We start from the raw sequence: 691,048 nt of genomic DNA, 5'->3' as shown, positions 1-691,048 counted from the left end.
ATCTATTTTATCTATTCTTCTGTATATCAAAGTATAGTAGTAATAATAGTCCTATCAACAACTTGTTACTAACTTAAAATTCGGTAAAAATTGGTGTTGTTCAATTTGTGGATAAATATGTTAACAACTTCTGTATGCTATTGATTTTCTGTTATGATTTATGTGTATAAGTAAGATGTTCAGAGTGTTAGTAATTTTCTTTTATGGAAAATATTTTACCATCATGCATTGTTACATAACTATGTATATGTTGTTGAAAAAGTTGTTGATCAATTGTTGGTATTTTATATCAACAAATAATTCACAAATTAATTTGACATTATTCACATGCTTATTAAACATTTAATAACAGTTTTCTTGATAAATCTAATCTGAAAACGTTTTTGCCATTACAGAGAATAAATTGAGTAAAAAAAGAACCTTAGTAGAAAAAATAGCATATAGAATTTTTCTCTTCCTTTTCAAAAAAGCTTCTGTGTTGAAAAAGTGTGCGACTGAGGCATTAATGAAAGATCTGCCAGACCTTAATATATTTAATGGTCTATTAAAATTCCGCGATTGTGGTATAATGGATATAATGACTCCACGTACAGAGATATGCGCAGTAGACATTGAATCAAGCGAGCGTGAAATAATAAAGAAGATAAAAAACACTTGCCACACTAAAATACCAATTTATAGAAATAACTTTGATAACGTAATAGGCTTTTTTTATGTAAAAGATGTTATTTTTAATAGGGATAAAAATTTTAATCTGAGAAATATTATACAAAGCGTAATATTTGTTCCGCCCTCGATGAAGACAACTAATCTTTTTGTTAGGATGAACTCTTCTAAATCATGCTTAGCTATCGTATTGGATGAATATGGTGGAACTGATGGTTTAATTTCAATGACCGATCTTATAAAGGAGCTAATACCAAACATTGATAGTGAAAACGAAGTAAATTCAGAATATACCATTACTGAATTGTCTCAAAATAAGTTTGAAGTGTCAGCAAGGGCTCTTATAAAAGATATAGAAGAGGATCTAAAAATAGAATTACGTGACCCTGAAGAAGACTATGTTACACTTGGTGGTTTGATTCTTTCGATTGCTGGTAAAGTGCCTTCTGTAGATGAAGTCATTAAATATAAAAATGGTATGAAGTTTATCATCAAAGATGCAAATGAGCGCTACATTAATAAAATAGTACTAGACTTAAGTAATTACGAAAATTAGATTTGGTACCCCTTGTCGGAGAATGTCTTGCCTTGAAACGAAGAAAAAGTTGTAATAACCAAATATGCAACTCAAGTTATAGTTAAACCTATCTCCAGCAAATTATTTTCGCAAGTACAATGCATTTCAGTGTTATAGTACTCTAATAATAAAGAGGTCATATAGATATTAATATCTTTTGTATTTAAATTAGTGTCATTTTTTTTGATTAATTTGTCTATTAATGATTTGCTTATTGGTTTGTGTTCATTTAGTATTTTTATAGTTAATAGCATTTTATCTTCTGTTTGACTCAGTAAAACAGACACTAGTTCAACTTCCGCCACTGCACTGGCTATAGTTAGCACCATATTAGAAATTATCTTATTTATCTTTTCAATTAAATCTTCCTTATTTTCTGCAGAGTATGCGTCTATTTTCCACGTAAGCTTTACTTTTTTTTTAATAAATAATTTTCGATATTAGATTTGGTCTGATCAAAGCTGTAATTATCTGCTGAAGAAGAATATGCCTGCTTCATAACTTTATGTTTATATATTAAATCATCGGAGCTTTCTTTAAGCAACGACAACGCTTCCTTCTGCGCATCAGCATCGTTCTTATCTATTACTTCAAGCTCTTCCAAGCCAAACATTATTCCATTCATAGAGTTAGCAAAGTCATGAAGCAGCTGTCCTGATAGCAGTTCCGTTATTAACAGTATGTTTTTGGTATTTTTGTTCATTGGATAATTATAAATGATTTAAGTTACCCTATATTGGTAAGCATATAATAGTCAATTAAGAGAAAGTTTCGTTGCACTTTTTATATCAAGGCATTAATATAGTATTAACAATTTTAAAATTTATAGAAGGATTATGAATACTTATGTCAGATCAGGAATAGATCTTGAACTATATAATAAGTTAATAAAAGAAGTCAAGCCTATTGCTCAAGAAACTACTAGAGAAGAAGTAATCAGCGAAATAGGTTCATTTTCTGCGTTGTTTGATTTTGCTGCACTAAGTAAGAAATATGACCATCCAGTACTCGTTTCCTCAACTGATGGAGTAGGTACGAAACTGTTGATAGCTCAAGAAGTGAATAGGCATGATACTATAGGTATAGATTTAGTTGCAATGTGTGTAAATGACTTACTTGCACAAGGAGCAACGCCTTTATTTTTCCTTGATTACTTTGCAACAGGCGTTTTGAGCAAAGACGTTTTATTATCTGTGGTCCAGGGCATTGCAAAGGGGTGCAAGCAAGCTAAAATAGCATTGGTTGGTGGAGAAACTGCAGAAATGCCTGGAATGTATGGTAATAATCACTATGACCTTGCAGGGTTTGTGGTTGGTGTAGTTGATCGAAAGCAAATTCTTCCAAACTGTAGCATGATGAAAGCAGGTGATTATATAGTTGGCTTAGAGTCAAGTGGAATTCACTCAAATGGGTTTTCTTTGGTGCGCCATATTTTCAAAAGCTTAGGTATAAATTATAACGATACATCTCTATGGAATAATAAATCTTGGAGTGAAATACTACTTGAACCAACAAAAATATATGTTGATTCTTTGTTGCCTATTATGCCAAAGGTAAAAGGCATTGCACATATAACAGGTGGTGGCTTGATAGATAATATTCCGCGGATTCTTCCAAAAAACTTATTTGCAAACATAGACATTAATTCCTGGAAATGGCCAGATATATTTTTATGGCTAACAAAGGAGGGTAAAATAGAGAAGAAAGAAATGCTAAAAACATTTAATTGTGGTATTGGCATGGTATTGATCGTAGGTCCTGAGAATATGCAAAACGTGAAAAATCATTTCCAAAAACGTGGAGAAAAAATTGAAATTATTGGAAAACTTGATGAGGCATGTAACCCTCCACTTGATAGAGTAGTATTTAGTTAATCTAACTTTACTGACAGTCTTTTTGCAACTTCTAGGTACGCTTCCTTTAAATCTTCTAAATTCAAACGAAAGACGTCTTTATCTAGCTTTTTATAAGTATTTTTATCCCATAACCTGCAGTTATCAGGGCTGATTTCATCGGCTAAAATGATTTTAGTACTGTCATTTATTAATCTGCCAAATTCTAACTTGAGATCAACTAAATATATACTTGCATTTGAAAATAGGTGGACTAAGATTTCGTTGATTTTTAAAGTTGTAGTTTTAACTTCATCCATTTCTTTGCTAGATAGCCAATCAAAATACAGTATGTGATTTTCATTCACCATTGGGTCGGCTAGGTCATCATTTTTGTAAAAAAACTCGATTATAGGAGATGTAAGTGCCTCACCTTCTTTGATATTAAAACGTTTGCAAAAGCTGCCAGCTGCAACATTTCTAACTACCACCTCAAGAGGTATTATCTTGAGCTTTTTGACTAGCTGTTCTCTTTCGTTTAGAGTTTTTATAAAGTGCGTGCTAGTTCCTGCTTTCTCAAGTTTTTCCATGATAAAAGCACTAACATGATTATTAATTATTCCTTTGCCCTCAATAATTTCATATTTTTCCTTATTGAATGCTGTAACATCATCTTTAAAGTGCTGTATAACAGTTAATGGGTCTTCAGTTTCAATAATGGCTTTCGCTTTACCTTCGTATATCGTTTTATTCAGTGACATGCTTAATTTAACTATATATTATATCAATTTACTGTTTTTAGAGTATAGCCTCAAATAACTTAAAATAAACCTTAATGGCATTCAATGTTACAATATTAACCATATTTCCAGAAATGTTCCCTGGGTTTTTGAACTATTCTCTTGCCGGAAAAGCGTTAGAAAAAAAAATATGGAACCTTGAAGTAGTAAATATTCGTTCTTTTGCTAAAGATAAACATTCAACGATAGACGATGTTCCATATGGAGGTGGAGCAGGAATGGTTATGCGCCCTGATGTAATTGGTAGTGCAGTAGATAGTATGCTCTCTGTTCATAAAAACACTAAGTTTATTTACATGACTCCATCTGGCGCAAAGTTTAATCAGAATATTGCTAGAGAATTATTAGAGTTTCCTCATATAACAATATTGTGTGGTCGATTTGAAGGTATTGACCAAAGGATAATTGATGCGTATACTCCTTATGAGTTAAGTATCGGAGATTATATACTTTCAGGAGGTGAGCCAGCTGCGATGGTGGTTCTTGATGCATGCATTAGGCTTCTTCCAGGTGTAGTAAATAATTCCGATAGTATTACTGAAGAAAGTTTTAATTATGGTGGTGGTATGCTTGAATATCCTCAATATACTAGACCTGAGCAGTGGAAAGGATATAAAGTACCTGAGGTTCTGTTATCTGGCAATCACAAAAAAATAAGTGATTGGAGGCAGAAACAGTCTCAAGTTGTAACAAAAAAGCGTCGGCCTGAATTATTAGATGGAGAGATAAATGACAAATTTACTTGAAAAGTTCAATAAGCAACAAATGCAAATGTTAGCTAAAGAAGTACCAGAATTTCGTCCTGGCGATGATCTGAAGATTACTTTCAAGGTAGTTGATGGTGCAAGTGAGCGTATACAGATATTTGAAGGTGTATGTATATCAAAAAGGAACCGCGGGTTACATTCTTCTTTTGCGGTCAGAAAAGTAAGTCATGGAGAAAGTATAGTGTCTCAATTTTTTGTTTATTCTCCTGCACTGGTTTCAGTGCAAGTGACAAGAAAGGGAAAGGTTCGTAGAGCAAAACTGTATTATCTGTGCAAACTATTTGGAAAAGCTGCAAGGATCAAAGAGCGTACTACTTATATTAAAAAGAAATCTAAGTAGATAAACAGAGAGTGATGTCAATTGTGTCATCTCAGAACTCTCTCTTGTCATCCCAGTGCGTGATACACAACTGTACGAACATTGTGTTTGCCTCCCGCTGTGGTGTCATCCCAGTGCTCCGACACTGGGATCCAGCATTCATTATTCTCCTTTTGGTTTGTGCTTTCATGGAAAATGTAAAAATTATTTGCAGGCAAAGCCTGCTGGATCCCAGTGTCAAGCACTGGGATGACAAAAAAGGGGAAAGTTTTTTCAAATCCTCGTGTAAAGAAAAGTAAATGAGTATAAAGAAAAAATTCCTTAAATTACTTCAGTCAAGGCGTGTGCACGCTCGTATAAAAAGGAAAAATAAAAAGAACAGAGCATTACGCTTTTGCTCTTTCACGGCACTAGTTATCTCACTTGGCTGCCCTATATGTATATTGTTAAGTATATTAGTTAACTCTTACAGTGCCTTAACAGTAACGAAAATTTTATTGCCAATTGAAATAAGTGCTGATCTTACTTTAACAAATAATCCTGGTGATTTGCGGTATAAATCCATTGGCTTACTCAACGATTCTTTACGTAAGGTGTTTAAAGGAACTGATTTTAAAGACAGTGACGAAATTTTAAGTCGTAATTCTTACAAAGAACTAGAGAAATTTTTTCGTAAGAAAGTAAAAGATAGTGGTGAATATGAGATCTGGTTTACCGCGTCAAGTATAATTAATTCAATAAATAAAGATAAACATTTGAATGATCGTTATGCTAAATTACTTGATTGGCTAAAAGAAAAGAGGAGAGTGAAAAAATTTTTTAATAAGTCTTTATTCCTTAAATCTGACTCTCGTGAACCTGAAAATGCAGGGATTTTAGGAGCGTTTATCGGCTCATTGATGACAATTATAGTGTGCCTAGCATTAGCATTACCAATAGGAATTATGTCGGGCATCTGTCTTTACGAATTTATGCCTAAAAATAGGCTAATGACTAATATTGTAGAAATTAGCATAAATAATCTTGCTGCAGTGCCTTCAATAATATTTGGTGTAGTAGGCTTAACTCTCTATCTTGGCATATTTGGGCTACCACGCTCTTCACCACTTGTTGGTGGAATGACTCTTTCATTTATGATGTTACCTAATATTATAATTGCAACAAAAAATGCCTTTGCGAATGTTCCTATTACGATAAAAGATGCAGCGTTTGCGCTCGGTGCACCTCACATCAAGGTGATATTAGATCACTCTCTGCCGATTGCATTACCAAGAATAATACATGGTACTGTGCTTGCAATTGCAAGGATTTTAGGTGAATCTTCCCCTTTACTTATGATAGGTATGGTAGCATTTATTGCTGATACACCTACGTCCTTCTTCGATCCGGCAACTGTTCTACCTGTGCAAATATACATATGGTCAAGCAGTCCTGAAATTGCATTTGTTGAACTTGCTGCTATCGCAATTATAGCTTTATTATTGGTGTTATTTGCGTTAAATTTAGTAGCAAATTTTGTAAAAAAGAAATTCGAATTTTTTAATTTTTAGCAATTCATGAAAATCACAGTCCTATCTGGTTATGGCTTAAATTGCGAAAAAGAAACTGCATTTGCATTTATGGAATGCAGCAGAAAACTTGGTATTGGTAATATTGAAGTAAAAATCGTTCACATTAACGATATCATAGATAATCCAGGTGAACTGAAATTAAGCAATATACTTGCAATTCCAGGGGGTTTTTCCTATGGTGATGACACTGGTGCTGGTAATGCGTTTGCTTTACGTATTAAAAACAACTTGTTGGATGAGTTTCAAGAGTTTTTATCTAAGGACAAGCTGATTATAGGAATATGTAATGGTTGTCAGATATTAGTAAAGTTAATTCCAGAATTCTCTAGTCTAGCTTTAATCCATAATGATATAGGCAATTATCAATGCCGTTGGATTAGAGTGAGAGTTAATCCGCAGAGTAATTCTGTTTGGCTACGGGGCCTGAGTGAACTATATCTCCCTATTGCTCATGGGGAAGGCAAATTTTTTATGGATCAAGATATTTTGAACCAATTGATTGAGAGCAATTCCACCGCATTACGTTACATTGATGAAAATGGCAACTATGCTAATCTGCAATTTCCTCACAATCCGAACGGATCTACATATGACCTAGCAGCTTTATCAGATAAAAGTGGGAGAGTATTGGCTTTAATGCCCCATCCAGAAAGGGGAATATTTTTTACCCAGCAAGATAATTGGCCTCTTGAAAAAGAAAAATGTAAACGTTTAGGAAGTGCTATACCAAAATATGGCGATGGAATGCTTATATTTGAAAATGCACTAAAGTATTTTTGTTAAAATTTATTGATAGGGATTTATGGTCGAAATTATCCCCTGATATTGCAAAAAACTTGCTTGACAAGCCTTGCCAGCCCCCTTATCATGAAACTGAAGCTATTGTATTTGCTTTCGCCAATCTGCAGATTAAAAGGTAAGGATTACTTAATGTATCGGCGTCTTATGTTCAATTTTTTGCAGTATATAGATACTGTATGTCTTTACAAAACTTCATCTACATCTAGATTTTTATCTAAATAAGCTGAACGCGCTTATAAAGCGTTACAAGACATCAAAAAATGCCAATACTCGACAGAGATAGTAAAAGACTAGCTAACTCGGGGATTCTTTGTCTTTTTTTCTGCTTAGTAAATTTCTTAAACATTTGCAGCGTAAGTTAGTTGCAATTAAAAGCAGCTGAATTTCGCTTGTCAAGCGTTTAAAACATAAAAAACGCCAATATTTTAAAGCGGATAATAACCCCAGGGCTTCTTTTGCCTTTTTTTTCATTTGGTAAATTTCTTAACGTTTGTAGCTAACATGAAGCTAAGTACGAACTTTGTTAAACACAACAAATGGTGTCATCCCAGTGCTTGACACTGGGATCCAGTTGAGCTATTTCAACAAAAATACTGCATTTTGAGATGAACGTTCCAGACTTATTTACAAGTATAACAATTAAAGTCTGGATTCCAGTGTCAAGCACTGGAATGACACCGAAGGAGCTACTGGGATGACAGGGGAAGCTGACAACCGTCATCCCGCTGCTTGTTAGCGGGATCTAGAGATACCGCGGCGGTATGACGTAGATTGCTGTCATTCCAGTGCTTGGCACTGGGATCCAGCCTTTATTATGCAGCCACTTGGTTGAAATTAAGTCTTCTGGATCCCAGTGGGCTTTGTTGCATAGCAACCGAAAAAATCTGGTGGCTACTGACAAAATTCATTATAAATAACCATTTAACTGTTGAAGAAAAAATATGCCACAGAAAATGAAAGTCAGTAACCAAAACGAATATAACAAATTCCTTGAAAAAAGGGGAAATATTTTTCGTTACATCGATGAAGCTATCGAAAATTGGTATGAAAATAGTCCAAAAATGCAGGGCGGCAACTATATTTACAGTGATAAAGTCGTAATTTTGGTGCATATAATTGTCAATCTTTTTAGAATTGGTTTAAGACAAACGGTGGGGTTTATAAAAGGATATCTGCAACAAATAGGAAAAAAATTGGCAGTTATCAGCTATTCACAAGCATCAAGAAGGTTTAAAAAACTTAATATTAAGATAAATGATTGCAGGGTTGATAAAAGCAACATGGAAAATATTGAAATTATCATAGATAGCACAAGTATCAGCATTTACAGTAACACTCCTGGCCACAGTAAGGAAAACAGTGCAGATAGAAAGTACCGAAGCTACGAGCAAGTAAGAAAGTTACATGTTATGTTAAGTGTGAATAGTAAAAAAGCTATAGCTGCAAGATACAGTAATGGCGTCTACTCTGACCACTATGGAGCTTGCGATTTGCTTGAAGAAGTTAATTTTCAGCACAAAATTATATGCAGATAGGGCATACGATAGGCACAAACTTTATAAATTGTGTAAGAAATACGATATAAAGACAAAAGTTCTACCAAAAAAGGATGCAGCAGAACATTCAAAAATAGATTATATGTCTGACAGAAATGCTGCTATTAGGTTAATAAAATTATATGGACAAGATGGTGTAAAAGAGTGGAAAAAGGAAGCAATTTATGGAAAGAGATCTTACATAGAAGGATTTTTCTCAAGGTTGAAGCAAGTATTTGGATTTAGCTTTAGGAATAAATCTGAAGTAAATCGTGAAAAAGAATTACTAATTAAGTGCTATTTGCTCAACAAATTCACTGATATTGGTATGGCTAAATTTGAAATCATTACATAAATTTGTCGTAAACCATCACTGCTTAAGGTGCTATGCAACAAAGCCCACTGGAATCCAGCCTTTATTATGCAGCCACTTGGTTGAAATTAAGTCTTCTGGATCCCAGTGTCAAGCACTGGGATGACACCGAAGGAGCTACTGGGATGACAAGAAGAGGGCACTGGGATGACATCTTTCAACATTATATCATGAACAAAATCAACTTTCTAAAATTCATTGAGTTATGCTTTCAAACGGTGGTGCCGGGGTGTGAGTATAATGATTATCAGTACATAAAAGTCATAGCAGACAGGCTAGAAGCAGTGAGCGTTGGTGAAGTGAGGCGAATAATATTCAATATGCCTCCGCGTTCAATGAAGTCCCTGTGCGCTAGTGTTGCATGGCCCGCATGGATACTGGGAAATCAGCCAACCGCGAGGATAATAGTTGCAAGTTACTCTCGGCTGCTCAGCGAAAAGCACTCGCTTGATACAAGGTGCGTAATGCAATCTGGTTGGTATAAAAAGCTATTTCCAGAGGTAGAACTATCCAAAGATCAGAATACCAAATACAAATTCCAAACAGTGCAAAGAGGATACAGAATCGCAACATCAGTTGGAGGAACATTAACCGGTGAAGGTGGTGATTTCATCATCGTGGACGATCCGCTCAGTTCTGCTCAAGCTTTGAGTGAAATGTTTAGAAAGCGCGCTATAAACTGGTTTGATCAGACTCTAGTAACCAGGCTTAACGACAGAAAAAAAGGAGTAATCGTTCTTGTGATGCACAGGCTACATCAGGAAGATTTGACCGGACACCTTCTCTCCAAGCCAAAAAACATATGGCATCATATTTGTTTGCCAATGATTTCTGAAAATAAGCAGGTTATTTATTCAATCAAAAAGCCAATGCCTCCTGTTCCTGTCATCCGAGTAGCTCAGCACTGTGCGACCAGGCGGTTGTATAATAAACCAGCGTCACCTGTAAGGATATTATATTCAAGAGAAGAAGGTCAGTTGCTATATCCCCTCGATGGAGGAAAAGAAGAAGTTGAGATGATAAAGGCTGAACTTGGGAGTTATGCTTTTGCTGCACAATATCAACAAAATCCTCTGCCACTTTCAAGTGGTATAATTAAACGAAAGTGGCTGAAGCGCTATAGAAATTTTCCTGATAGTCTCTCGCATGTAACTCAAAGCTGGGACACTGCAGTTTCAACAAGCAGCATGAGCAACTTTAGCGTCTGCACCACCTGGACAAAAGTGGGCAATAAATTCTATTTACTCGATGTATATCGCGCAAAGCTTGAGTATCCAAAGCTTAAAGAGCAAGTTCTATCACTAGCTGCAAGATGGACGCCACACGCAATTTTAATCGAAGCAAAAACAAGTGGTCAGCAATTGGTGCAAGAGCTAAAAGCAAACAGTGATTTACCCATTATCGAAATAATGCCACATGATGACAAACTCACTCGATTTTATCAAATTGTTCCGATTATAGAGTCTGGCAAGGTTTTTCTGCCGCACCAAGCAGTATGGCTCAGCGATTTTGAGTATGAGATTTTAATGTTTCCTGAAACTCGACACGATGATCAAGTGGATAGTACCGTGCAATATTTGCAGTGGGTGAGAGATAGTAGCTCTAGGGTCGCAGCTTTACGGGCATTGTGATTTGAGTCTACCAGATCCAAGTAGTCAGCTACTTGCATGACACCCTGACAACCGTCATCCCGCTACGTGTTAGCGGGATCTATGCTAAAAGATACCACGGCGGTATGACGTAGGACTGCTGCTTGTTAGCTGATGAGATACCGCGAATGAATCGCGGTATGACGGTTCGCGGCGGCATGACGATAACCTTGTCATTCCAGCGCGTGACGCTGGAATCCAGCCTTTATTATGCAGCCTGCTTGGTTAAAATTAAGTCTTCTGGATCCAAGTAGTCAGGGCACTGGGATGACAATTACCTTAACAATTTCAAAAGAAGCCTAGTGAGCTATCAGCTATGTGTAGCTAACATTCTGCACGTCCATAAAAAACAAACCTTCTTTTTCGTCTTGAACGCTAATAATAGTGTGAGTGTTAAGAGGTAAAGGGTCATTTGTATGCCCATGGCCTACCCCTTTCATTGTAAATACAGGAAAGTTAACACTTTTTGCAAACCTTTCTTTTACAACTTCAACAAGATTATCATTATAACAGTTAACGAAATCCCCAAAGATTACTGCATGTACTCCATCAAAGATGTGGGCTTGCTTTAAGTGATCTAAACTGCGCTCTATTGCGTATGGGTAGACTCTTATGTCCTCTAAAAATAGAATTTTACCTTTCGCATTTATTTGCCAAGCAGTTCCTATACTGTTTTCAACTAAAGTCATATTACCACCGATGATTTTAGACTCTAATCTGCCATCTTTTAGTCTAATGCCATTATTTATCATTTTTAGGTTATCAAATCTGATAGAATCCCGCTTGTTAAGAATTAACTCTTTCAATTTTTCAACAGAGCTTTCAGAAACGGAGTTATTTACTATCATTTCCATCATGGTGCCATGAAGAGTTTGCCAATCATATTTGACTTGTAGATAGATGTGCAAGGCAGTTATATCGCTATAGCCTATGAGGATTTTTTTGTTTTGAGCAATCCTTTCTTTTTTATCATTGGGTAACTTTTCTAGATAGGGAATTAACCGAGAAGCCCCTTCTCCTCCTCTGATACACCAAATTATTTTACTATCATTAGTTAGTGCATTAATCAAATCATTTGCTCTGAATTCATCAGAGTTGGAATAAAATGGATTATCATTACTATATATTTTCTCCGAAATATGGGGATTAAAATCCAAAGCTTCTACATACCCTTTTATGGTAGTCAGATCTGATTCTTTTCCTTTCGAAGAAGGAGCAATAATATCAACTTGGTCGATTGCATGAATACCTGTGTTAGCACCATAGCTGTACGAACATTCATTTTTGAAGGTAAATTGCACAGCAAATGGTGTCATTCTAGTGCTTGACACTGGAATCCAGAAATTTTGCTTATAACTGAGCTGATGAGCTAAAGGTAGTTGTCTTACGCTAAAACAAACGTTTTTAATTAAGTTGCATAGAAGCTGGATCCCAGTGTCTGGGCACTGGGATGACACCCCACTGGTGGGAATTGCTCCCAAACTACAACGTTCGTACAGTTGTGTGTTAGCACATAAGGTAAGAATGAGATATAAAAGGTAAATGATCATTAAAATATCTTATAAAACTCTTTTTTTAGTATATCATCCAATTCAGAGAGTGGAACTTTCACTCCTAGTTCTTCCATTGACGTGACGCCATAATCTTGCAGTCCACAAGGAATAATACCCTTATAATGAGAGAGGTCTGGAAAGACGTTAAGCGCTATGCCATGATAAGTTACCCATTTTCTTAAACGGATACCAAAAGCTGCAATTTTTTTTTCTACTCCGTTATGGTTTACCCAAATACCTATTCTATCCTCTTTAAATTCTCCAAGTATATTAAATTGCTTTAAAACATTTATTATCCACTTACTTAGGTCTCTAATATATAGCTTTATGTCGCATTTATTTCTTTTTTTAAGGTTTAACATTAAATATATGATGCGCTGTCCTGGACCATGATATGTGTGTTTACCACCCCTTCCTGTTTTATATATAGGAAATAGTTTTTCAACAATATCATCATCTGTTGCACTGATTCCTGCAGTATAAAGTGGAGGGTGCTGGAGTAGCCATACTAATTCGTCTGCTGAATTATTGTAAATTTGTTGAATTTTTTCTTCCATGGATTTTATAGCACAGTTATAATCAATAAGCTGATTAGATATTAGCCATTCTGTCATATTCTATTTCTTTTTTTTTAGTATAGCAGTTCGTTTTTTCCTGTTATTCCAGTGTGTGACACTGAGCGCAGCCTTTCTTATTCCTAATATACTTAATACTAACTTCTGTGCTATTTCTCCTTAACAAACATAGTACATGACAAATGTTTAATTGTTTGTCAACACAGGTCCTCTTTACGTATAGGCAACTTTTTTTATTGAAAAATTCAGAAAAATGTTGTATAATTATTAGTAGATTTTAGGTAAAATATATGGCAAACTCAAAATTTAGCATAACTTTCAACAACGAAATTTCAGAGTGTCTTGCTGGACTGGCTAAAATAAGAAATAAGTCCATTAAAGAACTAACAGAGAAGCTAATACAAGAAGCAATTGAAAATGAGGAAGATAAAATACTAATTGAGCGTGCTGCTAAACGTAATGTTTCAGGTGTAAAGAAAATTAGAAGTGAGGATGTAGACTGGAATACAATATTATCTTCATAGAAAGCGTTCTTGAGAAAAACCTTCCAGCTCTTCCAAAAACAATAAGATTAAGGATCATAAATGCGATAAATAAGCGCCTTACAATTGATCCCATTAACCTTGGTGAGCCATTATATTACAGATTTAAAGGACAAAGAAGATTAAGGGTAGGTGATTATCGCGTTATCTATTCCGTAAATATTATAAAATATGAAGTGGTTATCACAGAGATAGGACACAGAAAAGATATTTATAAGTAAGTACATCATATAAACATTAAATATATTTTTACTCCTTCCTGATTCATTTTCTACCTTAGGTGGCTTCGCTCAGCTCAAAAAAAAAGCTCATTCTTTTTGCTACCCCTTATTGTGCCTGCCATTTAACTACTGTGTAGAGATTGCTCTCAAACATAATGTTCGTACGTTAGTATATCCTTCCTGTGACACCAATTGATATAATTCTACCACAAATTCAATTTTTTAGGAGGCACATATGAATTTCAACATCTTTCAAAGAAAAAAAAGCGCAGTATTTACTAAATATTCTGCTTTGCAACTAATGATGGAGCCAAGTTGGAGTAAGCGTGATTATGTAAGTTTTGCTGAGGAAGGTTACATAAAAAATGTTATTGCCTTTCGAGCAATCAATATGATTGCAAGTGCTGCATCTTCGGTACCTCTTACTCTCTGCCAGCTTACTGACCAGGGAAAATCGCAACTAAAAGCCCATCCATTACTGAAATTACTTTATTCTCCTAACCCAATGACATCAAAATCGGAATTTATTGAGGGGATTGTAACTTATCGGTTAGTTAACGGCAATTCTTATATATTGATGGTTGAGTCGCAGAACAATAGAAAACCACCAACAGAGCTTTATCTTCTGCGCCCCGATAGGGTTGAAATTGTTCCAGGGAGAAATAACGTTCCTTATATCTATCGTTATGCCATAAATAACAATAGTTATGACTTTAAAGTTGATAAACTAACTGGATGTTCAGCAGTGTTGCACCTAAAGACCTTTAACCCTTTGAATGATTGGTATGGGTTATCACCAATTGAAGCAGCCGCGTACAGTATAGATCAACATAATCAGGCGGGTGCTTGGAATCAAGCGATGTTGCAAAATGGGGCAAGACCAAGTGGTGCAATAGTTGTGAAATCAGCGAAAGATGGAAGTGGTGGAAGTTTAAGTCAAGAGCAGTACCAACGCTTAAAAGAGCAAATAAATGATCATTATTCAGGTCCTGTCAATGCTGGAAGACCGATATTGCTTGAAGGAGGCTTGGAGTGGAAAGAAATGAGCTTATCGCCAAGGGATATGGATTTTATTGAGTCCAAACACAGTTCAGCCCGCGATATTGCCCTGGCTTTTGGTGTCCCGCCGCAGTTGCTTGGCATACCAGGTGATAACACTTATAGCAATTTAGTCGAAGCACGCTTATCCCTCTGGGAACAGACGGTTTTACCAACGCTAGAAAATATTATCTGTCACCTGAATTCTTGGCTGACACCAAGATTTGGTGAAGATCTGTGCTTGTCGTATGACAAAGATGCAATAGAAATTCTCATGGAAAAGAGACAAAAGTTGTGGAAATACGTAGAAAATGCAAGCTTCATGACGCTCAACGAAAAAAGAGAAGCATTTGGCTTGCCACCATTGCCAGGTGGTGATGAGTTAGGTTAAGTTTGTATCCGTTCAGATGAGTTCATTGTCCCCTAAACCGTACGCCTAAGTAAATCAACCATTTCTCTTGCTAACTAAAGCGGTGAAGATTTGGTCTACATCAAAACTCATCTTAGGACGCCAAATAGGGCCATCCAAATGCATATCGATATAGATTGGATTACTATAACCTGGTGGTATGAAAAAGAACCTGAATATAGAATTTAAAGTGAAGTTAGATAAGGTTAAATTAGAAGAGATTGACCCTGATGCTTGATCAATCCCGAATTGTAAACCAGTTGAACATATACCACTCTTAATACTTGCTTTTCCGCTAATATTTTCAAAAAATGTCTTGCCATTATATATATCAACATAAGCAAATGTGGAAATTTCAGATTTATTCTTACTGCTTAACAAATTAGTGATAAATGAATTAAAATCCACATTAGTAAATTCTATTCCCTGCGCTTGTAAATTTACATCTCCTGATAAGTTACTAGCCCAATCATGAAAACTTTTTCCTTGAGTTTTGATTTCACCATTTAAGCTTACCTGACCATTTACATTGTCAATTCCTATAACCTTACCAATCTTTTTAGTGTCCAAATTTACAATAGAAAATCTTGTATTCATTGAATCTGATCTTAAATAACCCTGAAAAAACACTTGCCCGTGTTCTAATACGTAACTTGCCTGCCTGATAGTGATAGTGTTGTTTCTCATTACCGCATCCAAATTAAAATCTTTCAAAACATTCTGCTCGGTTTTAAATTCTGTAGTATTGATTTGCACATTTGCATCAAAGCCTTTTTTGTCATCCAAAAAATCAAGCTGCTTTGTTGACCATTGAATTTGATCTATCTCATTTCTTGAATTTCTTTTTACCTCTACTAAATTCGGTAATTTAAAGATATTTCCATTAAATTTACTGCCCGTGAGGTTCACATCTAATAAAGGTTTGGCGTATTTTTGATCTACTAATATTTTTACATTACCGGTAATATCGAAATCTTCTCCAGATAGTTTTATTTTATCTGCAACTAGCTTACCTTTTTCCATTTTTAGCAAAAAATCTAAATTTTTAATTTTCGTATCATTCAATGTAAGGTTATTAACACTGGCCTTTATATTTGCATCATACTGAAAATTTTTCAGCCATTGCATTTTAGATAAACTGCTAAATAATGAATGATCATATTTATCTGCATCAAGATTATGCATGCTAAATTCACCATTGATCACATTGTGTTTTTTTGTGTGGCTTACTCTAATTGACCCTTGCAAGGATTCCTTATTATTTAGCAGTCTAATGTCTGAGATAGATAATATTCTTGGTGCAAGGTGCAGTTTAGAACTTAGTGTAAATTGATTTTTCTGGTTTTCTTTCATCTTTATAGAAGGGAAAAAACATGAAATGAACGACTCAAAATCATTTCCTTCTACTAACAAATCACCGTTGAATTCAGATAGGGCATTATTGTTTGAGATCTCTCCTGATAAATAAGATATATTATTGATTCCAGGAAATTTGAGAAGCGTATTAACTTTTACTTTGCCATCAGTGGATTTTAGTACAGCACGGAAATTGTCCAATATTTTGTTTTGATATTGAATGTTAGAAGCTTCTATATTAAAATTTAAGCTCAAGTTCTTTGGCACAACTGCTCTAAAGCATTCCAGAAGGTCTTTTATATTTGTTGTTTTTTGTGAATTGTCTTGTATGGAATCTAAGTCAACTTTACTGAAGCTAATATTGAGATTAGTGTGATCGCCTTTTCTATCATTTTGTATTGTACCACTGGCTTGCATGCTTTTGGAATCAATTTTTAAGTCAGTTGCCGTAAACTCACTTTCATTAAGACTTATATTGGATGATATCTTGATATTTTCGCTAGGAATAACACAAGAGAGAAAGCTAAGATTAATGATTTTTGCTAAATCACTCACAGAACCGGAACTGTTATTAATTGTTAATGTTAAATTACCCTGGAGTTCTTCTTGATTTCTATTACCTGTAAATAGCAAATTTACAAAATTTGATTCAACACTAATGTGTACATTCTTTTTTGTGATATCAACCTTTCCTGAAAAATCGTAATTATTATCACCTACCTTTACTTTACCGGAGAATTGCCTATTTTTTTTTACAGCAACCTCCTTTATGTTAACAATATCAGCGAAATCACTCTTAAAACTTACTTGGCTGTCTTTTATTACTATATCGACTGTGTTACCACTGGCTTTTGTATTTATAATATTAAGTAAATTTTCTTTGTTGCTTTTCATACCAAACAATGTGATTGACTTTGGTTGCAACGAAAATAAAAACAACGATAGGAGTGACGGTTTTACCTCAATTTTTCTTACACTAATTAAATCTGACAACTTTTGCTCTTTATTTTCGTTGTATTGTATATATACATTATAGATAGTGAGCTTTGGGGTAATCAATGAAACTTTAACTTTCCCTCCAATATGCACTTTAGCATCATACGTCCTCTCCAACTCTTTTATGATATATTTCCTGTAGCCACTCCAATCCTTAAAAGTTGCAGCAACGTGCATGAGAATTAATAGCAACGAGATTGATAATATGGCGTATAAAGAAAGTTTCATAGTAGACCTCTCATTCCAGCATCCTTTCGTCTTGTCATCCCAGTTCACCTTTTTCCTGTCATCCCAGTGCTTGACACTGGGATCCATCTTATTTTCATCATGGACATTATTTCAGCGTATGCTCCTAGAATCTGTTGTCTATTGCATAATTTGCAAATATTTTTATATCTGGATCCCAGTGTCAAGCACTGGGATGACACCATTTGTTGTACCTTCAGATTACATTTATACATGTTTTCAAACTTCCTCTAAAAGTTAAGTAAAGAGTACCAAAATAAACAATAACACTCAAAGCTATTAAAGTCGTTAAATAAACAATACGAGCCAACATTTTATCAAAAAATAATCCTGCCGATAAGGAATTAGCAACATAAAGAACTATTGACATAACTACCGTTGCTACAAAAATTTTCATGACATTTAACAATAACGCTTGGCTAACCTTATACATTTTATTTATTGTTAAATAACTAATTAATAGAATGGAGTTTATCCAAGTGGAAACGGAAGTAGCAATAGCAATCCCCGTATGCTGATACTCGTTCATTAACAAAAGGTTTAGCACTACATTAATTCCAAGGCACATTAGCGAAAATATGGTTGGTATTTTCAGATTGCCTTTAGCAAAAAATGTAGGTAGCAATACTTTATTTATAATAAATGCAGGTAAAGAAAAAGAAAATGCTATTAACGTGGGAGCAGTTTGTTGCACTGCATAATGATCAAACCGGCCGTAAGAAAAAAGCGTAAGTAAAATTATGTCGGGAATAATGATAAAGGCAGCAGTTGTTGGCATAATTAACATTAATCCTATGTTGAGAGCCTTGTTCTGTATTTTGACTATATTTTCAGTATTATTCACCTGTTTTGAAATTAAAGGAAGAAGCACTGTACCAATTGCAGTACCGATTATTCCCTGCGGTAGTTGATTTAGTCTATCGGCATAATACATATAGGACACCGCATTTGGTATAAAACTCGCCATGATTGTATCGATCCATAAGCTTATTTGAGTCACACAATTGTTGATAATTGCAGGTATCACACGCTTAAAAAACAACCTTACTTCATTGCTTAATTCAAGGCTAAAAGAAAAAGCTGCCTTTAACTTGTATGCACTAAACAGTATCAGAAGTAACTGTAAAATCCCTCCGATCAGCACAGCTATAGAAAGGTTGTGCGCTGGAGTTTTTACGTAAGGCACAAACAAACTGATGATTAAACAGAGATTCAAAACAATTGGTGCAATAGCTGTTGAAGCAAAATGCTGCTTTACTTGCAGCATTCCACCAATAAGTGATGCAATTGACACAAAAATTATGTAGGGCATCATAATTCTTGATAAAGTAACAGTAAGGGTAAACTTACTTTGGTCAAATCCAGGAGCAAAAATTTGAATCATATAAGGGGAGAAAGTTTGCATGATAAGGCAAAAAATTACTAAGATAATAAACGTAATGGATATTACACTACTTGCAAAATTAAATGCCTTCTTATTATCATGTGATTCTGCTGAGTATAACGGTATGAATGAGGTAGTGAACGCTCCTTCTGCAAAAAATGCTCGAAATAGATTGGCAAAACGAAACGAAGAAAAAAATATGTCTGCAAGAGAGTTCGCACCAATAACCGTAGCAATCAATACATCTCTTATTAACCCTGAGATCCTTGAAATAGCCGTAAAAAAACTAAATGTGAAAATACTTTTAAACATACCACTACTTCATTAGTGTCAATACGATCAACTATAATGGTAAAAGTATCAATGAAAATATTTATTGGCTAAACTTAAAACCCTCTGCAAAAGGAGAGTTAAATAATCAATTGACTATTTGCGCTCGTATGTTAGATATTTTATATCTTGGCGGGCGTAGCTCAGTTGGTAGAGCGTCAGTTTGTGGTACTGAATGTCGCCAGTTCGATCCTGGTCGCTCGCCCCACTAAAATTTTCTGCTTGACGGAGATATGAACAAATGGTAATATATCAAATTAATTAGGGAGGTTATATGGATGACGGCACTAAAAGTCTTTTAATGCTTTGTGGCGCAGCATCGGTAATAGGTGCATTTACAGGTCTGGGATTGAGTTTTACAGCTTTATCACCTTTGGTTATAGGTGGAATTGTTGGCTCCATAACTCCAGCATTGATTGCAGCTTTCTGTGCAGTAGTTTTGCTATGTAAATTTTGCACAAAGGATCCTATTGAAAAAGACAATAAAGAAAATATACTCCTTTTTGTTATTGGGACACTTGCAAGCGCTGCAATTGGAGTTGGCCTTGCTGCAGCCGCAACTGCTATTTTTCCTGGCGCAATGCTTGGGATGGAATCTGCAGCTTTAGCAGGTGCAATAATAGGAGTAATAGCGCCAATTGTAGGGATATTAGCAACACAATGTGTAATATTTCCAATAGCTGAAAAAGTAAATGAATATATCATCTCTCCTATAGTTGAGTGTTTTTCTTCAAAAGAGAAGGGGTATGGGCCAGTTTAAACTAACCAAGTAAGCTTTTCTGTTATTCCAGTGTGCAGCACATAGCTGCGCGAACATTTGTTTACAAAGTCAGTATGTTAAGTGTTATAGCCGGTTTTGCCTCAAACACAAAGGGGTGTCATCCCAGTGCCCAGACACTGGGATCCAGAAATTTTATTAAGTTGGTAAGCATAAAAGTAGCCTTTTTATGTTAAAATACAACGTTTTGATGATTATGAAAAGGCTGGATTCCAGTGTCAAGCACTGGAATGACAAGAAGAGGACACTGGGATGACATTATAGGGGCACTGACTACCTGCCACACAAATTACCTGCAAACTGCAATGTTTGTACAGCTGTACGTTACGTGCTGGCATGACATCATTTGTCGTGCGAATTACCTTAGCAAAAACGAATGTGCGTATAGTTGTATGTGCAGTACGGAGTAACAGGAGAGGTATCACTATAAAATTTGACATTAACCGCTGATAATCGGAATATTAGAGAGTAAGAGTTACTCAAGAAGGCATGCATAAATATGACGTAGTGGTAGTAGGTGGTGGTCATGCAGGGTGCGAAGCGGCTGCTGCGGCAGCTCGCCTTGGTGCAAATACGCTACTTATAACCCACAAAATTTCAACTATAGGAGAGATGTCTTGCAATCCAGCAATCGGAGGAGTTGCAAAGGGTGTTGTAGTTAGGGAAGTTGACGCTCTTGATGGAATAATGGGAAGAGCAATCGATCAAGCAAGCATACACTCAGTCATTTTAAATAGCAGCAGAGGTGCAGCAGTATGGGGACCACGTGCACAGGCAGACCGAAAATTATACAAGCAAGCAATACAGGAAATCATTCTAAATTATAACAATTTGACGGTAAAAGAAGAGTCAGTTGACGATTTTCTTATAGAGAGTAATAACAATGGAGAATTGTACATTAAAGCTGTAATAACAAGTTCTGGTGAAAGTATACTAACAGGTAAAGTTGTTTTAACTACGGGAACTTTCCTGCAAGGTGTAATTCATATAGGAGAGCAAACAACTCCTTCAGGGAGAATGGGAGATAAGTCTGCCGTAGAACTTGCAAATACGTTGAAGAAATATAATTTCAAATTAGGTAGATTGCGTACCGGAACTCCGCCAAGACTTGATCGTGGCACTATAAACTGGTCAATATTGCAAGAACAAGTGGGTGATAATCCACCTGTGCCGTTTTCTTACTTAACAGAAAAAATTAACCAACCCCAGGTACCATGCTTTATTACCCATACTAATGAAAATACGCATAAAATAATTCGAGAGAATCTTCACAGGTCAGCTTCCTCATATTTAGATGACATTGTTGCACCAAGATACTGCCCATCCATTGAAATTAAAGTTAATAAATTTGCAGAAAAAAATAGTCACCAAATATTTCTAGAGCCAGAAGGGCTTGACGATAACACTATATATCCAAATGGAATTTCAAATTCATTGCCTATTGAAGTGCAGCGTGAAATGATAAATAGTATCAAGGGACTTGAAAATGCAGAAATATTAAGATCTGGATATGCGGTTGAATACGATTATATTGATCCACGAGAACTAAGCCATACTCTTGAAACTAAGAAAGTCAAAGGTCTATATTTTGCTGGCCAAATTAATGGCACTACTGGATATGAAGAAGCAGCAGGGCAAGGAATTATCGCTGGAATTAACGCAGCACTTTCTGCATCTGAAAAAAAAGAAAGCTTTGTTCTCCATCGTACAGATTCGTATATCGGCGTAATGATAGACGATTTGGTCACCAAAGGGGTGATCGAGCCTTATAGATTATTTACCTCACGTGCAGAATATAGGCTAGCTATCAGGTCAGACAATGCAGATAGAAGATTAACACAAAAAGGTTATGATATTTCCCTTGTTTCGCATGAGAGATACTCTGTTTTACAGAATAAACTTGAATCCATTAAGCAGCTTGAAGAGAAGTTAGGGAGTCTGATGATTACTCCTGAGCAGCTTAGGTCTTATGGTATCAAAATATCTTATGATGGGATAAGAAAAACGGCACTAGATTTACTTAGCTACCCAAACATCGACTGGAATAAATTACAAGAAATATGGCCGGAGTTAAGCAGCGTCACGCGCTGGAATGGCAAAATGGGACACACCAAAGCGGATAATGCAACTAAGAATGAAATATGCGAAGCGGTTGAAATTGAAGCAAAATACAAACCTTATCTAATAAGGCAAGAAGCGGATATGAAGTTTTTACGAGAGGAAATCAATACTCAAATTCCAATCAACTTCAACTATTCACAAGTTAAAGGCTTGTCAAGTGAAGTAATAGAAAAGTTGCAGATGATAAAACCAGCAACAATTGGCATTGCAAAGCAAATACAAGGCATCACTCCCGCAGCAATAGTTAGCATATTAGTGTACCTTAGGAATAAGAAAACGAAAGTAGCTGCTAGTTTTGCGTGAGGTATTCCATGTCAAAAATCGAAGAATTTCGTTCTTTTATGCACGAAATAAACGTTGACGCATTTATGTTGCATACTAAAGATGAATATTTAAATGAGTATTCAGAGGAGCTAACTAAGTTATGTGGCTTCACAGGAACAAATGGGCTGCTTATTGTCACAAAAAACAACAAGTGCCAATTTTTTACAGATGGACGCTATATCACACAAGCTCACAATCAGCTCGATCGGGGCAATTTTCAAGTATATAATATACAAGAAGAGGATCCACGCGAATGGATAAAAGCAAACTTAACATCGACTGCCTCACTAGGTTATTATTTGCAATATTTTACCATAGAAGATATAAGAAAGTATGAGAATATCTGTAAATTAATACCCTGTTTAGCTGGAAAAAAAAGTGACTATCGAAAACAAGCAGTGGTTTTACATTCTATTAAATATGCTGGTGAAAGTAGCAAGAATAAATGTGAAAAAGTCGCTAAAAGCATAGATAAAGAAGCTGAAGCAGTGCTTTTAACCGATCCAAATTCAATTTCATGGTTATTAAATTTAAGAAATGAAAATGCTAAATATACTCCATGTATATTGGGCCGTGCTATATTGTATAAAAGCGGTAATGTTGATTTGTTTATTCAAGATAAAAAACATTCGACTATAGAAGCAAATTTAGATAACCATGTAAATATTTTTGATATTAGTGAGCTAGAAAGTTCGCTGTGTAAGCTAAATTCAATAGTTATAGATCCAAGCACAACTCCAATGAGTATCATGGCTGTAATAAAAGATAAGCAGGTAATTGAAAGAGAGGATCCTTGTCTAATTTATAAAGCAGTAAAAAACCAAACTGAAATAGCTGGGGCTATAAATGCACACATCAGAGATGGAGTGGCAGTTACAAATTTTCTATATTGGCTTGAAAGTAATGTTGGTACAGAGCTTGAAGCTGAAGAGAAACTCTTAGAATACAGAAAAGAGCAGAATTTGTTTAAGCAACTAAGTTTTCCAACAATTTCAGCATTTAATGAGAATGGAGCAATAATTCACTATCGTGCAAGCAGTAAGACGAATAAGGTAATTCAGAAAAATGGACTATATTTGATTGACTCTGGTGGCCAATACCTTAATGGCACAACCGATGTGACAAGAACTATAGTAGTTGGTAATCCGACCAATGAGCAAATAACCCACTATACAATAGTGTTGAAAGCTCACATTGCTGTAGCAAGTGTCATCTTTCCTTCTGGCGCTACTGGTGGAGAATTGGATATATTGGCACGTACGCATTTATGGAAATTTGGAATGGACTATATGCATGGTACAGGGCATGGAGTAGGAAGCTATTTATCAGTGCACGAAGGACCACAAGCAATATCAAAAAGTAATAAAGTAAAATTAGTACCAGGCATGATACTATCCAACGAACCTGGCTATTACATTCCGGGAGAGTATGGAATAAGAATTGAAAATCTGATGTATGTTGATAAACATGAAAAAGGTTTCTTAAACTTTAAACAACTGACCTCTATTCCATATGATAGAAGGCTAATAGATGTGCAAATGCTTACTAAAGATGAAATTGAATGGATAAATGGCTACCATCAATTTGTCTATGAAAACTTAGAAAATAGCGTTAAAGATAAGGAGTGGTTAAAGAAAGTATGTGACCCTTTATAAGCAAAGGAGCATTTTTTATTGTTTAAAAAGTATTAATGCAATTGTGATAGGTATTTTGTATTGTTTTTAATTTAAAAACGATATATAATAAAGAATACGTATTTTAAGGTAGGCATATTATGATAGACAAAGGACAAGAAGATGAATTTATGAAGCAGTATATGGATACTTGCAAAGAGCAAATGGAAAAATTAGCCAAGGATCCTGAATTGCTTAATCAGACTTTAAAACCATTTATGCAAATGTCTCAGCAGCTTATGGCTGGCGGTATGTTAGAAGGGGCTATGCCTGGCATGATACCTGATTTGGGCAGTATGGATGTTAACAAGATGATTGCTCAGATGAAGGAAATGATTGACTACATAAGAGGTAACTATAAGGAACTAATGAAAGAGCGCAGCTTGCAGATTCAAGAGCTCGATGAGTTCAGTAAAAAGCTAAGAGGCTTAGTTAAAAAATTGATAGAAAAGATCGAAAGTAAATAAATAACATCTGGATTTCTGTCATTCTATGTACAACTTTCTAGTTGGGCGATAAGTCGAGATCAATTATTGATGTCATGCAAGTAGTGTGACTACTTGCATGGCATTATTATACCAATTTCCGTAAATAAATAAGGTACATTGCTTAAGGCTGTAGCTATAGATAATAAGGCATTCCTTCTAGTTTGTTTTCTTATTTCTGAGATTTGGTATCAGCACGATTGCACATGGGTTTTTACAAATTTGAAAATTAGTGTTAGATAAAAATATAAATGCAAAAGGAAAAGAGATGATTAAACTTAAAGGCCCAGAAATTTGTGCAGGCGGAAATAAGAAAAATTTGATTGTTTTTTTACATGGTTGGGGCTCAAGTGGCGATAATTTCATTCACCTTGCTAAAGTTATGAGCAAGTTTTTACTGGGTTCATATTTTGCAGTACCCAATGCTCCGTTTGAAAGAGAAATAGGTGATGGTTATCAGTGGTTCAGCTTGGAAGATCGTAGTGAGGAAGCGCTATATAATGGAGTAAAAAATGCTACATCAATTGTAAATCATTTCATTGATACAAAATTAAAGGAGCTTAATTTAAAAGATACGCAACTTTCTTTAGTTGGATTTTCTCAAGGAGCAATGCTTGCAATACATACAGCTCTCACCCGCTCTCAATCCTGTGCATCAGTTGTTGCATACTCTGGTAGGTTTCTTTCACCTTCAAAAACTGTACCAGAGATCAAATCAAAACCTAACATATGTGTTATCCATGGTGATGCTGACGACGTGGTACCTTTTTCGTCCCTCGACTTAGCGGTTAAAGCTCTGAAAGAAAATGGAGTAAATGTTGAAGGACACCCAATTCATGCATTAGGGCATATTATTAATGAAGAGGGAATAAAATTAGGTATAGAGTTTATCAAGAAAAATTTCAGCAACTAACTTCTATGCACTTGTTTTGCTTTGGTTATGGATATGTAGCTAAATTTTTATCGAAAAAACTACTGAACTTAGGTTGGAAAGTCAGTGGCACATCAAGAAGTAAAAATATACAAAATGTAATCCTCTTTAATTATGAGAAAGTTAGTCAAGATCTGCTTAAAAGCGCAACGCACGTTTTAATTTCTATTCCTCCAGATGGTGATGATGTTGTGGAGAGATACGGTGATTGTCTGCAAAATATCAAATGGTTTGGTTATTTGTCTGCAACTAGCGTCTATGGTGATCACTCTGGTAATTGGGTGAATGAGGAATCTGAAACACAACCTATAGAAATCAGAGGAGAAAAACGCCTTAAATCTGAAAAGAAGTGGCTGAATAGCAAACTGCCTGTACATATTTTTCGTTTAGCTGGAATATACGGTCCTGGTAGGAACGTGTTAATTGACTTGCAGCTTGGCAAAGCAAGAAATGTGAAAAAGGAAGGGCATTTTTTTTCTCGTATTCACGTTGAAGATATATCGAATATTCTATTTTCTTCCATGCAAAACATAAAACCTGGTGAAATATACAATTGTGCAGACGATTTACCCACTACACAATCTGAAGTGGTAATGTATGCGACCAAACTTCTCAATGTTAGCCCTCCAGAGCCAATTGAGGTTTCTTCCTTACCAGATTATGCACAGAGTTTTTATTTAGGATCAAAAAAAGTAAGTAATGTTAAAATTAAAAAAGATCTTAATGTCTCTCTAATTTATCCTAACTACAAGGTGGGATTAAAGAGTTTGCACGTAAAAAAAACTGAAATCACATTAGAATGATAGATAGGCCTATTGCTTAGTTCTGTGATTGTGTCCGTTCAGACGAATGTTCTCTAGGGAAGATTGTGGAGTATTCGTTGCAGCATTTGGCTGTTCAATTACGCTAGTTGATTCTTTAGGTATACTATTTCTTTCAAAATTTCCATCTCGTATAGCTTCCCAAACACTTTTTCTTCCTAAAAGACAGCTTTCTCCTAAATTTTCCCCCTTATCTTCTAACTCGTTAAGCCTTGCTTCGCTCTCCTTATCAATCTTTACTTCTATTTCATTACTATTTTTCTTAGGATTTAGATGAATACTGATTTTTCCTGCTTCACTATCAAAAGATAATGTTACACCTTGCTTACAAACATCCAGATAATTTCTTTTTCCGTTGTAGCTTTCAACTCTTACTATACTTTTCCCAATTTGCAGTATACCAACTCTTAAGTTTAAACCTTCATTCTTTTCATTGCTTAGGATTTTTGCAACTTCAACAATACTATCTTGTGGATATTCTATATAAAAACATCCATTATCTATCTCTACTTCTAATTCATCCTTTTGGGTTTGCTTATTTTTGTTTACAATACTTTCATATGCTACATTTTTTAGATCGTTTTCAATTTCCTTACATTCCGCAAAGAGATCATTGACATAATCAAAATCAGAAGTTACATGTCCTAGCTCACCACCATCGAAAAGACCTCTTTCTACTTTCCCACCTTTTAACAATAAATCCCTAATGGTGTTTCTTATGATGTCTAAATTACCATCTTCCAGTGCTTCATTCGTGTTGTCATCATCTTGATCTTCATTGTTACAGGAAACATCCTGACCTCCAAATGCATGCGCTTTACTGCTAGGGCATAGGCCTTCATTCTTAATAACATCTATTATTTCTTCAAATATCAAATTTGTTACAGTTCTATAACGATCACCATAACATGAATTTAGTCTTATCCCTTTCCCTAAATATTTATTTGTTATGTCTCGAACAAGCCTTAAAGCTCTTCCTTTGTTTTTTTCTTTTTCCACCTTTTTCATCTCCTTACAAAATTCACCAATCAGCTTACTTTCACTTGTAGTTAATGGTATTTCTAGATCCATTAAAAGTGAGCCATCTTCCAAAAAATAAGAATAATTTACTTTCAACATTTTGTTGATTATCATCATCGGCAAAGTTATACTCTTGATTAAGAGAGAACTTCGTCGGATCTTTTATATTACTTTCAAAAATTTGTTGATCTATTATTTGTTGCTTTTTTATCTCATAAGTCATGTTATATAACCATTACCCATACAAATACTATAATACATAGGCAAGTCAGTAAAGAAATTTAATTTACATTACTCTACCACGATTTTGAGATAGAGCAATGAATTATTTTAGTTTTGATATTTAAATGTTTTGTATCTGCTGTAATGATTTCACTTCCAATTTGCTATTCTTTACATATTGAATTGCAAGCACTAACGCTTTACTTCCAGAAGCTGTGGTGCTGTAAGCTATATTTTGCAAAATAGCAGTTCTGCGAATATTTTTGCTGTCTGAGACTGACTTTACACCTTTTGAGGTATTGATCACTAGATTTATTTTTCCATCTTTGAGCATATCAACGATGTGGGGTCTGCCTTCTCTCACTTTATTTACAGCTTTTGCAGCAATGCCGTTATTGTTCAGATACGAAGCTGTGCCTTTGGTGGCATATATTTCAAAACTCAGTTCTTTCAACATTCGTGCAACTGGCAATATATACTCTTTATCATCATCTTTTACTGAAACCAGAGCTGTTCCTTCTGTTGGTAACTTGTATCCTGCAGCCATATGCACTTTTGCAAGTGCAGCTTCGAAAGATGAGTCAATTCCCATCACTTCTCCTGTTGATTTCATTTCAGGACCAAGTAAAGTATCAACTCCTGCAAAGCGGGTAAATGGAAAAACAGCAGCTTTAACTGCAAAATGATTGAAAGGCTTGTTTTCCTGATTCAATTTTTTACCCAAAATAACCTGAGTGGCAAGCTTTGCAACAGGAATGTTGATTACCTTGGAAATAAAAGGAACTGTGCGACTAGCCCTTAGATTCACTTCAAGTATGTATACATCACTAGACCTCTTGCATAACTCGATTTCTGAAGGCAATTTTGTCGTCAAAGCTTGTCTGCGCTCCTCAAATACATTCGAGTATTCTGTGGTGCTCATCTGCACTTTTCCTAAAAATTTCTCATCACAAACAGGTTCTGCAAGAGGTCTATTCTCTTGAACAGCAAACTGAATGTTTATCAGACCTTTCACTTTTAATGCTAATGCTATTCTCTCAGTTTGTAGCTCGATCTCTTTTATTACTTCGTCACTCAATGTATTTGTCGGTATTGAGCATGTTGAATCGCCAGAGTGGATACCAGCTTCTTCAATGTGCTCCATGACCGCTGCAATGAAAACTTTTTCCCCATCACATACAGCATCAACGTCAACCTCAACTGCATTGACTAAAAATTTATCAAGAAGCAGCGATCCGTGTTCAAAAATTTTGGTTTGATTCAAGACATACTCTTTAAAGCTCTGAGTATCGTGTCTAATCGACATAGACTGACCGCCGAGGACATATGATGGCCTGACTACTAGTGGAAACCCCACCTTTTCTGCATTGGTTAACGCTTCTTCTACTGAATGGCAGATAGAACTTTCAGGTTGTTTTAAATTAAGTTGCAAAGCAAGATTTTTAAACCTCATGCGATCTTCTGCAAGGTCAATAGAATCAAACGAAGTTCCCAAAATTTTGAAACCTCTCTCGTTAAGCACTTTGGCTAACTTTAAAGGTGTTTGACCACCTATTTGAACTATCACACCAACCAGTGTGCCATTTTCTTGCTCTTTACTTAGTATTTCAAGCACATCCTCTGCAATGAGTGGTGCAAAATATAAACGATCAGCGGTATCGTAGTCAGTTGAGACAGTTTCTGGATTACAGTTGATCATTATTGTTTCATACCCCATTTCTTTGGCGGCAGAAGCTGCATGTACACATGCATAATCAAACTCAATACCTTGACCAATGCGATTTGGACCACTTCCTAAAATGACAACCTTTTCTCGGTCAGAAATATTCGCCTCACATTCCGTTTTATTTTCAACATCACCCTCATAGCAGCCATACATATAAGCAGTGCTCGATTCAAATTCAGCTGCGCAAGTATCTACGCGTTTATAAACTTGTTTGATGCCGAATTTTTTTCTTATTTCCTCAATTTGTTTTACTCGATCTCCAGCGTGTAACGCTGGCTGGATCCCAGTGTCACGCACTGGGATGACATTAGAGGGTACTGGGATGACAGAGGTAGGTCTATTACTTAACTTTGCCAACCTTGCATCCGAGAATCCCATCTTTTTTAGTTCTAATATTTCATATGCAGTTCCAGGAAGGCCATTTTCCTTGATTTTTTGTTCAGCTAATATAATTTGCTGTATATTCTGCAAAAACCATAAGTCATATCCTGTAATCGAATTTATTTCTTCTATGCTAATTCCGTGACGCATTGCGTCAGCAGCAATCAGTAATCTGTTTGGCAGCAATTTTGCTAATTGAGATTTAATATCAATGTTCTCAGGAAATACTTCATCAAGTCCTGTAAGATCAGTTTCAAGTGAACGGAAAGCTTTCTGTAGTGACTCATTAAAAGTGCGGCCGATTGACATTACTTCTCCCACTGATTTCATGGAAGTTGATAATTCACAATTCGTCCCCTTAAATTTTTCAAACTCAAATCGAGGAATTTTAGTGACGATATAATCAATCACTGGTTCGAATGCTGCTGGTATTATTGGAGCGCAGTCGTTACGTATTTCATCGAGCGAATAGCCAATAGCAAGTTTAGTTACAACTTTTGCAATAGGATAGCCTGTTGCTTTTGAGGCAAGTGCAGAAGAGCGAGAAACCCTTGGATTCATTTCAATTACAACGAGGCTTCCATCTTCTTTAGGATTCACTGCAAACTGCACATTTGCACCACCGGCACTAACATCAATTTCTCTCAGCACTGCTATAGATGCATTTCTCATCTGTTGGTATTCTGCGTCACGTAGAGTCAAAGCAGGAGCAACCGTGATACTATCCCCAGTGTGCACCCCCATTGGATCAACATTTTCTATTGAACACACTATTATACAGTTATCCTTGCAGTCACGGATAACTTCCATTTCATATTCTTTCCAGCCGATAATTGATTCATCTATCTGAACTTCATTTATTGGCGAAATTTTGAGAGCACTTTCTACGATATTGAAAAACTCCTCTTTATTATATGCTATGCCGCTACCTGCACCGCCAAGAGTGAATGATGAACGGATGATTGCTGGTAATCCAATGTAATCCAAAGCCTTTTTTATTTGTTCTTGATTTTTTATAATGACACTTTTGGGGTATTTTAGCCCTATTTTATCCATGGATTGGCGAAATAATTCCCTATCTTCTGCTTTTTTTATTGCTTCTCTATTTACTCCTATTAATTCTACGTTGTATTTGTCTAACACTCCATCATCTGCAAGTTTTATTGCGCAATTGAGTGCTGTTTGCCCGCCCATTGTTGGCAATATTGCATCTGGCCTCTCCTTAATTATGATTTTCTCTATGATTTCAGGCAGTACCGGCTCAATATACGTCGCATCAGAAAACTCAGGATCCGTCATTATAGTTGCAGGATTGGAGTTAACCAAAATGACTTTATAACCTTCACTTTTTAATACTTTACAGCTTTGCGTTCCAGAATAATCAAACTCGCATGCCTGACCTATAACTATTGGGCCTGCTCCTATTACTAATATAGATTCTATATCCGTGCGTTTTGGCATAATTACAATAACGATTTTTATTCAAATAATGTTACCAATCTTTCCTATAAATGTGAATTTTTATTAAACCTATTAGCTAACTACTTTTAGGCTTGACGCATAACTGTACGAACATTGTGATTTGCGTGGCAGATTCCAGTGCTTGACACACAGCTGTACAAACATTCATTTTTGAAGGTAAATTGCACAGCAAATGATGTCATTCAAGTAGCTGACACTGGTTCCTTTATGACGGCAGTGCCCAGAGGTGTCATCCCAGTGCCCAGACACTGGGATCCAGAAAACTTAACTTTAAATAAGTGGCTGCATAATAAAGACTAGATTCCAGTGTCAAGCACTGGAATGACACCATAGAGGCACTGGGATGACATCCTTCCTAGTGGAGATTACTCTCAAATCACAATGTTCATACAGTTGTGGGCTTAACGGTATCTTTGCAGATACTATGGTAATTTATTCGAGAGATTTGCTAAGCGGTAAGATTTTTCCTGATGTGCTGCAGTCTTCAGAAGCTAATTCCACAAATTTATCTGTTAGTTTATCAGGTGACACCAATTCAGATCCAGGAAATGCCTGCTCACTACCCACAGGTCCTTCCGTGTATACAGCATTTACACATAATTTTGTATGTTTTGTCTCAGATGCATATATCTGCACCATTATTTCTAGTGCAACTTTACTCGCAGCATACGGCATCCAATATGGATAAGAAGAAGGAGAAAGTGTCACCTCTGAGGTCATGAATATCACTCTTCCAGCATTAGACTTTTTTAGCATTGGATCTAAGTTTTTTAGTAAGTACCAATTGGCAGTAAAATTTGTATTCATTACGTTCTGTAGCTCTTCAATCTCACAGTCGTGAATAGGGTTCAGTTTGCCTGAAATTCCAGTACACGCAACTAATATATCAAGCGCTCCAGATTCTGATAATTTCAGGCTTTCTATCATGTTTGTCAGTATCTTTACATTCTCAAAGTCTAAAAGATCAAGCTGAATTAGTTTCACAGAGCCTTCTTTAAATTCTTCAAGCTCTTCAATTTCATTATATAGTGGCTTGAGATTATCAAGAGATCTTGAAATCAGAATCACACATGCACCTTCTCTTACAAACCTTTTTGCAACAGCAGAGCCTATTTCACCTGAAGCCCCGGTAATTAAAGCTACTTTACCTTCTAACTTACCCATTTCTTTTTCCTTAGCGAGATTCATTGAAGTATTTTAGCTGAAAATTAAATTTTGCTCCATATATAAAAATCAAACTTAGCATATAAAAAAATAGTAATGACACTACCATACCACCTAAACTTCCATATATCAAATTCAGTTGATCAAAGGAAGCTTTTAAGTATTGCTTGAAAGCTGAAGCGGAAATCGTCCAAAGAATAACAGCCACACAAGATCCAGGAAAGACATCTGATAAATTTTGTTTTATGTTTGGCAACATAAAATATAGCCAAGAGACTACTGTGAAAAGTACAAATTCAATGAGCAGGTATTTAGTATAACTTAGCCCCTGATAGGAAAAATCAATTAGCATTGGCACTAATGTAGAGAACGCTATAGTTAGAGTTATAATAAGCGTGATCACTAAAAATTGTAATATACTGAGTACCCTTCTCCATATATAAGGCGGCGAAACCGGAATTTTATAAGCTTTGTTCAATACTGTTCTTAGCCCTTCAATTGTTGACGAGGCGGTCCAAACAGCACCTACAATTGCTAAAGTTAGTAAGCTTTGCGGCGGGCCTGATATTATCTCTCTGATACGCGGCATCAAAGATGCCAAAATATCCTGTGGCATGTTATCAATGATAAATACCCAGCCAATGTTATACTGGTCTAAGAAATTTGCGAATGTTGACGCCACAGCCATTAAAACGATGAGAAAAGGGAATATTGATAACAGAATTAAAAATGATAAATACCCTGCATGCTCCACTCCATCATTATGAATTGTGTCAATCAAAGCACGATAAAGGCAATAAACGATGCTGTAAAATTTCTGTAGCACTGTAATATAAACGAACCAAGAAAAGTATTCTAAATGAAATAAAGGATACTTTTAAGCAAAAAATCCTCACCGTTTACTTAAATTTAATCAAAGTGATAGATAATCAAATATGAAACAGAAATTATCGGAGGCATAATGAAAAATTTTCTTCTACTAGTGGCTTTAATTCTCTCCTTTGCATTTGATGCAAATGCTGGCAGCAGCGGTACTACTACTACTTTTGTTGATACAGATGATACAACATCATCAGTGATATGCAAGATAATAGGCTATACTCATGGCATAGGTGGACCAATGATCACAATAGTGATAATTGGTGCAGCGTTGCTTGCAATATTCGGCAGGATGCCGTGGCCAGCGCTTTTTGCACTCGGTGCATTTACTGCTGTGTTTTTTGGCGCTCCTGTAGTCGTTTCAAAAATAACACCAGGAGGTGTGATTTGTCAAGATGGTTTAGTAATGGATCATCCATAGAAATTATTGGAGGCGTAAACGTAGTTTTCTTTACTTGAAAGTGGTAAGTTTTACCACTTTCAGTGTCTATAACTACCTAATAAATTCTCTTTCTGTAATCATATTAGTTAAAGTCTGAATTCCAACGTCACGCGCTGGAATGACAAGGTTATCGTCATGCCGCCGCGAACCGTCATACCGTCACGGTATCTCTTAGCATAGATCCCGCTAACACGTAGCGGGATGACGGTTGTCAGGGTGTCATCCAAGTAGCTAACACTGATTTCTATCCAAAAGGGCAGTGCTCAGACACTGGAATCCAGAAAAAAGAATGGTGTCATCCCAGTGCCCAGACACTGGGATCCAGAAAACTTAATTTCAACTAAGTGGCTGCATAATAAAGGCTGGATTCCAGTGCCAAGCACTGGAATGACATCATAGGGGCACTGGGATGACAAAAAAAGGAGCACTGGAATGACATTTCTATAGGACTCTTAAAATTACAACCAATCTAAATATTAAGAAATTTACCAAATGAAAAAAAAGGCAAAAGAAACCCCGTAGTGCGAGTTTTGACCCTCTAATACTTTAAATTGGCGCTGTAATAATTTGCTGACGCTTAGTTTAAGCGCGATTTGGCTGAATGTAGAAAAAATAAAAAAGACATGCAGCCGCTATAATTTTATGTAATCCGCCAAAAAATACCCTAAGTTTTTTACTGAATTTTGTCATTGAACCTGCGCAGATCAAAAACAAGTTTTGAGTCAAAAATACTCTTAATACTATAATAAGGGCGCTGGCGGAATTTGTCAAGTAGGTTTTGCATTTAATTTAAAGTAAAAAAAAACAGAAATGTTCTGGTTTGAGGTTTAATTGCCGGAATTTACAATTGGGAGTTGCCTGTATGAGCTTTGAAAGAGGTACTATTCATTTGATAATTTAAAAAACTTGAAAGAATAAAGATAGCTATTGAAATTGTCTTGATTTACATCAGTTATCCAAGTTTGACATTGAATACTTAACACTTCCTCTATTAACGCCTTTCTGTAATGTTTATCCAGATGAGACATTATATCATCAAGTAGAAGAAGTGGTGCCTTATTGTAATGAATACACCTTGCTTTTACACTGGATAAAATAATAGAAAGCAGTAATAACTTTTGTTCTCCAGTGGAGCACAGATTTATTGGTACGTTTCTTTTTTGACAAAAAACCCGAAAATTATCGTTATGCACACCAAAGGTTACTCTACCAGTCAATGAGTCTTTTTCTCTGTTTTCCTTTAGACGATTCTGAAAATATTCTGCAGTATCGTTCAAAGTTAGTTGGCTGCTGAATTTCAAACTTGCCTTCGGAAAAAGCTCACTGGAATGGTTATCAATTGTGTCTTGTAATATTTTTAAAACAGACGATCGCATACGTAAAATACTAACTGCATTAACAGCCATTATGTTTTCAAGACTAGAGAGCCAATTTTCGTCCAAGGTGTTCTCTCTCAACAGTTTACTTCGCTCATGTTTAGCTTTTCTATATTTCATGTAGCAGCAAGTGTAATTTTCTTCAAACAGTGAAACTATACGGTCTAAAAATTTTAATCTGTCACTTGGAGAATTAAGAAGAACATAGTCCATTTGTGGAATCAGCCATATTACATTGGATATCTTATACAGAGATGAATAACTTGATTGCGTTTTTCCATCAATTTGTATTAGTTTCTTATCAAAACTCTTTGCGATACCAATTGAATTAAAATCCGTTCCATTAAAAAAATCATAGTGCACTGCCCAATCTTCATTACTGAATCTATTTTGTATCTCACTGGCTTTTGCTTTTTTCATTCCATTGCTTTTAGCAAGCAACGAGATTGCTTCAAGTATATTAGTTTTACCAATACCATTTTTGCCAGTTATTACAACTGAGCTATCATCTGAATCCAGTTCAAAGTTTGAGTGGCTACGAAAATTATGTAATTTCAGCTTTTTTATGTAGCAATGGGTAGCCATTAACCTATTCTTTAGTTTATATTCTCTTTACTTCTTCCAGAACCTCATCAACATGTCCACTAACTTTTACATTTTTCCAGATCTTCACTACTTTACCTTTTTTATCTATTAAAAAAGTAGTGCGTTCTATTCCCATATACTTTTTGCCAAACATACTTTTCTCTACCCAAACACCATATTTTCCCAACATTTCAGCATTCTCATCAGAAACTAAAGAAAACGGCAGAGAATATTTTGCTTTGAAGTTAGCGTGGCACTTAACGCTATCTTTTGATACACCAATTATCACTGTATCAAGGGAAGAAAAATCATCTATTTTATCTCTAAAGCCTTTTGCTTCCATCGTACAACCCGGAGTATCATCTTTAGGATAAAAATAGAGAACTACATTTTTTTTATCAAAAAATTCACTCAGTGATAAATTTTCACCAGAATCTGTTGGTAAGCTAAAATCAGGTGCATTATTTCCTACTACTAACTCCATACCTTGCTCCATTAATAACACTTCTATCTATAGTAGTATATTGTAGTCAGAGTATCAAATTTTATATATAGCTAACACAGATAAGATTCTTGATAGGGGGCTTATTGATAACTGCCTTCTCGGCTTGCCGCTTTTGATAAAGTGTGATTCTCAAGACCATATCAATAGATCCTATTAAAAATCAATCGAATCTTCACATGTTTGCTCTTCATAAAAGAAGTTCAATGTTATCGTAGTACCAAGTTTTGCTTCACTTTTAATGTCGAAAGTTCCACCCATTAACTCTACTAATTTCTTGCTTAGCGGCAATCCGATGCCCGTACCTTCATTTCTATATCCCGAATTTGCTTGGCCAAAAACAGACATAACTTTATATATATCCTGCTGCATTATTCCTATTCCATTGTCATGAAACTCAATAGTTAATAAGTTTTTTTCTATATTTTCTTTTACCACCATTCTTATTAAACCACCCTTTGGGGTAAATTTGATTGAGTTTGATAATAAATTTATTATAACTTGTTTCATTCTCTTAGGATCTGCAATAACTAATAATTGCTTATTAGGTATCTCTTTTTTTAAATTAATCTCAGTTTCTCTTAATTTAGGTAATAGCATATTTATGCATGAATCCATTATTTTGTTCAGGTTAAACTTCACTTTTTCTACTGTTAAACTACTTGATTCAGCTTTTGAAAAATCTAACACATCATTAATTAAGGTAAGTAAGTGTGTTCCTGCATTATATATATCGTCTGCATACTCCTTGTATTGAGAATTATCCATTGAACCTAAAGTTTTATTTTTGATCAACTCCGCAAATCCAATAATAGCATTAAGAGGTGTGCGTAATTCATGTGTAACGCTTGCAAAAAACTTTAGCTTGTTTGCATTTTCTTGCTCTAATGTCTCTTTTATCTTCTGTAATTCAATGTTAGTTTTATGTTGCTTGGCTAGCATTTGGGTATTAGAAAAGTGCAAATAGAACATTATTAATATTAAAATTATTAATAATAAGCCTAAAAATGTTAAAAATAGGCCATATGCTATAATATAAGAATTATTGTAGTTTCGAAGAATCTTCAAAAAAAACGACGGTTTAACGCTATTTTCATGGAATATAGGGAAAATAGAAGTTAATGTATTTCCTGTAGTATAAAATATTTCTTGGTTACTTAATAGTTTATCAATTTCATCGTTTGTAAGTAACTGTTCATAATCATAATCTTGAGTGTTAAAATTACTGAATATTATTCTGCCGTTTTGATCATACAGTATTAAGCTGAAATCCTTTACTTTGCTCACTGATTGTAATAATTCAGCACGCAGCTTTACCAGTTGGTTTATGTAATCAAAACTTTTGTATTTAATGTGATGCTTTTCTATTAGTAAATAATGGTATTTTTTTATGATACCATTTTCCAGTACACTTTTTAAGTTTACACTTGAATCACGGTAAGAAGAAAGGAAATTACTCCTTAGTAAATAATTACAATATATCACACTGAATAAAATCATAAAGATCGATGAGAGTAATACAATAACTTTTGTGTATTTGTTTTTCTCCAGTGCAGAAAACATTAATTTACCTAGCTTATACATATCCTTCTTATTGTGAAACAACGGTTTTTATGTTATTAATAATAAAATTTAGCATATAATATTTTATGACAATTTCTCCTATCTTGCCAGTTTATTCTCCTGTTAATATAAATTTTTCTCATGGCAAAGGTATCTACCTATATGATGTTGATGGTGAGCGCTACGTAGATTTTCACTCCGGAATAGCCGTTAGTAGCTTAGGTCACACTAATTCGCGATTAATTAGTGCTCTTAAATTGCAAGGAGAAAAATTATGGCATATATCAAATACCTATAATATACCTGCCGCCAATAATTTTGCAGAAAAATTAATAAACAACAGTTTCGCTGACACTGTATTTTTCTCAAATTCTGGATCAGAGGCAGTAGAATGTGGGCTTAAGATTGCTAGGGTCTATCAAAACGGAAAAGGCAATAAAAACCGTCACAGAATTTTAACATTCCATGGTGCATTTCATGGAAGAACCTTCCTAACTTGTGCTGCAAACGATAAACAGAAATTTTCTGAATTACTGAGTCCCTGTATTGATTGGTGTGATAATATCGAGCCCAATATTGAGAGTGTAAAGAAAGCAATTTCAAGTGATATAGGCGTTATATTAATAGAACCAATACAAGGGCAAGGTGGTATCAAAGTAATGAATGAAGTCTTTATGAAAGAACTAAGAAAGCTGTGTGATGAAAATGACATATTGTTATTTTTTGATTGCGTGCAATGCGGTGCCGGTAGGACAGGAAAATTATTCGCATACGAACATATAGGAGTGGAACCTGATATATGTGCTCTTGCAAAGGGAATAGGCGGGGGGTTTCCGCTAGGGGCTTGTCTTGCAACTGAAAATGCTGCTAAATACATGGCAGTTGGTATGCACGGTTCCACTTTTGGTGGCAATCCGCTTGCAACCTCAGTAGGTAATGCTGTGCTCGAAGAATTGCTCAGCCCCGGCTTTTTGAAAAATGTTGAAATTAGAGGTAAATACCTAAAAAATAAACTAGAAAACTTAGCAAGTAAATTTCCAATAATAGAAGAAGTGAGAGGGGAGGGGCTAATGCTTGGAATAAAAGTGAAAGCAGACAATCAAAAGTTTGCAGAAGAGTTAAGTCATCGTGGTTTACTCACTGTTGGGGTAACATCAGATAACGTTGTGAGAATTTTGCCTCCATTAATCATCGCTGAAAAAGGGATTGATGAAGGAATTGAGATTCTTAGACAATATTTATCTGAGAAATCTTCTGGTTAGATAATCCATATTAATATGAACGACAATCTGGTATGCTTAGGAATTATTACCTCTCCTCACGGAATTAAAGGAGCTGTTAAAGTAAAAACCTTTACTGAAAAGCCCGAAAATATCTCCTTATATGGTGAGCTAATAAGTGGTGATGAGAATTATGAAATAGACTCAGTATCCGTCATAGGTGATAATTTAGTAATAGCTACAATAAGCGGAGTAAATTCCCGTAATGAAGCAGAGCTTTTAAGGAATAAGAAGCTATATATAGAAAGAAGCAAGTTACCAGAGCTAAATGATGAGGATGAATTTTACCAAAGTGACCTTGTAGATATGGAAGTAAGGCTGAAAAGTAATGAATTATATGGCCATGTAAAATCTGTGTATAATTTTGGCTCAGGGGATATATTAGAAATTTTAGTTATCAGCACAAAAAAACGCATTATGCTATCTTTCACTAAAGAGATATTTCCACATATAAATATAAAGGGGAGGTATATAGTATTAAATATGCCAGAATTTATTGACTAATAAAGACTTTGATATTTATATAAAGCTACTTATAATTGTAAGATCAAACTGAAAATGTAATTATGGCAGAAAGAGCTAACGATATCAGACCAGGTCAGGTGTTGGAACATAACGGCGGATTATTTTTGGTTGTAGGTATTATGCATACTCAACCTGGTAAAGGTGGTGCATACATACAAGCCGAAATGAAAAACATCAAAACCGGAGCAAAACACTATGAAAGATTTCGCTCTGATGCAACAATCAGAAGGGCAATTTTAGATGAAGAGGAGTATGTTTACCTTTTCACTGAAGGAAACATTGTAAATCTTATGCATCCAAGTAATTACGAACAAATCACTATAAATTTAGAATTATTGGGAGAAAAAAAGATTTATTTGCAAGATAATATGAAAATTAAAGTAGTAACTTATCAAGACAAAATAATTTCTGCGCATGTGCCTGATTATGTTACACTTGCTGTGAAAGAAACAGAGTCTGTTATTAAAGGACAAACTGCTACTGCTTCTTATAAGCCTGCAATTTTAGAAAACGGAATGCGTGTTAACGTGCCTCAGTTTATAAAAGAAGAGGATAAAATTATAGTACACACTACTGATGACAGCTATTACGAAAGAGTAAAAGAGTAAATGTCCATTTCCTCACCACGAATCAATGTGATGCTTGATTCTGTACGCAGTGCTTCCAAGCAGCTTATGCGCGATTTTAATGAATTGCAAATCTCCAGTGTTAAGTCAGCGGACTTTATCAATAAAACTTATTCAAAATCCAAGCAAACCATATACGATTGCTTGCACGACTACAAACGAGACTATGGGTTTATTTCCGAAGATGATACTGATCAAGAAGTAAAAGATGACACTTATACCTGGTTTATTATGCCTATAGAGGGCAGGGAGAATTTTTCTAGTTGTATGGTTTATTTTGCAGTATCAGTCTGCCTCATTCATAAAAACAAAGTTGTAGCAGCTGTAATTGATGCTCCGGCTCTTAGAGAAACTTTTTGGGCAGAAGAAAAGAAAGGTGCTTTTCTTGAGGATTTTAGATCTCGTCATATAAAAATGCGAGTGAAAAGCCGTGAAGGGGGTCTAATAGATGTAAGTGGTAATTTGTTAAATAAATTGCTGCCTGGCAATAGTAATGTACGCTCCATCGGTTCAACAGTTCTGGGTTTTGCATATCTTGCTGCAGGAAGATACAGTGGAATAGTTTACTCTGGAATTAACAAATACAAAACTTCGCTCGGTAGGCTTTTTCTGCAAGAAAGCGGTGGAAGGCTAACGGAAGACAACGGATTAATTATTGCTGGCGATATTAAATTAGGATAAACAGGCTACAGAGATAGACAACTTTTCGAAAACTTTTACAAGAGATTCTGTTAAATGTTCTATCATTTCATCAGTATGATAAGGTGTAGGGGTAATACGGAAACGCTCAGTTCCTCTTGGAACTGTCGGGTAATTTATATGTTGAACGTATATTCCATACTCATCAAATAATAATTTTGATGCTCCTTTGGATAACTCTGGGTCGCCAATTATTATTGGAATTATATGAGTTTCTGTTGGAATGAAGTTAATTCCTGCATTTCTCAGTGAGTTTTTTACTTTTTCAACGACTTGCTTTTGCTTTTCCCTTTCAATGTTGCTCGATTTTAGGTGCTCAACGCTTGCCTTTGCTGCCGCTGCTAAAACAGGCGACATAGCAGTGGTGAAAATAAATCCTGGAGCGGAACTTCTTATTACATCTACCAAGCTCTTTGAAGACGCTATATACCCACCCATCACTCCAAAAGCCTTCGATAGTGTACCTTGAATAACGGTTATTCTATCCACCAGGCCTTCTCTTTCTGCAATTCCGCCACCATGTGAACCATACATGCCAACTGCGTGCACCTCATCCAAATAGGTGATTGCATTATGTTGATCTGCAAGATCACATATCGCTTCAAGCGGCGCTATATCGCCATCCATTGAATATACGGATTCAAGTGCTATTATCTTTGGTGTTTTTGTGTCTACGGACTTTAACAACTGCTCTAAGTGATCAACATCATTATGTCTAAATATATGTTTTGGTCTTTTTCCTGATTTTATGCCTTCTATCATCGAAGAATGGTTTTTCTCATCTGAGAAAATTACTACGTCAGGAATAACAGACGATAAAGTGCTAAGTGTTGTCTGGTTAGCGAGGTAGCCACAAGCAAAAGTTAAAGCAGCCTCTTTTTTATGTAAACAAGCTAGGGATTTTTCCAGTTCGACAACCTCTTTTGTTGTGCCAGATATATTTCTTGTTCCTCCAGCGCCAACAGATGAATTTTGAATAGCGGCAATAACTTTCTCGTTCTGTGACATTCCCAAATAGTTATTACTGCACCAGACTATTACTTCCCTATTTCTTTCATAGTCCATAATGTGGGGGAGCCTACCTGGCAATGACGCAAAGTTCGTAAATTCACGGTAGCGCCCCTCATCTTTTATATCTTTGATTTTGTTCAAGAATATTTCTTCGTAGTTTACCAAGTTTTCATTCGCTAATAATTAATATAATTATAATAAATTATTAAATGGTAAACTACAATATTTATTCCTTATTGTGCTGTTAGTTCAGCTGTTTTAACAGTTTCAACATTGCTGTTTTCAACTGAGCTTTTAGGTGTGCAGCAGTATATAACTGCAGCAGCAACCAGACAACAAGCTCCAACTGCTATTCCTGCAGCTAGCATTTCCAAGTAAACTGCAATAGCTATTCCTGAAACAACTCCAGCTACTGCTAATGCAGAAGCAGCTATAACAGGCAGCTTACTACTTTTTATATTTTGTGAACCATTGGTTGGATTAGTAGACTGTTTGCTGTTGGTTGGAATACCATTTTGTTCAAGTTTTTTGTTACCTACTAAAGGTACTTCTGCTGAACTTGATTTCGATTGTGTATCTTGTCTATCATTACCTTCATGTGCAGAACTATCCTCACCATTTGCTGCACCTAACACAGGTCCTTTTTCTACAATTACTGATGTATCACTGTTATCAGGTTGAACTGAAGTATTACCAAGACCATATTGTGGTACATGTTCAGCAGGTTGAACAGGAGTTTGCTCTTTCTTACCAATATCAACTAATGGTGCGGTAGCATCGTTCTTATCATCCTCTTCAGTAGTTACCTGTGAACTATTATTGTTACCAATATATGTTTCCCTAAATTGCTCTTCTTTTTTTTGTTCATTTTTCTTTTTTTCTTTTTTAGATTGTTTTATTCTCTCTTGGCGTTGCTTGTTACTATTTTTACCCATTTCACCCTCCTCAAAATTATTACTTATAGGCCCCGTTATTGAAACCCTCATGCTATTTAGTACATCGCTTTCTCCTTTTTGTGCAAGAGCATTTTCTTCCACCTTTTGACTGTCAGTACTTTTGGATTTTTGACTACTTAATTGACTATTATTTTTTCCATCCACTGCTTGGCTTGAGGTTGCAGTTTCGCCTATCATAGCTGAGGTATCCTCTACATTCACAATAGGTGATACTGCATTATCACTGCTTCTTTTATTAACTTGTGTATTCGCTTGTGTCTGTATATTTGCTTTACTGGAAGTATTGATTAATTTACTACTTTCTAACAAACTTCTAATTAGATATAGATTATTCAAAGTATCCCTATTTTTTTGATACTCATTACGAGTCATACTTGGAGAAAGCTCCATACTTATTTTTTCAAGCTGTTCTGCAACTACTGGTAAAGCTTTCTCAAATTCTTCCTTGCATATTGCCTGAAGAGCTGCGAATTTTAGGTCAACATGCTGACATAAGGGTACAACAACTCCATAACTAGCTTCTTTTATCGCATTGCTCAGTATATTTTGTATGGTTTGCCTGACTACTTGCTGTTTATTATTGAGTATGCTTTGATAAATTTGAACATGAGCTAGAACACTGATTATAATGTCTTGACTTCCAGTATTAGACAATGCAACTAGAATTGATTCATATATTTCATCAAATTCGTTATTTTTAGATTTATGATCAAGATAATTAATAACATCATTGCTGCACTCAGCACATTCTTTGCATAGGTGCTCAATAAATGCAATATTGCCAGCATCCAATGCAGTTTTCAGAATTAAATCATAAATTTCTTTTCTGCCACGAGCTCCTATGTTTTTCAGGATTTGTTGCCTTAGTATTGTAATAACTTTATCATCTGCAAATGCTTGTTCATATACATCGTAAATGGCATGACCTGTACTATTAGTGTATCGTTTGCACAAGTATTCAATGACAGATATGTGTTCTTGACTTATCGCAGTTTCTAACAAGGTAGCAAAGCTCTTTTTTAATAACTCTTCTGTTGAGGCTTTTTTAGTTGGCTCATTAATATATCTTTCAAATGCATCCAGCACTATCGTGATGAATTCTTCATTTTTGACCAGAGACGCTGTTTCAAGCACACCATACAAAGGATCAGGATTACTTGTTTTTAATACTTGTTCAAGATCTCTTAAGACGCATTCAACAAAAACTGTGTCTAATAAATTTTGTTCCTTTCTTAATGCTGTAGCTGAGAAGAAGTCAATCTTATCAGGTTCGACAAGTTGTATAGCTTGACCTTTTAATCTTCCATAAACTCCATCGGTACCATGGAATTTTTCTATAAAAGCTTCAATATATTTTTGACCACCAACAAGGAGAGGTAAAAGACTTAAATTTTCTTCAGCAAAAAGAAAATCCTGATATTGCTCTACTAGCTTGTCATTAGCTGCAATTGCCAATAGTACCAATTCTTTTACTGAATAATCATACTTGAACTCTACTTGGTCAAATTTATACTGTGATAGTACATTTGAATATATATGTTGATGGTTGCTTCTGTTTTGTAACTCCAAATTAAGTTGATTTGAACAGAAATCTTTGAGATTTTCATTATCCAGCGTAATAGACCTGCCTTCATAATTTTCAATATTTTGTACAACCTTGTCTAATTCTTCACAATTATCTTCTTGTATAGCTTGATTTAAGATATTTATAATCTCAGCAAAAGTTAAATTTTCAGAGATGATATCATATAAATCTTCATCTTTTGATTCTACGGTAAGCGACCTATCACAACCATCAGGAAAGTTTGCAAGTATTTCATTCTCTAGACTCAGATCTTCAGGGAGTGTATCACATGGATTAGCTGGTATCTCTTGACTTTCGCTATCTAGAACTTCAAACTCTTCTTCAATACCTGAATCTTCAGAATCTGGTTTTTCAAAACCATGCCAACTTTTGATTAATCTTTCAGAATTTGATTGGCCCTGTGAAGTTGTATCTTGTGATACAAAGTCTCTAAAATTGGAACCAAACATGTTTTACCTCCTAACTAGCAGCTAAGCTAAGTATAGCATTAAACAGAAATCTTGCCAAGCAAATTATTCAGTCTCTTAGCAAAGCTGCTCGCGTCATCCATCTCTTCGCCTTCCACGATGCAAGCTTGGTAAAACAATAAGTGAACCATGTCCTCCAATGTTGGGGTTTCACCACTTTCAGCGTGAGATTTCATTATGCTTTTTATTACAGGATGTTTAGTGTTAATTTCCAGCACCTTTGGCGTGCGGTAATTTAGCTGCTTTTGTTCGCGTAAAAAACGCTCCATGCGAAGATCCATAGCACCTTCGTCAACCGCCAGGCATACGGGACTACCGGTTAGCTTTTTGGAAATTTTTACGCTTTTCACTGAATTGCCAAGAACCTTGGTGAAATATTGCAGTATAGAATCTGCATTTTCCTCAGTTTTTTCTTCATTCGATTTATTTTCTTGATCTTTCTTATCTTCTTCTGAAGAGAATTTTTCCAAATCAACATCAGCGCGGGTCACAGACTTGATTTTCTGATCTTTGTATTCATGAATTACACTAGTCCAAAAGTCATCAACTGGATCAACAAATAGGAGCACTTCTAGTCCTTTGCTGACAAACCCCTCAAGTTGTGGACTGTTTTTCACTGAATCCAAGCTGTTTCCGGTGAGATAATAGATATGCTCCTGCTCAGGCTTCATTCTGCTTATATAGTCATCAATGCTGACTAATTTCTCATCACCAGTGCTATGAAATCTGCAAATCGAGAGCAGTGCCTCTCTCTCATCAGTTGGCATAGCTTCGCAAAGACCTTCCTTTAAAACTGCACCAAAATTGGTCCAGAATTTTGTGTATTCTTCTAAATTCTCTTTTGCCTTTTTACCAAGCTCTGATATCGCGCGTTTAGTGAGGGATTTCCTGATTTGCTCAACAACACGATTGTTCTGCAGTGTTTCTCTGCTGATATTAAGAGGCAAGTCCGGTGAATCAACAATACCTTTCAAGAAACGTAAATACTGCGGTATGATCTGTACATTATCTTCAGTGATAAATACTTTATTTACATATAACTTAACAGAGCAACGTCTATCTGGATGGAATAAATCAAAAGGTTTAATGGAAGGAACATAAAGCAAATTCGTATATTCTATTGCACCTTCATTTTTATTATGCAATATCATCCAAGGCTCCCCGCCAACGTGAGCAACACTGCGGAAAAAATCGTTGTGCTCCTCTTGAGTAACATCATTTTTTAGCTTAGTCCAAATTGCAGCCTTACTGTTTAACTTTTCACTTTTTCCTTCTTCATTTATGAATTCAACAGGAAAGTTTATGTGATCAGAGTAAGTAGTGACAATATTTTCAATACGAAATTTATCTAAAAACTCGTTTTCTTCAGGATGCATAATGAGTGTAATTTTAGTTCCACGAGAAATTTGATTATCTAGTTTACTTATCAAATACTCTCCATCTCCTTTGGATTGCCAGATCCAAGACTCCTCTTCTCCAGCTTTTCTCGATTCTACTATTACTTCTGATGCAACCATAAAGCTTGAGTAAAAACCAACACCAAACTTCCCAATCAGCTCCACAGTTTGGCTTGAATCCTTGCTATTCTTAATCGCATCCAAGAACTTTTGCGTACCAGAGCTTGCAATTGTACCAAGATTATCTATTAAATCCTGTCTGTTCATTCCGATGCCATTATCAGTGATATATAGCTCGTTCTTATCTTTATTGGAGCTGATAGTGATTTTTAATTCATCACTAGAATCCAGCAAATTAGGATTTAGTTGAGATTCATAACGCAACTTATCACATGCATCCGATGCATTTGATATTAACTCACGCAGAAAAATGTCCTTATTAGTATAAAGTGAATGAATCACTATATTCAGTACTTTTCCTACTTCAGCATCAAATTTTAAATTTTCAGTTTCTTGTACGTTATGCATTTTGAGCTCCATGATTAGCCTACTATCCTAATAATTTAAGTATTGAATTACGATCTTTCAAGGTCACGTACATCAAAATTAATGTGGGTGTAGTTATTATGACACCCAATTTATGGGATCTCTTGCATAACAAACTTTTGGCAGTGTGTCAAGCAGCTTTTTCGCTTCTGTGAGCTACTTGGGTGACACCAACAGTTGATATTGGTTTGTTGCTTTGCTGGCAGCTACTAGCTATGCCTCAAGTTTCCTATTCAAAACTTTCAATATTAAATCTAATTCATTTGGATTATTATACCGTATCATAACTTTACCCTTAGAATTGTTGTCATTAATTTTGATCTTTAAACCAAGTTGAGAAGATATAGCGCCTTCTATTACCGTCATATCTTGATTTCTAGTATATCTCTGCTCTTTTTGATTATTATTTTGGTGTAAGTCTTTTATCAATTTTTCAGTTTGTCTAACACTTAAGGCCTGAGAAACTATTCTTTCTGCAATATCTTCTGCATTTTCAACATTAATCAGTGTTCTTGCATGACCCATAGACAATTTTTTTTCATTGATCATCATTTTCACACTATAGGGAAGTGATAACATCCGAGTCATATTAGTTATGTGGCTGCGGCTTTTGCCTATAGCTGAAGCTAATTCTTCATGTGTATAGAAAAACTCATCTATCAGTTTTCTGTAAGCTTCACCTTCTTCTATTGGATTAATATCTTGTCTTTGTATGTTTTCAATTATGGATACTTCCAAGCATTCCTTGTCGTTCAAATCTTTTATGATAACCGGTGCACTATTAAGATTTGCAATCTTGCTTGCTCGCCAACGACGTTCCCCAGCTATTATTTCGTAACCATCATCATTTGAATCTTTGCGTACCACGATAGGCTGTATAATGCCGTTTTTCTCTATTGAACTTGCAAGTTCTCTTAATGATTCCTCGTCAAAATGTTTCCTCGGTTGAAATTTGCTTGGGTGCAGTAATGAAATAGGCAAATACTCTTGTCGATCTTCTTTATTATCATAATTATCGCCTATGAGGCCGGCAAGACCTCTGCCGAGGCGTCTATCATCCTTCATACCACGCCCTCACTCACTAGCTTCTTTTCCTTACAACTGCTCGCGTGCTTTTTTAAAATTTCCCTTGCCAAACTTATATATGCTTGTGCACCAGGACACTTAAGATCATACACAATAGCGGGTTTTCCATGAGAAGGCGCTTCTGATAACCGTACGTTACGTGGAATAACAGTCTCATACAATGGGATGATAGTTTTGTATACTTTATCATTTAAATACTGGCAAATATCGTTTTTAATCTGTTCACTGAGTTTGTTACGCCTGTCATACATTGTTAACACTATCCCTTCTATTGCCAAAAAAGGGTTTAGGTTATTCCTTTTTATCAGTTCTACAGTTTTAACTAAATGGCTTAATCCTTCCAGAGCAAAAAATTCACACTGAAGAGGAACAATAATAGAATTAGCAGCAGTCAAAGCATTTATGGTTAGAAGCCCAAGTGATGGAGGGCAATCAATGATTATATACTCATAATTATCGCATATCTTCTCTAATGCGCTTTTTAGCACAAATTTTCCTCGCTCAAGTTGCGATAATTCAATTTCTGCAGCTGATAAATCAACTACTGACGAAATTAGTGATAAATTTGGAATTTCCTTTATATTGAAAATTGCCGATTCTATCAATTTATTTTCGCTGCTCAGTAGTATTTTGTATATATTTTTTTCTTCCCTACTACGATAAGAAATCCCGAGCCCTGTACTAGCATTTCCTTGAGGATCAAGATCTACCAATAAAGTGCTTTTTCCCACAGCAGCAAAGGCTGTCGATAAATTTATACTAGTTGTGGTTTTGCCAACTCCACCCTTTTGATTTACTATTGCAATAATCTTGCTCACGCCTTTTATCTTATGTATAAAATAATTCTATTGTATATATGCAAGAAACTTTTGCATTAGAAAATTTTTTTGTTGCTAATCGTACTAAAATTAGACTATTTTTTTTGCTTCGTGTAATACACTTTGAACTTTGTCTCCTAATTCATTCAGAGTGAATGGTTTTGGCAAAAAGTGAAAATCTTCTATATTGATGTCATCACTCTTTAAAAAAGCATCTTCTGCATACCCAGAAATAAAAATAACGTTGATATTTGGCCTATGGATCAATGCTTCTTTAACTATTTCTGGGCCGCTCACCTCTGGCATGATTACATCAGTGATTATAAGATCTATGTGTTGACTTTTTTTACTGATTATTTCTAGCGCCTCGCTGCCTATGCTCGCTTCTATTACATCAAATCCTTTTCTTTTGAGTGCTTTAGAGATGAATTCCCTTACTGAATCTTCATCTTCGATCAATAAAATTATACCATTACCTTTAATTTCACTTACTACCGGTCTTTCTATTTCTTCACTATCTTCCTCTCTCAAATTTTCATCTGATATGTAAACCATGGGCAAAAATATGCTAAATTTAGTTCCATGATTTACTTTGCTAGCAACATAGATGTATCCTTCAGTTTGTTTAATAATGCCATATACAGTAGAGAGGCCAAGACCTGTACCGGAAGCAATATCTTTAGTAGAAAAAAATGGATCAAAGATCTTTTCAGTTGTATCACTCGTCATTCCACATCCTGTATCAATTACTTCAATCACAACATAATTTCCATGTTCAATCGCTTCCTTGTCTGGAGAAAACATATCCTGAGGTGTAGAATTTAATGAGTCAATCTTTTGATTAAAGGTTCGTATAGTTAATTCTCCACCCTTTTCCATAGCAGCACTAGCATTGACTGCTAAGTTAAGTATAACTTGCTCTAATTGCCCTTGATCAGCCCTAACAGCACCCAAGTCTCTACCATAATAAATATTAAATTTTATATTTTCACCTATTAATCTTTTTATCATTTCATAAAGATTAGCTATAGTACTATTTACATCAATAATTTTTGGCTGCAAGGTCTGTCTTCTTGAAAAAGCAAGCAATTGTCTTACTAAATTTGATCCACGCTTTGCATTTTGCTGTATCTGTATTATATCTCCAAAAGATGGATCACCAGCTGAATGTTGGAGTAAAAGCAAATCGCAAAATCCTATTATCCCAGTCAATATATTGTTGAAATCGTGCGCAATACCACCTGCTAACTGCCCTATAGCTTGCATCTTTTGATAATGCTCAAGCTTTATCTCTAGGTTTTTGTGTTCAGTATTGTCAATAAAATAACAAAGTATGAAGATCATTTTGTTATGAAGAAACTTATTGAAATATATTTTTATGTTATTACCGCCGTTGAGCTGTACATCAAAGGATGCATTATTTATTCTATTACTCGAAAAATATTCACGTATTTTCACATGATAACTATCCAATATCAATGTAAAGATTGAATTATTATCTGACCCTGCAAGCTTTATTAGTGCCGTATTTTTCTTTACAAAGTTGCCATTTATGTCACATTGTGCAATAGCAATTGATGAATTTGCAAAACAAGGGTGTAATTGATAATCAACAATATTTGATTCGGTTGGTGTTATAAAGCCATATATATAGCTATGGTTGTATTTATCACAAAATATAGCAGTGCTCATATAAGCCTTGAATGGAATACCACTTATAGTAAAAAACAAAATTTCATTATCGGTTGTTGTATTGTTATATTTAGATTGAGATATAAAATCACTGATTGAGCTACCTTTTTCCAGTTTTTTCAGTTCAAATATGTCTAAAAATCTTTTATTTACAGATAAAATCACCCCTTTGGCATTTGCAATGTAAGTTCCTATACTGTGTTTTTCTATTAACTCTTCATATATCTGCTCCTTGTTTGTCTGTGTTGCTTTTAACACAAAATACCCATCTGGCCTTGCTATTGGCACTAATGATAAATTTAAAATCTTATTACTATTTATAGCAATTTGGGGATTATCTGGTATCGGCTCAAAGAGCAAAAGAAAGTTAGATACTCTATTCTTCTTGTTTAAGGAAATGCATACCTGTACAGAAGAGTTATTTTTTAGTGCATGATAGAGTACTTTTTTGTCTTCTTCTGAAACATCTCCTATTTCAAGAATCTTGCCCAACGTAATGTCATCATCTATATGATCTTTAAACCTTTCGTAGAACCTTGCATCAGCATAAATAATACCCTCATCTTTGTGTAAAATAAGGCAAAATTCTGTATTATGATTTAGTGCATTTGCAAATATTGCATTTTGAAATTCTATAGTATTAAGTAGGTATCTGTAGCGTTTTACATTATATATCATAAAGAGAGTTGTTAGAATGCTAACTAATAAATTAATCTCTATATTAATATGCTGACTATATATATCAAAAAAGTAGAGTATCGATATTGCTACTGGAGGTAAGAGCATAATAACTGCCATCACAACAATTGACATTCCATAATTTCTTAGTATGAAGTCAACCCTGTTCTCTTTTTTGTTATCTATGTATCTTTTACTCATTATTGTTACTTGGCATCGTTGTACATACGAAAATGTTTTATTATATTGATTTAATTATTATAGATTTATTAACGTCTTTGATAGATAATTATCATCCAAATCTAATTAAGTTCCTTAAATATCAGATATAACAATGTTAATAAGCTAGCGAGAGGATATTATGGAAAAACAAAGAACACAAGCATTTAAGTGGTTCTGTGCACTAAGAGATAAGATTATAGAATCTTTCTTATTAATTGAAAAACAATCATCCGCAGAGCCAAAGATCGAAAAGAGAAAGTGGGATCGCCCAGGTGGTGGAGGTGGTGAATCTACAATTATTTTTGGTAATGTTTTTGAAAAAGTTGGAGTAAACGTTTCAAAAGTACACGGAAAATTTGCAGATTCAGCCATTAATGAGATTCCTGGTGCAAGTGAAAGTAACGGAGAGTTTTGGGCAAGCGGTATATCTTTAGTGTCTCATATGCAATCGCCCCTTATCCCTGCAGCGCATATGAACACAAGGCTGATATATACTTCAAAACAATGGTTTGGTGGAGGAATGGATTTTACGCCGATATATAAAAATGAAGAAGATTGCAAGTATATTCATGAATCAATCAAAATGACATGTGATAGATTTGACACCGGATATTATCCAAAATTTAAAGAGCAATGTGACAACTATTTTTTCTTACAACACAGAAAAGAGCCGCGTGGCATTGGTGGTATTTTCTATGATAATCTGAGTTCTGGCAATTGGGAGAATGATTTTGAGTTCACAAAAGCAGTAGGTGAAGCCTTTTTGGAAATTTATTTGCACATCATACGTAAACATATACAAAAATCTTGGACAAAAGAACAACGAGAAAATCAATTAATAAAACGTGGCAGATATGTAGAATTCAATCTGTTATACGATCGTGGCACAAGGTTTGGTTTGATGACTGACGGCAATCCAGATGCAATTATGATGTCAATGCCACCACTTGTTAAGTGGGTGTAAATCACTCTTATTGCAAATTGGGATTTCACAAAAACTGCTTGTGTCGTAAAACAATTGAATTGACTTTATGTGCATAATCAATATAACTTGAGTTATTAACATTGACTCTTTCGTCTAGTGGTTAGGACACCACCCTTTCACGGTGGTAACACGGGTTCAAATCCCGTAAGAGTCACTCAAATAGAATATAATTAAAGTTTTAAATGGGAAAAATTAGGCTTTATGTTGAAGAAGCTTTATCACAAGGCGTGAGTTTAGCACTTAATCCACAACAAAGTCACTATATTTGCAATGTAATGCGGCTTAAGAAGTATGGTAATCTCTCTCTTTTTAATGGAAAAGATGGAGAATGGTTAGGAGAAGTAGTTAATATATCGCGTAAATTGACAAAAGTTACACTCAAAGAATGTACTAAACAACAGCAGTATGAGGAAAATTTATACTTATATTGTGCCATGGTAAAAAGTGCTGCTTTGAACAACATAGTAAGACAGGCAACTGAAATGGGAGTAACCTGCATTCAATTTATTTCAACGGAACGTACAGTAGTAAAAAACATTAACCTAAGTAGAGCAAAATTACAGGCAATCGAAGCTGCGGAACAATCCGGTAGGATGAGTATACCAGAGATTTTGCCTCCTATTAACTTTTGTGAGTTACCTGATTCCCAGAGTAAAAATTTTGTTTTATGTGATGAAACAGGTAAAGCTGATAAAGTGCTGAAAGGCAAAAAAAATGTTGCTATTATTGTTGGCCCTGAAGGTGGTTTTTCATCTTATGAACTTGATCTTGCCGATAAGTTTTGTCAAAAATTGAGTCTAGGAAAAAGAATTTTAAGAGTCGATACTGCTGTAGTTGCTGCACTAACTTTCACCAATTGGTGTAGCTAGATTTTTAAATATGGCTAAGATAAAGAAATCTGGTTCAGTGTTGCGCGCACAAAAACTCTGTAGACTCTCTACGAAGCAGTCTGTTGTTAAAGAGGAGCTAATAAAAAACATATTCTAAGATAATATTAAATCTCGTATTATATTTTTTCTAAAGTAAACAAATGAATCTTGCATTTTGCCTGAGTTATTGATACTCTGAGTAAAGAAGTCGGGGCGTAGCGCAGCCTGGTAGCGCATTTGGTTTGGGACCAAAGGGTCGGGAGTTCAAATCTCTCCGCCCCGATGTTAGTATAATTGTAAAAACGCTGTAACATAAGAGCAATCTCCATCAGTAAGCAAGTAGCTGACACTGGAATGACATCATTTACCATGTAAATTGTGGCATATTACATTTTAACGCTCAAGTTTATAAAATAATTGACAATGTTAATTTTCTAATTTATAAATAGATTTTGAAATGATTACCGAAGGAGGTATAGAGTTTGATAGAAGTATCAGTCCATTATGGTGATGTAGACAGAGCTCTTCCAGTATTGAAAAAAACAATTCAAAAGGAAGGAAGAGGGTTGAAAATGAAAAAACAATATCATGAAAAAAAATCAGAAAAAAGAGCCAAAAAGAAAGCTGAAGCTAAAAAAAAGAGGTACCAACAAGAGTGCAGAAGGCAGCGTTATGGTTGGTAGTTTGTACTCAAGTTAATAGTTTATCATTGGTTGTTTTATGAATATTCACGAATATCAAGCGAAAGAAGTTTTGCATAAATTTAATGTCCCAGTGCCAAAAGGTTTTGTTGCTACATCTGCGGAAGAAGTAAAGACTCAAGTAAGTCAATTAAAATCTGACGTGTTTGTAGTTAAAGCTCAAATTCATGCAGGTGGTAGGGGTAAAGCCGGTGGCGTAAAGCTAGCAAAGTCAGCTGAAGAAGCTCAACAGTTTGTAAAGGACATGATTGGTATGACTTTAGTTACTCATCAAACAGGGCCAAGCGGGCAGCAAGTAAGAAAAGTGTACGTTGAAGAAGGCTCAAGCATTAAGAAAGAGTATTATTTAAGCCTGGTAATCGACCCGAAGCTCAGTAGGCCAATATTCATATTTTCCTCAGAAGGTGGAATGGACATTGAAGAAGTGGCGAAAAATTCTCCCGCAAAAATTGTGAAATTTGATATTGATTCTGCTACAAGTTTTGATAGCAGCAAGTTAAGCAGCAGTTTTCATTTGAGTCCAGAACAAATAGAAAAAATAACAAATGTTGCAAAAAATATATATGATGCGTTTATTGCAACTGATGCGAGCCAAATTGAAATTAATCCACTGGTTGAAACAAGTTCTGGAGATTTTATTGCGCTCGATGCGAAAATTAATTTCGATGACAATGCTTTATATCGTCACCCAGAAATTATGGAACTTCGTGATTATGATGAAGAAGTGAAAGAAGAGATAGAGGCTTCAAAGTATGGGCTCAGTTACATCAAAATGGATGGCAGTATTGGTTGCATGGTAAATGGTGCAGGTCTTGCTATGGCAACAATGGATATAATAAAATACTACGGAGCAGAGCCTGCTAACTTTTTGGATGTTGGTGGTGGAGCGAGTAAAGAAACTGTAACTGAAGCATTTAAAATCATATTGTCTGATAGCAACGTAAGAGGAATTTTGGTTAATATATTTGGTGGTATAATGCGTTGCGATATTATCGCAAGTGGAATTGTTGCGGCTGCAAAAGAAATGAGCATTAAAGTTCCTCTAGTGGTTAGATTATCAGGTACTAATTTTGAAGAAGGAAAAAAAATCTTAGAAGAGTCAGGATTAAATATTATTGCTGCAGATGAACTGGGTGATGCTGCGCAAAAGATAGTAAAAGAGGTAAAATAAAGCATGTCCGTTTTAGTAAATAAAGATACAAGATTAATATGCCAGGGTTTTACTGGTGCACAAGGTACGTTTCATTCAGAGCAAGCTATTGACTACGGGACGAAAATGGTTGGCGGTGTAACTCCTGGAAAGGGTGGTAGCACTCACCTTAATTTACCGGTTTTTAATACTGTAGCAGAAGCTAGAGAAAAAACTGATGCGAATGCCACGGTAATATATGTACCTGCTAAATTTGCTGCTGCTGCAATACTTGAAGCAATAGATGCAAAAATAGAATTGATAGTTTGTATTACAGAGGGCATTCCTATACTTGATATGGTGAAAGTTAAGCGCGCGCTTGTTGATTCAAAAAGTCGATTGGTTGGTCCCAACTGTCCGGGAATTATTACGCCTGAAGAGTGCAAAATAGGAATTATGCCTGGCCATATCCATAAGCGTGGATACATAGGAATTATGTCTCGCTCTGGAACTTTAACTTACGAAGCAGTAGCACAAACAACCGCTGTTGGTCTTGGTCAATCCACATGTATCGGAATTGGGGGAGATCCAGTTCATGGTATGACATTTGTCGACTGTATGGAGCTCTTTTTAAAAGATGACGATACTCATGGTATTGTAGTTATTGGTGAAATAGGTGGAAACGAAGAAGAAGATGTATCACATTTTGTGAAAACAGAAAAGACTAAAAAGCCAATCGTTGGTTTTGTAGCAGGTCAAACAGCACCTCCAGGAAGACGTATGGGACACGCTGGAGCAATCATCTCTTCCAGCGGTGGAAGTGCTGGTGCAAAACTAGAAGTTATGCGGAGTGCCGGGATTGCAATTGCTGAAACCCCTGCGGTGATTGGTAAAAAAGTTTTGGAAGTAATGCATCAGTGCCTAACCTAAAACGCAACTGTACGAACGTTGTGATATAAGGGACCAAGAATGATGTCATCCCAGTGCCTTGACTACTTGGATCCAGGAAAGTTTGCTTGCTTACAAGCAAACTGATTTGGTGAGTATAAAAGTGTTGTGTTATAGCTAACGCTGACTCTACGTCATACCGCCGCGGTATCTCATCCTCTAACACGTGGCGGGATGACGAATCACTATACCGCCGCGAACCGTCACACCGCGATTCATTCGCGGTATCTCATCCTCTAACAAGCAGCGGGATGACGAGGTTATCGTCATGCCACCGCGAACCGTCATACCGCCGCAGACCGTCATACCGCCGCGGTATCTCTAGATCCCGCTAACACGTAGCGGGATGACGAATTACTATACCGCCGCGAACCGTCATACCGTCACGGTATCTCTTAGCATAGATCCCGCTAACACGTAGCGGGATGACGAGGTTATCGTCATACCACCGCGAACCGTCATACCGCGATTCATTCGCGGTATCTCTAGATCCCGCTAACAAGCAGCGGGATGACGATTGTCAGGCTAGCTGTCATTCAAGTAGCTGACACTGGTTCCTTTATGACGGCAGTGCCCAGAGGTGTCATCCCAGTGCCCAGACACTGGGATCCAGAAAACTTAATTCTAACCAAGTGGCTGCATAATAAAGACTGGATGCCAGTGTCAAGCACTGGCATGACAGCAGTCCTACGTCATACCGTCACGGTATCTCTAGATCCCGCTAACAAGCAGCGGGATGACGAGTTACTTAGCTGTCATGCCGCCGCGAACCGTCATACCGTCACGGTATCTCTAGATCCCGCTAACACGTAGCGGGATGACGAGCTTATCGTCATTCCACCACAAACCGTCATACCGCCGCGGTATCTCTAGATCCCGCTAACACGTAGCGGGATGACGAATCACTATACCGCCGCGAACCGTCACACCGCGATTCATTCGCGGTATCTCTAGATCCCGCTAACAAGCAGCGGGATGACGATTGTCAGGCTAGCTGTCATTCAAGTAGCTGACACTGGTTCCTTTATGACGGCAGTGCCCAGAGGTGTCATCCCAGTGCCCAGACACTGGGATCCAGAAAACTTAATTCTAACCAAGTGGCTGCATAATAAAGACTGGATGCCAGTGTCAAGCACTGGCATGACAGCAGTCCTACGTCATACCGCCGCGGTATCTCTAGATCCCGCTAACACGTAGCGGGATGACGAATTACTTAGCTGTCATGCCGCCGCGAACCGTCATACCGTCACGGTATCTCTAGATCCCGCTAACACGTAGCGGGATGACGAATTACTATACCGCCGCGAACCGTCATACCGTCACGGTATCTCTTAGCATAGATCCCGCTAACACGTAGCGGGATGACGAGGTTATCGTCATACCACCGCGAACCGTCATACCGCGATTCATTCGCGGTATCTCTAGATCCCGCTAACAAGCAGCGGGATGACGATTGTCAGGCTAGCTGTCATTCAAGTAGCTGACACTGGTTCCTTTATGACGGCAGTGCCCAGAGGTGTCATCCCAGTGCCCAGACACTGGGATCCAGAAAACTTAATTCTAACCAAGTGGCTGCATAATAAAGACTGGATGCCAGTGTCAAGCACTGGCATGACAGCAGTCCTACGTCATACCGTCACGGTATCTCTAGATCCCGCTAACACGTAGCGGGATGACGAGTTACTTAGCTGTCATGCCGCCGCGAACCGTCATACCGTCACGGTATCTCTTAGCATAGATCCCGCTAACAAGCAGCGGGATGACGATTGTCAGGCCAGCGCCCCTATAATGTCATCCCAGTGCTTGACACTGGGATGGCTTTGTTGCATAGCAACCGAAAAAATCTGGTGGCTACTGACAAAATTCATTATAAATAACCATTTAACTGTTGAAGAAAAAATATGCCACAGAAAATGAAAGTCAGTAACCAAAACGAATATAACAAATTCCTTGAAAAAAGGGGAAATATTTTTCGTTACATCGATGAAGCTATCGAAAATTGGTATGAAAATAGTCCAAAAATGCAGGGCGGCAACTATATTTACAGTGATAAAGTCGTAATTTTGGTGCATATAATTGTCAATCTTTTTAGAATTGGTTTAAGACAAACGGTGGGGTTTATAAAAGGATATCTGCAACAAATAGGAAAAAAATTGGCAGTTATCAGCTATTCACAAGCATCAAGAAGGTTTAAAAAACTTAATATTAAGATAAATGATTGCAGGGTTGATAAAAGCAACATGGAAAATATTGAAATTATCATAGATAGCACAAGTATCAGCATTTACAGTAACACTCCTGGCCACAGTAAGGAAAACAGTGCAGATAGAAAGTACCGAAGCTACGAGCAAGTAAGAAAGTTACATGTTATGTTAAGTGTGAATAGTAAAAAAGCTATAGCTGCAAGATACAGTAATGGCGTCTACTCTGACCACTATGGAGCTTGCGATTTGCTTGAAGAAGTTAATTTTCAGCACAAAATTATATGCAGATAGGGCATACGATAGGCACAAACTTTATAAATTGTGTAAGAAATACGATATAAAGACAAAAGTTCTACCAAAAAAGGATGCAGCAGAACATTCAAAAATAGATTATATGTCTGACAGAAATGCTGCTATTAGGTTAATAAAATTATATGGACAAGATGGTGTAAAAGAGTGGAAAAAGGAAGCAATTTATGGAAAGAGATCTTACATAGAAGGATTTTTCTCAAGGTTGAAGCAAGTATTTGGATTTAGCTTTAGGAATAAATCTGAAGTAAATCGTGAAAAAGAATTACTAATTAAGTGCTATTTGCTCAACAAATTCACTGATATTGGTATGGCTAAATTTGAAATCATTACATAAATTTGTCGTAAACCATCACTGCTTAAGGTGCTATGCAACAAAGCCCACTGGGATCCAGCTAAGTTGATAAGCATAAAAATAGATGTTTTACGTTGAAATACAACGTTTTCGATGAGATTGCAGGAAGGCTGGATGCCAGTGTCAAGCACTGGCATGACACCATTTGTTGTGTTTAACAAAGTTCGTACTTAGCTTCATGTTAGCTATAAACGTTAAGAAATTTACCAAACGAAAAAAAAGGCAAAAGAAACCCTGGTCACTGTCTATTTTCAGTATTGGCGTTTTTTAAGTCTTAAACACTGCAATTTAGCTGCTTTTAAGTGCAACTAACCTTAGCTAAAATGTTTAAGAAATTTACTAAGCAGAAAAAAAGGCAAAAGAAACCCCGTGGTAATTAGTGTTCACTCCCTAATCCTGCAAATTGGCGTACTATACTGTCTTAAACGACTTATAAGCGCGTTTCAGCTTATATAGGTAAAAACCTAGAAATATTGTGAAGACATAAGGTGCACATAGTGCAAAAAATTAAAAATAAGACGCCAACTACGTTGTTTTCTTGCTGTTTAATCTGCACAGATGAAGATAACTGAATACCTTCAGCATCATGATAAGGGGGCTGGCGGAGTTTGTCAAGTGGTTTTTGCATTATGAAAACAATTATCACAAAAATCCTATATCACCGGTCATGAATACGTTATTTGCCCATTCGATTAATAACTTACCTCCTGGTAAATCTACTGAAGTCTGTTGGGCAGTCAGATATCCACGTAGTGTGGATGCAACAAGTGCTGCACAGGCTGCACTACCGCACGATGCAGTAATGCCTGTACCTCTTTCCCAAACTCTTAAAGCTATTTCTCCAGATTTTTCAACTTGTGCAATACTAACATTAATTTTCTGAGGAAATAATGCGTGATTTTCTAGCTTTGGTCCTAAATTTCGCAATGGTATTTCACTTATGTTATCAACAAAAAAAACTATGTGAGGATTGCCAATATTTACTGCAACAGGATCTTTTAGCATTTCAAGCTCTATAGGTAAGTGAAGAGTGTCACACTCAGTAGACAAGGGAATTTCATGCCATTTTAGCAAAGGTTTACCCATGTTAACCTTTATGGATTTATCACCCACTTTAAAACACTCTAAGATGCGTTTGCTTGTTAGCTCAATAATGGAGTATTCAGCACCTTTTTCTGACATTAGCAAATATCCAACGCAACGTGCTGCATTTCCGCACATTTCAGCTTTGCTACCATCAGCATTATAGATATGCATAAAGCAATCGGCTAAACTGGAGTTTGTTATCACTATGACTTGATCGCAACCGTTTTGGTTAGCAATTTTTTTATAGTTCCAATTTAAATCATTTGCTGAACGTGAGTCTATGATAACAAAATTATTGCCAGTACCGTGCATTTTGATAAAATTTTCAGAATTTTGGCCACTCATCGTAGAAAAATATTTCTTCTACTGACCTTCTTTTTTTCTCTTTGATTTCAGCACCCTCTTCTTCGTAACCAACCGCTATCACTGACATTACGTTAAAGTCATTGGGTATATTGAACTCTTTCACTATTTTATCTCTATCAAATCCACCCATTTGATGGGCCATTAAGTTCATAGCTGCAGCTTGTAACATAAGTCCATAATTCGCTGCACCAGTGTCGTGATTAGCCCAAAGATTTTCTCCTTTACCAGATTTGCGGAAATTTTTAGCACTGAAAGATATGATTAACACTTGTGCATCTTTTGCCCATTTTTGATTAGATTCATCAAGACAACTTAGCAGCTTTTCCCATGCATTTTGATTGTTCTGTTTGTTGCATATCACATATCTCCAAGGTTCATCACCAAAACATGAGGGAGTCAGCCTTACAGCTTCCATTAAAATATCCATGTCTTCCTGAGATATTGCTCTTGTAGGATCGTATGAACGTCCGCTGTGTCTTGCTTTCATCAACGATAATAGATCTTGTTTACTTATCATTTTTAATTTAATAGTGCATAAATAATTCATTGTAGCACAATATAAACAAAATTTAAATTGCAAAACCTCTTATATATATTACATTTTATAAGTTATTTTTATTGGGAAGGTATGTTTATAACACAATCTAGCAGTAGATCAACACTGGCTGAAATATTGTCTTGCGTTTTACTTTTATTCTTGATGGCTCAAATAAGCATACCATTGCAGCCTGTGCCTATCACATTGCAAACTTTAGGAGTAATGCTTATTGGGCTTAAATTTAACCGCAGAACAGCATTCTATTCTGTGCTTACATATCTATCACTTGGTGCAATAGGATTTCCTGTTCTTGCGAATTTTTCTGGTGGTTATCACATTTTTCTCAGACCAACAGGTGGATATTTAATTGGCTGTTTAGCTGCTGTCATAGTGATGGGCGAAGTAAATGAATTACTGAACTCTAAGTATAAATCATTTGTGTGTAATTCTTTAAGTTGTCTGGCTGGTACAGTTATAATCTTTATTTGTGGTGTTAGTTGGCTTGCTGTTTACTTGGGTCTGGAACAAGCAATAATGGTGGGTGTTTTACCATTTATCCTTCCTGGTTTGGTAAAAATTTTTCTACTTGTAGCAGCTTTGCAATATTTGAAAAAATGATAAAATTTCGCCCTCATCATTTTATGTGCACCCTCGCGTTTCGGGGATATGGGTATTCTCAGGGTTTTGTAGAAAATTATAAAAAGATAGCAAGCAAAGTAATTAGTGATCCTAACACTCAAATCGAAGTAGTTGGTAACCTTGATAGTATCTGTAGTGCTTGTCCAAATCAGACTAAACAAGGTGAATGTACCACACAAGCTAAAGTTTTACAGCTAGATAGAAGGCATATGGAAATTTTAGGAATAAAAATTGGCGAGGCTTTAACTTGGAATGAGGCAATAAAAAAGATTAGAGAGAAAATGTCTTTAAAGAAATTTGATTACGCATGTGAAGGGTGCAACTGGCAGCCATATGGAATATGTAAAGATGCCCTTTTAAATTGTCATTCCTACAAAGGTAGTTGACAAAATGTTAAGATAAATTGAAGCATTTTTGTGGAAATAGACTTCTTGCATCACCTCCCAAACCACAATTGTCATTCAGTAGAAACGAAAAAACTTCCTTGACAAGCTTCGCCAGCCCCCTTATCATAAAACTGAAGCTATTGTATTTGCTTTCGCCAATCTGCAGATTAAAAGGTAAGGATTACTTAATGTATCGGCGTCTTATGTTCAATTTTTTGCAGTATATAGATACTGTATGTCTTTACAAAACTTCATCTACATCTAGATTTTTATCTAAATAAGCTGAACGCGCTTATAAAGCGTTACAAGACATCAAAAAATGCCAATACTCGACAGAGATAGTAAAAGACTAGCTAACTCGGGGATTCTTTGTCTTTTTTTCTGCTTAGTAAATTTCTTAAACATTTGCAGCGTAGGTTAGTTGCAATTAAAAGCAGCTGAATCTCGCTTGTCAAGCGTTTAAAACATAAAAAACGCCAATATTTTAAAGCGGATAATAACCCCAGGGCTTCTTTTGCCTTTTTTTTTATTTGGTAAATTTCTTAATGTTTGTAGCTAAAAGAGCCCAAGAGAGGTGTCATTCCAGTGCCCCTGTGATGTCATTCCAGTGCTTGACACTGGAATCCAGTTTTCCATATAATCTCATCGAAAACGTTGTAACCACTTTCTATGCTAGTTTGCTTGTAAACAAGCAAACTTTCCTGGATCCCAGTGTCTGGGCACTGGGATGACACCATTCTTTTTCCTGGATTCCAAACTGGGATGACAGCTAGCCTGACAATCGTCATTCCGCTACGTGTTAGCGGGATCTAGAGATACCGCGGCGGTATGACGGTTCGTGGCGGTATGACGTCTCGCTTGGGCTAACCCAGTGTTGACACTTATAGCCTTGTCATTTCAGTCTGGAATCTAGATGCAGCCACTTATTTAAAGTTAAGTTTTCTGGATCCAAGTAGTCAGCTACTTAGATAACAGGAAGAAGGTGCTGGGATGACAGGAGAAGAAGGCTACTTAGATGGCAGGGAGGGGCTACTTGAATGACGGTTCTTATCATCGGTAAACTTAGAGCTATATTAACTATTTGCCTTTTTTCTACTTAAGTTTGGGTTATGCAAGAAGTCTAATAAAGCAAAATGTAGAAGACAAAAGATAAGTGCGTTCTAAAAGGCAACACAGCATGTTCGTCCCGCTAATTAATAATATCTTTATTATTGTATGAGATAGGTAATTTAGCATTTATAAATTTGTAATGTGTTGCGCATAGCTCAAAAAAATAAGGTTTACTGGTTACACGCTGCAGCCAATGCCACAACACTAAGATCTATGTTTGTCTGCATGTTAATTTGCATTGTGATTTTATGTAGGTCTTCTGTTACCTATGCTAGTGAAAATTTGGAGATACAGAAGGCCTTTGATAGTGTTGTCAAGCATATAAAAGCTGATAAAAAATATAAAGATCTTGATGTTATTGAGAGAAAAAGTGATAAATTTAATATCAAAATTGCGCAGAATTCTGGCAAGAGTTTTGACATATACTCTACTTTAAAAAAAGCAAAAGATTCTTTTGAGTTAGGAGATAATGAGACAGCTATTTCTCTCCTTAATCAGATTATCGCAAAGTTTCCTTATCATAAAAATGCTTTAATTGGATTGGGGAACATTTATTACGTTAATAAAGAATACAAAAAAGCTGTAGAGATTTACACAAGACTGTTAAAAGAACACCCTAGTAACCCTTACATATTAAAAAATTTTCTGACGATAATCTCACAATATGATCCTGATCTGGCGTTGAGTGAAATGTTAAAATTGTATGATATACATAAAAATTATGCTCCTTTATTAGCAAATTTAGGTCTGATTTATATGAAAAAGGAGGATTATGTAAAAGGTAAGGAGTATATGACAACTGCTATTTCCCTTGATGAAAACAATATTTTTTATACCTATAATTTAGCTGTTATTCTAGATAAACTTTCAGATTTTAAAAATGCTACAATATTCTACTTAAAGTTGTTGAACATGGCTACAACTTCGAAAGATGTGAGTGAAAAAATACCTTTATACAAAGTGACAGCAAGACTAAAATTTATAAAACTCCACAGTATGCACCCAAAGATTTCATAAAAGCTTATAGCTTACCTAAATCTAATTTATCGTATCTGTTCAGGGGAGTGGCTAATGTGCAAATATTGAAGCAAAGTGCGTGACGCACAGCTGTACGAACATTTGTTTGCAAAGGTAATTTGCACAACAAATGCATAACTGTACGAACATTGTGATTTTGGCCCATCAGGAGGGTGTCATCCCAGTGCTTGACACTGGGATCCAGGAATTTTATTAAGTTGGCGAGCATAAAAATAGCTGTTTTATGTTAAAATACAACGTTTTAATGATTATGAAAAAGCTGGATTCCAGTGTCAAGCACTGGAATGACACCATTCTTTTTTCTGAATCCCAGTGTCTGGGCACTGGGATGACACCATTTATTGTAAGCTCACATTTACCCTATGATTATCTTTTTAGATCACCTTGTCTACCTATTTTGCCACTCTGCTGAACGGATACAATTTATCGCTATTTTTGTTTACAATAATAATATTGAGCTATAGAATTAGATCTAAAGGGGCAATTAGCTCAGCTGGTAGAGCATCTCGTTTACACCGAGGAGGTCGGCAGTTCAAGTCTGTCATTGCCCATTTGCTTAACTAAATGTTAGTATTATTAATTACTTCGATCAAAGTATAGAAAATGCAGGATAATATAGTACCAATCTCAATAGTAAAAGAGCTGGAAGATTCTTATCTCTCCTACGCAATGAGCGTTATCATAAGCAGGGCTATACCTGACGTGCGGGATGGATTTAAACCTGTTCATAGGCGTATATTATATGCAATGTCAAGAGCTGGATTCGATGCCGGTAAGCCATATAAAAAAGCGGCTCGTATAGTAGGGGATGTAATGGGGAAATATCACCCACATGGTGATGCAGCTATTTACGATTCCTTGGTCAGGATGGCTCAAGATTTTTCTCTTCTTTTACCACTTATTGATGGGCAAGGTAACTTTGGTTCGATAGATGGAGATCCACCAGCTTCAATGCGATACACAGAAGCAAGACTTCAAAAAGTGTCGCACTTTTTACTGAATGATATTGATGAAGATACAGTTGATTTTAGGCCAAACTACGATGGAAATGAAACAGAGCCTATTGTGCTGCCTGCAGAGTTTCCGAATCTATTGGTAAACGGTGCAAGTGGTGTTGCAGTTGGTATGGCAACCAATATTCCTTCTCATAATCTTGGAGAAATAATAGATGCTTGTATATTATATGTAGATAATCCTGAAGTTACTTTTGATGAGTTACTTGAAGTGATGCCAGGGCCGGATTTCCCAACTGGGGGAACGATTCTTGGAAGGTCTGGAATAAGATCAGCATTTGCAACGGGTCGTGGATCAATTGTTGTGCAAGGCAAGACTCACATGGAAGACCTGCCACAAGATAGGCAAGCAATAGTGATTGATGAAATACCTTACCAGGTAAATAAAGTAAAATTAATTGAGAAGATAGGTGAACTTGTAAAAGAAAAAAGAATTGATGGCATAACAGAAATTAGGGATGAGTCCGATAAGTCTGGTATTAGAGTAGTAATTGACCTCAGAAGAAATGCTGCAGCAGATTTTATACTTAATCAAATACTGGGACTCACTCCACTAAAAAGTAGTTTTAGTGTTAACACTTTAGTCCTTAACAACAACAAGCCTGCTTTGATGTCATTAAAAGAAATCATAGCTGCTTTTGTTGACTTTAGAAAAGAAGTATTAATCAGGAGAACAGAATTTCGTCTAAGAAAAACGAGGGAAAAAGCTCATATATATATAGGGCTCTACATTGCGGTCTTGAGCATAGATGAAGTGATAAAAATCATCCGTGGTGCAAAAGATCCTGCGGAAGCAAGTAGAGAACTTTTAAATAAAGAATGGAAAACTTCGAATGAAATCAACACTATTATTGAGTTGATTTCAGATAGCGCAAGCTTTTTGAAAGATGGAGTGTATAGATTAACTGAGCTACAAATTAAGGCTATCCTTGATATGAAACTGCAGCGTTTAACAGGCCTTGAAAAAGACAAATTAGAAGCTGAGCTAAGTTCAATGATCAACCTGATAAAAGAATATATCGCTTTTCTTGGCTCAGAAGAGAAGTTGATGAAGGAAATAAAAAACAATTTACAAGAAATAAAGAACAGATTTGCCGTACCACGAAAAACTGCAATAGAGGAATCAGATACGGACATTGAAGCTGAAGATCTAATTCCACAAGAGGATATGGTGATAACCGTAACTATGAATGGTTATATCAAGCGTGTGAAGCTTTCTCACTACAAAACTCAGCATCGTGGTGGAAAAGGAAAGCTAGGACAGGGGTTAAAAGAAGAGGATGTAATCACAAAATTATTTGTTGAAAATACCCACACTAGCCTTTTATTCTTTTCTAATATTGGCCGAGTTTATAGATTAAAGGTTTATAAGTTGCCTCTTGCAGAACCAACTGCACGTGGAAGAGCGCTTGTTAACATATTTCCGCTTAGCGATGGTGAAACTATAACTAATATAATGCCGTTGCCAAGTGAAAATGACGAAAATCAAAACATAGTTTTTGCTACTGCCTATGGAAACATAAGGCGTAACTCTTTAGCGGACTTTCACTATATTCCAAGCAATGGAAAAATAGCAATAAAGCTCGATGAAGGAGACAAATTAATATCGGTTAAAGTATGCAATGAAATTGATCATGTTTTACTTTCAACAACGCTTGGAAAAAGTATCAGATTTGTTGTAAGTGATGTGCGTCAATTTAAGAGTCGCAATTCAGATGGCGTAAGAGGTATCAAACTTGTAAAGAATGACAGCGTGATATCCATGACCATATTAAATGGGATAGGTGTAGCAACAGAAACAAAAGAACTTTACTTAAAAGTTCCACTTGCAAAAAGACTGGGGACTGCAATTAATAACTCCATTGATTCTAAATTGGAAAAGACTTTGAATGATTTAGGAATAGATAACGAATTATTCTTAAAACTTGCAGTGAATGAGGAGTTTATATTAACTATTACCGAAAATGGCTTTGGTAAAAGAACTTCTGCGTATGAGTATAGAATAACTAACAGGGGTGGTGTTGGTATCACCAATATTCTTACTACCAGCAGAAACGGCAATGTTGTTGCTAGTTTTCCAGTTGAGCAGGGTGATAATATCATGCTTATTACAGATAAAGGAAAGTTAATTCGTATTTCAGTAAATGATATCAGAATTGCAGGACGTAGCACTCAAGGAGTCACTCTGTTTAAAACAGAGAGTAGAGAAAAGGTGGTGTCAGTAGCGAAAATTGAAGATCCTGATTCCACTGAAGATAGTATTTCTGAAGTTGAAAACTCTATCTCTTCTCAACTGTAGTACAGGTTAAACAAAAAGCGCAAGTTTTTGTTGATTAATACGCAGTATTTAAATTAAAATATATACTTATGGCTAAGTAGAGATCGATGGACAAAAATTTAACTAAAAATAAAAAACCACTGGCAAACAAAGAGGATAAAAAAACACCTCCTGTTAAAGATCTTACTAAAAATAAGGGTAGGAGAGATTTTATAACATTAACTACGTGCGCTATGGCGGGTATAGGAGCTGCAAGTGGACTTTGGCCACTGGTTAAGTCTATGAATCCTTCTGCTGAAGTTCTAGCAACTTCCACAGTGGAGGTGAATTTGTCTGGAATTCAGGAAGGACACGGAGTAAAAGTAAAGTGGCAAGGTAAACCAGTATTCATTCGTAGACGCACAAAGCAAGAAATTGAGGTTGCAAGAGCTGTGAATGTAAAGAACTTGAGGGATCCTCAGTCAGACGAGCAAAGAGTATGCGAAGGAAAAGATGAATGGTTAATCATGATCGGAATATGTACACATCTTGGGTGTGTACCGGTTGACCATGCTACAAGAGATGGTAATGGTTGGTTCTGTCCTTGCCACGGTTCATATTATGACACATCAGGCCGAGTAATTGGGGGGCCCGCACCAAAAAATATGACTGTACCTGATTATTTTTTTCCCAGTGAGAATGTTGTGGTAATTGGCAAGAAAGCTTAACGGAACTCGTTAAAAAAAACTCACAGGATCAACATCTATTATCACTGCAATACTCGAATTCAAGTTACAATTTTTAATCCAATATTTCAGCTTTTTTTGTATGGATAGACTGTGCTTATTGTGTATTTTTAATAATACCCTATACCGATACTTATTATTTAAAAAATTTATCGCTGCTGGTGATGGGCCAAGAATTTCAAATTCCTTTTTGTCTGCACCTACATTTTCTTCCTGGATACAAGTAGTTGAGCTACTTGGATGACGGAGAAGAGATTTTACTATTTCATTCGCTGCTTTTTGTGTCGCAATCTGATTCTTACCACAAATTATAAGCGCTATTAATCTGCTAAATGGTGGCATTTTGGCTTCACGTCTTGACTTAAGTTCAATTTCATAAAATGAGTCCCTTTTTTGATGCAGCAATGCTTTTATTATTGAACTTTCAGGGTTATTGGTTTGCACTATTACCATTCCTTTTTCATTAAACCTTCCTGATCTGCCTGCAACTTGGTGCAACAATTGATACGTCTTTTCCGCTGCTCTTAAATCAGAATTTTCGAGACTCAAATCTGCATTTATTACTCCAACCAAAGTTAATTTGGGAAAATTGTGCCCTTTAGCAATTATTTGTGTGCCGATTATAATGTTCACCTCTTCTTTCAGTACCAAGTCAATTACGTTACTAACCGACTTCTGATCGCTGCTTATCATCGCAGTTTTTGCGTTTGGTATTAATTTCACCATTTCTTCAAGTAACCTTTCAATTCCTACGCCATAAAGGGACAATGACTGTTCACCTTGGCAATTAGAACATTTTTCTGGAAGTTTCAATTGATAAGAGCAATGATGGCACAAAAGAGCATTTTTTTTCTTGTGATATGTAAGCCAAACAGCACAATTTAAGCAGGAAATTTTATATCCACACTTTTTACAAACTGCCAGTTGTGCATACCCTCTGCGGTTTAGAAAAAGCATAACCTGCTGTTTTTTCTCTATGGTTTGTTTGATGCTTTCAAAAAGCTCATCGGAGATCCATTGCTTGTTGCTTCTCATATCCACTACTTTAATGAGTGGCAATTCTGCACCACCGAATCGCTTAGTTAGCTTTACATGATTGTAATTCCCGCTTTTAACATGATGAATCGTTTCAAGCAGTGGAGTAGCTGATGATAAAATAATCGGAATATTTTCAAATTTGGCTAAGATTATCGCCATATCTCGAGCATTATATATAATTCCCTGTTCTTGTTTAAAAGATGAGTCGTGCTCTTCATCAACGATAATCAATTTTAGGTTTTTATAAGGCAAAAAAAGTGCTGATCGTGCACCAATAATTATCTGCGCATTTCCACTTGCTATATTGAGCCAATTATTCCGGCGAGTTTTTGGAGTGAGCCCTGAGTGCCATTCAACTAAGTTTTTTGATATCTGACCGCGAACACGATTTACCAATTGTGAAGTTAAAACAATTTCAGGTAGGAGGATTAAAACTTGTGCATTACCTTCTCCTGATGTCATTTCAACACGTTCTGGTGTCATACTAGTACGTGGCAAAGACGGTATGCTAAATGTTACAGTGGGTTTTGCCTTGAGTACAAAGGTGTCATTCCAGTGCTTGACACTGGAATCCAGGAATTTTGATTGTAAATTAGGTATTGGTCTTAAGTTAAAATAAACATTTGTAATGAGGTTATATGGAAAACTGGATCCCAGTGTCAGGCTACTCGGATGACACCCTCTTGGTAGACCCAAATCACAATGTTTGTACAGTTGTGTTTCTGGGCACTGAGATGGTAAAGTCTGAGCAGCATTTGGAACGGCAGTGTAATTCTTAATCAATTGTGCAATCACAGACAAATAAACTTCTGTTTTTCCAGATCCTGTCTCACCGTCAAGCAAAGTCACTGAATATTCGTTCAAATTGCTTATTATTTCATCACTAGCTACCTGCTGTTCAGGGCTTAATTGGCAACTTATTTCACTTATTTCCTGCTTCTGCTTAGCACAAATCAATTTGTCTATTTGGTTTACTTTTAACACTCCTCCCATTATCACTTTGACAAGCATACCAATAGGTATTAAGTTGTATTGCGCAACCCACTCTGCAAACGCAATCAATTTTGGTCTAATATTTGGTAAATCGATTTTTTGCTCAATAAATTTTAATTCTCGGTTACTTTTATCACTGTATTTCCAAACTATTCCGATTAAGCGTTTTTTGCCGAATGGCACCACTACGTAATCTCCAAGTAAAATCTCAGTATTTTCCTCAATTGCATATGAAAATAACTGATCAATTGGAAGTGGTAGTAATACGTCAACTGTTCTTGCCATAGTGATTGAGTTTAGCATTGTTTTAAGGATTTGTTTGCTTGATTTTTGTGGGTTAAACTGGTATTATGTAAGTTTATTTGGCTAGGATGGTAAATATGCAAGAGGCTCATATACAGAAACTAATAGAATTTTCTGAACTTCATAAGAACTTTATGCAGAACAGAAGACCAAGCGAGTCGGGAAAACAATTATTTGAGATAAGTGAGGAATTTAAAAGGGAACACCCTGAAGTTAGATTGAATGTACGCAGTAATGTGATTGATAAGAGAACTTTTGCTTCACACGGTACCAATGCTTGGGCATTTTTTTCAGCATTTGCTTTTACAAATGGCCAATTACTACCAAAAAATGAAATGAAAGTAAGGGGAATACCTGTTGTTGTAGGCGAATTGATATATGAGAAAAATAGATATAGTCCAGGTTCCCATTATCCAAACACAGTGAGCCAAAATAGTGTGTCAACAGTTGGGCTTAATAATGAAAGCTCGCATTTGTTTAACACATTTCGCTACGCAGAAATGGCAATGCAGAAACACAGTTATAACTATAATAGTTTTTGTGAAACATACCTTAAAAAATATCATAAACAAAGTGTAGATAAAAGTGTTATGGAAAAAGCTAATAAGCTTTTGAAAGATGATGGATCTATGGAAGAAGCATATGATAGATTATCTACTATTCCAATAGTAGTTTTAGGAGATGGAATTGGAGGAGTATTTATAGGTGGAGGTAGGTATGGAATTCCTAACGAATACTTATGTGAAAGATTTAACATTAGAGTTATTATAGTGGCTGAAGAAGATAAAGAGTATATCAGAAATTTGATTAATAAAATCAATCCAAAAATAGCTGAAGGTATAATGTACCTAGCTATCAAAGAGGTTATGGAGCTTGAAGTTGAGCGTATTAAAACAGCCCCTAATAAGTTCTGCATGCGAGAGATCTTTCTAGGTGGAAAGCACATCTCTGTTCCATTTGATTTTAAAGATAGCTTTGTGAGTGATTTCGAAAGGGAACTTAAAGGTAAATTAACTTTCAGTTTTTCTGATCGGTTTAATGTGTGCAAAATAGAAAAGAAAAAGCTAGTAAAAAGAACGATAAAAGGTAGACCCGAAATATCTAATGCCACTATAACTTACTATCAAAATCCAGATCTAACTTCAGAAACAATAATTGATGATGTAGATTACAGTGTAGTGTTTACCGAATCATTTCAATCAAAAGTGGGTAGCAATGTGGCTATTAACTGTGATAATGAGCAAATTTTAGAACAACCGACTGCAAGCAATGTCACTACACAACCATTTACCCCAACTTCTGCACAACAGAAGCAACCAGTAAATGGTGGCCTACAAACGGTTACAGGCAGTGCAGTTCCATTGCAGCAAACACCTGTCAGTAATGGAACTAATAATAATCTACAGCCAAAAAAGCAAGATAATCAGCCACCTGTAGTAGACAATAAAATACATGATTCCTTACAAAAACAAGCTTCAGGAATTTCCCCAAGAGTTATAGGCTTAGCATTATTATTTGGTGCTGTAGGAGCCACACTAGCTGCAATAGGAATTATACCTGAGATTGTTGCTATTGGAGTAGTTGCAACTGCTGTATTATTAGGAATTGCAGGTGCAGCATTAGGTGGTATAGTAGGGTATCTTACAGACATAACAGTAAACAAATGTTGTAATAGTGAAGCTGTTATGAAAGCTGCGTAACTAATGTCGTTCGAATAGCTCGTCTAGACATGTTTTTTCTGGGTTCTAGTATTGTGTGCACAACTGCATGAACATTGCGATTTGAGAGCAACTTTCACTAGGAAGGGTGTCATAGGCACTGGCATCCAGGTTGTGAGCAAGCAAACTGATTTGGTGAGCGTAAAAAGTAGCTAATCTGTACTAAATAAATGTTTTTGATGAGGTTGCATAGAAAGCTGGATTCCAGCGTCACGCACTGGAATGACACCATTTGCTGTGTGAATTACCTTAACAAAAGCAAATGTTCATACAGTTGTACATTATGCACTGAAATGACAGATTGCAATTACCTTACCTAGGTGCACAAAAAAATCTTAACATTTAACACATTTTTCATAGTACAGACCGTATGATTGATAAATATTAAAATAATTAATACAATATTTGGAGCTACCAATGGTCAACGATAAGATTACTTTGAACTTTGAGATAGAAAAAGGCGAACCTATAGATCGATACTACTTTTCTGCACGTATAAAGCTTACAGATGAAAGCAAAAATCTTTTGCGTGAGAAACTTGGCAGTACAATTCAATTCGATAATCTAGATGATCACTTCAATCTTAACCATGAGAATTTTTATATCTACTACAATAAATATAGTGAGCACAATGGTAGAAGCGAGCTATACGTTAGGGATGATAACGGTAGATATTTAACTTCCAATCTTCCACTTAATCACTATGGATTCTCAATGGAACTATCATCTGATGGGGCGTCAATAGCAGATTATGGTTTTTATCCTCTGTATGCAATCTATAACCCAAATCACTATGATAAAGCAAAGGAAAAAGTATTTGATGATCACGGTGAATTGTCACCAATTGCATCAAATGTGTTAGATAATTTTTTAAGCAACACAAATAGCTTAACCACACAAGAGATGTTTTTACAGTTGCAAAATAAAGCTACTGAAAAAGAGGAGAAATTGATAAGAGAGAAAAGACAAGCAGAGGAAGAATTAGATCAAAAGAATGAGGAATTAAAGGAGTTCATAGAAAAAGGTGAAATTACCTTGTTTAAAGTGGTAAAAGGTAATGACGTAGGTAACGGGCGTTCAGCAGTAGTTTTACAGTTTACTGCAGAAGGTAAGGGGACAAATGAAATTACCCTTGATTCCGAAAAATTCTATATAGCAGATTATGAAGATAGTGAATTCTTGCATTGTGTTAGTTCTGATTATGACATGCTACTTGATTATGAAAATTTATTCTTTGTGCTCAATAAAAGCTTCTACTCAGACTTTGAAAGTGGGTTTTATTCAGCAGACAGCACTGATCCCTATAATTACGCTAAATATTCAAAAGAACCATATTTGAGTGGTGATCAGCTATCTGAAAAATTATCTAATGAGTTGGAGGAAGATAGTAATCAGATAGGTACTGAATTTACAATTGATGATGAACAAATAGACGAAGAAGTTGTGGTAGGAAATGAAATTAAATCTAGGAAGAAAAGGGTAGTTGATGAGGATAGTAAGAAAAACGTTATAGAAGATGTAAATAAGGCAGATGAAAACGGTGCAACACTTTTGCACTCTGCTGCTTCATTGGGAGATTTAAGTAAGATAGTAACGCTTATAGAACACAATGCGTATATTGATGCAAGAGACCATAACGGACAAACGCCACTACATTATGCTATTCAGTCAGGAAATACGGAAGTAGCAAAATACCTTATTGATAATGGTGCGAACCTTAATATTCAGGACAATTATTATCAGAAAACTAATACTCAATATGTTTATTACAAAACACCTTTACACTATGCTGTTGAATCTGGAGATACAGAGATAGCTAAATACTTAGTAGATCATGGTGCAAATCCTAATATTCAGGATGCTTATTCCAGAACGCCACTACAAAGTGCTATTTATTCAGATAATACAGAAATAGTGGAATATCTGTTAGATCATAATGCAGATCCTAATAGTAAAGGTTATACTCCTCTATTGTTTACTGCTGTTAAGCTAGGACATACAGAAATAGTTAAGAATTTAGTTGAACATGGTGCAGATCTTAATGTCAAAAACACCTCTGCTCAAACACTACTACATTATGCTATTGAACTAAAACATACAGAGATAGCTAAATACTTAATAGATCACAATGTAGACATTAATACTCGTGATATTAGCTCTGGCAAACCTCCACTACATTTTGCCATGAGCATAAAAAATACAGAGGTAGCAAATTACCTAATAGAGCATGGTGCAGATGTTAATGTTAAAGATAGTTACGGTTTAGCACCTTTACACTTTGCTGTTAATTTAGGAAATCAAGAGATATTAGAATATTTAATAAAGAATAATGCAAATATTGATGTTCGAGATAGTGAAGGCTGGACACCACTTATTCATGCAGTAAGGCATGGGCAATTGGACAAAGTAAAGTACCTGATAAAGAATGGAGCTGATGTTGATATTCATGGTAATGAAGGATGGACGCTATTTGAGCATGCTGAACAATGGATAGATGATAGAAGAATATTAAAGGATGTAATCAATAGTGATAGAAAATATGCAGATGCTGCAAGTTGGGAAAAGACTGGAAAAGATATGCTTGATTACCTTAAGGGAGTCACAAAAAATACTATACAGGAAGAAGAATCTAACTATATAGATCAAATGCAAGCGGATGATAGCAGCAGTTATGTTGAAGATCAACCAGCTTCGCAAAGCAATCGTGACGGTTATGCTGACATGGAAAAAGCCCTGCAGGAGAAATTGCATGGAGATGAAATACGCAAGCAAAGTAATGAGAAAGCTCAAAAAGATATGGAAACAAGAAAAGTCACTGTGGAAACTGAAAGTAGCAATAATAAAATTGAAAAACAAGCAAAACCAATAGAAGACGAACAAGAAACTGTTATGGCAAGTGTGATAGAAAATATGGATAAAAATTCTGATATTGAAGCAGAAATTTCTAACAGTGTTGCAAATTCACAATATCCCTTAAAAATAAGGACAGGAAGTCCTCTTGAAGTGGGAAAGTATAAGGTGGAGCTGCAAGTGACATATGATGATATAAAGAATTTTTATGATACCGTACGTGGCAAGTACCATGACGGCAGTGGATATAACCGTGAGCAAGTAATGGTTTTATATAATGAAATTGTTAGGCCCGCTCACAATCATCGTTACGAGCAATTTACTCTTGATGAAGCACATGTTGCTAATGATCACCTATTTATCAAGGGTCAGGATTTTGGAACTCTACATGATTTCAATGAGATGTTCTATAAAAGTGATGAATTGATTTGATCAATATTAGCGCAATAAATTAATTTTAGTGAGATTTTTATTAAAATATTAATTGTCCAATGGTATAAATTATTGTAATATTAGCTAATACAGTTAATATTTTAAAATAATTAATATGCCAAGATACGTTAAGAAATATATTAATAGTATTACTGAGTCTAATATATTAAAAGTTTATACTTCCGAAGATAACTCTCAAATTAAAGTATTTTTCAAAATTGCAAATGAAGAAATTGATAGAATTTTTTCAGGGCAAGAAGTAGTGAAATTTTTAAATCAAACTACCAATATAAGAGATCATGAAAACAAATCTGCCATTAGTAAAAATGTGGAACAAGGCATCATTAGAGATGTAGAAGGTATACATAGAGAGAATGGTAGATATGTATATAAATCGGATTTATTAGCTGAAGAACAGTACAGAGAGCTATTTGATAGCAGGCAAGCTATAAAATTTAATTTGAATGACTTTATGTCAGATAGCATATCAAAAATTGTACACTTAAGAAGTAGATTTGAAGGAATTTTGGGTTTTGATCCCGAAGAAGGCCTATGTCAGCCATTAATTTATTTTATTACTCTTTTAGGATTAAAGAGTAGGGAAGACTTTGCTAAACTTCTCAAGTCTGGTGATGTTGTGTCTGAACAAGATTTTATAGCTTATGTTGATGGAAGAAAAGAACAAACGACCGGATTATTAGCAACGCAGATCTTGCTACAATTCTTACCTATTCTTCATATTCAGAGCATTGAGAGACGTGAGGGAGATCAATTTTATGACAAGACAATATATGAACAAGAGTGTAATGATTTATCGTCAACAGAAGTATGGATCCATATTAATCAAGAAAAAGTTAAGTGTGCTTTGGATAATGTAGAGATAGAATGCTGCTTAGAATTTAATTTCTCCTGTTATACTTGTAATGAAGGAGATAGTGATGATGATGACGAGAATATTGCACATTCTATGTTGGTATATAAAGCAGAGAATGGTAAATACATATTTTTTGACCCTAATAGAGGAGCAGTTGGCTTTTGTCCTAATACAGGAGTTGCTAATTTTACATCAGAGGAGGTTTGTAGGGCAGTGGAACTGGCTGTAAATTTTTATTCATATAATATGTATATTGAAAATTCTCCAGATTATTGTGAAATTTACGTTACGCTTAGAAACGCAACATTAATGTTAAGGAAAGCTGAGGAACTTTATGAAACAAGAGAGAGAACAAATTCAAAAATAGTTGATATATCAGTTGATAACAATACTGGTAAATTGTTGCTTACACCTATAAATCTATAGAGATATACAATTGCCATAAAGATTTATGTATATGCCTTTATCTTTAAGATCGTTTATCAAGTATAGACATCAGCTCGTCCCATTCTCTTTTACCAATATTACTTTCTTCTCTAGTAACGGTTTCCCCTTTAATTAATTTACGAATTATGTCTAAACCAGTTCTTGAAATACAGGCTGATTCTAGGCAATATTCAACAAAGGCATTGTAGGCCAATGGGACCCATTTTTTTATTATATCCAACATAACTTCTGCATAAACTCTGATTTCATATTGGGCGTGCTTATCAGCTCTAAGCTTCAAAAAATGAAAAAGGTTATGTAGATCTATTTTCCAATAAAATTGCGTGTAGTAATTAAGCGTTAGGTTAGTTCGGGCAATTTCTCTTGCAAGCCCCTGCTCAATAAATTTTTCATAATGAAAATATACTAAATTAGAGTCATTTGTTAGAGAATCTATTATTTCCTTTGAGGTATCTGGATCAAAAGCTTCCCCACTACCTTGTTTATTATTGTCAGATTGTTTTGCAACTTGTTCTGGTTTAGGTGTATAAAATTCATTATCAAGTATTGAATACCTTGCTGAATATTCATTCACATTTGCAGTTCTATGCCTTATCCATTGCCTTGCAACAAAAATTGGAAGTTTCACGTGAAACTTAATTTCACACATTTCAAATGGAGTTGTATGATGATGTCTCATTAAATACTTTATAAGTGCTTCATCCTGACTTATCTGTTTTGTTCCCTTGCCATAAGAAACACGAGCAGCTTGAACTATGCTACTGTCAGAGCCCATATAATCCACTACTCGAATAAATCCATGGTCTAATACCTTATGTTCTTCATATAAGATTCCATCTATTTCTTTTACTGTAGTTCGTTTGGTTGCTTCATTCATAAAATATCCTCAAGATGAAATGGAGATATCAGCTCCACATGAATTGAGTTTTTCATGCATTGCTTCATATCCTCTCCATAAATGATGTGAATTGTTTATTATAGTTTCTCCACCGGCTACCAAAGAAGCAAGCACCAAAGCTGCTGTTGATCTTAAGTCAGTAGCATATAGATTAGCTCCAGATAAGCTTTTTATTCCACTTATAGTAGCTTTGCTTTTCTCGATGCTGATATTAGCACCTAACTTTCTCAATTCATCTGCATGTGCAAATCTGTTTTCAAAAACGTTCTCTTCAATTACTGATATCCCATCAGCGATGCACATTGCAGACATCAGTTGTGGTTGCATATCACTGGGAAAGTTGGGGTATGGATCTGTTGCAATGTTAGCAGACCTAATAGAGCAATTTTTTCTGGAAATCATAACCCCCTCATTATATAGTTCAACATTAGCCCCTATAGCTTTCAATTCATTCACAATACATCTTATATCAGATAGACTTATTCCTTCTAACTCCAACTTACCACCGGTTATTATAGCAGCTAGTGCATAGGTGCCTGCTTCTATGCGATCTGGTATTATTTTATGAATACATCCATTTAATGCTTCAACTCCTGTTATTGTGATCCTTGTATCACTAATCTCAATATTAGCACCCATTTTCTTTAGGAACTCTATTAAATCAAGAACTTCCGGCTCCGTTGCAGCATTGTTTATTATTGTCACTCCTTCTGCAAGTGTTGCTGCCATTATTATGTTTTCTGTTGCGCCAACACTTATTTTCTCAAATGTGATTTCTTTTCCTTGTAGCTTTCCTTTCACTGTTGCAATTATATTACAGCCTTCAACTTTAATTTTAGCTCCCATTTCTTCTAATGCTTTGATATGCATATCAACGGGACGCTTTCCGATATTGCATCCACCAGGAAAGACTGTTGTGATTTTACCAAATCTACTGAGAATTGGAACTAGCATTAAAAAAGATGCTCGCAGCTTACTTGCAGTTTCATGTGACATTACGTGATGGTTGATATTACCGCAGTCAATTTCCAAAGTATGATTTGCTTTATAATCTTTATTACATGTAAAGTTCACTTTCGCTCCAAGACTCTCAAGCAGCTTAGACATTAGATGCACATCAATTAAATCAGGTACATTATGCAAAATCACCGGGAAGCTACTCAATAGACTTGCTGCCATTATCGGTAAAATAGCATTCTTTGAACCATTAATCTTGATTTTTCCGACCAGGGATTTGTAGTTATTTCTTATTAATATCTTGTGCATTTAATTAGATATAAAGTATATATTCATTAATTTATTGAAGTCTTACTAAGTATAATAGATTGACCGTAAAAGGCAAAAATTTGCTTTTTCTCCCTCCGTCATCCAAGTAGCGTGACACCATTGTTTTCTTTCTTAGCCAATTATTGATACCTTACGTTTATTTTATCCTTAAGAGGTTTAATTATAATTTTTTCCAAAGATGAGTGATGCATTAGTGCCACCAAAACCAAACGAATTAGAAAGTGCATATTGAATTTTATGCTCTTGAGCTTTAAGTGGTACAAAATTTAAATCACATCCTTCTGAAGGTTTATGTAAATTTAAGGTTGGCGGAATAATTCCATTATTTAACGCAAGAATACTAAATATTGCTTCAACGCTCCCTGCAGCACCAAGTAAATGTCCTATAGAAGATTTAGTTGAAGAAACAGGTATTTTATAAACGTAGTCACCGAATAACTGTTTCATTGCTATTACTTCAATTTTATCTCCAAGTGGTGTTGAAGTTCCATGTGCATTAATATACCCTACTTGATTGGGATTAATTTGTGCGCTCTTTAAAGCAAGCTGCATTGCCTTAAATGCGCCTCTTCCTTCTGGATGTGGTGCTGTAATGTGGTGTGCATCCCCTGTCAGTCCGTACCCAACCAGTTCAGCATGTATTTTTGCCCCCCTTTTTTTTGCATGTTCGTATTCCTCCAGCACCAATATACCTGCTCCTTCACCCATAACAAAACCATCGCGTTCTGCATCCCATGGTCTTGAAGCTTCTTTGGGTTTATCATTGAATTTAGTTGATAACGCCTTCATAGATGCAAAACCTGCAATTCCAACTCTACACAGTGCACTTTCTGCTCCACCTGCAATCATAACATCCGCTTCACCAAGTTTTATAGTTCTTGCTGAGTTTATGATTGCATGCGCACCTGTTGCACATGCGGTTACTGCTGAATCGTTTGGACCTGTAAATTCGTATTTAATAGAAATATGGCCAGATATCAAATTTATTAGACTTGCAGGGACAAAAAATGGACTGACACGTCTGGGCCCTTTTTCCTGCATGGTAATAACATTTTCCTGAATTGACGGAAGACCACCTATACCAGAGCCAATAGTTACGCCAACACGTTCTCTATCTACTTTTGAATCTTCTAAAGATGAATCTTCCACAGCTTGAATCGCTGCTGCAATGCCGTAATGAATAAAACGATCCGTTCTTTTTAGATCTTTTTCAAAAATATAACCTACAGGATTAAAGTAATTCTCAATGTTATCGGATTGCACAGGCACCTGCCCTGCAACCTTGCAAGCAAGATCAGAAGAGTCAAATCTATCTGTATTGATTGCTTTTATGCCAGACTCGCCTTTTATCAGCCTTGACCAAGTGTTGTCAACATCTGCCGCTAGTGGAGTGATTAAACCAACACCAGTGACTACTACTCTTCTGCTCATTTAACACTAACTATTAGCCTTTTTTACTATTAATGTACTCAACTATTTGCTCCATAGTTTCCATTTTTTGTGCGTCTTCATCTGGGATTTCTATCCCGAACTCTTCTTCTGCCGCCATGATGATTTCAACTGCATCTAAACTGTCTGCACCATGCTCCGAAAGCTTTGAAGAGCTGTTGAATTTCTCTACATCCTTACTAATGTGCTCTAGTATAATCTTTTTCACTTTCTCTTCTATGTCTTCTCTAGTGCTCTTTGCTAGTTCGCTATTCACATTTCTTACCAAAAAAATAACCTATTCTTTGATGTTATAAAAAATTTTTATGTTTGCAATATCTTTTATAACTGATAAACTACAGTAAAGTTTTCTACTGCCCTAGCTGGCTAGCGTTACGTGCTAAACAATTAACAATTCAAAAATGCTAGACGAAACAACAAAAAATTTGCTTATTGTAGAAGTAAATAAACTCTTACCCGAAAATAGCGAGAATAAGCTTATATCAGCTATGCGTTATATACTCCTTGCTCCTGCAAAACATATACGCTCCTTTTTAGTTGTAGCTTCATCGCGAGTGTTTAACGCGGAAGCTAAAAAAGTAATATCAGTTGCTGCAGCAATTGAATTTGTTCATGCTTATTCTCTAATTCACGATGATTTACCGTGCATGGACAACAGTGATACTCGCAGAAGCCAGCTAAGCTGCCATAAAAAATTTGATGAAGCAACAGCAGTGCTTGCCGGAGATGCACTACTTACTCTGGCTTTTGAGGTATTATCTTCGTTAAATGAGAAACGCTGTGAGATCATAAAAGTGCTCTCTCAAGCAATAGGAATTAGGGGAATGGTGGGAGGACAGGCTTTAGATATTAACAGTGAGCATATAGATTTTAGACCCCAACCCTCTGTCATTCAAGTAGCGGACACTGGGATCCAGAAGGCTTTGCCTACAAGCATTTCGTGCAAAAAGCCATGCGATGGTGGAGCTGAACATGAAATGGATTCCAGTGTCAGCTACTTGCATGACACCCTTTCTACCTTAAAACCACAACATTCGTACAGCTGTATGTATAACGCTGGAATGACGTCGGGCCAAGCTGATAAAATAAAAGAAATTCATTTGATGAAAACCGCAAAATTATTTGCAGCTTCATGCGAAATAGGCGCTATAATAGGGAATGCTACAGACAAGCAACGTAAAGCGTTATATAACTACGGGATAAACCTAGGGCTTATCTTTCAAGCTAAGGATGATATTGAAGACTACGAACAAGATAAAACAAATAATCTAATGTCTGTGCTTGGTAAAAGTGAAGTAGAGGACTATATAGACGGCCTCTTTAAACAAGGCTCGGATAATTTGAGTGCGCTTTCAGGGGATACTAATTATTTATATGATTTATTGAATCAAGTAAAGAAAGATGGTTAGAAAAATTATATTACAAATGCTTATTTCCGTAGTAATGATTCTCACTTTAACTTCTGCTTTTGTGTTTACTATTGTCTATATAAACAAAGGTAAACCGGAAAAAAAGGACAAGCTTTATGAGATAAATGCCACGCATGGTGGCTTGATACAGACGATAGCACATTACCTAGTGAAGCCAATACTTGAATCAGCACTTGACCGCTATATTGAAAAGCATGGGCTAACAGAATATTTAGAAGAAATAACGCAGCAAAAGGAAGAAGATTCAATAAATTTTTATGAAATTACTGAAGGTAATGGCAGTAAGGCTTTCTGTGGCCTGGAAGTCCTACTGCAAATATATAAAATTTCTAATAATAACTTAGCAACACTCCCTAGCAAAGTTTCTGATGTTACTTTGAAAATAGGTCAAGATGACCTAAAAGAAGTGGGTTTAGGGGTGATAGGTATGAAAGAAGGCGGAGAGCGTGTAGTTACTATTGCTAATGATAATAAAATGAATTTTAATTCTTATTACGTCAAACTGATCGAAGTAAAGGATAAATATCCCGACTCAGTAAATAATCTGATGGTTTTTAATGACTTAATTAACAAGACTGGAAAACAAGTAAGGTGCGGTGATGAGATATCGGTTAAATATAGTGTAAAGGAGCATAATGGAGAATATATAGTCAAAGATCAAACAGTGCAATTCAAAGTTGGTAACAAAGAAATACCACTTGCTATAGAGTTTGGTGTTGTGGGAATGAGAGCTGGTAATAAAAGAACTATTCTTTCTCCGCCTGACCTTTTGACTATTACTGACGATATGTTAATAAAAGACATAGATTATGATGAAGAAAATATCTCAATAATTGACTTAAGATTAGATGTTAAGCAAGAGGTCGCAACACACCATTCTACTGTTGAAAAACAGCCTAAAGAATATAGCTGAAATTTTAGGTCTACTGGCTGATCTTCTGAACACTCTCTAACTGCTTAAAATAGGCTTCTCGTTTTTCCTAAAGTATAAACTTAGATAAATCAAGCTGCTTCGAAATCGACTCAAGTTTATCTTTTACATACTTGCTGTCTATAATGAATTTTTCGCTATTTTTCTCAGAAGCAATGAAACTTATTTCGTCTAAAAGCTTCTCCATGACAGTGTGAAGCCTTCTTGCGCCTATATTTTCCACTTGCCTATTAACTGTAAACGCTATTTCAGCTATGGTTTTTATACCATCATCAGTGAACTCAAGCGTCACATTTTCTGTTTTCATTAAAGCTATGTACTGCTTTAACAAACTAGATTCTGGTTCCTTTAATATTCTTATTAAATCCTCTTGAGTAAGTGCCTTAAGTTCTACCCTGATCGGTAATCTGCCCTGCAATTCCGGTAAGAGGTCAGATGGTTTAGACTGATGAAAAGCACCAGATGCAATAAATAATATATAGTCTGTTTTTACATGGCCATACTTAGTTGTAACAGTTGTTCCTTCAAGTAGTGGTAACAGATCGCGTTGCACTCCTTCTCTGTTTACTTCACCTTTTATTTCTGTACGCGCTGCAATTTTGTCTATTTCATCCAAAAATACTATACCATCGTTACTAACAAGATCAATGGCTTCTTTGATTATCTTATCTTCATCCATTAGCTTTTCACTTTCTTCATTAATTAATATTTCACGCGCTTCTTTTACCTTCACCGTAATAGTTTTTGTTTTTTTGCTCCCGTTAAACATCTTGCCCATTATTTCTGTTACATTCATCACACCAACTTGCCCACCTGGCATGCCTGGTATATCGAAAGTAGGCAACATACTCTTGCTCTCTCTGACGTTAATGGAAACTTCTCCGTTCTCAAACTCTTTATTTCTTAATCTTTCTCTAAAGATTCTTTTACTCTCTCCGGTTGCATCTTCGCCTACCATAGAGTTTACTATTATTTTCTCAGCTAAATCTAAAGCCTTTTCAGCTAAGGCTTTACAGGCTTTCTCTTTAACTAAAACTATTGCTGCATCAACTAAATCGCGTATTATCGAATCAACGTCACGTCCAACGTACCCTATTTCAGTAAACTTCGTTGCCTCAATTTTTATGAATGGTGCACCGGCAAGTTTTGCTAAGCGACGAGCTATTTCAGTTTTACCAACCCCTGTATGACCGATCATCAATATATTCTTAGGTATGATTTCATCACGCAATGGAAATGGAACCTGATTGCGACGCCAACGATTTCTGAGCGCAATAGCAACAGCACGCTTTGCATCATCCTGTCCGATTATGAATCTGTCCAATTCTTTAACTATCTTCTGTGGTGGCAGGTCATCTAACAAAACTTGAGTACTGTCATTAACTTGAACATCGCTGTCATTTGAATCAAAACCACTCTTAGTATCTTTATAGAGGCCATCTTTTTCATCGTAGGTGTCACTACTACAAGACCGCCCTTCTGAAAGGGTTATAGGCTGATTGGAAAAATTAGTGCACAAAGTTTCTTGTTCAGAAGACATATCACTCCTCTATTTTTTCAATAATTACATTATGATTTGTATAAACACATATATCAGCAGCTATCTTCATAGCCTTTTTCGCAATTTCCTCTATTGATATTCCTTTAATGTCAATTAAAGCTCTTGCTGCAGATAGAGCAAAATTTCCCCCAGAGCCAATAGCTGCGATTCCATCTTCAGGTTCAAGAACATCACCTGTTCCCGTAATTACTAATGAAATAGATTTATCTGCAACGATCATCATAGCTTCTAATTTTCTCAGATATTTATCCATTCTCCAGTCTTTTGCAAGTTCAACACATGCTCTCATTAATTGCCCTGGGTGCTTGTCAAGTTTAGATTCTAGTCTTTCAAAGAGAGTAAATGCATCAGCTGTTGCTCCAGCAAACCCAGCAATTACAGAATCACCAGAGAGACGCCTAACTTTTTTTGCTCCGGATTTTATAACAGTGTGGCACATTGAAACCTGTCCATCACCTATTACTACTACGCTTTTATCTTTTCTAATTGACAGTATAGTAGTTCCATACATTTTATTGTTATCGTGTTGAATCATTTTTCTATCACTTTAAATAAGAATCTCATTATACTTTAATCTTTAGTCAAATTTGCTAAATATGTTTAATTATAGCTTATAATATAATACCTTCCTTATAACATTTAAAGTGCAGATGCAAAACATAATTCACCCAGATTTGGAAAAAAGTATAAATAATTGGTTCGAAGCAAAACTTAACGGCCTTACATTACCATTTTATAGCTCTATAGATCTTAGAAACTCTGGTTACAAAATTGCCCCAGTGGACGCTAATTTATTTCCTGCGGGGTTCAATAACTTAAGTGAAGAATCAAGAACGATGGCAGCAAGATTGATAGAAAGCTACTTTAAAAGACATCAATACAAGAAGGTTCTTATAATACCGGAAAATTATACACGCAATAAAATGTATATAGAAAACGTATTTGTTATAGAGAAAGTACTGCAACTCGCAGGTTTTGAGACTAGAATTGGCCTTTTACATAGTGAAGTATACAATTTAATAGAACAGTATGAAACTGTTGTGAAAGAAAACTCTCTGCTGAAGACAACTTCAGGATTTGTGCCTGATGTTATTATACTGAACCGTGATATGACGAGCCACATTCCAGACACGCTAAAAGACGTAAAGCAAGATATAGTACCAAGCCCACTATACGGTTGGCATAGCAGGCAGAAATTTAAGTATTTTGAAATCTATCAAGAATTAGCGTCCGAGTTTTGTAGCGAATTTAAAATGGACCCATGGCTAATTTCTGTGCTTACAGAGAGCTGTGATGGAGTTGATTTTGATGATGATTCATCACTAAAAACAGTAGCGGCTAAAGTTGACCAAATATTGTCTCTAGTGCAAAAGAAATATGAGGAATATGAAATAAAAACACAACCTTACGTTTTTATCAAAGCAAGCAATGGCACATATGGGATGGGTATTATAACAGCAACAAGTGGTGAAGAAATATTAAACCTCAATAAAAAAAAGCGTCATAAAATGAAAAAGATAAAAGAAGGAATAGCAATCAATAGCGTTATTATACAAGAAGGTGTACCAACCATTGACATATTTAAAAGCAGTTCTGCAGAACCGCTAATATACTATATAGGAGATACTCCAACATGTTACTTATACCGATGTAATAGCAGGAAAGATGTATATTCCAGCTTAAACTCCATTGATTGCGAATTTCATGACGTTAGCAAAATAGTGGAAGAAAAACCTCTAGCACTTTGGAACATAGTTAGTAAATTAGCAGTGCTAGCATTGGCAGTAGAAATAAAATCTTTTCACCTCTAACCCTTACATTCCCACAGCGTTGCCATCGGGCAGATCATTACCATCATTACCGGGCTGAATATGGTTATGGCCAGCATTATTAAGTTCAGTAGAAGGGTCATCGTTGATAGGTTGGCTAAATAGTTTGTCAAGCTGAAGTACTAGGAATACTGCGCTATATATTATGCTAACTGTTACGCTTAAGTTGAAATTATAGATTATACCATTACCTAAGTTTATTGGTATGGTTGCAGTCTCCATTCTTTTTAATATGAAGTTTAACAAACCTAATGACAAAGTTAATGTGCTGATAATAAGGTCCTTCTTACACTCAGCAGATTTTTCAGGATCCTTATTATCTAGGTATTTTCTCCATGAATAATAGTAACTTATAGGTTCCGAAATAAACAGAAATAGGATCGTTGATGTTAAGTGAATGTGACTTATTACGTCTGCATTACCCCTAGTAAAAAAATGGATGACTTTCAACATCATCAATGCTTCTATGATGCTGCTTGCAAGACTAGCCGATTTACCCACAACTTTTGCCAGCTCTTTTTTACTCTCAGGGTTTCTGTAATCCTTAATTAGATCCTGTAGAGTAAATGCAGAATGGGCAATATATAGAATAGATGTCGGAAACTTTATTAGTCGAGCAACATCCCGTATAAGAAAGATATTGGATCTATTATTGTCAATGAACTCGCAGCAAAATTGCAGTGAAATCTTACACAATAGGGCTGTTAAACCTGTTGTGATGCAGATTACCTTCCTGAAATCATGATTATAAGCATCATGTACCCTTTGTGTGAACGTGCTCGATTTCTTTTTTAGCTTGCTTGGCATAAAATAGTTAATAAAACAATAACTTTCTTTTATTCTATCACATAAAAGCCTTAAAGAAAAGTCCTATAAATCAGGACTTTAAGGGTGATTTATGCACAAATCAGCCAAGCATTTAATAAACAAGGGATCGATACTGAGAGTTGGCACGCGAAAGTAATATCCATCCTTGATAATTGCTTTATATTCTACATCAAGTTCCACAAGTGTTTCTGAATGCTCAGAAACAAAAGATATAGGTGATAAAACTACAGGTACACCATCAGCTTTTGCACGTGATAGCTCACTTTCAGTGCTTGGCTCTAGCCATTTTACAGGACCAATCTTACTCTGATAACATATTGACCAATCTAAGTTATTGATAGCTAACTTTTCTACTATTAACTCTACGCTTCTTTCTACCTGTGAAGCGTAAGGGTCGCCTTTTTTAATAATACTAAGAGGTAAGCTATGGGCTGAAAATAGGACTCTTGGCTTATCGATTCTGCTGGCTAATTTGTAATGCTTAGCTATTAAATTAGCGTGAGCTTCAATAAAGTCTTCGTTATTATAATAATGGTGAATTATTTTTATATTGCACTTTAGACCATGGTTTTTAGCATTTTTTTGCCAATTTTCGATGGATGACAGAGTTGTGGTAGTTGAATATTGTGGATACAGTGGCAGTAGAATTACTTCGTCAGGATCAAACTGTTTTACACTTTTAATAACTTCGTCAGCAAATGGATGCCAATAGCGCATGCAAATGAATACCTTGTATACATGGTTTCTATCTTCATTTAATTTTAGTTCTAAAGCATTAACTTGTGCTTTCGTATTATTCAAAATCGGCGATTTACCTCCAATTTCTTCGTATATTTTTCGTGCAGTATTTTCTCGTTTCGCAGATATAAACTTTGCTAAAAGAAACCGAAAAGGGTTTGGTAGACTGATTATTCTCCTGTCATAAAAAAGATTGAATAAAAAAGGACGGACCGCATTCAGTGAATCAGGTCCACCAAGATTAAATAAGATAACTGCCTTTTTCATTTGGTCTTTTGCAAATAATTGTTAAAACTGCAAGATTACTTTTTGCCGTCGTTCCAGCGCATGATGCACAACAACATTGTGATTTGAGGGCTATTTCTACTAAGATGGTGTCATCCCAGTGCTCCGACACTGGGATCCAGGATTTTACTAAATTGGTAAGTATAAAAGTGTTATGTGAAAACAACGTCCTCGATGAAATTGTGTGAAAGTGCTGTATTCCAGACTGGAATGACAAAATAGAATACACTTAAATAACAGAAAAGAGGCACATTCAGGCTCCGCAACAAGTTGCTTTTGGGGTGCCTATAAACTCAGCTATAGGCTCATCAAATTTAGTTATAGGCACTAAATTTCTCACACTTGCATACAATAAATGACCAGATCTTCGCACATTACTCTTGGTAGATGCAAAGCTTTTATCAAAAACCGCGTCAACACAAAAACTTGGCACGGCTTCAAGAAGTTCAACAGCAGCTAAAGATAGCATTATACAACTTTGCAGGACCTTCAGAAGAATCTTGAGGGAAACTTTAACGAAAAGAGAGGTGCTACTTGTTTCATCCAGTGGTTGCCCTGAGTTAGGCGAATTATACTCGATGTGTTTTCTATTTTGATCAAAAATAGGAAATTTTATAGTATCCTTCTTAAATTCCGCGTCTATTTCTTTTCTACTATGGTTGATGATTTTTTCCATTAACTCCTCACGCAGATGAAAAGTTCTCACAACAAAACATGTAGCAACCATCAACGTAGCGCATATAAGTGCACATTGTATAAGACTCATACTGCCTAGCATAGCTGGCAGTGCAAAACAAACAAGCGGTGCTATGATTGTCATTTCAAGAAATGGAATAGTGTTTCTTTTTATCGCAAAGGCAGCGCCTTTTTTTAATTCTGTATTATGATGTGAGCTATATTCCAAATAACTTAAAAAGGCCAAATTAAAAGTTAAAAATCCTTTTATTCCACAAAAAATTGATGACTTAAGATTATTTGCTAGTTTTTTACGACAGTAGCCCATGCAATACCTCCTTGATGATTTATTCTTGACTATAAATAAAAAACCTCTTTGATGAAACAAAAATTTGCAATAAAATGAATCTATAAATATACAATCTTATATAAGGAAATAATATGACAATTGAGAAGACACTTTCGATATTAAAACCTGATGCAGTAAAAAATAATATTACAGGCAAGATAAATTCATATATTGAAAGCTCTGGGCTAAAAATTATAGCACAAAGAATGATGTTATTGACGAAAAAACAAGCAGAGCTATTTTATGAAATTCATAAAGACAGGCCTTTTTTTGGGAAATTAGTAGAATTTATGACTTCTAGTCCTGTGATAATTCAAGTTTTAGTTGGTGAAAATGCAGTAAGTAAATACAGACAAATCATGGGAGCTACCGATCCAAAGCAGGCAGATAAAGGTACAATCAGAGGTGATTTTGCTGATGATATTAGTGAAAATAGAGTACACGGTTCGGATAGTCTAGAAAATGCTCGTAAGGAAATAGCTTTCTTTTTTGCTGAATGTGAGTTGGTGTAGTTAATTCAACTCAGATTTTTCTATATATAACTAAATTTTCTGGATCCTATGTCGTGACCGTTCAGACAATGGCGTCAACTTAAGGGAAAATATCAGTGATTGTGTGTAAAATTTCTCTCTAAATTTTTTATCATTAAATTATCCAAAGAGTGCAAGAAACAGCACTTTTGTTTCTATTTTATTTCAACAAAAAAGTTTAAAATGTGTCCTTTTTAGACGAGACGTGCAGAAAGGAAAAAATCTTATTTTACAAATTAAAAATACAATATACTCAAAAACTTTTCAGAAAATCCATAGGAGGGTTTGCTAATGAAGGCTCTTAAGTTGACGCCATTGGCTGAACGGTTATGCTCAATTTAGAAAATCTTAAATCGCCAAAATTTCTCTTGGCCTTTACTAATTCCGATTCTCGGAGTGCACACATAATCCGGGTTGAGGTGAGATTCATAAACACAAAATTTGTGGCTTATAGTAAGGTCTAGTTTGTTGTGTTCTTTTGTAATATTTAATCTTTTACACAATATCCCTGGCCCACCTAAATTCGCCTCAAGCGGTTCAATGAGCTTTAATCCCCGTATTAACACTGCTGCTGGGAACCCTTCTGCTTCTGTTACAATATTTAGACAATAGTACATCCCATATATAAAATATACGTACGAAAACCCCGGCATACCAAACATTACTGAGGTTCGATTAGTATAGCCTCTTGCTGCATGACAAGCTGGGTCACTCATTCCTATATAGGCTTCAACTTCGGTTATTATTCCACTAAAGTTAGAAAATTTGAGGACTTTTCCCAATAACTCTCCAGCTACAGTTAAGGTCGGCCGCTCGTAGAAATTTCTTGGCAGTATTACATTGCTCATTATAAGAGTATAAGTTACTTGCAGATGCAAGCAACTTATACTGAATTTTCACTACTTTACCTATTGTGAGCAGCAGAAGCTTGATGTTTTCGCGTTATGCTCACATCTGTTGCACTTGTGAAGATTGTGGCAAAACTTTTACTACTTCAGAGCCTTGTTGTAATTGTGTTTGTGGCAATTGTGATACTAACGCTTCATGTAAAGGCTTTGCTTCATATTGCCTTCCTATTTTTAGATTATTTGCAGCCAATTGCTCTTTAGTAACACCGTTACTCTCAATAAGTTCTACGGAGCCATTATCATAAATGTTAATTTTAATATTACATTCCTTTCCTTCAACATGCCACTTCAGAGTCATCTCATATGACCCATTTGCCACTTCGTAAATTTTTGTTCCATGTTCGTCAATTCGGAGACGTATCCCTCTTTTTTCGCTTGGAGGTAGTAACAATGTAAATGCTTTTACGTTATATTGTTTGCACACATCACTATTTAAAAATTTAGCTATATTTATCCCTTCTTGTATATTGTCTAGCATAACTCTTGCAGTAAGTTCAGGCTTACCTGGCTTTCTACCTGTTCTAAGATTTACTGCTTTATAGTGAGGAAAATGTTTCTTTACTTCACTAATAACTTCGTCAAGAACTTTGCCTACAACATACTTACCCCTATGCTCATTTTGTCCTTCTTTGTCAGTTTTAGCAGCAGAAAAGAATTTACGTCTTGTTTCTTCATCATCAAGATCTATAACTTTACTACAGTCACGTGTATCTTTGGTACCTGTAAACGGCCTCTCGCCTGGTGCAAGTTTGGGCGCATTATCAGGAAGTCCTTTTTCCACTGCATAAGAATCATCACTTACACTTTGATCAGGAGAAGTTTCAATTGTTGATCTAGGTACATTTTTAGTATCCGAAATTGGATTATTATCAGAAGGACTGATATTTAAATTAGAAGAAGTTCCAATCAAAGATACAGTTTCAGTGCTATTAGTTAACATATATGTCTCCATTATTCTTAATATATAAATGTTAGCATATAGATATCATGCCGATTAATCAATATAAATTATGATGTTTAATGTTGAAAGCTCAAATACTCCTTTGCTTGGTCGGTTAGAACGCGTCCTCTTGGTGTACGCTTTACAAAACTAATTTTGATTAAATAAGGTTCTACTGTTTCTTCAATATTGCCAACATCCTCAGATAGTGCAATAGATATAGTGTCAATTCCAACAGGTCCTGAGGTGTTGAATAAAAATCTTAGATAATGCATATCAAGTTTATTAAGTCCCATTTTATCTACACCCAATTTTAGCAATACAGAATCGGCGACTTCATAAGTGATTTTTTTATCATCTTTCACTTCAACAAAATCCCTTATTCTTCTGAGTAACCTCAAAGCAATTCTTGGAGTGCCGCGCGCACGGCAGGCAATTTCCCGCGCGGCACCCTCTTCAATTTCAGCAGAAAGAACTCTTGCGCCTCTTTTTATAATATCGACTAGCTCCTCAAAAGAATAAAACTCAAGATGCAAAGGAATGCCAAAACGATCTCTGAGTGGCGCAGAAAGTAATCCAAGCCGTGTAGTTGCTCCGATTAGCGTAAATGGTGGTAGATCTATCCTTAAAGTGCGAGTAGATGGACCTTCACCTACTAATATGTCCAAGCAAAAATCTTCCATAGCAGTATATAAAACTTCTTCGATGCTGCGATTTAATCTATGGATTTCGTCGATAAATAGAACATCTTTTGCATTTAAAGTGGTAAGCACTGCAGCCAAGTCCCCAGCTTTACTAAGTAAAGGACCAGAAGTTGCGCGAAAGCTGACCCTTAACTCTTTAGAGACAATTTGCGCTAAAGTTGTTTTGCCAAGTCCTGGAGGACCATATAATAAAACGTGATCTAAAGCTTCAGTTCTCGTCTTTGCAGCATTTATAAACACTTTTAAATTTTGTATTAAGTCTTTTTGTCCGACAAAATCATCAAGTTGTTCAGGTCTGATGTTGATATTGCGTGCATCTTCAGTATATTCTTTATCGCACGATATTGATTTCATAATGTTGAGAGCTCCTTAAGCGCTATGCGAATAATATCCTTAGTATCCAGATTTGGCGATTCGTCTTGTATTTTTTTTATCGTATCATAAGCTTTCATTTTTTCATACCCAAGATTGATCAATGCTGAAAGGGCATCTTCATTGATTGGATGAAAATTGTTGTTATTTATTTCTAATTTACTCACTTTGCCACTTAATTCAGTGATGATTCGATTTATGAGTTTCAGGCCAAGGCCACTCATCTTGAGTGCTACTTTATCTTCATTCATAATTGCCAAAAATAGCTGTTCTGGAGTTAATTTACTCAAAATTGACATTGCAGTTTTATAGCTAACGCCGCTTACTTTAACTAGCAATCTCAAGCACTGTTGTTCTTCTTTGCTTATAAAACCATATAGCTGAGTAGTGTTTTCTCTGTTATTTGCATGGGTTTCGATAAGTAATTTGATTCTACTTCCAATTGCACAAGCACTTAAAGTTTTGGCTGAAAGATACACCATATAGCCAACATCATTCACATTCAGGATTATGTGATCGCTGCGCACTTCATCAACTATTCCGCTTAGATTTCCTATCATTTTTAACACTATATAGAGTTCAGTTTAAATACTCCTGGATCTTAGGTCAAGCAAACGAACATTATAACAGAGAGCCAAGTAGCTCATAGAAACGAAAAACTTCCTTGACACATTTTGCCAACATTTGCCGCTTCAAGTCTGTCTGCTATGACTTTCATATACTGATAATCATTATACTCACACCCCGGCACCACCGTTTGAAAGCACAGTTCAATGAATTTTAGAAAGTTTATTTTGTCCATGATATAATGTTGAAAGATGTCATCCCAGTGCCCTCTTCTTGTCATCCCAGTGCTTGGCACTGGGATCCAGAAGACTTAATTTCAACCAAGTGGCTGCATAATAAAGGCTGGATTCCAGTGCCAAGCACTGGAATGACAGCAATCTACGTCATACCGTCACGGTATTTCTTAGCCGCTAACAAGTAGCGGGATACTTAACCATCATCTACACCGTCATACCGCCGCGGTATCTCTTAGCCGCTAACAAGTAGCGGTATGATGATTGTCAGCTTCCCCTGTCATCCCAGTAGCTCCTTCGGTGTCATCCCAGTGCCCTCTTCTTGTCATCCCAGTGCTTGACACTGGGATCCAGAAGACTTAATTTCAACCAAGTGGCTGCATAATAAAGGCTGGATTCCAGTGCCAAGCACTGGAATGACAGCAATCTACGTCATACCGTCACGGTATCTCTTAGCCGCTAACAAGTAGCGGTATGATGATTGTCAGCTTCCCCTGTCATCCCAGTAGCTCCTTCGGTGTCATTCCAGTAGCTCCTTCGGTGTCATCCCAGTGCCCTCTTCTTGTCATCCCAGTGCTTGACACTGGGATCCAGAAGACTTAATTTCAACCAAGTGGCTGCATAATAAAGGCTGGATCCCAGTGTCAGCTACTTGGATGACACCATTTGTTGTGTTTAACAAAGTTCGTACTTAGCTTCATGTTAGCTATAAATATTTAAGAAATTTACCAAACGAAAAAAAAGGCAAGAGAAGCCCCGTGGTTATTATCCGCTTTAAAATATTGGCGTTTTTTATGTTTTAAACGCTTGACAAGCGAAATTCAGCTGCTTTTAATTGCAACTAACTTACGCTGCAAATGTTTAAGAAATTTACTAAGCAGAAAAAAAGACAAAGAATCCCCGAGTTAGCTAGTCTTTTACTATCTCTGTCGAGTATTGGCATTTTTTGATGTCTTGTAACGCTTTATAAGCGCGTTCAGCTTATTTAGATAAAAATCTAGATGTAGATGAAGTTTTGTAAAGACATACAGTATCTATATACTGCAAAAAATTGAACATAAGACGCCGATACATTAAGTAATCCTTACCTTTTAATCTGCAGATTGGCGAAAGCAAATACAATAGCTTCACTATCATGATAAGAGGGCTGGCGAAGTTTGTCAAGGAATTTTTATGGCCTAGCGTTACGCGCTGGAATGACACCGGATCGGCTTTGTTGCATAGCAACCGAAAAAATCTGGTGGCTACTGACAAAATTCATTATAAATAACCATTTAACTGTTGAAGAAAAAATATGCCACAGAAAATGAAAGTCAGTAACCAAAACGAATATAACAAATTCCTTGAAAAAAGGGGAAATATTTTTCGTTACATCGATGAAGCTATCGAAAATTGGTATGAAAATAGTCCAAAAATGCAGGGCGGCAACTATATTTACAGTGATAAAGTCGTAATTTTGGTGCATATAATTGTCAATCTTTTTAGAATTGGTTTAAGACAAACGGTGGGGTTTATAAAAGGATATCTGCAACAAATAGGAAAAAAATTGGCAGTTATCAGCTATTCACAAGCATCAAGAAGGTTTAAAAAACTTAATATTAAGATAAATGATTGCAGGGTTGATAAAAGCAACATGGAAAATATTGAAATTATCATAGATAGCACAAGTATCAGCATTTACAGTAACACTCCTGGCCACAGTAAGGAAAACAGTGCAGATAGAAAGTACCGAAGCTACGAGCAAGTAAGAAAGTTACATGTTATGTTAAGTGTGAATAGTAAAAAAGCTATAGCTGCAAGATACAGTAATGGCGTCTACTCTGACCACTATGGAGCTTGCGATTTGCTTGAAGAAGTTAATTTTCAGCACAAAATTATATGCAGATAGGGCATACGATAGGCACAAACTTTATAAATTGTGTAAGAAATACGATATAAAGACAAAAGTTCTACCAAAAAAGGATGCAGCAGAACATTCAAAAATAGATTATATGTCTGACAGAAATGCTGCTATTAGGTTAATAAAATTATATGGACAAGATGGTGTAAAAGAGTGGAAAAAGGAAGCAATTTATGGAAAGAGATCTTACATAGAAGGATTTTTCTCAAGGTTGAAGCAAGTATTTGGATTTAGCTTTAGGAATAAATCTGAAGTAAATCGTGAAAAAGAATTACTAATTAAGTGCTATTTGCTCAACAAATTCACTGATATTGGTATGGCTAAATTTGAAATCATTACATAAATTTGTCGTAAACCATCACTGCTTAAGGTGCTATGCAACAAAGCCCACTGGGATCCAGGAAAAAGAATGGTGTCATGAAAGTAGCTGACACTGATTTCCATCCAAAAGGGTGTCATCCCAGTGTCTGGGCACTGGGATGACAAAAAAAGGAGCACTGGGATGACATCATCCTTTTTTTGGGATTACAGTGTCAGCTACTTGCATCTGCAAACTGCAATGTTCGTACAGATGTAGGTGCTAAGTTTTACAAACACCATGTTGTGCTAAACCTTGAATATCCACTTCTTTCAATTCAGTGGTAGGCTTTGTTGATATTGCGTATGTAACGCCACTAGCTATCAAAGCAGATACTACAAAAGTTGCAATTGTTAATAGAACTGGTAATTGGAAAGCTATACTAAAGATAGCACCTACTGCTAACATAGTTACAAGATTCACGGAAGCAACTTTTAAGAAACACATTTGTCTTTTTCCCGTTTTTTCTAGTGACACTTCATCTGTTTTAGTTTTTGTTGTACCCTTAAGTGTTGTGTTTTCATTCTCTAGACTTTTTATTTCTTGTCTTAGTGATTCATTCTCTTTATTGAATTGTTTCAACTTAGTCTCATGTCCAGCTATACAACTTTTTGATTCTTCTAGTTCCTTTTGCGTTTTTTCTAACAACGCTTCTGCTTTAGAATACTGACTTTCTGTTTTGTCTAATTTATCCTTAAGCTTTGTGTTTTCATTTCCTAGCTTTTGTATTTTTTGTTTTAGTGATTCATTCTCTTCGTCGAGTTTATTAAGTGCTTCCAGCCTAGCCTCATGTCCAGCTACGTCATTCTTTAGTTCTGCTAGTACTTTGTGCGCTTTTCCTAGTGACACTTCATTTGTTTTAGTTTTTGTTTTTTCTAATTCACTATTAAGCGTTGCATTTTTACTTTCTAGATCTTGTATTTTTTGTTTTAGTGATTGATTCTCTTCGTTGAGTTTATTAAGTGCTTCCAGCCTAGCCTCATGTCCAGCTACGTCATCCTTTAGTTCTGCTAGTACTTTGTGCGCTTTTCCTAGTGACACTTCACTTGTTTTAGTTTTTGTTTTTTCTAATTCACTATTAAGCGTTGCTTTTTCACTTTCTAGATCTTGTATTTTTCGTTTTAGTGATTGATTCTCTTCCTTTAGTTGAGCACGTAATTCTTTTGACTTAACTTTACTTTTTTTAACCTTTTCTGCTTCTTCTGGAGTTTCCGTTGCGTTGTGTGTTTTGGAATGGGAAGAAGTACTAGATACAACCTCAGATGGCTGATCACACATACTGTTTAGTCTATCTATTACTAGGCCTTCATCCTTTATCAATGAGCGATCTGCTCCATATTTTATCAAAAGTTTTGCTAATTCTTTATTGTCATTTGCAACAGCAAAATATAAAGGGGTATGTCCATCTTTATCTTGTGCATTAACATTTGCTCCACTTTCTACTAGATATTCTGTAATTTCTACATAACCATATGCAGTAGCATAATGTAAAGGGGTCAGTCCATCTTTATCCTGTACATCAACTTTTGCTCCACGTTCTACCAAACATTTCACTGATTCTTCATTGTTGTTTGCAGCAGCACGATGTAAAAGAGTCAATCCATTTTCATCTTGTGCATAAATGTTTTCTCCATCTTCTAATATAGATTGGCTTAAAGCTTCAGATTCATCTGCATCAAAATATATTCCACTCTCGTCACTACTACTTTTATTTAAAAAGGTCTGTTCACCATTATATGTAGCACCGTATTGTTCCGAATGTTGATTATGACCGGGTTGTTCTATGCGCTTCCAATTATTGGCAAATCGTTGTTCTGCCTCTTGCAACTTTTGCTTCACAGCATCTCTTTCTCTTATAGCCTGTTCTCTTTCTAATGTATCATCTACTTTGTCTGTATTGTTTTCATTAATGATTGAGTTTGAAGAAGTCTGTTCATCCTCATCTTGTACGTAGATTTTTCTGTTGTTTGGTGTAATTCTACTATTCTCTTCCTGATGTTTTGCACCCCATGCTTGCACTGCAGCAGTTACGTTATTTCCGTTCACAGCTAAATTTCCTGGAGTTTTATTATTAGGCTGCAGTAAAGTGCCTTGTCTATAAGTTTGTCTTCTCGTACCAGCACAACGTTGTTCTTCTTTCTCTAACGTTTTTATTATAGCCTTTTTACCTTCTACATCGCCGACAATATCCCTTGGAGTTCGGCCTTGACTATCTTCTAGTGAAGGATTTGCGCCATTGTTCAATAAAAGCTGAACTATCTCTTGATGACCATGCAAAGCAGCAATGTGCAAAGCAGTTAATTGAGACTTAGCTCCATCAAGTTCATATATTGGTTCATTAACTTTTACTTCCTTTGCTAGTAGGAGTTTTACTATTGGTACACTGTTACATTCCACAGCAAGATGTACCAACATATAATTTACAATTTTGTCTGACTCTAACACACTGAATATCTTATCTATCTTCAAATTGTTACAAGTGCTATATACTTTTGAGTCTGCATCTTTTAGCTTACTCCCTATTCTTTCAAGTAAATTATTCTCATTTAAACCTTCACTCTTGCTTACCTCATTTATTATTTCAAAAAACTTTTCCTTTTCTATTGCCATAACCTTTCCTCTCAATTTATTTATTATTGCTGAACAGTCTCACAAAAAAGTTAAGTTTGTCGAAATTCCATGTTTGATCTAAAAATTAGTCATAAACATTTTCTATGCAAGTAGCTGACACTGGTTCACTCTATAATGGTGTCACAGCAGTCCTACGTCATACCGCCGCGGTATCTCTTAGCCGCTAACACGTAGCGGAATGACGATTGTCAGGCTAGCTGTCATCCCAGTTTGGAATCCAGGAAAAAGAATGGTGTCATCCCAGTGCCCAGACACTGGGATCCAGGAAAGTTTGCTTGTTTACAAGCAAACTAGCATAGAAAGTGGTTACAACGTTTTCGATGAGATTATATGGAAAACTGGATTCCAGTGTCAAGCACTGGAATGACATCACAGGGGCACTGGAATGACACCTCTCTTGGGCTCTTTTAGCTATAAACATTAAGAAATTTACCAAATGAAAAAAAAGGCAAAAGAAGCCCCGTGGTTATTATCCGCTTTAAAATATTGGCGTTTTTTATGTTTTAAACGCTTGACAAGCGAAATTCAGCTGCTTTTAATTGCAACTAACCTACGCTGCAAATGTTTAAGAAATTTACCAAGCAGAAAAAAAGACAAAGAATCCCCGAGTTAGCTAGTCTTTTACTATCTCTGTCGAGTATTGGCATTTTTTGATGTCTTGTAACGCTTTATAAGCGCGTTCAGCTTATTTAGATAAAAATCTAGATGTAGATGAAGTTTTGTAAAGACATACAGTATCTATATACTGCAAAAAATTGAACATAAGACGCCGATACATTAAGTAATCCTTACCTTTTAATCTGCAGATTGGCAAAAGCAAATACAATAGCTTCAGTTTCATGATAAGGGGGCTGGCGAAGGGTGTCAAGTAAGTTTTTGTTTCTATGACCAGTTGGACTCAAAGTCTACACAAAAAACGTTTACAACCAACGTTCAACGTGATAAATTAAAGACGGTTTATTCCTCGGTAGCTCAGTGGTAGAGCAGTTGGCTGTTAACCAATTGGTCGCTGGTTCGAATCCGGCCCGGGGAGCTCTTCTCTGTTAAATTCTAGTGTTAATCTTATATGGGCATTAAATCAGTCGTTTTATGTATACTAGATGGCTGGGGAAATGGAGTAGAAAGCAGTAAATACAATGCTATCAGCAACGCAAATCCACCCTGCTGGCAATATATTAGCTCTAATTATCCAAAATGCAGTTTATCCGCCTGTGGAGCTGATGTTGGGTTACCTGGTGGTCAAATAGGTAATTCAGAAGTTGGCCATATGAATATTGGCAGTGGTAGAGTAGTAATGCAAAGCCTTCAGCGCATTAATCAAGAAATCGGAACAATAGAAAATAATACAAATCTACAAAATTTTATTAGTAATCTAAAAAGTAAGAATGGCATATGCCATATAATGGGGTTGATATCAGATGGTGGTGTTCATTCGCATCAAAAGCATATTGGAGCTTTAGCAAAAAAAATATCACAGCATGGAATCAAAGTGGTGATACATGCATTTTTAGATGGCAGAGACACATTGCCGAATTCAGGAAAAAAATGCATTCAAGAATTTGAAGAGAGTATAAAGGGAAATGACACAAGAATTGCTACTGTTTCTGGACGTTATTATGCTATGGACCGTGATAACAGGTGGGAGAGAACAATTGAAGCTTATGAGGCTATCGCATTTGCAAAGGCACCTCGTCATGATAATGCAGTATCGTTGATTGATGAAAATTATCAAAATAACATAACTGATGAGTTTATAAAACCCGCAGTAATAGGTGATTATCAAGGTATAAAACCAGAAGATGGAGTGTTACTGGCTAACTTTCGTGCTGATCGAATAATACAATTAGCAAGTATTTTGCTAGGCAAAACAGACTATATTGAGGTAGCAAAATTCTCTTCAATTCTAAGTATGATGAAGTATAAAGAAGATCTCAAAATTCCTTATATTTTTCCTCCTACTTCTTTCGTTGATACTCTAGGACAAACAATAGAAGACAACAAATTACGACAATTACGCATTGCCGAAACCGAGAAATACGCTCATGTGACTTTCTTTTTCAATTGTGGAAAAGAAGAACCTTTTTCTGGTGAAGAAAGAATTCTTATTCCTTCACCAAAAGTTAAAACTTATGATTTGCAGCCCGAAATGTCAGCCTTCGAGCTCACAGAAAAGCTTGTAGAAAAAATTCACTCCCAAGAATTCGCACTGATAGTTGTAAATTACGCTAATCCTGATATGGTAGGGCATACAGGTAATATAAAAGCAGCCGAGAAAGCTGTGCTAGCTGTAGATGATTGTCTTGTAAAAGTGCTGAGTGCTGTTAAAAAGTCAAGCAACACCGCATTAATTGTTACTGCAGACCATGGTAATGTGGAATGTATGTTCGATGAAGAAAATAATACACCTCATACAGCACACACTCTAAATAAAGTGCCATTTATTGTGTCTTGCGATAATCTAAAACTAAGAGACGGAAGGTTATCTGATATTGCCCCTACTATTTTACAGCTACTTGGAATTAAGAAACCGGATGAAATGACAGGCAGTTCGTTGATTGTGTAATGTATCCGTTCAGCAGAGTGGCAAAATAGGTAGACAAGATAAACCAAAAAATCAAGAAGAAGTGAGTTTACAAGTTTACAACAAATGGTGTCATGCAAGTAGCTGACACACAACCGTACGAACATTACAATTTGAGCCTACCAGAAGGATGTCATCCCAGTGCCCAGACACTGGGATCCAGGAATTTTGATTGGGCACTAAGTTGGTAAGCATAAAAGTGGCTGATCTTATGTTAAAACACAACGTTCTTGATGAGATTACGGCAAGGCTGGATTCCAGTGTCAAGCACTGGAATGACACCATTTGCTGTGCAGTTTACCTTCAAGAATGAATGTTCGTACAGTTGTGCGTCACGCACCGGAATGACATCAAATAGATGTGTTTTAACTTAACCCAACTTTTAAATTTTTCGCTGTTAGTACTAATGATTCATTAAAGAAGCTGTCAATATCACCAATACTATCTATACTTTTTGTACTGATAGATTGGTCAATCCTTTTGACTAAATTAGATAAAACTTTATTAGGGCCAATTTCAACGAACTTGTTAATACCACAACGCGCCATATGTAAAACCATTTCTCTCCATCTCACTCTGCTTATAATTTGCTTAGCAAGCAAAGTTTTTATAACTTTGGGATCACTCTCCTCTTTAGCTGTAACATTTGATATCAAAGGAACTATAGGGCGAGTCATTTTAATACCCTTCAAAAATTCCAAAACTTTTTCATCAGCAGGTTTCATAAGAGATGAATGAAAAGGTCCACTAACCTGTAATTTAATCAATTTCTTCACACTCGAGTTTTTGAATAAATCAGGTAATATCTCAAGGACTTCTGCAGTACCACTTACCACTACCTGCCCACCGCCATTATCGTTTGCAATTTCACAAATTCCGTCAATTTTGGCTGATCTTAATATGTCTTCCACTTCATTTATCTCTGCTCCAAGCAACGCAACCATTCCGCCTTTACATTTCAGTGAAGCTTCATGCATTGCTTCGCTGCGAACTTTTAGCAGCTTGACTGCAGACTCAAGAGTCAATGCCCCTGCAGCACATAGCGCTGTATATTCGCCAACTGAATGCCCACAAACATATTTAACATTGTGATCAGTGAAAAGAGATTTGCCAAACACATGCTCGATAACGCGTAGCATTGCAATTGACACTGCCATTATAGCTGGCTGAGCGTTTTCTGTAATGGTTAATTCTTCAATAGGACCGTTGAAGATTAAATGAGACAGCTTTCTACCCAATATGCTATCTACTTCATTAAATACTTGTCTTGCAACGGAAAACTCACTATATAAGCTCTTTCCCATTCCTACAAACTGAGAGCCCTGACCAGGGAAAGCGAAAATCATGATAACTATTATTTATTCCCTATTAAGTATAACATTTTATCTATTTTTTGTCAATATTTTAGAATAATGATTGACTTAGTGAATTAAGTTCACTAGAATATTAACTGACTAAAAGTTTATAAGCAACAATGAATTATCATAAAATTATTATAGTTATGACAGACGGTCAAGAGTTTGAAACTCGTTCCACTTATGGAAAGGAAGGCGACAGGGTAAAGCTTGATAGAGATCCTCTTACTCACCCTGCATGGACTGGAAGTTTGACAAGCGGGTCAGCAAGTAAAACTAGCAAATTAGCTAAGTTTAACGATAAATATGGAAGCATTTTCTAATTTTCCTCCTCTTTAAGTTTTAGAGAGTTTACTGAAGTATGCATAAATACAAAAATATAGGCTATGTTGCTTCTCAATCACCAAAATCGCAGGAAGTATCTAAACTATTAAAGAAACTTAATTTTATCAATATAACAGAAGAAAATAAGTCCGAAATTGATCTACTGATAGTTGTTGGCGGTGATGGCTTTATGCTACGCACCTTGCATAATTACGTTATAGAAAACAAAAACACACACGTATACGGAGTAAACACTGGCAATGTTGGGTTTTTGATGAATAAATGCTTTAGCCGCAGTGAAGATTTAATTGATCATATAGAGCATGCAACTTCAACTCAGTTAACTTTGCTAAAAATGGAAGCAACAGACACAAGTGGCAAGAGATATCATTACATAGCAGTAAATGAAGTATATGTTTTTAGAAAAGCAAATCAAATAGTAGAGATGAATATTACTATTAATGATAAGCTAAAAGTAGAAAAATTTAGAGGGGACGGAGTAATATTATCTACTCCCACAGGCAGCACTGCATATAACTTCTCTGCCGGTGGCCCAATTTTACCACTAAATTCAAACTTACTTGCACTGACCTCTATTAATAGCTATTACCCAAGGCATTGGAATGGAGCACTAATCTCAAATGATACGATCGTACAAATTGACATTAACGACACAAAAAACCGTCCAGCACTTGTAGTATCAGATTATAAGGAGTTTCATAATATATCACAGATAAAAATACAAAAAGACCATGAAAACACAATAACTTTGCTCTTCGACAAAGATTACCCTCTGAATGAAAGGATCTTTGATAGACAATTTCTATACTAATAATGTATCTGTTCAGATGCATGGCTAATGTACAAATATTGAAACAAAAATTCCAGTGCCCCTGTGATGTCATTCCAGTGCTCCCTTTCTTGTCATCCCAGTGCTCCCTTTCTTGTCATCCCAGTGCTCCCTTTCTTGTCATCCCAGTGCTTGACACTGGGATGGCTTTGTTGCATCGCTACTTATGAAAGGCTAACTATAGTTAGGATTATAAGCAACTTATTGAAAATCTTGTTTTTTTGCAATCAATCTGATCAAATTTAAGAATAGTAATTTATTATTTATATTAATAAACTTAATTCTATTGAAAATAGCTAAAGCATTGAAATTCTTGAATTTTAGCCGGATTAGTGAGTGGTAGTGAAATTTCTTTTACTCAAATTTAGGTATTCACTGACCGTTCTTGTTATAAATACCAGAATAATAAGCTACTGATATTCTCCATCTTTTTTATCTTTAATCCATCATAGCTAGCGATGCAACAAAGCCCACTGGGATCCAGATTGGGCACTAAGTTGGTAAACACGAAAGCGCTTTACAACGTTTTTTGTGCGAAAGGACTGGATGCCAGTGTCAGCTACTTGCATGACACCCATTTGTTCCTATAGTTGTCTTTTCTCGTCTACCTTATTTTGCCACTCTGCTAAACAGATACATTATCTGTAAATTGGTATTTACTAGATCTTAATAACTATAGCGTAATCAATGCAGCATAGTAATTAATTTTGGAGCAGATATGCCAGGAACACAAGATCAAGATACAGTAAAAACACTTTCTTATACACCAATAGGTAAAGATGGCAAGACAAGTCCAGGAACCTCACCAATACCAGCACTTAGGACAAGCGTTCCCCAAAAAAAAGATGATGAAAGTGAAACTTCACAATCTACAAATTCGTTTGATAATCCGAATTCTGATAAAGAAGATAATAGCCCAGAGAATCATGATTATGCAACTGTAGATTTCAGCAAAAAAACTCCAAAAGAGAGTTTAGATAGTGGAATAGGTAATCAAAGCACTGGAATAAGAAGACCACCTTCTCAAGAAACATTATATAGCGAACCTTGGGATAGCAGCAAAACATTAGAAAATTTGAAAGAATCATTCAGTAACAAATTTGGTGATCCAGGTACACCTCCAACTCCTTTTACACCAGAAGATGATGCGGACATTGAAAGTAGTGAAGTGGGTTCAGAAACTCCTCTAATCAGCTCAAGCAAAAAAACAAACAGATTCTTGCCAAGAGCAAAGTATGCCATGCAGCAGAAGGGTTTTATAATTTTTAGTGCAACTGCTATTATACTCAGCACATCTGCAGCTTTATTATATTTACAAGATAAAGCAAAATTTATTGCATTTTTTACAAACAGCCCAAAATATATCACTATACCAGTTATCGCACTTGCTGCGGTGCTTGCAATTAGTCCAATACTTTTTGCAATAAAGCAATTTAGAAATACTGCAGAGCATAAAACTCAAGGAAAAGATGCAGATGAAATTTTAGATAATGTGTTGGGGTGTCAGCCAGAAAATAAAGCTATAAAATCTGTAAGACTGGAATATAGCAATAACACTCATTCAAATTTTGTATTTAATGCTTTGGAATCTGAAAACGACTTCATGAACATTGACAAAAAAGTAATTAGTAAAACTAGTAAAATAGAATCAGTAATTAACAATAGGCCACTATTTACTGCATTACTGACCGGTGTAGTTGCTGCAAATATAGCACTTCCTTTATTGCTGTACGCGGAAGGCGGTGTTAATAACGTACAAAAATTTTACCAAAACCCTTTGACTAATAACATAGGATTATCATTACTTATAGGTTCAGGTGTATTTGCATTATTAATTATATGTTCTGGCGTGCATTATTATAGAAAAACAAATTGCACTAACCTTATATATTCTCAGGAAAAGATTGATCCTGAAAGCGTTAACAAGAAATTCATTGAAGAAATAAAACACGAAAGAACAAATGTTCTTGGGGAAAATCACAGTAAAGACGCTAAACGCAGCAGCTTAACGCTTGAGCAAGTTGTAGTCCAATCTCATAATTGTAAGGATGTTGTTTATAGTGTCGGTTAATAAAATGCACAACGTAAAACACAATGCCTTATGCTCTTTCTTCGTCATCCCGGCGCGCGACGCTGGTTCACTTTATAATGACAGTGCCATTCCATCTGTCATCCGAGTAGCAGGCACTGGTTCCTTTATGACGGCAGTGCCCAAAGGTGTCATCCCAGTAGCTGACGCTGATTTCCATCCAAGAGGGTGTCATTCCAGTGCTTGACACTGGAATCCAGCTTTTTCATAATCATCAAAACGTTGTACTTTAGCATAAAACGGCTACTTTTATGCTTACCAACTTAATAAAATTCCTGGATCCCAGTGTCTGGGCACTGGGATGACAAGAGAAGGTACTGGGATGACGGTTGTCGTTTAGCTACAAACGTTAAGAAATTTACTAAACAAAAAAAAAGGCAAAAGAAGCCCTGGTCATTGTCTATTTTCAGTATTTGGCGTTTTTTAAGCCTTAAACGCTGCAATTTAGCTGCTTTTAAGTGCAACTAACTTTAGCTAAAATGTTTAAGAAATTTACTAAGCAGAAAAAAAGGCAAAAGAAACCCCGTGGTAATTAGTGTTCACTCCCTAATCCTGCAAATTGGCGTACTATACTGTCTTAAACGACTTATAAGCGCGTTTCAGCTTATATAGGTAAAAACCTAGAAATGTTGTGAAGACATAAGGTGCACATAGTGCAAAAAATTAAAAATAAGACGCCAACTACGTTGTTTTTTTGCTGTTTAATCTGCACAGATGAAGATCACTGAATACCTTCAGTTTTATGATAAGGGGGCTGGCGGAGGGTGTCAAGTAGTTTTTAGTTCTGCCTTCTAAGGCTTTTACTCGTGACAACCACTGTGCTTGCGATCTTGTCGTGCCAAGTTTGACAGCGTTTGTTGAAATTTGACCATATGAAGCCTAGAAATAATGGTGCAACTGACAATATAAAGGAAAAAAATCTCTTTGTTGCTTGTCTTAAAGTTATCTTTTCGAAAGTTTGTGCATCCACAACTCTAAGCCCAAGTAATAGTTTTCCAGGTGTAGCAGCAAACCTTACCCACATATATGTTACATAGCAAAAGAGCATAATGCATTGGACTATTTGATTTAGGATTAGTAATTTTATAAGTCTACTCTGCATTGTCTTTTCTTCCGCAGACAGTGGTGCTTGCATTTGGGATTTTGCAGCAATTTGACTTAATATTTTGCTATCCTCTGAGTTCATAAAGAGCTGATTTAAGGCTTGGCTGCAAAACTGCAAGAACAAGACAATAATAATCAAATCAAGCAATACTGATATATAGCGCCTGAGGCCCGTTACATAACATATTCCATTTTCATCTTTCTTTACCTTTTGAATAACATTTATAGAAGAAAAAATAGAGAATAAACGATCAAAAAATTTATGTAACATATATATGCTTTCCAATATTTAACGTGCCCCTGGCCGGACTTGAACCAGCATGCTTTTGCAAGCAACAGATTTTGAGTCTGCCGTGTCTACCATTCCACCACAGGGGCATTAAGTTTTAATGCTATAGGTAGCACAAAATTAGTCAAATTTTATATGTCTTTCAAATCAAAACTAAATATTCTACAATAATCAACAGTTACTCTCAAAACTTAAAATGAATGAATTAGCTAGTCTCCTCAGTTCAAGAGGTGTAGACAAGGAAATATGCAAATTACCGCATAATTTAGAAGCCGAGCAAATGCTTATTGGTGCAATGATCCGTGATAATAGAATCTGTGATGCAGTTGAAGACACAATAACAGCAGAAAATTTCTATGATCCATTACATCAAAGTATTTTTACGCAAATATCCAAAACCAGAAAACACGGCATAATTGCCAATGAACTCAGCCTAAAAATGTTTTTTGAGAACGACCAAGCATTTACCGAATGTGGTGGGGTAGAGTACTTAGCAAAGCTTGCAGCTAAAGCAAGTATTGCACTTGATATCTATAGTTTGACTAGAATAATCCGTGACACTTACTTAAGGAGATGTTTAATTAAGCTCGGGCAAGAAATAGTTGGTGATAGCTACAACTACGATATTGAAAATCCTGCACAGGCGCAAATTGAACAAGCAATGACAAAATTGTTCAACTTAGCAATAAAAAAACAAGGTGAGAAAACATATATAAAACTTGCAAGTTCAATTAAAGACGTAGTTGAGAAGATCAGCACGCTGAAAAATAATCCAGAAGCGCTGGGCGTTACAACCGGACTTCAAGATCTAAATCAGCTTCTTGGTGGTTTGCAGAAATCTGACCTATTAATTCTAGCTGCAAGGCCTTCTATGGGTAAAACAGCATTGGCGCTAAACATCGCACTTAATGCTTGTAAGATGTTGCAAAAAAGAGCAGATAAACAACACTATGTAGCGTTTTTCTCGCTTGAAATGTCAGCAGAGCAATTAACTGCAAGGCTGATCACTATAGATTCAGGGATTAGTTATTATAAGGCATTAACCGGGAGAATTAGTGATTTTGAATTGCATGAATTTATCAATACTAGTACAGAATTATCTGAACTGCCTTTTATCATAGATGACACCCCTGCGCTATCAATCAGTGCCCTTCGCACCAGAATACGCTTGCTGTATCAATTATATAATGTAGAAGTGGTATTCATTGATTATTTGCAGCTAATCAGAGGAACAACAAAAAGGAGTAATGAAAATAGAGTGCAAGAAATCTCGGAAGTGACGCAGGGTTTGAAAGCAATTGCAAAGGAGCTAAATATTCCCATTGTTGCACTATCTCAGCTCTCTCGTTCTGTTGAGCAGAGGGATGACAAAAAACCACAACTTTCTGATTTACGTGATTCAGGAAGCATAGAGCAAGACGCAGATATAGTAATGTTTCTCTATAGAGAAGAGTATTATGAACTAAGAAAACAGCCGAATGAAGGGAACAATAAACATCGGGAATGGCAAGAGAAAATGGAAAAAATTAGAAACATTGCAGAGCTCATTATTGCAAAGCAGAGAAATGGACCAATTGGCAGTGTGAAACTATATTTTGACTCTAACAGAGGTTCATTTAAAGATTACACGGAGAGGCATAGTTTGTAGCTTGGCAGCAATCTTCTTGTTCCCAAGTTCATTGATTATTTTTTTTATGTAAAAAATTAACTTGACAATTTCTTAAAAATCCTTTTATAATGATACTATATTTTATAATACGTGAGGAATAATCGTGATAAATAAAAACAATGTACCCTATTATATAACTGGAACTTTGGCTACTTTCACTTTATTGGCATCAGGAGTGTTTGCTGCAGCTCCTTATATTGGGTTCTTAGCTCCAGTTGCAGCCTTAAATGTTGGCCTTCCATTTATTATTGGTGGTGCTGTATTTTCTGCTGTAGCTATTGCACTTTCATATGCTGCAATTAGTAAAAACAAAACTATTTCTGAGAAGGAAGCTCAGCTTGCTGATGAAAAAAGTAAAGTAGAAGCTAAAGAGGAAGAAATTTCTAAGCAGAAAATTGAAATTAATAAAAAAAATGAGGAGATTAATAATCCAAAAGAAGAAATAGAAAAATTTAAACACAAGAAAACTTTTGTTCCGCAAGTAATAAAGGATATCAAAACAGCATGTGAAGAAGCAGTTACAACTGTAAAAGAAGCGTGCAGTAGTGGGCGTATTTTTGATATTGCTAAGCGTCGCTTGAAAGATGTCTATGATATTATACCATCAACTGAGTCAGTACGTAATCTGGTTCCTAGCTTAAAAACAGTAGGCTGGATAGCAGTAGGAACAGGAGCAACATATATCGCTGCCAATAGAGGATTTACTGGTGCCAACAACTCATCTAATGCAGTAAGCAATTCTGTTAATAGTGTCAGAAATCATACCTTAAGCTCAAACTCATCTTTTACTTGTCCTAATCCCACTATGCAACGTCCTTATGAGTTACAATGTGAGCTTGATGAGTATAGAAAAACACTAGCTGATTCTAAAAAGTTTGCCAAAAATAATTTCGGTATATCTGAAGAAGATGAGCCTCAATGGAGTAAGAATTTGACTAATCACACTTATAGTAACAACACAGCAAGCAAAACTGAAGCAAATCCTACAATAAATTTGTTTGACACTACTTTAAGCTTTCCACCAGTGACTTCTATTGTAGTTGCTGCAAGTTAATTTTATCCAGGAGAAATAGTGTAAAAACTATTTCTCCACTTTAACATCAAACTTCGAAAAGAACGGCGTAGGTTTAGGCAATGTTATGCCTGAACTTACGCACGCGTCGCACAAAGATTTTAAATCACGTTGCTCTTTTGGAATTTGCAGTTGATCGAGTATCGTTTCTGCTGATTTGGGAACAATTGGCTGCAATAAAATGCCAATTATCCTGATATATTCCAGTAGTTTGTAGATTACTAAGTTCATACGCACTCTATCGGTTTTGCTTAATATCCAGGGTGCACTTTTGTCTATATAAGCATTGGCTTCAGAAGAGATGTTGATAATTAGAAGTATAATCTGGTTAAACTCATACTTTGATAGGTGATTCATCACCTGATCGAGTATAGCTTTGCAACCTGGAAGACTTTCTTCACCTTTAAGTAGGCTTTGATCGATTGTCGGTACAATTCCAGAACATTGCTTGTGTAAAAATGAAATTGTTCTTTGTACTAAATTGCCTATGTTGTTTGCCAGTTCTGAGTTTATTCGGCTGATCATGTTTTTCTTACTAAAGTTGCCATCCTGGCCAAAACTTGCTTCCCTGAGGAGAAAATAGCGTAGTTGATCAACACCAAACTCTTCAGCCAAGCCGATTGGATCTATGACATTACCAAGGGACTTGGATATTTTTTCTCCCTCGTTCAACCACCAACCATGAACTGCAATTTGTTTTGGCAGTGGCAGGCCTGCTGCAAGGAGAATTGCTGGCCAATATACAGCGTGAAAGCGTAATATGTCTTTGCCGATTACATGAACGTTGGAAGAGCTGTCACTTGCCCAAAACTTCTTATATCCTTCATCTTCTGTGCTAGGGAAACCTATTGATGTAAGATAATTGGTTAATGCATCTATCCAGACATAGATTACGTGTTTGTCATTACCTGGTACTTTTATTCCCCAGTTAAAACTAGTACGAGAGATTGAAAGATCAGTGAGTCCTGATCTTACAAACGATACCACTTCATTTTTTCTGCTCTCAGGAAAGATAAAATTTGGCTGATTTTTATAGAGTTCCAGTAATTTGTTTTGCCAGTTTGACAAGCGAAAAAAGTAGCTCTCTTCTTTTACCCACTCAACCTCAGCACCTGTTGGTGCTTTGCCATCTATCAGTTCTGATTCCTGATAAAATGCTTCATCACGAACTGAATACCAACCCGAATAGGAATCCAAATATATTTGTCCTCTCTCTTCAAGTCTATTCCATAAAGCTATAACTGCTTTTTTGTGACGCTCCTCCGTAGTGCGAATAAAATCGTCATACTCAAAATTCATAAACATAGCCAATTCTTTAAATGAAACGCTCACTTCATCTGTAAATTCTTTTGGCTGCATTTCCTTTGCTTTAGCTGCTTTTTCTATTTTTTGTCCATGTTCATCTGTACCGGTGGTAAATTTGACATTTTTTCCAGCTAGTTTCATGAACCTTGCCACAACATCACACAAAAGAGAAGTGTATGCATGACCGATATGCGGCTTATCGTTTACGTAATATATTGGCGTGGTGATGTAAAAGTTCTCGAATTGCTTCATTATCCAGTGCTTAAAGCTTTATCGTATCTGTGCTAATAATAAAAATCAATATGTAGTACACTATGTATAACTATACAAACGTTTGTTTTAGAAAGCAATCCGCACAGCAGATGGTGTCATGAAAGTAGCTGACACTGATTTCCATCCAAAAGGGTGTCAAGGAATTTTTGCATTTCTATGAGCTACTTAGATGACAAAAGAAGAAATACTAGACCTTATACCTTTTGCACTCAAATTCACATAAATCATGAATTATACACGTTTCACACGAAGGTTTCTGTGCTTTGCAAACATATCTACCATGCAAAACTAGCCAGTGATGAGCATAAAGCAAGTATTCTCTTGGAACTACATTTAAAAGAGATTGCTCTGTTTTAAACACATCTTTTTCTTTCACAAGTCCAACTCTATTGCTCACCCTAAAAACATGAGTATCAACCGCCAATGTTGGAATGCCAAGTCCCGAATTTAAGAACACATTAGCGCTCTTTCTCCCAACCCCTGGTAAAGACACCAAATCATCGAAATCAGTAGGCACTTTGCTATTGTACCGCCCAATCAATATTTTGCTGAGCCCGATTATGTTTTTTGCTTTGGAATTATATAAACCAATACTGCTTATGCATTTTTTCAGCTCATTTTGTCCCAAGCTCAGCATTTTTTCTGGCGTATTAGCGATATTAAATAGTTCTCTTGTAATTTTATTAACACTTACATCGGTTGTCCGTGCTGATAAAACTATCGCAATCAGTAACGTAAAATGATTGGTATAATTTAGCTCTATTTTTGGCGTAGGATTTGATTGCTGAAATTTTTCAAATATCAATTCTACTTTTTTTGAGTCCATTTCATTTACCACACCTCTTTTAAATATTTAAACGAAGAACCCCTCTTTCCCATCATACAAATACAATTTGTCCATTCTCACCACATCAAAGCTATTTTCTTCGAGTTTGATTAGCAAGTTATTTACATCACTATTTGTAATAGCTTGCTTTTCATTATTTGCGATAAACCTACAGGTTATTTGGTCACTTGAAGGTTTTGAGTTTCCTGGCCAAATCGCAAGTCCTTTTGAGTATATTGCTATAATTTGCGGATTACTCGATTCAAATAATCCTACTATTTGATCAACATTACTGGATTTGTCCCAAGCGAGAGTTATATCACTACCCACTAGCTTTTTAACTTTGTAATCTTGTTCGTAATTGTCTTGTACTTTATTTATTTTACTATCCGAACCACTGCCAATTATAAGCTCAGGTAATATTCCAGGTTTCTTTCCTAGATTATCTATAACAGCTTCTGCAAATTCTTTTGTACCAACTTTCTGTTTACTCCTTCTCTCCTTATATAAATCGGCAGTGTGTATTCCATCCTCCAAAGTCTTGAGCCATGCATCGTAAACCAGTTTTGCAGTACTCACTTGACCTATGTAAATTAGCATATGCACTGCAGCATTTAAAAGACCAGAAGGATTGGCTATGTTTTTTCCTGCAATATCAGGAGCAGAACCATGCACTGCTTCGAACATCGCATATTCGTTGCCAATGTTACTACTTCCGGCAAGCCCTACAGACCCTGAAGTTTGTGCCACAATGTCCGATAATATATCGCCATATAGATTTTCAGTTACTATAACATCGAAATTCTCCGGTTCTGTGGCAACACGTGCCATTCCAATATCAACTATATAATGTTCTGCCTTTATGTCCTGGTATTCCTTTGCAATGCGATCAAACGCTGCATGGAAAGTTCCGTCAGTCATTTTCATTATGTTATCTTTAGTCAGGCAAGTTACTTTTTTTCTGTTGTGTTTTTTCGCGTATTCAAAAGCGTACCTGCATATCTTCTCTGAGCCAGATCTAGTAATAATTTTAGTGCATTGGTAAAAGTCACCAGTGAGCCTATGCTCTATTCCAGTGTAAACATCCTCTTCATTTTCACGTATTACTACGATATCAAACTTATCGAATTTATTTTCTATAACAGGATGATATGAAACGCATGGTCTGATATTTGCATATAACCCTAGGTTCTTTCTGAGTGCTACATTTAAGCTTTTGTGGCCTTTACCTTGAGGAGTTGTTGTCGGAGATTTTAATAATATTTTTGTCCTTTCAATTGATTCCCAACCACTTGGAGAAATTCCGTGAGACCATTCTTTATTATAAACACGCTCCCCTATTTCAATAATATCCATTGAGATTTTTGCTTCCGCTTTGCGCAATATCGACAGCACCGCTTCCATGATTTCTGGTCCGATACCATCACCATATGCAACTGTGATTGGTGTTGACATAACTTCCCTAGTTATAAATGATTTAATGTTAATTCAAATAATAGAGTGGCACAAGCAGCTAGTATTATCCAAATTAGTATATTTACGGTTATTTAATAACATATTTTCATACTAGTTATGTCACAGTAGAACATGGGCAGAGTATGGATACTAAAGTAAGTTATGCAGGGATTACAAGACGTATTTTTGCATTTGCAATCGATTATGTTTTAGCACAGGGAATGGGGTTTGTTATCGGATTTATCATTGGATTTACTTTAGCATATTCTCTATCACTCAATGTAACTGAAATGATTTTAGATAAAGCAGTAACTATACAAGTAATAGGGTTGATATTGGAATTAATATTTTATGTATTTACGATAATAGAATTTGGTGGTACTCCAGGACAATTGTTACTTCGCATGCGTGTAAAAGACGAAAATACACTTGAAAAAATCACTCTAATACAAGCAATAAGCAGAACAGCAGTTTTTGGAGTATTATATTTTATAATCTGCTACACACTATTCAATATTTCTAGTCTATTCATAGTTGTATCAATCTTAATCATATTATTTGCAATCCTTGACCAGCGTAAACAATTTCTTCACGACAAAATTGCAAAAACAGTAGTAATAGACTATAAACCTAGTTGATATTTTTCTTTAGCTGTCTGCCACCAATGGTGTTATTCCAGCGCATGACGTTAGTTAGAATCCAAAAACCATGAGAGCTACAAAAACTTACTTGACAAACTCCGCCAGCCCCCTTATTGTAGTATTAAGGGTATTTATGACTCATTGTTTTTGACCTGCAGGCTCAATGACAAAATTCAGTAAAAAACTCAGGGTATTTATTGGCGGATTACATAAAATTATAGCGGCTGCATGTCTTTTTTATTTTTTCTACATTCAGCCAAATCGCGCTTAAACTAAGCGTCAGCAAATTATTACAGCGCCAATTTAAAGGTATCCGTTCAGCCAATGGCGTCAACTTAAGGGAAAATATCAGTGATTGTGTATAAAACTTCTCTCTAAATTTTTTACCATTAAATTACCCAAAAGCTGCAATAAACAGCACTTTTGTTTCTGTTTTATTTCAACAAAGAAGTCTAAAATATGTCCTTTTTAGGTGAAACATGCAAAAAGGAAAAAAACTTATTCTACAAATTAAAAATATAATATACTCGAAAGCTTTTCAGAGAATCCATTGTGTTGAGTTTTACACGAACAAGAAAACTTCCTTTTACGACAGTATTTTCTATGATTTTAAAGTTAATTAAGAAAAGTTTAGGAAATAGAATGTGAGCTCATTAAGTTCCACCCTCAAAGCAAGCTTTTTCTAAAGCAAGATATAAATACAGGTCTTAAAGAATTTAAGCATCCAAACAGCCTATTGAGCAAACGTTAGCAGAAACCTGAAGTCGTTACTCAAATGCGTTCATTAAATCAAATTATTTATCTACGACCGTCTTCATTAAAATTTATTCAGCAGCATTATGAATTGAAAGTAGACTTTATTTTTCGCTTGCAAAAAAGAAATTATAGCAAGCTATGGTTCATCTGGTGAATTAGATTTTGTGCTAGAAAATAAAACGAAAAGCCAAAAAGTAAGAGTAATAGTGCTTACATTAGCCAATGGGGAAACAGAGTTTTTGACCGAGACTTTGGAGCAAAGCTTATGTGTTAAGGTGGCATATAGAAGAGTGCTATAAACGACTCAAAATAGGTGCAGAGTTAGAGAATTTTTCTGGCGTAAATTTAGAGGCTGTATTACAAGAATTTTGGGCAAACTTAGTCATGTGTAATATATTGTCGCTTCATATCACAAGGGCCTTGGAATCCAGATAAAATTGCTGATAAATTTTTCAGTTTTATTTGGTGTAATGAGGCAGAAACTCTATCAGGTACTTATTGCGCCAAAAAACTTTCAAGCCCTTTTTGATAGAGCAAGTATACGCGCTAAAGTTAAAATCCGACCAGGACAGCTGCAATAAGGTAGATAAGCCCAAACGCCATCATGTCTTTAGGAGAGTTTGCTAATGAAAGTTCTTAAGTTGACGCCATTGTCTGTTCAGGGGCATCGCAAATATTGAAGCAAAAGTGGTGTCATCCAAGTAGCCTCCTTCTCCTGTCATCCCAGTGCTTGATACTGGGATCCAGATTGGACACTGAGTTGGTGAGTATAAAAGTATAGCTAACGCGAGCTCTACGTCATACCGTGATTTATTCACGGTATCTCTAACGCTAACTATGGATTAGCCGGTAAAGAAAGTGCTGGAAATAGAAGGTTTTTTCCGTTTTAGGGAATATGAAATAAGCGTGGAAAAAATGTGAACTAACAGGAGATCTATGGCGAGTATGTTCAATTTCCAATCTATTTTTTAGGTAACCAAAGACCGTTTCGATAATCGATCTCTTCCGTAACAAAATCTTCTCTTTCAGAGGAATTAATGCATTTTTCATACCTTTTTTCACCTTGGTAACAAGCTTTAGATTTCTATCAAAAAAATAGATCTTTTTTAATATAACCTTTATCTCCAAATAATAAACCTGCTAACTTTTTAGTCAGGTCTGGAACTGGTTTCCTATCGTCAACGTTACCCTTTGTCAAAATAACCCCTTACCTATTTCATTGATTACCATATGTAATTTAAAGCCATAAAACCAGCCAGTAGTGTTTTTCCCTATTTTTGCAATTCTAGCAAAGACTTTGTGTTTTTAGATTCTTTTTTTATGACATACTGCAATTGAAGTTGAATCAATATAGGAAATGCCTGTGGTTTTTGCTTAACCACTGTAGCAACATTGCTAAATACCACAAAACTCGTGGTTTTAACGCAATAAACCTATCATATGAAGGTAGTGTTGGAAAGTCCGACTTATGTAACAACTTTAAGTAATATAGATAAAATGATTTAAAATTTTCGTATCTAGATTGCTGGTATAGTAGAATTATTGTGATAATTTCAGAATACGTTATTTCTGGCACTCTGGTAGGTTTTTTACCATTAGACAACAGTCTGTTGGCAAAATTTTCATCTATTATTTTACAATAATCATCTACAAAACAGAACAATTCTGTTATATTCTTATTCATTGGGTAACCTCCTATTTCTTGCTAAAATACTGGAGTTTACCCTCTTTTTCCCTCCTCTCTTACTATTTTTCTAATCCATAGTTAGCGTGCATGGTAGACGATGTTCGTATAGTTGTAGCAGTGTAGTTTGGATAAGACACAAAGCCTAATGGAAAAAACTGCGAACGCCAGTGAAAAACATAGCAATTTTATTTTCATTTGCAGCTTTTATCACATCTTGATCTTTTAGCGAGCCACCTGGCTGAATTATAGCTGTAATCCCATGTTTTGTACTTTCTACTATGCTATCTGGGAATGGGAAAAATGCATCTGAAGCAAGCACCGCACCTTTACATTTTTCACCTGCTTTTTTCACTGCAATGTTAACACTATCTATTCTGCTTGTTTGTCCTGCACCGATGCCAATAGCACAACCGTCTTTTGCTATAACTATTGCGTTGGATTTTACATGTTTACATATTTTCCAGGCAAAAATAAGATCTTTTTTTTCTTTGTCTGTTGCAGTGTGCTCTGTTACTTGGCTCATTTCTTCTGCTTTTATTGTGTGGTTATTATTTTCTTGCACCAAAAACCCACCAACAACATTTTTAATTTGGTATTTCACATTTTGTTGGAAAGATTTATGAATAATCACTCTTAAATTTTTCTTTTTTTGTAAAATTTTTAGTGCCTCATTGCTGACTGACGGTGTTATCACTACTTCCAAAAATATCTCGTTTAATTTTTCTGCTAGCTTTAAATCTATCTCCCGATTTAAGGCGACTATTCCGCCAAAACTGCTTACTTCATCACACGATAGAGCTTTTTCATATGCCTCCAAAGCATTATCACCAACAGCAACGCCACATGGGTTATTGTGCTTGATTATCACTGCTGCAGGCTCTTTAAACTCAGAAATTATGTTAAGTGCGGATTCTATATCTACTATGTTATTATAACTCAGCTCTTTTCCATGTATTTTTTCCAACGGATATTTTGTAAATTGATTACTATAAAATGCAGCTTTTTGATGGGGATTTTCACCATACCTTAATACTTGTGCTTTATGCCCGTATAGAGCACAAAACTCTGGTAACTCATTATTTTTACTCTGGGATAAAAACCAACTGTGAATATTAGAATCGTAGTGTGCAGTGAGAGCAAATGCTTTGGTTGCTAAATGTTTTCTATATTCCAATGTTGTTTTATTGTTATTTTCTATCATCTCAGCTTTCAGTGCTTCATAGTCTTGAATGCTGGAAATGACTGAAGTAAAATGAAAATTTTTTGCTGCAGCTCTGATTAACGCCACTCCACCAATATCAATTTGTTCTATGATTTGCTCTTCATTTGAGCCGCTACTTACTGTCTCCCAAAATGGGTATAGGTTAGTTATAAGCAGGTCTATTGGCTCAACACCTAGATTTTGCATTTCCATTTTGTGCTTTTCTCGATCACAAAGTATTCCTCCATGAATTTTAGGGTGTAAAGTTTTCACTCTACCACCCAGTATCTCTGGAAATTGTGTGTAATCTGAGACCTCTTGTGTTTTTATTCCTGCACTAGATAGCACTTTATAAGTATTTCCCGTTGAAAGAATTTCTATTTGTTGCTGCGTTAAAAACGATGCAAGATCAATTATATTCGTTTTATCGTATACTGATATTAAAGCTCTTTGTATTTTCATTTTTGTACAGAAAGTTTTATAGGATTATATCTAAGAAAAGGAAATTTAGCTATTACATTTCTACACTAAGCTCTTCTTTAAAGTAGTCTATTCTATAAATTTTTTTACCATGCTTGATTTCAAGCCACGAATAAAATCTTCAATACTGCAAGGATTTCTCCCTTCCATTTGTACAACTTTAGGAATTAAAGTGCCACCTTTTAAACTTATGTGCATATTATCATTAACGATCTTACCTTGTTCTGAAGCGAGAGCTTCAAAGTCAGCATCAAGTATCCTGATACGTTTATTCTCTATCTTGATGAACGCTTTTGGGTAAAATGCTTTAACCTTTCTATAAGCAACTTCACAAGCATCACTTGCATAAATTTTATAGTCTTCCACTTTGTCAGCGTAACATGCATCATTATCGTTCTGTTTTAAGGGAACCTGTTTTTCAATTTCGTTTAGCACTTTCAGCAGTAAATCACTGCCTAGCTTAGATAATTTATCATGCAATGTCTTGTAATTATCGTTCTTTTCGATAAGAAATTTTTCCTGTTTTAAAATAGGGCCGGAATCTAATCCTTCATCCAATTGCATAATGCTAACCCCGGTTTCTTGATCTCCTGCTAAAATTGTGTGCTGTATCGGAGCTGCACCACGCCACCTTGGTAATAATGAAGGATGAATATTAATACAACCATATTTTGGAATATTCAAAATTTCTCTTGGGAGTATCAATCCATACGCAGCTACAACTGCAACGTCTGGTTTGAAATTTCTAAATTTTTCCTGCTCTGCCAAAAACTTTAGAGAGATAGGAGTACATACCTCTATGTTACTTTCTTCAGCGATAACATGTACTGGAGATTTCGTTGGCTTCTGTCCACGCCCTGAAGGTTTTGGAGCCTTGGTGTATACTGCTACTATTTCATTCTGTGATTTCAATAGTAAGTTTAGCGTACTAACAGCGAATTCCGGTGACCCCATGAAAATAATTCTCACGCTTTCAAGTGTTTTTGCTTTAAGAATTCTCCGCTAATTTACCACTTACAGCTTCTACTAATTTGGCAAAATCATCCTTATAATTAACGGCCATCTCAGCAAGAATTTTTCTATTTAAATCAATTCCAGCAAGTGTAAGACCATGCATAAACCTACCATAAGTAAGCCCATGCTCTCTTGCTGCTGCATTAATACGTATTATCCATAAGCTACGGAAATCACGTTTACGGGTTCTTCTGTCTCTGTAAGCATATTGCAGTGCTTTTTCAACTCTTTGTAATGCAATTCTATAACAACTTTTTGCGCGTCCTCTATAACCCTTTGCCAGTTTCAATATTTTTTTATGACGAGCGTGAGTAGTGACTCCACGTTTTACCCGAGCCATTTTATTTTACCTCCATTTTGTTAAATACCATAAGGCATATAAAGCTTAACTATACGCGAGTCAGATTTACCAAGAATCGTTGTACCGCGCTGATTACGAATATTAGATTTACTTCTCTTTATCATGCCATGCCTTTTGCCTGATTGAGTAGAAATGACTTTACCCTTAGCTGTAAGGTGAAAGCGCTTTTTAACAGAAGATTTGGTTTTTAATTTTATTTTCTTCATATTCCAAATAAATTTACAAATACTACTATTGAGTTCTTTAATAGTAATTAAGTAGTAGTATAAATAATTTTATTAAAGAATCAAATTAAAATTGTATATTAAAGGAGCTTAAATGTAATTACGCCCAATATATGTGTTATACCTTCTTTATTCCCAAGTGGCAACAATACTTGCCTCATTTTAACACTTTCACTTTCTTCCTCTTCGTTGATTGGACATTTACTCTCTATTACAGTATCAAGTTTATCAATAACTGCATCTATTTTATATAGTCGCAAAAATGGTGCATCAATTGCATACTTATTATCAATGCGCGTCTTGTTTTCAAAACCATAGAATTCAACGGCCTTTTCTCCTGCATTTTCACAAATATAACCTTGATCTTTGACTTCAATGATAAAACAATGCTGCCATGACTCCATTATTTCTGCAGTGTCTATTTCATGCCTTTCTGGCCAATCTCTGTCTGATCCTTTTATGTCACTCCAGTGCTCAGTTACCACATTTGCTATTCTTTTTTCTTTGCCTACATAAATTTCCATTCTAATTTCCACATATAAAACACAGATATGAGGTAAATTTATCGTGAATGTATTGATTTTTTCTTACCACAAGGTGCATATCACTAGAAGTTCTTGTACCGATTCCTGTTTATAGAATAAACAATACGGGAAACAAGATTATACAAGGTAAATATAGCTAGTTGGTTTAGGGTAGCATTAACACCAAAATTATTAAATGAAAAAGTTGTGGATTTAGTAAAGGAAATATTAAAACAGGATATACAATTCTATTGATTTATTAAAGAATCCTGTATGTGAATTTAGGGGATGTTTAAAAAACATCCCCTAGTTTGGACAAGTGCTAATATTCGGTGCTAATTTGAGAAGATAGATGCGCTACTGATGTGGCATTGCTTACTCTGCTGGACAAAGATCCTCTTTCCTCTGTTTTCGGTGTAGCTCTGGAATGCTCAAGTTGAGTTTGATCACTGTTCTCAGAACCTGTTTAAAATCTCAAAGAGATGAGCTAAAGTAGGAACAGGTAAATAATGAGGTATATAAATGAGTCAAAGGTATCCAAGCGACATAAGTCGTGAGCAATTTGAAAAAATCAAACCAATTTTAGAAAGTAGGAAAAAGAAAACAAGACCAAGATTAATTGATATATACAAAGTATTTTGTGGAGTGTTATACGTGCTAAAAAGTGGTTGTCAGTGGAGAATGTTGCCAAAAGAGTTTCCAAGGTGGGAAAACATATATTACTATTTTCAAATGTGGAGTAAAAAGAAAGGAAAGGAGCCAAGCTTGTTGGTTAAAAAAAATTGGTTGCGACAAAACAGTGGTCGGAAAGAGAAAACCAGTTTCTGCATAATTGATGCTCGAAGCGTCAAAAACGCAGATACTGCTGAAAGAAAGGGCTATGATGCAGGTGAAAAGATTTCAGGGTCATATCGCAGTTGATACACAACACATGCAATTCATATAACAACGGCAGAAGCAACTGATCGTAGCAGTGCTGTGAAAATGGTGGAAAATGCTAAAGAAAACCTCTCTGAAGTCAAAAATATACTCGTTGATGCTGGCTATACAGGAGAAAATTTTGCAACACAAATAAAAGCAACTATTGGTGCAACTGTTGAGGTAGTAAAACGAAGCGAATTACATACCTTTGCTGTATTGCCAAAAAGATGGGTTGTCGAGCGGTCTTTTGCTTGGTTGGAAAAATGTAGACGGTTATGGAAAAATTGCGAGCGTAAACTCAACACAAGTTTACAAATGGTTGTTCTTTCCTTTATTTCTCTTCTATTGAGGAGATTTTAAACAGGTTCTAAGGGAGGGGATAGTAGTAATACTGTCTCCTTACCTAACCAAGTTGCTAAAACTAAAGAATTTGAAAAACGTGCTCAATACTATGCTGCTAAAGCTTACTCAAGGCAAGCTGATAAAGGTGACCAGTATCATAACCTTAAGGAAATTATCTTCATTGCTATAGCAGATTGTGTACTGTTTCCTAATAAATCTGAGTACAAATCAAAGCATACTATTCGAGATGAAGACACTAATGAGCATGATCTAAAAGATTTCTATTTTATATTTATTGAGTTGCCAAAATTTCCAAAGAATAAGGAAGATCAGTTGGAAAATATAGTTAAAAAATGGGTTTATTTTTTTCGATATGCAGATGAGACTAGTGAAGAAGAGCTGGAAAAAATAATAGGTAGTGATGTAATAATTAAAAAGGCCTATGAAGAGCTAAATAGATTTAACTGGTCAGAAAAAGAATTTATTGCCTATGAACAGAAAATAAAACGTATTCTTGATGAACAGGCTGTCCTTGCTCAAAAGCTTGATGATGCTACTGAAAAAGGCATCAAAATTGGTAAAGAGAAAGGTAGGAAAGAAGGGAGAGAGGAAGGCAAAATTGAAGTCGCAAAAGCAATGCTGGCTAATAATGTTGATGTCAACACTATTGTTAAGTTTACTGGACTTTCCATTAAAGAAATTGCAGAATTAAGGTCAAGTTAAGAAGAAGTAGCATTAGAAAGGACTATTTTAAAATTAAACAATAAAGTTAGTGGGTTTTCTAAAAAAATTGTTTTGCTCTACTTTCCTAAAAAATAAATGTAACAAATAAGATGTCTATTTTAAGCATTGCTTATTTGCCAATATTCCCTTAACTTGACGCTTATGCACAGTCCACGGTATCACTCCAGTGCGTGACACTTGTATCTAGTTCTTATTATACAACCACCTAGTGTACTCGTTTCTAATTGAGTTTTCTGGATCCAAGTAGTCACGCTACTTGGATGACACCAATGAGTGATAGAAAGTTTTGCAAGAAGTCACTAATTGCAAAAATTTAATGTAAGTGGTAAAGTAGAACCACTGAATAAAAAACATATGTTAATTAATACAACGTCGGAGCTGGAGGACATATGTGAGGGGTTGATAGCAAAAAAGCCGAAATTTATAGCAGTTGACACGGAGTTCATTAGAAATAATTTAATCTACTACCCAAAATTATCGTTAATTCAAATTTCTTGCGGAGAGAAGAGTTTTATTGTAGACGCATTAGTGCCAGAAATTGATTTATCATTCATTAAGAAAATAATGCTAAATCAGGGGATAACCAAAGTGTTTCATAGCTGCCGGCAGGATATAGAATCTTTACTCACTGTGTTTAAATGTATTCCCACTCCCATTTTTGATACCCAAGTTGCCGCTATGTTTTGTCATTATTATCATGACTTTATTGGTTACTCAAAAGTAGTGGAGCAATATCAAGGAATAGCACTGGATAAAATTAAAGCCAAAAATTCAGACTGGTTAAGAAGGCCGTTATCCGAGGATCAGTTAGATTATGCAGTAAACGACGTGATACACCTATATGGCCTATACCAAATATTGTGCGATAAACTTGAAGAAAATAATAGGATGGGTTGGTTTCAAGAAGAGATGGAATCAATAGTTGATATAAATAAGTATTTACATAATCCAAAAGATGCATGGAAGAGGATTAAATTTAATTATGAAGTAAATCCAAGATTGATACTAACTGTTAAAGCAGTTAGTGAGTGGCAAGAGACCTTAGCACAGCGCTATAATATGAATCGTAATAAAGTAATTAATAATGCTGTAATAGCTGGTTTTATTGAAAAAAATGTAGAGCATGTTGATGAGATTTTAGATGATCTCAAGAGGAATGCAAAAAATATAAGAGATGCAGATTTACTAGAGTTTGTGAATATTTTTAATGAAAATGAGAGAAATTGGATGCAGCAAAACAACACCTTCCCGAATAATTATGACAAATCTGTATTCGATATACTCTCAATTATTTTAGATAGTAAATGTAAAGAAAGTAACATATCAAGGAAATTAGTTTCTTCAAAAGATGAGTTAACTGGGTCAATATCTAGGCAGACAGATAAACTATTCAAGGGGTGGAGATATGATTTTTTTGGCAGGTCAGTTGAATCATTTTTGAACACAAGCTCAAAATTTGAGATTTTAGCAGTGAAATCCGCAAATAATACAACTAAAATTCGGAGTAATTTGGTGGAAGCAGATTGTGAATTGAAATCAACTGCTGAGATTTAACGAGTCCACTATATCTTTTACTTGAGAAAAAACATACTCTTTGCTTACACTGGTATCGATAATAAAGTCACTCATCTTCCTTTTCTCCTCAATAGATAACTGAACATTGGAGATTAAATTTAGCTTTTCTTTATCTATGTTGCGTTCGTTAAGTCTTTGAGCTTGCACAACGCTATCTGCATGGACGAAAACAATAAGGTTGCAATATAAATAAAATTTTGTTTCTAATAGAAGTGGCACATCTAAAACTAAAAGTTTTCTATCGATCTTTATTTCCTTAGCAATAAAAAGTTCTAGTTCATTTCGCACAACGGCATGAACCAAAGATTGAAATTGTTTCCAATTTTCATCGTAGGCTAAGAAATATTTAGACAGTACTGTTCTATCTATTTCACCATTTACTACCACTCCAGGAAAATTTTTTTCTGCATAGCTTATTATGCTTTTATCCACTTTATAAAGTTGGTGTACAACAGAATCAGCATCAAATACAGCAGCACCAAACTCTTGAAAGCAATTAGCTACAAAGCTCTTTCCTACACCAATTCCGCCTGTTAGACCTATGATCATATAGCAAAATACATCAGACTCTTTTCGAAACTATAGCTAAGGTTTCTCTATATATATTAACTAGATTTTCTAGATCCCAGTGGGCTTTGTTGCATAGCAACTGAAAAAATCTGGTGGCTACTGACAAAATTCATTATAAAATAGCCATTTAACCTTTGAAGAAAAAATATGCCACAGAAAATGAAAGTCAGTAACCAAAACGAATATAACAAATTCCTTGAAAAAAGGGAAAATTTTTTCCTATTCGTTCAATGTATCCCTCTAAAAATCCCACTCAAACCTATTCTGAATAGATGGGTTGTTATATGTATCAAAATCACCACTTTATCACTATAAATATAGTTGCCGCTGCATTTTTGGCCCAATTTCATACCAATTTTCGATAGCTTCATCAATGTAACGAAAAATATTTTCCCTTTTTTCAAGGAATTTGTTATATTCGTTTTGGTTACTGACTTTCATTTTCTGTGGCATATTTTTTCTTCAAAGGTTAAATGGCTATTTTATAATGAATTTTGTCAGTAGCCACCAGATTTTTTCAGTTGCTATGCAACAAAGCCCACTGGGATCCAGGTGTAAAAGTATTTGCAAATTATGCAATGGACAGCTGACTCTAGGGGTATATGTCAAAACAATGTTCGTAAGCTGGATTCCAGTGTCACGCACTGGAATGACATCAATCGTTAACGTCTTACATTTATTCTATTGCCTTATGGAACATTTGAATAATCACGCTTGGATTTGGATGACAAAAGGTCTGATGAATGATTAAAGTTACTTTTTCAACCGAACAAAAAGTAAAAGAATACAGTGGTAAAGTCACTGGCTTTGATATATTACAACCGGATGCTTTGAAAGAAGTAGTTGTATTGAAAGTAAATGGTGAGTTATATGATCTCTCACGTGAAATTGAATCTGATACAGAGATAGAGGTGATACAACTGAGTGACGAAGCGGGTTTAGATATAATAAGGCATGATGCTGCTCATATAATGGCGCAGGCAGTGAAAGAGCTATTTCCTAATACTCAGATTACTATCGGTCCAACAATTCAGGATGGTTTTTACTATGATTTTGCTACAGATCGTACCTTCACTACGGATGATCTTGCTGCAATAGAAAAGAAAATGAAAGAGATTGTAAAAAGTAATCACAGATTTGTTCGAGAGGTTTGGACTCGCAAGCAGGCAGTTGATTTCTTTAGTGGTATAGGCGAAAAATATAAGGTTGAAATTATATCCTCTATATCAGAGAGTGAAAACCTAACTGTTTATAGACAAGGCGATTTTGTAGACCTATGCCGTGGTCCGCACTCACCATCAACCGGCAGAGTTAAAGCGTTTAAACTTATGAAAGTAGCGGGTGCATACTGGCGAGGTGATGCAAAGGGCCCAATGTTGCAGCGAATATATGGCACAGCATGGAGAAATAAGGATGAATTAAACGCTTATCTCGAGTGTCTCAAAGAAGCAGAGAAACGTGATCACCGCAAAATTGCCAAGGATATGGATTTATTTCACATCCAAGAGGAAGCTGTCGGGCAGGTTTTTTGGCATGAACAAGGATATATTTTATATAATGTTCTTGAGTCTTACATCAGAAAGAAGTTAATAAATAATGGCTATTTTGAGGTAAAAACCCCTATTTTAGTAGGCAAAGAGCTGTGGGAAAAATCTGGACATTGGGATAAGTTTCGTGAAAATATGTTTACTGTTGACGAGTCTGAAAGTAAAAAGCTAGCAATAAAACCCATGAATTGCCCCTGTCATGTGCAGATTTTTAATTCTCACACCAGAAGCTATCGTGATTTACCGATACGTATGGCAGAGTTTGGCATATGCCATAGAAATGAAAGCTCAGGCTCATTGCATGGACTGATGCGAGTGCGTGGTTTTACGCAAGACGATGCACACATTTTTTGTATGGAAAAACAAGTGAATTCTGAGACTATAAAGTTTTGTGACCTTTTAAAAGAAGTATATTCAGAGCTTGGATTTAATGAAATTTCTGTGAAATTTTCAGACCGTCCAGATATTAGAGCAGGTAATGATGAAGTGTGGGATAGAGCTGAAAAAGCGCTGCTTGAAGCCGTTCAAGAAGCGGGCTTGAGTTATAAACTTAACCCTGGTGAAGGTGCATTTTATGGTCCAAAGTTAGAGTTCGTTTTGAAAGACGCAATAGGCAGAAATTGGCAATGTGGAACATTACAAGTTGATTTCATTTTACCAGAACGTCTGGGAGCTTTTTATATAGGGGCAGATGGACACAAGCATCACCCTGTCATGTTACATAGGGCAATTCTTGGGACTTTTGAGCGTTTTATTGGAATTTTGATAGAAAATTATGCAGGAAAATTTCCAGTTTGGCTTGCTCCAACGCAACTTGCTATTCTGACCATTACAAATGAGGCTGACAGTTACGCCACAGAAATCAGCAATGTCTTAAAAAAACAAGGTATGAGAGTCAAGACTGATTTGACCAATGAGAAAATTAGTTATAAGATACGTTTGCATAGTTCAAACAAGGTTCCTATATTATGGATTATAGGCAAAAATGAAGTTACAAGTAAAACTGTGTCAGTGAGAAATTTAGGATCAGAAAGACAGGAGTCTTTTTCTTTGGAAAAGGCTACTGAATCGCTGTTAAAAAGTATTAATTTGAATTAAGGGAGTTAAAGTTTGCAAGTTAAAAAGAACAATAAAAACAGAATTAATGGATTCATCACAGCTAAGGAGGTACGCTTAGTTGATCATAGTGGTGAAATGGTTGGAATCGTGCCAATAGAACGAGCTTTGGAATTTGCACAGGGTGTTGGTTTAGACTTGGTAGAAATTGCACCTGATTCAACTCCTCCAGTATGTAAAGTTCTGGATTATAGCAAACAAAAGTATGATATAAAAAAGAAGGCAAGTGAAGCAAAAAAGAAACAAAAAACATTAACTATAAAAGAAATTAAACTGGGCCCCAATATTGGTGATCACGATTACGAAACAAAATTGCGTCAAGCAAGAGACTTACTTGCCCACGGACATAAAATCAAAGTTACAATGAGATTTAAGGGCAGAGAGCTTATAAACACTGAAGTCGGACTGGAAAAATTAGAACGGCTAATTAGAGACACTGAAGATATTGCAAAGGTAGAATTGGCACCTAAAAGGGAAGGGAATCAATATTTTTTAGCTCTGGTTGCTAAGTAGCAAAACGGCTTAAGAAGTATAAGTAGAGTTAAACTATCGCTCTCTCTTTGATAACATGGCGAAAATGTCTTATTAATCCTTGAATCGGCCAAGCTGCAGCATCACCAAGCGCGCAAATTGTATGTCCTTCTATTTGAGTTGTAAGGTCAAGCAGCTTATCTATTTCATCAGGCTTAATATCTCCTGCCACCATCCTCTTCATAATCCTCCACATCCATCCAGTACCTTCACGGCATGGTGTGCATTGTCCACAGGACTCATGCATGTAAAAGTGTGATAACCTCTCTATTGCAGCTATTATATCAGTTGATTTATCCATCACTATTACAGCAGCAGTACCAAGCCCTGATTGTGCGGTTCTTAATGAATCAAAATCCATTTCAATAATATCGCATATAGATTTTGGAATTAATGGCACTGAAGACCCACCAGGTATTACAGCAAGTAAATTATCCCAACCCCCTCGCACTCCACCTGCGTATTTTTCAATCAATTCACGTAGTGGAATTCCGAGCTCTTCTTCAACATTACACGGGTTGTTTACGTGTCCTGAAATACAAAAGACCTTGGTACCAGTATTATTTGGTTTACCAAGAGATGCAAACCATTCTCCTCCGCGATTCAGAATATCTGGAACCATGGCTATAGTTTCAACGTTGTTTATTGTGGTTGGGCAGCCAAAAAGTCCAACACCTGCGGGAAATGGAGGTTTCATGCGAGGAAAGCCCTTTTTTCCTTCAATTGATTCGAGTTGAGCTGTTTCTTCCCCACATATGTAAGCTCCTGCACCCCTATGGATAAACACATCAAGATCATAACCTGATTTGCAGGCATTTTTTCCAATTAAGTTTTCTTTATAGGCTTCCTCAAGTGCTTTTTTTAGAACTAAATATTCATTATAAAATTCACCCCTGATATAAATATACGCAACTGATGCGCTGATCGCTTTGCCGGCTAGGAGAATTCCCTCAAGTAACTTATGTGGCTCATATCGCAATATATCTCTATCTTTACATGTACCAGGTTCTGACTCATCTGCATTGACTACTAAATATGCTTTTGGGAGATTTTTGGGCATAAAGCTCCACTTAAGGCCGGTGGAAAATCCTGCACCCCCTCGACCTCTCAAACCAGATTTCTTTACTTCATCAATGATCTTTTCTGATCCTAAATCTAGTAACTCCTTTGTTTTTTGCCAGCTACCACGTTTTTTTGCACCCTCAAGTAGTGGAGTTTCTTTACCATTTAAGTTTGTAAATATTTTGTCCTGTTCCTTCAGCATGCTTTTTAAGATTCTAAGTGATCCCGACGCGATTCGAACGCGTGACCCACTGATTAAAAGTCAGTTGCTCTACCGGCTGAGCTACGGGATCATTTCATTTTTTAGCTATACTAAACAGTAATATAGTTTTTATCCGTTTTAATCAAACTAAAATTTTCATGTGTGGTTAAATAAATTATATAATATACTGCGTTAGTGATAATTTAGTTCAAAAATCTATGGATAATTTAAAAAAATTTCCAAAGGAAAACTTCTTGTTAATTTTCGGTTCACAGATTCATTTGGCAAAGCTTATAGTGTGATGTACAAATCTGAAAAGACAAAAAGATAGAGAATTGTACATAACTGCAGAATTTGTGCACTATTTAGCAATAGCCTAACAGATAAATATTTCTTGCATTTCAGCCTGAGTGATTTATGCTTTAAGCAAGAATTACCTGGGGGTATAGCTCAGCTGGTAGAGCATCTGTTTTGCACGCAGAAGGTCAGCGGTTCGATCCCGCTTGCCTCCACCAATATAGGTTCTAGCATATCATAAAGTCAGCTTATTTTAGCTCATGAGTATTTTACACTAGTTCCCTAAAAAATCCCTATTTCTTTTCGTAACTTTTCTCTACACAAGTAATGTTTGTTATTATAATTCTGATATATACTAACTTAACAATAAATTAATCAATAAATGTTAGAATACTAACAATTAATTTATTAGTAATGCCCATGAGTGGAAAAAAGCATGTTTTTAAGATGGTGCCTGGACAAGGGGTATTTAACGAGACTAGAATGCGGATATTTCAAGGTTCCGTAGATGGTGAAGAGTTAACTTGGAATAATTTTAATAAAATTTGGTTTATTCCACTGGATGATGAAGACGATAGAGTACTAGACTTACCTATAAAATTTTGCAACGCTGCAAGTGATGGTCCTTTTATACCTGTTGTATGCATAAAGGAGAATGGGAAAGATTTGAAAAAAACATCTTACCGTTGTGATAAAGAAGAAGGTCTAATCACAAATTGTAAATTTCCAGTCGTGCCATTTAGAAACGCTAAACTCGGTTATGAACATAACTCGCATTCTTTTGTATATCTCAATGAAAAATTAATGAAGATATCAATTGACTACGAAGTATCCCATCCTTATGCTAATTATGATAATATAACAAGATATACGCACCTTCTTAAGGCGCAACCAGCGGAATATAAATATTTAACATGGGAAGAGTCAGGTGATACCTACAAATATTATTTCTCGGATGATCAAGGAAATATTATTGACTCACCTGACAATGAGGCACTCCAATATATTGAACGGCACGTCAAGGAAGAAGTAATACAAGATATAGTATCATCTAAAATACCAGAGGATATAATACTATCAAAGGCGTTTGCCAAAATTTTTGTTGAGAACCTAACAGAAAATCAGTTAGAGACTCTTGCCAATACTCTTAATAATGAGCAACTACAGGCCTTGGCAGAGAACTTAACAGACAACCAATTCCGAGCTTTAGTGGATCATCTAACCGACCACCAATTACACACTCTCGCTCAAGAATTAAATCCAGAAAAATTACAAATAATTGTTCCTATTTTAAATTATGCTCAGCTTGAAGCTCTAGTGAGAGAGTTAAATCCAGAGCAAGTAAAAGAAATTTTACCTCACTTAAAAATGGATCAGTTCGCAGTACTTATTCCAACTTTAAGTAACAAGCAACTTACAGCGCTTGCAGAAGGCTTGGCTGAGCACCACTTGACAATACTCTCCAAAGCATTAGAAGGTGATCAGTTGAAAGCTTTAGTAAATAATCTGCGAAAAGAACAACTGGAAGACTTAGTTAATAAGCTTGATCATGATAAACTTGGCATAATTGCTCAGGATTTAACTGATTCTAATAAGATTAAGATTATCATTAAGTCTTTAGTTGATAATCCAGAGAAACTTCAAGCTTTTGCTCACAATATGTCTAATGAGCAGTTTAAAGAACTTTTGGATAACGTAGGCGCAGAAGAGCTTAAAGACATCATTCACAAACTGCCTTATGAGAAAGTAACAGCTGTGATTGGTGATCTCAGCAATCAAGATCAGTCTAAAGCTATTATTGATGCATTAAAAGGGGAACTTGAAGAGCAGAGTAAACAGAACAAGGAAATGATTGAGATGCTCAAACAAATCAAGGACGATATGCCAGACATTGGACAGGCTCCAGACTTTACAATAGTAGACATTAATAATGACTCACTGTTATTTGTATAGTAGTGATTTATAAAGATAAGTAGTTTTTTTATAGGAGGTAACTATTATGAATAAAAATATAAAATTATATTCTAGTGAAGAAGTTGAATCAAATAATACATTACAACTTTCGAAGCCGAAGTTTGATAAACCAAGCTTTGAAAAGCCAGTAATAAAGAAGATTGTCAGTGGTAAAACAAAGGAAGAATTTGATATAACTAAAGATATGACACAAGAAGAGATTGATAAGATGCCACAAATTACATTGACCATAAAGCACCTTAAAAATTTTTATGATGGCTTGATAAACAGCATTAATAAGTATGACGAAAATATGGATAGTGCAATTCAAAGTGGTATAATAACACAATTATCATCAACCATAGATAGTATAGGCAGCAAGACAAGTAGTATAGACAGTGAACTTGCAGATCTTAGGAATTCGATTCCAGATATTGGAGAAGCTCCTCCATTACTCCATATTACTGGTGAAGAGAACGGATTGCTTTAATAAAAAAGGTAATAGCCTGATATCAGGCTGTTGCTTTCTTTCACATACCATTTCAAGGTAACTAGTTAGTTTTAAAATTATAATTTTTTATAGGAGTTAATATGAGTAATTACAGTATGAAAGAAAGCGAAGACGACTTTGAAGTGAAAAGCGGAATGAGCGGTACTAACCATAGAATAATAAATGACATAGAGGTCAAAATTAAACCTAAATCTTTTGAAAGCGATAAAGAAAAGAATGCACAGGTCAAGTATGTCCACACAATTCTAGATAAACTAATCGCAGATTTAAACGACACATTTGTTCCTAAATTGAATGACGTGTTGAAAGGTCATCAAGATTATATGGATGAATTGTATGATAAAATTGACGAATTAAAAACAGGAACTATTGGTGGTGATAATATAGATGAATGGGAAGCACCAACTCACTCTGATATATTGTAAGTAGTTAGGAAAGTAACAGCTTGCTAGCAGGCTGTTACTCTCTCTACATACTATTTCAATACAGCTGGGTTAAGGAATCTGTTTGAAAACTTTCGGCATATAGTTCTCATCATGTTTTGCAAACACCGTATCTGCAAGAAAGGTACTGTTATCAGACATTTTACCTTGCACAACAACACCACTTTTTTCTGAAAACATTGGTGGAAGTATCCCTTGGTATTTTACCACAACGCTTTTGTTAAAATCTGTCATTTGAAAAACTACTTCACTTTCGCTCCGTATCACACTATCTTCAACAACCATTCCACCAACACGGATTGGCTTTTGACTATTTGGTAAAACTATTGCCTCACTTACTGTATAGAAAAATGAGATATTTTCTTTGAGTGTCGTTAAAATAAAAAAGACTATGCAGCTTAAAAAGCAGAAAATTCCTGAAGTTATAAGTAATCGCTTATGTTTCTTCTTCATTATTATCTTTCAGGCTTTCTAGAATTTTTTTACTTTTAGTATAGCAAGAAATGGTGAAAATTAGCTCTCCAGCAATCAGCGTGAAACTAATAAGGTAAGCAAAAATTACATACGTATTCATAATGCACTGCCAATAAATAACTCACCTGCATCAAAATAAATTAAGCTTCCATCCTTTTGCTGCAACACCAATTTACCACTTTTATCTATATCAGCAAAAATTCCTTCATACAATTTGTCAGCTAACTTTACACTGATTTGCTCGTTCATCTTGAATGCTCTTGTGAGCCACATTTTTCTTATAGCATAAAACCCATCAAATAGCCATTGCTTTCTTAGCTTGTTAAAATTTATTATTAATTTTTTTAGTAGACCTATGTTAGACACAGAATCACCGTAATTGCTAATGCATGTTGTTCCTGGAAGTGGTGCATAATTGACATTAATTCCGATTCCTATAATGAGCCAATTCGAATTGGATCTTTTTTCAAGCAATATTCCACTTATTTTCTTGCCATCAATAAGGACATCATTTGGCCACTTATACTGGAGATTTAGACCATTTATAAATGACAGTATAGCATTTCCAACAGCAAGAGCAGTAACAAAAGTCAATTCTGTTAATTTGCTAACTTGATTCATTAAACCTCTTTCTATCATCCCAGTATTTTCCCCAGTGCTTGACACATAACTATGCGAACATTGCAATTTGCAGGTGGTATGTGGTGTCATTCCAGTGCGTGACACTGGAATCCAGTTCTTATTACACAGTTGCCTGATGTGCCCATTTGTAATTAAGTTTTCTGGATCCCAGTGTCTGGGCACTGGGATGACATCATCCTTGGTGGGAATACCACAACGTTTGTACAGTTGTGTGCTTGACCATTCTTCTTTTTTTCTAGATTCCAGCGTCACGCGCTGGAATGACACCGAAAACTGATTTTCACTTAGATAATCGTTAAAGAGGTTTACTATCAAACTTGCATAGAAATTACCTTCTGGAGAAACCCAACTTTTTCCAGTACGCCCTCTACCTTCTGTTTGTTTATCGGCAATAATAATAGTTTCATTTGATATTCCTCTCCCAATTAAATCCAACGCTTCTTTATTAGTGCTTGAAACTTCTTTGTAATGATGAATATGAAAACCCTCAGGGATCACTTTGTCAGCCCTTTAGTTCAATGAGTGAGTAAAACGTACAAGAAAAGAACGAGGTTGATCAGTGAAGCCACTGAAGTGATAATGAATAGACCCCTAGAATAAGCAACCTTATTACCACTAGCTTTATCAAAATACATAACTTTCATGATATTTAAATAATAGTAGCATGATATCACACTCGCTATTACAAGGATCAAAGACAGGCTGATAAAGCCAGAATTTATTAAGCTTTTGAATATAAAAAACTTAGCGATAAAACCTGCAAGTGGAGGTATTCCCGACATCGAGAGTAACAGCACAGAAAGATGAAATGCTACAATTGGGCGTTTCTTCCCTATACCAGATAAATTTGCAATATCACAATCGTCATCGTCAATTTGTACGAGATATGAGAATAGCCCTATGCTTGTGATGATATATATCACCAGATACATTAAGGCACTATCTGTTCCTGCTTGTGTAAAAATAGAAAGTGAAGCAAATATAAAACCAATGTGACCAATTGAACTGTAAGCAAGCAGCCTTTTTAAGTTTTGCTGACGCAAGGCCCCAAAAGCTGAGATAAGCACAGACAATGCTGAAACGTATAAGAAAATAGGCTGAACATAACTTTTTACATTTACTAACTCTTCATTCATCAATCGAATTAAAAATGTTACAAGTGCAGCTTTTGGAGCTGTAGAAAAAAACGCAGTTACTATGGTAGGTGCACCTTGATAGACATCTGGAGCCCACATATGAAAAGGAGCAATAGCAAGCTTGAAACACAAACCAATTAGGACAAAGACTAACCCAAAAACTATTCCATAAGTTATCTGATGGTTTTGCAAGAATGAACTTAACTCAGAAAAATTGACTTGTCCTGTATATCCATAAAGCAATGACATACCATACAGCATAATGCAGGAAGATAATGCACTAAGTGTAAAATATTTCACTCCTGCTTCACATGAATAAGCTGAATCTTTATTAAAGCTCGCAAGAACATATAAAGATATACTCATCAATTCAAAAGCTAAGTAAAAAGAAATCAGACTATTTGCTGAAACTAAAGTTATCATGCCAAATAGCGCAAAAAGAATCAGTATTGAAAATTCATATTTATAGTCATATTTTGATAAATTCAGCATCAAAAGTATTAAAATTCCTGTGCTGAGAATTAACCCTTGGACTGACCTGATGTATAAATTGAGTTTTAACAACGAATTAAAGAGAAAAATTTCATTGTTTTCTGCCGAAATAATTAAAATAATCAAAGTTATCACTGTGCAGCCAAGTGCTAATAAGTTGATAGTTCGGCGGTTAAATATAATTCCAAGCAGTAGCAACACTAACGAGGAGATAATAGAGAACGTTTCCGGCAATATCTGTATATAATTCATAGCGCATTATATTTGACTAACAAATTTGCCATACATGGCTTCAAATAATTCAGTGCAAGGGTTGGGTAGAATCCAAGCAAAATAACAAACACTGCAAGCAGAATTAAGACAGAAAATTCTATGCTATCCAAGCGGTTATTTAATAATTTAGAATAGCTAACCCCCCATATTATTTGCTTACATAAATTCAGCATATAAACTGCGCTTAAAATAGTGCCAAGTGCGATAAATCCTGTAAAAAACCCTATGCTCTTAAACATTCCAACCATAGCCAAAAACTCACCTATGAATCCAGATGTTCCAGGTAGCCCTATTGAAGCCATTGAAAATAAAATGAACATAAAACCAAATTTTGGCATTGTGTTTACTATGCCAAAATATTTTGCAATCTCCAAAGTTCCAGTTCGAGTATATAGCATTCCAACACATAAAAATAAAGCAGCAGAAATAAGGCCATGACTAATCATTTGAAATATAGCGCCGAGTACTCCTTCCTCACAAAATGAAAAGAGTCCAGCAGTAACGATCCCCATATGTGCTATTGAAGAATAAGCTATTAACTTCTTTATATCATCTTGAGCAAACGCAACTAGCGAAGCGTATATTACTGCAATAATGCTCAGCACAACAACGAAATTTGAAAAATACAAACTTGCCTGAGGAAGCATTGGAATAGAAAACCTTAAAAATCCATATCCCCCCATTTTAATAAGCAAGCCAGCTAAAATCACAGATCCAGAAGTTGGTGATTGCACATGCGCATCAGGAAGCCAAGTGTGAAACGGAAACATTGGAACTTTTATTGCAAAAGAAATAAAAAATGCAATCCACAGCAATGACTGCACTTTAAGATCAAGGCTTGGCACTAATGTAGCTAATTTTTGTATATTAAACGTTCCAAAAATGTTATAGATGTACACCAATCCAAGTAGGAATAATAATGAGCCAGTTAATGTATAAAGAAACAACTTAAACGTCGCATATACCCTTTGCTTCCCTCCCCAAACGCCAATAATAAAGAACATTGGTATTAAAACAGCTTCAAAAAATACATAAAAGCTTATAGCATTCAGTGAAATAAAGAAACCGACTACAAAACTCTCAAGCAGCAGAAACAATGCCATATATGGCTTGAGGGTCGTATAACTCATTTTGCAATTGTAGAGCATACAAATAACAAACAAGAAAGTTGTCAGCAGAAGGAAAAGCAACGATATGCCATCTACCCCTATTCCAACATTTCTAATTGGATAGCTGACAAACTGAAAGTCTGTATTGTTATAATCAAACTCTACAAGAGTTACAACACTAAGCAAAAATGGAAGTACAGCAAAAAATAGGGCAAGGAATCTTAGGTGTATAGATTGATGATTAATCCTGATTAAAGATAAAATCAACGCTCCTATCAGTGGAAGCAAGAATATACTAAGTAACAACACCTTCTATTTAATTCCAAATAATATACAAAGCACCGATTATTAGAGTAACAAACATAATAAGCGCATAATCAAATATATAACCAGTTTGTAACTTTATAGAACTTTTTGAACATTCATTAACCAACCTTACAACACCACCTGGTCCAAATGAATCAATAGCCCTAACATCAAACTTCCATAGAAGCCTAGATATAAGCCTTATCGGTACAATTACAACAAAATCATATACCTCATCAAAGTACCATTTATCCTGCAAAAATTTAAGTAAAAATTTACTCTTAATTTGCTTAAATTTTTGATAGTGGTAAATCAGATATGCAAGTGCTATTCCACTTAGGCTCGCTAAGGTCGGTAGTAATTTTATAAAGAAATTATGAACTCCATGCTCATCAACAACTACTAAACTTGATTTCCAAAACGCATTACTAGTTATGTTCAAAATATTTGCTCCCCACACTCCAGAAAATACCGAACCAAAAGCAAGTATCAGTAATGGTATAAGCATAATCTTTGGTGCCTCATGTATATTAATTTTACTTTGTTTTTGGCTATGGAACACAAGAAGCAATAACCTCCAAGAGTAAAACGCTGTGAAGAATGCAACAACTAAGCTTATTACAAAAGCAAAGCTATCCGTGCTATAAGCATGTTCAATTATCAAGTCTTTTGAGTAAAAACCTGCAAATGGAAATATTCCAGAAAGTGCAAGAGACCCAATCCACATGAGAGTGTAAGTGCAAGGGATTTTCTTCCAGCAATTTCCCATTTTCTGAATATTTTGCTCATGATGCATTGCATGAATCACATTGCCAGCACCAAGGAATAGTAAAGCTTTAAAAAAAGCGTGTGTCATTAAATGAAAAATAGCAACATTGTAAGCAGAAAGCCCACATGCCATGAACATATAACCAAGTTGACTGCAGGTTGAATAAGCAATTATTTTCTTTATATCGTTCTGAGTAATCGCAACGGTGGCTGCAAAAAAAGCAGTAAGTGCACCAACAATAACTATTAATTCTCGTGCCACATTTGATAACTCAAACAATGGAGAACATTTTGCTATTAAAAATATACCGGCTGTTACCATCGTTGCTGCGTGAATGAGTGCAGAAACAGGGGTTGGCCCTTCCATTGCATCTGGCAACCAAACATGTAAACCAAGCTGTGCAGATTTACCCATACAGCCAATAAAAAGTAATATGCATATTATATGAATTACTTTGAATTCACAGCAGAATGCCCTAATGTTCTGCGCGCCAAGAAGATCAGCTGTGTCAAAAACTTCAGTAAATTTCAAAGAGTGAAATGTATAATAAATAAGAAAGATTCCAATTAATAGTGCAAAGTCTCCTACCCTATTTACAACAAATGCTTTAATTGCTGCATTATTTGCAGAATATTTTTGGAACCAAAATCCTATGAGTAAATAAGAACACAGGCCAACTCCTTCCCAGCCAAAGAAAAGCTGCACGAAATTATCGCTTACAACCAGCACAATCATGCAAAATGTGAACAGCGATAGGTAAGAAAAAAACCTCGACTTCCCTTTATCATGCTCCATATAACCGATAGAATAGAGGTGGACTACTAGTGAAACGGTGGTAATAACAATAAGCATTAAGGATGAGAGAGCATCCACACTAATTGCCCAATTTACTTTTAATACACTTAATGAAAATAAAGGAAATAAACTCAAGTGATAATTTTCAGAGAAGGTGAGAAAAATATACCAAGATAAAACTGCAGATATTCCAATCCCTGCCGTTGTAACTAACTGACTAAAAACATCTCTTCTAAAAAGTGCTGCAAATAGCGAACCAAATAGTGGCAAAAATACTATTAATTTCAGTATATCCATCATACTTTCATTCTTTCATTAAGTTCGCTTGTTCAACATCTATATTGCCACGGCTTCTATAATATACAACCAATATTGCAAGCCCAACTCCTGACTCTGCTGCCGCAACAGTCAACACAAACATCACAAAAATTTGCCCAACTATATCATTCATAAAGGCAGAAAAAGCAACTAGATTGATGTTAATCGCCAGCAATAATATTTCTATTGACAACAGTATGTTGATTATGCTCTTACGGTTGATGAAAATACCGCATACTCCAATAGTGAACAAAATAGCAGCAACTATCAGAAAATGATTTAATCCTATTTCCATTCCACTCCTTTTCCAAATTTAGCCTTAACCAATTTTACAGATGAAGATTGTGTCAATTGCTTTAATACATTCTGTTTTTTAACTCCTTTTTTCTTGTCCTGCAAAGTAAGAGCAATTGCACCGACAATTGCAACAAGCAGCAGAATACCAGAAAGATGAAAAGCGTACATGTAGTCGGTATACAGCAAATTACCAATAGCTTTCACATTATTGGTATTATAGTTTATAACATTGCTTATATTCGGTGCTGAGCTGCGGATTACAAAGCTGATGACTAGAAAAAACACAACACACAACATAGCACCAAGAGTGCAATGCTTTGCAAAACCCTGGCGCAACCTTATGTAGTCAATATCGAGCATCATAACTACAAAGAGGAACAACACCGCAACCGCACCGATGTATACTATCAGCACCATCATAGCAATGAATTCAGCTCCAAGGAGAATGAAAAGAACTGCAGAGTTAACGAAGGTGAAAATTAAAAATAATACTGCATGCACAGGATTTCTTACGCTAATTACGCATACAGCAGATAAAATGCTGAGAATTGCAAAAAAATAAAAGAAAAAAGGCATTGATACTTTAACTGCAACAATAGTTACTAATTTAAAGCAACTATCGTTGTAAAGTCAATATTAAATGCCTACCTTATGGATGAACTTGCGATTGTGATGTTAAACACTCAGGGGTAAGGACATTCTTAATTGCAGTACACATACTCATATCAGGATCATTTTGCTTCTCTTCACTGACTTTTTCACAAAATTTTCCAATACCATAACCCACCAGTGCACCAACAACAGTGGCTGCAATAAATACTGCAACAGCAACAACAGGAGTTAAAGCAGCAGCTCCTGCAAGATATGCTATAGCTGCTCCAATAATTGCACCACCACTTAAAGCACAATAAGTTTTATAGATACTTGCCTTGATCTTCACTTCTGTTTGTGGATTTGGCACTCCCTTCTGCTGTTTTACATCAGGTGCAGACTGTACTCCCTGTTCCTTTTTATTAGTGTCACCTTGGTTTTGATTGTTGGCTTTATTAATTAATCTGCCACCACTTAAATCGGTACTCGCTGATAAATCCCTTTGATTCCGCACGTCAAGTTTTGAAGCTTCTTCTATCCGTTCAAGTTTTCTTGCAAGTACAAGTCTAACCATCTCCGCACCATATGAACTATCACATTTCTCCAAAATCTTCGAAATATATTCTACATAGCTCCCAATAGATTTTATATACCCTCTTAATATGTCTATCTTACCTTCATTGACATATTTTTCAATAGTATCAGGGATAAGTTCATCAAGTATTAGCAAATAGCGGATTTCTATTCCCTTAATTGCTTTAATAAATCGCTCAGAAGGTTTCCCTACACATTCAATATACTTATCTATGATATCGGTATTTTCTTTAGATAACTCTGCAACACCTCGTCCTGATTCATATCCTTTTAATTTGTATTTGTCTCCACAACACAACATGTTCACAACAGCACTTTCCAATTCTTTAAGCGATATTTTTCCTTGGTCATCAGAGTTAGTAGGCATATTTTCTCCTATTTACTATACTTAACATACAATAATTTTAACTAATATTTTCACAATTGTCAAATTTAGGCGTCTATTTTTCTTAAAGTTCAAAGTACACAACAAAAACTTTACAGAGTGCAAGTAGTAAAATTCTTGACAACTTTAATTTATTAACGCATAATATATGTATGTTAGTAATTAATGGCGGCTTAAAATGTACAACATATTTGGTTATTTTCAAAGTAATAACACTTGTAATACACAAAGTGGTAAATTAAATAGAGAAAGTTATCAGTACACTACAAGAGATTATGTGACAATTTACTTTAATAACACACCAGCCAGTTTAGGTAGATCATTGAGAGAATTTAAAGAAAAAGCGTATGGATTTATGTATGATATCGGAACTTGGTTGAAAGAAACATATGAAAATCTCACTGAACGACCTGCAACGCATAATCGCTATACCCCAAAAGAAAAACCCCTTGTTGAAGTTGAAGAAATAGAAATGAAGGAACTAAATTGTACATATAAGCCATTCCAAACTTCACCTATCCACCCAACAACTGGTGCCAATGACTTAAATCAAGTTGTTGTTACTCAGCATACACTTGAAACTACCCCAACAAGATAGATCTACGTTTAAATATGTAGTACTTGAGTGAAGCATTCTTTAACTGTTCTATTCAATAAAACCTTTACAATATTTCAATCATAGGTTTAACTTTACGAAGTTATAATCTATAGGGCTACGATGAACGATTATCTCTCACTGCTAAATCCAGAACAACAATCAGCTGTAACTAACATAGATGGACCAGTTTTGATACTGGCAGGAGCCGGAACCGGAAAAACAAGAACGATTACTTCAAGAATAGCGCACATCATTAGGAACGGTCACGCTTATTCTGATGAAATATTAGCTGTTACATTCACAAACAAAGCAGCAAATGAGATGGTATCAAGGGTACTTGAGCTAACGGGCACAAACATACCATGGCTTGGCACTTTCCATGCAATTGCAGCAAAAATTTTGCGCCTGCATGCAGAAATTGTGGGCTTAAACCCCAATTTTACAATCATTGGTGTGGATGACCAATTACAGGTAATAAAAAACATCATGAATGAAATAAGCCCTGATTACCTATCAGAAAAATGTAAGACCATTATGAATATTATTCAGCAATGGAAAGAGAAGTGCTTATTGCCATCTGAAGTGGAAGATATTCAATCATTTAGGCCAGTATATGTAACTGCACTCAAGGTCTATCACCAGTATCAGGAAAGGTTGAAATTCCTTAATTCTGTCGATTTTGGTGACTTATTGCTATATAACATACAGCTCTTTAATCAAAAGACCGAAGTTCTGTCCTACTACCAAAACAAGTTTAAATATGTCATGGTAGATGAATATCAAGATACAAATGCGATACAATATCTTTGGCTAAAATACCTTGCAAAAGAGCACTCAAATATTTGCTGTGTAGGAGATGATGACCAGTCGATATATAGTTGGCGTGGTGCAGAAGTTGAAAATATTTTGAAGTTTTCTGATGATTTTAAAAATGCAAAAACCGTTAAACTAGAGTGTAACTACAGGTCAACATCCCACATACTTGCAACTGCGTCATATGTTATCAATCACAATAAGACTCGCTTAGAAAAAAAATTGTGGACAACAAACATTGAAGGGGAAAAGGTAAATCTAATAAAATTATGGGATGGGAAAGCTGAAGCAAGGTTCATAAGCGAACAGATATTAAAGCTCAATAAATACAGATTTAGTGACATTGCAGTGCTGGTAAGGGCCACTTTTCAAACTAGAGTTCTGGAAGAGTATTTTATAAAATATTCAATTCCCTACAAGATTATAAGTGGCGTAAAATTCTACGAACGTCAGGAAGTCAGGGATATAATTGCATATTTAAGACTTGTTACAAACAATAACGATGACTTAGCTTTCGAAAGGATAGTAAATCGGCCAAAAAGAAGCATAGGAGCTACAACTCTAAAGAAAATATACACGACTGCTCAGGATAACAAAATTTCTTTTTTTGAGGCAGCAAAAATATTAGTTAATAGTAATCAAGTAACCGAAAGAATTAAACTCTCACTCAACGATTTTTTAAATAAAATTAAAGCTTGGGAAGAAATAGTAAGCGTAAAACCACTGCATGAATTCATTAAAATCGTAGCAAACCAATCAGGGTATATTGAAATGCTTGAAAATGAGGAGGTAACAGGCTTAGCACGAATAGAAAATGTCAAGGAGCTCATCTCATCTTTAAAGAATTTCGATAATGCCACAACTTTCTTGGAGCACATAAGTTTGGTGATGGAAGTGGATAATATGAATAACGATGACACTGTATATGTTATGACTCTTCATGCAGCCAAAGGACTTGAATTCCCGTGCGTGTTTCTACCTGGTTGGGAAGAGGGATTATTTCCTCATCAAAGATCTTTTGATGATAAAAGTGGTAAAGCTTTAGAAGAAGAAAGGAGACTTGCATATGTTGGCATAACCAGGGCAAAGGAAAAGTTAATCATTTCATGTGCAGATAGGAGAGAAATTAATAATCAGTGGCAACCAATGCGCACTTCTCGATTCATTAAAGAATTGCCAAGAGAAAATGTTGAGGTAATTAAAAGCAACATTGCTTACTGTTGAAGCTATAATTGCAGCCCTTACTACAAACACATCTTGCAAACCTGAATTACTTCAATTATATGTTTCTCCTGGCAAAAAGGGAGTGTTAAATAAACCATACGCGTCAAGTTAAGGAAATATCGCCCAATATAGCACCATTTAAACTTGTTTGTTACATTTATTTTTTTGGAAATTTTGATCTAAAATAAGATAATTCTTTTAGAAGAGTCTATAAATTACTATCTTTATTGCTTAATATCTAAAATAATTTTTACCACTTTTCTTTTTCCTTATGCTACTTTCCCTTAACTTGACGCGTATGGTTTATTTAACACTCCCAAACGTTGAAAGAACGTTTGCTTGGCTCTCCAATTTTAGGCGCATGAGCAAAGATTATGAGCATTCTCCTCTTACTTCAAAAAACAATATCTTCTTTAATATGATCACTATTATGCTTCACAAATTAGCTCATTTTTGAGTTTGAAGACAGGCTCTTAGAAAGTGGGATTACGCTATTCCTTTCTATCCGCTTTCTTGGACAATCCACCTCTACATCTAACACACATCTCAGTGATTATAATATCCAATTTTTGATCATGTTTTTCTACAGGTAAATTTTTACAATATTGTTTCTCATAGGCTACACCTATAAATATTTTTCCAAGCGGCCGCAGTTTTTCTATCATTGTATCATACCAACCACCGCCAAAACCTAATCTATTAAAATGATCATCAAAAGCAACAACAGGAGTAATGATTGTATCGGGAATTACATCTTCATTTGTTTCGTTCCATCCCTCAAATCTTAGTAACTGATTTTTATCAGGAATTGCTACTTTATAACCTAAATAGAGCAAACGACACATCAAAGGGACAACATTTATTTCCCCATCCATTGGAATGTAAGCCGCAATTGTTTTGCCTTTAACGTAACTTAAGTTCTGATTAAAGAGATTAATAAGGGAATTTGCCGCATAACTGGAATAACTTTCATCAATATCTTTTCTTATAGTTCTATATTGCTCTCTTATTTCCTTTTTGTGCTGTTTAATATCTTTGAACATGATCTATCCATTTTGCAGTGAGTTTTTCTTGTAAACTATTTTGCTTCAAGCGCTCACTTAAAAAGTCAAAGTCAATAAATTCCATATCCTGGTCTTGATTACTGCAGCTATAAACAAAACTCCTTTCTCCTGTTTCCGTATTTATATGTTGCTGCACACACTGAGCACAGATTTCTTTCATCATACACTGCATAGGAGAATTAACTGATGATATTGCTATGTGGCCTGATTTCAGATATGGCTTTAAAATTGTTTTTCTAGCTTCATTCACAGCTTTCATCATTTTATCAGAACCAATAGTGATAATTTTATCTATAGCGTTCAAATTAATACCTAATCTTCCTTGTTGATAAGAGACTATTGCATCAACTATATTACCATGAAAGGATTTATCTTGATCTCTGCTTGTTTCTATCAATCCTTCTTCACATGCCCAAACTACTGCATTTGATGCACGTTCTATCAGTGCTCGTTTAAATACATCACTTAACTTCTTATAGCCAGCAAAGTACAAAACCTTGTTATTATTTTCAAGACATGCCTTCCCTATCGAAAATAACACTGCATTTCCAACTCCACCACCAATTAGCATTATATTCTTCATGTGCTATTTTAACTATATTTGTTCAAATTTTTTGAAATTTTATAGAACAAAGTAATTTTCGCACACAAAGACAGAGACAAGGACACTCTCTGACTTCAACTATACCGATAACTGACAGCTGCATTTTTACGCATATCATCTAATAACAAGTTGCTTTGTATCATAATCTTTTGTTGGTACATCTGCTGTTTAATTGCTTCTATACCCGCTACATTACTCTTGATATCACACAACATCATTAACTTTGCAGTGCCATTTTCTCTCAATTCTACTATTTCATTCACACTTGTTTTACTAAATAAAATCTGTAAATCAGGATTTAAATCTCGCATTTTTATTTCAAATTCTTTTGCGTTTGGCAGCTTAAAATTATCTGCCAATTTATCAAAATTTAAACAATTAACTTTTTGCTCCTTTAAACTATCTAATAAACTTTCTGAACCTTCAACCACAATCTGTTTTAATTTTAAAGTGCTTTCCAGCAGTGCATGATTAAGTTGTACTTTATCTATTACTTTTATAACAGAGTAACCTTCACTAAAACTAACTGGACCTGCTATATCGCTGATTTCTAATCCTTCTAAAACGCCCTTGAGTTTGCCTTTCAGCTGACTTAAATTAACTGTTGCTTTACGTATCTTTATTGGAGATTCTGGAATAAAGTCATCATTACTATTACGTAATTTTTTTACTAAATCTTCAGCTATACCATAAACGTCCTTGTCTTTTTGATCAGGAATTATAAACTCTTGGAACGTGATAAGATAATCCGGCTTTTCTGTTTGCCTTTTTACATCATCTACTTCTTTATCGCTTATATTAATAAATGGCACAATTCTTACTTCAATAATTTTGCTCCATAGTAACTGACATTTTATTTGTTTTCTTAAAATACTAAGATCTATATTATGCTTCTCTATGTATTGATCAACTTCATTAGCCTTAAGTTTAAAACTTTGGGTTAAAAATAACATGACAGCATTATCTAACTCCTCGTTGCTCAATTTTATATTCAGCCTCTGCGCTTCATTGATAATGATAATTTCGTCTATTAGTTCCCTAAGAATTTGAGGCTTTGCTTCTTTTTGATTAACACTTTGAGTGCCAAACAATGAATTTATAAAGTTGATGCGTTTTTCGATATCTAAATTTGAAATTGGCTCGCCATTTACATCTGCAATAATTTCAATCTCGGTTGCAAGCAACCTAAGTGGCAACACTATCAACAGTAAAATTAGTATTTTATGCATATAAGTAAGGTTAATAACCAATTCTATAATAAATACTGAGTCAATGCTAGCCAACTTTTTAATAGTGATCTCAGTGACAATGGAAATAAAAACCATTGCAACAAAATCAGGTACGCTGGTAAATAGGCTAAAAACATGCTAATATAGCGAATTTAGACCGTGCTCAAAACAGTATACGGAAGGAGAGGGATTCGAACCCTCGATACGACTTTTCAATCGTATAACGGTTTAGCAAACCGCCGCCTTCAGCCGCTCGGCCACCCTTCCAAATTTAGAACCTAAAGATTATATAATACCAAGACCTCTACCACCTGTCTAATGCTTTTAACAGCAACATTTTTCCGAACAACTGTAATTTTTAGATCTGTGGTACAAAAATCTATAGCTAACCCAAGAAAGGTTTCCCTACGTCATACCGCAATTCATTCCACAACTGTACAAACATTACAATTTGAGCCTACCAGAAGAATGTCATCCCAGTGCCCAGACACTGGGATCCAGGAATTTTGATTGGGCACTAAGTTGGTAAGCATAAAAGTGGCTGATCTTGTGTTAAAACACAACGTTCTTGATGAGATTACGGCAAGGCTGGATTCCAGTGTCAAGCACTGGAATGACACCATTTGCTGTGCAGTTTACCTTCAAGAATGAATGTTCGTACAGTTGTGCGCGGTATCTCAGCATAGATTCCGCTAACAAGTAGCGGAATGACGAATTTGTTGTTTTTCAAATTGTAAGCAAACCTAAGCCACTTTAGCTATAAATCAATAAAAACTAATTTCTGCTTTTTTCAATAATTTTCTTTACTTCTTCTACACCAACCCATTCTCCAACTGCTACTGTTTTTCCCTTTTCTAGATCTTTATAATGAGAAAAGAAATGAGCAATTTTATCTAGTAGGTTTTTAGATAAGTCAGAATAGTCCTTTATATTGTCATAATAGCTATCAACACTGGAAACAGGCACTGCTAATATTTTCTCATCTTCTCCTTTTTCATCTTTAGTGAGTAATGCGCCTATTGGACGCACCGATATTAAAACACTAGATGCTAAGGGAAATTGAGTTAGCACCAAAACATCCACAGGATCACCATCACCTGCGCAGGTATTTGGTATAAACCCATAATTGCAAGGATAAGTCATTGAGGTAGATAAAAATCTGTCAACTTGTAACAACCCAAGCTCTTTATTAAATTCATACTTTACAGGCTCAGCATTTGCACTTATTTCAATTACCACATTCACCGCATTTGGTCCCGCTGTTATTTTACTTAAATCCATAAATCACCTCTTAACTTAAGAATAAGCATTATACAATATGTGCTTTTAAGTTGCTACATTTATAGCTTGTTTTGCATGGAGCGGTTCTAATTTTTTATTCTGCACATCATCGACTGTTGAAAGCGGTGGTTCCTGTGATAATTGAAATAAAGCATATACTATTACAACAGTAAGCACTGCAGCAATTACTAGATTAACAAAATTATCCTGTGGTAGAACACTTTTTATTGGATTAAATAATTTTTGCTCCATAAGGAAATAATCAGCAACATATAACCCAACAGATAATACAAACACACCTAAAATAAGTTTACAGACTGTGTTTTTATGGTCTTTTTCTTTTTTCTTGCTGACAATGAAATTTGGCCTACATTTATTCTCTTCTTGTGGCACTGAGTAGTATATATTTTTAGGGCTCGTTACTAATTGTTCAAATTCATCACTATTTTGGTTTTTTAACAGTTGCTCTAGGGTGTTTTTTGTATTTACAGGATATATTAATCCATCCATTTTTAATTCTTTCTCTTGTCGATCCACATTCTCATGGTTGATTGTATATTTGATGGTTCCATCTCTACTTGATAATCCGATCATGTGTAGTTTGCCAGCCAAGAACATTATATAGCTCTCTATTAACTGATTCTCACATATCTCTAATACTTCTCTTTTTACTGTTTTGTTAGATGACGAAAGTTCTTTATAGTGACCACCCAAAGAAAAGAACAATGCTATATCTTTATCTGCTTTTATGTCATGAATGGAATAATAGCTGCTGATAACGCACTTATTTAATGCAAATTCTCTGTCATATTTGTTTAATGTATTTCCTTCACTTAGTAACTTTCTAAGACCAATGAGTACTTTATTTTCAAAATCTTCTTCTGTTTTAAATATTGGTTCTCTCTTTGGACTTGCTAAGATGTTAAGTAAATCTAATTTACTTCCATCTACTACTTCATTTATATCTCTATTTAACTCAGACCCTTTAATAACTTCATATATTTTATCTATGACATCTTTAGTATTCAGGTTATTGTTTTCACTAAGTATCTTATAAGCTTGAGCATAAATTAAAAACAGCCCTTGTAGACTAAACTTTAAGTTAAAATATTCATCTAATGGCTCCCCCTCTTTTTTAATGAATGCAGACAAACCAAAATGATTTCTGTGGTCCATACTACGATCTAAGTCAGCATGTTGAAAGCCACCTAAAAAAATAAACAAAGTCTCTAATAAATTACCCTTGCCAACAATTTTTATTAATTCTTCAACTTCTTTAACCATTGCTAAAACCTATAATGTTCTACTTTATAGTATAAGGGATATATGGCAAAATAGCAATAAATGTTATTAGACTTCTTGCATAACCCAAACTAAGTAGAAAAAGGTATAGCTATACCGCCGCGGTATCTCTAGATCCCGCTAACACGTAGCGGGATGACGGTTATCAGGCTAGCTGTCATCCCAGTGCGTGAAGGTGGAATCTAGTTTCACTTTATGATGGTGTCATTCCAGTCTGGAATCCAGGAAAAAGAATAGCGATGCAACAAAGCCCACTGGGATCCAGGAAAAAGAATGGTGTCATGAAAGTAGCCTCCTTCTCCTGTCATCCGAGTAGCTTGACACTGGGATGGCTTTGTTGCATCGCTAGCTATGATGGATTAAAGATAAAAAAGATGGAGAATATCAGTAGCTTATTATTCTGGTATTTATAACAAGAACGGTCAGTGAATACCTAAATTTGAGTAAAAGAAATTTCACTACCACTCACTAATCCGGCTAAAATTCAAGAATTTCAATGCTTTAGCTATTTTCAATAGAATTAAGTTTATTAATATAAATAATAAATTACTATTCTTAAATTTGATCAGATTGATTGCAAAAAAACAAGATTTTCAATAGGTTGCTTATAATCCTAACTATAGTTAGCCTTTCATAAGTAGCGATGCAACAAAGCCCACTGGGATCCAGCCTTTTCATCCAAGACGGCAGCGCCTCCTTCTTCTGTCATCCCAGTGTCCAGAGGTGTCATCCCAGTGCGTGACACTGGGATCTAGCCTTTATTATTTGGTTGAAATTAAGTCTTCTGGATCCCAGTGTCAGCTACTTTCATGACATCATCATAAAGTAAAATGAGATCCCAGTGTCAGCTACTCGGATGACACCTTCCGTATAAATATTAAAAAATTTACCAAATGAAAAAAAAGGCAAAAGAAGCCCTGGGGTTATTATCCGCTTTAAAATATTGGCGTTTTTTATGTTTTAAACGCTTGACAAGCAAGATTTAGCTGCTTTTAATTGCAACTAACTTACGCTGCAAATGTTTAAGAAATTTACCAAGCAGAAAAAAAGACAAAGAATCCCCGAGTTAGCTAGTCTTTTACTATCTCTGTCGAGTATTGGCATTTTTTGATGTCTTGTAACGCTTTATAAGCGCGTTCAGCTTATTTAGATAAAAATCTAGATGTAGATGAAGTTTTGTAAAGACATACAGTATCTATATACTGCAAAAAATTGAACATAAGACGCCGATACATTAAGTAATCCTTACCTTTTAATCTGCAGATTGGCGAAAGCAAATACAATAGCTTCAGTTTCATGATAAGGGGGCTGGCAAAGCTTGTCAAGGAAGTTTTTTCGTTTCTATTCCCAATGTTATATGGTTATGCAAGAAGTCTATTGTATGTTTACACTCTGCATTAAAGCTTTTAGTTAAGAGCATATCCATCCGCCGCCAATTACTTGCTCATCTTTATACGCTACACAGGCTTGACCTGGACTGACGCCAAAGTAATCGTCGTTTAAAATGACACAGGCTTTATTTTTTTCGTCAGTTGAATGTATTGTTGCTAAACTTCCAGCATGTGATGATCTCAGCTTCACAGTTACTTCCATACCTTCCTTTGGTTGTTCTAACCAATTTAACTCTTTGATCAATATTTTTTTTTGCATTAATGCGTTGATCGGACCTACTATAACCTCATTATTTTCTGTATTAATTTTTATCACGTAAAGAGGTTCACTGTACCCAACACCTAAGCCTTTTCTTTGCCCTACTGTAAAATTCACTATGCCACTATGCTCACCTAGCACTTTTCCATTCACATCCACAATTTTTCCTTTCTGTACAGATTGTGGAGCTAATTTAGCTATTGTTTTACTATAGCTTTCGGAAACAAAGCATATATCTTGACTGTCCGGCTTTTCAGAAATTTGTAAACTGAAATATTTTGCTAATTTTCTTATATCACTTTTATAGAACCCACCTAGTGGAAATCGCAAAAGCTTTAACTGCTCCTCAGTAGTTGCAAACAAAAAATAACTTTGATCTTTACTTTTATCAATGCTTCTGCACAACTTTACCTCACCATTTTTTTCTAACCTTCTCACGTAATGTCCTGTTACGAGTACATCCGCACCAAGATTTTTTGTAACTTGCAATAGATCACGAAATTTTACCGTTTGGTTACATCTCACGCATGGTATGGGAGTTTCCCCACGCATATAGGTACTTGCAAAATCCTCTATTACTTCCTTTTTGAATATTTCCTCATAGTTTAAAATATAGTGAGGAAAGCCAACACTTTCAGCCACGCGCTTAGCGTCATAAATATCCTGTCCAGCACAACATGCACCTTTTCTTGCACCATCGGTGCCATAGAGTTGAAGAGTCACACCTATCACCTGGTACCCAAAGTTATATAGCAGTGCTGCAGCAACGGAGCTATCAACTCCCCCGGACATTGCAACAATAGCCTTGGTTTGGTGTGGAGCTTTATCTTTTAACAAAGGTTCAATTTCAAATTCTTTTAGCATGGTTATCCGAGTTTATTAAATATAGCTAGCACAGCCCTACGTCATACCGCCGCGGCGCTAACAAGTAGCGGAATGACGAGTTTTACGCTTATCAAATTGCAGGTAAATCTAATTACTCTAGCTATAGATATTGTACAGGACAATATGAAAATTGAAAGAGTTAGTGCAATTTATGCACAATTCCACAATAAGAAATATTTCTTGAGAACCTTAAAATTGAAAAATTTCAACAACCAAAATCGTGATTAATCTTGCTTAAATAAAACATGACTGAAGTAGTCCATGTTTTCAAGCACTTTTCCACTACCCAAGGCAACACAACAAAGTGGGTCATCTGCAACACGAACCGGTAATTTTGTTGTTTCACTGATAACTTTACCTAGATTACGTAATAATCCACCACCACCGGATAAAACTATTCCTCTATCGACTATATCAGAAGAAAGTTCGGGGGGAGTGCTCTCCAATGCTGTTTTAATAGCAGAAATTATCTGATGCACAGGCTCTATTAAACTTTCTGCAACTTGATATTCTGATAAAAGCATTTCTTTTGGCATGCCACTCACTAAATCCCTGCCTTTAATTATCATTCCCTCTTTGTTATTTTCACCTGGCAGACTGGCTGAACCTATGCTTTTCTTAATTTTTTCAGCAGTTGTTTCACCGATTAATAACTTATGATTTTCACGAATATACGATTTTATTGCTTCATCCATAATATCGCCACCTACTCTGGCAGAACGTGAATAAACAATTCCGCCTAAAGAAATAATTGCAACTTCAGTTGTACCGCCTCCTATATCAACAATCATAGAACCTTCAGGTTCAGTAACCGGGAGCCCAGCTCCGATCGCTGCAGCCATTGGTTCTTCAATTAAAAACACTTCATTTGCACCAGCACTTTCTGCTGCATCTTGTATAGCACGCCTTTCAACTGGCGTGGATCCAGATGGAACGCATATGATAATATTAGGTTTATTAACAGTGAATTTTGTGTTTGCACTGCGTATGAAATATTTTAGCATTTCTTCCGCACTTTTAAAATCAGCAATGACTCCATCTTTTAAGGGCCTTATCGCCTCTATCTCTCCAGGCGTTTTTCCAAGCATCATTTTAGCTTTTTTACCAAAAGCATAAGGAACGTAGCTTCCTTTTTCTTTTATTCTTGCTACAACTGAAGGCTCATCAAGCACTATTCCCTGATTTTTCTGATAAACTAAAGTGTTTGCAGTACCAAGGTCTATGGCAATATCGCTAGCAAACAAACCTTTGAAAGTAAAAAGGCTATAAAACTTTCCGGTCAATTTTCGAACAAAATTCATACATAACTCAAGAAAACCATTTTATTGAGATAAATTATACTTTTCAGATAAGTAGTAAGTAACACACTCAACGTCTAAACCCTCACCTGTTACTTTTTTTAGCAGTTCCAAAAGGCTATACTTTGCACTGTATACATTTTGAGATAACCAACTGATAAGTAAACTAAAATCTCCTTTTATTATAGCACTTAATGATTCGTAATGATTCTTTTTAACGCAAGAGAAAATCTGCACAGCAGCAATTAAAGCAATAATTTTTATAGGAAAGTAGCCCATAACACCGCTTGCCCAATATTCATCTTGAAAATAAGTGTCCAGCTCATTTTTAGCTTTTACTGGAATTTTATAATGCTTCATACCTTCAAGCCATGCATCATGCAGATCTTTGATTTCTAACGTACCATTTATTAGATCTTGTTCTAACTTGGTTCTTAGCATAATGTGAGCCAATAAACTAAATTCATCTGCGTTCTTTAAAGAAGAGGAAAGGTTTATTTCATTGAAAACCAAGTGCAAATTTTCAACACTGCTATTAGTTTTGCCTTTTATAGCAAATTTCTCTTTTATGTGTGGTTGAATGAACTCAATAAATTCTCTGGATGTTCCAATCATCCTTTCCATAAATAACCCTTGAGTTTCATACATAACATGTCTCGTAATTGGGCTACTTATAGAATTTTGCGCTAAACATTTTTGATAAATTGCATAACCACTATGCCGTAAAAGTGAAAATAAACCATAACAAAAATCAGATTCATCATAATCTATAGGGTAGTAATAAGAAGTACGAATCTCATTTAGTGCAATACCCATTTGCTGTAAACATAACGAGCCAAGTTCAATCTGCTTCTGAGTAGCAACTTTTTGTATATTAGTAACCTTATCCTTTTTCTGCTTTTCAATTATTTTATCCACATTTTCGCTAAAAAATTTGCCTACCTTGGGGAATACTTCCCTTATATTCTTTTCTGTGATATCAGAGTCATAGTCAGCAAGCAGTGAGTCGTATTTTGAGCATTTTAATTGCTGCGATTTTATAGAAGCTACTTCGCGAATGAGTGTGATTAAATCAGTAAAACGTTCTTTTAGTTTTCCTAAGTTACTGGTTTCAGAATGAGATAGCTTCCATAAATTTTGGCATTCAACCTTAGCTTTGGATAAAGACTTTGCTAAATCAATAGGAACAGCACTGTTGCTTTTATGTATTCTCTCTATTAACTTTAGCTGCTGAGTATTTGCACTTTTTTTGTTACCAAGAGCATCTGCTAATGATTCCTTTATTGCGTCATGAGAGATAATTTCATGTCTGATTTCTTCTAGAAGACTCATTTGTTCAACTTTGTCCTCTATATTTAATTGGCTTTGGTTTAGTACTTTTAGCGTATTTTCGATATTCTTTACCCTATATAATACTTCCTCTAAAAACTTATAAGATTTCATAATTTGTTCATTATTTTAGAAAACATCTATTTAATATCGTAATAGATTAATAATAAAGTTAAAAGTATATTTGCTTAAAGTACAATAAAAAATTGTACTTCTTATTCCTTTATTGGATTTTTCTACTCAGAGTCCAGCATATTATAAGAAAATTAATTGTAAGGTTGTAGAAAAAGTATTTAGTACTTTATTTCTCTTGACTATATTACAATATGGAGAGATTATTAGCTACTGAAATTAAAGTTACGCACTATTTAAAATTTATGGAGGTTTAGTAATGTGGAGTAGACTGGTTATAATGTGCTGTTTTTGTTTACTACTTACTGGTGTAAGTTCTTGCCCAAAAAAAGGAGCAAATACAACAAATAAAATGAATTCTGTTGTTAAGCAGATAGGTGATAAAAGAGTTTTCTTTGGTTATGATGAATCTAGTGTTACTGAAGTAAGTGCAGATGCATTACTTGACGTAATGGAGGTGTTACAAGATAACCCTGACGCGAAGGTTATTTTAACTGGTCATACTGACAACCGTGGTTCTCATGAATATAATCTTGCGCTAGGCGCTAAAAGGGCAGATGCAGCTAAAAAATTTATGGTTAGTTGTACACCATACATAGAAAACAGAATAAAAACTGCTTCTAAGGGTGAAACTGAGCCTTTGGTTAATGTAAAAGATGATTCTAGAAATTCTAAATATGAAAAAGAGCATGCTAAAAATCGTAGAGTGGAATTTTCATTTTCTGGAATAAAGAAATAGATTAAAACCTGGATCCCAGTGTCAAGCACTGGGATGACATAAAGAAAGGGCACTGGGGTGGACAAAAAAGGACAAACTTGTCATATTTTGTTGCTTGTTAGCGGGATCTATATATACCACAAATAAGTCGCTGTATGACGTAGAGACTATCTGGCCATCAAGAGACATAATGGAATTAGAGTTATTATTTCAAAATATAGCTAATAGCTTTGCTTTCCATAATCAAATTGCAGTTGCAGTATCAGGTGGTGTAGATAGTATAGTCTTACTGCACTTAATGAATAACTGGGCAAAAAAAAACAAGCTTTCACTTCCTATAGCATTAACAGTAAATCATGGGTTACGTTCAGAGTCTCAAAAAGAAGCTGATTTTGTTGTAAGTTATGCAAAAGAACTTGGAGCAAAGGAATCGTTCATATTAAATTGGGAGAAGCAAAATATTAAAGGCAATATTCAGTTACAGGCACGAAAAGCACGGTATAAATTACTAGTAGAGTGGTGTAAAAACAATAATGTTAAATGTTTGCTCGTCGCTCATCACAAAGATGATCAAGCAGAAACGTTCTTATTAAGATTAGAGCGAGGTAGCGGCGTAGATGGATTATCATCAATGGACTACAAGTCTTTCCTAAATGGTATTTATATATTTAGGCCATTGTTAAATTTTAGTCGTAGTGAAATAGAAAAGTACGCTAAGCTTCACCAGTTAAAATGGATCGAAGATAGAAGCAACTATAACCTAAAATACAGGCGAACTTTATACCGTAACTTACTTAAAGCAAGTAACAATCAAGAGATTTTAACAGAGAGAATATGCCTCACAGCCCTTCATATGAAAAGAGCTGCAAAAGCGTTGATGCACTACACATGCCTTACATTTAATGACTGTGTTAATGTTCATGATCTTGGTTATATTGAAATTAAACTAAGTGAATTTTATCAATTACCAGAGGAAATAGCCTTGAGGCTTCTTCTTTACTCTATAATGGCAATTGCCAGTAAACATTATAAACCAAGGTACAACAGTCTTATCGTAATATTTAATAAAATATTGCAAAAGGATAGTAATGTTAACTGTACACTTTCTGGGTGCAAAATAAGAAAATATGGAGAAAATATCTTAATAATTAGAGAATCGTCAAGGATACAAGAAATTACCGTAAACCTACCTTTAAATGAACCTATTGAATGGGATAACAGATTTAGCTGCACAATACTCGGAAATCAAGAGTGTTCAGTTATTATCGCTCCATTAAAAAAAACACAAAAAGTTCCTGAATTTCTGAAGGATTACAACTGCTGCCCTGAAGTTTTCTATTCTTTGCCTGTAGTGCTAAAAGATGGAAAGGTGCTTGCTTATCCTGATGTAAATTATAACGGAAAAAATACCAATGACGATAAGGTTCAATGCATTATTGATAGCACGATAAAACAAAATTTGGTAAGCTTGATGGGTATTTAGTTAAAAATAGAAATGAAAAAATTTTTAGAAGGCTTATTGATCTGGTTAGTAATTATTGTTCTTATTTCAGTTGCTTATATTCAGTTCAGCGGAAATGTAGGTAAAAGTAAAACAATTATACCTTTTTCGGAATTTTTAACTAGACTAGAAGACAATGATGTAGAAAATATTGTCATAAAAAATCAGAGCATTGAAGGCAAGTTCAGGGATGGTTCAAGTTTCAACTCAAGCGGTGTTATATATAGCGACCTAATAAAAAATTTACATGATAGAAAAGTGAGATTCTCCTTTTCAACTGGAGATTCTGCCATGAACGTAATTGGTGGATTACTTATCTCATGGGTCCCAACATTTATCTTTATTGGCTTTTTGCTATTCTTTCTTAAACAAACACAAGCGGGAGGCAACAGAACTATAAGCTTTGGCAAGTCAAGGGCTAGACTCATGACTAGTGGAAAAAAAGTAACATTTGATGATGTTGCCGGAATTGATGAAGCAAAAGAAGAGCTGGTAGAGATCGTTGATTTCCTTAAACAAAGGCAAAAATTTCAAATATTAGGTGGAAAAATACCAAAAGGGTGCCTTTTAATTGGCTCTCCTGGAACTGGTAAAACTTTACTTGCTCGTGCAATTGCAGGTGAAGCTAATGTGCCATTCTTTAGCATTTCCGGATCTGATTTTGTTGAAATGTTTGTGGGTGTTGGTGCAAGTCGTGTTCGTGATATGTTTGATCAAGGCAAGAAAAATGCTCCTTGCATAATTTTCATAGATGAAATAGATGCGGTGGGTAGACATCGTGGCATTGGTCTTGGTGGCGGCAACGACGAAAGAGAGCAAACATTAAATCAGTTATTAGTTGAGATGGATGGCTTTGAGTCTAATGAAGGTGTGATAATAATCGCTGCAACTAACCGCCCAGACGTTTTAGATCCAGCACTGCTTAGACCTGGTCGTTTTGACCGACAGGTTACTATTTCTTTACCCGATATAAATGGGCGTGAAAAGATATTAAATACGCATATAAAGAAAATATCAATGGCTCCCGATGTAAATGTGAGAACAGTTGCAAGAGGAACACCAGGCTTTTCTGGAGCTGATTTAGCAAATTTAGTGAACGAATCTGCACTTATCGCTGCAAGAAGAAACAAGAAGATTGTTACCATGGATGATTTTGAATATGCACGTGATAAAGTGATGATGGGCGTAGAAAGGCGATCTCTCATTATGACAGAAGAGGAAAAGAGACTGACTGCATACCATGAAGCTGGTCATGCGATGATTGCTGTTAATATGTCTGCTTCTGATCCTATACACAAGGCAACAATTATTCCACGCGGTAGGGCACTCGGTTTAGTTATGAGACTACCAGAGACAGATAGAGTGTCCCTCACAAGAGAAAAGATGCTAGCAGATATAACTGTTGCAATGGGTGGACGTGTGGCAGAAGAGCTAATTTTTGGCTACGATAAAGTTACAAGCGGTGCATCTTCAGATATAAAATTAGCATCAGATTTATCACGTTCTATGGTAACAAAATGGGGAATGAGCGACAAAATAGGCCCGATCTATCACAATCGCGAACAAACCATACATGGTTCTGACATAATTTCTGAAGATACGTTAAAACTTATAGATGAAGAAGTGAAGGAAGTTGTGTCTTCTTGCTATGAAAAAGCAAAAGAGATTTTGACCAAGCATAAGAAAGGCTTAGATCTCATTGCTGAAAATCTACTGGAGTTTGAAACTTTAACAGGAGATGAAATAAAAGACATATTAAATGGAAAAAAAATTGTTAGAGAGGAAAATGAGAAGAATGAGAAAATAAAAAAATCCTCTCTCTATTAAATTTGGCCTTGTTTAACTGTTAAAATGAAAGTTTTTAGTTGCAGTAATTGACCAATGGTGTCATCAGGTAGCTATCTGACCCACAGAAACGGAGCTAAAATTACTTGACACCCTTCGCCAGCCCCCTTATCATGAAACTGAAGCTATTGTATTTGCTTTCGCCAATCTGCAGATTAAAAGGTAAGGATTACTTAATGTATCGGCGTCTTATGTTCAATTTTTTGCAGTATATAGATACTGTATGTCTTTACAAAACTTCATCTACATCTAGATTTTTATCTAAATAAGCTGAACGCGCTTATAAAGCGTTACAAGACATCAAAAAATGCCAATACTCGACAGAGATAGTAAAAGACTAGCTAACTCGGGGATTCTTTGTCTTTTTTTCTGCTTGGTAAATTTCTTAAACATTTGCAGCGTAAGTTAGTTGCAATTAAAAGCAGCTGAATTTCGCTTGTCAAGCGTTTAAAACATAAAAAACGCCAATATTTTAAAGCGGATAATAACCACGGGGCTTCTTTTGCCTTTTTTTTATTTGGTAAATTTCTTAACGTTTGTAGCTAACATGAAGCTAAGTACGAACTTTGTTAAACACAACAAATGATGTCATCCCAGTGCTCCTTTTTTTGTCATCCCAGTGCCCAGACACTGGGATCCAGGAAAGTTTGCTTGTGAGCAAGCAAACTATCATAGAAAGTGGTTACAACGTTTTCGATGAGATTGCAGAAAGGCTGGATCCCAGTGTCTGGGCACTGGGATGACACCGTCTTGGATGGAAATCAGTGTCGGAGCACTGGGATGACACCCTGACAATCGTCATCCCGCTACGTGTTAGCGGGATCTATGCTTTGAGATACCGCGAATGAATCGCGGTATGACGGTGTAGATGATGGTTAAGTATCCCGCTACGTGTTAGCGGGATCTAGAGATACCGTGACGGTATGACAAGGGAGAACAGTTGCTACGTGTTAGCGGCCGAGATACCGCGGCGGTATGACGTAGGACTGCTGTCATGCAAGTAGCTGACACTGAAATGACAAGAGAAAGAGGCTACTGGGATGACAGGAGAGGATGCTGGGATGATAGGAGAAGGGGCTACTTAGATGACAGAAGAATGGGACGACAGGAACGGAGACCCTTTCCTGACGGACTTAAATCACAATTATCAGCTGTTACAAAAAACGCCAAAAATAATTGCCTTTTAATTTAGGTTATGCAAGAAGTCTAATAATTTCACTATATACTTGATTGTTGTCTTTAGCTTCAATTTCAGTGATAACACTGCACCTAACGGGCTCTTCTATGGCTATTTCCTGAAACCCTTTTCTGACCTTATTGTAAAAATTAACATCCATTTCTTCATATTTATTCTTGTCTTTTGCTCTATTTAACCCAACTTTAACATCAATATCTAGAATGAATGTAATATCTGGATATTTAATTTTCACTAGCTTATGTAAGTCCCTTATTAGCCCTAAGTCAACTCCAAACCCATATCCTTGGTATGCAATAGTTGAATCAATAAACCGATCACAAATCACTATTTTTCCTTCTGCAAGAGCTGGTAATATTAATTTTTTCATATGTTCGCGCCTCATCGAGATAAGTAGCAAGAGTTCAGAAATAGGATCAATATTATTTGTTAACAACACTCCTCTTATCTTTTCTGCAAAATCAGTGCCACCTGGTTCTCGAGTCAATACTACGTTATTTTCGCCTTGAATTTGCTTAAAATGATTTGCAAGTAGCTTAGATTGTGTTGTTTTACCAGAGCCGTCTATTCCTTCGAAAGTTATGAACATAAGTTTTATAATTATAATACTAAAAAAGAATATGCAAACAGTATACATAGAAACCGTTTGACATTTAAATAATAAGACCGTAAATTACATATGGTATAATAATAGTCTATGGTTGCTCTGAATACTCCTAAAGTCGATTTTAGTTTTACTGCAAAAGATTTTAATCTTTTGGGAGTAGACAATAAATACTATACATTAAGTGACTGTTGTGGAAAAAATGGTCTTATTGTAATGTTTATATGCAATCACTGTCCTTACGTTCAGTCAATTATTAGCAATTTGGTAAGCGATGTTGATCAATTGAAAAAAGATTATCAGGTAAACACCATTGCAATAATGCCAAATGATGTAAATGAATATCCAGAAGATTCCTTTGAAAATATGATTAATTTTGCCAAGGAAAATAAGTTTACATTTCCATATTTAATTGATAGTACACAGAAAATAGCTAAAGAATACGGGGCTGTTTGCACTCCTGACTTTTTTGGCTTTAATTCCAATTTAAACCTTTGCTATCGTGGACGTTTTAACGACACAAAAAAAGAAAAGGTTCAAAGCTATGAAGTAGGAAGTAGTGACTTATCTCAAGCTATGAAATTTATTGCAGAAACTGGTAATTCTCCAATTGACCAAAAATCAAGTATTGGCTGCTCAATTAAATGGTCTAATTCTACAGGTTAAATATCATGCACAGTGGCTCTCAGCATTTGTTTGATATTATAATTTTACTTTCTGCTGCTGTGTTTATAGTCATAGCGTTTTGGAAAATGAATATTAGTCCAGTGCTTGGTTACTTCGTTGCAGGTGCAGTTATTGGTTCTCATGGATTTAATCTGATACACTCAGCTGAAGCAATGGATAATCTTGCAGAATTTGGTGTAGTTTTTCTATTATTCATTATAGGCCTTGAATTGACATTTGAACGCCTGATCGCTATGCGTATTCATGTATTTGGGTTCGGTTCTCTTCAAGTTATAGTTACCATGGTAGCAATATGGTGCATCGCTCTTGCTTTCGGAGTGAATACGAATATAGCGACAGTTATTGGTGGTGGGCTTGCGCTATCCTCAACAGCAATAGTGTTGCAGGTTCTGCAAGAAAAAGGTTCTCAAGCAAGTCAGGTTGGTAGGTTGTCGATAGCAGTGCTATTAATGCAAGATTTTGCAGTGGTACCATTAATAGTATTGGTACCTTTACTTGCTGGCAATTCTGAGCACAGCCTGATAAGCTCATTGGCAGGCTCATTAGTGCAAGCAGCTATTGCATTAGTGCTGATATTTATAACTGGTAGATTATTGCTTAGACCTTTATTTTCGGTTATTGCTAAAATGGAAAGTAATGAGATCTTTATATCAACAACGCTTTTAATAGTATTAGGAGCAGCATTTATTACTGAGCAATTTCATTTATCGTTGGCATTAGGTGCATTTGTCGCTGGATTGTTAGTTGCAGAAACAGAATATAGACACTCAGTGGAGCACGCAGTATTACCATTTAAAGATTTGTTTCTTGGCTTATTTTTCATGACTGTTGGTATGTCCATCAATACCGAACTTTTACTCAATAAGTTACCACTAATTACTTTATTATCGATTATCCTTATCGTTTTAAAAACATCTATCATATATATATTGTGTAGATTTTTTGGGTTTAAGAGTGCACCTGCTATACAAGCTGGGTTACTACTTTCACAAGGCGGTGAATTTGCGTTTATTTTATTTCGCTTAGCAAATGAACTAAATGTGCTACCAAGTGAAATCGCTCAAGTACTTATGATGGTAACTACAGTAACCATGGCTTTCACTCCTCTTTTATCGGGGCTTGGAGATTGGATAGCAAACTCATTTAGCACTGAGAAAACAATATTAGATGATGAAGCTGTTGAAACAGATACACAAGATCTTTATAACCATGTGATAGTTGCTGGATTTGGTAGAGTGGGATATATGGTAACAAAAATGCTTACGGCAGAGCATTTAAGTTACGTTGTTGTAGATATTCAATCGAAAATAGTCAAAGAAGGAAAAAGTGATAGTTTTCCTATATATCTTGGAGATGTTACAAGATGTGAAATTTTAAAATCGGTAGGAATAGAAAGAGCTCAAGCTCTCGTGGTTTCAATAAAGAATGAAGTTACTATAAAAAAAGTTGTTTCTTTAGTTGCTGCAAATTTTCCGCATGTAAATATTGTAATACGCTTACCAGATCTGAGTAATGTGGAGGTTTATAGAGATCTAGGAGCTAGTAAAATTATTCCTGAAACATCTGAGATAGGATTGCAGCTAGGTGGAGCTGCACTGAGCCTCAGTGGTATTAGCGAAAGTGGAGTTACGTCTTTAAAAAGTAGATTTAGAAAAGGCAATTATAGTATGTTAAAAGACCTTGGTAGTGATAAAGATGAATAACTACTTTTCTAATTTTATGTACAGAAAGCTTCAAGCTTTGTTGAGGTCAGATGCATGGCTAATGCATAAATACTGAAACAAAAATTCCAGTGCTCCCTTTCTTGTCATCCCAGTGCTTGACACTGGGATGACATCATAGAGGCACTGGGATGACACCCATTTGTTCCTATAGTTGTCTTTTTTCGTCTACCTTATTTTGCCACCCTGCTGAACAGATACATTGAGGTTTTGCCTATAGTAAATTACGCACATAATCAACCAAGTTAAGGAAAGTGCAAACCAAGTGATTGCATATTCCAAATGCTTCATTGGCTGTATAGCTACTTTGCTGCCAAAATTGTTCGGCCACAATACACACTTCTCTAGCTTAATACCTAACTCATTGGAAATTTCCTCTGTACTCAGGGTAAACCATGTATTCGAAGCAGTATCGTTTTTGATGAACCAATTTTTGCTTTTATTGCTATCGCAATATAAAGTTCCATCTGCAACTACTTTTTCAATTTTTACTTTTTTCTCCTTTTTTTCTCTGACTATTCCTTTATTCACCAACATGTAACGTCCAGTGGTGAGCAACATAGGAGACAGCACGTGATAGCCGTGTTGCCCTGCAAAAACATATAGTTCTATGTCACTTAGAATCCCATCGATCTTGACATGCCTATAGTTAAATTTTTCAAGGTCGTTATTGGGCAATAGATGAACAACTGGAAGACTCATACTTTTAATAATATTATTCTTCCAGTTCAATCTGAATACTTGCCATAATCCTAATAAAAAAAGAAGCAAGCAAGGTATAATTAAAATAAATACTGTTTTTTTTAACACTCTATATTTGTGTTCTTAAATAGTTTTCAACACCCATTAGTTCAATAAGGTCAATCTGTTTCTCAATCCAATGGAAGTGCTCTTCTTCATTTTTTAACATCTCTTCTAATAACATTACACTAACAAAATCTTTTTCTTTCTCAGCGATAGAAATCGTTTCTTTGATATCCTTAATACCTTTTCCCTCTAATTTCAAATTAGCTTCTAAGATTTTCCGTATTGTGTCTTTTGTAAACTTTCCATCATGCTTTGATATTTCGTTTGTATCCTGAAAATTTGGAACTCCTTTGAATAACAAAATTCTTTCTGCCAACTTGTTTGCATGTTCAAGTTCTTCGTTAAGCTCATTTTTTACCTTTTCTGCAAGTCTATTAATTCCATTGTTTTTGAGAACCGCAAAATGCAAAAGATACTGACGTACAGAAGTCAGCTCATTGGTCAATAATTTGTTCAAATGTTTTACTATCTCTTCATTCATAATCTTCCCTTAGTTCAATTTATCAGCATAATTTATATGATAACGATGATTATAGCAACTCATTTAATAGTTCCTTTGATAACAACCGTATTAAATAGCATGTCGTGGTATGTCTGTTTCTTTTTAGAAAAACAAGCAACTAGATACCAGCAGAGAGTGAGCAGCACTATCATTACTTTCAATGCACTCAAGACATTCACTAATACCTCCTGATCTTGCAAAAATTCAGTAAGGACAACTACTACACTGTTTAACAAAGGAAGAAAAAACTGGGAAGTGCTTCTGTCAAACGCTAAATTCAAGTCTATTTTAGAATTATCTAAATTGATAGTACATATATTCATTAACCGTTGACCTGGAGTTGCTTGGGCCTTTGAAGATATAAAATATGTGAAGTAACTACAATTTACACACATGTATGATAGATGTAAGATCAACGAAGAATCCTCTAATAGCAGTATAATTAATAAAGTTGGAATTAATAAAATTGCTACATCTATTAAATATGCGCAAAAGCGCCTTTTTATGCTGGCAATCTCTGTCATTACCTATCTTCCAAATATTTTATTATGAAATCTCTAAGTTTATCAAAATGTTGAAAACATAACAAATCTTTGTAACCGCTTATTGATTGACCGTATATAATAGGCAAACAATTGGCATTTTGTGCACACAGAACATCTGTGATGCTATCACCAACGAAAAACACATTTTCTCTATTTATAGGCAACGTACTCTCTTCTAGTGCAAATAGCAGTGGGGTTGCAGATGGTTTATCTTCTGCAGTATCGCATGACCCAACTACTCTTTCAAAGTAAGAATCTAGTTTAAAATAGGTAACTTCTTCACGTAAATTAGTATTTTTCTTATTACTTACTATTGCTAGATAAATATTGTAGCTTTTCAGTGTCTGCAACATTTCCTCTACTCCTTGATTCAGAGCAATGTTTTGCAATAGTGCATCATCTAAATATTGTTGATATATCTGATTTGCTTTTTTCCACTGATCGCCAAATAAATTGACCATATAGCTCTTTCTCGACTCATGGGAATTTCTATCAGCAGCTTTATTACTATACCCCATTGAGTTTATGGTATGTTTAATAGCATTAAAAATGTTATCTTGAGTGTCAACTAAGGTATTATCCCAATCGAATACTACTGCTAACGGGCTGTTTTTCATTTCTATATTGTTATATATTTTAAGTTAATAAGTAAATAGCATTTTAATAAAAAAAATATAAAGAGGACGCTCTTGATAAACACTCTTTACCACAAGTTATGTTAACTGTTTTTTATATAATTAGCTAATATACTGGTTATATGATATATTTTAATAGGTAATAGGTATGGCTCAGACATCTAAAGAAAGTGTTGAAAAAAAGTTTAAAGATGTTTTTGAACGTTCTCCAGGTGCTTTTCCAGAAGGTACCTCATTAGAAGAGAAGGTTAATTATATCGCAAAAGGAACAGAGGCTCTAAAAGCTGTGAACAGTAAGGAGCTTGAGAACAAAATGAAAAACGTTGCAGAATTGAATCAGAAATTTGAAAGTCAAAAAGGACGTGCAGATGAAAAAGTACGTCAAGATTTTGAAAGAATTGCTGAGCTTGACCAACAATATAAAGGGAAGGGCATCTTCACAAGTGAAAAAGTTGCAGAATTAAAAAATGACAAAAAATTTCAAGAAGCAGCTAACACTCTTAGAGAAACTACAACAGAAGGTAAAAGTGTTGAACAGAGTGGACAAAAAAAGACTTCTGAGGCTTCTGTACAAACAGATACACAGCCATCAAGAGTTGGAGGGTTACGTAATCCAGAATTTCAAGAAGCAGCTAACACTCTTAGAGAAACTACAGCAAAAGATAAAAGCATTGAACAGAGTGGACAAAAAAAGACTACTGAAGCTTCTGTGCAAACAGATACACAGCCATCAAAGCACGATTCACAAACCGTTAGTCCTTCAGTGAGCAAGAGTTCTGTAAAAGAGAAGCTCAACAATAAAAAGCCTGAACAGAACAAAAAAGATAACATGCCTCAACCACAAGAAAATCAAAAAGAAGAAGGGTTTTTGAGTCTTCTGAAGCGCTTTGTTAAGAAAATGTTAGAAAAACTTTTGGGTGAGGATGAAAAGAGTGTGGAGAATACTCATGACATGAGAGAAGCGGCTCAAAAAAATACATCAAATAATGAAATGCAACAAAAAAGTATGGATCAGAGCTCTTTCATAAATATAAATGGAAAAGAGTTCAATTTAGAACCGGAAAAGGCTTTTAATTATCAGGATAAAGCTCTCAACATTAATATTACATACAATAGTCCTGAGACAAAGCAAAATCTGCAGCAAGATACAACTTCTCCCAATATTGCTAATGCGGTTAACTTAAATATTAATGGTAAGGAATATAGTGTCCAACCTGGTGAGTCTTTCAATCATAAAAGTCCCGGCTTAGAAATTAGCGTGGTGAATGGTCATCAACAAAGTAAAAACTTTGACAAGATTTTAGATCAAGATCGGAGCATAAGTGAAGGTTTAAAGCAAGCAACACAACTTGAAAACCCAATGATAACGCCTATTCATACTCCTAAAGTGAATGAAGTAAACACAGGTCGTGAAAGGTGATCCGCTTTCAAGCTTCATTAGTTTAAAAAAGTATTTAATTATACAATAATCCCAGTCGTCTAAGTGAGGAAAGTCACCTCTCCCCACTAGACTTCAAAACCGGACTTGTGGTAGAGTGGGCAGCCAGCGAGTTACTTGTTAAGTACTTTTCCAACAGCCCCTCTCCGAACCTTACTATTACCCATAAATCTATAAATGGTGAAAAAGCTGCTATTTTACTAATTCAACTTTCTACTATAAATAGATCTGACCTTACCCAGAAAAAGTAGAGAGAAAGTTAAGACGTTTTTGGAGTAAAATAAAACGTTTTTTCAAAGAGGTGTAATATGACAAATAGAAGAGAATATACAGCAGAATTTAAATTGGAAGCTGTTAAGCTGGTTAAAGAAACAGGTCAAACAAGTACAAAAATAGCAAAAGATCTAGGTATAGATGGCAGTATGTTAAGTAAATGGGTAAGAAAATATGATGGAAAAATGTCTGGAGCATACGCATTTCCAGGCAAAGGAAAACTAGCTCCTTATGACAAAGAAAGATTTGATCTAAAAAAAGAGTTAGCAAGAGTAAGAAGAGAAAGAGACATTTTAAAAAAAGCCCTGGGATATTTTGCCAAAGAAAAAGAGTAAAATATTCTTTTATAAAAGAGCATAGAAATTGCTATAAAATACAGGAACTATGCAGGGTTTTGTGCTGGTGGTTATTATAAATGGATTGCTAAAGAAAAAAGCAATAAAGAATTAGCAAGGGAAGGACTTCTAGCAGAGATTCAAAAAAAGCATCTAAATGCAGATATGGAGCCCCTAAAATCCATAAAAGCTTTAGGCAAAAATTATAACATCAAAACAGTGCAAAATGTTATGCAGGAAAATGACATTATAGCCAAACTTAGACGAAGATTTAAAACTAAAAAACAACCAAATAATATGGTTATTGCTCCTAATATATTAGATCAAAATTTTATCACTGAGCAACCAAATAAAGTATGGGATTACTTATATAAAAACCAAGGAAGGTTGTTGGCAGCAATAATTCTCACGCATGGTAGTTAATGAGTCATACAATGACAAAACAATTAATTGTGGATTCTTTGCTTATGGCTGTTAACAAACGCAAACCCCCTGAAAATCTACTGTTACATAGCGATCAAGGGTCACAGTATACCTCTCAAAATTACCAATTTCTATTGAATACAAAAAACATCATTTCCAGCATGAGCCATAAGGGCTGTTGTTACGATAATTCTGTTGCAGAAAGCTTCTTCAGTTCACTCAAAAGGGAGCTGCTTATTGATATTTCTCAACATTCTGCTCAACAAACTAGAACTGCCATATTTGAATACATAGAAATCTTTTATAACAAACAACGTAGACATTCTACTATTAACTATTGCATTCCTGCACAATTTGATGCATCATTCTCATGACAAAATCGTCTTAACTTTCTCTCTACTTTTTCTGGGTAAGGTCAGTTAGAAATAGCTGTATGGGAAAAGGTGAAAGATGTACTAAAAAACCCAGAGATGATAAAAAAGGAATACCAACGTAGAGTATTAGAAAATAAAAATGATGAATCATCAGAGAAAAAGTTTGCAAGAAGAGAAAATCAAATAAAAGAAGGTATCGAAAAATTAATGGAAGATTATTATAGTCAAGAAAATGCAGGAGAGAAAGGATATATAAGCGAGGAAGAATTTAAACAGACAATGAAAAAAATGAAGGAAGGCTTACAAGGGATAGAAGAAGAGAAAAAAAAGGTAGTTGATCAGAAGGCAGTAGAAAAAGGAAGAAGTCTTATTATAAATAGTATAAAGAATTTTTATTCTAGTGTAAAATCGAACCTGGAACAGCTAGATTGGCAAACTAAGCGCGGCATTATTAAAGCATTAATAGGACAAATTAACATTGGTCGTGATCAGGTAGAAGTAGGATTTCAGATCGAAGAACCAGAGCAGGATGGGGGAATTCTTAATTTGTATCATTGTACTACATATCATGATAAGGGGGCTGGTGAAGGGTGTCAAGTAAGTTTTTTGTTTCTGTGGGCTACCTGGATGACAGGATTGCTCTTGAATTTGTATAGCTACATTGTCGGTAAATCTAAATTGCTTTAGTTATAGAAATAAATTTCGAGTCAGATGTGTATAAATTCTATATAATTTTTATCCTACTACTAATTTAATAAGATGGATCACATAGATATTATAAAATCAAAATTATTATTATCTGAAATAGTAGGTAAAAAAGTCAGGCTAATAAAAAGAGGAGATAGTTTTGTTGGGCTCTGTCCATTTCATAACGAAAAAACCCCATCTTTTTCGGTAAGTAATACTAAAGGATTGTATTACTGTTTTGGTTGCTTAGCTAGTGGTGACGCATTTGAATTTATTTCACAAACTGAAGGATTAAGCTTTAAAGAAGCATTGGAAAGATTAGCACAAGTTACAGGTGTTGAGTTACCTAAAAACCTTAATGTTACCAAAGAAGACAATAAACTATTTTCAACACTAAGCTTAGCTGCAAATTGGTTTGCACAAAAAAATCAGGGCGTTGTAGATTATTTAAAGCAGCGCAAGATTTTACCTGAAATCATAGATAAATTTAAGATAGGTTATGCACCAAGCTCTGGTTTGAAAGAGTATTTAAACTCTTCAGGTATTGAAGACAAAATTTTAATTGATATTGGATTAGTAAACAAAAATTTTCATGATTATTTTTATGACCGGCTGATATTTCCTATATACAACATTGCAGGAAGAGTTATTGGTTTTGGCGGACGTGCGCTGAGTTCTGAGCAACAGCCGAAATATTTAAATAGCCCAGAGAGTCAGCTCTTCAAGAAGAGGGAGAATTTATACGGATTAAACTTTGCTTTAAGCGAAATACGTAAAAAACAGCACATATTTGTTGTTGAAGGATATATGGACACTATAGCGCTACATCAAGCGGGAATTAGTAATGCAGTTGCTCCACTTGGTACCGCAATTTCTGCAGAACAGATAAAAAATCTATGGAGATTTGCTAAAGAAATCTCCATCTGTATGGATGGCGATAGTGCTGGACGTCATGCTGCTACCCGAGTTGCAGAACTTGCTCTGCCAATATTAGAGCCTGGATACACGTTAAAGTTTGTGACTTTGCCGAGTAATAAAGATCCATACGATATATGTAACGAACTGGAATACAAGAAAGAAGACGTATTGACTGCTCTTGACCATTCAACAAAACTGCATTCTGAATATTTATGGCATCACATAATCGATAGCAATTTGCAAAATTATGAAAAACTTGCTCCGGAAAAATATTCAATTCTTGAGCACAAGTTCATGGAATATGTAAATACTATTAGCAACAGCAGTATTAGAAGGTATTACAGAGATTATTTTTACAATAAGGCTAGTGAACTAAGAAGTAGCTTCAAAAAACAGATTTTTAATAGTAAAGCTAGAGCAACAAAAGGTGAGTATCTTCATAGCAAATCTCCAGAGCTAATTGAAGCAGAGCAAAATCAGGCCGTAATTTTACGTATAGCCGTAGAATTTCCTGAAATCTTGAACCGTCCTATATTTTTTGAGCAATTTTCTCATTTTGAATTTACTAATGAGATGAAAAGATTACAACAGCGTATAATTGATGTAATAAGTAACAAAAGCAAACTTGGTAAAGAGGCTTTGTTACAAGAATTGAAACAGTTTAACGTTATAAAGTATGTATTTGAAAAAACTAGCATACTAAGTAGCCAACTGAACGAGAGAAAATCTGCAGAAATTGTGTGGAATAATATAGTGTTACTAAAAGAATTAAATGCATTACGAAAAGAAAGAACCGAAGCGAGGCTGAGCGGTAATCTTGACTTAGAAGAAAGGTTGATAGAACAAATAAAGCAAATAGAAAGTAGTATACAAGAAATGCAAATGAAGTTTATTGAAAAGTAGACTGCTACAGTTAATTATTTTTAGATTGTTTGTCATTCTGCTGCTTTTTAACGGAATTTATACTGCCTCTTAGCAATAAAAAACTTACTTATAGTAGGAAAATGACATATTCTTGTGTTTGTTCTCACATAAAACTATTTATGGAGTGACAATGGTGCATGTATTATACTTACGTTTCTGATTCGAAAATTTATGCAGTTGTTTCTAACAAGATTGGTCAACAAATTCTATTATTTAAAGGTGAGAAACAAAGCAATCATCCTTTCTAGTATTGCTTTTATTCTACTGTTTTTTATCAGCAGTGCATTTTTAAAAAAAGATCAGGCGGTTCATAGTGATAATGCAACTAGTAGCTTTTCAGTAAAAACTCAAGAATGTGCGCCGCAAAACCGCACTATATATTTAAATTTTTCTGGTACAGTAAATCCCTTACATAGAGCTAGCCTTGTCTCAAAAATAAGTGGTAAGATTATTGCTATTTATTTACCTGATGGTGAAAAGGTAAAAAGAGATGATGTAGTGTTAAAGATAGAAAATTATGACAGGATTGAGCAAGCTCAGAAAGCTAAAGCTTTATTAAAGCAGCGTGAAATTGAGTATGATTCCTCTCACAAACTGAATAAAAAAGGCTATGGAGCACAAATAAAAGTAGAAGCAGCTTTTACTGCGTTACAAAGTGCAAAAGCTGACCTAAAAAGGCTAGAATTGGATTTAGAAAACACTGCAGTCAAATCTCCTATAGATGGTTATATTGATAAAATCAATGCAAATGAAGGGGATTTTGTTAATGTTGGGCAAAAAATAGCTGACGTGGTTGATTTCGATCAAATTCTTGTAGTGTTATATGTTTCGGAAAATGAAGTAAGTAAAATAGAGCTAGGCAGCACAGCTCAAATTAATTTACTGGACGGAAAAGAATTGGCAGGTGAAGTAAGTTTTATTAGTAAAATTGCTGAGCCTAAAACTGGGTCTTATAGGGTAGAGGTAAAGGTAACTAATAATAAAATGATATCCTTGCAGGGACTAACTGCCAACGTAAGACTACCTTCAGGCGAAAGATTTGCATATAAAGTTCCTTCTTCAGCCCTGAGCTTAAGTGACGAGGGTGCTCTTGGAATAAAGATTATTGATGACAATAATTATGTAATATTTGCACCAATAGAAATTGTTGATCATGAGAGCGATGGGGTTTGGATAGTAGCAAATAACGAAGATAAACCCATAAAGTTAATAGTATTGGGCCACCTATTTGTTAAGTCTGGTGATAAGGTTTAAGACATAAGATACCGTCTTTATTGTCAACAAATTATTTAGCTACAAAGAATAAAAAATAATAAAAAGTTTTAATTTAGACTGATATCTTCTATAAATTAGTAACTCTGGATAAGTACTTTCAGTTTGTGTGGGCGTACTTATCCAGAGTTACACTAACTATAGTATTTCCCAAAACAAATGATAAAGGTATAATATGGAATTAATGAAATATGAGGTAAGTAATGGCATACAGTGTGGACTTAAGGGAGAAAGCTATCTCTTTGGTGGAAAGAGGGAAGTCAAAATCTGAAGTAGCAGATCTTCTAGAAATAGGAATTGCAACCTTGTACAGATGGCTGAAAAAGAAAGGAAACGGTGAGAGCCTGGAGGCAGGAAAGAATGGAAGTTTTATTCGAAAAATAGATCCAGAAGTACTCAAAGAATATGTCAAAAAACACCCAGCTAGCAGAAATGAAACAAAATCTAGGATTTGGAATAAATTCAATTTGGTATAGGTTAAAACAGCTAAAAATAACCTTAAAAAAAAGTCACAGAACGTAGTCAAGAAGATAGGCAGCGCTTTACCGATAAAATCTCAAAAATAGACCACTCTAGCATTTTATATATAGATGAAGCAGGAGTTGATAATAGATTATACCGAGAATATGGACGAGCTCCAAAAGGAGAAAAAATATATGCTCTGGAAAAAAGCGAGAGAGAGTAAGTATAATAGGCGGATGAGAAGTTCATTGCACCAATAACTTTCACGGGAGAAAGAAGTATTTAATGCGTGAGATATTACTGCCACAGTTAAAGCGTGATAGTTATGGATAATGCTATATTTCATAAGACTCCTAAAACAAAGTCATTAATAGAGTCTTTTGGCTGTCATTTGTTGTACCTTCCAGCATATTCACCAGATTTGAATCCTTACTTTTACCCACAAATATAAAAAGTGAGTAAGCTAAATAATTTAGGATCAAAATGATAGAAACAAGTACAAGCGTGCAATATACAGATGGCTTAGGGGATAAATGGCATAAGTGTTGAAAGTAACACAAAAAAGACATAAAGAACTATTATTGCAAGAAAAAGGAGGCAATAATGGATCAAATAGAAAGAGTACTAAATTTAATAAAAGATGAGGATTTAGAAAGGCTAGGAAAATTAAGTGAAGTAGATAAATGTAATACTAAATTGTTGGGCAAGATTATATTTAAAGGTCTAATGAAGTTAATATTAATGGGGCAAAAAACAAGCCTAAGAGCGCTAGAAATGGTAATAAACAGGTGTATAATGGATAAGAATAGCGATAAAAGTACAGTAACATACAGTGGTTTGTCAAAAAGGTTAAAAGTTATAAATCCAGAATATTTTAAGGGAGTATATATTGATTTGATGAGCAAGATTAAAAAGCTATTACCCCAAAAAACATCAAATAACTTACATAAGTTTGATTCGACGATCATAAATTTATCGGGATATCTCATAAAAGATGGGCTAAAAATAGGCGGTAAAAGTAACGACAGTCAAGTTAAAGTGAGTGTAGGATTAAAGGATCAATTGCCGACAAGTATAAGATTTTGTAAAGGACAAGAAGAAAGTAGTGAAGATATAGCATTAGTGAGAGCAATTAATGAAGCTAAAGTTGAAAAAGAGGATATTTTATTATTTGATAGAGGAATCAGAAAAGTTGGAACTTTTGCCGAATTTGATGAAAAGGAGTACAAATTTATCACAAGAGTTAAAGTAGGAAGAAAACATGATGTTATAAGCAGGAACAAAGTTATAAGAGAACAAAAATCGGATGGATCAGAGATTTTAGAAGATATAATAGTTAATCTTTATCGTGCACGAGGTAAAGTGGCAATGATCTACGGCTAATAAAAATCAGAAATAAAATTGGAGATGAAATATGGTTTTTGACAAACTTGTTTGAAATGCCAGCTTATGAAGTAACAGAGCTATATAGGCGCAGATGGGATATAGAAGTGTTCTTTAAATTTATAAAGCAAAATCTTGGATATAAGCACTTTTTAAGCCATACTATGAATGGCATGAAGGTGTATATTTACATGATCTGCTTTGTTATTTCTTGTTTATAAAATCAAAAATAATCTACATGGGTTCAAAATAGCATTACTGCAATTCACATTGGATCTAAATGACTCTTTTATACGTTCGATTGTTTTACTGTCGGGAGGTAATTTACATGCCGTTGATCATCTCATATCACGTTATTTTTGATACTTTCAACACTTATGGGGCACTGGGATGACACCTTCCTGCCCAGTTCATGTTAGCTATAAATACTAAGAAATTTACCAAATGAAAAAAAAGGCAAAAGAAGCCCCGTGGTTATTATCCGCTTTAAAATATTGGCGTTTTTTATGTTTTAAACGCTTGACAAGCGAGATTAAGCTGCTTTTAATTGCAACTAACCTACGCTGCAAATGTTTAAGAAATTTACCAAGCAGAAAAAAAGGCAAAGAAACCCCGAGTTAGCTAGTCCTTTACTATCTTTGTCGAGTATTGGCATTTTTTGATGTCTTGTAACGCTTTATAAGCGCGTTCAGCTTATTTAGATAAAAATCTAGATGTAGATGAAGTTTTGTAAAGACATACAGTATCTATATACTGCAAAAAATTGAACATAAGACGCCGATACATTAAGTAATCCTTACCTTTTAATCTGCAGATTGGCGAAAGCAAATACAATAGCTTCAGTTTCATGATAAGGGGGCTGGCGGAGTTTGTCAAGGAAGTTTTTCGTTTCTGCGGGCTACTGAATAACGGCTACAATGTTTGTACAGCTATGTACATAGCGCTGAAACCCAAAAAAAGAACCAAGTAGCCTTGGCTACTTGGATAACAAAAGGTAATGCAAGAAATCTATTGGCTCTCGTATACCTTAGTGAAACTTAACAAGTTTATCTATAGTTTTAGTGATGATTCTTGGAGTATCCGGAGAAACTGCTGAGCTCAGCCTATTTAACCGCTCTATAGCAAATTCGCTGTTCTCATTTGTTATGAAATCACATAAAATATTTTCTATATCCTTAGTAACACTTTCATGCTTCCTCAGAGGATGATTATGTGGATACCTATTGATGGTTCTGATGCTAGAATACTCAACAAAAGCTTGATCCTTAAAAGCAAGTTGTCTCAATTTCTCTTTGAATTTTCCTTCTTCCTCTTTTGCTAAAAGGCGGGACTTTATCAGTGATTTTATAATCAAATTTATAGCTTGATGTATTTCAGAATGCACTATAACTTTAATAGTATTTTCCTCTACTATACAATCATAAATACTTTTTTCGCTCTTTAATGACTCTATAAGCGTTCTGCTATTTTGTGAATTCAATTCCAAATTCTCTTCACTCATAGGAGTTATTATAAAGGTATTCTTATTTACTCTGATGTTAAATTGTGAAAATCCTTCAGAAAAGGAAAATGCTACATCCTTAGATTCAAGTGCGTGATTGCATGCAGAAAAAAGGGTATGTGCTATAACATTGCTGGGCACCTTCATTCCATGTTTACTCAGGTGGTTCAATACATTTTCAACCTCATGATATGTAAAGTCTGTATCTTTTAGCAATTCAACAACTTCTATGCCGTTGTGCTGCTTATACTCTATTCTCACTTCTTCTGTAAAAAGTGTTTTAGCTGCTATATGTTTATCAAGCACTGTGAAAATCTTGATGAAATTCTCTAAATCTTGTTTGTTAACTAATTCGATACTAATTAAGTTTCTGCTAATAATTGAAATATTTTTTGTCATTTTTTCCCACTAAAAAAACTCACTAAATGAATTGTATTTTTAATTCATTAAGAATTGTTTAAAGTGAGCATACTAGCTTTTCACTCGTGCATTACATGACAATGAAAGCGAGATAAAAATTATATAAAATCATCGCGTAGTACAACGCCTTCTTCATATTCGTCATTGCTACTTGTGTAGGTTGTGACATCAATGTGATTGTCATTATTATTTAGCATATCATCCAACTTTCCTTCTTTTTCAAGATCCATCAATTTGTCACACCCCCCAATGTGCTTATCGTTGATAAAAATCTGTGGAACTGTTCTAACGTTATACTTTGATTTTATGTCGTTAAATAGATCTGAGTTTTTGAGCACATCGATTTCTTCATATTTCACACCTTTTTTATCCAGCAACTCTTTTGCTTTTTTGCAGAATGGGCAGTGCTGCTTTACATATATTATAACTTTTCCTTTAGTATTTTTCACAATTTATCTCCGTAGCTTACTAAAATATAGTTATTATATATAAGAAACATGTAAAAACATCAAATTGTATGAAAATTATTTATAATTGTGAGCAAGGGATAGAAAATAATATAGCACTGACCTTCGGAAATTTCGATGGCATTCATTTAGGACATGAATTTGCAATTTCCACTCTAAAGAAGGTAGCACAAGAAAGAGGATTACCCTCCGCAGTTTTAACTTTTGAGCCTCACCCATCAACTGTTTTATTTGGTAGAAACAATTTTAGGTTAATAGACCAAGAACAAAAAAAGGAACTGATCAGCAGCTATGGTATAGATTACTTGTATATTATTAATTTTAATAGAGGTTTTTCTGAGGTTAGCTGCGATGACTTTATCAGTAAGATTTTAATAGATAAATATGGCGCTAAACACATAATTGTCGGAGAAAATTGCACTTTTGGTCATAAACGATTGGGTGATATATTAACTCTAGAGAAATATTCTGAAACATATGGATACTCTTTGACTAAATTAGAGCCATTAATAATTGACGGCAAAATTTGCTCTTCTTCTTCAATAAGGGAGTATGTACAGAGGGGCGAAACAGAAATTGCTAATAAATTGCTCGGCAGACCTTATCAAGTTTCTGGTGTTGTGACAAAAGGTGCATGTAGAGGTAGAGAAATAGGATTTCCAACCATAAATATTCCTATAGAAGATTGCATGATAAAACCAAAATTTGGTACATATTACGCTAAAGTGATGTTTTCTGATAATAACCCAAATTGGTTATATGGAGTAGTCAATATTGGTATGAGACCTACATTTAAGGATCTGAAAAAGCCCATAATAGAAATGCACATATTCGATTTTGATGAAGACGTATATAATCATAAAGTCAACATACAACTTTTAAAATTCATAAGGTCAGAAAAAAAATTCCATAGTATTGAGGAGTTAACAAAACAGATAAATTATGATATACTTAAAGTTTGTAGGTTAAAGGCAAATTTATGAAAAAGTTATGCTTAATTGTTATATTAATTATAGTATTGATTGACCAAACGAGCAAATCGTACATAAACTCATTGATTGATGAAGGAGAATCAATTGAGATCACTAGCTTTATAAAGCTAGTTGAAGTTTGGAATTCAGGTATTAGTTTTGGAATGTGTAGCGCTTTACCACATGGCGGTTTCTTTTTTTCAGCAGTTTCAATACTAATAATTGGTATACTTGCATACTTGATATACAAGTCTGATGATCAGTCAACTTACCTTGGTTTTTCTCTGATGATTGGTGGAGCAATCGGAAACGTAGTTGACAGGATCTACTGGGGAGCTGTATATGATTTCATATATTTTCATATTGATGATTGGTATTGGCCAGCCTTTAATTTAGCAGATTTATCTATAGTTTGTGGAATGTTTACATTGCTATATAAGTGGTATATATACGATATGCTTATTTCTAAACAAAATGAGGAATAAAATAATTATGTTTACATAATGTTGACATCGCTATATAAGTGGTATACATATGATATGTTTATTTTCAAACAACAATGAGGAATAAAATAATTGTTTTTATATTAGGTCGAAATAATGCTTCATAAGCTTTTTAGTTTTCTTATACTACCTGCACTTTTTTTTACTTATCCAATTTCTTTGAAGGCTTTAAGCATAGAGCACGACATAAAACATGCTAAACTCAGTAACGGACTAGATGTCTATGTTGTTCCTAATCATCGGATTCCAGCGGTTTTACATGCAGTGATATATAAAGTTGGGGGAATGGATGATCCAATCGGCAAAGCAGGATTGGCTCACTACTTTGAACATTTAATGTTTGAAACTACAGGGAAGTTCACAGATATAGAAGCCACTATGAGTAGCATTGGGGCTCAATTTAACGCATTTACCACTAAAGAATATACTTGTTATTTTGAGTTGGTCCCAAAAAAAGATTTACCACTTACAATGGAAGTTGAAGCAGATAGAATGGGCAGCTTTAATGTTACTCAAGACAAAATAGATAGAGAAAAAAACATTGTACTGGAAGAAAGAAAAATGATATTTGATAATCATCCTAACAACTTGTTATGGGAAGAAATGAATAGTGCATTTTACCGTACTGGCTATGGTAGATCTGTTATCGGCTGGGAGAGCGATATCAAAACTTACAATCAAGATGACATAACGAGGTTTCATGATAACTATTATCACCCCGGCAATGCAATATTACTGATTGTTGGTGATGTGGAATTTGATGAAGTAGTGAAGCTAGCAGAAGAAAAATATGGTGACATTAAGTCTAAGGCAGTAATTAGGCATTACCCAAATCAAGATCCAGTGCATAATGCAGGTTTATCGGTGATTTTAGAGAGCACTGAAGTAAAAGAACCAGTTTTATATTTTCGTTATCGTGTTCCCTTATTTGAGCACATAAATGAAGCCTCTGCTGCTCATTTAGCGATTGACATTTTAGGTGGCGGCAAATCCAGCAAACTGTATAAAGATTTGGTTTTAGATAAAGATGTGGCAGTATCAGTATCTGCTTATTACAATAGTTTAACTTTTAGTGATGGCTACATTGATATTGAAATAATTCCAAAAAGCGGAGTTAATTTAGATATTGTTGAAAGAGAGTTAGATAATGCTATTAATAACTTCATGTCTAAAGGAATAACGGATGAGGAGTTGCAAAGCTCGAAATATAGATACAAAGTAGCACAATTTGATAATCTATCTGACTTAACTCATATAGCAATGTTTTATGTGCCACGCCTCGCACTTGGTATTCCACTTGATGAAATAGATATTTCATATAGCAAAATCAATGATGTTAATTTAGAGGATGTAAATAACAAAATTCGTACTATCTTTTCTGCTAATAAGTTAATTGGCCGTTTATTACCAAAAGGAGATGATAATGAGAATAAGTAAATTTGTACTTCTATTTTTTTTCTGCCTAAGCTTTAATTTACAAGCAAGTGGTAACTTAAATATAGAAGAGGTTACTACCCGTAAAGGGTTTAAGTTTCTATTCGTTGAAAGCCACGATTTACCAAAAGTTTCACTTAATATATCGTTTAAAGATGCAGGTTATGCACATGAAAATGCAGAAAAACAGGGACTTACTTGGTTTACTTCTCTTGTAATTCAAGAAGGGGCAGGAAAAAATGATGCCAAAGGTTTTGTGAAAAAGCTTGAAGATAAAGGGATTAGTCTACGTTTTAGTGCTGGTTTAGAAATGTTTGGAGTTTCGTTGAACACTCTGTCTGAGAATTTAGAAGAAGGTGTTTCACTACTTAGCGACGCTATAACGCGTCCTAAAGTTGACTCTGAAGGGTTGAATAGAGTTTTCGAGAAAGCCAAAGTTGATTTTAATAATCTTGAAAAAAATCCTTTTTTTGTTGCTAAAAAAGAATTGGGAACGTTGTTATTTAAAAAGCACCCTTACTCAAAAAGTGAATATGGAACTCTTGATACTATAACAAATATTACTAGAGACGATGTTTTAACATACATAAAGCGCAATTTTGCTAAAGATAACATAGTTATCAGTGTTGTTGGTTGCATAAAAAAAGAAGAAACTATTACATTATTAGATAAATATTTATCTAAATTACCATCAAAAAGATCGAAAGTTAGAAAAATACCTGTAAAAAATAATTTTGGTTCTGCAGAAAGTAAAAATATTTTTATGGATATACCACAGAGTGTGATACTTTTTGCTCAAAAAGGTATAGCTTATGAAGATCCTAATTATTATAACGCTAGTGTCTTGATTAATGCACTTGGTGGCATGGGATTGAATTCAATATTAATGAAAGAACTGAGGCAGAACTTAGGTATTACTTATGGTGTTAATGCACGTATTCTTACCAATAAACATGGGAACGTTATAGCTGGAAGTATTAATACTGATAGTTCTACTGCCAGTCAATCAATATCAGCAATAAAAGATACGCTGAGCAAGGTTCGAAAAGAAGGAATTGACGAACAATTGTTCAAGGATGCAAAAATTGGCTTGGTAAATAATCTTGTCCTTCTCCTGTCCAATAACACAAATACAGCAATGCTGCTCGATAATATGCAGATAAATGATCGTGATGTTAACCTTATAAATAATTATGCGAATATCATTAATGATGTTAAATTAGAGGAAGTAAACGAACTGGCAAGTTCTTTACTGGAACCCGAAAATTTATTTTTTGTTGAAGTTGGAAAAAACACTCAAAGTCAATAATGAATACTTTCTGCTATTGATCTTACTGCTTCTACATAACACTTATGCTCCTCAGCTAGAATGCGTTCTGAAAGGCTTTGAATATCATCAGCTGGTAACACTGGCACAGCAGCTTGAGCAATTATGGCTCCAGCATCAACTTCAGGAGTGACATAATGTACAGTACAACCTGTAATTTTTACACCTGCTTTTAGAGCTTGCTCTTGAGCGTTTAGACCTTTAAAAGACGGAAGTAAAGAGGGATGAATATTTATAACCTTGTTATGCCATTTACTCAGAAAATCAGCTTTGAGAATTCTCATAAACCCTGCAAGGCAAATTAAATCAACCTTATGTTGAACAAGTATTTTGTGAATTTTATCAGCATCAAGTGGTTTATTATTAACAACAAACGCTGGGATTCCTGCTTGCTCTGCTGTTTTCAGACCAGCAGCTTCGCTATTATTTGTGATAACACATGCAACTTCTGCGGGAAAATTCTGATCTTGACATGCTTCTATCAAGGCCTGCATATTTGATCCCCTGCCTGAAATTAGTATTCCGAGTTTTATCTTTTTCATTGTAGCACAGTTAATTTAAAATTTAGTTAATACTAACAAAACAGCTCAAAAGGAAAACTTATTTTATAGCAAAGAAGGCAGACTAAACTCTTTATATAAGTGGACCTCTAATTTTGGACCTCACTGGACAACACAAAAATAACGAATAGCCCCATGTACCCAGCTAAAACTAGCTTTAATGCTTAGATATTGTGCTATTTTTGTATAATATACCACTATAAGTATATATTTTTGTAATCGCGTTATTATTTATTTAACAAAGTATTAGTATAATTTATTACACTGGATTAAATGGAGAAAGTTCAATGAGTAAATTACCGAACAATGCAAAAATAGGTAAATCTCAGGTTACTCAGTGGGAGGTAATAAAAAATTGTGAATATGCTGATAATTGCTTGTCAAAAATAGTAACTTTGTACGTTATTAGAATAACTCAGCTATCAGATTTTTATACGAGTGACGAACCTGAAATTAACACTGTTTTAGCAAGAATAAGCGTGACAAGTGAAAATGTATTTTTAAACAAGGCTACTACTATTGAAGTTATGGAAGGTATTTTTCCGTATAAATTTAACAGCAAGAAGAGAAATAACATATTAAGGTTAGAAGATTTATATAATTATTTATGTTCTATTGTTAATAATAGCCTCCCAAAAGAAATGCTTGAAAGTCTTGTAAGGGAATATAAGGATGCTGTTAACTTATTTAAAGCAATTACTTAACTGAACGTAGTATTTTTAAGATTCTACTTTCTATTTCAGAAATGCCACTTTCAAGATCTTTATCTATCAAACACATGGTAGACAAATACGTTTTTTGCTTGCTTTCAACATTGATAGTTAAAGTTCCGGGAGTGATTGTAACTGAACTAGCAAATAATGCAATGCTTTCATCATTATGCCCTTTGCATTTTCTTAGGATAATGATCGGTTCAAGCTTAGATTTGAGTTGTAGCACCTTTTTTGTTACATAAACACTTGATAAAATGATTTGGTAAATTAACCATGGTATATAACTCACGAGCTTATAAAACGACAGTCTACTCGTACCATTTAAAATCTGACTCAGAGCGCTTTCAGCGTTTATCAACCGTCTAAAGATAAACAATGTGAATATAGAGGAAAACACTCCACAAAAAATAAAGAACGGCTCAAAATAACCAGACAGTATAATCCATAGAACAAATAAAGTTATAAACGACAGAGAAAAAAATTTGATTTCCTTCCTAAAGTTGAGGTTTTTCATAGTCTGTAATATAACTTAAATGACTCTTTAAGGAAAGATAATAACGAATATTTAGGTTCTTGACTTCTATGTTAAAAGATATAACAACTAAGTTATGCATTTTAAGTGAGGAAGTTATGAAATATGACGAATTTATGGGAATATTAAAAGAAATAGATAGCCTTTTAGATTTGAGCAAGGACAATATAGTTAAAAAAATAAAAGCTGAGTTACAAAAAAAAGATTCAGGTTTATGTCAAGAGTGGGAAAAGAGTAACCCTGACAACGATAGTAGACCTAACATAGATCACAAATTCACTATATCTCGTGATCAAAATTATGGGGAAGTCACATTGTTGCATCTTGCTTCTTATGGGAACTGTGCAAAGGTAGCAAAAGCTCTGATTGAAAACGGGGCAGATGTTAATACAGAATATGATAATAAAATTACTTCTTTACATATTGCTGTTCACTATGGCCACAAAGATATAGTAGACATTCTAATCGCAGAAGGAGCAAAGGTTAATGCAGAAGATGATAAAGGATGTACTCCTTTACATATTGCTGCTACACATGGCTACGAAAAGATAGTACAAGCTCTATCAAAAGCAAAAGGAATCAACGTTGATGCAAAAAATAGTAATGGATGGGCTCCTTTACATATTGCTGCTACAAATGGCTACGAAGGTGTAGTAAAAATTCTAATCGCAGAAGAAGCAAATGTTGATGTACAAGGTAGTAGTGAGTATACTCCTTTGCATTTTGCTGCTAAAAATGGCCACGAAGATGTAGTAAAAACTCTAATTGCAAACAAAGCAAATGTTAATGCAGAAGATGATAAAGGATGGGCCCCTTTACATATTGCTGCTGAAAAGGGCCACGAAAAGATAGTACAAGCTCTATTAAAAGCAGAAAGAATCAACGTTGATGAAAAAAATAGTGATGGATGGGCTCCTTTACATATTGCTGCTACAAATGGCTACGAAGGTGTAGTAAAAATTCTAATCGCAGAAGAAGCAAATGTTGATGTACAAGGTAGTGGTGGGTGTACTCCTTTGCATTTTGCTGCTGAAAAGGGCCACGAAGATGTAGTAAAAATTCTAATCGCAGAAGAAGCAAATGTTGATGTACAAGGTAGTGGTGGGTGTACTCCTTTACATTTTGCTGCCAAAAAGGACTGCAAAGATGTAGTAGAAACTCTAATTGCAAAAGGAGCAAAGGTTAATGCAGAAGATAATTATGAACGTACTCCTTTGCATTTTGCTGCTTACTATGGCCATACAAATGTAGTAAGCATTCTAATCGCAGAAGGAGCAGAGGTTAATGCAAAAAGTAATGATGGATATACTTCTTTGCATGTTGCTGCTGAAAAGGGCCACGAAGATGTAGTAGAAACTCTAATTGCAAAAGGAGCAAAGGTTAATGCAGAAGATAATGATAGATGTACTCCTTTACATCATGCTGCTGAAAAGGGCCACGAAGATGTAGTAAACATTCTAATCGCAAAAAGAGCAGAGGTTAATGCAAACAATGGTGATAGACGTACTCCTTTACATCTTGCTGCTAAAAATGGCAAGATAAAAGTGGTGGAAGCTCTGCTAGAAGCTGGAGCAGACTCTTCATTAAAAGATGTTGATGAAAAAACGCCAAGAGACCTTACTAAAGATCAAGGTATAATTCAGCTTGTAGAGGAAGCGGAAAAAAAACAAACGTTAAAAAATGAGAATAAAAAAACGCCAAAGGATCTTACTGAAAATAAAGATGCAATACAGCTCCCAGAGAAAAAGGAAGAAAAACAGGTTGGAAAAAATGCAATTGTAAAAGGTGTTATTGTGTGTTTTGTAACTGCGGTGATAGTTGGTGCTACACTTGCACTTACTACCGCCCTATCTGTGCTAGCAATAATTGGGCTAGTTGCAGGATCTGCGCTCATAGTTGGTGCTGGTCAATATATAATGTCAAAGCCTAAAACTGAAATGAAAGGAGTAAAGCAGGAACTTGTACCTGGAAAGGCAAAAAAAGCACTTACTTGATTTTTGTTATCCTGTTGCTATCAGACTAGCCTGGCACCTTATATTTATTGGAATAATTGTTTTGTTATGAATTAAGTCAAAAATTCTGTAATATATTGAAGCTTAAAGATATCTTTAGATATGGAAGTTATTGCAGAAAATAGGAAAGCAAGGTTTGAATATTTCATCTTAGAAGAATTTGAAGCGGGTATGGTCTTATTAAGCAGTGAAGTTAAATCGCTAAGAGAAAGAAAAGTAAATATTTCCGACGCTTACGTTATCGAAAGAAATAGTGAAATATGGCTGCATAATATGCACATTGCAGAATATAAAGCTGCGAACAAAAAAAATCATAAGCCAAAAAGGGAACGTAAATTACTCTTGCATAAAAAGGAGATAAACAAACTAATTGGTCAAATCAAGACTGCTGGGATAACTGTTGTGCCGCTTTCGATCTATTTTAATGATAAAGGATTTGCAAAAACTAAAATTGCCATTGTAAAAGGAAAAAAACTCTACGATAAGAGAGCAACCATAAAACAGAGAGAGTGGGATCGTGAAAAAAGTAGATTGTCTAAGAATAATTTGTAGCAAAATATGTCTTTAAATCCAGTAATTTTCAGCATCGGTCCTGTTTCTATATATTGGTATTCCTTAGCCTACGTTTTGGGTATAGTGTTTGCATATTGGTATTTACATAAGCTAGACGACCAAAAAATATTTACTAAGAATTTTTACGATTCGTTATTAATAGCCACTATTGTAGGTATTATCCTTGGAGGCAGACTTGGCTACGTATTGATATATGATCCAGTTCTTTATATAAGCAACCCTATCGAGATATTGAAAACCTGGGAAGGAGGGATGTCATTTCATGGTGGTGCTATAGGAGTTTTGCTTGCAGTAATAATTTCGTGTAAAAGACATAATATCCCTACATTTTATGCACTGGACCTAATTTCTTGCGGAGTTCCCATAGGTTTATTTTTAGGTCGCATAGGCAATTTTATAAACGGAGAGTTATTTGGCAGAGTTACAACTATGCCATGGGGTATGGTATTTCCAGAGAGTGGTGATAATTTGCTGCGTCATCCAAGCCAGCTTTATGAGGCATTTTTTGAAGGACCGCTACTTTTCGCAGTTGTAAATTCACTGTTTTTCTTGACTAGAATAAGACTGTATCACGGTGCGTTAACTGGTATTGCAGTTATGTGGTATGGAATAGCACGTTTTTTCGTTGAGTTTTTTCGCGAACCAGACTATCAAATTGGCTATTTGTGGCTTGATTTAACTATGGGGCAGTTGCTTTCTATACCTATGGTTTTGCTGGGAATGCTTGTATATCTAGGCGCATTAAATTTAAAATTTAATACGAAATCTGTTACATAGAGGAAAGGTGAGTTTAATAGAAAAATGTAGCCAGAAACCCTACATCATGCACAATTGTACGAATTTTCTGCGTTGTAGTAGAATAAATGTGAGATCCGGTGGGCTTTGTTGCATAGCACCTTAAGCAGTGATGGTTTACGACAAATTTATGTAATGATTTCAAATTTAGCCATACCAATATCAGTGAATTTGTTGAGCAAATAGCACTTAATTAGTAATTCTTTTTCACGATTTACTTCAGATTTATTCCTAAAGCTAAATCCAAATACTTGCTTCAACCTTGAGAAAAATCCTTCTATGTAAGATCTCTTTCCATAAATTGCTTCCTTTTTCCACTCTTTTACACCATCTTGTCCATATAATTTTATTAACCTAATAGCAGCATTTCTGTCAGACATATAATCTATTTTTGAATGTTCTGCTGCATCCTTTTTTGGTAGAACTTTTGTCTTTATATCGTATTTCTTACACAATTTATAAAGTTTGTGCCTATCGTATGCCCTATCTGCATATAATTTTGTGCTGAAAATTAACTTCTTCAAGCAAATCGCAAGCTCCATAGTGGTCAGAGTAGACGCCATTACTGTATCTTGCAGCTATAGCTTTTTTACTATTCACACTTAACATAACATGTAACTTTCTTACTTGCTCGTAGCTTCGGTACTTTCTATCTGCACTGTTTTCCTTACTGTGGCCAGGAGTGTTACTGTAAATGCTGATACTTGTGCTATCTATGATAATTTCAATATTTTCCATGTTGCTTTTATCAACCCTGCAATCATTTATCTTAATATTAAGTTTTTTAAACCTTCTTGATGCTTGTGAATAGCTGATAACTGCCAAATTTTTTCCTATTTGTTGCAGATATCCTTTTATAAACCCCACCGTTTGTCTTAAACCAATTCTAAAAAGATTGACAATTATATGCACCAAAATTACGACTTTATCACTGTAAATATAGTTGCCGCCCTGCATTTTTGGACTATTTTCATACCAATTTTCGATAGCTTCATCGATGTAACGAAAAATATTTCCCCTTTTTTCAAGGAATTTGTTATATTCGTTTTGGTTACTGACTTTCATTTTCTGTGGCATATTTTTTCTTCAACAGTTAAATGGTTATTTATAATGAATTTTGTCAGTAGCCACCAGATTTTTTCGGTTGCTATGCAACAAAGCCCACTGGGATCCAGGTCGCTAACAAGCAAACTAGCATAGAAAATGGTTACAACGTTTTTGATGAGATTGCGGGAAGGCTGGATTCCAGTGTCAAGCACTGGAATGACACCGTCTTGGATGAAAAAGCTGGATTCCAGACTGGAATCTGCTACGCAAATTGCCTGCAAATTGCAATGTCCGTACAGCCGCGTCTGAGTAAATCTGAGGATTAATCATGGAAAAAATTCAAGCTATAAACGAGTTGTACAGTAGCATTTATGAAGCACTAAAAGCAAACTCTGATTTAAGGAAATATGTTACTAACATTTATGACTACTTACCTAAACAGGTCACCATTCCTTACCTGAGATTGCGTGTAGTGAATTATAATAACCTGCATATGCTGTCCAATTTTGCTACAAAGGCAAGATTTTCATGCGACATATATACTTATCATATAGACAGTATGTTTGCCATTATAAGGCATATTAACTTGATACTTAAGAGCATTGAAGGTTTTAGTAGTGAGGTCATTTTAGAAAGTAATTGTGCTATGGATCAGCACGATGAAATTTTACATTCAACAATTAATTTTGATATTTTAATAAAAGGAGGTGATAATGAGCAAATTACAGCTAAAAATTAAAGGTCATGACAATAATTTTATTGTGTTAAATAATATAAGAAACCTAAGGTTTACTTTGCGTAATAACAGAGAAGAGGTGAAAGATATTTCTTCTTTTGGCTGGAGGAAAGTGCTCGATTGTGCTGGAAGCAGACACATTACGATAAAAATTAATGGAATTTTAGACTCTGTATTAGCTGATGAATTATTACGTAATTCTGCTATGCTAAACTCTAATAATGATTATGAAATTAGTTTTAATGCTAAGGAAAAGATAAGGCTTAGGTGTTCAGTTGAATTGTATGAGAGGTATTATGATCCTGTTACTTTTGACAGCTTTACTGTAGTTTTAACTAGTGCTGAAGTTGTAAACGCTTTTCATTAATGTTAATTTAATTTTTTCATATACAATAATAACTGGTGAGAATTTTAACTAAATTAAAAAAAATCATGAACGACGAAAACCTTTTCGAGGAAGACGGTGATAATATTGAAGAAAATAACGATGATAAAAGAGAGAGAAGTTTAGAAAATGAAAATCAGTTAAATCAAGAAGAACAACACAAAGAGGAAGATAAACAATATATAATACAATATATTCAAGACTATTTAAAAGTTTTTGAGGATATTCTAAATCAGATCGACGAAGGAATCGATAATTCGGATAGTTACGAAAGGACTATGCAAATAAAGCGAAGCATAGACAGGCTCATAGAGACTTTATATAGTCAGGCTGCGTCTGAAGATATTGATGCAGAATTTGAAACTACCAAACACACTCGCGATAAATCAGAATCTATGAAAAGAGTTAGAGAGAAGAGAAGAAAGCAAGTGATAGAAGAAGTATTAAGTGGCATGTTTGCCCAGCAACAAAAGGAGCTAATGAACGCTAAACACTTAAGTCATGGACATGAAACAGCAAAAGATGGGGATGTCCACGAAGCAAAGGAAAAAGTGAAGTCTTCAATCAGGGGAGTGTTGTTTTCGGTGATTGCTCATAGGATGGATCCAAGAAGGAGGGCAGGGGAAACTGCTGACGGTAATGAAAAGCAAGCTCATATACATGGCAGGGAAGCAGTTGGTGGAGTTTTAGGTGCATTGTTAAAAACATTTTTAACAGCAGTTACTGCCGTTGTGCGCGAAATTGCTAAACCACTTCAGAAACAGGAAACATCTTTTGCAAAACAAGTTGAAGAAAGCAGAAACGCAGATTCACAAAAAGGTCGATCTGTATAGACTATCCATAAGATGGTCTAATGAAGTAAAGGGTAGGGCTATAATTACTATAATAGTTTCTTTTAAAAAAAAGTTTTAAATTTCATACCTAACAATAAACAACTTTAGGTTTAAATTTATGAAATCAGTTGTTATATACATCAGCAAATACGAATTTAACTGGTGTTATGGACTTAAATAAATTTACCGAAAAAGCAAAAAGTCTAATTCAAAGTGCTCAGATGAAAGCGTTGGGAGCTGGGCATCAGATTTTTATGCCTGAGCATTTACTAAAAGTAATGCTTGAGGATGAATTAGGTTTAGTTCAGGATTTGATAAACGCTTGTGGTGGAAATGTGCAAAGTATTTCCGATGCTGTGGATAGCGCAATAAAAAAGTTGCCAGTAATTGAAGGTCCAGGAAGTGGGAGCCTTCAACTTTCAAGAGAAATAGCAAAAGTTTTTGAAGATTCAATTGGTATTGCTCGGAGGAATAAAGATTCGTTTGTTGCCGTTGAGCGTTTACTGCAGGGCCTCACTGCACAAAAAGATGATACTGTAGGCAAAATTCTGGCGGAGAATGGTGTTACTCCACAAAAACTGAACTCAGTTATTGCAGAAATGAGAAAAGGCAGCAGTGCGGACTCGCCAAACAGTGAGGAAAAATTAAACGCGGCAAAGAAATATACAAAAGATGTTACAGAGCTTGCTATGCAAGGAAAGCTTGATCCTGTAATTGGTCGTGATGAAGAGATCAGAAGAACTATGCAGGTGTCACTGAGGCGGACAAAAAATAATCCAGTGCTGATCGGTGAACCTGGCGTTGGAAAAACTGCAATAGTTGAGGGGCTTGCAAATAGAATCGTTGCAAATGACGTGCCACTTGGTTTGCGTGATGCAAAAGTTTTAGCCCTCGATCTTGGCGCATTAATTGCTGGAACAAAATTTAGAGGAGAATTTGAAGAAAGGTTAAAAGCAGTTATTAATGAGCTTTCGAAAGCGGAGGGAAAAGTTATCTTGTTTATAGATGAGCTTCATACTTTAGTTGGAGCAGGAGCAACAAGTGGTGCAATGGATGCTTCAAATTTGCTAAAGCCTGCTCTTGCGCGTGGAGAAATTCGCTGTATAGGAGCCACAACTTTAGATGAATATCGTCAGCATATAGAAAAAGATCCTGCACTTGCAAGGCGTTTTCAGCCTGTGTTTATCTCTCAACCAACTGAAACTGATACCATTTCAATACTCAGGGGTTTGAAGGAAAGATATGAGGTGCATCATGGTATAAGAATTACAGACGGTGCAATAATTGCTGCTGCAACGTTGTCCAATAGATATATAACAGACAGGTTTTTACCTGATAAAGCGATTGATTTGATTGATGAAGCAGCAAGCAGGGTGAGAATTGAAATGGATAGCAAGCCTGAAGTTATTGATGAACTTGAGAGAAAGGTTATACAGCTAAAGATTGAAGCAGAGGCTTTAAAAAAAGAAAGTGATGAAAATTCTAAACAGCGTTTAAGAAAGATAAATGAAGAGATTGAAAACCTAAACAGTAAATTTGCTGACTTGAACAGCAAATGGCAGATGGAAAAGAATAAAATAGCTAGAATACAAGAAACAGCCGAAAAATTAGATAACGCTAGAAAAGAGTTGGAATTAACTCAGCGGAGTGGAAATTTAGGAAGGGCAGGGGAATTGATGTATGGTGTGATTCCTCAGTTTGAGAATGAATTAAAAAATCAGGAAAAGGTTACTGATAGTTTCTTAAAGAAAGAAGTGACTGGAGATGACATTGCAAACATTGTTTCAAAGTGGACGGGAATTCCAGTTGATAATATGATGCACAGTGAAAAGGAAAAACTCCTTAACATGGAGAATGAAATAGGAAGAAGAGTAATAGGGCAGAAAGATGCAATAGAAGCGATAAGTAATGCAGTTAGGCGCTCCCGCTCTGGGGTGCAAGATACCAACAGGCCTTTTGGTTCATTTTTATTTTTAGGTCCAACTGGAGTTGGTAAAACCGAACTTGCGAAAGCCTTAGCTGAATTTCTGTTTGACGATCAATCAGCGCTTCTGCGTTTTGATATGTCAGAATATATGGAAAAACATTCTGTTTCAAAGCTAATTGGCGCGCCTCCAGGGTATGTTGGCTATGAACAAGGTGGCAGATTAACTGAAGCGGTAAGAAGAAGGCCATATCAGGTTATTCTGTTTGATGAAATAGAGAAGGCAAATCCAGATATATTTAATCTATTGTTGCAAATCTTGGATGAGGGGAGACTCACTGATAGTCATGGCAAATTAATTGATTTTCGCAACACCATACTGATTTTAACTTCTAACCTTGGCGCTGAGATAATGCTAAAGGGGATTGCTGAGTCTGTAAAAGATGAGGTAATGCAAATAATTAAATCAACATTTCGTCCAGAATTTTTAAACAGACTGGATGAAATTATTATATTTCACAGTTTAACCAGAGATGACATCTATAAAATTATAGATGTTCAATTTTCTTATTTACAAAAAACACTTGCTAAGCGTAAACTAAGTATAAGTTTGTCACAGGAAGCTAAAGAACTAATAGCACAAACTGGCTATGACCCTGAATATGGAGCAAGGCCCCTAAAAAGGGTTATACAAGAGTGTATTCAAAATAATTTAGCTAAATTAGTTTTATCAGGGGAAGTAGTAGAAAATGATGAGCTAATAGTGTACGCTCTTGATAATGAAATCTTAGTTAAAAAGGTTTAAGTTCACTGTGTATTTTTGTTAAAAAAAATGTGTATAGATCATAATGTTGACACTGAGTCTTTATTTAAGTTAGCTGATCAAGAAAATCAGCCAGATAAAGAAAAAATTAAAAAATTTATTAAGTATTTTTATAGTTTTGTTTATAAAAGCGACCTAAAAGCCAATGATAAGTTTTTGCTATATATTGTAAACGATGCTTACAATTTTGTTTCTCAAAAAGAGAAAGATGAAAGTAAGTTAGTAGTAAGCAATATAGATGATATACCAGGAATAGAAGGCGATTTTACCACGATTAAGATAACAAACGATGATATGCCATTTTTGGTTGACTCCGTTATTGCAACTATTAAGTCGCACGATTTAACCATATGCTATTACAGCAACAGCATAATTAACATTAAAAGAAAAGATGGCCTAATAGACGAGATTTACTCTTTGGAAGAAAGCAATGGAGTCAAAGAGTCAGTCATATATGTAATTATCAAAGGTATAAGTGACAGCTTTGTTGATACATTAAAAGAATCTCTACAGAAAACGCTGAAAGCGGTTAATTGCGTTGTGAAAGATTGGCACTTAATGCTCAAGAAACTTGATGAGGCAAGTCTTTCTGTCATCCCAGTACTTGATACTGGGATCCAGGAAAAGGACACGTGGATTCCAGTGTCACGCACTGGAATGACACCAGACCGAAATCAAGAGCAAAAAGATTTTCTAGTTTGGTTAAAGAATAATAACTTCGTATTTCTAGGTTATCAAGAATATATTGCTGGTAAAGATGAAAAACTCGTCTGTGATAGCAAAAAGGACCTTGGCCTGATGAGAGTAGGTCAAAGTACGTTGATTCCTTCTGCAAACCTTGATTCCCTATACATATTGAGATCAGATCTAATCTCAATAGTCCATCGGCGTACATACATGAATTGTATAGGAGTAAAAGAATTTGATGACCAGGGTAATGTGGTAAAGGAACGGCGTTTTTTTGGATTATTTACTTCTATAGCGGAGGTCCAAGATATTCGAACTATTCCAATAATAAGAGATAAAGTTAAAGTTATAGAAAAAAATGCAGGGTTTGTAACCGGGGGCCACAATAACAAAGCTCTAATTTATATTTTACAAGCATTCTCATGTGATGAATTGTTCCAGTCTAATGAGGAAGAATTATTTCAAATTTGTACTTCTATTATGTCCCTTGCAATAAGACCAAGAGTCAAGTTATGCTTAAGAAGTAAGGGAGTGTTTACTAGTTGTATAGTGCTGATACCGATGCGTTATGCTAGCTCCAGGCTAATGCTCAAGATAAGCAATATATTGAAGGATGAGATAAATGCAGAAAGTTCAGATATTTATAACCACCACATTATAAACGAATATGACTTAATGAAATTGCACGTGGTGCTAAAGGCTAAAAACGCTAGTGTTCCTGATGATGAAGTTTTGCGTATCGAAAACAAATTAAGGAACATTACGGAAAAATGGGAAGATCGTTTTATAGACAATTTATATAATACTTTTAGCACTGTTGAGGATATATTCATCCGTTATTGCAAGGCATTTCCAATAAGCTATCAAGAGAGTTTCGAACCTCATGACGCATATTACGATATGAAAAAATTGGAGATAGTGAGGAAAAAAGGAGTTAGCGAGGTCGATTTAAGACTTACTCGTGACAATCTTAATTATCAATTAAAGGTTTACACTTCGAGCAATGGAGGTCTTGAATTATCGAAGATATTAAGAATTACTAAGAATTTGGGAGCGAAGATCCTATCTCATAATGGTTATTACATAAAAATCAACGGCGGAATATGGATACACCATTTTGTGTTGTCAAGAGTCGATGAATTAATAGACAACATTACTCTAAAAGAGCAATTTGAAATAACACTTGCGAAAGTGTTTAGAAAGGAAATTAAAAATGATTATTTCAACAGTTTGGTCATTATTGCTGGGCTGGAGTGGAAAGAAGTGCTTCTGGTTAGAGCGTTAAGTGCTTACCTAAAGCAGACGTCATTTAACTACAATCCAGAATATATTCAAAAGGTAGTCTCAGAGTATCCAAAAATAGTAAAGTATTTGATACAACTATTTCATGCAAGATTTGATCCTAACATAGACATTGATAGAGCAGAAACCACAGACATTTTCATAGAAAAAATTGAGGAACTTCTAAAAGAGATCAGCAATGTTTCACATGATTACATTTTGCGCTCGATATTTAACTTGATAATGGCTATTTTAAGGACCAGTTATTATCAAGACGATAAACCATATTTATCTACAAAATTTGACTCAAGTAAAATAAATGGTTTGCCTGATCCTCGTCCGTATCGTGAATTATATATTTATTCAAACCTTTTTGAGGGAATACATCTAAGAGGAGGGAAATTAGCCCGTGGTGGCTTAAGGTGGTCGGATAGGACGGAAGATTTTCGCACTGAAGTTTTGGGGCTCATGAAAGCTCAGATGACAAAAAATGCGGTTATTGTACCTGTTGGCGCAAAGGGTGGGTTTGTAATTAAGCAAGTTTATAAAGACAAAGATACTTTAAGAGAGAAAGGTGTTGAATGCTATAAGAGTTTTATCAGGGGAATGCTTGACATTACTGATAATGTAGTTAATGGCAAAATAATTCCACCAGAGAATGTGATTAGGTATGATGAGGATGATCCATACTTGGTAGTTGCAGCAGATAAAGGCACTGCTTCTTTTTCTGACTATGCAAACCAAATAGCCTCTGAATACAATTTTTGGCTTGGCGATGCATTTGCATCTGGTGGATCAGCAGGTTATGATCACAAAAAAATGGGTATTACAGCCAGAGGTGCATGGATTGCAGCGCAGAGGCATTTTTGGAAAATGAATAAGGATATTTACCAAGATGCAACTGTTATTGGAATTGGGGATATGGCTGGCGACTTATTTGGAAATGGTATGCTGCTTTCAAAAAATATACATTTAATCGGCGCATTTAACCATATGCATATTTTTGTTGACCCAAACCCTGATGCAGAAAAGAGTTTCACAGAGCGTAAACGCCTCTTTGAGTTACCATTTTCAACTTGGATGGATTATAACAAAGATTTGATTTCTAAGGGTGGAGGAGTATTTGAGCGTAGCAGCAAGCAAGTAAACATTTCTCAAGAAATAAAAAAATGCTTTGATATAACAGAAGATATGCTACCTCCAAGTGATTTGATTAGATATCTGTTGAAAGCAAAAGTGGACTTCATATGGAATGGAGGAATCGGCACGTTTGTTAAGGCAAAGAGTGAAAATCATAGCATGGTCGGTGACAAAGCAAACGATGAGTTAAGAATAAATGGTAAAGATATTAGAGCTTCTATGTTTATAGAAGGCGGAAATTTGGGATGCACACAGCTTGGAAGAATAGAATATGCTGAAAGAGGTGGATATATCAATGCAGATTTTGTTGATAATTCAGCCGGAGTGATATGTTCGGACCTTGAAGTCAACATCAAGATTGCATTTGTTTCAGCTATGAAAGCAGGGGGTATTTCTTTAGAAAAAAGGAATGAAATACTGGCAAGTATGGTGGATGAAGTTGCATCCAAAGTGCTTGAGAACCACAACAAAATTGAAACAAAAGCATTACTTCTTGAGTGTTTGCAAGCTAAAGAGAGATTGGAGCAGCACCACAGGTTACTGCTCAGTTTAGAAAAATCTGGGCTGTTAAACCGAAGCGTAGAATTTCTTCCAACTGAAGAAGAGATAGCAAGGATGTTAACTGGTGCAGAAGGTTTCAGTTCTCCTCAGCTCTCTGTTCTAATGTCTTATGCTAGAACGGCAATAAAAAATGAAATTATACATTCCGATCTGCCTGAAAAAGATCTTATATCTAATGACTACTTGCTAGGTTATTTTCCTAAAAAGATGGTAACAAAATTTAAGGATTTCATATTAAAACACCAACTTCGTAGAGAAATTATCTCTACTTGTATTGCAAATGATGTAGTGAATAGAATGGGCTGTATATTCATCAATAATTTGGCTGAGAACACTGGAATTAAGATACAAGAAGCGGTTAACATATATATTGTTGTTAACCACCTATATGATTTAAATAGTATGTGGCAGAAAATTGATGAATTGGATGGAAAAATTGATGTTAACTCATACTTACAAATAGTGAGGAACGTGCAGAAATTTATTGGTAGGGTATCATTTTGGTTAGTGAAAAATCTTGGCAAGCTTAGCTTTGTAGAATTGGATGATGTTACAAAATTTAAAGATGCAATTGAAACTTTAGGCCAGAACTTAACTGATGTTTTAGATGAACACCTATTAAAGGTCTATAGCCATGGATCAACTTCTTTAGTAGAACTTAATATAAATAAAGATCTAGCAAAAAAAGTTGCTGATCTATGCGTTCTTGCTTATGCACTGGACATTATATCTGTTGCTGAACAGACATCTTTGTCCATTCTTGATGCTGGTAAAATATACTTTGAGTTAAAGTCGCTGTTAAGATTCGATCTGATTAGAACAATTGTCATCAAGATGAAAAGCCGCTCCTCTTATTGGGATCGCAGCTTAGTTAATGATTTATTGGACGATTTAAGCAATTACCATCACAAGCTAGCTGTTAAAGTCATAAAAGCTACTGATAACCCCGAAGATAAGGTTCAAACCTGGGCTTGTAATGATAAGGACTACATAGAACGTTATAATAGTTTTTTAGATGAGATGGTTGCTTCTAAACTTGATTTAAGCAAATTAATATTTATAATCAGGAGAATTAAAGTACTTGCTTCATAGGGAAAATGTTTAATATAGGTTTTTCAGAGATTTTAGTTGTAGCTTTAGTGAGCATAATTGTTCTTGATAAAAATAAGGTACCTGTATTTATTGATTTTATTAAGACTATATATAGGTATTTTATAATTGCAAAGTCAAAAGCCAAAAGGTTATTGAAGGATGCCGGAATTGAAGACTTATATAAAGAGTGTAATACTGAGAAAGTAAATTACATAGTTGGTAAAAATGGTAAGCTTTATCCTACTTACGATATAGATAATACATCTAAAGATAATGACAGCGAAGATTCTGGTAGTAGATGATGTACTATCTAATGTCAAGCTTTTAGAAGCTCGACTAAAAGCAGAGTACTATACGGTTATCGTAGCCTATGATGGTGAGGAAGCCATGGATTTAGTAGCAAAGCAGCAGCCTGATATTATATTGCTCGATATCATGATGCCAAAAATGAATGGCTTTGAAGTCTGTAAGAAGCTAAAGAGTGATCCCTTAACGACTCATATTCCAATAATTATGGTAACTGCGCTGCATGACGCTCATGATAGAGTACAGGGCATTAATGCTGGTGCAGATGATTTTCTGACTAAACCAATAGACGAAACTGCTTTATCTGCAAGGATCAAGTCTCTCACGCGCTTAAAAATGATTATAGATGAATTGCGTTTAAGAGGAGAAACCAACGTTGAGATTGGCGGAGTAGCAGGAAACAGTATTATGGATTATTCTAATCAGATTTTTGATGCTAACATACTTGTTGTAGATGAAGATGTCTTTCAAGCAGAGCAGATATATAATGTACTAAAGCACCGCTTTAGGTCAATTAAAATACTGAGTGATCCAGTAGAGGCATTAAAGGTTGGTATTAAGGATAATTACGACCTGATCATTTCTGATATGCAGTTTTCAAAAACTGACGGCTTGCGTTTGTGTTCTGGGTTTCGTAGTAAGGTGGAAACACGTTATACACCAATTCTAATTCTTTCTGAGGATTATGATAAAAACAATTTAGTAAAAGCACTTGATGTAGGTGCTAATGATTATTTAACAGTACCTTTGGATGAGGGTGAGTTAATAGCAAGGGTTAATTCGCAAGTGAAACGCAAAAGATATCAAGATGCCTTGAGAATGAATTTATTTAATAATGCGGAAATGTCTATAAAGGACCCATTAACTAACTGTTATAATAGAAGATATTTTGATGCACACTTAAGAAACATTGTTAAGGACTCTGTAGAAAAAGATAGAAGGTTGTCTCTTATGATACTTGATATAGACTATTTTAAGATGGTGAATGACAATTTTGGACATAGTGCTGGAGATGAACTTTTAAAGCAAATACAGAGAAGAATTTCTGAAAATATTAGAGTGACAGATTTGTTAGCTAGATTTGGTGGTGAGGAATTTGTTGTTGTAATGCCAGATACCGATACATCGGATGCGTATACTATTGCGGAAAGAATACGCAAAATTATTGCTAAAAAACCTTTTATACTTGCGGATAAAAATACAACCCACAATGTAACTGTGAGCATTGGAATTGCAGAAATGCAAGAATCTGACCTTGACAATATTAAAGAATTTATAGTACGTGCCGACAAATATTTATATAAAGCAAAAAACAGTGGTAGAAATAGAGTGATTACTGGCTATAGCTAAAGTGGCTTAAGTTTACCGACAACCGTCATTCCGCTACTCGTTAGCGGAATCTATGCTGAGATACCGCGAATGAATCGCGGTATGACGTGTTGCTTGGGTTAGCTATAGATTTCTGAAATGATTTCAAAAAAATGATAACTAAGGTTAAAGCGACAACATGAGGTTTCTCAGCTCTGGAAATTTCACGTTTAACTGCAAAAATAGATACTTATTTAAAAAATATCCTGTGACTTTCAGTCCTAACTGAAATTCTTGGAATGAGTAGCTGTTTTGTAGGTTATTATTGTATACATCATGCAACATTTGTGGAAAAGGTAGGAGTTTATCTGCATAATAATCTCCTGCTTTTTTTGACACTGCTCTGCCAGTTTTTGGAGAAATAAATTGTAGATTTTCCTTAACACCTGTTACAGCGCATTTGGATAAGTCTAACTTGAATCCCAATTGCGTAAGAAGCAGAAGCTCTAAGTTGAGGTAATGGCCTTGCCAAAGTTCATTATTGTGCTTAATTATATCGATGAAATATCGAAAGTTATCATACAGTACAACACAAGGTTCACTCTCTGGAAGCACTTTTTCTAAAATAGAGGAGAAAGAAACAATAGTAATGCTTTTTAACCTATCTTGAAAGAAATGATGGAATGGAGATTCGATTAATTCGCACTTAAAAAAACCTAGATTTTCAGGTAATTTAGCACTCCATTCTGCATGTAATAGATTACTTATCTGAAACTTATAATTGCTATTGTTTGTTAGCTTAGTTAATCCCCTGCGCTTTCCATGATTTTTTGTAAACAGAGAAAGAATTAAGTTTTTATCGCCGTATTTTTTAGCAGCTATAATGATGCCTTCATCTTTCCATCTCATTTAGAGTATATTGACCGTATGATATTATAGGATAGTGCACCTAGAGCTTGTAATCCATAAAAATTACTTACTCCGTCACTGTCTGCTTCCAAAGTTTCAAGGCTATGAGAGAGTAAGTTATTGGCTGCCACTCTTCTTCCTGAGCCTCCATGCTGAGCTTTTGGTTTTTGGTCTGCTAAATAATTGTTTGAATGATTTTAGTAACATTACTTTTTCTTATCTGAAATTTTGGATAATTCAGCTTCTAATTCTTCTATCGTCGGTAAAGCTGTTTTTATGTTTTCTGGTAGATTTTCAGTTATTCGGTATTCTGCAAGACCTATTGGCTTTGTCATGTCTCGCAGTGTATATTCGGCCAGTACATTATTTTTTGATTTACATAAAATTAATCCTATAGATGGTTGATCAGTCTCATGCTTCAGTAAGTCATCAACTGCAGAAAGATAAAAATTCATTTTTCCAGCGTATTCTGGTTTGAATTTATTATCTTTCAACTCAATCACTATAAAGCAACGTAACTTTAAATGATAGAATAATAAATCAATATAAAAGTCTTTATTACCAACATCTAAATGAAATTGTCTACCAACAAATGCAAATCCCTCACCGAGTTCTAACAGAAATTTTTCCATATGCCCTACAAGTCCCTTTTCTACTTCTCTTTCGTGAGCATCCTTACCTATACTTAAAAAATCAAAAATATATGGATCTTTTAATGTGTAATGTGCTAGATCGGATTGTGGAGATGGTAATTTTTCTTCAAAATTAGTAATAGCTTTCCCTTGACGTTTATGTAGACCAAGCTCTATCTGCATCACCATAATGTTACGTGACCAGCCATGTTCAATAGCTTCTTTTATGTAGAATAGCCTCGCTTCTTTGTCCTGAACTAAGTCCATTAGAAATACATTATGTCCCCACGGCAATTGGGCAACAAGTTGTTGCACAAATTCAATATCTTGATACTCCACTGCAAATTGGCGCATATATTTCAAGTTTCTCGTGCTAAAACCTTTCATTTCAGGGAATCCAGCCTTTAAGTCTCTACTTAACTGCTCAATTACTTTAGATCCCCAACCCTGACTCTTTTGTTTTTCTAGAATCCGCGTTCCAATATAATGATAAAGCAGTAGCAGTTCTTTATTTACTGTTCTTGCTGCCTTATAACGGCTTGTTGCAATACGATCCTTCAACTGCTCTAAAAGTTCTGTATATTCTTTTGCTATAATTTTTGTCATACGGTTCCTTTTAATCCATTATACAATTCCTTTGTCTGTCGAGAAGGCAATCTTTCGCTTGCCTTCAGCTTTGAAGGGATTCCTTATTTACTTCAAACTCGTCCATCAACTAAAATATATTGACTTTACGTGCAATATTAGCTTTAAACCAGTAAAACAAGCTGCTTAACATATGCGTTTTTTCTATTCTAATTATATTCTTTTTTTGTCTTTATGTTGTTTTTTGCTTTTTTCGTTATCTTCAACAAAAGCCCAAACGAATGATACGTCAGCTGTTCCTATACCACAAAGGAAAAAAGAAATAGTTGAGCACACTGTTGTGAAAAAAACAGCACAACCGAGGCAAATTATCGAAATGCAAGAAGAAGTCATTATTAACGAGGGTAAAGAGTTCATTCCAATTCCAAAAAGAAAAAAAAGTGTAGAGAAAAAACTAAGAAGGGATGTTAGAGAGGCAAAAAATGAAATAGGAAACGAAAAAAGCGTTGAGAGTCAAAAGGATGAATTAGTTGTAACAGAAATTATTAACTCTATAAGAGACAAGCTCACAAAATGCTGGAGCATTCCTGAAAGCATAGCTTACAAAGAAAATTTTAATATAAAAATTAACTTATTATTGTCCAGTCAAGGCGAGATAATTATGGCCGATGTAGCAGACAGTGATTCCTATCGAAATAATCCACTTTTCAGGTCGATAGCAGATAACGCAATGCGTGCAGTATATAAATGTAGCCCATTGACTGGCTTGCCTACTCAGCACCACCACATTTGGCGTGAAGTAACACTAGACTTTATTCTAAATGGGTAAAATCTTACAATAGACCTCTTATATTACCTCCTGTCATCCTAATGTCCAGACCACAACTGTACGAACATTGTGATTTGAGAGCAATTTCCACTAGGAAGGTGTCATTCCAGTGCTTGACACTGGAATGGCTTTGTTGCATAGCACCTTAAGCAGTGATGGTTTACGACAAATTTATGTAATGATTTCAAATTTAGCCATACCAATATCAGTGAATTTGTTGAGCAAATAGCACTTAATTAGTAATTCTTTTTCACGATTTACTTCAGATTTATTCCTAAAGCTAAATCCAAATACTTGCTTCAACCTTGAGAAAAATCCTTCTATGTAAGATCTCTTTCCATAAATTGCTTCCTTTTTCCACTCTTTTACACCATCTTGTCCATATAATTTTATTAACCTAATAGCAGCATTTCTGTCAGACATATAATCTATTTTTGAATGTTCTGCTGCATCCTTTTTTGGTAGAACTTTTGTCTTTATATCGTATTTCTTACACAATTTATAAAGTTTGTGCCTATCGTATGCCCTATCTGCATATAATTTTGTGCTGAAAATTAACTTCTTCAAGCAAATCGCAAGCTCCATAGTGGTCAGAGTAGACGCCATTACTGTATCTTGCAGCTATAGCTTTTTTACTATTCACACTTAACATAACATGTAACTTTCTTACTTGCTCGTAGCTTCGGTACTTTCTATCTGCACTGTTTTCCTTACTGTGGCCAGGAGTGTTACTGTAAATGCTGATACTTGTGCTATCTATGATAATTTCAATATTTTCCATGTTGCTTTTATCAACCCTGCAATCATTTATCTTAATATTAAGTTTTTTAAACCTTCTTGATGCTTGTGAATAGCTGATAACTGCCAAATTTTTTCCTATTTGTTGCAGATATCCTTTTATAAACCCCACCGTTTGTCTTAAACCAATTCTAAAAAGATTGACAATTATATGCACCAAAATTACGACTTTATCACTGTAAATATAGTTGCCGCCCTGCATTTTTGGACTATTTTCATACCAATTTTCGATAGCTTCATCGATGTAACGAAAAATATTTCCCCTTTTTTCAAGGAATTTGTTATATTCGTTTTGGTTACTGACTTTCATTTTCTGTGGCATATTTTTTCTTCAACAGTTAAATGGTTATTTATAATGAATTTTGTCAGTAGCCACCAGATTTTTTCGGTTGCTATGCAACAAAGCCCACTGGAATCCAGTTTTCTTTACAAATTCACCAAAAGTGCTTCATTCTATAACGCAAAACCCATACTCACCAAACCCAATGCATTACTTGCAATTAAGTTTCCTGGATCCCAGTGTCTGGGCACTGGGATGACACCGTCATAAAGGAACCAGTGTCAGCTACTTTCATGACACCCTTCTGGTAGGCCCAAATCGCAATGTTCGTACAGTTATGGAATGAACCGCGGTATGACGTAGGAAGATCTGAACAGATTTTCAATCAGGAACAGCCAAAGATCTCTCTAAGATGTCAGTTTCTTTTGTATCTGCAACTTTACCGTTCTGATCGAATGAAATTTGCAGAGACTTACTGCTATACTTCCTTTTTCCTAAGAAGTTAGCTTGTTTAATTTTATATGAGACATAGTACCAAACGTTACCATCGAACTTTGATACTAATGTTGGTGATCCTAAAGTGTGAACCACTTTTTCTTTATCGTCACCTACTTTTATCTTGCTCCACAATTCAACACTAATGCCAGGAGCTCCGTGATTGTGAATAGTGTGAGTACAGCTCACTGTAAATAATAAAATAAAAGATATTAATACTCGCATTTCTGTTGATAAATTACTTGAAGCTATAATACACTAATAAACTACCTGACGTCAAATTTCAAAAAGTTAAATTGACTAGTTCTCAATATCACTTAATATAATATTTACTTTAGAAAATAATAGGTGTCTTATGTCATTGTTAGAAGCAGATCCAATATACAAACCTTTTAATTACCCTTGGGCGTATGATGCGTGGCTGCAGCAACAAAGAATCCATTGGATACCTGAAGAAGTTCCGCTTGCTGATGACGTGAAAGATTGGAAAACTAAACTTTCAAACGTAGAGAAAAATCTACTAACTCAGATTTTTAGATTCTTTACTCAAGCGGACATTGAAGTAAATAACTGCTACATGAGGCATTATTCAAATATATTTAAGCCAACAGAAATATGCATGATGCTTGCAAGCTTTTCCAATATGGAAACTATACATATTGCAGCTTATTCTTATCTTTTAGACACAATTGGCATGCCAGAAAGCGAGTATCAAGCATTCTTAAAGTATGATGCTATGAGAAAGAAGTATGAGTATATGCTAGAATTTGAGGAAAGTAAAAAACACGATAAAAAACATGTAGCTAAAACCCTAGCAGTGTTTGGTGCATTTACCGAGGGGTTGCAGTTATTCGCATCGTTTGCAATTTTGCTCAATTTCCAACGCTTTGGAAAAATGAAAGGAATGGGGCAGATAATCGCCTGGTCAGCACGTGACGAAACTTTGCACACCAATTCAATTATTATGTTATTTAATACATTTATTAAAGAGAATAATGAAATTTGGAACGATGAGTTTAAAGAGGAATTATATTCTGCATGCCGCACTATTGTTGAGCTTGAGGATGAGTTTATAAAGCTTGCTTTTGATTTCGGAGACGTTGAAGGACTGTCTGCAGAAGAAGTGCGCAATTACATACGCTACGTAGCAAACAGACGGTTAATGCAATTAGGTCTTGAATCCATATATGATGTCAATGATAATCCTATTCCATGGCTCGATGAAATACTAAATGGCGTGGAACATACGAATTTCTTTGAAAATAGAGTAACAGAGTATAGCCGTGCAGCAACTCAAGGCACATGGGAGGAGGCTTTTACTGAAAACGACACGAATAATAAGTGAGTGCTAATTTCACTCTTCTTTGTCATTCCAGTGTCAAGCACTGGAATGACAAGAAGAGGGCACTGGGATCTGATAGACAATATTCGTACAGTACGCGCGGGAGCAACAAAAGCAGCTGGTTTTTCATAGTGTTCCACAGCAGTTTAGACAGTTGTGCTTTACTTAACAACTAACTTACCATATATATGTCCATAGGACATTGGTATATAAGAACGTGCTACAACTATTAATCTTACTCACGGTCATCACTTCAGTTGCATTCTTTGGTCATTTAGTTCCAATGGAAGTAAAAACCTTTTTGTACTCAACGAGCCTGAGTATAAAAGAGGTTTTGCTATTTATAATGCCTTTTATTGTTTTTGCGTTAATCTTTAGCAGTGTTAACAATCTTAAGCAGTCAGCTATAAAGTTTATATTGTTACTTATTATAATGATCTTCTTATCGAATCTGGCTTCAAGTTTAATAGCTTATTCTGTTGGGCATTTTATCATACAAAACACTTATTCAATACAAGATATAACGTATGAAGAAACAATTGTTCCTTTATGGTCATTTAGGCTGCCGCTACTCCTTTCTAATTTTTATGCCCTTGCTTGTGGATTTGTGTCCAGCATAGTAGTGTCTATACTGCTACCTAAGAAAAGCAAAGAGCTTTCGAACAAAATGTTAGATTTAACTCTCTTTATTTTGAAGACGTTTTTGACGCCGATTATTCCAATATTCGTACTTGGGCTTGCTTTAAAAATGCAGCATGATCAAGTTTTATCTATAATATTTAAGGATTACTCAATAATTTTCATTATTATAGCATCTGCAACCTACCTTTATGTTTTTCTCTTATATGGAGCAGCAAATTCATTCAAGATCACAAGCTGGATAGCTAGTATAGGCAATATGATACCGGCATTTATTACTGCAATGAGCACAATGTCTAGTAATGCAACTATGCCGCTTACTCTTGAAGGAAGCAAAAAAAATGTAAAGCAACCTGACATAGCATCGTCTGTTGTACCAATAACTGCTAGCTTTCATTTAGTAGGTGATTGCTTTTTTATCATAATATTATCGATGATAATTGCCTCCGGTTATTCATTGTGCACAACAGACTATGTGACTTTCCTTCTCTGTTTTTTGTTATTTAAGTTTGCTATTGTTGCAGTGCCGGCAGGAGGAATTATGGTAATGCTACCTATTCTTGAGAAATATCTTAAATTCTCTCCAGAAATGCTTTCGTTAATCACAGCATTGTATATAGTGTTTGATCCAATAATCACTTCAGCAAATGTTATGGGTAATGGTGCCTTTGCTATAATATTTTCAAAACTCCATGATAAGCTTAAGTAATGTCTATTTTGGCGATTGATACTGTAGGTATTGGTAGTTCAATAGCAATAGTTGATTATGATGGTAACTGTTTTGTAGAGCGCAATTCCGCCAGCAATAGTCATGCAGAATCATTTTTTCAAATACTGAATACTTTGTTTGATAAGCACAACTATAATTATGATAAAATAGATCATTTGGCGGTAGTAGTTGGACCAGGAAGTTTCACTGGAATTAGAGTTGGTATATCAGCTGCACAAGGTATAAATCTTGCTACAGATAAGCCATTATACGGAGTTAATGCGCTGGAAGTTCAAGCTTACACAATATCTTTGCTTTGTACGAATAGCAAAAAAAATATCAGAGCTATAATCAAAAATGCTCAAGGGTTTTATACGCAGTTATTTGATTTCAATTTATTGCCGCTATCTGGTCCAACTGCAGCACGTGACCCTGGATCCCAGTGTCACGCTACAAGCAGTGACTGCATTACATATATGGACTACAATTTAAATGCTAGCCATGCAGGACTATTAGTTCATTATAGACTGAAGAACAAGCAAAAATTAAAAGAAGTTGAAGCTCTATATTTAAATGAGCCTCAGTATATGAAATTGCTATAGACTATTCTTTTGCGTAAAGCCTGTGCATCTGGTTTACTATCTCTTGAGCTACTTCTTTTATACTCATATCTGAATTTTCTATCTCTATGGCACTCAGTGGTATAAATAAATTGTTAATTCTACATTGCTCTATCATGCTATTTACATTAATCGCCTTCCTATTTTTTCTTTGCCTTTTTAATGCAATACGCTTTTGTAATGTCGGCAGATCACACCTAAGTACCACAGGAAGGATTTCTGTGTTCATTTTTTTACTAAGCCTTACTATTGAATCATACATCCTCATGTTCTGGTCATTATTTTCCATCAACTCATCAATAAATATGTAATTTTTTGAGTGAATTGGATAATTTTCTATTACCTGAAGCATAATTTGCATAATGCCATATATTCTATCTTGAACTTCTTTAGGTATTTGATCACGTTCAAAGACACCATTGTATATAGAGCAAACTTGAATATTGTTATAGAACTTACTATTTACAATTAATGCGTTTATCATATAGGATAATTCTATTGCTGTGGAAAGTTTACCACTTCCTGAAAGACCAGAGAGATATATGAAAAATCCTGCTGGCTGCTTTTTTGTGTTAATATTTACCATATTATTTTCAATCTTAAAACCTACATTTATAATAACATAAAAATGAAGCTTTAAAACATATGAAATATTATATAGAAAATTATTTTTATAGTTAAGATATTATGTAATTTAGAAACATAAATTCTGTATATAAACTCTATAATAACGATAACTATTTTTAAGCAAGCTACAACACAAAAGTGTTTGGTATTCAGAAAGCAAGACAGAGTGGCATAGACTTATTAGTTTACTACAAGTCTCTTTTCGCGTATAAACCTTCAGAAGATATTCTAACGGAGGATTGTGTTGTTAACAAAGAGCAGAGTAAAAAAGGATCTAGTCTATGCCTATCAGATTTTGTCCTACCTTAAGTTCGATGATCATACATATACTCACCTTTCAGTGCGTTCTGAAGATCAAAAGTCGTTTTATATTTATCCGTTTGGTATGCGTTTTGATGAAGTAGATGAACGTTCGTTAATGAAAGTATCACTTGATGGGGATGTAATTGAAGGCAAAGAATATCAATATAATAGAACTGGCTATATAATTCATGGTTTTGTTTATCAAGCAAGGAAAGATATTCAAGCAATTTTTCACTTGCATACACCTTCTATTGTAGCGGTTTCTTCTCTCAAAGATGGGCTGCTTCCTATAAGTCAATGGGCACTGCACCTTTACAATAAAATCTCTTACCATAATTATAATTCCCTAGCACTTAACGATACAGAAGGAAAGAGGTTAATAGCTGATCTGAAAGAAAATTTTGTCATGTTAATGCGTAATCATGGATCTATAACGTGTGGTCGGACTATACAAGAAGCAATGTTTTACACGTATCATTTAGAACGAGCGTGCAAAACTCAATGTTTAACGTTAGCAATGAATAAGGAGTTATCAGTTCCAAGTGAAGAAATTTGTTCAAAAGCTGTAAAGGATCTCCTATCTTTTGAAAGCAATCTTGGTGAGAGAGATTGGCACGCATGGGTTAGACTAATTAAAAGTAAGCTATAAGAGGCTTTCGCACTACTATCTGTCATCCAAGTAGATACCACCGCGCCGCTAACAAGTAGCGGAATGACGAATTTGTTGTTTTTCAAATTGTAGGTAAACCTAAAGCTATAGAAAAAAAGAAGAACCAGTTTCTTAGTTCTTCATTGACATAATCCACTTCATATGCCATAATAAAATTTTATATCTTGGAGAAGGAAATGACATTAAGGTTAATACTACAAGAAGTCAACAGTAGTCCAGATCTGAGTAAGGAAAATTTAATTGATAGAATTAAAGATAAGCTGCAGCAGGAAAATCAACTTATATATGATGAGTGGAAAAAAAGCGAATTTGATATAAATTACACGTTTATAATACTCAAGTGCAATTTATTACTTATAGCAGCTGAAAATGGCTATGAAAAAGTAGTAAGATACTTAACAAAAAACGGAGCTAATGTTAATGTACAAGATGAATGGGAAAAAACCTCCTTACATTATTCTGCTCAGCATGGGCATACACAAGTAGTAGAAGTTTTGCTAGAAGAAGGAGCAGGCGTTAATGCACAAGATGAAGATAAAGGGACTCCTTTGCATTATGCTGCCAAACACGGGCATACAAAGACAGTGAAACTTCTACTAAAAAATGGAGCTAATATCAATCTACAAGATGAAGGTGGAAGAACTCCTTTGCATTATGCTGCTGAGCACGGGCATATAAAGACAGTGAAACTTCTACTAAAAAATGGAGCTAATATCAATCTACAAAATAAAAATAGATATACCCCTTTGAGTTGTGCTTGGCATAGTAAATATCCAGAAATGGCAAAACTTCTGCTAAATTATGGTGCAGACCCATCATTTATTCATAGACCTAAAGCTACAAAAGCAGGAATTACTGTGGGTATATTAGCTGCCATTGTTGCTCCATTAGCACTCATTTATGCTACTGCATTACCTGCACTAGCAATAGTTGGAATTACTGTGGCATCTGTACTGATAGTTGGTGGTATTACCTATGGTGTTGCGTATAAGTCGTCAGAGCATTCGTTAAATAGCAAGTTAAGTGAGGTTAGCTGCAGTAATGTAGGTGAACAGACCACAGCTAATTCACCACAGTAACCGCGCCATGGCAGTGTTTGTATTTTTCTTAGAACCTGTACATGATCTCAAGAAAGGAATAAACTAAGAGATAATGTATATAAGTTAGGATATATGAGGAGTTTATACCCAAGTGATATAAGTCGGGAAAGATTTGAGATTATGTTACCAGATCTAGAGTCCTGTAGAAAAAAAACAAAACCAAGAAAACTTGATTTGTATGATGTATTTTGTGGAGTGTTATACGTTCTGAAAAGCGGTTGTCAGTGGAGAATGCTACCAAAAGAGTTTCCAAAATGGCGCAATTGTTACGACTATTTTAAGAAGTGGAGTGAAAAACCAGATGCAGATAAAGAAAGTGTTCTGGAGCTGGTGTTAAAAAAAAATAGTTGGCGTGGTCCGACAAAACAATGGTCGGAAAGAAAAAACCAGCTTCTGCATAATTGATGCACAGAGTGTAAAAAATGCAGATACTGCTGAAGAAAAAGGCTATGATGCAGGCAAAAAGATTTCAGGAATAAAACGCCATATTGCAGTAGATACGCAAGCATGCAATTTATATAACAACAGCAGAGATAACTGACCGTAGCAGTGCTGTGAGAATGGTCGAAAATGCAAAAGAAAACCTCTCGGGAGTTAAAAATGTACTGGTTGATGCAGGCTATACTGGAGAGAATTTTGCAACTCAAATAAAAACGATTATTGGTGCAACCGTTGAAGTGATAAAAAGAAATGAATTACATTCCTTTGTTGTATTGCCCAAAAGATGGGTTGTGGAGCGATCTTTTGCTTGGTTAGAAAAATGTAGAAGATTGTGGAAAAATTGTGAGCGAAAACTCAATACTAGCCTACAAATGGTCGTTCTGGCTTTCACTGCCTTACTTCTGAAAAGATTATGAACAGGCTCTTAGAGAAACAACGTCTAGATTGACATAATCCACTTCATACGCCATGATAAAATTCTGAAGTCTGGAAAGACTGCAAGTATAAAAAGGAGCAAAATGCTAGGGATAATTTATTTAGCAATTCTGGGAATAGCTGTAGTAATAGGGGCTATAGTAAGTATTTTAACAGGTCTTGCACTCAGTACCTTGACTAGTCTTTCACCTCTGATGATAGGTGGAATTGTTGGTGCTATTTCTGTAGCGCCATTAATTGTAACTTTCATAAAAGCGCCCTTATCCAACAATGATCGTCGTGTAAGTGATTTAACATTAAAAGAAATTGCATGTCTAGCTGGTTTGTTTATTGGAAGTGTTGCAGTTGGAGTTGGCCTTGGTAGTGTCGCTCCAATAGTTAAAGTAAATTCTTTATCGTCTTTATCAACTACGATGAATTCTTTACTGATGATAGGAGTGACAGCACCAGTACTGCCAATTGTAGCTGCAATTGGAATAGCTATTGCATTGGATAAAATTAAAAGACTAATGAAGTCATCAGAGAAAGAGCCTTCTCGACTAACAGAAGAGGAGTTACAGAATTTATCGAACGAGTTAAAAGAGATTAGCTGTAATAAAGTACGTAAGACCACAGCTAATTCACCACAGTAACCGCGCCGTGGCAGTGCTTGTATTTCTTTCCGGAGTTGCAAGGACATTTGTCGTTTCTTGAGACTTTGGAAAGTCTGCTATTTCTAGCAGAATGTAACCTATTGCCTATCTCTTGGTTGTCTGCCAACTTAAAGTGTGCTAAGCGGTGAATGGTGAGCTCCTTCCATTTTTCAAGCATTGACTCAAACATCAAGAAAGCTTCGCGTTTAAATTCATTCAGTGGATCTTTCTGCCCCATGGCACGTAAGCTTATGCTCTGTCTTAAGCTTTCTAAAGTTGAAAGGTGTTCCCTCCATAAATGATCAAGTGTCATTATCATCATTTGCTTCACGATCGTATTCCACAAATCTGTAGTGTGCTGACTGTTGAAATATTTTTCTTTCTCAGTAAAAAATTCTTGTATCTTATCATTTATATAATTCAAAGCTTCTTGTTTGTTTAAAAACTTTGCTAAATCTTCTTTATCAAGTGTTATTCCATACCTTGTATGAAATTCTTTGGCTATATCTTCAATATAATCCTCATAATAGCCACTTTGGATTATACCTTCTACTACGCTCTCATTTACTTCGCTATACACTTCAAACAAATCATTGATTTCATTGCCTAAGATATTGTTTCTCTGCTTAAAAATAACTTTACGTTGGTTATTGATTACGTCATCAAACTTAAGCAAAGACTTCCGCACATCATAATTTCTAGCTTCAACTTTCTTTTGCGCTTTCTCGAGTGCCTTATTGATCCATGGATGATGAATAGCTTCGTTATTCTTTAACCCTACTTTTTGTAAAAAGCTTCTCATTCTATCAGAACCAAATATTCTCATCAGGTCATCTTCAAGTGATAAAAAGAACTTAGAAAGTCCAGGATCACCCTGACGGCCAGAACGGCCGCGTAATTGATCATCTATTCTCCTGCTTTCATGTCTTTCGGTTCCAACCACACATAAACCACCAGCTTTTATAGCAATTTCCTTATCTTTTTTTACTCTTTCGACTATTTCTTGGTATTTTTTTTCTCTTTCATCAGCATTTTTTATCTTCTTTAGCTCTACCTTTGCGATCATTTCAGCGTTTCCACCGAGTTGAATGTCAGTTCCACGTCCTGCCATGTTAGTTGCTATAGTGATACTACCTGGCACTCCAGCTTGTGCTATTATGTACGCCTCTTGTTCATGATAACGAGCATTCAATACTGAATGCTTAAGAGAATGGCTTTGCAAAAGCGCAGAAAGCTTCTCAGAGTTTTCGATGCTCACCGTGCCAACAAGGACCGGTTGAAGGCGTTTGTAGCATTCTTCTATAAACTTCAACACAGCATTAAACTTTTCCTTTTCTGTACCGTAAATTTCATCATCAATATCAACTCTTTTTACAGGTACATTGGTTGGAATTTTTACTACATTTAGTCTGTATATATCATGAAACTCTTCTGCCTCTGTTGCTGCTGTTCCAGTCATTCCAGAAAGTTTATTGTACATACGAAAGTAATTCTGAAATGTGACCGATGCTAAAGTTTGGTTTTCATGCTGAATTTCAAGATTCTCCTTCGCTTCAAGCGCCTGGTGAAGACCATCGGAATATCTCCTGCCCTCCATCATACGCCCAGTAAATTCATCAATAATCACTACCTTTCCATCTTTCACTATATAATCTTTATCAGCAGTGAACAGCTTATGTGCACGTAATGCTTGGTCTATATAATGAGTCATTATCATGCTGTCAGTATCATAGAGCGAGGAATTTTCAGGAATGAGATTGTATGACCTGAGTAGTTCCTCCACTCGTGAAATACCATCTTCAGTCAAGAATACCGTTCTACCTTTTTCATCTACTTCATAATCAGAGTCAACTAATTTGGTCACTATTTTATTGATGTGCTTATATATCTGATTGTTTTCCTCAACCGGGCCAGAAATAATAAGCGGAGTGCGAGCTTCATCAATGAGTATTGAGTCCACTTCATCAACTATTCCGTAGTGAAAGCCTCTCTGAACCATGTCTTCTTGAGAAAATTTCATATTGTCTCGCAGGTAATCAAAGGCAAGCTCGTTATTTGTGGAATACACGATATCTGCGCTGTAAGCCTCTTTCCTCTCTTCGTCTGTCAAGTTATTCGTAATAAACGCAACAGAAACCCCAAGAGAATTATATAATTTGCTCATCCATTCTGTGTCTCGTTTTGCAAGGTAGTCGTTAACAGTTACGACGTGCACGCCTTTCCCTTCTAAGGAATTTAGATATGCTGCTAAAGTTGCAACGAGTGTCTTTCCCTCTCCTGTTTTCATTTCTGATATCATGCCATTATGGAGCACCATTCCACCAATTAGCTGAACATCAAAATGTCTCATGTTAAGAAACCTTCGGGAGACTTCACGCACAACTGCAAATGCAGGTACGAGAAGATCATTTAACGTTTTCCCATTTTTCAATTCCTGTTTGAATTCTTGAGTTTTACCAGCAAGCTCCTCATCAGATAAGCTCTGCATTTCTGTTTCTAATGCATTTATTTGCTGAACAATTTTCCTAAAGGATTTTATTATCTTCTTATTTGTTGACCCAAATATCTTTCTTATAAAAAAGAATGACAACGTAAAAATGAAAAATATAAGAATGGCTGTCAAAATTAGCGGAGAATCTAGCATAAACTTAAGTAAAGTCTTATTTAATATGAGATTATATTACTAAATGCAGCCTACAGCAATTACATATTAGATTCGGGAAATCTTTATGCTTAAAACAGCAAACAAAATCGACCCTGTTCGGCACTGTTATTGAAATGTTAAAGAATCTGTTGCATTATCTTAGGCACTTGGTGACCTATAATTTTTTATAGAAAGAAGTTATGGTATGAATGTAGAAAACAAACAGTCTGAAGTACTTAGTAATCGTACATTTAAGAAGAGAGATGGTGCATCAGAAGGCATTTGTGGTTATGATTACGAAATAACATTATCAATGTTGTACCTACTTCATGGGTTAAGAGGTGAAAGTGACTTTTGGTTAGCATCAAATATAGAAGGTTTTGGAGCCTTTGACGATATTTTTTTTGAACATGAAGATCAAAACAAGTCGAGAATTGTTTTGGTTCAAGTTAAGCATTGTAATAAGCCTAGACTTTCAAAGAATATTACATTTGGAGATTTGTTTGTTGATGGAAACGATAGAAAGCGACAAAAAAAGAATTTCGGGTTAAACAAATATTTTGTTGAATATTATCTCAAGATTAATCAAAACCCTGAGTATAAGAACAGTAATATTACATTTGTCATTCATGCTAATGTTAATGTGAACTTAAAAAAAGGTACAGAAAAGCAAGGCAAAGTAGAAACATTAGAGAAGTATCTGGAAGAGTCAAAGTTAACAGATGATAACATTTTAAGTATTTATGAAGGTCAAAAAGGAACGTGCTACAAAATAAAAAATCATCTTGAACTGAAAAAATACTTCAGTTGCGGCAGTGAAGATGAAATAGAAGATTTTTTACTTAGAATAAGGTTTGTAGTTAATCAACCTAGTCAACCAAAACTAGAGAGTATTATTAAGAGAGAAATAGAAGTAGAAATAGAAAAAAAATACGAAACATCAGAAAAAAAAGACGCTGATATGGTTTTTGGTTCTGTATATCAAGATGTAAAGAAATGCTTGGCAAAAGGTAGCAAAGTTCCTTATCTAACAAGAAAAGACAATTATTTTAAGAAAGCTATAGAACATCTTTATAGTCTCAAACTTAAAGAAGATCTACCTGAATTTTGGCAAGTCCCTCTTCGAAATTATAACTTTGTCGGCAGAGAAGCGCTGCTAGATAAAATAGAAGAATGCCTGAAAGCTAATGATACAGCAACACTAGTTGCTTGTCATGGAATAGGTGGAATAGGTAAAACACAATTAGCATTAGAATTTATTTGGAGTAAGCTCCAAAAATATAGATGGATAATTTGGCTTGATACACGAGATAGAAATACTTTAATTAACGAGTACATCAAGTTAGGACGTGGACTAAACGTTATTCATGGTTACAGAGAAAACGTTCGTGAAGAAGATCACGCCAAGCATGTTAAGTATTGGCTAGAACACCCTGAACGTGCTGGATGGCTACTGATATGCGATAACGCTCCTAACTACAAAGATATAGCAGATTTACTTCCTATAAAAGGAGGAAAGATATTATTAACTTCTCGTTATACATTTGGCTGGCCACAACCACAGAACACTATTTCTGTTGATGTTTTTGAATCTAGAGAATCAAGGGACTATATCTGTAAGATACTAGAAGTAAAAGGAAAAAAACTAGACATAACTCAAGTGGATACATTAGCAAAGACATTAGGTCATTTACCTTTAGCTTTAGCCCAAGCAAGCACTTATATAAAGAAAACAGTTATAAGTATTTCAGACTATTTGAAATTATATAATGATAGAAAACGAACTTTATTATCTGATAAAACATTGCTCGAAACATTTCCACCTGGTGCTAATAGAGAGACTGCAGCAATAGTGTATGTTACATGGGACATTACAGTAGAAGCAATCAAAAGAGAATCTTCATTGGCGGCTAACTGGCTTACTGCTTGTGCTTACTTAGGCGGTAGCTCTATTCCTAAATTTCTACTAGAAGTCTTTGCTGATAATCAAGAGAATAATCCTTCCTTAGAAACTTTCCATGAAGCGTTTGGAATATTAATAAGTTATTCTATGTTAACTGTCAAAAAAGATCATAGCATGTTAGTACACAACTTGGTTCAAGAGGTTACAAGGCTAAAGTCAGAGAAAAGTGGTAAAACCAAAGAAGAAATAAAAACTGTTTTTCAACTATTACAAGAGGGTTTTCCTTACGCCAGTGATAAATTAGAAGATTATGCTAAGAAACGACAATTATTACCACATTTAGAAGCATTTTTATCACACATGGATAATTTGCTAGAAAAAAATTCTTCAGAAAAGCAAACAATAGAAAAGGATTATCTTTTAGATTTGTTAATGTGGATTAATGATGGATACTCTGATTTAGGTAACCCTAAAAGACAAAAGGAGTTGATCGAATGGATTTTACCTATTCTTCAGAGGCATTTTATCCCTGATTATGAAATTGCTACACTGCTGGTAAGTCTTGGTATTGCTTATAATGCTTTAGACAATCCTCGGAACGCAAAAGAGTTGTTTGAATGGGCTTTACCTATTCTTGAGAAACATTATGGACTTGATCATTTCGAAGTTGCTAAACTACGGGCAAACCTTAGCCACGCTTATGAGAATTTAGATAGTCCCCGGAGAGCAAAAAAGTTGTTTGAATGGGCTTTACCTATTCTTGAGAAACATTATGGCTCTGATCATCCTAAAGTTGCTGTCATACTGACAAACCTTGGCCACGCTTATGAGAATTTAAATAGTCCCCGGAGAGCAAAAAAGTTGTTTGAGCAAGCTTTAGCAATTCAAGAGAAACATTATGGACTTGATCATTTCGAAGTTGCTAAACTACGGGCAAACCTCGGTCTTGTTTGTTATGCTTTGGGTGATCTTCAGAAAGCAAAGGAGCTGTCTGAACGGGCTTTACCTATTTTTGAGAAACATTACGGTCCTGACCATCTTGAAGTTGCTAAACTGTTGTCAAACTTAGGTGTCATTTATGGGGGTCTAGGTTATCATAAGAAAAGAAAGAGGTTACTTGAATGGGCTTTAGCAATCAAAAGGAAACATTACAGGTCTGACCATTTCGAAGTTGCTATACTGCTGGTAAATCTTGGTATTACTCATAATGCTTTAGATAATCCTCAAAAAGCAAAAGAGTTGTTCGAACGGGCTTTATCTATTTTTGAGAAACATTATGGTTATGACCATCCTGAAGTTGCTAAACTACTGGTAATCCTTGGCATTACTTATGGTGTTTTAAGTAACCATCAGAAAAATCAAGAGTTGCTTAAACGGGCTTTACCTGTTTTTAAGAAACATTATGGCCCTGATCATCCAGAAATTGCTATTATACTAATAAGCCTCGGCATCTCTCATGGGGACTTAGGTGACCACGAGAAACAAAAGGAGCTGTTTGAACAGGCCTTGCCTATTGTTGAGAAACATTATGGCCCTGATCACCCTGAAGTTGCTACACTACTGATAAACCTAAGCGACGCCTATGGTGCTCTAGGTAACCATAAGAAACAAAAGGAGTTGTTTGAACGGGCTTCATCTATCTTTACGAAACATTACGGTCCTGATCATCCAGAAGTTGCTAAACTATTGGCAGAGCTAGATGATGTTTAGGTTTTTAGCAATACTAGATTAGCAACAACTCATTTGAGCTACACTTCCAAAACTAATCTATTTGGATCTTCTATATAATTTTTTATTTTAACGAGGAAAGTAACTGCTCCTTTGCCATCAACTATTCTGTGGTCGTAAGAGAGGGCAATGTACATCATAGGTCTGATTTCAATTGAGTTGCCCACAGCAACTGGCCTGTTTTGTATTGAATGCATTCCCAGTATTCCAGATTGCGGAGGGTTTATTATGGGAGTAGAAAGAAGCGAACCGTATACTCCGCCGTTTGAGATGGTAAATGTTGCACCTTCCATTTCTGATACTTGTAATTTACCCTCGCGAGCTTTTTTGCCAAGAGCAACTAAAGTCAACTCGATTTCTGCAAATGACATCTGATCGGCACTCCGAATAACTGGCACAACAAGGCCTTTGTCAGTGCCAACAGCAACACCTATGTCATAGTAATGTTTATATATGATTTCATCGCCTGAGATTTCAGCATTAATTTCAGGAATTTCTTTCAGTGCTTGCACCGCTGCCTTTATAAAAAACGACATAAAACCAAGTTTTATTCCATATTTTTTTTCAAAGGCGTCCTTATATTTTGCTCTTAGATCCATGACATTTTTCATGTCGATTTCATTGAACGTGGTCAGTATTGCGGCAGTATTTTGTGATGCTTTCAAACGAGCGGCAATTACTTGCCTTATTTTACTCATTTTTACTCGTTCCTCTCTTTGCTCTCCACTTGCTATACTTTTTGGCAATTCGTATTGTCTTGTTGAGGGTTGTGCAACGTTTACATCTTTGTTTATATGGCCTATCACATCTGCTTTTGTTACTCTGCCTCCCATGCCAGTTCCTTTGACACTTTCTGCATTAATTGCATTTTCTTCCATAATTTTACGAGCTGATGGAGCATCTTTTTTAGCAGAACTTTCGCTTTTATCTTCTTTTCTCGCTTCCTCTTTTACTTCTCCCACGGAAAGCTTCGCTAATAATTGATCAGGACTTATCACATCATCTTCCTTTACAAGAAATTCAGTTATTTGCCCCGAAGTTTCTGCAGTTAATTCGAGTGCTGTTTTGTCAGTTTCAATTTCAAAAATCAGATCATCTACTTTTACTGCCTCGCCAATATTTTTCTTTATTTTTACTATACCTTCCGTAACTGACTCACCACCAAGAGTTTTTGGCGCTCTGATTTCTATAATTTTGCTCATAAAACAACTTCCGTATAAAACTTTCTATAGATTTATACATGAAAAGAGACATGTAATAAACTAATAAATTCATTGAGGCTCTTATCATTTAGAAGTGACAAACGGATAACATACTCCCAAATGTCATTCCAGCGCGTGACGCTAGGCCATCTTGACAAATTTCGCCAGCCCCTTCTCTCGGCTATGGTATTGCTAATCAAACAATGACTATGCAAACGACCTAATAACATGTATAATCCATAAATAATTTTTGAGGTAGATTGTGAAACTAGGTGTTAATATTGATCACGTTGCAACCCTCCGCAACGCACGCGGAACTTCCTACCCAGATCCATTGAAAGCAGCAGAAATAGCCATTGACGCTGGAGCAGACTTTATTACTGTACACTTACGAGAAGATAGAAGGCATATTAGAGATGAAGATGTATTTAACCTAAAAAAAAGCATTAGCACTGAGCTAAATCTTGAAATTGCAGCCACGGAAGAAATGCTTGAAATAGCAAAAAAGGTAAAACCCTATTCGATTAGTATAGTACCAGAAAAAAGAGAAGAATTAACAACCGAAGGTGGCCTGGATATCGTGAATATGCACAGTAAACTTTCTAATATAATAGAGAAAATGCATAGCTCTAGCATAAAAGTCTCACTGTTTATCGATCCAAATATTAATCAACTAAAATATCTTGAGAAGCTAGAGATAAAACCTGACATAATAGAAATTCACACAGGGGATTACTGTGATAATCCATCAGAGAAAAAGTTACAGTTAATTACTAATGCTGCAGAGTACGTCAATAAATTAGGAATAGAATGCCACGCAGGACATGGCATAACTTATAAACACGCTAAGAAGATGACAAGAATACCTCACATCTCAGCTTTTAACATAGGCCACTATTTAATTAGCGAAGCTGTATTTTATGGCTTACACAGCGTAGTAAAAACAATGAAAATGATAATGTCTAACTAACTGCTGCTTCTTCCTTCTCATTTAAAATACTTAAAAGAGTTTGGCTTGCTTTAAATTTTACCCTTGTCTTTTTAGGAACAGTCATGATCTCACCATTTTGGGGGTTACGACATTGTTTCTCCTGACTTATAGCAGTAGAAAATGTTCCTATTCCATGCAAACGTATTTCACCTTTCCCATGCAGCTCATCCTTTATTATTTTAATAAACGCATCATGAATCTTGCTCAAATCAGATTTTGTTATATCTATATTCTGACCAGAACAATCTTCCTTTAATTGTTTTATTATATCTTCTTTACTCATAAATTACCTTAATATTGAAAAAATCACACAAATAGCATATTATGTTGACACCGATAGTCAACTAAATTCATCACAAAAATAGAGGATATCATACACTTTTGCAAATATTTGTATAATACTTACAAAAAAACACCACTATGAAATAACTATCTCTTAGAAAATTGACACTTTTTCCGAGCTTTATGTTGACCATATTTCTTACGTTCAACAACACGTGAATCTCTAGTTAAGAACTCACCATTACGTAATATAGAATGCAAATCTTGGCTTACGCTACTTAAAGCTCTGCTTATTCCATGAGCTAGAGCACCTGCTTGACCAGATAGCCCTCCACCTTTTACAGTTGCAAATACATCATATTTGTCTAACATAGAAGTTGCTATAAATGGCATTTTCACTATTTGGCACACCGACTCTCTTTTAAAATAAGAAATTAGATCGCCTTTTTTATTAACACTAAATTTTCCACTTCCTGGCTTTATCCATACTCTTGCTACAGATTCTTTTCTTCGGCCTGTAGCATATAAACGACCAAGCGAATCAACTGCTGATTTAATTGTCTCTTCTGACCAATCATTGTTATTTATTGTAGAACTCTTCATTTTTACTCCATTACTTTTTATTTTTACGATTCAAAGAGGCAAAATCTATCTTTTCAGGTTGCTGCCCTTGATGCTTATGCTCTGAACCAGAATAAACATACAAATTTTCAAAGCGTCTACGTGCCATAGGGCCATCATCAAGCATCCTTTTCACTGCCATTTCTATTACACGCTCAGGAAATTTGCCATTTAAAATGTTATCTGGAGTAGTTTCTTTCAAACCACCAGAATAACCTGTATGCTTATAGTAAATTTTATCTTTCAGTTTCTTCCCGGTAAAATGCACCTTTTCTGCGTTGATAATAATTACATTATCGCCACAATCCATATGAGGTGTATACTCAGGTTTATGCTTTCCACGTAATAGTGTCGCTACAAATGCTGCAAGCCTTCCTACTACTAATCCTTCTGCATCTATGACAAACCACTTTTTGTCGATTTGTTTCTCTTTTAAGAAAAAAGTCTTCATTGTAATTTAACTAAACAATAGTAAGCTATGATATACTTAATTTCTCAATAGTGTCAACAATATTAGTTATTGATTATTAAAGTAATTTATGTTAGTAATTGAGCTGCGCAACCAATATGCATAGGAAGTAGAATGTTTCGATTGATTATCACACTTGCGATCATTTTTAGTACTATAAGTTGCTATGCAACCGATGTGGGAGAAGTTATAAGCAAAGCCATCAAAAATAGCTCAAAAATAAAGTCTCAATTTTACCAATATAAAAGCGCAGAAAAACACTATAAATCCTCTGGGTTAGCTGGATTTTTACCTGACATTAGTTTGCAGTACAATTTTGATAGTAATTTTAATCTTTATAATCAACCTAATTTATCTGGAAAACGCCTGATATTAACCCAAAAGATAATAGATGGCGGCGGCACCTTTGCCACATTTAGTCGATCAAGTCATCTTCTCAAAGCAGAAAAAATACGATTTCAGCAATCAAAACAAGAGCTTGCACTTAATGCTGTGAAAGCATATGTTAGTGTTTTACAAAAGACAGAAATATTAAAGCTCAGAGAACATAAAGAACGCGTTTCTTTGGAACATTTGTCAGCTATGAAAAAACGCTTTTCTCTTGGAGAGGTAACCAATGCTGAAGTTTTGTTAGCAAAAGCAAAATTTTCGTCTTCTATATCCGAAAGAGTTGATGCTGAAGGTAAATTAAAGTTGGCAAATATTGCTTATTATCATTTGATTGGCGAAGATGCTGATGACCTTTCTGAAGCTAATGATAAACTACCTTCTGTTCCAGAGCTAAATGAATGTTTACAATTAGCAAAAACCAATAATTTATCTCTAAAAGCAGCAGTTTATCAAAAAAGAGCAGCCGGAATGGAAGTGATCGCTGAAAGCTCCAAGTGGCTTCCTTCTTTAAATCTAAGCGCAAGCAAAAATTTTGGGAATAATGGTACACAGTTAAACAATCTATTAGAAGATGTTCATGTAGTTTTTACTCTTGATGTTCCAATCTTTAAAAGAGGAGTTAATGCTTTTGGTGTCAGTAAAGCTAAAATGGATGCAAAAAAATCTACCTATGATTATTATGAAACGGTAAAAAATATAGAACAAGCAGTTGTAAATGCTTGGAATAATGTGCTGACAGCAAAGGCCATTATCAAAGCAAGTCAAGAAGCGGAAAAAGCAGCAGCTCTAGCATTGGAAGGGGTTGAGCAAGAGGTAAACTTAAATTTAAAGAGTACATCTGACCTTTTGGACACTGAAGATGCATTATTTAAAGCACGTTCAGACTTAGTTGAAGCAAAAAGCAATTATGTAACGAGTATTTATCATTTGCTTTTTATGATAAATAGTATAAATCTCTAAATTTAATGGTATTAGCACTATGTATGATGAACAAGGCAATCAATCTGTAAAAGATATCCTAGAAGATATAAAAAAAGCTATATCGGGTAAAAACGCAAGTAACGATAAAGCAGAAATAAAGGATGAAAGTGATGATGTGCTATACCTTGAGGAAGAGTATCCAGAAGACATGGAAGAAGATGGCAAAAAAGAAAATAGTGAAAAAGAGGACATTGATAATGATGACCAAAGTGAGGAAATGGCTTGCAACAATAACCAATTTAATGGCCATAGCTACAATTCAGAAGAAAAAAAAGATATTTATTTGTACGATGATATCCAAATGAGTAATAACAAAGCGAGTAATAGCGGCTTACAAGCGCAAAATAACGATCATCTAATTTTAAAAGAGAATATGGAAGAGATCAAAGCGTTGCTTGGAAAAATGCAAAACGAATTGCAGCATAAACAACAAAAAAGAGCCAACCTTACTGTTGAAGAATTAGTTACATCTCTTTTAAAACCTCAGCTCTCAGAATGGCTAAATAAATATCTACATGCACTGGTAAAAGAAGTAGTTGAAAAAGAGCTCAAAGATATAATCAATAATAAGTAGGGTATTAGCAATAAAAATTAGAGTAAAGACGGCAAGGGGTAGAAAATTATCTTCAACAAGGTGGCTACATCGTCATTTGAATGATCAGTATGTGCGAAAAACTAGCAAGGATGGTTATAGGTCACGCTCAGCATATAAGCTGGTAGAAATGGATAATAAATTTAAATTATTCCAAGAAGGGCAAAAAATTATTGATCTTGGTGCTTCTCCTGGTGGATGGTCACAAGTTACATCTCAGAAAGGTGCAAATGTAGTTGCTCTTGACGTAAAACCAATGAATGCAATTAATGGAGTAGAGTTTATACAATGCGATATTATCAATGAGCTTGAAATTTTAAGAGAAAAATTCAAGGATCAAAAATTTGATGTAATTTTATCTGATATGGCCCCCGAATCTTGTGGTTTGAAATCGTTGGATCATATCAGAATTATGCTTTTATGCGAAGCAGCGCTCAATTTTGCAAAGCATTTCTTGAGCCATGGTGGCACGTTTGTAGTAAAAATTTTCCAAGGGGAATCTGATAAAGATTTTTGTAACGAGCTAAAAAAAATGTTTAAAACAGTAAAATACTTTAAACCAAAGTCAAGTAGATCTGAATCTACAGAAATGTATTTGGTAAGTTTAGGCTTTATTGGCAGGAGAGTAGACCGGCAGAACTTCCCCACCAGTTCCTTGCAAAACTGTACATAAAGTAGAGTGGGCAGCCAGCGAGTTACTTGTTAAGTACTTTTCCAACAACCCCTCTCCGAACCACGCATGATCGTTTCCGTATCACGTGGCTCTCCAATAATCTAACGTTTTAAGGAGTCACCATCATATTTTCCATATTGGATTTTCTTATGGCATTCATGACAAACAACAAGAGTTTTCCTCTGTCGTTCAATCATTCTCTTTTTCCATTCCGGTAGTTCAGTATTACGTTTACCTAGCAAATCAGCAAGTTTACGTACGTGATGTACTTCAATCTGCTCTTGTGATTTACATAATTCACAAGTTTGTGCCAATAGTCTTTGCTCTATTTCACTACGCTTATTCCATATTGGTATAAGGTTATCACTTATGCTTACCCATTTATTCCATTTTAGCGACACAGCACCAAAGTGTGTAATTAATGGTATCTTTGATGGTAAACGATCTACTCTGATTTGGATGACTTTTCGTTTTTCACCTTCATCGTTTTCAATCGTCGCACCAAATTTTCTATAAATTTTCCTGCAAGTTGTTTTGTATTTAGATGCTAAAGTCTTTACTAATGATACTTCCATCACATATTTCAGATAACTTAGTGTGTGAAGGTTGTAGGCCATTTTATAGTATTGTACAATTCCTCGATATTCAGTTTGATACTGAGCAACAATACTGTAAGCTGTATCAATTGTACGTTGAGGTAAATGTATCGGTTTACCACAACGCATATATTCAGAACACTTTTTCTGCTTTATATGATGTGGTACACGTAACCCAATACTACCGTTAATACATCGTTGTGTCCGATGATCATGTTTGTCATCTGCATGCAAAACATGTATTTCATAACCCAAAAAATTGGCTTTGCTATCACACGCATGTGTAATAAACGTTTTATCTTCATTAAGCATAAGTTTGAGCTCCTCATTGAGAAACCCAGCAATCTCATTCTTAATTTGTTCAGCTTCATTCTTTGGTCCTGCAAACCCTACCAGAAAATCATCAGCATACCTAACATACCAAAGACGTCGATAATTTAGATCGCAAGAATCCTTAGATGGCATACCCTGCACTAATTGACGCAGTTGTTTTGCTTGATCCCAGTTCCCTTGTTTTCTCATCATCGATACTTGCATGGTTAACCTTAAATATTTTGGATTTGTCCTTCTTCGCTTACCTCGGTTATTTGCTGGTATTAGTATATGCTCCACATGTTTATCTAACCGATCGAGTAATATGTTACTCAGAATTGGACCAATAATAGAACCTTGTGGTACCCCACTATGACTCTTATTGTACTTCCAATTTTCCATATATCCTGCTTTTAGCAGTCGATTGATTAGCTGAATAAAACGGTTATCTTGGAAGCTTTCACTCAGTATTTTCAACAACATAGTATGATCAATTGAGTCATAACATGCACTGAGATCTCCCTCTATAAACCATTTTGTACCTCTGCCTTTTTGCATTACTGCTCTTAATGCAGTGTGGCATCCACGCTTTGGTCGAAATCCATGTGAACATTCACTAAATTTAGGCTCATAGTAGGCTTCCAATATTAATCGGATTACTTCTTGAAGTAACTTATTTGACCATGTTGGCAACCCTAACGGCCTGCGTTTACCACTCTTCTTTAAAATATAGATACGTTTTACTGGTGTCCACCGATATCGCTCATAGCGTAAATCCTCTATGATTTTATCGATTTTCTCCAAAGACATACCATCAACTGTTTCAGTTGTCACACCTTCTGTCATAGCACCTTTATTACGACAAAGTTTGCCATACGCTCGAAGGTAAAGATCACTCTGATAAAGTAGGCGATATACGTTTTTAACCGGCAAATTTCTTTGTCCACGTTCACGTATAATGTTAAGTATTGTTTCAGCTTTCCGCATCTTGCGTACCTCCCAATTTCAACATTCAATTATCTGTCACCCTTTGCCCTGTATGTGGCTTTCCCACACTCCCCGGTGATTCGTTACTTTCACGACTACTACGATGACTCCGTAACCATAGAACTCGCGTTCCTTAGGTCATCCCATGTTCCGTCACTAAGAACTGTTCTAGATCAACTTAGGTTTTCCATTCATCCTCTTAAATAAGTTCACTACTTATCGTTCTACAGCCAGAATGTCACACAAACGAAAGTTTAATCTGTGCTTACCGTAGACATGGGGTTTTAAATGCGATACCCATGGATGTGAAGTCCCACCCCTGAAGATTAGAATTCAAGCAGTTTAGCTTTAACCATATTGATCAGGTGTTGCAAGCCGTTATCTTATACATCTTCAGATAACTCTCGCTTTACATACATGCTCTTGTCCTCCTTCCCTTTCGGGTTAAAGTTAGTTGTTCACCTCGAGGCCATTTATTCTGAACCCCGCTTAGCTCCGCTAAGTATTTCTTAATGCGTACCACGGCGCACTCTCTCGATTTATACAGCTTCCATTATTCAGCCTTTTGACCTAACCCTAGTGTCCAGTGATAGAAAATATTCGTAGACCTCTTTCTCACCTTTCCTAGAAATTTTCTTGCTAGTCTTCCGTAACTCTTGAGTCTCTTATATTTCTTTTTGACCCACTTTTCTAGATGCCGCTCTATGTTCTTTAGAGGTTTGTATATCTCAATTTTATAGAATTTGCCATAGCCAGCCTCTGACTATTGGATTCACTATCTTTGATATTTCCTCTAATGTTTTGTGTGTATTGCGTAGTATTTTCCATGACCTTATGGTTGTAGTGATATTTTTCTTGGCCTTGTTGCTAATCGCAGGAAGAAATGAAACAAAATGCTTTCCTATTTTATTTCTTGCTAACCTGGGTCTAAATGTGTAACCCAGGAAATCAAAACTTTGTATTGGAAACTCATCTCTCCTATTGTCATCCTTGCAGTACACAATTTGTGTCTTTTCAGGATGCAGTTTTAGCTTACATTGTGCCAATCTTTCTTCGATCGTTACTCTCATAAAGTCTGCCTGTCTCCTAGCTTTGCAGTGCACTATCGCATCATCTACATACCTCTCAAATGGTATTGTGGGGTAGTTTTGCCTCATCCACATATCAAATGCATGATGCATAAATATGTTAGAAATGATTGGGCTTACAGAACCTCCTTGCGGAACTCCCTTATCCCTCACTTCCCTAGTGCCATCTGCTTGTTGAATAGGGGCTTTCATCCACCTTTCAATGTACAGTGTGACCCATTTGCAGTTTGTATGTTTCTTGATAGCTTGCAAAACTAATTCGTGATCCAGATTGTCGAAAAATCCGGATATATCAAGATCTATCGTCCAATCGTACTTCCAGCATCTTTTGCGTGCTGTATCTACCGCATCCAGTGCTGATTTATTTAGTCTATAACCATATGAATCTTCGTGGAATTTTGGCTCTACTAGCGGCTCAAGATACATAGAAGCAGCCGTTTGCCCTATCCTGTCGAATACTGAAGGAACACCTAAAATTCTTTGTCCTCCTCCCGTATCTTTCGGTATTGCTACAGCTTTTACTGGCTCTGGTTCCGGATGACATCCGATTCCATGGCTTGTACAGATTATCTTTTAGATTTTCTTCAAACTTTGTTATCGAAACCTCATCCACACCAGCAGCACCTTTATTTTTCGATACTTGTTTATAAGCTCTCCAAATAAGTCGCTTCGGTATATCAAAAGACTTTGTTTTATTCATTTACTCCTCCCTTTCAGTTGACAAATAATTAAAACTGAATAACTCAGCTCCTTTGCTCCATTTCCATTACAGAAACTTCTTCACTACTACGAGCTCTGTTTTCCGCATCGGTACTCTCATCCTCAGAGATCAGCTCCTTGGACTTCTCCCTTATCATCGAAACGACAGGTTCCCGTAGTTCCACACAATAGCCTAAAATAGATTCATGCCACCTTTATGCCGGACGTTATCTACCCAGTAAGCAAGCTCCCGATAGCCTTATCCCAGGTTACAACAAACCCCTGGTTTTGACGCCATACAACAGGTTTCGACACTTCATCAGTGGTTCACTTACGTTCATCTCTCTATTTCACACATGACGCATAATTGCGCCTTTTCCATAACGCTCACCACCTTGCCAAAGCAGCTTATGGTAGTTTAAAGCCTGCTCTTGCAAACCGGCTTTGAAGGACCTACCTTCATCTATTGCATAGCTTCAACACTTCCCGTGTTTCTACGGCGCACTGTCATCCCAGTACCTTGACTACTTAGATCCAGGAAACTTAACTCTACACCAAGTAAATGTACAATAAGAACTAGATTCCAGACTGGAATGACAGCAGTCCTACGTCATACTGCCGCAGACCGTCATACCGCCGCGGTATCTCAGCCGCTAATACGTAGCGGGATGACGAGTTACTATACCGCCGCGAACCGTCATACCGCCGCGGTATCTCATCCGCTAACAAGCAGCGGGATGACGGTTGTCAGGGTGTCATCCCAGTGCCTTGACACATAGCTGTACAAACGTTTTTGGCTTGACTCACCAGTGGGTGTCATTCCAGTGCTTGACACTGGAATCCAGGTTGCTCACAAGCAAACTAGCATAGAAAGTGGTTACAACGTTTTCGATGAGATTGCAGGAAGGCTGGATTCCAGTGTCAAGCACTGGGATGACACCCTACTAGCGGAAGTTACTCTCAAATGTTTGTTCATGTTAGCTATAAATATTAAGAAATTTACCAGATAAAAAAAGGGCAAAAGAAGCCCCGTGGTTGGCTAATTACTTACATTATACTTTCAAGTATGGCGTTTTTTTATTCTAAACGCTTAATAACCGCGATTCAGCTGCTTTTAAATGCAACTAATCTTAGCTATAAATGTTTAAGAAATTTACTAAACAGAAAAAAAGGCAAAAGAAACCCTAGGGTAGCTAGTTATTCACTATCCATTTTTTAAGTTGGCGTTTTTTGATGTTTTAAATGCTTTATAAGCGTATTTCAGCTTGTGTAGGTAAAAACCCAGAAATTTGATAAAGACATAAGATGCACATAGTGCAAAAAATTAAACATGAGACGCCAAATACGTTGAGTTTTTTTGTCATTTAATCTGTACAGAGAAGATAAATAAATAGCTTCATCCTTATGATAAGGGGACTGGCGAAGCTTGTAAAGCAAGTTTTTCGTTTCTCAACACGCTGCCAAAAGCTATGCAAAAAGTCTAATGAGTTAACTCCCATATATCCTGAGTAGCTCTTGTGCATTAGCTTTGATTAGGATAGGGCATTTTCTGTCATTTAATAGGGAACGCAATATTTCAGTTGCACCTTTAATGTCGTTATTATGTATCTTTACTACAGCGATAGCTTCTTGGCTTGAATAAGGATACACTGTGCTTGATTCTAAATTATCAATTTTATCTTTATTTATTTTCTCACCGTTGGAGTGAAGTAAGCTCATTACTTCTAAGTATTGTGCTAACTCACGCAAAACATTAGGAGCATCTTTATTATCTGCCAAATCATTATAAATAGATGCTGTGTCTGTTGGCATTGAATCTGAGATATGATTGAATGCGCGTTCAAAATTTGCTAAATACTCCCAATTTGAATCTATTTCTTCTAGCAGCGGCTTATTATCTTTTTTAAAGAATAATACTTCGTAAAACTTGTCACCCGCAGTTATAGATTGTTTTGTGTTATCAATGTTGCGCAATAAGTATAATGTGATGCCAATTAACATTGGTGCGAGTGCAAGCAGAAAGATGTATTTTTTCATGGTAGTATTCCAAATAGTTATATATTTATACATTAATGCTTTTGATTTGCAAAAACATATTGACATAGTGATTATATCACATAATAATATTCTCAAAGTTGTTTGAATAGTTGGAGATTAAAATATTTCTAAAGTAGAAATAAAGACAGCAGTATTAAGCTAAATTATTTTTTATCGGATTTATCCGATGTACCCTCAACCTTTTATAGGTTGAAGTCTAAATTTGAGAGTTTGATCCTGGCTCAGAATGAACGCTGGCGGCAGGCCTAACACATGCAAGTCGAACGGAGTTATATTGTAGCTTGCTATGATATAACTTAGTGGCAGACGGGTGAGTAATGTATAGGAATCTACCTAGTAGTACGGAATAATTGTTGGAAACGGCAACTAATACCGTATACGCCCTACGGGGGAAAAATTTATTGCTATTAGATGAGCCTATATTAGATTAGCTTGTTGGTAGGGTAATGGCCTACCAAGGCAATGATCTATAGCTGATCTGAGAGGATGATCAGCCACACTGGAACTGAGATACGGTCCAGACTCCTACGGGAGGCAGCAGTGGGGAATATTGGACAATGGGCGAAAGCCTGATCCAGCCATGCCGCATGAGTGAAGAAGGCCTTTGGGTTGTAAAGCTCTTTTAGTGAGGAAGATAATGACGGTACTCACAGAAGAAGTCCTGGCTAACTCCGTGCCAGCAGCCGCGGTAATACGGAGAGGGCTAGCGTTATTCGGAATCATTGGGCGTAAAGGGCGCGTAGGCGGATTAGTAAGTTAAAAGTGAAATCCCAAGGCTCAACCTTGGAATTGCTTTTAAAACTGCTAGTCTAGAGATTGAAAGAGGATAGAGGAATTCCTAGTGTAGAGGTGAAATTCGTAAATATTAGGAGGAACACCAGTGGCGAAGGCGTCTATCTGGTTCAAATCTGACGCTGATGCGCGAAGGCGTGGGGAGCAAACAGGATTAGATACCCTGGTAGTCCACGCTGTAAACGATGAATGTTAAATATGGGAAGTTTACTTTCTGTATTACAGCTAACGCGTTAAACATTCCGCCTGGGGACTACGGTCGCAAGATTAAAACTCAAAGGAATTGACGGGGACCCGCACAAGCGGTGGAGCATGTGGTTTAATTCGATGCAACGCGAAAAACCTTACCACTCCTTGACATGGAAATTATACCTATTCGAAGGGATAGGGTCGGTTCGGCCGGGTTTCACACAGGTGTTGCATGGCTGTCGTCAGCTCGTGTCGTGAGATGTTGGGTTAAGTCCCGCAACGAGCGCAACCCTCATCCTTAGTTACCATCAGGTAATGCTGGGGACTTTAAGGAAACTGCCAGTGATAAACTGGAGGAAGGTGGGGATGATGTCAAGTCATCATGGCCCTTATGGAGTGGGCTACACACGTGCTACAATGGTGGCTACAATGGGCTGCAAAGTCGCGAGGCTAAGCCAATCCCTTAAAAGCCATCTCAGTTCGAATTGTACTCTGCAACTCGAGTGCATGAAGTTGGAATCGCTAGTAATCGTGGATCAGCACGCCACGGTGAATACGTTCTCGGGTCTTGTACACACTGCCCGTCACGCCATGGGAATTGGTTTCACTCGAAGCTAACGACCTAACCGCAAGGAGGGAGTTATTTAAAGTGGGATCGGTGACTGGGGTGAAGTCGTAACAAGGTAGCAGTAGGGGAATCTGCAGCTGGATTACCTCCTTAGGCTTTGCACATAACTTACCATTTTTAATGATGGTGTTGTTATGTGCTATACTGCTGTCTTTACTTCTACTTTATTTTAATTTCCCGATAACGGAATTTTATGAGTGATAGACCTCTTTCTCCACATTTACAAATATATAAAGTACAAGTTACTAGTTTTTTCTCTATTATGCACAGATTGACTGGTATCTTGCTATTCCTTTTATTAATGATACTTTCTTGGTATTTCATATTACATGTTTACTTTCCTGAGTTACTTATAGTAAGGTACTTAAATGCATTATTATTCACTCCTGTTGCTAAATTAGCTTATGTCTTATGTTTTATAAGTTTTGTATATCATTTTCTTAATGGTATTCGTCATTTATTGTGGGATGTTGGGCTTAATTTAGAAATTACTGGCGTTTCAAGGAGTGCTATACTGCTGACAGTAACGCTACTTCTTTCTACTATGGCTTTTTTATTTATGTTTATATGAGTCAATCTGGAAATTCAGTACATCATTGGTGGGTCCAGCGTGTTTCTGCGGTAATTTTACTATTCCTGTTTCCTTGGTTTATCTATTCATTTTCTTGCGCATTTTATACTGATAGCTCTTTGTCTTTTAGTGAAAAATTTATTAATCACCCTTTAGAGCTTTTATTTTTTGTTGTATTGTTGTATTGCATTTTTTGGCACGCAGTTCTTGGAATGCAGGTAGTGTGTGAAGATTATATACACAGCGTATCTCTAAGGATTTTTACAATTACATGCATAAAGTACTTATCAAGCATTACTTATATAGTCCTTGCTTTTACAATCTTTATCTTCTACAGGCATATTTTCTTGTAAAATCACCGGTTCTGTGTTAACATATTATTAACGTACTCATTTTATTATTAAGTTATAGTGATTCTGGTTTAACAATATGCTTGCAAGTCTTACGCTAGGAGTAAGGAGCCTATTTACTTCATCTGAGCCTAGCACAACTTATGTAAAAGACCTTAGAAAGGTAATTACGTATGATAGAAGGAAATGTCAGTACCCAAAAAATTACGATGAAATTGTAAAATCTGGGAAAATTATAGAAGCTAAGAATAGCAAGGATGAGACTATATATAAACTTTTATATGGCGAGGAAGACAAAGATGGAAGACAACCAAGTTTTGATTTAGCTCCTGTTGAAAGCACTGGAAGTAAAGAGAAAAGTGTAAAATTTCACTACTTCACTATTAACTTTTTAGTTGACCCAGATAAAGATGCACGCGAGTTTCGCAGTAGCAATCGTAGTTATTATAGTAAATATTATAAACCATTTGGGTTTTTAAAAATCGATCTTGAAAAACATATTCCAATTTTTGAAGCTGAAAAAACTAAGGATTCTCAATATCCGTTTGAATTAACTAACTCTTCTGTGCTAACTAAAGAGGTAAAAAATAAAGAAGGTAAAGTTCAGGAAGTTGTTGATGAAAAAGGAAGAAATGGAAAATTACTATACACTAGTGATTACAAGAAGCTAAGCACCCATTTTTCAGAAATTAGAGATCAGAATAATAACTTGGAGCTAGATAAAAGTCTTATATCTGTTCCTATTATTTTCGTTGCAAGCTTGGCTAAAGTTTGTACTAAATTGTTGACTTCTCTTCCTATAAAGTTAGGGGAGCATTTAATAAGCAAACAAAACCCAATTGCAAAGTCTTTTGGCTATCTTTTGTTCACCCCTGCGATGGCAGTGAAGAATTCAGTAAATATGGTAGCTACAATACTTAAGGCTCCAATTTTATTGTTTGTAGCAAATGAGAAAAAATATGGTGATGCTTACTTTACTATGTGGAAACACCAATTGAAAGGATGTTGGGAAGAAGCAAAAAGTGACTTTAATGTTATTAAAGGTGGAGAAAGAGAAGCAGAACAAAAAGAAAAGCGCCCTAATCTCGATACAATTATAGGTACATGGGATGAGCTTGACGCTAGAAGGCCAGGTATTGAAAAAGGCTTGGAGAAGCCGTCAAATAAAAGTAGTGAAAGTATAGATAAATCTAGAGAACCAGGTGTTGGAAAAAGCTTAAATAATGAAAGCATAGCTGAGTCTAGAAAAAAGGCTATTGCTCAGGAGAAATTGAGCAACCATGCTGATAAAGTACTAAGCAAACGAAATTCATTGCAAGATGAAAGAATTCAATCATCTTCTCGCTAGTTAGCCATTACTCTGCTGAATATCTACTCTCTATCTTAACTATTCCACAACAAAAACTTGCATGCATTTTGCCCTCGGTATAAGATATTAATTAAATAATTAATATCTTAACTAAATGCGTCCTGTAATATTGTGTGGTGGTAGTGGCAGTAGACTTTGGCCTTTATCTAAGCCAAAGCAATTTCAGAAAATATTTAGTCAGAACACTATGTTTCACAACACTTTGTTGAGGCTAAAAAGTAGTTATATGCCACCCATAATTACCACAAATATACAGTACGAGTCGTTAGTGAAGAAGGAGTTGCATGCGCTGCGAGAATATAAAGTGATTTTCGAACCAGTGAAAATTGGAACAGCAGCGGCGATATTAATTGCTGCACTTCTCTGCAATGAAAACGAGACAATGTTAATTCTGCCTTCAGATCATTTCATAGGCGATTTAAATAATTTTTATGCTTCTATTGAGAAAGCGTCTAAGTTAGCCTCTGAAACTAACTCTATAGTAACTTTTGGGGTTAAGCCTCATGAATTCAATTCTGAATACGGCTATATAAATGCAGTATATGATCAGAAAGAAAAATGTCATATAGTGAAAGATTTTACAGAAAAACCCGAGCGTAAGTTAAGTAACGATCATTATTGGAACTCTGGAATATTTGTATTTAAAGCAAAACGCTACATAGATGAGATCAAAAAATCTGCCCCGAATCTTTACAATTCATGTTTTGCAAGTGTGAAACATTTCACACCGCAAGAGAGATTTCTATATTTAAAACAACGAGATTTTGCAGGAATTGAAGGCATATCTATTGATTACTTGGTAATGGAAAAAGCAAAAAACGTTGCAATGATAGAAGCTAATTTCGATTGGTTGGATGTTGGAACTTGGAATTCAGTTTTAGAATTGAGTGAGAAGTTTAGTAAAGAACCGGCATCATTTCAGCAAGTAACCAGAAAAAAAGAACCAGTGTCAGTTACTTGGGTGGCAGAAAGTAATGCAAAGAATTTATTAAGTGGAGCTTGTAAGCAACTAAACAAAAGCCTAATTTCATTTATTCATAAAGTTAAGGAAGTAAAGGCGATAAGAAAAGAAGTTAAACCATGGGGATTTTGTAGTATAATTTTAATGAGCGAAAATTTTCTTATAAAATATCTTTTTATAAATCCATTAAGCTGCACTTCTAAGCAATTTCATCACTATAGAGATGAATGCCATATAGTGCTATCAGGAGTTGGGTATGTTAGTTTAGAAGACAAAGAATATGCTATAGCAAAAGACCATATGATAGAAATCCCAAGGGAAGTTTCCCATAGGATTGAAAATAGAAGCACAAGCTCTCCACTTGAAATAGTTGAATTTCAGATAGGAGAGCATTTATCTGATAATGATATAGTGAGATTGGATGATGTATATGGAAGAATATGGTAACGCCATAAATGCATTTGTTGGCAATTTATAATATGGGTATAGCTTCTTTATGTAAAAAATAATATTTACTAAATCTTAATATTTTAAACCTATACCCATATTTTAATAAATAATGAGTTGTAATTAATATGAAGGATCCATTTAAAAGTGACAATTATAGAGAAAATCTCGGTTTCCTTAAAGAAGCTATAAAAGCAAGAGATGAGTTAGTAACTATTAGACATTATAATAAAACGGTAAGGGATTTATCTCAGGCATTAAAGCGTTTTACAGATAAGGCAGAAGATGTAGCTAAGTTTGTTATACGTGGTGACTCAATTGATTATGTAAAATCGATGAATGGAAGGCCATCAATTCTTAAGATATTAAAGGGAATATTGAATAGAATCTTTGGAAGAAATGTTCCAGTTAAGAATATAAGTAGTTTTATTGATAAATTACCTCCTCCTACTTCAATGACAATCTTTGAATATCTAGAGGCTTGTCGTAAAATTTCAGGTTTGGAGCAAGTTGAAAGAGGAAATATTGCAATAGCTCCAGAAAAGCCAGAACGCAGTTTTCTAAAAGAAGATAGACAAGTGGATGTTAATTATAATGATTCAGGCCATGGAAATTCATTAGATGAAAAGCCTGGATACAAAGAGATATCAAATTATCAAGAGAAGAAGAGTAAAATTTTGACAGAAAATTCACAAAGTTCAAAATCGTCTAAAGAAGAGCCAATTTATGCAACAGTTCCTAAAAAACATATAGAAGCAAAAAGAGAACTTAAACAAAAACAACAATCTAAACCTCCAATATTGCCAAAACCATCAATAGCACTCCCATTGCCAAAAAAAATGTTTGCTGCTGGTCAAGAAGTTAGACAAAAACCAAAAGTAGTAGGAACTGTTCCTAAATCAACTAAAGATAAACCTGAATTACCACCAAAACTTAAAAATTTAGGTCATACTGATCAAAAATCAAGCACAAAGCTAGAAATGGTAGTATCTTCTATGGAAAAAGATAAACCTAAATTACCACCAAAACTTAAAAATTTAGGTCATGCTGATCAAAAATCAAGCACAAAGCTAGGAATGGTAGTATCTTCTATGGAAAAAGAAATTAATTATAATATCGATATTAAAGTACAAGAGATAAGAAAAAAATTCAAACAAAATCAAGCAAAAGAAAATCCTAATGCGCAAACTATTGAAAGCAGGACTACTCCTGTTGCACAAGTGAATATAGATGTGGAGAAAAAAACTAGGCCATCACCAAAAGTTGCTTCCCAATCTCGCTTATTTCCAATGGGGGATGAAATATCTCAGATGAATCTCTTATCAGCAAAATCTGATCCGAGACCTCATGTTAGCAAAAGAGCTCTTCTCACAGATGTAAATGTAAAGCAAATAGTTGTACAATTTGAAAATTATGGAAGGAAAGAATCATAACTTATTGAATAAACCCAATAATATTCTTGATTTCTTTTATGTTATAGAAGCACAAGCTCTCCACTTGAAATAGTTGAATTTCAGATAGGAGAGCATTTATCTGATAATGATATAGTGAGGTTGGATGATGTATATGGAAGATTTTGAAATTCTAATGTTAAAGATACTCTATAAGTCTACTAAATTTAAGGAAGCAAAAATCTCTAGTTTTCAAATAAAGAAAAGTCTACAATTATACGAAGTTTCAAAAATATAATGTTTAACCTCAAAATATTTTGTAATGTCCATTGCCTTTGAAATTACTATGGCTGCTTGCTATTTGCGAGCGAAAAATGCCAGATTTTGCTCTATAATGACTTTGTTCTCTATTATCGGCATTGCCCTTGGAGTTGCAACACTAATAGTGGTGATGTCTGTGATGAACGGATTCAGAGCAAAGTTGCTTGACTCAATACTTGGCATTGATGGCCATATTAACGTTTATTTTGATAGGAACATAAATTCAGATTACTACGCAGTTTCAAAATCTATTGAGAGAATTCCTGGTATATTAAAAGCTACTCCTATGACCAATGATCAAGTCATTATTGCAGCAAATGGTAAAATTGCAGGTAGCGTAGTGCGAGGTGTGTCAACTAAAGACTTGCTTGATAGTACTGCCGTTACAAATAATGTAATTATAGGTGATGTAAAAAAATTTGATGAAGGGATAATAATAGGAGCACGATTGGCAGAAGCTTTGAACATTGACTATGGCGACGAAATTACGTTTATATCATCTGAAGAATTTGATGCATTACTTGGTGAAATGCCGCGAATGAAAAAATATAAAGTTATAGCAATATTTGATATGGGTATGTTTGAGTATGATAATACCTTGATATATATGCCTCTAAAATCAGCACAAGCCTTTTTTAATTATGAAAATAGCATAAAAAATATAGAAGTACTTGTAGACGACGTTACTAGAGCTGATAAGCTGGCAGATGCTATAGAAAAAGAAATAGGAATGGAAGCTGAAAGTTGGCAATCACAGCAAAGCCATTATTTTAGTGCTTTAAAAACTGAAAGAAATGTGATGTTTTTAATTCTTACTTTGATTATAGTTGTAGCAGCGTTTAATATTATCTCAAATTTAATGATGATAGTGCAAGAAAAGAAATCCGCGATTGCAATTATGCGTACATTTGGTGCAACAAGTGGAAGCATTATGCGCATATTTTGTGCTTGTGGTCTATTAATCGGTTTTACGGGAACTTGTCTTGGCTGTATTATAGGTGTCGTTTTTTCTCTCAATATCGAAAGCATTAGAGTGTTTTTAGAAAACATTACTAACGTCAAGCTGTTTGATCCTATGATATACTTTTTTTCAAGTTTACCAATGATATTAGTTCCTCAAGATGTAGTGAACATTTCTGCACTTGCATTATTCTTATCATTTTTAGCGACAATTGCTCCTGCATTACAGGCAGCTGCACAAGATCCTGCGGAGATATTACGTTATGAATGATACTCAGCAAAAGTACATAGGTTGGTTCTTAATTGTATTGTTATTTACCGGTTACATCACAATAAATAACATAATCTTTTTAAAAATAAATCAGCAAGAGAGTGAAAATAACGTGAAAACTTTAATGGAAGGCATGGATGAGCTTAGAATGTTACTTGAAGTTAATCAATCTAGAACGGAAAAAAGGATATTTGACTTAAAGAGAAGTCAGCATACTCAGTGTGAGCAAGGTGATAATAATTCAAGATGTAAGAACCTTGCAAAATTGCTGTTACTTGTGATTAAAATGAAGAATTCGTTATTGCGAGAAGCAAAATTTGATAACCATATAAATTCAATAAAGCCTTTGATATCAGAGCTTGATGATCCAGAGATAGAAAATGCAGTAAATGAATTGGAAAGTTTGAAAGAGGTAGATACTTTACGTGAGTTGAAGTTATCTTTTGAGAAGACCATTGCTGTTATTAACTACAATAAAAGTACATTGTCTAAAAAAATCATTTCAAACTGGATTAGAATACAAGATAAAAATGACCCATTAAGGGCAAAATTCGCAGAAATTGAGGAGTCAATAAACGATAATGATTGGCAGAGCATAGCTACTACAATAGGAGATTTAGCACACCCAGAATTCAAGCCATGGCTGAATAAATTGAATGGTCTTATTGTAGCTTCTAAGAATATTTCAACAATATATCATCACTTATTACAATATATCTCATGATTTATTTTATAATTTTCGCTTTTTCGTTTTTATTTGGCATATGGGTCAAGGTAAGTGGTGAAGTAATAAAATTAGAATTAGGCAATTACACTATAAGTATTGATCTATATTTCATTATTTTTACTTGTGTAGTTTTGTTATTTTTATTAATTACACTTGTACGCTTTTTTTCCTCCATTTCATCAACATTTGCCAACATAAGAAATAGAAGAAGGGATAGGGAAGAATTGCTTCTCTTTGAAGCTTTCTTTAGCATAGACTTAGACAATATAGAGAACGCCCAAAAGGTAGTTAAAAGTCTAAATGAGAAGAGCGATAGGTTGTCTTTAATAAAGCTCTTTAACTCAGGTAAGACGGGAAATTACAGCTTTTTCAGTAATGGTTTAACAGACATTGTAAATAAAAATCGTAACTTAGCTCTACTTCTAGCCAATAAGCTAATTGTTTACCTCAAACAAGAAAAGGTAGTCTTTCAAAAATTTATAGAATATTGCTCTAGCTCAATCAACGATAAAATGCTATCTATTCCCTTTCAAATAGAGCATTGCATATTGAAAGAAGATTGGATTAATGCAATTTTGAGATTAAAGGAAGCAGTTAAGTTCAATATTTTTCTTCCCTTTGACCATAAAGAAATGTTTGCAGTTTTTTATTGTGCTTTGGCAAAACAATATGAAAGTAAAGGGGATTTTAAAGGGGCTATAAAGTCTTTATTCAGAGCACAAAGTTATTATGCAACTTTTCGGCCCATCAATTATTTAAAGGCAGAATTATATATTAAACTTGGAAAAATCAGAAAAGCTTCTGCAGTGCTAGAGATAGAATATGCAGTAAATCCTACTCCTCAGTCAGCTAGAATGTACATCAATTTAAATAGTAAAGGTGCTGAAAGACTATACAACTTACGCCCTGATTATTATTTTAGTTACTGTTTACTTGCTTTGTCCTCAATGAGTTCAGGTAAATATGATCTTGCAAGTCAATATTTAGACACTGCTATCAAAAAAGCTAATTACATGTCAATCTACTTTATTGTAATACAGCTCAAGGTTACATTGCAAGAACACGACAAGGTAATTTATTGGCTAAACAAGATGGGCTCAGAAGCTTTGCCTGATCCAGGCTGGAAGTGTAAAAATTGTAACAGAGAACTAAAGCAATGGGATCATAAGTGTTCAAGTTGTAATAGTTTTAATTGTATTTATTATGTATTATAAGATTCCACAAAGTGTGATGGTATAGAAATTACCATTAGGCTACTTTCACATTGATATTGCTGAAGTTAGAACACTTTCTTAATATAATCCTTATCTTCAAACAATAAACCTGCAAGTTTCTTAGTTAGACTTGGTTTTAATGTCAAAAAAACTTGCTTTTAGACACTAACAGTTATATATTTTTAATAAATAGAGTTGTATACAAAATGAAGAGCTTAAAGGAATTATCCTTAAGAATTAAGAATATTAGGTCTGTCCAGAAAACCACGAAAATAATGCAAATGGTTTCTGCAGCAAAGTTATTACAAAGCCAAAAGAAATTATCAAATTCAAAATTATATATATCTAAGCTGCATAGCATTATTTCTTCATTAATGCTATCAGTTGATCAAAAATTACTGGCAAAAATTCTAAATGTCAGTAACGACAATTCTTATCTAGTATTCATTGTTGCGTCTGATCGTGGCTTATGCGGCAACTTTAACTCTTCTATTGTCAAATTTAGTCAAAATAAGTTAATCGCAAATGGCAAAAAAGTAGATATTGTATTTCTTGGTAAAAAAGCTTTTGATGTAGGTAAAAATAGATTTGACTCTAAAAGTATTTTAAAAATTGAAAATAGTAAGGGAATCACGTTAAAGCACGTAGAAGCTTTGGTTGATGGTATAGATTTAAGTAAATACGATAAAGTTAAAGTTTTTTATAGTAAATTCTATAATACCTTCACGCAAAAACCAATGTTGGAAACAATAAAACCATGGAGTGAAGACTCATCCTTGATTGACAACTCTCTGGCTGGTCCAACAATAGATTACGGCTATGAGTATGAACCACAAAATATTGAATTTATTTTAAAATCTTTGGTTCAAGATTACGTTGTAATTGCTCTTTACTCTGCTTTGCTTGAAAGTGCAACAAGTGAGAATAGTGCTAGAATGGTTGCTATGGAATCAGCAAACAGAAACACTAAAGAGATGCTGAACAAACTAGCATTGCTTTATAATCGTTCTCGTCAAGCAGCAATTACAACTGATTTAATTGAAGTTATAGGTGGTGCAGAGTCTTTATAAAAATCTAAGGAATAGAAAATGAATATATTAAATATTGCAGCAGATATCACTAAATTAATAAAAAAGCAGAATCAAGACGCGGAAGTTACAATATATGAGACTAATAAAACTTCAGTTTCTCAGCGTCTATCAAAAATTGAGCAAATATCACAATCTAAAAATTGCACTGTAGGAATCAGAGCTATAGCAGGTAAAAACAAAGCTGCGTATATTTCTACAAACGATTTGAATAATCTTAGTGATACGGTAAGCCAAGTGGTAGAAATGGCAAAGAATGCGCCAGAAGATCCTTGCATTAATTTTGCTGTAAATGGTAGTAATTATATCTCTTCTGCAGATTTAAGTATCTCAGATAATAATGTTGTAACCGTTGATAACCTAAAAGAAATTGCTGAAGCTGCAGAAAATTCAGCCCTTGCACATAAGAGTATCACTAATTCTGAAGGAGCCTCTTCTTCATACGCTTTAGTGAATACAGTATTATCGACTGTTTCTGGTTTTATTGGCTCGTTTAGTAAATCAACCTTTGCTAATCAGGTCTCTGTTGTTGCTGGAAGAGAAAGTGAAATGAAGGTTGGTTACGATTATGATATAGCATGTAATTTTAGTGATTTAAAGTTGCCAGAGTTAATAGGAAAAGAAGCAGCAAAAAGAGCAGTTGATCAATTGAATTCACGTACAATTAAAACTGGTAAATTTCCAGTTATTTTTGGAAAAAGAGCAGCAAAAGGGCTAGTAAAAAGTTTTGCTTCTGCTATAAATGGGAGCAGTATTATAAGCAACAGTTCTTTCTTGAGGGGTAGTTTAAACGCTCAGATTTTCAACGATAGAATTAATATTATCGATGACCCGTTGTTGCCAAGAGGCATAGCATCGAGACCATTTGATGGAGAAGGGATAACTAGCAAAAAAAATATATTTGTAAAAAACGGAATATTACAAAATTGGATTTTAGACTTATACTCGGCTAAAAAATTAGACTCAGAAACAACCGGAAGTGCAACTCGTGCAAGTAATGCTGCAGTTATTCCTGCAGCTAGTAACTTCTATATTGAGAATGGTAATGTATCGTTTGAAGAATTAATTCAGGAAGTGAAAAAGGGAGTATATGTAACTGATTTATTTGGTTTTGGTATCAATTTAATCAATGGTGATTACAGCCAAGGCGCTTCCGGATTTTTTATAGAAGATGGAAAAATAACGTATCCAATACATGAGATTACCATTGCTAGCAATTTGAAGGATATGTTTAGCAATTTAGTCGTTGCAGATGATCTAACTTTTTGTGGGCAATTTAATTCACCGACAATTAAAGTTAGCGAAATGACGGTTGCAGGTTCGCTTAACGATTAAAAAATTTATTTGCATCAAGTACAACAATTGTGTATTATTGTCATGTAATGTTAAGAATAGACTATGGAGTATAAAGGTTTAGTTTCAATAGCTAAGCTTAAAGCATTCTCAATCGTAATTTCAAAGTTTTTCATCACATTAGTAATATTAGTTAATAATTTAGGAGTTGTTTAAATGGAATTTGGTAATGTAAAATGGTTTAATGCCGAAAAAGGCTATGGTTTCATCAAGCCAGAAGGTAAAGGGGGTGATGTTTTTGTACATATTAGCACATTGGAACGTTCAGGAATAAGACCTGAGACACTTAAAGGAGAGAATAAAGAGAAGGGAATAAAAGGAGAAAGGGTGAGTTATGAGGTTAAAGAGGAGCGCGGTAGAAACGGAGAAGATAAAAAATCTGCAATAAATTTAAGATTGGAAGATTAATCTATTATGAAATCTTTTAACAGGATTAACGTATTGTGAATAATTTTCATGAGATGGGTCTACCAGCTTCGCTTACACAAGCTCTAGATAAAAATAATCTTTTCGTCCCAACTCCGATTCAAATACAAGCGATTCCCTTAGCGCTACAAGGTAAAGATATTCTCGGATCTGCTCAAACGGGAACTGGAAAAACTTTGGCATTTGCTATTCCGTTGGTTGCTAAGTTGCTGAATGAGCCTAACGCTGGTTCAGCTTTAGTCATTGTGCCAACCAGGGAGCTTGCGCATCAGGTAACAAATGAGATAAAAAAACTCTTATTTCAAAATTCTGCACTAAGGGTCGCTTTGCTGATAGGTGGTGAGCCTATTTTTAGGCAGCTAAATCAGCTTCAGAAAAAACCACAAATTGTAATAGGTACTCCTGGTCGTATTATAGACCATATTGAGCGTAAAACTTTGATTACTCGCAATGTTAGCGTTCTTGTGCTTGATGAAACGGATCGTATGTTTGATATGGGCTTTGGAATTCAAATTGAAGGGATCATGAAATATCTGCCAAAAATACGGCAGACTCTTATGTTTTCTGCAACTCTTCCTAGTGATATAGTTAAACTTACTGAGAAGTACCTTAATCGACCAGAACGTATTTCTGTTGATTGTGAGACTACAACTTCTGTAAAAATTAAGCAAGAAATTGTTTATGCATCAGAATCAGAAAAATATGAAAAGCTTGTTACACAACTATGTCAGCGCGAAGGATCAATCATTATCTTTGTCAAAACAAAGCAAGGAGCGGATCAGCTAGCTAGCAGATTGCACAAAGATGACTATAGCGCTTTAGCAATTCATGGTGATTTAAGGCAGCACAAGCGCGAAAGGGTCATTAATTCTTTTCGTCGTGGCCATAATCAAATCATGGTTGCAACAGATGTTGCTTCTCGCGGCCTTGATATTCCCCACATTCAACATGTTATCAATTATGATGCACCACAATCGCAAGCTGACTATATTCATCGTATAGGTAGAACTGCACGCGCTGGAGCTGAAGGGTATGCGCTATCTTTTGTTACACCTCAAGATAAGAGAAGACTGCCTGCACTGGCAGACAAAGAAGGAGAGCCAAATTTTGATTGTAGTGTGCAATTTAAAAAACGTAACAGCAAAAAGGTCTTTAAAAGGCCAAGTACGTTAAAGACTAAATACGGTAGAAAAAAGATCAATGCATTTAAGAAGAAAAGCAGAGTACTAGAAAAAGCGTATTAAATAGGATTTACCTACAACTTGATAAGCGTAAAACTCGTCATTCCGCTACTCATTAGCGGAATCTATGCTGAGATATCGCGGTGCTATGACGTAGATCCATAGTGGGGATTCAAATTGGCTACAGCGAACTCCTGGATTTCAATTTTTTTAATAATTGTGTGCTATTCATTATATATGAGTTCCCACTTTTAAAGAGAATAGAAGATGATTTCCAAAAACTTAGAGGCAAGTTTGAATAGAGCGCTACTCATTGCTTCTAATTTTAATCTAAAATATGCGAAAGTAGAACATTTATTGCTGGCGTTAACTAAAGACGTGGACGTAAATTACGTTTTATCAAGATGTAATATCAGAGCCGATGAAATCATCAATATGGATAACATTCTATCAAGATGCAATATTAAGGCTAATGATTATAATAATAATATAAAAGGGTTTTTACAAAGCAGTTCTGAATTGATTATCAGTGGAGTTAAACCTAGCTCAATGTTTCAATGCATAATACACAGAGCAATAATACGGGCTCATAGCTTGGGGAAAAAAGAAATAAATGGAGCAAGTGTTCTAGTAGAAATTTTGTCTGGGCAAGATTTCTACGTTGAAGATCTATTGCAGAAACAAAGTGCGAAAGATTCCAATTTGATTTACCATATATCTAATATGAAATACTCTAACGATATAGATGAATACACCACCAATCATAAAGTAAAACTTGATAAAAATAATGACGCTCCTACTACAGTAAATAAAGGTGAGCTACTAAAAGATGAGGAAATTCTACAAAGTTATTGTAAAAATTTAAATGACTATGCAAGAAGCAAAAAAATAGATTATGTTATTGGTCGTGATTATGAATTAAATCGCACTATAGAAATATTATTGAGGCGTAGAAAAAACAACCCTTTATATGTTGGAGACCCAGGTGTTGGCAAAACAACAATAGTTGAGGGTTTGGTATTGAAGATCATTGAAGGCAGTGTTCCGAGTGCGCTCAGGTCCAGTGTAATTTATGCTTTGGATTTAGGATCACTCCTTGCAGGGACACGCTACAGAGGTGATTTTGAAGAGAGAATAAAATCTATAATAAAAGCGATTGAGGCAAAACCAGGTGCTATCCTTTTTATTGACGAAATACACACTATCATTGGAGCAGGTTCTACAAGTGGTAGCTTTCTTGATGCAGGTAACCTACTCAAACCTGCGCTTGCAAGAGGTACACTGCGTTGTATAGGTGCAACTACATATAGAGAATACAGCACTAGTTTTGAAAAAGATAAAGCACTAGCGAGAAGGTTTCAAAAAATTAATGTTAAAGAATCTTCTGTTAATGAAACGATAAAGATACTAGATGGTATAAAGCACTACTATGAAGGGTATCATGGAGTATATTATACAAAGAATGCCATTAGGTCTGCGGCTGAACTTTCGCATAAGTATATTACTGGGCGAATATTACCTGATAAAGCGGTTGATGTTATTGATGAGGCAGGAGCATATTGTAAATTGCTAAGAAACAGGGGTAAAATTGTAAATAGTAGAGATATTAAGAATACCATTACTAGAATTACAAATGTGCCTTGCGGATCTGAATCTGATGATTTGCAGAAAGTAAAGTCTTTAAAAGCTAATCTAGAGAAGGTGATTTTTGGCCAAGAGCAGGCAATAGAATCTCTTGTTAGTTCTATTAAAATTGCTAAATCTGGGTTGAGAAATTACAATAAGCCTTTAGCAAATTATCTTTTTGCAGGGCCAACCGGTGTTGGTAAAACCGAGCTAGCAAAACAATTAGCAGAAAGCATGGGCATGAATCTTATACGCTTTGATATGTCCGAATACATTGAATCTCATACGATATCAAGGATGATTGGTTCTCCTCCTGGATATGTAGGTTATGATCAGGGTGGATTACTCACAGAGTCTGTATCTAACAATCAATATAGTGTTGTGTTGCTTGATGAAATTGAAAAGGCCCATAGCGATATCTATAATATATTGCTACAAATTATGGATTATGGTTGTGTTACAGACACTTACGGACGTAAAGTTAACTTTTCCAATATAATTTTAATTATGACAACTAATGCAGGAGCAGTTGAACGCAGCAAAAGTTTTGTTGGCTTTGGGCATAAAAATTTTAACATTGGTGATAGTGAAAAAGCGATAGAACAGGTTTTTAGCCCTGAATTTCGTAATCGTCTTGATGCGATTATTTCTTTTTCTGACTTAAGTACGGATGTGATTTTGCATATTGTGGACAAATTTGTCCTAGAACTGAAAAAGCAACTGACGCAAAAAGGCATAAACTGCTTGGTAGAGGATGAAGTGAAATCTTATCTTGTACAAATGGGTTATAGTAAAGAAATGGGAGCACGTCCGATAGAGAGACTTATTGAAAAAGAGATAAAAAGTTACTTAGCGGAAGAAATACTGAATCGTAAATTAACAAAAGGAAAGAAATTAAGAATTTATATGAATAAAGTAGCAAATAAAATTGCTTTTGATATAGTTTAAAATCCTTGTATTGAACTTCATCTTTGTTACAATTTATAACTTAAATTTAATTTGAATTATAGTGATAAGTGATAAAGTAAAACAAGTTCTAAGCTACTACGAAAGTGAAAACCCCGGGGTAAAAGCAAACCTTACTCGTATTCTCATGCATGGAAAGCTTGGTGGCACTGGCAAGTTAGTGATTCTGCCTGTAGACCAAGGGTTTGAGCACGGGCCAATAAAAAGCTTTGAAGTTAATCCCGATGCTTATGACCCACATTATCATTTTCAGCTTGCGGTTGATTCGGGAGTAAGTGCATATGCTGCTCCACTTGGTATGATTGAAGCTGGTGCTTCGACTTATGCTGGAATGCTCCCACTTATTTTGAAACTTAATAGTTCCAACTCCTTACATTCAAAAAATCTGACTTCTGATCAAGCAATAACCTCTTCTGTGAAAGATGCGCTGCGTTTGGGCTGCTTGGCTGTTGGATTTACTATATATCCTGGTTCTGCCAAGTGTTTTGATATGATGGAAGAAGCTCGTGAAATCGTAGCTGAAGCCAAATCTTATGGGCTTGCAGTAGTGCTATGGTCTTATCCACGTGGTGAAGGAATTTCCAAAGAAGGTGAAACAGCAGTTGATGTTATTGCCTATGCTGCGCACATAGCAGCTTTACTTGGCGCTAATATAATCAAAGTAAAGCTTCCAACTAGATATTTGGAAAAAGAAAAGATAGAAACAGAAAATATTGAATCATTATCTAAAAGAATTGAATATATTAAAAAATCTTGCTTTGCAGGGAAAAGAATAGTAGTTTTTTCTGGTGGCGAATCGAAGGAAGTAGATGACATATGCAATGAAGCGAAAGAAATTAAGCAGGGAGGTGGTAATGGTTCAATCATTGGACGTAACACTTTTCAACGCAAAAGGGAGGAAGCTTTATCTATGCTAAAAGATATAATGGATATCTACACATAAAAAACGGCTGGGTGGCAGAATGGCTTATGCGGAGGACTGCAAATCCTTTTATACCGGTTCAATTCCGGTCCCGGCCTCTTTCATTTTCTATATCTTGTAAAAGTTGCTCAATTCAACAGTAGCTTTAAGTGTGTAACCTATAGAGAAAATTATTCATAAGTAAAATCAATTCTTTTTAAGTTATGGTTATACTCTTATAGCGTTTCATGGTAAAAAATAAACTAAAAATAAGCAAAGTGTTTTACAAAATGATATTACGTAATTTATTGTTTTTACTGCCGCCTGAAGTTGCTCACTCTTTGGCAATCATGGCATTAAAGAAAATACCTTATAAGAATCCTATAGAGCTACCAGAATCTTTGAGTGTGAATTTTTTTGGTAATAAGCTCAGAAGCCCCGTAGGCTTGGCTGCAGGTTTTGACAAAAATGCAGAAGTTATAAAGCCTATGCTTTCATTTGGTTTTGGGTTTATTGAAACTGGTACTGTAACTCGTAATCCACAATATGGAAACAAAAAACCAAGAATTTTTCGGTTAATTAAAGATCAAGGGGTAATTAACAGATTGGGATTTAACAATAAAGGAATAGACTATTTTCTTAAACAAATAGATGAAACCAAGCTTGATGACTGCATTTTTGGTATAAATATAGGAAAAAATAGTGCATCGAAAGACCAAATCCGTGATTATGTTGATTTAATAAAGATGGTATATGGAAAAAGCAATTATATAGTGCTGAACATCTCATCCCCAAACACGCCTAATTTACGCAATCTGCACAATAAGCAAGAATTATCGGAATTGTTGAAATCCATCCGGAAATCAATTGATAATTCTAAATCCATACCAATAATATTAAAAATCTCACCAGATATAGATCAGCAAACGAAAGAAAATATCGCTGAGCTTGCGTTGGAATATAAGATTGACGGATTAACAGTAAGCAACACTACGGTAAGTAGAGATAATCTGCATTCCCACCACAACGAAAGTGGCGGATTGAGTGGCAAACCACTGTTCAAACTTTCAACCGAGTTATTGGGCGATATGTACAAATTTACTAAGGGCAAAATATTATTGATAGGGTGCGGAGGAATCTCAAGTGGTGCTGATGCATATAAAAAAATAAAGGCAGGAGCCTCTTTAGTGCAACTGTACACTGCTCTCATATACCAAGGGCCTCAAGTTGTGGATAAAATCAATCTGGAACTTGCAGAATTAGTAAGAAGGGATGGATTTAGTAACATTAGTGAGGTGGTGGGTTGTATACATTAATTTTGAAAGTTGTTGATATTATTTTAGTAAAACTAAACTAATTCTCTGATATAAAGGTGTGGTAGGAAGTGCTTTTCTTTTAAACAATGGGTATGAAAAATTTGAATGATGCAATATCTAAAATCATTGATTATAAATTTACAAATTATGCAATATTAGAAGAGGCACTAACTCACCCAAGCGTAAATAAAAGGAATAGCAAAAACCAGATTGTAAGCTACGAAAGACTAGAGTTTTTGGGCGATAGTGTTTTGAATATGGTCGTATCTGCCACACTGTTTAAACTATTTCCTGAAGAAAAAGAAGGAGCATTGGCAAAAAGAAAGACGGATTTAGTTTGTGGCAACACCATTGCTAATGTTGCTAAAGAAATAAAATTAGGCAGCTTTATCATTATGAATAATAGTGAACGCTGCAATGGAGGAAGATGTAACCTAAAAAATTTAGAAAACTCGCTTGAAGCACTAATAGGTGCAATTTATATTGATGGCGGGCTTGAAAATGTTGAAAAATTTATTATCCAATATTGGGAAAAGCTAGCTAAAAGTATGCTTGACCCCCCTCAAGATCCTAAAACCTCACTGCAAGAGTGGACTCAGAAAAGCAAATTGCCTTTACCAGAATATGAGCTTGTAAAACAAACTGGACCAGCACACAATCCTGAATTTACTATATCAGTTTGCATAGAAGATTATGGTAAAGTTTCTGCATGCGCTTCTAGTAAGAAGATTGCTGAACAAAAAGCTGCTGAGTTGATGCTAGAAAAAATTGGAAAAAACGCTTCAGTTTAGGCAAAATAGGCATTAATGTAAGTTTTAAGGAAGCTAATAGCGTTTAGGGGAAATGGTCAATTTAAGGAGAAGCATAGTATTATTCATAAAAAAGTTGATCTACCAAAAATTAAGCCTTATGTGGTGGAATATCAATGGCCGTTGTTGGAGATGCGGAAAAAAAAGAAGTAGCAAGTTACCAAAAGGTGTTATGCCAGATACATTTGGTCCAAGAGTTGTTTTGTGAAGTTGACAGAGTCAAGGAGAATGAAAGTTTTAAAAAATAGCATATTTTTTAATTATAAAATTTAATATTAACTGATATAGCTAACCCAAGAAAGGTTTTCCTACGTCATACCGCCGCGGTATCTCAGCATAGATTCCGCTAACAAGTAGCGGAATGACGAATTTTTGTTTTTCAAATTATCGGTAAATCTAAGTCAGTTTAGCTATATTATCTCTCACACTGCTTAGCTGAACAGATACCATAAAAGATAGCTAGAAAGCAATTGCACTTGCAGCAAATTTCAAGATACAAGCTTCTGTATTTATTTTAAATTAAAAAAAGCTCAAGAAAAATAAAGTCAATTTTTGGTATCTGTTCAGCAGAGTGGCAAAATAAGGTAGACGAGAAAAGACAACTATAGGAACAAATGGGTGTCATGCCAGTGCGTGACACTGGCATCCAGTCCTTTCGCACAGTTCCATCAAAAACGTTGTAAAGGATTAACCGCTTTCGTGTTTACCAACTTAGTGCCCAATCTGGATCCCAGTGTCAAGCACTGGGATGACAAGAAAGGGAGCACTGGATTTTTGTTTCAGTATTTGTACATTAGCCATGCATCTGAACAGATACAATTTTTGACGTCCCAAATATTACAGAATGTAGTTGGTTGATTGAGTAAAAACCAGTGAACGGTCAGGTTAAAACATGTTTTTAAATTTTTGCCAAAATCCTGGTTTATTATCATTAACCTTTGTAAATGTTATATTTAAACTGTATTTCGGATCATTTGGCACGTCGTATTTTATGCTAAATGTTGAAACTTTATCGTTATTGTAAATATGCACATCATCATATGATAGCTTTGTTGTGTAACACTTTACATGCTTTTGCTTATCATACACTAAATCGCCTGACTCCCTTTCTAGTTCCACAAATTTCGTTTTTTTCTGACATTCCTTTATTTTTATTAAATCCTTATCTAGTGATATTGAAACTGGCAGCGTATTTCCAGCGTATTCTTTAGCTAAAAGTTCACTTTGAGGATACATTTTTATTTCCCTGCCAAAATGTGAGTCTATGAAATTATTGCTCCAAAATTTATCGCCAGAATGTACGTATTCGTCAGTAGCATACGGTACACCACCATAACTGCATTGAACTTTATAATCTCCAACACCGTTGTTTTGAAAAAAATCGTGAATGGCAGTGTAGCTACCGGCAGCATCATTTATGTAATCCATTACTTTATTCCTTAAACTTTTGGTTTATTATATCATAATCATTATGCCAATCAATCAAAAAAGCTCTTCCTTGCTGTTTTTAGAGCTGATTTTAAGCAAGTGCTCTTGATTAGTTGGGAGCATATTTATAAGATTGTGACATTCGTGCCTCCCAGTTTTTCACATACTGCTGAATCAATTCAGGATAATCTGTAATAATTAATAAATTTTCAGCATTTCCTTTTTTAGCTGTCTTACTCAGGTTAAACGACCCTGTGATAACTTTTTGATTATCAACAATCATTATCTTATTATGAGCAATTTTTGGCTTATCATCGATCCAAACTGGTACTCCACCTGAAAATAATTCATTTATAACACTATATTTTGAGTAGAGTTGCGATTTATCTAAAATGACTTTAACATCAACGCCACGTTCTTTAGCATTGATCAAAGATTTTGCAATTGTTCCAAGAGTAAATGTATATTCTTGAACTAGGATAGATTTTTTAGACTGATCTATTACGCTGATTATCGGCATAGCACAATCTTCTCCAGGTGAAAAGCAAACCGTAGCTTTTGGGCAGGGCGAAAATATAAAACCCGCATAGTAATACAGAGAAAAACACATTAACAAGAATAAAAAGTGAAAAAGCCTCACAACAACCCACCCCAGGATATACGGCGATAGGCTACATCATAATTTAATCACCTGTCAATAGACTTCTTGCATAACCATATAACAAACTTTTATTGGGAATAGAAACGAAAAAACTTACTTGACACCCTTTGCCAGCCCCCTTATCATAAAACTGAAGGTATTCAGTTATCTTCATCTGTGCAGATTAAACAGCAAAAAAACAACGTAGTTGGCGTCTTATTTTTAATTTTTTGCACTATGTGCACCTTATGTCTTCACAACATTTCTAGGTTTTTACCTATATAAGCTGAAACGCGCTTATAAGTCGTTTAAGACAGTATAGTACGCCAATTTGAAGGATTAGAGAGTGAACACTAATTACCACGGGGTTTCTTTTGCCTTTTTTTCTGCTTAGTAAATTTCTTAAACATTTTAGCTAAGGTTAGTTGCACTTAAAAGCAGCTAAATTGCAGTGTTTAAGACTTAAAAAACGCCAAATACTGAAAATAGACAATGACCAGGGCTTCCTTTGCCTTTTTTTTTGTTTGGTAAATTTCTTAAACATTTATAGCTAAACGACAACCGTCATCCCGCTGCTTGTTAGCGGGATCTATGCTAAGAGATACCGCGGCGGTATGACGGTTCGTGGTGGGATGACGGTTCGCGGTGGCATGACGTAGGACTGCTGTCATTCCAGTCTGGAATCCAGCTTTTGATCGAAAATGTTGTATAGTGCACAATCAATTTTTCTGGATTCCAATGTCTGGGCACTGCCGTCTTGGATGGAAACCAGTGTCAGCTACTTGAATGACGAGAAAGGAGCTACTTGGATGACAAGAAAGTGGGCACTGGAATCTACCGTCTTAAGAGTCAAGATAAAAATTGTTATTTTTTATCATGGCATTTAAACAAACGATAATTTTTCTCATGACAGCAACTAATGCAACCTTAGCAGCTTTGCCAGAATCAACCAAACGCTGCTTTCATTTTTCTGTTGTGGCGCATAGCAACAAGAGCTGACATGTATAGTGCTTTCCTTGCATCTCCTTTGATTTGAGCTTTGCCAACTTTTCTTCCACTTTCGCTAGTTTTAGGTGCAACTCCAACCAAGCATGCAATTTCTCTATTCTCTAATCTACCAAACCTCTGTCAGTAGAACGCTCGCCGTCTTTGACCCAATACCTTTATAGCTGATTAAAAGCTCATTTTTTCCTTTCAATTCAGCTATCACGTCTTCTATGTCTTGCCTAATTTCCTTCAATTGTTTTTCAGCAAACTCTATCTGTCTTTCTATATATTCTCTAGCTTTTCCCGTTGCATTTTGCAGACGACACTTATTTGCATGATTTAAATTACGCTCAACTGCTCCTAGCTCCTTTAATTCTTCTTGCTTTTGTACATCCTTTTACTTCACCGTCTTTACTGATAAATTCAGCGTATTTTTCCAGTAATTTAGCATCCAATTTGTCAGTTTTTGCGAAGTGATTGCAAGCTTTGGCAAATGCATATACCCGATTCGGGTGAGCTTTATGGACAGTTATCTTGTAACAATTTTGCAACGAGTTTTTCGTAGCCGCCGGTTTACACATAACTTGATGGGTAAATCGACTATATTTGTTTCTATAAACTTAGATATAGCATCATTCATGTTTGCTATGCGCTTATGCTTGCCATTAATTCAATGTTCCCTTGGAAACATCTACTCCCATAAAATTTATTCTAGCCATTTTTTTACCTATAAATATAATCAATGCAAATGTTGTATACAGGATTGTAATTCGATCTTTTAGATCCACCTACCGTTCGTACTACATTTTGCTTTAAGCCAGCAACGGTTTTTACCCAGACACAGTATCACTCCTTTGCTTATCATAGTCTTTTGACTTTTTTTAAGATACAATCCAGGTCTTTTTTTTTAGACTGGATCCTATCATAGGATGACAGAAGCAGACACTCCACATTGTCATTCCAGTGCTTTGACTACTTGGATCCAGCTGAGTTGGTGAGTATAAAAGTATAGCTAATGCGAGCTCTACGTCATGCCGCCGTGGTATCTCTTAGCCGCTAACACGTAGCGGGATGACGGTTGTCAGGGTGTCATCCAGTACCTTCTCTTGTCATCCCAGTGCCCAGACACTGGGATGGCTTTGTTGCATAGCACCTTAAGCAGTGATGGTTTACGACAAATTTATGTAATGATTTCAAATTTAGCCATACCAATATCAGTGAATTTGTTGAGCAAATAGCACTTAATTAGTAATTCTTTTTCACGATTTACTTCAGATTTATTCCTAAAGCTAAATCCAAATACTTGCTTCAACCTTGAGAAAAATCCTTCTATGTAAGATCTCTTTCCATAAATTGCTTCCTTTTTCCACTCTTTTACACCATCTTGTCCATATAATTTTATTAACCTAATAGCAGCATTTCTGTCAGACATATAATCTATTTTTGAATGTTCTGCTGCATCCTTTTTTGGTAGAACTTTTGTCTTTATATCGTATTTCTTACACAATTTATAAAGTTTGTGCCTATCGTATGCCCTATCTGCATATAATTTTGTGCTGAAAATTAACTTCTTCAAGCAAATCGCAAGCTCCATAGTGGTCAGAGTAGACGCCATTACTGTATCTTGCAGCTATAGCTTTTTTACTATTCACACTTAACATAACATGTAACTTTCTTACTTGCTCGTAGCTTCGGTACTTTCTATCTGCACTGTTTTCCTTACTGTGGCCAGGAGTGTTACTGTAAATGCTGATACTTGTGCTATCTATGATAATTTCAATATTTTCCATGTTGCTTTTATCAACCCTGCAATCATTTATCTTAATATTAAGTTTTTTAAACCTTCTTGATGCTTGTGAATAGCTGATAACTGCCAAATTTTTTCCTATTTGTTGCAGATATCCTTTTATAAACCCCACCGTTTGTCTTAAACCAATTCTAAAAAGATTGACAATTATATGCACCAAAATTACGACTTTATCACTGTAAATATAGTTGCCGCCCTGCATTTTTGGACTATTTTCATACCAATTTTCGATAGCTTCATCGATGTAACGAAAAATATTTCCCCTTTTTTCAAGGAATTTGTTATATTCGTTTTGGTTACTGACTTTCATTTTCTGTGGCATATTTTTTCTTCAACAGTTAAATGGTTATTTATAATGAATTTTGTCAGTAGCCACCAGATTTTTTCGGTTGCTATGCAACAAAGCCCACTGGGATCCAGGAATTTTATTAAGTTGGTAAGCATAAAAGTAGCCGTTTTATGTTAAAGTACAACGTTTTGATGATTATGAAAAAGCTGGATTCCAGTGTCAAGGACTGGAATGACACCCTTCACGGGCTCTTTTAGTCATAAATATTTAAGAAATTTACCAAACGAAAAAAAAGGCAAAAGAAGCCCCGTGGTTATTATCCGCTTTAAAATATTGGCGTTTTTTATGTTTTAAACGCTTGACAAGCAAGATTTAGCTGCTTTTAATTGCAACTAACTTACGCTGCAAATGTTTAAGAAATTTACTAAGCAGAAAAAAAGACAAAGAATCCCCGAGTTAGCTAGTCTTTTACTATCTCTGTCGAGTATTGGCATTTTTTGATGTCTTGTAACGCTTTATAAGCGCGTTCAGCTTATTTAGATAAAAATCTAGATGTAGATGAAGTTTTGTAAAGACATACAGTATCTATATACTGCAAAAAATTGAACATAAGACGCCGATACATTAAGTAATCCTTACCTTTTAATCTGCAGATTGGCGAAAGCAAATACAATAGCTTCAGTCTCATGATAAGGGGGCTGGCAAAGGGTGTCAAGTAAGTTTTTTGTTTCTAACGGTTGTTGCCAAAAACTATACAAGAAGTCTTTTAAGATCAATCACTTATCTTCAAGGCTTGAATAAAAGCATTCTGTGGAATATTTACGTTCCCTATAGAATGTAACCTTTTTTTACCCTTTTTTTGCTTTTCAAGTAGTTTCATTCTTCGCGTTACATCTCCACCATAGAGTTTAGCTGTTACATCTTTTCTGTATGGGTTAATCGTTTCTCTGGCAATAATTTTTCCGCCCACTGCCGCTTGAATCGCGATTTTATATTGCTGACGTGGTATTAGATCCTTCAAGCGTGCACATATTTCACGCCCCCTTTTTTCTGCCCTACTTTTGTGAACAATACAGGCTAATGCATCTACGGGCTCTCCATTAATTAAAAAGCTTAATTTATCTATTTGACTTACCAGATAGCTGGAAATTTCCCAATCCAAGCTTGCATATCCTTTGGAAATTGATTTTAATCGATCATAAAAGTCAAAAACAACCTCAGACAGTGGTAATTTATATCTTAATAATGCTGTTGTTGTGTTACCAATGTAAGATAAATCTTCCTGTTCTCCCCTCCTTTCTTCACATAGAGATAGAATCTCTCCCAAGTATTGGTCGGGGACCATTATTGTTGCAGTAATCCACGGTTCCTCTACCATTTCAATCTTTATTGGATCTGGCATATCACTTGGGTTATGAATATTCAAAACTTCACCACTTTGTGTTGTAACCCTATATATAACACTCGGCGCAGTTGCTGTTAGATCTAAATCAAACTCTCTTTCGAGTCTTTCTTGAATAACTTCAAGATGCAACATTCCCAAAAAACCACAACGAAATCCATAGCCTAGTGCATTTGAAGTTTCAGCTTCAAAGGTAAAACTTGCATCATTTAAATGTAACTTTTCTAGAGCTTCCCTTAGATATTTAAAATCATCCGTTTTGTGAGGGAAAATGCTACAAAATACCACAGGATGCACTTCTTTAAATCCAGGAAGTGCTTCACTACAAGGTCTCTTTTCCTCAGTGATAGTGTTCCCTACCTTGCAGTCTGCTACTTCCTTCATTGAAGCAGTTATAAAACCAACTTCACCCGCTGAAAGCTCACTCGTCATAACTTTTTTAGGGGTGAAAATACCAATATTGTCCACTTGATATGTAGCATTATTAGACATCATAACAATTCTCATGCCTTTTTTTAGCACTCCATTTTTAACTCGCACTAAAATTACTACTCCTAAGTAAGTGTCATACCAACTATCAACTAAAATTGCTTGCAATGGAGCATTTACATCACCTTGAGGAGCTGGAAGTTTTGCCACTATTGCTTCCAGTACATCTTTTATTCCAAGACCAGTCTTGGCTGATATTAAAACTGACTCACTTGCGTCAATACCAATTATTTCCTCAACCTGGAGTTTTACCCTTTCTGGATCTGCAGCAGGAAGATCAACTTTATTGAGCACAACTATTATTTCATGGTTGTTGTCAATAGCTTTATATACATTTGCAAGGGTTTGTGCTTCAACGCCCTGGCTACTATCTACCACTAAAAGCGAACCTTCACATGCAGCTAAGCTTCGACTTACCTCATAAGAAAAATCAACGTGACCTGGGGTGTCCATGAGATTTAGGCAATATTGATTACCGTCGTTTGCCGTATAATTGAGTTTTACCGTCTGTGCTTTAATTGTAATGCCACGTTCACGCTCTATATCCATTGAATCGAGTATTTGATTGATCATTTCTCTTGCTTCAAGGCCGTTACATTTCTCTATTAAACGGTCAGCAAGCGTTGACTTACCGTGGTCTATATGCGCTATTATTGCAAAATTTCTTATGTTGTTCATTTATGGCTATTTTATTTAAGTAGAACCATTTTACATTTTAAGTGTTGTGAGGGCAATTATTTATTAAGAGACTATTTACTCCTTCAACATAGACGACACTTTTTTCGAGCAGGAAATCACTTTATTAACCATATAGTTTTCATGATTATTATCTATTTTAGGCAACTCATACAGATAATTTACCATCATCCCAGCCGACTGACTAATACCCTTTTCAGAAGTATCCGCCATCCAGTTTAATTGTTTTATCGATGCACCATTGCTTAAATGAAAATGCGCCACTGGATCATAGGCACTTCCATTATTGCTCTTAACCTTGAGCAAGTAATGTGCACATAGTTTAAGCATGCATTGTTTAGTTTCATTTGTACATTCAACGTTAGTTTTTAATTGCTCTGCACTTTCTAAAATTTCTGCACTAGATTGTTTTATATTTAGTTTGCCCAATAAAGTGACATCTTGGTTTAGATTGTTTTTTAGCCATTTCGTAAAGCCAGGTATTGGAGAAAGAGTTGCGTATGTTTTTATACTTTTAAACTCTTGTGACAGCTTTTCTACAACCCTTTTGATCAAAAAATTACCAAGGCTGATTCCAGATAACCCTGCTTGAGTATTTGATATTGAATAGAATATAGCAGTGCTTGCATTACTTGGATCATTTGAAGGTACCGACTCATCTAAAAGGTGTTGAATGTTATCTGCAATCTTATCCATTAATGCAACTTCTACAAAAATCAAAGGTTCGTTTGGTATCTTGTAATGAAAAAAAGCAAAACAGAGACCCAGCCTGTTTTTTAAGTCATCCCAAGAGGAAATTTTATGCACAGCTTCATATTTTATAAGTTTTTCTAGCAATGATGCAGGTGAATCCCAAGTGATTTGACGAAGATCGAGTAGATCAACATCAACCCAAGTATAGAGTATATTTTTTAATTCGTTCTCTAGTGGGTTCAAGCTTCTATGTTGGTTCTTTAGCTTAAGCACATCAGAACGCATATCAACAATAAACTTAAGGCCTTCTGGTAAAGAAATAAATTGCTTCAATATTTTAGAACGCGGTGATTCAAGAATTTTTATCAAATCTTGCTCAAACTTATAGCCTAACTCAGGATTTTGATTCTTTTGATACTCTTTTATTTTCTCGTCTATTTCCTCTTTATTCGGATTAAATTTTTCTGCCAGGGTTTCCAGAAATTTTATTTTACCTTTCTCTGATAAGCTTAAGTACAAATTACCAAGAGATACAGCATTCTTACGTGCTGAAACCTCCCCTCCCTTTGGATTTAAGCACTCGTTCATCTTCAAGACTAAACTATCGATATCGCGACTGTTACTTAAATCAGGACCGATGTTACCAATCCATGATCTTACAGCATCTGCCACTCCACCTAGTATTTTAAAAAAGCTCCTTACCGCTTTTTTGTCTTCAACTTTCACTATATCAGTTTTTACCAATGATTCTTTCGTCATAGATTCCCTTTATTATACATGGCTAATGCAAGTCAGGTTTCCCCACGTCATACCGCCGCGGTATCTCTAGATACCGCTAACAAGCAGCGGGATGACGAATTTGTCGTTTGTCAAATCGTCGGTAAACCCAAGTTATTTTAGCTACATGTAGCTTAAGTTAAAGGAAAATTTTAGCTACATAGCAGGCACTATTACTAGATTATTAATAATTCAGTAATACAATTAATTTCAGAATGTTAATGGGGAGCAAGATTATGGCAGAAGCAAAGAAAAATCCAATCGTTACATTAAACGCTCAAGCTAAAGAATTTGACTTCAGTAAATTAAGAGCTGCAGAGGATAATAAAGAAGCAAACTCTGGCGAAACAATGTACTTAGATTTCCACAGGATGAATTTCGTTATTAATGAAAAAAAAATAGATAAAAGTCTTATTATTGCGCTGAAAGAAGGAGCGAAGGACTATGAGAGTAAGCTTCTTAGTGAGAATGATATTTATAGTGATTCTCTAGTTGGTGAAAGAGAAATAGATACAGATCAGGGTAGAGTTTTTGTTGATTCAGTGTTAAAAGAGCTTAATCAGAATAGATTACCTAAAATTTGGGAGAACCACTTCAATAATCCTGAAACTACTGATCATCAGAAAACTGATTCATATAGAAAAGAGTTTGAAAGATTTTACAACATAGGAAAGGAGCATAATCACCTACTACCAAAAAAGGGAGATAAAAATCACCGCCCATTTGCAAAAGAAGTTTTTAAGGAAATGTTTGGATATGCTGGAGCAGAAGTTCCAAGTGACCCCATTTTAGAAGAGCTAGTCACTAATTGTAATCAAGCAGGGTATGGAGCTGGTATATTTAATGAGTATCACGCTGCGCTCAGCAGTTACAGCTTAACTCCACATGATCCTGAAAAAGCACTAAATATCTACTACATTGACCACAATCACATAAAAATTAAGTCTGATATGGCAATACCTATAACCACATTTGACAATCCAGAAGAAAAAATATGTGATCTATCCAGCTCATTAGAATTCACACTTGAGTCTCAAGATAGTAAAGATGGTGTAACATATAAAGACGGCAAATTGTCACTTACTGCTCCTGAAGAGCTAAAAAACTATCAAGAGGGTGAAAAGAGTTTGTTTGACATTATTAAAGAATATTTCCAAAAATTCTGCGAAAAGTTAGGATTTAAGTTCGAAACAAAAACACAAATAGAGCATAATCTGAACAACTCACTGAAAGTAGGCAGTTGTTTGAAAAATGTAGAACCTTTTGCTCACAGCAATGGACATGTTCGTGGTAGTTAAGAATTACTAACCCTTCTAACATTAGACTTCTTGCATAACCATATAACAAACTTTTATTGGGAATAGAAACAAAAAACTTACTTGACACCCTTCGCCAGTCCCCTTATCATGAGACTGAAGCTATTTATTTATCTTCGCAATCTGTGCAGGTTAATGACAAAAAACTTAGGGTATTTGGCGTCTCATGTTTAATTTTTCGCACTACGTGCATCGCATGTCTTTAAAAATTTCTGGGTTTTTACCTATATAAGCCGAAACGCGCTTACAAAGCGTTTAAGACAGCAAAAAACGTCAAATTGACAAGGGAGAATTTGAATGCTAGCTACTACGGGGTTTCTTTGCCTTTTTTCCTGCTTAGTAAATTTCTTAAACACTTGCGGTGTAGGTTAGTTGCAAGTTAAAAGTAACTAAATCGCTCTTAATCAAGCGTTTTAGAATAAAAAAACGCCGATATTTTAGTACATAGTAAATAGCCAACCACCAACGGGGTTTCTTTTGCCTTTTTTTTATTTGGTAAATTTCTTAATGTTTATAGCTAAAAGAGCCCAAGAGAGGTGTTATTCCAGTGCCCCTATGATGTCATTCCAGTGCTTGACACTGGAATCTAGTTCTTATTGTACATTCAATGGCGTCAACTTAAGGACACATTTTAGACTTCTTTGTTGAAATAAAACAGAAACAAAAGTGCTGTTTATTGCACTCTTTGGATAATTTAATGATAAAAAATTTAGAGAGAAATTTTATACACAATCACTGATATTTTCCCTTAAATTGACGCCATTGATTGTACATTTACTTGGTAGAGTTAAGTTTTCTGGATCCCAGTGTCTGGGCACTGGGATGACACCATTCTTTTTCCTGGATTCCAAACTGGGATGACAGCTAGCCTGACAACCGTCATCCCGCTGCTTGTTAGCGGGATCTATGTTAAGGTATGACGGTTAAGTCATCCCGCTACGTGTTAGCGGCTAAGAGATACCGCGGTGGTATGACGTAGGACTGCTATCGTCCCGCTGCTTGTTAGCGGATGAGATACCGCGGCGGTATGACGGTTCGTGGCGGTATGACGAGGGAAACCTGACTTGCATTAGCTATATCAAGCTTAAAATGTTGATAATCTTAAATTTCTTTACTAAATTATAATAATAACATAGTTTGGCCTATCAACCAAAAAGAATTAAAAGTATACCTAAGCTAATTATTATCTAAACTAATCGTCGGTTGTGCATCTTGCTCAGAGATTAGGGCAACCAACAAATTATTTATCAATTGAACCTTTTGCTTGCCATCTAATTGTAAGCTTTTGTTTTTTTCAAAATGAGCTATTACTTCCTCGACAATTCCTATTGCATTTTGCACTATATGCCTTCTTGCCGAAGTGATAGCATGTGCTTGTTGACGCCTTAACATTGCTTGTGCAATCTCGGACGAATACGCCAAATGCGATATTCTTGCTTCTGTAATCTCAATTCCTGCAATATCTAATCTTTGTTGTAACATTGACCGCAATTCATCTGAAATTTTATCAGAATTTTTACGTAAAGATTCCTCATCGCTTTCGCTATCATACGGATAATTGCTCGCCAATTCTCTAATTACCGAGTCACTTTGTACAAAAACAAATTCGTGATAGTTGTTAACATTATAATACGCCTTTGCAGGACTGCTCACTCTCCAAACAATTACTGCAGAAATCTCTATTGGACTTCCATTTGCATCATTAACTTTTATTTTTTCTGTGTTAATATTCTGAAATTTTAGGGAAACTATATATTTGCTTGAAAAGGGAAGCGTTACACATATTCCAGACTTAAAATAAGTTCCAATATAATGACCAAAAAACTCTATCACTCTTGCTTCATTAGGGTCATTAATAAAAAATCCTTGAAGAAAAGTCAAAATTGAAACAACAACAACTCCAAGTGCAATTGTGCTGTCATATGCCAAAAAAAGCAGCGATAAAATTAATCCTAGCGCTATTAATACAGGAAAAGCCCGAATTTGACTCAAATTTCTATCGTTTATCGTATTCTTATCCATATTGTCTTTAAACTTCTTTTCCACTTGAACCCTCTCTGTTGATCGTTTTATTTATCTTATTTACAAATAGTTTAAACTCTCTTAATTCATGATCAGGCAATTTTACTTCAGTTTTATGCGCTATCGTAAGCGGATCGATGTGTTTGCCGTTATATATAACTTCGTAATGTAAATGGGGTCCTGTTGCAACACCAGTGCTACCAACATAGGCGATGACCTGCCCCTGCTTTACTTTAGAGCCTAACTTTATATCGCCACTAAATCTACTTATATGCGCGTAACAGGTTGAATACTCATTTTTATGTTTTATTTTTATGTAATTTCCATAGCCACCATTCTTTCCTATATATTCTACCACACCCTCTGCAGCAGCGTATATGGGAGTGCCAAGCTTAGCTGCATAATCCACTCCTTTGTGAAAAGCAATTTTACCGCGAACAGGATGCTTTCTATTACCAAATTTTGAGGATATGCGATAATCTCCATTCAAAGGATTTGCAAAAATTTCGCCATTTTTAAAGCTTATTCCTTCATTATTAAAATACCTTTCTTTGCCGTCTTGCGATTTATAATGATATAAACTAATAGCTTTCTTGTTTATTGTCAGTGAAGAATATAAAATTTTTTCTTCAGTCTTCTGATTATTAGGCAATCTCTCAAAAAGAACCTCCAATTTACTCTTTGGCACAATGTCTTTTTTAAAATCAACACCAAAATCTTTATATATGTTGATCAATTTTACCACTGTATTTGGCGCCAATCCTTGCTCAATTCCCGTGGCAAAAAAGGAAGACTTTATGGTACTGGATATGAATAATAATTTTCTATCATGGTTACTTTCTGTCACCTCAAAATCCTCTCCTGTCATTCCAGCGCTTGACGCTGGAATCCAGTTGGTGTGTCCATTTGTAATTGAATTTTCTGGATCCCAGTGTCTAGGCACACAACTGTACGAACATTGCAATTTGCGGGTGGTGTCATTCCAGTGCTTGACACTGGAATCCAGCTCTTTGACTGACAATGCTGCATAGTGTGCTTGAATTTTTCTGGATCCCAGTGTCTGGGCACTGGGATGACACCCTACACACTGGAACAGCACTGCAAGATCTGTTGATGTTTCAGTAGCATATGCTGGTAAAATACAAAGCAATACAAATATTACCAGCCTCATAGCTTATCAACAAAAGTAAAATTACCTTCCACATACTGTACATCATCATTATCTTCTAGCTCTTCAACCAATGCAGATAATTTATCAATCAACTCTTTATCGCTAATTTCAATCAGATCTTTTGGCTGCCATGAAAGACGAGCAAGTTCTGGTTCTCCGAATTTTGCATAAAAGGCATCGCGTACTTTACCAAAATCTTTTATTTCACAAGTTATAACGTGTAACCCTTCTTTGTCATTTTCTTCAACATTCAATACTTCTAATTCGATTCCATGACTGAATAAATCGTCAAAATTCACACCCTCTGCTTTATAGACAATTAAACCTACATGATCAAAAAGATAACTAACGCTTCCTGTTTCTCCTAAATTTCCACCTTTGCGAGAAAAAATATAACGCACCTCAGAAGCAGTGCGGTTGCGGTTATTAGTCAAGGCATGGACAATGAGTGCAGTGCCAGAAGGCCCATGACCTTCATATTGGATTTCCTCATAATTTTCTCCAGCAACGTTACCAGTTGCATTTTTTATTGCTGTTTCTATTTTATCTTTTGGTAGATTTTCCTTGCGTGCAGCAAATATAGCAGAGCGAAGGCGCGGGTTGAGTTCGTGATCGGGTAGCCCTTGCTTTGCAGCAACTGTTATTTCTCTAATCAGCTTCGTAAATTTTTGAGAGCGCTTTGCATCCTGAGCACCTTTTCGGTGTTTGATATTTGAAAATTGTGAATGACCAGCCATATTCAAATAGTTAAAAACCTAATTATATATCAAAGCATAGAAAAAACTAAAGCAAATTTTCAAGCCTCCGGCTTGGCATCTTGCAGGTTTTCTGCTAATAACATACTTTCATACTGCTTAGCTTCTAAGTCAAGGCCAATAGCTGAATGGGCTGCTATTAAATGGTTAATAGACTTAGAAAAATATTTAGAATCCTTATAGCTTGCCATATTCTGGAAACGCTTAATTGCTGCCAAATATTCACCACGCCTAAGATAAAATTTACCGATAAAATACTCTTTTGTTGATATATGCTCTGTGATTAGCTTTGCTTTTTCCTTTATCTCGTCTACATATTCGCTGCCTGGAAAGAGATTAATGTACTCTGTAGCCAGCTCTAAAGTTTTATATGCAGTTTGCTGTCCAAGTTGCACTTTATTAATTTGCATGTAATAAGATAATACTCTTAAGTAGTATACATATGGTAAATCTTCACCATTTGAATAAACATATATATAATCATCCATATCACTTGCAGCACTGCTATAGTTACCCATATTATAGTGAGAAACCCCAGATAATAATTTCGCTTTCATTGCCCAATAAGACAAAGGATACAAATCCTCTATCTTATGAAATGCCCTAATAGCTTGTTTATATTTTTTCTGGTCAAAAAGTTCAACTGCTTCTTCATATAGTTCAGTTTCAGTTTTTTCAAGATCATTCGCATACGATTGTGTAAAGGAGCAAATTAGGAAAATAAAGCACGTGATTAAAGTCTTATACATAAGATTTTTTTCGATCAAAATAAAGTATAGACCTAAATATTACTTAAATAAATAAATTTCTTAGGCAATAGCCGGCCCTTCTTCTTTATAACTACGGTCAGAACTACCTGCATTTCTTGATTCACCTCGTCCTTCCACTTTTGGATCTTTCAGCGTCTTGCTGTAGGAATGTATAGTTAAGACCTGTACAGCCATAAAAATTGCAATACCTATCAAGCCTAAAGTAGGTCCAACAGCAGGATTTAAGGACGATGCTAATGCCATTAACATTATCCTTCTTATTAAAAATATAGAAGAACCAGCAAGCGCCAATCCGGCTACAGACATATTGCTAGTTTTCTTGCTAGATTTCTCATCAAGATCAGACTTTTCTGTTTCCTTTTTCTTATTTTTTTCATGCTTATCAATATAAGAAACAATAGTTACAAGAAAAGCAATTGCATTGGCAAGAAATAAAATTGCATCCTCTGCTGCTTCAAGTGAAGATGTTTCACCCATTATCATACCTACAATGACCAGTGCAGTTGTTATAGCCTCAATATAGATCAAACACTGACCTATATCAGAAATATTGTGCTCTTTTTCCTTTACTTCCTCTTCATTTTCAATATTTTTCAACTCTCGTTCTTTTTGTGCTATTTTCCTATTATTGTAAATTAAATATAGTGTACAAATAAGAGATAGGACCATGAAAGGTAATATAGTGTGGCTTAGCGTGCCACTTATCACGCCAAGTAATACCTGATCGCTACATATTTTTTCCAGTTCAATAGCCATAAATAATGCAAATGGAACCATTGTTACCAATGATGCACATTGTCTATATAGCTCTCTTTTTTTTAGTGTTAATAGCTCTTGTTCTAGCCTTTCTCTTTTGACTTCTTTATCAACTGTTGGCCAAAAATCCCAAAAAAACTCTTCTAATGGTTCAAAATCTCTTTTTTTCTTATTCTTTCCTGGAACCTTTTTGGTAGAAGAAAATTTGCCACTAGGTGTTTTCATAATATTAACCTAATTAGTTGTAAGTTAATACAATTATACACCTTTTTGCTTTCTGAGTCAATATCACTAAGATATTAACTACTCTTGTCTATTAACTATTTCCTAGGAGATTTAATCAATCTATTTGATGCCGGCTAGGATATAATTATAGCCTGACCACACAGTTATAATAGCTGCAACCCATAAACAAATCACACCTGTATATTGAATCATATAATAATCGTTCATTATTAGCGCTACTACAGCAACCATCTGTAGAAATGTTTTAATTTTTCCAGCTTTGCTTACAGGTAGACTAACATTTGTAGCTATCAGAAACTCCCGTAAACCCGAGACTAATATCTCCCGACAGATGATGATAATCGACGGTACTATTGTAAAATCATTTATCTTTTGCTTATAAATTAGCATAATTATCGTTGAAACCACTATTAATTTATCAGCAATTGGATCAAATAGCTTGCCAAACTTTGATTGTACTTTCCACGCACGCGCCAGGTAACCATCAAAAAAATCCGTAATGCACGCAAACACAAAGATTGATATTGTTATCAGGCCTGCATATTTATTTTCTATATAAAAACTTAATATTATTGCTGGTATTGCAAGTGCACGAGAAATTGTAAGCAAATTAGGCACGTTTTTCTTAAGCATGTAATATCATCTTACGTAATAGGTAAACTTATACAGAAGTACAACAGAGTTCACAAGCTAATAGTTTACAATTGAACATTCATAAAAACTCCATATACTTAAAAAATACAAGCTTAAAATATAAGGATGTAATGATGAACGATGATTTAGATAGTACCACAAAACAAGAAGCACTTAAGTATCACAGTAGAGGTGGTAACCCTGGTAAAATTTCAATCATGCCAACAAAACCTTTATCTACCCAGTATGATTTGTCACTTGCTTATTCTCCTGGCGTTGCAGCTCCGTGCCTTGAAATAGTTAAAAATCCTGAAGCAGTTTATGATTATACTGCAAAAAGCAACTGTGTTGCTGTCATTTCAAATGGCACTGCAGTGCTTGGACTTGGTAATATCGGTCCTCTTGCTGCAAAACCTGTCATGGAAGGCAAAGCTGTTTTATTTAAGCGTTTTGCTGATATTGATGCAGTTGATATAGAAGTTGATACAGAAAATATAGAAGATTTCATCAATGCAGTAAGGTATCTTGGACCAAGTTGGGGAGGAATAAATTTAGAAGATATAAGATCTCCCGATTGTTTCATAATAGAGAAACGTCTGAGTGAATTGATGGACATTCCAGTATTCCATGATGATCAGCATGGAACTGCGGTGGTTGTTGCAGCTGGTATAGAAAATGCTCTTGATATTGCCGGAAAGAAATTAGAGGATGTTAAGATCATCATGAATGGAGCTGGAGCAGCCGGTATTGCATGTTTAGAAATACTAAAGTCCATGGGCGCTAAAAATATAGTGCTGTGTGATAAGCAAGGAGTAATATACAAAGGTAGAAACGAGGACATGAATGAGTGGAAGGAAAAGTATGCAATTGATACTTCCGAACGTTCTCTACTTGATACAATAAAAGGCGCTGATGTATTCATCGGACTATCTGCAAAAGATGTGTTAAATGAAGAGATGTTAAAGAGTATGGGCAAAGACCCGATTATTTTCGCTCTCGCTAACCCCGATCCAGAAGTAAGGCCTGAGTTTGCAAAATCTGTGAGGCCAGATGCAATAATCGCAACTGGTAGGTCAGATTACAACAACCAAGTCAACAACGTAATGGGTTTTCCTTATATATTTAGAGGGGCGCTTGATGTATATGCAACAACAATAAATGATGAAATGAAAATTGCAGCTGCAGATGCAATAGCAAAGCTTGCCCGTGAGCCAGTACCAGGTGAGATATCTGCAGCCTATGGCGGTCGTAAAATGAGCTATGGACGTGAATATATAATACCTACTCCATTTGACCCAAGATTAATTTCTATAGTATCTCCTGCTGTTGCAAAAGCTGCAGTTTACTCAGGTGTTGCAAGAAAGGCAATACAAGATTGGAGCAAATATGAAAATCAATTAAAATCTCGCCTTGCTAGTGCTCTTAACATGCTGAATTTACTGTCTTCACGATATTAGTAACTATACAATCAATAATTCAATTGTGCTCAATCGTTTTAGATTTATAATAAAAGTATTGTAATTTAAAGTAAATCAATGGTTATTGCAATTCATGAACTAGAAAGAATCGTCAAACAATCGTTCCCCGACGCTGATATAAAGATTCATGATCTTGCTGGAGATAATGATCATTATTATTTAAAAATAACCTCCAAGCGCTTTCTCGGAAAGACAAAAATAGAACAGCATAAAATGGTATATAAAGCACTAGAAGGTCAGTCTATACATGCCTTGCAGCTAGAAACTAATACTTAAAAATAAGGTGAATTTATGAACAATTTTGAACAAATAAAAAAAAATATAGCAGAAAATGATGTGGTATTGTATATGAAAGGCACTTCTGATTTTCCTCAATGCGGATTCTCTGGACTCGTCGTGTCAATCCTAAAAAAATTGAACGTGAAGTTTAAGTGTATTAACGTATTGGAGAATGATGAAATACGTGAATCTATAAAAAAGTTTTCTGATTGGCCAACAATTCCACAATTATATATAAAGGGAGAGTTTATCGGTGGCTGCGACATAACCCGCGAGATGTACGAAAAAGGTGAATTGCAAAGCTTATTAAAAGAAAAAAAAATTATTGCGGAATAAGTACCAAGAAACCAGTACCCAGACGCTGGAATTGGTATAACGTAGTATAGCTATGAAAAAGGATCTTGTATCTTGAAAAAAGCATCTAGTGTTTTTAAGCTTAAGCATTAGGTGGAGCAGTTGTGTTAAAAGTCAATAGAAAAATTGATGTAGCTGTGAATAAGTACTTAAAATTTGTGTGGGTGTACTTATTCACAGCTACGCTATTACTATATAGAAGCAGTCTTAGGACTATATTCCTCAGTAAACAGTCTACCGTCTCTTACTAAAGAGTTAGTGACCTTACCCAGAAGAAGTGGAGAGAAAGTTAAGACGATTTTGTCATGAAAATGATGAATCAAAAAGTTCAGGAATGCAATAGTTAGAGCTTATCCGCAAACGAAAAAAAGTATAGTATATGAGTTTTAAAAATGGGGTTAGAAATGAGAAAAAAGTATCCTACAGATCTTAGTGAAAGAGAGTGGTCGCTAATAGAGAAACACTTTAGAGTATCATACAAGAAAGGAGGAAGGCCGCTAAAACATAGCAAAAGAGAAGTATTATCGGCAATTTTTTATGTACTACGTACAGGATGTCAATGGCGCTATTTACCGCACGCCATGGAAGAAAGTATATGAACAATTTAGGAGGTGGAAAAAGCAAGGAATTTTCGAAAAAATGAACTACGATATCACTAAATATAGTAGGTCAAAAATGGGAAGAAACGAGGAGCCAAGTGCTTGCATAGTAATCTGTAAAAACGACAGAAAAAGGGGGGTCAAAGGTTATGATGGGGGTAAAAAAGTAAAAGGTAGAAAAAGGTACATAATCTCAGGGTTTTATATTAGGCTGTTATGTGGGTGCTGCTAGTGAAAATGACAGAGATGGTAGCATTGGATAATATAAGGAAAAAATATACTAACGTTAAGAAAATGTGGTCTGATATGGGGTATCAAGGAAGAAATTTAAAGGAGTACATAGAAAAAGAGTACGGAATAGACATTAAAATTGTTAAAAGGCCTCCATGTAGGTTTTGGGTACACAAAGACACACCACCTGAACTACTACCAATGAGGGAACAGGGGTTTAAAGTACAGTCAAGAAGATGGGTTGTAGAAAGGACTTTTGCTTGAGGAATAGAAGGCTATCAAAGGAATATTTACAACATCCACTGAAAATTTCATATACCTGGCTATGAGTAGGGTTATGTTAAGGAGGGAATATGCTTGAGTTTACCAGTTTCCGGACAAGCTCTTAAAGGATTATCATAGCCTTTTAGAAAAAAACACAAAAAAAACGTTATTAGAAAAGGTAAAATCCGATCTAGAAGAAATACGTAATTTGAAAATAGAAACTCCAGAGAACGTTGATGGTGTTAATAAGCGTAGTTTTTGGGGAATGTTCAAAAAAGTGTGTCAAACCGAAAAAAAAGTAATAAATTGATATAAAAAAATGGAGGTTTGACAATGAGTCAGAAAGTAGTAAACAGAACTACCGGATTGGTAGATTATAAAGAATTAGAAACCTGTCGTCTATACGAGAAGGAAGGCTGCTGACAGGAAGGGACGGAGCATTAACACCATTTATAAAAAAGCTGCTGGAGGCAAGTTTGGAAGGTGAAATAGAAAATCACTTATTAGCTGAAAGTGAAGAGAATAATCGAAGAAATGGAAAGACTTTACGTACCAGTGCAGGCTCATTTGAGCTATTAACACCAAGAGACAGGGAGGGAAGTTTCGAACCACAAATAGTCAAAAAAAGGCAAACAAGCCTACATCCAGAGCTTGAAACAAAGATTTTGAGCACATTTGCCAGTGGTATGAGCTATAGAGATATAGCATCACATGTAGAAGAAATTTACGATCACAAAATATTGGTGGCAGAGATATCAAGTATTACTGACAAACTGCTACCGGTAATCAACGAATGGCGTAGTCGCCCGCTGCAATCTGTATATCCAATAGTGTTCATGGATGGCATATTTTTTAAGGTTAAGGAAGACCGGCATTGCGTGAGTAAATGTATGTACAACATATTAGGAATAGACCAAAATGGCAGAAAAGAAGTCTTGGGCTTTTATTTGGCTGAAAGTGAAGGAGCTAACTTTTGGTTGGGAGTGCTAAATGACCTCAAAGAAAGAGGAGTAGAAGATATTCTGATTGCATGTGTAGATGGGCTAAAAAGCTTTCCTGCAGCTATAAATAGTGCGTTTCCTAAAGCAGAAGTACAGCTATGTATAGTGCATCAGATAAGAAATTCACTAAAATATGTATCCAGCAAAGATGTGAAAGTTTTCATGAATGATTTGAAAAAAATATATCGTGCTACAAGTAAAGAAATTGCTGAAAATTACTTGCGTGAACTGGAAGAAAAATGGGGAGAAAAGTATCCTTTGGTTATAAAATCGTGGCAGAACAATTGGGAAAATTTATCTGGTTATTTCAAGTATTCTAGCCCAGTTAGGAGGGACCACAAATCCAATTGAGGGGCTGCACAGACAGATCAGAAAATTCACTAAAACCAAGGGCTCATTTACCAGCACAAATGCCTTGTATAAACAGGTATATTGTGCTATAAAAAAAGTAGAGCAAAAATGGACTATGGCTCTGCCTAATTGGGCTTTAACTATGTCTCAACTTGATATTTTCTTTCCAGATAGATTGAAAATTGAGTTGAACTAAAAATGCGGTTTGACACACTTTTTTGAACATTCCCAGTTTTTGTCCTAGTCACTAATCAATTCCTCCCACCCAAGCATTCACTTGCCTTAGCATTTCAATAGAAGGCAAGTCTTCTGTGCTGAGTGGTAACCGGACAGTTTTGTGTTCTATGAGCCCAATATCATGCAAAAGTGCTATTCTTAGACGTTTTTCGTCTTTACTATGCATTCCTTTTACGCCTTTTATAAACTCTAAAACTTGTTTCCAATTCCTTTCTTTTTTATAATATTCCATTCGGTAGTTTCTCCATTTTTATATCTATTAGGTTAAACTACCACTTTTTTTCTTCCCTCCCTTATTTTTTGTCCGCAGAGCCTAGAACTTCTTGAACAATAAGCTCTCTCTTAATACACAATTGTACGAACGTTGTAATATTTAAGAGTAATTTTCGCCAAGAAGGATGACCTTTACAGGATGACACAGACGCCATACTGTGCTTATTTTCGATATCTCTGGATTTCGCTAATAAGTGGCGAATCGTTGGTAAAACTAAGTCACTTTAGCTATAGAATGACAAAAAAGGTTTGCATTGGCTAAATTTTTAGTTGAAGTAGCATAAGAGGTTAAAGGAAAAGCTTTGTGTTAATGGATTCATTTCAGGTATAGTATAGATAATACCACAATACTTATAAAATGGATCATGTTGTTAATGCGTATAATAGACTTGACACTCCTATAGTCAGGGGAGAAGGGGCATATCTTTTTGATAAAGATGGTAAAAAATATTTAGATTTTGCTGCAGGTATTTCTACAACTTCTTTAGGGCATTGTCATCCATACATTACAGATAAGCTGAAAGAGCAATTGAGCTCATTATGGCACTGCTCTAACATTTTCACTATTCCCGAGCAAGAAAGACTTGCCGAGCGTTTAACAACCCTTACTTTTGCAGATAAAGTTTTTTTCTGCTCAAGTGGGCTTGAAGCAACAGAAGCTGCAATTAAGTTTATTCGTCGTTACTTTTATTCAAAGGGGCAAGCAAAACGTAATCGTATTATTACAATTGAAGGAGGGTTTCATGGCCGCAGTATTGCTGCAATTTCTGCTGGAGGCAATGAAAAATCACGCGAAGGTTTTGCTCCGCTCCTTTCTGGTTTTGATAAAGTGCCAAGAAATGACATTAAAGCTTTGGAGAAAAAAATCAGCAATGAAACAGCCGCTGTGTTTCTAGAGCCCATACAAAGCGAAGGTGGAGTATATCCACTAGACGTAAAATATCTTCAAAAAGTAAGGGAAATAACAAAAGCTCAAGGGATAATTTTGTGCTTTGATGAAGTGCAATGCGGATATGGACGCATCGGTTCTTTATTTTATTATCAAAATGTCGGCATTGAACCTGATATGCTAACCTGTGCAAAAGCTATGGGTAACGGTTTTCCTCTAGCTGCATGTTTAGTAAAAGATTACATAGCAGAAGCAATCACTCCAGGAACTCATGGATCAACCTATGGTGGCAATCCACTTGCCATGACTGTTGGTAATGCGGTACTCGATATAATGCTAAAAGAAGGCTTTTTTGACCATGTTAAGAGAATTAGTAAATATTTAAAAGAAAAGCTGTTGCCTTTAGCTAAAGAATTTCCTGAGATGATTTCAGAAGTTCGTGGAGAAGGGTTACTAATGGGAATAGAACTAGCAACTCCTGTAGCCGATAAAATTATTAGTCGATCTCTTGATAAAGGTTTAATAATAACTAGGGTTTTAAACAACAAAGTAGTAAGGATAACCCCACCACTTATCATTGAGGATGAGCATGTGAACGCAGCTTGTAATATGCTTTATGATTTGTTTTTTAAGATTAAAGATATATAAAATTCGGTAATATAAATTCAAGCTTGCAAATGCCTTTCATAACATGTAAAATTAACTTTGTTTTTTATCACAATAACATCGTACTTTAATGGATTGGTTATTGGTCTTAGTATCATCAGCAATTTTTATTTTGTTAATTTTATCGTTTTTGTTCTCAGGAGCAGAAATAGGCTTAACCTCAATTAGCCGTTCTCGAGTTAATAAGCTAAAGCTAGACGGTAACAAAAGAGCCAGGGTAATAGACCGCTTATTAAATAAGAAAGAATTGACAATAGGAACGGTATTGCTCGGCAATACAATTATTAATATTACTTGCTCTGCTTTATTTACAGCAATATTTATCAATCTTTTTGGAAATGAGGGCATTCTCCTATCAACAATTATAATGACATTTTGTATTTTATTGTTCTGCGAAGTTCTACCAAAAACTTATGCTATTCAAAATCCTGAAAAATTTGCATCATTTTCTGCTTATTTTGTATTGTTTTTTGTAAAGATTTTTTCTCCATTGACGCTAGGTATTCAATTTATTGTTAACCTCATCCTGAAATTATGTGGGCTGCATAAAGATAAGGAAGTGATATCTGCAGCGGATGCAATGCGTAATATGATTACTCTTCACCGCAGTGAAGGAACTATGTTACAACAGGATTTAGATATGCTAAGCAGCATACTTGATTTAGCTGAAACAGAGATATCACAAATCATGACTCACAGGAAAAATTTGTTCTCTCTTGATATAAATCAAAATAAAGAAGAGCTGATAAGGAAGATTTTAACCAGCAGTCACAGTAGAATTCCTTTGTGGCAAGAAGAATCAGAAAAAATTGTAGGTGTAATTCACGTGAAAGGTCTAATAAATGCCTTGCGTGAAAAGAATAATAAAGCGGAAGAAGTTGACATTACCCAAGTTATGTCAAAGCCTTGGTTCATACCAGAAAGTACACCGCTCAGCGTGCAACTTCACAACTTCCGTAAGAACAGGAAACACCTTGCATTTGTTATTGATGAGTATGGAGCACTGCAGGGAATTGTAACTCTTGAGGATATACTGGAAGAAATAGTTGGAGAAATTTCGGATGAACATGATTTGATCACGGAGAATTTCATAAAGAAAATATCTGATAATATGTATCACATAGAAGGAAAATCTACTATTAGGGACATTAACAGGCAGTTACACTGGAATCTTCCTGATGAAGAAGCTACAACTCTAGCAGGTATGATTGTGAATGAAATAGAGCGCATTCCTGACGAAGGCGAGGAGTTTTCCATGTATGGTTTTCGCTTTAAGATTTTAAAAAAAGATAAAAATATTATTACTGTTGTTGAAGTGCAAGTAAAAACTGGTAATACTAGTAGCAATTAATTAGTGGAGTTTCATGGAAGATACAGTAAAAATAACGGCTGAAGAGTTGAAGGGTTACATAGAGAGAGTCGAAAAACTTGAACAAGAAAAGAGGGATGTGCAAGATCACATTCGTGATGTATATGCAAAAGCCGCAGATGAAGGTTGGGATACAAAAGTGATGAAACAAATTATTAGGCTGAGGAAGATGGATGATGATGACAGAGAGGAACAGGAAATATTGCTTGATACCTATAAACGTGCATTGGGAATGAGCTACGAAGAAGAGTTAAGTGAATAGCAGAATTGTAATTGGAATAAGTGGAGCATCTGGTTCTATTTACGGTGTACGTATTTTAGAGGCGTTAAGAAATATTAATAGATCTCTTATCCGAGTAGCTGACACTGGGATCCAGAAAAAGTGTATAGATTCCAATGTCAGCTACTCAAATGGCACCAAACCTGGTTATGAAACTCATTTAGTGATAAGCCGTGCTGGGAAAATAACTCTAGCTCATGAGATTAAAGAAAAACTTGAAGATATTACATCACTTGCAGATTTTTACTATTCTGAAGAAAAAATAGGAGAAAAAATAGCAAGCGGCTCATTTAAAACTTCAGGAATGATTGTAGCACCATGCTCTATGAAGACAATGTCTGAAATCGCATCAGGTGTTACTTCCAATCTATTGACAAGAGCTGCAGATGTAACACTAAAAGAAAGAAGAAAGTTAGTTCTTATGGTGCGAGAGTCACCACTGCATCTTGGGCATTTACAAAATATGTTAAAATTAACGGAGATGGGAGCGATTATTGCTCCACCAGTGCCTGCTTTTTATATTAAACCGAAATCGTTGGATGATATTATTAATCATTCTGTTGGCAAAGTATTGGATTTATTTGATATCAAATTACCTGACTTTAAGGAGTGGCAAGGAAGTGACAATTATTATTGATGGTAAAAAAATAGCGAACGACCTGTGTGAGAGGCTATCACAAAAGATTTATGCCCTAAAGAGGGAGCATAATATTTTTCCTTGCCTAAAAGTAATTCTCGTTGGTAGCAATCCAGCAAGTCAGGTTTATGTTCGCAACAAACAGAAAAAAGCAGAATCAATAGGCATAAGTTCTGAAACAATTCTTTTATCTTGTGAGACATCAGAAGATGAGTTAATTGGAAAAATTAATGAATTAAATGAAGATCCATCTGTGCATGGCATTTTAGTACAGTTGCCTTTACCAAATCATATTAGTGCAAGCAGAGTAATTAACGCAGTAAGTATTGAAAAAGATGTAGATGGCTTCCATGATGAAAACGTTGGCAAATTAGTTAAAGGTGAAAAAAACTGCCTTATACCTTGCACTCCTAAAGGTTCTTTGCATTTAATTAAATCAATTGAAGAGAACCTTTCCGGTAAAAACGCAGTGGTAATTGGTAGGTCAAATATCGTGGGTAAACCAATGTTTCACCTGCTATTGCAAGAAAACTGCACTGTTACCATCTTGCATTCACAAAGCAAGGATTTAGCTGAATATTGCTCTAAAGCGGATATAGTAGTTGCAGCAGTCGGAAAGCCAAATTTTGTTCAAGCAGACTGGATAAAGAAAGGTGCAATAGTGATCGATGTTGGCATAAATAGCGTTAACGTAGGAGAGCTTGTAGGTGATGTTGACTTTGAGGGAATAAAAGGGAAAGCCAAAGCTATTACTCCAGTACCCGGGGGCGTTGGCCCAATGACCATTGCATTTCTAATGATGAACACTGCCATTGCTGCTTGCTTACAGAAGGGAGTTGATGCTTCTAATTTTATTAGTTGAGGTATGAAGAGGAAAGCTGTATGAAGATAGACATCTCACAATTAATAAAAAATTGAGATTTTTGAAATTCCTCAGTAGTCAAATTTATTAAATATTTAGGATCATCATCTATTCTTTTTTCTCTACAAGCAGTTAGTGGAATCGCAAAGTTTCTAGGCACAAAAAGCTTTGAACCTAATATATGAGCTAAACTTGATTTTTCAACCGTGGATACACCTGTAATAAAAATAATAGTCTTCATTTTATGAATTTACTTGCTATATGAACCATCGGAGAAATTTTTTTATAGTTTATAGTATCTATATTTTGCCATATACAACCATCAGAATCTTTTCCATCAGATTCTCGCTTTATTTCTCCTATGATTTCAATTTTGTATAAAACTGCTATATGTTTTAGACATTTATTTACATTGTCTTCATTATAATGATATAGGCTAGTAACTGTTCGGATTTGGTCGTATTGTTTCACTAAACAACCTGTTTCTTCTCTAATTTCTCTTACAAGCGCCTCTTCAAGCGTTTCAGCAATTTCTACCTGGTAAATCAAACAACCCTTTATAAGGACCTCGACTTTTTTTCACCAAAACTATACTTTTAGGTTTTAAAATTAAACCGTATACGCCTAAGTGAGAGTGATAAATAATATTATCTTTCATTAAACCAAAAATATTAGAGTTAATATAATAATTCAAAAAATCAATTATACAAAATAATATATTATAAATACAATTACTCAATATAAAAATTCCACTTAACAAATTTATAAATTTGCAAGAAACTAAAAGTGAACATTAATAAAGCTATTTAACTGTATCAGTTTAGAATGATTTTAGAGGTTGTCCGAAAACTAGTAAATTCAAGAATATCATTGGGATTAGCCCCCTTATCCAACAAGCATCGAACTATTGGTACACAAACGTTATTTTTTCTGCATAGAATGGCAATGTGCAGTAGCGTTGTTTCTCTAATTGGACTACAATCAGTTAGCCTGAACCTAAAATTTATATCAAATCCGCTTCTTTCCCATTCTTCATATACTGCCTTAAGTTCTTCTTGCAACTGCAACCTATGCTTTACTTCATCAATAAATTTAGTTGGGTCGCCCTGACCGGAGTCAATACTATCACTTACTTTTGCAAGCATATTATTGAATTTTCCAAGCTGAAACATATCTTGTGGTGGCATACTACTAACCTCTAGAATAAAACCCTTTAAGTATACAGTAAAGCTAAAGGAAATCAAGGGTTCTTGCTTTCAACACTTATGTCTATCATCAGGACCTATAGCTTCGAAAAAGGTTTAGTGTTAAATTATTAGAAAATTACTTATAAAAATAAATCTTATGGAAAGTAGAACTAAGGCTTGGTTCATTTGGCTGATTAGTAACTTGGTTGTTATATTCAGCAACATGCAGATAATCTACACCTTTATAAGTGTGCATCTTGAAAAAGAACTTGGGCTCACAATCACGCAAGTTGCACTGGCTAATTCAGCATATACTTGGACTTTTGCCATCTTACAATTTTTTAGTGGGGCAATGTTTAATGTTTTTTCCAGTAAAAAAATTTATTCTTTCTCATCATCAACTATAATCCTCGGGTTTCTTGTCCTTGTTAACGGTAACAATTTTTCCCATTTAATTTTATCTCAAGTGTTTATTGCAACTGGAGCATCATTTGGTTTTATTGGTGCTGCTCATACAAGTAGCATATGTTTTCCTGTTGCCCAATTTGGATTGATGTTTTCACTAGTGCAAACGATTTCAAGTCTTTCTGCACTGATAATTCAAATATTGTTCTCTAGCTTGCTTGCTGAAGGTGCAGATTGGAAGAATCTGATTGTATGCATAATACTGTTTGGTGTGTTGATATTTGTACTTACGCTTTTTTATCCAAACACACTTCCAGAAAGCAGCTCAGAAAAGTGCACAATAAAAAGCTCTATAAGAACAGTAATGTGCTCTGTACTAACGGTGCTAAAATTAAGAGATATCTGGATAACTTCAGTGGTGGGTGCTATTACTTTTGGAACATTTTTAGCACTTAATACCTTGTGGGCTCCAAGGTTACTGAGCAACTCAGAACTCAATGCAATGGAGTCAGGTATAGCAACCGCAATACTATGGCTTGGTCTTGCAGTTGGTGCTCCAATTGCAGATCGAATCTCAAACTTATTTAAAAATAGGAAACATGTAATTTCTGCTTTTGCTTTATTGCAAGGCGTCTCAATTATTATTTTACTATGCAGCCATTTAACAGTCCACGTTGTGTACTTTTGTATGTTAATGTTCGGGTTTTTTGCGGGAGGACATATGCTTAATTTTACTGTCGGCAGCGAGATTGTGAAACGAAAATACATTAGCACATCATCATCCATTATCAATGGATTTATGTTTATTGGCAGTGGAGTTATAGTGTCAATGTTAGCACTTTTTACAGATTATCAAATGGCGCTTTTTGCAATATTCGTAACGTTGGCAACTGCCAGTATTTTAAATTATGCTACAAAAGAGACATACCCTAAAAAATAAAGTAGCTGAACCTTAAGTCAGTTGCTATATTGTGTTTACATATTGCAATACTTACTCAATTATGGATCACGTTACAACAAAAGACACAACAGTAACTAAGGCAATGATAGCTGAAAATATAAACCAAGAAATAGGATTATCAAAGGAAGACTCTGCTTCGATAATAGACGATATATTGGACGAAATGAAGACGAGCTTGGCAAAGGATGGAATAGTGAAAATATCGTCATTTGGAACATTCTTGGTCAAAAAAAAGAAGGAAAGACCAGGAAATATACCAAATACATCAGAGAAAGTGATGATTCAAGCAAGAAACTCAGTTTCTTTTAGGCCTTCAAAAACTATAAAAAAATCAATAAATAATTAATGAATAAGGAAAAATTATTTTATACGATTAGGGAAGTAGCTGAAGAGCTACATTTGGAACAGCATGTTCTGAGATTCTGGGAAGGTCAATTTCATCAAATTAAGCCTACAAAGCGTAAAGGAAGAAGGCTATATGATCGTAAGTGTATAGAGGCCATAAAGAAAGTAAAGTACATGCTATATGATAAAGGATATACAATAAAAGGAGTGCAAAAAGAATTTGGTAATGATATAAAAGTCACAAAGAATTTGTTGCAAGAACTTACCGATTTGAGGGACTATTTAACTAGTAAAATAAATAACGAGGAAAGTAACGAACAGGCGTGAAACACTACGTCTCGCTAAAATTTTGGAGTTTTGTGAGAGTTGATATATCTAAAATGTGGCATATAGCCTCATTTCTTATGTTATTAGCAATATTAATAGGCTGTGGCCTGCAAAAACCTGCACCTGTGCTGCTTAAAGGCGAAGGATTTTACGGAAAAAGAGAGCTGGAATATACAAGAGAGTACCATTTAACTAGGGAGCCTTCAGTGCAAAAAGAAAGTAGAAAAGCCATCATAAACAGGATATACAAAGATAACAATAATGCACAAAACGTGGAAATTAATGGGGTAAATTGTAAATTTGTAATGCCAGTTAAAGGTACAGTTATTTCAGCTACCTCTTCTGATGAAATGTGTAAGGATGGCATAAAAATTGCTGCTCAAAATGGAACGAACGTAGTTGCCTCTGCACCCGGCAAAGTGGTATATGTAGGCAAAGGGCTGAGATGGTATGGGAATTTAATTATAGTGGAACACAAAGATAATTACATGACTGTGTACTCCTATTTAAAAAACATACATGTTGAAATTGGCGATAAAGTAAAGCAAGGTCAAGTAATTGGATCTGCAGGTAAATCAAGCACACAAGATAAAGATCCACAGATGTGTTTCACAATACGGCATAATGGCCAAGCGGTTGATCCTTTGATGCATGTGAACTGTAATTGAATTTGGATTTATATGAAATATGATTTTAAAAGTGTTGAAAAATTTTATCAAGATAAATGGGATTTTTCTGTAAGCAAGAATAGTAAACAAAAAAAGTGTTACGTGTTGGAAATGTTTCCATATCCATCTGGTAAAATTCATATGGGACACTTACGTAACTATGCAATAGGGGATGTGATAGCACGTTACAAGAGAGCTAATGGATTTGAGGTTTTGCATCCAATTGGCTGGGATGCGTTTGGATTACCAGCTGAAAATGCAGCAAGGGACAACAATATTAGCCCTGAAACATGGACAAAAGAGAATATAGATAATATGCGTACACAGTTGAAATCTATAGGCCTTTCTTATAATTGGGAGCGTGAACTCTCCACATGTGAGCCTGATTATTACAAACACGAACAAAAATTTTTCCTGGATTTTTTAAAGCATGGGCTTGCCTATCGAAAAGAGTCATGGGTTAACTGGGATCCAGTGGACCAAACAGTGCTTGCAAATGAACAGGTGGTTGATGGAAAAGGATGGCGATCAGGTGCAGTTGTTGAAAAACGTAAGTTGTCCCAATGGTTTTTAAAGATTACTGATTTCGCTGAAGATTTACTCAAGTGCCTGCAAAGTTTGAAAAATTGGCCAGAAAAAGTCAAAACAATGCAGGAGCGTTGGATAGGAAAATCTGAAGGAGCAACTATAGAGTTTGAAATCGTTGGCCTGAATAAGAAATTAAAAGTTTTTACGACTTATCCTCATACTTTGTTTGGGGCTTCTTTTTGTGCAGTGGCAGCAGAGCACCCTATTGTGCAAGATATCAGGCTTCCAAATGCTCCTGAAGTTTTGTCATCCCAGTGCTTGACTACTTGGATCCAGGAAATAGAATCGAAGAGAGGGAGTGACGAAAAAATAGGAGTTTACACCGGATTAAACGTAAAACATCCATTTCTTGATAAGGAATTGCCACTTTACATAGCGAATTTTGTGTTGATGGAATATGGAGAAGGCGCGATTTTTGGTTGCCCTGCACACGATCAGCGTGATTTTGAATTTGCGCAGAGGTACAATTTGCCGATTATTTCCGTTATTTCTTCAGCCCACTTAGGTGTCATTCCAGCGCGTGACGCTGGAATCCAGAATTCTTACAATGGATCCCAGTGTCGAAGCACTGGGATGACAAAGGAGGCGTATACTGGCGATGGGGTAATGTTCAATTCTGAATTCTTAAACGGATTAACGGTAAGTAGAGCAAAGGAAGTAATCATTAAAAAGCTCAAAGAAAAAGGGATAGGTGAGAAAACAACAAACTATCGTTTGCACGATTGGGGAGTTTCAAGACAGCGTTATTGGGGATGCCCTATACCTATCATATATTGCAAAGACTGTGGTACTGTTCCAGTACCAGAAAAAGACCTTCCTGTAGTTCTACCAACAGATGTGGAATTTGCAAGTGGTGGTAATCCGCTTGATAAACACCCAACTTGGAAATTTGTTGACTGCCCAAAATGCGGAAAGCAAGCAGAGCGTGAAACTGATACATTCGACACCTTTTTTGAGTCTTCCTGGTATTTTGCTGCATTCTGTAGTGAAGATAAATCAATAGACAAAGATGCATGTAATCGTTTTATGCCTGTTGATTATTATATAGGTGGAATAGAACATGCAATTTTGCATTTGCTTTATTCAAGATTTTTCTGCCGTGCTTTAACCAAATGTGGCTATTTTGCTATTAAAGAGCCTTTCTCTACTTTAATCACTCAAGGAATGGTCTGCCATATAACTTACAAAGACGAGAATGGCAAATGGCTGTTTCCCGAAGAAGCAAAAGAGTTGATTGCACAAGGAGCTAAGGTTCAGGTTGGAAAAGTCGAGAAAATGAGCAAATCGAAAAAGAACACAATTGACCCAAACTTTATCATAGGAAAGTATGGTGCTGATACTGCTCGCTTGTTTGTGTTATCCGACACTCCTCCAGAAAAAGATATGGAATGGTCCGATGATGGCGTGGAAGGCTGTTCTCGCTATATAAACAAATTGTGGCGTATGGTAATGCAGCTGAGACCTGTAAATATACACTATGATAATGAAAGTGTTACGGGTGGACTTCTAGAGTACAGAAAAAAAATTCATAAACTCTTACACGGACTGACAGATGACTTGGAAAACTGCAGATTAAACTGTGTAGTGGCAAAATTTCGCGAAATGACGAATTTAATAGCTGAAATAGACGTAGAAGCTGGAAAATCTCTTATTGATGAAGGTATATGCATACTAATCAGAGTAATCGAACCATTCATACCACATCTAGCTGAAAGCCTATGGCAAGAAATAGGAGGTCAACCTTGGCCAAAAGCTGATGAATCATTATTAGTTGACGATACGGTAACTATAGCAGTGCAAATCAATGGAAAATTACGTACAACAATAAAGGTGGCAATTAACTTACCTCAAGAAGAATTGAAGAAAATAGCGATAGACTCTGTGTCCAGTAAGATCGATCAAAGCAAAGTTCGCACTGTATATGCTGTACCAAATAAGATAGTAAATATAGTTATATAAAAAATCCGAGTGTATCTGTTCAGGGGCATCGCAAATATTGAAGCAAAAGTGGTCAGTGCTTGACACACAGCTGTACGAACATTGCAATTTGCAGGTAATTTGCGTAGTAAGTGGTGTCATGAAAGTAGCTGACACTGGAATGGCTTTGTTGCATAGCAACGTAAGTTTTTTCCAGAGTAAATAATTTTATGCGACTATTTCAAATTTAGGCATACCAATTGCAGTAAATTTGTTCATTAAGTAGCATTTAATAAGTAGTTCCTTCTCTCTATTTGTCTCAGATTTATTCTTAAAACTAAACCCAAATATTCGCTTCAACCTTGAGAAAAATCCTTCAATATACGATCTTTTTCCGTAATTTACTTCTTCTTTCCATCTTTTTATACCATTCTCACCATGTAATTTCATTAACTGAATAGCGGCATTTCTATCAAGCATATAATCCAATTTTGGATGCTCTGCTGCGTTGTTTTTCAGAGGAATTTTCGTTTTTATGCCATATTGATTACACAGCTTATAAAGCTTTTTTCTATCATATGCCCTATCTGCATATAGTGCTTTTATAGCATATTTAACATCAAATTTCCCCAATGCTCCATAGTGATCAGAGTAAACGCCATTACTGTATTTTGTAGCTATGACTTGTTTGCTCAACATTATGTGCAATTTTCTTACTTGTTTATAGCCGCGATACTCTCTATCTTTGCTATTTTCTTTGCTGTGTGTTGTTGTATATACTAATTCCTATACTGTCTATAGCAATTTCGATATCTTCCATGTTATTTTTATCAACTCTGCAATCATTGATCTTAATATCAAGTTTCTTTTGATGCTTGTGAATAGCTGATAACCTGCAAATTTTTTCCTATTTGTTCAATGTATCCCTCTAAAAATCCCACTCAAACCTATTCTGAATAGATGGGTTATTATATGTATCAAAATCACCACTTTATTGCTGTAAATATTGTTGCCACCCTGCATTTTGGCCCAATTTCATACCAATTTTCGATAGCTTTATCGATGTAACGAAAAATATTTCCTCTTTCCTGGAGAAATTTGTTATATTCATTTTGGTTACTGACTTTCATTTTTTGTGGCATATTTTTCCTTTGTCGGTTAAATAGCTGTTTTATAATGAATTCTGTCAGTAACTGCAAGATTTTTTCAGTTGCTATGCAACAAAGCCCACTGGGATCCAGGAAACTTAATTGCAAGTAATGCATTGGGTTTGGTGAGTATGGGTTTTGCGTTATAGAATGAAGCACTTTTGGTGAATTTGTAAAGAAAACTGGATTCCAGCATCAAGTGCTGGAATGACATCATAGGGGCACTGGGATGGCTTTGTTGCATCGCTATTTATGAAAGGCTAACTATAGTTAGGATTATAAGCAACCTATTAAAAATCTTGTTTTTTTGCAATCAATCTGATCAAATTTAAGAATAGTAATTTATTATTTATATTAATAAATTTAATTCTATTGAAAATAGCTAAAGCATTGAAATTCTTGAATTTTAGCCGGATTAGTGAGTGGTAGTGAAATTTCTTTTACTCAAATTTAGGTATTCACTGACCGTTCTTGTTATAAATACCAGAATAATAAGCTACTGATATTCTCTATCTTTTTTATCTTTAATCCATCATAGCTAGCGATGCAACAAAGCCCACTGGGATCCAGGAAACTTAATTGCAAGTAATGCATTGGGTTTGGTGAGTATGGGTTTTGCGTTATAGAATGAAGCACTTTTGGTGAATTTGTAAAGAAAACTGGATGCCAGTGTCAAGCACTGGCATGACAAGGTATAAACCTTATCGTCATGCCACCGCGAACCGTCATACCGCCGCGGTATCTCTAGATCCCGCTAACAAGTAGCGGGATGACGAAGTTATCGTCATGCCACCACGAACCGTCATACCGCCGCGGCGCTAACACGTAGCGGGGTGACGAGGCTTTATCGTCATCCCGCCGCGAACCGTCATACCGTCACGGTATCTCTTAGCCGCTAACAAGTAGCGGGATACTTAACCGTCATACCTTAACATAGATCCCGCTAACAAGCAGCGGGATGACGGTTGTCGTTTAGCCATAAATATTTAAGAAATTTACCAAACGAAAAAAAAGGCAAAAGAAGCCCTAGTCATTGTCTATTTTCAGTATTGGCGTTTTTTAAGTCTTAAATACTGCAATTTAGCTGCTTTTAAATGCAACTCACCTTTGTTTAAATGTTTAAGAAATTTACTAAGCAGAAAAAAAGGCAAAAGAAACCCCGTGGTAATTAATGTTCACTCTCTAATCCTTCAAATTGGCGTACTATACTGTCTTAAACGACTTATAAGCGCGTTTCAGCTTATATGGGTAAAAACCCAGAAATATTGTGAAGACATAAGGTGCACATAGTGCGAAAAATTAAAAATAAGACGCCAAGTACGTTGTTTTTTTGCTGTTTAATCTGCACAGATGAAGATAACTGAATACCTTCAGTTTCATGATAAGGGGGCTGGCGGAGTTTGTAAAGTAATTTTTTACATTTAATTTATAGCTCCCTGCATGGTACCACGTATTATCTATACCAAGGTGTTCTGCTTGTAGATATTATACCAACAATCCACTATTTTTTTTATGTCTTGTGGTTTAGTTTCTGGACCTATGCTGATTCTAATTGAACACTCTGCTTGCTCTTTTGTTGCCCCCATTGCAAGCAAAACATGGGAAGGCTCAACTTTTCCAGAAGAACATGCAGAACCATTACTAACTGCAATATGATTCAAGTCAAAATGCATGAGCTGCACATCACTCTTTACTCCTGGCATATAAATAAAACTTGTGTTTGGCAGCCTCTTAGAGTTTTTACCGAAGATTCTTATGTCACTGGCAAGATTTAATAATTCACACTCTAATTGATCACGTAGCTCCTTTACTTCATCCATTTTTGATAGAAGATCTGGAATATTTTGCAGTGCAGCAGAAAGGCCTGCAATTGCAACAATATTTTCCGTACCACCACGAAATCCCTTCTCTTGTCCACCACCTATTATAATAGGTTCTATCGCAAGTTCTTTATTGAATATTAAAACTCCACTGCCTGCTACACCGCCAAATTTATGGGCGGATAAAGTGAGTAAATCCACTCCTAAATCTTCCATATTAACTTTAATTTTCCCAACACTTTGAGCAGTGTCAGTGTGGCAAATTGCTCCAAATTTGTGTGCTATTTCAGCTATTTCCTCAATAGGTTGAATAACTCCGGTTTCGTTATTTGCCATCATAACTGAAACTATTGCTTTGTTTCCTTTAAGTTCGCTTAGAATTTTTTTTAGCTCTAAAAAGTCAACAATGCCCTCCTGATCAACGGGTATTATATATGGATTACATGCAGAATTAAGAATTGAAGGATGCTCTATAGCTGAAATTACATGCAGGTAGCCTGCTATTCCTCTCATAACAAGGTTATTCGCTTCAGTTGCACCAGACGTAAAAACTATTTCTTTATCACTTGAGACGCCAATAGCACCACGTACGTTATCTCTTGCCTCCTGAAGAATCTTCCTCGCTTCTTGTCCTCTTTTATGTAGTGATGATGGATTGAGCGTTTGTTTTAACAAGACCTCAAATATACTTTTTTTTACATTTTCACTAATTGGAGCAGTTGCATTGTAATCAGCATATACGCAACCACTATTTTCTAAAGAGAATGGACTCATCTGTCACTTAAATAAGTTTACCATCAACTATAACCATAACTATGTACGTTAGCTTTAATACGATAAAAAATTTATTGCAAAAACAGCGAAATTAATACATAATTAATAACTCACGTCATCAATACCTGTCAAGCAGGTTCTTATTAGGGGTTACCATGGTTGAAGTTTTTTTGAATAATGCAACAAAAAAGATAGAAGGTGAATACCACCAAAGCAAAGATGCCAACGCGCCGGTTGTGCTGGTTTTACATCATCATCCTCAATATGGTGGTAATATGGATAGTAAAATTGTACATAGTACATATACGTCTTTTATCGATAACAATTTTTCTGCATTGAAAATTAACTTTCGGGGTGTGGGAAAATCTACTGGAACTTTTGATAAGGGTATAGGAGAGTTAACTGACGCTGCAGTAGCTATTGATTGGCTTCAGGAACATAATTCTAGCAACGTTCCAATTTGGATCGCTGGTTTTTCTTTTGGAGCATGGGTGGCTATGCAGCTAACAATGCGCCGCCCTGAGATAGTGGGTTTTATTGCTCTTTCTCTTCCGGTAACTAAGTACGATTTTTCTTTTCTTTCTCCCTGTCCAGTTTCTGGGCTTATAATACAAAGCAGTAATGATACAATCTCAGAAGAAAGCGATGTAACAGAATTAGCAAAAAGGTTGATAAATTCAGTAAAAAGTGATCACATGAAATACCATATAATAGATGAGACTAATCACTTTCTAAGGGATAAAGAAGAGGAAGTGACTCAAATCGTAGACGATTATATAAAACTGCGCTTGAATAGTGCAACTATTTCTTCTCAAAAGGTCAAAAAAGAGGTAAGGGTAAAAGAATATGCCTAATCTTTACAAACAAGAGAAATGAGTGTAGTAATATAAATGAAAAGGTTTTGTTATGTTTAAAAAGCTATTATTTTTTGTTTTAGCTGTGTTTATGTTATCGGGGTGTTCCCTAAGTAAACAGCGTAAGTTAAAAAGTCCGTGTATAAAAAGCAATGAAAGCATTTCATGCGAGTTGTACTCTGTTAATGATCATTGGTTAGATAAGTATAAGGCATAGGTAGTTTTAAATTGTGCTATTTTTCCTATTCACAACTTCACTAATGATCGATCTCTCAATTGGAAAATGCAGTCTGCCTTTTCTGCAAGGAGATGATTGTGCGTTACTATAAGCATAGAGCTGTTATTTTCCTTTACGTATGAATGTAGCAGTAAAAACACGTTAAAAGAATTTGTTGGATCTAAATTTCCTGTTGGCTCATCTGCAAGTAAAAGCTTTGGAGAATTTACAATGCTTCTTGCAATTGCAACTCTCTGCCTTTCCCCACCTGAAACTTCAGATATCATACTACTTGCTTTGTTTTCCAGACCAAATTTTTCCAATGTTGCTTGCGAATTTTTTTTTGCTTCAGCTTTGCTTTTTCCTGCAATGAGTTGAGGAAGCATAATATTTTCCAACACCGATAACTCTTGTAACAAATAGTGAAATTGATAAACAAAACTAAGAAAATTTCTTCTTACATGGGTTTTATGCTTATTACTGGCTTGTGTGCAATTTATTCCATCTATCGTAACTATACCTGAAGTTGGCTTATCCAACAAGCCTGCGATTTGCAATATAGTTGTTTTCCCTGCACCTGAATCGCCAATCAGCGCTACTACTTGCCCTCTTGTGACACTTAAGTTGATATCCTTTACAACAGCAGAATTGTCCTTGAAGCTTTTATCTACAGAAGTTAGTTCTAGTGCTACATTACCACCCATGTTTAAAAGACCCAGAAGGCATCTAAGTTTTGGAAACCGAAAAACTGTTACCACAACCACATTGAGACTTAGCAAGGGTATTCTTTATTTGAAAACCAGAACCACTGAGATTCTCAGTATAATCTATAACTGAGTTATTTAAAAATTTTGCTGAACAATTATCAACCATTAATACAGGATTGCCATTTTCATCATTAATTACTATATCTTTACCTTTTTTGCTGAAACTGGAGTGGCTTCTATAGTCCTCGCTTTCTTCATAATCATCATCTTCGTCTTCGTCATCAAATTCATCATCGTAATCATCATCTTCATCATCCAAAGATAGATTTTTATTCATTTGATCCATAAGAAAATTGTATTTGAAACCAGAACATCCACCACCTGAAACTGCAACCCGCAAAACGGAACTCTTATCCCCTTCCTCCTCTGCAAGAGAGTGGATTTTTTTTAGTGCATTATCAGTTAAGTTGATGTTGTAATTTGTTGACATAGTAACCACCGTTTATTATTGATAACTTATTATAGTAGAAATTTTACATGTCAAACAATAATTTTCTATTAAGTTATGCATGTTTTCCAAGCAAAACAAAAGGGAGATACTTCAAGGAGCCAGAAGATGAAAATCGCAGCTGCTTTCAGCGTGATAGGGATCGCATTGTTCACTCTAATGCGTTTAGGAAATTGGGATACAAAACACAAGTTTTTATCAATTACGAGCACGATTACTATCGCACTCGGCTGACTCATAGCCTTGAAGTTGCACAAATTGCAAGATCCATCGCACGCAGGCTCAGCTTAGATGAGGACATCACTGAATGCATAGCGCTTGCACATGACCTTGGTCATCCCCCATTTGGTCACACAGGTGAGGATGCTCTAGTTCAAGTTAATAATGAGAAGTATGAGTTTGATCATAATGTTCAAGCTATAAGAATTTTAACTTATCTTGAACAAAAACATGCTGATTTTGATGGTATGAATCTAAGTTGGGAGGTGGTTGAAGGGGTTGCAAAACATAACGGTCCCTTGCTTGGTCAAAACGCGGAGTCTTCTACAAATAATCAGCTGTTATTAGAATATAATGAAAAATATGATCTAAAACTTGAGGAATTTTCAAGCATTGAAGCGCAAGTTGCCTCAATTGCCGATGATATTGCTTACAGTGTTCACGATCTTGATGATGCACTCAGGGCAAATTTAGTAACCATCGAAGATTTGCTGAATGTCCCTTTAATTGGAAAAATGTTTAAAGACGTAAGGAGCGGATATTCAGAATTGCCTCAGAGCAAACTCATACATGAATCACTGAGTGGAACTATAGGAACTATGATAAGCGATGTTGTTTCTCAGACTGAAAGAAATATTGAAGATCACAAAATAAAAAGCGTAGAAGACGTAAGAAGTCTAAATAAAATGCTAGTCACATTTTCACCAGAAGTTGCGAATGCTACAAAAGAAATGAAAAGATTCAACATGGAGAAAATATACAGAAGCTATAAACTGAGTAGAACGATGAACAAAGCAAAACGCATAATACAGGAACTTTTTCAATGTTTTTATGAAAACCCAGGATTACTTCCCACAGAGTGGAGCAAACTCGCTTGTGAATCTCAGCGTTCAGTAATAATATGTGACTATATCTCGGGTATGACAGATAGATTTGCCATACACGAGCACAGAAGAATTTTTGATACCTCATATGAAATGACTTCTTTCTAATGACTGATGATCATTTCATGTCAATTGCATTAAGACTTGCAGAAAAAAATCTTGGAAATGTTGCACCAAATCCTGCTGTCGGGTGTGTTATTGTAAAGGATGGTACAATTATTAGTGAGGGATATACAGGGATCGGTGGGCGTCCGCATGCGGAGGTAGTCGCTTTGCAAAACGCGAAAGATTCAACTCAAGATGCAACTATGTATATCACGCTCGAGCCATGTTGCCACTTTGGAGTTACAGAACCTTGCACCGCAGGAATTATAAGAGCTGGAGTCAAAAGGGTAGTAATTGCAACTATTGACCCAGATAGTAGAGTTTTAGGTGGAGGCATTAAAGCTCTGAAAGAAGCAGGAATTGAAGTGAAACAAGGAATTATGCAAAAAGAGGCAGAAGAACTGAATGTCGGCTTTTTCACCACTAAAAAACTACACAGGCCATTTATAGCCTGTAAAATCGCAACAACTCTTGACGGGAAAATTGCAACATTTATAGGCGATAGCAAATGGATAACAAGTGAAGATACGAGAAATTGGGTACAGAAGCTTAGAACAAAATATGATGCGATTATGATTGGCAGCAATACTCTTATTAACGATAATCCACTCTTAACTTGCAGATTACCAGAACTCGGAAGTAGATCGCCAATAAGGCTAATTATAGATAGCCAGGAAAAATTGCAGGAAGAGCATAATATTGCAAAGACTGCAGACAAAGTAATAACTTGGGTAATCACAAATAAGGAAGTAGAGAGAAAAATAAAAAACATTAATTATTTGATAGTCAATTCAAACCACAAACCTCCTGTCATTCCAGATGTCACCCCAACACACTCTCCTGTCATTCCAACACCTTCTCCTGTCATCCCAGTGCCCAGACACTGGGATCCAGAAAACTTCAAGCAATTGCATAATGAAAACTGGATTCCAGCGTCACGCGCTGGAATGACATCGGAGCCTGATATTATCGATAAAGTCTGCCTAAAGGATATGGCATCAAAACTTGTTTCAGAAATTGGCATAACAAGGTTACTAGTTGAAGGTGGAGGAGTGTTAATCACAGAGGTACTGAAGCATAATTTAATCGACAGGCTGATAATCTGCCGTAGTGGTAAAATTTTAGGTAACGATGCCATCCCTTTTGTAGGAGATTTAGGAATTCAGTCTATTAACAAATGTTACCAGTTCAAAAAAACAGAAATAATAGAGTTTAGTAAGGATGTAGTTGAGGTGTGGGATAGATTACCATAACTTACGTACCTAAATGATAGAGAAAAGAAGCAGAGATAACTCTACCTCTTTTTCTCTCGATTTAAAACTGCTTACTTACTTAGCAATTTTTGATAGAGCTGCATTTACTGCAACCTCTCCTAATTTAGTTGAAACTCCATTTTTTAAAGCTTCAAGATCTTTATCACTTACCGCAACTTTTAATGACTTAGAATCAGCAGCCATACCTAACTCTGCTCTCATGTCAGCAGGCTGATCTTTACCACCTACGCCAGTTAATTGTACTTTATATTCGGTAGCATTAGCATCAGGAGCTTTGTGATCAAGTTTAACAACTTTTCCATCTGCTAATAATATGTGAACTGGTTCATTATTTTTTGCTAGTTCTGTGTAATCAGCAATTGGAAGTGTCAGGAATAATTGCTTAACATCCTGCTGATTTGTGTCTTTAACTGTTTCTTCAACAATTGTACCACTCTTTACCACATCACCAACAAGAGCAGCAAAGTTTGCGTCTTTACCATCCTTACCATTTGTGCCGTTCACTCCTATTTCTTCATTCTTCTGCATTTGCTGACATGAAGCATAAGCTGCTGCGGCAAAATATATAGCGGCAATAAATAGAACTGCAATTCCAGCAGGGCTAGCAATAAGTGCTAAAGATGCAGGTCCAGCAATCACTTTAGTAGCAATTAATATTGTTGCTATTGCTGCTGCTAAAGATGCAAGTGCAACTGTACCTTCAATACTCATTTTTGTGATGTGTGCAGTATTTCCCCACTTCCATATACTTTGATCTTTATCTGTAGTCATAATAGTCCCCTTATAAGGCTAATAAAAAAATTAAGTATGCGTTAATAATACATGTTAGTCAAGCCATTTTTTACATAAAGTATATATTTCAAGCTAAACTGTTACCAATTGTATATAATTAACTATGAAACATGGTTGGCTGAATCTCGATAAACCAATAGGAATTAGTTCTGCACAAGCTGTAACTCAAATTAAAAGGATTTTTGGGATAAAAAAGGCTGGTCATCTGGGAACACTTGATCCTTTAGCTTCAGGTGTGCTGCCAATTGCTCTTGGCGAGGCAACAAAAACTATACCGTATTTATCTTGCGACTTAAAAGCATACGATTTCACAATAAAATGGGGTGAACAAAGAACAACGGACGATTTGGGTGGTGATATTATTAGAACTAGCACTATAGAACCTCAATATAATCAAATAAATTGTGCAATTAAAAATTTTATTGGTGAGATCAAGCAGACTCCTCCTCAATTTTCAGCAATAAAAATCAAAGGAGCAAGGGCGTATAAATTGGCAAGAAGTGGGCAAAAGGTGAATATAAAGCCCCGACAAGTCAAAATACATGAACTGAAATTGATATCTGTGGACACCATAAATAATAGTGCAAATTTTTCTATGATGTGCGGTAGTGGTGTATATGTGAGATCAATTGCTCGTGATCTTGGAATTGTATTAAATTGTTTTGGACATGTTATAAAATTAAGAAGAACTATGGTAGGTGACTTTAGAGAAAATGAATCAGTGACAATTGAGCAACTTATTGAAAAAACTCGCTTTTTGGTGTCATTCCAGCGCGTGACGCTGGAATCCAGAAAAAAAGAACCAGTGTCAGCTACTCAGATGACACCCTTCCCTGGTGGACTCAAATCACAATGTCCGTACACTCAATGGCGTCAACTTAAGGAAAAATATAAGCGATAGTGTGTAAAATTTCTCTCTAAATTTTTTATCATAAAATTATCCAAAGAGTGAAAAAAAACGCTGTTGTTTCTATAAAAAAGTTTAAAATGTGTCCTTTCTATAAGGAGACATGCAGAAAGGAAAAAATCTTATTTTACAAATTAAAAATACAATATACTCAAAAACTTTTCAGAAGATCCATAGGAGGGTTTGCTAATGAGGACTCTTAAGTTGACGCCATTGGCTGAACGGATACCAGTTGTGGACGTCAAGCCTATCCTAGTGCTGCATATCAAGCTCATACTCAGTATGTAAATCTTTGACTAAAGCTACAGCGCATTCTTTTTGAACAATTATACTGATTTTGATTTCAGATGTTGTGATAGCAAGTATTTCTATCTTTTTTTCGCTTAAAACCTTGAGTGTGCGGTGCATCACTTCAGTGTTAGACATAACACCAATACCAATTATTGAAATTTTAGCTACATTACCATTTATAGCATAATTTTCATTCTTATTCAGTAACTTTTCCATTAAATCAATATCAAATTTGGAGATAACAAAACTTGACCCATGTATCATATCGATTTTAACGTTTGCCCCTACTATATCTCTTAAAGTACGCAAGTTATTTGCAAGGTTAGTGAGAGTTACAAGAGCTTCATTAGTGCTATAAGTTATTCCAGTAATTAAGTATCTCTCTAGTACATCCCTTTTGTGTAGTACTGCGGTGCCTTCTACTTCCTTAAAAGTGGATAGCACTTGCACTTTAATGTTATGTTTCATTGCAAGTTGTACTGAACGATTATGCAGTATTTTAGCACCAGATGACGACATTTCCAACATTTCATCGTAAGAGATAAATTTAAGCTTGCGTGCCATTGGAACAATTTTCGGGTCTGCTGTATATATTCCATCAATATCAGTAAAAATTTCGCAAGCTCTAACACCAAAGGCTATCGCGAAGGCAACTGCTGATATATCAGAGCCTCCTCTTCCAAAAGTAGTGATTCTATCATCATTTATACCTTGAAAACCAGCGATGATCGCAGCAGTATAACCCTCAGCAAAAGATCTTTTCACACGGTCAATCTTTATTGTTTTTATTTTAGACTCAGAATAAAAATCATCAGTTACAATTGGTAACTGCCAGGCAAGCCACGATTTAGCATTAACTCCGATCGATTGGAGAGTGATAGCTAATAGACCGCAAGAGATTTGTTCTCCTGCTGAAAGCATAACGTCATACTCTGATAACTCTTGTCTGCAACTTAAATTTGAGATTTTTCTAGCCTGAAAAGCCATTTGGTCAGTAAATCCTGCAACAGCAGATACAACAACGATTACATTACAACCTTTCTCAATATCGTTTTTTATCAAATTTGCAACTCGGTTTAAATCAGTTAGCGAAGTCCCACCAAATTTTTTTATGATTATTTTGTCCATAGTTACAATATAGCTCTCTTCTGAAGAAAAATATAGTTTTTGTAGAGATAGCAGCTTGCAAGCCATTCAGAAAAGGGAAGACAAAGCTATAGCTAACGCGTCATACCACGATTCATTCCATAGCTGTACGAACATTCATTTTTGAAGGTAAATTGCACAGCAAATGGTGTCATCCCAGTGCCTAGACACTGGGATCCAGAAGACTTAATTTCAACCAAGTGGCTGCATAATAAAGGCTGGATTCCAGTGCCAAGCACTGGAATGACATCCTCCCTTGTGGAAATTGCTCTCAAATCACAATGTTCGTACAGCTATGGATTCATTCGCGGTATAGATTCCGCTAACTAATAGCGGAATGACGAATTTGTTGTTTTTCAAATTGTAGGTAAATCTAAGCCACTTTAGCTATATAGCACGAATCAAACCACTAAGCAGCAGGAGACCTTGCATGACCTCCAAAAAATACTTTTATTCTTTCAAGATAAGTAGGTGGTACTGGAGGAATTTCTATACCATCTATAACAGCGCTTATTGCTTCTTTTACATCATCGCTTGTAATTAACTCTTTTAATTTATGCTTTATAGGGCCTCTTCCAACATCTTGCCCATACCTATTGTAATAATCCACATATAATTCATTAAAGACAGATTGTTTTGCTTCTTCTATCAGTTTACTGATGTTGCTTTTTATTTGAGGATCCATATCACCATCAGAATAAAAATTATCAAAATTGTCCTTTAAAATTGTAATTTTTTTATTGTTACAGCTTCTAAGGAATTTTTCTGTAATGCTTGGCATTCTCTCGTACACTTGAGCGTTTACCTCAACTGTAAAGTTATTTTTAGCTTCAAGACAACTAAGTGAATAAATAATACGATTAAACATTCCAAGATGACATGCACCATTTCCTTCTTTTAAACGCATCAGTAACATGCACTTTAGAAAATCTGTATCTAACTTTTGATCCTTAGCTGCAGTCAAAACTAGATTTGCAGCTTGTGTGAGAGTAAGGCTAGTTTTTGATTCTCTATAAGCTGCTCCATTGGAACCATTAAAGTTAAGATAAAGTTTTAATTGCTCTTTTTGCTCAGTTGTAAGCTCATCTGAATTATTTATGTAGTCTTCAAACTCTTTATTGAGTACATTTGGTTGAGCTCCAAATTTCTGTTTTAACTCTTGAGCGCATTGGAAAATACTATGTTCAAAACTACTCGTGTGAACACTTTGACTGCCAGTGCCCACATCACTTACATTAAACAAAAAGCTTAGCTGCTTTACATTCAAACCCAAAGGTGAGAAAAGCCTCACTAATGGATACTTTATCAATTCAAGAAGTGCTACTGGAATTAATAATACAGCATTTATAAGCACAAGAAATATGTGATTACTTGGTATTTCTCTTCTAGTACTCAGTAGCAGCCACCCATTAAGGGCAGATATTTTCGATGCACAGTACAAAAATGGTAATTGAATGTAATATATTAAATATATAGAGAAAAATAGAATCTTATCTTTCAACCCTATTGTTGGGTCGTTATATACTTCAGAAAAAATACTATCATCACTGTTTTTATTTTTGAAAGACTGATAGTTGCTTGTAATTTTTTCTGTAAAGATAGAACAGAGCCTATGTATGCCATAGCATGCAACACAGGCAGCAAGAGAAATTGCAAGTGTTCCAAAAGCAGCTAATACCTCACTTGAAGTTTTGGCAAGAAGGAATGCATAAAGCGCATTAATAAAGATCTTAAGCAGAGAATCATGATGAAATAATGTTCCAATAGCAGCACCAATTAATAAAACATACCCACAAACAACCAAAAATCTTTTTAACCTCGGATTCATAACCACCTCTTAATAATCTGTTAATATAATCTATTTTAGGAATAAATTGAGAAAAATGCAAGTTTTTATAAAGATCAATTGAAATTTCTGAGCTTCAGTTATATTGTTAATCTATTCAGATAAAAGTTATTGTGTCAAACAAAATAGGTTTTTGGGCTATTTTTGCCTTAGTGATTAGCAGCCAAATTGGCTCTGGAATTTTTATGCTTCCAATCAGCCTTGCTCCATATGGCATGTATAGCCTCATAAGCTGGGTAATATCAGGGCTTGGTGCTATATCTCTTGCTTTGGTTTTTGCTATGCTATGTGCAAAATTCCCAGAAACGGGTGGCCCTCACGTTTATGTAAAACATGCTTTTGGTCCTGCTGCAGCTTTCTTTGTTGGTTGGACATATTGGGTGATTTCATGGGTTAGCACGACAGCAGTAATCGTTGCAAGTATTGGCTATCTTACTTCGCTTTTTCATGGAGATATTCAAAATATACGCTTATTTTTAGAAATACTATTATTTACGATCATTACACTAATAAATTTAAGAGGTGTCACTGCTGCTGGATGTGTTGAGCTTTTATTGATGACTGTCAAAATTACCGCACTGCTTGCTATACCGGTAACAGCGTTGTTTTTCTTTGATAGGAATAATTTTATCATAAGTGAGGAAATATCAAGCCTCACGATGTCTCAAGTCCTTGCTCGCTCTACACTACTCACTCTATGGTGTTTTATTGGACTTGAATCAGCAACAGCACCTGCAGGATCAGTCAACGATCCAGCCAAGACTATACCAAGAGCCATAGTGCTTGGCACAATCTCTGTTGCAGTTATATATTTCATTAATAGCCTTGCAATCATGGGATTGATAAACGGCAATGATCTAGTTAATTCAAAAGCGCCGTATGTTGACGCAATAAAAATTATGTTTCCAGGTAATTGGCATTTGATCATTTCTATTGTTGCTTTTATTGTTTGTGTTGGCAGTTTAAATGCTTGGGTACTAGCTAGTGGACAAGTGGCTCTTGGCCTTGCAGAAGATAAACTAATGCCACAGTTCTTTGCTAAAAGAAATAAGCACGGTTCTCCTTTCTGGGGCATAATAATCAGCTCTGTTGGCACTTCAGTTCTACTAATTCTCACTTCAAGCAACAATTTTGCTAAACAGATCACATCAATTATCGACTTTTCTGTAGTTTCATTTTTATTTGTTTACCTTGCATGCAGCCTTGCTTTTCTCAAAGTTATTGTGCAAGAAAAGAGTTGTTACAAATTTTTAATTGGCAGTATAGCAACAACCTTTTGCTGCTGGGTAATATTTGAAACTTCTGTGAATACTTTGCTGATCGCAAGCTTATTCACCGCAAGTGGCGTACCTCTTTATTTATTTTGGTATCGCAGAGCTCCTGCACAATAAAATAGAGTTTAAGGCCTTTTATTTAATAACGACTTTTCTTATTGTCCACTTGTTCGACATTACCCTTCTCAAGTTTACTATCTACTTCTTTTGCGTGTTCATCATCTATACTAGTCTCATCTTTTATCTTACTGGAGTGACCTGCTTGCGATTTTTCATATGCTTCCATGTTGTCATATATAGGGTTACTGATGATTTCTATTTTTTCAGGTGTGAAAATCCTTGCTAAAAATCTCCCTATTATTGGTATTGATCTTAAGAAATCTCTTAGCTTTGAAGGTTCTTGTCTTTTATTTAGGAACTGTTGGTCTATTTTAAGGTTTTTTACACCATACTTTTTATCATCAAAATTTATTGCAGGCTTTCTTTTTTTCGAAAGAACATTTTGAGCCTTTAATCCATTGGTTCTTTCAGGCTCTTGAGGTGTAGACATTGCAGGTTTAACCTTAGTTTCATCGTATTCTTTACTCATCTTTCATTTTATTATGTAATATTACTAATATTGCATAATAATAGCTAAATTACAATTAATTGCAAGGTGAAAATATTAAAACAATTGTAAATTTTGTCAGTAAAAATATAATATAACTTTAAAGTTAGAGGTTTATCTATATGAGATACAAAATTGCTGTTATTGGAGCAACCGGAAGAGTAGGGCGTGAGGTGTTAAGCACGCTTGCTGAGTTTCAAGATGAGGCGATAGATTCTGTTATTGCACTTGCGTCGAAAAAATCAGAAGGGAAGAAGGTGAGTTTTGGTGACAAAGAGTTAACAGTTTTATGCCTTGAGGATTATGACTTCATTGGAACTAATGTAGCCATTTTCTGTGCCGGATCTCATGTTTCTGAGAAACACGTACCGACTGCAATTAAGGCTGGGTGCATCGTAATAGATAACACTTCCCATTTTAGAATGAAAGAAGGTGTGCCGCTCATTATTCCAGAGATTAATAAAGAAAAAATTATGGAATATAAAAACCACAACATAATATCCAACCCAAACTGTACTACAATACAGATGTTGCTAGTACTACATCTATTACACCAGAAAGCAAAAATAAAGAGAATCGTTGCTTCAACTTATCAATCAACTTCTGGTGCAGGTAAAGCAGCAATGGATGAACTTTATAATCAGACAAAAAAAATCTTCATGAATGAGACTAAAAAGCCTGAGATATTCCCTAAGCAAATAGCGTTTAATTGCATTCCCCATGTAGGAGAATTCATGGAGAATGGTTCTACAGAAGAGGAATGGAAAATGCAAGAGGAGACAAAAAAAATTTTAGAGGAAGATATAAAAGTTACTGCAACTTGTGTAAGGGTACCCGTCTTTATCGGCCACGCTATGGCAGTAAATGTGGAATTTGATCAACATATCACTGAAGAACAAGCTCGTGAAGTGCTAAGTGAAGCCGAAGATAGTGGAGTTTTAGTATACAACAGGCGTGAAGACAGTGAATACATAACTCAAATTGATGTTGTACAGGAGAATGCTGTATATGTATCGCGTATTAGACGAGACAATACTGTTGAGCACGGATTAAATATGTGGATAGTGGCTGATAACCTGCGCAAAGGTGCAGCACTAAATATAGTGCAGATTCTTGAGATTTTGATAAGAGAGCATTTGTCAATCAAGTGCATATAGAGTGCACGTACGTTGTAATTCGAAGGAAATTTGTATACTACATGGCAGCGCGTAACGTTAGAATCTAAGTCATAAAACTTGCTTGACACCCTTCGCCAGCCCCCGTATCATGAAACTGAAGGTATTCAGTTATCTTCATCTGTGCAGATTAAACAGCAAGAAAACAACGTAGTTGGCGTCTTATTTTTAATTTTTTGCACTATGTGCACCTTATGTCTTCACAACATTTCTAGGTTTTTACCTATATAAGCTGAAACGCGCTTATAAGTCGTTTAAGACAGTATAGTACGCCAATTTGCAGGATTAGAGAGTGACAACTAGCTAACACGGGATTTCTTTTGCCTTTTTTTCTGCTTAGTAAATTTCTTAAACATTTAAGCTAAGGTGAGTTGCAATTAAAAGCAGCTAAATTGCAGTGTTTAAGACTTAAAAAACGCCAATACTGAAAATAGACAATGACTAGGGTTTCTTTTGCCTTTTTTTTCGTTTGGTAAATTTCTTAAATATTTGTGGCTAAACGACAACCGTCATCCCGCTGCTTGTTAGCGGAATCTATGCCGAGATACCACGAATGAATCGCGGTATGACGGTTCGCGGCGGCATGACGATAAGCTCGTCATCCCGCTACTTGTTAGCGGGATCTAGAGATACCGTGACGGTATGACGTAGGACTGCTGTGATACCATTATAGAGTGAACTAGTGTCAGCTACTTGGATGACAGGAGAATGATGTCATACAAGTAGCTTGACGCTCGCATCCAGTTTTCTTTATAATTTCCTTTGTGAAAGAACAAAAGTGCTTATTTGTAACCATAGCTGGCTTACCAAATGCTGGGAAGTCTACATTAATTAACAGCATCATAGGCAAGAAGATTGCAATTGTCACCCCTAAAGTGCAAACAACAAGGACGCAAATAAGGGGTATTGCAACATGCAACAACACACAAATTGTCTTTACTGACTCCCCAGGAATTTTCTCAGCAGAAACAAAACTTGAAAAAGCTTTAGTCAAGTCTGCATGGTCAGCAATCAAGGGTGATGACATCACTTTGTTGCTTGTTGATGTAAGCAATTATTTGAAAAATATAGAAAGAATTAAGACTATATTTGCACGACTGCAGCGCACAAAAGGCAGATGCATTTTGGTTATCAATAAAACTGATTTGGTAAAAAGGCCTGAATTAAAGATGGCGCATGAGCATCTGAATTTGCTTTATAAATTTGAAAAGGTTTTTACAATATCCGCATTAAAGAATGATGGACTTTCTGATTTGGTGAATTACTTATCTGAAGTTGCACCGGTGAGCCCTTGGTTTTATGAAGAAGATCAAATAACCGATTCCTCGACAAATTTTTTATCAGCAGAAATTACGAGAGAAAAATTATTCTTGAACTTGCGTGAAGAATTGCCATACTCTACAGCTGTTATAACTGAACAATTTGAGGAAAAAAAAGATAAGAGTTTAGTCATAAAACAGATCATATTCGTGTTGAAAGATAGTCATAAAAAAATAGTGCTAGGAAAAGATGGCAGTAATATTAAAAAAATTAATATCGAAGCGCGTGCTGAACTAGAAAAATTATTTGAGTGCAAGGTACACCTCTTTTTATTTGTGAAAGTGCGACCTTGGATTGACCGTCCTGAGGAGTATATAGGCAATGCTTAATTCTTTATTGGTATTTGATATTGAAACTATACCAGATGTAAATTCCTGCAAAAATTTACTCAATATTAGTGATGATAGTAGTGTAGAAGAGAAGAGGGATGCATTAACAAAATATCATCTTGAAATAACAAACGGGCAAAACTCTTTTTTGCGTCAGCCCTTCCACCAAATTGTAGTTATTAGTTTTTTACTTTGCAATATAAGCTACCAGAGCGGTTATGAGGTGTTCACACTGCAAGAAATAAGATCTGGAGGTACACTAAATTCCAGTGAAAAGGAGCTAGTGAAAGGATTTTTTAACTACATATCAGAGAAAAAGCCAAGATTAGTTTCGTTCAACGGACGCACTTTTGATATACCGGTACTGAAGTATCGTGCTATGGTCCATGGCATTCAAGCAGAATATTTTCATAAAGCTGGCGATAAGTGGAATAGTTACAATCAGAGATATAGCAGTGATTGGCATTGTGATTTGCTTGAAACCCTCTCTGATTTTGGAGCTTCTGCGAGAGTAAAAATGAACGAAGTTTGTGCAGCATTTAATCTTCCTGGTAAGATTGGAGTTGATGGGTCACAAGTTATGGGCTTATACGATAGCGGCAAGATGCAAGAGATTCGAGATTATTGCGAAACAGATGTAATTAACACTTATTTAATTTACTTAAGGTTCATGCATCATCAGGGAAGGATTACTACTGAAAGCTACAACAAAAGTGTGGAAGAGCTGCTTTTAGAGTGCGAAAAAAAAGAACATCTAAAAAAATTTAAAGAAGAGTGTATCTGTTCAGAGGAGTGGCTAATGTGCAAATATTGAAGCAAAGTGCGTGACACACAGCTGTACGAACATTTGTTTGCAAAGGTAATTTGCACAACAAATGGTGTCATTCCAGTGCTTGACACTGGAATCCAGATACGATTTCATCATATAAATTTTTCCATTCTTGATTTGTTTTTTCAATTAAGTTTATTTTCCATTTTCTCTGCCAGCTTTTTAGAAGCTTTTCTTTACTAATTGCTAAATTTATGTCTTGAAACTCCTCAAAGTAGACTAATTTACTAACATTGTACTTTGACGTGAAACCGGAAATGGCTTTGCTTTTATGCTCCCAAATTCGTTTGATTAAATTTGATGTTATACCTATATACAGGGTTCCATTTCGTTCACTTGCAAGTATATAAACATAATAATTTTTCATATATAGTAACCTGGATCCCAGTGTCTGGGCACTGGGATGACACCATTTATTGTAAGGACTTACCTCACATTTACTCTATGATTATCTTTTTAGATCACCTTGTCTACCTATTTTGCCACTCTGCTGAACGGATACAGAAGAGTGGCAAATAACTTGTGGTGGAAAGTTTTGTATTGAATTTAAATGAACAGATATTATGGAGCAATCTAACAATTGCTCCATAACAGTAGCTATCCACCTATTGCTGGGAAACTTTCATGTGCTATCTGCTCAACTTCTACTTGTTCAACCTGAGAAGAACTTTTTAATTTATTATCTTGATATTCCTTTTTTACTTTCTCAAAAAAATTTGATTCGCCAAAAATATAATTTTGGAAATTGGCAAAATAATGTTGAGCATTACCTCCAAGCACACAGCTAATTCGACTTAATGCTCTAGCAGGATAGTAAAAGAGAGATACGTTATTATTTGACTTGAAATCACTTTCATCCATCATCTTAATAGCTTCATGATAACCATCTATTCCATGAAAATAATCTATACCAGAATATCCTTCTGGTGTTGGTACTCTTAATTGTGCACCTACGTGAGCATAACCAAACGAACCAGGTAATACTGCTGGCACTGGATCTTGCCTGTGGTGAGTGACCCTTATGGTTTTTTCCTGAAGAGCGTCATTATAAATTTCACTAGCAGTAAGGTCAAAAACCCTTGGATCAGCAAAAGTTGCAACATGAACATCTTCAGCGCCTTCTTTTTTGTTGAGGCATAAAGCAGCTATCTTAGCAATAGCTCCTCCCATGCTATGACCTGTGAGATTAATTCTAAAATCTTTTATTTCTGATTTTTGTTTTTCAGCATGAGATTTCAAAATGCCATAAAGATTAGGCCATGAATCTTGAAACGAATTATTAAAGCCACGATGCATTCTTCCACCTTCAGGTAAAAGTTCTGAGGGAGTAAAAAACAAATTGAGATCAGTGATTCCATCGTTTAAGCCCGATAAGCCATATTCTAATGGATTTTTCAAACGAGTACCATGGTAAGCTATTGTTATTTCTTTATCTTTTATAAAAACATGACCAGCATCTTTTTCGAATCCATTACCAAATGGAATAATTTCATAACCTTCACTAATAAGTTCAGCTCTAGTTTTATACATTTTTTCAGTGGATGGAATAATTTCAAAATCTTCTACAACTTTAAATTCAGTTTTGTATACTCCTTCAGCTAAGTTGTGACATCTTTTTTCACTTAGCTTATTGTCGTCATCGCCATAGCTTATTTTACAGAAATTACTCATTTCCAATAATTTCTCTTTATTAAATCCTGCAATTTCTGCAATACTTTCATCTATTTGGTAAGAAGAAGGTAAAGAATGTGGTTCATTTGGGTCAGCAGGATTTATAAATTCATAATCTTCAATGATCTCAAACTCATCATCCACCTTATATTTGCCGTTATCTGCTAAGATGGAGCTTGATTGTTCAACATCACCTAATTGTGAATCTATACTACTTGCACTAGTACCTGTGGTGCTAAACCAATTGCGTAAAAAACTAAAATCCATAACTACCTTAATCTACTATCAGCTAAACAATTTATTTAACTATAATGTAGATTGATATTATTGTCAATAGTATTTTCTATAATCTTTCTATTGCTAGAATAAAAAAATTTTACTTCCATAGAATAAATATAGAGTTATAATGCACTAACAAGCGAACCTCTGTACTAAATTTTGGTTAATATACACGTTGAGCGTATTAAGAAAGTTGCTTTTAAGGTATTGCATTTTACTTTTATTTTCGTTATAAGGTTGCTTTAAGTTGAATTTTCAACATTTTTATACTATTTACATTTAAGATATGATTTCGAAATTTTTTGGGGGCACTTCATGAAAAAATCTATTTATACTAGAACTGCTCTAGCTTCTCTATTAACTTTATATTCTTTCAGCGGCTTTGCAGCTGACTTTCCTGATGAGAGTATGAAGGAAATAAAAAAGCAAGAGAGCACAAAAACTTCTGGAAAAACAGAAGTTATGAAAACATCAAATAAAAAACTGAAAGAAAAGATGGACAGAATATGTAATGCTGATCCAAGAAAAAAAGCTGAAGAGCTTAAGAAAAAGGAGGAGATGAGATTAGCAGCCGAGCAGAAGAAAAAAGAGGAGATCAGGCTAGCAAATGAGAAAAAAGCAAAGCTTATAGAGGATTCAAAAGCGAAAGCTCTAAGCGCTAAGAATTCTAATATAGAAAAAGGTAAAGTTTCAAAAACTAAGCGTTCTAAAACTAAGAATGCTAAAGTTGAAGCTAAAGATGTAAAGAAGGATGTAAAAGTTGTTAATCAAAATACAGAGAAAAAAGGTAAGGCAAGTCCTGTTGTTTCAGTTGGTGGAGTTGATGTTATCGATACCAACCAAGGGCAAAGTAATTTAAGAATAACTTTTGGCGGTGTTGTTGATGCTCAAGGCTATGGCAAAGCAGGGCCAAGTAGCACAGATTATAAACGCTACGACGTTATGCCTGGCAAATCTATAAATTATTATGAGGATGCTACGGATAAGGTAAAAGGAGCAAATCCAGTGTTCCCTGAGGGAATAGGAAATATCGGTGACTATAGCGATAATATGGGTATGATTGCTGATGCGATATTGCACCTCAGAGCAGAAAATAAGAATGAAGATTTAGGTCTTCTCTATGGTGCTGACGTGCAGTTTCATGTTCCAGTGACCGAAGGTAAGGGAGCTTCACAGGGTGTTTATGCTGCAAAAGGCAGAAGTGCGCATGTGTTTGTTAACTCAAAATATGGTGACGTGAAGCTTGGTTACCAATTTGGTCCTGAGGCTCTAATGAGACTTGATGCAACAAGAATTGCAACTGTTGACGGAGCTGCAGATAGTGACTGGTTCAGAAAAGTGAACTTAGAAGGAAGCGCTGCGAGCTTTCCATTTTATGTAACACCGCGTCTTTACACTGAAAGTTTTTCGAGTGAAAGTGAAAAATTCTCTTTCCGCATGGCAGGGAAATATAACAAAGGCGTTATGACTACACTGCCGTTTAGAGTTGCTTACTACTCACCAAATTATATGGGCGCAAGGTTTGGTGTTAGCTATTCACCTCGCTATGATAGTAGTTTATTTGTTATAAAGGATGATGATGACATAAAACATGTCGGTCCAGATTATGAGCATATAGTAAGTGCTGGTGCATCATATGAATATGACTTTGATAAATACAAGGTGAAAGTTAAAACTTCTGCAGTTGGTGAATATGGTTGGCCAAAACAATCAAATAAAGATAAGCATGTTTATAATGAATATGTGGAGTACAATGACCTGATGGGCGTTAATTTGGGTGTAAGCGCTGATTATAAGATTAATGAAGACCAAGGCGTAAAATTTGCTGCTTCTTTTGCATACTTGGGCAAATCTGCTCAACCAAAGGATATTAAAATAAAAGGTAATGATGACTATGAAAAAATTCCTGCAAAGGATTCTCAAGGTCAAAACAATGAGGAGTATAAAAGAATTGCAGGCTTAGCTCAATTCAATAACAATACCATGTATTGGACTGCAGGGGCTGGTTATCAACATGAGAATATCTACACAAGTTTGACGTACTTTGGCAGCAGAATGAATGACAAAGATATGCTTCACGATGGCGCACTTGGCGTTCAATATGATCTGTCTCCTGCATGTAGTAAGAGCAAATTTGTTCCTTACGCAGCTCTCCATTATTTTATGACTAATGAGAAAGGTAATGATATTAAGCTGAAAGGTAAGCCTAATGATGCTGTACCTTCTAACCAAGGAATTCTCCTTCTTACTGGTGTGAAATTTTCTTTCTAACCAGCCAGTACACACCACAGCTTGAATGTGGTGTGTATTTCCAGATGAAAATTATTTATATTGAAAAAATTTTCAATGTATGGTATAATAGCTTAAAGTAGAAGTAACAATATCATGGGTATAACAGTAAATCTTGATGGAGAATTTGAGAAAATAGTACAGTCTCATTCCATGTTACAAAATCGTTCCGTACCACAACAAATCGAGCATTGGGCTAAAGTTGGTCAAGTTGTTGAAGATAACCCTGAGCTAAGCTATAACATCATTAAAGAGATTCTATCAGGTATTGAGGATGCTAAATTAGGAAATATTGAAGAGTATAAGCCTATAAAGCTTTGAAAATTCTTCTTACCAATACTTTTAAGCGGTCAATGAAAAAGCTGCATAACAATCAACTACCTAAACTTGAAGAAGCTATCAAGCAAGTCCAAGGCAATCCACATATTGGAGAGCTAAAGTCAGGCGACCTTGCAAATGTTCGTGTGTATAAGTTTTCCATTTTTAATCAACTTACTTTGTTGGCTTATCTTTATAATGAACAAAATAATGAGTTTTGCCCTTGCTCCACATGAGAATTTTTATAGGGATTTGAAGAAACAGTTATAGACAAAGCAATTATTGTGGCTATTACTTATTTTTCTCTACCATTATTTATAGGAAGCCCCTATGCAAACCACACTAAAAAATCATTTAGCTGGAGAATTACTTACCACTGCTACGTGCTGGAAATTAAAGCTCGCAGGTGGAGAAGTAATGGGATTCACTGACTATGATGAAGATTTAAATATTGATAATATACTCTATAAATCTTCAAGTGGATTTACAGCCAGTAGTATAATATTAAACAGCGATTTAAAAACTGATAATCTAGAAATTGAAGGGATATTAAATAGTGTTGATATTAAAGAAGAAGATGTTTTATCAGGAAAGTACGACTTTGCAAATATTGAAATATTTCTTGTGAATTATAAAGACTTGACCCAGGGGACAATGAATCTACATTCAGGAACTTTTGGTAAAGTGACATTAAGTAGTGGAAGATTTATTGTTGAAATTAGAGGGCTCTCAGCAAAGCTTGAGAGAAGTATAGCAGAATTATACTCTCCTGCATGCAGAGCACAATTTTGCGATGATAAGTGTAAAGCCGATACTAAAAAATTTAGTAAAATAAGTACAATCACTAAAGTAATAGATGAAAGAAGATTTGAAGACACGAATTTAACTGAGAGTGATGAATATTATAAGCACGGAGTAGTGAAATTCTTTGGCTCAACAGCGTTTGAAGGTATAGTAAAAGAATATAAAAATAAAGTAGTTACGTTGTTTACTTCGCCTCCATACCAAATTTCTGCTGGGGATAAATATTCAATACTCGCAGGTTGCGATAAAACATTTCCAACTTGCAGAAGCAAGTTTAACAATACTGTAAATTTTCGTGGTGAACCCTATATACCAGGTTTTTATATTGTTTAGCAGTACAATTTTCAATATTATGAATACATGGAAAGGTGGCTGAGTGGTCTAAAGCACACGCTTGGAAAGCGTGCACATATGAAAATATGTCGGGGGTTCGAATCCCCCCTTTTCCGTATATTACTTCTAGAATGGTATAAAACCCTCGGTCGCGCGTGCAACTCTATTCCTATAGTGAGTAGCTCCCTCTTATCTCATTTATATCATATTTTTAACTTACCCAATAACATAAATTACTTTAGCTATGCTATCAATAGCATTGCTTTAAAAAGAGTGCCCATATTTTCAGTCAACCTTAGGAATTCACTAAAGATCCTATTCCTTTGTTCATCACTTGCGCTTTTCATTAAAGCCTGGGTTCTTTCTTTTATGCCAAAAAGATATAAAAATTCCCTTTGAGTTAAAATCTCGCAATCTACGTGTTTTAATGAATCTTTTAATGCTTGAAAATTTACAAGTGCGGTAATATCACTATTACCAACATTCTCAAGAAAATTAGCATACTTATGTTGTTTTATCGATTGCAAAGTGCTCTTATACGCGGGGTATACATAACCGTAATCTATAATCAAAGCAGCTCCTTTATGATTATATATCTTCTTCTTAAGTTTTTTTAATATTTCAACCCCAGTTGAACATATTTCCACCACTGCTCCATCAAAAAGTTTTCCACTTGTCATTCTAGCGCTTGGTATACAACTGCACGACTTGCAGATGGTGTCATGAAAGTAACTGACACTGGAGTCCAGTTTCTTGATCGAAAATGTTGTATAGTGCGCTTGTTTACAATCAATTTTGCTGGATCCCAGTGTCACGCACTGGGATGACAAAGAGGGGACGCTGGGATGACGAGGAAGGGGCACTACGCACTGGCATGACACCAAGAGACTGCCATCATCTTGTTTTGTCACCCTATTTTCATACCACCCCTCATTACGATATACAAACTGATCTATCGGAAGAGCGTCAAAGAACTCATTTGCTAAAAAAATGGTTGGTTGTTCTGGTAGGTTGTCAATATTTTTGTGCCAATTAACATCTAAGCCTTTTAATTTTTCCTTTTGTATCTTCCGTAAAGTAGGGCTTATTTCAACTAAGTAGATAGACATTGAATTAAAAAAGCTGCTGTATTTTTTAGTGACTCTTATTATATCGTGAATGAGTGTTCCTTTGCCTGGCCCAAGTTCAACTAGAGAAAATTTTGATGGCTTTCCTAATTTTTCCCATGTATGCATTATCCAAACTGCAATTACTTCACCAAATAATTGGCTGATCTCAGGTGCGGTAGTAAAATCACCATCCTTACCAAGTGGTAATTTACTCATATAATAGCCGTATTTTTCATGGTACAAAACGGCATTCATGAAATCACTGATGGATATTGATCCTTGACTTTTGTCAATTAATTCGTGTATATAAGTGAGCATGTTATTAATAAATGTTTAACTATAGTGTGCCATAATATAAAATAGTAGAGTATTTATATATATAGTATAAACTTAAGTTTGTGAGTAATAGTGCTTCAGTTATGGACGACAAAAACACCGATTATGTTGCCCTTATACCTCAAGATGATAGTATTGAATACAAATTTGAAGAAGCTGTCAATTTTATAGAAAACAAGGTTATAAATGCTGACGGGTTAACTTTAGCAGAGGTATTTCAAGTGCTAGTTCAAATGCTAAATGGTGATCTAGAATTGGTAAAAAAAGTACTAGCATATGCTAATATTATGGCAAAGCATGGAATGAAGGTAGCAAAAGAGTCGCAATTAAGCAGAGCTGATGTTCGCCGAGCTTTGGAAGGTAAAGAAAGTGTTGTCAATAGACAAGATTTTATAAAGAAACCACCTCTTCCACCTGCTATAAAATCGACCAAAAAGAAAAGTAGAGGTCTTTAGATGGCTGAATCTATAAAAAAATTTACTGTACAATGTGACTTCAAAGGGCAAAGTTCACCTTTTGCAATATATATAGGAAATCCAAAAAGTGATGCTCATCCAATTCATCATCAAGATTCCTGGCTTGTAAAAGAACGTGGAGGGAATATCCCTAATAAAGTAAAAGAAAGTCTACAAAAATTATATAAATTATCTCAAGAAAATGGAGTCTCTTTCTCAGAGCTATGCGCGTATGCCATTACTGTGGTTAGTAATAATGATAAAAAAAGTGACGACAAGCAGTGAGATAGTTTAATCCCTCAATATTTCATTTATAGAGACTTTCGATCTCGTCTTTTCATCCACTTTTTTTACTATGACTGCACAATAGGTTGAAATATTATTTTTAGATGGAATAGACCCTGGTATCACTACAGAATAAGGCGGCACTTTGCCATAAAATACCTTGCCAGTTTCTCTATCAATAATTTTTGTTGATGCCCCAATAAACACACCCATGCCAAGGACTGATCCTTCTCTCACTACCACACCCTCGGCCACTTCGCTACGTGCTCCAATAAAGCAATTATCTTCTATAATGACAGGTGAAGCTTGAATAGGCTCAAGAACTCCACCTATTCCCACTCCACCGGAAATATGACAGTTTTTCCCTATTTGTGCACAGCTACCAATTGTTGACCAGGTATCTATCATTGTTCCTGAATCAACATATGCACCAACGTTGATAAAACTTGGCATTAGAACAACATTTGTACCTATATAAGCAGATCGGCGAACAAAACACCCAGGAACTGCTCTAATTTTTAACCGGCGAAATTTCTCCTCATTCCATTCACTAAACTTGTTACCGATCTTGTCAAACCAGCAATTAGTATTATCTATTATTTTATTTTCTTCGGTGAGAAAATGTAATAATATTGCCTGCTTTATCCACTTATGTACTACCCATTCTCCACTTGATAGCTTTTCTGCTACTCTAATTTTGCCACTATCAAGGAGCTCAATTACCTCTTTAATTGCTATTCTTGCTGTTTTCTTTAGATTACAGTCATTAAATTTTTCTTTATTTTTCCAAATATCTTCTATCTCACTCTGTGTTTTTTTTAGTTGCAAACCTTCCATTTGTTATATATATATTGATATTAAATTTGTAGCTCTGTATCATTTGAGCTTGTTACTACTTTATATGTAAGTGTTATGAAAATACAATGTAATAGTTGTACTAAAACTTACTTAGTATCCCCCGAGCAAATTGGTGCATCCGGAAGAAAAGTGAAGTGTACGAACTGCAATCACATATGGCATGAATATCTAGAAGAAGTGTCAAACAAACCGCACTTTGCTAATATACAGGAAAAAAAAGTTAGTGGAAGGAATTTTTTACAAAATCTAGCATTTACCACTCTAGCTTTTGCAACAGCTACAGGGTTATGCGTTGTAATTGCTAATGGCATCTTTCCTAGAGAGATGAACAAAGCATACAAAACGATCAGTTCATATAAGGATTCAATAAGCTATAAATTAGGGTACAAAAAAGAACAAACAGAAAGTCCAAATGTAAAAAAACTTGCTGTAAATAAGTTTTATCAAGACTACCTTTTTTTATCTAATTTAAGATCTAGTTAAATAGGCATACCGATATCGGTCTCTAGCTACTCAGATGGTGCGCATAGTATTAGGGTGACAGAGTTTTAAAAATAAGTTATTTTTTAGCAAAAAAGGCAGCTCATGAGTATTAAAATTGCACCTTCTATACTTTCAGCAGACTTTGCAAAACTAGGGGAAGAAGTAAGAAAAATTAGCGATTTAGGTGTGGATTACATACACATAGACGTTATGGATGGGAATTTCGTTCCAAATATTACAATTGGTCCTAGCGTTGTTTCTGCAATACGTAAATATAGCAATCTTCCTTTTGATGTGCATTTAATGGTCAAATCTCCTGGTAACCACATTGAAAGCTTTATAAATGCTGGTGCTGATATTATCACTGTACATGCAGAAGCAGAGATACATCTTGAGAGGTTGATAAGAAAGATAAAGTCATACAAAAATGTAAACGATGCAAAAAAACCGATTCAAGTTGGAGTTTCAATTGTTCCTTCAACTTCCCCAAGTGTGCTTGAATACATAATACATGAGCTAGATATTGTACTGATTATGACAGTCAACCCTGGCTTTGGAGGGCAGGAATTTATTCATTCACAGTTGAACAAGATATCTACTATAAAAAAAATGATACAGGAGCATAATCTTAAAACACAAATTTCAGTAGATGGTGGAATTAACTTTTCTAACGCAGCTGATATAATAAAAGCAGGTGCAGATATTTTAGTTGCGGGATCGGCGATATTCAAGGCTGAAGATATTAAGAAGGCCGTAAACGATCTTAAAAATCCATCGTTGTGACCCTATATAGCTAGCTACGTCATACCGCCGCGGCGCTAACACGTAGCGGAATGTTGGCAAACCTAAGATCTTTAGCTAGTTAACACAAACCATTTCTGTATCCGTTCAGCAGAGTGGCAAAATAGGTAGACAAGGTGATCTAAAAAGATAATCATAGAGTAAATGTGAGTTACAATAAATGGTGTCATCCCAGTGCCCAGACACTGGGATGGCTTTGTTGCATAGCAACCGAAAAAATCTGGTGGCTACTGACAAAATTCATTATAAATAACCATTTAACTGTTGAAGAAAAAATATGCCACAGAAAATGAAAGTCAGTAACCAAAACGAATATAACAAATTCCTTGAAAAAAGGGGAAATATTTTTCGTTACATCGATGAAGCTATCGAAAATTGGTATGAAAATAGTCCAAAAATGCAGGGCGGCAACTATATTTACAGTGATAAAGTCGTAATTTTGGTGCATATAATTGTCAATCTTTTTAGAATTGGTTTAAGACAAACGGTGGGGTTTATAAAAGGATATCTGCAACAAATAGGAAAAAAATTGGCAGTTATCAGCTATTCACAAGCATCAAGAAGGTTTAAAAAACTTAATATTAAGATAAATGATTGCAGGGTTGATAAAAGCAACATGGAAAATATTGAAATTATCATAGATAGCACAAGTATCAGCATTTACAGTAACACTCCTGGCCACAGTAAGGAAAACAGTGCAGATAGAAAGTACCGAAGCTACGAGCAAGTAAGAAAGTTACATGTTATGTTAAGTGTGAATAGTAAAAAAGCTATAGCTGCAAGATACAGTAATGGCGTCTACTCTGACCACTATGGAGCTTGCGATTTGCTTGAAGAAGTTAATTTTCAGCACAAAATTATATGCAGATAGGGCATACGATAGGCACAAACTTTATAAATTGTGTAAGAAATACGATATAAAGACAAAAGTTCTACCAAAAAAGGATGCAGCAGAACATTCAAAAATAGATTATATGTCTGACAGAAATGCTGCTATTAGGTTAATAAAATTATATGGACAAGATGGTGTAAAAGAGTGGAAAAAGGAAGCAATTTATGGAAAGAGATCTTACATAGAAGGATTTTTCTCAAGGTTGAAGCAAGTATTTGGATTTAGCTTTAGGAATAAATCTGAAGTAAATCGTGAAAAAGAATTACTAATTAAGTGCTATTTGCTCAACAAATTCACTGATATTGGTATGGCTAAATTTGAAATCATTACATAAATTTGTCGTAAACCATCACTGCTTAAGGTGCTATGCAACAAAGCCCACTGGGATCCAGGTTACTATATATGAAAAATTATTATGTTTATATACTTGCAAGTGAACGAAATGGAACCCTGTATATAGGTATAACATCAAATTTAATCAAACGAATTTGGGAGCATAAAAGCAAAGCCATTTCCGGTTTCACGTCAAAGTACAATGTTAGTAAATTAGTCTACTTTGAGGAGTTTCAAGACATAAATTTAGCAATTAGTAAAGAAAAGCTTCTAAAAAGCTGGCAGAGAAAATGGAAAATAAACTTAATTGAAAAAACAAATCAAGAATGGAAAGATTTATATGATGAAATCGTATCTGGATTCCAGTGTCAAGCACTGGAATGACACCATTTGTTGTGTAAATTACCTTTGCAAACAAATGTTCGTACAGCTGTGTGTCACGCACTTTGCTTCAATATTGTATCCGTTCAGCAGAGTGGCAGAATAAGGTAGACGAGAAAAGACAACTATAGGAACAAATGGGTGTCATGCCAGTGCGTGACACTGGCATCCAGTCTTTTCGCGCAGTTCCATCAAAAACGTTGTAAAGGCTTTCGTGTTTACCAACTTAGTGCCCAATCTGGATCCCAGTGTCAAGCACTGGGATGACAAGAAAGGGAGCACTGGAATTTTTGCTTCAATATTTGCACATTAGCCACTTCCCTGAACAGATACTCAATATTTGCACATTAGCCACTCCCCTGAACAGATACCCATTTCTATTATCTACCAATTTGAAAAAGTCTCTGGTCCAAGTAGTCAAGCTACTTGGATGACGAGAGGTAACGCAAGAAGTTTACTCTTAATAAAAACCTGATGATGAATCATTATTACCAAATTTCGGCCTGTTTCTGTTGCTGAAACCAGAACGAGGACGAGGAGGCCTCTTATGGTGACTTCCTCCAGGTTTTCTATTAAATGAATTATTGTAATAATTATCCCTGTCATTTGGACCATCTTTCCTTTCCTCGTTGTAAAGCTCACCTTCAAAAAACTCTCCCGTCTCTTGATCAACCCGACGTCTTGACAACTTTGGACATCCACCTTTTTCGAAGTCAATTACTAGTGCTTTGAAAGTATCATCTTGTTTAAGTATGCTCTCTATAGAATCTATGTGTTCATTAGCTACTTCACTTATGTGCATTTTTCCTTTTCTGCCATTAAGAAATTCAAGCTCTACAATAGACTTCTCTATTCTTACAACCTTGACATCAACTATAGAACCTTGTTCTAGTTCTGTTATTGAATCAATCATCATACTCTTTGCAATTTCAGCTTCAGTGCCACTCGTGGCAAAAACAGAAACTTTACCATCATCTCCTATTTCAATTTTTGCATTACTTCTTTCACACACACTGCGTATATTTTTTCCTTTAGCACCAATAGCTGCAGAAATTTTATCTTTATCTATGTAAAATGATAACATTCTTGGTGCATGGTCTTTGACATCATCACTGTGTTCTGAAATCACTGCATTCATTTTTTCTAAAATATGTAACCTTCCAGCTTTTGCCTGTTCTAAAGATTTTTCAACAATTTCAAAGCTTATACCAGAAATTTTCATGTCCATTTGTAGTGCCGTAACCCCTTCACTAGTTCCTGCTACTTTAAAGTCCATATCACCAAGATAATCTTCATCACCCAATATATCGGAAAGTATCACATACTCGTCTTTATCTTTAATAAGGCCCATAGCAACTCCAGCAACAGGGGCCTTTATTGGCACACCCGTATCCATTAAAGCAAGAGAAGTCCCACAAACTGTTGCCATAGAAGAAGAACCATCAGACTCCAAAATTTCGGACACTACTCTTATTGTATAAGGAAATTCAGATTTATCGGGTAAAACAGGATGAATTGCTTTCCAAGCAAGTTTACCGTGACCAATTTCTCTTCTTCCAGGTGGACGTCCAGTAGAAATTTCTCCAACAGAAAAAGGAGGAAAATTATAATGTAACATAAAGTGCTCACGTCTATTCCCTTCAATATCATCCACGATTTGCTCATCTTGCGTAGTGCCAAGAGCAGTAACAACCAGCGCCTGAGTGTTACCTCTGGTAAACAACGCAGAACCGTGAGTCTTGGATAGAACATCAACTTCAATTTCTATCTGACGTATTTCATCATGCTTACGACCGTCTATCCTTACACCTTTCTTTCTAATTATTTCACGTACTAAAGATCTTTCAAAGTTTTTTACTGCATACGTAATTAACTTTTCGTCTTTTCCAGCTTCCTTAAGAGCATTCAATATATTATCTCTGATCGCTTCTAGAGCTTGAACTCGCTCTTGTTTTACTGTTTGTGAATATGCTTTCTCAAAATCTTTACCGTGTTTTTCAAGCTCTTGTGTTATATCTGATATATCAACAGGAGCAAAGCTTTCAGGTTTATTGCCAACTGTATCAGCAAACTCTTTTATGAGCTCAATGACAGGCTTAAGGTGTTCATGGCCAAATTTTATTGCATTAAAAACATTTTCTTCAGAGAGCTCTTTCACTTCTGATTCAACCATTAAAATTGAATTTTCATCACCAGACAAAAATAGATCCAAGCTGCTTGCTTTCATCTCTTGAACAGAAGGGTTGAGTATATAGTTATTATTTTCATCACAACCAACCATCACTCCAGCTATAGTAAAGTAAAAAGGAACACCAGAAATTGCAAGAGCTGCAACAGTACCAATCAATGCTGGCACTTCAGGAGGATTGACTGTATCATAAGTTAATAGATTGCACACCACACTAACTTCATCATTAAATCCTTCTGGAAATAGTGGTCTTATACTTCTATCTATTACTCTTGAGATTAAAGTTTCTCTATCAGATGGCTTGCCTTCTCTTTTAAAAAAGCCACCAGGGATCTTACCCATGGCATAGCTTTTTGCGATAAACTGTACATTTAAAGGTAGGAAATCAACATTTTCTTCCTTCTTCTTACTTACAACGGTTACTAAAACAGAAGTATCACCGTAATTTACAACTACTGAACCATGAGCTTGGCGTGCTATTTTTCCTGTTTCTAAAGATAAGGCACGACCACCCCACTCTATAGATTTTTTTATAATTTTAAACATACTAAATTCCTCGATTATTTTCTAATGCCTAACTTCTCTATTAATTCCTGATAGGCTTCATTACCAAATTTACGCTTTATATAATTTAAGTGCTTGCGTCTTCTACCTATCAATATAAGTAAACCACGCTTAGAGTGATGGTCATGCTTGTGCACTTTAAAATGCTCAGTTAAATTACTGATCCTCTCGGTCAAAATTGCACATTGTACAAAAGATGAACCTGTATCATCTTCTTTAATTGCATATATATTTATCAAACTCTTTTTCTTTTCTGATGTTATCGACATCTAAACCTCATTTTAAATATTAAAAACACGAATAGGTTTCACACAACCATAAATAAAACTGCAGATTGCAATAGGTACACTACCCACTATCGTATAACAAGTATCATAATTCTTTAAATTACGCAAGTTATTTAATACAATTTCCTGACCTTTTCTGATTTTCCCCGCATCTTCTAGGGAAATTTCAACTTTGAACATCGATTTTAAAGCCGATTCAATGGGGATAACGAAACTTTTTGCACTACTCCCTGTCACTCTATTACCTTCTATTACTCCAGTATCACCTTTTGTCATCGGAGTAGCTTGAATACTTGGATCCAGCTAAGTTGGTGAGCATAAAAGTATAGCTAATGCGAGCTCTACGTCATCCCGCCGCGGTATCTCTAGATCCCGCTAACAAGCAGCGGGATGATGATTGTCAACTTCCCCTGTCATCCCAGTAGCTCCTTCGGTGTCATTCCAGTGCTTGACACTGGAATCTAGTTTTCTTTACAAATTCATCAAAAGTGCTTCATTCTATAACGCAAAACCCATACTCACCAAACCCAATGCATTACTTGCAATTAAGTTTCCTGGATCCCAGTGTCTGGGCACTGGGATGACACCCTTCCTGGCGGAGATTGTTCTCAAATCACAATGTTCGTACAGTTGTGGATTCATTCGCGGTATCTCAGCCGCTAACACGTAGGGGAATGACGGTTGTCGTTTAGCTATAAACATTAAGAAATTTACCAAACGAAAAAAAAGGCAAAAGAAGCCCCGATTACTATCTATTTTCAGTATTGGCGTTTTTTAAGTCTTAAACACTGCAATTTAGCTGCTTTTAAATGCAACTCACCTTAGCTTAAATGTTTAAGAAATTTACTAAGCAGAAAAAAAGGCAAAGAAATCCCGTGGTAATTAGTGTTCACTCTCTAATCCTTCAAATTGGCGTACTATACTGTCTTAAACGCTTTATAAGCGCGTTTCGGCTTGTATAGGTAGAAACCTAAAAGTTTTATAAAGACATAAGGTGCACATAGTGCGAAAAATTAAAAATAAGACGCCAAGTACGTTGTTTTTTTTGCTGTTTAATCTGCACAGATGAAGATAACTGAATACCTTCAGTACCATGATAAGGGCGCTGGCGGAGTTTGTCAAGGAATCTTTGACGAAATGATTTTAAAAGTAAAGAGCGGGAGAAGGGGTTCGAACCCTCGACCTCAACCTTGGCAAGGTTGCGCTCTACCAACTGAGCTACTCCCGCAATTAAATTAACCTAAATTTACTTAATTATAGGCATATACAGCGATTTGTAAACCCCGTGTACACGAAAAATGTGAGAGCCCATAAATTTGTGTGGTTCCTTCTATGATCTTTTCGTATACTTAAGGCTCATTTTTGATTATCATAGGTTTTCAATTGTGCCAAAAAATGTATTAATTTTATGGGAATATTTTTATATAAAGACGACTTGCCAGCTAGTTCAATACCAGATGATGTAAGGTCTATAGCTGTTGATACCGAGGCAATGGGGCTACTTCATAGCAGAGATAGATTATGCCTTGTGCAGCTCTCTTTTAATGATGGCAACGCTCACTTAGTTCAACTCAAGAACGATTATACAGCGCCAAATTTGAGAAAAATATTAGAGGATAAAAATATAACTAAAATATTTCACTTCGCGCGATTTGATGTAAGCATAATACGTTGTTACTTGGAAACTTGGGCACTTCCGTGCTATTGCACAAAAATAGCTTCACGGTTAGTTCGCACTTACACAGATAATCATAGCTTAAAAGAGTTATGCTTAGAGCTGCTTGATACCAAACTAAATAAGCAGCAGCAATCTTCTGATTGGGGAAATGAAAATTTGACAGACAAACAAAAAAGTTATGCTGCATCTGATGTTTTGTATCTTCATAAGATAAAGGAAAAGCTAGACTTAATGCTGGAACGTGAAAATAGAAAAGAATTGGCCCAAAAGTGTTTTGAATTTCTTCCTACTCGTATTGAGTTGGATTTAATGGGGTGGGAAAACGTGGATATCTTTAACCACCAGATGTAATCATTTGTGAGAAGTTTTTTGTTTGTGCAAAACACTTTAGGGCAATTTTTCAGGCTCTGCGGTAAGAATTTAGTTGATTAGTTGCTAATTGATGCGCTATATTTTACAAAAATTTAGGTATTTTATGAGTGATGATATTACATCGGTAAATGATCAAAATTTCAAATCTGAAGTCATTGACTATAAAGGGTTCGTGCTGGTAGATTTTTGGGCAGAATGGTGCGGGCCATGCAAAAGTCTAATGCCACGTATCGAACAATTGGCTAAGGATAGAAAAGGCAAGATCAAGATCTGCAAATTCGATATAGATGGAGAAACTGAAGTGCCAAGTAAGTATGGAGTGCAATCTATACCCACTTTAATCATATTTCAAGATGGTAAGGAAATTGCACGCAAAATTGGTGCAACAAATGATTTGCTAAGTTGGGTTGATAGTGAAATAAGCTAATAGACAAATTTGCTTTTGTGTGTATTATAAATATTGATAAAAGGGATTGTAGCTCAGTCGGTTAGAGCAGTTCGCTCATAACGAATTGGTCGTAGGTTCGAGTCCTACCAATCCCACCGTTGTATTGATCTTAGCATGATCGTAACAATGAGAAAACTATAATATATGAACTATATGTTGATATAATAGAGGAAATAATGGAATTTACTAAATCTTTGAATAATAAGTTAGATGAGTTGCACTTACTAAATCATCCATTCTACCAATCATGGAATACAGGAAGCTTAAGCTTGCAAGCTTTACAGACCTATGCTAAAGAATATTATCACCACGTTGCTGCGTTTCCTCGTTATATCAGTGGTATACATTTTTTGTGCCCAGATCTAAAAATGCGACAGGTTTTGCTTGGTAATTTGATAGAAGAAGAACAAGGTGATGAAAATCATCCAGAGTTATGGCAGCGTTTTGCTGAAGGACTAGGAGTAGCACGATCTGAACTTCTTGAAGATGCACAGATTAAGGAGACGCAAGAATTAGTTGACGGTTACTTTGACATTGTAAGATCAGGTTTTGCGGCAGGTCTTGGAGCCTTGTACGCTTACGAACGTCAAACTCCAGAGGTTTCTAAGTCTAAAATTGAAGGTTTAAAAAAACACTATTCAATAAGTGATGAGCGTTCTCTTCAATTTTTTACGGTTCATATGCATGCTGATGAATGGCATTCTGAGGAGTGTGCAAATCTTATTGAAGATCTAGATGAAAAAGAGCAAGATAAAGTTATGCAGGGTGCTCAAAAGGGAGCAAAACTCTTGTGGGGTTTTCTTGATGGAATGATGAATGCTAGCGTGTGTTAGTAGTTGTAAGTAGCTTAAGAATTAAAACTTAGTGGTGTTGGAATGCAATGTCTACATGTAATCTTCTTATATCTGATTTACGGCTTTGGGTTCATTTAGGCTATAGTGCAGAAGAGAAGTCTCATTCCCAATTAGTTAGTATTGATGTTGATTTTATTTTTAAATCTCCTCCTTTAGGGCTTATGACTGACCGGCTTGAAGATACTGTCTGCTATCTAGAGATAGTACAAAATATTCAATCTCTTGTTCAGAGCAAGCAATTCAATTTAATCGAGCACTTAACCCATGATATATACAGAGCCATTAATAATCTTTTGGTGCAAAAAAAACATACTATTTCTTCCATGAGAGTGACTACTCACAAAGTTGCACCACCCGTTCCCGATGTGCATGGAGGTGTTCTCTTTACTTATTGTAATACATTACAAGAACAGGAAGCTGACTAATGATTTACATCTCTATTGGCTCAAATATGGGGAATCGCTTTTCCCATTTACAAAAGGCTGCTCAGTTACTAAAGGAGCGCTATTTTAAAAATTTAAAATCTTCAATTATTCTGGAGACTAAGGCTATTTTACCAAATGATGCTCCACCTCAGTGGAATAAGCCATTTCTAAATATGGTTGTGTATGGAAGTTGTTCTTCTTCTCCTGAAGAGCTGTTAAAGGGCCTTAAACAAATTGAATGTGACATTGGCCGTCTGCAGGTCTATGAAAAATGGGCACCTCGCGTTATTGATTTGGATATTTTGTTATGGGATGACCTGACACTTGATACATCCTACCTTAAGATTCCTCACCCAGAATTGATAAACAGACCATTTTTGCTTCACTTGATGGCAATGCTGAGCCCCATGGCAGTAGTTAACAAAACGTTTGGTACTACTAACCATAACATTAAGGATTGCTTTTTAAGGAGTTTTACGCTTTCACCAGAGCTTGTAGGTATTGTCAATATTACTCCTGATTCATTTTCAGATGGTGGTCTTTATTATGATGCAGATCAAGCAACCAAGCAGGCACTGCGGCTGTTATCAGATGGTGCAAGCATAGTTGAACTTGGTGCTCAATCAACAAGATCTGGCTCCTCAATACAAACTCCAAAAGCAGAATATGCACGCTTAAAACCAGTGCTTGATAATCTTAGTCATTATATGGAAGCTGGTGATATTAAAGTCAGCATCGATAGTTTCTGGCCAGATGTTATTTTGAACGTTTTGGAGCACTACAACATTGCCTGGGTAAACGATCAGAAGGGAGATCTAGATGATAATACCTTAAAAGCAATCGCTAGCAGTGGATGTGGCATCGTTATTATGCACTCACTCTCCATACCACCACATAGAGACAACATTATCCCAAGTGACACTGATCCAATTGATACCATAAATAATTGGGCAGAGAAGAGCATTAGCAGGTTATTTGCCCTAAGTTTTGATAAAAATTCAATAATTATTGACCCTGGTATTGGTTTTGGAAAATCTATGTACCAGAATATCCAGATTTTACGCAATATAGAAGCATTGCAAAGTTTTGGCTGCAAAGTTCTGGTTGGTCATTCTAGAAAGTCATTTATTTCTTCTTTTTCTACAGAACCTGTCTTTAACCGAGATTTAGAAACAATTGCTTTATCATCTGCATTGCACAACAAGGTTGATTTCCTTCGAGTGCATAATGTGCGTGATCACATGCGATTTTTTGTAGCTCAAGCTGCTTTACAGGGATGATAGTTATCGGAATTATGGCTGTTGATCCCAAGGGGGTAATTGGAATAAATAATGGATTGCCCTGGCATTATCCAAGTGAGTTAGATCATTTTCGTCAGGTAACTGACAAACAAGTTATTGTTATGGGAAGAAAAACGTTTGAGATAATACCCCAAAACATATTAAAGCCTATTGTTTTTTCTCGTAACAAATTAAGTCCTTGTTTTAATAAAGGCATAAAATGCACTATTGTTTCTTCTATGCAAGAGTTTTTGTCAATCCAAAGTAGTTCTAAAGTCTTCATGATTGGTGGAGCACAAATAGCGCACCTTTTTTTAGAATATAATCTAATCTCAGAGTTTATTATGACTGAAATTTACAAAACTTATAAGGGTGATACATATTTCAACTTAACACTTCTTAGTGGATGGAATAAAACTATTCTCACCAAAACAAAAGATTATACTATATGTAGATTAACACGTGATAAAGATGGAAGAAAAAATTGTGAAGCTCATTAAGTCTCTTAACTATAAATTATGCCAACTAAAACAACAGGTAAGAGGGCTTTTATGAGAAACTTTTTGATGTAATAGTATGTATGTTAAAGCAATTTATACCCACCGCATTGAATGTGGAGAAGTATTAGAGCAGGTTCTTGATCGCTATGTTTCAGAGTTGCTAAGAGAGGAAGTTGTTCTTGCTATCACATCAAAAATCATTTCTGTTTGTCAAAAACAGGTGGTTTGCAAAACTGCTTGTTCTAAAGAAGAGCTAATCAAAAGAGAAGCTGATGCAATTGTTGATGTGGCTCATAGTATCTGTTTAACGATTAAAGATAATATCTTAATTCCATCTGCTGGTATTGATGAATCAAATGGTAATGAGGTGTATATTCTATATCCAAAAGATGTTCAGAAAACAGCTCTGTCGATATGGAACTATCTCAAGACAAAACACTGCATAAAACATCTTGGTATTTTGATTACAGATAGTAATGTAACACCTATGCGTCGTGGGGTTACGGGCGTTGCTCTTGGTTGGTGTGGATTTGAACCACTTTATTCCTATATAGGCAAGCCAGATCTTTATAATCAACCACTGCAAGTAACACAAGTCAATCTTCTTGATGCACTGGCAACATCTGCTGTTTTAGTTATGGGAGAAGGGGCAGAGCAAACACCAATGGCAATAATTAGTGGTGCACCAAAGGTTCACTTTCTTACTCGTCCGCCAACTACAGAAAAAGAAAAAAGTGTTAAGATATCTATGAAAAAAGACCTTTATTCTCCTCTCCTCATGGGAGCCCGCTGGTTAAAGAGTTAAAGAGAAACTTAAAAATTTGCTATTAAACTTCTTGCATAACCATGTAACGAACTTTTATTGGGAATAGAAACGAAAAACTTCCTTGACAAGCTTCGCCAGCCCCCTTATCATGATACTGAAGGTATTCATTTATCTTCAATCTGTGCAGATTAAACGACAACAGTATTACGTAATTGGCGTCTTATTTTTAATTTTTTGCACTATGCGCACCCTACGTCTTCACAACATTTCTGGGTTTTTACCTATATAAGCTGAAACGCGCTTATAAAGCGTTTAAGACAGTATAGCACGCCAATTTGCAGGATTAGAGAGTGACAACTAGCTAATACGGGATATCTTTTGCCTTTTTTTCTGCTTAGTAAATTTCTTAAACATTCAAACTAAGGTGAGTTGCATTTAAAAGCAGCTAAATTGCAGTGTTTAAGACTTAAAAAACGCCAATGTTCTAAAATAGATATTAATCGGGGCTTCTTTTGCCTTTTTTTTCGTTTGGTAAATTTCTTAATACTTGTAGCTAAAAGAGCCCGTGAAGGGTAGTGAAGGGTGTCATCCCAGTGTCAAGCACTGGAATGACACCCACTGGTGAGTCAAGCCGAAAACGTTTGTACAGCTATGTGTCAAGGCACTGGGATGACACCCTGACAACCGTCATCCCGCTACGTGTTAGCGCCGCGGCGGTATGACGTAGGACTGCTGTCATCCCGCTGCTTGTTAGCGGCTGAGATACCGTGGCGGCATGACGTAGAAGCTATACTTTTATACTCACCAAATCAGTTTGCTTGCTCATAAGCAAACTTTCCTGGATTCCAGTGTCAAGCACTGGAATGACATCATCCTTGTACCTTTTTTCTACTTAGTTTGGGTTATGCAAGAAGTCTATTCCTTCATAAGGAGAAGTAGTTAAAGGAATTTACTCTATTTCTCCCTCTTTTTTTATTATTTTTAATCTATAGTTAACGTAAAAGAGATATGCAAAAACTCTATTGATCCATAGTCTGCAAATTATTAATAACACTTACTTTAAAGAACCTCACTTTACGCTGATCTTTGAGCGCTCTTCTGTGGTATTTTGTAAGAGTATAACTTGTGAAATCGTCTTCCCTATAGATTAAAGAGTTACACTGCTTTATATGTGATGCTATCCACTCTGCATAGTCCTGATGATCGGTTGCAATGAATATTTCCCCTGTTATAAGTATTTTTTTTGCTAATAAATTTAAAAATTCCGTATTAATTAATCGTCTTTTATTGTGACTTCTTTTTGGCCATGGATCTGGAAAGAGAATAAAGAGTCTTTCAACACTGTTGTCCGGAAAATTTGCAATCAATTCTCTTGCATCTTCTGTCCATATTAAAATGTTTTTTATGTTTTGTATTTCTATGTTTGTTAGCAAGCGAGAAACCCCCTTTAAGTAGGGCTCACATCCTATAAACAATAGATCAGGTTCATTGAGCATCTGGTGAAGCATATTTTCACCGTTGCCAAAGCCTATTTCTACCCATATTCTTTTTTGTGAATTTACAATCTTCTCTATAGATTCCTTGCTGTTTTGAATAGAATATCTTTCCAATATTTCATCAACATCCGGTTTTAGCCTGGACCTTCTGGAGAACGATCTAATCCACTTGCTATTCTTAAATAGCATATTCTTGATACATATATAATTTTCTCACTATATTTTACATAGCTTAAACAATTCTCGAAATGAATTAATGAAAAATTACTTGTCAATAATTATTAATATTATATAATATATGAGTTCTAATAAAGTTTAAATTAAAGGTATGAATAATAATAATCCAGTTGTAAATCTACCGGTTACTATCAGAAAGCTATCATCAAACAAGTTTATAGAAGAGATATGTCAAGGCCAATTTGAGGATCAAGATAATGCCTTGTTTGAAGATTCTTTTGTTAACAAAATTAAAGAAGGAGATGTGGTAGAAGGTGTAATTACAAGAATAAACCCTAACGACGTTGTGATTGATATTGGTTTAAAGTCTGACGGGAGAATTCTGATCAAGGAACTCGGTTGTAATGATGAGGTCATTATTGGCTCGAAAATTAGAGTTTATGTGGAAAGAATTGAAGATTATCATGGTAATGTTGTTCTTAGCCGTGAAAAAGCAATTAGGGACGAAAAATGGAATAAGTTGGAAGAAGATACAGTTACAAGAGCTGAAGTAAACGGAGTTATTAAACGCTCAATTAAATGTGGTTTTATTGTTGATCTTGGTGACGGAATAAGCGCTTTTTTACCGCTGAGTCATGTGGATTTGAAGCAAGTAAAAGATGCGAAGCACCTTATTGAAACTGAACAAAAGTTCATCGTGCTTAAAATGGATAAGAAGCAAGGTAATATTGTAGTATCAAGAAAGCTGGTGTTAGAAAAATTGCACGCTGGTGAAAAAATTAAATTTTTAGAATCTTTAAATGAAGGCGATATAATAGAAGGAAAAATAAAAAGCATCACTCATTACGGTGTATTTGTTGGTATTCATGAATCAGATGCAGTGGGAGTTATAGATGGGTTGCTACATATTACAGATATCTCTTGGAGTAGAGTAAGTCATCCATCTGCAGTTTTTGCTTATGGCCAGGCTATAAAAGTTAAAATTATAAAAATAGATAAGGAAAATGCGAAAGTTTCCTTAGGTGTAAAGCAGCTAGAAGATAGCCCTTGGCAAGATGCAGAGTCAAAATATCCGGTTGATAGTGTGCATAAGGGTCATGTAACAAGTATAGAAGATTATGGATTGTTTGTTGAGCTTAGACCTGGGATTGAAGGTTTAGTGCACTCATCGGAAATAACTTGGGTTAAGAGCAATTTACCAGTTAGTAGTCTCGTAACAAGGGGACAAGAAGTATATGTAAAAATTCTCAGTATTGACATTGCTAAGAATAGGATGAGTTTAAGCATGAAAAGGTGTATAGATAATCCTTGGCAAGTATTTGTCAATAAGTATCCTCCTGGTTCTATTGTTTCTGGTGAGATTAAGAATAATACCGGCTCATATATATCTGTTGCTTTCAATGGTTCTGAAATAGATGAGAACGTAGAAGGGACAATATATGTGAAAGATTTAAGTTGGTCTAAAAATAGCTCAGATGAGATAAAGAAGTATAATGTAGGTGATAAAATAGAAGCAAAAGTGATAAGGGCTAACGTGAATCGGGCAAGAATTTATCTTGGAATAAAACAAATAGAGTATGATCCTCTTGAAGAACTGATAAAGAAAGTTAAGGTAGGCGATAAAATACAGGTTATTGTAGGTAAGAGAGAAGATAATGGACTAGTCGTTGAAGTTGAGAACGATGTAACCCTTCTAATAGATCAAGAACATTTACCGGAAAATAAAAAGTTCTCTATATCAGAAAAAATAGAAGTTGAAGTATTGGGTGTTGAAGAATATAACATAGTATTATCTGCTAAGTGATAAGGTTTACTTATTTTGGCTTCATATAAATGGCAACAAAGTCTGATATAATAGCGAGGGTAGCAAAAAGACATCCTTTTTTAGATAAGATTGTTATAGCAGCTATAGTTGATAGATTTTTTGGAATACTTTCAAACACATTGAAACATCATAATAGAGTTGAAATTAGGGGATTTGGTTCTTTTTCAGTTAGAAGTTATAACTTGAAAGAAACAAGCCATTTAATGTTACAGAAGTTTACAAAGAATCAATACTTTAAAACATATTTTCGTAGCAGTAAAAAATTATCTGATTTGATAAATGAATAAAAATTTATACCATAAATAAGATGAAAGTAGGGGTTTGAGTTTATACTGTACGATAGAAATTTTTAGCACCATATGCAAGTAGTAGAAATAGTTATACGTAATAACACATATAAAATATCTTGCGAAAGTGGGAAGAAGAGCCATTTATTACGCCTTGCTAATAGTTTTGACAAGCTAGTTGGTTCTGTATCTCAAAAAACTGGAGGTAAGGGTTCGGATGCATTAAATTTCTTACTTGCAGCACTAATTCTTGAGGATAAAATTTTAGAATTAACAAAGCGGTTGGATGAAGCAAATCAAGAGCGCGAAAAGTATAGAAACGAGAAAAGAATAGAATATACTGAGGTACTAGATAAGGTAAATAAGATTATCACTAATCTTGAGTGCATAAAGGATTAGCTTCAATAAAGCAAGCAATTAAATTGACTATCTGACTATTTAAGCCAGGAGGGAGGTTTGTCTTACGAGTTATGTAACAATATAATTCGTAATCATCAAGATCAACTATTTTTTCGTATTCGATTAGTTCGCTTAAGGAAAATTTATCAAGATATTTCAATGCGAAATGCCCTAAAAGTATATCGGTTTCTTTGCAACCCCTATGCCAGCTTCTATACATTAATTTTCTTCTGAGTAGTGAGGTATCTGTCATTACAATTAAACTTTTTTTAATTTAAAAGTTAAACTAAATACTTGTCAAGCGAGGCGCGTTTTAATATACTTAACATTTTGTTAAGATCTAAATATACAGGTGGAGTTAATTTCGAATTTCATTCATCAGTTTGGCGATGGAATATATTGTTTTTTGTCATTTGCCTTAATCATTTCTGTTATAGTGTTTGTGCATGAATATGGGCATTATATTGTTGCTAAAGCATGCAAAGTTAAAGTTGAATCTTTTTCTATAGGCTTTGGTCCTGAAATTTTTGGTTTTAACGATAAGTCTGGAACTAGATGGAAATTAAGTGCTGTTCCACTGGGTGGCTACGTTAAAATGCTAGGGGATACTAATGCAGCAAGCGTTCCAGCTGATCAGCAAAAATTGACTAACGAAGAAAGATTATATTCATTCCATACAAAGCCGCGTCATCAAAAGGCAGCAGTGGTTTTTGCAGGACCATTTGCAAACATGGTACTCGCTGTTATCGCTTTTACAATGTTTTTCAGCATTAAAGGCTATTATCACACTCCACCGATTATCGGAAATGTAGTCGAAGGCAGTGCAGCCAAGCAAGCTGGTTTGTTGCCAGGTGACACTATTACACAAATCAATGAGCATAAAATAAAATACTTTGAAGATATTTCACGTGTGATAATGTCAAACCCTAAGACAAAAATGGAAATTGAGTATACTAGAAATAATGCAGAGCACAGAACTAGCCTCACTCCGTTAATAATAGAGGGTAAGGACGATTTTGGTAACAAAGTAGAAAGAGAAATGATAGGGATTACTTCAGTCAATACATTAAAGCAGTCGTCTTTTCTTGGGGCTGTGAGCTTATCAGTAAGTGAAACTTACCACACTATGTGCTTAACGATCAAAGCTCTCTTTCAAATTATTGTTGGTAAAAGGAGTATCAATGAAATAGGTGGGCCAATAAAAATCGCAAAGTATTCAGGGCAATCAGCTAAAAAGGGGGTCATTATGGTTGTGTATTTCATGGCAATTATTTCAGCTAATTTAGCTGCAATTAACTTGCTGCCAATTCCACTATTGGATGGTGGGCATTTATTTCACTATATTATAGAAGCAGTTATACGCAGGGATTTAAGTTTGAAATATCAAAAATATGCAGCTACTTTTGGTGCTTCCGTATTGTTTTTGCTTATGGCAATTGCAATTTCGAATGATATTAGGAGTCTTTTTTAAAATAAACATGAAAAAGCTACTTTACATATTATTAATAGTAATTTTTCCCGCTCTACTTGTTGCTTTAGAAAATAAGGAAAAAGTGCAGGTGAAAGATGTCAAATGTATTGGTAATGAGAGGGTAAGCAACCAGACAATAGGTTTTTATATAAAACTAAAACCTGGCGATTATATAAACGACGATGATATAGACTCAATTATAAAAGATCTATATAAAACAAAGTTGTTTGCTAGTGTTAACGCTTATGTTGATGATGAAAAAAATTTAGTAGTAAAAATTCAAGAGAATCCACTAATTAACAAGATAATATTAAAGAGTAATAAGTTATTTAATAGCAAAGAGTTACTAAATAATGTGATTCAGTCAAAATCGCTAACTATTTTCACTGAAACAAAATTGCAAAGCGATTTAATGAATTTAGTTACTACTTATAGAAATAATGGCAAAGTCGGCGTTAAAATTGAATATGAGTTGGAGAAGCTCGATGGTAATAGGGTCAATCTAATTTTCAAAATAAAAGAAGGTAAAACCTCTAAAATTAAGGATATAAGATTTATAGGTAACAAAAACTTTTCTGAAACCGAGCTAGAGCAAGCTATTAAAGTGCATAGTAATGACATATTTAGTAAGTTATTTAGAGCCATTTTTAAGGGCGGAACTCGTTATTCACCACAATATTTATTGATTAACACAGAATTGCTCGATCGTTTTTATTCATCTAAAGGATATATTCAAAATAATATTCAACCGATTGTTGAGGTTGATAATAACAATCAGATAGAGTTGACTTTTTTGATTGACGAAGGACAGCAATATTTGTTTGGAAATAATGAGGTTAATATTGAAACTGAAATTCAGGATTTAAGCCTAAAAGAAGAAATATTGGACTTTATAACAGAGGAAAACGATAAGATATTTAATAGAGTTAAAATTAATAATACAGTAGAAAAAATAAACAAGTATTTAAATGAGAAAGGATATATATTTGCAAAAGTTAATCCAGAGTATGTACAACGTGACAATGTTGTAGATGTGACCTACAGAGTGCTGCCGGGTAAAAAGATTTATATAAATCAAATTACAATTGATGGTAACGATCGCACTTTAGATAAGGTGATCAGAAGTAAGCTAAGTATAGCAGAAGGTGATGCGTACAATATATCTGAGATTCAAAAATCACGTAAAAAACTAATGAGTAGTGATTTTTTTGAAACAGTAAAAGTAAATAGTTACGCAGTTAATGACAATGCAGTAAATCTTGACTTAAATGTTAAAGAAAAAAGAACTGCTTCATTATCTTTAGCAGGAGGTATGTCCTTTCCTGGTGGAGCATTTGTAAAAACTGATTTCACAGATCGTAATTTATTTGGTAGTGGTAAAGAGCTCTCTTTTGCTCTTGAGAAAAATCAATATTCACTTTCTACTAATGTAGAGGTTGTTGAAAATAATTTTAACGATTCTGATACATCACTAGGTGTGGGCGTATTTTATGAAAAACAAGATAAACCACACACTAGCTTCGACAGTTGTGACATGGGATTTTCAACAAAATTATCATACAAAGTTATAGAAAACTTAACTAATTCCATTCGCTACTCTTACAAGTATAACCGTATACATATGGATAATAAGGATGGAAAAGACAATGACATCTCTGATATAATAAAGGGGCAAGAAGGTGAACATCAGATTTCATCAGTAGGATACACATTAGCGTATAATAAACTGGATAACCTCTATACTCCAAAAGAAGGGTATTTACTGCGCTTAAGTCAGGATATTTCAGGATTGGGAGGGAATGTAAACTTCCTAAAATCTGAGTTCTTGTCTTTTTACACGCATCCTATATTAAGTAAAATTGACGATAGCATAATACTACGCTTTAAGATGGCAGCAGGTCATATTTTTTCTTATACCGATGAAGATCTAAACATTGGCCAGCACTTTTTTAAAGGTGGTAATGAAATTAGAGGATTTGACCTTTCCGGTATTGGACCAAGAACAGAAAACAAAAATAAAAGCTCACTAGGAGGCAAAACTTATTTTAATTTAACACAGCAAGTAGATTTTCCACTACCAAAACTATATGACTATGCTGGTATCAAAGGCTCATTATTTGTTGACTATGCAGCACTTTTCGGCTTAGATGATAAAAATGGGAAATATAAAGATCCATATAATGATAGTAAGCTTATAAGAGTGTCACCAGGTTTTGGCTTTTCAATGCCTTCTCCTTTTGGTAGACTTAGATTAGATTTTGGGTTTCCTTTAGTAAAGGAATCTTATGATATAATACCATCACCAAATGTTAAATTTTCTATTGAAGCGGGGATTTGAATGAAATATATACAGTTATTTATATCAGTTATTGCCTTAATTATTTCCTTATTTGTGGGGTATAAGTTTATAGAATATCGGCCTCAGAACACAAAAGCTGCAATTATTGATAGTGACAAAGTCATCAATGAATCTCTTGCTCTGCAAAACATACAACAACAAATAAAGGAGCAGAATTCTAGATTACAACAAGAATTTGAAAGTGAGTTAGAAAAACTTAAGCCATCAAAAGAAGAATTTGAACTTTTGTCAGAAGAAGCAAAAAAGGAAAAGACAGAACAGTTTAATAAGCATACTGTAAATGCTAGAGATGCTTACGCTGAAAAAATGTTGTATTTAGAAGAAAGTTATAGAGATGCAGTAGAGAGTGTTTTTAACAAGATAAAAGAAGTTGCTAAAAAAACGGCAGAAAAAAACAACATAGATTTGGTACTATTTATTTCAAAAAAGAACCAAGTTTTATACTCTATGGATGAAGTTGATTTATCGGATATGGTATTAAACAATATAAACAAGGAAATACCTGAATTTGCTTTAAAAGGCATTGAGTAGGCTTATGCAATTTAATATCAGTGATATTATAAAAATACTACCACATTCTTATCCGTTTCTCTTAGTAGATAGGGTTATAGAGTGTGATCCTGGTAAAAGTATAAAAGCAATCAAAAATGTGACTTTCAATGAGCCATTTTTTATTGGCCATTTCCCTGGTCATCCAATAATGCCCGGAGTCTTGATAATTGAATCTCTAGCTCAAGCATCTGCTATATGTGTTCTTGGTAAAGAAAGTCAAGGTACAATAGAAAACAAAGCTATTTACTTTATGTCTATTGAAAATGCAAAATTCAGAAAGCCAGTCACTCCAGGGGACACACTGATTCTTCAAGCTAATGTTAAAAACGCACGTTTAAGTGCATGTAAATTTGAGTGTATTGCGTATGTTGGTGAAGAAAAGGTTGCAGAGGCAACGATTTTAGCTATGCTACAAAATACGTAATATACAAAAGACAGTGTGCATACTGTATAATGCAGCTTAATATCTCATTTTCTAGTCTATATACTCGCAGTGGATTAATAAAATTGGATGAGACATTTTTGAATTATATTAAATCATGTGATGAAAGCTTGTTTTGTTCATTAATTGAAGCAAGGAAAAATCAGATTGGTGATAGCCAGTTAATAATAGACCTCTCATATTTATTTGACGAGTTTATTGCAAAACTTTTCAACATTGAAAAAGAAATAGAAGAGCTAAAGAAAAAACACAATGACTTTGCTGTAATATATAAATGTAAAAGGTTATTTGTCCAACGCTACGCATTGAAGAAATACACTAATGTGGCGAATATAGATATTACTAACAGACTAAGTCATTTTCTCACTTTGCCAACAACAGAAAAAAATTTTGCTGAGCAGGTGATGCATTGGTTTGAAGATAAAGAAAATCACAAAGAAGAAATAGAACTTGCAGCACAATATGCAGTGTGGAGAGTAAAAAATAAACAGAGTATATTATTCAGTATTCATAAAAAAATCGACCACGAAAACCTCATACCATTTTCTAAAAAAGAAGTAGACAAAGTTGAAGTGCTGCATTCAAATGAAGTAAAAAGACGATATGGTTTTGATCTAACAAGCAAAAAGGTGAGTTTGAATAAAGCACTAGATAATGCTCACTACTGCATATTTTGTCATAAGCAAAGTAAGGACAGCTGCTCAAAGGGGCTAATCAATGATGACAACACTTTCAAAAAGTCTCCACTTAGAGTTGAGCTGCACGGCTGCCCACTAGAGCAGAAAATATCAGAAATGAATCTGGTGAAAAGCGAAGGGTACAGCATAGCAAGTCTTGCAATTGTGATGATAGATAATCCGCTATGTGCAGCCACTGGGCACAGAATATGCAATGACTGCATGAACTCGTGCATATATCAGAAACAAGAGCCTGTAAATGTGCCAATGGTTGAAACAAAGATTCTGGATGATGTGCTCAGTTTACCGTACGGACTTGAAATATATTCTCTGCTCAGCCGTTGGAATCCTTTAAATTTTCAGCGTCCATTGCCAAGAGTAAACACTGGAAAAAACGTTCTAGTTGTAGGCCTTGGTCCTGCTGGTTTTAATTTAGCTCATCATTTGTTGAATGATGGGCATAACGTTATTGCCATTGATGGACTAAAAATTGAGCCTTTGATCGATAATTTCCAGCTAATTAAAGATTTCAAACACGAAAAATTGAGTGAACGCATGGCAGGAGGGTTTGGTGGGGTGGCAGAATATGGCATTACTTCTCGGTGGGATAAGAATTACTTAAAGATTATTAGATTACTGCTGGAAAGACGTGAGAATTTCGCACTTTATGGAGGCATTCGTTTTGGTGGCACGATTAATGTTGATGATGCTTTCAACTTGGGTTTTGATCACATTGCCCTAGCACTTGGCTCTGGCAAGCCACGAATGATCAAAATAAAGAATATACTAGCTCGAGGAGTGCGTATGGCATCTGACTTTCTTATGTCGTTACAACTGACTGGCGCTCTTAAATTCGATTCTATAGCAAATCTGCAAGTTCGCATGCCGATAGTTGTCATAGGTGCGGGGCTTACTGCGATTGACACTGCCACTGAAGCTTTAGCGTATTATCCAATTCAAGTAAAAAAATTTCTTCTTCGTTATGAGATATTAGTTGGTAAATATGGAAAAGACTATGTTGAAAAAGATTGGACAGAAGAAGAACATGAAATTGCGAATGAATTTATATCGCACGCAAAGTTGATCCAAGCAGAGCAAGAGTTAGCAAAAAAAGAGAGTAGAGAAATAAAAATATTAGAGTTAATGCAGAGTCTTGGGGGAGTGAAAGTTGTATATAGAAAAGAGCTGAAAGACTCGCCAAGTTATCGATTAAATAGCGAAGAGGTGCAAAACGCATTATCAGAAGGGATTTACTTTATTGAAAACTTAGAGCCAGTTGAAGTTGTGACGGATAAATATAACCATGCTGAATCAATAAAACTGATAGACACAAAATCCGGCGAAATCAAATGCATGAAAGCACGTTCTATTTTTATAGCAGCAGGTACTGAGCCAAATACGGTTATTGCAACAGAAGATAAAAAGCATTTTAAATTAAGTAATGGGTATTTTACTCATTTGAATTCATCAGGAAAAGAAATAGATCCAATATTTTCTCCTAAAATGCAAAATAAAGATAGAATATTAGTGTATAAGCAAGGCAATAAAACAATTAGCTTTTTTGGTGATCTTCATCCTTCGTATAGCGGCAGCGTCGTGAAAGCTATGGCAAGTGCTAAGAACGGCTACCCTATTATTTCCCAGCTTTTGAATAGAGTTAATAGCTTCGTTTCTGTCACTCCAGCTAGAATCTCGGAGTCATATGCACAATTGTATGAATGTTGTAATGTAAGAGTAACTTTTACCAAAAAAGATGTCATCCAAGTAGCTGACACTGAGATCCAGAAAAAAAATGCGTGGTCAAGCGTTGAAGATCTGGCTAACAAAGAATTTTTCAATAAAATCAAAGAGCAATTCACTGCAAAGGTTATAAAAGTTCAATATTTAACAGACAAAGTTGTGGAAATAGTGATCAAAGCACCACTTGCGGCAAAGAATTTTAAACCTGGACAATTCTTTAGGTTGCAAAATTTTGAAACCAATAGCAAAAAAACTAACCTCGCTATGGAAGGTATAGCTGTAACTGGCACTGAAGTAGACAAAAAAAAAGGAATTATTTCCACTATTGTGCTGGAAATCGGCGGTTCCACTGGTTTATGCAGACACTTAAGAGAAGGCGAGCAAATAATTCTTATGGGCCCAACTGGATGCCCTACTGAGGTTTACTAAGTCTGGATATTAAAGTGATGCCAAATTTTATTTCAAAAAGTAAATAATTTACTAACGCTCGTGCACAAATTAAAAATAAATTATGCACGAGTGTAGCATTATGAATTAAGAATGCTATATTAAAGCTTACCTCACTATTAAAGCTATCGGTCAGATTAGATTAAAAACCTAATCTGACCGGTTTCTCTATAACCCTCTAAACTCTGATATAATTATATGATAATTAGTTTAATTAGTGGTTAATATGCAAATTGATTTTATTCATATATTGAGATAGCATAAACCATATTGGTTTAAATTATTGTGCAACTTTGTAAATCGTCACTGTTACTCCTACTGACTATATTAATAGTTATAGTCCTAAAATTACCTGAAAATTTGAGCATTGCAGTAAATTGGTCTCTCCCAATTCTAGATTTTGATTTATCTTTTCGTATCATACTAATATCTTTTTTATCAGTTGCATTTTTAGCTGTTCTACCAGCACAAAATTTGACTTTTTCAGAGATGCTATCTTTTGCTGCTTACACTATTAGTTCACTTTATGCAGTTTTATCTGAACATATGATATTGGTTATAATATTCTGTGAATTAATGACCGTCAGTGCATTTTTTACTATCGCAGCTGGCTGTAGAGATAGTGGACCTGCAATAAGGTACGCCTGTGTACACTTTTTCGTTGGAGTTATATTAATAGCAGGATTGGCACTTCAAAGCACTAACCTGATAATTTTGGGTTTATTGATAAACTGCGCTTGTTTTCCTTTTTCGTTTTGGGTTGTTGATGCATATCCTGCTGCATCGCTACATGGCACTACATATCTCTCTTTATTTACCACTAAAGTCTCTTTTTTAGTGATGCTTTTACACACTTATAACCTATGGCAAGATTGTACTGAAATATTAGCGCTTGTAGGCGCCATCACTGCAATTTACAGCATTATATTTGCTTCTCTTGAGCAAAATATTCGTAGATTTTTATGCTATAACGTTGTAGGACAAATGGGCTTGCTGATTATTGCAGGAGGTTTACTTAGCCCTTCGGAAAAGGCAATACCAATTTTGATACTGCATATAATCTTCTCTCTTGTTTATCAATCATTATTGTTTGTGGTCAGCAATTCGATTATTTCACGAACAAAAACAATTAGTTTTAATGGAGTAGGTGAACTGATGTCAGTGGAAGGCATGTGTGCTATAATCGCAATACTTACAATGGCTGCATTTCCTGGAACCGCTGGATTTATCAGTAAATCATATATCACAGCTGAAATTGAAATGAACACTGTTGCCTTAAAAGGGTATAAAAATTTATATAAGGTTCTAAATTTGCTGCTTCATTTAAGCGTGGGGCTAAAGTTTCTTTATTACTTATTTATTGCAAAAAGTAAGTCAAAACCGTTAGCAGAGAGGGGGGGCAAAATGACTATGATCATTTTAGCATTTATATGCGTAATCGCTGGCAATCCTTACTTACCTATTTACAATAAACCTTCGATTTTCGATTTTGTGTACAACACAAAAAATATTTTGTCGCAATTTAATTTGTTACTATGTACCACTTTATTGTTTATTCCTTTACGCAAGTTATTTTACCCGAGAGTAAATTTTAAAATGGATGTTGATTGGATTTTTAGAGCTTTCATATCCTATATTATCTTGCTGTTCAATCAGTTAGTCTCTAAAACTAGAGAAATATTTGCCAGCGTAGTGCAAAACTTGACTAATTCACTTACTAGTTTATACTTTAATAATATTACTAAACTTAAAGAAGTGCTGGGTTATAACTCAGTGAGTTTTGTTTCAGCTTCTTCTCTCTTTTTAATGAGTATTCTACTAACGCTATTATGTTTAAATCGTTAACTGAAAGTTTAAATTCTGTATTTAGTAAACTAAGAGGAAAGTCGATCATTTCTGAAGATGATTTTAATCTTGCCATGCGTGAAATACGCATAGCCTTAATTGAAGCTGACGTTTCACTTGAAGTTGCAAAAAAATTCATCAACGACATTAAAGATAAAGTGATTGGGGAAAAAGTCATAAAAAGTGTTTCTCCAGCACAAATGATAATTAAAATTGTGCAGGATAATTTAGTTGCAGTTCTCGGATCAGAGAAAAGTGACTTAAATCTAGCAGTTAAACCCCCTGCTGTGATTATGATGGTGGGCTTACAAGGTGCAGGTAAAACAACTACCTCAGGAAAGCTTGCTTTCAAGCTAAAAAAGCAAAAGAAAAAAGTGATGCTTGCCTCTTTAGACATTTATAGGCCGGCTGCCCAAAAACAACTTGAGGTGCTGGGTAAACAGATAGACGTACAAACTTTACCTACAGTAATAAATGAGGGGCCTATTGCAATTACAAAAAGGGCACTGGCAGCAGCAAAGAACGATAATTATGATGTATTAATACTAGACACCGCAGGCAGGCTTCATATTGACAATAATATGATGAATGAGTTGAAAGCCGTAAAGGAAATAGCTTCACCTGCAGAAGTTATTTTAGTAGCCGACGCAATGATAGGCCAGGATGCGGTCAACATTGCCAAATCATTCAATGAGGTAATAGGTGTAACCGGCATTATTCTCACCCGCGTTGATGGTGATGCACGTGGTGGTGCTGCTCTTTCTATGAAAATGATCACCGATTGTCCAATTAAATTTATTGCTTGTGGTGAAAAATTAAGTGACCTCGATGATTTTTATCCCGATAGAATTGCAAAAAGGATACTTAGCATGGGTGATGTTGTATCATTGGTTGAAAAAGCTGCTGAGATTGTTGGTCAGGAAGAAATTGATAAGTTACAAAAGAAAGTAAAAAAGGGTAAATTCGACCTAAATGACCTAGTGGGAATGTTAAAAACTCTCAATAAAATGGATGGTATTAGCAACATAATGAAATTCATTCCTAGTTCATTCACAAAAAAGCTAAGCAGCGGTGTGCCAGATGACAATAAAGTGAAAAAATATATAGCCATCATAAACTCAATGACTGAAAAGGAAAGGCAAAATCCAGATATTTTAAATGGCAAAAGAAGACTTAGAATTTCTAAGGGGTCCGGAACAAGTGTAACTGACGTTAATCTTCTAATTAAGCAGTATAATCAAATGAGCTCTATAGTGAATAAGTTCAGTAAAGTTGACCATAGTAAACTCAAAGAATCTGATTTGATGGATATGCTAAGCAGAAAGTAAGTCAGCAGGTAGTGGAATGAGACGATTGTCAGTAAACCTTTAGCTATATCAAAAGCGGCTTAGGTCTCGCAAAAAAATTTACAGCTTCTTGCTAGCCAAGAAATTTATTATTAATTTTAAGAAATACTATAGCTGACCCAAGCAACATGTCATACCGCGATTCATTCGCGGTATCTCAGCCGCTAACAAGAGATCCCGCTAACAAGCAGCGGGATGACGATTGTCAGGGTGTCATCCCAGTGCTCCGACACTGATTTCCATCCAAGACGGTGTCATCCCAGTGCCCAGACACTGGGATCCAGCCTTTCTGCAATCTCATCGAAAACGTTGTAACCACTTTCTATGATAGTTTGCTTGCTCACAAGCAAACTTTCCTGGATCCCAGTGTCTGGGCACTGGGATGACAAAAAAAGGAGCACTGGGATGACACCATTTGTTGTGTTTAACAAAGTTCGTACTTAGCTTCATGTTAGCTACAAACGTTAAGAAATTTACCAAACGAAAAAAAAGGCAAAAGAAGCCCCGTGGTTATTATCCGCTTTAAAATATTGGCGTTTTTTATGTTTTAAACGCTTGACAAGCGAGATTCAGCTGCTTTTAATTGCAACTAACCTACGCTGCAAATGTTTAAGAAATTTACTAAGCAGAAAAAAAGACAAAGAATCCCCGAGTTAGCTAGTCTTTTACTATCTCTGTCGAGTATTGGCATTTTTTGATGTCTTGTAACGCTTTATAAGCGCGTTCAGCTTATTTAGATAAAAATCTAGATGTAGATGAAGTTTTGTAAAGACATACAGTATCTATATACTGCAAAAAATTGAACATAAGACGCCGATACATTAAGTAATCCTTACCTTTTAATCTGCAGATTGGCGAAAGCAAATACAATAGCTTCAGTTTCATGATAAGAGGGCTGGCAAAGGGTGTCAAGCAAGTTTTTTCGTTTCTATTGTAATGACAGTTATGGCCTGTGCAAGAAATCTATTGATTAACAGCAGGTTCTTTGTTACAGTTCATAGTTATGCAAAGAAACTTAAAGCCTCATGAGTTTATTTACAGCCAGTGATTTACATAATTTGGAACTGTATAGCTGAGTATTGTATATGATAATATTAATAACAAACGATGATGGTTTTGGAAGTGAAGGAATAAAATTACTCAAAGAGATTGCACGGAATTTTGCGTCAGAAATATGGATAGTGGCACCAGATACTGATAGAAGCGGGGCTGCAAGATCTCTTGATTATCCAGTGAAACAATCTATTGGAATAAACCAACATAGTGAAAGGGAATTTAGTGTGTCTGGTACTCCTGCAGATTGTGTCATTATTGCGCTAAATAAAGTTATGAATAAAAAACCAGACTTAATATTGTCCGGAGTAAATATTGGATCAAATGTCGGGGACGATATTTGTTATTCAGGAACAATTGGTGCTGTAATGGAAGGTGCTGCAAGGTCTATACCTTCTATTGCGCTGAGCCAAGTTTATCATGATAAAATAGACTGGCACAATACAAAGGTTTTTGCACCAAAGGTTATTGCCAAGCTAGTTAAGGTTGGTTGGCCTAAAAACATAGTGATGAGTGTAAATTTTCCTGCTACGGAAAAAGTAAAAGGAGTAGAATTTGCTGAACAAGGTGAATATAACATTGATGGGGATTTAACTTTTACTGAAAATTCGAATGGCTCTTTTAGCTTAAATTGGTCTCGAGAGCACTCAGGCAGTGGTAGTGTAAATAAAATAAAAGAAGGATTTATTACTATCACACCAGTAAAATTAGATTTTACAGATTATGATACATTGAATGCTATGAAAAATTCTTGTGCAGACGAATTTTCTTCTATAGCTGACTGAGAAAAACATTTGCATTGCTCCTAATTAGATGTTTTCTATTGTGTTATCGCGAGCAATTATTTTTTCTTCACCTGTATCCATGTTTTTAATCTTTAAAGTTTTACTACTCAATTCTTCATCACCAAAAATTAAGGCAGCTTTAGCATTTGCTTGATTTGCTTTTTTCATTCGGGTTTTAAGCGCTCCGCTATATTCATAGATTACATATAAACCATTTCTGCGCAATTCATTTGCAAGTGTTAGAGCATGTTCATCAGCCTCTCTGCCGATCGGAATTAGGTAAATAGGTCGCTCTTCTTTCGGAGAATAATTGATTAACTCCATTATGCGTTCAATACCTCCTGCAAATCCTATTGCTGGAGTGTGTTTTCCACCTACTGAAGATACTAGATTATCGTATCTTCCACCGGCAAAAACTGCCCCTTGTGCACCTAAATCTTCTGTGACAAACTCAAACACTGTGTGGCAATAATAATCCAAACCTCGAACTAGTTTATTGTTTACGGTATAAGGTGTATCAAGAATTGTTAATCCATTTAGTATTTGTTCAAAGAAATCTGAGGACTCTTTCGTATAATAATTGCTGATTTTAGGTGCACCAGAGATTATTAATCTATCTTTCTCATCCTTAGAATCTAGTATTCTGAGTGGATTTTTGATCAACCTATTTTTGCTATCTTCTGATAGATCATTTTGGTACTTTGTAAAGTATAAGATCAAAGCTTCTCTATATTTAGTTATTGTTTCACCATCACCTAAAGAGTTGATTTCCAGCTTTACATTTTTATTGATGCCAAATTTAGTTAGTAAGTGCTGAGCGAGTGATATCAATTCAATATCAGCTTTTGGATCTTCTATGCCAAAAATCTCAAAATTTATCTGATGAAATTGCCTTTGTCTTCCCTTTTGCGGTCTTTCATAGCGAAATGCAGGTCCTGTTGAGAATAATTTTATCGGTGTTTGCAGTTTTTTTTCAATGAGTAGCCTGACAATCGCTGCAGTGAACTCAGGACGTAAAGTTATGCTCTTTCCTCCTTTATCATTAAAGGTGTACATCTCTTTATTGATGATGTCTGAGCTATCACCTAAAGTCTTTGTGAAAACTTCCGTATATTCAAATATCGGAGTTTGAGCAGGCAAAAAGCCATATAGACTTGAGATTCTGCTTGCTATTTGCTCTATGTGTTTAAACTTGTACCATTCATCAAACAGGAGATCTTTTGTTCCTCTAACCGTTTGATTAGTCATAGTGTGGTCTCTATACCTGCAACCTCTGGTATGTGGTAGCTCAGCATATTCTGCACTCCTTGCTTGAGGGTAATTGCAGCACTTGGGCATCCAGAGCAAGCTCCTTGTAACTCAACATAAACTATTCCATCTTTATAGCCACGAAATTTGATATCGCCACCATCTTGAGCAACTGCAGGTTTGATGTAACTTTCCATCAATTCTTTTATTCTATTTACAATTTCTATATCATTTTTATCAAAAAATTCTTCATCTGGATCATTCACTCCTTCTTTATCTAGCGCTTTTCCACCTGAAGTAAAGTGATCCATGATTGTAGTTAAAATTTCTACTTTTAATGTATCCCAATTAATTCCACCCAATTTTGTTACTGAAATAAAATCATGGCCAAAAAACACTCTTACCACATGTTCTATTTGAAAAAGATTTGCTGCTAACTTGGAGTTTTTTATTTCATCTGCATTTGAAAAATCAGCCGTTTCTCCTTCGTTTAGAATTGCAAATCCAGGAAGAAATTTCAGTGTGTTTGGATTAGGTGTTTCTTCAATCTGAATGAACATGTTATTTACCATGACGATTATAATTGTTACTATTTAATCATAAAATGATAAAAAAATATACATGTCATTCATCTTTTTCCTTTTTCTGATATTCATAGTGATTACATTTATTCTGCCTAGTGTTTTTGTATTTTTTCTCTTCCTGACAAAAAAAAATAACGTAAGTTTCATGATGAACTCTATATTGAGTAAGTTTTTGAACGAATTTGATAGCAGTAGAAGTTATACTGAAAATTACACTGGTGATAACATGTCCAAAGATGAAGCATTAAAGATACTGGGGCTGAATCCTGAGGCCAGTCAAAATGAAATCAATAAAGCATATCAAAATTTAATGAAATTAGTTCACCCAGATAAGGGAGGCTCAGAGTATTTTGCACAAAAATTAAACGCAGCACGTGATAGGTTGCTAAAGAAGTAGTAATTAGTATTACTTTAAACTTTTTATTGTGCGTAGAGGATAAGCTGCTACAATAAAATGAGTTAAAGATAGCAATATTCAAAAAACTTTAAGTTATGCAGGAAGATAACAAAAAAGAAACAATAAAAGAAGAAAAAGGCATATTAGGGTGGATAGAATATAGACTGCCTATATTTTCTTTTCTAAGGCACACTGCTTCTTACCAAGTGCCAAAAAACTTAAATTATGCTTGGAATTTTGGCTCTTTGGCTGGTATAGCGCTAATTTTACAAATAATAACAGGTATATTTCTTGCTATGCACTACACTCCGCATGTTGATTATGCGTTTAATAGCGTGGAGCGTATAATGCGTGACGTGAACTATGGATGGCTGATACGCTACACTCATGCTGTCGGGGCATCGCTCTTCTTTATGGTAGTCTATGTTCATATAATGCGTGGGTTATATTACGGATCTTACAAGAAGCCACGGGAGATGGTGTGGTTTGTTGGTATATTTATATTTTTTGCAATGATGGCAACTGCCTTTATGGGATATGTATTGCCTTGGGGGCAAATGAGTTTCTGGGGTGCAACAGTTATAACCAACTTATTTTCTGCTATACCTTTAATTGGCAATAAAATAGTTATATGGTTATGGGGTGGTTTTTCAGTGGATAACCCAACACTTAACCGTTTTTTCGCTCTGCATTATCTTCTGCCTTTTGTTATTATTGCTTTAGCTATGCTTCATGTGATAGCTCTGCATAGGTTTGGCTCTGGTAACCCAAGTGGAGTGGAGGTAAAATCAGATAAGGATACCATTCCTCTCTATCCTTATTATATAGTCAAGGATTGCATAACTTTTGGTCTGTTTTTTGTAGCTTTGTTTGCATTTGTTTTTTATGCTCCCAATTATCTTGGGCATCCAGACAATTATATAGAAGCTGACTCTATGGTAACTCCGGTACATATAGTGCCAGAGTGGTATTTTTTACCTTTTTATGCAATGCTACGTTCAATTCCAGATAAACTTACTGGTGTGCTTACTATGTTTGCATCTATTTTAGTTTGGTTTCTGTTACCTTGGCTTGATAGATCAAAAGTTAAAAGTGGTGCTTACCGCCCGGTATTCAAGAAATTTTTTTGGGTTTTTGCAATAAATTTTGCACTTCTTGCCTGGCTTGGAGGACAAGAGGTGAAAGAGCCTTACATCACTATGAGTAGGCTATCCACTCTTTATTATTTTGCATACTTTGTAATAATTTTACCACTGCTTAGTAAATATGAAAAGCCAGAAGAACCACCAAAAACCTTAAGTGATTCTGTGCCGGAGATGAAATAATGCTGGTTAAAAATATATTGGCTGTGTTTTGTGCATTATTCCTTACTAATTTTGTGTATGCAGAAGATTTTAAACCATCACCAAATAAAAAAATGGACTGGAAATGTGATGGAATTACTGGGTCTTTCGATAGAGAATCAATTCAACGTGGCTACAAGGTATATAAGGAAGTCTGTGCTGCTTGTCATTCAATGAATAGAGTAGCATTTCGTAATTTGCAAGACATCGGTTTTTCTGAAGAAGATGTAAAACAGATTGCGGCTTCTTACCAAGTTAAAGATGGCCCAAATGATATGGGTGAAATGTTTGACAGACCTGGAGTACCTTCAGACTATTTTATTGCGCCTTTTGATTCAAAAGAAGCAGCTGCAGCAAGCAATAATGGTGCTGTTCCACCAGACTTATCGTTAATTATTAAAGCAAGGCATGATGGTGCAAATTATGTCTATTCACTGTTAACAGGCTATCAAAACGGCGAACACGATGAAAATGATTTATATTTTAATTCGTATTTTCCAACAGGCAGATTAGCTATGGCGCCACCACTTTCTGAAGGAATGGTGGAATATGATGGTGCAAGACAAGCCACAGTTGAAAATATGGCATATGACGTGGTAAATTTTTTACAATGGGCAGGAGAGCCAGAATTAGAGCGCAGGCATAAACTTGGATTAAAAGTAGTGGCGTATTTTATAATTTTAACAGTGTTTTTTGTATTAACTAACAATAAAGTTTGGAGCAAACTCTATAAAAGGAAAAAATAGAATTTCTTACATCTATTTACATTCACTTTCATACCTTATTTACACTAGCAAGTGTATTATACAATAATAAACACATTATGAAAACATAGTAGGTAGAACTCATGGAATTTCAAATCACTACACATTTTCAACCAGATGGAGATCAACCACAAGCAATCGATGGCTTAATTGCAGGGCTAAATAGCAATAAAAGAGATCAGGTTTTGCTTGGAGTTACTGGTTCTGGGAAAACTTTTACTATGGCAAATGTTATTGCAAGAACAAATAGGCCTGCATTAATTATGGCACACAATAAAACTTTAGCAGCACAGCTTTATGAGGAAATGAAAGGATTGTTTCCCAATAATGCTGTTGGATACTTCATTTCTTATTATGATTACTACCAGCCCGAAGCCTATTTGCCACAAACTGATACTTATATCGAAAAAGACTCCGCAATCAACGAAAGAATTGACATGCTGCGTTATTCTGCCGTTTGCTCCCTTTTGGAGCGCAGGGATACGATCGTAGTTGCCAGTGTTTCCTGTATATACGGTCTTGGCTCGCCTGAAAGCTACCTCAGCATGACCATAACGCTTAGTGTTGGAAATGAAATTCGTATTAATGATTTCCTGAGCAACTTAACTGATCTCCAATACAAGCGCTCTGATGCCAGGTTTGAGAGAGGATATTTTAGAGTGCGCGGCGATATTGTTGATATATTTCCTTCCCATTATGAAAGTAAAGCTTGGCGTTTATCGTTATTTGGCGATGAAGTAGAAGAAATTTTTGAAATTGATGCTATGACCGGCAATGTTATCAAACGCATAGATAAAATCACCATTTTTCCAAATAGCTATCACATTACATCACGTGAGACCTTGTTGCAGGCAGCTCAGCTAATCAAAAAAGAGCTGCATGAACGCTTGGATTATTACTACTCGCAAAACAAGATTATTGAAGCAAAGCGCCTCGAGCAACGCACTAATTTTGATATCGAAATGATGAGAACAACAGGAATATGTAAAGGTATTGAAAATTATTCGCGTTATCTCTATGGAATGGAAGCTGGGGATCCACCGCCTACTTTGTTTGAATATTTACCCAAAGACGTAATTTTATTTGTTGATGAGAGTCATGTCACCGTTCCTCAGGTTGGTGCGATGTACAGTGGTAATGAGGCGCGTAAAAAGAAATTGATTGACTATGGCTTCAGGCTCCCTTCCGCTTTTGATAATCGTCCATTAAAATTTGAAGAATGGGAGGAAGTTAGGCCGCAGACTGTTTACATTTCAGCCACTCCCGGAAAGTATGAGTTGGCAAAGACCAATAATGTATTTATAGAGCAAGTTATCCGTCCAACAGGGCTTACAGACCCAATCTGCATTGTGAAACCAATAGAGAGTCAAATTGATGATGTAATTCATGAGGCACAAGTGACAATAGGGAAGGGATTTTGTGTTTTAATCACTACATTGACGAAAAAAATGGCTGAAAATTTAGCTGAATATATGAGTGAATTGAATATGAGAGTGAGTTATTTGCATTCGGATATTGGTGCGCTGGAGAGAATAGAAATTATATGTAAATTAAGATCTAAAGAAATCGATGTTCTAGTAGGTGTTAACTTGCTTAGGGAAGGTCTTGATATTCCAGAGTGTGGGTTAGTTGCAATTTTGGATGCTGATAAAGAAGGATTTTTGCGATCGGCAACTTCATTAATTCAAACGATCGGTCGTGCTGCACGTAATGCTGAAGGTAGAGTAATTTTATATGCAGATAAAATCACTGGTTCTTTAGATCGTGCATTAAGAGAGACCGAAAGAAGAAGAAAAAAACAAGAAGAACATAATATATTGCACAATATTGTCCCAAAGACTATAATAAAACCTATATCAAACACCTTACAGGAGAGGGCAATAGCAGAACCAAAAGTAAATACTAATAAGGATGATTTGAGAAAGCAAATGATAGAGCATGCTGAAAATTTAGAGTTTGAAGAAGCAGCAAGAATAAAAAAATTATTGCAAGGTTAAGTAATATATGATGTTATGGGCATAGCATGAAAGTGTAAACAACTAAACTTCCACTATTCTTCTTTTTATTTTAACTCATCTTTTTGAGCCTTTTGACAATATTTTAGAACTGAAGAAGGAAAGGTGTATTTTTTTATTGACTTATCTATATATTACAGTAATCACTGAAGAATTAGTGAGTAATGGTTATAGAATATGCATGGTGGGGTACCAAACAAGGAATTAAATGAAAAATTACGTAACATTTTAGGTCAGTTAGCAAGCAATAGCAATCTATTAGATCCTCCCAATAATATTCAACATATAATGTTTCTTCTAGAAGCAGGAGCTGATCCAAATATACAGAACCAAAATGGAAAAACTCTGTTACATTACGTTGCTGAACGTAACGATACTAACGGTATAGGATTTCTTTTAAAAGCAGGAGCTGATTCAAATGTGCAAGATCGAAGTGAAAAGACTCCATTTGAATATGTTACTGAACATGAGTGCCGTCAAGCTTTGAAGGATTTGGGTTATGATTTAGATGATTCTTATGAAAATGAAGGGAATCCGGCAACACCTGATAGTTCGGTAGGTGAAAGAAACGATTGTTCAAATAGCTCTGGTGATGATAGTCAGATAGAGTCTGTTAAATTGAGTGATTGTAACACAGAAGAGGATTCGGACTATTATTCAGATGATTCTCGTGAAAATGAAGGGAATTCAACAACACCTGATGGTTCGGTAGATGATTGTTCAAATAGCTCCGGTGACGATAATCAGATAATTTCTACTGAACCGAGTGATTGTGACCCAGAAGACGAGGATTAGAGCTGTAGTTCAAGTGATTATCTTTTTCTAGAAGACTCACTGTTAGCGAAGCTAGAAATACCATTAACTACAGATGAACAGGAGCTAATTGATAAGTTTTGTGAGAAGATAAGAGGTATGACAGCACAAAATAAACAAGAATCTGAAGAAAATATTCTAGAAAGTATTGAGAAAATAGTAGATGAGTACTTGAAGGAAGGAATAAGGTTAAATTCAAGTTGGAGTAATGGTAATGAAAAAGGTGATAAAGAAACTGTAACAAATTTAATATTTAAAGAAATGGAAGAAGTTATTGCTCAGCTTCGTGTGAATCCACGTTCTTCAACTGCAATGCTTAATACACATGATTATACCGATGAAAGTGATGGCGGCGAATATAAAGCTGACGAATGTAAAGCTGACGAATGTAAAGCTGATGAATGTAAAGCTGACGAATGTAAAGCTGACGAATATAAAGCTTCAGACATCATCATAAAAAGGATCACAAGTAATTTGTTGTTAAAAGGTGGAATGGGACAAGAATTTCTCTTCGGTGATACCGAGCTTACAAATAAACATTATGACTTTGATTATTTAGATGATCTCAATAAGCAATATAAGGATAGGAAAGAAGAGCTAAAGAGTATAGCATGTGAAGGTATTGTAAACAAAAGTAAGCAAACTCATGAGTATGACTTTAAAGCAGGAATAGATAATCAATATTTTTATATGAAATATCCACAAGATAGTATTATTGAACCTGTAAAAATTTTTAACAAAGCTGAAGCTTTAAAAGATAAAGCTTTAAATTTAAAAGTCGGCATACTTCAAATTGGGGAAAGTATAGTGAGAGTTGAAGGTACAAAAGATGGAAAAAGAAATTACACAGATGTCTTAAAAGGTAGCATTAAAATGTCTTTTACCACTGAGGTAGGAGAGATTAATATTTATCTAAGTCCTGGTAAGGAAGGTGGTAATAAAATAGAAGTAGAAATTGATGATGAGAGCGAAGCAAGGCTTAACAAGTTAAAAGCTGAGAAGAAAAGTTTAGGAGAAAACTGTCTTTTGGGAGAAAAAAGTGTTCTGGAAGCTATAGAAGATAAAGGTTTTAAGAAAAATGGTAATGTACCTACAGAGTCAATCGAGATTACTAAGGATGTTCCATTTACTGATCTTACGCAAGCTTGTTCGCAGCAAATTAACACAAGTGTTAAAGGCAGACAGTGATTATTGAAATAGTGCCACACAATAATAAGCTCACTCAAAATTGTTCCGATTTGGCAGGGTTGTTTTGCCGCACCAAGCGGTATGGCTTTAAGTATGAGTTTTAATGTTCCCAGAAACTCGCCACAGTGGATAGTACAGTATTTACAATGGGTAAAAAATTAACACCAGTGCTTTCAGGGTCAGCCTACTTAAGTGGCTAAGATATATCTAATGTAGCTTTATCTTTGCTTTCTGACAGTCTTTGTTGATACTCGTTTATCAGCCTTTCAGGCTCGTTCAATACACTCTGAATATAATATGTTGAAAATATTATGCCAGAGAGTATAATAAAATCTATATCAAATACTTTACAAGAAAAAGTGGTGGTAGAGGCAAAAGTGAACACTAATAAGAACCAATTTAAGGAAAGCGCATGCTAGAGCTTGAAAAAGCAGCAAGAATATTATTGAAAGGTTAAATGGCGTATGATATAATATATATAGTGTAAAGATGTAAATAATCTTATTGACATCTTTACATTAATAGTTCTTAAATGTTTAGTGCTGTAAAATTAAATTATTAAGTTTTATGAAGGGAGTAAAAATGGTAGAAAGCTTTCTAGGTAAGAACAAAGGCAGTAATTTTATTGAGGGGACAAAAACAATGAAAAATTTTTCAGATAATAATAAAAACGGTAGCTCAATCTTCCAAGGAAAAATCAGGGAGCAAGATTTCTCTGCGGAGCAGAAGTTAAATGAACTAAAAGCAGCCGTAGAGGAGCTTGCCAGACAAGATTTGCTCAGAAGGCTCGAGTGTGAGCGTCAGGCCTCTAGTTGTATCGATGAAATATCATCTCAAGCAGAGCTACATATCGAAGAAGATGATGAAGATTACTTCAATGGTGAAAGAGAAAGAGTACTCGGAGATTTCTGGAGTTTCTTTGAACCTCTCTTCAACCTTTTTGAAGTAAATGTAGATGATCCGAAAATCTACCAAATGCTCAAGGAGAAGAAAGAAAAAAATTGGCTTCTTTCGATAATTAAGTTTTTGCGTGACAAGCTTAAGGAGTTAATCAAGAAGATTTTTGCACGCGATTTAAGTTTCGATCAGAGGTTGGACAAAGAGATAAAAGAATTGCAGGAGAAATTAGGCAGTGGTGAGTTATCAGAAGAAGAGTTTGCAAGGGCGTTAGAAAGGTTAACTGCATTGCAAGATCTAACGCCTACGACAATGTTACAAAAAATAATATAGAGTTCAAAAGCGTGATTTCTAGGGAGTTTCTGCGCTCAAAGGCAAATTGAAAGCTTGAACCTAGAAGCTATACGAAAAGTCTGGTTGGTAGAAGTCATAGTCCTCGCGATTGAGTGTCATTCTATAACTTCCCCCTTACTATTACCCACAAATATGAACGTTTGTTGCATAGCTCTTAATGGCATAACTTTTGCTTGAAATAACTGTTTATATGGTATAACTTACAGCTTTTAGTTGCTAAAATTATAACTCTTAATTTAATAATTTTAATCTAATAATCTTTCAAGTTAATAAAATTATTTGAGTAAATACAATACCATGTCTTTATTTGTGGGTAATAGTAAGATTTTTAATATTGACATAAAATTAGTTGCCAAGAATACTATAATAGAGTAGATGTGAGTTTTAAAATTTTGCAAAAATTTACAGCAAAAAAGTTGGAAGCAGAACCCTTTTTAACTCATCTTTTTGAGATTTTTGACAATTTCTTAGAACTGAAGAAGGAAAGGTGTATTTTTTTATTGACTTACCCATATATTACGGTAATCACTGAAGAATTAGTGAGTAATGGTTATAAAATATGAGTGGTGGGGTATCAAGCAAGGAATTAAATGAAAGTTCACTTAACATTTTAGGTCAGCCAGAAAACGATAGTAATATTCAAAATATAACGTCTCTTTCAGGAGCAGAAGCTGATCCAAATATACAGAACCAAGATGAAAAATTAGGTGACATTTTAGATCAGTTAGAAAGCAATAGAGGTCTATTAGATAATCCCAATGATATTCAACGTATAATGTCTCTTCTACAAGCAGGAGCTGATCCAAATATACGGAGCCCAGATGGAAAAACTCTGTCATGTTACTTAGATGAAAAATTACGTGATATTTTAGATCAGTTAGAAAGCGATAGAGGTCTATTATATTATTATGCTAAACATATAAGTCTTCTTCTACAAGCAGGAGCTGATCGAAATACACAAAACCAATATGGAAAAACTCTGTCACATTACTCAAATGAACCATTACTTAACATTTTAAATGCGTTAGAAAGCAATGGAGATATATTAAATAATATTCAACATATAATTCTTCTTCTAGAAGCAGGAGCTAATCCAAATGTACAAAACCAAGAAGATGGAAAAACTCTGTTACATTACGTTGCTGAATGTAACGATACTGGCGGTATAAGGTTTCTTTTAGAAGTAATAAAAGCTAATCCAAATGTGCGAGATCAAAGTGGAAAGACTCCGTTAGATTATGCTGCTAAAAATAACTGCCTTCAAGCTAGAGAACTTCTTTTAGGAGCGGGTGCTAATCCAAATGTGCAAGATCAAAGTGGAAAGACTCCATCTGAATATGCTACTGAAGATGAGTGCCGTCAAGCTATTGAGGATTCGAGCCATAGTTCAGATGATTCTCATGAAAATAAAGGGAATCCGGCAACACCTGATAGTTCGGTAGGTGAAAGAAACGATTGTTCAAATAGCTCTGGTGATGATAGTCAGGTAAAGCCTGCTGAATTGAGTAATTGTAACACAGAAGAGGATTCGGACTATTATTCAGATAATTCTCGTGAAAATGAAGGTAATCCGACAACACCTGATGGTTCGGTAGATGAAAGTAATGATTGTTCAAATAACTCTGGTGATGATAGTCAGGTAAAGTCTGTTAAATTGAGTGATTGTGACTCAGAAGACGAGGATTCGAGCTGTAGTTCAAGTGATGATCTTTTTCTAGAAGACTCACTTTTGATGAAGTTAGAAATACCATTAACTACAAGTGAAGAGGGGCTAATTAAAGGTTTTTATAAGGAGATAATAGATATAACAAAAAACAAACAAGAACCTGAAGAAAGTATTCTAAAAAGTATTAAGAAAATAGTAAATGAGTACTTGGAGAAAGGAATAAGGTTAAATTCAAGTTGTAGTAATGATAATAAAAATGGCAGTGAAAAAGGTGATAAAGAAACTGTAACAAATTTAATATTTAAAGAAATAGAAGATGTTCTTATTAGTCGTGTGAAACCACGCGATGAAACCAGAGAGTATAGAGGAAGGGTTAATGATATTCCCGAACAAGAAGATAAAGGTAAAGATAAAGATGAAGCTTCAGACATCATGGAAAGCATCATGGATGATTTATTGTTAAAAGGTGGGAAAGCAAAAGAATCTTTCTTCACCGGTACTGAGCTAGCACAAAATTATAACTATTCTTATATGAATGCTCGCAATAAAAAATATAAAGAAATTGAAAGCAAGCTAATAAGTATAGCATATGAAGGTATCGTAAACAGAGATAGGCAAGCTCAAAAGGAGGAGCTAGAGACAGTGGAGATAGATAATCAATATTTTTATATGAAATATTCACAAGATAGTATTATTGAACCTGTAAAAATCTTAAACAATGAAAAAGCTAAAGAGTTAAAATTAAAAGTCGGCATACTTCAAATTGGGGAAAGTATAGTGAGAGTTAAAGGCACAAAAGATGGAAAAAGAAATTATACAGATATCTTAAAAGGTAGCATTGAAATGTCTTTTACCACTGAGGTAGGAGAGATTAGTATTTATCTAAGTCCTAGTAAGGAAGATAGTAATAAAATAGAGGTAAAGATTTGTGAGGAGAGCAGAACAAGGTTTGACGAGTTAAAAGCTAAGAAGAAAAGTTTAGGAGAAAATTGTCTTTTGGGAGGAGAAAACGTTCTGAAAGCTATAGAAGATAAAGGTTTTAAGAAAAATGGTAGTGTGTCTACAGAGTCAATCGAGACTACTAAGGATGTTCCATCTACTGATCTCACGCAAGCTTGTTTGCAGCAAAAGAAAACAGCAATGGCTCCACCAGGTTAAGTTAATGTATTTTTCAGGATAAGATTTTAAAAAATTAATCATGAATGTTCATACGTGTTAAATTAGAGCAGATGGTATAAAAAGCAACAATTAACACAAGAGCTAAAGGCAAATAGCGATCTACCGATTATTGAAATAGTGCCACACAATGACAAACTCACTCGATTTTATCAAATTGTTCCAGTGATAGAGTCTGGCAGGGTTTTTCTGCCACAGCAAGCGGTATGGCTCAATGATTTTGAGTATGAGATTTTAATGTTCCCAGAAGCCCGTTATGATGATCAGGTGGACAGTACAGTACAATATTTACAATGGACAAGAAAAACCACCGACAGCATCCCCAGGGTCAGGGGCTTTGGCCCCAACCCTAATAAAACGCTTAGGTGGCTGAGAGCAGTGGATTAGATCAATTGCTTCTAAATTTTTTTATGGGAGAGTGCTGCTCGGCCTTAGTAGCATCCAGTTTTGTGGATATTCTCAAATTTTCCACACTTAATTCTAGAGTATGTTTTGGCGATCCTCCTCTAGTATTCTCACAATCCATAGACTCATAACCACTTGTTCCACTTGTTTTCCCCTCAGCTTTAGAGCTTACGTTTTCAGCATCAGTCGCCTCCCCTGAAGAGATACCGCTGTCTTTATTATCTTCGGACTTCATCTTTTTAGCTTTTGATGTACCTTTAGTATACTCTGAATCTTCCACAAACAACTTTGTTTCCCAATCGTTAAAAGTACGGTCAAGGCAGTATCCACCTTTGCCTTTTATAATTGGAATACCTTCTAATGCGTTTCCATCGGGATAAGAGGCTGTAGCTGCTTCGTCAGGTTTTATCCTACTGTAATATCCTCCTTCTCTTTCTATTCCTTTCACCTTGGAATTTACCAATTCGTCCTTTTTAGATTTCACTGCCTCTTCGACAGTGTTAATGTCGATATCTCCTATTTTAATGTCGATATCTCCTGTTTCCGCTTTTTTCTTATACCCATAAATAAAAAGTTTTTTTAAGTTAAATAAGGCACCACGACTTATATTAGCAACAACTGTTGTTTCTTGGTTTTTCTCACAATTAAGTTCAAATGGAAACTCATCTAGATCATAGGCTTCTTTCTTATCTTCACAATACTCTTCTTTCGTCTTATCTATTACCTCCTGTAAATATTCTTCTACATTAACACTATCAGGAATTAAACTAGCAATCTTCCCATTTTTTACAATAAAGTTAGTATCAGGAAGGTCGAAATTATTATTACTGTAGTTAAACGCATAAAGCAATGCTTTAAACAACTCTTTTTCTTCCTCGTTAACTAATGTACCTCTAAGCCGTAGTTTTTGCTCTCTGAGCAACAATTTTACTTCACACTCTTCACGACTACGGTCAAGCACGTATTCATCTCCTTCAAGTGCAATTGGAATTATTTTCATTGGCCCTTCATCAGGAAAACAACTCTCACATGCGTCTTGAAGAGAAGCGCCATAAGATCGCTGGCGATCTACCCATTCGTCCTTTTCACGTTTCTCTACCTTTTTGACCCAATTAGTGTCGATAGCACCTACGTTTTTCCCAAACTTCTGCCTAAAAAGTTTTTCTAAGTTAGATAAAGCACCACTACTTATATTAGCAACAACTGTCTTTCTTGAATTTTTCTCACAATCATTTTGATTTTTTTCATAATCAGGATCAGGAAGAAATTTAAATGGAAACTCATCAAAATCGCAAGATTCTCTTGCTTCTTTCTCAGTTTCATAATACTCTTCTACTACATAATCTATTACCGCCTGTAAATATTCCTCTCTATCAACATTATCATGGAGTAAACTAACAATTTTCCCATCTTTTGCAAAAAAGTTAGTATAAACACCATCAAGAGTATAATTCATTAGGTTGAATGTATAAAGCAATGCTTTAGACAACTTTTCTTCTTCCTTTTCCTTAGTAACTTGCTGTTTTTCTTTCATGCTACAAATGTTCTCCGTATCTTCTGGAGGATCTGCAAAAATCCCAAGATTTGAGGATATTGGATCATTCCTTGTCGTAAGAGAAGAAGTCGATGGTGGCAAACACCAAGAACTACTCCCTGTTGGCATATTTTTACCAGCGCCTCTCGATGATGAAGCTCCACTCTGTGAGCATGATAAACCACTAGGTCCTGGTTTAGTAAATTGCATTGACGATATCCATTTATTTTCGGACGTGCCTTGTGATAAACAAGGGTTCGTTTGCTGAGCCCAAGGGTTAGCCCCTACTGGATTAGCACCTTTCCATGATGAAGGTCCACTCTGTGACCATGATAAACCACTAGGTCCTGGTTCAGTAAATTGCCGTGACGGCATCCATTTATTTCCGGACGTGCCTTGTGATGACCAACGATTTTGAGCAGTACTTACAGATTGCGATAATGAAGATGGCCCTGAAACACCATAACTAACTGCAATAGAATTCAGCTGCGGCAATGGCGGAAATCCTTTACTCGTTCCAGCTAAATTTACATGATTGTGCAGCAGCCGTCCTTCTTTTTCCGTTTCTGATCCTTGCTCTGACCCTCGCCTGGGAGAATCCTCTAATGCTCCATCCTGACTCCGCGTGGGAGACTCCCATTCCATATCTGACAGTTCAGTCGATGGCCCTGGACCGCCACTTGAAGAACCAGAATCCTTAGGTTTCGGAGGTGAATTACTATCATAACCACTATCTGTGTCTGCTTTCCTTTGGTTGGGCGGTGTTCTTAGTCCACTCTGTCCTGCATGTGTAGGAGAATTGAATGGAGAAGTTACTGTTGAGGAGGATCGACTCGAGCCACGTCTCTTAAAATTCTCAAGATCAACTGCAAATTCAAAACGTCCGTGTATTTGATTATATGCAATTGGAGACTGCATAATTTCAGGAAGTAACTGAGCAATTCTTTTGTTAGAGATAGCATAAACTGGGCTTTCATAACTGGCAACATCTGGTTTTGCAGTCTTACCTCTAATATCACTTACAAAATCTTTATGTATTGTATTAATTTTGTATGCATCCTTATGCTTTAAAGATTCAAGCTGACCACTATATCTTTTTGTTAAAGGTATAAGGACAAAATCATTACCATTCTCTATTTTCTTTTTATCCGTAAAAATATCATACTCATAAGCATTAATTGATTTCCCTGTCAATTTAAAAATAAAATCGCCAAGAACATCTTTAAAATTTTCGACTTTAGAATCTTCTGTGCCTGGAGTTCGCAAATAAAGCGCTACTCGCCCTTTAACATATTCTGCCACACTCCTGACTACCTTATCACTCACATCTTTAATATATAACACATCATCTTTATATTCATAAAAGTTTGAACTCTTAAGGCCACAGTTTTCTAACCTTGAGTTAAATTCTTTAATATATGCCTGCTTAAAAAATTCAAAAGTCTCTAAATCATATTCCCTCTTAAGGTATTCGTTGCTAAAAGCTATACAGTACAAATAAGGCTTGCCTATCGCTCCTGTTCCAACAGTTTCATTGACCCATTCATATGCTTCTTCCTCAGATATCCCTACTTCTTTTTGTAGACATGCAGCCACTTTGGATCTCACAGCTCTCTTAAACTCACTAGCAAAATGAACCTTCAAGTTATGAATTACTGCAGGATCCGTAGAATCTGCAAGCTTCACTTTCACTATGCCATTACCTAAATACTCTTCATCATGATTAGCACCTAAAACAAATGGAAAACAGTCTAAGTTATAATATTCATTTGCTATCTCTCTAGTGCCATAGTGCCGCCCTATTATCTCCTTTTCCATTCTTCGCAGATATTCTTTTGTATTAGTACCACTAGCAAATAAACCAACAATCTTTTTACCTTCTACAGTAAAATTAGTATCGATCTTATCACAAGCATAATTATTTAAGTTAAACGCATTAACCAACTCTTTTATACCCATAACTACCTCTATTAAAAATTGTTAAGAAACCTCACTACTTGCTTTTTCCTTTATCTTTACTACTACCGGCACCAGTAGCACTACTACTACCCAGTTGTGTGTTAGGCTTACTGCTTTCACGTAGTCGCTCGTAGTTTTTATACTTATCAGGACCAATCCACTCAACATTTTTATCTGAAATCCACTTATTACCACCACCATTATCATTACTACCATGCATATTAACCTCCAGTAAAAATATTATGTAACTAATATACTAAAAATAAATTATAGTGCAAGCACTTTTTTTATATTTTTTAGTATAAATTTTATTCACTCTTTTTTTCATAAAACTCGAGCTTAGAGATTCCATTGTCACGCGCTGGAATGGCAAAAAAAAGACGCTGAATGACGCCTGTGTTTCTTTTTGCCATCAACTCCTACTCTTTTAATGTCATCCCAGTGCCCAGACACTGGGATCCAGTCTTTTTGTCATCCAAGTAGCTAACACTGGTTCTTCACAATTTCATCAAAAACACTCCCTCTTAACATAAAACCCTACACTTATCAAACCCAATGCACATCCTGGATTCCAGTGTCAAGCACTGGAATGACACCCTTTCTCGTCATCCAATAAGTAGCTAACACTAGCTATCTCGATGGTGTATTACCATTCCCTCTTGCTGCACGTTCCTTCAATACATCAGTAAATTTTGACTTAGGATTTTCTTTAGCATCACTTGCAGAACTAGCACTAGACTTTCCATTATCAGTAGTTCCTGATGGAGCCTGCCAAGTATCAATTGGATAATCGTGTTTAATAGTGGCAGATTCTTTTCTTTGAGTGTTCCTTTCAGCAACTTTTTTTGCAAGCTTAGCGTAAGGGTCATCCGTTTTCTGCTTATCAGTAGACTTAGATTCTTTCCCATCAAATTTTTGCTCATTAGTAGGCTTGAGTTCCTTTTCCTTAAAATCATTAGTAGTACCACATTTATTGGTAGACGTGGTGCCTCTTCCATTAACACTAGTATTCGTATCCCATTTTTCGAAATTAATATCCTTGTCTATAGAATAAAATTTTATCCCACTCACCACGGGCTTCTTCTCCGCAGGTTTCGGTGGACACACAGCCACCTTCGGTTTCTCAGGCTTCGCTTTTTTCTCTTCTTCCACTTTTGGTTTTGTTTCTTTTATCTCGCGATTCTCATTAACCTCTTTAAATATAGGAGGCATTATAGGTTTTGGTAAAAGATCAAGTTCTGGTTTGCTCAGAACAACTGGCCTTACAAACCCAGATGAGACGTCAAAAAGGGAAACTGGCACTTTAGGTTTTTCTCTTTCATCCACTTTCATTTCTACGTTTTCGCAAACTTCTTTATTTTCTTCCTTTAATGATGTTTTTTCTGCTTTTTTATCTTCTTTTTCTTTAGATGCCTCTGCCGCAGCCGCCAACTCAACTCCAAAAATCTCTGCGAACATTGTAACAATCCATCCGACAACGGCCAGCTGTAACTTGAGTTTCAGATCTTGCAATGCAGTTAACCTTTCTAACGCCCTTGCAAACTCTTCTTCTGATAACTCACCACTGCCTAATTTCTCCTGCAATTCTTTTATCTCTTTGTCCAACCTCTGATCGAAACTTAAATCGCGTGCAAAAATCTTCTTGATTAACTCCTTAAGCTTGTCACGCAAAAACTTCATTATCGAAAGAAGCCAATTTTTTTCTTTCTTCTCCTTGAGCATTTGGTAGATTTTCGGATCTACATCTACTTCAAAGAGGTTGAAGAGAGGTTCAAAGAAACTCCAGAAATCTCCGAGTACTCTTTCTCTTTCACCATTGAAGTAATCTTCATCATCTTCTTCGATATGTAGCTCTGCTTGAGATGATATTTCATCGATACAACTAGAGGCCTGACGCTCACACTCGAGCCTTCTGAGTAAATCTTGTCTGGCAAGCTCCTCTACGGCTGCTTTTAGTTCATTTAACTTCTGCTCCGCAGAGAAATCTTGCTCCCTGATTTTTCCTTGGAAGATTGAGCTACCGTTTTTGTTATTATCTGAAAAATTTTTCATTATTTTTGTCCCCTCAATAAAATTACTGCCTTTGTTCTTACCTAGAAAGCTTTCCACCATTTTTACTCCCTTCATAAAACTTAATAATTTAATTTTACAGCACTAAACATTTAAGAACTATTAATGTAAAGATGTCAATAAGATTATTTACATCTTTACACTATATATATTATATCATACGCCATTTAACCTTTCAATAATATTCTTGCTGCTTTTTCAAACTCTAGCATGCGCTTTCCTTAAATTGGTTCTTATTAGTGTTCACTTTTGCCTCTACCACCACTTTTTCTTGTAAAGTATTTGATATAGATTTTATTATACTCTCTGGCATAATATTTTCAACATATTATATTCAGAAGGAGAAACTATCAGAGCAACAGAGGCAGAGCAATACAAATAGTAAAAAACTCTCTAAACCTCGATCCGAAAACTTGAAAATGGAGGAAATGCTTATTCACTAAAGATGCTCCAAAACATCCAAGATCTTAACTCTAGACCACACGATTCCAAGAAAAAATCTTCTCACGCTAGCTGATTTTTGTTGCTGGAAATGGTTGCATCATTTAAATTTATTAATGTTATACACTACCAAATTAATAGTTGCTCATTTAAGAACCTCCTTCAACTTTACCCAACTCGACACATATACTTTTTGAAACATTGCTGCAAGTAGAAAAAAACAGGTTACCCACCTTAACTTCTTTAAATTTGCTCACAATCTTTACTTGATGCATAAGGTTTTTGTTACACTCCTTTCATCTACCGATTACCTCTACTTACCGCCTTTACCTTTGCTAAGGTCAGAAACACGACTAGCTTCAGGACCTTCTAAACTTGACTGTGGCAGGTCACCAAAATTACTGGAATCACTAACACCAAGCGATATAGGTGCTTCTACTAATCCATACCCTCCTCCTACTCTGTGATATCCTAATTCTAGATAAGTACGTAGTAATGGATCAATTTGTTCTCTATTTTGAATGTATGCTTGCAATTGCACATCTTGAAATCCCGGATCATTCCTGAATAATTGTGAAATGCCCACTCTTATGTTCTGAAAGTAATTTCTATCTCTGTTTGGGTGGCCTCTTCCAAGAAAATCGCGTATTATATTTATGATATTCTGCACTTGCCCAACAGGATTTTCGTTTAGAACTCGATTAATATCACTAGCATTTTCTAATGCCCATAAACCACAATTCCAACCATCTGTTTGCTGACTAACAGAAACATTATTAATCCTGATATTATTTCCTAAGTTATTTTGAATGATATCAGTAATACCACCTGGAACAGCAGTAGCAGTTGAATCAGCATAGTACCCAACATAGTTCCCATTTTGACGTTCAATCACTAGTGTAACCCAATGAGTATTATTTAAAGTAATGATTAAAGTTAAACGCTGTTGTTCTTCATTTTCCCTAAATTGATTTAATACTCTAACAATGTGCTCGTTACCGTCATTCCTTGCCAAATTAGCTACTTCAAAAGTGTGATTACCTTCAGTACGAAGCTGATATCGCAATCTTCCAGCGTGAGCTATATCAATTTGTTGAAGCCAGTAATCATAATGTCCATTTCTCGTCGCAAATTCTAGTGTAAGTAGATCATTTACTTCTATCCCTTGATTTCTAAGAATATCTCTTATTTGTCTTCTTATCTCTTGTGCTGTAGGAATGGAATTATCACCTCCCCTTATTCTTGACCTTAGTATTTCTAGGAGTTGTTGTATACTACCTTCGAAGGTAATAATACTAACACATCGATTATCACCTAGATCAAACGGTAAAATCCGGTTCCGTCCGGGATTTTCTCGAATATAATTTATTAAATTTTCACGAGTCTGATCTGATAATAGACCCTCTGGTGGATTTTCATCAATAACACTTTCAGGTCCCACTAATACTCCTGGTCTTGAGTCACGACCACCACGATCAAGTCTATGTACATACTCTTCTCTTCCTATTCCTTCTGGAATAGATATAAGACCTTCTACTCTCCCTGCACCTGCATTAAATATAAGAGGAAATAAAACCACCTCATTTCCAGAAGTAATAAGCAAATATCCTCTTTGCTTGTTCATAAGTTCTTTTATTCGATCTTTTGCGTTATTCTCCTTTTGTGCTACTTCTTCTGCATTATTAGCAAATCCTAATACATATACAATCGGATGAGTATCTGGAGCATTCTCCGTAGATTGTCTTAATAATAAAAGGTCTAATCTCTGTTCTGTAATTCTTGTGAGTATTGCCCTTTCTCCTTCTTCTTCCTGACCCCTTTTCAAACTATATGTTTGACCAACTTTATACATAGCAAGCACTTTATAAGGATTATCACTAGCATAAAATGTACCATGTAGTATAGAACGAAACTTATCCTCACTATTAACATTTATTGCGTCCCTAAGTGGCATCAATATTCCAGAGATCTCTTGAAACAGCTCTCCATGCTGACCTACATCTTGCCAGCCATCATCCATAACTCTTTCTGAAATACCATGTACATTTTCAACATTAGGCACTTGTATAAGATCACCATCAAGAAAATTATTTGCATTATTATTTTGGTAATCGTGATATAAACCAAGGTCATTTGGTTGATCAATATCTAGCTTAAATTGGTCATTAAGTGTGCATGAAACTTCCCATACATGAACATTATTTCCATTAATATTAAGATTTTCTAAATTGATTGCTCCTTGTTGTTGCGCATCGTGAGCTCTAATATGAAGTATAACTATATCAGAACCTTCAGCATGAAAGACCATAGTTAAACATCTTAAACCCTCATCACCATGTCTAAATATGTATTTTGTTATAGGTGCTTCGTCTTCCTCTTCTAGTTCTAAAGGGTGCCTATCAAAAGCACTACTTCCAAAAGTAAAACCAGTTATACAATCAAATACTCTGTTATAATTATCTGCATTTCTTGGTATTTCACCAGGAAGATGTTGAAGCAAGAAATCTCTAATATTCTCTCCAACCTCTTCATCTTCTATATACTCAAACAATCTTTGTACTAAAGGAAATCTATCCTATTGAAGCCCTACTGTATCAACACTAAAAGGATCTAGATTTAAATTAAAATTTAATCCAACACAGACAGTATTTCTTGATTCAGTATGGATAGGTATAAATGAAAAAACATGCAATCTTTCAGCGTGACTTCTGGCGCGGTTTAATGCGATATTGGACGGTGCCCTTGTAGCAAGATTAACAACAATAGGAATATTTTCTCTTTCTGCTTGGTGACGTACAAGAAAAGCAACATGTGAGTTTCTAGGAGATAAGTCAAGATCGATGCCTATTGTGTAGCGATGACTAAAATTTGCTAAGAAACCTAATAAAAACCCGTGACTCTCAAATTTTTGACTGCGATTTTCAATATTATTTTCTATCTGCGCTCTATAATTATTATAGGTATCAGTTATATATTCTAAAATATCTTCTCGGAGAGGATCTCTTACATTTTCTTCGTCATCACTTGTTAGTATTTCCATAAAGTTGTCAATCCTTTGTTGACCTTGTGCTACCTGTGCAAAATTGACTGATCTATCAAGTTGTCTGAGCTGATTTTGATTAAGTTGTCTTCCTTCTATTTCCTTAATTGTTAATCTGCGATTTCTAAAGAGTTGCCTCAAGAAATGAACCTCAGATGCTGAATATTTGGCAAATTTATCTCTACCTCTAAAATCCTTTTCACGAATCGCCTCGAATACTGTTGCAATTGCCTCTCCCTGACTCTTGCCCTTTCCATGCATGCATACTTTGTACTGCTAAAAATTTAGGTCTTCTTCCCGTAAATTCGGATTTTGCCGTCTAATCTCTTGCACTAGAGCATTTCTCTCCCTTGTACTAAACCTTAACCCATTACTGTTAGGGCGATCAGAAATGCTGTAACACTTGACAACTCGCTGTCCGTCACGACTACGAGTTGAAACAGCAACCTTTAAGTTTCCTGTATTTCTATTCCTACCACCTGTATCAATACCATGATTATCAAAACGAAAATAGACTCTCTCATTTGCAGTTAAGATACCAGCATCATGTGCAGTAGCAAACATACTAAAAAAGAATACAGGAAGGAAACGACCTGCACTCACATGATACAAAAAAGATGGACATTGATCTAAAAAAGATTCAAATCCTTGTCTGAATCCTTCAAGATCTCCATCCACCAAACTCCTAATAAATCCATCACCATTACTCATACAAAATACCCCTTATTTACTACGACCAGAAACACCAAGAGTTCATAAGTGGATTACTTATTACCACTAAGCGTAAAGACGCTTTTTTTCTTATAAGAAGAAACACCACTTACACTAGGAGTTCCAAGCTCAGACTGTGGACCATCATCAACTGGCAAAGTTGTTTCCTTACTACCATGAGCTTTAGATCGTGACCGTAAATTATTCCAAGGACCATCACCTACAGGTGGTAAAATTGTTTTCTCTAACTCAGAGAATAATTCTTCCGCAAACAGACCGTAATCTACATTTACTCTTTTACCTTCTCTACCACATAATCTAAGACTTTTTATTATCCTTCCCTTAAAGAACTCAAACCTTTCAGGAAAGCTATTTTTAGCAAATAACATCATATCTAGTATTTCTTTTTTCTCTATTTCTTTTTCCTCATCAGACTTATAAATGTCTTCTCGTTTCCAGTTAACTATCAATTCTGCAAGTACACCCTTTATAGGAATTCTATCATTTGAAGTATCAATAATAGCAGCCTTTTTATATTCACTAAAACTACCACACTGCCAAATCTCCATAATGAGAGATCTAGCTTGAACATTTGATTCAGGATTGTTCAACATTGTATCTGAAAGTGAAGAAAGAAGAATCTCATAGTTTTGCTGTGAGAATATTTTCTCTGAATGATCTCCACGTGCTGAAATTCCTTTATAGCACCAATACTGTACCAAATCATGAACCGTATCAAAAAAACATGAACGTATTAATCTACTAAAAAGGAAATATACCCCTCTATCCTTCTGCAATAATTTCTGTAAAAGAGTATCTTTGTCAGCTATATTCCTTACACAAAAATCTAAAATAGGAGCGTCTTTCTCAACAGATTGAACGCGAGACAGAGCAATAACAGCTTCTGTAAGTTTCTTTTCCTTATCTTCTTCTTTTAAATGATTATAAAAATACTCTACTCCTTCGCTCCACTTAAGTTTTACAGCACTGTCAAAACCTTCTGACGCGTTACTTGGTTGCTTTAATCCCCCAGATTCTCTATCGATCCAGAAATCAAACACAGGACCTTTCCTCTTTATGCTATCTAGTAACGAGTTTCGTACGTATTTGCCAATTTCAGTTTCAGTTTTACCATCAAATGCACTAGGAGGAAAATTGTTCCTATAAGATTCAAATCTTTTTTGAAAGAGTGGATGAATTTTATCTACTACACAGTAACTACAAGCCATCTCATATTTGCGAAGTGGATTATCTATTCCACCTATTTTCTCTTCAGTAAACCTTTGACCTAAAGCAGCATTATCCAACCTTACACCTGACCAGCAACCTTCATCTTGGAATACATTGTGCAAAAACTTCAACTTATCACCCTTAAAGTATTTTATGTGCTCCATAAAGTTATCTTGAAGGACTCCCACCCATCTCTTGATAGCTGACTTCCTCCCGGCAGCAACTGTTGGATCTGGATGTTTAATAGCTTCCTGTAATTTTTTGGACATCGTAGCCTGAAGCTCTTTCTGTGTTGGCATTAACCCCTCCTATTAAGTATTTATATAAAAAAGGCATTGTACAGACATTAGAATGGATTGCAATATTAAAATTACTAGAATAGAGGGTTTAATAAAAAAAACGTTATGGCTAAAACTTCTTTTCTTGAATTTTCTCAATATAATCAACAGAAAACCCTGTTATTTCAGCAATAACATCAATAGAAACACCCGCCTTGAGTGAATTTTTAGCCACAGCTATTTTAGCCTGTTTTTCGCCCTCTTCCCTGCTTTTTTCATGTCCGATTTGGATGGCTTCTTTATTTATGAGCTATATTAGCTGTGGTATTGTGTAGCAGATTATCCAACCTGGTGCTTCTCTACCTTTTTCCCACTTAGCAAACCTCATCTTTTCTTTTAGGTAATATTCTCTATAGGCTTCTATTGGATTACTACATTTATATCGATCAGGTAACGCTTGTGTAAAAATTTGTATATCAGCTGATTGAAAAATTAGCAAATCCTTATTATTATCACACCAATCTATAACTTCTTCGGATTTATGCGTTCTTTTGTATCGCAAGCTATACTCTATGCACAATTCTTTTCCATGCTTTATCAACCAATTAAAGTTTCCTTTTGAGTGTCTAGCCCATAGAGAACAAGGGTGGTTTTTGTGAGTAAGTTTATATGGAACTTCTATATTCTGGTCTGTGATGCTGACTAAAGGATTTGGCACTTTTAATGCTATTGAAAAAACATTACTTAATAACTGAGCAGTTTCTAATGGCATTTTTACTATATGCTTATCACATAACATTTTTGCCGCAATCTCTGGGTTTTCATCTAGTACAAAGATGTTCATCTAAACATCCAAAGATAGAATCAGCTTAAGTCTTTAATTTCATTAGCTGTAAGACCAGTAGTTTGAGCTATAATATCAATAGAAACACCTGCTTTTAGTAGATTCTTTGCGACCTCAATTTTCTCTGCTTTTCTGCCTTTTTCATGTCCGATTAGGATGCCTTTTTCTTTGCCTATGAGGATGCCTTCATGAAGTTTTTCTTCAAGGGTAGATAAATAATCATCGGTACGTTTCTTAGCTTGATCATATGCAAAACGTTCTTCTTTACTCCAATTATATTGATTTAACTCATCATAAGCCCTACCAATAATTACATCACTACCTATTATTTTTTTTAGATCCTCTTCGCTCGTTTCATCTGCGTGCTTAAAAAAATAGATCCATTTTTCAACAATATTTTCTAATTGATCTTCTTTTGTCTTATTAAACTTTGGTAGCTCTACGAAAGTGAAACTAAAGTCTTTGAGATCATGTTCAAAGGTCATCTTATCAAAAGTAACGTGATCAGACTTATAAGCCAGCTTATTAGGAAATAGGATAAAATCAGCAATAGCAATAAAGATAACCCCTTTAAGATCATGATACTGGTCACCTACATCAGCTTGACTTGAATAAGCTTTGGCAGCGTAGTATTGGGCACGTTTTTCAAAGCCCCTTGTTTTAGCGACTTGCATCTCAATGATGGTTTTGACCCCTGTAGAATCAACACAGAGAACATCAACAATACTTTGCTTTTGAGAGGCAATAACAGGGTCTTGAATGGGACTGAGAAAGGAGACATCTTTAATCTGGTTGTCATCAGTAAGATCTAATATATCATTAAGAAAGTGAATAAGAATGTCTTTGTTCTTTTCAGTACCAAATATTCTCTTAAATGCATAATCATTTCGCACATTGAGAAATTTTGAAAGAGCCATGAGAAATTAACCTAAAAAGCATTAATAATTATACACAATTCTGAAGAAATATTCAACTTCTTTATTTTTAGTTTATTTTTTAAGTTTTGAATGTGTTGATGAAAAAAATGTCTCCCATAGATGGCCCTAGAATGCTACTACGCACCTTAGACGTCCTTTTAGATCTTTTTATACCCCCCTCATAAAGCGCCTAAAAACCCCGGCAAATGGATATCATGAATTTAGAGCTGTGGAGACATCAAAGATACGCTTTTTGGTGTATAAAAATACGAATCTACAACGACATCGTTTAAAGAAATTAGCAGCTATTAATATCTTCTACCTTTTCATAAAAAAATAAATAAAAAAAATTGAAAAATTGATTTGACTTCACCCGTAACCTATGGCTTTATGCCAATACTGCTAAGAAAATAACAGTAAACATTTAAAAATAATTTATTATTAGTGAAGGGTATATTATATGAACAATAAGAATAAAAGTAAAGATGAAAATAAACGTAAAAAAGAAATAGAGTTCAGAATATTGGCAAGCAAAGGAAATGCTTTACTAGATCATGAAATAATTGAAACGTTTCTAAGTGCAGTGCATGATAGGGCTCAGGCTCGAGCTATTGCTAAAAATCTAGTAACCACTTGTACAGGAATAGGAAGGATTTTAGGTCGCGAAATGGATGAGCTGAAAAGCATAGAAGGTGTAACAGACTCTACGATTTCAATGATTTTTTGTGTTAAGGAAACTTTAACTAGGGTATTAAAGGAAGAGCTAAAAAAAGTGCCGATACTAGATAACCTAGGCAAGCTTATAGAATATTTAAGGGTGAGTATTGGCTATTCAGATAAGGAGAATATTACAATAATATATTTGAATCAAGGGTGCCATTTGATAGGGGAAGAAGTATTTTCTGGTACAGTGGACCAGGCGCCTGTCTATACAAGGGAAATAATAAAAAAAGCATTATTAAAAAATTCAACATCAATCGTAATTTCACACAACCACCCATGCGGAAGTGCAAAACCATCTGAAGCTGATAAAACTATGACCAAGAATTTAGCTTTAGCTTGTCATAGCGTGGGTATCAAGTTTCTCGATCATATTATCATTACAGGCAGCGATTATTTTAGCTTTCGACAAAACGGATTGTTGTAGAGTTTTGGGCATCTGCTGTAAGCCTCTTTTTTATGTACATTTTTCTCGCAGTTGAACTGCAATGCCTGTGAATGGCTAACGAAAAGAAAATTGCTACTTGTTGATTTGAGGCTTTCAGTGATGAAGAAGGTATAGGAAATAATAGCGTTTATTTTTCTCTCATGATTAGTTTATTAAATTCCTCCTCAGTTAAAATTTTAATACCAAGTTCCACAGCTTTTTTATATTTCGACCCAGGTTTTTCGCCAACAACCAAGAAGTCCGTTTTATTTGATACACTTGAACTCACAATCGTGCCTAAAGATTCTGCTTCTGCTTGCGCTGTTTTCCTGTCCATTGTCAAGAGGGTCCCAGTAAAAACCACTATTTTTCCGCTAAGAGGGGAATTACTAACATTAGCACTTACAGGCTCAATCTTTAGTTGAGAAGCGAGATTCTTTACCATTTCAACATTATCCTTTTCAGAGAAGAAAGATATTAATGAATCTATAATCTTTTCTCCTACACCTATTATGCTCATTAATTCTTCTTCATCAGCAGAATACCAATTTTCATATGAGCCATAATGTTTTGCTAGTAATTTTGCTACATGTGGTCCGACGTATCGAATCCCTAGAGAACATATAAATTTATCCAAACTCACAACTCTTCTGCTGTTGATGGAATTGAGCAAATTAGATATTGATTTTTCATCCCATCCCTTCAGCTCACTTAAGTTGAAATTTTTGAGTTTTTCTTCGAGAGCAAAAATGTCAGATATTTTCCTTATCAAACCAAGGTCATAAAAGAACTCTATTTGCTTATCACCAAAGCCGGTAATGTCCAACTGAGAAACAAAATATTTCAGCTTTTCTATTTGCTGTGCTGGGCAAACGTTTTCACCTGAACACCTAACTGCAGCTTCATCTTCAAATTTATCTATTGCACTTCCGCATTCTGGGCAAATATTAGGAAATACAAACCTTGGTGCTTTTCGAGAACGAGCATTTTTGTCTACTTCTAAAATTTGAGGAATCACATCTCCTGCCCTTTTGATTGTTACAATATCTCCTACTCTTATGTCCTTGTGCTTAATTTCATCTTTATTATACAGATTTGCTCTAGTAATGATCACCCCACCTACATTTATCGGAGCTAATTTAGCAACAGGATTCAATTTGCCCGTTTTGCCTACTTGTATTAATATTTCAACTATCTTAGTTTTTGCATGAGCTGCTGGAAACTTGTGTGCTATTGCCCATTTTGGAGCCTTGTTGGTATTCCCAAGACGACTTTGTGATGTTAAATTATTTACCTTCAAGACAATTCCGTCAATATCATACCCTAAACTATAACGGTCATTATAGATTCTGTTATAAAACCCCAGCATTTCGTCCACATTTTTTGCTAAGCATTGATGTTCATTTACACAGAATCCAAGTTCCTTCAACTTGTTTAATACTTCAAATTGAGTTTTTTCTGCTCCACCAATTAAAGAATAGGCAAAGTACCTGAGTGGTCTGCTAGTAGTAACCTCTGGATTTAGTTGTCTTAGTGAACCAGATGCTAAATTGCGCGGATTTGAAAATTGATCATCCTTATTTAATTTTAAAAAATCATCATTTCTTATGTATACTTCCCCTCTCACCTCCAATCTACCCTTTATACCAGGTAAAGCTTGAGGAAAATCCTTTATGGTTTTTGTGTTATCAGTGACATCTTCGCCTAAATTACCATCACCGCGCGTTGCAGCTTTAACGAGTAAGCCATTTTCATAAATTGCAGTGAAACTTAAGCCATCAATTTTCAGCTCGCACATTATCTCCAGCTCATCTGTATTTAGGAGTTCTCTGGACTTAGCAATAAATTCTTCAATGTCTTCTTGGCTGTAAACTTTGATTAACGAGAGCATGGGCACAATATGTTCTACCTTGGAAAACCTATCATCAGGTGCAGCACCTACAATTTGCACATCTGCTTTTTTCACCAGCTCATCGTATTCTGCATCGGTTATTTCTGATATATTTTCCCGATAGTACAACTCATTGTAGCGTTTTATTTCTTCTTGTAATGCATTTTCACTCATAATAATTTACCTCAACCACTGTTTCAGTATACAGCGTCAATGGTAAATCAATTATTAACTTATGCACTCACTTTCGTGTTATTTTGCAAATAAAATTCCCGCTTTGCTAGTGTTTTTTATTAAAGATATAACATTTAAATAAAAATAGAAAAGTATTTAACTTTGCCGCTTGGCTAGCTAAAAAACGTTTTATCTTTAATAAAATTTTATAAAAGGGTATATATATTTGTACTGCAATTGAATAAAAACATGAGTACCGAAAAGAAGATAGATACTGATTCTTTATGTTACTACATAACTCAAAAGGTTAAAAATGTTAGATTTGAGCTAAACTCCACTCAAGCAGAGTTCGCAGAAAAAACTGATGTAGCAAAGTCACTAATAGGAAAGTATGAGCGAGGAATACACAGTATTCTACCTGATACTCTCGAGAAGATAGCAAACAAATCATCGCGTGATATTGAATATTTCTTTCCCGAGCCAATTAATTGTATTAACAGTGAGGACAAGAAGTCATTTGATTTAGTGCAAACCCTAAAAAGAATTAAGGACTGGAAGGTTCGTGATGCGGTGTGTGTACTAACTAGATTTTTGTCAGAAGGAATTCAAATTAGTAAGGTTACAGAAGAGATAAGATCTATAAGCTACCAAATGGTGCAAAAGGCAAAAGATTGGCGGTTTGCAAGAGGGCGTACACAGATGGAAGTAGCGGATAAAAGTGGAATGCCCCATGGACAAGTAGTCAGGTATGAGAAAGGGGAGGTATCGTTCAAAATAGTACCCAAAATGGCAGATGGATTATCATTGCATTATGGAGTTCTACTGCCTACATCAAAAGCAGAGAGGTATTGTGAAGATGAGGATGGTGAAGGAGAAAAGAAGATATTGAGTATAATGAGGGAATACCAAAAAATTGATAATCAAAAGTTAAAAGATTTATGGTATTCGTTTTTGTCTGAGGTTGTAAAGATTAGTGAAGAGAAGGATAGCTAGCTTGAAACTTTATTCAATATTTTTATAGACAAGGTATACCTTTATAAGCATTATATGTAGCATTTTTAACAAAAACTTTATATATATGCCTTAAATTTAAGGAAACTTTTTTCTGTAAATAGAGAGGGGGTAAAGATGAGGAAGCTATGGAAAATAATAAAGGCTATAAAGGGTGTCTTCATAGGCAGATTCAGCGATACGTTATTTTGTGAACCTGAATTATACCAAGCTGTTTCAAACTGTGATGTGGATAAAGTAAAGTCATTGATAGAAAACGGTATTGATCTCAACGAACGCAGCAGTAATGGCAATACACCTTTGCACAAAGCTATCATGTTGGAAAATATACCTGTTGTGAGATTATTACTATCCAACTGTGCAAAACTTTTTATAAAGAATAAAAAAGGCGAAACAGCATACGACATATCTCAAAACAAACCCTTGGTTCAGGACCTATTTGCAAGTGATAAAGAAATTAGACGACAGGTTGGGGTACAGGGGCTGACATATGAAAAGCGTTCTATTCTAAATCCCCATAACCGTTAGACTGTTGCATCAAGTTGCCGTTTTTTCGCAGTTTCCTACAAACGGAGCTACCGCCCTCTTCCCTTATACTTACCTTGAGTTGAAGCTTGAGCTTTCACAAATAGCTGCCAGTATCCCTTCTCATCGCCTTCTTCCGTTATCAATTGTGCCAAACGCTGCATCAATTCATTATTGAGTATAGCCATCTTTGTCCATTTACCTATCGGTTTTGCAACACCAACTATTTTTAGATTTTCTTTATAAACTTGAAGGTTATGTTCAAATTTCTCTTCACTCTCTTTTAGTGACACCTTTCTGATAAGACTTTTATACGCTCGTTTCCTAAAAAAGGAAAGTATTTTAATAGCAATGATTAGTATTATGCCACATATAGAAATCTGCTCGTAAGACATTGTTGCACTCCAACTATTCTAAGGTTATTCCATGAAGCAGAAACAATGCTACAATTTTTTTGTTTCGATTTGCTACAGCGATTTCCAGTGCTGTGTAACCTTCATTAGAGTTATAAGAACATTCCAGATGAGCGTTTGCCTTTTTGTCTAGTAATAACTCAACAATTTCTTTATTGCCTTTCATAACAGCAAGGTGCAGAGAAGTACAACCATCTTTCCCTATTGCATTAACATTTGCCCCGTTTTGCAGCAAAATCTCCACAAAATCTTTACAATTGGATGAAACTGCAAGGTGCAAAGGTGTATGTCCATCTTTATTTTCGATGTTGATATAAGATCCTCCTTTTGCTAGTAATCCCAATATTACACCATCAGAGCATTGAGCTGCGATATGTAGCGGTGATTTACCTAGATGATTTTGGCAATTGATGTCTGCACCAGATTGTAATAACTTTTGCATAACGTCCATACATCCATACTTTACTGAATAATGCAAAGGAGTGTCGCCATCGATATTCTGAGCATTAACATTTTTGCTTATTGCTATAATAACCTCTGCTATTGCTGTGGATCCATATTGAGAGGCAACGTGTAGTACTGTATTACCTTTTCTATCTGCAGCATCAACATTAGCATCGTATCTAACGAAGGATAGAAATAAGTTGTAAAGATTGTGTTTTGCAGAGAAAAGTAAGATTTTAGTACCAAGTCTAGTATTAATAATAGTTTTGATAGTCTCGAAAACGATCAATGAAAGGAGACTAGGATGTCTGAAGTGATAAATTTTCTTTGCAGTCTCTTTTAACATCTTTTCTATTGTCATAACAACCTCACAAAAAATGTGTTTGTATATAAGTATGCAGCGACAAACATTTTTAAATTATTAACTTGCGCACTCACTTTTGTGTTATTTTACGAACAAAATTTCCGCTTTGCTAGTGTTTTTTATTAAATATATAATATTTAAATGAAAATAGAGAGATATTTAAGCAAATATATTAATATAGAAATCTATTCTTTGGAAACTTGCTTGGATTCTTCTTTTATTGATTCGACTGATATATCTTGAATTTCTTCTTCCGGCTTGTTTGGTTCAGCTAGAGTTGACTCTTCTTTAGATTCTGCTGCTAATTTGCGTTAATTTCTTTAGTGTGTTTTGACCGCGATACTGAAATTCCTATAGTCCTTACTCAAGATTAAAATCTCATTCGATTTTTTAGAGTTACCCATTCCATACGTCCATTTGGGTGTAATGATACGATGCTCTGTATACATGTCCCGTATTTCCTCACAATCATTATACGATAAAACCCATCCATCGCGAGTCGACAAAAGTTTGGCAAGTCCTTCATGGTCAAAATCTGTACCTCTTCTTCCGTATAGTTTTTGATCAATTAAATAAGGAGGATCACAATATAAGAAATCATTTGCGTGTTTAGGAATACTTTTTTTAAAGTCAGCTAAATCCACAGTAAGATTTTTAATTGAGAACTTTGCTAATCTTTCTATTGAACTTGGTGTAAAACGTGGGTGGCCTGGAGACATACCGCCCGACAATGTTGTACCGCTGAAAGATGAGCGATTTAATGCAAAAAATGCTGCAGCAATTTCAATTCTATCTTGCAAGGTGAAAAATGTTTTTTGTAAGTATGGTAGATGTCATATTTTGGTATTTCCTAACTACCTCTGCAAGGTAAGAAGCATCTTCTAAAAGCACCTGCCAAAATCTTACTAATGGTTCAAAGGCGTCATAGCCATAAACTTTTGTTCCTCTGCTGGCTAACGCTAACTCTATTACCTATAAAAGGAGAGCACAGCGTCTTTTGGAATATATTTATTAATAATTTGAGAAACGGCGCGACTCTTACCTCCAGGGTAGCGAAGAGGAGACTTTACAAGCAAAATTTATTTCCTTTTCTTGGGTGGTTTGTCTGCTGTAACAAATGCGGTAATAAATAGCTAAGTCTATTCTCTGGAAATTTGCTTAGATTCTTCTTTTATTGATTCGAACGATACATCTTGAATTTCTTCTTCCGGCTTGTTTGGTTCGGCTAGAGTTGACTCTTCTTTAGATTCTGCTGCTAATTTGCGTTGTTTGATAAACTTCTTTAATGTTTTGACTGCAATAAAATTAATACTGAAAACACATGCCGAAGTTATTGCTAGTGCTGGCAAGGGAGCTAAACTGAATGTTGGTAAAATTGCCACAATTGTAGCAGATGTCAGTAAAAATGCTAACTTCTTGCTCCCGATTATCTTATTTTTCTTAGCTTTTATGGGGTTTAGGCTCTTCAGCTTCCCTTTTAGCTTTTTGAAGCCTTTTTTGAACACGTTACCTCTTTTCAGCTCTTTTTCTACGGGTTTTGCTTTCTTCGTTTTTAAGCTTTTTATTTTTTCTTTTATTTCTTTAAATCCCTTCTTATCTTTTTTGACATTTTCTACTTTAGAGGTCTTCTCCATCAACTTCAGAGGTTGCTCATGTGGCGGTTTTGGCTTAGCTTCTTGATCCTTAGCTTTATGTTTTTTCGGCAAAACTAGATTCTTTAAGCCCTTCTTTGCTTTTTTATATAAGTTCTTTATCTTGCTTGGCATTTCAAAAATTTATCTATTACTTTCTGGTTGTCCTCTATCATCGCATTTGCTTCTTGCTGAAGACATTTAATATTTTTAGGTGTTACATTATCCATCTCAGCCGACGCTATTGTCAGTTGTGATTGTATCCTGATGTATCTGTCGTCCATTACATTACCTAGTAGGGTCGAGAACTGGCGCGCCTCTTTAGGGTTTGGCGACTGATCCATTATTTTCATCCTGGGCCTCAATCCAAAATTCCCGTGTTTACGTTTCCAGCTCCCGCCTCATCAAACGCAGCATGCGGTTTTCCCGCACTACGCTTTCCTAGTAGATTCTTTACCAAAGTTTATAGCATATTGTGCTGGTAAGGCTTTCGGGACGTAATATCTTATTCTATAGTCCGAATATAGACCAAGAGTCTCGTATATCCATTTGCTACTCCACCTTTTCCAGCCAAATCCTTTTGCTTTTCTGGCTTGCATCAGATTGCGTCTTGCTTTCTTCTCTACCCATTGTTTTATGTATTTAAAGCTTCGACCTGAGTTTCCTATCCTAAAGTAGTTTGTCCACCCTCTCAATATTGGATTAATGATTTGGATCACCTTTCCTATTGGTTGTGATTTATAGCTACGGAATACTTCCTTCAGTTTTTGAAGTAAGCTTGTCCGTGTTTTCATCTTTGGTGTTATTTGTACCCTCCACTTTCCTTGTTTTGTAATTTTCTCTCGAAAATCAAATCCTAGAAAACTGAATGTCTCTTTTTCTTTTAGATTGACTACCTTTGTCTTTTCTTTATTTACTTCTACTTCTAGTTTTGCTAATTCTTCTTGTAACCTTTTGTGCACTGATTTCTCAAGCCATTCCCATTTCTGGTGTCCATCTATCAGTATCACTAGATCATCTGCCCACCTGGCGTATTCTATATGTTGGTATTTCCCCTCTTTAGTCACCTCTTTAGCCTTTTCTAGCATTTTATCTACCTCATTCAGGTATATATTGCTTAGTAACGGCGAGATCGGCGACCCTTGTGCTATTCCTCGTTTTCCTCCTACTTTAAGGATTAGCTTGATTAAGTGCATGATTCCTTTATCATTTATCCTTCTGGCAATTTTCTCCATAAGAATATGATGTCGCACGTTATCAAAGTAGGATTTCAGATCTACGTCAATACATTTTGTGTTGCCTTTGATTGCTGCTTTCTCTACTCTGTTTATTGCTTCATGCGCTTTTTTCTTAGGTCTGTACCCATATGATCCGTCCTGAAAGTCAGATTCAAATATTGGTTCAATTATTAGCTTTAGTGCACTTTGCACTATTCTATCCCGGATGCAGGGTATGTTCAACGTTCTGAGTTTTCCCCCAACTTTTGGTATTTCCTTTCTCCGGTTCCTATTTGGGCTATAGGTTTTGGTTGTTAGTTCGTGTCTTATTTGCTGAAGATACTTTTCTAAGCTTTCTGCCTCTATTGATTTGAATGTCACCCCATCAATTCCTGGTGCCCCATTACTTTTCTTTGTTAGCTTATATGCTTCTTCTAGTGTCTCCATCTTACAGACGTGAACATAGATTCCCCAGAATCGCCATTCCGGTTCTGCCTTCGCTTTGGTATATATCTTTCTTCTCAGGTCTTGTAATTTTGTTGGCATTTTTATCATTTTTACCTTTACCTTCCTTTTGTTAAAAGAATTCCTACTAGTAGGGTGCCTTTGCTCCGTGAGAGTTACCTCATTTCTTCGCTACTACGCACCCATCCGCCACCCTCTCATCTTCGGTTCATTTCCTGTTTTCCAGTTATAGAACTTACCGCTCCAAGGTATTTCTCCCTGGGATGAGTAGGGCTTCTCCAGTTGCTTCATATGTCCTCATTACCATGCCATCACTATCACCACGCTAAAGTAGATATGCCGTATCATTCGGGTTTTCAGCTATCCCTATTGCCTTCACCCTACCAACGTGGGCTCAGCCTTTAGGACTTGTAATTTTCGAGGCCACCTATGTGTTCGCTTTCGCTACGGCCTGGTAATTCGCCATTATCCTACGATAACGTTGTCGGTAGGCTTCAACACTTTGGTCTCCCTACATGCTGCTACCCAAGCTACGGGACTCCGACTTTTATCCCGGTAGGTTTAACTCCTACTGAACATACTCACCTTCTCTGGACACACGTTGATAATTCACTACATCAAGGCTCGACGCAAACATCACATTTAATAGAGGCTTTATCCAGGCTATTTTTCCTAATTTCCTGTACTTGATTCGATTAGATAGCCGACCTGTGCCAATTGACACCAGCACTATTTCTTCATTAGGGAAAAGTTTTTTGCTATTTGCATATGCACAAGCCGCCGGGTTATTGGCAAATACTCCCCCATCTACTAACACTCTTTCTGTTTGGCTAACTTCTAAATACTTAGGTGCAAAGTATGTTGGTGCTGCTGTTGTGGCTCTGAGTGCGTCTTTTAGTCTGATAAAATTTCTGTCCTCTTTCCAGCTCTTAAAGAAAAATGGGCAGTTATTGTGAATATCATAACTTGTAATTAGTACCTTACTTAAAGTGTTTTTTAGAATATCTTCACCAAAATACTTGTCCAATATCGACTCGATGTTTTCATATGGGTATTGTGCGCAGTTAAACCAAGATAATATTGATCGCCTAAAAAATGAAGACTTGAAAATACATGCCCCATACTCTTGGTAAAGCTCAACTAAATCATTTGCAGAGTATTGAGGTTTGCCTTGATCATCTTTCTTGCATAACCCAGCCACAACAATGCCACCGGTTGAAGTACCTGCCATTAGGTCAAAGATTTGGGAAATAGGTTTTCTTGCTCTCTTTTCTATTTCTGCTAGTATTATGGCTGGTATTATGCCTCTTATGCCTCCGCCGTCAACGGACAAGATATATTTAGTCATTGTGAAATTTAGTCGTTATTTGTGTTTGTGAATGGCTTCAAGTTCATTGACTTCTTCAGTGAGGTTTTTCACTCTCTCTTCAAGTCGATAGACTATTTCTGTTAGTCCTTGGTTTTGTTCTACAAATTTATCATGCATGTGAACCCGTAAATCTAGCTTAGCGAGCCACCATATCGCTGCTACGGTCTGTATTACCATAGTGATAATTACTGCTAATGGGATTTTCTGGTTTGGCATAATGATTTGAAATGTTAATTTGTGTTATTGAGAATTTGTACTGCGTGTTGTACGTACGATTTATTGCTCTGACTTATATTGTTTTTCTGCCTCAGCAAGTAGATCTACAATCTCTCTGTAAGGCTTATTACTTTCATGATAAGATGACCTAATTGCTATAGTTTTTGCAGTTCTCCCTTTCCAGTCTCCAACATGAGGGTTAGCTCCTCTCTCCAACAAAAGTTTTACAACCTCTAATTGACCACCGTCAGCAGCATCAAGCAGTGCTAAACTCATAGTGTTTATGTCTACTCCTTCATCTAACAGAAATTTGACAATTTCTAAGCATCCTTTCTCTGCCGCATAATATAATGCCTTTTTACTAATACTTGAATCATCTCTACTTTTTTTTACTAATGATTTCACAGTTTCTAAGTCACAGTTCTTAGCTGCTACTTCCAACATTTTCTGATACTCCTCAGCAGCCTTGGATTTTTGATAGTAATACGTAATAACAATACATACTATTGCCACTATAAACCACAGTGTAGCTTGTTTCTTGAACATTTTGCTCATATTTAGCATTTTTTTCACATTAAATCAGCAATTTATTTACTTTCTCTTAACATAAATCTCACTTACTCAAAGATGCCGATAATGCAGTACGATATCCCGAACTATTTAAAGTATGTTCTGCTCTATCAATTACCCATTCACCATCTATATCTTGATTGAACCCTACAAGGTTAAGTTTTGCCTCTGCAAATAACTCTGGATTACCTGGTATTGTCATTTCTAAAGTTTCATTGTTACGCTGTAGTTGTTTAAATTTGGCATTTGCTGCACTTAATGCTGATTCTGCATTCGGATAAATTGTTTGTATAGGGTAACTTGGTTCACCGCTACCTACTGTTTCTGATATTGGTTCTCCCTTCTCATAGCTATACCATTTTGCTATCACTGAATTATATTTATCACGTACAGTAAAATGCACTTTCCAATTGATTGTATTTTGAGGTCTAATAGTCGTTGTTCCTAAAGCTTTTCCTGTTGCTGATTTTGCTGCGCCTTTTGGAATAAACAATACATATCCTCCTGCTAATTTTGCCATTGCTTCTCGCTCTATGGCTATTCTAGTTAACAAATTTATATCACTTTCTTCAGTCTGATCAATGTGTGGCATCAATATATCTTTAAATTCTTCAGCAACTTTGTACCCATATCCATGCTTATTTGCTATTTCTTTGACTAAATCACCAAGTGTAATCTGGTCCCATGCCCTAGATACTTTTTCCTTTAGCGATATCATCAAGTTTGTTGCATGAGCTTTGATTGTTAGGGTTTTTGGTGGACTTTGTACTGTAATTTCATTGACTGTATATACACCTATGGGTAGTACTCCTGTTTCTCTATATCCCAAAGCAATCTTTAGCTCTTTTGGAACTTTTATGTTATCATCCCTGTAATCAACACATATTTCAACTACATCCTCTATAGTCCCTGATTCATCAGTAACATGCATTGACACCAAGTGATCTTTTGCTAATTCATACCCTTCAATGATAAACTCTGGTTGCATTTTATTCCCAAACCTTTAAAGTTGACTTTTGTAGAGGCTTTTCTATTACAGGCAATTTAATTTTTAGTCCTGCCGGTAAAAAACTTCCATGTTCTGCAAGTCCAGGGTTTTCCTCTAATACTATTTCTACTGCTCCTGAAGTAAATCCGTAGTGTTTCCAACAAATATAGTCCAACATGTCATTCTCTTTTGTCGAGTAATATATAGTCATAAGTAACGCCTTAAACTTAAATTAAATTCAACTTTTTTCGGCAACCCACAAGGAAAAAACGACGTTTGCTTTTCTTCAAAGCGAGTGATTACAAATTGTCCTAAAACATTTCCCATGCTATCAACTAAAGTGTGAGGTATTTGGTTTTCTTCTGTTTCTTTCATGTTCTTTAATTGATCTAACCCATTATGAAGATAGATTATCCCTTCTAAATCTACATTTTCTGCCCCTTGGCCAATATTCTGTAGTAATTGCTTACCAATACACTCAACTACACTCCAGCGTTTCTCTTTGCTATACTTTAAACTCGTTGGAGAAAATTTATATGGACCGAAGGATAACATTAGTAAATGGAGTCTACGGTATCAAACATAACATCTCGTGATTTTTCTCTTATTCTTTTTATTACTTCATCTGCAAGACTACGAACATCTTGATTTGGCTCTGCTTTAATGCTGATAGTGTAATTATTAGTGATGTTCTGAGTTTTATTCATAGTTTTTTGTTCTTTATTTTCAAACTTACTCCTTGCAAAGTCTGCAAATATCTTATCATTATCGCTCTCTGTGGACTTTTTCTCCTCAATAAGGCTTTTGACTTTTATATTATTCTTTCTTCTCTCAGATATTTCTTTAATTATACTGTTATTCAACAAAGGATTCCCATTGCTGAAAGTGCTGCTCCTCAGGGGAGTATGGACTGCTTTTATTTCAGTAACAATACTTTTTCTTTTTTCAAATTCCTTCAATGGACTATTTTCAGCAACTTTTCCAAATATACTACCGACAGTATTTCCCAGCCATGAAAACATCTCTCCAATGGGTTTTATTATCGATTTTATATACTCCCAGATGCTAGAAAAAAAGTTCTTTACCTTTTGCCAGTTAGATATAACAAGTATCGCACCAGATGCAAGTAAGGCAATAATAGCCCCTATAGGGTTGCTCACAATTGCTGCTGTCAAAAATCTCACTCCTGCTGCTACTGCAGGTAGAGCTGATGATAGTAGAGGAAAAGCTTTCGTTGCTAAGCTCAAAGTTGTAGCTTTTAAAACACTCAGCCCAGTAATTACCGCTGGAATAGCATATGACGATAATGATATCAGTGCTGGCTTAACTACCCCATGCAAAATAACCGAAAAAGTTAACATTCCACCTCTAATCAGATTCCATGCATAACCACCACTTACTGCTAGAACTTTAAGACCTATTAGTGCTGCTATGACACTCATTATTCCTGTAGTAATAACTGGAAACTTTTCTGCAAACCAAGCTATGGGGTTAGTTATCTCTCTTAAAAGACTACTTACCCACTTTAAAGGAGGTAGCATTACTGAGCCCAAGTTCATTCCTACTTCCGCTATCGCATTTCTCAGTAGTCTCAAATTATTTGCTGTAGTTGCTGCACGATTGTTAAACTCTTCTTGCATGGACTTTTCAAATTTTTTCTCGTCAGCTAACTGATTTATGGCATCTTTATAATTCTTTAAGCTTCCAACTAGTAATGCAATATCATCCTGATATTCTTGACCAAAGAGATTGAGAAGAATTTGCGAACGTTCCTGTTTATCTACTTTCTCCAGAGTTTCAAAAAAATAAAGTAGTGCGTCTTGGCCATTTTCGCTAATCCTTTGTGTCATCTCTTCTGCAGTGATTCCCATGTCTTCCAATGCTGCTTTGAACTCTTTGCTCTGTCCCTCAGCGGTCTGGAGTTTACTAAGTAGAGCGTTTATTGCAGTAGCAGCTTTTGCTGGTTGTTTTCCTAAACTAATGAAGGCATTTACTAAACTACTTGTTTCCTTAATATCAAGACCAAACTGTTTTGCACTACCACCAACTATAGCTAATGCTTTAACCATATCTCCTGCTTTAGCAGCACTATTATCTGAAAGGTGATTTATAATATTACCTACCCTTTCCATGCCTGCTACTTCAATTCCATAAACATTAGCAAGTTTAGCTATGGAATCACCTGCTTCTTCTGCAGACATATCGAATGCTGTAGACATTTTAGCTACTGTTTCTGTGAATGAAAGCAGTTTCTCTTTTTTAATACCAAGTTGTCCACCACTTGCAGCTATTTGTGCTAATTCTGCAGCTGATAGTGGTATTGTACGGGATAATTCCTTTAATTTCTGGCCAAATTCTGCGGCTCCTTGGTTATGAGCTGCATCATCCTCAGCAAATTTCACTACCTTCTTAACATCAGCCATAGCACTTTCAAAGTCAATTGCAACTTTAATTGGAGCTGCAAGCGTTAATGCAAGCCCAGCCGTCTCCAACATTTGTGATCTAAAGTACGCTTTTCTCCCCAAAAACATGTCCCGTTTTTTGATGGCAGTATTCAACTTACTGTATTGACCTCTCAGCCTGTCTGCAGAAGCACCAAGTTTATGTTGATCCCTTATCAAGGACTGAACGTTCTTTCCACTTTTTCTTACTTCTTCACTGAATGCATGTAGAGTATTTCTCTTTTGTAAGTATGCTGCTTTTTCCTTCTTTACTTCTGCCCTAGCTTTATCAAACTCAGCCTTTAAAGTTTTGTCTTTCTTATGTTGTGAATAAGCTTTTTTTGCCTCTGCCGCTAACTTCCTAGCTTTGTCAAGAGCAACCTTTGAAGTTTCGTCTTTTTTCTGTAAATAAGCTTCTTTCGCCTTTACTACTGACGCCTTTGCTTTATCAAAAGCAGCCTTTAAAGGTGCTCCCGACAAGAACTCTAATTTCTTTTCCAATTTGTTCAAAGATACCTTAGCAGCTAGAGCTCCATGTCTTAATTCCTTGAATTTAGATCCCGATTTCATCGATGCATCAAGTTGCTCTATTGTACTCCCAAGACGGGAAAGTTGAGCATTACTTCCTGCCATTACGCTATTAAAGCTACCATCTAGTATGGCACCTATTTTTACTGATAATGTTGACATTTAAATTCCCCCGCAGCTTTGGCCCATAAAATAAATTCGTTTATTTCCATCTCAAGTACCTGCTCAATTCCGCCACCTACGACAGAACAGAGCATTAACACATTTAGCCTTAAGTCCTTTGTGTAACCGATGGAAAAAAATCCTTCAACGCTTCCTGTATTTTCATGTAGTCTGCAAAATATAATTCCCAAATTGTTTCCTTTGTTACAGATGCTAGGTTTGCTATTAATCCAACTTCTTTTTCAAAATCACTACTACCGGCACGTTCCATTGTTAGGCAGTCTCTTACTTTGACTGGTCTAAAAGTTAATTCTGAAACCTCAATTCCTTCTACTGTTATTGGGTTATCAAGTTTTACTGTTTTCATATTTTTTTCTCCTATAAATAAATTAAATCCCTAAAATCGTTTGTAACAAAGCCATTTGATCAACACCGTTAATTCTGCGAATCATATTCTCAGCATCGATTTCTATCAGTTCATTGCCACCTATAGTAAGTTTATAATAATGGGCAGCTACGGTACATTTTAGTGTTGCTTTCTCAGCCGGTTTCCAGCTACCAAAATCAAATTCTCTGAATATTCCTCTGAGATTGATAATTACTCCTTCGATATCATTACTTCCACTGCCTTGTAATCCGCCCCTTAGCGTCAAAGAAACCGAATTACCATCTATGAGGCCAAAAAGCCTAAATAGCTCTGTATCGTATTCAGAAAAAGTGAAATCTGCTTCCAGCTTTTCCATGCCCATATCAATATTTATTGGAATATCCATACCACCTGCACGATATTCTTCTGTTTTTATGGTAAGTTTTGGCAAGGTTACTTCATCTATTTTTCCTGCGTAACCTCTACCATCAACAAATACGTTAAAATTCTTTAAGATTTTTGGCAGCATTTTTTCTCCTGTTTTAATGTTGCTAGATTTTGTCTAGAAGGCAGGTTGCCTTTTAAAGTATTTGGTTGTTCACTAAATGAGATCTAAAAGTAACGTGTTCGGCTGGATAAGATGTATTAAATTCAAAGTCAAAATACACTTTCCCATTTGCAATATTTGCCGGTGTATTGAGCTCTGGTGTTTCATAACATCTTCCACTGGTAATTGCCCCCTGTGCTTTTAAATGGGCCAGATAAGAATTCACCCCCTCAATCACATCATCTATATAAGTTTTGGTAATATTTCGATCAACTGCCCATAGATGAGCTCGCAGTAGACTATCATTGATTAGATCTGCAGTACGCCTAACCGGCAGAAAAGCCCACCTTTCATCGTTTGAACATGTTCTATTTCCCCATAGTCTGTAGCCATTTTGATGAATTATCGTTGTTACTTCATTTTCATTTAAGTGGTTTGCTCTACAACTTGTATCACCTAAGGTAAAATCAATAGCCCTACTTGTCCCAACAATACCATTTATCTCTTTATTTGAAGGTGATTGCCAAAAGCCTTGTTCACTATCTACTTTGGCTATTAAACCGGCTACAAATGGGCTAGACGGCAAAGTTTCTTCTTTTCCATCAATAACCCAAGGATCAACTACGTAAACTCTTGCACTACCTACACTTTTTCTCCACTTTATTGCTTCTTCATCATTGGTATTTGGACCATCTGCTACTATTATCGCCCTTAGCTTTTCTGCTATAGGAATTAAAGCGCTGACCACTGGGTTTCCAGCATCTTCAGGCAATTGATGAGTAAACTGAGGTGCAATTAGTATTCTTGGGGCAACATGGACTATACTTTCACTGCTTAAGAATGCTTGAATGCCTTGATATTCCCCAGTTTCTTCATCAACTCCTCCAATGATATTTCTCAATATTTCTTCTTCTTGATCAGCATTTTCAACTCGAATAACTACTACTGTTGCACCAACCTGGGAAAATATTCCATTCACTGCAGAAGGCAGAGTTCCTCTTTTTCCAAGTTTTGCTGCCTCTTTTAAGCTTCCTACTATTAATACTGGACTATTGAGTGGAAACTTTTGCCCGTCAGCTTCCGGAGCAGTACCAATTACACCTATCACTGATGATTTAGCTGTGCGTACTGTCCTTGCTCCAGAGGTAATCTCAATAACATTTACCCCATGCAAAAACTGTTCTGTCATTTTTCTCCTTGTAATGTTGAATTTCGGAAAGTGGATAGAGAAAAGGTTTCTTTTTTAGCTTTCTAAAACCTTTTGCATTTTTTGCTTAAAATCGTTGAGTAAACTCTGCAGCTCTTCTTTATCCCTGACTTCCTTAATTTTCTTCTTGGCTAAGTCTTCAAGCTCTTCACATTTGATTATTGCTTTTACTGCTTTTTTTGCTTTTTCCTGAATTATTCTTGCCATTTCAATAACCGGGATATCACGGACTTTTGCTAAAGGTTCTATGATTTCTGCATCTTTTTCGTCTATAGATTCTGGTGCTGCTAGAATGTTCTCTGCGGCTTTCGCTTGTATCTCATACGACTTAGACTTCTGATGAGAAGCTCCTGCGTATTTGTGAGTACAGTCATTAAAATAAAAACGCACACTATCAAGTGCAGAAAATTTCGCATTTTCCAATAATTCCAACTCAATATCCTCTTTACTCCTTTCAACAATTTTTCCTCCTTCTATTAAACGATAACTCTTTTGCCAATTGAAATTCTTTGGCGCTTCATACCAATCATTCCCAGTTGGCTTGCTTTCAAGCGTTGTTGTTTCTACTTGTTTGTTATTTTCAAAGCGAATGTAAATAGTCACAATTTTTCCCCTAATTTTGATTTATTGCCAAATTTTATACGTCGCATCTAATCCTGGACATTGCCACGCTCTTAGTGTCCTCTCTACATCGATCTCAAGTCCTGTGGTTAGAAAATTGTTACGTATGTTATAAATCCCCCACTGTATAAATTGACCATAGATATATACATTACCTGAAAGCATACCTTCACTAACTTTTCCTCTGCTATCTAGATAAGATGATGTATACAGTAACACTGCAACTGTTTTTCCTGCTGGAATTTCTACATTACCAGATGCAGCAAATCTGCTACTCGAACTCGTGTATTGGTAAACATTTTTCCATGTTATTTTTGAAATCCTCGATTTATTGGTATTATCAGGTGTTCCCACAAATGCTCCTGCTCCTTCGTATCCTGAACTCCAAAAAGATGTACCAACAAAGTTTAATGTTCTTGTTATATCCCTACTTGTGGTGTTTTTTACAAACATTACTCCAAGTGCAGCATACGGGTAGTAATATATCTGATCACGACTCACGGAGTCACTGCTTGTATATGACTCTCCGTAAATAAATGTACCTTTGTTTCCCTCTATAAAACTCAATTGTCTTGGCCGATAAAAGCTAACGTAACTTGTATCGTATGTATGACTACCCGCAAGTAGTTGTAACATGTAGTCGGTTTTTGTTATATCGCTGCTCCATTGACCTAATTCAGTTGTGAAAGCTCCGTCACCATAGTAATTATTTTTTCTACTGAGCACACCAAACAAGAAAGGTAATGACCCTGGTTCAACCATATTGCGCTTTCTTATTTCGTTTGTAAGCGACACTTTTAGTTGATCATCTCGAGTTTTTACCTCATTTGTAAGAGACGTTTTTAATTGATCATCTCGAGTTTTTACCTCATTTATAAGGGATGTTTTTAGTTGATTATCTCGAGTTTCTATTTCTCCTATAATTGATGAGCCAGGTGGTACATTATTAATAGCACGAAAATCTTCTACTAAACCTTTAAGACCATCTTTATGATTGTTGCTAATACTGTTTATTGCCGCAATATTCGCATCTTTTCTCGTGTCAAGTAGCGATACGTATGAATCTGATGACGCTTTTAAAGTATCCAAGGTGTTAGTTTTTAGCGTATTGATCTCATTTACAGACTCTGTCTTTGCTCCAGTTATCGCCGATATTGAATTTTCCTTATTGGTATTTATGTCATTCAAATGTGATCTTGCAGCGTTTAGAAGTTCTTTCAACTTTTCATCTGTCATGTATACAATTTCAGACACTGCACTCTTACCTACTATTGATTCCAATGCTTTAGCAAGATATGCTAGTTGATCTGGTGTACTATTTGCTGCTAAATCCTTAAGTCTTTTTTGTAGTGCATCGATTATTTCTTTTATTGTGGTCATCTGCACAATATTGGAGATTGCTTTTTTATCTATTATCAATTCCAATGACTTAGCAAGATATGCAAGCTGCTCTGGTGTGCTGTTTGCTGCTAAATCTTTAATTCTTTGATGCAATGCATCGATTGCTTCTTTCATCCCCAAAAATTCAAAAAAGTTTCAAAATTCAGTCGTTCAAATGCTTTTTTAAGATTGTTATCTCTTTCACTCATATCTTCATCTATTTTTTCTATGGCTCTGCGAATACGTACTACATCTTGAGCAGCAATATTCTCTGGATGTGGTAAAGGATATCCACGTTTAGTTTCATCATCTGGCATTTTTTTATGTTATAATAACTCGTAAGTTTTTTACCTTTGGTCGATAGACAACCGTTCCACTCAAGACTAATTTTACCCTCGTCTCATTTGCATTAAAGTTCGTCAGCACGTGGACTCTCTCTACCCAATTTTCTCCGATTGGTTTTCCCGCTGTTAAATCTACTAATTGCCATTCCCCTTCCACGCTTTTCTGCACATATGCTTTAACATCTGCAGTACCAGGTATCAATGCATCATAGGTAATTGTTATCTTAGTGTTGGATCCTGCTGTAATGCTCCTCGTGACATAATCTCCGGACGCTGAAATATTCCCCATAACTAGCTGCAACCCAGGGTAGAGAACTGGACTTTTTTCCCCCGATCCTTTGAGCGCTACTTTTACCGTTAATTCCCCACTTATTCTTGCGCGCAGTGCTAACGGCAGATTATCAGATAGAAAATTTTCTTCTCCTTTCTCATCTGTTAAGATAAATTCTACATTAGTATCAAAACCTACTTTTTCTATGTTGGTTAGAGCGATTAAGTCTGATGTATTATTTGCAGTAACTTTACCAAGATCAATAACGTGAGAACTTTCGGTAAATTTTGCTGCTAAAAGCCTAAAAGTTAGGTCTAAATTTTGATGCGGTGTCCACGTACTTGCATTGCTTGATGAGAGTAATACCCCTACTTGATAAGGTTGACTGGTTACCCAACGGCTGTTTACTGCATCGTATTTGCCAAGTTCTGCTACTTTGACCGCATTTTCCCCGTCATCGGTAAGTAAAACTATTGCATACTCTTGCCCTCCATGACAAAACACAGGTGACCAAGTTATACGTGTTGCTGTGCCATTGGTATTGATCTTGGTTGGCTCGATGGAATTTTCAGCGATAACTGTTTGCGAGGGCACTCCAACTGTTGTTTCCCGAATCTGCACAACAACACGTCTTTTGCCGCTATTTGTAAACCATAAGTCTATACCTCCTATATGCCTACTCTCATCCAAGGTAAATGTTTGCGCTAAAGGATCAACACGTTTGCTGGAAAAAACTCTTCTTCGCTCTTCTATGGTAATAGTTTTTTTACCAGTATACGTTGCTTCTCCATAACTTCCCTTATCCCCGTAAAACTGCACTAATTTAGTACCGGCTGGAATATTTGCTGGGATTTTTATTTTTCCACTTATTCGTCCTTTTTTCCCCTGGTTGCTAATTGTAGACATTTCCTTCCTCTATAGGTTGAATGCTGATTCCATCGAATTTTATTTCTTTAAGTTTCTCACCGACCGAAAAACCTTCGATCTCAAAATCTTGTACTGCTTCTCTCATAAATTCAGCTTCATACGTACTACTTGACAGAAGCTCTGTTGTTTCTCTAGTATTAAATTCTCTTGTCACTGGACTTGACCAATTTGTCTTTACCTCTGTCCAGTGATCGATGTTTTTGTTCATGGTAACTTTTGCCGGTACTGGATCGAAAGCTTGATAAGGATTAATCCTTTCACTTTTAGTCTGTAAAAGCTGTTCCAATACCGGCTCAAGTTCATACGGCAAAAGATACGGTTTTTTTCCCCTTTCAACATCAACAACTTCTACATCTATCGGTAATACTAGTTCCTTGTTTACTATTGCTGCAGACTGCAAAATTCCCTGATCACGCATATCATCATCAAAGAACGGATCAACAAATACTCCTTTTTTAGTGGTAGGCTCTCTTGAATTTGCATCATTACGCAGACGTTCTTCGGCAACTAATGCATAAAGATCATTTATTCCTTTTTTCATTGCTTCCAATTCGTTCATCGGTACAGCGTGGATAGCATTATTCACTATTTTTATTTTCCCCTCTTCCCCTTCTTTCCACGTTTGGTGAATGTAGCAAAGTAGCAATTGTCCGCTAGGTGCTTTAGGCATCGATGGTCGCCATGGATGAGCAATTCCCTTTATTCTTCTTACCACCCCTTTTGCATCTAGAGTGATTAAATCAAAGCGGGGCATTTTCCAAGTGTAATCAACTGAAACTAAACTGCCATCCACTGCTCCTCTTATTTTACACCCTTGTTCATCCACATCTTCAGGGCTTACATGAGTGCGAAAGCGGTAGGTTATCAGGTAACTACTTCCTGGTGCTGGTTCTTTTCCTGCCAATGACCAATCAACATTTCCTCCACTGAGCTTGCAATCTGCACTATTTTCATAGATTACATCACCTTGCTTAACTTGAATGATCTCCTGAACTGCAGAGTCAGGTATCGGATCAACAACTCCAGAGTATGAACCATGCGTCATGGTAATAGTTTTCTGAACAGTTATATCTACCCTTTTTATCTCACTAACCGGAAAATCATGAACTTTAAGCTCCATTACTCTTTGGCTATTTGGCTGAAAGGTGTGAAATTCTGATTTAACTGCTTTTATATCTGGATCTTCATCAAAATAAACACGAATACCGTGGGATAATTCAATTTCGTAGCCATCAACATGAGCTTTTCCCTCATTAATCACAAATATTTGTGCCCCTTTTTTGCCCTCTTCCTTTTGCAGGAACATTACTTCTAGGCCATTTACTACATAAGATCCATTTGCTTCTTTATCGTAACGAGCAAGAGCTGTGGTTACTATGTTTGCTTGTGGTGGCGGTGAATACTGAACAAGAACTCCGTTTTCAATGTTATAAATTGGATAGAATTCCCCATTTGCGGAGTTAACAGTAACACTCTCTGCTTGATAACCCCAAATGGTGGAAACTTTAAGCCTTGCTGCTCCTACTTCTTGGTAATTACGCGTACCAACTGCAGGATCACGAAGATTTTCATCCTCAAGTTCTGTAATGGTAGATTCTACATAATAAACACCTATGCGAACTGTAGTATTAAGTGGAATAGTAAATTTTTCTTTTTCGACTTTTCTAACTGCTCCACGAAGATAGATTTTTCCTGCTTCAAGTGTAACTTTTTCCCCGTCTATGATACAATCGCTTCCCGTTATAACGTCACCATCACGGAATATCGCATCACCTATGCCTTTGAGACTCAAAAGAGCATAATCTTGAATCTCATTTAATTCTGCTGACTGCAAACCTCTTCCTGCTAAGAATAAACTTTTCTCGTATTCTTTGTCAGAGCGATTATAATAGCTATTTAACGTCATCTTTTTCCCCTTTTTCTAAAACGTCACAACAAATGAAAAAGTTTCACGGGTTGCCGCAGATACCGTCTTGCATGTCAATAAAAAAGTTACAAGGATGTTGAATAATAAACTTAGATTTTGTTGATTCTTCTGATCGAAGTATTTTTCTTTCAAAAAATAGACTATTGTCATATGTCAAAATGTTACAACAAAGGAAAAAGTTTCTCTTGTAGCTGCGGTTCTGATAAGTGGCACAGTGTGCTCTAAAACTAACAAAATTCCAGGGTCTTCTATATCTTGTGGTTCAAAATATCTCTGTCCTGGCGCCTTTACCCTTGTACCAACCATAACCCCTAGTTCCCTTATTACTTGATTTGCTGCGTCCGTGAAATCAAAAGTAAATTTGAGATAAAGATTATTGGTTGGTACAGCGGAAGATTTAAACCTCCCAGAAGGGGTCAAAAGTTCTCCATCCTCATCACCAACACAGAAGAGTATCTCATCAACAACACGACGTCCAACTTCCTTGAGTAATGTTGCAGAAGTAATGGGTTCTGGTGGTGTGTCTTGAGTATACTCTATGGTAACTCCACCACCATTTGCAATAGAACCATTTTCCGTACGTTTAATTACACCAGCAACTGTATAGTCTATACTTGGCTGATAAGTTATTTGCCCGGTAAAAACTTTTACATCTTTAATAGTATGGTGATCTAGGGTTATTTCGCCATTGGTAAAAGTTTTCTCTACTTTATGGCGACTTTCCCAGTTTGAGTCACCACTTCCCCAAGCAAGATGTATCGGTTGCTCTTTTATGCTTGCTGCTATTGCTGCTCTTCCCGTTTGCGTTAGGATTGACATGTTTTCTACTCCCCCTATTTAAGATATACATTTTTTGTAGAAATTTGTTCAGGCTATTTTGAAAAATATTTTTTATTGAAGTTTTTTTGTTGATTAATTTTTTACTTATGTAAAATATAGCTCATTATATTATACACATTATATGGTTGATCTTTATCCCAGCAGAGATTTCTGGGAGAGTGATTTAGAGATGCCAATAGATCATTGGTTACCTAGCTTTCAAAATGAGAAAATACGTAAAAATTGGCTTTCTTCCCTCTCAGGTAGACAATTAAATGTCATTTTTCTGCAACTTTTTAAGCATAACGATGATATTCCAATTCAACAAAAACGTGCCATTCTCACGGATTGTTCAGATTCTTTGCTCAACTATTATCTACTTAGTTGTTTTAACTATTCTAAATTTCAGTCTGCTGTTGTTGAAGTAGCAAAATCCACCTTGGACAAAGCGCTCATTGCTCAGTTTTTATGTAAGAGCAATAAATATGATAAAAAGTCCTTGATCTTTGTTATGTTTCATCATAATCCAGAGTTAATCAAGTATGTTTACCATTTTGACAGAGTACAAAAGAGAGGGTTTTCTCCCTTTATTCTACAAAATTCCCCTAGACAGATGAAAACTCCTTTTAAAAACTTTTTATCAAAGCAAATTGTTCACGAACTACTGCAAAAATATGATGCTGCAAAAAATGATGGCTTTGAAACTCAACTACAATGTTTTTTCTATCATCATGATCGTATATACGTGTTTATACGTCGTGCTAGCGATAAGGACTTACTCTTTAATTCAAACCGTATTATCCATGGATATAGACCAGATCGGATTATTCTCGATTTTTCTCTACATGGTAATCAATTAAATCTTTCTGCCAAAAACTCTGATGAAAGTCTAAAAATAGCAAATAGTATCTTAAGTCGTTACTTTCAACGTGAATGCTTATTTATCGATATGCAAGACCAAAATTGTACACTTCTTGTTGCAGCATTCTTAAAGTCTTCCATAGAAGGGGCTGACCCTCATATTTGCCCTTTTGAAATAAGGTTCCGTTCAACTCAGCTCAAGAAAGATACATACTTAGTTGTAGCCACTAATCCATTTAACTCACTTGCTCGCGAATTACAGATGTTAAAATTAACACAAGATAATTCTGTTGTTGAGTCCATTCGCGTTTTGTTTCAGAATAAAAAAGTAACTTTATTTTTTAAAAGAAATCAGCATTATACCATTATTTATTACTCAGAGCATGTACTCAATAAAAAAGAGCGTGAAGATTTCAAGTCATTAATGAAGGAGAACTATGGACTTACAATCCTACCAAAAGCAAACTATTGCAGATGTTCTGGAATCCAATGAACCCTGTATTGACCCGAGCAAAGCTTACTTGAAAACTGCAATCTATTTATCTAGTCTTGGCTTTATTAAGCTAAAAGCAGTTGATTTTGTTATTTGTTCTCGTAAAGAGGATCATTTGGATTGGCCTCACGTATTTGATCCAGATTGCACTAATGAAATTCCTATTAGTCCAGACTTTGATGAAGAATGTGATGACATGCTTTGTGAAGATTGTTGTCGCTACATTCTACCCAATACTCATCAAAAGCAACGATTTCACCTACTATCAACCAATCTTAACCTAGAAAAAATTGCACATTGGTTTGAGAGTCTATTGAACAACTCAAAGTTCATCTGGCAAAAAGCAGCAGAAGGAGTTTATCACATAAGTAGCCAAGGCAGTATTGTTAGCATAATCATTCTTGATCTTTGCTCTGATGCAGTATATTTAACCATAGATAAGCTTAGAATCCAGCCCACTGTTTTAATTACCGTAAGAGAGAATATACCGGACTTGCCAATTGTTTTGCCCATCGTAAAAATGTCTGATCTTTTTTGTGAGAATAGGAGTTTACGTGAAATACTTCTTGAAGTAGCTATACCAGAATTAATTGCTAATGTCTCTACACAAATTTTCCCTGTTATTTCATTAAAACAAGTTAAACCTAAATCACCAAAGAAAACTCTACAACTTGGGTTCTCACATGGTGCGGTCTACGTAAATGACATTGAAGTAGTAAATAAAAGAGCTATATTGTGTATTAGTATCTTTCGCGTTTTACTCAAACAATTTCTCGATGATTTTGAAAATGGTATACCATTAAAACATCATGTACCTCTTAGCACCGAAAAAATAGCAGACAGTTTAATTTTTCATTCAGAAATTACAGATTTAGAACAACAAATAAGATATCCTCTGAATAAAATGCAAAGACAAATAAAAGAAAAACTGGCTAACCAATCAGGATTGAGCATCGAACGTGATGATGTTATTCAAACCATTGGTTGGCCAGAATTAATTTGTAAGGAACATGGTTATCGCCTTAATCCCTTCACACTTGTGTTGACAAAGTAATCAAGCTAACCTTAGAAGCTTTCCAACATCCGTTAGCTCTGCTAATGAATTTTGCTGGTATAGGTTTTCTGTTCCCAAGCTCATACACTACCTGCAGAATATTTTTGCTTCTACTGGGTTGAAACATTACTATACCAGACGTATAGAAACTTCTGAGTGCATTAGCTCCAACCAGAGCCTGAAATGGATTTTTTTCCAGTGTAGCTGTGGATACTTTCTTAGTGTGATGGGTCATGATTATTCCAATGCCGATAGAGCGTAATTTTTCAATCCCACTACGTAAAAGAGAAAGTGGCATCAGATGCGTCGTAAGAGAGTCTATTGCAATAAGATCAACCATCTTTGTACCAAAGTCTTTCACGATGATGTCTTTGATCCTCTCCACTCCTTCATCATTCAACGTTATTTTTGCTTCTGAAGCAATAACCAAGTTTTCTTTCATTAAATCTATAAGCTTTTGGTCGATTTTGAGTTGCTGTAAGCGCCTTCTCATGTCGTCATATCCCATTTCGTCCTGTAGATAGAGTATCCTAAGCGGTTTTGTAGGTGTCATCTTAAGAAATGATACTCCTGCTGCCATATGTGCTAATAAAGAAAGCAGAAAACTACTTTTTCCAACCTTTGGAGTACCACCTATAACTAAAAGCCCACCTGGTGTTAGAATTCTTGGGCCTATGACATCTTTCGGCATTGGAGATTGGTCGCTTAAATACTGTCCTACAGAAAACGCCTTTTCCCCTTTTTTTATTGCCCCCTTTGCTTCTTTATTTTGTAATTTCTCAGTATTTTTAGTATTTAACCACTCCTTGGCAGAATCTATATTACCTTTAATTAAAGTCCAAAGATCAATAATGTCACCACTAGTCCCTGTGGTAAAATTACGCCAATTACCGGCTTTTTTACCTACTATTTTAACCATAATGGTATCTCCATTTAAGCTGCCAACATAAGTCTTCTCTTGGTAAAACTTACCGTCTGGAATTAGATGAGACACACATTCCTTAATATTATCAATTAATGACGCCTTTATTTCCTTTTTAGACATAAAACCTCCATAACCTAACAACATGTTTTTCATACGTTTAAAGCTGAGATTAGCCAGCTCACAAACAGTTTCAAAAGACTCCAAATTGAACCATTCAATTGCTTCTTTTTTTAGCTCTGCATTTTTTCCTGCTGCATCTTTGATAGCTCTCTTAATGACAGCAATCCAGAGCTTCTCCTCGTCGTACTTCAAAACGGTACCCAATCATTTTCAGTATTTTCTGAAGTAATAACTGTAGCAATCTTGTTCTTTTCTCCATACCGATCAGCTTCAATACCTACCTTTGCTCTGAATTCTAAACCATTTAAGTCTGCAATAGAGTTCAGCTTACGAGCAAGTACCGCCTTTTCTGAATTATCATGTGGATGAATATTGCGTGCTGACTCTAAAATACTGCGAATCATAGAACGACCCATTTCTCCCCAAACATCTTCTCTTTCAACGTTTGCTTTGCCACTTTTAATACCAATTGCTTGATAAATCTTATGCCTTGCATATGACCCTTCAATGACGGTAAATTCTGCATTTAAATAGATACTACCGGTAGTGGGACTTTTAGTGAGCCAGCATTCATAACCCCCAGGTTTAATAGCCATTTTGACTTTTACCGTTGTACCTTTAGGTATTAAATTACTTTGCGACTTTGCCGTGTTAAAATCAGTTAAATCCTGTAACATAAATGTCTCCATAATAAAGTTGAAATCAGCTATTCCATTGGTCCACAAACTGCCAGCGACCATCTATCTTGTCGACAGTCTTGCGCAGGATATGTTTTCCATTGCGTAACTCAAAAACTATTTGACATGCGGTTTGTTCTTTTCCGTTTTCTTCTCTGTTTTCTTCATCCTTCCGAAACATCACCATACCTGTAGTGTAGAATCCCCTTAAAGACCCAGCACCACTTAAACCTTGAAATGGATCTTCTTCCAGCATTTTTTTGGATAATTTTTTAGTGTGGTGGGTAAGTATTATACCGGCATCTGGATTAATAACATTTCTCAGTCTTTCAAGCGTTTTTTGCAGGAAGAATAGCATAGCGCTGTTATCGTTCTCATTACCATATTCACCTGAATTAAAGATATTTCGTAGAGGATCTATGGCGATAATATCTGGCTTGAAACTTTTTTCCTCCAGAGAGTTTTTTATTTCATCTATCTCTTCACTACTAAACGATAGTTGTACTCTTGGCGTGATCATGAAGTTGTTTGCACCAATATCCAAAAGCTCTTTATCAAGTTTTAACTCCTGTAGACGCTCTTTTAAATATCCATCATCAATTTCAGTCTGCAGACAGAGAACTTTCATAGGCTGATTGGGAATCATGCCAAGAAATGAAACACCAGCAGCCATGTGCATGAGCCATGAAATTAGAAAATCGCTTTTACCAATTTTAGGTGGCCCACCAAATACCAACAAACCCCTTGGAGTTAATATCCTCGGGTAGATGATGTCTTCTGGGATTGGTGTTGGGTCACTTAAATACTCTTTTACGCTGAAAAAAGGGATTTTTTGACCAATAGTGAAAATGTTTTGTAGCATAGTTATTCTCCATTAAGTAGCAGTAGAAAAGGCTTTAGCTTTAATTTTCGCAAGTAGTTTTCCCAGATGCGGTTCTTCAACCATATTAAGGCAACCACTTCGATCTTTAGCAGGGTATCCCCAGGAATTAATCGTCTGACAGACAAATGAACGTACTTCTGTGCCATCATCTTTCTTGATTCCAACCATGCTGATTACTTCATCAACAATTCCAGGAATTTCACTGGCAGTTTTAGCCCCTTCACATTGAGGCAGCCAGGTCGAACGATTACAATCATCAAGATACTGACCTAAAGTGCCAACTATGATGATGTCTTTATCCCGAATATGTTGAAACTGATTGAGCCAAGCCATCATCTCCTGAGCAAGTGTGCCGTAAGCAGCTCTTTTATCTTCTCTTCCTGATCTATCAGAAAAAGCTTCAGGTTGCATCCTTGCCCATAAAAAGCATAAACGTGATGCTACAGTGATACTATCGATAAAAATGCAATGATATTTAAAAAACTCCGAAGAAAGATCTTTGTACTTGCCAGATACATGCTCATAGTGCCTTTGACTATATGCTTGATCAGATTTTAATGCAGGATTTAGCCCACCAATAAGACAAGCTATATCTCTTGCCTCATTCCAAGTACGAACGCTGATTGAATCTCCTTTCCAGTCCTGAACTGCTAAAAGCCCTGCTTCAAAATCAAGACAGAGTGTTGTCGACTCATCGAGAGTTTTAAGTAGACTAGTTTTGCCGATTCCATAAGGTCCAAAGATTACCATTTTTACACCTGTTACTGTTTTTACTCTTTCTTCGTTACTTATTATTTTTAGAGTCATAATCTCCCCCTATGTTTTATATACCGGAATGGTTCTCTGTTGTCGGAGGTTCTAGAAAACTTTTTTTGTATGTCGTCTTATTCTTCTGAGAATGTCATAGACTGTTGTCCTTGCTATTCCACGTATTTCAGCTACTTCTGGAACACTGAAGATTTCTAGCTGTCTGCATAGAACTTGCCATTCTTGAGGTAGTGTTGAGACAATGTAATCAAGATCACTACGGTCTGCTATTTCATCTTCAAAACGGCACCTTTCATCAGCAATGTTATCTAAAATAGTATGATCTATATATAATATACCTTGTTTGCCACCACGCTTTTCGCATGATTGCCTATACACTAAGTTAATGGCACGGCACTTAACGAGTTGTTTAACAAAAGCAACAAAACAACTTTTACTCTCGTCATATTGAATAATTGTTGGCCAAACAAGTAAAAAAAGTTCTTGTTCAATATCTTCAATGCTTTCATCGGCAAAACATTTAAGGCGTTTAAGACATTTTGCATAATACTTTACGTACTTAACAACTATAGGATTAATTCCCGAGTAAGAGTTCTGTGATTTCATAATTTTTCTTGAATAATTAACTTCTTCAAGAGTGATCGTTTTTGGAGACTGATTGTAATTGCGGAGCAAAATTAAATAATTGCGATGCGATTTTTAACTTACTGATATTCTATGCTTTTTTTCTGAGAATAATGGCGATAGCAATTTAAATAATGGTGATGGCGCACAACAAGCAGCAATTACGGTATAGAGCACATAGGGAACATTTAAAGGTTTTGAACTATGAATTTCGGTTTAAGCAGTGAAGAATTAAAAGCAGAACTATTGTTGCAGATAAGATCGTGTCTTTCGTATTTACTACCTAATGGCACTTTTTGCAGAAATGAGTTTCAAGTAGGGGATATCTGGGGTAATAGAGGAAAAAGTTTAAGAGTAGAGCTAAGTGGCAGTAAAGCCGGGTTATGGAATGATTTCGCAACCGGGGACGGTGGTGACATTATCGATCTTTGGGCAGCCGTGCATAGAAAAAACGCCAGAACAGAGTTTTCTGAAGTAATGGCTTCTATAGGTGAATGGCTTGGCAAACAACACACTAGAGAAAAAAAGAGTATCAAAGATCTAGAACAGCACCTGACTTGTAGCTGGAATTATTACGATGAAAACAACCAAGTTATTGTTATAGTTTACCGATATGATCCACCTGAAGGAAAGAAAGAATATCGTCCATTTGATGTTAAGAAGCTGAGTTTTGGCGAACCGGATATAAGGCCACTCTACAACATTCCAGGTATTCTAAAATCTGATAAGATTATTCTGGTTGAAGGAGAAAAATGTGCAGAAGCGCTCATAGAGAAAGGAATTACTGCAACGACAGCAATGTTTGGAGCAAATGCACCTATTGATAAAACAGATTGGACACCGCTTAAGGGTAAAAATATTATTATTTGGCCAGATAATGATGAAGCAGGTAATAAATACGCAAAAAAAGCTGAAAAAAAGCTTTTAGAGATCGGAGTTGCATCACTTGCTGTTCTTGAGATTCCGCAAGGTAAACCTGAGAAATGGGATGCTGCTGATTGTGTAGAGGAAGGTATAGATGTCAAAGAGTTTTTAGCTTCAACTCCGTTACTTACTATTGATACTCCAGCTACTGATACTTCAAATATGAAAAGTTTAGAAAGATCCACAAAACAGCCACTTAACATTTTAGATTGGAGTGCAGAGCGCTTTGTAGGTCCGGTACCAGAGCAAAAGTTTCTTGTTGAAGGTCTATTTCCTTTAGGTGTTACTTCAATAATAGCAGCAATGGGAGATACAGGCAAAGGTATGCTTCTTCTTGACCTAGCGCTTAAGGTTGCAAGTGATAAGGATCAGATGTGTGGCTTTGGTTCACTTGTTACTGAACATGGATCAGTAGTGATTTTTTCAGCAGAAGATGATGCAAGTGAGATACACCGCCGCTTAGAACGACTCGACCCTAAGTGTGAAAGGTTGAAACATAAAGATAAATTATTTATTGTACCACTGCCAAACGTCAGAGGATCACTTACAATACTCAGAAATGTTCGTGGTAAAATCGTCGAAGTTTCTCCTGAATTCGAATCCGTAATGAAACAGCTCGAGGAAATAAAAGATCTGAAATTGATAGTATTTGATCCACTTGCTTCATTTATCCATGCAGATATAAATGCTGATCCAGCTGTAGGGGATTATCTAATGTGCTTATTATCTGATTTAGCATGTAGTACTGGAGCTTCGATAATTACTGCTCATCACATGAGAAAGCCAAAAGGAGAAAAACCGATATTAACTGCTGAACAAGCACGCGATGCAATTAGAGGTACCTCTGCTCTTGTTAATGGTGTTAGATGCTCATACGCTTTTTGGCCAATAGAAAATACAGCTAGGCTAGAAATCTTTAAGGCAGTAGGAGAAACACCAAGACAGAATGCTTTGTTTCATGGGGCAGTTGTGAAGGCCAATGGTTTAGCTGATCGCACTGTAAGAACTTACCTAAGAAATCAGGAAACAGGGCTACTAGAAGATATAACAATACAACTAACAGTTAAAAATGCTAGTGAAAAAGACCTTAAAATATGTCTTACTGATGCAATTACACGATCTGCTGTTGCAGGACATCCATTTACTCACACAGGAAGCACAGGAGTATATAAGCAACGGCATAGACTACCTGAAGTTTTTCACAGCATGGGAAGAGATCGACTAGAGCGTATAGTTCAGGAACTTTTACAGGTAAAGCAGTTAGTTAAAGTGATGTCTACAGGTTCAAAAGAGGATAAGTGGCTTGACATTCCAACTGGACCATTTGCTTGTGGTATAGGAAAGTTCACTCTTGGAGCTGAAGATTTTAGCTATAGGCAAAATTTAATGTTAGGATAAGTCTTTTTTTATGGGTAAAAATATTTTAGAGTTTACCCAGTTTTCTCTATTGCCCTTTCAATCTATAGCTACTATCAATTTACATCCACTCAACTAAAACGCTAATCTTAGCACTCAATATAATTTTCAACTAAAGATAGGTAGAATATATAAGAAATAGCACCGCCAATGATTGTATTACATTCCTAATTCCTAGGTTCCTAAATCAGTAATTAGAAATCAGGAATCTAAATTCTGCGTGAGAGCTAGCTTTTTTACCTACGTTCCTAAAAGCGTTCCTAGAAACTACATGTCTAAAGTCAGCCAGTGAGGCGGATTCTAGCTTCCTAAAACCCTTATATATTATATATATATAATAGTAATAAATAATAATAGATAATATAAAATAATAGTAAAACACAAATAGAGTACAATAACTTAAACAGCAAAAAAAAAGAAGTCCAGAAAGGTTGCCACAAAACATTATTAAGATATTTACATTTAATGAAAGATACAATTAGCGCGGTTTTAAAACGATTCTACGACTTCAGGGTATAAATTGTACCACCAAGACCTAAATTACTCATGTAGGGTAGCTTAAAACTTGATTACGAGGCATTTCTAAATTATTTTTTACTTTAAACTTTTACTTGTTATAAAAAAACCCTTATTTTAGTTTATCACGTTTTTTATTCGTTGTAAAATATTTTTTCAAAAAAGTGAACAGTTTTTGTAATTTTGGTATAACAAAAGCTGGTTAAGTTGGTACACTGGAGGTCTTATGGAAATACAACGACTTTTATCTCAAACTCCTGAGGGAATGTTGTGAGTCTTTTGATGAAAAAATCTCTATAAACAGGTTGTAGATGAAGCTAAAGAAAAAAAAGTTTGAAGTTGCTGCCGTAGAAGAAGAAACAGAAGCTCGTAAAATTTGATTGCCGCTTAAAATGGAGACAAAGAGCAAAATTTACGTCTCCAATTTTATCATACATAACGGAGACAAAATTTCCACTATTTATTAGTAATAAAAAGCAACTTAGTTTATATTTGGTTTTTAGAATAAACTTATTTTCAACATGATTGACACTTTAACTTTAAAAGAAGGAGATATTGAGACTACTGCATTTGATAATAGCAATATGACTAGAGTATTACACAATGGAGAGTGGTGGTATGTGATAACAGAGGTAATAGCTTCTCTTACAGGTAGTAAAAACCCATCTGATTACCTAAAAAAGATAAAAAGCAGAGATATAGGGCTCTCTGAAGGATGGGGACACCCCCCTTGAAATTAAAACAAAAGGTGGTAAACAGAATGTTAATTGTACAAATGTTGAGGGGTTATTTCGTATCGCGCAGTCTATTCCTTCTAAAAAGGTTGAACAATTTAAACGTTGGCTTGCAAAGGTTGGGTATGAAAGATTACAAGAATATGAAAACCCAGAACTGGCATTTAAGCGAGCCTATGCTGATTATGTTGCAAAAGGATACCCTGAAGAGTGGATACAAAAAAGGATACAATCGATATCTATCAGAAATCAGCTAACAAAAGAGTGGGATAGCAGAAAGATCTCTGATCATAATAATAAGCACCTTGAAGGCAAGGAGTATGCAATATTGACAGATGCAATCTCTCAAGAGACTTTTGGAATAAAGACCAAAAAACATAAGGAAATAAAAGGCTTAAAGAAGCAGCCTCTAAGAGACCATATGACACCGAATTTTTAACATGCTAGGAGAACAAGCTACCATTGATGAGATAAAGGATAAAGATGCTCATGGTTATAATGAAAACTTAGAAGCGGCAAAGGGAGGCGGTAAAAATGCAGGTATAGCAAGAGAAGCATTTGAACAAGCGAGAGGTGTGAAAGTCGTTTCTCCGGATAACTTTCTGAAGAAGATTAAAGATTGAAGTGGGGTAGCATATTTTCATTGTGAGAAAAAAGGAGCCAAAACAATCTCTCTACTGCAACACCATTCTTAAAAACGTTTTAGAGGGCTATTATAGTGTTGTTAGATAGCTGTTTTTATCAAAAACTCATGTAACCTCTTTTAAATCTAAATAACCAGTTGTTTCCAAAATGGAAAGATCTCAAATAGCGAAGAAGCTGCTGTAAAAGATATAGCTGGTTTTCAAAGCTCTTTAATTCCTTAGCTGCCTTAAAATTATTTTAACTTTTTTTTAGAAAATCCCGGAAAAAGTGATGAGAAATCCGGTATATATATTATGGAAGGGTATTGAGGTAGTTTGTAGATGCGCTTCAAACACAAAAGTCGGCAAACAAAAACAGAGTAGAAAAGATTGAAGAAAGCAAAAGAAATAAAGTAATTTAGGCTTTTGGTAAGTTACATAATTGAGAATTTGTATTTTTTTAGATGAGACAAAAACTTTGTTTTAAGACTAGATATAACTTTAGGGTACAAAATTACTACCATTGCCAAAGAACGCACGTAATACCCCTTAGAACTCGAATAAATGGCATTCTTAGCAATTCTATTACTGTATAGCAAACCCATAGGTGAGTTTAGCACGTTTTTTACGCTTTGCAAAGAAAAATTAAAAAAAATTGAACAGTTTTCGTAATTTCTTGAGTATATATAGCAAGGGGTTAATGGAGACTTTATGAAAATACAACAACTTTTATTGCAAAACTCTGAGCAGTTAAAAGAATATTGCAAAACTCTCAGTAACGAAACAACCTTTATAAGCAACTTATAGATGAAGCTAAAGGAAAGAAGTTAGTAGAGCTGGGAGAATTAACTAAACTAGCTACTGCCATAGAAGAAGAAACACCGGATGAGAGGCTCATGGAATATTTCGATGATAACAACAACCCTTTTAATGCAAAAGCAATAACAGGTTTCTTTGCTTAGGCGTCTTATGTTCATTATGCACTCTTCAGCTTATGATAAAGATTTAAAGCAACTTAGACAAGCTTTTGCCTAAGATGTATGAAAAACTAAAGCTGAGACTAACAAATGATACGCCCATGAGAAATCATGCAGAGAAAGAACTTAGGTTCAGCAATTTTTTGCGTGATAATATTGATGTCTTTAGACCTTTAGAAGATGCTGAAATCTATGGCTCTGTAGAAAAAAGAAAAGAAGCAACGATTGAGCTCATAAGGCTATTGACAATACAACCTGAGCTGAATTATAGAGGAGATAAATTTATACTAGATCTTATTTTGGATTATATAAAAGTTTTTGGAAAAGAGGTAGAAAGCTTAGAATCTGATATTAATATCTTAATCAACTTGCTGGAAAAAAGTATAGAGAGAAGAGAAATAGAAGAGAACTTAGATTCTGATATCAAAAACCGGATAAAAAAAAGGATAGAAGAAAGTAAAGACAAAAAAGAAGTGGAAAACTTAAAATCTGACATCAGTGCCTTCATTGATATAATGGATAAAAGGTTAAAAGAATTTGAAGGAAACTTAGAGGAGATTGAAAAATGTAGAAATGAAGTGGAAAAGATTGAAAAAGAAACAATGGATAAAAGAAATAAGGTAGTGGAGCAACTATCAAGATTTAGATTATCTCAAACACCTTTACCAAATTGTGCAATAAAATGATAATTAATACTGAACAAAAAGTTACATTTACTGTATATAACTATTAGGGGGAGTAGCAATAATTTAAACGAAAAAAGAAAAAAATAACACTGAACTAAAAGTGGTATATAACTATTAGGGGTAAAATAGCTTATCTAACACTCGATCTCGGCAAATAAACAGAGTAGAAAAGATTGAAGAAAGCAAAAGAAATAAAGTAATTTAGGCTTTTGGTAAGTTACGTAATTGAGAAGAAACAGCTTTGTATTTTTTTAGATGAGGCAAAAACTTTGTTTTAAGGCCAGATGCAACTTTAGGGTACAAAAATACTACTATTACCAAAGAATGCATATAATGCCCCTTAGAACTCGAATAAATGGTATTCTTAGCAATTCTATTGCTGTATAGTAAACTCACAAGTGAGTTTAGCACGTTTTTTACGCTTTGCAAAGAAAAATTAAAAAAAAGTGAACAGTTTTTGTAAAATCGGTGAATATATATAATAGCAAGGAATTAACTCCTAACTAAGGTAGGTAGCATAAGATTCTTGTCATTGGCCAACAAAAACCCATTCATAGCGTATTTTGAAGGGACCAAATGATATTTAGTGCTACTTGCAGTTTTAAATTATAGCAAATGTCAATCTTAACACTAGACCTCGGCAAACAAACAGGTTGGGCTATTCTCAAAGACGGAGTAATCCAAAGTGGCAGTGAGAGTTTTCACTCTAGCCGTTTCAGCGGAGGTGGCATGTGCTTCTTAAGTTTTAGTAATTGGCTTAATTCCTTGAAAGACATTTCTGCGGTGTACTTTGAGGAGGTAAGAAGACATCTAGGAACAGACGTTGCGCATTGTTATGGTGGTTTCTTTGCCGTTTTAACTGCTTGGTGTGAAAAGCATCATATACCTTACAAAGGTGTACCTGTGGGGACCATAAAACGTTTTATCACTGGCAAGGGCAATGCAAGTAAAAGTGAAGTTATTGAAGCTGTAAGGGGCAAAGGTTTTTTCCCTCAAGACGATAATGAAGCCGATGCTTTGGCATTGATGTTTTACATAATGAGTTTTGGCGAATGCTGTGATGTTAATATTTTACATAATGAGTTTTAATGACACTTCTGATATAAGTAACGATTTTAATAATATAGAAACGGGGTGAAATGTGGGTCCTTCCCGCCAGCCAGGCTGATTTGGTGGCGAAAAGCCCGGTCCCTCTCTAGCGTCAGACGTATTTTAATTATTAACTTTTTAACAAGTCGTTAAGAATCTCCACTAGTAATTTAATAAGAATATGAACTTAGCAATACACTACTATCCTATTGAAAATCTTGTCGAATATGAGCGCAATCCTCGTGATAATGACAAGGTAGTAAACAGAATGTGTGCTTCAATTCGGGAATTTGGTTTTCGTATTCCGATAGTTGCAAAAAGCGATGGAACTGTGGTTGATGGTCATTTACGCCTCAAAGCAGCAAGAAAACTGGGCATGGAGAGTATTCCAGTGGTGTTAAGTGATAACTTAAGTGATGCCCAAACCAAAGCTTTTCGGTTACTAGCAAATCAATCAGCTAACTGGGCAAAGTGGGACGATGATCTTTTGAAGTTGGAAATTCAAGAGTTAGAAGACTTGGAGTTTGACCTTAAAATGACTGGATTTGAGCTGGAAAAAGTCCAACGCTTTCTCGACGACATTGATGGAAAAAAAGAAGTAGAAAGAGGAGAAAAAGAGGGAGTGGAATTGGTTGATAAAAAGTCAGTAGTGTCGAAACCAGGGGATCTATGGATTTTAGGTGGTCATCGAATCTACTGTGGCGATAGTTGTCTGGTTGAATCATTTAAAGCGGTATTAGACGATAAAATGGCAGATATTACCGTGTGTGACCCTCCGTATAACGTAGCATATGGTGACAGTCAGGAAAGGGAAGACAAAAAAATACTAAACGATGATCAAGGTGAAAAATACGAACTTTTTCTGTATGACATTTGTACTCATGTTTTAGCAAACACCAAAGGGGCAATTTACATCTGTGCATCATCATCAGAGCTTTCGACCTTGCAGAAGGTATTTGAAGAAGCAGGAGGAAGGTGGTCAACGTTCATAATTTGGGCAAAGAATCATTTTACACTGGGGAGATCTGATTATCAAAGACAATACGAAACAATACTCTACGGTTGGAAAAACGGCAATAAACGTGAGTGGCATGGAGGACGTAATCAAAGTGATCTCTGGTTTTACGATAAGCCAACATACAACTCACTGCACCCAACGATGAAACCAGTGGAGTTAATGGAGAGAGCGATAGTAAACAGCAGTAGACCAGGGGACATAGTTCTTGATCCATTTAGCGGGTCTGGGAGTACGTTGATTGCGTGTGAGAGGACAGGAAGAATCTGTAGAACCATAGAACTTGATCCCGCCTTCGTAGATGTAACGATAAAGCGTTGGCAGGTGTATACGGGAAGAGATTCCACCCTTTTCGGTTCTGGTAAAACTTTTGCGCAAATTCAAGAATCAAGACAGCAAGGGGCGAAATAAGGAAAAAAAGAGGGGAAAGAAAGGTGGAAAGAGGGAAAATCACGCAGACAGAATGGGCAAGAGAACTAGGAGTTTCAAAGCAATACGTCTGTTATTTAGTAAAAAAAGGAATAGTTGAGCTGGAGGATGGTTTGATTGACCGAGAACAAGCAAATGAAGCGGTGGCAGCAATACGAGATCCAAGTCAACCACTGAGGAGAAAAAATCCAGAAGGTGAAGAAAGGGGAAATAATAAACTTTCCACGATGTTGCTAAAAACGCGGATAAAAAATGAGATGGAGCGGGGAAAACTGCTCGAGGCAAAGGCAAAAGCTGAAATTGGTGAACTTATCTCAGTAGAAGAAGTAAAGACTGAAGCATTTAACGTGGCAAGAGTAGTGAGAAATAATCTTTTGAATATCCCAGACAGAGTATCAGCATTACTGGCATCGATGAATGACACAGAGAAGATCCATGAGACGTTAACAGAAGAGATTACCAATGCCCTCGAAGAATTATCGAAAAATACATTTTAATGACTGCTGTTAATTTATATTCAAATAATTTAAAATTATTAAAGAAAATTAGTAGACGCCTTATAATAATAGGCTCAATAGCTATAAGCATCTCTATTTCTACAGCGTATGCAGGAATAATTGCAGTCATTATTCTAAGTTGTTTTGCTAAAGATGCAACTGATGTCTACTGCAAACGTTCTATTCTGACCGATGTGAAAGTAGCAAAATTTCAGCAGCAAATAACACTATGATTTATAGCAATAGCTTTTGTATAGGGCTGAAGCCAGATTCACCACTTAAAGTATCAGAGTGGGCAGATAAGAATCGTCAACTTTCAACGATAGCGTCATCAGAGCCAGGAAAATGGAGAACAGAGAGAACGCCATACCTCAGAGAAATAATGGATTCACTGTCGCCATCTTCATCGGCTGAAAAAGTAATATTCATGAAAGGAGCACAAATTGGCGGAACAGAAGCAGGGAATAACTGGATAGGATATATAATCGACCAAACACCAGGGCCAATGCTGGTAGTACAGCCAACAGTAGAAATGGGCAAGCGTTGGTCAAAGGGAAGATTTGCGCCGTTAATAGAAGATACATCATGTTTAAGGAGTAAAATAAAAGATCCAAGGTCGAGAGATTCAGGCAATACTGTGCAGAGCAAAGAGTTTCCGGGAGGAACGGTAGTAGTAACTGGAGCAAATAGTCCAGTGGGTTTACGTTCAATGCCGGTAAAATATCTTTTTTTAGATGAGGTTGATGCATATCCAGGAGATTCAGGAGGAGAAGGAGATCCGGTTTTACTCAGCATAGCCCGAACTAATACTTTTGCTCGTCGAAAGATTTTTTTGGTATCGACACCAACAGTTCACGGAATAAGCAGAATAGAGAAGGAATTTGAGAGTTCAGACAAACGATACTTTTTTGTACCTTGTCCACATTGTGATCACTATCAGGTGCTGAAATGGCCACAGATAAAGTGGAAAGATAAAGAACCCTCAACAGCCCACTACGTTTGCATAGAGTGTAGGGGAGAAATAAAAAATCATCAGAAAACAGAGATGCTAGCTAGAGGTAAATGGAGAGCTACAGGGGAAGAAAAAGCAAAAGAGGGAAAAACAATAGGATTCCACCTTTCAAGCTTATATAGCCCAGTTGGTTGGTATAGCTGGAATCAAGCAGTAGAAGATTTTCTACATAGCAAAGAGAATGAGCAATTATTAAAAGTTTGGATCAACACCACACTGGGAGAAACCTGGGTAGATAAAGGAGAAGTACCAGACTGGAAGCAACTATTTAACCGAAGAGAATCCTTTACGGTTGGTACGGTACCAAAAGGCAAAGTGATACTGACGGCAGGGGTTGATGTGCAAAAAGATCGTTTAGAGGCAGAAATTGTAGCATGGGGAAGAAACCGAGAAAATTGGTCAATAGACTACCAGGTATTAGAAGGTGATACTGGCAGTGGAGAAGTATGGGAAAAACTTTCAGAGCTCTTGAATCATCATTTTATCGGTGAAAATGGTCTTGAATACATGATAAGCATGATGGCGGTAGATGCTGGGTACGCAACGCAGGAGGTATACAATTGGGTAAGAAGTCATCAAGGGTCTGGAAGAGTAATGGCAGTAAAGGGAGTAAACAAAGCCCTAGTGCCGCTTAACAGCCCAAGTAGAGTTGATGTAACAGTTGGAGGACAAAAACTAAAAAGAGGAATAAAGCTGTGGCCAGTTGGGGTATCGATATTAAAGTCAGAGCTTTTCCAATTACTTAATGTTTTAAAAGAAGGGCTACCTGGGTATTGTCATTTTCCCGAATATCCACCTGAATATTTTAAGCAGCTAACCGCAGAGCAACTAATTACCAAGGTAGTAAAAGGGTATACCAAACAAGAATGGCAAAAGATAAGAGACCGAAATGAAGTACTAGATTGCAGAGTTTATGCAAGAGCAGCATCGATAGCACTGGGAATAGATAGATGGCCAGAGAGTAAATGGGAAAGTTTAGTAGGTGAAAAAGCTAAAAAGTCAAAAAGAGTGAGAAAAAGTAAGTGGCTGAGTGAGCAAAATGTATAGTGAAGAATACTTAGCACAAGTAGAAGAAGCGATAAAGAAGCTACAGAGCGGGGAAAGGGTTGTCTCAATTGCATATGGTGACCATGTAGTTCGGTATGGGGAAGTTCAAATAAAGGATTTATTGGAGCTCAGGCAACGAATCAAAGCAGAGTTAAAAGTTGCAGGTGTGAAGCCGAAGAGAAAGATTGTTATTTCAACGAGTGAGGGGATTGACAAAATTGTGTAAAAATGTTATAGTCTATAGTTGATGTTTTCTGGTTAATCATATGGCTCAAAGTCAAAAAAAGCTCAATATTAATGTAAGTTTCGAGGGTGAATTTGCTCAGTATCTTACAGAGGTCGCAAAAGCATGGAATAAAACTATACCAGAAGTTTTAGTGTGTCTTGTGAAAGAAGAATTTGAAGCAGAGAAAGAGATGGCTGAAATTATAAAAGAACGTGATGTGCCAGATGCAAAGACGGTCAGAAGTGAGGATGTCGATTGGGATAAAATATTATCTGCAAAGACAATTAAAGATGAGTGAAATACAATATTATCTATTCAGAAAAGGTTCTTGAGAGAGATTTCCTTACTTTACCACCAACAATAAGATCAAGAATTAGAAGAGCTATAGACGAGCGGCTTACAATTGATCCAATTAATCTTGGTAAACCATTAAGTGGTAGATTAGTAGGAAGTAAAAGATTAAGAGTAGGCGATTATCGGATTATTTATAAAGTAGATAAATTAGAGAACACAGTAATCATCACAGAAATAGGACACAGAAGTACCATTTATTAAGAGGTAAATGCACTATAAAAAGTCAATGACCAAATTCTCCAGCAGCTTGCTGAAATTTCTCAATATTAAACTATAAATTTGTGCAACAACCTGCTGCATAATTAAAACAATCAGAGGCTAAATGTTATTGAAATCATTCAAACAATTATTTCGGAAACCAACAAAACCAAAAAGTTCAGCATGGGATGCGTCAGGCTCAGGAAGGAGATTATTGCACTTTCAACCAGAGACAGGAAGTATAAATAGCTTACTCTCGCATAGTCTTGAAACTTTAAGAAGTCGATCACGTGACATGGTAAGAAAGAACTCCTATGCAGCAAACATCATCGATACGATAGTGAGTAATTGCGTTGGGACAGGAATAAAGCCGCAGTCAAAAGCAAAGGATGGAGAGTTTCGGAAAAAAGTGCAAGAGTTATGGCTAAGATGGACAGATGAAGCAGACAGTAGCGGAGTAAGTGATTTTTATGGATTACAAGCTCTAGTATGTAGAAGCATGATAGAAGGAGGAGAATGTTTTGTAAGACTCCGAACAAGAAAACGAGAAGATGGACTTTGTGTGCCGTTGCAACTGCAAGTACTTGAATCAGAGCATTTAGATAATAAGAGCAATCAAACCCTTGCCAACGGTAATGTAATTAGAAACGGCATTGAGTTCAATAGACTTGGGCAGAGGGAAGCATACTACCTATTTAGAGAACATCCGGGTGAAGGATCATTTGGAGAGTCAGTGAGAGTACCAGCAAATGATGTTTTACATATCTATAGGCTACTGAGACCTGGGCAGATTCGAGGAGTACCATGGTTGTCCAGTGTACTGTTAAAGCTCTATGAACTTGATCAATACGATGATGCGGAGCTGGTAAGAAAGAAGACAGCAGCGATGTTTGCGGGATTTATTACGAGACTTGATCCTGAAGCGAACATCATGGGAGAAGGAGAGAGTAATGAACAAGGGGTAGCATTATCTGGTCTTGAACCTGGGACTATGCAACTTTTAGACCCGGGAGAGGATATAAAATTTTCAGAACCATCAGATGTTGGGGGAAGTTATGAAGCATTCATGAAACAGCAGCTCAGAGCAATAGCAGTAGGCATGGGAATAACTTACGAGCAGCTAACAGGAGATCTAAGTGGTGTCAATTATTCATCGATACGAGCAGGGTTAATAGAGTTTCGCCGGAGGTGTGCAATGTTACAGCATAACGTGGTAGTATTTCAGCTTTGCCGTCCAGTATGGGATAGGTGGCTAGAATTAGCAATACTCTCTGGAGAACTGGACATAGGTGAAAATTGGGCAAAAGAAACAGCAAAAGAGGTAAAATGGATACCGCAAGGGTGTGCTTACGTAGATCCACTAAAAGACCAGCAAGCACAGCAAATGGCAGTAAGGAATGGGTTTAAGAGCAGGTCGGAGGTGGTTTCGGAACTTGGTTATGATGTAGAAGAAATAGACCAAGAAATTGCTGAAGATCAAAGACGTGCGAGTGAATTGGGCTTAAGTTTTGATTCTGATGTACAAAGTAGTTTTGCGGAAATGACATGAAACAACAAGCAATGTGGCTGAATAGACCGGTAATGATGGAGCAAAGAAGTTTTGATCTATTGTCATTACATGCCGGAAAGCATCCCACGTTTAAAAACATAAAACACGCAGTAAGAAATAATAAAAAGGGAATAGCAGTCATACCAATACATGGAATCTTAACGAAGAATTCAGAAGCTTTTGACGATATTTTAGGAATGACATCATATGAGAAGATACGTGAAGAGATAGAAGAAGCTTTAATAGATGAAGAAGTAGAAACAATAATTTTGGATATAGACAGCCCTGGAGGAGAAGTAAACGGTTTATTCGACCTTTCTGACTTTATTTACGAAGCAAGGACAAAAAAGAGAATTGTGGCGATAGCAAATGATGATGCATATTCTGCAGCGTATGCGATAGCGTCAAGTGCTGAAAAAGTATTGGTAACGAGAACTTCAGGAGTTGGAAGTATAGGAGTAATAGCAAGTCATATAGATCAAAGTGGGTTTGATGAAAAACAGGGGATAAAATATACCACAGTATTTGCAGGAAAGAGAAAAAACGATTTAAATCCGCATGAGCCGATAACATCAGAAAGTGTGGAAAGCTTACAAGAGGAAGTAGATCGCCTATATGAGATGTTTGTCCAGCTCATCGCACGAAACAGAAATTTATCCACGGAAAAAATCAAATCAACGGAAGCAGGGCTATATTTTGGTGAGAAAGCAATAGAGATAGGTCTTGCTGATGAGGTAATAACATATTCTGAATTTATAGATAGGAGAAACAATATGAGTAAAGCTGAATTTAACTATAAGGGCCACACCATCGATGCTGATGAGTTAATGGAAGAATCAAAACGAATAGGTTATGAGAGGTGCCGCAAGGAAGTATTAGAGGTAATAAGATTATGTAATTTATCAAAGATGCCAGAGAAAATAGGAGAATTTATCGAGCAGGATGTAAATGCAAAACAAGCACAAGAGATATTAATGTCGATACTGGCGGAGAGAACGAAGAAGACAGAGATACTGAGCACAATACCACAAAATTCGTCAGAAGATTTAATGATGCAAGTGGCAAAAACACGCCAGAATAGCCAACTATAAGGTTGTGTATCTTTTACCGCGGCGTATAGCAACTTTAAACACCGCGGTAAAATAAAGTTGATCATCTTATAACCGCCGTATATAGCGCTAACATACGCGGCGGTAGTTAAAACGCGCCACAATTATAAGCCGCGGAATATAACAATTATAAAGACAGCGGAATAAACTAAAACAGGGAGAAAAACATGACAAGTATAACAGAAGGAAATAATTTAGGCGATCTTCTAAAATATGAAGTGTCTAATCTATATTCAAGAGACCAAATAACAGTAGCAAAGGGGCAAAACCTAAAGCTTGGTACGGTTGTTGGTCGTGATAAAGATGATCTAATTAAAATTATAAATGCAACGGCCACAGATGGCACACAAACGGCGATAGGTGTGATAACAAGTGATGTAAACGCAACGGAAACCACCAAAGCAGTAATCATTACACGTATAGCGATGCTAGCAGATCATGCAGTTGTATGGCCAGGAAATATCACCGAAGAGCAGAAAGCTACAGCAATAAAACAACTTGAAGCACAAGGCCGAGGAATCATCATCCGCAAGGGAGTTTAAACTTCAACTCAACTTAAATTAATAGGGAAAACAAGGGGAAAAACATGCAAAATCCATTTACAAATCCAGCATTTAGTATGACGGAATTAACTAAAGCAATGAACATATTGCCGATAAATTATGGTCGAACAGAAAGCTTAAATTTGTTTCCAAGTAGATCGGTAAGATTTCGACATATCACGATAGAAGAGCAAAACGGAGTATTGAGTTTATTACCAACGCAAGTTCCCGGAGCACCAGCAACAGTGGGAAAACGCGGAAAACGAAAAATAAGAACATTTACGATACCACATATTCCCCATGATGACGTAGTGTTACCTGAGGAAGTGCAAGGGATAAGGGCATTTGGGTCAGAAAGCGAACTTACAGCACTGGCTAATGTAGTAACAGATCATCTGGAATTGATGAGAAACAAACACGCGATAACGTTAGAGCATCTGCGAATGGGTGCGCTCAAAGGAATAATTTTAGACGCAGATGGCAGTGAATTGTTAAATCTTTACAACGAATTTGAAATTACGCCAAAGGTAGTAAATTTTGCGCTAGGAACAGCAACCACCGATGTAAAGCGTAGGTGTCTGGAAGTATTGAGGCATATTGAGGACAACTTAAGTGGTGAATATATGACCGGGATTCATGCGCTGGTAAGTCCTGAGTTTTTCGATGCTTTAACTTCCCACGCTAAAGTAAAAGAAGCATACGAGAGATGGCAAGAAGGAGCAGCGCTAAGGAACGACATGAGATCAGGATTTACGTTCTGTGGAATAACATTTGAGGAGTACAGAGGGCAAGCAACTGATCCTGAAGGAATTGTGAGAAGATTTATAGAAAAAGATGCGGGACACTGTTTTCCACTTGGTACAGCTAATACATTTACTACTTACTTTGCGCCAGCGGACTTTAATGAGACGGTAAATACACTAGGGCAACCGTTATATGCAAAACAAGAGCCAAGAAGATTTGATAGAGGGACCGATTTACATACTCAGTCAAATCCTTTACCAATGTGCCATCGTCCAGGAATATTAATCAAAGTCGTTGCAGCATAACAATACTGGTAGAGCAACTACAAAAGTGGTGAGGCATGAAACTGCTCTACCAGTATGCCCCTTCTTAGCGTGCATGTAGAGATTAGTGCATAAAGGTAAAGTATGCAAGAAAAAATAAAAAGATTATTTGCAGATTGTTTTACACATTTAGGGCAGCAAGCGTTGTATGAGTCAAAGGATAAGTCATACCTGGTGCAGATATTAAAGCAACAACCAGATAAATTATACGGGATTGGTGAAGGACAATTTGTAGGAGAAACTTTGACTTTAGAAGTAAGTGTGTTTGATGTATTAAAGCCAATGGTGGGAGATACTTTTTCTATAGGTAGTTGTAGATACAGAGTACACACACCGCCACTCAGAGATAACTCTGGGATGATCTGGAAAATTCAAGCGTCAGGGGTGTAGATGCGTATTAACATCGAAGTGACCGGTAGCATAGAAAAAGTTATGCAAAGCATAGATGCAGAGAAAGAGAAAGTGGAAAAAGCGACGGTGAGGGCATTAAACAAAACAGCACTATGGGTAAGGTCGCAAACTGTCAAACAAGTTAGCGAAGAAAAACAAATACCAAAAAAAGCAATGAGAAAAAAGTTAAGTGTGGATAAAGCAAATAGAAAGCGTTTGTGGTCTATAATAAAGCTTAGTTCGCAGTGGATAGGAGTAGCAAAACTTGGGAGTATAAAACAGACAAAGATGGGAGCAAAGGTAGGAAGCCGTACGTATGAAGGAGCATTTATAGCAACAATGAAAAATGGTCATATAGGAATATTCAGAAGAAGGTATACCACGTCTTTGCCAATAGATGAAATTAAAATAAACACCCATGCTCGGGAAACAATGAAAGAGTTAGTTGATAATGAAGTAGAAAGAGTATTTGAGAAATATTTTCAGCAGCAGATAGATGTTTTGGAGTAATTTACATACAGCAATCTGTAATAAGTTAAAGGAAGAGATACCAGCGATACAGACATGTGAAGTGTATCCAACGATACGTCGGGAAATAATAGCCCCAGCAGTGTTTGTAGAGCTTGTGAGTTTAGAGCCAGGGAAAGATCCGGGAACAGAGGAATTAGCACTGAGAGCAAGATTTGAAGCGAGAATAGTAGTTGATGGAACAGTCGAGGATTCCTCGATAGTTGTGAGAGAATTAGCAACAGAAGTTGCAAGAGTTGTGAATAAAAATACTTGGGACGTGGAAAATGTTTCAGCAGGTGAATTTATATCAGCAGGAGGAGATGATTTTAGACCAGAATTAGATGCATATCTAGTGTGGATGGTTGAATGGGTGCATGAAGTCCATGTAGGCAAGTCAATATTTTCAGGCGGAGTTACGCCACATACTATCGAGATAGGAAAAGTGTATGTTGGACCATAATTTTGCCATTGCAGAGCTAAATAGAAGGCTAGCGAATATTATTCGTATAGGTCTAGTTAAAGAAGTAGACTATGAAAAAGCAAGAGTAAGGGTAAAAGTAGGAGAATTTTTAACTGATTGGCTTCCGTGGATAACGGCAAGAGCAGGAGAAGATAGAAGTTGGTTTTCCCCAGATATTGATGAGCAGGTGATGGTATTATCGCCATATGGAGAGTTGTCATTAGGGGTGGTGTTACCGGCAATATATCAGGAGAAATATCCGCCTCCGGAGAATAAAAAGGAAATAAATAGTGTAAAATTTCAAGATGGAACAAAGTTTACATACGATAAAGATAAACATCATTTAGAGATAGATGTAGTAGATAAAATAACGCTAAAAGTTGGGGAATCAAGTATAGAAATGACAAAAAAGGGAATAAAACTCAAAGCAAAAAGAATAGATCTAAACTAGCATATGGGTAAAGCAATCGTTTGTGTAGGAGATTATTGCAGTGGAATACCAGCACATGTTTGTATGAGTGGAAGTGAAAACGTATTTGTAAATGGTAGATCTGTTTGTCGAAAAGGAGATATCTTAACTCTAGGTGAGAAACTAACACAAGGTTCAAACAGCGTATTTGTGAATGGTATTGGGGTAACGAGAACAGGTGACTTGGTATCGTGTGGTTTTCATGTGATGGGTGATAGCAAAAATGTATTTGCAGGGTAAAAAAGATGCGTGGTATGAGTGCTACTAGTGGGAAGGAACTGGAAGGTTTAGACCATCTGAAACAATCAATAATTGATATACTGACCACTCCGATAGGCAGCAGAATCATGCGTAGGAAATATGGATCGAGATTGTTTGAATTAGTGGATAAGCCAGTAAATCGTGATTTTACACTAGAAATTTACGCAGCAACAGCGGAAGCTTTGGAAAAATGGGAAAAGAGATTTAAGTTAGAAAAAGTAAAAATCACAGAAGTAAAAGAAGGGAAAGTAACGATTGATCTAGAAGGATTGTACTTGCCAAGTGGAAAAAATATTCGCTTTGACGGGGTTGTGGTATAAAGATGGAGCAGCCAAATATTATCGAACCACTGAACTTTGAGGAGATTTTTTCTCGGATGAAAGAAGAATTAGTAAGTCGTGATGAAAGTTTTACGGCATTAGTAGAAAGTGATCCAGCAATAAAGATTTTAGAGGTAGCAGCATGGCGAGAACTTTTGCTCAGAGAAAGAATAAACGAAGCAGCAAGGAGCAACTTACTGAAGTTTGCAAGTGGAGAAGAACTTGATAATTTAGCTGAGTTTTATGGAGTCGAAAGGGAAAGAGAGAACGGGGAAAAAGATGAACGTTTTAGGAAAAGAATCAAAGCAAAAATAATAGGATGGAGCACAGGAGGAAGTAAAGAGCATTATCGGTTTCAAGCACTCTCAGCAGATAGTAGAGTAAAGGATGCGCTGGTTGAATCAAAAGTGCCAGGAAGTGTGGAGATCTCGATTTTATCAACAAAGTTATCCACAAATGGCATAGCGTCTGAAGAACTACTTGATATTGTAAGAAAGCGAGTCACCAGGGATGATATAAGGGTATTGACAGATACGATAACAGTAGTTGGTTGCAATATTATTGAAATAAATATCCACAGCAGAATTAGCATTAAAAGACCAGATATTGTTGAAACAGTGAAGAAGAGATTTATAGAAAAATTTGAATCAACAAAAAGATTAGGATGGAAGGTGACAAGATCGTGGATTATAGCCAATTTGTTTATGGAAGGAGTAGAAAACGTAGAATTAATCGAGCCAAGAGAGGATGTTGTGGTACTGGGGAATGAGTGCGTTTGTTTAGGCAAGCTAGAAATCGAATTAATGGGCAAAAGCTAATGTTACTTCCACCTAATAGCACAAAAGAAGAAAGAGCCATAGTAGAGGCTATCGATTACAAAGTTGATCCAAGCAGGATAAGGGGATTTAAGTTTAATCCTAAAGATGAAATATTGCCATGGATAGTAGAGGAATATGGTCTAGAAGAGATTCTGTGTTGGGCAAAAGACAAAAGAAGAGCGATAAAAGAAGGGGTAGAATTTCAGCGTTTAAGAGGAACACCTGCCTCACTGAAAATAGCACTGAAGTGGGCAAATATAAATGAAGATATTACAATTATTGAAGAGCCACCTGGAGAACACTTTTTTGAATTACAGATAGGGATAAGAAACGTACCAAATGATTTCTTTGTAGATGCAGTAGTAGAGCTTGCAAAACTATCATTGCCAGCAAGATCGCGGCTAATGAGAATTTTTAACGATCACTACAATATTGGTAGGTTCATTTTAGATGAGAGTTTTTTTGGCAGCTTATTATCAGACTACTCTGGTACAAAGATCGAAAAAGATGGACCAGTGTTATCATTTGGGAGAGTAAATTTTTTCAGGTCTAGTGGTCCAGTTATTAGGATTGTAGAAAACTATCTACGCGATCATTATGAACGAGCTTTAAGCAATGACATATATCGCTTGGATGTAGCAATACTTGGAGAAACAGAGCCTCATACTAAGAACTATAACGGTATTTATGAAAGAAATCATTTGTGGTATAATTTCAAAGCGCTATATCCGCTACCACAGAGCTTATTACCGGCAATTAAGTTTGCTAAAGCGCAGATAGTATTATCGGACAGTTGGAGTTTAGGAGAAATAAACGCGTGTTTTCCGGTTACGAGTGCAGAAGAAGAAGGGAGCAAGTTTTTACTAGGAAGTGATAAACTATCTGAACAACTGTGGAATTTAAAATACAAGCCAATTTTAGAAAGGTTTAGCGTTACTCACCACTACAAGGTAGAAGATTTTACCAACCAGAAAGTTATAAGATTTGGTTTAGCAGAACACAATGTTCATTTTGAAAGCGATTTAAATTCAGAGCAAAAGGATTCAATACATGAACCGGAAAATTACATTTTAGTGTTTTACCCAGGTGTACTAACGTGGCACGAACATCGACATTTGAACAGGTCTTGGGAAGAAAAACAGCCCATATGCTTAATATACTAAATATATATATTTATATCTTCATATACTACATTAACATTCGGTAAAAATGTGTGTATTTTGAAAAAAAAGAAGTTGCTTTTCCATGCCAAAACAGCTATAAATTAGGTAGGTGTAGGTAAACAAAAAAGATTTACCAAACGCTAGAAGTTAGGAAGTTTTATAATGAGGTAGATTATGTGGATTAGTCAAGAAGAAAGGGATGATTTTAATGAATTATTTCAAGAGTTGCTTGCAGGCAAATTGTCTAAAAAGCATATAAATAGAAAAAATGAAAACGGTGAAACAATGTTGCACCGAGCAGCAAAAATGTCGACGAGAAAAAAAGCAAACTGGCTGATATGGGAAGGAGCAGATGTAGATGCAAGAGATAACGAAGGTTATATACCACTGCACTCAGCAGCGCTTGGAATGCGTCTGGAAAACGTAAAAGAATTAATAGAAGCCAGAGCAGATATAAACGCAACCGAAGAAGATGGAAATACGGCACTACATCTAGCGTGTATGGTAGGTGGAAAAAAGATAGTAGAAGAGTTAATAAAAGCAGGGGCAGAAATAAACCGGGTAAGTATATCAGGATTTAGCCCAATGTATTACGCAAGTGATGAAGAGATAAGCAAGGTGTTAAAGAAAAATGGAGGAAAAATAGTGAATAAACAGAGGGAGTTAATGGAAAAAATAAGTAAGGTATCGGAAAAGCAGGTGGTAAATGGTGGAAAGAAGCTAAATGATAGAGAAAAGCTGACAACAGCAGGAGGTAGATTTAATAGATTAAGTATATAGATTTATATCTTAATATAATATGTGGAAAAAATTTGTATATTTTGCAAAAAAAAACTTGCTTTTTATGCTAAAACAGCCCTAAGTGAAAAAGTAGCTAGTAAACAAACAAGATTTGCTAAGCGCTGAAGTGAGCCAAATTGGAGCCACTTTATATTGCATTAATAGCTGAGGAACGTTATGGTAAAATTTAGTAAGAAAGAAAGAGAAGAATTTAATAAATCGTGGAAAGAGGTATTAGATAACTCAATAGAAAATATTAATAAAAAAGACACAAAAGGGAGGACGATACTACATTACGCGGTGGGAATGCCAGATCCAAAAAAAGTGAGTTTATTAATCAAAAAGGGAGGAGATGTAGATGCAGCAGATGCCGGGAAATATAGACCACTACACCTAGCAGTGATGGGGCAACGTGTAGAAAATACAAAAGAGCTGATAAAGGCAGGAGCCGATGTAAACGCAGTGGAACGAAGTAGCAAATTTGCCCCGTTACACCTTGCGTGCATGGTAGCAGAGATAAAAATAGTAGAAGAGCTAGTAAAAGCCGGAGCGAATATAGAACAAAAGGATAAATTTGGCAAAACAGCAATGTATTATGCGAGAAATAATAAAGAGATAAAAGAAGTGTTAGAGAACGTAAAAATGGCAAATAAACAGAGGGAATTTATAGAAAGAGTAAGAGTTGTATCGGAAAGTACGGCAGCAGGTGTGATAGTGGCAAAGGAGGAGCTTGTGGATGAAAAAATTTAGAAGGGCTGTGGCTAAGAAAGAGGTAATTATGGGAAAAAGGGAAGTTTTATCATTGGAGGGAAAAAAGTTGGTAGAACTGAGGAAAATATGGAAGGAGTTGTTTGGGGGAAAAGGCACAAGAAAGAGCTTATGGATGTAAAAAAGAAGCTTGATAATTTGGGAGAGTGCTTAATTGATGAAAGATAGCGGAGTGCAGCTATGTGTTTCTAAAATTTTGCATAAAAGTAAAACAAAACGAAGGTTAACAGTTGCGTCTTTTTCGCAAGAGTAGCTGATAAATGGATTTATGGAAAAAGGGAGTGGTCAGGCTCCTGAACTACAAAAACATTTACAGGAGAAACTATGAGAAAAAGAACGTTAACTGTGACCTGTCGATATGAGCCTGATGAGTTAGCAGATAAACGCTTATCGGATGTATACGGGCAACTGATAGAGAGATTAATAAAGAGAAAAAAAGAAAATAGAGAGAAAGAAACAAATGAAAGTAGTGAGTTTATATGCGAGAGTATCATCAGAAAAGCAAGCACAGAAGGGAACAATAGAGAGTCAAATAGCGGAGTTGGAGCGTAGAATTAGTGAAGATGAGCACAAGCTACTAAATGAGTATAGATTCATAGACAATGGGTATAGTGGATCAGATTTAGAGCGTCCCGGTTTAGATAGGTTACGCGATAAAATAGGAAAAGGAGAAATTGATAAAATTTATATTCATTCACCAGATAGGTTATCACGTAACTATGTATACCAGATGATACTGCTGGAAGAGTTTGAGAAAACAGAAGTAGAGGTGATCTTTTTAAATCACAGGACAGATAAGAGCCCAGAGTCAAGCCTACTATTACAAATGCAAGGAGCAATAGCGGAATATGAACGAGCGAAGATGATAGAACGGTATAGACGAGGGAGGATCAGTACGGCAAAAAAAGGCAGTGTCAGTGTAATAGGCAAAGCATCTTATGGTTATCGGTACATAAAAAAGGGTGGAATAGGCGAAGAAGGGAAATTTGAAATTAATGAAGAGGAAGCAAAAGTAGTGAGAGAATTGTTCATGTGGGTAGGGGAAGAAAGAATAAGAACTATAGAGGCAATATGTAGACTAAAAGAAAGGTCAATAAGAACACAAACAGGAAAAGAGAGGTGGAACCGAAGCACCATCCAGCAGATATTAAAAAATCCTGTATACAAAGGGCAAGCAGTGTATGGCAGGACTAAGGTAGGCCAAGTAAAACCAAAAGTAAGGCCACAACGGAATGCTGGTAGGCAGAAAAGTTATTCTATGTACTCTCAAGATAAAGAGAATTGGATTTATATTGCAGTACCAAGAATAGTTGATGAAGGATTGTTTAATGCAGTACAAGAACAACTGGCTGAAAATGGAGAAAGAGTGAAAAGACAGAAAAGGAGAGCAGCGTACCTGCTACAAGGTTTAACTGTGTGTCAACGCTGTAGATATGCTTATTGCGGTGCATCTACTATAAATAGGAGGGGAACCTACTATCATTATTATTATCGTTGTATTGCTCCAAGTTATAAGGAAGCATGCGGCAATAGACCGGTGCAAGCAGATGCATTAGAAACAACTATATGGAAAAAAGTAAAAGGTATATTGAAGAAACCAGAAAGGTTGATAAATAAATATCAACGGCACCTGCTAGGAAGTAAAGAGTTGCTATTGGAGGAAGGTCTTGAGAGGGAAGAAAGCAAATTAAAACGAGGTATTTCTGGACTGATTGATAGTTATGCAAGTGGATATATAAATCAAGAGGAATTCGAGTTAAGAATCAAAGGAATGAAACAGCGTTTAAAAGAAAAGGAAGAGGAAAAGAAAAGGATAAAAGATAAGAAAGAGGTACAGGAAGAGTTGACTACTATAATAGGTAACATAAAGGAGTTTTCTTCTGGGATAAAATTAGAGCTTGATCAATTGGATTGGTTAGATAAACGTAGTGTAGTAAGGAAGTTAGTTGAGAGAATAGAGATTAACGTTGATAATGTAACTATAGTATTTCGAATAAAAGAATTTGTTACCCAAAATAAACAAAATCAAGATATACAAGCTATCAGAGAAAGAATTGCACGACCAAAAAGCGAGTACGGCGCAGCAATTTATGATAGAAATAGGCAAGGTCAATAAAAAAGAATTGATATAGTAGATGGGGAAAACAAAAGTTGCATTTGTAGGAAAAATTGTAAGACAGAATTAGAATAGTCAGTTTTTCACAGAAAAGCTCCTAACTGTAAGAACAACAAACCGTCAAAAGCTGTTATGAGTCTAGTGTGAGAAGTTAAAGGAGGAAAGAAAGGGACAAATGAAAGTAGTGAGCTTATATGCAAGAGTTTCATCGAAGAGGCAAGCACAAGAAGGAACAATAGAAAGTCAAGTAGCTGAGTTGGCAAGTAGAATTAATGAGGATAAGCACGAGCTACTAAATGAGCATAAATTCATAGATAATGGGTATAGTGGATCAAAATTAGAGCGCCCTGGTTTAGATGAATTACGTGATAAAGTAGCAGAAGGAAAAATTGATAAAATTTATATTCACTCACCAGATAGGTTATCACGTAATTACGTACATCAGATGATATTGCTGGAAGAATTTCAAAAAGCAGGAGCAGAGGTGATCTTTTTAAACCATCAGGTTGGTAATAGTCCAGAATCTAATTTACTACTACAAATGCAAGGAGCAATAGCAGAGTATGAACGAGCAAAGATTATGGAGAGGAATCGCCGAGGAAGACTGCATGCAGCAAGAAAAGGCTGTGTAAGTGTAATGGCTGTAGCGCCTTATGGTTATCGATACATAAAGAGTGGCACAACAGGTGAAGAAAGGAGATTTGAAATTAATGAAGAAGAGGCGAGAATAGTAAAAAAACTGTTCATGTGGATAGGTGAAGAAAGAGTAAGCATTAATGAAACAATACGTAGGCTAAAAGAAAGGTCAGTAAGGACACAAAAAGGAAGAGAGATGTGGAACCGAAGCACCATCCAGCAGATATTAAAAAATCCTGCGTATAAAGGGCAAGCAGCATTTGGTAAAACTAAGTCAAATCCAGCAAAACCAAGAGTAAGACCACAAAGAAATGCTGGCAGCCAGCAAAGGTGTTCTCTTACTTATCCAAGTAAAGAGAATTGGATTTACATTCCAATACCAAGGATAGTAGATGAGGCATTATTTAATGCAGTGGAAGAACAACTGGCTGAAAATAGAGAAAGAGCGAGAATACAGAAAAGGAAAGCAGCGTACCTGCTACAAGGTTTAATTGTGTGTCAACACTGTAGATATGCTTATTGCGGTGTGCGTGGTGGGAGTAAAAAAAAAGGAGGGATTAACTACTATTATCGTTGTAGCACCATATATGCTTTTAGCAGTAGTGTTAGGGGAATATGTAACAGTAAACCGGTCCATGCAGATGTATTAGAGATGGCTATATGGGAAAAAGTAAAAAGCATATTGAATGAGCCGGAAGGGATGATGAATGAATACCAACAAAGACTGGAGGGAAGCAAAGAGTCACCATTGGAGCAAGATCTTGAGAGGCAAGAAAGCAAATTAAAACGAGGCATTTCAAGGCTGATTGATAGTTATACTAACGAGTACATAAATCGAGAGGAATTTGAGTCAAGAATCACAGAAATGAAAGGACACTTAAAAGAAGTGGAAGAGGAAAAAGAAAGGATGAAAGATCAGAAAGAGACACAGCAAGAGTTTGCAATTATCATAAGCAGCATAAAGAAGTTTTCTTCCGGAATCGAGTCAGAGATTAATCAATATGATTGGTTAGAAAAGCGTGGTGTAATAAGAAAGTTAGTTAAAAGAATAGAGGTAAATGTTGATGATATAACTATAGTATTTCGAATAAAGGAATTTGTTGCTCAGAATGGGCAAAATCAAAATATGCAACATTGTCCTAGGGTTCCTGAAACTCAAGTTACAGCTGGCCGTTGTCGGATGGATTGTTACAATGTTCGCAGAGATTTTTGGAGTTGAGTTGGCGGCTGCGGCAGAGGCATCTAAAGAAAAAGAAGATAAAAAAGCAGAAAAAACATCATTAAAGGAAGAAAATAAAGAAGTTTGCGAAAACGTAGAAATGAAAGTGGATGAAAGAGAAAAACCTAAAGTGCCAGTTTCCCTTTTTGAAGTTTCACCCGGATTTGTAAGGCTGGTTGTTCTGAGCAAACCAGAACTTGATCTTTTACAAAAACCTATAATGCCTCCTATATTTAAAGAGGTTAATGAGAATCGTGAGATAAAAGAAACAAAAGTGAAAGGAGAGAAAAAAGCGAAGCCGGAGGAACCGAAGAAAGAGGTGTGTCCACCGAAACCTACAGGGCAACCTGCAACTGGGACGGAGCAGGGGAGAAAAAAGGGTTATGGATGCGATAGTGATAAGAAAAAAAAGACAGAGCAAGATAACAATAATACCTATCAAGCTTCAAGCCAATCTGCTCAAAGCTTTGTTTCTGACAAAAAAGCTTCGAATCAATCTGCTAAGAGTCCTGTCCCTAACGGAAAAGCTTCGAATACTCAAGGCTCTGTTGTTCCTAGCAAAGATGCTCTCGAACAACCTGTTAAAAGTTCTGTTGCTGATTGTGGATTTAATTTTAACATAGGTACTTGGAATGGTGCTGAGAATGAAGGTTCTGTAAGTAATGCTCAACCACCAAAAGGATTGACTGATGATGTAAAAGTTGAGAAATGTGTAGAAGGTCAGTCAGCAGGAAAGACACCATAGTTGGGATGGCTAGTACTTAGATGACAAAAAAGGGTAGTGCGTGACACTGGAATCCAGGGGCCAGTGCTTCCTTTTGTCATTCCAGTGCTTGACACTGGAATCCAGGAAACTTAATTGTACATTAGGTTTGATAAATGTAGGGTTTTATGTTAAAAGGGAGCGTTTTTGATGAATTGCAAAAAAGACTGGATCCCAGTGTCTGGGCACTGGGATGACAAGAAAGGGTAGCGCGTGACGCTGGAATCTAGAAAACTGAGTTTTATGAAAAAAGAGTGAATAAAATTTTATACTAAAAAATATAAAAAAAGTGCTTGCACTACAATTTATTTTTAGTATATTAATTACATAATATTTTTACTTAGGAGGCAATATGCATAGTGGTAATGATAAAAAAGGTTTTGATGCTGAAAAGTGGAAACGTGAGAATCCAGGACAAGGTGGTGGTATAGTGCAGGGAGCAAAAGGAATGAGGTATGATGATCATAGTGACGCAGCCAGAAGAGTAGAAGAAAGGAGGCGTCAATCTGAGCAGAAAAACAATCCTGGTAGTTCTATGAAACGTTAAGTAAAGGGTAGTTATTGTAATTTAAAAATGGGGAGGTTGGTATGCCTAATACAGAAACAGTAAGAGCATTGGTTAGTGCTTTTAATGTTAATAATCATTTTTCTAACACAGTTGAAACTAATTTTACGCTGCAAAGCGAGGGCAAGAAGGACTATATTGTAGTCTCATTTGATAAGAGTATGGATAAGTATCAGTGTAGAAGATATCTGGACAGTATAAAAAGGAAGATAATACGTGAATTCTACGGCATTGAGGAAAGTAATGATGCAGAAATATTGGATACAGCTAAGCTAATTTTTGATGTTAATTCTTTCCCGTTTTATATCAGTGATAGAGACTGGTCTTGGGATAAACAGCATGGGTTTAAGTTTGTAACACCTGTAGATAAAGGTGTAATTTTTAATTTGAAGTCTCATTTGGCTTCTTCACTTGAAAAGGATATTCGAGAAGATATGCAGGTTAGCAGCACAACTGTACCATTTAACAAGGAAAAGTATTTATGTCATTCTAAATTTGATAATAAAGGATTAAGCAAGAAATTTGAGAGTATGTTTTTATCAAGGATGGAGAATAGATATGGGTATAGGAATGTTTTTAAGAACCCTCTGAAGGTTGAAGGCAATAGTGTATATATCAAGGACGTTTTTGATGACGCTCGTTTTATTGATAGTGTAATAAGGTATAAGACATGGCTTGAAGGTATGTATCTTGGAGTTGACAGTAGTGCTAATCATAAAGTGAAGTTATTTAAAGATATGATAGTAGAATCTATTGGTCAATTGACAGGAGTGACAATATATGGCTTTGTATGTGCTTCCCCTTTAGATAGAAAAGAGGCCTCAGTTCTTATACCTCTTATATTAGATAGCGGAAGAAGGCGGGTATTGACAAAAGAAGAAGCTCTTAAACTAAATTATGCATTTAGTGGTGCTGTACTTAATGATATTGATGGTAAAGCTCAGGGAGAATTATCAGTAAATGGAAGCAGTGAAATATATGGCATAGACTTTTCCAATCCATACATTTCTCACTGTGTGATAACTAAAATCATGGAAAGCTCTTTAATCAATGAAAGGCATGAACTGGCCATTGACCCTGAGCTTCATTTTCGAGCATTGTCGCCTGAGCCACCAAGAACACCGCCTGAACAAACTGGAGATAAGTTTTTTGGATCTAAAGGAAACAGAGATAGTGGTATTGGTGAGTCACCTCCGAAACCTAAGGATTCTGGTTCTTCAAGTGGTGGTCCAGGATCATTGTTTGAGCAATCACAGGTACAGGGGTTTCCCACGCGGAGTCAGGATGAAGCATTAAATGATTCTCCCAGGCGAGGGTCAGAGCAAGGATCAGAAACGGAAAAAGAAGGACGGCTGCTGCACAATCATGTAAATTCAGCTGGAACGAGTAAAGGATTTCCGCCATTGCCGCAGCTGAATTCTATTGCAGTTAGTTATGGTGTTTCAGGGCCATCTAAAGGGGGAAATCTAGGTGCTGCAGCAGCTAGTGGTAGTATCCCAGGACCCTCGTTATGTTCACAGAGTGAACCTTCATCATGGAAAGGTGCTAATCCAGTAGGGGCTAACCCTTGGGCTCAGCAAACGAACCCTTGTTTATCACAAGGCACGTCCGAAAATAAATGGATATCGTCAATGCAATTTACTAAACCAGGACCTAGTGGTTTATCATGGTCACAGAGTGGAGCTTCATCATCGAAAGATGCTAATAAAGGTATGTCAACATGGACTAGTCAGCCAATGAACCATTGGTCATCACCGGCTTCAAGTGCAGGATTATGGTCATTGTCACAGAGTGGAGCTTCATCATCGAGAGGCGCTGGTAAAAATATGCTAACAGGGAGTAGTTCTTGGTGTTTGCCACCATCGACTTCTTCTCTTACGACAAGGAATGATTCAATATCCTCAAATCTTGGGATTTTTGCAGATCCTCCAGAAGATACGGAGAACATTCGTAGCATGAAACCTGAAAAACAGCAAGTTACTGATGAAAGTGATCGAAAAAGTAGTGATGAGTGTTCTAAAGCGAAGCCACAAAAGAATGAATCTCCGAAGAAACATAGGGGTGGTTTTTTCTGTAAAGAAAGACCAGCAAAGTTATCACCTTTTAAGCGATGTAGCGTAGAGCGTGATACGATATCTTCAAGTAGAAGTGGTCCTGTACATTATGTAACTGAAAAACCACTTTTGTCTAAACGATTTGCCTCAGAAAGAAGAGCAACAAATAATCCACCCTCAGGAGTGACTTCTCCTGTTACTGAAGCATGTATCAAAAACAAGCCAGGGGCTACTGAATTAAAGGATGGTGGATTTTCCAATAGACCAAAAATACGAGCATTGGTAGAATCTAGTAGTGGACTAAATTTGCAACCTCTTACCTCTAGCCAGAAGGATGAACTATACAAAGTTCTTTCTCCTGAGATGAAGGAGAAGCTAGACTTCGGCTTTTTTCCTCCTGGGTACAAGAAGTTACTATACTTACTTTATGTTGATAAGAGGGAGCTGCGTTTGCTTCTTTCTTCTCCTGGAAAAGTAGAGCAAGTGTGCTCAGTTCTTCCTCCTGAGGAGAGGAAGCAACTACACCCAAATTTATCTTTGGAGGCAAAAAAAGGCTTACTTTTTAAGTTCTTTGGTGATAAACAAGAAATTAGTCGTAACGTTTCTACAAGTTCTGAAGATAGTGGTGTTTTTTCACTTTCGCAAAACTCGAATAATTCGGTCTTATCGAACTTCAGTAGTGTTAACGCTAATCCAATGAGCAGCATGGATGATGCGATGGTTGAGTGCTCTTCTTCCCACTTGCAAAAAAGATAGCCCTCAAGAAGGTAATTTAAGCTTATAATTTGATCTAATCCACCGTTCTAAGCCATCTAAGCGTTTTATTAGGGTTGGGGCCAAAGTCCCTGACCCTGAAAGCACTGGTGTTAGTTTTTCTCATCCATTGCAGATATTGTACGGTACTATCCACTTGATCGTCATGGCGAGTTTCTGGGAACATTAAAATTTCGTACTCAAAATCGCTGAGCCATACCGCTTGCTGTGGCAAAAAAACCCTGCCAGACTCTATCACCGGAACAATTTTGAGTGAGTTTGTCATTGTGTGGCACAATTTCAATAATCGGTAGATCGCTATTTGCCTTTAGCTCTTGTGTTAATTGCTGACCACTCGTTTTTGCTTCAATCAAAATTGCATGTGGTGCCCATCTTGCAGCTAGTGACAGAACTTGCTCTTTAAGCTTTGGGTACTCAAGCTTTGCTCGATATACATCAAGTAAATAGAATTTATTATCTATTTTTGCCCAGGTGGTGCAGACACTAAAGTCGCTGGAATCGTTTGTTGAAACTGCAGTGTCCCAGCTTTGAGTTACATGTGAGAGATTATCAGGGAAATTTTTATAGCGCTTTAGCCACTCTTGTTTTATTATACCACTTGAAAGCGGCAGGGGGTTTTGTTGATATTGAGCAGCAAAAGCGTAACTCCCGAGTTCAACTTTTATCATCTCAACTTCTTCTCTTCCTCCCTCGAGGGGATATAATAACTCATTCTCTTCTCTTGAATATAAACCTTTTTCTTGTGTCGTAATTGAGTCGATTATCTCCACTTTTTCAGAAATCATTGGCAAACAAATGTGATGCCATATGTTTTTTGGCTTGGATAAGAGGTGCCCAGTTAAGTCTTCCAGGTGCAGCCTGTGCATAACAAGCACAATTACTCCTTTTTTTCTATCGTTGAGCCTCGTTACCAAAGTCTGATCGAACCAGTTTGTGGCACGCTTTCTAAACGTTTCACTCAAAGCTTGAGCAGGGTTAAGCGGATCATCCACGATGATGAAATCTCCACCTTCACCGGTTAACGTCCCTCCAACTGATGTTGCGATTCTAAATCCTCTCTGCACTGTTTGGAATTTATATTTAGTGTTCTGGTCTTTGGATAATTTTACCTCTGGAAATAGTTCTTTATACCAATCAGATTGCATTATGCACCTGGTGTCAAGCGAGTGCTTTTCGCTGAGCAATTGAGAATAACTTGCAACTATTATTCTTGCAGTCGGCTGATTTCCCAGTATCCACGCGGGCCACGCAACACTAGCACATATGGACTTCATTGAACGCGGAGGCATATTGAATATTATGCGCCTTACTTCGCCAGCATTCGCTGCTTTCAGCCTGTCTTCTATGACTTTTATGTACTGATAATCATTATACTCACATCCCGGCACCACCGTTTGAAAGCACAGTTCAATGAATTTTAGAAAGTTGATTTTATTCATGAGGATTGACTCTTTTAAAGATTTTATGTATTATGAAATTGATGTAGTGAGAGTTAAGACGTGAAAGAAACAAGAGAAATTAAAATACAAACTAAGGAAGAGTTTGTAAGAACTCAAAATGGGATGAAAATCCAAAAGATAATAATGCCTAGTAAAGATGTAGATCAACGGAATGGAAAGCATCTAGTCTATTTTGTAGGTGGAGGGAATCGTATTGTAAAATCCAAAGAGTTGGATTTGCAAAATTGGCAATGGGCAACAGACCGAGGAATTACTGTACATCTCTTTAACTATCCTGGCTTGGGCAAGAGCAAAAACTCTTTTACGTTTCGTAACGATAGAGTTGAATCAGGCATTGTAGTTGTCACTGATTTGTTAAAAAATGGTATAAAGCCGGATAATATAATATTATTTGGGGATTGCTTTGGCGGACATGTAGCTGCAGAGGTTCATAAAAATTTTAAAAATAATGATATACATTTGAGGTGTGTTGTTAGCAACGCTGCTAGTTCACTCAAACAAGCCTCTCTTTACTACTTTGGTTTTATAGCAAAATTAAAAATTCTTCTTGCTCCGATAATCAAATTAGTACTAAAGATTTTTGGTTGTCATTGGAAGACACATAAAATCATAAATTCAATTACTCCTTATACGATGTACTTTAATCGCGAAGGAGATAAGACAATCAAACAATCAGCGCAACTTGCAACAAAAATAGAAAGAATAGAAAAAAATGGTAGAAAGAAAAATTACCAAAAAAAAGAAGTCTTCGAAGGTTTTGAAGAGAATGAGAAATTTTTCAAGCAACATACAATGTTAATAAAAAATAATGAATGTATTGATCCTAAAAGGACTAACAAGGGCATTCATGGCTTGCCTATTAAGTGTTTAAAATCTTCCAACAAAGTTAGTTACACTTTTCCTGAATTAATCAGTTTATATATTCAAAAGACAGATTCATACTTTGCTGAATGTGGCTCACTAAACAGCGAAGAGAAAGTTGAAGAGTTTAGAAAAAGTAAATTTTATGAAGATTTTTCTGGCTGTACAAGTTCAATGTCGAAAGTAAATATTACGGCAGCAAACCGACACCCTGCAGGTAGCTATGAGTCAACTATTTCTTCAACTTTATCGAAGTAAAGAATTGATTTCCATTGCGGTAAATAAGCAACATTATTGAATCTTTACCGTTTTTCTTTACTGCTGAATCAACTTGTTTTTGAAAATCATTAATATTTTCTATATCGGTTCCATCTAATTGGATAATGATGTCCCCTTTTTTAATACCACGCAGCGTGGCATTACTGTTACTATCTACATTAGTAACTATCACACCTTTTGTAGGATTACTTTCTTTTGATTCTTTTGGCAGGTTTGAAACAGTTAAACCAGTTATGTAATCGGATGTTGATTTATTTTCTTCTTGATTATTACCTTGACCATCATTTGCAGATTCTTCAATCACAACCTTAATATTGACCTCTTTGCCCTTTCTAAGTAACTTAATTTGTACTTTTTTTCCAGGTTCAGTTCTTGAAACCATTTGAGGCAATTGTGTCATTCTATCAATTTTTTTATCATCAAATTCTAATAATATGTCACCCACCTTAATTCCACCTTTTTCTGCAGGGCTATCCTTTACTATACTTGCAACCAGTGCACCTTTTGTATCTTTTAAACCCAAAGACTCAGCAAATTCTTTCGTTATAGGCTGAACTTGCACACCAAGCCAACCATGTTTTATTTTTTTGCCACTTTTTAATGTGTCAATAATTGACATAGCTAAATTAGATGGTATAGCAAAGCCTATACCCACGTTACCGCCAGACTCAGATGGGGAATAGATAGCGGTGTTAATGCCTATAACTTTTCCATTTAAATCAAATAATGGCCCTCCAGAGTTGCCTCTATTAATTGCAGCATCAGTTTGAATAAATTCATTCATAGTGCCGATACTAATGTCTCTGGACCTTGCAGATATAATTCCTGTGCTTACAGAGCCACCCAAACCAAATGGGTTACCTATTGCCATAACCGTATCACCAACCCTTGCTTTATCAGAATCACCAAATGCAACAGAAGAAAGATCTTTATCAGAATTAATCTTAAGCACAGCAAGATCAGTTCTTGCATCATAGCCTAAAACTTCTGCTTTGAAATAAGTATTATCGTTCATAGTAACTGTGATATCTTTGGCATTTTTAATAACGTGATAATTGGTTACTATAGTTCCACCTTTATCTATAATAAACCCAGAACCAAGCAACACCACCTCTCTGTTAACACTAGGGCCCCTATCCATAAAAAACTGATCAAAGTGCTCAAAAAACTCTCTAAAATCATCAAAAAAATTATTTCCTGGCATAGATGGAACTCTAGTTCTGCTGTTATTTTCTTGTTTGATGATTTGTTCGCTTGAAATATTTACAACCGCAGGAATGAGTTCTTCCACTAAATCGGCAAGTCCTTGATTACAGTTGCATGCAGTAGTGCTAGCATCAACGACCTTTTTTGCATTCCAATCAAACATATTAGCATGCGAAGAAAACGCAATTAGAAAATATGCAAATATAGATAAAATAAATGCCTTACTTTTCATAAATTATTTCCATCCTTTATTTAAAATATCTAAAAAGGTATTGTTTGGTGAAAGTACAAATTTAGTATTATTTTCGGCAAATGATTTACTGTAAGCGCTCATGGAGCGATAAAAGTTAAAGAACTCTTCATCAATCTTAAATGCCTCATTATAAATTCTAGTTGCTTCAGCATAACCACGGCCCCTTGTTTCATATGATTCTTTTACTGCACTGGAGATAATTTCCCTTTTTAATTTATCAGCTTTTGATCTAATTTCCTGCCCCGCTTGCTCTCCTTCTGCTCTAATTTCTTTTGCTTCTTTTTCCCTTTCAGTTTGCATACGGCGAAATATTGCAGAACTATTTTCTTCTGGTAAATCTGCTCTCTTAATTCTTACATCTATTATTTCTATGCCAAATTTTTCAGCTTCAGAGTAAACTCCGTGCTGAATTAACTGCATGACTTCTGACCTTTTTTCATTCAGCAAACTAATCAACGAAAATCTGCCTATATTTTCTCTTATGTGTGCTTCTATAACCGGATATAATCTTCTAACCAGCCCTGATTCATTCCTCACAGCCTGGTAAAAAGTAACAGGATTCGTTATTTTATATTTTGCATACGCATCTACTATAATACGTTTTTGATCCGCTGTTATCACTTCCCTTGGGGTTTTATCAGGACTTAGATCTAAAACTCTTTTATCAAGAAACTCTACACTATTTATGAATGGTAACTTAAAATATAAGCCACTTTCCCTAACATCCCTTACAACTTTACCCAGTTGTATAACTATAGCTTGCTTTGTTTCTTGTACAACAAATATTGAATTAGATAAAACAATCAATAAAACAACAAATACAGAAACAAAAATGATTTTAATATTACTACTCATGGTTATTTCCCTAAATTTGTAAGAGGTAAATAAGAAAACATACCTTTCAGATCATCAGTTACAACAACTTTGTCTACCTTACTGAAAATATTTTCCATAGTTTCAAGATAAATACGATTCTTAACGAGAGAAGGATTCTGTCTATATTCCTCATAAAGAGATAAAAAGCGATTTGCATTACCTTTTGCTTCATTTATTACTTCATTCTCATATGCCTCTGCATCTAATTTTATCTTTATCGCTTCACCTTTTGCTCGAGGTATGATATCATTACTATAAGAATATGCTTCGTTTATAGTACGCTCTTTATCTGCACGAGCACTTTGCACATCTCTAAATGAGCTAATTACTTTTTCTGGTGGATCGATTTTTTTCATTTGAACAGATAAAATCTCTATGCCCATTTGGTATCCATCAAGAATCTGCTGCAATAGAATTCTAGTATCTCTGGAAATTTCGGCTCTCCCTTGACCTTCCAGTGCAAAAGAAATTGTATTCTTACCTATTATCTCCCTCATAGCACTTTCAGCAGCGTTTTTAACGCTTAAACCAGGTTGATGATCCCGCACTTTGAATAAATAGTCCTTAGCATCTCTAACGCGCCACTGAATTTCGAAGTTAACGTTGACTATATTTTCATCTCCAGTTAGCATCACACCTTCACCACGGTCTGTATCTCGTCCATAAGAACCGCTTACACCAATTTCTTCACGATTTACTTCCTTAACGTTTACTTTAAAAACCTTACCAATAGGATAGGGGGAGTGATAGCGCAAACCGGACATCTCTGTGTTAGAGTATTTACCAAAGGTAAGTTCTATGCCTTCTTCACTGGGGTGAACAATATAAAAGCCAGTGCAAGCATAGAACAGCAAAATAATGAAAATGATGAAATAAGGTTTTTTGCCCCTGTTTCTGGTTAATCCATTAAGAAAGAACCTTATATCAGATACAGCTTTACTTAAAATATCTTCATTATTAGGAGTTTTGTTCCCTATCGATTTCTTTCCCGGATTCCAAGGATTATTCTCATCAAACATAATGATTGATTCTATAATTAATACGCTAATATTACTCATCTTATAAGAAAATGCAAAACTATTTTATTTATAAATTAATTATCAGGATGGAAAACATGATCATACACTTCCTTTTCTCTATGTAATATGGTCGATTCTATGGAATTTTCTGGCTTTTTTTTGAATTCTTTATTGTCACTCTTTAAGTGCACTACGTCTTCGTGAAGGTGAGAACAATAATGAGATAACAAAACCATTATTATTAAAACTGCAATAATTAAAAGGGTGGGTATCCTTTTTGTGCACCTCATAAATACTCTAGCTCGAAGAGCCCTTAACCTAATTTTCTACGCTTCCGAAAAACATGTCAAGCAGAATTATTCAAAGACAAATAAATACTGGCAGCCAAATTAACACTAACTTAAGAATCGAAGGTGTACAATATAATATATTTAATTAATAGTGAGGTTTAAAATGTTACCTGATAAACAAACAAATTTAGTTTCTAAGGGGAAGCAACAAAGTATATTTGCTGGAACTTTTAGTAAGTTATTTGAGAATAAAGAGAGCAACATGTTTGATAGATTCTCTTCTGATTTGTCTTCAAAGGAAAAAATATTAGCAGTAAGTGTAGCAGGTGCGATATTTGCTTCAGCACTTCCAATTGTGGCAGTTGCCTTACCACTTGCTGTACCAGGTGCAATAGTTGCCCTAACTCTATTTTTTGCTTATAAAGCAGTTGAATACACATTCAAAGGGCTCAAATGGTCAGCAGAAAAAACAGTTGATGGGGCGGAATATACTGCAGGAAAAATTAGAAAGGCAGCAGAATATTCTGCAGAAAAAGCAAGAGAAGGTTATTATTCAGTAAAAGGAGCTATAAGTTCTGTGGGACGAGCAACAAAAGAGGGAACTGGTGCTGCGTTAGGAAAAATGGGGCGCAGTTTAAGTAATTTAAGTGGAAGTATGTCTAGTTTAGATGCCATCCCATATTCAATAGGTAACGAAGGTCAAACTGTTGTTTTGAAAACAGAAGAAAAAACAAGGAATTTCAATAGTGTAAAGGAGATGTTTATTAAGGAAGTTCTTGAAGACAAAGCCATGAATAGCTCTGCTTTAACTAAGGAAATATTTTCTAAGCTGGGAGAAAAAATATTAGAGAAAGCTTATTCTGTTGATGGTCAATCAGGTTTCCAAAAGGACCAGTTGATCAATCAGTTGAAACAGCAAGCAGATTTTGTCAATAAATTAGACGCTAAGAAGTTGCAAAATTTGTTGGCTCAAGATGATAACAATCTCTATGAAATTTTCTCTGACCATCACGATGAAATCAAGAGGATTGTTAAAGAGTGCAGAGCAGAGCATAAACTTTCTAACTCTATAGAGAACCTTAATGAAGTAGCAGGAAAGTATGGTATCAGAAAAGGTTCAACGCAATCTATTGAAAACAGCTTGTCAAAAAGCAGTTCACTAGACTCTGTAAGAACTGAAAGTACTGCTAGCAGCGAAGCGGAATTGTTAAATCCTGCGGAGCATAAAGAAGTAAAAGCACCTTCTTCATTTAGAGAAAAAATGCCATCATGGCTTGGGGGTAAAAAAGCACCGAAAGAAACTACTGACGTTAAATATCAAGTTCTTTCTGAATTAGGCACGTTATCTGTTGCTCCACCGAAGCTACCAAGAAGCAATTCACTAAATTCTATAGGAACTGGAAGTACTGCTACTGTCTCTTATTCAGATTCTCAGGACTTTGCAACAGTCAAGCCTAATCTTCTTAGAAGAAGCAGTTCATCTAGTAGCTTAGGTGGTAGTTCTTCTAAGCTTACTCCAGTTGATCCACCAAAGGTGCCTGGAATTCCCTCTCTGAACTCTTTAAATGATGGAATTAGGGCAGCAATGGAGAAAAACTTAGAAGAATTTAGTTCAAGTGCTAAAACTGAATCTACACAGAGTTCTTTGAGTAATCGTAATGGTTCTGATAGTGGATTCAATTCACCAACTTCCTCTCCAACACACACAATGTTTACTAACGAAGATGGCAAGGCAAAAACCCAAGCTGACTTAAAAAAGACAGGTTATCTGAATGAACTGGTGGGACAGCCTTCTACGAAAGTAGGTGAAAATAGCGTTCATCATCCTGCAAGTGTGAAAACGAAATAAATAAAACTACTTACTTTCTCTAAAAGGATGTTACTCAACGAGTAACATCCTTTTTTGTTTTTTCTAACTGAAGGTTTGACCATAGAAATTTTCTATAGCTAGTACAGCTCTACGTCACACCGCCGCGGTATCTCGGCATAGATTCCGCTAACTATAGTAGTTTCTAAAATGAATGATAAATTTCCATTATGGTATTACCAACTAAAAGCTGCAAGTCTGTATAGTGGTGCATTAGAGGTCTGAGGCGACTTTTGATGGTATGCCAATAGTGTTCTATAGGATTCAAATCTGGTAAATATGCTGGAAGGTACAACAAATGACAGCCAAAAGACTCTATTAATGACGGTGTGCTGCAGTAACAAACAAAGTAATGTTTGTGAGAAGCTTTATTGAAGATGAAGGAAGGTCCTTCGAAATCGGTTTTCAGGAGCAGCCACCTTAAGTGGCTCTATTCAAGAGATAGGGTCATAAGCGTTAAGGAAAAATCAGCATATAAGCTGGAAGGTGTGGATCAGAAAGACGAACGTGAGTGAACCACTGATGAACGTGTCGAAAAGGGAAGTGAACATCGAAAGGGGGAGTGAGTCGTTCTCCTCTTAAAAGCGTACAGGGAACCTGACTACTGTGTAGGCGGTGTTCGGCATAAAGGTGGCGTGAGTCTGATCTGGGCTTTGATAAGGAACTGCAGGAACCAGTCGATTTGATGCAAAGCGAGATAAGCAAGAGGCTAATCCTCAAGTTTTAGAGTAGCGATACAAATCACTGGGGCGGATTAACTCGTAGTAGTGAAGAAGTGGTTGTAATGACCATGGAGCGAAGGGGTTAAGCTAGTCGACTTTAGTAAATCATTCAACTTGTAGGAGGATGAAAGTGATTGAACGAACAAAGCCTTTTGACATACCAAAATCTCTAGTGTTTTTGGCTTATAAAAGAGTTAAAGAAAACAGAGGAGGAGCAGGTATTGATGATCTAACAATTGAAAAGTTTGATCAAGACTTAAGCAAGAACCTTTACAAGCTATGGAATAGGCTATCATCTGGTAGTTATTTTCCACCCGCAGTGAAGGCTTGTGATATAACTAAGACAGATGGAGGGACAAGGACACTTGGAATACCAACTGTCTCCGATCGTATAGCACAGGAAGTTGTAAGAAGTGTTTTAGAACCAGAGCTTGAGAAGGTATTTGATGAAGATTCATATGGTTATAGGCCAAATAAATCGGCATTAGATGCCATAGGACAAACCAGGAAGCGATGCTTCGACCAAAATTGGTTAATAGAGTTTGATATCAAGGGAATGTTTGATAACATAGACCACAATCTACTGATGAAAGCAGTCAGAAAACACACTGCAAACAAATGGGTTCTCTTATACATACAAAGATGGCTAGATGCAGATATACAGCTTGAAGATGGAACAAAGATAAAGCGTCTCAGCGGAGTACCGCAGGGAGGTGTAGTGAGTCCTATCTTAAGCAACCTATTTATGCACTATAGTTTTGATGTATGGATGAGGAGAGAATATCCAAGTATAAAGTGGGCAAGATATGCTGATGATGGTGTTATACATTGTGTAAGCAAGAACCAAGCACAACTAATTTTGAGTCAACTTGAACAGAGACTGAAGATTTGTAAATTGGAAATAAAACATACAAAGACCAAAATTATCTATTGTCAAGATGGAAAGCGGAAGGAGAATCATGAGAATGTATCATTCACATTCCTTGGGTACGAATTTCGAAAAAGACTTGTACGAAATAGAAAAGATGGTAGTTTATTTGTAAGTTTTACTCCGACTGTAAGTAAAGAAAGTTTGAAAAAGATGAGAAAAGAAATTAGAGGCTGGAAATTTGCTAGAAGAACAAACTTGGAAATAGAAGATATATCACGAATATGTAATCCAATTCTAAGGGGTTGGTTTAACTATTACGGGAAGTATCACATAACTGCGCTAGAGGACATAATAAGAATGTTTAATAGAAAACTCAGGAAGTGGTTTCAGACAAAGTATAAGAAGCTGAGTGGGCATAAAACCAAAGCAGCTAAGTTACTAGAAAGAATCGCAAAGAGTAGACCAAATCTTTTTGTACACTGGAAATTAAGTATAGGACTAGGGCAATGATTAGTGGGAGCTTTATGAGATGCGAGTGTGCGCCGTGGTACGCATTAAGAAATACTTAGCGGAGCTAAGCGGGGTTCAGAATAAATGGCCTCGAGGTGAACAACTAACTTTAACCCGAAAGGGAAGGAGGACAAGAGCATGTATGTAAAGCGAGAGTTATCTGAAGATGTATAAGATAACGGCTTGCAACACCTGATCAATATGGTTAAAGCTAAACTGCTTGAATTCTAATCTTCAGGGGTGGGACTTCACATCCATGGGTATCGCATTTAAAACCCCATGTCTACGGTAAGCACAGATTAAACTTTCGTTTGTGTGACATTCTGGCTGTAGAACGATAAGTAGTGAACTTATTTAAGAGGATGAATGGAAAACCTAAGTTGATCTAGAACAGTTCTTAGTGACGGAACATGGGATGACCTAAGGAACGCGAGTTCTATGGTTACGGAGTCATCGTAGTAGTCGTGAAAGTAACGAATCACCGGGGAGTGTGGGAAAGCCACATACAGGGCAAAGGGTGACAGATAATTGAATGTTGAAATTGGGAGGTACGCAAGATGCGGAAAGCTGAAACAATACTTAACATTATACGTGAACGTGGACAAAGAAATTTGCCGGTTAAAAACGTATATCGCCTACTTTATCAGAGTGATCTTTACCTTCGAGCGTATGGCAAACTTTGTCGTAATAAAGGTGCTATGACAGAAGGTGTGACAACTGAAACAGTTGATGGTATGTCTTTGGAGAAAATCGATAAAATCATAGAGGATTTACGCTATGAGCGATATCGGTGGACACCAGTAAAACGTATCTATATTTTAAAGAAGAGTGGTAAACGCAGGCCGTTAGGGTTGCCAACATGGTCAAATAAGTTACTTCAAGAAGTAATCCGATTAATATTGGAAGCCTACTATGAGCCTAAATTTAGTGAATGTTCACATGGATTTCGACCAAAGCGTGGATGCCACACTGCATTAAGAGCAGTAATGCAAAAAGGCAGAGGTACAAAATGGTTTATAGAGGGAGATCTCAGTGCATGTTATGACTCAATTGATCATACTATGTTGTTGAAAATACTGAGTGAAAGCTTCCAAGATAACCGTTTTATTCAGCTAATCAATCGACTGCTAAAAGCAGGATATATGGAAAATTGGAAGTACAATAAGAGTCATAGTGGGGTACCACAAGGTTCTATTATTGGTCCAATTCTGAGTAACATATTACTCGATCGGTTAGATAAACATGTGGAGCATATACTAATACCAGCAAATAACCGAGGTAAGCGAAGAAGGACAAATCCAAAATATTTAAGGTTAACCATGCAAGTATCGATGATGAGAAAACAAGGGAACTGGGATCAAGCAAAACAACTGCGTCAATTAGTGCAGGGTATGCCATCTAAGGATTCTTGCGATCTAAATTATCGACGTCTTTGGTATGTTAGGTATGCTGATGATTTTCTGGTAGGGTTTGCAGGACCAAAGAATGAAGCTGAACAAATTAAGAATGAGATTGCTGGGTTTCTCAATGAGGAGCTCAAACTTATGCTTAATGAAGATAAAACGTTTATTACACATGCGTGTGATAGCAAAGCCAATTTTTTGGGTTATGAAATACATGTTTTGCATGCAGATGACAAACATGATCATCGGACACAACGATGTATTAACGGTAGTATTGGGTTACGTGTACCACATCATATAAAGCAGAAAAAGTGTTCTGAATATATGCGTTGTGGTAAACCGATACATTTACCTCAACGTACAATTGATACAGCTTACAGTATTGTTGCTCAGTATCAAACTGAATATCGAGGAATTGTACAATACTATAAAATGGCCTACAACCTTCACACACTAAGTTATCTGAAATATGTGATGGAAGTATCATTAGTAAAGACTTTAGCATCTAAATACAAAACAACTTGCAGGAAAATTTATAGAAAATTTGGTGCGACGATTGAAAACGATGAAGGTGAAAAACGAAAAGTCATCCAAATCAGAGTAGATCGTTTACCATCAAAGATACCATTAATTACACACTTTGGTGCTGTGTCGCTAAAATGGAATAAATGGGTAAGCATAAGTGATAACCTTATACCAATATGGAATAAGCGTAGTGAAATAGAGCAAAGACTATTGGCACAAACTTGTGAATTATGTAAATCACAAGAGCAGATTGAAGTACATCACGTACGTAAACTTGCTGATTTGCTAGGTAAACGTAATACTGAACTACCGGAATGGAAAAAGAGAATGATTGAACGACAGAGGAAAACTCTTGTTGTTTGTCATGAATGCCATAAGAAAATCCAATATGGAAAATATGATGGTGACTCCTTAAAACGTTAGATTATTGGAGAGCCACGTGATACGGAAACGATCATGCGTGGTTCGGAGAGGGGTTGTTGGAAAAGTACTTAACAAGTAACTCGCTGGCTGCCCACTCTACCTCACGTAGGGTTCTGCGAGGGGCCAGGAAGGAAGTTTTCCTGGTCTACTCTCCTTGTTTTAGGAGTCTTATGAAATGTAGCATTATCCATAACTATAGTTGTACCACGCTTTAACTGTGGCAGTAATATCTCACGCATTAAATACTTCTTTCTCCCGTGAAAGTTATTGGTGCAATGAACTTCTCATCCGCCTATTATACTTACTCTCTCTCGCTTTTTTCCAGAGCATATATTTTTTCTCCTTTTGGAGCTCGTCCATATTCTCGGTATAATCTATTATCAACTCCTGCTTCATCTATATATAAAATGCTAGAGTGGTCTATTTTTGAGATTTTATCGGTAAAGCGCTGCCTATCTTCTTGACTACGTTCTGTGACTTTTTTTTAAGGTTATTTTTAGCTGTTTTAACCTATACCAAATTGAATTTATTCCAAATCCTAGATTTTGTTTCATTTCTGCTAGCTGGGTGTTTTTTGACATATTCTTTGAGTACTTCTGGATCTATTTTTCGAATAAAACTTCCATTCTTTCCTGCCTCCAGGCTTTCACCGTTTCCTTTCTTTTTCAGCCATCTGTACAAGGTTGCAATTCCTATTTCTAGAAGATCTGCTACTTCAGATTTTGACTTCCCTCTTTCCACCAAAGAGATAGCTTTCTCCCTTAAGTCTACACTGTATGCCATTACTTACCTCATATTTCATTAATTCCATATTATACCTTTATCATTTGTTTTAGGAAATACTATAGTAGCGGAATGACGAATTTGTCGTTTTTCAAATTGTCGGTAAATCTAAGTCAGTTTAGCTATAGAATGAAACAAAGATGGTATGAATTCCTCTATGGCCATTTTGATATAGGTTTGAGAGCTCTTTTTTTGGTGATATATAACAATAGAGTCGAGCAAGCCTGAAGGGTATTTGCAGAGTGTTCAGCCAGTTTCTTTTTCTTTAAAAGATGTAGTAGAAACGTTCAAAGAAGAACCTTTGAAGTGGTTGACTAAAATAGACTATTCGCTAGACTCTGTGGACAAAATTTTAGAGAAGCCAAATGAGAGCCTACACGAAATTTAAAAAGCCCATAAAAACTTCAGAGGTTTTGTCAAAGCGAGAGAAAAGACTTTTAAGCCTCTTATGAGTAACTATTTATCACGCAGTTGATCTATGGATATAATACTACCATTTGATAATTTTTCAGTACATTTTTCACTTTTGTATTCTTTATCAGAATCGATACTGATTTTGTCAAATATTAAAACATCTCCTGAAATTTTATCACGAAACTCACTAATAGCAAAAAACGGTATAGTAATTCGCTCTTGTTTTCCTTGAAAACTCAAACTGACGCTAAATTTATCCTCAGAAACTTTTAAATCATAGAATTGATGCTGTAATATAATAAGCATTTGAGTGGGGTATGACTTTTTCAAACGATCTGGCATGGTCACACCATTAAAATATGTGAAAAATAATATTTCTAAATGAGGGATAAAACCATTACCTGATATAACATCTAAAGTCTTTTTGATAACTTGAAACTTGGCAGAATTAAGCAATTTTTTGTAATCTGTTTGCTCCATATAACTTCCACATACGTAAATTTTGGGGGAACTTCTGTTACCCGGCGTTCCCTAAACCGTGCTTATAGCAATGAAGTTATAGTGCTTAAATTAAGCAGCTATTGCAACATCGTCTTCAGCAGCAAAATTATCGTTTGCATTTAAATTATGAACTCTTAGCGGTGGTGTCTAACCGAGCAAAGCTACCATCTTTACTATGCATGTCGATCCTTATTCGCCCCCATATAAATTAAAAAACATGGTGGAGGCGCCGAGTACTGCCCTCGGGTCCAATACACCTATTACAAGGTAATTTTATTGCTATAGTACACAAAATATACATAGCTATTATATAGCAACATTAAATAAATGTCAAGATATTATGACCTTAAGTTGATTTATTGCTAAAACAAAATTAAGATTTCCAGTAAAAAATTCTGTGACCTTACCCAGAAGGTATGAATTAGGTATTGCTTGGTTGGAAGCAAGAGAAGATAATCACTTCTCAGAGTGGATAGGTGGCAGGTTGGCACTTTTTCTGAGTGTTCTTGTATAAAGTATATGAAAGAAGACCTCGTTACTCAGATTCTGCCACCGGTGAGGCTCACAAAATGTGATGACCTCGTATAGGAGTTTGGACCAACCAGTACTCTGATATATTGAAATGTGCAATTGGAGGAAAAATATGCGTCACATAGGCATTATACCAATAGTTTTACTGTTTGTTACTTGCAAGAAGGAAAATCGGAGTATATTCAAACGTTTCGCTTAAAAGACTTAAATAATTTTATCAGAAATCTTCAAGAAACAGATGAAATAGCTAACAGGCAATAGCTGTTTTTTTTATGACGCAGTGTCACCTTATGTTAAGAGCGTGGTCTCCTGGACAGTTTGAAGTTGTTCGTCGCTCTGTGAACAAAACGGACAAGCACGATGCGCGAGCTATTGCTTTTTTTCTAAGCAAAGGTATGTTGCCTGAAGCAAAGCAAACAATGCAAGCAGTTAGCTTCTCTTCTTCAAACAAGAGACCAGTTACGGGTATCTTTAATCAATAAAATGCATGGTCTTTTTAATTACCATGGGATAAAAATTAAAAAGGAAGCACTTACAACTAAGGTGGGTGCTATTGGAAAGTATACTTGGGATCCTTTAGAAAAGGTTGAAATTGAAGTAATTAGCTATCATTTGGAAGCTATTCGGGAAAGTCTTAAAAAACTTGAGAAGGAAATTATAGCTTTTGCCGAACAGCTTCCTGAACCTTATCAGCATAAAAGGAATTGGCCCAATTTCTGCAGCTATTTTTATTGCAACAATTGGAGACATTAATGATTTTCATAGGCCTGAGAAACTTACTGCATATTTTGGAATTGTGCCACAAATCTAATCAACAGTGCACGATCGGAACAAACGTGATATTCTTTAGTGCAGTGTACTTGGGTTGCTATACGCTTATCTGAACAGCTTATGTAAAAAAAAAGCGTGGTTCTACTAAGGCTATTATTGCTACTGCCAGGAAATTTCTTACAACTATTTTCTATACTCTTAAAAATGACTGGGTTTTTAAAGATTTCACAAAATTTGAATTTTTTATTGGACAACAATCATAGGAGAAAAAGTGAAGAGAAAGTTAAGAAAATTTTTTACAAAAAGAACGATGAATCAAAATGTTCAGGAATGCAATAGTGAATAGTAGAATGACGTCGTTGTTTGTTATAAAAAATTTCTATGTATTCAAATATGGCAGTTCTAGTTTGTTGAGCGAGAAGTATCAATAAGCAGCTCCCTTTTTAGTGAGCTTTTCTGCAACAATAACAACAACCTTTATGACTCATGCTAGATACAATATTCTTTATACCCAGTAGATATTGATAATTCTTTGAAGTATATTGTGAGCCTTGATCGCTATGTAACAGTAGATTTTCAGGGGGTTTGCGTTTGTTAACAGCCATAAGCAAAGAATTCACAATTAATTATTGTATTACTCATTAACTACCATGCGTGAGAATTATTGCTGCCAACAGCCTCCCTTGGTTTTTATGTAAGTAATCCCACACTTTATTTGGCTGATCAGTAGTGAATTTTTGATCCAATATGTTCGGAGCTATAACTCTATTGTCTGTTTGCCGTTTTTTAACCTTAAACCTTCGTCTAAGTTGGGCTTGAATACCATTTTCCTGCATAACACTTTGCACTGTTTTGATGTTATAATTTTTGCCTAAAGCTTTTATGTATTTTAGACGCTAACTATGGATTAGAAAAATAGTAAGAGAGGAGGGAAAAAGAGGGTAAACTCCAGTATTTTAGCGATAATATGAGGTTACCCAATGAATAAGAATATAACACTGTTTTGTAGATGATTATTGTAAAATAATAGATGAAAATTTTGCAAGCAGACTACTGCCAAGTGGCAAAAAACCTACCAGAGTGCCAGAAATAACGTATTCTGAAATTATAACAATAATTCTACTATATCAGCAATCTAGATATGAAAATTTTAAATCATTTTATCAATACTATCTAAAGTTATTACATAAGTCAGACTTTTCAACACTGCCTTCATATGATAGGTTCATTGCGTTAAAGCCGCGAGTTTTATGGTATTTAGCGATTCTGCTGCAATGGTTAAGCAAAAGAGACAGTATATCGATTCAACACCTATCGCAACATGTTATAGGAAACGAATCTCAAAAAACAAAGTTTTTTCCGGAATTGCTGAAATAGGAAAAAGCACTTATGGTTGGTTTTATGGTTTCAAATTACATATGGTAATCAATGAAAAAGGTAAGGGGTTACTTTGACAAAAGGTAATGTTGACGATAGGAAACCAGTTCCAGACCTGACTAAAAAATTAGCGGGTTTATTATTTGGAGATAAAGGCTATATTAAAAAAGATCTATTTTTTTGATAGAAATCTCAAGCTTGTGACCAAGATAAAAAAAGGTATGAAAAATGTATTAATCTCGCTAAATGAGAAGATTTTTCTGAGAAAAAGATCTATCATTGAAACCGTCTTTGGTTACCTAAAAAACAGATTAGATATCCGCCATAGATCTCCTATTAATTTTTTAGTTCACATTTTTTCCACCCTTATTTCATATTCTTTAAAACGGAAAAAACCTCCTATTTCCAACACTTTCTTCATCAGCTAATCCATAGTTAGCGTCTTGACTACTTGGATCCAGAAAAATTGATTGTGCACTATACAACATTTTCGATCAAAAGCTGGATTCCAGTGTCAAGCACTGGAATGACACCACCTGCCACGTAAATTGCCCGCAAATTGCAATGTTCGTACAGTTATGTGTCACGCACTGGGATGACAAAAAAAGGAGCTACTCGGATGACACCACTTTTGCTTCAATATTTGCGATGCTCCTGAACAGACAATGGCGTCAACTTAAGGGAAAATATCAGTGATTGTGTGTAAAATTTCTCTCTAAATTTTTTATCATTAAATTATCCAAAGAGTGCAAGAAACAGCACTTTTGTTTCTATTTTATTTCAACAAAAAAGTTTAAAATGTGTCCTTTTTAGACGAGACGTGCAGAAAGGAAAAAATCTTATTTTACAAATTAAAAATACAATATACTCAAAAACTTTTCAGAAAATCCATAGGAGGGTTTGCTAATGAAGGCTCTTAAGTTGACGCCATTGCCTGAACAGATACCAGCAAAGAAAATAGCAAAGATAGAGAGTATCGCGGCTATAAACAAGTAAGAAAATTGCACATAATGTTGAGCAAACAAGTCATAGCTACAAAATACAGTAATGGCGTTTACTCTGATCACTATGGAGCATTGGGGAAATTTGATGTTAAATATGCTATAAAAGCACTATATGCAGATAGGGCATATGATAGAAAAAAGCTCTATAAGCTGTGTAATCAATATGGCATAAAAACGAAAATTCCTCCGAAAAACAACGCAGCAGAGCATCCAAAATTGGATTATATGCTTGATAGAAATGCCGCTATTCAGTTAATGAAATTACATGGTGAGAATGGTATAAAAAGATGGAAAGAAGAAGTAAATTACGGAAAAAGATCGTATATTGAAGAATTTTTCTCAAGGTTGAAGCGAATATTTGGGTTTAGTTTTAAGAATAAATCTGAGACAAATAGAGAGAAGGAACTACTTATTAAATGCTACTTAATGAACAAATTTACTGCAATTGGTATGCCTAAATTTGAAATAGTCGCATAAAATTATTTACTCTGGAAAAAACTTACGTTGCTATGCAACAAAGCCATCCCAGTGTCGGCTACTTTCATGACACCACTTACTACGCAAATTACCTGCAAATTGCAATGTTCGTACAGCTGTGTGTCAAGCACTGGGGTGACATCTTACTGGTGGACTCAAATTGCAATGTTTGTACAGTTGTGGGTTTAGGCTACCTATAAATTCTAAACTGTTGTTACGTATTAGGACCACCAACCCAGGACCCAAAGTCAGTTTAGCTATATCAGAAAACAGGTTATGTGGAAATCTTAAAATACTTCTTGTTCGCCAAGCAAAATAAATACATTCCTATAAACAAGCAGATGCTCAATACTGACACATAAGAAAACTTAAAAATTAAATCTCTAATATATATTGATAAGCATTTACCTGCAGAAAATTTGTATAGTAATCCAACACATACAACGGCACTATCAACAACTGATGCTATAATTAAAGTAATGAAATTTGCCATATGAAAATTCAACTTGGACTTCAATTTTTCAAAAATAATTATGCTTGAGAGAAGAGAGACTAAAATTGCAGTATATGAAATCAATATCATCAAATTAAAACTTTGCCATTTAAAAACACAACATAGCGCTGTACACACTATTAAGTTGTATGTAGCTTTGCTTCTGCCATAAAATTCAACCATTGAATTTACAACTAAAGCAGCTCCCACAAATAAGGCAGCACATACCATCAATTTATTTGAAGTGTTGAGTAAAGAAAGACTGATAAGCAAGAGTATCGATAAAATAGACATAATTACCTACCCAAAATTAATAACATACATTCATTCTAAATAAACATTACATATAGTAAAAGAGTTATTTAGCATAATAAGAAAAATATTTTAAACTGACATGCTATAGCTAAGGTTTCCCTACATCATACCACCGCGGTATCTCTAGATCCCGCTAACAAGCAGCGGGATGACGAGTTTGTCGTTTATCAAATCGTCTGTAAACCTAAGTCACTTTAGCTATATAATAACTATTTCCCAAATCTTTCAGATCTACTTTTAAAACATCCTTTATGTTTAGCACCTTTTTCTCTGTTACTTTGCCAATACATGAATAAACCGCACCTTTAAACAATTCTTCAAACCTCTTCTGGCTTTGTGGTGCAATAGTAACCAAAATTCTACTTTGCGATTCAGAAAACATTATTATCTTGTTTATTATGTCTGTATTTTGTATTTTTCCTATTGGCACTAGTGAAAGATCGATTTCAGCACCAAGGTCTCCTGCAATTAGCGATTTTGCCAGAGCAATAATTAATCCGCCCAAGTTTGGTGCAATTGCAGAGGCAATTATGCCATCTTTTATTGCCTGGTTGTAACATTCATACAACTTTCTAGCACTTTGTGCATCAACTTTTGGTACGTTGTCATTACCTATTCCACTATATAACTGATATTCAGATCTACCAAGCTCATCGTGGGTTGTACCAAGCACATATATCAAGTCCCCCGGCATTTTCACATCAAGCGATACCGCACTTTCAATATTCTCTATAACTCCAATTGCTGAGATGAGTAATGAAGGTGGTGCAGATATCATCACTTTCTCGCCATTTTCGTCATATCCCTTAAAGTCGTTAAACATACTATCTTTTCCGGATATGAATGGTGTTTTAAATGCAGTTGCAAAGTCGTAACAAGCCTCTGCAGCTCTCTTTAGTTGCCACAGCCTTTCTGGATTATAAGCATCACACCAGCAAAAATTGTCGAGCAACGCTAGATGATTTATATTTCCTCCTGCGGCTACATAGTTGCGTATCGCGGTGTCAATTGCACATGCTGCCATGTGGTAGGTGTCAATTTCTCCATAACTCGAGCCAAACCCCTGTGATTTCACAACACCTTTGTTTGAAGAAAAGATTGGCCTTGAAACAATAGCTTCACTGCACACTCTTCCCTTGCCCTGCAATGGTTTTAGCACTGACGATCCTTGAACTTCATGGTCATATTGCACCACTATGAACTCTTTGCTGCATATGTTTGGTCTGCTCAGCATTTTTTTTAATGCAAAGGTGTCATTCCAGTGCTTGACACTGGAATCCATTTCACATTCAATTCCACCGTTGGATGGGTTTTTGCATAAAATGTTTGCAGGCTCAGCCTGCTGGATCCCAGTGTCAAGCACTGGGATGACAGGGAAGAGTGTTGGGATGACAGGAGAGGGTTCCGGAATGACAGCAGGCTCCTTAGACCACGGCTTTGTCTGTAAATGCACTTTGGGATTACCATCATGCAGAAATTCAGTTTCGATGTCCATTGTTACTGTCCCTTCAGGACATTTAACAACAGCTTTACCACTCTCATTAAACTCTCCAATTATACAAACCTCCACATCATGTTTTTTCATGATTTGCTTAAACATAGGAAGATTTTCTTCTGGCACTGCTAAGGTCATTCTCTCTTGTGATTCTGATATCCATATTTCCCACGGAGCCATACCATCGTTTTTAAGGAGAACCTTGCTCAAATCAACTTCAAATCCGTCTTTTCCCATTTCACCAATAGACGATGATAGACCGCCTGCTCCATTATCCGTTATTGCATTATAAAGATCAAGATCTCTTGCTTCCAAGGCGGCATTGGATAATTTTTTTTGTGTTATAGGGTCACCAATTTGCACAATTGTTGAAGGGCTGTTTCCCGACAATGCCTCTGAAGAAAATGTCGCACCGTGAATTCCATCTCTTCCAACTCTTCCACCAATAATTACAATTTTATCGCCGTTTTTAGGTCCTTTTATGTGTGAAGGTGCATTATTTATACTGCGCGGAATAATTCCGACACTTCCAACAAAGACCAGCGGCTTCCCACAAAATCTATCGTCAAAATATACCGATCCAAGTTGTGTTGGAATACCAGAGCAATTACCAGCAACATTAACGCCATGAATCACTTCTTTCATTATATATTTCGGCGGTAAGATCTCATCAGTGCGCTCTTTATCCCTATAAAATTTGCCTTTTGCTTCTTTGGCAAAGCAAAAGTAATAGGTATTCATTATAGGTTCCGCGCCTTTCCCGAAACCCACTATATCACGATTAACTCCAAGCACTCCGGTCATTGCTCCACCAAATGGATCAAGAGCTGAAGGGCTATTGTGAGTTTCAACTTTATCTACAATCAAGTAATCGTCATCAAAAATTATTCCCCCTGCGTTGTCGGAGAAAACTGACACGCATATGTCAGAATTTATCTCACGCGTTGCACGCTTAATATAATGAGCATATAGACCGTCTTTTATTTCATCAATAGGAGAGCAAAAAATATTGTGTTTACAATGTTCGGACCAAGTTTGTGCTAGGGACTCAAGTTCAATATCATATGGATTTCTATTAAGTTTTTTAAAGTAATCCTTTATAGCTTTCATTGCTGCCAGAGAGAGCCCTAAAGTACCATTGCCATCGATTCCATCTTTGCTGATCTTTTCAAGCTCTTGGTCACTTACATTGAGGTCAACAGACTTAGCCCCATTACTACTTGATGTCATCCCAGTACTCTCTTTTGTCATCCCAGCCCCTTCTTTTGTCATTCCAGTGCTTGACACTGGAATCCAGTTTTCATTATACAATTGCTTGAAGTTTCCTGGATCCCAGTGTATGGGCACTGGGATGACATCCTTTGGATTGAGGTCAACAGACTTAGCCCCATTACTACCTGATGTCATCCCAGCTCTCTCTCCTGTCATCCCAGTGCTTGACACTGGGATCCATTCTTTTTTTTCCTGGTCACGCGCTGGAATGACACCGGAGTGGGTATCTCCAGCTCTCCCTTCTGTCATTCCTGTTTCCCCCTCTGTCATTCCAGTGCTTGACACTGGAATCCAGTTTTCATTATACAATTGCTTGAAATTTTCTGGATCCCAGTGTCTGGGCACTGGGATGACACCTTTTAATTTACCGTAATGCCTCCAATAGCAATTGCCGTTTTCTTTATAAACAAGAATGCAATACTCAGTGATAGGGTTGAATTCTTGTTTTATATCATCTTCAGTTGGCAAATTCCCTTGCCCTAGAATCAATTTTGAACTTCTTGCTTTTATACAAACATTTTCATCAATGTAGTTCTTGTTTATTAAATATTCTCTAACAATTTGTTTCACTGTGTTGCCTACATTATCGGTCATGCCAGGTAAAAAGCTTATCTCCAAGCCCCACTTTGCTTGTGGCTCTATAAAATCATATTGAACTTCTTCAAGGTTTTTATTGTAGGAATAATAACGGCAGTCTTGTATGACTTTATTATAAAATAGCCTGCAAATTTCTTCATATAATTTGGGTGGTAATCCTTTGCGTATGTAAATCGAGTAAACGTTGACTAACCATCTGCGGCCAACTTGCTCACATTTATTTAAAACTTCTATTCTAATGTTTGTCATATAAAAGATTTTAATATATAATAGCATACAAGCACATTTATATTTTAAATAATTTCTATACAATAAAATATTGTATTAATTGTTACTGTTAGTGGGAAGAGTTTTTACTGTTAATGTGGATGAATCTCTTTTTGATGTGCTGGTTCAGCACATATTTTCTGAATATGAAAGAGAAAAAATTCCTGAAGTAAAGATCATACTTCCTTGCAAGAGGGATGTGATAGCGCTGCTGAGTGCATTCAAGAATCATAACGCTAAAAAATGCATAATTTTGCCAGAGATAGTTTCGCTAGAGAACATCGATGAGGAGGATTTAATATTAAATCTTGATAGAGTTAAAGTTATCAATCCAACAAAGAGGACGCTGCTACTCATTCAATTCATATTGGAGTGGAATAGAAAAAATAATGATAATTTCCCCATTGATTTAGCTTATAGCCTGCCATCATTGCTTGATAAAATTCAATCTACCCAAACAACGGATTGTTATCAATTCGATGAACATTCAAAAAAAATAGAGAATTTCATAAGCTTACTCATTGAGAGTTGGAATAAAATTTTAAAAGATTTAGGAGTAGTAGATATATTAGAACATAAGAGTGATTACATAAACAATATGATAATCTCTTTACAAAAAGACCAACATATAATCTTTGTTGGAATTGGAAAGGATAAGTCGTTAATTAAGGCTATATATGACCTGCCGTTTGGAAAAATAATTTTGCCTAATCTGAATTTGAAAATTAAAGAGAAAGATTGGCAATCACTTGATAAAAAACATTATCAATATTGCCTGAAAGATCTGCTCGATTATTTAAAAGTGGATAGAAGGGATGTGAGTTTTCTGCCAGAAGCGTGTTCTGGTGTCATCCCAGTGCTCCGACACTGGGATCCAGAAAACTTAACTTTAAATGAGCGCACCAGGTGGCTGTATAATGAAAACTGGATCCCAGTGTCAAGCACTGGGATGACAGAAGAAAGGGCTGGGATAACAGGAAGTCCTGAGGAATATCTAGATTACGTCTTTGATACAACTGCCGATCTAAGCAAAGTTAGTAATGGACATATTGGCAATATTGAAGTCATCACTTGTGATTCCAGAGAGGAAGAAGCACAAGTGACATCATTAATTATAGAGAATGAAGGTTATGAAAACGTTTCTTTGGTTGTCTTTGATAAATTACTTGCAGCTCGTATAGCATGTTTATCAAGGCAACACAGTGCCATACCGGAAAATTATCCTTATATAATGCTTCTGCTTTATAGTATCGAAGTTTTGACCTCAAATTGGAGCAGTGTGTCATTACTTTCGCTCCTTAAACATAGGCTAGTGACTTTTGGTTACACTCAAGAAGAGTACTCTCGGATTTTATCTGAATTTGAAATAGAGATATTACGCAACTTTAGTACAAATGGCCTGAGCGATATTATAAATGCTATCAATGCCCATAAAAAGCTAAAATATAAAGAGAATATATTGCTTATTATCAATAGGTTAGAGGTTATATTTAATCTTTTATTTAATTCTATAAATTGCCCTATTTCTGATGTGGTGGCAACTCATTTGCAGTGTATTAATATGCTATCTGGTATAAATTTTTCAGAGCTAAATAGTGAAATAGGTAATTTTACCTGTAATTTCTCAAATGCATGTGAGGGTATAGAAATTAAGTGCTCCTTAGAGTTATATAGCCAAATTCTGACTTTATTTTTAGAGAAAGAGTTTTTCTCTGTAGCAAGTGACTTGAATAAATTCAGCTTATATCACAACAAAGTTGTAATACTTGCTGGATTTAATGAAGCGCCAAGCTTTCAAAGTCCGCTTTTGAATGCACTTACGAGAGAAAAATTTAATCTTCCTTCTGCGCAAGAAGAGCAGGGGTATTTTTTTTATACTTTACACAATTTGTTTTGCGCAAGTAAGGTTTATATTACAAGATCGCTAAGCCATAGAAAACCAATTCTATTGCAGCGTTTGGAAATTCTGCTCAAGGAGGGGAAACAGCCGTATCGTGATTGGCTGAGGGTATTAAATACGCCTGAATGTACTGTTCCATGTACTCAACCTATGCCAAAACCTCAAACCGAAGTTAGAAAAGAAAAAATGCAGGTGATGTCTTGCAGTGCAATAGAAAAGCTAATTCGTAATCCTTATTCATTTTACGTTGAATATATACTGGGCCTTAAACAATTAAGAGACTTGAATTTTAAGCCATCGATATTGGAATTTGGCACTATGGTACACAACATTCTTGCAAGATATTTACGCAACAAAAAATCGCTGATGAGCATTGCACGAGAAGCATTCTCGACTAGTCAGTTTAATTTTTCAAATATGTGGTGGGTAAGACTACAGAGGGTGATTCAATCTTTTGTCGAATTTGATGAGACTCGAAGCAACCATATTGAGCTAGAAAAGAGCTTTTCCTGTCCGATATTCCATATTCCAGCGCGTGACACACAACTGTACGGATGCTGTACAACCTCCACTAAGAAGGGTGTCATCCCAGTGCCCAGACACTGGGATCCAGAAAACTTCAAACAATTGTATAATGGAAACTGGATTCCAGTGTCAAGCACTGGAATGACAAAAGAAAGGGCTTGGATGACAAATAGGCCACAAGAAATTTCACTGACAGCAAGATGTGATAGAGTTGAGTATCTACCAAGTGGGCAAGTAGCAATTATAGACTATAAGCTTGGTTCACCACCTTCCAATGAAGAAGTGATGTCGGGGTTTTTTCCGCAATTAATTTTACAAGCCTTAGCGGTAGAGTATGTGACCGGAAGGGAAGTCTCAGAACTTGCTTATTGGAAACTTGATTATGATAAAATAAAAGTTATTTCTATACAAAATTATAGATACAAAATGCAAGAATTAAAAAATGATCTGCCTGGTTTTTTATCTAATTATTTAAGTAATTCCACACCCTTTATTGCCTCTCCATATTTTGATAAATTCCTGAGATTTAACAGCTATAAACAGCTAGAAAGGGTAGGGGAGTGGTTGTAAATGGTGTCATGTAAGTAGCTGACACTGGTTCACTCTATAATGGTGTCATCCCAGTGCCCAGAGGTGTCATCTCAGTGCTCCTTTTTTTGTCATCCCAGTGCCCAGACACTGGGATCCAGAAGACTTGATTCTAACCAAGTGGCTGCATAATAAAGACTGGATGCCAGTGTCAGCTACTTGCATGACAGCAGTCCTACGTCATGCCGCCGCGAACCGTCATACCGCCGCGGTATCTCAGCCGCTAACAAGCAGCGGGATGACAGCAGTCCTACGTCATACCGTCACAGTATCTCTAGATCCCGCTAACACGTAGCGGGATGACGATTGTCAGGCTAGCTGTCATCCCAGTTTGGAATCCAGGAAAAAGAATGGTGTCATCCCAGTGCCCAGAGGTGTCATCTCAGTGCTCCTTTTTTTGTCATCCCAGTGCCCAGACACTGGGATCCAGAAGACTTGATTCTAACCAAGTGGCTGCATAATAAAGACTGGATGCCAGTGTCAGCTACTTGCATGACAGCAGTCCTACGTCATGCTGCCACGAACCGTCATACCGCCGCGGTATCTCAGCCGCTAACAAGTAGCGGGATGACAGCAGTCCTACGTCATACCGTCACAGTATCTCTAGATCCCGCTAACACGTAGCGGGATGACGATTGTCAGGCTAGCTGTCATCCCAGTTTGGAATCCAGGAAAAAGAATGGTGTCATCCCAGTGCCCAGACACTGGGATCCAGGAAAGTTTGCTTGTAAACAAGAAAACTAGCATAGAAAGTGGTTACAACGTTTTCGATGAGATTATATGGAAAACTGGATTCCAGTGTCAAGCACTGGAATGACATCACAGGGGCACTGGAATGACACCTCTCTTGGGCTCTTTTAGCTATAAACATTAAGAAATTTACCAAATGAAAAAAAAGGCAAAAGAAGCCCTAGTCATTGTCTATTTTCAGTATTGGCGTTTTTTAAAGTCTTAAACACTGCAATTTAGCTGCTTTTAAATGCAACTCACCTTAGTTTAAATGTTTAAGAAATTTACTAAGCAGAAAAAAAGGCAAAAGAAATCCCGTGTTAGCTAGTTGTCACTCTCTAATCCTGCAAATTGGCGTACTATACTGTCTTAAACGACTTATAAGCGCGTTTCAGCTTATATAGGTAAAAACCTAGAAATATTGTGAAGACATAAGGTGCACATAGTGCAAAAAATTAAAAATAAGACGCCAACTACGTTGTTTTCTTGCTGTTTAATCTGCACAGATGAAGATAACTGAATACCTTCAGTTTCATGATAAGGGGGCTGGCGGAGGGTGTCAAGCAAGTTTTTGTTTCTATTTCCAATAAAAGTTTGTATGCAATAACACAGAAGCATATGCTGCTATTCCTTCATTTCTTCCAATAGAACCTAATTTTTCTGCAGTGGTTGCTTTGATATTTACAAATTCATCATCAATTTCTAATGCTTTTGATATGAATTTCTTCATTTCTACTTTGTAAGGCGATATTTTAGGCTCCTCACAAACTATAGTAATATCTAAATTAGACACGCTGTACCCTTTTTCCTGTGCTTTTTTAGCAGCAAAGTCAAGAAAGTGAGATGAATTGCAATCTTTCCATTCAGAGGAACTAGGAGGGAAATGTTCTCCTATGTCGCCACATCCCAGTGCTCCGAGTATTGCATCAACGATTGCATGTATTGCAACATCACCATCGGAATGTGCTTCTATTGCCATGTTGTGCTCAATTTTCACACCGCAAATTTTTATAAAGCTCTCAGCACCATTTTGAACTTTAATGAACTTATGTATATCATAACCAGTTCCGACACGAAATTTTGGCTCTTCAAAAAGAAGCTTTGCCATATTGATATCCTCTTTTGTGGTTAACTTAAAATTGCTTTTCTCACCTTTAATAATTGCAACATGTTTTTTGTGCTCTACCATTAGTGATGAATCGTCAGTAAATTCTTTGTCTGATTGATGGCACGATAATAATTCTTTGAAATTAAAAATTTGAGGAGTTTGTATGGCTCTGAGTTTTCCTCTTGAAATCGTAGATTCAACGAAATTATTACCCACCAATGACATAGTATCTTCAACTTCTATTGCTGGAACTACTCCTGTATATTGATCATTAATCATGAATTGAGCCAAGTTATCTATCAGAACATTTGACACAAAAGGCCTACAAGCATCGTGTATAACTACAAAATCTGGGTTAATTTTTTGTAAGCTTTCAAGCCCTAGTTTAACTGAACTTTGCCTACTTTCTCCTCCGTATACAGGGCTTAGTAATTTAGTGTCTGTAATTAGTGATATAGCTTTCTCATAGAAATTTTCATGATCTCTATTAATTGCTATTCTTATGTAATCTATATATTGGTTAGTCAGAAATCTTTTAATTGTATGAAATAAAACAGATTTACCTGCCAGTTTTGTATACTGCTTAGGAATCGTAGAATTGCATCTACTGCCTACTCCCGCTGCAACTATTAATGCTGCTATTTTGTATTTCTTAAGTCTGTTAGTGTGCATATTTATCATTTTCAGCGTAAGTGTATAGTAACAGGTTATTTACATTTTTAAAAAAAGAGTGTATTATATTAATTAAGATATAATACGATGCTAGAATGCACATTACTAAGTGTAATAAAGAAAATGAGATACACCTTATATTCTTTCATGGAATAGGGGATAACTATAAAAGTGCTCACAATTATGTACAAGGTTTAAATGGATCAAATAATAGCCATGCACATAAATATCCAAGAGCATTTCAGAACTACATAACTTATGCTGCAGTTAGCTTTTTATTCCTCGTGGCATCTGTATCAGCGCCCATTGCAATATTACTACTTATAAGCCCCATAACAGCTGGAGTAGTTGGTTTAGCAAGCTTAGCTGCTCTAACTTGCATTTTTTTATCCGTGGTGCTTATTTTTATTCCCTTTATAAATAGAGATCAAAGTTTGCTTAAGCCCTCGATAGAAAAAATCAATGAATTAATGGACAAGGGTGTGAGGCCTGAAAATATTATACTTTTTGGCCATTCCTTTGGAGGAGCAGTTGCATCGGCAGTTTTGAAACACTTTGCAGACAAAAACGTTAAACTTGGAGGTGTTATTTTTACTAGCACTTTCAGCTCTTTTCATACAGCAATAGGGCATTTTCCGATCCCTCAAGCAAAAATTTTAAGTATGTTGCCCTCATCCATTTTTAAAAAATTGCTAAAGGCTTTAGATCTAGATTTTGATCTAGTGAACGATATACGAAAGTTGCGAGATGAGGGAAAATTGAATATGCCAATAATAGTTATTAATAGCGAAGGAGATGACTTAATACCGCAACCTGCACAATTGGCACATGCAATAGAAAATGATAAATTGATATGTGAAAAATTTATCAAAACTGTTAATTTGCAAAAATCTAGAGACAGTTCACATAACGAAGTTTTATTCAGTCAAGAATTGGGTGAAAATTTTACTGATCTAATACTTAATAAAATTGATAAAACAATGAATAGATAGTATTTACAATAAACTGTATATTTTTCAGTAAATTAGTTATGCTAAACCCATGCAAAAACGCCATATAACTATTTGTTTTATACTGCTTTTTATAATAGGGATGTTATTCCTGATGCGTCCTATGATTTTTCCATGTTTAATATCTATTGTTATTGCATATTTGTTTAATCCGCTAGTAGTCAAGTTTGAAAAGTATAGAATACCGCGTTTATGTTCTGTAATTTTTATAATACTTGTTTTATTAATAGCTTTTATACTAGTTATAACATATGTTTTACCTATTATATATGTTCAAATTACCTCAATATTAAATTTCTTAGTGAGTAAAGTGCCTTCATTAAAGCTTAAAGTAATCCCCTCTGTATTAGAATTTCTTAATATAAAAATCGAGGATAGCTTATTTGATCACTTATCTAAAAATCTAGCAGAAAATTACAGCGACTATGTATCTTATTTCATGAATGCTCTTGATATTGCTAGTAACTTTATAATCCAAGTGTTAAGTTCAAGCTTTAACACGGTATCATTAATGGTGATTACTCCTGTAGTGTTTTTCTATATATTACGTGATTGGCCTTTAATTATAGAAAAAGCTAATAAATTAATTCCTATTCCTTATAGAGAAAAAGTTGCAAATTATTTTTCCAAAGTGGATTTCATCATATCTAATTATTTAAAGGGGCAGGTAAATGTATGTATTGTCATGATGGTCTTTTATTCTGTGAGCCTGAGCATAATCGGATTGGAACACTCTATTGTTATTGGAATTTTATCAGGAATGTTAACGTTCATACCTTACGTAGGGCCATTATTATATACCATTATTGGGTTTTTGAGCGCTATTACTCAATTTAGTGGATGGTTTGAAAGTGCTGCTGTTTTGCTATTATTTGGTGTTGGACAATTAATAGATTCAAACATATTAGTTCCTTTATTAATAGGAAAAAAAGTTCATATACATCCAACTGTAATTATTCTGGGAATTACTATATGCGCTTCATATTTTGGATTTACAGGTATATTACTTTTTATTCCAATAATAGCAATGTTCAATGTATCAGTAGAATATGCAATCAATAAATATTTTAAAAGTGAGCTTTATAAAAACGGCTAACAGACCTTTTGCATAATCAATTTATGGTAAGAGGAGAAATGAGCCCAGAATACCTGAGATATTTGAGGAGCGTAAGTAAATTTCTGCGCAAAAATTACTACCAGAAAGAGGTTACGTAAGAGGTTTAACGTGCAATTAAATTTATTTAACAACAATCAAGCTGATTATAGTCGGCAAAATTACATCATCTTAGATGAAAATAAGCACGTATATAATTCGGTAGTTAATGATTTATCTTGGAAATGTCTGATTCTTTTTGGACCTAAAAGCTCCGGTAAAACTCATCTTGCTCATATTTGGCAGTCAATAAACGATGCAATTTTTATCAATGTGAATAACTTTGTAAGCGAGATTAGGTATAGCGATGCTTTTATTTTAGAAGACGTACAAAACATTAAAGATGAAGCAATGTTATTACATTGTTACAATTACATGAAAGAAAGTGACAAGAGGCTGCTAATCACTTCTTCAATTTCACCAAAAAAGCTTAACTTCAAACTAAGAGATTTAAGCTCTCGAATATTGTCAACTATCAGCGTAAAAATTTTGCCTGCAAGCGAGGAATTATTAAGAATTATGCTAATAAAACGATTTTCAGATAAACAGTTAAAAATTGATTTAAAAGTGATTAATTATATTTTAGCAAGAATAGAACGTTCTTTCTATAGCATTGATAAAATTATAGAGAAGATAGATAATGAATCTATAGGGTCAAATGTGACCGTTCCTTTTATTAGCACTTTATTAAAAAAAGATGCCATTTGATTTCTTCCTTTGTAAAGGTATATATTAAAAATTTATTAATACCCATAACACTAACGTAATTGAAATCTCTATCTGTCCATGTTAGAATTATAATAAATGTTATGTTATAATAAATATAGATAGATACAGCTAAGAAGTATTCTATATTTATAGTAGAGCTCACTTTATAAGGTGTTTTTTATAGATTTAACGTTATAATTTAACTATGATAAGAGTAAGATTAAATTTAAGAAAAAGGTTAAAGCAAAAGTTTGTGATGTTCACTCTATTGATAAATGCTTTATTTGTCTCATATTTTCTCATAAGAAACACAGGGAACACTTCTAATCAAATTATAGCCAAAGAAATAAATATAGGAGCTGATAATGAAAAATAAACAGTCGCAAAATAAAAAAGAAAATCTTTACATAACATATTACATAGATGCTTTGGCTTCAGAGAGGTCCGCTACACAAAATACTCTGGAAAGTTATCGTTCGGATTTACACCAGTTTGAAGAATTTTTATTAGAAAGCAGCACTACCTTGGTTGGTGTAAACAAAACCAATATTAAAGATTATGTGAAATCTCTATGTACACAAAAAAAATATAAAAGTAGCTCTATATCAAGAAAAATATCCGCTATGAAAAATTTCTACAAGTGTCTATTTAATGACGGAATAATAGATTTTAATCCAGCGCCGGCTAATGATGCTGAATTAAAGAATCCAAAAGTTTCTCGTCCTTTGCCTAAGTATTTAAGTGTCGAAGAAATATTTTTGCTAATGGACACAGTGAGAAAATCAGCAAGCGAATCGAATAAAGAGATAAGCAGTAAAAGGCTATGTGCGATTTTAGATATCCTTTACTCTTCTGGAATGCGTGTTTCTGAACTAATTAATATGAAGTTATATGAAGTGTCACATTTAATAAACAGTAATAACAAAGAATGCTATATAATAATAAAAGGAAAAAGTGGTAGAGAGAGGCAAATTCTTTTTAATGAACAAGCATTGCAGAGCCTTAGAAATTATTTATCAGTTCGTGACAATCTGATCCCTAACGGAAAGGAATCCGATTGGCTATTCCCAGGTGATAAACCTAATAAACCAATTACAAGGCAGAGGGTCGGTCAATTAATGAAGGAGTTAGCAAGAAAATGCAATATTGATGAAAATAAGATCTCTCCACACGTGATTAGGCATTCTTTTGCTACCCATCTACTGGATAGCGGAGCAAATATTGTGTTGATACAGAAAGTTCTTGGCCATACTAACCTTTCTACAACACAAATATATACTCATATTGCTAACGAAAAGTTAAAGGACAAATTAGCTGATTCGCATCCTATTACTCAGATGATCAATAATTAAACTCATTGCTTTTAATTTGTAGTAAAGTTAAATTTAAATAAATTTATGTGAGTTTGTGATTTCAAGTTTATTGTTTAACTTCTTCCTTATATTATGGGAAGTATTCTATACTTTAATTACTCTCCCTGTAATTTTCTTTCCTGAGTGTGTAATAACCATTTTCCTCGTCTGCTCGGTGAGAGTTGTATTGTTCATGCTGCGTTTATTATGTGGCATTAAATATGAAGTGAGGGGAATGGAAAACATTCCTAAGCAACCTTTTATAATTGCATCCAAACACCAATCTCCATTTGAAACATTTATTTTTATACTACTATTTAGAAAAGCGGTTTTTATTTTAAAACGTGAATTGAAATGGATTCCATTCATTGGTTTGCACCTCATAGCGCTGAAAATGATTTTTATTAACCGTTCAGATGGTATCAGTTCTATACGCCATATAATCAAACTAGCAAAAATGCGTATAAAAGAAAATAGAAGCATAATAATATTTCCTGAAGGTACAAGAACGACTATAAACCAAAATATAAAATATCAACCAGGTATTGCTGCTTTATATAGCGTATTATCTGTTCCTGTGTTACCGGTTGCTTTAAACACTGGTTTGTTTTGGCCAAAAAGCATACTTTCTCTGAGAAAGAATCCCGGAAAAGCAGTAATAGAAATATTGCCCCCAATATATCCTGGGTTAAACAAAAATGAATTCTTGCAAAGTTTAGAAAAAATTATTGAAGAGAGAAGCAGTAGATTAACCATAGAAAAAACTGATATTGCAAATTAACAAAAAAACTTTATAATTAAAAGAAAAGTATAGTATTTTAGGTATTAATATATGGCAAATCATAAGAGTGCTAAAAAAATGATAAAGGTAATAGCAAAGCGCACTTTAATAAATAAGATGCGGAAAAGTAAAACTCGCACCTCTATTAGAAAATTGGTTGATATAATCAAGTCTGGCGACAAAGAAAATGTTGTTCTGGCATTTCGGAATGCTGAATCTAATTTACACAAGTGTGTAAATAAAGGTGTTATTCATAGGAATACTGCTGCGCGTAAAATAAGTCGCTTAAATGCAAAAGTAAAAGCATTGATGACCGCTTAATACGGTTAATGTAAAGTTAACTGTATTAATATATACTCTTCAGTTTGTATATTCTGTATAAAATTTAAGTAGCTTAAGTGATGGATAAAAAAGTGCTATTAGAACTAAGTAATGGATTAAAAATCGAGCTACCTGTATTAAGTGGAACAATAGGTCCTGACGTGTTAAATATCAAGGATTTATATAAGACGACAGGATTATTCACTTATGATCCGGGGTTTGTTTCTACAGCTTCATGCTCTTCCACAGTTACATTCATTGATGGAGATGAAGGAGTTCTTAAATATAGGGGACATGATATAGCTGATTTGGCAGAGAATAATAGTTTTACTGCTGTGATTTATTTATTGCTCTATGGTGAATTACCCAGTTCAGAGCAACACAAAAAATTTCTTCTCAAAATACAAAAATTATCCAAAGTATCAGAGCAAGTTACAAATGTAATCAAAGCATTTCCAAAAACTGCTCACCCTATGTCGATTTTAATTGCATGTTTTGCAAGTTTGTCAGCATCTTACCATGAAAAGCATGGCAACAATATCAATGGTGAAGATCTAGATTTTGGAATTTCTGCAATAGCACAAGTTCCTGCAATTGTTGCAATGATTTATAGGCATATCAACAATCAGGAATTCATAAATGCTAACAATGAATTAAGTTACAGTGAAAATTTCTTAAAGATGATATTTGGCGATGCTGTTGATAATGATAAAAGCGCCCTTTTTGCAAAAGCTCTGGATAAAATATTTACTCTCCATGCTGACCATGAGCAAAATGCTTCTACAGCAACTGTCAGACTGGTGGGATCGGCTGGTTCTAATCTGTTTGCAAGCCTCTCTGCAGGAGTTGCTACACTTTGGGGACCAGCACATGGTGGAGCTAATGAGGCAGTTATAAATATGCTAAAAGAGATAGAGCAAAGTGGAGATATAGATAAATTCATCGAAAAAGCTAAAGATGATAAAGATCCATTTAAATTGATGGGATTTGGACATCGTGTTTATAAAAATTATGATCCGCGCGCGCGCATATTGAAAGACGCTTGCCATGAGGTTCTAAGTAAACTAGAACAAAATAATGAATTGCTCAAAATTGCAAAAAAACTTGAAGAAATAGCTTTAAAGGATGAATATTTTATTGTGCGTAAGTTATATCCAAATGTTGATTTTTACTCAGGTATAATAATGAATGCTATCGATATTCCCTCAAATATGTTCACGCCTATTTTTGCACTTGCAAGAACCACTGGTTGGGTTACTCAGTGGTATGAAATGATAAATGATAAAGAAACTAAGATCTGTAGACCAAGGCAACTCTATTTTGGTAAATAAATTTATTTTCACTTCATTAGACTTCTTGCATAACCCAAACTAAGTAGAAAAAAGGTGTCATCTGAGTAGCTGACACTGGAGTAATGCCCTCCTTTGTCATCCCAGTGCCTTGACTACTTGGATCCAGATTGGGCACTAAGTTGGTAAGCATAAAAGTGTTATGTTAAAACACAACGTTCTTGATGGGATTATATGGAAAACTGGATCCCAGTGTCTGGGCACTGGGATGACACCATCTGCCACGCAAATTGCCTGCAAATTGCAATGTTCGTACAGTTGTGGAATGGATCGCGGTATGACGGTTCGTGGCAGCATGACGGTTCGCAGCGGGATGACGATAAGCTCGTCATCCCGCTACTTGTTAGCGGCTAAGAGCTTATCCGCAAACGAAAAAAAGTATAGTATATGAGTTTTAAAAATGGGGTTAGAAATGAGAAAAAAGTATCCTACAGATCTTAGTGAAAGAGAGTGGTCGCTAATAGAGAAACACTTTAGAGTATCATACAAGAAAGGAGGAAGGCTGCTAAAACATAGCAAAAGAGAAGTATTATCGGCAATTTTTTATGTACTACGTACAGGATGTCAATGGCGCTATTTACCGCACGCCATGGAAGACAGTATATGAACAATTTAGGAGGTGGAAAAAGCAAGGAATTTTCGAAAAAATGAACTACGATATCACTAAATATAGTAGGTCAAAAATGGGAAGAAACGAGGAGCCAAGTGCTTGCATAGTAATCTGTAAAAACGACAGAAAAAGGGGGATCAAAGGTTATGATGGGAGTAAAAAAGTAAAAGGTAGAAAAAGGCACATAATCTCGGCTTTGAAAACCGTGCTCAATACTATGCTGCTAAAGCTTACTCAAGGCAAGCTGATAAAGGTGACCAGTATCATAACCTTAAGGAAATTATCTTTATTGCTATAGCAGATTGTGTACTGTTTCCTAATAAATCTGAGTACAAATCAAAGCATACTATTCGAGATGAAGACACTAATGAGCATGATCTAAAAGATTTCTATTTTATATTTATTGAGTTGCCAAAATTTCCAAAGAATAAGGAAGAACAGCTAGAAAGTATAGTGGATCGTTGGTTGTTTTTCTTCAAATATGCAGATGAAACTACGGAAGAAGACTTAAGGAAAATAGCAGAAAAAGCACCAATAATAAAGTTAGCCTACGATGAATTAGACAGGTTTAGCTGGAATGAAAAAGATCTAATAGCGTATGAAGAAAGAATAATGGATCTACGTAAGGAAGAAGCCATCCTTGAATACAGACTTGACCTTGCTGAAGAGAAAGGTATACAAATTGGCGAAGAAAGAGGCATCAAAATCGGTAAAGAGGAAGGAAAAATTGAAGTCGCAAAAGCAATGCTGGCTAATAATGTTGATGTCAACACTATTGTCAAGTTTACTGGCCTTTCTATTAGTGAGATTGAAGAACTAAGTGTGAACGGTTACAGAGTAATTTCAAAGGTATCCGTTCAGCAGAGTGGCAAAATAGGTAGACAAGGTGATCTAAAAAGATAATCATAGAGTAAATGTGAGTTACAATAAATGGTGTCATCCCAGTGCCCAGACACTGGGATCCAGGTTACTATATATGAAAAGTTATTATGTTTATATACTTGCAAGTGAACGAAATGGAACCCTGTATATAGGTATAACATCAAATTTAATCAAACGAATTTGGGAGCATAAAAGCAAAGCCATTTCCGGTTTCACGTCAAAGTACAATGTTAGTAAATTAGTCTACTTTGAGGAGTTTCAAGACATAAATTTAGCAATTAGTAAAGAAAAGCTTCTAAAAAGCTGGCAGAGAAAATGGAAAATAAACTTAATTGAAAAAACAAATCAAGAATGGAAAGATTTATATGATGAAATCGTATCTGGATTCCAGTGTCAAGCACTGGAATGACACCATTTGTTGTGCAAATTACCTTTGCAAACAAATGTTCGTACAGCTGTGTGTCACGCACTTTGCTTCAATATTTGCACATTAGCCACTCCCCTGAACAGATACTTTCAAAGTGCATTTGCAGTTGGAACGGATACATTTAATGAGAGTCCCATTTCACGGTGTTCAAATCTACTCCTTCTTGTACCATCTCCCAAAGTGGGCTCATTTCTCTCAGTCGGCCAACATTTTTAGCAACAAGATCTGCTGCGTACAAAACTTCTTCTTTAGTTGTAAATCGGCCTAGGCCAAATCTAATTGATGAATGCTCAAGGTCATGGCCATTATTTAGCGACCGTACGACATAGGAAGGCTCAAGAGACGCAGACGTGCACGCAGAACCAGAACTTACTGCTAAATCCTTGATTGCCATGATGAGAGACTCACCCTCAACATAGGGAAAGCTCAAGTTTAGGTTGCCAGGAATTCTATTTTCATAATCACCATTTAAAACGATATCAGGAAACGCTTCTTTTATCTTGTTATACAAAATATCCCTTAATTCTTCCACTCTAGTTGTTTCTTTTTTCATTTCTTCTCTAGCAATACGTGCCGCTTCACCAAAACCAACTGCAAGAGGTGTTGGAACTGTTCCAGAACGCATACCTCTTTCTTGTCCACCACCACTAATTAGTGGTATCAGCCTAACACGAGGATTCTTTCTACGGACATATAATGCACCTATTCCCATAGGTCCATAAATTTTGTGGCTAGAGAGACTCATAAGATCAATGCACATCTCATTAACATCAATTGGAACTTTTCCAAAGCTTTGAGCTGCATCTGTGTGGAAAAATATATTATGCTTTCTGCATATTTTACCAATCTCCTTTACAGGCTGAATTACTCCGATTTCATTATTTACCATCATCACTGAAACCAGGATTGTTTTATCAGTAATTGCTTCCTCAAGCTTTAATAAATCTATAATTCCGTTTTGCTTAACAGGCAAATATGTAACTTTAAAGCCTTCATTTTCCAGATGCCGACAAGAATCCAGAACACACTTATGCTCCGTGCAGACAGTTATTATATGATTTCCTTTATTTTTATAAAAGTGAGCAACGCCCTTGATTGCCGTATTATTTGACTCAGTTGCACCTGAGGTAAAGATAATTTCTTTGCTATCTGCGTTCACCAGATCAGCGATATGTTTCCTTGCTTTTTCCACTGCTTCTTCAGCAGTCCAACCAAATGAATGGCTGCGAGAGTGTGCATTACTGAACTCACCAAAGTAAGGTATCATCACCTCTAAAACACGGGGATCTACTTTAGTAGTAGATTGATAATCAAGAAATATTGGTAATTTTATTTTAGCATCATGTATTTTTTTACTTTCAACATTCATAAAGCTACCACAGAGACAAAATTTACAATTATTTTATAGCATTAAAACTTAATTTTTTCAAGATATAATCTTGCATCAACAAACGTTGTCACCAAAGGGATGTGTGTATGACGCTGGTTCACTCTGTGATGGTGTCATGCAAGTAGCTTGACGCTGGAATGGCTTTGTTGCATCGCTAGCTATGATGGATTAAAGATAAAAAAGATGGAGAATATCAGTAGCTTATTATTCTGGTATTTATAACAAGAACGGTCAGTGAATACCTAAATTTGAGTAAAAGAAATTTCACTACCACTCACTAATCCGGCTAAAATTCAAGAATTTCAATGCTTTAGCTATTTTCAATAGAATTAAGTTTATTAATATAAATAATAAATTACTATTCTTAAATTTGATCAGATTGATTGCAAAAAAACAAGATTTTCAATAGGTTGCTTATAATCCTAACTATAGTTAGCCTTTCATAAGTAGCGATGCAACAAAGCCATTCCAGTGTCAGCTACTTTCATGACACCGTCATAAAGGAACCAGTGTCAAGCTACTTTGATGACACCTTTTTTCTGCTTAGTTTAGGTTATGCAGAAGTCTAATACAATTATAGAACAAGCTTAAAAATTCTGGTAAAGTAGTTTTATTTACAAAGAATATGCTACTTGAAATTGAAAAGCGCAGCATAACAAATGCATTGTGGAAGTTACAAGAAGCAGATCAAAGGGAAATCTTAACTCTTATACAGAGATTTGAGTTGCCAGAAGTACTAGCAAGAATATTGGTTACTCGTGGTGTTAACATAGAAAATGCAAGCGACTTCTTATATCCACTAATCAGATTGCTATTACCAGATCCCTTTCACCTTCTTGATATGGATAAAGCTGTTTCTCGTATAATACGGGCAATAAAAAATAATGAAAACATTGCAATATTTGGTGACTATGATGTTGATGGTGCAACGTCGTCAGCATTGATCAACAGGTACCTAAGAGCAATCGGTATACACTCTATAATCTACATTCCAGATCGTGTTGATGAGGGCTATGGATTAAACACAGATGCTTTATTACAACTTAAAAAAAACGGGATCGATTTATGTATTTCCGTTGATTGTGGTACGCTTGCATATCAACCAATAGAAGATGCAAAGGTCTTTGGTCTTGATATTATAGTTGTCGATCATCATCTTGGTACGGAAAAATTACCAAGCGCCGTAGCAGTTGTTAACCCAAACCGCCTTGATGAGAGCTCTCCTTATAATAACTTAGCAGCAGTTGGAGTGTCATTTCTGCTAATTGTTGCTCTTAATAAAAGCCTACGTGAGCAAGGATTTTTTACCAACAAAAAAGAACCAGATTTATTTGATCTGCTGGATTTGGTTGCCCTGGGAACTGTCTGTGATGTTATGCAGATTACCGGCCTAAATAGAGCATTTGTCTCACAAGGATTAAAAGTGATGTCAGCAAGAAAAAACGTTGGCTTGCGTGTTTTATTTGATGCTTTGGGAATCCTTGAAAAACCAAGTGTTTCGCGGTTAGGGTTTAGTATTGGGCCATGCATAAATGCTGGAGGAAGAATCGGAGAAGCATCGCTTGGTGCACGGCTACTTTCTACGGATGATGAAGAAGAGGCACATTCAATCGTGCTAAAATTAATAGATTTGAATAATGCAAGGAAAGTGTTAGAAAATGAGGCTCTCTTAGAAGCCACAGCACAAGCGGAAAAATTTGCCCAATTAGGTGTAAATTTTATAATGGTAAGTGGCAATTGGCACCAGGGGATAATCGGTATAATTGCATCAAGGCTAAAGGAGCAGTTTCACTTACCAACGATAGTGATGTCTTTAAACAATGGAATAGGAAAAGCAAGCTGTAGATCAATTTTGGGAGTTGATATCGGTGCTGCAGTCCTTTCCGCAAAGTTTATAAATTTGATTATTGAAGGTGGTGGCCATAGTATGGCGGCAGGATTTTCAATTAAAGAAGACAAAATAAATGATTTGCATGATTTTTTTACTGAAAGATTTTCAAACTCTATAAATGAGAAAACTTTAAAAGCTGATAGTATAGTAACTGCTAAAGCAATAAACTTGTCTTTATGGAATCAATTGCAACGCTTGGGACCATTTGGAGTTGGGAATCCTGAACCAAGGTTTATTATCCAAGGAGCAAAGATAAGAAAGCCTGAAGTTATAGGAGTTGACCATATAAAATGTTTTATTGCTGATGATAATGTTATGGTAAGAGCTATTGCATTTCGCTCTGCAAATACTCACCTTGGCTCTGCTATCATGCAGGGTAATGTTAAAGCCATTTTGGGTAAAATCTCTATGAATTACTGGAATGGCAATGAATTTGTACAATTTTTAATAGAAGATGTGTTGACCATTAGTTGAGTGTATCTGTTCAGCAGAGTGGCAAAATAGGTAGACAAGATAAACCAAAAAATCAAGAAAAAGTGAGTGTACAACAAATGGTGTCATTCCAGTGCTTGACACTGGAATCCAGCTTTTGATCGAAAATGTGTATCTGTTCAGAGGAGTAGCTAATGTGCAAATATTGAAGCAAAGTGCGTGACACACAGCTGTACGAACATTGCAATATGGCACATAGTAAACGATGTCATTCCAGTGCTTGACACTGGAATCCAGCTTTTCATAATCATCAAAACGTTGTATTTTAACATAAAACGGCTACTTTTATGCTTACCAACTTAATAAAATTCCTGGATCCCAGTGTCAAGCACTGGGATGACACCATTTGTTGTAAACTCACTTTTACTCTATGGTTATACTACCTTGCCGCTATCCTGAACGGACACGAAAATGTTGTATAGTGCACAATCAATTTTTCTGGATCCAAGTAGTCAAGGCACTGCCTTTGTGTTTGAGGCAAAATCGGCTATAACACTTAACATACTGCCTTTGCAAACAAATGTTCGTACAGTTATGTGTCAGCTACTTGCATGACACCATTTGTTGTAAACTCACTTTTACTCTATGGTTATACTACCTTGCCGCTATCCTGAACGGATACCAATAATTACCTATCAACCTCACCAAAAACTATATCGAGTGAGCCAATAATTGCTGCAACGTCGGCAAGCATGTGTCCTTTTGCCATAAAATCCAAAGCTTGTAAATGCGCAAAGCCAGGTGCTCTTATTCGGCATCTGTAAGGTCTATTGGTACCATCTGAAACTATATACACTCCAAACTCGCCTTTTGGTGCCTCAACAGCTGTGTAAGCCTCACCTTTTGGTACATGATACCCTTCCGAATAAAGTTTAAAATGGTGGATGAGAGCTTCCATAGATTTTTTCATCTCCGCTCTTGGCGGTGGAGAAATTTTTCTATCTTCAGTTTTTACTGGCCCTTCAGGCATTTTCTCTATACACTGCTTCACTAAGCTAACAGACTGCCTGATCTCTGCCATTCTAACTAGATAACGGTCATAACAGTCGCCATTTTGGCCGATCGGTATATCAAAATCTAGCTGATCATATATTTCATATGGCTGGCTTTTTCGCAAATCCCAAGCAAGCCCAGCAGCGCGCAGCATTGGGCCACTAAAGCCCCAATCAAGTGCCTGTTTAATTGATATTTCACTAATTCCTACAGTGCGTTGCTTCCATATTCTATTTTCTGTTAAAAGTTCATCAACATCGTCTATATACTTTGGAAATTGCTCTATAAACTTTGCAATATCCTCAATCAAACCTTCTGGAACATCTGCTGCAATTCCACCTGGCCTGATGTAAGCTGCGTGAAACCTTGCACCTGAAGCTCTTTCGTAAAATTCCAGTATTTTTTCTCTTTCTTCAAAGAGCCATAAAAGAGGGGTCATTGCTCCAACATCAAGCGCTTGAGAAGAAACGTTCAGTAAATGATTTAGTATTCTCGTCAGTTCACAAAACAAGACACGTAAATACTTTGCCCTAATTGGAATTTCGCATTGCAACAATTTCTCCACACACAGTGAATATGCATGCTCTTGTGACATTGGTGATACATAATCAAGGCGATCAAAATAAGGCAAAGCTTGAAGGTACGTTTTATGTTCTATTAATTTTTCAGTACCGCGGTGCAAAAGCCCAATATGGGGATCTGCCCTCTCGATTACTTCACCATCCATCTCCAAAACAAGACGCAACACTCCATGTGCAGCCGGATGCTGAGGGCCAAAATTTAACATCATTGTCTTTAGATCAGGCATATCCGATAGTTTAAGATATTAGAATTGTATAGACTGAAGTACGTTGAAAGTCAATTAAAAACCCTCAGTTATATAATTGACATTGGTTGCAACATTATGTAATAATGAAGGATTACATCAATGAAGAGGATTATCATGCCTGATCAAAAAAAGTTTGCATCGTATGCATTAATAACCATAGGGTCCGTAGGGCTTATAGCCAATACCATAGCTTTTAAGTATTGTTCTAATTTATCGCCCTTGATTGCAGGGGGAATGATTGGCTCTATGATCCCGCTATTTGGATGTGCTGTTATTGGCGTTTTATTGCTTATGGATAGAATCCTTCTCAGAGCTTGTCCGGAAACTGGTAAACTCAAGCATATTCCCTCCTTAACATAACCCTACTCATAGCCAAGTATATGAAATTTTCAGTGGATGTTGTAAATATTCCTTTGATAGCCTTCTATTCCTCAAGCAAAAGTCCTTTCTACAACCCATCTTCTTGACTGTACTTTAAACCCCTGTTCCCTCATTGGTAGTAGTTCAGGTGGTGTGTCTTTGTATACCCAAAACCTACATGGAGGCCTTTTAACAATTTCAATGTCTATTCCGTACTCTTTTTCTATGTACTCCTTTAAATTTCTTCCTTGATACCCCATATCAGACCACATTTTCTTAACGTTAGTATATTTTTTCCTCATATTATCCAATGCTACCATCTCTGTCATTTTCACTAGCAGCACCCACATAACAGCCTAATATAAAACCCTGAGATTATGTGCCTTTTTCTACCTTTTACTTTTTTACTCCCATCATAACCTTTGACCCCCCTTTTTCTGTCGTTTTTACAGATTACTATGCAAGCACTTGGCTCCTCGTTTCTTCCCATTTTTGACCTACTATATTTAGTGATATCGTAGTTCATTTTTTCGAAAATTCCTTGCTTTTTCCACCTCCTAAATTGTTCATATACTGTATTCCATGGCGTGCGGTAAATAGCGCCATTGACATCCTGTACGTAGTACATAAAAAATTGCTGATAATACTTATCTTTTGCTATGTTTTAGCGGCCTTCCTCCTTTCTTGTATGATACTCTAAAGTGTTTCTCTATTAGCGACCACTCTCTTTCACTAAGATCTGTAGGATACTTTTTTCTCATTTCTAACCCCATTTTTAAAACTCATATACTATACTTTTTTTCGTTTGCGGATAAGCTCTTAGCCGCTAACAAGTAGCGGGATGACGAGCTTATCGTCATCCCGCCGCGAACCGTCATGCTGCCACGAACCGTCATACCGCGATTCATTCCACAACTGTACGAACATTGCAATTTGCAGGCAATTTGCGTGGCAGATGGTGTCATCCCAGTGCCCCTATGATGTCATCCCAGTGCTTGACACTGGGATCCAGCCTTTTCATAATCATCAAAACGTTGTATTTTAACATAAAACGGCTACTTTTATGCTTACCAACTTAATAAAATTCCTGGATCCCAGTGTCAAGCACTGGGATGACATCATAGAGGCGCTGGGATGACACCCTCCTGCTAGACAATGTTCGTACAGTTGTAGATTCATTCGCGGTATCTCTAGATCCCGCTAACACGTAGCGGGATGACGGTTGTCAGGGTGTCATCCTAGTAGTGTGACACTGGTTTCCTCTATAATGGCGTCATTCCAGCGCCCCTATGATGTCATTCCAGTGCTTGACACTGGAATCCAGCCTTTCTGCAATCTCATCGAAAACGTTGTAACCACTTTCTATGATAGTTTGCTTGCTCACAAGCAAACTTTCCTGGATCCCAGTGTCTGGGCACTGGGATGACAAAAAAAGGAGCACTGGAATGACACCATTTGTTGTGTTTAACAAAGTTCGTACTTAGCTTCATGTTAGCTATAAATATTTAAGAAACTTACCAAATGAAAAAAAAGGCAAAAGAAACCCTGGTCATTGTCTATTTTCAGTATTGGCGTTTTTTAAGTCTTAAACACTGCAATTTAGCTGCTTTTAAGTGCAACTAACCTTAGCTAAAATGTTTAAGAAATTTACTAAGCAGAAAAAAAGGCAAAAGAAACCCCGTGGTAATTAGTGTTCACTCTCTAATCCTTCAAATTGGCGTACTATACTGTCTTAAACGACTTATAAGCGCGTTTCAGCTTATATGGGTAAAAACCCAGAAATATTGTGAAGACATAAGGTGCACATAGTGCGAAAAATTAAAAATAAGACGCCAACTACGTTGTTTTTTTGCTGTTTAATCTGCACAGATGAAGATAACTGAATACCTTCAGTTTCATGATAAGGGGGCTGGCGAAATGTGTCAAGGAAGTTTTTCGTTTCTATCAGCTACCTAGATGACAGGATTGCTCTTGAATTTGTATAGCTACATTGTCGGTAAATCTAAATTGCTTTAATAATTTTGATTGAAAAATAGTTTTTCTATTATATAAATGCTACTTTAGGGTAATCAAAATGGAAAACGATAAATATAGCCTAGGTTTAAGAGTTATCCATTGGTTGATGGCTGTTTTTATTATCGGTATGCTTTGTTCTGGACTTTATATGAAAAGCTTACCACTTAGCAATGAAATTAAGTTCAACATATACGTTATTCATAAGGCTTGCGGTATCACTATTCTTGGATTAATCATAGTATGCATATTTTTTCGCGTCTTTACTTATGTTCCACCACTTCCAGCAAATTTTTCTCGGTTTGTAATCAATGTAAGCAAAACAGTACACTTTGGTTTGTATTCTTTGATGGTGCTAATGCCACTATCTGGCTATGTTATGTCTTCTGCTTCTGGCAAAAAGATCAAGTATTTTTTTCATATCCCTTTGTTGATTAATCAAAACAAAGACCTAGCTAACACGGCTAATGAGCTACATTCGATGCTTGCATATTTTATGGTACTCTTTATAATCTTACATATACTTGGCGCCTTAAAGCACACATTTATAGATAAACAAAACATTTTTAAACGTATGATATAGGTTGTATGTTAAGTAGCCTCTGGAAAAAAGGAACAGATTTTCTTGGCAGTGAGTTTGCGATAATGGGTGGTGCTATGAGCTGGGTTTCAGAGAGAAACTTGGTTTCAGCAATCTCAAACGCTGGCGGTTTTGGTGTGATTGCATGTGGTGCAATGTTTCCAGACTTACTGGAAAAGGAAATCATAGAGACACAAAAATTAACTAACAAACCATTTGGTGTAAACCTAATTACTATGCACCCAAAGTTGAGTGAGTTGATAGATGTGTGTATTGAAACGAAAGTAAGCCATATAGTGCTTGCTGGCGGATTACCAACGAAGCCTAATATAGAAAAAATTAAGAGTGCAGGCATTGAAGTTATGTGCTTTGCACCAGCATTAAGCCTTGCGAAAAGGTTAGTAAAAATGGGAGTAGATGCGTTAATAATAGAAGGAATGGAAGCAGGTGGGCACATAGGGCCAGTTAGCACTTCTGTTCTTGCACAAGAAATATTGCCTCATTTTAAAAATGAACAAATACCAGTGTTTGTTGCAGGTGGAATAGGCAGAGGCGAAGTGATAGTTAATTACTTAGAAATGGGAGCAAGTGGCTGTCAAATAGGCACATTATTTGTCTGCACTAATGAGTCGATTGCCCACAAAAATTTTAAGGAAGTATTTATTAAATCAGCCGCACGTAATGCAATACCTTCTGTACAGATAAGTGCTGATTTTCCTGTAATTCCAGTAAGAGCTATAGCCAACAAAGCAAGCGATGACTTTATGAAGCGTCAAAAAGAAGTTATTGATGAATACCAAAAGGGACAGATCTCAAAAGAAGATGGGCAGCTTGAAATAGAAAAATTCTGGGCTGGAGCTTTAAGAAGAGCAGTAATTGATGGAGATGTTGAAACGGGATCTTTAATGGCTGGCCAAAGTGTTGGCATGGTTGATAAGGAAAAGCCTGTAAAAGAAGTAGTGAATATGTTAGTTCAACAGGCAAGTAATTATATTGATAGCAAATCTGTAGAAGTAGAAAACCCAGTAATTAGAAAGCAAATGGTTAAGTGACTTTCCAATAAGCAAATTATCCATATATGGCATAATTGCCCAGTTTTAATGTAAAATTAACGCTAAAGAGGTATCTATACATTTTATTATGTATGGAGGAATGTTATGCTAAGTCCTTTAAAAAAATCTCAGAATAATACAGGAGATATTAACCGACAATTGCACAACACTATATACAAAAAGGTAACAAAAAAAACACATAATCATGAAAGCCCAAAAAAAAATGGAGATGGAACTATCAAAAAATGCATAGAGTTGTTCAAGAAAGAGGCTAATCCTAATGTATTAATTGAATTAGAAAAATCACTGAAAGAGCAAGAAGAATCTTATAATTATTACACCAAAAACTTTCTTCCAGTGTTGGAAACAGGAGTAATGGAATTAGAGGTCAAACTTCCAGTATTTAACAATAAAATAGAACAATCACAAAGATCACCAACAAGAAGAGGGAAAATATTAGAAATAATTTCAGGGATTATTAAAAGGAGCAGCAATAAAGATTCAAAAATAGAAGAACAACCTATTAATTCCATAAAAAAAGAGATCCCAGTGTCAAGCACTGGGATGACAGAAAATAATGTAGAAAGTCCAACTAAAGAAGAAGTATGTGCTAGTGACTCAGATAGTGGAGTAAGTTCACGCAAACCGAGTGAAGAAAGTTTAGAATCACCAATAAGTAGTAGAAGGAGCAGTATGAGCTCAATATTAAGCTCTGCTGGAGAAAATAACGATCCGCAAAAAGAGAATGAGAATCAAATGCAACCAGAGCAAGCTGCACCAGAAGAGCCACAGGTGTCATCCCAGTGCTTGACACTGGGATCCAGAGAAAAAGAAAGTATGGATCCAAATAGTCAAACTACTCAGATGACAGGCAGTCGGATACAAGATTCAACGCAATCCGAAGAAAAAAAGGACAAAAAAAATACCATTACAACTGTGCAGAAACTTCCTGTGAATGAGAAAAAGGGTGAAGATATTCCACTTAAACAACCCAATAACAGAAATCTTCACGTTGCATTTGTAGCAGGTTGTGCTCTCTCCACAATAGGGTGCATTGTTGCAGGAGCAATGACATCAGGATTGATAGGAGCAGGACTACTTGCTATGGCTGCAGTGTTTGCTATAGCAGCAGTAGCTGAATTGCATTCAAACTTCCTATCAAGTAAATTAATATCCATTAATGTGAGTCCTCTTGTTGATGATAAAGAGCTTACAGCATGTTCACAGCGGTAAAAATTAAATATGTGTTACTTGTAGTGGATAAGTGAATTCAGTTCTTGCCTATTGATATAAAAGTTGTTATATTTGAGGAATGTTTAAAAGGTGTTTAGTTGATGCGCATTCAATTGAATAAAGTTTTGGTTTTTATAGCCTTATTAAGTTTCATTTTTGCATCATATTCTAGCGAAGCAAGTTCGGTGAGTGATGAGTTAAAGGATGTACAAGAAACGGTAAAAAATTTTATTTCTTCATTTTCAATTAAAGATACTGTAGAAAATATGAGTCCTTCAACAATCATAGGGTTGTGTATAGCTGCGGTGATACTTGCAGTAGTGTTCAGAGGTCTAATCTTTTTTATGATAATGTTTGGTGTACTGGTCCTGATGTTCGGTAGTACAGAAAAGGCAACAGACTACTTAAAAGAAAAATTTAACTTTGCAAAAGATATAAAATTACAATCCGATAGCGAAAAAAAAGATAAAAATTAAGATAGTATTTTTATCTTTTTTAATTATCTTTATTGAATACGCATATGCAGCTAAAAGTACCAGCAATTAACTCTAAGTTTGAAAAAAAGAACAACTTAGCATTACTAGAAAGCATTGATTTAGATTTCATTCCGTATGCTTGTCATTACGATGAAGAAACCATACTAACAAAACAGGGAGAATTGTTAAAAATAATCAAGTTAGAAGATTATTCTTCTGTTGATAACTACAGCGACCTTAGAACTGAAATTAGAAAAAGCATATCAAAAAATATTAATAGCCTATATTTTACCGTTTGGATTCATACCGTTAGAAAGCGCAATAAGTTGAGCTTAAAATGGAATAAAACTGAAGACTTCTCTGATAAGCTACATTCAGCGCGGTTTGATAAACTTACTGATAGTAAATTACAGTATATAAATGAATTATATATTGTAATATTGTTTAGCGATTTTGGCAAGCATACTAATAATTCATTTTTTTTTAATAGAATAAAGAATAAGCATAAGCTGTCTTTACAAGGAAGCCACCAGGAGTTGCAAAAGATAACTGACTTAATTCACAGTGATTTAGGACCTTTTGGAGCTAAAAAACTGGGTCTAAGATTTAGTGAAGGTAAAATATATTCTGAAATGATAGAATTTCTCCACTATATTGTTACATTAACGCACAAAGATTATCCAATACATGAAGGGGACCTGTCGCAATATATTAGAAATTTTAAAATAGCTTTTGGTTTTAATACGTTTCAAACAATATTTGAAAGTCAACAGAAATTTGGCTCTATTTTCAGCATAAAGGAATACCGGGAAATCTCTTTAGGCAATATAGATAGATGCTTGCAGCTTGAATCTGAATTTATCATTACAGAAATAATGATATTTACTAGTAATAGTAAGGCAATAAAAGAATTTAACAAACAAATTAACATGCTGCAAATTAGTGAGGATAATACCTTACTTAAAAATTCAGGAATTGAAGAAATAATAGAGCTTGAAAAGACCTCTAGTATAGACTTTTGCCAACAGAAAATTATTTTTACAATATTTGCAGACGATAGGAATAAGTTAGCCGAAAATATTAGTGATTTATCTTCTATAATGTCATTAATTGGCTTCATGATATTTAGAACTGATTTACATATGGAAAGTCATTTTTGGGCACAACTTCCGGGCAATTTTACTTTTATTACACAACCGAAAAATATATTAGCAAAGTATGCTTGCAGTTTTGCTATGCTGCATGATTTTACGTCAGGTACATTAAAAGGAGGAAGGTGGAAAGAAGCGGTAACAGTTTTTTTCTCAAGAGAAAGAAATCCTTACTTCTTTAATTTCCATGGAAAAAGAAATAATGGCCATACTACGATACTTGGAGCTCCAAATTCAGGCAGAACTTCACTCATTAATTTCCTATTATCAGAATCAAGAAAGTTTAACCCAAGAACTGTCATATTGGATAACACTGGAAAGTCGATAATTTTTACTAAAGCAGTGAGTGGTAAATATTACATAATCGATCCAAAATATAAGGACAAAAGCCTAAAATTTAATCCACTAAACATTGAAGATAGTGCTTCCAATCGCAATATGTTGGTTGAACTGATCAGAAGAATGGTAGCCGATACGAGCTTGGTGGACGTAGAAGAAAAGATAAGAAAAATTGTGGATTCTATATTTGCTATACCCAAGGAATCACGTTCTATTTCACAAATTTCTGAGGTGCTTTTGCTCTTGGGGGGTAAGGTAAGTAGATGGTGTGACGGTGGTGAGTTTGCTTACTTATTTCAAGATGGTGATGAATCAGATATTGACTGGGAAACAAAAATTATATCTCTCAACACCGCAAACCTTACAAAACAAAAGGAATGTATGTCCGTGATACTTTACTATTTTTTATATTCTTTTGAGGCAAAATGTGATGGCTCGCCTGCAATACTTGTTTTGGATGAAGCATGGGAGATAAGTAATGTTTTTCCTACAGAGAAAGAGTTTGATAACTGGATGCAAAGAATGACGGAACTAAATGTTGTGGTAATCTTAAGTACTGAAAATTTAAATCTCGCATTTGCTAGCAAATTTACTCAATATTTAGATAAACATGTTGATACAAGAATCTTGATGCCGAACATCAATGCAAATAGATTATACATGAAGGCATTTTCTTTATCAAAAGAGGAGCTGAATATAATTCTGCAGACGCCAACACAGGAAGGTTTATTTTTGATAAAGCAGTACAAAGGATTAGTAACTTTAAATTTAGATTTAAAGAATATGCAAGAAATACATGTACTTTCAGCTAACAAAGAGACTATAAAGTATATGTACGAGGCAATAAAGGAAAAAGGAGAAGAAGTTAATGAGTGGTTACCGGTGTTTTATGAGAAGTGTAAAGCTTAATTTCTTATTGATATTCTTTTTGATACTTGGTCTTTCGTATCAAGGATATGCTGATTGTCCGCCTCTTGTAGAGAGTAATACTACACTTGAAGCTGGAGGCAAAAAAGCTTTGGAGGGTTTTTTAGCAATTTTTACTTTTGGTACTAAAGGTAGTTTTAAAGTTGATGAAAAGCTATACCAATATATTACAGTAAGACAAGTAAAAGACCAAGGAATTGATGGTTATTTTAATCCAAAAATTCAAGTCTGTGATTACGAAGAAGAAGAAAATTGTTATATATTACCTAGTGGAACATCCTGCCGCCAGATATATGGTACACAAGATACAGGAGGTGGAGTCTCCGCAGCAGTGTTTATCGATTGGGAAGGAGATAAAACATCTGTTAATGCAAAAATAGCAGATAGTCTTGAGTGGGAATGGGCAGACAATGTTACTGATGAAGAAAAAACGAAGTTTGCTAAGTCTCCTAAAATATGTGCTTGTAGCCAAAAAGGTGCTTGTATGAGCGGTGGTTCTGCATGGTTTTCAAGAGTGGTTCAGGGAGAAAATATTTTCCGTCCAGGGGATATGGAAGACGTTTGTGATACTTGTTCATCATGGAGTGAAGGAAAGCAAAAGATAAAATGTGCTCCTATACTACTTGCACCTGGCCCACCTCCGTTCTGTGAACAACTTGCGATGTCACCTCCACAAGTTAGAATTGTTCCTATAACAGATAAAGACAATGATTACTTTAATCCTAAGGTTAAGGTAATCATTGGTGATCTGAAAGGAAGAGACGGAGAGATTGGAGAAAAATTAGATTTTCCTAAAGAGTATGGAAAAGATAAAGCTAAGGAGCGCCCTATTAAAGACAAATATGGCACCACGTATGACTTCAAGACCTATAGAGAAAAAGATAAGCTCTGTGCTGAATACCTTGGTATAGATGAAAAAAATCCACAGTTCGTCCGCTGCTTCCCGGCACCACCTGCTCCAGAACCTAAGGTAGTGAAGGTAGTAAATGGAAATACGTTAGAAATAGAAATGAAGATGAGCGAGAGCACTTGTACTTATGAAGCACGTGGAATCTACAGTAATGGTTCCTGTACTTTTAATGTTAATACCGACCTCAACTATCCTATAAATATTGGTCCTCTATCTTTAAAAGTAGTAAAACCAGCAATAGTAGCAAAAACAACTGATAGTAATATTGATAATATTATAGAAGGTATATTAGAAAGTAATCCGCAACAATTTAAAGTTCTGAAAGAATATGGCTATGTTCCTGATATTGAAACGGAATGTGAAGAGTTTCAGGGGGATAAGTGCAAATTGAACAACTTAGGACAACTAGAAATAGAAGTAAAGTATAAAGGAAATTCTAACAGTAAAATGCTTTGTCTTTCTGGATGGCAGCCAGAACCAGAGGAGTTTGTTCTTAAAAGAGAAAATAAAATAATACCACTAAAATTAAAGGGAACAAGATATACTAAATACAATGCTGTTTACTCCAAGGAATCAAATCGGTTCTATTATCTTCCAAGCAAGGAAAGGGAAATAGTTGAACTTTTGAAAAAACCTCAAGGTTGGTTGGATAAAATAATATTTAATAAGCAAGGGTATGTTTTCTTCCCTGATGAAAATGAGCAGGAAAAGGGAAAATGCAGTTACTGCGTGGATTATGATAAAGACATAGATGAAAAATTTATAAACAATAAAGTCAAAGTAGTATACAAATTGACGGATGTAGAGCAATATTTCGATAAAAAAGATAATAGTCCATTTTACTTAGAGCACGAGGAAGTGGATTGTAAAGATAAGGATGGTAAAGTATTAAGAGATGAAAAAAATGAAGTACAAAAGTGTACACAATTAAAAGATCAACTGATTAAAGCAGATAGAACAGAGGTCTTTTACGCTGATAAATTGTGTAGGTTAGATTTAGAAGGTCTCAAAGAGAAGTTAAAAGAAAAATTAAAAGAGAAATCAAAAGAGATAATCGAGAAAGAACCGGAAAAAAAGAGCGAAAAGTCCCACGATTTTGGAAGTGGAAATCATGATGTGGATGGCTCACAAATAACATCTAGCCGTGTTGAAATAGAAGTGTGGGGATGTGGTGAAGCAGGTCACATAAAAGATACGCCCAGTTTCTGCGGATCTTATGTAGATGATGCCACCAAGAAGAATGCCTGTTCCACTGAAACTAGAGCAGGAATGCCAGGAGATTATATTAAAGCTGAATTGGAAATTGATCTTGATTATCCTATCTTTGACATTGAAGCTTCAGAGGGAGGAGGTAACAGAGAAAAGAGATACACAGATAAGGATGGGGGTCCTATTTTTATAAGAAAGTGTCGTGTAGGCAAACAAGAGTGCAAGGATTTAATCACTATGGGAGGTGGAGGTATCTATAAAGAGTATGAGTATAAAGGTCGGTATAGGGATTATATGGAAACAATAATTGATGATAGTGTAAAATTAAAAGAAAAAACCACAACAACAGGATTGCGGGATACTGAAGATAATAGGATAGCATATATAGAAAATGGTGAAATCAAGTATGAAACAGTAGAATGTAGAGAGGGTTTTAGAAGCAGTAAACCTGGTGCAGGTGGTTGCATTGATAAAAGCAAAAGAATTTATGGTAAAGGCTCTGCAGGGCAGGTGAAGATAACGCCTATTATAAAGGGATTTGACAAAAACATAATAAAGGATGCTATTGAAAAAAGAATAGGAAATCAATATGATCCCGGGGAGGTTAGGGATTTCTCGAGGAGTGAGTTTGACACGAGTTTAACTAAGATGATTGAAGAGGAACTCAAAAAAGAATTGTTAAGGTAAAAAGATATAGCTCTGAAAATTATGCTCTTGTTTTAATAATTAATTAAAGTAAAGTGTGTAGTAAATGGTGTAATTGCTGTATCTTAACAAAAAGGTATAACGAATGTAAGAGGAGGGTGCTTTATGTCTCTAAAGAATAAAATTTCTGAGTTAATAGAACAACAATTTAGCATTAAATACCATGACAATTATTTGGCTTACACTATACATAAGTGGGCTGCAAGTGAAATATCTAATTCTATTGCTTTTTGCATAATTGGTTGTGGAAATTGCAAGATTGGATATCAAGATGTTGCAAATTCATTCAACATAACAAAAGAAGAAATTGATCAAGGTAATATTGCAAGCATAGAAAGTAAAATAAAAAGCGAAGCTGAAAAATCAGGTAGCGAGTTTCTTAAGTTGATTTTTAGAATGGATCAATCGCTAAAAGAGCAGAGTGAAAAGTCTATTGTACAAATTTTAGATTCATCCGCTGAGGAGATGTTAAAAAGTTTCTGTGATAGCCCTGTACAGTCTCCAGAGCATGAAGAAGTCAGTGCATCCTCTGCTTCACCTGCTACAGAAGGCTCAGAAATTACTGTTAATCCAGATCTTTTGCCAACCTAATCAACCCCGTATATATGTTTTTTTTGTACCCATGCTTTACGTTTTGGGGTAGAAAGAAAACACCACTCTTTGTTGCACTTTTCTATTTTCATTACTACAAACTTGTCTATTTTCATAGTAATCTTGCTGTCTACACTCTGTTTTTGATATCCATAAGTATCTTCTTTTATCATTGCGTGGTGCTTATCACTAAGAAGATTGCCTTTTATCCATCCGCAGTCTTCATGTATATCACAGACCTTTTTCCAACTCTCAAACTCTTCTATCACTTTCAGGGGCAGATTTTTGCAAGTGTATATCCATTTTACAGGATAGTGAAACCCTGGCCCCGTCCTCATGTTGATCTTATTTGATTTGGTTGAAACAAAGTTGCTAGCAAACAAGCTATGGCTAAATAATAAAAACAATAGGATAATAGTACTGCCCAGTGTCACGCACTGGGATGACGTGAAGGATAGTGTAACAGACTTATTCATCATAATTCACGATTAGATTGACATAAGATAAAGAGTAAATTAAAAATTGAATAGATCTTTAAATGCAAAATCAATGCCTATAGAAATATTAATGCCTGCTCTTTCACCGACAATGAGCAAAACTGGAGGAAAAATTGTAAAGTGGCATAAAAAAGAACAAGACAAAGTTGAAGTAGGCGATGTAATTGCTGAGATAGAGACTGATAAAGCCATAATGGAGTTTGAATCTGTAGATGAAGGAGTTTTAGCAAAAATTTTAGTAACAGAAGGAACAAGTGGCGTGCCTGTAAATCAACCGATAGCTCTAATGCTGGAAGAAGGAGAAGATAGCAGTGTGCTTAATAACTATACCTCAACTTCCATCAATAGTGCAGTTAAAAAGGAAGTGACAAAAAGTGCTGTTGATAATCAAAAATCAGAACACCAAGATTTAAACGGAAAGCCAACAAGTCATTCTTCGGTGTCATCCCAGTGCTTGACACTGGGATCCAACTCCTCAATGTCATCCCAGTGCTTGACACTGGGATCTAGAAAAGAAGCATGGATCCCAGTGTCAAGCACTGGGATGACAGAGGGTTATGTAGAAGGTAGAATAAAAATAAGCCCATTAGCTAAGAAAATAGCTCAAAATGAAGGGGTTAATGTGCAGCAATTAAAAGGTACAGGACCATATGGTCGCATAATTAAGGCTGATGTGTTGGAGTCTTTAGGCAGTGGTATACGCACTGAAAGTCCTGAGAAAGATACCATAGTTGAAGTAAGCAACATACGCCAAGTGATAGCGCAGCGCCTGACTGAATCAAAACAGAATGTTCCACATTTTTATTTAACTATAGACTGCCAGGTTGATAAGTTAATATCGTTAAAAAACGAGATTAACTCAGCAGATGAAAACAATAAAGTAACAATCAATGACTTAGTAATAAAAGCTGTGGCCTTCAGTATGAAAAAATTTCCTGATATAAATTCTTCGTGGATAGATAATAAAATACTTAAATACTCGAATGTAGATATTTCAATCGCAGTAGCACTTGAAGATGGACTAATTACCCCTATAGTAAAAAATGCTGATAAAAAGGGTATTTTATCTATATCAAAAGAAGTGAAAGATTTAGTAAGCAGAGCAAGATCTGGAAAATTGAAACCTGAAGAGTTTCAAGGAGGTGGGTTTACTATTTCTAATTTAGGAATGTTTGGTATAAAAGCCTTCAGTGCTATAATCAATCCGCCGCAATCTTGCATTATGGCAGTTGGTGCATCCAAAAAACAACCAATAGTTATAAATGAAAAAATAGAGATAGCTGAGATAATGACAGTAACACTTTCTGTTGACCATAGAGCAGTTGATGGAGCATTAGGAGCAAAATTTTTAAATGCCTTTAAGCATTATATAGAGAATCCTCTGGTGATGTTTATTGAAACTGCGGTAACCTATTAGCATTGTTATTACAAAATTAATACCTCTAAGTTTATAATTCTACTAGTTAATAGGCTTAGAGGTAAAAAAATGAATACTACAGTAGAAAAAAATAATCCAAAAATTTTTCCTAAAAATGAAGGAAAGGTTAATTCAAAAGGCATGGTTGCTCCACCTGTTCCTCCGAAATCTTCCCAAGCTAAATTTGCTGGAATAAGAGCAATTTTTGAGCAAAATGCATCTCATTTCCAAGCAAATGATAGTAATAAAACAGTGAGTAGCAATCTTGGAAGAACATTTGGCCCAACAATGCAAAAACTCATGGAAGACAACATTCATAGCACTTCTAACAAACAACGCCGCGATTCAGGGGATAGTGGTATCAGTGATGTTAGTAGCAGTACTCTTGATAAAAAAGCTAAAGCTTATAATCCTCTTGATTGGAATCCAATCTATCAAGGTAAAAAGCGTTTTAGTTTAGACAATATGTCGAGCAACTCGTCTTCGTACAGTGAAAAAAGTAATATTTCAGATATAAGCGATAAGTCTAATAATTCAAACATTGTTAGATGTAATATTACTAGGAGTAACAGTAAGGAGGACCTTCATAAACCTGATGCTTCACATAATGACAAATCTGCAGGTAAAAAATTATCTAATGTCAATGTAAGCGAATTAATCAGAAAGTTTGAACAAGGTAGTGACATAGTAAAAGGGCGTTAATCAAATGTTACCCTATCCTTGTATATGCAAAGGTAGGGTATCTTTTTAAAATATTATGTCCTTTATAGCTTTGTTAATTTTTGACTCCTTCTCTGCAAAAGCAGCTTCTAGAGAGGTTTTAAGTTTTTCCCATTCCTCTTGACCATTTATGTGGGTTAAAATTAAAGATTTATATTCATTTTCAATTTTTTCCAAGGATCTTTGACATGAGGAATCTAGTTCCTCATATATATCAATATTTATTGATTGCAGTATTACCAAAAATGCAAACAAATTCGGATCAGGTAGTTCTTCCTTTATATAATTCAGAAGACATAGTTTTATTTTTTTTGCGCAATATTCTATTGTTTTCAGCGATAGTGATAGGCTTTCTGCATAAAGTATAAAACTATCTATAATCAAATTTTTTGATTTTTTCGGTAATTTAATATTTTCAAATAGTTCTTTTGTAAATTTTTCTATCGGTTGTTTTGGTAAATGTAAAAAGAGATTAGTAAAAGATTTTAGGTCAAAATTCGGTCCAAGTATTGTGCTGATTGCTCTCTGTACATTACTCTTATCTTTACTTACAGAAATAATGAAAACCAGCCCCTCCACATCAAGCATATGCTTTATAGATTCCAAAAAATCGACAACGAATTTAGGACGGCACACATCAAGATTATCCACCATTATATAAATGTTTTTGTCTTTTCTGATTTTATTAACCACATCCGCTAACTGTGTTTTAAAATCTCTAGTACTCTCTTTTCTTCTTTGGAGAAGACTTAATTCACTCAAGACAAAACCTATGTCTTTTTTATCAGCCTCTTTTGCAGCATCAAGAAATACTGAAAGCATAGCAAGTGGAGATTTACTGATCAGCTTTCCTATTGTGTTTAGAGAAAACAGTTCTTTGTTTATGTTCTTGAACTGTTGTATAACGCTTCTTTTTACTTTATACGATGCAAATAAATCTTCAAATAGGAAATTTAAAAAAGAAGGAAGCGGTTGATCCAGTGCATTGATATCCCATGCGCTATAATAAGCTGCAATTTCATTTTGTTGCTTTAGCTCTTTTACCCATTCTTTCAAAAAAAACGTCTTGCCCCATCCATCATATCCTTCTAAAGATATTATTGTAAAAGACTTATCAATTGTTTTAATTATAGTGTTGAATTTACCTGAAAATTGCTTATAGTTTAGACGGTCATTTTCCCAAGCCACCACTTTAAGTGGTGGTGCTGTTTCTTTCTTCTTGAACGTTATTAACGATACAAGTTTTTTAAAGCACATACCTTATTTTATATTTAACTCATATTCTTGTCTTGAAGTAAGTGCTATCCTCAGCGTTCCTTCATCTAGGTAGTCAATTTCTCCGCCCATTGGTATGCCGCAAGCAAGACGTGATATTTTCACATTCAAGTTTTTTAGCAATTCAATTATATATTGTGCAGTAACTTGGCCCTCTAATGTCGGATTAATTGCGATAATTATCTCTTCAATTTTAGACTCCGTCACTCTTTCCAGAATAGTATCAAGGTTAAGTTCTTTTGGACCTATGCCGTTTATTGCAGACAATCTGCCACCCAAAACATGGTATAAACCTGAATATATATTTCCTTTTTCAAACGCCCATAGATCACCCAATTCTTCTACTACACACAGTAACTTAGTGTCACGTTTTGGGTTAATACAAATAGAACAAGGTGACTTAGTATCTAGATTTCCGCAAACTTCACACTCTATTATAAGATCTGCTAGCTCTTTAATCAAAGATGCAAGTGGTAGCATAACTTTTTCTTTATTTTGGAGTAAATGTATAACTAACCTGCGTGATGATGATGGCCCTAAACTTGGCAATTTAGAGAAAGCATGAACTAGATTTTTTATGTTAATGTTCATTCAATAAATTCAGAATAGGCAGTAAAATGGTAACATCAAACCCTTTGTAAAGAAAGTGGTAAGTTTCTCTTGATCCACTTTGATTAGCTATAGAAAAAATTTTTTACTCTAACGCAAAAAATTACTTCCGCATACTTAAAGCCTGATTATAATAAACTTCTTGCATAACCCAAACTAAGTAGAAAAAAGGTATCATCCGAGTAGCTCTCCTTTGTCATCCGAGTAGCTGACTACTTGGATCCAGCCTTTCCATCCAAGACGGTGTCATTCCAGTCTGGAATCCAGAAGAAAGAATGGTGTCATGAAAGTAGCTGACACTGGGATCCAGGAAAGTTTGCTTATGAGCAAGCAAACTGAGTTGGTGAGTATAAAAGTATAGCTAACGCGAGCTCTACGTCATACCGCGATTCATCGCGGTATCTCGGCCGCTAACAAGCAGCGGAATGACGGTTTTTCAAATTGTCAGTAAATCTAAGTCAGTTTAGCTATAATTTCCTAAGTTTGCTCACAATCTCTTGACTTGACACATATGTTTTTTTTAAACATTCCCAAATGTTACTATCTTCCTCCTTTTCCTTTCTCAATTTGTGCAACCATTTCCTTTACATTTGCATGCGTGAGAAGGGAATTTTTGCTGACATGAGATTTTGCTGCTGTTAGGTGATTCATTGCAGATCTTTTATTTCCTGTTGGAAATGAATGAGATTGTTTTTTCTTCACACCGATATCCGCTTGTGCTGCTGGGGTGGTTTTGCTTTCAGCAAGCCGTACATTAGCATTTCCTTTTACTTGATTTTGCTCAAATTTTTCTTTTAATGCCTTTACTTTACTGCCCATCTCGCGATTAGCTCCTCCTTTCATAGTAGCTGCTGCTACTTTTGGTATCGCCTTACCAGCAGCTTTTTGTGCTGATTTCCTATTGTCTTGATTTTCAGATTTTAGTGGTACTGTAGGTTTACTTTCAACTGATTTTTTCCCTACTACTTTTGGCTCTGTGTTTACTTTTTGGCTTAGATTTTTAGGCTTTGGCGGTACTGCAGGTTTATCTTTGACTACCACTTTCGATTTTTGTCTAACTTCTTGACCAGTAGTAAACATTTTTTTTGGTACTTGCGGTGCTCTTGGTGGTTTTGGTGGTACGAGGGATTGAGATTGTTGTTTCTGCTTACGTTCTCTTTTTGCTTCTGTATGTTCTTTAGAAACTGTTGCATAAATTGGCTCTTCTTTGGGCGATTTTGAACTCTGCGAATTTTCTATTAAAATTTTACTTTTCTTCTCTTGATAATTTGATATCTCTTCGTATACAGACTCTTCATTTAATGAACTTCCATAGCCTAAATCTTCTCTCTGCTCATATAAAGGATTTTCCTTTTGCTTTTTCTCTTGATAATTTGATATGTCTTCATATTCATGCTCTTTATCTAATGAACTTCCATAGCCTAAATCTTCTCTCTGCTCATATAAAGGATTTTCCTTTTGCTTTTTCTCTTGATAATTTGATATGTCTTCATATTCATGCTCTTTATCTAATGAACTTCCATAGCCTAAATCTTCTCTCTGCTCATATAAAGGATTTTCTTCTTGCTTTGACGCTGTTCTATCCTCTAAGTTCACTCCATACAATCTATGTTCCTCCTGATTTTTTTTACTTTGCTCTAAATCTGAAATTTTCTTTAAAACATTTAGGTATTCGAATGTTATTTTTTCAGCAAGACTGGGCAATTTATCATTAGCAAAATTTCTTATATCGTTATCCTGAATTGAAGTATCTTTTCCCAAGATTTTATTAAATGTTTTCTTGAATATTCCAAAAAAACCTGATGGCTTTTTGTTCACCGGTTCTATATAATTATTCAAGTCACTACATATAACAAACTTAGCTACATCTTCTGCCTTATCTGTAAAACTCTCTAATGTTTGGGATAAATCCCTCACTGTTTTATTATATTGTTCACCAATGTTTTTCAGCTTTATAGCTTCTATCAAGGAGTCGAGATTTTTTTTATAGTTCTCACTTTTAAATGGATCATTCATACTAATTACAGCTCATTATTTGTTAAAATATAGATCTAAAATATTAAGATCTAGTAAATATTACTTTTGTAATTCATGTAGAACTATAGCTACATAAGTAAGATTTCCCTACGTCATACCGCCACGGTATCTCATCCGCTAACAAGCAGCGGGATGACGATTGTCAGGCTAGCTGTCATTCAAGTAGCTGACACTGGTTCCTTTATGACGGCAGTGCCCAGAGGTGTCATCCCAGTGCCCAGACACTGGGATCCAGAAAACTTAATTCTAACCAAGTGGCTGCATAATAAAGACTGGATGCCAGTGTCAAGCACTGGCATGACAGCAGTCCTACGTCATACCGTCACGGTATCTCTAGATCCCGCTAACAAGCAGCGGGATACTTAACCATCATCTACACCGTCATACCGCGATTCATTCGCGGTATCTCAAAGCATAGATCCCGCTAACACGTAGCGGGATGACGATTGTCAGGGTGTCATCCCAGTGCTCCGACACTGATTTCCATCCAAGACGGTGTCATCCCAGTGCCCAGACACTGGGATCCAGCCTTTCTGCAATCTCATCGAAAACGCTGTAACCACTTTCTATGATAGTTTGCTTACTCACAAGCAAACTTTCCTGGATCCCAGTGTCTGGGCACTGGGATGACAAAAAAAGGAGCACTGGGATGACATCATTTGTTGTGTTTAACAAAGTTTGCACTTAGCTTCATGTTAGCTATAAATATTAAGAAATTTACCAAACGAAAAAAAGGCAAAAGAAGCCCCGTGGTTATTATCCGCTTTAAAATATTGGCGTTTTTTATGTTTTAAACGCTTGACAAGCGAAATTCAGCTGCTTTTAATTGCAACTAACCTACGCTGCAAATGTTTAAGAAATTTACTAAGCAGAAAAAAAGACAAAGAATCCCCGAGTTAGCTAGTCTTTTACTATCTCTGTCGAGTATTGGCATTTTTTGATGTCTTGTAACGCTTTATAAGCGCGTTCAGCTTATTTAGATAAAAATCTAGATGTAGATGAAGTTTTGTAAAGACATACAGTATCTATATACTGCAAAAAATTGAACATAAGACGCCGATACATTAAGTAATCCTTACCTTTTAATCTGCAGATTGGCGAAAGCAAATACAATAGCTTCAGTTTCATGATAAGAGGGCTGGCAAAGGGTGTCAAGCAAGTTTTTTCGTTTCTGCGGGCTACCTGAGTTTATTGACTTCATTAGAGCCAAAACTCTTGGGACCTAGGTGATAATTCTATCTAAAAGGATGCCAAAAAAGAGAAGCAACCCTACGTAGGAATTATTTTTAAATATGGACATGCATTGACTGGGATCGTCAGGATTGAAATTTTTGTATTGGCGGTGAAATATGAACCCTACAGCAAGTAGAGCAATATAAAAAATGTTATTTAATGATGATAAGATACCAGCATATGACCACGCCATAAGAGATATTAAATAAAATCTTTTCAACCAAGATTTTGTTGTATCACCAAAATATAATGCGGTAGATTTCATTCCGAGTTTTTCATCATCTTTTTTATCTTGATGGGCGTATATGGTGTCATAACTAAGTGTCCAAAAAATGTATCCTACATAAAAGAGTATAGGTTCTATACTAATCTGGTTCTTTATTGCTGTCCAGCCCATGAGCGACCCCATATTAAAAGTAAACCCTAAAAACAATTGTGGCCACCAAACGTAACGCTTTAGCAAGGGGTAGATAACTATCATGCACATTGAAATTATTCCAAGTATGAGTGTAGTTTTATTAGTTAATAATAAGATTACCAGGGCAATAGACAGTAACAGTGAAAGTAAAGCTAAAGCCTGCTTTATGTTTAATGCACCACTTGCAAGTGGCCTATATTTTGTTCGTTCAACGTGCGCATCTATTTCTCTATCGAAAATGTCATTGATTATGCACCCTGCAGGTCTCATTAAAAATGCACCTATAGTAAACAAAACAAGGAGAAAAAGAGCCTGATACGATAGAGAAGTTGAGGCTAAAAGAATACCGCTCAAACTGGGAAATAGCACAAGCCACAAACCTGTTAAACTGTGCAATCTCATTAATGAAAAGTAACGATTGAAATGCATTAATTAAGTGTGATTATGTAATATTTTGCTTACATTGACAAAATTATCGAACGCTAAATCAGGCTTGAAAACTAACTCAGGTATAAATCGCAAATCAACATAACACAATATAGATTTACGTATTGACCATGCAGATTGGTTCATTTCATTAACAACAGTGTTAATATCACAATTATTCTCAGAAGGATCTCCAGTGCGTCTTTTTTCTGAATCTGAGTAGTCAGCTACTTGAATATTCAATGAAGATAACACAATATATACATCTGCTTTTTTCAAATCTTTACTTAATTTTACGTCAGATACCGCTACATTTTTATTGAACACCTTCCCTTCCATTAGGACTCTTGATATTGCTCTATGCAATACCGATGCTATTTTTAGGTTTCTAATTTCCTTTTTCATATCCAGCTACTATAACACCCTTTCTTCTTGCACTAATTGATAAGCTTCTAAAATATCTCCAACTTTAATATCGATATTACCCTCTAGTGATACTCCGCATTCAAAGTTTACACCTACTTCTTTAACATCATCTTTAAATCTACGTAGTGCTTTTAACTTTCCTTCATGCACCAATTTGCCACCACGCACTACCTTAATTAAAGAATCTTTTTTTATGACTCCATCACTTACATAACATCCAATGATATTACCAGCTTTAGATACATTAAATATTTGCCTTACAGATGCAGAACCAACACGAACCTCTCGTGTAATAGGCTTTAACATTTTAGTTAAATACATTCTCATGTCGTCAATGAGCTCGTATATTATGTTATAAGTATGTATTTCTATACCTTTTTGTTTTGCCAAATCCCTTATTTTTGAGTCCACTTTTACATTAAAAGCTAAAATTACTGCACTTGATGCTTCTGCAAGCAGCACATCTGAATCTGTTATCCCTCCTACTGCTTTGTGTAGGATATTTAATTTCACTTGGTCTTTACCGAGTTTATCAATTGAACTTGATATTGCTTCAATAGAACCAGTTACATCGCACTTTAAAACTACAGATAGTTCTTCTGTTTTACTGTCATTACGACTGAATATATCTAAATTATTGTCGCCCAAATCTTCTTTCTTTTTCTTGATCAACTCTAGCCTGTATTCAACAATTTCACGCGCCTGCTTTTCAGAATTTACAACAACAAATTTATCTCCAGCATTTGGCACACCATTTAGACCAGTAATTTCAATTGGAGCGGAGGGTAGTGCTGCTTTTTCTCTTTGACCAAGGTGATTAACCATACTACGTACTTTACTGTATGTTGTACCAACTACCAATATATCACCAACCTTTAACGTTCCTTCCTCAACTATCAACGTAGCTGATATTCCTTTTGCTTTATCTATTTTGGATTCTATTACCCATCCAAGTGCTCGACAATCTTCTATTGCTTCTAGCTTCATTAATTCAGCGATTAACAAAATTGCCTCTTCTAGTTTATCTAAATTAGTTTTCTTTTTTGCTGATACTGGCACAATTATAACATCACCACCGAGCTCTTCAGGAATGAGATCATATTGAGGTAAGCTACTCATTACTTTCTCCACATCACCAGGCTCAGATTTATCAATTTTATTAATAGCAACTATAATAGAAACATTTGCTGCTTTTGCATGATTTATTGCTTCAACTGTTTGTTTCATGATTCCATCGTCAGCTGCAACTACTATTACAACTATATTAGTAATATTGGCACCACATGCACGCATCGCAGTGAACGCTTCATGTCCTGGTGTATCAATGAAAGTAATTTTTTGCTTATCTTTTGTCGTTATTTGATAAGCACCTATGTGTTGAGTTATGCCACCTGACTCTCTTTCTGCAACATTAGATTCACGAAATGCATCGAGCAATGAGGTTTTACCATGATCCACGTGGCCCATAAAAGTGACGATTGGTGGTTTAAGTTTTTTAAGCAGGCTTTCTCTGCCTTCTATAAAAAATAAATCCTTTTCTTTGTTGGCATCGCTCACTCGTTTGGCCGTATGATTAAATTTTTTCACTATTTCACATGCTATATCTGGATCCACCAGATCATCTACTCTATAACTCTCACCAACTTCTTCTTTGAACATTTTTAGCACACTCTTGCTATCTTCTGCCATACGAATAGATAACTCCCTGATAGTTATTTTGTCTAGTACAATAACTTCTCTTGATATATTTTTACCCTTAGTAAACTTTGACTTTCTACCTCTTATACCAAATCTTTGCTTAAATACAGGGGGTTGTTCAGTTTTTTCATCTATTGCCTGTGCAATTACCAGTTTAGAATGCTTAGAATATATATCTTTGTTGACTTTAGAAGACTTTTTATCGTCGCCCTCATAGTCAATATTATCTTCTCTTAGTTCAACTAAGTGAGTATCACTTAAAACTTTCTTATTTATTTCTTTAGATAAAGCGTCCGCTTCATTTTTCTCGTCAATCTCTTTATTGCTGTCTTCTTTTGCTGTTTTCTCTTTTTCTTCTCTCTGATTTCTTTCTTTCAGCAAAGCAGCATTCTGCACAGCATTAATGCGGAAAATTTGTTCTTTCTCTGTTAAAGAACCTAATTTACTCTCGTCAAATAAATTATGTTCTTCTGCATCATGAGATTTTTTTCTTCTTTTTTTTACTACTGTAGCTCCAGTACTTGGGCTAGCTGAAGAGTTTAAATTGAGGTCTAATTTAAGCTTGCTTAAGCCTTGGAGCGTTAATTTTTTATTACTGATATCTTCATTATTCATATTATTTTATTATATTAATCCAAGCTTTTTACGTGCTTCTATGATTATTGAATCTACTGTATCTTTTAGATTTTCTTTGCTATCAGCTGAGGAAGAGAGCATGCTGCAAAACTCATAACTTGATAAATCTGCTATGTCCTCTAAAGTCTTAATATCATGTTTACTAAGAGCAATTTTATTGTCTATTGATAAAGTTAAATTGATTACATCATCTTCCATACCTAAACTTTTTAGCTCTTCTATTTTTCTATCATTTTCTGTTTTCAGGTACTTGTTTGCTCTATTATGAAGTTCGTTTGCAATATCTTCATTAAAGCCCTCTATTGAAGCAAGCTCTTTAATTGAAGCGCTGGATATATCTTCTACGCTTGAAAAACCTTCTGTTACCAATAGCTGACCCATAATCTCTTCTAAGTTTAAAGCTTCAGCAAATAAAGCTGAACATTGACTAAGTTCTTTACTTCGCCTTTCTGATTCTTGCTGAGTGCTTAATATCTCAATTTTCCATCCAACAAGCTCTGAAGCTAATCTTACATTCTGGCCCTTTTTTCCTATAGCTAAACTCAATTGGTCTTCAGCAACTATTAACTCTATGCAATTTTCATTTTCATCAATAATAACCTTCGATACTTCTGCAGGAGTAATGGCTTTAATAACAAATTGACCCAAATCTGAGGAGTAATTTATAACGTCAATTTTTTCACCATTTAATTCGTGTATAATAGTTTTTATTCTATCTCCCTTAACTCCAACACAAGCACCTACTGGATCAATGTTCTTGTCAGGAGAGAAAACAGCGACCTTAGACCTTGAGCCGGCGTCTCTAGCTATACCTTTAATTGTTACTAACCTGTCAGCAATTTCTGGTATTTCTTGATTTAATAATGCCTCTAAAAAGCCTTCATGAGTCCTAGAAAGAATAATTTGACGTCCATCATCAGAGCGCTTAACAGTCTGTATGTAAGCTTTAACCTTATCGCCTTCACGAAATGATTCACCACCGGTCAAATTTCGCAAAGGAAGGTATGCCCTAGTGCCATTTATGTCTATAATAAGATCTGAATATTCTACTTGTTTAACAATACCATACCTTATTTCTCCCGCCTTATCTTTAAATTCCTCATATTGCTTTTTTGACTCTTCATCTTTAATTATTTGAGCAATCTTTTGCTGGGCAATTCTTGCTGAAGCAAGATCAGTGTTAAGAGAGAGCAATTCACTAACAGTATCTCCAACTTTTGCATCTCCTTTTATTAATTTAGCTTGTGTAAGCGTAATTGATTCATACTCAGTGTTCTCTTCTTCATTTGATTCGTCATCAATAACTTTTAGTTTTCTGTATGAAGTAACTTTGCCTGTATTTCTATCTATATTAACTACAATTTTACTTTTGCTACCATATTTTTGATAAGCCACTGCTTCTATAGCACTTTCTAGTGCCTTTATTACAACATCAAAATCCAAACCTTTTTGAAGTGAAAGCTCTCCTGCTGTTTTTATTACATCAAGGCTTCCAACTATGTTATTCTTGTTACTTTTCTGCTTAACACTGCTTTTACGATTAGCAATCATAATAAATAAATCCAATGTAATTAGTTATAATTATAGCTTCAACGGGCAAAGAACGCTATCTTAAATGTTAAATGATTGCTAATTTAAGTCAAGTTTTTTCATGTCTTTGTATGACAAGCAACGCAGGAGTAAAGAATAAAGTTAAAACCGTTGCAGCCAATATTCCACTTGCTATGGTTGTTGAAATGTCAACCCACCACTGGCTTGATGGAGCATCATATGTGATTTGTAGCGTAAAAAAATTGATATTTAACCTGGTAATCATCGGTATTAAACCAAGAACTGTGGTTGCAACGGTAAGCAATATTGGCCTAACGCGAGAAATTGCAGCGTTTATTACACATCGCTTGATGTCATTTTTGTGTACCTTAATTTGGTGACGAAAGGCATCAAGCAATAGTATGTTATTATTCACTATAATTCCTGCCAAAGCAATTATCCCCACTCCACACATAACAACTACGAAAACTTGTTGGATAAGAAAGAAAACAAAAAACACACATGTGGTGGATAAAAACACTGCTGTCATTACGATAAATGTATGGTATACATTATTAAACTGTGTCACTAATACCAATATCATTAGTGTAATCGCTAATATAAAAGCCTTTAACAAAAATGCTCCTGATTTTTGTTGATCTTCTTTGTCGCCTTTAAAATCAATTTTTACTCCCTTGTCCCAATCCTGGGCAATAGAATTCTGAATGAACTTTACTCTTTCATCAACAAGATAGCTAGTATCCACATCAGCGGAAATTGTCACTGTACGTAATCCATCAATCCTATTTAGTTTGTTTACCTTTTTTTCGGGAGCATATTTTACTATGTTGCTCATAGGATACGGGCCATTAACTGTATTGATAAAAAGATTATCTATAGTCTTCATGTTGCGGTCCCTTCTGGGGAAACGGAGTACAATATCGATTTCTTCATCCGTGTTATTTGGTCTATATTTTCCAATCAACACTCCATTTGTAACCATCTTTATAAAATCGCCAATGGTTGCAACACTTACTCCAGAACTTGTAGCTTTACTCTTATCAACACTCATATTCCACTCTATTTCAGGTGCTGATCTGCTATCTTGAATATTTATAAACCCGGATGAAGGTTGGTCCATAATTTTTAGAATTTTCTCTGCTGCTAAATTCAGATTGGATGCACTTCCGCTGAGGTTAATTTGTATTGGCTTGTCAGCCGACGGTCCTGACTTTTCCTCTTGAACATTAATTATTATTCCTTTCATGTCTTGCACACTGCTTCTTATATCGTTTAATATGTGCTTAGCTTTGCGCCTGAAGCGCCAATCCATAAGTTCTAGTTGAATTCTGGCGATAACGTTGTCTGAAAATGCTCCTGATCTGGCATAAGAAACATGAATTTCTTTTTCAACGCTCAAAATGCGTTCTTCCACTTCTTTTAGTATCAAATCTCGTTCTTTGGCTGATAAGCTTTCTTTTGCTTTAACACTGATTAAAATATTATCTGAATCCACTTTCGGAAAAAACTTCACTCCAGGACCAAAGGTAAAGTACAGCACACTAAATGAAAACAGGACGAATACAGTAGCACATATGAATTTTTTAGGATGATCTAAAACCTTCTCTAGCATGCGTATGTAAGCTCTTATTATAGGCCCAGCATTTTTTATCTCACCACTTTCTATAGCACTCATTTTTTTTATTTCTTTTTTTGAAGTTATTGAAGGCTTACCAAATATTGCACCAAGTGTTGGTATAAAAACCAAAGCCATAATGAGCGATCCAGTCAAAGTTAGAATTATTGTAATTGGTATGTACTGCATGAATTTACCAACAGTATCAGGCCAGAATAATAGAGGAAAAAACACTGCTAATTTAGTTAACGTCGATGATAGAACCGGATAAAACATATCACGAACTGAAGTGTGAAAGGCTTCTACTTTGTCCATTCCGCAGATCATCTTTCTATCGGCATATTCGCTGATCACAATTGCATCATCAACCAGCATGCCAACAGCCATGATTAAACTGAAGAGCACAACGATATTTAAGGTTATGCCCATAAAGTAAAGAGCTATTATCCCAATGAGAAAGGAACCGGGTATCGAGAGTGCCACAAGAATAGCAATCCTTGTTCCCATAGAAAGCATCATTATGATCAATATTAACAACACAGCAAATATTATGCCGTTTTCCAAGTCATCAAGCACATCGCGGACGTTTTTTGACTGGTCATTTAAGTACACCACTTTTAAATTTTCAGGTAATTGATCTTTTGCCTTATCCATTAAGTATTTTACTTGATTTACTGTGTCTATTATGTTTTTTCCGTTACGTTTTGAAATTTCTAGCACGACACTAGGTAATCCATTAATGCGAGCAAATCCTTGGTGATCCTCAAACCTAGGGTATACTTTTGCTATATCTTTGATTCTCAAAACTGCATCGCCTTGAGATCTAATAGGAATATTCATAATATCTTCTATATCTTTTAATAACCCTGATATTTTAATCGAATATTTACCGGTATCATTTTCCAGTGACCCAGCTCCCACTAGTCTATTATTGCTTGATATAGCTTGGAATATTTCGTTTGATTGAATGTTATATTTTGTTAGAACTGTGGGCTCAACTATCACTTCTACTGTTTCTTTACGCATACCCGCTACTTCAACTTTGAGAACATTTGGCAGAGACTCTATTTCTTTCTTTAGCTTGCGTGCTATTTCAGTTAAGGCTCTTTCTGGCAAATTACCAATTAAGCCGACATTGAGTATCGGAAATAAGCTCAAGTTTATTTCATTGATTATCGCAGATTCTGCTTCAACAGGTAACTTCGATTTTATGTTTGAAAGCTTTGAACGGACATTATCGAGCACTTCTTTATTATCATACTCTGTTCCAAATTCGAGTATCATGTGAGCACCATCATTAGTCGCGAATGCCTTTAGTTCTCTTACACCTTCGATGGATCTTAGTTCGTTTTCTATAGGAAGCACTAATAGCTTTTCACTATCTTGAGCAGAAATCCCAGGAAGTCCAACAAACACGCTGATTATAGGAATCTGTATATCAGGGTTACTTTCCCTTGGCATTTTTACATAAACGTATGAACCGAAGATAAAAATTACTATAAGTAATAATACCACCGTCCTGTTTCGCTCTATGAGTAAGCTCTGCATGTTGAATGTTAACTGAATATGTGCGTTTGTACAATATTATAGTCGAGATACATTGCATATTAATTAATCCTTGTATAGCTTTAAAACTTTACGCAAATAATTAAAATTTTCGCAAAATTGCAAGTATAAGAAAATTTCTGTATAATAATTCTAGAACAGTATTTGAGAGGTTATTATGGTGGCAATTTTAAATGTAACAAAAGGCAAGAGAAAAGTTATTGTGTCTGGATTAGCTGGAGCTTTATCAGCTTTAATATTTTTAACAGCAATCCACATTGCCGCAAAGATAGCCATTATCATTTCTGCTGCTGTGGTTACTTACTTATTACTTTCGCTGATTCATAAAATAAGAACTAAAAAAGAACGGCCTGCTGAAATTACTGGTGTTTCAGAAGATGAAGGGTATAGCAGTGTTGATGAAGGTGAAGAAAAAGATATGGAAATATCCGAAAAAGAACCAAAAAAAGAACCAAAAAGAACTGAAACTGAGCTAGAAGAAGAATTAAAAAATAAAAGAGCACAAGAACGCATGGAGAAAAGATTACTTGGTGACTCTATAAATGCGTTTAGCAAACCAATTATTGTTGAAATTATAGATACTGGAAATAGTAATCCTGTTGATTATACAAAAACTATGGTAGTGCCTGAGAAAATTATTCTTGGCATGCCAGATGATAAAACTCTTACACAAAATAGCTCTAGCTCTATAAAGAATCAGATGAAATCTCCCCCTGAACACATGGATGTATCTGATAATCCACTTCCTGGGCAGCCATCGAGAGACCTTACCAATGTAGGGCTTAAGTCTAAAAGCACGCAGAAACTATCTGCTGCAAAGTGGCTATCACAGTATGGGAGTATAACCAATAATTCAATGAGAATGCCAGAGCGGCTAACTATGGAAGATATTGTTAACCAACGTGGTTAGGGTTTATATCAAACTCTCCATCTTATATTGAGGATCAGATGCAATGCCATACACTCTATTTGGCGGAGTAATTTTGTTCTCTATACCAAAAACTATACCTTCAATTATTGCTGTAAGCACTTTTTCAAGGTTACAGTCTGCTCCAGGAACACGGTGCTCTAGGCGGCATCTTTTGGAATCGTTGCCAAAATAGGGAATTCTTATCGCAGCAGTTCTGTTATTTACTCCCCAACTAATCGTAGTTGGAGTGTGAATATCCGGGTACTGAAATCTTAAATATGAATCATCATTTGGAGCAAAAAACAACATATGTTTTTTCATCATTGCACATAATCCGCCAATACTATGAATCAAATAATCACTATACTTTTGCTCATTGCTATAAAATAAGTTATCGTTATTTGAATTCACGAGATTAACATGCACATTTAATGCACTGCCTGCTCTATCCAAATAAGGCTTTGCTTTAAAAGAAACGTTCCCACCAAGTTTTTGTGCTACTTCAGTAAGTAATTGTTTTGCTAACTCAAAATGCTTAATTAAATTGTCGGAGTTCGTATAACAACCACTTTTTATCTCATATTGATGTGTAGAATTCTCCTTCTCGCAAGAAAATTCAAGAAATGCTATTTTATTTTTGATGCTATTCAGAAATAAATATTCTTTTTCTATTCCTTCAATGTAAAACTCTAGTTCAATACCGAATACAGCATAACAACTCAAATTACTTAATATAATCATAAATTTGCTTCAGTAAATCTATATTAGGTTAGCTATATTTATATGAATACTTTACTTATTTGCCAGTAAATTTAACATCTTATTTATACATAATGTATTACTATTTTTAATAGCATGCTTCTAATCCTCGATACAAGCGACATTTACAAATTTTTCATTTCTTTGAAATAAAAATGATCAATTTTAGTGTTTTTATACCCTTTACAACCCATCAAAAAATCACCATAATTTTTAGTATGTATTAAGTAGTATTAGCTTTTCATTTTGCAGTAAGCTATTGATTGTCTTATATTTTTCTAATTATTGCTTTTTTCTTGGTGTGGTATATGAACTTAACTAGCCCTAAGGTTTCTACTATGTTTTTTGATCAGATTATTACAGTAACGGATCACAATGTTACTTGGGAAAAAATCCAAAATTGTCTTTATAATCTTTATGGAGAAGCAACATATAACAGCTGGCTGAGTTCGCTAAAATTTATCAGTAGCAGAAATGAGGAAGTTCTTTTATCCGTGTCAACAAGGTTTATAAAAGAGTGGATTACAGTTCATTACATGAAAAAAATACTATCATTATGGCAAAGCGAAGATAAAAGTATATGTTCTATTGATATTCAAGTAATTGAGGAAAGGAATTCAAATTCTAATGTTATACTAAAAAACAGAGAGGAAAGTAATCATAATCTTGGTTCACCACTGGATCCCAGATTCACTTTTGATAATTTTGTGGTAGGAAAGTCAAATGAATTAGCATTTACGGCGGCAAAGCGTGTGGCAGAATCTATAGATCCAATATTAGGCAGCAATCCTTTGTTTCTATATGGTGGAGTGGGACTTGGTAAAACACATCTAATGCATGCTATAGCTTGGCACATAGTCAATTCCCCATCAGAAAAAAGAAAAGTAGTATATTTATCAGCAGAGAAATTCATGTACCAATATATTACAGCGCTGCGAAGCAAAGATATTATGTTGTTTAAAGAGCAATTTAGATCAGTAGATGTATTGATGGTAGATGATGTGCAATTTATCAGTGGTAAAGATAGTACACAAGAAGAATTTTTTCACACTTTCAATGCATTGATAGACCAAAATAAACAATTGGTTATATCAGCTGATAGGTCTCCTAGTGATCTTGATGGAGTGGAAGAAAGAATAAGATCACGACTCGGTTGGGGGTTGGTGGCAGATATTAATGAAACAACTTTTGAATTAAGGCTTGGTATATTGCAGGCAAAAGTGGAGCAGATGAATATGTATGTTCCGAAAGATGTCCTAGAGTTTTTAGCAAGGAACATAAAATCTAATATAAGAGAATTAGAAGGAGCATTAAATAAGATTACCCATACCTCATTAATTGGAAGAAGTATGACGGTAGAATCAGCTAGTGAAACCCTAATCGATCTTCTTAGGTCAAATCATAGGTCAGTCACAATAGAAGAAATACAAAAGAAAGTAGCTGAATTTTTCAATATAAAGGTTGCAGATATGCAATCCAATAGAAGGCTTCGCAGTCTTGCAAGGCCAAGACAAATAGCTATGTATTTTGCCAAAAAATTTACGCAAAAAAGCCTACCAGATATTGGGAGAAACTTTGGTGGCAGAGACCATGCTACTGTTATACATGCAGTAAAACAAGTAGAAAATTTTATAAAGACCGACTCAAAATTTGCTGATGAAATCAATCGATTAAAAAAAATGTTTAAGTAGCGTTTTTAAAATAGCTAATAACAAGTCCTAAAATGAATCGACTATAGTTTTAATCCGTTTAAGTTTAAAATCTTCTGTTAGCTTCGCAGAATACATTTCCTTATTGTGTTGATTATAGAAGGTAAATTTGTGATCATCTAAGTTTAGTATTGCAAAGCCAAAACCGAAAAAGTTTCTAACCTCGTGTGCTAAGTAGTTTCTACCATTTGAATAGTCAAATTCTACATTTTGATAAACAGGCTCTTGATCTTGAGCGTGTAATAATGCACCACCGTTTCCAACTATAATCTGGTCTGGAGCATTATCCATTAATAAAATCTGGGCTATATGAATGTGGCCAGAAACTATGGTAGTAACATTGCTTGGAAATTTATCTCCAAAAGCTTCAATTTGTGTAAGATTACCATGGCTTTTTAATGTCAAAAATTCTTTTTTTGGAGATCTCCAAAGCGGTTTATGAGTTAAAAACCACGTGGGCTTATCTTGTATCAATTTATCAAATTGCCTTTCAAAAGCATCAATTGTGCTTTGGGTTGTAAAAATATCCTCACCGGATGAAGAGTCGAAGATAAAAAATTTCATCGGTCCAGCATCTAAAGACCAACTAGAAACAAGATTTTCACATTTTTCAGGCGAAAAAGGGTATGAATCTAGATATCTGAGCCATCCTTCATAAGCTCTATCACAACTCTCATGGTTTCCACGAACAAAAAGGAAAGGGGATTGTAATGAAATATCCTTTGCAGGCTCAAACCAATCAGCGTACCAAGCTTCTTTATTATATCCATAAATATCGCCACACTTTTTTGTATTTCTACATTTTGTTTGTCTATAATGATAATCACCAACATGGATAATTAAATCTGGTTTATGAAGGGCGATTGAATCTAAATTTTTTTTTAAAGGCCAGCTATCTACCGAATTACATTCCTGCTGAAATAACATATTTATTCTACAACCCGTGTCACCAATAAAAGCAATTTTATTAACCTTTTCTGGTAATATAGGAACTCGTAGATCCTCAATACTAATGTTTTTGGCACTTGTTTGTACTGTCAGTTCACAAACTGTTTCGTTATGATCACCATTGTTAATTGAGCTGCGATTCAGCATTTCTATTTCCTCGCCATCGACATAAACAATGGGACACATGTCATTGTCTGTAATTGCACGTATGCTTAATTTATTTTCTGGGATAACTTGAGACCATGTGTATAATATTTGTGCATGGACGAAATGAAAGCTAGTTATAAGAGAGAGAGCTAAAAAAATAAAGATATTAGCTATATTCATTTGTATAAAAACCTAAGTTAAAAATTAGTAGTAAGGTTATCTTAAATGATTAAAATTTATAATCACAAAATTCATAATCAAATTATACAGGTAATTTCTAAATTATTCTAGTATCAGATTGACACTCTAGATGAAAAATTCTAAAATGATTAAGTAATTTAAAATAATTATATAAAAACTAGAATATAGTGCGGCCGTGGTGGAATTGGTAGACACGCAGCGTTGAGGTCGCTGTGGCTCATAAGGCCTTGGAAGTTCAAGTCTTCTCGGCCGCACCAGTTTTTATCGCTGTTTAATATGGGTAAAAATGTTTATAGGAAATCAGAGTAGCAATAAGGTAGAAAGAGCTATCAGCGAAATCAGACGCGGTCGGCCAATTGTAATATATGATGAAAGTAATTACCTATTGTTCGCTGCTGCTGAGGCTTTAGAAAGAGATTTATTTAATCAATACAAGCTTATATCAAGTAATGTATATGTTACTTTAACTTCAAGTAAGGTAAAATACATATCTCAGAATAAAGAACATAATAGCAAACGTCTGTTGGTGAATAATTTTGATGAACTGCTCCATTTAATAAACTGCTCAAAGGAAGATTGCATAAAAGAGTTGCAATGCTCAAAGACAATAGATGAATGTGCTATTGCCTTGCTTAAGTTCTCAGAATTATTGCCATACGCGTTAGTGGCTGATATGATTTTTGAGAATAACCATGAAATGCGAAATTGGTGCGAGAAAAATGACGTTATTGCACTGGACACGTCATTCATAAATAATTTTCAAGAAAATCAGGATGTATATGAAGTGTGCAAAACATCATTATTTTTAAAACAGACTCAAGAAGTAAATATCATATCTTATAGAACCGAAAGTGGCGGAAGAGAACATCATGCAATTATCATTGGCAATCCAGATAAAGATGATGAACCATTAGTGAGAATTCATTCTTCGTGCTATACGGGTGACTTGTTAGATAGCTTATCATGCGATTGCAGAAGTCAGTTACATCAAGCAATTCAAATGATAGCTGACTCTGGAAGTGGTATTATATTGTATTTGATGCAAGATGGAAGAGGCATTGGTTTAACTAATAAGTTAAGAGCGTACAGTATGCAAAGAGGACATAATCTTGATACTGTTGATGCAAATAGAATATTGGGTTTTGAAGATGATGAAAGAAGTTTTGCTGTTGCAGCTAAAATGCTTAAGAAATTGAACATTAACAAAATCCAATTACTTACAAACAATGATAGGAAATTGTCAGAATTGGAAAGTAGTGGTATAGGAGTTACAAAGTGTCTACCACTTATTGTGGAACGTAATAAATATAACGATTCATATATGGAGACAAAGTTTAGTAAGCTAGGCCATAGATTAAGAGTTTTTTAGCTTTTTTGTTGTAACTACTTTGTTAATTTGCTATGTTTATTAACATAAGTTAAGATTTTTAGGAATACTAAAATGCTAAGATTTTTTAAGCGAGAAAAAAATACTGAATCCTTAGATAAGGATATAAATTGGAATTCAAACCGCTACAGCACAGTTATTGCTCAAAGGAATATTCTACTTTTATTTGCATTAATATTATTAGCAACGATCTCTATCAGCATATTAGTCATATTTAAAATTAGCACAAGTAGCACTATTGAGCCATTTGTTATAGAAATTGACAAGAAATCAGGAATAGTGCAATTGGTTGATCCTGTCACAGTAAAACAGTATTCTGCAGATGAAGCGCTAAACGATTATTTTATTTCAGAGTATATAAAGGCAAGGGAGGTTTTTGATCCATATCATTATAATTATAACTATTATACAAAGGTGAGGTTGTTTTCCTCACCTAATGTGTATAATGAATTTAGAAATTATGTAGGATCGCAGAATATGGATGATCTTTTTAATTTATACTCAGATACCAAAAGTGGATTTAAAATTCGCTCAATTCAAAAATTGGGTAACGATGCTCTTCAGGTGAGGTTTTTTGTGGAATTTACACGGAAAGATGGAAGTTCCACAAGAAAAAATAAGATAGTTATTATGTCATATAGATATGCATCGCTTGAAATGGATGATCAGCAAAGATATATTAACCCATTAGGATTTCAAGTTATTTCATATAGAGTAGATGATGAATATGTATAGGATATTATTAGTTTTAGCTTTACTTATAAGTGGCAATTTGAACGCATCCATTAATTATAATGAGCCTATTTCTGTAGATAGTAGAATAAAGACTTTTGTGTATAGCCCTAATGAAGTATTTACGGTGGTTTTTAGTCAGGGTTACTATTCTTATATTGAATTTGCGGAAGGAGAAAAAGTTAAAAATATTGCTATTGGTGATGCATCAAGTTGGAAAATTAATCCTTATGACAATAAATTGCTTATCATGCCATTTGAAGTTAGTAGTCGCACTAACATGATTATTACGACAACTAAAAAAAGAAATTACATTTTTGATTTAATCTCAAGGCCAAACTACGATAAATACCCAGATACTGATGCTAAAAAAGTGGATCATGATTATTCTGCTGAAAAGGATATATCTTACGTAGTACGTTTTTATTATCCTCAAGAAGAAGGTGAATTTGATGTTGATTTAGATGAGGTTTCTTTACCTACTCAAATGCAATATACTACAGACAAGCCAGAAAAAATAATACAAGAAAATGATACGAAGTACAATTATACATATATTGATGAAGGTGGTAATGTGGATATAGTTCCGATTGAGCTATTTGATGATGGTTATTTAACCTATTTAAAATTTAGAAATAATAATAAAATACCTCAGATTTTTGTAGAAGAGGAGGATAAACCTTGTAAAAGGCTGTTATTTGATGATTATGTTATAATAAAAGGAGTACATAAAAAGCTATTTATGCGTTATGAAGATGGTGAAGTTGAAATTATAAATAGGTCACTTTAGCTGTGGTACATGCAATATGAATAAAGAAAGGCGTAACAATTCAGAAGATGAATCAGAAATAGAGAACAAGGTAGTAACAGTTGGCTCTAATCAAGGTCATAGGGCATTGATGGTCGTTATTTTAGTGCTTCTGGTTGGTGGAGTGTATTATCTCTATTTTAGTCCTTCTCCTAAAGAGGGTTTAGAAGTTATTAAAAAAGAGGAAACAAAGCAAAACGTTCAAGAATTGAAAGGAAAGTTGGAACAAGTTCCAGATAATGTAATGGTTCCTGAAAGAATAATAACTGATCCCTTACCACCCTTACCTCCTCTTCCTACACCACAAATCATACCAGAAATAAAACCAATAAAAAAAGAAGAAGAGAAACCAAAAGAAATCTCTGTGTCAAATATACCTATTTTGCCAAAGCAAAATTTTCCTTCTAGTAATGTTATGGGCAATTTACCTACCTCGTTTCCTACAATAGGGGGTGGCGGTTATCCTAGAGACAGACGTAGTGCACAAATGTTAACAATTTCAAGTGATGGTGGGGAGAACAAGGCTGCTGATGCTATTACTTCAGCACAATCGAGCAAAGCTACCAGAGTAGGAAAGCTTGGTTTAATGATTACTCAAGGTAAAATTATTGATGCTGTTCTTGAAACTGCAATAAATTCTGATCTGCAAGGAATGCTGCGTGCTATGGTGAGTAGAGATGTTTATGCAGAAACTGGTGATACAGTTTTAATACCTAAAGGCTCAAGATTGATAGGCAGTTATTCATTTGACTCGAATGTTGCAAGAGCCCGTGTAAATATAAATTGGAACAGAGTGATTATGCCACATGGAATAGATATTGCTATCTCATCACTTAGTACTGACGAGCTTGGTAGAGCAGGAATTGCAGGAATAGTTGATAATAAAATAGTAAGTGCATTATTCTCTTCAGTGGCACTTGCTGGTGTTTCAATTGGTTCAGCTGTTGTAGGACAAAAGGCCTCTAATCTTATTGGTACGCTAACTCCTATGGATGCGGTGAGATCCATCACTGTAACTGAAATAGATTTTTCTTCATTCAAAGATGTTATTGGTGAAGCAGCAAAGGGTAAATCTAGTGATAAATGGAAACTGGGCCTTGGAGCTATTGGAGAAATTCGTAATGCTAAAAATGAGCAAGATTTGCTGAAAATAATGAAAAAGGAAATAGCAAAAGCGCTAGAAATTGAGGAAGACAAGGTGACTATAAGCCTGGAAAATGTAAATCAACTGTTACAACAATTTCAAAGAAAAAGCAAGTCTGTTTATGATGAAGCAATCGGGAAATCAATCAATGATTTTTCTAAAGACATGCGGGATATAGTAGGCAGATCTACAGATAAAAAACCAACTATTTATGTTGATCAAGGCACTGCATTGAAAGTATTTGTTAACCAAGATATAGTATTTCCTTCACAGGCAATATTAAATCAATGAAATGAATTATGCTGCACTTGATACATATTTGGAGCCATTACAAGGCATATTTCAAGAAGAAGGCGTAAATGAAATATCAATAAATAAGCCAAAGGAAGTATGGATTGAAAATCGCGGTGAAATAAGGTGTGAAAAATTAGAAGTATTCGATCTTAACCATTTGAAATCTCTTGGCAGACTGATTGCTCAAGCTACAGAACAAAAACTTAGCGAAGAAGCGCCGTTACTTTCAGCAACATTACCAAATGGTTATCGTATACAGATAGTATTTCCGCCAGCGTGCGAGCCTGATAAAGTAGTAATGTCGATTCGTAAGCCTTCTAGCATGCAATTAGCACTCGATGATTACGAAAAAATGGGGGCTTTTTCTGAAACTGTTACAGAAGCAACTGATAATCTAGTTGACCGTCATTTGGATTTACTGTTAAAACAAAAGAAAATAAAAGAGTTTTTAGAATACGCTGTAATAAGTAAGAAAAATATTATAATTAGCGGTGGAACTTCCACTGGTAAGACTACTTTTACTAATGCTACTTTGCGTGCTATTCCAGCTGAGGAAAGAATTATTACTGTTGAGGATGCAAGGGAAATCGTTTTGAACGAACATCCCAATAAAGTCCATCTAATTGCCTCTAAAGGAGGGCAGGGCAGAGCAAAAGTAACCACTCAAGATTTGATAGAAGCGTGCTTACGTTTAAGGCCAGATAGAATAATAGTTGGTGAACTTCGTGGGGTGGAAGCTTTTAGCTTTCTCAGGGCAATAAATACTGGTCACCCTGGATCAGTATCAACCCTTCATGCGGATAGTCCAACAATGGCCCTTGAGCAAATAAAATTGATGGTTATGCAGGCAAATCTTGGCATTCCTCCAGATCAGATCATACCATACATTAGAAATGTGATTGATATTGTTATTCAGCTAAAAAGAACCGGTGGGGGCAAAAGAAGCATTTCTGAGATATTATTTACTAGATCTGCGAGCGAAAATGCTTAAATTTATACATAAGTTAAGGAAGAGTAGTTTATGAGTAATGGAAATCACCTGCGTAATATTCTCGTAGGAGGTGTAGTAGCTTTTAGCGTACTTGACTTTTGCTTCTATCTATCTGGTATATTGTTTGTTCTGTTTGCTGATGGTCCAGATGCTGTGGATTTTAAGGCAATTAATCCTAGTTTGACGCCTTTCCCTCAAGCTCTTTGGCCAACGATTTTTGATCATATACAATATTGTTGGCATCATCCAAAGTTATATAGCCTTGAGCTCAAAATCAAATTAATTATATCTTCTGCACTGCCTATCGTTGTTTTAATGATTATTTTGTGGAATTTAAGAGAAAGGATAATTGAGTGGCGACCGTTTAAAAAGAAAGAATCACTTCATGGAGACTCGCAGTGGGCATCAGAGAAAGACATACGAAAAGCAGGATTAAGAAGCCAAAAGGGATTATTGCTTGGTAAAGATAAAAGAGGATACTTCATTGCTGATGGGTTTCAGCATGCATTGTTATTTGCACCTACAGGTTCTGGTAAGGGTGTTGGCTTTGTAATTCCTAATTTATTATTTTGGACTGACTCGGTAATTGTACACGACATAAAATTAGAAAACTATGAAATAACAAGTGGTTGGCGAGAACGACAAGGACAAAAAGTATACGTATGGAATCCAGCGCAGCCAGATGGAATAAGTCACTGTTACAATCCATTACAATGGATTAGTGAAAAACCTGGACAGATGGTTGACGATGTGCAGAAAATAGCTAACCTGATCATGCCTGAACAAGACTTTTGGCAAAATGAAGCAAGAAGCTTATTTGTTGGAGTGGTGTTATACTTACTTGCTGCACCAGAGAAAGTTAAATCTTTTGGTGAAGTTGTGCGTACGATGCGTAGTGATGACGTAGTTTATAATCTTGCTGTTGCTCTTGATACAATGGGTAAAATACTACACCCTGTAGCATATATGAATATTGCAGCTTTTTTACAAAAAGCTGATAAAGAAAGGTCGGGTGTTGTATCAACCATGAACTCATCGCTTGAACTGTGGGCAAACCCATTGATTGATACTGCAACTGCGTCAAGTGACTTTAATATTCTAGATTTTAAAAGGAAGAAAATTACAGTTTATGTTGGTTTAACTCCTGACAACTTGACTAGGCTCAGGCCTTTAATGCAGGTTTTTTACCAACAGGCAACTGAGTTTTTATGTAGAAAATTGCCATCAGATGACGAGCCTTATGGCGTATTGTTTTTAATGGATGAGTTTCCTACGCTTGGAAAAATGGAGCAATTTCAAACAGGTATTGCATATTTTCGTGGTTATCGAGTTAGATTATTCTTAATTGTTCAAGATACTGAGCAGCTCAAAGGAATATACGAAGAAGCAGGAATGAACTCCTTTTTGTCAAACTCGACTTACAGAATAACTTTTGCAGCCAATAATATTGAAACAGCTAATTTAATATCGCAACTTATAGGAAACAAAACTGTACAACAAGAATCGTTGAATAAGCCTAAATTTTTAGATTTAAATCCTGCTTCAAGGTCATTACATATCTCTGAAACACAGAGAGCATTGCTATTGCCTCAAGAAGTTATTATGTTGCCACGTGACGATCAGATAATTTTAATAGAGTCGACTTACCCAATTAAATCAAAGAAAATTTTGTACTACAGTGATACCACCTTCACAAGAAGGCTGCTCAAACAAACTCGTGTGCCTACACAAGAACCATATGACCCAAACAAAGTTCTTTCTGCCGCTGCGAGCAAAGATAAGGTTAATAATGAGGGGAATAATGCTCTTGAGGGGCCTAATTCAGTTGATTATCCTGCTGAAACTAAAACAGAAGATGCAGTATATGATGAATCAGATGAATTTGCAGACGAAGATATTGATGATGAAGATATTGACGATAAGTTTGAAGATGATGACGAAGAAGATGAGGATAGGAGCGATGATGGGTTCGATGACGAAGAAGAGGAGGATGAATTTGAAGATGAGGATATTGACGATAAATTAAAAAATGACGAGAAGTAAGGTTAACTTTGCCTATTTTTAGCTCGGAAAAGTGCAAGTTATGCAAATAATTAGGTTTTTCATATTAAGCCATTTTTAATTAATTAGTATTAGATTAGCTATTTTAACTAGGGGAGTAGTAATGATTAGTAAAAAAACATTAGCGGTTACAGCACTTGCTTTATTGTTGTCACAACAATCTTTTGCAAGTGAAACAGAAGGATTTTACTTTGGTAGTGGGTATTACGGTCAATTTTTAAATAATACAAGCGTACTAAAAACAAGCACTACAGGTATCAAAAATTTGTCTATAAATGACAGGAATGCTGAGAACACAAAAGGTCAGTCACTAAGTGAGTATAAAGGAGATTATAATCCACCTTTTGCTGCAAATGTAGCATTGGGTTATACAGGGGAATTGAATGGCAACAGCTATAGGGCTGAATTGGAAGGGATGTATTCTTCTGTAAAAGTGGATAATATTGGTTTAACAAGCAATCAAATGACTGTATCGTACACAAAGGAAAAAGTTAAGAAGCAAGCAGACAACACTGATACAGAATATTTGTATCGTGCTATAGTCAATCACGACCAAATTGAGAACATATCTGTAATGGCAAATGTTTATCATCATTGGAAGGGTGACCGTTTCTCTTTTTCTCCTTACATTGGTATTGGAATCGGTGCAACAAGAATGACGATGTTTGAAAAATCGTCAATAAGACCCGCAGGTCAATTAAAAGCTGGCCTTGATTATCGCATAAATGAAGATGTAAATATGCATATCGGATATAGGGGTTTTGCTGTTGGTGGTGTTATTGATAGCAATTTTACGCTTGAAGCAGAAGCGTTCAGGGAAGTGGTAGACGATAAAGTCAGCAAAACAAGGCAGTATAATGAACTCGTTGACAATAATAAACCGATAGAGGCTGCGAAAACAGATAAAATAAATATAGGTAATCGACTATTTCACACACACGGCATAGAAGCTGGCCTTACTTTCCACTTTGCCAGCAAAGCTTAAACATGTTGCCCTTTAAAAAATGCATAAAACCGTTCCTGTCATCCTATGGCTTGACCATAGGATCTAGTTAAATATAGATCCCAGTGTCACGCACTGGGATGACGAGGTAGAGGGTACTGGGATGACATAGGATAATATGGGATGAAGGAGATAATACAAGAAAACATTAGCTATGTTCTTTTCACAACAATGCATCTCTTCATTCCCGCTAAGTCATATACATATTCCTGAAAAGCTAATTCGTATGAGGGGATTATTTTGTCAATATTGCTTTGATCTTCACCTATCTCCAATATCGCAAACCCATTTTTTTTAAGACACCTCCTTAATATTGGAAAAATGCTCAAGTAACAACTCAAACCATCAATACCACCATCAAGGGCAATTCTTGGCTCTTTTTGCACTTCAGCTTGCAAGTCTTTCAATTTGCTTCTTTTAATATATGGAGGGTTGCTAATTATCAGATCAAATGAGCCTCTGCACTCTGTCCATGAATTTGGAAATATTTTGGCTCTGCTGAGAAGATCATGTTTCTTTGTGTTCTGATAGGCAACTTTGTATGCTTCCAAGCTTTTTTCAAAACCGACGCCAACAGCATATTTATACTCACTAAGTACGGATATCAATAAACAACCTGTGCCTGTGCCAAAATCCGCGATTTTTAGTTTCTGCTTTTTATTTGGGTAATATTTTAACACTGCTAGGATTATTGTTTCACTATCTGGCCTTGGATCTAAAACATGCTGGTTAACTATAAAATTTTTACTCCAGAATTCACGATTACCTATTATTTGCGATATTGGATATCTTTCCGCTCTTTTTTTTGTTAATTTCCAAAATAAAAGTTCTTTCTCCATCGGCACTTGATCAGCATGGTTCATAATTATGAATGATCTTTCCACTCCAAGTACGTGCTGTATGATGATTTCACAATCTAAATGTGGTGATTCAACTTTATGTGACGATAATAACTCCGATCCTTCTTGAATTAAAGTGCTGATTGTTTTCATTATTCTAAAAATGTATTCCTTTCAGCCAAAAATAGCAAGATGAGCTTCCAGTTTAGGGTAGCTGCACTAAATCCCAGTGTCAAGCACGCAACTGTACGAACATTGCAATCTGCAGATTCAAGTAGCTTGACTACTTGGATCCAGCTAAGTTGGTGAGTATAAAAGTATAGCTTCTACGTCATGCCGCCGCGGCGCTAACACGTAGCGGGATGACGAGGTTATCGTCATGCCACCGTGAACCGTCATACCGCCGCGGTATCTCATCCGCTAACACGTAGCGGGATGACAGCAATCCTACGTCATACCGCGATTCATTCGCGGTATCTCTAGATCCCGCTAACAAGTAGCGGGATGACGAGTTACTATGCCGCCGCGAACCGTCATACCTACCCCTACAACAACATTGCAAGTATTGGTCTTTTTCCCTATGAGAAGAGTCTGGAAGCTCTTTTACTCTAAAAACGATGTTCACATTCTCGAAATTAATCTCTATTCGCTTAACTAATGTCCTAATAATATCACGTTTAGTTAGCCAGTCCGCATTATCAAGACTTGAGTTAATACTAGAGGAAAACCCCTCTAAATTTGTTACTATTAGAGTGAACTCTTCTGTGAGTTTTTTCTGATCAAATATCTTTTTCTTTTGTTCTTCAACCATTTTTAAGTTTTGTTTCATTGCTCTAATTCTTGGCTCAAATTCTTCTTGATTAATATACTCTTGAGCATAATTATCAATTAATCTTGCAATACCTCGTTTCAATTTATCTTCTTGTGCTTCAAGCAAAGCGCTTTTTTGATCTAGTGGTAAGTTCTGAAAGTCTTCGTTTATACTCTTCTAATATTCTATTCGGATTTTCTAGTAGATGCTTTACTTCTTCCCAAACAGCCATGTCTAATGTATCTGTACGAATTAATTTGTTGTTACACATTTTATTACCGCCAAAACGGCGTGCCAATACAACGATAATACACCTGAATATTAGTTTTTTTTCCCTCCTTATTCCTTGCAATACTAGCACCGTAATATGCATAATTACAAAGCTTACATACTACTAAACCTTGCAATAAATGTCTTGCTCCTCTTTGTCTTGTTCTTGCTATTTTTCTATTCTCAGCTAATTGTTCTTGAACTATATCAAATAAATCTTTGTTTACTATACTAGGTACTTTAATATAAATCCAATCCTCTTTTGGAACAGGATAAGTAGAATAATTATCTTTTGGTTGCTCGCAGGAGTTCTTTTTGGGTCTTATATGTTTTAATTTTACGCCTAACCTTATCTTACCAAAAGCTGCTTTTCCTCTATAAGCAGAGTTTTTTAACATACTCAAAACTACAGCTCTATCCCAATACTCTTTTCCTGTTCGTGTCTTAATGGACATAGCACCTAGCCTACGGCATACTTCTCCTATACTTGCTCTTTCTCGTCCTACCAAAAAAAATACTTTACGAACAACTTCAGCTTCTTCTTCATAAATTTCAAATAATGCTTGTCCTGTATCTGTATTTTTATTTATATAACGATAGCCATAAGGAGCAGCACTCATTACACTTATATCACCATTATTGGCTGCATAAATCTTTCCTCGTCGGCTTCGTTCCATGATTTTTGCACGTTCATATTCTGCTATCATACCTTGCATTTGTAATAGTGGTTGAGATTCCGGATTATCGCTAATTTGATAATTTGAAAAAATGACTTCTACTCCTAATTTCTTAAACTCTTCAAGTAATACCATCTGATATGCATACTTGCGAGATAAACGATCAGGAGAATGAATATAAACCTTATCAAGGTTACCCTCTGCTATTTTATCACGTAATTTTTCCAAACCAGGACGGATTATGTTAGAACCACTATAACCATTATCAATAAATTTATATTCATTTAATAATTTATGTCCATCCATACTAATTTGATTCTCTATAGCAGCAATTTGGCTTGCTATTGTACCTTCTTGTGCTTGTCTCCCTGAAGAAACCCTTGCATATAAACTCACTGTTACCATTTAACCCTCCTCAAATCTACTTTCTTACATTCAGAGTCTTCTTCCTTTTTGCTCACTTTTATTGGTTTACTTAACACCAATTTTCCATATGCATCTAATAGATACAACTCTGCTAATCGATTAACTTCATAACTACAATTAATACGAACTGTTAATTTCTTGTTGCCCACGAGCTCTCCCATTTATTATTCATCGAGACATATGGTTATTTGGTCACTAGCTCTATAAATAAATTCAACTCTCCGTTCTTTTTGTAGAAGCTTTCGGAAAATAGTTTTCTCTAGTTTTAGGTTTCTTGCAATATTGTTGGCGGAGTCCCAGATGCCATATGAAATAGCCAAGAAATAAGAAAGTCACTTTTTCCTACCTTAGGTGCACCAGCAAAGACTAAAAGTCCTCTTGGAGTTAAGATTCTTGGGGCAATTGTATCCTCCGGCATTGGTGATTTGTCACTCAAATATTGTCTTGCAGGAAATGAAACAAATCTCTTCGTCTTTAGAATATCAGTAGTTGGAGTATTAGTAGCAGGTAAATTTATACATGGGGTTGAAGCTAAAAACTCTTCAACATTTATTCCTTCTAACACACCATCTGCAGCATCCCAACCTTTTGGTTTATTTTGTTGGAATCTTAAGAGTAACAAGTGATGCAACACCAAGATCTGACAGCTTTTTGGCAGCATTTTCAGCATATCGTTTGCCTGCTTCATCATTATCTGGCCAAATAATAATATGCTTACCTTTAAGGGGTGACCAGTCTGTTTTATCAATTGGTGCGTTTGCTCCTGACATAGCTGTTGTTGCAGTAATTCCTTGTTCTATGAGCGCTTCAGCACATTTTTCTCCTTCAACCAAAATAACTTTATCAGACTTCAGAATGCCTGGAATATTGTATAGAGGTCTTATTTCTGGTGAAACATAATTCAACGTTTTAACATCAAATGAATGCTGGTACTATAGTAGATTACATTGTATCATTTTGCTTTAACTTTGACAGAGTTGCTTGGTGAAAAAGCTAGTGTAACTATGGATAAGTACGACTACACAAACTAAAAGTACTTATCCATAGTTACACTAATTTATAGAAGATGTAAGCCTAAATTTTCTTGTCATTTTTTATTCTTTTTAATCAAATAACTTGTTGACAGTAGAGACAGTATCTGGTTGTTATAGCGAAGATTTAGTTACCTTTATGTATGATCTGGGACATAATGTAAGTGTAGTAAACCCAGAAAGCTTTTGGCAAAAGTGAGTTACTTAGAAACAAAACAGACAAGTCAGATGCAGCTATGATAGTTAGATTTTGTATTGCTAATAAACCTAATCTTTGGAAACCTGCTCCTCCTGAAGTCAAGCGTTTAAGAGAACTTTATCGTTGTTTGCAAGCACTTAAAGATGACAAGTTGCAACAGATGAATCGCTTGGAAAATAAAAATATGGATTCCCGTTGTCAACAAGCCATACTTGAGGTCATTGCTACAATAGACAAACAAATTTCTGACCTAGAGAAAGAAATTAATGAGCATATCAATAACTACCCACACCTAAAAAATATGATAGAAAACCTTAAGACTGTGAAAGGTGTAGGACATATTACTGCTATTGCTGTTGTTGCGGAAATGCCATTAGTTGATAATTTTGATCATGCTAGGCAATTCACAGCCTTTGCTGGTCTAAATCCACAGCACTACCAATCAGGATCATCAGTAAATAAAAAAAGTCGAATATGTAAAATAGGATCTGAGCATATTCGCAAAGCTCTTTATATGCCGGCTATAGTAGTCAAAAATCGTAATTCTCATTTTCAAAAGTTTTGCCAGCGTTTAGCAAGTAAAGGAAAATGCCCAATGGTTATAATTGTTGCGTTGATGAGAAAACTAATGCATGTATTTTTTGGTATTCTTAAAAACAATCAACCATTCAATAGTGATTTAGTGAAATAATTTTAACAATAAGGAGTAACATGAGCTTATGCTCAACGGTTTTGAAATATATACTATTTAACATAAAAGACCGTGCTTAGAGTTCTAGTGCTATATAGGTTGTACCCTACCATTTCATTTTGATAGAGATACTCGGTTATCTTACAAAATAAGCCTTATTGTATAAGAAGACACGATGATAAGCTAGTGTAACTGTGCGCCTATACAAACTAAAAGCACAGTTACACTAATTTATAGAAGATGTAATCTTAAGTTGTTTTGTTATTTTTTATCTTTTTAGTCAAATAATTTGTTGACAGTAAAGACAGTATCTATTTTCAACGCGACTGTTCGTTAAAGGTATTACCTGCATCTATTTTATCATCATGTTTTTAGCATGTACAATGTACATACTTTTTATATAATTGAGAATAGCTTTTTACTAGTATTCATTATGGGCAAGACTCTCATCTACTTAATCGGCTTTCCAGGTAGTGGTAAGTCTACTACTGCAAAGGAACTGTGTAAAATCATTGATGCGGTGATAGTAAGCAATAATCTATTCAATAATATTATATTTGATATTGTTAAATTACAGAATGCTGAAGTTCCAGATGACCTATGGGAAAAAATTTTTGCAGTCAGAGAAAATATATTAGCAATACTGGAAAAATATTACGTAAAATTAAAACATTATATATTTACAAATGAATTGATAGAGGGTGATCCCTATGATCAGAAGATATACAACTCCGTGATAAATTTAAGTAAGAAAATGGGCGTAAAAATTTTTCCTGTAGTATTACATTGTAATAATGAGGAACTGGTAAAGCGTGTTCAATCAGAAGAAAGGTACCAGGAAAATAAAATTACTGATTCGGATTTTGCTATGAAAAGAATTGAAGGGAAAAGGCTATTTATACCGGAAGGTACACTTGAAATTGGTAACTCAAATTTAAGTGCAAAAGAAGTTGCAAAGAAAATTATTGAAGAGATGAAGGAAGAAAGAAATGGAAAATTAATTAAAACTTCCATAACAAATAATTTAACAACAGGGGATGCTTGTGATTAAGCAGAAAAGTGAATATCGTCCTTGTGTTGGCATAATGCTATTTAACAAACAAGGACATGTCTTTATTGGAAAACGCTTTGATAGCGACTCTTACTGGCAGATGCCACAGGGAGGGGTTGATGATGGTGAGGAACTGGAACAAGCAGCGTTACGTGAGTTGCTAGAGGAAGTTGGTACAGATAAAGCAGAAATTATAGCTAAAAACAAAGATTGGATATACTACGACTTGCCTGAAGAAGTTATACCAATATGCTGGAATGGAAAATATTCTGGTCAAAAGCAAAGGTGGTTCTTAATGAAGTTTTGTGGAGAGGATAAGAATATTGATATTAATTATACTGATCATCCAGAGTTCAAAGAGTGGCGTTGGCAAAGTGTAGATAGTTTAGTAGCCAGTGCTATATCATTTAAAAAAGAAGTTTATAAAACAGTGATAGAAGAGTTTTCTTCTACAATAAAAGCCTCAACAATAAGCTCATGATAGTAGATTCTCATTGCCACTTGATTTATTTTTCCGATGATGAAATACCAAAAGTAATTTCAAGGGCAGAGCAAAATGGTGTAAAGATTTTGCATAACATATGCATAAGCGTTAATGATATTCCTAAATTACTAAAAATTTCTTCATCCTATGATCAAGTTTACTCCTCTGTTGGTGTGCATCCACTTGATGCTGCCATAGAAAACGGTGAGTGTATACATGTTGATGAATTAGTTGAATTTACCAAAAATCAAAAGGTAATTAGTATCGGCGAAACCGGGTTAGATTTTTATAAATCTGGCAACAAAGACAATCAAAAAAAAAGTTTTGCATCACACATAGAAGCAGCAAGAATGACTGGGTTACCCTTGGTTATTCACACTAGAAATGCTGATAATGAGATGATTGATATGTTAAAGTCAGAAATGAAAACCGGTACTTTTGGTGGAGTGATGCACTGTTTTGCTTCTTCTAAAGAGCTTGCTTATCAATCTATAGATTTAGGATTATACATTTCATTTTCTGGGATCATTACCTTTAAAAATGCGAGCTTACTCAGAGGAATTGCAAAAAATGTACCGCGCGAGCGTGTTTTAGTCGAAACTGATGCACCGTATCTATCACCCGAGCCCTATAGGGGAAAAAAGAATGAACCAGCAATGGTGAAATACGTTGTTGATTGTTTGGCAGAATTATGGAATGAGTCACCAGAACAAGTAGCGGAGGTAACCACAAGCAACTTTTTTAGGCTGTTTACGAAACTTAAGCTCAAAGAAACTCTATAAAACCATTAATTTGCTTATGAACCTAAAGATTTCACCAGCTCTCTCACCGAGTTTACAGATTTATTAAACATTTTTTGTTCACTATCATTCATTTTAACTTCTAGGATCTTTTCAACTCCATTTTTTCCAATAATTACAGGAACACCAATAAACAAATCTTTCACGCCATATTCACCATTAAGGTAAGCAGCACATGGTAATATACGCCTTTTATCTTTTAAATATGACTCTAACATGCATATAGCTGAAGATGCAGGAGCGTAGTATGCAGATCCAGACTTAAGCAGATCAACTATTTCTTTTCCGCCATTGCGAGTGCGTTCAACTATTTCATCAACTTTTTTCTGCGTAATGAGACCCATATCGATAACTTGGGTAAGTGGAATGCCAGCGATAGAAGTGCAATTAATGAGTGGTACCATAGTGTCACCATGTCCTCCAAGCACAAAAGCAGATATATCTTCAACTGAGATATTTAATTCACTTGCAAGAAAATAACGAAAACGGGAAGAATCAAGCACTCCTGCCATTCCAACAACCATATTAGCTGGAAGGTTTGAAAATTTATGCACCACTGAAACCATGGCATCCAGAGGGTTGGTAACCACTATTACAAACACGTTTGGAGAATGTTTTTTAATATTTTCGCCAACCTCCTTCATTACTTTAGCATTGGTTTGCAGGAGGTCATCCCTGCTCATTCCTGGTTTTCTGGCAATGCCAGCGGTTATTATAATTGCATCGGAGTTTTTTATATCTTCATACCTATTTGTCCCAGTAATATTGACATTAAATCCATCAATAGGGGATGATTCTGCTATGTCGAGTGCTTTACCTTGTGGTATTCCATCACTAATATCAAGTAAAACAACATCACCGAGTTCCCTTAGTGCAATCATATGGGCGAGAGTTCCACCGATATTTCCTGCACCGATTAAAGATATTTTTTTTCTTTGTACTGTCATTTTCTACTCCTTTGTATTTACTTTTATGGTTTTACTTTCCCAAGGTGATAGGCTATCAAACATACGAAAATCTTGCGGTAAATCTATAGGATTATATACAACCTTTTTTGCCTCTATATCATATCTTACTTCCTCATAACCAGTGAGAGGGAAATCTTTTAACATTGGATGACCTTTGAATCCATAATCTGTTAGAATCCTACGCAAATCAGGGTGATCAGAGAATTCTATTCCATACATATCAAACACTTCACGCTCAAACCACGAAGCTGTGCTAAATATCTTCGCTACACTTGGAAGTATGTCGCTTTCACATAACTGAAGCTTTATGTGTACTCTAATATTATGCACAATGCTGAGCAGATTGTATATTAGCTCGAAACGCTTCTCTCTATTTGGATAGTCAACTCCAAAAATATCAACTAATAGTTCAAACCTACACTTTTCATCATCACGTAGAAAGAGTAAGTGCTTTTCAATTTCATCTAAAGTTGAATATATTACAATAATGCCATCATCTTTTTGAATGCACTCACACTTGGTCTTTTTTTGTATATGCCTTGCAGTTTTATCCATGCTTTATATTCTGAGTTCGTTTTATTTTGTTTTGTAGGCATAGCATTCCATATAGCAATGCCTCAGCAGTTGGTGGACATCCAGGGACATACACGTCAACTGGCACAATTCTATCACAGCCTCGGACTACTGAATAAGAGTAATGGTAATAACCACCACCATTTGCACAACTTCCCATAGAAATAACATACTTCGGGTCTGCCATTTGATCATAAACCTTGCGCAATGCTGCTGCCATTTTATTAGTTAGTGTGCCAGCAACAATCATCACATCTGATTGACGTGGGCTTGCACGGAACATTATACCATATCTATCAAGATCATAACGGCTGGATGCAGTATGCATCATCTCAACTGCGCAACATGCAAGACCAAATGTCATTGGCCACAATGAACCAGACCTTGCCCAATTCATTACATAATCTATTAAATCACCAAATTTAGTAACAAGAAACCCTTCTTTTTTATAACGACCCCAGTCATCATTAGATAGAATTTGATTTGTCATAAACTACTCCCACTCTAATGCACCTTTACACCATTCATAGATAAAACCTATAGTGAGTATTGCAAGAAATACCATCATAGACCAAAATCCACCATAGCTTATCTTAGATAAAGAAACAGCCCAAGGAAAAAGAAAAGCAATTTCTAAGTCAAATATTATAAATAATATTGAAACTAGGTAAAATTTAATGTCAAAATTTTTTCTTGCACTGGATAGTGGATTGAAGCCACACTCATATGTGGAAAGCTTTTCACCATCTGGCTTACTCACTGCAAGAAACATAGGCAATATACCTAAAGCAAAAGATACTACAATTGATACGCAGATAAAAATTACTATGGTTAAGTATTCGCTCATTTAACAAAACATATAACACTATGAATTTACATGCTTTCCTAACTTTTTACCACCTAAAATATGCACGTGAAAGTGTGGTACAACCTGCTCTCCATTTTCACCGTAGTTAGTGACTAATCTATATCCTGTTTTTTCTAGATTATATTTGTGTGCTATTTCTCTAACAGTTTTGAAAAAACTTATTATCTTCTCTTCAGGAGCTTTTAGAATGAAGTCATCATATGAAACATATTGATTTTTTGGTATAACTAAAATGTGAACTGGTGCGTCAGGGTACTTATCACAAAAAGCCAGTACATTTTCATTTTCATGTACCTTCTCACAAGGTAACTCACCTCTTAATATTTGAGCAAAGATGTTATCGCTATCATAAACTTCATTGCTCATATTTTAAGAGCGACCTTTCCCTCTTCCTTCGTTTTTCTCTACACTAGGTGTAGATAGTGGTTTTATCGTTTCACCAGAAGCATCTTCAAGATTTAAAGAGCTTACAAGTTCCCTTACTTTTACCATGTCCTGCTGTTCTTTCAAAGAGGTTTCTATTCCACTTACCCTTTTTCCAGTAATAACTCCTGGTTGTAAGTGATACATATCCCCAGGAACAGTTAGACTATGATGTCTTTCCTCTATTTTTATTTCACTCATAACATTCCCCTATAACTTATTTTTGCATTCCACAACTTTGCGACTTACCTGCTTTTATAGCTTCTTGCGCCCATTTTTTCTCACCTGAAGCTATAGTTTCTGAAGGCTGACCAGCCTTTAGTAACTCTTCGCTATTTGTAGGTCCTGCAGGTTTCGTAGCTCCTGATAACTGCTTTTGATTATCATATTCCTTATACAATTTTTCTGCAATACCATTTAGCAATTTTAAGTCTGTGTGAACTTTAAATTCTCCACCAGTAATTTCTGCCAGCTTCTTAAGGTCTTCGCTAACTTTATCAGCAATTCCTTGAAGAGCAAGCTTTTTTATCTCCTCTGGACTCTTTCCTTTAATGTCTTCAATTATTTTTTTAACATCAACTTCAATTACAATTTTGTTTTCTTCTCTAAAAATAGTTACATTCGGTAAACCTACTTTTATTTTACCCAATTGTTCATCGTTCAAATAAGGTATATCTCCCGTCAAAGTCCTTGACGCTAAAAAAGCTACCTTTCCTGTCCCTTTCTTTTGCTCTGTTATTTCTACACCAAGATTCTCACTAGCTTGTGTGGTTTCTATAGGTGGATCATATTCCCTTTTTTCTTTAGGTACATCTATACCAACAGCTTCCTTTAACGAAACTGTGGCATCATGTTTCATTTCACCCGTTGAAGCAAACGGCTTCTCTATAGGGTAAATAAGTGCTTTAGGCACAAGAGCAAGCACCTGACCTGTAGCTTTTACACCTGTTTTAACTGCTCCGCCTATCTTAGCCCAAATAGATTCTGCCATACATACCTCCAAGGTACTTTCTACAACTAAATACATTTTAATTATAGACGAAAAAATTTAAACTTCTATATCCATTATAAGATAGAATTATAGGGATTGCAACCATTATTTATACATTGTCTAAAACATGTGGTATTTGCTACTTTATTCAATTTACTTTAAAGAGTACTCTCTAAATTATGTTTAAATGGAACACAAATAATATCATTGATGCAACTGGTGGAAGAGGAGAGGGAGGTTGTTACAGCTCAAATATTTCAACAGACACAAGAAGCATAAAAAAAGGTGATTTATTTATTGCCCTCAAGGGAAAGAATTTTGATGGCCATAATTTTTTGCATGAAGCGTTTTTAAAAGGGGCTGCCGCTGCAATAGTGAGTGAGGGTAAATATAAAAATTTCCCTCTCATTATTGTACAAGATACCCTGAAAGCTTTGCACGATATGGCATCATACTATATTAGAAATGTTCTTGTTGACGCTAAAGTTATTGCAATTACAGGCAGTGTCGGGAAAACTACTACAAAGGATATGCTGCACACTGTTTTATCGCAATATGGAGTGTCCCATGCAAACGAAGGTAACTTAAATAATAATATAGGATTGCCTTTGACAATTCTAAAAGCTCCAAAAAACTGCCAGTACTTAATCCTTGAAATGGGAATGAATAAAGCTAGTGAAATAAAAGAATTATCACAGATTAGCAATCCGAATATTGCAGTTATTACCAACATCGAACCTGCACATACTGAAAATTTTTCATCACTATTTGACGTTGCACAAGCGAAGTTAGAGATTCTGTATGGTATGAAAAATAACGGTACTTTGATTTTGAACAGAGATAATAAATATTATGATTATCTCTCATCACATGCCAATAGAAATGTAATAAGCTTCGGTAAAGATAAAAATGCTGAAGTTTGTTTACTAAACTTAATAAGAAACGATGAATCTTCTGTCATTTCAGCACTATCTTCTGTCATCCCAGTGCCCAGACACTGGGATCCAGGAAGTTCAATTGCAAATGAGCATATCAGACGGTTGTATAATAAAGACTGGATTCCAGCGTCACGCGCTGGAATGACATCAAACCGAGTTGCTAATAGATTAAGTTTAAAAATCAGGCTGAGTGATAATCAAATTATAAACTGTAATTTACGTGTACAAGGTGAGCATTTTGCTTATTCGCTACTTGCTGTTGCAGTAGTTGTGCAAAGCCTCGGACTTGATTTATCAAAATTACCACTTGCACTTGAGAATTTTAGTGTAACGAAAGGTAGAGGCAATATTCATAAAGTCAAATACAATGGAAAATACATACATTTAATTGATGACTCCTATAACGCCAGCCCTACTTCGATGAAAGCTGCAATAAAAACTTTGAGTACATATTCTAATCAGAGAAAAGTAGCTTTGCTTGGTGACATGTTGGAACTTGGTGATAAAAGCATAGAATTTCATACAGATTTGGTTAAGACTGTCACAGAAAATAATATAGATAAAGTTTATACAGTTGGTAAATTTATGTTAGAATTACATGAGCTTTTGCCAGGTAATATAAAAGGCGTGCATTTTAATGATTCTAATCAATTGAAAAGTAATTTAGCTGACATTATTCAGAATAATGATGTAGTTCTAGTTAAAGGCTCACGAGGAATGAAAATGGATCTTATTGTACAAGAATTCATAATAGAATATTAAGTAAAATCATTATATTAGTTTACAGTAACAAATTATTAGGAACTTTAATTGTGACAAAACGTGTAATTATTTTTGGTGGAACGGGGTTTATAGGGAAACACATCGTAAGACGCTTGGCAGCAGAAGGATATTTAATAAAGATATTCACTCGTAATCAGGAAAAAGCTGCTTGTTTAAAATTGTGTGGCAATTTGGGACAAATATCAATATTTAAAGGCGATTTTTTTGATGAAAAATCAGTTCTGGAGGGTATGGAAGAATGTGATGTAGCCATAAACTTAGTGGGAATATTATATGAAGCAAAAAAGCACGATTTTTACGCTGTTCACGTTAAAATAGCTGAAAGGATAGCAAAAGCTGCAAAAATGAAAAATGTACCTATGATGATACATTTTTCTGCTATGGGAATAGAAAATAGCAAGTTGTCAAAATATGCTCAAAGTAAATTGGAAGGTGAAAAAGCTGTAACTTCAGCATTTCAAGAAGCAATAATAATTAGGCCAAGCCTTGTATTTGGTAAGGAAGATAACTTCTTTAATAAATTTGCAAGATTAGCAACTATTCTTCCTTTTTTGCCGCTAATTGGCAATGGAACGACTAAATTTCAGCCAATATGTGTAACAGACTTAGCTGAAGTGGTATATCGTATTATCAGTTTTAATAAGCAAGACAAGAAAATTTATAACATGGGTGGACCAAAGGTTTACTCTTTCAAAAGCTTATTGAAGTTTATTCTGAATGTTACTAACAGAAAGTGTTTGTTGATCAATGTATCTTTTCCAATGGCAAAGTTAATAGCTTTCTTTTTAGAAAATAAAATTATTTCTATGCTGCTAAAACCAATAACCGGAGATACGAACCCTGTGCTTACTCAAGATCAGGTGAAAGTTATGATGAATAGCTCAATCGAAAAGTCAGCTGACCTTGAAACAATGAAGGTTCGACCATTAGCAATTGAAAATGTGGTGCCAGAATACTTGAAGATTTATAGAAAGTATTGATAGAAGAGTGTGCCCGGTGGGATTCGAACCTACGACCCACAGCTTAGAAGGCTGTTGCTCTATCCAGCTGAGCTACGGGCACACAACATATATAAAATGCTTCTTAGTACAAGTGAAGTCAAGTATTTCGTGTGAATATGATGTTTATCTTGCAACACCTTGTCATTGCAGTTGTGTGTCACGCGCTGCCGAAATTGGATGCGAGAAGTCTATTTATTTTAGAAAATGTTATATAGAAACTTCCTTGACAAACCTCGCCACCCCCCTTATCATGAAACTGAAGGTATTCAGTTATCTTCATCTGTGCAGATTAAACAGCAAGAAAACAACGTAGTTGGCGTCTTATTTTTAATTTTTTGCACTATGTGCACCTTATGTCTTCACAACATTTCTGGGTTTTTACCTATATAAGCTGAAACGCGCTTATAAGTCGTTTAAGACAGTATAGTACGCCAATTTGCAGGATTAGAGAGTGACAACTAGCTAACACGGGATTTCTTTTGCCTTTTTTTCTGCTTAGTAAATTTCTTAAACATTTAAACTAAGGTGAGTTGCATTTAAAAGCAGCTAAATTGCAGTGTTTAAGGCTTAAAAAACGCCAATACTGAAAATAGACAATGACCAGGGTTTCTTTTGCCTTTTTTTTACTTGGTAAATTTCTTAATGTTTATAGCTAAAAGAGCCCAAGAGAGGTGTCATTCCAGTGCCCCTGTGATGTCATTCCAGTGCTTGACACTGGAATCCAGTTTTCCATATAATCTCATCGAAAACGTTGTAACCACTTTCTATGCTAGTTTGCTTGTAAACAAGCAAACTTTCCTGGATCCCAGTGTCTGGGCACTGGGATGACACCATTCTTTTTCCTGGATTCCAAACTGGGATGACAGCTAGCCTGACAATCGTCATCCCGCTGCTTGTTAGCGGGATCTATGCTAAAAGATACTGCGGCGGTATGACGGTTTGTGGTGGAATGGCGATAAGCTCGTCATCCCGCTTTGTTAGCGGATGAGATACCGCGGCGGTATGACGGTTTGTGGTGGAATGACGATAAGCTCGTCATCCCGCTGCTTGTTAGCGGGATGACAAGAAAGGAGCAGCAGGATGACACCATCATAAAGTGAAACTAGATTGTATCTTATCGGTAAAAAAGAAGAGCTATTTTAGGAAGTTTTTATAGGGTTAAAACTAAAGAAAACTTGCATATAGGTTCATCAAGGTGTAAAATTAGAGTTGTTTTAAAAGAATAGGTCAATTATGAATCTTGTAACAAAATCTGCTATCGATTTTACTGCTCCAGCCGTTCTCTCCGGCGGAGAAATTGTTGATGATTTCTGTCTGAGTAAGCGCATAAAAAATAAGTATGCTGTCCTTTTTTTCTATCCACTTGATTTTACCTTTGTCTGTCCAACTGAGTTGATATCATTTAGTAATAAAATAGAGGATTTTTCAAAACGTGGTGTTGAAGTTATAGGGGTAAGTGTAGATTCAAAGTTCTCACATTATAAATGGCGAAACACTCCAGTTAATGATGGTGGTATTGGAGAGGTTAGCTACACTTTAGTGTCTGATATCAAAAAGTCTATATCAAGAGACTATGGGGTCTTATATGATGACTCAATTGCGCTGAGAGCAACTTTCGTTATTGATGATAAATTTATTGTACGTCATCAATCGATAAATGATTTGCCTTTAGGGCGTAATATCGATGAATTCGTTAGAATCGTTGATGCAATTAAACATAATGAGGAGCATGGTGAAGTATGTCCAGCAGGGTGGAAGAAAGGTAAGCCAGCAATGCAGGCAAGCGATGAAGGAGTAGCTGATTATCTAAACTCATACAGTGAAGAATTATAGATTTAGTACAAAAGTTCTTATTATTGGATCCGGGGCAGCGGGTTATGCTGCTGCTATATATGCAGCACGTGCAAACTTAGAGCCAATTGTAGTAACGGGAATGCAGCCTGGTGGTCAGCTTACAATTACTACAGATGTTGAAAACTATCCTGGTTTTGTTTCAATACAGGGTCCAGAACTAATGGAGCAGATGAGGTTGCATGCAGAACAGGTTGGAGCAAAAATAATAGATGATGAGATAAAAAGCGTTGAACAACTTGAGGATTCTAATGAGTATAGGTTTAGATCTTCTGGTAATACTAATGACTACTATTCAGATGCAATTATAATTGCATCTGGTGCGCAAGCGAAGTGGCTTGGTTTGGAGAGTGAAAAGGAATTTCAAGGTTACGGAGTTTCGGCTTGTGCAACTTGTGATGGTGCATTTTTTAGGAATAAAGTTGTAGCCGTGATTGGTGGTGGAAACACTGCTGTTGAAGAGGCGATATTTTTAACTCGATTTGCCAAAGAAGTTATACTAATACACAGGCGTGATAAATTGAGAGCGGAAAAAGTAATGCAAGATAGGCTCTTTAAAAATGATAAAATAAAAGTAATATGGAACCATACCGTAGAGCAGATTCTTGGAGAAGAAAATCCGAAAAAAGTTACTGGTATTATAGTTAAATCAACGGAAGCTCAAGAATTGAAAGTCGATGGAGTGTTTATTGCAATTGGGCATGCACCAAATACAGGTATTTTTAAAGGCTTTGTTGAAATGGATGAGCAGGGTTATATAATTACGAAACCTGGAACAACTTTAACTAGTAGGGCAGGGGTGTTTGCTGCAGGTGATGTTCAAGATAAGGTGTATCGCCAGGCAGTAGTTGCCGCAGGAACAGGGTGCATGGCTGCACTTGATGCAGAGAAGTTTTTAGAGTCGTAATTAATTAACTCAGAATTAGGATTTTATAGCTAAAGTGACTTAAGTTCACCGATAATTTTAAAAACAAAAATTCGTCATTCCGCTACTTGTTAGCGGAATCTATGCTGAGATACCGCGGCGGTATGACACCTTTCTTGGGTTAGCTATAGATAAATTGCTTGCAATTTTCCTTTTTTTTTACATAATTATGTTAGTAAATTATTAGGTAGGTTTAATATGCTTTATAGAAGGGATAGAACAAGTACTACTGGTTACGGATATAATCAGAGAACTCCAGACCCGCTTGATGAATCAACAAAACAGTTATTTAAGGCTGTTGATGATGAAAACCTAGAAGATTTTAAACAAGCTCTGACAGAAGGTGCGGATGTTAATGCGTTTGATAAAGAAGGCATGACACCTTTGGTGTCCATAGTTACTAATTTGTCTGCAGGCTTTAAAAAAGAATATCAGAATATGATTAGGTTACTTCTACTGCACCAGAGAATAGATGTTAATATTTGTGAAAAAAGTAATGACGATACAGCTTTACACCTAGCAATGTGCTTTCAACAAAAGAAAACGTTACAACTTTTGCTTAGTCACCCAAACATAAACACTAATATAACCAATAAGAAAAATCAAAGTCCTAGTGAGTGTGCTAGGCAAAATCGTGCTGAACATTTGATAATAGAAATACAAAAAGCACGAAAAGGAAGACAATTATTAGATGCTCTTTTTAATGGAAATATTAACCGAGCAAAAACACTGTTGGCTCAAGAGCTTAATCCTAATTGCTGGAGAAGAACCCAAGATGGAAGAATAAAAACACCACTTAGCTTAATTATAAAATCATGTTTACAAGGAATAACACAAGATAACGAAGAAGTATTGACTAAATTTTTAAAACATAAAGACCTAGATTTTAGTCAAATAAAGCCAATACAAGATATAGAGAAAAATCCATGGGTGAAGCAAATAATTGAACAAGCTATTACAGAGCGATTAGCTGATGCTATTAATAGCAAGGATTTAGATGATGTGAAAAAATTAGTAGAAGATAATTGTTTCATAAATCGTGCAATTGTTACTGCTGCATTTGAAAGTATTGAAAGTATTGAACGTATCAGAAATTATCTAAATGAAAAATTCCCTACAAGTGCAGAGCAACCTGTAGCAAATACACATAATGTTCAACCAGAAATAAACGACGAATTCATTGCTAAAGAGTTGCAGCAGCTCGAAAACCTTAGAGATGAACTTGAAAGAACAAAAACTCAACTTGTAGAGAAAGAGCAAGAGCTGGATAAGGTTGTACGTGAAAAAACGAGCGAAACTAGCAAAATTTCACAATTAAAAAGAGATTTAGTACAAGTAAGGCAGGAAAAATCGGCTCAACAAAGTGAATTAAGGGAAGAAAGAGATAGGCTTTCATCAGAAAATAGACTGCTCCGTACTAAAAGTCTGAGTAATAAAAACGAAAAATCCTCGGAGGCAATTTCTCCTGGTAGAAAACAAAGCAACTACGCTTCTGCTTTTTTTGTGTTGTCTGGAGCGTTTGCTGTTGGTGCATGTTTAGCAGTTTTATACGGTTATCCAGTAATAGGTGCTTGTCTTGCAGCAGTTGCACTTGTTCTTCTTTTAGTAGGATATTTTTTATACAAAGGAGATGAAAAAGACATAGGACCTGGTAGTGCCACAGATAATCCTCAAGTTACAAGGGTTTTAACTTCTTCTCCAGGCCCTGCTGAAAATTTTTATACATATTAAAAACATCTTGATAATTGAGGTGAGTGTAAACTTGAGTAGTTTCCAGGCTTGAGTGGCCAAGCAGTTGTTGTATTGATCTTATGTCAATATCTTCCTGAAGCAAATGAGTAGCAAAACTATGGCGAAATGCATGTGGAGATAAAATTTCTGGTAAATTTAACATTCTCCTTATTTTCTGCAAACGATTAGCCACATAAGTTCTTCCCAATTTTTTTCCTCTTACTCCCACAAAAAGATGTTGTGCTTCATCAAGGTAAGGACAGGCTTTTACATATTCTTGTATACATTTTTTTACTACTGGGAGAATGAATACCTGCCTTTGTTTATCTCCCTTACCTGTTACTATTAAACTTTCATTGTTAATATCACTAACCCTAAGGTTCAACGCTTCACTGATTCTTAAGCCTGTACCATATAGCAGGACGATAATCGCAATTTCTCTTTTTACCACCCAAGATTCGCCCAAGTCAGATAGTTTCATTTCTTTCACCAAAGTTTTTGCGTTGCCTCCTGTCATCCCAGTGCTTGACACTGGGATCCATTCTTCTTTTTTTCTGGATTCCAGTGTCATGCACTGGAATGACAAAGAAGAGTGAGCCCCGTGTAAATAGTGGTTATGTAAGAAAAAGTCTACTAAAGTTTTTATATCAGGTATTGATAATGCTTTGGGCAGAGTTCTTCTCTGAATTGGCCTTGATAAGGAAAATACAGCTTCATTGTCTATATTGTGGTTGTTTTTTATGTACTTGAAGAAATTTCTGATTACTGACAATGCACGAGCGTTAGATCTTGCATTCACACCTCTTGCGTAACGAGAGGTAAGCCAACTTCTTAACTCAGGTATACTTAAATTTTTCAGAGTACCAACATTTACTTCTCCGCCAATGTGAGTATTTAGGAAACTTATAAGATCCTTCAAGTCCCTCATGTATGACTCTAAAGTGTTTGGTGAATAAGATCTGTTGCACCTCAGCCACTCATACCATTTTTCAATGATTGAACCGAGGTCCACGATTACTTTTTAAAGAAAGCATCGATGCACGCATCTCGAAAGGCTTCATTTATATCAGGATGAGAGTGACAAATTCTGTATATATCCTCTGCTGCTGCGCCATATGCCATTGCAACCGCTGCTTCGTTGATTAGCGTATCAGCGTATGCTCCTATGATATGCACACCTAGTATTGTATCTGCTCTGCTACAAGTCAGCACTTTCACGAATCCTTCAGCATTATCAGTTATTTTTGCTCTGCCGTTTGCAGCAAATTGACATTTACCAACTTTGTACTTATGGCCAGCATTTTTGAGTTCCTCTTCGGCTTTACCGATCGAAGAAACCGCAGGGTGAGTGTAAATGACAGATGGTATGATTTCATAATCAACGTGAGGTGACTGTCCTGCTATTATCTCTGCAACTGCCACTCCTTCTTCCTCTGCTTTATGAGCAAGCATTGCTCCACCGATCACATCACCAATAGCAAATATTCCTTTTACATTAGTTTCATATCTGTTGTTAACTTGAACGAAACCACGATTATCTTTTTTTATTTTTTCAAGACCCTCAGTGCATGGTTTGCGCCCTGCTGCCACCAATACCTTATCCGCCTCTATAGTGTTTGTTTGATTATCTTTTACAGAGCAAACTTTCACACTCAAAGAGTTGCTACTTTGTTTTATCTCCTCGACTTTAGTGCTAAGTAAAAATTTTATTCCTTGTTTTTGTAGACTAGAAAGTAGAGACTTACTTAATTCTCCATCCATTGCTGCAGCGATTCTATCAAAAAATTCTACTACAGTGACTTCAGACCCTAGCCTGCTCCATACAGAAGACATTTCAAGCCCTATTGCCCCGGCTCCGATTACGACAAGTTTTTTTGGTACTTCAGTTAAAGATAATGCACCAGTAGACGAAATAATGTCTTTCTCATCGATATTAATTCCTGGCAAAGAAATAACGTCAGAACCGGTTGCAATTACTATATTTTTTGTCTTCAGCACCTTACCTTCAGCTAAAACTTCAAGATTACCTTGGTCAAAAGAAGTAATTTTCCCAAGCCCATTGATTTTAGTGATTTTGTGAAGGTTAAACAGATATTCTATACCTTTTCCAAGTTCCTGAACTCTGGCATCCTTATAACCTAGCATTTCTTTTAAATCGAAACTTGCATCCTTAATTTTTATGCCAAGCTTCGACAGATCATTTTTCGTGTGAGCATACTGATAGGAAGAATGAAGTAGTGCTTTGGAGGGTATGCACCCAACCCGCAGGCACGTACCACCAAAAATGCTATTTTTATCTATACAGGCAACTTTCAATCCAAGTTTTGCAGCAGCGATAGCACACTTATAACCGCCTGGACCACCACCTATAACAATCAGGTCATAATCAATCATAAAGAACAAACCTATTTTCTAAAGAATAAACACCATTCTTCTCAGTTGTTACATATATCTTATTGCGAGTAAACACTGGAGTGTGAAACACATTACCAGGTACTTTGACTACCTTTCCTGCACTTTCAGATCCCGGAAAAGCAAACATTGAACCTTTATTGCTTGTCACCCACAGTGTATGGGCATGCATAATTGGAGCAAACAATTGCGTATTTTCTATTAAATTAGATGTCCAGACCGTTTCTCCATTTTTTATATCCAGGCCAATTATTTTATCGTCTTTAGTAACTATAAAAATTCTTCCGCCTTCTTTTTGCTTCTTTGGAGGAATAAGAGGACTGTAATATGATTCAATGTCTGATACACTTTTTACTTGCAGTGACTTTGACCATAAAATATTCCCTGATTTTACGTCAATACCATAAATATAAGAATTGTTTGTAGCTATTAAAGTATCGCCAAGCACTCTCGGTGTAGTAGTTACATCTGTGAGCTGTGTATCCAAAAGGTTTGTAGCCAATTTTTGGCTCCACAATTTTTTACCGTCTTCATTAAAAGCTATTAACTCACCATTTGAAAATGGTGCTATTATTTTATCGTTAGAAATTGCTGGCGATATGGAATACAAACCTCGAACCTCATTGATACCGTTTTGATAAGTCCAAACGAAGCTGCCATCTTTTATATCAAACACGTACAGATAATTATCAATAGTCAATACTACCAATTTATTATTTATTACTGCTGCTTTCCCTCTTACTGGAGCTCTCAATTCTTTTTCCCACTGAATCTCGCCGGTTTTTGCATCTATTGTGTGTAGAACGTTATCCACTATAAAGAAAACGTTTCCTCTGTGACGCAATAGGCTCATGTTACTAATTTTTTTTCTGTGTGAGAGGTGTAATTTCCAATTCATAGCCTTTGAGTTATCAATATCAAAGGAATATAAAGCGCCGTGCTTGTCTGATAAAATAACGCTATCTTCTGTAAGCACTGGAGCTACATACCCTTGAGATAGTTTTTTATCCACTAGACTTATTCGCTCGCTTGCCATTGTGTAACTGCTACACAATAACATTATCATGACAATTATTACTTTCATTACTTATTGAAAACAAGACTTAATTAATATACATCTTAAGAACCTTAATTACAACGGAAATGTTCTTGCTGCATGTTAAAAACGTTGATTTATGAACGAAATATTATATTATTATGTGAGATAATGCATACTTGACCTTACCCAGAAAAAGTGCCAACCTGCCACCTATCCACTCTGAAAAGTGATTATCTTCTCTTGCTTCCAACCAAGCAATACCTAATTCATACCTTCTGGGTAAGGTCATCCGCTACTTGGATGACAGAAAAGAGTGCTGGGATGACAGGAGGCAATGCAACCTCATTAAAAACTTAATTTCAACCCAGCCAAGAGCACATAACCAGAGTTGTTATTTTCTATTGTAGGTTCTTTGGTACTAAATTTTACTATATCGAAATAGTATGAAGTACCTAAAAAAAGAGAATTTTCAAGGCTTAAAGCATATGATGTTAACTCGTTTGTGCCTTTGCCTGCAATATCCCTGCCACTATTGAAATATGTTAAGCTCGATTTGTAAGAATCAGAATGGTAAGCGATACCTGCATTCATATAATACGTATTATTTATTTCAGGATTACGCCTCTCACCAGATTCACCACCATTACCATACGAAAAAATGCAATCAAGATCGAACAATTTTAGCTTCAAACCAAAATTCCAGTTTAGTAATTGATTACGGCATTCATAATTTTTAGAAGTTCCATCTGAGCAATCAGTTAAATTTTCTCTTGCAAATTCACCAGTCAAAGCAGTAGTAAAACCTATATCATCTGACAAGCTGTTTTTATAGGAAAGGCCAGCAGCAATTAAATTGCTGTACTGTAAGTTATTTTTTCCTGGAACATAGCTGAATCCGAGTTGAAAGTTATAGATTTCAGGGGAGATGTAGTTAATTGATGATTGTTTTAACCCTAGTTCGAGTCCATTATAATTACTGTAAATGTTGGGTTTTACCCAAAATACCTTGTCTTTATCATATCCAGGGTCACCATCTTTTTTATGATCACCACGCAAATTTGCATAGTTTGTCCAATGACCATTTACTCCTCCAGCAGCTGTATAAATTTTTGAAGTGTTAATTAACATGCCCTGACTAACTAAACTTCTTTTACCATATTCAATTGATCCAAGTCCCTGATTTTTAATGATGAAATACCCTTCCTCCATGTCTAACTTTTCTATGTCTAACGCTTTTAGGTTTGCAATACCAGAAACTCCTGCCTTAACATTAAACCCCATTTGAGTATTTGGATAAACTTGCTGTAAATAAAGAAAGCGCAAGTATGAATAACTTGAAGTTTTATCCTTAGGCTTAGCATTGAAAGAATCTCTGTTGAAAGCGTAGCCGGATCTCAGATCTACTTTTCCATCTAGTTCTGCATAAAATATTTCCTTATCCAGAATTGTTCTAGAGCTAGCACTATTCTGCAAAAATAATGATGAAAGCAATGCTACCAGGTAGTACCTTAACTTCATAAATAAACTTAAATCTTTATAAAAATTTAAGTTTAAACTCAATATAAATAAAAAACAACTTCACATATATTAACTAAGCTTTCTAGACCCCAGTGTTAGCTACTTGGATAACACCTACAACCTCGTCATTCCGCTACGTGTTAGCGCCGCGGCGGTATGACGTAGGGCTGTGCTAGCTATATCATTAGCTTACATATTTTTTAAAAAGACCAGAAGGCGCCGCTGGTTTTTACGTTAAGCATTAGATTTTTCTGCCCGTTTTTGAGCTATATTCCCATAAATTATTGATACACTTAGTAATTTTCGCTTTAATAACTGCTTATTAATGGCAGAATGTATACGATTAATTATTTTAGATGTACTTTTTACATCGCAGTTAATCAAAACAAAAAGCACTTTATTCTCATCAATATACCCTAGAAAATCATCACTACGGCAATTTTTATAAAAATGTTCTATGACAACTTTCAGTGCATCATTTGTCTCGCTACAGCTACTATTTAAGCCAATTATTCCTATAGCTGCATTAATTTGATGTTGAAAGGCGAAATTCAATATAACGTATAACTCTAGAATAGTGGACTCATTGCCCGGTATATCGAATAAGTCATGGTTTTTATATTTTTTACCCATTAGGTATTCATCTCTAAAGATTCCTAATTTATGGGACAAACTGATATCACGTATTAATAGCTCATAATTTATTTTATTACTGGCAAATTGTGCAGTGCGGAAAACTTTTACTTTTGTCCTGATATCTTCTCCTTTAGCATCAATTAAGGAAAAATCTATCACTTTAGGTAATATATCAAGTAAATCGTGTCCATTTTCGGTATACTCTAAATAATTCTTCACGTTGCCGGCTGCTCTTGTGCTTAAGATATTAATTAATGGCTTGTTAAGCAAATTCTCCTCTTTATATTTTAGCAAATCCCTTGCAACTTGATTGAGCCCCGAAATTAACACGGTTTTTTTCTTATTATCCTGACAAATAGATACCACAGCATCATCTTTCCTTCTTGCAGTTATGAAATCATCCATATTTTCATTTTATATGATACATCTATAAGTATAATAAAATTACATTAAAATTTACTTACTTATTAATATGCTTGATTAGATATAAGTAAAATGTCATATGGGATGGCTTTGTTAGCTGCTTTAGGTGGTAATAAATGGATAGTCAAGCAAAATTACATTTGTAACTTTGCTTGACTTGTCCGTTTTTTTTATGTCTTTATTACAATCATAACCTCTAGCTCTGAGTTATACCCCTTTATTACATTGTATTAGATGGAAGTAGAACAGGACCCAATTTTGCGTTTTGTTGTTCTGAAAGACTCCCTAAAAGATCTGTACCAGGTTTTAGCTGCTCAGCAGAATCAAGATTACTGCTTGGTCCTGAATCTTCCAATTGCACGATAGTGCCGCAAGCTTCTTCGTATGATGGTGGTTGTGCTTCTGAAAGATCTGGGTACAATCCTGGCTGCTTAGGTCCATCGTATGGTGGTGCTGAAGGTTTTTTACCATAATCGCCTACTCCTGTTCCTTCTTGTTCTAATTTCTTCACATCTTCATTAGTTGCTTTCTCTGCACGCTTTGGTCCTTCTATGAAGTCTTGCATTTCCTTTTCAAAACTTTGCTCATAGCGTCTCTTTATTAGATGAGCCACACCTGCTGTTGCGTATAATGCAACGGCGATTGATAACATAATTGGTACTATATAAAAAAGTGTGATGTCAATCATAGGAAATAAGAAGCTAGGTCGTGGTCCATGTTGTACTCCCATACAAAACATGCCAAGACACATTACTGAAATACATGGTATGAAAAAGGCCAGAGACGCAGAAAGTACTAGTGTATTTTTCACATTTCTTACTCTTATAATTTTTTTTGCTCTACTATTAAGACTTGAATATGTTTCCCCAATATCAGTATCACCCTTAACATAAGCTGTTAGTTTTTTTTCCATTATCTCTATAATCCCGTCATTTAGTATAGAGAAATATTTGGATGGATAAGAATTTGATTTTGTTTTACCACCGTTAAGAAGGTTTGTGATGTCCTCTTTATATAACTCGAGTTTTTCGATCTCAGATGAAGCTTTCGTTATTTGTTCGTCTATTTTATCTATAGCAAGTGCTTTAGCCTCTTCACTGTGCATTTCTACATTATTTAAATTAGTTCTATCTTCTTGTAATTTCTTTTGCTTGTCTTGCAGATCTTTTAAATCTTTATCCATTGCACCTTGCAACTTTTGATTTAGTTTATCCAAGTCATCTTTGGCTTCTTGAAGTAAATTTTTATGAGTGAAATATCTTAATAAAATAGGTAGAGTTAAAGGATCTTTTTTATGAGTAAAATACAAAGCATCCAGAGTAACACTATCAGGTATTATTTCTCTTGGCAGAGTTATATTTCTTTTTTCATAATCCTTTGAGATCAGATCTGCTAGGTACTTTTCTTTATCACCATCAACTGACCTAAGAAATTTTTTGTTACTAAATATCTTAGCTAGTGCTTTCGTATCCCAGCCACTAGATTGTTTTATAATATCACTTAGCATTGAAACCTCACTAATTATTTTATGCACATAGCTTAACACTATTTTAATAATGCGTCAAATTAGTGAAAATATTAACTATATTATTTAATTAACAAAGCTTTGATTTTTTTAATAAAAAGCAATCTAAGAAACTGTTATAGATGATTGCTAAAAACTCTCATCGCTGCCTTTTTTTAACAGTGGTATCGCTAATGCTAGACTTTAAGTTACTGCAAAAAATGTTTTAAAACATAATTGACTTTATCTAGTTAATACTCCAAATTATAAAAAACAGATAGTTCTATGACGACAAGTCTATTACAAGGCAAAAAGGGATTAATAACCGGAATAATAAATAAGAGATCGATCGCATACGGTATAGCAAAAACTCTCTCAGAGCACGGGGCAGAACTTGCAATCACCTACCAGAACGAAATAGTAAAAGAAAAATTATTACTGATAGTAGATGAATTAAATGTGAAGCTAATATTACACTGTGATGTTTCAAACGAGGAAATCATAAATAATGCTTTTAAGGAAATAGAGAAGAAGTGGGGTACTCTTGACTTTTTGGTGCATGCAATAGCATTCTCCGATAAAAATGAGTTAAATGGTAAATATGTCAATACTTCACTGAATAACTTTCTCAATGCAATGCATATATCGTGCTATTCTTTCACTGCTTTAGCGCAAAGAGCTGAAAAAATGATGTCAAGTGGTGGTAGTTTACTTACTTTATCTTATTATGGCGCTGAAAAAGTTATGCCAAATTATAACGTTATGGGTTTATGTAAAGCAGCACTTGAAGCAAGTGTAAAATATATAGCATGTGATCTCGGGCCACAAAATATCAGAGTAAATGCAATTTCCGCTGGTCCAATCAGAACTTTAGCATCTTCTGGAATAAGCGATTTTCACTTCATATCAGAATGGAATAGAAATAATTCTCCGCTTAGACGCAATGTTACAATAGAGGATGTTGGCAAGGCAGCGTTATACTTATTAAGCGACTTAAGTAGTGGCACTACTGGAGAAATTTTGCACGTCGATTCAGGATATAACGTTGTGGGAATGAAGGTGGTTGACTAACAAAGCGCTAGTTCCTTCGGGTTCATACACAACTCTATCAGGAGTTTTGTGACTGTGATTGCAGAAAACATCGAACATAAAATTCCTATTGATAAAGTGACAGAAAAGCCTCTAATTGCTCCGCTGCCAATAATGAACATTATTCCTGCAGCAATTAATGTAGTGATATTTGAATCCAGTATTGTCTTTATAGCGTTTTTAAACCCTTCTTCAATAGCACGCACTGTTCTCTTTCCCGATTTAATTTCCTCACGAATTCGCTCAAATATTAAAACATTTGCATCCACCGCCATACCGACAGTGAGTGCAATACCGGCAATTCCAGGTAAAGTTAGAGTTGCTTCAAGCAGAGTGAGAATTGATAATATAAGAATTACATTAGAAAAAAGCGCAATAGAGGCCAATACACCTAATTTGCCGTAAGTGATAATTATAAATAAAGCCACGGCTATAATAGAGATTGTTGCTGCCATTTCCCCTGCCTTTATTGATTCTTCTCCAAGGCTTGGGCCAATGTTTTTTTCTTCAATTATTTTAAGTGGCGCTGGCAGTGCTCCAGATTTTAAAAGTATTGCAAGTTCGCTTGCTTGTTTTTCAGTAAAATTACCGCTAATTTCTCCCTCTCCATTTAAAATTGGCTCACGTATTGTAGGTACTGTTAAAACTGTGTTATCCAGAACAATTGCAAAAGGTTTTCCCACATTTTCTTTAGTGATTTTCGCGAATCTTTTACTCGCTATGCTGTCAAATTTAAAATGCACTGTTGGTTTACCTAAGTGACCAAATCTAACTGATGCATTAATCAGTGCATCACCACCTATTTCAGTTTTGCGGAATATTGGATAAGAATTACCTAAAGAATCCTTGAGCATGACAGTAGTTTCATAATCTATATCCTGCACCTTGGCTATGTTAGTGTTTGCCAAATGAAAAGCTAGCTTAGCAGTTTTGCCAAGCAGAGATTTTATCTGTTCGGTGTCTTCTACTCCAGGCACCTGCACTAATATTTTATTCTGCCCTTGTTTTTGAACGCTGACTTCCTTTGTGCCAAGTTTGTCCAAACGCCGCTGGACATTGTTTATTGATTCTGCAGCTACTTCACTGATCAAAGAATTTTTATAATGGGGTTTATACGAAATGAGAATTGAAGAATCTTTTCTATTTAGCTCTAAATTTGGATTTATCACATTAATCAACACAGATGCTTTTTTATAGTCATCAATATTATTTAAAGTTACAACGCTATTTTGTACGTTAGATTCAATATTTTTTGTTAGCAATGTCTCTTTTATCTCATCAGCTAGCATGCCTAGCTTTTCCTTAAAATAGAAGTCTAAGTCTATGTTTAGAAGCAAAGATGCCCCTCCTTTCAGGTCAAGGCCTAAGTTTATTCTTTTTTTCGAAATAAAAAGCTTATTATCAAAGAAATTTGGCAGTGTTATGTATAAAGCAAATAAACAGATGCATAATACTGAAAAAGATTTGACTATAAGCCTGTTGTACATAAGTTGTAGGTTTAAAATTGCAGTGTAAGTTAAAAATAGATTTTTGTAAAATTCTCTATTGTCCAAATAACCTATCCAAGTAGCTATAGAAACGAAAAAACTTGCTTGACACCCTTCGCCAGCCCCTTTATCATGAAACTGAAGGTATTCAGTTATCTTCATCTGTGCAGATTAAACAGCAAGAAAACAACGTAGTTGGCGTCTTATTTTTAATTTTTTGCACTATGTGCACCTTATGTCTTCACAACATTTCTAGGTTTTTACCTATATAAGCTGAAACGCGCTTATAAGTCGTTTAAGACAGTATAGTACGCCAATTTGCAGGATTAGGGAGTGAACACTAATTACCACGGGGTTTCTTTTGCCTTTTTTTCTGCTTAGTAAATTTCTTAAACATTTAAACAAAGGTGAGTTGCATTTAAAAGCAGCTAAATTGTAGTGTTTAAGACTTAAAAAACGCCAATACTGAAAGTAGACAATGACTAGGGCTTCTTTTGCCTTTTTTTTGCTTGGTAAATTTCTTAAATATTTATAGTTGTAATTTAAGAGCCCGTAAAGGGTGTCATTCCAGTGCTCCTGTGATGTATTCCAGTGCTTGACACTGCTCTCCTTTGTCATCCCAGTGCTCAGACACTGGGATCCAGTTTTCCATATGATTCCATCAAGAACGTTGTATTTTACATAACACTTTTATGCTTACCAACCCAGTGTCCAATCAAAATTCCTGGATCCCAGTGTCAAGCACTGGGATGACACCGAAGGGGCTACTCGGATGACACCCTTTTGGATGGAAACCAGTGTCAGCTACTTTCATAACATCATCATAAAGTAAAATGAGATCCCAGTGTCTGGGCACTGGGATGACACCCTTTTGGATAGAAACCAGTGTCTGGGCACTGGAATGACACCATCATAAGGTGAAACTGGATCCCAGTGTCTGGGCACTGGGATGACAAGAAAGAGGCTACTTGGATGACACCCTGACAATCGTCATCCCGCTGCTTGTTAGCGGGATCTGAGATACCGCGGCGGTATGACGTAGGACTGCTGTCATGCAAGTACTAGAATCCAGTAAGCTTATTTATGCATATAAAAGGTTATTATTTTGTAAAGTCAAAGTTGCTTTTGGTTTTAAGTTAAAGTACAATAAATGCAAAGGCTCATATGATGAATTGTATAGTAAAACTGGATCCCAGTGTCTGGGCACTGGGATGACATCAGACAAACAGTCGTACACATGCTAGTCAAAATAGGTACCAGAGGAAGCAGCCTTGCAGTTGCCCAGGCTTTGGAAGCAAAACAAAAGTTGCTGGACTCTTTTCCTAACTTATCTATTGAAATTGTTAAGATAAAAACTTCTGGAGATAAGTATGCAAACGCAAATCTTGCTGAAATAGGGGGCAAAGGATTATTCATTAAAGAAATTGAGACTGAATTGCTCGAAAATAATATAGATATGGCAGTTCATTCGCTAAAGGATGTGCCTGCGTTTTTCTCAGGGGGTTTAACAATTCCTTGTGTTTTAGAAAGGCTAAGTCCATGCGATGCGTTTATTTCTCATAAATACAATAGCCTTGAGTCTTTGCCACAACAGGCTACTATTGCCACTTCTTCAATAAGAAGAAAAGTTCAGTTACTAAATTTTAGACCAGATTTAAATATAGTACCGTTACGTGGAAATGTAACAACCAGATTGCAAAATCAAAGTTTTGATGGAATAATTTTAGCTGAAGCTGGACTCATAAGATTAGAAAAGCATCACTTAATTACAGAGGTATTGCTACCAAAAGTTATGTTAAGTGCAGTGGGACAGGGAGCGATTTGTATTCAATGTAGGAGGAATGATGTAAAAATTATCGATCTTTTAGAGAAAATTAATAATAATATGTCTTTTATAAGAGTGAAATCAGAGCGCAGTTTTATGAAGACAGTGAATGGTTCATGTTTTACACCACTTGCAGCTTTGGCTGAATATGTGAACGAAAATATGCTACACCTTCGTTGTATGTTGGCAGATGGAAAAAATATATACTTCACTGAGCGCACTTCATTTATAGAAGATGCGGAGAAAATGGGTATGGATGCAGGGTTAGAGTTGAAATCAAAATGCTTATAAGCTTACCTAAAGTACGTGGAATCTATCGTTATGACATCTTAATGTCTAAAGCAACGTGGTTAAATGTCGGTGGACGAGCTGATATATTATTTAAACCACGTGATATTGAAGATTTAACATGCTTGATTAAAAACACTGAGTTGCCAATTAACGTTATCGGTGCAACATCCAACATAATAGTGCGAGATAGTGGCATTCGAGGAATAACAGTAAAATTAGGTAAGGAGTTTGCATATATTAAAAGTAAGGGTAACAACTCTATTGTTGCAGGTGGTGCTGCGCTGCTCAGGAACCTTGCTTACTTTGCAGGAGAGCAACAAATTAGTGGACTCGAGTTTCTAGTTGGAATTCCAGGAACAGTTGGTGGCGGAATAGAAATGAATGCAGGTGCATATGGTAGTGATATCGCAAGTGTTGTACAATCCATAAAAGCAGTGAATCTAGAGGATGGAAACCTATATGAGTTCTCCAGCAAAGAAATGGGGTATTTTTATCGTGGACATGGCCTAAAAGGGAATTGGATTTTTGTTGAAGCTGAGTTTAAAGGAGTAAACTCAGAGTATGAGCTTATATTGCAAAGGTTAAAGGAAATTATCGATAAAAAAAACAAAAGCCAGCCAACGAGAGGAAAAACTGCTGGGTGCATATTCAAAAATCCAAAAAACTATCGAGCATGGGAGTTAATTGATAAATCTGGCTGCCTAGGGTTAAATATTGGTGGAGCTAGAATCTCTAAGAAACATTGTAACTTCTTGCTCAATTACAATAATGCAACTGCATCTGACTTGGAAAACCTTGGCAACAGAGTAAAAGACGCAGTGAAGGATAAATTTAATGTTGAACTTGAGTGGGAGATAAGGGTTTTGGGTAGCTATTAGACAGTTTTTATAGCTTCTGTATATTCGTTCAGGAAACGGCAAATAAGGTAGACAAGTAATCTAAAAAAATAATCATAGAGAAAACGTGAGGTAATGTGGTTAATCTTGTAGAACTTTGCAAGAATCTATAGCTAAAGTGACTTAGGTTCTCTAATTGCACGGGAATGTTTAAAAAACCATACGCGTCAAGTTAAGGGAAAGTAGCATAAGGAAAAAGAAAAGTGGTAAAAATTATTTTAGATATTAAGCAATAAAGCTAGTAATTTATAGACTCTTCTAAAAGAATTATCTTATTTTAGATCAAAATTTCCAAAAAAATAAATGTAACAAACAAGTTTAAATGGTGCTATATTGGGCCTTAACTTGACGCGTATGGTTTATTTAACACTCCCATTTTCTGTGAAAGACAGATATAGAAAAACAAGAGTATCCACCTTAAGTTCATTGAATTTTCTTACCCTTGTTTCTTAACTTGACGCGTATGGTTTATTTAACACTCCCCTTTCTAATAGTAATTTTTGCGTCAAAACGCTCCTCAAATGCATCAACCCGGTCCTGTGATTCCTTCTCCACTAACTCGTTCAGGACTTGGACTATCTACTTGAGAATCTGGCTTCATTTCCTGAGCTTTCTCATTAACTTTTTGTTCTACCTCGTTTATTTCATTGTTACCAATGGCCATAATTGCAGGTTGAAATTCGCTCATAAAATCTACAAGTTTCTCCATGTCTTCCTCATGAGTACTAGTACCCTTGCTCATAAGATTGTTCAAAAGATCAGCATTATCTTCCCCTATTAACTGTCCTATGGCTGCTAGTTGCTCTTGATTCTGAAGCATTTTTATTATTTTTATTTCATTACTAAGCATTGTTCTTTCTCCTTCATCAGCTTCAAGATTCTTTTCCATTAAATTGCTTATTAACTTTTCAAAATTATTTTCTCTTCTTTGAACTTCAGGCAGCCTATCTATTAAATCTTTATATGAACTTTTTACTGCTTTCCCTGCTTCAATCGCGCCTTCTTTTATTTTTTCCCCTGCCTTTCCTATACCTATTCCTACATAACGTGCTCCAATAGCTACAAGTGCTATTAATGTAGCAAGCACAATAAGCGGAGAAAATGCTACTCCTAATACTATTCCAGTAGAAGCTATTCCAATTTTTTTGTTTGCAGATGCTGATTCAAAATAATTGACTAGATCATCCAGCGGACCTTTATTATTATTTATAACATTACCTATTGCTTGATCATTGACATGCTTTAGCGCATCTTCTATTACTTCTAAGTTGGTTTTTTCAAAAGTTGGACTTTTAAGTGCTTCTTCAATGAATTTTATAAATAATTCTTTGTTGACCTCCTTTTGCAAGCCTTGGTCATTAATCGCTAAACCTACATTATTAAAATTCATTTTTTCAACTTGTTCTGATAGGGCTTTAAGTAACTCCTCTTTTCCCTCTGATGGGGATTGTGCGATGCTTTCTATTATATCTGAAACAGCTTTTCTTAGTTCTTGGTAGTCAGTTTCATTATCAAAGAACTCAGCCACATTTTACTCCATTGACTGTAAATATACCTAATTATACATACTAATTATTAATTATATTATAATTGATATAACATACCCCTTTCCAAATATAGAATTTGTATTAAAATATCTAGATTATATGAAATCAAGGTACTTTATGGGTGAAAAAAAATTAAAAGCTGCTGTGGTTTTATCAGGGTGTGGTCACCTTGACGGTGCAGAGGTAAGAGAAGCGGTTTTAAGTCTGCTTGTGCTTGATCAGCAGGATGTGGATGTTAAATGCTTTGCACCTGATATCAATATCACACAAGTTATGAATCATAAAACAAAGGAGGCAGTGAAAGAAAAAAGGAATGTACTTGTAGAAGCAGCAAGAATCGCAAGAGGCGAAATATATGACTTAAAAGAAGCCAAAGCTGAAAATTTTGACATGCTAGTTGTACCTGGTGGATACGGAGTTGCAAAAAATTTATCTGACTTAGCTGAAAATAAAGGCATGGTGACAGTAATGCCTGAATTTGAAAGATTAGTTTCAGAATTCTTTGTTACAAAAAAGCCAATAGGAGCGATATGCATATCTCCAGCTATCATTGTTTCAATTTTAAGTAGTAAGATAGGTAAAGAAGAAAGTAAGGTTAAGGTAACTATAGGAGATGACAAAGAACAGTTGATAGAAAAGCTTGGCGGCGAACACATAAAGTGCGATACAGGGTTATCAATAGAAGACGAAGAGTATAATGTATTTTCTTGTTCTGCTTATATGCGTAGTGACGAAAGTACATACTCTGTATATCAAGGGATAAAGCATATGATTGACAGCATGGTAAAAAAGATTAACAAAAAAACTAAACAGCCATTCCTCTAAGATGTAGTAATTTAGACTTCCTTACACAATTAACTGTTGAATTTTACATTTCTAGCTGTATTATGGTTATATAGCTAAAGTGATCTAGGTTTACTGACGATTACTTGTTAGCGGCGTGGCGTAGGGCTGCACTAGCTATATATATTTAGCTCTTTTTTTATAAACGTAAGGTGTTTTATATGTCAGACCTTTTCTATATTGAAACTACGTGTTGTGTGGACGGTCAGTGTGATATCTATACAGGGGAAGTGAGTTTTAATGATGTCATGTTAGGCAAGTTCAGTCTAAATTCGTGCAGCGGGAAAGAAGCTATGATAAATCTAGACGTTATTACATTCGATATTAATATCGCTATTGATGGTCAAAATGGAAAGACAATAGAAAGAGACCTTAAAGGTCTTGAATTTGTAACTAAAGATGATGGTTCTTGGTATATTAATAAGAATTTTGGTAATGATAGATTTGAAGTTATAGTAAAGCAATCATAATTTTACATCTCAGGTGTAACATTTAGTATAGGTGCTATTCTATTTATAATGTTCTTTACTATAGGCGCAGCAATTATTCCCCCGGTATGGTGTATCCCTTGAGGTTCATCAATAGCAATTAGCACTATATACCTTGGGTCAAGCATGGTTAGCACTCCTATAAATGACGCTATGTTTGCATCTTTGCTATATTTACCATCTACAACTTTTTCCGCCGATCCAGTCTTTCCCCCTATTGAATATGCCTTTATTTTTGCTTTCCTGCCAGTGCCATCTGTTACTGCTGCGCGTAATAATTTTCTCATTTCCCTGGAAGTTCTTCTTGAGATAATTTGCTCTCCTATACTTCTTTTATTCAACATCAAGGTTGCGTTATGAAATATCCCATTGTTGATTAATGCTGCTGCAGTTTGTGCAAGATGTATAGGAGTTACAGCTATGCCATAACCATAAGATGCTGTTATTAAAGTGTTTTCACTCCATTTATCCGGGATTATCGGTGTAGATTTTTCTGGTATTTCTATTTTCAAAGGAGAAAATAGCTTCATAGCTTTAAAGTATTCTACTTGTTTTTCAATACCTAATTTGACTGCAATTTTTGCTGCACCAATGTTGGATGATTTTACAAATATATCTTGCACAGTAATTTTTGGAATTTTAGATTTGTGAAAATCCTGAATTTTATACTTTCCAATGGTGATTGGTGTTGATACGTCATATAAATCGCTAGTTTTTGTAACGTTTGCATCAAGCGCTGCGGCTATTGTAAAGAATTTTAATACCGACCCCATCTCATACACCCCAAGACTGGCGCGATTAAACTTTTGTACGTCTTCTGCCTTATTCTGTAGGTTGGGGTTAAAATCAGGTAGACTGACCATCGAGATGACTTCACTATTTCTCACATTTAAAACAATTCCTACTCCGCCGAGTGCCTGATATCTGCTTACAGCTTTAGTTAGCTCTTCATGCACTATGCTTTGCACTCGTGTATCTAAGGATAGTATTATGGGCTTTTCTTGCTCATTGTTTTTACTTATATATGCCTCAATTCCTGCAATACCATTGCCATCTATGTCAGTGTAACCAAGCACGTGTGAAAATAAATTACTGTGAGGATATATACGTTTTACATCGTTATAGAAGTTTATTCCTGGCACGCCGGCATTTTTTATTGCTAACAGTTCTTTTGGAGTCAAGTGCCGCTTTATCCAAGCAAATTTCTTTTCTGAAGTAAGTATTCTATATAAGTTCTCGTATTCGAGGTCATGCAAAGTAGAACACAGTTGTGCTGCTATACTTTCCGGATTCTTTACTTTGGTTGCATCTGTATATAGTGATGTTGTGGGCACATTTGTTGCTATTACCACTCCATTTCTATCTAAAATATCAGGTTGTTTATGTACTATATTATCTTTTCTAAAATTTTCTGAAGTAGTAGGTTGATCAAATGTTAAAGAGAATATGCGAAAAATAATTATTATATAAAATATAAATAATGGTACTATAAAACACAGTGAGCGGAGCTTATTTTTAAGTAATGCTTGCATATTTACTTGATTTGACAAAAATGGAAATCATCTTAGCTGAGCCGCGAGGTTTTTGTGCCGGGGTAAAAAGAGCTGTGGACATATTAGCTATTACTTTAGAAAAATACAAAAACAAGTGCCAAGTTTATGTGCTACACGAAATTGTTCACAATAAATATATAGTAGAGGACTTTAAGAAACAAGGAGTGGTTTTTGTGAACAGTATCGAGGAAATTGAAGATAATGGAGGAATACTGATCTTCAGCGCGCACGGAGTGTCAAAAAATATAGAAGATGAGGCAAAAAGAAAGGGTATTCAAGTGATTGATGCAACATGTCCTTTAGTCAGCAAAGTGCATAAAGAGGCAAAAAGGTATGAAAACAGTGGTAAAGAATTAATTCTCATTGGGCATGAAAACCATCCAGAAGTTAAGGGAATTAGAGGAAGAGTAAATAATCCTATCATTTTAGTGCAAACTGTGCAGGACGTACGCAATTTAAAAGTTAAAGATCCAGATAATTTGTCTTATGTTACACAAACTACGTTAAGCATCGACGATACCCGTGACATTATTGCTGCCCTGAAATTAAGGTTTCCAGGCATAACAGGTCCAGATTTAAAGGACATATGCTATGCAACGCAAAACAGACAAAATGCTGTTAAAAAGCTAGCTGAAATTGTAGACATGGTATTAGTTGTAGGAAGTAAAAATAGCTCAAATTCAAATCGCTTATTAGATCTATGCACTGCCAGAGGAAAAAGAGCCTACTTGATTGATAATTACAGCTGTGTGAATAAAAGCTGGTTTCAGGGCGTAGAAAAGATAGGAATCACTGCAGGTGCTTCCGCTCCTGACATATTAGTTGATGAATTAATAGACTACCTAAAAGTAAACCTGAGTGTAAAAATTTCAGTTATGCAAGGTGGTATTATTGAAAATGTTCAGTTTAAAATACCGAATTTGGTTTAAAACACAACTTATCTACTAAGCTTCTCTTGAAATCACACAAATCAGCATCTATAGCTAAGACGTCATACCGCGATTCATTAGACTTCTTGCATAACCTTATAACAAACTTTTATTGGGAATAGAAACGAAAAAACTTACTTGACAAACTCCGCCAGCCCCCTTATTATAGTATTAAGGGTATTTATGACTCAAAACTTGTTTTTGACCTGCAGGCTCAATGACAAAATTCAGTAAAAAACTCAGGGTATTTTTTGGCGGATTACATAAAATTATAGTGGCTGCATGTCTTTTAAAATTTTTCTACATTCAGCCAAATCGCGCTTATTTTAAGCGTTAGCACATTATTACAGCGCCAATTTAAAGTATTAGAGGGTCAAAACTCGCACCACGGGGCTTCTTTTGCCTTTTTTTCTGCTTAGTAAATTTCTTAAACATTTAAACTAAGGTGAGTTGCATTTAAAAGCAGCTAAATTGCAGTGTTTAAGACTTAAAAAACGCCAATACTGAAAATAGACAGTGACCAGGGTTTCTTTTGCCTTTTTTTTCGTTTGGTAAATTTCTTAAATATTTATAGCTAAACGACAATCGTCATCCCGCTGCTTGTTAGCGGGATCTAGAGATACCGTCACGGTATGACGAGGGAGAACAGTTAGCGGCTGAGATACCGCGAATGAATCGCGGTATGACGTAGGACTGCTGTCATTCCAGTACTCCTTTTTTTGTCATCCCAGTGCTTGACACTGGGATCCAGTTTTCCATATAATCTCATCGAAAACGTTGTATTTTAACGTAAAACATCTATTTTTATGCTTACCAACTTAATAAAATTCCTGGATCCCAGTGTCTGGGCACTGGGATGACACCATTCTTTTTTCTGGATTCCAGACTGGAATGACACCGTCTTGGATGGAAACCAGTGTCAGCTACTTTCATGACACCATCATAAGGTGAAACTGGATCCCAGTGTCTGGGCACTGGGATGACAAGAAGAGGGCACTGGGATGACAGGAGAAGGGGCTACTGCCGTCATAAAGGAACCAGTGTCAGCTACTCGGATGATACCTTTTTCTACTTAATTTGGGTTATGCAAGAAGTCTATTCGCGGTATCTCAGCATAGATTCCGCTAACACGTAGCGGGATGACGGTTGTCGGTAAGCCTAAGTCAGTTTAGCTATATGCTTTTAATTCCCCCAAAAGGAGAATTAAATATATGAGATTCTAGTTGATATAATTTAATGAATGGTTAGTTTAAATTACTAATTACTTAAGAAATTTTGATAATATTTAATCCACTCGCTTTTCTATTTTCCATATCGCGATGGGCTTGAATTATTTCATCAAATTTATATTTTTTATTGATCCGTACAGTTAAAAGTTTTTTTCTTATCATCTCGAAGATTTCCATTGTGGTAAGCACTAATGTGAATCTATCATGCTTATAATGGTATATTGAGGTTCCAGTTGCAAATAACGAACGTGAACTAAGTAAAGAAAAACTAATAGGAGCGTTACCTGATATCTGCCCATAGGAAACGTATATGCCGAACCTGCCTAAAGATTCAAAAGAGAGCTTGCTTGTAGCGTAACCTATGGGGTCATACACTGCACCTACTCCTCTGTTTTGCGTAATCTCCATAATTTTAGAAACGAAGTCTTTATCATTGTAGTTTATTGCGTATGTACAGCCACTTTGTAAAGCTGTCTTCATTTTTTCATCAGAGCTTACAGAGCCTATCACTACACCTTTTTTATCCTTTGCCCATTGGCATATTATTTGTCCTAAACCACCATTAGCCCCATGAACTAGCACGAAAGCACCAGGCCTAATTTTATAAGATTGATTAACTAAATAGTGAGCTGTCATACCTTTAAACAGCACTGCAGCAGCAACTTCATCAGATATGTCATCTGGAATTTTTATCAGATATTTCTGGTGTATAACGCGCTTTTCACAATATGCCCCTGGAGGAGCTGTGCAATATCCAACTCTATCTCCAACCTTCAATCCATCACTGATTTTTTTACCAAGCTTTTCAATAACTCCCACTGCTTCTACCCCAAGCACTGATGGTAAATTTTTAATTTTGCGCGTACCTTTTCTGTGCTCTAAATCATAACGATTTAAGCCAATAGTTGTGTGACGTACTAAAACTTCCTCGCCTTTTGGCTCACCTATATTCTTATCTACAAATTCTAATACTTCTGGTCCCCCAGTTTTTTTAATTTGTATAGCTCTAACCATGATGAATGTAAGATAAAAACTTTGATTATGTTATCTAATAATTAATATTTTGCAAAGTCATTGTTTCCACAATCAATAGACTTCTTGCGTTACCTCCTGTCATTCCAGCGCGTGACGCTGGAATCCAGATACGATTTCGTCATATAAATCTTTCCATTCTTGATTTGTTTTTTCAATTAAGTTTATTTTCCATTTTCTCTGCCAGCTTTTTAGAAGCTTTTCTTTACTAATTGCTAAATTTATGTCTTGAAACTCCTCAAAGTAGACTAATTTACTAACATTGTACTTTGACGTGAAACCGGAAATGGCTTTGCTTTTATGCTCCCAAATTCGTTTAATTAAATTTGATGTTATACCTATATACAGGGTTCCATTTCGTTCACTTGCAAGTATATAAACATAATAACTTTTCATATATAGTAACCTGGATCCCAGTGGGCTTTGTTGCATAGCAACCGAAAAAATCTGGTGGCTACTGACAAAATTCATTATAAATAACCATTTAACTGTTGAAGAAAAAATATGCCACAGAAAATGAAAGTCAGTAACCAAAACGAATATAACAAATTCCTTGAAAAAAGGGGAAATATTTTTCGTTACATCGATGAAGCTATCGAAAATTGGTATGAAAATAGTCCAAAAATGCAGGGCGGCAACTATATTTACAGTGATAAAGTCGTAATTTTGGTGCATATAATTGTCAATCTTTTTAGAATTGGTTTAAGACAAACGGTGGGGTTTATAAAAGGATATCTGCAACAAATAGGAAAAAATTTGGCAGTTATCAGCTATTCACAAGCATCAAGAAGGTTTAAAAAACTTGATATTAAGATAAATGATTGCAGGGTTGATAAAAGCAACATGGAAAATATTGAAATTATCATAGATAGCACAAGTATCAGCATTTACAGTAACACTCCTGGCCACAGTAAGGAAAACAGTGCAGATAGAAAGTACCGAAGCTACGAGCAAGTAAGAAAGTTACATGTTATGTTAAGTGTGAATAGTAAAAAAGCTATAGCTGCAAGATACAGTAATGGCGTCTACTCTGACCACTATGGAGCTTGCGATTTGCTTGAAGAAGTTAATTTTCAGCACAAAATTATATGCAGATAGGGCATACGATAGGCACAAACTTTATAAATTGTGTAAGAAATACGATATAAAGACAAAAGTTCTACCAAAAAAGGATGCAGCAGAACATTCAAAAATAGATTATATGTCTGACAGAAATGCTGCTATTAGGTTAATAAAATTATATGGACAAGATGGTGTAAAAGAGTGGAAAAAGGAAGCAATTTATGGAAAGAGATCTTACATAGAAGGATTTTTCTCAAGGTTGAAGCAAGTATTTGGATTTAGCTTTAGGAATAAATCTGAAGTAAATCGTGAAAAAGAATTACTAATTAAGTGCTATTTGCTCAACAAATTCACTGATATTGGTATGGCTAAATTTGAAATCATTACATAAATTTGTCGTAAACCATCACTGCTTAAGGTGCTATGCAACAAAGCCATCCCAGTGTCAAGCACTGGGATGACACCATTTGTTGTAAACTCACTTTTACTCTATGGTTATACTACCTTGCCGCTATCCTGAACGGATACCTTCTTTCAGCTTTGGATGACAATAGGAAAAAGTTTGTTACTTAAGCTTAAAAAACGTGTATGATAGTGTTATTTCGCTCAAATCTTTTGTATTACTATCAAGCATTATCTCAGGATCTATATAGAAAGATACGGGCATAGCAGCTTTTTGTTTTGGTAGCAACATTTGCTCTTCAAAACAAAAGCATGCAACTTTATTGAAATACTTACCTGCTTTGAAAGGCGTAACGTTATATACTGCCATACCAAATGAAGACTGATCAGATAGATTTTTTGCGTAATAAAAAGCTAAACTTTGTTCTCCTATGTTTACGTCAACGTAGTTAGTTTCTGATTTAAACTCCCAAGGTAGATCGGACATTATATCAGCATTGAAATGGACCCTGATTTTTTGGTCAGTTGCACTTATTGTTGCATTAGTTACTTTTCTTGTTGTGCCACCATATCCAGTAGCTTTGCAAAAAATGCTGTATAGAGGCACCGATGCATATGCAAGACATAGCATCAACACGACTAAAGATATTAAAAAGAAAACTATAGAATTCTTACTACCTTTCCTTAAAAAGGAAAACATCTAGTCCCTATTATTGAACAAGTTAAGTAACCTGAGTAGATTGAGAAATATGTTAATAAAGTTAAAATAAAGATCAGTTGCACCCAGTATTGCCAATTTAGTAGTAGCGACTTCTGATCCGTCGTTATATTTATAATAAACGTCCTTGATTCTTTGAGCATCATACGCAGTCATTAAGGTAAAGACTATTACTGATATGAACGATATTGCAAAGTAGAGAGGACTACTTCCAAGGAATAAATTTACTATGGATGCTATAATTATCCCCAAGACTCCCATAATCAAGAAAGAGCCCATACTTGTAAGATCTCTTTTTGTGGTATTACCATATAAAGCCATAGAGCCAAACATAATTGATGTAATGAAAAACGCTCTTGCTATATTTTCTGCAGTATAAACTATAAAAATATAAGATAAGGAAAGCCCCATTAACACTGAGAACGAGAAAAATATAGTAACGGCAGACTGAGCACTTAGGTGTTGAATTCTATACCGCATATAGATCACCAATGCAGCTGGAGAGAATATTATCACAAGCGACAGAACAGGATTAGAATGAATTACCTGAAAAAGACCAGAAAATACCGTTAGAAACGCAACAAGCCCTGTAACGCCTAAAGCTAAAGCCATGTAGTTATATACTTTAGTTAGGTAACTTCTAAGCCCAGCACTATAATAAGCGCCTTGAGAGCGAATATCCTGTTCATTTCTCATGTAAGACATAATATAACTCCTTTTGTCTATTATTTAACACATTATAATATAAAACCACATTTTTATCAAGTATTTTTATTATAAACAGCTATGCGCTGGCATTTGTTTTAATATAAATAGAATATAGGCCTATTGCTGCTGCATTTGAAACATTTAAGCTGTCAATTACGTTTGACATTGGTATTTTTAAAAGATAATCACAATTTTCTTTAACTAACCTTCGCATTCCTTTCTCTTCGGAACCAAAAATAATTACTCTTTTTTTCTCAAAGCTCTTTATTTCATCTATATTTTCTTTAGCATTGCAATCAAACCCGTAACACCAGTAGCCGACCTCTTTTAAATACTGCATAGTTTTTACTATATTTGTAACGTATATTAGCGGGACAATATCTAATGCCCCACTTGCTGCTTTTGCAATAGATGCATTTTCACTCGGTGAATGGTTATGTGGTAAAACCAATGCGTTGACATTAAAACAAGCTGAAGTTCTTAAAATCGACCCAATATTGTGCGTGTCAGTGACTTGATCTAAAATGACTATGGTAGAGCTATCGTTCGAGCTTTCAGCTATTTCTTCAATGCTTAAGTTATAAAGAATAGGGGCAACATTTAAAGCAATTCCCTGATGGTTAGCACCTTTGGGTAAAACGTCATTAAGTATTTTGTTTTCTACTAATCGAACTTTAATGCCCTTACTGTCTACACATTGCCTAATTTCTTTTTCGTGTTCTCTATAGAAATTTTCTGTTGCTAACAGTTCTATACACCGCCTATTTTTATTCTTCAGTGCTGACATGCAGGTGTGCTTTCCATACAGCCAAAAATTCTCATTAGTTTTTGACGATTTCATCGTATTATTGAAAATCGGGTTTTTATAGAATAAGCAACATTTTACTATGTTTAGATATTGTTGTAAAATTATACAATTCGATTAATGCGTTTATGTCGGACGATGAGTTGGATTGGCAAAAAAATGTTAAGCCAATAGAATGTAGAAAAGTTACTTTGAAAGTTGATCATAAAGTAAATATAAAGTCTATGGTTGATAAAGGTACCTCCGACTTACAAGGGAATTTTCTTAATACCAATAATGGTAACTCATCATTTTGTCTTGACTACAACACAAAATCAAAGATTGATAGGGGTAAATATTTTATAAGCGATAAGCTCGATTTGCATGGCTATAATATAGAGGATGCTTACTGTAAATTGGTAGATTTTATTATCAAAAATTATCGAGCAGGAAATAGATGTTTATTGGTAATTACGGGATACGGCAGTGCAACAAATAAAACAGACACTATAAAGAATAACTTAAATAAGTGGTTAAATGATACTAAAATCCAGCATATGGTTCTATACTACCAGCAAGCTACGAAAAAACATGGTGGTAAAGGAGCTTTTTATGTTTTATTAAGAAGGAATAAAAACCTTGAGTCCTGATACTTAAAATTCCTTTTAAGCCTTAATTTTTCTTGTATAACCATATAAAAATCAGTGTTCGGCAGCGCATGACGCACAATTGTACAAACATTGTAGCCGTTATTCAAGTAGCTATAGAAACGAAAAAACTTACTTGACACATTTTGCCAGCCCCCCTATCATGGTACTGAAGGTATTCATTTATCTTCAATCTGTGCAGATCAAACGACAACAGTATTACGTAATGGCGTCTTATTTTTAATTTTTTGCACTATGCGCATCTTATGTCTTCACAACATTTCTAGCTATATAAGCTGAAACGCGCTTATAAAGCGTTTAAGACAGTATAGAACGCCAATTTGCAGGATTAGAGAGTGACAACTAGCTAACACGGAATATCTTTTGCCTTTTTTTCTGCTTAGTAAATTTCCTAAACATTTATGACTAAAGGTTAGTTGCATTAAAAAGCAGCTGAGTCGCGGTTATTAGACGTTTAAAACATAAAAAAACGCCAATGTTTTTAAATAGATATTAGCCGGGGTTTCTTTTGCCTTTTTTTTCGTTTGGTAAATTTCTTAATATTTGTAGCTAGAGACTCTCATCTTTAGCGAGCTTCAAGGTAATTGGTTGCTATTTGCGAAAATATTTGCATAATTTAAGCAACATTAATTGATAAAAATTAACTATGGAGCTTAATAAGATTGCAGCATCGATTTTACTTTCTGGGCTAATCATTATGATAGTCAGCAACGTAGTTGATATGCTGTATAGTCCAGAGGAATATAAGATTGAACACCAAACGATAGTAGCTGCTGAGCCTCAGCAAAAAATTGAGCAAGTGGCGCTTGATATTGGAGCGCTCATGCAGAATGCTAGCTTTGAGAAAGGTAAATCAGCAGCGAAAAAATGTATAGCTTGCCACAGTTTTGAGAAAGGTGGAATGAATAAAGTAGGACCAAATTTATGGAACGTAATTGGAAACAAAAAGGCCCATCTTGGCAACTCATTCAATTACTCAAAAGCAGTGCTTGAAAAAGGTGGAAAATGGGGGTATGAGGAGCTATTTGCCTTTTTAAAGAACCCAAAAGCCTATATAAAAGGTACACGTATGGCATTTGCAGGTATTTCCAATCCACAAGAAATTGCAGATCTAGTCAGCTATTTGCGTTCGATGAGCGATAGTCCGGTTGCTTTGCCAAAGTAGTATGGATTATTGTAAATTGTTTGATGGAAATAATGGTCACATAGCATATCGAAAGCTACAAGGAAAGAAAGCTTCTGTAGTTTTTTTCGGTGGATTTGCATCAAATATGAATGGAACTAAAGCAACTGCTATTTACAAATTTTGCCAAGAAAATGACGTAGCACTTGTGCTATTTGATTACTTTGGTCACGGTAACTCAAGTGGTAATTTTGCCGATTATACAATAAGTGATTGGCAAAAAAATTGTGCTAAAGTGATAAGTGAATTAACTAGTGGTAAACAAATAGTTATAGGTTCAAGTATGGGAGGATGGCTGATGCTGCTCACTGCCCTTCAATTTTCAGAAAAAATTGCAGCATTAATCGGCATATCGTCTGCTCCCGATTTCACTGAAGATTTGATATTCAAGCAATTGTCAGGCAAGCAAAAAGAAGAACTAGATTCTAAAGGTGTAATAGATTTTACTTCAGAGCATTGTACATACAAAATAACTAAAAATTTGATCGAAGATGGCAGAAAGAACCTTCTTTTAAACAAAGAGACAATAGATATAAACTGTCCTGTGCGCTTATTGCATAGCATTAATGATAAAGATGTTCCTTATCAAACTTCATTGAATTTAGCTGAAAAAATCAAGTCAACTGATGTTGAAGTACACTTAATAAAATCAGCAGAGCATAACATGTCTGACAATCATTCACTGGAAGTTTTATTTAAGACCATTAGAGAATTTTGTAACCGTTCACTTATTTGAGCTTTCTTCAATTTAAAGTAAATACAGAAAATTGCTGCCTATAGCTAAACTGACCTTACCCAGAAAAAGTGGAGAGAAAGTTGAGAATGTTTTTTTATAAAAAGAATGATGAATCAAAATGTTCAGGGATGCAATAGTTAATAGTGACGTTGTTTGTTATAAAAAATTTCTATATATTCAAATATAGCAGTTTTAATATGCTGTTTAGAGTGCTTAGAAGTGTCTATTGGTAACTCCCTTTTTAGAGAACTTTTCTACAACAGAATTGTCGTAACAACAACCTTTATGGCTCATCTATATTCTTTATGGCTAAGAGATATTGATAACCTTGTGAAGTATATTGTGAACCTTGATCACTATGTAACAGTAGGTTTTTGGCAGGTTTACGTTTATTAACGGCCATTAATACAGAGTCCATGACCAATTGTTTATTCATTGAACTACTCATTGACCAGCCAATCACCATATGTGAGTATAGGTCGATTACTGCTGCCAAATATAGCCATCCTTCCTTGGTTTTTATATAAGTAATCCCATACTTTATTTGGTTGATCGACAATAAAGTTTTGGTCTAATATTACGACTCTACTGTCCGTTTGTTGTTTCTTAATTTTAAATTTTCTTCTCAATATAGCCTGAATACCATTTTTCTGCATAATACTTTGCACTGTTTTCAAGTTGCAACTTTTACCCAAAGCCTTTAATTCAGCATGAATTTTACGAGCTCCATATCTACATTTAGAAGCTTTTTTTGAATATCTGCTTTTATTTGCTAATTCTCTATTGCTTATTTCCCTCGCAGCCCACTTATAGTAGCCACTAGCAGATACATTCAAAATCCTACATAATTCCCGTACTTTATAGCAGCTGCTATGTTCTTTTATAAAAAAATATTTTACTCTTTTTGACTGCCCAGGGCTTTTTTTAAAATGTCTCTCTCTCTTGTTACTCTTGCTAACTCTTTCTTTAAATCAAATCTTTCTTTGTCGTAAGGAGCTACATTACCCCTACCTGGAAAAGCATTTGCTACTGACTTCTTTTCGTTATATTTTTTTATCCACTTACCTAATACGTTAGAGCTTATACCTAGATCTTTTGCTACTTTCGAAATTGTTTCTCCTCTTTCTTTAAAAAGTTTTACAGCTTCTTCTTTCAACTCTGCTGTATATTCTCTTCCATTTGACATATTGTACCTCTCTATAAAAACATTTTTTTATTATAAAAACGTACCAACTTTCTCTCCACTTTTTCTGGGTAAGGTCACTTTAGCTATAGCAGTTAACTTTGCAGTTAACTTTTACAGCGTTTCAAGGTATAGTTTTTATAATAAAGTGTTCGAATATACATGAAAACCATTTTAGCTGTTGAAACAAGCTGCGACGAAACTGCAGTAGCGATTGTAAATAGTGACAAGCAAGTCCTTGCTCACGAAATTCTCTCCCAAGCAGAACACAAAAAACGCGGTGGCGTAATCCCTGAGATAGCGTCACGTGCTCATATGGAGCATTTAAGTGGTCTAATAAAAAGCGCTGTAGAAAAATCTAACCTCAATTTTCGCGATTTGGACGCGATTGCAGCAACATCAGGACCAGGACTCATAGGTGGACTAATAGTTGGTACAATGATGGCTAAAGCAATTGCGCATGTAGCACAAAAACCGTTCATTGCAGTGAATCACTTAGAAGCACATGCATTGGTTATTAGGTTACTGCATGAGGTAAAATTTCCATTTTTAGTCCTACTAATATCAGGTGGTCACTGTCAATTTTTAATTGCACAGGATGTAGGTAAATATATTAAACTCGGGAAGACACTCGATGACTCGTTAGGAGAAGCATTTGATAAAGTTGCTAAGATGCTGGGTTTAAGCTATCCCGGAGGACCATTAATTGAAAAGTTAGCTAAAAAAGGCAATGGTGCAAGATTTAAACTGCCAAGGGCAATGATAAAACGTTCTGGATGTAATTTTTCGTTTTCTGGAATCAAGACAGCAGTAAAAAACTTAGTGCAGAAACTCGAAATAAGCGAGCAAAATGTGTGTGATGTGTGTGCTTCGTTTCAAGAGTGTATTAGTGACATACTGCTGGACAGGGTTAGTAATGCGATTATTATGGCCGAATCTTTAAATATCAAAATCAATGACTTTGTGATTACCGGCGGAGTTGCAGCAAATAATTTTTTGAGAGAAAAACTGAAAGAACACATAAACTTAAACATATTTTTCCCCCCTAATAATCTATGTACAGACAATGCAGTAATGGTTGGATGGGCAGGAATTGAAAGGTTACAGAAGAATTATATAGATCCACTTAATTTTGCACCAAGACCTAAGTGGGAGTTAGAAAGTTATTAAAAACTCTCAATTCTGAATTAGGTAATGAAGGAAATATTAACTATACTTCTTTTTACCATTGTTTATATTTCCTATTTACATATATTAATATTTTATTCACTTAAAGTAAGCTAACTGCCGTTATTAATATTTTTGTAATAAAAATTGTATATGGTGCATGTAATTAAATTAAGAGGAAGATTGTGGAAATTACGCCATCAATAAAAAAAGAATTGAAGCAAAGTACTCTATATGTTTGCCTAGAAAAATGCAAAAGTGCATTTTGGTTTATCTTTTGGTTTAGTGCGGGAATCAATTTATTAATGTTATTCCTACCACTTTATACTTCTCAAGTGCTTGATCGGGTGATATCGAGCGAAAGTGTATCAACACTAACTATGCTGACAATTATCACTTTATCTGCATTTGCATGTTCTGCAATGCTTGAAACTTGTCGATATTTAGCCATGGCAAAAATAGGTGATTGGATCGATAAAACTGCAACACCAGATCTGATAGTAAGGTCAATCAGGCTAACGTCAGTGCAGAGCTCAACTTCAAGTGGTGAAGCAATACGAGATCTCGGAGTGATAAAAAATTTCATTACAGGAAATGGTATATTCTCACTGTTTGATACTCCATGGTCGTTAATTTACCTTGTTGTGATTTTCATGATACATACCTCCACGGGGTTTATAGCTATTACTGGAATTATTATATTAGTCTCTATGGCAATATGGAATGAACTTGCCACTAAACGAATATTACAAGAAACCAACGAAGAAACTATACGGAATATCAATGCTATAGATGTTGCAACAAGAAATGCAGAAGTGGTTGAAGCTATGGGCATGTCAGAATTCATAGTCTCTGATTGGTGTAAACGAAATGATCAGAATCGAGCAATGCAAATTAAAGCACAAAATCGCTCTAATGTAATTACTGGAATCACTAAGTTTTTGCGCTCAACTCTGCAAATATCAGTAATTGGAACAGGTGCATTACTTGCAATCACAGCTCATAAGACTGCTGGTAGCATCATCGCTGCTTCAATTTTAATGGGTAGAGTATTAGCACCATTTGACGCTGCGGTTCATACTTGGAAGTTTTTAAATCAGGCTAGAATGTCATATGGAAGGCTACAAAGACTTATATTAACATCGCCAAAAAGAGAGCAAACGATGGCTCTACCAGAACCTGAAGGAAAATTGGAATTTGATAGAGTATTTTTTACTCCTTATGGAAGCAATAAGCCGACAGTAAAAGGAATATCATTCATTATAGATCCTGGAGATGTAGTTGGTGTTATTGGTGCAAGTGCTTCTGGTAAATCCACTATCGCAAAATTAACTGTTGGTGTATGGAAGCCAATATCTGGTGTAGTCAGACTAGATGGCGCTGATGTATATACTTGGAATCGAGAAAATTTTGGTAATTATGTTGGCTACTTACCTCAGGATATTGAGTTATTTAACACTAGTGTCAAAGCTAATATTGCTCGCATGAGGCCAGATCCAAATCCTGAAGAAATAATCAAAGCAGCAAAAATTGCAGGAATACATGAACTAATACTAAGCTTACCAAATGGATATGATACAACAATAGGAGGTCCTGGAGGAGTAACGCTCTCTGGCGGCCAAAAACAGCTTCTTGGACTTGCCAGAGCTTTTTATGGTCACACAAAACTTTTAGTACTTGATGAACCAAACGCTAACTTAGATAGCAATGGAGAGGCATGCTTAATTAATGCAATTGGCATTGCAAGAAAACAAAATACTACTACTGTTATCATCACTCACAAGCTACCGTTATTGTCCGTAGTTGATAAGGTGATCCTCATGTCAGATGGTGTCATTTACGCTATGGGACCAAAAGATGAGATTTTGAGCAAATTAGTTGCTCCATCATCAAATACCACAGAAGATGAGCGCTCTTCAGCAAATGGTTAGTTTACTTACACTAAATTCTGTATCTGAAATAACAACTGTTCCAGAGAAATATATATTTCTTTACCATTAGAAATAATATTACAAGAATAGTAAATAGATTAATAACTCCTATTAATTAAAGTTAATCGGCAGATATAGCTAAAGTGGCTTAGGTTTACCTACAATTTGAAAAACAACAAATTCGTCATTCCGCTACTCGTTAGCGCCGCGGCGGTATGACGTAGAGAAACCTTTCTTGGGTTAGCTATAGTGTATATTTCTAATTAATGAACTTTCTTAATCTATTGTTTAAATAACTTAATATTAGTAATGGTTTTATAAAAAAATTATAATATAAATAATGTTGCTGCGAAAATTTATAACAATATTTCCCTCTAACGTTTAATGAATTTCAATAAATTGCCTTTTTAATTCTAGATAAGTATATGCTTTGTTAATATGTTTAGTTCAAAATCCAAAAGTAAGTTTATGCTTTCTATTGGAGAAGAAGGCATAATGTTACTATATTTTAAAAATAATACTTTAAATAAAAGGTATTTTGTTAAGGGCAAAAACGATAAAGCAGTTTCCGATTTAATTTCATGTCTTTCATCAGACAAAAAAGCACCTTTATACCTGGTGCTTAATCATGCAGATCAAAATTACTCGCTACAGTTTATTACAAGGGCAAACAAGATTAGTGCCTATCTATCAGCAAAAACAAAGATGGAGCATTTTTCTCGTAATAATGACATAAGTTCAGTTTTTTTGGTTGAGAAGCCAAACAAATTCAATCAAAACTGGTGCTATCTTCTTGTTTCATCAAAAGCAAAGCATTTAGTAGAATATTGGTTGAATGTGTTTATTGAGATAGGCTCCAACTTTAAGGGAATATTAATGTTTCCTATAGAAATAAGTAATATAACAAAAAAGATTCTACATAAAGATCCTAATAATTGGAAAATTATAGTTGCTGCAACTAAAACGGGAGGCTATAGACAAGTGGTTCTTAAAGAGAATAAAATGGTATTTACGCGTTTAACATCATTTACTAATGATAATTTACCAGGAATTATTGCTGGTGGAATATATCAGGAAGTGCAAGATACTATTCGATCCTTAACTAAGTTTGGGTTTGAAAAAAATAACCCTATCGACCTTTGCATCATAGTGTCAGAAGATATTAAAGCTAGTTTATCAGTCATAAATTTTTCAGAGAACAGTGTGAACATATTAACTCCATATGAGTTAGGCAAACTATTAGGAGCAGAACTAGCTATAAGTGAAAAAGATAACTTTTGCGATACCATAATTTTGTTTCATAGCTTTAAGAATAAATTAGCAGCTATTTTTAATACAAAGGAAACTAAAGAATTTTATCTATTCAATTACCTTTATTTAAACTCTCCTCGAATTTTTCTATACTTCGCCCTGGTTTTAGTTATAACAAACACCCTTTGTTTGCTAAATTTGTATTCAAATTTCAATGTTGCTGATAATTTATCAGCAAAGCAGAACACCTTAAATAACCAATTAACAAAACTTAGCCAAAGCTATAATGTAAAAAAAATAGATGAAATTTATGATTTTATTAATATCAATAATATTTTATCAAAAATAGAATACTCTCCTCTTACACAAGTTAAGTATGTAGAAAAGTTAAAAATACCAGGTATAGAGCTTCGATCATTTGAATGGAATTATAATGAGGCAAAAAGTTATATTACCACAACTTTAAAGTTTAATTTTCAATCCGGTAAAAATATTTCTCATCAATACGAGAAACTACGAAAAAATTTAAACGATAATTTTCGTACCTACGACATTAATATTTCTAGCTTACCTGCTGCTAAAGAGCAAAATCTATCTATTGATGTTGAAATAGGAGAGGCAATGTAGATTAATGACTATCTTTCAATTAAAAAGAAAAGCTACAATTCAGTTTATATCGTATTTGTTATTATCTGTTGGATTAATAGGGTTATTAACATATGTTGTTATCTATAGCGAAAAGATTTATAATAAAAACCAAATTGCGATTGATAAAATACGTTCTATTAATTTACAGATTACTGGAATTCAAAAAAAGGAAGTTGTTCTAAATAAAAACCTAGATTTATGGAAAAAAATTTCTTCTTCAAATTTACACAGTAGCAGATACATTGCAAATTTAAATTTCGAGCTTAGCAAGTTATATAAAAAGTACTATATATTAGAACCTGAAATATCAATTTCTATACCCGAAGAAGTTGAGCTCCACAACAAAAGTGAACGCACAAAAGTAATAAAAAGTGAAGTGGTCCTAAATTTAAGCTCAATCAGCGATAAGCATATTTTTTTATTTCTACAGTCTATTCCAAATCTGCCCGGTTATGTTATGATCAAATCTCTTATTTTAAATAAGCAGAGAAATATTGATGCTGCAACTATGAATCAGATTTTGAATGGTAATATGATAGAGATAGTGAGAGCTAATATAGTCTTTGATTGGTATACTATATTAAGTAGATAAGGTGATGAACATAAAGCTGTTTTTTATTTTTACGCTACTCATTTCCAATGTTAACGCATATTGCAGTTGTGAAGATATCATAGAAAGCATAGAAATTTGTAAGGAGTATTCTTGCCGACAATATATTGGCAATGAAGATTTTATTGAGCATAAAATATTAGGATTAAATAGTGGAAATTTATGCGTATATATAGAAAAACAAGGTAATGATGAAATGGTTTGTCATCATTCTCAGTATGGAATGATGATAGAAAAAAGATATTTTGAAAGTATTCTTAAAGTTGGCAATCAAGAAATCGATGATTTTATTGATATAGCAAATTTGCGTGCAAAAGAGTGTTTCTTTATTAACAATCAAAAACTAAGCTATACAGATCGGGACGATATAATAAGAGAAGCAGTGGAAAGTGACTTTGACGTTTTGTCACAATATAGTAACGTAAAAAGCATTTTTTTTGATGAAGAGCCAGTTAATAGAATGGTCAATGAAATGGAAAAGTTCAATTTACGATCTTCAAGAGCTGCAAAAGAGGAGGTATCAGATAATTTCAACTGTAAGGTAGTGAGTTTAGACTCAATTTTATATCTTTCTCCCGATACATGGAAAATATGGGTAAATGGAAAGCTGTTTATAAATACTAAGGATTTAAAAGTGCACTCAGTCACTGAAAATTGTGTGACTTTTGTATGGGCCGTAGATCAAAAAGCAATAAAAAAGCATGCGAATGATTCTCAAAATGTATATCTTGGACATGAGAGTATTATGTTTACGCTTTATCCAAAACAAAAATTTGACTTGGATAGCTTATCTATTAAATAATTTAGTATATAGCCAAAGTGACTTAGGTTTACCGACAATTTGAAGAACCGTCATCCCACTGCTTGTTAGCTGATGAGATACCGCGGGTCTATACATGCGCTTGTAGCTCAGTTGGATAGAGCGTTGCCCTCCGGAGGCAAAGGCCGTGGGTTCGAATCCCTCCAAGCGCACTTTTAATTAAATTTGACAATAGTACTTTCATATAAGATAATAAAGGGATTTATTTAGAGCATAATTATGTCTGGTGGTACCATAAACAAAGTCATACTAGTTGGTAATTTAGGAAAAGATCCTGAAATTAGGACTACACAAAATGGAAAGGAGATGGCAAGTTTTTCAATAGCCACATCCGAAAGTTGGACTGACAAACTTTCCGGTATGCGCTCTGAAAAGACAGAATGGCATAATATCGTAATTTTTAGTGAAGGATTAGTAAAAGTCGTCAAAGATTTTGCACGTAAAGGCAGTAAAGTTTATGTTGAAGGTTCTTTGAGAACTAGAAAATGGACTGACCAAAACGGTAGTGAAAGATACACAACAGAGGTGGTTCTATATAATTTTAATAGTGCTCTTACTCTCTTGGATTCGCGACCAAATTCCGATTACAAGCCGAGTGAATACAAGCAAAATGAAACAGAACAAAAAAATAAGCACGAAAGTTTTGACAACGATATAAAAGATGAACTAATCGACGATGAAATACCATTTTAACAATTTAAATTGAAATCTACATTTTTATGGACTGCTTGTGTTACTCCATTTAATTGCAATGGGGATAGCATAGATTATAGCAGTTTGCAGCGTTTACTGACAATGCAAGTTAAAGCTGAAAATGGTGTAGTGTTGCTGGGTAGCACAGGTGAAAGCCTATCGCTTTCTGATTCTGAAAAGCGTACATTAGTTGAATTTGTATGTGAGCTAAAATTAAATACGAAAATTATAATTGGTGTACCAGGAGTGAATCTATATCAGACTCTTGAATGGCTTGATTTTTGCAAGGGTATGCCTATTCACGGCTATCTAATGACAACTCCCATTTATGCAAAGCCCGGAATTATGGGGCAGACTTTATGGTTTGAAAAGCTGCTTGAGAAAGCACATGTGCCGGCTATGTTTTACAATATTCCATCGAGAGCAGGAGTGAGTCTTCACGCTGAAACTGTACGCAACTTATCCAGCCACGAAAAATTTTGGGCTATCAAAGATTCAAGTGGCACCGTTGATACTTTAGCTCAGTATAAGAAAGTTGCTCCAAATATTGAGGTCTTTTGCGGAGATGATAATATGATATCCGATATGGCTGCTTATGGTGCGGCTGGTCTGGTTTCCGTTGCTTCCAATGTTTGGCCACATGTAGCACATGAATATGTTAAGCAATGCCTACTGTCATTCCAGCACGTAACTAGAAAAAAAACAACTCCTCAAATGACAGGAAATGACATAAAAAGTTCAACAGATATCTGGCAACAAGCTTGCAAAGCTCTATTTATTGCCAGCAACCCAATACCCACTAAAGCACTTTTGCATGATATTGGTCTTATAGAACATCAAACTGTCCGCCTACCACTCAGCACAGAAGACTTGCCTTCTGTTGAGATATTAAGGCAAGCCAATAAAATGATTCTTGGATGGAAAGAACTGACTGACCTTACCCAGAAAAAGTAGAGAGAAAGTTAAGACGTTTTTGGAGTAAAATAAAACGTTTTTTCAAAGAGGTGTAATATGACAAATAGAAGAGAATATACAGCAGAATTTAAATTGGAAGCTGTTAAGCTGGTTAAAGAAACAGGTCAAACAAGTACAAAAATAGCAAAAGATCTAGGTATAGATGGCAGTATGTTAAGTAAATGGGTAAGAAAATATGATGGAAAAATGTCTGGAGCATACGCATTTCCAGGCAAAGGAAAACTAGCTCCTTATGACAAAGAAAGATTTGATCTAAAAAAAGAGTTAGCAAGAGTAAGAAGAGAAAGAGACATTTTAAAAAAAGCCCTGGGATATTTTGCCAAAGAAAAAGAGTAAAATATTCTTTTATAAAAGAGCATAGAAATTGCTATAAAATACAGGAACTATGCAGGGTTTTGTGCTGGTGGTTATTATAAATGGATTGCTAAAGAAAAAAGCAATAAAGAATTAGCAAGGGAAGGACTTCTAGCAGAGATTCAAAAAAAGCATCTAAATGCAGATATGGAGCCCCTAAAATCCATAAAAGCTTTAGGCAAAAATTATAACATCAAAACAGTGCAAAATGTTATGCAGGAAAATGACATTATAGCCAAACTTAGACGAAGATTTAAAACTAAAAAACAACCAAATAATATGGTTATTGCTCCTAATATATTAGATCAAAATTTTATCACTGAGCAACCAAATAAAGTATGGGATTACTTATATAAAAACCAAGGAAGGTTGTTGGCAGCAATAATTCTCACGCATGGTAGTTAATGAGTCATACAATGACAAAACAATTAATTGTGGATTCTTTGCTTATGGCTGTTAACAAACGCAAACCCCCTGAAAATCTACTGTTACATAGCGATCAAGGGTCACAGTATACCTCTCAAAATTACCAATTTCTATTGAATACAAAAAACATCATTTCCAGCATGAGCCATAAGGGCTGTTGTTACGATAATTCTGTTGCAGAAAGCTTCTTCAGTTCACTCAAAAGGGAGCTGCTTATTGATATTTCTCAACATTCTGCTCAACAAACTAGAACTGCCATATTTGAATACATAGAAATCTTTTATAACAAACAACGTAGACATTCTACTATTAACTATTGCATTCCTGCACAATTTGATGCATCATTCTCATGACAAAATCGTCTTAACTTTCTCTCTACTTTTTCTGGGTAAGGTCAGGCCAGTTTTTTGACAACTTTCCTTTACATGCCGGTGCTTCTAGTCTGCATTTTTCTTGAGCTCTCATTTGCGTAACGACGTTGACAAAGTGTAACCAAGGTGTTTCTTTTATAACATATTTTTAACTTACAACCGCCGCGGTATCTCTTAGCCGCTAACAAGTAGCGGAATGACGAATTTGTCGTTTTTTAAATCGTCGGTAAACCAGAATTACTTTAGCTATAACAAAATAGAAATAAGTTGTTGTAAAAAATTTTTCATGGTAAAATTATTTATTTTCACCACATGTTTAAAGGAATTATCACGGATATCGGGACTATAACTGATACTACCACTCACTCCAACTCTGATCAAATTTTCCATATCAAAACACAAAACTTACCCTCTATAAATAAAGGAGACTCAATAGCTTGCTCTGGTGTGTGTTTAACTGTTGTTGATATAATGAGCGATACATTTACAGTCCAAACGTCTCAAGAAACTATGAAGGTTTCTAACTTAAATACGTGGAAGATAGGCAAAAAAATAAATCTCGAACAAGCAATGAGATTAAGTGATAAGATCGATGGCCACCTAGTTCAGGGTCATGTTGACGGGATAGTAAAAATTTTAACAATTGAGCGAAATTTAGATTCTCATGAAATCAAGCTATCATGCCCACAAGAATTAATTAAATTTGTTGCAAAAAAAGGCTCTGTTACACTAGATGGGGTTTCTCTCACAGTGAACTCAGTTATTAATCAGGAATTTACAGTAAATATCACTCCCTATACATGGGAAAATACAACTTTTCAGTACAACAAAGTAAATGATTATCTGAATTTAGAAATTGACATGATCGCTAGGTATTTAGATCAACTGATGCAGCATAAATACAATTAATTTTACAACCTCGTTATTTATAACTATTATATCTTGAAAACCATATAGATATAAAATATGCTTTTCGATAGTCTAATTATCTTCATTGTTGTTCTATGTGTAATAATCTCGATAACTAGAGGCTTTATAAAAGAGCTATGCGCACTAATGTTTCTATTTTTATCAGTTTTTCTGACAGCTAATCACTATGATTTTTTCACTCTAAATTATAGTAAATATTTTGATTCTAAAGTTACGTTAAACATACTCTCTACAATTTCTGTATTTATTATACTTAATCTTATATTGATGATAATAAATAACTGGCTAATGTACATATTATCGCCCATAAGGTTGGGGTTTATCGATAGAGTTACTGGAATCTTTCTCGGAGTGCTTAAAGGAATATTGCTCTCTTATATATTATTTTTTGCTGTGCACTTATATTGCTACACAGTATATGACAAAAAAGAGGAACATTCTGAAATAAAAGCAGAAGACATATTGCCTAATTGGATAATAAATTCACACTCTTATCAGACTTTATTTGTGACAGCAGAAGAAGTAATTGACATGTATGTACCAGAGTCGTTGATACTAAAAATAAAAGAGATCGGTGGAGAAATGGTTGATTAAGAAAAACCTAAAAACAATAAAAAAGAAGAGTAAATATTTATTTATAAATATGTTCATTGGGAGTATTCAAAAAGCCATATGTGTCAGGTTAAGAGCAAATATTCAAAATTGTAAGTCAAAAATATGGTTGAATAACTGTGTGTATAATTATTAATCTTTTCTAAGCATTTTAGCAATGGCTCTTTCTAAATTTCTCGACCCTAAGAATGATGGTGTGCTGCAGTAACAAACAAAGTAATGTTTGTTTTATTGAAGATGAAGGAAGGTCCTTCGAAATCGGTTTTCAGGAGCAGCCACCTTAAGTGGCTCTATTTAAGAGATAGGGTCATAAGCGTTAAGGAAAAATCAGCATATAAGCTGGAAGGTGTGGATCAGAAAGACGAATGTGAGTGAACCACTGATGAACGTGTCGAAAAGGGAAGTGAACATCGAAAGGGGGAGTGAGTCGTTCTCCTCTGCCAACGTTTGCTCCCAAGCTGCAAGACGAGCACTACAAATTAGCAAAGTACACAAATCAACGAACAAATTGCTAGCGGTGCTTGTTGTTCCATTTGGTTCAAACTCGGATACGATTTCTTCAGAGTTGAATACCAGAACCATCTGCTGCAATAAACCTATAGCCTCTCCAGCTCAGGCTCATCTTGATAGGCTGTTTGGATGCTTAAATTCTTTAAAACCTGTATTTATATCTTGCTTTAGAAAAAGCTTGCTTTGAGGGTGGAACTTAATGAGCTCACATTCTATTCCTAAACTTTTCTTAATTAACTTTAAAATCATAGAAAATACTGTCGTAAAAGCTTGTTCGTGTGAAACTCAACACAATGGATTCTCTGAAAAGCTTTCGAGTATATTATATTTTTAATTTGTAGAATAAGTTTTTTTCCTTTTTGCATGTTTCACCTAAAAAGGACATATTTTAGACTTCTTTGTTGAAATAAAACAGAAACAAAAGTGCTGTTTATTGCAGCTTTTGGGTAATTTAATGGTAAAAAATTTAGAGAGAAGTTTTATACACAATCACTGATATTTTCCCTTAAGTTGACGCCATTGGCTGAACAGTTGCTACTTGTTAGCGAGATCTATGCTAAGAGATACCGTGGCGGTATGACGTAGAGCTCGCGTTAGCTATACTTTTATACTCACCAAATCAGTTTGCTTGCTTACAAGCAAACTAGCATAAAAAGTGGTTGTTAAAACACAACGTTTTCGATGAGATTGCAGGAAGGCTGGATTCTAGTGTCAGCTACTTTCATCTGCCTACCTGCAAATTGCAATGTTCGTACAGTTATGTGTCACGCTACTTGGATGACACCGTTGAAAGAAATGAACCGCCTTTTCAAAATTGTTTTGAATAGAGGAATAACATTCACAAGTAAAATTTCATATTACCATTTTTTAATTTATGTATTATAATAAGCTTAATTTATAAGAAAAACAAAGTTGGAAGGATTAAGCAAAAACTGGGTGATAAGAACGGGAAGATTTTTATCTTCATTGTTTTTTTTACTACTAATTGCGCTATCAATACGTAGTTTTTTATTCGAGCCATTTCATATACCTTCTGGTTCAATGAAAAGCACCCTACTTGAAGGGGATTACATTTTTACTAGTAAATACTCATATGGTTACAGTAAACACTCCTTTCCATTTTCTCCAAACATTTTTAGCGGCAGGATTTTTTACACCCCTCCAAAGCGTGGCGACATAGTAGTTTTCAAACCCACAAAAAACGACAGTATCCGATTTGTTAAGCGGGTAATAGGAACACCGGGCGACAAAGTGCAAATGATAGAGGGAGAATTATACCTGAATGATCAGAAAGTAGAGCGAAGGCAAATTGAAAGTTTTTTTGATTATGAGTCAAATCGTAACATACCAAGATATATAGAAACGCTTTCAAGTGGCAAGAAACATGAGATTTTGGTAGATAACATTTCTAATAAGCTATCATATAACACTCCGGTTTATTATGTACCTAACGATCAATTTTTTGTTATGGGAGACAATAGAAATAATTCTTTGGATAGCAGGTTTCCTGAAGTTGGTTTTGTACCAATGGAAAATATCATTGGGCGTGTAAGCATAGTTGGTTTATCGTTTAAATTGGGAAAGGTCGATTGGTTACCATTTAATTTCAGGTTACCTGTTGCTCTGAGATTAAATAGGGTATTGCACAAGGTTGTGTAAGCTTTTTCTACCTATTTGTTAATTCACACAACTCTAAAGAGGAATTTTCTAACTCGGCGATAGCGTTGTTAATTTCATTCAAGTCATTGCCTTGTAAAGCGTCTTTTGCGTTTTGTAATAGGTTTTTCAACTTTTGATCAGTGGAAAAGTTATTATTGTTTTCAACCAAGTGTATGAGTTTATTTCCATTAATTTTAGCGCCTGCAAGGGAACGAGCCTTCATATCTTCATCAAAGCTGTTTATTGACTGGTCAACCATATTTTGAATATCAGCTTCACTCAAGCCAAAACTTGAATTTACTTCAACTGTCTGCTCAATTCCAGTAGCTTTTTCTCTTGCAGTAACAGTCAAAATTCCGTCAACGTTAACTGTGAATTCTATTTCAACTCTTGCAGAACCTGCAGGCAGTGGCGGTATACCTTTTAGTTCAAACTGCGCTAGAGATTTGTTATCCTCTATCATTTCACGTTCTCCCTGACAAACGTGAATTTTCATTGCTGTTTGCCCATCAATATAAGTTGTAAACTCTTTTGTTTCTGAAACTGGCAGTGGTGTATTTCTTGGTATAATTTTTTCAACTATGCCTCCCATAGTTTCTATGCCAAGCGATAAGGGTAAAACATCTAAAAGAATATTCCTATCTTTCGAGTTTGAAGTTAGATAATGAGCTTGCAGAGCTGCACCAATGGCAACTGCTTTATCCGGATCCACGTCATTTAGTACTTTATTTCCAAAGAGTTTGACTAGTGAATTTTGAACCAATGGTGTTCTAGTTGCACCACCAACTAAAATTACTCCTTTTATATCATCAATTTTAAGATCTATATCGCTTATAGTACGAGTGACTATATTGATAGTCTTATTGACCAAAGAACTGATTGCCTGCTCGAATTCTTCTCTGGTAATTTCACACTTGAATAGCTCGCCGTTAATGCTGAATTCAAAAATGCCTGAGGTGTTTTTGCTCAGATATTCCTTCACAGTACGCATATTGTAGATTCCAGCGTCACGCGCTTCAGCATACGAACGTTGCAATTTGCAGGTAGTTTGCGCAGCAGGTGGTGTCATTCCAGTGCTTGACACTGGAATCCAGTTCTTACTATACAATTGCCTGGTGTGCTCATTTGCAATTAAATTTTCTGGATCCCAGTGTCTGGGCACTGGGATGACATCTTTCTTAATGGAAATCATACTTACATCACAACGTTCGTACAGTTGCGCGTCAAGCGCTGGAATGATATTTGATACTTTCTCTCTATACTCATCGAGCACAATTGAACTCAGCAAATGATCAAAATCATCACCGCCGAGTTTGGTGTCACCACCAACCGCAAGAACTTGAAACACTCCTTGATGCAATTTCAATATCGAAATATCAAATGTTCCACCACCAAGGTCATAAACTGCATATATTCCACTATTATTGTTCTTTTCAATGGAGTAAGAAAGCGCTGCAGCGGTTGGCTCGTTAACGAGGCGAAGAACTTCTATTCCAGCTAATTTTGCTGCATATTTAGTTGCGTTACGTGCTGAATCGTCAAAGTAAGCTGGCACAGTAATCACTGCTTTTTTTACTTCCAGCCCCTTAGACTTTTTTACCCTCTCACATAAAGCTTTTAATATCTCAGCAGAAATCTCAACAGGAGTAAGATACTTTTCCTCTGCGCATTTTACTCTAATAACTTTTTCACTTTCGTTATCTATTTCAAAATTGAGGCCTTCTTTATTTAATTCTTCAACACTTTTACCCATTAAACGCTTTATTGAGTAGATTGCATTTCGACCGACGTTACAGCCAGTTTTCAATGTATTATCTTCATATGAAATAACAGAAGGCAGTAGCTCTCTTCCTTGCTCATCTTTAAATATTTCTGCATTGCCAGCTTTATTTACCATGGCAATTAAAGAATTGGTAGTACCAAGATCTATACCAAAAACTACTTCACTTGAATTTGGTTCAGAAATTTGAATTGGTTGCATTCTTTTTCACCTCCTCAAATGACTTATATAAATATTTCAATCTTAAGACTTGTGTAGCAGCTCCATCAAAATTCTTTACAGCAAAAGTGTTAATTAGGTTTTTAATGCAACCTTTTATTTTTTCATCAACCATCCTACTTGCAAATTGTAGGTCGTCGCAGTCTAGTAAGTACTCTCTTACCTCCATTGATTCATTTAATATTTCAGAATTCAGATGATCCTTTTGATTTTTTACATTAAAAAGATTCAATAAATGCTCGGCACGTTCTAGTGGTGACTTTAGCACTTGATAAGCTTTGTTGATATTTTCCATATTTTTGGACTGCTTTTCATTTATATCAGTCTTGCTTAGCTCAATATATTTTTTCTCTAACTCATCAAAGCTGATATTGAAAGTTGGTTCAATTTTAAACAATGCAAAATAGCTGCTAGACATGAAAACTCTCTCCACAACCACACTTTCCTTTTTCATTGGGATTTTTGAAAACAAAACCAGATGAGAATTTTTCCTCTACATAATCCATTTCAGAACCAAGAATAAACATGACGGATTTTGGATCGATCAACACTTTAACTTTTTGGTCATCACTACAGGTTTCCTCAATTATCGACTCTAAAGGACGAGTATCATATGCATATTCAATATCATATTTTAAACCAGAACATCCTTTTTGTTTAATTAGCACTCTTATTCCTATTGCTTCTTCTGATTTCTCAAGGTTAGCATGCTTTTTTTGATCCAATAAATACCTTATCCTTTCTACTGCTTCCGCAGTTATAGTGATAAGTTTTTTATTCTTTTTTACAGTTTCACCTCCGCCTACTTCTTGATATTCACTCATGCTTTAGTTCTCAATGTTCACCTTTATTTTGTTTACTTTGATAATCATGAATAGCAGCCTTTATAGCATCTTCAGCAAGCACCGAACAGTGTATCTTCACTGGAGGCAAAGACAACTCTTCCACTATTTGAGTATTCTTTATCTGTGTAACGTCACTGATGGTTCTTCCCTTTATCATCTCTGTTAACAAGGAACTTGAAGCAATGGCAGAACCGCAGCCAAAAGTTTTAAATTTTGCATCTTCAATAACACCTTTGTCATTGACCTTTATCTGCAATTTCATTACATCACCGCACGATGGTGCACCAACCAGGCCAGTACCAACACTTGGATCATTTTTATCCAGAGAGCCAACATTCCTTGGATTTTCGTAATGATCTAATATTTTCTCATTATAACTCATAAAACTACCTATAAACCACTACATTTATTATAACACATTTAAGTTAAAAACTAAAGTAAAATACACTAGCAAACGGTATATTTTACTCACGAAATACCCGCAAAGTGAGTGCATTTTACTTTACAAATACACGTATTACATGTCATTCTTTATATTGTAATTAAGTTTATAATTTAAAAAGGAGTATTCCCTTGAGTTTATTTGGTAACCTTTATAAAGGCCTGTTAAAAACTTCTTCTCGCTTTAGCGACGGGGTGAAAAGTATTTTTTCTGGCAAAAAAAAATTAGATCAGTCGCTTTTAGATGAGCTAGAAGAATTGCTAATTAGCATGGATATTGGTCATAAAACTTCCAAGTTGATTATTGACAGGCTCACAAGCATCAAGTTTGACAAGGAAGTTGAGTATAATATCATCACACAGCAGTTAATGAACGAAATAGAAGCTATATTAAACCCTGTCGTGCAACCGTTAATTTTAAATAAAAAACCACATATAATAATGGTATGCGGAGTAAATGGTAATGGTAAAACCACAACTATAGGTAAACTTGCATATAAATATAAGGAGATGGGAAAGTCCGTTATGCTTGTTGCATGCGATACATTTAGAGCTGCTGCTAGTGAACAATTAAACATTTGGGCAGAACGTTCTGATTGTTCCATTGTTACTGGAGAGTACGGTAGCGACTCTGCAAGTGTGGCGTATAGGGCTGTGAGTCAAGCTATAAAAGATAACGTTGATGTTGTTCTAATTGACACAGCAGGCAGGCTACAAAATAATGTGAACCTTATGGAGGAGTTATCAAAAATATATAGAACGATAAAGAAATTGGATGACACTGCCCCTCATGACGTTATTTTAGTTCTTGATGCAACTACCGGCCAAAATGCTTATAGCCAATTAGAAGCATTTAGCAAAATGGTTAATGTTACCGGGCTAATCGTAACAAAGTTAGATGGCACTGCTAAGGGCGGAGTGGTAATTGGACTTGCAGAAGCTTATAAGATAAAGTTACATGCTATAGGAATTGGCGAAAATATAGAGGACTTGAGGGAGTTTACTAGCAAAGAATTTGCTGAAGCGTTATTTAATTGTAATTAAAGACTTCTCTTAATTCCCTTACGTGACCAAGCTTGATTATCTCAATATCGTGAGAAGAGTAATTACCATTTTTAGGCATAATTGCTTTTTTGAATCCTAACTTTTGTGCTTCTTTTAGTCTGAGATCAGCATGCGAGACATTCCTAATTTCTCCTGAAAGTGCAACTTCACCGCAGATTATTGAAGAAGTTGGCAGCGGTAAATTTACTACACTTGAAATAAGGGAAGCAGCAACAGCAAGATCAGCCGATGGTTCCTGTATTTTCAATCCTCCCGCGATGTTTAGGTACACTTCTTTATCATGCAAAAACATTTTGCAACGAGCATTTAGCACCGCGATGATCATAGCCAATCTATTAATATCCCACCCAACTACTGCCCTTCTTGGGGTTGCCATATTAGTCCCTGCTATTAATGCTTGCACTTCCATTAAAATTGGTCTTGAACCTTCAATTCCTGCAAATACGGCGCTGCCAACTACTTCTCTGTCATGGGCCATCAGAAACAATGATGATGGGTTATCAACAGGCACTAGTCCTGCTTCAGACATCTCAAAAACACCAATTTCATTTGCAGGGCCAAATCTATTTTTAATAGTGCGTAAAATGCGGTATTGATTGCTATTTTCACCTTCAAAATATAATACCGTATCCACCATATGCTCCAAAGTTTTAGGTCCAGCTATTTGTCCGTCCTTAGTTATATGACCAACTATTAAAAGAGAAACACCATATTGTTTCGCAAGAATGGTTAATTCATGTGCACAAGTACGAACCTGAGTTACAGTTCCTGGTGCTGATGTAACTCTGCTATCATACATTGTTTGTATAGAGTCAATTACTAGGAACTTAATACTTTTATTTTCCTTTATTGTTGCTACTACATCAGTTAAAGACACTGTAGATAAAAGCTTAATTTTAGGTTCATTTATCTTAAGACGCTTTGCTCTGAGACTCACTTGCTCTAAAGATTCCTCGCCAGATACATAAAGACATTCAAAAGAGGAAAGTTGCACAACATTAGCTGCAATTCTAAGCAAAAGGGTGGATTTCCCAATTCCAGGTTCGCCTCCAATTAAAATGCTAGCACCTTGAACGATACCCCCACCAAAAACTCTGTCTAATTCTTCTACTCCTGTTAGAAAACGACTTGGAATGATAATTTCGCTACCCGATAACGTCTTTATTAAAATTGGCGCAGATATACTTCTTTTGCCCGTTTTTACTGCTATTTCTTCAACAATTGTATCCCAATTGTCACATGCAATACACTTTCCTACCCATCTGCCAGTGCTATGACCACAGGATTGACATACATATACAGTTTTCATTAAAATCAAAATTATTTTGTTATAATTGTAATAAAAATTAGCTGAATAGGCGAAGTAAATCTAAACACTGAGTCTCACAAACGTTTTGGTGCGAAGATAATTGTAATAAGTTGTGCCATTTAAATTCATGCACAATAATTGCACGCACGCTTCCCTCCAGGATCTAAGTAGCCTCTTCTCCTGTCATCTAAGTAGCCCCTTCTCCTGTCATTCCAGTGCTTGACACTGGAATCTTGTTTCAATGTTAAACAAAATACCATAGAATTCAAGAAGACAATTCCTAGAAAATTTCTACATCCAAAAAAAGGCATAAGTCATGTTAATGCTGTTTGAATGAGCTGATATAAAGATAAGCCAAATTTTTACAAGGAAAAGCAATACAAAACCTAGCGATCATAGCAGCATCTGATCTATCTGTTTTATTTCTAAGTAGCTCACTTTTGCCAAAAGCTTTGATTTGGGCTGGCACTTACATTATGTCCCAGGTCATACATAAAATTTTTCACTATAACAACCTGTTGCTTCAAGACACAGATGAATAAGCTCTGCTCCATGATTATTGCACCAAGTCACAAGCTTTTCAAAACCATCTTGGTTGTTGTGAAAAACTTTATGTCGTTTTTTGCTGCCTACCAACAAACAAGCATCAAATTTTTGTTTAGCAATATCTATAACTAAAATAGCATTTGTTTGCATAAAACCGCCTCCAAGACTATAAACAAAATTGAGAGTTCTTGTAAATACGGGATATAATTTCAAAGATACTGTTCAGTCTTTTAACTCTATTGGAAGGAGAGCAAAATCTAATTTCGGCCTTATTGGCGTTAGTTCACATCCGGCTTCACCCTTCCCTGCAAGATATTTTAGCTCTAATACCTTACATCATAAAGATACAAGTTCATATTTAGAGATTTTGAGTGTATAATTATAAGCAAATTAAATAATTTAAGATGATGACTAATGTATCCAGTGATACAGAATCAATAAAAAGCATGATTGTAAGTATAATAGATCAAAATAAAGGTCACGATATAGTTACTTTCGATGTGCAGAATAGAACCATTATTGCAAAATATATGATTATTGCATCTGGTGATTCAAGTCGCCATGTGAAAGCGTTAGCTGAACACGTAATAAAAAGTCTCGAGCGACATGATAAAATAGATGTAGAAGGTATGGATGAAGGCAATTGGGTGGTTTTGAATTTTCAAGGCATAATGGTTCACATATTCAGGTCAGAAGTAAGGGAGTATTATAAAATAGAAGAACTGTGGAATTGATTGCCTGGGCCATTCAAGTACAACTGTATAAGTATCGCACCTTTAGGATAGCTCCCCAAGAAAAGGTGTCATCCCAGTGCTTGACACTGGGATCCAGAAAACTTAATTATAAACGAGCACACTATACAACGCTTTTGATGAAATTGCATGAAAAACTGGATTCCAGCGTCACGCGCTGGAATGACATCATCATCGATATCTTCAATAACAATGTTCACATATAAAATAACATACTAAAAAGATTATGAAACACAAGTCCGAGTTTTTAAATTTTATCCAAGAAAGAGGGTACCTATACCAATGTACAAATATTGAAGGGTTAGATCAGCTATTATCCGAAAATAATCATATAGTCGCATACATTGGGTTTGATTGCACAGCACCAAGTCTTCATATTGGTCATCTAATGCATATTATGATGTTCCGCCACCTGCAAAAATTTGGTTACAAGTCGATAGTTTTACTTGGAGGTGGCACAACGAAAATCGGCGACCCATCCGGTAAGGATAAAGCAAGAAGCTTCTTATCTATCAAGGATATTAGCGAAAATATATCTAGTATAAAGAAAACATTGGAGAAAATGATATCTTTCGATGATGGAAAGACTGGTGCAGTTATAGTAAATAACGCAGACTGGCTGGATAGTATAAAATATATAGACTTTTTGCGTGATATAGGAATACATTTTTCAGTAAATCGCATGCTAAGTTTTGATAGTGTGAAAACCAGGCTAGATAGAGAGCAAACCTTAAGCTTTCTGGAATTCAATTACATGCTATTGCAAGCTTACGACTTTACTGAATTAAACAAAAAATATGATTGTCGTCTGCAGATTGGAGGGTCAGACCAGTGGGGAAATATAGTAAACGGAATTGAGCTTGGAAAAAAGTTGAATTTACCTGAGCTGTTTGGCCTTACTACGCCTCTTTTATTAAATGCACAAGGAAAAAAAATGGGCAAAACTGAAAGTGGAGCAATATGGCTCGATGGCGATATGCTAAAACCTTACGATTATTGGCAATATTTTCGCAACGTTGATGATCAAGATGTTGGACGTTTTTTGAGATTGCTCACTGATGTGCCAATTGATGAGATTAGAAAACTAGAATCTTTAAAGGATCAAGAAATAAATGAAGCAAAAAAAGTTTTGGCAACAGAAGTGACAAAAATATGTCATGGTAATAAAGAAGCAGAACTTGCACGATCTGCTGCAGTTTCTGCTTTTGAAAATGAAGATAGCTCACTACTTCCTGATTACATCATAAAAAAAGAACAAGTTGCAAGCGGCACATCCTTAGTAGACCTGTTACACGATACTGGTTTTGAATTGTCCAAAGGTGCTGCAAAGCGTTTAATACAGGGCAATGGGTGCAAAGTTAATGATAATATTATAACCGACGTTAACTACATAATAAATTCCGAGAGCTTCAAAGGTCGGTCATTTATAAAACTGTCTGCAGGAAAGAAACGCCATATAAAAGTCGTGGTGGGTTAATAAATTTTTATGGAAGAAAGGATATATTAGAAAATTGAGGGCTTTATATATGAAATAAGGAGGCAAAAATGAGACTGTATTATAAAGATATCACAGGTCTTATCAAAGAACCCTACCTCTCTAGCGGAAGAGATTATTTTAACAAAGGAAAGGTGCAGATCATATCTGTTGATGAATCTCACGCTAAATCAAAGGTGGTTGGGTCAAGTAAATATCAGGTAACACTAAAGCACGATGGTCCTCTTTTCAGTGGAACATGTTCCTGCCCTGCATTCTGTTACTTTGGTCCATGTAAGCATATGGCTGCAACGGGTTTTACTTTGATTGATCTTGACAGAAAGGAGTATCGATCATCTATGTGCCTGGGATATGTTGATAAACAAACTCTCCTTGAAAGGTTTTTACTTAAAAAAACAAACAAAGAGCTCATTTCAATAATTGTTCGTCTAGGTGACCAACATCCAGAGATTTTTGAAGAACTAGAGGATGAAGAATATGAGCAATTCACTCAAAGTAAGTTTTCAAAATCCGAGAATTATGTATAAAGTGATTGGAAAGATGGTGAGATCAGGTAATCTATAGCTGGCCCAAGCAAGGTTTCCCTATGTCATACCGCCGCGATATCTCTTAGCCGCATAAGTGTTGAAAGTGCAATCACACAAGGTGATTAATGGTATGTAAATCTCCTCTTGATATCAACCTTCGTTGTTGGGAAAGCAGATAAACCACGTCGAAAATTCGCTTAAACCTTCTAACCACAGGCAAAAAGGCGCTTTTTTAATTTATTTTATTACCATTGAAATTTATGCCGTTAACCACCTTATATAATGCCACTTATAGCACTTTCAACACTTATGCTCTTAGCCGCTAACACGTAGCGGGACGACAGCAGTCCTATGTCATGCCGCCGCGAACCGTCATACCGCCGCGGTATCTCATCAGCTAACAAGTAGCGGGATGACGGTTGTCGTTTAGCTATAAATATTTAAGAAATTTACCAAACGAAAAAAAAGGCAAAAGAAGCCCCGTTGGTGGTTGGCTATTTACTATGTACTAAAATATCGGCGTTTTTTTTATTCTAAAACGCTTGATTAAGAGCGATTTAGCTGCTTTTAACTTGCAACTAACCTACACCGCAAGTGTTTAAGAAATTTACTAAGCAGGAAAAAAGGCAAAGAAACCCCGTAGTAGCTAGCATTCAAATTCTCCCTTGTCAATTTGACGTTTTTTGCTGTCTTAAACGCTTTGTAAGCGCGTTTCGGCTTATATAGGTAAAAACCCAGAAATTTTTAAAGACATGCGATGCACGTAGTGCGAAAAATTAAACATGAGACGCCAAATACCCTAAGTTTTTTGTCGTTAACCTGCACAGATTGCGAAGATAAATAAATAGCTTCAGTCTCATGATAAGGGGACTGGCGAAGGGTGTCAAGTAAGTTTTTTGTTTCTATTCCCAATAAAAGTTTGTTATATGGTTATGCAAGAAGTCTAATTGGTATAACCATGCATGAATGCTATTTTCGGTAAAATCTCTTACAACGCTCAAAAGCAGAAAAACAAAAAATTGATTTTCGCAGCTAAATAGTGGACCATCAAAAGCACGCATAAATATCTACAATGAAAGAAAAAACTTTCACAATCATCGATGGCTATGGTTTTCTTTTCAGAGCTTATTATGTACTACCTCACTTAATTACCACAACAGGAATGCCAATAGGTGGTGTATATGGCTTTCTGAATATGGTTCTTAAGTACATTGCCCATTCGGACTACTTAACTATAGCACTTGATGTGGGGAAAAAGAATTTTAGGCACAATTTATATCCTGAGTACAAAGCAAACAGAGTAACGCCTCCTGAGGATCTAATTCCACAGTTTACCATACTGAGGGAAGCGGTAGAAGCTTTTAACCTCAGCTATGAAGAAATTGAAGGTTATGAAGCAGATGACATAATCGCAACACTAGCTGCAAAATACGCCAACCACCAAGACTTTAAAGTGGTAGTCGTTTCATCAGATAAAGATTTATTTCAACTCTTGAACCACAATATTTTAATATTCGATCCCATTAAAAATATATACATAGATGAAAAACAAGTAATAGAAAAATTTGGTGTAAACTCACACAAGCTTCTTGATTTATTTTCTCTAACTGGTGATGCATCTGATAACATTCCAGGTGTTCCAGGAATAGGTCCGAAGACTGCAGCTAAATTACTAGATGAATTTGATTCATTGAATAATATTATAGAGAACATTGATAACATCGAGCAAACGAGGATTCGTAATATTCTTACCGAACATAAGGAAAAAGCACTAATTTCAAGAGAACTTTTATCACTATGCGAAAAAGTAGACCTTCAACATGATATTGCAAAATATGAAGTCCATTCTCCAAATATGGAGAAACTATTATCCTTTTTAAAGAAGTATGAATTCAATTCCTTAATAGGTAAAATGGAAAAGCTTTTTTCTTACAATGGATCTAGCACAGAAAAGAAAACAGAATATAGTAGTGAAGAGTTAGAGAAATTTTTGGAGCATTGTAGATATGAAGGCAAAATTGTAATTCATTACCACCTTGAAAACAATGTATTAAGTCTATCTTATAGCGAAAGTAATATTTTTTATATAGAGCAAGACAGCATACAAGATGCACTCATTACAATTAACTCAACTTTACTCTCAAATGGGGTGCTTAAAATAATACATAACATTAAAGAGATCAGGAAAATCTTCCCTGCAGTAGAGAAGATGCTAGATTCAGTTGATGATTTGATGATAATGTCGTATAGCTTGGATACAGGAAAGCATGATCACAGTATTCCAAACATAGTTGCGCATAATTTGAGTGAAAATGCAGAAATTTTCTCGGCAAAAACTTTAATAGCAATTCATGAAAAGCTAAAGCAAAGGTTGTTTCAGGAAAAATTGTTCACAATTTACGAGCGCTTCGATAAGCCACTTATGAAAGTAATATTTGATATGGAGAAAAATGGGATATTACTGAACATACAAAAATTACAGGAATTGTCCGATAAATTTCAGCAGGTAATTGCTGTACTTGAAAGTGAGATATATAACTTAGCAGAGGAAAGATTTAATATTGCTTCGCCAAAACAATTAAGTGATGTCTTATTTAATAAAATGGGGCTTAATAAAAAGAAAAAGTCAAAATATGGGTCGTATAGCACCAATTCTGAGGTTCTAGAGGCGCTTGAAGCAGAAGGAGCGGAAATCGCAAGTAAAATCTTAAATTGGCGACATTTAAGTAAATTAAAAGGCACCTACACTGATGCGTTAATAAAGCAAGTTGATCCCATTGATGGTAGAATACACACAAGCTTTTCAACGACTGCAACTGCAACTGGAAGGCTGAGCTCCAGCAATCCTAATTTACAGAACATTCCTATCAGAAGCGAAGAAGGAAATCTCATTAGACAAGCATTTATTGCGCCAAAAGGACATAAGATAATTTCTGCCGACTATTCACAAATAGAATTGAGACTCTTGGCACACGTTGCAAACGTTGCAGCATTTAAAGAAGCTTTTGCAAACGGACAAGATATTCACGATATCACCGCAAGGCAAGTTTTTGGAGTGCAAGAAATAGATGAGCAATTAAGACGCAAAGCAAAATCCATTAATTTTGGAATTATATATGGCATTAGTCCGTTTGGCCTTGCAAAACGGCTTGGAATTACCATTGCGGAAGCTGCTGAATACATTAATTACTATTTTTCCTGTTACCCAGAAATAAAAGTCTATATGGAAAAAGCAGTGTCTATCGCGAGATTGCATGGTTATGTAGAAACTTTGTTTGGCAGGAGATGCTTTGTAAGAGACATAAACAATACAATTCCTTATGTAAGACAATTTGCAGAAAGGGCAGCAATAAATGCACCACTGCAAGGCACCGCTGCTGATATAATAAAACGTGCGATGATTCAGCTTTTTGACCAATTGAAAGTAGGTAAAATAATCCTCCAGGTTCACGATGAACTACTGGTTGAAGTAGAAGACGAAAAGGTACAAGAAACAGCAAAACTTATGAAAGATATAATGGAAAATGCAATAGAAATTTCTGTACCACTTGAAGTAGAAATAAAAGTTGGCGACAACTGGGGTCTAAATTCCCTTAATTATGACTTAAACATCGTGAATTCTAGGAGTATAAATCATTTGAACTAATACGAAAAATATGTTAGAATAGAACATAGCAAATGCAAATAGGTCAGCCATGACAGGCCCACAAGTAAAAAGTTCAAAACCTCCAAAGTTACCTACTCAGGTAACTAACAAAGATGAGAAAACTTTTGAAAAAGAGGAACATCAGTTAATCTATCGTGCTTTCCTATATACTTTAGAAAATCCAGAAAATCTAGAGAAGCAAACGAAACAGAAATTGAAAGAAGAACTTTTAGATCAAGAAAAACAAAAATTACAGAGTGATCTGGAGTCATTAAATAAACGATTAGAGCGATTACAGAATGGAAATGAAAAGAAAATTTTTACTTTTATATCAAAAAATCATGAAGGTATATTCAATAATATTAATCAAGAAGATATAAAGTTACTAAGTGAAGAGAATTTCTGTCAGTTTTTACTTTCTGTATTTAAAGAAATTAGAGAGCAAGGCTTAGCTAGAGAAGAGAAATTTAATAATGATAAAATACAACAAATAATAACCAAGTGTGTAGCTGATATACGGGGTACAGAAGCTAAAGATTCACTAATAAAGCTTCTCGGGTGGCCGCTTGGAGTAAAGGTAGATCCTAAAAACGCTCTTGGCTCTATTAAAGACGGATTATTAGAGAAGGTGCCATTTTTCGGTAAAGACAAAAAAGAGGAAGATGAACCACCACTCAGTGATGAAGAGATGGTAACAACGTTCTTACGTAAGATCTTTCTTCCTATTCTTTTTTCCATTGCTTCAATATCAATTTTTGGTCCTACTACACTTGCGGTAGTTGTTGCTGCTATTGGTGCAATATTTGCTATAAAAGGAGGAGTGGGAGTTCTTTTTTCAAATAACAAAAAAGGTACTTTGTATGACCCTAGCTCACAAGATAAAGATGATACAGAAAAGAGAGCAAAACTGAATGGAAAAATTCTCGAGGGCATTGATGATATTTTAAAAACCCCAGTTACAGGAGTTGAGAAAGGCACCTCTGTTTCTGAACAAATTTCCCAAGAAAAAGAAAAGAGTGAACAACAACCTGTTCCTGAGCAAATTTCCCAGGAAAACAACAGGGGAAACGAAAAGAGTGAGCAGCAAGATCGATCTTGGGCAGGAAAGGAAAACAAACGAAGGGAAGAGACCATAGAGCAGCAATCAAGTAAGACCTAGGTTTGCCAAAAAGTGAGTTGTGTAAGAGGTCTACTATTATTCTATAGCACATACAACAGGAGTATGGTCAGACGGATTTTCTAGCTTACGCAATCTATCATCTATGTAGCATGTTTCCAATTTATCTACAGCTTGTGGTGATAACAGCATATAATCTATTCGCATTCCTTGATTATTTCTGAGTGAATTGCCTTGATAATGCCACCAAGTAAATTGTTGCAAATTTGGGTGAGATATTCTAAACGCGTCTTTAAACCCAAGATTCAAGACTGCTCTTAACTTCTCACGTTCTTTTATATGAAAGCACACTTGGCCATTCAATAAATTTGAATCAAAGACATCAATTTCATCCGGTGCAACATTATAATCGCCAGCTATAATAGTTAACTCTTCATTCTTTAACAAAGTGCTCATCCTTTCATATAGGTTATCAAAAAACTTGAGTTTATATTCAAATGCGTGAGAGTCCGGGCTTTGACCGTTTGGAACGTATACACTTCCTACCCTTATCTTACTATTGGTATGCTTTATCACACACTCTATATAACGTGCTTCTTGATGACTCTCTACAACATCAATTTTTAATTTTTCCAGTATCGGATATTTAGATAAAACACAAACGCCGTTTCTTGCAACTTGTCCATAGATAGCATATTCATATCCTAACTTTTCTATCTCTGCATAAGGAAATTGCTCTTCTGTACATTTTATCTCTTGCAGCAAAACTATATCTATCTGACTATCAACTATAAAACTACAAAGTTGGTTAACTCTTTTACGTATGGAGTTTACATTCCAAGTTGCAATCTTTAGCATCAACAGTCCTTATTAATTATATCAATTAAACTCTCCCCAGTAGGCAACCTCGATGTTATAATTTTTTTCCATTTGATTAACTTTAAACTATCAGCAATGTTTTTACTCATGGTATATGCAACTGTATTATTCATCACATGAGATAGCCCACTTTTTAGAACTAATGAACAAAATACCCTTGCTGTCTGTGAGGAAAAAAAAGCAACACTATCAATTTTACTATCCAACAGTAAATTTTTACACCTATTAGTTAGACTCCTTTTAATAATTGTTTTATAGAGTACAACTTCTCTTACGTTAAAATCTTCTTCAGATAATCTCTTTTTTAGGTCACATGATACTTCTTGTCCTCTTATATATAAGAACTTTATTGCACTTGAATAGTGAGCTTTTATGAATGATATCAGACCATCAACGTTGCTGTCTGCTGAGATTATATCAGAAAATCCCAAATTTTTTGCAGCCTGCATGGTTGAATTACCAACTGTAATAATCGGAAAGTCATCCACTTTGCATATTTGACTAAAAGCCTTTACACTGTTTTTACTTGTAGATATCACAACGTCAAATTCGTACGCAGATATATCAGGATTTAAGTACTTTATTGTGAATACTGGTTCTATAAAAACTTTGTATCCATACTTTCTCAATATATTTCTTGTATTGAACGAATCCAATAAAGGCCTCGTTAATAAAATAGACTTCATTCTGATTTATTTCACTACTAGTAAAATAGTACCCTTTATACACAAATTACTGAATAAAAATTTTTATTTTGATGGCTTGAGCAACTATTCAAGTAATTGATGTTGAAATAAGGATACTCAGTCCCCTATTTACCACTAAGCTTTAAATTCACTTATACTTTTTTAATGCTAATTACATTGAACTCTGTTGAATCATTCCATTCACCTGGAGTTATATTGAATACTAATTCTCTCTCATCTAAAGATAAAGTTCCATTATCTATCTTATAGTTATTTGTATAACACTTTTTGATTCTGCTATCTTCTATCCTCTCTTCTATTTGTAAAGATTTTGGATTAAGCATTATATCTTTATGTACGTTTCCATCGGAACATATATATGTATATAAGTTTTTGAATACCAAATTCTCATATTCATCACGTTCTACTACATATGCACTACGATCTATCAGATCTGGATTATCCTTATTATATTCAGATATTACATAATGAGCATTATCCTCAAAAAAATCTGGGTGACTGTTTGAAAAATCCATATACTAACCTCTTTTATTATTAAACTATTAGTATTATAGCTAATATTCCTATACAAGTCAAATAAGTTAACTTGTTAACACTTAAACTGCTTTTGCGGTTGGAGAGAGGTTATCAGTAGGTTTTTCTGCCTGTGGTTTGCTGATCAAAGTCCGAATGATATTAGTTGCCATAATAGCACAACCTAAAATAAAAAAAGGTGTAGAAACAAAATAGATAACAGAAGACTCAAAAAGCGACATAGATGCAATACCTCCTATTAGAAATGAAACACTGGATACTATATCAAGATAGATCTTCGTTAATTTTTCTTGTCCAGGAGAGTTTTCTACACCAAGCTGCTTATTAAGCTCACATTTTCGAAAGTGATCAGTACGTGACCATAAATTTAAGCCAAGTGAAATTGCACTTAGTGTGATACTAAGAGCGGCAGAATGTACACTTAGCCCAGAAATATTAAAGACTAATATTGCTATATATCCAATAAAAAGGACAGTAGATAGCGCAGTAACTAAGCGTTTCGAGTAAGTTCGTACCTTCTTTCTGTAGGCTAACTTATCTTTTTCACCATACATAGCATAAATATTACCTAATACTTATATTGTAGCATTAATTAATTCAACAAGCAATATGGAAGCTAAGAGTGCCCGAGAGAAGACTTGAACTTCCACAACTTAAAAAGTTACTAGCACCTGAAGCTAGCGCGTCTACCAATTCCGCCACCCGGGCTTTTTATAGTTTACTATGTTAAAGTTAAATAATATACTTAAACAATTTTTAGTTCAAAGGTAATGCCAAATCTAGATCAAATATTTTTCGCTCAAAACAATGTTAATATTAATAACGTATATAAAATAGTCAATAGCGCTTTGAGCAATAGCGATGGTGGTGAGCTGTTTCTAGAATTTTGCCAGTCGGAGTCCCTGCTTTTTGAGGATAACATATTAAAACACATGGACTTGAATACTAGAAGGGGATTTGGTTTAAGGTCTTTTTGTGAGGATAGTACATCTTTCGTTTGTTCTTCTGAGATTAGCGAAAAAGAAATTAGTAATGCTGCTTCTATGGTAAAAAGCTCAGTGTCTTTAAACAAGACAAATTCAATAAATTTAAACGAAGAGACGACAAGCCTATATTCGAGGATTAACCCCATAAATGAAATGGATCTGAATTCAAAGATTAAACTACTCAATGAGGTTAATGAGTATGTAAGGTCCAAAAATAACTGCGTGAAGCAAGTAAAAATAACTTTAAGTGGAGAATGGCAAGTCGTACAAATAATAAAAGGTGATCACAGATTAAGCGATATCAGGCCTCTGGTACGTTTCAATGTGCTAGTCATTGTAGAAAAAGATGGTCGTACCGAAAGAGGTTCTGCAGGGCATGGTGGAAGGGACTCTTATAGTAAGTTTATTTCTGAGAAAAAGTGGAAAGAAGTTGCAAACCAAGCGTTAGAACAAGCACTGGTAAATCTTGAAGCAATTCCAACTCCAGCCGGAGAAATGACAGTCGTTTTAGGTCCAGGCTGGCCAGGAATATTGTTACACGAAGCCGTGGGTCATGGACTTGAGGGCGACTTCAATCGTAAAAAAGTTTCAGCATTTTCAAATTCTGTGGGTAAACAAGTAGCGGCTAGTGACATCACAGTAGTTGATGACGGAACTCTGCCTAATTTGCGTGGCTCTATCAGCGTAGACGATGAAGGCACTCCACCCAGTTATAATATATTGATAGAGAATGGGATCCTCAAAGGATACATGCAGGATCATATGAACGCTAAACTCATGGGTGTAAATCCAACCGGTAATGGTAGAAGAGAAAGTTATAAAGAAGTTATTATGCCGCGCATGACAAACACCTATATGCTGCCTGGAAAACATACACCGGAGGAAATAATATCTAGCGTAAAGAAAGGTCTATATGCAGTAAATTTCGGTGGTGGGCAAGTTGATATAACGTCAGGAAAATTTGTTTTTTCATCTTCGGAAGCTTACCTAATAGAAAATGGTAAAATTACACAGCCAGTCAAAGGAGCAACACTAATTGGTGACGGTCCAACAGTGTTGAAAAAAGTATCTATGGTTGGTAATGATCTAAAGTTGGATCCTGGTGTTGGCACATGCTCAAAAGATGGACAAAATGTACCCGTTGGAGTTGGTCAGCCGACACTCAAAGTCGACGCAATAACTGTTGGTGGAACTGAGATATAGATAAGGGCTAAAACGGATTCCAGCGCATGACGTACAATTGTACAAACATTGTAGCCGTTATCCAAGTAGCCTGCAGAAACGAAAAAACTTACTTGACACCCTTTGCCAGCCCCCTTATCATGAAACTGAAGCTATTGTATTTGCTTTCGCCAATCTGCAGATTAAAAGGTAAGGATTACTTAATGTATCGGCGTCTTATGTTTAATTTTTTGCAGTATATAGATACTGTATGTCTTTACAAAACTTCATCTACATCTAGATTTTTATCTAAATAAGCTGAACGCGCTTATAAAGCGTTACAAGACATCAAAAAATGCCAATACTCGACAGAGATAGTAAAAGACTAGCTAACTCGGGGATTCTTTGTCTTTTTTTCTGCTTAGTAAATTTCTTAAACATTTGCAGCGTAGGTTAGTTGCAATTAAAAGCAGCTGAATCTCGCTTGTCAAGCGTTTAAAACATAAAAAACGCCAATATTTTAAAGCGGATAATAACCACGGGGCTTCTTTTGCCTTTTTTTTCGTTTGGTAAATTTCTTAATGTTTATAGCTAAAAGAGCCCAAGAGAGGTGTCATTCCAGTGCCCCTGTGATGTCATTCCAGTGCTTGACACTGGAATCCAGTTTTCCATATAATCTCATCGAAAACGTTGTAACCACTTTCTATGCTAGTTTGCTTGTAAACAAGCAAACTTTCCTGGATCCCAGTGTCTGGGCACTGGGATGACAAGAGAAGGTACTGGATGACACCCTGACAACCGTCATCCCGCTACGTGTTAGCGGCTAAGAGATACCACGGCGGCATGACGTAGAGCTCGCATTAGCTATACTTTTATACTCACCAACTCAGCTGGATCCAAGTAGTCAAAGCACTGGAATGACAATGTGGAGTGTCTGCTTCTGTCATCCTATGATAGGATCCAGTCTAAAAAAAAAGACCTGGATTGTATCTTAAAAAAAGTCAAAAGACTATGATAAGCAAAGGAGTGATACTGTGTCTGGGTAAAAACCGTTGCTGGCTTAAAGCAAAATGTAGTACGAACGGTAGGTGGATCTAAAAGATCGAATTACAATCCTGTATACAACATTTGCATTGATTATATTTATAGGTAAAAAAATGGCTAGAATAAATTTTATGGGAGTAGATGTTTCCAAGGGAACATTGAATTAATGGCAAGCATAAGCGCATAGCAAACATGAATGATGCTATATCTAAGTTTATAGAAACAAATATAGTCGATTTACCCATCAAGTTATGTGTAAACCGGCGGCTACGAAAAACTCGTTGCAAAATTGTTACAAGATAACTGTCCATAAAGCTCACCCGAATCGGGTATATGCATTTGCCAAAGCTTGCAATCACTTCGCAAAAACTGACAAATTGGATGCTAAATTACTGGAAAAATACGCTGAATTTATCAGTAAAGACGGTGAAGTAAAAGGATGTACAAAAGCAAGAAGAATTAAAGGAGCTAGGAGCAGTTGAGCGTAATTTAAATCATGCAAATAAGTGTCGTCTGCAAAATGCAACGGGAAAAGCTAGAGAATATATAGAAAGACAGATAGAGTTTGCTGAAAAACAATTGAAGGAAATTAGGCAAGACATAGAAGACGTGATAGCTGAATTGAAAGGAAAAAATGAGCTTTTAATCAGCTATAAAGGTATTGGGTCAAAGACGGCGAGCGTTCTACTGACAGAGGTTTGGTAGATTAGAGAATAGAGAAATTGCATGCTTGGTTGGAGTTGCACCTAAAACTAGCGAAAGTGGAAGAAAAGTTGGCAAAGCTCAAATCAAAGGAGATGCAAGGAAAGCACTATACATGTCAGCTCTTGTTGCTATGCGCCACAACAGAAAAATGAAAGCAGCGTTTGGTTGATTCTGGCAAAGCTGCTAAGGTTGCATTAGTTGCTGTCATGAGAAAAATTATCGTTTGTTTAAATGCCATGATAAAAAATAACAATTTTTATCTTGACTCTTAAGACGGTAGATTCCAGTGCCCAGACATTGGAATCCAGAAAAATTGATTGTGCACTATACAACATTTTCGATCAAAAGCTGGATTCCAGACTGGAATGACAGCAGTCCTACGTCATGCCACCGCGAACCGTCATCCCACCACGAACCGTCATACCGCCACGAATCGTCATACCGCCGCGGTATCTCTTAGCATAGATTCCGCTAACACGTAGCGGGATGACGAGGCTTATCGTCATGCCACCGCGAACCGTCATACCGCCACGAATCGTCATACCGCGATTTATTTGCGGTATCTCTTAGCATAGATTCCGCTAACACGTAGCGGGATGACGATTGTCAGGGTGTCATCCAAGTAGCCTCTTTTTTGTCATCCCAGTGCCCAGACTGGAATGACACCCTACTTAACCGTCATACCGCGATTCATTCGCGGTATCTCAGCCGCTAACAAGAGATCCCGCTAACAAGCAGCGGGATGACGGTTGTCGTTTAGCCATAAATGTTTAAGAAATTTACCAAACAAAAAAAAGGCAAAAGAAACCCTGGTCATTGTCTATTTTCAGTATTGGCGTTTTTTAAGTCTTAAATACTGCAATTTAGCTGCTTTTAAATGCAACTAACCTTAGCTAAAATGTTTAAGAAATTTACTAAGCAGAAAAAAAGGCAAAAGAAACCCCGTGGTAATTAGTGTTCACTCTCTCATCTTTCAAATTGGCGTACTATACTGTCTTAAACGACTTATAAGCGCGTTTCAGCTTATATAGGTAAAAACCTAGAAATGTTGTGAAGACATAAGGTGCACATAGTGCAAAAAATTAAAAATAAGACGCCAACTACGTTGTTTTTTTGCTGTTTAATCTGCACAGATGAAGATAACTGAATACCTTCAGTTTTATGATAAGGGGGCTGGCAAAGGGTGTCAAGTAAGTTTTTTCGTTTCTATTCCCAATAAAAGTTTGTTATATGGTTATGCAAGAAGTCTAATACTCATAGTTTCAAGCATATACTGAAATATCTCATTAGCTATAGCAACATCTTGGCGTGGGGCTTTGCCGTGTTCTATAAACACAGAGATTGCGTAGCGCGGGTTATGGTAAGGGCCATAAGCGATAAATAACTTATGACTTTCGCCCTTAGAGTTTATCTCTGGTGTACCGGTTTTGCCTGCAATTTGTATACCGCTTAACCCTTTTTTATAGGTTCCAGTTTTAGAATTCACCACGTCAAACATAGCTTTTCGAACTATGCTAAGATGCTCACAATCCACATCAATATCGGGAAAATCTTGTATCGTTTCATTCATCTTAATGCGGGGAATTACCTCTTTTCCTGTTGCAATCCTCGCCGAAAGAACTGCAAGCTGTAGTGGTGTTGTAAGCATATACCCTTGTCCTATAACTAGGTTGATAGTGTCACCTAAATACCACTGCGAATATAGCTTTCGTGCGCGCCAATCTCTATCGGGCAACAATCCTGGAGCTTCTTCTTTAAACGTTCCAATCAGTGGCCCACTTCCAATACCAAATTTTCTGGCCATTTCTACTAGAGAGTCTACACTTATTTTTTTTCCTATGTTATAAAAGTAAGTGTTGCATGATAATGCCATTGCCTCATTTAAAGATACATATCCATGGACTTTGCTTTTCAGGCAACGAAATTTCCGCTCACCTATTTTCATATAGCCCTTACACGAGAATTTCTCTTCTGGTGTGATTATCCCGTCTTTTAAACCCGCAAGCGCAACTATTATTTTAAATATTGAACCAGGTGGAATTTGATATGATAACGCACGATTCACGAGCGGCAATGAAGGAGCATTCAAGCTCTCCCAAGTCTCATTTGATAATCTGCTAGCAAAAAGATTATTATCGTAAGAAGGTGAATTATATAATGCTAAAATTTCTCCATTATTTACATTAATTACCACTGCGGAGCCCTGGTGATCTTTAAATACCTCTGCGATTTTCTCTTGCAGATTAATATCAATTGTCAGTTGTACATCTTGTCCGTCTTGTTGTGGTATGCTTGATAATTCTTTTATGACGCGTTTTTTAGAATTTATTTCCTGCTCAGATTTTCCTGGCTTGCCTTTCAATATATGATCATATGTATATTCAATACCGCTGATTCCTACTTCGTTTATACCTTGCTGTCTTTTTGTATATCCAATTACATGAGAACATATTGAACCAAACGGGTAATAACGTTTATAAAGAGCAGTTACTTTTGTTTCTGACGATTTTGCTATTTTAGACTCGACTTCTGATAATGTTTGCAAATCAACTTCCTTACCAGAACCATCAAACAAAACAACATACGAAATTTTGTTTATCGCAAGTTCAATGCTATTCCTATCTAAAATTTTGCCTCGCTGAGGCATAATAGTGGTGATTCGTACCCTATTGTTATTAGACAGCGTTTCGTATTTTTGTCTGTTTCGTACTTGTAAATTATATAACCTATAGCTAAAAACAGCGGAAATGGTAAGCTGAATACCGCCTAATATAAATGCTCTGCGGTTAAAGACTTTGTTTTTTGTCCACATAACATTCCTTCAAAACGCACTTTTCCCCCCTCTTTTATTGTTACACTTCTGGCTTTTACCGTATTACAAACCCTTTTTTCCCACTCACTTAAGGTAACAAATTTGTAACCTGATTTTTTTAGTATTTTAATAATATGAGGTAAAGCTTCAATTGTGTTTGATCTGTTATTGTGATCATGAAACAGTATAACTGCTCCATTATGTACATTACTTAAAACTCTTTCAACTAAAGCTTCTGGTTTATCACCTTGCCAATCTAGCGAATCAACTGTCCATAATATTGAATACATATTTAATTGATCAGTATTTTCAATCAGATTATCGTCATGACATCCATATGGCGGACGAAACCATTTTACATCTTGTTTTATTACATTTTTAATTGCTGTATTTGTCTTTTCCAATTCTTGCAATTGTTCCTCACTTGAAAGTGATGTCAACTTCCTATGCGACCAAGAGTGATTGCCTAACTCATGACCTGATTCATGAATTTTCTTTACTATTTCAGACGTTTTTTCATTTATACGTTCACCAAGCACAAAAAATGTTGCTTTTGCTTCATAGCTTTCCAGAACATTAATAATATCGTTTACTCTATTGTTAGACGGTCCATCATCAAACGTAAGCACAACAAACTTATCGTCGTTATTCAACAATTTTTTTATATTACTTAAATTTCTATATGATAGATCCAGATTACAACTAAGCCCACAGTATGGTAAATTAAAATTACAATCACTACAGAAAACTGCGCTTGAGTATAGCAAAAGAAAAGTTATTATCCTTATAAACATTTTGTAATCAGCAAAGCGATAGGATACTATGCACTTTTTTGCTAAGTTAAGCCATCTTTAATTGCTGTAGCCTTTACTTCATCACTTCTTTAATATATTATATTAACAATTTTATATAATATATTATGATTGCAAATATAAATACCGTTGCGCTTCAGGGAATTAGCACAGTAAATGTCAATGCACAAATTCATATGGCAAATGGTATTCCAGCTTTTAATATTGTTGGATTACCGGATAAAACTGTTGCAGAATCCAAAGAGCGCATCAGAGCAGCGTTAAATTCAATCAATCTACTACTACCTCCAAAAAGAATTACAGTTAATCTCTCCCCTGCGGATTTGCTGAAAGAAGGCAGTCATTATGACTTGGCTATTGCTATTGGACTACTTGTTGTAATGAATGTGATACCAGTTGAAAAAGTTCAGTCTTATATCATTATGGGTGAGCTTGCCCTTGATGGCAGAGTTATTCCAGTTTCAGGTGTGCTGCCAACAGCAATCAATGCAAAACAGACAAATAAAGGAGTAATTTGCCCAAGGGGAAATGGAGTAGAGGCTTTATGGGTAAAGAATGTTTCAATTCTAGCTATAGAGAAATTAACTGATATTATCAGACACTTTAAGGGTAAACAATTAATTCAGCCAGTAATTTTTAATTATAGTGATGCACCCAAAGAAAAAAGATTGATTCCCGATATGAAGGATATCAAAGGCCAAGTTGTTGCAAAAAGAGCAGCTGAAATTGCAGCAGCAGGTGGACATAATATGCTTCTTGTTGGCCCTCCTGGTACTGGAAAGTCAATGCTTGCTAAGCGCTTTATAGGATTGCTGCCTGATTTGACCGAACAGGAGATGATTGATGTTAATATTATTTCCAGCATAACAAAAACTGGTAATGAAATATTCAAAGTAGCGCGTCCCTTTCGTGAACCTCATCATTCATGCTCTATGCCAGCAATGATAGGAGGAGGAAAGAATGCAAAACCTGGAGAAATTACCATGGCTCATAATGGCGTGTTATTCCTTGATGAGTTGCCAGAATTTCCAAGACTTGTGCTTGATTCTCTGCGCCAACCACTTGAAGATAGAAAAGTTACCGTTGCAAGGGCAAATGCTCACATAACCTACCCTGCAAATTTTCAACTGATTGCTGCAATGAACCCTTGCAGGTGCGGTTATTTAGGTGATGCAAGTAGATCGTGCAACAAAGCTCCAAAGTGTGGCACAGATTACAAAAACAAAATATCAGGACCATTGCTTGATAGAATAGACATATGCATTGAAATGCCAAACGTTAGCATACTCTCTCCTGAAATCTCTGTGGAGGGAGAAAGTACTAAGATCATGAGAGAAAGAGTGATAGCAGCGAGAAAAATTCAAACTGAGCGTTATAGTAAATTGAATGTTCGTTGTAACGCAGAAGTAAGCGGTGAAGCATTTAATAAATTTACTGAACCAGATCAGGCAGGGTTAGAATTGCTAAAATACGTACTGAAAGAAAATTACATTTCCAATCGAGGCTACACACGCGTATTAAAAGTTGCAAGAACCATTGCAGATCTTACAAAAAGTGAAGAAGTAAAAAGAGCACACATTGCTGAAGCGTTGAATTACAGAATAAGGGTATATTAAAAAATTAGTTTACTTGACAGACAATTTGTTTCATTATATACTGCCCTTAATGAAATTTTAACATTCTATTTAAGGAGTAGAGTTATGACAATAAATATTACAGCAGAAGATTCTTTCATTGGAGCTAATAAAACAGGATATAATAAGTCTGAGAAAGGGTTTTTGAATACAACCAAGGGAGTTGCTAGCGTAAATTGGCAATACGTATGTCACCATCCATACAAAACGGCCGCGACTTTTGTAGCAATTGCAGCAGCAATTTCGCTTACAGCTGCTTATTTTTTGAGCCCAGCTTATGCGGCTTTCGTTGGTACAGTTGGAACAAAAGCTGCAACACTCGTTAGTCCTGCTATTACTGCAGTATCTGCATTTTTAGTTGCTCATCCATTAGTTGCTAGTTTGATAGTTGTTGCTGCGGTGGCAGCTTTAATAGCTGCACCTGTGTATGCATGTCTGAACAGTAGTAAGGCAAGTCAAATTGATGCAGTGAAAGAAGTATTCAATAAGTGTGAAAAAGATAAAGATGGTGATAAGCCTGCAATGGATGGTGATAAGGTTAAAGTAAAGGATGGTGATGCATCAACGCTCTTGACTGAAATTGGAGTAGCAATTGGAGTAGTTCCAGCACCAGCAAAAGCATAATAAAGTAGCTTAAGCAGAATAAAAAGGGATAGGTTTCTATCCCTTTTTATAACATTTTCTATTTTTTTGTATCGATAGAATGATACCTTCTAAAAATACAAAGTTATTATCTGTTATTTAAAATGTTATTAAGAATAAGTAAACCATATTTACTATTTTATGTCTATAGGAGTGAAAAGTATTTGCTTATTATTAAAAAAGCGGTAACTTATTATCAAGTGAATTCGCTAAATTTGAGTAATTTAAATGTCTATTGATCTTAGTCTACCGGAGTTACCTATATTACACCCAAGGATTACCGTTGTGGGAGTGGGTGGTGCTGGTGGAAATGCTGTGAATAACATGATCCAATCCAATTTGCAAGGAGTGAATTTTGTTGTCGCAAATACCGATGCTCAAGCACTAGAAAAGTCTTTGTGTGATAAAAAAATTCAACTGGGTATTAACTTAACCAAGGGTCTTGGTGCTGGTGCTTTGCCTGATGTTGGCAAAGGTGCAGCAGAAGAATCAATTGATGAGATTATGGAGCATATAAAAGATAGTCATATGCTTTTCATCACAGCAGGAATGGGCGGTGGTACTGGAACCGGTGCAGCACCGGTAATTGCAAAAGCAGCCAGAGAAGCAAGAGCCGCAGTTAAGGATAGAGCGCCAAAAGAAAAAAAGATATTGACTGTTGGAGTTGTAACTAAACCGTTCGGTTTTGAAGGTGTGCGCCGTATGCGCACTGCAGAGTTTGGACTTGAAGAATTGCAAAAATACGTGGATACACTTATTGTCATTCCAAATCAGAATTTATTTAGAATTGCAAATGAAAAAACTACATTTTCTGATGCATTTAAACTTGCTGATAATGTTCTGCACATTGGCATCAGAGGAGTAACTGACTTGATGGTCATGCCAGGGCTTATTAATCTTGACTTCGCTGATATAGAAACAATAATGAGCGAGATGGGTAAAGCGATGATCGGCACCGGAGAGGCAGAAGGAGAAGATAGAGCAATTAGTGCTGCGGAAGCTGCAATATCCAATCCATTACTTGATAATGTATCAATGAAAGGTGCGCAAGGAATATTAATTAACATTACTGGTGGCGGAGATATGACTCTGTTTGAAGTTGATGCTGCAGCCAATAGAGTGCGTGAAGAAGTAGATGAAAATGCAAATATAATATTTGGTGCTACTTTTGATCAAGCGATGGAGGGAAGAGTTAGAGTTTCTGTTCTTGCAACTGGCATTGATGGTCGCAATAATAAATCAGAAACTTCACCTATAAGTCAGAGCGAAGACTCAGAGAAAGAGAAATTTAAGTGGCCCTATAGTCACAGTGAAAGTACGCAAGACAAAACACTGGAAACAAAACCAACTGAACAGGTAAGCGAAGGAGCTAAGTGGGGCAGCAATGTTTATGATATACCGGCTTATTTAAGAAGAAAAAAATAATGCAACTTTGGCTACTCAAGTCAGAGCCAAGTGAATACTCATGGCAAAAAATGGAAAAGGAGCAGGTAGTTGAGTGGGATGGCGTGCGCAATTATCAAGCTCAAAATTACATGAAAATTATGAAAGTAAGCGATCTTGCGTTTTTTTATCATACAGGTAAAGAGAAAGCAATACTTGGAATCGTTGAAGTATTTAAAGAGTATTATCATGTTAATGATCACAAGTTCGGATTAGTGAATGTAAAGTTTTTGAACCCTTTAAATAACCAAGTAACGTTAAATAATATAAAACAAAACCCACTTTTGAAAAATATGGCTATATTAAAACAACCACGTTTATCAATTACCCCAGTTTCGGAAATTGAATGGAATGAAATAATAAGCATGAGTGATGTGTAATACCTGTCATTTCAGTTCCTAAATGATGTCATCTCAGCACGCAACGCACAGCTGTATGAATATTTGTCTCGAAGGCAGTGCATTAAACGTTATAGCCGATTTTGCATCAAACACAAAGGTGTCATTCCAGTGCTTGACACTGGAATCCAGCCTTAATGCAACCACATTAAAGCCGTTGTGTTTTAATATAAGATTAGCTACTTTTATATTCACTAACTTGATGTCTAATCAAAATTCCTGGATCCCAGTGTCTAGGCACTGGGATGACATCCTTCTAGTGTACAATATTCGTACAGTTGTGTACATGACACAAGGGTCTATAACTCTTCTTTTTTGGATTCCAGTGTCAGCTATTTGCATGACACCCTTACTGATGTGTCACTCATGTTAGAAGTAAATATTCTTGACAAGAAATGGTGCAGCATCATAGAAAATCCTAAAGATTTTGTATTAGGTGTCATCAATACTTCTCTAAAAGAATTAAAAATAGACCACTATAAACCAAATATATCAATAGCTCTGGCTGATGATGACTTGCTACATCAACTTAATTTAAAATTTAGAGAAATGGATAAACCAACTAACGTACTATCATTTCCGTATGAACAATTGTCTAATGAGTGCGATTTAGGAGACATAGCAATTTCAATAGACACAATAAAAAGAGAATCGCATGAGTATTGTATACCCATTCTTGCTCACATTGCACACATGTTAGTGCATGGATTACTGCATTTACTTGGTTATGATCACCAAAAAAAAGATGAAGAAATTATAATGAAAAATCTAGAAAGAGAGATTTTAGCTTCGCTTGACTACAATATGTGCACGATTTAAAAGGAATTTAATAAAAATATAGTAGATGATAATAAAATATGTTATCTACAAAGGGTTTTAGCTATAAACAATAAAAGGTAAGTGATATGGTTCAGTTTTCTTTGCCAAAGAATTCTAAAATTAATCAAAAGGGCAAAATTTATCCTATTCCTGCTAGAGCAAAAAACATCAGAAGATTTCAAATTTACCGTTGGTCTGCTGATGACGAGAAAAACCCTAGAATAGACACATTTTTTATTGATATGGATAGTTGTGGCCCTATGGTACTTGATGCATTAATAAAAATAAAGGATGAAATAGATTCGACTTTAACTTTCAGACGTTCTTGTAGAGAAGGCATATGTGGATCTTGTGCCATGAATATTGACGGAACCAATACTCTTGCATGTACTAGATCTATACACGATATAAAAGGTGACGTAAAAATATATCCATTACCTCACATGTATGTGATAAAGGACCTAGTCTCAGACTTGAGCCAATTTTATGAGCAATACAAATCAATTAAACCTTGGTTACAAGCAGATAAGCCTGCCCTACCAAATAAAGAATACTCTCAATCTTCTGAAGATAGAAAAAAATTAGATGGCTTGTCCGACTGTATATTATGTGCTTGCTGTTCGACTGGTTGCCCAAGCTACTGGTGGAATAGTGATAAATTTTTAGGACCAGCAATACTATTACAAGCCTACAGATGGATTGCTGACAGCCGTGATAATAAGACAGGTGAAAGACTTGATGTTTTAAACGACCCATTCAAGTTGTATCGTTGTCATACAATAATGAATTGCACAAAAACTTGTCCTAAAGGACTTAATCCAGCAAGAGCAATAGCGAAAGTAAAACAGCTCATGGTAGAGAGAGAAGGAGTTTAAGTATTATCTTTTGCATTCTTCGTAAGAGAACAGCAAACCTTCCGAAGCGTAGGGTATTGTTAATACCCTGAACGCTTTTCCATTCGTGAAATGCATCGTATCATCATACGATTCAAATAATTTTTTGAATAACTCATGTCTTTGGTTACTAATAGTTTGAAAATCCTCTTTTTCTAAAAGCTTTTTAGATTCGAAGAGGTAAAGCATAACTTCATGATAAGTTGGGTAAGATGCCAAAAATTTTGGGTCAAATTGAAAGGTTTTTATGAAAGCATTATTATAAAATTTTAGCTTTTGATTCTTACTATATATTACTATAGCAACCGGCAACCTCTCAAGCAAATTTTTCTGTGTAGCTAAATAACTGTTTAATTCAGTATATAATTTCTCTGCATCACTAACATCTTTCCCATACATTACTATGCTACCAGAACCTTGTATTGGAATTTTAACAAAATCGAAAACCTTAGGTTCGTTCTTGTAAGTTACGACATGCCTTCCTGGTTTTGTGCTATGAGCGCTACTGGTAATAGCAAATTTCTTAGAACCATCTACATACTTATCATAAAACAAATTATAAAATTCCACCTTTCTATTCTTGTTATATTTTAGTATTGGAAATGGTAAAGAGTTGAAAACATTTTTATAGCTCTCCACTTCTTGTGTAAGCTTACTATTTTCTAACTCAAGTCCGTTAGCTTTTATCTTATAGTCTGAGACATTCCTTATCCATAACAGCACACCTATCACATTGGTAGAATCATCTATTATGCTTCTGCCGTAACATATGCAATAAACCTCACTGTCCTTTGACTTTAAATCTAGAGTAAAAGATTTATTTATTTCCTTTGCCTCAACAAAATTTTTAATTAAGCTTTCTGATTGCTCAAAAAAATTCACAAACTCATTAAACGAGTAAAAAACAGTATTAAGCAAAATTAGTAAGTTGGGAGAGAACTTTTCTATACGCTTTTTTGCATCCCAAATATAAAACCCATCATTCACAGTATCAATTAAATTATTTATGATAACATTTTGATGCTGTAAGTTCTTAATCTTATTACTAATTTTTAATTTAGAATAAGAGAGAAAGAATAATATTAGAATCAATATTAAAACCACTTCATACAAAAAAAACATAGCACTTTTAAAACAAATGTAAAAATTTGTAACCGCTCAGAATTATGCTGAAGAGGTATATAAGTAAAGATTGCCTAACATTTGAAAGCCCAATCTCTTATAAAGGTTCACAGAAGATTTCATACAATGTGCTACTATATATTTGCATTCAAGCTGCTTAGCTATCTTTATTCTTTCTAAAACCATTTGGGTACCTATTCCACGATTCCTGTAAATTGGTAAAACTCCATCACTATAAAAACCAGCTACGCTGTCTTGAACATAAAGACCGCATGTCCCAATAATTTCACTATTTAGTGTTACAAGAAAAAATCTTAATCTTGAGTTTTTATCATCATAATTTGATAATCCGCGAAAAAATGTGCTGACAATTCCAACGCCATGATAAAAAATTTTAGAAGTGTGTAAATCTAACTGTTCTAAGAGGTCGCTACCATTTACAGCATTTAACCTCAAGTTTGGAATAACATCAGCAGGTAAAAAGTAATTTTTCATATTAAGTAAAGCTTTTTTTGGTGTGCTAACGTGTTTTATTTCACACTTTTCTAAAATATCTCTTACTTTCATATGTGAATTTATTACCCATGTTGCTTCTATATCTCTTGTTCTGAGATAATCTAGAGTTTTTTGTATAGAAAGCTCGGTACATTGATCTCCACAGAACACAAAATTAAATAATGACTCCCTGGTACCATTTATTGTAAATGTAACGTTATCAAATTCATCGTGTACTTCCCACTCAGATAAATTCGCTGTGTACAGTATATAATCCTTTAGATTTTGAACAATTAAGCTTGAATAATAAATTTTTTTATCCTGCATACATCAACAATAAACAATAAAAGGCTCCTATAAGAACACAGGCTAAAATTGCAGCTATAATGTCATCTAGCATAACACCTAAAGGACCTTTGGTATTTTTATCGATCAAATTTATAGGCCACGTTTTTATTATATCAAAAAACCTAAAAGAAAAAAAGCACAACAACAATGAAGAGCAATTCATCTCTTGGCTTAACAATATCGAAACTAAAAGTATTGTCAGCAATTGACCAACTACTTCGTCAATTACTACCTCTTTTGGATCACATGAAGTCTCGTAGTGTTTTATATAATTGCCTATAGACCATAGTCCAATCAAAAATAAAAAAAAAATAATTGCTGCACCTAAAATTCTGTCACTCAGTATTACAGGAACAATTGGATAAGAAGCTAAGCTGCCTACGGTACCTGGCATTTTTTTTACTGTGCCAGACAGCCACCATGTTGATATCAATTTATATAAAAATTTCACAATACACCAAAGTACAAAACTAATTTACAAGAACAGAAATAGTATCCTCTATAGAGGCGCTTTCATACAATAATCTATAGACCGCTTCACATATAGGCATTTTTATCTTTAGCTTTCCTGCTAAATTAAATATGGGCTCAGCAGTGCTAAAACCTTCAATCACTGACTTGCCTTCTGACAAAATCTGCTGAACATTAAAGCCATTGTCACTATTACCTATTTTAAACCCAAAAGATAGGTTTCTTGAATTCAAGGATGTGCATGTCATAATTAGATCACCCAGACATGCCGGCCCAAGTAGTGTATTTATATCCACATTACCGTTACCAACTTTTGCTGAGTATAAAGCCTTAATTTCGCTCATACTTTTCGTAATCAATGCTGCATGAGCATTAAACCCAAGTTTACTACCTAGAACAATCCCACACGCTATAGCAAAAACGTTCTTTAACGCTGCACAAACCTGTATCCCTATAACATCACTACTAAGGCGTAATTTAACATTTTCTTGCTGTAGTTCTGATATTAGCTTTGAACCCAATATGTTATTTCGGCACGCAAGAACCATTGAATAGGGCAATTTTTTTGCAACTTCTATAGCAAAACTAGGGCCTGAAAAAATAGCAATAGGATTGTTAGGTAAAACTTCATTTACTATTTCACTAGGTAATTTTAATGTAGACTTTTCTATTCCCTTACAAGCTAAAATTATTGCTACATCTTTTTTCAGATTACAATTATGCAATTGCTGACATACCTCCCTCAGAGACTGAGTGGGAACAGCGAGGATTGTTACTGAAGCATTAATTGTGTCTTCAATAGCCAGTTTTACTGACACATTATCAGAAATTCGACAACCGGGTAGCTTGTCACTTTCTCTTTTCCCGTTGATTGATTCAAATGTAGTTTCATTGCGAGTCCACAAAATCACATCTTTCTTACTACCTAATGAAATTGCGATTGCTGTACCCCATGCACCAGCACCTAAAATTGATATTGCCACACAATATTCCTGAAAGTATTACTTATACTTTAAAATAGTAGGATAAGTAAATTAAAAATATAACACAGGCATATAGAATAGTTAAATATTTATTAACCGAAGTATTCTTTTAATAATAGTAACTTTAATTCAATATTTACTAAAAATACTATTACTATCATGGTATGTCTATTATATTTTAGATCTATTTATATAACTTTGGAACAATATATTTACTATTAATTAATAAGTGTAATTTTGATCATTTGTTAATAAAAATTTGATTTATTACTTTCCTTAGTTATATATATTACTAAAATTATAAATTATTTATGGGGTGTAAAATATGCGTATATTATTAATTGAAGATGATCAAGTAAGTGCAAAGACTGTGGTTAACGCCTTAACTTCTGATGGACACTTCTGTGACGTTGTTACTTCTGCACAAGATTATAACAATAACATGGTTTCCTCAAACGGAGATTACTATGACCTAGTTATTTTAGATATACACTTGCCTGGTGATATTGACGGATATGATATATTGTTAAGACTAAGAAGTGCAAAAATCAAAGTTCCTGTCTTAATACTTTCATGTATATCCGCTGTCAATCACAAAGCTAAAGGACTCGGGTATGGTGCCGATGATTACTTAACCAAGCCATTTCATAAAAGCGAGTTATTAGCTCGAATTAAGGCCATAGTGCGTCGTACTAAAGGCCATCCTGAATCGGTGATAAAGATTGGTAATATAAATATCAATTTTGATCACAGGATTGTTGAGGTGAAAGGTAAAACGGTTCACCTTACTAATAAAGAGTATTCTATGATAGAATTGCTAGCACTGCGTAAAGGAACAGTACTAACAAAAGAAATGTTCTTAAATCATCTTTACAATGGCTTGGATGAACCTTCAGATAACAAGATAGTTGATGTTTTTATGTGCAAATTACGTAAGAAACTTGAAAGTGCAAATGATGGAAAAAGCCACATAGAAACCGTTTGGGGCAGAGGGTATGTTCTGAAAGAGTATGTTGATGATGAAGAATATTCTAATGTTAATGTAGGCGAAAGTAGTGATGGCTATCAAGCAGAACAAGTGAAGGACAACGCATGAAATGCCTACACATTTAAATATAGCATGGCTTATATCGCACGTATCATGTGACGCCTAGGTGAAATATAAGCCGAGTTCTGTTTATGTAGCTATTTATCTGGAGTAAATGTTACCATTTACCTCATGCGATTTACCCGAGTAGATATGAGGAAAACATAAAATCTACTTCTATTTAATCTTGCTCCTAGTGTTGGTTACTCGACTACCAATGTTACCATTGCCATGGTGTGCTCTTACCACACCTTTTCACCCTTACCTAAGAATATTTTAGGCGGTAATTTTCTGTAGCCCTATAACTGGAGTTACCTCCGGCGGGCATTACCCGTCACTATTTTTCCTTGGAGCCCGGACTTTCCTCTGCTATGTTTATCACATAACAGCAGCTACTTATTTCACCCAGGAATTATACTTTAACATGAAAATCACAAAAGCAAAAGATAATTTCCTAACAGTCTACATATTAAAAACATTCAGACAAATAGCTAAAGGTGATATTCCGGCACATCATCGCTATCCCAAGATAAGCTTCTTTCACTCTTAGACTCCGCTTCAGTCAGTCAAGAGCTTGCTGAAGACGATGAGCTACTTCTTGATCGACTACTATTTTCTACTGATATACTGTCTAGCACTGTTTCAGATTGATCCATAGTTCGCATTCTGTCACCAGTGGTAAAAATTTCTTCATCGCTACTTGAAGATGATCGCCTTCTATAACCCAAATCAGTTAGTTCTAACACAGGAGCAGCATTACGACCCTTAACATATCTATATGCTATGAATCCTATAATTCCAACAATACCTATTGCTCCAACCAAAGATCCCCCTATCATTCCTGCCCTATTGGACCCTATAGCAAGTTGAGTAGGCTGTGGTGAAGAAGTAGTTTGAGAAAATAAAGTTGTAGTGAACATAGGAGTTGTCAACTCCCTTGTTCTAGTACTCGGCATAGTAGACACTGTTTGTGTAGTTCTCTCTGAGTTTGTTGTTGGCGCATTAGTTGGCATTGTAGTAATCACAGTCGCTTGTGAGGTGGCAATAGTTTCAGCTACTGTTGTTGGCTCTGATGACGTAGATGCCGTACTTATTTTAGTTGTTAACTCTGTTAAAGGCTTACTCATCGTAGTACTGCTTGCTGTAGAAGTCGACGCAACAGTCGCTGCTGTAGGTTTTACAGTACTTGTCCCAGTTTCCGAAGTTACTATCGGCGTACTAGTTGACGTTGTAGCAACCATGGTCGTTTGTGAAGTAGTAGTTGTTTTTGCTACTGTTGTTGGCTTCACTGTTACTGTACTTGTTTGAGTCGTTGACTCCGCTGAAGGTTTATTCATTGTAGAAGTAGGTGCAACGGCTTCTGTTGTTGGCTCCACTGTTACTGTACTTGTTTGAGTTGTTGACTCCGTTGAAGGTTTATTCGTTGTAGAAGTAGGTGCAACGGCTTCTGTTGTTGGCTCCACTGTTACTGTACTTGTTTGAGTTGTTGACTCTGTTGAAGGTTTACTTATTGTAGAAGTAGGTGCAACGGTAGTTGATGCTTCTGTTGTTAATTTGGTAGTCTTTACAGTGTCGGTTTCTGTTGTGCTAGTAATTGCAGCAGTCGGCGTTTTCTTAGAAGTCACAACCGTCTCTGTAACAGTTATAGGAGCCACGGTACTACTAGAAATGATATCAGGTGTTAATCGACCGTTAATGATATTAACAAAATCGCTGAGAGTTTTGATGCTACTTGCCGGTATTATTGTTACCTTAGAAGGTTTTTCAAATCTTTGATGATTGAAAATTGCGATGTTTTCTCCACTTACTGCAGTTACAATAAAACTGTCTTGACCATTGTCTTTAACGTACAATTGCTCTATAGAATCTGCAAATTCGCAAACAGTAAAGTTCGATTTTGATCCATTCTTAACAAGACTTATTAAATGTAACGTTTGTTTATTAGGCAACCGGTCTTCTGCAAGAAAAGCAACTAGATCACCACCTTCAGTTCGTTTCACATACTGTAGAAAATTTATTTCGCCTGGATTAGAAGTAATAGATGACGCTGTATTTATTTGACAATTTTTCTTACCAAGCAAACATTCATCTTTCTTTCCACTTTTTAGATCCTCAACCACTTTAGCCATCTCGAACTTAAAAATATTTGTTCTTACTTCTTGATTCCTAGCAATGTCTTTTCTCACTTGCGAATAAAGTATCGTATTTCCATCTAATGCCAATTGTCCTGGGCTATTAAACTTCAATAACTTTCTTTCTGTGAAACCTTGTTTTCCATCCAATACTTTAAATTTCCCGCTCTCGCTTGACTTTAAGTACCAAGAAACTAAAGTTTGATCCTTTAAGTTATGAGCGATTACAATTACATCACCATTACCAACTTTCACTGCTCTTGGTTGAGAGTAACTATTGCCCACATTTGCAGGACTACCATTATTAATATTCTTTTGTAATTTCCTTTTATCTAAATGTTCAACTGAAGGTACGTTGATTGATTGCTTGATTCCGTAAGTGTGAAAAGATAAACCTTTAACGTATTTTTCTCCTTCTTCGCCAATTCCCTCTTCAGGAAAGATAACTCCAACTTTATCTATTTCAGCTGAATCTTCTATTAATGTGAGAGATAATTGATCTTTGAATTCATTTGCTACGCTGATATTTGTACCCCATTCGTATGTTTTTGATTGATGTAATGGACTAATAAGTAATTTTACTTTACTGCTCCCATTACCATTATCTTGATAGCTGAGTCCATAAGCGATTCCATCTCCTTCAATTAACCCTACGTTTGCTGGGTTAAAACCTATCGCTTCTTTAACTTCCGGTGTATTTGAGTTGATCCCGAGTAATCTTCTTAATATAGACATAATTTTATTTAAAATATTAATAAAATGCTATTATGATTACCCCTGTGTGTTAATGTCAATGAAAATTTTAACTAAAATTAAAAAATTAACGTCTTTATAATCCGCAGAGCGAAATATGAAAAATGAGTAGCAGTAAAGAATTCGCAAACTGGGTGGATAAGCAATACCACTCTATAGATAGCATGATACTGTAGAACGCTATCTCTTAAAAAACCAACAATTGCAATTATTAGCCCTTCAGATATAATCTGTTGAAATTCACATGAGTCTCACGAATGACAGAAAAAGAAAAGCAGTTTAGTTTTACATCAGAAAACCTTAAGAAAGCGGAAAAGTTTATAGAGATGTATCCCAAAGGTAGAGAAGGTAGTGCTGTTATGCCTTTACTATATCTGGTTCAAGAGCAATGTGGATGGGTTCCTGAATCTGCTATGCGTTATGTTGCTGATATGCTCCATATGCCACATATTCGTGTATATGAAGTGGCAAATTTCTACACCATGTATAATTTAAAACCAGTAGGTAAATATCTAATACAAATTTGTAGAACCACCCCTTGCTGGTTATGCAGTAGCGAAAAAGTTTTAAATACCTTTAAAGAGAAACTTGGAATCAATATCGGTGAGACTACTAAAGATAATTTGTTCACTTTAAAAGAGGTTGAATGTCTTGGTGCATGCGTTAATGCTCCTGTTATGCAGATCAATAATGACTTCTATGAAAATCTTACTCCTGAGAAAGTAGAAAACATCATAACAGAACTTTCAGGCAAATAGATGAAAGAAGAATTTGCATTTAAGATAATCAAGCAATCAGGTTCTGCAAGAGTTGGAACAATTAAAACTCCAAATGGAAGCGTAGAAACCCCCGCTTTTATATTCTGTGCAACAAAAGCTGCAATTAAAGCTGCAGATATTGAAAGAATTAGTGAAGCAGGTACTCAGATAATACTTTCCAACACCTATCACCTAATGCTTCAACCAGGAGAGAATACTGTTGCAAAACTTGGTGGTTTGCACAAGATGATGGGATGGAATGGGCCAATGCTAACTGACTCAGGTGGATATCAGATATTTAGCTTAGGCCACGGATCAGTTTCGGAAGAGATAAAAGGAATAAGAAAAAAACAAAAAACTCTGATCAAAATTAATGAGGACGGGGCAATTTTCCGTTCTTACATTAATGGTAAAACTTATTGCTTAACTCCTGAAAAATCTATACAAATTCAACAGAAATTAGGTGCAGATTTAATCCTAGTTTTAGATGAATGCACTCCATTCCACGTCAGCAAAGAATACACAGCAAAATCAATGCTCATGAGTCACAGATGGGCTGAACGTTCTTTAAATGAATTTGAAAAAAACAATAATGGCAAGCAGGCACTGTATGGAATTAGTCAAGGCGGAGTGTATCAAGATTTACGTAGAGAAAGTTGTGATTTTATCAACGATTTGCCATTTTTTGGTCAAGCAATAGGTGGATCACTTGGTCAAAGTAAAGAGCAGATGTACGATGTAGTTTCTTTCACTATGGACCACCTAAAAAAAGACAGGCCTACTCATTTGCTTGGTATTGGTGGAATTGTGGACATCTTTCATGGAGTAAGTCTTGGAATTGACACGTTTGATTGTGTGCATCCAACTCGTTTGGCAAGGCATGGTGGTGCGCTTATTAAAGTAAAAAATAGAGATTCTATTTCTTCAAAGTGCAAAGAGCATATTAATTTGCGGAATCAACAATTTGAGCTGGACAATAACCCAATTGAAAGTGACTGTTTATGTTTTACCTGCAGAAAACATTCAAGAGCTTATATACACCATTTACTGAAAGCTAAAGAGCTCCTGGCTTACACGCTCGTTACCATTCATAACGTTTTCTTCATGAATAAGTTAATGGAATCAATAAGACAGGCAATATTAGATGATAGGCTAGATCAAGAGAAAAATAATTGGATTAGTGAAATACCATTGCACTTTGATTTGGCTTCTCTTTAAGTCTTTTCTTTATGCTGTTGATTTTTACTTCTTGTTATATTTACTTTATTTATCACACTATTAATTAGAAAGGTTATAATAAATAATTAATCTATTAATGTTAACCTTTATCCATTATTTGTAAAAATTTGGAGGCAAAGGTATGGTTATAAAAAATAATACCCTATTAATATTTGATTTTGATAACACTATCACTAATGGACACATGCATGCTGTTTTCTCTGGTAGACACTCCGGAATTGAAAAAAGTGATTATAATTCTGCTGCGAAAAATGCAGTGACTGATCACAATATAAAAGATTTTCTAAAAAATACAGGTGGAATGAAAAATGAAGAGAGGTTGAAATCTACATTACAGTCTGCACTTTCAAACGGAATAGAAGTGAATATTGCATCATATACAAAATATCCGGATGCTGTAAAAAGGGTTGTAGAAAATCATTTGGGCTTATCTAAAGAACAAGCAGACAGTATTTCTGTATTTGGTAGATTTCCAGAAAATTATGATAATGAGTTAAAAGGTGATAAAGAACAACAAAGTAAAGTTGGAAAGAATTTGCATATCTGTAAAGCAATTGTGGAGTACAAGGATAAACATGGTGAGTTGCCAAAAAATGTAATGTTAGTTGATGATGATGTAAAAAATATTCAGAAGATTAATGAGTTTGTTGCATCAATGAGTAAAAGAGGGGGATGGCTTAAAGAAAATGGGCTGAGTATTGAAGAGATACAAAAAATCAAATTTGAAGGTGCGCGAGTGCCTAAAGAGGACAAAAATGTTGGTTATCTAGAAAGAGTACAAGAGTTTATCAGTCCTAGGAAAGAAGAGTCACCACAATTACCTCCTAAACTTAAGAATTTAAATGCAGTATCCCAGAATAATGAGGAGCCACCACAATTACTTCCTAAAAAAAGGAAATCAAGTGATGGTATGGTTGCTGATGGTGAGAATAAAAAACAAGATATTAAGGGCATGTTGTCATCTGAAACACAAGCAAACCCAACACGCTCAAAACGTCATGCAATGATGCTTGACCCTCAGCAAATAGAATCTATACACCAGAATGCTGAAGAGCCACCACTAGGTAAAAAATACGCACATACTGAAACCATCTCCTTATTAAAGGCATTTGAGACAATCAGAGATTTTTTTCAAGATTGTGGTCAAAAAATAATAAATACTATTCATAGATTATTAAAGAAGGAAGTAATAACAGGGGTTAAAGAGCAAGGCTATGATGTGAATAGTGAAAAAGGTAAAAGTGAAATTACGATTTATGGTAATAAATCGATAGATATTGACAAAATAAAAACGGATTTTATTGATACCTCTCTAATTCGAATAATGGAATTGGGTGAGGAGAAAATCAAAGATCTTAACAATAATTATAAAGGTGATCAGCTAGGGCGAGAGATATCGAAATTATTGAACGCTGGTTCGCAAAAGGAAAATATAAACTCAAACTATAATGATGGAGAGCCTATATTCCAGACTCGTAAAGAGGCATTGAACTATCCTCCGCAAAAGAAAGACATAAACTCGAACTATAATGATGGGGAGCCTATATTTCAGACTCGTGAAGAGGCATTGAACGCTGATCGGCAAAAGAAAAATACAAACTTGAATCCTGCAAGCAGAACACCACCATTACCTCCTAAAAATCATATGGAAAAGGTTATACAAAGCAGAAATGCAGGTGGGATTAAAATAGGTAAGTGATTCATGTATAAAAGACAAGAGTTAACTGACAGAAGAATTAAAACTAATGTCAGGCTCTTGTTTAATACATATAATTGCTTATATGTGTGGTTCATAGCACATTGTTTCAACTTTACGCTTCTTTAATCACTGTGCTAAATTATATTGTAAAGCAGCCAAATCAATATAACAGAATGCACTAAGCTTTAAGCATAGAAACCACTTTATCGTAACTTGGCAATGATTCAATTTCTCCAATTGCAGCTAGAGTGGTTTTTTCATGCTGAGATAACAATTCTTCTGCTGCTTTTTTTACGTTAGCAGTGGTAACTGCACTAATTTTTTCTATTAATTCATTTTTACTGATGTACCTATTATAGTTACCGTAGTAGTGCCCCAATGTTTCAGCACGTGAGCTCACACTTTCGCGTGACATTAAAATTTGGGATTTTACTCGCTCTTTCACTCTATTTACTTCTTCTTCCCTCAAATCATCTGTGGACAACTTCTTCAACTCTGTCGTTATAGATTTTAAAAGCTTATCTAAGTTACTACTGTCTGTACCAGCAAAAATGGAAAACATTCCTGTATCAGTATAGCTGGAATTAAATGAATAAACAGAATAAGCTAATCCCTGCTTTTCCCTTACTTCCTGGAATAAACGTGATGACATTCCGCTCCCTAATATAGAATCAAGCACTTGAAACGTGTGATATTTATCGTCATGGCGAGAAACACTAGGTAGACCAATTAGCAAGTGCACCTGATCTAATTTACGATGTTCTAAATACTCACCACCAGTGTAGCTCGTCGCATTTTGGCTTTTTTTCAGCTTTTTAGAATGAATCTTTGAGAGAAAATCTTTGGTTAATGCAACAACTTCTTCATGTTCAACATTTCCTGCAACGGCAAATAGCATATTCTCGCCAAAGTAATGTTCGTTTATGTAGTTATTTAGATTTTCCCTAGTAAATGACTTTACCGTATCTTGCGTACCTAAGATTGACTTACCAAATGGTTGATCTTTATAAGCTGCCTCAAAATATTTATCGAAAACAATGTCACTTGGTGAATCATTAGTTTGAAAAATCTCTTGTATTACAACGCTCTTCTCACGTTCCAATTCATCTTCTGGAAATGTCGAATGCATCAATATATCTATTAATATATCAATACCAGTTTTTATGTCTTTCTTGAGAACCTTTGCATAATAGGTAGTGCTTTCCCTACCGGTGCTAGCGTTGAAAACCCCACCTATGTCATCAAAAGCTTTTGCAATTTCAAATGCAGTTCTTGTCTTCGTCCCTTTGAAAGCCATGTGTTCTAAAAAATGGGATATTCCATTTTGACTTGCACTTTCTGCTCTACTGCCAACACCAACTCGTATACTTAAAGCTACGGAATCAACATCACGCACCTGCTCAGTTATTATGCGCAGACCATTATCTAATTTTGTTACCTGGGGTACATTCATCTCATATACTCTTCTAAGTTCTCTTCTGCAAAATCCCAATTAATCAAATGATCAAGAAAAACTTTTATGTAGTCAATTCTACGATTTTGACAATCTAAATAGTATGCGTGCTCCCACACATCCATAGTGAGTAATGGCACTTGACCATAAGTTAATGGCAAATCTGCATTTGGAGTTTTGGTGATTTTGAGCTTTCCTTTTTCAAGCACTAACCACACCCATCCACTACCAAACTGGCTTACTCCATAATTGGAGAATTCTTCATAAAATTTATCAAAGCCACCGATATCGTCCTGAATTTTTTTTGCTAAAAGACTACTATCTTTAGGCTTACCACCACCATTTTTTTTCATTGAGTTCCAATAAAAAGTGTGGTTCCAAACTTGTGCTGCGTTATTAAATATAGGCAAGTTGTCGCTATTACCATGCACTTTTGTTATTAATTCCTCAATTTTCACATGTTGATAATCCGTATTTTCAACCAGCTCGTTGAGTTTATTTAAATATCCTTTATGGTGCTTATCATAATGAAAATCTAAGGTTTTTGCAGATATGTAAGGCTCCAAAGCTGTTTTACCGTATGGTAATTCAGGTAAAGTAAAATTCATTCAACCTCCTCAATTTCTAACCTACTGCGATGTTAGAGCAATATATGCTTTTGTGCAACATATAATTTGGTTAAAATATTCATATTATTGCAATTGTTCTAAAATAAGTTATACTAGTACAGTAATGTTAATAATAATTACATTTTTTATTATATAGTTCTTTTAGGAGGCTAATATGTCAAGTTTATGTGAAAACCTTAAGTATTCATATGAGAATTTTAAGCAATATGCTCAACACGGAACTGTTCCTGCTGTAGAAAAAAATAACAGTCAAGTTCCACAAAACTGTTTCTATAAGTCTGTTCATCATATCGATAGTGTTGTGGGACCAGTGAAGGATATGCTCGTAGGGGTAAATAAAGATGCCGATACTTCAACAACAACTTTGGGAAAAAGAGAGAAAAAAGTCTGCGGTACGAAACATAATGGACTTTATCATGGCTTTGCAAATTTATTACTTGTACTCTATACAGGGGTTGCATATTTAACGTATTTGCCAGTAAAATTAATTTCACATTTAAAGGGAACAGATGGTCCAAAATCTCTTTTAGGGTATACCAATAATTTGCAGAACAAAGCAGAACAACATGGTGAAACCTGCGCTAAGTTCTTAAGTTTAGTCTTGTCTTACATTATTTCAGCCGTCATCTGGGCTGCAGCACTCATTATTACACCACTGACTTGGGCTGTTGATAAAGTGGCAAGTAAGTTTAGTGACGCAAAGTCTGAAGCTGCTGACCTTAATGGGAAAGCTCCTCTACTAAGCTAATCTGCACAACATGGCTTTAACACTTGGCCACCGGAAAGGGTGTTATCCCAGTGCTTCGATACTGGGATCCAGCCTTCCATGCAATCCCATCAAAAACGTTTATTTGAGCATAAGATTAGCTATTTTCTATGCTCACCAACCCAGCGTACAGTAGGAATTTCTGGATTCCAGCGTCACGCGCTGGAATGACACCATTCGTTTCGTTAAAAACAAATGTTCATGCAGTTATGTGATCTTCATTAGTTATATCTGCAATCAAACTTCCTAAAAACACTTTATAGCTCTTGAGTATAAAAAAAATTCCTTTAAATAATAGATATGCTAATCAGGAATTTAATAAAACAAGCGACTAAAGTAGGAAGCAGTGAAAATGCAATACGGTATGTCGAATATCTCTATCAATTTGAAAAGTTTAGAAACACATTAAACCTCACTTTATCACTAATAAAGCAAAATAGGCTCTCATTTGAAATATACCAAGAGGGATTAGTGGATATGGAAGAGGGGATGTGTAAGACAATCAGGTCTTCCAGTGTAAATAAATATGTTATTGTACTGAGGAAGTCAAACCCATACATTATAGTGCATGAACTTTCACATATGGTTGAAAATGAACTGAACTTAAGTTTGGAACAGGAATTTCTCCATAAAGTTTATCAAGATGTCGAGCAGAACCTAAAGCAAGCAAATATTCTTGTGCAGAAAATTATCGGCCAAATTATATTTAAGGAGATACAGGCTTATCAAACTGCAAAATCACGTGCATCTGAATTATTTGCACGCTATTTTGAGCTATTTGCTTGGGCGCAGGAGGTTTACCCTAAAGACAAAGAATACTTAATCCGCACTCAAGACCTAAATAAAGTGTTCCTTGCTACTGACCAATGGAAAAAGAGCTACCTGGATCCACAAATAATGGAGAGAATAGATAAGGAAATCAAGGAATACAGCAATAAAACTGCCACTAAAGACGTAACCAAAGTGCAAAGCAGTTGGACTAACAAATTTTCTCCTGGAGGCAAAAAAATTAGCTCTATGTTTGGAGATGATGATTAGCTTAGTATAGCTAGTGCAGGCCAGACGTCATACCGCCGCGGTATCTCTAGATCCCGCTAACACGTAGCGGGATGACGGTTGTCAGGCTAGCTGTCATCCCAGTAGCTGACGCTGATTTCCATCCAAGAGGGTGTCATCCCAGTGCCTTGACTACTTGGATCCAGAAGACTTAATTTCAACCAAGTGGCTGCATAATAAAGGCTGGATTCCAGTGCCAAGCACTGGAATGACAGCAGTCCTACGTCATACCGCCGCGGTATCTCTTAGCATAGACCCCACTAACAAGCAGCGGGATGACGGTTGTCAGGCTAGCTGTCATCCCAGTGCCCAGACACTGGGATCCAGGAAAGTTTTCTTGTAAACAAGAAAACTAGCATAGAAAGTGGTTACAACGTTTTCGATGAGATTATATGGAAAACTGGATTCCAGTGTCAAGCACTGGAATGACATCACAGGGGCACTGGAATGACACCTCTCTTGGGCTCTTTTAGCTATAAACATTAAGAAATTTACCAAACGAAAAAAAAGGCAAAAGAAGCCCCGGTTAATATCTATTTTAAAACATTGGCGTTTTTTAAGTCTTAAACACTGCAATTTAGCTGCTTTTAAGTGCAACTAACCTTAGCTAAAATGTTTAAGAAATTTACTAAGCAGAAAAAAAGGCAAAAGAAACCCCGTGGTAATTAGTGTTCACTCTCTAATCCTTCAAATTGGCGTACTATACTGTCTTAAACGACTTATAAGCGCGTTTCAGCTTATATGGGTAAAAACCCAGAAATATTGTGAAGACATAAGGTGCACATAGTGCAAAAAATTAAAAATAAGACGCCAACTACGTTGTTTTTTTACTGTTTAATCTGCACAGATGAAGATAACTGAATACCTTCAGTTTCATGATAAGGGAGCTGGCGGAGTTCGTCAAGTAAGTTTTTTGTATTTTAACCTTAGATTTGAGAAATCTTATAGGCTTTTGTTCTCATGAAAATTATGTTCTCATGGGTAAATTAATGTTATCCTTTTTTGTTGATCTAAAGTTTTTTATGTTCATACACTTACGTGTTCACAGTGTTTATTCGCTGCTTGAAAGCTCGGTTAAAATTGAGGAGCTGATCGGCCTTTGTTTGCGAAATAAAATGCCAGCGGTTGCAATTACTGATTCAGGCAACTTGTTTGGCTCGCTTGAGTTTTCAGAATATGCAGCAAGTAGGGGAATACAGCTAATAATAGGATGCAATATTATAGTTAAACATTCAGAACAAAATTTACCTATATTATTGCTTGCAAAAAATGAGCAAGGGTACACTAATTTAGTCACTTTGGTGAGTGAGTCTTTTAAAAAGCGCAAGAATAACAGCGATATTCCTTACGTTGATTTTGATGAGCTATTGAATTTAAGTACGGGTCTGATCGCTTTAACCGGTGGATGTTTGGCTCAACTATTGTTGGGGCAAGATAAAGAAACGGTTGAAAAACTGCTTTCAGCATTCAATGGTCATTTATATGTTGAATTGCAGCGTCATGGATTGAATAAAGAGCTAGAGCTTGAAGAAGCTTTGATAGACTTTGCTTATCAGCGCAATATACCACTGGTTGCAACGAACGATGTGTTTTTTCCAAATAGGTCTGACTATGAAGCTTATGACATATTAACGTGCATATCGGAGGGGAGTTATGCCCTGGAGAATAACAGAAAGAAGTTAACTACCGAGCATTACTTCAAATCTGTGGCAGAAATGGAGGAGCTGTTTAGCGACATTCCCGAAGCAATTCATAACACTTTAGTGATAGCTAAGCGGTGCTCTTACATGCCAAGAAGCAGGCAGCCTATCTTGCCTAAATTTCCTTGTCGAGAAAATAAAACTGAGAATGAAGAACTGAGGGAGCAGGCAGTTGCAGGATTGAAGCTGCGTATTGCAAAATCCTCTTCTGTCACCAGAACACCCTCCACTGTCATCCCAGTACTTGATACTGGGATCCAGAGAGATTCCAGCGTCACGCGCTGGAATGACACCAAACCAGATGATGACACACAACATGATATCGATTTCAAGCAATACTACGACAGGTTAGATTATGAACTAAGTGTAATCACTTCAATGAACTATGCTGGTTACTTTCTAATAGTTTCTGACTTTATCCGCTGGAGCAAAGCAAATGGCATTCCAGTTGGTCCAGGAAGAGGCTCTGGTGCTGGATCAATTGTTGCTTGGGGCTTGCAGATTACAGACCTTGATCCAATAAAGTTTGGCCTAATATTTGAAAGATTTTTGAATCCTGATCGTGTATCGATGCCTGACTTTGATATTGATTTTTGCCAGGAAAAAAGAGACCTGGTTATTGATTATGTTCAGAAAAAGTACGGTTATGTCGCTCAAATAATCACTTTTGGAAAATTGCAGGCAAGGGCAGTATTGCGTGATGTTGGAAGGGTATTACAAATGCCTTACTCTCAAGTGGATAAAATATCTAAAATGGTTCCATTTAATCCAGTAAATCCTGTAACTTTATCACAAGCGATAGAGTTTGATCAAAACCTGCAGAAAGAACGGGATAGTGATGAGGTAATTGCAAAGCTTCTTGATATATCTCTTAAGCTTGAAGGAATATATCGTCACGTTTCAACTCATGCTGCTGGAATTGTAATATGCGATCAAAAATTAGAAAATTTTGTTCCCGTGTATTATGATCCAAATTCGGCTCTGCCAATCACTCAATACAGCATGAAATATGTGGAGAAAGCTGGGCTAATAAAATTTGATTTTCTTGGACTTGGTACGCTAACGCTAATAGATCATGTGTGTCGTTTAATTAATCGTGATGAAAAAAAGATCGATATTTCTTCAGTTTCTTTGAATGATCAAAAAACCTATGAGATGCTCTCTAGCGGTGATTCAATTGGAGTGTTCCAGCTTGAAAGTTCGGGAATGAGAGAAGCTTTAATCAAGTTAAAACCAGACTGCATCGAGGACATCATCGCTTTAATCTCTCTTTATCGTCCAGGACCTATGGATAACATTCCAACTTATGTTGCAAGAAAACATGGACTTGAAAAGCCAGATTATATTCATCCATTACTTGAGGGAATATTAAAAGAAACGTTTGGGGTAATAATCTACCAAGAACAGGTGATGGAAATAGCGCGTATTCTCTCTGGATATAGTCTCGCAGAAGCAGATTTGCTAAGACGTGCCATGGGTAAGAAAATCAAGGAAGAGATGGATAAACAACGTACACTTTTCGTCCAAGGGGCAACGAAGAATGGCGTTGATTATGACAGGGCAAGTTATATCTTTGACCTTGTTGCAAAATTTGCTGGTTATGGATTTAATAAATCTCACGCAGCTGCATATGCGGTTATATCTTATCAAACAGCTTACCTTAAAGCTAATTATCCATTAGAATTTTTTACAGCACTAATGAATCTGAATATTGATGATAGAGATAAACTGAATTTATTTTATCATGCAGCAAAGTTTAGTGGCGTTACCGTTCTTCCACCTGATATAAACAAATCTAAAGCTGAATTCTCAATAGAGAACGAACGCATACGTTATGGTATTGCTGCCTTGAGGAATGTTGGTTTTTCTATAGCGGAGGGAATAGTGAACGTACGTTCAAGCGCTTGTAAGGACATATGGGAATTCATTCAAAATTCAGGTCATATAATAAATAAGAGAGCGCTAGAAAGCCTGATTAAATCCGGAGCATTCGATAGCGTGCATAAGAACAGAAAGCAGCTATATGAGTCAATGGACACACTGATTTACTTTGCAAATAAAAACAAACAGGATAGAGAATCAAGTCAAGCTGCTTTGTTTGGTAGTCTTGATGTCCTCAAACCGAAATTTGAGAATGTGGAAGATTTTGATGAAGAGGAAAAATTAGAGCATGAGTTATTTTCACTAGGATTTTATTTAACTAATCATCCACTTGAAAAATTTAGAACTCTTCTGGAAAAGTTAAATATTGGGTTTATCGGAGAAAATAGAACAGCAAAAACTGCTGGGGTAATATTAAATGCACGTATGAGAACCTCAGAGCGTGGAAGGTTTGTTATACTTACACTTTCTGATCCCCATAACGTTTCTGAAATAGCATTCTATAATAATGAAATAATAGAAGAAAAAAGAGATTTATTTTCACCAGGAACATTTGTGATAATTGATCTTGAAGCTTCGGAAAATACGACAAGATTAGCAGGCAAGGATATATCTGAGTTTACAAAAAGAATCACTTCTACAATAAAAGAATTAGTTCTCACCACTGAGTGCACGGATTCGCAAAAAGCCGCTATGGAATTAAACACAATATTAAAAGATGAAGGCAGAACCAAAATAATGCTAAAACTTCTTCTCGAAAAACATAAAGTGAGCATCTTATTACCAGGTGCATACTCAATTGCTCCTCAAGTTGTTTATGAAATATCTAACTTAAGCTGGATTAAAGGCGTAGAAATTAATACAAATAACTTGCTTATATAAAAAAGCTTTATATAATGAAATATTTAATCGGTATTAAAGGAAGATATAGTGAATCTTTATGAATTTATTTTTATAGCACAACAAGGATTATTACAGCAAGAAGTAGAGGAGATGGTCCAAGAGCTAGCTGTTTCATTGAAGAATATTAAAGCAGATGTTATTTTCCAGAAGATTAAGAGTCTTATGGAAAGGCAAAATAGCACGCTTACAAAACAAGAGTTAGAAACGCGTGCTGAAAACATTAAAGAAGGTCTAGTTGCTTACTCTGATTTCTTGGAAGATCTTACAAAAATTTTATGGGTTGAATTGGAAAAAGATCTTTCAAATTTGAAAGAAGTGAAGTCAAAAATCGATAAAGAGTTGAAAGATGACCTAAAAGATTTAGGAATAACGCAAGATTTTATAAAATTTCTAGGAGGCAGTGAGCAAATTACTAAAAGTGCGTTTATCCATAATGCAGTAAATGCTTTGAAGAGAAATATTTCAGAACATCTAATAAAGATTTTTCAAGATATTTTGAAAGATTTTAGAATAAACGGTCCAACTCAATCGAGCAAAGCATTGGAAATGCTTTTGGAAAACATTGAAGCATCAGGATTAATCAAGTATGAACATTGGGGTCTTTTGGATTTTGCATATCCAATAAATAAGATGAAGAGCGGTCATTATTGTATAATGTGTATAAGTTCTACTGCAAGCATTCTGGATGAATTTGTGCGTAGAATGAAACTTAATGAGAACGTTATTCGCCACTTGTCTGTGCAGGTTGATAAATTTTTTGAAGGTAAATCTTATATGATGAATAAACAAATTGAGGAGCAAAACGCATAATGATGAAAAGACGAAATAGTTTTAATAATTCTTACGTATCTGTAAATAATAGGACTGGCTTTAGGCGTTCTAAAGTTTGCCCTCTTGCTGCGTCTAAAGATGAAGACATAGATTATAAGAATACAGATTTATTATCCAAGTTTACCTCTGACTATGGTAGGATATTACCTAGAAGATTAACAGGCGTATGTGCAAAAAAACAAAGGAAGTTACGCTTAGCGGTCATAAGGGCACGTTTTTTGGCTCTTGTTCCTTACTGTACTAAAAAAGTTTAGGTAATTTATGTTGATAATTTTAAAGGAAAATATAAGGACTTTAGGTAAGCTTGGTGAAGTTGTAAAAGTTAAACCAGGTTATGCACGTAATTTTCTTTTTCCACAAAGAAAAGCGGTGAAAGCTACCAAGGAAAATTTAACAAAGCTAGAGGAGCAACGTTTATTACTGGAAGAAGAGAATATAAAAAGATTAAATGTAGCAAAAGAGCTTGTATTGTCACTACAGGATAAGTTTGTGGTATTGACAAAGCAAGCTTCAGAGGATGGTAAAATTTTTGGTTCTGTAACAACACGTGAAATTGCGAAAGTTTTACTACAAGAAGGACGTGCGATAGATCATCGTAGTTTATCTTTTGGTGGAATAAGCATCAAAAACTTGGGTGAATACCAAGTAAACGTAGAATTACATAGTGAAGTAGTAGTACCAATTACTATATACGTCGTGAAATCCGAAACAGATGCAAATGAGCTAAGGCAAGTAAAATTGCAAAATCAGAAGTCTGAGCAACAAGAGGCAGAGCAAGATGCGAATAAAGAAGCTACTGATGGTGATGATAGCTGATCAAAGATGATCCCTTGTTATAGCCGAAAAGAAATGTCTGCCATGGCTAAGCTGGTGTCATCCCAGTGCTCCTCTCATGTCATCCCAGTGCGTGACACTGGGATCCAGTTTATTTCATCATGGACATTATTTTATGCTTCTAGAATCCGTTGTCCATTGAATAATTTGCAAATACTTTTATATCTGGATTCCAGTGTCACGCACTGGAATGACACCATTATTGGAATAAATCAAAAATGATTCCTCGTTATAGTCATAAAGAGATGTCTGCGATTTGGGAAGAAAATAACAAATTTAATATATGGCTCAAAATAGAAAAATTAGCGTGCGAAGCTCAAGCAAAGCTAGGAATTGTCCCTAAGGATATTGCTCAGAAGCTCTCTGATGCTATTGAATTTGATATTGAACGTATCAACGAAATTGAATCCATTGTAAAACACGATGTTATAGCTTTTCTGACGTATGTTGCTGAAAAAGCGGGAATTGATGTTCGTTATCTTCATTATGGAATGACAAGTTCTGATGTTTTGGATACATGCCTTGCGGTGCAGTTGAAAGAGTCATGTGATATTTTACTCGAGAATTTAAAAAATATACTTGCAGTATTGAAAAAAAAAGCTGAGGACTATAAAGATATTGTTTGTGTTGGGCGTAGTCATGGAATGCATGCAGAACCAACAACTCTTGGATTAAAATTTGCTAGATTTTATGCTGAATTTAAACGCAATTATCAGAGATTAATTAGCGCGCAAAAAGAGATCTCAATTTGTAAAATATCAGGTGCAGTAGGTAATTTTGCAAATGTTGATCCGTTCGTTGAAGAGTATGTAGCGAAAGAAATGGGACTCATACCTGAAACCATATCGTCTCAAGTCATTCCTCGTGATAGACATGCCATGTTCTTTTCAGTTTTGGGAGTGATTGCAAGCTCAATAGAAAATATTGCAATTGAAATTCGTCATTTGCAAAGAACTGAAATCGGCGAAATTTCTGAGCATTTTTCCATTGGGCAGAAGGGAAGCTCTGCTATGCCACACAAATGTAATCCTATTTTAAGTGAAAATCTGACTGGACTCTCACGTTTAATACGCAGTTATGTTTTTCCTGCGTTAGAAAATGTTGCATTGTGGCACGAACGTGATATATCACACTCGTCTGTGGAAAGATGCATTGCTCCTGATGCTTGTATAACAATGGATTTTGCTTTAGTGCGATTAACAGATTTGATAGATAAATTGGTGATCAATAAGGAAAACATTGAGAAGAACTTAAATTCTTCAAAAGGTTTAGTTTTCTCACAGCATGTATTGCTTGAGTTAGTAAATAGTGGTTTGGCGAGGGAAGAGGCTTATAAAATTGTTCAGAGCAATGCAATGAAAGTGAAACAAAACAACAGTGATTTTCTGGCCGAATTGAAACAAGATAAATCCTTACTTAAGGTTATTCACTCGGAAAAACTTGAATCTTTGTTTGATTTGAAATATTATACAAAACATGTAGGTCACATATATAGCAAGGTTTTCAATTAGGCTGAGTAGCTCAGTTGGTAGAGCAGGAGGATCATAATCTCTTGGTCGGGGGTTCAAGTCCCTCCTCAGCCACTCGAACTAAACTATGTTTAGCAAGATAGTGCTATTGGTGAAGTAGTGCGACCCAGTGTCAGCTACTTGGAATGGTTACGTTCAGTTGTGTATCCACTCAGGTGTACAGTTTAGAGGACAATGGATAAGAGATTGTGAAAAGGGTTTAGCTTTTGGCCTATGATCTCTTTAAATGACAGAATTTCACTACAAAACTTAACTTTCTTCTATGCAGTTAGCTAAGTCAAGAAAGGTGAATCTATCCCTTGTTGCAAACGCAAGATCGACCACTTTACAATATTGTTCTTTATTCCAACTGAGGTGCTCTGGTAAGTGTGGAATTGATAGATCTTCAAATATTTTTTGCAGGTGTTTTGCAGGTAGTAAATTTTGCTTAATTAAACTGGAAATATTATGCCATTCTTTACAAATAATCTCTTGGATTTTTTGCTGCATAATTTGCTTCTGTTCAAAAGTTCTTACAAATTCGATATTATCAAAGCACTGAGTTATATGTTTTACATCTAAAGTGGTCGGTTTGATAATCGGGTTTTGTATTGATAATATCTTTTCCTGCAAATTAGCCATGGTAATCGTCGTAACAGCAATTTTTTCGCCATGTAGTGAGGAATGATCTCTTGTTACCATTTCCATTGCGTGAGCTATCATATGCTCTCCTTGGCTTGCAGAATAGCTGCCTTTTGATATTACCATTCCAAGTCCTGAAATTAATAGAACTTTCATAAGTAATAGGACCACTTTTCTACTTCTTTTAGTAAGCGCCGTATACTCTCTTAGCAAAATTTGCTCCAAATCGCGAACAAGTGTAAAAGGTAATTCATTGTATTCTGTGCCAAGCAACAAATGAGATAGTAGCCAATCAGCCTGAACTGTTGAACGGCAAATGAAATCTGCAAATCCGCTTAATGTGAGGCGCAGTGGTGCATTGGTAAGTATGTCTATATCTATATATATCGCTCTTGGAAGATGTGCTTTGAACGATTTTTTATATCCATTTACTAATATTGAAGCATTTGCGGATGTATATCCATTCATGGAAGCGGCTGTTGGGAACGATATATAATCTTTTTTCTCGAGGTAGCTTGCATATTTGCAGATATCGTTAACGGTGCCGCTACCAAATGCAACTATTAAGTCATTATCTTTTGCTTTGTTTCTAACTAGATTTACGGTTTCAAGAGAGGCAGCTCTGCTTGGTGTCATCCGAGTAGCTGACATTGGGATGACAGGTGGAGTGGAGTTACCCGGAATAATTAAGTTAGGAATTTTATTAAATACGTTTTTGTTTAAAAGTTTTGCTGTATTTTCATCTGCAACTAGAAAGATGTCATTTCCGTGTCGTGTGCATATTTCATAGATATCATCAGCAAGGTGGTAATCTGTTATTACTTTTCTTAGAAAAGTTTGTTCGGTTTGATGTAATATTTGTTTTAAATAGTGCATAGAGTGTTTACAATATAGCAATATAATTATTTTAAGGTTGACATGAAAATTGACCCTGTAGAGCTAACTAAGAAATTGATCTCTTTTGAGAGTATAACACCAAGGGACGGCGGGGCAATAGAGTATATAGCAACAATCTTCAAGAAGAGTGGCTTTGATTGTGAAATTTTAGAGTTTGGTGATAAAGTTAAAAATCTTTATGCGAAATATATAAATGGAGTACCAAATTTGTGCTTTGCTGGGCATGTTGATGTTGTACCACCGGGTCAGTTAAAAGATTGGGCATTTGGTCCATTTAATCCAGAAGTGAGGGATGGTATATTATATGGAAGAGGGGCGGCTGATATGAAAAGCGGAGTAGCTGCGTTTATTGCTGCTATGGTAAATTTGATTGCAGAGAAGTTTCAATTCAATGGTTCAATAAGTGCATTGATTACCAGTGCTGAAGAAAGCACGGAAGAATATGGAACAAAGGCAGTTTTGGAATGGATGAAAAGTAAGCAAAAAAAGGTGGATTTCTGTGTGGTTGGCGAACCAACCAGTAGTGAGAAATTAGGTGATACCATAAAAATAGGCAGAAGAGGTTCTGTAACATTTGAATTAATTTGCCATGGAAAACAAGGGCACGTTGCCTACCCAGACCTAGCAGATAATCCAATATATAAGGTAATATCGATATTGAGTAAGGTAAAAAATACTACTTTTGATCATGGTAATAAATATTTTCAGCCTTCACATTGCGAAGTTACTACTATCGATGTTGGAAATAATACTAGCAATCTAATACCTGGTTCAGCAACTACACGTTTTAACATTCGATATAACAATACACAAACACCTGACAGCTTATATAAGCTGATTGATGAAATATGCTCCAGTGTAACTAACGATTATAAACTTTCTATGCATAGCAGCAGGGATGTTTTCCTCTCTACTCCCGATAGAAATACTGATATTATGCTTGATGCGATAAATAAAGTTACCAGTATTGATGCTGTGCTGAGCACAAGTGGTGGCACATCTGATGCTGCGTTTATCAAAGATGTTTGTCCAGTGATTGAATTTGGTATAATCAACAAAACCGCACATCAGACAAATGAATGCGTATTAGTAGACGATATACACAAGTTAACAGCTATATATAAGGAATTTATAGAAAATTATTTCAATCCCACTAATAAAATATTGAATCAGGTCAACGTAGTTAGTAATATATCTAGTGGTCCATTGTTAGCTTAGATCTCTTGCATAACTGTTGTTTGAGTAACAACTAGTATCATTCCAGCAAAAACCATGAGAGCTATAAAAACTTGCTTGATACCCTCCGCCAGCCCCCTTATCATGAAACTGAAGCTATTGTATTTGCTTTCGCCAATCTGCAGATTAAAAGGTAAGGATTACTTAATGTATCGGCGTCTTATGTTCAATTTTTTGCAGTATATAGATACTGTATGTCTTTACAAAACTTCATCTACATCTAGATTTTTATCTAAATAAGCTGAACGCGCTTATAAAGCGTTACAAGACATCAAAAAATGCCAATACTCGACAGAGATAGTAAAAGACTAGCTAACTCGGGGATTCTTTGTCTTTTTTTCTGCTTAGTAAATTTCTTAAACATTTGCAGCGTAGGTTAGTTGCAATTAAAAGCAGCTGAATCTCGCTTGTCAAGCGTTTAAAACATAAAAAACGCCAATATTTTAAAGCGGATAATAACCTCAGGGCTTCTTTTGCCTTTTTTTTCGTTTGGTAAATTTCTTAAATATTTATAGCTAACATGAAGCTAAGTACGAACTTTGTTAAACACAACAAATGGTGTCATCCAAGTAGCTGACACTGGGATCCAGCCTTTATTATGCAGCCACTTGGTTGAAATTAAGTCTTCTGGATCCCAGTGGGCTTTGTTGCATAGCACCTTAAGCAGTGATGGTTTACGACAAATTTATGTAATGATTTCAAATTTAGCCATACCAATATCAGTGAATTTGTTGAGCAAATAGCACTTAATTAGTAATTCTTTTTCACGATTTACTTCAGATTTATTCCTAAAGCTAAATCCAAATACTTGCTTCAACCTTGAGAAAAATCCTTCTATGTAAGATCTCTTTCCATAAATTGCTTCCTTTTTCCACTCTTTTACACCATCTTGTCCATATAATTTTATTAACCTAATAGCAGCATTTCTGTCAGACATATAATCTATTTTTGAATGTTCTGCTGCATCCTTTTTTGGTAGAACTTTTGTCTTTATATCGTATTTCTTACACAATTTATAAAGTTTGTGCCTATCGTATGCCCTATCTGCATATAATTTTGTGCTGAAAATTAACTTCTTCAAGCAAATCGCAAGCTCCATAGTGGTCAGAGTAGACGCCATTACTGTATCTTGCAGCTATAGCTTTTTTACTATTCACACTTAACATAACATGTAACTTTCTTACTTGCTCGTAGCTTCGGTACTTTCTATCTGCACTGTTTTCCTTACTGTGGCCAGGAGTGTTACTGTAAATGCTGATACTTGTGCTATCTATGATAATTTCAATATTTTCCATGTTGCTTTTATCAACCCTGCAATCATTTATCTTAATATTAAGTTTTTTAAACCTTCTTGATGCTTGTGAATAGCTGATAACTGCCAATTTTTTTCCTATTTGTTGCAGATATCCTTTTATAAACCCCACCGTTTGTCTTAAACCAATTCTAAAAAGATTGACAATTATATGCACCAAAATTACGACTTTATCACTGTAAATATAGTTGCCGCCCTGCATTTTTGGACTATTTTCATACCAATTTTCGATAGCTTCATCGATGTAACGAAAAATATTTCCCCTTTTTTCAAGGAATTTGTTATATTCGTTTTGGTTACTGACTTTCATTTTCTGTGGCATATTTTTTCTTCAACAGTTAAATGGTTATTTATAATGAATTTTGTCAGTAGCCACCAGATTTTTTCGGTTGCTATGCAACAAAGCCATCCCAGTGTCAAGCACTGGGATGACATCATAGGGGCGCTGGGATGACAGGGGGGGGAGGCTACTTGGATGACACCATTCTTTTTCCTGGATCCAAGTAGTCTGGGCACTGGGATGACAAAAAAAGGAGGGCACTTGGATGATGGGAGAAGGAGCTACTTGGATGACATCGTTTACTATTACAATGTTCGTACAGTTCTGGATAAAAAAATTAGCTAACAAATTTATAAACATCAGTATATAACTCATCAACGCTTGGTTCTTTACTATTTTTGGCAAAATCTTCCGACTTTTTTACTAAATCACGTACTTCCTTATCAATTACTTTACATTCTTCTTCTGAAGCAATTTTATTATCTATCATGTACTTCTTTAAAGTGCTTATAGGGTCATGATTTTGCTTCATATCTTCAACTTCTTCTTTTAAGCGATAAGTAGCAGGATCTGACATCGAATGGCCGCGATATCGATATGTCTTCATTTCAAGCAGGATAGGCCCTTTTCCGCTGCGTGTGTGTTCCGCTGCTTCGCTTGTAGCCGCATAAACAGAGAAAAAATCCATTCCATCAACTTGTTTTCCAGAAATACCAAAACTTTCTCCTCTTTTATATAACTCTGTTACTAAAGTTGATCTTTGCACAGAAGTTCCCATTGCGTATTCGTTATTTTCTATGATGTAAACCACAGGCAACTTCCACAAAGCTGCCATATTAAATGATTCATATACTTGTCCTTGATTTGCAGCACCGTCACCAAAATACGTGAATACCACGTTATCTTTTTTCTTATATTTATTAGCAAATGCTATTCCTGTGCCAATTGGAACTTGTGCTCCCACTATTCCATGTCCACCGAAGAATTTTTTTTCAACGTCAAATACGTGCATCGAACCACCTTTACCTTTCGAGCATCCTGTTTCTTTGCCAGTGAGTTCTGCCATTACAACATTTGGATCAGAATCACATGCGAGCATTAAGCCATGGTCTCTATAACTTGTGATAAAAGCGTCACCTGATTTTGATGCAGCTTGAGTTCCAACTGCAACTGCTTCTTGCCCTATTGATAGGTGACAGAATCCGCCTATTAATCCCATTCCATATAATTGTCCTGCTTTTTCTTCAAATCTGCGTATGAGTAGCATTTTCCTGTAGAATCCAATTATCTGTTCTTTAGTGAAATTTTCTGCTTTCATATCGATTTCTTTTTCATTAAACTAAAATAATATCAGAAATTTTTAACATTTTGTAATAAATCTCAATGGATTACTACCACTGGCTTGAAGCTTTTCACATTATCTCCGTCATTATGTGGATGGCAGGTATGCTTTATTTACCCAGGCTTTATGTCTACCACGCAACTGTAAAACCGGGATCGGAAAATGATAGCTTGCTTCAAACAATGGAAAAGAGGCTACTTAGATATATCATAAACCCTGCAATGCTTTTCTCACTTGGTTTGGGAATGACATTAATGATTATAAGAGAAGCATATCGTGAAGGGTGGTTTCATGTGAAAGCACTAGCATTATTTTTTATGTTTGCTATTCATGGACTGCTTGCAAAATACAGAAAAGATTTTGCAATGGGTTCAAATGAAAAAAAACACGTTTATTTTCGTGTTTTAAATGAAGCAGTTACAGTATTGATAATAGTTATAGTTATTATGGTTGTTGTAAAACCTTTTTGACTGACCTTACCAAAAAAAAGCAGAAAGCTCGTATCTGTTCAGATGCATGGCTAATGTACAATACTGAAATAAAAATTCCAGTGCTCCCTTTCTTGTCATCCCAGTGCTTGACACTGGGATCCAGCTTTCTTTACAAATTCACCAAAAGTGCTTCATTCTATAACGCAAAACCCATACTCACCAAACTCAATGCATTACTTGCAATTAAGTTTCCTGGATGCCAGTGTCAAGCTACTCGGATGACACCATTCTTTTTCCTGGATCCCAGTGTCAAGCACTGGGATGACAAGAAGAGGGCACTGCCCTCTTGGATGGAAGCCAGTGTTAGCTACTTTCATGACACCCTGACAACCGTCATCCCGCTACTTGTTAGCGGGATCTAGAGATACCGTGATGGTATGACGTAGGGGTTGCCGAGAACTTGTCATCCCAGTGCTTGACACTGGGACCCAGTTTTTCGTATAACTTTATCTATGTGAAGTTTGCAGCAAAAATGATGTTATGCAAGTAGGTAATACAGGGCTAATTTTCATTGTATAATCAGCTAGTAAGTTTTCTGGATCCCAGTGGGCTTTGTTGCATAGCACCTTAAGCAGTGATGGTTTACGACAAATTTATGTAATGATTTCAAATTTAGCCATACCAATATCAGTGAATTTGTTGAGCAAATAGCACTTAATTAGTAATTCTTTTTCACGATTTACTTCAGATTTATTCCTAAAGCTAAATCCAAATACTTGCTTCAACCTTGAGAAAAATCCTTCTATGTAAGATCTCTTTCCATAAATTGCTTCCTTTTTCCACTCTTTTACACCATCTTGTCCATATAATTTTATTAACCTAATAGCAGCATTTCTGTCAGACATATAATCTATTTTTGAATGTTCTGCTGCATCCTTTTTTGGTAGAACTTTTGTCTTTATATCGTATTTCTTACACAATTTATAAAGTTTGTGCCTATCGTATGCCCTATCTGCATATAATTTTGTGCTGAAAATTAACTTCTTCAAGCAAATCGCAAGCTCCATAGTGGTCAGAGTAGACGCCATTACTGTATCTTGCAGCTATAGCTTTTTTACTATTCACACTTAACATAACATGTAACTTTCTTACTTGCTCGTAGCTTCGGTACTTTCTATCTGCACTGTTTTCCTTACTGTGGCCAGGAGTGTTACTGTAAATGCTGATACTTGTGCTATCTATGATAATTTCAATATTTTCCATGTTGCTTTTATCAACCCTGCAATCATTTATCTTAATATTAAGTTTTTTAAACCTTCTTGATGCTTGTGAATAGCTGATAACTGCCAAATTTTTTCCTATTTGTTGCAGATATCCTTTTATAAACCCCACCGTTTGTCTTAAACCAATTCTAAAAAGATTGACAATTATATGCACCAAAATTACGACTTTATCACTGTAAATATAGTTGCCGCCCTGCATTTTTGGACTATTTTCATACCAATTTTCGATAGCTTCATCGATGTAACGAAAAATATTTCCCCTTTTTTCAAGGAATTTGTTATATTCGTTTTGGTTACTGACTTTCATTTTCTGTGGCATATTTTTTCTTCAACAGTTAAATGGTTATTTATAATGAATTTTGTCAGTAGCCACCAGATTTTTTCGGTTGCTATGCAACAAAGCCATCCCAGTGTCAAGCACTGGGATGACAATGGTGTATGGTGAGTGATAGTGAATGAAATTAAGTAAACATGAAAGGCTTATATATTAAAACTTACGGCTGTCAGATGAACGTTTATGACTCCGTTTTAATGGAGAATATAGTTAAGCCTCTAGGGTTCAACGTTGTTAGTGATGCAGAAAAGCTGATTTGGTGATATTGAATACTTGCCATATTAGAGAGAAGGCAGCAGAAAAGCTTTACTCAGAGCTTGGAAGGATTCATTCATCAAGAAAAGAAATGACTATAGTGGTGGCTGGATGTGTAGCGCAAGCAGAGGGAGAAGAAGTGTTCAGAAGAGCCCCATTTGTGGATATTGTTGTTGGTCCGCAAAGCATTGCCGCTTTACCAGAACTGATAGTCAAAGCAAGCAGAAGTAAAGGTCATGTAATAAATACTGATTTTCCGGAAGTTGCAAAGTTTGATAAATTGCCAGATGAATGTTACGGCAATAGCCAAGGATCTTCTGCGTTTCTTTCCATACAAGAAGGTTGTGATAAGTTTTGTACATTTTGTGTAGTGCCCTACACTCGTGGAGCTGAGTACTCACGACCAGTAAATGAAATATTTCGCGAAGTATTGAAATTAGTTGCAAATGGGGCAAATGAGATCAATTTGCTTGGTCAGAACGTCAATGCTTACCATGGGGAATGCGAAGGGGAAGTGTGGGATTTAGGAAAATTAATTAGTCATATTGCTAAAATTGAAAAGCTAGAGAGGATTCGTTATACAACTTCTCATCCAAGAGATATGCATGAATCTCTCTACTTGGCACATGCGGAAGAGCCAAAACTCATGCCGTTTGTTCACCTGCCTGTGCAGTCAGGTTCGAATAAAATATTGCGCGTGATGAACAGGAAACACACTGCAGAGGAGTATTTGGAAATAATAGACAGATTTCGCAAATTGAAACCTGAAATCGAATTTTCTTCTGATTTTATCGTTGGTTTTCCTGGAGAAACCGAAAAAGATTTTGAAGAAACTATGAAATTAGTAGAAAAAGTTAGATATGCTCAGGCTTATAGTTTTAAATACAGCCCAAGACCAGGCACACCAGGAGCAGAAAGAAAAGATCAAGTGCCAGAAGAGGTTAAAACAGAACGCCTTCTTCGTTTACAGAAATTAATTAGTAAGCAACAACTTGAGTTTAACCAGAGTATGGTAGGCAAAACTATACCTGCTTTGTTCAGTGATAAAAAAGGCAAACACCAAAACCAAATTATTGGTAAAAGCCCATATATGCAATCAGTATGCATTGATGATCCTGAAGGGAAGTATAGAGATAAAATAGTAAATGTGAAGGTATTGGAAGCTCGGCAGAATAGTTTATTAGGATGTGGGCTTTAAAAATAGACTTGTTGGGCATCTATCACAACTGTACGAACATTGTAATATGGTACAATGTTACAACGATGTCATTCCAGTGCTTGACACTGGAATCCAGAAAAGTTTGCTTGTGAGCAAGCAAACCAGCATGGAAAGTAGCTGATCTTATACTAAATGAATGTTTTTGATGAGGTTGCATAGAAGCTGGATCCCAGTGTCTGAGCACTGGGATGACAAAAAAAGGAGCACTGGAATGACACCTTCATAAGGGAACCAGTGTCAGCTACTTGAATGACACCATATGGGTGCAATCTTTCTACACTCCCTCTTTTGTCATCCCAGTGCCTTGACTACTTGGATTCAGAACATACTAAATTATAAAAATTTATCATTTAGTATGAAGAATACTATATAGGAGTAAATGTGTTTCTTTTTGAATTTGTAATTTTTCAGAAAGCCCTATATTCTTTAGTTTTACATAGCGAACATGAAGTCAAAGCATTATCCTGATACAGTAAGTAGTCCTGATTTTTCGTCGTTAGAAAAAGAAATCATAAAATTTTGGCAGGAAAACAAAGTTTTTGAGCGGTCAGTTGAGGAACGTTCCAAGGATAATTGTTTTGTCTTTTACGATGGGCCTCCGTTTGCAAATGGACTTCCCCATTATGGGCATTTACTCACTGGTTTCATCAAAGACGCATTTGCAAGATATCAAACTATGCTGCAAAAAAGGGTCGAACGTAGATTTGGCTGGGATTGCCATGGATTGCCGGCTGAGATGGGTGCGGAAAAGGAACTTGGAATATCTGGTAGAACTGAAATAGAAAAATTCGGCATTGAAAAATTCAATAACCATTGTCGTACTTCTGTAATGAAATTTTCATCAGAATGGGAAAAGTATGTAAATAGGCAAGCAAGGTGGGTAGACTTTCACAATGACTATAAGACTATGGATAAATCATTTATGGAGTCGGTCATGTGGGCATTTAAACAGCTTTATGATAAGGGTCTGGTGTATGAATCAGTGCGCGTTGTTCCATATAGCTGGGCGTGCGAAACTCCATTATCCAATTTTGAAACAAGGCTTGATAACGCATATAGAGAAAAGACTAGCAAAGCTGTAACTGTTGCATTTGAGCTTTTAGAAAACCCACAGCAGTTTAAAAATGTATGTAAATTACTTGCTTGGACTACAACTCCTTGGACGTTGCCGAGCAACTTGGCTTTGGCGATAGGGAAAGATATTGAGTATTGTGCAGTATTAGTCAATGGTGAAATCCACATCTTCGCTGAAAGCTACCTAGAGAAATTTATCAGCCACTCTGAACAAAACAATATTCCATATGAAAACTGCAATATAAAACTTAAAGCGAATGATCTTGTAGGTCTTTCTTATAAACCACTATTTGATTACTTTAAAGATACGAAAAATGCATTCCGCGTTTTCATCGCTGATTATGTTACAGGAGAAGATGGTACTGGCGTTGTGCATACTGCTCCTGGATTTGGTGAGGAAGATTTTTACCTTTGCCAAAGCCATGATATTCCAGTTATTTGTCCAATTGATAACAGTGGAAAATTTACTGCTGAAGTTTCAGATTTGGCAGGGGTTCATGTTTTTGATGCCAGTGATACAGTAATAAAAAAATTGAAAGGGCAGGGGAGTTGGTTTAAGACTGAGCAATATATTCACAATTATCCACACTGCTGGAGAACTGACACTCCTTTGATCTATCGCACTATGCCTTCTTGGTACGTTGCCGTGACAAAGTTCAAAAGCAGAATGGTAGAGCTAAATAAGAGAGTTAATTGGATACCAAACCACATTAGAGATGGTCAATTTGGAAAATGGCTTGAAGGGGCACACGATTGGTCAATTTCACGCAATCGATTCTGGGGTACGCCAATCCCTGTATGGAAATCAGATGATACAAAATATCCAAGGGTAGATGTATATGGTTCAATAGAAGAACTGGAGAGAGATTTTAATGTTAAAATAGACGACTTGCACAGACCATTTATCGATACTTTAACAAGACCAAATCCTGATGACCCAACAGGAAAATCGATTATGCGTCGTGTGCCTGACGTATTTGACTGTTGGTTTGAATCTGGCTCGATGCCATTTGCACAAGTCCACTATCCGTTTGAAAATAAAGAGTGGTTTGAAAATAATTTTCCCGCAGATTTTATAACTGAATATATTGCACAAACCAGAGGGTGGTTTTACACACTTTTTGTGCTCTCTACTGCTTTGTTTGACAGTGAACCCTTTAAGAACTGCATATGTCACGGCGTTGTTTTGGATGTAAAGGGACATAAACTGTCCAAACGCTTGAACAATTATGCAGATCCAATGGAGGTTTTTGATAGATACGGTTCTGATGCACTGCGTTTTCTTATGCTTTCTGGATCTATTGTTTGTGGTGGTAATTTGCTACTCGATAAAGAAGGAAACTCAATACGAGATGTTCTGAAAAATGTAATAAAACCTATTTGGAACAGTTATCACTTTTTTACTATGTATGCAAATGCAGATGGAATTAAAGTTGAAGTTTGTAAGGATTATCACAGTACTATTGATTGCTACATGATTTCCAAATGTTTTGAAGCTGTAGAAAGTATCCAAGCTTCTATGAACAGCTATAACTCCCAAGAGGCTTGCAAAATTTTGATGAACTTTTTTGAAGTGCTGAATAATTGGTATATTCGTCGCAGTCGCGAGCGTTTTTGGAAAAGTGATTTGGATCAGGATAAAACTGATGCTTATAATGTTCTATATACGGTTTTTTATTACATACTAAGAGCTGCAGCTCCTTTATTGCCACTTATAACAGAGACTATATGGCAAGGGCTTAAGTATAAAGAAACATCTGTTCATTTGGCTGATTTTCCACAATTAGAGAAGTTTGATAGTCAGCTCATTGCCAAGATGGATTTGGTGAGAGAGATATGCAACTCTGCGCTCTCTATTAGAAACACTTTTAACATACGTATCAGACAACCACTTAGTAGTATGACGATTTATCATCAGTCTTCCTGCAGTTTCCTTGACGATACACAACCCTCTGTCATTCCAGAGCTCTCTCCCGTCATCCAAGTAGCTGACACTGGGATCCAGAAAGAAAAGAAATGGTTAAGTGCTGGAATGACACCAAGCATGAATGAATATCAAGAGATGATAAAAGACGAGGTAAATGTAAAAGAATTAGAAATAGTAGGTGAGTTGAAAGAAGTTGCATCACTAGAACTGAAACTAAATTTTCCTATGCTTGGAAAGAGAGTTCCAGGCAAAATTAAGAAACTAGTTCAATATGTCAAAGAGGGAAAATGGAAGCAAGTTGAAAATGAGCAAGTTTTTTTAGGTAATGAGTCAGAAAATTACATCATAGAAAAAGGCGAATATGAACTATTGTTAAAAGCAAATAGTGGATATTCTGCTGTGTTTGATAACAACAAAGGAGTTGTCATTCTAAATACTGAACTAAATGATGAATTAATTCTAGAAGGGTTAGCGAGAGATGTCGTGAGGCTCATTCAAGAAACCAGAAAACAAGCTGACTTTCATATATCAGATAGAATTAAAGTAATAATCAAAACAGAAGATGAGAAAATCAAGGAAGCAATAAATACGTGGAGTGAGTACATAAAAGAGCAGACTCTTGCCTTATCTTTAGAAATTAATACAGAAATTGGAACCAACTTCTATTCTAAGAAATACCAAGATTTAGTTGTTAGTGTTTGGTTAAATTGTTAATAGTTGAAAATTGTCAGTGTTTGTGCTATACTTAAAGTACTTGGATAAGGTTATGGTATGAATGCTGTTGCAGATGATTATGAAGAAGTTGTTAACAATAGTGGTAATTTAGGTAAAGTAGAATCTACTTCCAATGTTACTTTGGAAGAGGAAGAAGAGTTTTTTGATGCTTTAGAGGAACAAGATTGGTTAATTAGTAATATCACACAGAAATCTACTGACACTTCGGAAGGACAAGAGCCGTTAGCTAATTTTAACGTTCCACTCAGTATATTTCATTATAAAGATTATAACTCTGATTTTTTTACTTCTTGGTATAACGTATCAAGTAGAATATTTAAAGAGATAAACCAAGCTTGCCCGGAGAAAAAAGTATTAAATTTAGCACTATCGGTTTTAATGTTTCCTTATATAGTTTTTACTGCGTTAGGATTAGCCGTATATAATAAATTAAAAACAAATGATAAGACACAAATCAGCTCAGAGGAAAATAAAACAAAAAAAGTAAGTGAAAGTACAACAAAAAGATTAGCATATGGTGTTCTTGCTGCAGTAGCGATTCTTGTTAGTATACCTATACTTCTACTCTTGCTTATTCCTGCAACACCCGCCTTAGCTACTTTTTATCTTTTAAATAGAAAATTATCTCATTCTTTGATTGATGTTCTTAAAGTGAGTAGTGGGTCATATCAGAAAAAACACCAAAATATTGAGGTATCTTTTCGTGAAATAGATGCTGGTAAGTCAGACATTAAGTGGGATATGGAAGTTAAGTTTCCACCGCAATTTAAACAACTACTTAGAGATTTATACGAAGATCCAGAACACAATGCTGTACTAAAATTGTCAGCTAATATCCACTTAAAAAACGGTCTCGTGCCTTTGCGTGATGAGATCAGGAGTGTGCTTGCAACTTCAATTCAAGGATTCGCGAAAACTATGGAAGAGCTGATAAAGCTAGAAAAGAAAGATATTACATACGATAAGCTGAAGGAGTTGTTGAACGAATTCAGACTGGAAGTGGTGAATAGTGTAGGTCCTAAGTTGACGAGTCACTTAATACAAAATGCTTATCAAGTTGCCTTTATACAAGCAATTAAATTTGCACAAGAAAGAAAAGGAGATTTTTCAGAAGATGTGCTAAGAGATATATTAGTGAAACAAGAGTTGGAGAGCCAAGGTAAGGAATTACCAAGCAAAGAAACAGCAGAAGCTTCACGTAAAGCTGAAGAGATGATAAAAGAGTTAGAAAGAATGGGAGAAGAAAGGTATGGGAAGATACGTGAAGAATTAAAAGAGATATACGAAAATAGAAAGAATAGTGGCCTGAAAGATGATGCCTTAAAAAGGAAGTTAGAAGACCTTTTTAAATTTGAATATAATGATCAGAAGGTTGAGCAAAAGCTAATAGAATCAAGAATAAGAAAAGCTAAAGTTGTGTTAAATCAATCAGATTTAACAATTGATATAAGACAAAGTTTACTTGATGAATTCTATAATTTAAATGTGAATGTGTGTTCTCATCACGAAGTAAATCTCTTGCTAGAAAAAATGCATTCAGAAATAACAAAATGTGGAATTCAAGGGTTATTTAAAGAGCAAGAGAAGAGTATAAAGAATATAGAAGATAATACTGGCATATTCAATGAAGAAGATGAAAAACGTCTAGTAAACAAGATTGTTTCCTATCGGAAGAAAATTGGAGAATGTTTAACGCAACCTGCGAAATTGAAGGAAATAATAGAAAAGCAGAATAAGAATTTGGATGTTAAGAAAAATAGTAAAGAAAAGGAATCTTCAAGTATGGAGTTAATAGAGTTATGTTTGAAAAATAACCAAGAAATTCTGGAAGCATTAGAACAATTAGAGTTAAAAAAAGAAAGATTATTGATAAATGAAAAAGCAACAAATGATTACAGAGAAGAACTAGAATCTCGTGAAAAAATAAAATTTGCAATAATAGAAGATAAGTTGTTGGAGGTGCTTAAGCAAGAAACTTTTAATGAAAAAGAAATCAAGAAATTATTCGAGAAAGCAGAACTTGAGTACTGTTTAGCAGAAAGATGCATCAAATATCCTGTAATTAAAACAAAAGATAATATCAAACATTTTAGTCAAAATTTATTGTCTCCTTTGATAGATAGGTTGGTGGAAAATATAATAAATAATGTGCCAAAAAATGATAAGAGTTCACTTTTGCAACCTGTGAAATCTTTTTGGACATGTTGGGGGTATATTAAAACAGGCCTTGTCGTTGCAATACATGGGGATGAGAGTACAGAAGGAAAAGCGTTAGATGTAGCACACACCTCTTATAAGGAAGGAGAGACATTTCTTCAACATTTCGAGTCAAGTTATGAGAAAGCTGGGGCTTTTTTAGGTGATTTATTTTCTGATGAAGGAGAAACATTTAAAAATGATGTATGGCCTAAAATAGAAGAGCATTTGCATGGAATGTGGGATAGATTTTTTAAGGATGTTGAATTCACGTTGGTTAAGAGTAGATTAGATGAGGTAAGCTTGGCACAGCAAGGATCTGTTCAGCAGAGTGGCAAAATAAGGTAGACGAGAAAAGACAACTATAGGAACAAATGGGTGTCATGCCAGTGCGTGACACTGGCATCCAGTCCTTTCGCGCAGTTCCATCAAAAACGTTGTAAAGGCTTTCGTGTTTACCAACTTAGTGCCCAATCTGGATCCCAGTGTCAAGCACTGGGATGACAAGAAAGGGAGCACTGGAATTTTTGTTTCAATATTTGTATATTAGCCATGCATCTGAACAGATACACAGCAAGAAACTATGATTGTGGCTCAATGATGAGTTCTCAAAGTTCCTCCGGTATTTTCATATACTAAATTAACTATAGCACTTGATTCTTTTTGGATCTCTTTTTCAGTTAAAGTGTGGATTGGAGAGCAGAAAGTAACTGACAATGCTATAGACATCTTATTCGGTTCTATATTATTTCCATGGTATACGTCAAATACTAAAACTTCTGTGATGAGCTCTGAGCTTTTTTTTACCACATTGATTATGTTACCTACTTTCACATCCTTATTTACAATAAATGCAAAATCACGTTTTACACTTTGGTATTTATAGTCGATAAATTTCTTTCTACTTGCAGGTAAATTTTCAATATTTTCTAGTATTACCTCAAAACCTACAACTTTTTGCTTGATATCAAAAAAATCCAGTATACTCGGATGCAGTTCTCCAAAATAACCTGCTACTTTATTCTTAAAAGAGAGAGTGCCTGACTTTCTTGGGTGGTAATATTCTTTTTCTGCTCTTTCTATCGTTAAATTATCACAATTGACGTTAAAAAACTCCAAAGCTGCTATGCAATCAGCCTTTGCGTCAAAAACATCTACTTTCCTATCAGTATTATAATGGTTTCTCGGCAAATTATTTCCTGTTCTTATTCCACTTAAAACATGTTTAGACTGAGCTCCACCATCGTAAATCGGCCCAATTTCGAAGATTGCAAGATCAGATATTCCATGGGCAATATTATCAGCAGTGACTTGCAATAAATTTGGTATGATACTTGGTCTCATTATATTGAAGTTGTTATTAAATGGGTTATCGATGATAAATAACTTATTCGAGTAACCAAATTTTTCAGCTGTTGATTCACTCATAAACGACCAGGTTAGCACTTCATGAAACCCTCTGTTTGTCATCAAAATACGCAAATTGTCGTATGTACTATCTACTTCTTCAACATTATTTGGTAGTGGTTCTTCTTTTATTTTGTCATAGCCGTATATCCTTGTTACTTCTTCAATTAGGTCAGCAGGTATTGTCACGTCCGATCTCCAGCTTGGTACTTGTACATTCCAACTGCCTTCGGTTTTTTTATCAATACTAAACCCTAGTTTCGTTAAGATATCGAACACTTCATCAGGCGATACAGACACACTTCCAAACTTGTTCACATCCTGATAATCAAAGCTCACCTTGGTGTCAGTCCTATCTAAGCTGCCAGCAGACACTACGCTTGAGGTTTCTCCACCACATAAGTCCAAAATCATTTTAGCTGCAAGATTGAGTCCCTCAAGGGTAAATCCAGGATCAACTGAACGTGCAAATCTGTAACTAGCGTCTGTGGAGATATTCATCTGCCTTGCAGATTTAGCGATAGATATAGGGTCAAACCAAGCAGACTCTAAAAAGATATCAGTAGTTTCAAGAGTACATTCACTGCACTTACCACCCATAATTCCAGCAACTCCATGAATATTTTTATCACCTGCAATAACGCTTGTGTCCGTGTTTAATAAGTATTCTTTACCGTTCAAACCAGCAAATTTTTCTCCGTCATTTGCTTTGCGTACTGTGAGCTCTCCTTCTATTTTTTTTGCATCATACGCGTGCATTGGGCGGCTGAAAGATATCATAATATAGTTCGTGATATCAACTATTGCAGAAATGGAGCGCATTCCTATCGATTCCAGCCTATCTTTTAACCATTTTGGGCTTTCTTGATTTTTTACATTGGCGATGTATATTCCACTAATAAAACTTTCCCCGTCAGTAACTTCAACATCGATTGGTGAATTTATGGAGCTGGTAAGTTGTGGAATGCTTAAAGTCTTTAATGTCCCAATTCCAGTTGCAGCAAGGTCGCGAGCTATTCCATAAATGCCTAAGCAATCTCCACGGTTTGGAGTAACATTTATATCAATTACAGGGTCACAATTGAAAAATTTATCCCCTATTTTATAATCATCAGAAAGCTCGATTATTCCTTCACTTTTCTCTTGAACCAGCGCAAGTTCAGAAGCAGAGCAGAGCATCCCTTCACTTAGCACTCCTCGTATTTTTGTGGGCTTGATTGTGAAATCACTTTCTGGCAATGTGCTACCAAGAGATGCAAGCACAGTTTTCATACCTTCTCTAACATTGTTTGCTCCGCAAACTATTTGTAGAATTTTACTCCCATCATTTACTTTACATAATTTTAATTTATCAGCATTTGGATGCTGTATCACCTCTAATACTTCTGCAACAACAAACCCAGCTAATTTGGCATTATCAATAATATCTTCTACTTCTAACCCTATATGAGTTAATTTATCGGTAATTTCTTCTAAACTAGCATTGGTTTCTAAATACTCCAGTAACCAAGATAACGTGAATTTCATCGATCTAACAAGAAACAAAAAAGTTATTGTAATATAAAATGCGGTGCTTTTAAAGTTTGTTGTAGTAAATGGCTCCCATATTGCAAGAAACAATAAAAAAGCCTACTTACGTAATTATATACCTTTCTTAAGAGAAAGTATCTTTTCCATATCACCTTCTAAGTTTACTTCCATGAAATACTGAAGATTAACCTTATGGTCATCATGGTGAAAATGACAAACATAGCCGCCAACGGTTAGTGGTCCTAACGTGTTATGATTTTCATCTAATACTTGACCTATCATTCCATAACCACCGGTATTCTCATCAAAATAACCGTCAGTGAATCTAATATATCCACTACCAAATTCTTGCTCTAAGTTTAAAGGATGATTAGTGTTAATAAAATCTATTTCGTTCATAATAATACCTCACTAAAAATTAAATTATAATTAAAATAAGATGTTAAGTCAAGATATTGAATAATTTAATAAGATTGGTAAATTTTAAAACACAGCGCTGGCTATAATTGGCATTCTAATTACATATTTTGTTAACATGCTAATGCTATAATGATACAGAGCCCCACATAATCTTAACCCTTGACTTTGTCCTATAAAATTCATACTTTATTTACTGTTGATAATTCAGATTAAAATGGCATTAAATCCGCTGGAGCAGTTTAAAGTATATACGGTAATAGAGTTACCTAGGTTATTTGGGTATGACGTAAGCTTTACCAATTCATCTTTTTTCACGATGATTTCGGTGATATTGGTGATACTCTTTTTGCTTTTTGGAATAAAGAAGGGGTCAGTAATACCAGGATATTTGCAAGCTGCAGTTGAATATGTATATGATTTTGTTGTTTCAATAATAGAAAATAACACTGGAAGCAAAGGCTTGCAGCACATTCCATTGATATTCACAGTATTTATTTTCATTTTATCATGTAATTTGGTTGGTATTCTTCCTTATAGTTTCACGGTCACAAGTCATGTGATAGTCACCTTCGCTTTATCGATGGTAGTTTTTACTTATATAACGATTGTTGGATTTAAAGAAAGGGGAGTAGAATTTTTACGCATATTGCTACCAAAAGGAACTCCTTTGTGGCTTGCACCCATGATGATTTTTATTGAGTTATTTGCTTACCTGGCAAGGCCTATAAGCTTATCAATAAGGCTTGCTGCAAACATGATTGCAGGTCATACAATTATCAAAGTAATAGCAGGGTTTATCGTAAACATGAACGTGGTTCTAACCCCTATACCATTTTTATTTATAATCGCATTAATAGGGTTTGAAGTGTTTGTTGCAATTCTACAAGCTTATATATTCACCTCTTTAACATGTGTATATTTATCAGATGCAGTAAAATAATTGACTTCCCTACAGGATATTTTATAATTAATACTGTAAAGAAATAGTTAAAGGTAATATATGGATTTAGAAGCTTTAAAATTTGTAGCGATTGGTTTTTCTATATTTGGAATGCTCGGAGCAGCTTTGGGTGTGGCAAATATATTTTCTACTATGTTAAATGGGCTTGCAAGAAACCCTGAATCAGAAGATAAAATGAAAAAATATGTCTATACAGGAGCAGCTTTAGTTGAAGCAATGGGATTATTTGCGTTTCTACTTGCGCTATTGTTAATATTTGTTGCTTGACATATGCCACAACTTGATGTTTCAACTTTCTTTTCTCAAGTTTTTTGGTTTTTAATTTTTTTCTCTTCACTTTTTTTCGTAGTAAGTTGTTTATTTTTGCCAAAGTTAGATGAAATAATAAGCACTAGAAGTAAAGAAGTATTGGATTCTTTTAGTAGTTCTGTTCATCTTTTAAGACTTACGGAAGATCAGATTGCCAAGTATAATGCCGCTTTAAACCAAGCTAGAATACAGGCAAAAAGGATCATAGATGATGCACTTGCTCAGGTAGAAGAAATGAGAGCTAATGTTAAGAGTATATTAGAAGAGGAAGACAAAAAAAAGAGCAAGCTTATTGAAGAAAAAGTGGCAGAATTTAAATCTGAATATACTGATCAGTTAAAACAAATGGCTACTAGTATTGCTTTAATTTATTATACTAAATTGACTAATTCTGAAATTGAAGAGAAATTTATTGCTGACTTGGTGTCCAAAGAGTTTTAGGAGTTTTTATGTCTGCATCACTGATTATCGGTCTTGCCTTCTTGGTAGGCCTTGTTCTTTCGTATAAATTGCTGAAGAAAGTGATAAAAAATGCGCTTAACAATAAGCGTAACAAAAGCAGATTTTCAAGTGAAGAAACTGAAAAATTCAGAAAAGATATGTTAGAGTATTACAAAAAATCTTCTGAAAAATACAAAAAATTAGATGCAGAAGTTAATAAAATGATGAATGAAGCACTTGATAAAGCTAATAGTATCATTAAGCACAATAGACAGCAGCTGGATCAGACGTTAGATGACAATGCCCATTCTAATTTGAAGAAAGTCACTGACCAAGTTGAAAAAGCTCTTGGAGATTTACAGGCTAACACAACAAATATAGCTGCTGATGCTGTAAAAAAAATAATGCATGAACGTAAAGATGATAAGCGTAGTAGCGAGGTCATATCTTCATTTTCACGTAACTTAAATAAAAAATTGCATTAGGTTTAATGCAACAATTGCCTATACTTCAAGCTGATAATGTAGAAAAAATTAAGTTTGATTCTAGTTTGTGCAAAGAGCCAGAGAAACTTTTTTACTATAAATTTAATATAATTCCTTGGCAAAAATTAAATGATACTACTTTTTTTATGGTTGAAGACACAAGCCGAGATGTCAACCGTTGGGTCGAAGCTCATTACGGTATTGACTATGTATTAATAAAAGTGGATAGCGAACAGATTTTAAATCTTCTTAACTCGCACTTTGGTATTTCAGAATTTGCAAGCAACTACTTATATTACAAGAATCCTAATTTTTCAGCTAAAAGCATTAAACTAAGCTCAATATTTTTTGCTTCTTTCTTTATTGTAACTTCAATTTTAACACTAACAGAGAAATATACATATTTTGCTTTGATGTTGATATTTATAATCGGCTGTTCTAGTTATTTATTCAAGTTTATAGCTACAATTTTTAACTTATGTGAAACCTCCAACCAAAAAGTGGATTATAGTAAGCTGAATGAAGAAGATTTTCCTATATATACTATTTTATTGCCTGCTTTTAAAGAAAGTGCAGTGATAGAGCAATTGATCGAAAGCATTGAAAGTTTGGATTATCCAAAATCAAAATTAGATGTGAAGCTTCAGGTAGAAAGTGATGACCAGGAAACGCTAGCAGCTATAGAAAAGTATACTTTACCGGAGTATTTTGAAGTAATAAAAGTGCCTCATTCTTTGCCTAGAACAAAAGCCAAGTCATGCAATTATGCTATGAGCTTTGCTAGAGGAAAGTATGCAGTAATATATGATGCGGATGATAAACCAGACCCATTGCAGTTAAAAAAAGCACTGATTGAATTTAATAAGGGCGACGATAAGTTAGCCTGTGTACAGGCGAAATTAAATTACTATAATTGTGATTATAATTTTCTCACAAAATCCTTTTCTCTGGAGTATATGAACTGGTTTCAATACTTATTGCCTGGATTCCAAAAAATGAACATGCCAATGCCTTTGGGTGGTAGCAGTAATCATTTTTCAGTAAAAATTCTAAAAAAAGTGTTTTTCTGGGATGCTTATAGTGTTACCGAAGATGCTGACCTCGGTTTGAGACTTGCGCAAATGGGCTATAAAACCAGGATGATTGACTCAGAAACATTGGAAGAGTCACCAATTGCTGTATTTGCTTGGATTAAGCAAAGAGCGCGCTGGATCAAAGGCTATATGCAAACTTATATTGTTCATTTAAAAAATATAAAGTCACTTTATAAACACACTGGATTTAAGGGAATTTTGCTATTGAATCTTTTTGTTGGCTCTGCAGCTTTTATATTTTTTACTACTCCATTTTTACTGCTTTCATTGGTATTAACTAAAGTTTTAAATGAATTATTTTTGTACTACTTTTTAGTGGTATACGTTACTAACCTGATTCTTTTGGTAATAGCTGTCAAACAGCAAAAGATGCCTTTTTATTTTTATATAGTATCGATATTTTTTCCGGTCTATAGTCTGCTACATAGTGTTGCAGCTTTTCTTGCCTTGTGGGAATTTATTCTTTACCCTGAGCGATGGAACAAAACTCAGCATGGTTTATGGAATCAAAACCTGTAGCTATTTGGCTTTTTCTCTGCTGTATCATGGTAATTCTCATGGTGGGGATTGGTGGATTTACCAGACTTTCAAAAGCAGGATTGTCAATCACGGAGTGGAAACCCATTACTGGAACATTACCACCACTGAGTGAACAAGACTGGCTACAAGAAAAATTAAAATACGAAGCTACACCTGAATATAAAGCACTTAACTATGGTATGAGTATAGAGGAGTTTCGCGCTATATACTTAATAGAATATGTACACAGATTGGTTGCAAGACTAACAGGTTTAGTTTTTGTCCTGCCATTTATATATTTTACATTAAGAAGAAAAATATCTAAAAAGGTAGTAATAAGGCTATTGATAGTCTTATTATTTGGAGCGCTGCAAGCTTTTGCTGGTTGGTATATGGTAAAAAGCGGCTTGGTAGCCAAGCCTCATGTTAGCCACTATAGGCTCGCACTTCACTTATTATTAGCATTAGTTATTTTTGCACTATTATCGTATCAATTTTTTGATTATCAGCCAGCGTCACGTACGCAACTGCACGAACATTGCGATATAAGAGTAACTTTCACCAAGAAAGATGTCATCCCAGTGCGTGACACTGAGATGACAGGATTTCAATCTACTAACAGTAGTATATATTACACAATACTTATTCTGATTCTAATTGTAATACAAATAATTTTCGGTGCGTTTGTTGCGGGATTAAATGCTGGTTTAATTTACAATACCTTTCCACTAATGGACGGACAAATCGTTCCAGAAGATTTATTTTTCTTACACCCTATATGGCTGAATATCTTTGAGAACAGAGTGACAGTGCAATTTATACATCGAGCACTGGCATTGCTAATACTAGCTTTGGTAGTAATACTCACAGTAAAAAATGCTAGCGTAAAACCGGTATATATTATGCTGCTCTCCGTTATCATTCAGATCATTTTGGGTGTAATTACTCTATTATTGCATATACCAATAGCCATTGCCATAGCTCATCAAGTGTTTTCATTTATCTTGTTTGGGTCAAGTTTATACTTCTTGTGTTATTTAAGAAAGCAGAGCTAATACTACATCACCAATCTGCACATTTTTTCCTTCTTGAACGGGAATATTTTTTATCACCATTGCTGCTTCAGCACATATAATATTTTCCATTTTCATTGCCTCCACCACAAATAAAGGTTGTCCTATTTCCACCTGATCTCCTGTATTTACGTGCAACTTAACTAATAAGCCAGATATTGGGGATTTTACAGCATCTACTGAAATCCCTTCTGTTTCATTATTTAGCATTAACTTACTTAATTCAGCTACATGAGGTTTAAATATACAACACTCAGCTTTCATGCCTGCATGTCTTATGAAGTATTTGCTGCCTTGTTTTTCTACTTTAAGTGTTATATCGGTATCATCGTTAATCGTGATGTTTAGCAACCTATAACTTGATTTCCACTTGCCTACTACAGAGTATGTATTGTGGTTATATACTGTTGTTAATATATTATCTTGGTACTTTGCGTTTACAGAGTACTTATTGTCATTTATTACAACTACAAGCGTTTCATTCACTGCTTTATGATGGTACTTTTCTTCGTTTTCTAAATAAACATATAACGAAACAAAAATAAATACTTTTATATATTCTTCTGTAACAAAATCGCCGTGAAACCCACTAGGGTAATGGTCTGGAATGAATCTCGTGTGGAGCTTTGCTGCAATAAAATTTGGGTGATGGGAGATGGATTCTAGAAATTCTATATTATTTGTTACTCCTTCTATATAACATTCAGACAATGCTTTTTGCATTCTGCTGATCGCTTCTACTCTATCTTTTCCATATGTTATCACTTTTGCAATCATTGAGTCATAGAATGTGCTAATTTCTGAACCTGCGGCAACTCCATCATCTATTCTTATATAATCATTTCCATTGGGTTGGTCGTAATATTTTATTCTTCCACTGGAGGGGAAAAATTTCTTCGATGGGTCTTCAGCGCAAATTCTACTTTCTATTGCAGAACCAGTAAGTTTAATATCATCCTGATTGAATCTCAATTTTTCTCCACAGGAAGTTCTAATCATTTCTTCTACTATGTCTATTCCAGTTATAAATTCTGTTACTGGATGCTCAACTTGTAATCTCGTATTTACCTCAAGAAAATAGAAGTTTTGGTCTTTATCTACAACAAACTCAACAGTACCTGCTGAAAAATAGCCAACTTGCTTTGCTAAAGAAACACATTGGGCATACATTTTTTGTCTTACTTCTTCACTAATGAATGGACTTGGCGTTTCTTCTATTATTTTCTGATTATTCCTTTGTATCGAGCATTCTCTTTCTCCAAGACAAACTATATTGCCATATTTATCTGCTATGATTTGTATTTCAATATGTCTTGGTAACTCTATATATTTCTCTATAAAGATACTGCCATCCTTAAAACTTTTCTCTGCTTCATTTGTTGCTGATGTGAACGCTAGTTCAATTTCTTTTTTGGAATTTACAATTCGCATTCCTTTGCCACCACCACCTGATGCAGCTTTGAGCATAACGGGAAAACCGACCTCTTCAGCAACTTGAGCTGCGTGGGCAGCATCGCTGATCTTACCCATATATCCTGGCACTACATTCACTCCAGCTTTTTTTGCCGCTTCTTTTGCTGTTATTTTGTTGGCTGTAACTTCTATTGTTTCTGCACTGGGGCCGATGAAGTCTATATTATGTTTTTGAAGAGCACGTGGAAAATCTGGATTTTCTGCTAAAAAACCATAGCCAGGATGAACTGCCTCAGCACCTGTTTCAACTGCTACCTCACATATTTTTTCAATGTTTAAATAACTGAGACAAGATGGCGAAGGGCCAATGTACCTTGACTCATCTGCTTGTCTTACATGCACAGAATTTACATCTGCATCCGAATATACGCATACACAAGATATACCCATCTTATGGGCAGTTCTGATAATCCTGCAGGCAATTTCCCCTCTGTTTGCTATTAAAATCTTACTGTACTTCTTTTCCGTCATCTTATGAGTATACTTTCTTAAGTTAAGAAAGTAAATTTCTATATCATTGCCTGCAAGTAATTTTAATCTTCATGCTGGAGCTAAACCACCTGAACTCTGCATAACATTAACTTCCGCTAAAGTGCTTTCGTTATGCAAGGCATGTATCTCGTTACATGCCTTAACTGACAGGTATGTGACTCCGCCAGAAGCTATTGCAACCATCGAGCTTAGTGCAAAAGTCTGAGAAGATAGATACAGAAAATATAAAGATAAGCACAAGGCAGCAATACACGCTATAGCCCCTACTATATATAAACACAGGTGAAACTTCTGGTTACATATAAAGCTGTCTTTTATGCCTGCGATTTGCTTAATTTCTTTCTGTTGTGCAGCATTTAAGTAATAAAGAGGAGTTTCCCTCTTCTTATTAAAAGCATAGCCTTTACTGCAGAGCGCATCTTTAATATATTTTTTATTACATTTGAGTTCCTCTTTCAATCTGCTTACTTCTTTCCGATCTCCAGCTTCTTCTGCTTTCGTAATTTTGTTATCAGCTTCCGTCTCTAAGTCATTCACAATCTCTTGTACTGCAGGCAGCAAAATTCCACTTCTTGCTGCTTCATGAAATGGATTATCTCCATATTCATTATGCGCAGTTACAGAAGCAATGTTCTTCTTACAAATGTCTACAAATTTACCTTTGTTTTGTATTCTTGCAGCTAAATGCAGGAGATTATCTGCCTGTACTCTTTGTTTTGTTTTATCAAAAGGGCCGGTGTAACGCCAATTGATATTAGCTTCATTATCTGAAAGCAATTTTGCTATATCTACAAGTCCATCCATAACTCACCTCGCTATATTCAACCAATACTAAATTATACAACACAATTTATGAAAAATAAATAAAATTTTATCTCTCAGAATAAATAAATTCTAAATTGTTACAAACATAAATTTTAGCTATCATCATTTATATTACTGTAACGGACAAATATGCCAGGTATAGTCACGAGATTCGCTCCATCACCCACAGGGTTTTTGCATATTGGAGGGGCCCGCACTGCGTTATTTAATTGGCTCTATGCAAAGCATCATGGTGGCAAGTTTTTGCTGAGAATTGAAGACACCGACAGAAAACGTTCAACGCAAGAAGCAATTGATGCAATTATAGAAGGGCTAAGATGGCTCGGTATGAGCTATGATGGGGAAATAGTATATCAGTCAAAAAGAATAGAGCGGCACATTGAAGTAGCAAACCTTTTAGTTGAGAGGGGTAGGGCGTATCACTGTTATTGCCCTGAAGATGAAGTTACAGAAAAGAAGACAAAAGCAAGAGAAGAAGGAAAAATATACAAGCATAAATGTACTAGTGTGACATCAAACGTAAAGCCTGTTGTCCGCTTTAAAGTGCCAGACTCGCAAGAGATCGTCATTGATGATAAAATATACGGCCAAATCAAAGTAAATAGCGAGCAGCTTGATGATATAGTGATCTTACGCTCTGACAACACTCCAACATATATTTTTGCCGTGGTAGTTGACGATCATGATGCTGGAATAACCGATATTATACGTGGTTCTGACCATCTCACTAATACCTTTAAACAGTTGCTAATATACCAGGCTCTTGATTTTGACATTCCACGTTTTGCACATGTGCCGCTTATTCATGGGGAAGATGGAAATAAGCTATCCAAAAGGCACGGTGCAACAAGTGTTTGCGACTACGAGAAAATGGGAATATTGCCAAAAGCGATGCGTAATTACCTACTGAGGCTTGGTTGGAGCCATGGTAATGATGAGATTATTAGCGATGAGCAAGCAATAGAGTGGTTTAATTTAGAAAGCATTGGTCGTTCACCTGCACGGCTCGATTTCAAAAAACTGGAGCATTTGAATAACCACTATATTAGTAATATGAGCAATGAAGATATTCTGGCTCTAATACTTGGAGAAAATACTCTAACTGACAAGAAAAAGAACTATTTATTACAGGGGCTAACGGAACTAAAAAAAAGAGCAAATTACCTGGCTGAACTGCTGGATTTAGCACAGTTTTATATAAGAGATCCGCCGCTTGATTTAAGTGAAGAGGCTGAGCAAATTGTCAAATCTAACCTCGATATAATCAAGTTACTCGCGTCATTTCTGTCAAAGATCGGTGATGAAGACTGGAATAAGGGTTTTTTATCTTCTCAGATCAAGGAATTTGCAAAATTGCACGATATGAAAATAAGCGATGTATACCACTCATTACGTGCTCCCATAACCGGAGTAATGGATGCACCTGGAATCATCGATATCATGGTGATTCTTGGTAAAGACGAGTGTATAAGAAGGTTACAAGCAATTTAAATGAAATAAGAAAATTTCTTGACAAGCTTTGCCAGCCCCTTTATCATGACAGTGAAGCTATTGTATTTGCTTTCGCCAATCTGCAGATTAAAAGGTAAGGATTACTTAATGTATCGGCGTCTTATGTTCAATTTTTTGCAGTATATAGATACTGTATGTCTTTACAAAACTTCATCTACATCTAGATTTTTATCTAAATAAGCTGAACGCGCTTACAAAGCGTTACAAGACATCAAAAAATGCCAATACTCGACAAAGATAGTAAAAGACTAGCTAACTCGGGGATTCTTTGTCTTTTTTTCTGCTTGGTAAATTTCTTAAACATTTGCAGCGTAGGTTAGTTGCAATTAAAAGCAGCTGAATTTCGCTTGTCAAGCGTTTAAAACATAAAAAACGCCAATATTTTAAAGCGGATAATAACCACGGGGCTTCTTTTGCCTTTTTTTTCGTTTGGTAAATTTCTTAATATTTACAGCTAAACGACAACCGTCATCCCGCAGCGGGATCTATGCTTTGAGATACCGCGAATGAATCCATAACTGTACGAACATTGTGATTTTGGCCCATCAGGAGGGTGTCATCCCAGTGCTTGACACTGGGATGGCTTTGTTGCATAGCAACCGAAAAAATCTGGTGGCTACTGACAAAATTCATTATAAATAACCATTTAACTGTTGAAGAAAAAATATGCCACAGAAAATGAAAGTCAGTAACCAAAACGAATATAACAAATTCCTTGAAAAAAGGGGAAATATTTTTCGTTACATCGATGAAGCTATCGAAAATTGGTATGAAAATAGTCCAAAAATGCAGGGCGGCAACTATATTTACAGTGATAAAGTCGTAATTTTGGTGCATATAATTGTCAATCTTTTTAGAATTGGTTTAAGACAAACGGTGGGGTTTATAAAAGGATATCTGCAACAAATAGGAAAAAAATTGGCAGTTATCAGCTATTCACAAGCATCAAGAAGGTTTAAAAAACTTAATATTAAGATAAATGATTGCAGGGTTGATAAAAGCAACATGGAAAATATTGAAATTATCATAGATAGCACAAGTATCAGCATTTACAGTAACACTCCTGGCCACAGTAAGGAAAACAGTGCAGATAGAAAGTACCGAAGCTACGAGCAAGTAAGAAAGTTACATGTTATGTTAAGTGTGAATAGTAAAAAAGCTATAGCTGCAAGATACAGTAATGGCGTCTACTCTGACCACTATGGAGCTTGCGATTTGCTTGAAGAAGTTAATTTTCAGCACAAAATTATATGCAGATAGGGCATACGATAGGCACAAACTTTATAAATTGTGTAAGAAATACGATATAAAGACAAAAGTTCTACCAAAAAAGGATGCAGCAGAACATTCAAAAATAGATTATATGTCTGACAGAAATGCTGCTATTAGGTTAATAAAATTATATGGACAAGATGGTGTAAAAGAGTGGAAAAAGGAAGCAATTTATGGAAAGAGATCTTACATAGAAGGATTTTTCTCAAGGTTGAAGCAAGTATTTGGATTTAGCTTTAGGAATAAATCTGAAGTAAATCGTGAAAAAGAATTACTAATTAAGTGCTATTTGCTCAACAAATTCACTGATATTGGTATGGCTAAATTTGAAATCATTACATAAATTTGTCGTAAACCATCACTGCTTAAGGTGCTATGCAACAAAGCCCACTGGGATCCAGAAAACCTAACTTTAAATAAGTGGCTGCATAATAAAGACTGGATTCCAGTGTCAAGCACTGGAATGACACCATCACAGAGTGAACCAGTGTCAGCTACTTGAATTTGCCACCTGCTAATTACAATGTTCGTACAGCTTTGTGTCAAGCACTGGGATGACAGCTAGCCTGATAACCGTCATCCCGCAGCGGGATCTATGCTTTGAGATACCGCGAATGAATCCATAACTGTACGAACATTGTGATTTTGGCCCATCAGGAGGGTGTCATCCCAGTGCTTGACACTGGGATCCAGAAAACCTAACTTTAAATAAGTGGCTGCATAATAAAGACTGGATTCCAGTGTCAAGCACTGGAATGACACCATCACAGAGTGAACCAGTGTCAGCTACTTGAATTTGCCACCTGCTAATTACAATGTTCGTACAGCTTTGTGTCAAGCACTGGGATGACAGCTAGCCTGACAACCGTCATCCCGCAGCGGGATCTATGCTTTGAGATACCGCGAATGAATCCATAACTGTACGAACATTGTGATTTTGGCCCATCAGGAGGGTGTCATCCCAGTGCTTGACACTGGGATCCAGTTTTCCATATAATCTCATCGAAAACGTTGTAACCACTTTCTATGCTAGTTTGCTTGTAAACAAGCAAACTTTCCTGGATCCCAGTGTCTGGGCACTGGGATGACACCATTCTTTTTCCTGGATTCCAAACTGGGATGACAGCTAGCCTGATAACCGTCATCCCGCAGCGGGATCTATGCTTTGAGATACCGCGAATGAATCCATAACTGTACGAACATTGTGATTTTGGCCCATCAGGAGGGTGTCATCCCAGTGCTTGACACTGGGATCCAGTTTTCCATATAATCTCATCGAAAACGTTGTAACCACTTTCTATGCTAGTTTGCTTGTAAACAAGCAAACTTTCCTGGATCCCAGTGTCTGGGCACTGGGATGACACCATTCTTTTTCCTGGATTCCAAACTGGGATGACAGCTAGCCTGACAATCGTCATCCCGCTGCTTGTTAGCGGGATCTAGAGATACCGTGACGGTATAGTAATTCGTCATTCCCCTACGTGTTAGCGGCTAAGATACCGCGAATGAATCGCGGTATGACGGTTCGCGGTGGTATAGCTATAGAAAACTTGTATAGATTTTTTCTACTTCTGTGATATCATAAGCCCGTAATGATAAAATAAGTAAATATGGATAAGTCAGCGTATGAGATCATAGAACATGAGTATGATGTGGTAGTAGTAGGTGCAGGTGGAGCAGGGCTCAGAGCAACGCTTGGGATGGCTGCAACTAATTTTTCAGTTGCCTGCATTTCTAAAATTTTCCCTACACGAAGTCATACAGTTGCAGCACAAGGCGGAATTAGTGCAGCTTTAGGTAATATCGGTGAAGACGATTGGCGCTGGCATGCATATGACACAATAAAAGGTTCAGACTGGCTTGGTGATCAAGATGCAATAGAATATATGTGTAAAAACGCTGCTAAAGCTGTTATTGAACTTGAAAATTTTGGCGTACCTTTTTCTCGTACAGAAGATGGCAAAATATACCAGCGCTCTTTTGGTGGAATGACAACTCACTTTGGTAAAGGAAAATCAGCTCAACGCACTTGTGCGGCAGCAGACAAAACTGGGCACGCAATCCTTCACACTCTATATCAGCAGTGTCTTAAATTCAACGCTGAGTTTTTTGTTGAATACTTTGTGATTGATTTAATTATGGATAGCGAAACATGCTGCGGAGTTCTTGCTTGGTCGCTATGCGACGGTACATTACATAGATTTCGTGCGCATAGAGTGGTGCTAGCAACAGGTGGATATGGACGTGTTTATTTCTCTGCAACAAGTGCGCATACCTGCACAGGTGATGGTAATGGCATGGTAGTAAGGGCTGGATTACCACTTGAAGATATGGAATTTGTACAATTTCATCCAACAGGAATATATGGCTCAGGGTGCTTGATGACAGAAGGGTGCCGTGGCGAAGGGGGATATCTCGTTAATTCTCAGGGCGAAAAGTTTATGGAACGTTACGCACCAAAAGCAAAAGATTTAGCTTCTCGTGATGTGGTAAGTCGCGCAATAACAATTGAAATTAGAGAGGGAAGGGGAGTTGGACCGAAAAAAGATTACATGTATTTAACTATAGCACATCTTGATCCGGAAGTAATAAAACTCAGATTGCCGGGCATTAGCGAAACCGCAAGAACTTTTGCTGGAGTTGATGTCACTAAAGATCCAATACCGGTCATTCCGACTGTTCACTATAACATGGGTGGCATTCCAACCAATTATTATGGAGAAGTGATCACGCTGAAGCAAGGTAAGGAAGAAGTGGTAGATGGACTATTTGCAATTGGAGAAGCTGCGTGTGTCTCTGTGCACGGTGCAAATCGACTTGGTTCTAACTCGCTTCTTGATCTTGTGGTTTTTGGCAGAGCTGCAGCGCTCAGAGCAAAAGAGAAACTAAAATCCTGTACACCACATAAAAAATTGAGCTCAGATTGTACAGATTGGATAATAGATAGGTTTAATAAAATGCGATTTGCTTCTGGGAAGCTCAAAGTAGCAAAAATACGCAGCGAAATGCAGCACACTATGCAAAAGTACGCATCAGTGTTCCGTGTTGCTGAAGTTTTAGAAGAAGGTAAAAAAGCTATAAAAAAGGTAGCAAAAATGATGCCTGATATTTCACTTGAGGATCGCAGTATGATGTGGAACAGTGATTTAGTTGAAGCGCTGGAGCTTGCTAACATGATCCCACAAGCGGTTATTACCATGGAATGCGCAGCCAATCGAAAGGAAAGCAGAGGTGCACATGCTCGTGAAGACTTTCCTGAACGTGATGACAAAAACTGGATGAAGCACACTATAGCGTGGCTTGAAGAAAAGAAAGGGCAAATTAACGTAAAAATTGACTACAAAAAAGTTGCTGAAAAAACTCTGAGCGGTGAGATTGATTTCATAGCGCCAGAGAAGAGGGTTTATTAGTCAGCCCATCTAGCTTATTTATGAATTGACGTAGTATTGATATATCGCTCATTTTGGTAGCTGGATTTTCTGCACATTCTGATTGATTTGATGATTTTTGCACCTCTTGCTCTTCTAAATCGTTGGACTTATTTTCTATATCTTTAACAGAGTTATTGCATTGTGTATCATTTTTTGGTGCGTTATCTTGAAGTGTAAGTTGCTTTTCTTCAGTAAACTTTCCTTTAATTTTTCCAAATCCTTCATAAATATTTTCTAAATTCAAGTAAATAAGATAACAAACTCCAATAACTGCTATAATAGATGAGGCAGTTGCAATTGTAATAATTCCTTGAGAAGCACTGAATATTGCTGCACAGGCTAAAGCAGCAAATACAAGCGTTGTCACTGCTTTACAAGCAACATTATTGATGTACTTCACAATATCGCGTGCTTTTAACTTCTTGCCAAAATTGCACTTCAGTTCAGTTCTCATATCATCTGGAATAAGCGCTCTACCCGTTGGTTTCTCTATTCCTTTTATAGTTTTATAATACTCTTTGCTCCATAATCTTTCGGGTAGTATTAACTGCTTTGGATCAACACCATTTTGCAATAATTTTACACAGAACTTGATCGTGTTATCACGGCTCTTAGGATTGACCAAATTATGTTTATCTTTTGTCGTCTTAGTAATTAACGCTACTTGTAGTGGTGTTCGTTCTTTTTCGTTAGTGGCGTTTGCAGCTTTACTAAATTTCTCTTTTTCCACCGAATTTAAAATCAACTCTAAACATGTAACTTTTTGTTCTCCTTTGAATGAAGCAATATAGTGCAGAGCATTTTTTTCATCTTTATCTTGCACAGTAATATCTGCACCATTTTGTAGAAATAACTCTAAGGCTTTATACCTCTTTGTTTTTTCAAATTTTCTATCTGTACATGATCGATCCTCATTCTTTTCTTTTATATGCTGAAGCAGCTGATGAAGAGGTGTTTGTTCTTCCTTGTTAGTAGTATTTACAGCATTACTAAATCCATCTTTATCTGAAATCAACTTCAAACATGCAACTTTTTGTTCTCCTTTGAATGAAGCAATATAGTGCAGAGCATTTTTTTCATCTTTATCTTGCACAGTAATATCTGCACCGTTTTTTAGCAATAGTTCTAGGGTTTCATACCTTTTAGTTTTTTCAAATTCCTTAAGTGATCGGTTCTCACTCTTCTCTTGTATGCGCTGGAGTACCAGATGGAGCGGTGTTTGCCCTTCTTTTTTATCATTTACAGCTTTTATAAATTGTTCTTTTTGGCCTGCTTCTAGCAATATATTGAGAAGTTCAAGTTTTTGTTTTGTTTCAGGTTTAACAATCAAGTGTAAAGCATTGTTACCATCTGTGTCTTTAAGGCTAATATCCGCCCCTTTTTCCAATAGTTCTTTAAAAAGTTTTTTATCACTATTTTTAATTACTGGATGTAATAGATAATTATCATTACTATCTGGAGTATTTATGGTATGTGGTATAATTTCTTTAATTTTTGCTTCTGTATTGATTCTTATTTCTGGCTTTAATTTAGATTTCTTTCCTTGCTCTGCTAATTTTTCTAAGAAATTACGATAGTATGTCTTTTGCTCTTCTTTTAAGTCTTGTAATTTTTTTGTAGATAATCCTAAATTATCAGAGCTGGCTCCATGCTCTAACAATTTTGTAAGAAACTTAAGTGTGTTATCGTTACTTCGAATTGTATTAGACTCATGTTTTTCTTTTGTTATCTTGTCAATTAGTGCCACCTGAAGAGGAGTTTTTTCGTCCTGATTTTCACTATCAACAAGTTGTGCTAAATCTTCCTCGGTGAACGTTTTTATTAGGGTACCTAGAAACTTGCATTTCTGTTTCTTTTCCAACGACGCGATAAGGTGTAAAATATTTTTCCCTTCTTCAGCTTTTATGCTGCTAATATCTGCGCAACCTTTTAGATATTTTTTAAATTTCCTGTTATTTCCATTTTTGATCGCTTTTAGTAATAGAGCATTGCTATTTGTTATTTCGTTGCTTTTCTCTACTTCTTGATCTTCATTTGCTGTATTAGGGTTACTGATTGAATGTTTCTCATAATCATCACCAGCATCGCTACTGTAGTCACTTTCAATTCCACTGTCCCTACGATCATTTTGGTTACAATATTTGCTATTATAAGTAATTTCTGAAATTGCTTGCTTTACTCGCTCTTTTGTTTCATTTGATATTTTTTTCGGTCGTTCTATTGCTTTATCTAGCACTGGAAGGAAGCATTGGACATAATACCTATAATATTTTTCTTGTTCTCTAAGTGATTCTTCTAATTTAGTTAATACTTCAGGACTAGCATCTTTCTCAAATAACCTTTTACACTTCTTGAGGGTTCCATCTTGACCTCTTGGTTTTTCACGCTTGTGTTCTTCTTTTTTTACCTTTCTCTCTATAGTGCAGTGCAATTGCTCGTCTTTTCTATCCTGCTCTCGCTCTTGCTTTTTATTTTTATCTATGCATTCACCTAATTTATCTGCATTAGTAGTTAGTGCAGTTATATCTATACCCATACTAAAACCTCAATATTAAAAGCTATTTAAGTTGTCAGCACTAAACTAACAACCAAGAAGTTTGACTTTTAATTTGAGCTAAACGTTGTATATGTGATCAAAATATAGGTGGAAAGGCAGAAAACTAGTTTCTATTAGAAAATCTGTTATCATAGTCAAATCCTCACTTGAACAGTTGCTACTATTTTAACCATTTAATCTTAAAAAATAATAAATATAGCTAAACTGCGAAACGTGCTATTGGCTAAAATAGGATAAGAAACTATAGCTGCAAATATCCAAATTGATGTTTTTATCAGTCTTCCAGACTTGGTTTTTCTTTTAGTTTTTTAAGTCTTTCTTTATTTAGTATGGAGCTTATCTCTTCTACACTTTTATCAATATCATCATTGATTATTACATAATCATATTTATCACGTTTGCTTATCTCTTTTTGAGCTTCGGCTAATCTGCGCTCTATTTCGCTTGCATCATCACTATTACGCTTTTGCAAACGCAACCTAAGCTCTTCCATTGAAGGGGGAAGTATAAAAACACTCACAACTTTTTTTCTCATGAGCTTGAATAAGTGAAATGCTCCTTGCCAATCTATGCTTAGTAAAACGCTTATTCCACTGCTCAGGTTTTGCTCTATAAAATCTCTTGGTATACCATAAAAATTCTCAAAAACTTTGGCGTATTCAAGCATTTGGCCAGCTTTGCATAACTCGTGAAATTTTTCTTCGGTAACGAAAAAATAGTCTTTTCCATTTATTTCGCCGGGGCGAGGCTTGCGCGTAGTCGTAGAAACAGACCTAACTAAATTAGTTGATCGCTCAAGTAATTTTGCTGATATGGTAGTTTTTCCAGCTCCAGAAGGGGAGGATAGAACCAATAATACGCCCTCACTTTTTACGGTCATTTTTCTTTGCATTTTTTAACATGGCACTTTTTGGATCAGAGTTTAAAAAGCTAGAACCTTCTAAATTAGAATTTGATAAGTTGGTGCCAATAAGAGAAGAATTATCAAAGACAGTATAGCGCAAATCGGCTTTTTCAAAATTTGCCTTATTCAAATTAACGTTTACAAACTTTGCTCTACTCAATGTTGAATTAGAAAAATCGGCATTTTCTAAATTCATATTCTTAAATTCAAAGTAAGAATAATTTACATTAAATTTTTCACCCTGTGATATTTTCTCTTGCAAATCTTTAATCGAAGTTATAGCATTTTCTGAACCTGCAAGTTTTTTCTGTCCTTTATTGTCAATCAAAATTGAATTATCAAATTTGCAACCTGTTAAGTGAGCATCAACAACTGAACTTTTATATATGCTTGAAGAGAGAAAAGACATATCACTAATTGTTGAATTACTCAAATTGCTAAGAAAAAAGCTAGTTTTCCTAAAGGCATTAGCGTGAAGCAAAGAAGATCTGAAATCGCTTTCAATAAAATTTGAATTAGTTACTTTTAAATTGGACCAGCTCGAATTATCAGCTAATAAATTAAAGAATGTTGAATTTTCTATTTCACTGGAATCAATATTATGGCGAGAAAGTGTACTGTTATAAACTTGAGAGTCTTGGATTTTTATCTTATACATTGAAGTTGTAGAAAGGTCTGAATCTTCTATCTTCGCAGAGGTGAATAGTGAATGGTCAAAAAATGAGCCATTCATGTTAGAATTTGCAACTTTAGTATTATGAAACTTTCCGTGACGAATGTCAGCATTAAAGACATTAACTTGATGCAGTTCACTAAAACTAAAATCAATATTGGATAAATCAGCATCCTGAAGATTTGTTTCAGAAGCATATGCATGTTTTATCTTGGAACCATTTAGTATAGATTGAACAAAACTTGAATTATCGTCATTCACATAGGAAATTTGTGTGTTGCTTAAATTAGTTTCGTCGAAGTTACTGTCAATTATGATAGAAGAATTAAGGCAGGCATCGGAAAGATTGCTACCTGTAAAGTCTGATTCTTTTAACTCTGCACCATATATGTTAGCATTTTTTAATGAAGAAAATTGTATCTTTAATTTATATGCATCCACTCCAAAGAAACTTGCATTATCAAGGTTGTTTTTCTGCATAACGGTATCGTTTATTTCACTATCACTAAAATTTACGTAGCTAACATTCGAGTTTAATAAGCTAGAAAAACTCATTTTCACATTCGAGAAATTAGTATGCACACCAATTACATTGTGCATACTTACTTTTTTGAGATCGGAACTGATAAAATCAGCATAACTAACATTAGACTGGTCAAATACGATATCTGTTAAATTTGCAGAAACAAATTTTGTAAAACTCAAATTTGTACCTTTTATTTTAATGCCATGTAAATTAGCATTGGAGAAATTAGCACCACGTAAATCAACATCAATGAAAGACACATCTGATAAATCGGTGTTAGAAAAATCAGCACCAATTAGACTTACTCCATCAAAAACAGATTTATTGAGATATAATTGACTAAAATTAGCTCCATTTAAGTTAGAACCAAAACCTTTCTTAAAATCTTCTGGCACGCCCTCTTTGTGGCACTGCACCAAAAATTCAGCAAAGTCTTTTTTGCTGTAAGATACATATTTTACATCATGCAGAGCGTTTAAAAAATCACTAATCGGATTTTTTTCATCATTTATTTCGTTTCCATAACATAAATGACCAACTAAAATTAATATCAAAAATCTAATCATCTTGCTTATCGCACTGTATTTCTTTCGTTTTCACAGCCCAATCGTACATTGCTGAGCTTTCTTTATTGTCTATTTTTCTATCCTCCAAAAGGTGTGGCATCATTTCGGCAATCGCATTTATTATCTTGACCTGCTTTTTTTCGATTGCTATATCAATTGGGGATTGAAAATTATTATTAACTACTCTAAGATCAGCACCTTGTAATAAGAGAAAGCGCACTATGTCTACCTCACCTTGTTTAACTGAATAAATGAGAGGAGTATCACCCAATTTATTTCTAAATCTTAGTATCTCTTGAATTGTTAATCCAATTTTTTCTAGCTTACTTATTACTCCTCTTAAGCAAGTTAAGTTGTTCTTCTTAATGCAGTAAAAAAATTGTTTACTGTAATCGTCAATAAATATAGTTGTAGGAAGATGCTCATTAAGGCTATCATATTGTCGTTTATATATTGACTTGCTTTGTATATCTTTATGACCCCATTCTTTTATTGGTTCTCTGTTTAGCTTTGTCCATTTTTGTAAATTTTTCTTTTCACTTTGCTCTTCTTCATCTTTTTTAGTTATAGGTTTTACTCTATTGCGGTCCTTGGAATTACTGTTTGTTTCTTTCACTTTTTTTTCTTCAGACTGATTCTCTACTTTTTCTTTTTTTCCCTCTAATAATTGACTCGCATCACTTTTTGAAAGTTCATTATCTTTTATATCAATCTTCTGATCAGCTTGTAGATTTTTTTGCGGGTTAGCTGTATTCTCATTTAAATCAGCACTTAAAGGCAAAGGCTCTGGTTTCAAATCTTTATTCACTTCTTTATTGGCCACATTTGGTAAATTTTGAGCAAATTTGTCTGTGCTTCCTTCTAGCTGGTCATTTGGCAAATCTTTATCAATCCTTTCACCTTCACTTATAGTTTTTTCAACCACGAAAGCTTTGTTCTCGTTGTGTTGCAGTTTCTCTTTATCGGTAGTGCCGTCTAATCTTTTGCTCTCAGCCTCTTGTGTTTGTTTAGCATCGACGTTGCTTTTCAACTCATCTTTTTGATTTGTGCTGCTCAGTAAATCTTGCTTCCTTGCACCTACATTTTCGTTTTTATGAACTGATTCAATTTTCTTTTCTTCAAATTGCTCTACAGCAAACAGGATGGGTGATCCGAATACGACAGCTAATAATATAAAATATAAAATATTCTTCATAAATATCCCAAGCATAAGCTTAATTAAAATGATACTATAATCAAATGATTAATCTACAGTAAAAAATGCCTTAGGATTTAATTTATAAAAAAACAATAGATTTTTTGCACTTTAATTACTATAGGTTAAAAAGTTAAGACAAAAAATAAAAATGTGGGTTTTGTTTTGACTTTTTGTGTTAATTTTGCAGAATATTAAGATTATCATTTAAATAAAATACATGACGAAAGAGGATTGGGAAGCGGTAATTGGGCTTGAGGTGCACGCTCAAGTTTCTTCTAATACGAAGCTATTTTCTAGCTCATCAACGGAATTTGGTGCTGAGCATAACACTCAAGTTTCTCTAGTTGATGCAGCAATGCCAGGTACACTGCCAATACTAAATTATTACTGCATAGAGCAAGCAATACGCACCGGTCTTGCACTTTCTGCAGAAATTAATAAGTGTTCTTACTTTGATCGGAAAAATTATTTTTATCCCGATTTACCTCAAGGTTACCAGATAACCCAGTTTTTTGAGCCAATAGTTAAAAATGGTAGAGTATTTATCAACGACAATGAAAAGGAAATAAGAATCGCGAGAATTCATTTAGAGCAAGATGCAGGGAAGAGCGTTCATGAGGAAAGCAAAACTTATGTGGATTTAAATCGTGCAGGAGTTGCTTTAATGGAAATTGTTTCAGAACCAGATCTCCGTTCATCTGCGGAAGCTGCAGAATGCATGAAAAAATTGAGGCAGATTTTGCGTTACATTGGTTCATGTGATGGTGATATGGAAAAGGGATCACTTCGTTGTGATGCAAATGTTTCTGTCCGCCTAAAAGGCAGTAGCACATTTGGCACTCGTTGTGAGATAAAAAATCTGAACTCGATACGTTATATTGTGCAAGCTATAGACTATGAAATACAAAGACAAATTGAAATTTTAGAAAGTGGGGAAGAAATAAGTCAAGATACCTTATTGTTTGACGTTGCTTCGGGAAAAACAAAAGTGATGCGAAACAAAGAGGATGCAAGCGACTATAGATACTTCCCTGAGCCTGATTTATTACCTGTTGAGGTAAGCCAGGAGAAGATTGATTTAATTCAATCATCTTTGCCTGAGTTACCAGATCAAAAAAAGCTGCGATACATTGAGGAATTGGGTATCAACGAATACGATGCAAACGTCATTACTTCCGATAAGGCAACCGCTGATTACTTTGAGGAATTGATAAAAAAACATGATTCAAAGCTCGCGGTTACTTGGTTAACTGTAGAGCTTTTCGGTCGTTTGAATAAAGCAGGTATTGATATTGTGAGCTCTCCAATCAAAGCCAATGCCTTGTTGGAACTCTTAGATTTTATCGTTGATGGAACAATCTCTGCTAAACTTGGCAAACAAATTTTTGATATTATGTTTGAAACTGGCAAACCTGCATCTCTAATTATAGAAGAGCAAGACCTAAAGCAAATAACTGATAAAGGTCAAATAGCAGAAGTTATCGACAAAATCATCAATAACAACCAAGATAAAGTTCAAGAATACAAAAGCGGTAAAACAAGATTATACGGATTCTTTGTTGGCGAAGTTATGAAACTCACCAAGGGAAAAGCCAGCCCTGATGTCGTGAATTCAATTTTGAGTGAAAAGTTAGATAAGGTGCCCGAAGGTTATCCTGCTGGAGAGGTAAAACGCTTTTACCATGGTATTACCTATCAAAAATTGTGGCTCATATTCTTTCTCGAACGTGCGATGGATAAAAAGTGTCCTTTCCTCTTGGCTACGGAAATGGAGTTAGCTGAAGGTTTTGGTGATATTGTTCTTCGGTATGAACAAAACAGAAGAATAATACATAGATTCATACAAATCAAGCACAAGCAAGATGGACACAGAAAAATCAGCATAGGTGACTTATTAACATGGCGAAAAAGTAGTGAATTCAGCTTAGTAAAATATCTTGTTGCTTATTTAAAAATCAAAAGTAGAGGAAAGTTCGAGGGTGAAATAGAAGATTTTGTTATTGCCACAAATGTCGGTTTTGACTTTGAAAGTCTAGCAGATAAGGGAATTTCATTTACAAGGATGAACACAGAAGATGAGTTTCTGAATATAGGCAGTAGTATAAGATATAAATTTGATAATAGTATTATCTCACACTTGCAGGAGAATATGGATTTTATAAAGGGTGAGGTAGGTGGACAAGTTAGCGATGGAGAAATAAATAAGAAAATAGAGGAATTTCTAGATAAATTGGTGTTTGCAGTTAATTTACCTAACCATGCTGAACTGGAAGGATTAATCAAAAATGAGATAAGTAACAAATTGATCGAAAAGTTCAACTACTTTGGTAATGACGAAACTGCTTACAACGCGCTTTTTATGAAAATATGGGGTTGGATGAAGGATAGAGAAGGACGTTTCCTTTCACATAAAGAAGGCGAAGAGCTTTTCCGAAAAGTAGAGATGTGTGCTAGTACTTTAAGTGAGATAAGACAAGAAGTAGAGAAAGGGAATAAAGAAATAGGTAAAATAGCAAAACAACAGCGTAAGGATAGTAAAATACTGCATAAAATACATGCAGTTGCAACAACACAGAATAACAAGCAGATAGAGAAGCCTATTCAGTTTAATATGGTATATCCAGTTGAGATGTTTGTTGGGAGGGACAGCGAATTGCAAGAAATATATGGTAAATTGCATGAAAGTACTGGCAAACTAACGGCAATATCACAAATGGTTGTTATCGGTGGTCTTGGAGGAATAGGAAAAAGTGAGTTAGCTAGGAAATATGCTTATGAGTATAGAAAACATTATGATGGCAATGTTGTATGGGTAAACGCTGAAAACTTTGGAATTATGAAGAATTCTTTTCTGAAGTTAGCTGAGGATGATAAACTAGGTATTCCTCCCCAGGATAAGTACGGAAATGACAAGACGATAGAAACTATTGTTAAAGAAATATATGCTTTCTTTGCAAGAAGGGGAAGGAAAAGCCTGTTCATTTTTGATAATGCTGAGGGATATGAGGATATTAGTAAGTTTTTGCCATTCTCTTTAGGCCAGGACTATAACAAGCCTTGCGTATTAATTACTTCTCGTAGTAAAGATTGGAAAGTAGGAGAAGAGGAAGGTAAGATACAAGTAATACAATTAGATGAGTTTACTGAAACAGAAGCTTTGAGGTTTGTGAAGAAGGCTTTGAATATAAGAAATAATTTACAAGATGAAGAAATAAAAAAACTAACAAAAGAATTGCAGTATTTTCCATTAGCTTTGGGGCAAGCAGTAAAATATATAAACGAAAGCAATATTGTACTAAGTCGTAGAAGTAAGAAAAAAATTAGTGTTAGTGACTACCTGAAAGAGTATGAAGAAGAAGCAGAGAAACTGCTTGACTTTGAATCCAAATATAAAAGTGACTGTTATACTAAAACAACATTTGTAATTTGGAAAATTACAAATGTCCTACCTTGCTCCTGATGATATTTGTATAAGAGAAATTTTTTCAAATAAAGTTACTTTTAGCTCATGGTGCATCCCGTGACTATTGAAATTTTGCATTTAATTTATAGCTCAGCCTCTGTCAGGCCATAGGATGACAGAAGTGGGCTTGAATAGCTGTAGTACTATAGCTGTTATACGCCAAAAGTAAGTATTAGATATAACAAATAGAAGAAATTAGATAGAATGATTAAAGGGGCAAGGATATAAAGGTTTAACTTGAAATAACCTGATAAAATTTGAATCACACTCCCAAGTGCTGGCACCCATGAAAGCAATAAAGTCGCAAAAATTAGCAAGTTTTTTGTGGCTTCTGGCATTGTATATCCGTTTTCTAATTTGTGGTATGATTTTCGTATAGAGATTGTTATTCTACCTAAGTACCAATTAACTATTCCACCAAGGCTTGATCCTAGTACTCCAAAAAATAACATAAGTAGTGGAGTATAATACGACCTGAAATAAAGCATCGTATTGAACACAAAACCTTGATGTATGGGTAAGACTAATGATGATAATAGGCTGTCTTTAAACAGCAGAAAGTAATCTTCCATATAAGTTACCAAGTTGTTGTACCATCTTCATTGTCAGAAATTGTAATCCCCATTTGTTTCAACTGATCCCTTATTTTGTCTGCAGTATCGTAATTTTTATTTTTTTTTGCAATTTTTCTTAAGTCTATCAACCTTTCTATTTCTTGATGATTTACATCCACAGCAAACCACTCTTGATAACTTGACTCAAGAAGACCAATAAATCTGGCACTCTTAACAAAACTCTCAGTTAATTTAAGCTTTTCACTTTCATTACTCATTTTGTTGATTTTTGCAGCCATTTCATGTAATATAGCTAGGGCTTCAGGAATGTTTAAGTCGTTTTTTAAAGCGTCTATAAAATCTTTAGAAATCTCTGCATTACTTTCATCAATATTTATTGTATCTAAACCACGTGATAACCGATTAAATTTATTTAAGGTTTCCTGTGCATCAGAAATAACGTTTTCTGTCCAATCAAGTGGTTTTCTGTAGTGAGTTTTGAGCAGTGCATAGCGTATTACTTCACCCTTTATTCCACTATCTAGCAAATCTCTTACTTTGACTATATTAAATAAGGACTTGCTCATTTTTTCTTCATTTACTGTAAGAAAACCGTTATGCATCCAGTATTTTGCAAACATTGATCCAGCAAATGCAGACTTACTCTGTGCAATTTCATTTTCATGGTGAGGAAATTGTAAATCTATGCCGCCACCATGAATGTCAAAATCCTTGCCAAGGTAAGCATATGACATCGCTGAACACTCTATATGCCATCCTGGTCTTCCTTCTCCCCATGGGCTATTCCAATAACTTGAAAGTTTGTAGTCAATATCACTTGCAGGTTTCCACAGTACAAAATCTCCAGGGTGCTTTTTATTTTCATTAACTTCAACTCTGCTACCTGGAACCAATTCATCAGTTTTTTTTCCTGATAAAGCACCATATTCATGGTAAGATTCTACACTAAAATATACATGTTTATTGGATTCATAAGCATGACCAGATCGCAGCAAATGTTCAATTAATTCTATAATATAATCTACGTTTTCCGTTGCTTTTGGCTCGTGTGTTGGCTCTTTACAATTTATGCTTTCCATATCATCATGAAAAGCTTTAATGTAATATGTGGTTATACTTTCTATGTTGCTATTTTTCTCACTTGCTGCATTAATTATCTTATCATCAATGTCGGTTATGTTACGCACGTAGGTAACTTTGCCATAACAAAACTTAAGTAGCTGAAATAACACATCATACACAACAACAGACCGTGCATTGCCTATATGTGCTGTGTCATATACTGTTGGTCCGCAAACATACATTTTCACATGATCTTTATCGATTGGTGTAAAAAGTTCCTTTTTTTTTGTTAAGGTATTGTAAAGCCTAACCATATACGAAGCTTTTGAGAAAAGAAAATGCCCCAATGATAAGTTGTGGCCCTTTGACTACTACAACAAGAGTAAGCAATAACCCACACAATGATATTAAAACTCCCAATATGGATAGAAACCCATCTTTACTCATAATGCCAAGTGAAATAAGAGTCGTACCAATTGCAGGAATAAAGTTGGTAAGAGGTAATGGAAGAGCTATTGATAACGCACAAAGCAACATTATAAAAGCTAAAATCTTTTCACCGGGCCCATAGAAAATAAAAGACATTCTTGGTTTCATGAACTTTTCTATTTTTCTTAATGCTGGAGAAGTTTTTTCCACCACAAGAGCTAGTGTTGAACGCTGAAAAGATCTTCTTTCCAACCAATGCGGCATCCAAGGAGAATCAAATCCAAATAAAAGTTGCAGTGAGAATAAGATTAAAGGTATAGAAAGAATAGTTGTATAACCAGGTGGAACCGGTATAGGCACCGATAGCGGCAAGGAGAAGATGATTATTAAAATACCAAAACCGCGCTCATGCAAAGCTGTTTTAATGTCAAACAAAGTTACTTTATCGCTATCATTGTTATTGGTATCTGCAACCTCTTTTAGAATATCAGAAGCTAATTTTTTATTTTCGGTCAGTTTCTTACTTTTTTGCACAGTTACTCTTTAATAAAACTATTCTTTCTAACTAACATAATTATTGCCATATTTCAATATGCATTATTCATTTTGCGCTAGTAATTCGTTCTTTTGTTAAAGTGTTGTAAAGCTTTTAAGAAGAGAAAGTGCTCCGGTTATAAGTTGTGGTCCTTTGACTATTACAACAAGAGTAAGCAACAACGCACACAATGATACTAAAACTCCCAATATGGATAGAAACCCGTCTTTACTCATAATGCTAAGTGAAATAAGAGTTGTGCCAATTGCAGGAAGGAAGTGAGTAAAAGGTAATGGAAGAGCTATTATTATTGCACAAAGCAACATCATAAAAGCCAGAATCTTCTCACCAGGCCCATAGAAAATGAAAGACAGTCTTGGCTTCATGAATTTTTCTATTTTTTCTAATACAGGGGAAGTTTTCTCTACCACAAGAGCTAGTGTTGAACGCTGAAAAGATCTTCTTTCTAGCCAACTGGGCATCCAAGGAGAATCAAATCCAAATAGAAGCTGCAGTGAGAATAAGATTAAAGGTATAGAAAGAATAGTTGTATAACCAGGTGGAACCGGTATAGGCACCGATAGCGGCAAGGAGAAGATGATTATTAAAATACCAAAACCGCGCTCATGCAAAGCTGTTTTAATGTCAAACAAAGTTACTTTATCGCTATCATTGTTATTGGTATCTGCAACCTCTTTTAGAATATCAGAAGCTAGTTTTTTATCTTTAGTTAGTTTCTCACTTTTTTGCACAATTATCCTTTAATAAAATATTCCTCCTAAGCTAACATAGTTGTTGCTGTATTTCAATATTTGTTATTTATTTCATACCAACACTTCATCTCTTTCATTCTTTAACCTGACTAAGTTTTTAAACAGATGACATGCACTAAGGTGCATGTCACGAAGTATGAGGACGCTAACGATCTGGTTCGTTAGGCGATAATTTTTCTGAGTCCTTAAGCTCCTGTTTAAGGTTTTTGATGCCTTTTCCTAAATCACCCATAACTTGCGGTAATTTGCCTGCACCAAACAGAACTAAAATTATTATTAAGACTAGAAACAATTGCCATGGTCCTAAACTCATTTCCACCTCCATTTAAAATATTGACCTTTAAATATTAAAACTTGACTGAAGTCAAGTAACACATAGATTATATCACCTTTATTTAATTATAAATCAAGGTTTTTTAATATTTAATTCTATAGCTAACCCAAATTAGGTTTACCGAAACAAATTTTATGGTTGTATTGAACAATTTAAGTTAGCGCGTGACGCTGGAATCTAGATTTTTTTCTATGGTCAAGCCATAAGATGACAAAAGAGTAAACTTTATCTGTGTGAGCTATATCTTATAACAATTCCAGACTAGATTATTTTCTTGCAGCGAATAAGTGGAAACTTTTCGCTTAACTATAGAGTAGAAGAGAGCTCACTAAAAAACTTTGCTAGCGTATCATCTTTAGGCCTATGGTATATATCGCTAGAAACTCCTGATTGAATAATTTTACCATTTTTCATTACGTAGATAAAATCTGCAACTTTCAATGCTTCTTGCGGGTCATGAGTTACCATTAGCACAGGGATATTTTTACTTCTAAAAAGGGACAATATATGTTGTCTTATTCGGCACTTGAGCAGTATATCTAAATTAGAAAATGGTTCATCTAACAACACAACATCAGGGTTTTGTGCCATCACTCTTGCTATTGCAACTAATTGTTGCTGTCCTCCAGATAAGGCGTTAGGGTACATATTTTCGTATTTTTCTATATTGAGTAACTTCAAAATTTCCAATGCAATTAGGTGCTTTTCTCTCTTGGAAGAGCTGCGGATAGCAAAGGTTATATTTTCTACTACTGTTTTATGAGGAAATAATGCAGAATGCTGAAAAATCAATCCGATATTTCTATGCTCTATAGTGACTGATGCCTTATTGCTTGCAACTAACCTATCATTTATAAAAATAGTTCCAGATTTTGGATTTTCTATCCCCGCAATTAATTTCAAAATTGTTGACTTGCCACAGCCAGAATGCCCCAATAAACATGCAACATTTCCTTTCTTTACTTTAATGTTTATATTGTTTAAAGCAAAGTCGTTTTGATTGTTATAGAAATAACCAATGTTGTTAACTAGCATTAATCTTACTTAAACCATGTTATTAAATATAATAGCATTATACTCAAGAAGTACAGAAATGTTTTTTGTCGTCATAAATTGGTTATGCAAGAAATCTAGAAAAGAAAGGATTTTTTGCTATAACTTTACATGAATGGTAGGAAACACGGGACTATAGCTCAGCAGGATAGAGCGTTGGACTCCTAATCCGAAGGTCGTGCGTTCGAATCGCACTAGTCCCACCACATTGCTTCACAAATTTCATGGAGATTTTTTTTCACAAATACACACACCTTTTTTTGCGGTTTTGAGATATAAATTCCCTTTAAGTTAATATGTATAGCTGGCCCAAGCAACACGTCATACCGCCGCGGTATCTCAGCCGCTAACACGTAGCGGAATGACGAGTTACTATACCGCCGCGGTATCTCTTAGCCGCTAACAAGTAGCGGGATGACGATTGTCGGTAAACCTAAGTTACTGTAGCTATAAAAGCTTTCACAATAACCTATTTTCCTTGAAACTAAAATAGCTACTGAATGTAATAATAATGTGATCTATTAATTCTATTCCTATACTTTGGCAAGCTTCTGCTAGTTGTCTAGTGAGAGATATATCGCTATTTGAAGGTTGTGTATCTCCGCTTGGATGATTGTGAGATATTACAATGGACGTTGAACCAATCAAAAGTGCGCGCTTGATGATCTCTCTGACATAAAGAGGAGTTTGATCTACTGTACCAATGTTTTGCAGGTCTTCCGCTATTAGACGATACTTTTTATTCATATAGATGACGCGAAAATTTTCCTTATTGAGGCTTCCTATACTTGTTCTTAAATAATCAAGCAATTTTTCCCAGTTATCGATTATAGGCAGGTCTTTTATTTCTTCTCTTGCAGAACGAACAAAGGCTTGTTTTACACAAAAGATGGCAGATATCGCTGCATTGCTGACACCATCAACGTTTTGCAGTGCTTCCAGGTCAGCATTAAAAACTTTATTCAAACTGCCAAAATTTTCTATCAAACTCTTTGCTATCGGTTTTACATCAATTCTACTGTATGCTGAATATAAAATGTGCTCTAAAACTTCATAATCAAGTAATGATTGTCCATTATCTAAAATAATTTTCTCTCTTAGGCGCTTTCTATGCCCCTTTTTGTAATTTTTCATCATTAATGAATTGCCTATCTCTTATATAATAAGAAATTAGATTTTTAAGTAAAATATTTAATAAAGCGCGTGACGCACAATTGTAAATTTTTGAAGACAGCAAATGGTGTCATGAAAGTAGCTAACGCGAGCTCTACGTCATACCGTCGCGGTATCTCTTAGCCGCTAACAAGTAGCGGGATGACGAGGTTATCGTCATACTGCCGCGAACTGTCATACTGTCACGGTATCTCTGAGCATAGATCCCGCTAACACGTAGCGGAATGACGATTGTCAGGCTAGCTGTCATCCCAGTTTGGAATCCAGGAAAAAGAATGGTGTCATCCCAGTGCTCCTTTTTTTGTCATCCCAGTGCCCAGACACTGGGATCCAGGAAAGTTTGCTTGTTTACAAGCAAACTAGCATAGAAAGTGGTTACAACTTTTTCGATGAGATTATATGGAAAACTGGATTCCAGTGTCAAGCACTGGAATGACATCACAGGGGCACTGACCTCTCTTGGGCTCTTTTAGCTATAAACATTAAGAAATTTACCAAATAAAAAAAAGGCAAAAAAAGCCCCGTGGTGCGAGTTTTGACCCTATAATAATTTAAACTGGCGCTGTAATAATGTGCTAACGCTTAAAATAAGCGCGATTTGGCTGAATGTAGAAAAAATAAAAAAGACATGCAGCCGCTATAATTTTATGTAATCCGCCAATAAATACCCTGAGTTTTTTACTGAATTTTGTCATTGAGCCTGCAGGTCAAAAACAAGTTTTGAGTCATAAATACCCTTATTGTCATAATAAGGGGGCTGGCAAAGGGTGTCAAGCAAGTTTTTCGTTTCTACTGAATGACAATTGCGGCTTGGGAGGTGATGCAAGAAGTCTACTGATGGCTTTCAAAGCAGTTGAGCTTAATTATTAGAGTAGTAATTTTTATTTTTATATTGACTATTGAGGTTTATTATTTTATAACTAAAAACTTAGTTATTTTAATGAGCTTGAGTTTATAACATATGCCTACGATAAATCAATTAATACGTAAGGGTAGATTAGGATTGACCCATAAGAAAAAGGTACCAGCTTTGGGAGAAAGCAACCCTCAAAGGAGGGGTGTTTGCACTAAGGTGTATACTACAACTCCTAGGAAGCCTAACTCAGCACTCCGTAAAGTAGCCAGAGTAAAAATTAGTGGGTATGGTGAAGTGACAGCTTATATACCTGGTGAAGGTCATAATTTACAAGAGCACTCTGTTGTTTTGATACGTGGTGGGCGGGTTAAAGATTTGCCAGGTGTGCGTTATCACATAATAAGAGGTGCCCTTGATCTGCGTGGTGTGCAAAATCGAAAGAAAGCTCGTTCAAAATATGGTGTAAAGAAATCTGGTTAAAGTTTATGGCTCGTCGGAATAAAGCAAAAAAAAGAGAAATAAGTCCTGATTCGCGTTATGGCAGTGTTTTGCTGATGCGTTTCATTAATACAATCATGAAATGTGGTAAAAAATCTACTGCAGAAAAGATTATCTATGACGCTTTGTCTTTAGCTGAAAAGAAAATAGGTGAAGGTGGGTTATCAATTTTTGAAACAGCGGTAGGAAATGTTACTCCTTCTATAGAAGTGCGTTCTCGACGCATTGGTGGTGCAACTTATCAAGTGCCTGTTGAAGTTCGACAAGATAGAGCGGTTTCTTTAGCGTTAAGGTGGATTGCTAAAGCAACTTCTGCTGCTCGAAAAAAGAGTGGAAAAACCACTGTTGATTGTTTGCAATCTGAAATACTGGATGCTTATAATAAACGCGGTGGTGCGTTTAAGATGTGCGAAGAAAAATATAAAATGGCTGAGGCTAATAAAGCATTTTCTCATCTTCGTTTTTAATGTTAGCTAATTAATTGTGATATGGAAATTGGGATATCTAAATACAGAAATATAGGGATAATGGCTCACATAGATGCTGGTAAGACTACCACAACAGAGCGTATTTTATTTTATACTGGTAAGCAAAATAGAATTGGTGAAGTGCATGATGGGGCAGCTTCTATGGATTGGATGGAGCAGGAAAAAGAGCGTGGTATTACAATCACATCTGCTGCAACAACATGTTTTTGGAATGATCATAGGGTCAATATAATAGACACTCCTGGTCACGTTGATTTCACTATTGAAGTTGAGAGATCTTTAAGGGTTTTGGATGGTGCAGTTGCTGTATTTGATGGAGTTGCTGGAGTTGAACCTCAATCTGAGACAGTTTGGCGTCAAGCTGATAAATATAGCGTTCCTCGTATCTGCTTTGTTAATAAGATGGATAGAATAGGGGCAAATTTTTATCGATGTGTTGATATGATAAAGACGAAGCTTGGTGCAGCACCTTTAGTCATTCAGTTGCCAATAGGAAGTGAGAAAGATTTCAAAGGTATAATTGACCTTATTTCTATGAAAGCCATTATATGGCAAGAAGAAACGTTGGGCGCTAAATTTTCTTATGAAGATATTCCTTCTGATTTGCTTGACAAGGCTCAAGAATATCGAAATCTTTTATTAGATGCTGCAGCTGAGATGGATGATGAAGCGATGAACACTTACTTTGAGTCTAATGATCTGCCAGTGGATTTACTGAAAAAATGCGTGAGAAATGGGACCATTAAAGGAAAATTTGTTCCTGTATTATGTGGATCAGCTTTTAAAAATAAAGGCGTACAACCACTTTTAGATGGTGTGGTTGACTTTTTACCTTCTCCTATTGATGTTGATGTAATTGTTGGAACTGATCCTAAAGATTTAGAAAAGAAAATTGAGATCAAACCTTCAGAAAAAGAGAAATTCGTTGCTCTTGCGTTTAAAGTGATGACGGATAAGTTTGTAGGCAGCTTGACGTTTATTCGTATTTATTCCGGTAAGTTAAAATCTAAATCTGCTGTGTTAAATGCGGGAAAAAATGAGACTGAAGGAATTGGCAGAATGCTGCTTATGCATGCAAATAACAGAGAAGATATAAACGAAGCTAAAGTTGGCGATATAGTTGCCCTAGTTGGATTAAAGAGAACAATTACTGGCGACACTTTATGTTCACCTGATTTTCCTATATTATTAGAGCGTATGGAATTTCCTGAGCCTGTTATTGAAATTGCTGTGGAACCTAAAACTACTTCAGATCAGGAAAAATTAGGTATTGCTTTAAATAGATTGGTTGCAGAAGATCCTTCTTTAAGAATGTCAGTAAATGCGGAAAGCGGCCAGACTATATTGAAAGGCATGGGTGAGCTCCATCTTGAGATTATTGTTGATAGAATGAAGCGCGAGTTTAACGTTGAGGCTAACGTCGGTGCGCCTCAAGTTGCATATCGTGAAACTATCACTAAATCTGTTGAAATTGATTACACTCATAAAAAACAATCTGGTGGGGCTGGTCAGTTTGCTAAGGTTAAAATAAAATTTGAACCTCTTGAGCCTGGTTCTGGGTTTCAATTTGAAAGTAAAATTGTAGGTGGTGCTATTCCAAAAGAGTATATTCCTGGGGTAGAAAATGGCTTAGAGTTGATAAAAGAAGGTGGTATAATTTCGGGATTTCCGTTGATTGATTTTAAGGCTACCCTTCTTGATGGTGCTTTTCATGAGGTTGATTCTAGTCCTTTAGCTTTTGAACTTGCTGCTAAAGGTGCTTTTAAAGAGATGGCAAATAAAGCTGGTCCAAAAATGTTAGAACCTATAATGAAAGTTGAAATCATTACGCCTGAAGAGTATATGGGTGATATCATGGGCGATGTAAATAGCAGAAGGGGGCAAGTTTCAAGTATGGAAACGCATAATAGTAGCACTATAATTCTTGCTTTCGTACCTCTTGCGAATATGTTTGGTTATATAAATGTTTTGCGTTCTATATCTCAGGGAAGAGCTCAGTATAGTATGCATTTTTCTTATTATGAACAAGTACCACAATATGTGGTTGATGAGTTAAAGTTAAAGTATAATTAAGGGTAATAATTATGACAGCAGTAGTGGAAGCATTTGGAAAGCCGCATGTAAATGTGGGAACAATAGGACATGTGGATCATGGGAAGACAACGTTAACAGCGGCGATAACAAAGCATTATGGAAATTTTGTAGCGTACGATCAGATAGATAAAGCGCCAGAAGAAAGGAAGAGGGGGATAACGATAGCAACAGCGCATGTTGAGTATCAGACGGAAAAAAGGCATTATGCACACGTTGATTGTCCTGGACATGCTGACTATGTAAAGAATATGATAGTAGGTGCAGCACAGATGGATGCAGCGATATTGGTAGTGTCGGGAGTTGATGGGCCAATGCCACAAACGAGAGAGCATATATTGCTGGCGAAGCAGGTAGGTGTTGGATATATCGTGGTGTATATAAATAAAGCTGATGTTGCTGATGCTGATATGATAGATTTAGTAGAAATGGAAGTGAGGGAATTGCTGAGTAAATACGGATTTCCAGGGGATGAAGTGCCTGTGGTAGTTGGGTCAGCACTCAAGGCGCTGGAGGATGACAGCGGCGAATATGGAAAGAAATCAATAGACAAATTGATGGAAAAGTTAGATGAATATGTGGCGGTTCCACCAAGGCCTGTGGATTTACCATTTTTATTGCCAATCGAAGATGTATTTTCGATATCGGGGCGAGGGACGGTGGTAACAGGAAGAATAGAGAAGGGAGAGATAAAGACGGGAGAAGAGATAGAGATAATAGGTCTGAAGGAGACGCAAAAGACGATATGCACAGGTGTAGAAATGTTTAAGAAGTTGCTGGATAAGGGAAGTGCAGGACTCAATGTAGGAATATTGTTAAGAGGAACAAAAAGAGAAGAAGTGGAGAGAGGGCAAGTATTAGCAAAACCGGGGACGATAACGCCGCATAGAAAGTTTAAGGCGGAGGTTTATATATTAAAGAAAGAGGAAGGAGGAAGGCATACACCATTTTTTGCGAATTACCAGCCACAGTTTTATTTAAGGACAACGGATGTAACTGGGAGCATAAAATTGCTAGATGGGAAGGAGATGGTAATGCCAGGAGATAATGTGAGTGTAGAAGTAGAATTGCAAGTACCGATAGCAATGGATAAGGGATTGCGTTTTGCGATAAGAGAAGGCGGTAGAACTGTTGGTTCTGGTGTTGTTTCTGAAATTTTGGAGTGAGAGTTTGAGTTATAGGAGTGTAGCTCAATTGGTAGAGCGCTGGTCTCCAAAACCAGAGGTTGTAGGTTCAATTCCTATCGCTCCTGCATTAATGTTGTGGTGAAAATGTTAAAAAGTTTGTGTGTTTTTTTCTGTGATATAAAGCAAGAAATACGAAGAATTGCTTGGGTAAAGAAACAGGAGGTGTTGTCATCTCTATTTGTTGTAATGATTGTTATATTATGCTTTTCGATTTTCTTCTGTTTTGTGGATTTTATGTCTCTTTACGTAATTAAGGCTTTATTTGGAATTATTTATGGAATGTGAATATAAATGGTATATCATTAAAGTTGATTATGGATATGAGCAAAATATACGCGAATTGGTAAGTGATGCTGTTTATTTTAAGGAAGTGTTTATTCCTTATCAAACGGTATGTAATTCAAAGTCTGATATAAAAGAGTTATGTGAAGTGTATGTATATATGCATCTATGTGATGAAAGCAAAAATATTTTGAATCAAACGCCTGGATTCTGCAGTGGCGAATCTGGTGATTTTGAGATGATTTCAGATGATGAAATAAGTTTAAAGTGTAAAGAATTTAATAGATATAAATGGTATATCTTGAGAGTTGCTTCCAATTGTGAAGAGAAAGTGCGCCAACATATATTGGAAAATTCTATGAGATTGGGTGTTAATGATTACTTTAAGGAAGTTTTTATTCCATATGAAGAGCTAAGTGAAGTAGAGTTGAAATCTAAGAAAATTGCTACACGAAGGAAATGCTTTCCTGGTTATGTCTTTTTATACGTGAATTTATGCGATGAAGTATTGAATTTTATCAATAATATACCAAAATCTCTTAAGGTTTATGGATTTTTGAAAAATGGTAATATTCCAAAGGTGATTTTGGATGATGAGATTCACTCAATGTGTAATGCACTTTATGATGCTCAAGAGACAAAGAAGTTAGGTTATGGTTATGAAAAAGGTGAAAAAGTGAAAATTAATGATGGTCTTTTTCAAAATTTTACTGGTAAGGTAAATATGGTAAACGATGAGAAAAAAATTATTAATGTGGAAGTATCAATTTTAGGTAAGCCGACAATAATAGAGCTTGATCTGGCTCAAGTAGAGAAAATAGAGGATTAATTATGAGTGTTATAGTTGCTAAGATTAACTTACTTATGGAAGCTGGGAAAGCAGTTCCAGGACCGAAAATTGCTTCAGTACTTGGTCCACGTGGTATACCTGTTCCTAAGTTTTGTGAAGCTTTTAATAAAGTTACTAGCACTGCTAACGCTAATTATAAAGTAGGCGATTTAGTAACAGTGCGAATTTCCATAAAGGATGATCGCTCTCATGATTTTACTGTCAGCGGTCCGCCTGTGGCTTATTTACTTAAGCAGGAGGCTAAATTAAGTAAAAGTTCTGGTAATCCTGGTAAAGAATTAGTGGCTAAATTACCTATGTCTGCTATAATTAAAGTGGCAAAGTGCAAGATGGTTGATATGAAGGTGGATAATGAAGATTCAGCAGTGAAAATGGTTGTAGGCACTGCGAAATCTATGGGTATAGAAGTTGTGGAAGGTTAGGTAAATGAATACATATAATGATAATCCTAAGCAGTGTTTGAAGAAGATTGTTGAGTCTGCTTCAGCAAAATTTAATGAATCAGTTGATATTGCAGTCAATTTAGGCGTAGATTCACGTAAATCTGAAGAGCAGGTGCGTGGTACAGTAGTTTTGCCTAAAGGTATCGGGAAAAATATTAAAGTAGCTGTTTTCGCTCAAGATAAACATTTATTAGAAGCTGAAAAAGCTGGTGCTGATATTGCAGGAGGAGAGGATTTAGTTGAAGAAATAAAAAAAGGTAGAAAATTAGATGTTGATTGGTGCATTACTACTCCTGATTTTATGGCAAAAATCACTCCTATTGCAAAAGTATTGGGTGCTAAAGGGCTGATGCCTAACCCTAAATTTGGTACTGTGACTTCTAACATTGCAGAAGCTATTAAAACCATTAAGTCTGGTCAGGTGAAATTTAGAACAGATAAAAATGGTGTTATTCATGGTAAATTAGGAAATATTAAATTTGATATTGATGACTTGCTAGAAAATTTAAAAGCCTTTCTTAAAGTAATTAAAGATAATAAACCTATTTCTGTGAAAGGAATTTACTTTAAGGGTGTTTTTTTAAATTCAACTATGGGTAAAGCTTATAAGATAAGCAAAGTGGAAGATGTAATTTAAGGGAGTGATACCGTGAAGCGTAAAAATAAGGATGAATTTATACAGAGCACAATAAACGTATTTGTAAATAATGATTTCTTAATATTAGTAAATTTTAAATCTATAAATGCTAATGATTCGTTAACTCTGAGAAATAGCCTGAAGTCTATAGCAGGTGGGGTATTAGTAGTTAAAAATACTCTAGCTCGCTTGGCTTTAGAAAGGACTGGTAAATTTTCTTATTTATCAGGCAAATTTTCTGGTCCTGTTGCTATTATATACTCTAGTGGCATAGTAGAAGCTGCAAAATTAATAGTTGATTTTACTAATGCTAACAAAGAAAAAATGTCTGTGATTTGCGCAGCTCATTTAAATGAATTGTTAACAGTGGAAGATGTTAATAAACTGGCTAAGTTGCCTTCTCTGGATGAATTGCGTGTTAAAATTATGCGTTTAATATCTTATGATATTCCTGCTCGGTTGGCGTTGTCTATTAATTCATCTTCTATGAGGCTTATGAGAGTTTTGGATTATTATAGTTCTAAAAAATAAATTTGTTGTTAAGTAAGGTGATAATTATGAGTAATGTAACAAGTGATTTGGTTGATAAAATATTATCTTTAAACCTATTAGAGGCTTCTGAACTTGTAAAAGTTCTAGAAGAGAAAATAGGGTTGCCTGCTGGTTCTTTTCTTGGTGGAGCTGTTGGTGCTGGGGCGCCTATTAGTGATAATGCTGCTGCTCCTGCTGCTCAAGAAAAAGCTGAGTATAAAGTTGTGATTAAAGAAATTGATGCGAGTAAAAAAATAGGAGTTATTAAAGCTGTGAGAGAAGTTAATTCTACATTGGGTTTAAAAGAAGCAAAAGAGTTGGTTGAATCTTTACCTAAAGATTTGACTGCTAATGTTCCTAAAGACGAAGCAGAAAAAATCAAGCAAAAACTTATTGAAGCAGGAGCAACTAAAGTGGAGCTTGAATAATATTTAATGTATTAATTTTATATTGATATAGCTCTTTTAATTAATTTGGGGTATTTTAATGGTTGATTCTTCTTATATGTACGCTTCTGGTGCTTTTGTTCCTAGAGTTTCTTATTCTAGGTCGATTGATTTAAAAGATTCTTTATTGGATTTGGTTAAGGTTCAAAAAGAATCGTATGATTCATTTGCTCCTAAGAATAAGGGTAATGAAAGACTTGAAGTTATCTTTCATACAATCTTTCCAATAAATGATCCTTTGCGTAGGGCTACTATTGAGTTTATAAGTTGTAGGGTAGATGATCCTAAGTATGACGAATCTGAGTGTATAAAGCGTGGTGTAACTTTTTCTGCTCAGGTTATTGCTTCTATACGTCTTGTTGTTATGCAGGATGGTATTTCTCTTGATGAATATAAATCGATTAAAGAGAGTGGAGATCATTCTAAACTTGCAACCGTTGTAAAATCTATAGAAGAGCAGAAAGTCCACTTTTGTGGGTTGCCTATGATGACTGATAAGGGCACTTTCATCATTAATGGTGTGGAAAAAGTTATCGTCTCACAAATGCATAGGTCTCCTGGTGTATTTTTTGATAGCGATAAGGGAAAAACTTACAATTCTGGTAAATTGATCTATTCTGCTAGAATTATTCCTTATAGGGGTTCTTGGCTTGATATTGAATTTGATGTTAAAGACCATTTGTATTTTCGTGTTGATAGAAAAAGAAAATTGCCAATCTCAGTTTTATTAAAGGCGTTGGGTCTATCAAATAATGATATACTCGATAGATTTTATCAGAAAATAAAGTATGTAAAACATAAAGATGGTTGGAAAGTGCCTTTTGTTCCTGATAAATTTAAAGGAGTGAGGCTGCCTTTCGACTTAATGGATATTGAAGGTAATGTGCTGCTTAAAGCTAACGTTCGTATTACCTCAAGACTAGCTAAAAAGCTATATGATAATGAATTAAAAGAGTATCTGGTTCCTTTTAATTCTATATGTGGTTTATTCCTCGCAGAAGATTTAATGGATAGTGCTAGCTCTACGAAAATTTTATCTGCTGGTGAATCTATAAAGCTGGAAGACATAAAGAAGCTTGAGTTATTGTCTGTGGATGAAATATCAGTATTGAACATAGATAATGTATCTGTTGGACCTTATATATTAAATACGCTTTTCTTAGACGAAAACATGTCTTATCAGGATGCGCTATATGAAATATATAGAGTTTTGCGTCCTGGTGAAGTTCCTGTTTTAGAGATAGTAGAGGAGTTTTTCCGTAATCTTTTCTTCAGTCCGGAATATTATGATTTGTCTAACATTGGTAGGTTGAAGCTTAACTCTTACCTTGGATTAAATTATGATGAGGATTTAACTGTTTTAACATATGAAGATATTATTGAAATTGTAAAAAAAATAGTATTGTTACGTGACGGTCAAGGATCTGTAGATGATATTGATCATTTAGGAAACAGAAGAGTAAGATCAGTTGGAGAGTTTATAGAAAATCAATTTAGAACTGGGTTGTTGAAATTGGAACGCGCAATAGTTGATTCTATGTCCACTTCTAGTTTAGATAAAGTTTCTCCATCTGATTTTATTAATCCAAAAGTGTTAACTAATGTCTTAAGAGATTTCTTCAATTCTTCTCAATTATCTCAATTTATGGATCAGACTAATCCGTTATCTGAAATAACACATAAAAGAAGGTTGTCCGCGTTAGGTCCTGGCGGTTTAACAAGAGAACGGGCAGGATTTGAAGTGCGTGATGTTCATCCAACTCATTATGGAAGAATTTGCCCTATTGAGACTCCTGAAGGGCAAAATATAGGGTTAATCAACAGCTTAGCTATATACGCGCGTATTAATAAATATGGTTTCATTGAAAGTCCTTATAGAAAAGTAGTTAATAGGGTTGTTACTGATCAAATTGAGTATCTGTCTGCTATAGATGAAGGTTTATATTATATAGCTGATACCAGCGTAAAGCTCGATGAAAATAATTGCTTTGTTGATGACATGCTATACTGTAGATATGCTGGTAGTTTCATTATGGTAAGTAGTGATCAGGTGAGTTACATTGATGTATCTCCTAAGCAGGTAATATCAGTTGCAGCTTCCTTGATTCCATTTTTAGAAAATGATGATGCTAATAGAGCATTAATGGGCTCAAATATGCAACGTCAGGCCGTACCTTTATTGAAGCCTACCGCTCCTCTGGTTGCTACTGGTATGGAGTCTTTTGTAGCTTCTGGCTCTGGTGCTGTAGTTTTAGCAAAACGCGATGGCATAGTTGATAGTTCTGATAGTAACTCTATAGTTATACGTGCTTTTGATAAAGAAAGGGTTAACTACTTGGATGTAGATATTTATCATCTAAGGAAATTTCAGCGTTCTAACCATAATACTTGTATTAATCAAAGACCGCTAGTGTGCGTAGGTGATTATGTTAAAAAGGGTGATGTAATAGCTGATGGTCCTGCAATTAACAGTGGTGAGTTGGCGCTTGGTAAAAATTTGCTAGTCGCTTTTATGTCTTGGCAAGGTTATAACTTTGAAGACTCTATTATTATTTCTAGTGAAGTTGTTAAAAAAGATCTCTTTACTTCTATTCATATAGAAGAATTTGACTGTGTTGTACATGATACCCCTTTAGGATCAGAAAAAATAACTCGTGCTATACCTGGTGTTAATGAAGAAAATCTATATCACTTGGATGATAGTGGTATAGTGAAAATTGGTACAAGAGTTGGTCCAGGCTATATTCTGGTAGGTAAAGTTACACCTAAACCTTCTCTTTCATTGCCTCCTGAAACGAAGTTATTAATGACAATTTTTGGTGAAAAGTCATTCGATTGTGCGGATTCCTCTTTATATACATCTCCAGATGTTGAAGGGACAGTAATTGATGTACAAGTCTTTACACGCAGGGGGGTTGAAGAAAATGAAAGGGCATTACTCATCAAACAAAAAGAGGTAAATGACTTTGAGGAAGAGCGAGATTATATAATCAATGTTACTAGTGAATATTTCTATGATGAACTGAAGAAACTTCTTATTAATTCTGGTTCTCAAGATCGAGAAAAATTTGACTCTATTGAACGTGAGCAATGGTGGGGTATAGGATTAAAAAACCAATCCATTTCTGAGCAAGTTAAGAGCTTAAAAAAAGATTTTGATGAAAAAGTATCACATGCAATAGCACAGTTTAAGCGAAAAGTAGAAAAATTACATGAAGGTTATGACCTGCCTCAAGGTGTGTCGATGTCAGTAAAAGTTTTCATTGCTGTGAAACATAGTCTGCAACCAGGGGATAAAATGGCTGGTAGACATGGGAATAAAGGTGTGATTTCTCGAGTTGTGCCAGTGGAAGATATGCCTTATTTGGAAGATGGTACTCCTGTTGATATTATTCTTAACCCTCTTGGTGTTCCTTCACGAATGAATGTAGGGCAAATACTGGAAACGCATGTAGGTTGGGCTTGTAGAAAATTAGGGGAAAGGGTAAGTAATATTCTCGATGAGATCAATAAAATCAAAAGTGCTTTTTGCAAGGGAATTAGGTCCCTTAACGATGATAATTTTACACAATTTGCAGTAGCATACCTTGACAATAAAAAAATTGAAAATATTGATGATGATGAAATAATGGCTTCTGTTTTAAATACACCTAATAAGAATGCACTAAATGACGAGTTGAATGCGTTAGTAGAGAACTATTTGAACTCTTGTAAAAGTTCATACAGCAATTTACGTAATTTCCTGATTGAGGTTTATAGCTATGGTAGTAACGTATCTATCTGTAATGATATTCGTAATATTAGTGATAATAATCTCATTGAATTTGCACGTAAATTACGTGATGGCGTTCCTGTTGCTGCACCTGTATTTGAGGGTCCAAAAGATGAACAAATAGCAAAATTATTTGAACTTGCTGGTTTGGATAACTCTGGACAAGCTGTATTATATGACGGTTGCAGTGGTGAAAAATTCGACCGCAAGGTTACAGTTGGTTACATGTACATGCTTAAGTTGCACCACTTAGTTGATGGTAAAATTCATGCGCGTTCAGTAGGGCCTTATAGTTTGGTTACTCAACAACCTCTAGGAGGAAAATCTCATTTTGGTGGTCAGCGTTTTGGTGAAATGGAATGTTGGGCATTACAAGCCTATGGTGCTGCTTATACTTTGCAGGAAATGTTAACTGTGAAGTCTGATGATATTAATGGTAGAGTTAAGATTTACGAGTCGATAATAAAAGGTGACAGTAATTTTGAATGTGGAATTCCTGAATCCTTTAATGTGATGATAAAAGAACTACGTTCTTTATGTTTAAATGTAGATTTAAAGCAAAATGATGTAGTGATTGAAGATATATCTCACACTAACATTGCACAACCTTTTAATGAGGTTAGCATATCGATTGCTAGCCCTGAAAGTATTAAGCGTATATCTTGTGGTGAGATAGAAGATGTTTCAACTGCAAATTATCGTACGTTCAAAGTTGAGAAAGGTGGATTATTTTGCCCTAAGGTTTTTGGCCCTGTCAATGACGATGAGTGTTTATGTGGAAAATACAAAAAAAGAAGACACAGGGGTCGCATATGCGAAAAATGCGGAGTAGAAGTTACATCTTCTAAAGTAAGAAGAGAAAGGATGGGTCATATAGAGCTTGCATCTCCTGTTGCTCATATATGGTTTTTGAAATCGCTTCCTTCAAGAATTGGAGCATTATTGGATATGTCTCTCAGAGATATTGAGAATATTTTACATAGCGATAATTATATCGTGATAGATCCTCTTGTTTCGCCTTTTGAAAAAGGTGAGATTATTAGTGAAAAAGCTTATAATGAAGCTAAAGATAGCTATGGGATCGATAGTTTTGTAGCTATGCAAGGTGTTGAAGCTATAAGAGAGTTGCTAACGCGCCTTGATTTACATGAAATTAGGAAGGATTTAAGACTAGAATTAGAGTCTGTTGCTTCTGAGATAAGAAGAAAGAAAATTATAAAGAGATTGCGTATTGTTGAAAACTTCATTAAATCTGGAAATAGGCCTGAGTGGATGATACTTACAACTATACCTATTTTACCACCTGATTTGCGTCCTTTGGTATCGCTTGAAAGTGGTCGTCCTGCAGTTTCTGATCTGAATCATCATTATAGGACTATTATTAATAGAAATAACAGGTTGAGGAAATTGTTGAGCTTAAATCCTCCTGAGATTATGATTCGTAATGAAAAAAGAATGTTACAAGAAGCAGTTGATTCTCTTTTTGATAATAGTCGTCGTAGTACTTTGGTAAATAAAGCTGGTGCTGTTGGATATAAAAAGTCCATTAGTGATATGTTAAAAGGAAAACAGGGTCGTTTTCGCCAGAACCTCTTAGGAAAAAGGGTAGACTACTCTGGACGTTCTGTAATAGTTGTTGGTCCAACTTTGAAACTAAATCAGTGTGGATTACCAAAAAGAATGGCTCTTGAACTATTCAAACCTTTTGTTTACTCAAAGCTTAAGATGTATGGTATGGCTCCAACTATTAAGTTTGCTAGTAAGTTGATAAGAGCAGAAAAACCAGAAGTTTGGGATATGCTTGAAGAGGTAATAAAAGAGCATCCTGTTTTGTTGAATAGAGCGCCTACGCTACATAGACTTGGTATTCAGGCTTTTGAGCCAATCCTTATTGAAGGCAAAGCAATACAGCTTCATCCGCTTGTCTGTACGGCGTTTAATGCTGATTTTGATGGTGATCAAATGGCAGTGCATGTGCCAATTTCATTGGAAGCTCAGCTTGAAGCTAGGGTGTTGATGATGTCTACTAATAACGTTTTAAGTCCTTCTAATGGCAGACCGATTATAGTTCCTAGTAAAGATATAGTACTTGGTATATATTATCTGACTTTACAAGAACCTAAGGAAGATAATATACCATCTTTTGGTGCTTTTTGTGAAGTTGAGCATTCTTTGAGTGATGGTACTTTGCATATTCATTCTAGTATAAAGTATAGGATGGAGTATATTAATAGCAGCGGTGAAACTCACTATAAAACTGTTTGTACAACTCCTGGTCGTTTAATATTATGGCAAATTTTTCCTAAGCATGAGAATCTAGGCTTCGATCTAATAAATCAGATATTAACAGTCAAGGAAATAACTAGTATAGTTGATTTGGTATATCGTAACTGTGGTCAAAGTGCTACAGTGGCATTTTCTGATAAATTAATGGTACTTGGCTTTGAGTATGCCACATTTTCTGGTGTTTCTTTTGGTCGTTGTGATATGGTTATACCTGAAACTAAAGCTACACATGTTGATCACGCGAGGGGTGAAATTAAGAAATTCTCTATGCAATATCAAGATGGGCTAATAACTAGAAGTGAGAGGTATAACAAGGTTATAGATGAATGGTCTAAGTGTACGGATATGATAGCTAATGATATGTTAAAAGCAATATCTATATATGATGAAAATAGTAAGTACAACTCAGTGTATATGATGGTTAACTCTGGTGCAAGGGGTTCTACTTCACAGATGAAACAGCTAGCAGGAATGCGAGGGCTCATGACCAAACCTTCTGGTGAGATTATAGAAACACCTATAATTTCTAATTTCCGTGAAGGATTGAACGTATTTGAATACTTTAATTCTACTCACGGTGCACGTAAAGGTTTAGCTGACACTGCGCTTAAAACTGCAAACTCTGGATACTTAACTCGTCGTTTAGTTGATGTGTCTCAAAATTGCATAGTTACAAAGCATGACTGTAAAACAAAAAATGGTCTTGTTGTGAGAGCTACAGTTGAAGGAAGTACTATAGTTGCATCTCTAGAGAGTGTTGTGCTGGGTAGAACAGCTGCAAATGATATATATAACCCAGTGACAAAAGAATTATTAGTAAAAGCAGGGGAATTAATTGATGAGGATAAAGTAAAGCAAATCAGCATTGCAGGTCTTGATGCTATAAAAATTAGATCGCCTTTAACTTGTGAAATAAGTCCTGGTGTGTGTTCTTTATGTTATGGAAGAGACCTTGCAACTGGTAAAATTGTTTCAATAGGTGAAGCAGTTGGTGTTATAGCTGCTCAATCTGTTGGAGAGCCAGGTACTCAGTTAACGATGCGTACTTTCCATATAGGTGGAGTAATGACTAGAGGCGTTGAATCCTCGAATATTATAGCTTCTATTAATGCTAAAATAAAGTTAAACAATAGTAATATAATTATAGATAGAAACGGAAATAAAATTGTGATAAGCCGTTCCTGTGAAGTCGTGTTGATTGATAGCCTTGGTAGTGAAAAGTTGAAGCATAGTGTACCTTACGGTGCTAAACTTTATGTGGATGAGAGTGGGTCAGTAAAAATTGGCGATAAAGTTACGGAATGGGATCCTTATACATTGCCTATTATCACGGAGAAGACTGGTACAGTGTCTTATCAGGACTTAAAAGATGGAGTTTCGATCACTGAAGTGATGGATGAATCTACAGGAATATCAAGCAAAGTAGTAAAAGATTGGAAATTGCATTCTGGTGGAGCTAATTTACGTCCTCGTATTGTGCTGCTTGACGATAATGGTAAAGTAATGACACTCGCAAGTGGCGTTGAAGCATGTTATTTTATACCAATCGGGGCAGTGCTCAATGTACAAAATGGCCAGAAGGTTCATGCAGGTGATGTTATTACAAGAACACCAAGAGAGTCAGTTAAAACTCGTGATATTACTGGTGGTTTACCGAGGGTTATAGAGTTATTTGAAGCACGTCGTCCTAAAGAGCATGCTATTGTTAGTGAGATAGATGGCTATGTAGCGTTTTCTGAAAAAGACCGTAGAGGAAAACGCAGTATATTAATTAAACCTGTAGATGAACAAATTTCTCCAGTTGAATATTTGGTATCAAGAAGTAAGCATGTAATAGTCAATGAAGGTGATTTTGTACGTAAAGGTGATCTATTGATGGATGGTGACCCTGATCTCCATGATATTTTACGTGTGCTTGGGTTAGAAGCTTTAGCACACTATATGATTTCTGAAATACAGCAAGTTTATAGATTGCAGGGTGTTCGTATAGACAACAAGCATTTAGAGGTGATCTTAAAACAAATGCTACAAAAAGTGGAAATTACTGATCCTGGTGATACTATGTACTTGGTTGGCGAAAGCATTGACAAGCTGGAAGTTGATAGGGAAAATGATGCTATGAGTAACTCTGGCAAACGGCCTACTCATTATCTTCCTATTCTGCAGGGGATTACTAGGGCAAGTCTTGAAACTAGCTCCTTTATTTCTGCTGCCTCTTTCCAAGAGACAACAAAGGTACTTACAGAAGCAGCATTCTGCGGAAAGAGTGATCCTTTAAGTGGATTAAAAGAAAATGTTATAGTAGGAAGATTAATTCCTGCTGGTACAGGTTTGATTATGAATAAGATCAGAGCACTTTCACTTTGTGATAATATAGATGAATATGAAAAATATTTTGATATTGAAACTTATGACGAGAAATGGTTGATGGATAATGGTTGTTATTTACACTCTGGTGAGGAAGAGAGCGTAGTGGCATATGATCAGTCGAATTGAGTACAGCTAGTGTGTTTCGTATCAGTTCAGGAGAGTGACAAAATAAGGTAGACAAGGTAGCATAATAAGATAACCAATAAAGTAAAAGTGAGTTTACAACAGATGGTGTCATTCCAGTCTGGAATAACATCATTCTCTTGTCATCCAAGTAGCTGACACTGGTTTCCATCCAAAAGGGCAGTGCCCAGACACTGGGATCCAGAAAAATTTGCTTGTTCACAAGCAAACTAGCATGGAAAGTGGTTACAACGTTCTTGATGAGATTACGGCAAGGCTGGATTCCAGTGTCAAGCACTGGAATGACACCCTTTTTGGGTCTTCTAAATAGCCTTCTCTTCCTGTCATCCAAGTAGCCCCTTTTCCTGTCATTCCAGTAGCCTCTTTCTCCTGTCATGCAAGTAGCTGACACTGGGATCCAGAAAACTTAATTCTAACCAAGTGGCTGCATAATAAAGACTGGATGCCAGTGTCAGCTACTTGCATGACAGCAGTCCTACGTCATACCGCCGCGATATCTCAGCCGCTAACTGTTCTCCCTCGTCATACCGTCACGGTATCTCTAGTCCCGCTGCGGGATGACGGTTGTCAGCTTCTCCTGTCATCCCAGTAGCTCCTTCGGTGTCATTCCAGTGCTTGACACTGGAATCCAGACTTTAATTGTTATACTTGTAAATAAGTCTGGAACGTTCATCTCAAAATGCAGTATTTTTGTTGAAATAGCTCAACTGGATCCCAGTGGGCTTTGTTGCATAGCAACCGAAAAAATCTGGTGGCTACTGACAAAATTCATTATAAATAACCATTTAACTGTTGAAGAAAAAATATGCCACAGAAAATGAAAGTCAGTAACCAAAACGAATATAACAAATTCCTTGAAAAAAGGGGAAATATTTTTCGTTACATCGATGAAGCTATCGAAAATTGGTATGAAAATAGTCCAAAAATGCAGGGCGGCAACTATATTTACAGTGATAAAGTCGTAATTTTGGTGCATATAATTGTCAATCTTTTTAGAATTGGTTTAAGACAAACGGTGGGGTTTATAAAAGGATATCTGCAACAAATAGGAAAAAAATTGGCAGTTATCAGCTATTCACAAGCATCAAGAAGGTTTAAAAAACTTAATATTAAGATAAATGATTGCAGGGTTGATAAAAGCAACATGGAAAATATTGAAATTATCATAGATAGCACAAGTATCAGCATTTACAGTAACACTCCTGGCCACAGTAAGGAAAACAGTGCAGATAGAAAGTACCGAAGCTACGAGCAAGTAAGAAAGTTACATGTTATGTTAAGTGTGAATAGTAAAAAAGCTATAGCTGCAAGATACAGTAATGGCGTCTACTCTGACCACTATGGAGCTTGCGATTTGCTTGAAGAAGTTAATTTTCAGCACAAAATTATATGCAGATAGGGCATACGATAGGCACAAACTTTATAAATTGTGTAAGAAATACGATATAAAGACAAAAGTTCTACCAAAAAAGGATGCAGCAGAACATTCAAAAATAGATTATATGTCTGACAGAAATGCTGCTATTAGGTTAATAAAATTATATGGACAAGATGGTGTAAAAGAGTGGAAAAAGGAAGCAATTTATGGAAAGAGATCTTACATAGAAGGATTTTTCTCAAGGTTGAAGCAAGTATTTGGATTTAGCTTTAGGAATAAATCTGAAGTAAATCGTGAAAAAGAATTACTAATTAAGTGCTATTTGCTCAACAAATTCACTGATATTGGTATGGCTAAATTTGAAATCATTACATAAATTTGTCGTAAACCATCACTGCTTAAGGTGCTATGCAACAAAGCCATCCCAGTGTCAAGCACTGGGATGACACCATTTGTTGTGTTTAACAAAGTTCGTACTTAGCTTCATGTTAGCTACAAACGTTAAGAAATTTACCAAGTGAAAAAAAAGGCAAAAGAAGCCCCGTGGTTATTATCCGCTTTAAAATATTGGCGTTTTTTATGTTTTAAACGCTTGACAAGCGAGATTCAGCTGCTTTTAATTGCAACTAACCTACGCTGCAAATGTTTAAGAAATTTACTAAGCAGAAAAAAAGACAAAGAATCCCCGAGTTAGCTAGTCTTTTACTATCTCTGTCGAGTATTGGCATTTTTTGATGTCTTGTAACGCTTTATAAGCGCGTTCAGCTTATTTAGATAAAAATCTAGATGTAGATGAAGTTTTGTAAAGACATACAGTATCTATATACTGCAAAAAATTGAACATAAGACGCCGATACATTAAGTAATCCTTACCTTTTAATCTGCAGATTGGCGAAAGCAAATACAATAGCTTCAGTTTCATGATAAGGGGGCTGGCGGAGTTTGTCAAGTAGGTTTTTATGACTTAAAAAGCCAGTGTCAAGCACTGACCACTTTTGCTTCAATATTTGCACATTAGCCACGCCCCTAAACAGATACGTGTGTCTCTTGACCAAAAAAGCCAATAATATTTTCTTTCACTTCTGTGCTATCTGTCATGTTATTTACTCTCATACGAAATTCAGATGAGCATTGAAGCCCGCTACTGTACCAACCTATGTGTTTGCGGGCCATCTTTATCCCCGTGTCATTTCCATAGTACTCAAGAATATTATCGTAATGCTCAAGTATGATGCTTAATCTCTCTGAAGCTGTTGGTTCAGAAGTTTTACTTCCACTGAGAAAGTGCATTGCTTGATTAATCAGCCAAGGTTTACCGTAGGCACCACGACCTATCATCACTCCGTCTGCTCCGGATTCTTTAAGAGCACTTTGAATATCACTCAAGTTTTTAATATCGCCATTTACTATAACTGGAATTTTCACTTGTTCTTTAACATTTCTAACGAATTTCCAATCTGCTTGACCGTTATAGAGCTGCGCTCTTGTCCTTCCATGCACAGTAATCATTTTTGCCCCTAAGTCCTCTGCGATTTTTGCTAAACGTGGAGCATTGCGATTTTCATCGTTCCATCCAGTGCGCATTTTCACCGTAACTGGTATATTTACTGCATTGACCACAGCTTCAATGATTTCAGCAGCTTTTTTCTCATCACGCATTAGCGCTGATCCTGCATAACCGTTTACAACTTTTTTAACAGGGCAACCAAAGTTTATGTCTATAATTTTTGCACCCATATCCTCATTTAGTTTTGCAGCTTCTGCCATAACATCGGGCTCGCATCCAGCAAGCTGCACAGCAGTTAATTCATCGACTTTTGCTTTTTGCAGACTCTGGCGAGTTTGCATAATCATAGCTCTGCTTGCAATCATCTCTGAAACTAACAAACTTGCACCAAGTTTCTTTACAATACTTCTGAACGGATAATCAGTCACCCCAGACATTGGAGCTAAGATTACCGGGGAATCAATCGTTAGATTTCCTATTTGCAGGGGCATAAGGTTAATGGTAATTCTTCATTGTAAACTATATAGCAACCTGAGCTGTATTCTGCACCCTTGAGGTAAGAGAGGTGTCCGTTCCTGGTGGAAGATCGCACAAAAGCCCGTTTTTTAAATGCTCTTTCCACCCTTCATCCTCCATAAGCGCTTTTGTAAACTCTCTTCTTTTCCCATTCAAATCAAATTTATATTCTGATAACTCTTTGTCAATTTCGTCAAATGATTTGCCTTCGTTGAGCATTTGTGTAATTTTATGAGCATTTTCTAGTGCGAATATGCCACAGTTATGTCCATCGCTTTGTTGTTTGGCTCCGGAGCTTCTTATATTACAGTTCTCTATTTCCAAAACTGCTTCCAGTGCGCTCACTATATTATCAGTATTTATTGGGACATTAATTAATTCATTTTTCTTGTCCCGACACGTTTGTGCTGTTTTTCGGACATCTTGACCCATTTCTTTTTTTCCTTGTGCATTTAATTCACTGGCTTGGTTAGTAAGAGGTGCAAATAACTCGTCTTTAATTTCATTTGCAAGTTCTATTTTCTTACGTTGACTACCAGGACTTGGTAAATCAGCACTAAAAGAATCGCAATAATAAGCTCTAAATTTTTTACTATCTGGATTGTATGCAATAACTAGCGTCACCCAATGATTACCACCTAAATTAATAACTGAGGTAAATATTCTCAAATTCTCTTGTTCTGCTTTATTTTTATATTCTCTCAATCTTTCATTCAAGGATTCAAGATTACCAGGAATACAAAAGAATATATGGCCATCTGAACTCTCTGAATAGTTATATACAGCTCTTGCAATATGAGCAATATCATGTTGTTGTAGCCAATAGGTATAATTTTCTCTATTTGTCTGATGCACAAGAGTATCCAAATTTTCATGAAACTCTTTACCACCCAAACCACTATCTAACGAAGTAGAAGAACTTCTACGCTCTGTATCATCTGAACCGTCTGTTTTTCTTGATATAGTATCCACCCCACTGTCCATTGATTCACTCTTTTCCCCCTTTGAAGCTCCTTTTCCATTTCCATTAATATAGTTCTTCGCTAATTTGTATGCTGTTGTAAGAACTACTCCCATTATAATCCAAATCACAGGATGAGAAATTAGCATAGCAAGTGGAAAGGTCAATAGAGGGGATCCTATTACCGCTCCTAAACAGCCAGCAGCGAATGTGGCTGCTAGGCATACACAAGTAGCGCAGATAACAAATTTCCCACCAGCAAAGTAAGTGCTCTCTTTAAATTGATTATATTTTTCTGTGATGCCCAACATACTATATCCTATGAACGCTAAGTTAATTAAATTTTAACAAATTCTAACAAAAAAATCAACCATAATAATTTTAGTAGTATGAGAAAATATTGAATATTAAGAGCTTTTGAAGTACAGTAATAATGTTAGTAATAGCACAATATATGCATGATATAGAATATATACGCAAAAACCCTAAAGGATTTGAAAAGGCAATGAAAAGCAGGGGGATAAGAGAGTTTACTGCAAAAGAGGTATTAGAAATTGATCACGAGAAAAGGTCATTAACCACTAAATTGCAAGATTTAAATAGGCAGCGCAATGAAATCACAGAGGAAATAAAGAAGCTTAAAATGAGCAAGAGCCCTTGTGAAGAGCAAATAAAATCATCAAAAAACATCACGAATGAGATAGAGGCAATTAGCTTAAAAGAGCAAGCAGAAAAGGATAAGTTAGTGAATGTTTTATCTAACTTGCCAAATATTTCTGCGCAAGATGTGCCAATAGGCGCAGATGAGAACTCTAATTTAGAGGTGAGAAGATATGGAGGAAAAAGACAGTTTGATTTTGTACCAGAATCTCATTATGAACTCGGAGAAAAATTAGGTTTAATGGACTTCGAACAAGCGGTGAGAATTTCCGGATCAAGATTTGCGATATTAAAAGGACAGTTAGCTAAGCTTGGACGAGCGCTAATAAATTTTATGCTTGAAATGCATGTTAATGAATTTGGCTATACTGAAGTGTATCACCCAGCTTTGGTGAAAAACGAGGCTATGTATAACGTTGGTCAGCTACCGAAATTTTCTAATGATTCATATCTAACTACCGACGAATTAAGGCTGATTCCCACAGGTGAAGTGGTTCTGACAAATTTGGTTACTGATAAAATAATAGAAAAAAAAGAACTGCCTATTCGCTTTACTGCGTATTCAGAGTGTTTTCGTAAAGAAGCAGGCAGCGCAGGGCGAGACACGAGAGGCATGATAAGGCAACACCAATTTGGTAAAGTGGAATTGGTGAGTATTACAACTGAAGACCAATCAAACGATGAACTTGAGCGCATGACGAGTGTTGTTGAAGAGATATTAAAAAAACTAGAATTACCGTATAGAGTAATGCTACTGTGTAGTGGTGATATGGGTTTTGCTGCACAAAGGACTTATGACATAGAGGTATGGTTACCTGAGCAAAATAAATATAGAGAAATATCAAGCTGCTCAAATTGTGGTGCATTTCAAGCAAGAAGGATGAACGCTAAATACTCTTCAGAAACTGATAAAAAGATAAAAAAATATGTTCACACTTTAAACGGCTCAGCTTTAGCTATAGGAAGAACGATTATTGCCATAATGGAGAATTACCAAAATTCCGACGGATCGATTATAATACCAAACGTGTTGCAAAAATACATGAGTAATGATACTGTTATAAGCAAATAATAATTTTGACATATAGAAAAGCGAGGAAATAAAGATGAAGGTTCTGGTTATAGGTTCTGGTGGACGTGAGCACGCTCTACTTTGGGCTCTAAAAAAATCTCCTATCTTGACTGAGTTATATGTAACTCCTGGTCGCCCGGCCATGGAAGATTTGGGAGTTCTTGTGGATGTAAATATTCAAAATTCAGTGGATGTTACACAATTTTGCAAGAGAGAAAATATAGAGTTGGTTGTTATTGGTCCAGAACAACCAATAATTGATGGGCTTGCTGATGATTTAGTTGCAGAGGGAATAAATGTTTTTGCTCCGAGTCAAGCAGCTGCAAAGCTTGAGGGATCAAAGTCTTTCACCAAGGGACTATGCAAGCGATATGGCATACCAACTGCCAAGTATGAGTGTTTTGTTGATGAAGGATTAGCTAAAGATTTTGTACGTAGCAATAAAATAAAGTTTCCACTTGTAGTGAAAGCAAATGGAATTGCGGCAGGGAAAGGCGTGATGATATGTTGCGCAGAAAACGAAGCTTTTTCAGCAATAGATTCAATGCTAGTGGAGAAAAAATTTGGTGAATCAGGTGAAGAAATAATCATAGAAGAGTTTTTAATTGGAGAAGAAGTAAGTTTTTTTGCTCTTGTTGATGGGTTGAAAGTAGTAACTCTTGGGTGTGCAAAAGATTATAAGAGAGTTGATGAAAGTAATGAAAGCCAAAATACTGGAGGCATGGGATCGTACTCATCACCTTCAATTATAAGTAAGGACATGGAGCAAAAAATTATCCAAAAAATAATATACCCTACAGCTCAAGCATTGGTTAACATGGGTACGCCTTATAAGGGAGTACTCTTTGCTGGTTTAATGATTTGCAGAGATGGCCCAAAACTTCTCGAGTATAACGTTAGATTCGGTGATCCAGAAACGCAATCTATATTACCTAGATTTGATTCAAAATTACCTAGATTTGATTCAAATTGCGATTTGTTAAAATTGATGTTGTCAGCTGCAGAAGGAAAGTTAAATGTCAAAATGGTGGAGCTTAATAACAAATCTACAATTTGTGTAGTTGTTGCAAGTAAAGGCTATCCGGGTGATTATCAAAAGGGAGAAGTAATTAAGGGATTAGATAAAATTGAAAGCATTCCTGGTATATTGGTGTTTCATGCTGGTACTAAATTAGATGAGAGTGGTAATTGGGTTTCAGATGGCGGAAGAGTGCTAAATATAGTAGCAGAAGGGAGCACTATAGAGGAAGCCAAAAGTAAGGTGTACTCAGCATTAAATTTTTTAGAATGGCCAGGGGGTTTCTTCAGATATGATATTGGTAGTTAATGTTAGCTGTCGGTTAGCAGGTGGCTCACAGAAACGAAAAACTTCCTTGACAAACTCCGCCAGCGCCCTTATCATGAAACTGAAGCTATTGTATTTGCTTTCGCCAATCTGCAGATTAAAAGGTAAGGATTACTTAATGTATCGGCGTCTTATGTTCAATTTTTTGCAGTATATAGATACTGTATGTCTTTACAAAACTTCATCTACATCTAGATTTTTATCTAAATAAGCTGAACGCGCTTATAAAGCGTTACAAGACATCAAAAAATGCCAATACTCGACAGAGATAGTAAAAGACTAGCTAACTCGGGGATTCTTTGTCTTTTTTTCTGCTTAGTAAATTTCTTAAACATTTGCAGCGTAGGTTAGTTGCAATTAAAAGCAGCTGAATCTCGCTTGTCAAGCGTTTAAAACATAAAAAACGCCAATATTTTAAAGCGGATAA

Annotated in this window: 717 protein-coding genes, 20 tRNA genes, 1 rRNA gene, 2 other RNA genes and 26 pseudogenes; 424 read left to right on the top strand and 342 right to left on the bottom strand. The window is 35.5% G+C overall.

What is annotated here, in order from left to right:
- The first annotated feature begins 403 nt into the window (after positions 1-403).
- Complete coding sequence (locus tag ABWU69_RS07980) at positions 404-1,222, top strand: transporter associated domain-containing protein (protein WP_265026044.1); 819 nt, start codon at positions 404-406, stop codon at positions 1,220-1,222.
- A gap of 71 nt (positions 1,223-1,293) precedes the next feature.
- On the opposite strand, the gene ABWU69_RS07975 is transcribed toward ABWU69_RS07980, so the two are convergent.
- On the bottom strand, positions 1,294-1,530 hold the full coding sequence (locus tag ABWU69_RS07975) for a hypothetical protein (protein ID WP_406832697.1): 237 nt from the start codon (positions 1,528-1,530) through the stop codon (positions 1,294-1,296).
- 122 nt (positions 1,531-1,652) lie between these two features.
- Positions 1,653-1,946: a hypothetical protein gene (locus ABWU69_RS07970; protein WP_353285164.1), complete on the bottom strand. Its 294-nt coding sequence runs from the start codon at positions 1,944-1,946 to the stop codon at positions 1,653-1,655.
- Between the two features lie 133 nt (positions 1,947-2,079).
- On the opposite strand from ABWU69_RS07970, the gene purM reads away from it, so the two are divergent.
- Positions 2,080-3,117 carry a phosphoribosylformylglycinamidine cyclo-ligase gene (gene purM, locus ABWU69_RS07965; RefSeq protein ID WP_265034836.1) on the top strand — a complete coding sequence of 346 codons (1,038 nt, stop codon included), beginning with the start codon at positions 2,080-2,082 and terminating at the stop codon, positions 3,115-3,117.
- Here purM and purC read toward each other — a convergent pair.
- A complete protein-coding gene (gene purC, locus ABWU69_RS07960) occupies positions 3,114-3,836 on the bottom strand; it encodes a phosphoribosylaminoimidazolesuccinocarboxamide synthase (protein WP_265026041.1) in 723 nt (240 codons plus the stop codon). The two genes, purM and purC, sit on opposite strands and share 4 nt — an antisense overlap.
- A 74-nt stretch (positions 3,837-3,910) precedes the next feature.
- Between purC and trmD the strand changes: the two genes are divergently transcribed.
- Genes trmD through ABWU69_RS07935 form a run of 5 tightly spaced genes read left to right on the top strand, consistent with a single transcriptional unit; the run spans position 3,911 to position 7,315 of the window.
- Positions 3,911-4,621, top strand: a complete 711-nt coding sequence (gene trmD / locus ABWU69_RS07955) for a tRNA (guanosine(37)-N1)-methyltransferase TrmD (protein WP_265026040.1) — start codon at positions 3,911-3,913, stop codon at positions 4,619-4,621.
- Entirely contained in the window at positions 4,605-4,982 is a 378-nt protein-coding gene (gene rplS, locus ABWU69_RS07950) for a 50S ribosomal protein L19 (protein WP_265034832.1), read from the top strand. The genes trmD and rplS overlap by 17 nt, the downstream gene beginning before the upstream one ends.
- A gap of 23 nt (positions 4,983-5,005) precedes the next feature.
- The gene (locus tag ABWU69_RS07945; protein ID WP_353285163.1) at positions 5,006-5,260 is read left to right on the top strand and encodes a hypothetical protein; all 255 of its coding nucleotides are present in this window, start codon (positions 5,006-5,008) and stop codon (positions 5,258-5,260) included.
- Positions 5,261-6,511, top strand: a complete 1,251-nt coding sequence (pstA, locus tag ABWU69_RS07940; RefSeq protein WP_353285162.1) for a phosphate ABC transporter permease PstA — start codon at positions 5,261-5,263, stop codon at positions 6,509-6,511.
- A 6-nt stretch (positions 6,512-6,517) separates the two neighbouring features.
- Positions 6,518-7,315, top strand: a complete 798-nt coding sequence (locus tag ABWU69_RS07935) for a phosphoribosylformylglycinamidine synthase subunit PurQ (protein WP_265034827.1) — start codon at positions 6,518-6,520, stop codon at positions 7,313-7,315.
- A gap of 541 nt (positions 7,316-7,856) precedes the next feature.
- Here the strand turns inward: ABWU69_RS07935 and ABWU69_RS07930 are convergent.
- Both ABWU69_RS07930 and ABWU69_RS07925 read right to left on the bottom strand, forming a co-directional pair.
- Entirely contained in the window at positions 7,857-8,054 is a 198-nt protein-coding gene (locus ABWU69_RS07930; protein ID WP_265034825.1) for a hypothetical protein, read from the bottom strand.
- 21 nt (positions 8,055-8,075) lie between these two features.
- Positions 8,076-8,234: a WPE palindromic element domain-containing protein gene (locus tag ABWU69_RS07925; RefSeq protein WP_353285161.1), complete on the bottom strand. Its 159-nt coding sequence runs from the start codon at positions 8,232-8,234 to the stop codon at positions 8,076-8,078.
- A gap of 40 nt (positions 8,235-8,274) precedes the next feature.
- On the opposite strand from ABWU69_RS07925, the gene ABWU69_RS07920 reads away from it, so the two are divergent.
- From ABWU69_RS07920 to terL (ABWU69_RS07905), 4 genes are all read left to right on the top strand, one after another.
- A complete protein-coding gene (locus ABWU69_RS07920; RefSeq protein ID WP_353284976.1) occupies positions 8,275-8,868 on the top strand; it encodes a transposase in 594 nt (197 codons plus the stop codon).
- A complete protein-coding gene (locus ABWU69_RS07915) occupies positions 8,810-9,223 on the top strand; it encodes a transposase (RefSeq protein WP_353284975.1) in 414 nt (137 codons plus the stop codon). Before ABWU69_RS07920 ends, ABWU69_RS07915 begins: the two co-directional genes overlap by 59 nt.
- Positions 9,207-9,347: a hypothetical protein gene (locus tag ABWU69_RS07910; RefSeq protein ID WP_353285160.1), complete on the top strand. Its 141-nt coding sequence runs from the start codon at positions 9,207-9,209 to the stop codon at positions 9,345-9,347. Before ABWU69_RS07915 ends, ABWU69_RS07910 begins: the two co-directional genes overlap by 17 nt.
- A gap of 64 nt (positions 9,348-9,411) precedes the next feature.
- Positions 9,412-10,872 (top strand): phage terminase large subunit, encoded by a 1,461-nt coding sequence (gene terL / locus ABWU69_RS07905; protein ID WP_265035718.1) that lies wholly within the window; start codon positions 9,412-9,414, stop codon positions 10,870-10,872.
- Positions 10,873-11,204: 332 nt separating this feature from the next.
- Here terL (ABWU69_RS07905) and ABWU69_RS07900 read toward each other — a convergent pair whose 3' ends face one another.
- Positions 11,205-12,206: an LD-carboxypeptidase gene (locus ABWU69_RS07900; RefSeq protein ID WP_265035717.1), complete on the bottom strand. Its 1,002-nt coding sequence runs from the start codon at positions 12,204-12,206 to the stop codon at positions 11,205-11,207.
- A gap of 233 nt (positions 12,207-12,439) precedes the next feature.
- Positions 12,440-13,057 carry a lipoyl(octanoyl) transferase LipB gene (gene lipB, locus ABWU69_RS07895; RefSeq protein ID WP_265034823.1) on the bottom strand — a complete coding sequence of 206 codons (618 nt, stop codon included), beginning with the start codon at positions 13,055-13,057 and terminating at the stop codon, positions 12,440-12,442.
- Between the two features lie 251 nt (positions 13,058-13,308).
- Here lipB and ABWU69_RS07890 point away from each other — a divergent pair, with 251 nt between their 5' ends.
- The 3 genes from ABWU69_RS07890 (at position 13,309) to ABWU69_RS07880 (ending at position 15,210) form a co-directional block, all read left to right on the top strand.
- Positions 13,309-13,542 carry a DUF6290 family protein gene (locus ABWU69_RS07890; RefSeq protein WP_010081986.1) on the top strand — a complete coding sequence of 78 codons (234 nt, stop codon included), beginning with the start codon at positions 13,309-13,311 and terminating at the stop codon, positions 13,540-13,542.
- Positions 13,518-13,781: a type II toxin-antitoxin system RelE/ParE family toxin gene (locus ABWU69_RS07885; protein WP_320157481.1), complete on the top strand. Its 264-nt coding sequence runs from the start codon at positions 13,518-13,520 to the stop codon at positions 13,779-13,781. Before ABWU69_RS07890 ends, ABWU69_RS07885 begins: the two co-directional genes overlap by 25 nt.
- Before the next feature lie 235 nt (positions 13,782-14,016).
- Positions 14,017-15,210, top strand: coding sequence for a phage portal protein (locus tag ABWU69_RS07880; RefSeq protein WP_265034821.1), 1,194 nt, complete (start codon positions 14,017-14,019; stop codon positions 15,208-15,210).
- Positions 15,211-15,264: 54 nt separating this feature from the next.
- Here ABWU69_RS07880 and ABWU69_RS07875 read toward each other — a convergent pair whose 3' ends face one another.
- Genes ABWU69_RS07875 through murJ form a run of 3 tightly spaced genes read right to left on the bottom strand, consistent with a single transcriptional unit; the run spans position 15,265 to position 19,522 of the window.
- Positions 15,265-17,808 carry an AsmA-like C-terminal region-containing protein gene (locus ABWU69_RS07875; RefSeq protein WP_265035716.1) on the bottom strand — a complete coding sequence of 848 codons (2,544 nt, stop codon included), beginning with the start codon at positions 17,806-17,808 and terminating at the stop codon, positions 15,265-15,267.
- Between the two features lie 44 nt (positions 17,809-17,852).
- Entirely contained in the window at positions 17,853-18,041 is a 189-nt protein-coding gene (locus ABWU69_RS07870) for a hypothetical protein (RefSeq protein WP_265034819.1), read from the bottom strand.
- Positions 18,023-19,522: a murein biosynthesis integral membrane protein MurJ gene (gene murJ, locus ABWU69_RS07865; protein WP_265034818.1), complete on the bottom strand. Its 1,500-nt coding sequence runs from the start codon at positions 19,520-19,522 to the stop codon at positions 18,023-18,025. Before murJ ends, ABWU69_RS07870 begins: the two co-directional genes overlap by 19 nt.
- Before the next feature lie 150 nt (positions 19,523-19,672).
- Here murJ and ABWU69_RS07860 point away from each other — a divergent pair.
- The 8 genes from ABWU69_RS07860 to ABWU69_RS07825 all read left to right on the top strand — a co-directional run bounded on the left by ABWU69_RS07860 (position 19,673) and on the right by ABWU69_RS07825 (position 26,655).
- Positions 19,673-19,748 (top strand) — tRNA-His (locus ABWU69_RS07860).
- A gap of 66 nt (positions 19,749-19,814) precedes the next feature.
- Positions 19,815-20,300 (top strand): hypothetical protein, encoded by a 486-nt coding sequence (locus ABWU69_RS07855; RefSeq protein WP_353285159.1) that lies wholly within the window; start codon positions 19,815-19,817, stop codon positions 20,298-20,300.
- A 233-nt stretch (positions 20,301-20,533) separates the two neighbouring features.
- Positions 20,534-20,728, top strand: a complete 195-nt coding sequence (locus ABWU69_RS07850) for a hypothetical protein (protein ID WP_353285158.1) — start codon at positions 20,534-20,536, stop codon at positions 20,726-20,728.
- 79 nt (positions 20,729-20,807) lie between these two features.
- The gene (mnmG, locus tag ABWU69_RS07845; protein ID WP_265034814.1) at positions 20,808-22,742 is read left to right on the top strand and encodes a tRNA uridine-5-carboxymethylaminomethyl(34) synthesis enzyme MnmG; all 1,935 of its coding nucleotides are present in this window, start codon (positions 20,808-20,810) and stop codon (positions 22,740-22,742) included.
- 8 nt (positions 22,743-22,750) lie between these two features.
- Positions 22,751-24,418 (top strand): aminopeptidase P family protein, encoded by a 1,668-nt coding sequence (locus ABWU69_RS07840; RefSeq protein ID WP_353285157.1) that lies wholly within the window; start codon positions 22,751-22,753, stop codon positions 24,416-24,418.
- A 119-nt stretch (positions 24,419-24,537) separates the two neighbouring features.
- Positions 24,538-24,903: a hypothetical protein gene (locus ABWU69_RS07835; RefSeq protein ID WP_353285156.1), complete on the top strand. Its 366-nt coding sequence runs from the start codon at positions 24,538-24,540 to the stop codon at positions 24,901-24,903.
- A 286-nt stretch (positions 24,904-25,189) separates the two neighbouring features.
- Positions 25,190-25,834, top strand: coding sequence for an alpha/beta hydrolase (locus ABWU69_RS07830; RefSeq protein WP_353285155.1), 645 nt, complete (start codon positions 25,190-25,192; stop codon positions 25,832-25,834).
- Positions 25,835-25,839: 5 nt separating this feature from the next.
- Positions 25,840-26,655, top strand: a complete 816-nt coding sequence (locus tag ABWU69_RS07825; RefSeq protein WP_353285154.1) for an SDR family oxidoreductase — start codon at positions 25,840-25,842, stop codon at positions 26,653-26,655.
- Positions 26,656-26,664: 9 nt separating this feature from the next.
- Here the strand turns inward: ABWU69_RS07825 and ABWU69_RS07820 are convergent, their stop codons facing one another.
- Both ABWU69_RS07820 and carB read right to left on the bottom strand, forming a co-directional pair.
- On the bottom strand, positions 26,665-27,816 hold the full coding sequence (locus ABWU69_RS07820; RefSeq protein ID WP_353285153.1) for a hypothetical protein: 1,152 nt from the start codon (positions 27,814-27,816) through the stop codon (positions 26,665-26,667).
- A gap of 220 nt (positions 27,817-28,036) precedes the next feature.
- Entirely contained in the window at positions 28,037-31,483 is a 3,447-nt protein-coding gene (carB, locus tag ABWU69_RS07815; RefSeq protein WP_265034731.1) for a carbamoyl-phosphate synthase large subunit, read from the bottom strand.
- A 138-nt stretch (positions 31,484-31,621) separates the two neighbouring features.
- Between carB and ABWU69_RS07810 the strand changes: the two genes are divergently transcribed.
- Positions 31,622-31,804: a WPE palindromic element domain-containing protein gene (locus tag ABWU69_RS07810; protein ID WP_264705490.1), complete on the top strand. Its 183-nt coding sequence runs from the start codon at positions 31,622-31,624 to the stop codon at positions 31,802-31,804.
- Positions 31,805-31,936: 132 nt separating this feature from the next.
- On the opposite strand, the gene ABWU69_RS07805 is transcribed toward ABWU69_RS07810, so the two are convergent.
- Entirely contained in the window at positions 31,937-32,692 is a 756-nt protein-coding gene (locus tag ABWU69_RS07805) for an SDR family oxidoreductase (protein ID WP_265034730.1), read from the bottom strand.
- On the bottom strand, positions 32,679-33,494 hold the full coding sequence (locus ABWU69_RS07800) for a YihY/virulence factor BrkB family protein (protein ID WP_265034729.1): 816 nt from the start codon (positions 33,492-33,494) through the stop codon (positions 32,679-32,681). The genes ABWU69_RS07805 and ABWU69_RS07800 overlap by 14 nt, the downstream gene beginning before the upstream one ends.
- A gap of 135 nt (positions 33,495-33,629) precedes the next feature.
- On the opposite strand from ABWU69_RS07800, the gene ABWU69_RS07795 reads away from it, so the two are divergent.
- Entirely contained in the window at positions 33,630-33,968 is a 339-nt protein-coding gene (locus tag ABWU69_RS07795) for a TrbC/VirB2 family protein (RefSeq protein ID WP_353285152.1), read from the top strand.
- A gap of 107 nt (positions 33,969-34,075) precedes the next feature.
- Here ABWU69_RS07795 and ABWU69_RS07790 read toward each other — a convergent pair whose 3' ends face one another.
- The 5 genes from ABWU69_RS07790 to ABWU69_RS07770 form a co-directional block, all read right to left on the bottom strand.
- Entirely contained in the window at positions 34,076-34,216 is a 141-nt protein-coding gene (locus ABWU69_RS07790) for a hypothetical protein (protein ID WP_265034727.1), read from the bottom strand.
- A 36-nt stretch (positions 34,217-34,252) separates the two neighbouring features.
- A complete protein-coding gene (locus ABWU69_RS08095; protein WP_410541701.1) occupies positions 34,253-34,417 on the bottom strand; it encodes a hypothetical protein in 165 nt (54 codons plus the stop codon).
- Positions 34,418-34,870: 453 nt separating this feature from the next.
- Positions 34,871-35,950 (bottom strand): DNA replication/repair protein RecF, encoded by a 1,080-nt coding sequence (recF, locus tag ABWU69_RS07780; protein WP_265034725.1) that lies wholly within the window; start codon positions 35,948-35,950, stop codon positions 34,871-34,873.
- A gap of 16 nt (positions 35,951-35,966) precedes the next feature.
- Complete coding sequence (gene bcp, locus ABWU69_RS07775) at positions 35,967-36,434, bottom strand: thioredoxin-dependent thiol peroxidase (RefSeq protein ID WP_265035707.1); 468 nt, start codon at positions 36,432-36,434, stop codon at positions 35,967-35,969.
- 174 nt (positions 36,435-36,608) lie between these two features.
- Positions 36,609-38,036 (bottom strand): sensor histidine kinase, encoded by a 1,428-nt coding sequence (locus tag ABWU69_RS07770; RefSeq protein WP_353285445.1) that lies wholly within the window; start codon positions 38,034-38,036, stop codon positions 36,609-36,611.
- 65 nt (positions 38,037-38,101) lie between these two features.
- Here ABWU69_RS07770 and ABWU69_RS07765 point away from each other — a divergent pair, with 65 nt between their 5' ends.
- From ABWU69_RS07765 to ABWU69_RS07750, 4 genes are all read left to right on the top strand, one after another.
- Positions 38,102-39,277: an aspartate aminotransferase family protein gene (locus ABWU69_RS07765; RefSeq protein WP_265034724.1), complete on the top strand. Its 1,176-nt coding sequence runs from the start codon at positions 38,102-38,104 to the stop codon at positions 39,275-39,277.
- A gap of 15 nt (positions 39,278-39,292) precedes the next feature.
- Positions 39,293-39,799 (top strand): ribosome maturation factor RimM, encoded by a 507-nt coding sequence (gene rimM / locus ABWU69_RS07760; protein WP_353285151.1) that lies wholly within the window; start codon positions 39,293-39,295, stop codon positions 39,797-39,799.
- Positions 39,800-39,861: 62 nt separating this feature from the next.
- Positions 39,862-40,428, top strand: coding sequence for an elongation factor P (gene efp, locus ABWU69_RS07755; RefSeq protein WP_265026164.1), 567 nt, complete (start codon positions 39,862-39,864; stop codon positions 40,426-40,428).
- Positions 40,429-41,127, top strand: a complete 699-nt coding sequence (locus ABWU69_RS07750; protein ID WP_265034722.1) for an inositol monophosphatase family protein — start codon at positions 40,429-40,431, stop codon at positions 41,125-41,127.
- Here the strand turns inward: ABWU69_RS07750 and hemA are convergent.
- The 6 genes from hemA to ABWU69_RS07720 all read right to left on the bottom strand — a co-directional run bounded on the left by hemA (position 41,119) and on the right by ABWU69_RS07720 (position 51,582).
- Entirely contained in the window at positions 41,119-42,321 is a 1,203-nt protein-coding gene (gene hemA / locus ABWU69_RS07745) for a 5-aminolevulinate synthase (RefSeq protein WP_265034721.1), read from the bottom strand. The genes ABWU69_RS07750 and hemA overlap by 9 nt on opposite strands.
- Before the next feature lie 68 nt (positions 42,322-42,389).
- The gene (locus ABWU69_RS07740) at positions 42,390-45,146 is read right to left on the bottom strand and encodes a hypothetical protein (RefSeq protein WP_353285150.1); all 2,757 of its coding nucleotides are present in this window, start codon (positions 45,144-45,146) and stop codon (positions 42,390-42,392) included.
- Positions 45,147-45,184: 38 nt separating this feature from the next.
- Complete coding sequence (gene htpG, locus ABWU69_RS07735) at positions 45,185-47,089, bottom strand: molecular chaperone HtpG (protein ID WP_265034719.1); 1,905 nt, start codon at positions 47,087-47,089, stop codon at positions 45,185-45,187.
- 231 nt (positions 47,090-47,320) lie between these two features.
- The gene (locus ABWU69_RS07730; protein ID WP_265034718.1) at positions 47,321-48,172 is read right to left on the bottom strand and encodes a ParB/RepB/Spo0J family partition protein; all 852 of its coding nucleotides are present in this window, start codon (positions 48,170-48,172) and stop codon (positions 47,321-47,323) included.
- A complete protein-coding gene (locus ABWU69_RS07725) occupies positions 48,169-49,011 on the bottom strand; it encodes a ParA family protein (protein ID WP_265034717.1) in 843 nt (280 codons plus the stop codon). Before ABWU69_RS07725 ends, ABWU69_RS07730 begins: the two co-directional genes overlap by 4 nt.
- 90 nt (positions 49,012-49,101) lie before the next feature.
- Positions 49,102-51,582, bottom strand: a complete 2,481-nt coding sequence (locus ABWU69_RS07720) for a response regulator (protein WP_265034716.1) — start codon at positions 51,580-51,582, stop codon at positions 49,102-49,104.
- Between the two features lie 160 nt (positions 51,583-51,742).
- On the opposite strand from ABWU69_RS07720, the gene hemF reads away from it, so the two are divergent.
- The 7 genes from hemF (at position 51,743) to sucD (ending at position 56,217) form a co-directional block, all read left to right on the top strand.
- Positions 51,743-52,567: an oxygen-dependent coproporphyrinogen oxidase gene (hemF, locus tag ABWU69_RS07715; RefSeq protein ID WP_265034715.1), complete on the top strand. Its 825-nt coding sequence runs from the start codon at positions 51,743-51,745 to the stop codon at positions 52,565-52,567.
- A gap of 103 nt (positions 52,568-52,670) precedes the next feature.
- A tRNA-Glu gene (locus ABWU69_RS07710) sits at positions 52,671-52,742 on the top strand.
- A 28-nt stretch (positions 52,743-52,770) separates the two neighbouring features.
- The gene (locus ABWU69_RS07705; protein WP_353285149.1) at positions 52,771-53,457 is read left to right on the top strand and encodes a 16S rRNA (uracil(1498)-N(3))-methyltransferase; all 687 of its coding nucleotides are present in this window, start codon (positions 52,771-52,773) and stop codon (positions 53,455-53,457) included.
- A gap of 209 nt (positions 53,458-53,666) precedes the next feature.
- Positions 53,667-53,740: transfer RNA gene (locus ABWU69_RS07700), tRNA-Pro, on the top strand.
- 199 nt (positions 53,741-53,939) lie between these two features.
- Entirely contained in the window at positions 53,940-54,140 is a 201-nt protein-coding gene (rpsU, locus tag ABWU69_RS07695; RefSeq protein ID WP_006279819.1) for a 30S ribosomal protein S21, read from the top strand.
- Between the two features lie 37 nt (positions 54,141-54,177).
- The gene (gene sucC / locus ABWU69_RS07690) at positions 54,178-55,329 is read left to right on the top strand and encodes an ADP-forming succinate--CoA ligase subunit beta (RefSeq protein ID WP_341812816.1); all 1,152 of its coding nucleotides are present in this window, start codon (positions 54,178-54,180) and stop codon (positions 55,327-55,329) included.
- 3 nt (positions 55,330-55,332) lie between these two features.
- A complete protein-coding gene (gene sucD, locus ABWU69_RS07685) occupies positions 55,333-56,217 on the top strand; it encodes a succinate--CoA ligase subunit alpha (protein ID WP_265034712.1) in 885 nt (294 codons plus the stop codon).
- A gap of 177 nt (positions 56,218-56,394) precedes the next feature.
- On the opposite strand, the gene ABWU69_RS07680 is transcribed toward sucD, so the two are convergent.
- Together ABWU69_RS07680 and ABWU69_RS07675 are read right to left on the bottom strand one after the other, a co-directional pair.
- The gene (locus ABWU69_RS07680; RefSeq protein WP_353285148.1) at positions 56,395-56,541 is read right to left on the bottom strand and encodes a hypothetical protein; all 147 of its coding nucleotides are present in this window, start codon (positions 56,539-56,541) and stop codon (positions 56,395-56,397) included.
- Positions 56,542-56,566: 25 nt separating this feature from the next.
- The gene (locus ABWU69_RS07675; RefSeq protein ID WP_341812817.1) at positions 56,567-56,737 is read right to left on the bottom strand and encodes a hypothetical protein; all 171 of its coding nucleotides are present in this window, start codon (positions 56,735-56,737) and stop codon (positions 56,567-56,569) included.
- 8 nt (positions 56,738-56,745) lie between these two features.
- Here ABWU69_RS07675 and ABWU69_RS07670 point away from each other — a divergent pair, with 8 nt between their 5' ends.
- Together ABWU69_RS07670 and ABWU69_RS07665 are read left to right on the top strand one after the other, a co-directional pair.
- Entirely contained in the window at positions 56,746-57,048 is a 303-nt protein-coding gene (locus ABWU69_RS07670) for a WPE palindromic element domain-containing protein (RefSeq protein ID WP_265034710.1), read from the top strand.
- Positions 57,049-57,210: 162 nt separating this feature from the next.
- On the top strand, positions 57,211-57,432 hold the full coding sequence (locus ABWU69_RS07665) for a WPE palindromic element domain-containing protein (protein WP_265034709.1): 222 nt from the start codon (positions 57,211-57,213) through the stop codon (positions 57,430-57,432).
- A 70-nt stretch (positions 57,433-57,502) separates the two neighbouring features.
- Here the strand turns inward: ABWU69_RS07665 and ABWU69_RS07660 are convergent, their stop codons facing one another.
- A complete protein-coding gene (locus ABWU69_RS07660) occupies positions 57,503-57,673 on the bottom strand; it encodes a hypothetical protein (RefSeq protein ID WP_341812817.1) in 171 nt (56 codons plus the stop codon).
- An 8-nt stretch (positions 57,674-57,681) separates the two neighbouring features.
- On the opposite strand from ABWU69_RS07660, the gene ABWU69_RS07655 reads away from it, so the two are divergent.
- The 3 genes from ABWU69_RS07655 to ABWU69_RS07645 all read left to right on the top strand — a co-directional run bounded on the left by ABWU69_RS07655 (position 57,682) and on the right by ABWU69_RS07645 (position 59,085).
- Complete coding sequence (locus ABWU69_RS07655; protein ID WP_265034707.1) at positions 57,682-57,903, top strand: WPE palindromic element domain-containing protein; 222 nt, start codon at positions 57,682-57,684, stop codon at positions 57,901-57,903.
- A 233-nt stretch (positions 57,904-58,136) separates the two neighbouring features.
- Positions 58,137-58,730 carry a transposase gene (locus tag ABWU69_RS07650; protein ID WP_353284976.1) on the top strand — a complete coding sequence of 198 codons (594 nt, stop codon included), beginning with the start codon at positions 58,137-58,139 and terminating at the stop codon, positions 58,728-58,730.
- Positions 58,672-59,085 (top strand): transposase, encoded by a 414-nt coding sequence (locus tag ABWU69_RS07645; protein WP_353284975.1) that lies wholly within the window; start codon positions 58,672-58,674, stop codon positions 59,083-59,085. Before ABWU69_RS07650 ends, ABWU69_RS07645 begins: the two co-directional genes overlap by 59 nt.
- On the opposite strand, the gene ABWU69_RS07640 is transcribed toward ABWU69_RS07645, so the two are convergent.
- The 3 genes from ABWU69_RS07640 to ABWU69_RS07630 form a co-directional block, all read right to left on the bottom strand.
- Positions 59,028-59,264, bottom strand: coding sequence for a hypothetical protein (locus ABWU69_RS07640; RefSeq protein WP_353285147.1), 237 nt, complete (start codon positions 59,262-59,264; stop codon positions 59,028-59,030). The genes ABWU69_RS07645 and ABWU69_RS07640 overlap by 58 nt on opposite strands.
- A gap of 481 nt (positions 59,265-59,745) precedes the next feature.
- The gene (gene dapF, locus ABWU69_RS07635; RefSeq protein ID WP_265034706.1) at positions 59,746-60,534 is read right to left on the bottom strand and encodes a diaminopimelate epimerase; all 789 of its coding nucleotides are present in this window, start codon (positions 60,532-60,534) and stop codon (positions 59,746-59,748) included.
- A complete protein-coding gene (locus ABWU69_RS07630) occupies positions 60,515-61,102 on the bottom strand; it encodes a nitroreductase family protein (RefSeq protein ID WP_341818888.1) in 588 nt (195 codons plus the stop codon). Before ABWU69_RS07630 ends, dapF begins: the two co-directional genes overlap by 20 nt.
- Before the next feature lie 81 nt (positions 61,103-61,183).
- Between ABWU69_RS07630 and ABWU69_RS07625 the strand changes: the two genes are divergently transcribed.
- Both ABWU69_RS07625 and ABWU69_RS07620 read left to right on the top strand, forming a co-directional pair.
- Complete coding sequence (locus ABWU69_RS07625; RefSeq protein WP_265034704.1) at positions 61,184-61,711, top strand: biotin transporter BioY; 528 nt, start codon at positions 61,184-61,186, stop codon at positions 61,709-61,711.
- Positions 61,708-62,118, top strand: coding sequence for a DUF1284 domain-containing protein (locus tag ABWU69_RS07620; protein ID WP_353285146.1), 411 nt, complete (start codon positions 61,708-61,710; stop codon positions 62,116-62,118). The genes ABWU69_RS07625 and ABWU69_RS07620 overlap by 4 nt, the downstream gene beginning before the upstream one ends.
- Positions 62,119-62,717: 599 nt before the next feature.
- Here the strand turns inward: ABWU69_RS07620 and ABWU69_RS07615 are convergent.
- On the bottom strand, positions 62,718-62,906 hold the full coding sequence (locus ABWU69_RS07615) for a hypothetical protein (protein WP_265034466.1): 189 nt from the start codon (positions 62,904-62,906) through the stop codon (positions 62,718-62,720).
- Positions 62,907-63,369: 463 nt separating this feature from the next.
- On the opposite strand from ABWU69_RS07615, the gene ABWU69_RS07610 reads away from it, so the two are divergent.
- On the top strand, positions 63,370-64,245 hold the full coding sequence (locus ABWU69_RS07610; RefSeq protein WP_353285145.1) for a tetratricopeptide repeat protein: 876 nt from the start codon (positions 63,370-63,372) through the stop codon (positions 64,243-64,245).
- 4 nt (positions 64,246-64,249) lie between these two features.
- Here ABWU69_RS07610 and ABWU69_RS07605 read toward each other — a convergent pair whose 3' ends face one another.
- Positions 64,250-64,474 (bottom strand): hypothetical protein, encoded by a 225-nt coding sequence (locus tag ABWU69_RS07605; protein WP_265034702.1) that lies wholly within the window; start codon positions 64,472-64,474, stop codon positions 64,250-64,252.
- A 15-nt stretch (positions 64,475-64,489) separates the two neighbouring features.
- Between ABWU69_RS07605 and ABWU69_RS07600 the strand changes: the two genes are divergently transcribed.
- From ABWU69_RS07600 to petA, 4 genes are all read left to right on the top strand, one after another.
- Positions 64,490-64,678 carry a hypothetical protein gene (locus ABWU69_RS07600; protein WP_341812819.1) on the top strand — a complete coding sequence of 63 codons (189 nt, stop codon included), beginning with the start codon at positions 64,490-64,492 and terminating at the stop codon, positions 64,676-64,678.
- 66 nt (positions 64,679-64,744) lie between these two features.
- Positions 64,745-64,817: transfer RNA gene (locus ABWU69_RS07595), tRNA-Val, on the top strand.
- A gap of 52 nt (positions 64,818-64,869) precedes the next feature.
- Entirely contained in the window at positions 64,870-67,578 is a 2,709-nt protein-coding gene (gyrA, locus tag ABWU69_RS07590; RefSeq protein WP_265034700.1) for a DNA gyrase subunit A, read from the top strand.
- Between the two features lie 86 nt (positions 67,579-67,664).
- Positions 67,665-68,264, top strand: a complete 600-nt coding sequence (petA, locus tag ABWU69_RS07585) for a ubiquinol-cytochrome c reductase iron-sulfur subunit (protein ID WP_265034699.1) — start codon at positions 67,665-67,667, stop codon at positions 68,262-68,264.
- A 9-nt stretch (positions 68,265-68,273) separates the two neighbouring features.
- Here petA and priA read toward each other — a convergent pair whose 3' ends face one another.
- Positions 68,274-70,616 carry a primosomal protein N' gene (gene priA, locus ABWU69_RS07580; RefSeq protein ID WP_353285144.1) on the bottom strand — a complete coding sequence of 781 codons (2,343 nt, stop codon included), beginning with the start codon at positions 70,614-70,616 and terminating at the stop codon, positions 68,274-68,276.
- Positions 70,617-70,693: 77 nt separating this feature from the next.
- On the opposite strand from priA, the gene ABWU69_RS07575 reads away from it, so the two are divergent.
- The 3 genes from ABWU69_RS07575 (at position 70,694) to ABWU69_RS07565 (ending at position 76,916) form a co-directional block, all read left to right on the top strand.
- A complete protein-coding gene (locus tag ABWU69_RS07575; protein ID WP_353285143.1) occupies positions 70,694-72,316 on the top strand; it encodes a hypothetical protein in 1,623 nt (540 codons plus the stop codon).
- 435 nt (positions 72,317-72,751) lie between these two features.
- The gene (locus ABWU69_RS07570) at positions 72,752-75,616 is read left to right on the top strand and encodes an ankyrin repeat domain-containing protein (RefSeq protein WP_353285142.1); all 2,865 of its coding nucleotides are present in this window, start codon (positions 72,752-72,754) and stop codon (positions 75,614-75,616) included.
- Between the two features lie 115 nt (positions 75,617-75,731).
- The gene (locus ABWU69_RS07565) at positions 75,732-76,916 is read left to right on the top strand and encodes a hypothetical protein (protein ID WP_353285141.1); all 1,185 of its coding nucleotides are present in this window, start codon (positions 75,732-75,734) and stop codon (positions 76,914-76,916) included.
- Positions 76,917-76,959: 43 nt separating this feature from the next.
- On the opposite strand, the gene thyX is transcribed toward ABWU69_RS07565, so the two are convergent.
- The 4 genes from thyX to acpP form a co-directional block, all read right to left on the bottom strand.
- The gene (gene thyX / locus ABWU69_RS07560; RefSeq protein ID WP_265026242.1) at positions 76,960-77,814 is read right to left on the bottom strand and encodes an FAD-dependent thymidylate synthase; all 855 of its coding nucleotides are present in this window, start codon (positions 77,812-77,814) and stop codon (positions 76,960-76,962) included.
- A gap of 9 nt (positions 77,815-77,823) precedes the next feature.
- On the bottom strand, positions 77,824-79,101 hold the full coding sequence (gene murA / locus ABWU69_RS07555) for a UDP-N-acetylglucosamine 1-carboxyvinyltransferase (protein WP_353285140.1): 1,278 nt from the start codon (positions 79,099-79,101) through the stop codon (positions 77,824-77,826).
- A 177-nt stretch (positions 79,102-79,278) separates the two neighbouring features.
- Positions 79,279-80,553, bottom strand: a complete 1,275-nt coding sequence (gene fabF, locus ABWU69_RS07550) for a beta-ketoacyl-ACP synthase II (RefSeq protein WP_265026240.1) — start codon at positions 80,551-80,553, stop codon at positions 79,279-79,281.
- Between the two features lie 13 nt (positions 80,554-80,566).
- Positions 80,567-80,827, bottom strand: a complete 261-nt coding sequence (acpP, locus tag ABWU69_RS07545) for an acyl carrier protein (RefSeq protein WP_341811841.1) — start codon at positions 80,825-80,827, stop codon at positions 80,567-80,569.
- A 145-nt stretch (positions 80,828-80,972) separates the two neighbouring features.
- Here acpP and ABWU69_RS08090 point away from each other — a divergent pair, with 145 nt between their 5' ends.
- Positions 80,973-81,980, top strand: a complete 1,008-nt coding sequence (locus ABWU69_RS08090; protein ID WP_265034693.1) for a polyprenyl synthetase family protein — start codon at positions 80,973-80,975, stop codon at positions 81,978-81,980.
- Positions 81,973-82,914, top strand: a complete 942-nt coding sequence (locus tag ABWU69_RS07525) for an FKBP-type peptidyl-prolyl cis-trans isomerase (RefSeq protein WP_265026238.1) — start codon at positions 81,973-81,975, stop codon at positions 82,912-82,914. Before ABWU69_RS08090 ends, ABWU69_RS07525 begins: the two co-directional genes overlap by 8 nt.
- Before the next feature lie 67 nt (positions 82,915-82,981).
- On the opposite strand, the gene hslU is transcribed toward ABWU69_RS07525, so the two are convergent.
- Together hslU and hslV are read right to left on the bottom strand one after the other, a co-directional pair.
- Entirely contained in the window at positions 82,982-84,472 is a 1,491-nt protein-coding gene (gene hslU, locus ABWU69_RS07520) for an ATP-dependent protease ATPase subunit HslU (RefSeq protein ID WP_265034692.1), read from the bottom strand.
- Between the two features lies 1 nt (position 84,473).
- Positions 84,474-85,028, bottom strand: coding sequence for an ATP-dependent protease subunit HslV (gene hslV / locus ABWU69_RS07515; protein WP_265026236.1), 555 nt, complete (start codon positions 85,026-85,028; stop codon positions 84,474-84,476).
- Positions 85,029-85,143: 115 nt separating this feature from the next.
- On the opposite strand from hslV, the gene gshA reads away from it, so the two are divergent.
- Complete coding sequence (gshA, locus tag ABWU69_RS07510) at positions 85,144-86,304, top strand: glutamate--cysteine ligase (RefSeq protein ID WP_265034691.1); 1,161 nt, start codon at positions 85,144-85,146, stop codon at positions 86,302-86,304.
- 3 nt (positions 86,305-86,307) lie between these two features.
- On the opposite strand, the gene ABWU69_RS07505 is transcribed toward gshA, so the two are convergent.
- A complete protein-coding gene (locus ABWU69_RS07505) occupies positions 86,308-87,129 on the bottom strand; it encodes a hypothetical protein (RefSeq protein WP_265034690.1) in 822 nt (273 codons plus the stop codon).
- A gap of 78 nt (positions 87,130-87,207) precedes the next feature.
- A complete protein-coding gene (hemH, locus tag ABWU69_RS07500) occupies positions 87,208-88,155 on the bottom strand; it encodes a ferrochelatase (RefSeq protein ID WP_265034689.1) in 948 nt (315 codons plus the stop codon).
- 8 nt (positions 88,156-88,163) lie between these two features.
- Here hemH and ABWU69_RS07495 point away from each other — a divergent pair, with 8 nt between their 5' ends.
- A complete protein-coding gene (locus ABWU69_RS07495; RefSeq protein WP_265026233.1) occupies positions 88,164-88,361 on the top strand; it encodes a hypothetical protein in 198 nt (65 codons plus the stop codon).
- A gap of 65 nt (positions 88,362-88,426) precedes the next feature.
- Here the strand turns inward: ABWU69_RS07495 and ABWU69_RS07490 are convergent, their stop codons facing one another.
- On the bottom strand, positions 88,427-89,176 hold the full coding sequence (locus tag ABWU69_RS07490) for a hypothetical protein (RefSeq protein WP_265034688.1): 750 nt from the start codon (positions 89,174-89,176) through the stop codon (positions 88,427-88,429).
- A gap of 113 nt (positions 89,177-89,289) precedes the next feature.
- Here ABWU69_RS07490 and ndk point away from each other — a divergent pair, with 113 nt between their 5' ends.
- Positions 89,290-89,709, top strand: coding sequence for a nucleoside-diphosphate kinase (ndk, locus tag ABWU69_RS07485; RefSeq protein ID WP_265034687.1), 420 nt, complete (start codon positions 89,290-89,292; stop codon positions 89,707-89,709).
- Positions 89,710-90,065: 356 nt separating this feature from the next.
- Here the strand turns inward: ndk and ABWU69_RS07480 are convergent, their stop codons facing one another.
- The 4 genes from ABWU69_RS07480 to ruvA all read right to left on the bottom strand — a co-directional run bounded on the left by ABWU69_RS07480 (position 90,066) and on the right by ruvA (position 93,211).
- Positions 90,066-90,575 carry a DNA-3-methyladenine glycosylase gene (locus tag ABWU69_RS07480; RefSeq protein WP_265026230.1) on the bottom strand — a complete coding sequence of 170 codons (510 nt, stop codon included), beginning with the start codon at positions 90,573-90,575 and terminating at the stop codon, positions 90,066-90,068.
- A gap of 100 nt (positions 90,576-90,675) precedes the next feature.
- Positions 90,676-91,575 carry a hypothetical protein gene (locus ABWU69_RS07475; protein WP_265034686.1) on the bottom strand — a complete coding sequence of 300 codons (900 nt, stop codon included), beginning with the start codon at positions 91,573-91,575 and terminating at the stop codon, positions 90,676-90,678.
- 77 nt (positions 91,576-91,652) lie between these two features.
- Entirely contained in the window at positions 91,653-92,633 is a 981-nt protein-coding gene (gene ruvB, locus ABWU69_RS07470; RefSeq protein ID WP_265026228.1) for a Holliday junction branch migration DNA helicase RuvB, read from the bottom strand.
- The gene (gene ruvA / locus ABWU69_RS07465; RefSeq protein ID WP_265034685.1) at positions 92,630-93,211 is read right to left on the bottom strand and encodes a Holliday junction branch migration protein RuvA; all 582 of its coding nucleotides are present in this window, start codon (positions 93,209-93,211) and stop codon (positions 92,630-92,632) included. The genes ruvB and ruvA overlap by 4 nt, the downstream gene beginning before the upstream one ends.
- Before the next feature lie 248 nt (positions 93,212-93,459).
- On the opposite strand from ruvA, the gene ABWU69_RS07460 reads away from it, so the two are divergent.
- The 5 genes from ABWU69_RS07460 (at position 93,460) to ABWU69_RS07430 (ending at position 95,694) form a co-directional block, all read left to right on the top strand.
- Entirely contained in the window at positions 93,460-93,639 is a 180-nt protein-coding gene (locus ABWU69_RS07460; protein WP_265034684.1) for a WPE palindromic element domain-containing protein, read from the top strand.
- A gap of 286 nt (positions 93,640-93,925) precedes the next feature.
- Positions 93,926-94,054, top strand: coding sequence for a hypothetical protein (locus ABWU69_RS07450; RefSeq protein ID WP_265034683.1), 129 nt, complete (start codon positions 93,926-93,928; stop codon positions 94,052-94,054).
- Between the two features lie 554 nt (positions 94,055-94,608).
- Positions 94,609-94,761 carry a hypothetical protein gene (locus tag ABWU69_RS07440; RefSeq protein WP_265026224.1) on the top strand — a complete coding sequence of 51 codons (153 nt, stop codon included), beginning with the start codon at positions 94,609-94,611 and terminating at the stop codon, positions 94,759-94,761.
- Entirely contained in the window at positions 94,746-95,339 is a 594-nt protein-coding gene (locus ABWU69_RS07435) for a transposase (protein ID WP_353284976.1), read from the top strand. The genes ABWU69_RS07440 and ABWU69_RS07435 overlap by 16 nt, the downstream gene beginning before the upstream one ends.
- Entirely contained in the window at positions 95,281-95,694 is a 414-nt protein-coding gene (locus ABWU69_RS07430) for a transposase (RefSeq protein WP_353284975.1), read from the top strand. Before ABWU69_RS07435 ends, ABWU69_RS07430 begins: the two co-directional genes overlap by 59 nt.
- Positions 95,695-95,931: 237 nt before the next feature.
- Here the strand turns inward: ABWU69_RS07430 and ABWU69_RS07425 are convergent, their stop codons facing one another.
- Positions 95,932-98,319, bottom strand: coding sequence for an ankyrin repeat domain-containing protein (locus ABWU69_RS07425; RefSeq protein ID WP_265034942.1), 2,388 nt, complete (start codon positions 98,317-98,319; stop codon positions 95,932-95,934).
- 199 nt (positions 98,320-98,518) lie between these two features.
- On the opposite strand from ABWU69_RS07425, the gene ABWU69_RS07420 reads away from it, so the two are divergent.
- The 4 genes from ABWU69_RS07420 to ABWU69_RS07405 all read left to right on the top strand — a co-directional run bounded on the left by ABWU69_RS07420 (position 98,519) and on the right by ABWU69_RS07405 (position 101,295).
- Positions 98,519-98,707: a hypothetical protein gene (locus tag ABWU69_RS07420; RefSeq protein ID WP_265034466.1), complete on the top strand. Its 189-nt coding sequence runs from the start codon at positions 98,519-98,521 to the stop codon at positions 98,705-98,707.
- 594 nt (positions 98,708-99,301) lie between these two features.
- Positions 99,302-99,373, top strand: a tRNA-Asn gene (locus tag ABWU69_RS07415).
- Between the two features lie 33 nt (positions 99,374-99,406).
- The gene (gene gpmI, locus ABWU69_RS07410) at positions 99,407-100,903 is read left to right on the top strand and encodes a 2,3-bisphosphoglycerate-independent phosphoglycerate mutase (RefSeq protein ID WP_353285139.1); all 1,497 of its coding nucleotides are present in this window, start codon (positions 99,407-99,409) and stop codon (positions 100,901-100,903) included.
- A 251-nt stretch (positions 100,904-101,154) separates the two neighbouring features.
- The gene (locus ABWU69_RS07405; protein ID WP_265034939.1) at positions 101,155-101,295 is read left to right on the top strand and encodes a hypothetical protein; all 141 of its coding nucleotides are present in this window, start codon (positions 101,155-101,157) and stop codon (positions 101,293-101,295) included.
- Here ABWU69_RS07405 and fabD read toward each other — a convergent pair.
- Positions 101,287-102,267, bottom strand: a complete 981-nt coding sequence (gene fabD, locus ABWU69_RS07400) for an ACP S-malonyltransferase (protein WP_265034937.1) — start codon at positions 102,265-102,267, stop codon at positions 101,287-101,289. The genes ABWU69_RS07405 and fabD overlap by 9 nt on opposite strands.
- 128 nt (positions 102,268-102,395) lie before the next feature.
- Between fabD and rpmE the strand changes: the two genes are divergently transcribed.
- The 5 genes from rpmE (at position 102,396) to ABWU69_RS07375 (ending at position 105,726) form a co-directional block, all read left to right on the top strand.
- A complete protein-coding gene (rpmE, locus tag ABWU69_RS07395; protein WP_250294634.1) occupies positions 102,396-102,599 on the top strand; it encodes a 50S ribosomal protein L31 in 204 nt (67 codons plus the stop codon).
- Positions 102,600-102,637: 38 nt separating this feature from the next.
- Positions 102,638-103,432, top strand: coding sequence for an NAD kinase (locus ABWU69_RS07390; RefSeq protein WP_265034936.1), 795 nt, complete (start codon positions 102,638-102,640; stop codon positions 103,430-103,432).
- A 20-nt stretch (positions 103,433-103,452) separates the two neighbouring features.
- Complete coding sequence (locus ABWU69_RS07385; protein ID WP_353285138.1) at positions 103,453-103,620, top strand: hypothetical protein; 168 nt, start codon at positions 103,453-103,455, stop codon at positions 103,618-103,620.
- Positions 103,621-104,168: 548 nt separating this feature from the next.
- On the top strand, positions 104,169-105,521 hold the full coding sequence (locus ABWU69_RS07380; RefSeq protein ID WP_353285137.1) for a hypothetical protein: 1,353 nt from the start codon (positions 104,169-104,171) through the stop codon (positions 105,519-105,521).
- Between the two features lie 4 nt (positions 105,522-105,525).
- Positions 105,526-105,726 carry a hypothetical protein gene (locus ABWU69_RS07375; protein WP_353285136.1) on the top strand — a complete coding sequence of 67 codons (201 nt, stop codon included), beginning with the start codon at positions 105,526-105,528 and terminating at the stop codon, positions 105,724-105,726.
- Positions 105,727-105,802: 76 nt separating this feature from the next.
- On the opposite strand, the gene ABWU69_RS07370 is transcribed toward ABWU69_RS07375, so the two are convergent.
- The 3 genes from ABWU69_RS07370 to ABWU69_RS07360 all read right to left on the bottom strand — a co-directional run bounded on the left by ABWU69_RS07370 (position 105,803) and on the right by ABWU69_RS07360 (position 107,021).
- Positions 105,803-105,982: a hypothetical protein gene (locus ABWU69_RS07370; RefSeq protein ID WP_265034929.1), complete on the bottom strand. Its 180-nt coding sequence runs from the start codon at positions 105,980-105,982 to the stop codon at positions 105,803-105,805.
- 335 nt (positions 105,983-106,317) lie between these two features.
- Positions 106,318-106,914, bottom strand: coding sequence for an RDD family protein (locus ABWU69_RS07365; RefSeq protein WP_353285135.1), 597 nt, complete (start codon positions 106,912-106,914; stop codon positions 106,318-106,320).
- A gap of 24 nt (positions 106,915-106,938) precedes the next feature.
- Positions 106,939-107,021, bottom strand: a tRNA-Leu gene (locus tag ABWU69_RS07360).
- A 107-nt stretch (positions 107,022-107,128) separates the two neighbouring features.
- Between ABWU69_RS07360 and ABWU69_RS07355 the strand changes: the two genes are divergently transcribed.
- Positions 107,129-108,580, top strand: a complete 1,452-nt coding sequence (locus ABWU69_RS07355) for a replicative DNA helicase (protein ID WP_265034928.1) — start codon at positions 107,129-107,131, stop codon at positions 108,578-108,580.
- A 124-nt stretch (positions 108,581-108,704) separates the two neighbouring features.
- Positions 108,705-109,655: a hypothetical protein gene (locus ABWU69_RS07350; RefSeq protein WP_353285134.1), complete on the top strand. Its 951-nt coding sequence runs from the start codon at positions 108,705-108,707 to the stop codon at positions 109,653-109,655.
- Between the two features lie 27 nt (positions 109,656-109,682).
- Here ABWU69_RS07350 and metG read toward each other — a convergent pair whose 3' ends face one another.
- The 3 genes from metG to icd form a co-directional block, all read right to left on the bottom strand.
- Positions 109,683-111,230 (bottom strand): methionine--tRNA ligase, encoded by a 1,548-nt coding sequence (gene metG, locus ABWU69_RS07345; RefSeq protein WP_353285133.1) that lies wholly within the window; start codon positions 111,228-111,230, stop codon positions 109,683-109,685.
- 208 nt (positions 111,231-111,438) lie between these two features.
- Positions 111,439-112,077: an endonuclease III gene (gene nth / locus ABWU69_RS07340; RefSeq protein ID WP_353285443.1), complete on the bottom strand. Its 639-nt coding sequence runs from the start codon at positions 112,075-112,077 to the stop codon at positions 111,439-111,441.
- A 27-nt stretch (positions 112,078-112,104) separates the two neighbouring features.
- Positions 112,105-113,532 (bottom strand): isocitrate dehydrogenase, encoded by a 1,428-nt coding sequence (gene icd, locus ABWU69_RS07335; protein ID WP_353285132.1) that lies wholly within the window; start codon positions 113,530-113,532, stop codon positions 112,105-112,107.
- Between the two features lie 143 nt (positions 113,533-113,675).
- Between icd and ABWU69_RS07330 the strand changes: the two genes are divergently transcribed.
- Positions 113,676-114,170: an RDD family protein gene (locus tag ABWU69_RS07330; RefSeq protein ID WP_265026289.1), complete on the top strand. Its 495-nt coding sequence runs from the start codon at positions 113,676-113,678 to the stop codon at positions 114,168-114,170.
- Positions 114,171-114,652: 482 nt separating this feature from the next.
- Positions 114,653-115,556: pseudogene (locus ABWU69_RS07325) on the top strand (transposase).
- 215 nt (positions 115,557-115,771) lie between these two features.
- Here ABWU69_RS07325 and ABWU69_RS07320 read toward each other — a convergent pair.
- The 6 genes and pseudogenes from ABWU69_RS07320 to ABWU69_RS07295 all read right to left on the bottom strand — a co-directional run bounded on the left by ABWU69_RS07320 (position 115,772) and on the right by ABWU69_RS07295 (position 120,420).
- Positions 115,772-116,613: pseudogene (locus ABWU69_RS07320) on the bottom strand (IS982 family transposase).
- 145 nt (positions 116,614-116,758) lie between these two features.
- Positions 116,759-118,279 (bottom strand): bifunctional phosphoribosylaminoimidazolecarboxamide formyltransferase/IMP cyclohydrolase, encoded by a 1,521-nt coding sequence (purH, locus tag ABWU69_RS07315; RefSeq protein ID WP_265034922.1) that lies wholly within the window; start codon positions 118,277-118,279, stop codon positions 116,759-116,761.
- Positions 118,280-118,366: 87 nt separating this feature from the next.
- Complete coding sequence (gene fmt, locus ABWU69_RS07310) at positions 118,367-119,266, bottom strand: methionyl-tRNA formyltransferase (protein ID WP_265034921.1); 900 nt, start codon at positions 119,264-119,266, stop codon at positions 118,367-118,369.
- A gap of 19 nt (positions 119,267-119,285) precedes the next feature.
- Positions 119,286-119,651 (bottom strand): 50S ribosomal protein L20, encoded by a 366-nt coding sequence (gene rplT / locus ABWU69_RS07305; protein WP_064125369.1) that lies wholly within the window; start codon positions 119,649-119,651, stop codon positions 119,286-119,288.
- Between the two features lie 20 nt (positions 119,652-119,671).
- Positions 119,672-119,878, bottom strand: a complete 207-nt coding sequence (gene rpmI, locus ABWU69_RS07300; protein ID WP_265034920.1) for a 50S ribosomal protein L35 — start codon at positions 119,876-119,878, stop codon at positions 119,672-119,674.
- A 98-nt stretch (positions 119,879-119,976) separates the two neighbouring features.
- Entirely contained in the window at positions 119,977-120,420 is a 444-nt protein-coding gene (locus ABWU69_RS07295) for a PAS domain-containing protein (protein WP_265034918.1), read from the bottom strand.
- 522 nt (positions 120,421-120,942) lie between these two features.
- Here ABWU69_RS07295 and ABWU69_RS07290 point away from each other — a divergent pair.
- The 3 genes and pseudogenes from ABWU69_RS07290 (at position 120,943) to ABWU69_RS07275 (ending at position 123,981) form a co-directional block, all read left to right on the top strand.
- Positions 120,943-121,701 (top strand): annotated as a pseudogene (locus ABWU69_RS07290) (IS5 family transposase).
- 6 nt (positions 121,702-121,707) lie between these two features.
- Positions 121,708-122,406, top strand: a pseudogene (locus ABWU69_RS07285) (Rpn family recombination-promoting nuclease/putative transposase); the annotation flags it as partial.
- A 375-nt stretch (positions 122,407-122,781) separates the two neighbouring features.
- Positions 122,782-123,981 (top strand): ribonuclease D, encoded by a 1,200-nt coding sequence (locus ABWU69_RS07275; RefSeq protein ID WP_265035725.1) that lies wholly within the window; start codon positions 122,782-122,784, stop codon positions 123,979-123,981.
- On the opposite strand, the gene coaE is transcribed toward ABWU69_RS07275, so the two are convergent.
- Together coaE and ABWU69_RS07265 are read right to left on the bottom strand one after the other, a co-directional pair.
- On the bottom strand, positions 123,964-124,551 hold the full coding sequence (gene coaE / locus ABWU69_RS07270; protein ID WP_265026525.1) for a dephospho-CoA kinase: 588 nt from the start codon (positions 124,549-124,551) through the stop codon (positions 123,964-123,966). The genes ABWU69_RS07275 and coaE overlap by 18 nt on opposite strands.
- A gap of 330 nt (positions 124,552-124,881) precedes the next feature.
- Positions 124,882-125,025, bottom strand: coding sequence for a hypothetical protein (locus ABWU69_RS07265; RefSeq protein ID WP_353285131.1), 144 nt, complete (start codon positions 125,023-125,025; stop codon positions 124,882-124,884).
- Positions 125,026-125,059: 34 nt separating this feature from the next.
- Here ABWU69_RS07265 and ABWU69_RS07260 point away from each other — a divergent pair, with 34 nt between their 5' ends.
- From ABWU69_RS07260 to infC, 3 genes are read left to right on the top strand one after another with little or no spacing between them, the layout of a single operon-like run.
- Positions 125,060-125,323, top strand: coding sequence for a hypothetical protein (locus ABWU69_RS07260; protein ID WP_265034917.1), 264 nt, complete (start codon positions 125,060-125,062; stop codon positions 125,321-125,323).
- The gene (thrS, locus tag ABWU69_RS07255) at positions 125,316-127,217 is read left to right on the top strand and encodes a threonine--tRNA ligase (RefSeq protein WP_265034916.1); all 1,902 of its coding nucleotides are present in this window, start codon (positions 125,316-125,318) and stop codon (positions 127,215-127,217) included. Before ABWU69_RS07260 ends, thrS begins: the two co-directional genes overlap by 8 nt.
- Positions 127,218-127,229: 12 nt before the next feature.
- Complete coding sequence (gene infC / locus ABWU69_RS07250; protein ID WP_265026521.1) at positions 127,230-127,748, top strand: translation initiation factor IF-3; 519 nt, start codon at positions 127,230-127,232, stop codon at positions 127,746-127,748.
- Between the two features lie 28 nt (positions 127,749-127,776).
- On the opposite strand, the gene nuoF is transcribed toward infC, so the two are convergent.
- Positions 127,777-129,030 (bottom strand): NADH-quinone oxidoreductase subunit NuoF, encoded by a 1,254-nt coding sequence (gene nuoF, locus ABWU69_RS07245; protein ID WP_265034915.1) that lies wholly within the window; start codon positions 129,028-129,030, stop codon positions 127,777-127,779.
- An 18-nt stretch (positions 129,031-129,048) separates the two neighbouring features.
- Positions 129,049-129,121 (bottom strand) — tRNA-Lys (locus tag ABWU69_RS07240).
- A 348-nt stretch (positions 129,122-129,469) separates the two neighbouring features.
- On the opposite strand from ABWU69_RS07240, the gene ABWU69_RS07235 reads away from it, so the two are divergent.
- The 4 genes from ABWU69_RS07235 to ABWU69_RS07220 all read left to right on the top strand — a co-directional run bounded on the left by ABWU69_RS07235 (position 129,470) and on the right by ABWU69_RS07220 (position 132,216).
- Positions 129,470-129,545, top strand: a tRNA-Ala gene (locus tag ABWU69_RS07235).
- A gap of 265 nt (positions 129,546-129,810) precedes the next feature.
- Complete coding sequence (locus ABWU69_RS07230) at positions 129,811-131,280, top strand: magnesium transporter MgtE N-terminal domain-containing protein (RefSeq protein ID WP_320157468.1); 1,470 nt, start codon at positions 129,811-129,813, stop codon at positions 131,278-131,280.
- A gap of 46 nt (positions 131,281-131,326) precedes the next feature.
- The gene (locus ABWU69_RS07225) at positions 131,327-131,770 is read left to right on the top strand and encodes a hypothetical protein (RefSeq protein ID WP_182320993.1); all 444 of its coding nucleotides are present in this window, start codon (positions 131,327-131,329) and stop codon (positions 131,768-131,770) included.
- Between the two features lie 101 nt (positions 131,771-131,871).
- Positions 131,872-132,216: a hypothetical protein gene (locus ABWU69_RS07220; protein WP_265034914.1), complete on the top strand. Its 345-nt coding sequence runs from the start codon at positions 131,872-131,874 to the stop codon at positions 132,214-132,216.
- A gap of 69 nt (positions 132,217-132,285) precedes the next feature.
- On the opposite strand, the gene ccmE is transcribed toward ABWU69_RS07220, so the two are convergent.
- The 8 genes from ccmE to ABWU69_RS07170 all read right to left on the bottom strand — a co-directional run bounded on the left by ccmE (position 132,286) and on the right by ABWU69_RS07170 (position 140,397).
- Positions 132,286-132,687, bottom strand: coding sequence for a cytochrome c maturation protein CcmE (gene ccmE, locus ABWU69_RS07215; protein ID WP_265034912.1), 402 nt, complete (start codon positions 132,685-132,687; stop codon positions 132,286-132,288).
- A 117-nt stretch (positions 132,688-132,804) separates the two neighbouring features.
- Complete coding sequence (locus ABWU69_RS07210; protein WP_410541780.1) at positions 132,805-133,848, bottom strand: biotin--[acetyl-CoA-carboxylase] ligase; 1,044 nt, start codon at positions 133,846-133,848, stop codon at positions 132,805-132,807.
- Between the two features lie 17 nt (positions 133,849-133,865).
- Positions 133,866-135,230 (bottom strand): NADH-quinone oxidoreductase subunit N, encoded by a 1,365-nt coding sequence (locus ABWU69_RS07195; RefSeq protein WP_265034909.1) that lies wholly within the window; start codon positions 135,228-135,230, stop codon positions 133,866-133,868.
- Positions 135,227-136,669: a NuoM family protein gene (locus tag ABWU69_RS07190; protein ID WP_265034907.1), complete on the bottom strand. Its 1,443-nt coding sequence runs from the start codon at positions 136,667-136,669 to the stop codon at positions 135,227-135,229. The genes ABWU69_RS07195 and ABWU69_RS07190 overlap by 4 nt, the downstream gene beginning before the upstream one ends.
- A 7-nt stretch (positions 136,670-136,676) precedes the next feature.
- Complete coding sequence (gene nuoL / locus ABWU69_RS07185) at positions 136,677-138,530, bottom strand: NADH-quinone oxidoreductase subunit L (RefSeq protein ID WP_265034906.1); 1,854 nt, start codon at positions 138,528-138,530, stop codon at positions 136,677-136,679.
- A gap of 4 nt (positions 138,531-138,534) precedes the next feature.
- Positions 138,535-138,843 carry an NADH-quinone oxidoreductase subunit NuoK gene (nuoK, locus tag ABWU69_RS07180; RefSeq protein ID WP_019236815.1) on the bottom strand — a complete coding sequence of 103 codons (309 nt, stop codon included), beginning with the start codon at positions 138,841-138,843 and terminating at the stop codon, positions 138,535-138,537.
- A complete protein-coding gene (locus ABWU69_RS07175; protein WP_015589295.1) occupies positions 138,834-139,421 on the bottom strand; it encodes an NADH-quinone oxidoreductase subunit J in 588 nt (195 codons plus the stop codon). The genes nuoK and ABWU69_RS07175 overlap by 10 nt, the downstream gene beginning before the upstream one ends.
- A gap of 73 nt (positions 139,422-139,494) precedes the next feature.
- Complete coding sequence (locus ABWU69_RS07170; RefSeq protein WP_353285130.1) at positions 139,495-140,397, bottom strand: hypothetical protein; 903 nt, start codon at positions 140,395-140,397, stop codon at positions 139,495-139,497.
- Between the two features lie 196 nt (positions 140,398-140,593).
- Here ABWU69_RS07170 and ABWU69_RS07165 point away from each other — a divergent pair, with 196 nt between their 5' ends.
- The 3 genes and pseudogenes from ABWU69_RS07165 to ABWU69_RS07155 form a co-directional block, all read left to right on the top strand.
- Complete coding sequence (locus tag ABWU69_RS07165) at positions 140,594-141,013, top strand: hypothetical protein (RefSeq protein ID WP_265034903.1); 420 nt, start codon at positions 140,594-140,596, stop codon at positions 141,011-141,013.
- 120 nt (positions 141,014-141,133) lie between these two features.
- Positions 141,134-143,050 (top strand): ATP-dependent helicase, encoded by a 1,917-nt coding sequence (locus tag ABWU69_RS07160; RefSeq protein WP_353285129.1) that lies wholly within the window; start codon positions 141,134-141,136, stop codon positions 143,048-143,050.
- A gap of 322 nt (positions 143,051-143,372) precedes the next feature.
- Positions 143,373-143,507: pseudogene (locus ABWU69_RS07155) on the top strand (IS5/IS1182 family transposase); the annotation flags it as partial.
- Positions 143,508-143,541: 34 nt separating this feature from the next.
- Here ABWU69_RS07155 and ABWU69_RS07150 read toward each other — a convergent pair.
- The 4 genes from ABWU69_RS07150 to ABWU69_RS07135 form a co-directional block, all read right to left on the bottom strand.
- Complete coding sequence (locus tag ABWU69_RS07150; protein ID WP_353285128.1) at positions 143,542-144,093, bottom strand: 5-formyltetrahydrofolate cyclo-ligase; 552 nt, start codon at positions 144,091-144,093, stop codon at positions 143,542-143,544.
- Positions 144,077-144,697, bottom strand: a complete 621-nt coding sequence (locus tag ABWU69_RS07145) for an oxidoreductase (RefSeq protein WP_265026527.1) — start codon at positions 144,695-144,697, stop codon at positions 144,077-144,079. The genes ABWU69_RS07150 and ABWU69_RS07145 overlap by 17 nt, the downstream gene beginning before the upstream one ends.
- 95 nt (positions 144,698-144,792) lie before the next feature.
- Complete coding sequence (locus ABWU69_RS07140) at positions 144,793-145,947, bottom strand: SurA N-terminal domain-containing protein (protein ID WP_353285127.1); 1,155 nt, start codon at positions 145,945-145,947, stop codon at positions 144,793-144,795.
- Positions 145,948-146,123: 176 nt separating this feature from the next.
- Positions 146,124-146,214: transfer RNA gene (locus ABWU69_RS07135), tRNA-Ser, on the bottom strand.
- Positions 146,215-146,313: 99 nt separating this feature from the next.
- On the opposite strand from ABWU69_RS07135, the gene ABWU69_RS07130 reads away from it, so the two are divergent.
- Positions 146,314-146,457, top strand: coding sequence for a hypothetical protein (locus ABWU69_RS07130; protein ID WP_353285126.1), 144 nt, complete (start codon positions 146,314-146,316; stop codon positions 146,455-146,457).
- A gap of 61 nt (positions 146,458-146,518) precedes the next feature.
- The gene (locus ABWU69_RS07125) at positions 146,519-146,650 is read left to right on the top strand and encodes a hypothetical protein (protein WP_264688037.1); all 132 of its coding nucleotides are present in this window, start codon (positions 146,519-146,521) and stop codon (positions 146,648-146,650) included.
- Between the two features lie 71 nt (positions 146,651-146,721).
- On the opposite strand, the gene ppa is transcribed toward ABWU69_RS07125, so the two are convergent.
- The 3 genes from ppa to mnmA all read right to left on the bottom strand — a co-directional run bounded on the left by ppa (position 146,722) and on the right by mnmA (position 151,044).
- On the bottom strand, positions 146,722-147,228 hold the full coding sequence (gene ppa / locus ABWU69_RS07120; protein ID WP_265026529.1) for an inorganic diphosphatase: 507 nt from the start codon (positions 147,226-147,228) through the stop codon (positions 146,722-146,724).
- Between the two features lie 45 nt (positions 147,229-147,273).
- On the bottom strand, positions 147,274-148,512 hold the full coding sequence (locus ABWU69_RS07115; RefSeq protein ID WP_265026530.1) for a hypothetical protein: 1,239 nt from the start codon (positions 148,510-148,512) through the stop codon (positions 147,274-147,276).
- A 1,428-nt stretch (positions 148,513-149,940) separates the two neighbouring features.
- Positions 149,941-151,044: a tRNA 2-thiouridine(34) synthase MnmA gene (mnmA, locus tag ABWU69_RS07110; RefSeq protein ID WP_265026547.1), complete on the bottom strand. Its 1,104-nt coding sequence runs from the start codon at positions 151,042-151,044 to the stop codon at positions 149,941-149,943.
- Between the two features lie 72 nt (positions 151,045-151,116).
- Here mnmA and ABWU69_RS07105 point away from each other — a divergent pair, with 72 nt between their 5' ends.
- Positions 151,117-151,293 (top strand): hypothetical protein, encoded by a 177-nt coding sequence (locus ABWU69_RS07105; protein WP_265034888.1) that lies wholly within the window; start codon positions 151,117-151,119, stop codon positions 151,291-151,293.
- Here the strand turns inward: ABWU69_RS07105 and ABWU69_RS07100 are convergent.
- Positions 151,290-152,366, bottom strand: coding sequence for a rod shape-determining protein (locus tag ABWU69_RS07100; protein WP_265034887.1), 1,077 nt, complete (start codon positions 152,364-152,366; stop codon positions 151,290-151,292). The genes ABWU69_RS07105 and ABWU69_RS07100 overlap by 4 nt on opposite strands.
- A gap of 21 nt (positions 152,367-152,387) precedes the next feature.
- Positions 152,388-153,806: a carboxypeptidase gene (locus ABWU69_RS07095; protein WP_353285125.1), complete on the bottom strand. Its 1,419-nt coding sequence runs from the start codon at positions 153,804-153,806 to the stop codon at positions 152,388-152,390.
- 277 nt (positions 153,807-154,083) lie between these two features.
- Here ABWU69_RS07095 and ABWU69_RS07090 point away from each other — a divergent pair, with 277 nt between their 5' ends.
- Complete coding sequence (locus ABWU69_RS07090) at positions 154,084-154,563, top strand: OmpA family protein (RefSeq protein WP_265026544.1); 480 nt, start codon at positions 154,084-154,086, stop codon at positions 154,561-154,563.
- A gap of 21 nt (positions 154,564-154,584) precedes the next feature.
- Here ABWU69_RS07090 and ABWU69_RS07085 read toward each other — a convergent pair whose 3' ends face one another.
- A complete protein-coding gene (locus ABWU69_RS07085; protein ID WP_265034885.1) occupies positions 154,585-154,731 on the bottom strand; it encodes a hypothetical protein in 147 nt (48 codons plus the stop codon).
- A 1-nt stretch (position 154,732) separates the two neighbouring features.
- On the opposite strand from ABWU69_RS07085, the gene tilS reads away from it, so the two are divergent.
- From tilS to ABWU69_RS07065, 4 genes are all read left to right on the top strand, one after another.
- Positions 154,733-156,025 carry a tRNA lysidine(34) synthetase TilS gene (gene tilS, locus ABWU69_RS07080; RefSeq protein WP_265034883.1) on the top strand — a complete coding sequence of 431 codons (1,293 nt, stop codon included), beginning with the start codon at positions 154,733-154,735 and terminating at the stop codon, positions 156,023-156,025.
- A 12-nt stretch (positions 156,026-156,037) separates the two neighbouring features.
- Positions 156,038-157,870 carry an ATP-dependent zinc metalloprotease FtsH gene (gene ftsH, locus ABWU69_RS07075; RefSeq protein WP_265034881.1) on the top strand — a complete coding sequence of 611 codons (1,833 nt, stop codon included), beginning with the start codon at positions 156,038-156,040 and terminating at the stop codon, positions 157,868-157,870.
- 584 nt (positions 157,871-158,454) lie between these two features.
- Positions 158,455-158,631: a hypothetical protein gene (locus ABWU69_RS07070; RefSeq protein WP_265034879.1), complete on the top strand. Its 177-nt coding sequence runs from the start codon at positions 158,455-158,457 to the stop codon at positions 158,629-158,631.
- 251 nt (positions 158,632-158,882) lie between these two features.
- On the top strand, positions 158,883-159,080 hold the full coding sequence (locus ABWU69_RS07065; protein WP_265034878.1) for a hypothetical protein: 198 nt from the start codon (positions 158,883-158,885) through the stop codon (positions 159,078-159,080).
- Position 159,081: 1 nt separating this feature from the next.
- Here ABWU69_RS07065 and tmk read toward each other — a convergent pair whose 3' ends face one another.
- Positions 159,082-159,672 (bottom strand): dTMP kinase, encoded by a 591-nt coding sequence (gene tmk / locus ABWU69_RS07060; protein ID WP_265034877.1) that lies wholly within the window; start codon positions 159,670-159,672, stop codon positions 159,082-159,084.
- Positions 159,673-159,780: 108 nt separating this feature from the next.
- Here tmk and ABWU69_RS07055 point away from each other — a divergent pair, with 108 nt between their 5' ends.
- Positions 159,781-160,353, top strand: a complete 573-nt coding sequence (locus ABWU69_RS07055) for a thioredoxin family protein (protein ID WP_265026539.1) — start codon at positions 159,781-159,783, stop codon at positions 160,351-160,353.
- Positions 160,354-160,358: 5 nt separating this feature from the next.
- Entirely contained in the window at positions 160,359-162,077 is a 1,719-nt protein-coding gene (locus ABWU69_RS07050; RefSeq protein WP_265034876.1) for a monovalent cation:proton antiporter-2 (CPA2) family protein, read from the top strand.
- Positions 162,078-162,107: 30 nt separating this feature from the next.
- Here ABWU69_RS07050 and ABWU69_RS07045 read toward each other — a convergent pair whose 3' ends face one another.
- From ABWU69_RS07045 to ABWU69_RS07025, 5 genes are read right to left on the bottom strand one after another with little or no spacing between them, the layout of a single operon-like run.
- Positions 162,108-162,233, bottom strand: coding sequence for a hypothetical protein (locus ABWU69_RS07045; RefSeq protein WP_353285124.1), 126 nt, complete (start codon positions 162,231-162,233; stop codon positions 162,108-162,110).
- A gap of 30 nt (positions 162,234-162,263) precedes the next feature.
- Positions 162,264-162,905: an SURF1 family protein gene (locus tag ABWU69_RS07040; protein ID WP_265034873.1), complete on the bottom strand. Its 642-nt coding sequence runs from the start codon at positions 162,903-162,905 to the stop codon at positions 162,264-162,266.
- A gap of 1 nt (position 162,906) precedes the next feature.
- On the bottom strand, positions 162,907-163,383 hold the full coding sequence (gene bfr, locus ABWU69_RS07035; protein WP_155969303.1) for a bacterioferritin: 477 nt from the start codon (positions 163,381-163,383) through the stop codon (positions 162,907-162,909).
- A gap of 59 nt (positions 163,384-163,442) precedes the next feature.
- Positions 163,443-163,928, bottom strand: coding sequence for an RDD family protein (locus ABWU69_RS07030; protein WP_265026536.1), 486 nt, complete (start codon positions 163,926-163,928; stop codon positions 163,443-163,445).
- The gene (locus ABWU69_RS07025) at positions 163,928-164,566 is read right to left on the bottom strand and encodes an HAD family hydrolase (RefSeq protein ID WP_265034871.1); all 639 of its coding nucleotides are present in this window, start codon (positions 164,564-164,566) and stop codon (positions 163,928-163,930) included. Before ABWU69_RS07025 ends, ABWU69_RS07030 begins: the two co-directional genes overlap by 1 nt.
- A 166-nt stretch (positions 164,567-164,732) precedes the next feature.
- Here ABWU69_RS07025 and ABWU69_RS07020 point away from each other — a divergent pair, with 166 nt between their 5' ends.
- From ABWU69_RS07020 to ABWU69_RS06970, 11 genes are all read left to right on the top strand, one after another.
- Positions 164,733-166,004 carry a hypothetical protein gene (locus tag ABWU69_RS07020; protein ID WP_265034870.1) on the top strand — a complete coding sequence of 424 codons (1,272 nt, stop codon included), beginning with the start codon at positions 164,733-164,735 and terminating at the stop codon, positions 166,002-166,004.
- Between the two features lie 326 nt (positions 166,005-166,330).
- Positions 166,331-166,630 carry a transposase gene (locus tag ABWU69_RS07015; protein WP_265026139.1) on the top strand — a complete coding sequence of 100 codons (300 nt, stop codon included), beginning with the start codon at positions 166,331-166,333 and terminating at the stop codon, positions 166,628-166,630.
- A gap of 165 nt (positions 166,631-166,795) precedes the next feature.
- Entirely contained in the window at positions 166,796-167,053 is a 258-nt protein-coding gene (locus ABWU69_RS07010; protein WP_265026336.1) for a transposase, read from the top strand.
- Positions 167,053-167,427: an IS3 family transposase gene (locus tag ABWU69_RS07005; RefSeq protein WP_353285022.1), complete on the top strand. Its 375-nt coding sequence runs from the start codon at positions 167,053-167,055 to the stop codon at positions 167,425-167,427. The genes ABWU69_RS07010 and ABWU69_RS07005 overlap by 1 nt, the downstream gene beginning before the upstream one ends.
- A 69-nt stretch (positions 167,428-167,496) precedes the next feature.
- A complete protein-coding gene (locus tag ABWU69_RS07000; protein WP_353285123.1) occupies positions 167,497-168,114 on the top strand; it encodes a hypothetical protein in 618 nt (205 codons plus the stop codon).
- Positions 168,115-168,186: 72 nt separating this feature from the next.
- Positions 168,187-169,935, top strand: coding sequence for a DNA primase (gene dnaG, locus ABWU69_RS06995; protein ID WP_265034867.1), 1,749 nt, complete (start codon positions 168,187-168,189; stop codon positions 169,933-169,935).
- Between the two features lie 192 nt (positions 169,936-170,127).
- Positions 170,128-171,210 carry an efflux RND transporter periplasmic adaptor subunit gene (locus ABWU69_RS06990; RefSeq protein WP_265034866.1) on the top strand — a complete coding sequence of 361 codons (1,083 nt, stop codon included), beginning with the start codon at positions 170,128-170,130 and terminating at the stop codon, positions 171,208-171,210.
- A gap of 221 nt (positions 171,211-171,431) precedes the next feature.
- Positions 171,432-171,704 carry a transposase gene (locus tag ABWU69_RS06985; RefSeq protein WP_265025750.1) on the top strand — a complete coding sequence of 91 codons (273 nt, stop codon included), beginning with the start codon at positions 171,432-171,434 and terminating at the stop codon, positions 171,702-171,704.
- A 311-nt stretch (positions 171,705-172,015) separates the two neighbouring features.
- Positions 172,016-172,141, top strand: coding sequence for a transposase (locus ABWU69_RS06980; RefSeq protein ID WP_265034865.1), 126 nt, complete (start codon positions 172,016-172,018; stop codon positions 172,139-172,141).
- Positions 172,142-172,293: 152 nt separating this feature from the next.
- Positions 172,294-173,073: a hypothetical protein gene (locus ABWU69_RS06975; RefSeq protein ID WP_265034540.1), complete on the top strand. Its 780-nt coding sequence runs from the start codon at positions 172,294-172,296 to the stop codon at positions 173,071-173,073.
- Positions 173,074-173,129: 56 nt separating this feature from the next.
- Positions 173,130-173,294 carry a transposase gene (locus ABWU69_RS06970; RefSeq protein ID WP_353285420.1) on the top strand — a complete coding sequence of 55 codons (165 nt, stop codon included), beginning with the start codon at positions 173,130-173,132 and terminating at the stop codon, positions 173,292-173,294.
- Positions 173,295-174,100: 806 nt separating this feature from the next.
- On the opposite strand, the gene ABWU69_RS06965 is transcribed toward ABWU69_RS06970, so the two are convergent.
- Entirely contained in the window at positions 174,101-174,973 is an 873-nt protein-coding gene (locus tag ABWU69_RS06965; protein WP_265034674.1) for a hypothetical protein, read from the bottom strand.
- Positions 174,974-175,092: 119 nt separating this feature from the next.
- Positions 175,093-175,443, bottom strand: coding sequence for a glutaredoxin 3 (gene grxC / locus ABWU69_RS06960; protein ID WP_265026213.1), 351 nt, complete (start codon positions 175,441-175,443; stop codon positions 175,093-175,095).
- A gap of 68 nt (positions 175,444-175,511) precedes the next feature.
- Here grxC and ribF point away from each other — a divergent pair, with 68 nt between their 5' ends.
- The 4 genes from ribF (at position 175,512) to ABWU69_RS06940 (ending at position 179,678) form a co-directional block, all read left to right on the top strand.
- Positions 175,512-176,444 (top strand): riboflavin biosynthesis protein RibF, encoded by a 933-nt coding sequence (gene ribF / locus ABWU69_RS06955; RefSeq protein ID WP_353285122.1) that lies wholly within the window; start codon positions 175,512-175,514, stop codon positions 176,442-176,444.
- Complete coding sequence (gene lspA / locus ABWU69_RS06950; protein ID WP_265034677.1) at positions 176,441-176,917, top strand: signal peptidase II; 477 nt, start codon at positions 176,441-176,443, stop codon at positions 176,915-176,917. The genes ribF and lspA overlap by 4 nt, the downstream gene beginning before the upstream one ends.
- A 114-nt stretch (positions 176,918-177,031) precedes the next feature.
- A complete protein-coding gene (locus ABWU69_RS06945; RefSeq protein ID WP_353285121.1) occupies positions 177,032-178,372 on the top strand; it encodes a M16 family metallopeptidase in 1,341 nt (446 codons plus the stop codon).
- A complete protein-coding gene (locus tag ABWU69_RS06940; RefSeq protein WP_353285120.1) occupies positions 178,359-179,678 on the top strand; it encodes a M16 family metallopeptidase in 1,320 nt (439 codons plus the stop codon). The genes ABWU69_RS06945 and ABWU69_RS06940 overlap by 14 nt, the downstream gene beginning before the upstream one ends.
- Here the strand turns inward: ABWU69_RS06940 and purN are convergent.
- Entirely contained in the window at positions 179,672-180,238 is a 567-nt protein-coding gene (purN, locus tag ABWU69_RS06935) for a phosphoribosylglycinamide formyltransferase (protein WP_265026218.1), read from the bottom strand. The two genes, ABWU69_RS06940 and purN, sit on opposite strands and share 7 nt — an antisense overlap.
- 305 nt (positions 180,239-180,543) lie before the next feature.
- Between purN and ABWU69_RS06930 the strand changes: the two genes are divergently transcribed.
- On the top strand, positions 180,544-180,960 hold the full coding sequence (locus tag ABWU69_RS06930; protein ID WP_006279382.1) for a hypothetical protein: 417 nt from the start codon (positions 180,544-180,546) through the stop codon (positions 180,958-180,960).
- Here the strand turns inward: ABWU69_RS06930 and ABWU69_RS06925 are convergent.
- Positions 180,953-181,483 (bottom strand): Na+/H+ antiporter subunit E, encoded by a 531-nt coding sequence (locus ABWU69_RS06925; RefSeq protein ID WP_353285119.1) that lies wholly within the window; start codon positions 181,481-181,483, stop codon positions 180,953-180,955. The two genes, ABWU69_RS06930 and ABWU69_RS06925, sit on opposite strands and share 8 nt — an antisense overlap.
- Before the next feature lie 68 nt (positions 181,484-181,551).
- On the opposite strand from ABWU69_RS06925, the gene ABWU69_RS06920 reads away from it, so the two are divergent.
- From ABWU69_RS06920 to lgt, 3 genes are all read left to right on the top strand, one after another.
- Positions 181,552-183,495 carry an ankyrin repeat domain-containing protein gene (locus ABWU69_RS06920; RefSeq protein WP_353285118.1) on the top strand — a complete coding sequence of 648 codons (1,944 nt, stop codon included), beginning with the start codon at positions 181,552-181,554 and terminating at the stop codon, positions 183,493-183,495.
- A 120-nt stretch (positions 183,496-183,615) separates the two neighbouring features.
- Positions 183,616-184,065: an SsrA-binding protein SmpB gene (gene smpB / locus ABWU69_RS06915; protein ID WP_265034682.1), complete on the top strand. Its 450-nt coding sequence runs from the start codon at positions 183,616-183,618 to the stop codon at positions 184,063-184,065.
- Positions 184,066-184,071: 6 nt separating this feature from the next.
- Entirely contained in the window at positions 184,072-184,863 is a 792-nt protein-coding gene (gene lgt / locus ABWU69_RS06910) for a prolipoprotein diacylglyceryl transferase (protein ID WP_265026223.1), read from the top strand.
- A gap of 146 nt (positions 184,864-185,009) precedes the next feature.
- Here the strand turns inward: lgt and ABWU69_RS06905 are convergent, their stop codons facing one another.
- The 3 genes from ABWU69_RS06905 to ABWU69_RS06895 are packed head-to-tail and all read right to left on the bottom strand — an operon-like array spanning position 185,010 to position 186,140.
- Entirely contained in the window at positions 185,010-185,423 is a 414-nt protein-coding gene (locus ABWU69_RS06905) for a transposase (protein WP_353284975.1), read from the bottom strand.
- Positions 185,365-185,958 (bottom strand): transposase, encoded by a 594-nt coding sequence (locus ABWU69_RS06900; RefSeq protein WP_353285000.1) that lies wholly within the window; start codon positions 185,956-185,958, stop codon positions 185,365-185,367. The genes ABWU69_RS06905 and ABWU69_RS06900 overlap by 59 nt, the downstream gene beginning before the upstream one ends.
- The gene (locus ABWU69_RS06895) at positions 185,943-186,140 is read right to left on the bottom strand and encodes a hypothetical protein (protein ID WP_353285117.1); all 198 of its coding nucleotides are present in this window, start codon (positions 186,138-186,140) and stop codon (positions 185,943-185,945) included. Before ABWU69_RS06895 ends, ABWU69_RS06900 begins: the two co-directional genes overlap by 16 nt.
- Positions 186,141-186,256: 116 nt before the next feature.
- Here ABWU69_RS06895 and ABWU69_RS06890 point away from each other — a divergent pair, with 116 nt between their 5' ends.
- The 7 genes from ABWU69_RS06890 to ABWU69_RS06860 all read left to right on the top strand — a co-directional run bounded on the left by ABWU69_RS06890 (position 186,257) and on the right by ABWU69_RS06860 (position 197,046).
- Positions 186,257-186,667 carry a DUF3168 domain-containing protein gene (locus ABWU69_RS06890; RefSeq protein WP_265034948.1) on the top strand — a complete coding sequence of 137 codons (411 nt, stop codon included), beginning with the start codon at positions 186,257-186,259 and terminating at the stop codon, positions 186,665-186,667.
- A complete protein-coding gene (locus ABWU69_RS06885) occupies positions 186,642-187,031 on the top strand; it encodes a phage tail protein (protein WP_265025905.1) in 390 nt (129 codons plus the stop codon). Before ABWU69_RS06890 ends, ABWU69_RS06885 begins: the two co-directional genes overlap by 26 nt.
- 65 nt (positions 187,032-187,096) lie before the next feature.
- Positions 187,097-187,882 carry a hypothetical protein gene (locus tag ABWU69_RS06880; protein ID WP_265034950.1) on the top strand — a complete coding sequence of 262 codons (786 nt, stop codon included), beginning with the start codon at positions 187,097-187,099 and terminating at the stop codon, positions 187,880-187,882.
- A gap of 167 nt (positions 187,883-188,049) precedes the next feature.
- Positions 188,050-190,611: an ATP-dependent chaperone ClpB gene (gene clpB, locus ABWU69_RS06875; protein ID WP_353285116.1), complete on the top strand. Its 2,562-nt coding sequence runs from the start codon at positions 188,050-188,052 to the stop codon at positions 190,609-190,611.
- A 27-nt stretch (positions 190,612-190,638) separates the two neighbouring features.
- Positions 190,639-195,390, top strand: coding sequence for an NAD-glutamate dehydrogenase (locus ABWU69_RS06870; RefSeq protein WP_353285115.1), 4,752 nt, complete (start codon positions 190,639-190,641; stop codon positions 195,388-195,390).
- Between the two features lie 5 nt (positions 195,391-195,395).
- On the top strand, positions 195,396-195,692 hold the full coding sequence (locus ABWU69_RS06865) for a hypothetical protein (RefSeq protein ID WP_265025903.1): 297 nt from the start codon (positions 195,396-195,398) through the stop codon (positions 195,690-195,692).
- The gene (locus tag ABWU69_RS06860; protein WP_265034956.1) at positions 195,664-197,046 is read left to right on the top strand and encodes a PleD family two-component system response regulator; all 1,383 of its coding nucleotides are present in this window, start codon (positions 195,664-195,666) and stop codon (positions 197,044-197,046) included. The genes ABWU69_RS06865 and ABWU69_RS06860 overlap by 29 nt, the downstream gene beginning before the upstream one ends.
- Positions 197,047-197,190: 144 nt before the next feature.
- Here the strand turns inward: ABWU69_RS06860 and recO are convergent, their stop codons facing one another.
- Positions 197,191-197,913: a DNA repair protein RecO gene (gene recO, locus ABWU69_RS06855; protein WP_265034957.1), complete on the bottom strand. Its 723-nt coding sequence runs from the start codon at positions 197,911-197,913 to the stop codon at positions 197,191-197,193.
- A gap of 206 nt (positions 197,914-198,119) precedes the next feature.
- Positions 198,120-199,151, bottom strand: a complete 1,032-nt coding sequence (locus ABWU69_RS06850; protein ID WP_265034959.1) for a YhcG family protein — start codon at positions 199,149-199,151, stop codon at positions 198,120-198,122.
- 172 nt (positions 199,152-199,323) lie between these two features.
- Here ABWU69_RS06850 and ABWU69_RS06845 point away from each other — a divergent pair, with 172 nt between their 5' ends.
- The gene (locus ABWU69_RS06845; protein WP_265034961.1) at positions 199,324-199,959 is read left to right on the top strand and encodes a hypothetical protein; all 636 of its coding nucleotides are present in this window, start codon (positions 199,324-199,326) and stop codon (positions 199,957-199,959) included.
- A 4-nt stretch (positions 199,960-199,963) separates the two neighbouring features.
- Here the strand turns inward: ABWU69_RS06845 and ABWU69_RS06840 are convergent, their stop codons facing one another.
- The 3 genes from ABWU69_RS06840 to ABWU69_RS06830 are packed head-to-tail and all read right to left on the bottom strand — an operon-like array spanning position 199,964 to position 201,079.
- Entirely contained in the window at positions 199,964-200,098 is a 135-nt protein-coding gene (locus tag ABWU69_RS06840) for a hypothetical protein (RefSeq protein ID WP_353285114.1), read from the bottom strand.
- 32 nt (positions 200,099-200,130) lie between these two features.
- Complete coding sequence (locus ABWU69_RS06835) at positions 200,131-200,544, bottom strand: transposase (protein WP_353284975.1); 414 nt, start codon at positions 200,542-200,544, stop codon at positions 200,131-200,133.
- Positions 200,486-201,079, bottom strand: coding sequence for a transposase (locus ABWU69_RS06830; protein WP_353285000.1), 594 nt, complete (start codon positions 201,077-201,079; stop codon positions 200,486-200,488). Before ABWU69_RS06830 ends, ABWU69_RS06835 begins: the two co-directional genes overlap by 59 nt.
- Positions 201,080-201,112: 33 nt before the next feature.
- On the opposite strand from ABWU69_RS06830, the gene ABWU69_RS08085 reads away from it, so the two are divergent.
- Positions 201,113-201,307: a hypothetical protein gene (locus tag ABWU69_RS08085; protein ID WP_410541779.1), complete on the top strand. Its 195-nt coding sequence runs from the start codon at positions 201,113-201,115 to the stop codon at positions 201,305-201,307.
- On the opposite strand, the gene ABWU69_RS06820 is transcribed toward ABWU69_RS08085, so the two are convergent.
- Complete coding sequence (locus tag ABWU69_RS06820) at positions 201,258-201,422, bottom strand: hypothetical protein (RefSeq protein ID WP_265034966.1); 165 nt, start codon at positions 201,420-201,422, stop codon at positions 201,258-201,260. The two genes, ABWU69_RS08085 and ABWU69_RS06820, sit on opposite strands and share 50 nt — an antisense overlap.
- Positions 201,419-201,757: an outer membrane protein assembly factor BamE gene (locus ABWU69_RS06815; protein WP_265034967.1), complete on the bottom strand. Its 339-nt coding sequence runs from the start codon at positions 201,755-201,757 to the stop codon at positions 201,419-201,421. The genes ABWU69_RS06820 and ABWU69_RS06815 overlap by 4 nt, the downstream gene beginning before the upstream one ends.
- A gap of 130 nt (positions 201,758-201,887) precedes the next feature.
- Here ABWU69_RS06815 and ABWU69_RS06810 point away from each other — a divergent pair, with 130 nt between their 5' ends.
- The 3 genes from ABWU69_RS06810 to tsaB all read left to right on the top strand — a co-directional run bounded on the left by ABWU69_RS06810 (position 201,888) and on the right by tsaB (position 204,824).
- Positions 201,888-202,877, top strand: a complete 990-nt coding sequence (locus tag ABWU69_RS06810; protein WP_265034968.1) for a ribonucleotide-diphosphate reductase subunit beta — start codon at positions 201,888-201,890, stop codon at positions 202,875-202,877.
- A gap of 214 nt (positions 202,878-203,091) precedes the next feature.
- A complete protein-coding gene (locus ABWU69_RS06805) occupies positions 203,092-204,222 on the top strand; it encodes a dicarboxylate/amino acid:cation symporter (RefSeq protein WP_265035728.1) in 1,131 nt (376 codons plus the stop codon).
- On the top strand, positions 204,222-204,824 hold the full coding sequence (gene tsaB / locus ABWU69_RS06800) for a tRNA (adenosine(37)-N6)-threonylcarbamoyltransferase complex dimerization subunit type 1 TsaB (RefSeq protein WP_265025893.1): 603 nt from the start codon (positions 204,222-204,224) through the stop codon (positions 204,822-204,824). The genes ABWU69_RS06805 and tsaB overlap by 1 nt, the downstream gene beginning before the upstream one ends.
- Position 204,825: 1 nt before the next feature.
- Here the strand turns inward: tsaB and ABWU69_RS06795 are convergent, their stop codons facing one another.
- The gene (locus ABWU69_RS06795; RefSeq protein WP_353285113.1) at positions 204,826-205,428 is read right to left on the bottom strand and encodes an AAA family ATPase; all 603 of its coding nucleotides are present in this window, start codon (positions 205,426-205,428) and stop codon (positions 204,826-204,828) included.
- 285 nt (positions 205,429-205,713) lie between these two features.
- Here ABWU69_RS06795 and ABWU69_RS06790 point away from each other — a divergent pair, with 285 nt between their 5' ends.
- The 4 genes and pseudogenes from ABWU69_RS06790 to ABWU69_RS06775 all read left to right on the top strand — a co-directional run bounded on the left by ABWU69_RS06790 (position 205,714) and on the right by ABWU69_RS06775 (position 209,050).
- A complete protein-coding gene (locus ABWU69_RS06790) occupies positions 205,714-206,421 on the top strand; it encodes a class II aldolase/adducin family protein (protein WP_406832729.1) in 708 nt (235 codons plus the stop codon).
- Between the two features lie 197 nt (positions 206,422-206,618).
- Positions 206,619-207,521, top strand: coding sequence for an ankyrin repeat domain-containing protein (locus ABWU69_RS06785; RefSeq protein ID WP_265034973.1), 903 nt, complete (start codon positions 206,619-206,621; stop codon positions 207,519-207,521).
- A gap of 93 nt (positions 207,522-207,614) precedes the next feature.
- Positions 207,615-208,399, top strand: a pseudogene (locus ABWU69_RS06780) (IS5 family transposase).
- A 102-nt stretch (positions 208,400-208,501) separates the two neighbouring features.
- The gene (locus ABWU69_RS06775; RefSeq protein WP_265034975.1) at positions 208,502-209,050 is read left to right on the top strand and encodes a hypothetical protein; all 549 of its coding nucleotides are present in this window, start codon (positions 208,502-208,504) and stop codon (positions 209,048-209,050) included.
- On the opposite strand, the gene secA is transcribed toward ABWU69_RS06775, so the two are convergent.
- The gene (gene secA / locus ABWU69_RS06770) at positions 209,034-211,694 is read right to left on the bottom strand and encodes a preprotein translocase subunit SecA (protein WP_353285112.1); all 2,661 of its coding nucleotides are present in this window, start codon (positions 211,692-211,694) and stop codon (positions 209,034-209,036) included. The genes ABWU69_RS06775 and secA overlap by 17 nt on opposite strands.
- A 205-nt stretch (positions 211,695-211,899) precedes the next feature.
- Between secA and ABWU69_RS06765 the strand changes: the two genes are divergently transcribed.
- Positions 211,900-215,307 (top strand): tetratricopeptide repeat protein, encoded by a 3,408-nt coding sequence (locus ABWU69_RS06765; RefSeq protein ID WP_353285111.1) that lies wholly within the window; start codon positions 211,900-211,902, stop codon positions 215,305-215,307.
- 38 nt (positions 215,308-215,345) lie between these two features.
- Here the strand turns inward: ABWU69_RS06765 and odhB are convergent, their stop codons facing one another.
- A complete protein-coding gene (gene odhB, locus ABWU69_RS06760; RefSeq protein ID WP_353285110.1) occupies positions 215,346-216,527 on the bottom strand; it encodes a 2-oxoglutarate dehydrogenase complex dihydrolipoyllysine-residue succinyltransferase in 1,182 nt (393 codons plus the stop codon).
- A 262-nt stretch (positions 216,528-216,789) separates the two neighbouring features.
- On the opposite strand from odhB, the gene ABWU69_RS06755 reads away from it, so the two are divergent.
- Positions 216,790-217,497, top strand: a complete 708-nt coding sequence (locus ABWU69_RS06755; RefSeq protein ID WP_265025884.1) for a pyridoxine 5'-phosphate synthase — start codon at positions 216,790-216,792, stop codon at positions 217,495-217,497.
- Here ABWU69_RS06755 and ABWU69_RS06750 read toward each other — a convergent pair.
- The 3 genes from ABWU69_RS06750 to rplM form a co-directional block, all read right to left on the bottom strand.
- Positions 217,490-217,801, bottom strand: a complete 312-nt coding sequence (locus tag ABWU69_RS06750; protein WP_353285109.1) for an HU family DNA-binding protein — start codon at positions 217,799-217,801, stop codon at positions 217,490-217,492. The genes ABWU69_RS06755 and ABWU69_RS06750 overlap by 8 nt on opposite strands.
- A gap of 146 nt (positions 217,802-217,947) precedes the next feature.
- Entirely contained in the window at positions 217,948-218,403 is a 456-nt protein-coding gene (gene rpsI / locus ABWU69_RS06745) for a 30S ribosomal protein S9 (protein WP_265025882.1), read from the bottom strand.
- Between the two features lie 10 nt (positions 218,404-218,413).
- Positions 218,414-218,872, bottom strand: coding sequence for a 50S ribosomal protein L13 (rplM, locus tag ABWU69_RS06740; protein WP_265025881.1), 459 nt, complete (start codon positions 218,870-218,872; stop codon positions 218,414-218,416).
- A 132-nt stretch (positions 218,873-219,004) separates the two neighbouring features.
- Here rplM and ABWU69_RS06735 point away from each other — a divergent pair, with 132 nt between their 5' ends.
- From ABWU69_RS06735 to ABWU69_RS06725, 3 genes are all read left to right on the top strand, one after another.
- Complete coding sequence (locus ABWU69_RS06735; RefSeq protein ID WP_265034981.1) at positions 219,005-220,240, top strand: TolC family protein; 1,236 nt, start codon at positions 219,005-219,007, stop codon at positions 220,238-220,240.
- A 19-nt stretch (positions 220,241-220,259) separates the two neighbouring features.
- Entirely contained in the window at positions 220,260-220,835 is a 576-nt protein-coding gene (locus tag ABWU69_RS06730) for a PopZ family protein (RefSeq protein WP_265034983.1), read from the top strand.
- A 76-nt stretch (positions 220,836-220,911) separates the two neighbouring features.
- The gene (locus ABWU69_RS06725; RefSeq protein ID WP_265034985.1) at positions 220,912-221,526 is read left to right on the top strand and encodes an RlmE family RNA methyltransferase; all 615 of its coding nucleotides are present in this window, start codon (positions 220,912-220,914) and stop codon (positions 221,524-221,526) included.
- Between the two features lie 101 nt (positions 221,527-221,627).
- On the opposite strand, the gene ABWU69_RS06720 is transcribed toward ABWU69_RS06725, so the two are convergent.
- The 5 genes from ABWU69_RS06720 to ABWU69_RS06700 all read right to left on the bottom strand — a co-directional run bounded on the left by ABWU69_RS06720 (position 221,628) and on the right by ABWU69_RS06700 (position 225,937).
- Entirely contained in the window at positions 221,628-223,421 is a 1,794-nt protein-coding gene (locus ABWU69_RS06720) for a reverse transcriptase/maturase family protein (protein ID WP_265034303.1), read from the bottom strand.
- A gap of 734 nt (positions 223,422-224,155) precedes the next feature.
- A complete protein-coding gene (locus tag ABWU69_RS06715; RefSeq protein ID WP_265035731.1) occupies positions 224,156-224,986 on the bottom strand; it encodes a reverse transcriptase domain-containing protein in 831 nt (276 codons plus the stop codon).
- Positions 224,925-225,209 carry a hypothetical protein gene (locus tag ABWU69_RS06710; RefSeq protein WP_353285108.1) on the bottom strand — a complete coding sequence of 95 codons (285 nt, stop codon included), beginning with the start codon at positions 225,207-225,209 and terminating at the stop codon, positions 224,925-224,927. The genes ABWU69_RS06715 and ABWU69_RS06710 overlap by 62 nt, the downstream gene beginning before the upstream one ends.
- 43 nt (positions 225,210-225,252) lie before the next feature.
- On the bottom strand, positions 225,253-225,393 hold the full coding sequence (locus ABWU69_RS06705) for a hypothetical protein (RefSeq protein WP_265025876.1): 141 nt from the start codon (positions 225,391-225,393) through the stop codon (positions 225,253-225,255).
- Between the two features lie 391 nt (positions 225,394-225,784).
- Positions 225,785-225,937: a hypothetical protein gene (locus tag ABWU69_RS06700; RefSeq protein WP_341812811.1), complete on the bottom strand. Its 153-nt coding sequence runs from the start codon at positions 225,935-225,937 to the stop codon at positions 225,785-225,787.
- A gap of 95 nt (positions 225,938-226,032) precedes the next feature.
- On the opposite strand from ABWU69_RS06700, the gene ABWU69_RS06695 reads away from it, so the two are divergent.
- On the top strand, positions 226,033-226,218 hold the full coding sequence (locus ABWU69_RS06695) for a hypothetical protein (RefSeq protein ID WP_265034989.1): 186 nt from the start codon (positions 226,033-226,035) through the stop codon (positions 226,216-226,218).
- Between the two features lie 478 nt (positions 226,219-226,696).
- Here ABWU69_RS06695 and ABWU69_RS06690 read toward each other — a convergent pair whose 3' ends face one another.
- Entirely contained in the window at positions 226,697-227,311 is a 615-nt protein-coding gene (locus ABWU69_RS06690) for a hypothetical protein (RefSeq protein WP_265025875.1), read from the bottom strand.
- 153 nt (positions 227,312-227,464) lie between these two features.
- Between ABWU69_RS06690 and ABWU69_RS06685 the strand changes: the two genes are divergently transcribed.
- The 19 genes and pseudogenes from ABWU69_RS06685 to ABWU69_RS06595 all read left to right on the top strand — a co-directional run.
- Positions 227,465-228,968, top strand: a 16S ribosomal RNA gene (locus ABWU69_RS06685).
- A 100-nt stretch (positions 228,969-229,068) separates the two neighbouring features.
- Positions 229,069-229,446, top strand: coding sequence for a succinate dehydrogenase, cytochrome b556 subunit (gene sdhC / locus ABWU69_RS06680; RefSeq protein ID WP_010963112.1), 378 nt, complete (start codon positions 229,069-229,071; stop codon positions 229,444-229,446).
- Positions 229,443-229,799, top strand: coding sequence for a succinate dehydrogenase, hydrophobic membrane anchor protein (sdhD, locus tag ABWU69_RS06675; RefSeq protein WP_265025874.1), 357 nt, complete (start codon positions 229,443-229,445; stop codon positions 229,797-229,799). Before sdhC ends, sdhD begins: the two co-directional genes overlap by 4 nt.
- Positions 229,800-229,875: 76 nt before the next feature.
- The gene (locus tag ABWU69_RS06670) at positions 229,876-231,144 is read left to right on the top strand and encodes a hypothetical protein (protein ID WP_265034990.1); all 1,269 of its coding nucleotides are present in this window, start codon (positions 229,876-229,878) and stop codon (positions 231,142-231,144) included.
- Positions 231,145-231,259: 115 nt separating this feature from the next.
- The gene (locus ABWU69_RS06665; RefSeq protein WP_265034991.1) at positions 231,260-232,573 is read left to right on the top strand and encodes a sugar phosphate nucleotidyltransferase; all 1,314 of its coding nucleotides are present in this window, start codon (positions 231,260-231,262) and stop codon (positions 232,571-232,573) included.
- Between the two features lie 128 nt (positions 232,574-232,701).
- Positions 232,702-234,006: a hypothetical protein gene (locus tag ABWU69_RS06660; protein WP_265034994.1), complete on the top strand. Its 1,305-nt coding sequence runs from the start codon at positions 232,702-232,704 to the stop codon at positions 234,004-234,006.
- Positions 234,007-234,286: 280 nt separating this feature from the next.
- Positions 234,287-235,516 carry a lipoprotein-releasing ABC transporter permease subunit gene (locus tag ABWU69_RS06655; RefSeq protein WP_265034996.1) on the top strand — a complete coding sequence of 410 codons (1,230 nt, stop codon included), beginning with the start codon at positions 234,287-234,289 and terminating at the stop codon, positions 235,514-235,516.
- Positions 235,509-236,240 (top strand): hypothetical protein, encoded by a 732-nt coding sequence (locus tag ABWU69_RS06650; protein ID WP_265034998.1) that lies wholly within the window; start codon positions 235,509-235,511, stop codon positions 236,238-236,240. The genes ABWU69_RS06655 and ABWU69_RS06650 overlap by 8 nt, the downstream gene beginning before the upstream one ends.
- Positions 236,237-237,457: a heme biosynthesis protein HemY gene (locus tag ABWU69_RS06645; protein WP_265035000.1), complete on the top strand. Its 1,221-nt coding sequence runs from the start codon at positions 236,237-236,239 to the stop codon at positions 237,455-237,457. Before ABWU69_RS06650 ends, ABWU69_RS06645 begins: the two co-directional genes overlap by 4 nt.
- A 206-nt stretch (positions 237,458-237,663) precedes the next feature.
- On the top strand, positions 237,664-238,527 hold the full coding sequence (gene atpG, locus ABWU69_RS06640; protein ID WP_265035002.1) for an ATP synthase F1 subunit gamma: 864 nt from the start codon (positions 237,664-237,666) through the stop codon (positions 238,525-238,527).
- Positions 238,528-238,545: 18 nt separating this feature from the next.
- Positions 238,546-239,880, top strand: a complete 1,335-nt coding sequence (locus ABWU69_RS06635; protein WP_265035004.1) for a TldD/PmbA family protein — start codon at positions 238,546-238,548, stop codon at positions 239,878-239,880.
- 174 nt (positions 239,881-240,054) lie between these two features.
- A complete protein-coding gene (locus tag ABWU69_RS06630) occupies positions 240,055-240,306 on the top strand; it encodes a cold-shock protein (protein WP_064124857.1) in 252 nt (83 codons plus the stop codon).
- A 35-nt stretch (positions 240,307-240,341) separates the two neighbouring features.
- A complete protein-coding gene (locus ABWU69_RS06625) occupies positions 240,342-241,568 on the top strand; it encodes a DEAD/DEAH box helicase (RefSeq protein WP_353285107.1) in 1,227 nt (408 codons plus the stop codon).
- Between the two features lie 204 nt (positions 241,569-241,772).
- Positions 241,773-244,079, top strand: coding sequence for an AAA family ATPase (locus ABWU69_RS06620; protein WP_265035006.1), 2,307 nt, complete (start codon positions 241,773-241,775; stop codon positions 244,077-244,079).
- Between the two features lie 64 nt (positions 244,080-244,143).
- Positions 244,144-245,040 (top strand): class I fructose-bisphosphate aldolase, encoded by an 897-nt coding sequence (locus ABWU69_RS06615; RefSeq protein ID WP_253309992.1) that lies wholly within the window; start codon positions 244,144-244,146, stop codon positions 245,038-245,040.
- Between the two features lie 5 nt (positions 245,041-245,045).
- Positions 245,046-245,117: transfer RNA gene (locus tag ABWU69_RS06610), tRNA-Cys, on the top strand.
- Between the two features lie 129 nt (positions 245,118-245,246).
- Positions 245,247-246,314, top strand: a complete 1,068-nt coding sequence (locus tag ABWU69_RS06605; RefSeq protein ID WP_353285106.1) for a quinone-dependent dihydroorotate dehydrogenase — start codon at positions 245,247-245,249, stop codon at positions 246,312-246,314.
- A 92-nt stretch (positions 246,315-246,406) separates the two neighbouring features.
- On the top strand, positions 246,407-247,105 hold the full coding sequence (gene rnc / locus ABWU69_RS06600; RefSeq protein ID WP_265035009.1) for a ribonuclease III: 699 nt from the start codon (positions 246,407-246,409) through the stop codon (positions 247,103-247,105).
- An 81-nt stretch (positions 247,106-247,186) separates the two neighbouring features.
- Positions 247,187-247,322 (top strand): annotated as a pseudogene (locus ABWU69_RS06595) (IS66 family transposase); the annotation flags it as partial.
- Positions 247,323-248,008: 686 nt separating this feature from the next.
- Here the strand turns inward: ABWU69_RS06595 and ABWU69_RS06590 are convergent.
- The 12 genes from ABWU69_RS06590 to ABWU69_RS06535 form a co-directional block, all read right to left on the bottom strand.
- Positions 248,009-248,551 (bottom strand): hypothetical protein, encoded by a 543-nt coding sequence (locus ABWU69_RS06590; RefSeq protein ID WP_265035012.1) that lies wholly within the window; start codon positions 248,549-248,551, stop codon positions 248,009-248,011.
- A 109-nt stretch (positions 248,552-248,660) separates the two neighbouring features.
- The gene (locus ABWU69_RS06585; protein WP_265025859.1) at positions 248,661-249,191 is read right to left on the bottom strand and encodes a phospholipase D family protein; all 531 of its coding nucleotides are present in this window, start codon (positions 249,189-249,191) and stop codon (positions 248,661-248,663) included.
- Positions 249,192-249,234: 43 nt separating this feature from the next.
- Complete coding sequence (locus ABWU69_RS06580; RefSeq protein ID WP_265035013.1) at positions 249,235-249,366, bottom strand: hypothetical protein; 132 nt, start codon at positions 249,364-249,366, stop codon at positions 249,235-249,237.
- Between the two features lie 361 nt (positions 249,367-249,727).
- Complete coding sequence (locus ABWU69_RS06575; RefSeq protein ID WP_353285105.1) at positions 249,728-249,910, bottom strand: hypothetical protein; 183 nt, start codon at positions 249,908-249,910, stop codon at positions 249,728-249,730.
- 226 nt (positions 249,911-250,136) lie between these two features.
- A complete protein-coding gene (locus ABWU69_RS06570; RefSeq protein WP_265025857.1) occupies positions 250,137-250,280 on the bottom strand; it encodes an IS110 family transposase in 144 nt (47 codons plus the stop codon).
- A 25-nt stretch (positions 250,281-250,305) separates the two neighbouring features.
- A complete protein-coding gene (locus ABWU69_RS06565) occupies positions 250,306-250,431 on the bottom strand; it encodes a hypothetical protein (protein WP_265025856.1) in 126 nt (41 codons plus the stop codon).
- 97 nt (positions 250,432-250,528) lie between these two features.
- Complete coding sequence (locus tag ABWU69_RS06560; protein ID WP_265034407.1) at positions 250,529-250,759, bottom strand: hypothetical protein; 231 nt, start codon at positions 250,757-250,759, stop codon at positions 250,529-250,531.
- Positions 250,760-251,358: 599 nt separating this feature from the next.
- Entirely contained in the window at positions 251,359-251,772 is a 414-nt protein-coding gene (locus tag ABWU69_RS06555) for a transposase (protein WP_353284975.1), read from the bottom strand.
- Positions 251,714-252,307 carry a transposase gene (locus ABWU69_RS06550; RefSeq protein ID WP_353285000.1) on the bottom strand — a complete coding sequence of 198 codons (594 nt, stop codon included), beginning with the start codon at positions 252,305-252,307 and terminating at the stop codon, positions 251,714-251,716. The genes ABWU69_RS06555 and ABWU69_RS06550 overlap by 59 nt, the downstream gene beginning before the upstream one ends.
- Entirely contained in the window at positions 252,292-252,429 is a 138-nt protein-coding gene (locus ABWU69_RS06545) for a hypothetical protein (protein WP_265026082.1), read from the bottom strand. Before ABWU69_RS06545 ends, ABWU69_RS06550 begins: the two co-directional genes overlap by 16 nt.
- Positions 252,430-253,046: 617 nt before the next feature.
- Positions 253,047-254,843: a translation elongation factor 4 gene (gene lepA / locus ABWU69_RS06540; RefSeq protein WP_353285104.1), complete on the bottom strand. Its 1,797-nt coding sequence runs from the start codon at positions 254,841-254,843 to the stop codon at positions 253,047-253,049.
- 75 nt (positions 254,844-254,918) lie between these two features.
- Positions 254,919-256,313, bottom strand: a complete 1,395-nt coding sequence (locus ABWU69_RS06535) for a malonyl-CoA decarboxylase (protein ID WP_353285103.1) — start codon at positions 256,311-256,313, stop codon at positions 254,919-254,921.
- An 18-nt stretch (positions 256,314-256,331) separates the two neighbouring features.
- Here ABWU69_RS06535 and ABWU69_RS06530 point away from each other — a divergent pair, with 18 nt between their 5' ends.
- The 3 genes from ABWU69_RS06530 (at position 256,332) to ABWU69_RS06520 (ending at position 258,295) form a co-directional block, all read left to right on the top strand.
- Entirely contained in the window at positions 256,332-256,454 is a 123-nt protein-coding gene (locus tag ABWU69_RS06530) for a hypothetical protein (RefSeq protein WP_265035020.1), read from the top strand.
- A gap of 113 nt (positions 256,455-256,567) precedes the next feature.
- Complete coding sequence (locus tag ABWU69_RS06525; protein ID WP_353285102.1) at positions 256,568-257,629, top strand: hypothetical protein; 1,062 nt, start codon at positions 256,568-256,570, stop codon at positions 257,627-257,629.
- Positions 257,630-258,154: 525 nt separating this feature from the next.
- The gene (locus ABWU69_RS06520) at positions 258,155-258,295 is read left to right on the top strand and encodes a hypothetical protein (protein ID WP_265035022.1); all 141 of its coding nucleotides are present in this window, start codon (positions 258,155-258,157) and stop codon (positions 258,293-258,295) included.
- Positions 258,296-258,369: 74 nt separating this feature from the next.
- Here the strand turns inward: ABWU69_RS06520 and ABWU69_RS06515 are convergent, their stop codons facing one another.
- From ABWU69_RS06515 to pgsA, 7 genes are all read right to left on the bottom strand, one after another.
- Positions 258,370-258,498, bottom strand: a complete 129-nt coding sequence (locus tag ABWU69_RS06515) for a WPE palindromic element domain-containing protein (protein WP_265035023.1) — start codon at positions 258,496-258,498, stop codon at positions 258,370-258,372.
- Between the two features lie 325 nt (positions 258,499-258,823).
- Positions 258,824-259,669: an SPFH domain-containing protein gene (locus ABWU69_RS06510; protein ID WP_353285441.1), complete on the bottom strand. Its 846-nt coding sequence runs from the start codon at positions 259,667-259,669 to the stop codon at positions 258,824-258,826.
- Positions 259,670-259,676: 7 nt separating this feature from the next.
- On the bottom strand, positions 259,677-260,840 hold the full coding sequence (locus tag ABWU69_RS06505; RefSeq protein ID WP_410540916.1) for a peptidoglycan DD-metalloendopeptidase family protein: 1,164 nt from the start codon (positions 260,838-260,840) through the stop codon (positions 259,677-259,679).
- A complete protein-coding gene (locus ABWU69_RS06495) occupies positions 260,837-261,577 on the bottom strand; it encodes a YebC/PmpR family DNA-binding transcriptional regulator (protein ID WP_265035618.1) in 741 nt (246 codons plus the stop codon). The genes ABWU69_RS06505 and ABWU69_RS06495 overlap by 4 nt, the downstream gene beginning before the upstream one ends.
- 59 nt (positions 261,578-261,636) lie before the next feature.
- Entirely contained in the window at positions 261,637-262,344 is a 708-nt protein-coding gene (locus tag ABWU69_RS06490; protein ID WP_265035027.1) for an outer membrane protein assembly factor BamD, read from the bottom strand.
- A 60-nt stretch (positions 262,345-262,404) separates the two neighbouring features.
- Complete coding sequence (locus ABWU69_RS06485; protein ID WP_265035030.1) at positions 262,405-263,346, bottom strand: hypothetical protein; 942 nt, start codon at positions 263,344-263,346, stop codon at positions 262,405-262,407.
- Positions 263,347-263,466: 120 nt separating this feature from the next.
- Positions 263,467-264,000 (bottom strand): CDP-diacylglycerol--glycerol-3-phosphate 3-phosphatidyltransferase, encoded by a 534-nt coding sequence (gene pgsA / locus ABWU69_RS06480; RefSeq protein WP_265035032.1) that lies wholly within the window; start codon positions 263,998-264,000, stop codon positions 263,467-263,469.
- A 134-nt stretch (positions 264,001-264,134) separates the two neighbouring features.
- Between pgsA and ABWU69_RS06475 the strand changes: the two genes are divergently transcribed.
- The 5 genes and pseudogenes from ABWU69_RS06475 to ABWU69_RS06455 all read left to right on the top strand — a co-directional run bounded on the left by ABWU69_RS06475 (position 264,135) and on the right by ABWU69_RS06455 (position 268,753).
- Positions 264,135-265,457: a malic enzyme-like NAD(P)-binding protein gene (locus ABWU69_RS06475; RefSeq protein WP_353285440.1), complete on the top strand. Its 1,323-nt coding sequence runs from the start codon at positions 264,135-264,137 to the stop codon at positions 265,455-265,457.
- A 78-nt stretch (positions 265,458-265,535) separates the two neighbouring features.
- Complete coding sequence (locus ABWU69_RS06470) at positions 265,536-265,754, top strand: BolA/IbaG family iron-sulfur metabolism protein (RefSeq protein WP_265035034.1); 219 nt, start codon at positions 265,536-265,538, stop codon at positions 265,752-265,754.
- Positions 265,755-265,769: 15 nt separating this feature from the next.
- Positions 265,770-266,093 (top strand): Grx4 family monothiol glutaredoxin, encoded by a 324-nt coding sequence (gene grxD, locus ABWU69_RS06465; RefSeq protein WP_265035036.1) that lies wholly within the window; start codon positions 265,770-265,772, stop codon positions 266,091-266,093.
- Between the two features lie 422 nt (positions 266,094-266,515).
- Positions 266,516-267,302: pseudogene (locus ABWU69_RS06460) on the top strand (IS5 family transposase).
- A gap of 236 nt (positions 267,303-267,538) precedes the next feature.
- Positions 267,539-268,753 (top strand): annotated as a pseudogene (locus ABWU69_RS06455) (IS256 family transposase).
- A 51-nt stretch (positions 268,754-268,804) separates the two neighbouring features.
- Here ABWU69_RS06455 and ABWU69_RS06450 read toward each other — a convergent pair.
- Positions 268,805-268,927, bottom strand: a pseudogene (locus ABWU69_RS06450) (4-hydroxy-tetrahydrodipicolinate synthase); the annotation flags it as partial.
- Positions 268,928-269,425: 498 nt separating this feature from the next.
- Here ABWU69_RS06450 and ABWU69_RS06445 point away from each other — a divergent pair.
- The 5 genes from ABWU69_RS06445 (at position 269,426) to folD (ending at position 273,770) form a co-directional block, all read left to right on the top strand.
- Complete coding sequence (locus ABWU69_RS06445; RefSeq protein ID WP_353285101.1) at positions 269,426-270,604, top strand: aspartate aminotransferase family protein; 1,179 nt, start codon at positions 269,426-269,428, stop codon at positions 270,602-270,604.
- Between the two features lie 88 nt (positions 270,605-270,692).
- The gene (locus ABWU69_RS06440; RefSeq protein ID WP_353285100.1) at positions 270,693-271,973 is read left to right on the top strand and encodes an HlyC/CorC family transporter; all 1,281 of its coding nucleotides are present in this window, start codon (positions 270,693-270,695) and stop codon (positions 271,971-271,973) included.
- 13 nt (positions 271,974-271,986) lie between these two features.
- Positions 271,987-272,253, top strand: coding sequence for a DUF2312 domain-containing protein (locus tag ABWU69_RS06435; protein WP_341818653.1), 267 nt, complete (start codon positions 271,987-271,989; stop codon positions 272,251-272,253).
- Positions 272,246-272,908, top strand: a complete 663-nt coding sequence (locus ABWU69_RS06430; protein ID WP_265025842.1) for a UbiX family flavin prenyltransferase — start codon at positions 272,246-272,248, stop codon at positions 272,906-272,908. Before ABWU69_RS06435 ends, ABWU69_RS06430 begins: the two co-directional genes overlap by 8 nt.
- Complete coding sequence (gene folD, locus ABWU69_RS06425; RefSeq protein ID WP_353285099.1) at positions 272,892-273,770, top strand: bifunctional methylenetetrahydrofolate dehydrogenase/methenyltetrahydrofolate cyclohydrolase FolD; 879 nt, start codon at positions 272,892-272,894, stop codon at positions 273,768-273,770. Before ABWU69_RS06430 ends, folD begins: the two co-directional genes overlap by 17 nt.
- Before the next feature lie 237 nt (positions 273,771-274,007).
- Here the strand turns inward: folD and ABWU69_RS06420 are convergent, their stop codons facing one another.
- Positions 274,008-274,319: an NUDIX domain-containing protein gene (locus tag ABWU69_RS06420; protein ID WP_265025840.1), complete on the bottom strand. Its 312-nt coding sequence runs from the start codon at positions 274,317-274,319 to the stop codon at positions 274,008-274,010.
- A gap of 266 nt (positions 274,320-274,585) precedes the next feature.
- On the bottom strand, positions 274,586-274,957 hold the full coding sequence (locus tag ABWU69_RS06415; protein WP_265025838.1) for an ankyrin repeat domain-containing protein: 372 nt from the start codon (positions 274,955-274,957) through the stop codon (positions 274,586-274,588).
- 157 nt (positions 274,958-275,114) lie between these two features.
- Between ABWU69_RS06415 and ABWU69_RS06410 the strand changes: the two genes are divergently transcribed.
- The 6 genes from ABWU69_RS06410 to ABWU69_RS06385 all read left to right on the top strand — a co-directional run bounded on the left by ABWU69_RS06410 (position 275,115) and on the right by ABWU69_RS06385 (position 280,394).
- Complete coding sequence (locus ABWU69_RS06410) at positions 275,115-276,302, top strand: MFS transporter (RefSeq protein WP_265035045.1); 1,188 nt, start codon at positions 275,115-275,117, stop codon at positions 276,300-276,302.
- 61 nt (positions 276,303-276,363) lie between these two features.
- On the top strand, positions 276,364-276,669 hold the full coding sequence (locus tag ABWU69_RS06405; RefSeq protein ID WP_265025836.1) for an integration host factor subunit alpha: 306 nt from the start codon (positions 276,364-276,366) through the stop codon (positions 276,667-276,669).
- Positions 276,669-276,995 (top strand): MerR family transcriptional regulator, encoded by a 327-nt coding sequence (locus ABWU69_RS06400; protein ID WP_353285098.1) that lies wholly within the window; start codon positions 276,669-276,671, stop codon positions 276,993-276,995. The genes ABWU69_RS06405 and ABWU69_RS06400 overlap by 1 nt, the downstream gene beginning before the upstream one ends.
- 53 nt (positions 276,996-277,048) lie before the next feature.
- Positions 277,049-277,663 (top strand): murein hydrolase activator EnvC family protein, encoded by a 615-nt coding sequence (locus tag ABWU69_RS06395; protein WP_265026646.1) that lies wholly within the window; start codon positions 277,049-277,051, stop codon positions 277,661-277,663.
- A gap of 12 nt (positions 277,664-277,675) precedes the next feature.
- Positions 277,676-280,210 carry a leucine--tRNA ligase gene (gene leuS, locus ABWU69_RS06390; protein WP_353285097.1) on the top strand — a complete coding sequence of 845 codons (2,535 nt, stop codon included), beginning with the start codon at positions 277,676-277,678 and terminating at the stop codon, positions 280,208-280,210.
- A 55-nt stretch (positions 280,211-280,265) separates the two neighbouring features.
- Positions 280,266-280,394 carry a hypothetical protein gene (locus ABWU69_RS06385; RefSeq protein ID WP_265034529.1) on the top strand — a complete coding sequence of 43 codons (129 nt, stop codon included), beginning with the start codon at positions 280,266-280,268 and terminating at the stop codon, positions 280,392-280,394.
- Between the two features lie 2 nt (positions 280,395-280,396).
- Here ABWU69_RS06385 and ABWU69_RS06380 read toward each other — a convergent pair whose 3' ends face one another.
- From ABWU69_RS06380 to ABWU69_RS06360, 5 genes are all read right to left on the bottom strand, one after another.
- Positions 280,397-280,867 carry a transposase gene (locus tag ABWU69_RS06380; protein WP_353285096.1) on the bottom strand — a complete coding sequence of 157 codons (471 nt, stop codon included), beginning with the start codon at positions 280,865-280,867 and terminating at the stop codon, positions 280,397-280,399.
- A 284-nt stretch (positions 280,868-281,151) separates the two neighbouring features.
- Positions 281,152-281,433, bottom strand: coding sequence for a hypothetical protein (locus ABWU69_RS06375; RefSeq protein WP_353285095.1), 282 nt, complete (start codon positions 281,431-281,433; stop codon positions 281,152-281,154).
- On the bottom strand, positions 281,375-281,560 hold the full coding sequence (locus tag ABWU69_RS06370) for a hypothetical protein (RefSeq protein ID WP_265025831.1): 186 nt from the start codon (positions 281,558-281,560) through the stop codon (positions 281,375-281,377). The genes ABWU69_RS06375 and ABWU69_RS06370 overlap by 59 nt, the downstream gene beginning before the upstream one ends.
- Before the next feature lie 294 nt (positions 281,561-281,854).
- Positions 281,855-281,992 carry a hypothetical protein gene (locus tag ABWU69_RS06365; protein ID WP_353285094.1) on the bottom strand — a complete coding sequence of 46 codons (138 nt, stop codon included), beginning with the start codon at positions 281,990-281,992 and terminating at the stop codon, positions 281,855-281,857.
- Between the two features lie 781 nt (positions 281,993-282,773).
- The gene (locus ABWU69_RS06360) at positions 282,774-283,910 is read right to left on the bottom strand and encodes a cysteine desulfurase family protein (protein ID WP_353285093.1); all 1,137 of its coding nucleotides are present in this window, start codon (positions 283,908-283,910) and stop codon (positions 282,774-282,776) included.
- Positions 283,911-284,065: 155 nt separating this feature from the next.
- On the opposite strand from ABWU69_RS06360, the gene ABWU69_RS06355 reads away from it, so the two are divergent.
- Positions 284,066-284,764, top strand: coding sequence for an alpha/beta hydrolase (locus tag ABWU69_RS06355; RefSeq protein WP_265035058.1), 699 nt, complete (start codon positions 284,066-284,068; stop codon positions 284,762-284,764).
- Between the two features lie 246 nt (positions 284,765-285,010).
- Here ABWU69_RS06355 and ABWU69_RS06345 read toward each other — a convergent pair whose 3' ends face one another.
- A complete protein-coding gene (locus ABWU69_RS06345; protein WP_265035059.1) occupies positions 285,011-285,685 on the bottom strand; it encodes an ABC transporter ATP-binding protein in 675 nt (224 codons plus the stop codon).
- 22 nt (positions 285,686-285,707) lie between these two features.
- Positions 285,708-286,178: a HesB/IscA family protein gene (locus ABWU69_RS06340; protein ID WP_265035060.1), complete on the bottom strand. Its 471-nt coding sequence runs from the start codon at positions 286,176-286,178 to the stop codon at positions 285,708-285,710.
- A gap of 47 nt (positions 286,179-286,225) precedes the next feature.
- On the opposite strand from ABWU69_RS06340, the gene ABWU69_RS06335 reads away from it, so the two are divergent.
- Complete coding sequence (locus tag ABWU69_RS06335) at positions 286,226-287,407, top strand: deoxyguanosinetriphosphate triphosphohydrolase (protein WP_353285092.1); 1,182 nt, start codon at positions 286,226-286,228, stop codon at positions 287,405-287,407.
- Positions 287,407-288,657 carry a bifunctional diaminohydroxyphosphoribosylaminopyrimidine deaminase/5-amino-6-(5-phosphoribosylamino)uracil reductase RibD gene (ribD, locus tag ABWU69_RS06330; protein ID WP_353285091.1) on the top strand — a complete coding sequence of 417 codons (1,251 nt, stop codon included), beginning with the start codon at positions 287,407-287,409 and terminating at the stop codon, positions 288,655-288,657. The genes ABWU69_RS06335 and ribD overlap by 1 nt, the downstream gene beginning before the upstream one ends.
- A 75-nt stretch (positions 288,658-288,732) precedes the next feature.
- On the opposite strand, the gene ABWU69_RS06325 is transcribed toward ribD, so the two are convergent.
- Positions 288,733-289,449 carry a hypothetical protein gene (locus ABWU69_RS06325; RefSeq protein WP_353285090.1) on the bottom strand — a complete coding sequence of 239 codons (717 nt, stop codon included), beginning with the start codon at positions 289,447-289,449 and terminating at the stop codon, positions 288,733-288,735.
- Between the two features lie 124 nt (positions 289,450-289,573).
- Between ABWU69_RS06325 and truB the strand changes: the two are divergent.
- Positions 289,574-290,260: pseudogene (truB, locus tag ABWU69_RS06320) on the top strand (tRNA pseudouridine(55) synthase TruB); the annotation flags it as partial.
- 369 nt (positions 290,261-290,629) lie between these two features.
- On the opposite strand, the gene ABWU69_RS06315 reads toward truB, so the two are convergent.
- The 3 genes from ABWU69_RS06315 to ABWU69_RS06300 all read right to left on the bottom strand — a co-directional run bounded on the left by ABWU69_RS06315 (position 290,630) and on the right by ABWU69_RS06300 (position 293,642).
- The gene (locus tag ABWU69_RS06315) at positions 290,630-291,796 is read right to left on the bottom strand and encodes an aspartate kinase (protein ID WP_265035066.1); all 1,167 of its coding nucleotides are present in this window, start codon (positions 291,794-291,796) and stop codon (positions 290,630-290,632) included.
- Positions 291,797-291,888: 92 nt separating this feature from the next.
- Positions 291,889-292,053: a hypothetical protein gene (locus ABWU69_RS06310; RefSeq protein WP_227738651.1), complete on the bottom strand. Its 165-nt coding sequence runs from the start codon at positions 292,051-292,053 to the stop codon at positions 291,889-291,891.
- 170 nt (positions 292,054-292,223) lie between these two features.
- Positions 292,224-293,642, bottom strand: a complete 1,419-nt coding sequence (locus ABWU69_RS06300) for a hypothetical protein (RefSeq protein WP_265035067.1) — start codon at positions 293,640-293,642, stop codon at positions 292,224-292,226.
- Positions 293,643-293,773: 131 nt separating this feature from the next.
- Between ABWU69_RS06300 and ABWU69_RS06295 the strand changes: the two genes are divergently transcribed.
- Positions 293,774-295,051 carry an APC family permease gene (locus ABWU69_RS06295; RefSeq protein ID WP_265035069.1) on the top strand — a complete coding sequence of 426 codons (1,278 nt, stop codon included), beginning with the start codon at positions 293,774-293,776 and terminating at the stop codon, positions 295,049-295,051.
- 22 nt (positions 295,052-295,073) lie between these two features.
- Here ABWU69_RS06295 and ABWU69_RS06290 read toward each other — a convergent pair whose 3' ends face one another.
- The gene (locus tag ABWU69_RS06290) at positions 295,074-295,523 is read right to left on the bottom strand and encodes a hypothetical protein (RefSeq protein ID WP_265025816.1); all 450 of its coding nucleotides are present in this window, start codon (positions 295,521-295,523) and stop codon (positions 295,074-295,076) included.
- Positions 295,524-295,663: 140 nt separating this feature from the next.
- Between ABWU69_RS06290 and ABWU69_RS06285 the strand changes: the two genes are divergently transcribed.
- The 3 genes from ABWU69_RS06285 (at position 295,664) to ABWU69_RS06275 (ending at position 299,179) form a co-directional block, all read left to right on the top strand.
- Positions 295,664-296,698 carry an aspartate-semialdehyde dehydrogenase gene (locus ABWU69_RS06285; RefSeq protein WP_265035070.1) on the top strand — a complete coding sequence of 345 codons (1,035 nt, stop codon included), beginning with the start codon at positions 295,664-295,666 and terminating at the stop codon, positions 296,696-296,698.
- Positions 296,699-297,480: 782 nt separating this feature from the next.
- Positions 297,481-298,365: a GTPase Era gene (era, locus tag ABWU69_RS06280; protein ID WP_265025814.1), complete on the top strand. Its 885-nt coding sequence runs from the start codon at positions 297,481-297,483 to the stop codon at positions 298,363-298,365.
- Positions 298,358-299,179 carry a 3'-5' exonuclease gene (locus tag ABWU69_RS06275; RefSeq protein ID WP_353285089.1) on the top strand — a complete coding sequence of 274 codons (822 nt, stop codon included), beginning with the start codon at positions 298,358-298,360 and terminating at the stop codon, positions 299,177-299,179. Before era ends, ABWU69_RS06275 begins: the two co-directional genes overlap by 8 nt.
- Positions 299,180-299,246: 67 nt before the next feature.
- Here ABWU69_RS06275 and ABWU69_RS06270 read toward each other — a convergent pair whose 3' ends face one another.
- The 3 genes from ABWU69_RS06270 to ABWU69_RS06260 all read right to left on the bottom strand — a co-directional run bounded on the left by ABWU69_RS06270 (position 299,247) and on the right by ABWU69_RS06260 (position 301,132).
- Complete coding sequence (locus ABWU69_RS06270) at positions 299,247-299,561, bottom strand: GIY-YIG nuclease family protein (protein ID WP_353285088.1); 315 nt, start codon at positions 299,559-299,561, stop codon at positions 299,247-299,249.
- Between the two features lie 81 nt (positions 299,562-299,642).
- Positions 299,643-299,783 (bottom strand): hypothetical protein, encoded by a 141-nt coding sequence (locus tag ABWU69_RS06265; RefSeq protein ID WP_265035072.1) that lies wholly within the window; start codon positions 299,781-299,783, stop codon positions 299,643-299,645.
- Between the two features lie 8 nt (positions 299,784-299,791).
- Positions 299,792-301,132 carry a lipase family protein gene (locus ABWU69_RS06260; RefSeq protein WP_353285087.1) on the bottom strand — a complete coding sequence of 447 codons (1,341 nt, stop codon included), beginning with the start codon at positions 301,130-301,132 and terminating at the stop codon, positions 299,792-299,794.
- Positions 301,133-301,459: 327 nt separating this feature from the next.
- On the opposite strand from ABWU69_RS06260, the gene ABWU69_RS06255 reads away from it, so the two are divergent.
- The 5 genes from ABWU69_RS06255 to ABWU69_RS06235 all read left to right on the top strand — a co-directional run bounded on the left by ABWU69_RS06255 (position 301,460) and on the right by ABWU69_RS06235 (position 305,004).
- Positions 301,460-303,415 carry a porin gene (locus tag ABWU69_RS06255; protein WP_353285086.1) on the top strand — a complete coding sequence of 652 codons (1,956 nt, stop codon included), beginning with the start codon at positions 301,460-301,462 and terminating at the stop codon, positions 303,413-303,415.
- A gap of 114 nt (positions 303,416-303,529) precedes the next feature.
- Positions 303,530-303,754, top strand: a complete 225-nt coding sequence (locus ABWU69_RS06250) for a ParD-like family protein (protein WP_265035075.1) — start codon at positions 303,530-303,532, stop codon at positions 303,752-303,754.
- 32 nt (positions 303,755-303,786) lie between these two features.
- The gene (locus tag ABWU69_RS06245; RefSeq protein WP_265035076.1) at positions 303,787-303,987 is read left to right on the top strand and encodes a type II toxin-antitoxin system RelE/ParE family toxin; all 201 of its coding nucleotides are present in this window, start codon (positions 303,787-303,789) and stop codon (positions 303,985-303,987) included.
- A 94-nt stretch (positions 303,988-304,081) separates the two neighbouring features.
- A complete protein-coding gene (locus ABWU69_RS06240) occupies positions 304,082-304,888 on the top strand; it encodes a DUF2163 domain-containing protein (RefSeq protein WP_265035077.1) in 807 nt (268 codons plus the stop codon).
- 29 nt (positions 304,889-304,917) lie between these two features.
- Positions 304,918-305,004: transfer RNA gene (locus ABWU69_RS06235), tRNA-Ser, on the top strand.
- A 126-nt stretch (positions 305,005-305,130) separates the two neighbouring features.
- On the opposite strand, the gene ABWU69_RS06230 is transcribed toward ABWU69_RS06235, so the two are convergent.
- Positions 305,131-306,315 (bottom strand): class I SAM-dependent methyltransferase, encoded by a 1,185-nt coding sequence (locus ABWU69_RS06230; RefSeq protein WP_265035078.1) that lies wholly within the window; start codon positions 306,313-306,315, stop codon positions 305,131-305,133.
- A 101-nt stretch (positions 306,316-306,416) separates the two neighbouring features.
- Between ABWU69_RS06230 and ABWU69_RS06225 the strand changes: the two genes are divergently transcribed.
- Entirely contained in the window at positions 306,417-306,788 is a 372-nt protein-coding gene (locus tag ABWU69_RS06225; RefSeq protein WP_370273656.1) for a hypothetical protein, read from the top strand.
- Entirely contained in the window at positions 306,789-307,073 is a 285-nt protein-coding gene (locus ABWU69_RS06220; protein WP_007549418.1) for a DUF2610 domain-containing protein, read from the top strand.
- A 6-nt stretch (positions 307,074-307,079) separates the two neighbouring features.
- Here ABWU69_RS06220 and dapD read toward each other — a convergent pair whose 3' ends face one another.
- Positions 307,080-307,910: a 2,3,4,5-tetrahydropyridine-2,6-dicarboxylate N-succinyltransferase gene (gene dapD / locus ABWU69_RS06215; RefSeq protein WP_353285085.1), complete on the bottom strand. Its 831-nt coding sequence runs from the start codon at positions 307,908-307,910 to the stop codon at positions 307,080-307,082.
- Positions 307,911-307,985: 75 nt separating this feature from the next.
- On the opposite strand from dapD, the pseudogene ABWU69_RS06210 reads away from it, so the two are divergent.
- The 7 genes and pseudogenes from ABWU69_RS06210 to ABWU69_RS06180 all read left to right on the top strand — a co-directional run.
- A pseudogene (locus ABWU69_RS06210) lies at positions 307,986-308,042 on the top strand (hypothetical protein); the annotation flags it as partial.
- Between the two features lie 66 nt (positions 308,043-308,108).
- Positions 308,109-308,414, top strand: coding sequence for a hypothetical protein (locus tag ABWU69_RS06205; protein WP_353285455.1), 306 nt, complete (start codon positions 308,109-308,111; stop codon positions 308,412-308,414).
- 102 nt (positions 308,415-308,516) lie between these two features.
- Positions 308,517-309,197, top strand: coding sequence for a ribulose-phosphate 3-epimerase (gene rpe, locus ABWU69_RS06200; protein ID WP_265025803.1), 681 nt, complete (start codon positions 308,517-308,519; stop codon positions 309,195-309,197).
- 164 nt (positions 309,198-309,361) lie between these two features.
- On the top strand, positions 309,362-309,508 hold the full coding sequence (locus ABWU69_RS06195) for a hypothetical protein (RefSeq protein WP_353285084.1): 147 nt from the start codon (positions 309,362-309,364) through the stop codon (positions 309,506-309,508).
- Positions 309,493-310,086: a transposase gene (locus ABWU69_RS06190; protein WP_353284976.1), complete on the top strand. Its 594-nt coding sequence runs from the start codon at positions 309,493-309,495 to the stop codon at positions 310,084-310,086. The genes ABWU69_RS06195 and ABWU69_RS06190 overlap by 16 nt, the downstream gene beginning before the upstream one ends.
- Entirely contained in the window at positions 310,028-310,441 is a 414-nt protein-coding gene (locus ABWU69_RS06185; protein ID WP_353284975.1) for a transposase, read from the top strand. The genes ABWU69_RS06190 and ABWU69_RS06185 overlap by 59 nt, the downstream gene beginning before the upstream one ends.
- A 68-nt stretch (positions 310,442-310,509) precedes the next feature.
- The gene (locus ABWU69_RS06180; RefSeq protein WP_265035627.1) at positions 310,510-310,824 is read left to right on the top strand and encodes a GIY-YIG nuclease family protein; all 315 of its coding nucleotides are present in this window, start codon (positions 310,510-310,512) and stop codon (positions 310,822-310,824) included.
- A gap of 141 nt (positions 310,825-310,965) precedes the next feature.
- Here ABWU69_RS06180 and ABWU69_RS06175 read toward each other — a convergent pair whose 3' ends face one another.
- The 4 genes from ABWU69_RS06175 to ABWU69_RS06160 form a co-directional block, all read right to left on the bottom strand.
- On the bottom strand, positions 310,966-311,103 hold the full coding sequence (locus ABWU69_RS06175; RefSeq protein ID WP_265035494.1) for a hypothetical protein: 138 nt from the start codon (positions 311,101-311,103) through the stop codon (positions 310,966-310,968).
- Positions 311,104-311,281: 178 nt separating this feature from the next.
- Positions 311,282-313,555 carry a polyribonucleotide nucleotidyltransferase gene (pnp, locus tag ABWU69_RS06170; protein WP_353285083.1) on the bottom strand — a complete coding sequence of 758 codons (2,274 nt, stop codon included), beginning with the start codon at positions 313,553-313,555 and terminating at the stop codon, positions 311,282-311,284.
- A 14-nt stretch (positions 313,556-313,569) separates the two neighbouring features.
- Positions 313,570-313,842, bottom strand: a complete 273-nt coding sequence (gene rpsO / locus ABWU69_RS06165; RefSeq protein WP_006279944.1) for a 30S ribosomal protein S15 — start codon at positions 313,840-313,842, stop codon at positions 313,570-313,572.
- Positions 313,843-313,854: 12 nt separating this feature from the next.
- Complete coding sequence (locus ABWU69_RS06160; protein ID WP_265035084.1) at positions 313,855-314,136, bottom strand: hypothetical protein; 282 nt, start codon at positions 314,134-314,136, stop codon at positions 313,855-313,857.
- Between the two features lie 121 nt (positions 314,137-314,257).
- On the opposite strand from ABWU69_RS06160, the gene ABWU69_RS06155 reads away from it, so the two are divergent.
- The gene (locus tag ABWU69_RS06155; protein ID WP_265025798.1) at positions 314,258-314,530 is read left to right on the top strand and encodes a hypothetical protein; all 273 of its coding nucleotides are present in this window, start codon (positions 314,258-314,260) and stop codon (positions 314,528-314,530) included.
- A 485-nt stretch (positions 314,531-315,015) separates the two neighbouring features.
- Here the strand turns inward: ABWU69_RS06155 and ABWU69_RS06150 are convergent.
- A tRNA-Gly gene (locus ABWU69_RS06150) sits at positions 315,016-315,088 on the bottom strand.
- A gap of 180 nt (positions 315,089-315,268) precedes the next feature.
- Here ABWU69_RS06150 and ABWU69_RS06145 point away from each other — a divergent pair.
- The 8 genes from ABWU69_RS06145 to ABWU69_RS06110 all read left to right on the top strand — a co-directional run bounded on the left by ABWU69_RS06145 (position 315,269) and on the right by ABWU69_RS06110 (position 320,222).
- Positions 315,269-315,889 (top strand): ribonuclease D, encoded by a 621-nt coding sequence (locus ABWU69_RS06145; protein ID WP_265035088.1) that lies wholly within the window; start codon positions 315,269-315,271, stop codon positions 315,887-315,889.
- A 124-nt stretch (positions 315,890-316,013) separates the two neighbouring features.
- The gene (gene trxA / locus ABWU69_RS06140) at positions 316,014-316,337 is read left to right on the top strand and encodes a thioredoxin (protein WP_265025796.1); all 324 of its coding nucleotides are present in this window, start codon (positions 316,014-316,016) and stop codon (positions 316,335-316,337) included.
- Positions 316,338-316,379: 42 nt separating this feature from the next.
- Positions 316,380-316,453, top strand: a tRNA-Ile gene (locus ABWU69_RS06135).
- A gap of 81 nt (positions 316,454-316,534) precedes the next feature.
- Positions 316,535-317,191, top strand: coding sequence for a CADD family putative folate metabolism protein (locus ABWU69_RS06130; protein ID WP_265035090.1), 657 nt, complete (start codon positions 316,535-316,537; stop codon positions 317,189-317,191).
- Positions 317,192-317,238: 47 nt separating this feature from the next.
- Positions 317,239-317,637 carry a dihydroneopterin aldolase gene (locus tag ABWU69_RS06125; protein WP_265035091.1) on the top strand — a complete coding sequence of 133 codons (399 nt, stop codon included), beginning with the start codon at positions 317,239-317,241 and terminating at the stop codon, positions 317,635-317,637.
- The gene (folP, locus tag ABWU69_RS06120) at positions 317,637-318,917 is read left to right on the top strand and encodes a dihydropteroate synthase (RefSeq protein ID WP_353285082.1); all 1,281 of its coding nucleotides are present in this window, start codon (positions 317,637-317,639) and stop codon (positions 318,915-318,917) included. The genes ABWU69_RS06125 and folP overlap by 1 nt, the downstream gene beginning before the upstream one ends.
- Entirely contained in the window at positions 318,914-319,417 is a 504-nt protein-coding gene (locus ABWU69_RS06115; protein ID WP_265035095.1) for a dihydrofolate reductase, read from the top strand. Before folP ends, ABWU69_RS06115 begins: the two co-directional genes overlap by 4 nt.
- 76 nt (positions 319,418-319,493) lie before the next feature.
- On the top strand, positions 319,494-320,222 hold the full coding sequence (locus ABWU69_RS06110) for a putative folate metabolism gamma-glutamate ligase (RefSeq protein WP_265035096.1): 729 nt from the start codon (positions 319,494-319,496) through the stop codon (positions 320,220-320,222).
- Between the two features lie 980 nt (positions 320,223-321,202).
- On the opposite strand, the gene trmB is transcribed toward ABWU69_RS06110, so the two are convergent.
- Positions 321,203-321,868, bottom strand: a complete 666-nt coding sequence (gene trmB / locus ABWU69_RS06105; RefSeq protein WP_265035098.1) for a tRNA (guanosine(46)-N7)-methyltransferase TrmB — start codon at positions 321,866-321,868, stop codon at positions 321,203-321,205.
- A 139-nt stretch (positions 321,869-322,007) separates the two neighbouring features.
- Here trmB and ABWU69_RS06100 point away from each other — a divergent pair, with 139 nt between their 5' ends.
- The 3 genes from ABWU69_RS06100 (at position 322,008) to ABWU69_RS06090 (ending at position 324,367) form a co-directional block, all read left to right on the top strand.
- A complete protein-coding gene (locus tag ABWU69_RS06100; protein ID WP_353285081.1) occupies positions 322,008-323,660 on the top strand; it encodes a 30S ribosomal protein S1 in 1,653 nt (550 codons plus the stop codon).
- A 29-nt stretch (positions 323,661-323,689) separates the two neighbouring features.
- Positions 323,690-323,968 (top strand): HU family DNA-binding protein, encoded by a 279-nt coding sequence (locus tag ABWU69_RS06095; RefSeq protein WP_265025786.1) that lies wholly within the window; start codon positions 323,690-323,692, stop codon positions 323,966-323,968.
- Positions 323,969-324,040: 72 nt separating this feature from the next.
- Positions 324,041-324,367 (top strand): cell division protein ZapA, encoded by a 327-nt coding sequence (locus ABWU69_RS06090; RefSeq protein WP_250295111.1) that lies wholly within the window; start codon positions 324,041-324,043, stop codon positions 324,365-324,367.
- Here the strand turns inward: ABWU69_RS06090 and ABWU69_RS06085 are convergent.
- The gene (locus ABWU69_RS06085; protein ID WP_182158663.1) at positions 324,342-324,620 is read right to left on the bottom strand and encodes a succinate dehydrogenase assembly factor 2; all 279 of its coding nucleotides are present in this window, start codon (positions 324,618-324,620) and stop codon (positions 324,342-324,344) included. The two genes, ABWU69_RS06090 and ABWU69_RS06085, sit on opposite strands and share 26 nt — an antisense overlap.
- A gap of 99 nt (positions 324,621-324,719) precedes the next feature.
- On the opposite strand from ABWU69_RS06085, the gene rseP reads away from it, so the two are divergent.
- From rseP to ffh, 7 genes are all read left to right on the top strand, one after another.
- Entirely contained in the window at positions 324,720-325,838 is a 1,119-nt protein-coding gene (gene rseP / locus ABWU69_RS06080; protein ID WP_265035102.1) for an RIP metalloprotease RseP, read from the top strand.
- A 7-nt stretch (positions 325,839-325,845) separates the two neighbouring features.
- Positions 325,846-328,176 (top strand): outer membrane protein assembly factor BamA, encoded by a 2,331-nt coding sequence (gene bamA, locus ABWU69_RS06075; RefSeq protein ID WP_353285439.1) that lies wholly within the window; start codon positions 325,846-325,848, stop codon positions 328,174-328,176.
- Positions 328,177-328,728: an OmpH family outer membrane protein gene (locus ABWU69_RS06070; RefSeq protein ID WP_265035106.1), complete on the top strand. Its 552-nt coding sequence runs from the start codon at positions 328,177-328,179 to the stop codon at positions 328,726-328,728. It abuts the gene before it with no gap.
- A gap of 4 nt (positions 328,729-328,732) precedes the next feature.
- Positions 328,733-329,173, top strand: coding sequence for a 3-hydroxyacyl-ACP dehydratase FabZ (gene fabZ, locus ABWU69_RS06065; protein ID WP_064125117.1), 441 nt, complete (start codon positions 328,733-328,735; stop codon positions 329,171-329,173).
- Positions 329,174-329,202: 29 nt separating this feature from the next.
- On the top strand, positions 329,203-332,037 hold the full coding sequence (locus ABWU69_RS06060; protein ID WP_353285080.1) for an FAD-dependent oxidoreductase: 2,835 nt from the start codon (positions 329,203-329,205) through the stop codon (positions 332,035-332,037).
- Between the two features lie 303 nt (positions 332,038-332,340).
- Complete coding sequence (locus ABWU69_RS06055; protein ID WP_265035111.1) at positions 332,341-333,900, top strand: proton-conducting transporter membrane subunit; 1,560 nt, start codon at positions 332,341-332,343, stop codon at positions 333,898-333,900.
- Positions 333,885-335,228 carry a signal recognition particle protein gene (gene ffh, locus ABWU69_RS06050; RefSeq protein ID WP_265025778.1) on the top strand — a complete coding sequence of 448 codons (1,344 nt, stop codon included), beginning with the start codon at positions 333,885-333,887 and terminating at the stop codon, positions 335,226-335,228. The genes ABWU69_RS06055 and ffh overlap by 16 nt, the downstream gene beginning before the upstream one ends.
- Before the next feature lie 272 nt (positions 335,229-335,500).
- Here the strand turns inward: ffh and ABWU69_RS06045 are convergent, their stop codons facing one another.
- A complete protein-coding gene (locus ABWU69_RS06045) occupies positions 335,501-335,677 on the bottom strand; it encodes a hypothetical protein (protein ID WP_265035502.1) in 177 nt (58 codons plus the stop codon).
- Between the two features lie 654 nt (positions 335,678-336,331).
- On the opposite strand from ABWU69_RS06045, the gene surE reads away from it, so the two are divergent.
- Positions 336,332-337,084, top strand: coding sequence for a 5'/3'-nucleotidase SurE (gene surE, locus ABWU69_RS06040; protein ID WP_353282690.1), 753 nt, complete (start codon positions 336,332-336,334; stop codon positions 337,082-337,084).
- A 24-nt stretch (positions 337,085-337,108) separates the two neighbouring features.
- On the opposite strand, the gene hisS is transcribed toward surE, so the two are convergent.
- Both hisS and ABWU69_RS06030 read right to left on the bottom strand, forming a co-directional pair.
- Positions 337,109-338,332 carry a histidine--tRNA ligase gene (gene hisS, locus ABWU69_RS06035; protein WP_353285079.1) on the bottom strand — a complete coding sequence of 408 codons (1,224 nt, stop codon included), beginning with the start codon at positions 338,330-338,332 and terminating at the stop codon, positions 337,109-337,111.
- Entirely contained in the window at positions 338,329-338,892 is a 564-nt protein-coding gene (locus ABWU69_RS06030) for a NifU family protein (protein WP_353285078.1), read from the bottom strand. Before ABWU69_RS06030 ends, hisS begins: the two co-directional genes overlap by 4 nt.
- A 97-nt stretch (positions 338,893-338,989) precedes the next feature.
- On the opposite strand from ABWU69_RS06030, the gene ABWU69_RS06025 reads away from it, so the two are divergent.
- The 9 genes and pseudogenes from ABWU69_RS06025 to terL (ABWU69_RS05985) all read left to right on the top strand — a co-directional run.
- Complete coding sequence (locus ABWU69_RS06025) at positions 338,990-339,313, top strand: DnaJ domain-containing protein (RefSeq protein WP_353285077.1); 324 nt, start codon at positions 338,990-338,992, stop codon at positions 339,311-339,313.
- A 95-nt stretch (positions 339,314-339,408) separates the two neighbouring features.
- Positions 339,409-340,638: a cytochrome b gene (locus ABWU69_RS06020; protein WP_265035119.1), complete on the top strand. Its 1,230-nt coding sequence runs from the start codon at positions 339,409-339,411 to the stop codon at positions 340,636-340,638.
- The gene (locus tag ABWU69_RS06015) at positions 340,638-341,402 is read left to right on the top strand and encodes a cytochrome c1 (protein ID WP_265035121.1); all 765 of its coding nucleotides are present in this window, start codon (positions 340,638-340,640) and stop codon (positions 341,400-341,402) included. The genes ABWU69_RS06020 and ABWU69_RS06015 overlap by 1 nt, the downstream gene beginning before the upstream one ends.
- A gap of 101 nt (positions 341,403-341,503) precedes the next feature.
- The gene (uvrB, locus tag ABWU69_RS06010) at positions 341,504-343,417 is read left to right on the top strand and encodes an excinuclease ABC subunit UvrB (RefSeq protein ID WP_265035122.1); all 1,914 of its coding nucleotides are present in this window, start codon (positions 341,504-341,506) and stop codon (positions 343,415-343,417) included.
- 195 nt (positions 343,418-343,612) lie between these two features.
- On the top strand, positions 343,613-344,230 hold the full coding sequence (locus ABWU69_RS06005; RefSeq protein ID WP_353285076.1) for an ankyrin repeat domain-containing protein: 618 nt from the start codon (positions 343,613-343,615) through the stop codon (positions 344,228-344,230).
- A 117-nt stretch (positions 344,231-344,347) separates the two neighbouring features.
- Positions 344,348-345,436, top strand: a complete 1,089-nt coding sequence (locus ABWU69_RS06000) for a hypothetical protein (protein WP_353285075.1) — start codon at positions 344,348-344,350, stop codon at positions 345,434-345,436.
- Positions 345,437-346,018: 582 nt separating this feature from the next.
- Positions 346,019-346,633, top strand: a pseudogene (locus ABWU69_RS05995) (hypothetical protein); the annotation flags it as partial.
- A gap of 613 nt (positions 346,634-347,246) precedes the next feature.
- Positions 347,247-349,511: an ankyrin repeat domain-containing protein gene (locus tag ABWU69_RS05990; protein ID WP_341814785.1), complete on the top strand. Its 2,265-nt coding sequence runs from the start codon at positions 347,247-347,249 to the stop codon at positions 349,509-349,511.
- An 84-nt stretch (positions 349,512-349,595) separates the two neighbouring features.
- A pseudogene (terL, locus tag ABWU69_RS05985) lies at positions 349,596-349,916 on the top strand (phage terminase large subunit); the annotation flags it as partial.
- A gap of 1 nt (position 349,917) precedes the next feature.
- On the opposite strand, the gene ABWU69_RS05980 reads toward terL (ABWU69_RS05985), so the two are convergent.
- The 9 genes from ABWU69_RS05980 to ABWU69_RS05940 form a co-directional block, all read right to left on the bottom strand.
- On the bottom strand, positions 349,918-353,427 hold the full coding sequence (locus tag ABWU69_RS05980) for a hypothetical protein (protein ID WP_353285074.1): 3,510 nt from the start codon (positions 353,425-353,427) through the stop codon (positions 349,918-349,920).
- Positions 353,428-353,461: 34 nt separating this feature from the next.
- Positions 353,462-353,647, bottom strand: a complete 186-nt coding sequence (locus ABWU69_RS05975) for a hypothetical protein (RefSeq protein ID WP_353285073.1) — start codon at positions 353,645-353,647, stop codon at positions 353,462-353,464.
- Between the two features lie 410 nt (positions 353,648-354,057).
- The gene (locus ABWU69_RS05970; RefSeq protein ID WP_353285072.1) at positions 354,058-355,539 is read right to left on the bottom strand and encodes a hypothetical protein; all 1,482 of its coding nucleotides are present in this window, start codon (positions 355,537-355,539) and stop codon (positions 354,058-354,060) included.
- A 712-nt stretch (positions 355,540-356,251) separates the two neighbouring features.
- Entirely contained in the window at positions 356,252-358,489 is a 2,238-nt protein-coding gene (locus tag ABWU69_RS05965) for a hypothetical protein (protein ID WP_353285071.1), read from the bottom strand.
- A 24-nt stretch (positions 358,490-358,513) separates the two neighbouring features.
- Positions 358,514-359,239 (bottom strand): hypothetical protein, encoded by a 726-nt coding sequence (locus tag ABWU69_RS05960; protein WP_353285070.1) that lies wholly within the window; start codon positions 359,237-359,239, stop codon positions 358,514-358,516.
- A 15-nt stretch (positions 359,240-359,254) separates the two neighbouring features.
- A complete protein-coding gene (locus tag ABWU69_RS05955) occupies positions 359,255-359,689 on the bottom strand; it encodes a hypothetical protein (protein WP_353285069.1) in 435 nt (144 codons plus the stop codon).
- Positions 359,690-359,742: 53 nt separating this feature from the next.
- Complete coding sequence (locus ABWU69_RS05950; protein WP_353285068.1) at positions 359,743-361,218, bottom strand: cytoplasmic incompatibility factor CifA; 1,476 nt, start codon at positions 361,216-361,218, stop codon at positions 359,743-359,745.
- A 289-nt stretch (positions 361,219-361,507) separates the two neighbouring features.
- On the bottom strand, positions 361,508-362,041 hold the full coding sequence (locus ABWU69_RS05945) for a pyrimidine dimer DNA glycosylase/endonuclease V (RefSeq protein WP_182319428.1): 534 nt from the start codon (positions 362,039-362,041) through the stop codon (positions 361,508-361,510).
- 20 nt (positions 362,042-362,061) lie between these two features.
- Entirely contained in the window at positions 362,062-362,958 is an 897-nt protein-coding gene (locus tag ABWU69_RS05940) for an Rpn family recombination-promoting nuclease/putative transposase (RefSeq protein WP_353285067.1), read from the bottom strand.
- A gap of 460 nt (positions 362,959-363,418) precedes the next feature.
- Here ABWU69_RS05940 and ABWU69_RS05935 point away from each other — a divergent pair, with 460 nt between their 5' ends.
- A complete protein-coding gene (locus tag ABWU69_RS05935; RefSeq protein WP_265035174.1) occupies positions 363,419-364,105 on the top strand; it encodes a RadC family protein in 687 nt (228 codons plus the stop codon).
- A gap of 148 nt (positions 364,106-364,253) precedes the next feature.
- On the opposite strand, the gene ligA is transcribed toward ABWU69_RS05935, so the two are convergent.
- Positions 364,254-366,170, bottom strand: a complete 1,917-nt coding sequence (gene ligA / locus ABWU69_RS05930) for an NAD-dependent DNA ligase LigA (RefSeq protein WP_265035173.1) — start codon at positions 366,168-366,170, stop codon at positions 364,254-364,256.
- Positions 366,171-366,419: 249 nt separating this feature from the next.
- Between ligA and ABWU69_RS05925 the strand changes: the two genes are divergently transcribed.
- Both ABWU69_RS05925 and ABWU69_RS05920 read left to right on the top strand, forming a co-directional pair.
- Positions 366,420-367,163, top strand: a complete 744-nt coding sequence (locus tag ABWU69_RS05925; protein ID WP_265035171.1) for a helix-turn-helix domain-containing protein — start codon at positions 366,420-366,422, stop codon at positions 367,161-367,163.
- Between the two features lie 135 nt (positions 367,164-367,298).
- Positions 367,299-367,709, top strand: coding sequence for an ankyrin repeat domain-containing protein (locus ABWU69_RS05920; protein ID WP_265035169.1), 411 nt, complete (start codon positions 367,299-367,301; stop codon positions 367,707-367,709).
- A gap of 47 nt (positions 367,710-367,756) precedes the next feature.
- Here ABWU69_RS05920 and ABWU69_RS05915 read toward each other — a convergent pair whose 3' ends face one another.
- From ABWU69_RS05915 to ABWU69_RS05810, 22 genes and pseudogenes are all read right to left on the bottom strand, one after another.
- Positions 367,757-368,101 (bottom strand): hypothetical protein, encoded by a 345-nt coding sequence (locus ABWU69_RS05915; RefSeq protein WP_265035167.1) that lies wholly within the window; start codon positions 368,099-368,101, stop codon positions 367,757-367,759.
- Positions 368,102-368,114: 13 nt separating this feature from the next.
- On the bottom strand, positions 368,115-368,924 hold the full coding sequence (locus tag ABWU69_RS05910; RefSeq protein WP_341814793.1) for an ankyrin repeat domain-containing protein: 810 nt from the start codon (positions 368,922-368,924) through the stop codon (positions 368,115-368,117).
- A gap of 323 nt (positions 368,925-369,247) precedes the next feature.
- Complete coding sequence (locus ABWU69_RS05905) at positions 369,248-369,727, bottom strand: DNA adenine methylase (protein ID WP_265035163.1); 480 nt, start codon at positions 369,725-369,727, stop codon at positions 369,248-369,250.
- A 339-nt stretch (positions 369,728-370,066) separates the two neighbouring features.
- A complete protein-coding gene (locus tag ABWU69_RS05900) occupies positions 370,067-370,693 on the bottom strand; it encodes a hypothetical protein (protein ID WP_265035161.1) in 627 nt (208 codons plus the stop codon).
- A pseudogene (locus ABWU69_RS05895) lies at positions 370,678-370,839 on the bottom strand (patatin); the annotation flags it as partial. The gene ABWU69_RS05900 and the pseudogene ABWU69_RS05895, both read right to left, overlap by 16 nt.
- A 150-nt stretch (positions 370,840-370,989) precedes the next feature.
- The gene (ltrA, locus tag ABWU69_RS05890) at positions 370,990-372,330 is read right to left on the bottom strand and encodes a group II intron reverse transcriptase/maturase (protein ID WP_265035157.1); all 1,341 of its coding nucleotides are present in this window, start codon (positions 372,328-372,330) and stop codon (positions 370,990-370,992) included.
- A gap of 478 nt (positions 372,331-372,808) precedes the next feature.
- Complete coding sequence (locus ABWU69_RS05885; RefSeq protein ID WP_353285066.1) at positions 372,809-373,588, bottom strand: patatin-like phospholipase family protein; 780 nt, start codon at positions 373,586-373,588, stop codon at positions 372,809-372,811.
- Between the two features lie 15 nt (positions 373,589-373,603).
- Positions 373,604-373,825 (bottom strand): hypothetical protein, encoded by a 222-nt coding sequence (locus ABWU69_RS05880; RefSeq protein ID WP_265035155.1) that lies wholly within the window; start codon positions 373,823-373,825, stop codon positions 373,604-373,606.
- A 60-nt stretch (positions 373,826-373,885) separates the two neighbouring features.
- Complete coding sequence (locus ABWU69_RS05875; protein ID WP_265035154.1) at positions 373,886-374,371, bottom strand: ankyrin repeat domain-containing protein; 486 nt, start codon at positions 374,369-374,371, stop codon at positions 373,886-373,888.
- A 67-nt stretch (positions 374,372-374,438) separates the two neighbouring features.
- The gene (locus ABWU69_RS05870; RefSeq protein ID WP_265035153.1) at positions 374,439-375,383 is read right to left on the bottom strand and encodes a phage late control D family protein; all 945 of its coding nucleotides are present in this window, start codon (positions 375,381-375,383) and stop codon (positions 374,439-374,441) included.
- A gap of 1 nt (position 375,384) precedes the next feature.
- Complete coding sequence (locus ABWU69_RS05865) at positions 375,385-375,594, bottom strand: tail protein X (RefSeq protein WP_265035152.1); 210 nt, start codon at positions 375,592-375,594, stop codon at positions 375,385-375,387.
- The gene (locus ABWU69_RS05860) at positions 375,591-375,938 is read right to left on the bottom strand and encodes a phage tail protein (RefSeq protein ID WP_341814797.1); all 348 of its coding nucleotides are present in this window, start codon (positions 375,936-375,938) and stop codon (positions 375,591-375,593) included. The genes ABWU69_RS05865 and ABWU69_RS05860 overlap by 4 nt, the downstream gene beginning before the upstream one ends.
- Positions 375,938-378,514 (bottom strand): phage tail tape measure protein, encoded by a 2,577-nt coding sequence (locus ABWU69_RS05855; RefSeq protein ID WP_265035148.1) that lies wholly within the window; start codon positions 378,512-378,514, stop codon positions 375,938-375,940. The genes ABWU69_RS05860 and ABWU69_RS05855 overlap by 1 nt, the downstream gene beginning before the upstream one ends.
- Before the next feature lie 109 nt (positions 378,515-378,623).
- Complete coding sequence (locus ABWU69_RS05850; protein ID WP_265035147.1) at positions 378,624-378,881, bottom strand: phage tail assembly protein; 258 nt, start codon at positions 378,879-378,881, stop codon at positions 378,624-378,626.
- A 22-nt stretch (positions 378,882-378,903) separates the two neighbouring features.
- On the bottom strand, positions 378,904-379,410 hold the full coding sequence (locus ABWU69_RS05845) for a phage major tail tube protein (protein WP_265035145.1): 507 nt from the start codon (positions 379,408-379,410) through the stop codon (positions 378,904-378,906).
- Positions 379,411-379,462: 52 nt separating this feature from the next.
- Complete coding sequence (locus tag ABWU69_RS05840; RefSeq protein WP_353285065.1) at positions 379,463-380,617, bottom strand: phage tail sheath subtilisin-like domain-containing protein; 1,155 nt, start codon at positions 380,615-380,617, stop codon at positions 379,463-379,465.
- Positions 380,618-380,671: 54 nt separating this feature from the next.
- Positions 380,672-381,238, bottom strand: a complete 567-nt coding sequence (locus tag ABWU69_RS05835) for a hypothetical protein (protein WP_341814799.1) — start codon at positions 381,236-381,238, stop codon at positions 380,672-380,674.
- A gap of 21 nt (positions 381,239-381,259) precedes the next feature.
- Positions 381,260-382,771 carry a hypothetical protein gene (locus ABWU69_RS05830; RefSeq protein WP_353285064.1) on the bottom strand — a complete coding sequence of 504 codons (1,512 nt, stop codon included), beginning with the start codon at positions 382,769-382,771 and terminating at the stop codon, positions 381,260-381,262.
- The gene (locus ABWU69_RS05825) at positions 382,768-382,953 is read right to left on the bottom strand and encodes a hypothetical protein (RefSeq protein WP_341814800.1); all 186 of its coding nucleotides are present in this window, start codon (positions 382,951-382,953) and stop codon (positions 382,768-382,770) included. Before ABWU69_RS05825 ends, ABWU69_RS05830 begins: the two co-directional genes overlap by 4 nt.
- A 4-nt stretch (positions 382,954-382,957) precedes the next feature.
- Positions 382,958-384,157, bottom strand: a complete 1,200-nt coding sequence (locus ABWU69_RS05820) for a hypothetical protein (RefSeq protein ID WP_341814801.1) — start codon at positions 384,155-384,157, stop codon at positions 382,958-382,960.
- Positions 384,144-386,084, bottom strand: coding sequence for a DUF4815 domain-containing protein (locus tag ABWU69_RS05815; RefSeq protein WP_341814802.1), 1,941 nt, complete (start codon positions 386,082-386,084; stop codon positions 384,144-384,146). The genes ABWU69_RS05820 and ABWU69_RS05815 overlap by 14 nt, the downstream gene beginning before the upstream one ends.
- 174 nt (positions 386,085-386,258) lie before the next feature.
- On the bottom strand, positions 386,259-386,924 hold the full coding sequence (locus tag ABWU69_RS05810) for a hypothetical protein (protein WP_341814803.1): 666 nt from the start codon (positions 386,922-386,924) through the stop codon (positions 386,259-386,261).
- Between the two features lie 190 nt (positions 386,925-387,114).
- Here ABWU69_RS05810 and ABWU69_RS05805 point away from each other — a divergent pair, with 190 nt between their 5' ends.
- Both ABWU69_RS05805 and ABWU69_RS05800 read left to right on the top strand, forming a co-directional pair.
- Positions 387,115-388,278, top strand: a complete 1,164-nt coding sequence (locus tag ABWU69_RS05805) for a hypothetical protein (RefSeq protein ID WP_353285063.1) — start codon at positions 387,115-387,117, stop codon at positions 388,276-388,278.
- On the top strand, positions 388,223-389,332 hold the full coding sequence (locus ABWU69_RS05800; protein ID WP_353285062.1) for a hypothetical protein: 1,110 nt from the start codon (positions 388,223-388,225) through the stop codon (positions 389,330-389,332). Before ABWU69_RS05805 ends, ABWU69_RS05800 begins: the two co-directional genes overlap by 56 nt.
- Here ABWU69_RS05800 and ABWU69_RS05795 read toward each other — a convergent pair.
- The 5 genes from ABWU69_RS05795 to ABWU69_RS05775 are packed head-to-tail and all read right to left on the bottom strand — an operon-like array spanning position 389,310 to position 393,311.
- Positions 389,310-390,569 (bottom strand): AAA family ATPase, encoded by a 1,260-nt coding sequence (locus ABWU69_RS05795; RefSeq protein WP_341814806.1) that lies wholly within the window; start codon positions 390,567-390,569, stop codon positions 389,310-389,312. The genes ABWU69_RS05800 and ABWU69_RS05795 overlap by 23 nt on opposite strands.
- Positions 390,566-391,054, bottom strand: coding sequence for a hypothetical protein (locus ABWU69_RS05790; protein ID WP_341814807.1), 489 nt, complete (start codon positions 391,052-391,054; stop codon positions 390,566-390,568). Before ABWU69_RS05790 ends, ABWU69_RS05795 begins: the two co-directional genes overlap by 4 nt.
- Before the next feature lie 25 nt (positions 391,055-391,079).
- Complete coding sequence (locus ABWU69_RS05785) at positions 391,080-391,916, bottom strand: AAA family ATPase (protein WP_341814808.1); 837 nt, start codon at positions 391,914-391,916, stop codon at positions 391,080-391,082.
- Positions 391,917-391,928: 12 nt separating this feature from the next.
- Positions 391,929-392,744, bottom strand: a complete 816-nt coding sequence (locus ABWU69_RS05780) for an ATP-binding protein (protein WP_341814809.1) — start codon at positions 392,742-392,744, stop codon at positions 391,929-391,931.
- A 51-nt stretch (positions 392,745-392,795) separates the two neighbouring features.
- A complete protein-coding gene (locus ABWU69_RS05775; RefSeq protein WP_264735969.1) occupies positions 392,796-393,311 on the bottom strand; it encodes an RNA polymerase sigma factor in 516 nt (171 codons plus the stop codon).
- A gap of 222 nt (positions 393,312-393,533) precedes the next feature.
- On the opposite strand from ABWU69_RS05775, the gene ABWU69_RS05770 reads away from it, so the two are divergent.
- The 33 genes from ABWU69_RS05770 to ABWU69_RS05610 all read left to right on the top strand — a co-directional run bounded on the left by ABWU69_RS05770 (position 393,534) and on the right by ABWU69_RS05610 (position 423,387).
- Positions 393,534-395,651, top strand: a complete 2,118-nt coding sequence (locus tag ABWU69_RS05770; RefSeq protein ID WP_353285061.1) for an AAA family ATPase — start codon at positions 393,534-393,536, stop codon at positions 395,649-395,651.
- Between the two features lie 1,055 nt (positions 395,652-396,706).
- Positions 396,707-396,919, top strand: a complete 213-nt coding sequence (locus ABWU69_RS05765) for a hypothetical protein (protein ID WP_341814812.1) — start codon at positions 396,707-396,709, stop codon at positions 396,917-396,919.
- Positions 396,920-397,359: 440 nt separating this feature from the next.
- A complete protein-coding gene (locus ABWU69_RS05760) occupies positions 397,360-397,542 on the top strand; it encodes a hypothetical protein (protein ID WP_341814813.1) in 183 nt (60 codons plus the stop codon).
- A 1,078-nt stretch (positions 397,543-398,620) separates the two neighbouring features.
- Complete coding sequence (locus tag ABWU69_RS05755; RefSeq protein ID WP_353285060.1) at positions 398,621-399,205, top strand: hypothetical protein; 585 nt, start codon at positions 398,621-398,623, stop codon at positions 399,203-399,205.
- Positions 399,206-399,820: 615 nt separating this feature from the next.
- On the top strand, positions 399,821-400,294 hold the full coding sequence (locus ABWU69_RS05750; protein ID WP_353285059.1) for a crossover junction endodeoxyribonuclease RuvC: 474 nt from the start codon (positions 399,821-399,823) through the stop codon (positions 400,292-400,294).
- Between the two features lie 181 nt (positions 400,295-400,475).
- The gene (locus ABWU69_RS05745; protein ID WP_353285058.1) at positions 400,476-401,720 is read left to right on the top strand and encodes a DNA modification methylase; all 1,245 of its coding nucleotides are present in this window, start codon (positions 400,476-400,478) and stop codon (positions 401,718-401,720) included.
- A 23-nt stretch (positions 401,721-401,743) separates the two neighbouring features.
- The gene (locus ABWU69_RS05740; protein ID WP_341814678.1) at positions 401,744-402,235 is read left to right on the top strand and encodes a helix-turn-helix domain-containing protein; all 492 of its coding nucleotides are present in this window, start codon (positions 401,744-401,746) and stop codon (positions 402,233-402,235) included.
- The gene (locus tag ABWU69_RS05735) at positions 402,235-402,468 is read left to right on the top strand and encodes a hypothetical protein (RefSeq protein ID WP_265026482.1); all 234 of its coding nucleotides are present in this window, start codon (positions 402,235-402,237) and stop codon (positions 402,466-402,468) included. The genes ABWU69_RS05740 and ABWU69_RS05735 overlap by 1 nt, the downstream gene beginning before the upstream one ends.
- Positions 402,465-404,294, top strand: coding sequence for a phage terminase large subunit family protein (locus tag ABWU69_RS05730; protein ID WP_353285057.1), 1,830 nt, complete (start codon positions 402,465-402,467; stop codon positions 404,292-404,294). The genes ABWU69_RS05735 and ABWU69_RS05730 overlap by 4 nt, the downstream gene beginning before the upstream one ends.
- Complete coding sequence (locus tag ABWU69_RS05725; RefSeq protein WP_353285438.1) at positions 404,287-404,520, top strand: gpW family head-tail joining protein; 234 nt, start codon at positions 404,287-404,289, stop codon at positions 404,518-404,520. The genes ABWU69_RS05730 and ABWU69_RS05725 overlap by 8 nt, the downstream gene beginning before the upstream one ends.
- 40 nt (positions 404,521-404,560) lie before the next feature.
- A complete protein-coding gene (locus ABWU69_RS05720; RefSeq protein WP_264688165.1) occupies positions 404,561-404,818 on the top strand; it encodes a hypothetical protein in 258 nt (85 codons plus the stop codon).
- Positions 404,815-405,075: a type II toxin-antitoxin system RelE family toxin gene (locus ABWU69_RS05715; RefSeq protein ID WP_253303276.1), complete on the top strand. Its 261-nt coding sequence runs from the start codon at positions 404,815-404,817 to the stop codon at positions 405,073-405,075. The genes ABWU69_RS05720 and ABWU69_RS05715 overlap by 4 nt, the downstream gene beginning before the upstream one ends.
- 121 nt (positions 405,076-405,196) lie before the next feature.
- Positions 405,197-406,621: a phage portal protein gene (locus ABWU69_RS05710; RefSeq protein WP_341814680.1), complete on the top strand. Its 1,425-nt coding sequence runs from the start codon at positions 405,197-405,199 to the stop codon at positions 406,619-406,621.
- Positions 406,618-407,712, top strand: a complete 1,095-nt coding sequence (locus tag ABWU69_RS05705; RefSeq protein ID WP_341814681.1) for a S49 family peptidase — start codon at positions 406,618-406,620, stop codon at positions 407,710-407,712. The genes ABWU69_RS05710 and ABWU69_RS05705 overlap by 4 nt, the downstream gene beginning before the upstream one ends.
- A gap of 185 nt (positions 407,713-407,897) precedes the next feature.
- On the top strand, positions 407,898-408,272 hold the full coding sequence (locus ABWU69_RS05700; protein ID WP_341814682.1) for a head decoration protein: 375 nt from the start codon (positions 407,898-407,900) through the stop codon (positions 408,270-408,272).
- 44 nt (positions 408,273-408,316) lie between these two features.
- A complete protein-coding gene (locus ABWU69_RS05695; RefSeq protein WP_341814683.1) occupies positions 408,317-409,321 on the top strand; it encodes a major capsid protein in 1,005 nt (334 codons plus the stop codon).
- 102 nt (positions 409,322-409,423) lie between these two features.
- On the top strand, positions 409,424-409,729 hold the full coding sequence (locus ABWU69_RS05690) for a hypothetical protein (RefSeq protein ID WP_341814684.1): 306 nt from the start codon (positions 409,424-409,426) through the stop codon (positions 409,727-409,729).
- Positions 409,730-410,239 (top strand): phage tail protein, encoded by a 510-nt coding sequence (locus tag ABWU69_RS05685; RefSeq protein ID WP_341814685.1) that lies wholly within the window; start codon positions 409,730-409,732, stop codon positions 410,237-410,239.
- Complete coding sequence (locus ABWU69_RS05680) at positions 410,226-410,699, top strand: hypothetical protein (protein ID WP_341814686.1); 474 nt, start codon at positions 410,226-410,228, stop codon at positions 410,697-410,699. Before ABWU69_RS05685 ends, ABWU69_RS05680 begins: the two co-directional genes overlap by 14 nt.
- Positions 410,686-411,150, top strand: coding sequence for a phage baseplate assembly protein V (locus tag ABWU69_RS05675; RefSeq protein WP_341814687.1), 465 nt, complete (start codon positions 410,686-410,688; stop codon positions 411,148-411,150). The genes ABWU69_RS05680 and ABWU69_RS05675 overlap by 14 nt, the downstream gene beginning before the upstream one ends.
- Before the next feature lie 3 nt (positions 411,151-411,153).
- Entirely contained in the window at positions 411,154-411,408 is a 255-nt protein-coding gene (locus ABWU69_RS05670; RefSeq protein WP_341814688.1) for a PAAR domain-containing protein, read from the top strand.
- A 5-nt stretch (positions 411,409-411,413) separates the two neighbouring features.
- Positions 411,414-411,749: a GPW/gp25 family protein gene (locus tag ABWU69_RS05665; RefSeq protein ID WP_341814689.1), complete on the top strand. Its 336-nt coding sequence runs from the start codon at positions 411,414-411,416 to the stop codon at positions 411,747-411,749.
- Between the two features lie 2 nt (positions 411,750-411,751).
- On the top strand, positions 411,752-412,567 hold the full coding sequence (locus ABWU69_RS05660) for a baseplate J/gp47 family protein (RefSeq protein WP_353285056.1): 816 nt from the start codon (positions 411,752-411,754) through the stop codon (positions 412,565-412,567).
- Positions 412,567-413,730, top strand: a complete 1,164-nt coding sequence (locus ABWU69_RS05655; RefSeq protein WP_341815135.1) for a phage tail protein — start codon at positions 412,567-412,569, stop codon at positions 413,728-413,730. The genes ABWU69_RS05660 and ABWU69_RS05655 overlap by 1 nt, the downstream gene beginning before the upstream one ends.
- A gap of 174 nt (positions 413,731-413,904) precedes the next feature.
- Entirely contained in the window at positions 413,905-414,510 is a 606-nt protein-coding gene (locus tag ABWU69_RS05650; protein ID WP_341814690.1) for an ankyrin repeat domain-containing protein, read from the top strand.
- A gap of 177 nt (positions 414,511-414,687) precedes the next feature.
- A complete protein-coding gene (locus ABWU69_RS05645) occupies positions 414,688-415,260 on the top strand; it encodes an ankyrin repeat domain-containing protein (protein WP_341814691.1) in 573 nt (190 codons plus the stop codon).
- Entirely contained in the window at positions 415,247-415,399 is a 153-nt protein-coding gene (locus tag ABWU69_RS05640) for a hypothetical protein (protein WP_341814692.1), read from the top strand. Before ABWU69_RS05645 ends, ABWU69_RS05640 begins: the two co-directional genes overlap by 14 nt.
- A gap of 203 nt (positions 415,400-415,602) precedes the next feature.
- Complete coding sequence (locus ABWU69_RS05635; protein ID WP_265026498.1) at positions 415,603-415,830, top strand: hypothetical protein; 228 nt, start codon at positions 415,603-415,605, stop codon at positions 415,828-415,830.
- Positions 415,739-417,394 carry a recombinase family protein gene (locus ABWU69_RS05630; protein WP_410529946.1) on the top strand — a complete coding sequence of 552 codons (1,656 nt, stop codon included), beginning with the start codon at positions 415,739-415,741 and terminating at the stop codon, positions 417,392-417,394. The genes ABWU69_RS05635 and ABWU69_RS05630 overlap by 92 nt, the downstream gene beginning before the upstream one ends.
- A gap of 175 nt (positions 417,395-417,569) precedes the next feature.
- On the top strand, positions 417,570-419,249 hold the full coding sequence (locus ABWU69_RS05625) for a recombinase family protein (RefSeq protein ID WP_265026501.1): 1,680 nt from the start codon (positions 417,570-417,572) through the stop codon (positions 419,247-419,249).
- Positions 419,224-419,994: a hypothetical protein gene (locus tag ABWU69_RS05620; protein ID WP_353285055.1), complete on the top strand. Its 771-nt coding sequence runs from the start codon at positions 419,224-419,226 to the stop codon at positions 419,992-419,994. Before ABWU69_RS05625 ends, ABWU69_RS05620 begins: the two co-directional genes overlap by 26 nt.
- A gap of 370 nt (positions 419,995-420,364) precedes the next feature.
- Positions 420,365-420,559, top strand: coding sequence for a hypothetical protein (locus tag ABWU69_RS05615; RefSeq protein WP_353285054.1), 195 nt, complete (start codon positions 420,365-420,367; stop codon positions 420,557-420,559).
- A 41-nt stretch (positions 420,560-420,600) separates the two neighbouring features.
- Positions 420,601-423,387, top strand: coding sequence for a hypothetical protein (locus tag ABWU69_RS05610; RefSeq protein WP_353285053.1), 2,787 nt, complete (start codon positions 420,601-420,603; stop codon positions 423,385-423,387).
- Positions 423,388-423,421: 34 nt separating this feature from the next.
- Here the strand turns inward: ABWU69_RS05610 and terL (ABWU69_RS05605) are convergent.
- Positions 423,422-424,844 (bottom strand): annotated as a pseudogene (terL, locus tag ABWU69_RS05605) (phage terminase large subunit).
- A gap of 60 nt (positions 424,845-424,904) precedes the next feature.
- Here terL (ABWU69_RS05605) and ABWU69_RS05600 point away from each other — a divergent pair.
- Positions 424,905-425,984: an alpha/beta hydrolase gene (locus ABWU69_RS05600; RefSeq protein WP_265035372.1), complete on the top strand. Its 1,080-nt coding sequence runs from the start codon at positions 424,905-424,907 to the stop codon at positions 425,982-425,984.
- Here the strand turns inward: ABWU69_RS05600 and ABWU69_RS05595 are convergent.
- From ABWU69_RS05595 to ABWU69_RS05580, 4 genes are all read right to left on the bottom strand, one after another.
- On the bottom strand, positions 425,959-427,443 hold the full coding sequence (locus ABWU69_RS05595; protein ID WP_265025754.1) for a DegQ family serine endoprotease: 1,485 nt from the start codon (positions 427,441-427,443) through the stop codon (positions 425,959-425,961). The genes ABWU69_RS05600 and ABWU69_RS05595 overlap by 26 nt on opposite strands.
- Before the next feature lie 3 nt (positions 427,444-427,446).
- Entirely contained in the window at positions 427,447-428,319 is an 873-nt protein-coding gene (gene hflC, locus ABWU69_RS05590; protein WP_265025752.1) for a protease modulator HflC, read from the bottom strand.
- Positions 428,320-428,321: 2 nt separating this feature from the next.
- The gene (gene hflK, locus ABWU69_RS05585; RefSeq protein WP_265035636.1) at positions 428,322-429,359 is read right to left on the bottom strand and encodes an FtsH protease activity modulator HflK; all 1,038 of its coding nucleotides are present in this window, start codon (positions 429,357-429,359) and stop codon (positions 428,322-428,324) included.
- Positions 429,360-429,433: 74 nt separating this feature from the next.
- A complete protein-coding gene (locus ABWU69_RS05580; protein ID WP_265035373.1) occupies positions 429,434-429,649 on the bottom strand; it encodes a hypothetical protein in 216 nt (71 codons plus the stop codon).
- Positions 429,650-429,812: 163 nt separating this feature from the next.
- On the opposite strand from ABWU69_RS05580, the gene ABWU69_RS05575 reads away from it, so the two are divergent.
- Entirely contained in the window at positions 429,813-431,498 is a 1,686-nt protein-coding gene (locus tag ABWU69_RS05575; RefSeq protein ID WP_265035374.1) for a hypothetical protein, read from the top strand.
- A gap of 163 nt (positions 431,499-431,661) precedes the next feature.
- On the opposite strand, the pseudogene ABWU69_RS05570 reads toward ABWU69_RS05575, so the two are convergent.
- Positions 431,662-431,838, bottom strand: a pseudogene (locus ABWU69_RS05570) (transposase); the annotation flags it as partial.
- A gap of 530 nt (positions 431,839-432,368) precedes the next feature.
- Here ABWU69_RS05570 and ltrA (ABWU69_RS05565) point away from each other — a divergent pair.
- Positions 432,369-433,619: a group II intron reverse transcriptase/maturase gene (ltrA, locus tag ABWU69_RS05565; protein ID WP_353284965.1), complete on the top strand. Its 1,251-nt coding sequence runs from the start codon at positions 432,369-432,371 to the stop codon at positions 433,617-433,619.
- Positions 433,620-434,176: 557 nt separating this feature from the next.
- A complete protein-coding gene (locus ABWU69_RS05560) occupies positions 434,177-435,970 on the top strand; it encodes a reverse transcriptase/maturase family protein (protein ID WP_265034303.1) in 1,794 nt (597 codons plus the stop codon).
- Positions 435,971-436,071: 101 nt separating this feature from the next.
- On the opposite strand, the gene ABWU69_RS05555 is transcribed toward ABWU69_RS05560, so the two are convergent.
- The 4 genes from ABWU69_RS05555 to ssrA form a co-directional block, all read right to left on the bottom strand.
- Complete coding sequence (locus ABWU69_RS05555) at positions 436,072-436,209, bottom strand: hypothetical protein (protein WP_265034534.1); 138 nt, start codon at positions 436,207-436,209, stop codon at positions 436,072-436,074.
- A 271-nt stretch (positions 436,210-436,480) separates the two neighbouring features.
- Positions 436,481-436,753 (bottom strand): transposase, encoded by a 273-nt coding sequence (locus ABWU69_RS05550; RefSeq protein ID WP_265025750.1) that lies wholly within the window; start codon positions 436,751-436,753, stop codon positions 436,481-436,483.
- A gap of 456 nt (positions 436,754-437,209) precedes the next feature.
- Positions 437,210-437,647: a ClpXP protease specificity-enhancing factor SspB gene (locus ABWU69_RS05545; protein ID WP_265025749.1), complete on the bottom strand. Its 438-nt coding sequence runs from the start codon at positions 437,645-437,647 to the stop codon at positions 437,210-437,212.
- 22 nt (positions 437,648-437,669) lie between these two features.
- Positions 437,670-438,006, bottom strand: a transfer-messenger RNA (tmRNA) gene (ssrA, locus tag ABWU69_RS05540).
- Positions 438,007-438,298: 292 nt separating this feature from the next.
- Here ssrA and ABWU69_RS05535 point away from each other — a divergent pair.
- Positions 438,299-439,233: pseudogene (locus tag ABWU69_RS05535) on the top strand (transposase).
- A 33-nt stretch (positions 439,234-439,266) separates the two neighbouring features.
- Here ABWU69_RS05535 and ABWU69_RS05530 read toward each other — a convergent pair.
- The 3 genes from ABWU69_RS05530 to ABWU69_RS05520 are packed head-to-tail and all read right to left on the bottom strand — an operon-like array spanning position 439,267 to position 439,818.
- On the bottom strand, positions 439,267-439,398 hold the full coding sequence (locus ABWU69_RS05530; RefSeq protein ID WP_353285052.1) for an IS3 family transposase: 132 nt from the start codon (positions 439,396-439,398) through the stop codon (positions 439,267-439,269).
- A gap of 15 nt (positions 439,399-439,413) precedes the next feature.
- The gene (locus ABWU69_RS05525; RefSeq protein WP_353285051.1) at positions 439,414-439,590 is read right to left on the bottom strand and encodes a DDE-type integrase/transposase/recombinase; all 177 of its coding nucleotides are present in this window, start codon (positions 439,588-439,590) and stop codon (positions 439,414-439,416) included.
- A gap of 21 nt (positions 439,591-439,611) precedes the next feature.
- Entirely contained in the window at positions 439,612-439,818 is a 207-nt protein-coding gene (locus ABWU69_RS05520; protein ID WP_265034531.1) for a hypothetical protein, read from the bottom strand.
- A gap of 175 nt (positions 439,819-439,993) precedes the next feature.
- On the opposite strand from ABWU69_RS05520, the pseudogene ABWU69_RS05515 reads away from it, so the two are divergent.
- Together ABWU69_RS05515 and ABWU69_RS05510 are read left to right on the top strand one after the other, a co-directional pair.
- A pseudogene (locus ABWU69_RS05515) lies at positions 439,994-440,775 on the top strand (IS982 family transposase).
- 582 nt (positions 440,776-441,357) lie between these two features.
- The gene (locus ABWU69_RS05510; RefSeq protein WP_265034530.1) at positions 441,358-441,828 is read left to right on the top strand and encodes a transposase; all 471 of its coding nucleotides are present in this window, start codon (positions 441,358-441,360) and stop codon (positions 441,826-441,828) included.
- 2 nt (positions 441,829-441,830) lie between these two features.
- Here ABWU69_RS05510 and ABWU69_RS05505 read toward each other — a convergent pair whose 3' ends face one another.
- From ABWU69_RS05505 to ABWU69_RS05495, 3 genes are all read right to left on the bottom strand, one after another.
- Positions 441,831-441,959, bottom strand: a complete 129-nt coding sequence (locus ABWU69_RS05505; protein ID WP_265034529.1) for a hypothetical protein — start codon at positions 441,957-441,959, stop codon at positions 441,831-441,833.
- A gap of 143 nt (positions 441,960-442,102) precedes the next feature.
- Positions 442,103-442,615, bottom strand: coding sequence for a hypothetical protein (locus ABWU69_RS05500; RefSeq protein ID WP_265034528.1), 513 nt, complete (start codon positions 442,613-442,615; stop codon positions 442,103-442,105).
- Positions 442,616-442,820: 205 nt separating this feature from the next.
- The gene (locus ABWU69_RS05495) at positions 442,821-446,249 is read right to left on the bottom strand and encodes an AIR synthase-related protein (RefSeq protein ID WP_353285050.1); all 3,429 of its coding nucleotides are present in this window, start codon (positions 446,247-446,249) and stop codon (positions 442,821-442,823) included.
- 91 nt (positions 446,250-446,340) lie between these two features.
- Here ABWU69_RS05495 and ABWU69_RS05490 point away from each other — a divergent pair, with 91 nt between their 5' ends.
- The 5 genes from ABWU69_RS05490 (at position 446,341) to ABWU69_RS05470 (ending at position 450,097) form a co-directional block, all read left to right on the top strand.
- The gene (locus ABWU69_RS05490; RefSeq protein ID WP_353285437.1) at positions 446,341-449,262 is read left to right on the top strand and encodes a WPE palindromic element domain-containing protein; all 2,922 of its coding nucleotides are present in this window, start codon (positions 446,341-446,343) and stop codon (positions 449,260-449,262) included.
- 181 nt (positions 449,263-449,443) lie between these two features.
- Entirely contained in the window at positions 449,444-449,575 is a 132-nt protein-coding gene (locus ABWU69_RS05485; RefSeq protein ID WP_410541702.1) for a hypothetical protein, read from the top strand.
- 4 nt (positions 449,576-449,579) lie between these two features.
- Complete coding sequence (locus ABWU69_RS05480) at positions 449,580-449,741, top strand: hypothetical protein (protein WP_265034526.1); 162 nt, start codon at positions 449,580-449,582, stop codon at positions 449,739-449,741.
- Positions 449,742-449,772: 31 nt separating this feature from the next.
- Entirely contained in the window at positions 449,773-449,904 is a 132-nt protein-coding gene (locus ABWU69_RS08080) for a hypothetical protein (protein ID WP_410541703.1), read from the top strand.
- Between the two features lie 4 nt (positions 449,905-449,908).
- A complete protein-coding gene (locus ABWU69_RS05470) occupies positions 449,909-450,097 on the top strand; it encodes a hypothetical protein (RefSeq protein ID WP_265035613.1) in 189 nt (62 codons plus the stop codon).
- A gap of 489 nt (positions 450,098-450,586) precedes the next feature.
- Here ABWU69_RS05470 and ispD read toward each other — a convergent pair whose 3' ends face one another.
- Complete coding sequence (gene ispD / locus ABWU69_RS05465; protein WP_353285049.1) at positions 450,587-451,798, bottom strand: 2-C-methyl-D-erythritol 4-phosphate cytidylyltransferase; 1,212 nt, start codon at positions 451,796-451,798, stop codon at positions 450,587-450,589.
- 86 nt (positions 451,799-451,884) lie between these two features.
- Between ispD and ABWU69_RS05460 the strand changes: the two genes are divergently transcribed.
- The 8 genes from ABWU69_RS05460 to ABWU69_RS05425 all read left to right on the top strand — a co-directional run bounded on the left by ABWU69_RS05460 (position 451,885) and on the right by ABWU69_RS05425 (position 458,445).
- Positions 451,885-452,781, top strand: a complete 897-nt coding sequence (locus ABWU69_RS05460; protein ID WP_265026003.1) for an alpha/beta hydrolase — start codon at positions 451,885-451,887, stop codon at positions 452,779-452,781.
- Positions 452,782-452,830: 49 nt separating this feature from the next.
- Positions 452,831-453,895, top strand: a complete 1,065-nt coding sequence (locus tag ABWU69_RS05455) for an AI-2E family transporter (protein WP_265034521.1) — start codon at positions 452,831-452,833, stop codon at positions 453,893-453,895.
- A 129-nt stretch (positions 453,896-454,024) separates the two neighbouring features.
- Positions 454,025-454,660: a DnaA ATPase domain-containing protein gene (locus ABWU69_RS05450; protein ID WP_265026005.1), complete on the top strand. Its 636-nt coding sequence runs from the start codon at positions 454,025-454,027 to the stop codon at positions 454,658-454,660.
- A 205-nt stretch (positions 454,661-454,865) separates the two neighbouring features.
- Positions 454,866-455,036: a hypothetical protein gene (locus ABWU69_RS05445; RefSeq protein WP_006279319.1), complete on the top strand. Its 171-nt coding sequence runs from the start codon at positions 454,866-454,868 to the stop codon at positions 455,034-455,036.
- Positions 455,026-456,012 carry a tyrosine recombinase gene (locus ABWU69_RS05440; RefSeq protein WP_265026006.1) on the top strand — a complete coding sequence of 329 codons (987 nt, stop codon included), beginning with the start codon at positions 455,026-455,028 and terminating at the stop codon, positions 456,010-456,012. The genes ABWU69_RS05445 and ABWU69_RS05440 overlap by 11 nt, the downstream gene beginning before the upstream one ends.
- A 244-nt stretch (positions 456,013-456,256) precedes the next feature.
- Positions 456,257-456,793, top strand: coding sequence for a lysophospholipid acyltransferase family protein (locus ABWU69_RS05435; RefSeq protein WP_353285435.1), 537 nt, complete (start codon positions 456,257-456,259; stop codon positions 456,791-456,793).
- A gap of 51 nt (positions 456,794-456,844) precedes the next feature.
- On the top strand, positions 456,845-457,114 hold the full coding sequence (gene rpsT / locus ABWU69_RS05430; RefSeq protein ID WP_012673338.1) for a 30S ribosomal protein S20: 270 nt from the start codon (positions 456,845-456,847) through the stop codon (positions 457,112-457,114).
- An 80-nt stretch (positions 457,115-457,194) separates the two neighbouring features.
- Complete coding sequence (locus ABWU69_RS05425) at positions 457,195-458,445, top strand: citrate synthase (protein WP_265035684.1); 1,251 nt, start codon at positions 457,195-457,197, stop codon at positions 458,443-458,445.
- Positions 458,446-458,461: 16 nt separating this feature from the next.
- Here ABWU69_RS05425 and ABWU69_RS05420 read toward each other — a convergent pair whose 3' ends face one another.
- The gene (locus tag ABWU69_RS05420) at positions 458,462-458,596 is read right to left on the bottom strand and encodes a hypothetical protein (protein WP_265026009.1); all 135 of its coding nucleotides are present in this window, start codon (positions 458,594-458,596) and stop codon (positions 458,462-458,464) included.
- A gap of 37 nt (positions 458,597-458,633) precedes the next feature.
- On the bottom strand, positions 458,634-458,795 hold the full coding sequence (locus tag ABWU69_RS05415; RefSeq protein WP_353285048.1) for a hypothetical protein: 162 nt from the start codon (positions 458,793-458,795) through the stop codon (positions 458,634-458,636).
- A gap of 80 nt (positions 458,796-458,875) precedes the next feature.
- Here ABWU69_RS05415 and ABWU69_RS05410 point away from each other — a divergent pair.
- The 4 genes and pseudogenes from ABWU69_RS05410 to ABWU69_RS05395 all read left to right on the top strand — a co-directional run.
- A pseudogene (locus tag ABWU69_RS05410) lies at positions 458,876-459,266 on the top strand (transposase); the annotation flags it as partial.
- Positions 459,266-459,904, top strand: a pseudogene (locus ABWU69_RS05405) (Rpn family recombination-promoting nuclease/putative transposase); the annotation flags it as partial. The pseudogenes ABWU69_RS05410 and ABWU69_RS05405, both read left to right, overlap by 1 nt.
- Before the next feature lie 145 nt (positions 459,905-460,049).
- Positions 460,050-460,364, top strand: a complete 315-nt coding sequence (locus ABWU69_RS05400) for a GIY-YIG nuclease family protein (RefSeq protein WP_064085789.1) — start codon at positions 460,050-460,052, stop codon at positions 460,362-460,364.
- Positions 460,346-460,507 (top strand): hypothetical protein, encoded by a 162-nt coding sequence (locus ABWU69_RS05395; RefSeq protein WP_265034518.1) that lies wholly within the window; start codon positions 460,346-460,348, stop codon positions 460,505-460,507. The genes ABWU69_RS05400 and ABWU69_RS05395 overlap by 19 nt, the downstream gene beginning before the upstream one ends.
- Here the strand turns inward: ABWU69_RS05395 and ABWU69_RS05390 are convergent.
- Positions 460,504-461,751 (bottom strand): IscS subfamily cysteine desulfurase, encoded by a 1,248-nt coding sequence (locus tag ABWU69_RS05390; RefSeq protein WP_265034517.1) that lies wholly within the window; start codon positions 461,749-461,751, stop codon positions 460,504-460,506. The two genes, ABWU69_RS05395 and ABWU69_RS05390, sit on opposite strands and share 4 nt — an antisense overlap.
- Positions 461,752-462,397: 646 nt before the next feature.
- On the opposite strand from ABWU69_RS05390, the gene recJ reads away from it, so the two are divergent.
- Together recJ and ABWU69_RS05380 are read left to right on the top strand one after the other, a co-directional pair.
- Entirely contained in the window at positions 462,398-464,137 is a 1,740-nt protein-coding gene (gene recJ, locus ABWU69_RS05385) for a single-stranded-DNA-specific exonuclease RecJ (protein ID WP_353285047.1), read from the top strand.
- Complete coding sequence (locus ABWU69_RS05380) at positions 464,134-464,256, top strand: hypothetical protein (protein ID WP_353285046.1); 123 nt, start codon at positions 464,134-464,136, stop codon at positions 464,254-464,256. Before recJ ends, ABWU69_RS05380 begins: the two co-directional genes overlap by 4 nt.
- A 30-nt stretch (positions 464,257-464,286) precedes the next feature.
- Here ABWU69_RS05380 and ABWU69_RS05375 read toward each other — a convergent pair whose 3' ends face one another.
- The gene (locus ABWU69_RS05375) at positions 464,287-464,427 is read right to left on the bottom strand and encodes a hypothetical protein (protein WP_353285045.1); all 141 of its coding nucleotides are present in this window, start codon (positions 464,425-464,427) and stop codon (positions 464,287-464,289) included.
- Positions 464,428-464,566: 139 nt separating this feature from the next.
- Between ABWU69_RS05375 and ABWU69_RS05370 the strand changes: the two genes are divergently transcribed.
- Complete coding sequence (locus tag ABWU69_RS05370; RefSeq protein ID WP_265034515.1) at positions 464,567-464,710, top strand: hypothetical protein; 144 nt, start codon at positions 464,567-464,569, stop codon at positions 464,708-464,710.
- Positions 464,711-464,783: 73 nt separating this feature from the next.
- Here the strand turns inward: ABWU69_RS05370 and ABWU69_RS05365 are convergent, their stop codons facing one another.
- The 3 genes and pseudogenes from ABWU69_RS05365 to ABWU69_RS05355 all read right to left on the bottom strand — a co-directional run bounded on the left by ABWU69_RS05365 (position 464,784) and on the right by ABWU69_RS05355 (position 467,098).
- A complete protein-coding gene (locus ABWU69_RS05365; RefSeq protein ID WP_265034514.1) occupies positions 464,784-465,956 on the bottom strand; it encodes an NADH-quinone oxidoreductase subunit D in 1,173 nt (390 codons plus the stop codon).
- A gap of 143 nt (positions 465,957-466,099) precedes the next feature.
- Entirely contained in the window at positions 466,100-466,315 is a 216-nt protein-coding gene (locus ABWU69_RS05360; RefSeq protein ID WP_265034513.1) for a hypothetical protein, read from the bottom strand.
- A pseudogene (locus tag ABWU69_RS05355) lies at positions 466,312-467,098 on the bottom strand (IS5 family transposase). Before ABWU69_RS05355 ends, ABWU69_RS05360 begins: the two are co-directional and overlap by 4 nt.
- A gap of 80 nt (positions 467,099-467,178) precedes the next feature.
- On the opposite strand from ABWU69_RS05355, the gene ABWU69_RS05350 reads away from it, so the two are divergent.
- A complete protein-coding gene (locus ABWU69_RS05350; protein ID WP_353285044.1) occupies positions 467,179-467,382 on the top strand; it encodes a hypothetical protein in 204 nt (67 codons plus the stop codon).
- A 30-nt stretch (positions 467,383-467,412) separates the two neighbouring features.
- Here ABWU69_RS05350 and ABWU69_RS05345 read toward each other — a convergent pair whose 3' ends face one another.
- The gene (locus tag ABWU69_RS05345; RefSeq protein WP_265034509.1) at positions 467,413-467,544 is read right to left on the bottom strand and encodes a hypothetical protein; all 132 of its coding nucleotides are present in this window, start codon (positions 467,542-467,544) and stop codon (positions 467,413-467,415) included.
- A 66-nt stretch (positions 467,545-467,610) separates the two neighbouring features.
- Positions 467,611-467,808 carry a hypothetical protein gene (locus ABWU69_RS05340; RefSeq protein ID WP_265034508.1) on the bottom strand — a complete coding sequence of 66 codons (198 nt, stop codon included), beginning with the start codon at positions 467,806-467,808 and terminating at the stop codon, positions 467,611-467,613.
- Positions 467,809-468,411: 603 nt separating this feature from the next.
- Here ABWU69_RS05340 and ABWU69_RS05335 point away from each other — a divergent pair.
- The 7 genes from ABWU69_RS05335 to ABWU69_RS05305 all read left to right on the top strand — a co-directional run bounded on the left by ABWU69_RS05335 (position 468,412) and on the right by ABWU69_RS05305 (position 477,523).
- On the top strand, positions 468,412-468,933 hold the full coding sequence (locus ABWU69_RS05335) for a cytochrome b (RefSeq protein ID WP_353285043.1): 522 nt from the start codon (positions 468,412-468,414) through the stop codon (positions 468,931-468,933).
- A 5-nt stretch (positions 468,934-468,938) separates the two neighbouring features.
- Positions 468,939-469,982: an NAD(P)H-dependent flavin oxidoreductase gene (locus ABWU69_RS05330; RefSeq protein ID WP_265034506.1), complete on the top strand. Its 1,044-nt coding sequence runs from the start codon at positions 468,939-468,941 to the stop codon at positions 469,980-469,982.
- Positions 469,983-470,087: 105 nt separating this feature from the next.
- Positions 470,088-471,215 (top strand): hypothetical protein, encoded by a 1,128-nt coding sequence (locus ABWU69_RS05325; RefSeq protein WP_265034505.1) that lies wholly within the window; start codon positions 470,088-470,090, stop codon positions 471,213-471,215.
- A gap of 101 nt (positions 471,216-471,316) precedes the next feature.
- Complete coding sequence (locus ABWU69_RS05320; protein WP_265026661.1) at positions 471,317-471,691, top strand: hypothetical protein; 375 nt, start codon at positions 471,317-471,319, stop codon at positions 471,689-471,691.
- A 44-nt stretch (positions 471,692-471,735) separates the two neighbouring features.
- Complete coding sequence (locus tag ABWU69_RS05315) at positions 471,736-474,090, top strand: type VI secretion protein (protein ID WP_353285042.1); 2,355 nt, start codon at positions 471,736-471,738, stop codon at positions 474,088-474,090.
- Positions 474,071-476,914 (top strand): hypothetical protein, encoded by a 2,844-nt coding sequence (locus ABWU69_RS05310; protein WP_353285041.1) that lies wholly within the window; start codon positions 474,071-474,073, stop codon positions 476,912-476,914. The genes ABWU69_RS05315 and ABWU69_RS05310 overlap by 20 nt, the downstream gene beginning before the upstream one ends.
- Positions 476,915-477,037: 123 nt before the next feature.
- Positions 477,038-477,523, top strand: a complete 486-nt coding sequence (locus ABWU69_RS05305) for a hypothetical protein (protein WP_353285040.1) — start codon at positions 477,038-477,040, stop codon at positions 477,521-477,523.
- Here the strand turns inward: ABWU69_RS05305 and ABWU69_RS05300 are convergent.
- The gene (locus tag ABWU69_RS05300; protein ID WP_353285039.1) at positions 477,520-478,002 is read right to left on the bottom strand and encodes an SH3 domain-containing protein; all 483 of its coding nucleotides are present in this window, start codon (positions 478,000-478,002) and stop codon (positions 477,520-477,522) included. The genes ABWU69_RS05305 and ABWU69_RS05300 overlap by 4 nt on opposite strands.
- A gap of 70 nt (positions 478,003-478,072) precedes the next feature.
- Between ABWU69_RS05300 and ABWU69_RS05295 the strand changes: the two genes are divergently transcribed.
- Together ABWU69_RS05295 and ABWU69_RS05290 are read left to right on the top strand one after the other, a co-directional pair.
- Complete coding sequence (locus ABWU69_RS05295; protein ID WP_353285434.1) at positions 478,073-479,437, top strand: pyruvate dehydrogenase complex dihydrolipoamide acetyltransferase; 1,365 nt, start codon at positions 478,073-478,075, stop codon at positions 479,435-479,437.
- 69 nt (positions 479,438-479,506) lie between these two features.
- A complete protein-coding gene (locus tag ABWU69_RS05290) occupies positions 479,507-480,139 on the top strand; it encodes a hypothetical protein (RefSeq protein WP_353285038.1) in 633 nt (210 codons plus the stop codon).
- A 45-nt stretch (positions 480,140-480,184) separates the two neighbouring features.
- Here ABWU69_RS05290 and ABWU69_RS05285 read toward each other — a convergent pair whose 3' ends face one another.
- The 4 genes from ABWU69_RS05285 to ABWU69_RS05270 all read right to left on the bottom strand — a co-directional run bounded on the left by ABWU69_RS05285 (position 480,185) and on the right by ABWU69_RS05270 (position 484,057).
- The gene (locus tag ABWU69_RS05285; RefSeq protein ID WP_265026027.1) at positions 480,185-481,414 is read right to left on the bottom strand and encodes a KAP family NTPase; all 1,230 of its coding nucleotides are present in this window, start codon (positions 481,412-481,414) and stop codon (positions 480,185-480,187) included.
- Positions 481,415-481,417: 3 nt separating this feature from the next.
- Positions 481,418-482,017: a recombination mediator RecR gene (gene recR / locus ABWU69_RS05280; RefSeq protein ID WP_406831137.1), complete on the bottom strand. Its 600-nt coding sequence runs from the start codon at positions 482,015-482,017 to the stop codon at positions 481,418-481,420.
- Between the two features lie 220 nt (positions 482,018-482,237).
- Positions 482,238-482,375: a hypothetical protein gene (locus ABWU69_RS05275; protein WP_265034498.1), complete on the bottom strand. Its 138-nt coding sequence runs from the start codon at positions 482,373-482,375 to the stop codon at positions 482,238-482,240.
- 206 nt (positions 482,376-482,581) lie between these two features.
- The gene (locus ABWU69_RS05270) at positions 482,582-484,057 is read right to left on the bottom strand and encodes a hypothetical protein (protein WP_353285037.1); all 1,476 of its coding nucleotides are present in this window, start codon (positions 484,055-484,057) and stop codon (positions 482,582-482,584) included.
- A 153-nt stretch (positions 484,058-484,210) separates the two neighbouring features.
- Here ABWU69_RS05270 and ABWU69_RS05265 point away from each other — a divergent pair, with 153 nt between their 5' ends.
- On the top strand, positions 484,211-484,444 hold the full coding sequence (locus tag ABWU69_RS05265) for a WPE palindromic element domain-containing protein (RefSeq protein WP_353285036.1): 234 nt from the start codon (positions 484,211-484,213) through the stop codon (positions 484,442-484,444).
- Positions 484,445-484,576: 132 nt separating this feature from the next.
- Here ABWU69_RS05265 and ABWU69_RS05260 read toward each other — a convergent pair whose 3' ends face one another.
- The 6 genes from ABWU69_RS05260 to ABWU69_RS05235 all read right to left on the bottom strand — a co-directional run bounded on the left by ABWU69_RS05260 (position 484,577) and on the right by ABWU69_RS05235 (position 493,629).
- Positions 484,577-484,753: a hypothetical protein gene (locus tag ABWU69_RS05260; RefSeq protein ID WP_265034494.1), complete on the bottom strand. Its 177-nt coding sequence runs from the start codon at positions 484,751-484,753 to the stop codon at positions 484,577-484,579.
- Positions 484,754-485,300: 547 nt separating this feature from the next.
- Positions 485,301-486,158, bottom strand: a complete 858-nt coding sequence (gene ubiA, locus ABWU69_RS05255) for a 4-hydroxybenzoate octaprenyltransferase (protein WP_265034493.1) — start codon at positions 486,156-486,158, stop codon at positions 485,301-485,303.
- 3 nt (positions 486,159-486,161) lie between these two features.
- On the bottom strand, positions 486,162-486,560 hold the full coding sequence (locus tag ABWU69_RS05250; RefSeq protein WP_265034492.1) for a ribosome-binding factor A: 399 nt from the start codon (positions 486,558-486,560) through the stop codon (positions 486,162-486,164).
- Positions 486,561-486,569: 9 nt separating this feature from the next.
- A complete protein-coding gene (gene infB / locus ABWU69_RS05245; protein WP_265034491.1) occupies positions 486,570-488,894 on the bottom strand; it encodes a translation initiation factor IF-2 in 2,325 nt (774 codons plus the stop codon).
- A gap of 9 nt (positions 488,895-488,903) precedes the next feature.
- A complete protein-coding gene (gene nusA, locus ABWU69_RS05240; RefSeq protein WP_265034490.1) occupies positions 488,904-490,466 on the bottom strand; it encodes a transcription termination factor NusA in 1,563 nt (520 codons plus the stop codon).
- An 88-nt stretch (positions 490,467-490,554) separates the two neighbouring features.
- Positions 490,555-493,629 (bottom strand): efflux RND transporter permease subunit, encoded by a 3,075-nt coding sequence (locus ABWU69_RS05235; RefSeq protein WP_265034489.1) that lies wholly within the window; start codon positions 493,627-493,629, stop codon positions 490,555-490,557.
- A 175-nt stretch (positions 493,630-493,804) separates the two neighbouring features.
- Between ABWU69_RS05235 and ABWU69_RS05230 the strand changes: the two genes are divergently transcribed.
- Entirely contained in the window at positions 493,805-494,557 is a 753-nt protein-coding gene (locus ABWU69_RS05230; RefSeq protein ID WP_353285035.1) for a hypothetical protein, read from the top strand.
- A 3-nt stretch (positions 494,558-494,560) separates the two neighbouring features.
- Here the strand turns inward: ABWU69_RS05230 and ABWU69_RS05225 are convergent, their stop codons facing one another.
- Entirely contained in the window at positions 494,561-495,298 is a 738-nt protein-coding gene (locus ABWU69_RS05225) for a glutamine synthetase (protein ID WP_265034487.1), read from the bottom strand.
- Positions 495,299-495,624: 326 nt separating this feature from the next.
- Here ABWU69_RS05225 and dnaA point away from each other — a divergent pair, with 326 nt between their 5' ends.
- Positions 495,625-497,007, top strand: a complete 1,383-nt coding sequence (gene dnaA / locus ABWU69_RS05220) for a chromosomal replication initiator protein DnaA (RefSeq protein ID WP_353285034.1) — start codon at positions 495,625-495,627, stop codon at positions 497,005-497,007.
- A gap of 27 nt (positions 497,008-497,034) precedes the next feature.
- Here dnaA and ABWU69_RS05215 read toward each other — a convergent pair whose 3' ends face one another.
- Positions 497,035-498,300: a metallophosphoesterase family protein gene (locus ABWU69_RS05215; protein ID WP_265034485.1), complete on the bottom strand. Its 1,266-nt coding sequence runs from the start codon at positions 498,298-498,300 to the stop codon at positions 497,035-497,037.
- 190 nt (positions 498,301-498,490) lie between these two features.
- Between ABWU69_RS05215 and ABWU69_RS05210 the strand changes: the two genes are divergently transcribed.
- The 8 genes from ABWU69_RS05210 (at position 498,491) to ABWU69_RS05175 (ending at position 506,723) form a co-directional block, all read left to right on the top strand.
- Positions 498,491-498,578 (top strand) — tRNA-Leu (locus tag ABWU69_RS05210).
- Positions 498,579-498,607: 29 nt separating this feature from the next.
- The gene (locus tag ABWU69_RS05205; protein ID WP_265025964.1) at positions 498,608-499,690 is read left to right on the top strand and encodes a GTP cyclohydrolase II; all 1,083 of its coding nucleotides are present in this window, start codon (positions 498,608-498,610) and stop codon (positions 499,688-499,690) included.
- Positions 499,691-499,762: 72 nt separating this feature from the next.
- On the top strand, positions 499,763-500,443 hold the full coding sequence (locus ABWU69_RS05200; protein ID WP_265025963.1) for a virB8 family protein: 681 nt from the start codon (positions 499,763-499,765) through the stop codon (positions 500,441-500,443).
- Positions 500,430-501,230, top strand: coding sequence for a P-type conjugative transfer protein VirB9 (gene virB9 / locus ABWU69_RS05195; protein ID WP_353285433.1), 801 nt, complete (start codon positions 500,430-500,432; stop codon positions 501,228-501,230). Before ABWU69_RS05200 ends, virB9 begins: the two co-directional genes overlap by 14 nt.
- 16 nt (positions 501,231-501,246) lie before the next feature.
- Positions 501,247-502,683: a TrbI/VirB10 family protein gene (locus ABWU69_RS05190; protein ID WP_265034484.1), complete on the top strand. Its 1,437-nt coding sequence runs from the start codon at positions 501,247-501,249 to the stop codon at positions 502,681-502,683.
- 1 nt (position 502,684) lies between these two features.
- On the top strand, positions 502,685-503,677 hold the full coding sequence (gene virB11, locus ABWU69_RS05185; RefSeq protein ID WP_265034483.1) for a P-type DNA transfer ATPase VirB11: 993 nt from the start codon (positions 502,685-502,687) through the stop codon (positions 503,675-503,677).
- A 30-nt stretch (positions 503,678-503,707) separates the two neighbouring features.
- Positions 503,708-505,720 (top strand): type IV secretory system conjugative DNA transfer family protein, encoded by a 2,013-nt coding sequence (locus tag ABWU69_RS05180; protein ID WP_353285033.1) that lies wholly within the window; start codon positions 503,708-503,710, stop codon positions 505,718-505,720.
- A 121-nt stretch (positions 505,721-505,841) separates the two neighbouring features.
- Positions 505,842-506,723 carry a P44/Msp2 family outer membrane protein gene (locus tag ABWU69_RS05175; RefSeq protein ID WP_353285032.1) on the top strand — a complete coding sequence of 294 codons (882 nt, stop codon included), beginning with the start codon at positions 505,842-505,844 and terminating at the stop codon, positions 506,721-506,723.
- 63 nt (positions 506,724-506,786) lie between these two features.
- Here the strand turns inward: ABWU69_RS05175 and ABWU69_RS05170 are convergent, their stop codons facing one another.
- The 7 genes and pseudogenes from ABWU69_RS05170 to ABWU69_RS05140 form a co-directional block, all read right to left on the bottom strand.
- Positions 506,787-506,918, bottom strand: coding sequence for a hypothetical protein (locus ABWU69_RS05170; RefSeq protein ID WP_353285031.1), 132 nt, complete (start codon positions 506,916-506,918; stop codon positions 506,787-506,789).
- Positions 506,894-507,733 carry a peptide chain release factor N(5)-glutamine methyltransferase gene (prmC, locus tag ABWU69_RS05165; RefSeq protein ID WP_353285030.1) on the bottom strand — a complete coding sequence of 280 codons (840 nt, stop codon included), beginning with the start codon at positions 507,731-507,733 and terminating at the stop codon, positions 506,894-506,896. The genes ABWU69_RS05170 and prmC overlap by 25 nt, the downstream gene beginning before the upstream one ends.
- A gap of 178 nt (positions 507,734-507,911) precedes the next feature.
- Positions 507,912-508,517 (bottom strand): hypothetical protein, encoded by a 606-nt coding sequence (locus tag ABWU69_RS05160; RefSeq protein ID WP_265025957.1) that lies wholly within the window; start codon positions 508,515-508,517, stop codon positions 507,912-507,914.
- Positions 508,510-508,662, bottom strand: a complete 153-nt coding sequence (locus tag ABWU69_RS05155) for a hypothetical protein (protein WP_265034478.1) — start codon at positions 508,660-508,662, stop codon at positions 508,510-508,512. The genes ABWU69_RS05160 and ABWU69_RS05155 overlap by 8 nt, the downstream gene beginning before the upstream one ends.
- Positions 508,663-508,666: 4 nt before the next feature.
- Positions 508,667-509,743, bottom strand: coding sequence for a recombinase family protein (locus ABWU69_RS05150; RefSeq protein WP_265034477.1), 1,077 nt, complete (start codon positions 509,741-509,743; stop codon positions 508,667-508,669).
- Complete coding sequence (locus ABWU69_RS05145; RefSeq protein WP_265025955.1) at positions 509,737-509,913, bottom strand: hypothetical protein; 177 nt, start codon at positions 509,911-509,913, stop codon at positions 509,737-509,739. The genes ABWU69_RS05150 and ABWU69_RS05145 overlap by 7 nt, the downstream gene beginning before the upstream one ends.
- A 146-nt stretch (positions 509,914-510,059) precedes the next feature.
- Positions 510,060-510,684 (bottom strand): annotated as a pseudogene (locus ABWU69_RS05140) (toprim domain-containing protein); the annotation flags it as partial.
- Positions 510,685-511,031: 347 nt separating this feature from the next.
- On the opposite strand from ABWU69_RS05140, the gene ABWU69_RS05135 reads away from it, so the two are divergent.
- The 4 genes from ABWU69_RS05135 (at position 511,032) to ABWU69_RS05120 (ending at position 514,002) form a co-directional block, all read left to right on the top strand.
- Positions 511,032-511,685, top strand: a complete 654-nt coding sequence (locus tag ABWU69_RS05135) for a transposase (protein ID WP_265034476.1) — start codon at positions 511,032-511,034, stop codon at positions 511,683-511,685.
- A 433-nt stretch (positions 511,686-512,118) separates the two neighbouring features.
- Positions 512,119-512,736: an AAA family ATPase gene (locus tag ABWU69_RS05130; RefSeq protein ID WP_341812839.1), complete on the top strand. Its 618-nt coding sequence runs from the start codon at positions 512,119-512,121 to the stop codon at positions 512,734-512,736.
- 34 nt (positions 512,737-512,770) lie between these two features.
- Positions 512,771-513,217: an RNA pyrophosphohydrolase gene (locus ABWU69_RS05125; protein ID WP_410541785.1), complete on the top strand. Its 447-nt coding sequence runs from the start codon at positions 512,771-512,773 to the stop codon at positions 513,215-513,217.
- Positions 513,214-514,002, top strand: coding sequence for a TatD family hydrolase (locus ABWU69_RS05120; protein ID WP_265034474.1), 789 nt, complete (start codon positions 513,214-513,216; stop codon positions 514,000-514,002). The genes ABWU69_RS05125 and ABWU69_RS05120 overlap by 4 nt, the downstream gene beginning before the upstream one ends.
- Positions 514,003-514,016: 14 nt before the next feature.
- Here the strand turns inward: ABWU69_RS05120 and mdh are convergent, their stop codons facing one another.
- The 7 genes from mdh to ABWU69_RS05085 are packed head-to-tail and all read right to left on the bottom strand — an operon-like array spanning position 514,017 to position 517,843.
- A complete protein-coding gene (gene mdh / locus ABWU69_RS05115; RefSeq protein ID WP_265025950.1) occupies positions 514,017-514,967 on the bottom strand; it encodes a malate dehydrogenase in 951 nt (316 codons plus the stop codon).
- 3 nt (positions 514,968-514,970) lie between these two features.
- Entirely contained in the window at positions 514,971-515,543 is a 573-nt protein-coding gene (locus tag ABWU69_RS05110; protein ID WP_265034473.1) for an NADH-quinone oxidoreductase subunit C, read from the bottom strand.
- Positions 515,536-516,051, bottom strand: coding sequence for a NuoB/complex I 20 kDa subunit family protein (locus tag ABWU69_RS05105; protein ID WP_164224545.1), 516 nt, complete (start codon positions 516,049-516,051; stop codon positions 515,536-515,538). The genes ABWU69_RS05110 and ABWU69_RS05105 overlap by 8 nt, the downstream gene beginning before the upstream one ends.
- Before the next feature lie 3 nt (positions 516,052-516,054).
- Positions 516,055-516,408, bottom strand: coding sequence for an NADH-quinone oxidoreductase subunit A (locus tag ABWU69_RS05100; protein ID WP_006279576.1), 354 nt, complete (start codon positions 516,406-516,408; stop codon positions 516,055-516,057).
- Positions 516,409-516,426: 18 nt separating this feature from the next.
- On the bottom strand, positions 516,427-516,795 hold the full coding sequence (locus ABWU69_RS05095) for an HIT domain-containing protein (RefSeq protein ID WP_265034471.1): 369 nt from the start codon (positions 516,793-516,795) through the stop codon (positions 516,427-516,429).
- 3 nt (positions 516,796-516,798) lie between these two features.
- The gene (locus tag ABWU69_RS05090; RefSeq protein ID WP_265034470.1) at positions 516,799-517,053 is read right to left on the bottom strand and encodes a hypothetical protein; all 255 of its coding nucleotides are present in this window, start codon (positions 517,051-517,053) and stop codon (positions 516,799-516,801) included.
- Positions 517,054-517,069: 16 nt separating this feature from the next.
- Positions 517,070-517,843, bottom strand: a complete 774-nt coding sequence (locus ABWU69_RS05085; protein WP_265034469.1) for a hypothetical protein — start codon at positions 517,841-517,843, stop codon at positions 517,070-517,072.
- A gap of 179 nt (positions 517,844-518,022) precedes the next feature.
- Between ABWU69_RS05085 and ABWU69_RS05080 the strand changes: the two genes are divergently transcribed.
- Positions 518,023-519,543, top strand: a complete 1,521-nt coding sequence (locus tag ABWU69_RS05080) for a UDP-N-acetylmuramoyl-tripeptide--D-alanyl-D-alanine ligase (protein ID WP_353285029.1) — start codon at positions 518,023-518,025, stop codon at positions 519,541-519,543.
- A gap of 50 nt (positions 519,544-519,593) precedes the next feature.
- A complete protein-coding gene (locus ABWU69_RS05075; RefSeq protein WP_265034467.1) occupies positions 519,594-520,544 on the top strand; it encodes a complex I NDUFA9 subunit family protein in 951 nt (316 codons plus the stop codon).
- A gap of 8 nt (positions 520,545-520,552) precedes the next feature.
- On the opposite strand, the gene ABWU69_RS05070 is transcribed toward ABWU69_RS05075, so the two are convergent.
- A tRNA-Arg gene (locus ABWU69_RS05070) sits at positions 520,553-520,626 on the bottom strand.
- A 635-nt stretch (positions 520,627-521,261) separates the two neighbouring features.
- Positions 521,262-521,450 (bottom strand): hypothetical protein, encoded by a 189-nt coding sequence (locus tag ABWU69_RS05065; RefSeq protein ID WP_265034466.1) that lies wholly within the window; start codon positions 521,448-521,450, stop codon positions 521,262-521,264.
- Here ABWU69_RS05065 and ABWU69_RS05060 point away from each other — a divergent pair.
- The 5 genes from ABWU69_RS05060 to ABWU69_RS05040 all read left to right on the top strand — a co-directional run bounded on the left by ABWU69_RS05060 (position 521,425) and on the right by ABWU69_RS05040 (position 525,072).
- Positions 521,425-521,553 carry a hypothetical protein gene (locus ABWU69_RS05060; protein WP_265034465.1) on the top strand — a complete coding sequence of 43 codons (129 nt, stop codon included), beginning with the start codon at positions 521,425-521,427 and terminating at the stop codon, positions 521,551-521,553. The genes ABWU69_RS05065 and ABWU69_RS05060 overlap by 26 nt on opposite strands.
- Entirely contained in the window at positions 521,540-521,665 is a 126-nt protein-coding gene (locus ABWU69_RS05055; RefSeq protein ID WP_341812840.1) for a hypothetical protein, read from the top strand. The genes ABWU69_RS05060 and ABWU69_RS05055 overlap by 14 nt, the downstream gene beginning before the upstream one ends.
- A gap of 133 nt (positions 521,666-521,798) precedes the next feature.
- The gene (locus ABWU69_RS05050; RefSeq protein WP_265026395.1) at positions 521,799-522,398 is read left to right on the top strand and encodes a peroxiredoxin; all 600 of its coding nucleotides are present in this window, start codon (positions 521,799-521,801) and stop codon (positions 522,396-522,398) included.
- A complete protein-coding gene (gene trxB / locus ABWU69_RS05045; protein ID WP_341818204.1) occupies positions 522,385-523,323 on the top strand; it encodes a thioredoxin-disulfide reductase in 939 nt (312 codons plus the stop codon). The genes ABWU69_RS05050 and trxB overlap by 14 nt, the downstream gene beginning before the upstream one ends.
- A 216-nt stretch (positions 523,324-523,539) precedes the next feature.
- On the top strand, positions 523,540-525,072 hold the full coding sequence (locus tag ABWU69_RS05040; RefSeq protein WP_353285028.1) for an ankyrin repeat domain-containing protein: 1,533 nt from the start codon (positions 523,540-523,542) through the stop codon (positions 525,070-525,072).
- Here the strand turns inward: ABWU69_RS05040 and ABWU69_RS05035 are convergent.
- The 6 genes from ABWU69_RS05035 to ABWU69_RS05010 form a co-directional block, all read right to left on the bottom strand.
- Complete coding sequence (locus ABWU69_RS05035) at positions 525,017-526,084, bottom strand: tyrosine-type recombinase/integrase (protein ID WP_353285027.1); 1,068 nt, start codon at positions 526,082-526,084, stop codon at positions 525,017-525,019. The two genes, ABWU69_RS05040 and ABWU69_RS05035, sit on opposite strands and share 56 nt — an antisense overlap.
- Positions 526,085-526,086: 2 nt before the next feature.
- Positions 526,087-527,466: a dihydrolipoyl dehydrogenase gene (lpdA, locus tag ABWU69_RS05030; RefSeq protein ID WP_353285026.1), complete on the bottom strand. Its 1,380-nt coding sequence runs from the start codon at positions 527,464-527,466 to the stop codon at positions 526,087-526,089.
- On the bottom strand, positions 527,459-528,568 hold the full coding sequence (locus ABWU69_RS05025; RefSeq protein ID WP_353285025.1) for a PQQ-binding-like beta-propeller repeat protein: 1,110 nt from the start codon (positions 528,566-528,568) through the stop codon (positions 527,459-527,461). The genes lpdA and ABWU69_RS05025 overlap by 8 nt, the downstream gene beginning before the upstream one ends.
- Positions 528,569-528,868: 300 nt before the next feature.
- A complete protein-coding gene (locus ABWU69_RS05020; protein ID WP_265035676.1) occupies positions 528,869-530,041 on the bottom strand; it encodes a porin in 1,173 nt (390 codons plus the stop codon).
- Positions 530,042-530,275: 234 nt separating this feature from the next.
- Positions 530,276-531,082: a hypothetical protein gene (locus tag ABWU69_RS05015; protein ID WP_341812843.1), complete on the bottom strand. Its 807-nt coding sequence runs from the start codon at positions 531,080-531,082 to the stop codon at positions 530,276-530,278.
- A 238-nt stretch (positions 531,083-531,320) separates the two neighbouring features.
- Positions 531,321-532,607, bottom strand: coding sequence for a hypothetical protein (locus ABWU69_RS05010; protein ID WP_265034456.1), 1,287 nt, complete (start codon positions 532,605-532,607; stop codon positions 531,321-531,323).
- Positions 532,608-532,889: 282 nt separating this feature from the next.
- Between ABWU69_RS05010 and ABWU69_RS05005 the strand changes: the two genes are divergently transcribed.
- Entirely contained in the window at positions 532,890-533,675 is a 786-nt protein-coding gene (locus ABWU69_RS05005; protein ID WP_265034455.1) for an enoyl-ACP reductase, read from the top strand.
- Here the strand turns inward: ABWU69_RS05005 and secD are convergent.
- A complete protein-coding gene (secD, locus tag ABWU69_RS05000; protein ID WP_353285432.1) occupies positions 533,672-535,180 on the bottom strand; it encodes a protein translocase subunit SecD in 1,509 nt (502 codons plus the stop codon). The genes ABWU69_RS05005 and secD overlap by 4 nt on opposite strands.
- Before the next feature lie 559 nt (positions 535,181-535,739).
- On the opposite strand from secD, the gene ABWU69_RS04995 reads away from it, so the two are divergent.
- A complete protein-coding gene (locus ABWU69_RS04995) occupies positions 535,740-535,865 on the top strand; it encodes a hypothetical protein (protein WP_265034454.1) in 126 nt (41 codons plus the stop codon).
- A gap of 136 nt (positions 535,866-536,001) precedes the next feature.
- Here ABWU69_RS04995 and ABWU69_RS04990 read toward each other — a convergent pair whose 3' ends face one another.
- Positions 536,002-536,238: a hypothetical protein gene (locus ABWU69_RS04990; protein WP_341812845.1), complete on the bottom strand. Its 237-nt coding sequence runs from the start codon at positions 536,236-536,238 to the stop codon at positions 536,002-536,004.
- On the opposite strand from ABWU69_RS04990, the gene ABWU69_RS04985 reads away from it, so the two are divergent.
- Genes ABWU69_RS04985 through murB form a run of 3 tightly spaced genes read left to right on the top strand, consistent with a single transcriptional unit; the run spans position 536,233 to position 538,174 of the window.
- Entirely contained in the window at positions 536,233-536,424 is a 192-nt protein-coding gene (locus tag ABWU69_RS04985) for a hypothetical protein (protein WP_265034452.1), read from the top strand. The two genes, ABWU69_RS04990 and ABWU69_RS04985, sit on opposite strands and share 6 nt — an antisense overlap.
- Complete coding sequence (gene hemC / locus ABWU69_RS04980; protein WP_265035671.1) at positions 536,418-537,296, top strand: hydroxymethylbilane synthase; 879 nt, start codon at positions 536,418-536,420, stop codon at positions 537,294-537,296. Before ABWU69_RS04985 ends, hemC begins: the two co-directional genes overlap by 7 nt.
- On the top strand, positions 537,287-538,174 hold the full coding sequence (gene murB / locus ABWU69_RS04975; protein ID WP_265034451.1) for a UDP-N-acetylmuramate dehydrogenase: 888 nt from the start codon (positions 537,287-537,289) through the stop codon (positions 538,172-538,174). Before hemC ends, murB begins: the two co-directional genes overlap by 10 nt.
- A gap of 544 nt (positions 538,175-538,718) precedes the next feature.
- Here murB and ABWU69_RS04970 read toward each other — a convergent pair.
- Positions 538,719-539,720, bottom strand: a complete 1,002-nt coding sequence (locus ABWU69_RS04970) for a hypothetical protein (RefSeq protein WP_265034450.1) — start codon at positions 539,718-539,720, stop codon at positions 538,719-538,721.
- 136 nt (positions 539,721-539,856) lie between these two features.
- Here ABWU69_RS04970 and elbB point away from each other — a divergent pair, with 136 nt between their 5' ends.
- Entirely contained in the window at positions 539,857-540,564 is a 708-nt protein-coding gene (gene elbB / locus ABWU69_RS04965) for an isoprenoid biosynthesis glyoxalase ElbB (protein ID WP_265026419.1), read from the top strand.
- A 179-nt stretch (positions 540,565-540,743) separates the two neighbouring features.
- The gene (locus ABWU69_RS04960; protein ID WP_265034449.1) at positions 540,744-541,052 is read left to right on the top strand and encodes a hypothetical protein; all 309 of its coding nucleotides are present in this window, start codon (positions 540,744-540,746) and stop codon (positions 541,050-541,052) included.
- 2 nt (positions 541,053-541,054) lie between these two features.
- Here the strand turns inward: ABWU69_RS04960 and ABWU69_RS04955 are convergent, their stop codons facing one another.
- Positions 541,055-542,602, bottom strand: coding sequence for a peptidoglycan D,D-transpeptidase FtsI family protein (locus ABWU69_RS04955; RefSeq protein ID WP_265034448.1), 1,548 nt, complete (start codon positions 542,600-542,602; stop codon positions 541,055-541,057).
- Positions 542,603-542,622: 20 nt separating this feature from the next.
- On the opposite strand from ABWU69_RS04955, the gene ispH reads away from it, so the two are divergent.
- Positions 542,623-543,552 carry a 4-hydroxy-3-methylbut-2-enyl diphosphate reductase gene (ispH, locus tag ABWU69_RS04950; RefSeq protein WP_265035670.1) on the top strand — a complete coding sequence of 310 codons (930 nt, stop codon included), beginning with the start codon at positions 542,623-542,625 and terminating at the stop codon, positions 543,550-543,552.
- An 810-nt stretch (positions 543,553-544,362) separates the two neighbouring features.
- Here ispH and ABWU69_RS04945 read toward each other — a convergent pair.
- The 3 genes from ABWU69_RS04945 to ABWU69_RS04935 all read right to left on the bottom strand — a co-directional run bounded on the left by ABWU69_RS04945 (position 544,363) and on the right by ABWU69_RS04935 (position 546,209).
- Positions 544,363-544,485, bottom strand: a complete 123-nt coding sequence (locus tag ABWU69_RS04945; RefSeq protein ID WP_353285024.1) for a hypothetical protein — start codon at positions 544,483-544,485, stop codon at positions 544,363-544,365.
- A gap of 332 nt (positions 544,486-544,817) precedes the next feature.
- Positions 544,818-545,795 carry a quinone oxidoreductase family protein gene (locus ABWU69_RS04940; protein WP_265026380.1) on the bottom strand — a complete coding sequence of 326 codons (978 nt, stop codon included), beginning with the start codon at positions 545,793-545,795 and terminating at the stop codon, positions 544,818-544,820.
- Between the two features lie 99 nt (positions 545,796-545,894).
- Positions 545,895-546,209, bottom strand: a complete 315-nt coding sequence (locus tag ABWU69_RS04935; protein WP_253307275.1) for a GIY-YIG nuclease family protein — start codon at positions 546,207-546,209, stop codon at positions 545,895-545,897.
- A gap of 108 nt (positions 546,210-546,317) precedes the next feature.
- On the opposite strand from ABWU69_RS04935, the gene ABWU69_RS04930 reads away from it, so the two are divergent.
- Both ABWU69_RS04930 and ABWU69_RS04925 read left to right on the top strand, forming a co-directional pair.
- A complete protein-coding gene (locus tag ABWU69_RS04930) occupies positions 546,318-546,911 on the top strand; it encodes a transposase (RefSeq protein WP_353285023.1) in 594 nt (197 codons plus the stop codon).
- Positions 546,853-547,266, top strand: coding sequence for a transposase (locus tag ABWU69_RS04925; RefSeq protein WP_353284975.1), 414 nt, complete (start codon positions 546,853-546,855; stop codon positions 547,264-547,266). Before ABWU69_RS04930 ends, ABWU69_RS04925 begins: the two co-directional genes overlap by 59 nt.
- Before the next feature lie 174 nt (positions 547,267-547,440).
- Here the strand turns inward: ABWU69_RS04925 and ABWU69_RS04920 are convergent, their stop codons facing one another.
- The 3 genes from ABWU69_RS04920 to rlmB all read right to left on the bottom strand — a co-directional run bounded on the left by ABWU69_RS04920 (position 547,441) and on the right by rlmB (position 549,544).
- Complete coding sequence (locus tag ABWU69_RS04920; RefSeq protein ID WP_265034444.1) at positions 547,441-547,977, bottom strand: cytochrome c oxidase assembly protein; 537 nt, start codon at positions 547,975-547,977, stop codon at positions 547,441-547,443.
- A complete protein-coding gene (locus ABWU69_RS04915; protein ID WP_265034443.1) occupies positions 547,978-548,700 on the bottom strand; it encodes a Bax inhibitor-1/YccA family protein in 723 nt (240 codons plus the stop codon).
- A gap of 79 nt (positions 548,701-548,779) precedes the next feature.
- Entirely contained in the window at positions 548,780-549,544 is a 765-nt protein-coding gene (gene rlmB, locus ABWU69_RS04910) for a 23S rRNA (guanosine(2251)-2'-O)-methyltransferase RlmB (RefSeq protein ID WP_265034442.1), read from the bottom strand.
- Between the two features lie 92 nt (positions 549,545-549,636).
- On the opposite strand from rlmB, the gene ABWU69_RS04905 reads away from it, so the two are divergent.
- The 3 genes from ABWU69_RS04905 (at position 549,637) to ABWU69_RS04895 (ending at position 552,074) form a co-directional block, all read left to right on the top strand.
- The gene (locus ABWU69_RS04905; protein ID WP_265034441.1) at positions 549,637-550,137 is read left to right on the top strand and encodes a Smr/MutS family protein; all 501 of its coding nucleotides are present in this window, start codon (positions 549,637-549,639) and stop codon (positions 550,135-550,137) included.
- 664 nt (positions 550,138-550,801) lie between these two features.
- Positions 550,802-551,320, top strand: a complete 519-nt coding sequence (locus ABWU69_RS04900) for a c-type cytochrome (protein WP_265034440.1) — start codon at positions 550,802-550,804, stop codon at positions 551,318-551,320.
- 1 nt (position 551,321) lies between these two features.
- A complete protein-coding gene (locus ABWU69_RS04895; RefSeq protein ID WP_265026373.1) occupies positions 551,322-552,074 on the top strand; it encodes an alpha/beta hydrolase in 753 nt (250 codons plus the stop codon).
- Positions 552,075-552,211: 137 nt separating this feature from the next.
- Here the strand turns inward: ABWU69_RS04895 and ABWU69_RS04890 are convergent, their stop codons facing one another.
- Genes ABWU69_RS04890 through ABWU69_RS04875 form a run of 4 tightly spaced genes read right to left on the bottom strand, consistent with a single transcriptional unit; the run spans position 552,212 to position 553,260 of the window.
- Positions 552,212-552,301, bottom strand: coding sequence for a hypothetical protein (locus tag ABWU69_RS04890; protein WP_353285431.1), 90 nt, complete (start codon positions 552,299-552,301; stop codon positions 552,212-552,214).
- Positions 552,302-552,357: 56 nt separating this feature from the next.
- Positions 552,358-552,570 carry a DDE-type integrase/transposase/recombinase gene (locus ABWU69_RS04885; protein WP_265034439.1) on the bottom strand — a complete coding sequence of 71 codons (213 nt, stop codon included), beginning with the start codon at positions 552,568-552,570 and terminating at the stop codon, positions 552,358-552,360.
- On the bottom strand, positions 552,515-552,910 hold the full coding sequence (locus ABWU69_RS04880) for an IS3 family transposase (protein WP_265034438.1): 396 nt from the start codon (positions 552,908-552,910) through the stop codon (positions 552,515-552,517). The genes ABWU69_RS04885 and ABWU69_RS04880 overlap by 56 nt, the downstream gene beginning before the upstream one ends.
- Before the next feature lie 59 nt (positions 552,911-552,969).
- Positions 552,970-553,260 (bottom strand): transposase, encoded by a 291-nt coding sequence (locus tag ABWU69_RS04875; protein ID WP_265034437.1) that lies wholly within the window; start codon positions 553,258-553,260, stop codon positions 552,970-552,972.
- Positions 553,261-553,419: 159 nt separating this feature from the next.
- Here ABWU69_RS04875 and tsaD point away from each other — a divergent pair, with 159 nt between their 5' ends.
- From tsaD to ABWU69_RS04820, 11 genes are all read left to right on the top strand, one after another.
- The gene (gene tsaD, locus ABWU69_RS04870) at positions 553,420-554,427 is read left to right on the top strand and encodes a tRNA (adenosine(37)-N6)-threonylcarbamoyltransferase complex transferase subunit TsaD (protein WP_265034436.1); all 1,008 of its coding nucleotides are present in this window, start codon (positions 553,420-553,422) and stop codon (positions 554,425-554,427) included.
- A 182-nt stretch (positions 554,428-554,609) separates the two neighbouring features.
- On the top strand, positions 554,610-556,355 hold the full coding sequence (locus tag ABWU69_RS04865) for a type I secretion system permease/ATPase (RefSeq protein ID WP_265034435.1): 1,746 nt from the start codon (positions 554,610-554,612) through the stop codon (positions 556,353-556,355).
- A gap of 438 nt (positions 556,356-556,793) precedes the next feature.
- A complete protein-coding gene (locus ABWU69_RS04860; RefSeq protein WP_015589193.1) occupies positions 556,794-558,233 on the top strand; it encodes a hypothetical protein in 1,440 nt (479 codons plus the stop codon).
- Positions 558,234-558,237: 4 nt separating this feature from the next.
- Positions 558,238-558,846 (top strand): hypothetical protein, encoded by a 609-nt coding sequence (locus tag ABWU69_RS04855; RefSeq protein WP_265034434.1) that lies wholly within the window; start codon positions 558,238-558,240, stop codon positions 558,844-558,846.
- A gap of 4 nt (positions 558,847-558,850) precedes the next feature.
- Positions 558,851-559,666, top strand: a complete 816-nt coding sequence (locus tag ABWU69_RS04850; protein WP_265034433.1) for a hypothetical protein — start codon at positions 558,851-558,853, stop codon at positions 559,664-559,666.
- Between the two features lie 96 nt (positions 559,667-559,762).
- Positions 559,763-559,836, top strand: a tRNA-Arg gene (locus ABWU69_RS04845).
- Between the two features lie 67 nt (positions 559,837-559,903).
- Positions 559,904-560,377 (top strand): single-stranded DNA-binding protein, encoded by a 474-nt coding sequence (ssb, locus tag ABWU69_RS04840; RefSeq protein ID WP_265034432.1) that lies wholly within the window; start codon positions 559,904-559,906, stop codon positions 560,375-560,377.
- A 9-nt stretch (positions 560,378-560,386) separates the two neighbouring features.
- Entirely contained in the window at positions 560,387-561,331 is a 945-nt protein-coding gene (gene dapA / locus ABWU69_RS04835) for a 4-hydroxy-tetrahydrodipicolinate synthase (protein ID WP_265034431.1), read from the top strand.
- A gap of 57 nt (positions 561,332-561,388) precedes the next feature.
- Complete coding sequence (locus ABWU69_RS04830; protein WP_265026139.1) at positions 561,389-561,688, top strand: transposase; 300 nt, start codon at positions 561,389-561,391, stop codon at positions 561,686-561,688.
- 165 nt (positions 561,689-561,853) lie between these two features.
- Positions 561,854-562,111 carry a transposase gene (locus ABWU69_RS04825; RefSeq protein ID WP_265026336.1) on the top strand — a complete coding sequence of 86 codons (258 nt, stop codon included), beginning with the start codon at positions 561,854-561,856 and terminating at the stop codon, positions 562,109-562,111.
- The gene (locus ABWU69_RS04820; RefSeq protein WP_353285022.1) at positions 562,111-562,485 is read left to right on the top strand and encodes an IS3 family transposase; all 375 of its coding nucleotides are present in this window, start codon (positions 562,111-562,113) and stop codon (positions 562,483-562,485) included. The genes ABWU69_RS04825 and ABWU69_RS04820 overlap by 1 nt, the downstream gene beginning before the upstream one ends.
- 68 nt (positions 562,486-562,553) lie before the next feature.
- On the opposite strand, the gene ABWU69_RS04815 is transcribed toward ABWU69_RS04820, so the two are convergent.
- Entirely contained in the window at positions 562,554-562,691 is a 138-nt protein-coding gene (locus ABWU69_RS04815) for a hypothetical protein (RefSeq protein WP_341812849.1), read from the bottom strand.
- 124 nt (positions 562,692-562,815) lie between these two features.
- Here ABWU69_RS04815 and ABWU69_RS04810 point away from each other — a divergent pair, with 124 nt between their 5' ends.
- Positions 562,816-563,412, top strand: coding sequence for a riboflavin synthase (locus ABWU69_RS04810; protein ID WP_265026363.1), 597 nt, complete (start codon positions 562,816-562,818; stop codon positions 563,410-563,412).
- Between the two features lie 57 nt (positions 563,413-563,469).
- Positions 563,470-564,027, top strand: a complete 558-nt coding sequence (locus ABWU69_RS04805; protein WP_265026362.1) for a CvpA family protein — start codon at positions 563,470-563,472, stop codon at positions 564,025-564,027.
- Between the two features lie 414 nt (positions 564,028-564,441).
- Here the strand turns inward: ABWU69_RS04805 and ABWU69_RS04800 are convergent.
- A pseudogene (locus tag ABWU69_RS04800) lies at positions 564,442-564,920 on the bottom strand (IS4 family transposase); the annotation flags it as partial.
- Between the two features lie 294 nt (positions 564,921-565,214).
- Here ABWU69_RS04800 and ABWU69_RS04795 point away from each other — a divergent pair.
- Together ABWU69_RS04795 and lepB are read left to right on the top strand one after the other, a co-directional pair.
- Positions 565,215-565,382 (top strand): hypothetical protein, encoded by a 168-nt coding sequence (locus tag ABWU69_RS04795; protein WP_265034427.1) that lies wholly within the window; start codon positions 565,215-565,217, stop codon positions 565,380-565,382.
- A gap of 85 nt (positions 565,383-565,467) precedes the next feature.
- Positions 565,468-566,214 (top strand): signal peptidase I, encoded by a 747-nt coding sequence (gene lepB, locus ABWU69_RS04790; RefSeq protein ID WP_353285021.1) that lies wholly within the window; start codon positions 565,468-565,470, stop codon positions 566,212-566,214.
- A 7-nt stretch (positions 566,215-566,221) separates the two neighbouring features.
- Here lepB and ABWU69_RS08075 read toward each other — a convergent pair whose 3' ends face one another.
- Genes ABWU69_RS08075 through iscU form a run of 4 tightly spaced genes read right to left on the bottom strand, consistent with a single transcriptional unit; the run spans position 566,222 to position 569,440 of the window.
- Positions 566,222-568,195: an Hsp70 family protein gene (locus ABWU69_RS08075; RefSeq protein ID WP_410541778.1), complete on the bottom strand. Its 1,974-nt coding sequence runs from the start codon at positions 568,193-568,195 to the stop codon at positions 566,222-566,224.
- Positions 568,173-568,631, bottom strand: a complete 459-nt coding sequence (locus ABWU69_RS04770) for an iron-sulfur cluster co-chaperone HscB C-terminal domain-containing protein (protein ID WP_353285020.1) — start codon at positions 568,629-568,631, stop codon at positions 568,173-568,175. Before ABWU69_RS04770 ends, ABWU69_RS08075 begins: the two co-directional genes overlap by 23 nt.
- Positions 568,624-569,037: a HesB/IscA family protein gene (locus tag ABWU69_RS04765; RefSeq protein ID WP_353285019.1), complete on the bottom strand. Its 414-nt coding sequence runs from the start codon at positions 569,035-569,037 to the stop codon at positions 568,624-568,626. The genes ABWU69_RS04770 and ABWU69_RS04765 overlap by 8 nt, the downstream gene beginning before the upstream one ends.
- A 10-nt stretch (positions 569,038-569,047) precedes the next feature.
- Complete coding sequence (gene iscU / locus ABWU69_RS04760; protein WP_353285018.1) at positions 569,048-569,440, bottom strand: Fe-S cluster assembly scaffold IscU; 393 nt, start codon at positions 569,438-569,440, stop codon at positions 569,048-569,050.
- 191 nt (positions 569,441-569,631) lie between these two features.
- Between iscU and ftsY the strand changes: the two genes are divergently transcribed.
- Positions 569,632-570,543 carry a signal recognition particle-docking protein FtsY gene (gene ftsY, locus ABWU69_RS04755; protein ID WP_265034422.1) on the top strand — a complete coding sequence of 304 codons (912 nt, stop codon included), beginning with the start codon at positions 569,632-569,634 and terminating at the stop codon, positions 570,541-570,543.
- Here the strand turns inward: ftsY and radA are convergent.
- From radA to ABWU69_RS04740, 3 genes are all read right to left on the bottom strand, one after another.
- The gene (radA, locus tag ABWU69_RS04750) at positions 570,530-571,873 is read right to left on the bottom strand and encodes a DNA repair protein RadA (RefSeq protein WP_265034421.1); all 1,344 of its coding nucleotides are present in this window, start codon (positions 571,871-571,873) and stop codon (positions 570,530-570,532) included. The two genes, ftsY and radA, sit on opposite strands and share 14 nt — an antisense overlap.
- 125 nt (positions 571,874-571,998) lie before the next feature.
- The gene (locus ABWU69_RS04745; protein ID WP_353285017.1) at positions 571,999-572,184 is read right to left on the bottom strand and encodes a hypothetical protein; all 186 of its coding nucleotides are present in this window, start codon (positions 572,182-572,184) and stop codon (positions 571,999-572,001) included.
- 175 nt (positions 572,185-572,359) lie between these two features.
- Positions 572,360-572,569 carry an IS110 family transposase gene (locus ABWU69_RS04740; protein ID WP_265026354.1) on the bottom strand — a complete coding sequence of 70 codons (210 nt, stop codon included), beginning with the start codon at positions 572,567-572,569 and terminating at the stop codon, positions 572,360-572,362.
- 257 nt (positions 572,570-572,826) lie between these two features.
- Between ABWU69_RS04740 and rsfS the strand changes: the two genes are divergently transcribed.
- A complete protein-coding gene (gene rsfS / locus ABWU69_RS04735) occupies positions 572,827-573,153 on the top strand; it encodes a ribosome silencing factor (protein WP_265026353.1) in 327 nt (108 codons plus the stop codon).
- A 68-nt stretch (positions 573,154-573,221) separates the two neighbouring features.
- Here the strand turns inward: rsfS and ABWU69_RS04730 are convergent, their stop codons facing one another.
- The gene (locus ABWU69_RS04730) at positions 573,222-573,371 is read right to left on the bottom strand and encodes a hypothetical protein (RefSeq protein ID WP_167347162.1); all 150 of its coding nucleotides are present in this window, start codon (positions 573,369-573,371) and stop codon (positions 573,222-573,224) included.
- Between the two features lie 26 nt (positions 573,372-573,397).
- Here ABWU69_RS04730 and tyrS point away from each other — a divergent pair, with 26 nt between their 5' ends.
- Entirely contained in the window at positions 573,398-574,648 is a 1,251-nt protein-coding gene (gene tyrS / locus ABWU69_RS04725) for a tyrosine--tRNA ligase (RefSeq protein WP_353285016.1), read from the top strand.
- Positions 574,649-574,716: 68 nt separating this feature from the next.
- Positions 574,717-575,193 (top strand): SWIM zinc finger domain-containing protein, encoded by a 477-nt coding sequence (locus tag ABWU69_RS04720; RefSeq protein ID WP_265026350.1) that lies wholly within the window; start codon positions 574,717-574,719, stop codon positions 575,191-575,193.
- A gap of 275 nt (positions 575,194-575,468) precedes the next feature.
- Here the strand turns inward: ABWU69_RS04720 and ABWU69_RS04715 are convergent, their stop codons facing one another.
- On the bottom strand, positions 575,469-575,597 hold the full coding sequence (locus tag ABWU69_RS04715; RefSeq protein ID WP_353285015.1) for a hypothetical protein: 129 nt from the start codon (positions 575,595-575,597) through the stop codon (positions 575,469-575,471).
- A gap of 668 nt (positions 575,598-576,265) precedes the next feature.
- Between ABWU69_RS04715 and polA the strand changes: the two genes are divergently transcribed.
- Both polA and ABWU69_RS04705 read left to right on the top strand, forming a co-directional pair.
- Positions 576,266-578,839: a DNA polymerase I gene (gene polA / locus ABWU69_RS04710; protein ID WP_341818461.1), complete on the top strand. Its 2,574-nt coding sequence runs from the start codon at positions 576,266-576,268 to the stop codon at positions 578,837-578,839.
- Positions 578,840-578,888: 49 nt separating this feature from the next.
- Entirely contained in the window at positions 578,889-579,998 is a 1,110-nt protein-coding gene (locus ABWU69_RS04705; RefSeq protein ID WP_353285014.1) for a hypothetical protein, read from the top strand.
- A gap of 36 nt (positions 579,999-580,034) precedes the next feature.
- Here the strand turns inward: ABWU69_RS04705 and ABWU69_RS04700 are convergent, their stop codons facing one another.
- From ABWU69_RS04700 to ABWU69_RS04680, 5 genes are all read right to left on the bottom strand, one after another.
- The gene (locus tag ABWU69_RS04700; protein ID WP_265026347.1) at positions 580,035-580,814 is read right to left on the bottom strand and encodes an exodeoxyribonuclease III; all 780 of its coding nucleotides are present in this window, start codon (positions 580,812-580,814) and stop codon (positions 580,035-580,037) included.
- A complete protein-coding gene (locus tag ABWU69_RS04695) occupies positions 580,814-581,521 on the bottom strand; it encodes a uroporphyrinogen-III synthase (RefSeq protein WP_265026346.1) in 708 nt (235 codons plus the stop codon). The genes ABWU69_RS04700 and ABWU69_RS04695 overlap by 1 nt, the downstream gene beginning before the upstream one ends.
- Before the next feature lie 152 nt (positions 581,522-581,673).
- The gene (locus ABWU69_RS04690; protein WP_265034410.1) at positions 581,674-582,057 is read right to left on the bottom strand and encodes a hypothetical protein; all 384 of its coding nucleotides are present in this window, start codon (positions 582,055-582,057) and stop codon (positions 581,674-581,676) included.
- A gap of 81 nt (positions 582,058-582,138) precedes the next feature.
- Positions 582,139-582,630, bottom strand: a complete 492-nt coding sequence (locus ABWU69_RS04685; protein WP_265034409.1) for a hypothetical protein — start codon at positions 582,628-582,630, stop codon at positions 582,139-582,141.
- Between the two features lie 69 nt (positions 582,631-582,699).
- Positions 582,700-582,784: transfer RNA gene (locus ABWU69_RS04680), tRNA-Leu, on the bottom strand.
- A gap of 62 nt (positions 582,785-582,846) precedes the next feature.
- Between ABWU69_RS04680 and tldD the strand changes: the two genes are divergently transcribed.
- Complete coding sequence (tldD, locus tag ABWU69_RS04675) at positions 582,847-584,265, top strand: metalloprotease TldD (RefSeq protein ID WP_265026344.1); 1,419 nt, start codon at positions 582,847-582,849, stop codon at positions 584,263-584,265.
- 593 nt (positions 584,266-584,858) lie between these two features.
- Here the strand turns inward: tldD and ABWU69_RS04670 are convergent.
- Positions 584,859-584,993 (bottom strand): hypothetical protein, encoded by a 135-nt coding sequence (locus tag ABWU69_RS04670; protein ID WP_265035737.1) that lies wholly within the window; start codon positions 584,991-584,993, stop codon positions 584,859-584,861.
- Positions 584,994-585,518: 525 nt separating this feature from the next.
- Between ABWU69_RS04670 and ABWU69_RS04665 the strand changes: the two genes are divergently transcribed.
- The 4 genes from ABWU69_RS04665 to ABWU69_RS04650 all read left to right on the top strand — a co-directional run bounded on the left by ABWU69_RS04665 (position 585,519) and on the right by ABWU69_RS04650 (position 586,432).
- A complete protein-coding gene (locus ABWU69_RS04665) occupies positions 585,519-585,749 on the top strand; it encodes a hypothetical protein (protein WP_265034407.1) in 231 nt (76 codons plus the stop codon).
- A gap of 97 nt (positions 585,750-585,846) precedes the next feature.
- Positions 585,847-585,972, top strand: a complete 126-nt coding sequence (locus ABWU69_RS04660; RefSeq protein ID WP_265025856.1) for a hypothetical protein — start codon at positions 585,847-585,849, stop codon at positions 585,970-585,972.
- 25 nt (positions 585,973-585,997) lie between these two features.
- Complete coding sequence (locus tag ABWU69_RS04655) at positions 585,998-586,141, top strand: IS110 family transposase (protein ID WP_265025857.1); 144 nt, start codon at positions 585,998-586,000, stop codon at positions 586,139-586,141.
- 117 nt (positions 586,142-586,258) lie between these two features.
- A complete protein-coding gene (locus ABWU69_RS04650) occupies positions 586,259-586,432 on the top strand; it encodes a hypothetical protein (protein ID WP_353285013.1) in 174 nt (57 codons plus the stop codon).
- A gap of 774 nt (positions 586,433-587,206) precedes the next feature.
- On the opposite strand, the gene ABWU69_RS04645 is transcribed toward ABWU69_RS04650, so the two are convergent.
- Together ABWU69_RS04645 and ABWU69_RS04640 are read right to left on the bottom strand one after the other, a co-directional pair.
- Positions 587,207-588,784, bottom strand: a complete 1,578-nt coding sequence (locus ABWU69_RS04645) for a penicillin-binding transpeptidase domain-containing protein (protein ID WP_353285012.1) — start codon at positions 588,782-588,784, stop codon at positions 587,207-587,209.
- Positions 588,739-589,578, bottom strand: coding sequence for a polysaccharide deacetylase family protein (locus tag ABWU69_RS04640; protein WP_353285011.1), 840 nt, complete (start codon positions 589,576-589,578; stop codon positions 588,739-588,741). The genes ABWU69_RS04645 and ABWU69_RS04640 overlap by 46 nt, the downstream gene beginning before the upstream one ends.
- A 125-nt stretch (positions 589,579-589,703) precedes the next feature.
- On the opposite strand from ABWU69_RS04640, the gene ABWU69_RS04635 reads away from it, so the two are divergent.
- The 4 genes from ABWU69_RS04635 to ABWU69_RS04620 all read left to right on the top strand — a co-directional run bounded on the left by ABWU69_RS04635 (position 589,704) and on the right by ABWU69_RS04620 (position 593,695).
- Positions 589,704-591,212, top strand: a complete 1,509-nt coding sequence (locus ABWU69_RS04635) for a YifB family Mg chelatase-like AAA ATPase (RefSeq protein WP_353285010.1) — start codon at positions 589,704-589,706, stop codon at positions 591,210-591,212.
- A gap of 84 nt (positions 591,213-591,296) precedes the next feature.
- The gene (locus ABWU69_RS04630) at positions 591,297-591,854 is read left to right on the top strand and encodes a hypothetical protein (RefSeq protein WP_341818498.1); all 558 of its coding nucleotides are present in this window, start codon (positions 591,297-591,299) and stop codon (positions 591,852-591,854) included.
- Positions 591,855-592,100: 246 nt separating this feature from the next.
- Positions 592,101-593,297, top strand: a complete 1,197-nt coding sequence (gene ftsZ / locus ABWU69_RS04625; protein ID WP_265034390.1) for a cell division protein FtsZ — start codon at positions 592,101-592,103, stop codon at positions 593,295-593,297.
- The gene (locus tag ABWU69_RS04620; protein ID WP_265034389.1) at positions 593,297-593,695 is read left to right on the top strand and encodes an EVE domain-containing protein; all 399 of its coding nucleotides are present in this window, start codon (positions 593,297-593,299) and stop codon (positions 593,693-593,695) included. The genes ftsZ and ABWU69_RS04620 overlap by 1 nt, the downstream gene beginning before the upstream one ends.
- A gap of 33 nt (positions 593,696-593,728) precedes the next feature.
- Here the strand turns inward: ABWU69_RS04620 and ABWU69_RS04615 are convergent, their stop codons facing one another.
- Complete coding sequence (locus ABWU69_RS04615) at positions 593,729-593,908, bottom strand: hypothetical protein (protein ID WP_259348784.1); 180 nt, start codon at positions 593,906-593,908, stop codon at positions 593,729-593,731.
- 15 nt (positions 593,909-593,923) lie between these two features.
- Positions 593,924-594,055 (bottom strand): hypothetical protein, encoded by a 132-nt coding sequence (locus tag ABWU69_RS08070; protein ID WP_259348783.1) that lies wholly within the window; start codon positions 594,053-594,055, stop codon positions 593,924-593,926.
- 24 nt (positions 594,056-594,079) lie between these two features.
- Between ABWU69_RS08070 and ybeY the strand changes: the two genes are divergently transcribed.
- Positions 594,080-594,532, top strand: coding sequence for an rRNA maturation RNase YbeY (gene ybeY / locus ABWU69_RS04605; protein ID WP_265035665.1), 453 nt, complete (start codon positions 594,080-594,082; stop codon positions 594,530-594,532).
- An 86-nt stretch (positions 594,533-594,618) separates the two neighbouring features.
- Positions 594,619-595,407 carry a succinate dehydrogenase iron-sulfur subunit gene (locus tag ABWU69_RS04600; RefSeq protein ID WP_010082472.1) on the top strand — a complete coding sequence of 263 codons (789 nt, stop codon included), beginning with the start codon at positions 594,619-594,621 and terminating at the stop codon, positions 595,405-595,407.
- A gap of 3 nt (positions 595,408-595,410) precedes the next feature.
- Here ABWU69_RS04600 and ABWU69_RS04595 read toward each other — a convergent pair whose 3' ends face one another.
- From ABWU69_RS04595 to ABWU69_RS04580, 4 genes are read right to left on the bottom strand one after another with little or no spacing between them, the layout of a single operon-like run.
- On the bottom strand, positions 595,411-596,547 hold the full coding sequence (locus ABWU69_RS04595) for a hypothetical protein (RefSeq protein ID WP_265034388.1): 1,137 nt from the start codon (positions 596,545-596,547) through the stop codon (positions 595,411-595,413).
- Between the two features lie 42 nt (positions 596,548-596,589).
- Entirely contained in the window at positions 596,590-597,369 is a 780-nt protein-coding gene (locus ABWU69_RS04590; protein WP_265026324.1) for a GNAT family N-acetyltransferase, read from the bottom strand.
- On the bottom strand, positions 597,359-597,841 hold the full coding sequence (locus tag ABWU69_RS04585; protein ID WP_265026323.1) for a phosphatidylglycerophosphatase A: 483 nt from the start codon (positions 597,839-597,841) through the stop codon (positions 597,359-597,361). Before ABWU69_RS04585 ends, ABWU69_RS04590 begins: the two co-directional genes overlap by 11 nt.
- Positions 597,842-597,860: 19 nt before the next feature.
- Positions 597,861-598,844, bottom strand: a complete 984-nt coding sequence (locus ABWU69_RS04580; RefSeq protein WP_265034387.1) for an NAD(P)H-dependent glycerol-3-phosphate dehydrogenase — start codon at positions 598,842-598,844, stop codon at positions 597,861-597,863.
- 325 nt (positions 598,845-599,169) lie between these two features.
- On the opposite strand from ABWU69_RS04580, the gene ABWU69_RS04575 reads away from it, so the two are divergent.
- A complete protein-coding gene (locus ABWU69_RS04575; RefSeq protein WP_265034386.1) occupies positions 599,170-599,940 on the top strand; it encodes a response regulator transcription factor in 771 nt (256 codons plus the stop codon).
- 50 nt (positions 599,941-599,990) lie between these two features.
- Here the strand turns inward: ABWU69_RS04575 and rnpB are convergent.
- Positions 599,991-600,340: RNase P RNA component class A (gene rnpB / locus ABWU69_RS04570), an RNA gene on the bottom strand.
- Positions 600,341-600,497: 157 nt separating this feature from the next.
- Complete coding sequence (locus ABWU69_RS04565) at positions 600,498-602,798, bottom strand: hypothetical protein (protein WP_353285009.1); 2,301 nt, start codon at positions 602,796-602,798, stop codon at positions 600,498-600,500.
- Between the two features lie 275 nt (positions 602,799-603,073).
- Between ABWU69_RS04565 and nuoE the strand changes: the two genes are divergently transcribed.
- From nuoE to ABWU69_RS04550, 3 genes are all read left to right on the top strand, one after another.
- A complete protein-coding gene (gene nuoE / locus ABWU69_RS04560) occupies positions 603,074-603,574 on the top strand; it encodes an NADH-quinone oxidoreductase subunit NuoE (protein ID WP_265026320.1) in 501 nt (166 codons plus the stop codon).
- Positions 603,575-604,792, top strand: a complete 1,218-nt coding sequence (gene tgt / locus ABWU69_RS04555) for a tRNA guanosine(34) transglycosylase Tgt (RefSeq protein WP_265026319.1) — start codon at positions 603,575-603,577, stop codon at positions 604,790-604,792.
- 142 nt (positions 604,793-604,934) lie between these two features.
- Positions 604,935-606,512 carry a hypothetical protein gene (locus ABWU69_RS04550; RefSeq protein WP_265034384.1) on the top strand — a complete coding sequence of 526 codons (1,578 nt, stop codon included), beginning with the start codon at positions 604,935-604,937 and terminating at the stop codon, positions 606,510-606,512.
- Between the two features lie 178 nt (positions 606,513-606,690).
- On the opposite strand, the gene ABWU69_RS04545 is transcribed toward ABWU69_RS04550, so the two are convergent.
- Positions 606,691-607,965, bottom strand: coding sequence for a M16 family metallopeptidase (locus ABWU69_RS04545; RefSeq protein WP_353285008.1), 1,275 nt, complete (start codon positions 607,963-607,965; stop codon positions 606,691-606,693).
- Positions 607,962-608,573, bottom strand: coding sequence for a superoxide dismutase (locus ABWU69_RS04540; protein WP_265034382.1), 612 nt, complete (start codon positions 608,571-608,573; stop codon positions 607,962-607,964). The genes ABWU69_RS04545 and ABWU69_RS04540 overlap by 4 nt, the downstream gene beginning before the upstream one ends.
- Positions 608,574-608,748: 175 nt before the next feature.
- On the opposite strand from ABWU69_RS04540, the gene ABWU69_RS04535 reads away from it, so the two are divergent.
- The 4 genes from ABWU69_RS04535 (at position 608,749) to ABWU69_RS04520 (ending at position 610,759) form a co-directional block, all read left to right on the top strand.
- Positions 608,749-609,342: a hypothetical protein gene (locus ABWU69_RS04535; RefSeq protein ID WP_353285007.1), complete on the top strand. Its 594-nt coding sequence runs from the start codon at positions 608,749-608,751 to the stop codon at positions 609,340-609,342.
- A gap of 39 nt (positions 609,343-609,381) precedes the next feature.
- Complete coding sequence (locus ABWU69_RS04530; RefSeq protein ID WP_353285006.1) at positions 609,382-609,531, top strand: hypothetical protein; 150 nt, start codon at positions 609,382-609,384, stop codon at positions 609,529-609,531.
- Between the two features lie 129 nt (positions 609,532-609,660).
- Positions 609,661-610,398, top strand: a complete 738-nt coding sequence (locus ABWU69_RS04525; protein WP_265034379.1) for a hypothetical protein — start codon at positions 609,661-609,663, stop codon at positions 610,396-610,398.
- 130 nt (positions 610,399-610,528) lie between these two features.
- Positions 610,529-610,759, top strand: coding sequence for a WPE palindromic element domain-containing protein (locus ABWU69_RS04520; RefSeq protein ID WP_353285005.1), 231 nt, complete (start codon positions 610,529-610,531; stop codon positions 610,757-610,759).
- Here ABWU69_RS04520 and ABWU69_RS04515 read toward each other — a convergent pair.
- Positions 610,714-610,899 (bottom strand): hypothetical protein, encoded by a 186-nt coding sequence (locus ABWU69_RS04515; RefSeq protein WP_353285004.1) that lies wholly within the window; start codon positions 610,897-610,899, stop codon positions 610,714-610,716. The genes ABWU69_RS04520 and ABWU69_RS04515 overlap by 46 nt on opposite strands.
- A 539-nt stretch (positions 610,900-611,438) precedes the next feature.
- On the opposite strand from ABWU69_RS04515, the gene dnaE reads away from it, so the two are divergent.
- The 7 genes from dnaE to ABWU69_RS04480 all read left to right on the top strand — a co-directional run bounded on the left by dnaE (position 611,439) and on the right by ABWU69_RS04480 (position 618,148).
- A complete protein-coding gene (dnaE, locus tag ABWU69_RS04510; RefSeq protein WP_265035663.1) occupies positions 611,439-614,879 on the top strand; it encodes a DNA polymerase III subunit alpha in 3,441 nt (1,146 codons plus the stop codon).
- Between the two features lie 48 nt (positions 614,880-614,927).
- Positions 614,928-615,710, top strand: a complete 783-nt coding sequence (gene rpsF, locus ABWU69_RS04505; protein WP_265026309.1) for a 30S ribosomal protein S6 — start codon at positions 614,928-614,930, stop codon at positions 615,708-615,710.
- Positions 615,710-615,985, top strand: a complete 276-nt coding sequence (rpsR, locus tag ABWU69_RS04500; RefSeq protein ID WP_250294995.1) for a 30S ribosomal protein S18 — start codon at positions 615,710-615,712, stop codon at positions 615,983-615,985. The genes rpsF and rpsR overlap by 1 nt, the downstream gene beginning before the upstream one ends.
- A gap of 7 nt (positions 615,986-615,992) precedes the next feature.
- Positions 615,993-616,547: a 50S ribosomal protein L9 gene (gene rplI / locus ABWU69_RS04495; RefSeq protein WP_265034375.1), complete on the top strand. Its 555-nt coding sequence runs from the start codon at positions 615,993-615,995 to the stop codon at positions 616,545-616,547.
- Positions 616,548-616,553: 6 nt separating this feature from the next.
- Positions 616,554-616,787 (top strand): hypothetical protein, encoded by a 234-nt coding sequence (locus ABWU69_RS04490; RefSeq protein ID WP_213863032.1) that lies wholly within the window; start codon positions 616,554-616,556, stop codon positions 616,785-616,787.
- Positions 616,784-618,076 (top strand): adenylosuccinate lyase, encoded by a 1,293-nt coding sequence (gene purB / locus ABWU69_RS04485; protein ID WP_265026307.1) that lies wholly within the window; start codon positions 616,784-616,786, stop codon positions 618,074-618,076. The genes ABWU69_RS04490 and purB overlap by 4 nt, the downstream gene beginning before the upstream one ends.
- Positions 618,076-618,148 (top strand) — tRNA-Met (locus ABWU69_RS04480). Before purB ends, ABWU69_RS04480 begins: the two co-directional genes overlap by 1 nt.
- 195 nt (positions 618,149-618,343) lie before the next feature.
- Here ABWU69_RS04480 and ABWU69_RS04475 read toward each other — a convergent pair.
- Entirely contained in the window at positions 618,344-619,591 is a 1,248-nt protein-coding gene (locus ABWU69_RS04475; protein WP_353285003.1) for an iron-containing alcohol dehydrogenase, read from the bottom strand.
- A gap of 42 nt (positions 619,592-619,633) precedes the next feature.
- Between ABWU69_RS04475 and dapE the strand changes: the two genes are divergently transcribed.
- Together dapE and ABWU69_RS08065 are read left to right on the top strand one after the other, a co-directional pair.
- On the top strand, positions 619,634-620,830 hold the full coding sequence (gene dapE / locus ABWU69_RS04470) for a succinyl-diaminopimelate desuccinylase (RefSeq protein ID WP_265034373.1): 1,197 nt from the start codon (positions 619,634-619,636) through the stop codon (positions 620,828-620,830).
- 557 nt (positions 620,831-621,387) lie between these two features.
- Positions 621,388-621,591, top strand: a complete 204-nt coding sequence (locus tag ABWU69_RS08065; protein ID WP_410541777.1) for a hypothetical protein — start codon at positions 621,388-621,390, stop codon at positions 621,589-621,591.
- On the opposite strand, the gene ABWU69_RS04460 is transcribed toward ABWU69_RS08065, so the two are convergent.
- The 4 genes from ABWU69_RS04460 to pdhA are packed head-to-tail and all read right to left on the bottom strand — an operon-like array spanning position 621,534 to position 623,758.
- Entirely contained in the window at positions 621,534-621,947 is a 414-nt protein-coding gene (locus tag ABWU69_RS04460) for a transposase (protein ID WP_353284975.1), read from the bottom strand. The two genes, ABWU69_RS08065 and ABWU69_RS04460, sit on opposite strands and share 58 nt — an antisense overlap.
- Positions 621,889-622,482, bottom strand: coding sequence for a transposase (locus tag ABWU69_RS04455; protein ID WP_353284976.1), 594 nt, complete (start codon positions 622,480-622,482; stop codon positions 621,889-621,891). The genes ABWU69_RS04460 and ABWU69_RS04455 overlap by 59 nt, the downstream gene beginning before the upstream one ends.
- A 24-nt stretch (positions 622,483-622,506) precedes the next feature.
- Positions 622,507-622,788 carry a hypothetical protein gene (locus tag ABWU69_RS04450; RefSeq protein ID WP_353285001.1) on the bottom strand — a complete coding sequence of 94 codons (282 nt, stop codon included), beginning with the start codon at positions 622,786-622,788 and terminating at the stop codon, positions 622,507-622,509.
- Positions 622,778-623,758: a pyruvate dehydrogenase (acetyl-transferring) E1 component subunit alpha gene (gene pdhA / locus ABWU69_RS04445; RefSeq protein ID WP_265034370.1), complete on the bottom strand. Its 981-nt coding sequence runs from the start codon at positions 623,756-623,758 to the stop codon at positions 622,778-622,780. The genes ABWU69_RS04450 and pdhA overlap by 11 nt, the downstream gene beginning before the upstream one ends.
- Positions 623,759-623,823: 65 nt before the next feature.
- Between pdhA and hemJ the strand changes: the two genes are divergently transcribed.
- Positions 623,824-624,252 (top strand): protoporphyrinogen oxidase HemJ, encoded by a 429-nt coding sequence (gene hemJ, locus ABWU69_RS04440; RefSeq protein ID WP_265026302.1) that lies wholly within the window; start codon positions 623,824-623,826, stop codon positions 624,250-624,252.
- Between the two features lie 53 nt (positions 624,253-624,305).
- Positions 624,306-624,635, top strand: a complete 330-nt coding sequence (locus tag ABWU69_RS04435; RefSeq protein ID WP_156518006.1) for a hypothetical protein — start codon at positions 624,306-624,308, stop codon at positions 624,633-624,635.
- A gap of 231 nt (positions 624,636-624,866) precedes the next feature.
- Here the strand turns inward: ABWU69_RS04435 and ABWU69_RS04430 are convergent, their stop codons facing one another.
- Both ABWU69_RS04430 and ABWU69_RS04425 read right to left on the bottom strand, forming a co-directional pair.
- Positions 624,867-625,280: a transposase gene (locus ABWU69_RS04430; protein ID WP_353284975.1), complete on the bottom strand. Its 414-nt coding sequence runs from the start codon at positions 625,278-625,280 to the stop codon at positions 624,867-624,869.
- Positions 625,222-625,815 (bottom strand): transposase, encoded by a 594-nt coding sequence (locus ABWU69_RS04425; RefSeq protein ID WP_353285000.1) that lies wholly within the window; start codon positions 625,813-625,815, stop codon positions 625,222-625,224. The genes ABWU69_RS04430 and ABWU69_RS04425 overlap by 59 nt, the downstream gene beginning before the upstream one ends.
- A gap of 152 nt (positions 625,816-625,967) precedes the next feature.
- Here ABWU69_RS04425 and miaB point away from each other — a divergent pair.
- Together miaB and ABWU69_RS04415 are read left to right on the top strand one after the other, a co-directional pair.
- Positions 625,968-627,283, top strand: a pseudogene (miaB, locus tag ABWU69_RS04420) (tRNA (N6-isopentenyl adenosine(37)-C2)-methylthiotransferase MiaB).
- Positions 627,273-627,425, top strand: coding sequence for a hypothetical protein (locus ABWU69_RS04415; protein WP_341812853.1), 153 nt, complete (start codon positions 627,273-627,275; stop codon positions 627,423-627,425). The pseudogene miaB and the gene ABWU69_RS04415 overlap by 11 nt, the downstream one beginning before the upstream one ends.
- Positions 627,426-627,432: 7 nt before the next feature.
- On the opposite strand, the gene ABWU69_RS04410 is transcribed toward ABWU69_RS04415, so the two are convergent.
- The gene (locus ABWU69_RS04410) at positions 627,433-627,573 is read right to left on the bottom strand and encodes a hypothetical protein (protein WP_265034368.1); all 141 of its coding nucleotides are present in this window, start codon (positions 627,571-627,573) and stop codon (positions 627,433-627,435) included.
- 176 nt (positions 627,574-627,749) lie between these two features.
- On the opposite strand from ABWU69_RS04410, the gene ileS reads away from it, so the two are divergent.
- Positions 627,750-631,019: an isoleucine--tRNA ligase gene (gene ileS / locus ABWU69_RS04405; RefSeq protein WP_265034367.1), complete on the top strand. Its 3,270-nt coding sequence runs from the start codon at positions 627,750-627,752 to the stop codon at positions 631,017-631,019.
- Between the two features lie 57 nt (positions 631,020-631,076).
- Entirely contained in the window at positions 631,077-633,584 is a 2,508-nt protein-coding gene (locus ABWU69_RS04400) for a hypothetical protein (protein WP_265034366.1), read from the top strand.
- Between the two features lie 33 nt (positions 633,585-633,617).
- Here the strand turns inward: ABWU69_RS04400 and ABWU69_RS04395 are convergent, their stop codons facing one another.
- From ABWU69_RS04395 to ABWU69_RS04385, 3 genes are all read right to left on the bottom strand, one after another.
- Complete coding sequence (locus ABWU69_RS04395) at positions 633,618-633,755, bottom strand: hypothetical protein (RefSeq protein WP_265034365.1); 138 nt, start codon at positions 633,753-633,755, stop codon at positions 633,618-633,620.
- A 75-nt stretch (positions 633,756-633,830) separates the two neighbouring features.
- Positions 633,831-636,170 carry a phenylalanine--tRNA ligase subunit beta gene (gene pheT, locus ABWU69_RS04390; protein ID WP_265034364.1) on the bottom strand — a complete coding sequence of 780 codons (2,340 nt, stop codon included), beginning with the start codon at positions 636,168-636,170 and terminating at the stop codon, positions 633,831-633,833.
- 114 nt (positions 636,171-636,284) lie between these two features.
- Complete coding sequence (locus ABWU69_RS04385; protein WP_265034363.1) at positions 636,285-636,572, bottom strand: hypothetical protein; 288 nt, start codon at positions 636,570-636,572, stop codon at positions 636,285-636,287.
- 235 nt (positions 636,573-636,807) lie between these two features.
- Here ABWU69_RS04385 and ABWU69_RS04380 point away from each other — a divergent pair, with 235 nt between their 5' ends.
- Genes ABWU69_RS04380 through ABWU69_RS04355 form a run of 6 tightly spaced genes read left to right on the top strand, consistent with a single transcriptional unit; the run spans position 636,808 to position 641,457 of the window.
- On the top strand, positions 636,808-637,533 hold the full coding sequence (locus ABWU69_RS04380; protein WP_265026587.1) for a F0F1 ATP synthase subunit A: 726 nt from the start codon (positions 636,808-636,810) through the stop codon (positions 637,531-637,533).
- 60 nt (positions 637,534-637,593) lie between these two features.
- Entirely contained in the window at positions 637,594-637,821 is a 228-nt protein-coding gene (locus ABWU69_RS04375) for a F0F1 ATP synthase subunit C (protein ID WP_265026588.1), read from the top strand.
- Positions 637,822-637,824: 3 nt separating this feature from the next.
- Entirely contained in the window at positions 637,825-638,304 is a 480-nt protein-coding gene (locus ABWU69_RS04370) for a hypothetical protein (protein WP_265034362.1), read from the top strand.
- An 8-nt stretch (positions 638,305-638,312) separates the two neighbouring features.
- The gene (locus ABWU69_RS04365) at positions 638,313-638,789 is read left to right on the top strand and encodes a hypothetical protein (protein ID WP_265034361.1); all 477 of its coding nucleotides are present in this window, start codon (positions 638,313-638,315) and stop codon (positions 638,787-638,789) included.
- Positions 638,790-638,803: 14 nt separating this feature from the next.
- Entirely contained in the window at positions 638,804-640,402 is a 1,599-nt protein-coding gene (locus ABWU69_RS04360) for a glycosyltransferase family 2 protein (protein ID WP_353285429.1), read from the top strand.
- Positions 640,384-641,457 carry a COX15/CtaA family protein gene (locus ABWU69_RS04355; RefSeq protein ID WP_265034359.1) on the top strand — a complete coding sequence of 358 codons (1,074 nt, stop codon included), beginning with the start codon at positions 640,384-640,386 and terminating at the stop codon, positions 641,455-641,457. The genes ABWU69_RS04360 and ABWU69_RS04355 overlap by 19 nt, the downstream gene beginning before the upstream one ends.
- Here the strand turns inward: ABWU69_RS04355 and ABWU69_RS04350 are convergent.
- Both ABWU69_RS04350 and ABWU69_RS04345 read right to left on the bottom strand, forming a co-directional pair.
- The gene (locus ABWU69_RS04350) at positions 641,440-643,419 is read right to left on the bottom strand and encodes an acetyl-CoA carboxylase biotin carboxylase subunit (protein WP_265034358.1); all 1,980 of its coding nucleotides are present in this window, start codon (positions 643,417-643,419) and stop codon (positions 641,440-641,442) included. The genes ABWU69_RS04355 and ABWU69_RS04350 overlap by 18 nt on opposite strands.
- Before the next feature lie 69 nt (positions 643,420-643,488).
- Positions 643,489-644,244 (bottom strand): ankyrin repeat domain-containing protein, encoded by a 756-nt coding sequence (locus tag ABWU69_RS04345; protein WP_265034357.1) that lies wholly within the window; start codon positions 644,242-644,244, stop codon positions 643,489-643,491.
- Between the two features lie 150 nt (positions 644,245-644,394).
- Between ABWU69_RS04345 and gltX the strand changes: the two genes are divergently transcribed.
- Positions 644,395-645,756: a glutamate--tRNA ligase gene (gene gltX, locus ABWU69_RS04340; RefSeq protein ID WP_265034356.1), complete on the top strand. Its 1,362-nt coding sequence runs from the start codon at positions 644,395-644,397 to the stop codon at positions 645,754-645,756.
- A gap of 489 nt (positions 645,757-646,245) precedes the next feature.
- Here gltX and ABWU69_RS04335 read toward each other — a convergent pair whose 3' ends face one another.
- The gene (locus tag ABWU69_RS04335) at positions 646,246-646,410 is read right to left on the bottom strand and encodes a hypothetical protein (RefSeq protein ID WP_353284999.1); all 165 of its coding nucleotides are present in this window, start codon (positions 646,408-646,410) and stop codon (positions 646,246-646,248) included.
- Positions 646,411-646,443: 33 nt separating this feature from the next.
- Here ABWU69_RS04335 and ABWU69_RS04330 point away from each other — a divergent pair, with 33 nt between their 5' ends.
- From ABWU69_RS04330 to ABWU69_RS04320, 3 genes are read left to right on the top strand one after another with little or no spacing between them, the layout of a single operon-like run.
- Complete coding sequence (locus ABWU69_RS04330) at positions 646,444-647,037, top strand: transposase (RefSeq protein ID WP_353284976.1); 594 nt, start codon at positions 646,444-646,446, stop codon at positions 647,035-647,037.
- Entirely contained in the window at positions 646,979-647,392 is a 414-nt protein-coding gene (locus ABWU69_RS04325; protein ID WP_353284975.1) for a transposase, read from the top strand. Before ABWU69_RS04330 ends, ABWU69_RS04325 begins: the two co-directional genes overlap by 59 nt.
- Positions 647,393-647,419: 27 nt before the next feature.
- Positions 647,420-647,551, top strand: coding sequence for a WPE palindromic element domain-containing protein (locus ABWU69_RS04320; RefSeq protein ID WP_353284998.1), 132 nt, complete (start codon positions 647,420-647,422; stop codon positions 647,549-647,551).
- Positions 647,552-647,625: 74 nt separating this feature from the next.
- Here ABWU69_RS04320 and ABWU69_RS08060 read toward each other — a convergent pair whose 3' ends face one another.
- The 5 genes from ABWU69_RS08060 to ABWU69_RS08040 all read right to left on the bottom strand — a co-directional run bounded on the left by ABWU69_RS08060 (position 647,626) and on the right by ABWU69_RS08040 (position 648,467).
- The gene (locus tag ABWU69_RS08060) at positions 647,626-647,811 is read right to left on the bottom strand and encodes a hypothetical protein (protein WP_410541705.1); all 186 of its coding nucleotides are present in this window, start codon (positions 647,809-647,811) and stop codon (positions 647,626-647,628) included.
- Between the two features lie 106 nt (positions 647,812-647,917).
- Positions 647,918-648,052 (bottom strand): hypothetical protein, encoded by a 135-nt coding sequence (locus tag ABWU69_RS08055; RefSeq protein WP_341812854.1) that lies wholly within the window; start codon positions 648,050-648,052, stop codon positions 647,918-647,920.
- Complete coding sequence (locus ABWU69_RS08050) at positions 648,006-648,194, bottom strand: hypothetical protein (protein WP_265034355.1); 189 nt, start codon at positions 648,192-648,194, stop codon at positions 648,006-648,008. Before ABWU69_RS08050 ends, ABWU69_RS08055 begins: the two co-directional genes overlap by 47 nt.
- The gene (locus tag ABWU69_RS08045) at positions 648,191-648,325 is read right to left on the bottom strand and encodes a hypothetical protein (protein WP_341812854.1); all 135 of its coding nucleotides are present in this window, start codon (positions 648,323-648,325) and stop codon (positions 648,191-648,193) included. The genes ABWU69_RS08050 and ABWU69_RS08045 overlap by 4 nt, the downstream gene beginning before the upstream one ends.
- A complete protein-coding gene (locus tag ABWU69_RS08040; protein ID WP_265035735.1) occupies positions 648,279-648,467 on the bottom strand; it encodes a hypothetical protein in 189 nt (62 codons plus the stop codon). The genes ABWU69_RS08045 and ABWU69_RS08040 overlap by 47 nt, the downstream gene beginning before the upstream one ends.
- 192 nt (positions 648,468-648,659) lie before the next feature.
- On the opposite strand from ABWU69_RS08040, the gene sdhA reads away from it, so the two are divergent.
- Positions 648,660-650,459: a succinate dehydrogenase flavoprotein subunit gene (gene sdhA / locus ABWU69_RS04295; RefSeq protein WP_265034354.1), complete on the top strand. Its 1,800-nt coding sequence runs from the start codon at positions 648,660-648,662 to the stop codon at positions 650,457-650,459.
- On the opposite strand, the gene ABWU69_RS04290 is transcribed toward sdhA, so the two are convergent.
- From ABWU69_RS04290 to ABWU69_RS04275, 4 genes are all read right to left on the bottom strand, one after another.
- A complete protein-coding gene (locus ABWU69_RS04290; protein ID WP_353284996.1) occupies positions 650,431-653,016 on the bottom strand; it encodes an ankyrin repeat domain-containing protein in 2,586 nt (861 codons plus the stop codon). The two genes, sdhA and ABWU69_RS04290, sit on opposite strands and share 29 nt — an antisense overlap.
- 295 nt (positions 653,017-653,311) lie before the next feature.
- Positions 653,312-653,917 (bottom strand): guanylate kinase, encoded by a 606-nt coding sequence (gene gmk, locus ABWU69_RS04285; RefSeq protein WP_265026619.1) that lies wholly within the window; start codon positions 653,915-653,917, stop codon positions 653,312-653,314.
- Positions 653,901-655,706 carry a pentapeptide repeat-containing protein gene (locus ABWU69_RS04280; protein ID WP_353284995.1) on the bottom strand — a complete coding sequence of 602 codons (1,806 nt, stop codon included), beginning with the start codon at positions 655,704-655,706 and terminating at the stop codon, positions 653,901-653,903. Before ABWU69_RS04280 ends, gmk begins: the two co-directional genes overlap by 17 nt.
- Positions 655,699-656,901 carry an ankyrin repeat domain-containing protein gene (locus ABWU69_RS04275; protein ID WP_353284994.1) on the bottom strand — a complete coding sequence of 401 codons (1,203 nt, stop codon included), beginning with the start codon at positions 656,899-656,901 and terminating at the stop codon, positions 655,699-655,701. The genes ABWU69_RS04280 and ABWU69_RS04275 overlap by 8 nt, the downstream gene beginning before the upstream one ends.
- A 220-nt stretch (positions 656,902-657,121) precedes the next feature.
- On the opposite strand from ABWU69_RS04275, the pseudogene gatB reads away from it, so the two are divergent.
- Together gatB and ABWU69_RS04265 are read left to right on the top strand one after the other, a co-directional pair.
- A pseudogene (gene gatB, locus ABWU69_RS04270) lies at positions 657,122-658,537 on the top strand (Asp-tRNA(Asn)/Glu-tRNA(Gln) amidotransferase subunit GatB); the annotation flags it as partial.
- 99 nt (positions 658,538-658,636) lie between these two features.
- Positions 658,637-660,364 carry an NB-ARC domain-containing protein gene (locus tag ABWU69_RS04265; protein ID WP_320157476.1) on the top strand — a complete coding sequence of 576 codons (1,728 nt, stop codon included), beginning with the start codon at positions 658,637-658,639 and terminating at the stop codon, positions 660,362-660,364.
- Positions 660,365-660,519: 155 nt separating this feature from the next.
- Here the strand turns inward: ABWU69_RS04265 and ABWU69_RS08035 are convergent, their stop codons facing one another.
- From ABWU69_RS08035 to ABWU69_RS04240, 6 genes are all read right to left on the bottom strand, one after another.
- Complete coding sequence (locus tag ABWU69_RS08035) at positions 660,520-660,939, bottom strand: DedA family protein (protein ID WP_406832528.1); 420 nt, start codon at positions 660,937-660,939, stop codon at positions 660,520-660,522.
- 5 nt (positions 660,940-660,944) lie between these two features.
- The gene (gene cysS, locus ABWU69_RS04260) at positions 660,945-662,318 is read right to left on the bottom strand and encodes a cysteine--tRNA ligase (RefSeq protein ID WP_265034349.1); all 1,374 of its coding nucleotides are present in this window, start codon (positions 662,316-662,318) and stop codon (positions 660,945-660,947) included.
- The gene (locus ABWU69_RS04255) at positions 662,311-662,967 is read right to left on the bottom strand and encodes an exopolysaccharide biosynthesis protein (protein ID WP_265034348.1); all 657 of its coding nucleotides are present in this window, start codon (positions 662,965-662,967) and stop codon (positions 662,311-662,313) included. The genes cysS and ABWU69_RS04255 overlap by 8 nt, the downstream gene beginning before the upstream one ends.
- 96 nt (positions 662,968-663,063) lie before the next feature.
- A complete protein-coding gene (locus ABWU69_RS04250) occupies positions 663,064-663,720 on the bottom strand; it encodes an exopolysaccharide biosynthesis protein (protein ID WP_264705549.1) in 657 nt (218 codons plus the stop codon).
- Between the two features lie 166 nt (positions 663,721-663,886).
- Entirely contained in the window at positions 663,887-664,054 is a 168-nt protein-coding gene (locus ABWU69_RS04245) for a twin-arginine translocase TatA/TatE family subunit (RefSeq protein WP_265025453.1), read from the bottom strand.
- Between the two features lie 327 nt (positions 664,055-664,381).
- On the bottom strand, positions 664,382-665,110 hold the full coding sequence (locus ABWU69_RS04240) for an ABC transporter ATP-binding protein (RefSeq protein WP_265034347.1): 729 nt from the start codon (positions 665,108-665,110) through the stop codon (positions 664,382-664,384).
- Positions 665,111-665,257: 147 nt separating this feature from the next.
- On the opposite strand from ABWU69_RS04240, the gene ABWU69_RS04235 reads away from it, so the two are divergent.
- Positions 665,258-665,334, top strand: a tRNA-Arg gene (locus ABWU69_RS04235).
- Here the strand turns inward: ABWU69_RS04235 and ABWU69_RS04230 are convergent.
- From ABWU69_RS04230 to ABWU69_RS04220, 3 genes are all read right to left on the bottom strand, one after another.
- On the bottom strand, positions 665,323-665,481 hold the full coding sequence (locus ABWU69_RS04230; protein WP_341812857.1) for a hypothetical protein: 159 nt from the start codon (positions 665,479-665,481) through the stop codon (positions 665,323-665,325). The two genes, ABWU69_RS04235 and ABWU69_RS04230, sit on opposite strands and share 12 nt — an antisense overlap.
- A 106-nt stretch (positions 665,482-665,587) precedes the next feature.
- Positions 665,588-666,262 carry a RadC family protein gene (radC, locus tag ABWU69_RS04225; protein ID WP_265035658.1) on the bottom strand — a complete coding sequence of 225 codons (675 nt, stop codon included), beginning with the start codon at positions 666,260-666,262 and terminating at the stop codon, positions 665,588-665,590.
- A 133-nt stretch (positions 666,263-666,395) separates the two neighbouring features.
- Positions 666,396-666,551 (bottom strand): hypothetical protein, encoded by a 156-nt coding sequence (locus ABWU69_RS04220; protein ID WP_265034346.1) that lies wholly within the window; start codon positions 666,549-666,551, stop codon positions 666,396-666,398.
- A gap of 39 nt (positions 666,552-666,590) precedes the next feature.
- Here ABWU69_RS04220 and ABWU69_RS08030 point away from each other — a divergent pair, with 39 nt between their 5' ends.
- The 13 genes from ABWU69_RS08030 to ABWU69_RS04150 all read left to right on the top strand — a co-directional run bounded on the left by ABWU69_RS08030 (position 666,591) and on the right by ABWU69_RS04150 (position 683,164).
- Entirely contained in the window at positions 666,591-666,737 is a 147-nt protein-coding gene (locus ABWU69_RS08030) for a hypothetical protein (protein ID WP_410541787.1), read from the top strand.
- A gap of 525 nt (positions 666,738-667,262) precedes the next feature.
- Positions 667,263-667,637 (top strand): 30S ribosomal protein S12, encoded by a 375-nt coding sequence (gene rpsL / locus ABWU69_RS04205; RefSeq protein WP_006279787.1) that lies wholly within the window; start codon positions 667,263-667,265, stop codon positions 667,635-667,637.
- Between the two features lie 5 nt (positions 667,638-667,642).
- On the top strand, positions 667,643-668,122 hold the full coding sequence (gene rpsG, locus ABWU69_RS04200) for a 30S ribosomal protein S7 (RefSeq protein ID WP_007549313.1): 480 nt from the start codon (positions 667,643-667,645) through the stop codon (positions 668,120-668,122).
- 21 nt (positions 668,123-668,143) lie between these two features.
- Positions 668,144-670,216, top strand: a complete 2,073-nt coding sequence (gene fusA / locus ABWU69_RS04195; RefSeq protein WP_265034345.1) for an elongation factor G — start codon at positions 668,144-668,146, stop codon at positions 670,214-670,216.
- Between the two features lie 11 nt (positions 670,217-670,227).
- Positions 670,228-671,400: an elongation factor Tu gene (tuf, locus tag ABWU69_RS04190; RefSeq protein ID WP_265025679.1), complete on the top strand. Its 1,173-nt coding sequence runs from the start codon at positions 670,228-670,230 to the stop codon at positions 671,398-671,400.
- A gap of 13 nt (positions 671,401-671,413) precedes the next feature.
- Positions 671,414-671,486: transfer RNA gene (locus tag ABWU69_RS04185), tRNA-Trp, on the top strand.
- A gap of 10 nt (positions 671,487-671,496) precedes the next feature.
- Complete coding sequence (secE, locus tag ABWU69_RS04180; protein WP_320157457.1) at positions 671,497-671,706, top strand: preprotein translocase subunit SecE; 210 nt, start codon at positions 671,497-671,499, stop codon at positions 671,704-671,706.
- Complete coding sequence (gene nusG / locus ABWU69_RS04175; protein ID WP_353284992.1) at positions 671,696-672,532, top strand: transcription termination/antitermination protein NusG; 837 nt, start codon at positions 671,696-671,698, stop codon at positions 672,530-672,532. The genes secE and nusG overlap by 11 nt, the downstream gene beginning before the upstream one ends.
- A 2-nt stretch (positions 672,533-672,534) precedes the next feature.
- Complete coding sequence (locus tag ABWU69_RS04170; RefSeq protein WP_265034343.1) at positions 672,535-672,975, top strand: 50S ribosomal protein L11; 441 nt, start codon at positions 672,535-672,537, stop codon at positions 672,973-672,975.
- A 4-nt stretch (positions 672,976-672,979) separates the two neighbouring features.
- Entirely contained in the window at positions 672,980-673,633 is a 654-nt protein-coding gene (gene rplA, locus ABWU69_RS04165; RefSeq protein WP_265025463.1) for a 50S ribosomal protein L1, read from the top strand.
- Between the two features lie 12 nt (positions 673,634-673,645).
- Positions 673,646-674,164: a 50S ribosomal protein L10 gene (gene rplJ, locus ABWU69_RS04160; protein WP_265034342.1), complete on the top strand. Its 519-nt coding sequence runs from the start codon at positions 673,646-673,648 to the stop codon at positions 674,162-674,164.
- 26 nt (positions 674,165-674,190) lie between these two features.
- The gene (gene rplL / locus ABWU69_RS04155; protein WP_253307301.1) at positions 674,191-674,592 is read left to right on the top strand and encodes a 50S ribosomal protein L7/L12; all 402 of its coding nucleotides are present in this window, start codon (positions 674,191-674,193) and stop codon (positions 674,590-674,592) included.
- Positions 674,593-674,650: 58 nt separating this feature from the next.
- Entirely contained in the window at positions 674,651-683,164 is an 8,514-nt protein-coding gene (locus ABWU69_RS04150; protein WP_353284991.1) for a DNA-directed RNA polymerase subunit beta/beta', read from the top strand.
- A gap of 243 nt (positions 683,165-683,407) precedes the next feature.
- Here ABWU69_RS04150 and ABWU69_RS04145 read toward each other — a convergent pair whose 3' ends face one another.
- Positions 683,408-683,533, bottom strand: coding sequence for a hypothetical protein (locus ABWU69_RS04145; RefSeq protein WP_265034340.1), 126 nt, complete (start codon positions 683,531-683,533; stop codon positions 683,408-683,410).
- A 112-nt stretch (positions 683,534-683,645) separates the two neighbouring features.
- Here ABWU69_RS04145 and ABWU69_RS04140 point away from each other — a divergent pair, with 112 nt between their 5' ends.
- The 4 genes from ABWU69_RS04140 to ABWU69_RS04125 are packed head-to-tail and all read left to right on the top strand — an operon-like array spanning position 683,646 to position 684,936.
- Positions 683,646-683,774, top strand: a complete 129-nt coding sequence (locus ABWU69_RS04140) for a hypothetical protein (RefSeq protein ID WP_410541776.1) — start codon at positions 683,646-683,648, stop codon at positions 683,772-683,774.
- Positions 683,740-684,003 (top strand): hypothetical protein, encoded by a 264-nt coding sequence (locus ABWU69_RS04135; RefSeq protein ID WP_265034339.1) that lies wholly within the window; start codon positions 683,740-683,742, stop codon positions 684,001-684,003. The genes ABWU69_RS04140 and ABWU69_RS04135 overlap by 35 nt, the downstream gene beginning before the upstream one ends.
- Positions 683,988-684,581, top strand: a complete 594-nt coding sequence (locus ABWU69_RS04130; protein ID WP_353284976.1) for a transposase — start codon at positions 683,988-683,990, stop codon at positions 684,579-684,581. Before ABWU69_RS04135 ends, ABWU69_RS04130 begins: the two co-directional genes overlap by 16 nt.
- Positions 684,523-684,936: a transposase gene (locus ABWU69_RS04125; RefSeq protein ID WP_353284975.1), complete on the top strand. Its 414-nt coding sequence runs from the start codon at positions 684,523-684,525 to the stop codon at positions 684,934-684,936. The genes ABWU69_RS04130 and ABWU69_RS04125 overlap by 59 nt, the downstream gene beginning before the upstream one ends.
- On the opposite strand, the gene ABWU69_RS04120 is transcribed toward ABWU69_RS04125, so the two are convergent.
- From ABWU69_RS04120 to ABWU69_RS04110, 3 genes are all read right to left on the bottom strand, one after another.
- A complete protein-coding gene (locus ABWU69_RS04120; RefSeq protein ID WP_265034338.1) occupies positions 684,879-685,028 on the bottom strand; it encodes a hypothetical protein in 150 nt (49 codons plus the stop codon). The genes ABWU69_RS04125 and ABWU69_RS04120 overlap by 58 nt on opposite strands.
- Positions 685,029-685,586: 558 nt before the next feature.
- On the bottom strand, positions 685,587-686,558 hold the full coding sequence (gene dusB / locus ABWU69_RS04115; protein ID WP_265034337.1) for a tRNA dihydrouridine synthase DusB: 972 nt from the start codon (positions 686,556-686,558) through the stop codon (positions 685,587-685,589).
- Between the two features lie 28 nt (positions 686,559-686,586).
- Positions 686,587-687,855, bottom strand: coding sequence for a hypothetical protein (locus tag ABWU69_RS04110; RefSeq protein WP_265034336.1), 1,269 nt, complete (start codon positions 687,853-687,855; stop codon positions 686,587-686,589).
- A 143-nt stretch (positions 687,856-687,998) separates the two neighbouring features.
- Here ABWU69_RS04110 and serS point away from each other — a divergent pair, with 143 nt between their 5' ends.
- Together serS and purD are read left to right on the top strand one after the other, a co-directional pair.
- Complete coding sequence (gene serS / locus ABWU69_RS04105; protein WP_353285426.1) at positions 687,999-689,276, top strand: serine--tRNA ligase; 1,278 nt, start codon at positions 687,999-688,001, stop codon at positions 689,274-689,276.
- Positions 689,277-689,310: 34 nt separating this feature from the next.
- Positions 689,311-690,603 (top strand): phosphoribosylamine--glycine ligase, encoded by a 1,293-nt coding sequence (gene purD / locus ABWU69_RS04100; RefSeq protein ID WP_353284990.1) that lies wholly within the window; start codon positions 689,311-689,313, stop codon positions 690,601-690,603.
- Positions 690,604-691,048: the final 445 nt, after the last annotated feature.

The sequence above is a fragment of the Wolbachia endosymbiont (group A) of Beris morrisii genome (assembly GCF_964028185.1).
In the GTDB taxonomy this organism is placed as follows: Bacteria; Pseudomonadota; Alphaproteobacteria; order Rickettsiales; family Anaplasmataceae; genus Wolbachia.
The sequence above is the reverse complement of the archived record's forward strand: the minus strand, read 5'-3'. Positions and strand labels throughout refer to the sequence as shown.

Excerpts from the sequence above, each read along its gene's own strand:
- rnc (WP_265035009.1), top strand. The coding sequence starts at position 246,407 with ATGAAAAATTTGAATGATGCAATATCTAAAATCATTGATTATAAATTT.
- ABWU69_RS04985 (WP_265034452.1), top strand. The coding sequence starts at position 536,233 with ATGCAAGTACTAGAATCCAGTAAGCTTATTTATGCATATAAAAGGTTA.
- ABWU69_RS04690 (WP_265034410.1), bottom strand. The coding sequence starts at position 582,057 with ATGGATTTTTCAAACAGTCACCCAGATTTTTTTGAGGATAATGCTCAT.
- ABWU69_RS06445 (WP_353285101.1), top strand. The coding sequence starts at position 269,426 with ATGGATCATGTTGTTAATGCGTATAATAGACTTGACACTCCTATAGTC.
- ABWU69_RS06225 (WP_370273656.1), top strand. The coding sequence starts at position 306,417 with ATGGACGACAAAAACACCGATTATGTTGCCCTTATACCTCAAGATGAT.
- ABWU69_RS05120 (WP_265034474.1), top strand. The coding sequence starts at position 513,214 with ATGATAGTAGATTCTCATTGCCACTTGATTTATTTTTCCGATGATGAA.
- murB (WP_265034451.1), top strand. The coding sequence starts at position 537,287 with ATGCTTATAAGCTTACCTAAAGTACGTGGAATCTATCGTTATGACATC.
- rpmI (WP_265034920.1), bottom strand. The coding sequence starts at position 119,878 with ATGAAGAAAATAAAATTAAAAACCAAATCTTCTGTTAAAAAGCGCTTT.
- ABWU69_RS05975 (WP_353285073.1), bottom strand. The coding sequence starts at position 353,647 with ATGCATGGTAGTAATGATAATGGTGGTGGTAATAAGTGGATTTCAGAT.
- ABWU69_RS04825 (WP_265026336.1), top strand. The coding sequence starts at position 561,854 with ATGGAGCCCCTAAAATCCATAAAAGCTTTAGGCAAAAATTATAACATC.
- ispH (WP_265035670.1), top strand. The coding sequence starts at position 542,623 with ATGGAAATCATCTTAGCTGAGCCGCGAGGTTTTTGTGCCGGGGTAAAA.
- ABWU69_RS07835 (WP_353285156.1), top strand. The coding sequence starts at position 24,538 with ATGATAGACAAAGGACAAGAAGATGAATTTATGAAGCAGTATATGGAT.
- ABWU69_RS05080 (WP_353285029.1), top strand. The coding sequence starts at position 518,023 with ATGTTTAAATGGAACACAAATAATATCATTGATGCAACTGGTGGAAGA.
- ABWU69_RS05850 (WP_265035147.1), bottom strand. The coding sequence starts at position 378,881 with ATGAAAACAGTAAAACTTGATAACCCAATAACAGTAGAAGGAATTGAG.
- ABWU69_RS04565 (WP_353285009.1), bottom strand. The coding sequence starts at position 602,798 with ATGTCTATATTAAGAAGATTACTCGGGATCAACTCAAATACACCGGAA.
- ABWU69_RS05825 (WP_341814800.1), bottom strand. The coding sequence starts at position 382,953 with ATGCCAGATGATGAAACTAAACGTGGATATCCTTTACCACATCCAGAG.
- ABWU69_RS05060 (WP_265034465.1), top strand. The coding sequence starts at position 521,425 with ATGACAGCTAGCCTGACAATCGTCATCCCGCTGCTTGTTAGCGGGATC.
- ABWU69_RS05720 (WP_264688165.1), top strand. The coding sequence starts at position 404,561 with ATGGCTCAAAGTCAAAAAAAGCTCAATATTAATGTAAGTTTCGAGGGT.
- ABWU69_RS05100 (WP_006279576.1), bottom strand. The coding sequence starts at position 516,408 with ATGAGCGAATACTTAACCATAGTAATTTTTATCTGCGTATCAATTGTA.
- ABWU69_RS06880 (WP_265034950.1), top strand. The coding sequence starts at position 187,097 with ATGAACGACGAAAACCTTTTCGAGGAAGACGGTGATAATATTGAAGAA.
- ABWU69_RS05860 (WP_341814797.1), bottom strand. The coding sequence starts at position 375,938 with ATGTTATCCTTCGGTCCATATAAATTTTCTCCAACGAGTTTAAAGTAT.
- ABWU69_RS06475 (WP_353285440.1), top strand. The coding sequence starts at position 264,135 with ATGAACGATGATTTAGATAGTACCACAAAACAAGAAGCACTTAAGTAT.
- ABWU69_RS04110 (WP_265034336.1), bottom strand. The coding sequence starts at position 687,855 with ATGTTGGGCATCACAGAAAAATATAATCAATTTAAAGAGAGCACTTAC.
- ABWU69_RS07770 (WP_353285445.1), bottom strand. The coding sequence starts at position 38,036 with ATGTATAAGCTAGGTAAATTAATGTTTTCTGCACTGGAGAAAAACAAA.
- ABWU69_RS07900 (WP_265035717.1), bottom strand. The coding sequence starts at position 12,206 with ATGACACCATTTGCTGTGCAATTTACCTTCAAAAATGAATGTTCGTAC.
- ABWU69_RS05920 (WP_265035169.1), top strand. The coding sequence starts at position 367,299 with ATGAGGAAGCTATGGAAAATAATAAAGGCTATAAAGGGTGTCTTCATA.
- ABWU69_RS06405 (WP_265025836.1), top strand. The coding sequence starts at position 276,364 with ATGGATCACGTTACAACAAAAGACACAACAGTAACTAAGGCAATGATA.
- rpsR (WP_250294995.1), top strand. The coding sequence starts at position 615,710 with ATGATGAAAAGACGAAATAGTTTTAATAATTCTTACGTATCTGTAAAT.
- ABWU69_RS05330 (WP_265034506.1), top strand. The coding sequence starts at position 468,939 with ATGTTAAGTAGCCTCTGGAAAAAAGGAACAGATTTTCTTGGCAGTGAG.
- ABWU69_RS06060 (WP_353285080.1), top strand. The coding sequence starts at position 329,203 with ATGCAGCTTAATATCTCATTTTCTAGTCTATATACTCGCAGTGGATTA.
- ABWU69_RS04375 (WP_265026588.1), top strand. The coding sequence starts at position 637,594 with ATGGATTTAGAAGCTTTAAAATTTGTAGCGATTGGTTTTTCTATATTT.
- ABWU69_RS05745 (WP_353285058.1), top strand. The coding sequence starts at position 400,476 with ATGAACTTAGCAATACACTACTATCCTATTGAAAATCTTGTCGAATAT.
- lipB (WP_265034823.1), bottom strand. The coding sequence starts at position 13,057 with ATGACAGAATGGCTAATATCTAATCAGCTTATTGATTATAACTGTGCT.
- ABWU69_RS07855 (WP_353285159.1), top strand. The coding sequence starts at position 19,815 with ATGGATGACGGCACTAAAAGTCTTTTAATGCTTTGTGGCGCAGCATCG.
- ABWU69_RS07295 (WP_265034918.1), bottom strand. The coding sequence starts at position 120,420 with ATGGAAATTTATGTAGGCAAAGAAAAAAGAATAGCAAATGTGGTAACT.
- ABWU69_RS04535 (WP_353285007.1), top strand. The coding sequence starts at position 608,749 with ATGTCAAGTTTATGTGAAAACCTTAAGTATTCATATGAGAATTTTAAG.
- ABWU69_RS05940 (WP_353285067.1), bottom strand. The coding sequence starts at position 362,958 with ATGGCTCTTTCAAAATTTCTCAATGTGCGAAATGATTATGCATTTAAG.
- ABWU69_RS06180 (WP_265035627.1), top strand. The coding sequence starts at position 310,510 with ATGAAAAATTATTATGTTTATATACTTGCAAGTGAACGAAATGGAACC.
- ABWU69_RS06300 (WP_265035067.1), bottom strand. The coding sequence starts at position 293,642 with ATGAATCCGAGGTTAAAAAGATTTTTGGTTGTTTGTGGGTATGTTTTA.
- ABWU69_RS07795 (WP_353285152.1), top strand. The coding sequence starts at position 33,630 with ATGAAAAATTTTCTTCTACTAGTGGCTTTAATTCTCTCCTTTGCATTT.
- radA (WP_265034421.1), bottom strand. The coding sequence starts at position 571,873 with ATGAAAACTGTATATGTATGTCAATCCTGTGGTCATAGCACTGGCAGA.
- ABWU69_RS04400 (WP_265034366.1), top strand. The coding sequence starts at position 631,077 with ATGAATGCTGTTGCAGATGATTATGAAGAAGTTGTTAACAATAGTGGT.
- ABWU69_RS04435 (WP_156518006.1), top strand. The coding sequence starts at position 624,306 with ATGTACAATACTGAAATAAAAATTCCAGTGCTCCCTTTCTTGTCATCC.
- ABWU69_RS05180 (WP_353285033.1), top strand. The coding sequence starts at position 503,708 with ATGAGTAATGGAAATCACCTGCGTAATATTCTCGTAGGAGGTGTAGTA.
- sdhC (WP_010963112.1), top strand. The coding sequence starts at position 229,069 with ATGAGTGATAGACCTCTTTCTCCACATTTACAAATATATAAAGTACAA.
- ABWU69_RS05710 (WP_341814680.1), top strand. The coding sequence starts at position 405,197 with ATGTTATTGAAATCATTCAAACAATTATTTCGGAAACCAACAAAACCA.
- ABWU69_RS04960 (WP_265034449.1), top strand. The coding sequence starts at position 540,744 with ATGTCAGACCTTTTCTATATTGAAACTACGTGTTGTGTGGACGGTCAG.
- hisS (WP_353285079.1), bottom strand. The coding sequence starts at position 338,332 with ATGACTAATCAAACGGTTAGAGGAACAAAAGATCTCCTGTTTGATGAA.
- ABWU69_RS06345 (WP_265035059.1), bottom strand. The coding sequence starts at position 285,685 with ATGGGTGGTAATGTAGCACTAGAACTAACTTCTGTAGATAAAAGCTTC.
- ABWU69_RS05390 (WP_265034517.1), bottom strand. The coding sequence starts at position 461,751 with ATGAATGTTGAAAGTAAAAAAATACATGATGCTAAAATAAAATTACCA.
- ABWU69_RS04455 (WP_353284976.1), bottom strand. The coding sequence starts at position 622,482 with ATGCCACAGAAAATGAAAGTCAGTAACCAAAACGAATATAACAAATTC.
- ABWU69_RS06525 (WP_353285102.1), top strand. The coding sequence starts at position 256,568 with ATGGCAGAAGCAAAGAAAAATCCAATCGTTACATTAAACGCTCAAGCT.
- ABWU69_RS06795 (WP_353285113.1), bottom strand. The coding sequence starts at position 205,428 with ATGGTAAATATTAACACAAAAAAGCAGCCAGCAGGATTTTTCATATAT.
- ABWU69_RS05755 (WP_353285060.1), top strand. The coding sequence starts at position 398,621 with ATGAGAAATCATGCAGAGAAAGAACTTAGGTTCAGCAATTTTTTGCGT.
- rpsG (WP_007549313.1), top strand. The coding sequence starts at position 667,643 with ATGGCTCGTCGGAATAAAGCAAAAAAAAGAGAAATAAGTCCTGATTCG.
- ABWU69_RS06230 (WP_265035078.1), bottom strand. The coding sequence starts at position 306,315 with ATGCTCACTTATATACACGAATTAATTGACAAAAGTCAAGGATCAATA.
- ABWU69_RS05900 (WP_265035161.1), bottom strand. The coding sequence starts at position 370,693 with ATGCCAAGCAAGATAAAGAACTTATATAAAAAAGCAAAGAAGGGCTTA.
- rpsL (WP_006279787.1), top strand. The coding sequence starts at position 667,263 with ATGCCTACGATAAATCAATTAATACGTAAGGGTAGATTAGGATTGACC.
- ABWU69_RS06665 (WP_265034991.1), top strand. The coding sequence starts at position 231,260 with ATGCGTCCTGTAATATTGTGTGGTGGTAGTGGCAGTAGACTTTGGCCT.
- ABWU69_RS06560 (WP_265034407.1), bottom strand. The coding sequence starts at position 250,759 with ATGTGTAAACCGGCGGCTACGAAAAACTCGTTGCAAAATTGTTACAAG.
- ABWU69_RS06505 (WP_410540916.1), bottom strand. The coding sequence starts at position 260,840 with ATGAGGCTGGTAATATTTGTATTGCTTTGTATTTTACCAGCATATGCT.
- ABWU69_RS04620 (WP_265034389.1), top strand. The coding sequence starts at position 593,297 with ATGCAACTTTGGCTACTCAAGTCAGAGCCAAGTGAATACTCATGGCAA.
- tsaB (WP_265025893.1), top strand. The coding sequence starts at position 204,222 with ATGTCTATTTTGGCGATTGATACTGTAGGTATTGGTAGTTCAATAGCA.
- nusA (WP_265034490.1), bottom strand. The coding sequence starts at position 490,466 with ATGATTGCTAATCGTAAAAGCAGTGTTAAGCAGAAAAGTAACAAGAAT.
- ABWU69_RS05620 (WP_353285055.1), top strand. The coding sequence starts at position 419,224 with ATGTTCGCAGAGATTTTTGGAGTTGAGTTGGCGGCTGCGGCAGAGGCA.
- ABWU69_RS05155 (WP_265034478.1), bottom strand. The coding sequence starts at position 508,662 with ATGTGTAACAACAAATTAATTCGTACAGATACATTAGACATGGCTGTT.
- virB11 (WP_265034483.1), top strand. The coding sequence starts at position 502,685 with ATGAATTATGCTGCACTTGATACATATTTGGAGCCATTACAAGGCATA.
- ABWU69_RS04930 (WP_353285023.1), top strand. The coding sequence starts at position 546,318 with ATGCCACAGAAAATGAAAGTCAGTAACCAAAACGAATATAACAAATTC.
- ABWU69_RS04140 (WP_410541776.1), top strand. The coding sequence starts at position 683,646 with ATGACAGCAGTCCTACGTCATACCGCCGCGATATCTCAGCCGCTAACT.
- ABWU69_RS05555 (WP_265034534.1), bottom strand. The coding sequence starts at position 436,209 with ATGCGTGAGATATTACTGCCACAGTTAAAGCGTGGTACAACTATAGTT.
- ABWU69_RS06185 (WP_353284975.1), top strand. The coding sequence starts at position 310,028 with ATGGAGCTTGCGATTTGCTTGAAGAAGTTAATTTTCAGCACAAAATTA.
- ABWU69_RS05660 (WP_353285056.1), top strand. The coding sequence starts at position 411,752 with ATGGAGCAGCCAAATATTATCGAACCACTGAACTTTGAGGAGATTTTT.
- radC (WP_265035658.1), bottom strand. The coding sequence starts at position 666,262 with ATGAAAAATTACAAAAAGGGGCATAGAAAGCGCCTAAGAGAGAAAATT.
- ABWU69_RS04125 (WP_353284975.1), top strand. The coding sequence starts at position 684,523 with ATGGAGCTTGCGATTTGCTTGAAGAAGTTAATTTTCAGCACAAAATTA.
- secD (WP_353285432.1), bottom strand. The coding sequence starts at position 535,180 with ATGTACAACAGGCTTATAGTCAAATCTTTTTCAGTATTATGCATCTGT.
- recJ (WP_353285047.1), top strand. The coding sequence starts at position 462,398 with ATGCTACTTGAAATTGAAAAGCGCAGCATAACAAATGCATTGTGGAAG.
- ABWU69_RS04640 (WP_353285011.1), bottom strand. The coding sequence starts at position 589,578 with ATGTTTATAAGGATAATAACTTTTCTTTTGCTATACTCAAGCGCAGTT.
- ABWU69_RS04150 (WP_353284991.1), top strand. The coding sequence starts at position 674,651 with ATGGTTGATTCTTCTTATATGTACGCTTCTGGTGCTTTTGTTCCTAGA.
- ABWU69_RS05805 (WP_353285063.1), top strand. The coding sequence starts at position 387,115 with ATGCCAATAGATCATTGGTTACCTAGCTTTCAAAATGAGAAAATACGT.
- ABWU69_RS07935 (WP_265034827.1), top strand. The coding sequence starts at position 6,518 with ATGAAAATCACAGTCCTATCTGGTTATGGCTTAAATTGCGAAAAAGAA.
- surE (WP_353282690.1), top strand. The coding sequence starts at position 336,332 with ATGATAATATTAATAACAAACGATGATGGTTTTGGAAGTGAAGGAATA.
- dapE (WP_265034373.1), top strand. The coding sequence starts at position 619,634 with ATGAAAATTGACCCTGTAGAGCTAACTAAGAAATTGATCTCTTTTGAG.
- pdhA (WP_265034370.1), bottom strand. The coding sequence starts at position 623,758 with ATGAAAGCAGAAAATTTCACTAAAGAACAGATAATTGGATTCTACAGG.
- ABWU69_RS07920 (WP_353284976.1), top strand. The coding sequence starts at position 8,275 with ATGCCACAGAAAATGAAAGTCAGTAACCAAAACGAATATAACAAATTC.
- ABWU69_RS04370 (WP_265034362.1), top strand. The coding sequence starts at position 637,825 with ATGCCACAACTTGATGTTTCAACTTTCTTTTCTCAAGTTTTTTGGTTT.
- ABWU69_RS04830 (WP_265026139.1), top strand. The coding sequence starts at position 561,389 with ATGACAAATAGAAGAGAATATACAGCAGAATTTAAATTGGAAGCTGTT.
- ABWU69_RS07085 (WP_265034885.1), bottom strand. The coding sequence starts at position 154,731 with ATGTCTCTTGATGGCCAGATAGTCTCTACGTCATACAGCGACTTATTT.
- ABWU69_RS05815 (WP_341814802.1), bottom strand. The coding sequence starts at position 386,084 with ATGACGTTAAATAGCTATTATAATCGCTCTGACAAAGAATACGAGAAA.
- ABWU69_RS07645 (WP_353284975.1), top strand. The coding sequence starts at position 58,672 with ATGGAGCTTGCGATTTGCTTGAAGAAGTTAATTTTCAGCACAAAATTA.
- ABWU69_RS04265 (WP_320157476.1), top strand. The coding sequence starts at position 658,637 with ATGGATAAAAAGTGTCCTTTCCTCTTGGCTACGGAAATGGAGTTAGCT.
- ABWU69_RS04695 (WP_265026346.1), bottom strand. The coding sequence starts at position 581,521 with ATGAAGTCTATTTTATTAACGAGGCCTTTATTGGATTCGTTCAATACA.
- ABWU69_RS06115 (WP_265035095.1), top strand. The coding sequence starts at position 318,914 with ATGATAGTTATCGGAATTATGGCTGTTGATCCCAAGGGGGTAATTGGA.
- ABWU69_RS07460 (WP_265034684.1), top strand. The coding sequence starts at position 93,460 with ATGTTGAAAGATGTCATCCCAGTGCCCTCTTCTTGTCATCCCAGTGCT.
- ABWU69_RS06160 (WP_265035084.1), bottom strand. The coding sequence starts at position 314,136 with ATGACAAAAGGTGATACTGGAGTAATAGAAGGTAATAGAGTGACAGGG.
- thrS (WP_265034916.1), top strand. The coding sequence starts at position 125,316 with ATGATTAAAGTTACTTTTTCAACCGAACAAAAAGTAAAAGAATACAGT.
- ABWU69_RS06410 (WP_265035045.1), top strand. The coding sequence starts at position 275,115 with ATGGAAAGTAGAACTAAGGCTTGGTTCATTTGGCTGATTAGTAACTTG.
- ABWU69_RS05650 (WP_341814690.1), top strand. The coding sequence starts at position 413,905 with ATGTGGATTAGTCAAGAAGAAAGGGATGATTTTAATGAATTATTTCAA.
- ABWU69_RS05110 (WP_265034473.1), bottom strand. The coding sequence starts at position 515,543 with ATGGATAAAACTGCAAGGCATATACAAAAAAAGACCAAGTGTGAGTGC.
- ABWU69_RS06710 (WP_353285108.1), bottom strand. The coding sequence starts at position 225,209 with ATGAATAAAACAAAGTCTTTTGATATACCGAAGCGACTTATTTGGAGA.
- ABWU69_RS06400 (WP_353285098.1), top strand. The coding sequence starts at position 276,669 with ATGAATAAGGAAAAATTATTTTATACGATTAGGGAAGTAGCTGAAGAG.
- ABWU69_RS05950 (WP_353285068.1), bottom strand. The coding sequence starts at position 361,218 with ATGCCAACACAGAAAGAGCTTCAGGCTACGATGTCCAAAAAATTACAG.
- nusG (WP_353284992.1), top strand. The coding sequence starts at position 671,696 with ATGGAATGTGAATATAAATGGTATATCATTAAAGTTGATTATGGATAT.
- ABWU69_RS06485 (WP_265035030.1), bottom strand. The coding sequence starts at position 263,346 with ATGAAAACACCTAGTGGCAAATTTTCTTCTACCAAAAAGGTTCCAGGA.
- ABWU69_RS04645 (WP_353285012.1), bottom strand. The coding sequence starts at position 588,784 with ATGTGGACAAAAAACAAAGTCTTTAACCGCAGAGCATTTATATTAGGC.
- rpsT (WP_012673338.1), top strand. The coding sequence starts at position 456,845 with ATGGCAAATCATAAGAGTGCTAAAAAAATGATAAAGGTAATAGCAAAG.
- ABWU69_RS06275 (WP_353285089.1), top strand. The coding sequence starts at position 298,358 with ATGCTTAATTCTTTATTGGTATTTGATATTGAAACTATACCAGATGTA.
- ABWU69_RS04805 (WP_265026362.1), top strand. The coding sequence starts at position 563,470 with ATGCTTTTCGATAGTCTAATTATCTTCATTGTTGTTCTATGTGTAATA.
- ABWU69_RS05150 (WP_265034477.1), bottom strand. The coding sequence starts at position 509,743 with ATGGTAACAGTGAGTTTATATGCAAGGGTTTCTTCAGGGAGACAAGCA.
- ABWU69_RS05135 (WP_265034476.1), top strand. The coding sequence starts at position 511,032 with ATGATAGTTAGATTTTGTATTGCTAATAAACCTAATCTTTGGAAACCT.
- ABWU69_RS05560 (WP_265034303.1), top strand. The coding sequence starts at position 434,177 with ATGCGGAAAGCTGAAACAATACTTAACATTATACGTGAACGTGGACAA.
- ABWU69_RS05980 (WP_353285074.1), bottom strand. The coding sequence starts at position 353,427 with ATGGGTATAAAAGAGTTGGTTAATGCGTTTAACTTAAATAATTATGCT.
- gshA (WP_265034691.1), top strand. The coding sequence starts at position 85,144 with ATGCAAAACATAATTCACCCAGATTTGGAAAAAAGTATAAATAATTGG.
- ABWU69_RS05090 (WP_265034470.1), bottom strand. The coding sequence starts at position 517,053 with ATGAGTGAAATAAAAATAGAGGAAAGACATCATAGTCTAACTGTTCCT.
- ABWU69_RS07165 (WP_265034903.1), top strand. The coding sequence starts at position 140,594 with ATGTACAACATATTTGGTTATTTTCAAAGTAATAACACTTGTAATACA.
- ABWU69_RS05015 (WP_341812843.1), bottom strand. The coding sequence starts at position 531,082 with ATGGATGATTTCATAACTGCAAGAAGGAAAGATGATGCTGTGGTATCT.
- ABWU69_RS06670 (WP_265034990.1), top strand. The coding sequence starts at position 229,876 with ATGCTTGCAAGTCTTACGCTAGGAGTAAGGAGCCTATTTACTTCATCT.
- ABWU69_RS06435 (WP_341818653.1), top strand. The coding sequence starts at position 271,987 with ATGGAAGATACAGTAAAAATAACGGCTGAAGAGTTGAAGGGTTACATA.
- ABWU69_RS04665 (WP_265034407.1), top strand. The coding sequence starts at position 585,519 with ATGTGTAAACCGGCGGCTACGAAAAACTCGTTGCAAAATTGTTACAAG.
- secA (WP_353285112.1), bottom strand. The coding sequence starts at position 211,694 with ATGCTAGATTCTCCGCTAATTTTGACAGCCATTCTTATATTTTTCATT.
- ABWU69_RS05005 (WP_265034455.1), top strand. The coding sequence starts at position 532,890 with ATGACGACAAGTCTATTACAAGGCAAAAAGGGATTAATAACCGGAATA.
- ABWU69_RS04550 (WP_265034384.1), top strand. The coding sequence starts at position 604,935 with ATGGTTATAAAAAATAATACCCTATTAATATTTGATTTTGATAACACT.
- ABWU69_RS08080 (WP_410541703.1), top strand. The coding sequence starts at position 449,773 with ATGACAGCAGTCCTACGTCATGCTGCCACGAACCGTCATACCGCCGCG.
- tuf (WP_265025679.1), top strand. The coding sequence starts at position 670,228 with ATGACAGCAGTAGTGGAAGCATTTGGAAAGCCGCATGTAAATGTGGGA.
- ABWU69_RS07600 (WP_341812819.1), top strand. The coding sequence starts at position 64,490 with ATGTTAAAATACAACGTTTTAATGATTATGAAAAAGCTGGATTCCAGT.
- ABWU69_RS07390 (WP_265034936.1), top strand. The coding sequence starts at position 102,638 with ATGCATAAATACAAAAATATAGGCTATGTTGCTTCTCAATCACCAAAA.
- ABWU69_RS05840 (WP_353285065.1), bottom strand. The coding sequence starts at position 380,617 with ATGACAGAACAGTTTTTGCATGGGGTAAATGTTATTGAGATTACCTCT.
- ABWU69_RS06245 (WP_265035076.1), top strand. The coding sequence starts at position 303,787 with ATGAAAAAGCTGCATAACAATCAACTACCTAAACTTGAAGAAGCTATC.
- ABWU69_RS07260 (WP_265034917.1), top strand. The coding sequence starts at position 125,060 with ATGAATTTTGTCAGTAGCCACCAGATTTTTTCAGTTGCTATGCAACAA.
- ABWU69_RS05020 (WP_265035676.1), bottom strand. The coding sequence starts at position 530,041 with ATGAAGTTAAGGTACTACCTGGTAGCATTGCTTTCATCATTATTTTTG.
- ABWU69_RS07095 (WP_353285125.1), bottom strand. The coding sequence starts at position 153,806 with ATGAAATCTTATAAGTTTTTAGAGGAAGTATTATATAGGGTAAAGAAT.
- rplM (WP_265025881.1), bottom strand. The coding sequence starts at position 218,872 with ATGAAGACTTTTTTCTTAAAAGAGAAACAAATCGACAAAAAGTGGTTT.
- ABWU69_RS05510 (WP_265034530.1), top strand. The coding sequence starts at position 441,358 with ATGTTGAGCAAACAAGTCATAGCTACAAAATACAGTAATGGCGTTTAC.
- gpmI (WP_353285139.1), top strand. The coding sequence starts at position 99,407 with ATGGGCATTAAATCAGTCGTTTTATGTATACTAGATGGCTGGGGAAAT.
- ABWU69_RS06370 (WP_265025831.1), bottom strand. The coding sequence starts at position 281,560 with ATGCAACAAAGCCATCCCAGTGCCCCTATGATGTCATTCCAGCACTTG.
- petA (WP_265034699.1), top strand. The coding sequence starts at position 67,665 with ATGGACAAAAATTTAACTAAAAATAAAAAACCACTGGCAAACAAAGAG.
- sucC (WP_341812816.1), top strand. The coding sequence starts at position 54,178 with ATGAATATTCACGAATATCAAGCGAAAGAAGTTTTGCATAAATTTAAT.
- ABWU69_RS07275 (WP_265035725.1), top strand. The coding sequence starts at position 122,782 with ATGTTAATTAATACAACGTCGGAGCTGGAGGACATATGTGAGGGGTTG.
- tilS (WP_265034883.1), top strand. The coding sequence starts at position 154,733 with ATGGAATTAGAGTTATTATTTCAAAATATAGCTAATAGCTTTGCTTTC.
- rplA (WP_265025463.1), top strand. The coding sequence starts at position 672,980 with ATGAATACATATAATGATAATCCTAAGCAGTGTTTGAAGAAGATTGTT.
- ABWU69_RS07105 (WP_265034888.1), top strand. The coding sequence starts at position 151,117 with ATGACGAGTTTTACGCTTATCAAATTGCAGGTAAATCTAATTACTCTA.
- ABWU69_RS06885 (WP_265025905.1), top strand. The coding sequence starts at position 186,642 with ATGAGCAAATTACAGCTAAAAATTAAAGGTCATGACAATAATTTTATT.
- ABWU69_RS04475 (WP_353285003.1), bottom strand. The coding sequence starts at position 619,591 with ATGCACTATTTAAAACAAATATTACATCAAACCGAACAAACTTTTCTA.
- ABWU69_RS07805 (WP_265034730.1), bottom strand. The coding sequence starts at position 32,692 with ATGAATCTCGCTAAGGAAAAAGAAATGGGTAAGTTAGAAGGTAAAGTA.
- ABWU69_RS06965 (WP_265034674.1), bottom strand. The coding sequence starts at position 174,973 with ATGACAAAAAATATTTCAATTATTAGCAGAAACTTAATTAGTATCGAA.
- ABWU69_RS04430 (WP_353284975.1), bottom strand. The coding sequence starts at position 625,280 with ATGGAGCTTGCGATTTGCTTGAAGAAGTTAATTTTCAGCACAAAATTA.
- ABWU69_RS05630 (WP_410529946.1), top strand. The coding sequence starts at position 415,739 with ATGAAAGTAGTGAGTTTATATGCGAGAGTATCATCAGAAAAGCAAGCA.
- ABWU69_RS04900 (WP_265034440.1), top strand. The coding sequence starts at position 550,802 with ATGGAGCTTAATAAGATTGCAGCATCGATTTTACTTTCTGGGCTAATC.
- ABWU69_RS05545 (WP_265025749.1), bottom strand. The coding sequence starts at position 437,647 with ATGGAGCAAACAGATTACAAAAAATTGCTTAATTCTGCCAAGTTTCAA.
- ABWU69_RS07615 (WP_265034466.1), bottom strand. The coding sequence starts at position 62,906 with ATGACGATTGTCAGGCTAGCTGTCATCCCAGTTTGGAATCCAGGAAAA.
- ABWU69_RS05800 (WP_353285062.1), top strand. The coding sequence starts at position 388,223 with ATGGACTTACAATCCTACCAAAAGCAAACTATTGCAGATGTTCTGGAA.
- ABWU69_RS06850 (WP_265034959.1), bottom strand. The coding sequence starts at position 199,151 with ATGACAAAAATTATAGCAAAAGAATATACAGAACTTTTAGAGCAGTTG.
- ABWU69_RS05175 (WP_353285032.1), top strand. The coding sequence starts at position 505,842 with ATGATTAGTAAAAAAACATTAGCGGTTACAGCACTTGCTTTATTGTTG.
- nuoF (WP_265034915.1), bottom strand. The coding sequence starts at position 129,030 with ATGCTGAAGGAACAGGACAAAATATTTACAAACTTAAATGGTAAAGAA.
- ABWU69_RS04925 (WP_353284975.1), top strand. The coding sequence starts at position 546,853 with ATGGAGCTTGCGATTTGCTTGAAGAAGTTAATTTTCAGCACAAAATTA.
- ABWU69_RS06285 (WP_265035070.1), top strand. The coding sequence starts at position 295,664 with ATGAGATACAAAATTGCTGTTATTGGAGCAACCGGAAGAGTAGGGCGT.
- ABWU69_RS05170 (WP_353285031.1), bottom strand. The coding sequence starts at position 506,918 with ATGCATTGTTGTGAAAAGAACATAGCTAATGTTTTCTTGTATTATCTC.
- ABWU69_RS05270 (WP_353285037.1), bottom strand. The coding sequence starts at position 484,057 with ATGAATGATCCATTTAAAAGTGAGAACTATAAAAAAAATCTCGACTCC.
- thyX (WP_265026242.1), bottom strand. The coding sequence starts at position 77,814 with ATGAATGAAGCAACCAAACGAACTACAGTAAAAGAAATAGATGGAATC.
- ABWU69_RS05025 (WP_353285025.1), bottom strand. The coding sequence starts at position 528,568 with ATGAAAGTAATAATTGTCATGATAATGTTATTGTGTAGCAGTTACACA.
- ABWU69_RS06940 (WP_353285120.1), top strand. The coding sequence starts at position 178,359 with ATGAGAATAAGTAAATTTGTACTTCTATTTTTTTTCTGCCTAAGCTTT.
- ABWU69_RS06260 (WP_353285087.1), bottom strand. The coding sequence starts at position 301,132 with ATGGATTTTAGTTTTTTACGCAATTGGTTTAGCACCACAGGTACTAGT.
- ABWU69_RS06510 (WP_353285441.1), bottom strand. The coding sequence starts at position 259,669 with ATGGATAAGAATACGATAAACGATAGAAATTTGAGTCAAATTCGGGCT.
- ABWU69_RS05690 (WP_341814684.1), top strand. The coding sequence starts at position 409,424 with ATGCAAGAAAAAATAAAAAGATTATTTGCAGATTGTTTTACACATTTA.
- ABWU69_RS07720 (WP_265034716.1), bottom strand. The coding sequence starts at position 51,582 with ATGAGTAAAAGATACATAGATAACAAAAAAGAGAACAGGGTTGACTTC.
- ABWU69_RS07680 (WP_353285148.1), bottom strand. The coding sequence starts at position 56,541 with ATGACGGTCTGCGGCGGTATGACGGTTCGCGGTGGCATGACGATAACC.
- ABWU69_RS05610 (WP_353285053.1), top strand. The coding sequence starts at position 420,601 with ATGCCTAATACAGAAACAGTAAGAGCATTGGTTAGTGCTTTTAATGTT.
- ABWU69_RS04245 (WP_265025453.1), bottom strand. The coding sequence starts at position 664,054 with ATGAGTTTAGGACCATGGCAATTGTTTCTAGTCTTAATAATAATTTTA.
- ABWU69_RS06925 (WP_353285119.1), bottom strand. The coding sequence starts at position 181,483 with ATGAAAAACCTCAACTTTAGGAAGGAAATCAAATTTTTTTCTCTGTCG.
- ABWU69_RS05310 (WP_353285041.1), top strand. The coding sequence starts at position 474,071 with ATGAGAAGTGTAAAGCTTAATTTCTTATTGATATTCTTTTTGATACTT.
- ABWU69_RS04685 (WP_265034409.1), bottom strand. The coding sequence starts at position 582,630 with ATGTATGGTGAAAAAGATAAGTTAGCCTACAGAAAGAAGGTACGAACT.
- ABWU69_RS06905 (WP_353284975.1), bottom strand. The coding sequence starts at position 185,423 with ATGGAGCTTGCGATTTGCTTGAAGAAGTTAATTTTCAGCACAAAATTA.
- ABWU69_RS05105 (WP_164224545.1), bottom strand. The coding sequence starts at position 516,051 with ATGACAAATCAAATTCTATCTAATGATGACTGGGGTCGTTATAAAAAA.
- ABWU69_RS07145 (WP_265026527.1), bottom strand. The coding sequence starts at position 144,697 with ATGAAGAATATAATGCTAATTGGTGGTGGAGTTGGAAATGCAGTGTTA.
- bcp (WP_265035707.1), bottom strand. The coding sequence starts at position 36,434 with ATGGAGTTAGTAGTAGGAAATAATGCACCTGATTTTAGCTTACCAACA.
- ABWU69_RS05095 (WP_265034471.1), bottom strand. The coding sequence starts at position 516,795 with ATGAGCAATGAAGTTTATGATAGCGATAACATCTTTGCTCAAATATTA.
- ABWU69_RS05910 (WP_341814793.1), bottom strand. The coding sequence starts at position 368,924 with ATGACAATAGAAAAGATGTTAAAAGAGACTGCAAAGAAAATTTATCAC.
- ABWU69_RS07435 (WP_353284976.1), top strand. The coding sequence starts at position 94,746 with ATGCCACAGAAAATGAAAGTCAGTAACCAAAACGAATATAACAAATTC.
- ABWU69_RS05575 (WP_265035374.1), top strand. The coding sequence starts at position 429,813 with ATGTTACCTGATAAACAAACAAATTTAGTTTCTAAGGGGAAGCAACAA.
- ABWU69_RS06375 (WP_353285095.1), bottom strand. The coding sequence starts at position 281,433 with ATGCATTACTTGCAATTAAGTTTCCTGGATCCCAGTGGGCTTTGTTGC.
- ABWU69_RS07175 (WP_015589295.1), bottom strand. The coding sequence starts at position 139,421 with ATGCCTTTTTTCTTTTATTTTTTTGCAATTCTCAGCATTTTATCTGCT.
- ABWU69_RS04540 (WP_265034382.1), bottom strand. The coding sequence starts at position 608,573 with ATGAATTTTACTTTACCTGAATTACCATACGGTAAAACAGCTTTGGAG.
- ABWU69_RS07890 (WP_010081986.1), top strand. The coding sequence starts at position 13,309 with ATGGCAAACTCAAAATTTAGCATAACTTTCAACAACGAAATTTCAGAG.
- ABWU69_RS06255 (WP_353285086.1), top strand. The coding sequence starts at position 301,460 with ATGAAAAAATCTATTTATACTAGAACTGCTCTAGCTTCTCTATTAACT.
- ABWU69_RS07840 (WP_353285157.1), top strand. The coding sequence starts at position 22,751 with ATGTCAAAAATCGAAGAATTTCGTTCTTTTATGCACGAAATAAACGTT.
- ABWU69_RS06130 (WP_265035090.1), top strand. The coding sequence starts at position 316,535 with ATGGAATTTACTAAATCTTTGAATAATAAGTTAGATGAGTTGCACTTA.
- ABWU69_RS05480 (WP_265034526.1), top strand. The coding sequence starts at position 449,580 with ATGACGATTGTCAGGCTAGCTGTCATCCCAGTTTGGAATCCAGGAAAA.
- ABWU69_RS07490 (WP_265034688.1), bottom strand. The coding sequence starts at position 89,176 with ATGGGCTACTGTCGTAAAAAACTAGCAAATAATCTTAAGTCATCAATT.
- nth (WP_353285443.1), bottom strand. The coding sequence starts at position 112,077 with ATGGACTCAAAAAAAGTAGAATTGATATTTGAAAAATTTCAGCAATCA.
- tsaD (WP_265034436.1), top strand. The coding sequence starts at position 553,420 with ATGAAAACCATTTTAGCTGTTGAAACAAGCTGCGACGAAACTGCAGTA.
- ABWU69_RS05770 (WP_353285061.1), top strand. The coding sequence starts at position 393,534 with ATGAATTTCGGTTTAAGCAGTGAAGAATTAAAAGCAGAACTATTGTTG.
- ABWU69_RS06070 (WP_265035106.1), top strand. The coding sequence starts at position 328,177 with ATGAAATATATACAGTTATTTATATCAGTTATTGCCTTAATTATTTCC.
- ABWU69_RS05305 (WP_353285040.1), top strand. The coding sequence starts at position 477,038 with ATGTCTCTAAAGAATAAAATTTCTGAGTTAATAGAACAACAATTTAGC.
- ABWU69_RS06270 (WP_353285088.1), bottom strand. The coding sequence starts at position 299,561 with ATGAAAAATTATTATGTTTATATACTTGCAAGTGAACGAAATGGAACC.
- ABWU69_RS07230 (WP_320157468.1), top strand. The coding sequence starts at position 129,811 with ATGCGGATATTTCAAGGTTCCGTAGATGGTGAAGAGTTAACTTGGAAT.
- trmB (WP_265035098.1), bottom strand. The coding sequence starts at position 321,868 with ATGCTATTTAAGAATAGCAAGTGGATTAGATCGTTCTCCAGAAGGTCC.
- gltX (WP_265034356.1), top strand. The coding sequence starts at position 644,395 with ATGCCAGGTATAGTCACGAGATTCGCTCCATCACCCACAGGGTTTTTG.
- ligA (WP_265035173.1), bottom strand. The coding sequence starts at position 366,170 with ATGAGTGAAAATGCATTACAAGAAGAAATAAAACGCTACAATGAGTTG.
- ABWU69_RS08055 (WP_341812854.1), bottom strand. The coding sequence starts at position 648,052 with ATGAGATTATATGGAAAACTGGATCCCAGTGTCAAGCACTGGGATGAC.
- ABWU69_RS07565 (WP_353285141.1), top strand. The coding sequence starts at position 75,732 with ATGCCAAGATACGTTAAGAAATATATTAATAGTATTACTGAGTCTAAT.
- ABWU69_RS04935 (WP_253307275.1), bottom strand. The coding sequence starts at position 546,209 with ATGAAAAGTTATTATGTTTATATACTTGCAAGTGAACGAAATGGAACC.
- ABWU69_RS07125 (WP_264688037.1), top strand. The coding sequence starts at position 146,519 with ATGAGATTACGGCAAGGCTGGATTCCAGTGTCAAGCACTGGAATGACA.
- mnmG (WP_265034814.1), top strand. The coding sequence starts at position 20,808 with ATGCATAAATATGACGTAGTGGTAGTAGGTGGTGGTCATGCAGGGTGC.
- ABWU69_RS05785 (WP_341814808.1), bottom strand. The coding sequence starts at position 391,916 with ATGCTACAAAACATTTTCACTATTGGTCAAAAAATCCCTTTTTTCAGC.
- pstA (WP_353285162.1), top strand. The coding sequence starts at position 5,261 with ATGAGTATAAAGAAAAAATTCCTTAAATTACTTCAGTCAAGGCGTGTG.
- murA (WP_353285140.1), bottom strand. The coding sequence starts at position 79,101 with ATGCACAAGATATTAATAAGAAATAACTACAAATCCCTGGTCGGAAAA.
- ABWU69_RS05695 (WP_341814683.1), top strand. The coding sequence starts at position 408,317 with ATGCAAAATCCATTTACAAATCCAGCATTTAGTATGACGGAATTAACT.
- ABWU69_RS04280 (WP_353284995.1), bottom strand. The coding sequence starts at position 655,706 with ATGATTAGATTTTTGATATTAATTTTAGTTGGTCATTTATGTTATGGA.
- ABWU69_RS07830 (WP_353285155.1), top strand. The coding sequence starts at position 25,190 with ATGATTAAACTTAAAGGCCCAGAAATTTGTGCAGGCGGAAATAAGAAA.
- hemC (WP_265035671.1), top strand. The coding sequence starts at position 536,418 with ATGCTAGTCAAAATAGGTACCAGAGGAAGCAGCCTTGCAGTTGCCCAG.
- gmk (WP_265026619.1), bottom strand. The coding sequence starts at position 653,917 with ATGACCGTAAAAAGTGAGGGCGTATTATTGGTTCTATCCTCCCCTTCT.
- ABWU69_RS07670 (WP_265034710.1), top strand. The coding sequence starts at position 56,746 with ATGACGATTGTCAGGCTAGCTGTCATTCAAGTAGCTGACACTGGTTCC.
- ABWU69_RS04355 (WP_265034359.1), top strand. The coding sequence starts at position 640,384 with ATGGAATCAAAACCTGTAGCTATTTGGCTTTTTCTCTGCTGTATCATG.
- ABWU69_RS06395 (WP_265026646.1), top strand. The coding sequence starts at position 277,049 with ATGTGGCATATAGCCTCATTTCTTATGTTATTAGCAATATTAATAGGC.
- ileS (WP_265034367.1), top strand. The coding sequence starts at position 627,750 with ATGAAGTCAAAGCATTATCCTGATACAGTAAGTAGTCCTGATTTTTCG.
- ABWU69_RS04740 (WP_265026354.1), bottom strand. The coding sequence starts at position 572,569 with ATGCAAACAAATGCTATTTTAGTTATAGATATTGCTAAACAAAAATTT.
- gyrA (WP_265034700.1), top strand. The coding sequence starts at position 64,870 with ATGCAGGATAATATAGTACCAATCTCAATAGTAAAAGAGCTGGAAGAT.
- ABWU69_RS06865 (WP_265025903.1), top strand. The coding sequence starts at position 195,396 with ATGTTTAATATAGGTTTTTCAGAGATTTTAGTTGTAGCTTTAGTGAGC.
- ABWU69_RS07030 (WP_265026536.1), bottom strand. The coding sequence starts at position 163,928 with ATGACAGAGATTGCCAGCATAAAAAGGCGCTTTTGCGCATATTTAATA.
- ABWU69_RS05595 (WP_265025754.1), bottom strand. The coding sequence starts at position 427,443 with ATGAAAAGTAAGGCATTTATTTTATCTATATTTGCATATTTTCTAATT.
- ABWU69_RS05460 (WP_265026003.1), top strand. The coding sequence starts at position 451,885 with ATGCACATTACTAAGTGTAATAAAGAAAATGAGATACACCTTATATTC.
- purC (WP_265026041.1), bottom strand. The coding sequence starts at position 3,836 with ATGTCACTGAATAAAACGATATACGAAGGTAAAGCGAAAGCCATTATT.
- lepA (WP_353285104.1), bottom strand. The coding sequence starts at position 254,843 with ATGAACAACATAAGAAATTTTGCAATAATAGCGCATATAGACCACGGT.
- ABWU69_RS05665 (WP_341814689.1), top strand. The coding sequence starts at position 411,414 with ATGCGTGGTATGAGTGCTACTAGTGGGAAGGAACTGGAAGGTTTAGAC.
- ABWU69_RS04290 (WP_353284996.1), bottom strand. The coding sequence starts at position 653,016 with ATGGGTATAGATATAACTGCACTAACTACTAATGCAGATAAATTAGGT.
- purD (WP_353284990.1), top strand. The coding sequence starts at position 689,311 with ATGAAGGTTCTGGTTATAGGTTCTGGTGGACGTGAGCACGCTCTACTT.
- ybeY (WP_265035665.1), top strand. The coding sequence starts at position 594,080 with ATGTTAGAAGTAAATATTCTTGACAAGAAATGGTGCAGCATCATAGAA.
- ABWU69_RS06750 (WP_353285109.1), bottom strand. The coding sequence starts at position 217,801 with ATGAGTAAAGAAGATATAATAAAACAATTAAAGGAAGATTGTTCTGGT.
- ABWU69_RS05205 (WP_265025964.1), top strand. The coding sequence starts at position 498,608 with ATGTTTATAGGAAATCAGAGTAGCAATAAGGTAGAAAGAGCTATCAGC.
- pheT (WP_265034364.1), bottom strand. The coding sequence starts at position 636,170 with ATGAAATTCACGTTATCTTGGTTACTGGAGTATTTAGAAACCAATGCT.
- ABWU69_RS05870 (WP_265035153.1), bottom strand. The coding sequence starts at position 375,383 with ATGCAACCAGAGTTTATCATTGAAGGGTATGAATTAGCAAAAGATCAC.
- ABWU69_RS06495 (WP_265035618.1), bottom strand. The coding sequence starts at position 261,577 with ATGGCTGGTCATTCACAATTTTCAAATATCAAACACCGAAAAGGTGCT.
- ABWU69_RS07915 (WP_353284975.1), top strand. The coding sequence starts at position 8,810 with ATGGAGCTTGCGATTTGCTTGAAGAAGTTAATTTTCAGCACAAAATTA.
- ABWU69_RS06660 (WP_265034994.1), top strand. The coding sequence starts at position 232,702 with ATGAAGGATCCATTTAAAAGTGACAATTATAGAGAAAATCTCGGTTTC.
- ABWU69_RS06545 (WP_265026082.1), bottom strand. The coding sequence starts at position 252,429 with ATGCTTACCAACTTAATAAAATTCCTGGATCCCAGTGGGCTTTGTTGC.
- ABWU69_RS06335 (WP_353285092.1), top strand. The coding sequence starts at position 286,226 with ATGTCAAACAATAATTTTCTATTAAGTTATGCATGTTTTCCAAGCAAA.
- ABWU69_RS07220 (WP_265034914.1), top strand. The coding sequence starts at position 131,872 with ATGAGTAATTACAGTATGAAAGAAAGCGAAGACGACTTTGAAGTGAAA.
- smpB (WP_265034682.1), top strand. The coding sequence starts at position 183,616 with ATGGAAGTTATTGCAGAAAATAGGAAAGCAAGGTTTGAATATTTCATC.
- clpB (WP_353285116.1), top strand. The coding sequence starts at position 188,050 with ATGGACTTAAATAAATTTACCGAAAAAGCAAAAAGTCTAATTCAAAGT.
- ABWU69_RS07115 (WP_265026530.1), bottom strand. The coding sequence starts at position 148,512 with ATGGTTAAAGAAGTTGAAGAATTAATAAAAATTGTTGGCAAGGGTAAT.
- ABWU69_RS05125 (WP_410541785.1), top strand. The coding sequence starts at position 512,771 with ATGCTATTTAACAAACAAGGACATGTCTTTATTGGAAAACGCTTTGAT.
- ABWU69_RS05375 (WP_353285045.1), bottom strand. The coding sequence starts at position 464,427 with ATGTTAAAATACAACGTTTTGATGATTATGAAAAGCTGGATTCCAGTG.
- htpG (WP_265034719.1), bottom strand. The coding sequence starts at position 47,089 with ATGCATAACGTACAAGAAACTGAAAATTTAAAATTTGATGCTGAAGTA.
- mdh (WP_265025950.1), bottom strand. The coding sequence starts at position 514,967 with ATGACAGTACAAAGAAAAAAAATATCTTTAATCGGTGCAGGAAATATC.
- rplL (WP_253307301.1), top strand. The coding sequence starts at position 674,191 with ATGAGTAATGTAACAAGTGATTTGGTTGATAAAATATTATCTTTAAAC.
- uvrB (WP_265035122.1), top strand. The coding sequence starts at position 341,504 with ATGGAATTTCAAATCACTACACATTTTCAACCAGATGGAGATCAACCA.
- ABWU69_RS06085 (WP_182158663.1), bottom strand. The coding sequence starts at position 324,620 with ATGACAGATACCTCACTACTCAGAAGAAAATTAATGTATAGAAGCTGG.
- ABWU69_RS05925 (WP_265035171.1), top strand. The coding sequence starts at position 366,420 with ATGAGTACCGAAAAGAAGATAGATACTGATTCTTTATGTTACTACATA.
- ABWU69_RS04425 (WP_353285000.1), bottom strand. The coding sequence starts at position 625,815 with ATGCCACAGAAAATGAAAGTCAGTAACCAAAACGAATATAACAAATTC.
- ABWU69_RS04920 (WP_265034444.1), bottom strand. The coding sequence starts at position 547,977 with ATGTTTTCCTTTTTAAGGAAAGGTAGTAAGAATTCTATAGTTTTCTTT.
- ABWU69_RS06835 (WP_353284975.1), bottom strand. The coding sequence starts at position 200,544 with ATGGAGCTTGCGATTTGCTTGAAGAAGTTAATTTTCAGCACAAAATTA.
- ABWU69_RS07570 (WP_353285142.1), top strand. The coding sequence starts at position 72,752 with ATGGTCAACGATAAGATTACTTTGAACTTTGAGATAGAAAAAGGCGAA.
- ABWU69_RS06930 (WP_006279382.1), top strand. The coding sequence starts at position 180,544 with ATGAGTAAATTACCGAACAATGCAAAAATAGGTAAATCTCAGGTTACT.
- ABWU69_RS04590 (WP_265026324.1), bottom strand. The coding sequence starts at position 597,369 with ATGCAGGATAAAAAAATTTATTATTCAAGCTTAATTGTTCAAAATCTA.
- ccmE (WP_265034912.1), bottom strand. The coding sequence starts at position 132,687 with ATGAAGAAGAAACATAAGCGATTACTTATAACTTCAGGAATTTTCTGC.
- ABWU69_RS07765 (WP_265034724.1), top strand. The coding sequence starts at position 38,102 with ATGACAATTTCTCCTATCTTGCCAGTTTATTCTCCTGTTAATATAAAT.
- ABWU69_RS06860 (WP_265034956.1), top strand. The coding sequence starts at position 195,664 with ATGACAGCGAAGATTCTGGTAGTAGATGATGTACTATCTAATGTCAAG.
- ABWU69_RS07015 (WP_265026139.1), top strand. The coding sequence starts at position 166,331 with ATGACAAATAGAAGAGAATATACAGCAGAATTTAAATTGGAAGCTGTT.
- ABWU69_RS06095 (WP_265025786.1), top strand. The coding sequence starts at position 323,690 with ATGGCAACAAAGTCTGATATAATAGCGAGGGTAGCAAAAAGACATCCT.
- grxD (WP_265035036.1), top strand. The coding sequence starts at position 265,770 with ATGAACAATTTTGAACAAATAAAAAAAAATATAGCAGAAAATGATGTG.
- ABWU69_RS06100 (WP_353285081.1), top strand. The coding sequence starts at position 322,008 with ATGAATAATAATAATCCAGTTGTAAATCTACCGGTTACTATCAGAAAG.
- purN (WP_265026218.1), bottom strand. The coding sequence starts at position 180,238 with ATGAAAAAGATAAAACTCGGAATACTAATTTCAGGCAGGGGATCAAAT.
- ABWU69_RS05775 (WP_264735969.1), bottom strand. The coding sequence starts at position 393,311 with ATGAAATCACAGAACTCTTACTCGGGAATTAATCCTATAGTTGTTAAG.
- ABWU69_RS07365 (WP_353285135.1), bottom strand. The coding sequence starts at position 106,914 with ATGTTACATAAATTTTTTGATCGTTTATTCTCTATTTTTTCTTCTATA.
- prmC (WP_353285030.1), bottom strand. The coding sequence starts at position 507,733 with ATGAAAACAATCAGCACTTTAATTCAAGAAGGATCGGAGTTATTATCG.
- ABWU69_RS07575 (WP_353285143.1), top strand. The coding sequence starts at position 70,694 with ATGCAAGAGGCTCATATACAGAAACTAATAGAATTTTCTGAACTTCAT.
- ABWU69_RS05790 (WP_341814807.1), bottom strand. The coding sequence starts at position 391,054 with ATGTTACAGGATTTAACTGATTTTAACACGGCAAAGTCGCAAAGTAAT.
- ruvB (WP_265026228.1), bottom strand. The coding sequence starts at position 92,633 with ATGAAATCAATATCGTGCGATAAAGAATATACTGAAGATGCACGCAAT.
- ABWU69_RS07750 (WP_265034722.1), top strand. The coding sequence starts at position 40,429 with ATGTCCATTTCCTCACCACGAATCAATGTGATGCTTGATTCTGTACGC.
- ABWU69_RS06380 (WP_353285096.1), bottom strand. The coding sequence starts at position 280,867 with ATGTTGAGCAAACAAGTCATAGCTACAAAATACAGTAATGGCGTTTAC.
- ABWU69_RS05455 (WP_265034521.1), top strand. The coding sequence starts at position 452,831 with ATGCAAAAACGCCATATAACTATTTGTTTTATACTGCTTTTTATAATA.
- elbB (WP_265026419.1), top strand. The coding sequence starts at position 539,857 with ATGGGTGAAAAAAAATTAAAAGCTGCTGTGGTTTTATCAGGGTGTGGT.
- ABWU69_RS04820 (WP_353285022.1), top strand. The coding sequence starts at position 562,111 with ATGAGTCATACAATGACAAAACAATTAATTGTGGATTCTTTGCTTATG.
- ABWU69_RS04855 (WP_265034434.1), top strand. The coding sequence starts at position 558,238 with ATGACTATCTTTCAATTAAAAAGAAAAGCTACAATTCAGTTTATATCG.
- polA (WP_341818461.1), top strand. The coding sequence starts at position 576,266 with ATGAAAGAAAAAACTTTCACAATCATCGATGGCTATGGTTTTCTTTTC.
- ABWU69_RS06730 (WP_265034983.1), top strand. The coding sequence starts at position 220,260 with ATGTATGATGAACAAGGCAATCAATCTGTAAAAGATATCCTAGAAGAT.
- ABWU69_RS06975 (WP_265034540.1), top strand. The coding sequence starts at position 172,294 with ATGGATCAAATAGAAAGAGTACTAAATTTAATAAAAGATGAGGATTTA.
- ABWU69_RS07405 (WP_265034939.1), top strand. The coding sequence starts at position 101,155 with ATGAGATTACGGCAAGGCTGGATTCCAGTGTCAAGCACTGGAATGACA.
- rsfS (WP_265026353.1), top strand. The coding sequence starts at position 572,827 with ATGACTAATGTATCCAGTGATACAGAATCAATAAAAAGCATGATTGTA.
- ABWU69_RS05010 (WP_265034456.1), bottom strand. The coding sequence starts at position 532,607 with ATGCTAAGTGATATTATAAAACAATCTAGTGGCTGGGATACGAAAGCA.
- ABWU69_RS07620 (WP_353285146.1), top strand. The coding sequence starts at position 61,708 with ATGATAAAATTTCGCCCTCATCATTTTATGTGCACCCTCGCGTTTCGG.
- metG (WP_353285133.1), bottom strand. The coding sequence starts at position 111,230 with ATGAAGCAATTCGAGAACTTTTACATCACCACGCCAATATATTACGTA.
- hslU (WP_265034692.1), bottom strand. The coding sequence starts at position 84,472 with ATGTCTTCTGAACAAGAAACTTTGTGCACTAATTTTTCCAATCAGCCT.
- ABWU69_RS06125 (WP_265035091.1), top strand. The coding sequence starts at position 317,239 with ATGTCTACATGTAATCTTCTTATATCTGATTTACGGCTTTGGGTTCAT.
- ABWU69_RS06605 (WP_353285106.1), top strand. The coding sequence starts at position 245,247 with ATGGTAAAAAATAAACTAAAAATAAGCAAAGTGTTTTACAAAATGATA.
- ABWU69_RS06005 (WP_353285076.1), top strand. The coding sequence starts at position 343,613 with ATGCATGGTGGGGTACCAAACAAGGAATTAAATGAAAAATTACGTAAC.
- ABWU69_RS07430 (WP_353284975.1), top strand. The coding sequence starts at position 95,281 with ATGGAGCTTGCGATTTGCTTGAAGAAGTTAATTTTCAGCACAAAATTA.
- ABWU69_RS07650 (WP_353284976.1), top strand. The coding sequence starts at position 58,137 with ATGCCACAGAAAATGAAAGTCAGTAACCAAAACGAATATAACAAATTC.
- ABWU69_RS04385 (WP_265034363.1), bottom strand. The coding sequence starts at position 636,572 with ATGAACGAAATAGATTTTATTAACACTAATCATCCTTTAAACTTAGAG.
- ABWU69_RS06265 (WP_265035072.1), bottom strand. The coding sequence starts at position 299,783 with ATGGAGCAATTGTTAGATTGCTCCATAATATCTGTTCATTTAAATTCA.
- ABWU69_RS04905 (WP_265034441.1), top strand. The coding sequence starts at position 549,637 with ATGTCGGACGATGAGTTGGATTGGCAAAAAAATGTTAAGCCAATAGAA.
- ABWU69_RS05265 (WP_353285036.1), top strand. The coding sequence starts at position 484,211 with ATGACGATTGTCAGGCTAGCTGTCATTCAAGTAGCTGACACTGGTTCC.
- dnaG (WP_265034867.1), top strand. The coding sequence starts at position 168,187 with ATGGATCACATAGATATTATAAAATCAAAATTATTATTATCTGAAATA.
- rlmB (WP_265034442.1), bottom strand. The coding sequence starts at position 549,544 with ATGAAATCGTCAAAAACTAATGAGAATTTTTGGCTGTATGGAAAGCAC.
- recF (WP_265034725.1), bottom strand. The coding sequence starts at position 35,950 with ATGGCTACCCATTGCTACATAAAAAAGCTGAAATTACATAATTTTCGT.
- ABWU69_RS06325 (WP_353285090.1), bottom strand. The coding sequence starts at position 289,449 with ATGACTACAGATAAAGATCAAAGTATATGGAAGTGGGGAAATACTGCA.
- hemF (WP_265034715.1), top strand. The coding sequence starts at position 51,743 with ATGGAAAAACAAAGAACACAAGCATTTAAGTGGTTCTGTGCACTAAGA.
- ABWU69_RS08070 (WP_259348783.1), bottom strand. The coding sequence starts at position 594,055 with ATGCAAATAGCTGACACTGGAATCCAAAAAAGAAGAGTTATAGACCCT.
- ABWU69_RS06810 (WP_265034968.1), top strand. The coding sequence starts at position 201,888 with ATGTCATTGTTAGAAGCAGATCCAATATACAAACCTTTTAATTACCCT.
- ABWU69_RS04325 (WP_353284975.1), top strand. The coding sequence starts at position 646,979 with ATGGAGCTTGCGATTTGCTTGAAGAAGTTAATTTTCAGCACAAAATTA.
- ABWU69_RS05050 (WP_265026395.1), top strand. The coding sequence starts at position 521,799 with ATGAATCTTGTAACAAAATCTGCTATCGATTTTACTGCTCCAGCCGTT.
- ruvA (WP_265034685.1), bottom strand. The coding sequence starts at position 93,211 with ATGATAGGAAATCTAAGCGGAATAGTTGATGAAGTGCGCAGCGATCAC.
- ffh (WP_265025778.1), top strand. The coding sequence starts at position 333,885 with ATGTTTAAATCGTTAACTGAAAGTTTAAATTCTGTATTTAGTAAACTA.
- ABWU69_RS07525 (WP_265026238.1), top strand. The coding sequence starts at position 81,973 with ATGGTTAGAAAAATTATATTACAAATGCTTATTTCCGTAGTAATGATT.
- ABWU69_RS05400 (WP_064085789.1), top strand. The coding sequence starts at position 460,050 with ATGAAAAGTTATTATGTTTATATACTTGCAAGTGAACGAAATGGAACC.
- ABWU69_RS06815 (WP_265034967.1), bottom strand. The coding sequence starts at position 201,757 with ATGCGAGTATTAATATCTTTTATTTTATTATTTACAGTGAGCTGTACT.
- ABWU69_RS05370 (WP_265034515.1), top strand. The coding sequence starts at position 464,567 with ATGTTGTATAGTGCACAATCAATTTTTCTGGATCCAAGTAGTCAAGGC.
- ABWU69_RS06690 (WP_265025875.1), bottom strand. The coding sequence starts at position 227,311 with ATGTCAATATGTTTTTGCAAATCAAAAGCATTAATGTATAAATATATA.
- ABWU69_RS05335 (WP_353285043.1), top strand. The coding sequence starts at position 468,412 with ATGGAAAACGATAAATATAGCCTAGGTTTAAGAGTTATCCATTGGTTG.
- ABWU69_RS05820 (WP_341814801.1), bottom strand. The coding sequence starts at position 384,157 with ATGTCTACAATTAGCAACCAGGGGAAAAAAGGACGAATAAGTGGAAAA.
- ABWU69_RS04955 (WP_265034448.1), bottom strand. The coding sequence starts at position 542,602 with ATGCAAGCATTACTTAAAAATAAGCTCCGCTCACTGTGTTTTATAGTA.
- ABWU69_RS05915 (WP_265035167.1), bottom strand. The coding sequence starts at position 368,101 with ATGTCTTACGAGCAGATTTCTATATGTGGCATAATACTAATCATTGCT.
- ABWU69_RS04600 (WP_010082472.1), top strand. The coding sequence starts at position 594,619 with ATGGTTCAGTTTTCTTTGCCAAAGAATTCTAAAATTAATCAAAAGGGC.
- nuoL (WP_265034906.1), bottom strand. The coding sequence starts at position 138,530 with ATGATGGATATACTGAAATTAATAGTATTTTTGCCACTATTTGGTTCG.
- ABWU69_RS05625 (WP_265026501.1), top strand. The coding sequence starts at position 417,570 with ATGAAAGTAGTGAGCTTATATGCAAGAGTTTCATCGAAGAGGCAAGCA.
- purM (WP_265034836.1), top strand. The coding sequence starts at position 2,080 with ATGAATACTTATGTCAGATCAGGAATAGATCTTGAACTATATAATAAG.
- ABWU69_RS05640 (WP_341814692.1), top strand. The coding sequence starts at position 415,247 with ATGAAAAAATTTAGAAGGGCTGTGGCTAAGAAAGAGGTAATTATGGGA.
- ABWU69_RS04515 (WP_353285004.1), bottom strand. The coding sequence starts at position 610,899 with ATGTTTATAGCTAAAAGAGCCCAAGAGAGGTGTCATTCCAGTGCCCCT.
- ltrA (WP_265035157.1), bottom strand. The coding sequence starts at position 372,330 with ATGATAAAAATGCCAACAAAATTACAAGACCTGAGAAGAAAGATATAT.
- ABWU69_RS05215 (WP_265034485.1), bottom strand. The coding sequence starts at position 498,300 with ATGAATATAGCTAATATCTTTATTTTTTTAGCTCTCTCTCTTATAACT.
- ABWU69_RS07355 (WP_265034928.1), top strand. The coding sequence starts at position 107,129 with ATGAATGAATTAGCTAGTCTCCTCAGTTCAAGAGGTGTAGACAAGGAA.
- ABWU69_RS06415 (WP_265025838.1), bottom strand. The coding sequence starts at position 274,957 with ATGCCACCACAAGATATGTTTCAGCTTGGAAAATTCAATAATATGCTT.
- ABWU69_RS07705 (WP_353285149.1), top strand. The coding sequence starts at position 52,771 with ATGGGAAAAATTAGGCTTTATGTTGAAGAAGCTTTATCACAAGGCGTG.
- ABWU69_RS06190 (WP_353284976.1), top strand. The coding sequence starts at position 309,493 with ATGCCACAGAAAATGAAAGTCAGTAACCAAAACGAATATAACAAATTC.
- tyrS (WP_353285016.1), top strand. The coding sequence starts at position 573,398 with ATGAAACACAAGTCCGAGTTTTTAAATTTTATCCAAGAAAGAGGGTAC.
- ABWU69_RS06645 (WP_265035000.1), top strand. The coding sequence starts at position 236,237 with ATGATTTATTTTATAATTTTCGCTTTTTCGTTTTTATTTGGCATATGG.
- ABWU69_RS04330 (WP_353284976.1), top strand. The coding sequence starts at position 646,444 with ATGCCACAGAAAATGAAAGTCAGTAACCAAAACGAATATAACAAATTC.
- ABWU69_RS07475 (WP_265034686.1), bottom strand. The coding sequence starts at position 91,575 with ATGTTAACTAATAGCACTGAAACTGTATCTTTGATTGGAACTTCTTCT.
- ABWU69_RS06985 (WP_265025750.1), top strand. The coding sequence starts at position 171,432 with ATGGCATACAGTGTGGACTTAAGGGAGAAAGCTATCTCTTTGGTGGAA.
- ABWU69_RS04770 (WP_353285020.1), bottom strand. The coding sequence starts at position 568,631 with ATGTCTAGCAGCTATTTTGCATTGTTTAAAATTGAACCAACTTTCAAT.
- ABWU69_RS08050 (WP_265034355.1), bottom strand. The coding sequence starts at position 648,194 with ATGACGGTTATCAGGCTAGCTGTCATCCCAGTTTGGAATCCAGGAAAA.
- ABWU69_RS04860 (WP_015589193.1), top strand. The coding sequence starts at position 556,794 with ATGTTTAGTTCAAAATCCAAAAGTAAGTTTATGCTTTCTATTGGAGAA.
- bfr (WP_155969303.1), bottom strand. The coding sequence starts at position 163,383 with ATGAATGAAGAGATAGTAAAACATTTGAACAAATTATTGACCAATGAG.
- ABWU69_RS07480 (WP_265026230.1), bottom strand. The coding sequence starts at position 90,575 with ATGAGCAATGTAATACTGCCAAGAAATTTCTACGAGCGGCCGACCTTA.
- ABWU69_RS06490 (WP_265035027.1), bottom strand. The coding sequence starts at position 262,344 with ATGTATAAGACTTTAATCACGTGCTTTATTTTCCTAATTTGCTCCTTT.
- ppa (WP_265026529.1), bottom strand. The coding sequence starts at position 147,228 with ATGGATTTAAGTAAAATAACAGCGGGACCAAATGCGGTGAATGTGGTA.
- nuoK (WP_019236815.1), bottom strand. The coding sequence starts at position 138,843 with ATGGAAATAGGATTAAATCATTTTCTGATAGTTGCTGCTATTTTGTTC.
- ABWU69_RS06015 (WP_265035121.1), top strand. The coding sequence starts at position 340,638 with ATGCTGGTTAAAAATATATTGGCTGTGTTTTGTGCATTATTCCTTACT.
- ABWU69_RS06630 (WP_064124857.1), top strand. The coding sequence starts at position 240,055 with ATGGAATTTGGTAATGTAAAATGGTTTAATGCCGAAAAAGGCTATGGT.
- rpe (WP_265025803.1), top strand. The coding sequence starts at position 308,517 with ATGAGTATTAAAATTGCACCTTCTATACTTTCAGCAGACTTTGCAAAA.
- ABWU69_RS05200 (WP_265025963.1), top strand. The coding sequence starts at position 499,763 with ATGCTAAGATTTTTTAAGCGAGAAAAAAATACTGAATCCTTAGATAAG.
- sdhD (WP_265025874.1), top strand. The coding sequence starts at position 229,443 with ATGAGTCAATCTGGAAATTCAGTACATCATTGGTGGGTCCAGCGTGTT.
- ABWU69_RS06845 (WP_265034961.1), top strand. The coding sequence starts at position 199,324 with ATGCGTTTTTTCTATTCTAATTATATTCTTTTTTTGTCTTTATGTTGT.
- ABWU69_RS04595 (WP_265034388.1), bottom strand. The coding sequence starts at position 596,547 with ATGTTTTTTTTGTATGAAGTGGTTTTAATATTGATTCTAATATTATTC.
- ABWU69_RS05875 (WP_265035154.1), bottom strand. The coding sequence starts at position 374,371 with ATGTTCAAGAAACAAGCTACACTGTGGTTTATAGTGGCAATAGTATGT.
- atpG (WP_265035002.1), top strand. The coding sequence starts at position 237,664 with ATGAAGAGCTTAAAGGAATTATCCTTAAGAATTAAGAATATTAGGTCT.
- trxA (WP_265025796.1), top strand. The coding sequence starts at position 316,014 with ATGAGTGATGATATTACATCGGTAAATGATCAAAATTTCAAATCTGAA.
- ABWU69_RS04720 (WP_265026350.1), top strand. The coding sequence starts at position 574,717 with ATGAGACTGTATTATAAAGATATCACAGGTCTTATCAAAGAACCCTAC.
- infB (WP_265034491.1), bottom strand. The coding sequence starts at position 488,894 with ATGAATAATGAAGATATCAGTAATAAAAAATTAACGCTCCAAGGCTTA.
- ABWU69_RS06550 (WP_353285000.1), bottom strand. The coding sequence starts at position 252,307 with ATGCCACAGAAAATGAAAGTCAGTAACCAAAACGAATATAACAAATTC.
- ABWU69_RS05935 (WP_265035174.1), top strand. The coding sequence starts at position 363,419 with ATGAACAATAAGAATAAAAGTAAAGATGAAAATAAACGTAAAAAAGAA.
- ABWU69_RS06890 (WP_265034948.1), top strand. The coding sequence starts at position 186,257 with ATGGAAAAAATTCAAGCTATAAACGAGTTGTACAGTAGCATTTATGAA.
- ABWU69_RS05235 (WP_265034489.1), bottom strand. The coding sequence starts at position 493,629 with ATGCAGAGCTTACTCATAGAGCGAAACAGGACGGTGGTATTATTACTT.
- folP (WP_353285082.1), top strand. The coding sequence starts at position 317,637 with ATGATTTACATCTCTATTGGCTCAAATATGGGGAATCGCTTTTCCCAT.
- ABWU69_RS06765 (WP_353285111.1), top strand. The coding sequence starts at position 211,900 with ATGAATGTAGAAAACAAACAGTCTGAAGTACTTAGTAATCGTACATTT.
- ABWU69_RS04365 (WP_265034361.1), top strand. The coding sequence starts at position 638,313 with ATGTCTGCATCACTGATTATCGGTCTTGCCTTCTTGGTAGGCCTTGTT.
- fabF (WP_265026240.1), bottom strand. The coding sequence starts at position 80,553 with ATGAGCAGAAGAGTAGTAGTCACTGGTGTTGGTTTAATCACTCCACTA.
- ABWU69_RS05675 (WP_341814687.1), top strand. The coding sequence starts at position 410,686 with ATGTTGGACCATAATTTTGCCATTGCAGAGCTAAATAGAAGGCTAGCG.
- ABWU69_RS08045 (WP_341812854.1), bottom strand. The coding sequence starts at position 648,325 with ATGAGATTATATGGAAAACTGGATCCCAGTGTCAAGCACTGGGATGAC.
- ABWU69_RS06530 (WP_265035020.1), top strand. The coding sequence starts at position 256,332 with ATGGCTAATGCAAGTCAGGTTTCCCCACGTCATACCGCCGCGGTATCT.
- ABWU69_RS05970 (WP_353285072.1), bottom strand. The coding sequence starts at position 355,539 with ATGGTGGAAAGCTTTCTAGGTAAGAACAAAGGCAGTAATTTTATTGAG.
- dnaE (WP_265035663.1), top strand. The coding sequence starts at position 611,439 with ATGTTCATACACTTACGTGTTCACAGTGTTTATTCGCTGCTTGAAAGC.
- sdhA (WP_265034354.1), top strand. The coding sequence starts at position 648,660 with ATGGATAAGTCAGCGTATGAGATCATAGAACATGAGTATGATGTGGTA.
- ABWU69_RS05685 (WP_341814685.1), top strand. The coding sequence starts at position 409,730 with ATGCGTATTAACATCGAAGTGACCGGTAGCATAGAAAAAGTTATGCAA.
- ABWU69_RS07100 (WP_265034887.1), bottom strand. The coding sequence starts at position 152,366 with ATGAATTTTGTTCGAAAATTGACCGGAAAGTTTTATAGCCTTTTTACT.
- ABWU69_RS05470 (WP_265035613.1), top strand. The coding sequence starts at position 449,909 with ATGACGATTGTCAGGCTAGCTGTCATCCCAGTTTGGAATCCAGGAAAA.
- ABWU69_RS07170 (WP_353285130.1), bottom strand. The coding sequence starts at position 140,397 with ATGCCTACTAACTCTGATGACCAAGGAAAAATATCGCTTAAAGAATTG.
- ABWU69_RS07140 (WP_353285127.1), bottom strand. The coding sequence starts at position 145,947 with ATGCATAAAATACTAATTTTACTGTTGATAGTGTTGCCACTTAGGTTG.
- ABWU69_RS04915 (WP_265034443.1), bottom strand. The coding sequence starts at position 548,700 with ATGTCTTACATGAGAAATGAACAGGATATTCGCTCTCAAGGCGCTTAT.
- ABWU69_RS07970 (WP_353285164.1), bottom strand. The coding sequence starts at position 1,946 with ATGAACAAAAATACCAAAAACATACTGTTAATAACGGAACTGCTATCA.
- ABWU69_RS06870 (WP_353285115.1), top strand. The coding sequence starts at position 190,639 with ATGTGTATAGATCATAATGTTGACACTGAGTCTTTATTTAAGTTAGCT.
- ABWU69_RS06145 (WP_265035088.1), top strand. The coding sequence starts at position 315,269 with ATGGGAATATTTTTATATAAAGACGACTTGCCAGCTAGTTCAATACCA.
- ABWU69_RS07665 (WP_265034709.1), top strand. The coding sequence starts at position 57,211 with ATGACGATTGTCAGGCTAGCTGTCATTCAAGTAGCTGACACTGGTTCC.
- ABWU69_RS06340 (WP_265035060.1), bottom strand. The coding sequence starts at position 286,178 with ATGTCAACAAATTACAACATCAACTTAACTGATAATGCACTAAAAAAA.
- ABWU69_RS04275 (WP_353284994.1), bottom strand. The coding sequence starts at position 656,901 with ATGAAGAATATTTTATATTTTATATTATTAGCTGTCGTATTCGGATCA.
- ABWU69_RS07420 (WP_265034466.1), top strand. The coding sequence starts at position 98,519 with ATGACGATTGTCAGGCTAGCTGTCATCCCAGTTTGGAATCCAGGAAAA.
- lspA (WP_265034677.1), top strand. The coding sequence starts at position 176,441 with ATGAAAAAGTTATGCTTAATTGTTATATTAATTATAGTATTGATTGAC.
- ABWU69_RS05580 (WP_265035373.1), bottom strand. The coding sequence starts at position 429,649 with ATGAGGTGCACAAAAAGGATACCCACCCTTTTAATTATTGCAGTTTTA.
- hslV (WP_265026236.1), bottom strand. The coding sequence starts at position 85,028 with ATGATTCAACACGATAACAATAAAATGTATGGAACTACTATACTGTCA.
- ABWU69_RS06250 (WP_265035075.1), top strand. The coding sequence starts at position 303,530 with ATGGGTATAACAGTAAATCTTGATGGAGAATTTGAGAAAATAGTACAG.
- ABWU69_RS06360 (WP_353285093.1), bottom strand. The coding sequence starts at position 283,910 with ATGAGTCCATTCTCTTTAGAAAATAGTGGTTGCGTATATGCTGATTAC.
- efp (WP_265026164.1), top strand. The coding sequence starts at position 39,862 with ATGGCAGAAAGAGCTAACGATATCAGACCAGGTCAGGTGTTGGAACAT.
- ABWU69_RS07880 (WP_265034821.1), top strand. The coding sequence starts at position 14,017 with ATGAATTTCAACATCTTTCAAAGAAAAAAAAGCGCAGTATTTACTAAA.
- ABWU69_RS06830 (WP_353285000.1), bottom strand. The coding sequence starts at position 201,079 with ATGCCACAGAAAATGAAAGTCAGTAACCAAAACGAATATAACAAATTC.
- hflK (WP_265035636.1), bottom strand. The coding sequence starts at position 429,359 with ATGTTTGATGAGAATAATCCTTGGAATCCGGGAAAGAAATCGATAGGG.
- ABWU69_RS05420 (WP_265026009.1), bottom strand. The coding sequence starts at position 458,596 with ATGCTTACCAACTTAGTGCCCAATCTGGATCCAAGTAGTCAAGGCACT.
- ABWU69_RS05760 (WP_341814813.1), top strand. The coding sequence starts at position 397,360 with ATGCTAGGAGAACAAGCTACCATTGATGAGATAAAGGATAAAGATGCT.
- ABWU69_RS04810 (WP_265026363.1), top strand. The coding sequence starts at position 562,816 with ATGTTTAAAGGAATTATCACGGATATCGGGACTATAACTGATACTACC.
- ABWU69_RS05285 (WP_265026027.1), bottom strand. The coding sequence starts at position 481,414 with ATGTGCTTTAAAAAACTTGTATCGTTAATAACGTTCAAGAAGAAAGAA.
- ribF (WP_353285122.1), top strand. The coding sequence starts at position 175,512 with ATGAAAATTATTTATAATTGTGAGCAAGGGATAGAAAATAATATAGCA.
- ABWU69_RS06090 (WP_250295111.1), top strand. The coding sequence starts at position 324,041 with ATGCAAGTAGTAGAAATAGTTATACGTAATAACACATATAAAATATCT.
- ABWU69_RS05865 (WP_265035152.1), bottom strand. The coding sequence starts at position 375,594 with ATGACTATATATTACTCGACAAAAGAGAATGACATGTTGGACTATATT.
- ABWU69_RS06220 (WP_007549418.1), top strand. The coding sequence starts at position 306,789 with ATGGCTGAATCTATAAAAAAATTTACTGTACAATGTGACTTCAAAGGG.
- ABWU69_RS04575 (WP_265034386.1), top strand. The coding sequence starts at position 599,170 with ATGCGTATATTATTAATTGAAGATGATCAAGTAAGTGCAAAGACTGTG.
- ABWU69_RS06520 (WP_265035022.1), top strand. The coding sequence starts at position 258,155 with ATGTTTATAGCTAAAAGAGCCCAAGAGAGGTGTTATTCCAGTGCCCCT.
- ABWU69_RS05730 (WP_353285057.1), top strand. The coding sequence starts at position 402,465 with ATGATTTATAGCAATAGCTTTTGTATAGGGCTGAAGCCAGATTCACCA.
- ABWU69_RS06980 (WP_265034865.1), top strand. The coding sequence starts at position 172,016 with ATGGATAATGCTATATTTCATAAGACTCCTAAAACAAAGTCATTAATA.
- ABWU69_RS04525 (WP_265034379.1), top strand. The coding sequence starts at position 609,661 with ATGCTAATCAGGAATTTAATAAAACAAGCGACTAAAGTAGGAAGCAGT.
- ABWU69_RS04765 (WP_353285019.1), bottom strand. The coding sequence starts at position 569,037 with ATGAGTGAATATCAAGAAGTAGGCGGAGGTGAAACTGTAAAAAAGAAT.
- dapD (WP_353285085.1), bottom strand. The coding sequence starts at position 307,910 with ATGGAAGGTTTGCAACTAAAAAAAACACAGAGTGAGATAGAAGATATT.
- ABWU69_RS05615 (WP_353285054.1), top strand. The coding sequence starts at position 420,365 with ATGCATAGTGGTAATGATAAAAAAGGTTTTGATGCTGAAAAGTGGAAA.
- ABWU69_RS06990 (WP_265034866.1), top strand. The coding sequence starts at position 170,128 with ATGCAGTTGTTTCTAACAAGATTGGTCAACAAATTCTATTATTTAAAG.
- icd (WP_353285132.1), bottom strand. The coding sequence starts at position 113,532 with ATGTCAACACCAATCACAGTTGCATATGGTGATGGTATCGGACCAGAA.
- ABWU69_RS06440 (WP_353285100.1), top strand. The coding sequence starts at position 270,693 with ATGGATTGGTTATTGGTCTTAGTATCATCAGCAATTTTTATTTTGTTA.
- rpsI (WP_265025882.1), bottom strand. The coding sequence starts at position 218,403 with ATGAAGAGTTCTACAATAAATAACAATGATTGGTCAGAAGAGACAATT.
- ABWU69_RS07090 (WP_265026544.1), top strand. The coding sequence starts at position 154,084 with ATGTGGAGTAGACTGGTTATAATGTGCTGTTTTTGTTTACTACTTACT.
- ABWU69_RS05325 (WP_265034505.1), top strand. The coding sequence starts at position 470,088 with ATGCTAAGTCCTTTAAAAAAATCTCAGAATAATACAGGAGATATTAAC.
- ABWU69_RS06840 (WP_353285114.1), bottom strand. The coding sequence starts at position 200,098 with ATGCAACAAAGCCATTCCAGTGTCAAGCACTGGAATGACACCTTCCTA.
- ABWU69_RS05750 (WP_353285059.1), top strand. The coding sequence starts at position 399,821 with ATGTCAATCTTAACACTAGACCTCGGCAAACAAACAGGTTGGGCTATT.
- ABWU69_RS07010 (WP_265026336.1), top strand. The coding sequence starts at position 166,796 with ATGGAGCCCCTAAAATCCATAAAAGCTTTAGGCAAAAATTATAACATC.
- ABWU69_RS04895 (WP_265026373.1), top strand. The coding sequence starts at position 551,322 with ATGGATTATTGTAAATTGTTTGATGGAAATAATGGTCACATAGCATAT.
- ABWU69_RS05700 (WP_341814682.1), top strand. The coding sequence starts at position 407,898 with ATGACAAGTATAACAGAAGGAAATAATTTAGGCGATCTTCTAAAATAT.
- lpdA (WP_353285026.1), bottom strand. The coding sequence starts at position 527,466 with ATGATTGATTATGACCTGATTGTTATAGGTGGTGGTCCAGGCGGTTAT.
- ABWU69_RS07505 (WP_265034690.1), bottom strand. The coding sequence starts at position 87,129 with ATGCCAAGCAAGCTAAAAAAGAAATCGAGCACGTTCACACAAAGGGTA.
- ABWU69_RS06620 (WP_265035006.1), top strand. The coding sequence starts at position 241,773 with ATGATTTCCAAAAACTTAGAGGCAAGTTTGAATAGAGCGCTACTCATT.
- fabZ (WP_064125117.1), top strand. The coding sequence starts at position 328,733 with ATGCAATTTAATATCAGTGATATTATAAAAATACTACCACATTCTTAT.
- ABWU69_RS04240 (WP_265034347.1), bottom strand. The coding sequence starts at position 665,110 with ATGCTAGTTAACAACATTGGTTATTTCTATAACAATCAAAACGACTTT.
- ABWU69_RS08085 (WP_410541779.1), top strand. The coding sequence starts at position 201,113 with ATGAATTTTGTCAGTAGCCACCAGATTTTTTCGGTTGCTATGCAACAA.
- fabD (WP_265034937.1), bottom strand. The coding sequence starts at position 102,267 with ATGATTTTCGCTTTCCCTGGTCAGGGCTCTCAGTTTGTAGGAATGGGA.
- ABWU69_RS07020 (WP_265034870.1), top strand. The coding sequence starts at position 164,733 with ATGGCTCAGACATCTAAAGAAAGTGTTGAAAAAAAGTTTAAAGATGTT.
- mnmA (WP_265026547.1), bottom strand. The coding sequence starts at position 151,044 with ATGCTAAAAGAATTTGAAATTGAACCTTTGTTAAAAGATAAAGCTCCA.
- ABWU69_RS04145 (WP_265034340.1), bottom strand. The coding sequence starts at position 683,533 with ATGACAGGAAAAGGGGCTACTTGGATGACAGGAAGAGAAGGCTATTTA.
- serS (WP_353285426.1), top strand. The coding sequence starts at position 687,999 with ATGCATGATATAGAATATATACGCAAAAACCCTAAAGGATTTGAAAAG.
- ABWU69_RS05365 (WP_265034514.1), bottom strand. The coding sequence starts at position 465,956 with ATGCCTGATCTAAAGACAATGATGTTAAATTTTGGCCCTCAGCATCCG.
- ABWU69_RS06030 (WP_353285078.1), bottom strand. The coding sequence starts at position 338,892 with ATGTTCATTCAGATTGAAGAAACACCTAATCCAAACACACTGAAATTT.
- tgt (WP_265026319.1), top strand. The coding sequence starts at position 603,575 with ATGAAAGAAGAATTTGCATTTAAGATAATCAAGCAATCAGGTTCTGCA.
- ABWU69_RS05780 (WP_341814809.1), bottom strand. The coding sequence starts at position 392,744 with ATGACTCTAAAAATAATAAGTAACGAAGAAAGAGTAAAAACAGTAACA.
- rplT (WP_064125369.1), bottom strand. The coding sequence starts at position 119,651 with ATGGCTCGGGTAAAACGTGGAGTCACTACTCACGCTCGTCATAAAAAA.
- ABWU69_RS05415 (WP_353285048.1), bottom strand. The coding sequence starts at position 458,795 with ATGACGAGCTTATCGTCATCCCGCTGCGAACCGTCATGCTGCCACGAA.
- ribD (WP_353285091.1), top strand. The coding sequence starts at position 287,407 with ATGACTGATGATCATTTCATGTCAATTGCATTAAGACTTGCAGAAAAA.
- purB (WP_265026307.1), top strand. The coding sequence starts at position 616,784 with ATGATTCCTCGTTATAGTCATAAAGAGATGTCTGCGATTTGGGAAGAA.
- ABWU69_RS06240 (WP_265035077.1), top strand. The coding sequence starts at position 304,082 with ATGCAAACCACACTAAAAAATCATTTAGCTGGAGAATTACTTACCACT.
- ABWU69_RS04635 (WP_353285010.1), top strand. The coding sequence starts at position 589,704 with ATGATTGCAAATATAAATACCGTTGCGCTTCAGGGAATTAGCACAGTA.
- ABWU69_RS04460 (WP_353284975.1), bottom strand. The coding sequence starts at position 621,947 with ATGGAGCTTGCGATTTGCTTGAAGAAGTTAATTTTCAGCACAAAATTA.
- ABWU69_RS05085 (WP_265034469.1), bottom strand. The coding sequence starts at position 517,843 with ATGGCAGAATCTATTTGGGCTAAGATAGGCGGAGCAGTTAAAACAGGT.
- ABWU69_RS08090 (WP_265034693.1), top strand. The coding sequence starts at position 80,973 with ATGCTAGACGAAACAACAAAAAATTTGCTTATTGTAGAAGTAAATAAA.
- ABWU69_RS06020 (WP_265035119.1), top strand. The coding sequence starts at position 339,409 with ATGCAGGAAGATAACAAAAAAGAAACAATAAAAGAAGAAAAAGGCATA.
- pnp (WP_353285083.1), bottom strand. The coding sequence starts at position 313,555 with ATGTTTAAAATTATAAAAAAATCTATAGAGTGGGGTGGTCGTGCCTTA.
- ABWU69_RS05230 (WP_353285035.1), top strand. The coding sequence starts at position 493,805 with ATGGTGGCAATTTTAAATGTAACAAAAGGCAAGAGAAAAGTTATTGTG.
- ABWU69_RS04745 (WP_353285017.1), bottom strand. The coding sequence starts at position 572,184 with ATGCCTTTTTTTGGATGTAGAAATTTTCTAGGAATTGTCTTCTTGAAT.
- ABWU69_RS05350 (WP_353285044.1), top strand. The coding sequence starts at position 467,179 with ATGACGAGCTTATCGTCATCCCGCCGCGAACCGTCATGCTGCCACGAA.
- ABWU69_RS06655 (WP_265034996.1), top strand. The coding sequence starts at position 234,287 with ATGTCCATTGCCTTTGAAATTACTATGGCTGCTTGCTATTTGCGAGCG.
- ABWU69_RS06000 (WP_353285075.1), top strand. The coding sequence starts at position 344,348 with ATGACAGCACAAAATAAACAAGAATCTGAAGAAAATATTCTAGAAAGT.
- fusA (WP_265034345.1), top strand. The coding sequence starts at position 668,144 with ATGGAAATTGGGATATCTAAATACAGAAATATAGGGATAATGGCTCAC.
- ABWU69_RS05425 (WP_265035684.1), top strand. The coding sequence starts at position 457,195 with ATGGATAAAAAAGTGCTATTAGAACTAAGTAATGGATTAAAAATCGAG.
- ABWU69_RS04350 (WP_265034358.1), bottom strand. The coding sequence starts at position 643,419 with ATGACGGAAAAGAAGTACAGTAAGATTTTAATAGCAAACAGAGGGGAA.
- carB (WP_265034731.1), bottom strand. The coding sequence starts at position 31,483 with ATGCCAAAACGCACGGATATAGAATCTATATTAGTAATAGGAGCAGGC.
- ABWU69_RS06785 (WP_265034973.1), top strand. The coding sequence starts at position 206,619 with ATGACATTAAGGTTAATACTACAAGAAGTCAACAGTAGTCCAGATCTG.
- ndk (WP_265034687.1), top strand. The coding sequence starts at position 89,290 with ATGACAATTGAGAAGACACTTTCGATATTAAAACCTGATGCAGTAAAA.
- ABWU69_RS05955 (WP_353285069.1), bottom strand. The coding sequence starts at position 359,689 with ATGAGTAATGGTGATGGATTTATTAGGAGTTTGGTGGATGGAGATCTT.
- rpmE (WP_250294634.1), top strand. The coding sequence starts at position 102,396 with ATGAATTATCATAAAATTATTATAGTTATGACAGACGGTCAAGAGTTT.
- ABWU69_RS06720 (WP_265034303.1), bottom strand. The coding sequence starts at position 223,421 with ATGCGGAAAGCTGAAACAATACTTAACATTATACGTGAACGTGGACAA.
- ABWU69_RS05945 (WP_182319428.1), bottom strand. The coding sequence starts at position 362,041 with ATGAACATCTTTGTACTAGATGAAAACCCAGAGATTGCGGCAAAAATG.
- ABWU69_RS06650 (WP_265034998.1), top strand. The coding sequence starts at position 235,509 with ATGAATGATACTCAGCAAAAGTACATAGGTTGGTTCTTAATTGTATTG.
- ABWU69_RS04335 (WP_353284999.1), bottom strand. The coding sequence starts at position 646,410 with ATGAATTTTGTCAGTAGCCACCAGATTTTTTCGGTTGCTATGCAACAA.
- ABWU69_RS04545 (WP_353285008.1), bottom strand. The coding sequence starts at position 607,965 with ATGAATGTACCCCAGGTAACAAAATTAGATAATGGTCTGCGCATAATA.
- ABWU69_RS07825 (WP_353285154.1), top strand. The coding sequence starts at position 25,840 with ATGCACTTGTTTTGCTTTGGTTATGGATATGTAGCTAAATTTTTATCG.
- ABWU69_RS06920 (WP_353285118.1), top strand. The coding sequence starts at position 181,552 with ATGTTAAAAGATATAACAACTAAGTTATGCATTTTAAGTGAGGAAGTT.
- ftsH (WP_265034881.1), top strand. The coding sequence starts at position 156,038 with ATGAAAAAATTTTTAGAAGGCTTATTGATCTGGTTAGTAATTATTGTT.
- ABWU69_RS07425 (WP_265034942.1), bottom strand. The coding sequence starts at position 98,319 with ATGGCAATAGAAAAGGAAAAGTTTTTTGAAATAATAAATGAGGTAAGC.
- trmD (WP_265026040.1), top strand. The coding sequence starts at position 3,911 with ATGGCATTCAATGTTACAATATTAACCATATTTCCAGAAATGTTCCCT.
- ABWU69_RS04345 (WP_265034357.1), bottom strand. The coding sequence starts at position 644,244 with ATGGATGGACTTGTAGATATAGCAAAATTGCTTTCAGATAATGAAGCT.
- ABWU69_RS07160 (WP_353285129.1), top strand. The coding sequence starts at position 141,134 with ATGAACGATTATCTCTCACTGCTAAATCCAGAACAACAATCAGCTGTA.
- ABWU69_RS06290 (WP_265025816.1), bottom strand. The coding sequence starts at position 295,523 with ATGAGTAAAGAATACGATGAAACTAAGGTTAAACCTGCAATGTCTACA.
- ABWU69_RS05225 (WP_265034487.1), bottom strand. The coding sequence starts at position 495,298 with ATGATTATATTAAGTAATTTGAGTTGTTATGCTGTATTCGGTATTGAA.
- hemH (WP_265034689.1), bottom strand. The coding sequence starts at position 88,155 with ATGAAAAAGGCAGTTATCTTATTTAATCTTGGTGGACCTGATTCACTG.
- ubiA (WP_265034493.1), bottom strand. The coding sequence starts at position 486,158 with ATGCATTTCAATCGTTACTTTTCATTAATGAGATTGCACAGTTTAACA.
- ABWU69_RS06900 (WP_353285000.1), bottom strand. The coding sequence starts at position 185,958 with ATGCCACAGAAAATGAAAGTCAGTAACCAAAACGAATATAACAAATTC.
- ABWU69_RS05960 (WP_353285070.1), bottom strand. The coding sequence starts at position 359,239 with ATGCATGGAAAGGGCAAGAGTCAGGGAGAGGCAATTGCAACAGTATTC.
- hemJ (WP_265026302.1), top strand. The coding sequence starts at position 623,824 with ATGGATTACTACCACTGGCTTGAAGCTTTTCACATTATCTCCGTCATT.
- ABWU69_RS05250 (WP_265034492.1), bottom strand. The coding sequence starts at position 486,560 with ATGAAAAAGGAAATTAGAAACCTAAAAATAGCATCGGTATTGCATAGA.
- ABWU69_RS06355 (WP_265035058.1), top strand. The coding sequence starts at position 284,066 with ATGGTTGAAGTTTTTTTGAATAATGCAACAAAAAAGATAGAAGGTGAA.
- ABWU69_RS05300 (WP_353285039.1), bottom strand. The coding sequence starts at position 478,002 with ATGATGAATAAGTCTGTTACACTATCCTTCACGTCATCCCAGTGCGTG.
- ABWU69_RS05190 (WP_265034484.1), top strand. The coding sequence starts at position 501,247 with ATGAATAAAGAAAGGCGTAACAATTCAGAAGATGAATCAGAAATAGAG.
- ABWU69_RS05445 (WP_006279319.1), top strand. The coding sequence starts at position 454,866 with ATGATAAGAGTAAGATTAAATTTAAGAAAAAGGTTAAAGCAAAAGTTT.
- ABWU69_RS07065 (WP_265034878.1), top strand. The coding sequence starts at position 158,883 with ATGCAAGTAGCTGACACTGAAATGACAAGAGAAAGAGGCTACTGGGAT.
- ABWU69_RS05765 (WP_341814812.1), top strand. The coding sequence starts at position 396,707 with ATGATTGACACTTTAACTTTAAAAGAAGGAGATATTGAGACTACTGCA.
- ABWU69_RS06555 (WP_353284975.1), bottom strand. The coding sequence starts at position 251,772 with ATGGAGCTTGCGATTTGCTTGAAGAAGTTAATTTTCAGCACAAAATTA.
- ABWU69_RS08040 (WP_265035735.1), bottom strand. The coding sequence starts at position 648,467 with ATGACGATTGTCAGGCTAGCTGTCATCCCAGTTTGGAATCCAGGAAAA.
- ABWU69_RS05320 (WP_265026661.1), top strand. The coding sequence starts at position 471,317 with ATGCGCATTCAATTGAATAAAGTTTTGGTTTTTATAGCCTTATTAAGT.
- ABWU69_RS04220 (WP_265034346.1), bottom strand. The coding sequence starts at position 666,551 with ATGACAGCTAGCCTGACAATCGTCATTCCGCTACGTGTTAGCGGGATC.
- ABWU69_RS05735 (WP_265026482.1), top strand. The coding sequence starts at position 402,235 with ATGACTGCTGTTAATTTATATTCAAATAATTTAAAATTATTAAAGAAA.
- ABWU69_RS06735 (WP_265034981.1), top strand. The coding sequence starts at position 219,005 with ATGTTTCGATTGATTATCACACTTGCGATCATTTTTAGTACTATAAGT.
- priA (WP_353285144.1), bottom strand. The coding sequence starts at position 70,616 with ATGCTAAACTCAATCACTATGGCAAGAACAGTTGACGTATTACTACCA.
- ABWU69_RS05680 (WP_341814686.1), top strand. The coding sequence starts at position 410,226 with ATGTTTTGGAGTAATTTACATACAGCAATCTGTAATAAGTTAAAGGAA.
- sucD (WP_265034712.1), top strand. The coding sequence starts at position 55,333 with ATGTCCGTTTTAGTAAATAAAGATACAAGATTAATATGCCAGGGTTTT.
- tmk (WP_265034877.1), bottom strand. The coding sequence starts at position 159,672 with ATGTTCATAACTTTCGAAGGAATAGACGGCTCTGGTAAAACAACACAA.
- ABWU69_RS04940 (WP_265026380.1), bottom strand. The coding sequence starts at position 545,795 with ATGGTTAGAGCTATACAAATTAAAAAAACTGGGGGACCAGAAGTATTA.
- tldD (WP_265026344.1), top strand. The coding sequence starts at position 582,847 with ATGCCAAATCTAGATCAAATATTTTTCGCTCAAAACAATGTTAATATT.
- ABWU69_RS07730 (WP_265034718.1), bottom strand. The coding sequence starts at position 48,172 with ATGAAGGATGATAGACGCCTCGGCAGAGGTCTTGCCGGCCTCATAGGC.
- ABWU69_RS07330 (WP_265026289.1), top strand. The coding sequence starts at position 113,676 with ATGGATACTAAAGTAAGTTATGCAGGGATTACAAGACGTATTTTTGCA.
- ABWU69_RS04380 (WP_265026587.1), top strand. The coding sequence starts at position 636,808 with ATGGCATTAAATCCGCTGGAGCAGTTTAAAGTATATACGGTAATAGAG.
- ABWU69_RS06590 (WP_265035012.1), bottom strand. The coding sequence starts at position 248,551 with ATGGATTACATAAATGATGCTGCCGGTAGCTACACTGCCATTCACGAT.
- virB9 (WP_353285433.1), top strand. The coding sequence starts at position 500,430 with ATGAATATGTATAGGATATTATTAGTTTTAGCTTTACTTATAAGTGGC.
- ABWU69_RS05440 (WP_265026006.1), top strand. The coding sequence starts at position 455,026 with ATGAAAAATAAACAGTCGCAAAATAAAAAAGAAAATCTTTACATAACA.
- ABWU69_RS07605 (WP_265034702.1), bottom strand. The coding sequence starts at position 64,474 with ATGCTCGCCAACTTAATAAAATTCCTGGATCCCAGTGTCAAGCACTGG.
- ABWU69_RS05725 (WP_353285438.1), top strand. The coding sequence starts at position 404,287 with ATGTATAGTGAAGAATACTTAGCACAAGTAGAAGAAGCGATAAAGAAG.
- ABWU69_RS07655 (WP_265034707.1), top strand. The coding sequence starts at position 57,682 with ATGACGATTGTCAGGCTAGCTGTCATTCAAGTAGCTGACACTGGTTCC.
- terL (WP_265035718.1), top strand. The coding sequence starts at position 9,412 with ATGAACAAAATCAACTTTCTAAAATTCATTGAGTTATGCTTTCAAACG.
- ABWU69_RS07740 (WP_353285150.1), bottom strand. The coding sequence starts at position 45,146 with ATGTTTGGTTCCAATTTTAGAGACTTTGTATCACAAGATACAACTTCA.
- dnaA (WP_353285034.1), top strand. The coding sequence starts at position 495,625 with ATGAACTTAACTAGCCCTAAGGTTTCTACTATGTTTTTTGATCAGATT.
- ABWU69_RS07625 (WP_265034704.1), top strand. The coding sequence starts at position 61,184 with ATGTTTATAACACAATCTAGCAGTAGATCAACACTGGCTGAAATATTG.
- ABWU69_RS06315 (WP_265035066.1), bottom strand. The coding sequence starts at position 291,796 with ATGGACAAAATAATCATAAAAAAATTTGGTGGGACTTCGCTAACTGAT.
- ABWU69_RS05880 (WP_265035155.1), bottom strand. The coding sequence starts at position 373,825 with ATGCCAAACCAGAAAATCCCATTAGCAGTAATTATCACTATGGTAATA.
- ABWU69_RS07055 (WP_265026539.1), top strand. The coding sequence starts at position 159,781 with ATGGTTGCTCTGAATACTCCTAAAGTCGATTTTAGTTTTACTGCAAAA.
- dusB (WP_265034337.1), bottom strand. The coding sequence starts at position 686,558 with ATGCCCCTGCAAATAGGAAATCTAACGATTGATTCCCCGGTAATCTTA.
- ABWU69_RS06775 (WP_265034975.1), top strand. The coding sequence starts at position 208,502 with ATGCTAGGGATAATTTATTTAGCAATTCTGGGAATAGCTGTAGTAATA.
- ispD (WP_353285049.1), bottom strand. The coding sequence starts at position 451,798 with ATGATAAATATGCACACTAACAGACTTAAGAAATACAAAATAGCAGCA.
- ABWU69_RS06470 (WP_265035034.1), top strand. The coding sequence starts at position 265,536 with ATGGTTATTGCAATTCATGAACTAGAAAGAATCGTCAAACAATCGTTC.
- ABWU69_RS08035 (WP_406832528.1), bottom strand. The coding sequence starts at position 660,939 with ATGGAAGATTACTTTCTGCTGTTTAAAGACAGCCTATTATCATCATTA.
- pgsA (WP_265035032.1), bottom strand. The coding sequence starts at position 264,000 with ATGCTTAAGAAAAACGTGCCTAATTTGCTTACAATTTCTCGTGCACTT.
- ABWU69_RS04135 (WP_265034339.1), top strand. The coding sequence starts at position 683,740 with ATGACGGTTGTCAGCTTCTCCTGTCATCCCAGTAGCTCCTTCGGTGTC.
- ABWU69_RS05130 (WP_341812839.1), top strand. The coding sequence starts at position 512,119 with ATGGGCAAGACTCTCATCTACTTAATCGGCTTTCCAGGTAGTGGTAAG.
- ABWU69_RS05990 (WP_341814785.1), top strand. The coding sequence starts at position 347,247 with ATGAGTGGTGGGGTATCAAGCAAGGAATTAAATGAAAGTTCACTTAAC.
- ABWU69_RS05855 (WP_265035148.1), bottom strand. The coding sequence starts at position 378,514 with ATGTCAACATTATCAGTAAAAATAGGTGCCATACTAGATGGTAGCTTT.
- ABWU69_RS05550 (WP_265025750.1), bottom strand. The coding sequence starts at position 436,753 with ATGGCATACAGTGTAGACTTAAGGGAGAAAGCTATCTCTTTGGTGGAA.
- ABWU69_RS04850 (WP_265034433.1), top strand. The coding sequence starts at position 558,851 with ATGAACATAAAGCTGTTTTTTATTTTTACGCTACTCATTTCCAATGTT.
- ABWU69_RS07930 (WP_265034825.1), bottom strand. The coding sequence starts at position 8,054 with ATGACGGTTGTCAGCTTCCCCTGTCATCCCAGTAGCTCCTTCGGTGTC.
- ABWU69_RS07225 (WP_182320993.1), top strand. The coding sequence starts at position 131,327 with ATGAATAAAAATATAAAATTATATTCTAGTGAAGAAGTTGAATCAAAT.
- ABWU69_RS07450 (WP_265034683.1), top strand. The coding sequence starts at position 93,926 with ATGATGATTGTCAGCTTCCCCTGTCATCCCAGTAGCTCCTTCGGTGTC.
- lgt (WP_265026223.1), top strand. The coding sequence starts at position 184,072 with ATGTCTTTAAATCCAGTAATTTTCAGCATCGGTCCTGTTTCTATATAT.
- ABWU69_RS05290 (WP_353285038.1), top strand. The coding sequence starts at position 479,507 with ATGAATACTACAGTAGAAAAAAATAATCCAAAAATTTTTCCTAAAAAT.
- ABWU69_RS06580 (WP_265035013.1), bottom strand. The coding sequence starts at position 249,366 with ATGAAGATAACTGAATACCTTCAGTTTTATGATAAGGGGGCTGGCAAA.
- ABWU69_RS05845 (WP_265035145.1), bottom strand. The coding sequence starts at position 379,410 with ATGCTGCCAAAAATCTTAAAGAATTTTAACGTATTTGTTGATGGTAGA.
- ABWU69_RS05705 (WP_341814681.1), top strand. The coding sequence starts at position 406,618 with ATGAAACAACAAGCAATGTGGCTGAATAGACCGGTAATGATGGAGCAA.
- ABWU69_RS05485 (WP_410541702.1), top strand. The coding sequence starts at position 449,444 with ATGACAGCAGTCCTACGTCATGCCGCCGCGAACCGTCATACCGCCGCG.
- purH (WP_265034922.1), bottom strand. The coding sequence starts at position 118,279 with ATGAAAATACAAAGAGCTTTAATATCAGTATACGATAAAACGAATATA.
- ABWU69_RS04705 (WP_353285014.1), top strand. The coding sequence starts at position 578,889 with ATGACAGGCCCACAAGTAAAAAGTTCAAAACCTCCAAAGTTACCTACT.
- ABWU69_RS05810 (WP_341814803.1), bottom strand. The coding sequence starts at position 386,924 with ATGTCAATCCTAACGCAAACGGGAAGAGCAGCAATAGCAGCAAGCATA.
- ABWU69_RS08075 (WP_410541778.1), bottom strand. The coding sequence starts at position 568,195 with ATGCAACCAATTCAAATTTCTGAACCAAATTCAAGTGAAGTAGTTTTT.
- ABWU69_RS04700 (WP_265026347.1), bottom strand. The coding sequence starts at position 580,814 with ATGCTAAAGATTGCAACTTGGAATGTAAACTCCATACGTAAAAGAGTT.
- ABWU69_RS04630 (WP_341818498.1), top strand. The coding sequence starts at position 591,297 with ATGACAATAAATATTACAGCAGAAGATTCTTTCATTGGAGCTAATAAA.
- ABWU69_RS05635 (WP_265026498.1), top strand. The coding sequence starts at position 415,603 with ATGAGAAAAAGAACGTTAACTGTGACCTGTCGATATGAGCCTGATGAG.
- ABWU69_RS07150 (WP_353285128.1), bottom strand. The coding sequence starts at position 144,093 with ATGTTCAAAGATATTAAACAGCACAAAAAGGAAATAAGAGAGCAATAT.
- ABWU69_RS04170 (WP_265034343.1), top strand. The coding sequence starts at position 672,535 with ATGAGTGTTATAGTTGCTAAGATTAACTTACTTATGGAAGCTGGGAAA.
- ABWU69_RS05295 (WP_353285434.1), top strand. The coding sequence starts at position 478,073 with ATGCCTATAGAAATATTAATGCCTGCTCTTTCACCGACAATGAGCAAA.
- ABWU69_RS07375 (WP_353285136.1), top strand. The coding sequence starts at position 105,526 with ATGCACAACGTAAAACACAATGCCTTATGCTCTTTCTTCGTCATCCCG.
- rpsO (WP_006279944.1), bottom strand. The coding sequence starts at position 313,842 with ATGTCGATAACATCAGAAAAGAAAAAGAGTTTGATAAATATATATGCA.
- ABWU69_RS05830 (WP_353285064.1), bottom strand. The coding sequence starts at position 382,771 with ATGAAAGAAGCAATCGATGCATTGCATCAAAGAATTAAAGATTTAGCA.
- ABWU69_RS07875 (WP_265035716.1), bottom strand. The coding sequence starts at position 17,808 with ATGAAACTTTCTTTATACGCCATATTATCAATCTCGTTGCTATTAATT.
- iscU (WP_353285018.1), bottom strand. The coding sequence starts at position 569,440 with ATGAGTTATAATGAGAAAATATTAGATCATTACGAAAATCCAAGGAAT.
- ABWU69_RS04945 (WP_353285024.1), bottom strand. The coding sequence starts at position 544,485 with ATGAAAGTAGCTGACACTGGTTTCCATCCAAGACGGTGTCATTCCAGT.
- cysS (WP_265034349.1), bottom strand. The coding sequence starts at position 662,318 with ATGGTTAGGCTTTACAATACCTTAACAAAAAAAAAGGAACTTTTTACA.
- ABWU69_RS06110 (WP_265035096.1), top strand. The coding sequence starts at position 319,494 with ATGTATGTTAAAGCAATTTATACCCACCGCATTGAATGTGGAGAAGTA.
- ABWU69_RS07025 (WP_265034871.1), bottom strand. The coding sequence starts at position 164,566 with ATGAAAAACAGCCCGTTAGCAGTAGTATTCGATTGGGATAATACCTTA.
- ABWU69_RS05500 (WP_265034528.1), bottom strand. The coding sequence starts at position 442,615 with ATGTCTATTTTATCGATACTCTTGCTTATCAGTCTTTCTTTACTCAAC.
- ABWU69_RS05670 (WP_341814688.1), top strand. The coding sequence starts at position 411,154 with ATGGGTAAAGCAATCGTTTGTGTAGGAGATTATTGCAGTGGAATACCA.
- ABWU69_RS06635 (WP_265035004.1), top strand. The coding sequence starts at position 238,546 with ATGAATATATTAAATATTGCAGCAGATATCACTAAATTAATAAAAAAG.
- ABWU69_RS06945 (WP_353285121.1), top strand. The coding sequence starts at position 177,032 with ATGCTTCATAAGCTTTTTAGTTTTCTTATACTACCTGCACTTTTTTTT.
- ABWU69_RS05655 (WP_341815135.1), top strand. The coding sequence starts at position 412,567 with ATGTTACTTCCACCTAATAGCACAAAAGAAGAAAGAGCCATAGTAGAG.
- ABWU69_RS07870 (WP_265034819.1), bottom strand. The coding sequence starts at position 18,041 with ATGTATAAATGTAATCTGAAGGTACAACAAATGGTGTCATCCCAGTGC.
- ABWU69_RS05315 (WP_353285042.1), top strand. The coding sequence starts at position 471,736 with ATGCAGCTAAAAGTACCAGCAATTAACTCTAAGTTTGAAAAAAAGAAC.
- ABWU69_RS06970 (WP_353285420.1), top strand. The coding sequence starts at position 173,130 with ATGCCAGCTTATGAAGTAACAGAGCTATATAGGCGCAGATGGGATATA.
- ABWU69_RS07265 (WP_353285131.1), bottom strand. The coding sequence starts at position 125,025 with ATGCCACAGAAAATGAAAGTCAGTAACCAAAACGAATATAACAAATTC.
- ABWU69_RS04130 (WP_353284976.1), top strand. The coding sequence starts at position 683,988 with ATGCCACAGAAAATGAAAGTCAGTAACCAAAACGAATATAACAAATTC.
- ABWU69_RS07195 (WP_265034909.1), bottom strand. The coding sequence starts at position 135,230 with ATGAATTATATACAGATATTGCCGGAAACGTTCTCTATTATCTCCTCG.
- rplI (WP_265034375.1), top strand. The coding sequence starts at position 615,993 with ATGTTGATAATTTTAAAGGAAAATATAAGGACTTTAGGTAAGCTTGGT.
- ABWU69_RS05040 (WP_353285028.1), top strand. The coding sequence starts at position 523,540 with ATGCTTTATAGAAGGGATAGAACAAGTACTACTGGTTACGGATATAAT.
- ssb (WP_265034432.1), top strand. The coding sequence starts at position 559,904 with ATGTCTGGTGGTACCATAAACAAAGTCATACTAGTTGGTAATTTAGGA.
- ABWU69_RS07005 (WP_353285022.1), top strand. The coding sequence starts at position 167,053 with ATGAGTCATACAATGACAAAACAATTAATTGTGGATTCTTTGCTTATG.
- ABWU69_RS05495 (WP_353285050.1), bottom strand. The coding sequence starts at position 446,249 with ATGACAAACATTAGAATAGAAGTTTTAAATAAATGTGAGCAAGTTGGC.
- ftsZ (WP_265034390.1), top strand. The coding sequence starts at position 592,101 with ATGTCTATTGATCTTAGTCTACCGGAGTTACCTATATTACACCCAAGG.
- ABWU69_RS07385 (WP_353285138.1), top strand. The coding sequence starts at position 103,453 with ATGGCTAATGTACAAATATTGAAACAAAAATTCCAGTGCCCCTGTGAT.
- bamA (WP_353285439.1), top strand. The coding sequence starts at position 325,846 with ATGAAAAAGCTACTTTACATATTATTAATAGTAATTTTTCCCGCTCTA.
- nuoE (WP_265026320.1), top strand. The coding sequence starts at position 603,074 with ATGACAGAAAAAGAAAAGCAGTTTAGTTTTACATCAGAAAACCTTAAG.
- odhB (WP_353285110.1), bottom strand. The coding sequence starts at position 216,527 with ATGAGCAAAATTATAGAAATCAGAGCGCCAAAAACTCTTGGTGGTGAG.
- ABWU69_RS07630 (WP_341818888.1), bottom strand. The coding sequence starts at position 61,102 with ATGAATTATTTATGCACTATTAAATTAAAAATGATAAGTAAACAAGAT.
- ABWU69_RS07380 (WP_353285137.1), top strand. The coding sequence starts at position 104,169 with ATGCCAGGAACACAAGATCAAGATACAGTAAAAACACTTTCTTATACA.
- ABWU69_RS05065 (WP_265034466.1), bottom strand. The coding sequence starts at position 521,450 with ATGACGATTGTCAGGCTAGCTGTCATCCCAGTTTGGAATCCAGGAAAA.
- hflC (WP_265025752.1), bottom strand. The coding sequence starts at position 428,319 with ATGAGTAGTAATATTAAAATCATTTTTGTTTCTGTATTTGTTGTTTTA.
- leuS (WP_353285097.1), top strand. The coding sequence starts at position 277,676 with ATGAAATATGATTTTAAAAGTGTTGAAAAATTTTATCAAGATAAATGG.
- rimM (WP_353285151.1), top strand. The coding sequence starts at position 39,293 with ATGAACGACAATCTGGTATGCTTAGGAATTATTACCTCTCCTCACGGA.
- ABWU69_RS07050 (WP_265034876.1), top strand. The coding sequence starts at position 160,359 with ATGCACAGTGGCTCTCAGCATTTGTTTGATATTATAATTTTACTTTCT.
- ABWU69_RS06535 (WP_353285103.1), bottom strand. The coding sequence starts at position 256,313 with ATGACGAAAGAATCATTGGTAAAAACTGATATAGTGAAAGTTGAAGAC.
- ABWU69_RS04490 (WP_213863032.1), top strand. The coding sequence starts at position 616,554 with ATGATCCCTTGTTATAGCCGAAAAGAAATGTCTGCCATGGCTAAGCTG.
- recO (WP_265034957.1), bottom strand. The coding sequence starts at position 197,913 with ATGAGATGGAAAGATGAAGGCATCATTATAGCTGCTAAAAAATACGGC.
- coaE (WP_265026525.1), bottom strand. The coding sequence starts at position 124,551 with ATGATCATAGGTCTAACAGGCGGAATTGGTGTAGGAAAGAGCTTTGTA.
- ABWU69_RS05885 (WP_353285066.1), bottom strand. The coding sequence starts at position 373,588 with ATGACTAAATATATCTTGTCCGTTGACGGCGGAGGCATAAGAGGCATA.
- murJ (WP_265034818.1), bottom strand. The coding sequence starts at position 19,522 with ATGTTTAAAAGTATTTTCACATTTAGTTTTTTTACGGCTATTTCAAGG.
- dapF (WP_265034706.1), bottom strand. The coding sequence starts at position 60,534 with ATGAGTGGCCAAAATTCTGAAAATTTTATCAAAATGCACGGTACTGGC.
- ABWU69_RS05645 (WP_341814691.1), top strand. The coding sequence starts at position 414,688 with ATGGTAAAATTTAGTAAGAAAGAAAGAGAAGAATTTAATAAATCGTGG.
- rplS (WP_265034832.1), top strand. The coding sequence starts at position 4,605 with ATGACAAATTTACTTGAAAAGTTCAATAAGCAACAAATGCAAATGTTA.
- ABWU69_RS04875 (WP_265034437.1), bottom strand. The coding sequence starts at position 553,260 with ATGTCAAATGGAAGAGAATATACAGCAGAGTTGAAAGAAGAAGCTGTA.